Source organism: Microbacterium cucumeris (assembly GCF_058349845.2).
On sequence record NZ_JBYRIZ020000001.1, the window covers coordinates 280,434 to 1,182,857 of the forward strand.

General features: G+C 69.7%; 868 protein-coding genes, 17 tRNA genes, 2 other RNA genes, 1 pseudogene and 2 riboswitches (2 of these 890 running past the window's edge). Of the genes and pseudogenes, 333 read left to right on the top strand and 555 right to left on the bottom strand.

Annotation, left to right across the window (positions count from 1 at the left end; all coding sequences use genetic code 11):
* The 4 genes from AC3RXZ_RS01405 to AC3RXZ_RS01420 form a co-directional block, all read left to right on the top strand.
* Positions 1-7,748, top strand: partial view of a DUF5979 domain-containing protein gene (locus tag AC3RXZ_RS01405; protein ID WP_498265576.1) — the 3' portion only. 676 nt of this gene lie to the left of the window's left edge; the window shows 7,748 of its 8,424 coding nt (coding positions 677-8,424); its start codon lies beyond the left edge, outside the window; its stop codon occupies positions 7,746-7,748.
* 88 nt (positions 7,749-7,836) lie between these two features.
* Complete coding sequence (locus AC3RXZ_RS01410; protein WP_243225813.1) at positions 7,837-8,970, top strand: AI-2E family transporter; 1,134 nt, start codon at positions 7,837-7,839, stop codon at positions 8,968-8,970.
* Between the two features lie 32 nt (positions 8,971-9,002).
* The gene (locus tag AC3RXZ_RS01415) at positions 9,003-9,443 is read left to right on the top strand and encodes a DUF6325 family protein (RefSeq protein ID WP_243225812.1); all 441 of its coding nucleotides are present in this window, start codon (positions 9,003-9,005) and stop codon (positions 9,441-9,443) included.
* A 1-nt stretch (position 9,444) separates the two neighbouring features.
* Positions 9,445-9,801, top strand: coding sequence for an SHOCT domain-containing protein (locus AC3RXZ_RS01420; RefSeq protein WP_243225811.1), 357 nt, complete (start codon positions 9,445-9,447; stop codon positions 9,799-9,801).
* A 64-nt stretch (positions 9,802-9,865) separates the two neighbouring features.
* Here AC3RXZ_RS01420 and AC3RXZ_RS01425 read toward each other — a convergent pair whose 3' ends face one another.
* Together AC3RXZ_RS01425 and def are read right to left on the bottom strand one after the other, a co-directional pair.
* Complete coding sequence (locus AC3RXZ_RS01425; RefSeq protein WP_243225810.1) at positions 9,866-10,381, bottom strand: septum formation family protein; 516 nt, start codon at positions 10,379-10,381, stop codon at positions 9,866-9,868.
* Positions 10,382-10,504: 123 nt separating this feature from the next.
* Positions 10,505-11,071 (bottom strand): peptide deformylase, encoded by a 567-nt coding sequence (def, locus tag AC3RXZ_RS01430; RefSeq protein ID WP_243225809.1) that lies wholly within the window; start codon positions 11,069-11,071, stop codon positions 10,505-10,507.
* Positions 11,072-11,133: 62 nt separating this feature from the next.
* On the opposite strand from def, the gene AC3RXZ_RS01435 reads away from it, so the two are divergent.
* Positions 11,134-12,231: a DMT family transporter gene (locus tag AC3RXZ_RS01435; protein WP_243226188.1), complete on the top strand. Its 1,098-nt coding sequence runs from the start codon at positions 11,134-11,136 to the stop codon at positions 12,229-12,231.
* On the opposite strand, the gene pgl is transcribed toward AC3RXZ_RS01435, so the two are convergent.
* From pgl to tkt, 6 genes are read right to left on the bottom strand one after another with little or no spacing between them, the layout of a single operon-like run.
* Positions 12,225-13,013: a 6-phosphogluconolactonase gene (gene pgl / locus AC3RXZ_RS01440; protein ID WP_243225808.1), complete on the bottom strand. Its 789-nt coding sequence runs from the start codon at positions 13,011-13,013 to the stop codon at positions 12,225-12,227. The two genes, AC3RXZ_RS01435 and pgl, sit on opposite strands and share 7 nt — an antisense overlap.
* Positions 13,010-13,945, bottom strand: a complete 936-nt coding sequence (locus AC3RXZ_RS01445; protein WP_243225807.1) for a glucose-6-phosphate dehydrogenase assembly protein OpcA — start codon at positions 13,943-13,945, stop codon at positions 13,010-13,012. Before AC3RXZ_RS01445 ends, pgl begins: the two co-directional genes overlap by 4 nt.
* Positions 13,942-15,489 (bottom strand): glucose-6-phosphate dehydrogenase, encoded by a 1,548-nt coding sequence (gene zwf, locus AC3RXZ_RS01450; protein WP_243225806.1) that lies wholly within the window; start codon positions 15,487-15,489, stop codon positions 13,942-13,944. The genes AC3RXZ_RS01445 and zwf overlap by 4 nt, the downstream gene beginning before the upstream one ends.
* 22 nt (positions 15,490-15,511) lie before the next feature.
* Positions 15,512-17,119 (bottom strand): glucose-6-phosphate isomerase, encoded by a 1,608-nt coding sequence (locus AC3RXZ_RS01455; protein WP_491492951.1) that lies wholly within the window; start codon positions 17,117-17,119, stop codon positions 15,512-15,514.
* A complete protein-coding gene (gene tal, locus AC3RXZ_RS01460; protein ID WP_243225804.1) occupies positions 17,116-18,228 on the bottom strand; it encodes a transaldolase in 1,113 nt (370 codons plus the stop codon). Before tal ends, AC3RXZ_RS01455 begins: the two co-directional genes overlap by 4 nt.
* The gene (gene tkt, locus AC3RXZ_RS01465) at positions 18,225-20,327 is read right to left on the bottom strand and encodes a transketolase (protein ID WP_491492952.1); all 2,103 of its coding nucleotides are present in this window, start codon (positions 20,325-20,327) and stop codon (positions 18,225-18,227) included. The genes tal and tkt overlap by 4 nt, the downstream gene beginning before the upstream one ends.
* 220 nt (positions 20,328-20,547) lie before the next feature.
* Here tkt and AC3RXZ_RS01470 point away from each other — a divergent pair, with 220 nt between their 5' ends.
* Positions 20,548-21,468, top strand: a complete 921-nt coding sequence (locus tag AC3RXZ_RS01470; protein WP_243226186.1) for a heme o synthase — start codon at positions 20,548-20,550, stop codon at positions 21,466-21,468.
* Positions 21,469-21,596: 128 nt separating this feature from the next.
* Here the strand turns inward: AC3RXZ_RS01470 and AC3RXZ_RS01475 are convergent, their stop codons facing one another.
* Positions 21,597-22,010: a hypothetical protein gene (locus AC3RXZ_RS01475; RefSeq protein ID WP_491492953.1), complete on the bottom strand. Its 414-nt coding sequence runs from the start codon at positions 22,008-22,010 to the stop codon at positions 21,597-21,599.
* 70 nt (positions 22,011-22,080) lie between these two features.
* Positions 22,081-23,166 (bottom strand): COX15/CtaA family protein, encoded by a 1,086-nt coding sequence (locus AC3RXZ_RS01480; protein WP_491492954.1) that lies wholly within the window; start codon positions 23,164-23,166, stop codon positions 22,081-22,083.
* Between the two features lie 233 nt (positions 23,167-23,399).
* On the opposite strand from AC3RXZ_RS01480, the gene sufB reads away from it, so the two are divergent.
* The 8 genes from sufB to AC3RXZ_RS01520 are packed head-to-tail and all read left to right on the top strand — an operon-like array spanning position 23,400 to position 30,368.
* Positions 23,400-24,818 carry a Fe-S cluster assembly protein SufB gene (gene sufB, locus AC3RXZ_RS01485; RefSeq protein ID WP_491492955.1) on the top strand — a complete coding sequence of 473 codons (1,419 nt, stop codon included), beginning with the start codon at positions 23,400-23,402 and terminating at the stop codon, positions 24,816-24,818.
* A complete protein-coding gene (sufD, locus tag AC3RXZ_RS01490) occupies positions 24,819-26,024 on the top strand; it encodes a Fe-S cluster assembly protein SufD (protein WP_491492956.1) in 1,206 nt (401 codons plus the stop codon).
* Positions 26,021-26,347: a non-heme iron oxygenase ferredoxin subunit gene (locus tag AC3RXZ_RS01495; RefSeq protein ID WP_243225798.1), complete on the top strand. Its 327-nt coding sequence runs from the start codon at positions 26,021-26,023 to the stop codon at positions 26,345-26,347. Before sufD ends, AC3RXZ_RS01495 begins: the two co-directional genes overlap by 4 nt.
* A complete protein-coding gene (gene sufC, locus AC3RXZ_RS01500; RefSeq protein ID WP_243225797.1) occupies positions 26,348-27,118 on the top strand; it encodes a Fe-S cluster assembly ATPase SufC in 771 nt (256 codons plus the stop codon).
* Between the two features lie 9 nt (positions 27,119-27,127).
* The gene (locus AC3RXZ_RS01505) at positions 27,128-27,457 is read left to right on the top strand and encodes a metal-sulfur cluster assembly factor (protein ID WP_243225796.1); all 330 of its coding nucleotides are present in this window, start codon (positions 27,128-27,130) and stop codon (positions 27,455-27,457) included.
* A gap of 42 nt (positions 27,458-27,499) precedes the next feature.
* Entirely contained in the window at positions 27,500-28,684 is a 1,185-nt protein-coding gene (locus AC3RXZ_RS01510) for a MalY/PatB family protein (RefSeq protein WP_491492957.1), read from the top strand.
* Positions 28,681-30,051 carry an MFS transporter gene (locus AC3RXZ_RS01515; protein ID WP_491492958.1) on the top strand — a complete coding sequence of 457 codons (1,371 nt, stop codon included), beginning with the start codon at positions 28,681-28,683 and terminating at the stop codon, positions 30,049-30,051. The genes AC3RXZ_RS01510 and AC3RXZ_RS01515 overlap by 4 nt, the downstream gene beginning before the upstream one ends.
* Positions 30,048-30,368, top strand: a complete 321-nt coding sequence (locus AC3RXZ_RS01520) for a CHY zinc finger protein (RefSeq protein ID WP_491492959.1) — start codon at positions 30,048-30,050, stop codon at positions 30,366-30,368. The genes AC3RXZ_RS01515 and AC3RXZ_RS01520 overlap by 4 nt, the downstream gene beginning before the upstream one ends.
* Here the strand turns inward: AC3RXZ_RS01520 and AC3RXZ_RS01525 are convergent.
* The 5 genes from AC3RXZ_RS01525 to AC3RXZ_RS01545 form a co-directional block, all read right to left on the bottom strand.
* Positions 30,322-31,638, bottom strand: coding sequence for an acyltransferase family protein (locus AC3RXZ_RS01525; protein ID WP_491492960.1), 1,317 nt, complete (start codon positions 31,636-31,638; stop codon positions 30,322-30,324). The two genes, AC3RXZ_RS01520 and AC3RXZ_RS01525, sit on opposite strands and share 47 nt — an antisense overlap.
* Before the next feature lie 100 nt (positions 31,639-31,738).
* Positions 31,739-32,407, bottom strand: coding sequence for a response regulator (locus AC3RXZ_RS01530; RefSeq protein ID WP_243225792.1), 669 nt, complete (start codon positions 32,405-32,407; stop codon positions 31,739-31,741).
* A complete protein-coding gene (locus tag AC3RXZ_RS01535) occupies positions 32,404-33,738 on the bottom strand; it encodes a sensor histidine kinase (protein WP_491492961.1) in 1,335 nt (444 codons plus the stop codon). The genes AC3RXZ_RS01530 and AC3RXZ_RS01535 overlap by 4 nt, the downstream gene beginning before the upstream one ends.
* A gap of 5 nt (positions 33,739-33,743) precedes the next feature.
* Positions 33,744-34,439 (bottom strand): DedA family protein, encoded by a 696-nt coding sequence (locus AC3RXZ_RS01540; protein WP_491492962.1) that lies wholly within the window; start codon positions 34,437-34,439, stop codon positions 33,744-33,746.
* Between the two features lie 35 nt (positions 34,440-34,474).
* Complete coding sequence (locus AC3RXZ_RS01545; protein WP_491492963.1) at positions 34,475-35,110, bottom strand: TetR family transcriptional regulator; 636 nt, start codon at positions 35,108-35,110, stop codon at positions 34,475-34,477.
* Positions 35,111-35,169: 59 nt separating this feature from the next.
* Here AC3RXZ_RS01545 and AC3RXZ_RS01550 point away from each other — a divergent pair, with 59 nt between their 5' ends.
* The 5 genes from AC3RXZ_RS01550 to AC3RXZ_RS01570 all read left to right on the top strand — a co-directional run bounded on the left by AC3RXZ_RS01550 (position 35,170) and on the right by AC3RXZ_RS01570 (position 39,401).
* Positions 35,170-35,742: a biotin transporter BioY gene (locus AC3RXZ_RS01550; protein ID WP_491492964.1), complete on the top strand. Its 573-nt coding sequence runs from the start codon at positions 35,170-35,172 to the stop codon at positions 35,740-35,742.
* Positions 35,732-36,424 (top strand): energy-coupling factor ABC transporter ATP-binding protein, encoded by a 693-nt coding sequence (locus AC3RXZ_RS01555; RefSeq protein WP_491492965.1) that lies wholly within the window; start codon positions 35,732-35,734, stop codon positions 36,422-36,424. Before AC3RXZ_RS01550 ends, AC3RXZ_RS01555 begins: the two co-directional genes overlap by 11 nt.
* Positions 36,421-37,014 (top strand): energy-coupling factor transporter transmembrane component T family protein, encoded by a 594-nt coding sequence (locus AC3RXZ_RS01560; RefSeq protein WP_491492966.1) that lies wholly within the window; start codon positions 36,421-36,423, stop codon positions 37,012-37,014. The genes AC3RXZ_RS01555 and AC3RXZ_RS01560 overlap by 4 nt, the downstream gene beginning before the upstream one ends.
* 91 nt (positions 37,015-37,105) lie before the next feature.
* The gene (locus tag AC3RXZ_RS01565; protein ID WP_491493487.1) at positions 37,106-38,704 is read left to right on the top strand and encodes an ABC-F family ATP-binding cassette domain-containing protein; all 1,599 of its coding nucleotides are present in this window, start codon (positions 37,106-37,108) and stop codon (positions 38,702-38,704) included.
* 67 nt (positions 38,705-38,771) lie between these two features.
* Positions 38,772-39,401, top strand: coding sequence for an HAD family hydrolase (locus AC3RXZ_RS01570; protein WP_491492967.1), 630 nt, complete (start codon positions 38,772-38,774; stop codon positions 39,399-39,401).
* A gap of 26 nt (positions 39,402-39,427) precedes the next feature.
* On the opposite strand, the gene AC3RXZ_RS01575 is transcribed toward AC3RXZ_RS01570, so the two are convergent.
* From AC3RXZ_RS01575 to AC3RXZ_RS01590, 4 genes are all read right to left on the bottom strand, one after another.
* Positions 39,428-40,243: an SURF1 family cytochrome oxidase biogenesis protein gene (locus tag AC3RXZ_RS01575; protein WP_491492968.1), complete on the bottom strand. Its 816-nt coding sequence runs from the start codon at positions 40,241-40,243 to the stop codon at positions 39,428-39,430.
* A complete protein-coding gene (locus AC3RXZ_RS01580) occupies positions 40,240-40,434 on the bottom strand; it encodes a hypothetical protein (RefSeq protein ID WP_491492969.1) in 195 nt (64 codons plus the stop codon). The genes AC3RXZ_RS01575 and AC3RXZ_RS01580 overlap by 4 nt, the downstream gene beginning before the upstream one ends.
* Complete coding sequence (locus tag AC3RXZ_RS01585; protein ID WP_243225781.1) at positions 40,431-40,781, bottom strand: DUF3099 domain-containing protein; 351 nt, start codon at positions 40,779-40,781, stop codon at positions 40,431-40,433. Before AC3RXZ_RS01585 ends, AC3RXZ_RS01580 begins: the two co-directional genes overlap by 4 nt.
* A 63-nt stretch (positions 40,782-40,844) precedes the next feature.
* The gene (locus AC3RXZ_RS01590) at positions 40,845-41,567 is read right to left on the bottom strand and encodes a DUF4190 domain-containing protein (protein ID WP_491492970.1); all 723 of its coding nucleotides are present in this window, start codon (positions 41,565-41,567) and stop codon (positions 40,845-40,847) included.
* 142 nt (positions 41,568-41,709) lie between these two features.
* Between AC3RXZ_RS01590 and fabG the strand changes: the two genes are divergently transcribed.
* Positions 41,710-42,420, top strand: a complete 711-nt coding sequence (gene fabG / locus AC3RXZ_RS01595) for a 3-oxoacyl-ACP reductase FabG (protein ID WP_243225779.1) — start codon at positions 41,710-41,712, stop codon at positions 42,418-42,420.
* A 46-nt stretch (positions 42,421-42,466) separates the two neighbouring features.
* Here fabG and AC3RXZ_RS01600 read toward each other — a convergent pair whose 3' ends face one another.
* From AC3RXZ_RS01600 to AC3RXZ_RS01610, 3 genes are read right to left on the bottom strand one after another with little or no spacing between them, the layout of a single operon-like run.
* Positions 42,467-43,165, bottom strand: a complete 699-nt coding sequence (locus AC3RXZ_RS01600; protein ID WP_491492971.1) for an alpha/beta fold hydrolase — start codon at positions 43,163-43,165, stop codon at positions 42,467-42,469.
* Between the two features lie 47 nt (positions 43,166-43,212).
* Positions 43,213-43,848 (bottom strand): phosphoserine phosphatase SerB, encoded by a 636-nt coding sequence (gene serB / locus AC3RXZ_RS01605; protein ID WP_491492972.1) that lies wholly within the window; start codon positions 43,846-43,848, stop codon positions 43,213-43,215.
* Between the two features lie 53 nt (positions 43,849-43,901).
* Entirely contained in the window at positions 43,902-45,146 is a 1,245-nt protein-coding gene (locus tag AC3RXZ_RS01610) for a glucose-1-phosphate adenylyltransferase (RefSeq protein ID WP_491492973.1), read from the bottom strand.
* A gap of 46 nt (positions 45,147-45,192) precedes the next feature.
* Between AC3RXZ_RS01610 and glgA the strand changes: the two genes are divergently transcribed.
* From glgA to AC3RXZ_RS01625, 3 genes are all read left to right on the top strand, one after another.
* Positions 45,193-46,377 (top strand): glycogen synthase, encoded by a 1,185-nt coding sequence (gene glgA, locus AC3RXZ_RS01615; RefSeq protein ID WP_491492974.1) that lies wholly within the window; start codon positions 45,193-45,195, stop codon positions 46,375-46,377.
* A 17-nt stretch (positions 46,378-46,394) separates the two neighbouring features.
* On the top strand, positions 46,395-47,177 hold the full coding sequence (locus tag AC3RXZ_RS01620; protein ID WP_491492975.1) for an ABC transporter ATP-binding protein: 783 nt from the start codon (positions 46,395-46,397) through the stop codon (positions 47,175-47,177).
* A gap of 84 nt (positions 47,178-47,261) precedes the next feature.
* On the top strand, positions 47,262-47,516 hold the full coding sequence (locus AC3RXZ_RS01625; protein WP_045258427.1) for a type B 50S ribosomal protein L31: 255 nt from the start codon (positions 47,262-47,264) through the stop codon (positions 47,514-47,516).
* A gap of 61 nt (positions 47,517-47,577) precedes the next feature.
* Here the strand turns inward: AC3RXZ_RS01625 and AC3RXZ_RS01630 are convergent, their stop codons facing one another.
* Both AC3RXZ_RS01630 and AC3RXZ_RS01635 read right to left on the bottom strand, forming a co-directional pair.
* Positions 47,578-47,874, bottom strand: a complete 297-nt coding sequence (locus tag AC3RXZ_RS01630; protein ID WP_491492976.1) for a hypothetical protein — start codon at positions 47,872-47,874, stop codon at positions 47,578-47,580.
* Between the two features lie 37 nt (positions 47,875-47,911).
* A complete protein-coding gene (locus AC3RXZ_RS01635) occupies positions 47,912-48,637 on the bottom strand; it encodes a 3'-5' exonuclease (protein WP_491492977.1) in 726 nt (241 codons plus the stop codon).
* A 76-nt stretch (positions 48,638-48,713) separates the two neighbouring features.
* Between AC3RXZ_RS01635 and AC3RXZ_RS01640 the strand changes: the two genes are divergently transcribed.
* On the top strand, positions 48,714-49,619 hold the full coding sequence (locus AC3RXZ_RS01640; protein ID WP_491492978.1) for an alpha/beta fold hydrolase: 906 nt from the start codon (positions 48,714-48,716) through the stop codon (positions 49,617-49,619).
* On the opposite strand, the gene AC3RXZ_RS01645 is transcribed toward AC3RXZ_RS01640, so the two are convergent.
* Complete coding sequence (locus AC3RXZ_RS01645) at positions 49,591-50,064, bottom strand: Lrp/AsnC family transcriptional regulator (RefSeq protein WP_491492979.1); 474 nt, start codon at positions 50,062-50,064, stop codon at positions 49,591-49,593. The genes AC3RXZ_RS01640 and AC3RXZ_RS01645 overlap by 29 nt on opposite strands.
* Before the next feature lie 170 nt (positions 50,065-50,234).
* On the opposite strand from AC3RXZ_RS01645, the gene pdhA reads away from it, so the two are divergent.
* The 3 genes from pdhA to AC3RXZ_RS01660 are packed head-to-tail and all read left to right on the top strand — an operon-like array spanning position 50,235 to position 53,726.
* The gene (gene pdhA, locus AC3RXZ_RS01650) at positions 50,235-51,350 is read left to right on the top strand and encodes a pyruvate dehydrogenase (acetyl-transferring) E1 component subunit alpha (RefSeq protein WP_491492980.1); all 1,116 of its coding nucleotides are present in this window, start codon (positions 50,235-50,237) and stop codon (positions 51,348-51,350) included.
* Between the two features lies 1 nt (position 51,351).
* Entirely contained in the window at positions 51,352-52,362 is a 1,011-nt protein-coding gene (locus tag AC3RXZ_RS01655) for an alpha-ketoacid dehydrogenase subunit beta (RefSeq protein ID WP_491492981.1), read from the top strand.
* A complete protein-coding gene (locus AC3RXZ_RS01660) occupies positions 52,359-53,726 on the top strand; it encodes a dihydrolipoamide acetyltransferase family protein (protein ID WP_491492982.1) in 1,368 nt (455 codons plus the stop codon). Before AC3RXZ_RS01655 ends, AC3RXZ_RS01660 begins: the two co-directional genes overlap by 4 nt.
* Positions 53,727-53,759: 33 nt before the next feature.
* On the opposite strand, the gene AC3RXZ_RS01665 is transcribed toward AC3RXZ_RS01660, so the two are convergent.
* Complete coding sequence (locus AC3RXZ_RS01665; RefSeq protein WP_491492983.1) at positions 53,760-54,347, bottom strand: TetR/AcrR family transcriptional regulator; 588 nt, start codon at positions 54,345-54,347, stop codon at positions 53,760-53,762.
* Between the two features lie 96 nt (positions 54,348-54,443).
* Here AC3RXZ_RS01665 and AC3RXZ_RS01670 point away from each other — a divergent pair, with 96 nt between their 5' ends.
* From AC3RXZ_RS01670 to AC3RXZ_RS01690, 5 genes are read left to right on the top strand one after another with little or no spacing between them, the layout of a single operon-like run.
* Positions 54,444-55,997, top strand: coding sequence for a carboxyl transferase domain-containing protein (locus tag AC3RXZ_RS01670; RefSeq protein WP_243225761.1), 1,554 nt, complete (start codon positions 54,444-54,446; stop codon positions 55,995-55,997).
* On the top strand, positions 55,997-57,967 hold the full coding sequence (locus AC3RXZ_RS01675; RefSeq protein WP_491492984.1) for an acetyl/propionyl/methylcrotonyl-CoA carboxylase subunit alpha: 1,971 nt from the start codon (positions 55,997-55,999) through the stop codon (positions 57,965-57,967). Before AC3RXZ_RS01670 ends, AC3RXZ_RS01675 begins: the two co-directional genes overlap by 1 nt.
* Positions 57,960-59,108 carry an acyl-CoA dehydrogenase family protein gene (locus AC3RXZ_RS01680; protein ID WP_491492985.1) on the top strand — a complete coding sequence of 383 codons (1,149 nt, stop codon included), beginning with the start codon at positions 57,960-57,962 and terminating at the stop codon, positions 59,106-59,108. Before AC3RXZ_RS01675 ends, AC3RXZ_RS01680 begins: the two co-directional genes overlap by 8 nt.
* Before the next feature lie 9 nt (positions 59,109-59,117).
* Positions 59,118-59,594, top strand: coding sequence for a MaoC family dehydratase (locus AC3RXZ_RS01685; protein ID WP_491492986.1), 477 nt, complete (start codon positions 59,118-59,120; stop codon positions 59,592-59,594).
* Positions 59,591-60,409 (top strand): HpcH/HpaI aldolase/citrate lyase family protein, encoded by an 819-nt coding sequence (locus AC3RXZ_RS01690; RefSeq protein ID WP_491492987.1) that lies wholly within the window; start codon positions 59,591-59,593, stop codon positions 60,407-60,409. The genes AC3RXZ_RS01685 and AC3RXZ_RS01690 overlap by 4 nt, the downstream gene beginning before the upstream one ends.
* Before the next feature lie 8 nt (positions 60,410-60,417).
* Here the strand turns inward: AC3RXZ_RS01690 and AC3RXZ_RS01695 are convergent, their stop codons facing one another.
* Genes AC3RXZ_RS01695 through AC3RXZ_RS01705 form a run of 3 tightly spaced genes read right to left on the bottom strand, consistent with a single transcriptional unit; the run spans position 60,418 to position 62,490 of the window.
* Positions 60,418-61,002 carry a histidine phosphatase family protein gene (locus AC3RXZ_RS01695; RefSeq protein WP_243225756.1) on the bottom strand — a complete coding sequence of 195 codons (585 nt, stop codon included), beginning with the start codon at positions 61,000-61,002 and terminating at the stop codon, positions 60,418-60,420.
* Entirely contained in the window at positions 60,999-61,859 is an 861-nt protein-coding gene (locus tag AC3RXZ_RS01700) for a Sir2 family NAD-dependent protein deacetylase (protein ID WP_491493488.1), read from the bottom strand. Before AC3RXZ_RS01700 ends, AC3RXZ_RS01695 begins: the two co-directional genes overlap by 4 nt.
* Before the next feature lie 55 nt (positions 61,860-61,914).
* A complete protein-coding gene (locus AC3RXZ_RS01705; RefSeq protein WP_491492988.1) occupies positions 61,915-62,490 on the bottom strand; it encodes a hypothetical protein in 576 nt (191 codons plus the stop codon).
* Positions 62,491-62,560: 70 nt separating this feature from the next.
* On the opposite strand from AC3RXZ_RS01705, the gene AC3RXZ_RS01710 reads away from it, so the two are divergent.
* Positions 62,561-63,361, top strand: coding sequence for a TrmH family RNA methyltransferase (locus AC3RXZ_RS01710; RefSeq protein WP_491492989.1), 801 nt, complete (start codon positions 62,561-62,563; stop codon positions 63,359-63,361).
* Between the two features lie 11 nt (positions 63,362-63,372).
* Here AC3RXZ_RS01710 and AC3RXZ_RS01715 read toward each other — a convergent pair whose 3' ends face one another.
* Positions 63,373-64,200: an SGNH/GDSL hydrolase family protein gene (locus AC3RXZ_RS01715; RefSeq protein ID WP_243225744.1), complete on the bottom strand. Its 828-nt coding sequence runs from the start codon at positions 64,198-64,200 to the stop codon at positions 63,373-63,375.
* Between the two features lie 125 nt (positions 64,201-64,325).
* Here AC3RXZ_RS01715 and AC3RXZ_RS01720 point away from each other — a divergent pair, with 125 nt between their 5' ends.
* The 4 genes from AC3RXZ_RS01720 to AC3RXZ_RS01735 all read left to right on the top strand — a co-directional run bounded on the left by AC3RXZ_RS01720 (position 64,326) and on the right by AC3RXZ_RS01735 (position 70,485).
* Positions 64,326-66,071 (top strand): DEAD/DEAH box helicase, encoded by a 1,746-nt coding sequence (locus tag AC3RXZ_RS01720; protein ID WP_491492990.1) that lies wholly within the window; start codon positions 64,326-64,328, stop codon positions 66,069-66,071.
* A gap of 234 nt (positions 66,072-66,305) precedes the next feature.
* On the top strand, positions 66,306-68,357 hold the full coding sequence (locus AC3RXZ_RS01725; protein ID WP_491492991.1) for an HNH endonuclease signature motif containing protein: 2,052 nt from the start codon (positions 66,306-66,308) through the stop codon (positions 68,355-68,357).
* 179 nt (positions 68,358-68,536) lie between these two features.
* The gene (locus AC3RXZ_RS01730; RefSeq protein WP_243225740.1) at positions 68,537-69,631 is read left to right on the top strand and encodes a VIT1/CCC1 transporter family protein; all 1,095 of its coding nucleotides are present in this window, start codon (positions 68,537-68,539) and stop codon (positions 69,629-69,631) included.
* Positions 69,632-69,663: 32 nt separating this feature from the next.
* Positions 69,664-70,485: a shikimate 5-dehydrogenase gene (locus AC3RXZ_RS01735; protein ID WP_491492992.1), complete on the top strand. Its 822-nt coding sequence runs from the start codon at positions 69,664-69,666 to the stop codon at positions 70,483-70,485.
* On the opposite strand, the gene AC3RXZ_RS01740 is transcribed toward AC3RXZ_RS01735, so the two are convergent.
* Together AC3RXZ_RS01740 and AC3RXZ_RS01745 are read right to left on the bottom strand one after the other, a co-directional pair.
* Complete coding sequence (locus tag AC3RXZ_RS01740) at positions 70,479-70,643, bottom strand: hypothetical protein (protein ID WP_243225739.1); 165 nt, start codon at positions 70,641-70,643, stop codon at positions 70,479-70,481. The two genes, AC3RXZ_RS01735 and AC3RXZ_RS01740, sit on opposite strands and share 7 nt — an antisense overlap.
* 111 nt (positions 70,644-70,754) lie before the next feature.
* Positions 70,755-70,839: transfer RNA gene (locus AC3RXZ_RS01745), tRNA-Leu, on the bottom strand.
* Between the two features lie 111 nt (positions 70,840-70,950).
* Between AC3RXZ_RS01745 and AC3RXZ_RS01750 the strand changes: the two genes are divergently transcribed.
* Positions 70,951-72,246 carry a M20/M25/M40 family metallo-hydrolase gene (locus tag AC3RXZ_RS01750; protein ID WP_491492993.1) on the top strand — a complete coding sequence of 432 codons (1,296 nt, stop codon included), beginning with the start codon at positions 70,951-70,953 and terminating at the stop codon, positions 72,244-72,246.
* A gap of 43 nt (positions 72,247-72,289) precedes the next feature.
* Positions 72,290-73,117 carry an undecaprenyl-diphosphate phosphatase gene (locus AC3RXZ_RS01755; RefSeq protein WP_243225737.1) on the top strand — a complete coding sequence of 276 codons (828 nt, stop codon included), beginning with the start codon at positions 72,290-72,292 and terminating at the stop codon, positions 73,115-73,117.
* Positions 73,118-73,127: 10 nt separating this feature from the next.
* Here AC3RXZ_RS01755 and AC3RXZ_RS01760 read toward each other — a convergent pair whose 3' ends face one another.
* Positions 73,128-73,979, bottom strand: a complete 852-nt coding sequence (locus AC3RXZ_RS01760) for a PAC2 family protein (protein WP_243225736.1) — start codon at positions 73,977-73,979, stop codon at positions 73,128-73,130.
* 122 nt (positions 73,980-74,101) lie between these two features.
* On the opposite strand from AC3RXZ_RS01760, the gene AC3RXZ_RS01765 reads away from it, so the two are divergent.
* From AC3RXZ_RS01765 to lnt, 9 genes are all read left to right on the top strand, one after another.
* Positions 74,102-74,788, top strand: coding sequence for an HAD family hydrolase (locus AC3RXZ_RS01765; protein WP_491492994.1), 687 nt, complete (start codon positions 74,102-74,104; stop codon positions 74,786-74,788).
* Entirely contained in the window at positions 74,785-75,804 is a 1,020-nt protein-coding gene (locus AC3RXZ_RS01770) for a tRNA (adenine-N1)-methyltransferase (RefSeq protein WP_491492995.1), read from the top strand. Before AC3RXZ_RS01765 ends, AC3RXZ_RS01770 begins: the two co-directional genes overlap by 4 nt.
* A 10-nt stretch (positions 75,805-75,814) precedes the next feature.
* Complete coding sequence (locus AC3RXZ_RS01775) at positions 75,815-76,747, top strand: FKBP-type peptidyl-prolyl cis-trans isomerase (protein WP_491492996.1); 933 nt, start codon at positions 75,815-75,817, stop codon at positions 76,745-76,747.
* Positions 76,747-77,733, top strand: coding sequence for a helix-turn-helix transcriptional regulator (locus AC3RXZ_RS01780; RefSeq protein WP_491492997.1), 987 nt, complete (start codon positions 76,747-76,749; stop codon positions 77,731-77,733). The genes AC3RXZ_RS01775 and AC3RXZ_RS01780 overlap by 1 nt, the downstream gene beginning before the upstream one ends.
* Complete coding sequence (locus AC3RXZ_RS01785) at positions 77,730-78,722, top strand: helix-turn-helix transcriptional regulator (RefSeq protein ID WP_491492998.1); 993 nt, start codon at positions 77,730-77,732, stop codon at positions 78,720-78,722. The genes AC3RXZ_RS01780 and AC3RXZ_RS01785 overlap by 4 nt, the downstream gene beginning before the upstream one ends.
* Before the next feature lie 32 nt (positions 78,723-78,754).
* A complete protein-coding gene (gene tatA / locus AC3RXZ_RS01790) occupies positions 78,755-79,006 on the top strand; it encodes a twin-arginine translocase TatA/TatE family subunit (RefSeq protein WP_243225729.1) in 252 nt (83 codons plus the stop codon).
* 62 nt (positions 79,007-79,068) lie between these two features.
* A complete protein-coding gene (tatC, locus tag AC3RXZ_RS01795) occupies positions 79,069-79,833 on the top strand; it encodes a twin-arginine translocase subunit TatC (RefSeq protein WP_243225728.1) in 765 nt (254 codons plus the stop codon).
* Positions 79,830-82,304 (top strand): DEAD/DEAH box helicase, encoded by a 2,475-nt coding sequence (locus AC3RXZ_RS01800; protein ID WP_491492999.1) that lies wholly within the window; start codon positions 79,830-79,832, stop codon positions 82,302-82,304. The genes tatC and AC3RXZ_RS01800 overlap by 4 nt, the downstream gene beginning before the upstream one ends.
* 5 nt (positions 82,305-82,309) lie before the next feature.
* Entirely contained in the window at positions 82,310-83,842 is a 1,533-nt protein-coding gene (gene lnt, locus AC3RXZ_RS01805) for an apolipoprotein N-acyltransferase (protein WP_491493000.1), read from the top strand.
* Here the strand turns inward: lnt and AC3RXZ_RS01810 are convergent.
* The 4 genes from AC3RXZ_RS01810 to AC3RXZ_RS01825 all read right to left on the bottom strand — a co-directional run bounded on the left by AC3RXZ_RS01810 (position 83,839) and on the right by AC3RXZ_RS01825 (position 86,508).
* Entirely contained in the window at positions 83,839-84,222 is a 384-nt protein-coding gene (locus AC3RXZ_RS01810; RefSeq protein ID WP_243225725.1) for an RNA polymerase-binding protein RbpA, read from the bottom strand. The genes lnt and AC3RXZ_RS01810 overlap by 4 nt on opposite strands.
* 107 nt (positions 84,223-84,329) lie before the next feature.
* A complete protein-coding gene (locus tag AC3RXZ_RS01815; protein ID WP_491493001.1) occupies positions 84,330-85,103 on the bottom strand; it encodes a glycerophosphodiester phosphodiesterase family protein in 774 nt (257 codons plus the stop codon).
* The gene (locus tag AC3RXZ_RS01820) at positions 85,100-86,023 is read right to left on the bottom strand and encodes an SPFH domain-containing protein (protein ID WP_243225723.1); all 924 of its coding nucleotides are present in this window, start codon (positions 86,021-86,023) and stop codon (positions 85,100-85,102) included. Before AC3RXZ_RS01820 ends, AC3RXZ_RS01815 begins: the two co-directional genes overlap by 4 nt.
* An 8-nt stretch (positions 86,024-86,031) precedes the next feature.
* Positions 86,032-86,508, bottom strand: a complete 477-nt coding sequence (locus AC3RXZ_RS01825) for an NfeD family protein (RefSeq protein WP_243225722.1) — start codon at positions 86,506-86,508, stop codon at positions 86,032-86,034.
* A gap of 118 nt (positions 86,509-86,626) precedes the next feature.
* Here AC3RXZ_RS01825 and AC3RXZ_RS01830 point away from each other — a divergent pair, with 118 nt between their 5' ends.
* Positions 86,627-87,391: an SDR family oxidoreductase gene (locus AC3RXZ_RS01830; protein WP_243225721.1), complete on the top strand. Its 765-nt coding sequence runs from the start codon at positions 86,627-86,629 to the stop codon at positions 87,389-87,391.
* A 58-nt stretch (positions 87,392-87,449) separates the two neighbouring features.
* On the opposite strand, the gene AC3RXZ_RS01835 is transcribed toward AC3RXZ_RS01830, so the two are convergent.
* Entirely contained in the window at positions 87,450-88,043 is a 594-nt protein-coding gene (locus AC3RXZ_RS01835; protein ID WP_243225720.1) for an HdeD family acid-resistance protein, read from the bottom strand.
* A gap of 191 nt (positions 88,044-88,234) precedes the next feature.
* On the opposite strand from AC3RXZ_RS01835, the gene AC3RXZ_RS01840 reads away from it, so the two are divergent.
* From AC3RXZ_RS01840 to AC3RXZ_RS01850, 3 genes are read left to right on the top strand one after another with little or no spacing between them, the layout of a single operon-like run.
* Positions 88,235-88,633, top strand: coding sequence for a helix-turn-helix transcriptional regulator (locus AC3RXZ_RS01840; RefSeq protein ID WP_491493489.1), 399 nt, complete (start codon positions 88,235-88,237; stop codon positions 88,631-88,633).
* Positions 88,634-88,637: 4 nt separating this feature from the next.
* Positions 88,638-89,048, top strand: a complete 411-nt coding sequence (locus AC3RXZ_RS01845; RefSeq protein ID WP_243225719.1) for a VOC family protein — start codon at positions 88,638-88,640, stop codon at positions 89,046-89,048.
* Between the two features lie 14 nt (positions 89,049-89,062).
* Positions 89,063-91,417, top strand: a complete 2,355-nt coding sequence (locus tag AC3RXZ_RS01850; protein WP_491493002.1) for an ATP-binding cassette domain-containing protein — start codon at positions 89,063-89,065, stop codon at positions 91,415-91,417.
* A 15-nt stretch (positions 91,418-91,432) separates the two neighbouring features.
* Here AC3RXZ_RS01850 and AC3RXZ_RS01855 read toward each other — a convergent pair whose 3' ends face one another.
* From AC3RXZ_RS01855 to AC3RXZ_RS01875, 5 genes are all read right to left on the bottom strand, one after another.
* Entirely contained in the window at positions 91,433-92,590 is a 1,158-nt protein-coding gene (locus AC3RXZ_RS01855; protein WP_491493003.1) for a class I SAM-dependent methyltransferase, read from the bottom strand.
* A 239-nt stretch (positions 92,591-92,829) separates the two neighbouring features.
* On the bottom strand, positions 92,830-93,048 hold the full coding sequence (locus tag AC3RXZ_RS01860) for a hypothetical protein (RefSeq protein WP_498265577.1): 219 nt from the start codon (positions 93,046-93,048) through the stop codon (positions 92,830-92,832).
* Positions 93,049-93,146: 98 nt separating this feature from the next.
* Positions 93,147-93,677: a GNAT family N-acetyltransferase gene (locus tag AC3RXZ_RS01865; RefSeq protein WP_491493005.1), complete on the bottom strand. Its 531-nt coding sequence runs from the start codon at positions 93,675-93,677 to the stop codon at positions 93,147-93,149.
* Between the two features lie 58 nt (positions 93,678-93,735).
* Positions 93,736-94,113 carry a YciI family protein gene (locus AC3RXZ_RS01870; RefSeq protein WP_491493006.1) on the bottom strand — a complete coding sequence of 126 codons (378 nt, stop codon included), beginning with the start codon at positions 94,111-94,113 and terminating at the stop codon, positions 93,736-93,738.
* Positions 94,114-94,201: 88 nt separating this feature from the next.
* The gene (locus AC3RXZ_RS01875; RefSeq protein WP_498265578.1) at positions 94,202-94,597 is read right to left on the bottom strand and encodes a TetR/AcrR family transcriptional regulator C-terminal domain-containing protein; all 396 of its coding nucleotides are present in this window, start codon (positions 94,595-94,597) and stop codon (positions 94,202-94,204) included.
* Between AC3RXZ_RS01875 and AC3RXZ_RS01880 the strand changes: the two genes are divergently transcribed.
* The 3 genes from AC3RXZ_RS01880 to AC3RXZ_RS01890 are packed head-to-tail and all read left to right on the top strand — an operon-like array spanning position 94,557 to position 95,833.
* Positions 94,557-94,886, top strand: coding sequence for a DUF1761 family protein (locus AC3RXZ_RS01880; RefSeq protein WP_498265579.1), 330 nt, complete (start codon positions 94,557-94,559; stop codon positions 94,884-94,886). The two genes, AC3RXZ_RS01875 and AC3RXZ_RS01880, sit on opposite strands and share 41 nt — an antisense overlap.
* Positions 94,887-94,909: 23 nt before the next feature.
* Positions 94,910-95,194: a DUF1905 domain-containing protein gene (locus AC3RXZ_RS01885; protein WP_243225708.1), complete on the top strand. Its 285-nt coding sequence runs from the start codon at positions 94,910-94,912 to the stop codon at positions 95,192-95,194.
* A 36-nt stretch (positions 95,195-95,230) separates the two neighbouring features.
* Positions 95,231-95,833 carry an AAA family ATPase gene (locus tag AC3RXZ_RS01890; RefSeq protein ID WP_243225706.1) on the top strand — a complete coding sequence of 201 codons (603 nt, stop codon included), beginning with the start codon at positions 95,231-95,233 and terminating at the stop codon, positions 95,831-95,833.
* Between the two features lie 8 nt (positions 95,834-95,841).
* Here AC3RXZ_RS01890 and AC3RXZ_RS01895 read toward each other — a convergent pair whose 3' ends face one another.
* Positions 95,842-96,618, bottom strand: coding sequence for a class I SAM-dependent methyltransferase (locus tag AC3RXZ_RS01895; RefSeq protein ID WP_491493009.1), 777 nt, complete (start codon positions 96,616-96,618; stop codon positions 95,842-95,844).
* A gap of 47 nt (positions 96,619-96,665) precedes the next feature.
* On the opposite strand from AC3RXZ_RS01895, the gene AC3RXZ_RS01900 reads away from it, so the two are divergent.
* From AC3RXZ_RS01900 to AC3RXZ_RS01915, 4 genes are read left to right on the top strand one after another with little or no spacing between them, the layout of a single operon-like run.
* A complete protein-coding gene (locus AC3RXZ_RS01900; protein WP_491493010.1) occupies positions 96,666-97,241 on the top strand; it encodes a GNAT family N-acetyltransferase in 576 nt (191 codons plus the stop codon).
* Positions 97,238-97,786 carry a GNAT family N-acetyltransferase gene (locus tag AC3RXZ_RS01905; RefSeq protein ID WP_491493011.1) on the top strand — a complete coding sequence of 183 codons (549 nt, stop codon included), beginning with the start codon at positions 97,238-97,240 and terminating at the stop codon, positions 97,784-97,786. The genes AC3RXZ_RS01900 and AC3RXZ_RS01905 overlap by 4 nt, the downstream gene beginning before the upstream one ends.
* A 20-nt stretch (positions 97,787-97,806) precedes the next feature.
* Complete coding sequence (locus AC3RXZ_RS01910) at positions 97,807-99,135, top strand: MFS transporter (protein ID WP_491493012.1); 1,329 nt, start codon at positions 97,807-97,809, stop codon at positions 99,133-99,135.
* Entirely contained in the window at positions 99,132-99,545 is a 414-nt protein-coding gene (locus AC3RXZ_RS01915) for a GNAT family N-acetyltransferase (protein ID WP_491493013.1), read from the top strand. The genes AC3RXZ_RS01910 and AC3RXZ_RS01915 overlap by 4 nt, the downstream gene beginning before the upstream one ends.
* 19 nt (positions 99,546-99,564) lie before the next feature.
* Here AC3RXZ_RS01915 and AC3RXZ_RS01920 read toward each other — a convergent pair whose 3' ends face one another.
* From AC3RXZ_RS01920 to polA, 8 genes are all read right to left on the bottom strand, one after another.
* On the bottom strand, positions 99,565-99,825 hold the full coding sequence (locus AC3RXZ_RS01920; RefSeq protein ID WP_491493014.1) for a DUF6458 family protein: 261 nt from the start codon (positions 99,823-99,825) through the stop codon (positions 99,565-99,567).
* Between the two features lie 99 nt (positions 99,826-99,924).
* The gene (locus AC3RXZ_RS01925) at positions 99,925-100,668 is read right to left on the bottom strand and encodes a formylglycine-generating enzyme family protein (protein WP_491493015.1); all 744 of its coding nucleotides are present in this window, start codon (positions 100,666-100,668) and stop codon (positions 99,925-99,927) included.
* Entirely contained in the window at positions 100,665-101,288 is a 624-nt protein-coding gene (gene yczE / locus AC3RXZ_RS01930) for a membrane protein YczE (RefSeq protein WP_491493016.1), read from the bottom strand. The genes AC3RXZ_RS01925 and yczE overlap by 4 nt, the downstream gene beginning before the upstream one ends.
* Complete coding sequence (locus AC3RXZ_RS01935) at positions 101,285-102,040, bottom strand: SGNH/GDSL hydrolase family protein (protein ID WP_243225694.1); 756 nt, start codon at positions 102,038-102,040, stop codon at positions 101,285-101,287. Before AC3RXZ_RS01935 ends, yczE begins: the two co-directional genes overlap by 4 nt.
* Positions 102,041-102,074: 34 nt before the next feature.
* Positions 102,075-103,424, bottom strand: a complete 1,350-nt coding sequence (locus AC3RXZ_RS01940; protein ID WP_491493017.1) for an MFS transporter — start codon at positions 103,422-103,424, stop codon at positions 102,075-102,077.
* A 39-nt stretch (positions 103,425-103,463) separates the two neighbouring features.
* Positions 103,464-104,495 (bottom strand): LLM class flavin-dependent oxidoreductase, encoded by a 1,032-nt coding sequence (locus tag AC3RXZ_RS01945; protein ID WP_491493018.1) that lies wholly within the window; start codon positions 104,493-104,495, stop codon positions 103,464-103,466.
* Between the two features lie 66 nt (positions 104,496-104,561).
* On the bottom strand, positions 104,562-106,235 hold the full coding sequence (locus tag AC3RXZ_RS01950; protein WP_491493019.1) for a DUF885 domain-containing protein: 1,674 nt from the start codon (positions 106,233-106,235) through the stop codon (positions 104,562-104,564).
* 31 nt (positions 106,236-106,266) lie between these two features.
* Entirely contained in the window at positions 106,267-108,900 is a 2,634-nt protein-coding gene (polA, locus tag AC3RXZ_RS01955) for a DNA polymerase I (protein ID WP_491493020.1), read from the bottom strand.
* A 96-nt stretch (positions 108,901-108,996) separates the two neighbouring features.
* On the opposite strand from polA, the gene AC3RXZ_RS01960 reads away from it, so the two are divergent.
* Complete coding sequence (locus AC3RXZ_RS01960; RefSeq protein ID WP_491493490.1) at positions 108,997-109,368, top strand: hotdog fold thioesterase; 372 nt, start codon at positions 108,997-108,999, stop codon at positions 109,366-109,368.
* Positions 109,369-109,376: 8 nt separating this feature from the next.
* Here AC3RXZ_RS01960 and AC3RXZ_RS01965 read toward each other — a convergent pair whose 3' ends face one another.
* From AC3RXZ_RS01965 to AC3RXZ_RS02205, 49 genes are all read right to left on the bottom strand, one after another.
* A complete protein-coding gene (locus AC3RXZ_RS01965; RefSeq protein WP_243226177.1) occupies positions 109,377-109,916 on the bottom strand; it encodes a GNAT family N-acetyltransferase in 540 nt (179 codons plus the stop codon).
* On the bottom strand, positions 109,913-110,539 hold the full coding sequence (locus AC3RXZ_RS01970) for an ANTAR domain-containing response regulator (protein ID WP_243225686.1): 627 nt from the start codon (positions 110,537-110,539) through the stop codon (positions 109,913-109,915). Before AC3RXZ_RS01970 ends, AC3RXZ_RS01965 begins: the two co-directional genes overlap by 4 nt.
* A 19-nt stretch (positions 110,540-110,558) precedes the next feature.
* Positions 110,559-110,641: transfer RNA gene (locus AC3RXZ_RS01975), tRNA-Leu, on the bottom strand.
* A gap of 107 nt (positions 110,642-110,748) precedes the next feature.
* The gene (pyk, locus tag AC3RXZ_RS01980; protein WP_243225685.1) at positions 110,749-112,197 is read right to left on the bottom strand and encodes a pyruvate kinase; all 1,449 of its coding nucleotides are present in this window, start codon (positions 112,195-112,197) and stop codon (positions 110,749-110,751) included.
* A gap of 53 nt (positions 112,198-112,250) precedes the next feature.
* Complete coding sequence (locus AC3RXZ_RS01985) at positions 112,251-113,717, bottom strand: glutamate synthase subunit beta (protein ID WP_243225684.1); 1,467 nt, start codon at positions 113,715-113,717, stop codon at positions 112,251-112,253.
* Positions 113,710-118,230 carry a glutamate synthase large subunit gene (gene gltB, locus AC3RXZ_RS01990; RefSeq protein ID WP_491493491.1) on the bottom strand — a complete coding sequence of 1,507 codons (4,521 nt, stop codon included), beginning with the start codon at positions 118,228-118,230 and terminating at the stop codon, positions 113,710-113,712. Before gltB ends, AC3RXZ_RS01985 begins: the two co-directional genes overlap by 8 nt.
* Positions 118,231-118,373: 143 nt before the next feature.
* Positions 118,374-119,399, bottom strand: coding sequence for a prolipoprotein diacylglyceryl transferase (lgt, locus tag AC3RXZ_RS01995; protein ID WP_243225683.1), 1,026 nt, complete (start codon positions 119,397-119,399; stop codon positions 118,374-118,376).
* Between the two features lie 10 nt (positions 119,400-119,409).
* A complete protein-coding gene (trpA, locus tag AC3RXZ_RS02000) occupies positions 119,410-120,216 on the bottom strand; it encodes a tryptophan synthase subunit alpha (protein WP_243225682.1) in 807 nt (268 codons plus the stop codon).
* Positions 120,213-121,451 (bottom strand): tryptophan synthase subunit beta, encoded by a 1,239-nt coding sequence (gene trpB / locus AC3RXZ_RS02005; protein ID WP_243225680.1) that lies wholly within the window; start codon positions 121,449-121,451, stop codon positions 120,213-120,215. The genes trpA and trpB overlap by 4 nt, the downstream gene beginning before the upstream one ends.
* Before the next feature lies 1 nt (position 121,452).
* Positions 121,453-122,229: an indole-3-glycerol phosphate synthase TrpC gene (trpC, locus tag AC3RXZ_RS02010; protein ID WP_491493021.1), complete on the bottom strand. Its 777-nt coding sequence runs from the start codon at positions 122,227-122,229 to the stop codon at positions 121,453-121,455.
* Positions 122,229-122,459 (bottom strand): HGxxPAAW family protein, encoded by a 231-nt coding sequence (locus tag AC3RXZ_RS02015; protein WP_243225676.1) that lies wholly within the window; start codon positions 122,457-122,459, stop codon positions 122,229-122,231. The genes trpC and AC3RXZ_RS02015 overlap by 1 nt, the downstream gene beginning before the upstream one ends.
* Positions 122,460-122,504: 45 nt before the next feature.
* Complete coding sequence (locus tag AC3RXZ_RS02020) at positions 122,505-123,092, bottom strand: Trp biosynthesis-associated membrane protein (RefSeq protein WP_243225673.1); 588 nt, start codon at positions 123,090-123,092, stop codon at positions 122,505-122,507.
* Positions 123,089-123,445, bottom strand: coding sequence for a phosphoribosyl-AMP cyclohydrolase (gene hisI, locus AC3RXZ_RS02025; protein WP_243225671.1), 357 nt, complete (start codon positions 123,443-123,445; stop codon positions 123,089-123,091). The genes AC3RXZ_RS02020 and hisI overlap by 4 nt, the downstream gene beginning before the upstream one ends.
* On the bottom strand, positions 123,442-124,233 hold the full coding sequence (hisF, locus tag AC3RXZ_RS02030; RefSeq protein ID WP_491493022.1) for an imidazole glycerol phosphate synthase subunit HisF: 792 nt from the start codon (positions 124,231-124,233) through the stop codon (positions 123,442-123,444). Before hisF ends, hisI begins: the two co-directional genes overlap by 4 nt.
* Entirely contained in the window at positions 124,233-125,072 is an 840-nt protein-coding gene (gene hisG / locus AC3RXZ_RS02035; RefSeq protein ID WP_243225669.1) for an ATP phosphoribosyltransferase, read from the bottom strand. Before hisG ends, hisF begins: the two co-directional genes overlap by 1 nt.
* Before the next feature lie 40 nt (positions 125,073-125,112).
* Positions 125,113-125,376, bottom strand: a complete 264-nt coding sequence (locus AC3RXZ_RS02040) for a phosphoribosyl-ATP diphosphatase (protein ID WP_243225668.1) — start codon at positions 125,374-125,376, stop codon at positions 125,113-125,115.
* Entirely contained in the window at positions 125,373-126,056 is a 684-nt protein-coding gene (gene rpe, locus AC3RXZ_RS02045; protein WP_491493023.1) for a ribulose-phosphate 3-epimerase, read from the bottom strand. Before rpe ends, AC3RXZ_RS02040 begins: the two co-directional genes overlap by 4 nt.
* A complete protein-coding gene (locus AC3RXZ_RS02050) occupies positions 126,053-127,477 on the bottom strand; it encodes an RsmB/NOP family class I SAM-dependent RNA methyltransferase (protein ID WP_498265580.1) in 1,425 nt (474 codons plus the stop codon). Before AC3RXZ_RS02050 ends, rpe begins: the two co-directional genes overlap by 4 nt.
* Positions 127,474-128,394 (bottom strand): methionyl-tRNA formyltransferase, encoded by a 921-nt coding sequence (locus tag AC3RXZ_RS02055; RefSeq protein WP_491493025.1) that lies wholly within the window; start codon positions 128,392-128,394, stop codon positions 127,474-127,476. The genes AC3RXZ_RS02050 and AC3RXZ_RS02055 overlap by 4 nt, the downstream gene beginning before the upstream one ends.
* 18 nt (positions 128,395-128,412) lie before the next feature.
* Positions 128,413-130,362, bottom strand: coding sequence for a primosomal protein N' family DNA-binding protein (locus tag AC3RXZ_RS02060; protein ID WP_491493026.1), 1,950 nt, complete (start codon positions 130,360-130,362; stop codon positions 128,413-128,415).
* Entirely contained in the window at positions 130,362-131,558 is a 1,197-nt protein-coding gene (metK, locus tag AC3RXZ_RS02065; RefSeq protein ID WP_491493027.1) for a methionine adenosyltransferase, read from the bottom strand. Before metK ends, AC3RXZ_RS02060 begins: the two co-directional genes overlap by 1 nt.
* Positions 131,559-131,574: 16 nt before the next feature.
* Positions 131,575-131,832 (bottom strand): DNA-directed RNA polymerase subunit omega, encoded by a 258-nt coding sequence (rpoZ, locus tag AC3RXZ_RS02070; protein WP_243225662.1) that lies wholly within the window; start codon positions 131,830-131,832, stop codon positions 131,575-131,577.
* Between the two features lie 65 nt (positions 131,833-131,897).
* Positions 131,898-132,806 carry a guanylate kinase gene (gmk, locus tag AC3RXZ_RS02075; RefSeq protein ID WP_243225661.1) on the bottom strand — a complete coding sequence of 303 codons (909 nt, stop codon included), beginning with the start codon at positions 132,804-132,806 and terminating at the stop codon, positions 131,898-131,900.
* Positions 132,799-133,641 carry an orotidine-5'-phosphate decarboxylase gene (gene pyrF, locus AC3RXZ_RS02080; RefSeq protein WP_491493492.1) on the bottom strand — a complete coding sequence of 281 codons (843 nt, stop codon included), beginning with the start codon at positions 133,639-133,641 and terminating at the stop codon, positions 132,799-132,801. The genes gmk and pyrF overlap by 8 nt, the downstream gene beginning before the upstream one ends.
* Positions 133,641-136,928, bottom strand: a complete 3,288-nt coding sequence (gene carB / locus AC3RXZ_RS02085; RefSeq protein ID WP_243225659.1) for a carbamoyl-phosphate synthase large subunit — start codon at positions 136,926-136,928, stop codon at positions 133,641-133,643. Before carB ends, pyrF begins: the two co-directional genes overlap by 1 nt.
* A complete protein-coding gene (carA, locus tag AC3RXZ_RS02090) occupies positions 136,928-138,073 on the bottom strand; it encodes a glutamine-hydrolyzing carbamoyl-phosphate synthase small subunit (protein ID WP_243225658.1) in 1,146 nt (381 codons plus the stop codon). Before carA ends, carB begins: the two co-directional genes overlap by 1 nt.
* A complete protein-coding gene (locus AC3RXZ_RS02095; RefSeq protein ID WP_243225657.1) occupies positions 138,070-138,576 on the bottom strand; it encodes a PH-like domain-containing protein in 507 nt (168 codons plus the stop codon). The genes carA and AC3RXZ_RS02095 overlap by 4 nt, the downstream gene beginning before the upstream one ends.
* Positions 138,573-139,856, bottom strand: a complete 1,284-nt coding sequence (locus AC3RXZ_RS02100; protein WP_374208926.1) for a dihydroorotase — start codon at positions 139,854-139,856, stop codon at positions 138,573-138,575. Before AC3RXZ_RS02100 ends, AC3RXZ_RS02095 begins: the two co-directional genes overlap by 4 nt.
* A 14-nt stretch (positions 139,857-139,870) precedes the next feature.
* Positions 139,871-140,836, bottom strand: a complete 966-nt coding sequence (locus tag AC3RXZ_RS02105; protein ID WP_243225655.1) for an aspartate carbamoyltransferase catalytic subunit — start codon at positions 140,834-140,836, stop codon at positions 139,871-139,873.
* Positions 140,833-141,363, bottom strand: coding sequence for a bifunctional pyr operon transcriptional regulator/uracil phosphoribosyltransferase PyrR (pyrR, locus tag AC3RXZ_RS02110; RefSeq protein WP_243225653.1), 531 nt, complete (start codon positions 141,361-141,363; stop codon positions 140,833-140,835). Before pyrR ends, AC3RXZ_RS02105 begins: the two co-directional genes overlap by 4 nt.
* Before the next feature lie 78 nt (positions 141,364-141,441).
* Complete coding sequence (locus AC3RXZ_RS02115) at positions 141,442-143,019, bottom strand: Rieske 2Fe-2S domain-containing protein (RefSeq protein ID WP_491493028.1); 1,578 nt, start codon at positions 143,017-143,019, stop codon at positions 141,442-141,444.
* Between the two features lie 84 nt (positions 143,020-143,103).
* The gene (locus AC3RXZ_RS02120; RefSeq protein ID WP_491493493.1) at positions 143,104-145,206 is read right to left on the bottom strand and encodes a molybdopterin oxidoreductase family protein; all 2,103 of its coding nucleotides are present in this window, start codon (positions 145,204-145,206) and stop codon (positions 143,104-143,106) included.
* Positions 145,207-145,208: 2 nt separating this feature from the next.
* A complete protein-coding gene (locus AC3RXZ_RS02125) occupies positions 145,209-146,813 on the bottom strand; it encodes an FAD-dependent oxidoreductase (protein WP_243225647.1) in 1,605 nt (534 codons plus the stop codon).
* A gap of 1 nt (position 146,814) precedes the next feature.
* Positions 146,815-148,200 carry an MFS transporter gene (locus AC3RXZ_RS02130; protein WP_491493029.1) on the bottom strand — a complete coding sequence of 462 codons (1,386 nt, stop codon included), beginning with the start codon at positions 148,198-148,200 and terminating at the stop codon, positions 146,815-146,817.
* A 170-nt stretch (positions 148,201-148,370) separates the two neighbouring features.
* On the bottom strand, positions 148,371-151,622 hold the full coding sequence (locus AC3RXZ_RS02135; RefSeq protein ID WP_491493030.1) for a DEAD/DEAH box helicase: 3,252 nt from the start codon (positions 151,620-151,622) through the stop codon (positions 148,371-148,373).
* Positions 151,623-151,677: 55 nt separating this feature from the next.
* Positions 151,678-152,088, bottom strand: coding sequence for a transcription antitermination factor NusB (gene nusB, locus AC3RXZ_RS02140; protein ID WP_243225644.1), 411 nt, complete (start codon positions 152,086-152,088; stop codon positions 151,678-151,680).
* Between the two features lie 3 nt (positions 152,089-152,091).
* Positions 152,092-152,652 carry an elongation factor P gene (efp, locus tag AC3RXZ_RS02145; RefSeq protein WP_243225643.1) on the bottom strand — a complete coding sequence of 187 codons (561 nt, stop codon included), beginning with the start codon at positions 152,650-152,652 and terminating at the stop codon, positions 152,092-152,094.
* 64 nt (positions 152,653-152,716) lie between these two features.
* Positions 152,717-153,160: a type II 3-dehydroquinate dehydratase gene (locus AC3RXZ_RS02150; protein ID WP_491493031.1), complete on the bottom strand. Its 444-nt coding sequence runs from the start codon at positions 153,158-153,160 to the stop codon at positions 152,717-152,719.
* Positions 153,157-153,705 carry a GNAT family N-acetyltransferase gene (locus AC3RXZ_RS02155; RefSeq protein ID WP_491493032.1) on the bottom strand — a complete coding sequence of 183 codons (549 nt, stop codon included), beginning with the start codon at positions 153,703-153,705 and terminating at the stop codon, positions 153,157-153,159. Before AC3RXZ_RS02155 ends, AC3RXZ_RS02150 begins: the two co-directional genes overlap by 4 nt.
* Positions 153,702-154,790: a 3-dehydroquinate synthase gene (aroB, locus tag AC3RXZ_RS02160; RefSeq protein ID WP_491493033.1), complete on the bottom strand. Its 1,089-nt coding sequence runs from the start codon at positions 154,788-154,790 to the stop codon at positions 153,702-153,704. The genes AC3RXZ_RS02155 and aroB overlap by 4 nt, the downstream gene beginning before the upstream one ends.
* Entirely contained in the window at positions 154,787-155,305 is a 519-nt protein-coding gene (locus AC3RXZ_RS02165) for a shikimate kinase (protein WP_491493034.1), read from the bottom strand. Before AC3RXZ_RS02165 ends, aroB begins: the two co-directional genes overlap by 4 nt.
* Positions 155,298-156,521 carry a chorismate synthase gene (aroC, locus tag AC3RXZ_RS02170; protein ID WP_243225638.1) on the bottom strand — a complete coding sequence of 408 codons (1,224 nt, stop codon included), beginning with the start codon at positions 156,519-156,521 and terminating at the stop codon, positions 155,298-155,300. The genes AC3RXZ_RS02165 and aroC overlap by 8 nt, the downstream gene beginning before the upstream one ends.
* A 53-nt stretch (positions 156,522-156,574) precedes the next feature.
* Positions 156,575-157,390 carry a shikimate dehydrogenase gene (locus tag AC3RXZ_RS02175; protein WP_491493035.1) on the bottom strand — a complete coding sequence of 272 codons (816 nt, stop codon included), beginning with the start codon at positions 157,388-157,390 and terminating at the stop codon, positions 156,575-156,577.
* A gap of 51 nt (positions 157,391-157,441) precedes the next feature.
* Positions 157,442-158,860, bottom strand: a complete 1,419-nt coding sequence (mltG, locus tag AC3RXZ_RS02180) for an endolytic transglycosylase MltG (protein ID WP_491493036.1) — start codon at positions 158,858-158,860, stop codon at positions 157,442-157,444.
* A gap of 1 nt (position 158,861) precedes the next feature.
* Positions 158,862-159,335, bottom strand: a complete 474-nt coding sequence (gene ruvX, locus AC3RXZ_RS02185) for a Holliday junction resolvase RuvX (RefSeq protein WP_491493037.1) — start codon at positions 159,333-159,335, stop codon at positions 158,862-158,864.
* Positions 159,332-161,992 carry an alanine--tRNA ligase gene (alaS, locus tag AC3RXZ_RS02190; protein ID WP_491493038.1) on the bottom strand — a complete coding sequence of 887 codons (2,661 nt, stop codon included), beginning with the start codon at positions 161,990-161,992 and terminating at the stop codon, positions 159,332-159,334. The genes ruvX and alaS overlap by 4 nt, the downstream gene beginning before the upstream one ends.
* A 64-nt stretch (positions 161,993-162,056) precedes the next feature.
* Positions 162,057-162,245: a hypothetical protein gene (locus tag AC3RXZ_RS02195; protein WP_243225633.1), complete on the bottom strand. Its 189-nt coding sequence runs from the start codon at positions 162,243-162,245 to the stop codon at positions 162,057-162,059.
* Between the two features lie 125 nt (positions 162,246-162,370).
* Positions 162,371-163,000 carry a 30S ribosomal protein S4 gene (gene rpsD, locus AC3RXZ_RS02200; RefSeq protein ID WP_243225632.1) on the bottom strand — a complete coding sequence of 210 codons (630 nt, stop codon included), beginning with the start codon at positions 162,998-163,000 and terminating at the stop codon, positions 162,371-162,373.
* A 168-nt stretch (positions 163,001-163,168) separates the two neighbouring features.
* Positions 163,169-164,530: a replication-associated recombination protein A gene (locus AC3RXZ_RS02205; RefSeq protein ID WP_491493039.1), complete on the bottom strand. Its 1,362-nt coding sequence runs from the start codon at positions 164,528-164,530 to the stop codon at positions 163,169-163,171.
* A gap of 109 nt (positions 164,531-164,639) precedes the next feature.
* Here AC3RXZ_RS02205 and AC3RXZ_RS02210 point away from each other — a divergent pair, with 109 nt between their 5' ends.
* Positions 164,640-164,927 carry a hypothetical protein gene (locus AC3RXZ_RS02210; protein ID WP_243225629.1) on the top strand — a complete coding sequence of 96 codons (288 nt, stop codon included), beginning with the start codon at positions 164,640-164,642 and terminating at the stop codon, positions 164,925-164,927.
* Positions 164,928-165,061: 134 nt separating this feature from the next.
* Positions 165,062-165,973, top strand: coding sequence for a formate/nitrite transporter family protein (locus AC3RXZ_RS02215; protein ID WP_491493040.1), 912 nt, complete (start codon positions 165,062-165,064; stop codon positions 165,971-165,973).
* A 93-nt stretch (positions 165,974-166,066) separates the two neighbouring features.
* Here AC3RXZ_RS02215 and AC3RXZ_RS02220 read toward each other — a convergent pair whose 3' ends face one another.
* The 5 genes from AC3RXZ_RS02220 to nirB are packed head-to-tail and all read right to left on the bottom strand — an operon-like array spanning position 166,067 to position 172,027.
* The gene (locus tag AC3RXZ_RS02220) at positions 166,067-166,744 is read right to left on the bottom strand and encodes a sirohydrochlorin chelatase (RefSeq protein WP_243225627.1); all 678 of its coding nucleotides are present in this window, start codon (positions 166,742-166,744) and stop codon (positions 166,067-166,069) included.
* Between the two features lie 3 nt (positions 166,745-166,747).
* Positions 166,748-167,872, bottom strand: a complete 1,125-nt coding sequence (locus tag AC3RXZ_RS02225; RefSeq protein WP_491493041.1) for a uroporphyrinogen-III synthase — start codon at positions 167,870-167,872, stop codon at positions 166,748-166,750.
* On the bottom strand, positions 167,869-169,104 hold the full coding sequence (cobA, locus tag AC3RXZ_RS02230) for a uroporphyrinogen-III C-methyltransferase (RefSeq protein ID WP_491493042.1): 1,236 nt from the start codon (positions 169,102-169,104) through the stop codon (positions 167,869-167,871). The genes AC3RXZ_RS02225 and cobA overlap by 4 nt, the downstream gene beginning before the upstream one ends.
* Positions 169,101-169,463 (bottom strand): nitrite reductase small subunit NirD, encoded by a 363-nt coding sequence (nirD, locus tag AC3RXZ_RS02235; protein ID WP_243225624.1) that lies wholly within the window; start codon positions 169,461-169,463, stop codon positions 169,101-169,103. The genes cobA and nirD overlap by 4 nt, the downstream gene beginning before the upstream one ends.
* Entirely contained in the window at positions 169,460-172,027 is a 2,568-nt protein-coding gene (nirB, locus tag AC3RXZ_RS02240; protein WP_491493043.1) for a nitrite reductase large subunit NirB, read from the bottom strand. The genes nirD and nirB overlap by 4 nt, the downstream gene beginning before the upstream one ends.
* Positions 172,028-172,252: 225 nt before the next feature.
* Here nirB and AC3RXZ_RS02245 point away from each other — a divergent pair, with 225 nt between their 5' ends.
* Together AC3RXZ_RS02245 and AC3RXZ_RS02250 are read left to right on the top strand one after the other, a co-directional pair.
* Positions 172,253-173,593: a DUF349 domain-containing protein gene (locus AC3RXZ_RS02245; RefSeq protein ID WP_491493044.1), complete on the top strand. Its 1,341-nt coding sequence runs from the start codon at positions 172,253-172,255 to the stop codon at positions 173,591-173,593.
* A 70-nt stretch (positions 173,594-173,663) separates the two neighbouring features.
* The gene (locus AC3RXZ_RS02250) at positions 173,664-174,224 is read left to right on the top strand and encodes a type IV toxin-antitoxin system AbiEi family antitoxin (RefSeq protein WP_491493045.1); all 561 of its coding nucleotides are present in this window, start codon (positions 173,664-173,666) and stop codon (positions 174,222-174,224) included.
* On the opposite strand, the gene AC3RXZ_RS02255 is transcribed toward AC3RXZ_RS02250, so the two are convergent.
* From AC3RXZ_RS02255 to AC3RXZ_RS02290, 8 genes are all read right to left on the bottom strand, one after another.
* Positions 174,194-176,440, bottom strand: coding sequence for a RelA/SpoT family protein (locus AC3RXZ_RS02255; protein ID WP_491493046.1), 2,247 nt, complete (start codon positions 176,438-176,440; stop codon positions 174,194-174,196). The genes AC3RXZ_RS02250 and AC3RXZ_RS02255 overlap by 31 nt on opposite strands.
* Positions 176,441-176,504: 64 nt before the next feature.
* Positions 176,505-177,494 carry a protein translocase subunit SecF gene (gene secF, locus AC3RXZ_RS02260; protein ID WP_243225618.1) on the bottom strand — a complete coding sequence of 330 codons (990 nt, stop codon included), beginning with the start codon at positions 177,492-177,494 and terminating at the stop codon, positions 176,505-176,507.
* Entirely contained in the window at positions 177,494-179,224 is a 1,731-nt protein-coding gene (secD, locus tag AC3RXZ_RS02265) for a protein translocase subunit SecD (protein ID WP_491493047.1), read from the bottom strand. Before secD ends, secF begins: the two co-directional genes overlap by 1 nt.
* 56 nt (positions 179,225-179,280) lie before the next feature.
* Complete coding sequence (locus AC3RXZ_RS02270) at positions 179,281-179,706, bottom strand: preprotein translocase subunit YajC (RefSeq protein WP_243225614.1); 426 nt, start codon at positions 179,704-179,706, stop codon at positions 179,281-179,283.
* Between the two features lie 67 nt (positions 179,707-179,773).
* Positions 179,774-180,802, bottom strand: a complete 1,029-nt coding sequence (gene ruvB, locus AC3RXZ_RS02275; RefSeq protein ID WP_243225611.1) for a Holliday junction branch migration DNA helicase RuvB — start codon at positions 180,800-180,802, stop codon at positions 179,774-179,776.
* Positions 180,795-181,409, bottom strand: a complete 615-nt coding sequence (ruvA, locus tag AC3RXZ_RS02280; protein WP_243225609.1) for a Holliday junction branch migration protein RuvA — start codon at positions 181,407-181,409, stop codon at positions 180,795-180,797. The genes ruvB and ruvA overlap by 8 nt, the downstream gene beginning before the upstream one ends.
* Positions 181,410-181,436: 27 nt before the next feature.
* Positions 181,437-182,003 carry a crossover junction endodeoxyribonuclease RuvC gene (gene ruvC, locus AC3RXZ_RS02285; RefSeq protein WP_491493048.1) on the bottom strand — a complete coding sequence of 189 codons (567 nt, stop codon included), beginning with the start codon at positions 182,001-182,003 and terminating at the stop codon, positions 181,437-181,439.
* 98 nt (positions 182,004-182,101) lie between these two features.
* Positions 182,102-182,860 (bottom strand): YebC/PmpR family DNA-binding transcriptional regulator, encoded by a 759-nt coding sequence (locus AC3RXZ_RS02290; protein ID WP_491493049.1) that lies wholly within the window; start codon positions 182,858-182,860, stop codon positions 182,102-182,104.
* Between the two features lie 161 nt (positions 182,861-183,021).
* On the opposite strand from AC3RXZ_RS02290, the gene AC3RXZ_RS02295 reads away from it, so the two are divergent.
* Positions 183,022-183,945 carry a phosphotransferase gene (locus AC3RXZ_RS02295; protein WP_491493050.1) on the top strand — a complete coding sequence of 308 codons (924 nt, stop codon included), beginning with the start codon at positions 183,022-183,024 and terminating at the stop codon, positions 183,943-183,945.
* 34 nt (positions 183,946-183,979) lie between these two features.
* Here AC3RXZ_RS02295 and pdxT read toward each other — a convergent pair whose 3' ends face one another.
* The gene (gene pdxT, locus AC3RXZ_RS02300) at positions 183,980-184,570 is read right to left on the bottom strand and encodes a pyridoxal 5'-phosphate synthase glutaminase subunit PdxT (protein ID WP_491493051.1); all 591 of its coding nucleotides are present in this window, start codon (positions 184,568-184,570) and stop codon (positions 183,980-183,982) included.
* Positions 184,560-185,453 (bottom strand): pyridoxal 5'-phosphate synthase lyase subunit PdxS, encoded by an 894-nt coding sequence (gene pdxS, locus AC3RXZ_RS02305; RefSeq protein WP_243225604.1) that lies wholly within the window; start codon positions 185,451-185,453, stop codon positions 184,560-184,562. The genes pdxT and pdxS overlap by 11 nt, the downstream gene beginning before the upstream one ends.
* An 86-nt stretch (positions 185,454-185,539) precedes the next feature.
* Here pdxS and AC3RXZ_RS02310 point away from each other — a divergent pair, with 86 nt between their 5' ends.
* Together AC3RXZ_RS02310 and pdxY are read left to right on the top strand one after the other, a co-directional pair.
* Positions 185,540-186,856 (top strand): aminotransferase class I/II-fold pyridoxal phosphate-dependent enzyme, encoded by a 1,317-nt coding sequence (locus AC3RXZ_RS02310; RefSeq protein ID WP_491493052.1) that lies wholly within the window; start codon positions 185,540-185,542, stop codon positions 186,854-186,856.
* A 29-nt stretch (positions 186,857-186,885) separates the two neighbouring features.
* Positions 186,886-187,737, top strand: coding sequence for a pyridoxal kinase PdxY (gene pdxY, locus AC3RXZ_RS02315; protein ID WP_491493053.1), 852 nt, complete (start codon positions 186,886-186,888; stop codon positions 187,735-187,737).
* A gap of 9 nt (positions 187,738-187,746) precedes the next feature.
* Here the strand turns inward: pdxY and AC3RXZ_RS02320 are convergent, their stop codons facing one another.
* From AC3RXZ_RS02320 to AC3RXZ_RS02330, 3 genes are all read right to left on the bottom strand, one after another.
* The gene (locus AC3RXZ_RS02320) at positions 187,747-188,313 is read right to left on the bottom strand and encodes an HIT family protein (protein ID WP_243225601.1); all 567 of its coding nucleotides are present in this window, start codon (positions 188,311-188,313) and stop codon (positions 187,747-187,749) included.
* Positions 188,310-190,247, bottom strand: a complete 1,938-nt coding sequence (gene thrS, locus AC3RXZ_RS02325) for a threonine--tRNA ligase (RefSeq protein WP_491493494.1) — start codon at positions 190,245-190,247, stop codon at positions 188,310-188,312. Before thrS ends, AC3RXZ_RS02320 begins: the two co-directional genes overlap by 4 nt.
* A 157-nt stretch (positions 190,248-190,404) precedes the next feature.
* Positions 190,405-191,235 (bottom strand): transposase, encoded by an 831-nt coding sequence (locus tag AC3RXZ_RS02330; protein WP_491493054.1) that lies wholly within the window; start codon positions 191,233-191,235, stop codon positions 190,405-190,407.
* An 87-nt stretch (positions 191,236-191,322) separates the two neighbouring features.
* On the opposite strand from AC3RXZ_RS02330, the gene AC3RXZ_RS02335 reads away from it, so the two are divergent.
* Positions 191,323-192,120 (top strand): AAC(3) family N-acetyltransferase, encoded by a 798-nt coding sequence (locus tag AC3RXZ_RS02335; protein WP_491493055.1) that lies wholly within the window; start codon positions 191,323-191,325, stop codon positions 192,118-192,120.
* A gap of 63 nt (positions 192,121-192,183) precedes the next feature.
* Here AC3RXZ_RS02335 and AC3RXZ_RS02340 read toward each other — a convergent pair.
* The 3 genes from AC3RXZ_RS02340 to AC3RXZ_RS02350 all read right to left on the bottom strand — a co-directional run bounded on the left by AC3RXZ_RS02340 (position 192,184) and on the right by AC3RXZ_RS02350 (position 192,483).
* A tRNA-Val gene (locus tag AC3RXZ_RS02340) sits at positions 192,184-192,258 on the bottom strand.
* A gap of 27 nt (positions 192,259-192,285) precedes the next feature.
* Positions 192,286-192,356: transfer RNA gene (locus AC3RXZ_RS02345), tRNA-Cys, on the bottom strand.
* Positions 192,357-192,410: 54 nt separating this feature from the next.
* A tRNA-Gly gene (locus tag AC3RXZ_RS02350) sits at positions 192,411-192,483 on the bottom strand.
* 149 nt (positions 192,484-192,632) lie between these two features.
* Here AC3RXZ_RS02350 and AC3RXZ_RS02355 point away from each other — a divergent pair.
* A tRNA-Val gene (locus AC3RXZ_RS02355) sits at positions 192,633-192,708 on the top strand.
* Positions 192,709-192,763: 55 nt separating this feature from the next.
* On the opposite strand, the gene AC3RXZ_RS02360 is transcribed toward AC3RXZ_RS02355, so the two are convergent.
* Together AC3RXZ_RS02360 and AC3RXZ_RS02365 are read right to left on the bottom strand one after the other, a co-directional pair.
* Complete coding sequence (locus AC3RXZ_RS02360; RefSeq protein WP_243225597.1) at positions 192,764-193,612, bottom strand: TrmH family RNA methyltransferase; 849 nt, start codon at positions 193,610-193,612, stop codon at positions 192,764-192,766.
* Between the two features lie 54 nt (positions 193,613-193,666).
* Entirely contained in the window at positions 193,667-194,527 is an 861-nt protein-coding gene (locus tag AC3RXZ_RS02365; protein WP_243225596.1) for a MerR family transcriptional regulator, read from the bottom strand.
* Between the two features lie 174 nt (positions 194,528-194,701).
* Between AC3RXZ_RS02365 and AC3RXZ_RS02370 the strand changes: the two genes are divergently transcribed.
* Positions 194,702-195,187 (top strand): DUF1269 domain-containing protein, encoded by a 486-nt coding sequence (locus AC3RXZ_RS02370; RefSeq protein WP_243225595.1) that lies wholly within the window; start codon positions 194,702-194,704, stop codon positions 195,185-195,187.
* A 101-nt stretch (positions 195,188-195,288) separates the two neighbouring features.
* Complete coding sequence (locus AC3RXZ_RS02375; RefSeq protein ID WP_243225594.1) at positions 195,289-196,581, top strand: cytochrome P450; 1,293 nt, start codon at positions 195,289-195,291, stop codon at positions 196,579-196,581.
* 6 nt (positions 196,582-196,587) lie between these two features.
* Here AC3RXZ_RS02375 and AC3RXZ_RS02380 read toward each other — a convergent pair whose 3' ends face one another.
* From AC3RXZ_RS02380 to zapE, 5 genes are all read right to left on the bottom strand, one after another.
* Complete coding sequence (locus AC3RXZ_RS02380; RefSeq protein WP_243225593.1) at positions 196,588-197,940, bottom strand: APC family permease; 1,353 nt, start codon at positions 197,938-197,940, stop codon at positions 196,588-196,590.
* Positions 197,937-198,659, bottom strand: coding sequence for an SRPBCC family protein (locus AC3RXZ_RS02385; protein ID WP_308220835.1), 723 nt, complete (start codon positions 198,657-198,659; stop codon positions 197,937-197,939). Before AC3RXZ_RS02385 ends, AC3RXZ_RS02380 begins: the two co-directional genes overlap by 4 nt.
* Positions 198,660-198,747: 88 nt before the next feature.
* Positions 198,748-199,326, bottom strand: a complete 579-nt coding sequence (locus AC3RXZ_RS02390; RefSeq protein ID WP_491493056.1) for a type II toxin-antitoxin system PemK/MazF family toxin — start codon at positions 199,324-199,326, stop codon at positions 198,748-198,750.
* Positions 199,327-199,346: 20 nt separating this feature from the next.
* Positions 199,347-200,585, bottom strand: a complete 1,239-nt coding sequence (locus tag AC3RXZ_RS02395) for an ammonium transporter (RefSeq protein WP_243225591.1) — start codon at positions 200,583-200,585, stop codon at positions 199,347-199,349.
* Positions 200,586-200,719: 134 nt separating this feature from the next.
* Positions 200,720-201,757, bottom strand: coding sequence for a cell division protein ZapE (gene zapE, locus AC3RXZ_RS02400; protein WP_491493057.1), 1,038 nt, complete (start codon positions 201,755-201,757; stop codon positions 200,720-200,722).
* 126 nt (positions 201,758-201,883) lie between these two features.
* Between zapE and AC3RXZ_RS02405 the strand changes: the two genes are divergently transcribed.
* Complete coding sequence (locus AC3RXZ_RS02405) at positions 201,884-202,777, top strand: sulfurtransferase (RefSeq protein ID WP_491493058.1); 894 nt, start codon at positions 201,884-201,886, stop codon at positions 202,775-202,777.
* Positions 202,778-202,795: 18 nt separating this feature from the next.
* Positions 202,796-203,227 (top strand): SufE family protein, encoded by a 432-nt coding sequence (locus AC3RXZ_RS02410; protein WP_243225586.1) that lies wholly within the window; start codon positions 202,796-202,798, stop codon positions 203,225-203,227.
* On the opposite strand, the gene AC3RXZ_RS02415 is transcribed toward AC3RXZ_RS02410, so the two are convergent.
* The gene (locus AC3RXZ_RS02415) at positions 203,211-204,380 is read right to left on the bottom strand and encodes an alpha/beta hydrolase family protein (RefSeq protein ID WP_491493059.1); all 1,170 of its coding nucleotides are present in this window, start codon (positions 204,378-204,380) and stop codon (positions 203,211-203,213) included. The two genes, AC3RXZ_RS02410 and AC3RXZ_RS02415, sit on opposite strands and share 17 nt — an antisense overlap.
* 25 nt (positions 204,381-204,405) lie before the next feature.
* Between AC3RXZ_RS02415 and AC3RXZ_RS02420 the strand changes: the two genes are divergently transcribed.
* The 6 genes from AC3RXZ_RS02420 (at position 204,406) to AC3RXZ_RS02445 (ending at position 211,065) form a co-directional block, all read left to right on the top strand.
* Positions 204,406-204,987 (top strand): DUF3000 domain-containing protein, encoded by a 582-nt coding sequence (locus AC3RXZ_RS02420; protein ID WP_491493060.1) that lies wholly within the window; start codon positions 204,406-204,408, stop codon positions 204,985-204,987.
* Positions 204,980-206,173 (top strand): HRDC domain-containing protein, encoded by a 1,194-nt coding sequence (locus AC3RXZ_RS02425; protein WP_491493061.1) that lies wholly within the window; start codon positions 204,980-204,982, stop codon positions 206,171-206,173. Before AC3RXZ_RS02420 ends, AC3RXZ_RS02425 begins: the two co-directional genes overlap by 8 nt.
* A 72-nt stretch (positions 206,174-206,245) precedes the next feature.
* A complete protein-coding gene (locus tag AC3RXZ_RS02430) occupies positions 206,246-207,451 on the top strand; it encodes a thiolase family protein (RefSeq protein WP_491493062.1) in 1,206 nt (401 codons plus the stop codon).
* 8 nt (positions 207,452-207,459) lie between these two features.
* Positions 207,460-209,607 carry a 3-hydroxyacyl-CoA dehydrogenase NAD-binding domain-containing protein gene (locus AC3RXZ_RS02435; protein ID WP_491493495.1) on the top strand — a complete coding sequence of 716 codons (2,148 nt, stop codon included), beginning with the start codon at positions 207,460-207,462 and terminating at the stop codon, positions 209,605-209,607.
* Between the two features lie 154 nt (positions 209,608-209,761).
* Positions 209,762-210,445 carry an SPFH domain-containing protein gene (locus AC3RXZ_RS02440; RefSeq protein WP_491493063.1) on the top strand — a complete coding sequence of 228 codons (684 nt, stop codon included), beginning with the start codon at positions 209,762-209,764 and terminating at the stop codon, positions 210,443-210,445.
* A 104-nt stretch (positions 210,446-210,549) separates the two neighbouring features.
* Positions 210,550-211,065 carry a hypothetical protein gene (locus tag AC3RXZ_RS02445; protein ID WP_491493064.1) on the top strand — a complete coding sequence of 172 codons (516 nt, stop codon included), beginning with the start codon at positions 210,550-210,552 and terminating at the stop codon, positions 211,063-211,065.
* A 6-nt stretch (positions 211,066-211,071) separates the two neighbouring features.
* Here AC3RXZ_RS02445 and dxs read toward each other — a convergent pair whose 3' ends face one another.
* Positions 211,072-213,012 carry a 1-deoxy-D-xylulose-5-phosphate synthase gene (gene dxs / locus AC3RXZ_RS02450; protein WP_491493065.1) on the bottom strand — a complete coding sequence of 647 codons (1,941 nt, stop codon included), beginning with the start codon at positions 213,010-213,012 and terminating at the stop codon, positions 211,072-211,074.
* Between the two features lie 196 nt (positions 213,013-213,208).
* On the opposite strand from dxs, the gene AC3RXZ_RS02455 reads away from it, so the two are divergent.
* The gene (locus AC3RXZ_RS02455) at positions 213,209-213,805 is read left to right on the top strand and encodes a GNAT family N-acetyltransferase (protein WP_491493066.1); all 597 of its coding nucleotides are present in this window, start codon (positions 213,209-213,211) and stop codon (positions 213,803-213,805) included.
* Between the two features lie 60 nt (positions 213,806-213,865).
* Here the strand turns inward: AC3RXZ_RS02455 and acnA are convergent, their stop codons facing one another.
* The 4 genes from acnA to dut form a co-directional block, all read right to left on the bottom strand.
* Positions 213,866-216,742, bottom strand: coding sequence for an aconitate hydratase AcnA (acnA, locus tag AC3RXZ_RS02460; RefSeq protein WP_491493067.1), 2,877 nt, complete (start codon positions 216,740-216,742; stop codon positions 213,866-213,868).
* A 108-nt stretch (positions 216,743-216,850) separates the two neighbouring features.
* Complete coding sequence (locus tag AC3RXZ_RS02465; RefSeq protein WP_374208921.1) at positions 216,851-217,615, bottom strand: DUF3159 domain-containing protein; 765 nt, start codon at positions 217,613-217,615, stop codon at positions 216,851-216,853.
* Complete coding sequence (locus tag AC3RXZ_RS02470; protein WP_243225575.1) at positions 217,612-218,199, bottom strand: DUF3710 domain-containing protein; 588 nt, start codon at positions 218,197-218,199, stop codon at positions 217,612-217,614. Before AC3RXZ_RS02470 ends, AC3RXZ_RS02465 begins: the two co-directional genes overlap by 4 nt.
* Positions 218,196-218,666 carry a dUTP diphosphatase gene (gene dut / locus AC3RXZ_RS02475; RefSeq protein WP_243225574.1) on the bottom strand — a complete coding sequence of 157 codons (471 nt, stop codon included), beginning with the start codon at positions 218,664-218,666 and terminating at the stop codon, positions 218,196-218,198. The genes AC3RXZ_RS02470 and dut overlap by 4 nt, the downstream gene beginning before the upstream one ends.
* A 12-nt stretch (positions 218,667-218,678) precedes the next feature.
* Between dut and AC3RXZ_RS02480 the strand changes: the two genes are divergently transcribed.
* Entirely contained in the window at positions 218,679-219,143 is a 465-nt protein-coding gene (locus tag AC3RXZ_RS02480; protein ID WP_491493068.1) for a DUF3093 domain-containing protein, read from the top strand.
* A 52-nt stretch (positions 219,144-219,195) separates the two neighbouring features.
* Here the strand turns inward: AC3RXZ_RS02480 and AC3RXZ_RS02485 are convergent, their stop codons facing one another.
* The gene (locus AC3RXZ_RS02485; RefSeq protein WP_120230320.1) at positions 219,196-219,489 is read right to left on the bottom strand and encodes a DUF4193 domain-containing protein; all 294 of its coding nucleotides are present in this window, start codon (positions 219,487-219,489) and stop codon (positions 219,196-219,198) included.
* 198 nt (positions 219,490-219,687) lie between these two features.
* Here AC3RXZ_RS02485 and sepH point away from each other — a divergent pair, with 198 nt between their 5' ends.
* Entirely contained in the window at positions 219,688-220,725 is a 1,038-nt protein-coding gene (gene sepH, locus AC3RXZ_RS02490) for a septation protein SepH (RefSeq protein ID WP_491493069.1), read from the top strand.
* A 295-nt stretch (positions 220,726-221,020) separates the two neighbouring features.
* On the opposite strand, the gene AC3RXZ_RS02495 is transcribed toward sepH, so the two are convergent.
* Entirely contained in the window at positions 221,021-222,142 is a 1,122-nt protein-coding gene (locus tag AC3RXZ_RS02495) for an alkaline phosphatase family protein (protein WP_491493070.1), read from the bottom strand.
* A 47-nt stretch (positions 222,143-222,189) separates the two neighbouring features.
* On the opposite strand from AC3RXZ_RS02495, the gene AC3RXZ_RS02500 reads away from it, so the two are divergent.
* Positions 222,190-224,634 (top strand): DNA gyrase/topoisomerase IV subunit A, encoded by a 2,445-nt coding sequence (locus tag AC3RXZ_RS02500; RefSeq protein WP_491493071.1) that lies wholly within the window; start codon positions 222,190-222,192, stop codon positions 224,632-224,634.
* 73 nt (positions 224,635-224,707) lie between these two features.
* On the opposite strand, the gene AC3RXZ_RS02505 is transcribed toward AC3RXZ_RS02500, so the two are convergent.
* The gene (locus AC3RXZ_RS02505; protein WP_243225568.1) at positions 224,708-226,786 is read right to left on the bottom strand and encodes a DNA gyrase/topoisomerase IV subunit B; all 2,079 of its coding nucleotides are present in this window, start codon (positions 226,784-226,786) and stop codon (positions 224,708-224,710) included.
* Positions 226,787-226,965: 179 nt separating this feature from the next.
* Here AC3RXZ_RS02505 and AC3RXZ_RS02510 point away from each other — a divergent pair, with 179 nt between their 5' ends.
* Positions 226,966-227,181, top strand: coding sequence for a DUF7455 domain-containing protein (locus AC3RXZ_RS02510; protein WP_243225567.1), 216 nt, complete (start codon positions 226,966-226,968; stop codon positions 227,179-227,181).
* Here AC3RXZ_RS02510 and AC3RXZ_RS02515 read toward each other — a convergent pair whose 3' ends face one another.
* The 6 genes and pseudogenes from AC3RXZ_RS02515 to AC3RXZ_RS02540 form a co-directional block, all read right to left on the bottom strand.
* Positions 227,182-228,219 carry an alanine racemase gene (locus tag AC3RXZ_RS02515; protein ID WP_491493072.1) on the bottom strand — a complete coding sequence of 346 codons (1,038 nt, stop codon included), beginning with the start codon at positions 228,217-228,219 and terminating at the stop codon, positions 227,182-227,184.
* 1 nt (position 228,220) lies between these two features.
* Positions 228,221-228,922: an alanine racemase gene (locus tag AC3RXZ_RS02520; protein WP_491493073.1), complete on the bottom strand. Its 702-nt coding sequence runs from the start codon at positions 228,920-228,922 to the stop codon at positions 228,221-228,223.
* A 13-nt stretch (positions 228,923-228,935) separates the two neighbouring features.
* Complete coding sequence (locus tag AC3RXZ_RS02525) at positions 228,936-229,691, bottom strand: type 1 glutamine amidotransferase (protein ID WP_491493074.1); 756 nt, start codon at positions 229,689-229,691, stop codon at positions 228,936-228,938.
* A complete protein-coding gene (locus AC3RXZ_RS02530; protein ID WP_491493075.1) occupies positions 229,688-231,001 on the bottom strand; it encodes a MurT ligase domain-containing protein in 1,314 nt (437 codons plus the stop codon). Before AC3RXZ_RS02530 ends, AC3RXZ_RS02525 begins: the two co-directional genes overlap by 4 nt.
* Positions 231,001-232,278: pseudogene (locus tag AC3RXZ_RS02535) on the bottom strand (RNA polymerase sigma factor); the annotation flags it as partial. The gene AC3RXZ_RS02530 and the pseudogene AC3RXZ_RS02535, both read right to left, overlap by 1 nt.
* Before the next feature lie 120 nt (positions 232,279-232,398).
* Entirely contained in the window at positions 232,399-233,343 is a 945-nt protein-coding gene (locus tag AC3RXZ_RS02540; RefSeq protein ID WP_491493076.1) for a proteasome assembly chaperone family protein, read from the bottom strand.
* 107 nt (positions 233,344-233,450) lie between these two features.
* Between AC3RXZ_RS02540 and AC3RXZ_RS02545 the strand changes: the two genes are divergently transcribed.
* The 3 genes from AC3RXZ_RS02545 (at position 233,451) to sucB (ending at position 238,118) form a co-directional block, all read left to right on the top strand.
* The gene (locus AC3RXZ_RS02545) at positions 233,451-234,929 is read left to right on the top strand and encodes a leucyl aminopeptidase (RefSeq protein ID WP_491493077.1); all 1,479 of its coding nucleotides are present in this window, start codon (positions 233,451-233,453) and stop codon (positions 234,927-234,929) included.
* On the top strand, positions 234,926-236,299 hold the full coding sequence (gene lpdA, locus AC3RXZ_RS02550) for a dihydrolipoyl dehydrogenase (protein ID WP_491493078.1): 1,374 nt from the start codon (positions 234,926-234,928) through the stop codon (positions 236,297-236,299). Before AC3RXZ_RS02545 ends, lpdA begins: the two co-directional genes overlap by 4 nt.
* Before the next feature lie 64 nt (positions 236,300-236,363).
* On the top strand, positions 236,364-238,118 hold the full coding sequence (sucB, locus tag AC3RXZ_RS02555; protein ID WP_491493079.1) for a 2-oxoglutarate dehydrogenase, E2 component, dihydrolipoamide succinyltransferase: 1,755 nt from the start codon (positions 236,364-236,366) through the stop codon (positions 238,116-238,118).
* A gap of 19 nt (positions 238,119-238,137) precedes the next feature.
* Here the strand turns inward: sucB and AC3RXZ_RS02560 are convergent, their stop codons facing one another.
* Complete coding sequence (locus AC3RXZ_RS02560) at positions 238,138-239,508, bottom strand: hypothetical protein (protein WP_491493080.1); 1,371 nt, start codon at positions 239,506-239,508, stop codon at positions 238,138-238,140.
* 160 nt (positions 239,509-239,668) lie between these two features.
* Between AC3RXZ_RS02560 and AC3RXZ_RS02565 the strand changes: the two genes are divergently transcribed.
* Positions 239,669-240,379, top strand: a complete 711-nt coding sequence (locus AC3RXZ_RS02565; RefSeq protein WP_243225555.1) for a DUF4191 domain-containing protein — start codon at positions 239,669-239,671, stop codon at positions 240,377-240,379.
* 58 nt (positions 240,380-240,437) lie between these two features.
* Here AC3RXZ_RS02565 and AC3RXZ_RS02570 read toward each other — a convergent pair whose 3' ends face one another.
* A complete protein-coding gene (locus tag AC3RXZ_RS02570; RefSeq protein ID WP_243225554.1) occupies positions 240,438-241,622 on the bottom strand; it encodes a RimK family alpha-L-glutamate ligase in 1,185 nt (394 codons plus the stop codon).
* A gap of 26 nt (positions 241,623-241,648) precedes the next feature.
* Here AC3RXZ_RS02570 and AC3RXZ_RS02575 point away from each other — a divergent pair, with 26 nt between their 5' ends.
* A complete protein-coding gene (locus tag AC3RXZ_RS02575) occupies positions 241,649-242,128 on the top strand; it encodes an ATP-dependent zinc protease family protein (protein WP_243225553.1) in 480 nt (159 codons plus the stop codon).
* Between the two features lie 4 nt (positions 242,129-242,132).
* On the opposite strand, the gene AC3RXZ_RS02580 is transcribed toward AC3RXZ_RS02575, so the two are convergent.
* Positions 242,133-242,495, bottom strand: a complete 363-nt coding sequence (locus AC3RXZ_RS02580) for an RDD family protein (protein WP_249223261.1) — start codon at positions 242,493-242,495, stop codon at positions 242,133-242,135.
* 203 nt (positions 242,496-242,698) lie between these two features.
* Here AC3RXZ_RS02580 and glnA point away from each other — a divergent pair, with 203 nt between their 5' ends.
* The gene (gene glnA, locus AC3RXZ_RS02585) at positions 242,699-244,123 is read left to right on the top strand and encodes a type I glutamate--ammonia ligase (RefSeq protein WP_243225551.1); all 1,425 of its coding nucleotides are present in this window, start codon (positions 242,699-242,701) and stop codon (positions 244,121-244,123) included.
* Positions 244,124-244,234: 111 nt separating this feature from the next.
* Here the strand turns inward: glnA and AC3RXZ_RS02590 are convergent, their stop codons facing one another.
* From AC3RXZ_RS02590 to AC3RXZ_RS02605, 4 genes are read right to left on the bottom strand one after another with little or no spacing between them, the layout of a single operon-like run.
* On the bottom strand, positions 244,235-245,146 hold the full coding sequence (locus AC3RXZ_RS02590) for a diacylglycerol/lipid kinase family protein (RefSeq protein ID WP_491493081.1): 912 nt from the start codon (positions 245,144-245,146) through the stop codon (positions 244,235-244,237).
* A gap of 35 nt (positions 245,147-245,181) precedes the next feature.
* A complete protein-coding gene (locus AC3RXZ_RS02595; RefSeq protein WP_491493082.1) occupies positions 245,182-248,160 on the bottom strand; it encodes a bifunctional [glutamine synthetase] adenylyltransferase/[glutamine synthetase]-adenylyl-L-tyrosine phosphorylase in 2,979 nt (992 codons plus the stop codon).
* A gap of 3 nt (positions 248,161-248,163) precedes the next feature.
* Positions 248,164-249,501, bottom strand: a complete 1,338-nt coding sequence (locus AC3RXZ_RS02600; protein WP_243225547.1) for a glutamine synthetase family protein — start codon at positions 249,499-249,501, stop codon at positions 248,164-248,166.
* An 11-nt stretch (positions 249,502-249,512) separates the two neighbouring features.
* Positions 249,513-249,725: an SPOR domain-containing protein gene (locus AC3RXZ_RS02605; protein ID WP_491493083.1), complete on the bottom strand. Its 213-nt coding sequence runs from the start codon at positions 249,723-249,725 to the stop codon at positions 249,513-249,515.
* Between the two features lie 47 nt (positions 249,726-249,772).
* On the opposite strand from AC3RXZ_RS02605, the gene ppgK reads away from it, so the two are divergent.
* Positions 249,773-250,519 carry a polyphosphate--glucose phosphotransferase gene (ppgK, locus tag AC3RXZ_RS02610; protein ID WP_243225545.1) on the top strand — a complete coding sequence of 249 codons (747 nt, stop codon included), beginning with the start codon at positions 249,773-249,775 and terminating at the stop codon, positions 250,517-250,519.
* Between the two features lie 64 nt (positions 250,520-250,583).
* On the opposite strand, the gene rnpB is transcribed toward ppgK, so the two are convergent.
* From rnpB to AC3RXZ_RS02630, 4 genes are all read right to left on the bottom strand, one after another.
* An RNA gene (gene rnpB, locus AC3RXZ_RS02615) (RNase P RNA component class A) lies at positions 250,584-250,944 on the bottom strand.
* A gap of 14 nt (positions 250,945-250,958) precedes the next feature.
* On the bottom strand, positions 250,959-252,644 hold the full coding sequence (locus tag AC3RXZ_RS02620; RefSeq protein WP_491493084.1) for a bifunctional 3'-5' exonuclease/DNA polymerase: 1,686 nt from the start codon (positions 252,642-252,644) through the stop codon (positions 250,959-250,961).
* Positions 252,645-252,665: 21 nt separating this feature from the next.
* Positions 252,666-253,397: a zinc ribbon domain-containing protein gene (locus AC3RXZ_RS02625; RefSeq protein WP_491493085.1), complete on the bottom strand. Its 732-nt coding sequence runs from the start codon at positions 253,395-253,397 to the stop codon at positions 252,666-252,668.
* A 43-nt stretch (positions 253,398-253,440) separates the two neighbouring features.
* Entirely contained in the window at positions 253,441-253,812 is a 372-nt protein-coding gene (locus tag AC3RXZ_RS02630; RefSeq protein ID WP_491493086.1) for a YchJ family protein, read from the bottom strand.
* 86 nt (positions 253,813-253,898) lie between these two features.
* Between AC3RXZ_RS02630 and AC3RXZ_RS02635 the strand changes: the two genes are divergently transcribed.
* The 8 genes from AC3RXZ_RS02635 to AC3RXZ_RS02670 all read left to right on the top strand — a co-directional run bounded on the left by AC3RXZ_RS02635 (position 253,899) and on the right by AC3RXZ_RS02670 (position 262,620).
* A complete protein-coding gene (locus AC3RXZ_RS02635; protein WP_491493087.1) occupies positions 253,899-254,738 on the top strand; it encodes an aldo/keto reductase in 840 nt (279 codons plus the stop codon).
* A 33-nt stretch (positions 254,739-254,771) separates the two neighbouring features.
* Positions 254,772-254,844: transfer RNA gene (locus AC3RXZ_RS02640), tRNA-Val, on the top strand.
* Positions 254,845-255,009: 165 nt separating this feature from the next.
* Complete coding sequence (aceE, locus tag AC3RXZ_RS02645; protein ID WP_243225540.1) at positions 255,010-257,736, top strand: pyruvate dehydrogenase (acetyl-transferring), homodimeric type; 2,727 nt, start codon at positions 255,010-255,012, stop codon at positions 257,734-257,736.
* A 31-nt stretch (positions 257,737-257,767) separates the two neighbouring features.
* The gene (locus AC3RXZ_RS02650) at positions 257,768-258,961 is read left to right on the top strand and encodes a PucR family transcriptional regulator (RefSeq protein ID WP_243226172.1); all 1,194 of its coding nucleotides are present in this window, start codon (positions 257,768-257,770) and stop codon (positions 258,959-258,961) included.
* 85 nt (positions 258,962-259,046) lie between these two features.
* Complete coding sequence (locus AC3RXZ_RS02655; RefSeq protein WP_491493088.1) at positions 259,047-259,970, top strand: ACP S-malonyltransferase; 924 nt, start codon at positions 259,047-259,049, stop codon at positions 259,968-259,970.
* Positions 259,967-260,968, top strand: coding sequence for a beta-ketoacyl-ACP synthase III (locus AC3RXZ_RS02660; RefSeq protein ID WP_491493089.1), 1,002 nt, complete (start codon positions 259,967-259,969; stop codon positions 260,966-260,968). The genes AC3RXZ_RS02655 and AC3RXZ_RS02660 overlap by 4 nt, the downstream gene beginning before the upstream one ends.
* A 68-nt stretch (positions 260,969-261,036) precedes the next feature.
* Positions 261,037-261,285 carry an acyl carrier protein gene (locus tag AC3RXZ_RS02665; protein ID WP_243225536.1) on the top strand — a complete coding sequence of 83 codons (249 nt, stop codon included), beginning with the start codon at positions 261,037-261,039 and terminating at the stop codon, positions 261,283-261,285.
* Positions 261,286-261,378: 93 nt separating this feature from the next.
* The gene (locus AC3RXZ_RS02670; RefSeq protein WP_243225534.1) at positions 261,379-262,620 is read left to right on the top strand and encodes a beta-ketoacyl-[acyl-carrier-protein] synthase family protein; all 1,242 of its coding nucleotides are present in this window, start codon (positions 261,379-261,381) and stop codon (positions 262,618-262,620) included.
* Positions 262,621-262,742: 122 nt separating this feature from the next.
* Here the strand turns inward: AC3RXZ_RS02670 and AC3RXZ_RS02675 are convergent, their stop codons facing one another.
* Both AC3RXZ_RS02675 and AC3RXZ_RS02680 read right to left on the bottom strand, forming a co-directional pair.
* Entirely contained in the window at positions 262,743-263,246 is a 504-nt protein-coding gene (locus AC3RXZ_RS02675; RefSeq protein ID WP_491493090.1) for a DUF3145 domain-containing protein, read from the bottom strand.
* Between the two features lie 146 nt (positions 263,247-263,392).
* Positions 263,393-264,166: a hypothetical protein gene (locus AC3RXZ_RS02680; RefSeq protein ID WP_491493496.1), complete on the bottom strand. Its 774-nt coding sequence runs from the start codon at positions 264,164-264,166 to the stop codon at positions 263,393-263,395.
* 173 nt (positions 264,167-264,339) lie between these two features.
* Between AC3RXZ_RS02680 and AC3RXZ_RS02685 the strand changes: the two genes are divergently transcribed.
* From AC3RXZ_RS02685 to AC3RXZ_RS02695, 3 genes are all read left to right on the top strand, one after another.
* Positions 264,340-266,337 (top strand): DUF262 domain-containing protein, encoded by a 1,998-nt coding sequence (locus AC3RXZ_RS02685; RefSeq protein WP_491493091.1) that lies wholly within the window; start codon positions 264,340-264,342, stop codon positions 266,335-266,337.
* Positions 266,338-266,417: 80 nt separating this feature from the next.
* Positions 266,418-266,597, top strand: a complete 180-nt coding sequence (locus AC3RXZ_RS02690) for a hypothetical protein (protein ID WP_243225527.1) — start codon at positions 266,418-266,420, stop codon at positions 266,595-266,597.
* 2 nt (positions 266,598-266,599) lie between these two features.
* A complete protein-coding gene (locus AC3RXZ_RS02695; protein WP_491493497.1) occupies positions 266,600-266,794 on the top strand; it encodes a hypothetical protein in 195 nt (64 codons plus the stop codon).
* Positions 266,795-266,798: 4 nt separating this feature from the next.
* On the opposite strand, the gene AC3RXZ_RS02700 is transcribed toward AC3RXZ_RS02695, so the two are convergent.
* From AC3RXZ_RS02700 to AC3RXZ_RS02710, 3 genes are all read right to left on the bottom strand, one after another.
* A complete protein-coding gene (locus AC3RXZ_RS02700) occupies positions 266,799-267,749 on the bottom strand; it encodes an L-lactate dehydrogenase (protein ID WP_243225525.1) in 951 nt (316 codons plus the stop codon).
* 36 nt (positions 267,750-267,785) lie between these two features.
* A tRNA-Ile gene (locus AC3RXZ_RS02705) sits at positions 267,786-267,862 on the bottom strand.
* Positions 267,863-267,894: 32 nt separating this feature from the next.
* Positions 267,895-268,431, bottom strand: coding sequence for a gamma carbonic anhydrase family protein (locus AC3RXZ_RS02710; RefSeq protein ID WP_243225523.1), 537 nt, complete (start codon positions 268,429-268,431; stop codon positions 267,895-267,897).
* Positions 268,432-268,573: 142 nt separating this feature from the next.
* On the opposite strand from AC3RXZ_RS02710, the gene AC3RXZ_RS02715 reads away from it, so the two are divergent.
* Positions 268,574-269,059, top strand: coding sequence for a Dps family protein (locus tag AC3RXZ_RS02715; RefSeq protein ID WP_243225521.1), 486 nt, complete (start codon positions 268,574-268,576; stop codon positions 269,057-269,059).
* Positions 269,060-269,118: 59 nt separating this feature from the next.
* On the opposite strand, the gene AC3RXZ_RS02720 is transcribed toward AC3RXZ_RS02715, so the two are convergent.
* The 6 genes from AC3RXZ_RS02720 to AC3RXZ_RS02745 all read right to left on the bottom strand — a co-directional run bounded on the left by AC3RXZ_RS02720 (position 269,119) and on the right by AC3RXZ_RS02745 (position 275,556).
* Positions 269,119-270,579, bottom strand: a complete 1,461-nt coding sequence (locus AC3RXZ_RS02720; RefSeq protein ID WP_491493092.1) for an amidohydrolase — start codon at positions 270,577-270,579, stop codon at positions 269,119-269,121.
* Entirely contained in the window at positions 270,576-271,220 is a 645-nt protein-coding gene (locus AC3RXZ_RS02725) for an FMN-binding negative transcriptional regulator (RefSeq protein ID WP_491493093.1), read from the bottom strand. Before AC3RXZ_RS02725 ends, AC3RXZ_RS02720 begins: the two co-directional genes overlap by 4 nt.
* Before the next feature lie 53 nt (positions 271,221-271,273).
* A complete protein-coding gene (locus tag AC3RXZ_RS02730; protein ID WP_491493094.1) occupies positions 271,274-272,752 on the bottom strand; it encodes an alanine/glycine:cation symporter family protein in 1,479 nt (492 codons plus the stop codon).
* A gap of 93 nt (positions 272,753-272,845) precedes the next feature.
* Positions 272,846-273,844 (bottom strand): Fpg/Nei family DNA glycosylase, encoded by a 999-nt coding sequence (locus AC3RXZ_RS02735; RefSeq protein ID WP_491493095.1) that lies wholly within the window; start codon positions 273,842-273,844, stop codon positions 272,846-272,848.
* 1 nt (position 273,845) lies between these two features.
* Positions 273,846-274,331, bottom strand: a complete 486-nt coding sequence (locus tag AC3RXZ_RS02740; RefSeq protein ID WP_243225513.1) for a ribose-5-phosphate isomerase — start codon at positions 274,329-274,331, stop codon at positions 273,846-273,848.
* Positions 274,332-274,371: 40 nt separating this feature from the next.
* Positions 274,372-275,556 (bottom strand): ferrochelatase, encoded by a 1,185-nt coding sequence (locus tag AC3RXZ_RS02745; protein ID WP_491493096.1) that lies wholly within the window; start codon positions 275,554-275,556, stop codon positions 274,372-274,374.
* Positions 275,557-275,679: 123 nt separating this feature from the next.
* Between AC3RXZ_RS02745 and pepN (AC3RXZ_RS02750) the strand changes: the two genes are divergently transcribed.
* The 4 genes from pepN (AC3RXZ_RS02750) to AC3RXZ_RS02765 all read left to right on the top strand — a co-directional run bounded on the left by pepN (AC3RXZ_RS02750) (position 275,680) and on the right by AC3RXZ_RS02765 (position 281,491).
* Entirely contained in the window at positions 275,680-278,232 is a 2,553-nt protein-coding gene (gene pepN, locus AC3RXZ_RS02750) for an aminopeptidase N (RefSeq protein ID WP_491493097.1), read from the top strand.
* Between the two features lie 75 nt (positions 278,233-278,307).
* Positions 278,308-279,393, top strand: coding sequence for a mechanosensitive ion channel family protein (locus tag AC3RXZ_RS02755; protein ID WP_491493098.1), 1,086 nt, complete (start codon positions 278,308-278,310; stop codon positions 279,391-279,393).
* Positions 279,390-279,836: a globin gene (locus AC3RXZ_RS02760; protein WP_243225506.1), complete on the top strand. Its 447-nt coding sequence runs from the start codon at positions 279,390-279,392 to the stop codon at positions 279,834-279,836. The genes AC3RXZ_RS02755 and AC3RXZ_RS02760 overlap by 4 nt, the downstream gene beginning before the upstream one ends.
* Positions 279,833-281,491 (top strand): FAD-binding dehydrogenase, encoded by a 1,659-nt coding sequence (locus tag AC3RXZ_RS02765; protein WP_491493099.1) that lies wholly within the window; start codon positions 279,833-279,835, stop codon positions 281,489-281,491. Before AC3RXZ_RS02760 ends, AC3RXZ_RS02765 begins: the two co-directional genes overlap by 4 nt.
* 15 nt (positions 281,492-281,506) lie before the next feature.
* On the opposite strand, the gene AC3RXZ_RS02770 is transcribed toward AC3RXZ_RS02765, so the two are convergent.
* Complete coding sequence (locus tag AC3RXZ_RS02770; RefSeq protein ID WP_491493100.1) at positions 281,507-282,172, bottom strand: DUF8185 domain-containing protein; 666 nt, start codon at positions 282,170-282,172, stop codon at positions 281,507-281,509.
* A 48-nt stretch (positions 282,173-282,220) separates the two neighbouring features.
* Here AC3RXZ_RS02770 and AC3RXZ_RS02775 point away from each other — a divergent pair, with 48 nt between their 5' ends.
* Entirely contained in the window at positions 282,221-283,117 is an 897-nt protein-coding gene (locus AC3RXZ_RS02775) for an acyl-CoA thioesterase (RefSeq protein WP_491493101.1), read from the top strand.
* Between the two features lie 12 nt (positions 283,118-283,129).
* Here the strand turns inward: AC3RXZ_RS02775 and AC3RXZ_RS02780 are convergent, their stop codons facing one another.
* From AC3RXZ_RS02780 to AC3RXZ_RS02795, 4 genes are all read right to left on the bottom strand, one after another.
* Positions 283,130-283,609 carry an acyl-CoA thioesterase gene (locus AC3RXZ_RS02780; protein WP_243225501.1) on the bottom strand — a complete coding sequence of 160 codons (480 nt, stop codon included), beginning with the start codon at positions 283,607-283,609 and terminating at the stop codon, positions 283,130-283,132.
* Positions 283,602-285,281 (bottom strand): energy-dependent translational throttle protein EttA, encoded by a 1,680-nt coding sequence (gene ettA, locus AC3RXZ_RS02785; RefSeq protein ID WP_491493102.1) that lies wholly within the window; start codon positions 285,279-285,281, stop codon positions 283,602-283,604. Before ettA ends, AC3RXZ_RS02780 begins: the two co-directional genes overlap by 8 nt.
* A gap of 73 nt (positions 285,282-285,354) precedes the next feature.
* Complete coding sequence (locus AC3RXZ_RS02790; protein ID WP_243225495.1) at positions 285,355-285,852, bottom strand: DUF6993 domain-containing protein; 498 nt, start codon at positions 285,850-285,852, stop codon at positions 285,355-285,357.
* A 41-nt stretch (positions 285,853-285,893) separates the two neighbouring features.
* Positions 285,894-286,412, bottom strand: coding sequence for a single-stranded DNA-binding protein (locus tag AC3RXZ_RS02795; RefSeq protein WP_491493103.1), 519 nt, complete (start codon positions 286,410-286,412; stop codon positions 285,894-285,896).
* Positions 286,413-286,617: 205 nt separating this feature from the next.
* Between AC3RXZ_RS02795 and AC3RXZ_RS02800 the strand changes: the two genes are divergently transcribed.
* The 9 genes from AC3RXZ_RS02800 (at position 286,618) to AC3RXZ_RS02840 (ending at position 290,873) form a co-directional block, all read left to right on the top strand.
* Entirely contained in the window at positions 286,618-286,890 is a 273-nt protein-coding gene (locus AC3RXZ_RS02800) for a hypothetical protein (RefSeq protein WP_243225493.1), read from the top strand.
* A gap of 115 nt (positions 286,891-287,005) precedes the next feature.
* Positions 287,006-287,077, top strand: a tRNA-Arg gene (locus AC3RXZ_RS02805).
* A gap of 31 nt (positions 287,078-287,108) precedes the next feature.
* Positions 287,109-287,735: an oligoribonuclease gene (gene orn, locus AC3RXZ_RS02810; protein WP_491493104.1), complete on the top strand. Its 627-nt coding sequence runs from the start codon at positions 287,109-287,111 to the stop codon at positions 287,733-287,735.
* Between the two features lie 36 nt (positions 287,736-287,771).
* A tRNA-His gene (locus AC3RXZ_RS02815) sits at positions 287,772-287,847 on the top strand.
* A 144-nt stretch (positions 287,848-287,991) separates the two neighbouring features.
* Positions 287,992-289,035, top strand: coding sequence for an NAD(P)-dependent alcohol dehydrogenase (locus AC3RXZ_RS02820; protein WP_491493105.1), 1,044 nt, complete (start codon positions 287,992-287,994; stop codon positions 289,033-289,035).
* A gap of 59 nt (positions 289,036-289,094) precedes the next feature.
* On the top strand, positions 289,095-289,721 hold the full coding sequence (locus AC3RXZ_RS02825) for a LysE family translocator (protein ID WP_243225486.1): 627 nt from the start codon (positions 289,095-289,097) through the stop codon (positions 289,719-289,721).
* Between the two features lie 29 nt (positions 289,722-289,750).
* Positions 289,751-290,098 (top strand): metallopeptidase family protein, encoded by a 348-nt coding sequence (locus AC3RXZ_RS02830; RefSeq protein WP_243225483.1) that lies wholly within the window; start codon positions 289,751-289,753, stop codon positions 290,096-290,098.
* Positions 290,095-290,391 carry an ATP-dependent Clp protease adapter ClpS gene (clpS, locus tag AC3RXZ_RS02835; RefSeq protein ID WP_374208919.1) on the top strand — a complete coding sequence of 99 codons (297 nt, stop codon included), beginning with the start codon at positions 290,095-290,097 and terminating at the stop codon, positions 290,389-290,391. The genes AC3RXZ_RS02830 and clpS overlap by 4 nt, the downstream gene beginning before the upstream one ends.
* Complete coding sequence (locus tag AC3RXZ_RS02840; protein ID WP_491493106.1) at positions 290,388-290,873, top strand: DUF2017 family protein; 486 nt, start codon at positions 290,388-290,390, stop codon at positions 290,871-290,873. The genes clpS and AC3RXZ_RS02840 overlap by 4 nt, the downstream gene beginning before the upstream one ends.
* Before the next feature lie 21 nt (positions 290,874-290,894).
* On the opposite strand, the gene AC3RXZ_RS02845 is transcribed toward AC3RXZ_RS02840, so the two are convergent.
* From AC3RXZ_RS02845 to gatC, 6 genes are all read right to left on the bottom strand, one after another.
* Positions 290,895-291,479, bottom strand: coding sequence for a nucleoside/nucleotide kinase family protein (locus AC3RXZ_RS02845; protein WP_491493107.1), 585 nt, complete (start codon positions 291,477-291,479; stop codon positions 290,895-290,897).
* Positions 291,463-291,780, bottom strand: coding sequence for a hypothetical protein (locus AC3RXZ_RS02850; RefSeq protein WP_243225478.1), 318 nt, complete (start codon positions 291,778-291,780; stop codon positions 291,463-291,465). Before AC3RXZ_RS02850 ends, AC3RXZ_RS02845 begins: the two co-directional genes overlap by 17 nt.
* Positions 291,781-291,817: 37 nt before the next feature.
* Positions 291,818-293,074 carry a DNA polymerase IV gene (locus AC3RXZ_RS02855; RefSeq protein ID WP_491493108.1) on the bottom strand — a complete coding sequence of 419 codons (1,257 nt, stop codon included), beginning with the start codon at positions 293,072-293,074 and terminating at the stop codon, positions 291,818-291,820.
* Positions 293,075-293,177: 103 nt separating this feature from the next.
* Positions 293,178-294,692 (bottom strand): Asp-tRNA(Asn)/Glu-tRNA(Gln) amidotransferase subunit GatB, encoded by a 1,515-nt coding sequence (gatB, locus tag AC3RXZ_RS02860; RefSeq protein ID WP_491493109.1) that lies wholly within the window; start codon positions 294,690-294,692, stop codon positions 293,178-293,180.
* Positions 294,692-296,209, bottom strand: coding sequence for an Asp-tRNA(Asn)/Glu-tRNA(Gln) amidotransferase subunit GatA (gene gatA, locus AC3RXZ_RS02865; RefSeq protein WP_243225471.1), 1,518 nt, complete (start codon positions 296,207-296,209; stop codon positions 294,692-294,694). Before gatA ends, gatB begins: the two co-directional genes overlap by 1 nt.
* A complete protein-coding gene (gene gatC / locus AC3RXZ_RS02870; RefSeq protein WP_243225469.1) occupies positions 296,206-296,505 on the bottom strand; it encodes an Asp-tRNA(Asn)/Glu-tRNA(Gln) amidotransferase subunit GatC in 300 nt (99 codons plus the stop codon). The genes gatA and gatC overlap by 4 nt, the downstream gene beginning before the upstream one ends.
* Before the next feature lie 66 nt (positions 296,506-296,571).
* Between gatC and AC3RXZ_RS02875 the strand changes: the two genes are divergently transcribed.
* The 3 genes from AC3RXZ_RS02875 (at position 296,572) to AC3RXZ_RS02885 (ending at position 300,590) form a co-directional block, all read left to right on the top strand.
* Entirely contained in the window at positions 296,572-298,272 is a 1,701-nt protein-coding gene (locus tag AC3RXZ_RS02875) for a long-chain-fatty-acid--CoA ligase (protein ID WP_243225467.1), read from the top strand.
* A gap of 48 nt (positions 298,273-298,320) precedes the next feature.
* Complete coding sequence (locus tag AC3RXZ_RS02880; RefSeq protein ID WP_374208918.1) at positions 298,321-300,144, top strand: DEAD/DEAH box helicase; 1,824 nt, start codon at positions 298,321-298,323, stop codon at positions 300,142-300,144.
* A 167-nt stretch (positions 300,145-300,311) separates the two neighbouring features.
* Positions 300,312-300,590: an acylphosphatase gene (locus tag AC3RXZ_RS02885; RefSeq protein WP_243225464.1), complete on the top strand. Its 279-nt coding sequence runs from the start codon at positions 300,312-300,314 to the stop codon at positions 300,588-300,590.
* Between the two features lie 39 nt (positions 300,591-300,629).
* Here AC3RXZ_RS02885 and AC3RXZ_RS02890 read toward each other — a convergent pair whose 3' ends face one another.
* The 4 genes from AC3RXZ_RS02890 to AC3RXZ_RS02905 form a co-directional block, all read right to left on the bottom strand.
* Positions 300,630-301,109, bottom strand: a complete 480-nt coding sequence (locus AC3RXZ_RS02890) for a hypothetical protein (RefSeq protein WP_243225462.1) — start codon at positions 301,107-301,109, stop codon at positions 300,630-300,632.
* The gene (ligA, locus tag AC3RXZ_RS02895; RefSeq protein ID WP_491493110.1) at positions 301,106-303,472 is read right to left on the bottom strand and encodes an NAD-dependent DNA ligase LigA; all 2,367 of its coding nucleotides are present in this window, start codon (positions 303,470-303,472) and stop codon (positions 301,106-301,108) included. Before ligA ends, AC3RXZ_RS02890 begins: the two co-directional genes overlap by 4 nt.
* Positions 303,473-303,572: 100 nt before the next feature.
* Positions 303,573-304,670 (bottom strand): tRNA 2-thiouridine(34) synthase MnmA, encoded by a 1,098-nt coding sequence (mnmA, locus tag AC3RXZ_RS02900; RefSeq protein ID WP_283818072.1) that lies wholly within the window; start codon positions 304,668-304,670, stop codon positions 303,573-303,575.
* 9 nt (positions 304,671-304,679) lie between these two features.
* The gene (locus tag AC3RXZ_RS02905; protein WP_491493111.1) at positions 304,680-305,855 is read right to left on the bottom strand and encodes a cysteine desulfurase family protein; all 1,176 of its coding nucleotides are present in this window, start codon (positions 305,853-305,855) and stop codon (positions 304,680-304,682) included.
* 93 nt (positions 305,856-305,948) lie between these two features.
* Here AC3RXZ_RS02905 and glgX point away from each other — a divergent pair, with 93 nt between their 5' ends.
* From glgX to glgB, 3 genes are all read left to right on the top strand, one after another.
* Positions 305,949-308,021 carry a glycogen debranching protein GlgX gene (gene glgX / locus AC3RXZ_RS02910; RefSeq protein WP_491493112.1) on the top strand — a complete coding sequence of 691 codons (2,073 nt, stop codon included), beginning with the start codon at positions 305,949-305,951 and terminating at the stop codon, positions 308,019-308,021.
* Positions 308,022-308,085: 64 nt separating this feature from the next.
* A complete protein-coding gene (locus AC3RXZ_RS02915; RefSeq protein WP_491493113.1) occupies positions 308,086-310,158 on the top strand; it encodes an alpha-1,4-glucan--maltose-1-phosphate maltosyltransferase in 2,073 nt (690 codons plus the stop codon).
* Positions 310,155-312,362, top strand: a complete 2,208-nt coding sequence (gene glgB / locus AC3RXZ_RS02920) for a 1,4-alpha-glucan branching protein GlgB (RefSeq protein ID WP_491493114.1) — start codon at positions 310,155-310,157, stop codon at positions 312,360-312,362. The genes AC3RXZ_RS02915 and glgB overlap by 4 nt, the downstream gene beginning before the upstream one ends.
* 21 nt (positions 312,363-312,383) lie before the next feature.
* Here the strand turns inward: glgB and AC3RXZ_RS02925 are convergent, their stop codons facing one another.
* Both AC3RXZ_RS02925 and AC3RXZ_RS02930 read right to left on the bottom strand, forming a co-directional pair.
* Positions 312,384-313,316 (bottom strand): tetratricopeptide repeat protein, encoded by a 933-nt coding sequence (locus AC3RXZ_RS02925; RefSeq protein WP_243225442.1) that lies wholly within the window; start codon positions 313,314-313,316, stop codon positions 312,384-312,386.
* Complete coding sequence (locus AC3RXZ_RS02930; protein WP_491493115.1) at positions 313,313-315,226, bottom strand: DUF8094 domain-containing protein; 1,914 nt, start codon at positions 315,224-315,226, stop codon at positions 313,313-313,315. The genes AC3RXZ_RS02925 and AC3RXZ_RS02930 overlap by 4 nt, the downstream gene beginning before the upstream one ends.
* A 175-nt stretch (positions 315,227-315,401) precedes the next feature.
* Here AC3RXZ_RS02930 and AC3RXZ_RS02935 point away from each other — a divergent pair, with 175 nt between their 5' ends.
* A complete protein-coding gene (locus AC3RXZ_RS02935; protein ID WP_243225438.1) occupies positions 315,402-316,454 on the top strand; it encodes an AI-2E family transporter in 1,053 nt (350 codons plus the stop codon).
* A gap of 56 nt (positions 316,455-316,510) precedes the next feature.
* Here AC3RXZ_RS02935 and AC3RXZ_RS02940 read toward each other — a convergent pair whose 3' ends face one another.
* The 8 genes from AC3RXZ_RS02940 to rpsB all read right to left on the bottom strand — a co-directional run bounded on the left by AC3RXZ_RS02940 (position 316,511) and on the right by rpsB (position 322,482).
* Positions 316,511-316,798, bottom strand: a complete 288-nt coding sequence (locus tag AC3RXZ_RS02940) for an Rv1322 family protein (RefSeq protein ID WP_243225435.1) — start codon at positions 316,796-316,798, stop codon at positions 316,511-316,513.
* A 12-nt stretch (positions 316,799-316,810) separates the two neighbouring features.
* Positions 316,811-317,518: an aggregation-promoting factor C-terminal-like domain-containing protein gene (locus tag AC3RXZ_RS02945; protein ID WP_491493116.1), complete on the bottom strand. Its 708-nt coding sequence runs from the start codon at positions 317,516-317,518 to the stop codon at positions 316,811-316,813.
* A 48-nt stretch (positions 317,519-317,566) separates the two neighbouring features.
* The gene (locus tag AC3RXZ_RS02950) at positions 317,567-318,124 is read right to left on the bottom strand and encodes a DivIVA domain-containing protein (RefSeq protein ID WP_243226168.1); all 558 of its coding nucleotides are present in this window, start codon (positions 318,122-318,124) and stop codon (positions 317,567-317,569) included.
* 28 nt (positions 318,125-318,152) lie between these two features.
* Positions 318,153-319,298 (bottom strand): phosphatidate cytidylyltransferase, encoded by a 1,146-nt coding sequence (locus tag AC3RXZ_RS02955; RefSeq protein ID WP_491493117.1) that lies wholly within the window; start codon positions 319,296-319,298, stop codon positions 318,153-318,155.
* Between the two features lie 6 nt (positions 319,299-319,304).
* Positions 319,305-319,859 (bottom strand): ribosome recycling factor, encoded by a 555-nt coding sequence (gene frr / locus AC3RXZ_RS02960; protein WP_243225432.1) that lies wholly within the window; start codon positions 319,857-319,859, stop codon positions 319,305-319,307.
* Positions 319,860-319,930: 71 nt separating this feature from the next.
* The gene (gene pyrH, locus AC3RXZ_RS02965) at positions 319,931-320,647 is read right to left on the bottom strand and encodes a UMP kinase (RefSeq protein WP_243225431.1); all 717 of its coding nucleotides are present in this window, start codon (positions 320,645-320,647) and stop codon (positions 319,931-319,933) included.
* Between the two features lie 93 nt (positions 320,648-320,740).
* Positions 320,741-321,568: a translation elongation factor Ts gene (tsf, locus tag AC3RXZ_RS02970; protein WP_243225429.1), complete on the bottom strand. Its 828-nt coding sequence runs from the start codon at positions 321,566-321,568 to the stop codon at positions 320,741-320,743.
* Between the two features lie 41 nt (positions 321,569-321,609).
* Complete coding sequence (gene rpsB, locus AC3RXZ_RS02975; protein WP_243225426.1) at positions 321,610-322,482, bottom strand: 30S ribosomal protein S2; 873 nt, start codon at positions 322,480-322,482, stop codon at positions 321,610-321,612.
* Positions 322,483-322,780: 298 nt separating this feature from the next.
* Between rpsB and AC3RXZ_RS02980 the strand changes: the two genes are divergently transcribed.
* Entirely contained in the window at positions 322,781-323,374 is a 594-nt protein-coding gene (locus tag AC3RXZ_RS02980) for a murein hydrolase activator EnvC family protein (protein ID WP_243225423.1), read from the top strand.
* A 21-nt stretch (positions 323,375-323,395) separates the two neighbouring features.
* Here the strand turns inward: AC3RXZ_RS02980 and AC3RXZ_RS02985 are convergent, their stop codons facing one another.
* The 3 genes from AC3RXZ_RS02985 to AC3RXZ_RS02995 all read right to left on the bottom strand — a co-directional run bounded on the left by AC3RXZ_RS02985 (position 323,396) and on the right by AC3RXZ_RS02995 (position 325,993).
* Positions 323,396-324,298 carry a tyrosine recombinase XerC gene (locus AC3RXZ_RS02985; RefSeq protein ID WP_491493118.1) on the bottom strand — a complete coding sequence of 301 codons (903 nt, stop codon included), beginning with the start codon at positions 324,296-324,298 and terminating at the stop codon, positions 323,396-323,398.
* Positions 324,299-324,368: 70 nt separating this feature from the next.
* The gene (locus tag AC3RXZ_RS02990) at positions 324,369-324,767 is read right to left on the bottom strand and encodes a hypothetical protein (protein WP_243225421.1); all 399 of its coding nucleotides are present in this window, start codon (positions 324,765-324,767) and stop codon (positions 324,369-324,371) included.
* Positions 324,764-325,993 carry a phosphotransferase gene (locus tag AC3RXZ_RS02995; RefSeq protein ID WP_283818071.1) on the bottom strand — a complete coding sequence of 410 codons (1,230 nt, stop codon included), beginning with the start codon at positions 325,991-325,993 and terminating at the stop codon, positions 324,764-324,766. The genes AC3RXZ_RS02990 and AC3RXZ_RS02995 overlap by 4 nt, the downstream gene beginning before the upstream one ends.
* A 90-nt stretch (positions 325,994-326,083) precedes the next feature.
* On the opposite strand from AC3RXZ_RS02995, the gene AC3RXZ_RS03000 reads away from it, so the two are divergent.
* Both AC3RXZ_RS03000 and AC3RXZ_RS03005 read left to right on the top strand, forming a co-directional pair.
* Positions 326,084-327,598 (top strand): sensor histidine kinase, encoded by a 1,515-nt coding sequence (locus tag AC3RXZ_RS03000; protein WP_243225416.1) that lies wholly within the window; start codon positions 326,084-326,086, stop codon positions 327,596-327,598.
* 3 nt (positions 327,599-327,601) lie between these two features.
* Positions 327,602-328,258, top strand: a complete 657-nt coding sequence (locus AC3RXZ_RS03005; protein ID WP_243225413.1) for a response regulator transcription factor — start codon at positions 327,602-327,604, stop codon at positions 328,256-328,258.
* Here the strand turns inward: AC3RXZ_RS03005 and AC3RXZ_RS03010 are convergent.
* The gene (locus tag AC3RXZ_RS03010) at positions 328,243-328,683 is read right to left on the bottom strand and encodes a DNA-processing protein DprA (protein WP_491493119.1); all 441 of its coding nucleotides are present in this window, start codon (positions 328,681-328,683) and stop codon (positions 328,243-328,245) included. The two genes, AC3RXZ_RS03005 and AC3RXZ_RS03010, sit on opposite strands and share 16 nt — an antisense overlap.
* A 39-nt stretch (positions 328,684-328,722) precedes the next feature.
* Between AC3RXZ_RS03010 and AC3RXZ_RS03015 the strand changes: the two genes are divergently transcribed.
* On the top strand, positions 328,723-330,132 hold the full coding sequence (locus AC3RXZ_RS03015) for a recombinase family protein (protein ID WP_491493120.1): 1,410 nt from the start codon (positions 328,723-328,725) through the stop codon (positions 330,130-330,132).
* A gap of 345 nt (positions 330,133-330,477) precedes the next feature.
* On the opposite strand, the gene AC3RXZ_RS03020 is transcribed toward AC3RXZ_RS03015, so the two are convergent.
* The 6 genes from AC3RXZ_RS03020 to AC3RXZ_RS03045 all read right to left on the bottom strand — a co-directional run bounded on the left by AC3RXZ_RS03020 (position 330,478) and on the right by AC3RXZ_RS03045 (position 334,880).
* Complete coding sequence (locus AC3RXZ_RS03020) at positions 330,478-330,903, bottom strand: hypothetical protein (RefSeq protein WP_491493121.1); 426 nt, start codon at positions 330,901-330,903, stop codon at positions 330,478-330,480.
* A gap of 78 nt (positions 330,904-330,981) precedes the next feature.
* Positions 330,982-331,602, bottom strand: a complete 621-nt coding sequence (locus AC3RXZ_RS03025; RefSeq protein WP_491493122.1) for a recombinase family protein — start codon at positions 331,600-331,602, stop codon at positions 330,982-330,984.
* A gap of 643 nt (positions 331,603-332,245) precedes the next feature.
* Positions 332,246-332,650: a hypothetical protein gene (locus AC3RXZ_RS03030; RefSeq protein WP_491493123.1), complete on the bottom strand. Its 405-nt coding sequence runs from the start codon at positions 332,648-332,650 to the stop codon at positions 332,246-332,248.
* On the bottom strand, positions 332,647-333,102 hold the full coding sequence (locus AC3RXZ_RS03035) for a hypothetical protein (RefSeq protein WP_491493124.1): 456 nt from the start codon (positions 333,100-333,102) through the stop codon (positions 332,647-332,649). Before AC3RXZ_RS03035 ends, AC3RXZ_RS03030 begins: the two co-directional genes overlap by 4 nt.
* 271 nt (positions 333,103-333,373) lie before the next feature.
* Complete coding sequence (locus tag AC3RXZ_RS03040) at positions 333,374-334,072, bottom strand: hypothetical protein (RefSeq protein ID WP_491493125.1); 699 nt, start codon at positions 334,070-334,072, stop codon at positions 333,374-333,376.
* Positions 334,073-334,244: 172 nt separating this feature from the next.
* Positions 334,245-334,880, bottom strand: a complete 636-nt coding sequence (locus AC3RXZ_RS03045) for a hypothetical protein (protein WP_491493126.1) — start codon at positions 334,878-334,880, stop codon at positions 334,245-334,247.
* A gap of 48 nt (positions 334,881-334,928) precedes the next feature.
* Here AC3RXZ_RS03045 and AC3RXZ_RS03050 point away from each other — a divergent pair, with 48 nt between their 5' ends.
* Positions 334,929-335,108, top strand: coding sequence for a hypothetical protein (locus AC3RXZ_RS03050; protein ID WP_491493127.1), 180 nt, complete (start codon positions 334,929-334,931; stop codon positions 335,106-335,108).
* Between the two features lie 8 nt (positions 335,109-335,116).
* Here AC3RXZ_RS03050 and AC3RXZ_RS03055 read toward each other — a convergent pair whose 3' ends face one another.
* The 8 genes from AC3RXZ_RS03055 to AC3RXZ_RS03090 form a co-directional block, all read right to left on the bottom strand.
* Positions 335,117-335,893 (bottom strand): DNA-processing protein DprA, encoded by a 777-nt coding sequence (locus tag AC3RXZ_RS03055; RefSeq protein WP_491493128.1) that lies wholly within the window; start codon positions 335,891-335,893, stop codon positions 335,117-335,119.
* Entirely contained in the window at positions 335,890-337,422 is a 1,533-nt protein-coding gene (locus AC3RXZ_RS03060) for a YifB family Mg chelatase-like AAA ATPase (RefSeq protein ID WP_491493129.1), read from the bottom strand. The genes AC3RXZ_RS03055 and AC3RXZ_RS03060 overlap by 4 nt, the downstream gene beginning before the upstream one ends.
* Complete coding sequence (locus AC3RXZ_RS03065) at positions 337,419-337,781, bottom strand: YraN family protein (protein WP_491493130.1); 363 nt, start codon at positions 337,779-337,781, stop codon at positions 337,419-337,421. Before AC3RXZ_RS03065 ends, AC3RXZ_RS03060 begins: the two co-directional genes overlap by 4 nt.
* A gap of 104 nt (positions 337,782-337,885) precedes the next feature.
* Positions 337,886-338,212 carry a DUF2469 family protein gene (locus tag AC3RXZ_RS03070; RefSeq protein ID WP_243225393.1) on the bottom strand — a complete coding sequence of 109 codons (327 nt, stop codon included), beginning with the start codon at positions 338,210-338,212 and terminating at the stop codon, positions 337,886-337,888.
* A 49-nt stretch (positions 338,213-338,261) separates the two neighbouring features.
* A complete protein-coding gene (gene rnhB / locus AC3RXZ_RS03075) occupies positions 338,262-338,921 on the bottom strand; it encodes a ribonuclease HII (protein ID WP_491493131.1) in 660 nt (219 codons plus the stop codon).
* Positions 338,918-339,649 (bottom strand): signal peptidase I, encoded by a 732-nt coding sequence (lepB, locus tag AC3RXZ_RS03080; protein WP_243225390.1) that lies wholly within the window; start codon positions 339,647-339,649, stop codon positions 338,918-338,920. Before lepB ends, rnhB begins: the two co-directional genes overlap by 4 nt.
* A gap of 120 nt (positions 339,650-339,769) precedes the next feature.
* Entirely contained in the window at positions 339,770-340,117 is a 348-nt protein-coding gene (gene rplS, locus AC3RXZ_RS03085; RefSeq protein ID WP_243225389.1) for a 50S ribosomal protein L19, read from the bottom strand.
* 163 nt (positions 340,118-340,280) lie between these two features.
* A complete protein-coding gene (locus tag AC3RXZ_RS03090) occupies positions 340,281-340,769 on the bottom strand; it encodes an MFS transporter permease (protein ID WP_243225388.1) in 489 nt (162 codons plus the stop codon).
* A 110-nt stretch (positions 340,770-340,879) separates the two neighbouring features.
* On the opposite strand from AC3RXZ_RS03090, the gene map reads away from it, so the two are divergent.
* Positions 340,880-341,662: a type I methionyl aminopeptidase gene (gene map, locus AC3RXZ_RS03095; RefSeq protein ID WP_243225387.1), complete on the top strand. Its 783-nt coding sequence runs from the start codon at positions 340,880-340,882 to the stop codon at positions 341,660-341,662.
* A gap of 6 nt (positions 341,663-341,668) precedes the next feature.
* On the opposite strand, the gene AC3RXZ_RS03100 is transcribed toward map, so the two are convergent.
* Positions 341,669-342,112, bottom strand: a complete 444-nt coding sequence (locus AC3RXZ_RS03100; RefSeq protein WP_491493132.1) for a pyrimidine dimer DNA glycosylase/endonuclease V — start codon at positions 342,110-342,112, stop codon at positions 341,669-341,671.
* Positions 342,113-342,172: 60 nt separating this feature from the next.
* On the opposite strand from AC3RXZ_RS03100, the gene AC3RXZ_RS03105 reads away from it, so the two are divergent.
* A complete protein-coding gene (locus AC3RXZ_RS03105; protein WP_491493133.1) occupies positions 342,173-342,766 on the top strand; it encodes a histidine phosphatase family protein in 594 nt (197 codons plus the stop codon).
* Positions 342,767-342,787: 21 nt separating this feature from the next.
* On the opposite strand, the gene trmD is transcribed toward AC3RXZ_RS03105, so the two are convergent.
* Genes trmD through rpsP form a run of 4 tightly spaced genes read right to left on the bottom strand, consistent with a single transcriptional unit; the run spans position 342,788 to position 344,825 of the window.
* A complete protein-coding gene (gene trmD, locus AC3RXZ_RS03110; protein WP_243225379.1) occupies positions 342,788-343,525 on the bottom strand; it encodes a tRNA (guanosine(37)-N1)-methyltransferase TrmD in 738 nt (245 codons plus the stop codon).
* Positions 343,526-343,543: 18 nt separating this feature from the next.
* Positions 343,544-344,146, bottom strand: coding sequence for a ribosome maturation factor RimM (gene rimM / locus AC3RXZ_RS03115; RefSeq protein ID WP_491493134.1), 603 nt, complete (start codon positions 344,144-344,146; stop codon positions 343,544-343,546).
* Position 344,147: 1 nt separating this feature from the next.
* Positions 344,148-344,378: an RNA-binding protein gene (locus AC3RXZ_RS03120; protein WP_243225374.1), complete on the bottom strand. Its 231-nt coding sequence runs from the start codon at positions 344,376-344,378 to the stop codon at positions 344,148-344,150.
* A 6-nt stretch (positions 344,379-344,384) separates the two neighbouring features.
* Positions 344,385-344,825, bottom strand: a complete 441-nt coding sequence (gene rpsP, locus AC3RXZ_RS03125) for a 30S ribosomal protein S16 (protein ID WP_243225371.1) — start codon at positions 344,823-344,825, stop codon at positions 344,385-344,387.
* Positions 344,826-345,037: 212 nt separating this feature from the next.
* Here rpsP and AC3RXZ_RS03130 point away from each other — a divergent pair, with 212 nt between their 5' ends.
* A complete protein-coding gene (locus AC3RXZ_RS03130; RefSeq protein WP_491493135.1) occupies positions 345,038-346,183 on the top strand; it encodes a glutamate--cysteine ligase in 1,146 nt (381 codons plus the stop codon).
* Between the two features lie 4 nt (positions 346,184-346,187).
* Here the strand turns inward: AC3RXZ_RS03130 and glpK are convergent, their stop codons facing one another.
* Positions 346,188-347,684 carry a glycerol kinase GlpK gene (gene glpK, locus AC3RXZ_RS03135; protein WP_491493136.1) on the bottom strand — a complete coding sequence of 499 codons (1,497 nt, stop codon included), beginning with the start codon at positions 347,682-347,684 and terminating at the stop codon, positions 346,188-346,190.
* 89 nt (positions 347,685-347,773) lie between these two features.
* Complete coding sequence (locus tag AC3RXZ_RS03140; RefSeq protein ID WP_491493137.1) at positions 347,774-348,739, bottom strand: sugar-binding transcriptional regulator; 966 nt, start codon at positions 348,737-348,739, stop codon at positions 347,774-347,776.
* Between the two features lie 86 nt (positions 348,740-348,825).
* Here AC3RXZ_RS03140 and AC3RXZ_RS03145 point away from each other — a divergent pair, with 86 nt between their 5' ends.
* On the top strand, positions 348,826-350,529 hold the full coding sequence (locus AC3RXZ_RS03145) for a glycerol-3-phosphate dehydrogenase/oxidase (RefSeq protein WP_491493138.1): 1,704 nt from the start codon (positions 348,826-348,828) through the stop codon (positions 350,527-350,529).
* 141 nt (positions 350,530-350,670) lie between these two features.
* A complete protein-coding gene (locus AC3RXZ_RS03150; RefSeq protein WP_491493139.1) occupies positions 350,671-352,518 on the top strand; it encodes an alpha/beta hydrolase family protein in 1,848 nt (615 codons plus the stop codon).
* 58 nt (positions 352,519-352,576) lie between these two features.
* Here the strand turns inward: AC3RXZ_RS03150 and ffh are convergent, their stop codons facing one another.
* Together ffh and AC3RXZ_RS03160 are read right to left on the bottom strand one after the other, a co-directional pair.
* Positions 352,577-354,133 carry a signal recognition particle protein gene (gene ffh / locus AC3RXZ_RS03155; protein WP_491493140.1) on the bottom strand — a complete coding sequence of 519 codons (1,557 nt, stop codon included), beginning with the start codon at positions 354,131-354,133 and terminating at the stop codon, positions 352,577-352,579.
* Positions 354,134-354,202: 69 nt separating this feature from the next.
* Positions 354,203-354,790 (bottom strand): TetR/AcrR family transcriptional regulator, encoded by a 588-nt coding sequence (locus AC3RXZ_RS03160; RefSeq protein ID WP_491493141.1) that lies wholly within the window; start codon positions 354,788-354,790, stop codon positions 354,203-354,205.
* Between the two features lie 77 nt (positions 354,791-354,867).
* Between AC3RXZ_RS03160 and lipB the strand changes: the two genes are divergently transcribed.
* Positions 354,868-355,506 carry a lipoyl(octanoyl) transferase LipB gene (lipB, locus tag AC3RXZ_RS03165; protein ID WP_491493142.1) on the top strand — a complete coding sequence of 213 codons (639 nt, stop codon included), beginning with the start codon at positions 354,868-354,870 and terminating at the stop codon, positions 355,504-355,506.
* Positions 355,503-356,492: a lipoyl synthase gene (gene lipA, locus AC3RXZ_RS03170; protein ID WP_491493143.1), complete on the top strand. Its 990-nt coding sequence runs from the start codon at positions 355,503-355,505 to the stop codon at positions 356,490-356,492. Before lipB ends, lipA begins: the two co-directional genes overlap by 4 nt.
* 97 nt (positions 356,493-356,589) lie before the next feature.
* Here lipA and AC3RXZ_RS03175 read toward each other — a convergent pair whose 3' ends face one another.
* The 3 genes from AC3RXZ_RS03175 to smc all read right to left on the bottom strand — a co-directional run bounded on the left by AC3RXZ_RS03175 (position 356,590) and on the right by smc (position 361,719).
* On the bottom strand, positions 356,590-357,090 hold the full coding sequence (locus AC3RXZ_RS03175; RefSeq protein ID WP_243225355.1) for a DUF2004 domain-containing protein: 501 nt from the start codon (positions 357,088-357,090) through the stop codon (positions 356,590-356,592).
* A 42-nt stretch (positions 357,091-357,132) separates the two neighbouring features.
* Positions 357,133-358,008: a signal recognition particle-docking protein FtsY gene (gene ftsY / locus AC3RXZ_RS03180; protein WP_491493144.1), complete on the bottom strand. Its 876-nt coding sequence runs from the start codon at positions 358,006-358,008 to the stop codon at positions 357,133-357,135.
* A 144-nt stretch (positions 358,009-358,152) separates the two neighbouring features.
* Positions 358,153-361,719 carry a chromosome segregation protein SMC gene (gene smc / locus AC3RXZ_RS03185; protein WP_491493145.1) on the bottom strand — a complete coding sequence of 1,189 codons (3,567 nt, stop codon included), beginning with the start codon at positions 361,717-361,719 and terminating at the stop codon, positions 358,153-358,155.
* Between the two features lie 550 nt (positions 361,720-362,269).
* Here smc and AC3RXZ_RS03190 point away from each other — a divergent pair.
* The 5 genes from AC3RXZ_RS03190 (at position 362,270) to AC3RXZ_RS03210 (ending at position 366,829) form a co-directional block, all read left to right on the top strand.
* A complete protein-coding gene (locus AC3RXZ_RS03190; protein WP_243225349.1) occupies positions 362,270-362,545 on the top strand; it encodes a hypothetical protein in 276 nt (91 codons plus the stop codon).
* Positions 362,546-362,559: 14 nt separating this feature from the next.
* Positions 362,560-363,654 carry a GNAT family N-acetyltransferase gene (locus AC3RXZ_RS03195; RefSeq protein ID WP_491493146.1) on the top strand — a complete coding sequence of 365 codons (1,095 nt, stop codon included), beginning with the start codon at positions 362,560-362,562 and terminating at the stop codon, positions 363,652-363,654.
* On the top strand, positions 363,651-364,727 hold the full coding sequence (locus AC3RXZ_RS03200; protein WP_491493147.1) for a GNAT family N-acetyltransferase: 1,077 nt from the start codon (positions 363,651-363,653) through the stop codon (positions 364,725-364,727). The genes AC3RXZ_RS03195 and AC3RXZ_RS03200 overlap by 4 nt, the downstream gene beginning before the upstream one ends.
* Positions 364,728-364,817: 90 nt before the next feature.
* A complete protein-coding gene (locus AC3RXZ_RS03205; protein ID WP_491493148.1) occupies positions 364,818-365,513 on the top strand; it encodes an ABC transporter ATP-binding protein in 696 nt (231 codons plus the stop codon).
* Positions 365,510-366,829, top strand: a complete 1,320-nt coding sequence (locus tag AC3RXZ_RS03210) for a permease (RefSeq protein ID WP_491493149.1) — start codon at positions 365,510-365,512, stop codon at positions 366,827-366,829. The genes AC3RXZ_RS03205 and AC3RXZ_RS03210 overlap by 4 nt, the downstream gene beginning before the upstream one ends.
* Positions 366,830-366,976: 147 nt before the next feature.
* On the opposite strand, the gene mutM is transcribed toward AC3RXZ_RS03210, so the two are convergent.
* The 6 genes from mutM to AC3RXZ_RS03240 form a co-directional block, all read right to left on the bottom strand.
* Entirely contained in the window at positions 366,977-367,840 is an 864-nt protein-coding gene (gene mutM, locus AC3RXZ_RS03215) for a bifunctional DNA-formamidopyrimidine glycosylase/DNA-(apurinic or apyrimidinic site) lyase (RefSeq protein ID WP_491493150.1), read from the bottom strand.
* Positions 367,833-368,525, bottom strand: coding sequence for a ribonuclease III (rnc, locus tag AC3RXZ_RS03220; RefSeq protein ID WP_243225341.1), 693 nt, complete (start codon positions 368,523-368,525; stop codon positions 367,833-367,835). The genes mutM and rnc overlap by 8 nt, the downstream gene beginning before the upstream one ends.
* Before the next feature lie 17 nt (positions 368,526-368,542).
* Positions 368,543-368,752: a 50S ribosomal protein L32 gene (rpmF, locus tag AC3RXZ_RS03225; RefSeq protein ID WP_243225340.1), complete on the bottom strand. Its 210-nt coding sequence runs from the start codon at positions 368,750-368,752 to the stop codon at positions 368,543-368,545.
* Between the two features lie 2 nt (positions 368,753-368,754).
* Positions 368,755-369,252, bottom strand: coding sequence for a YceD family protein (locus AC3RXZ_RS03230; RefSeq protein WP_491493498.1), 498 nt, complete (start codon positions 369,250-369,252; stop codon positions 368,755-368,757).
* Positions 369,253-369,335: 83 nt separating this feature from the next.
* On the bottom strand, positions 369,336-369,833 hold the full coding sequence (gene coaD / locus AC3RXZ_RS03235; RefSeq protein WP_491493151.1) for a pantetheine-phosphate adenylyltransferase: 498 nt from the start codon (positions 369,831-369,833) through the stop codon (positions 369,336-369,338).
* Positions 369,834-369,891: 58 nt separating this feature from the next.
* Positions 369,892-372,060 carry an ATP-dependent DNA helicase RecG gene (locus AC3RXZ_RS03240; protein WP_491493152.1) on the bottom strand — a complete coding sequence of 723 codons (2,169 nt, stop codon included), beginning with the start codon at positions 372,058-372,060 and terminating at the stop codon, positions 369,892-369,894.
* Positions 372,061-372,139: 79 nt separating this feature from the next.
* Here AC3RXZ_RS03240 and rsmD point away from each other — a divergent pair, with 79 nt between their 5' ends.
* Positions 372,140-372,715 (top strand): 16S rRNA (guanine(966)-N(2))-methyltransferase RsmD, encoded by a 576-nt coding sequence (gene rsmD / locus AC3RXZ_RS03245; RefSeq protein WP_243225328.1) that lies wholly within the window; start codon positions 372,140-372,142, stop codon positions 372,713-372,715.
* Here rsmD and thiL read toward each other — a convergent pair.
* Entirely contained in the window at positions 372,685-373,680 is a 996-nt protein-coding gene (thiL, locus tag AC3RXZ_RS03250) for a thiamine-phosphate kinase (RefSeq protein WP_491493153.1), read from the bottom strand. The genes rsmD and thiL overlap by 31 nt on opposite strands.
* 23 nt (positions 373,681-373,703) lie before the next feature.
* Between thiL and AC3RXZ_RS03255 the strand changes: the two genes are divergently transcribed.
* Complete coding sequence (locus AC3RXZ_RS03255) at positions 373,704-374,213, top strand: DUF3515 family protein (RefSeq protein ID WP_243225322.1); 510 nt, start codon at positions 373,704-373,706, stop codon at positions 374,211-374,213.
* A 6-nt stretch (positions 374,214-374,219) separates the two neighbouring features.
* Here AC3RXZ_RS03255 and AC3RXZ_RS03260 read toward each other — a convergent pair whose 3' ends face one another.
* The 7 genes from AC3RXZ_RS03260 to AC3RXZ_RS03290 form a co-directional block, all read right to left on the bottom strand.
* Positions 374,220-375,302: a D-alanine--D-alanine ligase family protein gene (locus AC3RXZ_RS03260; protein WP_491493154.1), complete on the bottom strand. Its 1,083-nt coding sequence runs from the start codon at positions 375,300-375,302 to the stop codon at positions 374,220-374,222.
* A complete protein-coding gene (locus AC3RXZ_RS03265; RefSeq protein WP_491493155.1) occupies positions 375,202-376,341 on the bottom strand; it encodes an NAD(P)H-dependent glycerol-3-phosphate dehydrogenase in 1,140 nt (379 codons plus the stop codon). Before AC3RXZ_RS03265 ends, AC3RXZ_RS03260 begins: the two co-directional genes overlap by 101 nt.
* Complete coding sequence (locus AC3RXZ_RS03270; protein WP_491493499.1) at positions 376,331-377,086, bottom strand: lysophospholipid acyltransferase family protein; 756 nt, start codon at positions 377,084-377,086, stop codon at positions 376,331-376,333. Before AC3RXZ_RS03270 ends, AC3RXZ_RS03265 begins: the two co-directional genes overlap by 11 nt.
* A 5-nt stretch (positions 377,087-377,091) precedes the next feature.
* Positions 377,092-378,456 (bottom strand): UDP-N-acetylglucosamine 1-carboxyvinyltransferase, encoded by a 1,365-nt coding sequence (gene murA / locus AC3RXZ_RS03275; protein ID WP_243225312.1) that lies wholly within the window; start codon positions 378,454-378,456, stop codon positions 377,092-377,094.
* A 74-nt stretch (positions 378,457-378,530) separates the two neighbouring features.
* Positions 378,531-379,127, bottom strand: a complete 597-nt coding sequence (gene leuD / locus AC3RXZ_RS03280) for a 3-isopropylmalate dehydratase small subunit (RefSeq protein ID WP_491493156.1) — start codon at positions 379,125-379,127, stop codon at positions 378,531-378,533.
* Between the two features lie 3 nt (positions 379,128-379,130).
* A complete protein-coding gene (leuC, locus tag AC3RXZ_RS03285) occupies positions 379,131-380,588 on the bottom strand; it encodes a 3-isopropylmalate dehydratase large subunit (RefSeq protein WP_491493157.1) in 1,458 nt (485 codons plus the stop codon).
* A 163-nt stretch (positions 380,589-380,751) separates the two neighbouring features.
* Positions 380,752-381,768: a TerC family protein gene (locus tag AC3RXZ_RS03290; protein WP_491493158.1), complete on the bottom strand. Its 1,017-nt coding sequence runs from the start codon at positions 381,766-381,768 to the stop codon at positions 380,752-380,754.
* Positions 381,769-381,961: 193 nt separating this feature from the next.
* Here AC3RXZ_RS03290 and AC3RXZ_RS03295 point away from each other — a divergent pair, with 193 nt between their 5' ends.
* The 5 genes from AC3RXZ_RS03295 (at position 381,962) to AC3RXZ_RS03315 (ending at position 386,178) form a co-directional block, all read left to right on the top strand.
* Positions 381,962-382,588 carry a TIGR00645 family protein gene (locus AC3RXZ_RS03295; protein WP_491493159.1) on the top strand — a complete coding sequence of 209 codons (627 nt, stop codon included), beginning with the start codon at positions 381,962-381,964 and terminating at the stop codon, positions 382,586-382,588.
* A 72-nt stretch (positions 382,589-382,660) separates the two neighbouring features.
* The gene (locus AC3RXZ_RS03300) at positions 382,661-383,218 is read left to right on the top strand and encodes an RNA polymerase sigma factor (protein WP_491493160.1); all 558 of its coding nucleotides are present in this window, start codon (positions 382,661-382,663) and stop codon (positions 383,216-383,218) included.
* The gene (locus AC3RXZ_RS03305; RefSeq protein ID WP_491493161.1) at positions 383,215-384,288 is read left to right on the top strand and encodes a DUF4349 domain-containing protein; all 1,074 of its coding nucleotides are present in this window, start codon (positions 383,215-383,217) and stop codon (positions 384,286-384,288) included. Before AC3RXZ_RS03300 ends, AC3RXZ_RS03305 begins: the two co-directional genes overlap by 4 nt.
* Before the next feature lie 59 nt (positions 384,289-384,347).
* Complete coding sequence (locus AC3RXZ_RS03310; protein ID WP_491493162.1) at positions 384,348-384,884, top strand: ArsR family transcriptional regulator; 537 nt, start codon at positions 384,348-384,350, stop codon at positions 384,882-384,884.
* 1 nt (position 384,885) lies between these two features.
* Positions 384,886-386,178: an MFS transporter gene (locus tag AC3RXZ_RS03315; protein WP_491493163.1), complete on the top strand. Its 1,293-nt coding sequence runs from the start codon at positions 384,886-384,888 to the stop codon at positions 386,176-386,178.
* A gap of 55 nt (positions 386,179-386,233) precedes the next feature.
* Here AC3RXZ_RS03315 and AC3RXZ_RS03320 read toward each other — a convergent pair.
* Positions 386,234-386,306, bottom strand: a tRNA-Glu gene (locus AC3RXZ_RS03320).
* 152 nt (positions 386,307-386,458) lie between these two features.
* On the opposite strand from AC3RXZ_RS03320, the gene AC3RXZ_RS03325 reads away from it, so the two are divergent.
* Entirely contained in the window at positions 386,459-387,097 is a 639-nt protein-coding gene (locus tag AC3RXZ_RS03325; protein ID WP_491493164.1) for an MBL fold metallo-hydrolase, read from the top strand.
* A 2-nt stretch (positions 387,098-387,099) separates the two neighbouring features.
* Complete coding sequence (locus AC3RXZ_RS03330; protein WP_491493165.1) at positions 387,100-387,978, top strand: aminoglycoside phosphotransferase family protein; 879 nt, start codon at positions 387,100-387,102, stop codon at positions 387,976-387,978.
* Here the strand turns inward: AC3RXZ_RS03330 and pepN (AC3RXZ_RS03335) are convergent, their stop codons facing one another.
* The gene (pepN, locus tag AC3RXZ_RS03335; protein ID WP_491493166.1) at positions 387,979-390,462 is read right to left on the bottom strand and encodes an aminopeptidase N; all 2,484 of its coding nucleotides are present in this window, start codon (positions 390,460-390,462) and stop codon (positions 387,979-387,981) included.
* 290 nt (positions 390,463-390,752) lie between these two features.
* On the opposite strand from pepN (AC3RXZ_RS03335), the gene AC3RXZ_RS03340 reads away from it, so the two are divergent.
* Together AC3RXZ_RS03340 and AC3RXZ_RS03345 are read left to right on the top strand one after the other, a co-directional pair.
* Positions 390,753-390,956: a cold-shock protein gene (locus tag AC3RXZ_RS03340; protein ID WP_120228863.1), complete on the top strand. Its 204-nt coding sequence runs from the start codon at positions 390,753-390,755 to the stop codon at positions 390,954-390,956.
* 187 nt (positions 390,957-391,143) lie between these two features.
* Entirely contained in the window at positions 391,144-391,347 is a 204-nt protein-coding gene (locus AC3RXZ_RS03345) for a hypothetical protein (RefSeq protein ID WP_491493167.1), read from the top strand.
* A gap of 1 nt (position 391,348) precedes the next feature.
* On the opposite strand, the gene AC3RXZ_RS03350 is transcribed toward AC3RXZ_RS03345, so the two are convergent.
* From AC3RXZ_RS03350 to AC3RXZ_RS03400, 11 genes are all read right to left on the bottom strand, one after another.
* Positions 391,349-391,786, bottom strand: a complete 438-nt coding sequence (locus tag AC3RXZ_RS03350) for a VOC family protein (RefSeq protein ID WP_243225224.1) — start codon at positions 391,784-391,786, stop codon at positions 391,349-391,351.
* 74 nt (positions 391,787-391,860) lie between these two features.
* Positions 391,861-391,932 (bottom strand) — tRNA-Gln (locus AC3RXZ_RS03355).
* 90 nt (positions 391,933-392,022) lie between these two features.
* The gene (locus tag AC3RXZ_RS03360) at positions 392,023-392,517 is read right to left on the bottom strand and encodes a lipocalin family protein (protein ID WP_243225222.1); all 495 of its coding nucleotides are present in this window, start codon (positions 392,515-392,517) and stop codon (positions 392,023-392,025) included.
* Positions 392,518-392,584: 67 nt separating this feature from the next.
* Positions 392,585-394,090, bottom strand: a complete 1,506-nt coding sequence (gltX, locus tag AC3RXZ_RS03365) for a glutamate--tRNA ligase (protein WP_491493168.1) — start codon at positions 394,088-394,090, stop codon at positions 392,585-392,587.
* Positions 394,091-394,102: 12 nt separating this feature from the next.
* A complete protein-coding gene (locus AC3RXZ_RS03370) occupies positions 394,103-394,882 on the bottom strand; it encodes a class I SAM-dependent methyltransferase (protein ID WP_491493169.1) in 780 nt (259 codons plus the stop codon).
* Positions 394,879-396,147, bottom strand: a complete 1,269-nt coding sequence (locus tag AC3RXZ_RS03375; protein WP_491493170.1) for an MFS transporter — start codon at positions 396,145-396,147, stop codon at positions 394,879-394,881. The genes AC3RXZ_RS03370 and AC3RXZ_RS03375 overlap by 4 nt, the downstream gene beginning before the upstream one ends.
* The gene (locus AC3RXZ_RS03380; protein ID WP_491493171.1) at positions 396,144-396,923 is read right to left on the bottom strand and encodes a fumarylacetoacetate hydrolase family protein; all 780 of its coding nucleotides are present in this window, start codon (positions 396,921-396,923) and stop codon (positions 396,144-396,146) included. The genes AC3RXZ_RS03375 and AC3RXZ_RS03380 overlap by 4 nt, the downstream gene beginning before the upstream one ends.
* Positions 396,920-398,068 (bottom strand): hypothetical protein, encoded by a 1,149-nt coding sequence (locus tag AC3RXZ_RS03385; protein WP_491493172.1) that lies wholly within the window; start codon positions 398,066-398,068, stop codon positions 396,920-396,922. The genes AC3RXZ_RS03380 and AC3RXZ_RS03385 overlap by 4 nt, the downstream gene beginning before the upstream one ends.
* A gap of 344 nt (positions 398,069-398,412) precedes the next feature.
* The gene (locus AC3RXZ_RS03390; protein ID WP_243225201.1) at positions 398,413-399,507 is read right to left on the bottom strand and encodes a branched-chain amino acid aminotransferase; all 1,095 of its coding nucleotides are present in this window, start codon (positions 399,505-399,507) and stop codon (positions 398,413-398,415) included.
* 38 nt (positions 399,508-399,545) lie between these two features.
* Positions 399,546-400,595: a 3-isopropylmalate dehydrogenase gene (locus AC3RXZ_RS03395; RefSeq protein WP_243225195.1), complete on the bottom strand. Its 1,050-nt coding sequence runs from the start codon at positions 400,593-400,595 to the stop codon at positions 399,546-399,548.
* Positions 400,596-400,634: 39 nt separating this feature from the next.
* Entirely contained in the window at positions 400,635-402,170 is a 1,536-nt protein-coding gene (locus AC3RXZ_RS03400) for an MFS transporter (protein WP_243225184.1), read from the bottom strand.
* 93 nt (positions 402,171-402,263) lie between these two features.
* On the opposite strand from AC3RXZ_RS03400, the gene AC3RXZ_RS03405 reads away from it, so the two are divergent.
* Complete coding sequence (locus tag AC3RXZ_RS03405; RefSeq protein WP_243225183.1) at positions 402,264-402,833, top strand: TetR/AcrR family transcriptional regulator; 570 nt, start codon at positions 402,264-402,266, stop codon at positions 402,831-402,833.
* Here the strand turns inward: AC3RXZ_RS03405 and serA are convergent.
* The 3 genes from serA to AC3RXZ_RS03420 all read right to left on the bottom strand — a co-directional run bounded on the left by serA (position 402,805) and on the right by AC3RXZ_RS03420 (position 405,372).
* Complete coding sequence (gene serA / locus AC3RXZ_RS03410; RefSeq protein WP_243225181.1) at positions 402,805-404,409, bottom strand: phosphoglycerate dehydrogenase; 1,605 nt, start codon at positions 404,407-404,409, stop codon at positions 402,805-402,807. The genes AC3RXZ_RS03405 and serA overlap by 29 nt on opposite strands.
* A 124-nt stretch (positions 404,410-404,533) precedes the next feature.
* The gene (locus tag AC3RXZ_RS03415) at positions 404,534-404,896 is read right to left on the bottom strand and encodes a hypothetical protein (protein WP_243225178.1); all 363 of its coding nucleotides are present in this window, start codon (positions 404,894-404,896) and stop codon (positions 404,534-404,536) included.
* Positions 404,893-405,372, bottom strand: coding sequence for a hypothetical protein (locus AC3RXZ_RS03420; protein ID WP_243225174.1), 480 nt, complete (start codon positions 405,370-405,372; stop codon positions 404,893-404,895). Before AC3RXZ_RS03420 ends, AC3RXZ_RS03415 begins: the two co-directional genes overlap by 4 nt.
* Positions 405,373-405,444: 72 nt before the next feature.
* Between AC3RXZ_RS03420 and AC3RXZ_RS03425 the strand changes: the two genes are divergently transcribed.
* Positions 405,445-406,389 (top strand): hypothetical protein, encoded by a 945-nt coding sequence (locus AC3RXZ_RS03425; protein WP_243225172.1) that lies wholly within the window; start codon positions 405,445-405,447, stop codon positions 406,387-406,389.
* 74 nt (positions 406,390-406,463) lie between these two features.
* Here the strand turns inward: AC3RXZ_RS03425 and AC3RXZ_RS03430 are convergent, their stop codons facing one another.
* Complete coding sequence (locus AC3RXZ_RS03430) at positions 406,464-407,123, bottom strand: GntR family transcriptional regulator (RefSeq protein WP_243225170.1); 660 nt, start codon at positions 407,121-407,123, stop codon at positions 406,464-406,466.
* A gap of 68 nt (positions 407,124-407,191) precedes the next feature.
* Here AC3RXZ_RS03430 and AC3RXZ_RS03435 point away from each other — a divergent pair, with 68 nt between their 5' ends.
* The gene (locus AC3RXZ_RS03435; protein ID WP_243225168.1) at positions 407,192-410,020 is read left to right on the top strand and encodes an FAD-binding and (Fe-S)-binding domain-containing protein; all 2,829 of its coding nucleotides are present in this window, start codon (positions 407,192-407,194) and stop codon (positions 410,018-410,020) included.
* A 52-nt stretch (positions 410,021-410,072) separates the two neighbouring features.
* Here the strand turns inward: AC3RXZ_RS03435 and ilvC are convergent, their stop codons facing one another.
* The 7 genes from ilvC to AC3RXZ_RS03470 form a co-directional block, all read right to left on the bottom strand.
* On the bottom strand, positions 410,073-411,101 hold the full coding sequence (ilvC, locus tag AC3RXZ_RS03440; RefSeq protein WP_243225166.1) for a ketol-acid reductoisomerase: 1,029 nt from the start codon (positions 411,099-411,101) through the stop codon (positions 410,073-410,075).
* Between the two features lie 77 nt (positions 411,102-411,178).
* Positions 411,179-411,688: an acetolactate synthase small subunit gene (gene ilvN / locus AC3RXZ_RS03445; protein WP_243225157.1), complete on the bottom strand. Its 510-nt coding sequence runs from the start codon at positions 411,686-411,688 to the stop codon at positions 411,179-411,181.
* A 4-nt stretch (positions 411,689-411,692) separates the two neighbouring features.
* Entirely contained in the window at positions 411,693-413,495 is a 1,803-nt protein-coding gene (locus AC3RXZ_RS03450; protein ID WP_243225149.1) for an acetolactate synthase large subunit, read from the bottom strand.
* Positions 413,496-413,554: 59 nt separating this feature from the next.
* On the bottom strand, positions 413,555-415,270 hold the full coding sequence (ilvD, locus tag AC3RXZ_RS03455; RefSeq protein ID WP_491493173.1) for a dihydroxy-acid dehydratase: 1,716 nt from the start codon (positions 415,268-415,270) through the stop codon (positions 413,555-413,557).
* A 9-nt stretch (positions 415,271-415,279) separates the two neighbouring features.
* Positions 415,280-416,077, bottom strand: coding sequence for a trehalose-phosphatase (otsB, locus tag AC3RXZ_RS03460; RefSeq protein WP_243225133.1), 798 nt, complete (start codon positions 416,075-416,077; stop codon positions 415,280-415,282).
* Between the two features lie 71 nt (positions 416,078-416,148).
* Positions 416,149-417,558: an alpha,alpha-trehalose-phosphate synthase (UDP-forming) gene (locus tag AC3RXZ_RS03465; protein WP_243225123.1), complete on the bottom strand. Its 1,410-nt coding sequence runs from the start codon at positions 417,556-417,558 to the stop codon at positions 416,149-416,151.
* A 68-nt stretch (positions 417,559-417,626) separates the two neighbouring features.
* Positions 417,627-418,883 carry an MFS transporter gene (locus AC3RXZ_RS03470; protein WP_243225117.1) on the bottom strand — a complete coding sequence of 419 codons (1,257 nt, stop codon included), beginning with the start codon at positions 418,881-418,883 and terminating at the stop codon, positions 417,627-417,629.
* A 172-nt stretch (positions 418,884-419,055) separates the two neighbouring features.
* Between AC3RXZ_RS03470 and AC3RXZ_RS03475 the strand changes: the two genes are divergently transcribed.
* Positions 419,056-419,352, top strand: coding sequence for a hypothetical protein (locus AC3RXZ_RS03475; protein WP_243225106.1), 297 nt, complete (start codon positions 419,056-419,058; stop codon positions 419,350-419,352).
* A gap of 23 nt (positions 419,353-419,375) precedes the next feature.
* On the opposite strand, the gene AC3RXZ_RS03480 is transcribed toward AC3RXZ_RS03475, so the two are convergent.
* From AC3RXZ_RS03480 to AC3RXZ_RS03490, 3 genes are read right to left on the bottom strand one after another with little or no spacing between them, the layout of a single operon-like run.
* A complete protein-coding gene (locus tag AC3RXZ_RS03480) occupies positions 419,376-420,554 on the bottom strand; it encodes an acetyl-CoA C-acetyltransferase (RefSeq protein ID WP_243225104.1) in 1,179 nt (392 codons plus the stop codon).
* Positions 420,551-421,204 carry a CoA transferase subunit B gene (locus tag AC3RXZ_RS03485; RefSeq protein ID WP_491493174.1) on the bottom strand — a complete coding sequence of 218 codons (654 nt, stop codon included), beginning with the start codon at positions 421,202-421,204 and terminating at the stop codon, positions 420,551-420,553. Before AC3RXZ_RS03485 ends, AC3RXZ_RS03480 begins: the two co-directional genes overlap by 4 nt.
* A gap of 2 nt (positions 421,205-421,206) precedes the next feature.
* Entirely contained in the window at positions 421,207-421,992 is a 786-nt protein-coding gene (locus AC3RXZ_RS03490) for a CoA transferase subunit A (protein ID WP_491493175.1), read from the bottom strand.
* Between the two features lie 104 nt (positions 421,993-422,096).
* On the opposite strand from AC3RXZ_RS03490, the gene AC3RXZ_RS03495 reads away from it, so the two are divergent.
* The 5 genes from AC3RXZ_RS03495 to AC3RXZ_RS03515 all read left to right on the top strand — a co-directional run bounded on the left by AC3RXZ_RS03495 (position 422,097) and on the right by AC3RXZ_RS03515 (position 425,574).
* Positions 422,097-422,885 (top strand): IclR family transcriptional regulator, encoded by a 789-nt coding sequence (locus AC3RXZ_RS03495; protein WP_243225098.1) that lies wholly within the window; start codon positions 422,097-422,099, stop codon positions 422,883-422,885.
* Positions 422,886-422,924: 39 nt separating this feature from the next.
* Entirely contained in the window at positions 422,925-423,371 is a 447-nt protein-coding gene (locus AC3RXZ_RS03500; RefSeq protein ID WP_491493176.1) for a MarR family winged helix-turn-helix transcriptional regulator, read from the top strand.
* The gene (locus AC3RXZ_RS03505; protein ID WP_491493177.1) at positions 423,368-424,600 is read left to right on the top strand and encodes an MFS transporter; all 1,233 of its coding nucleotides are present in this window, start codon (positions 423,368-423,370) and stop codon (positions 424,598-424,600) included. Before AC3RXZ_RS03500 ends, AC3RXZ_RS03505 begins: the two co-directional genes overlap by 4 nt.
* A gap of 29 nt (positions 424,601-424,629) precedes the next feature.
* Complete coding sequence (locus AC3RXZ_RS03510; RefSeq protein WP_491493178.1) at positions 424,630-425,118, top strand: YbaK/EbsC family protein; 489 nt, start codon at positions 424,630-424,632, stop codon at positions 425,116-425,118.
* Between the two features lie 87 nt (positions 425,119-425,205).
* Entirely contained in the window at positions 425,206-425,574 is a 369-nt protein-coding gene (locus tag AC3RXZ_RS03515) for a hypothetical protein (protein ID WP_491493179.1), read from the top strand.
* A 15-nt stretch (positions 425,575-425,589) separates the two neighbouring features.
* On the opposite strand, the gene AC3RXZ_RS03520 is transcribed toward AC3RXZ_RS03515, so the two are convergent.
* The 3 genes from AC3RXZ_RS03520 to AC3RXZ_RS03530 form a co-directional block, all read right to left on the bottom strand.
* Positions 425,590-426,678: a PQQ-dependent sugar dehydrogenase gene (locus AC3RXZ_RS03520; RefSeq protein WP_491493180.1), complete on the bottom strand. Its 1,089-nt coding sequence runs from the start codon at positions 426,676-426,678 to the stop codon at positions 425,590-425,592.
* Between the two features lie 18 nt (positions 426,679-426,696).
* Positions 426,697-427,011: a DUF7882 family protein gene (locus AC3RXZ_RS03525; protein WP_243225066.1), complete on the bottom strand. Its 315-nt coding sequence runs from the start codon at positions 427,009-427,011 to the stop codon at positions 426,697-426,699.
* A gap of 348 nt (positions 427,012-427,359) precedes the next feature.
* Positions 427,360-427,432, bottom strand: a tRNA-Lys gene (locus AC3RXZ_RS03530).
* Positions 427,433-427,572: 140 nt separating this feature from the next.
* Here AC3RXZ_RS03530 and AC3RXZ_RS03535 point away from each other — a divergent pair.
* Both AC3RXZ_RS03535 and AC3RXZ_RS03540 read left to right on the top strand, forming a co-directional pair.
* On the top strand, positions 427,573-428,373 hold the full coding sequence (locus tag AC3RXZ_RS03535) for an inositol monophosphatase family protein (RefSeq protein WP_491493181.1): 801 nt from the start codon (positions 427,573-427,575) through the stop codon (positions 428,371-428,373).
* 23 nt (positions 428,374-428,396) lie between these two features.
* Positions 428,397-428,963, top strand: a complete 567-nt coding sequence (locus AC3RXZ_RS03540; protein WP_491493182.1) for an SPOR domain-containing protein — start codon at positions 428,397-428,399, stop codon at positions 428,961-428,963.
* A gap of 71 nt (positions 428,964-429,034) precedes the next feature.
* Here AC3RXZ_RS03540 and ssrA read toward each other — a convergent pair.
* Positions 429,035-429,404, bottom strand: a transfer-messenger RNA (tmRNA) gene (gene ssrA / locus AC3RXZ_RS03545).
* A gap of 163 nt (positions 429,405-429,567) precedes the next feature.
* Here ssrA and AC3RXZ_RS03550 point away from each other — a divergent pair.
* Entirely contained in the window at positions 429,568-430,233 is a 666-nt protein-coding gene (locus AC3RXZ_RS03550; RefSeq protein WP_491493183.1) for an SIMPL domain-containing protein, read from the top strand.
* Between the two features lie 112 nt (positions 430,234-430,345).
* Here the strand turns inward: AC3RXZ_RS03550 and hflX are convergent, their stop codons facing one another.
* Positions 430,346-431,857, bottom strand: a complete 1,512-nt coding sequence (hflX, locus tag AC3RXZ_RS03555) for a GTPase HflX (protein WP_491493184.1) — start codon at positions 431,855-431,857, stop codon at positions 430,346-430,348.
* Positions 431,858-431,928: 71 nt separating this feature from the next.
* On the opposite strand from hflX, the gene AC3RXZ_RS03560 reads away from it, so the two are divergent.
* Positions 431,929-432,570 carry a class I SAM-dependent methyltransferase gene (locus tag AC3RXZ_RS03560; RefSeq protein ID WP_491493185.1) on the top strand — a complete coding sequence of 214 codons (642 nt, stop codon included), beginning with the start codon at positions 431,929-431,931 and terminating at the stop codon, positions 432,568-432,570.
* Between the two features lie 42 nt (positions 432,571-432,612).
* Here AC3RXZ_RS03560 and dapF read toward each other — a convergent pair whose 3' ends face one another.
* From dapF to dapA, 14 genes are all read right to left on the bottom strand, one after another.
* Positions 432,613-433,485 (bottom strand): diaminopimelate epimerase, encoded by an 873-nt coding sequence (dapF, locus tag AC3RXZ_RS03565; RefSeq protein WP_491493186.1) that lies wholly within the window; start codon positions 433,483-433,485, stop codon positions 432,613-432,615.
* A 71-nt stretch (positions 433,486-433,556) separates the two neighbouring features.
* On the bottom strand, positions 433,557-434,018 hold the full coding sequence (locus tag AC3RXZ_RS03570) for an NUDIX hydrolase (protein WP_491493187.1): 462 nt from the start codon (positions 434,016-434,018) through the stop codon (positions 433,557-433,559).
* 9 nt (positions 434,019-434,027) lie between these two features.
* A complete protein-coding gene (locus tag AC3RXZ_RS03575; RefSeq protein ID WP_491493188.1) occupies positions 434,028-434,558 on the bottom strand; it encodes a dihydrofolate reductase family protein in 531 nt (176 codons plus the stop codon).
* Positions 434,555-435,463, bottom strand: a complete 909-nt coding sequence (gene miaA / locus AC3RXZ_RS03580) for a tRNA (adenosine(37)-N6)-dimethylallyltransferase MiaA (protein ID WP_491493189.1) — start codon at positions 435,461-435,463, stop codon at positions 434,555-434,557. Before miaA ends, AC3RXZ_RS03575 begins: the two co-directional genes overlap by 4 nt.
* Positions 435,464-435,581: 118 nt before the next feature.
* A complete protein-coding gene (gene miaB / locus AC3RXZ_RS03585) occupies positions 435,582-437,132 on the bottom strand; it encodes a tRNA (N6-isopentenyl adenosine(37)-C2)-methylthiotransferase MiaB (RefSeq protein ID WP_243225056.1) in 1,551 nt (516 codons plus the stop codon).
* Between the two features lie 83 nt (positions 437,133-437,215).
* Positions 437,216-437,803, bottom strand: a complete 588-nt coding sequence (locus AC3RXZ_RS03590) for a regulatory protein RecX (RefSeq protein WP_491493190.1) — start codon at positions 437,801-437,803, stop codon at positions 437,216-437,218.
* Between the two features lie 353 nt (positions 437,804-438,156).
* The gene (gene recA / locus AC3RXZ_RS03595; protein WP_243225054.1) at positions 438,157-439,206 is read right to left on the bottom strand and encodes a recombinase RecA; all 1,050 of its coding nucleotides are present in this window, start codon (positions 439,204-439,206) and stop codon (positions 438,157-438,159) included.
* Between the two features lie 284 nt (positions 439,207-439,490).
* Positions 439,491-439,715 carry a DUF3046 domain-containing protein gene (locus AC3RXZ_RS03600; protein ID WP_243225053.1) on the bottom strand — a complete coding sequence of 75 codons (225 nt, stop codon included), beginning with the start codon at positions 439,713-439,715 and terminating at the stop codon, positions 439,491-439,493.
* 9 nt (positions 439,716-439,724) lie between these two features.
* Complete coding sequence (locus tag AC3RXZ_RS03605) at positions 439,725-440,033, bottom strand: helix-turn-helix domain-containing protein (RefSeq protein ID WP_243225052.1); 309 nt, start codon at positions 440,031-440,033, stop codon at positions 439,725-439,727.
* A 162-nt stretch (positions 440,034-440,195) separates the two neighbouring features.
* Entirely contained in the window at positions 440,196-440,678 is a 483-nt protein-coding gene (locus tag AC3RXZ_RS03610; RefSeq protein ID WP_491493191.1) for a CinA family protein, read from the bottom strand.
* Positions 440,675-441,256, bottom strand: a complete 582-nt coding sequence (gene pgsA / locus AC3RXZ_RS03615) for a CDP-diacylglycerol--glycerol-3-phosphate 3-phosphatidyltransferase (protein ID WP_491493192.1) — start codon at positions 441,254-441,256, stop codon at positions 440,675-440,677. Before pgsA ends, AC3RXZ_RS03610 begins: the two co-directional genes overlap by 4 nt.
* Positions 441,256-443,958 carry a DNA translocase FtsK gene (locus tag AC3RXZ_RS03620; protein WP_491493193.1) on the bottom strand — a complete coding sequence of 901 codons (2,703 nt, stop codon included), beginning with the start codon at positions 443,956-443,958 and terminating at the stop codon, positions 441,256-441,258. Before AC3RXZ_RS03620 ends, pgsA begins: the two co-directional genes overlap by 1 nt.
* A gap of 71 nt (positions 443,959-444,029) precedes the next feature.
* Positions 444,030-445,706 carry a ribonuclease J gene (locus AC3RXZ_RS03625; RefSeq protein WP_243225048.1) on the bottom strand — a complete coding sequence of 559 codons (1,677 nt, stop codon included), beginning with the start codon at positions 445,704-445,706 and terminating at the stop codon, positions 444,030-444,032.
* 69 nt (positions 445,707-445,775) lie between these two features.
* Complete coding sequence (gene dapA, locus AC3RXZ_RS03630; RefSeq protein WP_243225047.1) at positions 445,776-446,753, bottom strand: 4-hydroxy-tetrahydrodipicolinate synthase; 978 nt, start codon at positions 446,751-446,753, stop codon at positions 445,776-445,778.
* Positions 446,754-446,807: 54 nt separating this feature from the next.
* Here dapA and AC3RXZ_RS03635 point away from each other — a divergent pair, with 54 nt between their 5' ends.
* Positions 446,808-447,344 (top strand): NUDIX domain-containing protein, encoded by a 537-nt coding sequence (locus AC3RXZ_RS03635; RefSeq protein ID WP_491493194.1) that lies wholly within the window; start codon positions 446,808-446,810, stop codon positions 447,342-447,344.
* 12 nt (positions 447,345-447,356) lie between these two features.
* Here AC3RXZ_RS03635 and AC3RXZ_RS03640 read toward each other — a convergent pair whose 3' ends face one another.
* From AC3RXZ_RS03640 to AC3RXZ_RS03650, 3 genes are read right to left on the bottom strand one after another with little or no spacing between them, the layout of a single operon-like run.
* A complete protein-coding gene (locus AC3RXZ_RS03640) occupies positions 447,357-448,118 on the bottom strand; it encodes an SDR family NAD(P)-dependent oxidoreductase (RefSeq protein WP_243225045.1) in 762 nt (253 codons plus the stop codon).
* On the bottom strand, positions 448,118-448,594 hold the full coding sequence (locus AC3RXZ_RS03645; RefSeq protein ID WP_243225044.1) for a dihydrofolate reductase: 477 nt from the start codon (positions 448,592-448,594) through the stop codon (positions 448,118-448,120). Before AC3RXZ_RS03645 ends, AC3RXZ_RS03640 begins: the two co-directional genes overlap by 1 nt.
* Positions 448,591-449,400: a thymidylate synthase gene (locus AC3RXZ_RS03650; RefSeq protein WP_491493195.1), complete on the bottom strand. Its 810-nt coding sequence runs from the start codon at positions 449,398-449,400 to the stop codon at positions 448,591-448,593. Before AC3RXZ_RS03650 ends, AC3RXZ_RS03645 begins: the two co-directional genes overlap by 4 nt.
* Positions 449,401-449,495: 95 nt before the next feature.
* On the opposite strand from AC3RXZ_RS03650, the gene AC3RXZ_RS03655 reads away from it, so the two are divergent.
* From AC3RXZ_RS03655 to AC3RXZ_RS03665, 3 genes are all read left to right on the top strand, one after another.
* Positions 449,496-449,906: a thioredoxin family protein gene (locus AC3RXZ_RS03655; RefSeq protein ID WP_243225042.1), complete on the top strand. Its 411-nt coding sequence runs from the start codon at positions 449,496-449,498 to the stop codon at positions 449,904-449,906.
* A gap of 13 nt (positions 449,907-449,919) precedes the next feature.
* Complete coding sequence (locus tag AC3RXZ_RS03660; protein ID WP_491493196.1) at positions 449,920-450,393, top strand: DUF4395 domain-containing protein; 474 nt, start codon at positions 449,920-449,922, stop codon at positions 450,391-450,393.
* 73 nt (positions 450,394-450,466) lie between these two features.
* Positions 450,467-450,892, top strand: coding sequence for an OsmC family peroxiredoxin (locus AC3RXZ_RS03665; protein WP_243225040.1), 426 nt, complete (start codon positions 450,467-450,469; stop codon positions 450,890-450,892).
* A gap of 27 nt (positions 450,893-450,919) precedes the next feature.
* Here the strand turns inward: AC3RXZ_RS03665 and AC3RXZ_RS03670 are convergent, their stop codons facing one another.
* Positions 450,920-451,363 (bottom strand): tetratricopeptide repeat protein, encoded by a 444-nt coding sequence (locus tag AC3RXZ_RS03670; RefSeq protein WP_243225039.1) that lies wholly within the window; start codon positions 451,361-451,363, stop codon positions 450,920-450,922.
* Positions 451,360-452,106, bottom strand: a complete 747-nt coding sequence (gene dapB, locus AC3RXZ_RS03675) for a 4-hydroxy-tetrahydrodipicolinate reductase (RefSeq protein WP_243225038.1) — start codon at positions 452,104-452,106, stop codon at positions 451,360-451,362. Before dapB ends, AC3RXZ_RS03670 begins: the two co-directional genes overlap by 4 nt.
* A gap of 132 nt (positions 452,107-452,238) precedes the next feature.
* On the opposite strand from dapB, the gene AC3RXZ_RS03680 reads away from it, so the two are divergent.
* A complete protein-coding gene (locus tag AC3RXZ_RS03680; RefSeq protein WP_491493197.1) occupies positions 452,239-452,706 on the top strand; it encodes a GNAT family N-acetyltransferase in 468 nt (155 codons plus the stop codon).
* Position 452,707: 1 nt separating this feature from the next.
* Here AC3RXZ_RS03680 and AC3RXZ_RS03685 read toward each other — a convergent pair whose 3' ends face one another.
* The 3 genes from AC3RXZ_RS03685 to AC3RXZ_RS03695 form a co-directional block, all read right to left on the bottom strand.
* Positions 452,708-453,310, bottom strand: coding sequence for a histidine phosphatase family protein (locus tag AC3RXZ_RS03685; protein WP_243225036.1), 603 nt, complete (start codon positions 453,308-453,310; stop codon positions 452,708-452,710).
* 67 nt (positions 453,311-453,377) lie between these two features.
* A complete protein-coding gene (locus AC3RXZ_RS03690) occupies positions 453,378-454,406 on the bottom strand; it encodes an aldo/keto reductase (RefSeq protein WP_491493198.1) in 1,029 nt (342 codons plus the stop codon).
* Between the two features lie 202 nt (positions 454,407-454,608).
* On the bottom strand, positions 454,609-456,891 hold the full coding sequence (locus tag AC3RXZ_RS03695) for a polyribonucleotide nucleotidyltransferase (RefSeq protein WP_243225034.1): 2,283 nt from the start codon (positions 456,889-456,891) through the stop codon (positions 454,609-454,611).
* A gap of 318 nt (positions 456,892-457,209) precedes the next feature.
* Here AC3RXZ_RS03695 and AC3RXZ_RS03700 point away from each other — a divergent pair, with 318 nt between their 5' ends.
* Entirely contained in the window at positions 457,210-458,520 is a 1,311-nt protein-coding gene (locus tag AC3RXZ_RS03700; protein ID WP_491493199.1) for a UDP-glucose dehydrogenase family protein, read from the top strand.
* A gap of 26 nt (positions 458,521-458,546) precedes the next feature.
* On the opposite strand, the gene AC3RXZ_RS03705 is transcribed toward AC3RXZ_RS03700, so the two are convergent.
* Positions 458,547-460,466 carry a GDSL-type esterase/lipase family protein gene (locus tag AC3RXZ_RS03705; protein WP_491493200.1) on the bottom strand — a complete coding sequence of 640 codons (1,920 nt, stop codon included), beginning with the start codon at positions 460,464-460,466 and terminating at the stop codon, positions 458,547-458,549.
* Positions 460,467-460,620: 154 nt separating this feature from the next.
* Between AC3RXZ_RS03705 and AC3RXZ_RS03710 the strand changes: the two genes are divergently transcribed.
* Both AC3RXZ_RS03710 and AC3RXZ_RS03715 read left to right on the top strand, forming a co-directional pair.
* On the top strand, positions 460,621-461,238 hold the full coding sequence (locus AC3RXZ_RS03710) for a DedA family protein (RefSeq protein ID WP_491493201.1): 618 nt from the start codon (positions 460,621-460,623) through the stop codon (positions 461,236-461,238).
* Between the two features lie 9 nt (positions 461,239-461,247).
* Positions 461,248-461,427: a DUF5302 domain-containing protein gene (locus AC3RXZ_RS03715; RefSeq protein ID WP_243225030.1), complete on the top strand. Its 180-nt coding sequence runs from the start codon at positions 461,248-461,250 to the stop codon at positions 461,425-461,427.
* A 47-nt stretch (positions 461,428-461,474) separates the two neighbouring features.
* Here AC3RXZ_RS03715 and AC3RXZ_RS03720 read toward each other — a convergent pair whose 3' ends face one another.
* Both AC3RXZ_RS03720 and AC3RXZ_RS03725 read right to left on the bottom strand, forming a co-directional pair.
* Positions 461,475-462,119 (bottom strand): FMN reductase, encoded by a 645-nt coding sequence (locus AC3RXZ_RS03720; RefSeq protein ID WP_243225029.1) that lies wholly within the window; start codon positions 462,117-462,119, stop codon positions 461,475-461,477.
* A 1-nt stretch (position 462,120) separates the two neighbouring features.
* The gene (locus tag AC3RXZ_RS03725) at positions 462,121-463,320 is read right to left on the bottom strand and encodes an LLM class flavin-dependent oxidoreductase (RefSeq protein ID WP_374208924.1); all 1,200 of its coding nucleotides are present in this window, start codon (positions 463,318-463,320) and stop codon (positions 462,121-462,123) included.
* A gap of 146 nt (positions 463,321-463,466) precedes the next feature.
* On the opposite strand from AC3RXZ_RS03725, the gene AC3RXZ_RS03730 reads away from it, so the two are divergent.
* Both AC3RXZ_RS03730 and AC3RXZ_RS03735 read left to right on the top strand, forming a co-directional pair.
* Positions 463,467-464,600 carry an acyltransferase family protein gene (locus AC3RXZ_RS03730; RefSeq protein ID WP_491493202.1) on the top strand — a complete coding sequence of 378 codons (1,134 nt, stop codon included), beginning with the start codon at positions 463,467-463,469 and terminating at the stop codon, positions 464,598-464,600.
* Between the two features lie 68 nt (positions 464,601-464,668).
* On the top strand, positions 464,669-465,673 hold the full coding sequence (locus tag AC3RXZ_RS03735; protein WP_491493203.1) for an isopenicillin N synthase family dioxygenase: 1,005 nt from the start codon (positions 464,669-464,671) through the stop codon (positions 465,671-465,673).
* 58 nt (positions 465,674-465,731) lie between these two features.
* On the opposite strand, the gene AC3RXZ_RS03740 is transcribed toward AC3RXZ_RS03735, so the two are convergent.
* Entirely contained in the window at positions 465,732-466,262 is a 531-nt protein-coding gene (locus AC3RXZ_RS03740) for a DUF4822 domain-containing protein (protein WP_491493204.1), read from the bottom strand.
* Positions 466,263-466,445: 183 nt separating this feature from the next.
* Here AC3RXZ_RS03740 and AC3RXZ_RS03745 point away from each other — a divergent pair, with 183 nt between their 5' ends.
* Entirely contained in the window at positions 466,446-467,162 is a 717-nt protein-coding gene (locus AC3RXZ_RS03745; RefSeq protein ID WP_491493205.1) for an ankyrin repeat domain-containing protein, read from the top strand.
* 89 nt (positions 467,163-467,251) lie between these two features.
* Here AC3RXZ_RS03745 and rpsO read toward each other — a convergent pair whose 3' ends face one another.
* Entirely contained in the window at positions 467,252-467,521 is a 270-nt protein-coding gene (rpsO, locus tag AC3RXZ_RS03750) for a 30S ribosomal protein S15 (protein ID WP_144795440.1), read from the bottom strand.
* 204 nt (positions 467,522-467,725) lie between these two features.
* Between rpsO and AC3RXZ_RS03755 the strand changes: the two genes are divergently transcribed.
* Positions 467,726-468,952 carry an MFS transporter gene (locus tag AC3RXZ_RS03755; protein ID WP_491493500.1) on the top strand — a complete coding sequence of 409 codons (1,227 nt, stop codon included), beginning with the start codon at positions 467,726-467,728 and terminating at the stop codon, positions 468,950-468,952.
* 31 nt (positions 468,953-468,983) lie between these two features.
* On the opposite strand, the gene AC3RXZ_RS03760 is transcribed toward AC3RXZ_RS03755, so the two are convergent.
* From AC3RXZ_RS03760 to AC3RXZ_RS03770, 3 genes are all read right to left on the bottom strand, one after another.
* Positions 468,984-469,538 (bottom strand): YceI family protein, encoded by a 555-nt coding sequence (locus AC3RXZ_RS03760; RefSeq protein WP_243225023.1) that lies wholly within the window; start codon positions 469,536-469,538, stop codon positions 468,984-468,986.
* 140 nt (positions 469,539-469,678) lie between these two features.
* Positions 469,679-470,047 carry an FKBP-type peptidyl-prolyl cis-trans isomerase gene (locus AC3RXZ_RS03765; RefSeq protein WP_144795442.1) on the bottom strand — a complete coding sequence of 123 codons (369 nt, stop codon included), beginning with the start codon at positions 470,045-470,047 and terminating at the stop codon, positions 469,679-469,681.
* A 187-nt stretch (positions 470,048-470,234) separates the two neighbouring features.
* On the bottom strand, positions 470,235-471,584 hold the full coding sequence (locus AC3RXZ_RS03770) for a PrsW family intramembrane metalloprotease (RefSeq protein ID WP_491493206.1): 1,350 nt from the start codon (positions 471,582-471,584) through the stop codon (positions 470,235-470,237).
* A 59-nt stretch (positions 471,585-471,643) separates the two neighbouring features.
* On the opposite strand from AC3RXZ_RS03770, the gene AC3RXZ_RS03775 reads away from it, so the two are divergent.
* Positions 471,644-472,513: a fumarylacetoacetate hydrolase family protein gene (locus AC3RXZ_RS03775; protein WP_491493207.1), complete on the top strand. Its 870-nt coding sequence runs from the start codon at positions 471,644-471,646 to the stop codon at positions 472,511-472,513.
* A gap of 15 nt (positions 472,514-472,528) precedes the next feature.
* Here AC3RXZ_RS03775 and AC3RXZ_RS03780 read toward each other — a convergent pair whose 3' ends face one another.
* Genes AC3RXZ_RS03780 through AC3RXZ_RS03795 form a run of 4 tightly spaced genes read right to left on the bottom strand, consistent with a single transcriptional unit; the run spans position 472,529 to position 476,653 of the window.
* Positions 472,529-473,971 (bottom strand): aspartate ammonia-lyase, encoded by a 1,443-nt coding sequence (locus tag AC3RXZ_RS03780; RefSeq protein ID WP_491493208.1) that lies wholly within the window; start codon positions 473,969-473,971, stop codon positions 472,529-472,531.
* A gap of 53 nt (positions 473,972-474,024) precedes the next feature.
* Positions 474,025-474,948, bottom strand: a complete 924-nt coding sequence (locus AC3RXZ_RS03785) for a metallophosphoesterase (protein WP_243225019.1) — start codon at positions 474,946-474,948, stop codon at positions 474,025-474,027.
* Between the two features lie 20 nt (positions 474,949-474,968).
* Positions 474,969-475,304: a peptidase gene (locus AC3RXZ_RS03790; protein ID WP_243225018.1), complete on the bottom strand. Its 336-nt coding sequence runs from the start codon at positions 475,302-475,304 to the stop codon at positions 474,969-474,971.
* Positions 475,301-476,653 carry an inorganic phosphate transporter gene (locus AC3RXZ_RS03795; RefSeq protein ID WP_243225017.1) on the bottom strand — a complete coding sequence of 451 codons (1,353 nt, stop codon included), beginning with the start codon at positions 476,651-476,653 and terminating at the stop codon, positions 475,301-475,303. Before AC3RXZ_RS03795 ends, AC3RXZ_RS03790 begins: the two co-directional genes overlap by 4 nt.
* A gap of 153 nt (positions 476,654-476,806) precedes the next feature.
* Between AC3RXZ_RS03795 and AC3RXZ_RS03800 the strand changes: the two genes are divergently transcribed.
* Together AC3RXZ_RS03800 and AC3RXZ_RS03805 are read left to right on the top strand one after the other, a co-directional pair.
* A complete protein-coding gene (locus tag AC3RXZ_RS03800) occupies positions 476,807-478,903 on the top strand; it encodes a S9 family peptidase (protein WP_491493209.1) in 2,097 nt (698 codons plus the stop codon).
* A 207-nt stretch (positions 478,904-479,110) separates the two neighbouring features.
* Positions 479,111-479,944 (top strand): endonuclease domain-containing protein, encoded by an 834-nt coding sequence (locus AC3RXZ_RS03805; RefSeq protein WP_491493210.1) that lies wholly within the window; start codon positions 479,111-479,113, stop codon positions 479,942-479,944.
* Positions 479,945-480,096: 152 nt separating this feature from the next.
* On the opposite strand, the gene AC3RXZ_RS03810 is transcribed toward AC3RXZ_RS03805, so the two are convergent.
* The 8 genes from AC3RXZ_RS03810 to AC3RXZ_RS03845 form a co-directional block, all read right to left on the bottom strand.
* The gene (locus AC3RXZ_RS03810; protein ID WP_243225014.1) at positions 480,097-481,125 is read right to left on the bottom strand and encodes a 6-phosphofructokinase; all 1,029 of its coding nucleotides are present in this window, start codon (positions 481,123-481,125) and stop codon (positions 480,097-480,099) included.
* 196 nt (positions 481,126-481,321) lie between these two features.
* Positions 481,322-483,478: a DEAD/DEAH box helicase gene (locus AC3RXZ_RS03815; protein ID WP_243225013.1), complete on the bottom strand. Its 2,157-nt coding sequence runs from the start codon at positions 483,476-483,478 to the stop codon at positions 481,322-481,324.
* Positions 483,479-483,632: 154 nt separating this feature from the next.
* Entirely contained in the window at positions 483,633-484,001 is a 369-nt protein-coding gene (locus AC3RXZ_RS03820; protein WP_243225012.1) for a hypothetical protein, read from the bottom strand.
* Between the two features lie 45 nt (positions 484,002-484,046).
* Positions 484,047-484,997 carry a bifunctional riboflavin kinase/FAD synthetase gene (locus tag AC3RXZ_RS03825; protein WP_243225011.1) on the bottom strand — a complete coding sequence of 317 codons (951 nt, stop codon included), beginning with the start codon at positions 484,995-484,997 and terminating at the stop codon, positions 484,047-484,049.
* Positions 484,994-485,413 (bottom strand): hypothetical protein, encoded by a 420-nt coding sequence (locus AC3RXZ_RS03830; protein WP_491493211.1) that lies wholly within the window; start codon positions 485,411-485,413, stop codon positions 484,994-484,996. The genes AC3RXZ_RS03825 and AC3RXZ_RS03830 overlap by 4 nt, the downstream gene beginning before the upstream one ends.
* A 54-nt stretch (positions 485,414-485,467) precedes the next feature.
* Positions 485,468-485,836, bottom strand: a complete 369-nt coding sequence (locus AC3RXZ_RS03835; RefSeq protein ID WP_491493212.1) for a hypothetical protein — start codon at positions 485,834-485,836, stop codon at positions 485,468-485,470.
* Complete coding sequence (gene truB, locus AC3RXZ_RS03840; RefSeq protein WP_491493213.1) at positions 485,833-486,726, bottom strand: tRNA pseudouridine(55) synthase TruB; 894 nt, start codon at positions 486,724-486,726, stop codon at positions 485,833-485,835. Before truB ends, AC3RXZ_RS03835 begins: the two co-directional genes overlap by 4 nt.
* A 31-nt stretch (positions 486,727-486,757) precedes the next feature.
* Positions 486,758-487,396: a hypothetical protein gene (locus AC3RXZ_RS03845; protein ID WP_491493214.1), complete on the bottom strand. Its 639-nt coding sequence runs from the start codon at positions 487,394-487,396 to the stop codon at positions 486,758-486,760.
* A 59-nt stretch (positions 487,397-487,455) separates the two neighbouring features.
* Between AC3RXZ_RS03845 and AC3RXZ_RS03850 the strand changes: the two genes are divergently transcribed.
* On the top strand, positions 487,456-488,352 hold the full coding sequence (locus AC3RXZ_RS03850) for an iron-sulfur binding domain-containing protein (protein WP_491493215.1): 897 nt from the start codon (positions 487,456-487,458) through the stop codon (positions 488,350-488,352).
* A gap of 5 nt (positions 488,353-488,357) precedes the next feature.
* Here AC3RXZ_RS03850 and AC3RXZ_RS03855 read toward each other — a convergent pair whose 3' ends face one another.
* The 7 genes from AC3RXZ_RS03855 to AC3RXZ_RS03885 all read right to left on the bottom strand — a co-directional run bounded on the left by AC3RXZ_RS03855 (position 488,358) and on the right by AC3RXZ_RS03885 (position 498,577).
* A complete protein-coding gene (locus tag AC3RXZ_RS03855; protein WP_491493216.1) occupies positions 488,358-490,556 on the bottom strand; it encodes a LuxR C-terminal-related transcriptional regulator in 2,199 nt (732 codons plus the stop codon).
* A gap of 100 nt (positions 490,557-490,656) precedes the next feature.
* Positions 490,657-491,082 (bottom strand): 30S ribosome-binding factor RbfA, encoded by a 426-nt coding sequence (gene rbfA / locus AC3RXZ_RS03860; protein WP_243225006.1) that lies wholly within the window; start codon positions 491,080-491,082, stop codon positions 490,657-490,659.
* 72 nt (positions 491,083-491,154) lie between these two features.
* Positions 491,155-493,878 (bottom strand): translation initiation factor IF-2, encoded by a 2,724-nt coding sequence (gene infB / locus AC3RXZ_RS03865; protein ID WP_491493217.1) that lies wholly within the window; start codon positions 493,876-493,878, stop codon positions 491,155-491,157.
* A 94-nt stretch (positions 493,879-493,972) separates the two neighbouring features.
* Entirely contained in the window at positions 493,973-494,227 is a 255-nt protein-coding gene (locus AC3RXZ_RS03870) for a YlxR family protein (protein WP_249223112.1), read from the bottom strand.
* A gap of 54 nt (positions 494,228-494,281) precedes the next feature.
* Positions 494,282-495,268, bottom strand: coding sequence for a transcription termination factor NusA (gene nusA / locus AC3RXZ_RS03875; RefSeq protein WP_243225003.1), 987 nt, complete (start codon positions 495,266-495,268; stop codon positions 494,282-494,284).
* A gap of 148 nt (positions 495,269-495,416) precedes the next feature.
* Positions 495,417-497,471, bottom strand: a complete 2,055-nt coding sequence (locus tag AC3RXZ_RS03880) for a PhoX family protein (RefSeq protein ID WP_491493218.1) — start codon at positions 497,469-497,471, stop codon at positions 495,417-495,419.
* An 89-nt stretch (positions 497,472-497,560) separates the two neighbouring features.
* On the bottom strand, positions 497,561-498,577 hold the full coding sequence (locus AC3RXZ_RS03885; RefSeq protein WP_243225001.1) for an LOG family protein: 1,017 nt from the start codon (positions 498,575-498,577) through the stop codon (positions 497,561-497,563).
* A gap of 119 nt (positions 498,578-498,696) precedes the next feature.
* Here AC3RXZ_RS03885 and AC3RXZ_RS03890 point away from each other — a divergent pair, with 119 nt between their 5' ends.
* Positions 498,697-499,668, top strand: a complete 972-nt coding sequence (locus AC3RXZ_RS03890) for a potassium channel family protein (RefSeq protein WP_491493219.1) — start codon at positions 498,697-498,699, stop codon at positions 499,666-499,668.
* A gap of 5 nt (positions 499,669-499,673) precedes the next feature.
* Here the strand turns inward: AC3RXZ_RS03890 and AC3RXZ_RS03895 are convergent, their stop codons facing one another.
* Positions 499,674-501,428 carry a proline--tRNA ligase gene (locus AC3RXZ_RS03895; protein ID WP_491493220.1) on the bottom strand — a complete coding sequence of 585 codons (1,755 nt, stop codon included), beginning with the start codon at positions 501,426-501,428 and terminating at the stop codon, positions 499,674-499,676.
* A 40-nt stretch (positions 501,429-501,468) separates the two neighbouring features.
* Positions 501,469-502,239 (bottom strand): isocitrate lyase/PEP mutase family protein, encoded by a 771-nt coding sequence (locus AC3RXZ_RS03900; RefSeq protein WP_491493221.1) that lies wholly within the window; start codon positions 502,237-502,239, stop codon positions 501,469-501,471.
* Positions 502,240-502,290: 51 nt separating this feature from the next.
* Between AC3RXZ_RS03900 and AC3RXZ_RS03905 the strand changes: the two genes are divergently transcribed.
* Positions 502,291-503,706 carry an RNB domain-containing ribonuclease gene (locus tag AC3RXZ_RS03905; RefSeq protein WP_491493222.1) on the top strand — a complete coding sequence of 472 codons (1,416 nt, stop codon included), beginning with the start codon at positions 502,291-502,293 and terminating at the stop codon, positions 503,704-503,706.
* Positions 503,707-503,739: 33 nt separating this feature from the next.
* Here the strand turns inward: AC3RXZ_RS03905 and AC3RXZ_RS03910 are convergent, their stop codons facing one another.
* Complete coding sequence (locus AC3RXZ_RS03910; RefSeq protein ID WP_243224996.1) at positions 503,740-504,225, bottom strand: HIT family protein; 486 nt, start codon at positions 504,223-504,225, stop codon at positions 503,740-503,742.
* A 165-nt stretch (positions 504,226-504,390) separates the two neighbouring features.
* On the opposite strand from AC3RXZ_RS03910, the gene AC3RXZ_RS03915 reads away from it, so the two are divergent.
* The gene (locus AC3RXZ_RS03915; protein WP_491493223.1) at positions 504,391-505,902 is read left to right on the top strand and encodes an HNH endonuclease signature motif containing protein; all 1,512 of its coding nucleotides are present in this window, start codon (positions 504,391-504,393) and stop codon (positions 505,900-505,902) included.
* 199 nt (positions 505,903-506,101) lie between these two features.
* On the opposite strand, the gene AC3RXZ_RS03920 is transcribed toward AC3RXZ_RS03915, so the two are convergent.
* Genes AC3RXZ_RS03920 through ispG form a run of 4 tightly spaced genes read right to left on the bottom strand, consistent with a single transcriptional unit; the run spans position 506,102 to position 509,048 of the window.
* Positions 506,102-506,956 carry an alanyl-tRNA editing protein gene (locus tag AC3RXZ_RS03920; protein ID WP_491493224.1) on the bottom strand — a complete coding sequence of 285 codons (855 nt, stop codon included), beginning with the start codon at positions 506,954-506,956 and terminating at the stop codon, positions 506,102-506,104.
* Positions 506,956-507,288 carry a nuclear transport factor 2 family protein gene (locus tag AC3RXZ_RS03925; RefSeq protein WP_491493225.1) on the bottom strand — a complete coding sequence of 111 codons (333 nt, stop codon included), beginning with the start codon at positions 507,286-507,288 and terminating at the stop codon, positions 506,956-506,958. Before AC3RXZ_RS03925 ends, AC3RXZ_RS03920 begins: the two co-directional genes overlap by 1 nt.
* Positions 507,289-507,301: 13 nt before the next feature.
* Positions 507,302-507,910, bottom strand: a complete 609-nt coding sequence (locus tag AC3RXZ_RS03930; RefSeq protein ID WP_243224992.1) for an SIMPL domain-containing protein — start codon at positions 507,908-507,910, stop codon at positions 507,302-507,304.
* 7 nt (positions 507,911-507,917) lie between these two features.
* A complete protein-coding gene (gene ispG, locus AC3RXZ_RS03935) occupies positions 507,918-509,048 on the bottom strand; it encodes a flavodoxin-dependent (E)-4-hydroxy-3-methylbut-2-enyl-diphosphate synthase (RefSeq protein WP_491493226.1) in 1,131 nt (376 codons plus the stop codon).
* Between the two features lie 212 nt (positions 509,049-509,260).
* Here ispG and AC3RXZ_RS03940 point away from each other — a divergent pair, with 212 nt between their 5' ends.
* Positions 509,261-511,132, top strand: a complete 1,872-nt coding sequence (locus AC3RXZ_RS03940) for an anthranilate synthase family protein (protein WP_491493227.1) — start codon at positions 509,261-509,263, stop codon at positions 511,130-511,132.
* A gap of 343 nt (positions 511,133-511,475) precedes the next feature.
* Here AC3RXZ_RS03940 and AC3RXZ_RS03945 read toward each other — a convergent pair whose 3' ends face one another.
* From AC3RXZ_RS03945 to AC3RXZ_RS03960, 4 genes are all read right to left on the bottom strand, one after another.
* A complete protein-coding gene (locus AC3RXZ_RS03945; RefSeq protein WP_491493228.1) occupies positions 511,476-512,669 on the bottom strand; it encodes an RNA polymerase sigma factor in 1,194 nt (397 codons plus the stop codon).
* Positions 512,666-513,097 carry a YciI family protein gene (locus AC3RXZ_RS03950; protein ID WP_491493229.1) on the bottom strand — a complete coding sequence of 144 codons (432 nt, stop codon included), beginning with the start codon at positions 513,095-513,097 and terminating at the stop codon, positions 512,666-512,668. The genes AC3RXZ_RS03945 and AC3RXZ_RS03950 overlap by 4 nt, the downstream gene beginning before the upstream one ends.
* Positions 513,094-513,486 (bottom strand): YciI family protein, encoded by a 393-nt coding sequence (locus AC3RXZ_RS03955; protein WP_243224987.1) that lies wholly within the window; start codon positions 513,484-513,486, stop codon positions 513,094-513,096. Before AC3RXZ_RS03955 ends, AC3RXZ_RS03950 begins: the two co-directional genes overlap by 4 nt.
* 89 nt (positions 513,487-513,575) lie before the next feature.
* The gene (locus AC3RXZ_RS03960; RefSeq protein WP_491493230.1) at positions 513,576-514,892 is read right to left on the bottom strand and encodes a M50 family metallopeptidase; all 1,317 of its coding nucleotides are present in this window, start codon (positions 514,890-514,892) and stop codon (positions 513,576-513,578) included.
* A gap of 60 nt (positions 514,893-514,952) precedes the next feature.
* On the opposite strand from AC3RXZ_RS03960, the gene AC3RXZ_RS03965 reads away from it, so the two are divergent.
* The 3 genes from AC3RXZ_RS03965 (at position 514,953) to AC3RXZ_RS03975 (ending at position 518,196) form a co-directional block, all read left to right on the top strand.
* Positions 514,953-515,522, top strand: coding sequence for a hypothetical protein (locus AC3RXZ_RS03965; protein ID WP_491493231.1), 570 nt, complete (start codon positions 514,953-514,955; stop codon positions 515,520-515,522).
* A 117-nt stretch (positions 515,523-515,639) separates the two neighbouring features.
* Complete coding sequence (locus AC3RXZ_RS03970; RefSeq protein WP_491493232.1) at positions 515,640-516,302, top strand: YcnI family copper-binding membrane protein; 663 nt, start codon at positions 515,640-515,642, stop codon at positions 516,300-516,302.
* A 307-nt stretch (positions 516,303-516,609) separates the two neighbouring features.
* Complete coding sequence (locus AC3RXZ_RS03975) at positions 516,610-518,196, top strand: Mur ligase family protein (RefSeq protein WP_491493233.1); 1,587 nt, start codon at positions 516,610-516,612, stop codon at positions 518,194-518,196.
* 82 nt (positions 518,197-518,278) lie between these two features.
* On the opposite strand, the gene dxr is transcribed toward AC3RXZ_RS03975, so the two are convergent.
* Together dxr and AC3RXZ_RS03985 are read right to left on the bottom strand one after the other, a co-directional pair.
* Positions 518,279-519,358 carry a 1-deoxy-D-xylulose-5-phosphate reductoisomerase gene (gene dxr, locus AC3RXZ_RS03980; protein ID WP_243224982.1) on the bottom strand — a complete coding sequence of 360 codons (1,080 nt, stop codon included), beginning with the start codon at positions 519,356-519,358 and terminating at the stop codon, positions 518,279-518,281.
* Positions 519,359-519,386: 28 nt separating this feature from the next.
* Positions 519,387-520,331, bottom strand: coding sequence for an FKBP-type peptidyl-prolyl cis-trans isomerase (locus tag AC3RXZ_RS03985; RefSeq protein ID WP_491493234.1), 945 nt, complete (start codon positions 520,329-520,331; stop codon positions 519,387-519,389).
* A 134-nt stretch (positions 520,332-520,465) separates the two neighbouring features.
* Between AC3RXZ_RS03985 and AC3RXZ_RS03990 the strand changes: the two genes are divergently transcribed.
* A complete protein-coding gene (locus tag AC3RXZ_RS03990; RefSeq protein ID WP_243224980.1) occupies positions 520,466-521,245 on the top strand; it encodes a lysophospholipid acyltransferase family protein in 780 nt (259 codons plus the stop codon).
* Here the strand turns inward: AC3RXZ_RS03990 and AC3RXZ_RS03995 are convergent, their stop codons facing one another.
* Positions 521,246-521,722, bottom strand: coding sequence for an OsmC family protein (locus AC3RXZ_RS03995; protein ID WP_243224979.1), 477 nt, complete (start codon positions 521,720-521,722; stop codon positions 521,246-521,248).
* Positions 521,723-521,749: 27 nt separating this feature from the next.
* On the opposite strand from AC3RXZ_RS03995, the gene AC3RXZ_RS04000 reads away from it, so the two are divergent.
* Complete coding sequence (locus tag AC3RXZ_RS04000; protein WP_491493235.1) at positions 521,750-522,745, top strand: asparaginase; 996 nt, start codon at positions 521,750-521,752, stop codon at positions 522,743-522,745.
* 55 nt (positions 522,746-522,800) lie between these two features.
* A complete protein-coding gene (ald, locus tag AC3RXZ_RS04005) occupies positions 522,801-523,913 on the top strand; it encodes an alanine dehydrogenase (RefSeq protein ID WP_491493236.1) in 1,113 nt (370 codons plus the stop codon).
* A gap of 1 nt (position 523,914) precedes the next feature.
* On the opposite strand, the gene AC3RXZ_RS04010 is transcribed toward ald, so the two are convergent.
* The 16 genes from AC3RXZ_RS04010 to prmC all read right to left on the bottom strand — a co-directional run bounded on the left by AC3RXZ_RS04010 (position 523,915) and on the right by prmC (position 539,962).
* Positions 523,915-526,803, bottom strand: coding sequence for an FtsK/SpoIIIE domain-containing protein (locus AC3RXZ_RS04010; protein WP_491493237.1), 2,889 nt, complete (start codon positions 526,801-526,803; stop codon positions 523,915-523,917).
* Between the two features lie 69 nt (positions 526,804-526,872).
* Positions 526,873-527,649 (bottom strand): PP2C family protein-serine/threonine phosphatase, encoded by a 777-nt coding sequence (locus tag AC3RXZ_RS04015; protein ID WP_243224975.1) that lies wholly within the window; start codon positions 527,647-527,649, stop codon positions 526,873-526,875.
* Between the two features lie 177 nt (positions 527,650-527,826).
* Positions 527,827-528,819 carry a DUF5684 domain-containing protein gene (locus tag AC3RXZ_RS04020; protein WP_243224974.1) on the bottom strand — a complete coding sequence of 331 codons (993 nt, stop codon included), beginning with the start codon at positions 528,817-528,819 and terminating at the stop codon, positions 527,827-527,829.
* An 80-nt stretch (positions 528,820-528,899) separates the two neighbouring features.
* Complete coding sequence (locus AC3RXZ_RS04025; protein ID WP_491493238.1) at positions 528,900-529,655, bottom strand: YaaA family protein; 756 nt, start codon at positions 529,653-529,655, stop codon at positions 528,900-528,902.
* Between the two features lie 76 nt (positions 529,656-529,731).
* Positions 529,732-529,992: a F0F1 ATP synthase subunit epsilon gene (locus AC3RXZ_RS04030; RefSeq protein ID WP_243224972.1), complete on the bottom strand. Its 261-nt coding sequence runs from the start codon at positions 529,990-529,992 to the stop codon at positions 529,732-529,734.
* Positions 529,993-529,994: 2 nt separating this feature from the next.
* Entirely contained in the window at positions 529,995-531,446 is a 1,452-nt protein-coding gene (gene atpD, locus AC3RXZ_RS04035; protein ID WP_243224971.1) for a F0F1 ATP synthase subunit beta, read from the bottom strand.
* 23 nt (positions 531,447-531,469) lie between these two features.
* Positions 531,470-532,369, bottom strand: a complete 900-nt coding sequence (locus AC3RXZ_RS04040; protein ID WP_243224970.1) for a F0F1 ATP synthase subunit gamma — start codon at positions 532,367-532,369, stop codon at positions 531,470-531,472.
* Positions 532,370-532,387: 18 nt separating this feature from the next.
* Positions 532,388-534,028 (bottom strand): F0F1 ATP synthase subunit alpha, encoded by a 1,641-nt coding sequence (gene atpA / locus AC3RXZ_RS04045; protein WP_243224969.1) that lies wholly within the window; start codon positions 534,026-534,028, stop codon positions 532,388-532,390.
* 47 nt (positions 534,029-534,075) lie between these two features.
* The gene (locus AC3RXZ_RS04050) at positions 534,076-534,864 is read right to left on the bottom strand and encodes a F0F1 ATP synthase subunit delta (RefSeq protein WP_491493239.1); all 789 of its coding nucleotides are present in this window, start codon (positions 534,862-534,864) and stop codon (positions 534,076-534,078) included.
* A complete protein-coding gene (locus AC3RXZ_RS04055; RefSeq protein ID WP_243224967.1) occupies positions 534,864-535,412 on the bottom strand; it encodes a F0F1 ATP synthase subunit B in 549 nt (182 codons plus the stop codon). The genes AC3RXZ_RS04050 and AC3RXZ_RS04055 overlap by 1 nt, the downstream gene beginning before the upstream one ends.
* Positions 535,413-535,439: 27 nt before the next feature.
* Positions 535,440-535,676, bottom strand: a complete 237-nt coding sequence (gene atpE / locus AC3RXZ_RS04060; RefSeq protein WP_025103147.1) for an ATP synthase F0 subunit C — start codon at positions 535,674-535,676, stop codon at positions 535,440-535,442.
* Positions 535,677-535,719: 43 nt separating this feature from the next.
* Complete coding sequence (gene atpB / locus AC3RXZ_RS04065) at positions 535,720-536,463, bottom strand: F0F1 ATP synthase subunit A (RefSeq protein ID WP_243224966.1); 744 nt, start codon at positions 536,461-536,463, stop codon at positions 535,720-535,722.
* Positions 536,464-536,643: 180 nt separating this feature from the next.
* Positions 536,644-537,153: a Cg1360 family ATP-synthase-associated protein gene (locus tag AC3RXZ_RS04070; RefSeq protein WP_491493240.1), complete on the bottom strand. Its 510-nt coding sequence runs from the start codon at positions 537,151-537,153 to the stop codon at positions 536,644-536,646.
* Positions 537,153-538,337, bottom strand: coding sequence for an MraY family glycosyltransferase (locus AC3RXZ_RS04075; RefSeq protein WP_491493241.1), 1,185 nt, complete (start codon positions 538,335-538,337; stop codon positions 537,153-537,155). The genes AC3RXZ_RS04070 and AC3RXZ_RS04075 overlap by 1 nt, the downstream gene beginning before the upstream one ends.
* Entirely contained in the window at positions 538,334-539,059 is a 726-nt protein-coding gene (locus tag AC3RXZ_RS04080; protein WP_491493242.1) for an L-threonylcarbamoyladenylate synthase, read from the bottom strand. Before AC3RXZ_RS04080 ends, AC3RXZ_RS04075 begins: the two co-directional genes overlap by 4 nt.
* Before the next feature lie 45 nt (positions 539,060-539,104).
* Positions 539,105-539,962, bottom strand: a complete 858-nt coding sequence (gene prmC, locus AC3RXZ_RS04085; protein WP_491493243.1) for a peptide chain release factor N(5)-glutamine methyltransferase — start codon at positions 539,960-539,962, stop codon at positions 539,105-539,107.
* 97 nt (positions 539,963-540,059) lie between these two features.
* On the opposite strand from prmC, the gene cysK reads away from it, so the two are divergent.
* Both cysK and epsC read left to right on the top strand, forming a co-directional pair.
* On the top strand, positions 540,060-540,998 hold the full coding sequence (gene cysK / locus AC3RXZ_RS04090) for a cysteine synthase A (protein ID WP_243224961.1): 939 nt from the start codon (positions 540,060-540,062) through the stop codon (positions 540,996-540,998).
* Positions 540,998-541,582, top strand: coding sequence for a serine O-acetyltransferase EpsC (gene epsC, locus AC3RXZ_RS04095; protein WP_491493244.1), 585 nt, complete (start codon positions 540,998-541,000; stop codon positions 541,580-541,582). Before cysK ends, epsC begins: the two co-directional genes overlap by 1 nt.
* A 90-nt stretch (positions 541,583-541,672) precedes the next feature.
* Here epsC and AC3RXZ_RS04100 read toward each other — a convergent pair whose 3' ends face one another.
* The 6 genes from AC3RXZ_RS04100 to lysA all read right to left on the bottom strand — a co-directional run bounded on the left by AC3RXZ_RS04100 (position 541,673) and on the right by lysA (position 549,708).
* On the bottom strand, positions 541,673-542,653 hold the full coding sequence (locus AC3RXZ_RS04100; protein WP_491493245.1) for a hypothetical protein: 981 nt from the start codon (positions 542,651-542,653) through the stop codon (positions 541,673-541,675).
* Positions 542,654-542,822: 169 nt separating this feature from the next.
* On the bottom strand, positions 542,823-543,902 hold the full coding sequence (prfA, locus tag AC3RXZ_RS04105; protein WP_243224958.1) for a peptide chain release factor 1: 1,080 nt from the start codon (positions 543,900-543,902) through the stop codon (positions 542,823-542,825).
* A 3-nt stretch (positions 543,903-543,905) separates the two neighbouring features.
* Complete coding sequence (gene rho / locus AC3RXZ_RS04110) at positions 543,906-545,864, bottom strand: transcription termination factor Rho (RefSeq protein ID WP_491493246.1); 1,959 nt, start codon at positions 545,862-545,864, stop codon at positions 543,906-543,908.
* A 163-nt stretch (positions 545,865-546,027) separates the two neighbouring features.
* A complete protein-coding gene (thrB, locus tag AC3RXZ_RS04115) occupies positions 546,028-546,948 on the bottom strand; it encodes a homoserine kinase (protein WP_243224956.1) in 921 nt (306 codons plus the stop codon).
* 1 nt (position 546,949) lies between these two features.
* Positions 546,950-548,272, bottom strand: a complete 1,323-nt coding sequence (locus AC3RXZ_RS04120) for a homoserine dehydrogenase (RefSeq protein WP_243224955.1) — start codon at positions 548,270-548,272, stop codon at positions 546,950-546,952.
* Positions 548,269-549,708 carry a diaminopimelate decarboxylase gene (lysA, locus tag AC3RXZ_RS04125; protein WP_243224954.1) on the bottom strand — a complete coding sequence of 480 codons (1,440 nt, stop codon included), beginning with the start codon at positions 549,706-549,708 and terminating at the stop codon, positions 548,269-548,271. Before lysA ends, AC3RXZ_RS04120 begins: the two co-directional genes overlap by 4 nt.
* A gap of 184 nt (positions 549,709-549,892) precedes the next feature.
* Between lysA and AC3RXZ_RS04130 the strand changes: the two genes are divergently transcribed.
* On the top strand, positions 549,893-550,945 hold the full coding sequence (locus tag AC3RXZ_RS04130; protein ID WP_243224953.1) for a YihY/virulence factor BrkB family protein: 1,053 nt from the start codon (positions 549,893-549,895) through the stop codon (positions 550,943-550,945).
* On the opposite strand, the gene AC3RXZ_RS04135 is transcribed toward AC3RXZ_RS04130, so the two are convergent.
* On the bottom strand, positions 550,942-551,784 hold the full coding sequence (locus AC3RXZ_RS04135) for an LmeA family phospholipid-binding protein (protein WP_491493247.1): 843 nt from the start codon (positions 551,782-551,784) through the stop codon (positions 550,942-550,944). The two genes, AC3RXZ_RS04130 and AC3RXZ_RS04135, sit on opposite strands and share 4 nt — an antisense overlap.
* Before the next feature lie 32 nt (positions 551,785-551,816).
* A complete protein-coding gene (argS, locus tag AC3RXZ_RS04140) occupies positions 551,817-553,481 on the bottom strand; it encodes an arginine--tRNA ligase (RefSeq protein ID WP_243224951.1) in 1,665 nt (554 codons plus the stop codon).
* A 70-nt stretch (positions 553,482-553,551) separates the two neighbouring features.
* On the opposite strand from argS, the gene AC3RXZ_RS04145 reads away from it, so the two are divergent.
* A complete protein-coding gene (locus AC3RXZ_RS04145; RefSeq protein ID WP_243224950.1) occupies positions 553,552-554,352 on the top strand; it encodes an SGNH/GDSL hydrolase family protein in 801 nt (266 codons plus the stop codon).
* 16 nt (positions 554,353-554,368) lie between these two features.
* A tRNA-Arg gene (locus AC3RXZ_RS04150) sits at positions 554,369-554,441 on the top strand.
* Positions 554,442-554,492: 51 nt separating this feature from the next.
* Here the strand turns inward: AC3RXZ_RS04150 and AC3RXZ_RS04155 are convergent.
* Together AC3RXZ_RS04155 and AC3RXZ_RS04160 are read right to left on the bottom strand one after the other, a co-directional pair.
* Complete coding sequence (locus tag AC3RXZ_RS04155) at positions 554,493-555,599, bottom strand: serine hydrolase domain-containing protein (RefSeq protein ID WP_243224949.1); 1,107 nt, start codon at positions 555,597-555,599, stop codon at positions 554,493-554,495.
* 60 nt (positions 555,600-555,659) lie between these two features.
* A complete protein-coding gene (locus tag AC3RXZ_RS04160; RefSeq protein ID WP_243224948.1) occupies positions 555,660-556,472 on the bottom strand; it encodes a hypothetical protein in 813 nt (270 codons plus the stop codon).
* A gap of 186 nt (positions 556,473-556,658) precedes the next feature.
* On the opposite strand from AC3RXZ_RS04160, the gene AC3RXZ_RS04165 reads away from it, so the two are divergent.
* From AC3RXZ_RS04165 to AC3RXZ_RS04185, 5 genes are read left to right on the top strand one after another with little or no spacing between them, the layout of a single operon-like run.
* Positions 556,659-557,123: an HIT family protein gene (locus tag AC3RXZ_RS04165; protein WP_243224947.1), complete on the top strand. Its 465-nt coding sequence runs from the start codon at positions 556,659-556,661 to the stop codon at positions 557,121-557,123.
* A gap of 53 nt (positions 557,124-557,176) precedes the next feature.
* Positions 557,177-557,620, top strand: coding sequence for a MarR family winged helix-turn-helix transcriptional regulator (locus tag AC3RXZ_RS04170; protein WP_243224946.1), 444 nt, complete (start codon positions 557,177-557,179; stop codon positions 557,618-557,620).
* Positions 557,621-557,640: 20 nt separating this feature from the next.
* Positions 557,641-558,063 carry an organic hydroperoxide resistance protein gene (locus AC3RXZ_RS04175; RefSeq protein WP_243224945.1) on the top strand — a complete coding sequence of 141 codons (423 nt, stop codon included), beginning with the start codon at positions 557,641-557,643 and terminating at the stop codon, positions 558,061-558,063.
* Positions 558,063-559,040, top strand: coding sequence for a zinc-binding dehydrogenase (locus tag AC3RXZ_RS04180; RefSeq protein ID WP_491493248.1), 978 nt, complete (start codon positions 558,063-558,065; stop codon positions 559,038-559,040). Before AC3RXZ_RS04175 ends, AC3RXZ_RS04180 begins: the two co-directional genes overlap by 1 nt.
* A gap of 58 nt (positions 559,041-559,098) precedes the next feature.
* The gene (locus AC3RXZ_RS04185) at positions 559,099-560,031 is read left to right on the top strand and encodes an endonuclease/exonuclease/phosphatase family protein (RefSeq protein WP_491493249.1); all 933 of its coding nucleotides are present in this window, start codon (positions 559,099-559,101) and stop codon (positions 560,029-560,031) included.
* A gap of 4 nt (positions 560,032-560,035) precedes the next feature.
* On the opposite strand, the gene AC3RXZ_RS04190 is transcribed toward AC3RXZ_RS04185, so the two are convergent.
* From AC3RXZ_RS04190 to AC3RXZ_RS04200, 3 genes are all read right to left on the bottom strand, one after another.
* Positions 560,036-560,548 carry a nucleoside deaminase gene (locus AC3RXZ_RS04190; RefSeq protein ID WP_243224942.1) on the bottom strand — a complete coding sequence of 171 codons (513 nt, stop codon included), beginning with the start codon at positions 560,546-560,548 and terminating at the stop codon, positions 560,036-560,038.
* Positions 560,549-560,592: 44 nt separating this feature from the next.
* On the bottom strand, positions 560,593-561,057 hold the full coding sequence (cynS, locus tag AC3RXZ_RS04195; RefSeq protein WP_243224941.1) for a cyanase: 465 nt from the start codon (positions 561,055-561,057) through the stop codon (positions 560,593-560,595).
* A gap of 92 nt (positions 561,058-561,149) precedes the next feature.
* The gene (locus tag AC3RXZ_RS04200) at positions 561,150-562,226 is read right to left on the bottom strand and encodes a DNA polymerase IV (protein WP_491493250.1); all 1,077 of its coding nucleotides are present in this window, start codon (positions 562,224-562,226) and stop codon (positions 561,150-561,152) included.
* A 64-nt stretch (positions 562,227-562,290) separates the two neighbouring features.
* Here AC3RXZ_RS04200 and AC3RXZ_RS04205 point away from each other — a divergent pair, with 64 nt between their 5' ends.
* The 3 genes from AC3RXZ_RS04205 (at position 562,291) to AC3RXZ_RS04215 (ending at position 564,795) form a co-directional block, all read left to right on the top strand.
* The gene (locus AC3RXZ_RS04205) at positions 562,291-562,962 is read left to right on the top strand and encodes a Pr6Pr family membrane protein (protein WP_491493251.1); all 672 of its coding nucleotides are present in this window, start codon (positions 562,291-562,293) and stop codon (positions 562,960-562,962) included.
* A 160-nt stretch (positions 562,963-563,122) separates the two neighbouring features.
* On the top strand, positions 563,123-564,142 hold the full coding sequence (locus AC3RXZ_RS04210) for a magnesium and cobalt transport protein CorA (protein WP_243224938.1): 1,020 nt from the start codon (positions 563,123-563,125) through the stop codon (positions 564,140-564,142).
* Positions 564,143-564,171: 29 nt separating this feature from the next.
* Positions 564,172-564,795 (top strand): GyrI-like domain-containing protein, encoded by a 624-nt coding sequence (locus tag AC3RXZ_RS04215; RefSeq protein ID WP_243224937.1) that lies wholly within the window; start codon positions 564,172-564,174, stop codon positions 564,793-564,795.
* Here the strand turns inward: AC3RXZ_RS04215 and AC3RXZ_RS04220 are convergent.
* The 4 genes from AC3RXZ_RS04220 to AC3RXZ_RS04235 are packed head-to-tail and all read right to left on the bottom strand — an operon-like array spanning position 564,788 to position 567,686.
* The gene (locus AC3RXZ_RS04220) at positions 564,788-565,180 is read right to left on the bottom strand and encodes a DUF1304 domain-containing protein (RefSeq protein WP_491493252.1); all 393 of its coding nucleotides are present in this window, start codon (positions 565,178-565,180) and stop codon (positions 564,788-564,790) included. The two genes, AC3RXZ_RS04215 and AC3RXZ_RS04220, sit on opposite strands and share 8 nt — an antisense overlap.
* Before the next feature lie 39 nt (positions 565,181-565,219).
* A complete protein-coding gene (locus tag AC3RXZ_RS04225) occupies positions 565,220-566,098 on the bottom strand; it encodes a CPBP family intramembrane glutamic endopeptidase (protein WP_491493253.1) in 879 nt (292 codons plus the stop codon).
* Positions 566,095-566,820 (bottom strand): tRNA (guanosine(46)-N7)-methyltransferase TrmB, encoded by a 726-nt coding sequence (gene trmB, locus AC3RXZ_RS04230; RefSeq protein WP_243224934.1) that lies wholly within the window; start codon positions 566,818-566,820, stop codon positions 566,095-566,097. Before trmB ends, AC3RXZ_RS04225 begins: the two co-directional genes overlap by 4 nt.
* A 32-nt stretch (positions 566,821-566,852) precedes the next feature.
* Positions 566,853-567,686, bottom strand: a complete 834-nt coding sequence (locus AC3RXZ_RS04235) for a DUF3097 domain-containing protein (RefSeq protein WP_491493254.1) — start codon at positions 567,684-567,686, stop codon at positions 566,853-566,855.
* Between the two features lie 147 nt (positions 567,687-567,833).
* Here AC3RXZ_RS04235 and AC3RXZ_RS04240 point away from each other — a divergent pair, with 147 nt between their 5' ends.
* From AC3RXZ_RS04240 to AC3RXZ_RS04255, 4 genes are all read left to right on the top strand, one after another.
* Positions 567,834-569,840, top strand: coding sequence for a TPM domain-containing protein (locus AC3RXZ_RS04240; protein ID WP_491493255.1), 2,007 nt, complete (start codon positions 567,834-567,836; stop codon positions 569,838-569,840).
* A 65-nt stretch (positions 569,841-569,905) separates the two neighbouring features.
* A complete protein-coding gene (locus tag AC3RXZ_RS04245) occupies positions 569,906-570,640 on the top strand; it encodes a PspA/IM30 family protein (protein ID WP_243224931.1) in 735 nt (244 codons plus the stop codon).
* A 64-nt stretch (positions 570,641-570,704) separates the two neighbouring features.
* Entirely contained in the window at positions 570,705-571,508 is an 804-nt protein-coding gene (locus AC3RXZ_RS04250) for an arginase family protein (protein ID WP_243224930.1), read from the top strand.
* A complete protein-coding gene (locus AC3RXZ_RS04255) occupies positions 571,505-571,957 on the top strand; it encodes a Fe-S oxidoreductase (protein ID WP_491493256.1) in 453 nt (150 codons plus the stop codon). Before AC3RXZ_RS04250 ends, AC3RXZ_RS04255 begins: the two co-directional genes overlap by 4 nt.
* Before the next feature lies 1 nt (position 571,958).
* Here the strand turns inward: AC3RXZ_RS04255 and AC3RXZ_RS04260 are convergent, their stop codons facing one another.
* The 3 genes from AC3RXZ_RS04260 to AC3RXZ_RS04270 are packed head-to-tail and all read right to left on the bottom strand — an operon-like array spanning position 571,959 to position 573,662.
* On the bottom strand, positions 571,959-572,432 hold the full coding sequence (locus AC3RXZ_RS04260; protein WP_243224928.1) for an SIP domain-containing protein: 474 nt from the start codon (positions 572,430-572,432) through the stop codon (positions 571,959-571,961).
* A gap of 34 nt (positions 572,433-572,466) precedes the next feature.
* Complete coding sequence (locus AC3RXZ_RS04265) at positions 572,467-573,189, bottom strand: tyrosine-protein phosphatase (protein WP_243224927.1); 723 nt, start codon at positions 573,187-573,189, stop codon at positions 572,467-572,469.
* Positions 573,186-573,662 carry a carboxymuconolactone decarboxylase family protein gene (locus AC3RXZ_RS04270; RefSeq protein WP_491493257.1) on the bottom strand — a complete coding sequence of 159 codons (477 nt, stop codon included), beginning with the start codon at positions 573,660-573,662 and terminating at the stop codon, positions 573,186-573,188. The genes AC3RXZ_RS04265 and AC3RXZ_RS04270 overlap by 4 nt, the downstream gene beginning before the upstream one ends.
* Positions 573,663-573,828: 166 nt before the next feature.
* On the opposite strand from AC3RXZ_RS04270, the gene AC3RXZ_RS04275 reads away from it, so the two are divergent.
* The 7 genes from AC3RXZ_RS04275 to AC3RXZ_RS04305 all read left to right on the top strand — a co-directional run bounded on the left by AC3RXZ_RS04275 (position 573,829) and on the right by AC3RXZ_RS04305 (position 579,748).
* On the top strand, positions 573,829-574,203 hold the full coding sequence (locus AC3RXZ_RS04275) for an alpha/beta fold hydrolase (protein ID WP_491493258.1): 375 nt from the start codon (positions 573,829-573,831) through the stop codon (positions 574,201-574,203).
* The gene (locus AC3RXZ_RS04280; protein ID WP_491493259.1) at positions 574,200-574,694 is read left to right on the top strand and encodes an alpha/beta fold hydrolase; all 495 of its coding nucleotides are present in this window, start codon (positions 574,200-574,202) and stop codon (positions 574,692-574,694) included. The genes AC3RXZ_RS04275 and AC3RXZ_RS04280 overlap by 4 nt, the downstream gene beginning before the upstream one ends.
* A 94-nt stretch (positions 574,695-574,788) precedes the next feature.
* Positions 574,789-576,306 (top strand): ABC transporter substrate-binding protein, encoded by a 1,518-nt coding sequence (locus AC3RXZ_RS04285; protein WP_243224924.1) that lies wholly within the window; start codon positions 574,789-574,791, stop codon positions 576,304-576,306.
* Positions 576,307-576,313: 7 nt separating this feature from the next.
* Positions 576,314-577,264, top strand: coding sequence for an ABC transporter permease (locus AC3RXZ_RS04290; protein WP_491493260.1), 951 nt, complete (start codon positions 576,314-576,316; stop codon positions 577,262-577,264).
* Positions 577,261-578,130: an ABC transporter permease gene (locus AC3RXZ_RS04295; protein WP_243224922.1), complete on the top strand. Its 870-nt coding sequence runs from the start codon at positions 577,261-577,263 to the stop codon at positions 578,128-578,130. The genes AC3RXZ_RS04290 and AC3RXZ_RS04295 overlap by 4 nt, the downstream gene beginning before the upstream one ends.
* On the top strand, positions 578,127-578,936 hold the full coding sequence (locus AC3RXZ_RS04300; protein ID WP_243224921.1) for an ATP-binding cassette domain-containing protein: 810 nt from the start codon (positions 578,127-578,129) through the stop codon (positions 578,934-578,936). Before AC3RXZ_RS04295 ends, AC3RXZ_RS04300 begins: the two co-directional genes overlap by 4 nt.
* Entirely contained in the window at positions 578,933-579,748 is an 816-nt protein-coding gene (locus AC3RXZ_RS04305) for an ABC transporter ATP-binding protein (protein ID WP_491493261.1), read from the top strand. Before AC3RXZ_RS04300 ends, AC3RXZ_RS04305 begins: the two co-directional genes overlap by 4 nt.
* A 9-nt stretch (positions 579,749-579,757) precedes the next feature.
* On the opposite strand, the gene AC3RXZ_RS04310 is transcribed toward AC3RXZ_RS04305, so the two are convergent.
* Genes AC3RXZ_RS04310 through AC3RXZ_RS04320 form a run of 3 tightly spaced genes read right to left on the bottom strand, consistent with a single transcriptional unit; the run spans position 579,758 to position 581,873 of the window.
* Positions 579,758-580,372, bottom strand: coding sequence for a GNAT family N-acetyltransferase (locus AC3RXZ_RS04310; RefSeq protein WP_243224919.1), 615 nt, complete (start codon positions 580,370-580,372; stop codon positions 579,758-579,760).
* A gap of 4 nt (positions 580,373-580,376) precedes the next feature.
* The gene (locus AC3RXZ_RS04315; RefSeq protein WP_243224918.1) at positions 580,377-581,087 is read right to left on the bottom strand and encodes a uracil-DNA glycosylase; all 711 of its coding nucleotides are present in this window, start codon (positions 581,085-581,087) and stop codon (positions 580,377-580,379) included.
* A gap of 3 nt (positions 581,088-581,090) precedes the next feature.
* The gene (locus AC3RXZ_RS04320; protein WP_491493262.1) at positions 581,091-581,873 is read right to left on the bottom strand and encodes an SDR family oxidoreductase; all 783 of its coding nucleotides are present in this window, start codon (positions 581,871-581,873) and stop codon (positions 581,091-581,093) included.
* A gap of 149 nt (positions 581,874-582,022) precedes the next feature.
* On the opposite strand from AC3RXZ_RS04320, the gene AC3RXZ_RS04325 reads away from it, so the two are divergent.
* Positions 582,023-583,345, top strand: coding sequence for a bifunctional o-acetylhomoserine/o-acetylserine sulfhydrylase (locus AC3RXZ_RS04325; RefSeq protein ID WP_243224916.1), 1,323 nt, complete (start codon positions 582,023-582,025; stop codon positions 583,343-583,345).
* A gap of 76 nt (positions 583,346-583,421) precedes the next feature.
* Here the strand turns inward: AC3RXZ_RS04325 and AC3RXZ_RS04330 are convergent, their stop codons facing one another.
* Positions 583,422-584,042: an HAD family hydrolase gene (locus tag AC3RXZ_RS04330; protein WP_491493263.1), complete on the bottom strand. Its 621-nt coding sequence runs from the start codon at positions 584,040-584,042 to the stop codon at positions 583,422-583,424.
* A gap of 151 nt (positions 584,043-584,193) precedes the next feature.
* On the opposite strand from AC3RXZ_RS04330, the gene metX reads away from it, so the two are divergent.
* Positions 584,194-585,402: a homoserine O-acetyltransferase MetX gene (metX, locus tag AC3RXZ_RS04335; RefSeq protein WP_243224914.1), complete on the top strand. Its 1,209-nt coding sequence runs from the start codon at positions 584,194-584,196 to the stop codon at positions 585,400-585,402.
* Positions 585,403-585,409: 7 nt separating this feature from the next.
* On the opposite strand, the gene AC3RXZ_RS04340 is transcribed toward metX, so the two are convergent.
* The 5 genes from AC3RXZ_RS04340 to AC3RXZ_RS04360 are packed head-to-tail and all read right to left on the bottom strand — an operon-like array spanning position 585,410 to position 589,630.
* Positions 585,410-586,036, bottom strand: coding sequence for an NUDIX domain-containing protein (locus AC3RXZ_RS04340; RefSeq protein ID WP_243224913.1), 627 nt, complete (start codon positions 586,034-586,036; stop codon positions 585,410-585,412).
* A 17-nt stretch (positions 586,037-586,053) separates the two neighbouring features.
* Positions 586,054-587,268 carry an MFS transporter gene (locus AC3RXZ_RS04345; protein WP_308220832.1) on the bottom strand — a complete coding sequence of 405 codons (1,215 nt, stop codon included), beginning with the start codon at positions 587,266-587,268 and terminating at the stop codon, positions 586,054-586,056.
* A 9-nt stretch (positions 587,269-587,277) separates the two neighbouring features.
* The gene (locus tag AC3RXZ_RS04350) at positions 587,278-587,592 is read right to left on the bottom strand and encodes a thiamine-binding protein (RefSeq protein WP_243224912.1); all 315 of its coding nucleotides are present in this window, start codon (positions 587,590-587,592) and stop codon (positions 587,278-587,280) included.
* 2 nt (positions 587,593-587,594) lie between these two features.
* On the bottom strand, positions 587,595-588,809 hold the full coding sequence (locus AC3RXZ_RS04355) for a hypothetical protein (protein ID WP_491493264.1): 1,215 nt from the start codon (positions 588,807-588,809) through the stop codon (positions 587,595-587,597).
* Complete coding sequence (locus tag AC3RXZ_RS04360) at positions 588,806-589,630, bottom strand: ADP-dependent NAD(P)H-hydrate dehydratase (RefSeq protein WP_243224910.1); 825 nt, start codon at positions 589,628-589,630, stop codon at positions 588,806-588,808. Before AC3RXZ_RS04360 ends, AC3RXZ_RS04355 begins: the two co-directional genes overlap by 4 nt.
* Positions 589,631-589,686: 56 nt before the next feature.
* On the opposite strand from AC3RXZ_RS04360, the gene AC3RXZ_RS04365 reads away from it, so the two are divergent.
* Complete coding sequence (locus AC3RXZ_RS04365; RefSeq protein ID WP_243224909.1) at positions 589,687-590,754, top strand: NADH:flavin oxidoreductase/NADH oxidase; 1,068 nt, start codon at positions 589,687-589,689, stop codon at positions 590,752-590,754.
* Between the two features lie 24 nt (positions 590,755-590,778).
* Here AC3RXZ_RS04365 and AC3RXZ_RS04370 read toward each other — a convergent pair whose 3' ends face one another.
* The 4 genes from AC3RXZ_RS04370 to guaB1 form a co-directional block, all read right to left on the bottom strand.
* Positions 590,779-591,846, bottom strand: a complete 1,068-nt coding sequence (locus AC3RXZ_RS04370; RefSeq protein ID WP_243224908.1) for a hemolysin family protein — start codon at positions 591,844-591,846, stop codon at positions 590,779-590,781.
* A complete protein-coding gene (locus AC3RXZ_RS04375; RefSeq protein WP_243224907.1) occupies positions 591,843-593,162 on the bottom strand; it encodes a hemolysin family protein in 1,320 nt (439 codons plus the stop codon). Before AC3RXZ_RS04375 ends, AC3RXZ_RS04370 begins: the two co-directional genes overlap by 4 nt.
* Before the next feature lie 270 nt (positions 593,163-593,432).
* Positions 593,433-594,413, bottom strand: a complete 981-nt coding sequence (locus AC3RXZ_RS04380) for a hypothetical protein (RefSeq protein ID WP_243224906.1) — start codon at positions 594,411-594,413, stop codon at positions 593,433-593,435.
* Between the two features lie 218 nt (positions 594,414-594,631).
* A complete protein-coding gene (guaB1, locus tag AC3RXZ_RS04385) occupies positions 594,632-596,086 on the bottom strand; it encodes a GMP reductase (RefSeq protein ID WP_243224905.1) in 1,455 nt (484 codons plus the stop codon).
* A gap of 159 nt (positions 596,087-596,245) precedes the next feature.
* Between guaB1 and AC3RXZ_RS04390 the strand changes: the two genes are divergently transcribed.
* Positions 596,246-599,920 (top strand): multifunctional oxoglutarate decarboxylase/oxoglutarate dehydrogenase thiamine pyrophosphate-binding subunit/dihydrolipoyllysine-residue succinyltransferase subunit, encoded by a 3,675-nt coding sequence (locus tag AC3RXZ_RS04390; protein ID WP_243224904.1) that lies wholly within the window; start codon positions 596,246-596,248, stop codon positions 599,918-599,920.
* A gap of 55 nt (positions 599,921-599,975) precedes the next feature.
* On the opposite strand, the gene AC3RXZ_RS04395 is transcribed toward AC3RXZ_RS04390, so the two are convergent.
* Genes AC3RXZ_RS04395 through AC3RXZ_RS04405 form a run of 3 tightly spaced genes read right to left on the bottom strand, consistent with a single transcriptional unit; the run spans position 599,976 to position 602,217 of the window.
* Complete coding sequence (locus AC3RXZ_RS04395) at positions 599,976-601,274, bottom strand: GNAT family N-acetyltransferase (protein ID WP_243224903.1); 1,299 nt, start codon at positions 601,272-601,274, stop codon at positions 599,976-599,978.
* 38 nt (positions 601,275-601,312) lie between these two features.
* Positions 601,313-601,558: a zf-HC2 domain-containing protein gene (locus tag AC3RXZ_RS04400; RefSeq protein ID WP_243224902.1), complete on the bottom strand. Its 246-nt coding sequence runs from the start codon at positions 601,556-601,558 to the stop codon at positions 601,313-601,315.
* The gene (locus AC3RXZ_RS04405) at positions 601,555-602,217 is read right to left on the bottom strand and encodes a sigma-70 family RNA polymerase sigma factor (RefSeq protein ID WP_283818069.1); all 663 of its coding nucleotides are present in this window, start codon (positions 602,215-602,217) and stop codon (positions 601,555-601,557) included. Before AC3RXZ_RS04405 ends, AC3RXZ_RS04400 begins: the two co-directional genes overlap by 4 nt.
* A gap of 49 nt (positions 602,218-602,266) precedes the next feature.
* Here AC3RXZ_RS04405 and aroA point away from each other — a divergent pair, with 49 nt between their 5' ends.
* From aroA to bcp, 3 genes are read left to right on the top strand one after another with little or no spacing between them, the layout of a single operon-like run.
* Complete coding sequence (gene aroA / locus AC3RXZ_RS04410) at positions 602,267-603,586, top strand: 3-phosphoshikimate 1-carboxyvinyltransferase (protein ID WP_243224901.1); 1,320 nt, start codon at positions 602,267-602,269, stop codon at positions 603,584-603,586.
* The gene (gene rsgA, locus AC3RXZ_RS04415) at positions 603,583-604,653 is read left to right on the top strand and encodes a ribosome small subunit-dependent GTPase A (RefSeq protein WP_491493265.1); all 1,071 of its coding nucleotides are present in this window, start codon (positions 603,583-603,585) and stop codon (positions 604,651-604,653) included. Before aroA ends, rsgA begins: the two co-directional genes overlap by 4 nt.
* Before the next feature lie 9 nt (positions 604,654-604,662).
* Complete coding sequence (gene bcp / locus AC3RXZ_RS04420; RefSeq protein ID WP_243224899.1) at positions 604,663-605,139, top strand: thioredoxin-dependent thiol peroxidase; 477 nt, start codon at positions 604,663-604,665, stop codon at positions 605,137-605,139.
* Positions 605,140-605,160: 21 nt separating this feature from the next.
* Here the strand turns inward: bcp and AC3RXZ_RS04425 are convergent, their stop codons facing one another.
* A complete protein-coding gene (locus tag AC3RXZ_RS04425; protein WP_491493266.1) occupies positions 605,161-605,544 on the bottom strand; it encodes a hypothetical protein in 384 nt (127 codons plus the stop codon).
* Between the two features lie 210 nt (positions 605,545-605,754).
* On the opposite strand from AC3RXZ_RS04425, the gene AC3RXZ_RS04430 reads away from it, so the two are divergent.
* Positions 605,755-606,003: a WhiB family transcriptional regulator gene (locus AC3RXZ_RS04430; protein ID WP_243224897.1), complete on the top strand. Its 249-nt coding sequence runs from the start codon at positions 605,755-605,757 to the stop codon at positions 606,001-606,003.
* A 62-nt stretch (positions 606,004-606,065) separates the two neighbouring features.
* On the opposite strand, the gene AC3RXZ_RS04435 is transcribed toward AC3RXZ_RS04430, so the two are convergent.
* The 3 genes from AC3RXZ_RS04435 to AC3RXZ_RS04445 all read right to left on the bottom strand — a co-directional run bounded on the left by AC3RXZ_RS04435 (position 606,066) and on the right by AC3RXZ_RS04445 (position 608,617).
* Positions 606,066-607,544 (bottom strand): sensor histidine kinase, encoded by a 1,479-nt coding sequence (locus AC3RXZ_RS04435; protein ID WP_243224896.1) that lies wholly within the window; start codon positions 607,542-607,544, stop codon positions 606,066-606,068.
* Between the two features lie 56 nt (positions 607,545-607,600).
* Positions 607,601-608,149, bottom strand: a complete 549-nt coding sequence (locus tag AC3RXZ_RS04440) for a YceI family protein (protein WP_243224895.1) — start codon at positions 608,147-608,149, stop codon at positions 607,601-607,603.
* Between the two features lie 81 nt (positions 608,150-608,230).
* Positions 608,231-608,617, bottom strand: a complete 387-nt coding sequence (locus AC3RXZ_RS04445) for an Rv3235 family protein (RefSeq protein ID WP_243224894.1) — start codon at positions 608,615-608,617, stop codon at positions 608,231-608,233.
* Between the two features lie 123 nt (positions 608,618-608,740).
* On the opposite strand from AC3RXZ_RS04445, the gene AC3RXZ_RS04450 reads away from it, so the two are divergent.
* Positions 608,741-609,334, top strand: a complete 594-nt coding sequence (locus AC3RXZ_RS04450; RefSeq protein WP_243224893.1) for a hypothetical protein — start codon at positions 608,741-608,743, stop codon at positions 609,332-609,334.
* Positions 609,335-609,355: 21 nt separating this feature from the next.
* On the opposite strand, the gene AC3RXZ_RS04455 is transcribed toward AC3RXZ_RS04450, so the two are convergent.
* A complete protein-coding gene (locus AC3RXZ_RS04455; RefSeq protein ID WP_243224892.1) occupies positions 609,356-609,631 on the bottom strand; it encodes a helix-turn-helix domain-containing protein in 276 nt (91 codons plus the stop codon).
* A 98-nt stretch (positions 609,632-609,729) separates the two neighbouring features.
* Here AC3RXZ_RS04455 and AC3RXZ_RS04460 point away from each other — a divergent pair, with 98 nt between their 5' ends.
* The gene (locus AC3RXZ_RS04460; RefSeq protein WP_243224891.1) at positions 609,730-610,341 is read left to right on the top strand and encodes an SAF domain-containing protein; all 612 of its coding nucleotides are present in this window, start codon (positions 609,730-609,732) and stop codon (positions 610,339-610,341) included.
* Entirely contained in the window at positions 610,338-611,615 is a 1,278-nt protein-coding gene (locus AC3RXZ_RS04465; RefSeq protein ID WP_243224890.1) for a CpaE/TadZ family protein, read from the top strand. The genes AC3RXZ_RS04460 and AC3RXZ_RS04465 overlap by 4 nt, the downstream gene beginning before the upstream one ends.
* On the opposite strand, the gene AC3RXZ_RS04470 is transcribed toward AC3RXZ_RS04465, so the two are convergent.
* Positions 611,506-612,732 (bottom strand): pyridoxal phosphate-dependent aminotransferase, encoded by a 1,227-nt coding sequence (locus tag AC3RXZ_RS04470; RefSeq protein ID WP_491493267.1) that lies wholly within the window; start codon positions 612,730-612,732, stop codon positions 611,506-611,508. The two genes, AC3RXZ_RS04465 and AC3RXZ_RS04470, sit on opposite strands and share 110 nt — an antisense overlap.
* Before the next feature lie 157 nt (positions 612,733-612,889).
* Entirely contained in the window at positions 612,890-615,691 is a 2,802-nt protein-coding gene (gene secA, locus AC3RXZ_RS04475; protein WP_491493268.1) for a preprotein translocase subunit SecA, read from the bottom strand.
* Between the two features lie 177 nt (positions 615,692-615,868).
* Between secA and AC3RXZ_RS04480 the strand changes: the two genes are divergently transcribed.
* Entirely contained in the window at positions 615,869-616,477 is a 609-nt protein-coding gene (locus AC3RXZ_RS04480) for a PadR family transcriptional regulator (protein ID WP_491493269.1), read from the top strand.
* An 80-nt stretch (positions 616,478-616,557) separates the two neighbouring features.
* Complete coding sequence (locus AC3RXZ_RS04485) at positions 616,558-617,895, top strand: coiled-coil domain-containing protein (RefSeq protein WP_491493270.1); 1,338 nt, start codon at positions 616,558-616,560, stop codon at positions 617,893-617,895.
* A 73-nt stretch (positions 617,896-617,968) separates the two neighbouring features.
* Here AC3RXZ_RS04485 and hpf read toward each other — a convergent pair whose 3' ends face one another.
* From hpf to mtrA, 5 genes are all read right to left on the bottom strand, one after another.
* Positions 617,969-618,625 (bottom strand): ribosome hibernation-promoting factor, HPF/YfiA family, encoded by a 657-nt coding sequence (gene hpf / locus AC3RXZ_RS04490; RefSeq protein ID WP_243224885.1) that lies wholly within the window; start codon positions 618,623-618,625, stop codon positions 617,969-617,971.
* Complete coding sequence (locus AC3RXZ_RS04495; RefSeq protein WP_491493271.1) at positions 618,595-619,374, bottom strand: ComF family protein; 780 nt, start codon at positions 619,372-619,374, stop codon at positions 618,595-618,597. Before AC3RXZ_RS04495 ends, hpf begins: the two co-directional genes overlap by 31 nt.
* 107 nt (positions 619,375-619,481) lie before the next feature.
* On the bottom strand, positions 619,482-621,185 hold the full coding sequence (locus AC3RXZ_RS04500) for an LpqB family beta-propeller domain-containing protein (RefSeq protein WP_243224883.1): 1,704 nt from the start codon (positions 621,183-621,185) through the stop codon (positions 619,482-619,484).
* Entirely contained in the window at positions 621,182-622,903 is a 1,722-nt protein-coding gene (gene mtrB / locus AC3RXZ_RS04505; RefSeq protein ID WP_243224882.1) for an MtrAB system histidine kinase MtrB, read from the bottom strand. The genes AC3RXZ_RS04500 and mtrB overlap by 4 nt, the downstream gene beginning before the upstream one ends.
* Before the next feature lie 8 nt (positions 622,904-622,911).
* Positions 622,912-623,592 (bottom strand): MtrAB system response regulator MtrA, encoded by a 681-nt coding sequence (mtrA, locus tag AC3RXZ_RS04510; protein ID WP_491493272.1) that lies wholly within the window; start codon positions 623,590-623,592, stop codon positions 622,912-622,914.
* 172 nt (positions 623,593-623,764) lie between these two features.
* On the opposite strand from mtrA, the gene AC3RXZ_RS04515 reads away from it, so the two are divergent.
* The 5 genes from AC3RXZ_RS04515 to AC3RXZ_RS04535 are packed head-to-tail and all read left to right on the top strand — an operon-like array spanning position 623,765 to position 629,313.
* Entirely contained in the window at positions 623,765-625,165 is a 1,401-nt protein-coding gene (locus AC3RXZ_RS04515; RefSeq protein WP_491493273.1) for a glycerophosphoryl diester phosphodiesterase membrane domain-containing protein, read from the top strand.
* Positions 625,162-625,800 carry a DUF4129 domain-containing protein gene (locus AC3RXZ_RS04520; RefSeq protein WP_491493274.1) on the top strand — a complete coding sequence of 213 codons (639 nt, stop codon included), beginning with the start codon at positions 625,162-625,164 and terminating at the stop codon, positions 625,798-625,800. Before AC3RXZ_RS04515 ends, AC3RXZ_RS04520 begins: the two co-directional genes overlap by 4 nt.
* Positions 625,797-626,993 carry a DUF4350 domain-containing protein gene (locus AC3RXZ_RS04525; protein WP_491493275.1) on the top strand — a complete coding sequence of 399 codons (1,197 nt, stop codon included), beginning with the start codon at positions 625,797-625,799 and terminating at the stop codon, positions 626,991-626,993. Before AC3RXZ_RS04520 ends, AC3RXZ_RS04525 begins: the two co-directional genes overlap by 4 nt.
* Positions 626,994-627,027: 34 nt before the next feature.
* The gene (locus AC3RXZ_RS04530; protein ID WP_243224877.1) at positions 627,028-628,002 is read left to right on the top strand and encodes an AAA family ATPase; all 975 of its coding nucleotides are present in this window, start codon (positions 627,028-627,030) and stop codon (positions 628,000-628,002) included.
* Positions 628,003-629,313, top strand: a complete 1,311-nt coding sequence (locus tag AC3RXZ_RS04535; RefSeq protein ID WP_491493276.1) for a DUF58 domain-containing protein — start codon at positions 628,003-628,005, stop codon at positions 629,311-629,313. It abuts the gene before it with no gap.
* A gap of 154 nt (positions 629,314-629,467) precedes the next feature.
* Here AC3RXZ_RS04535 and katG read toward each other — a convergent pair whose 3' ends face one another.
* Together katG and AC3RXZ_RS04545 are read right to left on the bottom strand one after the other, a co-directional pair.
* Complete coding sequence (gene katG, locus AC3RXZ_RS04540; protein ID WP_491493277.1) at positions 629,468-631,744, bottom strand: catalase/peroxidase HPI; 2,277 nt, start codon at positions 631,742-631,744, stop codon at positions 629,468-629,470.
* 28 nt (positions 631,745-631,772) lie between these two features.
* Positions 631,773-632,204: a Fur family transcriptional regulator gene (locus AC3RXZ_RS04545; protein WP_243224875.1), complete on the bottom strand. Its 432-nt coding sequence runs from the start codon at positions 632,202-632,204 to the stop codon at positions 631,773-631,775.
* A 179-nt stretch (positions 632,205-632,383) separates the two neighbouring features.
* On the opposite strand from AC3RXZ_RS04545, the gene aqpZ reads away from it, so the two are divergent.
* Positions 632,384-633,136 (top strand): aquaporin Z, encoded by a 753-nt coding sequence (aqpZ, locus tag AC3RXZ_RS04550; RefSeq protein ID WP_243224874.1) that lies wholly within the window; start codon positions 632,384-632,386, stop codon positions 633,134-633,136.
* Between the two features lie 62 nt (positions 633,137-633,198).
* Here aqpZ and AC3RXZ_RS04555 read toward each other — a convergent pair whose 3' ends face one another.
* Positions 633,199-634,194 (bottom strand): stage II sporulation protein M, encoded by a 996-nt coding sequence (locus AC3RXZ_RS04555; protein WP_243226157.1) that lies wholly within the window; start codon positions 634,192-634,194, stop codon positions 633,199-633,201.
* A 16-nt stretch (positions 634,195-634,210) separates the two neighbouring features.
* Between AC3RXZ_RS04555 and AC3RXZ_RS04560 the strand changes: the two genes are divergently transcribed.
* Positions 634,211-635,020, top strand: coding sequence for an RDD family protein (locus tag AC3RXZ_RS04560; protein ID WP_243224873.1), 810 nt, complete (start codon positions 634,211-634,213; stop codon positions 635,018-635,020).
* 3 nt (positions 635,021-635,023) lie between these two features.
* Here AC3RXZ_RS04560 and AC3RXZ_RS04565 read toward each other — a convergent pair whose 3' ends face one another.
* The 4 genes from AC3RXZ_RS04565 to AC3RXZ_RS04580 form a co-directional block, all read right to left on the bottom strand.
* Complete coding sequence (locus AC3RXZ_RS04565; RefSeq protein ID WP_491493278.1) at positions 635,024-636,238, bottom strand: ABC transporter permease; 1,215 nt, start codon at positions 636,236-636,238, stop codon at positions 635,024-635,026.
* Positions 636,235-636,975 (bottom strand): ABC transporter ATP-binding protein, encoded by a 741-nt coding sequence (locus tag AC3RXZ_RS04570; protein ID WP_243224871.1) that lies wholly within the window; start codon positions 636,973-636,975, stop codon positions 636,235-636,237. The genes AC3RXZ_RS04565 and AC3RXZ_RS04570 overlap by 4 nt, the downstream gene beginning before the upstream one ends.
* Entirely contained in the window at positions 636,972-637,934 is a 963-nt protein-coding gene (locus AC3RXZ_RS04575; RefSeq protein ID WP_491493279.1) for an efflux RND transporter periplasmic adaptor subunit, read from the bottom strand. The genes AC3RXZ_RS04570 and AC3RXZ_RS04575 overlap by 4 nt, the downstream gene beginning before the upstream one ends.
* A 154-nt stretch (positions 637,935-638,088) precedes the next feature.
* Positions 638,089-638,295, bottom strand: coding sequence for a DUF3499 family protein (locus tag AC3RXZ_RS04580; protein ID WP_243224869.1), 207 nt, complete (start codon positions 638,293-638,295; stop codon positions 638,089-638,091).
* A 67-nt stretch (positions 638,296-638,362) separates the two neighbouring features.
* On the opposite strand from AC3RXZ_RS04580, the gene AC3RXZ_RS04585 reads away from it, so the two are divergent.
* Positions 638,363-638,788 (top strand): hypothetical protein, encoded by a 426-nt coding sequence (locus tag AC3RXZ_RS04585; protein WP_243224868.1) that lies wholly within the window; start codon positions 638,363-638,365, stop codon positions 638,786-638,788.
* Positions 638,789-638,801: 13 nt separating this feature from the next.
* Here the strand turns inward: AC3RXZ_RS04585 and AC3RXZ_RS04590 are convergent, their stop codons facing one another.
* From AC3RXZ_RS04590 to manA, 4 genes are all read right to left on the bottom strand, one after another.
* Positions 638,802-640,175 carry a DUF5719 family protein gene (locus AC3RXZ_RS04590; protein WP_491493280.1) on the bottom strand — a complete coding sequence of 458 codons (1,374 nt, stop codon included), beginning with the start codon at positions 640,173-640,175 and terminating at the stop codon, positions 638,802-638,804.
* Positions 640,172-643,339, bottom strand: coding sequence for a glycosyltransferase (locus AC3RXZ_RS04595; RefSeq protein ID WP_491493281.1), 3,168 nt, complete (start codon positions 643,337-643,339; stop codon positions 640,172-640,174). Before AC3RXZ_RS04595 ends, AC3RXZ_RS04590 begins: the two co-directional genes overlap by 4 nt.
* Before the next feature lie 70 nt (positions 643,340-643,409).
* The gene (locus AC3RXZ_RS04600) at positions 643,410-643,727 is read right to left on the bottom strand and encodes a WhiB family transcriptional regulator (protein WP_243224865.1); all 318 of its coding nucleotides are present in this window, start codon (positions 643,725-643,727) and stop codon (positions 643,410-643,412) included.
* A gap of 175 nt (positions 643,728-643,902) precedes the next feature.
* Complete coding sequence (manA, locus tag AC3RXZ_RS04605; protein WP_243224864.1) at positions 643,903-645,009, bottom strand: mannose-6-phosphate isomerase, class I; 1,107 nt, start codon at positions 645,007-645,009, stop codon at positions 643,903-643,905.
* 69 nt (positions 645,010-645,078) lie between these two features.
* Here manA and AC3RXZ_RS04610 point away from each other — a divergent pair, with 69 nt between their 5' ends.
* The 5 genes from AC3RXZ_RS04610 to AC3RXZ_RS04630 all read left to right on the top strand — a co-directional run bounded on the left by AC3RXZ_RS04610 (position 645,079) and on the right by AC3RXZ_RS04630 (position 651,388).
* The gene (locus AC3RXZ_RS04610) at positions 645,079-646,500 is read left to right on the top strand and encodes an O-antigen ligase family protein (protein ID WP_491493282.1); all 1,422 of its coding nucleotides are present in this window, start codon (positions 645,079-645,081) and stop codon (positions 646,498-646,500) included.
* Positions 646,497-647,795: an O-antigen ligase family protein gene (locus AC3RXZ_RS04615; RefSeq protein WP_491493283.1), complete on the top strand. Its 1,299-nt coding sequence runs from the start codon at positions 646,497-646,499 to the stop codon at positions 647,793-647,795. Before AC3RXZ_RS04610 ends, AC3RXZ_RS04615 begins: the two co-directional genes overlap by 4 nt.
* A 130-nt stretch (positions 647,796-647,925) precedes the next feature.
* Entirely contained in the window at positions 647,926-649,836 is a 1,911-nt protein-coding gene (locus AC3RXZ_RS04620; RefSeq protein WP_243224861.1) for a glycosyltransferase, read from the top strand.
* A complete protein-coding gene (locus AC3RXZ_RS04625; RefSeq protein WP_243224860.1) occupies positions 649,833-650,789 on the top strand; it encodes a glycosyltransferase in 957 nt (318 codons plus the stop codon). Before AC3RXZ_RS04620 ends, AC3RXZ_RS04625 begins: the two co-directional genes overlap by 4 nt.
* Complete coding sequence (locus AC3RXZ_RS04630; protein WP_491493284.1) at positions 650,789-651,388, top strand: hypothetical protein; 600 nt, start codon at positions 650,789-650,791, stop codon at positions 651,386-651,388. Before AC3RXZ_RS04625 ends, AC3RXZ_RS04630 begins: the two co-directional genes overlap by 1 nt.
* Before the next feature lie 18 nt (positions 651,389-651,406).
* On the opposite strand, the gene AC3RXZ_RS04635 is transcribed toward AC3RXZ_RS04630, so the two are convergent.
* The 3 genes from AC3RXZ_RS04635 to glf are packed head-to-tail and all read right to left on the bottom strand — an operon-like array spanning position 651,407 to position 654,085.
* Positions 651,407-652,144, bottom strand: a complete 738-nt coding sequence (locus AC3RXZ_RS04635) for an ABC transporter ATP-binding protein (RefSeq protein WP_243224858.1) — start codon at positions 652,142-652,144, stop codon at positions 651,407-651,409.
* Positions 652,144-652,938: an ABC transporter permease gene (locus tag AC3RXZ_RS04640; RefSeq protein WP_243224857.1), complete on the bottom strand. Its 795-nt coding sequence runs from the start codon at positions 652,936-652,938 to the stop codon at positions 652,144-652,146. The genes AC3RXZ_RS04635 and AC3RXZ_RS04640 overlap by 1 nt, the downstream gene beginning before the upstream one ends.
* A 10-nt stretch (positions 652,939-652,948) precedes the next feature.
* Entirely contained in the window at positions 652,949-654,085 is a 1,137-nt protein-coding gene (gene glf, locus AC3RXZ_RS04645; protein WP_243224856.1) for a UDP-galactopyranose mutase, read from the bottom strand.
* Between the two features lie 65 nt (positions 654,086-654,150).
* Between glf and rfbA the strand changes: the two genes are divergently transcribed.
* From rfbA to AC3RXZ_RS04660, 3 genes are read left to right on the top strand one after another with little or no spacing between them, the layout of a single operon-like run.
* Entirely contained in the window at positions 654,151-655,023 is an 873-nt protein-coding gene (gene rfbA, locus AC3RXZ_RS04650) for a glucose-1-phosphate thymidylyltransferase RfbA (protein ID WP_491493285.1), read from the top strand.
* Positions 655,020-656,018, top strand: coding sequence for a dTDP-glucose 4,6-dehydratase (gene rfbB, locus AC3RXZ_RS04655; RefSeq protein WP_243224854.1), 999 nt, complete (start codon positions 655,020-655,022; stop codon positions 656,016-656,018). Before rfbA ends, rfbB begins: the two co-directional genes overlap by 4 nt.
* Positions 656,018-657,427, top strand: a complete 1,410-nt coding sequence (locus AC3RXZ_RS04660) for a sugar nucleotide-binding protein (RefSeq protein ID WP_243224853.1) — start codon at positions 656,018-656,020, stop codon at positions 657,425-657,427. The genes rfbB and AC3RXZ_RS04660 overlap by 1 nt, the downstream gene beginning before the upstream one ends.
* A 59-nt stretch (positions 657,428-657,486) precedes the next feature.
* Here AC3RXZ_RS04660 and AC3RXZ_RS04665 read toward each other — a convergent pair whose 3' ends face one another.
* The 28 genes from AC3RXZ_RS04665 to AC3RXZ_RS04800 form a co-directional block, all read right to left on the bottom strand.
* Positions 657,487-658,782, bottom strand: a complete 1,296-nt coding sequence (locus AC3RXZ_RS04665; RefSeq protein ID WP_243224852.1) for a nucleotide sugar dehydrogenase — start codon at positions 658,780-658,782, stop codon at positions 657,487-657,489.
* A gap of 10 nt (positions 658,783-658,792) precedes the next feature.
* On the bottom strand, positions 658,793-659,872 hold the full coding sequence (wecB, locus tag AC3RXZ_RS04670; RefSeq protein ID WP_491493286.1) for a non-hydrolyzing UDP-N-acetylglucosamine 2-epimerase: 1,080 nt from the start codon (positions 659,870-659,872) through the stop codon (positions 658,793-658,795).
* Positions 659,873-659,931: 59 nt separating this feature from the next.
* Positions 659,932-660,843 carry a glycosyltransferase family protein gene (locus tag AC3RXZ_RS04675; protein WP_491493287.1) on the bottom strand — a complete coding sequence of 304 codons (912 nt, stop codon included), beginning with the start codon at positions 660,841-660,843 and terminating at the stop codon, positions 659,932-659,934.
* Between the two features lie 224 nt (positions 660,844-661,067).
* Positions 661,068-662,219, bottom strand: coding sequence for a glycosyltransferase (locus AC3RXZ_RS04680; RefSeq protein ID WP_491493288.1), 1,152 nt, complete (start codon positions 662,217-662,219; stop codon positions 661,068-661,070).
* Positions 662,216-663,538 carry a glycosyltransferase gene (locus tag AC3RXZ_RS04685; protein ID WP_491493289.1) on the bottom strand — a complete coding sequence of 441 codons (1,323 nt, stop codon included), beginning with the start codon at positions 663,536-663,538 and terminating at the stop codon, positions 662,216-662,218. Before AC3RXZ_RS04685 ends, AC3RXZ_RS04680 begins: the two co-directional genes overlap by 4 nt.
* Positions 663,535-663,957: a hypothetical protein gene (locus AC3RXZ_RS04690; RefSeq protein ID WP_491493290.1), complete on the bottom strand. Its 423-nt coding sequence runs from the start codon at positions 663,955-663,957 to the stop codon at positions 663,535-663,537. The genes AC3RXZ_RS04685 and AC3RXZ_RS04690 overlap by 4 nt, the downstream gene beginning before the upstream one ends.
* On the bottom strand, positions 663,957-665,264 hold the full coding sequence (locus AC3RXZ_RS04695; protein WP_491493291.1) for a glycosyltransferase: 1,308 nt from the start codon (positions 665,262-665,264) through the stop codon (positions 663,957-663,959). Before AC3RXZ_RS04695 ends, AC3RXZ_RS04690 begins: the two co-directional genes overlap by 1 nt.
* The gene (locus AC3RXZ_RS04700; RefSeq protein ID WP_491493292.1) at positions 665,261-666,421 is read right to left on the bottom strand and encodes a glycosyltransferase; all 1,161 of its coding nucleotides are present in this window, start codon (positions 666,419-666,421) and stop codon (positions 665,261-665,263) included. The genes AC3RXZ_RS04695 and AC3RXZ_RS04700 overlap by 4 nt, the downstream gene beginning before the upstream one ends.
* Positions 666,422-666,444: 23 nt before the next feature.
* Positions 666,445-668,223 (bottom strand): ABC transporter ATP-binding protein, encoded by a 1,779-nt coding sequence (locus AC3RXZ_RS04705; protein WP_491493293.1) that lies wholly within the window; start codon positions 668,221-668,223, stop codon positions 666,445-666,447.
* Between the two features lie 3 nt (positions 668,224-668,226).
* Positions 668,227-669,213 (bottom strand): Gfo/Idh/MocA family protein, encoded by a 987-nt coding sequence (locus AC3RXZ_RS04710; RefSeq protein WP_243226156.1) that lies wholly within the window; start codon positions 669,211-669,213, stop codon positions 668,227-668,229.
* Positions 669,210-670,307 (bottom strand): DegT/DnrJ/EryC1/StrS family aminotransferase, encoded by a 1,098-nt coding sequence (locus AC3RXZ_RS04715; RefSeq protein WP_491493294.1) that lies wholly within the window; start codon positions 670,305-670,307, stop codon positions 669,210-669,212. Before AC3RXZ_RS04715 ends, AC3RXZ_RS04710 begins: the two co-directional genes overlap by 4 nt.
* Positions 670,304-670,915: an acyltransferase gene (locus AC3RXZ_RS04720; protein ID WP_491493295.1), complete on the bottom strand. Its 612-nt coding sequence runs from the start codon at positions 670,913-670,915 to the stop codon at positions 670,304-670,306. Before AC3RXZ_RS04720 ends, AC3RXZ_RS04715 begins: the two co-directional genes overlap by 4 nt.
* Complete coding sequence (locus AC3RXZ_RS04725) at positions 670,912-672,144, bottom strand: glycosyltransferase family 4 protein (RefSeq protein WP_491493296.1); 1,233 nt, start codon at positions 672,142-672,144, stop codon at positions 670,912-670,914. The genes AC3RXZ_RS04720 and AC3RXZ_RS04725 overlap by 4 nt, the downstream gene beginning before the upstream one ends.
* Complete coding sequence (locus AC3RXZ_RS04730; RefSeq protein WP_491493297.1) at positions 672,141-672,542, bottom strand: DUF2304 domain-containing protein; 402 nt, start codon at positions 672,540-672,542, stop codon at positions 672,141-672,143. Before AC3RXZ_RS04730 ends, AC3RXZ_RS04725 begins: the two co-directional genes overlap by 4 nt.
* Entirely contained in the window at positions 672,539-673,267 is a 729-nt protein-coding gene (locus AC3RXZ_RS04735; RefSeq protein WP_491493298.1) for a glycosyltransferase family 2 protein, read from the bottom strand. The genes AC3RXZ_RS04730 and AC3RXZ_RS04735 overlap by 4 nt, the downstream gene beginning before the upstream one ends.
* A 32-nt stretch (positions 673,268-673,299) precedes the next feature.
* Positions 673,300-675,243 carry a DUF6541 family protein gene (locus AC3RXZ_RS04740; protein WP_491493299.1) on the bottom strand — a complete coding sequence of 648 codons (1,944 nt, stop codon included), beginning with the start codon at positions 675,241-675,243 and terminating at the stop codon, positions 673,300-673,302.
* Positions 675,240-675,977 carry an ABC transporter ATP-binding protein gene (locus AC3RXZ_RS04745; protein WP_243224837.1) on the bottom strand — a complete coding sequence of 246 codons (738 nt, stop codon included), beginning with the start codon at positions 675,975-675,977 and terminating at the stop codon, positions 675,240-675,242. Before AC3RXZ_RS04745 ends, AC3RXZ_RS04740 begins: the two co-directional genes overlap by 4 nt.
* A complete protein-coding gene (locus AC3RXZ_RS04750; RefSeq protein WP_491493300.1) occupies positions 675,974-676,912 on the bottom strand; it encodes an ABC transporter permease in 939 nt (312 codons plus the stop codon). The genes AC3RXZ_RS04745 and AC3RXZ_RS04750 overlap by 4 nt, the downstream gene beginning before the upstream one ends.
* Before the next feature lie 112 nt (positions 676,913-677,024).
* Positions 677,025-678,503, bottom strand: a complete 1,479-nt coding sequence (locus tag AC3RXZ_RS04755; RefSeq protein WP_491493301.1) for a CDP-glycerol glycerophosphotransferase family protein — start codon at positions 678,501-678,503, stop codon at positions 677,025-677,027.
* Complete coding sequence (locus tag AC3RXZ_RS04760; protein ID WP_491493302.1) at positions 678,473-679,171, bottom strand: acylneuraminate cytidylyltransferase family protein; 699 nt, start codon at positions 679,169-679,171, stop codon at positions 678,473-678,475. The genes AC3RXZ_RS04755 and AC3RXZ_RS04760 overlap by 31 nt, the downstream gene beginning before the upstream one ends.
* Positions 679,168-680,214, bottom strand: a complete 1,047-nt coding sequence (locus AC3RXZ_RS04765; protein ID WP_491493303.1) for a nucleotidyltransferase family protein — start codon at positions 680,212-680,214, stop codon at positions 679,168-679,170. Before AC3RXZ_RS04765 ends, AC3RXZ_RS04760 begins: the two co-directional genes overlap by 4 nt.
* A gap of 13 nt (positions 680,215-680,227) precedes the next feature.
* Complete coding sequence (locus AC3RXZ_RS04770; RefSeq protein WP_491493304.1) at positions 680,228-680,851, bottom strand: acetyltransferase; 624 nt, start codon at positions 680,849-680,851, stop codon at positions 680,228-680,230.
* Positions 680,844-681,941: an N-acetylneuraminate synthase family protein gene (locus tag AC3RXZ_RS04775; protein WP_491493305.1), complete on the bottom strand. Its 1,098-nt coding sequence runs from the start codon at positions 681,939-681,941 to the stop codon at positions 680,844-680,846. The genes AC3RXZ_RS04770 and AC3RXZ_RS04775 overlap by 8 nt, the downstream gene beginning before the upstream one ends.
* On the bottom strand, positions 681,934-683,100 hold the full coding sequence (neuC, locus tag AC3RXZ_RS04780) for a UDP-N-acetylglucosamine 2-epimerase (protein WP_491493306.1): 1,167 nt from the start codon (positions 683,098-683,100) through the stop codon (positions 681,934-681,936). The genes AC3RXZ_RS04775 and neuC overlap by 8 nt, the downstream gene beginning before the upstream one ends.
* A complete protein-coding gene (locus AC3RXZ_RS04785; RefSeq protein ID WP_491493307.1) occupies positions 683,097-684,254 on the bottom strand; it encodes a LegC family aminotransferase in 1,158 nt (385 codons plus the stop codon). The genes neuC and AC3RXZ_RS04785 overlap by 4 nt, the downstream gene beginning before the upstream one ends.
* The gene (locus tag AC3RXZ_RS04790; RefSeq protein WP_243224828.1) at positions 684,251-685,246 is read right to left on the bottom strand and encodes a GDP-mannose 4,6-dehydratase; all 996 of its coding nucleotides are present in this window, start codon (positions 685,244-685,246) and stop codon (positions 684,251-684,253) included. Before AC3RXZ_RS04790 ends, AC3RXZ_RS04785 begins: the two co-directional genes overlap by 4 nt.
* 31 nt (positions 685,247-685,277) lie before the next feature.
* Positions 685,278-688,133 carry an LGFP repeat-containing protein gene (locus tag AC3RXZ_RS04795; RefSeq protein ID WP_491493308.1) on the bottom strand — a complete coding sequence of 952 codons (2,856 nt, stop codon included), beginning with the start codon at positions 688,131-688,133 and terminating at the stop codon, positions 685,278-685,280.
* Positions 688,134-688,275: 142 nt separating this feature from the next.
* Positions 688,276-689,349, bottom strand: coding sequence for a glycosyltransferase (locus tag AC3RXZ_RS04800; protein ID WP_491493309.1), 1,074 nt, complete (start codon positions 689,347-689,349; stop codon positions 688,276-688,278).
* Positions 689,350-689,441: 92 nt separating this feature from the next.
* Between AC3RXZ_RS04800 and AC3RXZ_RS04805 the strand changes: the two genes are divergently transcribed.
* Positions 689,442-691,208 carry a DUF4012 domain-containing protein gene (locus tag AC3RXZ_RS04805; RefSeq protein ID WP_491493310.1) on the top strand — a complete coding sequence of 589 codons (1,767 nt, stop codon included), beginning with the start codon at positions 689,442-689,444 and terminating at the stop codon, positions 691,206-691,208.
* Positions 691,209-691,352: 144 nt separating this feature from the next.
* A complete protein-coding gene (locus AC3RXZ_RS04810) occupies positions 691,353-692,012 on the top strand; it encodes a hypothetical protein (protein ID WP_243224824.1) in 660 nt (219 codons plus the stop codon).
* Positions 692,013-692,207: 195 nt separating this feature from the next.
* Here AC3RXZ_RS04810 and AC3RXZ_RS04815 read toward each other — a convergent pair whose 3' ends face one another.
* The 6 genes from AC3RXZ_RS04815 to AC3RXZ_RS04840 all read right to left on the bottom strand — a co-directional run bounded on the left by AC3RXZ_RS04815 (position 692,208) and on the right by AC3RXZ_RS04840 (position 698,068).
* The gene (locus AC3RXZ_RS04815; RefSeq protein ID WP_491493311.1) at positions 692,208-693,656 is read right to left on the bottom strand and encodes an LCP family protein; all 1,449 of its coding nucleotides are present in this window, start codon (positions 693,654-693,656) and stop codon (positions 692,208-692,210) included.
* On the bottom strand, positions 693,653-694,120 hold the full coding sequence (gene purE / locus AC3RXZ_RS04820; RefSeq protein WP_243226155.1) for a 5-(carboxyamino)imidazole ribonucleotide mutase: 468 nt from the start codon (positions 694,118-694,120) through the stop codon (positions 693,653-693,655). Before purE ends, AC3RXZ_RS04815 begins: the two co-directional genes overlap by 4 nt.
* A gap of 100 nt (positions 694,121-694,220) precedes the next feature.
* Complete coding sequence (locus AC3RXZ_RS04825) at positions 694,221-695,372, bottom strand: 5-(carboxyamino)imidazole ribonucleotide synthase (RefSeq protein WP_283818067.1); 1,152 nt, start codon at positions 695,370-695,372, stop codon at positions 694,221-694,223.
* Positions 695,373-695,407: 35 nt separating this feature from the next.
* Complete coding sequence (locus tag AC3RXZ_RS04830; protein WP_243224821.1) at positions 695,408-695,962, bottom strand: PH domain-containing protein; 555 nt, start codon at positions 695,960-695,962, stop codon at positions 695,408-695,410.
* Between the two features lie 67 nt (positions 695,963-696,029).
* Complete coding sequence (locus tag AC3RXZ_RS04835) at positions 696,030-696,785, bottom strand: biotin--[acetyl-CoA-carboxylase] ligase (protein ID WP_491493312.1); 756 nt, start codon at positions 696,783-696,785, stop codon at positions 696,030-696,032.
* Positions 696,785-698,068 (bottom strand): CDP-glycerol glycerophosphotransferase family protein, encoded by a 1,284-nt coding sequence (locus AC3RXZ_RS04840; protein WP_243224819.1) that lies wholly within the window; start codon positions 698,066-698,068, stop codon positions 696,785-696,787. Before AC3RXZ_RS04840 ends, AC3RXZ_RS04835 begins: the two co-directional genes overlap by 1 nt.
* Before the next feature lie 50 nt (positions 698,069-698,118).
* Here AC3RXZ_RS04840 and AC3RXZ_RS04845 point away from each other — a divergent pair, with 50 nt between their 5' ends.
* On the top strand, positions 698,119-699,186 hold the full coding sequence (locus tag AC3RXZ_RS04845; protein WP_491493313.1) for a glycosyltransferase family 2 protein: 1,068 nt from the start codon (positions 698,119-698,121) through the stop codon (positions 699,184-699,186).
* A 6-nt stretch (positions 699,187-699,192) separates the two neighbouring features.
* Here AC3RXZ_RS04845 and AC3RXZ_RS04850 read toward each other — a convergent pair whose 3' ends face one another.
* The 3 genes from AC3RXZ_RS04850 to AC3RXZ_RS04860 all read right to left on the bottom strand — a co-directional run bounded on the left by AC3RXZ_RS04850 (position 699,193) and on the right by AC3RXZ_RS04860 (position 703,569).
* Positions 699,193-700,629: a CDP-glycerol glycerophosphotransferase family protein gene (locus AC3RXZ_RS04850; RefSeq protein WP_243224818.1), complete on the bottom strand. Its 1,437-nt coding sequence runs from the start codon at positions 700,627-700,629 to the stop codon at positions 699,193-699,195.
* Positions 700,626-701,939: a CDP-glycerol glycerophosphotransferase family protein gene (locus AC3RXZ_RS04855; protein ID WP_243224817.1), complete on the bottom strand. Its 1,314-nt coding sequence runs from the start codon at positions 701,937-701,939 to the stop codon at positions 700,626-700,628. The genes AC3RXZ_RS04850 and AC3RXZ_RS04855 overlap by 4 nt, the downstream gene beginning before the upstream one ends.
* 79 nt (positions 701,940-702,018) lie before the next feature.
* A complete protein-coding gene (locus AC3RXZ_RS04860) occupies positions 702,019-703,569 on the bottom strand; it encodes a S1C family serine protease (RefSeq protein WP_243224816.1) in 1,551 nt (516 codons plus the stop codon).
* Positions 703,570-703,666: 97 nt separating this feature from the next.
* Here AC3RXZ_RS04860 and AC3RXZ_RS04865 point away from each other — a divergent pair, with 97 nt between their 5' ends.
* The gene (locus AC3RXZ_RS04865; protein WP_491493314.1) at positions 703,667-704,866 is read left to right on the top strand and encodes an aminotransferase class I/II-fold pyridoxal phosphate-dependent enzyme; all 1,200 of its coding nucleotides are present in this window, start codon (positions 703,667-703,669) and stop codon (positions 704,864-704,866) included.
* A gap of 21 nt (positions 704,867-704,887) precedes the next feature.
* Here the strand turns inward: AC3RXZ_RS04865 and AC3RXZ_RS04870 are convergent, their stop codons facing one another.
* Complete coding sequence (locus tag AC3RXZ_RS04870; protein ID WP_491493315.1) at positions 704,888-705,682, bottom strand: carbon-nitrogen hydrolase family protein; 795 nt, start codon at positions 705,680-705,682, stop codon at positions 704,888-704,890.
* A 71-nt stretch (positions 705,683-705,753) separates the two neighbouring features.
* On the opposite strand from AC3RXZ_RS04870, the gene AC3RXZ_RS04875 reads away from it, so the two are divergent.
* Positions 705,754-705,827: transfer RNA gene (locus tag AC3RXZ_RS04875), tRNA-Met, on the top strand.
* A 127-nt stretch (positions 705,828-705,954) separates the two neighbouring features.
* On the opposite strand, the gene AC3RXZ_RS04880 is transcribed toward AC3RXZ_RS04875, so the two are convergent.
* The 3 genes from AC3RXZ_RS04880 to AC3RXZ_RS04890 form a co-directional block, all read right to left on the bottom strand.
* The gene (locus AC3RXZ_RS04880) at positions 705,955-706,293 is read right to left on the bottom strand and encodes a hypothetical protein (protein WP_491493316.1); all 339 of its coding nucleotides are present in this window, start codon (positions 706,291-706,293) and stop codon (positions 705,955-705,957) included.
* Between the two features lie 259 nt (positions 706,294-706,552).
* Entirely contained in the window at positions 706,553-709,483 is a 2,931-nt protein-coding gene (locus AC3RXZ_RS04885; RefSeq protein WP_491493317.1) for a UPF0182 family membrane protein, read from the bottom strand.
* A gap of 60 nt (positions 709,484-709,543) precedes the next feature.
* Positions 709,544-710,644: a YlbL family protein gene (locus AC3RXZ_RS04890; protein WP_243224811.1), complete on the bottom strand. Its 1,101-nt coding sequence runs from the start codon at positions 710,642-710,644 to the stop codon at positions 709,544-709,546.
* 120 nt (positions 710,645-710,764) lie between these two features.
* On the opposite strand from AC3RXZ_RS04890, the gene AC3RXZ_RS04895 reads away from it, so the two are divergent.
* Positions 710,765-712,213, top strand: coding sequence for a zinc-dependent metalloprotease (locus AC3RXZ_RS04895; protein WP_243224810.1), 1,449 nt, complete (start codon positions 710,765-710,767; stop codon positions 712,211-712,213).
* Positions 712,214-713,022: 809 nt separating this feature from the next.
* On the opposite strand, the gene AC3RXZ_RS04900 is transcribed toward AC3RXZ_RS04895, so the two are convergent.
* Positions 713,023-714,744 (bottom strand): ATP-dependent helicase, encoded by a 1,722-nt coding sequence (locus AC3RXZ_RS04900; protein ID WP_243224809.1) that lies wholly within the window; start codon positions 714,742-714,744, stop codon positions 713,023-713,025.
* Positions 714,741-715,709, bottom strand: a complete 969-nt coding sequence (gene nudC / locus AC3RXZ_RS04905) for an NAD(+) diphosphatase (protein ID WP_491493318.1) — start codon at positions 715,707-715,709, stop codon at positions 714,741-714,743. Before nudC ends, AC3RXZ_RS04900 begins: the two co-directional genes overlap by 4 nt.
* 63 nt (positions 715,710-715,772) lie before the next feature.
* Between nudC and AC3RXZ_RS04910 the strand changes: the two genes are divergently transcribed.
* Positions 715,773-717,044 carry a phosphotransferase gene (locus tag AC3RXZ_RS04910; RefSeq protein WP_491493319.1) on the top strand — a complete coding sequence of 424 codons (1,272 nt, stop codon included), beginning with the start codon at positions 715,773-715,775 and terminating at the stop codon, positions 717,042-717,044.
* Here AC3RXZ_RS04910 and AC3RXZ_RS04915 read toward each other — a convergent pair.
* Together AC3RXZ_RS04915 and AC3RXZ_RS04920 are read right to left on the bottom strand one after the other, a co-directional pair.
* Positions 716,990-720,448: an ATP-dependent helicase gene (locus tag AC3RXZ_RS04915; protein WP_491493501.1), complete on the bottom strand. Its 3,459-nt coding sequence runs from the start codon at positions 720,446-720,448 to the stop codon at positions 716,990-716,992. The genes AC3RXZ_RS04910 and AC3RXZ_RS04915 overlap by 55 nt on opposite strands.
* Before the next feature lie 23 nt (positions 720,449-720,471).
* Complete coding sequence (locus tag AC3RXZ_RS04920; RefSeq protein WP_491493320.1) at positions 720,472-723,720, bottom strand: ATP-dependent helicase; 3,249 nt, start codon at positions 723,718-723,720, stop codon at positions 720,472-720,474.
* A 125-nt stretch (positions 723,721-723,845) separates the two neighbouring features.
* On the opposite strand from AC3RXZ_RS04920, the gene AC3RXZ_RS04925 reads away from it, so the two are divergent.
* Positions 723,846-724,070, top strand: a complete 225-nt coding sequence (locus tag AC3RXZ_RS04925) for a DUF3107 domain-containing protein (protein ID WP_243224804.1) — start codon at positions 723,846-723,848, stop codon at positions 724,068-724,070.
* Between the two features lies 1 nt (position 724,071).
* Positions 724,072-724,359, top strand: a complete 288-nt coding sequence (locus AC3RXZ_RS04930) for a hypothetical protein (protein ID WP_243224803.1) — start codon at positions 724,072-724,074, stop codon at positions 724,357-724,359.
* 182 nt (positions 724,360-724,541) lie between these two features.
* Here AC3RXZ_RS04930 and AC3RXZ_RS04935 read toward each other — a convergent pair whose 3' ends face one another.
* Positions 724,542-725,252 (bottom strand): ferritin-like fold-containing protein, encoded by a 711-nt coding sequence (locus AC3RXZ_RS04935; RefSeq protein WP_243224802.1) that lies wholly within the window; start codon positions 725,250-725,252, stop codon positions 724,542-724,544.
* A gap of 188 nt (positions 725,253-725,440) precedes the next feature.
* Between AC3RXZ_RS04935 and AC3RXZ_RS04940 the strand changes: the two genes are divergently transcribed.
* Entirely contained in the window at positions 725,441-726,964 is a 1,524-nt protein-coding gene (locus tag AC3RXZ_RS04940; protein ID WP_491493321.1) for a DEAD/DEAH box helicase, read from the top strand.
* On the opposite strand, the gene AC3RXZ_RS04945 is transcribed toward AC3RXZ_RS04940, so the two are convergent.
* Both AC3RXZ_RS04945 and AC3RXZ_RS04950 read right to left on the bottom strand, forming a co-directional pair.
* Positions 726,868-727,872 carry a DUF817 domain-containing protein gene (locus AC3RXZ_RS04945; RefSeq protein ID WP_243224800.1) on the bottom strand — a complete coding sequence of 335 codons (1,005 nt, stop codon included), beginning with the start codon at positions 727,870-727,872 and terminating at the stop codon, positions 726,868-726,870. The genes AC3RXZ_RS04940 and AC3RXZ_RS04945 overlap by 97 nt on opposite strands.
* A 47-nt stretch (positions 727,873-727,919) precedes the next feature.
* Complete coding sequence (locus AC3RXZ_RS04950; RefSeq protein ID WP_243224799.1) at positions 727,920-728,789, bottom strand: PHP domain-containing protein; 870 nt, start codon at positions 728,787-728,789, stop codon at positions 727,920-727,922.
* 115 nt (positions 728,790-728,904) lie between these two features.
* Between AC3RXZ_RS04950 and AC3RXZ_RS04955 the strand changes: the two genes are divergently transcribed.
* The gene (locus AC3RXZ_RS04955) at positions 728,905-729,924 is read left to right on the top strand and encodes an endonuclease/exonuclease/phosphatase family protein (RefSeq protein WP_243224798.1); all 1,020 of its coding nucleotides are present in this window, start codon (positions 728,905-728,907) and stop codon (positions 729,922-729,924) included.
* A 1-nt stretch (position 729,925) separates the two neighbouring features.
* Here AC3RXZ_RS04955 and AC3RXZ_RS04960 read toward each other — a convergent pair whose 3' ends face one another.
* Positions 729,926-730,315 (bottom strand): DUF3054 domain-containing protein, encoded by a 390-nt coding sequence (locus AC3RXZ_RS04960; RefSeq protein WP_243224797.1) that lies wholly within the window; start codon positions 730,313-730,315, stop codon positions 729,926-729,928.
* Positions 730,316-730,357: 42 nt separating this feature from the next.
* Between AC3RXZ_RS04960 and AC3RXZ_RS04965 the strand changes: the two genes are divergently transcribed.
* Positions 730,358-731,776, top strand: coding sequence for an aminopeptidase P family protein (locus tag AC3RXZ_RS04965; RefSeq protein ID WP_243224796.1), 1,419 nt, complete (start codon positions 730,358-730,360; stop codon positions 731,774-731,776).
* A 14-nt stretch (positions 731,777-731,790) separates the two neighbouring features.
* Here the strand turns inward: AC3RXZ_RS04965 and AC3RXZ_RS04970 are convergent, their stop codons facing one another.
* The 5 genes from AC3RXZ_RS04970 to AC3RXZ_RS04990 form a co-directional block, all read right to left on the bottom strand.
* Positions 731,791-732,456, bottom strand: coding sequence for an SDR family oxidoreductase (locus AC3RXZ_RS04970; RefSeq protein WP_243224795.1), 666 nt, complete (start codon positions 732,454-732,456; stop codon positions 731,791-731,793).
* A gap of 109 nt (positions 732,457-732,565) precedes the next feature.
* Entirely contained in the window at positions 732,566-732,952 is a 387-nt protein-coding gene (locus AC3RXZ_RS04975; protein WP_491493322.1) for a VOC family protein, read from the bottom strand.
* Positions 732,949-733,689, bottom strand: coding sequence for a metallophosphoesterase family protein (locus AC3RXZ_RS04980; RefSeq protein WP_243224793.1), 741 nt, complete (start codon positions 733,687-733,689; stop codon positions 732,949-732,951). The genes AC3RXZ_RS04975 and AC3RXZ_RS04980 overlap by 4 nt, the downstream gene beginning before the upstream one ends.
* 19 nt (positions 733,690-733,708) lie before the next feature.
* Positions 733,709-734,383, bottom strand: a complete 675-nt coding sequence (locus AC3RXZ_RS04985; protein WP_243224792.1) for an alpha/beta hydrolase family protein — start codon at positions 734,381-734,383, stop codon at positions 733,709-733,711.
* Position 734,384: 1 nt separating this feature from the next.
* On the bottom strand, positions 734,385-735,230 hold the full coding sequence (locus tag AC3RXZ_RS04990; RefSeq protein ID WP_491493323.1) for a general stress protein: 846 nt from the start codon (positions 735,228-735,230) through the stop codon (positions 734,385-734,387).
* 77 nt (positions 735,231-735,307) lie between these two features.
* Between AC3RXZ_RS04990 and AC3RXZ_RS04995 the strand changes: the two genes are divergently transcribed.
* Genes AC3RXZ_RS04995 through AC3RXZ_RS05010 form a run of 4 tightly spaced genes read left to right on the top strand, consistent with a single transcriptional unit; the run spans position 735,308 to position 738,792 of the window.
* Entirely contained in the window at positions 735,308-736,573 is a 1,266-nt protein-coding gene (locus AC3RXZ_RS04995) for a magnesium transporter MgtE N-terminal domain-containing protein (protein ID WP_243224790.1), read from the top strand.
* The gene (locus AC3RXZ_RS05000) at positions 736,573-737,142 is read left to right on the top strand and encodes a DUF1003 domain-containing protein (protein ID WP_243226153.1); all 570 of its coding nucleotides are present in this window, start codon (positions 736,573-736,575) and stop codon (positions 737,140-737,142) included. The genes AC3RXZ_RS04995 and AC3RXZ_RS05000 overlap by 1 nt, the downstream gene beginning before the upstream one ends.
* On the top strand, positions 737,139-738,257 hold the full coding sequence (locus AC3RXZ_RS05005) for an Mrp/NBP35 family ATP-binding protein (RefSeq protein ID WP_491493324.1): 1,119 nt from the start codon (positions 737,139-737,141) through the stop codon (positions 738,255-738,257). Before AC3RXZ_RS05000 ends, AC3RXZ_RS05005 begins: the two co-directional genes overlap by 4 nt.
* Positions 738,258-738,291: 34 nt before the next feature.
* Complete coding sequence (locus AC3RXZ_RS05010) at positions 738,292-738,792, top strand: YcxB family protein (protein WP_243224788.1); 501 nt, start codon at positions 738,292-738,294, stop codon at positions 738,790-738,792.
* A 16-nt stretch (positions 738,793-738,808) separates the two neighbouring features.
* Here the strand turns inward: AC3RXZ_RS05010 and AC3RXZ_RS05015 are convergent, their stop codons facing one another.
* Positions 738,809-739,192, bottom strand: a complete 384-nt coding sequence (locus AC3RXZ_RS05015; protein WP_243224787.1) for a twin-arginine translocase TatA/TatE family subunit — start codon at positions 739,190-739,192, stop codon at positions 738,809-738,811.
* 84 nt (positions 739,193-739,276) lie between these two features.
* On the opposite strand from AC3RXZ_RS05015, the gene AC3RXZ_RS05020 reads away from it, so the two are divergent.
* Positions 739,277-739,915 (top strand): O-methyltransferase, encoded by a 639-nt coding sequence (locus AC3RXZ_RS05020; protein WP_243224786.1) that lies wholly within the window; start codon positions 739,277-739,279, stop codon positions 739,913-739,915.
* 64 nt (positions 739,916-739,979) lie between these two features.
* On the opposite strand, the gene AC3RXZ_RS05025 is transcribed toward AC3RXZ_RS05020, so the two are convergent.
* The 3 genes from AC3RXZ_RS05025 to dapE form a co-directional block, all read right to left on the bottom strand.
* Positions 739,980-740,153, bottom strand: coding sequence for a DUF3117 domain-containing protein (locus AC3RXZ_RS05025; RefSeq protein ID WP_243224785.1), 174 nt, complete (start codon positions 740,151-740,153; stop codon positions 739,980-739,982).
* 93 nt (positions 740,154-740,246) lie between these two features.
* Complete coding sequence (locus AC3RXZ_RS05030) at positions 740,247-741,458, bottom strand: putative hexosyltransferase (protein WP_243224784.1); 1,212 nt, start codon at positions 741,456-741,458, stop codon at positions 740,247-740,249.
* On the bottom strand, positions 741,440-742,513 hold the full coding sequence (dapE, locus tag AC3RXZ_RS05035; protein ID WP_243224783.1) for a succinyl-diaminopimelate desuccinylase: 1,074 nt from the start codon (positions 742,511-742,513) through the stop codon (positions 741,440-741,442). The genes AC3RXZ_RS05030 and dapE overlap by 19 nt, the downstream gene beginning before the upstream one ends.
* Before the next feature lie 51 nt (positions 742,514-742,564).
* Here dapE and dapD point away from each other — a divergent pair, with 51 nt between their 5' ends.
* Together dapD and AC3RXZ_RS05045 are read left to right on the top strand one after the other, a co-directional pair.
* Positions 742,565-743,518, top strand: a complete 954-nt coding sequence (gene dapD / locus AC3RXZ_RS05040; protein ID WP_243224782.1) for a 2,3,4,5-tetrahydropyridine-2,6-dicarboxylate N-succinyltransferase — start codon at positions 742,565-742,567, stop codon at positions 743,516-743,518.
* 190 nt (positions 743,519-743,708) lie between these two features.
* Entirely contained in the window at positions 743,709-745,199 is a 1,491-nt protein-coding gene (locus AC3RXZ_RS05045) for a DEAD/DEAH box helicase (RefSeq protein ID WP_491493325.1), read from the top strand.
* 264 nt (positions 745,200-745,463) lie between these two features.
* Here AC3RXZ_RS05045 and AC3RXZ_RS05050 read toward each other — a convergent pair whose 3' ends face one another.
* From AC3RXZ_RS05050 to typA, 10 genes are all read right to left on the bottom strand, one after another.
* Complete coding sequence (locus AC3RXZ_RS05050; RefSeq protein ID WP_243224780.1) at positions 745,464-746,759, bottom strand: citrate synthase; 1,296 nt, start codon at positions 746,757-746,759, stop codon at positions 745,464-745,466.
* A 153-nt stretch (positions 746,760-746,912) separates the two neighbouring features.
* Entirely contained in the window at positions 746,913-748,025 is a 1,113-nt protein-coding gene (dapC, locus tag AC3RXZ_RS05055; protein ID WP_491493326.1) for a succinyldiaminopimelate transaminase, read from the bottom strand.
* Between the two features lie 2 nt (positions 748,026-748,027).
* Positions 748,028-748,348, bottom strand: coding sequence for a ferredoxin (gene fdxA / locus AC3RXZ_RS05060; RefSeq protein ID WP_243224778.1), 321 nt, complete (start codon positions 748,346-748,348; stop codon positions 748,028-748,030).
* Between the two features lie 9 nt (positions 748,349-748,357).
* Positions 748,358-748,825, bottom strand: coding sequence for a histidinol dehydrogenase (locus tag AC3RXZ_RS05065; protein ID WP_243224777.1), 468 nt, complete (start codon positions 748,823-748,825; stop codon positions 748,358-748,360).
* 41 nt (positions 748,826-748,866) lie between these two features.
* Entirely contained in the window at positions 748,867-749,181 is a 315-nt protein-coding gene (locus tag AC3RXZ_RS05070; protein ID WP_243224776.1) for an AzlD domain-containing protein, read from the bottom strand.
* Entirely contained in the window at positions 749,178-749,888 is a 711-nt protein-coding gene (locus AC3RXZ_RS05075) for an AzlC family ABC transporter permease (RefSeq protein ID WP_243224775.1), read from the bottom strand. Before AC3RXZ_RS05075 ends, AC3RXZ_RS05070 begins: the two co-directional genes overlap by 4 nt.
* A 51-nt stretch (positions 749,889-749,939) precedes the next feature.
* On the bottom strand, positions 749,940-750,944 hold the full coding sequence (locus AC3RXZ_RS05080; RefSeq protein ID WP_491493327.1) for an aggregation-promoting factor C-terminal-like domain-containing protein: 1,005 nt from the start codon (positions 750,942-750,944) through the stop codon (positions 749,940-749,942).
* Positions 750,945-751,085: 141 nt separating this feature from the next.
* Positions 751,086-752,711, bottom strand: coding sequence for an MFS transporter (locus AC3RXZ_RS05085; RefSeq protein ID WP_243224773.1), 1,626 nt, complete (start codon positions 752,709-752,711; stop codon positions 751,086-751,088).
* The gene (gene glsA / locus AC3RXZ_RS05090) at positions 752,708-753,715 is read right to left on the bottom strand and encodes a glutaminase A (protein ID WP_243224772.1); all 1,008 of its coding nucleotides are present in this window, start codon (positions 753,713-753,715) and stop codon (positions 752,708-752,710) included. Before glsA ends, AC3RXZ_RS05085 begins: the two co-directional genes overlap by 4 nt.
* Before the next feature lie 89 nt (positions 753,716-753,804).
* Positions 753,805-755,715 (bottom strand): translational GTPase TypA, encoded by a 1,911-nt coding sequence (gene typA / locus AC3RXZ_RS05095; protein WP_243224771.1) that lies wholly within the window; start codon positions 755,713-755,715, stop codon positions 753,805-753,807.
* 97 nt (positions 755,716-755,812) lie between these two features.
* On the opposite strand from typA, the gene AC3RXZ_RS05100 reads away from it, so the two are divergent.
* Positions 755,813-756,586 (top strand): CPBP family intramembrane glutamic endopeptidase, encoded by a 774-nt coding sequence (locus tag AC3RXZ_RS05100; protein ID WP_491493328.1) that lies wholly within the window; start codon positions 755,813-755,815, stop codon positions 756,584-756,586.
* Here AC3RXZ_RS05100 and AC3RXZ_RS05105 read toward each other — a convergent pair whose 3' ends face one another.
* From AC3RXZ_RS05105 to AC3RXZ_RS05160, 12 genes are all read right to left on the bottom strand, one after another.
* Positions 756,587-758,299 (bottom strand): dipeptide ABC transporter ATP-binding protein, encoded by a 1,713-nt coding sequence (locus tag AC3RXZ_RS05105; protein ID WP_243224769.1) that lies wholly within the window; start codon positions 758,297-758,299, stop codon positions 756,587-756,589.
* The gene (locus tag AC3RXZ_RS05110) at positions 758,296-759,249 is read right to left on the bottom strand and encodes an ABC transporter permease (protein ID WP_243224768.1); all 954 of its coding nucleotides are present in this window, start codon (positions 759,247-759,249) and stop codon (positions 758,296-758,298) included. Before AC3RXZ_RS05110 ends, AC3RXZ_RS05105 begins: the two co-directional genes overlap by 4 nt.
* Positions 759,239-760,168, bottom strand: a complete 930-nt coding sequence (locus AC3RXZ_RS05115) for an ABC transporter permease (RefSeq protein WP_243226152.1) — start codon at positions 760,166-760,168, stop codon at positions 759,239-759,241. Before AC3RXZ_RS05115 ends, AC3RXZ_RS05110 begins: the two co-directional genes overlap by 11 nt.
* A gap of 78 nt (positions 760,169-760,246) precedes the next feature.
* Positions 760,247-761,869 carry a peptide ABC transporter substrate-binding protein gene (locus AC3RXZ_RS05120; RefSeq protein WP_491493329.1) on the bottom strand — a complete coding sequence of 541 codons (1,623 nt, stop codon included), beginning with the start codon at positions 761,867-761,869 and terminating at the stop codon, positions 760,247-760,249.
* Positions 761,870-762,067: 198 nt separating this feature from the next.
* Positions 762,068-764,941 carry an aminomethyl-transferring glycine dehydrogenase gene (gcvP, locus tag AC3RXZ_RS05125; RefSeq protein WP_491493330.1) on the bottom strand — a complete coding sequence of 958 codons (2,874 nt, stop codon included), beginning with the start codon at positions 764,939-764,941 and terminating at the stop codon, positions 762,068-762,070.
* Positions 764,941-765,318 carry a glycine cleavage system protein GcvH gene (gene gcvH, locus AC3RXZ_RS05130; RefSeq protein WP_243224765.1) on the bottom strand — a complete coding sequence of 126 codons (378 nt, stop codon included), beginning with the start codon at positions 765,316-765,318 and terminating at the stop codon, positions 764,941-764,943. The genes gcvP and gcvH overlap by 1 nt, the downstream gene beginning before the upstream one ends.
* Positions 765,315-766,520, bottom strand: a complete 1,206-nt coding sequence (locus AC3RXZ_RS05135) for a glycine cleavage system aminomethyltransferase GcvT (protein ID WP_491493331.1) — start codon at positions 766,518-766,520, stop codon at positions 765,315-765,317. The genes gcvH and AC3RXZ_RS05135 overlap by 4 nt, the downstream gene beginning before the upstream one ends.
* A gap of 54 nt (positions 766,521-766,574) precedes the next feature.
* A riboswitch (glycine riboswitch) is annotated at positions 766,575-766,662 on the bottom strand.
* Positions 766,663-766,757, bottom strand: a riboswitch (glycine riboswitch). It abuts the riboswitch before it with no gap.
* A gap of 27 nt (positions 766,758-766,784) precedes the next feature.
* Entirely contained in the window at positions 766,785-767,618 is an 834-nt protein-coding gene (locus AC3RXZ_RS05140; RefSeq protein ID WP_243224763.1) for an ATP-binding cassette domain-containing protein, read from the bottom strand.
* Positions 767,615-768,502 (bottom strand): ABC transporter ATP-binding protein, encoded by an 888-nt coding sequence (locus AC3RXZ_RS05145; protein WP_243224762.1) that lies wholly within the window; start codon positions 768,500-768,502, stop codon positions 767,615-767,617. The genes AC3RXZ_RS05140 and AC3RXZ_RS05145 overlap by 4 nt, the downstream gene beginning before the upstream one ends.
* Positions 768,499-769,464 (bottom strand): ABC transporter permease, encoded by a 966-nt coding sequence (locus AC3RXZ_RS05150; protein WP_243224761.1) that lies wholly within the window; start codon positions 769,462-769,464, stop codon positions 768,499-768,501. The genes AC3RXZ_RS05145 and AC3RXZ_RS05150 overlap by 4 nt, the downstream gene beginning before the upstream one ends.
* A complete protein-coding gene (locus tag AC3RXZ_RS05155; RefSeq protein WP_243224760.1) occupies positions 769,457-770,452 on the bottom strand; it encodes an ABC transporter permease in 996 nt (331 codons plus the stop codon). The genes AC3RXZ_RS05150 and AC3RXZ_RS05155 overlap by 8 nt, the downstream gene beginning before the upstream one ends.
* Before the next feature lie 41 nt (positions 770,453-770,493).
* Complete coding sequence (locus tag AC3RXZ_RS05160) at positions 770,494-772,191, bottom strand: ABC transporter substrate-binding protein (RefSeq protein ID WP_491493332.1); 1,698 nt, start codon at positions 772,189-772,191, stop codon at positions 770,494-770,496.
* A 262-nt stretch (positions 772,192-772,453) separates the two neighbouring features.
* Between AC3RXZ_RS05160 and AC3RXZ_RS05165 the strand changes: the two genes are divergently transcribed.
* The 7 genes from AC3RXZ_RS05165 to AC3RXZ_RS05195 all read left to right on the top strand — a co-directional run bounded on the left by AC3RXZ_RS05165 (position 772,454) and on the right by AC3RXZ_RS05195 (position 780,078).
* Complete coding sequence (locus AC3RXZ_RS05165) at positions 772,454-773,209, top strand: NUDIX hydrolase (protein WP_491493333.1); 756 nt, start codon at positions 772,454-772,456, stop codon at positions 773,207-773,209.
* Between the two features lie 40 nt (positions 773,210-773,249).
* Positions 773,250-774,611 (top strand): quinolinate synthase NadA, encoded by a 1,362-nt coding sequence (nadA, locus tag AC3RXZ_RS05170; protein ID WP_491493334.1) that lies wholly within the window; start codon positions 773,250-773,252, stop codon positions 774,609-774,611.
* Complete coding sequence (gene nadB, locus AC3RXZ_RS05175) at positions 774,608-776,260, top strand: L-aspartate oxidase (RefSeq protein ID WP_491493335.1); 1,653 nt, start codon at positions 774,608-774,610, stop codon at positions 776,258-776,260. The genes nadA and nadB overlap by 4 nt, the downstream gene beginning before the upstream one ends.
* A complete protein-coding gene (gene nadC / locus AC3RXZ_RS05180; protein WP_243224756.1) occupies positions 776,257-777,108 on the top strand; it encodes a carboxylating nicotinate-nucleotide diphosphorylase in 852 nt (283 codons plus the stop codon). The genes nadB and nadC overlap by 4 nt, the downstream gene beginning before the upstream one ends.
* 3 nt (positions 777,109-777,111) lie before the next feature.
* Positions 777,112-778,242 (top strand): cysteine desulfurase family protein, encoded by a 1,131-nt coding sequence (locus tag AC3RXZ_RS05185; RefSeq protein ID WP_491493336.1) that lies wholly within the window; start codon positions 777,112-777,114, stop codon positions 778,240-778,242.
* Between the two features lie 88 nt (positions 778,243-778,330).
* Positions 778,331-779,272 (top strand): glycosyltransferase family 2 protein, encoded by a 942-nt coding sequence (locus tag AC3RXZ_RS05190; protein ID WP_491493337.1) that lies wholly within the window; start codon positions 778,331-778,333, stop codon positions 779,270-779,272.
* Positions 779,273-779,304: 32 nt separating this feature from the next.
* A complete protein-coding gene (locus tag AC3RXZ_RS05195) occupies positions 779,305-780,078 on the top strand; it encodes an SDR family NAD(P)-dependent oxidoreductase (RefSeq protein WP_491493338.1) in 774 nt (257 codons plus the stop codon).
* A 45-nt stretch (positions 780,079-780,123) separates the two neighbouring features.
* On the opposite strand, the gene AC3RXZ_RS05200 is transcribed toward AC3RXZ_RS05195, so the two are convergent.
* The 4 genes from AC3RXZ_RS05200 to AC3RXZ_RS05215 are packed head-to-tail and all read right to left on the bottom strand — an operon-like array spanning position 780,124 to position 784,544.
* Entirely contained in the window at positions 780,124-781,434 is a 1,311-nt protein-coding gene (locus tag AC3RXZ_RS05200; protein ID WP_491493339.1) for an alpha-L-fucosidase, read from the bottom strand.
* A 14-nt stretch (positions 781,435-781,448) separates the two neighbouring features.
* Complete coding sequence (locus AC3RXZ_RS05205) at positions 781,449-782,372, bottom strand: carbohydrate ABC transporter permease (protein WP_243224751.1); 924 nt, start codon at positions 782,370-782,372, stop codon at positions 781,449-781,451.
* The gene (locus AC3RXZ_RS05210; protein ID WP_491493340.1) at positions 782,365-783,291 is read right to left on the bottom strand and encodes a carbohydrate ABC transporter permease; all 927 of its coding nucleotides are present in this window, start codon (positions 783,289-783,291) and stop codon (positions 782,365-782,367) included. The genes AC3RXZ_RS05205 and AC3RXZ_RS05210 overlap by 8 nt, the downstream gene beginning before the upstream one ends.
* Positions 783,288-784,544, bottom strand: a complete 1,257-nt coding sequence (locus tag AC3RXZ_RS05215; RefSeq protein WP_491493341.1) for an ABC transporter substrate-binding protein — start codon at positions 784,542-784,544, stop codon at positions 783,288-783,290. Before AC3RXZ_RS05215 ends, AC3RXZ_RS05210 begins: the two co-directional genes overlap by 4 nt.
* 218 nt (positions 784,545-784,762) lie before the next feature.
* On the opposite strand from AC3RXZ_RS05215, the gene AC3RXZ_RS05220 reads away from it, so the two are divergent.
* Complete coding sequence (locus AC3RXZ_RS05220; protein ID WP_243224748.1) at positions 784,763-785,776, top strand: LacI family DNA-binding transcriptional regulator; 1,014 nt, start codon at positions 784,763-784,765, stop codon at positions 785,774-785,776.
* Position 785,777: 1 nt separating this feature from the next.
* On the opposite strand, the gene AC3RXZ_RS05225 is transcribed toward AC3RXZ_RS05220, so the two are convergent.
* Complete coding sequence (locus tag AC3RXZ_RS05225) at positions 785,778-787,835, bottom strand: ABC transporter ATP-binding protein (protein ID WP_491493502.1); 2,058 nt, start codon at positions 787,833-787,835, stop codon at positions 785,778-785,780.
* Positions 787,836-788,002: 167 nt separating this feature from the next.
* On the opposite strand from AC3RXZ_RS05225, the gene AC3RXZ_RS05230 reads away from it, so the two are divergent.
* Positions 788,003-789,475 carry an MDR family MFS transporter gene (locus AC3RXZ_RS05230; protein WP_491493342.1) on the top strand — a complete coding sequence of 491 codons (1,473 nt, stop codon included), beginning with the start codon at positions 788,003-788,005 and terminating at the stop codon, positions 789,473-789,475.
* Between the two features lie 45 nt (positions 789,476-789,520).
* On the opposite strand, the gene AC3RXZ_RS05235 is transcribed toward AC3RXZ_RS05230, so the two are convergent.
* On the bottom strand, positions 789,521-789,652 hold the full coding sequence (locus AC3RXZ_RS05235; RefSeq protein WP_491493343.1) for a hypothetical protein: 132 nt from the start codon (positions 789,650-789,652) through the stop codon (positions 789,521-789,523).
* Positions 789,653-789,754: 102 nt separating this feature from the next.
* On the opposite strand from AC3RXZ_RS05235, the gene AC3RXZ_RS05240 reads away from it, so the two are divergent.
* From AC3RXZ_RS05240 to AC3RXZ_RS05250, 3 genes are all read left to right on the top strand, one after another.
* Positions 789,755-790,255, top strand: a complete 501-nt coding sequence (locus AC3RXZ_RS05240) for a DUF6328 family protein (protein WP_491493344.1) — start codon at positions 789,755-789,757, stop codon at positions 790,253-790,255.
* 30 nt (positions 790,256-790,285) lie between these two features.
* Positions 790,286-790,861 carry a 1-acyl-sn-glycerol-3-phosphate acyltransferase gene (locus AC3RXZ_RS05245; protein WP_491493345.1) on the top strand — a complete coding sequence of 192 codons (576 nt, stop codon included), beginning with the start codon at positions 790,286-790,288 and terminating at the stop codon, positions 790,859-790,861.
* 123 nt (positions 790,862-790,984) lie between these two features.
* A complete protein-coding gene (locus AC3RXZ_RS05250; protein WP_243224745.1) occupies positions 790,985-791,284 on the top strand; it encodes a Fe-S cluster assembly protein HesB in 300 nt (99 codons plus the stop codon).
* A 75-nt stretch (positions 791,285-791,359) separates the two neighbouring features.
* On the opposite strand, the gene AC3RXZ_RS05255 is transcribed toward AC3RXZ_RS05250, so the two are convergent.
* The 6 genes from AC3RXZ_RS05255 to AC3RXZ_RS05280 all read right to left on the bottom strand — a co-directional run bounded on the left by AC3RXZ_RS05255 (position 791,360) and on the right by AC3RXZ_RS05280 (position 795,348).
* Positions 791,360-791,746, bottom strand: a complete 387-nt coding sequence (locus AC3RXZ_RS05255; protein ID WP_491493346.1) for an SHOCT domain-containing protein — start codon at positions 791,744-791,746, stop codon at positions 791,360-791,362.
* Positions 791,747-791,881: 135 nt separating this feature from the next.
* Positions 791,882-792,760 (bottom strand): GyrI-like domain-containing protein, encoded by an 879-nt coding sequence (locus AC3RXZ_RS05260; RefSeq protein ID WP_491493347.1) that lies wholly within the window; start codon positions 792,758-792,760, stop codon positions 791,882-791,884.
* 120 nt (positions 792,761-792,880) lie between these two features.
* Positions 792,881-793,450 carry an alpha/beta fold hydrolase gene (locus AC3RXZ_RS05265; protein ID WP_491493348.1) on the bottom strand — a complete coding sequence of 190 codons (570 nt, stop codon included), beginning with the start codon at positions 793,448-793,450 and terminating at the stop codon, positions 792,881-792,883.
* Between the two features lie 101 nt (positions 793,451-793,551).
* Positions 793,552-793,746: a hypothetical protein gene (locus AC3RXZ_RS05270; RefSeq protein WP_243224741.1), complete on the bottom strand. Its 195-nt coding sequence runs from the start codon at positions 793,744-793,746 to the stop codon at positions 793,552-793,554.
* Between the two features lie 101 nt (positions 793,747-793,847).
* The gene (locus tag AC3RXZ_RS05275) at positions 793,848-794,672 is read right to left on the bottom strand and encodes a DNA-formamidopyrimidine glycosylase family protein (protein ID WP_491493349.1); all 825 of its coding nucleotides are present in this window, start codon (positions 794,670-794,672) and stop codon (positions 793,848-793,850) included.
* A 73-nt stretch (positions 794,673-794,745) separates the two neighbouring features.
* The gene (locus AC3RXZ_RS05280; RefSeq protein WP_491493350.1) at positions 794,746-795,348 is read right to left on the bottom strand and encodes a putative immunity protein; all 603 of its coding nucleotides are present in this window, start codon (positions 795,346-795,348) and stop codon (positions 794,746-794,748) included.
* Positions 795,349-795,509: 161 nt separating this feature from the next.
* Between AC3RXZ_RS05280 and AC3RXZ_RS05285 the strand changes: the two genes are divergently transcribed.
* Positions 795,510-796,109, top strand: coding sequence for a DNA alkylation repair protein (locus AC3RXZ_RS05285; RefSeq protein ID WP_243224738.1), 600 nt, complete (start codon positions 795,510-795,512; stop codon positions 796,107-796,109).
* 9 nt (positions 796,110-796,118) lie between these two features.
* Here AC3RXZ_RS05285 and ychF read toward each other — a convergent pair whose 3' ends face one another.
* Positions 796,119-797,192 carry a redox-regulated ATPase YchF gene (gene ychF / locus AC3RXZ_RS05290; RefSeq protein ID WP_491493351.1) on the bottom strand — a complete coding sequence of 358 codons (1,074 nt, stop codon included), beginning with the start codon at positions 797,190-797,192 and terminating at the stop codon, positions 796,119-796,121.
* An 11-nt stretch (positions 797,193-797,203) separates the two neighbouring features.
* Complete coding sequence (locus AC3RXZ_RS05295; protein WP_491493352.1) at positions 797,204-797,974, bottom strand: class I SAM-dependent methyltransferase; 771 nt, start codon at positions 797,972-797,974, stop codon at positions 797,204-797,206.
* A 59-nt stretch (positions 797,975-798,033) separates the two neighbouring features.
* Here AC3RXZ_RS05295 and AC3RXZ_RS05300 point away from each other — a divergent pair, with 59 nt between their 5' ends.
* Both AC3RXZ_RS05300 and AC3RXZ_RS05305 read left to right on the top strand, forming a co-directional pair.
* A complete protein-coding gene (locus AC3RXZ_RS05300; protein ID WP_243224733.1) occupies positions 798,034-798,624 on the top strand; it encodes a 3'-5' exonuclease in 591 nt (196 codons plus the stop codon).
* 156 nt (positions 798,625-798,780) lie between these two features.
* Positions 798,781-800,064, top strand: coding sequence for a DNA recombination protein RmuC (locus AC3RXZ_RS05305; RefSeq protein ID WP_491493353.1), 1,284 nt, complete (start codon positions 798,781-798,783; stop codon positions 800,062-800,064).
* Positions 800,065-800,072: 8 nt separating this feature from the next.
* On the opposite strand, the gene AC3RXZ_RS05310 is transcribed toward AC3RXZ_RS05305, so the two are convergent.
* Both AC3RXZ_RS05310 and glpX read right to left on the bottom strand, forming a co-directional pair.
* Positions 800,073-800,387: a hypothetical protein gene (locus AC3RXZ_RS05310; RefSeq protein ID WP_243224731.1), complete on the bottom strand. Its 315-nt coding sequence runs from the start codon at positions 800,385-800,387 to the stop codon at positions 800,073-800,075.
* Between the two features lie 115 nt (positions 800,388-800,502).
* Complete coding sequence (gene glpX, locus AC3RXZ_RS05315; protein WP_491493354.1) at positions 800,503-801,489, bottom strand: class II fructose-bisphosphatase; 987 nt, start codon at positions 801,487-801,489, stop codon at positions 800,503-800,505.
* A 183-nt stretch (positions 801,490-801,672) separates the two neighbouring features.
* Between glpX and fbaA the strand changes: the two genes are divergently transcribed.
* On the top strand, positions 801,673-802,701 hold the full coding sequence (gene fbaA, locus AC3RXZ_RS05320; protein ID WP_243224729.1) for a class II fructose-bisphosphate aldolase: 1,029 nt from the start codon (positions 801,673-801,675) through the stop codon (positions 802,699-802,701).
* A 66-nt stretch (positions 802,702-802,767) separates the two neighbouring features.
* On the opposite strand, the gene AC3RXZ_RS05325 is transcribed toward fbaA, so the two are convergent.
* Positions 802,768-804,015 carry a hypothetical protein gene (locus tag AC3RXZ_RS05325; RefSeq protein ID WP_491493355.1) on the bottom strand — a complete coding sequence of 416 codons (1,248 nt, stop codon included), beginning with the start codon at positions 804,013-804,015 and terminating at the stop codon, positions 802,768-802,770.
* Positions 804,016-804,108: 93 nt separating this feature from the next.
* On the opposite strand from AC3RXZ_RS05325, the gene AC3RXZ_RS05330 reads away from it, so the two are divergent.
* Complete coding sequence (locus AC3RXZ_RS05330) at positions 804,109-804,297, top strand: DUF1918 domain-containing protein (RefSeq protein ID WP_308220829.1); 189 nt, start codon at positions 804,109-804,111, stop codon at positions 804,295-804,297.
* Between the two features lie 11 nt (positions 804,298-804,308).
* Here AC3RXZ_RS05330 and AC3RXZ_RS05335 read toward each other — a convergent pair whose 3' ends face one another.
* Both AC3RXZ_RS05335 and AC3RXZ_RS05340 read right to left on the bottom strand, forming a co-directional pair.
* The gene (locus AC3RXZ_RS05335) at positions 804,309-804,818 is read right to left on the bottom strand and encodes a DUF6264 family protein (RefSeq protein WP_491493356.1); all 510 of its coding nucleotides are present in this window, start codon (positions 804,816-804,818) and stop codon (positions 804,309-804,311) included.
* 263 nt (positions 804,819-805,081) lie between these two features.
* Positions 805,082-806,122, bottom strand: coding sequence for a 4-hydroxy-3-methylbut-2-enyl diphosphate reductase (locus tag AC3RXZ_RS05340; RefSeq protein ID WP_243226145.1), 1,041 nt, complete (start codon positions 806,120-806,122; stop codon positions 805,082-805,084).
* Positions 806,123-806,215: 93 nt separating this feature from the next.
* Here AC3RXZ_RS05340 and xseA point away from each other — a divergent pair, with 93 nt between their 5' ends.
* The 5 genes from xseA to AC3RXZ_RS05365 are packed head-to-tail and all read left to right on the top strand — an operon-like array spanning position 806,216 to position 810,472.
* The gene (gene xseA / locus AC3RXZ_RS05345) at positions 806,216-807,493 is read left to right on the top strand and encodes an exodeoxyribonuclease VII large subunit (RefSeq protein ID WP_491493357.1); all 1,278 of its coding nucleotides are present in this window, start codon (positions 806,216-806,218) and stop codon (positions 807,491-807,493) included.
* A 36-nt stretch (positions 807,494-807,529) separates the two neighbouring features.
* Complete coding sequence (locus AC3RXZ_RS05350; protein WP_243224725.1) at positions 807,530-807,760, top strand: exodeoxyribonuclease VII small subunit; 231 nt, start codon at positions 807,530-807,532, stop codon at positions 807,758-807,760.
* Positions 807,757-808,404: a DUF4245 family protein gene (locus AC3RXZ_RS05355; protein ID WP_491493358.1), complete on the top strand. Its 648-nt coding sequence runs from the start codon at positions 807,757-807,759 to the stop codon at positions 808,402-808,404. Before AC3RXZ_RS05350 ends, AC3RXZ_RS05355 begins: the two co-directional genes overlap by 4 nt.
* Entirely contained in the window at positions 808,401-809,075 is a 675-nt protein-coding gene (locus AC3RXZ_RS05360) for a carbonic anhydrase (protein ID WP_491493359.1), read from the top strand. The genes AC3RXZ_RS05355 and AC3RXZ_RS05360 overlap by 4 nt, the downstream gene beginning before the upstream one ends.
* Positions 809,072-810,472, top strand: coding sequence for a class II fumarate hydratase (locus tag AC3RXZ_RS05365; RefSeq protein WP_491493360.1), 1,401 nt, complete (start codon positions 809,072-809,074; stop codon positions 810,470-810,472). Before AC3RXZ_RS05360 ends, AC3RXZ_RS05365 begins: the two co-directional genes overlap by 4 nt.
* Before the next feature lie 99 nt (positions 810,473-810,571).
* Here the strand turns inward: AC3RXZ_RS05365 and phoH2 are convergent, their stop codons facing one another.
* The 3 genes from phoH2 to AC3RXZ_RS05380 form a co-directional block, all read right to left on the bottom strand.
* Entirely contained in the window at positions 810,572-811,921 is a 1,350-nt protein-coding gene (gene phoH2, locus AC3RXZ_RS05370; protein ID WP_243224722.1) for an RNA 5'-3' helicase PhoH2, read from the bottom strand.
* Positions 811,922-812,081: 160 nt separating this feature from the next.
* Positions 812,082-813,209: an aminotransferase class V-fold PLP-dependent enzyme gene (locus tag AC3RXZ_RS05375; RefSeq protein ID WP_491493361.1), complete on the bottom strand. Its 1,128-nt coding sequence runs from the start codon at positions 813,207-813,209 to the stop codon at positions 812,082-812,084.
* A gap of 36 nt (positions 813,210-813,245) precedes the next feature.
* Positions 813,246-814,028, bottom strand: a complete 783-nt coding sequence (locus AC3RXZ_RS05380; protein WP_243224720.1) for an isoprenyl transferase — start codon at positions 814,026-814,028, stop codon at positions 813,246-813,248.
* 94 nt (positions 814,029-814,122) lie between these two features.
* Between AC3RXZ_RS05380 and trhA the strand changes: the two genes are divergently transcribed.
* The 7 genes from trhA to AC3RXZ_RS05415 all read left to right on the top strand — a co-directional run bounded on the left by trhA (position 814,123) and on the right by AC3RXZ_RS05415 (position 819,935).
* On the top strand, positions 814,123-814,857 hold the full coding sequence (trhA, locus tag AC3RXZ_RS05385) for a PAQR family membrane homeostasis protein TrhA (protein ID WP_243224719.1): 735 nt from the start codon (positions 814,123-814,125) through the stop codon (positions 814,855-814,857).
* Positions 814,858-814,958: 101 nt separating this feature from the next.
* On the top strand, positions 814,959-815,807 hold the full coding sequence (locus AC3RXZ_RS05390; RefSeq protein WP_243224718.1) for a MetQ/NlpA family ABC transporter substrate-binding protein: 849 nt from the start codon (positions 814,959-814,961) through the stop codon (positions 815,805-815,807).
* The gene (locus AC3RXZ_RS05395) at positions 815,807-816,853 is read left to right on the top strand and encodes a methionine ABC transporter ATP-binding protein (protein ID WP_491493362.1); all 1,047 of its coding nucleotides are present in this window, start codon (positions 815,807-815,809) and stop codon (positions 816,851-816,853) included. Before AC3RXZ_RS05390 ends, AC3RXZ_RS05395 begins: the two co-directional genes overlap by 1 nt.
* Complete coding sequence (locus tag AC3RXZ_RS05400) at positions 816,850-817,509, top strand: methionine ABC transporter permease (protein ID WP_491493363.1); 660 nt, start codon at positions 816,850-816,852, stop codon at positions 817,507-817,509. Before AC3RXZ_RS05395 ends, AC3RXZ_RS05400 begins: the two co-directional genes overlap by 4 nt.
* A complete protein-coding gene (locus AC3RXZ_RS05405) occupies positions 817,506-818,684 on the top strand; it encodes a pyridoxal phosphate-dependent aminotransferase (protein ID WP_491493364.1) in 1,179 nt (392 codons plus the stop codon). Before AC3RXZ_RS05400 ends, AC3RXZ_RS05405 begins: the two co-directional genes overlap by 4 nt.
* A gap of 9 nt (positions 818,685-818,693) precedes the next feature.
* On the top strand, positions 818,694-819,167 hold the full coding sequence (locus AC3RXZ_RS05410; protein WP_243224714.1) for an S-ribosylhomocysteine lyase: 474 nt from the start codon (positions 818,694-818,696) through the stop codon (positions 819,165-819,167).
* The gene (locus AC3RXZ_RS05415; RefSeq protein ID WP_243224713.1) at positions 819,168-819,935 is read left to right on the top strand and encodes an SDR family NAD(P)-dependent oxidoreductase; all 768 of its coding nucleotides are present in this window, start codon (positions 819,168-819,170) and stop codon (positions 819,933-819,935) included.
* Positions 819,936-819,946: 11 nt separating this feature from the next.
* Here the strand turns inward: AC3RXZ_RS05415 and AC3RXZ_RS05420 are convergent, their stop codons facing one another.
* Positions 819,947-820,228 (bottom strand): hypothetical protein, encoded by a 282-nt coding sequence (locus AC3RXZ_RS05420; RefSeq protein ID WP_243224712.1) that lies wholly within the window; start codon positions 820,226-820,228, stop codon positions 819,947-819,949.
* Positions 820,229-820,296: 68 nt separating this feature from the next.
* Between AC3RXZ_RS05420 and AC3RXZ_RS05425 the strand changes: the two genes are divergently transcribed.
* Both AC3RXZ_RS05425 and greA read left to right on the top strand, forming a co-directional pair.
* Positions 820,297-820,683, top strand: coding sequence for a DUF4307 domain-containing protein (locus AC3RXZ_RS05425; protein ID WP_243224711.1), 387 nt, complete (start codon positions 820,297-820,299; stop codon positions 820,681-820,683).
* A 90-nt stretch (positions 820,684-820,773) separates the two neighbouring features.
* Positions 820,774-821,262 carry a transcription elongation factor GreA gene (gene greA, locus AC3RXZ_RS05430; protein ID WP_243224710.1) on the top strand — a complete coding sequence of 163 codons (489 nt, stop codon included), beginning with the start codon at positions 820,774-820,776 and terminating at the stop codon, positions 821,260-821,262.
* 85 nt (positions 821,263-821,347) lie between these two features.
* On the opposite strand, the gene ilvA is transcribed toward greA, so the two are convergent.
* Positions 821,348-822,577 (bottom strand): threonine ammonia-lyase, encoded by a 1,230-nt coding sequence (ilvA, locus tag AC3RXZ_RS05435; RefSeq protein WP_491493365.1) that lies wholly within the window; start codon positions 822,575-822,577, stop codon positions 821,348-821,350.
* The gene (locus AC3RXZ_RS05440) at positions 822,574-823,767 is read right to left on the bottom strand and encodes an AI-2E family transporter (RefSeq protein ID WP_243224708.1); all 1,194 of its coding nucleotides are present in this window, start codon (positions 823,765-823,767) and stop codon (positions 822,574-822,576) included. Before AC3RXZ_RS05440 ends, ilvA begins: the two co-directional genes overlap by 4 nt.
* Before the next feature lie 51 nt (positions 823,768-823,818).
* On the opposite strand from AC3RXZ_RS05440, the gene AC3RXZ_RS05445 reads away from it, so the two are divergent.
* Entirely contained in the window at positions 823,819-825,072 is a 1,254-nt protein-coding gene (locus tag AC3RXZ_RS05445; protein ID WP_491493366.1) for a winged helix-turn-helix domain-containing protein, read from the top strand.
* A 165-nt stretch (positions 825,073-825,237) separates the two neighbouring features.
* On the opposite strand, the gene AC3RXZ_RS05450 is transcribed toward AC3RXZ_RS05445, so the two are convergent.
* From AC3RXZ_RS05450 to AC3RXZ_RS05460, 3 genes are all read right to left on the bottom strand, one after another.
* Positions 825,238-825,807 (bottom strand): LemA family protein, encoded by a 570-nt coding sequence (locus tag AC3RXZ_RS05450; RefSeq protein WP_243224706.1) that lies wholly within the window; start codon positions 825,805-825,807, stop codon positions 825,238-825,240.
* A 68-nt stretch (positions 825,808-825,875) separates the two neighbouring features.
* Positions 825,876-827,189 carry a D-arabinono-1,4-lactone oxidase gene (locus tag AC3RXZ_RS05455; RefSeq protein WP_491493367.1) on the bottom strand — a complete coding sequence of 438 codons (1,314 nt, stop codon included), beginning with the start codon at positions 827,187-827,189 and terminating at the stop codon, positions 825,876-825,878.
* Positions 827,186-828,418: an alanine racemase gene (locus tag AC3RXZ_RS05460; protein WP_491493368.1), complete on the bottom strand. Its 1,233-nt coding sequence runs from the start codon at positions 828,416-828,418 to the stop codon at positions 827,186-827,188. Before AC3RXZ_RS05460 ends, AC3RXZ_RS05455 begins: the two co-directional genes overlap by 4 nt.
* 52 nt (positions 828,419-828,470) lie before the next feature.
* Here AC3RXZ_RS05460 and AC3RXZ_RS05465 point away from each other — a divergent pair.
* Positions 828,471-828,544: transfer RNA gene (locus AC3RXZ_RS05465), tRNA-Leu, on the top strand.
* Positions 828,545-828,848: 304 nt separating this feature from the next.
* On the opposite strand, the gene AC3RXZ_RS05470 is transcribed toward AC3RXZ_RS05465, so the two are convergent.
* From AC3RXZ_RS05470 to AC3RXZ_RS05515, 10 genes are all read right to left on the bottom strand, one after another.
* Positions 828,849-829,736 carry a cation-transporting ATPase gene (locus AC3RXZ_RS05470; protein WP_243224704.1) on the bottom strand — a complete coding sequence of 296 codons (888 nt, stop codon included), beginning with the start codon at positions 829,734-829,736 and terminating at the stop codon, positions 828,849-828,851.
* Positions 829,737-829,994: 258 nt separating this feature from the next.
* The gene (locus AC3RXZ_RS05475) at positions 829,995-831,524 is read right to left on the bottom strand and encodes an NAD(P)/FAD-dependent oxidoreductase (protein ID WP_491493369.1); all 1,530 of its coding nucleotides are present in this window, start codon (positions 831,522-831,524) and stop codon (positions 829,995-829,997) included.
* Between the two features lie 35 nt (positions 831,525-831,559).
* Entirely contained in the window at positions 831,560-832,879 is a 1,320-nt protein-coding gene (locus AC3RXZ_RS05480) for a S8 family peptidase (RefSeq protein ID WP_491493370.1), read from the bottom strand.
* The gene (locus tag AC3RXZ_RS05485) at positions 832,876-833,397 is read right to left on the bottom strand and encodes a DUF501 domain-containing protein (protein WP_491493371.1); all 522 of its coding nucleotides are present in this window, start codon (positions 833,395-833,397) and stop codon (positions 832,876-832,878) included. Before AC3RXZ_RS05485 ends, AC3RXZ_RS05480 begins: the two co-directional genes overlap by 4 nt.
* 37 nt (positions 833,398-833,434) lie before the next feature.
* Positions 833,435-833,905, bottom strand: a complete 471-nt coding sequence (locus tag AC3RXZ_RS05490) for an FtsB family cell division protein (protein ID WP_243224700.1) — start codon at positions 833,903-833,905, stop codon at positions 833,435-833,437.
* Positions 833,906-833,966: 61 nt separating this feature from the next.
* Positions 833,967-835,247 carry a phosphopyruvate hydratase gene (gene eno / locus AC3RXZ_RS05495; RefSeq protein WP_243224699.1) on the bottom strand — a complete coding sequence of 427 codons (1,281 nt, stop codon included), beginning with the start codon at positions 835,245-835,247 and terminating at the stop codon, positions 833,967-833,969.
* A gap of 90 nt (positions 835,248-835,337) precedes the next feature.
* Positions 835,338-836,006 (bottom strand): O-methyltransferase, encoded by a 669-nt coding sequence (locus AC3RXZ_RS05500; protein ID WP_491493372.1) that lies wholly within the window; start codon positions 836,004-836,006, stop codon positions 835,338-835,340.
* Between the two features lie 44 nt (positions 836,007-836,050).
* Positions 836,051-837,010: a CPBP family intramembrane glutamic endopeptidase gene (locus tag AC3RXZ_RS05505; RefSeq protein ID WP_243224697.1), complete on the bottom strand. Its 960-nt coding sequence runs from the start codon at positions 837,008-837,010 to the stop codon at positions 836,051-836,053.
* Entirely contained in the window at positions 837,007-838,059 is a 1,053-nt protein-coding gene (locus AC3RXZ_RS05510) for a DUF1648 domain-containing protein (protein ID WP_243224696.1), read from the bottom strand. The genes AC3RXZ_RS05505 and AC3RXZ_RS05510 overlap by 4 nt, the downstream gene beginning before the upstream one ends.
* Positions 838,056-838,433, bottom strand: a complete 378-nt coding sequence (locus AC3RXZ_RS05515; protein ID WP_243224695.1) for a GntR family transcriptional regulator — start codon at positions 838,431-838,433, stop codon at positions 838,056-838,058. Before AC3RXZ_RS05515 ends, AC3RXZ_RS05510 begins: the two co-directional genes overlap by 4 nt.
* A 101-nt stretch (positions 838,434-838,534) precedes the next feature.
* On the opposite strand from AC3RXZ_RS05515, the gene AC3RXZ_RS05520 reads away from it, so the two are divergent.
* From AC3RXZ_RS05520 to AC3RXZ_RS05530, 3 genes are all read left to right on the top strand, one after another.
* Complete coding sequence (locus AC3RXZ_RS05520; RefSeq protein ID WP_491493373.1) at positions 838,535-839,014, top strand: DUF4442 domain-containing protein; 480 nt, start codon at positions 838,535-838,537, stop codon at positions 839,012-839,014.
* Positions 839,015-839,037: 23 nt separating this feature from the next.
* Positions 839,038-840,264, top strand: coding sequence for an APC family permease (locus tag AC3RXZ_RS05525; protein ID WP_308220827.1), 1,227 nt, complete (start codon positions 839,038-839,040; stop codon positions 840,262-840,264).
* 119 nt (positions 840,265-840,383) lie between these two features.
* The gene (locus tag AC3RXZ_RS05530) at positions 840,384-841,679 is read left to right on the top strand and encodes an HNH endonuclease signature motif containing protein (protein WP_491493374.1); all 1,296 of its coding nucleotides are present in this window, start codon (positions 840,384-840,386) and stop codon (positions 841,677-841,679) included.
* A gap of 45 nt (positions 841,680-841,724) precedes the next feature.
* Here the strand turns inward: AC3RXZ_RS05530 and AC3RXZ_RS05535 are convergent, their stop codons facing one another.
* Positions 841,725-842,504: an AraC family transcriptional regulator gene (locus tag AC3RXZ_RS05535; protein ID WP_491493375.1), complete on the bottom strand. Its 780-nt coding sequence runs from the start codon at positions 842,502-842,504 to the stop codon at positions 841,725-841,727.
* Positions 842,505-842,587: 83 nt separating this feature from the next.
* Between AC3RXZ_RS05535 and AC3RXZ_RS05540 the strand changes: the two genes are divergently transcribed.
* Complete coding sequence (locus AC3RXZ_RS05540; protein ID WP_491493376.1) at positions 842,588-843,097, top strand: VOC family protein; 510 nt, start codon at positions 842,588-842,590, stop codon at positions 843,095-843,097.
* Here AC3RXZ_RS05540 and AC3RXZ_RS05545 read toward each other — a convergent pair.
* From AC3RXZ_RS05545 to nhaA, 4 genes are all read right to left on the bottom strand, one after another.
* Positions 843,072-843,842 (bottom strand): SGNH/GDSL hydrolase family protein, encoded by a 771-nt coding sequence (locus AC3RXZ_RS05545; protein ID WP_498265581.1) that lies wholly within the window; start codon positions 843,840-843,842, stop codon positions 843,072-843,074. The genes AC3RXZ_RS05540 and AC3RXZ_RS05545 overlap by 26 nt on opposite strands.
* An 84-nt stretch (positions 843,843-843,926) precedes the next feature.
* Positions 843,927-845,183, bottom strand: coding sequence for a histidine--tRNA ligase (hisS, locus tag AC3RXZ_RS05550; protein WP_243226140.1), 1,257 nt, complete (start codon positions 845,181-845,183; stop codon positions 843,927-843,929).
* Positions 845,184-845,246: 63 nt separating this feature from the next.
* Positions 845,247-845,879: a nucleoside triphosphate pyrophosphohydrolase gene (locus AC3RXZ_RS05555; RefSeq protein ID WP_491493378.1), complete on the bottom strand. Its 633-nt coding sequence runs from the start codon at positions 845,877-845,879 to the stop codon at positions 845,247-845,249.
* A gap of 19 nt (positions 845,880-845,898) precedes the next feature.
* Complete coding sequence (gene nhaA, locus AC3RXZ_RS05560; RefSeq protein WP_491493379.1) at positions 845,899-847,065, bottom strand: Na+/H+ antiporter NhaA; 1,167 nt, start codon at positions 847,063-847,065, stop codon at positions 845,899-845,901.
* A gap of 88 nt (positions 847,066-847,153) precedes the next feature.
* On the opposite strand from nhaA, the gene AC3RXZ_RS05565 reads away from it, so the two are divergent.
* Positions 847,154-849,829: a phosphoenolpyruvate carboxylase gene (locus AC3RXZ_RS05565; RefSeq protein WP_491493380.1), complete on the top strand. Its 2,676-nt coding sequence runs from the start codon at positions 847,154-847,156 to the stop codon at positions 849,827-849,829.
* A 123-nt stretch (positions 849,830-849,952) separates the two neighbouring features.
* Positions 849,953-851,314 (top strand): NADP-specific glutamate dehydrogenase, encoded by a 1,362-nt coding sequence (gdhA, locus tag AC3RXZ_RS05570; RefSeq protein ID WP_491493381.1) that lies wholly within the window; start codon positions 849,953-849,955, stop codon positions 851,312-851,314.
* 51 nt (positions 851,315-851,365) lie between these two features.
* Here gdhA and hutI read toward each other — a convergent pair whose 3' ends face one another.
* Genes hutI through hutH form a run of 3 tightly spaced genes read right to left on the bottom strand, consistent with a single transcriptional unit; the run spans position 851,366 to position 855,685 of the window.
* Positions 851,366-852,514: an imidazolonepropionase gene (gene hutI, locus AC3RXZ_RS05575; protein ID WP_243224686.1), complete on the bottom strand. Its 1,149-nt coding sequence runs from the start codon at positions 852,512-852,514 to the stop codon at positions 851,366-851,368.
* Positions 852,511-854,154, bottom strand: a complete 1,644-nt coding sequence (gene hutU, locus AC3RXZ_RS05580) for a urocanate hydratase (protein WP_491493382.1) — start codon at positions 854,152-854,154, stop codon at positions 852,511-852,513. Before hutU ends, hutI begins: the two co-directional genes overlap by 4 nt.
* Positions 854,144-855,685 (bottom strand): histidine ammonia-lyase, encoded by a 1,542-nt coding sequence (gene hutH, locus AC3RXZ_RS05585; RefSeq protein WP_491493383.1) that lies wholly within the window; start codon positions 855,683-855,685, stop codon positions 854,144-854,146. Before hutH ends, hutU begins: the two co-directional genes overlap by 11 nt.
* 71 nt (positions 855,686-855,756) lie before the next feature.
* On the opposite strand from hutH, the gene AC3RXZ_RS05590 reads away from it, so the two are divergent.
* Positions 855,757-856,521, top strand: coding sequence for an IclR family transcriptional regulator (locus AC3RXZ_RS05590; protein WP_491493384.1), 765 nt, complete (start codon positions 855,757-855,759; stop codon positions 856,519-856,521).
* Between the two features lie 14 nt (positions 856,522-856,535).
* On the opposite strand, the gene AC3RXZ_RS05595 is transcribed toward AC3RXZ_RS05590, so the two are convergent.
* A complete protein-coding gene (locus tag AC3RXZ_RS05595) occupies positions 856,536-856,670 on the bottom strand; it encodes a hypothetical protein (RefSeq protein ID WP_283818065.1) in 135 nt (44 codons plus the stop codon).
* A 162-nt stretch (positions 856,671-856,832) separates the two neighbouring features.
* Here AC3RXZ_RS05595 and AC3RXZ_RS05600 point away from each other — a divergent pair, with 162 nt between their 5' ends.
* Genes AC3RXZ_RS05600 through AC3RXZ_RS05610 form a run of 3 tightly spaced genes read left to right on the top strand, consistent with a single transcriptional unit; the run spans position 856,833 to position 859,529 of the window.
* Positions 856,833-857,690 carry a hypothetical protein gene (locus AC3RXZ_RS05600; protein WP_243224682.1) on the top strand — a complete coding sequence of 286 codons (858 nt, stop codon included), beginning with the start codon at positions 856,833-856,835 and terminating at the stop codon, positions 857,688-857,690.
* A 21-nt stretch (positions 857,691-857,711) separates the two neighbouring features.
* Positions 857,712-858,635 carry an AEC family transporter gene (locus AC3RXZ_RS05605; protein WP_491493385.1) on the top strand — a complete coding sequence of 308 codons (924 nt, stop codon included), beginning with the start codon at positions 857,712-857,714 and terminating at the stop codon, positions 858,633-858,635.
* Between the two features lie 57 nt (positions 858,636-858,692).
* Positions 858,693-859,529 carry a hypothetical protein gene (locus AC3RXZ_RS05610; protein ID WP_491493386.1) on the top strand — a complete coding sequence of 279 codons (837 nt, stop codon included), beginning with the start codon at positions 858,693-858,695 and terminating at the stop codon, positions 859,527-859,529.
* A gap of 9 nt (positions 859,530-859,538) precedes the next feature.
* Here AC3RXZ_RS05610 and cydB read toward each other — a convergent pair whose 3' ends face one another.
* Positions 859,539-860,585 (bottom strand): cytochrome d ubiquinol oxidase subunit II, encoded by a 1,047-nt coding sequence (gene cydB / locus AC3RXZ_RS05615; protein ID WP_491493387.1) that lies wholly within the window; start codon positions 860,583-860,585, stop codon positions 859,539-859,541.
* Between the two features lie 21 nt (positions 860,586-860,606).
* A complete protein-coding gene (locus AC3RXZ_RS05620; RefSeq protein ID WP_243224678.1) occupies positions 860,607-862,202 on the bottom strand; it encodes a cytochrome ubiquinol oxidase subunit I in 1,596 nt (531 codons plus the stop codon).
* A 150-nt stretch (positions 862,203-862,352) separates the two neighbouring features.
* Here AC3RXZ_RS05620 and AC3RXZ_RS05625 point away from each other — a divergent pair, with 150 nt between their 5' ends.
* Both AC3RXZ_RS05625 and AC3RXZ_RS05630 read left to right on the top strand, forming a co-directional pair.
* Positions 862,353-862,709 carry a BlaI/MecI/CopY family transcriptional regulator gene (locus AC3RXZ_RS05625; protein WP_243224677.1) on the top strand — a complete coding sequence of 119 codons (357 nt, stop codon included), beginning with the start codon at positions 862,353-862,355 and terminating at the stop codon, positions 862,707-862,709.
* Positions 862,710-862,716: 7 nt separating this feature from the next.
* Positions 862,717-863,535 (top strand): M56 family metallopeptidase, encoded by an 819-nt coding sequence (locus AC3RXZ_RS05630; RefSeq protein ID WP_243224676.1) that lies wholly within the window; start codon positions 862,717-862,719, stop codon positions 863,533-863,535.
* Between the two features lie 204 nt (positions 863,536-863,739).
* Here AC3RXZ_RS05630 and cydC read toward each other — a convergent pair whose 3' ends face one another.
* Positions 863,740-867,090: a thiol reductant ABC exporter subunit CydC gene (gene cydC, locus AC3RXZ_RS05635; RefSeq protein WP_491493388.1), complete on the bottom strand. Its 3,351-nt coding sequence runs from the start codon at positions 867,088-867,090 to the stop codon at positions 863,740-863,742.
* Between the two features lie 81 nt (positions 867,091-867,171).
* Here cydC and AC3RXZ_RS05640 point away from each other — a divergent pair, with 81 nt between their 5' ends.
* The gene (locus AC3RXZ_RS05640) at positions 867,172-867,771 is read left to right on the top strand and encodes a short chain dehydrogenase (RefSeq protein ID WP_243224674.1); all 600 of its coding nucleotides are present in this window, start codon (positions 867,172-867,174) and stop codon (positions 867,769-867,771) included.
* A 157-nt stretch (positions 867,772-867,928) separates the two neighbouring features.
* Here the strand turns inward: AC3RXZ_RS05640 and AC3RXZ_RS05645 are convergent.
* The 4 genes from AC3RXZ_RS05645 to galU all read right to left on the bottom strand — a co-directional run bounded on the left by AC3RXZ_RS05645 (position 867,929) and on the right by galU (position 870,526).
* Positions 867,929-868,004 (bottom strand) — tRNA-Ala (locus AC3RXZ_RS05645).
* Between the two features lie 42 nt (positions 868,005-868,046).
* A complete protein-coding gene (locus tag AC3RXZ_RS05650) occupies positions 868,047-868,925 on the bottom strand; it encodes a hypothetical protein (protein ID WP_243224673.1) in 879 nt (292 codons plus the stop codon).
* Between the two features lie 63 nt (positions 868,926-868,988).
* The gene (locus AC3RXZ_RS05655) at positions 868,989-869,618 is read right to left on the bottom strand and encodes a GNAT family N-acetyltransferase (protein WP_243224672.1); all 630 of its coding nucleotides are present in this window, start codon (positions 869,616-869,618) and stop codon (positions 868,989-868,991) included.
* A gap of 20 nt (positions 869,619-869,638) precedes the next feature.
* A complete protein-coding gene (gene galU, locus AC3RXZ_RS05660) occupies positions 869,639-870,526 on the bottom strand; it encodes a UTP--glucose-1-phosphate uridylyltransferase GalU (RefSeq protein WP_243224671.1) in 888 nt (295 codons plus the stop codon).
* Between the two features lie 40 nt (positions 870,527-870,566).
* Here galU and AC3RXZ_RS05665 point away from each other — a divergent pair, with 40 nt between their 5' ends.
* The 3 genes from AC3RXZ_RS05665 to mscL are packed head-to-tail and all read left to right on the top strand — an operon-like array spanning position 870,567 to position 871,886.
* Positions 870,567-871,163: a 5-formyltetrahydrofolate cyclo-ligase gene (locus AC3RXZ_RS05665; RefSeq protein WP_243224670.1), complete on the top strand. Its 597-nt coding sequence runs from the start codon at positions 870,567-870,569 to the stop codon at positions 871,161-871,163.
* A gap of 17 nt (positions 871,164-871,180) precedes the next feature.
* Positions 871,181-871,453, top strand: coding sequence for an FmdB family zinc ribbon protein (locus AC3RXZ_RS05670; RefSeq protein WP_243224669.1), 273 nt, complete (start codon positions 871,181-871,183; stop codon positions 871,451-871,453).
* A gap of 25 nt (positions 871,454-871,478) precedes the next feature.
* A complete protein-coding gene (mscL, locus tag AC3RXZ_RS05675; protein WP_491493389.1) occupies positions 871,479-871,886 on the top strand; it encodes a large conductance mechanosensitive channel protein MscL in 408 nt (135 codons plus the stop codon).
* A gap of 98 nt (positions 871,887-871,984) precedes the next feature.
* Here the strand turns inward: mscL and AC3RXZ_RS05680 are convergent, their stop codons facing one another.
* On the bottom strand, positions 871,985-872,170 hold the full coding sequence (locus AC3RXZ_RS05680) for a hypothetical protein (protein ID WP_491493390.1): 186 nt from the start codon (positions 872,168-872,170) through the stop codon (positions 871,985-871,987).
* Positions 872,163-875,873: an AAA family ATPase gene (locus AC3RXZ_RS05685; RefSeq protein ID WP_374208912.1), complete on the bottom strand. Its 3,711-nt coding sequence runs from the start codon at positions 875,871-875,873 to the stop codon at positions 872,163-872,165. Before AC3RXZ_RS05685 ends, AC3RXZ_RS05680 begins: the two co-directional genes overlap by 8 nt.
* A 191-nt stretch (positions 875,874-876,064) precedes the next feature.
* On the opposite strand from AC3RXZ_RS05685, the gene AC3RXZ_RS05690 reads away from it, so the two are divergent.
* Positions 876,065-876,598, top strand: coding sequence for a methylated-DNA--[protein]-cysteine S-methyltransferase (locus AC3RXZ_RS05690; RefSeq protein ID WP_491493391.1), 534 nt, complete (start codon positions 876,065-876,067; stop codon positions 876,596-876,598).
* A gap of 65 nt (positions 876,599-876,663) precedes the next feature.
* Here the strand turns inward: AC3RXZ_RS05690 and AC3RXZ_RS05695 are convergent, their stop codons facing one another.
* On the bottom strand, positions 876,664-878,298 hold the full coding sequence (locus AC3RXZ_RS05695; protein ID WP_491493392.1) for a monocarboxylic acid transporter: 1,635 nt from the start codon (positions 878,296-878,298) through the stop codon (positions 876,664-876,666).
* Complete coding sequence (locus AC3RXZ_RS05700) at positions 878,295-878,642, bottom strand: DUF485 domain-containing protein (protein ID WP_491493393.1); 348 nt, start codon at positions 878,640-878,642, stop codon at positions 878,295-878,297. The genes AC3RXZ_RS05695 and AC3RXZ_RS05700 overlap by 4 nt, the downstream gene beginning before the upstream one ends.
* A gap of 107 nt (positions 878,643-878,749) precedes the next feature.
* Here AC3RXZ_RS05700 and AC3RXZ_RS05705 point away from each other — a divergent pair, with 107 nt between their 5' ends.
* Entirely contained in the window at positions 878,750-879,607 is an 858-nt protein-coding gene (locus AC3RXZ_RS05705) for a LuxR C-terminal-related transcriptional regulator (protein WP_243224663.1), read from the top strand.
* Between the two features lie 89 nt (positions 879,608-879,696).
* Positions 879,697-880,044, top strand: coding sequence for a histone-like nucleoid-structuring protein Lsr2 (locus tag AC3RXZ_RS05710; RefSeq protein WP_243224662.1), 348 nt, complete (start codon positions 879,697-879,699; stop codon positions 880,042-880,044).
* A 43-nt stretch (positions 880,045-880,087) separates the two neighbouring features.
* On the opposite strand, the gene AC3RXZ_RS05715 is transcribed toward AC3RXZ_RS05710, so the two are convergent.
* Entirely contained in the window at positions 880,088-880,714 is a 627-nt protein-coding gene (locus AC3RXZ_RS05715) for a MarR family winged helix-turn-helix transcriptional regulator (protein ID WP_243226138.1), read from the bottom strand.
* An 88-nt stretch (positions 880,715-880,802) separates the two neighbouring features.
* Between AC3RXZ_RS05715 and idi the strand changes: the two genes are divergently transcribed.
* Genes idi through AC3RXZ_RS05755 form a run of 8 tightly spaced genes read left to right on the top strand, consistent with a single transcriptional unit; the run spans position 880,803 to position 888,677 of the window.
* Positions 880,803-881,324: an isopentenyl-diphosphate Delta-isomerase gene (idi, locus tag AC3RXZ_RS05720; RefSeq protein WP_243224661.1), complete on the top strand. Its 522-nt coding sequence runs from the start codon at positions 880,803-880,805 to the stop codon at positions 881,322-881,324.
* Between the two features lie 3 nt (positions 881,325-881,327).
* Entirely contained in the window at positions 881,328-882,404 is a 1,077-nt protein-coding gene (locus tag AC3RXZ_RS05725) for a polyprenyl synthetase family protein (protein ID WP_243224660.1), read from the top strand.
* Positions 882,401-883,321 carry a phytoene/squalene synthase family protein gene (locus AC3RXZ_RS05730; RefSeq protein WP_491493394.1) on the top strand — a complete coding sequence of 307 codons (921 nt, stop codon included), beginning with the start codon at positions 882,401-882,403 and terminating at the stop codon, positions 883,319-883,321. The genes AC3RXZ_RS05725 and AC3RXZ_RS05730 overlap by 4 nt, the downstream gene beginning before the upstream one ends.
* On the top strand, positions 883,318-884,919 hold the full coding sequence (crtI, locus tag AC3RXZ_RS05735) for a phytoene desaturase family protein (RefSeq protein ID WP_491493395.1): 1,602 nt from the start codon (positions 883,318-883,320) through the stop codon (positions 884,917-884,919). Before AC3RXZ_RS05730 ends, crtI begins: the two co-directional genes overlap by 4 nt.
* Positions 884,919-885,251, top strand: a complete 333-nt coding sequence (locus tag AC3RXZ_RS05740) for a lycopene cyclase domain-containing protein (protein WP_491493503.1) — start codon at positions 884,919-884,921, stop codon at positions 885,249-885,251. Before crtI ends, AC3RXZ_RS05740 begins: the two co-directional genes overlap by 1 nt.
* Complete coding sequence (locus AC3RXZ_RS05745) at positions 885,248-885,592, top strand: lycopene cyclase domain-containing protein (RefSeq protein ID WP_491493396.1); 345 nt, start codon at positions 885,248-885,250, stop codon at positions 885,590-885,592. Before AC3RXZ_RS05740 ends, AC3RXZ_RS05745 begins: the two co-directional genes overlap by 4 nt.
* Positions 885,589-886,455 carry a prenyltransferase gene (locus AC3RXZ_RS05750; protein WP_491493397.1) on the top strand — a complete coding sequence of 289 codons (867 nt, stop codon included), beginning with the start codon at positions 885,589-885,591 and terminating at the stop codon, positions 886,453-886,455. Before AC3RXZ_RS05745 ends, AC3RXZ_RS05750 begins: the two co-directional genes overlap by 4 nt.
* A 41-nt stretch (positions 886,456-886,496) precedes the next feature.
* Positions 886,497-888,677, top strand: a complete 2,181-nt coding sequence (locus tag AC3RXZ_RS05755; protein WP_491493398.1) for an MMPL family transporter — start codon at positions 886,497-886,499, stop codon at positions 888,675-888,677.
* A 9-nt stretch (positions 888,678-888,686) separates the two neighbouring features.
* Here the strand turns inward: AC3RXZ_RS05755 and AC3RXZ_RS05760 are convergent, their stop codons facing one another.
* Together AC3RXZ_RS05760 and AC3RXZ_RS05765 are read right to left on the bottom strand one after the other, a co-directional pair.
* Positions 888,687-889,484: an ABC transporter ATP-binding protein gene (locus AC3RXZ_RS05760; protein WP_491493399.1), complete on the bottom strand. Its 798-nt coding sequence runs from the start codon at positions 889,482-889,484 to the stop codon at positions 888,687-888,689.
* Positions 889,481-890,149: a FadR/GntR family transcriptional regulator gene (locus tag AC3RXZ_RS05765; RefSeq protein WP_491493400.1), complete on the bottom strand. Its 669-nt coding sequence runs from the start codon at positions 890,147-890,149 to the stop codon at positions 889,481-889,483. Before AC3RXZ_RS05765 ends, AC3RXZ_RS05760 begins: the two co-directional genes overlap by 4 nt.
* A 162-nt stretch (positions 890,150-890,311) precedes the next feature.
* On the opposite strand from AC3RXZ_RS05765, the gene AC3RXZ_RS05770 reads away from it, so the two are divergent.
* The 6 genes from AC3RXZ_RS05770 to AC3RXZ_RS05795 all read left to right on the top strand — a co-directional run bounded on the left by AC3RXZ_RS05770 (position 890,312) and on the right by AC3RXZ_RS05795 (position 894,628).
* Positions 890,312-891,934 (top strand): 2-isopropylmalate synthase, encoded by a 1,623-nt coding sequence (locus tag AC3RXZ_RS05770; protein WP_491493401.1) that lies wholly within the window; start codon positions 890,312-890,314, stop codon positions 891,932-891,934.
* Positions 891,935-891,977: 43 nt separating this feature from the next.
* The gene (locus AC3RXZ_RS05775; protein ID WP_243224651.1) at positions 891,978-892,736 is read left to right on the top strand and encodes a gamma-glutamyl-gamma-aminobutyrate hydrolase family protein; all 759 of its coding nucleotides are present in this window, start codon (positions 891,978-891,980) and stop codon (positions 892,734-892,736) included.
* Between the two features lie 91 nt (positions 892,737-892,827).
* Positions 892,828-893,223, top strand: a complete 396-nt coding sequence (locus AC3RXZ_RS05780) for a hypothetical protein (protein ID WP_491493402.1) — start codon at positions 892,828-892,830, stop codon at positions 893,221-893,223.
* A gap of 122 nt (positions 893,224-893,345) precedes the next feature.
* Positions 893,346-893,825, top strand: coding sequence for a YciE/YciF ferroxidase family protein (locus AC3RXZ_RS05785; protein WP_491493403.1), 480 nt, complete (start codon positions 893,346-893,348; stop codon positions 893,823-893,825).
* A gap of 103 nt (positions 893,826-893,928) precedes the next feature.
* Entirely contained in the window at positions 893,929-894,456 is a 528-nt protein-coding gene (locus AC3RXZ_RS05790) for an alpha/beta fold hydrolase (protein ID WP_491493504.1), read from the top strand.
* Positions 894,344-894,628 (top strand): hypothetical protein, encoded by a 285-nt coding sequence (locus tag AC3RXZ_RS05795; protein WP_498265582.1) that lies wholly within the window; start codon positions 894,344-894,346, stop codon positions 894,626-894,628. Before AC3RXZ_RS05790 ends, AC3RXZ_RS05795 begins: the two co-directional genes overlap by 113 nt.
* Before the next feature lie 65 nt (positions 894,629-894,693).
* Here AC3RXZ_RS05795 and AC3RXZ_RS05800 read toward each other — a convergent pair whose 3' ends face one another.
* The 4 genes from AC3RXZ_RS05800 to AC3RXZ_RS05815 all read right to left on the bottom strand — a co-directional run bounded on the left by AC3RXZ_RS05800 (position 894,694) and on the right by AC3RXZ_RS05815 (position 899,067).
* Complete coding sequence (locus tag AC3RXZ_RS05800; RefSeq protein ID WP_491493404.1) at positions 894,694-896,169, bottom strand: VaFE repeat-containing surface-anchored protein; 1,476 nt, start codon at positions 896,167-896,169, stop codon at positions 894,694-894,696.
* A gap of 693 nt (positions 896,170-896,862) precedes the next feature.
* Positions 896,863-898,446, bottom strand: coding sequence for a tetratricopeptide repeat protein (locus tag AC3RXZ_RS05805; protein WP_491493405.1), 1,584 nt, complete (start codon positions 898,444-898,446; stop codon positions 896,863-896,865).
* A 12-nt stretch (positions 898,447-898,458) separates the two neighbouring features.
* Complete coding sequence (locus tag AC3RXZ_RS05810; RefSeq protein WP_491493406.1) at positions 898,459-898,755, bottom strand: hypothetical protein; 297 nt, start codon at positions 898,753-898,755, stop codon at positions 898,459-898,461.
* Positions 898,756-898,758: 3 nt separating this feature from the next.
* Complete coding sequence (locus AC3RXZ_RS05815; protein WP_491493407.1) at positions 898,759-899,067, bottom strand: hypothetical protein; 309 nt, start codon at positions 899,065-899,067, stop codon at positions 898,759-898,761.
* A 346-nt stretch (positions 899,068-899,413) separates the two neighbouring features.
* Between AC3RXZ_RS05815 and AC3RXZ_RS05820 the strand changes: the two genes are divergently transcribed.
* Positions 899,414-899,695 carry a DUF3892 domain-containing protein gene (locus AC3RXZ_RS05820; protein WP_491493408.1) on the top strand — a complete coding sequence of 94 codons (282 nt, stop codon included), beginning with the start codon at positions 899,414-899,416 and terminating at the stop codon, positions 899,693-899,695.
* A gap of 84 nt (positions 899,696-899,779) precedes the next feature.
* Here the strand turns inward: AC3RXZ_RS05820 and AC3RXZ_RS05825 are convergent, their stop codons facing one another.
* Together AC3RXZ_RS05825 and AC3RXZ_RS05830 are read right to left on the bottom strand one after the other, a co-directional pair.
* On the bottom strand, positions 899,780-900,250 hold the full coding sequence (locus AC3RXZ_RS05825) for a recombinase family protein (protein WP_491493409.1): 471 nt from the start codon (positions 900,248-900,250) through the stop codon (positions 899,780-899,782).
* Positions 900,251-900,400: 150 nt separating this feature from the next.
* Complete coding sequence (locus tag AC3RXZ_RS05830) at positions 900,401-901,012, bottom strand: hypothetical protein (protein ID WP_491493410.1); 612 nt, start codon at positions 901,010-901,012, stop codon at positions 900,401-900,403.
* A 114-nt stretch (positions 901,013-901,126) separates the two neighbouring features.
* Between AC3RXZ_RS05830 and AC3RXZ_RS05835 the strand changes: the two genes are divergently transcribed.
* A complete protein-coding gene (locus AC3RXZ_RS05835; RefSeq protein ID WP_491493411.1) occupies positions 901,127-901,309 on the top strand; it encodes a helix-turn-helix domain-containing protein in 183 nt (60 codons plus the stop codon).
* A 267-nt stretch (positions 901,310-901,576) separates the two neighbouring features.
* On the top strand, positions 901,577-902,424 hold the 5' portion of the coding sequence (gene trxB / locus AC3RXZ_RS05840; RefSeq protein WP_491493412.1) for a thioredoxin-disulfide reductase. Its footprint extends 127 nt past the window's final position; 848 of the gene's 975 nt are visible here — the first part of the coding sequence; its start codon is at positions 901,577-901,579; the stop codon falls past the right edge of the window.

The window sequence follows — 902,424 nt, forward strand, 5'->3', positions numbered from 1 at the left end:
CCGACCCCGCCGCGGCGGGCAATCCTTTCGAGACGCTGCCGTTCACGGGTCTGGGGACCGTCACGTACCCCGAGGGCGCCGAGCAGGCGCAGGTCGAGGTGTGGAACGGCACTGACTGGGTCGCGGGTCCGGTCGCGACCGCGCCGGAGCAGCCGACGACCCCCGCCTCCGTGCCGGACGATGAGGTCCTCGGCGTCCGCATCACGTTCACGGACACCGACGGCGAACGCATTCCGGTCGGTGCATCCGCGAGTGCCGATATCGGCATGGAGCAGCCCGAGGACGTGTCCGAGCTCGGGGACGTGACCGTCACGAACACGGTCGACGGCGCGATCACCCGAGACGGCACGACGGAGGCGGCCGAGGACTCCGCCACGCATCAGATCGTGGCGGAGGACATCGAGATCGGCACGACGAAGTCCTTCGATCCCGCCGAGGTCGCCGCGGGCGACACGAGCACCGCGACGATCTCCTCGACCAACGACAGCGACTTCGCGCTGACCGAGATGTCGATCACCGAGCCCGCCCTCACCGGCGACGACCCGTCCGAGGGCGGTTTCGACGCATCGATGCAGTTCGACGGTTTCTCGGGTCCGGTGTCCTATCCCGCCGGTGCGACGGGAGCGACGATCACCTACTACTACGCCGACGGGTCGACCGAGGGCCCGACCGCGTTCGCCGACGGGGAGATCCCACCGGATCCCTCCGGCGATCCGGTGCGGTTCCAGATCACGTTCACCGGGGAGATCGCGCCGGAGGCGGGCACCAGCATCTCGTTCGACGTGCAGACCGACGCGGATCAGGCGGGCTATCCCGCGACGCTCACGAACGTCGCGACGACGACGGGCGTGGGGCCCGCCGGCGGCGTTGTCCGCGAGGACGCGACGGCGGACCTTCTCGTCTATGAGAAGCACCTCGAGACGACGACGACCAAGTCGATCTACCCGGGCACGATCATCGATCGTCCGGGGGAGTGGGTGATGGTCACGCTCAACGGCTCGATCGATCCGTTCCCGCAGTCGACGACGGACGCGACCGAGATCGTCGTCCAGGAGCCCTCCGTCGTCCCGTACACCGTGGACGGCTCGTTCTGGGACGTGTTCGACGCGACCGACATCACCGAGACCGCCGTCCCCGCGAACGCGACGCTCGCGATCAACTACTGGAACGGCACCGAGTGGGTGCCGCTGCTCGACGCGGACGGCGAGCCCGTGGTGGTCGAAGGACCCACGGTGTTCAGCATGGACATCCCCGACTCCGAGCAGGAGGACATCCTCGGGCTCCAATTCGTGTACACCGCGGACGACGGTACGAGCTTCCCGCCAGGGACGACCGTGGCCCCGCATTTCACGGCCGCGATCCGCGACGCCGAGCGCGACCCCGCGTCCGAGACGACCGCCCCCGTGGATGTGGCGAACTGCGGGGTGACGGATGCCGAAGGTGCGGACGCCCTGCAGGCCACGCCGAGCGCGGACTCGGTGGGATGCGCCCAGGTGCATCTCGATCCCTTCGACCCGGACGAAGGTCCGGACGTCCTCGACAAGGAGCTCGATCCGAACATCGTGACCTCGCGCTCCGGCGCCGAGGTGACCGCGACGCTGCACTGGTCGACCGGCGGGTACAGCGGAATCGACGAGGTCGTGATCCAGGACGAGGCGAATCCGCCGTCGACCGACGCCGCCTCCCTCGCGGGTTCGTTCTACGATGCCTTCGACCTGGAGGGCATCGCCGAGATCACGTCCGCCATGGACCCCTATCTGCAATACGACGAGATCACCGCCGTCGAACTGTGGGACGGCGACTCGTGGGAGACGCTCCAGAACGATCCGTGCGCGGACGTCTGCGTGGGGGGATTCCCCGGCGTCACGCTGACCGACGAGGATCGGGACGCGGCCCTGGGGATCCGGCTCGTCGTGCAGGAGAGCCGCGATCGCGCGAGCGCGGCGGCCGGCGATCCGACCGCGCCGCCCGTCGGCAGCGGCGTGGCGCGTTCCTCGGGCAACGACCGCCAGATCGAGCTGCTGTTCGAACTGCGCGACGATCGGCGCTCGGACGGCGAGCCGGCGATGGGCGACCTCGACTACAACGCCGTCGAGGACCCGGACGACCCCGAGGTGGGCACGGTGCTCGACCTCGCCGGCGTCACCGGCACCACCGGCGGCGAGGAGGTCATCCACACCGAGGACTCCGACACGATCGGTATCGTCGACGTGCCGCTGAACGTCGACATCGCGAAGACGTGGACGAACAGTCCCTTCGGCATCCCGCCGGACGGCACCCCGGCGGACGAGTTCCCGACCGGCCGGGTCACGCTCGACGCGACCAACCTCACGGCGACGCGCGTCGACACGCTCTCGATCACGGACCCGGCGCCGGGCAGCGCGCAGAACCCGTTCCTGTACTTCGACCTGGACGACATCCGCTCGATCACGATGCCTGCGGGCGCCGAGTCCGCCGAGGTGACCCTGTCGCACGACTCAGACGGGGACGGCACCGCGGACGGCGGCACGACGCACGCGATCGACGACGTGCTGGCGATGTCGTCATCGGAGCTGCTCGATGTGGTGGGCATCGTCGTCCTGTATGAAGGGCGCATCGAGCCGAACACGGTCGGGACGATCGAGATGGACCTGCGGATGCGCGAGTTCGTGCGCGGAGAGCCGGGCAATCGCGTCGACGACGACGAGGCGAGCAACGAGAGCCCCGTGACGAACGTCGCGGAGGCTGCGGTCACCGATGCCGGAGGCGGCACCGACGAGAACACGCCTACGGCTCAGGATCAGGCGACGGTCGTGTTCGAGGACCTCTCCCTCGAGGTCGAGGCCGGCAAGTCCTTCTCGGTCGACTCCCAGACCGAACCCGATGACGCCCCGGTCACGATGACGCTCACCGGCCAGCCGACCGGCTCGGCGCGCGTCCAGGGGATGCAGATCCTCGACGACGAGGCGACGTTCTGGAATGCCTTCGACTACGTGGGCATCGACGCGTCCTTCGCGCTCGCGACCCCCATCAACGTCGTGAAGATGGACGTGCTGACCGGCGGCACGTTCACGTCGCTCGCCGACGGCGCCGTGGTGGTCAACGAGGGAGCGTCCTGGGTGGAGGGGGAGTACCTCAGTCAGGCGGACTTCCTCGCGCAGCCGCTGCCCGCGGATGTCACGCCCGCCGAAGTCCAGGGAGTCCGCTTCACCTTCGCGAACATCGTGGACGGCGAGTTCCAGCAGTGGGAGAACCCCATCACACCGCTGCAGGAGGTGCCGATCACGGTCCAGCGGCGCACGGATCTGCGCAGCGGCGGCGAGGTCCCCAGCGACCGCTCCGACCTCGAACCGGCGCCCGGAGAGACCGCGGCGGGGCAGTTCACCAACCAGACCACGGTGACCGCGTGCGCCAACCTGCAGTCCACCTGTGAAGAGGGTCAGGCCGGTGTCGTCAGCGACATGGCCGAGGACCTGATCGGGTATCTGCACGCCGAGTCGGCCGTCGAGATCACCAAGACGCCGACCGAAGGAAGCCAGTTCGCTCCGGACGAGGTGATTCCCTACACGATCACCGTGACCAACACCGGGGCCTGGCCGATCGAGGACCCCGTGATCGTGGACGATCCCGCCAGCGACGGCGAGCTGATCCTGGATCCCGAGGCCGGTGAGGAAGGACCCTACGCCTACGCGTCGACGAACGACGCGATGCCGACCGACCCTGCCGACGTGACCGTCGTCGAGGCGGACGGGGCGTGGACGTTCACGTTCCCCGAGGGCAGTCGCATCGACCCGGGGCAGAGCTACACGATCACGATCGACCTCGTGATCGCCCCCGGAGTGGCCGGCGGAACGCAGATCGCGAACACGGCCATCGTGAGCGGTGACCGCCCGCTGGACGAGTGCAACGGGGCGGCGGGCCCCGTCGACGAATGCTCTGCGGACACTTTCGTCACGGTGCTCGCGGCGGGCGCGGTGCGCTCCGGCAAGGGCGTGCGCCCGATCGACACGGAGCTCGGGGCGTTCGACAGCACGACAGGCGAGAGCTGCACCCCCAACGTGCCGCCCGTGTTCGACCCCGACGACGAGGGCTTCTACATCGCGCCCTGCGTGCCGGTCGCCAAGCCCGGCGGCGAGGTCGAATGGCGGTACACGATCGTCAACACCGGGAACATCCCGATGGACCGCATCGTGCTCACCGACCGGCTGCCCGTGCCCGGTGACACCGGCGTGATCAGCGACCTCGATCGCGGCAGTCAGTGGCGACCGATCTTCGACGGCGGCGTCGAGCTCGTCGAGGCTCCCGCCGGAGCGACGATGACCTGGGAGGTCACCACCGGCGAGGTCTGCGCCGACGATCTCACGACCACGCTCACCCCGGTATGCGCGGAGGGCGACTGGGTGGACCCGTCGACCGTCGACCTGGCGGACGTCACCGGCGTGCAGCTCACGATCGACCTGCCGACGCCGCTCGAGCCGCTCGGTGTCCTGCTCGCCGACTTCGACACGATCGCCGCGCCCTACGCGCCGGGTGAGGGGCCGGCGCTTCTCGAGGAGCGCCCGATCGCGTGGAACACGGTGGCTGCCGGAGCGCATCTGACTGAGGAGCAGTCCAGCGGGACGTCCGACATGATCCCGACCGAGGGAGTTCGCGTCGGCGTCTCCCTGGCGACCGGGGCGCTGGTGGTGGAGAAGACCGTCAGTGGCGCGGGAAGCGACTTCGCACCGGACACGTTCGACGTGCAGCTCCTGTGCGTGTCCGCCGTCGGCACGCCGGTGGAGACCTCACTGCCGCCGATCGACCTCACCCTGACGGCCGGGGAGCCGCAGACCGTCGAGGGTCTCCCGTGGGGTGCGGAGTGCTCGCTCCAGGAGGGGGAGAACGGCCAGGTCGACGCGTCCGGGACGGGCGGCGTCGTCACGGACGTCGAGCCGTACGACACCGCGACGCTCGACAACGTGTACGAGCTGGCCTCGATGGAGATCACCAAGACCGTGACCTCCGACGCGGTCGACGCGAACGGCGACCCGGTGCCGTACGGCCCGTTCGAGGTCACTGTCGCCTGCACCTTCCTGGGCGAGGACGCGTACGCGGAAGGCTACGGACCCGATGCGCCGATGGTGTTCGAGATCTCCGACGGCGAGACCGTCGAGTTGACCGGGCTCCCGGCGGGCGCCGAATGCGTCGTCTCCGAGACCGACACCGCCGGGGCGGTCACCGTCACGACCAGCGGATCCACAGCGGACGGTCCGGTGTCGGACGGCGACGAATCCGGTGTCACGGTGATCCTGACCCCGGACGAGGACGGCAGCGCCACCAACGCCGCGGCGGTGGACAACGCCTTCGGCGTCGGAGGCCTGCAACTGCTCAAAGTCGTGGACCCGGCCGATTCGCCCTTCGCCGGCGGCCCCTACACGGTCCAGGTCGAGTGCGTCCTGGGAGAGGTGACGACGTGGTCGGGGGAGTTCGTCTTCGATGCGGAGACCGACGACCCGGCGACCCCGGATGACGACACGGACCTCGAGGCGAGCATCGAGAACATCGCGGCCGGCAGCGTCTGCACCGTCACGGAGACGGACGGCGGCTTCGCCACGAGCACATCCGTGTCGCCCGAATCGGTGACCGTTCCCCTCGACGACGTCGTCGAGGTGACGGTGACGAACACGTTCGCGGAGGGCAGCGCCACCGTGACCAAGCAGATCACGGGTGACACCCAGTGGGCGGACACGTCGTTCCAGGTGTCGCTGTTCTGCATCGACACGACCGGCGTCTCTCTGAACGTCGACATCCCCGGCGGCGCCGACCGCACCTTGGACGCCGCGGGGAACTGGACGACGACCTACGATCCGCTGCCCGCCGGCGCGCTCTGCATCCTCAGCGAGACCGATCCGGGATCCGCGGCCAGCACCCAGATCCTCGACGCGAACGGCGAGCCCGTCGGGTTCTGGCGCGTCCAGGCCGACACGGAACTGCAGTTCACGGTCGTCAACACCTACGAGGTGGGCAGCCTGGAGGTCACCAAGACGACCTCAGGTGAGGGTGCCGAGCTGTGGGGCACCGGAGAGTTCACGGTCTCGCTGGAGTGCACGGCCGTCGTGGACGGGGTCGAGACGACCATCGACATCCCCGGTGGTGCGGACCGGACCCTGCAGGTGACGGACGACCCGGCGACGGCGACCGCCGTCTACGACGGGCTGCCGCCCGGCGCTGAGTGCCAGGTGAGCGAGACCGACGGCGCCGGGGCGAGCGCCACGACGATCACTCCGGATGACGGCCTGGTCACCGTCGGCGGAGCCGACGAGCCCGTGCAGGTGTCGATCGACAACGCCTTCGACGTGGGTGAGATCGTCGTCACCAAGGAGATCACCGGAGACGGCGCTCAGTGGGCGACGGGCGAGTTCGAGATCTCGCTGGCCTGCACCTGGAACGGCGAGAGCATCGAGATCCCCGGAGGGGCCGTCCGCACGCTCTCCGCCGAGAGCGGGCTGACGACCACCTACGAGGACCTCCCCGACGGCGCGCAGTGCCAGGTGAGCGAGACCGACGCCGCGAACGCCTCCGAGGTCACGATCACTCCGGCCGACGGGGCTGTCGTCGTCGAACCCGGTGCGTCCGTCGCCGTCCAGGTCGAGAACCGCTACGACGTCGGATCCATCGTCGTCGACAAGGTCGTGACGGGCGACGGAGCCGATCTCGGCGACGACACGACGTTCCGGGTCAGCCTGAGCTGCGTGTGGATGCTGCAGGGCGAGCTCGTCCCGCTCGACGTCCCCGGCACGGCCGTGCGGCTCCTGAACGAGCGCAACGACTACCGCACGGTGTACGACGGGTTGCCGAACGGGGCGGAGTGCACGCTCACAGAGACCTACGACGGTGGAGCGGGGGCGACGACGCTCGTCCCGGCGGACGGCGTCGTCACGGTGGAGGAGAACGCATCGGTGCGGATCGAGGTCGTCAACCACTTCGACGCGGGATCGCTGGAACTGCTCAAGGTGCTCGAGGGCACGGGCGCCGAGTACTTCGGTTCTGGTCCGTTCACCCTGCACGTCAGGTGCGAGCTCGAGGACGGCACCGCGACGCCGCGCACGGTGTACGAGCAGGACGTGATCCTCGGGGGCGGCGAGCCCCTGCAGGCGACGATCGACGGCATCCCGACCGGTTCGGTCTGCGGAGTCGTCGAGACCGACGATTCCGTGGCGGATGCTCAGCAGATCGACGGTTCCCCGGCGACGATCGGCGACGGGGACACGGTCACGGTCACCGCGACGAACACGTTCCTCACCGGCAGCGTCGTGGTGGAGAAGACGATCACCGGCGAAGGAGCCGCCGAACGGGGCACGGGGCCGTTCGAGGTGACGGTGCAGTGCATCGATCCGGCGAACGGGCGCGAGCTCGTCGACATCCCCGGCGGAGCCGCCCGCGAGCTGAACGAGGGCAACGGATACCGGACCGTCTACGAGGTTCTGCCGGCGGGTGCGCTGTGCGGAATCGCCGAGACCGATGACGGCGGTGCGGACGACAAGCAGCTGCTCGACGAGAACGGCGAGGAGATCGGGCTCATCACGCTCGACAGCGGCAGCCGGGCCGGCTTCTTCCTCGTGCGCGCCGACGTCGAGCGCGGGTTCGAGCTCGTGAACACGTTCGATGCCGACCCGCCGCTGCCGGCGACCGGCATGGATCCGATGGCGACGCTGGGCGTCGTCGCGCTCGGCATCCTGCTCCTCGGCGGGGGAGCGCTGATGGTGTTCCTGGTTCGCCGTCAGTCGTGACGGCGCGCGCGTCCCGCCACCGGACCGGCTCATCTTCCCGGGGTGAGCCGGCCAGGCGGCGTCGCGGAGCGCGGGTACCGTTCACAGCGTGAGCGATCTCGAATCCGAGCAGCCGACGAACGGGGGCGTCGCGCCGTCGCCCCGCCGTTCGGCGCTGCTCCGCTTCGTGCCGGGGCATCCGCTGATCTCGGGCTTCACGGTCGCGCTCGGGGTGATCCTCGCCGTCGCGCTGTCGGCGACCGTGGCGTCGCTGTCGACGGTGCTCATCTCGATCTTCCTCGGCCTGTTCCTCGCGCTCGGACTGGACCCGGCCGTGCGCGCCCTGGAGCGCCGCGGCATCCGGCGCAGCCTGGGCATCGCGATCGTGGCCGTGGCCTTCCTGGTCCTGATGATCGTGATCCTGCTCGTGGTCGTGCCGGCCACCGTCCGCCAGTTCGTGACGGCGCTGCAGGCCGCGCCGGACGCGATCGCCGCGATGCAGTCCAGCGACTGGTATCGCTCGCTGGAGGCGAGCCTGGGGATCGACCTGGGTGTGGTGATCGAGGAGAGCATCCGCTCCGCCACGGATCTGTCCTCCTTCCTGGCCATCTCCGGCGGAGTGCTGCGCGCGGGCTTCGGCATCGTGGGCGCGATCTCCAGTTTCGTGATGGTCGTGGTGCTGACGCTCTATTTCGTCTCGTCGCTCGCTGTGATGAAGACCGCGCTCGCGAACCTCGTCCCCGCGTACCGCCGTCGCCGGTTCTCGGATCTCGTGGAGCAGATCACCGGATCGGTCGGCGCGGTCGTCGCGGGCGGGATCACCCTGTCCACCATCAACGCGCTCGTGGTGCTCGTGCTGCAGATCGTGATCGGATCCTCGGTTCCCGCGCTCATGGCGATCGCCGCGTTCTTCATCACGCTCGTGCCGCTGATCGGTTCACTGATCTTCCTGCTGATCGGCTCCATCGGCGCGCTGTTCATCAGCCCGTGGGCGGCACTGGCGTTCCTGGTGCTGTACTTCCTCTACATCCAGGTCGAGGCGTACTTCGTGACCCCGCGCGTCATGGGCAGGGCCGTCGCCGTGCCCGCCGTGCTCGTCATCATCGGCGCGATGGTCGGAGCCACGCTCATGGGGCTGCTCGGGGCGCTCGTGGCCATCCCGATCACGGCCTCGATCCTGATCATCATCCGCCAGGTGGTCGTGCCCCGTCAGAACGCGCTCACCATCGCGCCGGATGCCTGAGACCGAATGATCCGACCCTCAGAAAGGAAAACATGACTGACTTCCGATTCGGTCCCGTCGAGATCTATCTCGTCGGGTTCGAGGGCGAGCGTCCCGATCCGGCGACGCTCGGAGCCCTCACCGACCTCCTCGCGAGCGGGCTCGTGCGCCTGCTGGACTTCGTGCTCGTCTCGAAGTCCGAAGACGGGGAGCTTGCGACCATCGAGATCGACGCCGAGGCGGATGCACTCGGACTCGGCGGGGTCGAGCTGCACGCGGCCGGCATCGCCGGTGGTGAGGACATCGAGGAGTTCGGCGAGCAGATCCCGCCAGGCGGATCCGCCGCCCTCGTCGTCCTGGAACTGGCCTACGCCCGGACCCTTGCCGAGCGCTTCGATGCCAGCGGCGGAGTGCTGCTGCGCAGCGAGCGCGTCCCCGCCCCCATCGTCAACGCGATGGTCGACATCCTCGAGAACGACGAAGAAGGAGAGTGACATGCCGCTTCGCAGAATGGGGCGCCCCGGCCTGATCGGCCTCGCCGCCCGCACCGCGGTCGTCGCCGGCACCGCCTCGGCGGTCTCCGGCGGGATCGCGCGCAACCAGCAGCAGCGGGCTCAGGCCCAGTACGAGCAGCAGCAGTACGAGGCCGCACAGCAGCAGGCGCAGATCGACGCGGCCGCGCAGGCCGCCGCGGCGCAGTACGCGCCTGCCGCTCCGGCGGCGGCTCCTGCGGCGGCGCCCGCGGGCGGCAACGACATGCTGGCGCAGCTTCAGCAGCTTGCCGCGCTCAAGCAGTCCGGCGTGCTCTCCGACGAGGAGTTCGCCGCGGCGAAGGCCAAGCTGCTCGCCTGAAGCCGGGACACGAGAACGCCCCGCCGACAGATCGGCGGGGCGTTCTCCGCAAGAAGTCAGCGACTCAGCGTGCCGCACCCTTCAGGCTGCCTTCGACGTCCCCTGCCGGGTCGAGGATCAGGCACTGGACGAGGCGGTCGTTGCCCTCGGTCCAGCTCGACTCCGTCGGCTCGTACCAGGTGATGTCCAGCGTGGACTCGTCGTACGAGAGTCCGACGAACTCGCCGAACGCCGGGAGGCACTGCGCCTCGACCTCGGTCTGGATCGCGTCGCTGCCGGGGAACTCGCCGTCGGCGAGCTCGAACTCGTGATAGACCTCGTAGCCGTGCGGCTCGTCGCAGGGGACGACATCCGCGTCCGTCTGCTCGGCGCCCGACATCGCATCCGCCGGCAGGCAGTCGCCGAGCTTGAGCTGGAAGATGCTGATGTTCGACTCTTCTGTGACCTCGCCGGTCTCCTCGTCACGCGGCGCGTCCCCCGAGAACACGCTCGTGATCGCACTGCAACCGCTCAGCGCGATGCTCAGCGCGACCGCGGAACCGGCCAGCGCGAGCGCACGGCGCGTACGCATCTTCATCATTTCGTTCCCCCTCCGAGAACCTGCTGTGTCAGTGGGGCGGATCGCCCCACCAGACGACGGTAGTCGGGGCCGAATCTGGGATGCAACTTTGAGGACCTGATGAAAATGCTGTACGCGGGTGCCTCAGGCGTCGAGGTCGTCCACCCCGGGCGTCCAGCTGCGCCCCGGCCTTCCCCATCCGCGCTTACGGGCGATCTTCTGCACGGTCTTCCAGTCCCCGTCCGACAGTCGGTCCACGTACAGGATGCCGTCGAGATGGTCGAACTCGTGCTGCATGATCCGGGCTCGCCAGCCGTCCACCTCGATGCGGACGTCGGCGCCGTCCAGATCGATGCCCGTGACGAGCACACGGTCAGCGCGGCGCAGCGGGAAGCGCTCCCCGGGGAACGACAGGCACCCCTCGGACTCCTCGTCCGGGTCGGGGGATCCGGGCTCGGGCGGACTCATCCAGAGCACCGGATTCAGGATCGCGCCTCGCCACGGACGGTCCTCGTCGTCGACGTAGCTGTACGTGTAGATGCGCAGGGGTACGCCGACCTGCGGTGCGGCGAGCCCGACGCCCGGTGCCGCGTCCATCGTCTCGAACATGTCGGCGACGAGCGTGCGGATCTCATCGGTGATCTCCTCGACCTCGGCGGCGGGAGAGTGCAGGACGGGGTCGCCCATGATGCGAATCGGAAGAACAGCCACGCCACAACACTAATGCGCTCGGCCCGCCGGGTAAGGTCGATAGCGTGAGCGCAGGGGTGTGGATGGCGGAGGTCGACGTCAGCGATCAGCTGGTCGGCGTGTTCGAGAATCCCGGACTCCTGCTCGGCATCCCCCTCGCCCTCGCCGGGGCCGTCTTCATGTCGCTGGGCGCGCAGTACCAGCACAGGGGAGTCGAGAAGGTCGAGCGCCTCAGCGGCTCAGACGGTGCGACCGGCCTGAGCCTCGATCAGATCCGTCGCCTGCTGACCAGGCCCTCGTGGATCATCGGCACGCTGATGCTCGGACTGGCGGTGGTGTGCCAGCTGGCCGCCCTCGCGGTCGCGCCCCTCATCGTCGTCCAACCGCTCGGTGCGATCGCCCTCGTCATCACGACGCTGCTGAACGCGCGCGTTTCCGGACACTCCCCGACGCGGCAGTCGCTCACGGCGATCTTCGCCTGCGTGGGTGGCATCTTCATCTTCGTGTTCTTCGCGGCCATCTATGCGGTGGAGAAGGAGATCACTACCACCGAGCTGTTCACGATCCTCGCGATCCTTCTCGTGGTGATCATCCTGCTCGGCGCCTGCTGGCTGATCCTGCGCCACCGCATGCGCGCGCTGTTCTACGTGATCGGCGCCGGCATCCTGTACGGATTCGTCGCGACGCTCGCGAAGGCCGTGATCTCGCGGTTGCAGGCCGGGGAGTTCGACTGGATCACCCTCGTCTGCGTCATCGCGCTCATCGCTGCGGCCGGCGTCGGCGCCTACTTCGTGCAGACGGCCTACAGCTCCGGTCCGCCCGACCTCGTGATCGCGGGACTCACGGTCGTCGACCCGCTCGTCGCCGTGCTGATCGGCATCGCGGTGCTGGGAGAGGCGGATGCTGCGCCGACGTGGGTCATGTTCGCGTTCCTCGTCTCGGGCGCCATCGCCGTCTGGGGGGTCGTGGGACTCGCGCGCTACCACCCGCAGGTGCTCAGTGAGAGCCAGGAGCTCGGAATCACCCGCGGCAGCGGGGGTGATGCCGTCAGGGGCTCCGTGGCGGACGGCCAGGTCGCCGATGCATCGGGCACGGTGCGCCCGCGGGATCAGGACCCCGCGGGCGGGCGTTCCGGACCGGCGGACGAAGACCCGAGCGCCCGCCGGGAGCGGGATCAGTAGCTCTGGTCGATGAGGTCGGGAGAGACCTCGGAGGCCGCTGCCTCGTCGACGAAGAAGACGGTGCGCTTGCGGCCCTTCGCACCGGCCACCGGCACGCCTGCGTAACTGGCGCCGGCCAGCGCGAGGCCGAGAGCCGAGGCCTTGTCCGCGCCGGTCAGCACCAGCCACACCCGCTTCGACGCGTTCAGCACCGGACGGGTGAGGGTGACGCGCTCCGGCGGGGGCTTCGGGGAGTCGCGCACCGGCAGTGCCGCGGCATCCGTCACCGTGACCTCGGAGCGGTCGGGGAAGAGCGAGGCGATGTGCCCGTCGGGGCCGACCCCGAGGAAGCACACCGCGAACGAGGGCCAGGGCTGGTCCTCCGAGCCGAAACGGGCCAGCTCCGCGGCGTAGGCGGCGGCCGCCTCGTCGAGGCTCAGGCCGCTGTCGGAGGCCGCGATCTCGTGGATGTTCTCCGCCGGCACAGGAAGGTGGTCGAGCAGGGCGTTGCGCGACTGCAGCGCGTTGCGGTCGGCATCCGCGCGGGGGACGAAGCGCTCGTCGCCCCACCAGAAGTGCACGAGCGACCAGTCGATCTCCGCCACACGCGGATGCACGCGCACCGCGGCGAGCACCGCACCGCCCATCGACCCGCCGGTCAGCGCGATGTGCGCGGTCCGGCCGTTTCGGGTGCGAGCACGGACGCGGGCGAGGAAGCGGTCGGCGACGCGTTCGGCCAGTGCCTGCGGATTCGTCTCGACGACGACGGTCTTCTCCACGGCAGCAGCCTCCCTGTCGCTCATGCTGCGGTCTCGGGCGGACCCAGCTTCTCCCACCCCTCGGTGATGACTCGACCGTACAGCACGTCGGCGTCCAGACGACGCAGCTCCTCGGCCAGGCACTCGCGCAGCGTGCGCCGGGGCAGGTGAAGGTCGTGGTCGGGCTGTCCGGGCTGAGTGAGGACCGCGCTTCCGGGAACCGGCCGCTCGAGCAGGATGTCGCCGGACGGGCGCGTGAGACGCACCGACTTGATGCCCTCCGACCAGTGGGCGGGATCCTCGTAGGCCCAGTGCACCGGGACGTCGAGAGCGAGGCCGAGCCAGCCCGCCAGGAGCGCCGTGGACGGGGAAGCGGCCGCCCCGCGCACCTCGACGCGCGTGACCGGCTCGTACGGCGGCTGGTCGAGCACGGCGGCGAGCTGCTCGCGCCAATGGGTCAGACGGGTCCAGGCGAGATCCGTGTCTCCGGGGGAGTGCGTCCGGCCCAGGAGAGCCAGGCGGTCACGGACGTCCGGCGAGGTCGCGGCGTCGGTGATGCGGCGCTGGGCGATGCGCCCGAGCGGCGAGGACGCCGGGTCCGTCGGCGCCTCCTCCGGCCACCAGGCGACCACGGGGGCGTCGGGCAGGAGCAGCCCCGTCACGAGGCTCTCGGCGTTGCTGGCGGCGTCCCCGTAGGCGCGCAGCACGACGACCTCGCTCGCGCCGGCATCGCCGCCGACGCGGATCTGGGCGTCCAGGTGCGCCTCGCCCTCGCCCGTGGTGAGGACGATGACGCGCATCGGGTGTTCACGCGAGGCGTCGTTCGCCGCGTCGATCGCGGCTTCGGCCACGCCGTTGCGCGCCGCGATGACGAGCGTGAGCACCCGGCCGAGCGCCACGGCGCCGCCTTCCTCGCGCACGCTCACGAGCTGCTTCGCGACCTGGCTGACGGTCGTGTCGGGAAGGTCGATGATCACGGTCGTCTCCAGACTCGTCCGTCGCGTTCCAGCAGGGCATCGGCGGATGCCGGACCCCACGAGCCGGGAGCGTACTGCTCCAGCGGCCCGCCTTCGGCGGCCCAGTACTCCTCGAACGGGTCGAGGATCTTCCAGCTGAGCTCGACCTCCTCGTGCCGCGGGAACAGCGGCGGGTCGCCGAGCAGCACGTCGAGGATCAGGCGTTCGTACGCCTCAGGGCTCGCCTCGGTGAACGCGTGGCCGTAGCCGAAGTCCATCGTCACGTCGCGGACGTTCGTGCCGTTGCCCGGCACCTTGGAGCCGAAGCGGATCGTCACGCCCTCGTCGGGCTGGACGCGGATGACCAGCGCGTTCTGTCCGAGCTCAGCGGCGTTGGAGCGGCCGAACAGATGCTCGGGGGCGCGCTTGAAGACGACCGCGACCTCGGTCACGCGACGGCCGAGACGCTTGCCGGTGCGCAGGTAGAACGGCACTCCGGCCCAGCGGCGGGTGGCGATCTCGAGCTTGATGGCGGCATACGTCTCGGTGGTTGACTGCGGGTCCATGCCGTCTTCGCCGAGGAAGGAGTTCACCTGCTCGCCGCCCTGCCATCCGCCGTCGTACTGCCCCCGGGCCTGGGCGAGCGAGAGGTCCTCCGGCAGGTGCACCGCGGCGAGGACCTTCTCCTTCTCCGCACGCAGGTGCTCGGCGGAGAGGCTGATCGGCTCCTCCATCGCGGTGAGTGCGAGCAGCTGCAGCAGGTGGTTCTGGATGACGTCTCGCGCCGCCCCCACGCCGTCGTAGTACCCGGCGCGACCGCCGACGCCGATGTCCTCGGCCATCGTGATCTGCACGTGGTCCACGTAGTTGCGGTTCCAGATCGGTTCGTACAGCTCGTTCGCGAAGCGCAGTGCGAGGATGTTCTGCACCGTCTCCTTGCCGAGGTAGTGGTCGATGCGGAAGATCGAGTCGGCCGAGAAGGCCACCTCGAGCGCGCCGTTCAGCTCGCGTGCGGACTCGAGATCGTGCCCGAACGGCTTCTCGATCACGACGCGCCGCCAGTGGTCCTCGGTCTCCTCGTCGCCGACGAGGCCGGAGTCCTTCAGCTGACGGGCGACGACCGGGAAGGCCTTCGGCGGGATCGAGAGGTAGAACGCGTGGTTGCCCATGGTGCCGCGTTCGACGTCCAGCTTCTGGACCGTGTCGCGCAGCCGCGCGAACGCGTCGGGGTCGTCGAACTCACCGGACACGAAGCGGATGCCCTGCAGCAGCTGCTGCCAGGTCTCCTCGCGGAACGGCGTGCGGGCGTGCTTCTTGACGGCGTCGTAGACGACCTGGGCGAAGTCCTGGTCCTCCCAGTCGCGGCGGGCGAAACCGACCAGGGCGAACCCCGGCGGCAGCAGACCGCGATTGGCGAGGTCGTAGACCGCCGGCATGAGCTTCTTGCGCGACAGGTCGCCGGTGACCCCGAAGATCACGAGGGCGCTGGGCCCCGCGATCCGGTTCAGACGGCGATCGTCGGGATCGCGCAACGGGTTGTGCCCGCGTGAGACAGGAACAGACATCGGTGGGGGATTCTCCTGGGAGCTACTTCTGAGCGGCTTCGAAAAGGGAGAGCACGTCGGCGGAGGAGTCCGTGATCGTCAGCGACACCACGGGGCGGCCGTGCTCGGCGAGGACGGCCGCGTCACCGGCGGCCTGGGCCTCGATGAGCTGACCGAACGTGAACGGACGCTCGGGGATCTCCAGATCCACGTCGGTGCGCTCCAGGATCTGCAGGAACACGCCCTGCGCGGGTCCGCCTTTGTGGTACTGACCCGTGGAGTGCAGGAAGCGCGGACCCCATCCGAACGTCGTCGGCCGGCCGGAATCGGCGGCGACGAGCTCGCGGAGACCCTGCAGCTGCGGGAGCTCCAGACGGTTCACGTAGGCCTGGATGGACACGTAGCCGTCCTCGGCCAGCTGCGCCCAGAGCGCGTCCAGGACGCCTTCGATCGTCCCGGGGGCCGCGAGGGCCGCATCGGTCACGCGAACCTCGATGCCGTTCTCGACGAACGCCGGTGCGGCCGGTTCGGGGCGTGCGTCCAGCAGTCCGCGTGCGGCGACCTTGGCCGACTCGACGTCGGGCTGGTCGAACGGGTTGATGCCGAGCAGGTGACCGGCGATCGCGGTGGCGTACTCCCAGACGATGAAGTTCGCGCCCAGCGTGCCGCTGACGAGGATCTCGCCGGGGTGGCGCTCGTGCAGGTGGAACTCGTTCGCGTCGTCGACCAGGCGGACGATCTGCAGGTCCGCCGGGACCGGGTCCAGCTCGGGGGACACGGGCAGCAGGACGACCGGGAGGATGCCGGTGCCCTCCTTGCCGGTCGACTCCGCGATGAGCTGCTCGATCCAGTCCGGCAGGCCGTTGATGTGGGTGCCGTCGGTGATGAGGCCCAGCTTGTCGCGGCGCGGGGACGTCGCAGCGATCGCAGCGCCGAGCCGCAGCGCGGGGTTGGATGCCTCGTCGACGGCCACCTCGAGCAGCGACGCCTCGGCCTCGTCGAGGAGCTCGGCGATGTCGACGCCGGCCAGCCCGGAGGGGACGAGGCCGAACGCCGTGAGCGCCGAATAGCGACCCCCCACGTTCGGGTCGGCGTTGAAGACCCGGTATCCGGCCTCGCGCGCCGAGGCGTCCAGAGGCGAACCCGGATCGGTCACGACGACGATGCGCTCGACGGGGTCGATGCCGAGGTCGCGGAACGCGGCCTCGAACGTCCGGCGCTGCGAGTCGGTCTCGACGGTGGAGCCGGACTTCGACGAGACCACGAGCACGGTGCGCTCCAGCCCGTCGTCGAGAGCGGCGAGCACCTGTCCCGGCGCGGTCGAGTCGAGGATCGTGAGCGCCGCACCGGCGGTCTGCGAGATGACCTCGGGGGCGAGGGACGACCCGCCCATGCCGGCGAGCACGACGCGATCGACGCCCCGGGCGTTCAGCTCGGCGCGCAGCGCGACGATCTCGGCGATGAGCGGACGCGAGACCGACACGGCCTCGACCCAGCCCAGCCGGACGGACGCCTCTGCTTCGGCCTCCGCGCCCCAGATCGTGGCGTCGCCCGCCGTGATGCGCGATGCGATGAGATCGCCAACGAGGCGGGGGACGACCTCGTCGATCGCCGCCTTGGCCGCACCGGAGGCGTGCAGCGAGAACGTCATCGCTGGGCCTCCAGGCCGGAGGCGACCTGTGTGAGCAGGTCGTGCCAGGAGTCGATGAACTTCGCCACGCCCTCGTCCTCCAGCACCTGGGTGACGTCGGCGAAGTCGACGCCGACCTCGGCGAGTCCCGCGAAGACCTCGCGCGCCTCGTCGTAGCCGCCGGTGATCGTGTCGCCGGTGACGACGCCGTGATCGAAGGTCGCCTCCAGGGTCTTCTCGGGCATCGTGTTGACGACGCCCTGGGCGACGAGCTCCGTGACGTAGAGCGTGTCGGGGAGGGCCGGGTCCTTGACACCGGTGGACGCCCACAGCGGGCGCTGCCGGTTCGCGCCGGCGTCCAGCAGGGCCTTGGCGCGGTCGCCCGCGAAGGTCTTCTCGTACAGCTCGTAGGCGAGGCGGGCGTTGGCGAGTCCGGCCTTGCTCTTAAGCGCGAGGGCGGCATCCGTTCCGATCGAGGCGAGACGCTTGTCGGTCTCGGTGTCGACGCGCGACACGAAGAACGAGGCGACCGACTGGATCGTCGAGAGGTCGATGCCCGCGGCCTTCGCGGTCTCGAGACCGGTCAGGTAGGCGTCGATGACCTCGGCGTAGCGCTCCAGGCTGAAGATCAGGGTGACGTTCACGCTGATGCCCGCGCCGATCGCCTGCGCGATGGCGGGAAGACCCGCCTTCGTCGCGGGGATCTTCACGAGCAGGTTCGGGCGGTCGATCTTCGCCCACAGCTGCTTCGCCTGCGCGACCGTGCCGTCGGTGTCGTGCGCGAGGTCGGGGGAGACCTCGATCGAGACGCGGCCGTCGACGTGACCGGATGCCTCCCACACCGGACGGAAGACGTCCAGCGCGGCGGCGACGTCCTGCGTGGTGGCCGCGAACACGGCCTCCTCGGCGGTGGCTCCGGACGCGGCGAGTTCGGTGACCTGCGCGTCGTACGACGTGTCGTCCGGGTTCGTGATCGCGTTGGCGAAGATCGTCGGGTTCGTCGTCACACCGGTGACGTTGCGGGACTCGATGAGCTCGGCGAGATTGCCCGAGCTGATGCGGGTGCGCGAGAGGTCGTCCAGCCAGATGCTGACGCCGGCGTCGTGGAGCTGGGCGGTGGGGGTGCTCATGCGTTCTCCTTGATGGTCTCGCGTGCCGCCTCGACGACGGCTTCGGCGGTGATGCCGAACTTCTGGAACAGGGTCTTGTAGTCGGCGGAGGCGCCGAAGTGGTCGATCCCGACCGAACGGCCCCGGTCGCCGACCACGCCGCGCCAGGTGAGCACGGAGCCCGCCTCGACCGAGACGCGCGCCGTGACGGACGCCGGGAGCACCGACTCGCGGTAGTCGGCGTCCTGCTCGGCGAACCACTCCAGCGAGGGAGCGGAGACGACGCGGGCGTTCACGCCCTCCGCTGCGAGGGTCTCGCGTGCGGCGACGGCGAGCTGCACCTCGGAGCCGGTGGCGATGAGGATGACGTCCGGCGTGCCGTTCGGCGCCTCGGCCAGGACGTAGGCGCCCTTGGCGGTGTTCGCCGCGGAGGCGAAGACCTCGCCAGATGCCTCGCCTTCACCGCGCGCGAACACCGGGATGTTCTGACGGGTCAGCGCGATGCCGGTGGGGCCGCCGTGGCGGCGCAGGATCTCGAGCCAGGCGGCTGCGGTCTCGTTGCCGTCCGCGGGACGCACGACGGTGAAGTTCGGGATCGCCCGCAGCGTCGCCAGCTGCTCGATCGGCTGGTGCGTGGGTCCGTCCTCGCCGAGGGCGACCGAGTCGTGCGTCCAGACGAAGATGCTCGGGATGTCCATCAGTGCGGCCAGGCGCACCGCGGGGCGCATGTAGTCGCTGAAGATGAGGAACGTGCCGCCGAAGGACCGGGTCGGCCCGTGCAGCGTGATGCCGTTGAGGATCGACCCCATGGCGTGCTCGCGGATGCCGAAGTGGAGCACGCGTCCGTACGGGCTGCCGGACCAGTCGTGCGTCGACCACTCGGCGGGGATGAACGATGCGGCCGACGAGATCGTCGTGTTGTTGGAACCGGCGAGGTCGGCGGAGCCGCCCCACAGCTCGGGCAGCTCGGGCGCCAGCGCGTTGATGACCTTGCCGGACGCAGCGCGGGTCGACACCTCGGTGCCCGCCTCGAACACGGGGAGGGCCTTCTCGATGCCCTCGGGCAGCGCGTGCGCCTCGAGACGGTCCAGCAGCGCCTTGCGCTCGGGGTTGGCGGCGGCCCAGGCGTCGAAGTCGGCCTGCCAGGCGGCGCGCGCCTCGGCGGAACGGTCCACGAGCTCGCGGGTGTGCGCGATGACGGCGTCCTCGACGACGAAACTCTTCTCCGGGTCGAACCCGAGGACCTCCTTCGTCGCGGCGACCTCGTCCGCGCCGAGCGCGTTGCCGTGCACGGACTCGGTGCCCTTCTTGTTGGGCGCCGGGTAGCCGATGACCGTCTTGAGCACGATCAGCGTGGGCTTGGCCGTCTCGGCCTTGCCCTCCTCGATCGCACCGAGCAGCTCCTGGACGTCCTCGACGTACTCGCCGGTGCGGGTCCAGTCGACCTCGAGCACCTGCCACCCGTAGGAGCGGTACCGGGCTGCCACGTCCTCGGTGAACGCGACGTTCGTGTCGCCCTCGATCGAGATCTGGTTCGAGTCGTAGATCGCGATGAGGTTGCCGAGCTGCTGGTGGCCCGCGAGCGAGGAGGCCTCGCTGGTCACGCCCTCCTGCAGGTCGCCGTCCCCGGCGATGACGTACACGTAGTGGTCGAACGGGCTCGAGCCCGGCGCCGCTTCCGGGTCGAACAGTCCGCGCTCGTAGCGCGCGGCGTACGCGAAGCCGACGGCGGACGCGAGTCCCTGACCGAGCGGGCCTGTCGTGATCTCGATGCCCTTGGTGTGGCCGTACTCGGGGTGGCCCGGAGTGAGCGAACCCCACGTGCGCAGAGCCTCGAGGTCGCTGAGTTCGAGGCCGAACCCGCCCAGGTAGAGCTGGACGTACTGGGTGAGCGACGAGTGGCCCACCGAGAGGATGAAGCGGTCGCGACCGAGCCAGTCGGTGTCGGTCGGGTCGTGGCGCAGCACGCGCTGGTACAGGAGGTAGGCCACGGGGGCGAGGCTCATGGCGGTGCCGGGGTGACCGTTGCCGACCTTCTGGACGGCATCCGCCGCCAGAATCCGCGCGGTGTCCACCGCGCGTCGATCGATCTCTTCCCACTGCAAATGCGACACGGTCATGCCCTTTCCGACAATTTCGAGGGCGCCCGAATTCCCTGGCGCTCCGCATCGTCACGGAGGAGAGCACAGCGCCGGGCGCGCGAGTGGTTTTCAGCATAGCCCGGTTGATTTGTTCACATCGCGTCTCTTACGGAGTGAGGTAACAATGCCCGCCCGGCATGCGCGGCGATGCGCGTGGCATAGACTGGATCCGGTATGGCGCTACGGCGCGGAGGAGGGGATCGAGATCTCGACGCAGACGCGGTCGGTCGCACCGAAGCACTCGCTCGGACGCACGGTGAAGGCCTATGTCGCACTCACGAAGCCGCGCGTCCTGGAGCTCCTTCTGGTCTCCACCGTCCCGGTGATGTTCCTGGCGCAGGGCGGTCTGCCCCACCTGGGACTGGTACTCGCCACGGTGGTCGGCGGTGCGATGAGCGCGGGGTCCGCCGCGGCGTTCAACATGTATCTCGACCGCGACATCGACGCTCACATGCATCGCACCGAGAACCGTCCGCTCGTGACGGGCGAGGTGACCCCCCGCGGAGCGCTCATCTTCTCGTGGACGCTCGCGATCGTCTCGACCGTGTGGCTGTGGTTCACGACGAACTGGCTGGCCGCCACGCTGTCGGCGGTCGCGATCTTCTTCTACGTCGTCATCTACACGATGATCCTCAAGCGCCGCACCGAGCAGAACATCATCTGGGGCGGCATCGCGGGATGCTTCCCCGTGCTCATCGGCTGGGCGGCCGTGACCGGCTCGCTGGACTGGCCGGCGTTCATCCTCTTCGTGCTGGTGTTCCTGTGGACGCCGCCGCACTACTGGCCGCTGTCGATGAAGTACAAGGACGACTACGACGACGTGGACGTGCCGATGCTGGGCGTCACACGGCGCGCATCGCAGGTCGGCCTGCAGGTCATCCTGTACGCATGGGCCACGGTCGCCTGCTCCCTGCTTCTGATCCCGGTCGCCGGCATGGGCCTGGTGTACTCGGTCTCCGCGACGGTGTTCGGCGGCTGGTTCATCTACGAGTCGCACCGGTTGTACAGCCGTGCGGTGCGCGGGACGGAGCCGCGCCCGATGCGTGTCTTCCACGCCTCGATCACGTATCTGACGCTGATCTTCCTGGCTGTCGCGGTCGACCCGCTGCTCCCGTTCTGACCCGAACACGGATTCGCGGGTCAGCCGCGCGTCGGAGGCCCCGCGGCACGGATTCGCAGAACGACACGGATCTCGCAGAATTGCCGAGGCATCCTGCGAGATCCGTGCTGTCGTGCGAGATCCCCGCGTCAGCGCGCAGTGACGGTCGGCTGGTCCTCGGCGGGCTCGGACTCGGGCTCGTCGGTCTCGCCGGACTCGTCGCGCTGAGCATCCGTCGAGGCCGATTCGGGCTGCGTCTCCTGCGCGCTCCAGTCGATCGCCTCGACGACCTCGACGACCGGACGCGGTACGAGCGTCTTCGCGGCGGCGATCGCCAGCGCGAGGAACAGCCCGACGATGCCGCCGGCGACGAGCGCTCCGCCGAAGACGACCCAGGCCTGTCCGGCGTAGACCTCGACGCCGGTGGCGGTGCCGTCCAGGAGCGTCGCGGTCATGACGCCGATCTGCTCGGTCGTGATCCAGCCTCCCAGGCCGAGCGCGGCGAGCGACAGGACCAGCAGGAGCCAGTACGGGATGCTGCGGACGAGTGCGGTGTTCTTCATGCAGCCCACTCTGCGCGGCCTGCTGATGAGTCGCCTATGCGCGGACTGTGCGCGAGGTGTGCGCCCTGGATCAGGCGGTCGCCGTGACCGGACGCTTCAGGTTCAGCACCACGACCGTGTAGGCCGCGGCCGACAGCGATGCGAGCACCATGTGGATGCCGACGAGGATCTCCGGCAGGCCCTCGCGCGCCTGCCAGACGCCCACCACGATCTGCACGAGGATCGCCGCTGCCAGCACGAGCATCCACGTGCGCACGGGCAGGCGGAGGATCCAGGAGGACACCGCGAGCACGGCCACGAGCGCGGCGAGGATGTACCCGGGCCAGGAGTGCACGTGCGCGAGGATCGTCGCATCGAATCCGGTGCGGATGATGTTCGCGTCCCCGGAGTGCGGACCCGATCCGGTCGTCAGCACGCCGAAGAAGATCGTGGCGGCGAGGGCCAGGCCGGTGACGTGCACGAGGACGCCGAACCAGCGCGGCACCGCCCGTTCGCGGGCGCCGGGGACGGCGTTCAGGCGCACGAGATAAGCCGCTGTGACGCAGACCAGCAGCAGGGAGGAGACGTAGTGGAAGCCGACGACGAGGGCGTTCAGATCGGTGATGACGGCGAGCCCGCCCACGACGGCCTGCGCCATGACGCCGGCCAGAACGATCCACGCCAGTACGGCCAGGTCGCGACGCCGGGTCGTGCGCCGCAGCGAATCCACCATCGCGACGACGACCGCCAGCAGCAGCGCTCCGGAGAAGAAGCCGAACGCGGGAAGCCCGAAGGGTGCGGTGATGGCGTAGGCGATCACGCCGGCGACGATCCCGCCCACGGCGAACCAGACGGCTCGCTTGACGAGCGGGGCCCCGCCGATCGCGGCGAGCGTGAGCAGCAGCACCGCGAGCGCCAGGATGCCGACGACGCCGGTCATGGTGCGGTTGCCGAACTCGATGATCCCGTGGATGCCCTGCTCGGGCAGCGGCACCAACGACTCCGGGGTGCACAGCGGCCACTCCGAGCATCCGAGCCCCGAACCGGTGAGTCGGACCGCCCCGCCCGTGCCGATGATGATCACCTCGGCGAGGAACGAGAGCCATGCGAGGATGCGCAGCGGACGGCCGATCACGATCCGGTTGTCGACGGCGGGCGTGGCGGAACTCGTGAGCATGGGGCCTCCGGTTCGCGCCGTCCGCTCCGGGAGCGGCCCGGATGTCAGGGGAACCTGTAGAATCGGATTGTTGCGATGCGCGCGAGAAGCGCGGGATGCATCAACAACAGTTTAGGCGCGATGATCGCGTCGTGATGAGGGCCCCACAGCGGCATCCCCACCCCGGTCACTCGACGGGGCTACGGCATGCCGGAGCGGATGACACCGCCAGGGCCCGACAAGGAGAGTGTGTGATGTCGGATGTGCTGATCGACCGCCCGGAGCTCGACGGTCTGGGGGTGTACGAGTTCGGCTGGCACGACCCCGATGCCGCCGGAGCGAGCGCGAAACGCGGGCTCAGCGAGGCCGTCGTCCGCGACATCTCGGCGCTGAAGAGCGAGCCGGAGTGGATGCTCAAGACCCGCCTCAAGGGTCTGAGCCTGTTCGGCCGCAAGCCGATGCCGACGTGGGGCGCCGACCTCAGCGACATCGACTTCGACAACATCAAGTACTTCGTGCGCTCCACCGAGAAGCAGGCCCAGTCCTGGGAGGACCTGCCCGAGGACATCCGCGAGACGTACGAGCGCCTGGGGATCCCCGAGGCCGAGCGTCAGCGCCTGGTGGCCGGTGTGGCCGCGCAGTACGAGTCCGAGGTCGTCTACCACCAGATCCGCGAGGACCTGGAGGCGCAGGGCGTCATCTTCATGGACACCGACACCGCGCTGCGCGAGCACCCCGAGTTCTTCGAGGAGTACTTCGGCACCGTCATCCCCGCCGGCGACAACAAGTTCGCCGCGCTGAACACGGCCGTGTGGTCGGGCGGTTCCTTCGTCTACGTCCCGAAGGGCGTGCACGTCGAGATCCCGCTGCAGGCCTACTTCCGCATCAACACCGAGAACATGGGCCAGTTCGAGCGGACGCTGATCATCGCGGACGAGGACAGCTACGTCCACTACATCGAGGGCTGCACCGCTCCGATCTACAAGTCCGACTCGCTGCACTCGGCCGTGGTCGAGATCATCGTGAAGAAGAACGCCCGCGTGCGCTACACGACGATCCAGAACTGGTCGAACAACGTCTACAACCTCGTCACCAAGCGCGCCGTCGCTCACGAGGGCGCGACCATGGAGTGGGTCGACGGCAACATCGGATCCAAGGTGACGATGAAGTACCCGTCGATCTACCTGATGGGCGAGCACGCCAAGGGCGAGACGCTGTCGGTCGCCTTCGCGGGCCCCGGCCAGCACCAGGACGCCGGCGCGAAGATGATCCACATGGCTCCGTACACGCAGTCCTCGATCGTCTCGAAGTCGATCGCCCGGGGCGGCGGTCGCGCCGGCTACCGCGGTGAGGTCCGCGTTGACGCCAACGCCCACCACTCGGCGAACACCGTGCGCTGCGACGCGCTGCTGGTGGACACGAAGTCGCGCTCGGACACGTATCCCGCGATCGACATCCGCGTCGACGACGTGCAGCTCGGTCACGAGGCCACGGTCTCGAAGGTCAGCGAGGAGCAGCTGTTCTACCTGCAGTCCCGTGGCATGCCCGAGGACGAGGCGATGGCCATGATCGTGCGCGGCTTCATCGAGCCGATCGCGCGCGAGCTGCCGATGGAGTACGCCATGGAACTCAACAAGCTCATCGAGATGGGCATGGAAGGATCGGTCGGCTGAATGGCGCCCCAGGCGACAGCGTCCGCTGAGACGCAGCACACGAACGCGCACATCGACCCGGCCGCTCAGGTCGCGGACGCCGGATTCGTCCCCGTCCAGACCCGCTCGGAGCGTCCCCGCTCCTTCGAGCCGGGGGACTTCGGGACCCCGAACGGCCGCGAGGTCAACTGGAAGCACACCCCGGTGGCGCAGCTGACGCCGCTGTTCACGGCGGCCGAGCACAACGACGGCGTCACGTACGAGACCGTCAGCGGCGCCGAGCACGTCACGACGACGCTGCCCGTGGGAACCGCGCCGCGCGGCGAGTTCTTCGTCCCGGAGGACGTCGTCTCCGCCGTCGCGTGGCAGGGGGCCGCCGAGGCGATGCACGTGCGGATCCCGCGCGAGCAGGAGCTGAGCGAGCCGGTCATCATCCACGTCGCTGGCCAGGGCGCGGAGCGCCGCGCCGACGCGCACATCGTCATCGAGGCGCTGGAGCACAGCGCTGCGACCGTCGTACTGCGCCACACCGGTTCCGCCCAGTACGCGCAGAACGTCGAGATCATCGCCCGCGCAGGTTCCCGTCTGTCTGTGGTCTCGGTGCAGCAGTGGGAGGATGACGCCGTGCACGCGGCATCCCACCAGGCGCGGGTCGACGCGGACGCGGACCTCAAGCACTTCGTCGTGAGCTTCGGCGGCGGCGTGGTGCGGGTGAACCCGAACGTCGAACTGCACGGCAACGGAGCGCAGGGGCGCCTGTACGGCCTGTCCTACGCGGATGCCGGTCAGCACCTGGAGAGCCAGGTGTACCTGTTCCACAAGGGCGCGCACACCGTCGGCGACGTGCTGTACAAGGGCGCGCTGCAGGGCGAGAGCGCGCACAGCGTGTGGATCGGCGACGTGCTCATCGGCCCGGACGCCACCGGGACCGACTCCTACGAGGCCAACCGCAACCTGGTGCTCACCGAGGGGGCGCGCGCCGACTCGATCCCGAACCTCGAGATCCAGACGGGCGACATCCTCGGCGCCGGTCACGCCAGCGCGACGGGCCGTTTCGACGATGAGCAGCTGTTCTACCTGCAGGCCCGGGGGATCACCGAGGACGAGGCGCGCCGTCTCGTCGTCCTCGGCTTCCTCAGCGACATCGTGCAGCGTCTGGGCATCCCCGCGCTCGAGGCGGAGCTGCTGGCCGCCGTCGAGACGGAGCTCGCGGCGGTGAACGCGTGAGCGCCCAGCGAGCGTGCGGACTGAGCGAGCTCGAGCCCGACACGCCCCGGCGCGTCGAGCTGGACGGCGTCCCCATCGCCATCGTGCTGGACTCCGAGGGCACCGTCCACGCGATCGGCGACACCTGCACGCACGGCGACATCTCCCTCTCCGAGGGCTTCGTCGAGGGCGACACGCTGGAATGCTGGGCGCACGGCTCGGCGTTCTCGCTGTGCACCGGCAAGCCCCTGAACCTCCCCGCTTTCGAGCCCGTCCCGGTCTACATCGTCGAGATCGACGGAGACGACGTGCTCATCGACCCCACTGTCATTAAGGAAGTCTGAATGTCTGTTCTCGAGATCCGCGACCTGCACGTGACGGTCGAGACCGATGCCGGGACCACCCCGATCCTCAACGGGATCACCCTCACGATGCGCACCGGCGAGACCCACGCCATCATGGGGCCGAACGGCTCCGGCAAGTCCACCCTCGCGTACACGATCGCCGGTCACCCGAAGTACACCGTCACCGGCGGCTCGATCACCTTCGACGGCGAGGACGTGCTGGAGATGAGCGTCGACGAGCGCGCTCGCGCCGGACTCTTCCTAGCGATGCAGTACCCGGTGGAGATCCCCGGCGTGACCGTGACGAACTTCCTGCGCACGGCCAAGACGGCCCTGGACGGCGAGGCGCCCTCCATCCGCTCCTGGACCAAGGACGTCAAGCAGGCGATGACGAACCTGCGGATGGACCCGAAGTTCGCGCAGCGCAATGTGAACGAGGGCTTCTCCGGCGGTGAGAAGAAGCGTCACGAGATCCTGCAGCTCGAGGTGCTCAAGCCGAAGTTCGCCGTCCTCGACGAGACCGACTCCGGTCTGGACGTCGACGCTCTGAAGATCGTGTCCGAGGGCGTCAACCGCGCCAAGGAGGCCACCGGCCTCGGCGTGCTGCTCATCACGCACTACACCCGGATCCTGCGCTACATCCGCCCCGACTACGTGCACGTCGTCGTCGCCGGCAAGATCGTGGAAGAGGGCGGCCCCGAGCTCGCCGACCGGCTCGAGGACGAGGGCTATGACCGGTTCCTCGACCCCTCGGCGCCCATCGAGGCGTAGGCTGAGGGCATGACCGCGACGCTTGCCCCCGAGAAGTACGACGAGGTCACCGAGGCTCTCAAGGACGTCATGGACCCCGAGCTCGGGATCAACGTCGTCGACCTGGGCCTGATCTACGACCTCGCCTGGGACGAGGAGAACGACGCCCTCGTGATCCACATGACCCTCACGAGCGCCGGCTGCCCGCTGACCGACGTGCTCGAGGAGCAGACCGCCCAGGCGCTGGACGACGTCGTGGAGCGGTTCCGGATCAACTGGGTCTGGATGCCGCCGTGGGGTCCGGAGCGCATCACCGACGACGGGCGCGACATGATGCGCGCCCTCGGCTTCGCCATCTGACATGACGCGGGTCACGGCCGCGCAGCGGGGTGACGCGTGATCATGTCGAGGTCGAGCGAGCAGAGCGAGTCGAGAGCCCGCTCGAAGGTGGAGGCTCTCGGACTCGACGTCCTCCGCGAGCGCCGCAGCGAGAAGTGGCGGGAGTATCCCGCGGACGTGCTGCCGCTGTTCGTCGCGGAGACGGACTTTCCCCTCGCACCTGAGATCACGCGGGTGCTGGAACGAGCGGTCGCGATCGGCGACACCGGGTACATCGCCTCCCGGACGCCGCTGCCCGAGGCGTACGCGGGCTTCGCCGCGCGCCGCTTCGGCTGGTCGCCGGACCCGGCGCGCATGCGTCCGACCGCCGACGTCAGCATGGGGATCGTCGAGATCCTCCGCCGCGTGACCTCACCCGGCGACCGGGTGATCGTCACGCCGCCGGTCTACCCGCCGTTCTACGAGCTGGTGGCCGAAGCCGGAGCCGTCGTCGAGCGCGTCCCGCTGCGCGACACGGGCTCCGGATGGGAGCTCGACCTCGAGGGCATCGGGCGGGCGCTGGATGCCGGGGCGCGCGCGATCCTGCTCTGCAACCCGCACAACCCCACCGGGACCGTGCACACGACCGCCTCGCTCGCGGCACTCGCCGAACTCGCGGCGAACCACGGCGCCGTCGTCGTCTCGGACGAGATCCATGCTCCGCTCGCGCAACCCGGAACGGGCTTCACGCCGTTCCTGGCCGTGTCGGACACGGCGCGCGCCGTGGGGTACGCCGTGGTGAGCGCCAGCAAGGCGTTCAACCTCGCCGGTCTCAAGTGCGCGCTGATGGTCACGGCGTCCGAGGACACGACCCGCGTGGTGCGCGGGCTCCCCGTCGAGGTCGAGTGGCGCACCGGTCAGTTCGGTCTGCTCGCCGCCGTGGCAGCGTTCTCGCCCCCGAGCGACCCCTGGCTCGACGGACTGCTGGAGGCCCTGGACGAGAACCGCCGGCTGCTCGCCGACCTGCTGGCCGTGCATCTGCCCGCGGCCCGATACCGGATCCCCGACGCCGGTTATCTGGCGTGGATCGACCTCACCGATCTCGGCTGGGGCGACAACCCGTCGCGGCGCATCCTGCGCGAGGCCAGGGTGGCGCTGCATTTCGGTCCCGCCTTCGGTGCGGAGGGGGCAGGACACGTCCGACTGAACTTCGGGACGAGCCCCGCGATCATCACCGAGGCGATCGAGCGCATCGCGGCCCTGTCATGAGCGGGGCGGAGACCGGCGTCGAGGCCGGGATCTGGGATCGCGAGCGCCGCTGGGTGACGCTCGGTGCGATCGCCCTGATCTTCCTGGCCGCCATCGAGGCGCTGGCCGTGACGACCGTCATGCCGGTGGTCAGCGCGGCGCTCGACGGCGATGCGCTGTACGCCGTGGCCTTCGCCGGGACCCTGGCGACCAGCGTGATCGGCATGGTCGCCAGCGGTGCGGCATCCGACGCGCGAGGCCCCCGCGGAGCGCTCTACGTGGCGGTCACCCTGTTCCTCGTGGGACTCGTCGTGTCCGGCGCCGCGTTCTCGATGCAGCAGTTCCTCCTCGGCCGTCTGATCCAGGGGCTCGGCGCGGGTGGCCAGACCGTCGCCCTGTACGTCGTCGTCGCCCGCCTCTACCCGTCGCACCTGCACGGACGCGTGTTCGCCGCCTTCGCCGCGGCCTGGGTCGTCCCCTCCATGGTCGGTCCGTTCCTCGCCGGCGCGATCGCGGACTACCTGGACTGGCGATGGGCGTTCCTCGGGGTCGCGGTCCTCACAGCGGCCGCCTTCGCCCTCATCGCCGTGCGACTGCGGGGAGTGGACCTGGGCGGCGGAGAGCCGTCCTCCCGGCGCGTCGTCGTCTCCCGCCTGGTGCTCGCCGTCCTCGTCGCCGTCGCGGCCGTGGTCGTCGGCTTCTCGGCCGACGCTCCTCCCGGCATCGGCTGGCCCGTCGCCGGCGCCGCAGTGGTCGTCATCGCTCTGGCGATCCGCCCGCTCCTGCCTGCGGGGACGCTGCGGGCGGCGCGAGGACTGCCGAGCGTCGTGCTCATGAGGGGGATCGTCGCCGGCGCGTTCTTCGCGGCGGAGGCCTACATCCCGTATCTCCTGATGGAGCGGTTCGGGTTCACGGCCACGCTCGCGGGGATCGCGCTGACCTTCTCGGCCTTCGCCTGGGCAGGCGCCTCGGCGCTTCAGGGGCGCTACGGCGAGCGCCTCGGCAACCGGCGCATCACAGCCCTCAGCCTCGGACTGATCCTCATCGCCCTGCTCGCGGTGCTCGCCACGGCGGTGCTCGGCGCCTCGCCCGCCATCGTCGTGATCGGCTGGGCCTTCGCGGGTGGAGGCATGGGGCTGGTCTACCCGAGGCTCACCGTGCTGACACTGGCGTACTCGGACGCCTCGAACCAGGGATTCAACTCCTCGGCCCTGTCGATCTCGGATTCCGGCGGCTCGGCCGTGGCGATCGCCGTCGCGGGCCTCGGCGTCGCGACGCTGGGAGGCGGGGCCGCCGCGTTCGGGATCGTCTTCGCGTTCGCGATCGGGCTGACGCTGATCGGCGCGATCCCCGGATTCCGTCTCGGCCACGGGGCGGAGCGTCCGTGACCGCGCCGGTCGTCCGCGGGGCCGTCGTGGATGCTCAGACCCGGTGCGTGCACTACCGCGGGCCACTCGATGTGATCGCGATCCGCTTCGCCTGCTGCGACCGGTGGTATCCGTGTCTGCGCTGCCACGAGGAGGAGGCCGATCACGGCATCCGCGCCTGGCCGGTCTCCGCCCGCAGCGAGCGGGCGGTGCTGTGCGGCGTCTGCGGGCACACGATGACGATCGAGTCCTACCTCGACGCGCACGCGTGCCCGCAGTGCGCTGCCGGCTTCAACCCCGGATGCGCTCTGCATCATCCGGTGTACTTCGGGACCTGACCCGCGGAGCCCGTGCCAGCTGCAGGGCGGCTATCATCAGCGCCGACGCGGCGAACGCGGTCGCCGGGTTCGTACCCGCCACCAGCAGCAGCACGACGGCGACGAGACCGCACAGGGTTCCGAGCGCCAAGCGGGCACCTGTGGCGTGCGCGGCGGGAGCGCGACGGGATTCGAGCCGAGCGAGGGGCACGGCCACGGCCGCTGTGAGCACGAGGGTCGCGATGAGCCAGACCGGTCGCGTCAGCCACCACTCCGCTGAGCCGGGGGCCGGAAGCGGCGTGCCCGCGTCGAGTGCCCACAGGGCGAGCACGCCCGCCATCGCCAGCAGCACCGGCATGTGCCAGAGGTAGATCGTCATCGCGCGCCTGTTGACGAAGGTGTGCAGGGCCGTGAGCGCCGGGCGCCTGCTCCACACCGACAGGCGCTCCCGCAGGAGCGAGAGCACCATCGTGTGCGCGACCCCGACCAGGATCAGGGCGGTGGTCGGCGGGTTCAGGTTCGCGATGAGGTCGGGCGAGTGGATGCCGCACAGCATGCTGATCGCGAGCACCGCAGCGGCACCGAGCGCGATCCGCACGCGCGTGCGGCGGGAGAGTGCGTCGATGCGGCCGTTGGCGAGATGGAAGCCGAGCTGCTGGAGGGTCAGCCACACGAAGGCGAGGTTCGCGAACCCGAGGGCTTCGACGCCGGTCAGGAGGCGGAGGACGTCGATGCCCGCAGCCAGGGCGGCGAGGACGGCGAGCGAGCCGAGCGGAGCGCGATCGTGGGCGCGCGCCAGCACGGGCAGCAGCGCCTGGCAGAGGAGGAACACGCCGAGGAACCACAGCGGCTGCGCGTATCGGTAGCCGGCGATGTGGAGCAGGTCGGCAGGGACTCCGGTGACGGCGAGGAGCAGCAGCGCGGTGCCGACCGTCGCGATCACCGCGAGGGCCGGCAGAAGCAGCCGGTGCAGGCGCCCGGACACGAACGCCGCCGCCGTTCCGCCGCGGCACTGCGAGCGCCGCAGAGCCGTCCACCCGGCGAAACCGCCGATGACGAAGAACAGCGGCATCACCTGCAGCATCCAGCTCAGCGGGGTGATCCACCACGAGCCCTCGGACGCGTTGGCGAACACCGGTCCCGTGTCGGCGACCGTCACGCCGACCATGAGGGCGTGCAGGACGACCACGGCGATGATGCACAGGGCGCGGACGAGATCGATGCCGGTGTCGCGCAGGTCGGCTCGGGGCGACGGGGGAGCTGCGGCGGCGGGCCGCTCGACGATGGTCACAGGGTTCCTCCTCGGTTCTGTCCGAGGAGGCTATGGAGACGGTGGGAGGCGGCGCATCACCCCACGGTGTCGTCGCGCCCCGTACCGCGGGGTGAGATCGTCAGGCGGGTTCGACGAGCCCGGCGTCGTAGGCGAAGATGACGGCGTGGACGCGGTCGCGGGCGCCGATCTTGGCGAGGACTTTGCCGACGTGCGTCTTGACGGTCTGCTCGGCGATGAACAGCTCCCGCCCGATCTCGGCGTTCGATCGGCCCTGACCGATGAGCGCCAGCACCTCGCGCTCCCGGTCGGTGAGCTCTGCCAGCTGCGCCGAGGCGCGCGAGGCGCGCGGCTTCTGAGCGGCGAACTGCGCGATCATGCGTCGGGTCACGCTCGGCGCCAGCAGCGCGTCTCCCGCGGCGACGACGCGGACGGCCTGCACCAGATCCTCGGGCAAGGCGTCCTTGAGCAGGAATCCGCTCGCCCCGGCCTGCAGTGCGTCGTAGACGTAGTCGTCGATGTCGAAGGTGGTGAGCATGATGATCCTCGGCACCTTCGCGGCGGGATAGGACGAGCCGAGGATCCGGCGCGTGGCCTGGATTCCGTCGAGCTCGGGCATCCGCACGTCCATGAGGATCACGTCGGGGTCCAGCCGGGCCGAGAGCGTGACGGCCTCGGCTCCGTCCGCGGCCTGTCCGGTCACGCGGATGCCCTCGTGGGCGTCGAGGAGCGCGGCGAAGCCGGCGCGCACCATGGCCTGGTCGTCGGCGATGAGGACGTCGATCGTCACGCGGGGCCTTCCTGAACAGGATCGGACGGGTGTCGGGGGAGTGTCGCTGAGACGGTCCAGCCGCCGTCCGGGTCGCGCCCTGCCTCCACGCTACCGCCGAGCAGAGCTGCACGCTCCGTCATCCCGCGCAGCCCGTGGCCGCCCGGCGTCACCGGACCCGCCGCAGCGGCTGGGACATTGCGGATCGCAAGAGCCACGACGTCGTCGCGCGTCGAGACGGACACTGTGATCGCCGCGCCCGGTGCGTGGCGCACGGCGTTGCTCAGCGCCTCCTGCACGATGCGGTACGCGGCGATCTGCGTCGCGGGGGAGATCTCCCCGGCGACGGCCGTCGACAGCGCGACGTCGGCCCCGGCGCGACGGGTCGTCTCGATGAGGGCGGGGATGTCGTCGATGCCGCGCTGCGGTGCGAGCTCGGCCGCGTGGTCCTCGGTGCGCAGCACGCCGAGGATGCGCCTCATCTCGGTCAGCGCGGACCGGGCGGAAGCGGCGATGTCGTCGAACTCCGCCGCCGCGTCGGGAGCGAGGTCTGGAACGCGGTAGCGCGCGGTCGACGCCTGGACCTGGATGAGCGACATGCCGTGCGCCACGACGTCGTGCAGTTCGCGCGCGATGCGCGTACGCTCCTCGACGAGCTCGCGCCTGGCCTGCTCCTGGGCGGTCAACGCCCGCTCGCGAGTCAGCTCGACCCCGACCCGCAGACGACCCATGATCAGCACCGTCACGAGATACACCCCGCCCACGACGCACGTGGTGACGATGAGTGAGTTGCCGCTCGCGAACCCCGGGAGCATGAGGGCGGCGCTGAACCCGGCCGCCGTGGCGGCGGCGTACATCACGAGGCCGGTGCGCCACCCGTGCTGGAAGGTGACCGCGATGACCGCGACCGCGAAGGCGAGGAGCATCGGCACCGACCAGGGCCACGGCAGCTGCGGAGAGACGTCGCGCGGCACCATCAGGGCCATCAACAGCGCGGCGCCCGTGAACAGGAGGATCGCGAGGTTGGGGTGGCGCAGGGACACGAGCGGAGCGGCGACGGCCGGGGCCGCGAGAAGCATCGTGAACGCGACGGGACTGCCGTACTCAGCGGCGTGCAGCGGGACCATGACGGCGTACAGCGTGATGGCGATCAGCGACAGCAGCACGATCATCACTCGTGCGCGATCGCGCATCCAGGCAGGAAGGCGCGCGAGGCGCTCTGCGCGCCTGCGCGCGCGTTCCGCCTTCTTCTCCTGTGCCCTCGCCTGCGCGGCCTGAGCGCGCGTCTCACGCCGCTCCGCGCGGCTGAGACGCTTCGGCGACCGGCTGCGCGTCGTCCGTCTCGCCGTCATGGGAGTCATCCTCGCATCTCGGCCGTCCCGCCGCGGCCAGCCCCGGCCGGGACGACCTCAACCGCGTCCGCGGGGTGGCCGGCCTCGGTGCCGGCCGGGGTCTCCGCGGCGCGACGACGGCGGATCGCCGCGACGCGATCGATGGCGAAGCCCAGGATCAGGGCGACGGCGATGCCGAACACGGCGCTCAGCAGCGGCTGGTCCTCGATCCAGTGCCCGGCGAGCATCCCGATGCCGGCGCTGTACACGGCCCAGCTGAGTCCGGCGAGCGCGCTCAGCGGGAGGAAGCGCCGCCACGGGTAGCGCAGGGCGCCGGCGGTCATGTTCACGGCCACCCGGCCGACGGGGATGTACCGCGCGCCGAGGATGAGGCCGGCGCCGTTGCGTGCCAGCGTCCGTTCGGCGCGGTCGAACGCGGCTGCGACGCGAGGGCGGCGCATCCACCCGAAGCGTCGCGTGCCCAGGCCGCGGCCGATCGCGTACGCGATGTTGTCGCCGATCAGCGCTCCCGTCGCCGCGACCGCGGCGAGCAGGACGATGTTCGTCCCGCCGGTGGACGCCGCGGCCGCGGCAGCGGCCACCAGCACCGTCTCGCTGGGGACGGGCGGGAAGAACCCGTCGATGATCGCGACGGCGAACATGACGAGCAGGAGCCACGGGGAGGCGGCTGCGGCGAGGATGAGATCGTTGACGACGTCCATGCCTCGACGGTAGGAAGTGGGCGCCCCAGGGCACATCACTCGCTGGTATCGACCGTGTCATACCTCGGAGTGGTCTTCGCGCCGGCGCCGGGGCCGTCGACGCCCTGCAGGAACAGTCTCACGCCGTCGTCGAACACGGCGGAGACGTCGGCGGTGGCGTCATCCTGGCCTGCTCGTGAAGCCCCATGGCTCTCGGCGTGGAGCCGCTGCTGGACGAGCAGCGCGTGCCCGATGACGAACTGCAGCAGCGTCGCCGCGGCCGTCTCGGGGGAGCGCGTCGTGCGGGCGCCGAGGGCGCGGCGCAGCTCCGTCTCGGCGCGTCCCACGCCGAATCCGAGCGCATAGGAGCTCAGCACGACCTCGGCGCCGTCGCGGTAGGCGAGCAGCGCGTCCCGGATGCCGCGGGCGCAGGCCAGCACCTCGGCATCCGAACCCGAGGAGGCCGCGAGAGGCGGGATGCGCGCGAGGATGCGCTCGGCGATCGCGCCGAGCAGCTCCTGCTTGCTGTCGAAGTGCCAGTACAGCGCGCTGGGCTGGATCCCGAGCTCGCCGGCCAGCCGCCGCATGCTCAGGTCGGGCAGACCCACCTCGTCGAGCAGACGCAGGGCGGTATCGGCCACGCTGTCGCGGTCGTGACGTGCCTGAGGGTCGGAGTTGCGCGGGACCATCATGCTCTCACTATACTGAACGCCGTTCAGGTGAACACCGTTCAGGAACTGCGAGGAGACACATGTCCGAGAGAAGCGGCGACCTCGGTCGCGAGCTGGCGCGCATCGCGATCTTCGCGGCGCTCATCATCGTGCTCGGCATGGTGACGGTGCCGCTGCCCACCGGGGTGCCGGTCACCGGTCAGACGCTGGGCGTGATGCTCGCCGGCACGGTCCTGGGTCCGCGGCGCGGGCCGCTCGCCGTCCTTCTCGTGCTGGTGCTCGCCGCGATCGGATTGCCGGTGCTCGCGGGCGGACACGGGGGGATCGCGTCGTTCACCGGGCCGAGCGCGGGATATCTGGTGGGCTGGGTCGCCGGAGCGTTCGTGACGGGACTGATCGCGCACAGCGGCCGGATGACCTGGTGGCGGACGGGTTTCGCCACCGTGGTCGGCGGCATCGGCGTCGTCTACCTCATCGGCATCCCGGTGCAGGCTGCCGTGATGGGCCTGGGACTGGGACCGACCGCGCTGGCCAGCCTGGTGTTCCTGCCCGGCGACGTGCTGAAGGCGATCGCGGCGACCGTGCTCGCGCTGGCGCTGCGCCGCGCCTATCCGCCGGCGTTCGGCGCCAGGGCCCGCGCGCATGCGGCCTGACACGGGTCTGGCCACGGTCGATCTGCGTGCCGTCCGCGTGGAGATCGACGGGAGGGCTGTGCTGACCGACGTCGACGTGTCCCTGAGCGAGCGGCGCATCGCCGTCATCGGGGCCAACGGGTCGGGCAAGTCCACCTTCGCCCGGCTGCTCAACGGCCTCATCGCGCCGACGAGCGGGAGCGTCCGGGTGCTCGGCCTCGACGCGGTGGCAGACCGCGTGGCGCTGCGCCGTCGCGTGGGATTCGTGTTCACGAACCCCGACGCGCAGATCCTCATGCCCACACCTGCCGAGGATCTCGCCCTGTCGCTGCGCGGTCGCGGCCGGGACGAGATCGACCGTCGCGTGGCCCTGGCACTCGCCGAGCACGGCCTCTCCGGACACGCCGACGTCCCTTCATCCGCTCTGTCGGGCGGGCAGAGACAGATGCTGGCGCTGGCGTCCGTGCTCATCACGGAACCCGACCTGATCGTCGCGGACGAACCCACCACGCTGCTGGACCTGCACAACGCGCGGCGCATCGGAGACCTGCTGCTGCAGCAGGACGCGCCCGTGGTGCTGGTGACGCACGACCTGGAGCTCGCCGGTCGCTGCGACACGGCCGTGCTGTTCGACGGCGGCCGCCTCGCCGACGTCGGCGACCCCGCCGACCTCATCGCCTGGTACCGGCGACGGCGCGCATGAGGTCCCTGTACCGCGCCGGCTCCAGCCCGTTGCACCGCATGCCGGCCGGCGCGAAGCTCGCCGGACTCGCGGTGTGCGCACTCGTGCTCTCGCTGCATCCCCATGATCCGGTGAGCATCGCGATCGCGCTGGGCGCCGTCGCGACGCTGTACGCGCTGGCGCGCATGCCGGTGCGGGTGCTCGCAGCGCAGCTGTGGCAGCTGCGCTGGATGATCCTCGTCCTCGGCGGCCTGCTGTTCGTCTTCACCTCTCCGCAGAACGCGCTGATCAGCACGGGCCGGGTGGTGGCGCTCGTGCTGCTGGCGGGGCTCCTCACCCTGACCACGACGATGGGTGCGCTCCTGGACGTGCTGCATCGGATGCTGCGGCCGCTGAGCCGCCTCGGGATCGACGCGGACGCGGTGGCGATGACGGTGTCGCTGACGATCACGATGATCCCGGTCGTGGCCGGCTTCGCGGGGCGCGTGCGCGAAGCGCAGCAGGCGAGGGGCGTGCGGCTCGGCATCCGATCGGCCGTTCCGCTGTTGGTGATGGCGCTGCGTCACGCCGACGACGTCGGGGACGCACTGGCCGCGCGCGGCCTGGTGTGAGCCGTGCCGGGGGAGTGCACAGCACAGCCGACCTATACTGGGAGGCTGGCCCCTTGGCCGCATCCACCCCCTGATGAAACGGACGTCCGCTGTGCTTGCCGTGCACGAACTCGAGATCCGCGTTGGCGCGCGCCTGCTGATGGAGAACGTGTCGTTCCGCGTGTCCGACGGCGACAAGATCGGCCTGGTCGGCCGCAACGGGGCGGGCAAGACGACGCTGACCAAGGTGCTCGCGGGGGACGTCCTCCCGTCGGGCGGCCAGGTCACGCGCTCCGGTGAGCTCGGCTATCTGCCGCAGGATCCGCGGTCCGGCGACCCGGAGATGCTGGCGCGCACGCGCATCCTGGACGCGCGCGGGCTCGGCACGCTGGCGCTCGGCATGGCCGAGGCGACCGTCGCGATGGGATCGGACGACCCGGCCGTCGCGGACAAGGCCATGAAGCGGTACGCGCGGCTGACGGAGCAGTTCGAAGGGCAGGGCGGCTACGCGGCCGAGGCCGAGGCCGCCTCGATCGCGAACAACCTGTCTCTGCCCGACCGGATCCTCGATCAGCCGCTCAAGACGCTCTCGGGCGGTCAGCGCCGGCGCATCGAACTGGCCCGCATCCTGTTCTCGGACGCCGACACGATGATCCTGGACGAGCCCACCAACCACCTCGACGCCGACAGCGTCGTGTGGCTGCGCGAGTTCCTGAAGAACTACAAGGGCGGGCTCGTGGTCATCAGCCACGACGAGGAGCTCGTGGGGGAGACCGTGAACCGGGTGTTCTACCTGGACGCGAACCGCCAGGTCATCGACACGTACAACATGAACTGGAAGAACTACCTGCGCCAGCGCGTCGCGGACGAAGAGCGCCGCAAGAAGGAGCGCGCCAACGCCGAGAAGAAGGCGACGACGCTGCAGCAGCAGGCAGCGCGCTTCGGCGCGAAGGCCTCCAAGGCCGCCGCGGCTCACCAGATGATGGCGCGCGCCGAGAAGCTCCTGGCCGGACTCGACGAGGTCCGTCAGGAGGACCGCGTCGCGAAGCTGCGGTTCCCGAAGCCCGCTCCGTGCGGGAAGACCCCGCTGATGGCTTCCGGCCTGTCGAAGTCGTACGGGTCGCTCGAGATCTTCACGGACGTCGACCTGGCGATCGACCGCGGATCGAAGGTCGTCGTGCTGGGACTCAACGGCGCGGGCAAGACCACGCTGCTGCGAATGCTGGCCGGTGTCGACCAGCCGGACACCGGGCGCCTCGAGCCCGGTCACGGACTCAAGGTCGGGTACTACGCGCAGGAGCACGAGAACCTCGACGTGAACCGTTCGGTGCTCGAGAACATGGTCTCCGCGGCTCCGCACATCACCGAGACCGAAGCGCGCAAGGTGCTCGGCTCCTTCCTGTTCACCGGTGACGACGTGCTCAAGCCCGCCGGCGTCCTGTCGGGTGGAGAGAAGACCCGTCTGTCGCTCGCCACCCTCGTCGTGTCCTCCGCCAATCTGCTGCTGCTCGACGAGCCGACCAACAACCTCGATCCGGCCTCGCGCGAGGAGATCCTCGGCGCCCTGGCGCACTATGAGGGCGCCGTGGTGCTCGTGTCCCACGATCCCGGTGCTGTGCAGTCGCTGAACCCGGAACGCGTCCTCATCCTGCCCGACGGCGTCGAGGACATCTGGAACCAGGAGTACCAGGAGCTCATCGAGCTGGCGTAGGGACGTCGCCTCGTCCTGGGACCTCTCGGACGCCGAGGCTGTCGGATGCCTGAGCTACGGTCGACGGATGAGGGAAGACGAGATCGAGGCGATCTGCTGGGACTGGAACGGCACACTCCTCGACGACGTGGCCATCTGCCATCGCACCATGAACGACGTCCTGGTGGGTCGCGGTTGCGAACCGATTCCCACGCTGTCGGACTATCGGGCGCGCTTCCGGTTCCCGGTGCGGGACTTCTACGCCTCGGTCGGCATCGAGGGCGACGAGTTCCCCGAGGCTGCGGACGAGTATCTGGCGTTGCTTCCCGAGCGCATCTCTTCGGCGCTCCTCCACAGCGACGCGAGGTCGACGATCGACGCCTTCGCCCGCAGGGGCGTGCGTCAGGTGCTCGCCTCGGCCACCCTGTCCCACGTTCTGGCGGAGCAGATGCGTCCGCACGACCTCGCCGGCCAGTTCGAAGAGGTGAGGGGCATCAGCGACGCCTATGCGGCGTCGAAGGACGCGGTCATCGCCGAGTGGGTGCACAGCACCGGGATCCCTCCGGAGCGGATCCTCCTGATCGGCGACACCAATCACGATCAGGAGATCGCCGCGCGACTGGGCGCCCGTTTCGTGCACTTCGCCGGCGGGCACCAGCATCTGCCCGCGTCGACGACCAGCGTCGACGCACTCGAGGAGCTGCTCTCCCTGATCTGAGACCGTACGTCGGAGAGATCCCGGATTCAGGTCGCAGCGTCGAGCAGCTCGTCCTCGGCCTGCGCATCGCGATCGCGCCGGACCTTCTTCGGTGCGGACGGACGGCCCTCGACCTCTTCGCGGTGCTTCGTGATCTCGGTGCGGATGATGTAGACGATGAAGACGAACCCCATGACCGCGAACAGGATCCACTGGATCGCGTAGGAGAGGTTCATCCCGGGGTCCGCGGTGGGCCTGTCGAAGCCGCCCAGGGCTTCGTCGGGGGCCGGGTCCTCGCTCACGAGCTGTCCGTACGCGCCGGTCACGACGTCGTGCTGCGGCAGCGCCGCAGCGACCGTGGGCACGTGGATGGTGGGGACCTGTCCCTCCGGTGCGCTGCGCCCCGAGGCGGGCAGCTCCTCGGTGGGCCGCAGGCGCACCACCACCTCGACCTCGCCGGACGGCGCCGCGGGCACGGCGTCCGGCGATTCGCCCTCGCCCGGCGGCACCCAGCCGCGATCGACGAGGAAGACGCGGCCTTCGCTGTCCTGGAACGGCACCAGCACCTCGAACGCGCTCGTGCCGCCGTGGGGGCGGTTGCGCACCAGGACCTGCTCGTCGGCGAGGTATTCGCCGGTCAGCACGACGGGACGCCACTCGTCCTGCGGATCGAGAACGCCGTCGGGCCCGAGGAGGTCGGCGAGCGGAACCGGATCCGCGTCGTGGTTCTGCTCGATGAGCGCCAGCTGCGCGCTGCGGCTCTCGCTGCGGTCGAACTGCCAGTGCGACAGGAAGGCGCACGCGACGGCGAAGCCGATCGCGACGAGGACATAGGCGCCCCACCGCAGGTGCCGATTGCTCATCCGGTCACCCCCGCGCGCACGGAGACGGGGAAGTCGCGAGCACGCAGATAGTCGCTCAGGAAGCCGAGGTGCTCATCGCACGCGAGCCAGATCTTCTCGCGGTCCGCCGCGTGGATGCGGGGGTTGCGCCAGACGATGCGGTGGGTCGCGGCGGAGCGGCAGCCGGCGCGGGAGCATTCCAGGTCGGTCACGGGGCGGCGTCCCGACCCTTCTCGGAGATGCGGATCACCGGCGGCTCGACCGGCGCGGAGGACGGCTTCCCTGTGGGTGCCTCCAGCGCCTGCTGGGGCGATTCCGCGCGCGTCACGGTGCTGTCGCTGCCCGCGTTGGCTGCTACCACGGCGATGTAGGGCAGCACGCCGGCCGCGATCGCGAACACCCATGTGTACCAGCCGTAGGGCGTGACGAACAGGGCCAGTGCGAAGCACACCATCCGGATCGACATCGAGATCAGGTACCGGCGCGTGCGCGAGTCCGCCTCGGCCTTCGGCGACTGCGGAAGCGAGGTGACGGATGCGGCGTCACGGGTGTGTTTCACGATGCATCAAGCCTACGCCGCGCCGGGCGTTCCGGATGCGCCGGATGCGACGGGGCAGGGTGTTCAGAGCCAGAACAGGGGAAGGAGACCGAGGCCGCCGACGAACAGCAGGGAGAAGAGCATGATGCCCACGAAGAGCACCAGGAAGGCGACGCCGATGTATCCGAGGACGAGACCTGTGATCGCGAGACCCTTGCCGCCCAGAGCGGGGTTCCGCTTGATCTGGTTGAGGCCCATGTGGCCGGTGATGATCGCCACGACGGAGGCGATCAGAGGAACGAGGAACGCGGCGAGCACGAGGCCCGCGATGCCGCAGATCAGCGAGGCGATCGCCAGGCCGCTGTTCGGACGCGGGACGTAGGGTGCCGTCGGGTATCCGCCGGCGGGGTATGCGACGCCGGGATCCGCGGGCTGGGCGTACGGCTGCATGGCACCCGGCTGGGAGGAGGTCTGCACGGCGTGCGGGTGTCCGGAGGGCGGCTGGGCGTACGGCTGGACGGCGTGCGGCTGAGCCGACGACGGCTGCGCGTATGGGGGTCCGGCATTCGGCTGCCCTGGGTACGACGGTCCGGGGTACTGTTGTCCGCCGGACGGCGTGGCCGTCCCGGACTGCCCGTAGGGTTGCGCGTGCGCGTGCGCGGTCGCGTCGGGCTGCGCGGACGACGGCGTCGGCGGCTGCACGGATTCCGCGTACGGCGGAACCGGTGCCTGCGGGGCGGCGTGGGCCGGGGGTGCGGTCGGGGGCACGGTGCTCGGGTCGCCGCCGGGCAGGCTGTGGTCGTTCACGAAGTCCCTTTCGTCATCGACAGGCTCCCAGCCTCGCGGGAACGTGTCAAACACGTCATCGACAGGCCCCCGGCACCGCGGGGACGTGTCGTACGTCCCGATAGGATTGCCAGGCCCGATATCCGACGAGCTGGAGTGTCACATGAGCGAAGGACGCGTCGTCCTGGTCACCGGAGGCAACCGCGGCATCGGCCGTGCCATCGCCGAGCGGTTCGTCCGCGACGGCTATCGCGTCGCCGTGACCGCGCGCAGCGGCGAAGGGCCCGAGGGCACGCTCACCGTGCGGGCCGATGTGACGGATGCCGCGGCGGTCGACGCCGCGTTCACCGAGGTGGAGAACGCCCTCGGACCGGTCGAGATCGTGGTCGCCAATGCAGGCATCACGAAGGACACCCTCCTGCTGCGCATGACCGAGGAGGACTTCGACAGCGTCGTGTCGACGAACCTCGGCGGCTCGTTCCGCGTGGTCAAACGCGCGTCGAAGGGCATGCTGCGTGCGCGCTTCGGGCGGGTCATCCTGATCTCGAGCGTGGTCGGGCTCTACGGCTCGGCCGGCCAGATCAACTATGCGGCCTCCAAGAGCGCCCTGGTCGGCTTCGCCCGGTCCCTGACGCGCGAGCTCGGCGGCCGCGGGATCACCGCCAACGTGGTCGCTCCGGGTTTCATCGAGACGGACATGACCGCCGAGCTCCCGGAGGAGACTCAGAAGCAGTACCGGGCCAGCATCCCGGCCGGCCGTTTCGCGACCGCGGACGAGGTCGCGGGCGTCGTGACGTGGCTCGCCGGCGACGACGCCGCCTACATCTCCGGCGCGGTCATCCCGGTCGACGGCGGTCTCGGCATGGGGCACTGACCCGCATCGGCGGGGCGCCGAGGCGCGTTTCGTCTGCGCGATCCGGTCAGGAGGTCTCGGCCATGGCGTCCAGGATCAGCTGCGCGAGCCGGTCGGGCACGCTGAACTGCGGCCAGTGACCGGAACCGATGCGGACGACCGTCGCGTCGTCGATGGCGCGGTACTCGTCGGCGAACGGCGGCCAGTTCTCGACCTCGGCCTCGAAGGCCTGCTGGTCCATGCCGCCCATCAGCATCGTGACCGGCACCCGGTGGCGTCCGCCGGTGAGCGAGATCGGGTCCGTCGGCACGCACTCGGGCACGCTCCGGGTCGTCGGCGCGGTCCGGGCGCGCACCTCGGGGGTGAGATCCGCCACGTCCTCGTCCGGGAAGAAGTCCCACCCGGGGAAGGGGATGACACCGTCGACGACGTCGAACTCCGAGATCGCGTGCCCGGGGGCGGGCGGAGCGGAATCGACGAACACGACGCGGACGACGTGGTCGGGCCTGGCGTCCGCCGCACCCCACACGACATTGCCGCCGCCGGAGTGCCCCACGAGGACGACGGGACCGTTGAGCTCGTCGATGCGCTCGACCACGGCGCTCACCCAGTCGGCGAGCCCGATGTCCTTCGACTCCTCGGCCCGCGCCCCGAGGCCGGGCATGGTCAAAGCGTGCACACGATGGCCGGCGGCCGTGAGCGCGGGGGCGACGTCGTCCCACGAGGAGGCGTCCAACCACAGTCCGGGTACCAGGATGATGTCCATGAGACGACGCTACGCGCGACGTCCGACATCGCGCCAGGCCGGAACGGCTAGGGCAGCAGAGGGATCACCTGGCGCAGGTCCGCCGCCCCGATGACCACGTTCGCCTGCTCGCGCACAGCCGGCTTGGCGTTGAACGCGAGTCCGAGGCCGGCGACGGACATCATGCGCAGGTCGTTCGCGCCGTCGCCGATCGCGATCGTCGCCGCGCGGGCGACTCCGAGCTCGGCAGCCCATTCCTGAAGGGACGCGGCCTTCACGGTGGCATCGACGATGTCGCCGTCCACCCTTCCGGTGAGCGCGTCCTCGGCGACCTCGAGGCGGTTCGCCCGCCAGCGGTCGACGCCGAGTCCGGGCGCGATGTGGTCGAGGATCTCGTGGAAGCCCCCGGACACCACGCCGACGACACCCCCGCGCTCGTGCACGGCGGCAGTGAGCTCGCGGACGCCGGGCGTGGGACGGATCCGCGCGCGCACGCGGGCGAAGGCATCCGTCGGCACGCCTCTGAGCGCCTCGACCCGCGAGCGCAGGCTGGCAGCGAAGTCGACCTCGCCGCGCATCGCGGCCTCGGTCGCGGCCTGCACCTCGGCGCGTCGTCCGGCCTCGTCCGCGAGAAGCTCGATCACCTCGTCCTGGATCAGCGTGGAATCGGCATCGAGGACGACGAGGAAGCGCGCAGGGATCACGCGTGAAAGCCTAGGGCACCGCCGGGGGGCAACCCGCCGCGGCGCGGATGCCGTCAGCGATCGATCCGCACGCCCTTGCCGACGATCGTGATCCCGGATTCGGTGACGGTGAAGCCGCGCTCGAGATCGCGTTCGCGATCCACCCCGACGGTCGCTCCGTCCTCGAGGAACACGTTCTTGTCGAGGACGGCGCGATGCACGCGAGCGCCTTGACCGACCCGGACCTGATCGAACAGCACCGAATCCGTGATCGTCGATCCGCCGCCCGCCAGCGTGCCGGGTCCGACCACGCTGCGTTCCAGATGCGTTCCCGACAGCACCGAGCCGAGGGACACGATCGAATCGATCGCGTTGCCGATCCGGCCCACGGCGTCCCGCACGAACTTGGCCGGCGGGGCGTTGACGCTCTGCGACCGGATCGGCCACAGCGTGTTGTAGAGGTTGAACACCGGGAGCGTGGCGATGAGGTCCATGTGCGCATCGAAGAACGAGTCGATCGTCCCGACGTCGCGCCAGTACGCGCGATCACGCGGAGACGATCCGGGGACGTCGTTCTGCTTCATGTCGTAATAGCCCGCCTCGCCGCGCTCGACGAAGTAGGGGATGATGTCGCCGCCCATGTCGTGGCCCGATGTCGGAAGCTCGCCGTCGGCCTCGACCGCTGCGATGAGCGCGTCGGCATCGAAGATGTAATTGCCCATCGACACCAGCACCTCGTGCGGGGAATCCGCGAGTCCCACGGCGTCCACGGGCTTCTCCAGGAAGTCCCGGACCAGACCGGAGCCGTCCGGGTCGGCATCGATCACGCCGAACTGGTTCGCGAGCGCGAGCGGCTGGCGGATCCCGGCGACCGTCGCCTTGGCGCCGGAGGCGATGTGCGCCTCGAGCATCTGACGGAAGTCCATCCGGTAGACGTGGTCGGCGCCGATGACGACGACGATGTCCGGCTTCTCGTCGTTGATGAGGTTCAGGCTCTGCAGGATCGCGTCGGCGGAGCCGGAGAACCAGCGCTTCCCGAGGCGCTGCTGCGCGGGGACGGACGTGACGTACGAGTCCAGCAGGGCGGACATCCGCCAGATCTGCGAGATGTGCCGGTCGAGGCTGTGCGACTTGTACTGGGTGAGCACGACGACCTGTCGCAGGCCGGAATTGATCAGGTTCGAGATGGCGAAGTCGATGAGCCGGTACTGGCCCCCGAAGGGCACCGCCGGTTTGGCCCGATCCGCCGTGAGCGGCATGAGCCGCTTCCCCTCGCCGCCGGCGAGGATGATGCCGAAGACCTTCCGCGGTGCCGCCATGGCTCCACCATAGATGGCCGACACCCCGCTGTACTAGCGTTCAGACATGCGCGTCGACATGATCACGAAGGAATACCCGCCGGAGATCTACGGCGGCGCCGGCGTGCACGTGACGGAGCTCGTCTCCGCGCTCCGTCAGGGCATCGACGTGCGGGTGCGCGCGTTCGGCGCCGAACGATCCGCACCCGGGGTGAGCTCGTACCGGACGCCCGCCGAACTGGCCTCGGCGAACCCTGCGCTGCAGACGCTCGGCACCGATCTCGTGATGGTCGGCGACATCGCCGGCGCCGACCTCGTCCACTCGCACACCTGGTACGCGAACTTCGCCGGGCACCTCGCCGCCCAGCTGCACGGCATCCCGCACGTCCTCACCGCGCACAGCCTCGAGCCGCTTCGCCCCTGGAAGGCCGAGCAGCTCGGCGGCGGCTACGCGGTCTCCAGCGGGATCGAGCGCCTCGCCTACGAGAACGCCGCAGCGATCATCGCAGTCAGCGCTGGCATGCGCGAGGACATCCTGCGCAGCTATCCCCAGGTCGACCCCGCGCGCGTCCGAGTGATCCACAACGGAATCGACGTCGAGCAGTGGCACCCCGTCGACGACGCGGCGTTCCTGGCCGACATCGGCCTCGACCCTGCGCAGCCCTCCATCGTCTTCGTCGGGCGGATCACGCGGCAGAAGGGCCTGCCGTACCTGCTGCGCGCCGCCGCCGAGCTCCCGCCCGAGGTGCAGATCGTCCTGTGCGCCGGGGCACCGGACACGCCGGAGATCATGACCGAGGTCCAGGAGGGCGTCCGGCGACTGCAGCGCACGCGCGAAGGCGTCATCTGGATCGAGCGGATGCTGCCGAGGCCCGAGCTCTCTGCGATCCTCACGGCGGCCACCGCCTTCGTGTGCCCCTCGGTATACGAGCCCCTCGGCATCGTGAACCTCGAGGCGATGGCCTGCGGAGCCGCGGTGGTGGGTACGGCGACGGGCGGCATCCCCGAGGTCGTCGAGGACGGCGTGACGGGTCGTCTGGTGCCCATCGAGCAGGTGCAGGACGGCACGGGGACCCCGGTGGACCCCGATCGCTACGTCGCTGATCTCGCCGCGGTTCTCGCCGAGGTCGTCGCCGATCCGGAGCGCGCACGGGCATTCGGCGCGGCCGGACGCGAGCGCGCCGCGACGCGGTTCAGCTGGACATCGATCGCGGACACCACGCGGGCGCTCTACCGGGAGCTCGTCGGCTGAGCCGATAGGCTGAGGGCATGCCGAGTGCCCTGGACCTCACCGATGTCGTCGTGCGCCGTGACGGGCGCAACATCGTCGATCATGTGACCTGGCGGGTCGCGGATGACGAACGCTGGGCCGTCCTCGGCCCGAACGGTGCGGGGAAGACCACCCTGCTGCAGCTGGCCGACACGCTGCTGCACCCCACGTCGGGCTCGGTGACGGTGCTGGGGGAGGCCCTCGGCCGGACGGACCTGTTCGAGGTGCGACCGCGGATCGGCTTCGCGTCCTCGGCGATGGCCAAGCGCATCCCTCGGGACGAGACCGTGGTCAACGCGGTGCTCACGGCGGCGTACTCGGTGATGGGGCGCTGGAACGAGGAGTACGAGAACATCGACGAGCGCCGCGCCCTGCGCGTGCTGGGGGACTGGAAGCTCGATCACCTGGCGGACCGGCTGTTCGGCTCGCTCAGCGACGGCGAGCAGAAGCGCGTGCAGATCGCCCGCGCGGTCATGACCGACCCCGAACTGCTGCTTCTGGACGAGCCCACCGCCTCGCTCGACCTCGGCTCCCGCGAAGAGCTGCTCGCCCTCCTCAGCGGCTACGCGTCCTCTCCGACGACGCCCGCCATGGTCATGGTCACCCACCACGTCGAGGAGATCCCGGTCGGATTCACGCACGTGCTGCTGCTGCGTGACGGCGGTGTCGTCGCCCAGGGCCCGATCGCCGAGGCGCTCACCGCGGAGTCGCTCACCGAGACGTTCGGCCTGCCGATCGCGCTCACGACGGACAGCGGCCGCTATACGGCCCGCGCCGCCTGATCTGCTAGAATCGCTCTTTGGTGCATTCGGCACCGCAGACTTCCCTCGCTCCTGGCAGAATCCAGGGCAAACGTAAGGAATCCCATGAAGACTGACATTCACCCCGACTACCAGGCCGTCGTGTTCCGCGACCTCGGCTCGGGTGAGACGTTCCTCACCCGCTCCACCGTCACCAGCGACAAGACCATCGAGCTGGACGGCGTGGAGTACCCCGTCATCGACGTCGAGATCTCCTCGGCCTCGCACCCGTTCTACACGGGCAAGCAGCGCATCATGGACTCGGCCGGTCGCGTCGAGAAGTTCAACCAGCGCTTCAAGGGCTTCGGCGGCAGCAAGTAAGCATCCCGCACGAGAAAGGTCCCGGCTCCGCGACGGAGCCGGGACCTTCGTCGTCGGATGCTCAGTGCTCGTCGACCTCGATGACGATGCGCCCCTCGGCATCCATGACCCCTGGCCCCTTGTCGGGCGTCGGCGCCGGGACCGAGGCGCGCTGCTGCCGGTCGCGCTCCTGGCTCGCCTCATGGGCGGACGGCGACCACACGGCATCGAAGACGCCGACGAGCCCGCCGGCGGAGAGTCCCGAGTACTTCTCCTCGATCGGGCGGCGCGAGAAGACGTGCCGCAATCCGGTGAACAGCAGGACGGGGATCATGCCGACGACGACGGCGATGGTCGTCCAGCCCAGGACGTCGCTCATGCCCCGAGTCTAGGCCCGCGGGCCGGTCTCGGCACCGCTATCCGGCGGACTCAGCGCCGTCGCGGATGGGCCAGGCCCCGTCGATGCTGTCGTCGGGATCGATGCGCCCGATGCGGATGAAGTACTCGGTGAGACTCTCGGCCTGCGTACGCGCCCAGCCGATCTGACGGGTGTGCAGCTCGGTCGCCGACACCGGCAGCTCGAAGCGGCGCCCGAGTTCCTGAGCGACCCGCCCGGCGGCGATCGCGTCGGCGGAGGCCTCGTGCGCGCCGTCCAGCGGGACGGCGTAGTGCTCCGCGACGATCTCGAGAGTCCGCTTTCCCCGGCGATAGCGATCGACGGCCTTGTCGATCACGAGGGGATCGATCACGGGAGAGGGATCCTCGAGCGGTGCGATGCCGTGCCGAAGGCATTCATGGAACAGCAGCGAGAAGTCGTAGGACGCGTTGTACGCCACGACGGGCATGCCCTGATCGAGCAGGGCCCGCAACGATCCCGTCACCTCGCGGACGACGTCGGCCGCCGGACGCCCCTCGCGGCGCACGCGCTCGGTCGTGAAACCGTGTATCGCGGCGGCGCCGTCGGGCACCGGGATGCCCGGATCCGCGATCCACGACCGGGCCGCGATCTGGCGGCCGTGGGCGTCGAGGACGCCGACGTGGGCGGTGACGATCCGATCGCGGGAGACGTCCACTCCGGTGGTCTCGAGGTCGAACACGCCGATGCGGGTGAGCCAGTCGGGGAGCGCGGTCGCGTCGGTCATGATCCACACGGTAGGACGAGGCTCGGACATCGTCGCGGCGACTCTCCGGCCGGCTGTGCGCCCGTAGACTCGGAGCATGCCATCGCCGTACGCCGACCGCCTCAAGGACCTGCCTGTCGAACGTCTCGAGGTCGAGGTCGACGGCGGCGTCACGGCGTACTGGGAGTACGGGGCGCAGGCGGAGGGCTCCGATGACCGGCCCACCGTGATCGTGGTGCACGGCTTCCGCGGCGAGCACCACGGGCTCGAACCGGTGCTGGCGTACCTCCCCGACCTTCGGGTGCTCGCCCCGGACCTGCCGGGGTTCGGGGAGACGGCGCCCCTTCCGGGCGGACAGCACGACCTCGAGCGCTACGCGGACTGGCTCACGGCCTTCGCAGGAGCCGTGGCGCCCGGAGCCGTGATCCTCGGCCATTCCTTCGGCTCCATCGTCGCTTCAGCGGCGGTCGCCCGCGGCCTCGCGACCGAGCGGCTGATCCTCGTCAACCCGATCGGCGCCCCCGCCCTGGAGGGGCCCAAAGGGCTGATGACGCGACTGGCCGTGCTCTACTACGCGCTGGGGGCGAGACTGCCCGAGCGGCTGGGCACCGCGCTGCTGCGCAATCCGCTCATCGTGCGCGTCATGAGCATCACGATGGCCAAGACGCGCGACCCTCAGCTGCGCCGATTCATCCATGAGCAGCACGACACGTACTTCTCGCGCTTCGCGGATCGGGACGTGCTGCGGGACGCCTTCGTCGCGAGCGTCTCGCACGACGTGCGCGCGTTCGCGCCGCTCATCGACGTCCCGACCCTGCTCGTCGCGGCGCAGCAGGACGACATCACCCCGATTGAGGACGAACGGCATCTGGCCACGCTGTTCCCTCGTGCAGAGCTGGTCGAGATCGCCGACGTCGGGCACCTCATCCACTACGAGACTCCGGCCGAGGCGGCCGGGGCGATCCGGCGCTTCCTCAGGCTTCCCGTCGTGCCAGCCCGATGAGGCCGGCGACCCGATAGGGGATCACCTCTCCCATCGCGAGCGACGTCTCGGTGCGCTCGACGCCGTCGATGGCGAGGATGCGGGCATCGGTGTCGAACAGATGCCGGGCATCGCGGCACGCCACACGTGCCAGCAGGTCGATCGAGCCGCTCAGCCCGTGCACCTGCAGGATCTCGGGGATGCGCGCGAGCTCACCGGTGATGCGCGGCAGCTCGGTCTGACGCAGTCCGATGCTGATAAAGGCCTGCAGCGGGAAGCCCAGCACCTCGGGGGAGAAGGACCGCTCGTACGACAGGAGCACGCCGCTCTGCTCCAGCCGCGCCATCCGTGCCTGGATGGTGTTGCGGGAGAGTCCGAGGCGTTCGGCGAGGGCGACGATGGTGGCGCGCGGGTCCTCGGCGAGGGAGGTGAGCAACTCGAGGTCGATGCGGTCCAGCGTTGACATAGTGCCAAACCCTAGCAGGGTGCGTCCGGGCGGATCTGGGCAACATGCTCAACGACCGCCGAGATGCTTGAGCGAGGTGATCATCGGACGTAGCCTCGAAGAAGCCGATGACGATGTCGGCGCCGTGCAGCAGCGCTCTCACGAGGAGCCGCGCGAACAGGAGGACGAAGATGTCACCGCAGACCACTCCGATCACCGACACCCCTCAGGACATCGACCTCGTCGAGCGCCTCATCGCGCCGGACGGATCGCGCCTGCCGCATCCGGAACTGGACCGCCATGTCGCCGATGTGGATGCCGCGCAGCTGCGCGACCTGCACCGCGACATGGTCGTGCTCCGCCGCATCGACGCCGAGGGCTTCGCGCTGCAGCGCCAGGGCCAGCTCGGGCTGTGGGCGCCGTGCCAGGGGCAGGAGGCCGCGCAGATCGGCACGGCCCGCGCTCTCGCTCCGCAGGATTTCGTGTTCCCGAGCTACCGGGAGACCGGCGTCATCTATGCGCGCGGCGCGGAGCCGGCCGACTTCGTGCGCACATGGCGCGGCGAGGAGGGCTCGGCCTACGACCCCGATCGCCTGCGCTGCGCGCCCATGCAGATCATCATCGGCGCTCAGAGCCTGCACGCGGTCGGCTACGCCATGGGGATCCAGCGCGACGCGACCGACGAGGTGTCGGTCGCGTACTTCGGCGACGGAGCGACCAGCCAGGGCGACGTCAGCGAGGCGATGGTCTTCGCGTCCTCATATGCGGCCCCGGTGGTGTTCGTCTGCCAGAACAACCACTGGGCGATCTCCGAGCCGGTCGCGGTGCAGTCGAGGTATCCGATCGCGGGCCGCGCCCCGGCCTTCGGCATCCCCAGCATGCGCGTCGACGGCAACGACGTCCTGGCGTGCCTCGCGGCGATGCGCTGGGCCCTCGACCACGCGCGCAGCGGCAAGGGACCCGTCTTCATCGAGGCCGTCACCTATCGCATGGGGCCGCACACCACGGCCGACGATCCGACGCGCTACCGCGACCCGGCCGAGCTCGAGGCCTGGCGGACACGGGATCCGATCGCCCGGCTGGAGGCCTTCCTCATGGCTCGCGGAGAGCTGGACGAGGCGCAGATCGACGCGGCCCGCTCCGACGCCGATCAGGCGGCGCGCGCCATGCGCGCGGCCTGCATCGGCTTGGTGACGCGGAAGCCGCTGGCGGTGTTCGACGGCGTGTACGCCGAGCCGCACACCGGAATCGAGCGTGAGCGGGACGCGTACGCGGCCTACCTCCGCTCTTTCGACGAGGAGGCCTGAGATGACCGAGATGACACTCGGCAGGGCGCTCGGAGCCGGACTCGCGCAGGCGATGCGCGACGACGACAGGGTCGTGATCCTGGGCGAGGACATCGGTCGCCTGGGCGGCGTCTTCCGCATCACGGACGGACTGATCGACGAGTTCGGCGCCGCGCGCGTCATCGACACTCCGTTGGCGGAGTCCGGCATCGTCGGCACGGCGGTGGGGCTGGCGTTCCGGGGATACCGGCCGGTGGTCGAGATCCAGTTCGACGGGTTCGTGTACCCCGCGTTCGACCAGATCGTCTCGCAGGTCGCGAAGCTGCACTACCGCACCCAGGGCCGGGTGAAGATGCCGATCACGATCCGCATCCCGTGGGCGGGCGGGATCGGTGCTGCCGAGCATCACTCCGAGTCCCCGGAGGCGTACTTCGTGCACACCGCGGGGCTCCGCGTGATCGCCGTGTCGAATCCGCAGGACGCCTACCGGTGCCTGCGACAGGCGATCGCCAGCGACGACCCGGTGATCTTCTTCGAGCCGAAGCGGCTGTACCACCACAAGGGCGAGGTCGACCTCGATGGCCCCCTCGCGGACGCCGTGCCGATGGGCCTGGCCCAGGTGGTGCGGCCGGGCCGCGATGCGACGGTGCTGACGTACGGTGCGATGGTGTCGACGGCTCTGGATGCCGCGGCCGCCGCCGAGGACGACAGCATCGACCTGGAGGTGATCGACCTGCGCTCGCTGTCTCCCGTGGACTATGACACGGTCGCCGCGTCCGTGCGGCGCACCGGCCGGGTCGTCGTCGCGCACGAGGCGTCGCGGGAGGCCGGCGTCGCCGCCGAGGTGATCGCGAGCATCACCGAGCTCTGCTTCGAGTATCTCGAGGCGCCGCCGCTGCGCGTCACGGGACACGACATCCCCTATCCGCCGGCCAAACTCGAGAAGCACCATCTGCCCGATCTCGACCGCATCCTGGACGCGGTCGACCGGGTCCTCGATCGACCGCACAGCATGACGGAGGCCGGAGCATGACCGTCGAGTTCCGACTCCCCGATCTCGGTGAGGGCCTGACCGAGGCCGAGATCGTGCAGTGGCTGGTCACCCCCGGCGACACGGTCGCACTGAACCAGACTCTCGCGGAGGTGGAGACGGCCAAGGCGATCGTGGAGCTCCCGTCCCCGTACGACGGCGTCGTGACGGCGCTGCATGCGGACGCGGGGGAGACCGTCGCGGTCGGCGCCGCGCTGATCGCCTTCGACGTCGAGGGCCAGGACGGCGGCCCCGCCTCCGACGCGGAGGAGACCGCGAGCGCCGCGGCCGCCGCTCCTGGGGACACTCCGGCGGCCCAGGCGAACCTCGTCGGCTACGGGGCGGCGCCCGCGGGCGGATCGCGCCCCGCTCGGCGTGCACGGCGCACGGCGGCAGCCGCAGCATCCGCCGTCGACACGGCCGTGCTGGAGGCTGCGCCGCACGACGCGCTGCCGACCGGGCCCGTCGAGACCGTGCCGGGGGAGCGCCCTCGTTCGACGCCGCCGGTGCGCGCCCACGCCAAGCGGCTCGGCGTCGACCTCGTGCTCGTCGCCGCCGAGGTCGGCGATCGGCCGATCACGCGCGCCGACGTGGACGCGTACGCGGAGCGGGTCGCGCCCGTCGGGACGCCGGTCCGGCCACCCGAGTCGGCGTCCGCCCCGACGGAGCGGGAGACGAGGATCCCGATCCGCGGCGTGCGCAAGCACACCGCGGAGGCGATGGTGTCGAGCGCCTTCACGGCGCCGCACGTGACCTGCTTCCACACGGTGGACGTCACGGCGACGATGGAGCTCATCGCGACTCTGAAGGCGGACCGGGCCCTCGCGGGGCACCGGATCGGTCCCCTCGCGGTCGTCGCCAAGGCCGTCTGCCTCGCGCTCGCCCGCACGCCGGGCCTCAACGCGCGCTGGGACGACGAGTCCGGGCATATCGTGCAGCATCATTTCGTGGATCTCGGCATCGCCGCGGCCACCGATCGCGGTCTGATCGTGCCGAACATCCGCGACGCCGAACGGCTCTCGCTGGTGGGCCTCGCCGATGCGCTCTCGGCACTGACCGAGACGGCGAGATCAGGGCGGACGTCGCCGGCGGAGCTCGCCGGAGGGACCTTCTCGATCACGAACATCGGCGTGTTCGGCATCGATGCCGGAACGCCGATCCTCCCGCCGGGGCAGTCCGGCATCCTGGCCGTCGGCGCCGTCCGGCCGCAGCCGTGGGTCCATCGGGGCGAGCTCGCGGTGCGCCAGGTCATGACGCTGAGCCTGTCCTTCGACCACCGGGTCGTGGACGGTGCCGAAGGGGCGCGGTTCCTCAAGGACGTCGCGGATGTCCTCGAGGAACCGGGGCGCGCGATGCTGATGGCCTGATTCCGCTCGCTCAGGATGCGTCGGCCGCGCCGATCACGCGGTCAGTGCGGCGTACGCCATGTCGGCGAGGACGGCGGCCGTCGCGGACTGGGAGCGCGCCGCCGAGCGGGTGCTGTGCGGGGTCGAGTTGATGAGTCCGAAGCCGCCCTGCACCCGCAGGCGCAGCTCGTCCGCCGGCACGTCGCGCAGCGTCGAGAGCGCCGCCATCCAGAGATCGATGTAGGTGCGCTGCAGTCGGCGCACCTGTGCGCGGTCGTCGTCCGAGAGGTGCGGCAGGTCGCGATCCTGCACGCGGATCACGTCGGCGTGGCCGAGCGCGAAGTCCACGTGGAAGCGGACGAGGGCGCGCATGCGCCCCTCGCCGGCGGCCGCGGCATCCGACACCGCGGTGCCCCCCGTGACGAGATCGCGGCTGACGCCGATGAGCAGGGCGCCCAGCAGGGCCTGCTTGCCGTCGAAGTGCCGGTACACGGCGGGCCCGGAGACGCCGACGGCGGCTCCGATGTCCTCCAGGCTCACGCCCGAGAACCCGCGCTCGGCGAAGAGGGTGGCGGCGGCGGCCAGCAGGGCCCCGGAGCGTTCGGCCTTGGCGCGATCGCGCGCCGTGACGGGGGTTGTCATCTCAGTTAATGCTCGCTAACCTAAATGAACGGGTTAGTGAACACTAACCGACCGGCCCGGTCGGGCACCAGTTCGTGAGTCGAGGAGGACATCACGATGTCATATACCCAGCGCGAGCTCGCCGATCAGCTGCGCGACCGACTGGCACGCAGCGCCGAGGGCGGATCCGAGGCCGCGCGCCGCCGCCACGTCGAGCGGGGAAAGCTCCTGCCCCGCGAGCGCGTCACGCGGCTGCTGGACGAGGGGAGCGCGTTCCTCGAGGTCGCTCCGCTCGCCGCGGAAGGGCTGTACGGGGGAGAGGTACCCGGAGCCGGTGTCATCGCTGGCATCGGACTGGTCCACGGTCGGCACGTCATGGTCGTCTGCAACGACGCGACGGTGAAAGGCGGGAGTTACCTGCCGCTGACGGTGAAGAAGCATCTGCGCGCTCAGGAGATCGCTCTGGAGAACCGCCTGCCCTGCCTGTATCTGGTGGACTCGGGCGGCGCGTTCCTGCCCAAGCAGGACGAGGTCTTCCCCGATCGGGACCACTTCGGCCGCATCTTCTTCAATCAGGCGCGTCTGTCGGCAGCGGGCATCCCTCAGCTCGCGGCGGTGCTCGGCTCGTGCACGGCGGGCGGCGCGTACGTACCGGCGATGAGCGACGAGACCGTGATCGTCCGCGGCCAGGGCACCATCTTCCTCGGCGGCCCGCCGCTCGTGAAGGCGGCCATCGGCGAGGTCGTCACGGCCGAGGAGCTCGGCGGGGGCGAACTGCACGCGCGACGTTCCGGAGTCGTGGACCACCTCGCCGAGGACGACGAGCACGCCCTGGAGATCCTCCGCGACATCGTCGCGACACTGCCCCCGCCGGCGGATCCGGCCTGGCCCGTCGCGGACGGCGTCGCGCCCGCCGAGCAGTCCTCGCTGTACGACGTGGTCCCCGTCGACGTGAACGCGGGCTACGACGTGCACGAGGTCATCGTGCGGCTCATCGACGGCGGGTCCTGGCTCGAGTTCAAGCCCGACTACGGCGCGACGCTCGTCACCGGGTTCGCGCGCCTCCACGGGCACCCGGTCGGGATCGTCGCGAACAACGGCGTCCTGTTCAGCGAGTCGGCGGTGAAGGGGGCGCACTTCATCGAACTGTGCGACCAGCGCGGCATCCCGCTGCTGTTCCTGCAGAACATCACGGGTTTCATGGTCGGATCGGATGCCGAGGCCGGCGGCATCGCCAAGGACGGCGCCAAGATGGTCACGGCGGTCGCCACGACCAGGGTCCCCAAGCTGACCGTGATCATCGGCGGATCGTTCGGCGCCGGGAACTACTCGATGTGCGGTCGGGCGTACTCGCCGCGTTTCCTGTGGACCTGGCCGGCCAGCCGGATCTCGGTCATGGGCGGGAACCAGGCGGCTTCCGTCCTCGCGACCGTCAAGGAGGACCAGCTGGCCGCCCGGGGCGAGTCCTGGAGCGCCGAGGAACGCGCGGCGTTCGAGGAGCCCGTGCGCGCGCAGTACGAGGAGCAGGGCGAGCCGTACTACGCCACCGCCCGGCTCTGGGACGACGGCATCGTCGACCCGGACCGCACCAGGGATCTGCTCGGTCTCGCTCTCGACGTCGTCTCCCGTACCCCTCTGCCCGCGCCGGGCTTCGGCGTCTTCCGGATGTGATGCCCGTGTACACCTCAGTCCTGATCGCCAACCGCGGCGAGATCGCACGCCGGATCATCCGGACTCTGCGCCGCCTCGGCATCCGCAGCATCGCCGTCTACTCCGATGCCGACGTGCAATCTCCTCACGTGCGCGAGGCCGACGAAGCGGTGCGGATCGGCCCCGCGCCCGCCGCCGACTCCTACCTCGACGTCACCGCGGTCATCTCGGCAGCGCGCGCGAGCGGAGCGGAGGCCGTCCACCCCGGCTACGGCTTCCTCTCCGAGAGCGCGGCTCTCGCCCGCGCGTGTGCGCAGGCCGGTGTGGCGTTCATCGGTCCCGGCGTCGAGGCGCTGGAGATCATGGGGGACAAGGCGCGCTCGCGCGCCCACGTGGTGCGGCACGGTGTTCCCGTGGTCCCCGGCTTCGACGCCGCAGGCGCGACGGATGCCGAGATCGCCACTCGCGCCGAGGAGGTGGGATACCCCCTTCTCGTGAAGCCCAGCGCCGGCGGGGGAGGCAAGGGCATGGAGGCCGTGCGGGATGCCGCGGGACTGTCCTCGGCGCTGTCCTCCGCCCGCCGGGTCGCGGCCGCATCCTTCGGCGATGACGCCCTCATCCTGGAGCGGCTCATCCGCCGGCCCCGGCACATCGAGGTGCAGGTGTTCGGCGATGCGCACGGCTCGGTCGTCGCCGTCGGCGAGCGCGAATGCACCCTGCAGCGCCGGCACCAGAAGGTGATCGAGGAGGCGCCTGCGGCCGGCATCCCGGACACTCTGCGCGAGCGGCTGTGGACCGAGGCGGTGCGCGTGGCGGCCAGCGTGGACTACCTCGGCGCGGGCACGGTCGAGTTCCTCGTCGACGCCGACTCCCCGGAGGATGTCTTCTTCATCGAGATGAACACGCGGCTGCAGGTCGAGCATCCGGTCACCGAGGAGGTCACCGGCCTCGACCTCGTCGAGCTGCAGCTGCGCGTCGCCGCCGGGGAGCGTCTCGGACCGATCCAGACCGCGCATGGGCACGCCGTCGAGGCGCGCGTGTACGCGGAATCGCCGGAGCGCGGGTTCCTGCCCTCCACCGGCACCGTGCTGCGGTTCGCCGCCGCACCCGGCGTCCGGACGGACGCCGCCATCGAGACGGGGTCCGAGATCTCGGGTTTCTACGACCCCATGATCGCGAAGGTCGTCGCGCACGGCCCGGATCGCGCGACCGCGCTGGAACGGCTGGACGCCGGGCTGGCGCAGACCGTCGTGCTCGGCGTGGACACGAACATCGCGTTCCTGCGGACGCTGTGCCGGAACGAGCGCGTGGTGGCGGGCGATATGGACACCGGGCTGATCGAGACGCTGCTGCCCGTCAGGCCGGCGCCGCCGTCCGAGGCCATGCTGGACGCCGCGAGAGACCACGTGCGGCGCGAGAGACCAGGCGAGCAGGAGCTTCTCACACGGCATTCGGTTGCTCGCGCGGGGGCGGCGTGGGCTGCGCTGGGCGGGTGGCGACTGGGCGGGGAGGATTCCGGCGAGCCGCGCGTCGCGTTCCTGACCGACGACTGCGAGGTCGTGGCTCCCGCCCCCGCCCCCTCTCGTTCGTTGAGCGACGAGCGCAGCGAGGAGTCGAAACGCGTCCCCCTGGAAGCAGCCCTCGCCCCCGACGGAGACGTATGGGTCGCCGAGTCCGGGCGTTCCGTGCGCCTTCGCCCCCTGACGCGGCGCCAGGCCATGGAGCACCGCCTCGCCGCCCGGCATCCTGAGCAGGCCGCGACCCACCCCGAGGCGCGCGCTCCGATGCCCGGGGCCGTCGTGGCCGTGCACGTCGCGGAGGGCGACCGCGTGAACGCAGGGGACGTGCTCGTCTCGATCGAGGCGATGAAGATGGAGCACCCGGTGACCGCGCCGCACGACGGCGCGGTTCACCTCCTGGTCGCACAGGGCGACCAGGTGCGGCGCGACCAACCGGTCGCTCGCGTCGAGGCCGAGGAGAGCCATGACTGACCTGACCGAAGAGGAGCGCGAACTCGCCGCGATGGTGCGCGAGTTCGCCGACACCGTCGTCGCGCCGCAGGCGTACGAGGCGGATCGCACGCACACGCTGAACATGGACGTCGTCCGGCAGATGGGGGAGCTCGGCCTGTTCGGGCTGCCGTTTCCCGAGGAGATCGGCGGTCAGGGCGGTGATCTCATGGCGCTGGGGATCGCGATCGAAGCACTCGCGCGCGTGGACCAGTCGATCGCCATCACCCTCGAGGCGGGGGTGAGTCTGGGGGCGATGCCGGTGTTCCGGTTCGGCACGGACGCGCAGCGCGCCGAGCTGCTGCCCGATCTGCTCGCCGGGCGCGCCCTCGCGGGGTTCGGCCTCACAGAGCCGGAGGCGGGCAGCGACGCCGGGGCGACGCGCACGACGGCGCGGCGGGACGGCGACGAGTGGGTCATCAACGGCTCGAAGCAGTTCATCACCAACTCCGGAACGCCGATCACCCGGTTCGTCACCGTGACCGCCGTCACGGGGGAGCGCGACGGGCGCAAGGAGATCTCCACGATCATCGTGCCGAACGGGACGCCGGGATTCACGGTCGAGCCCGCCTATGACAAGCTCGGCTGGCGCGCATCCGACACGCATCCGCTGACGTTCTCCGATGCCCACGTCCCGCAGGAGAACCTCCTGGGCGAGGAGGGGCGCGGATTCGCGGGCTTCCTCAGCATCCTGGACGAGGGGCGGGTCGCGATCGCGGCGCTGTCGACCGGGGCGGCGGAAGGCTGCCTCGAGGAGGCGACGGCGTACGCCCGCAGCCGCACCGTGTTCGGCGCGGCGCTCAGCACGCGGCAGAACGCGCAGTTCACGCTCGCGCGCATGCGGGCCCGCGTGCACACCGCTCGACTCGCCTGGCACCACGCCGCGCGCCTGCGGGACGCGGGGCGGCCGTTCGGCGAGGAAGCCGCGATCGCGAAGCTCGTGGCGGGAGAGGCGGCGATGGACAACGCCCGCGACGCGACCCAGATCTTCGGCGGGAACGGCTTCATGGACGAGTTCCCGGTGGCGCGGCACTACCGGGACTCGAAGATCCTCGAGATCGGCGAGGGGACGACCGAGGTGCAGCTGCTCGTCATCGCGCGTGCCCTGGGCGTGGCGGGGTAGCGTGGCATCATGACGGCGATCGTGCAGCGGGGGCTCTACTACGAGGAGTTCGACCTGGGGGCGACGTACCTGCATCGACCGGGGCGCACGGCGACCGAGGCCGACAACGTGCTCTTCACGACGCTCACGATGAACACGCAGGCGCTGCATCTGGATGCCGCGTTCGCCGCATCCCAGGAGTTCGGCCGCCCGCTGATCAACTCGATGTGGACGCTGTCGACCATGGTGGGCTCCTCGGTCGCTCAGCTCACCCAGGGGACGCTGGTGGCGCAGCTCGCCCTCGGGGACGTCGCGTTCCCGCATCCGCTCTTCCCGGGCGACACGCTTTACACCGAGAGCGTGGTCACGGACAAGCGCCTGTCGTCCTCGCGTCCCGGCCAGGGCATCTGCACGATCGCGCACACGGGACGTAACCAGGACGGCGTGATCGTCGCGACGGCGAGCCGAACGGTGCTCGTGCACTGCCGCCCGGAGGACGAGCGATGACCTTCGGTCTCGGTCCCGCTCTGCTGTTCTGTCCGGCGGATCGCCCGGAGCGGTTCGGCAAGGCGCTGGAGCGGGCGGATGCCGTGATCCTCGATCTCGAGGACGCCGTCGCGCCGGCGGACAAGGCGAAGGCACGCGGCAACCTGATCGACGCGCACCTGGACCCCGACCGCGTGATCGTGCGGGTGAACGCCGCGGACTCGGCCGAGTTCGCGAGCGACCTGGCGACGCTGTCGCAGACCGACTTCCGGACCGTGATGCTGGCGAAGGCCGAGGACCCCGCGGCGATGGACGCGTTCGACGAGCGCTTCTCGCTCATCGCGCTGTGCGAGACGGCACGCGGCGTCGCCGCGGCCGACCGGCTGGCCGAGCACGAGCGGGTCGTCGGGCTGATGTGGGGCGCGGAGGATCTCATCGCGTCGCTGGGCGGGACGAGCAGCCGCCGCGCTGACGGCGGGTATCGCGATGTCGCCCGGTACGCGCGCTCGCGCGTTCTTCTCGAGGCCGGTGCACGCGGCAAGGCCGCGATCGACGCGGTGCACATCGCCATCGACGATCTCGACGGGCTCGCTTCGGAGGCAGCGGATGCCGCAGCCAGCGGGTTCTCAGCCACCGCGTGCATCCACCCGGGTCAGGTGGCCGTGATCCGCGACGCGTATCGGCCGGATGCCGCGACGGTGGACTGGGCGCAGCGCGTGCTGGCTGCGGCGGACCGCGAGGGCGGGGTGTTCCGCTTCGAGGGGCGGATGGTCGACGAACCGGTGCTCCGGCATGCTCGCAGCGTTCGGCATCGCGCGGCGGACACCGGTCGCTGACGGATCCTTCAGACCTCGACGGTCTCCAGCAGCCGCAGCACTCCGGGGGAGGCCTCGAAGCGGTGCACCGACCCGTTGGCCAGGGGCACGCCCATCAACGGCATGGTCCCGCCGGAGGCGTGGTCCAGCAGAGCGCGGATCACGCCGCCGTGCGCCACCACGATGACGGATTCGGCCACCGGCGCCGAGCGGCGACGCGCATCCCGCGCGATGACGTCCAGGGCACCGAGCGCGCGGTCGCGCACCTGATCGAAGGTCTCGGCCCCCGGGACGTCGGCGTGCCAGTCGCCGTACTGCTCGATGTAGTCGGTGACGAGCATGCCCTCGCCGTCGCCGAACTCGCGTTCGCGCAGGTCGTGCACCAGGCCGGGCTCGTCGAGACCGAGCTCCCGGGCGATGATCTGCGCGGTCTCCCGCGCGCGCACGAGCGGGCTGGCGTAGATCGCATGGTGCGTCCCGCCGGCGAGCGCGGCGGCGGCCTCGAGCGCGTGTCCGCGTCCCGTCGCGTTCAGCGGGATGTCGGTCGAGCCCTGGATGCGCCGCTCCAGGTTCCAGTCTGTCTGGCCGTGCCGGACGAGGGTGATGAGGGTCACGGGGTTCTGCTCCGTTCGCGCGCGTCTGTGCTCTTCAGCAGTTCCTGGAGGGCGGGGATGATCTCGCCCGTGCCGCCGGTGAGGGTCATATCGGCCCAGGCGTCGGCTCTGGTCGGCTCCCGGTTGATGATGACGAGGGGGATGCCGCGGCGCCGGGCGCGCTCGACCAGGCGCACACCCGAGTTCACCACCAGCGACGAACCGGCGACGATCATCGCCGAGCTCGCGCGCAGGAGGGATTCGGCAGCGCGGAAGCGGTCTGCCGGGACGAATTCGCCGAAGAAGACGACGTCCGGCTTGAGCATCCCGCCGCAGACCGTGCACTCCGGCACGACGAAGCCGTCGGCCGTGTCCGGGGTGACGTCGCCGTCCGGGTTGAGGGGGATGCTGTCGGGGACGGTGATCCACGGGTTGCGTTCGTCGATCTGCGTCGCGATGTCGCGCCGGTCGAAGACCTGGCCGCACTGCAGGCACAGCACGCGGCGCATGGTGCCGTGCACCTCGATGACGTGCGAGCTCCCGGCGCGCAGGTGCAGTCCGTCGACGTTCTGCGTGATGATGCCGCTGACCAGCCCGTCGCGCTCCATCTCGGCGAGGGCGACATGGGCCGCGTTGGGTGCGGCTTCGGCGAAGGCGCGCCAGCCGAGATGCCCGCCGATCCAGTAGCGCCGCCGCGCCGCCTCGTCGGCGAGATAGCGTTGCGCGGTCATGGGATCCGCTCGCACGCGCGCACCCTCCCCGCGGTAGGCGGGGATGCCCGAATCGGTCGAGATGCCGGCTCCGGTGAGCAGGGCGATCCGCTTTCCCTGCAGCAGTTCCGCGGTGCGCGCGACGCCGTCGGCCAGATCGGCAGTCATCGTCACGCTCACGGAACCTCCCCGAGCGAGTCTACGGCGTGCTCGGGGGTGGGGCTCACGCGGCCGCCACGAGGATGACGCCGGCGGCGAGCACGACGTCGAGCGCGGCGCAGAACTCGGCCATCGACGACGCGACCACGCGCCGGGTGCGCAGATGATGCACATCCCACCCGGCGTGGAGGACGAGACCGATGCCGACGAGGACGGCTCCCCAGGGCGACGGCAGCGCGGGGATGATGAGCGCGAGGAGGAGGACCGCGAGCATCGCGGCGGCCTGCAACGGAATTCCCCAGCGGGGTCGGACGCGTCCGCGGACGAGCCCGAACGCGAAGAGAGCGCCGACGAGGACGACCATGGCCCACATCGGCGAGAACCCGCGGACGGCGAGTCCCGCGCCGATGAGGAGGAACGTCAGGCCGAACAGCGGCCACGCGGCCGTGCGATGACCGAGCGCCGCCGAACCGAGATAGACGAAGGCTGCCGCGGTGAGGATCTCGGTCGCGGTCGTGGTGTCGGCGGTCCCGACGGACAGCAGCGCGATCATCCCCGCGGCGAAAACGACGCCGGCGACGGCCGGCCAGACGCGCAGCATCCGGTCGCGGGGTCCCGCGGCATCCGTCCCGTCGCTCATCACCCGCCATACGGTAAGGGCCCCTGCAGCGCAGGACAAGGGGATCTTCCGGCGGTGGCAGAGTGGACGGGTGGACCTCCAGCGCGTGACCGATGCCTCCGATCCCCGGCTCGACGACTATCGGGACCTCACCGACACCGCGCTGCGCCGCGTGCGCGAGCCCGCGGGCGGACTGTACATCGCGGAGTCCGCCAAGGTGATCGAGCGGGCCTGCGCCGCCGGCCATGTGCCGCGCTCGGTGCTGACGCAGCAGCGCTGGGTCGCCGGGATCGAGGCGATCCTCGGCGGTGCCGACGTTCCCGTGTACCTGGTCCCCGACGAGGTCGCCGAGAGCGTCACCGGATACGCGGTGCATCGCGGGGCGCTCGCGTCCATGCACCGCCCCGCGCTGCCGTCCGTCGCGGAGGTGGTCGAGAATGCTTCACTCGTGCTGGTCCTGGAGGATCTGCTGGACCACACCAATGTGGGGGCCGCCTTCCGGGCGGCTGCCGGTCTCGGCGCGGACGCCGTGCTGGTCACGGCACGATGCGCGGATCCGCTCTACCGCCGCAGCGTGCGGGTGAGCATGGGAACCGTGTTCCAGGTGCCGTGGACGCGCGTCGACGACTGGGAGGATGCGGCCGGCGACCTGCACGCGGCCGGATTCGAGATCGCGGCGCTCGCACTCGACGACCAGGCCGTGGATCTCCGCTCCTACGCGGCGGAACGTCCGGACAAGGTCGCCCTCCTGCTGGGCACCGAGGGCGATGGGCTCTCCCGTGCCGCGCTCGACAGCGCGGACGCCGTGGTGACGATCCCGATGGCCGGAGGCGTCGACTCTCTCAACGTCGCATCCGCCGCTGCCGTGGCGCTCTGGGGGCTCTCGCGCTGACCGCTGTGGCCCTATTCTGCCTCGGGGAAGCGGATCGGGACGGCATCGGGGCGCTTGGCCGCGACGTGATCGCCGGAGGACTGATGCCGGAGTCGACGCAGCACCCAGGGAACGAGATGCTCGCGTGCCCAGCCGAGGTCCTCCGAGCGCGCCTCGCGCCACGTGCGGGCCGGAAGCGGGTCGGGCTGCATGGCCTGGAGGTCGTTCGGGACGTTCAGGGCGCGCAGCACCATGCGGGCCACCTCGTGGTGCCCGAGAGCGTTGTAGTGCAGCCGGTCGTCGTCGAAGAAGCGTGGATCCTGCACGGTCTTCAGCGCCCACTGGTCGGCGACGATGCAGTCGTGCCGGTCCGCGATGGCACGGACGTTCTCGTTGTAGATCGCGACCTTGCCGCGGAACGGCCGGAAGACCGGCGTGAACCCGGTGTCGATGCCGGTGAAGAGCACCACAGCGGCTCCGGTCGAGGAAAGGCGTGCCACGGCATCCTCGAGCTGAGCGGCGATCGCATCGGGGTCGGTGCCGGGCCGGATGACGTCGTTGCCGCCGGCGCAGATCGACACGAGGTCCGGATGCAGCGCGACGGCCGGTTCGATCTGGTCGGCCACGATCTGGGCGATGAGCTTCCCGCGGACGGCCAGGTTGGCGTAGGCGAAGTCCTCCACCTGGCGGCCCAGCACCTCGGCCACGCGGTCCGCCCACCCGCGGTGCCCGCCGGGCGCTGCGGGATCGGGGTCGCCGATGCCCTCGGTGAACGAGTCGCCGACGGCCACGAAGCGGTGCCACGGGTGCGGGCCCTCGTTGGGGACGTACGGGGTCCGGGATGATTCCTGATCGGTCATCGCGCTCTCCTTCGCAGGTGCGAAGCCAGGGATCGCGGCCTCGCAGGGATCGAGCCTACCGGCCGCGGCGACGCCACGGGGGCGACGGGCATCCGGTGTCCGCAGGACCGATTATCGTGGATGCGATGCTCTCTCCGTCCTTCCCTCAGCGTGCTCCCTGGGGCACCGCGAACAAGCTCAGGGCATGGCAGCAGGAGGCGCTGGAACAGTACTTCCGGGACGACAAGCGGGACTTCCTCGTCGCCGCGACACCGGGCGCGGGAAAGACGACGTTCGCACTGACGCTCGCGGTGGAACTGCTGCGCATGGGCGAGGTCAACCGGGTGATCGTGGTCGCGCCGACCGAGCACCTCAAGACGCAGTGGGCGGATGCCGCGGCGCGCGTGCACATTCGGCTGGACCCGCGCTTCAAGAACAGCCACTGGGCCCCGGCGCCGCACTACCACGGCGTCGTGGTGACGTATGCGCAGGTGGCGGCGAAGTCCTCCGTGCACCGGCACCTGACCGAGGACGCCAAGACCCTCGTGATCCTCGATGAGGTCCACCACGGCGGCGACGCCCTCAGCTGGGGGGACGCGATCCGGGACGCGTACGGGCCGGCGAAGCGCCGCCTGCTGCTGTCCGGCACCCCGTTCCGCAGCGACACGGCGCCGATCCCGTTCGTCGAGTACCTGCCGGACGAGTCCGGAGCGCGGGTGTCGAGCACGGACTACGCCTACGGCTACGGCAGGGCGCTGTCGGACGGCGTCGTCCGCCCCGTCCTGTTCCACATGTACTCCGGGAAGATGCGCTGGCGCACGAGCGCGGGCGACGAGCTGGAGGCGCATCTCGGGCAGGACAACACCAAGGACGTCAACTCCCAGGCGTGGCGCACGGCGCTGGATCCGGAGGGGGAGTGGATGCCCGCGGTCCTTTCGGCCGCGGATCGGCGCCTCACCGAGATCCGCCATCACGTGCCGGATGCCGGGGGGCTGGTGCTCGCGACGGACCAGACCGTGGCACGGGCCTACGCCAAGATCCTGCACAGCATCACGCGGCAGCAGCCGACCATCGTGCTCTCCGACGACGCGACCGCCTCGGAGCGGATCGAGAAGTTCAGTGCGAGCGATGCGCGATGGATGGTCGCCGTCCGCATGGTGTCGGAGGGCGTCGACGTCCCCCGCCTCGCGGTCGGCGTGTACGCGACGTCGTCCTCCACGCCGTTGTTCTTCGCTCAGGCGATCGGCCGCTTCGTGCGCGCCCGGCGCCGGGGCGAAGCGGCCAGCGTTTTCCTGCCGAACGTGCCGGTGCTCATGGGGCTCGCGAACGAGCTGGAGAAGCAGCGTGACCACGCGCTGGACCGGCAGTCGAAGGACGAGGACGGTCTGGACGATTCGCTGCTGGAGAGCGCGAACCGCGAGGACGACGCCTCGGACGCACTGACCCAGGAGTTCAGCTATCAGGCGATCTCGTCGCTCGCGCACTTCGACCGCGTGGTCTTCGAGGGGAAGGACTTCGGGCAGCTCGCCGAACCGGGTACGCCCGAAGAAGAGGAGTTCATCGGCCTGCCAGGTCTGCTCGAACCCGAGCATGTGCACGAGCTTCTCATGCAGCGCAGCGCCAAGCAGTCGCGCCTGCGCGAGGCGCGTGAGGCCGCGGAGGGCCCGGAAGCCGTCACGACTCTTCCCGCGCCGCTGCACCGGACCTTGCGCGAACAGCGACAGCTGCTCAACAGTCTTGTGGGACTGTACGCGCGTCAGGCCGGAGAGCCGCACGGTGCCGTGCACGCCGAGCTCCGCCGGATCTGCGGGGGACCCGCCGTCGCGCAGGCGACCGTGACGCAACTGCAGTCGCGCATCGACGTGCTGCGCAAGCGCGTCAGGTCGCACTGATATCGCGGCTCGTCCGTGAGGGTTGTGCATAGAACATAGGTGCGATGCGGTGGGCGTGTCACGACGAGGGTCAGTGAGGTCGCGCGCGCCGCGGTCGGGCAAATACCTTCGCCCAATGCGGCGCGAACGAGGCATGTGTCGCGTGCCGTGCGCATGAATCCGAGCGCACTGACGTTTGGAGCTGAGTTCACTGAAACGCTTGACTGATTCGAAGATAGCAACGATACTTGGACTATGGCAGCGAAGAGGCGCGGACCGAGCGAGGACTCTCTCGCATATCGTCGCGCGCTTCTGGACGAGTGGGTGGATGCCGAGCGCGAAGTGTCCCGCCTGCACGCCCGGCAGGCCGTGCTGCTCGCAGAACGTCTCGAGTCGGCGATGACCGATCCCGACGCGGATCTGGATGCCGGCGAGGTGTCCCTGCGATCGCTTGCCGCGGAGTATGCGGCCGCGGCGCACATCCCGCCGTCGACGGCATCGATCCGGTTGACCGACGCCTGGGTGCTCGTGAGGCGCTTCCCGGCCGTGCTCGCGGCGATGGCCGAAGGCGTCATCAGCCGGCGGCATGCGGACGCCATCGTGAACGAGGCTCCGCAGTTGGCGCAGGATGCCGAGGGCGAACGGCTGCGTGCCGCTTATGAGGCGGAAGTCCTCGCGTTCGCCCGGCACGACACAGCGGCCGGGACGCGCGCCTGCGCGCGGGCCGTGGCGGCGCATCTGTGCCCGCAGTCGACAGCCGAGGCGCACCGGCGGGCGCGCAAGGAGCGTTCGGTCACCGTACGCCCCGATGGTGATGGGATGGCCGTGCTGACCGCGATCCTGCCGGAGATCCTCGCGTTCGCGATCAAGGATCGGTTGACCGGGCAGGCGCGGAGCGTGCGCGCCGCGCGCCGCCGGGTGAACGGGGTGCGCCCGGTTCCGGAGTACGAGCCGATGTTCCCCGAGGAGCCGCTCGATCTCGATGCGGAACTGCGCCGGATCCTGGACGACGTTCCTGGCTGGGAGCGTTCAGAGCGCGACGAAGCGGAAGGCACGGTGCACGCCGACGGCGTGGTGCATGCCGGCGCGGACGGCTCGGGCGTGACGAATGCGGGGGACGACGCTGGCGCGGGCCACGACGCTGGCGCGACGCATGGCGAGGGGAACGGCGCTGACGATGAGGGCGTGGGTGCGGCGCACGCCGGGGGAGACGATTCGGGCGTGACGAAGGTCGGGGGCGTCGAGGTGGTATCGGGCGGCGACGTCGAGAGGTCCTCGGGTGCATCGTCCGCGAGTGCCGTCACCTCGGAGGAGACGGGGGCCCGGGAATCGGAGTCTCCCGCTTCGTCAGTCACGTCGCCTGCCGTCGTGATCACCGAGCGCGACTTCCCGATCTGGAGCCCCGTGCACGATGACGTGGTCAACGAGCCCGCGGGCGGACCACCGGGCCTGGACGGCGACCTCTCCACCGGGTCAGAGCATTCGTTCGACGGGCAGTCGCATCCGCGTGACGATCAGACTCATCCACCCGGCGATCCGTGGATGTCGGACACTGTCCGTCCCCCGTGGCTCGACGAGGCGTTCGATGAGCTGGTCGCCTCGTTCGAAGAGGAGCTCTTCACGAGCGCGCCTCCGATCGACCCCGCGCCCAAAGGCGCCGATCCGGGCGGTTGCCGAGCCGGCACCTTGCTCGATGACGATCTCGTCGGTGTGCTCGAGACGGACACGCGCACGATGGATCAGCTGCGGGCCGACATCCTCGCGGATCTGCTGCTGGCGTCGGATCCGAGCACGCTCACGCAGACCGGCATCGGATCGGTCCAGGCCACGGTTCAGGTGTCCGTCGCGGCCGAGACGCTCATCGGCGTCGACGACCGGTTCGCGGAGCACGACGCGCACGGTCCCGTCCTCCCCGACACGGTGCGGCTGCTCGCGGGGCATTCTCCGTCCTGGACGCGGCTGTTCGTCGATCCGCAGGGACTCGTGACCGAGACCGACGGATACACCCCGACCGCGGCGATGAAGCGCTTCCTGCGGGCCCGAGACCAGCACTGCCGCTTTCCGGGGTGCCGTGCACCGGCGGCGCGCTGCCAGATCGACCACAACCACGATCACGCCAAGGGCGGCCGCACGCAGGTGAGCAATCTGGGTCTGTTCTGCACGGGACATCATCCGATCAAGCATCCCGACCTCGCCGATGAGGATCGCTGGACCGTGCGTCAGCTGGCCGACGGGCTGCTCGAGTGGAACAGCCCGCTCGGACGGACGTACACGGATCACCCCACCCGTCGCGTGCTCTTCACCTGACGGTCCGCCGGAGGGGCCGGCCCGCTGTCGGGTCCCGTGCCGTGAGCAATGCCTCGCGTGACTCTGAGCACTCGCACCCGTTCGGCTCCCCGAAATGCTGTCAATCCCTCGTTTTCCGCGGTCTCCGGCCCGACGCGTGGCTAGCGTGGAAGCATCCCACCGCACCTTCAGGAGGTCCCTTGAGCGCGCCCGCCCCCGCGGAACCGACACCCGCAGACCGACGCCGCTGGGCTCGATATCTCGTCGAGGAACGGGCCGAAGGCCTCGTCTATCAGAAGCTCGCCGCCCGCAGGACGGGGGAGGAGCGGGAGATCCTCTTGAGCCTGGCCGACGCCGAGCGCCGCCATGAACAGCACTGGCTCGACCTCCTCGGCGAAGAACCTGCGAAGCTGCCCCGTGCCGGTGTCCGCTCCCGCCTGCTCGGCTGGATGGCCGGGCGGTTCGGCTCGATCTTCGTGCTCGCCCTGGCGCAGAGCGCTGAGGCGCGGTCCCCGTACGACAGCGAGCAGTACGCGACTCCGGCGATGCGCGCCGACGAGAAGATCCACTACGAGGTCGTCCGCGGACTCGCGGCCCGCGGACGGCGCCGCCTGTCGGGATCGTTCCGTGCCGCGGTGTTCGGCGCCAACGACGGACTGGTCAGCAACCTCGCGCTCGTGCTGGGCATCGGCGCGACGGGGGTCAGTTCGGCCTTCGTGCTGTTCAGCGGAATCGCGGGGCTGCTGGCCGGTGCCTTGTCCATGGGGGCCGGAGAGTTCGTCTCCGTCCGCTCGCAGCGCGAGCTCCTGGCCTCCACCGAGGCCAACGACGATGCGCACGACTCCGCGGCCGATCTCGACATCGACGAGAACGAACTCGCGCTGGTCTACCGGGCGCGAGGGATGGATGAGACAGAGGCGCTCGCGCGCGCCCGACGCATCGTGACCGCCGCCCAGGCCGGAGTGCGCGCGGCGGCCACTGGTCCGATCCGCACCGCAGGCGACGACCACGAGATCGTCGGCAGCGACTGGACGGCCGCGCTGTCGAGCTTCCTGCTCTTCGCATCCGGGGCCATCGTGCCCGTCCTGCCCTGGATCTTCGGTCTGGAGGGGACAGCGGCGATCGTGCTCGCCCTCGTGCTCGTCGGCGTCGCACTCCTGTCCACCGGTGCCATGGTCGGCATCCTCTCCGGCGGGCCGCCGCTGCGTCGAGCCCTGCGTCAGCTGGCCATCGGATTCGGTGCCGCCGCGATCACCTACGCCCTCGGTCTCGTCTTCGGGGTCGGCGCGGTCTGAGCTGCCCCGCCACCTCCGCGTAGCCTGGAGCGGTGACCATGCTGAACAAGGACATGACGCTCTGCATCTCGCTGTCCGCTCGCCCGAGCAACAACGGCACGCGCTTCCACAACCACCTCTACGAGGCGCTCGGCCTCAATTGGATCTACAAGGCCTTCGCGCCTACGGACCTCGAGCAGGCCATCGTCGGCGTGCGCGGGCTCGGCATCCGCGGCTGCGCGATCTCGATGCCCTACAAGGAAGCCGTCATCGCTCTGGTCGATCACATGGCGCCATCCGCATCAGCCATCGAATCGGTGAACACGATCGTGAACGACGACGGCGTGCTCACCGCGTACAACACCGACTATTCGGCCATCGCCCAGTTGATCGCACGCAACGGGCTGGATCCGGCGTCCTCCGTGCTGCTGCGCGGATCGGGAGGCATGGCGAAGGCGACGGCGGCCGCCTTCCGGGACGCCGGCTTCCATGATGTGACGATCGTGGCGCGCAACGAGACGGCGGGACGTGGACTGGCCGATCTGTATGGCTTCGCCTGGGCTCCGGAGCCCGGGGACCTCACGGCGGACATCCTTGTGAACGTGACGCCGATCGGAATGGCCGGGGGACCGGACGCGGAAGCGAGAGCCTTCTCCGATGACGCGGTGGCCTCGGCATCCGTGGTCTTCGACGTCGTCGCGCTTCCCGCGGAGACGCCGCTGATCGCGTACGCTCGCGCCCTCGGCAAGGCGGTGATCACGGGAGCGGAGGTCGCGACGCTGCAGGCTCTGGAGCAGTTCGTGCTCTACACCGGCATCCGGCCGTCAGCCGAGCAGGTGCAGTCCGCCGAACGGTTCATGCGCGCCGGTCACTGATCGCGATCGGCGGTTTCCTCGTCGTCGTCCTCGGCTGTCCCCTCGGCAGCCTCGGGCTCCGGAGGCGTCCCGTCCATGCGCTCAGCCGGCCCACCCGAGGCGTTGTCCGCCTCTTCGGCCTCACCGGGCACACCGCGCGTGTTCTGCGGATCACTCATGCGATCGTCCTTCCGTTCGTCCCGTCAGACTAGGCAGACCCTCGGATCCCTCCCACCCCCTTGACGAGGGAACGACGAAGGCCCCGGATCCGAAGATCCGGGGCCATTCCGTGCGCGAGGGGGGACTTGAACCCCCACGCCCTATGCGGGCACTAGCACCTCAAGCTAGCGCGTCTACCTATTCCGCCACCCGCGCAGGTGATGAAAAGTCGTTGCCGACCGAAGAATGAGATTAGCACGTTCTGGGTGCCGCTTCGAACCAGGGCGCATGCCGGGCGCGCCGTGAGGGTTCGATAGCCTGGAGGGCATGTCCGATCCGCAGTTTCCCGAGGTCGTCCGCGTCGCGCAGGACCTGATCCGCTTCGACACCTCGAACTTCGGCGGCGGAGAGGCTCGAGGCGAGCGCGAGGCGGCCGAGTACGTCGGCGCCTATCTCGAGCGGCTCGGACTCGAACCGCGCTTCTACGAGCCGATCCCTCGACGCACGAACGTGATGGCCCGCGTGGAGGGACGGGATCGGACCAAGCCCGCACTCGTGGTGCACGGTCACCTCGACGTGGTGCCGGCCATGGCCGACGACTGGAGCGTCGACCCCTTCGCCGGCGTCGTGCAGAACGGGATGCTGTGGGGCCGTGGGGCCGTGGACATGAAGAACATGGACGCGATGATCCTGACGTCGGTCGCCGACATGCTGCGTGCGGGGGAGCAGCCCGAGCGCGACCTGATCCTGGCGTTCTTCGCGGACGAGGAGAACGGCGGCGTCGAAGGCTCGGCCCTGGTGGTCAAGGACCGCCCGGAGTGGTTCGACGGCGCCACCGAGGCCATCAGCGAAGTCGGCGGTTACTCGATCAGCGTCGGCGACCGGCGCGCGTATCTGCTCCAGGTGGGGGAGAAGGCTCTCCTCTGGATCCGACTCGTCGCCAGGGGCCGGGCCGGCCACGGCAGCCGACTGCACGACGACAACGCCATCACCCGCCTCGCCGAGGCCGTCGCGAAGATCGGACGCACCCGCTGGCCGATCCGCCTCACCCCCACGACCGAGGCGCTGCTGCAGGGACTCAGCACGATCAGCGGAATCCCCGTGGACGACCCGGATGCGCTGGCCGCGGCATCCGGACCGGCCGAGGCCTTCCTGCGCTCCACGTTCCGCACCACCACCAACCCGACCGTCCTCACCGCCGGGTACAAGCACAACGTGATCCCGGAGCGCGCCGAGGCGCTCATCGACGTACGGGTCCTTCCGGGCACCGAGGACGACGTGCTCGCCGAGCTGCAGGAGATCGTCGGGGATGACATCGTCATCGAGACGGTGGTGCGCGACATCGGCATGGAGACCGCGTTCGACGGGGACCTGGTCGAGGCGATGGTCGCCTCGCTCGGCAGGCACGACCCCGGCGTCCCGGTCATCCCGTATCTGCTCGGTGCGGGAACGGACAACAAGGCGCTGTCCACGATCGGAATCACCGGCTACGGATTCGCGCCGCTGAAACTCCCTGCCGACCTGGACTTCACAGGAATGTTCCACGGAGTGGACGAACGCGTCCCCGTAGAATCTCTTGTCTTCGGTCAGCGGGTTCTGACCGACCTGCTGCGCTCCTACTGAGCGCCGCGCCGACTGAGCCTGTCCGATCAAGGAAGTCCCCCCCATGCACCTGCTCGAAGCGCTGTTCCTCGGCATCATCCAGGGACTGACCGAGTTCCTCCCGATCTCCTCCAGCGCGCACTTGCGCATCGTGGGCACCTTCACGGGATCCGGGGAGGATCCGGGTGCCGCGTTCACCGCGATCACCCAGATCGGGACGGAAGCCGCCGTCGTGGTCTTCTTCTGGCGCGACATCGTGCGCATCATCGGGCACTGGTTCCGGTCGCTGACCGGCAAGCTGCCGCGCAACGACCCGGACGCGCGCATGGGCTGGCTGATCATCATCGGCAGCATTCCGATCGTGGTCCTCGGGCTGCTGTTCCAGGATCAGATCGAGACGGTCCTGCGCTCGATGTGGGTGGTCGCGATCATGCTGATCCTCTTCGGCATCCTGCTCGGCGTCGCCGACTACGTCGGCGCCAAGCGCCGCAAGCTCGACGACCTCACCTATCCGCACGGCGTCCTGTTCGGGCTCGCACAGGCGCTCGCGCTGGTGCCAGGTGTCTCGCGCTCCGGAGGCACCATCACGATGGGGCTGTTCCTCGGCTACGAGCGGGCCGCCGCGGCGCGCTACGCGTTCCTGCTCGCCATCCCCGCCGTCTTCGGAAGCGGGTTCTTCCAGCTCTTCAAGAGCTGGGACGAGCCGGACCAGTACTTCTCGCTGGGCGAGACGCTCGCGGCCACCGGGATCGCCTTCGTCGTGGCCCTCGGAGTGATCGCGTTCTTCATGAACTGGATCTCCAAGCGCAGCTTCCTGCCCTTCGTGATCTACCGCATCCTGCTCGGGACCACGCTGCTCGTCCTCCTCGGAACGGGCGTCATCGCGGCCTGACCGGCACGCGTCAGCGCTTGTGGTCGCCGGGGCCCTCCCCACGGCGGCGCAGGTACCGCTCGAAGGCCTGGGCGATCGCGTCCCCGGAAGCCTCGGGCGAATCCCACGTGTCCCGCGTGCGCTCGAGCTGGCGGATGTACTCGGTCATGTCCTCGTCGTCGGCCGCGGCCGCGTCGATCGACGCCTCCCATGCTGCCGCCTCGGTCCGCAGATGCGTGCGCGGCACGTCCACGCCGGTGAGCTCCTCGAGACGGTCCAGCAGCGCGAGCGTCGCCTTCGGTGAGGGCGCGGCGGATGCGACGTAGTGCGGCACGCTCGCCCAGAGGCCGGCAGTGGGGATGCCGGCGCGCTCGGCGAAGTGCTCCAGGACGCTGAGGATCCCCACGGGGCCCTCGTAGAGCGAGCGCTCCAGCCCGTGGGCCTCCCGGACCTGCTCATTCGGGCTGGACGCGAAGATCGAGATCGGCCGCGTGTGCGGGACGTCCGACAGCATCGCCCCGAGCGTCAGGAAGCCCGTGACATCGTCACGCAGCGCGACGTCGATGAACTCCGTCGCGAACGCCTGCCAGGTGCGGGCCGGTTCCGAACCCGTGAGCAGCCAGAACTCCGGACCGAGCTGCGCGGCCGGGACAGGGCGCCAGAGTGCCGCGCCGGGCCACTGCAGTTCGCGATGCCCCTGGGCGTCCATGCGGGTGGAGGGGCGCGTGTACTGATAGTCGAAATACAGCTCGGGGTCGACCGCGTGGACGAGTTCGTAGTCGCCGGACTGGCGGATCGCCTCGATGGCGCCGCTGGCGGCCTCGCCCGCGTCGTTCCATCCGTCGAACGCGGCGACGATGATGCGGGGACCCAGTGCATCCATCCCGGCCTCCCTCCTCGTCCGAATCGTCCGGTGTCCTTCCCAGGCTAGTCCTCGAAGAGCGGGGGAGGGCAGGCGCGCGGGGGCGGGCCGATGTCCGACGTCACGCCGGATAGCATGGTCCGGTGAGTGAGACGCCGAGCGCAGTCCTGTGGGACATGGACGGAACCCTCGTCGACACCGAGCCGTACTGGATGACGGCCGAGACCCACCTGGTGGAGTCCTTCGGCGGCACGTGGACGCATCAGGACGCCCTGCAGCTGGTGGGCAAGGGCCTGCTGGACAGCGCTGCCGTCCTGCAGGGCGCCGGCGTCGACATGGACGGCGAGGCCATTGTCCAGCACCTCACGGACCGGGTGCGCGAATCGCTCGGCACGCACGGCGTCCCGTTCCGTCCCGGTGCGCAGGAGCTGCTGAAGGACCTCAAGGATGCCGGCATCCCCACGGCCCTCGTGACGATGTCGCTGCGCCGCATGGCCGAGGGCGTCGCCGAGTTCATCGAGTTCGACGCGTTCGAACTGATCGTCGCGGGAGACGACGTCGAGAACCCGAAGCCGCATCCCGAGCCGTACCTCCTCGGGGCGGCGCTGCTCGGCATCGACATCGAGCACGCCGTGGTGATCGAGGACTCGCCGACGGGCCTGCGTGCCGGCGTGGCCTCGGGAGCCGTCGCCCTCGGCGTCCCGCACATCCTGCCGCTCGACGACGCGGGCGCGCACGAGCTCTGGCCGACCCTGCACGGACGCTCCGCGCAGGACATCATCGCGCTCTACCGGGCGCATCGCACCACCCCGACGGAGACCCCTTCATGACCGATGCGCCCACCACCCGCCCGAGCGGACCGTTCCGCGCGGGCGACCGCGTGCAGCTGACCGGCCCGAAGGGGCGTCTGCACACCATCACGCTGCGCGCGGACGGCGAACTCCACACGCACCACGGGGTGCTGCGCCACGCCGACCTCATCGGTCAGCCGGACGGCACGGTCATCGCGAACAGCTCGGGACACGAATATCTGGCGCTGCGGCCGCTGCTGCGCGACTTCGCGATGTCGATGCCCCGTGGAGCGGCGATCGTGTACCCCAAGGACGCCGCGCAGATCGTCATGCAGGCGGACATCTTCCCGGGCGCGGTCGTCGTGGAGGCCGGCGTCGGCTCCGGTGCGCTGTCGCTCTCGCTGCTGCGCGCCATCGGCCCGGCCGGCACGCTGGTGTCCTTCGAACGCCGGGAGGACTTCGCGGAGGTGGCCTCGGCGAACGTCGAGACGTTCTTCGGCGGCATCCCGGACACCTGGCGCGTCGTGGTCGGTGACCTCGTCGAGGCCCTGCCCGCGGAACTGCCCGCCGGCGGCGTCGACCGCGTCGTCCTCGACATGCTGGCGCCCTGGGAGTGCATCGACGTCGTCGCCGAGGCACTGACTCCGGGCGGTGTCGTGCTCTGCTACGTCGCGACGGCGACCCAGCTGTCCCGCGTCGCCGAGTACCTCCGCGGCACGGGACTGTTCACCGAACCGGATGCCTCCGAGACCATGGTGCGCGGCTGGCACGTCGAGGGACTCGCGGTCCGTCCCGACCACCGGATGGTCGCGCACACGGGATTCCTCATCACGGCGCGCCGGCTGGCACCCGGTGCGATCCCTCCCGAGGTCAAGCGCCGCGCGTCGAAGAGCAGTTACGGCGACGAGGACGTGGAACTCTGGACCCCCGGCGCCGTCGGCGACCGCGAGATCACCGACAAGAACCTGCGCAAGCGCGTCCGCGAGGCCGAGAAGGCCGCCGCAGGGGCGCGCATCGCCGCCGCGGCGCGCGAAACAGACCGGGCGACGGAATAGACTGGAGCGCGTGCGTAAAACGTCCGCTGCCCTTGCCAGCCTCAGTCTCGCCGCCGTCGCCCTGACGGGGTGCACCGCGGCCCCGACCTTCGCCGGGGAGACCTGCGACCGCGCCTCCTCGACGAGCGGCATCGACGACGCCGTCACGGTGACCGGCGAGGTCGGCGTCGCCCCCGATGTCGAACTCTTCTCGCCGCTGCACGTCGAGACGACCTCGTACACGGACGTCGTCACGGGCGAGGGGACGCCGCTCACGTCTCCGCAGCAGCTCACGGTCCTCGACATCGCGCTGTACAACGGGACCACCGGTGATCAGGTCGTGCAGACCGAGTTCGACGGCGACCTCTCGCGGCTGTCGAACATCGCGTCCTGGACGCAGCAGATCCCCGGCATCGGCGAGGTGCTCGAGTGCGCGACGCCCGGCACGCGGATGGTCGCGGCGATCGCCCCGGCCGACTTCGGGGAGGCGGCGCTGAGCGGTTTCCAGCTCGACGAGGACACCACGGTGGTGGCCGTCATCGACGTGCTCGACACACAGCTCGCCCGCGCCACCGGGGCGAAGCAGTTCAACAACGCCCGCAATCTCCCCACCGTCGTGCGCGCGGCGGACGGTCGACCCGGGATCATCGTCCCGGACGACGCCGCGCCGACCGAGCAGGTCGAGCAGCTCCTGATCAAGGGCGACGGCGAGAGCATCGACGAGGACACGAATGTCTGGGTGAACTACACCGCCGTGTCGTGGGACTCCAAGACGGTCAGCAGCACGACGTGGGACTCGAACCCCACCGCCGGGCTCGCTCAGGCCGCCCCCACGGTGGCGGAGGCCCTGATCGGTCAGACGGTCGGATCTCAGCTCCTGGTCGTCGTGCCGGCGGCCGAGGGTGCGGAAGCGACGGCGTACGTCGTCGACATCCTGGGCACCAGTCCCACGCCGGAGCAGTGATGGCGGTCCAGATCCCCGCGGAGGAGCGCCTGACGAACCTCGTCGTGGCGCTCATGGCCACGGAGATCGGACTCACCAAGCAGCAGATCCTCGACAACGTCTCGGGGTATCGACAGCGCGCGGATGCCGGAACCCGCGCCGACGCGCTGGAGAAGATGTTCGAGCGCGACAAGGACGAACTGCGTTCGCTCGGCGTCCCGGTCGAGACGATCGGCGACCCCTCCGACCCCAATGATCTGCGCGAAGCCCGGTACCGTATTCCGCAGGCGGAATACGACCTTCCCGGCGACATCGCCTTCACTCCCGCGGAGCTGGCCGTGCTGCAGCTGGCCGGCAGCGTCTGGAGCGCGGAGTCGATGTCGGGGGACGCGCAAGCCGGTGTGCGCAAGATCCGCGCGCTGGGCATCGACGGCGACGCGCCGATCATCGGCTTCGCGCCGCGCATCACGACGCGCGATCCCGCCTTCGGACCGCTCCAGGACGCGATCGAGGCGGGCCGCGTGGTGCGCTTCGACTACCTGAAACCGGGGGAGGAGTCCGCCCGGCGCCGCCGGGTCCGTCCTCTCGCCCTGGTGGACTACGAGGCGCGCTGGCACGTCTACGGCATCGACGCGGATGCCGAGGAGGAGCGGACGTTCCTGCTCAGCCGCATCGTGGGCGACGTGAAGCTCACGACCGAACGGTTCGATGCCGGGCTGCGTGACGGTGCCGGGGAACGCGCGATGGCCGGGCTCGAGGAGGTCGCCCGCCGCAATCGAGCCCTGCTCGAGGTGACGCCGGGCACCGAGGCGTCGCTGCGTCTCGGTCGCCGAGCGGTTCCGGCCGCGCAGGGCATCCACGTGCACTACGTCGATCGGCACATCCTCGCGGACGAGCTCGCGTCCTACGGGCCCGAGGTACGCGTCGTGGAGCCCGACGATCTGCGCGACGAGGTGATCGCCCGGCTGCGTGCGATCGTCGAGGCTCACGACGAGGTCGCCTCATGAGCGCCCAGCCCAAGCCGAAGCCGTTGCTCGCATCCGAACGGGTCCGGCTCTATCTGACTCTCGTGCCGTATCTGCTCGAACGCGGTCAGGTGTCGCTCGCCGAGGCCGCCGCCGAGTTCCAGGTCACCCCGGACGAGATGCGCGCCATGGTGGAGAAGCTCACGGTCATCGGTCTGCCCGGGGACTCCGGCTACTGGCAGCAGCCGCACGAGATGTTCGACATCGACTGGGACCTTCTCGACGAGCAGGACGTCATCGAGATCACCAACGACGTCGCGCTGCGCCGCGTGCCGCGCTTCACGGCGCGGGAGGCCGCCGCGCTGCTGGCCGGTCTGCAGATGGTCGCCGCCGTCCCCGAGGTGGCCGGATCCGGGCTGGTCTCCGGACTCATCGCGAAGCTGTCCCGCGGTGCCGCGGATGCACCGGCGGCCGTCGTGGTCGCGACGGACGCCGTCGACGAGGTACGAGAGGTCGTCTCCCGCGCGCTGCGCGACGGAGTGGCCGTGTCGTTCACGTACCAGGCACCGGACGCCGATGCCACGATCCGCACGGTCGACCCGGTTCAGGTACTGATCACGAACGGGCAGTGGTATCTGCAGGGATGGTGCCACACGCGCGAGGCGATGCGGACTTTCCACCTCGACCGCGTCAGCGCACCGCGGCTGACGGACATCGTCAGCACCCACCAGGACGACGCCGCCCCCGAGCCGTTCGTCGGAGGCACCGGCGCCGACGGGAACGTCACGGTGCGGGTGCCGACAGCCCTCCTGCCGCTGCTGGCTGGATTTCAGGCGGACGAGCCCGCATCGGGCGATGTGGCCCTCGCACGGATCCGTCTGGCCGATCCCCGCGGGATCCGTCGCCTGGCCGGCCGCTTCGGCGGACGCATGGAAGTGCTCAGCCCCGTCGTCGCTCGGACTGCGACCCGCGAATGGGCTGCGGCCGGACTCGCGCTCTACCATCGACCGGACGACGACGTCGCCGGTTAGACTATGACGAACCCCCGAACCGAGGAGACAACATGGCCGGCTTGACCGGATGGCACCTGCTCATCATCCTCGCTGTCATCCTGCTTCTTTTCGGCGCTGCGAAGCTGCCCGCGCTCGCGAAGAGCATGGGACAGTCCGCGCGCGTCTTCAAAGGCGAGATGAGCGCGATGAAGGAAGAGGACGCGGCGCGCAAGACAGAGACGACCGCGGCGGACGCCGAGACGCCCTCGGCATCCACGGCAACCGACAACGGAGCCGCGCCCGGCACTGATCGCACCACCTGACAGCGGTGTCGGAAGGTGTGACGTCCCCGCAGGGCGGGGACTCCGGTCGGCGTGACCGCAGGATGTCGCTGGGAGCCCATCTCGTCGAGCTGCGCAAGCGCCTGCTGATCTCGGCTGCGGCCCTGATCGTCGCGATGATCATCGCGTTCTTCATCTCGGACCCGATCATCGATTACATCGAGCAGCCGTTGACGACGGTAGAGGACGCGAAGAACGGGGGCGGGCTGACCGGCCTGACCTTCTCGTCGGTGACGTCGCCGTTCGACCTCCGGATGCGGATCGCCTTCTCGATCGGCATCTTCTTGGCGGCTCCCGTCTGGCTCTGGGAGCTGTGGGCGTTCTTGATGCCGGGCCTCACCCGCAAGGAGATCAAGTACACGCTCGGTTTCGTCGCTGCGGCCGTTCCGCTGTTCTTCGCGGGATGCTACGTCGCCACGTTCCTCGTCCCGCACGTGATCGAGCTCATGGCCACATTCACGCCCGAGGGCGGGAACAACCTCTACGACGCGTCCAAGTACTACGACTTCGTCTTCAAGCTGATGATCGTCGTGGGAATCGCGTTCGTGCTGCCGGTCTTCCTGGTGGCGCTGAACCTCGCCGGCATCATGTCCGGCAAGGCGATCCTCAAGGGCTGGCGGGTCGCGATCCTCCTCGCCACGATCTTCGCCGCGCTGACCACCCCGGCGGCGGACGTCGTCAGCATGCTGATCCTTGGCGGCATCCTCATCGTGCTGTTCTTCGCGGCGGCGCTGCTGTCGATGCTGTTCGACCGGCGCAAGCGCAAGAAGGACGCCGCCGCCGGTCTTCTGCCCGGGCAGGGAGCATGAGCAGCCCGGCCGATCGCTACGCGGCCGCGCGGGCCGCCGCGGATTCTCCGGAGACAGCGGCATTCGCGGCGCGGCAGGCGTTTGATCTCGATCCGTTCCAGCTGGCGGGCTGTCATGCGCTCGAACGCGGGCGCAGCGTGCTCGTCGCCGCCCCCACCGGCGCCGGAAAGACCATCGTGGGCGAGTTCGCGATCCACCTGGCGATGCGGACCCCGAACGAGAAGGCCTTCTACACGACGCCCATGAAGGCGCTGTCGAACCAGAAGTTCCGCGAGCTCACCGAGGTGTACGGCGCCGATCAGGTCGGTCTGCTCACGGGTGACACGAACATCAACGGCAATGCGCGCATCGTGGTCATGACGACCGAGGTGCTGCGCAACATGCTGTACGCGGATTCCGCAGCTCTCACCGATCTCCGGTACGTCGTGATGGACGAGGTGCACTACCTCGCCGACCGTTTCCGGGGTCCGGTGTGGGAAGAGGTCATCCTCCATCTGCCGTCCTCGGTGCGCCTGGTGTCCTTGAGCGCCACGGTGTCGAACGCCGAGGAGTTCGGCGACTGGCTGGACACCGTGCGCGGGGACACCGAGGTCATCGTGTCGGAGATCCGGCCCGTCCCGCTCGAGCAGCACGTGCTGGTGCGCGACGACCTGCTCCCGCTCTTCGACGACAGAGCCGGTATCGCGACCGCGCAGGTGAACCAGGAACTGCTGCGCATCCGGTCCTTCACCGGATCGCGCTACGAGAGCAATCGTCAGGCGCAGGGCTACGTCAGCAATCGGCACGCCGGCCGGCAGGCGCAGCGCCCGCCGCGCGGAGGGCGACGCCCCGTCCGGGCGGCGAACGCGCGTCGCATCGAGCGGATGGACCGTCCCGAGGTCGTGGCTCTCCTGGAGCGCTCGAACCTGCTGCCGGCGATCTTCTTCATCTTCAGCCGCATCGGGTGTGATGCCGCCGTCCAGCAGGTGAGCCGATCGGGCCTGCGCCTCACGACGGCCGAGGAACGAGCGGAGATCCGCGCGATCGTCGAGGAGCGCACCCGCGCGTTGCAGGACGAGGACCTGGGCGTCCTGGGCTTCTGGGAATGGCGCGAGAACCTCGAGCGCGGCGTCGCCGCCCACCACGCGGGGCTCCTGCCGGCGTTCAAGGAGATCGTGGAGGAGCTGTTCCGGCTCAAACTCGTCAAGGTCGTCTTCGCCACCGAGACTCTCGCTCTCGGCATCAACATGCCGGCGCGCACGGTCGTGCTGGAGAAGATGGAGAAGTTCAACGGCGAGGCCCGCGTCGCGATCACGTCGGGGGAGTACACCCAGCTCACCGGGCGGGCCGGACGCCGCGGCATCGACGTCGAGGGACACGCCGTCGTCCAGTGGACCGAGGGCATGGACCCGCAGGCTGTCGCCGCCCTCGCATCCCGCCGCACCTATCCGCTCAACTCCAGCTTCCGACCGACCTACAACATGGCGGTCAACCTCGTCGACCGCTTCGGGCGGGCGCGGGCGCGCGAGATCCTGGAGAGCTCGTTCGCGCAGTTCCAGGCCGACCGTGCCGTCGTGGGCCTCGCACGGCAGGTCCGCGAGGCGGAGTCCTCTCTCGAGGGCTACCTCACGGCCATGCAGTGCGAGCACGGCGACTTCGCCGATTACGCCGCCATCCGTCGCGAGCTCAGCGACCTGGAGAAGAAGAACCGCCAGGACGCGCATGGTCCGCGAAATGTGCGCGAGAAGCGCATCAAGAAGATCGAGAGCCTGAGGCGCCGGATGCAGCGGCACGGCTGCCACACCTGCCCGGACCGCGAGAAGCACGCCCGATGGGGCGAGCGCTACTTCAAGCTCAAGCGCGAGACCGATCGCAAGCGCCGCCAGATCGAGACGCGCACCGGAACCGTGGCGCGGATCTTCGACCGCGTCCTCGAAGTGCTGGCCGCCCTGGACTACGTCACGGGCGCGGGCGACGAACTGGCGCTCACGGATGCCGGACGCACGATGCGCCGCATCTACGGAGAGCGCGACCTGCTGGTCGCCGAGAGCCTGCGTCAGGGACTGTGGAAGGGGCTCGACGCACCCGCCCTGGCGGCGATGGCGTGCTGCCTGGTGTATGAACCGCGTCGCGACGAGGCGAACACGGGGGAGCGGGGCCTCCCTCGCGGTGCATTCCGTGCGGCGTACGAGAAGACCACGGCCCTGTGGGCGCAACTGGACGATCTGGAGCAGGATCACCACCTCCCCGGCACCGAGCCGCTGGCCGCGGGACTCGCAGGAGCGATGCACGCGTGGGCCCGCGGCGGGATGCTCGACCGCGTGCTCGTCGACGCCGACATGGCGGCCGGCGACTTCGTCCGGTGGGCGAAGCAGACGATCGACCTGCTCGACCAGCTCTCCATCGTGGCGGATGACGCCGAGATCGCCCGGACCGCGCGGCGCGCCCTGGAGGGCGTCCGACGCGGCATCGTCGCCTACTCCGGGGTCTGAGCAGGATGCCGCATCCCGCCCCGCCGACGCGCCCGCGCGCGCTCCTGCCGCTGTGGCTGGCCGTCCCGGTCGCCGCCGCGGCCGGATGGCTCATGGATCTGTCCTACCCGGAGGTGGGAGCATGGATCCTCGCCTTCCCGGCCGTCGGGCTGCTGCTCGTCGCGCTGATCGGACGTCGCGCCGGCGGCGCGCTGCTGGTCGGTCTGGTGTACGGCGCGGTGTTCTTCCTCCTGCTCGTGTCCTGGACCTCGCGCTATCTGGGACCGATCCCGTGGGTCGCCCTCGCGGGTCTCGAGGCGCTGCTGACCGCCATCGCGGTGATCCCGATCGCGCTGGCCTACCGCTGGATGCCTCGCGCCTTCCCCGGCACGGTCGCACGCCTGGTGGCGCTGCCGGCCACCGTGGGGGCGCTCTGGGTCGGTCGAGAGCTGCTGCTGGGCACCTTGCCGTACGGCGGCTTCCCCTGGGCGCGGATCGGCATGAGCCAGTCAGAGAGCCCGCTGGCGCCGCTCGCCTCGTGGGTCGGCGTGAGCGGACTGAGCTTCCTCATCGTGTTCGTCGTGGCGATGCTCGTCGAGGTCATCCGGCTGCGTCTGTGGCGCAGGCCTGTGCGGCTCCTGGCACCGGTCGCGCTGATCGCGGTGCTGCTCCTGGTCCCGGCGTTCCCCACGACGGCGGCCGGCGACCTGAGGATCGGCGCCGTCCAGGGCAACGGCCCCACCGGATACTTCGATGTGCGCGAGCCGTATTCGGTGATCGACGCTCAGACCGATGCATCACGACCGCTGTACGGCGAGGACATCGACCTGCTCGTGTGGCCGGAGGGATCGGTCGACGGCGACCCCTTCCAGAGCGCGAGTCTCGCCCGGCGGATGACCCTCGTGGCAAACCGCGCCGACGCACCGCTGCTCGCGAACGCCGCCACCGAGCGCGACGGGCAGTACTTCAACACCTCGATGCTGTGGCAGCAGGACGGCACTGCCGCGCAGACCCACGACAAGCGGCATCCGGTGCCCTTCGGCGAGTACGTGCCGGACCGCGCCTTCTACAACGCGATCGTGCCGGATCTGATCGGCCTGCTGCAACGCGAGTACACGCCGGGAACGAACCCGCCGATCATGGACGTCGACGGCGTCGCGATCGGACTGGCGATCTGCTTCGACGTGATCTACGACGACGTGATCCGTGAAGGAGTGACCCGGGGAGCGCAGGTGCTCGTCTTCCAGACCAACAACGCCGACTTCCGCGGGACCGACGAGAACCTCCAGCAGCTGGCGTTCGCCCGGATGCGGGCGATCGAGACGGGGCGCTCGGTGGTGAACATCTCCACGGTAGGGACGAGCCAGATCATCCGACCGGACGGTTCCACCGTCTCGTTCCTGGACGCCGATGAGGCCGGAGCCATGCTCGAGGATGTCGAGCTGCGCTCCGGCCTCACGGCAGGGGTCGTCCTGGGGCCCTGGGTGCAGCAGGTGCTGCTGTGGGGTGGGCTCGCGGCGCTCGTGTTCGGGTGGTGGAGCGCACGCCGACGCGCTTAGGCGCCGATCTTCTCGCGGGTGGGGTCCTCACCCGCGCCACGACGGGCCCGGAGGAATGCGAGGCGCTCCTCCAGGAGCTCCTCGAGTTCGGCGCGCGTACGGCGCTCCATCAGCATGTCCCAGTGGGTGCGTGCGGCCTTCTCGTCGTTCTCCTCGAGCGTGACGGACTTGCCGTCGACCTGCAGCAGGGCGTCGGCGCCGCACGAGCGGCACTCCCACGTCTGCGGGGGCTCGGCATCCGCCGCGAACATCAGGGTCGTGACGTGTCCGCACGCGTCACAGGTGTAGGTGGTCTCACGGCGCTCCATGAACACGACGCCCTCTTCGCTCTGTAGGCTCTGGGCGCCGAGTCGGATGCCGCGCAGGCTGCGATCTGCCATTGTGTGGTCCTCTCGTCGCTCTCAGGTATAACGCTCGGACCTGTGCGCTTACTCCACGGCGGTGATTCCTCGGCGCTTTTCACAGTGGAATCCCAGCCGTCCGTGCTTCACGCGGAGCTCAGGGCTCTGACGGCGACATCTGCCTTGTCGGTGACGATGCCGTCGGCGCCTGCGTCGACCAGCCGCCGCATGTCCGCCGCATCGTTCACGGTCCAGACGTGGACCTCGACACCGGCCCGGTGCGCGGCGCGGACGAGAGACGGGACGAAGACCCGGATAGGGCCCTGCCGCTCCGGGATCTGCACCGCGTCGACGCCGTCCAGGAGACGGCGGGGAAGGAAGCGGACTGCGGCGAGCAGGCGCAGCGCGATGATCGTGCGGCGCCCCGCGGACACCGCCGGACGCAGCTCGGCTCCGGCGGCGAGGGCCGCCTCCACGGCACGCCGCCGACGCGCGTCCGAGAAGCTCGTGAGCAGCACCCGATGCGCGTGCGGGGCGACGACGGCGCCGAGCGGCTTCGCCGCCGCGTCCGTCTTGACGTCGATGTTGAACCGCGTCTCGGGGAACCCGGTGAGAGCCTCGGCGACCGTCATCAGCCCGCCGTGCGGCGCGAGGAGCTCCGCGAGCTCCCGTGTGCGCACCTCGGCGACGGGGCGCGGGTCGCCGAACAGCCGCTCGAGAGTCTCGTCGTGGAACAGCACCGCGTCGCCGTCGGCGGTGACCCGGCAGTCGGTCTCGATGTACGCGGCACCGGCCGCGTGCGCCGCGGCGAACGCAGCCGCCGTGTTCTCCCACACATCCGCGCCCTCGTCCGCCGACGGCAGACCGCGATGAGCGAGGACTCGCGGGTGAGGTGTGCCGGTGAAGTACGGGTGGGTCACGCGCCGGGCGTGCTCGACGGCGGCGGACCCTGGCGCGGAGTGAACGCGCTGCCGATGCCCTTGAGCGCCTCGGTGAGCTCGCTCGGGACGATCCACAGCTTGCTCGACGGGCTCTCGCTGATCTTCGGCAGCATCTGAAGGTACTGGTAGGCGAGGAGCTTGTCGTCCGGGCGGCCCTGGTGGATGGCGTCGAAGACGTTCTGAATGGCCTCCGCCTCACCCTGGGCGCGCAGCACCGCGGCCTGCTTGTCACCCTCGGCCTGGAGGATCGCGGCCTGACGCTGACCCTCGGCCTCGAGGATCTGGGACTGCTTGGATCCCTCGGCGGTGAGGATCGCGGCGCGCCGATCCCGCTCGGCGCGCATCTGCTTCTCCATCGAGTCCTGGATCGAGATGGGCGGGTCGATCGCCTTCAGTTCGACGCGGCCGACGCGGATGCCCCACTTTCCGGTCGCCTCGTCGAGGACGACGCGGAGCTGGCCGTTGATGTTGTCGCGGCTGGTCAGCGCCTCCTCGAGGTTCAGTCCGCCGACGACGTTCCGCAGCGTCGTCGTGGTCAGCTGCTCGACGGCACCGAGGTAGTTCGCGATCTCGTAGGTCGCCGCGCGGGCGTCCGTGACCTGGAAGTACACGACCGTGTCGATCGAGACGACGAGGTTGTCCTCCGTGATCACGGGCTGCGGCGGGAACGAGACGACCTGCTCGCGCATGTCGATCAGCGGCCGGAGACGGTCGATGAACGGAACCAGGATGTTCAGACCGGGAGTGAGCGTCTTGTGGTACCGGCCGAGTCGTTCGACGATGCCGGCGGTGGCCTGCGGGATGATCCGGATCGATCGCGCGACCGTCACCACCACGAAGATGATGACGGCGATCGCGAGGATCCATCCGATCGCGGCCGGGATGAACGAGTCGTCCACTGTCACTCCTACTGTTCGATTGCGGGACGTACGACGGCGATCGCACCGTTGATGGCACTCACGATCACGGGGGATCCCTGCGGGATCGGCGTCGTGCTCGCGCTCCGGGCCGTCCAGGTGTCACCGTTGGCGAGCTTCGCCTGTCCGGTGATCTGCGTGATGTCCGACAGCGCGACGCCGCGCAGGTCGATCAACGCCTCGACGTTGGATTTCACGGGGTCCTCGCCGCGATGCAGTCGTCTGAGCAGCGGCGGGCGCAGGAAGAGGATGAACAGGGCTGCGGCGAGAGCGGCCGCCAGCACCTGGACCCACACGGGCACTCCCACGAGGTCGGTGACCAGACCGACCGTGCTTCCGAGCGCGAGCATCAGGAAGGTGAAGTCGAGCGAGAGCATCTCGATCACGAGGAAGGTCGCGATCAGGACCAGCCAGCCGATCCAGGCCCACTGGTCCACCAGTTCGACGAACGTGGAGAAACCGTCCATGCGCCCACCCTCCTTCGCCGTCAACCTATCACGCGAGGTGACGGGGGAGGGGAGGGCGCGATTGGTAGGCTGGACCGGCCGCGCGAACGCGGCTGCCCTCGCATCACAAGGAGTCATCGTGACCGACGTTCTGCCCGCAGGTTCTCTCACCGGCAAGGTCGCGCTCGTGACCGGCTCGTCGCGCGGCATCGGCGCAGACACCGTCCGCTACTTCGCCGAGGCAGGGGCCGATGTCGTCATCAACTTCCGCAACAAGGCGCCCCGCGCCGAGAAGCTCGCGGCCTCGCTGCGCGAACTCGGCAGGCGTGCGCTGGTAGTGGGGGCGGACCTCACGGACCCGGCATCCGTCGCCGACATGTTCGAGAAGGTCCGCGCCGAGTTCGGCCGCCTCGACATCCTCGTCCTGAACGCCTCGGGCGGGATGGAGTCGGGCATGGCCGAGGACTACGCGCTGCTGCTGAACCGGGACGCGCAGCTGAGCGTGCTGAACGCCGCGCTGCCGCTGCTGGGCGAGGGATCGCGCGTCGTGTTCGTGACGAGCCATCAGGCCCACTTCATCCGCACCACCCCGACGATGCCGGAGTACGAGCCCGTCGCGCTCTCCAAGCGCGCGGGTGAAGATGCGCTGCGCGAGCTCATCCCGTCGCTCGCCGAGAAGGGGATCGGGTTCACGATCGTCTCCGGCGACATGATCGAGGGCACCATCACGGCGACGCTGCTCGAACGCGCGAACCCCGGCGCCATCTCGGCGCGTCGTGAGGACGCCGGCAAGCTCTACAACGTCGCCGAGTTCGCGGCGGAGGTCGCTCGCGCGGCCCTGGACCCGGTGCCCGCCGACAACACTCGCCTCGTCGGCGACACATCCTCTTTCATCGCGGAGTGAGGATCAACGAAGGGCCCCGCCTGCAACGCAGACGGGGCCCTTCGGGCGAGCGGGCGACTCAGCTGAGCTCGGTCCTCAGCTCCTCGGTGATCTCCGTGGCGTCCTTGCCGATCGTGATGGCGCGGATGATCTGGACGATGCCGATGACGATGAGCGTGATGCCGAGGATCCACCACAGCACGAGTGCGGCGAACAGCGGCGAGAAGATCACGACCAGACCGCCGATGATGCTGATGATCGCGTAGGTGATCGTCCAGCCCTTGGATGCTGCCTGATTGAGCAGCGTGAGCGAGACGATGCCGTCGACGATCCAGCTGACGCCGATGAAGATCACGACGATGACCGCGAGGACCGCTGTCGTCGCCGCGATGTTCGCGAACGCGACGACGCCCGCGACGATGTAGAGCAGTCCGAGCACGACGTGGCCGACTCGCGCCCATCCGCCCTTCGTCGCGGAGAACAGACCGAGTCCGATGTACACCAGACCGGCGATCACGAGGTAGAGGGCGAGGATCCAGGTGAGGACGCCGGCGGACTTGCCCGGCCAGACCAGCAGAAGGATGCCGACGACGAGCGCGATCACGCCGGAGACGGCGAGGGCGACGCGGAGGGACGTGAAGGCGGATTTTGCTTCGGATGTTGCGTCCGACATGATGTGTGCCTTTCTGAGAAGAACCTGTGAAGGTCGTGCCTCAGCGTAGCGCTCCCACGCGGCACGGGGGAGAGGCGCACGCCTGTGCCGTCATCTTCCTTCACGCGAGGTCATGGCACGGTGTCGGCGGCTCGTGGAAGGATCGTGTCGTGGACGACGCGGAGGAACGACGACGGCGAGAGCTCGTCCTGATGCGCCGTGTGCGCGACCGGATCGATCGCGAGTACGCACGGCCGCTGGATGTCGAGTCGCTGGCGCGCGGCGTCCACATGTCCTCGGGGCATGTGAGCCGGCTGTTCAAGCAGACCTACGGCGAATCGCCGTATTCGTATCTCATGACCCGCCGCATCGAGCGCGCCATGGCGCTGCTGCGACGCGGAGACCTCACCGTGACCGAGGTCTGCTTCGCGGTGGGCTGCTCGTCGCTGGGCACCTTCAGCACGCGCTTCACCGAGCTCGTCGGCGTGCCGCCGAGCCGATATGCAGCTGAGGCGCCGGATGTCTCCGGCATCCCGAACTTCCATCTCAAGCAGGTCGCCAGACCGATCAGGAATCAAGAAGCGGCGCGCCGTCCTGCGCTTCTAGGGTGAAGGCATGAACATCACGATCCATTACGCGTTCCTGCCGCACACGGACGCCGAGGCCGCCCTCGGCTTCTATCGCGACGCCCTCGGATTCGAGGTCCGCAACGACGTCGGCTACGAGGGCCTGCGCTGGCTCACCGTCGGACCGGTCGGACAGCCGGAGACCTCCGTCGTCCTGCATCCGCCCGCGACCGACCCCGGCATCACCGAGGAGGAGCGTCAGACGATCCTCGGGCTGATCGCCAAGGGCAGCTATGCGGCGCTCACCCTCGCCGTCGACGACGTCGACGCCCTGTTCGAGCATCTCGCCGGAACCGGAGCGGACGTCGTGCAGGAGCCCATGGACCAGCCCTACGGCGTGCGGGACTGCGCCTTCCGCGATCCCGCGGGCAACCTCCTCCGTATCAATCAGGCCGCCTGACCAGAAGGACATCGATGACCGACCAGCTCCATGCCGCAGACGCGCACGACCTGATCCGCGTGCGGGGTGCACGCGAAAACAACCTCAGGGACGTCAGCGTCGATATCCCGAAGCGCCGGCTCAGTGTGTTCACCGGCGTGTCCGGATCCGGCAAGAGCTCGCTGGTGTTCGACACGATCGCCGCTGAATCGCGCCGCCTGATCGACGAGACGTACAGCGCCTTCGTCCAGGGGTTCATGCCCTCGGTTCCGCGGCCCGACGTGGATGTACTGGAGGGGCTGACGACCGCGATCATCGTGGACCAGGAGCGCCTGGGTGCGAACCCGCGTTCGACCGTCGGGACCGTCACGGATGCGAACGCCATGCTGCGGATCCTGTTCAGCAAACTGGGCCGGCCGCACATCGGCGGTCCGACGGCCTTCTCGTTCAACATCCCGACCCAGAAGGCCAGCGGCGTCATGACCGGCCCCGGCGGCGAGAAGAAGATCGTCAAGGATGCGATCTACCTCGGCGGAATGTGCCCTCGTTGCGAGGGCAGGGGAGCGGTGTCCGATCTGGACCTCGCGCAGATCGTCGACGAGTCGAAGTCGCTCGACGAGGGCGCGATCATGGTGCCGGGGTACACGGCCGACGGCTGGATGGTGAAGGGCTTCTCGCAGTCCGGCTTCTACCCGCCGGACAAACCCATCGCGGAGTTCAGCGAGAAGCAGCGTCACCTGTTCCTCTACGGGGAGGTGACCAAGGTCAAGATCAGCGGGATCAACATGACCTACGAGGGGCTCATCCCGAAGATCACGAAGGCCATGCTGTCCAAGGACCTCGACGCGCTGCAGCCCCACATCCGCGCGTTCGTCGAGCGGGTCGCGACGTTTAAGACCTGTCCGGAATGCGACGGCACGCGTCTGACGGAGGGCGCCCGATCGTCCCTGATCGACGGGATCAGCATCGCCGACGCGTGTCGTATGCAGGTCACCGACCTGGCGGCGTGGATCCGCGGACTGGATCTACCCGAGGCCGGCCCGCTGCTCGGGGCCCTGCGCGTGAACCTCGATGCCTTCGTGACGCTCGGCCTCGGCTACCTGAGCCTGGAGCGGCCGAGCGGCACTCTGAGCGGGGGAGAGGCGCAGCGGATCAAGATGCTCCGCCACCTCGGCTCCTCGCTGACGGACGTCACGTACGTGTTCGACGAGCCCACGATCGGTCTGCATCCGCATGACATCCAGCGCATGAACTCGCTGCTGCTGCAGCTGCGCGACAAGGGGAACACAGTGCTCGTGGTCGAGCACAAGCCGGAGACGATCGCGATCGCGGATCACGTGGTGGACCTCGGGCCCGGAGCCGGGCATGCCGGCGGGACCATCTGCTTCGAGGGCACGATCGAGGGGTTGCGCGCGAGCGGCACGCTGACCGGCACTCATCTCGACGACCGCGCAGCCCTGAAGGATGCCGTGCGCGAGCGCACCGGGGTGATCGAGGTCCGCGGTGCCGACGCCAACAACCTGCAGAACGTGGATGTCGACATCCCGACCGGCGTGCTCACGGTCGTGACCGGCGTGGCGGGTTCCGGGAAGAGCTCGCTGATCCACGGATCGGTCACGCCGCGTGAGGGCGTCATCGCGATCGACCAGGGCGCGGTCAAGGGATCGCGCCGCAGCAACCCCGCGACCTACACCGGACTGCTGGAGCCGATCCGCAAGGCGTTCGCAAAGGCCAACGGCGTCAAGCCCGCCCTGTTCAGCGCGAACTCCGAAGGTGCGTGTCCGACGTGCAAGGGCTCGGGTGTCATCATCACCGAGCTCGGCTTCATGGACACGATCGAGACGCCGTGCGAGGACTGCGGGGGAAAGCGGTTCCAGGCCGCGGTGCTGGACTACAAGCTCGGCGGCAAGGACATCACCGAGGTACTCGACCTTCCGGTGGCCGAGGCGCGGGAGTTCTTCTCATCGGGGGAGGCGAAGATCCCGGCCGCCATGGCGATCCTCGGTCGTCTCGAGGACGTCGGCCTCGGCTATCTCTCGCTCGGGCAGCCGCTGTCGACGCTGTCCGGCGGGGAGCGGCAGCGCGTCAAGCTGGCGATCCAGATGGGGGAGAAGGGGGACGTGTACGTCCTCGACGAGCCGACCACGGGTCTTCATCTGGCCGATGTGCAGACGATCCTCGGGCTGCTGGACCGGCTGGTGGATGCCGGGAAGACCGTGATCGTGATCGAGCATCACCAGGCGGTGATGGCTCACGCCGACTGGATCATCGACATAGGCCCCGGCGCCGGGCACGACGGCGGCCGAGTGGTGTACGAGGGGACACCCGCCGATCTCGTTGCCGACAGGTCGACGCTCACCGGCCAGCACCTGGCGGAGTACGTCGCGTGATCGGAAGCGTTCGGCTCAGTCGCGACGCGCGACGATCGTGTACGTGCAGGGCACGAGATCGCGTTCGGCCTCCGGCCAGGCAAAGCCGCCCTCGACCTCGACCATGCGGGGGCTGAAGCGCCAGGGGAGCACCCGACCCTCGTCGAAGTGGAGCAGGCGCAGACCGGAGCGCAGGAGCGCGCCGAGGATCTCCGACAGGGGATGCGGCCACTCGTAGGTGCGGGGATGTGCCACGGTGCCGGATCCGGCGTACGTGGAGTCGTCGTCCCAGAGCTGCGCGCGGCCGTCGCCGAAGTAGGGGTACCGGGTCGTCAGCTCCGCGGCGTTCTCGTCCAACGCGTACAGTGCGGGATGTCCGTCCCGGATGAAGAAGGTTCCGCCCGGTCGCAGCAGGGCATGGACCTGTGCGGCCCAGCGGTCGAGATCGTCGAGCCAGGTGATCGTGCCGATGCTGGTGTAGACGACGTCGAAGTCGCCGGGGACGGCGGTGCGCGCATCCAGGACGTCGCTCTCGATCCACGTCACGTCCGCGCCGGATCGCTCGGCGAAACGCGCCGCCGTCTCCAGCGCGGAGCGCGAGAAGTCGACACCCGTGACGCGCGCTCCGGCGCGCGCGAGCGACACGGTGTCCGTCCCGATGTGGCACTGCAGATGGCAGACGTCCAGGCCCGCAAGGTCATCCTGCTCAAGGAACGAGCGGAGGACCGGAAGATCGTGCCGGACGACGTCGCTGAGGTGGTCAGGGTCGTCGAAACGTTCGAGGCCATACGACTTCTCGTGCAGCGCGACGCGATCCTCCCAGTTCTCCAGATTGGCCTGGCGCGCGGCCTCCCAGTCGATCTCGACGTTCACGCCGTTCGCGGTCGCCGGTCGATCGTCGAGGTCGACGGGAAAGAGCTCCGTGCGCGCGATGACCCGGTCACGCTCGTCGGCCAGCTCCTGGCGGCGCGGATCCGCGAGGAAGGCGTTGAGAGCGTCCTGGTCGGGAAACGTGTAGATCTGGACCTCGTGCGGACTGTCCGAACCGCCGTCGCCGAACGCACGCTGCACGAGTTCGGCGCCGTGCGAGCCGAGCAGCCCGATCACGGCATCCTCGTAGGTCTTCATGTCGGCGACCCGGCCGTCGCGCGCCCAGAGCAGACAACAGAATGACACGGCGCGAGAACGGGGCATCTTTCGATCATGCCAGGTGGATGGGCTGTGCTGATGAGCTGGCCGGCCTGGCGGAGATGCGCGTGCTCAGTGGCATCTGCTTTATCCGATAATGCACATTATGTCAGCTCGTATCGTGACCGATCGCCCGGCTGCTCCCCTGGCACGGACGGCCTCAGGAGGCCGCCCCGCCGTCCCATCAGGATTCCGGCGCCGTCCTGCATCGCGGACTTGACTGTCGCTGTGGTTCCGCGTGCTGGCTACCTGTCAGACGTTCGCGAGTTGGGATCGGCCCCGATCAGCCTGATCGCGAACTCCGTCTCTGCTTCGTCATCGTTGGTGACGAACACCTCATACGGACGGCCCTTGTTGTGGTCAGCAACCCACTCGATGACGTCGAAGATGTCGCGCGCATCGTAGAGATGCCAGGCTTCCAGGTTCCAGGCGTGGCCCGGGGCAGGTTCGTGCCAGATGTTCACTCGATATAGAGGACGCTCGATCGGGAAGGACGACGTGCTCACGTCGCAAGCTGCGGCTCTCACTCCACAACCATAGGTGCTCCTCCCCTGCCTCTCGCTCAGAGCCGGCGAACCATCATCAGCGAGCGACCATGGACGCTCTCGCCGACGACGACCCCGCCGTCTTCGAACCCGAGCTTCTCCAGCACCCGGAGAGACGCGGCGTTCCAGTCCCAGACACTCGCCCGGATCCGGTGGTAGCCGGCCTGACGCGCCCACCCCAGAACTGCCGCGCCGGCCTCGGTCGCGTAACCGCGGTTGTGCTCGGCCCGGAGGATCTCGAACGCCAGTTCGGGTTCCTCCGGATTCCCCTTCCCCGCGACGACCAGGCCGCAGTATCCGATCACGGCGGATGTCTCTCGTCGCTCCATGGTGAGCAGGCCCGGCCCGGGACCGCTGCCGCGGTCGCGGATCTGCCGGACGATGTCATCGACGGTCGGGTGGCCAGAGGGGGCGATGCGCCGGTGAGGCGGAACGCGTTCATCCCGCTCCGTCCACAATTGGCGGAACACGGCAGCGTCGGACTCATGCTGACGTCGCAGCAGCAGACGCTCCGTGTCCATGGCGTCGAGCGCAGCATCCGAGAGCATGGGCCGATTCTGGCACGACGAGCCAGGAGAACGGCCGGTGATCCTCCCTCGCGGAGGCCTACTGCTCGGGAGCTTCCTGCAGGGCGCGGACCTCGATGCGGCACTGCAGCGCGGTCGACGCCTGCGTCGCCCAGTCGACGGCTGCCGCGTCATCGGCCGCCTCGATCACCCAGAAGCCTCCGACGTACGACTCCGCGGCGACGAACGGCTCCTCGAGCACGGTCGTCTGCCCGGATGACGCGTCGACCGTCTTCGCGGTGGAGGGCGGGTTGAGGCCGCCGGCGAACAGGAAAGCGCCGGCGTCCTTCAGGGCGGTGTTGAACGCGTCGACGGCGGTGATCACGGCCGCGAACTCGGCCGGGTCGAACTCCTGCATCGATTCCATCGTCGGCTCGGTGGCGGTGTCGTGTGGCACGGTCAGGAAGTACTGAGTCATGATCGATCCTTTCGTCCGGGGACCCGATGTCCCCTCTCACCTCTACGTCGAACGATCGAACCGGATATCGACACCGGACCCGAATCGATCACGAATCCGCTCTGTAGCGGGCCAGGAACAGGTCGACGGCGCCGTCGACACTCGGGGTGTCGTCGTCCTCCGTGCCCAGCATCCGGGCGTTCAACGGCGCGCCGATCACGAGCCAGGTGAACTGCTCGGCCGCCTCTTCGGGATCGTCGAGCCGCAGACGCCCGGCGTCCGCGAGATCCCCCAACGCGTGCGCGAGGTTGCGGATGTTGCTCCGCCAGCTCTGATCCAGGTACATTCCGGCGACGTCGGGGTGACTGTCGGCTTCGGCCGTCACCAGCTTCCGCATGGCCATGACCGGCGGGCTCAGGATGCCGCGACGCATCGTCTGCGCCAAGTCGATGAGGCCGGACCTCGTGTCCGCACTCCCCCGCAGCTCGTCTAGCGCGGGACGCATCGCATCCCGTCCAGCGGCCGCCCAGTTCTCGACCGCCGTCCAGATCGGCTCGGTCGCAGTGCGCAGCCTGATCGCAGCCTGCCTCGTCGCCGGCCTGATGCTGGCCGCACCGTGGCACGGTCCCGCCTCCGGTGCCCTGCTCGGCCTCAGCCTTTCGGCTCTGCCGTTGATCCTGCTGATGGGCGGTGTCGTGCATGAGAACACCGGTCTGGACGTGGCGGGCATCCACCTGCTCGACTGGGTCGTCAAGCTCGTCCTGATCGGGACCATCATCGGAATCTTCGTCTAGCGAGAACGAACAGGAGAACTGAGATGAGCACTCCCACTCCCCTCGACATCACCTTCACCGCGACGCTGGGAAAGGTGCGCGAAGGCGACACCTGGACCTGCGTCCAACTCCCCGAATCAGCACGCATCTTCGGCACACGCGGGCTGGTGAAGGTGGCCGGCACCGTCGACGGCGAGCCGTTCCGTGGCGCCTTTATGGCACTCGGTGACGGAACGCACAAGCTCCCCATCGCCGCAGCCGTCCGCAAGCGGATCGGTCGCACCGACGGCGACGAGGTGACCGTGCACCTCACGCAGCGCCTGAACTGATCGTCGCGGCCCAGCGTGCGCCCGTAGGCTGAGGACGTGCTGATCTGGATCAACGGCGCGTTCGGTGCAGGAAAGACGCACACCGCCTTCGAACTCCTGCGACGCATTCCCGGTGCGCACGTCGCGGACCCGGAGCTGATCGGCTTCGCGCTGCACCGGATGCAGCCGCCCGCGTCACGGCGTGACTTCCAGGATCTTCCGCAATGGCGTTCGTCGGTCGTGGAGACGCTGCATCAGGTCGAGCGCGCGCATCCGGGCCCGGTGATCGTGCCCATGACCATCGTCGAGACCGACTACTTCGAGGAGATGATCGGCGGTCTGCGCGTACGTGGGGTCGATGTCCGTCACTACGCGCTGCAGGCCCGGCCCGATACGCTTCGGGAACGCCTCAGCACGCGCATCGCCTTCCTCCGCACCGGAGCGAGACGCGAGACCTGGGCCATGCAGCAGATTCCGCGCTGCGTGGCCGCTCTGCGGCAGGAGTCCTTCGCCACGCACGTTCCGACCGATGACCGGACCACGGATCAGGTCGTCGAATGGATCGCTCGGGATGCCGGTCTCGTGCTCGAACGGCCGCGGCTGAGCCGGTGGCGATACCAGTTTCGGCGGCTGGGCGTCGGCATCCAGCACATCCGGTGAGGACGCGATCAGACCGGCCTGACGCCCGCGCACACGTGGAAGGCGTTGTGATCCATGAGCAGCCCGTCGCGATCGACCAGCGGAGCGAGTTCGGCACGGAGGCGTTCGTCGAATTCACCGATCCGCTCCCCCAGGACCGCCGGCGACGCGAACGACATCGAATGCAACAGCCCGATCACACTGTCGACGGTGCGCGTGCGGCGGATCGGCAGCGTCTGCACCGTGATGCCTGTGAATCCGGCATCCCGGAGATCCTCGTCGTACCCGCGCTCGGGTCGACGGTACGTCCCGGTGCCGGCGCGGCGCTGCTCCCCCAGCATGTCCTGCACCACTTCCCTCGTGCGATCCTTCCACTCGTCCCCGCCCGCCCAGATGCTCTGGTCGCCGAACACCGCCAGCGTCGCGCCCGGGTCCATATGGGCGATGATCCGCGACAGGAACACCGGTCGATCGAACCAGTGGAATGCCCGGCAGACGGTCACGAGATGAGCCGTCCACTCCGCCTCCAGCGGAATGTCCTCGGCGAACGCTTCGAGGAATCGCACCGGCTCACCGTCGTGCTCCTCCCGCGCGACGGCGAGCAGGTCGTGGTCCGGGTCGACCCCGACCGCCTCGTCGAAATACGGCAGGAGGGCGCGGATGACGAAGCCGGTCCCCGTGCCGACATCGAGCAGGCGCCGAGGAGACCCGCTGGGGGCAGCGTCGCTGAGAAGCCGCGCGATGTCCTCGGGAACACCGGAGCGGTGGCGGCGATAGTACTCGGCGGTGGACGCGAACAGGCTCACGGACCGACGCTACCGGACCCGTGCGGCCGGTGACGTAGTCTGGCGCGGTGAGACCACCCCTGCCACCGCCCCGGCCGGCCCCGTCGTTCCCGCCGATCTCGCTGCCGCTCGATGACGAGCGCACCGTCGGGGGCCTGACCGCTGCGGACATCGCCGCGCTGACGGAGGCGATGACCGACCCGGAACTGCGGCGCTGGCTTCCCGTGCCGCACCCCTACACGCGTGATCATGCGATGAGCTGGGTGGCCACGTCGGAAGAGCTCCGCAGGTCCGGTCGCGGGCTCGTGCTCGCAGTGCGCGAAGCGGAGAGGCTGGTCGCCGGCATCGACGCGAAGCGCGTCGACTGGCGCGCGCGCACGCTCGAGCTGAGCTACTGGACCGCCCCGGGGCATCGCGGTCGAGGGATCATGGCTGCGGCAGTGCGCACCGTCGCCGAGGCGCTGATGCGCGATCTCGGCTTCGAACGGATCGAGTTGCGCATCGCACCCGAGAACGCGGCCTCCCTGCGCACCGCCGCGCGTGCCGGCTTCCTCCGGGAGGGGATCGCTCGCAACGCCGGATTCACGGATGCCGGACGCGTCGACCTCGTGACCCACTCCCTTATCCCGGCGGACCTGACATGAGCGGCGAGGTCCGCGTGTCCGTGTGGAGCGGGGACGCCGAGGAACTCGCGCGAGCCGCCGAGCTCTACGGACAGGTCTTCGCCGAACCGCCGTATCACGAGGACGCCGCGGCGGGCCGAGTCTCGTTCGCGGAACGCGTCCACCGCTACGCCGAGACCAAACCGGACTTCCGCCTGCTCCTCGCCCATGACGACGACGAGATCGTGGGGCTGGCCCTGGGAACCGGCATCGCGGCCGGCGACTGGTGGCGCGACCGCATCGTCGGGGTGCTGCCCCCCGAGACGCAGCGGCGCTGGCTGGGCGACGCCTGCTTCTCCGTCGCGGAACTGGCCGTCGCCGCTGCGCATCGGCGCGCAGGTGTCGCGGGGCGCCTCATGGCGGCGATCCTGGTCGATCTCCCGTACGAGACGGCCGTGCTCGGCTGTTATGCCGACGCGACGGCGGCGCGGCGCTTCTACGGATCGCTCGGATGGCGCGAGATCGCTGTTGACATGCGCATCGGCGCCGCCCCGCCGGTCTGCCTGCTCGCGCGGGAACTCCCGTGAGCGAGGAGTAGCGTAGGAGAGTGCGCTCGATCCCCGTCTCCCCCGCTTCCACGCCGGGATGGCGGGCCTGGCTGATCTGGTCGGTCGGCGTCGCCGCCTACGTGCTCGCGATCACCAACCGCACCTCCCTCGGCGCGGTCGGGGTCGACGCGGCCGAGCGCTTCCAGGCCGACGCATCGACACTCTCGCTGTTCGCCGTCGTCCAGCTCGCCGTCTACGGCGGCATGCAGATCCCCATCGGCCTGCTGCTCGACCGGTACGGATCCCGCCCGATCATCACGATCGGCATGGTGCTGATGGCTGCAGGTCAGCTCGTCATGGCGATCTCCCCGAGCATCGGCATCGCCTTGATCGCGCGCATCCTGTTGGGCGCAGGAGACGCGGCCGTGTTCCCGGCCGTGCTGCGTCTCGTGGCGACCTGGTTCCCGGCCCAGCGCGGGCCGGTGATGGTCCAGTTCACCGGACTCATCGGGCAGGCCGGGCAGCTGATCGCCCTCATCCCGCTCGCCGCGCTGCTGCATGCGACGACGTGGTCGATCACTTTCGGCAGCATCGCCGGACTCGGCATCCTCTTCGCCGTCCTCGTGTTCGTGGTGATCCGGAACCACCCGCCCGAGCGCGACGCCGACGTCAGCGTCGACACTGACACCGGCGTGATCCGGGTCGTCACAAGTGCCATCGACACCGGCGTCGGCATCCGCGCGGCCTGGGCGCATCCGGGCACCCGGCTGGCGTTCTGGTCGCACTTCACGACCCCGTTCGCGGGAACCGCGTTCGTGATCCTGTGGGGGATGCCGTTCCTCACGGCGGGAGAAGGGCTCTCCACCGCGCAGGCCGCGGCGATCATCTCGGTGTATGTCGTCGCGGGCATGATCCTCGGCCCGCTCATCGGCGAGCTGTCGAGACGAATCCCGAACCATCGCTCGCTGGCGCTCGTGATCCCCGCCGTCGCCGCCCAGATGCTGGCCTGGATCGTCGTGATCCTGTTGCCGGGTCCGGCGCCGACCTGGCTGCTCTATGTGCTCGCGATCGCGCTCGCTACGGGCGGCCCCGCCTCGATGATCGCGTTCGACCACGCCCGCACCCACAACCCGTCGCACCGGCTGAGCACGGCGACCGGCGTCACGAACGCGGGCGGCTTCATCGCCGCCCTCATCGCGATCTTCCTGATCGGGCTGGCCCTCGACCTGCAGGGTGCGGGCACGCCGGACACGTACTCGCTCGACGCCTTCCGGATCGCCTTCCTCGCGCAGGTGCCGCTGTGGCTGATCGGCGCGACCTTCATCGTCATCGAGCGGAAGCGCACGCGCATCCGCATCGGCCTCGACCCGGAACGGAGACGCCCATGACCTACACGTTCGCGCAGGACGACGCGCGCATAGACCGAGCCCGGGTGCACTCCTGGCTGAGCGAGCAGTCCTACTGGGCGACCGGCCGAGCCCGCGCGACCCAGGACGCCGCGATCGACGCGTCACGCAACTACGGCGTCTGGGACGACGAGAGCGGCGCACAGGTCGCTTACGCGCGCGTGGTGACGGATGGCGTCACCTTCGCATGGCTGTGCGACGTCTTCGTGGACGGTTCCGCGCGCGGAGCGGGTGTCGGGAAGATGGTCGTCGCGGGCATCATCGCGGACCTCGAGCCCCTCGGTCTGAGACGGATGCTGCTCGCCACCGCGGACGCGCACGGGCTGTACGCCCAGTACGGTTTCGAGAACCCGGACGACCCGAAGCGCTACATGGTGCGCGCGATGTCCTGAGGTCCCCGCCGTCCCGAGATCAGAGCGTTCCCGCGTCGTCCGAACGCGTCGAACGGCGCGACACGTGCTCCCCCGCAACGGGGTCGGTCTCGGTGCGCGTCACGACGTCCGTGCGACGGCGCCGAGCCATCAGGATCAGTCCGACGACGAACAGGATGGCTCCCGCTCCCATCAGGATGTAGCCGATCATGTCGAGGTCTGCCCACTCGACCTCGGCGTTGATCGCGAAGGCGAGGATCGCGCCGATGACGAACAGCACGACTCCGGTTCCGATGCTCATGAGTACTCCTTCCGGGCCCGTTTCGACGCGGCTGCGTCGGATGCCCAGAGTCCCCGGCCGCGGAGTGCGGCGCCAGGGGGTTGACACGAGCGCAGATCGTCAGCGCCGCGGCGTCCAGCCGACCGGTCGTGCCCCCTCGACCGCGGCGCGCTCCCGATCCGCGCGCGCGGACCAGCCCTGCGCCTCGCCCACGGCGTCGAACCCGCCACGCGCCAGACGCATGCCGACATCGGCATGATGCATGCGGGGCGCTCCCCCACGACGCACCGAGGCGCGGACGCTCCACGCGTCGTCGTCGAACCCGCCGCCGCGGAACACGCGGTAGTCGTCGTAGCGAGCGGGATCGAGCAGGTCCCAGCACCATTCCCATACGTTTCCGAGCGTGTCGAACAGACCGTTCAGGTTCGGCAGCCTGCCTCCGACGTCCTGGGGATGGCGGAGGCGGTCGGCACTCGTCCAGGCCACGTCGGCGAGCGGTCCGTACTGCGGACCGGTCGAGCCGGCACGGCACGCGTGCTCCCACTCGGCTTCGGTCGGCAGCCGGTACCCGTCGCTGTCGACGTGCCAGGTCACCTCTTCGCCCTCGAAGGAGTATGCGGGGTCGAGTCCCTCCCATTCGGAGGCCGCATTGCAGAACCGCACCGCGCGCAGCCAGCTGAGGTCCGCGGCAGGACGGCGTGGATGCTGGGCGGCGATGCCGAGGACCTCGGCGAACTGCTCCTCGGTCACGGCGAAGACGCCGATTTCGAACTCCTCGAGCACGACCTGCCGCCGTTCCCCGCGGCGGGCATCGTGCAGGGTGACGGTGCCCGCCGGGATGCGGGCGAGCTCGAAGTCGGTCACGTCGAGGCCGCCGTGCGCTCCGGCATCCGGACGGCGAACACCCGCATGAAGTACTGGCAGAGCGGTCCCACCAGCAGAGCGAAGGCGAGAGTTCCGACTCCGACGTTCCCGCCGAGGAGCCATCCGATCGCCACGACAGTCACCTCGATCGCCGTGCGGACGATCCAGATGCGCCAGCCCGTGACGCGATGCAGTCCCGTCATCAGACCGTCCCGCGGTCCCGGACCGAACTGAGCTCCGATGTAGAGGCCGGTGGCCGCCGCGAGGAGGATGAGACCCGCCGCGAAGAACACGATGCGAAGCCACAGGTCCTGCTCGGCCGGGATCAGGGCCAGGCCGACATCCGCGGCGGGACCGACGAGCAGTGCATTCAGAACCGTTCCGATGCCCGGCTTCTGACGGAGCGGGATCCACAGCAGCAGCACCACGATGCTCGTGAGGATCGTGATGACGCCGAAGCTGAGCGGCACGTGGTTCGCGATGCCCTGTGTGAGGACGTCCCATGGCGCCGCGCCGATCTCGCCGCGCACGATGAACGCGATTCCGATGCCGTACAGGAACAGGCCGACGAGCAGCTGGCCGACCCTGCGCGGCCGGCGCCGGCCGCGCAGCGGCCTCATCGCGGCACCAGCTCGATCCAGGCGGGATGCTTCGGCTCCCGCCCGTCTCCCGACGACGTCCGGGTGACGCGGCGCTTGACCCACGGCCCGACGTGCTCCCGGTAATACGCGAAGCCGGAGGGCCCGGCCGGTGGGAACGCCGTCGGCGACCACCACGCGGACGGAGGCTCGAAGCCCAGCCCGTGCAGCACGCGGGCGGCCACGCGGTGGTGCCCTGCCGCATTCATGTGGAGCCGGTCGGCCGACCAGTACGGCGGTGTGGAGAGCTCGCGGTCGGGCCAGTTGAGCGCACGGACGACGTCCGGGCGGTCCTGGACGCGTCGCAGCACCGCCGCGGAGAGCTCATCGCCGCGGCGCTGCACGAGGGATCCCATCGGAAGCTGTCCGGAGGGATTCGCGCCGGACAGCAGGATGAGCGTGACACCCTCTTCGTCGCAGCGTCGCAGCACGCGCGAGAACGCGTCCGCGATGTGCTCGACGTCGGTGCGAGGACGGAGCATGTCGTTGCCGCCGCCGTTGAAGGAGAGGTGCGTCGGTCGCAGCGCCAGTGCCGGCTCGAGCTGCTGCTCGACGATGGGCCAGGCGAGCTTGCCGCGGATCGCCAGGTTCGCGTACTGGATCGGCTGACCGGAGGCATCCGCCCAGCCCTGCGCCGCGATGTCCGCCCAGCCGCGCACGCGCCCGTCCGGAAGCTCGTCTCCGACTCCCTCGGTGAACGAGTCGCCGATCGCCACGAATCTCACTGCACTCACCGCACCAGCCTATTGCTCGCCGGGTCGGCGGAGGTCAGCGGTCGTCGAGCGCCTGCCCGCGGCGATCGACCAGCCCCCACACGGCGACGGCTGCCACGACGAAGACCGCGGCGAACACCACGAACAGCAGGGGTGCTCCGCCGGCGACGAGCAGGACCGGGACCAGCAGCGGCGCGATGATCGAGGCGATCCGCCCCACGCCGGCAGCCCAACCCGAGCCCGTGCCGCGCAAGGAGGTGGGATAGATCTCCGGCGTCACGGCGTACAGCGCGCCCCACGCGCCGAGGTTGAAGAAGGACAGTGCCATCCCCGTGGCGATGATCGCCCCGTCCCCCGTCGCGGTGCCGAAGAGCACGGCGGAGACGGCGGAGCCCGCGAGGAACACGGACAGCGTGATGCGCCGGCCCCAGACCTCGATCAGCCACGCGGCGACCGCGTAGCCGGGAAGCTGGGCGAGCGTGATCAACAGCGTGAAGCCGAACGAGCGCACGAGGTCGTACCCCGCGTCGACCAGGATGCTGGGAATCCAGATGAAGGCGCCGTAGTACGCGAAGTTGACACAGAACCAGACGAGCCAGATGCACACCGTGCGCACGCGGAACTCCGTGTTCCAGAGCGTGCTCAACCGAGCCCGCGCGGTCACGGCCAGCGCACGCGACGGAGGCTCTTTGCGAATGGCCGGCGGCGTGATGATGCCGGCGTCCGTCTCGAACGCCGCGACGACGCGTTCGGCCTCGGCGATGCGGCCGCGACCGGCGAGCCATCGGGGCGACTCCGGCAGGCCCCAGCGCACGAGGAGCGCGTAGACAGCGGGGATCGCGCCGATGGCGAACGCCCATCGCCAACCGTCCTCGGATGCCGGGATGACGAAGTACCCGATCAGCGCCGCCGCGGTCCACCCCACAGCCCAGAACGCCTCCAGGATCACGATCAGCCGGCCCCGGATACGGCTCGGTGCGAACTCGCTCACGTAGGTGGAGGCGACCGGGAGCTCGGCGCCCAGGCCGAGTCCGACGAAGAAGCGCAGCACCAGCAGGGCCGCGACTCCGCCGACCAGGGCGCTCGCCCCCGTGGCTGCGCCGTAGACGAGCAGCGTCAGGGCGAACACCTGCCGTCGGCCGAACCGATCCGCGAGCAGGCCGCCCAGGCTCGCTCCGAGCGCCATGCCGATGAAGCCGACGGACGCGATCCAGCCCGTCTCGGTCTTGCTGAGATCCCACTGCTGCGCGAGCGCTGCGATGATGAACGAGATCAGTCCGACGTCCATGGCGTCCAGCGCCCAGCCCGCACCGGAACCCGTCAGCACCTTGAGGTGACGGCGGGTGAACGGGAGATGATCGAGGCGATCCGCGAGGGAGGCGCGACTCGGCAGCGTGTCAGCCATGTCCTTCATCGTAGGGCCGCTCCGGCACGGGATCCGGCATCAGTCCTCGGCGAGCAGCTCGCGCACCCGAGGGATCACCACGGTCCCGTACAGCTCGATGCTGCGCATCATCTGCTCGTGGGCCAGTGTCCCCGTGGCGTACTTCAGGTCGAACCGGCCGAGTCCGAGGGTGCGGACGGTGTCGGCGATCTTCTGCGCGACGCGCTCGGGCGAGCCCGCGTAGATCGCGCCGGCGGGACCGACGTCGTTCTGGAAGCGCGCTCGGCTGTACGGCGGCCAGCCGCGTTCGGCCCCGATGGTGTTGTTCATCGCCTCGAAACCCTCGTACGCCGCGTCCCAGGCCTCCTCGTCGGTGGGCGCGACATGCCCTGGTGAGTGCACGGCGATCGGATGCGCGGTCGTCCCGAAGCTCGCGGTCGAGCGGTGATAGAGATCGACGAACGGGCGGAAGCGCTCCGCGGGACCGCCGATGATCGCGAGCATGAGCCCGAGTCCGTGGCGCGCCACGCGCACGACCGACTCCGGGCTGCCGCCCACACCGACCCAGGTGCGCAGACCCGTCTCGGTCTTCGGGAAGACGTCGGCGTTCTCGAGCGCGGGACGCATGGTTCCGGACCACGTCACGGGCTGCTCCTTGAGAAGTTCCACGAACAGCTCGAGCTTCTCCTCGAAGAGTGCTTCGTAGTCGCGCAGATCGAAGCCGAACAGCGGGAAGGACTCGATGAAGGACCCGCGGCCGAGCACGACCTCGGCACGCCCACCGGACACCGCATCCAGCGTCGCGAACCGTTCGTACACGCGCACCGGGTCGTCGGAGGACAGGACCGTGACCGCCGTGCCGAGGCGGATCCGCTCGGTCCGCGAGGCGATCGCGGCGAGCACCATCTCGGGAGCGGAGACCGCGAACTCCTTGCGATGGTGCTCGCCCACGCCGAAGAAGTCCACGCCGACGCGATCGGCGAGCTCGGCCTGCGCCACGATGTCGCGGATGGTCTGCGCCGCGGAGACGAGGTTTCCGTCCGCGTCGCGGGTGATGTCGCCGAAGGTGTCCAGCCCGAATTCGATGTTCATGTCAGCCTTTCGTATTCAGGTGAATGAACCATGTCGACGTTCGCCGCATTCCCGGCGCCGGCCGCGTCAGCCCAGCAGCGCCGTCCGCAGGGTGTCGAGACCGACGCCGCCCAGGTCGAGAGCGCGCTTGTGGAACCGCTTGATGTCGAACCCGTCGCCCTCGCGGATCCGACAGGCGTCGCGCACCTGCTCCCAGATGCGCTGACCGACCTTGTACGAGGGTGCCTGCCCTGGCCAGCCGAGATAGCGGTTGACCTCGAACTGCACGAACTCGTCGGACATGTTCACGTTCCGCCGCATGAACTCGAGTGCGTGATCGGCGTCCCAGACGCCCGAACCGTCCAGGCGGGGCTTCTGCAGGTGCACGCCGATGTCCAGGACGACTCGCGCGGCGCGCATGCGCTGCCCGTCCAGCATCCCGAGTCGGTCGGCGGGATCGTCGAGGTAGCCGAGTTGCTGCATGAGCAGCTCGGCGTACAGCGCCCAGCCCTCCGCGTGACCCGAGGTCCCCGCCAGCAGCCGCCGCCAGGAATTGAGCTGCTCGCGGTTGTAGACGGCCTGCGCGATCTGCAGATGGTGTCCGGGGACGCCCTCGTGGTACACCGTGGTGAGCTCGCGCCAGGTGTCGAACTCGGTGACGCCCTCGGGTACGGACCACCACATCCGGCCGGGACGCGAGAAGTCGTCGGTGGGGCCGGTGTAGTAGATGCCGCCCTCCTGGGTGGGAGCGATCATGCACTCCAGGGTGCGGATCTCCTCGGGGATGTCGAAGTGCGTGGCTCCGAGCTCGGACACGGCACGGTCGCTGGTCTCCTGCATCCACCGCTGCAGCGCCTCGGTGCCGTGGAGTTTGCGGGCGGGGTCCGCCTCGAGATGCGCCACGGCCTCCTCGACCGTGGCACCGGGAAGGATCTCGTTCGCGATCGCGGTCTGCTCGTCGACCATGCGGCGCAGTTCCTCGATCCCCCACTCGTACGTCTCGTCGAGGTCGATCGTGGCGCCGAGGAAGCGTCGGGAGTTCAGCGCGTACAGTTCGCGGCCCACGGCGTCGGTGTCCGTCGCGGACGCCGCCAGAGTGCCGGCCAGGAAGGAGCGCAGTTCGTCGTAGGCGACGCGCGCTGCCGAGGCGTTGTCGGCGAGGGTGCGCGCGAGCGAGGCCGGCAGCTCGCCCTCGGCAGGGGCGGCATCCGCGACGAAGGCCGCGAAGAAGCCGTCGTCGGCCGTGTAGCGCTCGATCTGCGTCGCGACCTCGACGGCCTGGCGGCGGGCGGGCACCGTACCGCGTCCGATCCCTTCGCGCAGCGTGGCGGTGTATCCCTGCAGGGCCGCGGGGATCGCGGCGAGACGCGTGGCGATGACCTCCCAGTCCTCGGCAGTCGCGGTGGGCATCAGATCGAAGACCGAGCGGATGTCCTGCGGCGCCGAGGCGATGACGTTGAGGTCGCGCAGATGCCACTGGGCATCGTGCAGCTCCAGCTCGAGGCGCAGTTCACTGCCCAGATCGGCCTTCGTGACGGCGTCGACCTCATCCACGGGCTCGATCGCGTCGAGCTTCGCAAGCGTGCGCCGCACCTCCGAGGCGTACTGCTCCTGGCCGTCGGGACTGAGGTCGGCGAAACGGTCGTTCGCGTCGTTACGGCCGATGTAGGTCCCCAGCGTCGGAGCCAGACGGACGAGGTCGTCGACCCATTCCTCGGCGACCTGGTCGATCGCGGTGGGTGTGCGCGCAGAGTTGGTCATCGCTCCAGGGTACTGGGGCGCCGCCTGCTGCCTAGTGCGCCGCCTCGTTCCAGTCCCGGCCGCGCCCCACCTGCACGTCAAGGGGCACCGACAGCTCGGCGGCCCCGGCCATCCGGGTGCGCACGATCTCCTCCGCGGCATCCCACTCCCCCGGGCCGACCTCGACCACGAGCTCGTCGTGGATCTGGAGAAGGACCCGTGAGCGCAGACCGGCGGCGACGAGATCGTCGTGGATGCGGAACAGCGCGATCTTCATGATGTCGGCCGCACTGCCCTGGATCGGCGCGTTGAGCGCCGCTCGCTCCGCGTTCTCGCGCAGCACGCGATTCGGGCTCGTGAGGTCGGGGAACGGGCGGCGACGGCCGAAGATCGTCTCGGTGTACCCGACCTCCTTGGCCGCGAGCACGGATGCCCGCAGATAGTCGCGCACCGCGCCGAAGCGAGCGAAGTACTCCAGCATGAGCTGCTTGGCCTCGGTCTGCTCGATCCGCAGCTGCTTGGACAGGCCGAAGGCGCTCAGCCCGTACACGAGACCGTAGGACATCGCCTTGACCTTGGTGCGCATCGCGGCCGTGACGTCCGAGGGGTCGACGCCGAAAACGCGCGCGCCGACGAACCGGTGCAGATCCTCGCCGCTGTTGAAGGCCTCGATGAGCCCCTCGTCACCCGACAGGTGCGCCATGATGCGCATCTCGATCTGCGAATAGTCCGCCGTCAGGAGCGTCTCGTAGCCCTCGCCCACCTCGAAGGCGCTGCGGATGCGCCGTGACTCCTCAGTGCGCACCGGGATGTTCTGCAGATTCGGGTCCGTGCTGGAGAGCCGTCCGGTCTGGCTGCCGGTCTGCACGTAGGTGGTGTGGATGCGATGGTCGTCCTTGATCGCGGTGTCCAGCGACTCGATGATCTGACGCAGCTTCGTCGCCTCCCGGTGCTGCGACAGCTGCTCGAGGAACGGATGGGGACTCTTCTCCTGGATGTCCGCCAGCGACGCGGCATCCGTGGAGTAGCCGGTCTTCGTCTTGCGGGTCTTCGGCAGCTGGAGCTCCTCGAACAGCACCTCCTGGAGCTGCTTGGGAGAGCCCAGGTTGACCTCGTGCCCGATCGTCGTGAAGGCCTGCTGGGCGATCGCGTCGGCCCGCGCGCCGAGCTCGGCGGAGAACGTGGACAGCACATCGTGCGAAACCGCGACGCCGGCGAGCTCCATGTCGGCGAGAGTCAGCAGGGTCGGCAGCTCGATGTCGGTGAGCACGGATCCCACCGCCTCAGGCAGGTCGGCGCGCAGCGCGGCAGTCGTGCGGAGTGTGAACCACGCCTCCTGGGAGGGTGTCGCGCCGTCGGTCTCGGGGACGAGCTGCGTGGGGTCGGCCTCGGGAAGCTTCTCGCCGAGGTAGCGCTCGACGAGGTTGCCGAGGGTCTTGTCGGGGAAGCTCGGGCGCAGCAGCCAGCCGGCCAGGCTCGTGTCGTAGGCCAGCCCGCCCAGCCGGATGCCGGAGCGCAGCAGAGCCTTGACCTGGGGCTTCGCGTCGTGGAGCACCTTCGGCGCTTCGGATTCCAGCCAGCCTCGGAGAGCCTCGGCTGCGCCCTCGTTCCAGTCGGTCTCGCGCAGCTCGTCCCCGCGCGCGACGCCGAGCCGGGTCGCGTGCCCGCCCGCGACGACGAGCGTCAGCGCCGTCTCGTCCCCGCCGGCCTGAAGCCACGCGGCGAGCTCCGCCGCGGTCGCCTCGAGGGGGGACGGCAGCTCGACGGCGTTCGCCGGATCCTCGACCGGGGCGTCGCTGCCCGCCGCCTCGAACACGCGCGGCAGCAGGGTGCGGAACTCGAGTCGGGCGAAGATGTCGCGCACCGCCTGCGCGTCGATGGGGCGCACAGCGAGGTCGGAGGGTGCGACGGGCAGCGCGACGTCGGTGAGCAGCCGGTTGAGCTTCCGGTTGCGGCGGACATCCTCGATGTGATCGCGGAGGTTGCCGCCGACGACGCCCTTGATCTCGTCGGCGCGCTCCAGCAGAGCGTCGAGCGAGCCGAACTGGGTGAGCCACTTCACGGCGGTCTTCTCTCCGACCTTCGGAACACCGGGGAGATTGTCGCTCGTCTCGCCGACGAGCGCGGCGATGTCGGGATACTGCTCGGGGCGGACGCCGTAGCGCTCCTGCACCGTGGCCGGGTCGTAGCGCTTGAGCTGCGACACGCCCTGCACCGACGGGTAGAGCAGGGTCACCTCGTCGTTCACGAGCTGGATCGTGTCGCGGTCGCCGGAGACGACCAGGACGTCGTAGCCGTCCACGGAGCCCTGCGCCGCCAGCGTGGCGAGGATGTCGTCCGCCTCGATGCCCTCCTGCGTCAGCACGGGCACCGACATCGCGGCGAGGCAGTCCTGCAGCAGCGGGATCTGGCCGCGGAACTCCTGCGGCGTCTCGGAGCGGGTCGCCTTGTACTCGGGGTACTCGTCCGTGCGGAACGAATGCCGAGAGGTGTCGAAGGCGACCGCCAGATGCGTCGGACGCTCGGCCTTGATGAGGTTCACGAACATCGACAGGAAGCCGTAGATCGCGTTCGTGTGCTGGTTGTCCTTCGTGGTGAAGTTCTCCACGGGGAGGGCGAAGAAGGCGCGGTAGGCGAGCGAATGGCCGTCGACGACCATGAGGGTAGGCTTTGCGGAGTCCGTCACCCTGTCAGCCTAACGAGGACGACAGACACGTGCTGAGGAGGATCGGTGAGCGACAGCATCCAGACGAACGGCCTCGAGTGGGCGACGGCGCGAGGCATGGGCGCCCTGGCCGAGAAGATGGGGATCGAGTTCACCGAGTTCGGGATCGACCGCGCGGTCGCGACGATGCCCGTCGAGGGCAACACGCAGCCGGTGGGACTCGTGCACGGCGGCGCCTACGTCGTGCTCGGCGAGTCGCTCGGGTCGATGGCCGCCAACCTCCACGCGGGCCCTGGACGGCTCGCGGTCGGCGTCGACATCAACGCCACCCACACCCGTTCGGTGACCTCCGGGGTCGTCACGGGAGTGTGCACGCCGATCCATCTGGGGCGCAGCATCACGGTCCACGAGATCGTCGTCTCGGACGACCGCGGCCGGCGCTGCTCGACCATCCGGATCACGAACATGATCAAGGACCTGCCCGACTGACGCGACGATCAGTCGGAGAGGATCCGCTGGAACAGGTAGTGGTCCTGCCACTCCCCCGCGATGTGCAGGTACTTCGGCGCCATGCCGATGCGCTCGAAGCCGTTGGCGGCGAGCACCCGCTGCGAGGCGTGATTGTGCAGCAGCGTGGAGGCCTGCAGCCGGTGCAGCTTCAGTTCCCTCGCCGCATGACGGCGCATCTCGGTGACCGCGCGGGTCATCAGTCCTCGACCGGCCAGTGAGGCGTCGATCCAGTACCCCAGGTCGGCGCTGTGGAACGCTCCGCGCACGATGTTGCTCAGGTTCGCACGGCCGACGACCGCCCCGTCCTCCGGACGAGCCAGGACGAACGGCGCGCTGCGCCCGGCATCCCGCTCGGCGAGCAGCAGCTCGATCAGCCGCGCCTGCTCCGCTGAGGTGAAGAAGTCCTCGGTGCGCTCCGGATCCCAGGGGGCCAGGTGCGCGCGGTTGCGCGCGAAGGCCTCCGCCAGAGCCGCGGCGTCGCCCGGCTCGAGCGGCCGCAGCAGGATGCCGCCTCCGAGGTCGATCAGGACTTCTTCGGGGCGAGCTGCTCGATGATCGCCTTCGCGACGTCCTGCATCGTGAGGCGACGGTCCATGGACGCCTTCTGGATCCAACGGAACGCCTCGGGCTCGGACAGGCCCATCTTCTCGTTCAGCAGCCCCTTGGCGCGGTCGACGAGCTTGCGGGTCTCGAAGCGCTCGACCATGTCGGCGACCTCGGCCTCGAGCGTGATGATCTGCTCGTGACGCGCCAGCGCGATCTCGATGGCAGGCAGCAGGTCGTTCGGCGTGAACGGCTTCACGACGTACGCCAGGGCGCCCGCTTCGCTCGCGCGCTCGACGAGCTCCTTCTGGCTGAACGCGGTCAGGAGGACGACCGGGGCGATGTTGCCCTTGTGCAGCTTCTCGGCGGCGCTGATGCCATCCAGCTGCGGCATCTTGACGTCCATGATGACCAGATCCGGACGTAGCTCGGTCGCGAGTGCGACCGCCGTCTCGCCGTCTCCGGCCTCGCCCACGACGTCGAATCCGTTGTCGCGGAGGATCTCCACGATGTCGAGACGGATCAGCGATTCGTCTTCCGCGACGACGACGCGTCGCGGAGCGGATGCCGTGGACTGTTCAGCCTGTTCTTCGGTCACGATTCCCATTCTAGTAGGGGTCCTTCTGTGCCGGCGGTGGGACTCGAACCCACACGCCCTTTCGGACAAAGCATTTTGAGTGCTCCGCGTCTGCCATTCCGCCACGCCGGCCCGGATCGACTTTAGCGCACGCGCCTCGGAACCCACGCGCGCGGAACACGATGATGCGCGCCGGAGCCCCCTCGGGCGCTGCGGCGCGCATCATCGGTTGCGGAGCCTCAGGCCCCGTTCTTGTAGATCGGAGCCGCGCCGCCGACGGCATCCCCGACCTTGTGGACGCGGATGTCGTTGGTGGAGCCGACGATCCCGGGAGGGGATCCGGAGATCACCACGACCTTGTCGCCCTCGACGGCCAGGCCGTTCGTGAGCAGGTAGTCGTCGACCTGGTGGAACATCAGGTCGGTGTGCTGGACGACGTCGACGAGCGTCGAGCGCAGGCCCCAGGTCAGTGCCATGCGGCGACGGATGCCGGGCTCCGGCGTGAACGCGATCATCGGGATGCGCGAGCGCAGCCGCGAAAGGCGGCGCGCGGAGTCCCCGGACTGCGTGAACACGCACAGGTACTTGGCCTCGACGAAGTCGGCGACCTCGAGGGCGGCGAGCGTGATCGCCCCGCCCTGCGTCTTGGGCTTGGTCGTCAGCGGCGCGATGCGCTCGAGCCCGTGCTCCTCCGTCGACGCGATGATTCGCGCCATCGTCTCGACGACGACGATCGGGTACTCCCCCACGCTCGTCTCGCCGGACAGCATGACCGCGTCGGCGCCGTCGAGGACGGCGTTGGCGACGTCGCTCGTCTCGGCGCGGGTCGGAACGGGGCTCGAGATCATCGACTCGAGCATCTGCGTCGCCACGATGACCGGCTTGGCGTTGCGGCGCGCGAGCTCCACGGCGCGCTTCTGCACGATCGGCACGGCCTCGAGCGGCAACTCGACGCCGAGGTCGCCGCGGGCGACCATGATGCCGTCGAACGCGTCCACGATCTCCTCGAGCGCGTCGACCGCCTGCGGCTTCTCGATCTTGGCGATGACCGGGACCCTCACACCCTCTTCGGCCATGATCTCGTGCACGCGCTCCACGTCGGCCGCGTTGCGCACGAACGACAGCGCGATGAGGTCGGCGCCGGTGCGCAGGCCCCAGCGGAGATCCGCCTCGTCCTTCTCGCTGAGGGCGGGGACGTTGACGGCCACACCGGGGAGGTTGATCCCCTTGTTGTTCGACACGGCGCCGGCGACGATCACCTTGGTCGTGACGACGGTGCCGTCGGTCTCGACGACCTCGACGCGCACCTTGCCGTCGTCGATCAGCAGGAAGTCGCCGGGCTTGACGTCCTGGGGCAGGCCCTTGAACGTGGTGCCGCAGATCTCGCGGTTGCCGATGATGTCCTCGGTGGTGATCTTGAAGATGTCACCGACCTCGAGCTCGTAGGGACCGGCCTCGAACCTGCCCAGGCGGATCTTCGGCCCCTGCAGATCGACCAGCACGGCCACGGCGCGCCCCGCGTCGTCCGCCGCGCGGCGCACGTTCGCGTAGTTGGCGTCGTGGACGGAGTAGTCGCCATGGCTGAGGTTCAGCCGGGCGACGTCCACGCCGGCCTCGATGATGGCTCGCACGTTCTCATAGGAACTGGTGGCAGGGCCGAGTGTGGCGACGATTTTCGCGCGTCTCAACAGAAATCTCCAGGGTAGAGAGGAACGGAACTGGCGACGGTGCCCCCGTCAGCCTACGCGGGCTGCAGGCCGATCGCGACATCCGTGGGACGCACCGGCGCGGGCAGCACCGTCTCGCCCATCAGGAAGCGGTCGACGCTCGCCGCGGCCGCCCGGCCCTCGGCGATCGCCCACACGATGAGCGACTGGCCGCGGCCCGCGTCACCGGCCACGAACACGCCGGGAACGGTCGACTCGTAGGAGTCGTCGCGCTGGAAGGCGCCGCGGTCGGTGACCTGCGGACGTGTCTCCTCGTCGAATCCGTCCTGCTCGGGGCCGGTGAAGCCCATCGCGATGAGGACGAGGTCGGCGGGGATCTCCCGCTCGGTGCCGCTCTTGGGCACGCGGCGTCCGTCCACGAACTCGGTCTCCGCCACGCGCAGGGCGCGGACCTCTCCGGCGTCGTTGGAGAGGAACTCGACGGTCGAGGCGAGGTAGACCCGCTCGCCGCCCTCCTCGTGCGCGGACGAGACCTCGAACACGGTCGGCATCATCGGCCACGGCTGGTGGTCGGGGCGTCCCGCGCCCGGCTGGCGGCCGATCGCGAGGTTCGTGACGCTGAGCGCGCCCTGGCGGTGCGCCGTGCCGATGCAGTCGGCGCCGGTGTCGCCTCCGCCGATGACGACGACGTGCTTGCCCTCGGCGGTGATCTGGTTGGGGACCTTGTCGCCGGCGACGGCGCGGTTGGACTCGACGAGGTACTCCATCGCGAAGTGCACGCCGTCCAGGTCGCGCCCGGGGATCGGCAGATCGCGCGGCACGGTCGCGCCCGTCGCGACGACGACGGCGTCATAGCGGGCGCGCAGATCCGCCCAGCTGATGTCCTTGCCGATCTCGACGCCGGCGCGGAACCGGGTGCCCTCCTCCTGCATCTGACGGAGACGGGCCTCGACGTGGCTCTTCTCCATTTTGAAGTCGGGGATGCCGTAGCGCAGGAGTCCCCCGATGCGGTCGTCCCGCTCGAACACGGCGACCGTGTGACCTGCGCGCGTCAGCTGCTGAGCGGCAGCGAGTCCGGCAGGGCCGGATCCGACGACCGCGACCGTCTTGCCGGTGAGGCGCTCCGGCGGCTCGGCCTCGACCCATCCGTGGGCGAAGGCCTCATCCGCGATCGAGACCTCGATCTGCTTGATCGTCACGGCCGGCTGGTTGATGCCGAGCACGCACGAGCTCTCGCAGGGCGCCGGGCACAGCCGCCCGGTGAACTCCGGGAAGTTGTTCGTGGCGTGCAGCCGCTCGATCGCCGATCGGCCCTCGCCGCGCCACGTGAGGTCGTTCCACTCCGGAATCAGGTTGCCCAGCGGGCATCCGGAGTGGCAGAACGGCACACCGCAGTCCATGCACCGGCCGGCCTGACGGCGCAGCACAGCCTGGTCGCCGGGCTCGTAGACCTCTTTCCAGTCCATGATCCGGACCGGGACGGGGCGACGAGCGGGAAGCTCGCGCTCCGTCACCTTCAGAAAGCCCTTGGGGTCAGCCACCGGTCACCTCCAGGATCCGGTTCCAGATGACGTCGCCGTCCGGGTCGAGCCCGGCCTCCTCCGCCTCCTGGCGCATGTTCTGAACCGCGGCGAAGTCCCGCGGAAGCACCTTGACGAACTCGCCCGCCACGGTGTCGAAGTCGGCGAGCATCTCTGCCGCCAGGGGGGATGCCGTGCGCTCGTGGTGCTCGGTGAGCAGGCTCCTGAGCACCTCGAGGTCGGCGCGGTCGAGCGGCTCCAGCCGCAGCTCGCCGCTCTCGCGCGACTGCGCGTTCACCTTGTCGGTGCGCAGCGCGTGCACGTACGCGATGCCGCCGGACATGCCGGCTCCGAGATTGCGGCCCGTGGTGCCGAGGATCACCGCGAGACCGCCGGTCATGTACTCCAGGGCGTGGTCGCCCACGCCCTCGACCACCGCCGTCGCTCCCGAGTTGCGCACCAGGAACCGCTCCCCGACCACGCCCGAGATGAACATCGTCCCGCTGGTGGCGCCGTAGCCGATCACGTTGCCGGCGATCACGTTCTCCTGCGGGAGGATCGTCGCGCCGCGGGACGGACGGATCGTGATGTCGCCGCCGGAGAGCCCCTTGCCGACGTAGTCGTTGGCGTCGCCCTCGAGGCGGAGCGCGATGCCCGCCGGCAGGAAAGCGCCCAGCGACTGGCCGGCGGTGCCGGTCAGGGTGACGTCGATCGTCTCGCGGGCGAGGCCTGCGGCGCCGTAGCGCGAGGTGACCTCGTGGCCCAGCATGGTGCCGACCGCGCGCTCCGTGTTGCGGATCGGCAGCTCGATGAGGACGGGAGAGCCGTCACGGAGAGCGTCCTGCGCCATCTCGATGAGCTGGACGTCGAAGTGCTCGCCGAGCTCGTGGTCCTGCTCCCGCCCGCTGCGACGCGGTTCGGATGCCGGGAACACCGGGCCGTCCAGCACCGGCGACAGATCGAGCCCGTCGGCCTTCCAGTGCTCGATCGCGGCGTTCGTCTCGATGAGGTCGCTGCGCCCGATGATCTCGTCGAGCGAGCGGAAGCCCAGCTCGGCGAGGATCTCGCGCACCTCCTCGGCGATGAACTCCATGAAGTTCACGACGAACTCGGGCTTGCCGGTGAAGCGCTCGCGCAGAACGGGGTTCTGCGTCGCGACGCCGACCGGGCAGGTGTCCAGGTGGCACACGCGCATCATGATGCATCCGCTCACGACGAGCGGGGCGGTCGCGAACCCGAACTCCTCGGCGCCCAGCAGTGCGCCGATGATCACGTCGCGGCCGGTCTTGAGCTGCCCGTCGACCTGCACCACGACGCGGTCGCGCATGCCGTTGAGCATGAGCGTCTGCTGCGTCTCCGCCAGGCCCAGCTCCCACGGCGTACCGGCGTGCTTGAGCGAGTTCAGGGGGCTCGCACCCGTCCCGCCGTCGTGTCCGGAGACGAGGATCACGTCGCTGAGCGCCTTCGCGACGCCTGCGGAGACCGCGCCGATGCCGGACTGGCTGACGAGCTTGGTGTGGATGCGAGCATCCGGGTTCGCGCGCTTCAGATCGAAGATCAGCTGCTTGAGGTCCTCGATCGAGTAGATGTCGTGGTGCGGCGGCGGAGAGATGAGCCCGACGCCGGCGGTCGCGTGGCGCGTGCGCGCCACCCACGGATACACCTTGCCCGGAGGCAACTGACCGCCCTCACCGGGCTTCGCGCCCTGGGCCAGCTTGATCTGGATGTCGTCGGACTCGGTGAGGTACTGACTCGTGACGCCGAAGCGGCCGGACGCGACCTGCTTGATGGCGCTGCGCCGTTCCGGGTCGACGAGGCGATCCGGATCCTCGCCGCCCTCGCCGGTGTTCGACTTGCCGCCGATGCGGTTCATCGCGATGGCGAGCGTCTCGTGCGCCTCCCGGGAGATCGAGCCGTAGCTCATGGCCCCGGTCGAGAAGCGCTTGACGATCTCGCTGACCGGCTCGACCTCGTCCAGCGGCACCGCGGGACGCAGGCCCGTGCGCAGCGAGAAGAGCCCGCGCAGGGTCTTCAGCTCCGCGGCCTGGTCGTCGACGAGCTTGGTGTACTCGCGGAAGATGTCGTACCGCCGCGTGCGCGTCGAGTGCTGCAGGCGGAAGACCGTCTCCGGGTTGAACAGGTGGGGAGATCCGTCGCGACGCCACTGGTACTCGCCACCGGTCCAGAGGCGCTCGTGGGCGCGGGCCGCGGCGTCCTCGGGGTAGGCGTAGTCGTGACGCGCCTGGTTCTCGGTGTAGACCTCGTCGATGCCGATCCCGCCGAGCTTGGTCTCGGTTCCGGTGAAGTAGGCGTCCACGAACTCCTGGCTGAGCCCGACGGCCTCGAACACCTGGGCGCCCGCGTAGGACGACACCGTGGAGATGCCCATCTTGGACATGATCTTCAGTACGCCCTTGCCGAGCGCGTAGATGAGGTTCTTCACCGCTTTCTCGGGCGAGATGCCCGTGATGAAACCGGTGCGGACGAGGTGCTCGACCGTCTCCATGGCGAGGTACGGGTTGACCGCGGACGCGCCGTAGCCGATGAGGGTGGCGACGTGGTGCACCTCGCGGACGTCGCCGGCCTCGACGATGAGCCCTACCTTCATGCGGTTCTCGCGCCGGATGAGGTGGTGGTGGATGGCCGAGACCATGAGCAGCGACGGGATCGGGACGAGGTCCTTGTTCGAGTCGCGGTCCGACAGGATGACGAACTCCGCGCCCTCCTCGATCGCGGCGTCCACCTCGGCGCACATCTCCTCGATGCGGTCCGGCAGCGACTGGGGGCCGGCGTCGAAGTGGTACAGGCCGCGGATGGTCACGGAGGACCGGCCGGGCATGGCCTTGTCGATGTGGCGGATCTTCGCCAGCTCGTCGTTGTCGATCACCGGGAAGTCGAGGGTGACGGTCCTGGCGTGCTCCGGACCCCAGTCCAGGAGATTGCGCTCCGGGCCGATGCCGAGCCTGAGACTCGTCACGACCTCCTCGCGGATCGAGTCCAGCGGCGGGTTGGTCACCTGCGCGAACTGCTGGGTGAAGTAGTCGAAGAGCAGACGCGGACGCTCGCTGAGCACGGCGATCGGGGTGTCGGAGCCCATGGCGCCGAGCGGCTCCACGCCGTTCTGACCCATCGGGGTCAGCAGGATCCGCACCTCCTCCTCGGTGTACCCGAACGTGCGCTGGCGCCGCGTGATGGAGGCCGGGGGATGCACGATGTGCTCGCGCTCGGGCAGATCGGCGAGGCGCACGGCTCCCGCGTCCAGCCACTCCTGCCACGGGTGCAGGTTCGCGAGGCGCTCCTTGATCTCGGCGTCCTCGACGATGCGTCCCGCGGCCGTGTCGACGACGAACATCTTGCCGGGCTGCAGCCGGCCGCGGCGCTTGATGCGCTCGGGCTCGAACTCGAGCACTCCGGTCTCGGACCCGATGACGACCAGACCGTCGGTGGTCTCCGTCCAGCGCCCCGGGCGCAGACCGTTGCGGTCGAGCGTGGCGCCCACGAGCGTCCCGTCGGTGAAGATCAGGGCCGCGGGGCCGTCCCACGGCTCCATCTGGTTGGCGTGGTACTCATAGAACGCGCGCAGCTCCGGCGTGATGTCGGTCTGCTTCTCGTAGGCCTCGGGGACCATCATCAGGATGGCGTGCGGCAGGCTGCGGCCGGTGAGCGTGAGCAGCTCGAGGACCTCGTCGAACGAGGCCGAGTCGCTGGCACCGTCCGTGCAGATCGGCAGCAGGGGCCGTACATCGCCGAGGAGCTCGGATTCGAGCTGCGACTGGCGTGCCCGCATCCAATTGCGGTTGCCGCCGACGGTGTTGATCTCGCCGTTGTGGGCGAGCATCCGCAGCGGCTGGGCGAGCGGCCACGACGGGAAGGTGTTGGTGGAGTAGCGCGAGTGGACGACGGCGAGCTCGCTCGCGAAACGCTCGTCCTGCAGGTCCGGGTAGAACGGCTCGAGCTGCAGCGTCGTCACCATGCCCTTGTAGCCGAGCGTACGGCTGGAGAGCGAGACGAAGTAGGCGCCGATCTCGTGTCCGGCGCGCTTGCGGAGCCGGTAGGCGAGGCGGTCGAGCTCGATCCCCGACAGCGCGGGGGCGTCGACGGTCGCCGGACGGGACACGAAGAGCTGCTCGAAGGCGGGGCGCGCCTCGTCGGCGAGCTTGCCGAGGTGCTCGTTGGCCGTGGGGACCACGCGCCAGCCGAGGACCGTGAGGCCCTCTTCGCGGGCGACCTTCTCGACGCCCGCCTTCTGCGTGCGGCGCTCCCCCGCGTGCAGCGGGAGGAACGCGAGTCCGGCGGCGTACTCGCCGACCGGAGGGAGGTCGAACTCGGTCACGGCGCGGAGGAATTCGTCCGGCATCTGAGTCAGGATGCCGGCTCCGTCTCCGGTGCCGGCGTCAGAGCCGATCGCACCGCGGTGCTCCAGGTTGCGCAGAGCCTCGAGGGCCTGCTGGATGATGTCGTGACCTGCCGTGCCGCGGAGCGTGGCGACCATGGCGAGGCCACAGGCGTCCTTCTCGAACGCCGGGTTGTACATGCCCTGCTTCGGGGGGTAGGCGCCGGAGGCGCCGTAGGGAGGCTGGAAGTACACCAGTTACCGTCCTCAGATAGTTCAAAGTGACACCGGGGACGACGTCGGCCCGCTCGTTCAGTGCAATGGATCTCCCGCCGCGAGGCGGCTTATCGGGTGCCGTCCTCGCTCGTGGGAGCGGTGCTTGTGGCGGTGGCTCCTGCGGTGACTTCGTCTGCCGGAGGCTCGCTCACGTCCACGAAGTCAGAGGGATTGTCCTGCGATTGTACATCAGCGTCGACGTCCTTCCGGCTGTGGCCGGGGAGGTACACCGAGGGCTCCAGACCCGGGTGACGGCGGGTCTGGACGATGATGATGACGATGCCGACGACGACGCCGATGATCGCCGCCCAGACGTTGCTGCGCAGACCCAGGATGATCTCGCTCGGGTCGATGCGGATCGACTCCCACACGATGCGTCCGGCGCTGTACCAGATGAGATACATCGCGAAGAGCTTGCCCCACTGGAAGAACAGCTTGCGCCCCAGCCACAGGAGCACGACGACGCCCAGCCCGTTCCAGATGATCTCGTAGAGGAACGTCGGGTGGAACAGGGTGCCCTCGGCGAGCCCCGGCGGGAAGGCAGGGTTGTCGGACTCGATCTCCAGCCCCCAGGGCAGATCGGTCGGCAGGCCGAAGAGCTCGTGGTTGAACCAGTTCCCGAAGCGGCCGAGCGCCTGCGCGAGCAGGAGCCCTGGAGCCAGCGCGTCGGCGAAGCTCCAGAACCGGATCTTCGTCCAGCGGCAGCCGAGCCAGGCGCCGACGGCCCCGCCGATGAGGGCGCCGTAGATGGCGATGCCGCCCTCCCAGATCGCCCAGATAGACCCGGGCTGGAACGGGTTCCAGGTGTTGATGCCCTCGCCGAAGTAGTCGTTCGGGTGCGTGAACACGTGATAGAACCGCGCCGCGATGATCGCGAGCGGGACGGCGAGGATCGCGATGTCGATCACGATCCACGGCTCCGCGCCGCGCTTGGTCAGGCGGTGGTTCGTCATCAGCACGGCGACGATGATGCCGGCGATGATGCAGAGCGCGTAGTAGTGGATCGTCAGCGGCCCGAGCGAGAAGGTGTTGCTGGGCGGGCTCGGGATGCTGGTGAGCACGCCGGTCAGGGTGCTGGAGAGCGCGAGGGACATGAGTGCGATTCTAGTTTCTCTGGTCGGAGGGGACGGACAACGGCGTGCCGGCTGCCAGCGCACGCGTGGTCTCGGCGAGGCCGTCGAGGCCGCCATCGCGCAGAGCGCGGACGAGAGCCGTGCCCACGATCGCGCCGTCGGCGTACTCGAGGACGGCCGCGATCTGCTGGGGCGTCGAGATCCCGATGCCGACGCAGGCGCGGCCGGCGCCGTGCGTCCGCAGGCGGGCGACGAGGGTGCGGGCCGCCTTGTCGAGCTCGGCCCTCTCCCCCGTGATGCCCATGGTGGACACGGTATAGACGAAACCGGTCGACGACGAGGTGACCAGGTCCAGCCGCTCGTCGGTGGAGGTCGGGGCTGCGAGGAAGATGCGGTCCAGACCGGTCCGCTCGCTCGCCGCGATCCATTCCGCCGCGGCCTCAGGGGTGATGTCCGGGGTGATGAGGCCCGCCCCGCCGGCCGCGAGCAGGTCGTCGGCGTAGCGGTCGACGCCGTACTGCACGACCGGGTTCCAGTACGTCATCACGACCACGGGCACGTCCGTGGCCGCGGTGATGGCGCGCAGCGCGGTGAAGAGGTCCTTCGTGCGGTAGCCGGCAGCGAGCGCCGCCTGCGTCGCCTCCTGGATCAGCGGCCCGTCCATGACAGGGTCGCTGTAGGGCGGCCCGAGTTCGATGACGTCGACGCCGTTCTCGGCCAGCGTGATCGCCGCACGGATGCTCGTGTCCAGGTCGGGGTATCCGACCGGCAGGTATCCCACGAAGGCACCGCGTCCGGCGTCGTGCGCCCGCCCGATGGCGTCTTCGACCCGGCTCATGCGCGCTCCTCGTCGTACAGGTGGAAGTAGCGTGCGGCGGTGTCCATGTCCTTGTCGCCTCGTCCGGACAGGCAGACGGCGATGAGGCCGTCCTGGCCCAGCTGCCGGCCGATCCGGAGAGCACCCGCGAGGGCGTGCGCCGATTCGATGGCCGGGATGATGCCCTCGGTGCGGCTGAGCAGGCGCAGCGCCTGCATGGCCTCGTCATCGGTCGCCGGGATGTACGAGGCGCGCCCGATGTCGGCGAGCCAGGAGTGCTCCGGCCCCACACCGGGATAGTCGAGTCCCGCCGAGATCGAGTGCGATTCGACGGTCTGGCCGTCCTCGTCCTGGAGCACGTAGGTGCGCGCGCCGTGCAGGATGCCCGGGCGACCGCGCTCGATCGACGCCGCGTGCTGCGGCGTGTCCACGCCGTCCCCCGCCGCCTCGACGCCGTACAGCTTCACGTCGGCGTCGTCCAGGAACGCGTCGAACATGCCGATCGCGTTGGAGCCGCCGCCCACGCACGCCACGACGGCGTCCGGGAGCCGGCCCGCGGTCGAGAGCAGCTGCTCGCGCGCCTCTTCCCCGATGATCTTCTGGAAGTCGCGCACCATCGCCGGGAAGGGATGCGGACCCGCCGCGGTCCCGAAGATGTAGTTCGTCGTCTCCACGGTCGCGACCCAGTCCCGGTACGCATCGTTGATCGCGTCCTTGAGGGTGCGCGAGCCGGTCCTGACGGCGACGACCTCGGCGCCGAGAAGGCGCATGCGCGCGACGTTGAGGGCCTGGCGCTCGGTGTCGACCTCGCCCATGTAGATGGTGCAGTCCAGGCCGAACAACGCCGCGGCCGTGGCGGTGGCGACGCCGTGCTGGCCTGCGCCGGTCTCGGCGATCACGCGCGTCTTGCCCAGGCGCCTGGTCAGCAGCGCCTGGCCGAGGACGTTGTTGATCTTGTGGCTGCCGGTGTGGTTGAGGTCCTCCCGCTTGAGGAAGATCCGTGCACCGCCGGCGTGCTCGGCGAACCGTGGCACCTCGGTGAGGGCGGAGGGCCGTCCGGCGTAGGTGCCGAGCAGGTGCGCGAGCTCGGCGCGGAAGGCGGGGTCCGCGATCGCCTCTTCGTAGGCGAGCGTGAGCTCGTCGATCGCGGCGATGAGCGATTCCGGCATGTACCGCCCCCCGAACTCGCCGAAGAAAGGACCTGGCTGATCGCGCAGGGAGGCGTCGTGCGCGCCCGTCGACTCGGAGCCGCTCATCTCATCCCACCTCCAGGAAACCGCGCAGCGTGGCGACGGGGTCGCCCGTCACGAGCGCCTCCCCGATGAGCACCACGTCGGCGCCCGCGTCGCGATACCGCGCGACGTCCGAGGGGGCGAGCACCGCGGACTCGGCGATCCGCGTCGTTCCCGCGGGGATCAGGTCGGCGATCCGACCGAACAGGTCGCGGTCGAGTTCGAGGGTCTTCAGGTCCCGCGCGTTCACGCCAATGAGCGGGGCTCCGAGGTCGGCTGCGATGCGGATCTCGTCGGCGGAGTGGGTCTCCACGAGCGGAGTCATGCCGAGCTCGGTGATGAGCGAGAACAACTCGGTCAACACGTGCTGCTCGAGACCGGCGACGATCAGCAGTGCGAGGTCGGCGCCGGCGGCGCGTGCCTCGAACACCTGGTACGGCGTCGCGATGAAGTCCTTGCGCAGCACGGGGACCGACACGCGGTCGGTAACGGCCTCGAGATCGGCGAGGCTGCCCCCGAAACGGCGCTCCTCGGTCAGCACGCTGATCGCGGAGGCTCCGCCGTGCTCGTACAGGGTCGCCTGGTGGGCGGGGTCGGGGATCTCCGCCAGGGCGCCGCGGGACGGACTCGCGCGCTTGACCTCGGCGATGATCTTGACGCGGGATGCCGGAGCCAGTGCTGCGCGGGCATCCTTCGCAGCGGGACGGGCCAGGGCCGCTTTCTCGACGTCGGCGAGCGGTCGCGACAGCGCGCGACGCTCGGCGTCCTCGACAGCGCCGGCCGTGAGGTCGGCGAGGACCACTAGTGCGCCTTCGGCGAGTACTTGGGGCCCTTCACGCCGTAGCCGGCCTTCGCGAGGATCCAGCCCAGCAGTGCGCCGATCACGATGATCCCGACCGAGATCCACACGAACAGCGGCTGCTCAAGGCAGAACGCGACGGTACCCGCAGCGACGCCGAACAGCATGACCACCACAGCGGTCCAGGCGGCAGGCGAGTGTCCGTGGCCGGGGTCTGCGATGGGGTTGCTCATGGGGATTCCTCCGAATGGGTTGCGGGCGTCGTCAGTCTATCGGTCTCAGCGCGTCGGGTCGGTGCCGCGCGACAGCTCGTCCCAGGAATCGATCGCGTCGACGGGACCCTCGGACGTCGACCCCGGGGCGTCGGTGCGGAACCGGCGCCCGCCGGAGCGCCAGCCTCGCGCGGTGAAGAGCGCGAAGACCGCGACGACCAGCAGCAGCACCCAGCCGCCCAGCGCGACCGCGGGCCAGGCGGTCGGCGTGACCGCATCCACCAGGTCGGCGATCGCGGACTCCCCTGCCAAGCCAGTCACCTCGGTGACGGTCGATGACACCGCGGACAGCGGCGTCGTCAGCAGGAGGTCGAGCGTCGACCATCCGAGCAGGACGGCGATCAGTCCGCCGAGGGCAGCGAGGATGTGGCGCAGCACCGGGCCCACGATGGCGAGCACGGCCGCCAGCGCCAGCACGGCAAGGCTCAGCGGGGTGAGCAGGGGCTGCGCCTGAGCGCCCGTCACGAGGATCGGCTCGGCCGCGTCGTGGCGCGACGCGACGAGCCAGGTCTGCGTCGCGGACAGCACTCCGACGCCTCCCGCGGCCAGGAAGCCGAGGACCGTGATCGAGCGTCCGCGTCGTGCGATGCTCATGCGTCCACCGCCGCAGCGGCCTCCAGGTCCGTCGCGTCGAAGCACGTGCGCGTGCCGGTGTGGCACGCGGGACCGTTCTGATGCACCTGGAGCAGGATCGCGTCGCCGTCGCAGTCGAGCCGGGCGGCGTGCACCAGTTGCGTGTTGCCCGAGGTGTCGCCCTTGCGCCAGTACTCCTGGCGCGAGCGGGACCAGTAGGTCGCTCGTCCCTCGGTGAGCGTGCGCCGCAGCGCCTCGGCGTCCATCCATGCGAGCATGAGCACCTCGCGCGTGTCCCACTGCTGGACGATCACCGGGGCCAGGCCGTCGGAGTTCCACGCGACCTGCTCGATCCGGGCCTCGATTCCGGTCACGTCGCCTCCTCCTGCTCGCCCAGGGCGCCGCGCACGGTCACGCCCTCCGCACGCAGCGCGTCCTTCACCTGGCCGACCGTCAGAGCGCCGGTGTGGAACACGCTCGCAGCGAGCACGGCATCCGCTCCGGCCTTAATCGCGGGTGCGAAGTCCGCGGCCTTCCCCGCACCTCCGGACGCGATCACCGGCACCGAGGCGACTTCGCGCATCAGGCGGACGAGTTCCAGATCGAACCCGTCGCGGGTGCCGTCGGCATCGATCGAGTTCACCAGCAGCTCCCCCGCGCCGCGCTCGGTGGCCTCACGCGCCCAGTCCAGCGCGTCGAGCGCCGTCTCGGTGCGGCCGCCGTGCGTGGTGACGACGAAGCCGGAGACCGTGCTGGGGGCGCGCTTGACGTCGAGGGAGAGCACCAGCACCTGGGCGCCGAAGCGGTCGGCGATCTCGCCGATCAGTTCGGGACGCGCGATGGCCGCCGAGTTGACGCCGACCTTGTCGGCACCGACTGAGAGCAGTCGCGCGACGTCGTCGACGCTGCGCACTCCCCCGCCCACGGTCAGCGGGACGAAGACCTGTTCCGCCGTGCGCTGCACGACGTCGTAGGTGGTCGCGCGGTCGTCCACGGTCGCGGTGACGTCGAGGAACGTGATCTCGTCGGCGCCCTGGGCCGCGTAGTGCGCCGCCAGCTCGACGGGATCTCCCATGTCGCGGAGGTTCTGGAAGTTGACGCCCTTGACGACGCGGCCGGCGGCGACGTCGAGGCACGGGATGACGCGGCTCGCGAGCGTCATCAGAGCCTCGCCGCGTGGATCGCCGTGACCAGCAGCGCCCGCGCTCCGAGCGCGTACAGGGCATCCATGACCTGGTTGACGCCCTTGCGGGGGATCATCACGCGCACCGCGACCCAGCTCGGATCCTTGAGGGGCGAGATCGTCGGGGACTCGCGGCCGGGCGTGATCGCGACGGCCTGGTCGACGAGGTCCGCCGGCAGGTCGTAGTCCAGCAGCACGTAGCGGCGGGCCACGATGACGCCGCGCAGACGACGGAGGAGCGTCTCGGTGCCCTCGGCATCCCCGGGGCGGCTGATGAGAACGGCCTCGGACTCGATGATGACCGGGCCGAAGATCTCCAGGCCCGCCTGCCGCAGCGTGGTCCCGGTCTCGACGACGTCGGCGATGGCGTCGGCGACGCCCAGGCGCACGGCGGACTCGACCGCGCCGTCCAGCGGGACGAGCTCCGCCTCGACGCCGTGCTCGCGGAGGAATGCGTCGACGAGTCCCGGATACGCCGAGGCCACGCGGACGCCCGCGAGGTCCTCGATGCCGCGGAACGCACCCGGCGGGGCAGCGAAGCGGAACGTGGAGTGGGCGAAGCCGAGGGCCTGGATCTCGCGCGCCTGCTGGGGCACGTCCTTGAGCAGGTCGCGTCCGGTGATGCCGACGTCCAGCGCGCCGGATGCGACGTAGGTCGCGATGTCGCGGGGGCGGAGGAAGAAGAACTCGACGTCGTTCTCGGCGTCGATCACGTGCAGGGTCTTGGAGTCGCGCCGACCGGCGTAGCCGGCCTCCGCGAGCATCTCGGCGGCGGTCTCGGACAGCGAGCCCTTGTTGGGAACAGCGATGCGCAGCATGGGGGTCTTTCGGTTCAGGAGAGCGGCGGGACGGGGCGCATCAGAGATGTCGGTACACGTCCTGAAGGCTGAGCCCCTTCGCGATCATCATCACCTGCACGTGGTAGAGCAGCTGGGAGATCTCCTCCGCCGCCGCCTCGTCGGACTCGTACTCCGACGCCATCCAGACCTCGGCGGCCTCCTCGACGATCTTCTTGCCGATCGTGTGCACGCCCCCGTCGAGCTCGGCGACGGTGCCGGATCCCTCTGGGCGGGTCTCGGCCTTGACGCGGAGCTCGGCGAACAGCTCGTCGAAAGTCTTCACGATTCCAGGCTAGCGGCTCGCGCGAGGTCCCTGAGCCCGCTGATCGCCGCCTCGACGTTCTCGGCGCCGTACACGGCGGAGCCCGCGACGAAGGTGTCGGCCCCGGCCGCGGCGGCCTGATCGATCGTGGCGGCGGAGATCCCTCCGTCCACCTGGAACCACACGTCGGAGCCGCGCCGGCGGGCCTCGTCGACGAGAGAGCGCAGCTTGGGCATCGTCTCGGGAAGGAACCCCTGTCCGCCGAATCCCGGCTCGACGGTCATGACGAGGATCTGATCGAACTCGTCGAGCACGTCGTACAGCCGCTCCCCCGCCGTCCCCGGCTTGATCGCGACCCCGGCGCGTGCGCCGATGTCGCGCAGCCGGCGCGCGAGGGCGATCGGGTCCGCAGCGGCCTCGAGGTGGAAGGTCACGCTCGCCGCGCCGAGCTCGGCGTATCCGGGCGCCCAGCGGTCCGGGTCGCTGATCATCAGATGCACATCGAGCGGCACGGGACTCGTCGCCTGGATGCGCTCGACCATCTGCGGCCCGAACGTGAGGTTCGGGACGAAGTGATTGTCCATGACGTCGACGTGCACGAAGTCGGCCGTGGCGATCCGGGCCAGCTCCGCCTGCATGTTGACGAAGTCGGCGGCGAGGATGCTCGGGTTGATGCGCGGGGCGCGGGGCAGCTCGGTCATCGGGATCCCTTCTCGGTGCGCTGCAGCAGCGCGAGGAACATGGCGTCGGTGCCGTGCCGGTGCGGCCACAGCTGCACGCGACCGGTGCCGTCGGAGGCGAGGTCGATCGGCGAGCGGCTGAGCCCGGACATCACGGCCCTGGCGTCGAGCTCGACGAGGTCGTCCCGCACGCGGAGCACCTCGGACACCACTCCGGCGGTCTCGGCGAGGTGCGGGGAGCATGTCGCATAGGCGACGACGCCCCCGGGGCGCAGCGCCTCCACGGCGGCGAGCAGCAGCTCCTCCTGCAGCGCTGTCAGCTCGGCGATGTCCGCCGGGGTCTTGCGCCAGCGCGCCTCGGGACGTCGGCGGAGAGCTCCGAGACCCGTACACGGGGCGTCGACGAGGATGCGGTCGAACGTCGAGGGACGCGCGGCCGCGAAGAGGCGGCCGTCCTCCTCGTGGACCGGCACGTCGATCGGCAGGGGCCGCAGGGCGTTGCGGACGAGGCCGGCCCTGGCAGGGACGACCTCGTTCGCCTCCAGTCGTGCGCCGTGCGCGTGGGCGATCGCCGCCAGCAGTGCGGTCTTGCCTCCCGGTCCGGCGCACAGGTCGAGCCACTGCTCCCCCTCGTCGACCGGAGTCGCCGCGGTGAGCGCCAGGGCGACGAGCTGGGAGCCCTCGTCCTGCACGCGGACGGTGCCGCCCGACTCCGCCAGGTAGGCGCGCGGATCGCCGCCCGGGGCACCGAAGGCCGTCGGAGCGTACGGGCGCCGCGGCTCCGCCGGTTCGGCGAGACCGGGAAGCGCCGCCAGCGTCACCTCGGGCGACGCGTTGTCCGCCTCCAGCAGCGCGTCGAGCTCGTCGATCCGGTCTTCGGCCGCGAGTGCCCGACGCAGGGCACGGATGACCCATACCGGGTGCGCCGCGCGCAGCCCGAGGCGTTCGTCGTCCGACCGCGCCTGGCGCGCGATCCGCTCGTCCCACTCCCCCGGAGTGTCGCGAGCGATGCGGCGCAGCACGGCGTTGGCGAAGCCCGCGGCGCCCCTGCTGCCGGACGCGGCGAGGTTCACGGACTCGTTCACCGCGGCATGAGAGGCCACCCGGGTGGCGAGCAGCTGGTGGGCACCGAGCCGCAGGGCGTCGAGCACGCCGGGGTCGATGTCCGCCGTGTCGCGTCCGGCCGCTTCCGCGATGATCGCGTCGTACGTGCCGCGACGGCGGAGCGTTCCGTAGGTGAGCTCCGTGGCGAGGCTCGCGTCCTGCGGGCCGAGACCGGCCTCGGCGATCGCGGCGGGAAGGAGGAGATTCGCGTAGGCATCCGATTCGGACACGGCGCGGATCACGTCGTACGCGACCCGCCTCGCCGGTTGCACTGAGCGGTCCGGCTGCGGGCGCCCGCCTGGCCGGGTGGGCCGTCGGGAGGAGCGCCGGTCATTCATGATCCCGCCACCGTGCTCTCGCCCTCGCGCCGTCCCCGCCACCAGTCGGCCGCGGCCATGCCCGGCTTTCCCGCAGGCTGGACCCTGGTCACCGCCAGGGGGTCCGTGGCCGTGCCGATGAGGACGGCGTGCTTCGTCCCCGTCATGACCCCGGGCGCGGGTCTCTCGTCACCGGATGCCGGCTCCGCCGCGAGGATCTTCAACCGGGCGCCGTCGACGGTCGTGTGCGCCCCCGGTTCAGGGGTGACACCGCGGAACCTGGCGTAGACCTCCGTGAACGGGCGGGTGAAGTCGAGCAGCCCGTCGGAGAGAGAGAGCTTCGGGGCGAGCGTGACGGTGCCGGACTGCGGCTGCGGGGACGCGGACCCCGCGGCGATCGAGGCCACGACCTCCGCGGTGAGCGGCGCGCCGGACTCGGCGAGGGCGTCGAGGGCGACGTCCGCGGTGGCGTCGTGCGGGACGTCGATCACGCGGGAGTCGTACACATCGCCGGCATCGAGCTCCGGGACGAGCTGGAACACGCTCGCCCCGAGGACGTCGTCCCCGGCGATGAGAGCACGCTGGACCGGCGCGGCGCCGCGCCACGCGGGCAACAGGGAGAAGTGCAGGTTGATCCATCCGTGCTCCGGGGTGGAGAGCAGGGGTTCGCGCACCAGTCCGCCATAGGCGACGATCACGCCCAGCTCCGGCGCCAGTGCGGAGATGCGCTCCGTGACGTCGGCGTCCAGGCGGGCGGCCTTGATGACCTCGAGACCCCGTTCCTCAGCTGCCGCGGCGACCGGCGAGGGGGTCAGGACGCGCTTGCGCCCGAGCGGAGCGTCCGGGCGCGTGATGACGGCCGCGACCTCGTGCTGGGATGCGAGCAGCCGCAGGGTGGGGACGGCGACGGCGGGCGTGCCGGCGAAGACGAGGCGCATGAAGGTTCTCCGGGGGGATCAGATCTCAGGTTCGAGGATATCGAGACGCACGCCGAGCGTGGCCTTCGCCGGGCGTCCCCGGCCGCGTCGGCGCTGCACGGCGTCGGCGATGACCTGCGCCCGCAGCGTGCTCGCCACCGCGGGCCCGGCGCCGTATTCGAAACGCACCAGCGCGCGGACGCGACCCTCGCCGTCCGCGACCGGGACGGGGCCGAGGACGGCGTCGGGCAGCAGGCCGATCGCGCGCAGCGACTCGACCGCTGCGCGCACCGAGGCCGAGGTCCCCTCGACCTGTGCGACGCGGACGGTCGGCGGCATGTGCAGCGGCGCGCGCGTCTCCAGCTCGCCGCGGGCGTATCCCGGCTGCGTCCAGGTCGCGAGGGCGAGGGCAGCGGGACCCGAGATGCCGACGAGGTGCACCGGCGCCCCCGGCGCCGCGAGAGCCGCGGCGTTCGACCACCAGCGCAGGCAGGACTCGCCGATGCGCAGATCTGGGGCCTGAAGCATCCGCGGTCCGTCCAGCAGCACGACCGCACGGTATCCCCCCTCAGCGAGGGGCTCGGCTCCGCGGGTGGCGACGACCAGGCACGGCTTGTCGTCGACCCGCTCGACGGGGTGCGCACCGTCCGCCACGATGACGCGGATGCCGGGGAATGCGCGTCCCAGTTCGTCAGCCGTGCGCTCGCTTCCCGAGGACGCCAGCCGCAGCCGCGTCGAGGAGCACTCCGGGCACGTCCAGGTGCGCGCGGAGCGGCCGCACCAGCCGCACACGGGCACCGCGCCCCGGTTCCGTGCGCCGAGCGGCCCCGCGCACTGGGGGCAGCGGGCGGGCCGTCGGCAGTCGGCGCAGACGAGCGACGGCGCGAACCCGGGGCGGGCCACCTGCACGAGGACGGGTCCTTCGGCGGCGGCGGAGCGAGCGGAGCGGAAGGCACTCGACGGCATCCGTGCGCCGCCCTGCTCGAGTTCCTGGGGCGTGCTCAGCTGGACACGAGGCAGGACGCGTCGGACCGCACGGACGTCCTGCAGCCAGCCGAGTTGGACGAGGCGCTCCACGTCGCTCGTGCGCGTGTGCCCGGCGAACAGCAGCGCACTGCCCTCCTGCTCCTGCCGCAGCAGTGCGGCGTCGCGCGCGTGCACGTAGGGTGCCAGCGGCTCGGACAGCAGCGGATCTCCGTCGTCCCAGATCACGACGAGGCCGGCGCGCACCGGCGCGTACACGGCGGAGCGATTGCCGATGACGACGCACGGAGCGTCCTCGAGCGTGCGCAGGAACGCACGGTAGCGATCCGGATTGGCCTGCCTCGCGTCGTGGCGCACGAGTGCGCCGTCGGGAAGCATCTTCTCCAGGGCGGCGACCGCGCGATCCAGGTCGCGGTGGTCGGGTACGACGATCACGCTGGAGCGGCCGGCCGCGAGGGTGCGCACCGCGGCCGCCGCGACGAGCGTCGTCCAGGCCGGCACTCCGTCGTCCAGGGCTGGGATCGCCTCGATTGCGGCGCGGCCGCCGTCGGCGAGGACCTCGGCGAGACCGGCGTAGCCGTCGATCACGACACCGGCCGCTTCGAGGGCCTCGGGCTCCGGCACGGGGGCCGCGGCATCCTGCGCCCAGGCCTTCTCGACGCGGACCTGGCGTTTCGGGATCGCCAGCCGCAGGATGTCGGAGGCAGATCCGGCCGCGCGATCGGCCGTGCGTCGAGCGAGCCGGTACAGCGCGTCCGTGAGCACCGGGACATCCGAGACCACACTGTCGACCTCGGACAGCGGCCTGTCTGCATCGTCCTCGGCGGCGATCTCGACGATGAAGCCGTCGACGACGCGGCCCGCGGTGCGAAGCGGTACCTTGACGCGCACTCCGGGCGAGACCTCCCCCAGCTCCTCCGGCAGGGCGTAGTCGAAGAGCCGGTCCAGCTGGGGCAGCGGCGAGTCCAGGAGCACGCGCGCGATGCGCCGGCTCTCGCGGGCCATCAGAGCCCGGCGGCGCGGCGCAGCTGATCGGCGCGGTCGGTCCGCTCCCAGGTGAAGTCCGGCAGCTCACGACCGAAGTGGCCATAGGCGGCGGTCTGCGCGTAGATCGGGCGCAGCAGATCGAGCTCCTCGATGATGGCCTGCGGGCGCAGGTCGAAGACGTCGGTGATCGCCTTCGTGATCACCTCGTCGTCCACGGTGCCGGTTCCGAAGGTCTCAACGTACAGTCCGACCGGACGCGCGACGCCGATCGCGTAGGCCACCTGCACTTCGATGCGGTCGGCCAGTCCCGCGGCGATCGCGTTCTTGGCGACCCAGCGCATGGCGTAGGCGCCGGAGCGGTCGACCTTCGAGGGGTCCTTGCCGCTGAACGCGCCGCCGCCGTGGCGTGCCGCACCGCCGTAGGTGTCGATGATGATCTTGCGGCCGGTGAGGCCCGCATCCCCCTTGGGTCCGCCTGTGACGAACGGGCCCGCCGGGTTGATGTAGTACGTGAGGTCCGCCGGGATGTCGAGGCCGGTGGAGGCGAGGACCGGGTCGATGACGTGCTCGCGCACCTGCGCCTTCAGCTCCTCCTGCGAGATGTCCGGGTGGTGCTGTGTGGACAGGACGACGGCGTCGACCGTCTTCGGGGTGAAGCCGTCATAGCCGAGGGTGACCTGCGTCTTGCCGTCCGGTCGCAGGTACGGCAGGAGACCCGACCGGCGCACCTCGGTGAGCCGCTCCGCGATGCGGTGCGCGGTCCAGCCCGCCATCGGCATGAGCTGCGGGGTCTCGTTCGTGGCGAACCCGAACATGATGCCCTGGTCCCCGGCGCCCAGACCGTCGCGCTCCTCGGTGGAGCTGCCGTCGCGGTGCTCCTGCGCCTGGTCGACGCCGTGCGCGATGTCGGTGGACTGCTCCCCCACCGACACGCTGACACCGCACGAGTCGCCGTCGAATCCGGTGTCGCTGGAGGTGTAGCCGATCCCGTTGACGACCTGGCGGACGATCGTGGGGATGTCGACGTACGCCTCGGTGCGGATCTCTCCCGCGACGTGCACGAGGCCGGTGGTGACGAGAGTCTCCACCGCGACGCGCGAGCCGGGGTCCTTGGCGATGAGGCCGTCGAGGATGCTGTCGGAGATCTGGTCGCAGATCTTGTCCGGGTGGCCCTCGGTGACGGATTCGGACGTGAACAGGCGCAGAGCGGTCATGAAGGCTGTCGCGCTCTTACTCGGCGTGACGGATGCGCAGCTTGTCCTCGTTGATCTCGTGGAGCGCGATCGTGAGCGGCTTGTCCTCGACCGACGAGTCCACGAGCGGACCGACGTTGTCGAAGAGGTTGCCCTCGTGCAGGTCGGAGTAGTAGTCGTTGATCTGGCGCGCGCGCTTGGCCGCGTAGATGACCAGTTCGTACTTCGACTCGACGCGGTCGAGCAGGTTGTCGATGGGCGGATCGATGATGCCGTTGGTGTGGTGTCCGGCCATGGTGGGACCTCCAGATCAGGCGACGGGTTCGTCGCGAAGTCGAATCGGCGGGCGCGCGACGATGCTCAGCGCGCAGTCGCCTCGGACAATTCTACGACCTCGCGGGCCGCCGAGGAGACATCCTCGTTCACAATGAGGTAATCGAACTCGCTCTGGGCCGCCAGTTCGACCTTCGCGGTGCGCAGGCGGCGTGTCCGCTCCTCCTCGTCCTCCGTGCCGCGACCGACCAGTCTGTGCACCAGCTCGTCCCAGGAGGGCGGCAGCAGGAAGATCAGCGTGGCGGACGGCTCGGCCGCGCGCACCTGCCGTGCGCCCTGCAGATCGATCTCGAGAAGAACCGTCTTTCCGGCCGCGAGAGCCTCGTCGATCGGCCTGCGCGGTGTCCCGTACCGGCTGCGGTTGTGCACCACGGCGTACTCCAGGAGCTCGCCGTCGGCGATGAGCCGATCGAACTCGTCGTCGGAGACAAAGTAGTAGTGCACGCCGTCGACCTCGCCGGGGCGCGGAGCGCGTGTCGTCGCGGACACCGACAGGTGGATCTCGGGATGCGCTTCCCGGATGTGCGCCGCGACGGTCCCCTTGCCGACCGCGGTGGGACCGGCGAGCACGAGCAGCCTGCTGCGCCCGGCGCGCGGGCGGTGCGGCGGGAAGCGGCGGTCGAGCCAGGCGGCGAGCACGTCGCGCTGACGGATGCCGAGACCGCCGAGCCGCTTCACGGGCGAGATGTGCAGCTCCTCGAGGATCCGGTCGCGCTTTCCGACCCCGATCGCCGGGAGGGCGAGGAGGAAGTCGGTGACGCGGAACGATCCCGCCACGGAGTCCGGATCCGCGATCGCCTCCGCCAGGACGGACTGCGGAGCGACGACGCGCGTGGTCAGGTCGCGCTTCATGGCTGCCCTGGCGCGGCGGCGCTCCACCGCACGGTGAGCGGCAGCGACGCGATCGACCTCGGGAACGGCGCGCTTGTCAGCCACGGAGCACCTCCCGGTAGCGCTCGGCGGCCGCCGAGATCGCCTGGGCGAGTCCGTCGGGGCCGGCCGAGAGGATGCTGCGGCTCTCGCTCGCGATCACCTGTCCCGCGGCGGCGCCGTAGCGGGCGAGCAGATCGGCGGGACCCGCACCCTGCGCACCGAAACCGGGGCCGAGGATCGGCGCGGGCGGAGTGAACGGTGCCAGTCCCGCGGACTGCCAGTCGATGGTGGCGCCGACGACGAAGCCGTTGCTCGCCCATTCGCCGTCCCGCGCCTCCGCGGCGTTCCGCTCGGACACCGCCGCGACGACAGCCGCGGACACGGTCCGGCTCTCGGCGCCCGTCGCCCGCTGCACGGGCGCGGCATCCGGATTGCTCGTCGCGGCGAGCACGAACGTGCCCTTGCCGTGGCGCGCGGCCAGGGCGAACGTGCTGTCCAGCGCGCCCACGCCGAGGTACGGGTTGACCGTGAGCGCATCGGCCTCGAGCGGGGACCCGGGGGTGAACCACGCGGCGGCGTACGCGTCCATGGTCGTTCCGATGTCTCCGCGCTTGGCGTCGGCGATCGTGATCAGCCCGGCCGAGCGCGCCTCGGAGAGCACGTCCTCGAGGGCCGCGAATCCGGCGGATCCGAAGCGCTCGAAGAACGACACCTGCGGCTTCACGACGCCGACCAGTCCGGCGGCGGCCGCGACCGTGCGCAGACCGAACTCCCGAGCGCCGCGTGCGCTCTGCGGCAGGGCCCACGCGTCGAGCAGTGCCGCATGCGGGTCGATGCCCACGCACAGCGGACCGTACTCGGCCAGCGCCGCTCTGGCGCGCTCCCCGAAGCTCGTGATCACAGGCCCTGCTTCCGATCGAGGGCGTACTCCTGGAGGCTTCGGACCGCGAAGCCCTCGCCGAGGGCATCCATGCCGCTGACGGCCGCGCCGAGCACGGCCATGGTCGTGAACAGGGCCTTGTCCGCCGCGACGGCCGCGGCGCGGATCTCGTAGCCGTCAGCCCGGGCCGCACCTCCCGAGGGCGTGTTCACGACGATGTCGATCTCGCCGTCATTGATCAGGTCGACGATGTTGCGCTCCCCGCTGTCCTGGGTCTCGCTGTACTTCGCCACGACCGTCACGGGGATGCCGTTGCGCGACAGGATCTCGGCGGTCCCCTCGGTCGCGACGAGCGTGAAGCCGAGCTGGCGCAGCCGGTGTGCGGGCAGGATCACGGCGCGCTTGTCGGCGTCCGCGACGGAGATGAACACGGTCCCCGAGGTCGGCAGGCCGCCGTATGCCGCCGCCTGGCTCTTCGCGAACGCCGTCGGGAAGTCCTTGTCGATCCCCATGACCTCGCCGGTCGAGCGCATCTCCGGACCGAGCACCGAGTCGACGGTCTTGCCGTCGCGCGTCCGGAACCGCTTGAACGGCAGCACAGCCTCCTTGACGGCGACCGGCGCGTCGAGCGGGACCTGCGAGCCGTCCTCGGCGGGGAGCAGCTGCTCGCCCTTCAGCTCGGCGATCGTGGCGCCGGCCATGATGCGGCTGGCCGCCTTGGCGAGCGGGATGCCGAGCGCCTTGGAGACGAACGGGACGGTCCGGCTGGCACGCGGGTTGGCTTCGATGACGTAAAGGACACCGGCGCTGATGGCGAACTGAACGTTCAGCAGACCGCGCACTCCGACGCCCTCGGCGATCGCGAGCGTGGCCTTGCGGACGCGGTCGATGTCGCTGCGGCCGAGGGAGACGGGCGGCAGGGTGCAGCTCGAGTCCCCGGAGTGGATGCCGGCCTCCTCGAGGTGCTCCATGACGCCGCCGATGTACAGCTCGTGGCCGTCGTACAGCGCGTCCACGTCGAGCTCGATCGCATCGTCGAGGAACCGGTCGACGAGCAGCGGCTTGCCCGGCTCGATCACGACCTCGCCCGCCGTGCGGACGAAGTAGTCGCGCAGGCTCGCGGTGTCGTACACGATCTCCATGCCGCGTCCGCCCAGCACGAAGCTCGGACGCACCAGGACCGGGTAACCGATCTCCTCGGCGATCGCGACCGCGCCGTCCACGTCGGTGGCCGTGCCGTGCCGCGGTGCCACGAGGCCGGCGTCGTCGAGCAGCCGCGAGAACAGCTCGCGCTCCTCGGCGATGTCGATCGCGGCGGGGCTCGTGCCGAGCACGGTGTAGCCGGCGGCCTCGATGCCCTTAGCGAGTCCGAGCGGCGTCTGGCCGCCCAGCTGGCAGACGACGCCCAGGATGGTTCCGCTGGCGGCCTCGGCATCCAGCACCTCGAGGACGTCCTCGAGGGTCAGCGGCTCGAAGTAGAGCCGGTCGCTGGTGTCGTAGTCGGTGGAGACGGTCTCCGGGTTGCAGTTGACCATGACGGTCTCGTACCCGGCATCCGACAGCGCGAAGGACGCGTGCACGCACGAGTAGTCGAATTCGACGCCCTGGCCGATCCGGTTCGGGCCGGACCCGATGATGACGACCTTGGTGCGCTCGGACGGAGCGACCTCGGTCTCGGAGTCATAGCTCGAGTAGTGGTACGGCGTCAGCGCCGGGAACTCGCCGGCGCAGGTGTCGACCGTCTTGTAGACCGGACGGATGCCCAGGCCGTGGCGCACGCCCCGGATCTCGGCCTCCGCGACGCCGCGGAGCTCGGCGAGCTGGGCGTCGGAGAAGCCGTGCTCCTTGGCGTAGCGCAGCGTCGCGGCGTCCAGCTCGGGCGCGGTGCGGACGATCTCGGCGACCTCGTTGATCAGCACGATCTGGTCGAGGAACCACGGATCGATCGCGGTGGCCTCGAAGGCCTGCTCGATCGTGGCGCCCTTGCGCAGCGCCTGCTGCAGCACCACGATGCGGCCGTCGGTCGGCGTCTTCGCGATCTCCAGGAGCTCTTCGACGGTCCGGTCCTCGGCGCCCCAGTGGAAGCTGGAGCCGCGCTTCTCGAGGGAGCGCAGGGCCTTCTGCAGGGCCGTGGCGTAGTTGCGCCCGATGGCCATGGCCTCGCCGACCGACTTCATGGTCGTCGTCAGCGTCGGATCCGCGGCAGGGAACTTCTCGAACGCGAAGCGCGGCACCTTGACGACCACGTAGTCGAGCGTCGGCTCGAAGCTCGCGGGCGTCACGCCCGTGATGTCGTTGGGGATCTCGTCCAGGCGGTAGCCGAGTGCGAGCTTGGCGGCCAGCTTCGCGATCGGGAATCCGGTCGCCTTGGACGCCAGGGCGCTGGAGCGCGAGACGCGCGGGTTCATCTCGATCACGATGATCCGGCCGTTCTCGGGGTTCACCGCGAACTGGATGTTGCAGCCGCCGGTGTCCACGCCCACCGCGCGGATGATGTCGATGCCGATGTCGCGCAGCTTCTGGTACTCGCGGTCCGTGAGCGTCAGCGCCGGGGCGACCGTGATGGAGTCGCCGGTGTGCACGCCGACGGGGTCCACGTTCTCGATCGAGCAGACGACGACCGTGTTGTCGGCCGTGTCGCGCATGAGCTCGAGCTCGTACTCCTTCCAGCCCAGGATGGACTCTTCCAGGAGCACCTCGTTGGTCGGCGAGTCGTGCAGGCCGGCCCCGCCGATGCGGCGCAGGTCCTCCTCGTCGTACGCGAACCCGGATCCGAGTCCGCCCATCGTGAAGCTGGGCCGGACGACGAGCGGATAGCCCAGCTTCTCGGCGCCCGCCAGCAGCTCGTCCATGCTGTGGCAGATGACGGAGGCGGCGACGTCCGCGCCGGCGTCCAGGACGAGCTGCTTGAAGATCTGGCGGTCCTCGCCCTTCTCGATGGCCTCGACCTTGGCCCCGATGAGCTCGACGTCGTACTTCTCGAGGATGCCGGCCTTGTCCAGCGCCATGGCCGCGTTCAGCGCGGTCTGGCCGCCGAGCGTCGGCAGGATGGCGTCCGGCCGCTCCTTGGCGATGATCGTCTCGATGACCTCGGGGGTGATCGGCTCGATGTAGGTCGCGTCGGCGAAGTCGGGGTCCGTCATGATCGTGGCCGGATTGGAGTTGACCAGGATCACCCGGACGCCCTCCTCGCGCAGCACGCGGCAGGCCTGGGTTCCGGAGTAGTCGAACTCGCAGGCCTGGCCGATGACGATCGGGCCGGATCCGATGACGAGAACGGAGGAGATGTCGTCGCGCTTGGGCATTACTCGGAGTCCTTCTGGTTGGCGACGACCAGGTCGCGGAAGCGATCGAAGAGATAGTTGGCGTCGTGCGGGCCTGCGGCGGCCTCGGGGTGGTACTGCACGGAGAACGCCGGGATGTCGAGGGCGCGCAGACCCTCGACGACGTCGTCGTTGAGACCGACATGGCTGACCTCGACCTGGCCGTATCCGGCCGGGCTGTCGAAGACGCCCTCGATCGGGGCGTCGACGGCGAAGCCGTGGTTGTGCGCGGTGATCTCGACGCGCCCGGTCGCCTTGTCGCGCACCGGCTGGTTGATTCCGCGGTGGCCGAACGTCAGCTTGTAGGTGCCGAGACCGAGCGCCCGCCCGAAGAGCTGGTTGCCGAAGCAGATGCCGAAGTAGGGCAGCTTGGCGTCCAGCACCTCGCGCAAGACGGCGACCTGAGCGTCGGAGGCCGAAGGATCCCCTGGGCCGTTGGAGTAGAAGACGGCGACCGGGTCGATGGCCGTGATGTCCGCGAACGACGAGTTCTGCGGCAGCACGTGGACCTCGAAACCGCGTTCGGCGAGGTTGTTCAGGGTGGCCTGCTTGACGCCGAGATCGAGGACGGCGAGGTTGCCGATCTTCTCCCCCACCGCGGGCGTCACCGCCGCGACCGCGACCGACACCTCGGCCGACAGGTTCTGACCGGCCATCTGCGGCGCCTCGCGGACGATGCGCAGCTGCTCGTCGGCGTCCAGCGACGCCGCGTCGCCGGAGAAGATGCCGCCGCGCATGGATCCGGCCGAGCGCAGCACGCGGGTGATCGCGCGGGTGTCGATGCCGCTGATGCCGACGATCCCGTCGCGCTCCAGGGTGTCGTCGAGCGAGGAGGTCGCGCGCCAGTTCGACACGACCCGCGAGGGGTCGCGGACGATGTACCCGGACACCCAGATGCGACGCGACTCGGGGTCCTCGTCGTTCATGCCGGTGTTGCCGATGTGCGGCGCGGTCTGCAGGACGATCTGACCGGCGTACGACGGGTCGGTGAGCGTCTCCTGGTATCCGGACATGCCGGTGGCGAAGACGACCTCGCCCAGAGTGGTGCCGCGGGCGCCGTATGCGCGTCCCGGGTGGCGGGAGCCGTCCTCGAGGACGAGGACGGCGGGATCGGGAAGATGGGTCATGACGAGGCTCCCGTCTTGGGGGCCGCGATGAGCGGCCGCAGTTCGGAGATGAGGTTCTGAGGGTCGCCTTCGGTGAGGCGGAGGTAGGAGTCGACCGGGTGGGCGTCGGCGACGTCCCACACGAGCTTGACGAGGCCGCCGGGTTCGACCACCCGATCGATCGTGACGGTAGCGCGGTCGACGGCCTGGAGGCGGTCCTTCGCGAGGAACACGGTCGGTGCCCCGTCCAGGCACAGCGCGACACCGCGGTCGGTCACGGCGAGCTCTCCGCGGGCGCGGTACGCCAGTGGCGTGATCGCCAGCCTCTCGAGCGGCTCGTCGTGCCGGGTGGTCGAGACGTAGAGCACCTCGTGGCGCGCGCGGACCTCGGCGTGCTCGGGGACGCCCAGCGGCGCCGACAGGCCGGCGTCGCGGCGCAGTCGTCGTCGCCAGGCGAAGAACATGACGAGCAGGATGCCGAGCGCGATGAGTCCCGTGACCAGGAACAGGATCTCCCGCGTCACCGGGCCAGCTCCTCGACCAGCGTCCCGTCGGCGACCGTGGGGACGCCGCGGTGGATCGTCCACTGCACGCGTCCGGGCAGCTCGCGCCCCAGGTATGGCGAGTTGACGCTGCGCCCGTGCAGGTCGGCCTCGGTGAAGACGCCGGGGACGGACGGGTCGTACAGTGTCACGTTCGCCGGGGCGCCCGCTTCGAGCGCGCCGAATCCGTCGAGCCTGCCGATACGCGCCGGCGCCGTGCTCAGGACGCGCGCCACGTCGGACCAGTCCAGCAGGCCGGTGTCGACCATCGACTGGTGGACGACCCGCAGCGCGCTCTCCAGTCCCACCATGCCGTTGGCTGCAGCCTGCCACTCGCAGGCCTTGTTCTCGCTCGGGTGCGGAGCGTGGTCGGTGGCGACGATGTCGATCGTGCCGTCCGCGAGGCCCTCGCGGACCGCGAGCACGTCCTCCTCACGCCGCAGCGGCGGGTTGACCTTGTACCGGGCGTCGTAGCCGCGCACGAGCTCGTCGGTCAACAGCAGGTGGTGCGGCGTGACCTCGGCGGTGACGGCGATGCCGCGCTTCTTGGCCCAGCGGATGATGTCCACGGAGCCGGCCGTGGAGAGGTGGCAGACATGCAGGCGCGAGCCGACGTGCTCGGCGAGCAGCACGTCGCGCGCGATGATCGACTCCTCGGCGACCGCGGGCCAGCCTGCGAGACCGAGCTCCGCTGACACGGAGCCCTCGTTCATCTGCGCGCCTTCGGTGAGGCGGGGGTCCTGCGCGTGCTGAGCGATCACGCCGTCGAAGCTCTTCACGTATTCCAGCGCTCGGCGCATGATCAACGAGTCCCACACGCAGAACCCGTCGTCGCTGAAGACGCGCACCTGGGCGCGCGAGGACGCCATCGCACCAAGCTCGGCGAGACGTTCGCCCTTCTGCCCGACGGTGACGGCGCCGATCGGCTGCACGGTCGCGTAGCCCGCGGCCTCGCCCAGCGCCAGCTCCTGCTCGACGACGCCCGCCGAGTCGGCGACCGGTGAGGTGTTCGGCATCGCGAACACGGCCGTGAAGCCGCCGGCCGCGGCGGCACGTGTGCCGGTGAGGACGGTCTCGGACGCCTCGTAGCCGGGTTCGCGCAGGTGTGTGTGCAGATCGACGAGCCCGGGCAGCGCGACGAGTCCTTCTGCATCGATCGTGCGGGCGCCGGCGCGGCTCAGGCCGCTGCCGATCTCGGCGATCACGCCGTCCTCGATCACGATGTCGGCGCTTTCGCGCCCGAGCAGCTGGACGCCTGCGATGACGAGGGTCTGGCTCACTTCACTTCCCCTCGTTCGTCTTCGCGCTCTCCGGCCAGCAGCAGGTAGAGCACCGCCATTCGCACCGAGACGCCGTTCGCGACCTGCTCCAGCACAGTGGAGCGGGGGGAATCGGCGGCCTCGGAAGAGATCTCGAGGCCCCGGTTCATGGGTCCCGGGTGCATCACAATGCTACCGTCCGGCAGCCCTGCCGAACGCACGGCGTCCAGTCCCCACCGACGGGAATACTCCCGCTCACTCGGGAAATACGCCGCGTTCATGCGCTCCAGCTGGATGCGCAGCATCATGACGGCATCCGGTCCCTCGGCGAGGGCTTCGTCGAGGTCGTAGCGCACCCGCACCGGCCACTGCGTCACGTTCTGCGGGATCAGCGTCGGCGGGGTCACCAGCGTCACGTCGGCGCCAAGCGTCGTCAGCAGCCAGACGTTCGATCGCGCCACGCGCGAGTGCAGCACGTCGCCGACGATGACCACGCGGATGCCGGAGAGATCGCGTCCCCGGCTGTCCGCGCCGTGCCGGCGCTTGCGGATCGTGAAGGCGTCCAGCAGCGCCTGCGTGGGATGCTCGTGCGTCCCGTCCCCGGCGTTGACCACACCGGCGGTGATCCAGCCGCTCGTGGCGAGCGTCCGCGGGGCTCCGGACGCGCCGTGCCGGATGACGACGGCGTCGGCGCCCATGGCCTGCAGGGTCTGCGCGGTGTCCTTCAGGCTCTCGCCCTTCGAGACGCTCGACCCCTTGGCGGCGAAGTTGATGACGTCGGCTGACAGGCGCTTCGCGGCCGCCTCGAACGAGATGCGCGTGCGGGTCGAGTCCTCGAAGAAGAGGTTCACGACCGTCTTGCCGCGCAGAGTCGGGAGCTTCTTGACCTCGCGGGACTGGGTGTCGGACATGTCCTCGGCGACGTCGAGGATCCTCAGCGCCGAGGCGCGGTCCAGGGTCTGGGTGTCGAGCAGGTGCCTCATGCCTCGATCGTCACCTCCTCTGCGCCGTCGTACTCGAACAGGCGCACGTTGACGCGCTCCTGCCGCGAAGAGGGGATGTTCTTGCCGACGAAGTCCGGGCGGATCGGGAGCTCGCGGTGACCGCGGTCCACGAGGATCGCGAGCCGGACGACCGCGGGACGGCCGATCGACTGGATGGCGTCCAGGGCGGCGCGGATGCTGCGTCCGGAGAAGAGGACGTCGTCGACCAGCACGACGGTCTTGCCGTCGATGCCCCCCGCGGGGATCTCCGTCGGATGCGGAGACCGGGTGGGGTTGCGGGAGAGGTCGTCCCGGAAGAGCGTGACATCGAGCGCGCCGACGGCGATCGGCTGCTGGCTGATGTCGCGGATCAGTGCTCCGAGGCGCTCGGCCAGGGCGACACCGCGGGTGGGGATCCCCAGCAGGACCAGATCGGTCGCTCCGCGATTGGATTCCAGGATCTCGTGCGCGATGCGGGTCAGAGCCCGCGAGATATCGGCTTGCTGCAGCACGGTGCGCGTGCTCATCCGCCGCTCCCTTCTCCGCCTCACAGGACGGTGTTAAAGGTTGCTCGTGATCTCAGTCTAGCGGGTATGACGCGGACGCTACGCGCCCAGGCGCAGCGCCTCGTCCGTCACCTCGTCGATCCTGGCGGCGCGGATCGGGTGACCGCTCGTGGACAGGCATCGCCCGGTCTTCAGATCCCACTTCCAGTCGTGCATCGAGCAGGTCAGCACGCCGTCCTCGTCGATCTTCCCCGTGCGCGTGAGGTCCGCGCGCAGGTGCGGGCAGCGGCGCTGCACGACCCAGTCGCCGATCTCGGCATCCTCGGTCTGGTCCGTCTGCTCCTGATACCAGTTCTCGACGTACTCGATGCGGTCGACCGACAGGCACTTGAGGAACGTCGTGAGGAACTCGTTGAACTTTCCGCTTCGGCCGACCGAGAACTGCATCGACAGGAAGATCGAGTTCGACCAGTCGATCTCGTGGTCGCGGATGTTCGTCGACACGAGGTCGGCGGGGATCGTGTACCAGTAGATGCACTCCTCCCCCGCGTACTCCCGCACCTTCGCCTTCGGGAAGTCGACGACCATGTCCAGCTCACCGATGCGGAACCGGACGCAGCCGCCGACTCCGAGACGGATCGTGCGCGACTTCTTCAGCAGCGGCTCCCACCACTGCTTGATCTCCTGGAGCATCTCGGCGGGCGGGATGACCTCGGCGCGCGTGGCGATCTCGTCCTGGATCTCCTGCTGGCGCGTCGCGCGCTGGGACTCGAGGTAATCCCACTTCTCGTCGAAGATGTGCGCGATCTCGGCATCCGTGTACAGGGTCTGCTCGGTCGTGACCTCGCCGGCCTCCACCGTCACGACGGTGCCGGGGATGAACAGCTGCCCGTCGTACTGCGGGGCGAGCTCCCGCATGTGGGCGAGGAACTGCTTCTGGTCGGTGAAGATCGACTCGCCGTTGCGGCCGAACCCGTTGAAGTCGAACAGGTCGTCGCGCAGGAACATGGGCGGACCCGCCATCGGGAACACGTGCGGGGCGTCGACCTTCTCGATGTAGTACATCGCGCGCTTGTTCTGCGCGTCGCGCTTGAGCTGCGCGAAGTTCTGCTTCGCGTCCAGCGGCAGGTCGTAGACCATCGGCCACCAGATGGCGCCGGAGACCTGGGTGAAGTAGGCGTCCGGCTTGCCGAAGCCGAGCAGCTTCTCCAGATCCAGCGGGTGGGAGTCGTTCTGGTTCAGGACCGATCCGGTGCCGTCGTCGACGCTCAGCGACGAGTCGCCGATCGGTCCGTCGCTCGGAGCGCGCAGCGGCGTGATCATGATCTTCGTCCCACCGCGCTCGATGACCTGGCCCGCCGGCGCGTACGTGATGTTCGTGTACCCGAGTGCACGGATGTCCTGCTCGAGCTCGTCGGTCGGGTACTCGGGCAGCAGCACCTCGATGTCCTTGCGGATGTAGCGCTCGAGCAGTCGCGGGTCGAAGTGGTCGCGGTGACGGTGCGAGATGTAGAGGAAGTCGGCGTCGCGGCCGTACCGTTCCCAGTCGAGGCCGCGATTGTCGGGGAAGGGGAACCAGGATCCGAAGAAGGAGGGACCGAGTACGGGGTCGCAGATGATGTTCCCGCCGACCGTCTCGATGAACATCCCGGCGTGGCCGAGTCCCGTGATCCGCATGCTGATTCCTCCTGACCTGGACCGATCGAGTCTACCCGGCGGGTCCTGACCGGACGCCGAGACGGGCCGGGGATATCCGCTCTCTCAGCGTGCTTGCGCGGGCCGCAGCCGCACGACGGCGGTCTTGAACTCGGGCATGGCCGAGATCGGGTCGGTCGCCGATGTGGTCAGCAGGTTGGCCGATCGGTCCTCGGGAAAGTGGAACGGCAGGAACACGGTGTCCGGGCGGATCCCCGCACTCGTCGCCACGCGCGCGGTCACCGTGCCTCGGGCGTTCTCGAGCAGGACCTCGTCCCCGTCGCGCAGTCCGCGGTCGGCCGCGGTGGACGGATGCACCGTCGCCTCGAGGACCGGACGCGCGGCGGTCAGCTCCGGCACTCGACGCGTCTGCGCACCCGACTGGTAGTGCTCCAGCAGCCGTCCCGTGATGAGCGTGAGCTGGTCGCCGGAGGCCGGCTCCTCCGGCCGCCTCCGCACGGTCACGGCCACGATGCGTGCGCGACCGTCCGGGTGGCGGTAGCCGTCCAGCAGCGGGCGCGGCGTGCCACGGCTGCCGGCCGGGTAGGGCCAGTACGCCTCGACTCCGGCATCCAGGACCGCGTGGCTGAGTCCCGAGTAGTCCGCGATGCCGCCGGCCGAGGCACGCGCGAGCTCGTCGAAGACCGTCGCCGGGTCCGTGTCGAACCGGCCGGGCGCCTCCAGACGGCGTGCCAGCTCGGCGAGGATCCACACCTCGCTGCGCGCGCCGTCGGGCGGATCCACCGCTCTCCGGCGCCGGATCACCCGGCCCTCCAGATTCGTCATGGTCCCCTCCTCCTCGGCCCACTGGGTGACGGGGAGGATGACATCGGCGAGCTCCGCCGTCTCGGACCGGAAGAAGTCGCACACGACGAGGAGGTCGAGCGCTGACAGCCGCCTTCGCACTGTTCCGGCATCCGGTGCCGAGATCACGGGATTGGATCCGTGGACGAGCAGGGCCCGGATGCCGTCGGGTCGCCCGATCGATGAGAGCAGCTGAACGGCGGGCAGGCCTGGGCCGGGCATCGCCTCGGCCGGGACGCCCCAGACCGCCGCGACGTGCGCACGCGCGTCGGGATCGGTGATCCTGCGGTATCCGGGAAGCTGGTCGCACTTCTGCCCGTGCTCGCGGCCGCCCTGTCCGTTGCCCTGACCGGTCAGGGTGCCGTACCCGCTGCCCCGCCGGGTCGGAAGCCCCAGGATCAGCGCCAGGTTGATGGCGGCGGTCGCGGTGTCCGTGCCGTCCGCGTGCTGCTCGACGCCGCGTCCGGTGAGGATGAACGTCTCGCGCCCGGACGCGAGGCGGCGCGCCACCCGCCGGAGGACGGTTACCGGCACGCCCGTCGCCTGCTGCACCCGCGCCGGCCACCATGCGGCCACGCTGCGTCGCAGCTCGTCGAACCCGGTGGTCCATCGGGCGACGGCCTCGACGTCGTATCGGCCCTCGGCGATGACGATATGGGTGAGTCCCAGCAGCAGCTCCAGGTCGGTACCCGGCGCAGGGGCGACGTGGATCCCCTGGTCCCCCTCGGCGAGGCGCGCGGTCGAGCTGCGCCGAGGATCGACGACGATCAGTCCGCCGGCGGCGCGCACCCCCGCCAGATGCGACAGGAACGGCGGCATGGTGTCGGCGACGTTCGATCCCAGCAGGAGCACCGTGTATGCGTCGTCCAGGTCCGTGAGCGGGAACGGCAGGCCGCGATCGATCCCGAAGGCGCGGTTGGCAGCAGCTGCGGCGGAGGACATGCAGAAGCGCCCGTTGTAGTCGATGCGAGACGTGCCGAGTGCGATGCGCGCGAACTTGCCGAGCTGATAGGCCTTCTCGTTGGTCAGCCCGCCGCCGCCGAACACCCCGATCGCGTCCGCGCCCGACTCCGCCTGCAACGACCGGATCCGAGTGGAGACCAGATCGAGCGCCTCGTCCCACGAGGCCTCGGCGAGCGTCCCGTCCGCTCCGCGCACGAGGGGGTGCGTCAACCGGTCCGGCGCGTCCAGCAGCGAGGCGGAGGTCCAGCCCTTCGTGCACAGACCACCGCGGTTCGTCGGGAAGTCGCGCCCCGACACCGTCGTCGACGGATCGGAGGTGGGCGCGTCCGCCGCTCGCGCGGAGAGCGTCATGGCGCACTGCAGAGCGCAGTACGGGCAGTGCGTGTCCGTGCTTGGCGTGATGCTCATGCCGACGCCGCCTCCGCCACGGCGAACCGCTCGATGAGGTCGACGAGACGGCCCTTGCAGCCGCCGCATCCGGTGCCGGCCCGGGTGTCGCGGCCGAGGCATGCCACGGTGTCATTGCCCGCGGCGATCGAATCGGCGATGCGCTGCACTCTCACGCCGTTGCACGAGCACACCGTGGCGGTCGGGGCGAACGCGTCTGCGGCGGAGGAGATCTCGTCGGCGCCGTCCAGGCGCAGAAGCAGCGAGCGGTCCGACGGCAGCTCGCCGCGCCGGTCGTACAGCAAGGTGAGCTCTGCGGCCGTGCGCGGCATCCCGACGCACGCGAAGGCGTCGAGGACACCGTCGTGGGTCACCATCTTGACGTAGCGCCCGTGCATCGGATCCGCCCACTGCGCGACGTGCCGGAGCGGCTCCGTTTCGCTGAGCGGCTGGTCCCAGAGCTCGATGTCGACGTCCCCGACCGCGACGACGTCGATGTCGTCGTCCTTCAGCATGACCACGGCGTCCGACTCGATCGGGGCGGGGTCGTCGTGCCGGATGCGTGCAGCCTCGGCAGCGAGCCGTGCGGCGAGCCAGGCCGCCTGTCGCCATCCCGGTCCGATGAGCCCGGAGGGCGCCCCCGGCAGCCGGGAGAGCGCCTCGTTCTCGGCCGTGCGGGGCACGACGTGCGCGCAGTCGCCGATCGCGTACACGGCCTCGTCGCTCCAGGAGCGGAGCTGCTCGTCGACGACGACGCCGGCCGCCGTGCGGAGCCCGGCCAGGGTCGCGAGCTCGGTACGGGCGCCGATCCCGCACGACAGCACGAGGAGATCACCGCGCAGGTAGTTCCCGTCCGCCGTGACGACGGCGTCGAAGGCTCGGCTGCCGCCGTTCTCACGGAACGCGACCGCCTCGGCCCGGCTGTGCGCGAACACGGTGATGCCCCGGTCCTTCAGCGCCCTGGCGAGCACCGTCCCGGCACCGCGATCGAGGTTGCGGGGCATCGGCGTCGGACCATGATGCAGCACGCTCACCTGTGCCCCGGCATCCGCCGCGAGCAGGGCGAACTCGAGCCCGAGCACTCCGGCGCCGAGCACGGTGATGCGTGCACCGGCCCGTACCGCCCGGTGCACGCGCTCCGCGTCGGCGATGTCGCGCAGCACCGTGACCCCCGTGGGAAGCAGGGCGTCCGATCCGATCGCCGCGGGTCCGGTCCGCCGGAGCGCCGCCTCGTCGTATCGCGGCCTGTCCAGCCCGGCCAGGGTCGGCACGTTCGCCCTGGCTCCCGTCGCGAGGACCACGCGGTCGTAGGGGATCCGCTCCCCCGTCTCGAGCTCGGCGCACCGGGCATCGCGGTCGAGCGCGACGACGCGCGTGCCCAGCACGACCCGCGCTCCCGCCGCCCGAGCATCCGCCGGGTCGTGCAGCAGGAGCGCGTCGCGGTCGGCCCTGCCCGCAGCCAGCTCCGCGATCAGCACGCGGTTGTACGGGGCATCCGATTCAGCGCCGATGACGGTCAGCTCGACCGTGCCCGAGCGCACCGCGGGAAGCAGCTCTTCGCACAGGCGCGCGCCGACGGGGCCGAAGCCCACCACCACGACGCGCAGGCGCCCGGAGGACACGTCAGATCCGCCGTCCGTCGAGGAACGACCGCGGGACGCCGTAGACGAGGAGCGTGACGACCAGCAGCACCACGTAGCCGATGCCGAAGCCGATGAACGCGCCCTGGTAGCCGCCGGTCGCTAGCTGCGACGCGTTCAGGACCTGCGGGACGAGGAATCCTCCGTAGGCCCCGATGCCCGAGATGAGGCCGAGGGCAGCGGCCGCTCGGCGCGCGACGGCGGCGGCGTCCGCTTCCTTCCGTGCCACCGCACGCGCCGTGAACACGATCGGGATCATGCGGTAGGTGGAGCCGTTGCCGATCCCGGTGGCGGCGAACAGGACGAGGAATCCGAGGAGGAACAGCCAGAAGCTCCCGAGCGCCAGCACGCCGAGGATGCCGAAGGCGCCAAGCGCCATGACCGCGAAGGCCCCGATCGTCACGCGCGCCCCGCCGAAACGGTCGGCCAGCCGCCCGCCGAACGGCCGGAACAACGAGCCCACGAGCGCGCCGAGGAAGGCGAGGGAGACCGCCGCGGTGCCGATGTGCAGCGACGAGAACTCGGGGAACTGATCCGCGATCAGCTTCGGGAACACGCTGGAGAATCCGATGAACGAGCCGAACGTGCCGATGTAGAGCAGCGCCAGCAGCCACAGGTGCCCCTCGCGCAGCGCCGCGGCCGAACCGGCGAAGTCGGCCTTCGCCGACGAGAGGTTGTCCATGTACCGCCACGCGCCCCAGGCCGCGACGAGGATGAACGGCACCCACATCCATCCGGCCAGGGGAAGGCCGAGCCCGATGCCGGCCGTGAGCGACACGACGACGGGCACAAGGAACTGCGCGACCGAGGTGCCGAGGTTGCCGCCGGCCGCGTTGAGGCCGAGCGCCCAGCCCTTCTCGCGCTGCGGGAAGAAGTAGGTGATGTTCGCCATGGAGCTGGCGAAGTTGCCGCCTCCGAATCCGGCGAGAGCGGCGATGACGAGCATCATCCAGAACGGCGTCTGCGGGTCGCCGACCGCGACGGCGAGCAGGACGGACGGGATCAGCAGCAGCAGCGCCGACACGATGGTCCAGTTGCGCCCGCCGAACCGCGGCACCATGAACGTGTAGGGGAACCGCAGGGTCGCGCCGACGAGGCTCGGCAGGGAGATGAGCCAGAACGTCTCCGCGCTCGTGAAGGCGAATCCCGCCGACGGCAGGAGCACCACGACGATGCTCCACAGCTGCCACACGATGAAACCGAGGAACTCGGCGAAGATCGACCACCCGAGGTTGCGTCGCGCGATGCCGCGACCCTCGGCCTGCCAGAACGCGGTGTCCTCGGGATCGAAGCCGTCGATCCATCGGCCGGGTCGTCGGGTGAGGACGACCCCGGTGTCGGTCGAAGCGGAGACGACGGGTGCGGTCATGACTGCTCTCCTGGGTCCGGTGGGTCCGGTCGTCCGGACGGTACGCGACCGACGATAGGAGTACGGTGTTTCGGCCGGACGCGTGGCCGATTACCGCCCGATCACTTCTGCGTCACCCGGGGACGCCTCTGGGGTGAGGGCGTCGTCACACCCCCGTAACACGCCTCGGATCAGTCTTCGAAGAGGCCGCGGATGTCCTCGGCGCTCAGGGACTGCGCGAACAGCTGCTCGTCGTCCATCACGGCCGTGAACAGGCGCGCTTTGCGCTGCTGCAGCGCGAGGACCTTCTCCTCGACCGTCCCCGTCGCGATCATCCGGTACACGAAGACCTGCTCGCGCTGGCCGATGCGGTGGGCGCGGTCGACCGCCTGCGCCTCGGCGGCGGGATTCCACCACGGATCCAGCAGGAAGACGTAGTCGGCCTCGGTGAGCGTGAGGCCGAACCCGCCGGCCTTCAGGCTGATCAGGAACACCGGCTGATCGCCGGAGCGGAAGTCCTCGATCACGGCGTGCCGATCACGCGTCGAACCGTCCAGATAGACGGCGGGGACGCCCGCCTCCGCCAGGCGCTCGGCGGCCAGTCCGAGGAACGACGTGAACTGGCTGAAGACGAGGGCCCGGTGCCCCTCCGCCTGCAGCTCCTGGACGCGTTCGAGCAGCACGTCGAGCTTCGCGGAGCCGATCGCCGCGTCCTCCGGATCGATGAGCACCGGTGCCAGACTCAGCATCCGCAGCATGGTGAGGGAGCGGAAGACGATGAATCGATTGCGGTCGAGATCCTGGAGCAGGCCGAGGACCTTCTGCCGCTCGCGCTGGAGCACGGTGTCGTACAGGGCGCGGTGCTGGGGACTCAGGTCGACATGCAGCACCTGCTCCTGCTTGGGCGGCAGATCGTCCGCGACGAGCTCCTTCGTGCGGCGCAGCAGCAGCGGACGGATGCGGCGGCGCAGTCGCTCCAGCCGGCGCCGGCGGTAGGGCGCACCCTCCTCGTTCTCGGGGACCTTGCCCTGTTCGATCGGCTGGATGTATTCCTGCCGGAACCGGCGCGCCGACGGGAACAGGCCCGGAGCGGCCAGCCGCAGCAGCGCCCACAGCTCGGACAGGCTGTTCTCCAGCGGCGTGCCCGTCACGACGAACGTCACATCCGCACGGAGGGCGGCGACGGCACGATGCTGCTGTGTGGCGGGGTTCTTGACGAACTGCGCCTCGTCGAGGATCAGCGCGGCCCACTCCACTGCGGCGTACTCGTCCTGGTCGAGCCGCGTCACGGTGTAGGAGGTCACCACGACGTCTGCCGATGCCGCCGCCTCTGCGACGCTCTGCCCGCGTTTCGCGCTCGTGCCATCGAGGAGCCGCACTGTCAGATCGGGCGCGAACCGGGTCGCCTCGTCCTGCCAGGTGCCGAGCACCGAGGTCGGTGCTACGACGAGGACGGGGCGCTGCTCCCCCTGCTCCCGCATGTGCAGGATGAGCGTCAGCAGCTGGAGCGTCTTGCCCAGGCCCATGTCGTCGGCCAGGATTCCGCCGAGCCGGTGACGCCACAGGAACGCGAGCCAGTCGAACCCCGCCTGCTGGTACGGCCGCAGCAGCGCGCGGAGACCGGCAGGGGTCTCGGTCGCCGGCACGCTGTCGGCGGACCGCAGACCCTCGGCGGTGGCCCGCCAGCTCACGGCGGGCTGAGCCTCGTCCGCGAGGTCCTCGAACTCCTCCCACAGCGCGATCTGGTGACGGCTGATCCGGGGGCCGCTCTCCCACTCGGCGAGCTCGGCCGCCTCGTCGAGCAGGTCCCGCAGCCGCTGCAGCGCGGGGTGCGCGAGCGAGAAGTAGCTGCCGTCCACGAGCAGGAGCTTGGACCGGCGCAGGGCGAGAGCCGTGAACAGCGGTTCGAAGGGGATCGTGCGCCCGTCGATGGACACCAGGATGCCCAGGTCGAACCAGTCCGTCGACGTCGTCTCGACGGTGGAGACCGTGATCAGCGGGTCGCCCGTGAGCTCCCGGTACGCCTGCGGCTTGCCGCGGGTCTCGATGACCGCCCCGGCCGCCTCGAGAGCGGGAACGATCCGCGACACGAACTCGGCGGCATCGGCATCGCGCCGTTCCGCCTGCACGGCGAACGGCATCTCGGTGAGCGGTTCCCACGCCTCGCGCAGCGCCTCGAGCAGGCGTGCCTCGCCCGCGGCGTCGCGCACCGCGTCGGGCGAAGGCTCCGGGGCGAAACGACCGAAACCCTCGTAGTCCCACTGCAGGGAATGCGTGAGGACGTGCCCCGCCTGGTAGTCGACTGAGATCACCGCCCGCGGTTCCGGGGGCGCCGGGAGCGCGATCTCGTCGCTCGCCTGCACCGGGACCTGCCGCACGAGGTGCGGGTACGCCTCGGCCAGGAAGTCGTCGCGCTCCTCGGCGGGCACCTCGATGCTCCCCGGTCGGGTCAGCAGCGTGTGCATCATGGGCGTGAGTTCCACCGGAGCAAGGGTCAGCCGGATGCGCGCGCCGACGACCTCCCATGCGTACACCCCGGATCGACCGATCGGGCGGACCTGGCGGGAATCCTGCGGCACACCGTCGATGTACACGCGGCTGTCGAGCAGCAGCGCCTCCTCGTCGCCGTGGATCTCTGCGCCGACCTCGGCGTGCGAGGACATGCGGACATCGGTGTGCTTCTGCGTCGCGACGAGATCGATGCCGAGCTCGGACGCCTCGGCGAGATGCGCCCAGAGCAGGCGCGACGCGACGTGGTCCAGAAGGATCCAGTCCCCTGCGGTCCCGGACAGCAGCGACTCGCGGGCGATGCTCAGCAGATCGGTGAACCAGCGCACCTGATCCGGTGCGAAGCGTCCGACGGAGCGACGGAGCGTGTCCCATCCCGCATCGCCCTGGATCCAGTTCCCGGTCGACGCGCTGCGCATGAGCGGCCGGACGGCGAGGAGCACCTCGCCCGGGTCCTTCACAAGGTCACGCGGGTGGGCGGCCACCACGGGACGAGGTGCCCACTGGTGCACGCCCTGGGCCGGGCGGCGCCGGAGTTCGATCCCGAGAGCCAGGGGTCCGGCAGGCGGCGTCTGGGGCACCCCTGCCAGCAGGGTCCGCCAGACGGGCGGTCGGGCCCGGACCGGCGGCGCCGTGTCCGTCGGGAGTGCGACCTTGTCGTTGCTGGCCAGCAGCACCGCCACGACGTGCTTGCACGCGGTGCGCACGGGGCACGCGCACCGGCTGGAGGCGATCCGGTCGTCGTCGGCGAACTCGATCGCGCAGCTGTAGGGCATGCCCCGGGAGCCGGACACCTGCCCGTTGATCCGCCGGCGCGCGTCATCCCAGATGGCGTAGAGCACCCGACCCGTGCGCGCATAGGCGTGACCTCGGTCGAAGCCCCCGCGGTCCGTGTGCGCGAGGATGTCGCGCTCCGGGACGAACGGCGCAGTCATGGGCACCATCCTTCCCGCGGCATCCGACATCGACACCGGATGCCGGCCGACGACGTCAGCCCGCTCGCGCGATGCGGGCGAGCACGCCGTGCACGAAGGCGCCGGACTCGTCGGTCGAGAACTCCTTGGCGAGTTCCACGGCCTCGTCGATCGCGACAGCGGTGGGAACCTCGTCGTTGTAGAGGATCTCCCACACCGCGATGCGCAGCAGCGCGCGGTCGACGGCGGGCATCCGCTCGAGCTTCCAGTCGCGGCTGTGCGTGGTGATCTGCTCGTCGATCTCGTCCTGGTGGTCGACGATGCCGTCGGCGATCTCGCGCGCGTACAGCCAGCTCGCCTCGCGGGCGGGCTCGCTGGCGGCCCGCTTGGCCTCCGCCGCCAGGGTCACCGGGATCGCGTCTCCGCGGACGTCCGAGGAGAACAGGATGTCGAGTGCGCGCTTGCGCGCCTTAGTCCGGGCGCTCACGCCTTACTTCTCGCGACCGAGGTACTCACCCGTGCGGGTGTCGACCTTGATCTTCGTTCCGGTCTCGACGAAGAGCGGGACCTGCATCTCGTATCCGGTCTCGACCGTGGCCGGCTTGGTGCCGGCCGAGGAACGGTCGCCCTGCAGGCCGGGCTCGGTGTAGGTCACCTCGAGGATGACGGATGCCGGCAGGTCGATGTAGAGCGGGTTGCCGTTGTTGGTGGCGATCGTGACCTGCTGGTTCTCCAGCAGGAAGTTCTTCGCGTCGCCAACGGTCGCGGCGCCCACCGTGATCTGGTCGTAGTCGCTCGTGTCCATGAAGACGAACCCGTCGCCGTCGGTGTACAGGTACGTGAAGTCGCGGCGGTCGACGTTCTCGAGCTCGATCTTCGTGCCCGCGTTGTAGGTCTTGTCGACGACCTTGCCGGTGACGACGTTCTTCAGCTTGGTGCGCACGAACGCGCCGCCCTTGCCGGGCTTGACGTGCTGGAACTCCACCACGCTCCAGAGCTGGCCATCGATGTTGATGACGACGCCGTTCTTGATGTCTGCGGTGGATGCCATGAGAAGCGGGTTCCGTTTCGTGTCGAGGTGTGCGGGGCCGCGCTCACGCGGCCGACAGTCGATTCTAAGGGATCAGCGCGGTCAGCTGCCGCACGGCGTTCGCGTAGCCGTCGACGCCCTCCCCGATCACGCGGACCGCCGCGACGTCCTCGAGGTAGGAGAAGTGACGGAACCGCTCACGGGCGTGGACGTCCGAGACGTGGACCTCCGCGAACGGGAGCGCGACGCCGGTGAGGGCGTCTCGCAGCGAGACGGAGGTGTGCGTGAGTCCGCCGGGATTGATGACGATCCCCGCGCAGTCCTCACGGGCCGCGTGAATCGCGTCGATGAGCACGCCCTCGTGATTGCTCTGGATCGCGCGGATCTCGAAGCCGGCGGCGGCGGCCGCATCGCGGGCGAGCCGTTCGGCGTCCGCCAGCGTCTGCGCGCCGTAGACGGCGGGCTCGCGCGTGCCGAGCAGGTTCAGGTTCGGGCCGTTCACGAGGAGCAGGCGTCGGGGGGCGGTCACGCCGACAGCCTATCCCCGCCCAGAGGCCGCGCCATCTCGAGTTCGGGTCCGATGGGACCCTCGAATCGGTGCCCGGTCGGGCGGAAGCCGCCGCGCCGATACGCGGCCTGCGCGCGCGCGTTGTCGGCATGGACCTCCAACGCCAACGAGGCGTCGCCGTGGGAGCCGGCCCAGCCCGACGCGGCCGCGAGCAGGTCGTCGATGATCCCTCGGCCGCGGTGGTCGGGGCGCACGTAGACCCCGACGACGTCGCTGCGCGGCTCGTCGAGGATCCGGCCGTGCGCGTCGCGGTCTCCGGGCCGTCGGCGCAGCACGGAGACCGAGCCGACCCAGGCGCCTTCATCGATCGCGACGAACTGCGCAGCCGTGTCCGTCGATGCGGCGCCCGCCGCACGCTCCTGCCAGAACCCGTCGGGGCGCAGCAGGGCGGCGTCGACCGTGTCGAGGAACGCGATCGGCGCCGCCGGATCGCGAAGGGCCTCGAGACGCAGGTCCCGGACCTCGCGCCATTCGTGCTCGCAGACCCGCCGGACCACGTAGGTCACTCGCCGACCTCCTGGTACGCGGCGAACAGGAGGGACTCGTCCGGCGCCTGCAGCACGGTCGGCTTGGCGATCTCGTCGAGCACGATGAACCGCAGCATCCCGCCACGGGTCTTCTTGTCGCGCTGCATGGTCGCCAGAAGCTGAGGCCAGGCTCCCGCCCGGTAACCCGTCGGCAGGCCGAGGGACTCCAGGATGGTGCGGTGTCGTTCGGCCGCGGCATCCGGCAGCCTTCCCGCGAGGCGCGACAGCTCGGCGGCGAAGAGCATCCCGACCGAGATCGCGGCCCCGTGGCGCCAGCGGTACCTCTCGGCGTGCTCGATGGCGTGGCCGAGCGTGTGGCCGTAGTTGAGGATCTCCCGCTGACCGGCCTCGCGGAAGTCGTCCGAGACGACCCTCGCCTTCATGTCGATCGCGAGCTCCACGGCGCGCCGGAACTCGTCCGTCGAGGTGTCGACCGCACGCGCCGGATCCGTCTCGATGATGTCCAGGATCTCCGGAGCCCAGATGAAACCGGCCTTGACGACCTCGGCGTACCCGGCGGTGGCCTCGTGCGCGCTCAGGCTGCCGAGCTCGTCCAGATCGCCGATCACGGCCCTGGGCGCCCAGAAGGCGCCGACGAGGTTCTTGCCCTCCGCGGTGTTGACGCCGGTCTTGCCGCCCACGGAGGCGTCGACGAGTCCGAGGACGGTGGTGGGGATCTGGACGACCTGCACGCCCCGCAGCCAGGTGGCGGCGACGAAGCCCGCGAGGTCGGTCACCGCTCCCCCGCCGTAGCCGATCACGGCGTCCGTCCGGGTGAAGTCGGCCTGGCCCATGATCTGCCAGCAGAACGCGGCGACCTCGATGCGCTTGCCCTGCTCGGCGTCCGGGATCTCGGCGAGCAGAACCTCGCGCGGGCCCTCGGCCGCATCGGAGAGCAGCCGGTCGCGCAGCTCCGCAGCACGGCTCGCGAGGGTCGGCGGATGCACCACGAGGACCTTGCGCACGGCAGGATCCAGGGCGCCGGACACCCGATCCAGGATGCCCCGCCCCACGGTGATCTCGTAGGGGCTCTGCCCCGTGACGCTGATGGTCGTGTCGGTCATGACAGTCCTCTCCGCCAGTCGGCGATCTCGTCCGCGATGCGCGACATCGGGCGCCGCGAGGTGTCGAACACGACCGTCGCGACCTCCTCGTACCAGTCCCGCCGCTCCTCCAGGATGCGCGCCCAGCGCTCGACGGGGTCCTCGTCGCCGCCCAGCAGCGGTCGCGCGGAGCCGCGGATGCGTTCGGCGACCGCCTCGCGGCTCACCGTGAGGAGGACGACGGGGTGGTCGCGCAGCAGTTCCCGCGTTCCGGCATCGGTGATGGCGCCTCCCCCGAGCGAGACGACCCCGCCCTCGGCGAGAGCCGCGCGGACGGCCGCGCGCTCCAGCTCGCGGAAGCGCTCCTCGCCGTGCGTCGCGAAGATGTCCTCGATCCGGCCGTGCTCCGCCACGACACGGCGATCTGTGTCGATGAAGGCGACGCCGAGGCGCTTCGCGACACGCCGCCCGATGCTCGTCTTGCCCGATCCCATCGGGCCGACGAGCACGACGGTCGGCGGATGGACGTCACTCATCGCCGACGGCGAGGCCCGACTCCGAGGAGGCAGCGGTCCGCAGCTCGGCGGGGATCGCATCGAGGTAGCCCGCGAGGTTGCGGCGGGTCTCTCCCACGCTGTCGCCGCCGAACTTCTCGAGCACGGCACCGGCCAGCTCGATCGCGACCATCGCCTCGGCCACGACCCCCGCCGCGGGAACGGCGCAGACGTCCGAGCGCTGATGATGCGCCGTGGCGGCCTCGCCCGTGGACACGTCGATCGTCCGCAGTGCGTGCGGGACGGTCGCGATCGGCTTCATCCCGGCGCGCACCCGCAGCACGGTGCCGGTGGACATGCCGCCCTCGGTGCCGCCCGCCTTGTCCGAGGAGCGTGTGATGCCGTCGTCGGCAGCGAAGAGCTCGTCGTGCGCCGCCGAGCCGCGCCGACGCGTCGTCTCGAAGCCGTCGCCGACCTCGACGCCCTTGATCGCCTGGATGCTCATCAGCGCCTGTGCGAGCCGCGCGTCCAGGCGGCGATCCCACTGCACGTGGGAGCCGAGGCCCGGGGGCAGACCGTACGCGAGGACCTCGACGATGCCGCCGAGGGTGTCCCCGTCCTTCTTGGCATCGTCGACCTCGGCGACCATACGGGCCGAGGTCTCGGGGTCGAAGCATCGCAGTGGATCGGCGTCCAGCGCGGCGACATCGTCGGGCGTCGGCAGGACCGCACCCTCGGGGACCTGCACAGGACCGATCGACAGCGTGTGGCTGACGAGGCGGATGCCGAGCTCGGCGAGGAACGCGCGCGCCACGGCGCCAAGGGCGACCCGGGCGGCGGTCTCACGGGCACTGGCGCGCTCGAGGATCGGCCGGGCCTCGTCGAAGTCGTACTTCTGCATGCCGACGAGATCGGCGTGCCCGGGGCGCGGACGGGTGAGCGGAGCGCCGCGGCCGCGGGACCGGTCCGTGAGCTCCACGGGCTCGGGGCTCATGACCTCGGTCCACTTCGGCCACTCGGTGTTGCCGATGCGCAGCGCGATCGGGCTGCCGAGCGTCTTGCCGTGCCGGATGCCGGAGGACAGCGTCAGCTCGTCCTGCTCGAACTTCATCCGCGAGCCGCGGCCGTACCCGAGCTTGCGGCGAGCGAGATCCGCCTGGATCTGCTCGGGCGAGATGGGGACACCGGAGGGCAGGCCCTCCATGACGGCGATGAGTTCGGGGCCGTGCGATTCGCCGGCCGTCAGCACGCGGAGCATTGCTCCAGTCTCCCACGGGTTGCGGGCCGCGATGTGCGGCGTGACGCACGACGCTACAGGGCCGCGCGCATGGCGGAGAGCACCGCCGGCTCATCGGGCAGGAGCGCAGAGGGATCCGCGTGCAGGAAGATCCGGATCTGCCGGACGGCCTGGTGCAGCAGCATGCCCAGGCCCGAGATCGTCGGGGCTTCGCCCCACGCTGCCGCCAGAGCGGACGGCCACGGCGCGTAGGCGACGTCGAAGAGCGATCCCCCGCTCCGGGCGAGCGGCGCCACGACGTCCTCCGGCAGGACCGTGCCGCCGGGCAGCGACGCGATCGTGAGATCGGTCTGTCCGGCGGGCGCTGCGAACGCCGTGACGGAGAGGTCGAGGTCCAGCCGTGCGGCGAGGGCGCGAAGGTGCTCCGCCCGCTCCGGCCGCCGGGCGCGGACCTCCACGCGCCGGGCGCCGAGGTCGGCCATCGCCACCAGCGCGGACGCCGCCGTGGCTCCCGCACCGAGCAGCCGCACGTTCTCGATTTCGTGGATGCCGTGCTCGACGAGTGCGTCGACGATCCCGCCGACGTCCGTGTTGAACCCCGCGATCCGCTCGCCGAGCAGCAGCGTGTTGACGACGCCGGTCAGCTCGGCGTGCCGATCGTGCGATTCCGCGACGCGGAACGCCTCCTCCTTCAGTGGCATCGTCAGCGAGAGCCCGCGCCAGGTGTCGTCCAGCGAGGCGACGGTCTCGGCGAAGGCGGCTTCCGCGACGCGCAGGCGCTCGTACGACCACTCGAGGCCGAGTACCGCGTAGGCGGCCGCGTGCAGCGCGGGCGAGCGCGAGTGCGCGATGGGATCGCCCCACACCGCCAGGCGCGAACCTCGGGTCACGCGGGCACCGTCCTCTCGGAAGCGTCGGGTCTCGTCACCGGGCACCGGGTGTCAGTAGCAGCCGCTGTCGGGGTTGTCCTCGCACCACTGCTGATACTGCCGCTCGGCCTGCTGCTGCTCCTCGTAGGTGGTGGAGAACACCGTCTCCCCGGTGTCGAGGTTCACGGCCACGAAGTAGTACCACGGACCGTCAACCGGGTTCATGGCGGCGTCGATCGCCGCATGGCTGGCCGTCGCGATCGGGCCGGCGGGAAGGCCCGGGTGGGCATACGTGTTCCACGGGTTCTGGTCGCCGACGACGTCCTTCCAGGCCCACTCCGAAACAGGACCGTCGTGCGTGAGGCCGTAGCCGTACTGCGCCGTCGAATCCATCTGCAGCAGCCCGTGCGTCTCCTGGTTGTCCTCCTGGAGACGGTTCTGGATCACGCGGGACACCTTGGGGAAGTCGGCCGTGAGTCCCTCGCGCTGGATGATCGAGGCGATCGTCAGGATGCGCTGCGCGTCGGCCTCGGGCACGCCCACCTCGGCGAGCGACTCGCGCGTGCGGTCGACCATGGCCTGGACGACCTGGGTCGCCGTCACGCCGGGATCGAACGTGTAGACGGCGGGGAACAGCCAGCCTTCCAGCGTGTCGGCCTCGACGCCGTAGGCGGACGGGTCGGCGGTGGCGGCCTGGACGTCCTCCAGAGGCAGCTGCAGGCTCTCGGCGATGGTCGGCACGATCGTCTTGAGGGTCGTTCCCTCCACGACCCCGACCGAATGCTCCATCCGGTTCTCCGGGTTCTCGATGGCCTCGAGTGCGGCGGCCGCGGTCATCCGCTCCTGCAGCCGGTACACGCCCGGCATGAAGTTCGGGTTCAGCCCCTCGGCAATGAGCATGTCGTAGAAGACGTCCTCGGTCTTCGTGACGCCGGCCTCGTAGAGCGCGTGCGAGATCGGCTGTCCGGTGAAGCCCTCCTCGATCGTGACGAACACCTCGCCGGTGGCTTCCCCGGCGGCGTAGTCCTTCGGCTCGCCCCAGCCCATGGCGTCGCTGATCCGGTCGCCATAGGTGTTCCACACCCACACTCCACCGGCGGCCAATCCGCCGATCAGGACGAGCACGATGATGAGGGCGACGAGGCAGCCCGTGCGGCGCCGGCGCTTCGGCTCGGTGCCGTGATCCTCCGCGTTCGGGGCGAACAGATCCTCGAGCGAACCGCCTAGGGTGGGTTCGGGGGACGGCGACGAGGGCGTGGCGGTCACGGGTGCCTCGGGTGCCTGCTCGGGGCCGGCGGCGGTCGCCTGCTGCGGTGCCGTCCCGACCGGCTCGCTCGTCCGCTCCGCGCCGGACGCCGTGTCCGCGGCTCCCGCGCGCTGCGCGGCCTCCCGTGCGGCGCGCCGCGATCCGGGCGCCGGAGGGGTCTGGTCGACCGTGGGATGCGCGGTCGACGGATCCGGGAGGTTGTCGAACAGATCTCCCTGGGACATGTCAGTTGGTCTCCTCGTCGAGATCGACCGGGGCGCCGGCCGGGGTACCGGTGCTCTTCTCGGTGTCGATCGCCTGCTGCAGCAGGACCACTGCCGCAACCTGATCCACAATGCTACGAGAGTTCTTCTGGGTTCTGCCCGAGGCGCGGAGCGCGTGGTGTGCCGACACCGTGCTCAGTCGCTCGTCGACGAGGCGCACGGCGATGCCGGTCCTGCGCGCCAGCGCCAGGGCGAATTCCCGCGCGTCCGCCGTCGAGGCCGTGTCGGTGCCCTGCATGTTCACGGGAAGACCGACGACGAACTCCAACGGCTCGTGCTCCAGCGCGAGTGCTGCGAGGCGCTCGATCGACGTGTCGTCACGACGCACGGTCTCGACCGGAACGGCCAGGAGGCCATCGGGGTCGCAGCGGGAGACGCCGACTCTGGCTCTGCCGACGTCGATGCCGAGCCGGACGCCGCGACGGAAGCCGCTCACGCGCCGCGCAGCTCCGCGACGATGCCGTCCAGAGCGCTCGGAAGCGCCGCGGCGTCCGCGCCGCCGCCCTGCGCCACGTCGTCGCGGCCTCCTCCTCCGCCGCCGAGGGCACCGGCGGCGCGCTTGGCCAGCGCTCCGGCCTTGGCACCGGCCGCGCGGGCCGCGTCGTTCGTGGCCACGACGACGATCGGCCGTCCGGACACGACGCCGCCGAGAGCGACGACCGCGGCATCCGCACCCAGACGGTCGCGCACGCTGAGCGCGACCCCGCGGATGTCGTCGGCCGACCCGACCTCACCGAGGGACTGCGCGGCGACGCGGTAGGCGCCGACGCGCTCGGCAGCCTCGGCGATCGCCGGGACGCGCCCCTCGCGCTCCTTCGCCTCGAACTGCGCGATCCGCTTCTCGGCGGTCTTCAGGTTCGCGGCGAGTTCGGCGATGCGCTCGGCCAGCTGGTCGCGCGGGGTCTTCAGGCTCGCGGTGAGCTGCGACACGAGCGTGCGCTCGGCGGCGAGCTCGCGGAAGGCGTCCTGTCCGACGAGCGCCTCGATCCGGCGGTTCGACGCGCCGACGGACGACTCAGCGGTGATGCTGACCAGTCCGACCTCGGCGCTGGTGGACACGTGCGTGCCCGCGCAGAGCTCGCGCGACCACGGTCCGCCGATGTCGACCATGCGCACGACGTCGCCGTACTTCTCGCCGAACAGCGCCATGGCGCCGGCTTCCTTCGCCTCGTCGAGGGTGACCACGCGCGTGGTCACCTCCAGGGCGTCGTGCACGGCGCGATTCGTGATCTCCTCGATCTCGGTGCGCGTCGCGGCGGAGAGCGCCTGGTTCCAGGCGAAGTCGAAGCGCAGGTAGCCCGCGCGGTTCAGCGATCCGGCCTGCGTCGCGCCCTGGCCGAGCGTGTCGCGCAGAGCGGCATGGACGAGGTGGGTCGCGGAGTGCGCCTGCCGTGCGGCGCGCCGGTTCGCGGCGTCCACGACGGTCGTGGCGCGGTCGTCGACCGCCACGGTCCCGGTGGTCACCTCGACCGTGTGGCTGATGAGGCCCGGGACGGGCTTCTGGACGTCGAGCACCTCGAGCGAGAAGCCCGGTCCCGTGATCGCGCCCTTGTCGGCGACCTGGCCGCCCGACTCGGCGTACAGCGTCGTCTCGGCGAGGATCACTTCGGCGACCTGACCCTCGGTGGCGCTCGTCACGGGCTGGCCGTCCACGAGGATGCCGAGCACCGTCGACTCGGTCTCGAGCTCGGAGTAGCCGTCGAACACCGTCTCGCCGAGTCCGCGCAGTTCGCGGTAGACGGACACGTCGGCGAGCTGGCGCCGGCGGTTCTTGGCGTCCGCCTTGGCGCGCGACTTCTGCTCGCGCATGAGTTCGTCGAACGCGCCCCGGTCGACGGTCAGCCCTGCTTCCTCGGCGACCTCGAGGGTGAGGTCGATCGGGAAGCCGTAGGTGTCGTGCAGCAGGAACGCCTGGGATCCCGCGAGCGTGGCGGCGCCGGACTTCTTCGTCTCGTCCAGCGCGAGATCGAGGATGGTCGAGCCCTGGGCGAGAGTGCGCAGGAACGTCTCCTCCTCGGCCACGGCGGTCGCGGACAGGCGGTCCCACTCGGTCTCCAGCACCGGGTACGCGCTCTTCATGGCGTCGCGCGAGGCGCTGAAGAGCTCGGGGAACGTCGGAGCGTCCACACCGAGCAGGCGCATGGCGCGGACGGTGCGGCGCATGAGCCGGCGCAGGATGTATCCGCGGCCCTCGTTGGACGGCTTCACGCCGTCCGAGAGCAGCATCAGCGAGGAGCGCACGTGGTCGGCGATGACGCGGAAACGGACATCGTCCTCGTGGAGCTTCCCGTAGGTGCGGCCCGAGATCGCCTCGGCGCGGTCGAGCACCGGACGCACCTGGTCGGTCTCGTACATGTTGTCGACGCCCTGCTTGAACATGGCGACGCGCTCCAGGCCCATCCCGGTGTCGATGTTCTTCTTCGGCAGGGGTCCCGCGATGTCGAAGTCGACCTTGCTGCGGACGTCGCTGAGCAGCTCCTGCATGAAGACGAGGTTCCAGATCTCGGTGAACCGGTTGTCGTCGACGATCGGACCGCCGTCGCGTCCGTACGCGGGGCCTCGGTCGATGTAGATCTCGGAGCAGGGACCGCCGGGACCGGGCTGGCCGGTGTGCCAGTAGTTGTCCTCCTTGCCCATGCGCTGGATGCGCTCGGCGGGGAGTCCGGCGATCTTCCGCCAGAGCGCCTCGGCCTCGTCATCGGTCTCGTAGACCGTGACCCAGATGTCCTTCTCGGCGAATCCGAGTCCGCCGTCGGCCTCGGAGGTGGTCAGCAGCTCCCAGGCGTAGCGGATCGCGCCTTCCTTGAAGTAGTCGCCGAAGGACCAGTTGCCGAGCATCTGGAAGAACGTGCCGTGGCGGGCCGTCTTGCCGACCTCTTCGATGTCGTTCGTGCGGATGCACTTCTGCAGGTCCGCCGCCCGCGGGTACGGCGCCGGTACCACACCGGTGAGATAAGGCACGAAGGGGACCATGCCGGCGATCGTGAACATCACGGTCGGGTCGTCGGAGACCAGAGACGCGGACGGGACGATGGTGTGGTCGTTCTTCTCGAAGAAGGCGAGATAGCGCTGCGCGATGTCCGCAGTGTTCATAGGGGTACGGCTGTCCTCGTGTGGGATGGAGATCGGCGCCGGTGCGATGGCGCCGTTGGGGAGATCAGTTCTCGTCGGGCTGGGCGAGGCGGGCTTCCTGGGCGCGGTACGCCTCACCGAGGATCGCGGTGAACCCGCTGATGCGGGCATCCACCTCGGCGAGCATGTCGTGACCGCGAGGGTCCTTGTTCATGAAGTGCGCGGCGACGAATCCGCCGATCACTCCGATGAGGAACCACAGCAGCTTCTTCATGTCGATGTCCTTGCCTCGCTCCGCCCAGACGCGGTCGTTCCATCGTATGCGCATTCGACCCGGCAGACGACGAGAGGCGCCGGGAAACCCGACGCCTCTCGCAACGCTGTGTCAGCGCGTCTCGCTCAGCGAGCCGCGTAGTACTCGACGACGAGCTGCACTTCACAGGTCACGGGGACCTCGGCGCGCTTCGGGCGACGGACCAGACGTGCCTGCAGCTTGTCGAGCTCGACCTCGAGGTAGCCCGGAACCGGGGGGAGCACCTCGGCGTGACCGCCGGCTGCCGCCACCTGGAAGGGCTCGAGGCCCTCGCTCTTGGCCTTGACGTGGATGAGCTGACCCGGCTTCACGCGGAACGACGGGCGGTCGACGAGCTGGCCGTCGACGAGGATGTGACGGTGCACGACGAGCTGGCGGGCCTGCGCGGTCGTGCGGGCGAAACCGGAGCGGAGCACGAGGGCGTCCAGACGCATCTCGAGCTGCTCGACCAGGTTCTCACCGGTCAGGCCGTCCTTGCGGCGGGCCTCCTCGAACTGGATGCGCAGCTGCTTCTCGCGGATGCCGTACTGCTCGCGCAGACGCTGCTTCTCGCGGAGGCGGACGGCGTAGTCGCTGTCGGCCTTGCGCTTGGTGCGGCCGTGCTCGCCCGGAGCGTAGGGACGCTTCTCGAGGTAGCGGGCGGCCTTCGGGGTGAGTGCCACGCCGAGGGCGCGGGACAGACGGACCTTGCGGCGGTCCTGGGACTTCGTGACCACGAAGTTCTTCCTTCCGATGACGTGGACGTGTCTTTCACGTCTCACGGGCGTATCTCCCGCGCTCTGCCTTCGCGCGCACGCCGGGGCGCGGAGAAGGTATGAGGAACGCGGGGATGCCCGAAAACACGGTTTCGAGCCGATCAAGTCTAACAGACCGGACGGGAGACCTCAGCGATCGCCGAGGATGCGCCGGATGCGCTCCAGGCGGGCCGCCACATCGCGCTCCGCACCGAGCGTCTTGGGGTTGTAATAGCGCCGGCCATCGAGCTCGTCGGGCAGGTACTGCTGCGGCAGGACACCGTGCTCGCTGTCGTGCGGGTAGCGGTATCCCTTCCCGTGACCCAGGCGCTTGGCGCCCGGATAGTGCGCGTCGCGCAGATGCACGGGCACGCGACCGAACCCGCCGGCGCGCACGTCGGCGATCGCGGCGTCGATGCCCAGGTAGGCGGCGTTGGACTTCGCGGTCGTCGCGAGGTACACCGTCGCCTCGGCGAGCGGGATGCGCCCTTCGGGCATGCCGATGAACGCGACGGCGTCGGCTGCGGCCGTCGCGATCACGAGACCCTGCGGATCCGCGAGACCGATGTCCTCAGCGGCCGAGATCACGAGACGGCGTGCGATAAAGCGCGGGTCCTCTCCCGCTTCGATCATGCGGGCCAGGTAGTGCAGCGCGGCGTCCGGGTCGGAGCCCCTGATCGACTTGATGAACGCGCTGATCACGTCGTAGTGCTCGTCGCCCTGCCGGTCGTAGCGCAGCAGCGCCCTGTCGACGGCCTGGGCCACGTCGTCGTCGGTGATCGTCGGGACGCCGGACGCCGAGGCGTCCTCGTCGTCCTCCTCCCGGAGGCCGACGCCGGACAGGGCGACGGCGGCCGCTGCTTCGAGCCCGGTGAGCGCGCGCCGGGCGTCGCCGGAGGCGAGACGGACGAGTGCGGCCCGGGCGGGCGCGCTCAGTGCGACGGCGCCGTCGAGCCCTCGGGCGTCGTCCACCGCGCGGTCGACGAGCTCGCCGATGTCATCGTCCGTGAGCGGCTGCAGCGTCAGCAGGAGCGAGCGCGACAGCAGCGGGGAGATCACGGAGAAGGATGGGTTCTCGGTGGTCGCCGCGATCAGGATGACCCAGCCGTTCTCGACGCCGGGCAGCAAGGCGTCCTGCTGGGCCTTGGTGAATCGGTGGATCTCATCGAGGAAGAGGATCGTCGTCTGGCCGTACAGGTCGCGCTGCGTGACGGCCTCCTGCATCACCTCGCGGACGTCCTTCACACCCGCCGTGATCGCGGAGAGCTCGACGAAGCGCCGTCCGGACGAGCGGGCGATCGCCTGCGCGAGGGTGGTCTTGCCGGTCCCCGGCGGACCCCACAGGATGATCGACACCGCGCCGGGCGAGCTCGCCTCCGGATCCGCCAGCGCCAGGATCGGCGAACCGGCGCGCAGCAGATGCTTCTGCCCCGCCACCTCGTCCAGCGAGACGGGACGCATCCGCACCGCGAGCGGGGTCTGTCCCGACAGGAGAGGCGCGGAGGCGGTCATGACTCCAGGCTAATGCGGCCCGCGGACACGCAGCACCGGCCGGACGTGCCGCCGCCCCGCGGACGGTAGGCTCGCAGATGCTGCCACGACGACGGAGAAGGGTGGAGGGATGGCCGGACGCAAGAGCGCTCAGCGCACCGAACAGGAGCGCGCCAGGCTCTACGCTGCCCGCACGGCGTGGCACGAGGGGCGCATCGCTCGGCGCGTGCGCGACAACACCGTCATCGGCATCGTCGGCGGACTGATCGTGGCGGGCGCCGTCGCGAGCCAGTTCGTGCACGCCGCCGTCACCGCGCCCGAGCCGACTCCGACGCCGACCCCGACCGAGACCGTTCCGCCGCTCGAGCCGCTGCTGCCGAGCACCACCCCGGTCCCCTCCGACACACCGGCCGAGTGAGCCTCACCGTGACCGTCGGGAGGTTGTGAGGGGTTCGCTCCACATTCGTAACCTGCCCGGTCGGCGGTCGAAACGCCGGTCCGTCACGCTGGACGCAGCCGAGCCCGAGTGCTCCCGTCCCCCGTGGAGGTCCCGTGTCGTACATCAAACCTGCCGAACTCGTCACCCGAATGGTCGACGCCGGCGCGTACAAGATGCAGCTGTCCACCCGTGACACGCTGATCCGCTCCTTCATGGGGGCCGCGTTCCTGACGATGGGAGCGGCGTTCGCCGTCACCGTCTCGACGAACACGGGTCAGCCGCTGCTGGGTGCCCTGCTGTTCCCCGTCGGCTTCGTGATCCTCTACCTGTTCGGCTACGACCTGCTCACCGGCGTCTTCACGCTCGGCCCGCTCGCCGTGATGGACCGGCGCCCCGGCGCGACGCTCGGCGCCATGTTCCGCAACTGGGGCCTGGTGTTCCTCGGCAACTTCGGCGGCGCCTTCCTCGTCGCGGTGCTGATGGCGATCTACTTCACCTACGGCTTCTCCACGGAACCGAGCGCGGTCGGCCAGGCCATCGGCGAGATCGGTCACGGCCGGACGGTCGGCTACGCGGATCACGGCGCGGCCGGGATGCTGACCCTGTTCATCCGCGGGGTGCTGTGCAACTGGCTCGTCTCGACGGGCGTCGTGCTGTCGATGGTCTCGGACAACGTCATCGGCAAGATCGCGGCCATGTGGCTGCCGATCATGCTGTTCTTCTACATGGGCTTCGAGCACTCGATCGTCAACATGTTCCTGTTCCCGTCCGGGCTGCTGCTGGGCGCGGACTTCACACTGTGGGACTACCTGCTCTGGAACGAGATCCCCACGGTCATCGGGAACCTCGTCGGCGGCCTCGTGTTCGTCGGACTGCCGCTGTACTTCACGCACGGGCGGCCGAAGGCGCGCAGGGCCCGCGCAGCGAAGCGCACCGCACGGACGGCGCTCTCCCCCGCGAACGGGACGCCGAGCAGCGTCTCCACGGAGCCCGCCCGCGAGCGCGAGCCCGCCGGCGTGTCCTGAATCCGGGAGCGGAGACGGGGCGGGGCGCGCAGAGCGCTCCGCCCCGTCCTTCTGCCGTCGGCAGCAGAGATGTCAGCGGACGGCGGCGAAGCGTCAGGCCGAGCGGAACCGGTCGATGACGACATCGGCCATGCGGGGGTCCGCGCCCAGCGGCGCCGAGACGACGTCCGCTCCCGCACCCCGCACGAGACCGGCGAAGTAGCCAGGGGCGAGAACGTGGCTCGCGGCGATGACGCGGGTCGCGCCGGCTTCTCTGGCGGCTCGGACCGCGTCGGCGATCCGCGGCTCGATCGCCGAGGCGTACCCGATCGTGACCGGCGCCGGGATCAGGGCCGCCAGCGCCGCTGCTGCGGCTTCGACGTCTGCCACGGCGGCGGGATTGCTCGATCCGGCCGCGGCGAGCACGACCGCGTCGCCGTCGAGCCAGGTGCCGCCGATGGCCGCGCGCAGCCGCGTCGCGAGGACCTGGGCCACGAGAGGATGCGTGCCCAGGGGATCCGCCTGACGGACATCGGCGTGCGGGCGCACCGCCTTGGCGATGTCGACGGCGGTGTGGAAGCCGACCGACAGCAGCAGGGGAACGACGACGACGTCGTCCGCTGTCCGCTCCTGCTCGACGACCGACGCGATGTCCGGCTCCTGGACGTCGACGAACGCCTGGACGACGCGGACGCCGGGCATCCGGTCGCGCACCAGGGAGACGAGGTCCGCGACGACGCGCCGGCCGTCCGCCGAATCCGTGCCGTGCGAACACGCGACGAGAGTGGTCATGACTTACTCCTTGACGGAAAGACGATAGCCCCGTTTGATCACGGTCTTCACGGCGTCCGGGCAGCCGAGCGCCTCCCGGAGGCGCGCGATCGCCATCTCGACGGCGTGCGCGTTCTCCCCTCCGCGGGGCAGCACGCGCCCGAGCTCCTCGCGCGACAGCACGCGTCCGCCGGCGTCGAACAGCGCGCCGAGCACGCTTGCAGACGCCCGCGACAGCGGGACGAAGCGGCCGTCCACCAGCGCTCCGCCGCTGCGCACCTCGATCGTTCCCGCGGCGGTCTCCTCACGCGGCGCGGCTCCGGTGGCGTAGTGGTCGACGACGCAGCGCACGAGGGACCCCAGCCGTCCGCGGACGGCCAGCGTGGTGCGCAGACCGGCCTGCTCGAGGGGTGCAGCCGTCACCGGGCCCACCGAAGCGAGCAGCAGTCGGCCCGAGGCCGCGCGGCGGCGGATCGCATCGAGCCGTCCCGCCCGCTCGGCCGTCCGGATCCACTCCGCGGCCCCCGGAGCCGACGTGAACAGGACCGCATCGGCTTCACCGGTGGCGGCCTGCATGACGGATCGGCTCACGATCTTGGGGTCCGGCGGCGGACCCCATCGGTACACCGTGATGCTGACGACTTCTGCGCCGTGCGCGGTCAGCAGCTCGTCCAGCCCGTCGGAACCGGCGCCGTGGTGCTGGACGGCGACGCGCCGACCGGACACCCCGCCGACCGTGAGGTACTCCCCCACCTCGGCGGCGGTCTCGGACTCCGCGACCCAGTCCGCCGTGAAGCCGGCCTGCTGGATCGCTCCGTGGGCCTTCGGGCCCCGAGCGACGAACTGCGTGTCGCGGAACGCGTGGGCGAGCTCCTCGGCGAGACCGTTCTCGTGAGCGGCGTCCATCCATCCCCGGAACCCGACCCCGGTCGTGACGATGACGATGTCGGGCGGGTCGGCGATGAGCTCCCGCGTGCGCTGGAGCAGCAGGTCGTCGTCGGCGTTGGGCAGGATGCTCAGGGCCGGAGCACGGTAGGCCTGGGCGCCGCGGCGCTCGAGCGCCGTGACGAGGTCGCCGGCGCGGCGATCGGCAGCGATCACGATGGTGCAGCCGGTCAGTACGGCATCCAGCAGGGGTCGTCCGGTCACGCCAGGGATGCCCCGATCCGCTCGGGCGACGGCAGCAGCAGATCTGCCCTGGCGACATCGCCGATGACGATGACCGCGGGGTTGCGGAGCCCGATGTCCTCCGCGTCCGCGACGGCCCGGCCCAGCGTCGTGCGCGTGGTCCGCTGCCGGGGCGTGTGTCCGCTCTCGATGAACGCCACCGGTCGCTCAGCCGCGATGCCGTGGCGCTCGGCCGCGCGGACGATCCTGCCGAGGGCCGCCACACCCATCAGCACGACCGTGGTCACCGCGTCATCCGCCATCGCCTCCAGCGTACTGGCCGTGATCGCCCCCTGTCCGTTGACGACGTGGAACGCGGACGCCGTGCCCCGGTGCGTCACGGGGATGCCGGCGGCCTGGGGCACCGCGATCGCGCTCGACGGCGCGGGGACGACGTCGACCGGGATCCCCGCGGCGAGGCACGCCTGGATCTCCTCTCCGCCACGTCCGAAGACGAAGGGATCCCCGCCCTTCAGGCGCACCACCCGGCGCCCTGCCGCAGCGTGCTCGACGATGATGCGGTTGATCTCCTCCTGAGGCACCGGGTGGCTGCCTGGGCGCTTGCCGACGTCGATGACCCGCACGTCGGGGTCGAGATCCTGCAGCACCTCCGCGCTCGGCCCCAGCCGGTCCGCCACGATGACATCGGCCTCGGCTATGACCCGTCGGGCGCGCACGGTCATGAGATCGGCCGGTCCCGGCCCTCCGCCCACGAGATCGACGCGCCCGGAGCGCGCCGCTCGGCGACGCCGCAGCGGCAGCCGGCCGGAGGCGAGGAGATCGCCGATCGCGTCGCGCAGCGCTGCGGAACGGCGAGGATCCGCTCCGCTCGTGCTGGCGACCGCGATCGTGACGTCCCCGGCGTCCAGCTGCGCGGTCAGGCGGGCCGAGCCGTGCGAGCCGTCGGACGCGTTGATGCAGAGCACCCGACGCTTCTCGCAGCGCGCCGCGACGCCGCGATCCACGCGCGCGTCCCCCGTGGCGGTGTGCACGAGCCAGGCGCCGGTGAGGTCGGATGGGCGGAAGCGCCGCGGGTGCCACGGGAGATCGTGGCGACGGATCAGCAACGCCGTTTCCGGGTGCACCTCCGGGGCGACCAGGCGCACGCGCGCGCCTTCCGCCAGGAACCGGCGCAGTCGGCGGGCCGCCACCGCTCCCCCGCCGACGAGCAGCACGTCGCGGCCGGCGAGCGAGACCCCGAGCAGCAGGGTCATCGCAGGCCCTCGCCGTCGATGTGCACGATGCCGTCGATCACCGTCACCGGCCACACGCGCAGGGCCACCGGTTCCTTCCCCTGCGGATCCAGGCACTCGCCGGTGCGCAGGTCGAACACCTGCTTGTGCATCGGCGAGGCCACGGTGGGCGCCTCGCCCCGCGTGCCCACGATTCCGCGGGAGAGGACGTTCGCTCCGCTGTACGGGTCGAGATTGTCCACGGCGTGGACGCTGCCGTCGACGAGGAGGAACAGCGCGATCTGCGTGGCGCCGAACAGAGCGGCTCTGCCCCGCTCCACCTCGAGGTCGGTCACGGCGCACACGCGGACGAGCGTCTGCGGGTCTGTGGCGATGGTCATCGGCGCACCTCCAGAGTGGTTCCTGCGATCAGCACGCCGCCGGCGGCGCGCTCGCCCGCCGTGGCCGGGCGCACCTGGCCGCGTTCGGGAACATAGGCGAGCGACGGGTCGGGAGTGTCGGACGCGTTGACGAAGGACTCGAAGCGGCGCAGCTTCTCGGGATCGCGAAGGGTCGCGGCCCATTCGTCCTCGTAGCGGTCCACGTGCGCGGCCATCGCGGCATCCAGATCGGCGCAGATGCCCAGGCTGTCCTCGAAGATCACCTGCTTGAGACCTTCGAGACCGCCTTCGAGCTCCTCGCACCAGCCCGCCGTGCGCTGCAGCCGATCCGCCGTGCGGATGTAGTACATGAAGAACCGGTCGATCGCTCGGATGAGTCCCTCGTCATCCAGATCGGAGGCAAGCAGCTCGGCGTGGCGGGGCGAGAACCCGCCGTTGCCGCCGACGTACATGTTCCACCCCGTCTCCGTCGCGATCACGCCGACGTCCTTGCCGCGCGCCTCCGCGCACTCCCGAGCGCAGCCGGAGACGCCGACCTTCAGCTTGTGAGGCGACCGCAGGCCGCGATAGCGCAGCTCGAGACGAACGGCCATGCCCACCGAGTCGAGCACGCCGTAGCGGCACCAGGTGGACCCCACGCACGATTTCACGGTGCGCAGCGCCTTGCCGTAGGCCTGCCCGGATTCGAATCCGGCGTCGACGAGGCGCTGCCAGATCTCCGGCAGCTGTTCGAGCCGCGCCCCGAACATGTCGATGCGCTGACCGCCGGTGATCTTCGTGTAGAGCCCGTAGTCGTCGGCGATGCGTCCGATGGCGATGAGCCCCTGAGGCGTGACCTCTCCGCCGGGCATGCGCGGTACGACCGAATAGGTCCCGTCCTTCTGCATGTTCGCCATCACGTGGTCGTTGGTGTCCTGCAGTGCGGCGTTCTCGCCGGCGAGCACGTGCTCGCCGACCAGGACGGCGAGGATGCTGGCGAGGGCCGGCTTGCAGACGTCGCAGCCGCGCCCGCGGCCGAACCGCGCGATGACGGCGCTGAACGTGGTGAGTCCGGACACGCGCACGGCGTCGAAGAGCTGACGGCGGGAGAGGTCGAAGTGCTCGCAGAGCGCGCTGGACGCGGTCTGGCCGAGCTTCGACAGCTCCTGCCCGACGATCTTCTTCACCGTGAAGATGCAGGATCCGCACGTGGCGCCCGCCTTGGTGCACGCCTTGACCGCTCCGGCGTCGGCGCAGCCCTCCTCGTGCACGGCCTGGCGGATGCGTCCCGCGGAGACGTTCGAGCAGGAGCACACCACGGCGGCGTCCGGCAGCTCCCCCGTCGGCGCCTCGACGCCGCCCGCGGGCATCAGGTAGGCGGCGGGGTCGCCGCCGAGCGGAGCGCCGACCAGGGGACGCAGCGAGCCGTAGGCGGACGCGTCTCCCACGAGGATGCCGCCCAGCAGCGTCTTCGCGTCGTCCGACAGCACGAGCTTCTTGTACACCCCCGCGACGGGATCCGCGTAGACGACGTCGAGCGCGTTCGGGGTCGTCGCCATGGCGTCGCCGAAGCTGGCGACGTCGACGCCCGAGAGCTTGAGCTTGGCGGACTCGTCGTAGCCGGGGAACGTGGCGTCTCCGCCCAGCAGCCGCGTCGCGGCCACCTCGGCCATGGCGTAACCGGGCGCCACCAGGCCGACCGAGCGGCCGTCGTAGTTCGCCACCTCCCCGATCGCGAGGATGTGCTCGTCGGCGGTTCGGCAGCGGTCGTCGATGAGGACGCCTCCGGTCGGGTGGACCGCCAGCTGGGCGTGCCTGGCCAGTTCGTCCCGCGGACGCACGCCCACCGTGAAGACGACGACGTCCGCGGCGTGCATGCTGCCGTCCTGGAACTGCAGCGCGGCCACGGCGCCGGAAGGGTCGGGATCCAGCCGGGTGGTGCGGCTCTGGGTGCGCACCGAGATCCCCCGGGATTCGATCAGACGCCGCAGCATGGTTCCACCGGCGAGGTCGAGCTGCGCGGACATGAGCCGGTCGGAGGACTGCACGACCGTGCACTCGACATCCAGTCCCTGCAGAGCCCCGGCAGCCTCCAGGCCCAGCAGGCCGCCTCCGATCACTGCTCCGCGCAGGGGCCGGCCGAGCTGAGCGCCGCGGCGCTCGACGTACTCCCGCATCCGCGTGACGTCGTCCAGGGTCCGGTAGACGAAGCATCCGGGCAGATCCGAGCCGTCCACCGCCACGCGCGCCGCGTACGACCCCGTCGCCAGCACCAGGGTGCCGTAGCCGTAGTCGAGGCCGGACCGGGTGCGGACAGTGCGTCCGACGCGGTCGATCGCGGTGACGCGGTCGCCCGCGATGAGTCGGACACGGGGGTCGTGAAGCACCTGCGCGTCCAGAGTGAGCTCCTCCGGAGTCGCGCCGCTGAAGAACGATGTGAGCCCGACCCGGTCGTACGGCGCACGTCCCTCCTCGCCGATCACCGTGATGCGGAGATCGTCGTCGGTGCGCGTGACCAGGCTCTCCACGAACCGGTGCGCCACCATGCCGGCACCCACCACGAGCACATCGGACGATGTCGCCATTCCGTCTCCCACGGCGCCTCCTCTGTTCGGTGCTCCCGAAGGTAGGTCCGCGGTGTTTCGCGCAACGTCCGGTGGCCGTTACGCGCGTCGAACGATCTGCTCACAAATCGGTAACGAAGATGTGAGTGGCAGCCATCACCCTGAGACCGTTCGGCGACGCCGCGCATACTAGGCTGATCACCGTCCTTTCCCCCTCCCGCGGGATGACCGCGCAAGGAGAACATCGTGTCTGCCACCGAATCGCCGAAGCCGACTCCCCCTGTCCCGTCCCCGCCGCGCGTGCCCGGTCCGCCCCGCGTTCCCGTCGCCGCAGCCGCCCCGGTGGCTCCCACCATCGCCGGTGCAGCCGACTGGGGACGAGTCACGGAGGACGGCACCGTCGAGGTGCGCGAGGGCGACACCTGGCGTGTCGTGGGCCAGTACCCGGATGCCACGGGCGAGGAGGCTCTCGCGTACTTCGTCCGCAAGTTCGAGGACCTCGCGTTCAAGGTGACGACCCTCGAGCAGCGTCTGTCCGGCGGCGGTGCCGCCGCCGGCGAGCTGACCGCCCAGGCGCGTCACCTCGTCGACGAGGTGACGGATGCCGCGGCCGTCGGCGACCTCGCCGGGCTCCGGGAGCGGCTCGACGCGCTCACCGCCTCCCTCGCCGAGGCCAGCGCGCAGGAGGCGGAGAAGGCGAAGGAGCTGCTCGACCAGGCCATCGCCGATCGCACCGTGCTCGTCGAGAGGATCGAGGCGATCGCGGCCGGCGATCTGTCCAAGGCGCACTGGAAGCAGGTCACGGCCGAGGTCACCGAGCTCTTCGAGACCTGGCAGGCCCAGCAGCAGAACGGACCGCGCCTTCCGAAATCCGTCTCCCAGCAGCTCTGGAAGCGGTTCCGGGACGCACGCGCGACGATCGACCGTCAGCGCCGCGCGTTCTACGCCGAACTCGATGAGACCCACAAGGCCGCCCGCGACGTCAAGACCCGTCTCGTCGAGCGCGCCGAGGCTCTCGCCCCGCGTGGAGTCGACGGCATCCCCTCGTACCGTTCTCTCTTGGACGAGTGGAAGGCCGCAGGGCGTGCCGGTCGCAAGGTCGACGATGCGCTGTGGGCCCGTTTCAAGGCGGCGGGCGACGCCCTGTACGCCGCCCGCGCCGAGCAGAGCGCCGCCGAGGAGGCCGACTCGGCTCCTCGGATCGAAGCGCGCACCGCGCTGCTCGAGCAGGCGAAGGCTGTGGCGGACGAGCCGAACATCAAGCGCGCCCGTGCCCTCCTGACGAGCATCCAGCGGCAGTGGGACGAGGTCGGCCGCATCTTCCCGCGCGACAAGGAGCGCGCGCTGGACGACAAGCTCCGTGTCATCGAGCAGGCGCTCAAGGCCCGCGAGGACGTCGACTGGAAGAAGAACAACCCGGAGACGAAGGCGCGCGCGAACGACATGAGCCAGCAGCTGCTCGACGCTATCGAGAAGCTCGAGGCCGAGAAGGCCGCCGCCGAGAAGGCCGGCGACGCGAAGGCTGCCGCCGAGGCGGCGGAGGCGCTCGAGGCGCGTCGGGCGTGGCTCAGCGCGCTCGGCGGCTGAGTTCGCCGAGGTTCTCCACAGAAGCCGCCCTCCAGTCCCGCCGGAGGGCGGCTTCGTCCACACTGGACGCATGTCCTCCCCGCTGCTGCATCGCACCGGTGAGCCGCTGTCCGCGACCGAGCTGACGGCGCTGCGACTGGACGGTCTGCTCGTCGAGGTCGGCGAGGCCTTCGTTCCGGCCGACGTCCCGGAGACACCGGCGCTGCGCTTGGCGTCCCTCGCCCCGCTCGTGCGCCTCGAGCACGTCGTGTCCGGGCCGACGGCGGCGTGGGTGCACGGAGCCGGCGATCGCCCTCCGCTGCGCTGCCATGTGCGTCCGCACGGCGACCGGCGCCTCCGGGCACCCGCGCACGGACGTCTCGTACTGCACGAGGGCGTCGTCCCGCCGACGGATCTGCAGGTCATGGGCGGCCTGCGGGTCCTGACCGTGACCGCGGCCATGGTGGACCTCGCTCGCACCGACCACGTCCCGGGCTCGCGCCGCTGGCTGTCCGTCTTGGCCGCGATGCATCCCGCCGAGGTCCGCGAGGCCGTGGCCCGGCTCGCGGCGCATGCACGCCTCCCGGGCAAGCGGACGGCGATCCGGGTTCTGGAAGCGGTCTACGACGAGGTCACGCGGTACACGTCGTAGACCGCGTCGATGCGACGCACCGCATTGAGCACCCTGTCCAGGTGCACCGCGTCCCCCATCTCGAACACGAAGCGGCTGAGCGCCAGACGCTCGTCCGTCGTCGTCACGGTCGCGGAGAGGATGTTCACGTGGTGCTCGCTGAGGACCCGCGTGACGTCCGACAGGAGTCCCGAGCGGTCCAGCGCCTCTACCTGGATCTGGACGCGGAACACGCTCTTGCTCGTGGGGCCCCACTCGACGTCGACGAAACGCTGTTCATCGGCGCCCAGGGCCTTGACGTTGACGCAGTCCGCGCGGTGCACCGAGACCCCGCTGCCGCGCGTGACGAACCCCACGATCTGGTCACCCGGGACCGGGGTGCAGCACTTCGCGAGCTTCACCAGGATGTCGGAGGCACCTCGGACGAGCACACCGGAGTCCCCGGACCGCGGTTCACGGCTGGGCGTCACAGGGAGCGTGATCGCGCCCGTACTGGTGTCCTCCGCGGCGACGAGAGCGGTGACCTTCTCGATCACGGACTGCGTGGAGATGTGCCCTTCGCCGACGGCCGCGTACAGCGCAGCGACGTCCTCGTAGTGCAGCTGACGCGCGAGCTCCGAGAACGACTCCTGGCTCATCAGCCGCTGCAGGGGCAGGTTCTGGCGGCGCATCGCGCGGGCGATGGCCTCCTTGCCCTGCTCGATCGCCTCCTCACGGCGCTCCTTGGTGAACCAGCCGCGGATCTTGTTGCGCGCTCGGGTGCTCTTGACGAATCCGAGCCAGTCCTGGCTGGGGCCGGCATCCGGATTCTTGGACGTGAAGACCTCGACGACGTCGCCGCTCTTGAGCACCGACTCGAGCGGTACGAGCCGGCCGTTCACCTTCGCCCCCATGGTGCGATGGCCGATCTCGGTGTGCACGGCGTACGCGAAGTCGACCGGCGTCGCGCCGGCGGGCAGACCGATCACCCGTCCCTTGGGGGTGAAGACGTACACCTCCTTCGCTCCGATCTCGAAGCGCAGGGAATCCAGGAACTCGCCGGGGTCCGCCGTCTCGGCCTGCCAGTCGGAGATGTGCGCGAGCCACGCCATGTCGGTGTCCGAGGCCCGCGTCTCGGCCTTGCCGCCGTTCATGCGCTCCTTGTACATCCAGTGCGCGGCGACGCCGAACTCGGCCTGCTGGTGCATCTCGTGCGTACGGATCTGGATCTCCACCGTGCGCCCGCTCGGGCCGATGACCGTGGTGTGCAGCGACTGGTAGAGGTTGAACTTCGGCGTCGCGATGTAGTCCTTGAACCGGCCGGGCAGCGGCGTCCAGCGGGCGTGGATCGCGCCGAGCACGGCGTAGCAGTCGCGCACCGAGTTCACGAGCACGCGGATGCCGATGAGGTCATAGATGTCGTCGAACTCACGGCCGCGGATGACCATCTTCTGGTACACCGAGTACAGCTGCTTGGGCCGGCCGACGACCTTGCCGCGGATGCGGAGGTCGCGCAGGTCCTCGTCGATGGCCTCGATGACCTGCTGCAGGTACTTCTCGCGCTGCGGGGTGCGCTGGGCGATCAGGCTGTTGATCTCGGCGTAGATCTTCGGGTGGAGCACGGCGAAGGACAGGTCCTCGAGCTCGCTCTTGATGGCCTGGATGCCGAGGCGGTGCGCCAGCGGCGCGTAGATCTCGAGGGTCTCCTTCGCCTTCTTCGCCGCCTTCTCCGGCGGGACGAAGCCCCACGTGCGCGCGTTGTGCAGACGGTCGGCGAGCTTGATGAGCAGCACGCGGATGTCCTTGGACATCGCCACGATCATCTTGCGGACGGTCTCGGCCTGTGCGCTCTCGCCGTACTTGACCTTGTCGAGCTTGGTCACGCCGTCCACGAGCATGGCGACCTCGTCGCCGAACTCGGCGGTGAGCTCGCTCAGCGCGTAACCGGTGTCCTCGACCGTGTCGTGCAGCAGCGCGGCCGCGATCGCCCGGGGTCCGAGACCCAGCTCGGCGAGGATCTGGGCCACCGCTAGGGGGTGCGTGATGTACGGCTCGCCGCTCTGCCGTTTCTGCCCGGCGTGCTTCTCCTTGGCGACGGCGAACGCGCGATCGATGATCGCGAGGTCGCCCTTGGGGTGGTTGGCCCTGACCGTCCGGCTCAGCTTGTCCAGGTCGTCGACGCGAGGCGCGCGCGAGAAGATGCGGGGAACGAGTCGTCTGAGACTGGATCCCTGCGTCTGCGTGTTCGCCTCCGCCATCGGCTACCTCCTGGGCTCTGCAATCCTACGCGCCTCGGCGGGGCCGCAGCCCCGTCCGAGGGCGTCAGGCACTGGCGACGGCGCGCTCGCGCGACTCGCGAATACGGGCGTCGCGCTCGGCGATGGCCGGCTCCTTCTCGCGGAACAGCGAGTACAGCGGAGCGGCCACGAACAGCGTCGAGTATGTCGCCACGATGATGCCGACGAAGATCGAGAGCGAGATGTCCGTGAGCGTCTCGGCACCGAGCCAGAACGCGCCGATGAAGAGGATCGCGCCGACCGGCAGGGCGGCGACGATCGACGTGTTGATCGAGCGGACGAGCGTCTGGTTCACGGCGAGGTTGACGGACTCGCCGAACAGGCGCGCGGACTTCTCCCCGTCCTCCGTGGTGTTCTCCCGGATCTTGTCGAACACGACGGTGGTGTCGTAGAGGGAGTACGCGAGGATCGTGAGGAATCCGATCACGGCTGCCGGGGAGATCTCGAAGCCGGCGACCGAGTAGATCCCGACCGTGATCACGAGCACGTCGAGCAGACCGAGGATCGCGGCGGCCGACATCTTCCAGGTGCGGAAGTAGATCGCCAGGATCAGGAAGGTGAGGGCGAGGAAGATCGCCAGGCCCCACAGCGACTGCCGGGTGACGTTCTCTCCCCAGGCCGGGCCGATGAAGGAAGAGGTGACCTCGCTCTGGTCCACGCCGTAGGCCTCGGCGAGGGCTGCGGCGACCTGCTGGGTCTCCTCCGCGCTCATCTGGTCGGTCTGGACCCGGACGTCCGTGTCGCCGATCACCGCGACCTTGGTCGCGGCATCGGGAACGACCGTCCGGACCGCCTCGCTCGCGAGCGACTGGTCGGTCGTCTCGGGAGCGGCCACCGTGAACTGCGAGCCGCCAGTGAACTCGATGGAGAACTGCGGCGGACGCACAAACAGCACCAGGATCGAGCCGACGACCAGCGCGATCGCAATCCAGAACCACAGGCGGCGCTTCCCGACGAACGGGAACGAGGTCTTGCCCGTGTAGAGGTTGTTGCCGAACTCATTCATGGAGAACATCAGTGCCCGCCCTCGTTTCCGGTCGTGCTCGTGGATTCGGCGGCGAGGGCCTCGGCTCTCTTGCGCTCCGCGATCGTCTGCCGACGGTCCGCCTCCCCCCGGGAGCGGGCGTTCTTCGCGCCGCGCCCGGCAGTGGCGGTCTGGACCTCGCGATACTGCGTCCTGGTGCGGTAGACGGCCCCGAGGCTCTCGGGGTCGAGGCCGGAGAGCCGGTGCCCCTCGCCGAAGAACTTCGTGCGAGCGAGCAGCTGCATCACCGGGTGCGTGAAGATCACGAAGATGAACACGTCGATGAGGGTCGTGAGACCCAGCGTGAACGCGAAGCCCTTCACGGTCGCGTCCGCGAGGATGTACAGCACCACGGCCGCGAGGACGTTGATCGACTTCGAAATGTAGATGGTGCGCTTGGCGCGGCCCCAGCCGTCCTCGACGGCCGCCGTGACGGACTTGCCGTCCCGCAGTTCGTCCCTGATGCGTTCGAAGTACACGATGAACGAGTCCGCCGTGAAACCGATCGAGACGATCAGACCCGCGACGCCGGCGAGCGACAGACGGTAGCCGATCCGCCAGGCGAGGATGCAGATGATGATGTAGGTCAGCACCGCCATGACCGCGATGGAGGCGATGATCACCCAGCCGAGGGCCCGGTAGCTGAAGAGCGAGTACAGGGCGACCAGGGCGAGACCGATCAGACCCGCGATCAGGCCGATCTGGAGCTGCTGCGTTCCGAGGGTGGCCGAGACCGTGTCGGAGCTCTCGACCGTGAAGCTGAGCGGCAGCGCGCCGTACTTGAGCTGGTCCGCGAGCGTCTGCGAGGTCTCCTGCGTGAAGCTGCCCGAGATGCTCGGGCGGCCGTCCAGGATGACGCCGTTCATCTGCGGCGCGGAGATGACCTTGCCGTCGAGCACGAACGCGAACTGATCGCGCGGGCTGAGTCCGTCGAGCTTGTTCTGGTACAGCCGCTGGCTGATCTCGCCGAAGACGCTCGCGCCGTCGTCGTCGAGGTCCAGCTGGACGATCCACGCTCCGGTCTGGGGGTCGCGACCCGACGTGGCGTCGTCGATCGCGGTGCCGTCGAGCTCCTGCGGACCGAGGATGAACTTCGCGGTGCCGGCGTCGTCGCACGTGATGAGCGGCTGGTCGGGGTCGGGGTTCGACGGATCGTTCTGCGGATTCGCGCAGTCGTAGGCGAGGAACTCCTGCTGCAGCTTCTCGGTCACCCAGGCGAGGTCGCTGGAGTCGGTCGGCTCGGGACTCGGCACGGCGTTCGCGGAGGGATCGGGGCTCGGGTACGGCGTCGTGTTGCCGTCCTCGCCGGTGAACTCCGTCGCCGCGGCGGTGCTGTAGATGACCGGTCGCAACTCCAGCTGCGCAGCGGCCTGGATGCGCGCTCGCGTCTCCTCGTCGGCCTCGCCGGGGATCTGGACGACGATGTTGCGTCCGCCCTCGGTGGTGATGTCGGCCTCGGCGACGCCGGAGGCGTCGACGCGCTGGCGGATGATGTCCGCGGCCTGGTCGAGCTGCTCCTGCGTCGGGTCCGAGCCGTCCTCCGTGACGGCGCTGAGGATGATCTGCGTGCCGCCCTGGAGGTCGAGCGCGAGCTCAGGCGTCCACGAGCTCTGCTTGAAGCCGTAGACGCCGAGCGCATTGATGCCGAACAGGGCGGCCGTCACCAGGAGCAGGCCGAGGAGGACCCGCCACGCATGACGGGTCGGAGTGGAGGATGCCACGTGGGTCGCGCTTTCTGGGAAGACCGGCGGGGATGGATGTGGTTGCTGGGGGAATGCTACTTGCCGTCGGCGTCGCGCTCGAGACGCGCGCGGGTCTCCTCGGGGGTCTCGACGCTGTACGGGGCGGCCTCCTCGGTCGCCGGAGCCTCGTCGATCGCCTCGACGGCGTCCTCGTCCGTCGCGACGGTGTCCGCATCCTCGACCACCTCATCGGTGGGGTCGACCACGCGCAGGATCGCCTGGCTGTGCACCTCGACGACCGCTCCGGGCGCCAGCTCGATCTGGGCGGGCTGGTCGAGGTTCTCGGGATCGAAGGAGACCACCGTGCCGTACAGACCGCCCTGCAGGAGCACCTTGGCGCCGGGAACGGTCTTCTGCGCCTTCTCCTCCTGCTCGGCCTTCATCTGCTTGTTGCGCTTGCGGGTGTTGATCACCATGAAGATGAGCAGGACCGCGAGAAGACCGAACAGCATGATTTCCATGGGAGGAACCTTTCCGGGGGCACGCGACAGAGCGTGCGAAGAGGGGGTCGGGTGAAGTCTTCAGCGATTATAGGTCATCGAACAATGCTGCCCCTTCGGGGTGCGCGACCCCGAGATGCGCATAGGCGTCGGGCATCGCGACGCGCCCGCGCGGAGTGCGCCCCAGGAAGCCGATGCGCACGAGATAGGGCTCGACCACGCTCTCGACCGTCTCGGCTTCCTCCCCGACGGCGACCGCGAGCGTGCTGAGACCGACCGGGCCGCCGCGGAAGCGGCGCACGAGCGTGTCGAGTACCGCGCGGTCCAGGCGGTCCAGGCCGATCGGATCGACGTCGTACAGCTCGAGGGCCGCCTGCACGTCGGCGACGGATGCCTCACGCCCGGCGCCGTGGACGAGCGCGTAGTCGCGCACTCGCCGCAGCAGCCGGTTCGCGATCCGGGGCGTGCCGCGCGACCGACGCGCGATCTCGGCCCTCGCGTCGATCGGAAGAGCCACATCGAGCACGATCGCCGAACGTGCGATGACCTGTTCGAGATCCGAGTCGTCGTAGAACTCGAGATGACCCGTGAACCCGAAGCGGTCGCGCAGCGGGTTCGGCAGCAGCCCGGCACGCGTCGTGGCACCGACCAGAGTGAAGGGTGCGAGATCCAGAGGGATGCTGGTGGCACCGGCGCCCTTGCCGACCATGATGTCGATGCGGAAGTCCTCCATCGCGAGGTACAGCATCTCCTCGGCTGAGCGCGCCATGCGATGGATCTCGTCGATGAAGAGCACCTCGCCGGGAACGAGACTGGACAGCAGCGCGGCCAGGTCGCCGGCGTGCTGGATCGCGGGGCCGCTCGACAGGCGCAGCGGCCGTTCGCTCTCGTGCGCGACGATCATGGCTAGGGTAGTCTTCCCGAGACCGGGGGGACCCGCCAGCAGGATGTGGTCGGCGGGACGCTGCTGGAGTCTCGCGGCCTCGAGCAGCAGCTGCAGCTGCCCGCGGACCTTGGGCTGGCCGACGAACTCCCCCAGACTCGACGGGCGCAGTGCGCCCTCGATCGCGAGCTCGGTCTCGTCGAGGGGTTCGGCAGCGTCGCGGGCGTCAGCCACGGCTGCCTCCCTGAGCCGGCCCGAGCAGGGCGAGCGTCCGGCGCAGCAGCGCCTGCACCGAGGAACGCTCGGCCTCGCTCGCCTCCTCGATCGTCTGGGCGGCGGCTTCGCCCGCGACGCGCTCGGACCAGCCGAGACCGACCAGCGCCGCCGTGACCTGATCGGCGATGTCCGCAGACACGGCGCCGGATCTGGCCGCCGGGGCCGTCGCGTGGACCTTTCCCGCCAGCTGGACCACGATGAGCTTGGCCGTCTTCGGGCCGATGCCCGACACGCGCCGGAAGGGGGCATCGTCCTCGGCCGTCACGGCCTCGGCGATCTGGTCGACGGTGAGGTGCGAGAGGACGCCGAGAGCGGATTTCGGTCCCACGCCCGTCACACCGAGCAGGAGTCCGAAGATCTCCAGTTCGTCGCGCTCGGCGAAGCCGAACAGGCTCAGCGCGTCCTCGCGGACGATGAGGCTGGTGTGCAGCTGCAGCCGCTCCCCGATCCGGGCGGTGTGCGCCACGTCAGCAGGGACGGCGACGGCGAAGCCGACGCCTCCGACCTCGAGGACGACCTGGTCGCTCGTGGCGTGCAGGACGACGCCGTGCAGGGAGGAGATCATTCGTCCACCTTACGATGCCCGTCGTAGTTATGTTCGAGCGACACGCTCGGCCTCGGCCCAGGCGCGCTGCGCGGGCGTCAGGTTCTCGGCGCTCGGGCCCGCCGCGGGACCACGACGCCACGCGTGACACAGCGCGATCGCGAGCGCGTCCGCGGCATCGGCCGGCTGGGGAGGTGCGTCCAGACGCAGGATGCGGGCGATCATGGCCTGCACCTGCCTCTTGTCGGCCGATCCGTATCCGGTGACGGCGGCCTTCACTTCGCTCGGCGTGTGCGTCGCGGCAGGAAGCCCCGCCTCCGCCGCGACGAGAAGGGCCACGCCCGATGCCTGAGCAGTTCCCATCACGGTGTGGCTGTTGTGCTGGGCGAACACGCGCTCGACGGCCACGGCATCCGGTCCGAAGTTCGTGACGACCTGCCGGACGCCCGCGGCGACGGCCGCGAGACGGTCGCCGATCGCCGCATCCACCGGAGTGCGGACCACGCCGACATGCACGAGCCGCGCTCGCCGCGATCGGTCGACGTCGACGACACCGACCCCGCAGCGGGTGAGTCCGGGGTCGATTCCGAGCACGCGGATCGTCGAGGAGGTCACTCCCCCAGGTTATGCGCGGTGGTCTTCGCAGGCGTGCAGGCGCGCGTCACTCGCCCCCGGTCCGTCCCGGCCGCTTCACGATGCGACGGACGCGGTCCTCACTCGTCGTTCTCGAGCTCGGCCTGGACCTCGGCGGTCAGGTCGAAGTTGCTGAAGACGTTCTGGACGTCGTCGCTGTCCTCGAGGGCGTCGATGAGGCGGAAGATCTTGCGTGCGGTGTCCGCGTCGATCTCGACCTTCAGGTTCGGGACGAACTCGACGTCCGCGGACTCGTACTCGATCCCGGCATCCGTCAACGCCGAGCGCACCGGAACGAGGTCCGTCGCCTCGGTGACGATCTCGAAGCCCTCGGCGTGCGGCTCGATCTCCTCGGCACCGGCCTCCAGCGCCGCCATCATCACATCGTCCTCGGTGGTGTTCTCACCGCTGACGACGATGACGCCCTTGCGGCTGAAGTTGTACGCCACGCTCCCGGGGTCGGCGAGCGTGCCGCCGTTGCGGGTGAGCGCGGTGCGCACCTCCGCGGCCGCACGGTTCTTGTTGTCCGTCAGACACTCGATCATGAGGGCGACGCCGTTGGGTCCGTAGCCTTCGTACATGATCGAGGTGTACTCGACGGCCTCGCCGCCGATGCCGGCGCCGCGCTTGATCGCCCGGTCGATGTTGTCCTTGGGGACGGAGGTCTTCTTCGCCTTGAGCACGGCGTCGAACAGGGTCGGGTTGCCCTGCAGATCGGGTCCGCCCAGCTTGGCGGCGACCTCGATGTTCTTGATGAGCTTGGCCCACGACTTCGCGCGCTTGGCGTCGATGACGGCCTTCTTGTGCTTCGTGGTGGCCCATTTGGAATGCCCGGACATGTGACTCCGCTCGTCGAATCCTCCCCGGCACCTGCTCCAGGGCATCGTCCATTCTAATCAGGAGGTCCCGCGGCGCGAGGCCGTGCGTCCTGCCTGCGCCCACGTGATGCTCGCCGCGTCCACGGTGCTGCGCTGGTGATGCCGACCCGTACACTGACCGGATGCGCATGGGAGCCGACCGGGAACGCCCCGCGTGGGGGTCGCTGCCTACCGTGCTGCGCGAGCGCATCCTGGCCGAGGTCGGCGGCTCGTACGTCACCGACGAGCCCGCGCACGGCGGATTCAGCGCCGGGTACGCCGGGCGCGTGCGGACGACGGCGGGAGACGTGTTCGTGAAGGCCGTCGCCTCCGACGGCCACGCCGACTCGGCGTTGTTCCTGCGCCAGGAGATCGCCGTTCTCGAGGCGCTGGCCCCGGGCATCGCGCCGACCCTTCAGGCCGGAATCGAAGACCAGACGGGCACGGCGTGCGTGCTGCCGGTCGTCGAGGGCAGGCATCCCGGCTCCCCGTGGACCGTCGAGCACCTGCACGCCGTCGCCGAGGGCATGAGCGTGCTCTCCGTAACCCCGGCGCCTGCCACGCTGCCCTCCGCCGCCCAGAGCATGATCCCCGGCTGCGTGCGCTGGCCGGAGATCGCGACCTCCTCCGAGTCGCTCGCCGGGCTCCCGATTCGCATCCGGGATCGGATGCCGCAGCTCGTCGCCCTGAGCGACGCGATCGGCGAGGCGATCGACGGCGACGTGATCATCCACGGCGATCTTCGCGCCGACAACATCCTCATCTCCGGGGAACGCGCGCAGTTCCTGGACTGGCCGCACGCCCGACGAGGTGCGGCCTGGGTGGATCTGCCCTGGTTCCTGCCCAGCGTCGAAGCGGCCGGAGGACCGCCATGTGCTGCAGCGTGGACGATCTTCGAGGAGCGCGGAGCTCCGAGCCAGGAGTCGATGCTCCCCGTGATCGCCGGCATCGCGTCGTTCTTCTGGTTCGAACAGGCGCGGCCCGAGATCCCGCAGCTGCCCGGGCTGCGCGCCTTCCAGCGCGCCCAGGCCGCCCCGGCCCTCCGATGGCTGGAGGAACTCGTCTGAGTGTCGGCGCGGGACCCGTGGGAGCGCCAGGCGATCAACGCCCGCGCACGTGCTCCAGCAGCCGACGGTGGAAGCGGTCCTCCCCTGCGACCTCCGGATGGAACGATGTGCCCAGCAGCGCGCCCTGCTCGACCGCGACCACCCCGCCGTCCGGCAGCGCGCCGATCGCACGGGCGCGTGGTCCGACCCTCTCGATCAGCGGAGCGCGGATGAACGCGGCCTGAACCGGGCTGCGGAATCCGTCGACGGCGATCTCGGTCTCGAACGACTCGTTCTGCCTTCCAAAGGCGTTGCGGCGCACGACCACGTCCAGACCGCCGAAGCTCTGCTGTCCCGGTGCCGCGTCGAGGACGGCGTCCGCGAGCAGGATGAGTCCCGCGCAGGTGCCGTAGGCCGGCAGTCCGGAGGCGATCGCCTCCCGCAGCGGGTCGGCGAGGCCGAAGGCGCGCGCGAGCTTGTCGATGACGGTCGACTCGCCGCCCGGGAGGACCAGACCGTCGACCTGCGCGAGCTCCGCCGGGCGCCGCACCGGTGTCACTGCGGCGCCCAGATGCTCGAGCACGGCGACATGCTCCCGCACGTCGCCCTGGAGCGCGAGGACTCCGACCCGGGGACTACCAGCCACGTTCGGCGAGCCGGTGCGGGGCGGGGAGGTCCGAGACGTTGATGCCGACCATCGCCTCGCCCAGCCCGCGGGAGACCTCGGCGATCACCTTCGGGTCGTCGAAGAACGTCGTGGCCTTCACGATCGCCTTGGCGCGCTCGGCGGGGTTGCCGGACTTGAAGATCCCGGACCCGACGAACACGCCGTCGGCGCCGAGCTGCATCATCATCGCGGCATCCGCCGGTGTCGCCACGCCTCCCGCGACGAACAGGACCACCGGCAGCTTGCCGGTCTCGGCGATCTCGGCGACCAGATCATACGGCGCCTGCAGCTCCTTCGCCGCGACGAACAGCTCGTCCTTGGGCAGTGCCGTGAGCGCGGCGATCTCGCCTCGGATCTTTCGGATGTGCTTCATCGCCTCCGAGACGTCCCCGGTGCCGGCCTCGCCCTTGGATCGGATCATGGCCGCGCCCTCGTTGATGCGCCGCAGCGCCTCGCCCAGATTCGTCGCCCCGCAGACGAACGGGACGGTGAAGCCGAACTTGTCGATGTGGTTCACGTAGTCGGCCGGCGAGAGCACCTCGGATTCGTCGATGTAGTCGACGCCGAGCTCCTGAAGCACCTGCGCCTCGACGAAGTGGCCGATGCGCGCCTTCGCCATCACCGGGATCGAGACGGCGTCGATGATGCTGTCGATCATGTCCGGATCGCTCATCCGCGACACGCCGCCCTGCGCGCGGATGTCGGCGGGGACGCGTTCGAGAGCCATGACCGCGACGGCTCCGGCGTCCTCGGCGATCTTCGCCTGCTCGGCCGTGACGACGTCCATGATGACGCCGCCCTTCAGCATCTCGGCGAGGCCGCGCTTGACGCGCCCGGTTCCGGTGGCGACTGGCTGGGACATCGGGTTTCCCTTCATCGAGGTCAATGATCCAATTGATCTATGCCAAAACCTAGCACTGTCGCAGGACGAACTAGACTCGTGTTTCGATGGCTGACACGAACGAGCAGATCACCGGCACCACGGCGGCCGAGATCGCCGGCAGTGTGCGCGGACTCCGCGACCGCGGCATCCTGCGCCCCGGCGACCCGCTCCCCCCGGTCCGCGAGCTGGCCGAGCGCCTGGGCGTGAACCGCAACACCGCCGTCGCCGCCTATCGGCAGCTCGCCCAGGCGGGCCTCGTCCGCACACGAGGGCGCGCGGGCACGGTGCTGACGGGGAATGCGCCGACCGCACAGGAGGGCTACGCTCCCGACACCGTGCTGCGCGATGTCGGGACCGGCAATCCCGACCCGCGTCTCATCCCGGACCCCTCCCCCGTGCTGGCCGGATTCCGCGGGCGTCCCGTGCTCTACGGAGAGCCCGTCATCGACCCGGGTCTGGAGGCCTGGGCGCGGGAGTGGATGACCGATGCCCTGCCGTCCGCGGACTTCCGCATCACCATCACCAGTGGCGCGGTGGACGCCGTGGAGCGGCTGCTCGCCCAGGCGCTGACCCGGGACGACGCCGTCGCGCTGGAGGATCCGTGCTTCCTCGCCAGCATTCACACCGTCCGCCTGGGCGGCTACCGGGCCGTGCCGGTTCCGGTCGACGCCGAGGGCATGACCGTCGAGGGGCTGCGCGCGGCGCTCGATGCCGGCGTGCGCGCGGTCATCTGCACGCCGCGCGCCCAGAACCCGACCGGAGCGCGGCTGAGTCCGCAACGGGCCGCGGAGCTGCGGGCCGTCCTGGCGGATCATCCCTACGTCCTGCTCATCGAGGACGACCACTTCTCGATGCTGTCCCCGCATCGCTACGAATCGCTCATCACACCGGAGCACCGGCGTTTCGCGCTGATCCGCAGCGTCTCGAAGTTCCTCGGCCCGGACATGTGCCTGGCCGTGGCGGCCACCGATCCTGAGACCGCCGCTCGTCTGGCGGAGCGGCTGAGCCCCGGCACCACCTGGGTGAGTCACCTGCTGCAGCGCCTCGTCCTCGGTCTGGTGACCGATGAGACGGCCCAGGCGCAGATCGCCGCTGCCGGCCGCCACTACGCGAGCCGGAACGAGGCGTTCGCCGACCGGCTGCGAGAACACGGTCTGCACGCCACGCAAGGCGACGGCATGAACCTGTGGGTGCAGCTCCCCGAGGCGGCGGCCGTCGTCTCGGAGCGCATGATGCGCCGCGGCTGGCTCGTCCGCACCGGCGACGCCTTCCGTCTGACCGAAGGCGCAGGACCCTCGCACCACCTGCGCCTCACCGTCCACGACCTCACGGACGAGGAGGGCGACGCCCTGCTCGGCGATCTCGTCTCCGCAACCCGATGATCTCCGCACACCCGAAGAAGGAAGCACCCATGAAGGTCCTCTCGATCCAGTCCGCCGTCTCCTACGGACATGTCGGCAACTCCGCCGCCGTGTTCCCCCTGCAGCGCATCGGCGTCGAGGTGCTGCCTGTGTACACGGTGAACTTCTCCAACCACACCGGATACGGCGCGTGGCGCGGACCGCTCATCGCACCGGACGACGTGCGCGAGGTCATCACTGGCGTCGAGGAGCGGGGCGCGTTCGCGCAGGTGGACGCGGTCCTGTCCGGCTACCAGGGCAGCGAGGGCATCGGCGACGTCATCATCGACGCGGTGAAGAGAGTCAAGGCGGCGAACCCGGACGCCGTGTACGCCTGCGATCCGGTCATGGGCAACGCGAAGAGCGGATGCTTCGTCGCACCGGCCATCCCCGAACTGCTGCGGGAGAAGGTCGTCCCCGTCGCGGACATCATCACGCCGAATCAGTTCGAGCTCGGCTTCCTCACCGGAACGGAGCCGTCCACACTGGAGGAGACGCTGGAGTCGGCGGACGCGGCGCGCGCGATGGGACCGCGCACTGTGCTCGTGACGAGCGTCGAACGCCCGGATCGCGAGGACGGCACCATCGAGATGCTCGCCGTCGACGATCAGGGCGCGTGGATCGTCCAGACGCCGTATCTCCCGATGAAGGCCAACGGATCCGGCGACGTCACGGCAGCGCTGTTCACGGCTCACTACGTGGGGACGGGCAGCGCTCAGACGGCTTTGGAGCGCACGGCATCCAGCGTGTACGACCTGCTGAAGCTCACGCTCGAGTCGGGCGAGCGCGAACTGCAGCTCATCGAGGCGCAGGAGTTCTACGCCCGCCCGCGTCTGCAGTTCAGCGCACGCCAGGTGCGCTGAACTGCTGACCTACGCGGCGGGCCAGGCGGCGGCCACGGCATGCCGCACCTCGCCGAGCAGCTGCGGCAGCGCCTTCGTCTTGGCGATGATCGGGAAGAAGTTGGCGTCGGAGGACCAGCGCGGCACGATGTGCTGATGCAGGTGCGCGTCCACGCCGGCGCCTGCGACGGCCCCCTGGTTCATACCGAGGTTGAAGCCGTCGCAGTTCGACACGTCGCGCAGCACGCGCATTCCGGTCTGGGTGAGCGCGCCGATCTCGGCGACCTCCTCGGGCGTGGCCTGATCGTAGGTGGCGATGTGCCGGTACGGGCAGACGAGCAGGTGCCCGGAGTTGTACGGGAACAGGTTCAGCAGCACATAGGCGGTGCGTCCGCGGGCGACGATGAGGCGCTCCTCGTCGGCATGCTTCGGTGCCTCGCAGAACGGACATTCCTCGCGCAGCGGCTCGGGTCCCGCCTGGATGTACGCCATCCGGTGCGGGGTCCACAGCCGCTGGAACTCATCCGGGACACCGGCGAGGTGCGCGGCGTCCTCGGGGAACACCGGCGCACCGGATGCCGGGTCCGCGGCGGTCACGCCAGGTCACCCGCCTTCAGCACGAGGGCGTGCGCGTCGATCGCGGCGCGGATGCGCGTGACGGCCTCGTCCACCGGGACGCCGTTCTCCTGCGTGCCGTCGCGGAACCGGAACGAGACGGTCCCGGCCGCGCTGTCCTGCTCGCCCGCGATGAGGATGACCGGGACCTTCGACGTGGTGTGATTGCGGATCTTCTTCTGCATGCGGTCGTCCGAGTGGTCGACCTCGGCACGGACCCCGGCGCTGCGCAGCCGCGCGATGACCTCATCGAGGTACGGGCCGTACTGCTCGGCCACCGGGACGCCGACCACCTGGGCAGGCGCCAGCCACAGCGGGAAATCGCCGGCGTAGTGCTCGAGGAGGATCGCGAAGAACCGCTCGACCGAGCCGAGCAGGGCACGATGGATCATGACCGGGCGGTGCTTCTGCCCGTCCGGGCCGGTGTACTCCAGCTCGAAGCGCTCCGGCTGGTTGAAATCGAGCTGGATGGTCGACATCTGCCACGTACGGCCGATCGCGTCCCGCGCCTGCACCGAGATCTTCGGTCCGTAGAACGCCGCGCCCCCGGGATCGGCGACGAGCTCGAGTCCCGAGGCCACGGCGACCTCGCGCAGGGTCTCGATCGCGGTCGACCACTGCTCGGGTTCGCCGAGGAACTTCGGGTTGCCTTCCTCGTTCGTGGACAGCTCGAGGTAGAAGTCGTTCAGACCGTAGTCGCGCAGCAGATCCAGCACCAGGTTCAGATTCGTGGTCAGCTCCTGCTTGACCTGATCCTGTGCCACGTAGATGTGCGCGTCGTCCTGGGTGAGGCCCCGCACTCGGGTGAGCCCGGAGAGCGTGCCGCTCTTCTCGTAGCGGTAGACCGTGCCGAACTCGGCGAGGCGAAGGGGCAGCTCACGGTAGGAGCGTCCTCGCGAGCGGTAGATGAGGTTGTGGAACGGGCAGTTCATCGGCTTCAGGTAGTAATCCTGGCCCTGGCGCGTGATGTTGCCCTCGTCGTCGCGCAGTTCGTCCAGGTGCATCGCCGGGAACATCCCGTCGGCGTAGGTCTGCAGGTGCCCCGAGGTGGCGAAGAGGTCCTTCTTCGTGATGTGCGGGCTGTTGACGAGGTCGTAACCGTTGCGCAACAGGTGCCGTCGCAGATTCTCCTCGATCTCGTACCGGATGATGCCGCCCTTGGGGTGGAACACCGCGAGGCCCGAGCCGATCTCGTCCGGGAAGGAGAACAGGTCCATCTCGGCGCCGAGCTTGCGGTGGTCGCGGCGCTCCGCCTCCGCCAGGCGCTCCTTGTACGCGCGCAGCTCGTCCTTCGTCGGCCACGCGGTCCCGTAGATGCGCTGCAGCTGCGGGTTCTTCTCGCTGCCGCGCCAGTAGGCGGCCGCGACGCGCGTGAGATCCCACCCGTTCCCGACCATCCGGGTGCTCGGCACATGGGGTCCGCGGCAGAGGTCCTTCCAGGCGACCTCGCCGTCCCGGGTGACGTTGTCGTAGATCGTGAGCTCCCCGGCGCCGACCTCCACGGAGGCGCCCTCGGCGGCATCCGCACCGGAGCCGGGGCCGCCGGCCAGATCGATCAGCTCCAGCTTGAACGGCTCCCCCGAGAGCTCGGCGCGCGCCTCGTCGGCCGAGACCACACGACGCGTGAAACGCTGCCCCTCGCGGACGATGCGCTGCATCTCCTTCGAGATCGCCTTCAGATCGTCCGGGGTGAACGGCTCCTCGACGCCGAAGTCGTAGTAGAAGCCGTCGGTGATGAACGGGCCGATGCCGAGGTTCGCCTCGGGGTGCAGGCGCTGCACGGCCTGGGCCAGAACGTGGGCCGTGGAGTGACGGAGGATGTTCAGCCCGTCCTCGCTGTCGATCGTGACCGGCTCGACCGTCTCGGTCCCGGTCAGCGTCGCGGCGAGATCCGTGAGGACGCCGTCGACGCGCATCGCGACGACGGATCGGTCGGTGAACAGGGCGAAGCCGTCTTGCGGCTGGGCGTTTTCAGGCACAGAGCACTCCATCTGGGTCATCACCCAGATTACTCGCCCCGTCGGATGCCGCCGTCCGCCACGACAGCCCGTTCGGTCGCCCGCGTGTGCGACCTCAGTCCGCGAGGTCGGCGCTGGCCCGGGCCTCGTCCAATTCCGCGACGGCAGCGTCCCTCGCCGCTTCGGCGGCGGCACGCGTCGGGGTGCGCTTCTCGGCCTGTGCGATCTCCGCCTGCACCTTCTCGAGTTCTGCGGCGAGTTCGGATGCTCGAGCGCGCAGTCCGCGCAGACGGACCGCCGCGCTCTCGTCCTCGCGCCGCACGGCTTCGAGCGCCCGTTCGGCCTGCTTCACCTTCTGCTCGGCGGTGCGCACGGCCTGCTCGGCGGCCTTCCGTGCGCGACGCTCCTCCAGCTCATCCGGTGGGGTCTCCCGGACTGCACGGCGAGTCAGTGTCCCTGCCACCGCGTCGTCCACATCGACGGCATCGCCGCCGGAGGGCTCGAGCGCTCGCAGCAGGCGACCCGAAGCGACGGCGTCCGCCGCGCGCGCGTCGAGCATCGCCGCGTTCAGCGTCTGCTCGACCGCGGTCGAGGTCGCGGGTGTGACCTTCTCCCCCGCATGCGCGGCGAGGTCGGCCGCCGTGCGCGTCAACTCGCGCACCAGCGCTCGACGCTGGCGCGTCAGCGCCGTCAGGGCCGCAGCGTCCAGCTCCTCCTGCGCCTCGCGCAGTGCCTCGCCCAACTGCAGCGCCTGCGCGAGCTGATCGGGACGCTCCCGGGCGAACAGGTTGACCACCCACGCGGCGGTCGCGGGCTTGCGAAGCGACTTGAGAGCATCGGCCAGATCCGCGTCCCCCGCGGCTTTCGTGCGCGCGTTGCGCTCGGAGATGAAATCGCCGAGCGGGAGCGCGTACAGCTCGGCGGCGATGTCGTCCAGCTCTGCCATGCGCCCATTCTCGCGATCGCTCGACGGCGGCACCAGCGTCCGCGCCCGGGGTTGACCCGCGTCCGTCGGTCCGTGTTGACTCTCGGGGTGAATCAGGACACCCCGCAGACCCACCGCTCGCTCGTCGCGGATCTTCGCCGGCTCGGGCTGATGCCGGGACGCACGGTTCTCGTGCACAGCTCGCTGCGCTCGCTCGGCTGGGTGTGCGGAGGCAGCCAGGCCGTGGTCGCAGCGCTGCAGGACGTCGTCGGGCCAGAGGGGACCGTCGTCGTCCCGACCCAGACCAGCGACAACTCCGACCCTGCGAAGTGGGCGCACCCGCCGGTTCCCGAGCACTGGTGGCCGATCATCCGCGAGGAGATGCCCGCGTTCGATCCGCAGCGCACGCCCACGCGCGCCATGGGCGCGATCGCCGAGCAGGTGCGGACCAGCCCTGGGGCGGTGCGCAGCGCGCATCCGCAGACCTCGTTCGCAGCCATCGGCGCCCGGGCGCGGGAGATCGTGGACACGCATCCTCTCGCGTGCGCGCTGGGTCCCGATTCCCCTCTCGGCACGCTGGAGCGCCTGGATGCGGACGTCCTGCTGCTCGGGGTCGGGTACGACAGCTGCACGGCATTCCACCTGGCGGAGTACCGTCAGCCGGCTGCGCCTGTCGAGCAGTACGGCGCTGCCGTCCAGGACGAGGCCGGCGAACGGGTCTGGCGGACCTGGACCGATGTGGTCCTCGACGAGGAGGACTTCGAACGCATCGGCGCGGACTTCGAGACGACCGGCGCGGTGCGCTCAGGGCCGGTCGGCGACTCGACGAGCCGCCTCTTCCCGCTCCGGGATGCCGTGGCGTACGCCGCCGCCTGGATGGCGGAGCACCGGCAGCCGGCGCGCTGACCTCGCCGCCCGCGCGGCCTCCCGGAGACGACGAAACCCCCGGCCGCGGCCGGGGGTTTCGGGTGGTGCGCGATACTGGGATCGAACCAGTGACCTCTTCCGTGTCAGGGAAGCGCGCTACCGCTGCGCCAATCGCGCCCGTTGGGGCTATTCAGTTGTGCAGAGAGGTGGCGACGGGATTCGAACCCGTGTAAACGGCTTTGCAGGCCGGTGCCTAGCCTCTCGGCCACGCCACCGCGAGGTGGATTCGAACCCACATGCCGAAACCCCCGAAGGAGCTCCTGCACTCGAGCGGATGACGAGACTCGAACTCGCGACCCTCACCTTGGCAAGGTGATGCGCTACCAACTGCGCTACATCCGCGTTGTGTTCCGGCTGACCGGGCACTTGTAAAACAATAGCCGACGATCCGCGCGACGCAAAACCGGACACGGATCTCGGGTGTGTCCCGGGGAATGGTCATGAACGCCCCGCGGCGTCCGGTAGTATCGGTTCTCGACCCCACAGGTCAGGGGCGATTGGCGCAGTTGGTAGCGCGCTTCCTTCACACGGAAGAGGTCATCGGTTCGAGTCCGGTATCGCCCACCATATGGAGAGGCATCTGCCGCCGGGCAGGAGGCTCTCCATCCCCTCCCAACATCGCTCACCCGGACGGCGATGCGGCTTCCTGTCCGGCCGCGTGCTCGTAGAGGGCGATCCCAGCCGCCACCGAGACGTTCAGAGATTCGACCCCTGGCTTCATCGGGATCGAGAAGCGATGGTTCGCGAGATCGTCGAAGCCCTGAGAAACGCCATCGCGTTCGCTTCCCAGGATGAGGGCGATGCGGTCGGTGACCGAACGGATCGCGTGCAGCGGGCTCTCGGCATCCGCGGACAGCGTCGCGATGCGGACCTTTTCGCGTTGCAGGAATCCAGCGCATTCCGTTCGCGAGGCGAGGACGACGGGGAGGGAGAAGACCAGTCCCCGACTGGCGCGGATCAGCCTGCGATCGAATGTCGTGCGCAGACCGCTGTCGAGAACGATGACGCCCGCTGCGCCCAGCGCGGACGCCGTGCGCGTGATGGCACCGATGTTGCCGACCATGCGCACGCCGTCGAGCACGACGACGTCTCCTCGGCTACCGCGCAGATCATCCAGCGCCCAGGCTCGCGGTGCGCGAGCGAGCGCGAACATCCGAGTGTGCTTCTGACCTCCGAAGAGCGCGTTCGCCACGTGATCGTCGAGGAGGTAGTGATGCACGCCGTCGTCGACGGGTCGCGTCGCACATTGATCCGACGCCGCTGAACTGGTGGTGTAGACGCTGTCGATCCGGAGTCCCGATGTCGTTGCTTGCCCGATGTTCTCCGCATCGTCGATCACGATGATCCTCGGTCTGCCCGACCGGTTGCGAAGCACATCGGCGACGCGCCTGGCGGCTGGATGGCGCACGCTCTCGATCGCCCCTGCCTTCTGGTGCGCAGGTGCTTCGCTCGGAACAGATGCTGCCGCCATGTGCACCAGCGTGTGGCCTCACGCGACGTGAAGGTCAAGACGAGTGCGCTGAGGTCACTCCCATGCCGCGTTGTCAGGATCGACGCCGTGTCTACGGGCGTTCGCGTTGATGACCTCCGCAAGCCACGCCGCCAAGCCAGGCTCCCGTTCAGCGAAGAATGCTGAGAACCGCTCGTCGCCGGCGTAGGTCCGCCCAAGGCAGACCTGCATGGAGTGCGTGCAATCGAACAGCTGACTGACCATCATGCGGTGCTGCTCCGCCAACAGGTTCGCGGACTCCGTCCCGGGTTCGACGCCGGAGCGCTTCGCCTCCGCCATCTCGGCATAGAGAGCTTCGCCCTGCTCCTGCATCCGCTTGCGGTCGGACTCGGAAGACGACATCGCGTTCCGCTCGAACTGCAACCATTCGTCGGACTCGCCCCACCGTTGACGTGCCGCGTCCGCCCAGTCCTCGCGCCAACCGCTTCCGAAGATCTCTGCCTGCTGTTGCGCCGTCAGACGAATTCCAGCGGCCTGCGAGTCGAGGACCCGGTCGATCGCATCAGCCATCTGCCGCAACCGTCGGATTCGGTCTTCGAGAAGCCCGCGCTGCTCCCGGAGTTGCGCACTCTCATCGACCGTCGGATCATCGAGGATCGCCGCGATCTGCGTGAGACCGAACCCGAGCTCCTGATACACGAGCACGCGATGAACACGCGCCACATCCGCTGCGGAGTATGCACGGTAGCCACTCGTGGTCCGCGATTCCGGGCGCATGAGACCCACATTGTCCCAATGGTGGAGGGTTCGAACACTGACCCCGACCATCGATGCGACTTCACCGACTGTCAGGTGCTCGTCGACCGAGAGGGGCACGGGATCCTGGGCGACAGGACGCAGCCAGGGAGTCATCGACGCGGGAGTGTTGACGTCCATGACGATTCCCTTCCGTTGCGACCGGCGCTGCCCGGCATCCATTTTCTCATCTGCGAGTCATGCGTCGGCGTGTCGTCGCTCCATGCCTGAGGCGAATCGCCGCGCCGAGGCGCGGCGATTCGGCCGCGCGCACCATAATGGGCCACAGTGCGCACATCTGCTGAAGGGACCATCGTGACCACATTCACCGCCTGGAAGTTCGAGACCGTCGACGGAGCACAGACAGCGACCGATGTCCTGCGCCAGGCCGCCGGCGAAGGCCTGATCCGGATCGAGGACTACGCCGTCATCGAGTGGCAGCCCGGTGCGGATCGCCCGGATGTCAAGTACGAGAACCGCGACGAACTGCGCAGCGCCGGGTGGGGCGCACTGCTGGGCGTAGTCATCGGCGCTCTCTTCTTCCTGCCGCTGATCGGAGCCGCCGCCGGTGCCGCGATCGGTGTGCTCGCGAAGAAGATCGATGCGGTCGGCATCACGAAGGAGCAGCTCGACACCATCGGCAAGGCAGTCGTTCCGGGTACGTCGGCGCTCTTCGTGGTCAACCACGACAGCGACCGCGACCGCCTGGCCGAGCGTTTCAACGGACAGGGCGGCACGCTCATCGCGAGCAACCTCGTCTCCGGTGAAGAGGACGACGTCCGGCGCGCCTTCGAGGACTGAGCGCCGACCGAACGACCGGCAGCCGAACGCGCCGTCTAGCACAGTCCGCGGCCTGACGCCTCCCCCGTGCGGCGGCAGCGGTGCCGTGGCACGTTCGGCACATGCGCAATCTCCTCACCGACGACGCTCCGCACCTGCTGCTGCACGGATACGACTTCGCCGAGCGGATATGGGCCCGCGTCGCCCCCGGCTCGCGCTCCGCGCCTCTTCGGCTCCTCGGCGAGGACGCGCTGCTCGTGCGGGGTCCCGACGGGGTCGATCTCTTCTACGACGAATCACGGATCGCTCGCCACGCCGCGATGCCCGCGATCGTCCAGGAGACCCTCTTCGGTCACGGCTCGGTCCACAGCCTGGACGGCGCGGACCACCGGCATCGCAAGGCAGCGTTCGTACACGCCGCCTATGAGGATGCCCAGGTGCGGCGGCTCACGCCGCTGCTCGAGCACGCATGGCAGACGGAGCTGTCCGCGTGGGTCTCGGGCGAGAGGCGAACGGCGTACGACGCGGCAGTCGGCGCCTTCGGACGCGCCGTCATGCGCTGGGCGGGGCTCCCCGGCACCGACGCAGCCCGGACCCGATGGTCGCATCGTCTGGCGAAGATCGTCGACGGGTTCGGCGCCCCCTACTCGCCCGCCTTCGTCGCGACGGTCGTGAACCGTCGGTGGTCGGACCGCCACGCGGCGCGACTGATCGAAGCCGTGCGCAACGGTCGCCTCTCCCCGGATGAGGGCGAGGCCCTCGCCATCTGGGCGGGCCATCGCGACCGCGAGGGGCGGCTGCTCCCAGCGCGACGTGCCGGCGTCGAGCTGCAGAACTGTCTTCGTCCGATGATCGCCGTCGCACGTTTCGTCGCCTTCGCCGGCCGGCAACTCCGAGAGCAGCCCGAGTGGCGGGAGCGCATCCGCGAAGAAGCATCGCTCCGGGGCACCCTCGCCGACGGCCCGATCGCCACGGCCTTCGCTCAAGAGGTGCGCCGCACGGCCCTGTTCGTTCCCATGCTGCCCGGACGTGCCCTCACGGACATCGAGTTCGACGGACAGCGCCTCGCGAAAGGACGGCGCGTGCTGCTCGACATCCTCGGCACGGATCTCGACGAGCAGTCATGGAGCGATCCTGCCCGATTCGATCCCCGTCGGTTCCTGAACCGCCCGGACTACGAGGCCCTGCGCGCCTTCGTCCCGCACGGTGGCGCGTCCGTCACGGAGGGTCATCGCTGCCCCGGGGAGAAGCTGGCGGTGGCGGGACTCGCCATCGCGGTCGCAGCCCTCAGCGACAGCCGCCTGGACATCTCGTCCACCGGTCTCGACGTCAACCGCCGGCGCCTGCCCACGATGCCGCGATCCGGCGTGCACGTCCGTGTCGCCGGCGCCGCACGGTGCCCGATGCACCGTTGAGGACGCTCAGCTCCGCGACCGGGCTCGCCAGCGACTTCCCCAGCGGGCCGCCAGGAACAGCAGCGCGCCCGCCGCGAGCATGATCCCGCCGAAGGCCCAGACCAGCGGCCGCTGCTGCGTGAGCAGCAGGATGCAGGAGCCGATGCCGAGCACGGGGACCCAGGTCCACACCCGGAAGTGCTCGTGTTCCACGGCGTCGCGCCGGAGGACGAGCACCGACAGGTTCGCGCTCAGGAAGACGAACAGCAGCAGCAGGACAACCGTCTCGGCCAGTGTCGCCAGGTCGCCGATCAGCGTCAGCAGCATCGCGACCGCGGTCGTGGCCAGGATCGCGACCCACGGCGTCCGGCGCTTCGGCAGCACACGGGCGAGCACCGCCGGCAGCAGACGCTGCTGCGCCATGCCGTACGCCAGGCGGCTCGCCATGATCATCGTCAGCAGCGCCCCGTTCGCCACGGCGATCAACGCGATGAGCGAGAACAGCCAGGACGGGATGCTCAGCCCGGTGGCCTCGACGACGGCGAGCAGCGGACCGCTGGATTCCTGCAGTTCCTCGGGAGGCAACGCCGCGGCGCTCGCGAGCCCCACGAGCACGTACACGACGCCCGCCGCGATCAGGGCGCCGAACAGGGCCCGAGGGTAGGTGCGCGTCGGGTCCTTCACCTCCTCGATCACGTTGGCCGAGGTCTCGAAGCCCACGAATGAGTAGTAGGCGACGATGGCGCCCGCGAGGATCGCGAGACCGAGGTTCGTGCCCTCGGGAACCTCAAGGGCACGGGAGGGGTCCCCTCCTCCGCCGCCGACGAACACGCCGACCACCACGACGACGATCACGAGCCCGCTGACCTCGATCGCCGTCATCACCAGGTTCGCTCCGAGAGACTCCCGGATGCCGCGCATGTTCAGCGCGCCGACGACGGCGAGGAACAGAACCGCGACCAGCGGGGTCGGCAGATCCACGAAGGTCCGCAGATAGTCGCCGGCGAACGCGATCGCGAGACCTGCAGCGCTCGTGACGCCAGCGGCGAGCATGCTGAAGCCGACGAGGAAGGAGACGGTGGGGCTGCGGAACGCCCGCTCCGCGAACACTGCCGCTCCCCCGGCCCGCGGATACTTGGTGACCAGCTCGGCGTAGGACCCGGCGGTGAGAAGCGACAGCAGCAGTGCCACGACGAGTGGCGCCCACAGCATTCCCCCGACGTCCTCGGAGAGCACGCCCATCAGGGCGTAGATGCCCGCGCCCAGGACGTCGCCGAGGATGAAGGCGAACAGCAGCGGCCCCGTGATCGCGCGCCGGAGGCCTCCGCTCCGGCCGGGTTCGTCCGCCGGCGACGGTCGTGCGGAAGCCGTCTCCGTCATCGCGTTCCCGGCGGCTCGTCGGCCTCGGGCATCCCCGGACCCGGACCCGGACGAACCGCCGCGTCCGGCGCGATGTCGACACGTGTGACACCGTCTTCCTCGGTCGTCACCACGCGAGCCTCGGCATCCTCCTCCGTGGCCTCCGGTGCGGTCGTCAGCTGGTCGTGCCGCTTCTCGTCGGGTGTCATCCCCTCGTGCATGCCGTCCTCCTGTCCGTTCCATGCCCGGTTCGAGCGCCGTGCTCCCGCCCCGCTCTCCGCCAGATACCCGAGCCGATGCAGCGTCTCAGCGTTGCGCCAGCGCAGCAGCGCTCCGGACACGACCGCCGGCAGCGCCGCAGCGGGTCCGCGCACGGGTCTCTCCTGAATGCGGACGACGCAGCCGTCGCCCCGGGGCTGCGCCTCGATCAGGATCTCCGCCTCGCCGATCGGCCAGCCGCGTGCACGCAGAACGGCCTTGCGCGGCGGATCCCACTCGAGGCAGCGTGTGGTGTCGTCGATCAGGAGCGGCCAGACACCGAAGGAGTGGTGCAGGCGGGCTCCACCGGCAGGCCACCCGTTCTCGACGTGGCGCATGCGCGAAGCTCCGACCACCCAGGACGGATACAGCCAGCCGTCCGACAGCACGTCGAAGACGTCCTCGACCGTGCAGTGCAGGACGCGGACGTTGCGTGCACGATTCCCGCGCCGCGTCGACGCCTCCCGCTGCTCCGGCCCCATCGTGGCACCCCCTGTCGCTCCTCACGAGACGCTACGGTCCACCGCAGGCGTCGCACAGGGGGTTGCTCTTTGCCGTGCGGACCGGTATTCACCCGCCGTTGCGCCAGCCGTACCTTCTCGTCAGCGCGGAAGCGATCACGATGTAGCGATCACGCGCCAGAACGGCGGCCTCGCGGCGCATCCCGTCGTCGTGCACGCTGTAGAGCTGCTCGATGTCCACCCAGGACTCCCTGCCCTGAGCATCCCAGCGACCCGAGCCGATCGCGAGGTAGTCGCGATCCCCGTCGTGCGGACGACTCGTCATCCGCACCGCGTACGCGCGATCCGGGCCGTGCCGCCCGATCACCAGGACGGGCCGGTCCTTGCCCCGGCCGTCGTCCTCCTCGTAGGGCACCCAGGTCCAGATGATCTCCCCGGCATCCGGCGCGCCGTCGCGAGCCGGGGCGTAGCCGATCCGGACGTCATGGACGTCCTGCGGATCCACGCGGAGAGTCTCACTGCCCGGCTCGCGCCCGGGCGTGGGCTCGGCGTCGCCGCGGGACGCGGCCGTGCCGACGTGAGCAGCCGTACGCCCCGGCTCCCTTTCGGGACTCCGGGGCGTACGGCTGGTGAGAGCGGAGAGCACGGCTCCCGCGATCCGGGCGAAGAGGCTGGTCGACGACGTCACCCCGTCACCCTATCGGCGCCTCAGGCGTCGACGAGCGCGTAACCCTCCTCGCCGTGGACCACCGAGTCGACGCCGGCGATCTCGTCCTCGTTCGTGACGCGGAAGCCGATCGTCTTCTCGATCGCGAAGCCGATCACGAAGGCGACGACGAAGGAGTAGATCAGGACGCCGAGCGCAGCGATCACCTGGACGGCGAGCAGTCGTGCGTCACCGCCGACGAACAGGCCCTGCTCCGTGGCGAAGAAGCCCAGGTACACCGTGCCGAGAAGACCGCCGACGAGGTGGATGCCGACGACGTCCAGGGAGTCGTCGAACCCAAGGCGGAACTTCAGCTCGACGGCGAGAGCGCACAGGATGCCGGAGAGAGCCCCGAGCAGCAGCGACCACCCCGGCGTCAGGTTGGCGCAGGCGGGGGTGATCGCGACGAGACCGGCTACCGCGCCCGACGCCGCGCCGACCGAGGTGGGCTTGCCGTCCTTGATGCGCTCGATCAGGATCCATCCGAGGATCGCCGCTGCGGTCGCGCCCAGCGTGTTCAGGCCGATCAGGCCGACGCCGCCCATGTCCTCGGACAGCCACTCGGCGCCGGCGTTGAAGCCGAACCAGCCGAACCACAGCAGGGCGGCGCCGAGCAGCGTCAGCGGCACGTTGTGCGGCTTGAGGATGCCCTTCTGGAAGCCGATGCGCTTGCCGAGCACGAGCGCGAGCGCGAGGGCCGCGGCACCCGCGTTGATGTGGACGGCCGTGCCGCCCGCGTAGTCGATGACCGCGATGCCGCTGTCCTCGCCGAACAGCCACGAGCCGAGGTTCATGACCCAGCCGCCGCCCCACACCCACGCCGCGATCGGGAAGTAGCCGACGGTCGCGAAGACTCCCGCGAAGATCAGCCAGCTGCCGAACTTGGCGCGGTCCGCGATCGCGCCCGAGATCAGGGCCACGGTGATGATCGCGAATGTCGCGCCGTACGCCACGCCCAGCAGCGCGACGTTGGAGCCCTCGCCGCTCGCGAGCGAGGCGAGCCCGAAGTCGGCGAACGGGTTGCCTGCGAAGGCGGTCGGGTTCTCGACGGCGCTCATCGAGAAGCCGAAGAGAATCCACAGCACGGCGACGAGTCCGATCGAGCCGAAGCTCATCATCATCATGCTGACGACGCTCTTCGCCTTGACGAGACCGCCGTAGAAGAACGCGACGCCGGGCGTCATCAGCAGAACCAGCGCCGTCGCGGTGATCGCCCACGAGATGTTGCCGGGAGCATCCATAGGAAAACCTCACATCCGAAGTAATTGAGAGCTTCAGTGTGGCGAGGCCCGATTTCGGAAATGCGCGCGGTTTGTTTCCTGGCGGTTACACCAGAGCGTGACCTGTGAACATCACGTTACGCAGACCTGCGTCCTCACGCAGAATGCGTCAGCGCATTCAGCCTGGAGATGGCGCGGAGATACTTCTTGCGGTAACCGCCGGCCAGCATCTCCTCGGAGAACACCGCGTCCAACCCGCGCCCGGTCGCGGCGATGGGGATCTGCGCGTCGTACACCCGGTCGACGAACGCCACGAACCGCAGAGCCTCGGACTGGTCGGTGAGCTCCCGCACCGCGCGAAGACCCACGAGGTCGATGCCGTCGATCAGACGGATGTAGCGCGACGGGTGCACCCGGGCGAGATGACGGATCAGGTCGTCGAACGAGTCGTCGGACGCCGTTCCGACGCTGGCCGCGGCCTCCACGCGCTGGGCGTAGCCGTCGTCGTCGAGCACGACGGCGTGCCCGTCGATCGCACGCTGGCGGAAGTCGACGCCGTCGATCCGCAGGGTCTGGAAGCTGTCGGACATGGCATGGATCTCGCGCAGGAAGTCCTGGGCGGCGAAGCGCCCCTCCCCCAGCGCGTTGGGCGGCGTGTTGGATGTCGCGGCGAGACGGGTCCCCGAGGTGACCAGCTCGCCCAGCAGCCGGGTCATCACCATGGTGTCGCCGGGATCGTCCAGCTCGAACTCGTCGATGCAGAGCAGGTCGGTGCCACGGAGCAGGTCGACCGTGTTCTTGTAGCCGAGCGCACCGACGAGGGCGGTGTACTCGATGAACGAGCCGAAGTACTTACGGCGGGCAGGCATCGCGTGGTAGATCGCCGCGAGGAGGTGCGTCTTCCCGACGCCGAACCCGCCGTCGAGGTAGACGCCGGGCTTGAGGTCCGGCTCCTTGGGCGCGCGGCGGAACAGTCCGCCCCGCTTGGCGGGCCCCCCGCGCCCTGCGAAGCGCATGAGCTGCGTCTTCGCGGCCTCCTGGGAGGGGTAGGCGGGATCGGCGCGGTAGCTCTCGAAGGTCGCTTCGTCGAACTGCGGGGGCGGGACGAGGCCGGCCAGCATCTCGGGTCCCGAGACGACGGGCTGCCGGTCGGAGAGGCGCACGGTGCCGGCGCGGGGCGTCGTTTCGGTCATGGGGTCCTGTGTCGCAGTCTTACGGATCGGGCGCCGAGCGCGCCGAATGGATCTATCGTCGAAGGGGACGGCACAACACTACGCCGTCGCCGAAGAGCCTTCGCTCGCCCGACCCGAGGAGCGTCCGTGACCATCGAGTTCGACACCACGTCCGAGAAGTTCGCCGCGTACGCCGAGCCCGGTCGGCTCGTCAGCACCTCGTGGCTGGCGGATCGCCTCGGGACCCCCGGGCTGGTCGTCGTCGAGTCCGATGAGGACGTCCTCCTGTACGAGACCGGCCACATCCCCGGCGCGGTGAAGGTCGACTGGCACACCGAGCTCAACGACCCGGTCGTGCGCGACTACGTCGACGGTGCCGGTTTCGCGGAGCTGCTCAGCCGCAAGGGCATCTCGCGCGACGACACCGTGGTGATCTACGGCGACAAGAACAACTGGTGGGCGGCGTACGCGCTATGGGTGTTCTCGCTCTTCGGACACGAGGACGTCCGCCTGCTCGACGGCGGGCGCGACCGCTGGATCGCGGAGGGCCGGGAGATCACCACCGAGGCGCCGATCCCGGCACGGACCGAGTACCCCGTCGTGGAGCGCGACGACTCCGTCCTGCGCGCCTACAAGGACGACGTCCTCGCGCACATCGGCAAGCCGCTCATCGACGTCCGCTCGCCCGAGGAGTACAGCGGAGAGCGCACCAGCGCCCCGGCGTATCCCGAGGAGGGCGCACTGCGCGCCGGCCACATCCCCACGGCCCAGAGCGTCCCGTGGGCGAAAGCCGTCGCCGAGGACGGCGGATTCAGAACGCGAGCCGAACTCGACGCCATCTACCGTGACGGCGCCGGGCTCGCCGACGGCGACGAGGTCGTGGCGTACTGCCGCATCGGGGAGCGCTCCAGCCACACCTGGTTCGTCCTCAAGCACCTCCTCGGTTTCGAGAACGTGCGCAACTACGACGGCTCCTGGACAGAATGGGGCAGCGCCGTGCGTGTGCCGATCGCGACCGGGACGGAGCCGGGCACGCTCTGAAGTGGGACAATGGCGGGGATGAGCACGACGCACGTACCCGACGCCCTCGCCGAGATCCGCGAGGACTTCCTGGCGCTCGCCGAGTCCGAGCGCCTGCAGCTGCTCCTGGAGTTCTCGAACGAGCTGCCGGAGGTCTCCGCAGAGGTGGCGGCGCACCCGGAGATGACCGAGCGCGTCGCCGAATGCCAGTCCCCCGTGTACATCCACCTCGACGTGACCGACGACGTCGTCACGATGCACGCCACGGCGCCGCCGGAGGCTCCGACGACACGCGGCTTCGCCAGCATCCTCGTCCAGGGGATCACCGGTCTCACGGCCGACGAGGTCCTGGCGATCCCGGACGACTATCCGCAGTCGATCGGACTGACGCGGGCGGTGTCGCCGCTGCGCATCGCCGGTATGACCGGGATGCTGCTGCGCGCCAAGAACCAGGTCAGGCAGAAGCGCTGAGATCCTGAGCGGCCGCCCATTCGGTGATCGCCCGGGTCCATCCGGTCTGGTCGTAGTTCCAGAGCTTCGCGTGACGCGCCACGGTGAAATGGGGCATCGTGACGATGTCCGGCCGTTCGTCGGCGAGGGCGTGCGACGCGTCAGCGGGGACGAAGCCGTCGTCGTCGCTGTGCAGGATGAGGATCGGCACGTCCAGCTCGTGCGCCCGGGCGAGCATGTCGAGCCGGTCGAACGGGATCGCGTCGTCCGCACCGCCCCATCGCGCCGTCACCGGAGAGGACAGCACCGTCATCGCCAGAGCGGGCAGCGGATCGCGCACGCCCTGCTCGCGGGCCTGGAACCGCAGGACCGAGCGCCAGTCGATGACCGGGGATTCCAGGACGAGCCCCGCGATCGCGGAACGGTGCCCTGAGGAAACGGCCGTCTGCAGCGCGATGGCCCCTCCCATCGACCAGCCCATCAGCAGCACCCGCTTCGCTCCGTGGCGCAGCGCGTACGAGATCGCGCTGTCGACATCGCGCCACTCCGACGCGCCGAGGGCGTAGGCACCGCCGCGCGTGCGCGGAGCCTCCCCGTCGTTGCGATACGAGACGACGAGGTTCGCCATCCCGAGCGAATGGAACACCGGAACCGCGCGCAGGCACTCGGCGCGGTTCCCGCCCCGGCCGTGGATCTGGATGACCCAGATGTCGGATGCCGGGGCGTCGGGCGCCGCCGGGAACAGCCAGGCGGGGCACGGGCCGCTCGGCGACCCGATCAGCACGTTCTCCCAGCGCAGGTGGAGCTCGCGCGGGGAGCTGTAGTACCACCCGCTGAACGCTGCGCTTCGATCGATCCGCGCACCCGGGTCGATCTGCGTCAGCAGCTTGCGCCGCACGCGTGCACCGTCGGCGCTGAGCACGGCGCCGAGCTTGACGTAGCCATGCGTTCCCGTGGTGAAGAGACCGTAGCGCCCGGGCAGTTCGGTGTCGGGCGTGCGGGTGAGCTCGATCGTCTGCGCGCCGGTGTCCACCGCCAGGATCTCGGTGTCGGTCGCGCGCGCGGTCGGGGTGACGACGCGTCGGGCGACCGTGAGCACGAGGAGGCCTGCGGCCGTGACGACCGCGAGCACCGTGAGGACGAGTGCCGTGACGGCGTGCCTGATACTCTTCATCGCCTCCTGACTCTAGCCTGTCACCGTGAACGCACATTCCGATGCCGGAGCGCGCTTCGAGCGAGCCGCAGCAGAACTGCGCGAGACCCGATTCCGCTCGGACATCGCGGTGCGGGAGATCCCGTCTCCGCAGGGCCTCGCGCCCTTCGCCGTCGCTCTGGCCGCGGACATCCGCCCGGACGATCATGGGGACTCGATCTACGGCACCGCACGCTTCGTGCTGCTGCACGATCCCGAGGCACCGGATGCCTGGTCCGGACAGTGGCGCATCGTGGCGTTCGCGCAGGCTCCGCTGGAGCCGGAGATCGGCACGGATCCGCTTCTGGCGGATGTCACCTGGTCGTGGCTGGTGGACGCGCTGGAGTCGCGCCAGGCGGTGTACCACTCGGCATCCGGAACGGCGACCAAGACGCTGTCCAAGGGCTTCGGCGGCCTCGCCGCTGAAGGCGACGGCGCTCAGATCGAACTGCGCGCGTCCTGGACTCCGGAGGGCGCGCTGCGCCCGCATGTGGAAGCATGGGCTGAGCTGGTGGGGATGCTCGCCGGGCTCCCGCCCGGGTCGGAGGACATCGCCGTGTTCGGTGCGCGAAAGGCGGCCCGTGACTGAGTACTCCGTGATCGACGACCGAGAAGAGTTCCTGCGCGCGTGCGCGCTGCTCGCCGAAGGCGAGGGACCCGTCGCCGTCGACGTGGAGCGGGCATCCGGCTTCCGCTATTCGCAGCGCGCGTATCTCGTGCAGGTCTTCCGCCGCCGTTCCGGAGTGTTCCTCTTCGATCCGCCGGCGATCGGGGACTTCGGCGCTCTGCAGTCGGCGATCGGCGACGAGGAATGGGTGCTCCACGCAGCGAGCCAGGACCTCCCGTCGCTGCGCGAGCTGGGGCTCGAGCCGGCCTCCCTCTTCGACACGGAGCTGGGGTCGCGCCTGCTCGGCCACGATCACGTCGGACTCGCCGCCGTCGTCGAGGACACGCTCGGCATCACGTTGAAGAAGGAGCACTCGGCGGCGGACTGGTCGACGCGGCCGCTGCCGTCGGCCTGGCTCGAGTACGCGGCCCTGGACGTGCTGCATCTCGTCGACGCCCGCGACGAGCTCGCCGCTGAGCTGATCGAGCAGGACAAGGTCGCGATCGCCGCCGAGGAGTTCGCGGCCACGCTCACCCGCGTCCCCAAGCCGGCCCGTACCGAGCCCTGGCGGCGACTGAGCGGGCTGCACCGCGTGCGCGGCGCACGCAACCTCGCCGTGGCCAGGGCGCTGTGGCAGGCCCGCGAGGAGTACGCCCAGCAGCAGGACGTCTCCCCCGGCAGACTCGTGCCGGACCGCTCCCTCGTCGCGGCTGTGCTGGCGGCGCCGCCGAACAAGCACGCGCTGGCCGGGCTCTCGGACTTCACCGGTCGGGCGAGCCGCACGCAACTGGATCGCTGGTGGAGCGCCATCGAGCAGGGCCGGACCACGACCGATCTCCCCAAGGAGCGGGTTCCGAGCGACGCGCTGCCTCCGCCGCGCGCCTGGGCGGATCGCAATCCCGAGGCGGACGCCCGACTGAAGACGGCGCGTCCCGTCATCGAGGCGCGGGCGACCGAGCTGAACATGCCGACCGAGAACCTGCTCACGCCGGACCATCTGCGCCGCCTGGCCTGGGAACCGCCGGCTTTCACGGCCGACGCCATCCGCGCACGACTGGCCGAGCTCGGATCGCGGCCGTGGCAGATTGAGGAGACCGCACAGAGGATCGCGGATGCCTTTGTAGAAGCCGCGCAAGCGGTGGAAGCGGGCGCCGAGGCCGATTCGTAGAATCGACCCAACCGATTCCGCGCCCCCGAGCGCCCCTCCTAGGCTGAGATCATCCCAACCCCAGGAGGCAGAGTGGCCGAGATCTCGGACGTCTTCTTCGTCGATGGAGTGCGCACCCCGTTCGGGCGCGCCGGCGAAAAAGGCATGTACTGGAACACCCGCGCGGACGACCTCGCCGTCAAGGCGACGATCGGCCTGATGGAGCGCAACGGCTCCGTCCCGGCCGACCGCATCGATGACGTGGCGATCGCCGCCACGTCGCAGACCGGCGACCAGGGCCTGACGCTGGGCCGGTCGGTGGCGATTCTCGCGGGCCTCCCGCAGAGCGTCCCCGGACTCGCGATCGAGCGCATGTGCGCTGGAGCCATGACCAGCGTGACGACGATGGCGGCGTCGATCGGCGTCGGCATGTACGACCTCGCCCTCGCCGGCGGGGTCGAGCATATGGGCCATCACCCGATCGGCGGCAACGCCGACCCGAATCCCCGGTTCGTGGCGGAGAAGATGGTCGACCCCGGCGCTCTGAACATGGGAGTCACCGCCGAGCGCATCTTCGACCGATTCCCGCACCTGACCAAGGAGCGCTCGGACCGGTTCGGCATGCTCAGCCAGCACAAGGTCCAGGCCGCGTACGACGCCGGCAAGATCCAGCCGGACCTCGTGCCCGTCGCCATCAAGGACGCGGACGGCGCGTGGGGCCTGGCCACCGAGGACGAGGGCCGCCGGCCGCAGACCACGATGGAGGACCTGGCCGGACTCAAGACCCCCTTCCGCCCGCACGGCCGGGTGACGGCGGGAACCTCCTCCCCGCTGACCGACGGCGCGACCATGTCGCTGCTCGCCGGCGGTGCCGCTGTCAAGGAGTTCGGCCTGCAGCCGAAGATGAAGCTCGTGTCGTTCGCGTTCGCCGGCGTGCAGCCGGAGATCATGGGCATCGGACCGATCCCCTCGACGGAGAAGGCGCTGAAGAAGGCCGGCCTGCAGATCTCGGACATCGGCCTGTTCGAGCTGAACGAGGCCTTCGCGATCCAGGTGATCTCGCTGCTCGATCACTTCGGCATCGCCGACGACGACCCCCGGGTCAACCCGTGGGGCGGGGCGATCGCCGTCGGTCACCCGCTCGCGGCATCCGGCGTTCGACTGATGATCCAGCTGGCCGCCCAGTTCGCGGAGCGCCCCGATGTCCGCTACGGCCTCACCGCCATGTGCGTGGGCCTCGGTCAGGGCGGATCGGTCATCTGGGAGAACCCCTTCTACGACGGCAAGAAGCGGAAGTGAGCGCGGGAATGACGAACTACGACGAGATCGACTTCGCTCCGATCCAGGCGCTCACGGATGACGAGGTCGTGACGCACTCCCCCGTGCGCGACATCCGCCTCGCCTCCGGCAAGGTCCTGGCCCTCATCACGCTCGACAACGGCCGCGACCACACGCGCCCGAACACGCTGGGGCCGGCGACGCTCACCGAGCTCGGCGAGACGCTCGCCGGTCTCCGGGCCCGTGCCGCGTCCGGAGAGATCGACGCCGTCGGCATCACCGGCAAGCAGTACATCCTCGCCGCCGGCGCCGACCTGTCCGACATCAGCAAGGTCGGTTCGAAGGACAACGCCCGGCTCATCGCTCAGCTCGGACACAAGGTCCTCGGATCGCTCGGCGAGCTGGGTGTCCCCTCGTTCGCGTTCGTGAACGGCCTCGCCCTCGGCGGCGGCCTCGAGATCGCGCTGAACAGCACGTACCGCACCGTGGACGCCTCAGCCGCCGCTGTGGCGCTGCCGGAGGTGTTCCTCGGAATCATCCCCGGCTGGGGCGGCGCGTACCTCCTGCCGAACCTGATCGGCATCGAGAACGCGCTCGAGGTGGTCATCTCCAACCCCTTGAAGCAGAACCGTATGCTCAAGCCCCAGCAGGCGTTCGACTACGGGATCTTCGACGCGATCTTCCCGGCCGCGAACTATCTGGAGAACTCGCTCGCGTGGGCGGATGCCGTGCTCACCGGTGCCACGAAGGTGGAGCGCAGGAACGAGCCGGGCAAGATCGAGCGCCTGACCAAGTGGCCGATCGCCATCAAGATGGCCCGCGGAATGCTGGAGTCGAAGATCGGCACGGTGCCGAAGTCGCCCTACGCCGCTCTCGAGCTGCTGGACAAGGCCCGCGGAGGCACCAAGGCCGAAGGCTTCGCCCGTGAGGACGAGGCTCTCGCGGAGCTCGTCACAGGCGATCAGTTCGCAGCATCCATGTACGCGTTCGATCTGGTCCAGAAGCGGGCCAAACGACCGGTCGGAGCCCCCGACAAGGCCCTTGCGAAGAAGGTCACGAAGGTCGGGATCATCGGAGCCGGCCTCATGGCGAGCCAGTTCGCCCTCCTGTTCGTACGCAAGCTGCAGGTTCCGGTGCTGATCACCGACCTCGACCAGGAGCGCGTCGACAAGGGCGTGGCGTACATCCACGACGAGATCGGGAAGCTCGAGGCCAAGGGGCGCCTGGACGCCGACACCGCCAACAAGCTGCGCTCGCTCGTGACCGGCACGACCGACAAGAGCCTGTACGCCGATGCCGACTTCGTCATCGAGGCCGTCTTCGAGGAGGTCGGGGTCAAGCAGCAGGTGTTCGGCGAGATCGAGAAGATCGTCGCCGAGGACGCGATCCTCGCCACGAACACATCCTCACTGTCGGTCGAGGAGATCGGTGCGAAGCTCGCGCATCCGGAGCGCCTGGTGGGGTTCCACTTCTTCAACCCGGTGGCCGTCATGCCGCTGATCGAGATCGTGAAGACGCCGGCGACCACCGACGCCGCGCTCTCCACCGCCTTCGTGGTGGCGAAGGGCCTGGGCAAGAACGCCGTTCTCACGGCCGACGCTCCCGGCTTCGTCGTCAACCGCCTGCTGGCCAAGGTGATGGGCGAGGCGGCTCGCGCCGTCTACGAGGGCACGCCGCTGGTCGAGGTCGAGAAGGCGTTCGCACCGCTCGGGCTGCCGATGGGTCCCTTCCAGCTCATCGACCTGGTCGGATGGAAGGTCGCCGCCCATGTGCAGGACACGATGGTGCATGCCTTCCCCGATCGCTTCTACGCGAACGAGAACTTCCATGCGCTCGCGGAGCTGGAGCAGGTCGTCGAGAAGGACAAGGGCGGCCGGGTCGTCGGCTGGACGAAGTCGGCGGAAAAGGCGCTGAAGGGCGCGGTCGGCAAGAATCCTGCCTCCGCGTCGACCATCCTCGGCCGCGTCCAGGACGGACTCGCGCAGGAGATCCGCATCATGCTCGACGAGGGAGTCGTCCCCGAGGTCGAGGACATCGATCTGTGCCTGATCCTCGGCGCGGGATGGCCGTTCATCGACGGCGGCGCATCGCCCTATCTCGATCGCGAGGGTGCCTCCGAGCGCGTGTTCGGCAGCACGTTCCACACGCCGCCGATCCGCGGCATCGCGCACAGCTGAGGTCCTGTCCGGAGGGCGGGGCGGCCGGGGAGCCGTCCCGCCCTCCGCCGTCTTCGCCGCCAGGGCGGGAACGGACGGCGAAACCTGGGTGAACTTCTCCCGTCAGACGCCCGGACGGGAGCTCCTGCGGCCGGCCATCGGAGAAAGTGGACGCATGGACACGTTCCTCTCGTTCTTCAGCGTCCCCGGTATGTCCAGCCTCCTGAAGACCGGCACCGCCATCCTCACCGTCCTGCTCGTGGTCCCGGCGCTCCTCAAGCTCTTCCTCGTGACGATCGACGAGGGGTGGGCGGCGATCCGCACGCGCAACGGCAAGCCGATCGTCCGCAAGCCGAAGGGCGCTCCCGGCGCAGCGGGCGAAGTGGTCGTGCTGCCGCCGGGCACCCACGGCGCGTTCCCGATGTTCTACTGGTACAAGCTCATCGACGTCCGGTGCCGTGCGACGGATCTCCCGGCGCGGCAGCTCACCGGCGCCTCGGGGCACCAGCATCTCGTGCACGCGTCCTTCGAGTGGCGTCCCGTCGCCACGGGGCGTGCGCTGCGGGTCTTCGAGCTGGACGTCGTGAACGTCACGGAGCGTGCGGCCAACATCGTCGGTTCCGCGATGCGCGACATCGTCCGCGGCATCCCCGGAGATGTCCTCCCCGACAACGCCGACCTCGGCGCGCGCGTGCTCACGGCGTGCGGACCGACCGCCCTGCGCGACTGCGGCGTCGAGATCGTCCGGGTCATGATCACCGGCGACGCGCTGACCGACGGCTACCTCATGTCGCAGGCGCTGCGCTCCACCGATCGGGATGCCGAAGCCGCCGTCGCCGCACTGCATGCGCTGAACTGAGAGAAGCCGGCATCAGCGGTAGTGTTTTGAGGATCACCGCCTCAGGAGGCCCTGCGATGCCCGACGACGAGCCCGTCCGCACAGCGCGAACGGCCGCTGAACCGATGGCCGTTTCGCGGGATGAGCTGCTGAGGGGCGCATTGTGCGTGTGGGGACTGTTCGTCGGCCTGTTCGCCGCCGGCATCGTCCTCCTGTTCATCTGGTTGAGCCTTGGCACGCCTCCTTCGCTGTCCACGTTCGGCTTCCTGCTGTGGATCGGCGGCTATTCGATATTGATCGCCGCGGCGGTGGCGGCCTTTGCCGCAGCCGTGTTCACGCCGCTGGTGTGGGGCCTCGCTCGCGCACTCCGCCGACAGCGCCGTGTGGGCGTCCACGCGTCGGCGTATGTGCTTCTCGGCGCCGTCCTGGCCGCGCTCGCGGGAGTCGTGACCAATCTGATTGTTCCCGGAAAGACCGACCTCATCCTGATCGCGGCTGTCTCCGCCCTGATCGCGGTTCCGCTCGGATGGTGGCTCACCGCCCGCGCCGCTCTCCGCCGCGATCGGGGCATCCTTTCCCGCCGCGAGCGGCGTGGCCGCATCGACGTCGACATGATCGCCGAGGACGCGGCGACAGACTGATCCGGTTCAGCGCTTCTCGTGCAGCGGCAGATCGATCGTCCCGGTCTCGCCGGCGTTGCGCGCCACAGGGATGCGGATGCCGAGCACCTGCGAGACGATGTCCTGGGCGATCTTCGAGGCCGTGAGGCCGGCGTCGGCGAGGATCTGGTCGCGCGACGCGTGATCGATGAACTCGTCAGGGAGGCCCAGCTCGTCCACGGCCGTGTCGATTCCCGCCTCCCGCAGGACCTGACGCACGCGCGTCCCGATCCCGCCGACGCGGATGCCGTCCTCCAACGTGATGACCAGCCGGTGGCGGCGCGCCAGGTCGATGACCGACGACTGCACGGGGATCGCCCAGCGAGGATCGATCACGGTCGCCCCGATCCCCTGGGCACGCAGACGCGCCGCCACGTCGACGGCGAGTGCGGCGAACGGCCCGATGCCGACCAGCAGGACGTCCTCCGCCTCGCCGCGCGCGAGCACGTCGACGCCGTCCTCCAGACGCTCGATCGCCGGCAGCTCGGCGGCGACGTCCCCCTTCGGGAAGCGGATCACGGTCGGCGCGTCGTCCACGGCGACGGCCTCGTCCAGGGCCTCGCGCAGCCGCGGCGCATCGCGCGGCGCGGCGATCCGGATGTGCGGCACGATCTGCAGCATCGCCAGATCCCACATTCCGTGGTGGCTCGGGCCGTCGGGGCCGGTGACACCGGCCCGGTCGAGCACGAATGTGACGCCGGCCTTGTGAAGCCCCACATCCATGAGCACCTGGTCGAAGGCACGGTTCATGAACGTCGCGTACAGGGCTACGACAGGGTGCAGGCCCCCGTAGGCGAGCCCGGCCGCAGCAGTCACCGCATGCTGCTCGGCGATGCCGACGTCGTACACCCGGTCGGGGAACCGCTCCGCGAACGGTGCGAGACCGGTGGGGCGCAGCATCGCCGCGGTCATCGCGATCACCTTCGGGTCGCGCTCCCCCACCTGCACGAGCGATTCGGAGAACACGTCCGTCCAGCCCTGACCGCTGCTGGACAGCGTCTCGCCGGTCGCCGGATCGATGCGACCGACGGCATGGAACTGGTCGGCCTCGTCGTCGCGTGCGGGTTGATACCCGCGTCCCTTCTCGGTGATGGCGTGCACGATCACCGGCGCCCCGTAGGACTTCGCCAGCTCGAGCGTCTCCACGAGCGCGCCGAGGTCATGACCGTCGACGGGCCCCAGATACTTGATGTCGAGATTGGAATACAGCGCGGCGTTGTTCGTGAACCGCGACAGGAAACCGTGGGTTCCCCCGCGAACCCCGCGGAACAGTGCCCGCCCGAAGGCACCGAACACCCGGAAGAAGCGGTCGGACCTGCGGTGCAGGTCCTTGTACGCGGCGGCCGTGCGCACCCGGTTCAGATAGCGCGACATGCCACCGATCGTCGGCGCGTAGGAGCGTCCGTTGTCGTTGACGACGATCACCAGGTTGCGGTCGTTGTCGTCCGTGATGTTGTTCAGCGCCTCCCAGGTCATCCCGCCCGTCAGCGCGCCGTCGCCGACCACCGCGACGACGTGGCGGTCAGCGCGACCGGTGGCGGTCAGAGCGCGCGACACGCCGTCGGCCCAGCTCAGTGAGCTGGACGCGTGCGACGACTCCACGACGTCGTGAGCGCTCTCGGCCCGCTGCGGATAGCCGGCGAGGCCGCCGCGCACCCGGAGCTGCGAGAAGTCCTGACGCCCGGTGAGGAGCTTGTGCACGTAGGACTGGTGGCCGGTGTCGAAGATGATGGGGTCGTCCGGGGAACGGAAGACGCGATGCAGCGCGATCGAGAGCTCCACGACGCCGAGGTTCGGCCCCAGGTGCCCTCCGGTGCGCGAGACGTTCTCCACGAGGAACTCGCGGATCTCGTCGGCGAGCTCCCTCAATTGCGCGGGCGTGAGCCGATCAAGATCTCGGGGGCCGGTGATGCTCGGCAGGATCGGCATGGATGCTCCTCCGCGACTCGACGACGTGCGCGGCGGTATGCCGTGCGAACGTGCTCAAGTCTATCTCCGGGTCCTGAGTATCCGGTGCGGCCGCGACGCGCGCACGTCGTGCGTCTGACGATCGCGACAGGCGTTGCCCTCCCCCCGTCGGACCCGCGACACTGGGGGCATCGGGTCCGACGAGGAGGCGGAACGCATGTCCGACACGACCGAACGCGTCTTCACGACGCGCATGCTCACGGACGACACCTGGGACGACTTCGCGGCCCTCGTCGAGGCCAGCAACGGCGTCTGGGGCGGATGCTGGTGCATCGGCTTCCACCCGGAGCCTTTCGGGGAGACCGCCCTGCAGAACCGCGACGCGAAGAGACGTCACGTGCGACGCGGCACCGTGCATCAGGTCCTCGTCTACGACGGCGGCGACTGCGTCGGCTGGTGCCAGTTCGGCACGCCGGCGGAGCTGCCGGACATCAAGAACCCGGCCGCCTATGCGTCGGGGGCGGGCGAACCGCCCGAGTGGCGCATCGGGTGCCTCTTCACCGGAAGCAGGCACCGCGGCGCCGGCGTCGCGAGGGCGGCTGTGACCGCCGCCCTGTCCGCGATCGCCCAAGCGGGCGGCGGCGTCGTCGAGGCGTATCCCGAGCAGGTCGAGGACCGCAAGCCCCAACGCGGTGCGTACTTCCACACCGGTCCGGAGACGCTGTTCACCGAGCTGGGATTCGCGCGGGATCGGCGCATCGCGAAGTGGCGATGGGTGATGCGTCGTGTCGTGCCGGATGGGAGTGCGGCGTAGCCGCAAACGCATCGCCCCGCCCGGCCGGGGCCGAACGGGGCGATGCGATGGATCGCGCGATCAGACGAGCGAGCGCAGCACGTACTGCAGGATTCCGCCGTTGCGGTAGTAGTCCGCCTCACCGGGGGTGTCGATGCGCACCACCGCGTCGAACTCGACGACCTGCTTGCCCTCGGGCGAGTGCTCGCTGGGAGCGGCCGTCACGTGCACCGTCTTGGGCGTCACGCCGCTGTTGAGCTCTTCGAGGCCCGAGATCGAGACGACCTCGGTGCCGTCCAGGCCGAGCGACTCCCAGCTCTCCCCGGCGGGGAACTGCAGCGGGACCACGCCCATGCCGATCAGGTTCGAACGGTGGATGCGCTCGAAGCTCTCGGTGATCACGGCCTTGACGCCCAGCAGGCTGGTGCCCTTGGCCGCCCAGTCGCGCGACGAACCGGAGCCGTACTCCTTGCCGCCGAAGATCACCAGAGGCGTGCCCGCGTCCTGGTAGTTCCGGCTGGCGTCGTAGATGAACGACTGCGGGGCGTCCGCCTGAGTGAAGTCGCGGGTGTAGCCGCCCTCGACCTCGTTGCCGTCGTTCACCGCGCGCACCAGCTGGTTCTTCAGGCGGATGTTCGCGAACGTGCCGCGGATCATGACCTCGTGGTTGCCTCGACGCGAGCCGTAGGAGTTGAAGTCCTTCTGCGCGACGCCGTGCTCGGTCAGGTACTGCGCAGCGGGGGTTCCCGCCTTGATGTTCCCCGCCGGGCTGATGTGGTCCGTGGTCACCGAGTCGCCGAGCGTGGCCAGCACGCGGGCGCCCGAGATGTCCGTGACCGGGGTCAGCTCCATCGTCATGCCGTCGAAGTACGGCGCCTTGCGCACGTAGGTGGAGTCCTCGTCCCATTCGAAGACGGGACCCGTCGGCGTCGGGAGGCTCGTCCAGCGCTCGTCGCCGTCGAACACGGTGGCGTACTGCTTGATGAACTGCTCGCGCGAGATCGAGGAGTCGATGATCTCCTGGACCTCCTCGGGGGCCGGCCAGATGTCCTTGAGGAACACGTCGTTGCCGTCCTGGTCCGTGCCCAGCGCGTCGTTCTCGAAGTCGAAGTGCATGGATCCGGCCAGCGCGTAGGCGACGACCAGCGGCGGCGAGGCCAGGTAGTTCATCTTCACGTCGGGGCTGATGCGGCCCTCGAAGTTGCGGTTGCCGGAGAGGACGGCGGTGACGGCGAGGTCGTTGTCGTTGATCGCCGCGGAGACCTCCTCGATCAGCGGACCGGAGTTGCCGATGCAGATCGTGCAGCCGTAACCGACGGTGTAGAAGCCGAGACCCTCGAGGTCCTTGTCGAGCCCGGACTTCTCGTAGTAGTCCGTGACGACCTTGGAACCAGGGCCGAGGGTGGTCTTGACCCACGGCTTCTGCTTGAGGCCCTTCTCGAGCGCCTTGCGCGCGACGAGACCGGCCGCGATCATGACCGACGGGTTGGAGGTGTTCGTGCACGACGTGATCGCCGCGAGGGTGACCGCCCCGTTGTCGATGACGTAGGGCTCGCCGGCGGCGGGCTTGACCTTCACCGGCTTGGACGCGCCCTTGACGCCGCTGGAGATGTGGACGGGACGCGTGTGCGCGTCCTCCTCTCCGGGGACCGAGCCGGGGTCGGAGGCCGGGAAGGAGTGCTTCGACTCCAGATCCACGAGGTCGTCCGAGGTGCTGGCGCTGGCGTAGTTCAGGATGTCCTGCTCGAACTGGCTCTTCGCGTCGGAGAGCAGGATGCGGTCCTGCGGACGCTTGGGGCCGGCGATCGAGGGCACGACCGTCCCGAGGTCGAGCTCCATGTACTCGCTGAACACGGGCTCGTTGGCCGGGTCGTGCCAGAGGTGCTGCTGCTTGGCATAGGCCTCGACCAGCGCGACCGTCTGCTCGTCGCGGCCGGTCAGGCGCAGGTACTCGGTCGTGACGTCGTCGATCGGGAAGATGGCGGCCGTGGAGCCGAACTCCGGAGACATGTTGCCGATGGTCGCGCGGTTGGCGAGCGGGACCGACGCGACGCCGGCGCCGTAGAACTCGACGAACTTGCCGACCACGCCGTGCTTGCGCAGCATGTCGGTGATGGTCAGCACCACGTCGGTGGCCGTGACCCCTGCCGGGATCTCGCCGGTGAGCTTGAAGCCGACCACGCGGGGAATGAGCATGGAGACCGGCTGACCGAGCATCGCGGCCTCGGCCTCGATGCCGCCGACGCCCCAGCCCAGCACGCCGAGCCCGTTGACCATCGTGGTGTGCGAGTCGGTTCCGACGCACGTGTCCGGGTAGGCGCGCAGCACGCCGTCGACGGTGCGGTCGTAGATGACCTTCGCCAGGTGCTCGATGTTCACCTGGTGGACGATGCCGGTGCCCGGAGGGACGACCTTGAAGTCCTGGAAGGCCGTCTGGCCCCAGCGCAGGAACTGATACCGCTCGCCGTTGCGCTCGTACTCGATCTCGACGTTGCGCTCGAGCGCGTTGTCGGTGCCGAACAGGTCGGCGATGACCGAGTGGTCGATGACCATCTCGGCCGGAGAGAGCGGGTTGATCCTGTTGGCGTCGCCCCCGAGCGCCGTCACGGCCTCGCGCATCGTGGCGAGGTCGACGATGCAGGGCACGCCGGTGAAGTCCTGCATGACCACGCGTGCGGGCGTGAACTGGATCTCCGTGTTCGGCTCTGCCGTGGCATCCCACGAGCCGAGGGCCTCGATCTGCGCCTTGGTGACGTTCGCACCGTCCTCCGTGCGGAGCAGGTTCTCCAGGAGGACCTTGAGGCTGAACGGGAGCTTCTCGTAACCGGGGACGGTGTCGATGCGGAAGATCTCGTAGTCGGTGCTGCCGACCGTCAGGGTGCTCTGCGCACCGAAGCTGTTCACCGTGGACACGAATCCGTCTCCTTCTTCTCGGATGGAGGCAACAGGCGACTCCATCTTGCTCGCCAGCGAGCCCGCGCGGCTAGCAAGGCGGACCTAACCAGTCTGCTCCGCCGAAGCCGTGCGCGAAAGCCTGCAATTTATCTTGATGTCGAGATAAATCTATCACGAATCGGCGGCGTCGCGCTGCGCCGACCCACGCGGATACAGCGCCCGCACGACCAGCCACGTCACGGCGATCATCGGGGCGAACAGCGGCAGCCCCATGATCAGCTTGAGCGTGCCCAGCGCCGTGACGTCTCCCGCGAAGTAGAGCGGAAGCTGGACCGCGAGCCGCGCGAAGAACAGACCCGCCCACGCGATCGCGAGCCAGAAGAACGCCCGCTTCTTGCGCCGGTCGCCGCGCCAGGCCGTGCCCTCCCCCATGAGGAATCCGGCGGCGAGCCCGATCAGGGACCACCCGACGAGCGCCGACACGAGAAGGGCGGTGCCGTACAGGGTGTTGGTGAGGAACCCCGGGACGAAGTTGTCCTCGCCCCGGCCGGTGAACAGCGCGAGAGCCGCCGCGGCTCCGGCCGCGACCAGGCCGCCGATCGCCGCGGACGGTGGAGACTTCTGGAGCAGGCGCACGACGGTGAACACGGCCGCGAGCCCAACCGAGACGCCGAGGGAGAGGATGAGCGGCTCCGGGCGGATCGTGAACAGCACGACGAACGCCAGGCTCGGCAGCACCGATTCGAGGATGCCGCGCCAGCCGCCGATCGCCGACCACACCACGCGGTGGGTCGCGCCGCCCTCCTCCGGGTCGATGCCCGCCTTGCGGGCCGCCCCGCCGAGCGCGGCGCCGAGGATGTCGGACACACGGGGTTCGGGCTCGCCCTTCCCCGCCTCCTCCCCCGGGTCCTGGGCGGAGGGTCCCCGGTCGCTCACGCGGCGCCGGGCGTGGCCGGCATCTTCAACGGGATGAGATCCCGCGGCGGCATGGGTGCACCGCCGCGGACGACCACGAGAGAGCGGAACAGGTCCTCGACCTTCGCCGCGGCATCCAGGTCGGAGGCCGCGGCGCCGCCGATCACGCCGCGCAGGAACCATCGCGGGCCGTCGACGCCGATGAAGCGCGCGAGCCGGAGACCCGATCCCTCGGATGCCGACGCCGGCACCTCCGCGAGCAGCTCCTTGCCCAACGGGCCGTCGCGCTCCTCGACACGACCGCCCTGGGAGCGGACCTGGTCCTTGAGCTGCACCCGGGTCTCGTCCCACAGCCCGCCGGACCGCGGCGCGGCGAAGGGCTGCACCTGCAGCGAGGAGTCCGCGTAGTCCAGACCGACCGCGACGATCCTCTTGGTCTGCTCCTCGACCTCGAGGCGGAGGTTGAGTCCGTCCCTGGGCAGGATCTTGATGCCGCCGAGGTCGATGTACGGGCGGACCGGGTTCACCTCGGACTCGTCGAACGGGCCCTCGACGGCACGATCCGCCGGAGCCGACTTGGCCGACTGCTCGTTCTGCTCTGTCATGACTTCTCCCCTGGAGCTGCGGCCGGACCGGCCGCCTGGTATCCCGTCGAGCCGAAGCCGCCGTCGCCACGGACGCTCTCGGGGAGCTCCTCGACGGGGATGAAGGTGGCGCGGGTGACGGGCATGATGATCAACTGGGCGATGCGATCGCCGATCGCCACATCGTACGCGCTGCGGGTGTCCGTGTTTATCAGGCTCACCTTGATCTCCCCGCGGTAGCCGGCATCGACGGTGCCCGGCGAGTTCACGATCGAGATGCCGTGCTTGGCCGCCAGCCCGCTGCGCGGCACCACGAAGGCCGCGTATCCCTCCGGCAGCGCGATCCGCACTCCGGTCGCCACCAGCGCGCGCTCGCCCGGCTCCAGATGCACCGCCTCGGCGGCGACGAGGTCGGCACCGGCGTCACCGGGATGGGCGTAGTGCGGGACCACGGAGGCGATAATGGGAAGATCGATGGAATCGCTCACCCCACGAGGCTAATGCAGAACACGGTCCCCGCCACACGTCCGCGCTACCGGGAGCGCTTGGCACCCAGCCTCTGGCTGCTGGCGTCCGCCGCCGTGCTCGCGCCCATGGTCGCCCTCACCCTCGTGCCCGTGGCGCCCACGTTCGGCCTCGTGATCGGCGTCGCGGCGGCGGTGGCCGTCATCGCACTGCTGATCGCCGCCTCCCCCGTCGTGTCCGTCGACGCCGGAGTCCTTCACGCGGGCCGCGCGCACATCGACGCACGCTGGCTTGGCGAGCCGGTGGCGCTCACCGGCGAGGAGGCGAAGCACGCGCGCGGGCCGGGCCTGCCGGCGACGGGCTGGCACCTCATCCGGGGCGGGATCGACGGGGTCGTGGTCGTGCCCAACACCGATCCCGACGACCCGGTCACGGCATGGACCGTCTCGACCCGCACCCCCGACCGGCTGTCCGCCGCGATCCGGCGCGCCCGCGGCTGAACGACGACGCGCCCCGGACCTGAGAGGTCGGGGCGCGTTGAGGATGCTGCGATCAGGCCGCGCATTCCTTGCAGATGGGGCCGTCCGGGCCCTCGTGGTCGAGCTGCGAGCGGTGCTTCACGAGGAAACAGCTCATGCAGGTGAACTCGTCCTGCTGCGCAGGCAGCACGACGACGTCCAGCTCGAGGTCGGACAGGTCGGCTCCCGGCAGGTCGAAGCTCGACGGGTTGTCGGAGTCCTCGTCACCGGTCGAGCCGGAGAGCTTGTCCGGCACACGCTCCTTCAGGGCTTCGATCGACTCGGAGTCGTCTTCGCTCTTTCGAGGGGCGTCGTAGTCGGTTGCCATGCGGTAGATCTCCACTTTCATGGTGCTAGTGGGCGGGGCGCCGTCGGGTAATCGGCGGCCATAGTTTGCACGACCGGAGCGGAATACGCAAATGCCGGTCATCGCACCCGATCAAACTCACGGCGCGCCCAGGGTATTCCCGGCATCCGAGGGGCCCGCGTGACACCATGAACGCACACCCATCAGAGGGGCATTCGCATGGAAAACGTCACGATCGTGGGCACCGAGGCCGGTGTCCTCGTCCTCGCCACCGAGAACGGTCAGCGCTTCGCGCTGCCCATCGACGACCTCCTCCGCGCCGAGATCCGACGCGCGCGTGCGCAGGCGGCACCCGCGGCTCCGAAGCTCGCCGCGAGTCCGCGCGAGATCCAGGCGCACATCCGCTCCGGCCTGGCCGCGGCCGAGGTCGCCGAGCTGCTCGGCATCGATCGCGCCGACGTGGAGCGCTTCGAAGGCCCCGTGCTCGCCGAGCGCGAGCACGTCGTCGGGCAGGCGCTCGCCGTCCCCGTGCTCATCGGCAGCGAGGTCGAGCCGGACGCGCAGCCCACCTTCGGCACCGCGATCCGCGCCAAGCTCTCCGACGTCGAGGCGAGCGGTGAACGCTGGGCGAGCTGGAAGGAGGAGTCCGGCTGGGTCATCAAGCTCGAGTTCACGGCCAACGACGTCGACCACGATGCGCGCTGGAGCTTCGACCCCCGCCGCAGCACGCTCGCGCCGCTGAACGCGGACGCCACTCAGCTCTCCCGCCAGGGTTCGCTCCCCGAAGGCCTGATCCCGCGGCTGCGCGCCGTCGAGAGCGAACGCCCCGCCTCCCCGTACAAGGACGAGACGCGCTTCGATTCCGGGGCGTTCGGCCCGCGCGGTGTGGCCGATCCCGAGGCGGACGTCACCGAGCCGGCGGTCGCAGACCGGGCACCGACCGCCGCGCAGAACGCCGCGATCAAACGTGCCCCCGAGCACTCCAGCACGAGTCCCGAGACCGCCGACCTGCTCGAAGCGCTGCGCCGCCGGCGCGGTCAGCGCGAGAGTGCGCCCGCTGTCGCAGACGAGAACGAGGACGTCACTCCACCGGACCCGATCGCGCTGTTCGATGCGCTCGAACCGGGTTACGACGACGAGCCGCAGCCGGAACCGGAACCCGTTCCGAGTGCGTCGGAGAACTCCTCGCGCAAGCGTCGCCGGAACGCCATGCCGTCCTGGGACGAGATCGTCTTCGGAGCGCGCACCGACGAGTGAGCCCGGAACGCGGCTGCTACACCGCCCCGCTCGTTGAGCGAGGAGCGAAGCGACGAGTCGAAACGCGGCTCACCCCTCCCCGCTCGTTGAGCGAGGAGCGAAGCGACGAGTCGAAACGCGAACGGGACTCACCCCTCCCCGCTCGTTGAGCGAGGAGCGAAGCGACGAGTCGAAACGCGGCTCCTGCTGATCGGCGGTCGACGCGTCTCGACTCGGTCCGCTCGCTCAACGACCGAAGGGAGGCGGGCGAAGCGACGAGTCGAAACGCGGATGCTGCAGGACCCCGCTCGCGCGATCAGCGCGCCAGCGCGCCCAGGCGGATGAGCGGGACCTGACGCTCCTCAGGGGTCAGCGCACCATGCTGCCCGATCATGCCGCGGCCGCGCTGGTCCTCGGCCGTCCCGTCGTAGAGCGCCCGGTTGCCGCGCGCGGCGACGACGAGGTCTCCGATGCGGGACGCCGCGGCATCCGTCACGCGCGATCCGAACAGTCCGGCCGCGATCGCCTCGTCGCGCGTCGCGACGTCGGCGATCCCGTCCGTGTCCTGGCGCCACAGCGCCGCGACGTGGTCGAGGTCCGAGCCGACCTCGAGGTAGAGGTGGAGCATGCGCGGCTCCCCGCCGAAATGGCGGATGTGCGCCATGCCGCGATTCGTCTCGTCGAACACGGCCTGGCGGTGGGCCGGGACGTCGAGCATGCCGTGGTCGGCCGTGACCAGCACGCCGACGCCCTCGGGAACGGGACGCGACAGGGCCGCGTCCACGTCCTCCAGCGCCGCGATCCATTCCGGCGAGTCGACCCCGTGCTTGTGGCCGGCCTTGTCCACGTCGGCCAGGTAGCAGTAGACCAGCGCGCCGTCGTGGCGTTCAGCCAGTTCGTAGGCGGTCTCGACGCGATCGGCCGCCGACGCCACCGCATGGAACTGCGCCCCGCGCAGCGTGGCGTGCGTGAAGCCGCTGTGGGCGTAGGCGGCGACGCCGAGGGCGAAGGCGGGGTGCCCGGCGGCCGCGGCGCGCTCGAAGATCGTCTCGCTCGCCTGCCACGAACCCGGGTCGATGCCGGCGCTCTCCCAGTCCGTCAGCTGATTGACCAGCCGATCGCGTTCGCGGTCCAGCACGCGGTAGCCCACCAGACCGTGCTCGCCCGGCCAGGATCCGGTGAGGATGCTCGTCAGCGCTGCGGCCGTCGTCGAGGGGAACACCGACGCCGCGACATCCCGCTTCGCCATCGCACCGGTGAGGAAGCGCGCGTGCCCGGCATGCGCGCGCAGGCCGATCGCCCCGAGCCCGTCGACGACGACGAGCACGCCCGAGCGGATGCGCGCCCTTCCCTCGCCGCGCACGGCGGCGAACAGGTCGTCCGCCACCCCGACGACGCTCCGGGCTGCGGCGGACTCGGGCGGTAGCATGAGAGGCATATCCGAGCCAGTCTTTCACAGCCCCGTGCAACGCCCGAAGGTCCGTCATGCCCAGAACCTCGCCCGCTGAACCCGTCGAGGAACGCATCCAGGACATCGACCTCGAAAGCGAGATGCAGGGGTCGTTCCTGGAGTACGCCTACTCCGTCATCTACTCCCGCGCCCTGCCGGACGCCCGCGACGGGCTGAAGCCCGTGCAGCGGCGCATCCTGTTCCAGATGGCCGAGATGGGGTTGCGCCCCGACCGCGGGCACGTGAAGAGCGCCCGCGTCGTCGGCGAGGTGATGGGAAAGCTGCACCCGCACGGCGACTCCGCGATCTACGACGCACTGGTCCGCCTCGCGCAGGAGTGGGCTCTACGTCTGCCGCTCGTGGACGGGCACGGCAACTTCGGCTCCCTCGACGACGGTCCCGCCGCGGCGCGGTACACCGAGGCCCGGCTCGCCGGCGCCGCGCTGGCGCTCACGGACAGTCTCGACGAGGACGTCGTCGACTTCATCCCGAACTACGACGGGCAGTTCCAGCAGCCCGCGGTGCTCCCCGCCGCCTTCCCGAACCTCCTCGTCAACGGGGCCAGCGGCATCGCCGTGGGCATGGCGACGAACATGGCCCCGCACAACCTCATCGAGGTCGTCGCCGCCGCCACCTACCTCCTCGAGAATCCGGATGCCACGACGGAAGAGCTCATGGAGTTCGTCCCCGGTCCCGACTTCCCGTCCGGCGGCATCGTCATGGGGCTGGACGGCATCAAGGACGCCTACACCAACGGTCGTGGAGCGCTGAAGGTCCGCGGCAAGGTGTCGATCGAATCCCTCGGGCCGCGGCGCACCGGCATCGTCGTGACGGAGCTGCCGTACATGGTCGGGCCGGAGAGGCTCATCGAGAAGATCCGCGACGCCGTGCAGGCCAAGAAGCTGCAGGGCATCAGCGATGTCACCGACCTGACCGACCGCCACCACGGGCTCCGGGTCGCCATCACGGTGAAGACGGGCTTCGACCCGAACGCCATCCTCGAGCAGCTGTACCGGCTGACGCCGCTGGAGGACTCCTTCAGCATCAACAACGTCGCCCTCGTCGAGGGTCAGCCGCGCACGCTCGGTCTGCGCGACCTGCTCAGCGTGTACGTCGGGCACCGCATCGACGTCATCACGCGCCGCAGCCGCTATCGGCTGGCGCGCCGTGAGGAGCGCCTGCACCTCGTCGAGGGCCTGCTCATCGCGATCCTCGACATCGACGAGGTCATCCAGGTCATCCGCTCCTCGGACGACACCGAGCAGGCGCGGGGCCGGCTTCGTCAGGTCTTCGACCTGTCCGAACCGCAGGCCGAGTACATCCTCGAGCTGCGCCTGCGCCGGCTCACCAAGTTCTCGCGCATCGAGCTGGAGTCGGAGCGGGATGCCCTGCAGGCGGAGATCGCCGGGCTCAGGGAGCTGCTCGCGAGCGACGCGCTGCTGCGCGCTCAGGTCGCGAAGGAACTGGATGCCGCGGCGGACGCCTACGGCACGCCGCGCCGGACCCTCCTGATGAACGCCAAGCCGGCAGTCGCGCGACGCGCCAAGGCCGGAGAGGCAGACCTCCAGATCGCGGATGCGCCGACCCTCGTGGCGCTGTCGACGACCGGTCGTGCCGTGCGCGTCGATCTCGTCGAGGGACAGGAGATCAGCCGCCCGCCGCGACGCAGCAAGCACGACGCCATCCTGTCCACGGTCGAGGCGACCGTGCGCGGCGAGGTCGGGGCACTGACGTCGACGGGACGGCTGCTGCGCTTCTCCCCCGTCGACCTCCCGTCGGTGCCGGCGAGTTCCGTCCAGCTCGGCGCGGGGACGCCGTTGCGGGACTACTTGGGAATCACGACGCGCACCGAGCGCGTGGTCGCCCTCGTACCGCTGAGCTCCGAGACCCCGTTCGCGATCGGCACGGCTCAGGGAACCGTCAAGCGCGTCGTCCCCGCCACCCTCCCGGTGCGTCCGGAGCTCGAGATCATCGGCCTGAAGGACGGGGACACCGTGGTGGGTGCCGCCGTGGCTGCCGACGAGTCCGACCTCGTCTTCGTCACGACCGACGCCCAGCTGCTGCGCTTCGCGGCCTCGGCGGTCCGGCCGCAGGGTGCGCCCGCGGGCGGTATGGCGGGCATCAAGCTCGGCGCCGGGGCCGCGGTGCTCCACTTCGGCGTCGTGACGACCGATGAGGAGGCCGTGGTCGCCACGGTCTCCGGAGCCGAGGGCATGATCCCCGGAACGGATGCCGGCCGTGCGAAGGTCTCGTTCTTCTCCGAGTACCCCCGCAAGGGTCGCGCCACCGGCGGAGTACGTGCGCACGCCTTCCTGAAGGGCGAGGACCGCCTGACCGTGGCGTGGGTCGGCGACCAGCCGGCGTACGCGGTCGGTGCTGACGGAGCGGTGCGCGCGCTGCCCGTCCCCGGTGCAAAGCGGGATGCCTCGGGGCAGCCCGTCGACGGCGTCATCGGCTCGATCGGCCGCCCGGTCGTCTGAGTCGCGCGCTCGCGTCGAGCGGTGCCCCGCTCGCCGGCGGCGAACAGCCCGGCTGAGCGTGCGGGGGCGAGGATCAGGCGTCGATGGACTCGCGGGAAAGCTGGTCCGCGGAGTCGATGATGAACTCCCGACGGGGCGCGACCTCGTTGCCCATGAGCAGTTCGAACACGCGCCCTGCGGCCTCGGCATCCTCCATCCGGACGCGACGCAGCAGGCGGCCGGAACGGTCCATGGTCGTGGTCGCCAACTGCTCGGCATCCATCTCGCCGAGCCCCTTGTAGCGCTGAACCGGCTCGTGCCAGCGCTTGTTCTGCTTTCGCAGTTTCGTCAGCAGGTTGTGCAGCTCCTGCTCGCTGTAGGTGTAGATGGTCTCGTTCGGCTTCGATCCCGGATTGATGACGATCACGCGGTGAAGCGGCGGGACGGCGGCGAACACGCGCCCCTCCTCGATCAGCGGACGCATGTAGCGGAAGAAGAGGGTGAGCAGGAGCGTGCGGATGTGAGCGCCGTCGACGTCGGCGTCGCTCATGAGGATCACCTTGCCGTACCGAGCCGCATCGATGTCGAACGTGCGACCGGAGCCCGCGCCGATCACCTGGATGATCGAGGCGCATTCCGCGTTCGACAGCATGTCGCCGATCGACGCCTTCTGGACGTTCAGGATCTTGCCCCGGATCGGCAGCAGCGCCTGGAACTCGCTGTTGCGTGCGTTCTTGGCGGTCCCGAGCGCCGAGTCCCCCTCGACGATGAACAGCTCGCTGCGATCCACGTCCTTCGTACGGCAGTCCACGAGCTTGGCGGGCAGCGTCGAGGACTCCAGGGCGTTCTTGCGCCGCTGGGTCTCCTTGTGCGCGCGCGCCGAGACGCGGGCCTTCATCTCGGCGACGATCTTGTCCAGCAGCTGGGAGGCCTGGTTCTTGTCGTCCCGCTTCGTGGAACTGAACCGGGCACCGAGCTCCTTGCGCACCACCTGCGCCACGATCTGGCGCACGGCGGGCGTTCCGAGGACCTCCTTGGTCTGACCTTCGAACTGCGGTTCGGGAACCTCGACCGTGAGCACCGCCGTGAGGCCGGCGAGGACGTCGTCCTTCTCCAGCTTGTCGTTGCCGACCTTGAGGCGCCGCGCGTTCTGCTCGACCTGCGACCGCAGGATCTTCAGCAGCTCCTGCTCGAAGCCCTGCTGGTGGGTGCCGCCCTTGGGCGTGGCGATGATGTTGACGAACGATCTGGTCGTCGTCTCGTAGCCGGTGCCCCACCGCAGCGCGATGTCGACGCGGCAGTCGCGCCGGACCTCCTGCGACGCCATCGACCCGTTCGCCTGCAGCACTGGGACGGTCTCGGTGAAGCTGCCCTCGCCCTGCAGACGCCACGTGTCGGTCACGGGGGCGTCGGTGGCGAGGTACTCCACGAACTCGGAGATCCCGCCCTCGTAGTGGTACGTCGTCTCGTTGCGCGTCTCGCCGCGCTCGTCACGGATGACCAGTTCGAGCCCCGGGACCAGGAACGCGGTCTGCCGCGCGCGCGTCTCGAGTTCGGCGAGCTGGAACGCGGCGTCCTTCGTGAAGATCTGCCGGTCGGCCCAGTAGCGCACGCGCGTCCCGGTGACGCCGCGCGGCGCCTTGCCGACGATGCGCAGCTCGCTCTTCTCCTCGAACGGGGTGAACGGAGCGTCCGGGCGCTTCTCCCCGGTGTCGGCGAAGACGCCGGGCTCGCCTCGGTGGAAGGACATCGCGTACACCTTGCCGCCGCGGTCGACCTCCACGTCGAGCCGCTCGGACAGGGCGTTCACCACCGAGGCGCCCACACCGTGGAGACCTCCGGATGCCGCGTACGATCCGCCGCCGAACTTCCCGCCGGCGTGCAGTTTGGTGTACACGACCTCGACGCCGCTGAGCCCCGTGCGGGGTTCGATGTCGACGGGGATGCCGCGTCCTCGGTCGTGCACCTCGACGCTGCCGTCGGCGTGCAGGATGATGTCGATGCGGGAGCCGTTGCCCGCGACCGCCTCGTCGACGGAGTTGTCGATGATCTCCCACAGGCAGTGCATGAGCCCCGGGGACCCGTTCGACCCGATGTACATGCCGGGGCGCTTGCGGACCGCTTCGAGGCCCTCGAGCACCTGGAGATGATGGGCGGAGTACTCGGCGGTCACAGTCTTCGATTCTACGCGTCGCGACGCCCCCGGCCCCGCCGACACTCCCCGTGCCGCCCAGGCCCGGCATTCCCGCGTACGCGCTGAGCGAAACACGCCGCGATCCGGGCATGCACCCAGGCGGAGCGTGGTTGTATTGAGCACGTCCCCAGTGAACCCGACGACGAGGAGGCCCCGAGATGAACGCTACGACGGAACGCGAGACCTCCGCGGTCGAGTATCGGCTCACCGCCATGGACCGTTGCGACTCCTGCGGCGCTCAGGCGTACATCGCCGCTGTCGTGAACGGCTCGGAACTGCTGTTCTGCGCCCACCACGGCCGCAAGTACGAAGAGAAGCTGCGCAGCGTCGCCACCAGCTGGCACGACGAGACGGCGCGCCTGATCGAGGCCTGATCAGCCGGTCACGACCCGCTGAACCCTCGGCGACAGTCGCGTGAGGATCTCCTCGCCGACGGTATCGATCCGTTCGGCGAGGTCGGTCGCGCTGGGTTCGCCCTGATCGCCCGGTCCGAACAGCCGGACGCGGTCGCCGATCGCCGCTCCCGGCCACGCGTCGACCGTGAGCGTGTCGAGGTCGACCCTGCGGACCGTGACCGGACCGACTGGCGTACCGACGCTCGCCCCGGCCAGCGTCGACGGATAGCCGTCGAGGGAACCGAGTCCGACCCGGACGGTGCCGTCCTCGACGCCGACCACGGGCGCGGACAGCGTCGCGATCGGACGGATGCCGTCGAGATCGGGACCGTCGGCCGACCGGATGCCGTAGCAGAAGGCGCCGATGCGGGACACGGATTCCCGCAGCTCCGGGCGCCACCAGGATGCCGCGGAGGCCGTGAGATGCAGCACCTCCGGCGCGAGCCCGGCCTCCTGCGCCTGTCGAACGGCTCCGCGGAATCGCTCCTGAGCTGCATCGTCCTCGGCATCGCCGGCTTCGGCGATGTGGCTCCAGACGCCCACGACACGCACAGACCCTTCGTCCTCGCCCGCGCGGGCCTCGGCGACGGCATCCGCCCATTCCTCCGGGCGAACGCCGTTGCGATGCAGGCCGGTGTCGATCTTGAGATGCACGCGCGCCGTGCGGCTCAGGCGCGCCGCCACCGAGCGGATGCGCGCGAGGTAGTCCCGGGTGCCGACGCCCAGGTCGATGTCGTGCCCCACCGCGTCCGCCACATCCTCGTCCTCCGACGTCGCCCAGGCGAACACCCGCCCACGGCCGCCGATCGCCTCGCGGACGCGCAGACCTGACGGTACGTCGTAGGACCCGAACCATTCCACTCCGGCATCGGCCGCCGCCTCCGCGGACCAGGAGATGCCGTGTCCGTATGCGTCGTCCTTCACCACGAGCATCAGTTGCGAGGGGGTGATCCGGGCGCGCACTGCGGCGACATCGGCCAGGAAAGCCGGTCGGGAGATCTCCAGCACGGGTCCCATCTCACGCCTCCCATTCACGCCGAGCGCGCAGCCCGGCGACGGTGACAAGTTCGGGGATCGTGAGCCCGGTCGCGATGCCCCAGCGGGCCAGTTCACCGCGCACCGGTCCGCGACCGCCGAAGAAGGTCACTTCGGCCCCCGGCTCCACCGGAGCGTCGCCCAGGTCGACGACGCACACGTCCATCGCGACGCGTCCCACGATCGGGCGTTTCACGCCGGCGGCCTCGACCTCGACGCGATTCCCCAGTGCGCGGACGATGCCCTGCGCGTAGCCGCCGGTCACGAGCGCGATCGTGGTGTCCGACTCCGCGCGGAAGGTGTAGCCGTACGACACCGCCTCGCCGGCACGCAGCGGCTTGATCGACATCACCCGTCCGGTGAGGCGCATGACCGGGTCGGTGCGCAGCATCCCCCGCTCGTCCGGCAGTCCGTACAGCAGGAAGGGGTCGAGATCCGGCTCTCCCGAGGTCACGGCCGCGATGTCGTGCCGGCGGAGCACCCGCACGGCGTCCTCATCGTCGACGAGGACCCGGACGCCGTGCGCGGCGACCGCCGCGGCGACCTCGGACAGGCCGTGGCCCCAGGCGTCGCGACGCAGATCGGCACAGGACCCGCCTGCATCGGCCGCGGCGGCCGCGGCGGCTTCGAGCGCACTGCGCGACAGCACGGCACGCGGCAGAGCGCGGCTCGCAGCGGATGTCACCGGATCCCCTCCGTCACACCTGGATGGTCTTGAAGCCCTTGTCGCGGGTCGGGCGCATGAGGATCTTCGTGCGTGCGGCCTCGGCGTACTCGTCGAGATCGCCGGCGACGGCCGGTGCCAGCTCGAATCCGCGGCGCCGGGCGACCGTGCCGATCATCAGCTCGGTGAGTGCCGGGTTCAGAGGCAGCAGCGGCCCCTGCACGTTGCACGCGAACGCGTTGCCGCGGCGGACGAACTCGCCCCGCCGATCGCCGCGCGCGTAGCTGCCGTTGCCCTCCCGCACGGTGCCGTAGGCGGCCTGGGCATCCGTGAGCGTCCACTCCGAGGCGTGGTCCTCGAAGCCGACGACGGGTCCGTCCGGAGTGTCGACGATGATGTAGCCGACACGGCGATCCCGCACGCGCGCCACCCGGTACGGCAGGACGCCGAGCCCGGTGACGTCCTCACCACCGGAGACGGAGACTCCTTCGCCGAGCAGCTCCGCGGAGCCGCCGACGGAGAGCAGCGCGCCGCCGTCCGCGACGAACGCCGCGATCCGGTCCTTCCGAGCGGTCAGGTCGGCGTGCACACCGCGCAACGCCGAGAGCGGGCCGTTCCCGATCACGAGTACATCGAGATCGGCGGGCAGTTCCTCTCCTGGCGCGACGAGCACCGTGACGGTGTCGACCCCGTGCGCCTCGAAGCGCCGCTCGATCGCGCGGACGTTGCCGCGGTCGCCCGTGACGCCGAGGTCGGCCGGGTACAGCTGAGCGATCGTGATCTGCATCATCGGCGCGTCTCCTGCTCTCCGAGCCCCAGGATGCGGCGGCCGATCATCATGAGCTCATAGTTGACGAACCAGATCTGGCGTCCCGACGAGGTCTCGGGGAAGGAGCGCATGATCTCCACGGCCTTCTCCATGTCGGGCTCGACCGTGCCGATCTCGACGCCCGCGTAGGCGAGGGCGAGGGCGAGCTGGTGGGCCTTCTCCCCCGTGACGACATCCACACGTGGCAGCGGGGCGAAGTCCACGTCGTACAGCCAGGAGACGTCGGGGGTTCCGTCGTCGATCGCGATGAGCGCGCGCTCGGGCGTGCCGTCGAGGGCATCCAGGTTCATCTGCAGGCTCGGCGCGTTCTTGAACATGACGAACTCGACCTGCTCGCCCGCCGGGTTCCCTCGCAGGGGGATCACCTCACCGCGGCCGTAGGCGGGTGCCATGGTGGCGAAACCTGCGGCGGCGCGGCCGGCGTCGAACTCGTCGCCCAGCACGCGCGCGGCGACCGTCAGGGCCGCCGCTGCGTCGGCCGCGTAATGCAGGCCGCGCGCGGGCAGCGTGATGCGGGCGTCCGCACCGCCGACGTTCACGACGATCTCGCGCCCCGACACCTCGCGCACCTCTGCGAACGCGTCCCGCGCGATCGTGCCGGCGGTGCCGCTGCGCGTGTCAGCCGCGTTGGACAGGCCGTGCGCGGATGCCGCGACGATCTCCTCGGAGATCCCGAAGAACGACACCGGGGCCTTCATCGCGTCGAGGTCGATCTTGGAGAGGTACGGGTCGTCCCGGTTGACGATGACATGACCGGACGCCCGCGTCGAGGCGTCCAGCATCATGTCCGCCACGCGCTCTGTCTCGAAGAACCGGAACAGCTGATCCACCTGCACGTTCAACGACAGGATCACCGACGGCGAGAGCCGGTCGGCGAGATCGGCGGCGTATCCCTCATCGATCTCCAGGACCGCGACGTCGGCGGAGATCCGGCCGGTCGGCGTCGCATCGGCGAGCAGCGCGCTCGTCACGCCCTGCGGCAGGTTGGCCCCCGTGGGGTTGGTGAACACGCGCAGGCCGTGCGCGCGGAGCACCTCGCTGATCATGTGCGTGGTCGTGGTCTTGCCGTTCGACCCGAGCACGAAGATCACGCCGTAACGGAACTGGCCCGCGAGCGTGGGCAGCAGCGTCGGCGCCATCCGGTTGGTGAGATAACCGGGGAACGCCGACCCGCCGCCGCGCAGACGCGTCGCGAAACGCGCGAGCTTACCCGCCAGAACCGGGACGATGTATCGGGGACCCGCCGACCGCGCCTGAGGAGCGGCCGCCATCATTCGAGGTAGTCCCGGAGGGACTGCGAGCGGCTGGGGTGCCGCAGCTTCGCCATCGTCTTCGACTCGATCTGACGGATCCGCTCGCGTGTGACGCCGAACGTGTCGCCGATCTGGTCGAGGGTCTTGGGCTGACCGTCGCCGAGGCCGAACCGCATGCGGATGACCCCCGCCTCGCGCTCGGACAGCGAGTCGAGCAGCTGCTCGAGCTGACGCTGCAGCATCGTGAAGCCCACGGCGTCCGCCGGGACCACGGCCTCTGTGTCCTCGATGAGATCGCCGAACTCGCTGTCGCCGTCCTCGCCGAGCGGGGTGTGCAGCGAGATCGGCTCGCGGCCGTACTTCTGCACCTCGATGACCTTCTCCGGGGTCATGTCGAGCTCCTTGGAGAGCTCTTCCGGAGTGGGCTCGCGACCGAGATCCTGCAGCATCTGACGCTGCACGCGGGCGAGCTTGTTGATGACCTCGACCATGTGCACGGGGATGCGGATCGTGCGGGCCTGGTCCGCCATGGCGCGCGTGATCGCCTGACGGATCCACCAGGTCGCATACGTGGAGAACTTGAAGCCCTTGGTGTAGTCGAACTTCTCGACCGCGCGGATGAGACCCAGGTTGCCCTCCTGGATCAGGTCCAGGAACTGCATGCCGCGGCCGGTGTACCGCTTCGCGAGGGACACGACCAGTCGCAGGTTGGCGCCCAGCAGGTGGCTCTTGGCACGCTGGCCGTCGCGGGCCACCCACTGCAGGTCGAGGCCCAGCTGGCTGGACTTCTCCGCGGCGGACATGGCGGACAGCTTCTCCTCGGCGAACAGACCGGCCTCGATGCGCATCGCGAGCTCGACCTCTTCGGCCGCGTTCAGCAGGGCGACCTTTCCGATCTGCTTGAGGTAGTCCTTGACGGGGTCGGCCGTCGCGCCCGTGATCTGGGTCGAGTAGACCGGGACGTCCTCGTCGTCGTTCGTCGAGATGACGATCGCGCCGGTGGGAAGAGGCTCGGTGAAGGCCGGCTTCTTGCCGTCCTCGTCATCCTCGGTCTCGTCGGCGGCCTCGGGCGTCTCGACGTCCTCCTCGTCGACGACGTCCTCGTCATCGGCCTTCTTGCGCTTCTTGGCGGGTGCCTTCTCGGCCTTCTTGGCGGATGCCTTGGCTCCGGTCCTGCCCTTGGCGGGCGTCGCCGTCTCCTCGGGCTCGACGGCCTCGGCGTCGGCGGCGGCCTTCTTCGTCCGGGATGTCTTGGTCGTGGCAGCGGTCACGTTTCGCCTCTCACGAGCGGGTGCGACCCGCTCGGAACTTTTCGGACACTAGTAAGACCCTTGTCAAGTCCGCGGCGTTCAGGCCGTGTCTTGACAACGGGTCGGACTACCAGTATCGCACATGTACGCGGCTGCGGCGCGCGATCAGCCGAGACCGCGTTTGTCGTCCTCCCCCGGAGGTCGCGAGGCGAGGTAGCGCTCGAGCTCCGCGGCCAGTTCATCCGCGCTCGGGAGATCCCGTTCGCTGAAGCCCCCGTCGTCGACCCGGTCGGTGTCGGTGGGGTCGTACCCCGCCATGTAGGCGTCGTACCGGTGCTCGAGCGTCGTGAGCATCTGACTGAGCTCCTCGCTGGCGATGACCTGGTCGTCGACCTTCTTGATGAAGTCCTCGCGTTCGGCGTGCACCTCGTCCATGGTCAGCACGAGCCCGGTGGCGCTCATGAGTCGATCGGCGGCCGCCAGAACGGCATCGGGGTTCTCGGTCTCGGCGAGGTAGTGCGGCACGAGCAGCACGAAACCGGCGACCCTGGCCCCGTTCTCCACGAACCGGTACTCCAGCAGATGTCCTGCCGTGGCCGGCACCTGGGTCCGCGGACGCCAGATCGACTGAGCCGCGATCAGCTCGGTGCGGTTGCCGCTCACCGTGGTCCCGATGGGGCGGGTGTGCGGCACCGGCATCGCGATCGCGTGCACCCAGCTGACGCCCGAGACCTGGAACTCCTCCGCCAGCTCGAGCACGACCTGTGTGAAGGCGTTCCACGCGAAGTCCGGTTCGTACCCCGCGAGGAGGAGGAACGGCTGACCGAGCGCGTCGTGCGCCAGCGAGAGCTCCAGGCGCGACGGCCGGAACTGAGTCAGGTGATCCTGCTCGAAGACGATGATCGGACGACGAGCGCGGTAGTCCAGCAGCACGTCGTTGTCGAACACGGCGATCGGCTGCGGATCCGTGGTCTCGCGCAGATGATCGATGAGACCGGAGACGGCGCTGCCGGCATCCGTGAAGCCGGTCAGCAGCATCACCAGCGGCAGGCCGGAGGGAACGGCCGGCGCATTGGCGACGCGTTCGAAGAGATCACCGGAGAGGGGCATGTCTCCATGCTACGAGCCGCCTCCGACCGGCGGGTCGGTGTCGCTGTCAGCGAACACGGCGGGAATCCTCTCCGACCGCGGGCGCCGGGCGTCCCTAGGATGGGAGCATGACGCTTCCCGTGCTCTCGCACACCACCGACGCATTTCCCGGGAGCTCTGCAGACGCCGCAGTGCTCGTCATCTCCGAATCCACCACCGACGCCCTCGCCGCCCACCCCGGTCTCTCCGCGGCGCTCGACGCGGTCGGGTTCACCGGATCGGCGAACGCCTACGCGCGCGTGCATCTCCCCGATCTCTCGCCCGTGCCGCTGGCCGTCGTCAGCGCCGGCTCGCCGCCGACCGCCGCCTCGGTGCGCGACGCCGTCGGCACCGCCGTGCGGACCCTGACCGGCTTTTCGACCGTGTCCGTCGGTCTCGACGATTCCGTCGCCGACTTCGCGGCGGCCGCAGCCGAGGGCGCCGCGTTCGGCGGCTACCGGTTCGACGGCTACCGGTCCGATCCCGGCAAGAGCCGTGCGGATACCGTGATCCTGCATGGCGACGTACTGACGGATGCCGATGTCGCCCGGGCCCAGACCCTCGGCGACGCGATGGCGCTCGTGAAGGACCTGATCTCCGTGCCCGCGCAGTGGCAGAGCCCCGACGACCTCGCGCGCTCGGCCGTCGACAGCGTCGCCGGCACCGACGTGACCGTGGAGGTCCTCGACGAGGCGGCGCTGGCCGAACAGGGCTTCGGCGGGATCCTCGGCGTCGGCCAGGGGTCCGACCGGCCGCCGCGACTGGTCCGCCTGGACTACTCCCCCAGCGACGCCACCCGGCACATCGCGCTGGTCGGCAAGGGCATCACGTTCGACACCGGCGGGCTCTCGCTGAAGCCGGCCGCCAGCATGGTGGGCATGAAGTTCGACATGGCCGGATCCGCCACGGTGCTGGCCGCGATCCGCGCGATCGCCGCGCTCGAACTGCCGGTGCGGGTCACGGCGTGGATGTGCATCGCCGACAACATGCCCTCCGGTCGCGCGACGCGGCCCGGCGACGTCCTGCGGCTGCTGGACGGCACGACTGTGGAGGTGCTCAACACGGACGCCGAGGGGCGGCTCGTGCTCGCGGACGGACTCGTCGCCGCCAGCCGGGAGAACCCGGACGTCATCATCGACGTCGCGACTCTGACCGGAGCCATCCTCGTCGCACTGGGTCACCGTCACACCGGCGTGATGGGCTCGGAGGACGCCGTCGCCGAGTACCTCGCGGCGGCCGCGTCCGTCGACGAGCTCGCGTGGTCGCTCCCGCTGCCCGAGTACATGGACGAGTCCCTCCAATCCCCCATCGCCGATATGGTCAACGCCAACATGGGCGACCGTGCGGGCGGATCGATGTTCGCCGGGCTCTTCCTGCAGCGCTTCGTCGGCCGCACCGGCGAGGCCGAGGACGCCCCGCGGATCCCGTGGGTGCATCTCGACATCGCCGGATCCAGCGAGCACGGCGGTGCCCCGTACGGGTTCGTGGACAAGGGGCCGACTGCCGCGACGCTGCGGTCGATCGTCGCCTTCGCGGAAGCGTCGGCCGACCGGGAGGACGCGGCATGAGCGCGCACGCCTTCGACGTGGTCATCCTCGGCGGGGGCAGCGGCGGCTATGCCGCGGCGCTGCGGGCCGCCGAACTGGGCAAGAGCGTCGCCCTGATCGAGAAGGACAAGGTCGGCGGCACCTGCCTGCATCGCGGGTGCATCCCGACCAAGGCCCTGCTGCACGCCGCGGAGGTCGCCGATCATGTGCGCGACGCCGCGTCCGTCGGCGTCACGGCCACGCTGGAGGGCGTCGATCCCGCGGGGGTGCGCGCATATCGCGAGGGCATCGTCGCCAAGAAGTTCAAGGGTCTCGAGGGTCTCATCAAGGCGCGCGGCATCACCGTCGTCGCCGGCGAGGGCCGCCTGAACACGGACCGGACCGTCTCGGTGGGCGACGACGTCTACACCGGCGGCGACGTGGTGCTGGCCACCGGGTCGTACAGCCGGAGCCTGCCGGGGCTCGAGATCGGCGGTCGGATCCTCACGAGCGAGCAGGCGCTCGCGCTGGACGAGATCCCCCGCAGCGTCCTGATCCTCGGCGGCGGGGTCATCGGTGTCGAGTTCGCCAGCGTGTGGCGCTCGTTCGGCGTCGAGGTCACGATCATCGAGGCCCTGGACCACCTCGTCCCGAACGAGGACATCGCGCTCAGCAAGGGCCTGGAGCGCGCGTTCCGCCGCCGCGGCATCCAGTATTCACTGGGCACGCGCTTCCAATCCGCCGCACAGGACGCGGACAGTGTGACCGTCACGCTCGAGGACGGCCGCACGTTCACCGCCGACCACCTGCTCGTCGCCGTCGGTCGCGGCCCTGTGACCGACGGTCTGGGCTTCGAGGAGGCCGGGGTCGCACTCGATCGCGGCTTCGTCATCGTCGACGAGGAACTGCGCACCGGCGTCGCCGGGCTCTGGGCGGTCGGAGACATCGTCCCCGGCCTCCAGCTCGCGCACCGCGGGTTCCTGCAGGGCATCGCCGTCGCGGAGCGCATCGCGGGGCTCTCGCCCGCGCCGGTGCCGGAGACGCAGATCCCGAAGATCACGTACTCGAACCCCGAGGTCGCGTCCGTCGGACTCACCGAGTCCGCCGCGGCAGCCGAACACGGGGTGGACGGCATCGTCACCCACGAGTACAACCTGGCCGGGAACGGCAAGAGCGAAATCATCGGAACCGGTGGACTCGTCAAGGTGGTGCGGCAGAAGGACGGTCCCGTCCTCGGCGTGCACCTGCTCGGCGACCGTGTCGGCGAGCTCATCACCGAGGGCCAACTGGCCGTCGCGTGGGAGGCACATCCCGAGGACATCGCACCCCTGATCCACGCCCATCCGACGCAGAGCGAGGCGCTCGGCGAGGCGTTCCTCGCGCTCGCCGGAAAACCCCTGCACGCGCTCTGAGCACCAACCGCCGCCCAGGTCACTAAGCTTGAGGCGTCACATACTTCCTTAAGGAGACTCCGTCATGAGCACATCCGTGGTCCTCCCCGCTCTCGGAGAGAGCGTCACCGAGGGTACGGTCACCCGCTGGCTCAAGCAGGTAGGAGACACCGTTCAGGCTGACGAAGGCCTGCTCGAGATCTCGACCGACAAGGTCGACACCGAGATCCCCTCGCCGGTCACCGGCGTGATCGAGGAGATCCTGGTCGCCGAGGACGAGACGGTCGAGGTCGGCGCCCTGCTGGCCCGAATCGGCGACGGCTCCGGCGCAGCGGCGGCATCCGACGCTCCGTCCGCGGCCCCCGCCGAGACCGAGGCCGCTCCTGCGGAGGCCGCTCCGGCCGCCGAGGCCGCGCCCGCCGAGACCGCCCCCGCCGCCGAGCCCGCCCCCGCAGCAGAGGCTCCCGCAGCTCCCGCCGCGGGCGGCGACAGCACTGACGTGGTGCTTCCGGAACTCGGCGAGAGCGTCACCGAGGGCACCGTCACCCGCTGGCTGAAGCAGGTCGGCGAAGAGGTCGCGGTCGACGAGGCTCTGCTGGAGATCTCCACCGACAAGGTCGACACCGAGATCCCGTCGCCGGTCGCCGGCGTCGTGCAGGAGATCGTCGCCGCCGAGGACGAGACGGTCGCCGTCGGCGCCGTCCTCGCGCGCATCGGTTCGGGTGCCCCCGCGTCAGCACCGGCCCCGGAGGCCGCTCCGGCAGCGCCTGCTCCGGCACCCGCTGCGCCTGCGGCCGCTCCGGCGCCGGCTGCGGCTCCGGCACCCGCGCCTGCAGCGCCCCCGGCTCCTGCTGCAGCTCCGACTCCGGCCCCCGCGGCAGCTCCGGCTCCGGCGCCCGCGGCAACTCCGGCCACTGTTCCGGCGTCGACGGACTCCGACAACCTCTACGTCACCCCGCTGGTGCGCCGGCTCGCCGCCCAGCAGGGCGTCGACCTGAGCACTGTCACGGGCAGCGGCGTCGGCGGACGCATCCGCAAGGAGGACGTCCTCAAGGCCGCCGAGTCCGCGAAGTCCGCTCCGGCGGCGTCCGCGGCGCCCGCACCGGCACCTCTGGAGGTGTCGCCGCTGCGCGGCACGACGCAGAAGATGTCGCGCCTGCGCAAGGTCGTCGCCGAGCGCGCCGTGGCGTCGATGCAGCAGACCGCTCAGCTCACCACGTTCGTCGAGGTCGATGTGACGGCTCTCGCCGCTTATCGCAACGCGGTGAAGACGTCGTTCCAGCAGAAGACGGGCGACAAGCTCTCCTTCCTGCCGTTCTTCACGCTGGCCGCCGCCGAGGCGCTGCAGGCTTTCCCGATCATCAACGCGACCGTCGACGGCGAGAACATCGTCTACCCCGAGTCGGAGAACATCTCCATCGCGGTCGACACCGAGCGCGGTCTGCTCACGCCGGTGGTGCGGGATGCGGCGACGAAGAACCTCGCTCAGCTCGCCCACGAGATCGCGGATCTGGCGGCGCGCACGCGCGACAACAAGCTCAAGCCCGACGAGCTCGCCGGCGGCACCTTCACGGTGACCAACACGGGTTCGCGCGGTGCGCTGTTCGACACGCCGCTCGTGTTCCTCCCGCAGTCGGCGATCCTCGGCACCGGCACCGTGTTCAAGCGCCCCGGCGTGGTCACGGTCGACGGCGTCGACGCGATCGCGGTGCGCTCGTACGTGTACCTCGCGATCTCGTACGACCACCGCATCATCGACGGTGCGGACGCGGCGCGTTTCCTCGGCGCCATCAAGACGCGCCTCGAGGCCGCGCAGTTCGAGGCGAACCTCGGCATCTGAGCGTCACGCCTTCGGCTGGTCATTTTCCGTCCTGGCGCACGAGGACGAGCATCTGGGCGACGTCGGCCGTGCCGAGGCGGATGACGGCGAGATCGCCGTAGTCGTCCACGAGCGCAGGATCCTCGGCCGCGTCCGAGCGCAGCACGTCTTCCGGGCGCACGTGCGAGCCTGCGGCGATGCTCTGGGAGCAGCCGGCGTCCGCATTCGCCGCGCATTCGTCGAGCGCCGCGAGGATGCTCTGGACCGCCGCCACGGGATCGTCGCGGTCCCCCTCGCTCTGAGCCGACCGCTCGGTCTCCGATTCGGGTGTCGTCGTCCCGGGCGCCGGAGGCTGCGTCGTGTCTGCCTCGGCTCCGGGCGCGGCTGACGTCTCGGACGGGGTCGGCGCGGCCGACGCGTCGAGGACGGTCTCGGCCGCTTCCGACGCAGGGTCGTCCTGCGTGGGCCAGAGCATCCCCACGCCCAGCACGACCGCGGCCGCTGCAGCGGCGACCACTGCGGTGCGTCGATGCGATCGCGGGCGCACCGGCTCGGCGCGCCCGACCCTGGGGTGCACCGCGGCCCGGTGGCGCACACCTCCGCGCCCGGCGGCGCGAGGAACGGCCCCGGCCACTCGCGCCAGGATGCCGGCTGCGGAGTCCCGCGCCCTCCGGAGAGGCGAATGGCGTTCCTCCCGCCGCCTCCGACGGGTCGCCGTCTCGACCGGGACGACTCGGAGCTGCTGCGCGGCCGACCCGCGAACCGCCTGCGGCGGGTGCTCGTCGAGCCTCAGCGGGCGCGGGGCCGCGTAGTCCAGCAGTTCGCCTTCCCAGGCCCGCACCCGCGCGCTCGTGGGCACCGCCTCGGCGACCGCTTCCGCGATGCCGGACAGGATCCGGCGCAGGGCCCGATCCTCGCACGCCTGCTGCACCTGCTCGAGCACCTCCACGACGCCCTCCCTGGCATTGGCCGCCCCGCCTGGCACGCACAGCGGACGCCCTTCGTGCGTCAGCCACCACTGACCGCGCAGGTCGGCGCCTGCCCGATCCGCGATCTCGCGGAGACCGCGCAGCATGCTGATGACGAGCGTCACGCACTCCCCCGCTGCGAGCGGCGCCGCAGCCGTCGTCCGCCGGACCAGGAAGGCCGGGACCCGCACCGTGCACCAGGGCATCAGCGCACCGTGACCCTCGGCGGATCGCGCCACGTCGAACGGGGCCGCGACGTGCTCGGCACCGGCGAAGCGCCAGTCGATCGCGGCTTCCGACTCCTCGTTCAGAGCGCACCAGACCGCCACAGCATCCCCGTCGGAGACGAGCGTGCCCGGCCACGGCCCCTCTCCGTTGGCCAGCGCACGGATCGCGCGGTGCACGCCGGGCACCAGCACCTCGTCGTCCTGCCTCTTCCTCATGGTCCGAGCAGACCACACGGCCGACTCGAGCCGTCAGCGCGAACGGCGCGATCGCGCGGGTCGCGGGGACAACCGGTGGACGACGCGCTCCTGTGCAGGGCGAGTGCGCCCGGCGCGAACGCGTCACTGTCCTCGGCGGCGACTCGGTAGTCTTGTAGGCATGGCAAAGCGCGATTCCGAACCCGAGAAGCGTCCTGGGTTCTTCTCCCAGCTCAAGTCCCTCTTCCGGTTCACGCGCGAGGTGTACTCGTGGCTTCCCTGGGCGCAGATCGCGATCCTCGTCGGCGGCGTGCTGCTCGGCCTCATCGTCGGCTACCTCATCCCGCCGTTCCAGGTGTGGACGCTCATCCTCTGGGGCATCACCGGCCTCATGGTCGGTGTCCTCGGCGCCCTGATCCTCATGACCCGCCTGTCGACGAAGGCGATGTACGCCAAGATCGACGGGATGCCCGGCGCCTCCGGCCACGTGCTCAGCACGAGCCTCGGCCGCAACTGGCAGGCTTCGGACACGCCCGTCGGCATCAACCCGAAGACGCAGGAGGCGGTCTACCGCGCGATCGGCCGCGGCGGGATCGTCGTGGTCGGAGAAGGCGCGCGCGGGCGCCTGACCCGCCTCGTGAACGAGGAGCGCACGAAGGCGCAGCGCGTCGCCCACGGCGTCCCGGTCACGGTCCTCTACGTCGGCCACGGTGACGACGAGGTGGCCATCGCGGATCTCGCGAAGACGATCAAGAAGCTCCCCAAGGCCATCGACAAGGCGACGATGGCCGCCGTCATCCGCCGCATCGACTCGGTGTCGCAGTCCGTGACGTCGCTGCCGATCCCGAAGGGCATCGACCCGATGAAGGCCCGAGCCCAGCGCCCGCGCTGACCCGCTACCTCATCCGAAGCGCCTCCGCTCCCCTCGAGGGACCGGAGGCGCTTCCGCGTCAGTTCAGCGCTTCCTTCGGCAGCCGCCGCACCTTGGCTCGCCGGCGACGGCGCTCGGGGATCATCGAACGCATCTCCTCGAGCTTTCCGAAGCAGAGCAGTCGATCGCCGGCCTCCAGCACGACGTGCTTGCGGGGGTTCGGGATGACGGTGACGCCCCGATGCAGGGTCAGCACGGTGATGTCGCGGTCCCACAGTCCGAGGTCTCCGAGCTGCCGACCGACCTGCTCCGCACCGGAGTGCATGACGAGCTCGGCGACGCCGTAGCCCGTCGACACGCTGAGCCGCTGACGGACATCGATCTCCGGGAAGGCGACCTGGCCGGCGATGTAGTCGATGATCGCGCCGGCCACGTCGAGGTTCGTGGCCTGCTCGATGCCCTGCAGGCCCGGCGAGGAGTTCACCTCCATGACCAGCGGCCCGTCATCGCCCTCGAGCATGTCGACGCCGGCCACGCGCAGTCCCATGATCTGGGCGGAGCGCACCGCGGTCTGCTCGTACACCGGATCCAGCTGCACGGCCTCGACGGTGCCGCCGCGGTGCACGTTGGAGCGGAACTCGTCGCCCGCGGCGACACGGCGCATCGCGGCGACGACGCGGTCGCCGACGACCAGGGCGCGGATGTCGCGCCCCCGGCTCTCCGCGACGAACTTCTGGATCAGCACGTTCTGCTTCGTCGAGTGCAGGGTCTCGATGATCGCCTCGGCAACCTTCACCTGCGGCGCGAGGATCACGCCGATGCCCTGCGTCCCCTCCAGGAGCTTGATGACCACGGGGGCCCCGCCGACGCGCTCGATCGCTGGACGGACGTCCGCGCGATTGCGCACGAACGCCGTGGCCGGCATCGCGATGTTGTGCCGCGACAGGATCTGGTTCGCCCGCAGCTTGTCCCTGGCCTGCGAGATGCCGTTCGCCGTGTTCGGGGTGTACACGTCCATCTGCTCGAACTGGCGGACCACGGCCGTGCCGAAGTACGTGATCGAGTTCCCGATGCGCGGGAGGATCGCGTCGTAGTCGCTCAGCGGGCGCCCGCGGTACTGCAGGTCGGGTTCGTCGGCCGTCAGATCGATGGCGAATCTCAGCGTGTTGAGCACCTTGACGTCATGTCCGCGATGGACCGCGGCCGCACGCAGTCGCTGGGTGGAGTAGGCCTGCGGCGCACGGGAGAGGACGGCGAGCTTCACGGGGATTTCCTGCCAGGATGTAGAGCATGAGTCGGACAATCCATTCAAACACCCTGACAGGGTGGCGTGAATGGGTCAGCCTGCCGGATGCCGGAGTGGACTGGATCAAGGCGAAGATCGACACCGGGGCGCGTACGTCGTCGCTGCACGCCTTCGACATCGAGGAGTTCGAGCGCGAGGGCGAGCAGTGGGTGCGCTTCCGCGTGAAGCCCTGGCAGGAGAGCCAGAAGGACACCACGGTGGTCGAGTGCCCCGTGCACGACCGCCGGCGGGTGCGCAGCTCCTCCGGGCACGAGCAGGAGCGCCTGGTGGTGTGCCTGGCGATCCGGCTGGTCGACCGGCTCGTGGTGTCCGAGGTGACCCTGAGCAACCGCGACGAGATGGGGTTCCGCATGCTGATCGGGCGCGAGGCGCTGCGCCAGGGGTTCGCCGTCGACCCGGCGCGCTCGTTCCTCGGCGGACGCGCGCCGAAGGAGACCCGACGACGCAATCGCGGGCGCTCCTGAGCCGTCAGGCGCGCAGCAGGATGGTGCCGGCGGCCTTGTCATGCAGTCCGCGCTGATCGGGATCCCAGATGACCGCCGGGATCACCACGACCAGCAGCAGCGTGCGGACGATCGGACGCCACAGCCCGACCCAGCCGCCGCCGGCGCGGACGACGCGGAGGCCGACGATCCGGTGCCCCGGGCTTCCGCCCAGCGTGGGGATGAAGACGATCTGCAGCACGGCGAAGACGATCATGGGCGTGAACAGCGTGATCCCGGCTTCTCCGGGGAGCGCGAACTGGTCGTAGCCGAGAAAGGCCGTGGCGATGATGGTCGCGGCGGCGTAGTCGATCACGAGAGCGGCGATGCGGCGCCCGATGCGGCCCATGCTGCCGGATCCGGATTCGGGAAGACCCAGTCGCTCGCCGGGGTAGGTGTTCGCAGCATCCGTCACCCCCTGATCCTACCGGGCGGCCTCGAGGTGGCCGCCGCTGTAACATGCCGGAAACATTCAGGACACGGCAGAGAAACCCTGCCGCCCTAGCCTTCACGAAGGCCACGGCCTCCATCCGCGTCATCCAGGAGTGATACATGTTCACCGATTCATCCGAGGTGCTGAGCTACATCAAGGAGAACGACGTCAAGTTCCTTGACATCCGTTTCACCGATCTGCCCGGCGTGCAGCAGCACTTCAACATCCCCGCGTCGACGGTCGACGAAGACTTCTTCACCAACGGCCAGCTGTTCGACGGCTCCTCGATCCGCGGCTTCGCGTCGATCCACGAGTCCGACATGCAGCTCATCCCCGATGTCTCCACGGCCTACCTCGACCCGTTCCGCGAGGCCAAGACCCTGGTGATGCTCTTCGACATCTACAACCCGCGCACCGGCGAGATCTACTCCAAGGACCCGCGTCAGGTCGCGAAGAAGGCCGAGAAGTACCTGGCCTCCACCGGCATCGCCGACACGGCGTACTTCGCCCCTGAGGCCGAGTTCTACATCTTCGACGACGTGCGCTACTCGGTCACCGCCGGGGAGAGCTTCTACAAGGTCGACTCCGAGGAGGCCGCGTGGAACACCGGTCGCGAGGAGGAGGGCGGCAACCTCGCCAACAAGACGCCGTACAAGGGCGGTTACTTCCCGGTCTCCCCCGTGGACAAGACCGCCGACCTGCGCGACGACATCACGCTCAAGCTCATCGACGCGGGCTTCATCCTCGAGCGCTCGCACCACGAGGTCGGCACGGCGGGCCAGCAGGAGATCAACTACCGCTTCGACACCATGGTGCACGCGGCGGACGACATCCTGAAGTTCAAGTACATCGTCAAGAACACCGCCGAAGAGTGGGGCAAGGTCGCCACCTTCATGCCCAAGCCGCTGTTCGGCGACAACGGCTCCGGCATGCATACGCACCAGTCGCTGTGGAGCGAGGGCAAGCCGCTGTTCTACGACGAGGCCGGCTACGGTCAGCTGAGCGACATCGCCCGCTGGTACATCGGCGGCATCCTCGCGCACGCTCCCGCCCTGCTCGCGTTCACGAACCCGACGCTGAACAGCTACCACCGCCTGGTCAAGGGCTTCGAGGCTCCGGTCAACCTGGTGTACTCCGCCGGCAACCGATCGGCCGCGATCCGCATCCCGATCACCGGCTCGAACCCGAAGGCCAAGCGCATCGAGTTCCGCGCTCCGGATGCCTCGGGCAACCCGTACCTCGCGTTCGCCGCGCAGCTCATGGCGGGCCTGGACGGTATCAAGAACCGCATCGAGCCGCACGAGCCGGTCGACAAGGACCTCTACGAGCTTCCCCCGGAGGAGGCCAAGAACATCCCGCAGGTGCCGAACTCCCTGCTGGACTCGCTGGACGCCCTGAAGGCTGACCACCAGTTCCTCCTCGAGGGCGGCGTGTTCACCGAGGAGCTCATCGAGACCTGGATCTCCTACAAGATCGAGAACGAGATCCTGCCGATCGCACAGCGCCCGCACCCGTTCGAGTACGAGCTGTACTTCGGGGTCTGACCCTCGGCAGCCGGACGACGGAAGCCCGCCACGCACTGTGGCGGGCTTCCGTCGTCTCCGGCGTCAGAGCGTCAGAGCGTCAGAGCGTCAGAGCGTCAGAGCGTCAGAGCGTCAGAGCACGGTCAGCGCACCCGGCTGCACGCGGACCGTGAAGGCCGACACCTCGCCGATCTCCTCGCCGTCGATCTCGAACTCCAGCGGGGTCTCGAGCTCGACCCGGATGCGCTCGGCCGTGAGGTGATCGGTCGAGTCCGTGCTGACGGCGACGGGTTCGCGATCGAAGAGCCGGCGGATGCCGTTGTCCCAGACGACTGAGCGCACGGTGTCCATCCACTGCAGGGCCCCGTCGGAGCTCACCAGCAGCAGATCGAGCCGGCCGTCGTCCAGCTGGGCGTCGGGCAGCAGCCGGATGCCGCCCTGCAGCATGCCGCAGTTGCCGATCAGCATCGTGTGGCCGCGCACCTCGACGGGATCATCGTCGTCCAGTGCCAGGCTGATCCCGGTCATCTCCGTGCCGCCGAGCGCTCGTCCCATCGCCTCGACGTAGGCCAGCCATCCGGCGCGTTCCTTGAGATCGTCGTCGGTCTCGACGAGCATCTGCGCGTCGACGCCGAATCCCACCATGACCGCGAAGGCGCGCTCGACGCCCTCGATGTCCACCCAACCGAGGTCGATGGTGCGGGCGGTGTGCGCGGCGATCCGCTCCAGTGCCGCCGGGATGTCGTCCAGCGGGATCTCGAGGTTGCGCGCGAGGAGGTTCCCCGTCCCCCGAGGGACGATCCCCAGCGAGACATCCGCGCCCGCGAGCGCCTCGGCGACGGCGCGGACCGTGCCGTCGCCGCCCACCGCGATCACCGTGCGGCATCCGGCGTCCACCGCGTCCTGCGCCATCCCCCGCCCGGGATCCTCCTCGCTCGTCTCCCACCAGCGGATTTCGCCGGAGAGCGTGTCCTCCACAGCGCTGCGCAGCTCCGCCTCATCGACTTTCGAAGGGTTCCAGATGATGCCGATCGTCGTGCTCATGGATCCAGCCTGGGCGGAACCGGCCCGGAAGGCAACTATCCGTAGAAGAGCTGCTCGAACACGCGCCGAGCGCGGCGCGTCACTCCGAGATAGTCCTCCTCGACGTCGCTGGCCGACCGGTCCGGATACCCGAGCAGCCGCCCGACGCCGTCCAGCTGACGCCGGTCCGACGGCAGCACGTCGCTGGTCTGTCCCGTGAGCAGGGTGATCGCCGACCGCAACCGGCTCGCGAGGCGCCAGGCCTCGCGCAGGCGCTCCGCACCGTCCGCCGGGACGAGATCCGCCTCCACCGCCGCATCCAGCGCCTGCAGCGTCGACGTCGTGCGCAGGCCGGGGATGTCCGCCGCGTGCTGGAGCTGGATCAGCTGGACGAGCCATTCGACGTCGCTCAGCGATCCCGGCCCGAGCTTCAGGTGCCGACGCGGGTCCGCGCCCTGCGGCAGCCGCTCCCCCTCGACGCGCGCCTTGATCCGCTTGATCTCGCGCAGCCCTTGCGGATCGACCTGCTCGGGATACCGCACGCTGTCGGCGAGCCGGGTGAAGCGGTCGATCAGGTTCGCGCTGCCGGCGACGCCCCGAGCCCGCAGCAGCGCCTGCGCCTCCCAGGACAGCGACCAGCGACGGTAGTACTCGGCGTAGGCGTCGAAGGTCCGCACCACGGGGCCGTTGCGGCCCTCGGGGCGCAGATCCGCATCCAGATCCAGCGGGACGCGTTGATCGGCGAGATGCTCGCGGAGACCGTTCACGAGGCGGACGGCGAGCTGCTGCGCGCGCTGCGGGTCGACGTCGTTCGGCTCGTACACGTACAGGATGTCGGCATCGGACCCGAATCCGAGCTCCGCGCCGCCGAAACGGCCCATCCCGATCACCGCGAAGTCGAGCCCGTCGTCCTCGGGAGGCACGATCTCGCGGCGGACCGCCCGGAGGCCGGCCTGGATCGTGGCATCCGTGATCCCGGTGAGCGCCGTGGCGATCTCCTCGATCGTGAGGACGTCGAGCACGGCGCCCATCGCGGTGCGCAGCAGCTCGCGCCGCCGCAGGCTGCGCACCGCCTGCAGGGCTCCCGCGGTGCTCTCGTGGCGGGTCTGGATCGCCCGCGCCTCCTCATCCAGCGCGGCCTCACCGCGGGGCCGCAGCGAATCGGTGCGATCCAGCCAGGCCACCGACTCCGGGATCCACTCCATCAGCTCGCCGACGTACCGCGAGGACGACAGCAGCCGTGTGAGGCTCTCGGCCGCACCGGAGGAGTCCCGCAGCATCCGCAGGAACCAGGGCGTGTCCCCCAGCCGCTCGCTGATGCGCCGGAACGCGATCAGCCCGTAGTCGGGGTCGGTCCCGTCGGCGAACCAGCGCACCATCACCGGCATGAGATGACGCTGGATCGTCGCCTTCCGGCTCAGCCCGTTCGTGAGCGCGCCGATGTGGCGCAGTGCTCCCGCCGGATCTCGGAAGCCGATCGCGGCCAGGCGATCGTGCGCCTGCTCGGTGGACAGGCTCCGCTCCTCCTCCGGCAGGGACGCCACGGCGGTGAGCAGCGGCCGGTAGAAGAGCCGGGTGTGGATGTCGCGGACCTCGCGGCGCACGCGCTCCCAGAGCGTCCAGATGCCGTCGCCCGTGTCGGCGAGACCGGTGGCCCTGGCCAGCACCCGCCTGCCCTCCTCGGTGCGCGGCATCAGGTGGGTGCGCGACAGCTCCCGCAACTGGAGCCGATGCTCCAGCAGACGCAGTGTGCGGTAGTGCTGGGCGAACGCCGTGGCCTCGGCCCGGCCGATGTACCCGCCGGAGACGAGCGCGTCCAGGCTCTCCAGCGTGCCGCGGGTGCGGATCGAGGGGTCCGTCAGGCCATGGACCAGCTGGAGCAGCTGCACCGTGAACTCGATGTCCCGGAGCCCGCCCTCGCCGAGCTTGATCTGGTAGGGCGCGTCGGCGGGGTCGATGTGCTCCGTCACGCGCTCGCGCATGCGCTGCACGCTGTCCACGAAGTTCTCGCGCGCGGCGCTGGACCAGATCTTGGGCTGGACCGCCGCGATGTAGGCCGCCCCCAGTTGGGGGTCGCCGGCCAGCGGACGCGCCTTCAGCAGCGCCTGGAACTCCCAGCTCTTGGCCCATCGGTCGTAGTAGGCCAGGTGCGATCCCAGGGAGCGCACCAGCGCCCCCTGCTTGCCCTCGGGACGCAGCGCGGCGTCCACCTCCCACAGCGGCGGTTCGACTTCGATGCCGGACAGCCCGCGCATGGTCTCGCGCGCGAGACGGGTCGCGACATCGATCGCACGGCTCTCCTCCACGACGGCCTCGTCCGCCGTGCCTCCGACGAAGATGACGTCCACGTCGCTCACGTAGTTGAGCTCGCGTGCCCCGGCCTTGCCCATCCCGACCACCGCGAGCTGCGCGGCCGCGACGACCTCGCGCGGGACGCTCGCGGCGACCCGCGTCCGCGCGACGGCGAGAGACGCCTCCAGGGCCGCACCCGCGGCATCCGCCAGCGCCGCGCTCACCGCCGGGATCAGGGCCGCCGGGTCGGCATCCGACACGTCCACCGCGGCGATCCGGGCGAGCTCGCGCCGATAGGCGACGCGCAGCCGCACCCAGGCCTCGTCCTCGCCGGAATCCGCGAACCCGTCCGCGGCGCCGACGGCTGCCAGCAGGCGCTGCGTCAGCTCGGTGGCATCCGGCACCCGACCGGGCTGTTCGCCGAGCACGTCCAGCTCGTCAGGATGCCGGAGGAAGAAGTCCGCGAGGCCGATCGAGCAGCCGAACACCCGCCAGACGAGTCCGCGACTCGCGCTCTCGGCCAGCAGCGCGCGGATCGGCTCCGTCTCACGGCGCGCGACCCGCAGGATCCCGGACACCGCGGCATCCGGATCGGCGCCCGAGGCGGCCCCGTCCAGCACGACGGCGCGATCGATCCCGGTCAGCTCGGCGAGTTCGTCGAGCGCCCGGGCCGCCGCGCCGAGCTCGGTGAAGCCCAGACGCGCCAGCGAGGACAGGGAGACGGAGTCGTCCGGCCGCGCCATGACTCAGAGCAGCTCGAGGTTGCTCTTCAGTTCGAACGGCGTGACCTGGCCTCGGTACGCCTCCCACTCCTTGCGCTTGTTGCGCAGGACGTAGTTGAACACCTGCTCGCCCAGGGTCTCGGCGACGAGCTCGGAGCTCTCCATGTACTCCAGCGCGTGGTCGAGACTCGCGGGCAGCGCCGCATAGCCCAGCGCGCGCCGCTCGGCGTCGCTGAGCGCCCACACGTTGTCCTCGGCCTCCGGAGGGAGCTCATAGCCCTCCTGGATCCCCTTGAGACCGGCGGCGAGCATCAGCGCGTAGGCGAGATAGGGGTTGGCGGCCGAGTCCAGACCGCGGTACTCGATGCGCGACGAGCCGCTCTTGTTCGGCTTGTACATCGGCACCCGCACCAGGGCGGAGCGGTTCGCGTGACCCCACGTCACGAAGCTGGGCGCCTCGTCCCCGCCCCACAGGCGCTTGTAGGAGTTCACGAACTGGTTCGTGACCGCGGCGATCTCGTTCGCGTGACGGAGCAGTCCTGCGATGAACTGCCGCCCGGTGCGGGACAGCTGGTACTTCGCGCCCTCCTCGTAGAACGCGTTGCGCTCGCCTTCGAACAGCGACATGTGCGTGTGCATGCCGCTGCCGGGCTGGTCGCTGAGCGGCTTCGGCATGAAGGTCGCGTACACGCCCTGCTCGATCGCGACCTCCTTGATGACCGTTCGGAAGGTCATCACGTTGTCGGCCATCGTGAGCGCGTCGGCATAGCGCAGATCGATCTCGTTCTGCCCGGGGCCGCCCTCGTGGTGGCTGAACTCCACCGATATGCCCAGGTCCTCGAGCATGCGCACCGAGCGGCGGCGGAAATCGTGCGCCGTGCCGCCCGGGACATTGTCGAAGTACCCGGCGGAGTCCACCGGCACCGGTCCCTCCGGGCCGAAGGTCGAGGACTTCAGCAGGTAGAACTCGATCTCCGGATGCGTGTAGAACGTGAAGCCGGCATCGGCCGCCTTCGCGAGCGCGCGCTTGAGCACATGGCGCGGATCAGCGACCGCGGGCTGGCCGTCCGGGGTTGTCAGGTCGCAGAACATGCGGGCGGTCGGGTCGATCTCCCCGCGCCACGGCAGGATCTGGAAGGTGGTCGGATCCGGCTGCGCGAGCAGATCGGACTCCGAGGTGCGCGTCAGCCCCTCGATCGCCGAACCGTCGAAGCCGATCCCCTCGGCGAACGCTCCCTCGACCTCGGCCGGCGCGATGGCGACCGACTTGAGCGTGCCGATCACGTCCGTGAACCAGAGCCGGACGAACTTGACGCCGCGCTCCTCGATCGTGCGCAGCACGAAGTCCCTCTGCTTGTCCATGCCCATGCGTGTCAGTCCCAGCCCTCTTCTGCGGCTTCCTCTTCGGCCCATGCCGCCGCCCGCTTCTTCAGAAGCTCCGGAGCCGCGGCGGCCTCGGCCTCGGTGTCGAACGGTCCGACCCGGTCGGCGGACGGCGAGATCATGCCGTACTCGACCTCACCGGTCACGGAGTTGTACCAGTACTTGTGATCGTTGTCCGGCATGGCGGATCCCTTCGTAAGCATCTGTCACGATCCTACTGTCGCCCGGTGCTCTCGCTAGGCTATTGGCCATGGCAAAAGCGATCGGCGTCGACATCGGCGGCACAGGTATCAAGGCAGGCATCGTCGACCTCGAGCACGGCACCATGGCATCCGATCGGGTGCGCGTCCCGACGCCCGAAGGCGCGTCGCCGGAGGACGTGCTGATCGCGGTCCAGACGGTCCTCAAGACCCTCGACGTGCACGAGTCGACACTCCCGCTCGGCGTCGCGTTCCCCGCGATCGTCAAGCGCGGCAAGACGCTGTCGGCCGCGAACGTGTCGAAGCAGTGGGTGGACTTCGAGGCGGAGCAGTTCTTCCGCGACGGCCTCCAGCGCAACATCGTGTTCGTCAACGACGCCGATGCCGCCGGAGTCGCCGAGGCGCGCCACGGCGCCGCCAGGGACGTGATCGGCCTGACCCTCCTGACGACGCTCGGGACGGGCATCGGCTCGGCGTTCCTCTACGACGGCGTCCTCGTGCCCAACTCCGAGCTCGGCCACCTCAACTTCCGTGAGTACGAGTCGGTCGAGCATTGGGCGGCCACCTCCGCGCGCGAGCGCGAGGGACTCTCCTGGGCCGAATGGGCCGAGCGGCTGCAGGCGTTCTACTCGCACATCGAGTTCCTCTTCAGCCCTGACCTGTTCGTGGTGGGCGGCGGCGTGTCGAAGAATGCCAGCGACTTCCTCCCGCTTCTGGACCTGAAGACCCCGATCGTCCCAGCGATCCACCGCAACAACTCCGGCATCATCGGCGCGGCCTCGCTCGCCGGCGACTAGCGCGTACAGGCGACGGCCCCGGCATCCTGAATCTCTCGGATGCCGGGGCCGTCGTCGTCTGAGGTGAATGGGTCGGCCTGTACGCCGGGTTCTGTTCCGGGGTCCTTCGCCCCTTCGACGGTCATCTCTCTCGGCGACACGTTGCCGTGGCGCTCCAGCGGCCTACCCGAGGACTCGGCGAGCCGCGTCATCATCCTCTGTCTGGCCTTGCTCCGGGCGAGGTTTACCTGGCGGGCCGTGTCACCACGGCCCCCGGTGGTCTCTTACACCACCCTTTCACCCTTACCGGGCCGAAGCCCGGCGGTCTGCTCTCTGTGGCACTGTCTCGCGGATCGCTCCGGGTGGGTGTTACCCACCGCCCTGCCCTGCGGAGCCCGGACGTTCCTCGGTGCGGTCTCCCGCCACGCGACCGTCCGGCCGGCCCATTCACTCCTCCAGTCTACTTCTCCGCTGTTCGCGTCACCCTCAGGTCCAGAGGCACATCCAACGGGAAGGAGCCGAACAGACGCCTCGTGGCGACGACCGCCGCCTCGTGCACGGCCTCCGCCGCCTGCTCGGCCGATTCGGCCGGGACGTGCAGGATGACCTCGTCGTGGAGGAAGAAGGCCAGATGCGCCTCGTTCGCGAACGGACCGGAGGCCGCGGCCGGAACCTCGGCGGGAGGCAGCCCACGGAGGCGGTGACGGATCTCCGCCAGCCAGATGAGCGACCATTCGGCGGCAGTGCCTTGCACCACGAAGTTGCGGGTGAACCGGCCCCGCTCCCTGGCGCGCCGCTGCGCCTCCCGTACGACCCCGGTCGATGCGTCGGCGCCGCTCGCCGCAGCCTGTCCCGCCCGCCAGGCCTCCGGAGGTCTCGGTGAGGTACGGCCCAACCACGTGGACACGACCCCGCCGTCCTCCCCGATCCTGGCCGCTTCGTCGACGAGCCTCATCGCGCGGGGGAACACACGCCGCAACCGCGGCACGAGGCGCCCGCTGTCTCCCGTCGTCGCGCCGTACATCGCTCCGAGCACGGCGTACTTGGCCTCCTCGCGCGTATCGACGGCCCCGGACTCGACGACACCGGCGTACAGGTCGTTCCCCCGCGCCGCCTCGGCCATCGCCTGGTCCGCAGCCATAGCGGCCAGCATCCGGGGTTCGAGCTGCGCCACGTCCGCCACGACGAGCATCCAGCCCGGATCGGCGCGCACGGCGGGACGGAGAAGGCGCGGCAGCTGGAGGGCTCCTCCGCCCGCCGAGGCCCACCGCCCTGTCACCACGCCACCGGGGATGTACACCGGACGGAACCGTCCGTCGCGGACCCACTCCGCCAGCCATGCCCAGCCGTTCGCGCTGAGCAGTCGAGACAGCTTCTTGTAGGCGAGCAGCGGCGGCACCGCGGGGTGATCGTGCTCGGCGAGCTCCCAGCGGCTCGTGGACTCGGAGAGCACCCCGACGCGGTGCAGCGCCCGCAGCAGCTTCGGCTGGCTGTCCAGGTTGACGCGCGCGTCTCCCAGTTCGGTGCGAACGCGGTACGCCAGCTCGGCCATCCGTGCCGGCACGCCGCCCGCGCGGCGTTCGCCGAGCGTGTCGACGAGGATGCGCTCGTGCTCGGCGGCGTCCCAGGGCAGACCCGCCGCTCGCATCTCCTCGGCCACGAGCCCTCCCGCGGACTCCGCGGCGCAGAGCAGCTCCAGCCGCCCGTCGCGCGCGGTCGACAACGCCTGCAGCTGCGCACGGTACTGCTCCAGTAGGAGCCCGACCGGATCCTCGCGCGAACCGGCGTGCAGCGCGTCGAACAGGGTGGGCGCCTCGGCCTCGGACGTCACCGGCGACCACGCCTCGTCCCCGGGGAGCGGCTCGGCCAGCAGTGCGGTGTCCCGGAGGATGGCGTGGCAGAGCACGAGGTCGTGCGTGCGGGTCAGACGCGCACCCGCGTGGAGCAGCTCGGGGTACAGCTCGCGGGCGCTGCGGATGACCCATCGCGGTGCGGACTCCGCCTCGGTCGCGGCCGTCCATGCCGCGAGTTCGTCGGGCGCGATGCGGTGGCGTCCCTGCTCGGCGCCCTCCCGATCCAGATCGATCGCGACGCAGCCGTCCTCCGTCGCGACGAGCGCGATGCGGCGCTCAGCGCTGCGAGACACCGGGCACGACGCGCACGGGCGTCACAGCCCGGATTCCTCGGTGCGCACGAGGATGCAGCCGCACTCCGGGCAGGAGACGACCTCGTCGGCCGGCGCGTTCCGCACGGTGGTCAGATCGATCCCCGACAGCACCATGCGGCAGCCCTCGCAGGTGCCCTGCCGCAGCAGCGCCGCACCGGTCGTGCGCGCCGCGCGACGGGTGTAATCCGCCAGCAGCGCGGCATCCACTCGGGCGACCACGGCCGCGCGGTCGCGGGAGAGCTGCTCACCCTCCGTCGTCGCGGCCGCCACGTCGGCCTTCGCCCGGGCGGTGAGCTCGGTGCCCTCCGCCGTCGTGGCGTCGATCAGCGCCTGCTGCGCGGCCACCGCGGACTCGGCCTCCTCGACGCGCGCCATGACCTCGAGCTCCTGATCCTCGAGGTCGCTGGTGCGCCGGGCGAGGCTGGCCAGCTCGCTCTCCAGCGCCTGAGCGTCCTTGGGGTTCGTCGCTGCGGCGAGCCGCTCGGCGTCGCGCGCACGGCGCTGTTCGACGACCGCGACGTCCGCTTCCAGGCGACGAAGCTCCGCCACCGCGTCGTCGCGCGTCCCGGTCAGCGCCGTCAGGTCACGCAGCTGGCTCTGCCGGAGCGCGGCGAGCTCATTGATGCGCGCGCCACCGGCGGGCTGGGTGCGCAGGCGCTCGGCCTGCTGGATGCGCCGATCCAGATCGGCGACGTCGAGGAGGAGGCGCTGCTGTTCGGGGCTGGCGTTCACGATCCCAACCTAGTCTCTGCGGGCGACATCCGCTCTCGCCGCCTCAGCCGGGCGTGCCGTCGACGTACAGCCAAGCGCGTCCCTCCCGGACGAAACGGCTGCGTTCGCGCATCGATCCCGACCCCGATGCATCGCGGTGGAAGGCTTCGAAGAGCACGACGCCGTCGCGATCGAACGGACCGCCGCGCTCGGTGGCGAGCACGTCCAGGCGTGTCCACCGCACGGCCGGATCCAGGTTCAGGACCGCCGGTCGGGTCGATGGGTGCCAGGTGCGCAGCAGATGCGCCTCGTCGCCCCGCGCGAAAGCCGTGAAGCGCGAGCGCATGAGCCGCTCCGCCGTCGGCGCGAACCCGCACGCGAGCAGCGGCCCGCAGCAATGGTCGAACGTCTCTCCGGACAGACAGGGACAGCGCATGGGTCCATTGTCGCGCGACGTCACGTCCGCCCCGACCGCACGCGGCGTGCGTAGGCTGGACGGACGCGTTCGACGAAGGAGACTCGATGACCTCGCTGCCCACGTTCACCGCACACAACGGCTTCGCGCTGCCGGCCATCGGCCTCGGCACCTACGGACTCAGAGGAGAGGCCGGCGCCGCCTCCGTCACCGCAGCGATCGACGCCGGATACCGTCTGGTCGACTCCGCCTTCAACTACGAGAACGAGGGCGCCGTGGGCCGCGGCGTCGCGGATGCCGGCACCGATCGCGCCGAGATCATCGTGACGTCCAAGCTGCCCGGCCGGCATCATCCGTCCGACAAGGCGCCGTGGAGCATCGAGGAGAGCCGCTGCCGTCTCGGCGTCGACGCGATCGACCTGCACCTCATCCACTGGCCGAACCCGAGCCAGGACGAGTACGTGCAGGCGTGGGCCGCCCTCGTCGATGCCCAGCAGCGCGGTGTGGTGCGCCAGATCGGCGTGTCGAACTTCCTCCCCGAGCACCTCGAGCGTCTGGAGCGCGAGACAGGAGTGCGTCCGGTCGTCAACCAGATCGAGCTGCACCCGTACTTCCCGCAGGAGGAGCAGCTCGCGTACCACCGGGAGCGCGGCATCATCACCGAGGCCTGGAGTCCGCTCGGCCGAGCCCGCGAACTGCTCGACGAGGCGGTGATCGGCGAGGTCGCGGCCGCGCACGGGATCACGGCAGCGCAGACCGTGCTGGCCTGGCACGTCGCCCGCGAGGTCGTCTCGATTCCGAAGGCCTCCTCCCTCGACCACCAGAAGAGCAATCTCGCCGCGGCATCCGTCCGGCTCGACGCGACGGAGGTCGAGGCGATCACCGCGCTCGGTCGCCCCGACGGTCGGCTCTTCGACGCCGATCCCCGCACGCACGAGGAATCCTGACGCGCGGGCGGCACGGATAGACTGAGACGGTCAGGGCCTTTAGCTCAGCTGGTAGAGCGCCACGTTTACACCGTGGATGTCGTCGGTTCGATCCCGGCAGGGCCCACCGTCCCGTCCGTCCGTCGCCCGCTCACCGCGCCCGCCGATGTGCGCCGCCGTCGTGGAAGAGGGCTAGGCTGAATCCGGCGCGCGTTGTGCCGAGCCGACAAGGCTCCCCGTGTCGCTTCCCGTTTTCCCGGCGAGACCCGCCAGCTTGACGAAAGGCTCCACCGTGACCGTCCACGACCAGGATCCGTACTCTCAGGGCCCCCTCGACAGCGATCCGGACGAGACCGGTGAGTGGCAGCAGTCGCTCGACGGGCTGGTCGACGCCAAGGGCCACGGCCGTGGCCGCGAGATCATGCTCAGCCTGCTCAAGCGCTCCAAGGAGCTGCACCTCGGCGTGCCGATGGTCCCGACGACGGATTACATCAACACCATCGCGCCGGAGAACGAGCCGGAGTTCCCCGGCGACGAGGAGCTCGAGCGCCGCTACCGCCACTGGATCCGATGGAACGCGGCGATCACCGTGCACCGTGCGCAGCGTCCCGGCATCGGCGTCGGCGGCCACATCTCGACCTACGCGTCGGCGGCCTCGCTCTACGAGGTCGGTCACAACCACTTCTTCCGTGGTCAGGACCACCCCTCCGGCGGCGATCAGATCTTCTACCAGGGCCACGCGTCGCCCGGCATGTACGCCCGCGCGTTCCTCGAGGGCCGTCTCACCGAGGCGCAGCTGGACGCGTTCCGGCAGGAGAAGTCCGGCGCGCCGAACGGCCTGCCGTCCTACCCGCACCCTCGAATGATGCGGGAGTTCTGGCAGTTCCCGACCGTGTCGATGGGTCTCGGCCCGATCAATGCGATCTATCAGGCCATGACGAACAAGTACCTCGCCAACCGGGGCATCAAGGACGTCGCGGACTCGCACGTCTGGGCCTTCCTCGGCGACGGCGAGATGGACGAGGTCGAATCCCGCGGTCAGCTCCAGGTCGCGGCGAATGAGGGCCTGGACAACCTCACGTTCGTGATCAACTGCAACCTGCAGCGCCTGGACGGCCCGGTCCGCGGCAACGGCAAGATCATGCAGGAGCTGGAGAGCTACTTCCGCGGGGCCGGCTGGAACGTCATCAAGGTCGTGTGGGGACGCGAGTGGGACGACCTGCTCGCCCGCGACGCCGACGGCGCCCTGCTCAACCTCATGAACGTCACCCCCGACGGCGACTTCCAGACCTACAAGGCCGAGAACGGCGCGTTCGTGCGGGAGAACTTCTTCGGCCGTGACGAGCGCGCGCTGAAGCTCGTCGAGGGATACACCGACGACCAGATCTGGAAGCTGCGCCGCGGCGGTCACGACTACCGCAAGGTGTATGCGGCCTACAAGGCGGCCATGGAGCACAAGGGCCAGCCCACGGTCATCCTGGCCAAGACGGTCAAGGGCTACGGCCTCGGACCGCACTTCGAGGGTCGCAACGCGACTCACCAGATGAAGAAGATGACGCTGGACGACCTCAAGCTGTTCCGCGACACGATGCAGATCCCGATCACGGATGCGCAGCTCGAGGCCGACCCGTACCGTCCGCCCTACTACCACCCGGGTGCACAGGACGAGACGATCCAGTACATGCTGGATCGCCGCCGCGACCTGGGCGGCTTCCTGCCGGAGCGCCGCAGCACGCACGTCGACCTCGCCCTCCCGGAGGACAAGGACTACGCGCTGCTGAAGAAGGGATCGGGCAACCAGGAGGTCGCCACGACGATGGCGTTCGTCCGCATGCTCAAGGACCTCATGCGCGTGAAGGGCTTCGGCCAGCGCATCGTCCCGATCATCCCGGACGAGGCCCGCACCTTCGGCATGGACGCCTACTTCCCCACGGCGAAGATCTACAACCCGAACGGCCAGAACTACACGTCGGTCGACCGCGAGCTGCTCCTGGCGTACAAGGAGAGCCCGCAGGGCCAGATCATGCACGTCGGCATCAACGAGGCCGGGGCGACGGCGGCTCTCACCGCGACCGGCACGTCGTACTCCACACACGGCGAGCCGCTGATCCCGATCTACATCTTCTACTCGATGTTCGGCTACCAGCGCACGGGCGACGCCTTCTGGGCCGCCGCTGATCAGATGGCGCGCGGATTCGTGATCGGCGCCACCGCCGGTCGCACGACCCTGACCGGTGAGGGCACGCAGCACGCCGACGGCCACTCGCCGCTGCTGGCCTCGACGAACCCGGCCACGGTGACCTACGACCCCGCGTTCGGATACGAGGTCGCGCACATCGTGCAGTCCGGCATCGAGCGCATGTACGGCGGCACGCACCCCGACCCCGACGTCATGTACTACCTCACGGTGTACAACGAGCCGATGAAGCAGCCCGCGGAGCCGGAGGGCGTCGACGTCGACGGCATCGTCAAGGGCATCCACCGCATCGCGGTCGGCGAGGGCGACGGACCGCGCGTCCAGCTGCTCGCGTCGGGCGTGGGCGTCCCGTGGGCGCTCGAGGCGCAGGAGCTGCTGGCCGCGGACTGGGGTGTCGTCGCCGACGTCTGGTCCGTCACCAGCTGGACCGAGCTGCGCCGTGACGGTCTTGCCGCCGACGAGCACAACTTCCTCCACCCGGCCGAGGAGCCGCGCGTCCCGTACCTGACGCAGAAGCTCACCGGGGCCGAGGGCCCGTTCGTGGCGACGAGCGACTTCATGCACGCCGTCCAGGACCAGATCCGCCAGTGGGTCCCCGGTGACTACTACACGCTGGGCGCGGACGGCTTCGGCTTCGCCGACACGCGCGCGGCCGCTCGTCGCTTCTTCAAGATCGACGGCCCGTCCATGGTCGTCCGGGCCCTGCAGGGCCTGGCGGATCAGGGCAGGATCGACCGCTCGGTGATCGCCCAGGCGATCGAGAAGTACGACCTGTTCAACGTCAACGCCGGCACGAGCGGGAACGCCGGCGGCGAGAGCTGAGCCGGAGGTGACAGGCTCGTCCCCCGCGTCGATGGACAAGGCCGCGACACTCGCGTGGCTGCGCCGGATCTCCGGCGACATCGCCACGGTGACGATCAAGCGCCTGGAGGACACGCTCCCCTGGTACGCCGACATGCCACCGGCCCGCCGCTCAGCGGTCGGGCTGGTGGCGCAGGCGGGAATCACCTCGTTCATCCAGTGGTATGACGACCCCTCCTCGACGCCGTGGATCGCCGCGGACATCTTCGCCGCCGCCCCGCGCGAACTGCTGCGCAGCGTGAGCCTGCAGCAGACGCTGCAGCTCATCCGCGTCACCGTCGAGGTCACCGAGGAACGGGTGGCTGGCAAGGGCGAGCATCTGCGGGAGGCGATCCTGCTGTACTCGCGGGATGTCGCCTTCGCGGCCGCCGATGTCTATGCCAGGGCAGCGGAGGCCCGGGGGCTGTGGGACGCGCGGCTCGAGGCTCTGGTCGTGGACTCGATCCTCACCGGCGAGGCCGACGAGGAGCTTCCCAGTCGCATCGCCGCGCTCGGTTGGCACGGTCACGGCGAGGTCTGCGTGATCGTGGGCACGACGCCGGCGCAGTTCGACGTCGACCAGGTCCGCCGCACGGCCCGCAAGCTCGCCGTCGACGTCCTGGTCGGCGTGCAGGGCTCCCGCCTCGTCCTCGTGGTCGGACGCGCGCAGGACTCGGCACGCGATTCCGGCGAGGATGAACTCGCCTTCGACGAGATCGCGGCGCGCCTGGAGCCGTCGTTCGGGCCCGGCTACGTCGTGGTCGGTCCCGCGGTCGCCGCTCTCGTGGATGCGGGGCAGAGCGCACGCGCTGCGCTGGCGGGATTCGCCGTCGCGCGGGCGTGGCGGGGAGCTCCCCGCCCCGTGGATGCGGACGACCTCCTGCCCGAACGCGCCCTCGCCGGCGATCCGCTGGCCAAGCTGACGCTCATCGAACGGATCCACCGTCCGCTGCAGGCCCATTCCACGGATCTCGTCACCACGCTGTGGAGCTACCTCGACAACGGCCGGTCCCTCGAGGCGACGGCGCGGGAACTGTTCGTGCACCCGAACACCGTGCGGTACCGTCTGAAGCGCGTGAGCGAGGTCATCGGATGGGATGCGACCGGTCCGCGCGAGGCGCTGATCCTGCAGACCGCGCTCATCCTCGGATCCATCGGGACCGCGGAGCCCGCCCGGCGTCGCCCGAACCCCCGTCGATCGCGCTGAGCGCTGTACGCCACACACAAGGGATCTCGACAATCTTGTGAGAGTTCCCCCACTCTCCGCGCGCGATCGTTGGCAGACTGGACTGGTGATTGTCGTCGCCTGCCCTGGACAGGGCTCACAGACCCCCGGCTTCCTCTCCCCCTGGCTCGAACTGGACGGCGTCGCCGAGCGGCTCGCGGCCTACTCCGAAGCCGCCCAGGTGGACCTCGTCCAGCACGGGACCGAATCGGATGCCGAGACCATCCGGGACACGCGCGTCGCCCAGCCGCTGATCGTCGCGGCCTCGCTCATCGCGCAGCACGAGCTCGAGCGGCGGTGGGGGCGCCGTGCGGACGGCGTCGCGGGACACTCGGTCGGTGAGATCGCGGCCCTGGTCGCCAGCGACGTCATCGATGACGAGACCGGCATGCGTCTGGTCGGGATCCGCGGACGCGCCATGGCGGACGCCGCGGCTCAGGTGCCGACCGGTATGAGCGCCGTGCTCGGCGGAGATGAGGATGCCCTGCTGGCGCGTCTCGCGGAACTCGGTCTCTCCCCCGCCAATTACAACGGCGGCGGGCAGATCGTCGTCGCCGGCGCCCTCGAGGCGCTCTCGACGCTCGCCTCCGAGCCGCCGAAGGGGACGCGAGTCATCCCGCTCCAGGTCGCCGGAGCGTTCCACACCTCCTACATGCAGCCGGCCGTCGAGACGCTCCGCGACGCCGTGCGCGAGGTGACGGCATCCGCGCCTTCCCTCACACTGTGGACGAACCGCGACGGCTCCGTCGTCACCGACGGCACCGCCGCGCTCGACCTGCTCGTCGGCCAGGTCGCCTCACCCGTCCGCTGGGACCTGTGCATGAACTCGTTCGCCGAGAACGGCATCACCGGACTCATCGAGCTCGCACCGGCCGGAGCGCTGACGGGCCTCGCCAAGCGCGGACTCCGCGGCGTGCCGACCGTCGCCGTCAAGACACCCGAAGACCTCGATGCAGCGGTGGAGCTGCTGAACGGAGCAGAGACGAAGTGAGCGCCACCCTCAAGCAGGCGTCCGGCCCGGCCTATACGCGCATCTACGCCTACGGCGCCGCGCGCGGGGAGAACGCGGTCCCGAACGAGGACCTGATCGAGCCTATCAACTCCAGCGACGAGTGGATCCGCCAGCGCACCGGCATCGTCACGCGCGCACGTGCGGTCGCAGAGACGGACGCCATCGATCTCGCGACCACCGCTGCCGCCGAGGCCATCGAGCGCGCCGGCGTCGACGCCGCGGAGGTCGACCTCGTGATCGTGGCGACCATCAGCAATCCCAAGCAGTCCCCGTCCGTCTCGGCGATCGTGGCCGACCGCGTCGGCGCGAATCCCGCCGCGGCCTATGACATCAACGCCGCGTGCGCCGGCTACGCGTACGCCGTCGCACAGGCGGATGCGCTGATCCGTGCCGGGGCCGCGCGCTACGCGCTCGTGATCGGCACCGAGAAGCTCTCGGACATCGTGGACCCCACTGACCGCAGCATCTCCTTTCTGCTCGGGGACGGCGCCGGCGCGGCCCTCATCGGCCCGAGCGAGACGCCGGGCATCTCCCCCGCCGTCTGGGGCTCGGACGGCTCCAAGGCGGACGCCGTCGGCATGAACCACACGCTCACGGAGTTCCGCGACGGCAGCGCGCCATGGCCGACCCTGCGCCAGGAGGGTCCCACGGTCTTCCGCTGGGCCGTGTGGGAGATGGCCAAGGTCGCTCGCGAAGCACTCGAGGTCGCCGGTGTCGAGGCGTCCGACCTCGCGGCGTTCATCCCGCACCAGGCGAACATGCGCATCATCGACGAGTTCGCCAAGCAGCTGGGCCTCCCTGAGACCACCGTCATCGCGCGCGACATCGAGACCACCGGCAACACGTCGGCGGCATCCATCCCGCTCGCGAGTCACCGTCTGATGGCCGAGCACCCCGAGCTCTCCGGCGGTCTGGCCCTCCAGATCGGCTTCGGCGCCGGGCTGGTGTTCGCCGCCCAGGTCGTCGTCCTCCCCTGATCCCGACCGCCTGTTCCCTAGACTGTTCAACGGTTCCGACCAATCACCCGCAAGAAAGAGGAAAAGCAATGGCTTTCACCAACGATGAGGTCCTCGCGGGCCTCGCCGAGCTCATCACCGACGAGACCGGCATCAACGCCAGCGAGGTGGAGCTCTCGAAGTCGTTCACGGACGACCTCGACATCGACTCCATCTCGATGATGACGATCGTCGTCAACGCGGAGGAGAAGTTCGGCGTCACGATCCCGGACGACGAGGTCAAGAACCTCAAGACCGTCGGCGACGCGGTGAACTTCATCGTCGCCGGCCAGGAGTAAGACCCGAGGGATGCCACGCCCGCATCTCGCGGGTCGTGGCATCCTCTGCCTCGCTCCCTAACCGCCCGCTGCTCGACAAGGAACCACAACCCCATGACCAAGCGCATCGTCGTCACCGGCATCGGCGCCAGCTCCGCCATCGGCGGGACCGCCCCGGAGAACTGGACCAACCTGCTGGCCGGCGCCTCCGGCACGCGCACGCTCACCCACGAATGGGTCGAGCAGTACCAGCTGCCGGTGCACTTCGCCGCCGAGGCGACCGTCCGCCCCGAGGAGGTGCTGCCTCGTCACGAGGCCAAGCGCCTCGACCCGTCCACGCAGTTCGCGCTGATCGTCGCGCGCGAGGCCTGGGAGGACGCCGGAGCCCCCGAGGTGGCACCCGAGCGGCTCGGCATCGACTGGGCGACCGGCATCGGCGGCGTCTGGACGCTGCTGGACGCCTGGGACACCCTGCGGGAGAAGGGCCCGCGACGCGTCATGCCGCTGACGGTTCCGATGCTCATGCCGAACGCCGGCGCCGGCAACCTCTCGCTGCACTTCGGCGCCAAGGCCTTCGCGCGCACCGTCGTCAGCGCGTGCGCCTCGAGCACCGAGTCGATCGCCAACGCCTACGAGCACCTCCAGGACGGCCTGGCCGACGTCGTGATCGCCGGCGGAGCCGAGTCCGCGATCCATCCCATCACGATGGCTTCCTTCGCCTCCGCACAGGCGCTGTCCCGCCGCAACGACGACCCGGAGCATGCCTCGCGCCCCGGCGCGATCGATCGCGACGGCTTCGTCATGGGCGAGGGCGGCGCGGCGCTCGTGCTCGAGACCGAGGAGCACGCGCTCGCGCGCGGCGCCCGCATCTACGCGTACGTGGTCGGCGGCGGCGTGACGGCCGACTCGTACCACATCACCGGCAACGACCCCGAGGGCGCCGGAGCAGCGCGTGCTGTCGAGCTCGCGCTCGCCCAGGCGGGAGCGACGGCCGATCAGGTCACCCACATCAACGCGCACGCCACCTCGACGCCGGTCGGCGACCCGAACGAGTACGTGGCGCTGAAGACCGTGTTCGGGGACCGGATCGACGAGATCCCGGTGTCGGCCACCAAGGCGTCCACCGGACACCTTCTCGGCGGCACCGGCGCGCTGGAGGCCGTCTACACGGTCCTCGCCCTGCGCGACCGTGTCGCTCCGCCGACCATCAACATGACCGAGCAGGACCCGGCCGTGCCCTTCAAGCTGTCCGGCGAGCCGCAGCCCCTCGGAGACGGCCCGCAGCTCGCGATCAGCAACTCGTTCGGCTTCGGCGGTCACAACGCCGTCGTCGCGTTCGCGGACTACCGCGGCTGACGCACACGCATGAAACGGCCCCCGCATGCCGGGGGCCGTTTTCGTGTGGGCGGGATTCGCTGTCTCAGCGACCGGGATGACTCACCGGCATCCGATACCGACGCCTCCGACCCAGGTCTCGGTCAGCCGACCTTGTGCAGCCAGACCACGCGCGCGTCGTCCGAGGCGTGGCGGAAGGGCTCGATCTCCTCATCCCAGGCGGAGCCCAGGGCGACATCCAGCTCGCGTTGCAGCTCGACCGCGTTTCCCGCCGCGATCTCCATGGCGTAGCGGATGCGGTCCTCGCCGATGACGATGTTGCCGGCGGCATCCGTCTGCGCATAGTGGATGCCGAGGTCCGGCGTGTGCAGCCAGCGCCCGCCGTCGCTGCGCGGTGTGGGGTCTTCGGTCACCTCGAAGCGCAGGTGCTCCCAGCCGCGGATCGCGGTCGCGAGGGCTGCGCCGGTGCCGACCGGACCGTCCCAGTAGAACTCCGCACGGCGAGATCCCTCGAGAACGGGCTGTTCGGCCCAGTCGAAGTTCACCGCACGACCGATAGCGCGTCCCACCGCCCATTCGAGGTGCGGGCAGAGCGCGCGAGGAGCGGAGTGGATGTACACCACTCCGCGTGCGTAAGCCGTCGCCATGATCTCTCCGTTTCATCAGGTGCGTCTTCCCCAACGACCTGAACCACACGGAAAGCGGCGAGAATATGCGGTTATGCGGCTATTCTCCTGCACGAGGGCGGAAATCACAAGCATGTGATTCCCGCCCTCGTGGCTGGAGAGGAGGCTCAGGCCTCGCTCATGGCCTGCTTGACCTGCTGACCCTTGGCCGCGTAGTACGCGGCGCGGGCCGCGTCCTTGCGCGCCTGCTCGGCGTACCCGGCTTCGAGCACGTCCTGCGGAAGCTCGAACTGGGTGTGCTTGTTGGTGCCGTGGTACTTCTCGATGTAGGCGTCGAGCTCGGGCCCGGACGTCCACGACGTGATGAGGTTGTAGCGCGGCTCGGATCCGACGTGGGTCGCGGCGTGCCACAGGCGCTGCGTGTCGATGATCAGCTGCGCTCCGGCCGGCAGCGCGATGCGCACCTCACCGGCGGGGTCCGTGCGGTTCTCGCGCAGCACGAAGAAGCTGTCCTTGTCGTCGGTCAGGTTGAAGAAACCGCGCACGACCCAGCCGGTGCCGTCCGGGTTCAGGCGGTTGTTGTCGTCCTGGTGCAGGTTGTAGAGGCAGTCGCCGTAGGTGTTCGGCTGCAGCTCGATGATGCGGCAACGTCCGACGTTGGCACCCGGCTCCTGGGCGCGGCGGGTGAGGTTCGGCGCCTTGGCGGTCTGCGAGTCGATCCAGACCCCGTCCTTGTCGGTGCGCGGCGGCTTGTGGTTCCAGAAGCCGTTGCACTCGATCTCACCCTTCGCGCTCGCGAGCGGCGCGAACCGGGTGTCACCCGAGGACTTCCAGTCGACGTACTCGACGTCGAGCCATTCCTTCGGGTCGAGTGCCTGGTTGTAACTGTCCAGGACGACGAAGCCCGTCTCCTCCAGCGCTTCCGACTTGATGTATCCCATGATCCGAGTCATGTTCCTTTCATCGGGGGCCAGCACGTTTTAACAGGCCCTGATAAGGCAAGCCTAACAGGGCACTCTGCGCCGCCCGCGGAGCACGGCCGTGCAAAAACCCCCGGGCTAGACTCGATGCGGCGGGTCTCGGACTCCCGCTCTTCCGGAGGCATCACTCAGTCATGGCAACGGCCACCAACGTCGAAGCGACCGCAGTAAACACGATCGAATGGCTCGCCGCTCCGAGGACGACGATCGTCGTGCCCGTCTACCAGCGGCAGTACCGCTGGGACATCGGCGCGTGCGAACGGCTGCTCTCGGACGTCAGGGCCGTCGCCGGGGAGGACGACGCGCACCGGCACTTCATCGGGTCGATCCTGTCGGCCCAGGACGCCTCGGAGACCGACCTCATCCTCATCGACGGGCAGCAGCGGATCACCACGCTGATGCTGCTCGTCGCGGCCCTGCACCACGCCGTGCGCGGATCCGATCCGATCATGGCGGCCGAACTGGAGCGCGTGCTCGTCCGCGCCGACGACGCGACGAGGACCAAGCTGCGTCCCCATCATGCGTGGGCCGAGCTGTACGAATCGGTCGTGCTGGATGCGCGCGGCGACGCGGAGCGCGAATCGCGTTTCGACGACAACTACGCGTTCTTCCGCAGTCAGGTCCACGCCGATGAGGCGCCGCGCATCTGGCGGGGCCTGAAGAAGCTCGAGCACGTGTCCATCACGCTCGGTCAGCAGGCGAACGCGCAGCAGATCTTCGAGAGCCTCAACTCCACGGGCGAGCCGCTGCGCGATCACGAGCTGATCCACAACTACATCCTCATGGGGCTGACCCACTCCGAGCAGCTCGACGTCGAGGAGCGCTTCTGGTTGCCGATCGAGCGTCATGCCGGCGAGACGATCGGGGCCTTCTGGCGGCACTATCTCGTCATGCGGACGGGTCGAGAACTCGCCGCGAACGGCGAGCACGGCGTATACAGCGCGTTCCGGCACTCCTTCCCGCGCGTGGACGTCGCTCATCTGGAAGCGGATGCCGAGGTGTGGCGGCACTTCGCCGAGATCTACGGCATCCTGCTGGACCCGACCCGCGAGCCGGATGCGGGGATCCGCCGTCAGCTGCAGTTCGTGAACACGTTCGGGCGGGCGCCCTATCCGCTCGTCATGAGCGCGTACAGCGATCACGCGCGCGGCGTGATCGCCCGCGACGAGCTCATCGAGACCCTCGAGTGGATCCAGGCCATGTACCTGCGGCGCGCGATCGTCAATCTGCCGACGGACCGCCTGATCGCACGACTGTGCCGTGCGAGGTCGGAAGGGCGCGAGGCCCTCATGCGCGCGATCGCCCGCATCACGCCGTCGGACGAGCGCGTCGGCGCGGTGCTCAAGTACGGGGAGCTCCCCCACGCCGCGTACGTCCTCGGCCGCCTGGAAGACGTCGAGGACGCCTCGGCCCTTGACCTCGAGCACATCGTCCCCACCGCCCCCGGCGACACCTGGTCCCCTGACGGCCGGCGCACCTGGAGCGAGCTGAGCGACGACGAGCAGAACAGCCATCGCGCGCTCGCACCGACGCTCGGGAACCTGACCCTGCTCGAACCCGCTCTCGCGGAGCGCGTCTTCGGCGCGTCGTTCCCGGACAAGCAGAAGGACGCCTATGCGCGCAGCGGGGTGTCCTCGACCCGGCTCCTGGCCGAGGAGCCCGCCTGGGGCACCGGCGCGATCACCCGCCGAACGGAGCGCCTGAGCGCTGACCTGCTGCGGATCTGGGCCCGTCCCGCCCTGCCCGAGATCGACGACGACGGCCTCACGCCCATCCTCGACGCCGTCCGCCGCCGCGGCTGGCCGGCCGGATGGGACCGCGAGTTCTCCTACGTGGAGTACCGCGGTGAGCACTGGGACGTGCGAGACGTGAAGTACCTGTTCAACCGTGTGTTCCGACGGGCCTGGACCGACGATCGCGCCTCCGCCCTCGCCTACTGCGCGGCCCACGGCGGCCCCATCTACGACGACATGGCGTGGAAGGGGCAGTGGGACGAGCTGGACGCGACGCACTTCCTCTACATGGGCTGGGACTCGAACTACATGATGACCGCGGTGCAGGGCGTGCTCGAGGAATCCGGGATCGCGGCTGAGGTGTTCGTCAAGTACTCCTACATCGGGGACGTGATGTAGCTCGCCCGCCGGCTCTCGTCAACCCGCTCGCCCGACCTTCGCCGTGCTCGTAGCCTGGTCGCCGAAGAGAGGAGAGCACCATGTCGAACCCCTACCCCGCCCCCTTCCCGATCGATCCGGACGGATCGGATGCCGAGGATCGCGTCACGAGGGACGTGGACGGCGAAGAGGTCCTGGATGAGGACCTCGACGCGGATCAGATCGACAGCGCCGAGGCGGATCGTCTCGCCGCCGGCGGTTCCGAGGATGAGGAGTGGTGACGATGCCGGGGACCCCGGAGGAGGAGTCCGGAGAGGCGCTGCCCTCCGACGACGAACTGCAGGAGCCGAGCACGGAGAAGGAGCCGTCAGAGGAGCCCTCGGCCCCGCAGCGATCGGAACCGGAACCGAGCCATGAAGCGGTGGGGATCGGCGTGGTCGGTCGTCCGCAGGTCGAGCCGGAGGCGACCGAGCACTGACTGCTCAGCGCAGTGAGGCGGCCACCTCGTCGAGCGCGGCAGCCGAACGGTGGAGCAGGTCGGCCTCCTCGGCCGAGAACGTCGTGGCGCGCACCGGTACGGCACCGGCGGCGCTCACGACCGAAGGGACGGAGAGTGCCACACCGTCGACGCCGTGGAAGTCCTCCAGCACCGTGCTCACCGGCATGACGGCGTGCTCGTCACCGAGTATCGCTTCCACGATCCGTGCGCTCGAGAGCCCGATCGCATAGTTGGTGGCGCCCTTCCCACGGATGACCGTGTACGCGGCATCCCGCACGTCGACGGCGATCGCGTCCAGCTCCTCGCGGGTGATGCGCGGATGCCCCGGCGCCTCCCAGTCCAGGATCGGCACGGTTCCGATCGTGGCCTTGGACCAGAGCGGGAACTCCGTGTCGCCGTGCTCCCCCACGATGTACGCGTGCACGCTCGAGGTCGACACGCCGGCACGCTGTGCGAGCTTCCAGCGCAGGCGAGAAGTGTCCAGGACCGTCCCCGAGGCGAAGATGCGCTCAGCGGGAAGATCGGTCGCCTCACGGGCGAGCACGGTGAGGACGTCGCAGGGATTCGTCACGATGACGTAGATCGCGTCGGGGGCGACCTCGAGCAGCCGTGGCATCATGTCCCGCAGGATGCCGGCGTTGACGCTCGCGAGTTCGATGCGCGTCTGGCCGGGGTTCTGCTTGGCTCCCGCGGTGATGACGACGACGTGCGATCCGGCGACCACCGAGATGTCGCTGCCGCCGATGATGTCGCTCGATCCCGTGAACTGGGTGCCGTGAGCGAGGTCGAGCACCTCGGCCTCGACCTTCTCGGTCGCGATGTCGTAGAGCGCGACGTGACGCGCCGATCCTCGGATGAGGGCGGCGTAGGCCACGCTCGAACCGACGCTGCCTGCGCCCACGACGGTGAGCTTCGAGTTCTCGATGACTGCCATTGGCCCAGTCTGGCAGGTGGCGCGGCCGGAGCCGAGTGGTGGGGCGGGTGGGACTTGAACCCACGATCGTCGGGTTATGAGCCCGCTGCCTTGACCAGCTTGGCCACCGCCCCGCAGAGCACCAGCCTACCGGTGCGCGCGGGGGTCACCGCGTGCGCGCCGTCTCGTGCGTGCGGACGTGCTCCCGATAGATGTCGGCATTGGCGAGGAGCCCCGCCTTCTCGTCGTCGGTGAGCGCACGCCGCACCTTCGCAGGGACGCCGGCGACGAGCGAGCCGTCCGGCACCTCGGTGCCGCCGAGCACGACGGCGCCTCCGGCGATGAGGCACCCCGTGCCGATGACGGCACCCGAGAGGATCACCGCGCCCATGCCCACGAGGGATCCGTCGCCGATCGTGCAGCCGTGCACGACCGCGTTGTGGCCCACCGAGACCTTCCGTCCGATCACCGTGGCGTGATCGCTGTCGACGTGCACCGAGACATTGTCCTGAAGGTTGCTGTCCGCCCCGACGGTGATGGATGCCGAATCGGCGCGCAGGACCGCGTTATACCAGACGCTCGATCCGGACTCGAGGACGACGTCGCCGACGACGCGCGCTCCGTCCGCCACGAACGCGTCGGAGGCGATCTCGGGGACCCGACCGGGGAGGGCGATGACGGATGCCGAAGGCGAGATGCTCATAAGGTGAGACTACCCTCAGATCCGCGGAATCCCGCGGGTTTCCGGGGGTATAAGCCGAGCCTCAGCTTCCTTGCGGAATGTCTCAGGCCGAGTACGGTTGTCATCAACAGGTACGAAGAAGCCGTCCCCGGGAGGAAACGACATGAGCAAGGCACAGACCATCTCCACCACCGCCAGCGACCCCACGGTCGCCGCAGCCGCGGCGCAGTTCCTCTCGCCCGTCGTGCTGGGGCTGCAGGCCCTGACCATCAACGGCAAGCAGGCGCACTGGCACGTGCGCGGCGCGAACTTCATCGGCGTCCACGAGCTCCTCGACACCATCGTCGCCCACGCCGGCGACTTCGCCGACACCGCTGCGGAGCGCATCGTCGCCCTCGGGCTGCCGATCGACGCCCGCGTCAGCGCCGTCGCCGCCAAGGCCCCGGAGACGGGTGTGCCGGCCGGCTTCGCGCAGTCCGACGAGATCATCCGCACGATCGTCGCCGACATCGATGCGATCCTCGTCGACACCAAGGCCGCCATCGAGGGCCTGGACGAGATCGACCTCACCAGCCAGGACGTCGCGATCGAGATCATGCGCGGTCTCGAGAAGGACCGCTGGTTCCTCGTCGCACACGTCGCGGCGTAATCGTCGCTTTCGAAGGGCGCCGGGTCTCCCGGCGCCCTTCGTCGTCTCCGGGGCTCGAGTCACCCGTGGGTGACGAGGCCTCCCAGCAGAGTCATCCGCACCGGCATCCCTCGCAGGGCGACGGCATCCGCCGTCCGAGGATCGACGTCGCACAGAACCAGGTCGGCTCGTTCTCCGGGCCGGACGGCGGTCCGCACGCTGGCCGCGATCGCCTCATCGACGCTCATCCGCTCTCCCGGGTCCAGAGGCTCGCGTGCGTCGTCGGACCGCGTCACTGCGGCAGCGATCGCCTGCCAGGGGTCCAGCGGAGCCACGGGGGCGTCCGAGCCGAGGCGCAGCTCGACGCCCGCTCGCCGCAGCGACGCGAGCGGGTAGGCGAGAGAGGTCTGATGCGCCCAGTACCGGGACGCCATGTCGCGGTCGTCGAGCGCGTGCTGCGGCTGGACACTCGCGACCAGGCCGAGCCGGGCGATGCGCGACACGTCGGCATGACGGACGAGCTGCGCGTGCTCGATCGTGCCCGCGGCCCCGGTGTGCGCGAACGCGTCCAGCGCCGAAGCGGTCGCACGGTCCCCGATCGCATGGACCGACGCCTCAAGTCCTGCGCCGGCCGCCCGCGTGAGCAGATCGATCAGCTCCGGTGTCTCGACCGTCATGACGCCGTGACCGTCGCCGGGGTAGGCCTGCGAGCACGCGGCCGTGCGGGTCCCGAGGGACCCGTCGCTGATGACCTTGAGCCGGCCGATCGAGACCAGGTCGCTGCTGCCGAGCGCATCCCCCGTCCTCAGACCCTCGGCGATCGCGCGATCGAGATCGGCCGGGTAGATCGCGAACTCGACGCGGTGCAGGTCGAAGCCGGACGCGACGCGCCGTTCCCAGGCCTGTGCGTTCCACGCCATCTCGAAGTCGACGATGCCGGTGATGCCGCGTCCAGCCGCACGCGACGCCGCCTGCTGCACCGCCTGGTCGGCATGGATCGGGTCCACGGCGTTGAGACGGCGTGAGATCTCGAACGCGTCCTCTTCGCGCAGCACGCCGTCTGCCGCGTCGAACCCCTCGCGCGCGAGCGCCGCGGAGTTAAGCCACACGCTGTGGACGTCCGCGTTGATCAGATAGGTCGGCACGGCACCGGTCGCGGCATCCAGCGTCTCCCGCGTCGGCGCATCGGGCCACAGCGCGTCCCGGAAGCCCGTGCCGATGCGTCGATCGTCGGGACGGGTCTGGACGACGGCCATGAGTTCCGCGGCCTCCCTCGCGGACGCCGCGTCGCCCAGCCACGTGCGTTCCGACGCCAGAGCCCACTGCACGACGTGCACGTGACTGTCCCAGAGCCCCGGGATCACCCACGCGCCCTCGGCATCGACGACCCTGCCCGCCAGCGCCAGTGCTCCGGTGGGCGCGATGTCCGCGATCACCCCGTCCCGGATGACGAGGTCGACCGGCTCGTCGTCGAAGAGGAACTCCTGCCCGGGACCCGCGACGCGCACGCCGCGCAGGGCGTCGACCTGCTCCCCGGTCATGCGTTCGACCGGACGCGCGCATCCTGTGCGCGGCGCATCTCCGCAGCCAGCGCCGGATTCGCATACGCCCCGTCACCCTCCAGGTGCGCGATGACGTTCTCGACGGTCGCGGCGTCCTTGTTCTGGCTGAGCTTGCGCTTGGCGACCACTCGAGTGGGGGTCAGCCGGAACCCGACCGTACCGGCCTCCAGCCGGCGCACGAACGCCTCGTCGTTCGGCCTCTCCCACATCCCCCGAGGGTCCGGCATCCGCGACTCGAAGGCCTCCACCAGGCGGTCCAGGACCCGGAGGTTCTCCTCGGTGCTCAGCACCTCGGGGACACCGGCGAGATGCACGGCCGTGTAGTTCCAGGTCGGGACGCTCGGGGTCTCGGCGTCGTACCATCCGGGCGAGACGTAGCCGTGCGGGCCCTGGAACACGACGAGCAGCTCGCGCTCGCCCATGCCGTGGATCGCGTCGTCGGGACGGCCGACGTGTCCGACCACGGTGAGGTCGTCGCGATCCTCGTCGAGCATCACGACGTAGTGCGAGGCCACCAGGCCGTCCTCGGCTGCGCTCATGATGGTCGCCCACGGGTTGCGGGCGATCACCCGCCTCATCTCGGCGATGTCGGCGAGGGCGAAGCTGGGGTTCTGGCGCATACGACCAGACTACGACGCGGCTTCGGGCTGGCCGGCGCCCGAAGCCGCGCGCGTCAGGTGCGGTCGACGACCGGAATCGCCTGCGTCTTCCACTCTTCGAAGGCCTTGTCCCCGGCCATGAAGGAGTTCACCTCGTCGGTGCTCGCGCGCAGTTTCGGGTCGTTGTCGAGGTACTTCTTCGTCTCCCGCGCGACGAGGCCGGAGAGGATCAGCAGGCCGAGCAGGTTCGGCAGGGCCATGAGCCCGTTCATCACGTCGGAGAACGCCCACACCACGCCCAGCTGGACCGTGCAGCCGATGAACACGACGAACGAGAAGACCACCCGGAAGGGCATGACGGCCCTGCGTCCGAGCAGACGCTCGATGCACCGCTCGCCGTAGTAGGACCAGCCGAGGATCGTGGAGCCGGCGAACATCACCAGGCCGATCGTCACGATGTAGTGCCCCCACTCCCCCGGCAGGCCGTGTGAGAACGCCTCGCCCGTCATCAGTGCCGGGCTGATCTGCTCGCCGGTCTCGGGGTCGGTCATGTCCCAGACCCCGGTCGTGATGATGACGAGCCCGGTGCAGGTGACGACGATGATCGTGTCGATGAACGTCTGCGTCATGGACACGAGCCCCTGGCGCACGGGGTGGCTGGTCTTGGCGGCCGCCGCCGCGATCGCCGCGGAACCCATGCCGGACTCGTTGGAGAAGATGCCGCGCGCGACGCCGAACTGGACGGCGATGATGATCGCCGACCCGGCGAATCCGCCAATCGGCGCCGTGCCCGTGAACGCGTCCGTGAAGATCTGCGCGAACGCCGCGGGCACGTCCCCGATGTTGGCGATGAGGATGTACAGCGCGCCCAGCACGTAGAAGATGATCATGATCGGCACGAGACCGGCCGTCACGCGGCCGATCGACTTGATGCCGCCCACGAGGACGACCAGGGCGAAGGCGGTAAGCACGAGCCCGGTGACCCACGTCGGCACGTTGAAGCTGTTCTCCATGTTCGACGCGATCGAGTTGCCCTGCGTCATGTTGCCGATCCCGAAACAGGCGAGCACGGCGGCGATGGCGAAGAAAAGGGCGAGGAACTTGCCGAACCGGTTCGGGATACCCCGTTCCAAGTAGTACTGCGGTCCGCCGGACTTCTCTCCCGCGTCATCGGTCTTGCGGAAGCGCACTCCGAGGAAGGCCTCGGAGTACTTTGACGCCATGCCGAGAAGGCCCGTGATCCACATCCAGAACAGCGCCCCGGGGCCGCCGATGCCGATCGCGGTGGCCACGCCGACGATGTTCCCCGTGCCGACCGTCGCAGCCAGCGCCGTGGTCAGCGCCTGGAACTGCGAGATGTCACCGTCCGATCCCGGATCCTTGCGCGTGAAGAGTCCCAAGCGCAGCGCGGGCCCGAGCTTCAGGATCTGGAGTCCCCCGAGTCGGATCGTCAGGTACAGCCCCGTCCCGAGCAGCAGCGGGATGAGGACGAACGGTCCCCAGATGATGCCGCTGAGCCAGGACAGAAAGGCTTCGACTCCGGAAAGATCCATGCGCTGCTCCCATCGTGCGTCGTTGCGTGGAACTTCGACATCGTTTCACAGCCCGCGTTCAGGTTCCACTGCGACCTGCCGGTGGACGGGAATTCACGCCTGACAGGACGGGCACCAATACAGCTTGCGCGCGCCGATCTCCTCGAGCGCGATCTCGGTGCCGCAGATCCGGCATGGGAGTCCGGCGCGGTGATACACCCAGTGCCGGTCGTCACGACTCGCCATCGCCGCGCGATACTGCTCGGGAGACAGATCGTCCATCGTCATCATCTGCCCGGTCTCGACGCCGATCGCCAGCAGCCGCACCCAGTCGCGCCAGAGACCGCGGACGACATCCTCGGGGACCTCGCGGCCGGGCGTGTGCGGGTTCAGACGCGCCCGGAACAGCATCTCGGCACGGTACACGTTGCCGATGCCGCTGACGACCGCCTGGTCCATGAGCAGCAGCGCGATCGCGGTCGGCTTGCGGCGCACAGAACGCACGAACCGCTCTTCGCCCTCGTCCGGGTCTCCGACGAGCGGATCCGGCCCCAGCTTCGCGACCGTGGCCAGCATCTCCTCCGGCGTCTGGAGCACGCACGCGGTGGGGCCTCGCAGATCCGCGCAGGTCACGTCGGTCATAAGCCGCAGGCGCACCTGACCGACGACGGGCGGCGGCCACTCCGAGCCCTCGTCCGCGAGGCTCTTCGTCTGCTCCGACATGCGCACGTGCACCCGCGTCCGTCGGGGCGCCCCGATCGATGACAGCGAGTTCTCCCCGGCGTCGTCGAGGATCTCCTCGTCCAGGGCGGTACCGCGTTGATTGGTCTGCCCCATGCGGCCGTTCGCCGAGGCGATCGTCGGATCGACGAGGATCTCTCCCGCGAAGTCCCACGCACCATAGAGACCGAGATGCACGCGCAGCCAGAGGTCGCCCTCGGCTTCGAGGAACATCTGCTTGCCGACCGCCTGGACGCTCAGCGCCTCTCGGCCGTCGAGCACGGCGGCTCCCTCGGCGAAACGGCCCTGCGGGCTCGACGCCTGCAGGCGACGCCCGACGAAGTTCCGATCGAACTGGCGCGCGATGCGGTGGACGGAGTGCCCCTCGGGCATGTCAGGCCCGAGGGTCCGGCAGCAGCGACCCGTCGCGCTCGTAGTCGGCGATCTGGCCGATCCGGCGCACGTGGCGCTCGTCCTCGGAGAAAGGCGTCGCGATGAAGCGGTCGATGAAGCTCACGACCTCCTCGAACGTGTGCTGGCGGGCGCCGATCGAGATGACGTTCGCATCGTTGTGCTCGCGAGCGAGCTCAGCGGTCGACAGGTTCCAGACCAGAGCGGCGCGGATGCCCTCCACCTTGTTCGCGGCGATCTGCTCGCCGTTGCCCGATCCGCCGAACACGACGCCGAGCGCCTCGACACCGTCGCGCTGGTCCACCACGACCGCCTGCGCCGCACGGATGCAGAACGCGGGATAGTCGTCGAGCGCGTCGTACTCGACCGGGCCGTGATCGACGACCTCGTGGCCGGCGCCGCGCAGATGCTCCTGAAGCTGGGTGGAGAAATCGAGACCGGCGTGATCGGTGGCGATGTGGATGCGCATGGAACCCATCCTATTGATGCCCGAGCAGCCGAGAGCTGACCTAGGGCGCCAGACCCGCCGCCGCGGGCTTGAAGCCGGCACGAATGTTCTCGCAGCATCCCGGTCGGCACACGTCGAACCACGGTCCGAGTTCGGTGACATGGGCCCGCTCCGCCGCAGGACGACCCCGCAGCCGTTCTTCCACGAGGTCGACGATCCCGGCCACGAACGCGCTCGACACCCCGGGTGTCGGGGTTCGGACGAACGCGAGGCCCGCCTCTTCGGCGGCTTCCGCGGCCTCGGTGTCGAGGTCCCAGAGCACCTCCATGTGGTCGCTCATGAATCCGAGCGGGACGACGACCACCGCGGACCTGCCGCGTCGGGGCAGCTCTTCGATCACGTCGCACACGTCCGGTTCGAGCCATGGCTGCGAAGGCGGCCCGGACCGCGACTGGTAGACGAGCTCCCAGGCGACGTCCGATGCGACCGGCAGCTCGGTCGAGATGCGGTCCATGACCCACGCGGCCACCGCCTCGTGCTGGGCCGCATACGCGCCGCCCGGTCCCCAGTCCACATCGCGGGGCCCGGAGCGCACCGCATCGTCGGTCGGCACACTGTGCGTCGAGAAGAGCACCTGGATCTGGTCCGCGGCGATTCCCTGGGCGAGGAATCCGCCGATCGCCGCCCGCACGCCCTCGAGGAAGGCGTCCACGAATCCCGGGTGATCGAAGAAGGGTCTGATCTTGTCGATCGTCACCGTCGCGTCGAGACCCGTCTCCTCGAGCACCCGCGCGAAGTCCTCGCGGTACTGACGGCAGCTCGAGAAGGAGCTGTAGGCGCTCGTGGCGAAGGCGAGCAGGGTCGTGTCCCCCTCATCCGCCGCTTCGCGGACGGCGTCCTCGAGGTACGGGGTCCAGTTCCGGTTCCCCCAGTACACGGGCAGGTCGATGCCGCGTCGGTCGAGTTCGGCCTCGAGAGCCGCCTTCAGCGCACGGTTCTGGGCATTGATCGGGCTGACACCGCCGAAGTGGCGATAGTGATGCGCGACCTCCTCGAGACGCTCGTCCGGGATACCGCGTCCCCGGGTGACGTTGCGCAGGAACGGGATGACGTCGTCCTGACCTTCCGGCCCCCCGAATCCTGCAAGCAGGATGCCGTCATAGGCGACGGGCGTCTCGACGAACGGCGCGCCGCCGGCTGCTGCGGGCGAGGCGAAGGGAACAGAGGAAGAGGCGTTCGCAGTCACCCCTTCATCCTTTCACCTCTGCTCGCTCGCGACGAACGCCACCTGGCGTAGGCTGTCATGGTTGCCGTCGGCGCCAGCAGCGTCTTGGAGCGGTCACGACCCCTCACCCCTGGGAGAAAAGCTGTGCCTGGAGAGAACCTCACCCGTATCGAAGCGCAGGAGCGCCGAGCCCTCATCGACACCCAGTCGTACCAGGTCTCGCTGGACCTGACGAAGGGCGAGGAGGTGTTCGGATCGCGCAGCGTCGTGCGGTTCACCGCCCAGCCGGGCAGCTACACCTTCATCGACCTCATCGCGCGCGAGGTGCGCGAGATCTCGTTGAACGGCGAGCAGCTCGACCCCAGCGAGGTCTTCGCGGACTCGCGCATCGCACTGTCGGATCTGCAGGAGGAGAACGTCCTCGTCGTCGACGCCGACTGCCTCTACACCAACACCGGCGAGGGGCTGCACCGGTTCGTCGATCCGGTCGACGGAGAGGTCTACCTCTATTCGCAGTTCGAGGTGCCCGACTCCCGCCGCGTGTTCGCGGTCTTCGAGCAGCCCGACCTCAAGGCCACGTTCCAGTTCACCGTGACGGCGCCGGCGAACTGGAAGGTCGTCTCCAACTCCCCCACCCCCGAGCCGATCGTGCACGACGACAAGGCCACGGCGACGTGGGGCTTCGAACCCACCCCGCGCATCTCGTCGTACATCACCGCCCTCGTCGCCGGCCCGTACGAGTCCACGTTCTCGGAGCTCACCAGCGCCTCGGGCCGGGTGATCCCGCTCGGCGTCTACGGCCGCAAGAGCCTGTGGCAGCACCTGGACGCCGAGTACATCTTCGAGAAGACCCGCCAGGGATTCGCGTATTTCGAGGAGAAGTTCGGCGTCCCCTATCCGTTCGCCAAGTACGACCAGCTGTTCGTCCCGGAGTTCAACGCCGGCGCGATGGAGAACGCCGGAGCGGTCACCTTCACCGAGACCTACGTCTTCCGCAGCAAGGTGACGGATGCCGTCAAGGAGCGTCGCGTCGTCACGATCCTGCACGAGCTCGCGCACATGTGGTTCGGCGACCTCGTCACCATGAAGTGGTGGAACGACCTCTGGCTGAACGAGTCGTTCGCCGAGTGGGCGTCGACCATCGCCACCGCCGAGGCCACCGAGTGGACCGAGGCGTGGACGACCTTCAACGCCATGGAGAAGACCTGGGCGTACCGTCAGGACCAGCTGCCCTCCACGCATCCGGTCGTCGCCGAGATCAACGATCTCGAGGACGTCCAGGTCAACTTCGACGGCATCACCTACGCGAAGGGCGGGTCGGTCCTCAAGCAGCTGGCCGCCTGGGTGGGCATCGAGGAGTTCTTCGCCGGCGTCTCGCAGTACTTCCAGAAGCACTCCTGGGGCAACACCGAGCTCAGCGACCTGCTCACGGAGCTCGAGGCCACCAGCGGGCGCGAACTGACCTCGTGGTCGAAGAAGTGGCTCGAGACCGCCGGGGTCAACACGCTCGCCCCCATCGTCGAGGAGGATGCCGACGGGAAGGTCTCGCGCTTCGCGGTCACCCAGACCGCCCCGGCCGACTACCCCACGATCCGGCCCCACCGCCTGGGCATCGGCTTCTACGATCTCGTCGACGGCGCGCTGACCCGCACGCACCACGTGGAGATCGACGTCGACGGCGACCGCACCGAGGTGCCCGAGCTCAAGGGCATCAAGCGCCCCGACCTCGTGCTGCTCAACGACGAGGACCTCGCCTACGCGAAGATCCGACTCGACGACCGCTCACTCGCCACCGCAGTCGCTCACCTGGCCGACATCTCCGACCCGCTGGCCCGTTCGCTCGTGTGGGGCGCGGCCTGGGATCAGACCCGCGATGCCGAGAGCGCCGCGTCCGACTACATCGACCTGGTCCTGGGCAACATCGGCCGCGAGACCGAGTCGACGACCGTGCGCACGACCCTCGCCCAGCTGCGCACGGCGGCCACCCTGTACGTCGCACCGTCGGACCGCCTCGCCGCCCGTCAGAAGGTCGCCGACGGCCTGTGGGAGCTCGCCCAGGGCGCCGCGGCCGGCAGCGACAGCCAGCTCCAGTTCGTCACCGCCTTCGCCGGCAACCTCGTGACGGCGGAGCACGCCGGGATCGTCGGCCGGCTGCGCTCCGGCGAGGAGACGCTCCCCGGCCTCGAGATCGACACGGATCTGTCGTGGCAGCTGCTGGTCGGGCTAGCGACGATCGGTGCGACGGACGCGTCGTCCATCGACGCCGCTCTGGCCGCCGACAACACCGCGAAGGGCGCCGAGTTCGCCGCCCAGGCGCGGTCCGCCCTGCCGACCGTCGCGGACAAGAGGATCGCCTGGGCGTCGCTCGTCGAGAAGGACGACGCGCCGAACACGATCGTCCGCTCCGCCGCGCTCGGCTTCGTCCACCCGGCCGGCGTGGACGCGCTCGCCGAGTTCGTCCCGGCGTACTTCGACATGCTGCTGCCGATCTGGGAGTCGCGGACCTATCAGATCGCGAACTATCTGATCACCGGTCTCTACCCGACGGCGCTGGGCAACGTCGAGCTGCGCGACGCCACGCGCGCATGGCTGTCGGCGAACCCGGATGCCGCGCCGGCACTGCGCCGACTGGTCAGTGAGAACCTCGCCGACGTGGAGCGCTCGCTCGCCGCCCAGAGCCGCGACGAGGAGCGCTGAACGCGCTACGACACCTCCGGGCCTCTGCGTCGGCGATCCAGCTGACGCAGAGGCCCGCTCGGTAGAATCGGGGGGATGTTCATCCCTGCCGATTCCACGCCTGCTCCCGACACCACGGAGATCACGACGGCGTGGACCGACTTCATAGCCTTCCTCGGCGAAGCCGGCAGGACCGCCCTCAACGTCGCGATCATCGTCGTCGTCGCGCTCCTCGTAGGACTGGCACTGCGCTTCATCGTGCACCGCATCGTCCGCCGGATCGTGGACAGTGCGAAGGCGAAGGCGAACGTCGACGACACTCAGGCGCTCGAACGCTCTCCGCTGGCGGACATGCGCCTCGTTCAGCGCACCCGCACGCTCGGTTCGATCCTGCAGAACATCATCAACGTCGCCGTCACCGTCGTGGCCCTGATGATGATCATCTCGGTCCTGCTGCCGGACCTCATCGGCTCCCTGACGCTCTTGACCGCGGCCCTCGGCGCCGGGCTCGGCTTCGGCGCGCAGAACATCGTCAAGGACGTCCTCAACGGGATGTTCATCGTCGCCGAGGATCAGATCGGCATCGGCGACGTCGTGGACCTCGGCCTCGCATCCGGCGTCGTCGAGTACGTCAGCGTGCGCATCACGCAGGTGCGCGACGTCAACGGCACGCTCTGGTACGTGCGCAACGGCGAGGTGACCCGGATCGGCAATATGTCGCAGGGCTGGGCGCGGGCGATCATCGACCTCGGCGTCGCCCCCGATTCGGATCTCGAGGCGGTCGAGAAGGCGATGCTGGAAACGGCCCAGGAACTCGCCAAGGACCCGAAGTGGCGCACCCGCATCGTCGAGCGCCCCGAGATCTGGGGCCTCGAATCGATCACGGGCGACGCTCTCGTCGTCCGTGTCGTCATGAAGACGCGCGCGAACGCCAAGGACGATGTGTCCCAGGAGCTGCGCAAGCGGCTGAAGAAGGCGCTCGACGCCCTCGAGATCGGGGTGCCGAGCATGACGAGCGTCACGCCCACGGGCCTGGACGGCGCCCGCCGCGTCCGCGGGGCGAATCCGCCGCGCACGCGTCCCAATGCGGTCACTGGTGTCCCGCCCGTCGCGGAGCGGGGCATCTGGCGGCGCAAGAAGTCCGGCGACGGCACCGCCGCCCGGGGAGAAGAGAAGCCGTGACGTTCTACGACGAGGTGGGCGGATACGCCACGTTCGAGAAGCTGGTGGCGACGTTCTATCGCGAGGTCGCCCTGGATCCCGTCCTCAAGCCGATGTATCCCGAAGAGGACCTGGGGCCCGCCGCCGAGCGGCTGACCTTGTTCCTGGTGCAGTACTGGGGCGGTCCCACCACGTACGGCGAGACGCGCGGGCACCCACGGCTGCGGATGCGCCACGTGCCGTTCCACGTCGACCCGGACGCCAGGGATCGTTGGCTGCGCTGCATGCGCACGGCCGTGGACGAGGCGCAGTTGTCGCCTCTGCACGAATCCACGCTCTGGGACTACCTGGAACGCGCCGCCTATGCCATGGTGAACACATTCGAGCCGTCCGGCATCGGGCCCGCCGCCGCGGGTCGCGCGACGCTGCAGACGCGCAGTCAGGATTCGACGGAGAGCACATGACGACCACGCCCCTGTCCGCAGACGTACTCGTGATCGGATGGGGGCTGGCCGGACTCGTCGCCGCCTCCGAGGCGACGGCGGCCGGAAGACGCGTCGTGCTCGTCGATCAGGAACCGCGCACGAACCTCGGCGGGCAGGCCTGGTGGTCGTTCGGAGGACTGTTCTTCGTCGATTCGCCCGAGCAGCGCCGGATGGGGATCTCCGACTCCCTCGAACTCGCGCGGCAGGACTGGTTCGGGGGCGCCGGATTCGACCGTCCGGAGGACGCGTGGCCACGGAGATGGGCCGAGGCGTACCTCGAGTTCGCCTCGGGTGAGAAGCGGGCATGGCTGCGCGAGAGGGACGTCGGGTTCTTCCCGGTGGTCGGCTGGGCCGAGCGCGGCGGATACGGCGCCCTGGGACCCGGGAACTCGGTGCCCCGTTTCCACATCACCTGGGGCACCGGCCCCGGTGTCGTCGCGCCGTTCGCCGCGGCCGTCGAGGCCGCCGAGGATGCCGGGACGCTCACGATCCTTCCTCGCCATCGCGTCACCGAGCTGGTGCTCGACGGCGGCGCGGTCGTCGGGGCCCGAGGCGACGTGCTGGCCGACGACGCGCGGGAACGCGGCCTCGAGACGTCGCGCGAGGTCGTGGGATCGTTCGAGATCTCCGCCGGCGCCACCGTCGTCGCGTCCGGCGGGATCGGCGGGAACCACGACCTCGTCCGCGCCTTCTGGCCGCCCTCTCTCGGGACGCCGCCGAAGCACATGCTCTCCGGAGTCCCCGCCTACGTCGACGGGTCCATGCACGCCGTGTCCGCATCCGCAGGCGCGCATCTGATCAACGGCGATCGGATGTGGCACTACGTCGAGGGAATCACGAACTGGGACCCGGTGTGGCCGGCCCACGGCATCCGGATCCTCCCCGGACCTTCCTCGCTGTGGTTGGACGCGACGGGCAGGCGACTGCCCGTGCCGCTGTTCCCTGGCTTCGACACGCTGGGCACGCTCGCGCACCTGCGTTCCACCGGCTACGACCACTCGTGGTTCATCACGTCGCGACAGATCGTCGAGAAGGAGTTCGCGCTCTCCGGCAGCGAGCAGAACCCGGATCTCACCGGCAAGGACGTCCGACTGCTGCTCAAGTCCCGGCTCGCGAAGGGACCGACCGGGCCCGTCCAGGCGTTCCTGGACGAGGGCGAGGACTTCATCGTCGAGAACGACCTCGACACCCTCCTCGAGCAGGTCCGGAGAGCACCCGACGGAGATCTGCTGGACATCGAGCGGGTGCGCGCCGAGATCGTCGCGCGCGATCGCGAGATCGACAACGACTTCACGAAGGACGCGCAGATCGGGATGCTGCGATCGATGCGCGCGTACCGCGGCGACAGGCTCATCCGCACAGCCGCGCCGCATCGTCTGCAGGACCCGGCCGTCGGTCCGCTGATCGCGGTGAAGCTGCACGTCCTGACGCGCAAGTCGCTGGGCGGGATCGAGACGGACCTCGACGCCCGGGCGCTCGATGCGAGCGGATCGCCGATCCCTGGGCTGTACGCTGCGGGCGAGGCGAGCGGCTTCGGCGGAGGCGGCATGCACGGCTATCGCGCGCTCGAAGGGACGTTCCTCGGCGGCTGCCTCTTCTCCGGGCGGCAGGCTGGTCGAGCGGCGTCCCGCTGAGACCCGGTCCGCCGGCTACGCCGCCGAGCCGGTCCCCCGCACTGGGGTGAGACCGGAGGCGACCGGTCCCCTCGCGAGGACGTGTCCGCGGCGGAACGCGAGTCTCGTCCAGCGCCCGGATCGCATCACCGGTACGTCCTCCTCTCCCGAGATGAAGCCGAGGGCGTCAGCGGCGAAGGCCATGCCCCGAGGAAGATCCGCGAGATCCGCGTCCGGCTCGCCCCAGATCGCGGCGCGCAGCGCGCGCACGGCCTCCTCGCCCGACCCCGGCGTCGTGCCGTGTGCGACCGCGCTGATGCCCCATTGGGCGCGCTGCGCGATGACGGATGCCGTGAGCGAGCTCTCCCGCTGCCACTCTCCACGCGGCGGGGCGATGCCCGCCCAGGACGGCGACAGACCGGTCTCCGGCAGCTCCAGCATCCGGTCGTCCTCGGTCGCGCTCAGGGACGCGACCACGATGTCGCACTCGAGCTCGGGATCGGCATTCACGATCCGCATCGCGAGGATCGTGGGGGTCTGGTCGAAGAGTCCGTGCGGCGCGAGCGCAGCCGCCGTGATCGCGAGAACGCCGGCCTTCGCCTGCAGACGGACGCCCTCGTCGGAGATGCGCGCGGCCCGACCGACGAAGGTCAGGACGTCTCTGGCGGTTTCGGGATCGGCGAGCACGAGACGGGAGGGCACGCGCTCTAGACTACCGAGGTGCGGTGCCGAGCCGCGGGAGGGACCGTCATGAGCGTAGACGCGCAGGCCGAGGCATCCGTCGAGCTGCTGCTGGACGTCCTGGATCTCGATGAGAGCTCGGCGCGCACGACGGAGGACATCTTCACCGGCCGGTCCCATGCCATGCCCACCGGCCGGATCTACGGCGGACAGGTGCTCGCCCAGACGCTGATCGCCGCCGAGCGCACGATGCCGCCAGAGCGGGCGGTGCACTCGATGCACGGCTACTTCCTGCGGCCCGGCGACGCGGCACAGGGACTCACGATCGCCGTGGACCGGATCCACGACGGGCGGTCCTTCTCGACGCGGCGATCGCAGGCGTATCAGAACGGCGTGCCGATCTTCTCGATGATCGCGTCCTTCCAGGACGAGAGCCCCGGGGTCGAGCACGCCGAGCCGATGCCGACGGGCATCCCCGCTCCCGAGGACCTCGCTCCCGACGAGGAGCTCGTCACCGGCGTTCATCCGCTCTCGATGCGGATGCTGCGCGATCGCCCGGCGGACGTGCGGCACGTCGAGGGCCCGCTCTACGTCGCGGTCGACGGCGAGCAGCGGCCGCGACAGGCGGTGTGGATGCGCATCAGGTCGACGATGCCGGAGGACCCGCGCCTGCATCGCGCCGCACTCGCGTATCTCAGCGACATGACCATCCAGGAGTCGATCCTGCGCGCGCACGGCGTGGCCTGGTCATTGACGGGGCTCAAGGTCGCGAGCCTGGATCACGCCATGTGGTGGCACCGTCCGGCACGCGCCGACGAATGGCTGCTGTACGTCCAGGAGTCCCCCAACGCCCGCGGCGGCCGCGGCCTCGCCACGGGGCGCATCTACACGCGCGACGGCGTGCTCGTCGCGAGCGTCGCCCAGGAGATCATGGTCCGCGTACCGGAGGGCGTCGCGTCGAGCTGATCCCGCTCGCGCTCAGCGATGCGCGTAGGTGATGGACTCCCCGACGAAGGGCGTCCAGACCTCGCGCATCTGCGGCGTCAGCCGGGTGGGGCGTCCGGTCGCTGCGTCGACGAGCACGATCACGGCGGTCGAACGCGCGTACACGACGCGCTCGTCCGAGGCCGGGTCGTTGTGCACCTCGTAGCAGACCTCGACGCTCGAGCCGCCGAGCCGGCCGAACCACATCTGCACCTCGAGCGGCCTGCGCTGGTACGGCACGGGCGCGAGGTATTCGATCTCCTGCCGGGCGATGAGGGTCAGGACGCCCTGCTCGATTCCCGAGTCGAGGACCGCCGTGGACGGCGCGTCCTCACCGGGGCCCGGCTTCCAGAAGGCGCGCACGCGCGCCTCCTCGAGGAGTTTGAGCATCGAGGTGTTGTTGACGTGGTTGAAGGCGTCCAGATCGCCCCAGCGCAGCTGGATGGGGATGTGGAGCCGAGCCCCGTCAGTCACGGGTGAGCTTGCGGTGCGTCGTGCGGTGCGGACGCGCCGCGTCCGGTCCGAGCCGCTCGATCTTGTTCGCCTCGTACGCCTCGAAGTTGCCCTCGAACCAGTGCCACTGCGCGGGGTTCTCGTCGGTGCCCTCGTACGCGAGGATGTGCGTGGCGATGCGGTCCAGGAACCAGCGGTCGTGCGTGATCACCACGGCGCAGCCGGGGAACTCGAGCAGCGCGTTCTCGAGCGAGCTCAGGGTCTCGACGTCGAGGTCGTTGGTCGGCTCGTCGAGCAGCAGCAGGTTGCCGCCCTCCTTGAGTGTCAGCGCGAGGTTCAGTCGGTTGCGCTCTCCACCGGAGAGCACGCCGGCCTTCTTCTGCTGGTCCGGACCCTTGAAACCGAACTTCGACACATACGCGCGGGACGGGATCTCGGTCTTTCCGACCGTGATGATGTCCAGGCCGTCCGAGACTACCTCCCACAGCGTCTTGTCGGGGTCGATGCTCGCGCGGGACTGGTCGACGTAGCTGATCTTGACCGTCTCGCCGATCTTCAGGTCTCCGCCGTCCAGCGGCTCGAGTCCGACGATCGTCTTGAACAGCGTCGTCTTGCCGACGCCGTTGGGGCCGATCACGCCGACGATGCCGTTCGGCGGCAGGCTGAAGCTCAGTCCGTCGATGAGGGTCCGGTCGCCGAAGCCCTTCTGCAGGTTCTTCGCCTCGATCACGACGTTCCCGAGACGCGGACCCGCGGGGATCTGGATCTCCTCGAAGTCGAGCTTCCTGGTGCGCTCCGCCTCGGCCGCCATCTCCTCGTAGCGGGCCAGACGCGCCTTGGACTTGGTCTGCCGCCCCTTCGCGCTGGAGCGGACCCACTCGAGCTCGTCCTTCAGGCGCTTGGCGAGCTTGACGTCCTTCTTGCCCTGGATGTCGAGGCGCTCGGCCTTCTTCTCGAGGTAGGTCGAGTAGTTGCCCTCGTAACCGATCAGGCGGCCACGGTCGACCTCGGCGATCCACTCGGCGACGTGGTCGAGGAAGTACCGGTCGTGGGTGATGGCGATGACGGCGCCCTTGTAGGCCTGGAGGTGCTGCTCGAGCCAGAGCACGCTCTCGGCGTCGAGGTGGTTGGTGGGCTCGTCGAGCAGCAGCAGGTCCGGCTTCTGCAGCAGCAGCTTCGCCAGCGCGACGCGGCGCTTCTCTCCACCGGACAGGTGCTGCACGGACGCGTCGCCGGGCGGCGTGCGCAGCGCGTCCATGGCCTGCTCGAGCTGGGAGTCGAGGTCCCAGCCGTCCGCCGCGTCGATCTCCTCCTGCAGCGTGCCCATCTCGGCGAGCAGCGTGTCGAAGTCGGCATCCGGGTCCGCCATCTGTGCGGAGATCTCGTTGAACCGGTCGACCTTCACCTTGATCGCGATCCCGTCCTGGATGTTCTCCAGCACGGTCTTGGCCTCGTCGAGCTCGGGCTCCTGCATGAGAATGCCGACCGAGTACCCGGGGCTCAGCTTGGCCTCGCCGTTCGAGGGCTGGTCGAGCCCGGCCATGATCTTCAGGATCGTCGACTTTCCCGCGCCGTTCGGGCCGACCATGCCGATCTTCGCGCCGGGGAGGAACGCCATCGTCACGTCGTCGAGGATGAGCTTGTCGCCCACCGCCTTGCGTGCACGGACCATCGAGTAGATGTACTCTGCCACCGAAAACCGCTCCTTCTGTTGGCGTCGCGAATCGACACTCCAGCCTACCGGCTGAGCGCTGTGCGGATTCCGGTCACCAGTCGATGGGCCGTGTGGCGCCGATCAGGCACCGTCCTTCGGCGAGCTGGTCCGTGACCGTGGTCACCGGGTCGCCCGTCGACGGACCCACCTGTCCGACGAGGCATTCCGTCTCACCCCACCGGACGGAGAAGAGCAGGCTCTCGACGGGGTTGCCGACCGTCGTCTCGTCGGCGGTGACCTGCATGGCGGCCTTGTCGAAGCCTGCGGCGACCAGCGCGTCGATGTACGCCCGCCCCTGCACACGCTGCTCGGATGCCCAGACCTGTTCGGTGACGGCCGTGAACAACGGCAGGTTGTCGGCCGCAGTCCCCTCCGGGACCAGCACGGGACCGGCCGGCTCCGGAGTCGCCGTCGCGTCAGCCGATGCATCGGGTGACGGCGTCGTGGTCTCCACCGGCTCTGGTGAACAGGCCACCAGCCCGACTGCCAGGAGCACCGAGGCGGAGAGTGCGAGCGCGCGAAGGGCGGGAGCGGCGGGTCGGCGAGGCACGGCTCGAGTCTACGGGGCGCCGTCGCCGACCGTGCGCCGCATCAGTCCTCGTCGCCCTCGGAGATGCTCCACGCGTCGCCGCCGGCCAGGACGAGTTCGCCCTCCTGACCGTCGAGCTCCACATCGGAGGTGTTCGTCGGGAACGTCTCTCTCGCCGCCGGTTCCGCCACGCCGTCGGTGACGCCGGCGGCCGCCGGGTGCGCACGATTCGTCCGGACGAAGGCGCTCGTCCCCCAGCGCAGGTCGTGTCCGATCGCCTCGGCGTCGATGTCCACGCTCGTGCCCCGCGCCGTGCCGTTGTCCCAGTCCCGGACGCGCAGCCGCCCGGTGACGATGACGGGATGCCCCTTCTGCAGCGAAGCGCGAGCCTGCACGGCTAGCTGGCGGTACGCCGACACGTTGTACCAGTTGGTGCCCTGGTCGATCCAGGTCTGGGTCTTCGCGTCGTACCGGCGCTGCGTGCTGCCGACCCGGAAGTTCACGACGGGCACGCCGGTCGCGGTGGTGTTGCCGCCCGGGTCGTTCCCGATGAATCCCATGATCGTGATGGTGTCGTTCATCGTTTCTCCTCTTCGTCCCGGATCTGGCCCGGATGTCGAACAGCGTGCCCCTTCGCACCGACCGCCGGAGTCGGATCGGACGGATCTCCACGGCGACGGTGGAGAAGCCGCGTTTCGGCCGTGCTGTGCAGGGCGGGTGCGAGAACAGCGCGCACGGGGCGATGTCGGTGGTCGGTCATATGTTCGATGACGAGAGGAGACCTCGATGCACACCACAGCGGCCACCGCCCTTCCCGACATCCCCTACGCCACGCCCGACCTGTCATCCGACAGAGAGCGACTCGTCAGAGCCGGCGACCATCTGTGGCGCGTTCAGGACCGCGCAGGCCGCATCCTCGGGCATCTACGCATCGCGGCCGAGCCCTTGGGCCTGCGCTACCGCGCCGAGCGTCTTCACCTGGCGACGGGCTCGTTCCGCCTCATCGGCGCCTTCTGGACGGCTGACGAGGCCGTGCAGACCTTGCGCTACCTGAGGTGATACGTCATGTCGACCGACCCGGCCCGCGTGCGCGAGCTGCAGGCACGGCACCGCCACCGCAATTTCACCCAGCAGAACACATGACGCAGTCGGCTGTCGGTAGGCTGGTAGAAGACCCTCAGTAGCTCAGCGGAAGAGCATCGATCTTCTAAGTCGCCGGTCGCAGGTTCGAATCCTGCCTGAGGGGCCGATGTCTGTGCGCTCATTAGGATGCCTGTATGGCATCTGCGTCTGAGAACGATCGACTCGTCTGGATCGACTGCGAGATGACGGGACTCGATCTCGGAATCGACGAACTCGTCGAGATCGCCGTCGTCATCACCGATTTCGAACTGAACCCGGTCGATCCGGGCTTCCAGATCGTGATCAAGCCGAGCGATGCCGCGCTAGGCAACATGAACGACTTCGTCACCGAGATGCACCGCTCGTCCGGGCTCATCGACGAGATCCCCTCAGGTGTGACGCTCGCCGAGGCGGAGGAACAGACCCTCGCCTACATCAAGCGCTTCGTGCCGCTGGAGCGCAGGGCCCCCCTGGCCGGCAACACCATCGGAACCGACCGCATGTTCCTCGCGAAATACATGCCGCAGATCGATCAGTGGCTGCATTACCGGAACGTCGACGTGTCGAGCATCAAGGAGCTGTCCCGTCGCTGGTACCCCCGGGTGTTCTTCCAGGCACCGGCCAAGGACGGCGGTCACCGCGCCCTGGCCGACATCCTCGAATCCATCAGGGAGCTCCGCTACTACCGCGATGCCGTCTTCGTGCCGGAGCCCGGGCCCTCCAGCGAGGAGGCCCGCGCCATCGCCGAGCGCACGGTGTCATCGGCACCCTCCGACGTGTAATAGAATCGTCTGGTTGCCCGCTGACGCGGGCGCATGGTGGGTATAGCTCAGTTGGTAGAGCGCCTGGTTGTGGTCCAGGAGGTCGCGGGTTCAAGCCCCGTTACTCACCCCAGCCGAGAGGGCTCCGACGAATTCCGTCGGAGCCCTCTTCTGTTTCCGCGGGGGGTGCCTCGGTAGGATCGAGGTGCGCTCGCGCTGGGATTCGATGTCATCCGAATTCCGGATTCGGCCCAGCACGACAGATGAGGAGTGCACAGTGAAGGCTGTCCGGTTCACCGCATGGAAGACGTTCCCCACCATCGAGGACGTGCCCCGTCCCGTCCCGGGGCCCGGCGAGGTCCTGCTCAAGATCGCGGGTGCGGGAGCGTGTCACTCGGACGTCGCCGTCTTCGAGCAGTTCGACGAGAGCATGGGCGACCAGCTCGCCCCCAGCTACACGCTCGGACACGAGAACTCCGGATGGATCGAGGAGCTCGGCGACGGCGTCACGGGCCTGTCCGTCGGCGATGCGTTCCTGTCGTACGGGCCCATCGGCTGCGGCCACTGCCCCGCCTGCTCGCGCGGGCAGGACACCTACTGCCAAAACGCCGCGACCCAGCCCTACCTCGCCACCGGCCTCGGCCGTGACGGTGGCATGGCCGAGTACATGACGGTGCCGGCGCGGAACCTTGTTCCGCTCGGAGATGCGGACCCCGTGACCGCCGCGCCCCTCGCCGACGCGGGCCTGACGCCGTACCACGCCATCAAGCTCGCTCTGCCGAAGCTCGCGGGCGGCGGCAAGTCCGCCCTCGTGATCGGTCTCGGCGGCCTCGGTCAGATCGCCGTCCAGATCCTCACAGCGATCACCGGCGCCACCGTCTACGCCACCGACACCAAGCCCGAGGCGATGGCCGAAGCCGAGAAGTCCGGAGCCGTCCGCATCGACGGCGGCGAAGGACAGGCGGATCGGATCCGCGCCGCCACCGGCGGGCAGGGTGTGGACGCCGTCTTCGACTTCGTGGGAATCAGCGCCACGATCGCCCTCGCCCAGCAGGTCGTCGCCCGCCGCGGGCGCATCACCGTCGTCGGTGTGGCAGGCGGACCGACCAGTTGGGACTTCTACTCGAACCCGTACGAGGCCGAGCTCACCAACACGTACTGGGGAACGATCGAGGAGCTGTACGAGGTCGTCGAACTGTACCGCGCCGGCAAGATCGCACCGGCCGTGACGACCTACCCCATGGATCAGGCACTTCAGGCCTACCACGACCTGCATGACGGGAAGCTCACCGGGCGCGCGGTCGTCACCCCGCACGCTTAGACGTCGTTCGGCGGGAGCCCGGTTCGGATCGAGCCGGGCTCCCGCCGTAGAATCTCCTGGTGTCGCTGACGGTCTGGCTCTCCCTGCTCGCGGCATCCGTCGTCATCAGCTTCACCCCGGGAGCCGGGGCGATCAACACGATGTCCAACGCGCTCAACGAGGGATGGCGGCGGGCGATCTGGGGAGTCATCGGACAGCAGCTCGCCCTGATCGTCCACGTCGTGATCGTCGCGGCCGGCGTCGGCCTGCTCGTGTCGCGGTCACCGCTCCTGTTCGACATCGTGCGCTACGCCGGCGCCGCGTATCTCGTCTACCTCGGCATCCGGATGATCCTCGCGAAGCCGGCGTCCGCCGAGGACGGCTCGGTCGCGCCCCGCCCGGCGGAAAGCCGATGGTCCATGCTCCGACGCGGGTTCTGGGTCAACCTGCTGAACCCGAAGGCCATCGTCTTCTTCCTGGCGTTCATCCCGCAGTTCATCCGCCTCGACCAGCCCGCCCTCCCGCAGTATCTGATCCTCATCACGACGGTCGTGGTCGTCGACGTCGCCGTGATGTGGTTCTTCTTCGCGGCGGCAGCGAAGCCCTTCCGCCGGCTGACGCGGACGTCGCGCGGACAGCGCACACTCAACACCGTCTTCGGAGCGCTCTTCCTCGCGGTGGCCGCGCTCCTGCTGTTCGTGCACTGACCCGGCTCGCGCCCATAGGCTGGAGGACGATGGATATGGATGCCGCGGCCTTCGAGCAGCTCGTCGTCGACGAGCTCGACCTGCTGCCCGACGACATGGTCGACGGGCTGGACAACGTGGTCTTCGTCGTCGAGGACCGCCCTGAGGACGGCAGTCTCGACCTGCTCGGCCTCTACGACGGTCTCGCGCTCACCGAGCGCGGACAGTACGGCCTGGGCGAGCTTCCGGACCGGATCATCGTCTACCGGGAGCCGCATCTCGACCAGTGCGACACCGAGGACGAGCTGCGCGACGAGATCCACACGACGCTCGTGCATGAGATCGCCCACTTCTACGGGATCGACGACGAGCATCTGCATGAACTGGGATGGGCATGAGCACGCCGATCGCGACCCCGGACACGGAACAGGATCTCCACCTGTCCGCCGCACCGCTCGAGCCCTGGCAGGTCGTCGTCTGGAACGACCCGGTGAACCTGATGAGCTACGTCGTGCGCGTCTTCCGCACCTACTTCGGCTACTCGCAGGAGCGCGCGACCCAGCTCATGCTCGCGGTTCACCACGAGGGCCACGCGATCGTGGCGACCGGCCCGCGGGAGACCATGGAGGTGCACGCGCAGGCCATGCACGACTACGGACTGTGGGCGACCGTGCGGCGGGCTCCGCGATGAACGACGGCATCCGGATCTCCCTCGCCGCGATCGAGGGCCATCACCTGGCCCGCCTGGTCGACGAGTTCGCGCGTCTGCTCTCCGCGGAGGCGACCGAGGACGCCGCGGATCCCGTGTTGGCGCGCCTCGCACCGGACGCCTACCCCGAGGATGCCGAGGCGTCCCTGGCGTTCACCGCCGCGACGCAGGACGACCTGCTGGACCGGCGGGCGTCCGACGCCGCCGTCGTGCGCGCCGCCCTGACCGGATTCACCGTCGAGCCCGACGGCGGGGGCGCCCACGCGCCTCAGGAGATCGAGATCCCGGATGCCGAGATCGACGCGTGGCTGCGCACGCTCACCGCGCTCCGGCTCGTGCTCGCCGCGCGCCTGGGCATCATCGTCGAGGACGACCTTCCCGAGGAGGACCCGCGCCGCGGCGTGTACGACTGGCTCGGCTATCGGCTCGAGACCCTCATCCAGGCCGCAGACGAGCGGAGCTGACACCCGGACGACGTCACGTCGTCACGGGATCCGCACCACCACCGTGGCCAGCTGACGAGGATCGTCGCGATCGATGTGCGCCTGCTCCTGCGCGGCCCACCGCTCCCAGTGCGGGCGGAACGCGTCACCGTCGCGGTGTAGCGCACGCGCCTTGCGCGCGGCGTCGGGCGAGTCCACCCAGACCCGGACGTCTGCGAGCGGCGCCGTGCGCAGTGTGATGGTCCCGCAGCCCTCCAGGATGACGCCCAGCGCGGGATCCACCGCGTGGCTCTCGGCATCCTGCCCGTGGTCCCAGTCCCAGCGGTGCCACGTGCCGATCCGTCCGCGGCCGTGCGGACGGAGGATGCCGTCGAGCGCACGGTCGGTCCCGGCATCCAGTCCGTCCCACCCGGGGTACAGCGAGTCCATCGCGATGCGCTGCGGTCGCCCGGTCAGAGGCCAGCGCTGCTCGACGAGCCGAGCCAGGCTGGTCTTGCCGGCGCCGCTTCGTCCGTCGATCAGGACGACGGGATTGGCCGCCGACACCTCGGCGATCGCGGCGACCACCTGGTCCGCCGCGACGTCCAGTGCTGCTGAGACCGGGTCCTGGCTACTTCTTGAGCGCACGGATCACACGCGCGAGCGCACGTCCGGCGACCCAGACGAACGGGATCCCGACGGCGAGCAGCGACACCAGGTTCGGCTCGAACCGCAGTCCCTCCTCGCGACGCACGTAGACGCCGAGCGGGATCGAGACCCCTCCGCCCCCACCGCCGTCGCGTTCCTGATCCGACCCGCCGCCGAACCCCGACCAGGTGAGCGCCACCGGCGTGATGCTGACACCATCCACGTCCTGCGGTTCGCCGTAGGCGCTCTTCACGCCGAAGACGGCCGCTTGCTTTCCGAGTTCCAGTGCGATGTTGGGCATTGCTCCACGCTAGCCGACATGTTCCGTGCTGCGAAGGTCATTCCGTCCCACTCGCCCTCGGATGCTGCGGGGCACCCCGCCCGTCGCCGCGACCGAGGTGACGGGCGCGGGTGATCGTGGCGCTCCCGAAGCGCGCCCGCGCGCTGTCGAGCGCTCCTTCGACCCGGCGCCAGTCCTCGTCGTCGTCCCAGAGTGCGAAGGCGCCGGCGCCGGCCGGCTGCAGCCTCTCGGCGCGCACCCCGACGAGACGGATGGGGCTTCGCCGATCGATGTGCTCGAACAGTTCCTGTGCGGCTGTTCCGATACGCTGCCCGACCGCCGTCGGCTCGGACAGCGTCTGAGAGCGGTTGACCGTGGTGAAGTCGTCGAACCGGATCTTGATCGCCACGGTGCGCGTCTCCCATTCGGCCCGTCTCAGACGTGCCGCGACGCGATCCGCGAGGCGCAGGAGCTCCGAGCGGATCTCCTCGCGATCGGTGATGTCGACGTCGAACGTCTCCTCGTGCCCCACGCTCTTCTCGACGCGGGTGGTCTCGACCGAGCGAGGATCCTCGCCGCGCGCGAGTTCGATCAGACGCTGCCCGAGCGCGGATCCCACCGCGCGGTCCAGCATCTCCGGCGCCGACTCGCGGATGTCGCCGATCGTGCGGATGCCGCGCGCCTCGAGCGCCTCCGCGGTCTTCGGCCCCACGCCCCACATCGCCCGCACCGGTCGCGGAGCGAGGAAGTCCTGCGTGTCGGCCGCGGCGACGACGAGCATGCCGTCGGGCTTCGCCATCGTCGAGGCCATCTTGGCGACGTGCTTGGTCGCGGCGACGCCGACGCTGCAGGTGATCCCCACCTCGGCGTGCACCCGCTCCCGGATCAGCCGCGCGACCCGCGCCGGACTCCCCCACAACCGGCGCACGCCGTGGACGTCGAGGAACGCCTCATCGACCGACAGCGGCTCCACGAGCGGCGTGAACGATTCGAAGATCGTCATGACGTGGCGCGAGACCTCCTGGTACCGCGCGAAGTCGGGCAGCACGATGCGTGCCGTCGGGCACAGACGCATCGCCTGCGACACCGGCATCGCCGCCCTGACGCCGTATCGGCGCGCCTCGTAGGACGCGCTGGAGACGACCGAGCGCCCGTCCGGGGCCCCGATGATCAGGGGCAGGCCGCGCAGCGACGGGTCGTCGAGGACCGCGACCGCCGCATAGAACGCATCCATGTCGACGTGCAGGATGCGCGTACCCGCATCGTCTGCACCCTCGGGTGAGACGATGCGGCCAGAACCGTCACCGCGCCCCATGACACCATTCTCGCCGCGACCACCGACATCGAGCCCGTCTGTTCGGCGCGAATGCCCGCGCGCATCGGCGTGTCGCGGGCATTCGCACCATATGGCGGGTCGACTACTGCGCTGCGCGCTCCAGGATCAGCTCGCGCACGCGCGCGGCGTCGGCCTGGCCCTTCATCGCCTTCATGACCGCGCCGATGATCGCACCGGCGGCCTGCACCTTGCCGTCCTTGATCTTCGCAAGGACATCGGGCTGCGCGGCCAGCGCGTCGTCGATCGCCGCGATCAGCGCCCCGTCGTCCGACACGACCGCGAGACCTCGGGCGTCCACGACCTCCTGTGGGGAGCCCTCGCCGGCGATGACGCCCTCGAGCACCTGGCGTGCCAGCTTGTCGGTGAGCGTCCCGGCGTCCACCAGCTGCTGCAGGGCGGCGACGTTCGCCGGGCTGATCAGCTCGGCGGCATCCCGCTCGGCTGCGTTCGCGAGGCGCGTGATCTCCCCGGTCCACCACTTGCGCGCAGCGGCCGGGCTGGCGCCGGCGGCGATCGTCGCCGCGACCTCGTCGAGCAGCCCGCCGTTGCGGACGTCCTGGAACTCCAGGTCCGTGAACCCCCATTCCGCCTTGAGACGGCGGCGACGTGCGACGGGCTGCTCGGGCAGAGCCGCACGCAGCTCCTCGATCAGCTCCGCGGTCGGCTGCACAGGCAGCAGGTCGGGCTCGGGGAAGTAGCGGTAGTCGTCGGCATCCGACTTCGGTCGTCCCGGCGAAGTCGTTCCGGTGTCCTCATGCCAGTGCCGGGTCTCCTGGATGATCGTCCCGCCGTCGGCGAGGATCGCCGCCTGGCGCTGGATCTCGTATCGCACGGCGCGCTCCACCGAGCGCATCGAGTTGACGTTCTTCGTCTCGGTGCGGGTGCCGAGCTTCTCCTGGCCGCGCGGACGCAGGGACACGTTGGCGTCGCAGCGCAGGTTTCCGCGCTCGAGCCGGGCCTCCGAGATGCCGAGGCCGCGGACGATGTCGCGGATCGCGGCGACGTAGGCCTTCGCGATCTCCGGCGCACGGTCCTCGGCGCCGAAGATCGGCTTGGTGACGATCTCGACGAGCGGCACTCCGGCACGGTTGTAGTCGACCAGCGAGTACTCGGCGCCCTGGATACGTCCCGTCGCCCCGCCCATGTGCGTGAGCTTGCCCGCGTCCTCCTCCATGTGCGCGCGCTCGATCGGAACGGTCACCAGCGTGCCGTCCTCGAGCTCCACCTCGACGGAGCCCTCGTACGCGATCGGCTCGTCGTACTGGGAGATCTGATAGTTCTTGCCCAGATCCGGGTAGAAGTAGTTCTTCCGCGCGAACCGGCTCGACTCTGCGATGGAGCAGCCCAGCGCGAGGCCGAGGCTGATCGAGGAGCGGATCGCCGTGGCGTTCACGACCGGCAGCGAGCCGGGAAGACCGAGATCGACCGGAGCGATGAGGGTGTTGGGCTCTGCACCGTGGTAACGGTCGTTCGCCGGGTTCGGCGCGTCGGAGAACATCTTCGTCTCGGTGTTCAGCTCGACGTGCACCTCGAAGCCGAGCACGGGCTCGAACAGTTCGAGCGCCTTGTCGAAGTCCATCAGCTTGGCGGCGGCCATCAGCGGTTCCCTCCCACGAGCTCCGGGGCGCGGGTGAGCAGCGGTGCCCCCCACGAATCGACGAGGAGCGTCTCCAGGGCGGCGCCCACGCGGTACAGACGGGCGTCCTCGTGCGCCGGCGCGAGGAACTGGATGCCGACGGGCAATCCGTCTTCCGCCGCGAGCCCGGACGGGATCGAGATGCCGGGAACCCCGGCGAGGTTCGCGGGGATCGTGGTGACGTCGTTCAGGTACATCTGGAGCGGGTCGTCGACGCGCTCGCCGATCTTGAACGCGGTCGTCGGCGCGGACGGCGTCGCGATCACGTCGACCTCGGCGAAGGCGTTCGCGAAGTCCTGCTGGATGAGCGTGCGGACCTTCTGCGCGCTGCCGTAGTAGGCGTCGTAGTACCCGGCGGACAGGGCGTAGGTGCCCAGGATGATCCGGCGCTTGACCTCGTCGCCGAACCCGGCCTCCCGGGTGGCGGACATGACGTCCTCGACGGTGGCGCCGCCCTCGGGGGTCACGCGCAGACCGAAGCGGACCGAGTCGAACTTCGCGAGGTTGCTGGATGCCTCGGCGGGCAGGATCAGGTAGTACGCGGCCACGCCGTACTCGAAGTGCGGTGCGGAGATCTCCACGATCTCGGCGCCGTTGGCCTCAAGCAGTGCCAGGGACTCGCGGAAGGATGCCGCGACGCCGGCCTGGAACCCGGAATCCGGCAGCTCCTTGAGCACTCCCACCTTGAGGCCCTTGAGGACGTCGCCCCTGGCCCCTTCGCGGGCGGCCTCGGCGAACGAGGGCCAGGTGTCGGTGAGCGAGGTCGAGTCCTTGGGGTCGTGCCCGCCGATCACGTCGTGCAGCAGGCCGGAGTCCAGCACGGTGCGCGTCACAGGTCCGACCTGGTCGAGGCTGGACGCCAGCGCGATCGCGCCGTATCGGCTGACCCCGCCGTAGGTCGGCTTGATGCCGACCGTGCCCGTCACGTGCGCCGGCTGTCGGATCGACCCGCCGGTGTCGGAGCCGAGGGCGAGCGGTGCTTCGAAGGCGGCCACCGCCGCGGCCGAGCCGCCGCCGGAGCCGCCGGGGATGCGGTCGAGATCCCAGGGGTTGCGGGTGGGGCCGTACGCGGAGTGCTCGGTGGACGAGCCCATCGCGAACTCGTCCATGTTGGTCTTGCCCAGTGCGACGAGGCCGGCCGCGCGCGAGCGCGCCACGACCGTGGCGTCGTACGGAGACAGGTAGCCCTCGAGGATCTTCGACCCGCTCGTCGTCGGCTGGTCGGTCGTGACCAGCACGTCCTTGATCGCCAGCGGCACGCCGGCGAGCGGGTGCAGCTGCTCGCCGGAAGCGCGAGCCGCATCGATCGCGTCGGCTGCATCCAGGGCTCCGTCGTTCACGTGCAGGAACGCGTGCACGTCGCCGTCAACGGCGGCGATGCGGTCGAGGTGCGCCTGGGTGGCCTCGCGGCTGGAGACCTCACCGGCCTGCAGTCTGTCCGCGAGCTCTGCGGCGGTCCAGCGGATGATGTCGCTCACTGCTCTTCTCCCAGGATCGCGGTGACGCGGAAACGGCCGTCCGCGGCGTCCGGTGCGTTCTGCAGCACCTGCTCGTGCGTCAGCGTCTGACCGACCTCGTCGGGCCGGAAGACGTTCGCGAGAGGGATCGGGTGGCTCGTGGCGACCACGTCGGCCGTGGCGACCTCGGAGACCTTCGCGATGTTGTCGACGATGGCATCGAGCTGGCCCGTCAGCCGCGTCACCTCGTCGTCGTTCAGCTGGATGCGCGCGAGCACGCCGAGATGGCGTACGAGTTCGGGGGTGATTTCAGACACCCGACCAGTCTAGTTGGCGGCGTCGGATCCCCTGCGACGCCGCCGGCCCGCAATAGGCTGGTGCGCATGACGACGTTCGATCCCCCTCGTCCCTGGGTCGCCAGCTACGCGCCGGGCGTTCCCGAGGACCTCGCACCGGTGCAGGGCTCTCTCATCGACATCGTCGCGGCGTCCGCCCGCGACTATCCGGATGCCCCGGCGCTGCAGTTCTTCGGGCGGGAGACGACCTACGCGCAACTGCAGGAGGCGATCGATCGTGCGGCCGCCGGCCTGCGCGACCTCGGTGTGAAGGCCGGCGACCCTGTCGCGATCGTCCTGCCGAACTGCCCGCAGCACATCGTGGCGTTCTACGCCGTGCTCCGGTTGGGCGCTGTCGTCGTCGAGCACAACCCGTTGTACACGCCGCGGGAGCTGCGCAAACAGTTCGAGGACCACGGCGCGAAGCACGCCATCGTCTGGAACAAGGTCGTCGCGACGGTCCAGGAGTTCCCTGCCGACCTCGCCGTGTCGACGCTGGTCTCCGTGGACGTCACGAAGGGGATGCCGCGGCTCACGCAGCTCGCCCTGAAGCTGCCCGTCGCCAAGGCTCGCGAGTCCCGCGCGGCGCTCACGGAGAAGGTGCGCGGGACCATCCTGTGGGAGCGCGTGGTCTCCTCCGATCCCCTGCCGTCGACGCATCCTCGCCCCGAGACCGACGACCTCGCGATCATCCAGTACACGTCCGGCACCACGGGAACCCCGAAGGGCGCGGCGCTCACGCACCGCAACCTGCTGGCCAACGCGGCGCAGTCGCAGTCGTGGGTCCCCTCGATCCGGCGCGGCGACGGATGCGTCGTGTATGCGGTCCTGCCGATGTTCCACGCCTACGGACTCACTCTGTGCCTGACCTTCGCGATGTCGATGGGCGCGCGCCTCGTGCTGTTCCCGAAGTTCGACCCGGACCTCGTGCTCGACGTGGTGAAGAAGCATCCCGCGACCTTCCTGCCGCTCGTGCCGCCCATTGCCGACCGTCTGCTCACCGCGGCGAAGGCGAAGGGCGTGTCGCTCGAGGGCATCGAGGTCGCCATCTCCGGAGCGATGGCGCTGCCGCATGAGCTCGTCGTACCGTTCGAGGAAGCCACCGGCGGCTTCCTCGTCGAAGGCTACGGACTGAGCGAATGCTCCCCCGTCCTGATGGCCAACCCCGTCGCCGAGAACCGTGTCCCGGGCACCGTCGGTCTCCCGCTTCCGGGCACCGAATGCCGCGTGGTCGATCCGGAGGAGCCGACGCGCGACGTCGAGCCCGGAACCGCCGGCGAGCTCGTCGTCCGCGGTCCGCAGGTGTTCTCGGGCTACTACGGCAAGCCGGAGGCGACCGAGGAGGTCTTCGTCGACGGCTGGTACCGCACCGGCGACATCGTCTCGATCGACGAGGCCGGGTTCGTGCGCATCGTCGACCGGATCAAGGAGCTCATCATCACCGGCGGCTTCAACGTGGCCCCGACCGAGGTCGAGAACGCGCTGCGCCAGCATCCCCAGGTCTCCGACGCCGCGGTCGTCGGGCTTCCCAGCGACCACTCCGGCGAGGAGGTCGTCGCAGCCGTCGTCGTCGACGGCGACGAGGAGATCGACGTCGAGGCGATCCGCGACTTCGCCCGCGGCATCCTCACCCCGTACAAGGTGCCGCGCCGGATCTTCCTCGTCGACGAGCTGCCGAAATCCCTGATAGGCAAGGTGCTGCGTCGGCAGGTGAAGGAGAAGCTGCTGGCGCTGACGACCGGCGCCTGAAGGGCACCCTCACAGACAGAGGCCGCCCCGGGGCGCTACCTTTAGGAAGTGACCCCTGAAGACGCAGCGCTGACCGACGCCCCCGAGGACTCCCCCGCGACCCCCGGATTCGAGGAGCTCGGCATCACCGGGCCGGTCCTGAAGGCCATCCGCGATCTCGGCTACGAGACGCCCTCTCCGATCCAGGCCGCGACGATCCCGACACTGCTCGGCGGCCGCGACGTCGTCGGCATGGCGCAGACCGGAACCGGCAAGACCGCGGCGTTCGCGCTGCCGGTGCTGGAGCGGCTGGACGTGTCGCAGAAGTCCCCGCAGGCGCTCGTGCTCGCTCCGACCCGCGAACTCGCTCTGCAGGTGTGCGAGGCGTTCGAGTCCTACGCGTCCCGCATGAAGGGCGTGCACGTGCTGCCGGTCTACGGCGGCCAGGGCTACGGCGTCCAGCTGTCGGCGCTGCGCCGGGGCGTCCACGTCGTCGTCGGCACGCCGGGGCGCATCATGGACCACCTGGCGAAGGGCACGCTCGACCTGTCCGAGCTGAAGTATCTCGTCCTCGACGAGGCCGACGAGATGCTCAAGATGGGCTTCGCCGAGGACGTCGAGCAGATCCTCGCCCAGACCCCCGAGGACAAGCAGGTCGCGCTGTTCTCCGCGACCATGCCCGCTCAGATCCGGCGGCTGGCGCAGCAGTACCTGCGGGATGCCGAGGAGATCACGGTCAAGTCCAAGACCGCGACCAACACGAACATCACCCAGCGCTACCTCGTCGTCTCGTACCAGCAGAAGGTGGACGCGCTCACCCGCATCCTCGAGGTCGAGAACTTCGACGGGATGATCGTGTTCGTCCGGACGAAGAACGAGACCGAGACGCTCGCCGAGAAGCTGCGCGCGCGGGGCTACTCAGCCGCCGCCATCAACGGCGACGTTCCGCAGGTGCAACGCGAGCGCAGCGTGAACCAGCTCAAGGACGGCAAGCTCGACATCCTCGTCGCCACCGATGTCGCCGCCCGCGGCCTGGACGTGGAACGCATCAGCCACGTCGTCAATTTCGACATCCCCACCGACACCGAGTCGTACGTGCACCGCATCGGTCGCACCGGTCGTGCCGGCCGCACCGGCGACGCGATCAGCTTCATCACGCCGCGCGAGCGCTACCTGCTCAAGCACATCGAGAAGGCGACGCGCCAGCAGCCGACCCAGATGTCGCTGCCCAGCACCGAGGACGTGAACAGCACTCGCCTCGCGCGCTTCGACGACGCGATCACGGCGGCGCTCGGCGAGACGGGCCGGATCGAGAAGTTCCGCGACATCATCGACCACTACGTGCGCCACCACGATGTACCCGAGTCCGATGTCGCCGCGGCGCTGGCAGTCGTCGCCCAAGGCGAGACGCCGCTGCTGCTCGATCCGGCGGACGACCCGCTGGCCCGCTCGGTCGAGCGCGACAACCGTCCGCTGCGCGAGAAGAACGCCCGCGAAGCGCGTCCGGCGCGCACCGAACGCCGTGGACGCGGCGACTACGCCCCGTACCGCATCGAGGTCGGCCGGCGCCATCGCGTGGAGCCGCGGCAGATCGTGGGCGCGCTCGCGAACGAGGGCGGCCTGGGTCGCGATGACTTCGGAGCCATCAACATCAAGCCGGACTTCTCGATCGTCGAGCTCCCGGCGAACCTGGACCCTGCCGTGCTCGACAGGCTCCGCGACACGCGGATCTCCGGCCGGCTCATCGAGATCGCGCCCGACCGCGGCCCCAGCGCCCGGCGTGGTGCACCGCGCGATGGCAGCGACCGGTTCGATCGTCGCCGGGACGAGCGCGGTTCCCGCAGCGACGACCGCGACGGCAAGCCGTTCCGCAAGCCGCGGCACAAGGGCTAGCGTCTGAGGCTGTCGCTCGCCGCCGTCGCTGCCCGCGAGACTTGCTCTGCGAGGCGAGACTTGGCCCGCGTGGCTCTGTCTCACCCCGGAGAACAAGTCTCGCGAGTCGAGTAGCGTGGGGTGATGGTGAGCGGCCTCCATGAACTGCGCCACGTGCGCATGTTGACATGACCTCGGTACAGGTGAGCGTCACCGGTCGGGTGCAGGGCGTCGGCTACCGATGGTTCGTGCAGGATCTGGCTTCGGAGCACGGTCTCACGGGCTGGGTGCGCAACCGCCGCGACGGTTCCGTGGAGGCGGAGCTGCACGGCGACCGGGTCGACGTCGAGGCTGTCGTCGGGGCGATGCGAGCCGGTCCCCGGCACGCGCGTGTCGACGCGGTCCAGGTGCGCGAGCTCACTGCGCGACGCGGGCTCGACGGCTTCGAGATCCGCGCGACCGAGTGACCTCCAGCTCCTGCCATGCCGTTGAGCACGAGGAGTCGGTCAGCCACCGACATCCGCCCCGGATCGGGCGAGCTTCGCCGCGACGTCGATCACGGATTCCGGGCGCGCAAGCAACGACCGCTGGGCGGGCGTGCGGATGAGATGATCCAGCAGACGGTGAGCGCCGTCGACGGTCGGCGCCCAGTAGCCGCCCACATGGTGCCTGCTCAGCGGAACCCTCGTGGACTCGCCGTCCACGAGGAGCTCGGCAGCCCCGTCGTCCGGGTCGACATCGAGCATGTCGGCGGTGACCACCGTGACGGCCCCGAGTACGAGCGTGCTCACCAGACCGGGCAGGCGGAATCGCGTGGTCGGTACATCGAGCGTCACGCGCTCCACGTGATCCCACGCGTGCACCCCGCGGCCCTGGGTTCCGTCTCGCAGAATCACCGCATCCGGGGTGAGCCGCAGATGGTGCCGTCCGGGATCTCCGATGACCAGCACCCCGGAGACGGCGATCAACGGGCCGTAGCGCTTCACGCGAGTGCGTCCGGTCCCTCCGTGACGAGGATGTGGAACTGCTCGGCATCCAGGATCCGGATGCCGAGATCCTCGGCCTTCGCGAGCTTCGATCCGGCGCCGGGTCCTGCGGCGACGAAGTCGGTCTTCTTGGAGACGCTCGAGGCCGCCTTGCCTCCGGCCTTGATGATCGCCTCCTGGGCACCCTCTCGCGTGTAGCCGTCGAGAGAGCCCGTCGCCACCACCGTGAGGCCGTCCAGGACTCCGCCCGCGACCACGGCCGCTCCCGGTCCCGGGTGCCCGGGTGTCGTCCACTGCACGCCCGCCGCGCTCCAGCTGTCGACGATGTCCCGATGCCAGTCCACGTCGAACCAGGCCAGCAGCGAATCCGCGATGATCCCGCCGACGCCCTCCACCGCGGCGAGTTCCTCACGCGTGGCCGCACGGATCGCGTCCAGCGACCCGAACCACTGCGCGAGCGCGCGGGCGGCGACGGGACCGACGTGACGGATGTTCAGCGAGACGAGCAGGCGCCAGAGCTCCTTTGTCTTCGCCTTCTCGAGCTCGGCGATCAGCTTCACGGCCGCTTCGGACGGCAGCACCTCTCGGTAATCCTTCCGGATGCCCTGCCGTCGACGCTCCGCGGGGTCCAGGGTCTCGGTCCCGGGAGGATACTGCGCCGGCCCGAGCTTCTGGAACGGCGCACGTCGCACGAACTCGCCGGTCTCCTCGTCGACCTTCGCCTCTCCCGTCTCGCCGTCGCGCACCACCACCGAGATCGGCACGAGGTCTTCGAGCGCCAGGGAGAACAGACCGGCCTCGGTGTCGAGCGGCGCCACAGCAGGCGCTTCTGCTTGCGTGAGCGCCGCGGCGGTCACTTCGCCGAGGACCTCGATGTCGAGCGCGCCACGGGACCCGATGTGCTCGACGCGTCCCCGCACCTGCGCCGGGCAGGAGCGCGCGTTCGGGCACCGGAGGTCGATGTCGCCCTCCTTCATCGGGCGCAGCGGAGTGCCGCACTCCGGACAGCGCTCCGGCATCACGAACTCGCGCTCCGTGCCGTCGCGCTTGTCGACCACGGGGCCGAGCACCTCCGGGATCACGTCGCCGGCTTTGCGCAGCACGACCGTGTCCCCGATCAGCACGCCCTTGGCCTTCACGACGTCCTTGTTGTGCAGCGTCGCCTGGCGCACGACGCTGCCGGCGACATGCGCAGGCTCCATGACCGCGTACGGCGTGGCCCGTCCGGTGCGTCCGACGGACACGACGATGTCGAGGAGCCGCGTCTGCACCTCTTCCGGCGGGTACTTGTACGCGATCGCCCACCTGGGCGCGCGACTGGTCATGCCCAGCTCGTCATGCAGGGCGAGCTCGTCGACCTTCACGACGATGCCGTCCAGCTCGTGCTCGATGTCGTGCCGATGCTCGCCGAAGTACTCGACGAACTCGGTCACCTCATCGATCCCGTGGCACACCTTCGCGTGCGGACTCGTCGGCAGACCCCATCCGGCCAGCAGTTCGTAGACCTCGCTCTGCGCCGTCACTGGCGGGTTCTGCCATGCGCCGATGCCGTGCACGTACATCGCCAGGGATTCGATGCGCAGGAGTCCCGCTTCGAGTTCGAGACCGTCCTTCTTGTCCAGCTGCTGGCGCAGACCACCGCTGGCAGCGTTGCGCGGATTGGCGAACGCCGGGAACCGCCGTGCCGCCGCCGCGCGCGCCTTCTCCTCCTCGAACGGTCTCTTCGCTCCCCTCCGTGCTTCCCAGCGCGCGAGGGAATCCGCGTACGCCCGCTCGCGGAAGTCGGCCTGCGCGGCGTTGAGCCGCTCGAACGCGGCGACCGGGATGAAGACCTCCCCGCGGACCTCCACGATGTCCGGATGCCCTTCGCCGCTCAGGCGTTCGGGGATCTCCGGCAGCCGGAGCGCGTTCTCGGTGACGATCTCGCCGACACGGCCGTCCCCGCGCGTCGCCGCCGAGGTCAGCACGCCCTTCTCGTAGCGGAGATTGATCGCGAGCCCGTCGATCTTGAGCTCCGTCAGCCACGCCACCTCGCGACCAGCGGCGTTCTGCGTCTTCGAGGCCCATTCCCGCAGCTCGTCGACGGAGAAGACGTTGTCCAGACTCAGCATCCGTTCGGCGTGTTCGATCGTGGCGAGCCCTGTCGCCTCGGCCGCTCCGACCATCTGCGTCGGCGAGTCCTGGCCCTGCAGCTCGGGATGCAGGCGCTCCAACTCCTCAAGGCGGTGCATCCAGCCGTCGTAGGTGGCGTCGTCGACGAGCGACGTGTCACGACCGTAATAGGCGTCCTTCGCCTCGAGGATGCGGGTCGTCAGCTCCTCGGCCTCGACACGGGCTTCTTCCAGCGAGATGTTCTCGGGCACAGGTCGAGTCTACGAGCGCGCACCGACATCGCCCGGGTTCTTCGGGGTTAACACGGCGCGGATGTCGCGGAGCGGCGCCCGAGCCGACACGCGCTGGGTCCTACACCCCGACCGGGACCGCCGACACCGTCGTGTCGATCGTGAACTGGCCGAGCACACGGGTGCCGACGTACAGCACGGCCGTCTGCCCCGGCGCAACGCCGTCCAGCGGATGCTCCGGCACGACGCGGACGCCGGCCTCCGACGCGAACGCCTGCGCCGGGACGGGATCGGCGTGCGCACGGATCTGGACCTCGCACGCGAACGCGTCGTCCACCGGCGCGGCACCTGCCCAGCTGAAACGCTCCCCCGAGATCTCGGCGATCGCCAGCGCCTCCTTCGGACCGACGACGACGGTGTTGGACACCGGGCGCACCTCGAGCACGAAGCGCGGCTTGCCGTCCGGCGCCGGAACACCGAGGTGCAGGCCCCGCCGCTGACCGACCGTGTAGCCGTGCGCGCCCTCGTGAGTCCCCACCACCGCACCGGTGCGATCCACGATCTCGCCGGTGGCCGTGCCCACCTTCTCGGCCAGCCAGCCGCGCGTGTCGCCGTCCGGGATGAAGCAGATGTCGTGGCTGTCGGGCTTCTGCGCGACGCTGAGGCCGCGCTCGGCCGCCTCGGCGCGCACGAGCGCCTTGGACGGCGTCGATCCGAGCGGGAAGTAGGTGTGTGCGAGCTGCTCGGCGGTGAGCACGCCGAGCACGTAGGACTGGTCCTTCGCGTTGTCGGACGCGCGATGCAGTTCCAGACCGCCCTCGCCGTCCACGAGCGTGGCGTAGTGACCCGTGCAGACCGCGTCGAAGCCGAGCTCGAGCGCGCGCTCGAGGAGCGCGGCGAACTTGATCTTCTCGTTGCAGCGCATGCACGGATTCGGTGTGCGTCCCGCCTGGTACTCGCTGATGAAGTCGTCGATGACGTCGTCGCGGAAGCGCTCGGAGAAGTCCCACACGTAGAAGGGGATCCCGAGGCGATCCGCCGCCCGGCGGGCGTCCATGGCGTCCTCGATCGTGCAGCAGCCGCGGCTGCCGGTGCGCAGCGTCCCTCCCGCGCGCGACAGCGCGAGGTGCACGCCCACCACCTCGTGGCCCGCCTCGACGGCTCGTGCGGCCGCGACGGCGGAGTCCACACCACCGCTCATCGCCGCCAGGATCCGCATGCCCCCAGTCTACGAGCGGATGCCTGAGCCGGAGCCGGATGCCCGAAGATACGTGTCCGCGATGACGGCGAGCACGGCGTCCACGTCCTCATCCGTCGAGGTCCGCCCGAGCGTGAAGCGCAGGGCGCTGCGCGCGTCCTGCTCGCCGCGCCCCATCGCCAGCACGACGTGGGAGGGTTCCGCGACTCCGGCCTGGCACGCGGACCCGGTGGATGCCGCGATGCCGGCGACATCCAAGAGGAACAGCAGGCTCTCGCCCACCGCCCCGGGAAAGAGCACATGCGCGTTGCCCGGCAGGCGGTCGACGGGGTCCCCCAGGAGCACGGCTTCGGGCACCCGGTCGAGGATGCCCGACACCAGGCGATTCCGCAGCACGCGCAGGCGCTCCGACTCGCCGGCCCGCTCGGCCTCGGCCGCCTCGAGCGCCACGGCGAAGGCGGACGCACCGGCGATGTCCTGCGTCCCGGCACGCAGTCCGCGTTGCTGGGCGCCTCCGCGCAGCAGGGGACCCATCCTCGCGGTGCGAGCCACCACGAGCGCCCCGACGCCGACCGGGGCCCCGATCTTGTGCCCCGCGACGCTCATCGCCACGAGCCCGGACGCATCCGGTGCGCCTCCGCGCAGGCCCCGGAACGACACGTCGACGTGGCCCAGGGCGGCGACGGCGTCGAGGTGCAGCGGCACTCGCGCCTTCGCGGCGGCGCGTGCCAGCGCCGGGGCATCGTTGACCGTGCCCGCCTCGTTGTTCGCCACCAGGGCCGTGGCCATCGCTGCCCCGGGGAGAGCCTGGGTGAACGCCTCCGGATCGATACGCGCCTCGGCCGTCACCGGTACGGCCCGCACCTCGGCTCCGTCGCCCGCGAGCGCCGCCACCGTGTCCATCGTGGCGTGATGCTCGGCATCCGGGAGAACGATCGCGGTGGTCCCGTCCGGACGCGACTGCCAGAGGCCGCGCAGCGCAGTGTTGATCGATTCCGTCCCTCCCGAGGTGAGCACGACCTCGATCGGGTCGCAGCCGAGCACCGCGGCGATGCGCTCACGGGATTCCTCCAGCAACCGGCGGGCGTCCTGACCGGCACCGTGCGTCGACGCGGCGTTGCCGATCACCGACGTGGCATCGATCCAGGCGTCGCGCGCGTCGGGGCGCAGCGGTGTCGTCGCCGCGTGGTCCAGGTAGTGCCGCATGCTTCGATTCTCCCCCGGATTCCGCCACACGGAACGGTGGAACCGAGTCCGGACCGTCATGAGACGGCAACACATCCCGCCTAGGGTGTATTCATGCCCGCGCCCCGTGTGTTCGCCGCCCCCGGCGGCCCCGCTCTCGACGACCTCGGCGTCCGTCTGCACGACGGCACTGCCACACTGCGCATCTGGTCGCAGAACGCGTCATCCGTCGAGCTGGTCGTGTTCGACGAGTCCGACCTCGACTGGGTGACCGACACCGCACCGCTCGAGCGCCGTCCCGGCGGAGTGTGGGAGATCACCACGTCGCTGCTGCAGCCGGGGACCCGCTACGCGCTTCGCGTCGGCGGCCCGCACGGTCCGGGCAACACGTTCAACCCCGAGACCCTGCTGCTCGATCCCTATGCCCGCGGACTCGCGCAGGGCGACGGCTACGAGGAGTGGCGATCGGTCGTCATCGCCGACGGATTCGACTGGGGCGGGGTGACGAAGCCGCATGTGCCCCTGGATCGCACCGTCATCTACGAGGGGCACCTCAAGGGCATGACGAAGCGGCATCCGGGTGTCACCCCGGCGCTGCACGGCACGTACGCGGGCCTGGCTCATCCCGCCATGATCGAGTACCTGCAGTCGATCGGGATCACGTCCGTCGAGCTACTACCGATCCACGCGTTCGTCCCCGAGCCGCGCCTGCTCGAGCGCGGACTCACGAACTACTGGGGTTACAACACCCTGAACTTCTTCACGCCGCATGCCGCGTACGCGAGCGAGGACGCCCGCAAGGAGGGCCCGGAAGCCGTGCTGGCCGAGTTCAAGGGCATGGTTCGGCTGCTGCACGAGGCCGGCCTCGAGGTCATCCTCGACGTCGTCTACAACCACACCTCGGAAGAGGGCATCGGCGGTCCGCGCTCCAGCCTGCGAGGCATCGACAACGCCGGGTACTACCGCCAGCAGCCGGACGGCGCCTATGTCGACACGACCGGTTGCGGCAACACGCTGAACACGGCGACGGACGCCGCGGCCCGACTGGTGCTGGACTCGTTGCGCTACTGGGCGAACGACATGCAGATCGACGGCTTCCGCTTCGACCTGGCCACCGCCCTCGGACGCAACGCCCGGCACGAGTACGACCGGGAGCATCCGCTTCTGCGGGCGATCCTGGACGATCCGGCGCTGCAGGACGCGAAGATGATCGTCGAGCCCTGGGACGTCGGCCTGGGCGGCTGGCAGACCGGCAACTTCCCGGACGGGTTCCTGGAGTGGAACGACCGCTACCGCGATCGCGTCCGCAACTTCTGGCTCAGCGACATCGACTACGCCCGTCGGGCTTCGGCGCCGGTGGGCATCGGCGGGTTCGCGACGCGGCTGGCCGGTTCCTCGAACACGTTCACGGAGGAACGGGGCCCGCTCGCGAGCATCAACTTCGTCACGGCGCACGACGGGTTCACCCTGAACGATCTGGTCTCCTACGACGTCAAGCACAACGAGGCCAACGGCGAGAACAACCATGACGGCGCCGACATGAACCGCGCCTTCAACCACGGCGCCGAGGGGCCGACCGACGATCCGGCGATCCTCGCCGCCCGCCGCAAGGCCATGCGGAACATCCTCGGGACGCTGCTGCTCTCCGCCGGCATCCCGATGCTCACCGCCGGGGACGAGACCGGCCGCACCCAGCGCGGCAACAACAACGCCTACGCCCACGATTCCGCCCTGACCTGGCTGTCCTGGGAGCACGAGCCGTGGCAGGAGGATCTGCGCGCGCACGTCGCCGCGCTGACCCGATTGCGTCGCGAGAACCCCGCGCTCCGGCCCAGCCGCTACGCCCGGCTCGGCGAGCACATCCCCAACGCGAGCGTCATGGACTGGTACGACCAGAACGGCGAGACGATGGAGCAGCAGCAGTGGACGGATCCGGGGAACCGGACGCTGCAGTACGTCGCGGCGTCCACTCCGGAGTCGGAGGAGTTCAACCGCATCCTCCTGATCGTCCACGGCACGGAGGCGCCGATCGACGTGACCCTCCCGGACGCCATCGAGGACGCGACCCGATTCGTGTCCCTGTGGTCCAGCGCCGACGAGCATCCGGATGCCGAACCCCGCGTCCTCGCGCCCGGTGACGTGCTGCCGATACCGGGCACCTCGATGCACCTGTTCCGGGTGGAATGATCGGGGGTCCGACCCCGCCCGTCACCGGCTGTCACACGCGCTCTCGGAGCGGTACATTCGGGTTATGGCCGCACGCACGGTGACCCGTTCCGAGGCTCTCCGGAGTCCCGCCCAGATCCCCCTGCGGCACGCGAGGCCGACCGCTGTCGCCGAAGGAGTGCGCACCGGCCGCATCCCGCTGTCGGACCCGCGTCCGTCGGTGCCCGGGGGATTCCACGCGAAGGCGTTCGCGGGCGAGGTCGTCCCGTTCCGCGTCATCGCATTCCGGGAAGGGCATGATCGGATCGGCGTTCACCTCCGCCTCACCGCACCGGACGGCACCGAGTCACTGCATCGGCTGACTCCGCTGCAGGACGGTACCGACGAGTGGCAGGTGCTCATCGCCCTGGATGCCCGCGGAACCTGGCGCTACCGCTTCGAGGCGTTCGGCGACGATTTCGCGACCTGGGCTCACGCCGCCGCCGTGAAGATCGCCGCCGGTGTCGACGTCGCCGTGATGACCGCGGCCGGTGCGGAGCTGTTCGCCCGCGCCGCCGCCGAGAAGGACCGTCCCGCCGCCGAGCGGCGCCGGCTGGCGGCAGCGGCCTCCGACCTGGGCCGCGCCGACGCCGCAGGCGCACTGGACACCGCGACCAGCCCCGAGTTCTCCCGGCTGTTCGCGCAGCGCCCGCTGCGTTCGCTGATCTCCGCGACGGAGCTGCAGAGCGTGCTCGTCGAGCGCGAGCGGGCCGGCGTCGGTGCGTGGTACGAGTTCTTCCCGCGTTCGGAGGGCGCGAAGCGCGCGGCCGACGGCCGCATCGTCTCGGGCACGTTCCGTACCGCCGCGAAGCGCCTCGCCGCCGTCGCGGACATGGGCTTCGAGGTCGTCTACCTGCCGCCGATCCATCCGATCGGACGCACGCACCGCAAGGGCCGGAACAACACGCTGCATGCGGGTGACGACGAGCCCGGCTCGCCGTGGGCGATCGGCGGCGCCGAGGGAGGGCACGACGCCGTCCACCCCGACCTCGGAACGCTCGCGGACTTCCGTGCCTTCGTCCGCTCGGCGCATACGGCCGGCCTGGAGGTCGCGCTCGACCTCGCGCTGCAGGCCTCCCCGGACCATCCGTGGGTCGCCGAGCATCCGGAGTGGTTCACGACGCTTCCGGACGGTTCCATCGCGTACGCCGAGAATCCGCCGAAGAAGTATCAGGACATCTATCCGATCAACTTCGACAACGACCCCCAGGGCATCTGCGCCGAGGTGCTGCGGATCGTCGAGCACTGGATCGCGCAGGGCGTGCGGATCTTCCGCGTCGACAACCCCCACACCAAGCCGCTGTGGTTCTGGGAATGGCTCATCGCGCGCGTGACCGACCGGCATCCCGACGTCGTCTTCCTCGCCGAGGCGTTCACGCGCCCTGCCCCGCTGCGCGCCCTCGCCGGGGCGGGCTTCCAGCAGAGCTACACGTACTTCACCTGGAGGAACACGAAGGCCGAACTCGAGGAGTTCCTCACGTCGCTCGCGTCCGAGACGGCGGACTACCTGCGGCCGAACCTCTTCGTCAACACCCCGGACATCCTCACCGAGTACCTGCAGTTCGGCGGCCGGGCGGCCTACCGCGTCCGCGCGGCGCTCGCCGCGACCGCAGCGCCCGTCTACGGCGTCTACGCGGGGTACGAGCTCTTCGAGAACATCGCGCGGCCGGGGTCCGAGGAGAACATCGACAACGAGAAGTACGAGTACAAGCTGCGCGACTTCGCCGCAGCGGAACGCGACGGCGACTCCCTCGCCCCGTTCCTGCGACGCCTCAACGAGATCCGGCGGGCGCACCCCGCGCTCCGGCAGCTGCGGAACCTATCGGTGCACTGGAGCGACGACGACGCGGTGCTGGTGTACTCCAAGCATCTGGACGCGGCCTTCACGGGCACGGGCGCGCCGGACACCATCCTCGTCGTCGCCAACGTGGACCCCCACTCCGTGCGCGAGACCACCGTCCATCTCGACACACGGGTGTGGGGCATCGAACCCGGCGACGCGTTCGATGTGGAGGACCTGATCACGGGTCAGGTGTGGACCTGGACGGACCACGATTACGTCCGGCTCGACGCCTTCGCCGAGCCGGTGCACATCCTGGCAGTGAAGGAGCGATCATGAGCTTTGTCGAGGACGTCGCAGCCACCGAGGACTGGAGCCAGATCGCCGCCGGGGCGCACCATGCGCCGCATGACGTCCTCGGCGCCCATCCGATGACGGATGCCGCCGGACGCACGCTTACGACCATCCGGGTCCGTCGGCCGCTGGCGGAGACCGTGAGCGTCGTGTTCGCAGACGGTCAGCAGCTCGCGCTGACCCATGCCGCGCACGGCATATGGGAGGCGCGGCACGAGGGACCTCCGGTCGCCTATCGCATCGCCACCCTGTACGCCGGGGAGTCGGAGACCGTCACGGGTGATCCGTACCGCCACCTGCCGACCGTCGGCGAGCTCGACCTGCACCTGATCGCCGAGGGCCGGCACGAGCGTCTCTGGGAGGTCCTCGGTGCGCACCCGCGAGCGCACGGATCCGAACTCGGCACAGCGTTCGCGGTGTGGGCGCCCAACGCCAGGGCCGTACGGGTCGTCGGCGATCACAACGGCTGGGAGGGCTCCGGTCATCCGATGCGCTCCCTGGGGGCGAGCGGCGTCTGGGAGCTCTTCGTCCCGGACGTCACGATCGGGACGCGGTACAAGTACGAGATCCTCACCCGGGACGGCCGCTGGATCCTCAAGGCCGATCCGATGGCACAGGAGGCGCAGACACCTCCCGAGACCGCGTCGGTCGTCACGGCATCCGCGCACGTGTGGCAGGACGGCGCGTGGATGACCAGGCGCGCCGCCACGCATGCCGTCGCTCAGCCCATGTCGGTCTACGAGGTGCACCTCGGATCCTGGCGGGAAGGGCTCGGATATCGCGAGATCGCCGCCCCCCTGATCGAACACGTCAAGACCACCGGATTCACGCACGTGGAGTTCATGCCGCTGGCCGAGCATCCGTTCGGGGGTTCCTGGGGGTACCAGGTCAGCGGCTACTACGCGCCGACCAGCCGGTTCGGATCTCCGGACGATCTGCGGTACCTCATCGACCGTCTGCACGGCGCCGGGATCGGCGTCATCCTCGACTGGGTGCCCGGTCACTTCCCGAAGGACGCGTTCGCACTCGCCCGGTTCGACGGCGAAGCGCTGTACGAGCACCCCGATCCGCGCCGCGGTGAGCATCAGGACTGGGGAACCCTGATCTTCGACTACGGCCGCCCCGAGGTCCGCGGCTTCCTGGTCGCCAATGCGCTGTACTGGCTCGAGCAGTTCCACGTCGACGGCCTCCGTGTGGACGCGGTCGCGTCCATGCTCTACCTGGACTACTCGCGCAAGGACGGCGAATGGGAACCGAACGTCCATGGCGGACGGGAGAACCTCGAAGCCATCCGGTTCCTGCAGGAGGCGAACGCGACCGCGTACCGCCACCATCCGGGGATCGTCATGATCGCCGAGGAGTCCACCAGTTTCCCGGGCGTCACCGCGCCGACCGAGCACGCCGGCCTCGGCTTCGGGTTCAAGTGGAACATGGGCTGGATGAACGACTCGCTGCTGTACATCCAGCGCGATCCGGTGCACCGTTCACATCACGAGGGCGAGATGACGTTCTCGTTCGTGTACGCGTTCGGCGAGAACTACGTCCTCCCGATCAGTCACGACGAGGTCGTGCACGGCAAGCGGAGTCTGCTGGCCAAGATGCCGGGTGACCACGCGCACCGTCTCGCGAACGCCCGCGCCTACCTGGCCTACATGTGGGGCCACCCGGGCAAGAACCTGCTGTTCATGGGCCAGGAGTTCGGTCAGCTCTCGGAATGGTCCGAGTCGCGGGAGCTGGACTGGTGGCTACTGGAGCAGCCCGCGCACCGAGATCTGCTCGGCTTCGTCGGCGCCCTGAACACGACGTATCGCGCGCAGGCGCCGTTATGGGAGAGGGACGGCGACGCCTCCTCGTTCACGCGCCTCGGCGGACCGTCCTGGGATCCGAACGTGATCGCGTTCGAACGGCGCGACGCGCACGGCGGCCGCCTCGTCGTCGTCAGCAACTTCGCCGGAGTCACGCGCACGGCCCTGCCGCTGATCTTCAGCAGGGAGGGCGTCTGGCAGGAGGTCCTCAACACCGACGCGGCGGAGTTCGGCGGCCACGGCGTGGGGAATCTGGGAATGGTCGTGGCGCACCCCGCGGAGGACGGGGGATCCCCGGTCGCCGCGATCACGCTGCCTGCCCTCTCGACCCTGTGGCTGCGTCACCAGCCCGAGCCGCACGTGCCCACCGTGTCGCACGGCTGACACGGGCACGCGCCCGATCGGTCAGAACAACAGCGACGACAGCCGGTTGCGCGCGTTCACGACGCGCGGATCCGCGGCCCCGACGAGGCCGAAAAGCTCGACCAGGCGCTCGCGAACGACGGCGCGCTCGTCGCCGGAAAGGGTCGCGAAGAGGTCGAGCAGACGATGGAACGCGTCCTCGACGTGCCCGCCCGCGATGTCCAGATCCGCGACCGCGAACTGCGCGGCGACGTCCTGCGGAGCGGCGGCTGCGGCATCCCGTGCCTGCTGCAGGTCCAGACCCTGCACGCGATCGAGCAGCCGCACCTGGCCGAGACCGGCGCGGGCGTCCTCGTCACGCGGATTCTCCGCGAGAGCCTTCTCATAGGCGCGGATGGCCGTCGCATAGTCGCCGCTCTCGATGGCGGCGAAGGCCTCGGCATGCAACGGAGGAAGCGGCGGCTCTTCCGCGGTCTCCTGAGGGGCGGACTCCCCCACGGCCAGCGTGCCCGTGACGCCGTTCTGGGCGGCGAGCTGGAGGAGCTGATCGAAGACCTGACGGACCTGTTCCTCCGGCACCGCACCCGTGAACATCGGCACGGGCTGTCCCGCGACGAGCGCGACGACCATCGGGATCGACTGGGCGCGGAACCCCTGCGCGAGCTGCGGGTTCGCGTCGACGTCCACCTTGGCGAGCACGACCCGGCCGGCGAGCTCCTGCGTGACGCGCTCGAGGATCGGGCTCAGCTGTTTGCACGGACCGCACCACTCGGCCCACAGATCGACCACGACGGGCACGGTGCGGGAAAGCTCGAGGACCTCACCGAACGTCTCGTCGGTGACGTCGCGCACAAGCGCACCGTCGGCCGCGGGGGCCGGCGCCCCGGCGGTGCCTTCAGTCGGCGCCGCGGGGCGGTTGCGCAGCGCGGACAGGTCGACGGCGCCGCGCAGCGCGGCCGCAGAGATATCGCTCACTTGATCACTTCCACATCGAGGATGTCCTGGTGCACGGCGAGGAGGCGGATCTGCTCACCCGAGACCTGCGTCGGCACAGAGAAGAACAACTGCATGCTGTAGGTCGTCTTCACGCCCTTGGCGGACTGGTCGACGCCGGTCAGCGCCTTCGCCACCGGGTCGTCGCGGAACCGGATGTCCACGCCGGGTTGGGTCGGCGTGATCGTCTCGCTGTCGAGCACGGACACCGCGACGATCGCGCCGCTGTCCAGCGTCGCCATCGCGACGGGCTCCTCCGTGCTCGGGTCCATCCCGAACTCAGCCTTGGACGTCTCGGCCGCATCGTTCTCCGCGAGGCCGTCCACGACTGTCTTCCGGCTCTCCTGGATCTGGGTCGCGAGCGTCAGCGCCCCCTCGTCGAAGAGGTCGTACGACGCGCTCTTCTCCCCCTGGTCGACGACATCCGAGAACGCCGTCGCCAGCTCGTCCGGCGCGACCGCGAGGAACGTGATGTCCGGCGGCACCAGAGTCGTCCCGGCCCACGCCGGCGCGAGCTCCGGGAGCTCGACGGACGCCTGCATCTCGGCGAGGTAGGAGACCTTGTAGTTCGACCACGGATCCTGCTGCGTCATGGTGAGGATCACGGGAGCGGCGGCCTCGTCCTCGGTGCTCTTGGAGAGCATGAGGACCGTGCGCGGCCAGGCGTCCGTCGCCTGGGGCAGCAGGATCTCCACCTTGTCGGTCGGGATCACCGCCGGAGCGGGTCGGTCGGCGATGGCGCCGCGGAGGGCGTAGTCCGTGCGGCGCGCGGTGAGCGCGGCTCCGTCCAGACGGGTCGCCGCCGCGTCGATGTCGACCTCGGCGTCCGCCGTCGCGACCGTGTCGGAGATGCTCTGCAGGATCCGCGCCGCCTGAGCCTCGGTGACCGCCGGGGGCTTCTGATTCTCCGGCGCGATCACGGTCGGGGTCGGCGACGGGGTCGCTGACTCGGCACCGAACTGCGGCCATGAATCGGCCGAGCAGCCGGTCGCGACCACGGCGGCCAGCGCCAGGGCGGGGATCGCGAAGCGGCGACGACGGGCGGAGGCCACACGACGGGCCTTTCCCTCCCCCTTCGCCGGCTGCTCGTCCTGGGCGTCGGGCTCGGTCGTCGCCTCCTCGGCCGTCGGCGCCTGCTCGATGGCGTCCTTCTCCGGGACCCTGTCGATCGCGACGTCGATCGGCTCGGTCGCGGGAAGCGGACCCGGCCCCTTGCGTCGCGGCCCTCGGCCGCGACGCTGGTGACGGATGGCGAGGATGTACAGCACGATGCCCGCCGCGAGCACCACCGCTCCTGCGGCCATCAAGGGCCCCGCCAGCGGGGTGGAGTTGTCCAGCGGCCACGAGACGACGAGATCGTCCGGTGCCGGCTCGGTGCCGTCGCGTGCGATGAGGATGCTCGTCCCCTCGGGCAGCTGCATGTCGGTGATGATCTGGTCCTGCTCGCTGAAGGAGTCGAGCCACAGATCGGACCCGGCCGGGTTCCGTCCCGGCGTCTCCTCGGCCGCGGCGTCCTCGGTCGGCTCCGGGGTCGGCGTCGCGCCGTCCGCCTCGCCCTCCTCGGCGGCCTCCGGCTCGACGATCGTCGTCACCGGAGCGCCGTCCTCACCGAGCGTGATCGCGTTGTAGGTCGCGTCCGACAGCCATGCCTCCATGTCGGCGGTGCGGCCGTAGGCGGCGAAGAGCTCGCCGTCCCCGCGGATGATCAGCGTCTGCAGGCCCGCCTGCGTGCGCAGCACGGCGCCGTCGATGAGGGTGTAGGGCTCCGGCTGCGAGGTCTCCAGCACCAGCTCCTCGCTGGATGGCCCCATGAAGAGGGTGCGCTGAGCGATCCCCGCACCGATCAGGAGCGTGGCCAGGACGAAGGCCACGACGGCCCATACGAATCGCACGAAAAGATCTCCTTACGTGATCCGGTCCGATGCCGGATCATCGCTCGACGTTTCAGACTAGCGAAATCACCTGAGTGTTGTCCCAGGCGCGTTCGCGCAGGCTCACCGGCAGGTCTGCACGGGCGTCCGTCGTCGACTGACTACGCTGGCCTCACCCGTTCTGCGAGGAGCCGTCATGAAGTTGCACAACCCGTTCCGCACGGCGCTGGTCGCGACGCTCGGCGTCGGACTCGGCATCCTGCTCATCGGCAGCGTGCAGACGCTGTCGACGGTGCTGCTGTACGTCGGAACCGCGTTGTTCATCAGCCTCGGGCTCGATCCCGTCATCTCCTGGCTGGAGCGGCGCAAGCTCCCCCGGTGGCTCGCGGTGCTGGCGACGATCGTCGCCGTGCTCGGCGTGTTCGCCGGCATCGTGCTCATCGTGCTGCCGATCATCATCTCCCAGGTCTCCCAGCTGATCGAGCAGATCACGCAGCTCGTGCAGCGAAGCAACGACGTCTGGGGAGACCTGCGCGACTGGCTCGGAAGCGTCTTCCCCGCTCTGGACATCGACCGCATCCTCACCGAGGCGCAGAACTGGCTGCTCGCGAACGTCGGAAGCATCACCGGCGGGGTCATCAACGCCAGCCTCACGGTCGTCAACGGCCTCTTCGGCGCGTTCATCGTCCTGATCCTCACGATCTACCTGACGGCGTCGACGCCGTCGCTCAAGCGGTCGGTGTACCAGCTCATCCCGGCGTCCAAGCGTCCGCGCTTCATCGACCTCGCCGACCAGATCACCGACTCCGTCGGGTACTACGTCATGGGTCAGGTCAGCCTCGGCGTCATCAACGGCGTGCTCAGCGCCGTCTACCTGTCGATCATCCAGGCGCCGTTCCCCGCCGTGCTCGCGGTCGTCGCGTTCTTCTTCTCGCTCATCCCGCTGGTCGGGACCCTGACCGGGTCCACGATCATCGTGCTGACCTGCCTCATCCCCGGTCTCGGCTCCCCCGCCACGGCGATCGCCGCCGGGATCTACTACCTCATCTACATGCAGATCGAGGCGTACGTGATCTCGCCGCGCATCATGAGCCGCGCCGTGTCCGTCCCCGGTGCCGTGGTCGTGGTCGCGGCTCTCGCCGGCGGCTCGCTGCTCGGCCTGCTGGGCGCACTGATCGCGATCCCTGTGGCCGCCAGCATCCTCATCATCTACCGGCAGGTCGTCATCCCGCGCATGAACGAGCGGTGATACCGGCGGGGCTGCGAGACTCCCCCGTCAGGAACGCAGCCCTCGGATCCCGAGGGTCATCCGAGCCTCCAGCAGTGGGTGTGCCAGTGCCTCCGGGCGGCCAGGTCGGCCGCGTCCCCCAGGACGCCGTCGCCGCGCCAGGCGACCAGGTGCGCCACCCCCGGTGAGATCGGACGGCCGCACCCCGGGCAGACGTACTCCTTCTGCGCCTGCAGCGCCGAGACGGGCTGGATCACCCATTCCTGACCACGACGGGTCTCGGTGCGCTTCCATCCCGCGAGGAGGCGGTCGAAGGAGTCGTCGGTGCTGGAGCGCTCCTGGCGCCTCTTACGGGATCGGGGCATGGCGGGACGGCGTCACCACCAGTGGTTGCTGCGCCAGAAGTTGTACGCGCCTTCCCAGCTGCCGTAGCGCCCCGTGGCGTAGCCGTTGCCCCAGCGCAGGTTGTCCACCGGGTCGTATCCGTTCCCGGGCACCTTGCTGCAGGGCAGCGCCTGGACGAGACCGCACGCGCCGGACGACGAGTTCGTCGCGTTCGGATTCCAGCCGCTCTCCTTGGAGACGATGTAGTCGACGAATCCCCAGTCGCTCTCGGCGATTCCCGCCGCGGCCATCCACTCGGCGGGCGAACCCCCGCCGGTGTACTTCGGACGGCTCCCGCTGCTGCTGCCGGAATCCCCCGAGCCCGAGGAGGAGGCCGTCTCCGGGGTGGGCGTCGGAGTCGGCGTCGGGGTGACGTACACGTCGTAGGAGCCCCGCTCGACGGGAGCGAAGGTGGATCCCTCCACGGTCACGCGCAGATCCTGGGAGTCCTCCGCGGCCAGCGAGAACACTGTGGTCTGCGCCTGCGCGGACTCGGACGGATCGGCCAGCGCGAAACCGGTCGGGGCCACGATGGCAGCGGCGAAACCCACCACCGCGACGGAGGCGAGGGCACCGGCGACCCCACGGCGCCGCGACCAATGCGCCCGCGCGGGCGCGGGCCGGGAGGAAGGGGCGACGACGTCGGAGCGAACCGGAGCGGTGCGCGCGACGACCTGATCAGACTCGTGGGATGAAGTCACAATAGGCCCAGTGTAGACCAGGGCGTCCTGGAGACACCATGAGAACGCTCAGCGAACGGCCAGCATGACCTCGATCGTCGCGTCCAGCAGGGCGTCCACCTGCTCCTCGCGGTAGCCTCCGCGCTGCATCCGGAAGGCGGCGGACCGGAGCTGCTCGACCGACAGCTCGTCTCCGTCGCGCAGGTAGCGGACGATGCGGCGCGCGACGTGGTCGACCTCCTCGGCGCGGTAGCCGAAGGTGAGCCAGCCGACGCGCGCGAACTTGTGCAGCTTGGGGCGCGCCAGGTGGTCGAGGATGACCTGAGCCTCCGCCCTCGCCTGCTCGACCCAGGCGGTCGCCCCTTCGGTGCGCACGGCCCGATCGCGGACCCGGGCGGCGAAGGCGTCCTCGATCCGGCCGAGAGCGGCGTCCACCTCGCCGACGACGTAGCCGCCGCGCACCAGCGGGAACGATGCGACGCGGACGTCCTCGGCGGACAGGGCATCGTCATCCCGCTCGAAGCTGGCCTTGGCCGCTTCGAGGAAGGTGTCCACAGCGGCCGGGTGGTACCCGCGGGTGCGCCCGGTCGTCAGGGTGAATGCCGACGGCGCCGGCCTGTTCTGCACGTCTGTCACGGTCACCAGCGTATCCGGCTCATCCGAGACTCACCCACGGCGACAGCAGGAAGTACAGGCACAGCGCCGGGATGGTCGACGGCAGGATGCTGTCCAGGCGGTCGAGCAGGCCGCCGTGGCCGGGCAGCCACGAGCTCATGTCCTTGATCCCGATGTCGCGCTTGAGCATCGATTCGGCGAGGTCGCCGAGCGTCGCGGAGAGCAGGACAGCCGCTCCCAGGATCACGCCGGCCCACCACGGCATCTCCAGCAGGTACAGCGCCAGCAGCACGCCCGCGCCGACGGCGGCGACGACGGCACCCGCGAAGCCCTCCCAGGTCTTCTTGGGGCTGATCCGCGGCGCCATCGGGTGCCGGCCGAATGCGAGACCCGACGCGTAGGCGCCCGTGTCGGCCGCCACGGCGATGATGATGAAGCCGAGGACCCACAGCTCCCCGCCCTCCTGGGAGAGCAGGATGAGCGCGATGCTCGCGAGGAACGGGACGTAGACCTGGATGAATCCGGCCACCACCACGTCGCCGAGCACGTCTCCGTACGTGCGGCCGTCCTGCGTCATCATCTGCGCCACGAGGCGCCAGACGATGACGACGGCGACCGCGGCGAACAGCGCGACCCAGCACAGCCACGGCTCGGCGAAGTACCCGGCGAGCACGAGCGGCGTCCCCACCACGAGCTGCGGAACGAGGTCGACGCGCCGACCGGCTCCGCGCAGCGCGAGACCGAGCTCGTAGATGCTCAGCAGCGCGATCGCCAGCACGATCGGCACGAACAGCCACTTGATGAACAGCAGCGACCCGAGCAGCACCGCCCCCGCAGCGAGACCGATGAGGATCGCCACGATCAGGTCGCGCCCGGTGCGCTCCTTGATGCGCTCGTTGGCCTGATCCAGCTGGTCGCGCGCGTGCGAGACGTGGTTCTCGAACTCGCCGCGTGCCGCGCGCCACTGCTCGCGGATCGCGCTGTGCTCCCCCGTCGACGCACGCTCGGTCGCGGGCACCCGCGCGCCGTCCGGCTCGACGGGAAGCGGCGGCTTGGGAGGCACCGCCTGTGCGTCGAACCCGGGGAACGCGCTGTCGCTGAGCGGCACGGCGGCCGCGTCGCGCTTGCGAGCGCTGCGCCTGGTCGGCGCCTCGTTCGGCGGCGTTCCCCCGGATTCGTCAGTCATTCCCGCTCACACCTCGAGCAGCTCGGCCTCTTTGCGCTTCAGCGCCTCATCGATCAGGTCGACGTGCTGACGCGTCAGGGCGTCCAGTTCCTTCTCGCCGCGGGCGATCTCGTCCTCGCCGACATCGCTCTTGAGCGCGTCCAGCTCGTCCTTGGCCTTGCGACGGATGCCGCGGACGTGGACCTTGGCGTCCTCGCCCTTGGAACGGACGAGCTTGACGTACTCCTTGCGGCGCTCCTGCGTGAGCTCGGGCATCGTGACGCGCACGATGTTGCCGTCGTTGGACGGGTTCGCGCCGAGGTTCGGCATGTCCCGGATCGCCTGCTCGATCGCCTTGAGCGCCGACTTGTCGTACGGCGTGATGATGAGCGAACGCGCCTCGGGGTTGGCGAGCGAGGCGAGCTGCGCCAGCGGCGTCGGCGACCCGTAGTAGTCGACCATGACCTTCTGGAAGAGCTGCGGGTTCGCCCGCCCCGTGCGCACCGTGGCGAAGTCCTCCTTCGCGGCTTCGACCGCCCTGGTCATCCGGGTGGTGGTATCTGCGAGGACGTCCGCGATCACGGCGACTCCAATCGTCTGGGGTGTTCTGGCAATTCTATCGGGGCGGATGCCGCGGCACCCGCGTGCGACGCTCAGGCGGTGACGAGCGTTCCGATGGTCTCTCCGAGAAGCGCGCGCGTGATGTTCCCGGACGGCTCCATGCCGAACACCCGCATGTCCATGCTGTTGTCCATGCAGAGGCTGAACGCCGTCGAATCGACGACCTTGAGTCCGCGCTGCAGCGCCTCCCGATACGTCACGCGGTCGATGCGCGTCGCCGAGGCATCCTTGTTCGGGTCGGCCGTGTAGATCGCGTCGACGCCGTTCTTGGCGACGAGCACCTCCTGTGCGCCGATCTCGAGGGCGCGCTGAGCGGCGACCGTGTCGGTCGAGAAGTAGGGCAGACCGGCGCCGGCCCCGAAGATCACCACGCGCCCCTTCTCCATGTGGCGCTCCGCGCGCAACGGGATGTACGGCTCAGCGACCTGGGTCATCGAGATGGCGGACTGCACGCGCGTCGCGGCGCCGGCCTGCTCGAGGAAGTCCTGCAGAGCGAGGGCGTTCATGACGGTGCCGAGCATCCCCATGTAGTCCGCGCGTCCGCGGTCCATGCCGCGCTGGCTGAGCTCCGCTCCGCGGAAGAAGTTCCCTCCGCCGACCACGACTGCGATCTCGACCTCGTCCACTGCCGCGGCGATCTCCCGGGCGATCTGGCTGACGACGTCGGGGTTGACACCCAGCTGACCGGCACCGAATGCCTCGCCGGAGAGCTTGAGAAGGACGCGGCGGCGTCCGGTGCGTTCAGTCATGGGTGAAATCCTCTCGTCCCGAATTCAAGATAGTGCCTCGCGGGCATGAAGAAGGGGTTCGGACCCTCACGGATCCGAACCCCTCCGACGTCGTTACGCTCCGACCTTGAAGCGCGCGAAGTCCGTCACGGTGATGCCGGCGTCCTGCGCGACCTTGGCCACGGACAGCTTGTTGTCCTTGGCGTAGTCCTGCTCGAGCAGAGCGACCTGCTTGAAGAACGCGGTGACGCGGCCTTCGACGATCTTCGGCAGAGCCGCCTCGGGCTTGCCCTCGTTGCGGGAGATCTCGGTGACGATCTCGCGCTCCTTCTCGACGTCGGCCGCCGGGACGTCCTCGCGGGACAGGTACGACGGGTTCGCGAACGAGATGTGCTGGGCGATGCTGCGAGCGGTCTCGGCGTCGTCGCCCGAGTAGGCGACGACCACGCCGATCTGCGGCGGCAGGTCCTTGCTGGTGCGGTGCAGGTAGACCTCGAAGTGGTCGCCGGTCAGCGTGCGGACGCGGCGCAGCTCGACCTTCTCGCCGATGATGGCCGCCTCGTCGGAGATCAGCTGGTCGACCGTCTGGCCGCCGGCGTCGGCCGCGAGCGCCTCCTCGACCGTGTTCGCCTTGACGGCGGAGACGGCGTCGGCGACCTTGTCGGCCAGCGCGATGAAGCGGTCGTTCTTGGCGACGAAGTCGGTCTCGCAGGCGAGCTCGACGAGCGTCACGGCGCCGTCCTGCTCGCGAGCGACGACCAGGCCCTCGCTGGTGGAACGGTCAGCGCGCTTGGCGTTGCCCTTCGCACCCTTCAGGCGAAGGATCTCGACGGCCTTCTGGACGTCGCCGTCGGCCTCCTCGAGCGCCTTCTTGGTGTCGACCATTCCCGTGCCGAGCTGCTCACGCAGCGCCTTGATGTCGGCGATGGTGAAGTTGGCCATGTGTGGTGGCTCCTTGCTTCGTGATGTGTGTGTTCGCGGGATTACTTGGCGTCTGCGGCCGCGGCGTCCTCGGCCGGAGCCTCGGTCGACTCGGCGGCGGGAGCCTCGGCGTCGGCGGCCTCAGCGGCGGGAGCCTCGGCGGCGGCGTCCGCGTTCTCCGCAGGAGCCTCGAGGAGCTCGCGCTCCCATTCGGCCAGCGGCTCGGCGTCGCCCTGCTCGGGGTTGTGCTTCTGCTGCAGGCCCTCGGCCGCGGCATCCGCGATGATGCGGGTCAGTAGCGAGACGGAGCGGATCGCGTCGTCGTTGCCGGGGATCGGGTACTGGAAGTCGTCCGGGTCGGCGTTGGTGTCGAGGATGCCGATCACCGGGATGCCCAGCTTCTTGGCCTCGTCGATGGCGAGGTGCTCGCGCTTGGCGTCGACGACCCACAGAGCGGAGGGGGTCTTGGCCAGGTTGCGGATTCCGCCCAGCGACTTGTGCAGCTTGTCCAGCTCGCGCTTCTTGAGCAGGAGCTCCTTCTTCGTGAAGCCCGACGCGGCCGGGTTCTCGTAGTCGAGCTCCTCGAGCTCCTTCATGCGGGCGAGACGCTTCGCGATGGTGGAGAAGTTGGTGAGGAGGCCGCCCAGCCAGCGCTGGTTGACGAACGGCTGGCCGACGCGCGTCGCCTGCTCGGCGAGGACTTCCTGCGCCTGCTTCTTGGTGCCGACGAAGAGGATCGTGCCGCCGTGCGCGACCGTCTCCTTGACGAAGTCGTAGGCCTTGTCGATGTACGACAGGGACTGCTGCAGGTCGATGATGTGGATGCCGCTGCGCTCCGTGAGGATGAAGCGCTTGACCTTCGGGTTCCACCGACGGGTCTGGTGTCCGAAGTGCACGCCGCTGTCGAGCAGCTGGCGGATGGTGACCACAGCCATGGTCGTCTCCTTGTTCTGGCGTTCGCACGCCGTTGAGGTTGCTTCGCCGATCGGTCGATCGTCGATCCTGGTGCCCGGCGCACACCCACCCGTTCTGCGAACGGGACCTGCGGGAGTGGATGCCGCGACCGAAGTCGCTCTGGGCACGCGTAGTCACCCCGGAATCGAGGTGCGGGTTCCAGTGTACCCGATCCGGCCGCGACGACTCGCCCTGCACAGGCCGCGTTCTTCCTGCGGATCATGCACTGATGCGGGGATCGTGCTGACCGGTCGAGCCCCGGTGTCCCACGATGGGGTGATGACACTGCGACCGCATCGCCGACGCCTCCGCAGAGTGTTCGTCGCATCCATCGTGCTGGTCCTCGCACTGGGAGCGGCCTCCCCCGCCGCCGCAGCGGGCGGGCCGGCCGGCGGCGCTGACGCACCCGCCCGGTCCCGGGATCCGGGCACGGCGACGGACGAAGCTCCGGATGCGGCGGCGGACTGGCTCTGGCCGACCGCCGGTCCTCGGTCCGTGCTCGAGCCGTTCGTCGCGCCCGCGCACGAGTATGGACCGGGACACCGCGGCATCGACATCGCGGTCGACGACGGCCGGGTCCGGGCACCGGCGGACGGAGTGGTCGCCTTCGTCGGCACGGTCGTGGACCGTCCGCTGATCACGATCGACCACGGCGGCGGGCTGGTCACCACCTTCGAACCCGTCGCGTCGGACCTCGCTCCCGGTGCGACGGTCCGTGCCGGCGACGCGATCGGCACGACGGCCGGCGGCGGGCATGCAGCCCCCGGGTCACTGCATGTCGGACTGCGCCTGCACGGAGTGTACGTGGATCCGATGGCCATGTTCGGGCCGGTGGAACGCGCGGTGCTGCTGCCGTGCTGCGCACCGCTGTGACGGCGCGCGCACGCGGCATCACTACGCCCGCGGGTGGGCGAGACGGTAGGTCGCCGTCAGCCGCTCTGCTGACACGTGCGTGTAGATCTGCGTCGTGCCGAGGCTCGCGTGACCCAGGATCTCCTGGACCGCACGCAGATCCGCTCCGCCGTCCAACAGGTGCGTCGCTGCGGAGTGGCGCAGGGCGTGCGGGCCCACGTTCTCCGCTCCCACGACGGGGCCCAGCGTCCGGGCGACGAGGGCGTACACCGCGCGCGGGCCGATGCGCCCGCCCCGGGCGCCCAGGAAAACGGCAGGCGGTGCGTTCTCGGCGCGCGCCGAGAACACCGGGCGCCCCCGGGTCGACCACGCCGCGATCGCGTCGCGCGCCGGACGCCCGTAGGGCACGACGCGCTCCTTGGCGCCCTTGCCGAGGACGCGAGCGGTCGCACGATCCTGGTCCAGGTCGTCGATGTCGAGTCCGCAGAGTTCGGAGACGCGCATCCCCGAGGCGTAAAGCATCTCGAGGATCGCGTGGTCGCGGAGTGCCTCGGGGTCGCCGCCTGCCGCCGCCGCACGTTGTTCGTCCAGCAGGGCGCGCATGCCGTCCCGCGAGGCGACGGTCGGCAGGGTTCGTCCCCGCTTCGGCGAGACCAGGCGGAGGCTGGGGTCCACGGCGACGAGTTCCTCGTCCTTCGCCCAGGCGAAGAACGACCGCGCGGCCGCGGCACGGCGCGCCAGCGTGCTGCGCGCGTCGCCGCGCTGCGTCGCCGCCCAGAGCCAGTCCCGCAGCGTCTCCAGGTCGACGTCGGCCACCCGGACGTCCCCGGCGGATGCGATCAGATCCTTCAGGTCCGCGCGATAGGCGCGCACCGTCGCCGGTGACAGCCGCCGCACCCGGGCGAGATGCGTCGCGAAGGCGTCGACGGCCGCGGACAGCTCCATGACTCCAGCATGACCCGTCCGCTCCGTCGATCGCCGTCGCCCCGCCGGGTACGGCGATGTCGCCGCGTACTCAGTTGGTGCCGGCGGACACGACTGACGCCGGGGACGCCTGCGTCGCCGGGCTCGCCGGGGTGGGCGGCGTCGCGGGGGTGGGCGGAGTCACCGGCGACGGCGCGGTGGGCGGGGACGGCGGCGTCGTGGGCGACGGCGACGTCACAGGATCCGGGGCGGACGTCGCGGTCGCGGCCGTGGGGCCGGTCACGACGGTCACCGAGGTGTCGGTCTGCTGGAGCCGGACGGTCTGGGTGTCCAGGACGTCACCGCGGTTCGTCACGACACCGCCCGGGATGACCGTCCCCTCGGTCGTCTGCAGATCCATCGTGCTGGCAGTCGCGACGGCTCCGCCGGCGACCACACCGAGCCCGACCACTCCGGTCACTCCGTAGGCGATCCATCTCTTCCTGCTCATGTCCACTCCTCTTCTCGATCGGCGAGAGCCGATGTCCTTCCTCCATCGTCGCCACCCGGGCTAAGCGCAATCGAAAGCGCTCGTGAGACCGTTCTTAGGCGGGTGTTCGATGCGTTCATTTGGCGCAACAGCCGATCCGCTCCTGCGAGCATGGCGTCCTCGCGCTGCGGGTCTCCGAGGTCGCGCGCCGCGATGGCGTGCCCGAGGAGGTGCGTCGCGGCGTAGATGCGTACCGCAGGGTCCGCTCCCCAGCGGTCGAGAGCCTCGCCGGCGAGATACCGGAGTCGCGAGCGCCCTTCCGCGGGGCTCTGCTCCGCACTCGCGAGCGCATGCGCCACGAACGCCGCGGGATCCTCGGCCGCAGCACCGATGCCGAGCGTATCGACGTCGATCAGCCCGGTGATCGTGTCGCCGCTGAGGAACAGCTGTCCGAAATGCAGGTCTCCGTGCACGACGACCGGTGCTGTCGGCTCGAGCGTCGCGAGGCCGGCGCGGATGCGCTCGACGAGCGCCATCGCGTCGGCCGAGCCTTGGCTGTGCGTCGCATACCAGTCCAGCCGGTCCGTGACCGGAGTGAGTCGGCGCGAGGTCCGGACAGCGGCGATGCGCGGCCTCAGCCGGTCGACGGCGTCGATGAGCCCGGCGGGATGCCAGTCCGCGATGGGTGCCGGAAGCCCCTCGGCCTCGGCGAGCACCACCAGCCCTTCGGGTGACCATCCCCGCACCGGGGGCACGGGGAGTCCTGCGGACGCGCACGCCGCGTGCGCGTCGACGATGCGCCGCACGCGACGCGGTCGGACGACCTTGACCCAGACGGTCCCCTCGCCGGCGGGGATGCGCACGACCGCCCGGCGACCGGGACGGTAGGCGATCAGGTCACCAGGGCCCGTCGCGCGGATGCCCAGCCTGTCGAGCAGTACCTCGGCGGCATGGGCGTAGGCGACCGGCGCGAGCGCCGGCAGGTGCGGGTCCGCCGGATGCATCCAGACCCGCGCCTCCGGGTGGGCCGGGTCCTCCCCCGTCGCCATACCCGTCTCGGCGTCGACCGTGATGCCGGACGTGTCGACGTAGTAGACCTGCGCGGGGTCGGCGCCTTCCACGGTGAAGCCCGCGACGCTCCCCGCCCCGAGCGGTTCCCGGCTGATCAGCGATACGGGCACGTCGCCCAGCGCATCGCGGATCAGCTGCTCCTCCGCCGTGACGACGGCCGTCCGTTCCCTCGGCATCGTTCGATTGCATCACGGATCCCGCGGACGTTGGGTGAGACATCTCTTAGTCAGACCGGACTGCGCCCCGGCGCTCGGGATACTGGAACAATGACCGAACCCGTCGCCGACTCCCCGCCGCGCCGCTCGCGCGGCGTGTCGGTGCGTACCCGCATCGTCGCGGCGATCACGGCGGTGACGGCTCTGGGCCTGCTCGCGGTCGGACTCGCCGTCTCTCTGGAGGAGCGTCAGTCGAATCTCGATGAGATCGATGCGCGGTTGCGCGCGAATCTGGACTCGGCGCGCTTCATCGTCGCGGACGGGGACCGCTCGGTCGGCGACGGCGTGGACGCGGTGCCCTGGAAGACGTCCACCGATGCCCTGCGCGCGGTCGTGCAGCGGATGAGTCCCGACGACAACGCCGGCGCGATGGGAATGGTCGACGGCAGGATCGGCATGGTGCCCGGAGTGGCACTGGACATCGATCTCGGTGCCGCGACGGACTTCGCCGCCTACGTGGACGGCGAGGTCACGGACGGCCTGCCCGTCATGGGCACGTATGCGGAGGACGGTGTGGTGTGGCGCTATCTCGCGGCACCCATCTCGGTCGCGGACTCCCCCGCACCCGAGGAAGTCCTGTTCGTGCTCGCGTATGACGTCGAGGCAGAGCTCGCCGAGTTCGACGGCGCCGCCCGGACGTTCCTCGTCTCGTCGATCATCGTCGTGCTCATCGTCGCGGCGACCGGGACCGTCGTCGCGACGCGTCTGCTGCGCCCGCTGCGGCAGATGCGCGAGACCGCGAACCGCGTGTCGGCCCAATCGCTGGACGAACGCATCCCCCTGGTCGGGAACGACGACGTGGCCGAGCTCGCGCGGACCATGAACGCGATGCTGGACCGCCTGGACGCCGCGCTGGAGTCCCAGCGCGAGCTGCTCAGCGATGTGGGGCACGAGCTGAAGACGCCGATCACGATCGTGCGCGGACACGTCGAGGTCATGGACCCGACCGACCCGGCCGACGCCCGGCAGACGCAGTCCCTCGTCGTGGATGAGTTGGACAGGATGGGCAGGCTGGTGCAGGACCTCGCGAGCGCGGCGTCCCTGCACGGTCCGAGTCCGGTGAACGCCGCGCCGGTCGACGTCGCCGATCTGGTCCAGCAGATCTTCCGCAAGGCACAGGGCATCGTGGGTGCCGAGCCGAGCCTGGTCGCGACGGCGCACGTGGTGGCCGAGTTGGACGCCGCGCGCATCACCCAGGCGATGCTGCAGCTCGCGCAGAACGCGGTGACGCACGGCAGCGAACGCATCGAGATCGGCAGCAGAGCGGATGCCGAGACCGTCACGTTCTGGGTCCGGGACTTCGGCCCCGGCGTCCCCGACAAGGACAAGCAGCGCGTGTTCGAGCGATTCCACCGCGGCACGGACGCGAGCGCTCCGGGCAGCGGACTCGGTCTCAACATCGTCCAGGTGATCGCGCACGCCCACGGCGGCAGCGTGACCGTCGCCGACGCAGCAGGGTCGGGTGCCGTGTTCGCCCTGCGCATTCCCCGATTCCCCGTGCGCACGGAGCGAGCCGACGAGACGCCGGCACCGCAGACCGGGCCTCACCCATCCGAGGAGACCTGAACGATGGCATCGATCCTCATCGCCGACGACGAAGCCCGGATCTCCGGGTTCATCGAGAAGGGTCTGCGCTCCGCCGGGTTCGCGACCCGCCTCGCCGCGACCGGGCCGGAGGCACTGGAGCTCGCGTTGACCGACGAGTTCGACCTCATGGTCCTGGACGTGAACCTCCCCGGGTTCGACGGCTTCCATGTGCTGGAGCAGCTGCGCGGGTCGGGCTCGCGGATGCCCGTGATCATGCTCACGGCACGTGTGGAGCTGCACGACACGATCGCCGGGCTCGAGGGCGGAGCGGACGACTACCTCGGCAAGCCGTTCCGGTTCGACGAGTTGCTGGCCCGCATCCGCCTCCGGATGCGCCGCGATGAGACGGCGGCGCTTCCCGAGCTCAGCCATGGCGACCTGCACCTCGACATCCGCACCCGCCGTGCGCGGGTCGGCGATCACGCGATCGAGCTCTCGGCCAGGGAGTTCGCCCTCGCCGAGGAACTGGTGCGCAATGCCGGGCAGGTGCTCAGCCGCGAGCAGCTGCTCAGTCGGGTGTGGGGGTACGACTTCGATCCGGGATCCAACGTCGCGGACGTGTACATCGGCTACCTGCGCCAGAAGCTCGGCGCCGGCCGCATCGAGACGGTCCGCGGAGTCGGCTACCGGCTGGTCTGAACCTCCTTCAGCCAGCCGTTCTCACGACGAGACGTCACCCCGTCCAGTTCGAGCATCCCCAGCAGACCACGGACGCGGTCGACCGCCAGCCCGGAGCGCCGCGCGATCTCATATGGCGACACCGCCGTGCGCGTGCTGAGGGCGTCGAGCAGTCGGGTCGTGTCCGGATCCGGCCGTACCGCTGCGTCGGGTGCGGCCGGAGCATGGTCTCCCCAGAGCTCGCGCACCTCGGCGGCCGTCGTCACGCAGATCGCGTCGTACTCCCGCAGGAGTCGATGGCATCCGGCCGAAGCGGCGGACGTGATCGGGCCGGGGACGGCGCCGATGGGGCGGCCGAGCGATGCGGCGTGTCCTGCGGTGTTCAGCGACCCGCTGCGCCAGCCCGCTTCGACGACCACGGTCGCACCGCCGAGCGCGGCGATCAAACGGTTGCGCGCGCGTAATGTTCTGCCATGATGGCGCGTATGGAACTCGTGGACCTCTACACCCGTCTGTCAATCTATGACGATACGACCGACGGCATGGAGCGGCAGGAGAAAGACCTTCGGGCTTGGGCCAAGGCGGAGGGCTGGACTGTCCGGAAGGTCTGGCGCGATCCGGGAGTGTCCGCGTACAAGGCCAAGGTGCGCAAGGACTTCGAACAGGCTCTAGAGGCCCTGAAGGCCAAGGAAGTTCGCACTCTTCTCGTTTGGAAGCTGGACCGGCTCAGCCGACGTGGAGCGGGCCACATCGGAACCATGATGGATGACCTAGAGAAGGTCGGCGGTCGTATCCGGTTCCTGAAGGACGGGCTGGATACGTCAGAAGAGAATCACAGGCTGAGCCTCATCCTGTTTTCGGAGCAAGCGCGCGGCGAATCCAAGAACACATCACTCCGGGTGAACAGCAAAAACGAAGCTCTCCGCGACGCCGGTCTGCCGACCCTTGGGAAGCGCCGTTTCGGTTACCTCGACGCGGACAAGTCCATAGGCCGCATCGTCAACACTGTTGAGCATCCAGAAGAGGCCGAGGTCGTCAAAATGCTCTTCGCTCGCTACATCGGCGGGGAGTCGATCAACGCTCTTGCCAAGGAGTTGGGCTGGCGGAATGGCCGGGTGCGGGAAACTCTCTCCAATCCGGCATACATGGGCATCCTGAAGAGCGGCGACATCACCTACCCTGCCGCTGAGCATGTCGCGCGGCTAGTCGATGAGGATGCGTTCATGACCGCACAAGCGCGGCTCGCCAGTCAGTCGGAGATTTACCGTGGCTTCAACCACAGCGGCGGACAGGTCAAGCACGTTGCATCCGGTATCGCCTTCTGCGGCGTATGCAACTCGAAGGTGATGTTCCGGAACTCGTACGTGTGCCAGAAGGTGCCGACGCGGCACATCAGCATCAAGGAAGCGACGCTGGACCAGCTGATCATGTCCAAGGCCGTCGAAACTCTGCTGGACCCGAATTTCAGCGTGGACCTTGAGCCGGGGACTCGTAGCGCAACTTCGATTAATGCCGATCTAGTCCAGACAGAGGCAGACATCCAAGATGTTCTTAGCGGCCTCTCTGAGGGCCTGAAGATGGCACAGCTGCTTCCGCATCTAAAGCCGCTACAAGAGCGCCAGACGGCCCTACAGAGGGAACTAGAGGCCTATTCGGCGGGGAGTGTCCAAGCTCGTGTGCTCAACGACATCGCGCAGTCGATGAGGAAGGCCGCCGAGGTCTGGACCGCCAAACCTCCGGGGGTTCGTACCCAGAGGATGCTCGCCTCGCTGGCGTACGCCGACCTGCCGTTGAACCAGAAGCGAGAACTGATCGAGGGCCTTTTCTCAGTCGTGGTCCATCCCGGACGTGGCTCTGAGCGCGTGAAGATCGCACTCAAGCGGCGGATAGCCTAAGCGGAGCCAAGGGAAGAGGACAGTATGTGTCAGTACTCGGAGCGATGCCCAACGACGAAGCACCGTCCTGGCACTCGGTGCCCTGTGATCGTAAGGCAGGAAAACCAGATGCGCCGCGTGGTGAGCGGCCTAGCTCTTCTCGCCATCGCGGCCGTAGCCTTCGCTGTCGTGTACTTCTTGTTCCTCAACTGAGCTTGACGGCTCCACAATCTCGGCATTCCCAGCGCTCGCCGCGTGGCGTGGCTGTGGAGTCCATCGTCACTAGGCATTCCGGACACCGGGGACTCATCCCGTCAAAGTCGGGTCCCTCTGACATCGGAATGTCGGCGTCGAGCGGCGGGAGGATCACTGCGTCACGCTCGGCAGGATGCGACGGTTCTTTCTTACCTTTCCACCGTCTGCGAACTGCCACTCGATGATGAGGTTTGGGCGGCTGAGCGTGTGACGCGCACGGGAAAGGACTTCAAGCGAGTCACCGGCGTAGATGGCGTACGGAAAACTCTGACGGAACTCCAACAAGGTAGCTTTCTCCACTGGATCGGCCTCCACTGCCGTCACGATGACATCGCGAGTCGAGCCGTTCTTGATCGTGAACAGATCACCGCTAACGTGCTGAGCATCCTCCCAAGGTGGAGCATCGTAAGTAGCGTTCTCTCGCTTCTCCGCACGTCTGGCACGCAGATATCCGAGTACGCCTAGGACGGCACTCAGGAGGGCGATGAGCCACGGTGCCCACTCCCAAACGGCTTCGCCTACTAGCTTCCAATCCATGGGGGACAGTGTAGGGAGCAGACAGCGCTGGGCATGCAGAAACCCCCGAACTCTGCCGGGGGCTTTCTTGTTCTGCAATCAGTCGTGGATCGAAGGATCGTAGGGAGCCACGTCCTTGAGGTTGGCCGACAGGATGCGGTGAACCGATGCCGACGACAGGCCGGTGAGGCGGGCAATCTCCCTCATCGAGTTTCCGGCTTCGCGGTACTTTAGAACTTTCTTCACGTTCTCCTCCGTCATTGCACTACGGGGCCGTCCTGCCACCTGCTCACCGGCCTTGGAGCGAGCCGCCTTCGCCGCTCTGGCCTCTGCAACGCGCTCGGCGTTCATCTCACGTTCCCACTCGGCTACAAGCGCCATGAGGCCGCGCATGAGCTTTCCGGTCGCGCCATCCATGTTCTCGCCTTCCTTGAGCGAACGGACCTTGACGCCGCGTTCCTCAAGATCGGCAACCGTCTGCATGACATGCAGGGCCGAACGCCCAAGGCGGTCGAGAGAGTGAACTGTAACCGTATCCCCCGCGCGCACACGCGAGAGAAGATCATCAAGGCCAGGGCGCGACTGTCGCGCCCCGCTGATCTTGTCGGAGAAGATATCTGTCTCTGCGATCCCTGCCGCCGTCAGCGAGTCAATCTGCCGGTCGAGCGTCTGCGAGACAGTGCTAACGCGGATGTAGCCGAACGCCTTGGAAGTGGTCATGTCTCAACTGTAACTGCTACAGAGTTTTGAGACAAGTAGCAGAAACAACTTTTGAGACGGCCAATCGGGGCGTGTCGGTGGGATCAGGCCGCGATGCCGGGTGCGTCCCATAATCATGCTTTTGAAACAAGCCGACCCCCTCCGGTGGACCTCACGAAGGCCGGAGGGGGGTCGGTGTCGCGCGATTGGCCAGAACTCGCGCGAAGTCCCGAGCCGGGAGAAACGAAGGAAAACTCCGGCTCGGGCGTTTAGGGGTCAGGCTCGCCGGATGCGCTCGTTCTGCTCCGCAACGAGCCGGTCGATCCGGTCACGCTCGGACGCATCGCGGTTCCCAACAAGCTCGGCTTCCTCTGCCGGGGTCCAAGTATGAGGCTGATAGCCAGCCCGTATGGCTTCGTTGGATCGTTCGTTTTGCAAGCTCGCGTCGCGTCGTGCGCGTTCTCTGTCGTCAATCATCATCGCTCTCCCAAGAAATCCAGTGGTGAAGGTGAACCAATACGGTTGCGTACGCCTCGGTCTGACTACGCGTGGCCCAGAAGCGGCCTGGTAGGCCTTCCAAGGCCTCTCTGAGGTCCGTTTCCAAGCGCCTGAGGGTTTCTCGTTGCTGGGGCGTGGACCGTGCCGTACGGGTAGGAGACATTGGTCATCCTCCGTAGTGGTTCGTAGTGCGCTGTCCGCTGTCTGAAGCGCCATAGAGAGCGTTGATGCGATCAAGCTCGGCCTTACGCTCGCCGTCGTCAACGATCTTGCGAGCGGCCAACACCGCACGCTCGCGTCTCATAAACCGGATGCGCTCATCGTCCTCACCCAAGAAACTGATTCCGGCGGAATGATCGCCCTTGCGGAACCGCACGGTTCCCCATCGTGCTTCCTGGGCCGCATCGTCTAGATCGAGCCAAGATGCACCATGGCGGTCTAGTGTTGTCGCGCGATCAATCTCAAGAACCTCACCCCGGAGAGCGGTTCGGCTCGCGAAGTCGTCATGTGGCACCTGTAGTCCTGATGTGAGGACGGTGATCTTGACGGTCTCGGGTTTCTTGTTATTCATGCTGTCCTGCCGATCTGAGTGCGGAGCGCATCCGCAAGTAGCTGTGTCTCTGGGTTCTCGTTGAGGACCTGAAGCAAGTCCCGAGCGCTGTCCGGGTACGTCCGGACGAAGGTCCGAATTCCCAGCGCGAGGGCTTCGGCTTCCTCCACGAACTGCGCTACCCCCACGTCATCAACCCCGAGTTCGCTTAGCAGCTTGGAGAGAATTTCGGCCTCGCCTTTGATCGCGCGGCTCTGTGCAACCGGTGAACCGTTGACCTTGGCCTGGCGTCTGAGCAGTCGCGCGTGTTCTGCCGTCTCTACCAGGCGGGTCAACACGTCCGTCATGCCCGGCTGATCGTCCACGATGCGGACCAACTCTGAAGTAGTGAGACTTGCGTATCTCGCGAGTGTACTTTTTGCAAGGCCCATCTCTCGGGCGATTACCGAAACGGGTACGTTGTCCGCAATCATCGAATCAATCCGCGTGCGTTGCGGATGATTCTTGATTGTATGAGGGCGACCCACGTTTATCACTTCCTTGAAAACAGTAGAGAGAAGAGGGGCTGGATGAGTGAATGCTTAACCCCTCTTCTCGGGGTAGAGAGGGATGAAATGATCGCCAAACCAAAAAACCTCTCTAATACAATTAGAGCACATATGTTCCCACTATGGCCCACATATTGAGACATTTTTGGAACGATTTTGCGGGCCACTGCTTCACATATCAAGTGTTCGATGAAAACTAGAGTTCCTGCGTCAGGAAGGACCATTGCTCCTCATTGATCCAGTCCAGGTCTGGGAGCGCATTTTCATCTTCTTCAGCTGTCGCGCCGTCGCGTGCCGTAGGCTGAGCGACGGCAGGCGCGGGCGAGGATTCATCCGAGCCGTTCTTTTCGATCTTTCGATCTTGTGTTCTTATCATTGGCTCTGGAGCACCAGTCTGTGGTTCTGGGGCACCAGTCTGTAGTTCTGAAGCACCAGTGCTGGGGTCCGAGGACACCAGTTGCGGACTAGAAGACTGCTGTTCTTGAGCACCAGTCGTGGTGCTCTCAGGCTTCCAATGCTGATTCGCGTTATCCAGCACCTGTCGCACGAGTGGCGATTTTCTGAACGTGTAGTTCTCAGATTCCTTGCCGTTTCGGCGCTGTCGATCAGCGACGACAATGACGCCATTTTCCTTGAGGAACGCGAGAACTCGGCGAGCGGTGCGCGGCGTCGTGCGTGCAATCGACGCGATGCCTCTTTGACTCAGTCGACTCTTCTCACCGGTCGCGTAGTCGATGTGTTGTGCTAGGGCCATGCCTACTCCCCAGAACGCTCCACCGGGGATGCTCTTAGCCTTGAGAATGTAGTCAGGGAAGTACTCAAGGAACTTCCTAAACTCCATCGCGCTCAACGCTTGTGGGTCAGTTGTTGCCGTCTTTGACGTTGGCTTCGCCATTTTTCTAGTTTCCATCTTCTCTTTGCTCCCTTGTCGGAGGGGAGTGGTGAGCCAGCCGTGCGGAGAAAGATGGAAAACGCAACCCGGCCGGCTCACACTCGTGACACGGTTTCCGACAATCCGCATGAGACCTTATACGTCTCAAAACTACAATCGTCCAAAACCTGAACCACTATTCTTGGTCCGAACTGCGTCGCCGGTATTCGCGCGCCCATTCGGTGGCGGCAGTGCGGCATTTATTGCAACGACAGCCCCTTGCATATTTGCTGTTTGTGCCGTGTTCGGCCTTCGCGGCGCGCCCTGCGGGATTTGCTTTCCGCTCGGCCCGGTACATCTTCCGCGCGTCGATGCATCTAGGACAGCGACAGCCGTAAGACGCGTACCCGGCATTGGTGCCGTGGCGCGGATCATCCTCTGTGAGCGGTTCCGGCTTCCACGTCTTCAGCCGCTTTGAGGGGATCACAGGGCGCTCCTGAGGCATCCGGTCATCCCTGGGCACGATGGGCGCTGTACGGGCCTCTGACGGCTTCTCAGGCTCATCGCCGACGACTTCCGCGATGAGCGTCCGGTTCGTATGAAGGACCCGCTGAATCTCGTTCGTTCCCGCGCCCGCGTTGTGCAATCGAAGGATGTCGGCCCGGAGTTGTTCCGGGTCCTCTCGGTTCTCGGCGAGCGTCTTCATCGCGGCCGCATCCTCGGCGATCCGGACGGCGTAGTCGGTGTCGAGGAGGAACGCGCGGCGGGCGTCTGCGAGGAGGGCGGCGTACGGGCTGGAGTCGAAGTCGGGGACTTTTCTGTGTCGTGGCATGGTCTTACTTATCGACCAAAACTCACACCGCTAGTTAGAGTGGGCCTCATGAGCGCAACGAAGCGGTTTCTTGATGCACTGGCAGAGTACGAGCTAGCGAAGAGCCAGCAAGGGCAACTCCGCGTGACCCCGGCCCCTGACCTTGACACGGCGATTGGTGAGGTCGAGCGAGCACTGAAAGCTGTGATTCGCGAAGAGATGAATGATGTGGCGAGGCGCGCGTTTTGAGCTAAGTATCATGGCGTAGGTTTACGCGCCAGGAAGCGCCATTTCGTCGGCGCCGTCCCGCAGGGCACCTCGGCCGCGACCGCTCCGCGTTCGATGATCCGCTCGAACAACTGGTGGTGGCCAACGGGGTACGCGCGATCGATCCCTCCTGCGAGGAACGCGACTGTCGTGCCGCCGACGCCGAGAGCCGCGCGGTGGGCGACTCCGTCGATCCCGTACGCGCCGCCCGAGACGACGAGGGCACCCGCCGCGGCCAGATCGCCGGCCAGTTCCGCCGTCACGGATTCGCCGTACGAGCTGGCCGCACGCGCGCCGACGACCGCGACGCTCGGTCGTCGCGCGAGATGCGCCGGGTCGCCGCGCACCCACAGCAGCACCGGAGCATGCTCGCCGAGATCGTCGAGCGCGGACGGCCAGTCCGGCCCGTCCGGCATCAGCAGGCGCGCGCCGATCTCGGAGGCCGTGCCGAGCGCCGCCCGGACGGACTCGACGTCGGCCCGGGGCCGCCAGCGCTCCCGCGCGACGCGCAGCAGCTTCGCCCCACCGGCTCCCCCGAGCGCGTCGATCGCCGCGGCCTCGGCTCGCGGACGACGCACATCCGCGAGGGCCGCCGTCAGAGCACCCACCGCACCGAGGCCCGCGATGAGCGCCCCGGCGGTGCCGTCTCCGGGCTCGGCGACCACGGACCACGCCGCCCGTGCCAGGACCTCGTCGGCATCCGCATCCGGTCGCAGGCGCCGTACGAGCCCCAGCAGATCCGAACGGCGTCTCAGTGCCTCCATCATGTGATCAGTCCTCTCTTCAGGAACAGCGCGCGTCCGATCTCCTCCCGCCCTGGGCGGTCCAGGCCCGCGAGGTCGGCGACCGTCCAGGCGAGCCGCAGGACCCGGTCGTAGCCGCGGAGCGTGAGCGCACCGCGTTCCAGCGCCCGGTCCAGGGGCGCACGGTGGTCGGCCGCCAGACGATGCGTGCCCTGGCGCAGCCAGGTGCCGGGGACGTCGGCGTTCACGCGCCACGGCGTGTCACGCCAGCGCGCTGCGGCCCGCGCCCGCGCCTCGGCGACACGGTCCCGTGCGACCTGCGAGGTCGGCGCCGTGCGCTCCCCGGACGTCGCGCGGGAGGCGGCGACCCTGGCGACCTGCAGATCGATGTCGATCCGGTCACGCAGCGGACCGGACAGCCGGGACGCGTAGCGCCGGATCGCGATCGGCGGACACGTGCACTCCGCGCCGCGCACGCCGTAGTTGCCGCACGGGCAGGGGTTCATCGCGAGAACGAGCTGGAACCGGGCCGGGAACCGCGCAGTGAATCCGGCGCGCTGGATGTCGACCGTCCCGGACTCCAGCGGCTGGCGGAGCGAGTCCAGCGCCTGCCTGCTGAACTCGGCGGCTTCGTCGAGGAAGAGCAGACCGCGGTGGGCGCGCACGATGGCACCGGGACGGGGCACGCGCGAACCGCCGCTGACGAGGGCCATCGACGAGGCGCTGTGGTGCGGAGTCTCCAGCGGCGGCACACGATCGAGTGCCGCCACGGGCAGCCCTGCCAGCGAGCGGATCGAGGCGACTTCGAGCGCTTCCGCCTCGGTGAGCTCGGGCAGGATGCCGGGCAGGCGCCGTGCGAGCATCGTCTTCCCCGCGCCGGGCGGGCCGCTCATCAGGAGGTGGTGCCCGCCAGCGGCCGCGGTGAGCAGCGCGTCGACGGCCTCCTCCTGCCCGATGACGTCCGACAGGTCGACCGCCACGGAGTCCTTCTGATCCGCGTTCGCGGGACCCGGGATCGGATCGACGTCCGGGATCTCGACGTCGGCGCCGTGCCATGCCGCGACCTCGGCGAGCGTCGTCGCCGCGCGCACCTCGATGTCGGCGACGAGGCGGGCTTCGTCGGCGTTCGCGTGCGGGACGACCACGCGCTCGAATCCGGCCCGCTGCGCCGCGAAGACCGACGGCAGCACGCCGGGGACGGGGCGCAGCCGTCCGTCCAGCCCGAGTTCACCGATATGCACGGTCCGGCCGATCGAGCCGGCATCCAGTGACCCGCTCGTCGCCAGGGCCGACACGGCGACGCCGAGGTCGAACGCGGACCCCTGCTTGGGCAGGCTCGCAGGCGAGAGATTGACCGTGAGACGTCGAGACGACAGTTCCAGCCCCGCGTTCTTGCAGGCGTTGTGCACGCGCTGCGTGGCTTCGCCGAGTGACCGGTCGGCGAGGCCGATGATGCGGAAGTCCGGGCGCTGGTTAGACAGGTCCGCCTCGACCTCGACCATGTGCCCGTCCACGCCGGTCAGTGCGACCGCCCAGGTGCGCACCGCGCTCATCGCAGATCCACCAGGTGCTCCAGCGTCCCCGTGCGCGGATCGGCGCCGACGATCCCGATCGCCTCGAGCCGGACCCGCGAGTGCACCGCGAGGCCCGGGTGCGCTTCGATCCAGGCGTGCGCGAGTCGCCACAGCCGCCGGATCTTGCGCTCGTCCAGGGCCTCGAACGGGTGCCCGTAGCGCAGTGAGGTGCGCGTCTTGACCTCGACCACGCAGAGCATGCCGCGGTGCGAGGCGACGATGTCCACCTCACCGGCGGGACAGCGCCAGTTGCGGTCCAGGATCGAGTAGCCGCGGTCGCCGAGGTGCGCGACCGCGCGCGCCTCCCCCGACCTGCCGAGATCGTCCTTCGCTGCCATGCGGACAGCATCGCCGCTCACACCGCACGTGCGCGCGCGGCGAAGCGCACGCCCTACGGCACCTGGGGAGTATTCCCCTCAGACGCCGCGCTGTGCAGAGCGGGTCACTTGCCGTCGAGTGAGAGCTCTTCCGGCAGCTCGAACTCGCGCCGCTGGAGCTCCTCGACGTTGACGTCCTTGAACGTCAGCACGCGCACGGCCTTCACGAACCGGTCCGCGCGGTAGATGTCCCACACCCAGACGTCGCTCATGGAGATCTCGAAGTAGAAGTCGTGTTCGGTGTCGCGGCGCACGACGTTGACCTCGTTCGCGAGGTAGAAGCGCCGCTCCGTCTCGACGACGTACTGGAACTGCGAGACGACGTCCCGGTACTCGCGGAACAGCGCGAGTTCGAGTTCGCGGTCGTAGTCGTCGAAGGCTTCCTCATCCATGATGTGTCCATCCTACGAGGCCGGGCGGTTGCGCGGCGCACCGACGGCGTCAGAACAGCGTCGGAGCACCGGCGATCGACCAGGACGCCCGATGCAGCGGCGAGAGACCGCGCTCCTCGATGGCGGTGCGGTGCTCGGGACTCGCGTATCCCTTGTTGCGATCCCACTGATACACGGGATGCTCGTCATGCAGATCGGTCATCAGGGCGTCGCGGGCGACCTTGGCGATCACAGAGGCCACCGAGACCGAGGCGCAGTCCCGGTCGGCCTTGATCACCGGGCGCACCCTGATACGGGACGGATGCACGCGGGAGACGTAGTCGTGGTTGCCGTCGAGGATGACGAGGGCGCGGTCGACCGGGACTCCCTGCTCGGCGATCGCCAGCAGCGCGCGGGACGCGGCGAGCCCGAGGGCGCGCATGATCCCCACCTCGTCGACCTCGGCAGCGCTCGCCCAGCCGAGAGCGGATGCCGGCACCCAAGCCGCCGCACGCCGCGCCACGTCGGGACGGCGCCGCTCGGTGATGAGCTTGGAGTCGCGCAGCCCCTCCGGGATGCGACGACGCGCCCCCGCGGCATCCATCACGGCGGCCCCGATCGTGACCGGACCCGCGAGTGCTCCCCGGCCCACCTCGTCGAGGGCGATGATGAGCTCGTGCTCCTTCAGGAGCGAGCGTTCCAGCCGGAGGGACGGCGCCACGACGGTCATGAGGCGGGATCCGGCACGCCGTTGAAGACCTCGTGATGGCCGTCGATCAGCCCGATGCGATCCAGCGGCCACGTCGTCAGGAACGCCTTGCCCACGACGTTGTCCAGGGGGACGAACCCCCCGCTGGGCAGGTCCTGGTGCGCTCTGGCGTCCTGCGACCGATCGCGGTTGTCGCCGAGCAGCCAGAGCTGGCCTTCCGGGACGGTCACGTCGAACGGCTCCTCGGAGGCGAGCGTGTCGCCCTCCGGCAGGTTCAGGTACGACAGCTCGTCGATCGGCGCGTCGTTGACGGTGATCTGACCGAGGGAGTTGCAGCACACCACGTGATCGCCTGGCAGCCCGATGAGCCGTTTGACGAGGTGGTCCTGGGAGTCGGACGCCGAGATCCCGATGAACGTGAGCACGCCGTCGAAGAAGGCGAGCAATGGCGGCTGCGCGGGCTCCTGGGCCGCCGGAGGGAGCCAGCCGCCCGGATCCTGGAACACGACGACGTCCCCGCGCTCGTATCCCGTCCATCGCGGTGTCAGCTCGTCGACCAGGATGCGGTCGTTCACGAGGAGCGTCTGCTCCATCGAGCCGGAGGGGATGTAGAACGAGCGGACCACGAAGGTCTTCACGAGGAACGACACCAACGCCGCGATCAGCACGATGATGAGGACATCGCGCAGGAAGATCAGGAGGCCACGCCGCCGCTTCGGTTCCGGGGCCGGGGTGGACTCAGTCGTCATCGCATTCCTTCACGAGTTTCACGCCGAACGTCGGTGCGGCCCTACAAGGCTCGCACATCCCGACCGAAAGAAAGCACCCCGGGACGCGAGTGTCCCGGGGTGCTTCATTGGAGGCGGAGATCAGTTCTCGCGCTTCTCCTTGATCTTCGCCTTCTTGCCGCGGAGGTTGCGCAGGTAGTAGAGCTTCGCGCGACGCACGTCACCGCGGGTGACGACCTCGATGTGGTCGATCACCGGGGAGTGCACCGGGAAGGTGCGCTCGACGCCCACCTGGAAGCTGATCTTGCGGACCGTGAAGGTCTCGCGGACACCGTCGCCGGAACGGCCGATGACGACACCCTGGAAGACCTGGATACGGGAGCGGTTTCCCTCGGTGATGTTCACGTGCACCTTGACGGTGTCGCCGGGGAAGAACTCGGGGATGTCCGAGCGGAGCGAAGCCGCGTCGACGGCATCGAGGATCTGCATGATCGTCTACTCTCTGCATCCGCCACAGGTCGGGTGCAAGCTGGAAGGAATACGTAAGGTGTGTGCTGAACGGAACGTCATGTCCGCGGGCTCCCCTGAGGCAGAGCCGGTCACGGCACAAGGACCTATTCTGCCACGGATCCCCGGCGCCGCCAAAACGCGGTCAGCGGTCGGTCTCGGGCTTCTCCCTGATCACGAAGACCTCGCTGTCCGTCGTGTCCCGGCGAGCATGATCCTCGGCGACCGGCGTCTGCCAGGTCGTGCGGATGACGCGGACGCCGCCCGCCCCGCGTGCTTCGCTCCACAGCTGCCACAGCGACAGCCACACCAGTGCGATGCCGACGATGATCGCCCCGGTCAGAGCGGGAGCGAACCAGGACGGGTAGAACCCGATCGCGATGGTCAACGCGTGCCACAACCCGAATCCTGCGACGTCCCACCAGGAGACCGCGCGCGTGAGCCTCACCGACGGCCGAGCCCGAACGAGCAGCGTGAGGATCAGCTGGCCGAGGAACACCGACGGGATGCCGATGAACAGGAACAGGAACGCCCAGCCGCCGCGGGAGAACACGCCCCATCCGACCAGCAGCCACAGCGGCAGCACGAAGGCGGCCGGGATGAGCCACCGGAAGAACGCCTCACGCAACCACATACTGCGATGCTACGTCGCCCGAGGTCCGCGTTTCGAGGTGTTCGCTGAGAGCGGGTGCAGCCGACGCGCCTCGGCATCCGGGAGAATGGAACCACACGAGAGGAAACACCATGATCGAACTGCGCACTCCGTCCGAGATCGACGAGATGCGGGCAGCGGGGCGATTCGTCGCCGAGACGCTCGCGACCCTCCGGGCGGAGACGAAGGTCGGCACGAACCTGCTGTCGATCGACCGCCGCGCGCACGACATGATCCGCAAGGCCGGCGCCGAATCCTGCTACATCGACTACGCCCCGTCGTTCGGACGCGGCCCGTTCGGCAAGGTCATCTGCACGTCGGTGAACGACGCGGTGCTGCACGGCCTTCCGCACGATTACGTGCTGCGCGACGGCGACCTCGTGACGCTCGACTTCGCGGTCTCCGTGGACGGCTGGGTCGCCGACTCCGCCGTCTCCTTCGTGGTGGGCACGCCACGTGACGAGGACCTCCGTCTGATCGACACGAGCGAACGGGCCCTGGATGCCGCGATCGCGGCCGCCTCGGTCGGGAACCGGATCGGGGACATCTCCGCCGCGATCGCCCAGGTCGCTCACGGAGAGGGCTACAGCATCAACACCGACTTCGGCGGTCACGGCGTCGGTCGCACGATGCACGGCGACCCGCACGTGGCGAACGACGGCAGGGCCGGCCGCGGATTCCCCCTGCGCTCCGGGCTCGTCCTGGCGCTGGAGCCGTGGTTCCTCGCCACGACCGACGAGCTGATCACGGACCCGGACGGCTGGACGCTCCGCAGCGCCGACGGCTCGCGCGGGGCGCACTCCGAGCACACCGTCGCGATCACCGATGACGGGCCGATCATCCTCACCGACCGTTCGTTCCTCGGCGTCGACTGAGTCCACTCAGTCGCGCGCAGGCGCGGCGCGCTCCCAGCTCGCGACGGGCCCCGGCACGACGGCGAACAGCGGATGCGGCTCCGGCCTCGGCTCGGAACGCCACCGCGCGTGCTGCTCAGGGCTCCTGGTGGCGAGCTTGGCCAGGAGGTGCTCCCACTCCCGGTTCAGCTGACCGTCTGTGACCTCGATGGACGCGGTCCGCCCCGGACGGGAGATCCGAGCGCGGTCGAAGCGGTAGCCGCGCTCGTCGGCCTCGGCGGCCAGCGCATCGAGATACGCACCGATCGCAGCGACCGGGTCGTCGGTGGCACGGAACCGCTCGAGTTGCGGGTGACGCGTGTACCCGCGGGTCGCGCCGCCGAGCACTGCCTGGGCCAGCAGCGTCTCCCGCCAGCAGGCGACGAGGCCCTGCCTGTCGAGATAGCGCGGGTGCACGGACCAGATCCTCATGCTCCGACGCTATCGTGCCCGATGCTCCCGCCGGAGCGTGCGCTGTGCCATCCTGAGGGCATGATTCCGCGCGATCGTCATGTGCCGTCGCGGGCATATCTCGCCCGCCATGGTCAGACCGTCTGGAATCTCGAGGGCAGGCTGCACGGCCGACTCGATTCGCCGCTGACCGCCGACGGCATCGCGCAGGCCAGAGCCGCCGCCGATCGGCTCGTTCCCTGCGGCATCCGCACGATCTGCTCCAGTCCGCTCGGCCGGGCGATGGCGACCGCGGTCATCATCGCGGAACACCTCGGAGCGGATGTCGTCGAGGTCGCCGATCTCGCCGAGATCGACCACGGCGAGATGGCTGGCATGACCTGGGCGGAGATCGACGAGCGGTATCCCGGGGCCCGCGCCGAGCGGGCCGAGAACCGGTACGGCTGGGCGTTCCCCGGGGGCGAGAGCTATGCGCAGGCGCGCCTGCGTGCGCGGCGTGCGCTGAGCGAATGCGGCTGGTCCGCCGTCGGACCGCCGCTCATCGTCGCCCACGAGATGATCGGGCGCCTGCTGCGGGCCGAGCTGCGAGGTCTGGATGCAGGTCAGGCGCTGTCGCTGCGGCATCCACCCGGACTCGTGATCGAGATCGACGACGACCACGAGCGCGTGCTCTGACCGCGTTGCCCGTTGCTGCGTTCAGGCAGAGTCGCCGTCGAGGAGATCCGGGCGTCGGAGGCGCGTGCGCTCGAGCTGCTGCTCGTGTCGCCACGCGGCGATGGCGCCGTGATTGCCGCTGAGCAGCACACCCGGAACCTCGCGGTCCCGCCAGAGCGCCGGCTTGGTGTACGAGGGGTATTCGAGCAGCCCGTCCTCATGGGATTCCTCGACGAGGCTCTCGGGGTTCCCCACGACGCCGGGGATGAGGCGGCCGATCGCCTCGATCATCGCCATGACGGCGACCTCTCCCCCGTTCAGCACGTAGTCGCCGAGGCTGATCAGCCGGACCTCACCGAGATCGGCAGCGTACTCGAACACCCGCTCGTCGATACCCTCGTAGCGGCCGCACCCGAAGATGAGGTGCTCGCGGGTGGCGAGGTCCCGAGCGGTCGCCTGCGTGAAGACCTCTCCCGCCGGAGAAGGGAACACGATCGTCGGTCGCGCGCCACTCTCCGACGCGGCCGCGAGTTCGTCGAGCGCGAGCCCCCAGGGCTCGGGCTTCATGACCATGCCGGCACCGCCACCGTACGGGGTGTCGTCCACCGTGCGATGCCGGTCGCTGGTCCAGTCGCGCAGATCCCGGACGCGCAGGTCGATGATCCCGGCATCCTGCGCCTTGCCGAGCAGGGAGAGCGTCAGACCGTCGAAGTACGACGGGAAGATCGAGACGACGTCGAAACGGAGTGCCGGACGGGCGTCGTGAGTCGGGGCGCGCACGAGATCAGGATAGGACGATCAGGGCGCGGCGTCGTCCGACGGCGCATCTTCGACCTCTGCGTCCGGGAGCTCCTCGAAGAGGCCGGCGGGTGGGGTCACCACGACGCGTCCGCCTTCGATGTCGACGGTCGGCACGATCGCCTCGACGAAGGGCACCATGATCTCCCGTTCGGCGTCGGCACCGGCGGGCCGGACGATGAGGAGATCCTGGGCGGGAAGGTGGTCGATGCGGACGACGCGGCCCACGACCTGGTCGTCGCGGACGACGTCGAGCCCGGTCAGCTGGTGGTCGTACCAGGCGTTGTCCTCGGGCTCCGCGTCATCCTGATCGATCCAGAGGATCGCACGCACGAGGCCCTCAGCGGCGGTGCGGTCGTCGATGTCCTCGAAGAACACGACGGAGTTGCCGTTCATCACCCGGTACTCCCGGACGGTGATGGTCTTGCCGTGCCACGGAGATGCCTCGGGCACCTGCAACGTGAACTCGGCGCCGGGGACGAAACGCCCCTCGGGGTTGTCGGTGTACAGCTCGAGCTTCAGGGCGCCCTTGAGTCCGTGCGCCTTGACCAGCCGGCCGACGCGCAGCTGATTGCGTCCCTGAGCCCGGTCCTTCGCCGCCACGTCAGTCGTCCGCGACGTCGACACGAACGCGACGTCCGTCGGCGAGGGCGGTGATCAGCGTGCGCAGCGCCTTGGCGGTGCGACCGCCGCGCCCGATCACGCGTCCACGGTCATCGGGGTGCACGCGCACCTCGAGAAGGTCGCCTCGCGGCGACGTGGATTCGGTGACGCGGACGTCGTCCGGGTGATCGACGATCCCCTTGACGACGTGCTCGAGCGCGGCGGCCAGCACGGCGGATTACTCGGCGTCGGCGGCGGGAGCCTCAGCGGCCTCCGCGTCGGCCTCGGCAGCGGCGGGAGCCTCCTCAGCAGGAGCCTCCTCCTTCTTCTCCGCCTTCGGCTTGATGACCGACTTCTTCGAGGAGTCCGCTTCGAAAGCAGCCTTCTCCTCGGCGACCTTGAGCGTGGACTTCGCGTCCTTCTCGCCCTTGAACGTGCCCCAGTCGCCCGTGATCTTGAGGATGGCGGTGACCTGCTCGGTCGGCTGCGCGCCGACGGAGAGCCAGTACTGCGCACGCTCGGAGTCGACCTCGATGAACGAGGGCTCCTCGGTGGGGTGGTACTTGCCGATCTCCTCGATCACGCGGCCGTCGCGCTTGGTGCGCGAGTCGGCCACGACGATGCGGTAATAAGGCGCACGGATCTTGCCCAGGCGCTTGAGACGAATCTTGACAGCCACGATTCTCCTGAATGGTGTGGAAGGAATATTGAACCGATCGCCTGGAGCGTGGGGTGCACACCCGGCGGAAGCTCTGCGGGAGGACGTGCGCGCTGGATAGAGGGTCGAGCGAGCCGTCCGACCCTCTATTCTGCCAGATCCCCACGCCGGGCGCGAAACGCGATGTGTCCCCGCGCGTCGGCTGGGACGGGCGGTCGTGTCAGACTGTGCTCGTGACCGTGACGTTCGCCGAATCCGCTCGCTCCACCGTGGGCATCGAGTGGGAGATCATGCTCGCCGACCCTGCATCCGGCGACCTCGTCGGGCGCGGCCCTGAACTGCTCGCCGCGCTGGAGGCGGAGAGCGCCGACAAGCGCCACACCGTCACCGGCGAACTGCTGACGAACACCATCGAGGTCACCAGCGGCGTCGGCGCCACCGTCGCGCACGCCGTCGACGACATCGCCGCGGCGATCTCCGCAGTGCGCGCGGCGACAGACCCGGCCGGCGTCGAACTCCTCTCCGCCGGCAGTCACCCGTTCGCGCAGTGGTACGACCAGCGGGTCACCGACAAGACGCGCTACCACAAGCTCATCGAGCGGACGCAGTGGTGGGGCCGGAACATGATGATCTGGGGCATCCACGTCCACGTCGGCGTAGACGACCGCGACAAGGTCTTCCCCATCATCGGCGCGCTGACCGGGTTCCTCCCGCATCTTCAGGCTCTGGCCGCCTCAAGCCCGTTCTGGGCCGGGGAGCGCACGGGCTATGCGTCCAACCGGGCCCTGGTGTTCCAGCAGCTGCCCACGGCAGGGCTGCCGTGGGCGCTCGGTACCTGGACGGAGTTCGAGGGTTACCTGGACGACATGGTCCGCACCGGCGTGCTGGCCGATGCCACGGAGGTCCGCTGGGACATCCGCCCCGCACCGCGCTGGGGCACGATCGAGGTTCGCGCCTGCGACGGCATGTCCACGCTCGCAGAGCTGGCATCGGTCGCTGCGCTGGTCCAGGTGCTCGTCGAGCACTTCTCCCGGATGCTGGATGCCGGCGAGACGCTGCCGACGATGCCCGCGTGGTTCCATCGCGAGAACAAGTGGCGGGCTGCCCGGTACGGGCTCGACGCCCGCCTGATCACGGATGCCGCGGGCGAGCAGACCCCGGTGCGCGAGCACGTCTCCGCTCTGCTCGCCGACCTCGCACCGGTCGCCGTCGATCTCGGGTGCGCTGCCGAGTTCGCCCGCGTGGGATCGATCGTGAACGGCGGGGCGAGCTATGAACGACAGATCGCCGTGGCCGAGGCATCCGACGGCGACCTCCGCGAGGTCGTGCAGCACCTGATCCGGGAGTTCCGTTCGGGCCCGGAGGGCTCGATCGCCTGAGACGTCAGTCGTCGACCCAGTCGAACGTGCGCGTGACGGCCTTGCGCCAGCGCGCCACGCGGCGCTCGCGATCCTCCTCGGGGACGGCCGGCTCGAAGCGAGCATCCTCGCGCCACATGGCGCGGAGCTCATCGAGGTCCTTCCACACGCCGACGGCGAGACCCGCGGCGTAGGCCGCACCCAGTGCCGTGGTCTCGATGACCTCCGGCCGGATCACGGGCACGCCCAGCACGTCCGCCTGGATCTGCAGCAGCGTGGCGTTCGCCGCCATGCCGCCGTCCACCCGCAGCTCCGCCAGCGCCATGCCGGTGTCGGCCGCCACGGCGTCCAGCACCTCGCGCGTCTGGAAGGCGACGGCCTCGAGCGCCGCTCTGGCGATGTGCCCCTTGTTCGCGAAGCGGGTCAGCCCGAGGATCGCGCCGCGCGCATCCGGACGCCAGTACGGCGCGAACAGTCCCGAGAAGGCCGGCACGATGTGCACGCCCCCGTTGTCCTCGACGGTGAGGGCGAGCTCCTCGACCTCCGGGGCGCGCGAGATGATGCCGAGGTTGTCGCGCAGCCACTGGACGAGGGATCCGGTGACCGCGATCGACCCCTCCAGCGCATACCGCGGCGCGTCCTCCCCCAGCCGATACGCGACGGTCGTGATCAGACCGTGATCGCTCTGGACGATCTCCTCCCCCGTGCCGACGATGAGGAAGTTGCCCGTGCCGTAGGTGTTCTTCGATTCCCCCGCGTCGAACGCGGTCTGCCCGAACGTCGCGGCCTGCTGATCGCCGAGGATCGCCGCGATCGGAACGCCGTCGAGCGCCGTGCCGACGACGTGGCCGTACACCTCCGACGACGATCGGATCTCCGGGAGCATCGCACGCGGGATGTCGAAGGCCTCGAGCAGCTCGTCGTGCCATTCGAGCGTGCGCAGATCCATGAGCAGCGTGCGACTGGCGTTGGTGACATCCGTGGCGTGCACTCCGCCGTCCGGTCCGCCGGTGAGGTTCCACAGCAGCCAGGAGTCGGGCGTTCCGAACAGCAGCTCGCCCGCCTCGGCCCGTTCGCGCAGACCCTCCACGTTGCGCAGCATCCACGCCACCTTGGAAGCGGAGAAGTAGGTCGCCAGCGGCAGGCCGGTCCGATCCGCGAAACGGCGCACGCCGCCGTCCTCGGCGAGAGCGTCGATCAGGTCCTGCGTGCGGGTGTCCTGCCACACGATCGCATGGTGGACGGGTTCGCCGGTGCGCCGATCCCACACGATGGCCGTCTCGCGCTGGTTCGTGATGCCGATCCCCGCGACGTCGGCGGCCGTGACCTTCGCCTGCTCCAGCGCGCTCGCGATGACGGCCTGCACGTTGTGCCAGATCTCGGTCGCGTCGTGCTCTACCCAGCCGGCCTCGGGAAGGATCTGCTCGTGCTCCTGCTGTCCGGTGCCGACGATCCGCCCCTGGTCGTCGAAGACGATGGCGCGCGTACTGGTGGTGCCCTGGTCGATGGCGACGATGTGCATGTTCTCTCCTGCAGATGACGGCCCTGTCCGCTCCGGACAGCCTAGAAGACGACGATCGGCCGTTCCGACCTCCTGCACGGATGTGCAGGTCACGACGCGACGAGCTGCTCCGCCAGGTGCTCGTCGAGCACCAGATCGGTGATCAGGCGCGTGGCGATCGCTCCGCGCAGACTCGGCAGCTTCTGCGCGCCGGAGACCACGCAGATCCGGCGGGATGCGCGGCGCAGCACGGTGAAGCCCGGCCCGGTCGCCCGCGCGTTCAGCTCGATGTCCTGCCAGCTGCCGTCGCTGCGGAAGAACACCGTCGCGATGTCTCCGACGACCTTCTCCTCACGAAGGCTCCGGTAGTCCTCGCGGCTGAGGTACCCGCCGATGTACACGCGGCTGGGGACCTCGGCGAACGGCGAGCCGAGCCCGAACAGGATCACGTCCGCACGCGCCTGCAGGTCGAGCACGCGCCGCGTGCTCCGCTCCCGCCACATCGCCTCCTTCGTGCGCGGGTCGTCGAAGAACGCCGGCACGGGGAACTGCTGGACGCCGGCCCCGAACGCCTGTCCGAACCGCTGGAGGATCTCGCTGGCGTAGTCGACACCGGTGGTGAAGGTGTTCCCGGCGCCGTTGAGCTGGACCACGGTGGTGTTGTGGGTCTCCTTGCGGGGCAGGTGACGGCTGATCGCGTCCAGCGTCGATCCCCACGCGATCCCGAGGGTCATGTTCGACTCGAAGTGGATCGGCAGCAGACGCGCCGCGCTCATCGCCACGCGTTCGAAGCGCTCCACGTCGGACAGGTTCTGCGGCGTCGGCACGACGTGCGCGGCGATGCCGTACCGTTCGCGGATCGCCTCCTCGAGCCGCAGCTCCTCGCCCTGCGGCGGGTGGATCTGGATCTCGACGAGTCCCGTATCCCGCGCGTGGCTGAGCAGGCGCGACACCGAGGAACGCGAGGTGCGCAGTTCCCGGGCGATCGCCTCCATCGTCATGTCCTGCAGGTAGTACATCTGCGCGGCCCGCAGCGCCGAGGCTGCTCGCGGATCGCTGCGAGCCGTCATGCTCATTCCGCTCCTTGCACGTTCGTGCAACCGCGTTGCGCGGTTGTGCTGGGCCGCCCAGGATATACCCTGAAGGCCACGCGAGGAGAGACATGAGCACCAGCACCGGGATCGAACGAGACAGCGTCCGCGCAGCGCGTGAACAGGGCCGCACGAGCGTCGTCATCATCGGCGGCGGCATCAACGGGATCGCCACGTTCCGCGATCTCGCCATGCAGGGCGTCGACGTGCTGCTCGTCGAGCGCGACGACTTCGCCAGCGGTGCCACGGCGGCATCCAGCCACATGATCCACGGCGGCATCCGCTACCTCGAGAACGGCGAGTTCCGTCTCGTGAAGGAGTCGGTGCAGGAGCGCAACGGGCTGCTGAAGACCGCGCCCCACTTCGTCAAGCCGCTCGAGACCACCATCCCGATCTACTCCACCTTCTCCGGCATCCTCGCCGCCCCCTTGCGCTTCCTCACACACCGACAGGGCAAGCCGACCGAACGCGGCGCGTTCCTCATCAAGATCGGCCTGACCCTCTACGACACGTTCTCGCGCGACGGCGGCACCGTCCCGCGGCACCGGTTCCACGGGCGCAGGAAGTCCCTCGCGGCCCTCCCGGCGCTCGATCCGGCGGTCAAGTACACCGCGACCTACTACGACGCCTCGGTGCACGACCCCGAGCGCCTCGCGCTCGACGTGCTGAACGACGGCGAGTCCGCCCATCCGGGTGCGCGAGCGCTGAACTACGTGGAGGCCGTCGGGCTGGATGCGCAGGGCGTGCTGCTGCGCGACCGCGAGACGGGTGCACAGTTCCGGGTCGCCGCCGACGTCGTGGTGAACGCCTCGGGCCCGTGGACGGACCTCACGAACGAGGCGCTGGGCATGGAGTCGGCGTTCATGGGCGGCACGAAGGGCTCGCACATCGTGCTCGACCACCCCGAGCTGCTGGATGCCACCGGCGGACGGGAGATCTTCTTCGAGCACTCCGACGGCCGGATCGTCCTCATCTACCCGCTGAAGGACCGCGTCCTCGTCGGCACCACGGACATCGAGGCCGACCCGCGTGAGCCCGCCCGCTGCACAGAGGAGGAGGTCGACTACTTCTTCGCGCTCATCGCGCACGTCTTCCCCGGCATCCGCGTGGACCGCTCGCAGATCGTGTACCGCTATTCCGGCATCCGCCCCCTGCCGCACCACGACGACACGGCGCCGGGCTTCGTCTCGCGCGACTATCGGATCGAACGGCGCCAGGATGCCGGGACCGCACCGGTGCTCAGCCTGGTCGGCGGCAAGTGGACCACGTTCCGCGCCCTCGGCGAGACCCTGGCCGACCGGGTGCTCGCCGAACTCGGACGCGATCGCACGGCCGACACCAAGGGCGTTCGCATCGGCGGCGGCAAGGGGTACCCGAAGACCGCGCGGCGCCGCATCGAGTGGCTGCGGCAGTACGTCGGCGACACGGAACGCGGACGGGTGCTGTTCACCCGCTACGGCACCCGGGCCGCTGACGTCGCGGACTTCCTGTCGCAGGAGCACGACGAGCCCGTGCTCGGCGATGCGCTGTCCACCCGGGAGCTCGCCTGGATGGTCGCAGTCGAGAAGGTGCAGCACGTCGGCGACGTCATCTTCCGACGTACGAGCCTCGCGTTCACCGGCGACGCGGATGCCGCGGCCGTCCGGACGATCGCGACGGAGCTCGCCCCGCTGCTCGGCTGGAGCACAGAGCGCGTGGACGCCGAGATCGAGGAGACGCTGACGCTGCTGCGCGAGGCGCACGGCGTCGATGTCGGCACGTCCGCCTCGGTCTGAGCGGATCTGTCGCGCACGTTTGTGCAGATTGCCCCGTTCCGCGCCTCGCCGCGCCCGCGGGCGCAATACGCTCGGCGCTGGGTTCGACGTCCCCTGCCCGACGGGGCGCCCCGATACGACGTTTCATGAAGGAGTGAACGAATGAAGAGCGGACTTCTGCGCCGGAACGCGTTCTGGCTGGTTCTGTCCCTCGTCCTGTGCCTGATCTCGGCCGCAGGCGCCTCGATCGTCCAGACCGCGGCCGGTACGGTCGCCGTAAAGGACCTGCAGTGGGAAACATCCTCAGGCCGGATGCTAAACGCACTGCTGTATGTGCCGGACACGGCGACGGCGGAGGAGCCGGCCCCGGCCGTGGTCGTCAGCCACGGCTGGTGGAACAACCGGGAGATGCAGGACGCCAACTACGTCGAGCTGGCCCGCCGCGGATTCGTGGTGCTGTCCATCGACATGTACGGACACGGCAACTCGGACCCGTTGCCCGCCGACGAGCTGCAGGTCGGCGGAACCGGCATGTACGACGGCGTGAAGCTGATCGCGGATCTGCCCTACGTCGACGCGGAGCGCATCGGCGTCAGCGGACACTCCAACGGTGCGCGCGCCGCGAACTTCTCGGTCGCGCTCGACAACGAAGCGGACACGCCCCTGATCTCCTCGGTGTTCCTCGTCGACAACGAGGCGATGTACACCGACGAGTCCGGTGCCTACGCCAACCTCTACGGCACGCGCGACGTCGGGCTGGTCGCCGACCAGTACGACGAGTTCTTCTTCCGCAGCTATGACGCGCAGGGCAACGCCCTGACCACGCCGCGCGAATTCGCCACGACCCCGAACGCGCAGTCCTTCCTCAACTTCGGCGCGGACCCCGAGGATGCCGAGGCGCGCGAGGTCGACACGGTGTACACCGAGACGATCGACGGCGAAGAGGTCGTCCGCGTCCTCCACACCCCGGCCCAGACTCATCCGTGGAGCACGATCTCGAAGTACACCGTCGCCGACCAGATCGCGTTCTTCGATCTCACCCTCGAGGCGCCGAACCCGATCCCGCCGACATCGCAGGTGTGGCAGTGGAAGGAGTCCTTCACCGCGCTCGGGCTGATCGGCTTCGGCATCTTCCTCGTCGCGTTCACGCGCGCACTGTTGACGACGCGGGCGTTCCGCGGGTTGCGCGCCGAGCAGATCGGACCGGCCCGTCCCGCCGGTCGTGCCGGGTCCCTGTGGTTCTGGGGCGGGCTCGCCGTCTCGGCGATCATCTCGGCGCTCTCGTACGTCTGGCTGAGCCAGCAGACCTGGCTCGTCGCGATCACCCACAACGCGGTTCCGAACCCGGTTCCCACCGGATCGGTGTTCTTCATCGCCGTGTGGGCGGCCCTCAACGGCGTCGCCGCGATCGTCATCATGCTGGCCTCCTACTACCTGTTCGGGCGGAAGAACGGCACGAACCTCCGCGAGGCGGGGCTGCTGCCCGGCTGGGGTCGGCTCCTGCAGAGCATCGGTCTCGCGCTCGTCGTCGCAGTCGCCGCCTTCGGGCTCGTGTTCGTGGCGGACTACTTCTTCAAGACCGACTTCCGGTTCTGGGTGATCGCGGTGAAGTGGTTCCCGCAGGACAAGATCTGGTACGCGCTGTTCCTGCTGCCGCTGTTCCTGATCTACTTCGTGGCCAACTCGATCTCGATCAACGTGTTCAACCGCTTCACGCTCGCCGGACGCGAGTGGCTGAACACCGCCGTGCTCGCGCTGTTCAACGCGCTGGGCCCGATCATCCTGGTCGCGGCGCAGTACATCACGTTCGGCGTGACCGGTGAGCTGATCCCCGGCTTCGGCGGGATCTACAGCATCTGGCTGTTCCCGGTGATCCTCATCCTCGCCGTCACGGCGGTGATCTCGCGAAAGATCTACCGGGCGACGAAGAACCCGTACATCGCCGGCGTCCTCAACGCCGTCGTCGTCGCGGTCGTGTCGGTGTCGAATTCGCTCGTGATGACCTACTGACCGGGCAACGCGAAGGGGGCTTCGAACCGTACGGTTCGAAGCCCCCTTCGCGTGCGTCTCAGCCCTTGCCGAACAGCTTCTGGATCTCGGCGAGGTCGGCCTCGCTGGGCGCGGCCTGACCGCCGCCGAGACCGAAGCCCGATCCCGTCGGAGCAGCGCTGACGGGAGCACCGGCGTTCTCCGCGGCGCGCTTCGCCGGGTTCCCCGACCGCGACGGCCCCTTCGACTTGCCCTTCTTCCCGCGCTTGGCCGAGGCGCCCGGGCGTCCCATACCGGGCACCGGCCCCATCCCCGGGATCTGCGGCGTGCCGCCGCGCGCGACGGTCTTCATCATCTTCGCCGCCTGGTCGAAGCGCTGCACGAGCTGGTTGACGTCGGTCACGGTCATGCCGGAGCCGCGCGCGATGCGCAGCCGACGCGAACCGTTGAGGATCTTCGGGTTGCGCCGCTCCCCCGGGGTCATCGAGCGGATGATCGCCTCCGTGCGATCGATCTCGCGCTCATCGAAGTCGTCAAGCTGCTGCTTCATCTGGCCCATGCCCGGGAGCATCCCGAGCATCTTCTTCATCGAACCCATCTTCTTCATCTGCTGAAGCTGGTCGAGGAAGTCCTCCAGCGTGAAGGCCTCGTTCGCGAGCTTGTCGGCGACCTTGCGCGCCTCTTCCTCGTCGAAGGCCTGCTGCGCCTGCTCGATGAGGGTGAGGATGTCACCGAGGTCGAGGATGCGGCTCGCCATGCGGTCGGGATGGAAGGGCTCGAGATCGTCGAGGTTCTCACCCGTCGACGCGAAGATGATCGGCCGACCCGTGACCGACGCCACGGACAGCGCCGCTCCCCCTCGCGCGTCGCCGTCGAGCTTCGACAGGACGACACCGGTGAAGTCGACTCCCTCCTGGAACGCCTTGGCGGTGTTCACGGCATCCTGACCGATCATGGCGTCGATGACGAACAGGACCTCGTCCGGATCGACGGCGCGGCGGATGTCGGCGGCCTGCTTCATCAGCTCGGCGTCGACACCGAGACGACCCGCGGTGTCGATGATGACGACGTCGTGCTGCTGACGGCGGGCGTGCTCGACGCCGTCGCGCGACACCTTGACGGGGTCGCCGACGCCGTTGCCGGGCTCCGGGGCGTAGATCGTGGCGCCGGCCTGCTGAGCGACGACCTGCAGCTGGTTCACGGCGTTGGGACGCTGGAGGTCCGCGGCGACCAGAAGCGGGGTGTGCCCGTCCTTCTCGAGCTGCTTGGCGAGCTTGCCGGCGAACGTGGTCTTACCGGAGCCCTGCAGGCCCGCGAGCATGATCACGGTCGGCGGAGTCTTCGCGAACTCCAGGCGACGCTGCTCGCCGCCGAGGATGCCGATGAGCTCCTCGTTGACGATCTGCACGACCTGCTGCGCCGGGTTGAGCGCCTTGTTCACCTCGTCGCCGAGGGCGCGTTCGCGGACCTTGGCCGTGAAGTCCTTCACGACTCCGAGCGCGACATCGGCATCCAGCAGCGCGCGACGGATCTCGCGGACGGTGCCGTCGACGTCGCTCGCGGTGAGCTTCCCCTTCGTGCGGAGGTTGCGGAAGGTCTCGGTGAGCCGATCGGAGAGCGTGCCAAAGGTAGCCATGGTGCTCCCGATTCTACGCGAGGGGACGGCGGTGCTCGGCGACGGAGAGGCCGGGCCGGTCCATTCGCCTCAGATCCCCCCGGGGAGGTCGTGGATCGTCCCGAGCGCTTCGAGCAGCACGGTTTCCACGCTCCCCCGGCCGGCGCCCTGTTCGGCCCACACCCGCAGCGAGGACAGCACGGCCGCCGCGTGCGCGGCTCCGAGGATGTCCGCGCGGATCACGTCGATGCCACCTTCGACGGCGGCCTCCGCGATGGCCGCCGAAAGGCGCGCATGCCGCAGACCCGTGTCGCGGACGAGTTCGTCCTCCAGGCCCATCGCCGCGGCGTTGCGCAGCGCGAGGGCCAGCGGGTCCGGTGCGAAGTCCCGCACCACCAGGAGCAGGATGCCGCGGACGGCGTCGCCTGTTGCATCCGGCCCCAGCGACCGCAGCGAGGCGATGGCCCGGTCGATGCGCTCGTCGAGTCCGGACCACAGCACATCACTCTTGGAGGAGAAGTAGTTGAAGAAGCTCGAGCGGCTGACCCCGGCCCGGCGAGTGATGTCCGCAACCGAGGTGGACTCGTATCCCTGCTCGAGGAACAGCTCGCAGGCGGCCTCCGCCAGCGTCTCGCGAGACGAGGCACGGGGGCGTCCTGCGCGACTGTCCGTGGTCATCCCTTCACCGTACCGCCTCCCCATCCTCCGGAAGAGGCGTATTGTTGGACCGCATCCAACAACCGTGGAGGACAACCATGCTCGACATCCGGATCGCCGGACTCGACCCCGAGTTCATCCCCTATCTGGACGGCTGGGACCTGCAGCGGCGCACCCATGCCGATGTGGTCGCCGGTTCGCGCCCCGACACCCTGCTCCTGCTCGAGCACGAAGCGGTCTACACCGCGGGAAAGCGCACCGAGGCGCACGAGCGACCGACGGACGGTACGCCCGTCGTCGACGTCGACCGGGGCGGAAAGATCACCTGGCACGGTCCGGGTCAGCTCGTCGGCTATCCGATCGTGCGGCTGCGCGAGCCGATGGATGTCGTGGCGCACGTCCGTCGGCTCGAACGCGTGCTCATCGAGGTGCTGCGGCCGCTCGGCGTCGACGGTTATCAGGTCGAGGGACGCAGCGGCGTGTGGGTGCGGCGTCCGCTCGGCGAGGACAAGGTCGCCGCCATCGGCGTCCGCGTGCAGCAGGGCGTGACCATGCACGGCTTCGCCATCAACTGCGACAACACCCTGGCGGGGTTCAGGGGCATCATCCCCTGCGGCATCACGGATGCCGGAGTCACCACGGTGAGCGAGGTGGTGGGGGCGGACGTCTCCCCCGCCGACATCGTCGAGCACGTGTCCGCGGTCTTCGCCGCCGAGTACGCGGGGGTGCCCGCATGAGCGCCGCCCCCGAGGGACGCAGACTGCTGCGCCTGGAGGTCCGCAATGCGGAGACGCCGATCGAACGCAAGCCGGAGTGGATCAAGACGAAGGCGAAGCTCGGTCCCGAGTACCAGGCGCTGCACTCGCTCGTGAAGGACGAAGGCCTGCACACGGTGTGTCAGGAGGCGGGGTGCCCGAACATCTTCGAGTGCTGGGAGGACAAGGAGGCGACCTTCCTCATCGGAGGTTCGCAGTGCACGCGGCGATGCGACTTCTGTCAGATCGACACCGGGAAGCCCGCGGACTACGACACCGACGAGCCCCGCCGCGTGGCCGAGAGCGTGCGGCAGATGGGCCTGCGCTACGCCACGGTCACGTCGGTGGCCCGCGACGACCTTCCGGACACCGGCGCCTGGCTGAATGCCGAGACCGTCCGGAAGATCCACGAGCTGAACCCGAACACCGGCGTCGAGCTGCTCGCGAACGAGCACAATGCCGACCCCGCCTTCCTGGGGCAGATCTTCGAGGCGCGCCCCGAGGTCTTCGCTCACAACGTCGAGACCGTTCCGCGCATCTTCAAGCGGATCCGTCCCGCGTTCACCTACGAGCGATCACTGAGCGTCCTCTCGCAGGGCCGGGATGCCGGGCTCATCACGAAGTCGAACCTCATCCTCGGCATGGGCGAGGAGCCGGAGGAGGTCATCCAGGCGCTGCAGGACCTGCACGACGCGGGATGCGACATCATCACGATCACGCAGTACCTGCGTCCCACCCCGCGCCACCACCCGGTCTCCCGCTGGGTGAAGCCGGCCGAGTTCGTGGAGTTCAAGGAGGAGGCCGAGCGCATCGGGTTCCTGGGCGTGCTCGCGGGCCCCCTGGTGCGTTCGTCCTACCGCGCCGGCCGCCTCTGGGCGCAGTCGATGATCTCGAAGGGCCGGGAGATCCCCCCGCATCTCGCGCACATCGCCGAGGGCGCGGACCTGGGGTTCGCTCAGGCCGTCTGAGCGTCACGCGAGATCCGGAGGAACCGCCCAGATTCGGATGGTTCGTCAGCATTCCTCCGGATCTCGGACTTTCCTCCGGACCTCGCTGCGGCGCGGTTCAGTCGGCGCTCATCACCGACTGCACCGAGCCGTCCGACGAGAGGTTCACCAGCAGCACGTCGTCGGTGTCGTCGGCATCCAGGGCGTACTCGAGCACGGCAAACGGCTCGGTCCCCCCGTGCTCGTCCGCGAGGATCGTCATGCTCATCAGGCGCAGCGATCGGATGATGTCGACCGCGGCGTCGCCGGAGACGTCGACCAGGACGTCCACGAGGTCCTCGCCGTAGACCTCCTGCTGCTGCAGTATGTACTCGGTCACCTCACTCGTGCGGTCGTCGACCTCGGCCAGCATCCCTCGACGCGCCGTGGCATCGACGTCTTCGAGGCCGGAGATGAGGGCTGCCGCGATGTCCAGCGCGTCGGGCGACACATCGTCCTGGTCCGGGGCGGTCAGATCGACCGTGACGGACTGGTCGCCGAACTCCACGGTCTCCGACCAGAAGATCGATCCGTCCGGCCCCGAGGACAGGAGTCCGAAGTAGTCGTGTTCGATCGCCATACCGCTATGAAACCAGTCCCCGCCCGCTCGCGGTAGTGCTGATCACTGCCCGACCAGAGCCTGCACGAAAGCATGCGGCGTGAAGCCGGTCAGGTCGTCGATCCCCTCGCCCTGGCCGAGCAGTTTGACCGGGATGCCGGTGCGCTCCTGGACCGCGAGGACGAAGCCGCCCTTGGCGGAACCGTCCAGCTTGGTGATGACGAGTCCGGTCACGCCGGCGTGCTGGAGGAAGGACTCCGCCTGCATGACGCCGTTCTGTCCGGTCGTGGCATCCAGCACCAGCAGCACCTCGCTGATCGGCGCCTGCTTCTCGACGACGCGGCGGATCTTGGACAGCTCGTCCATCAGCCCGCCCTTGGTGTGCAGACGCCCGGCGGTGTCGATGATCGCGATCTCGATGCTCTGGCTCTTGGCGTACTCGACGGTCTGGAAGGCGACAGATGCCGGGTCCTGCCCCTCCTGCTGCGGACGCACGATCGCGGCCCCCGCGCGCTGGGCCCAGGTGGCGAGCTGGTCGACGGCGGCCGCCCGGAACGTGTCAGCCGCACCCACCACGACCGAGCGCTGATAGCCGCGCAGGAACTTCGTGAACTTGCCGATCGTCGTGGTCTTCCCGACGCCGTTGACACCGACGACGAGGACGACTGCCGGGCGCTCGGACAGCTTCAGCGTCGTGTCGAACTTCGCGAAGTGCTCCTCGAGCGTCTCCCGCAGCATCCGCTGCAGGTCTTTGGGGTCCGTGGTGCGGAAGCGGTCGACCTTCTCGCGCAGCTCGTCGACGATGCGCTCGGTGATGTCGGGGCCGAAATCGGCGGTGATCAGCGCCGTCTCGAGGTCCTCCCACGTCGTCTCGTCGATGGTGGGCTTGACGAACATGCCGCGCAGCGCGCGGCCGAGGGACCAGGACTTCTCCGCCATGCGTCCAGCCTACTGGGACGGGTACGGGACGTCGGGTGTCCGAGTTCCGGCCGTTTCCCTACCCGTACGGCGTGTCGGACGGACGGCGCCATCGACGCCCCGGCCGCGCACGCTATCGCCAAGGTTCGGCACGCGTGAGCGAAATCAGCTGGCCGCGGCGGCGCGATCGCCGACCCGCTGTCCGACGACGGCGGAGACGCCGTCCTGGCGCATCGACACGCCGTAGAGGGCGTCCGCGATCTCCATGGTGCGCTTCTGATGGGTGATGACGAGCAGTTGGGAGCTCTCCCGCAGCTGCTCGAACACCGTCAGCAGGCGCCCGAGGTTCGCGTCGTCGAGCGCCGCCTCGACCTCGTCGAGGATGTAGAACGGGCTGGGGCGGGCCTTGAAGATCGCGACGAGCAATGCGACCGCAGCCAGCGAGCGCTCCCCACCCGACAGGAGGGACAGGCGTTCGATCTTCTTGCCCACCGGACGCACCGCGACCTCGATCCCGGTGGTGAGCATGTCGTCGGGGTTCGTCAGCGAGATGCTCCCCGATCCGCCCGGGAACAGCAGCGGGAACACCTCGCCGAACGCCTGCTTGGTGTCCTCGAAGGCACTCGCGAAGATCGTCTGCATGCGCTCATCGAGGTCGGCGATGATCGTGAGGAGATCCTGTCGCGTCTGGGTGAGATCCGCCAGCTGCTCGGTGAGGAAGGCGTGGCGCTGCTCCAGGGCGGCGAACTCCTCGAGAGCGAGCGGGTTGACCCGGCCGAGCTGGGTCAGCTTGCGCTCGGCCTCGCGCAGTCGACGCTCCTGCACACGACGGTCGTACGGGACGCCGCCGCCGTCGGCCGCAGCGTCTTCGGCGTCCTCGACGAGAGTCCCAGCCTCGGCCGGCTGCTGCTCCGTCGGGTCGCGTGGGACGAGCTGGTCCGGCCCATATTCCGCGACGAGAATATCTTCGTCCAGCGCGAGCTCGCTGGCCACTCGCTCGAGCAGGCTCGTCAGGTGCAGCTTCTTCTCGTGGATCTGCAACTCGAGCCCGTGCACGCTCTCAGTGAGTCCGGCCAGGCGATCGCGCAGGCTGCGCTCCTGGGCGCGGAGGCCCGTGAGCTCCTCGTTCTGCGCCGACCGTGCGGCTTCCGCCTCGGCAAGGGCCACCCGTGCTTCGGTCACGGACCGATCGAGCGAATCCAGGATCCGCGGCAGCTCCTCGGCGACGCCGCTCGCCGCCTCCCGCTGCGCCCGCCGGATCACGGCACGTCGAGCGGCCTCGGCCGCGGCATCCCTCTCCTGCTCGCGCTGGCGCTCCAGCGCGGCGACCCGTGCCTGTGCGGATCGCACCCGTTCGCGCAGCGTCTCGATCTCGAGCCGGGCGCGCACCTCTCCCTCGCGGGCCGCCTCCAGCGCTTCCAGCAGGCCGTCGCGCGCGGAGGCGTCCAGAACGGGGCGCGGTGCCGATTCCGCCGCCTCGACCTCGGCCTTCGCCGAAGCCGCGGCCTCCTCGGCATCCGCGACGGCCGCCTGCGCCTGGGCGAGCCCCGCTTCGAGGCGCTCGCACTCCGCCACGGCGGACTCGTGCTGGACCGTGACGCGGTTGACCTGCTCGGCATAGGTCGCCAGCGCCGCGTCGTGCTCACGCAGCAGCCGCAGGCTCTCCTTCGCGTGGCGCCTCGCGCTCTCGACGCGCTCGGACGCCTCCTCCCGTGCGTCGCGCAGCGAATCGACGATCACGCGGATCTCGTCCAGGCGCTCCGCGGCCGCATCGCGCTCAGCGGCGAGCTCGAGGCGCGATCGTTCGGAGCCCGAACCGGATCGCAGGGTGTGCGCCGTCAAGACGTCGCCACCGGTCGTGACGATCGTGGTCGTCGTATCCGCCAGCGAGTCCAGCGCCGCACGCGCCTTACGCGCCGCGGACAGATCCTCGGCGATCAGCACGTGGGAGAGCACGCCGAGCACGCCGTCAGGGGCCGTCACGACCTCGGTCGCCGCCGTCACCCCGCCGATCCGGAGCTCGGATGCGGCCGGACCGGGCGCATCGGCGATCACGAAGTCGACGACGCCGCGGTCCGCCCCGTCGATCAGCGCGATCGCATCATCGACGCTGTCGACGAGCACTCCCTCGGCGAGGGGACCGAGCACGGCCGCGACCGCGGCCTCGAACCCGGCACGCACCTGGACGGCATCGCCGACCAGCCCACGGACACCCGGTCCGCCCGCCTTCACGATCTCGGCGGATCCGCCGGACAACGACAGAGCGCTACTCAGCGCCGCTGTCTTCGCCGTCAGCGCGTCCACCTCGCGTTCGGCGGCGTGCAGACGCTCACGCAGTCCGTCGCGTTCGGTCTCGGCCGCCGTGGCCGCGGCCTGCGCGGCCTCGTAGGCCGCGGTGTGCTCGGCCGCCGTGCCTTCCGGGGCCTCGGCATCCTCGATCGCCTCGAGAGCCCCGGCCGCCTCGCGTCTGCGGGTGTGCGCCGCCTCGAGAGCGTTCTCCTGTCGCAGCACGGCGCCACGGACGGCGGCGAGGGCGGATGCCGCGGCCTCCGCGTTCCCCCGCAGCGTCGTCAGCCGCATGTCGTACTCGGAGACGAGTGCGCTCTGCTCGGCGATGTCCACGTCGAGCGTGTCCAGTTCCGCACGCGCCTGGATCACCTCGCGGCTGGCGGCGGCCGCGGCGTCCTGCGCGTCTCCGAGCCCCTCGGAGATCGTCGTGACCTCCTCCTTGGCCTCATCGATCGTCGCCTGCGTGACCGTCACGGTCGTCACGGCGGCGTCGTCCTCCTCGGAACCGAGCAGCGCGAGCCGCTGGTTCGCCAGCGTGTACAGGCCGCGCATGCGCTCCTGCACCTGCTCGAGCCCGAACGCGACGCTCCGGGCCGCGTCGACGGCCGCGGAGTTCTGATCGGCCTCCAGCCGCGCGATCTCGGCGCGGACATGATCCGCCTGATCGGTGAGCACCAGTCGTTCGGTGTGGCGCTCCTGCTCCGTGCGCGTGTGATCGGCCAGAGCTGTCCGCAGCGCCACCACGTCGTCGGCGAAGATCCGTGCCTTGGCGTCCCGAACGACTGCGGCGATCGTCTGCGCCTCGCGCGCGATCTCGGCCTGCCGTCCGAGCGGCTTCAACTGGCGACGGATCTCCCCGGCGAGATCGCTGAGACGCGTGAGGTTGGTCTCCATCGCATCGAGCTTGCGGAGCGTCTTCTCCTTGCGGCGGCGATGCTTGAGGATGCCGGCGGCCTCCTCGATGAACCCGCGACGATCCTCCGGAGACGCCTGCAGCACGGTGTCGAGCCGGCCCTGACCGACGATCACGTGCATCTCGCGTCCGAGTCCGGAATCGCTCAGAAGCTCCTGCACGTCCAGCAGCCGGCAGCTCGCCCCGTTGATCGCGTACTCGCTCGATCCGTTGCGGAACAGCGTGCGGCTGATGGTGACCTCGGCGTACTCGATCGGAAGCGCGCCGTCGCTGTTGTCGATCGTCAACTGCACCTCGGCACGGCCCAGCGGTCCGCGGGTGGAAGTGCCGGCGAAGATGACGTCCTCCATCTTCCCGCCACGCAGCGTCTTCGCCCCCTGCTCCCCCATCACCCAGGCGAGCGCGTCGACGACGTTGGACTTGCCGGATCCGTTGGGGCCGACGATGCAGGTCACACCCGGCTCGAAGACGAACGAGGTCGGCTGCGCGAACGACTTGAAGCCCTTCAGCGTCAGGCTCTTCAGGTGCATGCGGGCACCACTCGACCGGGGAGAATCACGGCCGCTACGCTACCGGAATCCCGCGCCAGGACCGGCATCCCACACGGGACAGCGAACGATCCGACACGCCGCGACACGCCGACTTCCTGTGAGAATCCTTGACGCGACCCGCGCGGTTCGCTACCGTTGCACTCCGGATCGCCACACGAAAGGAGGTTACCGATGATGATTCAGCTCACCGCACAGGCCACAGGCCTCGATACGCACGCCTTTGGGGCGGCGCGTCCTGCGCACTCGGTAACCGCATCCTTCGGCGGCGGCCGCACCGCGCTGTCGTAGAACCGCAGCCTGAGATCGCGCGCCCTCGGTGGGCGCCTCTCCGCCGCATTCCGCGCGCCACGTCCCTCTGACCTTCCGCGTCACGGCCGTCCCTCTCCGCCGCCGTCGGATCCGCTGCCTTCGCGCACGCATATCCGCTTCCTCGGCCGTCTCCGGCTCCGCAGTCCGCGGACGCCTCGCCGTCGCGACCTCGTCGCCGTGCATCCATCACCATCACCATCACCACTGAAACGAGTACATCGTGACCATCGCACAGCTGCATCGCAGCACGTCCCACCCTCCCTGTCCCGAGGACCGCGAAATCCTCGAGATCCCCGTCCCGGTCGACCGCACGGAGCTCGCTCTGGCCGACCGGCTGTCCCTGCGGATCGGTCTCTGGCTGCTTCTGAGGACGCAGCGTCGTCGGACTCCGTCGGCGTCCATCGACGTGCCGTCGTTCTTCCCCGGCGCGCCGAACCTCACCCAGCACGAGGCCCTCACACTGCTGACGTTCGACCTGCAGCGCCAGCTGCGCTGACCGAAGGAGACGACATGAGCGTTCCGCTCACCGACACCGCCACGCTGCACCCGCTCGTGCTTCCCGCACGGGCGGGTGCAGCCCCCACCCCGCTTCTGCGGGAGTACGCCGAAGTGCGCAACGCCTCGATCCTGGAGACGACGGGGCGCGACGACGACGCTCTCGATGCGGACACGCTGCTTCCGCTGCTCTACGGCACGCCCGACCGCGATCGACGTCAGTGGTACATCGAGCAGGACGGCGAGATCGTCGGCTGCTGCGCGCTGGACCGCTTCATGGACGACGACGGCCGCACCGCGATGATCGGCCTCGCCGTGCTGCGGCGCGCGTGGGGACAGGGCATCGGTCGCGCGGCCTATGCGCATGTCGAGTCCGTCGCACGCGAGGCCGGAGCCGAGAAGATCCTGCACTGGGCCGAGCATCACGAGGACGGATCGGATGCCGCGCCCCTCGCATCCCCGACCGGGTTCGGCTCGGTGCCCGCGGACCGGGCCGCGCGGTTCCTCGCGCGCAACGGATTCCGGCTCGAGCAGGTCGAGCGCGCCAGCGCGCTGACCTGGACCGCCAGTACCGTCGATCGCCTGACGACGCTGCAGGACGAGGCCGCGGCACACGCCGCGGAGTACCGGGTCGTGCGGTGGATGCTCCCGACCCCCGTCGAGTACGTCGACGGGTACGCGTGGATGAAGTCGCGCATGTCCACGGACGCCCCGGACGCCGAGCTCGGGATGCCCGAGGAGACCTGGGACGCCGCGCGCGTCGCCCGGGAGGACGAGCGCACCGCGCAGAAGGGCTGGTCGCTGCAGGTCACGGCGGCACAGCACATCGAGACCGGTGAGCTGTGCGCGTTCAACGAGCTCACCATGAGCGCGGACCCGGCATCCGTCACCCATCAGTACGACACCCTCGTGCTGGCCGAGCACCGCGGCCATCGCCTGGGCATGCTCGTCAAGACCGCCGGGCTCCTGGCCTGGCGAGACGCACATCCCGACTCGCCGCGGGTGATCACCTACAACGCCGAGGAGAACCGGCCGATGCTCTCGATCAACGAGGAGATCGGCTTCGAAGCCTTCGCCTACGAAGGCGCCTGGAAGAAGGACCTGACATGACCGACACCCTGCTGCTCGAGGAGCTCGTCCTCCCGCAGACCCCGGATGCCGAGGACGCCGCGGACTTCCTCGCCGTCGTCGCCCTGAACAACGCCGTGTGCCGCAATGACGCCGGCACCGACGACTTGGCGCAGACGCCGGCGGAGATGCTGGCCGGATTGCGCGACACCGACGACGAGGTGCAGCGGATCTTCGTCGTGCGCGAGGAGGGGGCCGTCGTCGGATGCGTGATCGTCAGTCACGCGACGGCCGAACCGACGAGCACGCAGTTCGACCTGATGGTGCTCCCGGAGAACTGGGGGCGCGGCATCGAGGACGCCCTCCTCGCACGTGCCGAGGAGGAGACGCGTGCGCTCGGACGCGCGGTGATGCAGACCTGGACGCTGCACCCCGGAGCCACCGCCGGCGCCACGATCTCTCCGGCCACGGGCTGGGGCGTCGTCGCCGACACTCCCCTCGCCCGGCTGCTCGCGCACGACGGCTTCGTCCTGGAGCAGGTCGAGCGCAACAGCGCCTTCGACCTCGCAGGCCCCATGGACGATGTGCGCCGGGCACTCGACGATTCGATCGCCGCGGCCGGGCCAGACTACCGGCTCGTCGAGTGGACGATCCCGACCCCTCCGGACCTGGCGGAGGGCTATGCGTGGGCGCTGTCGCGCATGTCGACGGATGTCCCGGCCGGAGCTCTCGAGATCGATGAGGAGACCTGGGACGCGGCACGTGTCGAACGCCGTGAGGCACGGCTGACCGAGGGCGGACAGACGATGTCGGTCGCCGCCGTTCTGCACGTGCCGACCGGACGGCTTGCCGCGTTCAACGAACTCGTCATCGGCGCGGACCGCAGCGAGGTCACGCACCAGTTCTGCACGCTCGTCCTGCGCGAGCACCGCGGACACCGGCTCGGGATGCTCGTGAAGTGCGCGAACCTGCTCCGGTGGCGCGAGATCGCCCCCGACTCGCCGCGCGTGTCCACGTTCAATGCGGAGGAGAACCGGCCGATGCTCGACATCAACGAGCGGATCGGGTTCGCTCCCGTCTCGTACGCGGGCGCCTGGCAGAAGAAGCTCGGCTGAGCGGGGATCATCCTGACGGATGACGGATGCGGCGACAACTGCATCCGCGGACGGATGTCCCGCGCCCAACGGTCGATCAGGCTGGAAGGCATGAACATCCCCGTCCTCACCGCGCAATCCCTTCAGAAGACCTTCGGCACCACTCGCGCTCTGGCGGGGGTCGACCTCGCCGTGACACGCGGCGAGTCCGTGGCGATCATGGGCGCGTCCGGGTCGGGCAAGACGACCCTGCTGCACGTGCTCGCCGGGATCACGGCGCCGGATGCCGGGCGCGTCACGTTCGCTCCGGCATCCGGCGCCGCCGTCGACGTCACCGGCATGAACGAGTCGGAGCGCTCGCGGCTGCGCCGCGAATCCTTCGGCTTCGTGTTCCAGCAGGGTCTGCTGATCCCCGAGCTCACGGCGATCGAGAACGTCGCCCTGGCGCTGATGATCAACGGCACGCCGCGTCGTGCCGCCGAGGAGCATGCGGCCGGGTGGCTCGCCGCCCTCGGGCTCACCGGAATGGAGCAGCGCCGGATCGGCGAGCTCTCGGGCGGGCAGGCGCAGCGGGTCGCGATCGCGCGTGCCCAGGTCACCGGTGCACAGGTCGTCTTCGCCGACGAGCCGACCGGTGCGCTCGACTCGCAGACCTCCTCCGAGGTGATGAACGCGCTGCTGTGGTCGACCACCGGGCAGGGGCGCACCCTCGTGCTGGTCACGCACGACGCCTCGGTCGCCGAGCGATGCTCGCGCATCGTCCGCGTCCGCGACGGGCGGATCCTCCCGACGGAGGTGGCCGCGTGAACCCCCGCGTGCTCGCGCTGCTGCTGCGGCCCGCACCGGGCGCAGGATCGATCGTCGCACTGCCGATCGTCGCGTTCGGCATCGTCACGGCGCTCGTGCTCACCGTGATCGGCGGAGCGCAGACCTTCTGGACCTGGAACGACCCCGAGGGAGTCGTGTACCAGGGACTCGCCGCGATCGCGCTCGTGCTCCTCGTCGTGCCGCTGGCGGGACTCGGCGGAGCGGCCGCCCGGCTGTCGGCGCGGCGGCGAGACGAGCGCCTCTCCACGCTGCGGCTGCTCGGCGTCGCTCCGGGCGGCGTCGTCATCGCCACCGTCGTCGAATCCGTGGCGGTCGCCGCAGTCGGCGCGCTGGCCGGCGTCGCCGGCTACCTGGCCTTGTCACCGGCGATCGGACTCATCCCGTTCCGCGGCGAGCCCCTCGGCTGGGCCGGTGTACTGCTTCCGGCATGGCTGATCGCCGTCGTCGTCCTCGGAGTGCTTCTGCTGGCCGCGATCAGCGCCGTGATCGGTCTGCGCCGCGTCGTGGTCTCCCCGCTGGGCGTGCGCATGCGCACGGACGTGCCGAAGGCGCACTGGCTTCGCGCCGTGCTCGGCGTCACGGCCGTCGCGGGCGCATTCGTCGCGATGCAGGTCTTCCCCGGCATCGGCGGGATCGTCGTCACGATCCTCGTCGTCGCGGGACTGTTCGCCGTCGGCCTCGCCATCCTGAACCTCATCGGTCCGTGGGCCGTGGCCGTGCAGGCCAGGAGGCAGTTGCGCCGCGCCGAGCGTCCGGAGCGCCTGCTGTCGGCACGCATGGTGCTGGAGTCGCCGAAGGCCGCATGGCGTCAGGTGAGCGGCGTGACCATGGCGAGCTTCATGGCCGTCTTCGCCGGCAGCGGCGTCGCCGTCATGGACGTGATGAGCGCATCTTCCGCACCGGCAGACATCGCGCTGGCCGCCGACATCCGCACCGGCCTCATCATCACGCTCATCGGCTCGTTCCTCATGGTCGCCGCGTCCGTCGGCGTGAACCAGGCCGCCGAGATCCTGGATCAGCGGGACCTGCACCGGAGCCTGCATCACCTCGGGATGCCGCTGCAGACGCTGGACAGTGCCCGTCGCCGAGCGGTGATGGCACCGCTGCTGCTCACAACCATCGGGGCCGCTCTGTGCGCCGCGCTGCTGATCTTCCCTCTGATCGGAATCGCGATGATCATCGCCCCGATCTCCCTCGCGACGATCGCGCTCGTCGTGGCTGCGGGGGTCGGCGTCGTGTGGGCGAGCACCCGGGTGACGCGTCCGCTGCTGGCGCGGTCCTTCGCGGAGGCTTGAGCGCGGGCCGCGACGGCGGGCGCTCTGCGGCGTCCGCCGTCTGCGCGGGCGGGTCCGACTGTGCAGGTGCTCGCCGCGATGAGTTGAATCGACTCGATCGCGCTAAGCGCCCTGCCCGTCCTGCGGGTGCTGGTAAGCAGGGAAGAGTCAGCGTCTCCGCTGGCACCGCGGGCAGTAGTGACTGGAGCGGTTCATGAACGCGTCGCGCCGGATCGGGCCGCCGCACCTCGGACAGGCCTGCCCGGTGCGCCCGTAAGCGTTCAGAGAGTGCGCGAAGTAACCGGCCTGACCGTTCACGTTCACATACTGCGCATCGAAGCTCGTGCCGCCCTCGGCGAGGGCCTTGTCGAGGACGAGGCGCACTTCGCCGAGCAGACGCCGCACCGCGCGCGCCGACAACATGCGCCCCTGGGCCTCGGGGTGGATGCGCGCGGCCCAGAGCGACTCGTCGGCGTAGATGTTCCCCACACCGCTGATGAGCGTCTGATCCAGCAGGATGCGCTTGATCGCGCTCGCGCGTCGACGGACAGCCAGGACGAAGGCCTCGTCGTCGAAGTGCGGGTCCATCGCATCACGCGCGATGTGCCGGACTTGCGTGGGGATGAGGTCCTCGCCGTCGGCGACGAGGTCGTCGACGGCGAGCGATCCGAACGTCCGCTGGTCGGCGAAGACGACCGCGAGCGAGCCGTGCCGTGGATGCTCGATGCCGAGTCGGATCCGCTCGTGCCGCTCCGCCGGAGCATCCGGGGCGCGCAGAAGCAGCTGCCCGCTCATCCCGAGATGGGCCGTCAACGCGCGCTCCGCACCGGCCAACGGCATCCAGAGGAACTTGCCGCGGCGCGCGGCCGCGACGATGCCCGCGCCTTCCAGCTGTGCTGCGAAGTCCGCGGCCCCGGCGGGATGCCGCGTCAGAGCGCGCTCGTCGAGGACCGACACCGACGAGACCGTCGCCCCGACGACGGCAGGAGCGAGGCCGGCACGGACGACCTCGACCTCGGGGAGCTCAGGCACGATCGCTGAGCACCCGCCACGCGGTGAGCGCAGCGGCCATCTCGGCGGTCTTCTTGCTGGTCCCGTCTCCGGTGGTGGTGACGTCGCCGACCACCACCGTCGCGGTGAATCGACGATCGTGATCGGGACCGTCCGACTGCACCGAGTACTGCGGCGGCGGAGATCCGAGCCGAGCGGCGAGCTCCTGCAGGCTCGTCTTGGGATCCATCGCCGCGCCGTACCGCTCCGGGTCGGCGAGCAGTGGCTCGGTGAGCCGCAGCACCAGCTTGGTGGCGTGCTCGGGGCCGGCCGACAGGTACGTAGCGCCGATCACGGCCTCCATCGTGTCCGCGAGGATCGAGTCCTTGTCGCGTCCGCCGGTCTGCTCCTCGCCGCGGCCGAGCAGAAGATGTTCGCCCAGCCCGATGCCGCGCGCGACCTCGGCCAGCGCGACGGTCGAGACGACGCTGGCCCGCCGCTTGGCGAGCTGGCCTTCGTCGAGGTCGGGCTGCGTGGTGAACAGCATGACGGTCACCGCCTGCCCGAGCACCGAGTCGCCCAGGAACTCCAGTCGCTCGTTGTGCGGGATCCCGCCGTGCTCGTACGCGTACGAACGGTGGGTCAGCGCCAACGCCAGAAGCTCAGGGTCGATATCGACCCTGAGCTTGGCTGCGAGAGGCGCCGTCCCCCCGGGGACCTCCGTCACGATCCTGCGACCGTGATTCAGACGTCTGCGACCTTGCGGCCCTTGTACTCGAGGAAGAGCTCGGTGCCCTGCGAGTCGGTGACAACCTTCGCCTGGTGCGGGCGGCTGTAGACGACCTTGCCGTTCTCGACGGTCTTGACGAGCGCGACGGGCGCCGCCTTCCACTGCGCGCGACGCGAGCGGGTGTTGGAACGGGAAACCTTGCGCTTCGGGGGGTTACCGGCCATGGCTAACTCTCTTCTGTGTTCTCGGGCGCGCGGCTGTCTTCCGCACTCCTCTGGTCTGCGATCTGTTGGAGCGCACTCCATCGAGGATCGATGGGAGCGGCTGTCTCCGCCCCGGTGCTCTCGGTCAGTCGCTCACCCGTGATCGGGTCCAGACCCGGGCAATCCGGCTGACACACCGGCTGAAATGGAAGCGCCAAAACGGTCGCATCCCTGACAAGAGTTTCAAGATCCACGTGGTCGTCTTGAACCTCGAAGTCAGTTTCTTCTTCTCCAGGATACGCGAAAAGCTCCTGGAACTCGACTTCGACAGGCGCAGCGATGTCGGTGAGGCACCGTCCGCACACGCCTTCATAGGTTCCGTCGGCCGTTCCGGACACGAGAATCCCCTCGTGGACGGACTCCAGACGCAAGTCCAGATCGAGGTCGGACCCCTCCTGCAGGGCGACGATCCCCTCGCCCCACTGCTCAGGGAGGGTCACCGTGAAGGCGTGTTCGCGCATCTCGCCCGGATGCCGGACGATGTCGCGGACGGGCAGCACGAAGGGGCCGTTGAGTCGGGATTTCACGCTTCGATTCTACCGGCTCAGATGCCGCGCGCTCCGGTGTCCAGGAACTCGGCCACCGCCGGCGGAACGAAGGGCGACACGTCCCCGCCCAGACCCGCGACCTGCCGGACCAGAGAACTCGAGACGAGTGCGTGCGACGGGTCGGGCAGCAGGAACACCGTCTCGATGTCCGCGAGGTGGCGGTTCACGATCGCCATGGGCGACTCGTACGCGACGTCGATCTGCGAGCGGATGCCCTTCACGAGCACCCCGGCGTTCACGTCTCGCGCGTAGTCGACCAGCAGGCCCATGCTCCACGAGCCGACGATGATGTTCCCCGACATCCCGTCGTCCGAGATCGATCGCTCCAGCAGGCTCATGCGCTGGGCGATGGGGAGCATCGCCTCCTTGCCCGGGTTGTGCACCACGAGGACGTGGAGCTCGTCGTACAGCTTCGCCGCGCGACGGATGACATCGAGGTGACCCAGGGTCGGCGGGTCGAAGGAACCCGGCACCACGGCGATCCGGCTGCTCACTTCGACTCCTTCGATCGCTCAGTACGGCGCATGCGTCCCAGCCTAGGGCAGGAATCCCTCAGTTCTTCGCGAGCGCCGCGCGGTCCTCGGCCGTCACGCGCCGTGCGATCGCGTCGTGCAGACCGGGATGCCGGTCCAGCAGCGGATCCTCCTCGAGGATGTCCTCGGCGAGCCGCCTCGCCCTGGCGATGAGCGCGGTGTCCTTCACCACCCGCAGCAGCTTGAGCGAGGAGCGTACGCCGGACTGGGTCGCCCCCAGCACGTCCCCCTCGCCGCGCAGCTCAAGGTCGACCTCGGCGAGGGCGAACCCGTCCAGCGTCGCAGCGACCGCTTCCACCCGATCCCGGGCGAGCGTGCCCTCCTCCGCCTCGGTCACCAGCAGGCACAGGCCGGGAACGCCTCCGCGGCCGACGCGCCCGCGCAGCTGATGCAGCTGGGAGACCCCGAAGCGATCCGCGTCGAGGATGATCATGGTGGAAGCGTTCGGCACGTCGACTCCCACTTCGATCACCGTCGTCGCGATGAGCACGTCGATCTCCCCGCGCGCGAACGCCTGCATCACGGCATCCTTCTCCTCCGCGGGCATCCGGCCGTGGAGCACCGCGCGGCGCAGCTTCGCGATCCTCGGGTGCGTTGCGAGCGCCTCGTCCAGCTGGACGACACCCCAGCGCGGACCCGACGCTCCTTCCGGCGGCGGCTGATCCCCGATCTCGCCGGTCTTCGCGGCGGTGTCGATCGCGGCGCACACGACGAAGACCTGGCGCCCCTGATCGACCTCTTCCGCCGCGCGCTCGAAGACGCGGGCGAACCAGCCCGGATGCTCGGCGAGCGGGGCGACGAAGCTCTCGATTCCGGCGCGACCGGACGGCATGGTGCGGATGACGGACGTGTCGAGATCGCCGAAGACCGTCATCGCGACCGTCCGCGGAATCGGCGTCGCCGTGAGCACCAGCGCGTGCGGACTCGATCCCTTGGCGCGCAGGGCCTCGCGCTGCTCGACGCCGAAGCGGTGCTGCTCGTCGACGACGACGAGACCGAGATCGGCGAAGGTCGTCTTCTCCCCCAGCAGCGCGTGCGTGCCCACCACGATCAGAGCCTGACCGGACGCCACGCGCAGCGCGGCCCTGCGCCGTTCCGGAGCGGACATCTGCCCCGTGAGCAGCGTCGGCATCAGCTGCGGTGCGAGCTCGGGACCGAGCATCTTCGTGATCGAGCGCAGATGCTGTCCTGCGAGTACCTCGGTCGGGGCGATCAGGGCGGACTGCCCGCCGGATTCGGCCACTTGGAGCATGGCGCGCAGCGCGACGAGCGTCTTCCCCGAACCGACCTCGCCCTGCACCAGCCTGTTCATCGGCCAGTTCCCGACCAGATCCTCCGCGACCTCGGCGCCCACGGTCTTCTGATCCGCAGTGAGCTCATAGGGCAGCGCCGCATCGAACCTCTCGAGCAGCCCACCGGGCTCCGCGGGCCGGCGGGTCGCGCTCAGCATCCGCACGAACGCGCGCTGCTGCAGCAGCGCCGCCTGCAGGACGATCGCCTCGTGCATCCGCAGAGTCCGCACGGCGGGGTCGATGTCGTTGCGCGTCTCGGGCCGGTGGATCTGGATGAGCGCCGTCCTGGCGTCCAGCAGCCCCTCACTCCGGCGGACCTCCTCGGGCAGCGGGTCCGGGATGGCTCCGAGCTCGGGCAGCACCCGCTCGATGTGCCGCTGCACCGTCATGCTCGCCACCGCGGCCGTCGCCGGGTAGATCGGGATCGGGCGGGCGGAGCGGGCGTCGGCGCGCTTGCGGGCCTCCTCCTCGTCGTCGAAGAGCTCGACCTGCGGATGCGCCAGCTGCTGCTGGCCGTGATACTCGCCGACCTTGCCCGAGAAGATCCCCCGGCGGCCGGCCGTCATCTGCTGCGCACGCCAGTCGGCCTGCCCCTTGTTCTTCGCGAAGAACGTCAGCGACAGCGTGCCCACGCCGTCACCGATCCGGACCTCGACCATGGCTCCGGGTCGGTTGCGCATGACGCGCACGCTGGTGGAGAGGATCTCGGCGACGATGGTGACCATCTCCCCCACCGGGAGCTGGAGGATGGGCGTGAGCTCACCCGGGTCGGCGTAGCGGCGCGGGTAGTGCGTCACGAGGTCGGACACCGTCGTCATGCCGAAGGCGCGCTCGAGCGGCTTCGCCGCCTTGTCGCCGAGCGCGACGGTCAGCGGCGCGTCGAGACTCAAGGACATGGCTTCGAGTCTAGAAGGGACCGGGGACGTCGCCGGCAGCGTCGAGGCCGCCGTCACCCCGGTGCCTTAGGGTGAACGGGTGACCAGGATCATCGCGGGAGACGCCGGAGGACTGCGCCTCGCGGTTCCCTCGGCGGGCACGCGTCCCACGAGCGACCGCGTGCGCGAGTCGCTCTTCGGTGCGCTGGAGTCGGCTGATGCCGTGACCGGCGCGCGGACGCTGGACCTCTACGCGGGTTCGGGTGCGCTCGGACTCGAGGCTCTCAGCCGGGGGGCTGCCTCCGCCGACCTCGTCGAACTGTCCAAGGCCGCGGCAGGCATCGTCCGGCGCAACGCGGACGCGGTCTCGCGCGCTACGGGCAGGCCCGCCCGGGTGCACCATCTCGGCGTGCACGCGTTTCTGCTGCGTGCTTCCGGACCCTTCGACCTGGTGTTCTCCGACCCGCCCTACGACCTCGACGACGCGGCGATGACCGCTGACCTCCTTGCGCTCGCTCCTCTGCTGGCCGACGACGCCCTGGTCGTCATCGAACGCGCGAAGCGCTCCACGCCGCCGGATCTCGCCGCCGCCGGGCTCGAGCAGGTGCGCGCCAAGGTCTACGGCGACACGGCGCTGTGGTGGGCTCAGCCCGCGGTCGCGTCCCAGTCGCGGTAGGGATCCCAGCCTGAGACGTCGACCGGAGCGCCGTCGCACAGGACGGCGGCGGAACCGCGCTCGCGCACGATCCCGATCTCTCGGAATCCCGGAGCCAGCCGGTCCGGGGGGAACGTCGCCAGCAGCGCGTGGTCCTCGCCTCCGGCCAGAGCGCGCCGAGGGTCCGCCCCCAGTCGGTCGCCGTGGAGTTCCAGCGTCACCTCCGAAGCGTCCGCCAGCCGACCGGCGTCCAGCGCCAGCCCGTCCGAGACATCCATCAGGGCGGTCGCACCGGCTGTCGCGGCGGCGGCGCCGAGTCCGACCGGCGGGCGCGGGCGCAATTGCGCAGCCACGGCATCCGCTTCTCCCTCCGCGAGCAGCGCGGGGTCCACGGGGACGGGACGATCCCCGTCGCGGAAGCGTCCGAACAGTACGGCGAGACCGCGTGCGGCGTGGCCGACCTCGCCGGCGATGGCGACGACATCGCCGGGCCTGGCACCGGAGCGGGTGACCGGTGCGCGTCCTTCCAGATCGCCGAGCGCCGTGACGGCGATCGTCAGCACGTCCGACGTGGTCAGGTCCCCTCCCACGACCGCGCACCCGGGAGCGAGCGCGTCGCAGGCGTCTCGGAAGCCGTCGGCGAGCCGCTCGACGAAGGACAGGCGCATGTCGCGGGGAACAGCCAGCGCGACGAGCAGCGCCGTGGGCCGCGCCCCCATCGCCGCGATGTCGGCGAGGTTCACGGCGGCGGCCTTCCATCCGAGGTCATGGCCGCTGGACCAGGCGAGGCGGAAGTCCGGCCCGTGCACGAGCGTGTCGGCGGTGGCGACGACGGAGCCGCTCGGCGCGGCGATGACGGCTGCGTCGTCGCCGGGCCCGAGCAGGGTATGGATCGCGGGCGGCGTCCTGGTCAGGATCGCCTGCAGGATCCGCCCCTCGGAGAGCTCGGACAGGCGCGGATCATCGTCGGCTGAACGGGAGGGCATGCAGTCAAAGGTAGCCTGGAAGCATGCGTTCCCGTCTCGCCGCCGCCGCCGTTCTGCTGCTCGGAACGGCCCTGCTCGGCGGGTGCGCGAGCACCGTGCATCTCGAGCCCGCGCCCGCCGCCAACGACCCGCTCTGCGCCGAGGTGATCGTCAGCCTGCAGAACACGAACACGCTGGCGGGCCAGGACCGGCGCTGGACGGATGCCCAGGCGACCGCGGCCTGGGGCGCACCTTCCTCCGCCATCCTGCTGACCTGCGGCCTGGAGAAGCCTGCGCCGACCAGCGAGTTGCAGTGCGTGACGCTCGAGGGCGTGGACTGGCTGGTCGACGCCTCCGAGACGCCGATGGTGCGGCTCACGACCTACGGCCGCGAGCCCGCCGTGCAGATGTACATCGACACCGGCGTCGTGAGCTCCAACGACGTGATCAGCAACCGCGGCATCGTGGGTGCGGTCACCTCCATCCCCGCGGACGGCAAGTGCACCGCCCCGGACGAACTGCCCGAGGACTACGACCCGGATGCCGAGAGCTGACGCCCCTCAGTCGCGCAGCCCGGCTTCGATGAGTTCGGTGATGAGCTCGGTGTAGGTCAGCCCGGACGCGATCCAGCACTTCGGGAACATCGAGATCGGCGTGAAGCCGGGCATGGTGTTCAGCTCGTTCACCACGAGCTCCCCCGCCGGCGTCAGGAACATGTCGACGCGGGCGAGGCCGCGGCCGTCGACCGCCTCGAAGGCGCGGACGCCGACCTCCTGGATCGCGGCGGTCTCAGCATCCGTCAGGGTCGCCGGGCAGATGACGTCCACGCCGTCGCCGCCCAGGTACTTGCCCTCGAAGTCGTAGAAGCCTCGCGAGGTGAGGACGATCTCCCCCGGCACCGAGGCACGGGGACCGTCGGCCCGGTCGAGGATCGCCACCTCGATCTCGCGGCCGGAGACACCCGACTCGATGAGGACCTTGTCGTCCTCGGCGAAGGCCACCTCCAGCGCGGCATCGAGCTCGGAGGGATCGGACACCTTCGAGACCCCGACGCTGGAGCCGGCCCTGGCCGGCTTGACGAACAGCGGCAGGCCGAAGGCCGTGGCGGTGGCGCGCACGAGCTCGGTGTCCGCCGCCCAGTCGCGGCGACGGATCGTCATCCAGGGGGCGACCTGGATGCCCGCCGCCTGCAACGCGATCTTCATGAAGTGCTTGTCCATGCACAGCGCGGAATCCAGCACGCCGCCTCCGGCGTAGGGCACCTCCAGCGTGTCGAAGAACCCCTGGATCGTGCCGTCCTCGCCGTGCGGGCCGTGCAGGATCGGCAGCACCACGTCGATCTCGCCATGGCCCGTGATCGAGCCGTCCGGCGCCACGACGCGCAGCGTGCGGTCCCCTCCGGGCTCTGGCCAGAGGATCCGCGTGCCGTTGTCCGCCACCTCGGGCAGATGCGCCGCGTCCAGGGCGAACTTCTCCGGGTCGTCCGCTTCGAGGACGAACGCGCCCTCGCGGGTGATCCCGACCGGGATCACCTCGTACCGGTCACGATCGATCGCGTGCAGCACCCCGCCCGCCGTCGCGGAGCTGATCGAGTGCTCGCTGGAACGCCCGCCGAAGAGCACCACCACCGTCTGCTTTGCCATGATTGGTCCTCTCCCCCTGCGGGGTGTCGTCGTCTGTCGTCAGGTGCGGCGCGATGTCGCGAGGGTTCATGGTGCCGTCGAGCACCATCTTCACCTGCTGCACGATGGGCATGTCCACGTCGGCCTCGTGCGCGAGCTGCAGGATGGGCGCCACCGAGGCGAGCCCCTCGGCGGTCTGCTGCATCTGCGCGACCACGTCCTGGAATCCGTATCCCTGTCCGAGCAGCCGTCCAGCCGTGTTGTTACGGCTCAGCGGCGACTGGCACGTGGCGATCAGGTCTCCGAGGCCGGCGAGTCCCTGCAGGGTCCCGGGCTGAGCGCCGTAGGCGACCGCGAAGTCCGTCATCTCCACGAGACCGCGGGTGATGATCGACGCCTTCGTGTTCTCGCCGTATCCGACGCCGTCCACGATCCCGATCGCCACGGCGATGAGGTTCTTCAGCACGCCGCCGAACTCGGTCCCGATCACGTCCGTGTTCACGAACGTGCGGAAGTAGGAGTTGCGCGCTGCCCTGGCCACCGTGTCGGCAGTGTCCTGACTGCGCGAGGAGATCACCGCCGCCGTGGGCTGCTCGCGGGCGATCTCGAGCGCCAGGTTGGGTCCGGACGCCACTGCGATCCGCGCCGGATCGCAGTCGAGCTCGTGCTCGATGACCTGGCTCATGCGCTGCCCGGTGCCGCGCTCTACGCCCTTCATCAGGCTGACGATGGGCGCGGGTCCCTCCGCGATCAGGGGGCGCAGCGTCTTGAGATTCTCGCGCAGGGTCTGGCTGGGCACCGAGAGGTAGATCTGCTCGGCGCCGTCGAGCGCGGCCGCGAGGTCGTGCGTCGCATCGATCGAGCGGGGCAGGTTGATCCCCGGCAGGTATCGCGAGTTGCGCTTCGCCTCCGCGATCTCCTGCGCGAGCTCGGGCCGGCGCGCCCACATCGTCACCCGGGCGCCGCCGTCGGCGAGGATCTTTCCGAAGGTCGTGCCCCAGCTTCCGGCGCCGACGACGACCACTCTGGGGCCCGTGGCGGGGATTCGTCTAGGAGTCAAGGCGTCCGGTCTCCTTCTGGCCGTGATCGGCCGGGTTCCACCGTTCGGCGGGAGCCTTCTCGTTGCGGATCTGCTCGAGCAGGGCGGTGATCGCGTCCATCAGACGTGCGGTGGCCTCGTTGAGCGCTGTGGCGTCGCCGGCGCGCCCCTTCAGATCGGACAGGTCGATCGGGTCACCGATGATGATCCGGACGGGCTTGCGCGGCGGCCACAGCTTCAGCCCCTTCTGGTAGCGACCCATGATGTCCTGCGTGCCCCACTGCGCCATCGGGATGAGCGGGATGTCACCCGCCAGCGCCAGCCGGACCGCACCGGACTTGCCGCGCATCGGCCACAGGGCGGGATCGCGCGTCAGCGTCCCCTCGGGGTACACGATCACGCCCCGGCCGTGCTCCACGAGCTCGGTGGACTGTGCCATCGTCTGCTTCGCCGCCGACGCGGACGAGGCGCGCGCGACCGGGATCATGCCGGTCGCCCGCAGCGCCGCCCCGACGACCGGAACTCGGAACAGGCTCTCCTTCGCCATGAAGCGCGGCGCACGCCCTAGGCGCCACACCGCGGCAGCCACGATGAGCGGATCGAACTCCGAGTAGTGGTTCGGGGCGAGCACGTAGGCGCCCTCGCGGGGCAGCTTCTCCCGCCCGATGAAGGTCATCTTCGACAGGTAGGACACGATCGGAATGACCACGATCGCGAGCAGCCAGAACAGACTCGGACGGGACTTCTCGGGTGACCGGGAGCCCATGTCGCTCACCGGACGACGTCGAAGTCGGCGCCCAGGGCGTCGAGCTTGGCCAGGAACTTCTCGTATCCGCGGCTGAGGATGTCGACGCCCGAGACTTGCGACTGGCCCTGAGCGGTCAGCGCTGCGATCACGTGGCTGTACCCGCCGCGCAGATCCGGAACGACGATGTCGGCGCCATGCAGCGGCGTGGGGCCTGTGATGACGGCGGCCTGCTCGAGCTCACGACGCGGCACGCGGCGCGGTCCGTCCTGAAGGCCGTGCGGGTGCACGACGATGTCGGCGCCCATCTTGACGAGAGCCTGCGTGAATCCGAACCGGTTCTCGTACACCGTCTCGTGGACGATCGAGCGCCCGTCGGCCTGCGTGAGAGCCACGATGAGCGGCTGCTGCCAGTCGGTCATGAAGCCCGGGTGCACGTCGGTCTCGACGATCACGGGCTGGAGGTCTCCGCCTCGGCGGAACAGGATGCCGTCCTCCTGAATGTCGAACCAGCCGCCCGCCTTGCGGAAGACGTTGAGGAACGTGAGCATCTCCTGCTGCTTCGCTCCGCCGACGAAGATCTCGCCATCTGTCGCGAGTGCGGCGGACGCCCAGGATGCTGCCTCGTTGCGGTCGAAGATCGAGCGGTGGTCGTAGCCGCGCAGGCTGTCGACGCCCTCGATGAGGATCACGCGGTTCGGCTCGTAGGAGATGATCGCGCCCATCTTCTGCAGCACGGCGATCAGGTCCATGATCTCGGGCTCGATGGCCGCGTTGCGCAGTTCCGTGGTCCCCTGGGCGCGGACGGCCGTCAGCAGCACCTGCTCGGTCGCCCCGACGCTCGGATACGGCAGGTGGATGCTGGCACCGTGCAGGCGCTGCGGGGCCGACAGGCGGATGCCGCTGGGCAGCTTCTCGACGATCGCACCGAACTTGCGCAGCGCGTCGAGGTGGAAGTCGATCGGGCGGTCGCCAATGCGGCAGCCGCCGAGGTCGGGGATGAACGCCTGGCCGAGCCGGTGCAGCAGCGGGCCGCAGAACAGGATCGGGATGCGGGAGGCCCCGGCGTGCGCGTCGATCTCCTCCATGTGGGCGGATTCGACGCCGCTGGGGTCGAAGACGAGGGAGCCTGGCTCATCGCCCTCCTCCACCCGGACGCCGTGCACCTCAAGGAGCGAGCGCACCACGGCGACGTCGCTGAGGTCGGGCACGTCGCGCAGCGTGCTGGAGGTCTCGCCGAGGAGAGTGGCGACCATCGCCTTGGTGGCGAGGTTCTTCGCCCCCTTCACATCGACGCGTCCCCGCAGCGGGTGCCCTCCGCGGATGGCGATGACATCCCCGCTCAACGAGGGAAGGCCGTCCTGGAGTACGTCGCGCAGGGGTGTCGTCATTCGGGGCCTCACTTCACTTCCACGGATCACGGCGTCAGCCGCCGGGGCGGATGCCCCAGGCTCACGGTCCCCGCTCAGCGAACGGGAAGGGTCCGTGGCCGCCACGATTCGCGGCGGGCCTCGAACTGCGCGATCTTGTCTTCATTGCGCAGCGTGAGCCCGATGTCATCGAGCCCTTCGAGGAGCCGCCATCTAGTGTAATCGTCCACCCCGATGGTGGCCTGGAAGCGACCGATCGTGGCGGTGCGCGCCTCGAGATCGACCGTGATGGAGCGGCCGGGCTCCTCGTCGATCAGCGTCCAGATCGTCTCCAGGTCCTGCTCGGAGATCGTGGCGGCGAGCAGTCCCTGCTTGCCGGAGTTGCCGCGGAAGATGTCGGCGAACCGCGGGCTCAGCACCACTTTGAAGCCGTAGTCGCGCAGCGCCCAGACGGCGTGCTCGCGGCTGGATCCGGTTCCGAAGTCGGGTCCGGCGACGAGGACGGATGCCCCCTGGAACGCGTCCTGGTTGAGCACGAAGTCCGGATCCTGGCGCCACGCGTGGAACAGCGCGTCATCGAATCCGGTCTTGGTGACCCTCTTGAGGAAGACCGCGGGGATGATCTGGTCGGTGTCGACGTTCGATCGCTTCAGCGGGGCTGCGACGCCGGTGTGCGTGGTGAACTTCTCCATGGCTCAGACTCCCGCCATCTCTTCGATCGGTGCGAGATCGCTCGGGCTGGACAGCGTGCCGCGCACCGCGGTCGCCGCCGCGACGAGCGGCGAGACGAGGTGCGTCCGTCCGCCCTTGCCCTGCCGGCCCTCGAAGTTGCGGTTCGAGGTGGAGGCGCAGCGCTCGCCCGGTGCGAGCTGATCCGGGTTCATGCCCAGGCACATCGAGCAGCCCGCGAAGCGCCACTCCGCGCCGAAGTCGGTGAAGATCCTGTCCAGCCCCTCGGCCTCGGCCTCCAGGCGCACGCGAGCGGAGCCGGGGACGACCATGACGCGCACGCCGTCCGCCTTCTTGCGCCCCTTCACGATCGACGCGAAGGCCCGCAGGTCCTCGATCCGGCTGTTCGTGCAGGAGCCCATGAACACGGCGTCCACCGGGACCTCCTTGAGCGGAGTGCCCGGCGTCAGGTCCATGTACTCCAGTGCGCGCTCCGCCGCGGCGCGCTCGTTCGGGTCCGAGATCTGCGCCGGGTCGGGAACGGATGCCGACAGCGAACTGCCCTGCCCGGGGTTGGTTCCCCAGGTGACGAAGGGCTCCAGTTCGTCGGCGTCGATGAACACCTCGGCGTCGAACACCGCCCCCTCGTCGGTGGGCAGCGTCCGCCAGTACGCGACGGCATCCTCCCAGTCCTGTCCCTGAGGCGCGTGCGGCTTGTCCTTGACGTAGGCGAAAGTGGTCTCGTCGGGTGCGACCATGCCGGCCCGGGCACCGGCTTCGATCGACATGTTGCAGATCGTCATGCGCCCTTCCATGGAGAGCGCGCGGATCGCACTGCCTCGGAACTCCAGGACGTAGCCCTGGCCGCCGCCGGTGCCGATCTTCGCGATCACCGCGAGGATGATGTCCTTGGCGCTGACGCCGGGCTTCAGTTCGCCCTCGACCGTGATCGCCATGGTCTTGAAGGGCTTCAGAGGCAGCGTCTGCGTCGCCATGACGTGCTCGACCTCACTGGTGCCGATGCCGAAGGCCATGGCGCCGAACGCACCGTGTGTCGACGTATGCGAGTCGCCGCACACGACCGTGATGCCGGGCATCGTCAGGCCGAGCTGCGGACCGACGACGTGCACGATCCCCTGCTCGGCATCGCCCAGCGAGTGGATGCGCACGCCGAACTCCTCGGCGTTTCGGCGCAGGGTGTCGATCTGGGTTCGACTGGTGAGGTCCGCGATCGGCTTGTCGATGTCGAGGGTCGGGGTGTTGTGATCCTCGGTCGCGATCGTGAGGTCGAGCCGGCGCAGCGGACGGCCCTCGGTGCGCAGGCCGTCGAACGCCTGGGGGCTGGTGACCTCGTGGACCAGGTGCAGGTCGATGTAGATGAGGTCGGGTTCGCCGTTCTCGCCTCTCACGACGAGATGGTCGTCCCACACCTTCTCGGCGAGGGTGCGCGGGCGGGCGGGAATGTCGGTCGGGTCGATGGTCATGCGTCTTTCGTCTCCTGGAATCGCAGGGCGGCCCACGCGGGACTCCGCGACGAGAAAGGCCTAGATCGAGGTCTCGTCGCGGCTGCTAAGAAGGAGAACCACCCGCCGCATGCCGGTCAGTTTACACCGCTGCGACGGGTGGTCCTCGCCATCATGACCACGGTCAGTGGGTCGGCGGCTCCGGGTGCAGCTCCTGCGGAGCGCGACGCTTGTCCTTCGCCGAGGCGATGAGGCTGGCGATCGTGGCGACGCCCATCGAGACGAGGATGACGGTGAGCGACAGCCAGATCGGGATGTCCGGCGCCCACGCGATGTGCTGTCCGCCGTTGATGAACGGCAGCTCGTTGACGTGCATCGCGTGCAGGATGAGCTTCACGCCGATGAAGCCGAGGATGACGGCGATGCCGTAGTGGAGGTAGCGCAGGCGGTCCAGCAGATCGCCGAGCAGGAAGTACAGCTGGCGCAGGCCCATGAGCGCGAAGATGTTCGCGGTGAAGACCAGGAAGCTGTTGTGCGTGATGCTGAAGATCGCGGGGATCGAGTCGATCGCGAACATCAGGTCGGTGACCCCGATCGCGACGAACACCATGATCATCGGCGTCCACATGCGCTTGCCGTCGACGACCGTGCGGAGCTTGCCCTCGTCGTACTCGTCGCTGATGTCGATCCGGCGGCGCAGCATCCGGACGATGAAGTTCTCGCGCTTGGCCTCGCCCTCATGGTCGCCCTCGGGCATGGCCTGACGGATCGCCGTCCAGATGAGGAAGGCGCCGAAGATGTAGAAGATCGGCGAGAAGTTCTCGATGATCGCGACGCCCAGCAGGATGAAGATGCCGCGCAGCACGAGCGCGATGATGATGCCGACCATCAGCACCTGCTGCTGCAGACGCCGCGGCACGGCGAACTGCGCCATGATCAGCACGAACACGAACAGGTTGTCGATCGACAGGCTGTACTCGAGCGCCCAGCCGGTGAGGAACTCGCCGGCGTACTGGCCTCCGGCGATGAAGTAGAGAAGACCCGCGAAGACCAGGGCGAGGCCGACGTAGAAGGCCACCCACAGGGAGGACTCCTTGGTCGAGGGGATGTGCGGCCGCAGGCGCACGAGAAGCAGGTCGCCGATGAGGATGAGGGTGAGGACCACCAGCGAGGTGACTTCGAACCAGACGGGGATTACCAAGGGCGCACGGCACCTTTCGAGAGGGGACGGGAAAGAACCGAAAGTCTCTCCCACGCACCGAGTGCGCCGCACCCCCGGAGCAACGCTGTCGGTGCTCGTGATGACGAGGGCGCGAGGACGGGATACTCCCTCTCGCAGGTATTCATCGTAGCGGAGGTTCCCGGGCCCGATCGGCCATGATGGAATAGTCGCCGTGACTTCTCAGATCGACACCTCTGCCGACCCGCTCGAGACACCGCCGCGCAACGCTTGGGCGCGGTCCATCGGATCGCTGATCTTCGTCAGTCGCTGGCTTCAGGCTCCGCTGTACATCGGGCTCATCGTCGCTCAGCTCGTGTACGTCATCGTCTTCATGGTCGAGCTGTGGCACCTGATCGTCGAGGTGGTCGCCCACCCGACCGAGATCAACGAAGCCGTGATCATGCTCGCCGTCCTCGGCCTGATCGACGTCGTCATGATCGCGAACCTGCTCATCATGGTCATCATCGGCGGGTACGAGACCTTCGTCTCGCGAATCGACACCCAAGGCCACCCCGATCAGCCGGAGTGGCTCTCGCACGTCAACGCGAACGTGCTCAAGGTCAAGCTCGCGATGGCCATCATCGGCATCTCGTCCATCCATCTGCTGAAGACGTTCATCGCCGTCGGCGACCTGGACCAGGGCGGCAGCACCTTCGAGGGCACGAGATACACCCCCACCGGCGTCCTCTGGCAGGTCGTGATCCACATGGTGTTCATCGTCTCCGCCCTCGCGCTGGCCTGGATCGACCGGATGTCTCAGAAGACCGCCATCGCCGCGCATCACGAGGCCACTCACTGATCACGCGTCGATTCTGAGACGATGAGGCATCCTCCGACACTTCCCGGGTGAGAGACACCGAACGGAGGCAGGATGCCGGAACGATCGGAAGACCAGGAACGGGCGGCCAGGGCCGCGGCGGGTGATGAGAGCGCCTTCCGCGCGATCTACCGTGCGCACGTCCGGCCGGTCTACTGGATCGCGCACGGCATCCTCGGCTCGGCCGCGGATGCGGAGGACGTGACGCAGGAGACGTTCGTCGTGGCCTGGCGGAAGCTGCGGAAGCTGGAGCTCGCGGGCGATTCGCTGCTGCCCTGGCTGGCGACCATCTGCCGATTCCAGGCGGCGAACCGTCTGCGGCGCCGGATCCGCGACCGTGAGAACACGACGGATGCTGCGGACGAGGCGATCCCGGCCACGGTGAGCGTCGAGGAGCAGGTCATTTCGGCCGAGCTCGCCGCCCGCATCACCGCCGAGATCGGAACGCTCGGCGAACTGGACCGCGAGATCTTCCGGCTGTGCGCCTCCGAGGGCTACGCCTACCAGGCAGCTGCCGACGAGCTCGGCGTCAGCCACGCCGTCGTCCGCAATCGTCTCTCCCGTGTGCGCACGCAATTGCGCGGCACCGTCCAGGAAGTGAGAGACGCATGAACGAGCAGAGCACTGCTCTCCCCGAGCTGTCCGATGAGGCCGTGGCCCGCATCGAGGACGCCGTGTTCGACCGCATCGCAGACGAGCCGGCGAGAGCACTCCCGTCGTCGGCCGTGCGCGGCAGGCGCCGGCGGCGCTTGCTGACCGGCGCCGGCATCGCGGCGGCGTTCGCCCTCGGCATCCTTGTCACTCCCCCGATCCTGAACTCGGTCACCGCCACGTCGATCGTCGGGCTGTCGAGCTCGGATGAGGGCGGCGCTGCGCCGGAGATCGCCGCCGTGCCGGAGAGCGCCGGACAGTCGGATGGCGTCGCCCAGGAGAACGCGGCCGGGGCCGACACGGCCGTCGCCGAGGCGGATCGCGAGATCATCGCCACCGCGAACGCGAGCGTCGAGGTTGAGGACGTGTCCGATGCCGTGAGCGAGATCGGCGCGCTCGCCGATCAGCACGGCGGATACGTCGAGAGCACGAGCGTCTCGCGCAACACGTCGACGACGGACACGAGCATGCCCGTCCAGCCTGCTCCGGGATACGGCTGGATCAGCATCCGTGTCCCGTCCGCCGAGCTCACAGCCGTCATCGCGGAACTGGGCGATACGGGCCAGGTGCTGTCGTCGTCGATCACCAAGCAGGACGTCACCTCGACGGCCATCGATCTTCGCGCACGGGTCGACGCCCTCGAGGCGTCCGTCGCCCGACTCACCGAGCTGATGTCCCAGTCCGGCTCGGTCTCGGAGCTGATCGAGGCCGAGGTCGCGCTGACCGATCGGCAAGCGGAGCTGGAGTCCTACCAGCAGCAGTTGACCGCGCTCGAGGATCAGGTGGCCATGTCGTCGCTGCAGATCGAGCTCGTGCCCGAGGCGACCACGACGAAGGCCGATCCGGCCGGATTCTCGGACGGCCTGCTCGCCGGCTGGAACGGACTGATCGTCTCGCTCAACGCCCTGGTGATCGCCATCGGCTTCCTGCTGCCCTGGCTCGCGGTCGCCGCAGTCGTGCTCCTGATCGTCTGGCTGATCCGACGGTCGCGCCGGCGGCGGCGAGCGGGTCTTGACTCCTCAGAAGCCTGATTTTCCGGGATATACAAGAAGTCTTGTGAGAATGGGCCTCCGCGCTTAGCGTTGCCTGCGTGGAACCGATCTCCGTCATCACCGCCGTGCACCATCCGCTGCGCCGGCGCATCATCGATCACCTCGTGCTGCACGACGCGACCCAGGTGGGAACGCTCGCGCATGCACTGGACGCGCAGGTGGGCAGCATCAGCCATCATCTGCGGATGCTGCAGAAGGCCGGCGTCGTCGAACAGGCCGAAGACCCGAACGGGGACCGGCGAACGAGCTGGTGGCGCCTCGCACGCCGCAAATTCAGCTGGTCCGAGGCGGACTTCTCCTCCCCCGCCGACGCCCTGCTCGCGCGGGAGGCGCAACGGGCCAACGTCCGCCATCAGCTCGAGCTGCTGCAGCGCTGGCATCGTGTCTCGCGCGACAGCGAGATCGAGGGCTTCGCGACCGACACGCTGAGCTGGGCGACGCCCGATGAGCTGCGCGACCTCGGACAGCGCCTGAACGCCCTGCTGGACGAGTGGCGCGCCGACATCGACCGCTCGGACGGACAGGACCGGCTTCCGGTGTTCTTCTTCGCCCACGGCTTCCCGACGGAGGTGTGACGTGACCACGACGGCCGAACCCCGGATGCTGCACCGGCCCCCCGCCTTCTCGCGGGACCGCATGGTGCAGGCGTGGCTGCTGGTGAAAGCTCTCTCCGATGCCGGGGATGCGATCTTCACGATCGCCTTCGCCTGGACGGCGGTGCAGATCGCCTCCCCGGCGATCGCGGGACTCGTGATCGCCGCCGGCACGCTCCCCCGCGCGATCGTGCTGCTGATCGGGGGTGCCTATGCCGATCGCGGCGACGCCCGGCGTCTCATGATCGTCTTCAATGCGATCCGCGTCGGCGTCCTCGTGACCGTCGCGATCTGGTGCCTCGCGACGCCACCGACCGTGGCGCTGCTGCTCATCGCCAGCATCGCCTTCGGACTCTGCGACGCGTTCTTCGAGCCGGCCGCCGGGACGATGCCCCGTCAGCTCGTCGCCCCATCCGACCTGCCCGCGTATTCGGCGTTGAGCCAGACGCTGTCCCGTCTCGGCACGATGGCGGGCTCCGCGGCCGGAGGCTTCCTCGTCGCCCTGTTCGGCATCGTCGGCAGCGCCGGCGTGAACACGCTGACCTACACGGTCGTGATCGTGTTCATCGTGCTCTGGCTGCGACCGCGATTCTCGCTTCCTCGCGCCTCGTCCGAGCAGAGCGTCCTGCGCGGCGTCGCGGACGGGTTCCGGCACCTGCGGACCGAGCGCGCCACTCGCACCCTCGTCATCGCGCTGTCGGGACTGAACCTCGCCGTCGGGCCCGCAATCTCGATCGGCATCCCGCTGCAGGCCACGCAACGAGGCTGGGGGGCCGGAGCCGTCGGCATCTTCGAGGCTCTCGTCGGCGGCGGGGCGATGATCGGCGCGCTGATCGTCGTCCGGTGGCGGCCGCGGCACGAGGCCCGCGGCGCCTTCCTCGCTCTGATCGTGCAGGGTGCGGGCATCGTGGCGCTCGGTATCGGATCGCCGTTCGTCGTCGGCGCGGGGAGCTTCGTGATCGGCGTCACCGCCGGCTTCGCCTCGGCCCTGCTCGGCGCGACGTTCGCGGCGACCGCCGCTCCCGACTTCCTGGGGAGACTCGGATCGATCCTGCGGCTGGGCGACGACTGCCTGATGCCGGTGGCCATGGCGGCGTTCGGCGCGATCGCGGGACTGCTCCCGCTGTGGGTGCCGTTCGCGCTCTACGGCGGGGCCATGGCGCTGCTGATGACCGTGCCGCTCAGCAACCGCGCGTTCCGGACGATGTCGTTGCGCCGCGAGGACGCCGAGACTTCGGATGCCGGATCCGAGGATGCGGAGCCTGTGAATCCCTGATCGGATGCGGAGACGCGAAAACCCCCGGACGAACCGGGGGTTTTCGGTGTTGCGGTGACCCCAGCGGGATTCGAACCCGCGTTACCGCCGTGAGAGGGCGGCGTACTAGGCCGCTATACGATGGGGCCGTCTTGCGGAGCGTTTCCGTCCCGCGACAACCGTTCAAGTATGCCACGGGCATTCTCGCTCCGCCAAATCGAGGCCGCAGGCTGCGGCATCCCGGGCGTGGCGCGCGCGTACGGGGTTTGCCGACGCCGTCGGATGGGAGTTGACTCTTCACATGCGCGTCACGAAGTACGAACATGCCACACTCCGCATCGACGAGGCCGGGGACACCCTCGTCATCGACCCCGGCAGCTTCACCACTCCTCTGGACGACCTCAGCGGCACCGTGGCGGTCGTCATCACCCACGAGCATCCGGATCATTGGACGCCCGAGCAGCTGGACCGGATCCTGCGCGAGGCGCCGGGCACTCCGGTGTTCGCGCCGGCAGGGGTGGCCGCTGCCGCGCCTGACCACGAGATCACCGTCGTCTCCCCCGGCGACACCGTGACCGCCGGACACTTCACCCTCCGGTTCTTCGGCGGCGAGCACGCCGTGATCCACGCCTCGCTGCCCGCGATCCAGAACGTCGGCGTCCTGGTGAACGAGGAGCTCTACTATCCGGGCGACTCCTACGCCGTTCCCGACGGCGTCGCGGTGGACACGCTCGCCGCCCCGCTGGGGGCGCCTTGGCTGAAGATCGGAGAGGCGATGGACTTCGTCCTCGCCGTCGCACCACGGCGGGCGTTCGGCGTGCACGACATGACGCTGTCCGTGATCGGACGCGACATGCACCGCGGCCGGCTGGAATGGGCGACGGCGCAGAACGGCGGCGAGTTCTTCCGGCTGGATCCCGGCGCTTCGCTCGACCTCTGAGGATGGCCGACTCGCCCGCCGCCGAGCGCTCCCTCGGCGAGAACCAAGTGCGCACCCTTCTGCTCTCCGCCGCGCCCGAACTCGCCGCTCGACCGCTCGTCCTGGTCGCCGAGGGGTGGGACAACGCCATCTGGCGCCTGGGCGACGATCTCGCCGTGCGCATCCCCCGACGCGAGCTCGCCGTCTCGCTCATCCTCCACGAGCAACGGGTCCTGCCCGTCATCACCCCTCGGCTGGCCGCACTCGGAATCCGCACCCCGTCGCCCCTCGTCGCCGGGACCCCCGGTGATGCCTTCCCCTGGCCGTGGTCCGTCGTCCCCTGGATCGAGGGGACGACGGCGATGAGCCGGCCTCGCGCGCCCAACGGTCGGTGGGCACCGCAGCTCGCGGCGGCACTCGTCGCGCTGCACCGCCCGGCCGGCGAAGACGCGCCTCCGAACCCCCTGCGCGGCGTGCCTCTGTCCGCGCGCGACAGGGCCATCCGTCCGCGACTCGAACAGTTCGCCGATCTGCCCGCGTTGCGCGAAGCGTGGGATGCCGGACTCGCCGCGCCCGCGGCCGCAGAGCGCGTCTGGATCCACGGCGACCTGCATCCCGGGAACATCCTCGTGGACAACGGGGACCTCGCCGCGCTCATCGACTTCGGGGACGTCACCGCGGGCGACCCCGCCTACGATCTCGCTTCGGCCTGGCTGCTGTTCGATCGGGACGGCCGTCGGAGGTTTCAGGAGGCGACCGACGGGCGGTACGACCAGGCGACCTGGACGCGCGCGCGAGCGTGGGCGGCTTTCCTGGCTCTGGTCTTCCTCACGCTCAGCGACGACCGCCCCGATCATCGGGCGATCGGGGAGGAGACCGTCGCCGAACTCAGCGCGGACTGACTACGACTGCGACGACCGCACCCGGAGATCCCGCGCCAGATGATCGCGCTGCTCGATCAGGAGCCGGCGCAGCGCGCCGGGGGCGTCCTCGTTCTCCGCCAGCCAGGCGTCGACGAGTGCGAGCGAGTCGGACGCCGGGAACATCCCCGTCACGAGCCGCTTCGCGATCTCGATGCTCCGCTCGGCCCACGCCGGGCGGATCCGGGTGAAGTAGTCCGGATCGTGATGAGCGGTCAGGTCGCGGCGCCCACCGGCGCGGAATCCTCCGATCGTCGCGTCGAGATGGTCATTGGACAGACCGGCATCGGTCCAGGCCGACTGCCAGGCGGCATCCCGCACCGACCGATCGGGTTGGGCGGCCAGCGCCCTGATCGCCGCCGTCCGGCCGTCGGCGGTGTCGTCGCGCTGCCGCTCCGCCTCGATCTCGGCAGGCGTGATGCTTCCCGTGGTCGCCAGCGCGGTCACGAACTGCCACCGCAGCTCCGGGTCGACGGGGAGCCCGATCGGGCCTTCTCCCGCGAGGATCCTGCGCACCTCTGCTGCCGCACCCGCGTCATAGGCGGAGGCTGTGGCGAACGCCCTCGCCCACGACAGCTGGGAGTCACTGGCCGGTTCGGCGGCATACAGCGCCTGCTGCGCCGCGGACAGCCAGGCGGAGCGCTCTCCGGCCTGCGCCGCCTCGGGGACGTAGTGGCTGAGCGTGTATGCGGCGTTGCCGAGCACCCCCGCCAGCAGAGAGATGTTCCTCTCGGCGGCGGCGTGGGCGCGCACGATCTCCAGGTAGCGGGCGGCAGGAAGCTCCCCGTCCCGCGTCGCGTTCCACAGCGCCGACCAGACGAGACCTCGCGCCAGCGCATCCTCCAGGCTCGACAAGGCCGCCGTCACGGTCACCAGTGAGCGCTCGTCCAGCCGCGCCTTGGCGTACGTGAGGTCGTCGTCATTGAGCAGCACCAGATCAGCGTCGCCGAAGCCCACCGGCGTGCGCTCGTCGGCGATGTCGAGCTCCACCTTCTCGCGCAGCGCGAGACGCCCGTCCACGAGGTCGTACAGCCCGACGCGCAGACGATGCGGTCGAGTCGCGCTCTGCACCAGCATCCGCTCGCCTCGGGCATCCGTCTCCAGCCAGAGCGTCGACACACCGGTCGTCTCGAGCCAGGCGCGCGACCAGGCGCGCACATCGCGGCCGGACACCTCCTCGAGCTGCGCGAGAAGGTCCTCGAGGGTCGTATTGCCGAACGCGTGCGCGGCGAAGTAGCGCCGCGCACCTTCGAAGAACGCCTCCTCGCCGACGAAGGCGACGAGCTGCTTGAGCACGGATGCGCCCTTGGCATAGGTGATGCCGTCGAAGTTGAGCTTGGCCGCCTCGAGGTCGGGGATGTCAGCGACGATCGGATGCGTGGTCGGCAGCTGATCCTGCTGATACGCCCAGGCCTTGCGGCGGTTCGCGAAGGTCACCCACGCGTCCGTGAACCGGGTCGCGGCCGCCGAGGCGTGCGAGCCCATGTAGTCGGCGAAGGACTCCTTCAACCACAGGTCGTCCCACCACCGCATCGTGACGAGGTCGCCGAACCACATGTGCGCCATCTCGTGCAGGATCGTGTTCGCGCGCCCTGCGCGCTGGGCGTCCGTCGCCGCGCCACGCGGGATGTACGCCTCGGTGAAGGTCACCAGTCCGGGGTTCTCCATGGCGCCGAGGTTGTACTCGGGGACGAAGATCTGGTCGTACTTGCCCCACGGGTAGGGAGAGTCGAACGCCTCGGTGAAGAAGTCCAGCCCCTGTCGCGTGACGGTGAGGATCTCATCGGCCTCGAGGTGCTCCGCGAGGGAGGCGCGGCAGAGGACGCCGAGATCGACGACCTGCTCACCTCGCCGCCACGTCCCCTCGACCCGATGGTAGGGCCCTGCCGCGACAGCGGTGATGTAACTGGAGATCGGCAAGGTGGGTGCGAATTCGACGGTCTGCGCGGAGCCGTCCTCGATCGACGACACGGCGGACTGGTTGGAGAGCACCTGCCATCCGGCCGGTGCCTGCACCACGAATGTGTATTCCGCCTTCATGTCCGGCTGCTCGAAGCACGCCATGACGCGCCGGGAGTCGGCGGGCTCGTACTGCGTGTACAGGTACGTCGCGCCGTCGACCGGATCCACGAACCGATGCAGCCCCTCGCCGGACCGACTGTAGGCCCCGCGAGCCCGCACGACGACCGTGTTGGATGCCGCGAGGCCGGTGATCCGGATGCGCGCGCCGTCGTAGTCCACCTCCTGCGCCGCTCCGTTCACGACGACCTCGTCGACGGACTCGCCGATGAAGTCGATCCAGGTCTGCGTCGTCGTGGCGCCGAACTCCAGCGTCGTGGTCGTCCCGAAGCCGCTCCTGCCGGCATCCTGCGCCTCCCGCAGATCGAGGTCGACTCGGATGCTTCGCACGGTGACGGACGCGGATCGCCCGGCGGTCTCCTGGCGGGTCAGGTTCGCTGAGGTCATGCGTCCATCGTTTCACGACCGTGACCGGCGCTCGGGCGCACCACGGCCCGGGATGGGCTAGGCTGGGCCGACACCTTCACGATGGCGGCCGGGCTCTCCGACCGTGCATCAGCCCGAATGCCGCGCTGCGGCAGGGTGGCCGCTTTCCTCCGAATCCTCCGCCTCACCCCCTCACCATCCCCGGCATCGTCGCCGCCGCATTCGAGGGGCGCACAGACTGCACTGTCGAATCGTTCGCCAGTGCACGACGGGCCGAACATCGGCCCACGAACACAAAGGAAACACGCAGCATGGCCACTGGCACTGTCAAATGGTTCAACTCCGACAAGGGCTACGGCTTCATCGCTCCCGATGACGGTTCCGCCGACCTCTTCGCGCACTTCAGCGCGATCCAGGGCTCCGGGCACCGCAACCTCGAGGAAGCGCAGAAGGTCGAGTTCGACACGGAGCAGGGCCCCAAGGGTCCCCAGGCGACGAACATCCGCCCCCTCTGATCTGAACCCGATGGGCCCGGTCGCATCGCGCGGCCGGGCCCATCGGCGTCTCATGCCGGCTGCGTGTTCCCCAGCCGGTGTCCGAGAGCGGTGTACAGCGCTCTCGCCTCCACCGATGAGGCGCTGTCAAGGCTCTCGGCACGAAGCCCGGAGATCCGTAGCTTGTTGTCATCGAAGGAGGTGGCTGATGACCGACAACCAGCGCCACGAGGACGATGACGAGCGGATCGCGGCGGTGCCGCCGGGCGGCGAGGGCGCCGACAGCGGGGCGGTCGACGCGGTCGAGGTCGACGACGACGAGCAGGGCGAAGTCCCCGACATCTCGCCCCAGAACGACATCCCCGGGGTCGGGACCAGGCGCGCCGAGCACGGAGACGGATCCGGCCGCTGAGTCACCCGCCCCGCAGATCCTGCGCCAGCATGACGAGGATGCCGCTGGGTCCCCTGAGGTACGTGAGCCGGTAGACGCCTTCGTAGTCCGCGACGCCGCGCAGCGGATGACAACCGTGGCGCGCGGCGATCTCGAGAGACGCATCCAGGTCGTCCACCGCGAAGGCGACGCGGTGCATGCCGATCTCGTTCGGACGCGTCGGCTCGGTCTCGATCGCCTCCGGGTGGATGTACTCGAACAGTTCGAGCCGCCCGCTGCCGTCCGGAGTCTGCAGCATCGCGATCGAGGCATGGTTGCCGTCGAGCCCGACAGCGGTGTCCGCCCACTCTCCGCTGACCGTGTCCCGGCCGAGGACCGTGAGACCGAGGTCGGTGAAGAAGGCGATCGCTGCCTCGATGTCGCGGACCGCGATGCCGACGTTCTCCAGTCTGATGCTCATGCGCGCGATGCTACGCCTGCGCCGACGGGATCTGAAAGCACGAAATCCCCGCCGAAGCGGGGATCCTCACAGTGCTGGGGTACCTGGACTCGAACCAAGAACAACTGAACCAGAATCAGCCGTGTTGCCAATTACACCATACCCCAAGGGCGAAACCGGAGCCTCGCACCGAGGTTCAAGCTTACCCGACGCCGAGACAGGTTCCAAATGGAGCCGATCCGCCGCGCGTGGCGCGGTCACATCTGCACGACGTTCCCGGACTGCTCCGCCCTGATCCATCCGTCGAGGTCGAACCCCTGGTCCCTGGCGGCCTGCAGGAACTCCTCCTCGACGCTCTGCTCTACAGCCGGGCGGCGGGACAGGAACCACAGGTACTTCCGATCCGGGGTGCCGACGAGGGCGTGGCGGTAGTCCTCGTCCAGCCGCAGGATCCAGTAGTCCGCACGGGTGAACGGGATCCACCGCAGGGCGTCCGGGAGGAACGACACCCGCAGCCTTCCCGGATGCTCCCCGTCCGGAACCGCCTCGCCGACCGCCTGAGTCGGCTCGCCCTTCGCGTCGAGGCAGCGGTTGTCGACACGCACCGTGCCGTCGTCGTTCAGCGAGTACTCCGCGGTCACGTCGCTGGCCTCGTCATCCTCGAACCGCAACGGCAACCGGCCGATCTCGTACCAGAGTCCGAGATACCGGCCCAGCTCGACGGTCGCCACCGAGCGGACTTCTTCAGCCATGGTCATCTCCTCCTTCGGACGGGAGGATCAGGCTACGACGAGGCGACCGCGTCGCCGAGGGGGTTGCTCAGGCGGCGAGGATCTGCGACAAGGCGCGCAGACGTGCGAGCGTCGCGTCCTTGCCGAGCAGCTCCATCGACTCGAACAGCGGGGGCGACACCCGGCGACCGGTGATCGCCACTCGCGGCGGACCGTACGCGACACGCGGCTTCAGCCCGAGATCCTCGACCAGGGCCTTCGCCAGGGCATCCTGGATCGCCGAGGGCGTGAACTCGGTCAGCGGTTCGAGCGCCGCGACGCACGCCTGCAGCACCTCGACCGCGTTCGCCGGCAGGCCCTTCAGGGCATCCGCGTCGTACGACACCTCGTCCGCGAACAGGAAGCCGAGCATTCCGGGCACGTCCCCCAGCAGCTGGACGCGCTCCTGCACGAGCGGCGCCGCACGGAACGCCAGTACGAGCTGCTCATGTGTCGGCTCGTCGAAGAGGCCCGCAGCGGCGAGATACGGCACGATCCGCTCGGCGAAGTCCTTCTCGTCCAGCATCCGGATGTGGTCGCCGTTGATGGACTCGGCCTTCTTCTGGTCGAAGCGCGCCGGGTTCGGGTTGACGTTCTCGATGTCGAACGCCGCGATGAACTCCTCGAGGGAGAACACGTCGCGGTCAGGACCGATGGACCAGCCCAGCAGCGCGAGGTAGTTCAGGAGCCCTTCGTGGATGAACCCGCGCTCGCGGTGCAGGAAGAGGTCGGCCTGCGGGTCGCGCTTGGAGAGCTTCTTGTTGCCGGTCTCCCCCAGCACCAGCGGCATGTGCGCGAAGCGGGGAACGAACGACGTCACGCCGGCCTCGATGAGCGCCGCGTACAGCGACAGCTGACGAGCGGTCGAGGGCATGAGATCCTCGCCGCGCAGGACGTGCGTGATGCCCATCAGCGCGTCGTCCACCGGATTCACGAACGTGTACAGCGGCACGCCGTTGGGGCGCACGACGACGAAGTCCGGGAACGAGCCCGCCGGGAACGTCACCTCACCGCGGATCAGGTCCACGTAGGTGAGGTCCTCGTCCGGCACGCGGAGCCGGAGGGCCGGCTGACGCCCCTCGGCGCGGAACGCCGCCTTCTGCTCCTCGGTGAGGTCGCGGTCGAAGTTGTCGTAGCCCAACTGCTTGGCGCGGCCGTTGGCCTCGTTGCGGGCGTCGATCTCCTCGGCGTTCGAGTAGCTCTCGTAGAGGGCCCCGGTGGCGAGCAGCTTGTCGATGACCTCGCGGTAGATGTCGTGGCGCTGCGACTGGCGGTACGGCGCGTGCGGGCCGCCGACCTCGACCCCCTCGTCCCAGTCGATCTTCAGCCACGTCAGCGCGTCGACGAGCTGGCGGAAGCTCTCCTCGCTGTCCCGCGCGGCATCCGTGTCCTCGATCCGGAACACGAGCTTGCCGCCGTTGTGCCGGGCGTACGCCCAGTTGTACAGCGCGGTGCGCACCATGCCGACGTGCGGCAGGCCGGTCGGAGAGGGGCAGAAGCGGACACGGACGTCGGCACCACTGGCGGTCGTGGTGAGAGGGTGCGGAGTAGCCATAGCCCTTCGATTCTACGGGGACGGGGGTGCCGCACCGACGGCGACGACGGCGGTGTGCTCGAGCGGAACGGCGTCGCCCTCGGAGCGTTCAGCGGCGACGAGATCGAATCCCCGTCGGAAGGCGCCACGGCCTTCGGCGTCCAGCGCCCGGTAGAAGGCGCCTGCGGAGGCCACACCCCCTTCCGCAGACGCCCACAGGATCTCCGGAGCGACCCGCCAGATCCAGGTGACCTCGCTGGTCGTGACGTCGCGCCAGCGCCCCTCTCCCAGCATGGCCGCGAACCCGGACGTGGACCGGTCGAAGTCCTTCTCCGGGGGCAGCCGCTCGCCTGTCGGCGGCTCGAGTCCCGCACGCGTGCAGACCTCCAGCCAGAACCACGACGGCGAACGCACCCACGTGGTCGCCACGAGCGTGCCGCCCGGCACCGCGATCCTCGCGAGCTCCGCCGCCGACGCGCGCGGATCGGCGACGTGGTTGAGGACGAAGTTCGCCGTCACCGCATCGAAGACGCCGTCCGGGTACGGCACGTGCGGCAGGGCGGCGTCCACGATCCGGATGCCGGGATGGGTGCGCGCCGCGACAGCGCGCATCGTGGGCTCGGGTTCGACGCCCACCGCGTCCCAGCCGCCGTCGCGCAGACGCGCCGCCAGCGAGCCGGTCCCGGCTCCGACGTCGACGGCCGCCCGTCCGGCACCCGGTCCGACCGCGGCGAGGACCGCGTCCTCCGTCCCGGCGCACAGGGCCGCGTAGGATGCGGCGTACGCCTCACCGGTGCCGGACCACGTCTTCATCGGGTTTCGGCCACGCGCGGCATCCGGCCGTACGGCGACAGCGCCGTGATGGCGATCACCAGCGCGAACGCCGCGACGCCGAGGCCCGCGTACTGGAAGTTCGACAGCACGACGCCCGCCAGCACGGCACCGGCAGCGGCGGACAGGCTCATCAGGGAATCGCTGCGTCCCTGCCGGCGGGTGCGCAGCTCCGGAGCGGATGCCTCGGTGAGCAGCGCTGCCCCGGCGACGGTCGCGGCACTCCAGCCGAGTCCGAGGAGGATCAGCGCGGTCATGACACCCCAGGCCTGATCGTTCCATGCGATCGCGAAGACGAGGGATGCCGCGAGCAGTGCCTGGCCCAGCAGCACGACGCGCAGTCGCCCCCAGCGGTCGGCCAGGATGCCGAACACCGGCGAGAGCGCGTACATCCCGGCGACGTGCAGCGCGATCGTCACGCCCACCAGCAGCGAGACGTCGGCACTCGTCGCATGACCGCCGTGCATGCCCTGGGCCATGTGGGACAGATGGATCGGCGTCATCGCCATCACCGACGCCATGACCACGTGCGACCCCGCGATCGCGAAGACCGCGTAGCGCGCGACGACGGGCCGGTCGACGGCCGCGAGCGCGGATGCGGTGGCCGCGGCATCCCGGCTCAACCTCTGCGCTGCGAGCAGCGGGTCCGGGCGCAGCGCCACGAGATACAGCACGAACGCCGCGGACTGGGCGATGAGCGAGAACAGATAGGAGCCGGTCTGCGGCGGCATCCCGATGGCCTGCCCGACGATCTCGCCGGGGCCGAGCAGGAGCGGGCCCGCCACGCCGCCGATGGTCGTCGCCCAGACGACGATCGACAGGTCACGGCCGCGATGCCGCGGGGCGGCGAGGTCCGTCGCGGCGAAGCGGGACTGCAGGTTGCCCGCGTTGCCCGCGCCGATGAGGAGGATTCCGGCCAGCAGGAGCGGGAAGATCCGCAGGGCCGCCGCCAGGATCACGATGCCGATCCCGACGAGCGCGAAGAGGTTCCCCAGCGTGAGCGCCCGTCGACGGCCCACGCGGCTGGCCATCCGGGCGAGCGGGATGGCGCACAGTGCCGCTCCCAGCGTCACGGATGCCGTCGCGAGTCCGGACAGCGCATCGTCTCCGGAGATGTCGGCGGCCAGCAGGGCGCCGAGGGACACCGTCGCACCGAAGGCGATGCCGCCGAGCACCTGACCGAAGGACAGGATGAGGACGGTGCGGCGCTGGACGACCGCCTGCTCGGCCGCCGTCAGGACGGTCATGCCGCGGGTGCCGCGTCGCGCGCGGGATTGCGCAGGACGCCGATGCCGGAGACCTCGACCTCGACGGTGTCCCCCGCGGCGAACGGGCCGACGCCGGCGGGCGTTCCGGTGAGGATGACGTCGCCGGGAAGCAGCGTGAACACCGCCGAGGCGTACGCGATGATGTCGGAGACCGAGTGGATCATGTCCGTCAGGGGCGCCTGCTGGCGCACCTCGCCGTTCACGCGCGTGGCGATGGTCGCGGCATCCGCGTCGAACTCGGTCTCGATCACGGGACCGAGCGGGCAGAAGGTGTCGAAGCCCTTGCCGCGGGTCCACTGCCCGTCGCGGCGCTGCAGATCGCGGGCCGTGACGTCGTTGGCCACGGTGTAGCCGAAGACGTACTCCAGCGCGTGCTCAGCGGGCACGTTCTTGGCGATGCGGCCGATCACGACAGCGAGCTCGCCCTCGAAGTCCGTCTGCTCCGAGAGCGCGACGGGACGGACGATGGCGTCGCCGGGACCGATCACGGACGTGTTCGGCTTGAGGAAGAGCAGAGGCTCCTCGGGCGCCTCACCGCCCATCTCCTTGGCGTGATCGTGGTAGTTCTTGCCCACGCAGACGACCTTGGACCGCGGGATGACCGGCGCGAGAAGCGCTGCATCGGCGAGCGGAACACGCTCACCCGTCGTGTCGAAGCCGGCGAACAGGGGGTCGCCGGCGAGGACGACGAGCTCCCCCTCGTCCAGGATGCCGTAGCGGATGGCGTCGTTGTGGCTGAACCGAGCGATCTTCACCCGACCAGCCTACTCAGCCCGCGGCTGCCGGTGGTGGCCCCCTCCCCCATCTCCGAGACCTCTCCTGGTTCACGAGACCTCTCGATATCCACGTCGACAAGACGGGGTTTCGTCGGCAATGAGAGGTCTGTGTGCGGTCGGGATGCGGTCGGGGCAATCGGGGCAGCGTTCAGCGGGAGGGATGGATGCCGAAGGCGGCGAGCCGAGAACCGAGCGACTCCACGGTCCGGATGTGCGCGTGCCCCCCATCGCGCGAAACCCCAGCCGGTCACGCCGCGCACGTCGTCCTCGCGACGTTTCTCGGCCAGAACCGCCTCGGCGGTCGTCGACGCAGCGCGCAGGTCGGGCTCCAGGTACTTGGCCTCCCCGTCGAACTCGCCGAACTTCTGCGCACCCGGAAACCCGAAATCGACGAAGTACTCGTCACCCGCGGGTCCCGTCACGGGCACCTGAAGCGCGACGTCGCGGAAGCCGAGCTGATGCAGACGGAGGCGGCTCACGCTCTCTCCCGGCAGTTCCGCGCGTCCATCCGCGAGTCGCGCGACCCAGCGCGCCTGGCGCACGCCCCGAGCACCGGTGCCGCATCGAGCGAGAAGATCGTCCCGCCAGAGCGCGGCCCGCTCGGCATCCTGCACATGGTGTGAGACCGCGGCCGCACCGAGGGCGGCGTCACCGACGGCGAGTGCGCCCTCGCGCGGAAGGGTGCGGGCCAGGTCGAACGTTGTCCGGACCAGTGATGTGCAGCGGAGTCCGTGCCGGATCGTGATGTCGTCCTCATGGACGACGAGCGCGTGACGCATGACCCCTGGCGCTCGCCGTGAGTGACGGGACCCGGCGATGAGGACGTGCACGAAGTCGTCCCGCATTCCGTAGAGCGGCAGACCCCAGAGCGCGGCAGCCGATGCATGGGTGAACACCGCGCTCGGACTCGAACGTGCGAAGGCGAAGACGCGGAGGAGATGCCTTCCCTCCTCCCAGAGCGACCGCCAGGTCGCCCCGTCGACGTACTGTCCTCGATGAACGCGGATCAACCTCCCCTCGCGCACGAGTCCTTCCAGCATCCGATCGGTCAACCCGGTGTCCAGCAGCTGGGAGCGATCGCGCAGCAGGTTGCCCGCGTCCTCGACGGTGATCCGCTTGCCCATGCCCTCATGGTGCGTGAAACGGGAGAGCCGATCGGTTCTCATCCACAGGTCCGGCACGCTCGGGTCCCGAAGTCATCCGAATCGCCGATCTGTGCAGGGCGAGTTCGCACCCGCGACAGACCTCTCCTCAGCAACGAAACCCCGTCGTAGTCACGTGAATACGACGGGGTTTCGTCAATAACGAGAGGTCTCCCGGAAATGGGGAGAGGTCTGGAGGATGGAGTGGGTCCGGGATCGCGGCGTCCGGGATCGGGGCGTCCGGGGCACGGTCCGGACGGGGACGTCCGAGACCGGGGCGTCCGGGCGCGCGCGTCCAGGGTCGTGCGCGAGGACGTGTCGAGCGGTCAGGCGTCCAGGCGGAGCAGCCAGCCGTGCTTGTCCTCGCGGCGACCGTACTGGATGTCGGTGAGCTCCTCGCGCAGCGACAGGGCGAGGTCGCCGGTCGGCTGGCTCTCCTCGAACTCCGCCGTCACCAGCGCACCGATCGGCGTCACGACCGCCGCCGTGCCGCACGCGAAGACCTCGACGATCTCGCCGGACGCCACGCCGTCGCGCCACTCCTGCAGGGAGACGGGCCGGCGCTCGACCGTGTGACCGCGGTCCTCCGCGAGCTGCAGGATCGAGTCCCGCGTGATGCCCTCGAGGATGCTGTCCGACTCCGGCGTCACGACGCGCCCGTCCTTGAACACGAACACGACGTTCATGCCGCCGAGCTCCTCGACGTTGCCGTCCTGATCGAGGAAGACGACCTGGTCGCATCCCTTGTCGTACGCTTCGGCCTGCGGAAGGAGGCTCGATGCGTAGTTGCCACCGGTCTTCGCCGCCCCGGTCCCGCCCTTGCCGGCGCGCGCGTACGTCTCGGACAGCCAGATCCGGACGGGCTTGACGCCGCCCTTGAAGTACGATCCGGCGGGGCTGGCGATCAGGTAATAGGCCACCTTCTGCGCGGGGCGCACGCCGAGGAACGCCTCCTTGGCGAACTCGAACGGCCGCAGGTAGAGGCTCTGGTCGGCCCCGGACGGCGTCCAGGCGCCGTCGACGGCGATCAGCTCGCGCAGCGACTGCAGGAAGTACTCGGTCGGCAGCTCCGGCAGCGCCATGCGGCGGGCACTGCGCTGCAGGCGCTCGGCGTTCTTCTCCGGCCGGAAGGTCCAGACCGACCCGTCCGCGTGCCGGTAGGCCTTGATCCCTTCGAAGATCTCCTGCCCGTAGTGCAGGACGGCCGCGGCAGGGTCCAGCGGGATCGGGCCGTACGGCTGGACGCGCGGGCGATGCCAGCCGCCCTTGGCCGACCAGCAGATGTCGACCATGTGATCGGTGAAGACCGTGCCGAAGCCCGGGTCCTTGAGCAGCTCTTCACGCTCAGCCGCGGACTTGGCGGCGAGATTGCGTGTCACGGAGAACTCGAGCGGGGCGAGTCCGGTATCGGTCAGTGTCATGTTCACATCCTGCGTTCGATGCGGGCGATGCCCTCAGACTACGCCTGAAGCCGTGCGATGATCGCGTCGCCCGTCTGGCCGGTGGTGCGCGATCCCTGGCGTGCGGCGATGTCCTCCTCGACCGCGCGGCTGATGCGGGCGGATTCGTCGCGCAGCCCGAGGTGGTCGAGCAGGAGCGAGACGGAGAGGATCGCGGCGGTGGGATCGGCCTTCTGCTGACCCGCGATGTCCGGCGCCGAACCGTGGACGGGCTCGAACATCGAGGGGAAGTCTCCTCGCGGGTTGATGTTCCCCGAGGCGGCGAGGCCGATGCCACCGGTGACGGCGCCGGCCAGGTCTGTGAGGATGTCGCCGAAGAGGTTGTCGGTGACGATGACGTCGAAGCGGGACGGGTTCGTGACCAGGAAGATGGTTGCCGCGTCGACGTGCAGATAGTCTACGGCCACCTCCGGGTGCTCCTGCGCCACCTCGTCCACGACCCGCTGCCAGATGGAACCGGCGTGCACGAGCACGTTCGTCTTGTGCACGAGCGTCAGCCTGCGGTTGCGGCGCTCGGCGAGCTCGAAGGCGTATCGCACGACCCGCTCGACGCCGAACGCCGTGTTCACGCTTGTCTCGTTCGCGACCTCGTGCGGCGTCCCCTTGCGGATCGCGCCGCCGTTTCCGACGTACGGGCCTTCGGTTCCCTCACGGACGACGACGAAGTCGATCTCCCCCGGATCCGCGAGCGGTCCCGGTGCTCCGGCGTACAGCTTCGAGGGCCGCAGGTTCACGTAGTGGTCGAGGCTGAAACGGAGCTTCAGCAGCAGGCCGCGCTCGATGTTCGCGCCCTTCAGACGCTCGTCGCCCGGCTGTCCCCCGACGGCGCCGAGAAGAATGGCGTCGTGCGCCGAGATCGCGGCGAGGTCCTCATCCGTGAGCGTGTCGCCGGTCTCGAGGTAGCGGCCGGCGCCGAGCGAGAAGCGCGTCCTCTCGAACACCACGTCGCTGGACGCCGTCACGGCCTCGAGCACGCGCTCCGCCTCGGCGATGACCTCCGGGCCGATGCCGTCACCGGGGATGACGGCCAGCTTCACGACACGCGACATGACACTCCTTGCATCGGGGATTCCTCCCCAGCGTACTGGTCAGCGCGTGCGCGACGTGCGCAGTGTGACGGCCGCGATGACGCCGGCGACGATGACGAGGCCGGCTCCGATCAGGGAGGTCACGGTCACCCCCGAGCCGAAGGCGGATGCCGCGGCCGACCACAGCGCGTCCCCGAGTTCCGCGGGCAGCTGGTGAGCCTCGGTGTACGCGCCGGCGAGGGTCTCCCTGGCGGCCTCCGCGGCACCGGCGGGGATGCCTTCCGGGATCACGAGCGCTCCGCGGTAGAAGGCCGTGATGAGACCTCCCAGAACGGCGGTGCCCAGCACAGCCCCCAGCTCGTACGCGGTCTCGGACACGGCGCTCGCTGCGCCCGCCTTCTCCGCCGGCGCGCTGGAGAGGATGAGCTCGTTGGAGATCGTCTCCGCCGCACCGATGCCGATGCCCAGGACCACGAACGCGAGGATCAGCGGCAGCACCCCGTGATCCTGCGTGCTGAAGGCCACGAGCAGATACCCGACGACGGAGAACACCAGCGCCGACGGGACGACGATGTGGGACGGGACGCGGCGCGAGATCGGCACCACGGTGAGCCCTGCCACGATCATGGCCGCCATTCCGGGGACCAGTGCGAGCCCCGCCTGCATCGGCGACAGACCCAGCACGAGCTGCACATGCTGCGACACGAAGTACAGGAAGCCCACGAGCGCGACGACGCTCAGCAGGTTCACGAGGATCGCACCGGAGAACGAGCCGCGGCGGAACAGCTGCATGTCCAGCATCGGGATCTCCGCGCGCAGCTGGCGGCGCACGAACAGGGTTCCCATCAGCGCGCCGAGCAGCGCCCAGGCCCCGGCGGCGAACGTCGGACCGTCGACCGCGAGCGACTTGATCGCGTACACGACGGGGATCATCGTCGCCATCGACAGCAGGATGCTGATCGGATCGATCCGGCCAGGGTGCGGGTCGCGGCTCTCGGGCACCAGGAGGGGCGCCGCGATGAGCAGCGGGATGAGCACGGGCACGGCGATGAGGAAGACCGAGCCCCACGAGAAGTGTTCGAGCAGGAACCCGCCGACGATCGGGCCGAGCGCGGATCCGGCCGAGAACGCGGACGCCCACACCGCGATCGCGAAGCGTCGCTGGTCACGATTGCGGAAGATGGAGCGCAGCAGCGACAGCGTCGACGGCATCAGCATCGCCCCGAAGAAGCCGAGCAGTGCGCGGGCCGCGATCAGCAGGCCCGCGGTGGGCGCGAAGGCGGCCAGCGCCGACACGGCGGCGAAACCGGTGGCACCGATCAGCAGCATCCGCCGGCGGCCGAATCGGTCGCCGAGGGTCCCCATGGTCACGAGGAGTCCGGCCAGCACGAGCGGGTAGACATCGATGATCCACAGCTGCTCCGTGCCGGAGGGCGACAGCGCGATCGCGATCTCCGGCAGAGCGAAGCTGAGCACGGTGTTGTCGACCGACACCAGCAGCACGGGGAGCATGAGCACGATGAGCGCCCACCATCCACGAGCGCCGACTCGGGGCGCGTTCAGCTCTGTCTCCGTCGCCGGGATCGACGCGGTCATCTTCCACCTCTGCACTCTCTGGGACGTTACTTAACCGTCCGGCTGGTATAGTAACAGATGTCGACCTGATCACGCCCTGAGCAGAGGTGCCCGATGCCCCGTCCTCCCCTGGCCCGCGAACGCGTGCTCGATGCCTTCGAGGCGATCCTCATCGACGACGGGGAGCGCACCGCGACGCTCGAGGCGACGGCCAAGGCCGCCGGGGTGTCCAAGGGCGGACTGCTCTACCACTTCGGCTCCAAGGACGATCTGTCCGCCGGGCTCGTGGAGCGCCTCGAGCATCTGACCGATCTGGACCTCGCCCGCATGGCCGAGGCGCCGGAGGGTCCGGTGGCGTACTACATCCGCACTTCCGTGATGGAGGACGACGCCCTCGACCGCGCCCTGATCGCCGTGTCCCGGCTGGCCCAGGGCGGCCATGCCGCGGCATCCGATGCCCTGCGCGAGGTGCGCCGTCGCTGGTCGGAGACGATCCGCCCTCACGTCCGCGACGAGACGGCTCTCGACCTCGTGATGCTGGTCAGCGACGGTCTCTACTTCAACAACTCGCTCGACGTGAACGGGCCGGAACGCCTCGTCCCGCACGGGCCGGAGCTCCAGGCGCTCATCGACCTCGTGCTCAGAGCGAGCGCGATCACTCCTCGACGATCTCGATCTGCTTGATCACGGTGGCGTCGATGTCCTTGCCGACCTCGGCCAGCAGCTCGTCAGGAACGCGCGAGTCGACCGTGAGGATGGAGAGCGCCTGACCGCCGGCCTCGCGACGTGCGATCTGCATCCCGGCGATGTTGATGCCCGCATCGCCGAATCGCTGGCCGTACACGGCGACGATCCCGGGACGGTCCGTGTAGAGCATCACGATGTGGTGCTTCTCGAGCGGGACCTCGATGTCGTATCCGTTGACCCCCACGATCTTCTGCACCATCCGCGTGCCGGCCAGCGTGCCGGCCACCGTGAGCACGGTCCCGTCGGCGAGGGCGCCGCGGAGCGTGGTGAGGTTGCGGTACTCGGGGCTCTCCTTCTCGACCACGAGGCGCGCCTCGATGCCGCGCTGCTCGGCGAACAGGGGGGCGTTCACGTAGGAGACGTTCTCGCTCACGACGTTCGACAGGATGCCCTTGAGCGCCGCGAGCTTGTAGACGCTCACGTCGTAGTCGGCCAGCTCTCCGCGCACCTCGATGTCGAGGCTCGTCAGCGCCGAGGACGCCAGCCCGCTGAACACCTGGCCCAGCTTCTCGACGAGGTCGATGCCGGGGCGCACGAACGGGTCGATGACGCCCCCCGCCACGTTCACGGCGTCCGGAACCAGGTCGCCCTCGAGAGCGAGCTTCACGGAGCGGGCCACGGACACACCGGCCTTCTCCTGGGCTTCGTCGGTGGAGGCCCCGAGATGCGGCGTGACGACGACGTTCGGCAGCTCCAGCAGGGCACGGGCGGATCCGCCCTCGACCGGTGGCTCGGACGTGAACACATCGAGTCCCGCCCCGGCGATCTCACCGGCGACGAGCGCGTCGTGCAGCGCCTCCTCGTCGATGAGTCCGCCGCGGGCGACGTTGATCACGTAACCGGTCTTCTTCATGGCGGCGAACTGGGCCGCCCCGATCATCCCGGTGGTCTCCGGGGTCTTGGGCATGTGGATGGTGATGAAGTCGCTCTCGGCCACGAGCTCGTCGAGCGTGCGCAGCTCGACGCCGAGCTGCTGTGCGCGTGCGCTCGTCACGTACGGGTCGTAGGCGACGACCTTCATCCCGAAGCTCTGCATGCGCGCTGCGACGAGGGCGCCGATGCGGCCGAGGCCGATCACCCCGAGCGTCTTCTCGAACAGCTCGGTTCCGGTGTAGGAGCTGCGCTTCCACTCCCCCGCCGCCAGCGACGCCTTCGCCGCCGGAACGTGACGGGCGAGGCTCAGGATGTGCGCGCAGGTCAACTCGGCCGCGGAGATGATGTTGGACGTGGGCGCGTTGACGACCATGACGCCCGCCGCGGTCGCGGCCTTGATGTCGACGTTGTCGAGGCCGACGCCGGCGCGGGCGACGACCTTCAGCCGGGGCGCGTGCGCGAGGGCCTCGGCGTCGACCTTCGTCGCCGAACGGATCAGCACCGCGTCCGCATCGGCCAGGGCCGAGAACAGCGCCTCCCGGTCCGTCCCGTCGACATGGCGGATGTCGAAGTCGGGGCCGAGGGCCTCGATCGTGGCGGGCGAGAGAACTTCGGCGATGAGCACGACGGGCTTCGGCACAGCGGATCCTTCGGGGTGGGCGTCACGACGCGGATGGGATCGATGCGCCGCACGCCTTCGGGGCGCGATCGGTTCCACTGTACCGGAGCAGGGATGCCGCCCCGCGCCGTGTGACAGCTCGGACTCAGGCGTCGAGGACGACCAGTGCGTCCATGTTCAGGATGCTGTAGCCGACGAGACTCAGCCAGAACACGGCCACGACCGAGAGCCCCGCGAGCATCACCAGCGCCAGTTCGCCGACGTTGCGGCGCCGACCGATCGCGTAGGCCAGCGCGAAGACGATCGCCGGGAACACGGCGCCGAACACCAGCGTGATCCAGCCGGTCGGAGTGAGGCCCGCCGGCTGAGCCATCGCGATGAGGTGCGCGATCGCGTTCCAGACCGCGTACGCGTAGAAGAGACCGCTCACGCCGACCACGAGCGCGGTGAGCCAGCGCGGGCCTCCACGCGTCTCGGCGGCGGAGGCGGACGAGGTGTTCTCCGTCATGATCCGATCGCTCCCATCATCACGAAGGGCCACGGCACGAGCAGCACGGCCCCGGCGAGCAGAAGGAGCACGCGCACCCAGGCCGCTCGGCCCCGCGTCAGCACCCACGCCACGAGCATCCAGAGCGCGGGAGCCGCGATCGCCAGCACGAACCACGGCAGATACATGGCATCGGAGACGATGAGGTTGGCGAGGGGCTTGATATTGATGCCGCCGATCACCCAGCCCACCGTGTAGAGCAGGTAGATCCCCCCGAAGACGCCGACGAGCAGCAGCATGGCAGTGCTCATCCCCGCAGGCTCGACGTCGGATTCCGCAGGCGGCTCGTCGGAGTCCGCCTCCGCGGACTCGCCTTCCGTGATGACGCCGTCGCTTCCCTTGCCGACCGCGTTCCAGCCGGGCGGCAGCGAGGCTCTCCTGGGAGGTCGATCGTCGTCGCCCTCCCAGGAGAGCGCATCTTCGGCATCCGATGTCATGACTCCAGCGTAGCGATGCCGGGAGCCGTCCCAGTAGGCTCGGGGCCAGCTATCGACGAGGGGAAGCACACCGTGGCTGAGGGCAAGAACGAGGCCGTCGACAGGACCGGCGATCCGACAGAGGCAGCCGCACCGACCGGCGGCGCCGAGTGGAAGCCGACGCCGGCGGCCAAGCAGAAGTCCTTGACGTTCCGCTGGATCGCCGTGGGGCTGTGGGTGCTCGCGATCGCCGCCGAAGCCGTCGGGATCTTCTGGCTGCTTCGCCAGCGGGTGTTCGTCGGCGAGGACGGCACCCTCGTGCGCGATCCGGACACCGGACTGCTCGAGGAACAGGGCGTCGAAGCGCAGTTCCCGCAGTGGGCCTTCATCGCGCTGATCGTGCTGCTCGTCGTGATCGCCGCGCTCTCGATCGGCGGCTCGCTGCTGTGGAAGAAGGCGAACCGCCTCGACCCGGCGAAGAAGTCGGAGACGGTGAAGTTCTTCGTCCAGAACCAGCTGGGCGTGATCATCGCCATCATCGCGTTCGTCCCGCTGATCATCCTGATCTTCCTGAACAAGGACATGGACAAGGGCCAGAAGGCGACAGCCGGCGTCATCGGCATCGTCCTGGCGGGGATCGCCGTCTTCTTCGGGATCGACTTCGATCCGCCCTCTGTCGAGCAGTACACCGCGGATCAGTCCGCCGTCATCCAGCTGCTCGGTGAGGACCAGGTGTACTGGGTCGAGGGCGGGCAGGTCTACCACGTGTGCGACGAGGTGTCCGACATCCAGACCGGCAGCGAGATCATGTCCGGGACCACGGCGGAGGCCATCGAGGCGGGGAAGATCCGGCTGACGCTGAAGTTCGAGTCCGAGATGCGCACCTGCGGTCTTCCCGTGCCGGAGAACGCCGACGAGATCACCGAGGCGCTGCGCGCGATCCAGGCCGGTCAGGTCGACACGCCGCTTCCGGCGCCGGTGTGGGCGAACGATGTCACTCCGCCGATCATGGTGGAGGACGCGCCCGCAGAGCAGTAGCCGAGCAGCGTTCGACGGGGACTCGGTCGGCCAGCGCGTCGGACGGTATCAGTCGGTCAGTGCGTCGGACGGTATCAGTCGGTCAGCGCGTCGACCAGTCGGTCCTCGGCCGCAGCCAGGTGCTCGGCGAGCAGTGCTGCGGCGACGTCGCCGTCCCCGGCGGCCACGGCATCCAGGATCGCGGCGTGCTGCGCACCGATCACGGCCGCGTCCAGCAGGCGTCGGCCCTGCACCTGCGCCATGCACAGCCGCACCTCGTCCAGGACGCTGCGGTACATGCGCGACGTGCGGTCGCTGCCGAGCGCGTCGATGATCGCGGTGTGGAAGCGCAGATCCGGGTCCACGGTCGCCGGGTCCGGCCCCGCCGGCAGGGCGAGGATCTCGGCGTTGGCCTCGGACGCCGCCGCCGGCGACTCCCTCACCGCAGCCAGTTCCCGCAGAGCCGCGCTCTCGAGCCGGGTGCGGGTGCGATAGACGTCGCGCACCATGCCGGCGTCGATCGCGACCACGCGGGCGCTGCGATGCGCGGTGCGCGCGAGCAGACCCGACGCGACGAGCTGTTCGATGGCCGCCTTCGCACTCGGGCGCGCGACGTCGTAGAGCGCGGAGACCCGCGCCTCGGTGACCGCCTCTCCGGGGCGGAGGCTTCCGTCCAGGATGCGGGCACGGAGCCGTCGCGTCACGGCCTCCACGACGCCCACCACGCCGAGAGCCTGTTCCGGTGCGATCGTCATGTCGCCAGCCTAGGCGACGCTAGACTGCTTCAGTATTCTTGTCAGACAATCTGAAGCGAGGAAGCTCCGTGTCCACTGCGCTCGCCACTCCCCTCGACGTCGACCTGCTCGGCCCCTGCACGGCGGTGACGGCGCGCTCGATCGATCGGTTCGCCCGCGCCCATGACGCATCGCACTACCTGCTGGTGCCCGACGCAGTGCTCTGCCCGCAGGATGCCGAGGGCGTCGCGCGCGCGTTCGACGCGGTGCGCGCGGCCGGGCGGACGCTCACCTTCCGATCGGGCGGCACGAGCCTCTCCGGACAGGGAGTGACGGGCGACATCCTGGTCGACACCCGCTCGGCGTTCCGCCACATCGTCATCGAGGAGGACGGCGCTCTGGTGCGCGTCGGCCCCGGTGCGACGGTCCGCCAGGTCAACACCCGCCTCGCACGGTACGGCCGCAAGCTCGGTCCCGACCCGGCGAGCGAGATCGCGTGCACGATCGGCGGCGTCGTGGCGAACAACTCCAGCGGCATGGCCTGCGGCATCACGGAGAACTCGTACCGCACGATCGAGTCGCTCCTTCTCGTGCTGCCCAGCGGCACCGTGCTCGACACGGGGGCCCCGGATGCCCTGGAGCAGCTGCGCGCCGCCGAGCCGGAGATCGCGGACGGTCTCCTCGCCCTGCGACGGCGGCTGATCGACTCCCCCGAGGCCGCCGCCTTCGTGCGTCAGCAGTTCTCGATGAAGAACACCATGGGCTACGGGCTCAACTCCCTCCTCGACTTCGAGGATCCGGTGAAGATCCTCGAGCACCTCGTGATCGGCTCCGAGGGAACTCTCGCTTTCGTCGCAGAGGCGCGCTTCCGCACGATCCGCGTCCGGCCGCAGATCGCGACGGGGCTTCTCGTCTTCACGACGCTGGCGGACGCCATGGCGGCACTCCCCGCTCTCGCGGCGCAGGGGCTCGCCACGATCGAGCTCATGGACGCCGCGTCGCTGCGCGTCGCCCAGGGGCTCAGCGACGTTCCGGCATCCATCGCCGAGATCGCCGTCGACGGTCACGCGGCGCTGCTCGTCGAGGTGCACGCATCGGATGCCGCCGAACTGGTCACCGCGTCGGAGGCGGCCCTTGCACGGTTCGCTGAACTGCCACTCGCCGTCGCCCCGAGGCTGACCACGGATGCCGCCGAGCGCGCATCCCTGTGGCACGTCCGCAAGGGACTGTACACAGCGGTCGCCGGCGCCCGCCCCTCGGGCACCACCGCCCTGCTGGAGGACATCGTCGTGCCGGTCGACCGACTGCTGGTCACCTGCGAGCGCCTGATCGACCTGTTCGCCGAGCACGACTACGACGGGTCGGTCATCTTCGGGCACGCCAAGGACGGCAACGTGCACTTCCTGCTCAACGAACGCTTCGACGATGCCGAGAGTCTGGCGCGCTATCGCCGCTTCACCGCCGACCTCGTCGACCTGGTGCTCGGGCAGGGCGGCTCGCTCAAGGCCGAGCACGGCACGGGGCGGATCATGGCGCCCTTCGTGCGCCGGCAGTACGGCGACGAGCTGACCGACATGATGTGGGAGATCAAGCGCCTGATCGACCCCTCGGGCATCCTGAACCCCGGGGTCGTGCTGTCCGAGGACCCGGAGTCCTACCTGCGCGATCTCAAGCGCGTTCCCACGGTCGAGGCCGAGGTGGACCGCTGCGTCGAGTGCGGGTACTGCGAGCCGACCTGCCCGAGCAAGAGCATCACCCTCACGCCCCGTCAGAGGATCGTGCTGCGGCGCGACATGGCCTGGGCCGAGGAGCAGGGCGATGACGAACTGCTCGCGGAGCTGCGGGCGGACTACGACTACGAAGGCGTCCAGACGTGCGCCGTCGACGGGATGTGCGGCGTGGCCTGCCCGGTCGACATCAACACCGGTGACCTCGTGCGCCGGCTGCGGGCCGAAGAGGCGTCGAAGGTCGAGGACGGCCTGTGGGATGCCGCGGCACGGAGCTGGGGCGTCGTCACGAGGGCCGGCGGCGTCGCCCTCACCGTCGCCGACGCGCTTCCGGCCCCGCTCGTGACCGGCGTGACACGGCTCGGGCGCGCGCTGCTGGGGACGGACACCGTACCGCTGTACGACGGCGGCCTGCCGCGTGGAGGTTCGGCGCCGCCGCGCCCGGTCTCGCCGGCCGACGCACAGGTGGTCTTCTTCGGCGCATGCATCGGGACGATGTTCGGTGCCGAAGGCCACGGCGAGGGTTCGCGCGACGCGGTGCTGGCCCTGCTCGAGCGGGCCGGGCTCACGATCGCGATCCCCGACGAAGCGGGCGGGCTGTGCTGCGGAACCCCCTGGAAGTCCAAGGGGCATCTGACCGGCTACGACCGCATGACCGACCGCGTGCTCGCCTCGCTGTGGGAGGCCAGCCGGCAGGGAGAGATCCCGGTGGTATGCGATGCCGCATCCTGCACGGAGGGGCTGCACGTGATGCTCGCGAAGGCCGCCGCGAAGCATCCGGAGTTCTCGGGACTGGTGATCGAGGACGCCACCACCTACCTCGCCAGGGAGGCGCTCCCCCGGCTGGAGGTCACGCGCCGGCTCGACCGCGTCGCCGTGCACCCCACGTGCTCCACGACCGCTCTCGGAGCCACCGGCGCCCTGACGCAGCTGGCGGCAGCGGTCGCCGAGGAGGTGTACGTCCCGGACGGATGGGGATGCTGCGCCTTCGCCGGGGACCGGGGCATGCTGCATCCGGAGCTCACGGCCAGTGCGACGGCCGTGGAGTCCGCGGAGATCGCGGCCGCCGACGCGGAACGCGGCTTCGACGCGTTCGTCTCGGCGAACCGGACGTGCGAGATCGGGATGACCCGGGCCACCGGAAAGCCCTACCGCCACGTCGTCGAGGTGCTCGAGGAACTCACCCGCTGAAACGAGGAACGGGCGTCCCGAAAGAGACGCCCGTTCCTCGTCGTGGAGGTGATCAGCGCGCGGCGCTGCCCTCCGTGTAGTCCTCGTCGGTCTGCTTCCAGGAGAACAGCGAGCGCAGCTCCCGACCGGTGACCTCGATCGGGTGACCCTGCTCCTTCTCGCGGAGGGCGAGGAACTCGGTCGCACCGTTGTCCTGGTCCTCGATGAAGCGCTTGGCGAACGCGCCGGACTGGATGTCGGCGAGCACGCCCTTCATGTTCTCCTTGACGCGGGCATCGACCACGCGCGGTCCCGACACGTAGTCGCCGAACTCGGCCGTGTCGGAGATCGACCAGCGCTGCTTGGCGATGCCGCCCTCCCACATGAGGTCGACGATGAGCTTCAGCTCGTGCAGCACCTCGAAGTAGGCGATCTGCGGCTGGTAACCCGCTTCGACGAGCGTCTCGAACCCGGCCTGGACGAGGTGGCTCATACCACCGCACAGGACGGCCTGCTCGCCGAACAGGTCGGTCTCGGTCTCCTCGGTGAAGGTCGTCTTGATGACGCCCGCACGGGTGCCGCCGATCGCCTTGGCGTACGAGAGGGCGACGTCCCAGGCCTGGCCGGACGCGTCGCGCTCGACCGCGATGATGTCGGGGATGCCGCGGCCGGCGACGAACTCGCGCCGCACCGTGTGGCCGGGGGCCTTCGGGGCGATCAGGATGACGTCCACGCCCTCCGGCGCGTCGATGTAGCCGAAGCGGATGTTGAAGCCGTGCGCGAAGGCGAGCGTCTTGCCCGCTGCCAGGTTCGGGGCGATCGACTCGGAGTAGATCGTGCGCTGGTGCTGGTCCGGCGCGAGGATCATGATGAGGTCGGCCCAGGCGGTCGCGTCCGCGACGTTCTTGACCGGGAAGCCCGCTTCCTCCGCCTTGACGATGGACTTCGAGCCGTCCTTCAGGGCGATGGCGACCTCGACGCCCGAGTCGCGCAGGTTCATCGCGTGGGCGTGGCCCTGCGAGCCGTAGCCCACGATCGCGACCTTCTTGCCCTGGATGAGCGACAGGTCGGCGTCGGCGTCGTAGAAGATCTCAGTACTCACTTTGTGTTTCTCCTTGATGGTGGTCTGGTCATGAGTGCGTTCCGACTCGTTCCGCTCGCTCGACGAGCGGAACGGAGTCAGCCGCGAAGGACGCGTTCGGTGATGCTCTTGCCGCCGCGGCCGATGGCGAGCAGCCCCGACTGCGCGAGCTCCTTGATGCCGAAGGGCTCCAGCGCGCGGAGGATCGCATCGATCTTGCCCTTGTCCCCCGTCACCTCGATCACGACCGCGTCGGCCGCGTAGTCGACGACCGAGGCGCGGAACAGGTTCACGATCTCGAGCACGTTCGAGCGGGTGGCGTTGTCGGTGCGCACCTTCACGAGCACGTGATGGCGCTGGACGGAGGTCGCGAAGTCGAGCTCGACGATCTTGATGACGTTGATGAGCTTGTTCAGCTGCTTCGTCACCTGCTCGAGCGGCAGGTCCTCGACGTCGACCACGACGGTGATCCGGGAGATGCCCGGCACCTCGGTCACCCCGACGGCGAGGGATTCGATGTTGAAGCCGCGGCGGGCGAACAGCCCGGCGACGCGGGTCAGCAGGCCGGGGGTGTCCTCGACGAGCAGGCTCAGCACATGAGTCGACATGGTCTCACTCCTCCCCTTCGAACGACGGCGCATGGTCGATGGCGTACTGGACGTAGCTGTTGCTGACCCCCTGGGGCACCATCGGCCACACCATCGCGTCGGCGGACACCACGAAGTCGATCACGACGGGACGGTCGTTCGTCTCCAGCGCCTGCTGGATCGCGGCATCCACGTCCTCCTCCTTCTCCACGCGGATCGCGAGGCAGCCGTAGGCCTCGGCGAGCTTGACGAAGTCGGGGACACGCACGGTGCCGTGCCCGGTGTTCAGGTCGGTGTTGGAGTGGCGGCCGTCGTAGAAGAGGGTCTGCCACTGGCGCACCATGCCCAGGGACGAGTTGTTGATGATCGCGACCTTGATCGGGATGCCGTTGATCGCGCACGTCGCGAGCTCCTGATTGGTCATCTGGAAGCATCCGTCTCCGTCGATCGCCCACACGACGCGATCGGGCTCGGCGACCTTGGCACCCATGGCCGCCGGAACCGAGTAGCCCATGGTGCCGGCGCCGCCCGAGTTCAGCCAGCTGTTCGGTCGCTCGTACTTGATGAACTGCGCGGCCCACATCTGGTGCTGCCCCACGCCGGCCGCGTACACGGCCTCGGGGCCGGTCAGCTCGCCGATGCGCTGGATGACGTACTGCGGGGAGAGCAGCCCGTCGCTGGTGGGCTGGAATCCGAGCGGGAACTCGTCACGCAGCCCGTCCAGGTAGGACCACCACTCGTCGATGTCGGGCTTGGCGTTGCTGGTCGTGCTGCGGAACGCGGTCTCCAGGTCCACCAGCACGTCGCGCACGTCGCCCACGATCGGGACGTCGGCGGTGCGGATCTTGGAGATCTCGGCCGGGTCGATGTCCACGTGAACGACCTTCGCGTTCGGGGCGAACAGCGCCGCCTTCCCCGTGACCCGATCGTCGAACCGCGCGCCGAGGGCGACGATGAGGTCGGACTCCTGGAGCGCCAGCACTGCCGGAACCGTGCCGTGCATGCCGGGCATGCCGAGGTGCTGCGGGTGGGAGTCCGGGAAGGCGCCCCGCGCCATCAGCGTGGTCACGACCGGCGCCCCGGTCGCCTCGGCGAGACTCTTCAGCTCCTCGGAGGCGCGTCCGCGGATCACGCCGCCGCCGACGTAGAGCACCGGCTTCTTCGACTCGGCCAGCAGGGCGGCCGCGGCCTGGATCTGCTTGCCGTGCGCCTTCGTGACGGGACGGTATCCCGGCAGGTCGACCTTGGGCGGCCAGATGAACGGCGCCTTGGCCTGCTGCGCGTCCTTCGTGATGTCCACGAGCACGGGCCCGGGACGGCCGGTGGAGGCGATCTCGAAGGCCGCGGCGACCGCTCCGGGGATCTCGTGCACGTCCTTGACCAGGATCGAGTGCTTCGTCACCGGCATCGTGATGCCGACGATGTCGGCCTCCTGGAAGGCGTCCGTGCCCATCAGCGTGGAGAACACCTGCCCGGTGATGGCCACGATCGGGACGGAGTCCATGTAGGCGTCCGCGATGGCCGTCACGAGGTTCGTCGCCCCCGGTCCGGATGTCGCGATCGTGACGCCCACCTTGTTCGAGGCCGCGGCGTAGCCTTCGGCCGCGTGGCCGCCGCCCTGCTCGTGCCGCACCAGGATGTGACGCACCTCGGTGGAGTCCAGCAGCGGGTCGTAGACCTCCATGATCGCGCCGCCGGGGATCCCGAACACGTCGGTGACGCCGAGCAGCTCGAGCGAACGCACCAGCGCCTGGGCGCCGGTGAGCTCCGGCGCTGCGGTCTGACGGGCGGGCGGCCGAGGCACGGCCGACACGGAATCAGCAGTCATGTGTCTTTCCTTGGATCTGATGAGCGGTCGTCGGGGCCGCGGGCTCGGGCGCCCGGGGCTCAACCGGTGGTCGCACCCTCGGCGGCAGAGCGCACAAGGGCTGCGTACTTGGCAAGAACGCCACGGGTATAGCGCGGGGGAAGCGGCTCCCAGCCAGAGCGGCGGGAGGCGAGCTCCGCCTCGTCGACGAGTAGGTCGAGAGAACGAGCTGCGATATCGACCCGTATCAGATCACCATCGCGCACGAAGGCGATGGGACCGGCGTCCACCGCTTCGGGTGCTATGTGGCCGATGCACAGGCCGGTTGTGCCGCCTGAGAATCGTCCGTCTGTCAAGAGTAGTACATCTTTTCCGAGTCCCGCGCCCTTGATGGCTCCGGTGATCGCGAGCATCTCCCGCATGCCCGGTCCGCCCTTCGGACCCTCGTAGCGGATGACGACCACGTCGCCGGCCCTGATCCCGCCCTCGGCGAGGGCGTCCATGGCGGCGCGCTCGCGCTCGAACACGCGCGCAGGGCCCTCGAAGACGTCGGCGTCGAAACCGGCGGACTTCACGACGGCGCCCTCCGGCGCCATCGATCCGTGCAGGATGGTGATCCCGCCCGAGGCGTGGATCGGGTCGTCGAAGGTGTGGATGACGTCGCCGTCGATGGGGTCCGGATCCAGCTCGCGCAGATTCTCCGCGATCGTCTTCCCGGTGACGGTGAGCGCGTCGCCGTGCAGCAGACCCTCGTCGAGCATCGCCTTCATGATGACCGGTATGCCGCCCTGGCGGTCGACGTCGTTCATGACATAGCGGCCGAACGGCTTCATGTCCGCGATGTGCGGCGTGCGGTCGCCGATGCGGTTGAAGTCGTGCAGGTTCAGCTCGACCTGGGCCTCGCGCGCGATCGCCAGCAGGTGGAGCACGACGTTGGTCGAACCACCGAGTGCCATCGCCAGTGCGATCGCGTTCTCGAAGGACTCCTTCGTCAGGATGTCCTTGGTCGTGATGCCCTGGCGGAGGAGGTTCACGACCGCCTCGCCGGACCGGTGCGCGAACTGGTCGCGACGGCGATCGGCGGCCGGCGGCGCGGCCGAGCCGGGGAGGCTGAGTCCGAGCGCCTCGGCGACGGATGCCATGGTGTTCGCCGTGTACATGCCGCCGCACGCGCCCTCCCCTGGGGCGAAAGCGCACTCGATCCGCTTGAGGTCCTCCTCGCTCATGCGGCCGGCGCGGCAGGCTCCGACCCCCTCGAAGGAGTCGATGATCGTGATGTCCTTCTCGGTGCCGTCGGACAGCTTGACCCATCCCGGCGCAATGGACCCGGCGTAGAGGAAGACGCTCGAGAGCCCGAGACGGGCGCTCGCCATGAGCATGCCGGGGATGGACTTGTCGCAGCCGGCCAGCAGGACCGTGCCGTCCAGGCGCTCCGCCATGATGACCGTCTCGACGGAGTCGGCGATCACCTCACGCGAGACGAGGGAGAAGTGCATGCCCTCGTGACCCATCGAGATGCCGTCCGAGACGGAGATCGTGCCGAACTGCAGAGGGTAGCCCCCGCCGGAGTGCACGCCCTCCTTGGCGCCCTGCGCGAGGCGATCCAGGCTCAGGTTGCACGGGGTGATCTCGTTCCAGCTGGATGCGATGCCGATCTGCGGCTTGTCCCAGTCCGCGTCCCCCATGCCGACGGCGCGCAGCATGCCTCGCGAGGTGGTGGCTTCGATGCCGTCGGTGACGACGCGGCTTCGGGGCTTGATGTCGACGGACGCGTCCGTGGAATCCTGCGGGGCCATGACGGCAGTCTATTCCCGTCCGGCGGCCCGCTCGGTGGCCACCTGCGCCAGAAGTTCGGCGATCTGCTGTGGGTTCTCCACACGCAGCGTCGCGGCGGTCTCCCCCGGGCCGACGCGCACCCCCAGATCGCCCGGCTGGAGCACGCGCATGGCGTCCTCGTCGGTCACGTCGTCGCCCGCGAACAGGATGCCGGTGGCGTCGAAGTGCTCGCGCAGCGCGCTCATCGCGGCATCCTTCCCCTCGTCCCGCGAGGAGAACTCCAGCACGCGATGGCCGGAACGGCGGCGCCAGTGCGGGAACCGCTCGGCGACGAGCGCGTCGATCTCGGCGAACACGGCCCGCTCGACCTCGGGCGTGGCGCGGCGCGTGTGGACGCCCATGCCGAACGTCTTGGGTTCGAACTCGGCGCCCTCGTAGCGCTCTATGATCGGTCGCGCCGCGGCCCACAGCTCCTCGCGGGCTCCCTCAGCCGTGGCCTCGCCGGTGGGCTCGGCGTGCCCGGTGCCCGGGAACCAGTACTGCGCCCCGTGCGATCCGGCGAGCGCGACGGCGGAGTCGTCCTCGTGCTCCGTGATGATGCGCAGGTCGTGCATGCTGCGTCCGGACACGTAGGCGATCAGCGTGTCCGGGAGCTCGACCAGTCGATCCAGTTGCGTCTTGACCGTCGGAAGGGCCCGAGCGGCCATGGGCTCGGCGACGAGCGGCGAGGCCGTCCCGTCGAAGTCCAGCGCGATCACGAGGCGCGGCGTGGTCGCGATGGCGGTCAGGTCGGCATCCTCGGTTCCGGGCGTCCAGGTGCGGGTCACAGCGGTGTCTCCTTCAGCAGGCGGGCTTCTCCGCTAGCCTCTCACGCCCGGCGACTCCGCCCGGAATCGCGTCAACCGTCGCGGCGGGCGCCGTCCAGCGCGGCGAGGAACGACGAGGACCACGCGCTCACGTCGTTCTCCAGCACGCGTTTGCGCAGCGCCCGCATCCGCTTGCCCTGCTCGGCGGGGGGCATCTGCACCGCGGTCATGATGGCGTCCTTGAGGCCCTCGATGTCGTGCGGGTTGACGCGCACGGCCTGACGCAGTTCGTCGGCGGCGCCGGTGAACTCGCTCAGCACGAGCACGCCGCGGTTGTCCTGCCGCGTGGCGATGTACTCCTTGGCGACGAGGTTCATCCCGTCGCGCAGGGCGGTGACGAGCATGACGTCCGCGGCGAGGTACAGTGCGACCATCTCCTCCCGGGGGAATCCCTGGTGGAGGTAGCGGATGGCCGTGTGCCCCATGGTGTCGTAGTCGCCGTTGAGGCGGCCCACGGACAGCTCGATCTCGTCGCGCAGGTGCACGTAGCTGTCGACGCGTTCGCGGCTGGGGCTCGCGACCTGCACGAGGGTCACGTCCTCGACGCTCAGGGTCCCCTGCGCGATGAGCTCTCCGTACGCCTTGATGCGGTGCCGGATGCCCTTGGTGTAGTCCAGCCGATCGACGCCCAGCAGGATCTTCTTCGGGTTGCCCAGGCTCTCCCGGATCTCCGCCGCCCTGGCCTGGATGTCCGCGCGCCCGGCGAGCTCGCGATAGGGCGTGGTGTCGATCGAGATCGGGAACGCCTTCGCCACGACGGTGCGGGTCCCGTCCTCCTCCGGGACGGTGACGAACGCACCCTTGACCTCGTAGCGCAGCCGGCGCCGCACGGCCGAGAGGAAGTACGAGGCGTCCTGTGCGCGCTGGAAGCCGATCACGTCGGCCCCCAGGAGCCCGCGCAGGACCTGGTCGCGCCACGGCAGCTGCGCGTACAGCCCGTGGGCGGGGAACGGGATGTGGTGGAAATAGCCGATCGTGACGTCCGGCCGCAGAGCCCGCACCATCTCCGGCACGAGCTGGAGCTGATAGTCGTGCACCCAGACGGTCCCACCCGGTGCCACGGCGTCCGCCGCGGCCTCCGCGAAGCGGCGGTTCACCGTGACGTACGCCTCCCACCACTCGCGGTGGTACTGCGGCGGCGCGATCACATCGTGGTAGAGAGGCCAGATGGTGTCGTTCGCGAAGCCCTCGTAGTACTCCTCGACCTCCTGCTCGCTCAGCGCGATGGGGATGAGCCGGATGCCGTTCGCCTCGAACGGTGCGAGCTCGAGGTCGGCCTGGCCCGGCCAGCCGACCCACGCACCGTCGACCGAGTGCATGACCGGCTCCAGGGCGGCGACCAGTCCTCCGGGGGAGGTCCGCCACGTCTCCTCGCCGTCCGGACCCTGGACCCTGTCCACCGGCAGACGGTTGGCGACGACGACGAATTCCGCAACGGCCATGGAGACTCCTCACCCGGATCGGTGACTCCAGCGTAGCCGCGATGACCTCGGCGCCCCGCCGCGCGGCGTCACACAGCGCGGCGAGCGCCGCCCCGGCCGCTGAGGAACCAGTTGACGACACCGCTGAGCAGCACGATCGCGGCCGCGGCCGCCGGCAGCAGCAGCGCCGCGGGGGTGCCGAGTCTCTCGGCCACCTCCCCGGTGATCGCCGAGGCCGCCGCCTGGCCGACCACGACGCCGGATCCGAGCATGGTCATCACGGTCGCGGAGCGGCCCAGCGGACTGCGCGCGGCTCCGAAGCTGTACTGGGTCACGAGCGTGGGCCCGATGCCGATCCCCATGACGGCGAGAGCCAGGATCATCGCACCGACCGAGGACGCCGTCGCCACGACAAGCGTCCCGGCGAACAGGACGGCGGAGAACACGAGCCACCGCGCCCGCAGCGTGAAACGCGCGGGCAGCCAGGCGACGCCCAGCGCGAGCGCCGCCGACCCGATGCCCATGACCCCGTACAACAGACCCGCCTGCTCGGAGTCCCCGCGATCGGCCATGAACGAGGTGAGCGAGGTGAGCATGGAGCCGAAGAAGAGCCCCACGCCGAAGATCCCGACGACGACCACGAGCAGCGCCGGCCGGAACAGTTCGGAGGCGCGTGAGGGCGCCGAGCCGTCGGCATGGCGCTCGGCCGAGATGTGGCGGCCGGTGCGGTGCAGGGCGAAGGCGACCACGAACACGAAGGTGAGGGCGGCGGCTCCGACGAGCGGAGCCCACGGCGCGATCGCCGACGCCAGGATGCCCACGAGGAACGGGCCGAACACGAACACCGTCTCATCGGCCGCCGACTCGTAGGAGAACGTGCCGGAGATGATCCGGGTGCGTTCCCTCTCCGGCATCCGCTCGGTGATGATCGCGACCAGGCGCGAACGCGACATGGGTGACACCTGGGGCGCGGAGGCACCGATCGCCAAGGCCGTCAGGAGGACGACCGCATCGACGGCGGGGCTGTAGACGACCGCGGCGAACACGGCCAGCATCGTGCCGTTGACGAGCGCTGAGACGAGCAGAACGATGCGCTGGCCGTACCGATCGGCGGCCGCGCCGAGCAGTGGTCCGACGACGGCCGTCCCCAACCCGACGGCGGCCGAGGTGAGTCCGCCGAGCGCCAGCGAACCGCGGGCCGAGACCACCACGGTCAGCACGCCGACGACCATCATCGCGAACGGGAGCCGCGCGACGAAGGCGATGAGGAAGTAGGGCAGTCCCGCCAGGCGCAGCAGGCTGGGCTGTGCGGCGCTGTCCGCCGCAGGGATGTGTGTCTGGGTCATGGCTCTCGCGCGCCCGTGGACGCGGGGATCGGGTGCCGCCGCTGTCCGCCGGGATGCCGACGGCCGGTAGATACACAGCTGGGGCGCCGAAGCGCCGCCCACATTCTAGCCGCGGCCACCTGGACGAAACCAGGGCCCCCTCCCATCGCACCGCGTCGACTACGTTTGAGCCATGCGTTACCTTTTCAGCACCGGACTTGTCGCGGCGATCTCGGCGGGCGTCTCACTGCTGCGTGGCACGCGTTCGGAACCGGTGACCTGGCGCGCGGTGCTCTCGTGGGTCAGCTGGGGCATCACGATGGCCCTCGCCATCGGCGCGGTGGTGGATCTGAGTCGCGAGCGGCGCGGCATCGCGGTCGATGCCGACTCTCCGCAGTCCGTCAAGAAGGCGAAGAAGGCGCAGCGTCTGCAGTTCCGGTCCCAGAAGGCGCTCGCCGACGCGCAGGACCACGCCAAAGAGCGGCGCTGACCCAGACGCGCGCAGCACAGCTCTCAGCGCGTGAGGATCAGCGCTTCGCCCTGACCACCCCCGCCGCACAGGCCGACCGCCACCGTGCCGCTCCCCCGCCGGGCCAGCTCGTGAGCCATGTGCACGACGAGCCGATTGCCGCTGGCCCCGATCGGGTGGCCGATCGCGATGCCGCCGCCGTGCACGTTCACGATGTCGGCGGACAGCCCGAGCTCGGACTGCGAGCGCGCCACGACCGCTCCGAACGCCTCGTTGATCTCGACGAGGTCCAGATCCGCCGGCGTGATCCCCTGCTTCTCGCAGGCGCGCTCGATCGCCCGCGCCGGTTGCGCCTGCAGTGAGTTGTCCGGGCCCGCGGTCTGCCCGCTCGCCCCGATCACCGCGAGCACCGGCCAACCCTGTGTGTCGGCATTCTCCCGCGTCGTCACGACGACCGCTGAGGCCCCGTCCGAGATCTGCGACGAGTTTCCGGCGGTGATGGACCCGCCCTCGGCGAAGGCGGGGCGCAGCCCCGCCAGCGTCTGCACGGTCGTCCCCGGCCGCACGCCCTCGTCGGCCGTCACGCGCACGGGATCGCCCTTGCGCTGCGGCACCTCGACGGGCACGATCTCCTCGTCGAACACGCCGGAGGCCTGCGCGGCCGCGGCGCGCTGATGGGACTGTGCGGCCACGACATCCTGCGCCTCGCGGGTGAGCTCGTACCGTGCGTTGTGCCGCTCGGTGGAGGCGCCCATGCTCTCCCGGTCGTACGCATCCGTGAGTCCGTCGTAGGCCATGTGGTCGAGCACCTCGACGGTGCCGTAGGTCCAGCCGTCGCGCGACCCCATGAGAAGGTGCGGTGCGCGCGTCATCGACTCCATGCCCGCGGCGACCACGGTGGTGGCGTCGCCGGTGCGGATGATGCGCGCCGCGTCGATCACGGCGGTGAGCCCGGAGAGGCAGACCTTGTTCACGGAATGGGAGGGGACGTCCCAGCCGATGCCCGCGCCGATCGCGGCCTGGCGTGCGGCGTTCTGGCCGGAGCCGGCGGCCAGCACCTGGCCCACGATCACCGCATCGATCGCGTCCGGAGCGATCGAGGCCTGCTCGAGCGCGCCGCGGATCGCGAACGATCCCAGTTGCGGGGCTGTGAACGACGCCAGCTGACCTTTGAGGCGTCCCTGCGGCGTGCGGGCGGCTGCGACGATGACGATGTCGGTCATGAGAGCTCCTTCAACTCCTCGGAGACGGACAGTTCGGGCTCGGTCGCGTCGAGCACATCCTGCACGCTCACCCCGGGCGCGGTCTCCACGAGCACGAGGCCCTCCTCGGTGACGTCGATCACGGCCAGGTCCGTGATGATGCGGTGCACGACGCCGCGGCCGGTCAACGGCAGCGAGCAGTCGTCCACGATCTTGGGCGACCCGTCCTTGGCGACGTGCTCCATCAGCACGATGACGCGCGCCGCGCCGTGCACCAGATCCATGGCACCGCCCGGACCCTTGACCATCTTGCCGGGGATCATCCAGTTCGCGAGGTCCCCGGATGCCGACACCTGCATGGCCCCCAGGATCGCGGCGTCGATCTTGCCTCCGCGGATCATGCCGAAGCTCGTGGCGGAGTCGAAGAACGCGGAGCCGGCCAGCACCGTGACCGTCTCCTTGCCGGCGTTGATGAGGTCGGGGTCGACGGCGTCCTCCACCGGGTAGGGGCCGACACCGAGGATGCCGTTCTCGGACTGCAGCACGACCGTGACGCCCTCGGGCACGTAGTTCGGCACGAGGGTAGGCAGGCCGATGCCGAGGTTGACGTACGAGCCGTCCTGCAGCTCGGCTGCGGCTCTGGCGGCCATCTGCTCGCGGGTGAGCGGCATTGTCAGGCTCCTTCCTTCGCCGCCGGTGCGGAGACCGTGCGGCGCTCGATGCGCTTGGGGGCGTCCTCGCCCACCTCGATGATGCGATGCACGAAGACTCCGGGCAGATGCACCCGGTCAGGGTCGATCTCGCCCGGCTCGACGAGCCGCTCGACCTGGGCGATGCACACCCGGCCCGCCATCGCCGCGAGCGGGTTGAAGTTGCGCGCCGCCTTGTTGAACACAAGGTTCCCGTGCCGGTCGCCTACGGCGGCGTGGACCAGTGCGTAGTCCGTGGTGATCGCCTCCTCCAGGACGTACTCCCGCTCGGATCCAGCTTCGCCGAAGGAGCGCACGTCCTTCGGCGGCGAGGCGACGGCGATCGTCCCGTCGGAGTTGTAGCGCCGAGGCAGACCGCCCTCGGCGACCTGCGTGCCGACCCCGGTCTGCGTGTAGAACGCGGCGAGGCCCGATCCGCCGGCGCGCAGCTTCTCGGCGAGCGTCCCCTGCGGGGTGAGCTCCAGTTCCAGTTCGCCGGAGAGGAACTGCCGTTCGAACTCCTTGTTCTCGCCGACGTACGACGACGTCATCTTGCGGATGCGCTGGGCGGCGAGCAGGATGCCGAGGCCCCAGTCGTCCACGCCGCAGTTGTTGCTGACGATGCTGAGCTGCGTGGTCCCCTGTGCGAGCAGCGCCTCGATGAGGGCGATCGGGTTTCCGGAGAGCCCGAAGCCGCCCACGGCGAGGGAGGCGCCGTCCGGGATGTCGGCCACGGCCTCGGCCGCAGAGCCCCATTGCTTGTCGATCACGCATCACTCCTTCGTGTGAGTCCTCCCTCCAGCATCCGCCCGTGGCAGTCAGAGCCGAAGCCGGATCTTGCCATGTGGTCGGATGGCCGATTAGTGTCCACCATATGGAACGGTCACCGACGAGCGTGCCCGGAGCGCAGGCCGTCGCCCGCGCGGCGCACCTGTTGCGCCTGGTGACCGCCGGTGGCGGGGACGGGGCGGGACTGCAGGAGCTCGCGCGTGCCGCCGATCTGTCCCGTTCGACGGCGCACCGGCTGCTGTCGGCACTGCGCGCGGAAGGACTCGTCGACCGCGACGAGGCCACGGCGCGCTGGATGCCGGGTCCCGAGCTGTTCCTCATGGGGACCGTCGCCGCGGCGCGCTACGACGTTACGGCCCTGGGCCGCGACATCGTGCGCTCTCTGGCGGTGAAGACCGAGGAGAGCGCGTTCCTGTCCGTCCGGCGAGCGGACGAGACGGTGTGCCTGCTGCGCGAGGAGGGATCCTTCCCGATTCGCTCGTTCGTCCTCAGTGAAGGCGTGCGGTTCCCGCTCGGGGTCGCCAGCGCGGGACTCGCGATCCTGTCGTTCCTGCCTGCCCACGATGTGGATGCTTATCTCGAGCGGCATCCCGAGCTGCCCGAACGCTGGGGGCGGTCGCACGCCGAGAAGCCGCTGCGCTCGCGGCTCGCGGAGACCAAGGAGCGCGGCTTCGCCATCAATCCAGGGCTCATCGTGGAGGGCAGCTGGGGAATCGGCGCTGCGGTCTTCGATCGGCAGGGTCGCCCGGAATGGGCGCTGAGCCTCACCGGCGTCGAGTTCCGGTTCGGCCCGGACCGGATCGCGGATCTCGGGCGCACGCTCCTGGCGCACGCGCATCAGCTGTCGGCGCGTATCGCAAGCGCTCGGCGCTGACCCGACCCCATGTATACCGAGTGATATATACTCTTCGGTATGAATCGAGCCGACATCATCCCGTCGATCGTGCTCTCCGCGCACGCGCTCGCCCGTATCGCCGCCCAGGATGCCCGGAACGAGGCGCCCTCGGCGCAGTGGCGCGTCCTCAGCATCCTCGAGCGAGACGGCGGGGTCCGCGTCGGAGCCCTCGCGACCGCCGCGAGGACGACCCAGCCCGGGATGACCCGGCTCATCGGCGACCTCGAGCGGACCGGCCTCGTCCGGCGCTCCGCTGACCCGGCCGACTCCCGAGCGACCGTCGTGACCATCACCGCCGAAGGCGTCGACGCCCTTCACGCCTGGCGCGCCGAGTTCCGCGCCACCCTCGAGCCGCGGTTCGCCGCCCTCGACGAGGACGACTGGGCAGCACTGTCCCGCGCCGCCGAGATCCTCGCGATCCACTCGGCCGAAAGGCCCCTCACGGAGACAGGAGACAGGGAATGAGCAGCGCGACAGCGACCGGATCAGTGTGGAGGCAGCCGGCACAGGTCTGGGCCGTGGCGTTCGCGAGCGTCGTGGCCTTCATGGGCATCGGTCTGGTGGATCCGATCCTCCCGGCCATCGCCGAGTCCCTGAAGGCGACGCCCACCGAGACGGAGCTGCTGTTCACCAGCTACCTGCTCATCACCGGGTTGGCGATGCTCGTCACCAGCTGGATCTCCAGCCGCATCGGTGCGAAGGCGACCCTGCTCATCGGCCTGGGTCTCATCGTCGCGTTCGCACTCGCGTGCGCGCTGAGCGGCAGCGTCGACGCCATCATCGGCTTCCGCGCCGGATGGGGCCTGGGCAATGCGCTGTTCATCTCCACCGCGCTCGCGACGATCGTCGGCTCGGCCGCCGGCGGCAGCGCCGCGGCCATCGTGCTGTACGAGGCGGCGCTGGGGCTCGGCATCGCGATCGGTCCGCTGCTGGGCGGCCTGCTCGGCGAGGTGAGCTGGCGCGGCCCGTTCTTCGGTGTGGTCGCCCTCATGGCGATCGGGTTCATCGCCGTGCTCACGCTGCTGCGCCCGACAGCCGAGAAGCGCGAGCCCGTGCCGTTCTCGGCCCCGTTCCGCGCTCTGGGACGTCCGGCACTGGCGATCCTCGCCGTGACGGCCCTGTTCTACAACATCGGGTTCTTCGTCCTGCTGGCATTCTCGCCGTTCCCCCTCGGATTCGGTGCCATGGGCATCGGCTTCACGTTCTTCGGCTGGGGCGTTGCCCTGGCGATCACGAGCGTGTGGGTGGCCCCGTGGATGATGCGCCGGAGGCGCCGCACGACGATCATCCTCACGATCCTGCCGCTCCTCGCCGTCGATCTGGCCGTGGCCGGGTTCGTCGCCGAGAGCGCTCCCGCCCTGATCACCTGCATCATCGTCGGCGGTCTGTTGCTCGGCGTGATGAACACCGTGCTGACCGAGGCTGTGATGGAGGCCACGGATCTTCCACGGTCGGTCGCCTCGTCCGCCTATTCGGCGGTCCGCTTCATCGGCGGCGCCATCGCCCCGCCGGTCGCCGCCCTCCTGTGGCATCACTTCAACGCCACCGTGCCCTATCTGTTCGCCGCAGCATCGGTGCTGATCGCCGCGCTCACGGTGTTCCTGGGACGCCGCATCCTCGCTCACATCGATGACGAGGCGGACGACGCGACCCGGGAGGACGCCGAGGCGATCCTGATCGGCGACGCGGCCTGAAGCGTCGGCGCACGCGCTACGGTGTCGTCATGACCGACCCGGATTCCCTGCCAGAACGCTCGCGCCTCGTCCACCAGCACCTCGCGGATGCCGGCGTCGACGCCGCCATCCGTGTCCTTCCGGACTCCGCCCGCACCGCGCCCGAGGCGGCGGCGGCCATCGGGTGCGCGGTGGCCGCGATCGCGAACAGCCTCGTGTTCGTCGCCGACGGCGAGCCCGTGCTGGTGATGACGAGCGGCGGCCATCGCGCCGATCCCGTCGTCCTCGCCGAGCAGATCGGAGCCGAGGAGGTGGCGATGGCCCCGGCATCCGTCGTCCGCCAGGCCACCGGTCAGGCGATCGGCGGAGTGGCGCCGGTCGGGCACCCGAGCCGGCTGCGCACCTTCGTCGACGAGACGCTCGCCGGGCACGACGAGATCTGGGCGGCCGCCGGCCACCCGCACACCGTGATGCCGCTGACCTTCGACCTGCTGAAGGACGTGACCGCGGCGCAGGTCATCGCCGTCACCCGGGACTGACCAGGGCGCGTGGGATCCCGACCGTCCTTGTCACCGCAGCCGACGAGTGTCAGAATCCCGCTCAAGGCGAACTGCGGAGGGAAGGCGATGTCCGGTTCTCGACGAGCGCTGCACGCGACCGTCCTCCTCGCGGTGGGAGCGACCGCTGTCGCCGGTGGTGTCGTGCTCCTTACTGTCATGGCGGCCGCGATCCTCCGAATGGGCTTCCACTCGCTCCATGCGCTGTTGAGCTGGCTGCCGATGTTCGACACGGTCGCGGCCAGCCGTCCCGTCCCGCAATACGATTTCCTTTCGCCGAGTCTGGCTGCGCTCGGCGGGATCATGCTGTTCTCCGTCGGCTGGGTGGCGGTCGTCCGCGGCGTGACCGCTGCGTGGCCCGCTCGCTTCGACCGCACTCACCGGAATCTCGACGCAGACGGCCATGCGGTCCTCGGCAACGAGACGACGGTCTCCTGACGAGCAGGAATCGCTTCACGGCGCCGGAACGCGGATGATGCGATCGTCGCCGTCGCGCGGCCGGCCGCGGCCGTCGGTGTTGTTGGTGAGGAGCCAGAGTGCACCGTCGGGTGCGACGACCACGTCTCGGAGACGCCCGTACTCGCCGACGAACAGCTCGGTCCACGCGGCCAGGTCCCCCAGAGGCACCACGCGCAGCCGCTCGCCGCGCAGATTGGCGATGAAGATCGATCCGCCCGCGATCGCGACGCCACTCGGGCTCGCTTCGGCCGGCGGCCACTGCTGCACCGGGTCGACCATCGCGGGCTCGCCACCGGCTCCCTCGACCTCCGGCCAGCCGTGATTCCCGCCCGGTTCGACGACGTTGAGCTCATCCCAGGTGTCCTGCCCGAACTCGCTCGCGTACAGGACACCGTCCTCGTCCCACGCGATGCCCTGCGGGTTGCGATGCCCGTAGCTGTAGACGGGCGACCCGGGGATCGGGTTGTCCGGCGGGATGTCGCCCTCCGGTGTCAGCCTCAGAATCTTGCCGGACAGCGAATCGAGGTTCTGCGCGGCGGCGCGGTCCCCGGCATCCCCCACGGTCGCATACAGCATCCCGTCCGGGCCGAAGGCGATGCGACCGCCGTTGTGGGTGCGCGCCGCCGGCATCCCCGCGTGGATCGTCTCTGCCTCGCCGAGTCCGAGCGAGCCGGGCGCTCCGGTCAGCGCGAACCGGTCGATGCGGTTCTCGTCCGCCGCTGTGAGGTACACGTACAGATGCTCGTCGTGCGCAGCGATGCCGAGCAGTCCGCCCTCGCCTCCGGAGACCACGCCGGGGACGATCCCCGCCTCCCGCACGGCCCCGTCATCGCCGATCTCGAGGATGCGCGCCGAGTCCCGTTCGCTCACGAGCGCCGCACCGTCGTGGAAGGTCACCGACCACGGTGCGTCCAGTCCGTCGGCGATGACGGCCACGGCCTGCGGACTCTCCGGCGTGGCGGTATCGGAGGTCGCCTGCGGGGACGGGGCGACCGATGGCGACGGCTGCGCGGTGCAGGCCGTCAGGACGATCACCGCGACGACCGCCCTGAGGATGCTGAGACGTCGGTGATGCCCGTTCATGATGCGCTCCGTCCCGTGTCAGTCCTCCGGCGAGTCGAGCACCTCATCGACGAGCGATATCCCGCCCGTCGAGTTCGCTGAGTGCATCAGAGCCTCGATCCAGCGTGGATTCAGATCTGGCGGATCCGGGGATTCGAAGGTGAAGCGCAACGGTATCGAAGGGTGGATCCAGATCGTGGACCGCCCGACGGGATCGCCGTCCGGATGCTGCCACGAGAGGGTGAAGGACTCCTGCCGGCGCAGTTTGGTGGCGATGACGACCTTGAGGTGCGCCAAGGCACGGTCCTCGATATGGATGGCGTCACTGGAGGCGCCATAGTGAAGAGTGCCCATGAGCTGACGGTATACCATTTCGCTCCCTGCCGACCGCTGAGCCTGGTGACCGGCAGCCCACCCGTCAAGAGCGACGGATGAGCCACCGGCGCGCGGAGGTTCAGACAGATGTGCTCCCGCCCGAACGGGGGCGTCTGAGCAGCTCCGCGTTCACGGTACGACGACTCCGCTCGAAGCGACGAGGGCCTTGCTCTTTGCCACGGGAATGCGGTAGCTGCCCCTGGAGGACGCCGCGGAGGGCTACCGGGCCATGGACGAGCGCCGCCACGAAGGCGCTGCTGACCGTCTGAAGCGGCGGAAGACGAATGAGGGCGGGATCCGTATGGATCCCGCCCTCATTCGTTGCGGTGCGCCCCCAGGGACTTGAACCCTGAACCCACTGATTAAGAGTCAGTTGCTCTGCCGATTGAGCTAGAGGCGCATGACCGGGGCTTCCCGGCCGAGGAATTACGTTACCAGCTTGTGGCCCGCAAACGAAATCGGGGCGGCTCCGCCGGGGAGCGCCTGTGAAGACGGCCTCCGCGCCCGGGGCCGCCCCGCTCCGACGGCTATCCTGGACGGGTGACCGACTCCCCCGCTGCCGACTTCCGGGGTGACCTCGACCTCGCCCTACGCCTCGCCGAAGCAGCCGACGCGCAGTCGCTGCCCCGGTTCGATGCCGCCGACCTCGAGATCTCCCGCAAGGCGGACCGATCGCACGTGACCGATGCCGACCTGGCCACCGAACGCGCGATCCGCGAGATCCTGGCCGAGGAGCGGCCGGCCGACGGCATCCTCGGCGAGGAATACGGCACCGAGGGAGACACGCACCGCCAGTGGATCATCGACCCGATCGACGGCACCGCGAACTTCCTGCGCGGCGTGCCGCTGTGGGGGACGATGATCGCCCTCGCGGTCGACGGCGTCCCTCAGGTGGGCGTCGTGAGCATGCCTGCCCTGGGCCGCCGCTGGTGGGCCGCGACCGGACTCGGAGCCTGGACCGGGACCGCCGAGGCTCCGCGTCGGCTCGCTGTGTCCGCCGTCGCCGACCTCGACGACGCCAGCGTCAGCTTCCAGAGCATCGCGCAGTGGGCGGATGCCGGGAAGCTCGATGCCCTCGTCGCGCTCGCGGCGCGCGTGTGGCGCGACCGCGCCTACGGCGACATCTATTCGTACATGCTGCTGGCCGAGGGGCGCATCGACATGGTCGCCGAGTTCGGTGTCAAGGAGTACGACATCGCCGCTGCCGTCCCGATCGTCCGCGAGGCGGGCGGGCGCATGACCTCCTTCGACGGGATCGAGACGCTCTCGGCTCTGTCGACGCTCGCCACCAATGGAGTGCTGCACGACGCATTCCTCGACCTCCTGCATTCCTCCGTCTGACGCCGAACCCGACAAGGCCCGAGATGATCCCCCGCATCCCCCTCGCCGCAGCCGCCGCACTCGCGCTCGCCCTGACGCTCGTTTCGTGCGCCCAGACACCGGAACCCGTCGAGACGGAGACCGCGGCGCCGCCCGCCCCCGTGGAGACCGAAGTGCCCGTGGTGGACGAGCCGACGACGACGCCGGAACCGGAGGCCGAGCCCACCTGCGAGACGATCATCACGCCCGGGTACGTCAGCAGTCTCACGGACCTCGGGTGGTCGGCGAAGGAATCCGAGTTCCGCATCGGCGAACTGGTCGTCGAGGACGGCATCTACTGCTCCTGGGCGAACTGGGAAGAGGCATCCGATCACGGGCAGTTCTTCGCGTGGGGCGAGCTGACGACGGACCAGGCCGCGGCGGCGCAGAGCGCCCTGCTGTCCCAGGGATGGGTCCGGGAGAACGAGGACGGCGCGGTGTACTTCACCGAGCCCGCCGAGTCCGCCTTCCAGACCGATGAGAACGGCTACGGCATGACCTACCTCTTCGGCGACGGCTGGGTGCGGTTCGCCGACACCAAGCAGAGCCTGCTGCTGATCACCTGGACCTGATCACAGGCACGAAGAAGCCCCGCCTTCCCTGACGTCGCAGGGAAGGCGGGGCTTCTTCCGTGACAGCGGTTCGGTGGAGCTGGGGGGAATCGAACCCCCGTCCAACGCTGAGTCTCCACGCCTTCTCCGGGCGCAGTCTGTGCAGACGTTCTGCTCGGCCCCGACCTTTGTCACAGACACCCAAGTCGACAGGCCCAGTCTGGGAAGAGTCCCATGTGACGTCCAGACGCCGTCACACAGCGAGATTCCTAGATGACGCCAGGATCCGTATCGGAATCACATACGGTCTGACGGACTATCGGGCTCGCTTAGGCAGCGAGGGCGAAGTCAGTGCGCTTTGCATCGGCACTTATTGTTTTGCAGGGAGCGTTCACGAGATAACCCTGCATCCTCGGCCCGCTTCTCGTGGATTCACAGGCGCTGTCGAAACCGATCAGCCCCGAGTTCCTTCTTGCGAAGGGACCGCTGTCACTCTGTGGAATTGCCAGGCCGGATGCCGAAGCACCCGAGCGTTACAGCTTACAACGTCTCGGCGCCATCCGCCATTCCGCTGGAGCTGCGATGTTTCCGGACTCTACGCCCATCGCTCGCGTAGAGTCAGCTCATGAGCGAGGTCACGATCACCGTCCGCGGCGAGAGCGAGGCGCGGATCGCGCCCGAGCGCGCCACGATCCACGCATCCGTCCGCACCGACGGACCCGATCGCGCCGCCGTGGTCGAGCGCGCGCTCGCCCTGGCAGAGCCCGTGCGCACCGGACTCGCCGAACGAGAGGATGCCGGAACGGTCCTGGAGTGGACGAGCAAGCGCCTAGCGGTGCGGGCCGAACGTCCCTGGAACAGCGAGGGCAAGCGTCTCGCCCCGGTGTACTACGCGACGGTGGATTTCACGGCCACGTTCGGCGAGGCGTCCGAGTTGTCGCTGTGGGTCTCCGATGTCTCCGCGTGGGACGGCGTGGAGATCGGCTGGGTGAACTGGCATCTCACCGAGCAGACCCGGGCCCGCATCGAACGCAACGTCGCGACCGCCGCCGTCGGCGTCGCCGTCACCCGCGCCGAGGCCTACGCCGGAGCGCTGGGACTCGCCGACATCAGACCACGCGAGATCGCCGACGTCGGACTCATCTCCCCCGGGCAGCCCGGACCGGCGGCTCCGGCCTTCAAGGCGCGCGGGACGGCGTTCGCCGCAGCCGACTCCGCCCCGGCGATGGAGTACGAGCCGGAGGAGATCGTGGTCTCAGCCACCGTCGAGGCGCGCTTCACGGCGCGTTGACGCGTCGCGCGGGCGGCAATGCCGCTCGGATCCGGAGATCCTCCCGAGATCCGGATACGTGAACGCCATCCGTCCGGATCCCGGGCGTTGCTCCGGATCTCGGACGGCGGGGTCAGGCGACCGTCGCGAACGGCGCGAGGTCGGCCGCGAGACGCTCGGACACCCGGGCGTGCACGGCCGTGCCGTGCTCGGTGTGCTCTGCGGACAGCAGCATGCCGGTCTCGTGGATCGCCGCGACCAGGTCGCCCCGGTCGTACGGCACGAGCGCATGGATCTCGACCGCGGGCTTCGGCAGCGCCTCCTCGACGGCCTGCCGCAGCTCGGGGATGCCCTCGCCCGATCGCGAGGAGACGAAGTGCGCGCTCGGCTCGAGGCCGCGCAGCACGAGCCGCTCGTCCTCGTCGATCAGATCGGCCTTGTTGAAGACGACGATCTCCGGCAGGTCGCGCACGCCCACGTCGCCCAGGACGTCGCGGACGGTCTGCAGCTGGCCGGCCGGGTCGGGGTGCGATCCGTCGACGACGTGCAGCACGACGTCCGCGTCCCCGACCTCCTCCAGCGTGGACCGGAACGCCTCGACGAGCTGATGCGGCAGGTTGCGCACGAACCCGACCGTGTCGGTGAGCGTGAACACGCGTCCGTCCGCCGTCTCGGTGCGGCGCACGGTCGCGTCCAGGGTGGCGAACAACGCGTTCTCGACGAGCACGCCGGCGCTGGTCAGCGCGTTGAGCAGGCTGGACTTGCCGGCATTCGTGTACCCGGCGATCGCCACCGAGGGGATCGTGTTGCGCTTGCGCTCGGCGCGCTTGGCCTCGCGTGCGGGCGCGAAGTCGCGGATCTGCCGTCGCAGCTGCGCCATCTTCGTACGGATGCGGCGACGATCGAGCTCGATCTTCGTCTCACCGGGTCCGCGCGAGCCCATGCCCGCGCCACCCGCGCCGACCTGTCCACCGGCTTGGCGGCTCATGGAGTCACCCCAACCGCGCAGGCGGGGAAGCAGGTACTCCAGCTGGGCGAGCTCGACCTGCGCCTTGCCCTCGCGACTCTTGGCGTGCTGGCTGAAGATGTCGAGGATCACCGTGGTGCGATCGATCACCTTGACCTTGACGACGTCCTCCAGCGCACGGCGTTGGCTGGGCGCGAGCTCGGTGTCGGCGATCACCGTGTCGGCGCCGACAGCGGCGACGATGTCCTTCAGCTCCTGCGCCTTGCCGCGTCCGAGATACGTGGCGGGATCAGGATGCGGACGGCGCTGGAGCAGGCCGTCGAGCACGGCGGCGCCGGCGGTCTCCGCGAGCGCAGCGAGTTCGCGCAGCGAGTTCTCCGCGTCGTCCTGCGCCCCCTGCGGGTAGACGCCGACGAGCACCACGTTCTCCAGACGCAGCTGGCGGTACTCGACCTCGGTGACGTCCTCGAGCTCCGTCGACAGGCCGACGACCCGTCGTAGGGCGTGCCGGTCCTCGAGGTCCCATTGGGCGCCGTCGGCGTCGGTGTGCGTCGCCGTCGCGGCATCCTGGATCGCCTGTGCGGCGCCGAAGACATGCGCTTCCGTGCGCTGCTCGGCGTTCGCCAGGACGCGGTCCAGCGTCTCGGCGGTGCGCTTGTCGTTCGTGGTTTCCGTCATCCGTCCCTGTTCTCTGTCTCTCACGTGGAGCGCCTTAACCTTAACCCCCGCTGTCCGGTACGCTCGCCTCTATGGGGTCCGACCACTACTTCACTGCGGGCCCGGCAAGCCCCGAGAATCTGCGCACGATCGATGTGACGCTGGCCGGTCGGCCGGTCACGGTGACGACCGCTGGGGGTGTCTTCAGCCCCGATCGGCTGGATGCCGGCACTGCAGTCCTCTTCGCCAACATGCCTCCCGTGCCGCCCGGCGGCAACCATCTCGATCTCGGAGCCGGATGGGGGCCGATCAGCCTGACCATGGCGATGCTCGCTCCGCATGCGACGATCTGGGCCGTCGATGTGAATGAGCGGGCGCTGGATCTCGTCCGGCGCAATGCCGAGTCCCTGGGTCTCGACAACATCAACGCCGTGCGCCCGGAGGATGTTCCCGCTGAGGTGAGCTTCCGCACCATCCGGTCCAATCCGCCGATCCGGGTCGGCAAGGACATCCTGCACGACATGCTCGAGCACTGGATCCCCCGTCTCGATGAGCGCAGCGACGCCTGGCTGGTCGTGCAGCGCAATCTCGGGGCGGACTCGCTGCAGCGTTGGATCGCGGCGACCTTCCAGCCCGGCTACAGCGTCTTCCGCGCCGCGACGGGCAAGGGATACCGAGTGCTCAAGGTGCGTCGGCACGGTACTCCCCCGACGGAGCCGATCGCGCTCGGCTGAGTCGCTCTCGACGGCGCAGACGCCCCTGACGCGGATCGCCGTTCAGGCCAGGTCGATCTCACCGCGGAACACGAGCTGCGCCGGACCGGAGAGGGCGACATGCTCGCCGTCCTCGGCCGGGAACATCCGGACGCCGAGCGTGCCGCCCGGCACCTCGACGCGCCAGTTGTCCGGAGCACGGTCGCCGGCCCAGTAGCGCACCGCGAGGGCGGTAGCTGCGACACCGGTGCCGCAGCTCAGCGTCTCTCCGACACCGCGCTCGAAGACGCGCATCGACACGTGCCCTATGCCGTCGCGCACCAGCGGCTCCCCCGGGACGACGAACTCGATGTTCGCGCCTGCGGGCGGGTGCGGGTCGAGAATCGGCGCGTACTCGAGCTCGAGGGACGACAGCTCCTGCTCCGAGGCGAGCGCGACCACCACATGCGGGTTGCCGACGTCGATGCCGAGCCCCGGACGAGCGACGTCGAGTCCGCGCACGCGGGCGAGCGGATCGCTGCCGGAGAGCTTCCAGCGTCCGAGATCGACCTGGTAGCCGGTCTCGCTCCGTGTCACGTCGCGCACGCCGGCCCGTGTCCCGATCGGCAGCGTCGATCCCGCCTCGATCGTCGCCAGCCCCGCGCGCACGAGGAAGTGGGCGAAGACGCGGATGCCGTTGCCGCACATCTCGGCGATCGACCCGTCCGCGTTGCGATAGTCCATGAACCACTCGGCCGCGGGCTCCTCCGCCAGCGACGCGGCGCCGTCGGCGATGGCGTTCGAGCGGACCACCCGCAGCACCCCGTCGGCGCCGATGCCGAAATGGCGATCGCAGATCGCGGCGACCTGATCGGGGCTCAGCTCGAGCTCGCCGTCGGGATCGGCGATGATGACGAAGTCGTTGCCCGTGCCGTGCCCCTTGGTGAATGCGACCATGCAGCAAGTCTATTGATGGTGCTCGCGAACCGGCGATCTGCCGCTACCCCATCGGCGACGACACACCTCCGTCACGACACGAAACCGAACGTCGACTCCACCGGCAGCCCTCCGTCTCGCAGCCCGTGCAGCACCGACAGCTCGTAGTCGGGAACGGGATCGGGAAGAGCGTCCAGCGACCACCAGCGCAACTCGACGGCCTTGTGCGGCTCCTGGACCACCGGCTCGCGGTCCCAGGCGGTCGCCGTCCAGAACCACTCGACGCGCTGCTCACGCGGATGATCGGTGCCGTCCGTGCGGTGCATGACCGTCGCGAGCTCGAGATCCTGCGGCCGCAGGACCACGCCGAGCTCCTCGGCTGCTTCACGCACCGCCGCCTGCCTCGCCGTCTCCCCGGGCTCGACGTGGCCCGCGGCTCCCGCCACCCAGTGTCCGTCCATGTAGCCGGTGTTCCGGCGAAGCTGGAGCAGAACCTCGTCACCACGGCGGAGGAACACGTATGACGCGGGGATGAGCGCGAATGCGTGTGCCATCCCGCCAGCCTATTCGGGCCGAACGACCCGATAGCGCCCGCACAGGAAGTTCCGATTGCGGGCCACGTCGAGGAGCTCCAGATCCAGCGCACGGGGCAGCACCGGTGCACCGGCACCGAGGGTCACGGGTGCGTACTGCACCCAGACCTCGTCGAGCAGGCCTGCGTCCGCGAACTGCCCCGCGAGGTCTCCGCCGCCGACGATCCAGAGGTCCTTGCCGGCCGCGGCCTCCGTCATCTGCGCGTGCACGTCGCGGACGTCCGCGTGGGTGAGGCGCACGTCGCCGGCATCCGGAACCGGCAGATCGCGATGCGTGAACACCCAGGTGGGCTGTTCGTAACCCCACGCGCCGTTCTCATGACGCATGACCCACTCGAACGTCGACGCGCCCATCGCCAGCGCCCCGATGCCGGAGATGAACCCGCCGTACGACATGGGCCCGTTCTCGTCGATGTCCTGCTTGAGAAGCCAGTCGAGGGAATGATCGGGCGTCGCGATGAAGCCGTCCAGGCTCGTGGCCGTGTAGTAGTGGGTGGTCATGACCCCAGGATGGCATCGACGTCCGACACCGGCGAGACCCAGTCGATGCCGGGGTACCTCTTGAACCACGACACCTGGCGCCGCGCGTACCGTCGCGTGAGCGCCTGCGTCTCGGCGATCGCCTCGCCCTGCGACATGTCCCCCGCGAGCTGCGCGAGCGCCTGGGCGTACCCGATCGCCCGGCGTGCCGTCACGCCGTCCTCGAGTCCCCGCTCCCGCAGCGCCACGACCTCGTCGAGCATCCCCTGCTCCCACATCCGCTCGACGCGACGGTCCAGGCGCTGCACGAGTTCAGGGCGCTCGACGTGCACGCCGAGGATGCGCGTGTCCGGCATCCACGGCAGCGGCGATTCCGGCAGCGCGGCCCCGTGCGTCGACGCCCCCTGCTCCAGCACTTCGAGCGCCCGCACGATCCGGCGGCCGTTCTTCGGATCCACTCGGGCGGCGGTCGCGGCATCAAGAGCCGTGAGCCGGGCGAAGAGCGCGCCGGCGCCGTGCTCTTCCAGCTCCCGTTCCAGGCGTTCGCGCACCGCTGCATCCCGGGGTGGGAAACGGAAGTCGAAGATCGCACTCGAGACGTACAGACCCGAGCCCCCGACGAGGATCGCGTCCCCGCCGCGGGCGAAGATCTCCTCGATCATGCCGCGCGCCAGCGGCTGGTACCACGCCACGGCGGCCTCCTGCGTCACCTCGCGCACGTCGAACAGGTGGTGCGGGATGCCGCGGCGCTCGTCGACCGGCAGCTTGGCCGTGCCGATGTCCATGCCGCGGTACAGCTGCATGGCGTCCGCGTTGACGATCTCGGCGGGGTTGCCGCGTTCCCGCAGTGCGCCCGCCAGTCGGAGCGCGAGATCGCTCTTGCCCGTGCCGGTCGCTCCGACGATCGCCCAGAGACGCGCGGTCACGCGAGCATCCTTCCCTCACGCGGCGAGACCTCTCCGTGTTCACGAAACCCCGTCGTATCCGCGTGAACAGGACGGGGTCTCGTGAACAAGACGGGGTCTCGGTGGAGGATCAGCGTGCTCACACCCCGACGCGCAGCGTCGGCAGGCCGAGCGACACGGCACCGGAGGAGCCCGTCGAGCCGCCGGGAGCGGGCACGGCGCAGGACTCCGCCTGCGCGCGGTCCCACGCGTCGCCGCCGCGCGTACGGCGGATCCTCAGCGGCGCCCCGGTCGGATCGTCCGCGAGCAGATGGAACGGTGCTCCGTGTGTGATGGTCACGGTCACGACGTCGCCCGGACGCGGGATCTCAGAACCCTCGGTCACCTCGAAGTGCACGAGCCGGTTGTCCTCGGCGCGACCGGTGAGACGATGCGTCTCGGCATCCTTCTTGCCTTCTCCGACCGACACCAGCACCTCGACCTCGCGGCCGACCTGCTTCTGGTTCTCCTCCAGGGAGATGCGCTCCTGCAGGGCGATCAGTCGGTCGTAGCGGGCCTGCACGACCTCCTTGGGGACCTGGTCCTCCATCGTCGCGGCCGGCGTCCCCTCGCGGATCGAGTACTGGAACGTGAACGCGTTCGCGAAGCGCGCCTGCTCGACGACCCGCATCGTGTCCTCGAAGTCCTCGTCCGTCTCCCCGGGGAATCCGACGATGATGTCGGTCGAGATCGCCGCGTTCGGGATCCGCTCGCGGACCCGGTCCAGGATGCCGAGGAAGCGCTCGCTCCGGTACGACCGGCGCATCGCCTTGAGGATGCGGTCGCTGCCCGACTGCAGAGGCATGTGCAGTTGCGGCATCACGGACGGTGTCTCGGCCATCGCCGCGATCACATCGTCGGTGAACGCCGCCGGGTGCGGGCTCGTGAAGCGGATGCGCTCGAGTCCCTCGATCTCGCCCGCGGCGCGCAGCAGCTTGCCGAACGCCTGACGGTCGCCGAACTCGACGCCGTAGGAGTTGACGTTCTGCCCGAGCAGGGTGACCTCGATCGCGCCGTCCTCCACGAGCAGGCGGATCTCGTTCAGGATGTCGCCTGGGCGTCGGTCCTTCTCTTTGCCGCGCAGGCTCGGCACGATGCAGAACGTGCAGGTGTTGTTGCAGCCCACCGAGATCGAGACCCAGCCGCTGTGCGCGGAGTCGCGCTTGGTGGGCAGTGTCGAGGGGAAGACCTCCAGCGACTCCAGGATCTCCAGCTCGGCATCGCCGTTGTGACGGGCGCGCTCCAGCAGACCAGGAAGCGAACCCATGTTGTGCGTGCCGAAGACGACGTCGACCCAGGGCGCCTTGTCGAGCACGGCGTCCTTGTCCATCTGCGCGAGGCAGCCGCCGACGGCGATCTGCATGCCCTCGTGCTTGTCCTTGCGGCTCTTCAGGTGCCCGAGGGTTCCGTAGAGCTTGCCCGCCGCATTGTCGCGCACAGCGCACGTGTTGATGATGACGACGTCGGCTTCTTCGCCGGCAGCCGCCTTCACGTAGCCGGCGCTCTCCAGAGACCCCGACAGCCGCTCGGAATCGTGCACGTTCATCTGACAGCCGAAGGTGCGCACTTCGTAGGAGCGCTGCCGACCGTCGGCGTCGACGGCGGCGGAGGAGGGCGCGATGATCGTCGGCTCGCTGCGCGGAGTAGTCATGATGAACACATTCTACGTTCGACGGATCAGAGCGGACGTGCGCTCCGCGATGCAGACGCAGATCCGCACCGTACACGGGCGGATCAGTCGAATCGGACGCCCGAGGACGGCCGGCCGAACGACTGCTCCGCCATCGCCGTCCGCACCACCGCGGACACCACCGAACCGGAATACCCGCGCCGGGCGAGCTGACCGGACAGTCGACGCTTCGCCGTCTCCGCATCCAGGCGGGTCATCCCGCGCAGTTTCGTGCGCGCGAACTCGAGAGCACGCTCGAAATCGTCGTCCGGAAGCTCTTCGAGAGCGGCATCGGCGATGTCTCTCGGAATGCCGCGCTGAGCCAGCACTCGCGCCAGCGCCACGCGCCCCTGCCCCTTCCGTTCGTGACCGGCGGTGACGAGGTGTCCGGCGAGCAGGGCGTCGTCGAGGTAGCGCAACGAACAGAACTCGTCGATGATCTCGTCGACCTGGGCCTGCGTGATGTGCAGTCCCCGCAGGAAGGTGCTCGCCTCCGCGACCGACATCGATCGCGCACGCAGCTTGCGCACCAGCGCCTCGGACGCCTGGGCGGCGAGCTCGGCCGGATCGGGGACGCCCTCGTCGGTCCCTTCCGACGGCGGCACGCCGCGGCCCGACTCCTCATGCGGTCGCAGGGCGCGTAGGCGCGTCATCGACGCGGGTGCGCGCTCCCCCGCACCGTTCCCCGAGGGATCCGGACGAGCGCCGGCGCGGGAACCGGCGCTCGGATGAGCGGCGGAGCGTCGGCCCCGCGCCGGATGGCGATCGCTCGGGTCGCGGCCCGCGTCCTCGTCATCCCAGGTGGATCGCCAGGTCCCGGACGATTCGTTCCGTGGCGACACGGCGCGGAACGCCGCATCGCCGGACGCAGACGCCTCAGCCTCCGCCCGAGGTGCCCCAGGCCCGTTCTCTCCGGATGCGCTCTCGGTATCCGCGGTCCCGCGGGACCCTCCGAAGAGCGGGATCACGGGGGCGAGGTGCTCCTCGCCCCCGTTCTCACCGTTCATCACGCCGGACGGCGCTGCGCGAGTTCGTCCGCGGCCTCAGGCGCAGCCGCGGCACCGCCGATGCCGAGCTTCTGCTTGATCTGCGTCTCGATCGCGAGCGCGATGTCGGGGTTGTTGATGAGGAACGTGCGCGCGTTCTCCTTGCCCTGACCGAGCTGGTCCCCGTCGTAGGTGTACCAGGAGCCGGACTTCTTCACGATGCCATGCTCGACGCCGAAGTCGATCAGGCTCCCCTCGCGCGAGATCCCGATGCCGTACAGGATGTCGAACTCGGCCTGCTTGAACGGCGGAGCCATCTTGTTCTTGACGACCTTGACGCGCGTGCGGTTTCCGACCGCCTCGGCGCCGTCCTTGAGGGTCTCGATACGACGGATGTCCAGACGGACCGACGCGTAGAACTTCAGCGCCTTACCACCGGCGGTCGTCTCGGGAGAACCGAAGAACACACCGATCTTCTCGCGCAGCTGGTTGATGAAGATCGCCGTCGTCTTGGTCTGGTTCAGGCCACCGGTGAGCTTCCGCAGCGCCTGGGACATCAGGCGCGCCTGCAGGCCGACGTGCGAATCACCCATCTCACCCTCGATCTCGGCACGGGGCACGAGGGCCGCGACGGAGTCGATGACGACGAGGTCGATCGCGCCGGAGCGGATCAGCATGTCGGCGATCTCCAGCGCCTGCTCACCCGTGTCCGGCTGGGAGACGAGGAGCTGGTCGATGTCGACGCCGAGCTTCTTGGCGTAGTCGGGGTCGAGGGCGTGCTCGGCATCGACGAATGCGGCGATGCCGCCCGCGCGCTGGACGTTCGCGATCGCATGCAGCGTCAGCGTGGTCTTACCGGAGGATTCCGGTCCGTAGATCTCGATGATGCGGCCGCGCGGCAGTCCGCCGACGCCGAGGGCGACGTCGAGGGCGATGGAGCCGGTGGGGATGATCTCGACCGGAGCACGCTCGTCGCTGCCCAGTCGCATGACCGAGCCCTTCCCGAACTGGCGGTCGATCTGGGCGAGGGCCGATTCCAGGGCCTTCTCGCGGTCTGCGGGTGATGGCATGACATGCTCCTTCTGCTCGCGCTGCTGCCGCCTGTAGGCTGTCGCGGCCGTCCCCGGCTGGGGCTGACTCTCCGACAAGGCGTATGGCTCTCGGCCATGTCCCCCACGGTAGGCGGGACCTCCGACATCGCGTCGCAGGTACCCGGAAACCGTGGACAAGACGGGGCCGAAGACCACTTGTGCAGAACGATACGCCGCACCTCGAACGGATCTTCGACGACACGCCGATCGGCTTGCCGTTGAAGGCGCACGTCAGATCGAGCGCCCGACCACCAGCCGCGCCGTCAGCGCCGGCGCGGCTCCAGGCGTCCGACGCCGTGCCGGCGCTCGACGGGCACATCCGTCTCCGCGCACAGCGCGAGCCAGATGTCCCGCGGAGGGACACCGGCCTCGAGCGCCTCGGCTGCCGTCCTCGACCCCACCGCGCCGAGCACCAGATCGTTCACCAGCGTCGCCGCGCGTGCGCCGAACTCGACCTCCACGGCGCGGAGGAACTCGCTTCGTCGCATCGCCGCTCGTCAGTGCAGCGAGAGCTCGGGCTCGATCGAGGCGACGAGATCGTCCGGCACGACGTCCGGGAAGACCTGCAGCCCCTCGAGCACCGAGATGCGGTCGCCGACCTCGCGCATGATGGTCGAGATGGGGACATCGAGAGCTTCGGCCACGGAAGCGAGGATCTCGCTCGAGGCCTCCTTCTGACCGCGCTCCACCTCGCTGAGGTAGCCGAGCGCGACGGAGGCCTTGCTGGCCACCTGACGGAGCGTGCGCCCCTTCTGAAGGCGGAAGTCCCTCAGCACATCGCCGATCTCCTGGCGTACAAGAATCATCGGAACCTCCTCTCGTTCCCCGTCGCCGAGTCCGGCGTCGAGCGGATCGCCAGTCTAACCCGACCGGCTGGGGAAAAAACTACCGTTTCACTCTGTGGTTTGGTTGTGAGCGCAGCATCCTGAGCGTTGAACACATAGATGACAACCGCGACGCGGCCCGCGCTATTCCTGCACCGCCCGCAACGCCGCGGAGATGACGGCATCCACGGACTGCCGGCGGATCTCCTCGCGATCCCCGCCGAAGCGGAACGAGAACGACTGCACGCCGTCCGGAGTCGCCACGCCGACATGCACGGTCCCCACGGGCTGGCCGTCGGGCGAAGCAGGGCCCGCGATACCGGTGGTCGAGATGCCGACATCGGCCGGACGCCCCTCGACCGCGACGGCCACCCGCACGCCGTCCGCCAACTGCTCAGCGACCTGCGGATGCACCGGACCGTGCTCGGCCAGCAGATCGGCGTCCACGCCGAGCACCGAGTGCTTCACCGGAGTGGCGTACGCGACCACCGCGCCGTTGAGCACCGACGATGCCCCGGGGACCGCCACGATCGCCGAGCTGACCGCTCCCCCCGTGAGCGATTCGGCGACGCCCAACGTCCACCCGCGCTCGCGCAGCGCCGCCACGAGTTCCGCCGCGACCGTCATGCGCCGCCCTCCGACCGAGCGCCGCGCACCTGCGCCACGACGTAGTCGACACCGCTGACGATCGTGAGGACGAGCGTCGCGTACATCAGGACGACACCGATGCCGGTCCACCAGTCCATGCCGATGAGCTCGTGAAGCGGCAGCAGCCACCAGCCGAGGGCGACGCCCTGGAAGGCCGTCTTGACCTTCCCGAGCCACGCCGCCGCGACGATGTGCTGCCTGGCGACCATGAAGCGGTGCACGGTGATGCCCCACTCGCGGATCAGGATCAGGACCACGATCCACCACGGCCATTCCCCGAGAACGGCGAGACCCACGAACCCGGCTCCGGTCAGCAGCTTGTCCGCGATCGGGTCCCAGAGCTTGCCGAAGTCGCTCACGATGTCGTAGCGCCGTGCCAGGTAGCCGTCGACCCAGTCCGTCGAGATCGCCAGCACGAACAGGACGCCCGCGATCCAGCGCAGGACGAGATCGCTCGCGCCGTAGGTCCCGCCGGCCAGCAGGAGGATGAAGAACACGACCGCCAGCGGGATGCGGGCGACGGTGATCGCGTTGGGAAGCTGCCGGGGGATGGCCATCAGTCGCGCCCCGTGAGGCCCCAGGCGTCCTCATCGCCGTCACCCTCGGCCTCGACGACCGGAAGACCGCGGAACTGCTCCTCGACCGGGTCGAACGCCTCGTCCGCCGGCGTCGCTGCTGCCGGTGCCGTGGCCGGGGCGGGCGGGTCATCGCCGCGCAGCCGCGCGAGCACGGCGGGCAGCTGCTCGGCCGTGACGAGCACGTCGCGCGCCTTCGAGCCCTCGGAGGGGCCCACGATCTCGCGGGACTCCAGCAGATCCATGAGCCGCCCGGCCTTGGCGAAGCCGACCCGGAGCTTGCGCTGCAGCATAGACGTCGATCCGAACTGGGAGGACACCACGAGCTCGGCCGCCGCGAGCAGCAGTTCGAGGTCGTCGCCGATGTCCTCGTCGATCTCCTTCTTCTTGCCCTCCACGGCCTCCGCGACATCCGGGCGGTACTCGGGCCTGGCCTGCGCCGTGACGTGCTTCACGACGGCGTCGATCTCGCTCTCGTTGACCCAGGCGCCCTGCAGACGGAACGGCTTGGAGGAGCCCATCGGGGAGAACAGCGCGTCACCCTGACCGATGAGCTTGTCGGCACCCGGCGCGTCCAGGATGACGCGGCTGTCGGTGACGCTCGTCACCGCGAACGCGAGGCGCGAGGGCACGTTCGCCTTGATGAGGCCCGTGACCACGTCGACGCTCGGACGCTGCGTGGCCAGCACGAGGTGGATGCCGGACGCACGCGCCAGCTGGGTGATCCGGACGATCGAATCCTCGACGTCACGCGGGGCGACCATCATCAGATCCGCGAGCTCGTCGACGACGACCAGCAGGTAGGGGTAGGGCTTGAGCACGCGCTCGCTGCCGACCGGGACCTCCACCTCGCCCGCGCGCACCGCGCGGTTGAAGTCGTCGATGTGACGGAACCCGAACGACGCGAGGTCGTCGTAGCGCATGTCCATCTCCTTCACGACCCACTGCAGCGCCTCGGCGGCCTTCTTCGGGTTCGTGATAATGGGGGTGATCAGGTGCGGGACTCCGGCGTAACTGGTGAGCTCCACGCGCTTCGGGTCGATGAGGACCATCCGCACATCGGCCGGCTTGGCGCGCATGAGCAGGCTCGTGATCATCGAGTTCACGAAGCTCGACTTTCCGGAGCCGGTGGAGCCGGCCACGAGCAGGTGCGGCATCTTCGCGAGGTTCGCGACGACGATGTTACCGCCGACGTCCTTGCCCACGCCGATCGTCATCGGGTGGGTGCTCTTCTGCGCCGCCGGCGACCGGAGCACGTCGCCGAGGGCGACCATCTCCTTGTCGGCGTTGGGGATCTCGATGCCGATCGCGCTCTTGCCCGGGATCGGCGAGAGGATGCGGACATCGTTGGAGGCGACCGCGTAGGCGATGTTGTTCGCGAGCTGGGTGATCTTCTCGACCTTGACGCCGTGACCGACCTCGACCTCGTACTGCGTCACCGTCGGTCCGCGCGAGAACCCTGTGACCTTGGCGTCGACCTTGAACTGCGTCAGCACGCTCGTGATCTGCTCGATCACGCGATCGGTGGCCTCGGAGCGCACGACGGGGGGCGGCCCCTCGGCCAGAACGGACTGCGGCGGCAGATGGTACGGGGCCACGGGCGCCTGCGGGCCGCGCTCCCCCGAACCCTCGGTCCCGAAGCCGTCCAGGCCGGGCAGCTCTCCGGTGTCCCCGGTGTCATCCATGAGCGCCGTGGTCTGCTGCTCGGACAGCATGGCCGTCAGCGCCTCGACGTCCGTGAGGACCTCGGTCGCGGCATCCTGCGGGTCGGCCACGACGACGGCCTGATCGTAGGCGGGCGTGCTCTGAGCCGGCAGGAGCTCGGTGAGATCCTGCGAGCCGACGCCGGAGTCCGGATCCTCCTCGCGCCCGGTCTTGTTGCGACGCCACCAGGGAAGCACGTCCGGGTCGTCGGACTTGTCGGCCTCATCCACGACCGGAAGCTCCTTGGTCGGCTTCTCGGGCCTCTCGGCATCGAACATCCAGGCGTACAGGTCGCCCAGGCGCTGTCCGATGCGGTTCGGCGGGGTCTTGGTGAGGATCAGGATGCTCAGGGCGATGAGCAGGCTGAGGACGACGTACGCGGCGATCGGCGACAGGAAGGCCAGCGGCTCGCCCAGCATCCAACCGAACAGACCGCCCGCGGCGCTCAGCGCCGCCGGTCCGTCGCTGGGGTGCGGTCGCCCTCCCGCGACGTGGCAGATGCCCGCGATGGACAGCACCATCAGGGCGAAGCCGATGCCGATGCGCCCGTTGTCATGCACGGACGACGGATGCCGGAACAACCACCCGGCCAGCAGCAGGAGCAGCACGGGCATGAGGAACGCCTCGCGGCCGACGGCGAACCCCACGCTGTACGCGCTGATGGTCTGAGCGACCTCGTTGCCGATGAAGAACCATTCGTTCACCGCACCCAGGCACGCCAGCAGCAGCAGGAACAGCGGGAACCCGTCCCGTCGGTCGTCCTTCTCGAGCGTCTCCGGGCCGAAGGCGCGGAACAGACCGCCGACGCCGTGCGCCAGCCCGATCCACGCACGTGCGATCAGCGGCGGCCGGTCGGCGTCGTCGATGTACTTCTTCGGTGCGGGCGCGGCCTTCGCGGACGACCGCGACGCCGACTGCCGCTTCGAGCGCGCCGAAGCGCTCTCGGACGCGCGTTCGGACTTCGTGGTGCTCCTGGCCATGTCCTCAACGGTACGGCCGGTGGCCGACATCCGCCCGCAGTGACGCGGCTTTCAGGCCGATCGCGGGCGTGTCACGCCTCGATCACGAGCGGCACGATCATCGGGCGGCGGCGCAGCTTCTGGTTGACCCAGCGGCCGATCGTGCGGCGCACGACCTGCGACAGCGCGTGGGTGTCGCGCACCCCGTTGCCGGAGGCCTCCTTCAGCGCGGCCACGATCTTCGGGACGACGTCCTCGAACACGGCGTCGTCCTCGGCGATGCCCCGGGCGTGGATCTCGGGTCCGGTGATGATCCGGCCGGTCGCGGCATCCACGACGACGATCACGGACACGAAGCCCTCCTCGCCGAGGATGCGGCGATCCTTCAGATCGGCATCGGTGATCTCGCCGACCGTCGATCCGTCCACGTAGACGAAGCCGAGATCGAGCTGACCGGCGACGCGGGCCGCGCCGTCCTTCAGATCGATGATCGTGCCGTTCGAGGCGATGATCGTGTTGTCCTCGGGAATCCCGGTGTCCTGCGCCAGCTTCGCGTTCGCGATGAGGTGGCGGTACTCGCCGTGCACCGGCAGGACGTTCTTCGGCTTGAGGATGTTGTAGCAGTACAGCAGCTCGCCGGCCGCGGCATGACCGGACACGTGCACGCGCGCGTTCGCCTTGTGCACGACGTTGGCGCCGAGTTTGGTCAGACCGTCGATCACGCGGTAGACCGCGTTCTCGTTCCCGGGGATGAGGCTGGACGCCAGGATGACCGTGTCGCCGTCGCCCGGTTCGATGGCGTGGTCGAGGTTCGCCATGCGGCTGAGCACGGCCATGGGCTCGCCCTGGGATCCGGTCGACATGTAGACGATCTGGTCGTCGGGCAGATCACGGGCCTTCTTGTAGTCGATGAGCACGTTCTCCGGGACCTGCAGGTACCCGAGCTGCTCGGCGATCGTCATGTTGCGCACCATGCTGCGCCCGAGGAACGCCACCCGACGGCCGTGCGCTGAGGCCGCGTCGATGACCTGCTGGACGCGGTGCACGTGGCTGGAGAAGCTCGCGACGATGACGCGCCGCGGCGCCTTGCCGATGACCTGATCGAGGACGGGCCCGATCGAGCGCTCGGTCGGGGTGAACCCAGGGACGTCCGCGTTGGTCGAGTCGACGAGGAACAGATCGACCCCCTCCTCCCCCAGCCGGGAGAAGGCGCGGAGGTCGGTGATGCGGCCGTCCAGGGGCAGCTGGTCCATCTTGAAGTCGCCCGTGGCCAGGACGAGGCCGGCGGGCGTGCGGATCGCGACGGCAAGGGCGTCGGGGATCGAGTGGTTGACGGCGACGAACTCGAGATCGAACGGTCCCACCTTCTCCTGCTGACCCTCCTGCACGGTGAGCGTGAAGGCCTTGATCCGGTGCTCCTTGAGCTTCGCCTCGACGAGCGCGAGCGTGAGACCGGAACCGATCAGCGGGATGTCGTTCTTCAGGCGCAGCAGATACGGCACCGCGCCGATGTGGTCCTCGTGACCGTGCGTGAGCACGACGCCCACGATGTCGTCGAGTCGGTCGCGGATGGGCTCGAAGTCGGGCAGGATCAGGTCGACGCCCGGCTGGTGCTCCTCAGGGAAGAGCACGCCGCAGTCCACGATGAGGATCTTGCCCTCGTACTCGAAGATGGTCATGTTGCGGCCGACCTCGCCGAGACCGCCGAGCGGTGTGACGCGCAGGGTCCCTTCCTCGAGAGGTGCCGCTTCAGCGATCGGGATGGACATGCTGTCTCCTCAGTCGGGCGCGTCGCGCGCCCGGGTCGTGCGTCAGGCGCGCTCCGCGCCCGTGTCGTCTCAGCGCGTCGTGCCGTGCACCTTCGGCAGCGCACCGCCGGCGGCCGCGTTGCGGTCGGGGCGGAAGTTCGAGAAATCGGCACCGGGGACATCCCTCACGAGGGCGAGCTCGTCCTCGATGAGGGCGGCCTCCCACTCCTCCGGTCCCACCAGGGGCAGCCGGACGCGGGGGCTCGAGATCCGCCCCAGGCCGTGCAGGATGTACTTGGCCGACACCGTGCCCGGCACATGCGTCATGACGGCGCGCACGAGCGGTTCCAGACGCTTGTGCTCGGCCGTGGCGGTGGCGAGGTCGCCGCGGTTCACGGCGTCCACGATGGTGCGGTACGGCGTCGCCGTGATGTTCGCGGTGACGCCGATGAGGCCGGCGGCGCCGATGGCGAGGTGCGGCAGCACGTTCGCGTCGTCGCCGGAGAAGTACATCAGGTCGGTCTGGTTCAGCACGCGGCTCACCTCGCTGAAGTCGCCCTTGGCGTCCTTCACCGCGAGGATGTTCGGATGCTTCGCCAGCCGCAGGATCGTCTCGTACCGGATCGGCACGCCGGTCCGCCCCGGGATGTCGTACAGGATCACGGGGAGGTCGGTCGCGTCCGCCACGAGGCGGAAATGCGTCAGGATACCGGCCTGCGTCGGCTTGTTGTAGTACGGCGTGACGATCATGATGCCGTCGGCGCCGGCCTTCTCGCTGGCCTTGTAGAGCTCGATCGCGTGGGCGGTCTCGTTGGAGCCGCCGCCGGTGATGATCTTGGCGCGTCCGCCGGAGACGGACTTGCCGACCTCGACGAGCTTGAGCTTCTCGGCATCCGTCAGGGTCGAGGTCTCGCCCGTCGTGCCCGTCACGACGACACCGTCCGCACCCGCGGTGATGACGTCGTCGATGTGCTTCTCGACGGCGGGCCAGTCGACTTCGCCGTCGGCCGTCATCGGAGTGACGAGCGCGACGAGAACCTGTCCGAAGGGGTTGCCCGAGTGCGTCATGGTCCCAGCGTATCGGTTCGGCGCCCGCGCCCGTGCGGGGCTACACTCGCCCGCATGGCCTGGCAGACCGCGGATTCCCGCATCGTGTACGAGAATCCGTGGATCTCCGTCCGCGAGGACGCCGTCGTCGGGCCGGGTGGCCCCGGCATCTACGGCGTGGTCACCATGCGCCATCCCGCCGTGTTCGTCGTCGCCGTCGACGACGAGGAGCGGGTGTGCCTGGTGACGCTCGAACGGTACACCACCGGACGCTCGGTCGAGGTCCCTGCGGGAGGCGCCGACGGCGAGGACCCGCTCACGGCGGCGCGACGCGAACTGCGCGAGGAGACGGGCCTGCAGGCAGAGGAGTGGACGCCCCTCGGCACCATGAACGCGCTCAACGGCGTCACGGTCGCTCCGGAGCACGTGTTCCTCGCGCGCGGGCTCAGCGTCGCCGACGCAGCGGACGCCCGCGCCGAGGAGGGCATCGACGACGTGTCATGGGTCCGGTTCGACGAGGTCCTGCGCATGATCGCCGACGGCCGGATCACGGACGGCGAGACGGTTGCGGCCATCGCCTATGCCGCCATCCGTCTCGGTCGCTTCCAGTGAGTCCGCGCGCTCTCAGACCCGCCCTCGGCGCGCGACGCGGGAGGTGAGCGAAGCCGGCAGCAGCTTCGTCAGCGCGACGATCGCCTTGTAGCGCAGGGACGGGATCGACACGGCTCGTCCGCGCGCGGCATCCCGCAGTCCCTCCCGCACGACGACGTCGGCGTCGAGCCACATCAGGGACGGGATGCCCTCCTGCCCGGGCGGAAGCCCCATGCGCTGGTGGAAGGTCGTGTGCGTGAAACCCGGGCAGAGCGCGGTGACGGAGACGCCGTCCGCGGCGTACTCGGCGTTCGCCCAGCGGCTGAAGCCGATCAGCCAGGACTTGCACGCCGAGTACGTCGACCGCGAGATGAAGCCCGCGACCGACGCGACGTTGATGATGCGCCCGCCACGGCCGCGCATCACGCCGAGCGCCGCGTGCATGAGCCGCATCGCCACCTCGACGTGCAGACGCAGGTGCCGCACCTCGTCGTCGATGTCATTGTCGGCGAAGCCCAGGGGCAGCCCGAAACCAGCGTTGTTCACGAGCAGGTCGATCGGCGCGGACGCATCCATGACACGGGCCGTGACCCGCTCCAGGTCGGCGTCGTCCAGCAGGTCCGCCACGATCACCTCGACGGAGACGCCATCGCGCACGCGCAGTTCGCCGGCGAGCTCCTCCAGTGCTTCTCCGGAGCGCGCGACGAGGACGAGGTCGGCACCGCGTCCGGCCAGCTGCCGGGCGAACTCGGCTCCGAGACCCGCGCTCGCGCCGGTGATGAGGGCGGTCGGCATCAGCGCTCGTATCGCAGGAAGCGGTAGCGGGTGCCCGTGCGGGATGTCTGCCACTCCCCCTCGCGGACGAGACGCCAGCCGGCCTTGTCGGGCGCGTAGGCGTCTCCCGTCACCGCAAGATCGATCTCGGTGACCTCGAGCCGATCCGCGTCGCCGATGACCTGGCTGAAGATCTCGGCCCCGCCGATCACCCAGACCTCATCGCGCCCGCGGACCGCCTCGGACACGGTGGCCGCGCGCCGCGCGCCCTCCGCCGCCCAGTCCTGCTGCCGGGTGATGACGATGTTCTCGCGCCCGGCCAGGGGGCGGAACCGGTCCGGCAGGGAGTCCCAGGTCTTGCGTCCCATGATGACCGGGGCGCCGAGGGTGACGTCCTTGAAGTGCGCGAGGTCCTCGGGGACGTGCCAGGGCATGCCGCCCTCGGCGCCGATCACGCCCCCGTGCGCCTCTGCCCAGATGAGCCCCACCCAGGTCATACCGCCACCGCCGCTCGGATCGGAGGGTGGTGCTGATAGTCCTCGATGACGAAGTCGTCGTAGACGTAGTCGAAGATCGATTCCGGCGTCCGCGCGAAGCGCAAGGTCGGATACGGGTACGGCTCGCGGGTGAGCTGCTCTCGGACCTGATCGACGTGGTTGTCGTAGATGTGGCAGTCGCCGCCGGTCCAGACGAAGTCGCCGGGTTCGAGACCGACTTGATGGGCGATCATCTGCGTGAGCAGCGCGTAGGAGGCGATGTTGAACGGGACGCCGAGGAACAGATCGGCGCTGCGCTGGTAAAGCTGGCAGGACAGCCTGCCGTCGGCCACGTAGAACTGGAACAGGGCGTGGCACGGGGCGAGTGCCATGTCGGGGATGTCGGCCGGGTTCCACGCGGACACGATCAGCCGGCGCGAGTCGGGCGACTGCCTGATCTGCTCGATCACGTCGGAGAGCTGGTCGATGTGACCGCCGTCCGGAGTCGGCCAGGAACGCCACTGCACGCCGTAGACCGGGCCGAGATCTCCGTCTGCATCGGCCCATTCGTCCCAGATGGTCACGCCGTTGTCCTGCAGCCACCGCACGTTGGAGTCGCCGCGCAGGAACCACAGCAGCTCGTAGGCGATGGACTTGAAGTGCACGCGCTTGGTCGTGATGAGCGGGAACCCCTGCGACAGGTCGAAACGCAGTTGACGGCCGAACACGCTGGTCGTGCCCGTCCCGGTGCGATCGTCCTTGTGCGCGCCGTTTTCGAGCACGTCGCGCAGGAGGTCTTCGTAGGGCGTCGGGACGGCTTCGCTCATGCTCCACACGATACCCGCCCTCGGCGACACCGGCGCGTTCGTCATGGTTCGCAACAACGGCCCAGGACGCGACGGGACCGCCGTACCCTCGATCCATGTCGCCTGCACTCGCCCTGGGCATCGCGGGAGCGCTGATCGTGCTCGCCGTGGTGATCGGGGCGCTGCTGCGACGGCTCGACGGCCGGCGTCGCGGAGGAGGGCACCTGAGATTCGATCCGTCCGACACGGAGGACGAGCTCGGGTCACGAGCCACGCTCGTGCAGTTCAGCACGGAGCTCTGCACACGCTGCCCGCAGGTGCGCCGGATGCTGAGTGCTCTGGCGGGTCGTGAAGACGGCCTCCGTCATCTCGAGGTCGACCTGACGCACCGCCCGGACCTCTCTCGCCGCTACCACGTCCTCCAGACGCCGACGACGTTCGTCGTCGACCGCGAGGGCGCCGTCCGCGCCCGTTTCAACGGCGTCCCCCATCAGCACGCCCTGGCCGAGGCGCTCGCCGCCCTCTGACGAAGGAGCCGACATGTCCGAACCGATTCCCGCCGGCATCGATCCGCGCGGACCGCGATTCGCGGCCGGCATCACTGCCGTGCTGCTGCTGGTCGGTCTGGTGCTGTCGCTGGTGGACACGGCGATCCTGAGTCCGGGTTTCCTGCTTCTCACCCTGATCGCGCTGCTCTTCCTGTGGGGCGCCGCTTGGCCACGCACAGCGCCCTGGGGCGTCGTCTTCCGCCGCCTCGTGCGCCCCCGGCTGGCTCCTCCGGCCGAGCTCGAGGACCCGCGGCCGCCGCGTTTCGCGCAGGGCGTCGGCCTGTTCGTGCTCGGCGTCGGCCTCGTGCTGCACCTGATCGGCGTGCCCTGGGCGCTCCCCGTCGCCGCGGCCGCCGCGTTCCTCGCCGCCTTCCTGAACGCGGCCTTCGGCTTCTGCCTGGGCTGTCAGATCTATCTGCTCCTGCAGCGGGCGGGCATCGTCGGACACACGACGCGCGCGGCCTGACGGGGCGGTTCCCCCGGCATCGTCCGATCGCTAGGCTGGCCCCACACCCCGCCCGCTACCCCGGAGGAACACCATGCCCGTCACCAGCGAAGCCACCACCACCTGGACCGGTTCCCTCAGCGAGGGTTCGGGCACCGTGTCGTTCGCGTCCTCGCACCTCGGCACCTTCCCGATCGACTGGAAGGCCCGCAGCGAGGGATCCGACACGACCACGACGCCGGAGGAACTGATCGCGGCGGCGCACGCGTCGTGCTTCAGCATGGCGCTCTCGCACGCCCTGTCCGAGAACGGCACCCCGCCCGAGCGCGTCAACACGACGGCCTCGGTCACGTTCAAGCCCGGAACCGGCATCACGGGCAGCCACCTGAACGTGAACGCGTCCGTGCCCGGTCTGTCCGCCGAGGCGTTCCAGGAGATCGCCGAAGGCGCCAAGACCGGTTGCCCGGTCTCCCAGGCGCTGTCCGGCATCGACATCACCCTCGAGGCGACGCTCGCCTGAGCGGGATCGACGACGAGCGGGCCCGCGTCAGCGGGTCTGCTTCTCGACTCTGATCGCCTCGCGGATGCTGGCGCGGGCGTCCTTGCGGCGTCCCGCCGCGTCCTGAACAACGCCCAGCCGGTACTGCGCACGCCAGTCCTCGGGCGCCTCCTGCGCCGCGGACCGATAGCGGGAGACGATGCCCTCGGCGTCCTCGGGCGCGATCCTCCCGCTCGGTGTCAGCTCGGTCTCGGCCTCGGGCATGCCGCCCTCGGCATCCAGCCTCCGGCCCAGCCGGTCCGCCGCGACACCGAACTGGATCTCGCGCACCAGCGCCCAGACGCCGATCAAGGGCAGGACGATCAGGGCGATGCCCATCGCGACGGCGATCGGATCGCCCGTGCTGATGTACAGGAAAGCCTGCTGCCCGGCGACGACGAAGTAGAGGATCAGGCACACGCCCATCAGGGCGACGCCGATGCGAGTCGTCACGAGCGGGCTCGGATGCCGATGTCGATGATGTTCTCCAGCCCGACGACCACGCCGCGTGCGCTCAGCGCATAGGGCACGGCGAGGCGGATGCCCGGCGCGTAAGCGAGTGCGGGCTCCACGGTGTCGTGCGTGACGGTGAGCGACTCGCCGGGACCCGACAGGATGACGTCCTGGCGGGCGATGACCCCGGGACGGCGCAGGGAGTGGATCGGCACCCCGGCGACCTGCTGGCCGCGTGCGCGCTGGTCGACATGCGGGGCGCTGACCGGTCCCTGATCGGCACGCGCGGCGGCGAGGAGTTCCGCCGTCCGCACGGCCGTGCCGCTGGGCGAATCGATCTTCGTGTCCCGGTGCGCCTCGACGATCTCGGCGGAGTCGAAGTAGGGAGCCGCGGCCGCAGCCAGGGCGGAACCCAGGACGGACCCGAGCGAGAAGTTCGGGATGAACACCGCGCCGGTCTCCGCGGCATCGACGAGCGGGCGCACCAGGGCGATGCGCTCGTTCGACCAGCCGGATGTGCCCACGAGCACGTTGATGCCGCGCTCGACGGCGGCACGGACGACCTCGACGCTCACCTGAGGAGTCGAGGCGTCCACGACGAGGTCAGCACCGTCGAGCTCCGACCAGTCGCTGCGCGAGGTCAGCACACGGGTGACCTCGAAACCGTCGAGGCCGCCGATCACCTCCCGGATGATGGAACCCAGCTTCCCGGTTCCTCCGACGAGTGCTACCTGCGTGGTCATGTCTCCAGTCTATTTCGCCGCGTCGTCCGCCGGCTCCCGGCCGCTCGGCGCGGCGCCGTCGGCACGTCGCGCCGAGCGGACGGCCGATGGACCCGGGATCGGGGACCGCGCAGCGGAGGTAGCGTTGATCTCATGCTCGTGTTCCGCGCCGTCTCCCCCGCCGATCCCGAAGCGCACGACATGCTGGTCGACTATTTCGCGCTGCGCGCCGCGGAGTTCCCCGGCGGCACCTACACCCCGACGTTCCCGACGCCCGACGCGTTCCGACCTCCCGCAGGAGTGTTCCTGCTCGCAGGGCCGGACGGTGAAGCGGTCGGCTGCGGGGGAATCCGCCGGCTGGAAGACGGGGATGCCGGCATCCGCTACGAGGTGAAGCACCTCTTCCTCCGGCCGGAGACGCGCGGGCAGGGCTGGGGTCGCGCGATCCTCGAAGAGCTCGAGCGCCGCGCCATCGAATGGAGCGCCGCCGAGCTCGTGCTCGACACCCACCACACGCTCGAGGCGGCGGGCGCACTGTACACGCGCAGCGGCTTCGAGCAGGTCGATCCGTACAACGACAATCCGAACGCCACGCGCTGGTACCGCAAGCGGCTCGCCTGAGTCAGACCGGGACGGCGTCCGGGAGTCCCGTGCGCAGCTCGACCGGGAGGTGCCCCAGGTCGTTGTGCGTCAGAAGCGTCCACGGGCGGCCCTGCTTCTGGGCGATGACGGTGAGACCGCAGTGCGCCTGGTTCAGGGTCATCCAGCGCCATTCCGGAGCGCCGAGCACCTCCCGCACGAACCACGAGATCACGAAGTTGTGCGTGATGAGCACCTCATGGACGTCTCCCTGCTTGCGCACCAGGAACTCGTTCACGGCATCCGCCATCTGCGCGCCGCCCGCCTCGATCTCCGCATCGGTGACCGAGCCGAAGAACGGCTCGAACGCCGCGGGGGTGTCCTCCGTGAGGCCAGTGGGCACGCAGTCGAACAGCAGAGCGGACGGCTCGGGGTCCACCGCCGGCAACCGTGCGGCGATCGCGCGCGCCGTCTCGGTGGCGCGCAGCAGGGGCGAATGCCAGACCGCGTCGAGCGGGAGCCCGGACAGCCGGTCGGCGATCAGTTCCGCCTGTCGTTGCCCCCGGGGAGAGAGCGGTCCGTCATCGACACCGTGCTCGGCATCCTGATGTTCACCATGTCTGACCAGATAGATGTAGTGCGTCACAACCCGCTCACTTCGCAGCCCGCCCCCTTCGGCGGGCCTCTCCAGCCTAGTCGAGACGAGCGCGTGTTCAGTCGCCCGCGCGGGTGAGGTCCGCGATCTGCGCCCTCGACAGCGCGACCCCCGCTCCCTGCATGAGCTCGTCGACGTGCTGCGTCGCGAACGTGTTGACGATGGGAGCGACGACCGTGCGCTGCGCGAGCAGCCAGGCGATGGAGACCGCCGCGACCGGCACGTGCAGCTCCTCCGCGACCTGGTCGAGCGCCTTCAGGATGCGGATCCCGCGCCGGTTCAGGTGCTCGCGCAGCTGCAGCCCCCGCACGCCCTGCGACGCGAGGGCCTTGTTGCGGTGACGTCCGGACAGGAACCCGTGCTCGAGCGCGTGCGAGGGCGTCACGGCGAGCGTCTGCGCTCCGGCGACGAGCCGCATGTCGCCCTCGAAGGGCTGGCGGCGCACGAGGTTGTAGGGAGCGTCGAGCACCTCGATGCGCGGGTAGCCGGCCGAGGCGAGGATACGCGCTTCGACCAGGCGCTCCGGCGAGAACCCGAACGCTCCGACGACTCCGATCTTGCCGGCCTCGCGCAGCCACTCCACGGTCGCCAGCGTGTCCTCGATGTTCGTCGTCGCGTCGAACGTGGCGTCCAGGTACAGCACATCGATCCGCTCGACCCCGAGCCGCGTGAGCGACCCCTCGACGGCGCGCACCAGGTTCACCGACCCCAGGCCGGGATTGTCTGCGTGCGAACCGATCCGGGCGCTGAGGACGATGCGATCGCGGCGGCCGCGCGAGCGCAGCCACTGTCCGATGATGTGCTCGCTGCGTCCGCCCGAGAAGCCGTCGGCCGTGTGGATCGCGTTGCCGCCGATCTCCACGTACCGATCCAGGATCTCGTGGCTGGTCTCGAGGTCGACGTTCCAGCCGAACTCGGCCGCGCCGAGCATCAGGGGGAAGGTCTCGAATCCCGTCTCGCCGAGGGGCACGCGCAGGGTCTCGCCGACGCCGGGCCCGACCACAGGGATCGGGGCGGACGGATGCTGCGGATGCGCACTCTGGGCGGCCTCGGGTGTCCCGGCGGTACCGACGCCGAATATCCGCATGCTCTCACCCCCGCGAGTCGACCTGCACTGTCATGCGCTGTGTGCACCCCCCGGTGCTTTCCTTCGAGAGTAGAGGACGATCGCGCGCGGCCCGGCCGTTCCGGCGAACGGCAGGAGAATTCGGCATAACGTTTTCATCACGCCGGGCACGGCGAAGGCCCGGATCAGTCCGCGACGGGACGGATCCGGGCCTTAGAGAGGATCAGGCCTCCGCGGTCTCCGCGGACTCGGCGGGCGCAGCGTCCGCAGCGGGGGCGTCGTCCAGGACCGGCTCCAGCGACAGCTTGCCGCGGTCGTCGATCTTCGTGATCTTGACGAGGATCTTCTGACCGACCGAGAGGACGTCGTCGACGTTCTCGACGCGCTTCCCGCCGGCGAGCTTGCGCACCTCGGTGACGTGCAGCAGGCCGTCCTTGCCGGGCAGCAGCGAGATGAAGGCGCCGAAGGTGGCGATCTTCACGACGGTGCCGAGGAACTGCTCGCCGACCTCCGGGTTGGTGGGGTTGGCGATCGCGTTGACCTGAGCACGGGCCGCCTCGGCCGATGGGCCGTCGGTCGCGCCGATGTAGACGGTGCCGTCCTCCTCGATGGAGATCTGCGCGCCGGTCTCGTCCTGGATCGCGTTGATCGTCTTGCCCTTCGGGCCGATCAGCTCGCCGATCTTGTCGACCGGGATCTGGACGCTGATCACGCGCGGCGCGGTCGGCGCCATCTCGTCCGGCGTGTCGATGGCGGCGTTCAGGACGTTCAGGATCGTCAGACGCGCGTCCTTCGCCTGCGTCAGCGCCCCGGCAAGGACCTCCGACGGGATGCCGTCGAGCTTGGTGTCCAGCTGGATGGCCGTGACGAACTCGCTGGTACCGGCGACCTTGAAGTCCATGTCACCCAGGGCGTCCTCGGCGCCGAGGATGTCCGTCAGCGCCGCATAGCGGGTCTGACCGTCGACCTCGTCGGACACCAGGCCCATCGCGATGCCGGCGACGGGAGCGCGCAGCGGCACACCCGCGTTCAGCAGCGACAGCGTCGAGGCGCAGACGGAGCCCATCGACGTCGAGCCGTTGGAGCCGAGCGCCTCGGACACCTGACGGATCGCGTACGGGAACTCCTCGCGGCTGGGAAGCACCGGCACGAGCGCGCGCTCGGCGAGGAAGCCGTGCCCGATCTCGCGACGCTTCGGCGACCCGACGCGTCCGGTCTCACCGGTCGAGTAGGGCGGGAAGTTGTAGTGGTGCATGTAGCGCTTGCTCGTGGTGGGCGACAGCGAGTCGATCTGCTGCTCCATCTTGAGCATGTTCAGCGTGGTGACGCCCATGATCTGGGTCTCGCCGCGCTGGAAGATCGCCGATCCGTGAACACGCGGGATGACCTGCACCTCGGCGTCCAGCGGACGGATGTCCGCCAGGCCGCGGCCGTCGATGCGGACGTTCTCGGTGAGGATGCGTCCGCGGACGATCTTCTTGGTGACCGACTTGTACGCCGCGGCGAACTCGAGGGTCGCGACGGCCTGCAGCTCGCCCGCCTCGACGGCGGCGATCAGCTCGCCCTTGACGCGCTCCTTGATGGCGTCGTCGGCGTTCTGGCGCTCGGTCTTGTCGGCGATCTGGTACACGTCGCTGAGCTCGGCGAAGGCGCGCGAGGAGACGAAGTCGTAGACCTCTTCGCTGTACGGCAGGAAGACCGGGTAGACGCCCGGCTCCTTCGACGCCGTGGCGGCGAGCTCGGCCTGGGCCTTGACCAGCTGCGAGATGAAGGGCTTGGCGGCTTCCAGGCCCTGCGCGACGATCTCCTCGTTGGGCTTGGTGGCGCCGGCCTTGATCAGGTTCCAGCTGTTCTCGGTGGCCTCGGCCTCGACCATCATGATCGCGACATCCTCGGAGCCGTCGGCCTTCGTGACGACACGACCGGCGACGACGAGGTCGAAGACGGCCTGCTCGACCTGCGAGGCGTCAGGGAACGCGACCCACTGGTCGGCGTGCTCGCCGTGGCCGGGGATGAACGCGAGGCGCACACCGGCCACGGGGCCCGAGAACGGCAGACCCGAGATCTGCGTGGACGCGGATGCCGCGTTAATCGCCAGCGCGTCGTAGAACTCGCCAGGGGCGATCGACAGCACCGTGATGACGATCTGGACCTCGTTGCGCAGGCCCTCGACGAACGACGGGCGCAGCGGACGGTCGATGAGACGGCAGACGAGGATCGCCTCGGTGGACGGGCGGCCCTCACGACGGAAGAACGAGCCGGGGATCTTCCCCGCGGCGTAGGAGCGCTCCTCGACGTCCACCGTCAGCGGGAAGAAGTCGAAGCCCTCGCGCGGGTGCTTGCCTGCGCTCGTGGCCGAGAGGAGCATGGTCTCGCCGTCGAGGTACGCGGCGACAGCGCCCTGAGCCTGCTGCGCGAGGCGGCCGGTCTCGAAGCGGATGGTGCGGGTGCCGAAGCGGCCGTTGTCGAGAACGGCCTCGGTGGCGGTGATTTCAGGACCTTCCAAGAGGTCTCTCCTTCTTTGTTTCCTCTCGCGGGTCCGTGTGATCCGCGAGCGTGCATCGGAGCGGAGACGGAGAGTCCGGGCGCGCGGGCATTCCCGCGAATCTCACCTGCGCTGGCCACCAGTAGAAGACCACCCGACCCGAATGGCCGAGGAACCCACCACAGGGGACCAGCTTCTCGCCGATCCGCTCCAGGTCAGCTTATCAGCGCGACGCGGAATCCCGCGATGACGGCCGGAATCCGAAGCCGTCACCGGCCGGTCATTCCCCGTTCACGCGGTCGTCGCACGCCCGTGCCGCGGTGGCGCTGACATGTCCCCATGCACCTGTCTGTCATCGGATGCGGGTACCTCGGAGCCGTCCACGCCGCAGCGATGGCCTCGATCGGACACGAGGTCGTCGGCGTCGACGTGGATGCCGGCAAGATCGCAGCGCTCGGCACCGGACGCGCCCCCTTCTTCGAGCCTGGACTCGACGAGCTGCTGGCCACGGGCCTGGCCACCGGACGCCTGCGGTTCACGACCGACGTGGCCGAAGCGGCCGACGCGGACATCCACTTCCTCGCCGTCGGCACGCCTCAGCCCGCCGGCGGGCACGCCGCGGACCTGCGCTTCGTGGATGCCGCGATCGACGCTCTCCTCCCGCATCTGCGACCCGGTCGACTCGTCGCCGGCAAGTCGACCGTTCCGGTCGGGACGGCCGATCGCATCGCAGAACGACTCTTCCCGACCGGGGCCGTCCTGGCCTGGAATCCGGAGTTCCTCCGCGAGGGCTGGGCGGTGCACGACACGATCACCCCCGACCGGATCGTGGTGGGGGTGCCCGACGGCGCCCGCGGCGAGCGCGCCGCAGACCTGTTGAGGGCGGCGTACGCGCCGGCGATCGAGGCGGACACGCCGTTCCTCGTGACCGACCTGGCCACCGCCGAGCTCGTCAAGGGAGCGGCCAACGCCTTCCTCGCGACCAAGGTGTCGTTCATCAATGCGATGGCCGAGATCGCGGAGGCTACCGGCGCCGACGTCACCCTGCTCGCCGACGCGCTGGGGCACGACACCCGCATCGGCCGACGCTACCTCGGCAGCGGGATCGGATTCGGCGGGGGCTGCCTGCCCAAGGACATCCGGGCCTTCGCTGCGCGCGCGGAGGAGCTGGGCCGCGGCGAGTCGGTGGGCTTCCTGAGGGAGGTCGACGCGATCAACCTGCGTCGGCGCGAGCGCGCCGTGCAGCTCACCGTCGACGCGCTCGGCGGCCGCGCGCACGGGAAGCGCATCGCCGTGCTGGGCGCCGCGTTCAAGCCGTTCAGCGACGACATCCGCGACTCCCCCGCCCTGGAGGTCGCGGTGCGCCTCCGCGGCCTCGGGGCGGACGTCGTCGTGACGGATCCGGCGGCGCTGGACAACGCGCGCGCGGTCCATCCGCAGCTCGAGTACGTCCACGGGCGGGATGACGCGCTGCGCGGTGCGGACGCCGTCGTCCTCGTGACCGAGTGGGACCTGTACCGCCGCGAGATGGACCCACAGTCCGCGGGAGCCCTCGTCGCACAGCGGATCATCGTCGACGGGCGCAACTGCTTGGACGCCGACGCCTGGAGGTCGGCCGGCTGGCGCTACCACGGCATGGGGCGCCGCTGACCCGGCGGCGCGACCCGGACCCGGCCTCAGCGCACCGGCGCCTCACGCAGATTCGAGGACCGGCCGATGTAGACGTAGTCGTCGTGCTTCGCGACGCGACCGTCGCCCGCCACCCGACCGCGCAGGCGCCGCCATGCCCACGGCAGCGCATGCTCGCGCCACCAGGCGACACGGGTCGCCGCATCCGCATCGTGCAGCACGGCGTCCAGCGCGCCCAGCGTCTCGGCGTGCGGAACGTCCAGCACCTCGCCGGCGCGATAGGCGAGGAACCGGTGCCCACGGCTTCCGAGGTGCACGAGATCCTCGCCCCAGTTCGAACGATCCGCCAGCGAGGGGTGCAGATCGGTGTCCAGGAGCATGGCGCCGGTGCGCTCCGCGATCGCGGCTAGGTGCGTGGCGAACGCTGCGAAGCGGCGCGCGAACATCCCGGCCGCGCGCCGGTCGGGCAGGAACGGAGTCACCAGGAGGACGTCGGCACCGTCCTCCCGCAGCGTGCGCACGGCGTCCTCGAGCTGCGCGGCCAGGGCCGCGGCATCCGCGTGCGAGCGCACCAGGTCGTTGGCGCCGATGAGGATCGAGACGAGATCGGGGCGGAGCTCGCGAGCCCGCTGGAGCTGCTCCGCGCAGACGTCCGCGACGCGGCGCGAACGGACGGCGAGGTTGGCGTAGTGCAGTCCCCCGCGTGCGGCCAGCAGCAGCGCGAGCCGGTCGGCCCATCCCCGCAGAGCGCCATCCGGTGCGGGATCGCACAACCCCTCGGTGAGGGAGTCGCCGAGGGCGACGTAGCGGCTCCACCGCCTGCCCGGGTACGTGCGGACCGGTTCGGGGCGGATCATCCGCGGCGAGCGCAGCGAGCGATCCACGCGGTGCAGGGTGCGCGCCTCCTCGAAATGGCCGAGCAGCTGCCCGCACACCGCCTCCCAGCTGCGCCCCTCGACCGCAGCGCGTCCGGCCGCCCCGAACGCGCGGCGCTTGCGCGGGTCGCCGACGAGATCGGTCACCCGCATACGCAGATCGTCGAGATCTCCGGGACGGTAGAGCCAGCCGTCGACGCCCATCCGAACGAGATCCAGAGGACCTCCGCTGCCCGTCGCCACGATCGGCACACCGCTGGCGTGCGCCTCCTGCAGGGTCTGCCCGAAGGTCTCGCTCTCACCGGGGTGCACGAACACGTCGAATGACGCCATCGCCACGGCGAGGTCGTCTCCGCCCAGGTGCCCGAAGAACTCGGCGTGCGGCAGGACCGTCTCGAGCCGGCCTCTGGCCGGACCGTCGCCGACGATCACCAGACGGACGCCGGGGATCCCCTGCAGGACGCGGAGGTCTTCGACCTGCTTCTCGGCGGCGAGCCGGCCGACGTATCCCACGATCACGTCCCCCGCGCCCGCCCCGCGTCGTGCGCGCCGCTGCGGCGTGAACCGCTCGGCGTCGACTCCGCGGCCCCAGCGGCGGATCCGGTCGATGCCCAGCGCCTCGAGCTGCCGTTCGGACTCCGAGGACGGTGCGAGCGTCAAGGTGGCACGACGATGCAGCCGGACGATGTGGTTCTGCGCGAACGTCGTCGTCGCCGCGAGCCGGTAGCGCTCGGTGTAGGCCGCGACATCCGTCTGGTAGGCCGCGACCGCGGGCACGTCGAGACGGGCGGCCGCCAGGGCGCCGCGCCAGCCGAGCGCGAACGGCGAGGCGAGATGGACGACGTCCGGCCGGAACCGGCGCAGCGACTCGGCCACCCGATGCGCCGTGACGGCACCCACGCGGACGTTCCGGTATCCGGGCAGGGCGAGGCTCGGCACGGGTTCGATCGCGGCGGCATGGACCGAGGACGGGATGCCGACGGCATCCGGAGCGATCACGTGGGCATCGTGCCCCGAACGCTCGAGGTGACGGAGGATCTGCAGGACAGAGCCCGTCACACCGTTCATGTGCGGCAGAAAGGATTCGGTCACGATCGCGACTCTCACGGTGCCAGGATGCCGCCCCGGCGGCACCCGATCCGGCGCCGGCCCGCGGCATCCCTCAGAGTTCACCCGTTGCACGACTGCCCTTCACCCGCTATCCCCGATTCGGTTCCCGTTCACCTCCGATCGCGAGAGTGGACGGGTGATCACGGAAGACGTCGCCGGCCTCGTCACCGGGCCCTGGGCGCTCGCGATCATGGCGTTGCTGGTCCTGGGCGACGCCTTCTTCGTCGTGGTGCCGGGTGAGATCGCGGTCACGGCCCTGGGAGCCCTCGCCATCTCGACCGGGGCGCCGTCGCTGTGGGCCGTCATCGCATGCGCCGCCGTCGCGGCCGCGTGCGGTGATCTGCTCTGCTACGCGATCGGGCGGTGGGCCGGCACCGGCCGCTGGCGCTGGATGCGCGCGCGGCGCATCCAGCAGGCCCAGCGGTGGGCGCGGAATCGGCTGGAGTCCGGAACCGCGGTCGTGCTGTTCACCGGGCGGTTCATCCCGTTCGCACGACTGGCGATCAACCTCGTGGCCGGGGCCACGCGGATCCCGCTGCCGCGCTACGGCGCACTCGTGGTGCTCGCCGCGACCGGGTGGGCGGCGTATCAGGCCGCGATCGGCGCGGTCATCGCGGCGATCTTTCCCGGCGGGCCCGTCGTCGCGATCGCCGTCTCTGTGGCGACGGCCGTCGCGCTGGGCGCGCTGATCGACCTGCTGCTGCGCCGGAAGGCGCGGAGGGCGCCCTCGCCTTCGACGCCGGCATCCGACTAGGCTGACCGCATGAGCACGGCAGACGACGCGGTCTCGTCCTCAGACGAGATGAAGCGCAAGTTCAAGGAAGCGCTCGAGAAGAAGAACGCGCAGCAGCGCCAGGGCGAGGCCCACCTGGACGGCGATTCCGCCATCCACGGGACGCACGCCGCCCAGACGCACCGCGAGTTCCGACGCAAGAGCGGTTGACCGCACAGAAGGCCGCCCCCTGCGGGGCGGCCTTCATCCTGCCCGCTTCACTCTCCGGCCAGGCCTCCCAGCAGATGGCCGAACGAGCGGCCCTCGCCGAGATACGTGGCCGGGTCGAACGGATCCCCGGGGTCGGCGGCTTCGCGCCGGGAGATCGCGTCGGCCAGCTCCTTCGCCCCCTTCTCCACCCGCTTGGCGAGCGGTGCTACGTCGTCGCCCGCGCCGCCCCAGTCACTGGAGGCCGCGAACACACCCGTCGAGACCGGCTCGGCGTGCAGATAGGCGAACAGCGGCCGGATGGCGTAGTCGATCGCCAGCGAATGCCGAGCCGTTCCGGCGTTCGCCCCGATCAGGACCGGCTTGCCGGTGAGCGAATCCGGATCGAGCACGTCGATGAACGACTTGAACAGGCCCGAGTAGCTGGTCGAGAAGATCGGTGTCACGGCGATCAGAGCGTCGGCGGAGACCACGGTGTTGATCGCCGTCTCCAGCGCGGGAGGGGCGAACCCCGTGAGCAGGTTGTTCGTGATGTCGTGTGCGATCTCGCGCAGCTCGATGACGTCGATGCTGACGTCGACGCCCTGCTCGGTCAGCAGCCGCGCGGTCTCGGCGGCGAGCCGATCCGCGAGCATGCGGGTCGATGACGGATTCGAGAGTCCTGCAGAGACGACGGCGATGCGACGCGTGGTCATCTCAGACCTCCTTCCGGCCGAGCCCGAATGCTGCACCGGCGGGCTCCGGGGTGTCCTGGTACGGGGATCCTGCGGTGAGGTTGTCGCCCCGATTCGCTCCGGGACGCGCCTCGCGCGCCGGTCCGTCGCCGAAGGCCGCCCTGACGAGGGATGCGTGCGTCGGAGCATCCGGAACGGTCGCCGGACGGTCCTTTGCCAGTTCCCGGCGCAGTGCCGGAACGACCTCTCCTCCGAGGATGTCGAGCTGCTCGAGGACGGTCTTCAGCGGCAGCCCGGCGTGATCGACGAGGAACAGCTGCCGCTGGTAGTCGCCGAATGTCTCGCGCATGCCGGCGTAGCGGTCGATGACCTGCTGCGGCGAGCCGACGGTCAGCGGCGTCATCTCGGTGAAGTCCTCCATGCTGGGGCCGTGACCGTATACGGGCGCGTTGTCGAAGTACGGCCGGAACTCGTTCACGGCGTCCTGCGAGTTCGCGCGCATGAAGACCTGTCCGCCGAGGCCTACGATCGCCGTCTCGGGGCTGCCGTGTCCGTAGTGCTCCCACCGCTGGCGGTACAGCTCGATGAGGCGCTGGTAGTGCTCCTTCGGCCAGAAGATGTTGTTCGCGAAGAACCCGTCCCCGTAGTAGGCCGCCTGCTCGGCGATCTCCGGCGTGCGGATCGACCCGTGCCACACGAAGGGCGCCACGCCGTCGAGCGGACGCGGAGTCGAGGTGAAGCCCTGCAGCGGCGTGCGGAACTTCCCCTCCCAGTCGACGACGTCCTCGCGCCACAGCCGGTGCAGCAGGTTGTACGACTCGATGGCGAGCGGGAGGCCCTGACGGATGTCCTTGCCGAACCAGGGGTACACCGGGCCGGTGTTTCCGCGGCCGAGCATGATGTCGGTGCGCCCGTCGGACACGTGCTGCAGCATCGCGAAGTCCTCGGCGATCTTGACCGGGTCGTTCGTCGTGATGAGCGTGGTCGACGTCGAGAGGATGATCCGCTCGGTCTGGCCGGCGATCGCGGCGAGCGTCGTGGACGGCGACGAGGACCAGAACGGCGGATTGTGGTGCTCGCCGATCGCGTAGACGTCGAGGCCCACCTCTTCGACGTGCTTGGCGATCGTGATGGCGTCCTTGATCTTCTGCGCCTCGCTCGGGGTCTCTCCCGTGACGGGGTTCTGCGTGATGTCGCTGACGCTGAAGATGCCGAACTGCATCCCCGCTGTGGCGGTCTGCTCGCTCATGTGATGCTCCGTGTTCTCCGGAACGGATGCTGTGGCATCCGCTTCTATTCATCTGAATGTATCTGTGACAACGCGCCGGGCACAACTTTATTCCCCGCCGGTTCCCGTACCCTCGGAGGATGAGCAGTGCCGCGCAGACGCCGACCGGCCCCGAGACCGGATCGATCCCGCGGCCCCGGCGCCGGGTCCCGTTCTGGGACAACGCCCGTTACGCCTGCATCGTGCTCGTGGTCCTGGGACACGCGATCCAGCGCCTCACCTACGACTCCGACATCGCGATGGCGCTGTACCTGTCGTTCTACGCCTTCCACATGCCGGCGTTCGCGATCATCGCGGGGTACTTCTCGAAGTCCGCTCCACCCACCAGGCGCCAGATGGCGCGGATCGTCACCGACATCCTCGTGCCCTACGTCGTCTTCGAACTGCTCTGGACGCTGACCAAGTGGCTCGTCGAGGGCCAGGCGACCCCGAACCTCACGCAGCCGTCCTGGACGCTGTGGTTCCTGCTGGCGCTCGGCATCTTCCGCCTCGTGCTGCCGTACCTCGCGCTGCTGCGCTGGCCCGTGCTGTGGTCGCTGCTGATCTCGATCGGCGCCGGATACCTGCCCAACGTCGACAGCACCTTCTCGCTGTCGCGCACGCTGGGGTTCCTGCCCTTCTTCGTGCTCGGGTGGTGGCTGCGCGAGCACGACCTCGTCGCGCGCTTCCGGCTCATCGACTTCCGCCCGTGGTGGCTCAGGGCGATCGCCGTGGTGGTCTTCGCGGTGGACGGCTTCTTGGCCTGGAACTGGGTCGAGCTCTGGTCCAGCATCGACCTGGACAAGTGGTTCTTCTACGTCGACTCCTACTCGGACCTCGGCAGCGATGAGTGGTGGTCGGGCGCCGTGCGACTGGCGCTGATCGCGATCGGACTGATGCTGAGCGCGGCGTTCTTCGTCCTCATCCCCCGGCGGACGACCTGGTGGACGCGGTTCGGCCAGTACACGATGTACGTCTACCTGCTCCACTCCTTCGTGCTCTACCCGTTCCGCGAGTCCGGCATCCTGCGCAACGCCGAGCCGACCTGGCTGTGGCTGCCCAGCGTCATCCTGCTGTCCGTCGCGATCGCGGTCGTGCTGGCGACCAAGCCCGTCCGCTGGCTGTTCCGCCCGCTGGTCGAACCGCGCCCCGCGTGGCTGTTCGCGGACCGATCTCTGGTCCCGAAGCCCGGACGGCGCAACGACCCGACCGGGTCGAGGCGGCCGCGCGAGTGATTCGGAGCGGTCGGTAACGCGGCGCAACACGGCTCGCCGAGCACGAGGACTCGTCCTAGCCTCGGGTCATGGCAGACCTGAACCTTCCGATCCTCGACCTGTCCCGCCTGGATGCCGGGCCCGAGGCCGCAGCGCAGTTCCTCGAGGACCTGCGCGCGGCGACGCACGACGTCGGCTTCTTCTACCTCACCGGCACCGGCGTCTCCGCGGACCTCACAGCGCGCCTGCACCGCGCGGCCCTGGACTTCTTCGCGCTGCCGGAGGAGGACAAGCTCGCGATCGAGAACGTCAAGAGCCCGCACTTCCGCGGGTACACCCGCATCGGCGGCGAGCGCACGCAGGGAGAGGTCGACTGGCGCGAGCAGATCGACATCGGCCCGGAGCGCGAAGCGGTCGACGGCGGGCCGGCGTTCAACCGCCTGATCGGCCCGAACCTCTGGCCCGCCGCACAGCCCGAGCTCCGCGAGGTCGTGACGGAATGGCATGCCCGTCTCAGCGACGTGGCCCGCCGCCTGCTGCGCGCCTGGGCGCTGTCCCTCGGCGCGGAGGAGGACTACTTCGAATCCAACTTCGGAGAGCCCTCGACCCTCATCAAGATCGTCCGCTACCCCGGGACGACCGAACCGGAGCCGCAGCAGGGCGTCGGGGCGCACAAGGACTCGGGCGTGCTGACCCTGCTCTGGGTCGAGCCGGGCAAGGGCGGCCTGCAGGTCGAACGCGACGGGACCTGGGTCGCCGCTCCCCCGGTGGACGGCGCCTTCGTCGTCAACATCGGCGAACTGCTGGAGTACGCGACGGACGGATACCTGAAGGCCACGAACCACCGCGTGATCTCGCCGAAGGCCCCTGACGAGCGGATCTCCGTGCCGTTCTTCTTCAATCCGGCTCTCGACCGGAAGCTGCCGCTGATCGACCTCCCCGCCGATCTCGCCGCCCAGGCCCGTGGAGTGACGCAGGACCCGAAGAACCCGATCCACAGCCTGTACGGGGAGAACGCCCTGAAGTCCCGCCTGCGGGCCCACCCCGACGTCGCGGCGCTGCATCACCCGGATCTCGTGGGCGCGAGCGCCTGAACGACGACGAGGCGTCCGTCCCGCGCGTCGGGGACGGACGCCTCGTGCGCGCGCCGCGTCAGGCCGCGGGCTCCTCGTGATCGGTCGGCGTGTGGATGATGTCGAAGTAGACCTCGGTGTTCTCCGGGTCGGGGAACACGCGGTAGGTGAACTCGTCCTCGGTCAGGGTGACGATGTCCGAGTCGCGCTCGAACAGCACCTCCCCGGCATCGTCCTTCGCCACGATGTGGCGCGTCGCGCCGTCGGGCGTGACGGTCCAGTCGCCCTGCATCTTCTGGGTGTCGTCGAGGTTGTACATCGTGAAGGTGCCACCGTCGTCGAAGTACGCCCAGCCGACGAACATGCTGACGTTCTCGTCGTCCAGTGGGACATCCGCTCCCGACGCGTCGGTCGCGCCGGTCGTCTCCCACGCCGTGGAGGCCAGCACGTCCGACGGGGTCGGCGTCGAGGCCTCCTCCGAGGCCGCGGCGGAATCGGCCGTGGCGTCCGTCTGGCCGGTCGCTCCGGCGTTGCATCCAGCGAGCACGCCGAGGGCGATGAGCGCGGACGCGGCGATCGAGACCGTCTTCGTGGAGGTCTTGAGCTTCATGGGAGTGTCCTCTCTGGTGATTGCGTTCCGGCGTGCGCGTCGAGCATCCGCCGTCTTCTCCATGCTTCGCGGTCGGGGCGCGCCGGTCATCGCCCGACGGGTCGGAAACGGATAGCCGATCGGATGACGCGCACGATGGCCGGTCGGTGCGAGGCTGTCCATCACCCCGGCGAAAGGCTCTGCATGCCCCTCCTCCCCTCACGACCACGAGTCCGACGGCTGCGGGCGCGCCTCGCTTTCGCGGCAACCGCCCTCGCCCTCACCGCCCTGTCCACGACCGCGTGCTCTGCGGACGGTGCCGGGGCGACGGATGCCGGCACCGCCGCCCTGTGGCAGGCCGTCGAGAACGGCGACCCTGCGGCGGTCCGCGACGCGCTCGAGGCCGGCGCCGACCTGGAGTCGCGCGGCGAAGGAGAGGCGACGCCGCTCGTCGCGGCCACGAAGGCGGGTCGCACCGAGATCGCGCTGATGCTGCTGGATGCCGGAGCCGACCCGGATGCGAAGGACGGGATCGAGGACTCGGCGTTCCTGTACGCGGGAGCCGAGGGCCTCGACGAGATCCTGACGGCGACGCTGCGGCACGGCGCGGACGTCACGAGCACGAACCGCTTCGGAGGGACCGCGCTCATCCCGGCGAGCGAGCACGGCCACGTCTCGACGGTGCGGATCCTCATCGAGGCCGGGGTCCCGCTCGACCACGTCAACGATCTGGGCTGGACGGCCCTCCACGAGGCGATCGTGCTCGGCACCGGCTCGGCGGACCACATCGAGACCGTCCGACTGCTGCTCGAGGCGGGAGCCGATCCGACGTTCCCCGACGGGGGCGGCTCGCTCCCTCGGGATCTCGCGGCCGCCGCGGGTCAGGACGAGATCGTGGCGCTCCTCGACGCCGCCTCCTGAAGACCCCGCGTACGACGAAGGCCTCCCCGCACCGGCGGGGAGGCCTTCTCAAGAATGTTCTGCGCGATTGAACGCTGGGACGCGGTGCGTTATCGGCGGAGTCCCAGGCGCTGGATCAGCGAGCGGTAGCGCTCGATGTCCACGCTCTGGAGGTAGCCGAGCAGACGACGGCGCTGACCGACAAGCAGGAACAGGCCACGACGCGAGTGGTGGTCGTGCTTGTGCTCCTTCAGGTGCTCGGTGAGGTCCTTGATGCGCTGCGTCAACATCGCGGCCTGCACCTCGGGGGATCCGGTGTCACCGGGGTGCGTCGCGTACTCTTCGATGATCGCCTTCTTGACGTCTGCTTCCAGTGCCATAGATTCGATCCCCTCTCTGCTTGTTGCGCGGCGCCCGACGCCTGATGCGTGGGCTCTCTTTATCCGCGGCCGATCGAACGGCAACTGAAAGAGTCTACCAGTCCGCGGCCGCGCTCCGGCACATCTCCCGACCGATAGCCTCGGGGAGTGTCCTCCGCGCTGATCGATCTCCGTCCGTTCCGCGCGAGCGGCGCCTTCACGCGGATGTGGATCGGCTCGACGCTCGCCGGGCTCGGCGGCCAGCTCACGATCGTCACGGTGATGCTGCACGTGTTCGACCTGACGCACAGCACGTTCGCGGTCTCCATGATCGCAGTGGCGGGACTGCTGCCGATGATCCTCGCGGGCCTCTACGGCGGCATGCTCGCCGACGCGTTCGACCGGCGGCTGGTCGCTCTGGTCGCCGCCGTCATCGGCTTCCTCTCCACGGCGCTGCTGGCCCTGCTCACCTGGACGCACCTCGAGACGATCTGGTGGCTGTACGCGCTCAGCATCATCAACTCCGCGGCCAGCTCGGTCGGCATGGCCACGCGCACCGCGATCGTGCCGAGACTGCTCCCGCGCGACCTGCTGGCCGCGGCATCCGCCCTCAACGGGGTCACGCTCGGACTCATGGTGATGGTCGGACCGGCGCTGGCCGGGGTCCTGGTGGCGACGACGGGCTACGGCTGGACGTACACGATCGACGTCGCCCTGATGCTGGCCATGTTCCTGGGTCTGTGGACCCTGCCCGCCCTGCGCCCGGAGGGGCCGGTCGTCCGCCCCGGCCTGGAGTCGCTCGTGGACGGCTGGCGATTCCTCAAGCGCGCCGGCAACATCCGGATGCAGTACCTGCTGGACATCATCGCGATGACGTTCGGGCAGCCGCTCGCCCTGTTCCCCGCTCTCGGGACGGTGCTGCTCGGTGGAGGCGCCGTCACCACCGGAGCGCTGACGGCCGCGGTGGCAGCCGGGACCTTCCTGTCCAGCCTGTTCTCCGGACGCATCGTGCGCTATCGCTGGCACGGGCGCGGCATCGAGCGCGCGATCCAGGCCTACGGCGCGTCGATCCTCGCCTTCGGGGCCGTGCTCCTGATCGGGACGACGCTGCCGCCGGCATCCGAGACGACCCCGCACCTCGTGCTCATCGCGGCGGCCTGCGTGGCGCTGGCCGCATCGGGCGCGTCCGACAACATCAGCTCGATCTACCGCAACACCATGATGCAGGCTTCCGTGCCCGACGGGATCCGCGGACGTCTCCAGGGCATCTTCATCGTCGTGGTCGCGGGCGGACCCCGCATCGGGGCGCTCTACGCCGGCACCCTCGCGACCCTGACCGCGCTGTGGTTCCCGCCGCTGCTCGGCGGCATCCTGGTGATCGTCCTCGTCGCGCTCCTCGCTCGTGCGCACCCGCGTTTCCGCGCCTACGACGCCGAGAACCCCGAACCCTGACGGGCCCGGGGTTCTCGTGCGACGCGGCGGGTCAGTCCTGCTGGAGCGCGCCCTGCAGGTCGAGGTTGATCGTGATGTCCTTGCCGACGAGGACGCCGCCGGTCTCGAGCGCGGCGTTCCACGTCAGGCCGAAGTCCTCGCGGTTGATCGTGGTGGATGCCGAGGCGCCCGCCTTGTAGTTGCCCCACGGGTCCTGGCCGAAGCCCCCGAAGTCGAACGCGAAGCTGACCGGCTTGGTGATGCCGCGGATGGTGAGATCGCCGTCGACGAAGAAGTCGCCGTCCTCGACGCGCGCGCCGGTGGAGACGAATTCCATGGTGGGGTGGTTCTCGACATCGAAGAAGTCGGCCGAGCGCAGGTGGGTGTCGCGGCCCTCGTCCTTGGTGTCGACCGAGTTCACGTCGACGCTGGCCGTCACGGTGGCCTCGAGCGGGTTCTCCGGGGCGATGAGGGTGGCGCTCTTCACACCGAAGGTGCCTCGCACCTTCGAGATCATCATGTGGCGGACGCTGAAGGTCACCTCGCTGTGAGCGGGGTCCAGGGTCCATGTGCCTGCACGGTAGCCGGGGATGTCGATGGTGGTCATGTGTTCTCCTCGAGGAATCGGGCCGCTGCCGCGGCGTCGATAAAGCGTAACTCGTATGCGCGTGAATGTATTCCGAACAGATCGTGACGCGAGGAAGGCCTCCACCCCGATCGGGATGGAGGCCTTCGCGCATCACCGGATCAGCCGACGGCGACGAGGTCGATGATGAAGATCAGGGTCTTCCCGGAGAGGAAGTGCCCGGCTCCGGCCGGGCCATAGGCGAGGTGCGGAGGGATCACGAGCTCGCGGCGTCCGCCGACCTTCATGCCGGGAATGCCGTCCTGCCAGCCCTGGATGAGGCCGCGCAGCGGGAACTGGATGGTCTCCCCGCGCCCCCAGGACGAGTCGAACTCCTCGCCGGAGTCGAACTCCACGCCGGCGTAGTGCACGGTCACGGTGTCGCCGGGCTTCGCCTCGGCGCCGTCGCCTTCGATGATGTCGCGGATGACGAGCTCCGCGGGAGCAGGACCGGTGGGGGCGTCGAATTCAGGCTTCGTACGATCAGTCATGTCTCCATCCAACCCGAGGCTCCCGCGAGGGTCAACGCACCGGGACCTGCCCACAGCGAACAACGTCGCGGCCCGGGGTCTTGACAGCCGTGCGCGACGGGTGCACCCTGGTCTCAGATCAACTCAGCGCCCGGGAGACATGCAGGCATCGCCGCAGCACCGGGCGCTGAGTCTTGCTACCAGCGGTTCAGTACGCGAGCAGCGCCGCGCGGGCCGCCCTCGTGCGCATCAACAGCGCCCGCTCGTCCTCCGCGGCATGCACGTCGCGTCCCGCGATGGCGCGCTGACGCACGGCGGCGAGCGCCGTCGCATCCTTGATGAACCCGCGCATGATCGGGCGCCGATCGCCCCGCAGAGTCGCCGCCCAGCGCAGGCCGACCTTTCGTCCGGCCGGAGTCGCCAGCATGTCCACCTCCTGCGGCGTGAACCAGCCCGCCGCAGCGTACTCGGACAGCCTCTCGCGCGTGAGCCGCGCCTCCTCCCGCTTGAGGGCGACGATCCCGAGGACGAAGCCGATGAACAGCGGGATCTGCAACGTGACGTACAGCAGGAAGAAGTTGGCGAACGTGGCTGAGCCGTTCCAAAAGCCGTGCAGCAGGATCGCACCGACGAGCCCAACGGCCCCTGCGCCCAGCGCGCCGCCCGCGGACGCGCCACGACGCGCGGCGAGTCCGATCGCGAAACCGGTCAGGGCGGTGAACATCGCGTGGGCGAACGGCGACATGAGCCCTCGCAGCACGAAGGTCACGGTCAGCTGTTCTCCCCCGCCCTCGATCAGGCTGATCGCGAAGTACTGGATGTTCTCCGTGAACGCGAAGCCGGCACCGACCAGCGCCCCGTAGACGATGCCGTCGACCGGGCCGTCGAACGTGCGACGGGCCATGAGGAAGATGAGGAACACGCCGAGCCCCTTGAACACCTCCTCCACGATCGGCGCCTGCAGGACGGCGGACGCATCGACATCGCGTGCGCCGAACAGCACGGTCAGTCCGACGTCGACGAGCAGCGTCAGGCCGACCGCTGCGATCGCTCCCCAGGCGATCGCGAAGAACACGATGCGCTTCGGCTCGGGCTCCCAGCGGTCGATGAGCCGGACTCCGAAGAACACGATCGAAAGGGGAACCAGCGCCAGCACGAGACCGATGACGGAAGCCACGGACCCGAGCGCCCACACGAAGTACCCGGCGAGCGCGATCAGCAGGAAGCCGAGCACCGCGAACAACCAGATCGAGACCGTGCGCCCCTTCTTGACGGGCATGGGAAGCTCCGGGATGGCCGGGGCCGGTGACGGCGCGGCCGGCGCCGAGGGAGGCGTGTACACCGCAGGCTGCGCGAGCGCGGACGCGTACACGGGCCGCGCGAAGGCCGCCGGCGTGTACTGCGGCTGCTGCGGCGGTGCGTACAGCGGCTGCGGCGGCGCCGGCTGAGGGACCCGGTGCGCCGGCGGCGGGACCTGCGGCGCCGGCGGGGTGTACTGCGGCTGCGGCGGCGGGGGCGTGTACGGCTGCTGCGGGTGCTCGGATCCTCCGGAGGTCATAGGACGAGCCTAGAGCCACTGCCGCTCGTCTCCCCCGGACATCCGGGTAGCGTAGGAGCATGCGATTCGCCCACCTGGTGCGTTCCGACTCGCCCGATGCCGTGCTCGCGGTCATCGACCGCGCGGACGCGATCCTCGTCTCCGACCTGATCGATCAGGCCCCCGCGACGCTGCAGCATCTGATCGATGCCGGCGACGCGGCGCTGGATGCCGTGCGCGTCGCCCTCGCGCAGGGCACCGCCCCGCGGCATCCGGTCTCCGAGGCCGTCTGGGCGTCGGCCGTCCTCGCACCTCCCGTCGTCCTGGCCGTCGGGCTCAACTACGCCGCCCACTCCAGCGAGCTCGGCCTCAAGACCGACACCGCCCCCACCGTGTTCACGCTGTGGCCGAACTCCCTGACCGGACACGAACAGACCACCTCCTGGCCGCGCGTTCTCAGCGAATCCGTCGACTACGAGGCCGAGCTCGGCGTGATCATCGGCACGCCGGCGAAGGACGTCTCCGTCGAGGACGCCCTGGACCACGTCTGGGGCTACACCGTCGTCAACGACATCACGGCGAGGGACATCCAGTTCGCCGAGGCGCAGTGGTCACGCTGCAAGTCCTTCGACGGGTTCACCCCCACCGGCCCCGTCGTCGTCACCGCCGACGAGGTCGCCGATCCGCAGGACCTGCACATCTGGACCGTCGTCGACGGCCACACCGTCCAGGACGCGTCGACGGGACAGATGGTGCGCTCGGTCGCGAAGCTCATCTCCCACCTGTCGCAGTCGATCACGCTGCTGCCCGGCACGCTCATCTCCACGGGCAGCCCCGGCGGCGCCGGCTACTCGCGGGACCCGCAGATCTTCCTCCGCGACCGCTCGACCGTCACGGTCGGCATCGACGGCATCGGCGAGCTGACGACGCACTGCCGCATCCACGGCTGAGCATCGGGTCCGGGGTCATTCCTTCACGATCGGGATCGCCTGCGTGACGGCCTCCAGGCCAGACAGCCGCGCCGGCGAGAGCTGCTTGGTGACCTCGTCGCGCGTCATGAGCTCGGCCTCGACGACGAGGTCGGCCACATTGCGGTTCGTCAGCAGGGCCGTCTTGGCGAGCGCGGCCGCCGCCGCGTAGCCGATGAAGGGCGTGAGCGCCGTGATGACACCGACCGACGCGCCCACCATGGCGCCCAGGCGATCGGAGTTCGCGGTGATGCCGTCGACACAGTTCACACGCAGCGTCCACATCGCCTGGCGCATCCAGGTGATCGACTGGAAGATCGAGTGCGCGATGACCGGCTCGAACGCGTTCAGCTGCAGCTGCCCGCCCTCGACCGCCATCGTCACCGTGGCGTCGGCGCCCACCACCGAGAACGCGACCTGGTTGACGACCTCGGGGATCACCGGGTTGACCTTCCCCGGCATGATGCTGGAGCCCGCCTGCTTCGCCGGCAGGTTGATCTCGCCGAGACCCGCCTGCGGGCCCGACGACAGCAGCCGCAGGTCGTTGCAGATCTTGGACAGCTTGATCGCGTTGCGCTTGAGGGAGGACGAGAACGACATGAACGCACCCGTGTCGCTCGTGGACTCGACGAGATCGGATGCGGTCTCCAGGTCGAGGCCCGTGATGTCGCGCAGATGCGCGATGACGGCTCGCGCGTAGTCGGGGTGCGTCGTGATGCCGGTCCCGATGGCGGTCGCACCCATGTTGACCTCGTACATGAGCGACGCGTTCTCGGTGAGTCGGCTGTGATCCTCGCCGAGAGTCGTGGCGAAGCCGTGGAACTCCTGGCCGAGCGTCATGGGCACGGCGTCCTGGAGCTGCGTGCGCCCCACCTTCAGGACGTCGTGGAACTCGCCCGCCTTGGCCAGGAACGACCGGCGCAGCAGGTCGAGCTCCTCCAGGAGGGAGCGCAGGTTCAGCGACAGCCCGACCTTGATCGCGGTCGGATACACGTCGTTCGTGGACTGGCTGCGGTTGGTGTGATCGATCGGCGAGAGGAACGCGTAGTCGCCCTTCGGACGGCCGGCCATCTCGAGCGCGATGTTGGTGATCACCTCGTTCGCGTTCATGTTCGTGGACGTGCCCGCGCCGCCCTGGATCACCCCGACCGTGAACTGGTCGTGGAACTCGCCGTCGATCACCCGCTGCGCGGCCGCGTCGATGAGGTCGGCGCGCTCGGCGTCCAGCACGCCGATCTCCTTGTTGGCGCGCGCGCTCGCCTGCTTCACCATCGCGAGGGCCCGGATGAGATCCGGATACACCGAGATCGGCCGCTTGCTGATCGGGAAGTTCGCTCCGGCGCGGGCCGTGTGGATGCCCCAATAGGCATCCGCGGGGATCTCCATGCTGCCGAGCGAATCGCTCTCGGTACGGGTCAGGGCAGGCGCATCAGCGGCCATGTGTCACATCCTCGTGGGTCGTGGCTGGGTGGGAAGCGGGGGATGCTCCCAGTCTAGTCCGCGGCGCTGCGCCACCCCGGCTTGCGCGAGAACGCCTCGAGCCGCTCGGCCGGGGTCAGAGCGGCCATGCGCTCCAGCCACGCCTCCGAGAACGTGTCGGCGGTGGCGGCATCAGTGACCGGCACCACCGTGTGCGTGATGGTGTCCGGGTAGACGTGCACCAGCTGGAACGACTGCGCCGCATCCATCCCGTTGACCTCGGCGGGCGGGCGCGCGACGTTCATGGTGTAGCAGGTCGCCGAAGCGACGCTGACCGGAACGCCCGCGAACGTGCCCTGCGAGGAGTAGTGCAGGTGACCGGCGAGGATGGCGCGGACGTCCGTGCCGCGGATGACGTCCGCCAGTTCGTCCTGATGCCGCAGCTCGAGGATGTCGAACAGCGGGACGTGGCTCGGAAGCGGCGGATGATGCATCGCGAGGACCGTGCCGTGCGGTGCGGGGGTAGCGAGCTGGTCGGCCAGCCAGGACAGCTGCGCGTCGTCCAGATCGCCGTGGTGCCAGCCGGGCACGCTGGTATCCAGCGCGATGAGACGCAGACCGTGCAGATCGCGGACGACCGTGACCGGCTCCTCCGTGGCCGCGGCGTCCAGCAGCTCGCGGCGAAGGACAGGACGCTCGTCGTGGTTGCCGGCCACCCACACGAGTTCGGCACCGAGGCGGGCGGCCACCGGCTCCACGGCATCGCGGAGCCGACGATAGGCGTCCGGTTCGCCGAGGTCGGCGAGATCGCCCGTGATGATGATCGCGTCCGGCGACGGGTGCGCCGACGTGATCGCCTCGAGGGTCCGGTCGAAGGTCTCCGCGACGTCGAAACGGCCGGCGAGCTGCGCACCGCCCGCGAGGAAGTGCGGATCGCTGACGTGGACGAGGGCGTGCGACGCCGGCTGGTGGCGACCGAGGACGTGAGTGCCAGGCATGGCCCCAGCCTACGGCGAGGTCAGTGCCCGATCACGATGATGAGGATGCCGGCGACGACGGCCGCGGCGCACATCACGAAGCAGGCGTAGGCGCCGATCAGCGCCAGCCGCTTCTGGCCGTCCGTGAGTGGACTCTTCTTCGCGGCCTTCGCGGCCTGCTTCTCGGCCCGCTTCAGCTCCTTCTCGCTGATCACGGTGATCGCGTCGGTGAACTCGGCGGGGCTCACGACCGGGGCGTGGCCGCTGCGGACCAGCAGGCGCAGGCCCAGGGCGTAGAAGGTGACGATGGAGGCTGCTCCGATGAGCGCCGCGGCGAAGACCTGCAGGAAGGCCAGCCAGTCGATGGAGATGCTCATTCGCCCTTCTCCTGCTTCGCGTCGCCGTCGGCGGCGAGGGGCTGCTTCTTCTTCGCCTTCGCCTCGGCCTTGGTCTTCGAGTCCGCCTTCGCCTTCGCCTTGGCGTCCGCCTTGGCCTTCTGACGCGCCTTCGCCTCGGCGCGGGCCTGCTCGATGCGCTGCTGGCGGCGCGTCGGTGGCGGAGTGTCGGGCAGCTCGACCGCGTGGCCCGACTCGGCGACATCGCTCATGGCGTTGGCGTGCGTCACCTCGTTGCGCTTGGAGCGCAGGAAGAGTCCGAGGATGATCACGACCGCCAGGACGGCATCGATCGCCACGCCCCACAGGCCCATCCACAGCACGAGCAGCGCCGCGAATGCGCCCACGGCCCCGGCGGCCGGAAGCGTCAGCAGCCATCCGATCGCGATGCGCCCCGCGGTGCGCCAGCGGACGGTGGAACCGCGGCGGCCGAGACCCGAGCCGATGACCGACCCGGAGGCCACCTGCGTCGTCGACAGCGCGAAGCCCAGAGCGCTTGAGGCGAGGATCGTCGCGGCCGTGGAGCTCTCGGCCGAGAAGCCCTGCGCGGGCTTGACCTCGGTGAGGCCCTTGCCGAGGGTCCGGATGATCCGCCAGCCGCCGAGGTAGGTGCCGAGAGCGATCGTGAAGGCGCACGCGACGATGACCCAGAACTCGGGTTCGTGGTGCGCCGCGGACTGCCATCCGATCGTGATCAGCGCGAGCGTGATCACGCCCATCGTCTTCTGCGCGTCGTTCGTGCCGTGCGCCAGCGCCACGAGCGAGGACGTGAAGATCTGCCCCCAGCGGAAGCCGTCGCGGCCGTCCGGCTTGTTGTCGTAGCGGCGTGTGATCGCGTACGCGATCTTCGTCGCGATGAACGCGATGATCCCGGCGGTGAGCGGGGCGATCAGGGCCGGGAGCACGATCTTCGACAGCACCATGCCGAAGTCGATGCCGCCCAGCCCCGCGCCGACGAGCGTCGCGCCGATCAGTCCGCCGAAGAGGGCGTGCGAGGAGCTGGACGGAAGACCCAGGAGCCACGTGAGCATGTTCCAGGTGATGGCGCCGATGAGGCCCGCGAAGATCAGCGCCAGGAAAAGTTCGGCGCCGGACTGCCGGATGGCGTCCTCCTGGATGATGCCGCCGGAGATGGTCTTGGAGACCTCGGTGGACAGGAAGGCGCCGACGAGGTTCAGCACGGCCGCCAGCAGCACGGCGGTCTTGGGCTTGAGGGCACCGGTCGCGATGGGCGTCGCCATCGCGTTCGCGGTGTCGTGGAAGCCGTTCGTGAAGTCGAAGAAGAGTGCCAGCAGGATCACCAGCACGACGATGAGGGCTGCGGTTTCCACCGTTCGCTTTCGGTCGTTCGGGAAGGGAGGTGTCGACGTGATCGACGTGGTGAACGAAGAGTTCACCGTGGGTTTTACTTCCGTTTACCGGCCCCGGTAAATCCTCCCATCGTCGCCGGTGCCGGTCAACTCGGGCTCGGCTAACGTGGAACGGTGATCGACGCCCCACGCCCCGCCCGCCGTCCGCACGTCCGCACGCACCACGGGGACACGTTCCAGGACCCCTACGAGTGGCTGCGGGACAAGGACTCTCCCGAGGTGATCGCGCACCTCGAAGCCGAGAACGCGTACGCCGACGACGCCACCGCCCACCTGGCCGGTCTGCGGGAGCGGATCTTCGAGGAGATCAAGGGGCGCGTCCTCGAGACGGACCTCTCGGTGCCCACGCGCCGCGGCGACTGGTGGTACTACAGCCGCACCGAGGAGGGCGCCCAGTACGGCATCCACTGCCGAGCGAAGGCCGCCCCCGACGACTGGACTCCCCCGGTGCTCGAGCCCGGTGTTCCGGTGCCGGGCGAGGAGATCCTGCTGGACGGCAACGCCGAGGCGGAGGGCCACGAGTTCTTCGCCCTGGGGGCGTTCGACACCTCGGACGATGCGACGCGGCTGCTGTGGTCGACGGACTTCGCCGGCGACGAGCTGTACACCGTGCACGTGCGCGACCTCGTTACCGGGGAGACGCTCGCCGACGAGATCCCGGACACCGGCGGCGCCTTCTTCACGCCCGACGGGACCGGGATCCTCTACACGACGCGCGACGACGCGTGGCGTCCGGACACCCTGTGGCTGCATCGCCTGGGAACGCCCGTCGAGGACGACGTGAAGCTCTTCCACGAGCCGGATGAGAAGTTCTGGCTGGGTGCGGGCATCACGCGCAGCCGGAAGTACCTCGTGATCGGCGTGGGGTCGAGCATCACGAGCGAGGAGTACGTCGTCGACCTGTCCGGGGATGTGACCGCGACGCCCCGCCTGGTGTGGCCGCGTCGGGAGGGCGTGGAGTACTCCATCGAGCACGCCGTGGTCGACGGAGAGGACCGGCTCTACGTCCTGCACAACGACGAGGCACTGGACTTCGAGCTCGTGTCGGTGGCGGCGTCCGACCCGCAGGGCGAGCGTCGTGTCGTGCTCGCGCATGAGCCCGGCCGCCGACTGCTGGGCATGGACGCCTTCCGCGACTTCGCGACGGTCGAGTATCGCCGGGAGGGTCTGGAGCGCGTCGGCCTGCTCGATTACGCGACGGATGCGGTCGAGGAGCTGTCCTTCGACGAGCCGCTGTACTCCGCGGGGGTGAGCGGGAACCCGGAGTGGCATTCGCCGTTCCTGCGGCTGGGCTACGGCTCGTTCGTGACTCCGGGCACCGTGTACGACCTGGACCTCGCCACGCGAGAGCTGATCCTGCGCAAGCGGCAGCCGGTGCTGGGAGGCTACGACCCGGCGGAGTACGGCCAGGAGCGGGCGTGGGCCGCGGCACCCGACGGCACCAGGGTGCCGATCTCCCTGGTGTGGAAGCGCTCGTTCGGAGCGCCCGGCGACGCGCCGAGACCGCTGCACCTGTACGGCTACGGATCCTACGAGCACTCGATCGATCCCGGGTTCTCCGTCGCGCGGCTCTCGGAGCTGGACCGCGGCGTCGTCTTCGCTGTCGCGCACGTGCGCGGCGGAGGCGAGATGGGACGGCAGTGGTACGAGGACGGGAAGCTGCTGCACAAGCGCAACACGTTCACGGACTTCGTCGCGTGCGCCGAGCATCTGGTGAGGACCGGCGTGACCACTCGGGATCGGATCGTGGCCGAGGGCGGCAGTGCCGGCGGCCTGCTCATGGGCGCGGTCGCGAACCTCGCGCCCGAACTGTTCGGAGGCATCCTGGCATCTGTGCCGTTCGTGGATGCGCTCACGACGATCCTCGACCCGTCGCTGCCTCTGACCGTGATCGAGTGGGACGAATGGGGAGACCCGCTGCACGACCCGGAGGTGTACGCGTACATGAAGTCGTACTCCCCCTACGAGAACGTCCAGGACGGCGTGCGCCACCCGCGCATCCTCGCCATGACCTCGCTCAACGACACGCGTGTGGCGTACGTGGAGCCGGCGAAGTGGGTCGCGCGGCTGCGGGACGCCGGGGCGAGCGACGTGCTGATGAAGTGCGAGATGGTCGCCGGTCACGGCGGCGTCAGCGGGCGGTACAACTCATGGCGGGAGCGCGCGTTCGAGCTGGCGTGGATGCTCGACGTGCTGGGCCTCGCCGAGTAGCCGCGCGCCGCGGCCCGACCGGGTCTCCCGGATCCGGAGGATCGCTCCAGATCCGGAAAGTCGCGCCCGATTCGTCCGGATCTCACGCGATCCTCCGGAATTCCGTGTCGCCGTACTCGTCCTGCACAGAAGGACGTGAGACGGGGTCTCTCCACAGCACAACGAATCCGGTGAGTCGTGGTCTTTCCACGCAGGCATAGTGGCGGCATGTTCCTCGAGGAGTGGCTCCGCCGTCGCGGCGGCGCAGCGCATACATCGGACATCTATGCGGCCGGGTTCAGCAGGTCGGCCGTCTCGGCATCGGTACGCGGCGGCGGGGTGCTTCGGATCCGTCGATCCTGGATCGTGCTCGACGACTGCGATGCCGCGATCGTCGCAGCGGTACGCGTCGGCGGCCGCCTCACCTGCGTAAGCGCCGCCGAGAGGATCGGTCTCTGGACGCCTGCGCATGAGGATGTGCACGTGGTGGTCGCTCCAGGTGCCACACGACTGGAGTCCACCGGACTTCGCGTGCACTGGTCCGGCGGGCCGGCTCCGGTCGGTGCACGGGCCACGGTGGATCCCCTCATCAACGTGCTCCATCACGTCGCCCGGTGCGTGGAACCCGTCGGCGCCATGGCGATCTGGGAATCGGCGCTGAACAAGCGTCTGGTCGATGCTTCGGTTCTGCAAGGCATCCGCTGGCGAAGCACGCGCGCGCGCCGACTGGCCGATCTCGCCGGCGCGCTGTCCGACTCTGGCCTCGAGACGCACTTCCTCGAGCTCATGCGGAGCGTCGGCATCGCCGTGCGTCAACAGGTGTGGATCGATGGGCACCCGGTCGACGCGCTGATCGGCGATCGCCTCGTCGTGCAGCTCGACGGGTTCGCACATCACAGCGATCCCGTCGCTCGCCGCCGTGACATTGAGGCGGATGCGCGGCTGCGGCTTCGCGGCTACACCGTCCTGCGCTTCGATTACGTCCAGGTACTGTTCCAGCCCGAGAAGGTCGTGGAGATCGTCCGCTCTGCCGTCGTGCAGGGACTGCACCTGGCGGCGTGACCACGTCACCCGGTGCGATCACCACCAGACACCGGGATCCGAACGATCGCTCCGAATCCGGAAGAACCGGCGGCAGAACTCCGGACCTGAAGCGGAAGTCCGGATCCGAAGCAGAACGCGGTCGTCTCGCCACGCGGCGAGCCCGGCGGGTATCAGCCGAACAGCGCCGCGGCCTCGTCGTAGCGGTAGCGCGGGACGGTGTTGAGCTCGCCGAGCGCGTCTGCGAACGGCACGCGGACGATGTCGGTGCCCTGCATGGCGACCATCTGACCCCACGCGCCGTCGACGATCGCATCCGCGGCGTGAAGGCCGAGCCGCGTTGCGAGCACGCGGTCGAAGGCGGACGGGGAGCCGCCGCGCTGGATGTGTCCGAGGATCGTCGCACGGGTCTCGATGCCGGTGATCCGCTCGATCTCCGGGGCGAGCTGGTCGCCGATCCCGCCGAGGCGAGGCCGGTTGAACGCATCCAGGCCCTTGTCGCTGTACGCCTCGTCCATGCCGAGGAGCTTGAAGCCCTCGGAGACGACGACCAGCGGGGCCCGACCGCGATCGTGGGCACTGGTCACGAGCTCGGCGATGTCGTCGATCGACATCGGCACCTCGGGGATGCAGATCACGTGCGCACCGGCGGCCATGCCGGCGTGCAGCGCGATCCAGCCGACGTGGCGCCCCATGACCTCGGCGACCATGCAGCGCTGGTGCGAGTCGCCGGTGGTCCGCAGACGGTCCATCGCGTCGGTGGCGATGTTCACCGCTGTGTCGAAGCCGAACGAGTAGTCCGTCGCGCGCAGGTCGTTGTCGATCGTCTTCGGGACGCCGAGCACCTTGATGCCGTCCTTCGCCAGCCGGTCCGCCGCGGCGAGGGTGCCTTCGCCGCCGATCGCGACGATGCCGTCGATCTTGTGGCCGTACAGCGTCTTGGCGATGTTGTCGGCCCCGCCGCGCTCGCCCTCGTAGGGGTTGGTGCGGCTGGTGCCGAGGATGGTCCCGCCGACCTTCGACAGCCCCTTGACCTCGTGCCGGGTGAGCGGCATGAAGTCGCCCTCGACGACCCCGCGCCACCCGTCGCGGATCCCGACGAACTCGAGGTCGTACGCCGTCGTGCCCTTGAGCACGATGCCGCGGATGACCGCGTTCAGGCCGGGGCAGTCGCCGCCAGAGGTGAGGATGCCGATCTTCATGCTGCTGCCTTCACTCGTTCGATTCGGGAGGGGGACGAGGCGACGCTGCCTGAGATCGACACTAGTGCCGATCGGCTCCCACGCGCCATTCCAGGCGTCGAAAACGAAGGTTCTTGCGCGGCTCAGACCACAATCTCGTCGATCTTCGCGCTCCGCCGTCGAAACGGGGTCGAACGGGCCTCAAGAAGTCCTGTTCTTAACGCCCGTCCTCTCCGCCCAGAGCCTGCCGCAGCAGGTGCATGAGCGCGGCCAGCTGCACCGACTCGCTCGCGGCCTCCGCCATGGCCTCGCCGTCCAGGGCACGGGCCGCGAGCCCCTGCTTCTGGTCGATGAGTTCGGCGATCTTGGTGTCGATCGTGTGCGCCGCGATGATCCGCCATGCCGTGACGGGCTCGTCCTGCCCGATGCGGTGCACGCGGTCGATGGCCTGCGTCTGCTCGGCCGCCGTCCAGCTGAGCTCGGCCAGGACGACGTTGGACGCCGCCTGGAGGTTGAGCCCGACGCCGGCAGCCGTGAGCGAGCAGACCGCCACACCCACGCCCTCGTCGCCGTTGAAGTCGTCGATCGCCTGCTGACGCGCCGGTGTCGTCTGGTCGCCGCGGATCGAGACGTAGCGGATGCCCGACGCCGCGAAGTGCGCCTCGGCCTGGTCCATCACGTCGATGTGCTTGGCGAAGAACACCACCTTGCCCACCGAACGCTGCAACTGCGCGGCGTAGTCCGCGGCGAGCTGCGCCTTGGCCTGACCGATCCTGCGCACCATCGTGAAGACGTTGTCGCCCCCGGTGCCCGCGGCCTTGGACTCCTCGAGCTCCCCCGTCGCGACCAGTCGGACGATGTCGTCGTCGATCTCGCCGGGCGCGAGGCCGCGGTCCCCGCGCGCCTCGATGATCCTGCGGTACTTCGCCGCGAGACGCTCGCCGAGTTCGCGCTCGGCCTGACGGATGCTGCGCCCGTACTCGTCGTCCAGTTGGACCGGGAGGTCGGCGATGAGCTTGTCCGGGAGGTCCGCCGCGACGTCCTTCTTCTTGCGGCGGACGATGCCCATCGAGATGACGGCGTCGCGGGCCTCGGCGTAGAACGACTTGTCCGCCGGGGTGAGCCCGGTGGCATCGAGCTTGTCCATGAGCTCGGGCCCCGGCTTGTCACCCGTGGTCCATCCCAGGAATCGCCAGATCGCGTCGAAGTCCTCGACGTCGTTGATCAGCGGCGTTCCGGTCAGCGCCATCAGGAGCGGCTTGCCGCCAGGCGTCTGCTCCCGGACGCGGGAGGCGAGCGCGAGCACGTTCTGCGAACGCTGCGAGGTGAGGTTCTTGATGAAGTGCGCCTCGTCGACGACCATTCCGCGCAGCCCGATGGACCCGAGCCAGGAAAGGTGGCGGTCGAGGATCTCGTAGTTGACGATGAACACGTCGGCGAACGCGTCGATGTCGTCGCCGTCCCCCTGGATCACCGTCGCCCTGCGCTGCGGCGTCCACCGCTCGACCTCGCGGGCCCAGTTCATCTTCACGACGTTCGGAACGACGGCCAGCAGCGGGTACGCTCCCGCGACGGACGCCGCCAGCACCGACTGCGCGGTCTTGCCGAGTCCCGGCTCATCCGCGAGCAGGAAGCTGCGGTGGCCGGCCCTCACCGACTCGAGGAAGCGCGACTGGTGCGCCATGACGTCCAGCCCCTTGGGCGAGACGTGGTCGAACTCGGGCGTCGGCGGCAGATCCATCGTCGCCGAGGCGCCACCGGCGCCGGTCTCGAACGCCTTGTACAACGGGCCCATGAGCTCCCACCCGTCCAGCCGACGGCGCGGCGTCGATGCCGGACGCGGGGTCAGGTCGGGCGCGAGGAACGGGTTCGCGAGCTGCCTGGCCTCGACCGACGGCGGGGTCACCTGCCGCTCGGCTGCGGCCGCCGGAACGACGGATGCCTGCACCACCGGCGCGATGTCTGTGATGATGAGCTCTTCCGGCGCCAGCTCCGCACCGGATTCGAGGAGCCAGTCCCTGCGCATGCGCTTGGCCACCGGGCTCGTGGCCGAGTCGACTTCCAGCAGCTGGATCAACGAGGTGTCGCGCGCCGCCGTCTTGGCGAGGATCGTGGCGACGCCGTCCAGCCGCTTGAGCAGCTCCGCCCTGGCGGCGTCGGCGATCTCGCCATCCGCCTTGACCCGTGCGCGCTCCTCGCGAACGAGAAAGGCGATGACCTGGAACTTGACCCGGTTGGTCGGTCCCAGCTTCCCCCGCTGCGCCTTCGCCTCCACCTCGCGCACCTTGCGCGCGAGGATCGGGATCAGCGGTGCCTCGTCGTCTCGACGGGACGTCTTCCTGCGCCGCGTCGCGGCGGTTGCCGTAGTCGGCATGCTCCTCCTGAGCGTGAATCGCCGGAGTGCCGCAGACGGCCTCCGAGCCGTTCTCGATGTCCGCGTGTGGCGCCAGCCAGGACCGTGCGGACGGGATCAAACCCGACTCCCCCGCGTTCGTCACATCGAACGCGCTGTAGAGCCTGCCGCCATTTTACGCCATCACCGGGCCCGCGGGTGCCGTCGCCGAGCGACCGGCGCGGCGCAGCGCGACGAGCGCGACCACGATGACCGCGACGAACGTCGTCGACAGCGCGATCAGGGCGAACCAGTTCGCATCCAGCGCGAGCACGATGCCCGCCGAGCTCACGGTGATGCCCGCCGCTGCCAGCTTCCCGCCGAACTTGAGCCCCTGCGCAGGCCCGAGCCGGCCCGGGGTGCTCTGACCTCGGGCGAGCAGCAGATCGGCGAAGGCATCGAGCGCGGCGAGCAGCGCTGCGGCGTACGCCATCGCGCACCCCAGCGCTCCCCAGAGGTTCGGCGCCTTGGGCGCCTCCGCCACGACGATCTGCCACAGCTCCACGCGCCCATGGTAGAGGCAGCGGGCCGTCCGGCGGAAGAGCTCGTCTCAGTCGCCGGCGCTCAGCAGTTCGCGCGCTGCGTCGACGTCCGCCGCGATCTGGTCCTTGAGCTTCTCGATGCCCTCGAAGGCCACCATGCCGCGCAGTCGGTGCGTGAACTGCACCGTGACATCGTGCCCGTACAGGTCGAGCCCGGCCTCGTCGAGCACGTGCGCCTCGACCTGCCGGCGCGGCACGTCGTCGAAGGTGGGGTTCGTGCCGACCGACACCGCCGCCGGATGCCGGATGCCCGTGTCGTGGTCCATGAGCCATCCCGCATAGACGCCGTCCGCCGGAACCAGAGCGTCCACGGCATCCGACAGATTGGCGGTCGGGAACCCGAGCTCCCGGCCGCGCTTGAGCCCGTGCACGACTTCGCCGCGCACGTCCACGGGCCGCCCGAGCAGCTCCTGCGCCTTCTCGACGTCGCCCTCCGCGAGCAGCTCGCGGATCCAGCTCGACGAGACCCGGCGCTCGGACCCGGTGGGGAGGACGTCTTCGACCAGGTCGACGGTGAAGCCGAGATCGGCCCCGAGCCGCCGCAGCAGCTCGGGAGTGCCGGCACCGCCGCGGCCGAACCGGAAGTCGCGGCCCACCAGGATCGTCTCGATGCGCAGGGCGTCCACCAGGATCGTGCGGACGAAGTCCTCGGCCTCCCGGTTCGCGAGCTCGGCGTCGAAGCGGAGCACGAGCGTGGCGTCCAGTCCGAGCTCCCCCAGCAGCTCCAGCTTCCGTTCGGTGCTGACGACGTTCTCGGGGCAGCGTTCCGGCCGCAGCACCGAGAGCGGATTGCGGTCGAACGTCACAGCGACCGCGCGCGCTCCGGTGGCCGCGGCGTCCTCGCGGAGCCGGGCGATGACCGCTCGATGCCCCGCGTGCACGCCGTCGAACTTTCCGATCGCGACAGCCGACCGGCCGAAGTCGTCCGGCACCTCGGCCGGATCACGGAAGACGATCATGCCTCAACCGCGGCGGGTCGGTGCGAACGCAGCCACCACAGGCCGAAGAGCGGCAGGACCAGGGGGATGAACACGTACCCGCGGCCGTACAGCGACCACACCGTCTCGTGCTGGAAGAGCTCTGGCAGCACCAGGCTCAGCGTCCCCACCACGAGCACGCCGGCGAGCTCGAACACGATCGCGATCCACGCGATCGTGTACCACCCCCGGCGATTCGAGAGCACGAGGGCCAGAGTCGCCAGGATGTACACCACCGCGGCCGCGGCGGACAGCGCGTAGCTCAGCGGCGCCTCGTCGAAGCGCTGCACGATCTGGACGAAGCTGCGGCCGGTGGCCGCCAGCGCCATCACGGCGTAGACGATGACGAGGACCCGTCCGATGCCGGTCATCCTGGTGCGGGTGGCGGTGGTGCTCATAGCGCCTACCAGTTTAGGCGGGTGCGGATCCGGGTATGCGCGCGCCCGATGTCGTCACGCGATCTGCACGGTCCAGATCACCTGCATCCGCCAGGCCATGACGGCGACGGCCAGGGCGACGACGCCGAGGATCACGGTGCTCCACCTGCTGCGCTCCATGAGGGCCCACAGAACCCCGCCGATCGGGAGCAGGACGGCGGACACGAGGTACACCCAGTACTCCAGCAGGTCTCCGGTCGGAGGGTTGCCGGCAACCGGGGCGATGATCGCGATGACGACCTGAACGATCAGCAGCAGCTCGACGAGCGCGAGGCTGCCCACCGTGTAGTCGCTCGGGCGTCTGCCCGACAGTCCCGCCGTCACGCAGAACAGGCCGACCGCGACCGCCACCACGATCTGCAGGATCGTGAACCAGAGGATCATCGGGCCTCCTCGGGCATGTTCATCGCGCTCTTGAGGTCGGCGCCACGGCGCTCCACGATGCCGACGAGTGCTCCGTCAGGGTCGATCGCCGCGGCGGGAAAGGCCGCGACACGCGCGGCCTGCCCCGCGAGCCGCTTGCCGTGGCGGAGGTCGCGGGCCTCGTCGCCGGTCACGTCGAGACGCGCGAGAACGCGGGCGGCTGCCTCGGCCGGGCTCAACGCGGTGGCGTCCGCGAGTCCGTCGACCGGCACGGCGTCGGCGACGTCGAACGGACCGACCCGCGTGCGCCGCAGAGCCGTCAGATGGCCGCCGACGCCGAGGTCGGCGCCCAGGTCGCGTGCCAGCGCCCGGATGTATGTGCCGGAAGAGCAGTCCACGACGACGTCGAGGTCGATCGCGCCGTCGACGTCGCGCCGTCGGAGCACGGCGAAGCGCGAGACGGTCACCTGCCGGGCGGCCAGTTCGACGCTCTCCCCCGCCCTGACCCGGTCGTAGGCACGTCGTCCGTCGACCTTGATCGCCGACACGGCGCTGGGGATCTGCGAGATCGCGCCGGTGAGCGCCGCGACCCCGGCCGCGATCCGCTCGTCGGAGACGGCCGCGAGCGCCGCGGCGTCCGCCGTCGTCAGCGGTTCCCCCTCGGCATCGTCGGTGGACGTGGTCGCCCCCAGACGGATCGTCGCCGTGTAGGTCTTGTCAGCGCCGACGATGTAGGTCAGCAGCCGCGTGGCCCCCTCGATGCCGATGACCAGCAGGCCCGTCGCCATCGGATCGAGCGTTCCGGCATGGCCGACCTTGCGGGTGCCGAACGCGCGACGCGTGCGCGAGACGACGTCGTGACTGGTGATTCCGCCCGGCTTGTCGACGAGCAGGATGCCGGGTGAGACCATCCCCCCAGCCTACCGAGCACGCGAGCAGCGATCAGCCGCAGACCTCGTAGGAGGGTTCGTCGCGAGTGGTGACGGTGACCGCCCACGCGAGGTCGGCTCCCGTGAGGAACTGGAAGAAGATCTGTGCCTCCCCGTCCGACGGGATCCGGATCCACTCGCCGTCCACGGCGCCGGTGCCCTCCTCGGCATCCGGATATCCGGCGAGGATCTCGTCCCGAGCCGCGCCGACGCCCAGCCCCTCGGCCGTCACCGGACCGACGGGTCCGCTCACGGCATCCGCCATGGTGGATGCCGAGACCTCCGAGATCGGGTCGCTCTGGTTCTCCGACCCGCGCACGAAGTGCATGCTGTATGACGCGTCGGGCGCATTCCAGAACGCCGCCCATGAGCAGGCCGCGCCGTCGCTCGTCCAGCTGGTGGGCAGGTCCGCCAGGGTGCCGTCGAAGTCACCGCCGATGTGCACGGGTCCGATCCCCTCGGCGCTGATGGTCCACGTCGCCGGATCCGCAGGATCCGGTGCCGGAGTCGGCGATGCGGTCTCCTCCGCCGTCGCCGTCGACGTCGGCCCGGTCGTGGACGGCGCGGTCTCCGGTCCCTCCGCGGCCGTGGAGCATCCCGCCAGCAGCAACGTCACCGCCAGCAGCGCAGCGGCGCTCCGGAAGACTCTCATGGCGTCCCTCCCTGCTCTCCCCCGTCGATGAGCATGGATCGTCCGTCTAGGCTAACCAGGTGCCCCCGACTCCGACACCCCTCCCCGACCTCAGCGGGGTCTCGGACTGGTATCTGTCCGAGGCTCGGGACCTGCCGTGGCGCCGACCGGAGTTCCATGAGGCGTACGGCGCCTGGGGCGTCCTCGTGAGCGAGTTCATGCTCCAGCAGACGCCGGTGACGCGGGTCATCCCTCACCTGGAGGCCTGGCTGAGACGCTGGCCCACGCCGACCGCGATGGCCCTGGCGACGCCCGCGGAGGTCGTGACGCAGTGGGCGAATCTCGGATATCCGCGCCGGGCGCTGTGGCTGCACGGCGCAGCGATCGCCGTCGCCGAACGCCACGACGGCGTGGTGCCTCGCGATGTAGAGGCGCTCCTGGCACTGCCGGGGATCGGCGACTACACCGCCCGCGCCGTGGCGGTGTTCGCCTACGGGGATCACCACGCGGTCGTCGACACCAACACGCGCCGTGTGCTCGCCCGCGCCGTCGGGGGCGCAGCCCAGCCGGGGTCGCCGTCACGACGGGATCTGGCGACGATGGCGGACGCCCTTCCGGCCGAGCCCGCGGAATCCGCGCTGTTCAACGCGGCGATGATGGAGCTCGGGGCGGTCGTCTGCACCGCGCGGTCCCCTCGGTGCGACCGCTGCCCGATCCACCGGGAGTGCCGCTGGCTCGCCGCGGGCCGTCCTGCCGGCGAGGACACCCGCCGCAGGCAGGCCCGGTACGAGGGGTCCGACCGTCAGGCGAGGGGGGCCGTGCTGCGGACGCTGCGGGACGCGGCTCCGGCCGGCGTCCCGCAGGTCAGCGTCATCCCGGACTGGCCGGATCCCGTGCAGCGCGATCGGGCGATCGACTCGCTCATCGCCGACGGCCTCGCCGAAGCGTCGGACGGGTTTCTGTCGCTGCCGGGATGACCGGGTCAGAGGTGCCGGCCGGTGCGGTGCGCGAGCACGATGAGCTCCGCCCTGCTGCGCACGTCGAGCTTCGCGAAGACCCGGCCGAGGTGCACCTCGACGGTGCGCACCGACAACTGCAGCCGTTCCGCGATGTCGCGGTTGGACGCGCCCTCGACCACGAGCATCGCGACCTGGAGCTCGCGCTCGGTGACGAGCGGCTCCCACGCCGCACGGCAGGCCGCCAGCGGATCCACCACGGGGATCGGCACGGTCTCCAGCCCCGCGAGCTGCTCGATCTGCTCCCCGAGGCGGACCAGCCGGCGACCGACGCTGTCGCGCCAGGCATCGGCTCCGGCATCCGTGAAGAGACTGTGCGCCGAGTGCAGGTGCCGCCGGCCGGCGACGCGGTCTCCGCGGATCACGCACGTCGTTCCGAGCAGCGCCTCGACGCGAGCGCGCGTGAACGGCGATCTCACCGCGCGCACTCGCTCGGCGATCGACGGGTACTCGTGCTGCCATGCCCCCTGGGCGACTGTGCGGATCCGCCGGTACAGCTCCGACGCCAGGCGCTGATCGGGCGGTTCGACTGCGGGAGATGAGTCCCCGTCCCCGAGCTCCTCGAGTCCGGGGACGGCAAGCGGTGGAGCCGGTGCGCCCCGGTCGTGCCACAGCCGCATGTGCGCGGCGGCCTCCTGGACCGAGCCCGCGAGGTACGCCTGAAGCGCCCGGTCCACGAGGGCATCGAGCCGGATGCCGGTGGGCAGCGCATCCGTCGCGCTCTGCGTCGCGAGTCCGATCCGGCCGAGTATCGCGAGGTCCAGTCGCCGGGCGAGCACGACGCCGAGTCCGGCGAACGGCAGACCGATCGGAAGGCGGACGAGCGCGTCGTCGAGGCGGGCACGGGCGGCAGCCGCATCGCCCTGCCAGAAGCGCAGCAGCACCTCGACGACGGCGCGATACGCGCCGGCCAGCGGTGTGCGCTCGAAGCCGTGCAGGAAGGGGTCCTTCTCCTCCGCGATGCCGGCCTCATGCCGGGCCAGGATGCCGAGGCCGTCCTCGATCTCCCCGTCCAGGGCTCTGCGCACGGCGGCCGCGACGCCGAACGACAGCGTGCCGTCCGGAATCGGATCAGACGGGTCTCCGCTGAGCAGCCAGCACAGGGCGGCGGCAGGATCCCGGATCGCACCGCCGGCGCCCGCGCGGACATCCGCCTCGCGGGCCTCGGCCAGCCACATGCGCATGGCGGCGTCGGCACCGCGCTCCGCGGACAGCATCGCCGCCATGCCGGCCGTCCGCGCCCAGGCCGTCCAGCTCGCCGCCTCGTCGTGGTCCGGACGGTGCGCCGCCGGATCCGCGATGGGCAGCGCTCCGCGCAGCGCCGTCTCCGCGATCACGAGAGGCGTGAGGGCCCGCGTCCGTTGCTCCGCGGTCCCCGCCGGGAACAGGCTGCCCAGCCAGTCGACGGCATCCGCGACGAGCCCGGCGCAGAGAGCGGCGTCTCCGGCGACTCGCCTGGCGTCCTCGGCCTGGATGCCCTCGGCGTGGTCGAAGGCCTCGACGGCGACGTGGAAGGCGGAGAGCGACTGCCCCTCCGCCAAGAGCCGGCGTGCGGCAGTGAGCAGGACGGCGGCCGCGCCCGGTGCCTTGGCGCTCGCGCCGCGTGCCGTGTGCCACGCGGCCCTGACCTCGTCTCCCGCCTCTGCGTGGTGGATGCTCAACCGCTCGTGCGCCGACGCGGATTCCGCCGCCGTCGCGGACGCCTGGAGCCATTCCCCGAGCGCGGGTTCGCGCAGCGCGACGCGGCCGGCCGCGACGTCGAGGCATTCACCGAGGATGCCGACCGAGAGCTGCTCGGTGGTCAGACCCGTGACGGCGAGGTAGGCATCGAGGCGGTCGGTCGAGCTCAGCGCGAGCACCACGAGGGCATCGCGCTCCGTCGACCCGGCGGCGAGCCGCTCGACGGAGGACGCGATCGCCTGCGGGACGGGCAGTGGCACCGGCAGCGCCCGATGCCCGTGGCGCTGCGCAGCCGTGAGCGACAGGGCGATCTCGCCGAGCAGGGCACGGTCGGTGCCCGCGCGCGCCTGCAGCCGGGCGAGCACGTGCGGTGCCACGACGATCCCCTGGGAGCGCAGCTCGGCGACGGCATCCAGCACGACCTGCGCGTCCGGCCCGCCCTCGGGGCGGGCGTCGGCCGCGCGCCGTGCGCCGGTGTCGCCCATGAGACCCGCTCTCCCGACGCCGCGGAAGCGGCGCGATCGGCGAACAGGCTAGCAAACCGTCGACGGCCGCGCGTGCAGCGAGGCTCTGTCTGCCGGGAACTCAGTCCTCGTCGTCGTCCGACCGATACGGGTCGGCGTCCCCGGCGTGCGTGGCCGTGGAGGCGAGTTCCGCGACCGCGGCGTCCCGCTCCTGCGCCTCGCGCAGCAGCGCGGAGATGTGGTCCGCGGTCTCGGGCAGGGCGTCGGGGATGAACTCCAGCGTGGGCACGAGACGGGTCGAGAGCTGACGTCCGACCTCGGTCCGCAGCATCCCGGTCGCCGAGGTCAGGGCAGCGGCGCTGGAGACGCGCTCCTCGTCGGTGCCCAGCACGGTGTAGAAGACGCTGGCGTGCTGCAGATCGCCCGAGACCCGGACGTCGGTGATGGTGACGTAGCCCAGACGCGGGTCGCGCAGGCCCTTGTCGAGCCGCTCCGCCAGGATGACGCGGATGCGATCCGCGAGGCGTGCCTGTCGTTCTCCAGCCATTTCCTTCTCCCTCGTCGAGACTCGTCGGGCGGGGATGCGCAGTGCATCCCCGCCCGACGAGTCACATGGCGATCAGCCCCGCGGCTTCTCCACCATCTCGGTGGTCTCGATCTCGTCGCCGACCTGGATGTCGTTGTACTTGCCGAGGCCGATACCGGCCTCGAAGTCCGTGCGGACCTCGGTGACATCGTCCTTGAAGCGACGCAGCGACTCGATGGCCAGGCCATCGGCGATGACGACGCCGTCGCGGATGACGCGCGCCTTGGCGTTGCGCGTGATGGTCCCCGACCGCACGATGACACCGGCGATGTTGCCGAACTTCGAGGAGCGGAACACCTCGCGGATCTCGGCGACACCCGACTGGACCTCTTCGAACTCCGGCTTGAGCATGCCCTTGAGGGAGTTCTCGATCTCGTCGATCGCGTTGTAGATGACCGAGTAGAAGCGGATGTCCACGCCCTCGCGCACCGAGGCCTCACGGGCCTTGGTGTCGGGTCGGACGTTGAATCCGACGATGATCGCGTTGTCGATCGTCGCCAGGTTCACATCGCTCTCGGTGATCGCACCGACGCCGCGGTGGATGATGCGCAGCTGGACGGAGTCGTCGACCTCGATCTTGAGCAGCGACTCCTCCAGCGCCTCGACGGCACCGGACACGTCGCCCTTGATGATGAGGTTGAGCGTCTCGACCTTGCCCTCTTCGAGAGCGCGGGTGAAGTCCTCGAGCGAGATGCGCTTGCGGGCCTTGGCCAGCTGGGCGTTGCGCTCGACGGCTTCGCGCTTCTCGGCGATCTGGCGGGCCATCCGGTCCTCTTCGGTGACGATGAACACGTCACCGGCGCGGGGCACGGAGTTCAGACCCTGCACCTGGACCGGACGGGACGGTGCGGCCTCCTCGACCGCATCGCCGTTCTCGTCGATCATGGCGCGCACGCGTCCGTAGGCGGTGCCCGCGACGATCGCATCGCCGATCCGGAGGGTTCCGGACTGGATGAGCACGGTCGCGACCGAACCGCGGCCCTTGTCGAGCTTCGCCTCGATGGCGACGCCTCGAGCGGCCTTGTTCGGGTTCGCGCGCAGGTCGAGACCCGCGTCGGCCGTCAGCAGGACCGCGTCCAGGAGCTCCTGGATGCCGGTGCCGGCACGGGCCGAGACGTCGACGAACATGACGTCGCCGCCGTACTCCTCGGCCACCAGTCCGTACTCGGTGAGCTGCTGGCGCACCTTCGCCGGGTTGGCCTCGGGCTTGTCGACCTTGTTGACCGCGACCACGATCGGCACGTTCGCCGCCTGGGCGTGGTTCAGCGCCTCCACCGTCTGCGGCATGATGCCGTCGTCGGCCGCGACCACGAGGATCGCGAGGTCGGTCACCTGCGCACCGCGGGCGCGCATGGCGGTGAACGCCTCGTGACCCGGGGTGTCGATGAAGGTGATGGCGCGCTCGATGTCCTCGTGCTCGGTCCAGACCTGGTAGGCACCGATGTGCTGGGTGATGCCGCCGGCCTCGCCCTCGATGACGTTGGTCTTGCGGATGGCGTCGAGAAGGCGGGTCTTACCGTGGTCGACGTGACCCATGACGGTGACCACCGGAGGACGGATCTCGAGGTCGGAGTCGTCCTCCTCGGCCAGCTCCTGCTCGAGGTCGAGACCGAAGCCCTCGAGGAGCTCCTTGTCCTCGTCCTCGGGCGAGACCATCTGGATCTTGTAGCCGAGCTCGGCTCCGAGGACCTCGAAGGTCGCCTCGTCCAGGGACTCGGTGGCCGTGGCCATCTCGCCCAGGTTGAACAGGATCGTGACGAGCGTCCCGGGCTGGACGGTGTAGCCGTTCAGCGCCTCGAGCTTGTCCGCGAAGTCGGCGATCGAAGCGCCGCGGCGGAGCCGGATGGTCTCGCCGTTACCCTTCTGGACGTTGACGCCGCCGACGACCGGCGCCGACCGCATCTCGAATTCCTGCCTCTTCGCCCGCCGCGACTTGCGCTGCTTGCTCTTGCCGCCTCCCTTTCCGAAGGCTCCGGCCGTGCCACCGCCGGGTCCACGACCGCGGCCTCCGCCGCCACCGGGACGACCGGCGAAACCGCCGGCGGGACGCTGGAAGCCACCGCCCGCACCGCCGCCGCCTGGGCGACCGGGGCCGCCGGGACGCTGCTGGAACGGAGCGCCGGGACGACCGCCCTGACCGCCGCGCGGAGCGCCGGGACGCGGCGAGCCGGGACGCGGGGCACCAGGGCGCGGAGCGCCGGGACGCGGAGCCTGCGGCCGCGGGATGTTACCCGGGGTCGGACGCTGGCCCATGCCCTGCGAAGAGGCGAACGGGTTGTTGCCGGGACGCGGGCCGGCGGGACGCTGGCCCATGCCCTGCGAGGACGCGAACGGGTTGTTGCCCGGGCGCGGAGCACCGGGCTTGGGTGCGGCCTTGTCCCCGGGCTTGGGGGCACCCTTGTCGGCGGGCTTGGGTGCAGCCGGAGCGGGCGCCGGGGTCGGCGCGGAGGGCGCCGGGGCAGCCGCGGCCGGCGTCTCGGGGGCCGGCTTCGGGCCCGGCTTCGGACCGGGGGTCGGCGCCGCGGCGCCGGGCTTGGGGGCGGGCGCAGCCTTCGGCTTCGCGGGCTCCGCCTTGGCCGCGGGCTTCGCGGCTCCGTCGGCCTCGATCGCCGCGCGCAGCTTGCGCGCCACCGGCGGTTCGATGGTCGACGACGGGCTCTTCACGAACTCGCCGAGCTCCTTGAGCTTGGCGAGTGCGACCTTGCTGTCGACGCCGAGTTCAGCGGCGATCTCGTGCACACGTGGTTTGGCAGCCACAATTCTCCTGTCTGGGTCGGTCCACCCAGGCAGGGCAGACCACTAGTCGCGGACGGGTCTCATTTCGAGCCGTTCACTTTGTTTCCATAGCCGTTCAGCCTTTGTTCTGCTGGCAGTACTGTTCGATGGTCTGCGTGTCGAGCTCGGCTGCGACACGAAGTGCTCGCGCGAAGGCCCGGCGCCGCAATGCCTTGTCCAGGCAATCCGGCTCCGGATGCACCCACGCGCCGCGTCCCGGAAGCACCGCGCGCTCATCGATGACGAGGGCGCCGTCCTGGGCGACCACCCTGAGGAGGTCTGACCGGGAGGCACGTGCGCGGCAACCGACACACGTTCGTACGGGTTCCATCCTACACCTCGGTGCCGATGCCCGAGCGACGCCGGCCGGTCGTGGCGGTCGAGATCATTCGTCGAGGATGCTGTCCGGCTGGATGTCGATCTTCGCTCCGGTCAGCTTGGCGGCCAGACGCGCGTTCTGCCCCTCCTTGCCGATCGCGAGCGAGAGCTGGTAATCCGGCACGAGGGCGCGGACGGCCTTGGTGCCGGCATCCAGGACGAAGGCGCTGGTCACCTTGGCGGGCGACAGCGCGTTCGCGACGAACGTGGCGAGGTCGGGGTTGTGGTCGACGATGTCGATCTTCTCCCCCGCGAGCTCCTCCGTGACCGCCCTGACCCGACGGCCCAGCTCGCCGATGCATGCGCCCTTCGCGTTGATCGACGGGTCGTTCGCCTTCACGGCGATCTTCGTGCGATGCCCGGCCTCGCGCGCGAGCGAGACGATCTCGACCAGGCCGGCCGCGATCTCGGGGACCTCGAGGGCGAAGAGCTTGCGCACCAGGCCCGGGTGGGTGCGGGAGACGGTGATCTGGGGACCCTTCAGCCCCTTGGCCACGCTGGTCACGTAGACCCGCAGACGCGATCCGTGCGAGTACTCCTCGCCGGGGACCTGCTCCTCGGGAGGCAGGATCGCCTCGACCGAGCCCAGGTCGACGTGGATCATCCGCGGGTTGGGGCCCTGCTGGATGACACCGGCGACGATGTCGCCCTCCTTGCCGCGGAACTCGCCGAGCACGGCGTCGTCCGCGATGTCGCGCAGCCGCTGGCTGATGACCTGCTTGGCCGCGAACGCGGCGATGCGGCCGAAGTCGTCGGGAGTGGCATCCTCTTCGCCGATGACGGCGCCCTCGTCGTCCGTGACCGGCTGGAGGACGGCGACGTGTCCGGTCTTGCGGTCGAGTTCGACGCGGACGCCCGCGGGGACCGCTCCGTCCTCGGAGATGTGCTTGCCGTAGGCGGTCAGCACGGCCTGCTCGATGATCGCGACGAGTTCGTCGAACGGAATCGCCTTCTCCTTCTCGATCCCGCGCAGCAGTCCGAGTTCGATATCCATGGCGGCCTCCCTGTTCAGCTCTCATCCGCGGCATCCGCGGGCATCCGACCAGGATACCGGAACCGGCGTCCCTGAGCCGAGCCGGCGGATGCGCAGCGCCCTCCGGTGCGCCGGCGGAGAGCGGCGGCGCACCGGAGGGCAGGAGGCCTCAGGCCCGGTGCACCTGCACGACGGAGGGGCGCGGGGCCGTCGCCACATCCCCGGGCGCAGTGGAGCCGTAGTCCGGGAAGAGCGAACGCGGCGCGTCGAACGTGCCGTCCTCGCCGGGGTGCTGCACGGCCACGAACACCAGTCCGTCCTCGTCGTGGATCACCGGGCCGCAGGTCTCGGCATCCCGCGGGACGGCGAGGAACTGCTGCACGTGTCCGCGCTCCGAGCCCTTCAGCGGGACCTTGAACAGGCCGTCGGCGTATCCGATCGTGCCCGGCTGGCCGTCCGTGGAGATCCACAGGTCGCCGTGAGAGTCGAAGGCCAGGTTGTCCGGGCAGGAGATCGGCGACACCTTGTCCTTGGGGAAGCCCGCGAAGTACGCGTTCCCGAACGTGTTCGGGTCGCCGCACAGCAGCAGGACGCTCCAGCCGAACGTGGTTCCGCTCTGGCCGGCCGTCTCCGTGATCTCGAGCACGTGACCGTAGCGGTTGCCCGCGACCGGGTTCGCCTCGTCCACCGCGCTGCGGGCGGAGTTGTTCGTGAGCGCGACGTACACCTTGCCGGTGACGGGGTTCGGCTCGACGTCCTCCGGGCGATCCATCTTGGTCGCGCCGACGGCGTCCGCGGCGAGCCGCGTGTACACCAGGACCTCCTCGGTGCTGAAGCCGGGGACGACACTCTTTCCGCCCTGGGTGAGCGGGATCCAGACACCCGAGCCGTCGAAGGCGCCGTCGGAGGGCAGCTGCCCCGTGCCGGTGATCTCGGCGGCCGGCGAGTCGCCCGTGAAGCGGGCGACGTACAGATCGCCCTCGCTCAGCAGACGCAGGTTCTTCTTGCGGGACCCCGAGATCCGGTTCTTCGAGACGAACTTGTACAGGTAGTCGTTGCGCTCGTCGTCGCCCATGTACGCGACGACCCGGCGGTCCTCCGCGACGCGGACGTTCGCTCCTTCGTGCTTGAAGCGCCCCATCGCCGTGTGCTTGCGCGGCGTCGAGGTCGGGTCCTGCGGGTCGATCTCGACGATGTACCCGAACCGGTTGGGCTCGTTCACGTATGCGGGGTCGTGCGCGTCGAAGCGCGGGTCGTAGGTCTCCCACCCGGTGGAGGTCGAAGTCGTGCTCGACGAGCTGTAGCGCTTCTGCTCCGGGGTGTCCGCCGCCCAGGCGAAGTAGCCGTTGAAGTTCTCCTCGCCGGACAGGATCGTGCCCCACGGCGTCGTTCCGCCCGCGCAGTTGCCGAGCGTGCCGTGCACCCAGCGACCCTCGGGATCCGCGGCGGTCTTCACCAGATCGGAGCCCGCGGCCGGACCGGTCAGCTCGAACACCGTCTCCACCGTGATGCGGCGGTTTCGGCGGCCGTCCACCACGTAGCTCCACGGCCGGCCGGTCCGACGGCGGCGGATGTCGACCACGGAGAGTCCCTGGGCCGCCTTGTAGATGTCGCCGCGGCGTCGCAGCTCGGCGGCGTCCGAAGTGGCCGGGAACATGAGTCCCGGGTTGACGTACTCGTGATTGTTCACCAGCACGCCGGTCTTCCCGCTCGGATCCGGGATGATGTCGAGGTAGTCGCTGTTGTAGCCGAACTGCTCGGCCTGCGCCTCGGGCGTCTGCGCGGCGATGTCGAAGGCCGGCGTCCGTGAGAAGAGCGGGTCGCCCCAGCGGATCAGAGGGCTCCAGTCGTACCCGCGCGGCACGGTGAAGGCATCCACTTCGGCCGGGACCGGAGCGATCGCCTCGAACGGCAGCCGGCCCCGCCCCGGCCGCCCGAAGGACGCCCCAGGACCGGACGCACCGGCGGCGACCGGTGCGGAGGTGGGGGCGCCGTCGCCCACGCCGACCGCGATGGCGACCGCGGCGGCCCCCATCCCCAGCAGCGCGCGGCGGGAGAACACGGCCGAGGCGATCGTGCGGAAGTGCTCGTTCTGCGAGGTGTTGCACTCGGGCCCGAGGCAGGCGTTGGCGCACTTGAGCTCGCACGTCACGGCGGAGCGTTTGCCGCTCACGTGCGGGGCCATCGGCAGGGAGCGGCGGGGGATGTCGGTCAGGCTCATCATCGGTCCTTCGAGATCAGATGCTGTTGCCCGCGCCACCTTCCTCGCATCCGATGACGTCCGCGTGAACGGTCGCTGAATGCCGCGTTTCCTCAGTCCGCGGACGGCAGCGCGTTGAGCGCGTCGATCAGGCGGTAGAGGCCGCCCACCTCCCGCTGCCGCAGGCGCAGGGCGATGCGCGGCAGATGCACGCGGTCGCGATCCGAGACCTCGGCGGGAAGGGCATCGCTCCGCTCGATCCGGCCCGAGGCCACGAACGGCGCGAATTCGACGTTCAGCGCCTCGATCTCGGCATCCGTCGGGGTGTTCTTCAGCCGAAGGACGAGGACGTCGTCCACCCACCGCAGGGAATCGTAGTTGCGCCAGAAGCCGGTGATCCTCGTCACCGCCTGCTCGGGAGAATCCGTGACGAGGACGCGATCGAAGTCGTCCGGGGAGATCACGCCGGCCGGGATCAGCTGCTCGACGACGAACCGCTCGAGCCCCTGCCAGAACGTGCCGCCCGGAGCATCCAGCAGGACGATCGGGGTCGGCTCGGCCTTGCCGGTCTGCTGAAGAGTGAGCAGCTCGAACATCTCGTCCATGGTTCCGAAGCCGCCGGGCAGGCAGATGAATCCGCTCGACTCCTTCACGAGCATGAGCTTGCGGGTGAAGAAGTACTTCATCTCGACGGAGTGGGCGTCCTTCGCGACGACCGCGTTCGGCTTCTCCTCGAAGGGCAGGCGGATGGACACGCCGAGAGCCATCTTCTCCCCCGCCCCCTCGGCCGCGGCCTGCATGATGCCGGGGCCGGCACCGGTCACGACCATCCATCCGCGTTCGGCGAGCTCCGTCGCGACTCCGCGGGCCGACCGGTACAGCGGATCCTCCGAACGCGTGCGGGCCGAACCGAACACGGTCACTTTCGGCACGTCCGAGTACGGCTGGAACAGGCGGAACGCGTCGCGCATCTCGCTCAGCGCCGACGAGGCGATCTTGAGGTCGAGCCGATCGGTGCGATCCTGCCCCAGCTGGATGCCGGAGAGCAGGATGCGGGTGATCAGTGCGCGGCTCGACGTGATGCCCGCCTCGTCCAGCAGTTCATCGATCCGGGTCGTCAGCTCGTCCATGGTTCTACTCTGACATGCAGGCTCACCCGTCCGGGTGAGAGCACGCGCGCCGAGCGGGGTGGTGCTCCAGAATGGTTCCGCTCGCGGCACAGCGGGACATCGGCGGAGGGAGCGGCCTCATGGGCGGGATCAGGGACCGGATCGCGGCCAGGCGCCGGGCGCGCACCGAGCTGAAGAATCCGGCGTACGAGATCTTCATCGGCATCCTGTCCCTGCTGTCGATCATGAACCTGGTGTTCGTCTACGCCCTGCACGGCGACACCGCCATGCAGGTCGTGCTGGCGGTGATGAACGGCGTCTTCAGCGTCATCTTCCTGATCGACTTCGTGTATCGCATGGCGACCTCGACAGCGCCCTGGCGCTACTTCTTCCGCGGGTTCGGATGGGCGGATCTGCTGGCGAGCCTCCCGTTCCCTCAGCTGAAGGTGCTGCGGGTGTTCCGGCTGCTGCGGGTGCTCCGGCTGATGCGCGACCTCGGCCCGAAGCGCATCGCGACGACGCTAGTGCAGGATCGCGCCAACAGCACCCTGATGACCCTGCTCCTGCTCGGCATCCTCGTGCTGCAGTTCGGCAGCCTGTCGGTGCTGGCGGTCGAGGAGGATGCCGACGGCGCCAACATCACCACCGCGTCCGATGCGCTGTGGTACACGATCGTCACGATCGCGACGGTCGGGTACGGCGATCAGTATCCGGTGACGCAGGCCGGACGCCTGCTCGGAGTGCTGATCATCGTTGTGGGAGTCGGCATCTTCGGAACTTTCACCGGCTACCTCGCGAATCTGTTCCTCGGGCCGTCCGGGAAGACAGAGGCCGGACCGGACCGGACCGAGAAGACGTCCGACCCCGCCGACGGTGCGAATGAAGATGAAGCTGCCGGACATGCGGCGGCCGCCGGGGTCGCGGCGGGAGCCGCGTCCGGTGCCGTCGCCGTCGGGGTCTCCGCGGGGCGGCGAGCGGACGCGGCGGACGCGGACGACCGGCTGCGTGAGCTGCTGGAGCGCGCCGAGCAGCTCACGGCCGAGCTCCGGCGGATGGTAGCTGAACGCCGCGGAGGGCCTGCGGAGGAGAACCCCTCAGCCGGGGAGCACTGACCCGATCAGGCAGTCAGGCGCGCGATCGCGTCGTCGAGCGCGAGTGCTTCGCGCTCGCCCGTACGGCGATCCCACAGCTCGACCTGGCCTTCGGCCGCCCCGCGTCCGACCACGAGGACGCGCGGAACGCCGACCAGTTCGGCATCGCCGAACTTGACACCGGGCGACACCTTGGGACGGTCGTCGTAGAGCACCTCGAGTCCGGTCTCCTCCAGACGTGCGGCGGCCTGCTCCGCGACGTCGAACGCGGCCTGGTCGCGCCCGGCAGCGACGACGTGCACGTCGAACGGCGCGACGGACGCCGGCCAGATCAGTCCCTTGTCGTCGTTGTTGAGCTCGGCGATGATCGCCAGGATGCGCGTCACACCGATTCCGTAGGAGCCCATCGTCACAGTGACGAGCTTGCCGTTCTCGTCGAGGACCTTCAGGCCGAGGGCCTCGGCGTACTTGCGTCCCAGCTGGAACACGTGGCCGATCTCCATGCCGCGTGCGAGCTCCACCGGTCCGGAGCCGTCCGGGGCCGGGTCGCCGTCTCGCACGTTCGCGATCTCGACGACGCCGTCGGCGAAGAAGTCGCGCCCGGCGACGACCGAGTGCGCGTGCTTCTGATCGATGTTCGCGCCCGTGACCCAGCGCGTGCCCTCCGACACCCGGGGATCGACGAGATAGCGGATGCCGGTCGCGGACTCCTCACCCAGGACGGCGCCCGCGGGCGACCACGGGCCGATGTACCCGCGTACGAGCAGGGGGTTGTTCTCGAAGTCCTCGGCGGTCGCGGTCTCGACCTCGGCCGGAGCGAACGCGACTTCGGCGCGCTTCTCGTCGACCTCGCGATCGCCGGGGATCCCGACGACGACGAGCTCCCGGGTGCCGTCGAGGTGCGTCAGGGCGAGCACGACGTTCTTCAGCGTGTCCGCGGCCGTGTACTCGCCGTCCAGCACGGCGTTCGCGTGCGCCACGAGCGTCTCGATGGTCGGGGTGTCGGGAGAATCGAAGATCGTCGCCGCCGGCGCATCCGAGAAATCGACGGGGTCGGGCACCGCAGTCGTGAACGCCTCGACGTTCGCCGCGTATCCGCCCGCGGAACGGACGAACGTGTCCTCGCCGACAGGGGTCGGGTGGAGGAACTCCTCGCTGCGGGATCCGCCCATCGCACCGGCATCCGCCTGGACGATCACGTACTCCAGGCCGAGGCGCTGGAAGATGCGCTCGTAGGCGTCGCGCTGGGCCATGTAGGACGCGTCCAGCCCGGCATCCGAGGAATCGAAGGAGTAGGCGTCCTTCATGGTGAACTCACGGCCGCGCAGGAGGCCGGCACGAGGACGCGCCTCGTCACGGTACTTGTCCTGGATCTGGAAGATCGTGAGGGGCAGGTCCTTGTAGGAGGAGTAGAGGTCCTTCACCAGAAGCGTGAAGGCCTCCTCGTGCGTCGGCGCCAGGAGATAGTCGCCACCCTTGCGGTCCTGCAGACGGAACAGCAGATCGCCGTACTCCTCCCAGCGACCGGTCGCCTCGTACGCCTCGCGCGGCATGAGCGCGGGGAAATGCACCTCTTGCGCACCGGCCGCGGTCATCTCCTCGCGGATGACGGTCTCGATCCGCGCCTTCACGCGCAGGCCCAGCGGCAGCCAGGCGAAGATGCCGGCCGCCTGCGGTCGGATGTACCCGGCGCGGATCAGCAGCTTGTGGCTGGTGACCTCGGCGCCGGCGGGGTCTTCACGGAGCGTGCGGAGGAAGAAGCGGGAGAGACGAGTGACCACGGCCCAAGTCTAGTGACCTGCGGTCACCCGTCCGTCCGGCTCAGTTCAGGGCGCGGGTCCCCTCGGGAATGGCTCCGTCCGCGTACAGGCTGGAGGCGAGGTCCTGCAGCGCCGTGAGCGCGACCCGCTGCGTCATCGGACCGTACGAGATCCGGGCGACACCGAGCGCCTCGTACTCCGCCGCGGTCAGTGCGCCGGGCAGTCCGATCACGCTGATGCGGTTCTCTCCGATGCCCGCGACCAACTGGCCCGTCACCTCGGCGTCCAGGACGCCCGGCACGAACACGGTCGTCGCACCGGCGTCGAGGTAAGCACGACCGCGTTCGATCGCGTCGGCGATGCTCTGCGCGACCGGACGGTCGCCGGCGCGCACGAACGCGTCGGTGCGCGCGTTGAGGGCGAACGGAATTCCCTCGGCCTCCCCCGCGGCGACGATCGCGGCGACATCCGCCACCGACTCGGCGAGGGGCTTCAGCCGGTCTTCGATGTTCGCGCCGACGACTCCCGCCGCGATCGCGAGACGGGTGGTCTCGCCGGCGTCCCCGTAGCCGTCGTCGAGGTCAGCCGACACCGGCACCTCGACGGCCGCGGCAATACGCGACACCATGTCGAGCATGAGCTCGCGCGGGATGCTTCCGTCGGCATAGCCGAACGTGGCGGCGATGGAATGGCCGGCGGTGGCGATGGCGGCGGTCTCGGGGAGCGCGGCGACAGCCTGGGCGGACACGACGTCCCAGACGTTCACGACGCGCAGGATACCGGGGGCGCGGTGGAGATCGACAAGGGTCTGGGCCTTCTCAGCAACGGTCATGCGTCCACGCTAATGCCCATCGATGCGAGTGGGCCTGACTAGTCTCGAAGCATGCCTCAGCGTCGCGCACATGTCGCCCCTTCCGTCGCGCAGAGCGAGCTCGCCGAAGCGCTCGCCGCACTTCGCGCGTCTCTGGACGCCCCGGTCGAGTTCTCGCCGGAGGCGCTGGCCGAGGCATCCGCGTCCGCGGCTCCGGAACCGGAGGTCGACCTGCGAGACGTGCCGTTCGCGACGCTGGATCCCGCGGGTTCGAGGGATCTCGATCAGGCGTTCCATCTGGCGCGACGCGGGAACGGATTCGAGGTGCGATACGCGATCGCCGACGTCCCGGCGTTCGTCCGCCCCGGTGGAGCGCTGGATGCCGCGGCGCGCGAGCGCGGTCAGACCCTCTACGCGGCAGACGGGTCGATCCCGCTGCACCCGCGTCCGCTGAGCGAGGACCGCGCCTCGTTGCTGCCGGACGTCGAGCGCCCCGCGCTGGTGTGGACTTTCAGGCTGGACGAGGCGGGAGCCGTCGACGGCTTCCGCCTGGAACGCGCACTGATCCGATCCCGCGCGCAGCTGGAGTACACGAGCGTCCAGAAGGCGCTCGCCGCCGGAGAGGACTCACCCGCGGCACTGCTGCCGGTGATCGGCGGGCTGCGGCAGGACCTCGAGCGCGAGCGCGGTGGCGCGAGCCTGAACGTCCCGGACGAGGAGGTGCTGCGCGCTGCGGACGGAACGTATTCGATCGTCCGGCGTCACCCGCTGCCCGTGGAGGACTGGAACGCGCAGCTGTCGCTGATGACGGGCATGGCGGCCGCGACACTCATGATCGACGCCGGCGTGGGCGTGCTGCGCACCATGCCGGAGCCGGACGCCGCGGCCTTCGACGCGTTCCGGCACCAGACCGAGGCGCTGGGGAGGCCGTGGACCTCCGGCGGCTACGGCGAGTACCTGCGGAGCCTGGACCGCTCGGATCCGCTGACCCTTCCCGTGCTGGAGGCGGCATCGACGCTGTTCCGCGGAGCCGGGTACGAGGTGTTCGACGGGAGCGTCCCCGACGGGATCGAGCAGGCCGCCATCGCGGCGCCGTACGCGCACGCGACGGCGCCCCTGAGGCGGCTCGTGGATCGCTGGTCGCTGGCGATCTGCCTCGCCGTCTCGAACGGGCAGGATGCCCCGGCCTGGGCCCGGGATTCGCTGGCCGAGCTGCCCGAGCTGATGCGCGCCTCCTCTCAGCGCGCATCGCGCCTGAACGCCGACACGATCAACTGCGTCGAGGCGGCGCTGCTCTCGCCGCGCGTCGGCGAGCGCCTCGACGCGACGGTGATCGCGGTCAGGGAGGATCGGGCCACCGTCCAGATCGCCGAGCCGGCGGTCACGGCATCCGCTCCCCTGCCCGCCGGAGCCGTGCCGGGCGACGCGGTCTCGCTGCGGCTCGTGCGCGCCGACATCGCGAAGGGCGAGGTGGAGTTCGCGCTGTGAAGGGCGTGGGTCGAGAACGGTCCTCCTGATTCGTCACCCGCTGAGCTCGTGGGGCAGCCGCAGAATGTCTCGCAATGTCTGCGCGAACGGTTCGCGATCTCGGCTCGGCACCCACATCGCCTCGTCGTGACGCTGATACAGCCGGTCTCCCTCGTGCCGGGGGAAGACGTGGACGTGCAGGTGCCAGACGTCCTGGCCCCCGGCCGGCTCGTTGTGCTGCCGGATCGAGACGCCCGCGCAGTCGTAAGACGCACGGATGCCGCGGGCGACGAGCTGCGTCAGCGACCACACCGCGGCCGCATCCTCGGGCGCGAGGTCGTACAGGTTCTCGACGTGCACTCGTGGAATGACGAGCACCGCACCGGGATTGCCCGGCCACCACTTCGGCGCGATCCGGGCGTAGGCGCGCTCAGTGACGGCCACGACGTCGGTCGGCTGGTTCCGCTCGTCGAATCCTCCCTGCTGCAGACGGCAGAACGGACAGTCGTAGTCGGCGGGTTGGTGTGAGATCGCTGCCATCGTCACCGCTCCGTCGCTCCGTAGCAGGCATCGGGACGGCTGAGCCAGACGGTCTGCATGGGTACAGTCAATCAGCCGCCACTCGTTATCCATCCGTTATCGGATCACGTCGGATTCGAATCGAATCCACGTTCGAATGTCGGAGGCCCGCAGCATCATGAGGGTATGAACTTCTTCACCGAGATCGACCAGCAGATCACCGCTCTGCGGTGTCTGCTCGGTGAAGATGCAGCGGTAGAGGAGCTGGCCGGATCACTGCGGGCGTTGAGCGACGACGATCTCGTCGAGGTGATGCGCGCCGCGGCAGCCCTGTCGAGGTGCGTCGAGAGGGTGGCCACGCTGGGCGCCGGCATCATCGCGGCACGCTCGGATCGATCTGCCGGACACGGCGGTCTCGCACAGTCACGCGGGCACCGCGAACCCGCGGACCTGCTGCAGGAGCTCACCGGCGGCTCCCGGGCCGATGCGACGCAGCGCATCCGGGTCGGCTCGACGCTCCTCGAGACCGTCGATCATCCGGCACAGGACGGCGCAGCCGTCCCTCCTGCTGTCGACGGTTCGGGGGATCAGGAGCCGTCTTCGGCGGGGCATGCACCGACTCGCCCCTGGCACGCTCCGGCTGACGATGCCCTGCTCGCCGGGCGGATCTCCACGGCGCAGCATGACGCGATCGTCCGCGGACTGGACGCGCCGCCGCGCGGCGCGCCGGACGGTGCGGAACTCATGACCGACACGGCAGCGGTCCACGAGGCATGGCTCGTCGCCACCGAGGACCTCGTCACCGAATCAGCCCATCGCACGCTGGAGGAGCTCCGATCAGCCGCGCGTTCACTGCGCGACATGCTCGATCCCGATGGCGCCGAACGTCGGTACCAGGAACGTCACAACGCCCGGTCCTTCCGGATGTGGACCGACCGAGACGGCGTGCATCATTCATCGACCGTCTACGACGAACACGGCTACGCGCTCATTCGGAGTATCCACGACGCAGCGCTGAGACCTCGGCGAGGCGGCCCCCGCTTCGTCGACGAAGCCGACAGACAGGCAGCACAGGAACTCATCGAGGATCCGCGCACCAACGAGCAACTCGCGTACGACCTGATGATCGACCTGATCCATGCCGGCGCGACTGCCGAATCCGCCACCGTGTTCGGCGTCAAGCAGGCCGGCGTCCGCATCGTGCAGACCGTCGGCGCCGAAGGCGTTCACCGGTCCGCGCACACCGAGGACGGTCTCGTCTCCCTTCCCCGGTCGGCTGTCGAGCAGCAGGTCTGCGACACCGGGGCGCTGCCGATCATCGCGGATGCGCTCGGCAATCCTCTTCAGGTCGGACGCGAGCACCGGTTGTTCACGCCGAGGCAGCGCATCGCTCTCGCCATTCGCGACGGCGGCTGCCGATGGAAGAACTGCGACCGCCCCGCCTCCTACGGCGAAGCGCATCACATCGACGAATGGTCCCGAGGCGGACGCACCGACATCGATCGCGGGATTCTGCTCTGCCGTTTCCACCACATGCAGCTCCACAACGGAGGATGGCGGATCACCCGGGACGGCACCGACGACTTCGTACTCCATCATCCGAGCGGCAAGACGTACGATCTGCCGCCACGCCTCCATCTGCGGTACGCCTTCGCAGACCTCGCCCCGCCGCCGAAACGGTTCCGCCCCGCCGCGTGAAGACGGTCGGTTCAGCCACCGGTGGTGGAGGAAGCGGGTCAGGTCCCGGCGCCTCCCGGGCACGACACGCCTGTCGGCGCCACCGGGCGAGTCCACGGCAGCACGAGAAGGTTCTGCCGCCTCTGGGCACGACCCGGCTGTCAACGGCGCCGACAGATTCGGCGCGCGCTGAGATCCAGCGTCCGCGGAACCGACTCGACTACGACGACGGCACGACGGTCGTCGTCATCACCAGCAGCTGCGGGTCGGACAGATCAAGAGACACCGAGATCGCGGTGAACTCGGACAACGAACGCACATGCGTTCCACCGCACGGAATCGACGCCACGCCCTCGGGAAGCTCGCACTCCCACCGCCGCCGGTCCACGATCGTTGGCCCCTCCGCCACCACGCGGCTCGACGCCCCCGCAGCGACCCACGCGGACAGCTGCGCGTTGATCCGATCCTCGCGCTCGGCGAGCGTCGCCCCGAACGACTCGGTGTCGAACCCGGCACGGCGAAGACTCTTCCCGAGTCGATACTCGTCGACCGCGCCGTCCTCACGGATGCGGCTGGACTGGTTGGAGCGCCCCTCGAAGTCCGGCGTCCCCAGAGCATCCGCCCCCGGGTCCTTGCGCCACAGATCGGCTACCGCCAGATCCAGCGCCAGCGACGCCAGGTGGCACGCCGTGTGTCCACGACTCAGACCCGCGCGCCGACCGGCATCCACCGACAGCGTGACCGCAACGCCCTCGACGAGCCCGACCGGCACCTCGCCCGCCAGCACGTGCCCGACGAGCCACGTCCATCCGTCCGCACCGCGCTTCACGGGAATCTCCTCCCCGACCGCGAACACGCCCTCGTCCGAGACCGCTGCCATCACGGCCTCCGTGACGACGGCCGAGCCCCAGGCTCCGGTGATCGTCCCGCTGTCGCCCGGCTGATCGGGCCACGTGTGGTCGACAGGATGGAACGGCGTCTCCTCGACGACCACCAGAGGCCGCGGCATCCGCTCCACGCGGAGCACCGTGGAAGACGACTCCACCGCTCCGAAGTCCACCTGCGTCGCGTCCATCAGTGCCCCGGCGGGATGGTGAAGCTCGCGACCAGGCCGCCGTCCACGACGAAGACTCCATCCGACTCCCCGGTGAAGACCCGGCTCGCCCATGCGAAGCGGATCCGCGTGGTGTCGCCCTCGGTCTCGGCGGACAGCACCGTCATCCTGGCTCCGGCCCCGATGGCATCCGAATCGGCCCAGCTGCGCACACCGCTCGGCCCCGCCTTGACCGTTCCCCAATCGCTCACGAACCCCTCGGGGGTGAAGGCGGCGACGAACGCATCCGTGTCCGCATCGTTGATCGCGTCGACCAGCGCCTGCACCGGCGCGGGAAGTGCTGCTTCGGACATCAGGCCTCCTGATTCAGTCGGTCTCGTACTCGCCGGTCACCGCGACGCGCACGGTGATCTCGGGGATCGTCAGATCATCCGGCGCCCCGCCACCGGCCCCGCGCACACCCACGGGAGCCGCCTGCTGAGCCTCTCGGATCGCCGTCACACGACCGACCGCCGCGCCCAGCGCGGCCGCGAAGTCGTCGGCCTTCGTCCGCGCATCGCGCACCGCGACGCCCCGTAGATCCCGCGTGACCCGGAGCTTCGTCGCCTCCGTCAGAGCCCAGGACGGCGACACGGTCGCCCCCAGGGCGCTCAACGTTGCCACGACGTCGGACACGACCTCGAGCCGGCCGAGCTTGATCCGCACCGCACCGGCGGTGACGTGATCCTGGTGCTTCCGGCCGTCCTTGTCTGTCCAGGTCCGCACGTTCGTGCTGAGCGGATCGACCGAGTGCCACGTGGCCGCTCCCGTCTCGCGCAGGCTCGCCGCCTCGCGAGCGAGCCTGGCGTGCACCGCTGTCCCCTGCGCGATCGACTCGGGTCGGTCACGATGCGCGATCGCCACCCGCGCGGTCAGCGTCACCCTCTCGGCCGCGAGGTGCCGTTCGCCGAGCCCGTCGACCGTGATCGTCGTCATGCCGGTCTCACGCCGTGATGACCTGGGCGGTGCCGAGCGGAGCATCCGGACCCATCTCGGCGGCGATGCGATTCGCCTCCTCGATCAGGGTGGCCACGATGTCGTCTTCCGGAACCGTCTTGATGACCTCGCCCTTGACGAAGATCTGCCCCTTGCCGTTCCCTGATGCGACGCCGAGGTCCGCTTCGCGCGCCTCACCGGGCCCGTTCACGACGCAGCCCATGACAGCCACGCGCAGCGGCACAGTCATGTCCTTGAGCCCTTCCGTCACGTTCTCGGCGAGCGTGTACACGTCCACCTGGGCCCGACCGCACGACGGGCAGGACACGATCTCGAGCTTGCGCTCCCGCAGGTTCAGCGACTGCAGGATCTGATGACCGACCTTGACCTCCTCCGCCGGCGGAGCCGACAGCGAGACGCGGATCGTGTCGCCGATCCCCTCGCCCAGCAGGATGCCGAAGGCCGTCGCCGACTTGATCGTGCCCTGGAAGGCGGGCCCCGCCTCCGTGACGCCGAGATGCAGCGGCCAGTCGCCGCGCTCGGCCAGCTGCCGGTACGCCTTCACCATCACGATCGGGTCGTTGTGCTTGACGGAGATCTTGAAGTCGTGGAAATCGTGCTCCTCGAACAGCGACGCCTCCCAGACGGCGCTCTCCACGAGCGCCTCCGGCGTGGCCTTGCCGTACTTCTCGAGGAGGCGCCGGTCGAGGGAGCCCGCGTTCACGCCGATGCGCAGCGACACTCCTGCATCCTGCGCGGCCTTGGCGATCGCGCCGACCTGGTCGTCGAACTTGCGGATGTTGCCGGGGTTGACTCGCACCGCCGCGCATCCGGCGTCGATCGCCTGGAACACGTACTTCGGCTGGAAGTGGATGTCCGCGATCACCGGGATCTGGCTCTTCTTGGCGATGATGTGCAGCACATCGGCGTCATCCTGGGACGGCACCGCCACGCGCACGATCTCGCAGCCGGACGCCGTCAGCTCGGCGATCTGCTGGAGCGTGCCGTTGATGTCGGTGGTCTTCGTGGTCGTCATCGACTGGACGCTGACGGGGGCGTCGCCGCCGACCAGCACCTTGCCCACCTTGATCTGGCGGGACTTGCGGCGCGGGCTCAGGACTTCGGGGACGCGAGGCATCCCAAGATTGACTGCTGGCACCCCTCCAGGTTACGCGGCCGAAACGTGGCGAGGCTGGATACACGCAGTGTGATAGTTTCAGCGCATGCTCGCGAACCGCACGTGGTGGCCCGCCTCCTAGGCGGTGTGTTCGCGTTCCCACGACCCAGACCGCCGTCGCCGGCGGTCTTTTCGTTGAGTCGCGCCGGATGCCCGATCCTCAGGAGACACCGATGATCACCCCGCTCGCCTCCGACCCGAGCGCGTCCTTCGTCCTCATCGCCCGCGACGGCGCCGACACCGTCGAGCTGCTGACCGGCGAGGTCGTCGACGTGGACCTGCTCGCCGACATCCCGCTCACCTCAGACGGCACCGCGGGCGGGGCACCGCAGGAGGTCTTCGCGCTCGTCCCGTACCGCCAGGTGCGCGAACGCGGATTCGAGGCACGGGAGGACGAGACGCCGCTGCGGTGCATCATCGTCGACCGCCACGAGCACCTCCCCGCGGAAGAGCTCATCGCGTCGCTGCCGCACGATCCGATCACCCTGCACGGCGCCGGCTTCGACATCTCGGACGACGACTACGCCGCCGTGGTCGAGCGCGTGATCGCCGAGGAGATCGGGCGAGGCGAGGGCGCGAACTTCGTCATCCGACGCGACTACATCGCCCGCTTCGAAGGCGACGACCGCACCGCGGCGTTGACCTGGTTCCGCGCGCTTCTCGAACACGAGCGCGGGGCCTACTGGACCTTCGCCGTCATCACCCCCGGACAGATCCTCGTCGGCGCGAGCCCCGAGGCGCACGTCGTGGCGCAGGACGGCATCGTCACGATGAATCCGATCTCCGGCACGTTCCGGCATCCGGCAGGCGGCGCGACCAAGGAGTCCCTGGTCGAGTTCCTCTCCTCCACGAAGGAGACGGAGGAGCTGTTCATGGTCGTCGACGAGGAGCTCAAGATGATGAGCGCCGTCTGCTCCGACGGCGGGCGCATCACCGGCCCCCACCTCAAGCAGATGTCTCGCCTGACGCACACCGAGTACATGCTCCGCGGTTCCAGCCGGCTCGACCCGCGCGACATCCTGCGCGAGACGATGTTCGCGCCGACCGTGACCGGCTCTCCCATGCAGAACGCCTGCACGGTCATCCGCCGCCACGAGCAGAAGCCCCGCGGCTACTACTCGGGAGTCGCGGCGCTGTTCACCCCGAACGCGCACGGCGGTCACGACCTCGACGCACCGATCCTCATCCGCACGGTGTACGCGAACGACGGCGCGCTGCGCGTTCCCGTCGGAGCGACCCTCGTGCGCCACTCCGACCCGCACGGCGAGGTCAGCGAGACGCACGGCAAGGCGGCGGGCGTCCTCGGGGCGATCGGCGCGATCGACCGCGACGAGGCAGCGGATGCCGATGCGCCGGCTGCGCCGGTCGACCTCGCCGCCGATCCCGAAGTCGCCTCGCTGCTCGCCTCGCGCAACGCGCGACTGGCGGAGTTCTGGCTGAATCCCCAGTCGGACGGCTCCTCCGGCCCGTTCGCGGGGCGGACAGCGCTCGTCGTGGATGCCGAGGACCGCTTCACCACCATGCTCGCCCACCAGTTGCGCCACCTCGGACTCGACGTCCGCATCCTGGCTTGGCACGAGACGACGGAGTCGGATGCCGATGCCGCCGACCTCGTCGTGGCCGGACCCGGGCCTGGTGACCCGCGCGACGAGTCCAGCCCGCGCGTCGCTCGGATGCGAGAGCTGGTCTCGCGCCGCCGCGCGCAACGGCGACCGCTTCTGGCTGTCTGCCTGAGCCACCAGATCCTGGCGGACGGCTTCGGGATCGACCTCGTCCCGCTGGACAGCCCCCACCAGGGCCTGCAGAAGGTCGTGCGGGTGTTCGGCGAAGACGCGTCGATCGGGTTCTACAACACGTTCACGGCCCGTGTGACGCCGGGGACGACGCGCGTCGGCGACGTCGAGGTATCGGCGGATGCCGTGACGGGCGATGTGTTCGCGTTGCGCGGGCTGCGTCTGGCCAGCATCCAGGGACACCTGGAATCGATCCTGTCCCGCGACGGCATCCGCACACTGGAGCGCCTTGTCGCGCACGCGCTGAGCTGACCGGTGGCGCGGGCACGGGTCGGCCGGACCGTGCACCAGCCGCTCCGACTATCTCTGCTGCGTCTGCTGTATTACCGGAGCGCGCTGACCGACATCACCTGACTGGCACACCGACCAGCCGCACAGGCCGAGCAACTCCGCCGACACGCTGACGACGCCAGCTGACCGACGTGTACGGGATCGGGCCTCACTCGGACGAGCCGTGCCGAGCCGACGGTGCTCCGCCCGGGGAGGCGCCCACCGACGACCGTGCGTCATGAGCGGACGCGGACGCGTCGCCCTGCGTTCGGTCCAGCCGTGCAGACCTTGGCTGCGGCACCCGCTCGGGAGCTGGCCCGGCCGCTCAGGTCGCCAGGCGGCGTGCGAGCAGCCGACGCTCGGCCTCGTTCGCTGTGTGCGCCAGCGCCTCACGGTCGGCATCAGTCGTCTCCGTCACGCGACCGGCGCGCCGCAGCAGCTCCGCGCGGACGGCGTGCCACAGGTGGTACTCCCCGAGCCGTGAGCGCAGACCGTCCAGCTCTGCCAGCGCGACCTCGGGACCGGCGACCTCGCCGAGGGCGACAGCGCGGTTCAGACGCACCAGCGGCGACCGGTCGAGCGCGAGCAGCAGGTCGTACAGCACCAGGATCTGCGGCCAGTCGGTGTCGGCGGACGCGGGCGCATCAGCATGGCAGGCCGCGATCGCCGCCTGCAGCTGCCAGCGGCCCGGTCGGTGAAGCGCGGCGGCCCGTTCCAGCTCCGCGCGCGCCTGCGCGAGCAGTTCGGCATCCCACCGGGAGCGATCCTGCCGCGGCAGCGGGACCAGGTCTCCGTCGACGGCCCTGGCGCCCTCGCGGGCGCGGTGGAACAGCAGCAGCGACCGCAGTCCCGCTGCCTCGGCATGCGCGGGCAGCGCCTCGGCGATCACGCGCGCGAGCCAGAGCGCGTCGTCGGCCACGTCGCGATCGGCGCCGGCATCCTCTCCCGGGCGCAGATGAGCCGTGTCGTACATCACGCTCACCATCGTCAGCACCACATCGAGCCGCTCAGCGAGATCGGCACCCTCCGGGATCCTCAGCGGGATACCTGACGTCGTGATCTTGCGCTTGGCACGAGAGATGCGCTGGGCCACCGTGGCCTCCGGCTCGAGCGTCGCCCGCGCGATCTGCCGGGTGGTCAGGCCGACGACCGCACGCAGAGACAGCGCGAGCTGCGCCTCTGCGGCGAGCGCCGGATGGCAGCAGCCGAACAGCAGCGGGATCCGCTCATCCGGACCCGTGTCAGCGGGTGCGGGATCCGCGGCGGCGACGAGCGCGAGCTTGTCGCGATAGCGCCGCTCGCGCCGCACACGATCCAGCGCGTCGTGGCGTGCCGCCGCGGCGAGCCAGGCGCCCGGCCGCGGCGGCACCCCCTTCGCCCGCCAGGTGCGCAGCGCCTCCTCGACGGCGGCGGAGACGGCTTCCTCGGCGATGTCGAAGCTCCCGAAGGATCGGGCGAGCGCCGCGACGATGCGTCCGGCTTCGTCACGGACGGCCGCGGCGAGCGCCTGGTCGCTCATCCGGCGAGCCCCGCCCGTCCTTGGCCGCTTTCCGATCCGCTGACGGGCGCGGAACCGCCGTCGTCCTCGAACCGGCTGTAATCCTCGACAGCGGGCCGGATCTCCAGCGACGTCCCCGGCAGATCAAGCACCGGCCACGTCTTCGCGAGGGCGATCGCGGCATCCAGATCGGGGACGTCGATGATCGAGAAGCCCCCGATCACCTCCTTCGCCTCCGAGAACGGCCCGTCCACGACCAGCGGGCGGCCCTCCGCCGCACGGATGGTGGTCGCCGTGACGACGGGTTGCAGCTCGGCTCCGCCCGACACGATGACGGCGGAGTTCGCGGCGAACCAGTCGTAGATCCGCTGGTAGACCGCATCCGCGACCCCGACGTCCGCCTCCGCATCCAGCGCCGGAGTCGACGCGAACATCAGGACGTACTTCATGGCGCCGGCTGTTCTCCGGCGACGTCGGCGAACAGCTCCTCGTCCTCGAACATCGGACGGATCTCCACCGCCTTGCCGGGAAGGGTCAGTTCCGGCCAGGTGCGCGCCAGCGCGACGGCGGCGTCCATGTCGGGGACGTCGATGATCGAGAAGCCCCCGATCACCTCCTTCGCCTCCGAGAACGGCCCGTCCACGACCACCGGCGACGGGTCCCCGGCACGGACGGTCTTGGCCGTGGGCGGGTCCTGCAGCGCGGCCCCGCCGTCCGCGATGACGGCGGCGTTGGTCTCGAACCAGCGGTAGATCTCGGTCAGGAGCTCCTCGTTGCGCTCCGGGGAGACAGTGCGGTCCAGCTCGGGCTGGGACGTGAACATCAGGACGTACTTCATGGTGATCCTCTCTGTCGCGGCAGACGGTCACTCGACCGTCCCATGCAATCAGCGAACGGACAACCGGATTCTCGACACCGCCGGGAGATTCACCCGCCCAGCAGGTCGACGGGGTTGAACAGGTCCGCGATGAGCAGCAGAGCCCCCATGGCGATCAGCAGCGTGGCGACGACGACCGTCAGCGGCACCAGCCGGGTCGCGTCGATCGGCGCGGGAGGCGGACGACGGAACAGCTTCGCCCAACCACGGCGGATCCCATCCCAGATCGCGACGGCGATGTGTCCGCCGTCCAGCGGCAGCAGCGGGATGAGGTTGAACACGAACAGCGCGACGTTGAGCGAGCCGAGCAGGTTCAGCAGCACGGCGAAGCGGTTGAGCACCGGCGCGTCCGTGGCCGCGACTTCTCCGGCCAGCCGACCGACGCCCACCACGCTCAGCGGTCCCTCCGGGTCGCGCTCCCCGCCGGTGAAGGTCGAGACGGCGACATCCCACAGTCGCACGGGGAGGGTGGCGATCATGCTCGTGACCCGTCCGGCCGTCTCCATCGTCATCTCGAAGCCGGTGCTCAGCGGCTGCGGCACGAACCCCATCTGCGATCCCATGCCGACGTAGCCGACCTCGGCCACGAGCTCTTCGCCGTTCTCGTCGACAAGGGGCTGCCCGGAGGCATCCGTCAGCGTGCGCTCGGCCGCGATCGGCGTGACCGCCAGCGTGACCTGCTCGCCGTCCCGGTCGACGACGACGTCGAGCGTCTCGCCGGCGGAGGCCTGCACGATCTCCGTCGCCTCCTCGAACGTCGAAACCGGGGTGCCGTCGATCGACACGAGCACGTCACCGGGCTCGATGCCGGCCTCCGCTGCGGGCGCGATCGGATCGCCGGGCGCGCATTCGGTCTGGGAGGTGCCGGCGGGCAGCACGCACTCCGAGACGGAGGCGATCGTGGTCGTCCCCTGCTGCAGGCCGATCCCGGAGGCAAGGACCGTGAAGATCACGATCGCGAGGACGAGATTCATGACCGGGCCGCCGAGCATCACGATGATGCGCTTGACGACCGGCAGCCGGTAGAAGACCCGATCCTCCTCCCCTGCCGCGATGGTCTCGTCGTTCGCCGTGCGGGCGTCCTGGATCAGCGTGCGGAAGACGCCTCCAGCGGGCCGGTCGTCCGTGGATGCCGGATACATGCCGGACATCGAGATGAACCCGCCCAGCGGCAGCGCCTTGAATCCGTATTCGGTCTCGCCGATCCGCCGGGACCACAGTCGAGGCCCGAACCCGATCATGTACTGCCCCACGCGCACGCCGAACAGCTTCGCCGGGACGAGGTGGCCGACCTCATGCAGCCCGATCGATACACCGAGGCCGACGAGCATGAAGAGGATGCCGACCACGTAGAGCAGGATTTCCACCAGATCACCGTACTGGCCTGCGGCGAGGAATCCGCTGAGTCCGCCGCATAGACTCGTGGGGTGACCTCCCGGCAGCTGCGACTGAAGCGCGCGGCCGCGGCGTCCTCCGCCGCGACCGTCCTCGCCGCCGTCTCGCACACGATCGGCGGCGGGATGCCGCCGCATCCACTGCTGGTCGCGGCCGTCTCGGTGCTGCTGATCCCGCTCGCCGCCGCGTTGATCGGTCGCGGTCCGTCCGCTGTGCGCACCGTGCTCACCGTTCTCGTGTCGCAGGTGGTCTTCCACGTCCTGTTCCAGGTGCTGGGCGGCACGCTGACCGACCGCGCCGCACCGTCCGTCGGGCACGAACATCACCTCGTCGTCCTCGGACCGGTCGTGGCCGCGGCCGCTCCGGATGCGCCCATGCTCGTGTCGCACCTGCTCGCGGCGATCGGGACGGCGCTGCTGATCTGGCACGGGGAGCGGATCCTGCGCGGCATCGCCCGCTGGGCGCGTGCACGGCTGCTGCGCACCCTGCCGACGCCGCCGGTGCTCGCGCGGGTCCGTCCCGCCCCGATCGCTCCCGTCCTCGCGAGCACGCTGACGCCTCTGTCCGAGACCGTCAGCCGACGCGGCCCTCCCCGATTCTGATCCGCGCCTCCCGCACGTCCCCTCACGGAGAAGTGCCCGATGTGCGTGCCCGCCGGAAGCCGGCAGACGACGTCACCGCGCCCGCGGTGACGCAGATCAGACTCAGGAGAAACACTCATGTCCTTCAGCCGTCGCGGCGTCCTCGCCGTCATCCTCGGCACCGGCCTCGCCGTCGCCGCCCCGTCCCTCGCGTCAGCGCACGTCGGCGTGACACCCGACTCCCTCGCCGCCGACGAGGCGACGGTCCTCACCTTCTCGTTCACCCACGGCTGCGAGAACTCCCCCACGACCGCCCTGCGGATCACGATGCCGGACGGCCTCGCCTCCGTCTCCCCGAGCGTCGACTCCGGCTGGGGCATCGCCGTGGAACGCGGCGACGACGGACTCGTCGACACCGTGACGTACACCGCGGTGACGCCCGTGCCCAGCGATCTGCGCGGTGCCGTGAGCATGCAGGTCCGCCCTGGAGAGGATGCGGCGGAAACGCTGGCCTTCCCCGTGGAGCAGATCTGCGAGACCGGTGCCAACGAATGGGTCGAGCTCGCCGAGGACGGCGAGGATCCGCATGATCTGGACGCTCCGGCCCCGGTGGTGGCGCTCGTCGCCGGCGAGTCGGACGGCGAGGACGGACACGGCGAGCATGCGGCATCCGGATCCGCGACGGATGCGGAGGCGGCGACCGGCGATCCCCTCGCCGTCGCGCTCGGCGCCGGCGGTCTCGTCGCCGGGGTCGCCGGCCTGATCGTCGCCATCCTGGCCTACCGGCGCCGCAGCTCCTGATGCGCGTGCGGGCCGGTCCTCCGATGACCGGCCCGCACCGCAGCCCGAACCTTGGCGCGCCGCGCGCCGCGAACCGTCGTCCCCGCCGCCTTCGGCACCGGGCGGACGAACCGGGGTATCCGCACGATCCGTTGCCCGACCGGACGCGGCCCTGCTGTCGCCCCCTGCAACGACGTGAGCTCACCGGACGATCCGCCGTCACGGCGCTCGGCAGGCAGGAGTACCGGGCCATGTCCGTCCGCCGGAACGCCGACTTCGATATCCGGATCGGAAGGCACCGGCGCCCGCGTGAGAAACTGGTCTCGTCATGGCCACAGAACCCGAGTCCGCTCCGCTGCCACCCGTCCTGCGTCCGGAGAATCCTCCCCGGCATCCGCTGAGCGAGCTCGCCGCCCGCTTCGATCTCGCCGTGCGAGGCCATGTCGACGACGTCGTGGTGCGCGGGATCTCCCTCGCGACCGCGGATCTGCGCTCCGGTGAGGTGTTCGTCGGAATCCGCGGAGCCCGCCGGCACGGAGCGGAATTCGCCACGCAGGCCGCTCAGCAGGGCGCCGTCGCCGTCCTCACCGACCGCGACGGCGCGGAGATCGCAGCATCCAGCGGCCTGCCGGTCCTCATCGCCGACGATCCGCGCGCCGCACTCGGCGACATCAGCGCATGGCTGTACGGCACGGACCGCGACATGCCCGAGCTCTTCGCCGTGACGGGGACGAACGGCAAGACGAGCACGTCCCATGTTCTCGAGGGGATCCTGGGCCAGCTCGGCGTGGTCACGGGACTGAGCTCCACGGCCGAACGCCACATCGCCGGTCGGAGCATCGTCTCGCGCCTGACGACCCCCGAGTCGTCCGAGATGCACGCTCTGCTCGCCCTCATGCGCGAACGCGGCGTACAGGCCGTCGCGGTCGAGGTGAGCGCCCAGGCACTGTCCCGGCATCGTGTCGACGGCATCGTGTTCGATGTCGCGGGCTTCACCAACCTCACGCACGACCATCTCGACGACTACGGCGACATGGAGACCTATCTCGAGGCGAAGCTCGCGCTGTTCCGCCCGGATCGCGCGCGTCGCGGCGTCGTGTGCGTCGACACGGCGTCCGGATGGGAGGTCGTGCGCCGATCGGAGATCCCGGTGGTCACGGTCAGCGCCCCGCAGCTGGCGAAGGACCCGGATGCCGCGGCCACCGCGGACTGGACCGTGCACCTCGACGAGGAGAACCAGCGCGGATCGACCTTCACCGTCCGCGCCCCCGACGGCGCCTCGCTGACGACGTCGATCCCCGTGATCGGCGCCCACATGGCCGCCAACGCGGCCCTCGCGATCGCGATGCTCGTGGAGGGCGGATACCCGTTCGCCCGGATCGCGGAGGCGCTGAACCGGGACGGCCGCATCGACGCCGCACTCCCCGGGCGCACAGAGCTCGTCTCGGGCTCCGCGGGCCCGGCGGTGTACGTCGACTTCTCGCACACACCCGATGCGTTCGAGAAGACGCTCGCCGCCGTGCGGAAGGTGACGCCGGGGCGCGTGCTGATGATGTTCGGCGCCTCGGGCAACCGCGACACGCTGAAGCGTCCCGTCATGGGACGGGTCGCCGCCGAAGGGGCGGACATCGTGGTCGTCACCGACCACCACCCGCGCTACGAAGCGCCTGCTCCGATCCGCGCCGCTCTCCTCGAGGGCGCACGAGGGGCGGGGACCGCGGCCCGGATCCTCGAGGTGGCGGCTCCCGAAGAGGCGATCCGCACGGCAGTCTCACTGGTCGGCGAGGGCGATGCCATCCTCTGGGCGGGCCCCGGACACCAGGACTATCGCGAGATCGACGGCGTGCGCACCCCGTTCTCCGCCCGCACCCTGGCGCGACAGGCGCTGCAGGACGCCGGCTGGCCCGTCGCCTGAAGCGGGATCGCCCGCCGCAGCGCCGCGCGCGATCCCGCAGGTCGACACGTAAGCCGTCGCGCGCCGCCGTTCGGCGAGGCGATCAGGAGGCGATGATCCGGTCGGCGCGCTCGCGTGCCCAGCGCTCGGCCTCGTGCAGAGAGGCGACCGAGAGCGTCTCCGGCGGCTCATGCGCGTCCACCACGGCGGAGATCGTGTCGACGATCCCGAGGAACGGCAGACGCCCCTCATGGAACGCGTCGACCGCCTGCTCATTCGCGGCGTTGTAGACGGCCGGGAACGTCGAGCCGGCTCGTCCCACCGCCTTGGCCAGCGCGACGGCCGGGAACGCGTCGTCGTCCAGGGGCTCGAAGGTCCACTGCGCGGCGGTGGTCCAGTCCATCGGACGCCCGACGCCGCCGACCCGGTGGGGCCAATCCAGCCCGAGGGAGATCGGCAGGCGCATGTCCGGCGGTGAGGCCTGGGCGATCGTGGACCCGTCGATGAACTCCACCATCGAGTGCACGATGGACTGCGGGTGCACCACGACGTCGATGTCGTCGTAGTCGACATCGAACAGCAGATGCGCCTCGATGACCTCGAGGCCCTTGTTGACGAGGGTTGCGGAGTTCGTCGTGACGACGCGCCCCATGTCCCAGGTGGGATGCGCGAGCGCCTCGGCCGGGGTGACATCCGCCAACTCGTCGCGCCGACGCCCCCGGAACGGCCCGCCAGAGGCCGTGACGATCAGGCGGCGGACCTCGTCCTTCCGGCCGGATCGCAGGGCCTGGGCGAGCGCGGAGTGCTCCGAGTCGACCGGGACGATCTGCCCCTCCGACGCTGCGGCGAGCACCAGATCGCCGCCGACGATCAGCGACTCCTTGTTGGCCAGAGCCAGCGTCCGACCCGCCTTGAGCGCCTCGAGGGTCGGCCCGAGTCCGATCGATCCGGTGATGGCGTTGAGCACGACGTCGGCCTCGACGTCGCGCACCAGTTGCTGCGCGGCCTCCGCGCCCAGCGCGGTGTCCTCCACACGGAACTCGGCCGCCTGCTGCGCGAGCTGCTCGGCGTTCGATCCGGCCGCGAGACCCACCAGCTCGAAGCGGCGCGGATTCGCGCGGATCACCTCCAGCGCCTGAGTGCCGACGGAGCCTGTGGAGCCGAGGACGATGACGCGACGCATGCCGCCAGCCTACGCGCCCGGCGTCCCGTTACTGGACCGCGGTCTGGTTCGCGAGGATGTCGATCACGAAGACGAGCGTCTGCCCGGCCAGCTCGTGCTCGCTGGATCCGGCCTCGCCGTACCCGAGCGCGGGCGGGATCACGACGAGCACCTGGGAGCCGACCTTCTGACCCTCGAGCGCCTGGATGAAGCCCTCGACGTACGTGTTCCCCTGGATGGAGATCGGTCCGTCGTTCTGCCAGGAGGAGTCGAAGACCTCGCCGGTGTCCCAGTTCACGCCGTGGTACTGCAGAAGCGTCGTGTCGCCCGCGGCGACCGCGGCGCCGTCGCCCTGCTTGAGCACGGAGATCTGGAGGTCGGACGGGGCGTCCGCGTCCGGGATCTCGACACTCGGCTCGCCGTCGTCGGCGAGCGTCACGGCCGGCATGCCGTCGGCGGGTTCCTGCTCGGTGCCCCACGCCGCGGTCGGGGTGATCCCGAGGACGTCGATGATGTAGAACTGAGCGGCGGCCTGGTCGCTGGTCGGGAAGGCGACCGATAGGCGGGACCCGACCGTCGCGCAGCCCAGGACCTGGGCGAGGGACGCGTCGGCGGTGATCTTCGCAGGCAGCAGCTCGGCCGCCGTGTAGCCCGCATCGCCGAGACGGTCGCCGGTCTCGGCGTCGAAGGCGCTGAGCGCGTACGAGACGTAGTCGCCGTCGGAGATCTCCTCGCCGTCGCCTTCGCTGACGACCGTGCGCTGCAGCTCGTCGACGGTCTGGCCCAGCTCGAACGTCGCCGCGGAGACCTCGCCGAACGTGCCGTCGATCGTCACGCTGTCGGAGGCATCCCCGGATGCCGCGGCCACCGCGCACAGGTCGGCGGTCGCGTCGGGCGTCTCGGTGGACTCGGGCGCCGCGCCGCCGCTGCAGCCCGCCAGGAGCAGGGTCGCCGCGGCGACGGTGGAAAGGAGGGCGATCGGACGCGTGCGCACAGTGAGACCTCGAGTCGGGGATGGGACCCCCCTATCCTGGCGCATCTCGCCTTTGCTCGCGCTGGGAGTCGCCGTGTCGCACGAACCGGCGGTGCATTCCGGTCACGGAATGATCTCGGGCGTAGGCTGGCAGGATGACCTCTGAGCCGTCCGACGCGCCCGAAACGCCGGTGGAAGAGTCCGACAGTCCGCGTCGTGCGGGCTTCACCTACGCGCTCGGCCGCGCCGTCATCGGCCCGCTCGCGCGCCTGGTCTACCGGCCCAGGGTCGAGGGCAGGGACAACGTTCCCCGTACCGGACCGGTGATCTTCGCCAGCAACCACCTGTCCTTCATCGACTCGATCGCGATCCCGGTGGCAGCTCCCCGGCCGGTGCACTTCCTCGCCAAGTCGAGCTACTTCGAGGGGACCGGCATCAGCGGTGCCCTGAGTCGGACGTTCTTCCAGTCCATCGGCGCGATCCCGGTGCGCCGCGGCGCCGGTCAGGCCGCGCTCGACGCGCTGGATCAGCAGCGCAAGCTCCTCGACGACGGCCTCGCCGTCGCTCTCTACCCGGAGGGAACGCGCTCCACCGACGGCCGGCTCTACAAGGGCCGTACCGGCGTCGCGTTCCTCGCACTGCAGACCGGCGCCCCTGTCGTGCCGGTCGGTCTCATCGGCACAGACCGCGTGATGCCGAAGGGCGCGAAGATGCCGTCCCTGCGCGAACGCATCACGGTGCGCTTCGGCGAGCCGATCGACGTCTCGTCGCACGGTCCGGCGTCGAGCGGCAGGGCACGTCGTCTCGCGACGGACGACATCATGGCCGCGATCCATGCGCTGAGCGGACAGGAGCTCGCCGACGCCTACAACGAGGCGCCGGCTCAGGGCACGATCGAGAAGATCAAGCAGGCCCTGCCGCACGAGCGGCGCTGATCAGGTCGCCGCGGTCACCGCGGCTTCATGGCGCACCGGGAAGTTCACCGAGTTGGCGATGAAGCACCAGGCGTTCGCCTGGGCGTGCGCGTTCTCGGCCGCTTCGATCATCGACGCCTCCGCCACGACGACCTCGGGGTGCAGCACGACCTCGGCGAACGCTCCTCCGCCTCGGCCGTCCTCGCGCATCACGCCGGTCGCCCTGTCGCGGTACGAGACGACGACGACGCCCGCTGTGACGCACGCGTGCAGGTACGACAGCAGGTGGCACTCCGACAGAGCGGCGAGCAGCAGGTCCTCGGGGTTCCAGCGCGTCGGGTCGCCGCGGAACGGCTTGTCCGAGGAGGCGAGCAGCTCGCTCTTTCCGGCGATCTCGATCGTGACGTCGCGCGCGTAGTCGCGGTATCCGCTCGTCCCGCTCCCCCGATTCCCGGTCCAGGTCGATGTGAGTTCGTAGTGGTGTTCGCCCAGGCTCATACCCTCAGTCTGGCCTAAGCTGGTCGGGTGCTGGAGACTCTCACCGTCGCGGATGCCGTCGAACTCGCCGTCGTCGAGCGGAGCGGCTTCATCGAATCCCGCCATGCCGGCGCCGCGGTCGTCCTGTCTCCTGACGGCGATGTCGTCTCCCGCCTCGGTAACGCGGACGCGCTGATCCTTCCGCGGTCGAGCCTCAAGCCCCTGCAGGCAATCGCCTGTGTCACAGCGGGCGCTGCGCTCGAGGGCGAGCAGCTGGCGCTGTCGACGGCGAGCCACGTCGGCACCGACCGGCACGCGGCGACGGTGCGCGACATGCTCGTCGAAGGAGGGCTCACCGAGGATGATCTCGCCTGTCCTCCGGCATGGCCGTCGGACACGACAGCGCGGGACGAACTGGTGCGGGAACACGGCTCCCCCGCACGGATCCGGATGAACTGCTCCGGCAAGCACGCCGCGATGCTGCGCGCGTGCGTGGCCACCGGGTGGCCGACGCAGGGGTACCTGGATCCCGCGCATCCGCTGCAGGCGCACATCCGCGAGGTGATCGAGCGTCTCACGGGTGAGAAGGTCGCGCACACCGCGGTGGACGGATGCGGTGCTCCCGTGTACGCCATGACGCTCACAGGTCTCGCGCGCGCCATCCACCGCATCGGCTCGGCCTCGGACCGCTCCCCCTTCGCCCTGCACCGGGTCGCCGGGACGCTCGTGCGCACGGTGCGCGAGCATCCGTGGACGATCGAAGGTCCAGGGCGTCCGGACACCATCGCGATCGAGACGCTCGGCGTGTTCGCCAAGGGCGGTGCGGAGGGCGTCATGGTCATGGTCGCCCCGAACGGGACCACGGTCGCGCTGAAGATGCTGGACGGATCGGCGCGCGCTTCCACGATCGTCGCGGCGACGCTGCTCGCCCGGGCCGGCGCGCTGGCCGACGCGGACGTCCGGTCGCTCGCCGAAGCACTTCCCCTCGCCGTCACCGGCGGAGGGAGCGATGTCGGGGTCATCCGCCCCGGCGTCGCCGTCTGAGCCCCCACCAGGGGCGGTGAACCCCCTCGATGAGGAGGGGAGGAAAGGAGCCACGATGAGGATCAGCGTCCCCACCGAGGTGAAGAACAACGAGTACCGGGTCGCACTGACCCCGTCCGGTGTGCACGATCTGGTGCAGGCGGGTCATGAGGTCGTGGTCCAGTCGGGTGCCGGTGCCGGATCGTCGATGCCGGATGCCGAGTACGCCGAGGCCGGAGCCGTCCTCGTCGAGGACCCGACGGAGGTCTGGGCGCGGGCCGAGCTCGTGATGAAGGTCAAGGAGCCCATCGCCGAGGAGTACGGTCATTTCCGCGAGGACCTCGCGCTGTTCACCTATCTGCACCTCGCTGCCGATCGGCCGCTCACCGAGCGCCTGGTCGCTTCCGGCATGACGGCGATCGCGTACGAGACGGTGCAGCTGCCCGGAGGCGGGCTCCCACTGCTGGCTCCGATGAGCGAGGTGGCCGGTCGTCTGGCGCCGCTCGTCGGCGCCCACACACTGATGCGCTCTCAAGGCGGTCTCGGCCTGCTGATGTCCGGTGTCCCCGGCACGCGGCCCGCACGTGTCACGGTCATCGGCGGCGGTGTCGCCGGAGCGAACGCCGCGGTCATCGCGAGCGGCATGGGCGCGGATGTCACCATCTTCGACACCAACATCCCCCGGTTGCGGATGCTCGACGATCACTTCGCCGGCCGCGTGAAGACGGCCGCTTCCAATCCGCTGGATCTGCGTCGTGCCGTCGTGGACTCGGATCTCGTGATCGGGTCGGTGCTCATCCCGGGCGCACGCGCACCGAAGCTCGTCACGAGCGCCATGGTGGCGCAGATGCGACCGGGCAGCGTGCTCGTCGACATCGCCGTCGATCAGGGCGGGTGCTTCGAGGACACCCACGCGACGACGCACGACGACCCGACGTTCCGCGTGCACGGCACCGTCTTCTACTGCGTCGCGAACATGCCGGGAGCCGTCCCGAACACGTCGACTTCGGCGCTCACGAACGCCACGCTGCCCTACGCGCGCGCCATCGCGGCCGGCGGGTGGCGTGCGGCCATGTCGGCGGACCCTGCCTTGGCCGCTGGGCTGAACGTCAGCGGCGGTCACGTCGTGAACCCGGGTGTCGCCGCCGCGCACGGATCGGAGCTGGTGCCGGTCTCCGACCTGCTCTGACTCAGCCAGCGGCTTTCGGCAGGATGACTCGCTCCGGCGGTCCGCCGTCCAGCACCCGCCACGCGCGCCCCTGGTGGGGGCGCGCGTACGGCGGCAGCTCCCGGACGCCGACCAGGGTGCGCAGCTGGGCCGCGCATTCGGACAGCACGAGGATCTCCCCTTCGGCGCGGACGCGCTGCCAGCGCGTCCAGTCCCGCTGCCAGCTCTCCGCGTCGCCGACGATGATGCAGCCTGCGTCTCCGGCCCGCCCGCTGGGGATGCCGGCGGGCCGGGTGCGCGGGTCGTCCCCAGGCCGGGTGCGCAGGTCGTTCCCGGGTTCCGCGCCCGATTCATCCCGTGGTCTCGTGCGAGGGTCGTCCCCCGCCCGCGTGGGCAAGCCGTTCGCCGATCCCTCGGACTGCACGGCGGCAGGGCCGGCGGGCACCACCTGCCACGCGGGACAGGCCTCACGCAGGGCGTCGAGCAGGCCGGCGGCGCCCGTGCTGATCACGGCGACCAGGCGCCGTTGCGGGATCCACCCGGCACGGGACTCGGCGCTCGCCGCCGCGCCCGCGGACGACGCGGCCTCCATTCCCGGATCGGCCCACGCGACCTGCACCTCGCGCTCGCCGAGATGCCCGCGTCCGGGTGGCCGGTCGCGCCGGAACGTCGCCGACTCACCTCCCGCGGCGAGATGATCGCCGCGGGTAGGAAGCCGCAGCAGCAGCCTCTCGGACAGCGCATCCAGGATCCGCGCCGTCGCCCCGGATGCGCGCCCCGCCGTCACGACCACGCAGCGCTCCTCGGCCGCCCGCACGAACTGCTCGAAGCGCTCCGCGAACGCCAGCGCGTACTCCGTCGGATAGGCCGAGAGCAGGCGATCCAGGTCGTCGCACAGCACGAGCCGCGCCGGCTCCTCGCCGCGCTCCAGTGCCCCGAGCGCGTCCCACGCGTGCTCGGGGTCCGCGGGGATCGTGAACGCGCCGGCCTCCTGGCTCCGCAGCACCCGCAGCAGCGAGCTCTTGCCCGCCCCCGGCCCGCCGATCACCCCCAGACCGCGCTCGCGGCCGGGACGCAGGGTGATCACCGGCTGCCGCTGCCGGTGCGGCTCGTCGGCGAGTCCGATCGCGATCTCCCCCTCGGCCGTGCCGGGCAGCTCGAGAAGCGGCAGACGAGTCGGGAGCGCCGGGAGCCAGGGCCCGGACGGTCGTTCGGCGTGCGACCAGAGAGCGCCGATCGCTCGCAGGTCCTCGGGGCCGGTCAGCGCCACGCGGAGAGGAGCAGCCTCGGCATCCTGCGGCCGGCGCACGAACGCGATGCCGCGCGATCGCGAACCGCCCTCGAGCTCCGCCGCCGCCTCCGATCCGATCACCAGTCGGCTGTCCGCGGGATCCGAGACGCGCAGGGACATGCGCAACGGGCAGTTGGCCGCCAGGGCGTCTCTGATCACACCGGCCGCGCGCTGCGTGCCGAGGATCAGATGCATCCCGAGAGCGCGGCCGCGCGCGGCGATGTCGGTGAACACCGCGCCCAGATCCGGATGCTCCTGCACGAGTGCCGCGAACTCGTCCACGACGATCACGAGGCGCGGCATCCGCACGCCGGTCCCGGAGATGTCCTTGGCGCCGGCCTCCGCGAGGACACGCTCCCGGCGTCGCAGCTCGGACGTGAGGCTCTCCACCCCGCGGCGGGCTCTGTCCTCGTCGAGGTCCGTCAGCACGGCCGTCACGTGCGGCAGGCCGGCGAGCGGATCGAAGGCGGTGCCTCCCTTGAAGTCGGCGAGCACGAACACGACCTGATCCGGGCCGTGCGTCCGGGCGAGCGAAGCGACCCAGGTGATCAGCAGTTCGCTCTTACCGGCGCCGGTCATCCCGGTGACGATGGCGTGCGGTCCGTCGGCGACCAGGTCGACGGCGCCCGCGGCATCCACCCCCGTACCGAGCACCGCAGGCAGAATACCGCCGGGTTCCGCGGCGAGCTCGGACAACCTCACGCGATCCGGAAGCTCTGCTTCCCCGACCGCGCGATCGGCACTGGCCAGCGCCAGCGCCTGCAGCTGCGCCGCCGACACGCATTCGGCGGTGATCCGCTGCGTGCGGTCGCCGATGCGCAGCAGGGCATCGGACGGATCCACGCAGTCGATCACGGTCGTGATGCCGTCCGGGACCGGGTCGTCGGGCCCGCACACCCGGATCGTGGAGTCGGCGACGGCGGCCGGCGTGTCCAACCCGATGCTCACCCGCCAGGCACCGCGCGGCGACGAGCGCGCCTGAGCGAAGGCCCACCCCTCCGGCAGCGGTCCGACGAGGGCGAGCCTGCCCGGCAGGTGGCGCAGGCACAGTTGAGCGAGCAGCGCCCTGGCGATCGCGAGGCCCACCGGACGCGGGGCGCGGATGCACACCCCGCGTCCCAGCGGAACGGTGACGGGGGCGTCGACCAGCGTGGCGGCGCGGCGACGAAGCTCGCGCCCGCGGCCGTCGTCGCCTCCGGTCACCCGGGTCTCGCTGGTCCGCTCACCGCGCCCGATCACGACGACGGTGCCGGCGTCGACCGGATGGTCGTCGTGCAGCGGCTCGGCGATCAGGCAGCGCGCGACATCCGGATGGCGGCGCCACAGCCGCTCCCCCTCCTCGAGATGACGTTGGGTGATCTCGGCCTCGGCGCGAGCCCACGCGTCCTCCGCCGCGACGGTCAGGCGCTTGAGCTCACGTCGACGCTGCCGGATGCCGTCGAGCAGCGATCCGCCGATCATCAGCGGCCCCAGCAGAGCGAAGCACAACGACAGGACCGATCCGGTCACTGTCCACAGGACGATCCCCGCGGCGACCGGCACGAGAGCCGCGACGAAGGGGATCGGCGGGCGACGGGGCGGCTGCACTGCGGCAGGAAGGGCGATGGGTTCGGACGACATGCCCCCAGCGAACACCGTCCGGACACGGCGGAGACCGCTCTCCACAGGAGGCGGGCGAAGTCCTGCGGATCAGTCGGCTGTGGAGGGCGAGTGCTCGGCGACCTGGAGCACGATCAGGGTGACGTTGTCCCTGCCGCCGTTCTCCAGTGCGGCTTCCATCATGGCGTCGACCGCCGCCGCAGGGTCCGCGTGCTCGCGCAGGAAGTGCTGGATGCCGTAGTCCGTGAGCTCTTTCGTGAGTCCGTCCGAGCAGATCACGAAACGGTCGCCGTCCCTCAGCTCGATGCCCAGATAGTCGGGGGCGAACAGCTCGCTCGCGCCGACGGCCCGGGTGATGACGTTGCTGTAGGGATGCCCCTCGGCCTCTTCCGGGCTGAGGCGGCCCGAGGCGATGAGCTCCTGGACCACCGAGTGGTCGGTGGTGACCTGGACCAGTTGATCGTCGCGGAGGAGATAGACGCGCGAGTCGCCGATGTTCAGCGACACCCAGCGCGGCGGATCCGCGTCGAGGTCGAGGAAGACGCCGGTCAGGGTCGTGCCGGTCCCCTCGTCGGTCGTGTCGGGATGCGACGCGATGTCCTCCACGGCGAGTGCGAGGGCGCTCTCGATCGACTCGGCCGCGACGCTCCCGGACTCCACGACGCTCTTCAGCCGCGCGATCGTGCTCTGGCTCGCGATCTCGCCTCCGGCATGTCCACCCATCCCGTCCGCGACGACGAAGAGCGGGTAGTCCGCGAGGAAGGCATCCTGGTTCGTGTCGCGCCGACGACCGCGGTCGGTCGCTCCGGCCCAGCTGAGCGTGAAGCGGTCGTCGACGTCGAGCGTGTTCGCTGTCGTGTCAGCCACGAGCTTCCTCCGAAGTGCCTGCGGCGATCCGGGCGGCCGCACGACCTCCACACATCGTAGTGGACGCGGGATGCTGCGAGTACGCCATGCTTCCACGCTATCCGGTAACGGGCGGGGCGGATGCCGGATACGCCGAGAGCCCCCGATCGGAATCGAGGGCTCTCGGACTGCGGTCGATCAGGCCGGCGGCTGGTCCGGGTCGGTCGGTGCGGCAGGCGGGGCCGGAGGCGTCGTCGGCGGTGCCGGGGGCGTCGCGGGCGGCGGCGTGCTCGGCGCGGCCGGCGGCGTGTTCGGGGCCGGAGGCGTGCTCGGTGCCGACGCAGGCGGGGCCGCCGGAGGAGCCGGCGGTGCCGGGGGCGTCGTCGGGGCGCCGGTCGGCGGGACCGCGGGTGCCGCGGGCTGCTGCGGGTATCCCGGCTGGGCCGGCTGACCATAGCCCGGCTGAGCCGGCTGCTGCGGGTACCCGGGCTGGGCCGGCTGACCGTATCCGGGCTGAGCGGGCTGGCCGTAGCCGGGCTGTCCGTAACCCGGCTGAGCGGGCTGACCGTATCCCTGCGGGGCGCCGTAGCCCGGAGCCGCGCCGTACGCGGTCGCCGGCGGGTTCTTCGGCTGGACGGGGATGCCGGCCCAGACGGTGTCATCCGCGAGGAACTTCTGGCCTGCCCACGGAGCTCCGGGGACGTTCGGGTTCCAGCGCGACTTGTCGAAGGCCAGGATGCCCTCCCACACGAGCGCGAGGAAGATGAACAGGACGACCCAGACGGCGTCCTTCTGCAGCTTCAGGCCGACGCGCCATGCAGCGAGGACCGACAGCACAGCCAGCGCGACGGCGGGGACCCACGAGATGATCGCGAACAGGAGGCCGAGGATCGGGATCAGCGACAGGATGCTCAGCGCGATCGCGGCACCGATGCCGTAGAGGATCAGCCACGGCGACAGATCGCCGAGCTTGAACAGCACCATCGTGTTGTAGATCGGCACCCACGCGCGCCACTTGCCCTGGACGCCGGCCTTCTCGAAGATCTTCATCAGGAAGATCGACGACAGCACGTACGGGATGATCGAGATCAGCAGCAGCACGAAGAATGTGCCGATGATCGCGGCGGCCCATGCTCCGCTGTAATCGTCGTAGTAATAACTACCCATGATCCCCTCCGGGTCAGTGTTCATGGCGACGGTCGCGCCGCGCCCACAACCCTAGCGCGCCCGGTGTGCCGCGCGCACGGGTCCCGCGGGATGTCGCGCAATGTTCACGCCGGCGCGACGAGCTCCCAGATGCCGGGATCGGACGTCGTGCGGAGCACGATGTCGCGCGCTGCGGCCCATGCCAGGAGGTCCGCCGGGGTCTGCACGGACACGAGGTCCTCGGCGAACGCGCGCACGAAGGCGCCCTTGGCCTTCTTGTTGAAGTGGTTCAGGGCCCGCGTGACGCCGCCCTCATCCGCCACGACCCGCACGTACGCGGACGGCACGGATGCCGGGACCGGCCCGAGCGCGGCATAGGCCTCGCTGCGCAGGTCCAGCAGGAACGGCGCGTCGTCCTCGGCCAGCGCGCGCGTCGTCGCCTCCGACCAGTGCCGGCGCAGCGGCGCGACCCCGGGCAGGGATGCGCCGGCCGCGAGCCGGTACACCGGTATCGGATCCAGCGCGGCGACTGGTCCGAAGGGCGCGGAGTGGATGAGGACATGCTCATGCAGATGGGCGCGGGCCTCGGCCCCGAGGGTCGCGGCGTCCAGCTCGTCGAAGAGCACGCCGGTGTAGCGGTCCACAGCGGGCATCGTCGGCGAAGTGCGGAGCAGGCGATTGTGTTCGATCTCGCCGACCTGACGGTCGCTCAGCTTGAGGACGCGGCGCGCGGCATCCTCGTCGGCGGAGAGATCGACGAGCGCGTCGATGACGGCCTCGCGCTGCGGGCCGAGCGCCGGAAGCGCGAGCCGGCGCGTGTCGAACGCACCGGACGCTCCCCCGGCGCGCTTGGTCTCGGACGGCGGCAGCAGGATCTTCATGGGACTTCCGGGTGCGGACGCATCGAGGCGCCCGCCCCGGCACAGCCGGTGACGGACGCCTCGAGAGCGAAACGGATCAGGCGATCAGCGCGGCGTTGCCCGCCACGATCGTCAGGGTGTCGCCCTCCATGGAGAGGAACCCGTCCTGCGCGTTGGCGAGCACCTTGGACCCGTCCTCACGGGTGATGCGCACCTCGCCCTGCGCGAGGATGGCGAGCACCGGCTCGTGACCGGTCATGATGCCGATCTCCCCCTCGACGGTCTTGGCGACGACGAGGCTCGCCTCGCCCGTCCAGACCTCCGCGTCCGCGGAGACAAGGCTGACGTTCAGGGCCATGATCAGGCGTTCTCCTTCTGGATCTGCGCCCACTTCTCCTCGACGTCGCTGATCGCGCCGACGTTGAAGAAGGCCTGCTCGGCGACGTGGTCGAAGTCGCCCTTGGCGATCGCGTCGAAGGACTCGATCGTGTCCTTGAGCGGAACCGTGGAGCCCTCGACACCCGTGAACTTCTTGGCCATGTAGGTGTTCTGCGAGAGGAACTGCTGGATGCGGCGTGCACGCGACACGACGATCTTGTCCTCTTCGGAGAGCTCATCGACACCGAGGATCGCGATGATCTCCTGCAGTTCCTTGTTCTTCTGGAGGATCTGCTTGACCGTGGTGGCCACGCGGTAGTGGTCCTCGCCCAGGTAGCGGGGGTCCATGATGCGCGACGTCGAGGTCAGCGGGTCGATGGCCGGGTACAGACCCTTCGACGCGATCTCACGCGACAGCTCGGTCGTGGCGTCGAGGTGCGCGAAGGTGGTCGCCGGAGCCGGGTCGGTGTAGTCGTCGGCCGGAACGTAGATCGCCTGCAGCGAGGTGATCGAATGGCCGCGCGTCGAGGTGATGCGCTCCTGCAGGAGGCCCATCTCGTCGGCGAGGTTCGGCTGGTAACCCACGGCGGAGGGCATGCGGCCCAGCAGCGTGGAGACCTCGGAACCGGCCTGCGTGAAGCGGAAGATGTTGTCGATGAACAGCAGCACGTCCTGCTTCTGCACGTCGCGGAAGTACTCCGCCATCGTCAGAGCCGAGAGCGCGACGCGCAGACGCGTCCCCGGCGGCTCGTCCATCTGGCCGAAGACGAGGGCGGTCTTGTCGAAGACGCCCGCCTCCTCCATCTCGCCGATGAGGTCGTTGCCCTCACGCGTGCGCTCGCCGACACCGGCGAACACGGACACACCGCCGTGGTCCTGCGCGACGCGCTGGATCATCTCCTGGATGAGGACGGTCTTGCCGACGCCGGCGCCGCCGAACAGACCGATCTTCCCACCCTGCACGTAGGGGGTCAGCAGGTCGATCGACTTGATGCCGGTCTCGAACATCGTGGTCTTCGACTCGAGCTGGTCGAAGTTCGGCGCCTGGCGGTGGATCGGCCAGCGCTCCGTGATCTCGATCTGCTCGCCCGGCTCGGCGTTGAGGACCTCGCCGATCACGTTGAAGACCTTGCCCTTGGTGACGTCGCCGACGGGGACCGAGATGGCCTCGCCGGTGTCGCGCACCTCCTGGCCGCGGACGATGCCGTCGGTCGGCTTGAGCGCGATGGCGCGGACCAGGTCGTCGCCGAGGTGCTGAGCGACCTCGAGCGTGATCTCGGTGGACTCCTCGCCGATCGTGATCGTCGTCTTGAGGGCGTTGTAGATGTCCGGGATCGAGTCGTGCGGGAACTCGATGTCGACGACCGGGCCCGTGACGCGTGCGACGCGCCCGACGACCGCGGTCGCAGCCTCGGCTGTTGCGGTGGGGGTCATATCTTCGTCTCTTTCTTGATGGTCTATTTGCTCGACGCGAGCGCGTCGGCGCCGCCGACGATCTCCGCGATCTGCTGCGTGATCTCCGCCTGACGCGCATTGTTGCGCAGACGGGTGTAGTCGGTGATGAGCTTGTCGGCGTTGTCGCTGGCCGACTTCATCGCCTTCTGCGTCGCGGCCTGCTTGGCGGCCGACGACTGCAGCAGGGCGTTGAAGACCCGGCTCTGGATGTACACCGGCAGGATCGCGTCCAGCACGGTCTCGGCATCCGGTTCGAACTCGTAGAGCGGATACACGGCGTGGCCGGCATCCGACTCGTCCGACTCGGCGATCTCCAGCGGAAGCAGACGCACCGTCTCCGGGCTCTGCGTCATCATGCTGACGAAGCGGTTGTAGACGAGGTGGATCTCGTCGACGCCGCCGCCGGCACCGCCGCGGGAGAACGCCTCGAGCAGAGTCGCGGAGATCTCCTCCGCCGTCGAGAACTGCGGGGTGTCGGTGTCACCCGTCCACTCGGCCGCGGACTCGATGCCCCGGAACTGGAAGTACCCGACCGCCTTGCGGCCGACGAGGTAGAACACCGGCTCGCTGCCCTCGGCGCGGATCAGCTCGGCCAGCTCCAGCGCCTCGCGCAGGATCTGGGAGTTGAACGCACCGGCGAGACCGCGGTCCGACGAGAAGATCACCACCGCGGAACGGGTGATCGTCTCGGGCTCGCGAGTCAGCGGGTGGTCGACGTTCGAGTACGTCGCGACGGCGGACACGGCCCTGGTCACGGCACGCGCGAAGGGAGAGGACGCGCGCACGCGCGCCATCGCCTTCTGAATGCGCGAAGCCGCGATGAGCTCCATCGCCTTCGTGATCTTCTTGGTCGTCTGAGCAGAAGAGATCTTCTGCTTGTAGACCCTGAGTTGAGCGCCCATAACTGCGTACCCCGCGCGTTACGCGCGACGACCCTTGACGATCTTCTCCTGGTTGACGTCCTCGGCCGCGGCCGCAGCGTGCTCCTCGTGGCCGGGAGCGCCGATCGACTGCCCCTTGCCGCCCTGGAACTCCAGGATGAACGCGTCGGTGACCTTGTCGAGCTCAGCGACCGTCTCGTCGTCCAGCACGTTGGTCTCGCGCAGAGTGTCGAGCACCTTCGTGTTGCGACGCAGGTGGTCGAGCAGCTCGCGCTCGAAGCGCAGCACGTCGGAGACCTCGATGGTGTCGAGCTTGCCGTTGGTGCCGGCCCAGATCGAGACGACCTGGTCCTCGACCGGGTACGGCGAGTACTGCGGCTGCTTGAGCAGCTCGGTCAGACGCGCACCACGGGCGAGCTGACGACGCGATGCCGCGTCGAGGTCGCTGGCGAACATCGCGAACGCCTCGAGCGAGCGGTACTGCGCGAGCTCCAGCTTCAGGGTTCCGGAGACCTTCTTGATGGACTTGACCTGAGCGTCACCACCGACTCGCGAGACCGAGATGCCCACGTCGACCGCGGGACGCTGGTTGGCGTTGAAGAGGTCGGACTGCAGGAAGATCTGCCCGTCGGTGATCGAGATGACGTTGGTCGGGATGTACGCCGAGACGTCGTTCGCCTTGGTCTCGATGATGGGAAGACCCGTCATCGAACCCGCGCCGAGCTCGTCGGAGAGCTTCGCGCACCGCTCCAGCAGGCGCGAGTGCAGGTAGAAGACGTCACCCGGGTAGGCCTCGCGCCCCGGCGGGCGACGCAGCAGGAGGGAGACAGCGCGGTAGGCCTCGGCCTGCTTCGACAGGTCGTCGAAGATGATGAGGACGTGCTTGCCGCCGTACATCCAGTGCTGGCCGATCGCCGAACCGGTGTAGGGGGCGATGTACTTGAAACCGGCCGGGTCGGAGGCGGGGGCCGCGACGATGGTGGTGTACTCCATCGCGCCAGCGTCCTCGAGCGCGCCCTTCACGGAGGCGATCGTGGAGCCCTTCTGACCGATGGCGACGTAGATGCAGCGCACCTGCTTGGTCGGGTCGCCGGACTCCCAGTTGGCCTTCTGGTTGATGATCGTGTCGATCGCGATGGCCGTCTTGCCGGTCTGGCGGTCGCCGATGATGAGCTGGCGCTGGCCGCGGCCGACCGGGATCATCGCGTCGATGGCCTTGATGCCGGTCTGCAGCGGCTCGTGCACGCTCTTGCGCTGCATGACGCCCGGCGCCTGCAGCTCGAGCTCGCGACGACCCTCTGCGGCGATCGTGCCGAGGCCGTCGATCGGGTTGCCGAGCGGGTCGACGACACGGCCGAGGAACGCGTCCCCGACGGGGACGGACAGGACCTCACCCGTGCGGGTGACCTCCTGGCCGGCCTCGATGCCGGTGAAGTCGCCGAGGACGACGACGCCGATCTCGTGCTCGTCGAGGTTCAGAGCCAGGCCCTTGGTGCCGTCCGCGAAGGTGACGAGCTCGTTGGCCATGACGCCCGGCAGTCCCTCGACGTGCGCGATGCCGTCTGCGGCGTCGATGACCGTGCCGACCTCGGTGGCCGCGGCGGCGGTCGGCTCGTACGCGGCGGCGAAGTCCTTCAGCGCGTCACGGATGACGTCGGGGCTGATCGATAGTTCTGCCATTGTCTTCCCTTTGTATCTGGGTGCGCGGTTCCCCGCGCGAAGTCGTGTTAGCCCGCGAGCTTCTGTCGAAGATCGGCGAGCCGCGCGGAGATGCTGCCGTCGATGACGTCATCGGCCACCTGCACGCGCAGGCCTCCGACGACATGGGGGTCGATGACCTCGCTGAGCGTCACCTGTCCGCCGTAGCGACGCGACAGCGTGTCGACGAGGCGGGTGCGCTGCGCGTCGCTCAGCGCCGCGGCCGTGTGGACGGTCGCGACGATGAGGCCGCGCTGCGCAGCGACGATGCGGATGGCGCGGTTCAGCATCTGGCGCACCCGGCGCTCGCGCGGCTGGCGCACGAGCGACGAGACGATCAGCGTGGTCGGGGCGCCGGCGGCGCCGCTGATGACCTTCTCGACGAGATCGCCCTTGGCCGCGGAGTCGCCCAGGCGGCTGCCCAGGGCGAGCTCCAGTTCGGGGTTGCCGGCGACGACGCGGAGGAACCCGAACAGCTCCCCCTCGATGTCGTCCTTCGGCTTGGCGATCGCCACCGCGCGGATGGCGAGCTCCTCGATGCCGTCGATCAGGTCCGAGGAGTCCGACCAGCGCTGCGCCGCGACCGCGACGAGAACGTCCTGCGCGCTCGCCGAGAGACCGGCGAACACCGTACGGACGACCTTCTCGCGTGCCTCGGCGGTGGCAGAGGGATCTGCGAGCGCGCCGCTCAGCTGGGGCGAACCGCCCACCAGCCGCGCGGCGGCGAACAGCTCCTCCGCCGTGCCGAGGGTCACGCCCTTGGCCTGCGAGAGAGCCGCCGTCGTCGCCGACAGAGCCTGAGTGGTCGCGCTTCCCATTACTTGGCCGCCTCGGATGCCTCGAGATCCGCCAGGAACCGGTCCACCACGGCCGTCGCGCGGGCGTCGTCGGAGAGCGTCTCGCCGACCACGCCACCGGCGAGGTCGAGGGCGAGCGTGCCGACCTCGGACCGCAGCGAGACGAGAGCGGCCTGGCGCTCGGCCTCGATCTGCGTGTGCGCGGCCGCGGTCAGACGCGCGGCCTCAGCCGAAGCGGTCTCCTTGGCCTCGGTGACGATCTTCTTGCCGTCCTCGCGGGCGGCCTCGCGGATCTCACCGGCCTCGGTGCGCGCCTCGGCGAGCTGGCGGGTGTACTCCTCCAGCGCGGCCTCGGCCTGCTTCTGGGCCTCATCCGCCTTGGCGATGTTGCCCTCGATGGCTGCGGAGCGCTCGTCGAGCACCTTCGTGAAGCGCGGGAGGGCGACCTTCCACACCACGACGAGGATGACGACGAACCACAGGGCCGACCAGATGATGTCGTACCACGCGGGGATCAGCGGATTGGGTGTCTCCTCCGCCGCGAGGTTCGTGACAAGAGCGTTCAGCATCCTGTCTCCTTCAGAAGTCGGTGCGGATTACGGGAAGGGGATGAATCCGACGGCGATGCCGACGAACGCAAGCGCCTCGGTGAAGGCGATACCGATCCACATGAGAACCTGCAGGCGACCGGCCAGCTCGGGCTGACGGGCGACGCCCTCGATCGTCTTGCCGACGACGATGCCCACACCGATGGCGGGACCGATGGCTGCGAGGCCGTAGCCGACCGCCGCGAGGTGGCCGTTGATTTCAGCGAGAACCGTAGTTGCGTCCACGGGTTTTTCCTTTCGTTGGGTGGGACGGCAGTTGCCGACCCGCTCAGTGCTCTTCTGCGACCGCGAGCTGGATGTAGACCGCGGTGAGGACAGTGAAGACGTAGGCCTGCAGGACGACGACCAGCATCTCGAAGACGGTGAACGCACCGCCGAAGGCGAGGGTTCCGACGCCGAGGAGTGCCCAGCCGCCACCTGCAGTGAAGAAGAAGAAGTGCGTCGCCGCGAAGCAGAGCACGAGGATCATGTGCCCGACGACGAGGTTCATCATGAGTCGCAGCGTCAGCGTGACGGGACGGATGATGAAGGTCGAGATGAACTCGATCGGGGTGACGATGAAGTAGACCGGCCACGGAACACCGGAGGGGAAGAGGGCGTTCTTGAAGAAGTTCTTCGGGCTCTTCTTGATGCCGGCGTAGATGAACGTGACATAGCTGATCACGGCCAGCGTCAACGGCAGAGCGATGATCGCGGTACCCGGCATGTTCAGGAACGGGATGATGCCGGTGATGTTCATGAACAGGATCATGAAGAACATCGTCGTGAGGATCGGCAGGAAGCGGTCGCCGTCCTTGCGACCGAGCAGGTCGTGGGCGATGCCGTTGCGGACGAAGCCGAGGCCCATCTCCACGACGCTCTGGAAGCGACCGGGGACGACCGTCATCCGGCGCGTGCCGAGCCAGAGGATCAGCACGACGGCGATCACGGAGAGCGCCTGGATCACGTGGATGCGGTGGATCGGGACGACGCCGAAGACGTTGAACAGGATCTCCGGGAAGAACTCGTCCATCGAAGGGCCGTGGAACTCGCCATCGGCGGCCAGGCGGGGAATCAGGGTCGCAGCAAGATTAGACAGCGCGGGCTCCAGCTTCGGGGCACCGGTTCAGGACCGGGGCGACGATGGTCGGTGATGCGTGACGGCGCAAGCGCTCGCGGGACACGAGCGGGGCACAGGTCAACACTATCAGAATCAGGACTTTCGCAAGTTCGGGCCGGCCTCGCCCTCGCCCGCCTCCGGCGGCAGGTCCTCGGGGTTCTCGGTCGGCAGCTGCACGTCGCTGACGTTCGGCAGCCGCATGCGGGTGAGCACGACGACGTCGATGATCAGCGACATGGCCACGCCGGCGACGATCGACAGGAAGAACACCATCGGCTGGATCCATGGCTGCCCCGCCAGCACGATCATGATCACGACGAAGATGCCGAGCTTCAGCAGCCATCCGCCGAGCACGATCGCGAAGAAGAACTGCACGTACAGCGGGTCCCCGTACCAGCGGTTGGCGATCAGGATGCTCAGGCCCGTGATCCCCAGGAAGACGACGGCGAGCAGCACGCCGAGCAGCCCGCTCGCGAGCCCCTCTCCCCCCGCCACGGCGAAGCCGATGCCGCCCGCGACGACCGCGAGGACGGCGGCGGCGATCGCCGACCAGATCAGGGTGCGGCGCAGGATCGGGGTGCTGGACACGGGGCTCGGGCTCATCAGGGCTCCAGGGTTTCGGGTGCGGTTGCCGCTGCGGGCGGCGACGCCGCGGCCGGAGCCGTGCGGCGCGGTGAGGGCATGAGGGTGACGACCAGGCAGGCGGCGACGCCGACGGCGCCGAAAGCGACGCCGATGAGATACTGCCCGATCCAGTCCTCGCGCGCGCCGATGTACATCAGCAGCAGCGCGAGCGAGATGACGGCCGTCCACGCGTAGAAGATCAGCACGGCGTCGCGATCGCGGTGGCCGAGGTCGAGCATGCGGTGGTGGAGGTGCTTGCGGTCCGGCGAGAACGGGGACTTCCCCGCGCGCATGCGCCGGAACACGGCGAGGCCGAAATCCAGCAGCGGCAGCATCACGACGGCGATCGGCAGCAGGATCGGGATGAACGCACCGAGCAGCTGTGAACGGCCGAACTGCTCCGGATCGAGCGCCGACGCCGGCCACTGCCCCGTGAGCACCACGGTGGAGGTCGCCATCAGCAGTCCCATCACGAGCGCGCCTGAGTCGCCCATGAACAGCTTCGCCGGGCTCCAGTTCCAGGGCAGGAACCCCAGGCACGCGCCGATGAGCACGGCGGCGAGGAACGTGGACAGGTTGAAGTACGTGGTCGCCCCGATGTCCCGCGACACGATGTAGGAGTAGGCGAAGAACACGCTGTTCGCGATCAGGCACACCCCGGCGACGAGCCCGTCCAGGCCGTCGATGAAGTTGACCGCGTTCATCACCACGACGATCGCGAACATCGTGACGGCGATGCTCACCCAGCTCGAGAACAGGATCATCTCGCCGAACGGCAGCGAGAGGATCTGCATCCCTCCCCACACCGTGATGATCCCGGCCGCCAGGAACTGCGCTCCGAGCTTGATCATCCAGTCCAGGTCGATGAGGTCGTCGATGACGCCGATCACCGCGATCAGCAGCGCCGCGCACAGCACGGACCACATCGTCTGCGGCGGGATCCACAGCGTCTCGAAGAACGGATTGGCGGCGGAGACGCCGACCGCCGTGGCGATGCCGAGGAAGATCGCGACCCCGCCGAGACGCGGCGTCGGCGTGGTGTGCACATCGCGCTCGCGGATCCCCGGATACAGCTTGAACCGCAGGCTCAGCTGCCAGACCACCCAGGAGAGCGCGAAGGTGACGGTCGCGGTCAGGATGATCGTGAACAGGTACTGCTTCACGCCGTGCCGTCCGAGCCGTCGTCCGTCAGGACGTCGCCGGGCTGCACGGCGGGTTCGAGAAGATCGCCGAGCACGTCCTCGAGCTGCTCGCGGGTGATCGCGCCTTCGCGGAGGATGCGGACGACCGGCGCGGGAGCGTCGTCGCCGCGCGGGACGAGCGAGGTGGCGTCGACGATCGTCGAGGCGATGCCGTCCCGGCTGATGCCCGTGTCGAGGTACACCGCGACGCTGTCGCCGAGCATGTCCAGAGCGTCGGATGCCGTGATGGCGGCGTCCTTGCCGGTGAGGTTCGCGCTGGACACCGCCAGCGGACCGGTCTCCTCCAGCAGTTCGAGGGCGACTCGGCTGTCGGGCATCCGCACCGCGACCGTGCCCTGGGTCTCGCCGAGGTCCCAGGAGAGCGAGCGCTGCGCGGGGAGCACGATCGTGAGGCCGCCGGGCCAGAACGCGTCGACGAGGCGCTGGACGGGTTCGGGCACCGACTCCGCGAGAGCGCTGAGCGTTGCGGGACCCGAGACGAGCACGGGAGGCGGCTGGTCGCGACCGCGCCCCTTCGCGTCGAGGAGGCGCTGGACGGCAGCCGGCGAGAACGCGTCGGCGGCGACGCCGTAGACGGTGTCGGTGGGGATGACGATGAGCTCGCCGCGGCCGATGGCCTGGCGGGCACGGCGCATGCCGGCGAGCAGCTGCTCCTCATCGCGGCAGTCGAAGACGGGGGACATGACGGATCGATTCTACGCGGAGACGTCGGGGAGAAGCGGAACGGGTCAGGGGCGCAGCGCCGTGGTGGCCCTGTCCCGGTGGGTGAGGTCGGGGTGCGTGGCCGCGGCTCGCCAGCCGTCGGCGGTCAGCAGCGCGCGGACCTCCGCCCCCTGCAGCTCGCCGTGCTCGATCACCAGGAGTCCCCCCGGCCGCAGCAGCGCGAGTGCACGACGGCTGAGCACGCGCACGACGTCGAGCCCGTCCGGTCCCCCGTAGAGCGCCGTGGACGGATCGAACAGCCGGACCTCGGGGTCGCGCGGGATCGCATCGTCCGGCACGTAGGGCGGATTCGAGATGACGACCGCGACGCGGCCGTCCAGCTCCCGGAAGGCCTCCGCGAGATCCGCGTGGACGAGCGTCAGGTTGGCGGCGGCCTCGGTGTTGCGTGCGGCCCACGCGTGGGCGTCCGCAGAGAGCTCGGCCGCGAAGATCCGGGCGTGCGGGACCTCGGTCGCCATCGCCAGGGCGATGGCTCCGGATCCTGTGCCGAGGTCGACGCCGATGGGCTCGGCATCCGGGGCGTTCATGAGCGCGTCGATGGCGAACTGGGCGACCTGCTCGGTCTCCGGCCTCGGGACGAAGACGCCCGGTCCGACCGCGAGCTCGAGGTGCCGGAACGGCGCCGTGCCGGTCAGGTGCTGCAGCGGCTCGCGCGCCGCACGCCTCTCCACGAGCGCGCGCAGACGGTCTGCGTCCTCCTCCGCGAGATCGTCGCCGCGTACGGCGGCCGCCTGCACGGCTCCGCGTCCGAGACCGGCGACATGCCCGAGCAGGAGCTCGGCGTCCACGAGGGGGTCGGGCACGCCCGCGTCGGCGAGCTGCTGGGCGACGGAGCGCAGGAGCGCGGCGATCGAGACGGGCATCCCTCCAGCGTAGAGCGCAACGGTCCGTCACATATGTCCCCACCACAGACCGCTCCCCTAGGCTGTCGGCAGTCACCCGCTCAGGAAAGGCGTCTTCATGCCCGGCATCCACTCCGACATCACAACAGCCTTCGGCAACACGCCGCTGGTCAAGCTGAACCGTCTCACCGAGGGCCTGGACGCCACCGTCCTCGTCAAGGTCGAGGCCTTCAACCCCGCCTCCAGCGTCAAGGACCGCATCGGCATCGCGATCGTGAACGCGGCCGAGGCGTCCGGCGAGCTCAAGCCGGGCGGCACGATCGTCGAGGCCACGAGCGGCAACACCGGCATCGCGTTGGCCATGGTGGGTGCCGCGCGCGGCTACCGCGTGATCCTCACGATGCCCGCGTCGATGTCCAAGGAGCGCCGTGTCCTGCTCAAGGCGTTCGGTGCCGAGCTCGTACTGAGCGACCCGACCAAGGGCATGAGCGGCGCGATCGAGACGCTCAAGGAGATCATCGAGAAGACCCCCGGCGCGGTCTGGGCCCGGCAGTTCGAGAACGCCGCGAACCCGCAGATCCACCGCGAGACCACCGCGCAGGAGATCCTCCGCGACACCGACGGCGCCGTCGACGTCTTCGTCGCCGGCGTCGGCACGGGCGGCACGGTCACCGGCACCGGACAGGCGCTCAAGGCCGCGAAGCCCGAGGTGAAGGTCATCGCGGTCGAACCCAAGGACTCTCCGCTGCTTTCCGAGGGCCGCGTCGGCCCAGCGAAGATCCAGGGCATCGGACCGAACTTCGTCCCCGACGTGCTCGACCGCGAGGTCATCGACGAGGTCATCACGGCCGAGTTCGACGAGTCGATCGCGACCGCCCGTGCTCTCGCCGCGAAGGAAGGCCTGCTGGTGGGCATCTCCAGCGGCGCCGCGGTCGCCCAGGCGCTCAAGGTGGCAGCCCGCCCGGAGAGCGCGGGCAAGACGATCGTCGTCGTCGCTCCGGACACCGGTGAGCGCTACCTGTCCACCGCGCTGTTCGAGGACCTGCGCGAAGACTGATGCCGATCCCCGGCATGCACTGGGTCGGGCGGATGCGCGAGGACGTCGCGTCCGCCCGGCTTCGTGATCCCGCCGCCCGCGGCGGCCTGGAGATCGCGATCCTCTACCCCGGGCTGCACGCCGTCTGGGCGCACCGGGTCAACCACGCCCTCTGGCGGCGCGGGCTGCGCTTCCCCGCGCGGCTCGGCTCGCAGCTCGCGCGCTGGCTGACCGGAATCGAGATCCATCCCGGAGCGCGCATCGGGCGCCGCTTCTTCATCGATCACGGCATGGGTGTCGTCATCGGAGAGACCGCCGAGATCGGCGACGACGTCATGATCTACCACGGCGTGACGCTGGGCGGCCGCACGCGCGACGCCGGCAAACGGCATCCCACCCTCGGCGACGGCGTCGCGGTCGGCGCGGGCGCCAAGATCCTCGGTCCGATCACGGTCGGCGCGCGCTCGGTCATCGGCGCGAACGCCGTCGTCACGAAGGACGCACCGGCCGACAGCGTGCTGGTCGGCGTGCCGGCCAAGGCGCGCACCCGCAAGCCGCACGACGACACGCGCGCGCTGCTGACCGCTCCCGACTACTCGATCTGACCGCCGGGGCGGCGTAACGCCCGTCTATATGGCGCCAGTGCACGCCCCTGCTCGGCGTGTCGCGTGCGTTTGCGCCATATAGACGGGCGCTCACGGGCGGTGACCGCGGGCGGATGCCGCGGCACGCGCCTCACGTACGCGACGCACCGTCTCCCGAGGGTTCCGGTAGACATGGTCAGACGTCAGACGGACGGGGTACCAGTCCGCCTCGGCGTACGCCTGGTACTTGTCGATGTCCCGCTGGAGCTGATGACGGCTCAGATGGCCATCGCTCTCATATTCCATCGCGACCTTGAGGTCCGGGTACGCCAACTCGCTGCATCCCAGGAAGCGGCCGTTATCGTCGTACACGTCGTGGTCGAGGACCGGCTCCGGAAGTCCCGCGCGACAGAGGATCAGCCGCACGTGCGTCTCCGGCGGGGACGATGCGCCCGTGCGCGCCAGCTGCAGCGCGCGCCGTAGCCGCGGGGCTCCGGGGCGACCCTTGCGCCGCGCGAGGAGCTCGAGCTCGTCGCGCGTCGCGAGCGCCTCCTCCGTCACCTCCGCGAACCCGCCGGGATGCCGCGGCACGCGAAGGACCCGGTCGGCCGCGGCGACGAGGTCGTCGAGCCCCAGCGCACCTCCGAGCGAGGCCCAGGTGCTCGCCGCGTCCGTCACCGGCAGTCCGTCGTGTTCGACCGTCCTGACGAAACCGCGCGTGTGCTGATGCCCGACGACACCGGGACGGCGCGGCGCGCGCGGAGGCCGATGGACACCGACGTGCAGCTCATCCGGCCAACCCCACGGAGGCAACGGAATCCCCCACACGACCGCCGCACTTGGTCCGCAGAAGTAGGCGTCATCCGGCAGGACGGGAAGGTATGCGCGCAGGAGGCGCAGATGCGCGTCACGCCGTCGCTCCCAGGGATCCTCCGACGAGGGATCCTGCAGGCTCGCACGGACGTCCAACCGGACGCCCCGGAAAGGTGCCGCCAGGTCGGGAGCATCCAATCGGCGCCGCCCGACCCCCTGGTCCCGGGCGTCGCGCACCCGGAACACGTCCGGTAGTCCGTCAGGAAGAGGCCGCAGCATGCCGCCACCATGCCCGATCTCGCCTCCGGCTCGCTCGGCTTCTCCACAACCCCCGTCAATGTGGCGCAAATGCACGCGACACGCCGTGCGAACCGAGCATTTGCGCCATATAGACGGGCTTGAGGCGGGCGCGCAGCGGCCGCCGGTCAAGGCTCGATCTGACCGCCGGTCAGGACTCGCGGCCGACGGCGGCGAGGCGCGCCTCCTCGTCGGCGTGGATCGCGCTCTCGATGAGGGGATCCAGCGCGCCGTCCATCACCTGGTCCAGGTTGTACGCCTTGAAGCCGGTGCGGTGATCCGCGATCCGGTTCTCCGGGAAGTTGTAGGTCCGGATCCGCTCGGAGCGGTCCATCCCGCGGATCTGCGAACGCCGGGCGTCGGAGGCCGCGGCATCCAGTTCCTCCTGCTGCTTGGCGAGCAGGCGTGCGCGCAGCACGCGCATGCCGGCCTCCCGGTTCTGCAGCTGCGACTTCTCGTTCTGCATCGACACGACGATCCCGGTCGGGATGTGCGTGATGCGCACGGCGGAGTCCGTCGTGTTCACCGACTGCCCGCCGGGTCCCGACGAGCGGAACACGTCGATCTTCAGATCGTTCTGGTTGATCTCGATCTCGTCCGGCTCGTCGACCTCGGGGAAGACGAGCACCCCCGTCGTCGAGGTGTGGATGCGCCCCTGCGACTCGGTCGCCGGCACCCGCTGCACGCGGTGCACGCCGCCCTCGTACTTCAGATGCGCCCACACTCCCTGCGCCGGATCGGTCGATGCGCCCTTGATCGCGACCTGGACGTCCTTGTAACCGCCGAGATCGGACTCGTTGCGCTCCAGCAGCTCGGTCTTCCAGCCCTTGGATGCCGCGTACTGCATGTACATCCGCAGCAGGTCGGCGGCGAACAGCGCGCTCTCCGCACCGCCCTCCCCCGCCTTGATCTCCATGATCACGTCGCGGGCGTCATCCGGGTCGCGCGGGATCAGCAGTCGTCGCAGTTTCTCCTGCGCCTGCTCGACGCCGGCTTCCAGCTCGGGGATCTCCGCCGCGAAGGCCTCGTCCTCACGGGCGAGCTCGCGTGCCGCCTCCAGGTCCTCGGATGCCGCGAGCCACGCCTCGTGAGCGGCCACGATCTTGGACAGCTCGGCGTAGCGCCGGTTCACGCGCTTGGCGCGGGCGGCATCGGCGTGCACCGCCGGGTCGGAGAGCTCCTCCTGGACCCGGCGGTGTTCGTCGATGAGCGCCTGGACGGACTCGAACACGGTTCAGCGGATGTTGTTCTCGTGCCCGTGGCTGGAGCCGGTCGCGGGGGCCGGGATCGACTTCTGCATCTGGACGAGGAACTCGACGTTGGAGTGGGTCTCCTTGAGCTTGCCGAGCACGACCTCGAGGGCCTGCTGGGTGTCGAGTCCCGCGAGGGCGCGACGCAGCTTCCAGGTGATCTTGACCTCGTCGGGGCTGAGCAGCATCTCCTCGCGACGCGTGCTGGACGCGTTGACGTCCACCGCCGGGAAGATGCGCTTGTCGGCCAGCGCGCGCGACAGGCGCAGCTCGCTGTTGCCGGTGCCCTTGAACTCCTCGAAGATGACCTCGTCCATCTTCGAACCGGTCTCGACGAGCGCCGTGGCCAGGATCGTGAGCGATCCGCCGTTCTCGATGTTGCGCGCGGCGCCGAAGAAGCGCTTGGGCGGGTACAGCGCCGAGGCGTCGACACCGCCGGTGAGCACGCGGCCGGATGCCGGGGCGGAGATGTTGTAGGCACGGCCGAGACGCGTGATCGAGTCGAGCAGAACGACGACGTCGCGGCCCAGCTCCACCAGCCGCTTGGCACGCTCGATGGCGAGCTCGGCGACGGTGGTGTGGTCCTCCGCGGGGCGATCGAAGGTCGAGGCGATGACCTCGCCCTTCACCGAACGCTGCATGTCGGTGACCTCTTCGGGGCGCTCGTCCACGAGCACGACCATGAGGTGCACCTCGGGGTTGTTCTGCGCGATCGCGTTCGCGATCTGCTGCAGCACGATGGTCTTGCCCGCCTTCGGGGGCGCGACGATGAGACCGCGCTGACCCTTCCCGATCGGGGCGACCAGGTCGATGATGCGCTGCGTCAGCTTCTCGGGCGCGGTCTCCAGGCGCAGGCGCTCCTGCGGGTACAGCGGCGTCAGCTTGCCGAACTCGACACGAGCGGCGGCATCCTCGACGGACAGGCCGTTGATCGAGTCGACCTTCACGAGCGCGTTGTACTTCTGGCGTCCCTGCTGCTCGCCCTCGCGCGGCTGCTTGATGGCACCGACGACGGCGTCGCCCTTGCGCAGGTTGTACTTCTTGACCTGCCCGAGCGACACGTAGACGTCGCTGGCTCCGGCCAGGTAGCCGGAGGTGCGCACGAACGCGTAGTTGTCGAGCACGTCCAGGATGCCGGCGATCGGGATCAGGACGTCGTCCTCGCCGATCTCGGTCTCGAACTCGTCGGCGGTCTGGTTGCCACCGCCGCGGCGCTTGTTGCGCTGGCGGTTGCGTCCGGAGGACTGCTCCTCGTCCGCCGACGAGGACTGCTGCTCCTGGCCGTTGCCGTTCTGACCGTTCCCACCGCGTCCGCGGTTGCGGCTCCGGCTGCGGCTCCGGCTGCGGCCCGAGCCCTCCTCGCCCGACTCGGCGCCGGATTCGGCGTCGGAGGCGCTCTGCTTCGCGGACTCGTCGGTGGATGCCGCAGCTGCGTCGCCCTTGGCCGCGTCCTTCGCGTCGTCCTTCTTCGCGTCGGCCTTCTCGGCCTTCGCCTCAGCCTTCTCCGCGGGCTTCGCCTCGGCGGCGTCGTCGGTCGTCTCGGCGTCCGCCTTCTTCTTCGCAGGGCGCTTGCGGCCCTTGGGGGCCGCCGCGGGCTCGCCGTCGCCTGCCGGAGCCTCGGCGGCGGCAGGGGCGTCAGCAGAAGGCGCGTCGGAGGCCGGAGCCTCGGAGGCCGCGGCATCCGCCTTCTTGGCGCGGCTGCGGCGCGGGGTCTTGGGGGCCGGCTCGGCCGGGGCGTCGGACGCCGCCGGCTCGGACGCCGCAGGCGCCTCGGCGGCGCTCTCGGCCGCCGCCTTGGCGGCCGCGGTGGCACTGGTCGCGCGGCGAGGAGCGCGCTTGCGCGCCGGCGCCGCGGTCTCCGCGGTCGTGTCGGCGGCAGGAGCCTCGGCGGCAGGGGCTGCCGCTGCGGGCTGGTCGTTCTGGGTCTCGGAGAAGTTCTCCACGAGTACTCCCTTATATGTCGTGGGATGTGAGCGTCATTCGTGCACGACGGGTGCCATGCACGTTCGTACGCACGGGCGCGTGGCGCGCGGAGGCCAGAGCGATGAAGGCTCTGGATGTGACGTACGGAATTCGCAGATTGCGATGGGGGCCAGATTCACGAAACTACGCGGACCCCTCCGCTCGTTCCTTTACTGTACCACCCCGCACATCGACGGCCGGCATGAGGGACTCCCACGGGGTGTCGGCGGCCCTCATCGCCACCTCGACGGCCTCGCGCCGTCGGCCGGGGCCGTCGCAGAGCACCAGGACGCTCGGGCCGGCCCCCGAGACGACGGCGGCGAAGCCTTCCTTCCGCAGCGCCTGTACGAGCGCGTACGTCTCGGGCATCGCCTCGGCGCGGTAGTCCTGATGCAGCCGATCCGCCGTGGCGTCGAGCAGCAGCTCGGGGCTCTGCGTCAGCGCCGCGATCAGCAGCGCTGACCGCGACACATTGAACACGGCGTCCTCGCGCGGGACCTGCGCGGGCTGGAGCGACCGCGCCAGAGTCGTCGACATCGTGTGCTCCGGGACGAGCACGAGCGGCGCGACGCCGCGGTGCACGAGCAGCTTCTTGTGGCGCGGCCCGTCCTGTCCCGTCCACGCGATCGTCAGCCCGCCGAACAGCGCGGGCGCCACGTTGTCCGGATGTCCCTCGAGTTCGGTGGCCAGGCGCAGCAGGGCGTCCTCGTCGAGGGACACAGCCCGCGCGAGCAGGCCGGCGGCCGCGAGGACGCCGGCGGCGACCGCCGCGCCGGAGGAACCCAGGCCTCGGCCGTGCGGGACACCGTTGCGTGCGACGATGCGCAGACCCGGGACCTCTCGACCGGCATCCGCGTACACATGCGCGATCGAGCGGTACACGAGGTTCGACTCGTCGCGTGCGATCTCATCCGCCCCGGTGCCGGCGACCTGGATCTCGAGGCGGTCGTCGTCGAGGACGGTGATCTCGAGCTCGTCGTACACGCTGAGCGCGAGGCCCAGCGTGTCGAATCCGGGTCCGAGGTTCGCACTGGTGGCGGGCACGCGGACGACGATCGACGTCATCTCACTCCCCCTCGACGCGGAGCACGGCGACGACGCGATCCACGACCTCACTGGCGGCCAGCTGTTCGACGGTCGCGCTCAGGGCGCCCTCGGTCGCCCGGTGCGTGCCGATCACGAGCCGGGCCGTTCCTGCGTCCTCGTCATCGACGGTCTGCACGACCGTCGCCACCGAGACGCCGCCCTCGCTGAGGATCCCGGCGATCCGTGCCAGGACTCCGGGCTGATCCTCGACCTCGAGCGTGATCTGATAGCGCGTCGTGACGTGGGCGATCGGGACGATCGGGAGTCCCGCCCTGGTGGATTCGCCGACGCCGACACCGCCGGCGATGTGCCGGCGCGCGGCCGACACGACGTCGCCGAGAACGGCGGAAGCGGTCTGCACTCCGCCGGCCCCCGCGCCGTAGAACATGAGCGGACCAGCGGCTTCCGCCTCGACGAACACGGCGTTGTTGGCTCCGTGCACGGACGCGAGCGGATGGCTGCGGGAGACGAGTGCCGGGTACACGCGCACCGAGATGGACTCGGCCTCGTCGACCGTGACGCGTTCGCATACGGCGAGGAGCTTGATGACGTAACCGGCCTCGCGCGCCTGCTGGATCATTCCCGCCGTGACCCCGGTGATGCCTTCGCGGTGCACCGCGTCCAGAGGAACCGTGGTGTGGAAGGCGAGGCTCGCGAGGATCGCCGCCTTCTGCGCGGCGTCGTAGCCCTCGACGTCCGCCGTCGGGTCGGCCTCGGCGTACCCCAGGCGCTGCGCATCGGCCAGCACGGCGTCGAAGTCGGCGCCTTCGGTGTCCATGCGGTCCAGGATGTAGTTCGTGGTGCCGTTGACGATCCCCATGATCCGCACCACGCGGTCGCCGGCGAGCGAATCGCGCAGCGGACGGATGATCGGGATGGCGCCTGCCGCCGCCGCCTCGTAGTACACCGAGGCGCCGACCTGGTCGGCCGCTTCGAACAGCTCAGGACCGTGCGTTGCGAGCAGCGCCTTGTTCGCGGTGACGACGTCGGCACCGGAGTTCAGTGCCTGCAGCAGCTGCGTGCGTGCCGGTTCGATGCCGCCCATGAGCTCGATGACGATGTCGCTGCCCAGGATCAGGTCCTCGGCATCCGTCGTGAACAGGTCGCGCGGCAGATCGACGTCACGCGGGGCGTCGGGGTTGCGGACCGCGATGCCGGCCAGCTCCAGTCGCGCTCCGGCACGGTCGGCGAGTTCGTCGCCGTGGCGCAGCAGCAGAGACGCCACCTGCGATCCCACCGCTCCGGCGCCGAGCAGCGCCACCCGAAGTCGTCGGTACTGTGCCGGATCCCCCAGCTGCGTCATCGTTCTCCTTCTGCGAGGCGCACGGCCCCGGTGTCGGCCGCGCGGGCGCCGGCGATCCCGGCATCCCTCGCGAGCAGGTCGTCGATCGTCTCTCCCCGCACGATCACCGTGGCGGCGCCGCCGGACACGGCGACCACGGCGGGCCGGGGGACGTGGTTGTAGTTGCTGGACAGCGAGGCGCAGTAGGCGCCGGTGGCGGGCACCGCGAGAAGGTCGCCGGGCCCAGCATCCTCCGGGAGGTACTCGTGATCGACCACGATGTCGCCGGACTCGCAGTGCTTGCCGACGACGCGGACCAGCACCGGCTCGCCGCTGCCCGCGCGCGACGCGAGCCGCGCCGAATACTGCGCTCCATACAGCGCGGGGCGGGCGTTGTCGCTCATGCCGCCGTCGACGCTGAGATAGCGGCGGGACCCGGCATCCAGGGTCACGTCCTTCGTCGTGCCGATCTCGTACAGCGTCACTCCCGCCGTGCCGACGATCGCCCGCCCCGGCTCGAAGGCCAGCTCGGGCAGGGGGATGCCGCGGACAGCGCAACCTGCCGCCACCGCGTCGACGATCTCGGACGCGAGCAGCTCGATGGGCGTCGGGTCGTCGACCCGCGTGTACGCGATGCCGAACCCGCCGCCGAGATTCAGCAACGGCAGCTCCCCGCCCTGGCACAGACGCTCGTGGAGCTCGAGCACGCGCGCTGCGGACTCACGGAAGCCGCCGACCCCGAAGATCTGCGACCCGATGTGGCAGTGCAGGCCGATCAGCCGCAGCCCGTCGAGCTCGCGGATGCGCGACACCGCGCCCTCGGCGTCCGCGAAGGAGAAGCCGAACTTCTGATCCTCGTGCGCCGTCGCGAGGAAGTCGTGCGTCTCGGCGTGGACGCCGCTGTTGACGCGGATGAGGATGCTCTGCACGGCACCCGTGCGCGCGGTGATGGCAGCCAGCCGCTCGATCTCGATGAGACTGTCGACGATGATCGTGCCCACCCCGACCTCGACGGCGCGCTCGAGCTCGGAAACGGACTTGTTGTTGCCGTGGAAGCCGATGCGCCCGGGTGCCACGCCGGCGGCGAGCGCGACCTCGAGTTCACCGCGCGTGCACACATCGACGTTCAGGCCCTCCTCTGTGACCCAGCGCGCGACGGCGGTGGAGAGGAACGCCTTCCCGGCATAGTAGACGCGCGATGTGCCGCCGTGCTCGGCCGTCGCTGCGGCGAACGCGTCGCGGAACGCGCGGGCGCGCGTGCGCACCTCGTCCTCGTCGAGCACGAGCAGCGGAGAACCGTGGGCGTGCACGAGATCCGCAGCAGCGATGCCGCCGATGCGCAGCTGGCCGGTGTCGTCGCGCCGGGCCGAAGCCGGCCAGACGCCGGGCGCGAGATCGTTCGCGTCCTCGGGCACGCGAAGCCATTCCGGGGCGAGTGAATCGGCAGGGGGAAGCACAGCGGACCAATCGTGGAGACGGGATCCTCGGGCGAGGAGACGCTCGGCGAGGCTGCCCCCGATTCTAGGGCAAGCGCCGTTGCCGCCCTGCCACGGTGACGCCATGTTCCGGGCGCATACGCGATCCGGTCGACACGGGGCAAGCCCCCTGTCCTGCGCGGGCGCGGTGCCCTACCTTGGCGGCATGGAGCCTGCACACGACACGCCTTCCGAACCCGCCCCGTCCCAGCCGACCGGGATCGCCGGGCTCATCCAGCGCGTCACGGCCTGGGCTCTGCAGCGCCGCCTGGTCCGCGCCCTGCTGCTGTACTCGGAGCGGCGCGGCCCCATGCTCGCCGACAGCATCACCTATCGCTCGCTCTTCAGTGTGTTCGCCGGCGTCCTGCTGGGCTTCTCGATCGCCACGGTCTGGCTCGCGGACAACCCGCAGGCCTGGCGGGCGCTGATCGCCGCCGTGGACGCCGCGATCCCCGGCCTGTTCGGGGAGGACGGGGTGATCACCGATCCGGACAGGATCCCGGTTCCGGCGGGACTCTCGATCGCCGGGGTCATCTCGTTCGTGGCGCTGATCGGCGCCGCTCTCGGCGCCGTCGGGTCGCTGCGCACGGCTGTCAGGACCATCGCGGACACCGTCCTCGATGATGTGATGATCGTCTGGGTCGTCCTGCGCAACATCCTGCTCGCGGCCGGGATCGCGGCGGCGTTCCTGGCCGCCGCGGCGCTGACGGTGCTCGGCCGGCTCGGTGTGTCCTGGATCACCGGGCTCCTGGGCATCGCGGCGGACTCCCCCGCAGCCCTGTGGGGTGTGCGTGCCCTCTCTCTGCTCATCGTCCTCGCGCTCGACGCCGCACTGATCATCGGCGTCTGGATGCTGCTGTCCGGACGGCGCGCCCCCTGGGGCGCCCTGTGGCCCGGCGCCCTGCTCGGGGCCGTCGGCCTGATCGTCCTGCAGGAGTTGTCGAGTCTGTTCGTCGGCGGGGCCTCGTCCAATCCGCTGCTGGCCTCGTTCGCCTCGTTGCTGGCTCTGCTGATCTGGTTGAACTTCTCGGCGCAGGTGATCCTGATCGCATGCGCCGTGATCGTCACGGGCATCGAGGAGCACGAAGACCGCGTGAGCGCGCGCTTCGGGGCTCGCACGCTGGCGCAGCGGCGGGTCCAGCGGGCCGAGCACGACGTGTCGGTGGCGGTGTCGAATCTGAAGGCCGCCAGGGATGCTCTGCCGGAGCGGAAGTCCTAGCTGCAGGTCCCGTTCTGCTGCAGTGCCGCGTCCGTGACGATGCCGCCGTCGACGGACAGGTCCGCGACCGCTTCGGTGCCGTCGATCGTCAGGCCGGTGAGCGTGATGCCCGCAGGCAGCTGATCGGCGATGCAGATCCGCTGGGTCTCGGTGAGGCGCGCGCCGAGGTCGCCCAGTCGCGCCGACACCTGATCCGCGCTGAGCTCGACGCCACCGATGAGGAGGGCGATCGGCGTGAGGGTCAGTTCGCCGTCCTCTGCCCCTGGCGTCGCCGTGAGCGAGATCGGCAGGCTGAATCCGAGGACGTCCACGGAACCGGAGGCCACGACATCCGGCTCCTCGAAGGCGATCTCCTCGATCGGCAGGTCGCTCTGCGCCAGCAGGTTCTGGAGCTGCTCCTGATCGATGCGAACCGTGCCGCTCGCGGCCTCCAGGTCACCGCCGCCCAGCGGCACGCCGAGCGCCGTGACGTCCGCCGAGCCCGTGATGCCGCCGAGGGTGATCGAGTCCGTCGAGAGCGTGAGCTCGTCGAGGCGCCCCGAGATCAGCTGCGGCAGGAGGAGGTCCTCGGCGTGCGCGTCGAGCTGCTGATCGGCCGGCAGGTCCAGCTGCTCGACGACGATGCCGCGGACGATCCCGGGAAGGACGGCGCGGGCGATCAGCTCGGCCGCGACGACCAGCAGCACCAGAACCACGACGACGATGCCGACGACCCATGGCCACCGCGGACGCCGGGGGCGGGCGTCCGCCGCCTCGTCGTCCTTCTGCCCGGGGATCACCAGGGTCGGATGCTCGGTCGACGCATCCGGGTACGGCAGCGTGGGGTTGTCGTCGCTCATGCGTCCATCCTGGTGGGTCGGCGTCGTGGGGACTACATCCGCTCCGGGGCGGACACGCCGAGCAGGCCCAGTCCGTTGCGGAACACCTGTCCCGCGGCGTCGTTGAGCCACAGCCTCGTGCGGTGCACGGACTCGATCGGGTCGGAGCTCAGCGGGATGACCCGGCAGTTGTCGTACCAGCGGTGGTACAGCCCCGCCAGTTCCTCGAGGTAGCGCGCGATGCGGTGGGGCTCGCGCACCTCCGCGGCGAAGGCGACGATGCGCGGGAACTCCTGCAGCGCGCCGAGCAGGGCGGCCTCGGTCTCGTGCGTGAGCGTCTCGGGGGCGAACTCGCCGCGGTCCACACCGGAGTCCGCGGCGTTGCGCGACACGTTGTGGGTGCGCGCGTGGGCGTACTGCACGTAGAAGACCGGATTGTCGTTCGTGCGCTTCTGCAGCAGCTCGGGGTCGAGGTCGAGGGGCGAGTCGGCGGGTGACCGCTCCAGCGCGTACCGCAGCGCGTCGGTGCCGATCCAGGCGCGGAGGTCGTCCATCTCGATGATGTTGCCCGCACGCTTCGACAACCGGGCTCCCCGCACCGAGACGAGCTGCCCGATGAGGACCTGGATGTTCTTCTCGGGGTCTTCACCCGCGGCACCCGCGATGGCCTTCAGGCGATGCACGTAGCCGTGGTGGTCGGCGCCGAGCAGGTAGATCTTGTTCTGGAAACCGCGGTCGCCCTTGTTGAGGTAGTAGGCGGCGTCCGCGGCGAAGTACGTGTACTCGCCGTTCGAGCGCCGGATCACGCGGTCCTTGTCGTCGCCGAAGTCGGTGGTGCGCACCCAGACGGCGCCTTCGTCGTCGAACACGTGTCCCTGCTCGCGCAGCCGGTCGACGGCCTGATCGACGAGGCTCGAGCCCTCGGCGTCCTCGGCGTGCAGCGTGCGCTCGGAGAACCAGACGTCGAAGGGCACGTTGAACTGCTCGAGGGAGTCCTTGATCTCGGCCAGCTGGTACTCGTACGCGAGATCACGGGCGATGACCAGCTGCTCGCCCTCGGGCAGGCCGAGCAGATCGGGGCGTGCCTCGAGCACGCGGCCGGCGAGCGTCGTGATGTACTCCCCCGGGTAGCCGCCTTCGGGGGTCGGCTCACCCTTCGCCGCGGCGAGGATCGAGCCGGCGAACCGCTCCATCTGCGCACCGGCGTCGTTGATGTAGTACTCGCGCACGGCCTCGGCTCCGCTGGCCAGCAGCAGGCGCACGATCGCGTCTCCGAGGGCGGCCCAGCGGGTGTGCCCGATGTGCAGCGGCCCGACCGGATTGGCCGACACGAACTCGACGTTGACCGACACGCCCTTCTGCGAGTCGTTGGTGCCGTAGGCGGCTCCCGCCTCGACGATGGTCCGGGCGAGGACACCGGCGGCCGCGGCATCCAGACGGATGTTGATGAACCCGGGACCGGCCACCTCGGCGCTCGCGACACCGTCGACGGCGGCGAGACCGGTCGCGATCTGCTCGGCGAGCTCGCGCGGGTTGGTGCCGAGGCGCTTCGCGAGGCGCATCGCCAGGTTCGACGCCCAGTCGCCGTGGTCGCGGTTGCGCGGGCGCTCCAGCACGATGTCGGATGCCGCGAGGTCCAGCGCCTCGTCGGGGCGCAGGGAGGCCGCGAGCGGAGTGACGACGGCGAGAAGGGCTTCGGCGAGGGTGTCGGGGTTCATAGGGACTCAAGTTTACGGCTCGGACCGGGTCGGAATTTGCGCTGGGCGGATCGTGATCTACTCTCATGCCATGAACCTGGCCTCCCGCGCGCACCGAGGGCGCGTTCTCGCGTTCTGCGCGCTGGGGCTGATCGCCTTGTCCGCGCTGCTCGTCGGGCTGTGGCGACCGTGGGCCCCGCTGCCCGAGGCGGCTCCGATCGGCGCCGGCGACGAGCCGATCGTCGTGGAACCGGCGCCGCTGGTGTTGCCCGAGCACCCGCTCGTGCTCGTGTTCGGCGACTCCTGGACATACGGCTCCGCGGCCGCGCCGTACACGCAGGGGTATGCGTATCAGCTGGGCGGGATGCTCGGTGGAGAGTCGGTCGTCAAGGGCGTGCGCGGAAGCGGTTACCTCAAGCCAGGGCTCGACGGTCCCGCGTTCGGCGCGCGCATCGCCGCGTTGAACCCGGGCATCGATCCCGATCTCGTGATCATCCAGGGATCGATCAACGACCGCCTGCAGGGCGCGACCGGCTATCGCGAGGCCGTGAACGCGGCCTGGGACGCTCTCTCGGCGCTCTATCCCGACGCCCCGATCGTCGTGCTGGGCCCCGCGCCCCACGAACTGCCGGTCGGCGAGGGCACCGCCCGGATCGACGTCGATCTCGCCGAGCTCGCCGCGGCGCGGGGATGGTGGTACATCTCCCCCATCGAGCGCGACTGGATCACGCCGGACAACTATCTCGACATCATCGACGTGGAGGTGGGTCGCAAGCATCCGTCCACGGAAGGGCACCGATACCTCGCCGAGAAGGTGGCGACGGCGCTGGCCGAGTTCGGCGGCGAAGCCGCCACGGAGCCCGTCGGGTCGGAGACCGGCCCCGAGCAGTGATATCGTCGTTCGGTACGCCTCCGTAGCTCAGTGGATAGAGCGCCGGTTTCCGGTACCGTAGGTCGCAGGTTCGACTCCTGTCGGGGGCACAACACGAGAGGGCCGTCCATCGGACGGCCCTCTTCTCGTATCCCGGAGCGCTACCCCGCGCGCATCTCCTGCAACTCTCCGAGCAGCGCGAAGACCCGCTCGTCCATCTCCACCTGCATCATCACGATGCAGATCGTGCCGTCCGGGTCGACGAAGAAGTCCGTGCCGAGGCCGCCCGACCATCCGAACCGGCCCCGATGGGGCCCGCCCGTCACGACCGAGACGCCGTAGCCCCAGCCGAGGCCGTCCCAGAACCCGGGGAAGAAGCTGTCCGGTGTCTTCAGCGCCCCCGGAACCTGATCGGTGCGCAGTTCATCCCGCAGATCCTCGCCGATCAGGCGGCCGTCGACCAGAGCGCGCAGGAACGCGTGATAGTCGGCGAGCGTCGACACCAGCTCAGAGTGGCTGACGTCGAACGGAGCGGGCGCGACTGAGAACCCCGCGCCGGCCGGCTCGGTCTCCTCGAACCCGTCCGCCTCGCGACGGAACGCGGCGACCAGGCGATGAGCCTGATCCCGAGGAACGACGAATCCGGTGTCCGGCATCCCCGCGGGATCCAGCACGGTCGATGTCAGCACCTCGTCGATCCCTCCGTCGGTCACCCGATCCAGCAGGATGCCGAGAAGGCCGAAGGAATGGTGATAGCGCCAGCCCTCACCGGGCTCGAACGTCAGCGGGAGCGAGGCGAGCGTCGCAAGCCACTCGTCCGCGCCGCGATCGACGGGCTCGGCACCCGCGATCATGCCGGCGTCCGCCATGGCCCGGTTCAGCGGTGTGTCAGAGGTCTGCATCCCGTATCCGGACCCGTTGGTGAGCAAGTGCCGTACGGTGATGGGATGCCGAGCCGGCCTGGTCTCGGCGAGGGGCGCATCCGGACGCAGCAGGACCTGCGGCTCCGCGAGCTCCGGCATCCAGGTGGCGATCGGGTCGTCCAACGCGAGGATGCCGTCCTGCACGAGGCTCAGAGCCGCGACAGACGTGACGGCCTTGGTCATCGACTGGATGCGGAAGATCGCATCCGAGCGCAGCGGTTCGCCGCCGGGAGCCGCCGAGCCCACGGCGATCGGCGTGAGCTCGTGCCCGAGCGTGGCCACCGCTCCGGGCATCGTCCCCGCTTCGACATGACGGGCGAGCAGGTCGTGCAGCACGTCGGACATGGAAGCTCCTTCGCCGGTGGTTTCGCGCAGGACTCACGATACGACCTCGGCTGCTGCGCGTCACGGAGTTCGTCCGATGGCCGAACGCCGCCGCAGCTCGCGCGGCTGGCGTCTCAGGAACGCGACGTTCTCCTCGGTCAGCGAGGGAGTCTCCCTCGGATCGTCCACGGCAAGTCCGAGCACCTGGAAGGGAAGGATCGCCGGCTTGGACCAGATCCAGACGCCGCGCATGCCCTCGCCGAACACGTCGACGCAGTGCACCGGCTCGTGGCGCGCGAAACCCGTCTCGAAGTCCTCAGGACTCCCGGTGTCCGACGTGGCGACGATCCGATCGAGCCAGGCCTCGACCACCCGGCGCTGCAGGGCGAGTGTCTCGCGAGGAACGCGCAGATCGAAGACGAACTGCAGGTCGTAGACGGTGTCGCCGCCGCCGGACACCCGCACTCGATCCTCGAACACCGCCCAGACGGGGACAGCGAGCCTTCGCATCAGGATGTGGATCTCGCGCAGCTCCGCCTGCCGACGGCGGCGGAACCTCCGCTCCGCGAACAGCAGCCGGATCGCGCACCCCACGATCGCCGCGCACCCGAGCGCGGCGACAGCAAGACCCAGAACCCGGCCGAGTCCCTCCGCCTGCGAAGCCGACACCAGCACGACCGGCACGAAGACGGCTCCGACCACCAGGGCGAAGATCAGCGGCATCCACCGCTGCCACCAGAGCGGAAGCGCCGAATAGTTCGCGTCGAGCTCCTCCGGTGATCGCCACGGCGGCAGATCCTCCGGAGTCGGCAGCCAGTGCGGCTCGGCCGATCCCGCGTCGCGGGCCACCTCCTGCGCCCACACCTCCTGAGGAGCTCCGGGCCATCGCGACATGCATCCCCTCCCTCCGTCTCCGACGCACGCTACCCGGCGACTGCTCTCCCGATCACATATCGCCCGGTGTGCTCCTCCGGGCAGAACGAACCATAGGATCGACGTTCATGAGCGACCTGCCCTTCCGCGCTCGGACGAAGTCCTCATGACGGACGCCAGCTTCCCGACGACAAGGGGAGCACCTTGATGCCCTGGTGGAGCGATGAGGAATGGGCACGGCTCGCCTCGGCCGAGGGATGCGGCATGTGCACCGACGCCCACCTGGACGAGAATCCTCACAGCGTCCTGATCACGTCGACGGACGCCACGCACGTTCGGCTGTCACGGAACCAGGCGCACCGCGGGTACGCCCTGGTGATCCTTCGTGAACACCGCGTGGACCTCGCAGACCTCGACACCGCCGCACTGGCGGCCTTCTGGCGCGATGTGCAACGCGCCGCTCGGTCGATCCAGGCGGTTTTCACGCCGCGGAAGATCGATTACCTCGTGATGGGCCATCGGATGCCGCATGTGCATTGCCACCTGCTCCCGCAGCACTCCGAGGACGATCCTCTCCGGAATGTCGACATCTCGGATGGCCCGGTTCTCCTGGACTCGTCCACGTTGTCCGACCGAGCCGAGGCCATGAAGCGGGCGTGGGCTGCGGTGTAGACGAACCGATATTTAAGTTGTGCACAATCTAATCGCGTGCAATCCTTGAGGACATGAGCATCACGGACGAGATGGTGTGCTTCTCCCTCTACTCGGCGGCCCGCGCCACGACGCAGGCGTACCGGACGCTTCTCGCGCCGTGGAACCTCACCTACCCGCAGTACCTCGTGCTCGCGGTCCTGTGGAACGACGGCGAGCAGACGATCGGTTCCCTGGGCGATGCCATGCAGCTGGACTCCGGCACCCTCTCCCCCCTCGTGCGCCGGCTCGAACAGGCCGGCCTCGTGACGAAGAGCCGCAGCACGTCCGACGAGCGCGTGGTGACGGTGCGTCCGACCGAGCAGGGACGTGCGCTGCGCGCCGAACTCGCCCCGATCCGGGCGCAGGTGGCCGCTCTCGCCGGCATCCACGACGACGACCATCGACTCCGCCTCATCGCCGAGCTCAAGGAGCTGACGGCTCTGCTCCAGGCGAGCACCCCGACCGCTGAGAACTGACAATGGAAGGAATCCACACGATGGAAGCCCTGTACACCGCAGAAGCCCTCGCCACCGGCGCCGGTCGCAACGGCCGAGTCGCCACAAGCGAGGGCCGTCTCGATCTGGATCTCGCGATCCCGAAGTCGATGGGCGGCTCGGGTGACGGCGCGAATCCCGAACAGCTGTTCGCCGCCGGCTACGCGGCGTGCTTCCACTCGGCTCTGCAGACCGTCGCCCGCGCCCAGAAGGTGTCCATCGCCGATTCCTCCGTGGGCGCCCGCGTCCAGATCGGCGCGAACGGCGCGGGCGGGTACGGCCTCGCCGTGCAGCTGGAGGTCGTCATCCCCGATCTCCCGCACGACCAGGCCCAGGCGCTGGCGGATGCCGCGCACCAGGTGTGCCCGTATTCGAACGCGACGCGCGGGAACATCGACGTCGCCATCACGGTCTCGGACGACTGATGCGCGCGCTCATCCACCAGGCGTTCGGTCCCGCTGAGGACGTGCTCGCCCTCGAGGATCGCCCGATGCCGCAGCCCGGCCCCGGTCAGGTGCGTCTGCGCATCCTGCTGTCGCCCATCCACAACCACGACCTCTGGACGATCCGCGGCACCTACGGCTTCAAGCCCGAGCTGCCCGCCGCATCCGGAACCGAAGCCGTCGGAGTGGTCGATGCGCTCGGCGAGGGCGTCGAGAACCTCGCCGTCGGTCAGCGCATCGCCACCGGCGGCACGTTCGGCGCGTGGGCCGAGTACGTCGTCGCTAACGCCGCGGGTCTCATCCCCGTCCCGGAGGGCCTCCCAGACGAGGCGGCGGCGCAGCTGGTCTCCATGCCGTTCAGCGCGATCAGCCTGCTCGAGTTCCTGAACGTGCGCGAGGGCGACTGGATCGTCCAGAACGCCGCGAACGGTGCTGTCGGTCGCATGCTCGCCCAGCTCGGCGCAGCGCGTGGCGTCCACGTGCTCGGGCTCGTCCGACGCTCGGACGGCGTCGAGGAGCTGCGCGCTCAGGGCATCGAGAACGTCGTGGCCACCGACCGGGACGACTGGCGCGCACACGCGAGCGCGCTCACGGACGGCGCCCCGATCGTCGCGGGCATCGACTCCGTCGGCGGCACCGCCTCCGGGGACGTGCTCGCGCTGCTGGCCGAGAACGGCACTCTCGTCGCCTTCGGCGCCATGAGCTCCCCGGTGATGCAGATCGCCTCCGGAGACGTCATCTTCAATCAGGCGACGGTCAAGGGCTTCTGGGGCAGCAGGGTCGGTCAGACGATGGATGCCGCGACGCGTGGTGCGCTGTTCACCGAACTGGTCCAGCGGATCTCCGACGGAACGCTCACGCTTCCCGTCGCCGGGATCTTCGACGCCGCGGATGCCGCGGACGCCGTCCGCGCGACGAACACGCCAGGGCGCGTGGGCAAGGTGCTCCTGCGGTTCTGAACCGGCCTCTCCTGGCCGTCCGGCGGTTCTTCAGGACGGCCGGGAGAGGATCACGGATGTGAGGAGTGATGCGCGACCACCGGCGACGAGTCGGTCACGACGTCGCTCGGCGCGCCTCCTGCTCCTGGTCAGCGCTCTGATCGCGCTCGTGATCCTGGCCGGCTGGATCCCTGGACCGATCGGCACGGCGGTGTCGGTGGCGCTCCCGCTGCTGAGCGTGTTCGCCGTCCTCATCCTCCTCGCCGTGTTCCTGCTCGTGAAGCGCGCGGCGATTCCCGCCGCCGTCGCGGTGCTTGTGTGCGTCATCGCGTCGGCTCCTGCCCTGCCCGCGTTGGCGGCCGCCCCGGCACAGACGAGCCTGACCATCGCGAGCCAGAACGTGCACGCCCGATCCGGAAGCGCTGCCGGATCCGCGGCGGACCTCCTCGCCGAGCACCCCGACGTCATCACGCTCACCGAACTGGATGCCGCGAGTCGCACGGCCGCCGCCGAGATTCTGTCCGCCGAGTATCCGCACGCGTACGCCATCGGCACGGTCGGGATCTGGAGCGAGCACCCGCTCGAGGCGGGCGAGCCTCTCAGCCTCGGACTGGGGTGGAATCGCGCCCTGCGTGTCACGGTCGACGCACCGTCCGGCGCCGTCCGCGTCTACCTGGTGCATGCGGCCTCGGTGCGTCCTGGAGCGCAGGACGCGCGCGATCGGATGCTCGAGGAGCTCGCCGCCATCGTCCGCGAGGATCCGGCGTCCCGGATCGTCGCGCTGGGGGACTTCAACGCGGCGACCACCGATCCGGCCCTGCGTCCGCTGAGCGACGCACTCGAGCTCGCCCGGCCGACCGACAGCGTCACCGGGTTCACCTGGCCGGCGGACCTGCCGCTCGTCAAGATCGACCACGTGTTCCAGCGCGGGTTCGCGGTGTCCTCGGCCGGAACCGTCCGCGCAGGAACCAGCGATCATCTCGCGACGATGACGACGCTCTCGCCCCGCTGATCGCTCATGCCCGCGAGGACGGGTCGGTCCCGAGTCCGTCCCGTCGCCAGCGCCGCACGTGCAGCTCTCGCAGCTCCTCGGCGAACTCCGTCGCCGGCCCGTCGACGACCGCGCCGGGCACGACGTCGCGGATCGCGAGCGGCGCCACGGGTCCCGCAGGGACACCGCGCTCCGCCGCCCACGTCAGCAGCTGTTCGGTCGATCCCGCGTAGACGATCCGCCCCAGGCCCACCCAGCCGTGCGCCGCCGAGCACATCGCGCAGTGCTCCCCCGAGGTGTAGACGACGGCGTCCGCCCGCTCCGCCGGCGACAGATTCTGCGCCGCCCACCGACTGATCTCGAACTCCGGGTGCCGGGTCGCGTCACCGTCCTTCACCCGGTTGCGGTCCGCGAAGAGCTCTTGCCCTCCGGCCGACACCAGCACCGAACCGAAGGGCTCGTCGCCGTCGTCGAGCGCCTCGCGAGCGAGGTCCACGCAGCGCCGCAGGTGTCCGAGGTCCGATTCCGAGATCGCCATGCGACCAGCCTCCCGCGTGCCGCGATCCCCTGCAACCGCTCCGCTCAGTCCGTGCCGGAGACCCACGCGTACGGGAGGAACTTCCCGTCGATCGTGATGACGACGCGGTCGCCGTCCGGATGCGGCACGCGCTCGAACGTCAGGCTGCAGTTGATCGCGCTCATGATCCCGTCGCCGAACTCGTCATGGATGAGCGACTTGAGGGCCGGCCCGTACACCTGGATCAGCTCGTGGAAGCGATAGATCGTGGGGTCGGCGGACACGTCCGCACCCGGCGCCCGATTCGGCTGGCGCACCAGCGCCGAGATCAGCTCGTCCTCCAGGTCCAGCGCATAACCGAGCTCCTCGGCCTGAGCCGGGGTGAGCGGATGCATCCCGAGCACCGCGGCCGCCAGCCACACCTCCGGGACCCCGAGCCGCGAGGCGAGCGCCCGCCACGTGAGTCCCGCATTCCGGCGCCGCTCGTCGATCTGCTCCCCGGCATCCTGCTTGGAGATCATCGCGGGCATGTCCACTCCTCTCGGCGCCGTGTGCGCCCTCGATCGCACGCTAGACCGGCGATGTTGCCGGCGCGTTCCGCCATCGTTACGAGGCGGGACCGTCAGAGGCGTCCGCGGACCGGCGTGCGCTCGGCGGGATCGCCCTCGGCGGGCATCGACATCTCGGCGCGCACACCCAGCAGACGGACCTCGCGCTGCGCGTCGAGCGCGGCGGCGAGCGCCAGGGCCGCCGACACGACATCCTCGCGCTCGGTCGTGGGAGCAGCCAGCTTGCGGCCGAACGTCTTCGTCTCGAAGGGCGCGTATCGCACCTTCAGGTGGACCCGGATCACCGGCCGCCCCTCCGCACGGCAGTCCTCGAACGCCTGCGACGCCAGTTCGACCACGGCATCCGCGACCTGGTCGGGCGTCGTCAGGTTCTGCTGGTACGTCGTCTCCCGGCTGTGACTGCGCGCCACCCACGGGGTGTCGTCGACCGTCGCGGGCCCGAGCCCGGATCCGAGTCCGTGATACCAGACGCCCATTCGGGGACCGAACTCCGCGATCAGCTCCTGCTCGTCCGCGTCGGCGAGCTGGCGGACCGTGTCGATCCCGTGCGACGCCAGCCGCTTGTGCACCTTCGGGCCGACGCCCCACAGGTCCCGCGTCGACTTCTCCCCCATGACGTCGAACCAGTTCTCGGCGGTGAGGCGGAACACGCCGCGCGGCTTGCCGAACTCGGTGGCGATCTTCGCGCGGATCTTGTTGTCGCCGACACCGACGGAGCAGTGCAACCCGGTCGCCTCGAGAACCGCGGCCTGCGCGGCGCGTGCGACGGATTCGGGATCGTCCACGTCGATGCCCAGGAAGCATTCGTCCCACCCGATCACCTCCAGGACGACGCCCGGAATCTCTCGCAGGGTCTGCATGACGTCGGCGGAGGCCTGCTCGTACGCGGCGTGATCGACCGGCAGGAACACGGCCTCGGGCGGCGCCTTCCGGGCGGCGATCTTCAACGGCATCCCGGATCCGATGCCGAACGCGCGCGCCTCGTAGGATGCCGTGGACACCACCGCCCGCTCGGTGGGGTCGCCCCGTCCCCCGACGATCACCGGGACGCCGGCGAGTTCGGTACGACGCAGAACCTCCACGGCGGCGATGAACTGGTCCATGTCGACGTGCAGCACCCAGGCGGCCATGCGTCGAGTCTGGCGCGTACGGGCCGGGATGTCACCTGCCAGGAGTCGCCTCTAGGCTGTCGCCGTGCCCTCTCCTCCCGCCTCGCCGCGCCCGGTCCACTTGTGGGGGCTCGCGCGGATCATCGTCGGCGCGCTGACGATCGGGATCCTCCTGCACGCCTGGGCGCTGCGGGTGAGCGCCGGCGACGGCAACCCGTTCGACTACTTCGGGTACTTCACGAATCAGACCTCGCTCATCGCCTCCGTGGTCCTCATCGCGGCCGGGGTCACGAACCTGCGTGGCCTCCGGCCCTCGGACGGGCTCATCCTGCTCCGCGCCGTCACGACGACCTGCCTTCTCGTCGTCGGCCTGATCTACAACGTGCTGGTACCCGGTACAGGTTCCGCCCCGCCCTGGGTGAGCGCCGCGCTGCACGTCGCGCTCCCGGTCCTCGTCCTCGCCGACTGGATCTTCGCACCGGACCGCCGCCCCCTCGCCTGGCGGATGCTCTGGATCACGCTGCCCTATCCCCTGGTGTGGCTGACCGTCGTCCTGCTGCGCGGCGCCACCGACGGGTGGGTGCCATACGGGTTCCTGCTCCCCGAGCGCGGTGCCGTCTCGCTCTGGTCGCATGTCGCCGGACTGCTCGGGGCGCTGCTCGCCGCTGCCGCCGTGGTGTGGGCGCTGAGTCGGGTCAGGACCGTGGTGTACGCTTCAGGAGGCCGAAACGGCCCCGACCGACCCGAAGGCAGGTGATGCGCGATGTCCAGTGATAGTCGCCGCGCCACCGTTCACGCCTCGCTGGTCGGCATCTCGATGCGCTGACCTCCGCAGGCGGGCGGTGGCGTGATCGCGCGCATGCGCGCCTCCACCGCGACGCCGCAGCGTCGCTTCCAGCGAGCAATCGAGGTGAACCATGACCGCCCTCATCGACAACGCCGTGTACGTCGACGGACACCGCACCGGCAACCCGGCGAACCTGACCGACACGTACGAGACCATGCGCGAGCACACGGGTATGGCGTGGATCGGGCTGTATCGGCCGAGCCCGGCCGAGGTGCAGTCCATCGCCGATGAGTTCGACCTGCACCCGCTCGCTGTCGAGGACGCCCTGTCCGGCCACCAGCGCGCCAAGCTGGAGCGCTACGGCGAGACGCTGTTCGTCGTGCTGCGCCCGGCGCGCTATCTCGATGACACCGAAGTGGTGGAGTTCGGTGAACTGCACATCTTCGTCGGCAAGGACTTCGTCGTGACGATCCGTCATGCCGAGTCGCCGAGTCTCGCCACGGTGCGTCGTCGGCTGGAGGCGACGCCGGAGCTGCTCGCGATGGGCCCTGAGGCCGTCCTGTACGCGATCCTCGACGAGGTCGTGGACGAGTACGGACCGGTGATCGCCGGCCTCGAGAACGACATCGACGAGATCGAGGACCAGATCTTCGCCGGCGACGAAGCGGTGTCCCGCCGCATCTACGAGCTCTCTCGCGAGGTGATCAACTTCCAGCGCGCCACGCGCCCTCTCGTCGAGATGGTCGAAGCCCTGCGCCGCGGCTCGGACAAGTACGAGGTCGACATCGAGCTGCAGCGGAGCCTGCGGGACGTGCTCGACCACACTCTGCGCATCGTCGAGCGCGCCGACTCGTTCCGCGCCATCCTCGAGAATGCGCTGAGCCTGAACGCCACGCTCGTCGCGCAGCGTCAGAACGACGAGGTGCGCCGCATGACCGAACTGGGGCTGGCTCAGAACGACGAGGTGAAGAAGATCTCGGCCTGGGCGGCGATCCTGTTCGCCCCGACGCTCATCGGCAGCGTCTACGGCATGAACTTCGACATCATGCCCGAACTGCACTGGAGCTGGGGATATCCCTTCGCGATGCTGCTCATGCTGGGCGTGGGCGTGGGGCTGTTCGCCGCGTTCAAGTGGAAGAGGTGGCTGTAGGAGGCGGCCCGAGTCGGCATGATGGGCGTGTGACCGAGAAGATCGACTTCAAGAAGACCATCGACGCGTATCAGGCGCGCAAGGATGCGTTCCGCACGCTGGAGGTGCCGGCGCTGCAGTACCTGATGATCGACGGCCACGGGGATCCCAACTCGTCGCCGTCGTTCACGAGCGCGGTCGAGGCGCTCTACCCCGTCGCCTACGGCCTGAAGTTCGCCAGCAAGCGCGAGCTGGGCCGCGACTACGTGGTGATGCCCCTGGAGGGACTCTGGTGGGCGGAGGACCACTCCGCCTTCACGACCGCACGCGACAAGTCTCGGTGGTCCTGGACGCTCCTGATCATGCAGCCGGACTGGATCGACGACGCGATGTTCCAGGGTGCCGTCGCCGCGGCATCCGCGAAGAATCCCGACGGACGCTCCGGCGAGGTGCGCCTCGAGACGCTCCACGAGGGCCTGTGCGTCCAGACCCTGCACGTCGGAGCGTTCGACGATGAGGCGCCGGTGCTCGCCCGCATGCACGACGAGGTCATCCCCGAACAGGGACTGCGGCTGACCGGTCTCCATCACGAGATCTACTTCAGTGACCCGCGCAAGGGCGATCCCGCCCGGCGCCGGACGATCCTGCGGCAGCCGGTCGAACGCGTCAGCTGAGCGCGAGACCGATCGACGTCGCGAGCACCGCCAGCAGGGGCAGGGTCCCCTGCGTCAGCGCGGCGCGGACCTTCGTGCGGTCCGAGAGCACCAGCACGAGGGCCGCCGCGAGCATCATGCCGGTGCCGGCGAAGACGAGGGTCAGGCCGACGGTTGCGGCGCCGAGGATGTAGAGCCCCACTCCGATCAGAGTCGTGAGCGCGAGGAACAGGTTGTAGAAGCCTTGGTTGAACGCGAGCTGCTTCATGGTGACGGCGTCCGCTTCCGTGGCGATGCCGAAGATCCGACGCGTGTCCGGATCCGTCCACCGCAGCGACTCGAGCGCGAAGATGAAGACGTGCACGGCGGCCGCAGCAGCGGCGAGGACGAGACCGACGATGATCATGCGCTGATTCTGTCGTGCCGGCCCACCGGGCACCAAACGCTAGACCAGGAAGATCGGCAGAAGCCCCGGGTTGTGCGCGTGCACGAGCACGGCGAAGACGACGGCGTCGAAGAGCAGGTGCACCGTGACGACGTAGGCGAGCGAGTGCGTCCGCAGGAAGATGAACCCCTGCAGCAGCGCGAACGGGATGGTCAGCACCGGACCCCAGGATCGGTAGCCCAGCTCCCACAGGAAGGAGACGAACACCACGGCCTGCAGGATGTTCGCCGCGGCATCCGGGAAATGCCGGCGCAGCAGCGCGAACACGGTGCAGATGAAGAACAGCTCGTCCCAGATGCCGACCGCGCCGACCCCGACGAACAGCCGGGCGATGAGGTCGGGTGTGTCCACAACGGGCCAATTCGCGTAGACGCCGCTGGTGATGAAGTAGAACGGCAGGATCAGCCAGCCGAGCACGAGGACGGCGACGAGCCAACCCCACTGCAGCCTCCCCCAGCGCTTGCCGGTGCGCCACGGGAAGGAGATCGCACGGTCCCGGTAGACGAACCGCGAGATGACGTACGGGACGAGCACAGCGCCGCCGAGGGCGAGCGTGAAGCGCAGCATCGCGAGGTTGTCGAGCTCCGCCGCGAGCGGGATGACGCTGACGATCAGCATCCCGATCGCGATCAGGGACAGATCGCGGGTGAGCGAGGGCGACCGGCCGACGAGCCGGGACGTCTCGCGCCGGCCGCCGGCTCGCACCTCGACGGATGCCGGTACGGTGCGCCCCTCGAGGACCCACGCGCCGCCCACCCCGGCCGCGAGCAGCAGCCAGCCGAGCCAGGGCCACTGGACGACGAAGAAAGCGGGGGCCGCCAGGCAGACGAGGGCCGCCGGCACCAGCGCCGTCCGCCAGGGCCCGGCCTCGGCGTTCATGAGCGCGGGACCCGCCGGTACACGAGATCGCGGATGTCGCGGCCCTTCCCCAGCCCCTTGCGCTCGAAGGCGGTCATGACCCTGCCGTCGAACCGGTCGGCCCAGTCCCCGTCGAAGGCGCGCTCGAAGAGCGGCTCGGCATCCAGCACCTCGCGCATCTGCAGCGCGTAGTCCTCCCAGTCGGTCGCGAGCCGCAGCAGCCCGCCGTCCGCGAGCGCACGCGCGGCGACGTGTCCGAAGCCTCCCCGGACGAGCCGCCGCTTGGTGTGCCTCTTCTTGTGCCACGGATCCGGGAAGAAGATCCACACCTCGGAGGCCGCTCCCTCGGGCAGGTAGGAGGACAGCACCTCGGGGGCATTGGCCTCGACGAGGCGCAGGTTCCGGGCGCCGGCGCTGTCGGCGTCCAGCATCGTGCGAGCAAGGCCCGCACGGAACACCTCCACGGCGAGGAAGTCGTCCTGCGGCCTCGAGGACGCGGCCGCGACGATCGCGTGACCCTGACCCGAGCCGATCTCCACGATCAGCGGCGCCGTCCGGCCGTATTCGGATGCCGGATCCAGCCGCGCATCGGGATGCACGCTGGTCCACGCGACGTCCCGAGGAACGTCGAGCAGGTAGCGCCCCGCGAGCTTCTGGAACGCCCGCTCCTGCGCGTCCGACATGCGCCCGCTGCGGCGGACGAAGGACACGGGCTCATCGCGGAACGTGCGGGGTTCGGGCATGGATCCAGGGTATCCGGGACGGAGCGCCCCGCTCACGGAGCGGTGACGAAGTCGATGAGCTCCTCCACCCGCCCGAGCAGCGACGGCTCGAGGTCGCGGTACGTGGTCACCTTGCTCAGGATCGTCTGCCAGGCGCGCGCGATGTCGGCCTGGTCCTCGTGCGGCCAGCCGAACGCCCGGCAGATGCCGACCTTCCACTCGACGCCGCGGGGGATCTCGGGCCACCGCGCGATTCCGAGCGCCTCGGGCTTCACGCACTGCCACACGTCGACGTAGGGGTGTCCCACGATGCGCACGTGCCGACCGTGCGGACCGCGCGCGACGGCCTCCGCGATGCGGGATTCCTTCGACCCGGGCACCAGATGGTCGACGAGCACGCCGTAGCGCCGCTTCGCGCTGGGCGGTTCGGCTGCGAGCAGGTCGTCCAGCAGGTCGACGCCCTGCAGATACTCGACGACCACGCCCTCCACCCGCAGATCCGCACCCCAGACCTTCTCCACGAGTTCAGCATCGTGCCGCCCCTCGACGAGGATGCGGCTGGGCAGGGCGATGCGCGCACGCTGATCGGCCACGGCGAACGATCCGGAGGCCGTGCGTCGCGGCCCCTTCTCCTTCGGAGCCGGCGGCACCAGCTTCACGGCTTCGCCGTCGATCAGGAACCCACCGCCGAGCGGGAAGAGACGCCGGCGGCCGCGAAAGTCCTCGAGTTCGACGGTTCCGCTGCGGACGGCCGTGACGGCTCCGCAGAACCCGTCTTCCGCGACCTCGACGACGAGATCGATCTCGGCCGGAACCTGCGGCACCTTCTTCGCCGACCGCTCCCGCCATCCCGCCGCGAGCACATCGGAGCCGTACCTGTCGTCCATGCCTTCCAGGGTATGCGTCGCTCGGAGCGTTCCCGGCGACGACACAGAATGATTCCCTACAGTCGCTATCCTCGGCCCACCACAGTGAATAGACTCGTGCTCGACGGGGGCCGGGGTCTCCGCGGAGGGAGCAGAATGCGGTCTCGGATGACGATCGTCCTGGGGGCGATCGGGGCGGTCCTGCTGTCCGGTTCCGTCGCGTCGAGCGCCCTGGCCACGCCGCCTGTCACGCTGGATCCCGGGTTCGTCACGGATGACGCCGGAGTGCTGAGTCCCTCGGAGCTGGAGGCCGCCAACGCGCGTCTCGACACGCTGAGTCAAGCCGCAGGCGGCGACCTCTACGTCGTCATCGTCGACGAGTTCACGGATCCGTCGGACAGCGTGGGCTGGGCGAACGACACGGCGGTCGACAACGGACTCGCCGCGGACCAGTACCTGCTCGCCATCGCCACCGAGTCCCGCCAGTACGCCCTCTCGGTCGATGACGCGGGACCGCTCAGCGACAGCGAGATCGACGCGGTCGCGCAGGCGGTCGAGGACCGGCTGCGCGACGACGACTGGGACGGTGCGATCGTCGCCGCCGCCGACGCCTTCCCCGGCCCGTCGAACGCCGGCTGGGTCTTCCTGATCGTCCTTCTCGTGGCCGCCGTCGCCGCGCTCATCGTCTGGCTGGTCGTCCGCGCGCGGAAGAAGGCGCGCGGTGCGCAGCCCGCTGTGGCCGACCCGGACGACCCGTACTCGAGCATCAGCGACGCCGACCTGGAGCGTCAGGCCGGCAGTGCGCTGGTGGCCGCCGACGACGCCATCACGGCGAGCCGAGAGGAGCTCGGCTTCGCCGCCGCCCAGTTCGGCGAGGACTCCATCGCGCCGTTCACCCAGGTGGTGGAGAGCGCGAAGGCGAGGGTCGCCGAGGCGTTCGCGCTCAAGCAACAGCTCGATGACGAGATCGAGGACTCGGTCGAGCAGCGCCGCGCCTGGCACATCCAGATCATCGAGCTGTGCACGGCGGCCGACGAGCTGCTCGACGACAACATCGAAGCCTTCGAGGAGCTCCGCAAGCTCGAGGCGGACGCACCCGCCGCCCTGCAGCGCGTCGAGGTCCGGCGGGCACAGGTGCAGGATGCCGTGACCGCACTGCCCGCGGCGCTGACGACCCTGCGAAGCACCTACGCGGAAGCGGCGCTCAGCACGGTGGCGGACAACCCCGTCCAGGCCGCGGAGCGCCTCGCGCTCGCGGACGCCGAGATCGCAGAGGCCCGCGGGCACCTCACGGCCGGCAAGCGCGGTGAGGCCGCGTTCTCGATCCGCACCGCCGAGCAGGCGATCGTCCAGGCCGAGCAGCTCGCAACAGCGGTGAACACCCTCGGTTCGGGCCTCGCTTCGATCGAGGATCAGGCCAAGGCGCTCATCGCGGATCTCGAGGCCGACCTCGCCGCCGCCGCGCAGGCGCCGGACCCGCACGGGTCGCTGGCGCCCCTCGTCGCCGGCACACGGACCCGCGTGACGGAGTCCGCCGCGGCCCTCACCGGGACCGGCCGGGATCCGCAGCGCCTCGTCGACACGCTCACCGCGGTCAACACCGAGATCGACACCGCGCTGGCGCAGGTGCGGGATGCGGCGGAGCAGGCCCAGCGCACCGAGCGCGCGCTGAGCCAGCGCCTGCTGCAGGCGCAGTCCCAGCTCGCCGCGGCGAACGACTACCTCGCAACCCGTCGCGGTGCGATCGGTCCCACCGCACGCACCCGACTCGCCGAGGCGGATGCGGCGTACCGCGAGGCGGTCGCCGTCCGCGCCTCGGATCCCGCACGCGCCGTCGAACGCGCCACACGCGCCTACCATCTGGCCTCGGAGGCGATCTCCACGGCCGAGAGCGAGGTGCAGTCCTGGAGCCCGAGCGGGCCGTTCGGCACCGGCTACGGGACGCCCGGGCGCGGTTACGGCACCGACAGCGGGCTGGCGGGAGACATTCTCGGCGGCATCCTCGGCGGGCTCTTCGCCGGCGGTGGCGGAGGCGGCGGAGGCGGCTCCTGGAGCGGCGGGAGCAGCTGGCGCTCCAGCGGCGGCAGCAGCAGCCGCGGGCACCGTCCGTCCAGCTTCGGCGGCGGATCGCGCGGAGGCTCGCGCGGCGGACGATCCCGAGGCGGTCGCTTCTGACCCGGCATCCGCAGAATCCGCAGACCTGAACCTTCCAGACACCGTTCCAACCGAAAGGAAACACCATGGCCAAGCAGTCCATCTTCGGGCGCATCTCGACGCTCGTCCGGGCCAACATCAACGCGCTCCTCGACTCCGCCGAGGACCCGCAGAAGATGATCGATCAGCTCGTGCGCGACTACACCAACAGCATCGCGGACGCCGAGGCGGCGATCGCGGAGACGATCGGCAACCTCCGCCTGCTCGAGCGCGATCACGAGGAAGACCTCCAGGCCGCCAAGGACTGGGGCAACAAGGCGCTGGCCGCCAGCCGTAAGGCCGACGAGCTGCGCGCGGCGGGCAGCACGGCGGACGCCGACAAGTTCGACAGCCTCGCCAAGATCGCCCTGCAGCGCCAGATCGGCGAGGAGCGCGACGCCAAGGCGGCCGAGCCGACGATCGCGTCGCAGACCGAGATCGTCGAGAAGCTGAAGAGCGGCCTGAACGGCATGAAGGAGAAGCTCGAGCAGCTCAAGGCGAAGCGCAGCGAACTGCTCGCCCGCGCCAAGGTCGCCGAGGCGCAGACCAAGGTGCAGGACGCGGTCTCGTCGATCAACGTCCTCGACCCGACCAGCGAGCTGGGCCGCTTCGAGGACAAGGTGCGCCGCCAGGAGGCGCTCGCGCAGGGCAAGATCGAGCTGGCCGCGTCCAGCCTCGACGCCCAGTTCGAGAGCCTGGACGACCTCGGTGAGCTCACCGAGGTCGAGGCCCGGCTGGCCGAGCTCAAGGCCGGCGGCCCCCAGGGACAGCTCGAGTCCTGATTTCGCGCGGATGCCCCGGGACCCGGATCCCGGGGCATCCGTTCTCTGGTTCACGGAGGTCGTCATGGCCCACTTCCTCGTCGTCCCGCAGTGGCAGGGCTCCCCGGCTGCACGAGCGATGCTCCTCACCGACGGGGCGGCCGCGATCGCGGGAGATCTGCCCCGGGCCGCCACCACGGTCCTCGACGTCCCGCTCGAGGCGGGCGAGTCCCTCGGGACCGGCGTGCATCGGCTCAGCGCCCTGCAGCGCGTGCGTCAGCTCGTCCGCGATCATCTCGTCCCGGGCGCCGTGCTGATCGGCGGCGACTGCAGCATCACCGTCGCCGCGCTGGACGCCCTGCCCGAGGGCACCGACGACCTCGCCGTGCTGTGGTGCGACGCCCACCCCGATCTGCACACCCCCGATTCGTCCCCGTCCGGCGCGTTCTCCGGCATGGCGCTGCGCGCCGTGCTGGGTGAGGGCGAACCCCGGCTGGCGCTGTCTCCCGGAATCCCCGCGGATCGCGTCGTCGTGCTCGGTGCGCGCGCCGTCGACGAGGGCGAGGAGGAACCGCTCGGCCGCCTCACCGGCCTCTCCGCCGACGCGCTCGACGACCCCGACGCGCTCGCCGACGCGATCGCCGCGACGGGAGCCACCCGGGTGTGGGTGCACATCGACGTCGACGTGTTGGACCCCTCGGAGATCGCCGGGGTCTCCAGCCCCGCGCCGTTCGGCGTCGGCGCTGCCCCGCTGAGCGCTGCCCTGCGGCGTCTGCGGGAACGCGTGCCGCTCGCCGGCGCCACGATCGCCGGCTTCGCACCGCGATCTCCGGTGGACGCTGTCGACGACCTCGGCGCTCTCCTGCGCCTCGTGGGAGCCGTCGCGTGACGGCGGCGACAGACTGGCGCGCACAGGCGCAGGAGGTCTTGGAGCGCGGTCGTCGATTCGACCGCCGCATCCCCGCGTTCCTTCTGCGATCGCCGATCAGCCGCCTCGGATACTGGTGGGGCACCGCCGTCGGCTGGATCTGGGGTTCGCTGTGGAGCACGGGTCGCGTCGAGCGCCGTCACGGGCTCTGGGTGTTCCGCGGGATGCCGCGTTGGACGTTCAACCGCGGCGGGGTCTGCGTGGGCGGGTGCTTCCTCACCGGTGACCGCGCCCCGGACGACGCGATCCTCCGACACGAAGCCGTGCACAAGGCGCAGTGGCTGCGCTACGGGTTCCTGATGCCCGTGCTGTACCTGTTCGCAGGACGCGACCCGCTGCGCAACCGCTTCGAGATCGAGGCCGGCCTCGAGGACGGCAACTACGTGCCCCGCTCGCGGTCGCGGCGCTGATTCAGCGGTCGGAGGGAAGCAGCCCGAACTGCTCCGGCGCGTGGATCGACGAGGTCGGGACGTCCAGGGCGACCGTCAGGTGCTCCACGATGTCGGCCGTGCCGAGGTAGCCGCCGAGCAGCGTGACGGTCGTCGCCGCGCCGTCTTCGCAGAGCATCTCGTCCGCCCATGCGCAGGTCGCGCGGGACAGCGCCATGCCGGGAGTGCAGCCGCGCCCCGTGCCGGGAGCACCCGAACGGGAAGAACGCGCGAGCCACGTGACGGTCATCCGCGGCGGAGCCTGCACCCTGCCGATGCCGGATTCGTCAGCCACTTCGATGAAGATCCGGCCCGTCGCGCACAGCGGCAGCGCGGCCAGGAACATCTCGAGATCCGCGAGCGAGTTCTCGTCGGCCGTCACCAGGTGGTGGGAGCGCTGACGAGCCGCACGGCGCTCAGCGCGTGCGGACCGGTACTCGACGGAAGCGGTGCTCATGATTCCTCCATCGTATCACCGCATGAAGGGTTGCCTAACCTTCGTCGAAATCCGGCGTCACGAGCGCGGTCCGCAGCTGGGCCAGCTCGGCTTCCGTCATCCCCTGCTCGCGGAGATACTGCACCGTCGATCCCCATCGCTCGTCGATCGATGCGAGCAGCGCACGCATGACGGGAGCCGGGGACAGCGTCGCCAGGGCCACGACATGCTGGGCGTCGGGGTGCTGGGAGCGCAGGTATGCCGCGATGCGGCGGTTGCGTTCAGCGGGGAGCTGAGACTCCGTCAGCGCGTAGTCGGCGATGATCGCCTCGCGATCGGCGCCGACCGCGTCCAGGGCGAGGGCGACCGTCACCCCGGTCCGGTCCTTGCCCACCGTGCAGTGCACGAGCGTCCGCTGCCCGCGGGCGATGATGCGCAGCGCCTCCGCCAGCCGCGGCCCGCTCTGCTCCAGCAGGTGACGGTACAGCTCGTCCAGGCTGCTGTCCTCTTCGAAGAAGGACGCCACCGAACCGAGGAAGAGAGGCAGATGCGTGGTCTCGGGACCACGCACGGCCGACGGGTCCGCGGCGACCTCGTCGTCCGCGCGGAGATCGACGATGTGGTCGACGAGACCCGCCAGCGTGCGCGCCCCCTGCTCAGTCGCTCCGGAGAGGTTCGCCGACCTCAGCAGCCGGCCCGGGGCGATGCGGCCGCCGTCCGCCGGCATCCCTCCGACATCCCTGGCGTTCCAGACGCCGTCGACGACGAGGACGGTCATGCGGTCGCCTGGGCGCCGCGGGGCGGGACGGGGTAGCGTCCCGCGACGACGATGCGGTTGAACGCGTTGATCGAGACGCACGCCCAGCTCAGCGCGGCGTACTCCTTCTCGGTGAACACCCCGCCGACGCGGTCGTAGACGTCATCGGGAATCCCGTCCTCGTGGATGAACGTGAACGCCTCCGCGAGCTCCAGCGCGGCGCACTCGCGATCCGAGAACACGCCGCTCTCCCGCCAGGTGGGGATCTGGGTGAGCACGTCGGCGTCCAGCCCCGCGGCGAGCGCGCGGTCGACGTGAATGCGGGTGCAGTACGCGCAGCCGTTGAGCTGCGAGCAATGGATCATGACGATCTCCTTGAGGCGATCGTCGATGCCGTTGGCGGCGCAGATCTCGCCGACGGTCTTGGAGAAGGCATCCAGCGCCTGGTAGGCGGCCGGCTCGGTCCTGGACAGGTGCACGCGCGTCTCGGTCATGCCTCCAGCCTACGGCGCAACCGTCGCAGCACACCGATCGGACTCGAATGCAGACTGACACGCATCTTCGCCACATGTTCACTAATTTGACAACCATAGGACCGAGGAGGCTTGTCATATCGCTCCGGCATTTCGTCGTGACGGTCGTGCAGAGCAGAATATGGACGTGCCGACCGACATCAGCGAGTTCCGCTATCTTCCCGCACAGGCCGAGGCCATCGGCGTCCGACCGCCGGCCGCCGAGCGCATCGGGTTCACGCTCTCCGACGGACGCACGCTCAGCGCTCTGCGGTTCGGCGACGGCGATCCCCGCGTCGTCCTCCTGCACGGGGCCGGTCTCAACGCCCACACCTGGGACACCACGATCCTGCGACTCGGCGTTCCCGCACTGGCGATCGATCTCGCCGGCCACGGCGACTCCTCATGGCGCGACGACCTCGACTACTCGGCGCGCACCCTCGCCGCCGACATCGCCGAGGCGCTCCCGCACTGGTCGCATGCGCCCGTCGTTCTGGTGGGTCAGTCCCTCGGCGGCCTGTGATCGTCGTCGACATCACACCTGGCATCGATGCCTCGGGGCCAGCCGCCCTGCGCGAGTTCTTCCGCGTCTCGGATTTCGCCGACCGCGACGAGCTCGTGGAACGGGCGCTCGCCTTCGGACTGGGCGGGTCGCGCGAGGACACCGAACGCGGGGTGTTCTTCAACTCGCGCATCCGCGAAGACGGTCGCGTGGAATGGAAGCATCACTTCGCGCACCTGGCCGCGCGGGTGTTCGCCGAGCCGCAGGGCGGATCCGCAGCCCCCGGTGCGGTCCTCAGCACGGACGGATGGGACGACCTGGCCGGCGTGTCGGCGCCCCTCACGCTGGTGCGCGCCACGCGCGGCTACGTCACGTCCGCGGACGCCGACGACTACCGGCGACGTCTCCCCCGGGCCGATCTCGTCGAGATCGACGCCACCCACAACGTCCAGGAGACCGCGCCCGACGTGCTCGCCGACCTCATCCGATCCCGCGTAAACGACGGAATGTGACCGCGCATTCCGTCGTTCCCCCATCCCGTACCGCCGCCACCCTAGGCTCGACCCACCCGGCACACCGCACTGCCGCCTGAGAGGACCCGCACTCATGTTCACCCGCACCCGACGGAGACTCACCGCCGTCACCGCCCTCGCCGCCGCAGCGATCGTCCTGAGCGCGTGCACCGGTGCCCCCGAGCCCACCGAGACCTCCGTCGGGGAGCCCGATCCCGACGCCACGCTCACCGTCGGTCTCGTCCTGGAGCCGACCAACCTCGACATCCGTCGCACATCGGGGGCGGCGCTCGAGCAGATCCTCATCGACAACATCTACGAGGGCCTGGTCACGCGCACACAGGACAACGAGATCGAGCCGCGCCTGGCCTCCGAGTACGAGGTGTCCGAAGACGGCCTGACCTACACGTTCACGCTGAACGAGGGCATCGTGTTCCACACCGGGGAGGCGCTCACCTCCGCCGACGTGGTCGCCTCCTACGAAGCGGTCCGCACCGACGAGACCCTTCAGGGGCATGACGACTTCGCGCAGGTGGCGTCGATCACGGCACCGGATGCCGCCACGGTCGTCATCACATTGACCGAGCCCAACCAGAACTTCCTGTTCGCCCTCACCGGGCCCGGGGGCCTGGTGTTCCGCTCCGGCGACACGACGGACCTGCAGACGGCGGAGAACGGCACGGGGCCGTTCACCCTGACACGGTGGAGCAAGGGGTCCTCGATCACCTTCGCCCGCAACGACGCCTATTGGGGAGAAGCCGCCGGCGTCGCCGAGGTCGTCTTCGAGTACATCCCGGACTTCACCTCCGGAGTGAACGCGGCGCTGGACGGCAGCCTGGACGTGCTCACCGCTGTCGACCCGAACCTCGCCCCTCAGCTCGAGGATTCCGGCGACTTCACGCTGACCACCGGGCGCACGACCGACAAGGCGACCCTGGCGTTCAACAACGCCACCGCTCCCCTGGACGATGTCAGGGTCCGCGAGGCGCTGCGCCTGGCCATCGACCACGAGGCTCTCGTCGAGGCCGTCGGTGCGGGGCAGACGCTCTACGGCCCGATCCCCGAGCTCGACCCCGGTTACGAGGACCTCGCAGATGTCGCGCCGTACGATCCCGAGCGCGCCAGGGACCTGCTCGCCGAGGCCGGTCAGGAGGACCTCGAGCTCACGCTGACCATCCCGAACTTCTACGGCACCACGGTGCCCCAGGTGCTCATCAGCGACTTCGCCGAGGTGGGCGTCACGCTCGAGGTCGACTCCGTGGAGTTCGCGACCTGGCTCGAGGACGTCTACACCAACAAGGACTACGAGCTGAGTTTCGTGCTGCACGTCGAACCGCGCGACTTCGGCAACTTCGCAGACCCGACCTACTACTTCGGGTACGACAACCCGGAGGTCCAGTCGCTCTACACCGAGGCGCTCGCCGAGATCGACCCGGAGGCGTCCGCCGAGCTGCTCGCCGAGGCGGCCCGGATCGTGTCCGAGGATCACGCGGCCGACTGGTTGTACAACGGCGCGACGATCACGGCCCTGACCGCCGGGGTCTCGGGCTTCCCCGAGGACTCGATCAACTCCCGCATCAACCTCTCCGGCGTGACGGTCGCGGCCGACTGATCTCCGGATGCTGAGATACGCGCTCACACGAGGAGCCCTGCTGATCGCAGGGCTCCTCGTGTCGAGCGTGCTCATCTTCCTCACCCTGCGGGTCTTCCCGGGTGACGTCGCCCAGCTCATCGCCGGGACCCAGGCGAGCCCGGCCCAGGTCGAGCAGCTGCGTGAGTCCCTGGGGCTGAACCGCCCTCTGCCCGCCCAGTACCTCGACTGGATCGGCGGGATCCTCCGTGGCGACCTCGGCACGTCGCTGCTCTCCGGCGCTTCGGTCGGCGAGGAGCTGGCGCTCAAGGCGCAGGTGACCGTGCCGCTCGGCATCCTGTCGCTCGTCATCGCCCTGCTGATCGCCGTGCCGTTCGGCATCCTGTCCGCTCTGCTGCGCGGCCGAGCCGCCGGGACCGGCCTGAGCGTCGCAGCTCAGGCGCTCGCAGCCGTCCCCGTCGTCTGGGCGGGCATGATGCTCATCGTCGTGTTCGCAGTGTGGCTCGGGTGGCTTCCGGCGCAGGGGTTCCCCCGTGACGGGTGGTCGGAACCGTGGCAGGCGCTGCGCGCGCTGCTCCTCCCCGCCCTGACCATCGGGATCGTCGAGGGGGCGATGCTGATGCGATTCGTCCGCAGCGCCACGCTTGAGGCAGCGGGGCAGGACTTCGTCCGCACCGCGGCCGCGAAGGGGCTCAGCCGGAACCGCGCTCTCATCCAGCACGGCATCCCGGCCGTCGGCCTGTCCATCATCACCGTGCTCGGACTCCAGGTCGCCGGGATCATCGTCGGATCCGTCGTCATCGAGCAGCTGTTCACGCTCCCCGGCATCGGGCGGATGCTCGTGGCGGACGTGGGCACGCGCGACCTCGTCAAGGTGCAGAGCGAACTGCTCGTCCTCACCGGTTTCGTGCTCGTCGTCGGCTTCGTGGTCGATCTCGTCCACCACGTCGTCGATCCCCGGCAGAGGGAGACCGCATGACTCCGCGCTGGCTGCGCGCGCTGTGGGGCTCGGGCACCGGGCGCTTCGGCATCGTCGTCGCGCTGGTGATCGCCCTCACCGCCGTGGTCTCGTTGTTCTGGACGCCGTTCGACCCGCTGTCCACGGATCTCCGCGACCGCTGGGCGACCCCGAGCTGGCCGCACCTGCTCGGCACCGACGGGACGGGCCGCGACATCCTCAGCCTCATCATGGCGGGAGCGCGCACGACGGTGTTCGTGAGCGTGGGAGCGGCGATCGTCGCGACGGTCGTTGGCATCGCACTGGCCGCGCTGGGTGCGCTGACGGCGCGCTGGCTGCGCGAGACCGTCGCGGTGCTGGTCGACATCCTCATCGCCTTCCCCGTCCTGCTCATCGCGATGATGATCTCGTCCGTGTGGGGCGGGTCGCTCTGGGTCGTGATCTGGTCCGTCGGCATCGGCTTCGGCGTCAACATCGCGCGGGTGACCAGGCCGGAGCTGCGCCGCGTGCAGCAGAGCGACTTCGTGCTCGCCGGACGGGCCTCCGGCCTCACCCCGGCGCAGAACCTCGTGCAGCATCTCCTCCCGAACGTCGCCCCCGTGTTCATCGTCCAGTTGTCCTGGTCGATGGCCGTCGCGGTCCTGGCCGAAGCCGGTCTCAGCTACCTCGGCTTCGGCGCCAGCGTCGTCGAGCCGTCCTGGGGCATCCTCCTCGCCGATCTCCAGCGCTACATCGCCGTGCATCCGCTGTCCGTGGTCTGGCCTGGACTCGCGATCACCCTCACGGTGCTCGGGCTCAACCTGCTCGGCGACAGCCTGCGCGAGGCGACCGATCCGACCCTCGCGCACCGCTCCGCCGAGGTCCACACCCCGGAGGTGGTCGCATGACCGCGCCCGCGCACGCCGCTCTCGAGGTCACCGACCTCGTCGTCGAGATCGACGGCCGACGAGTGATCGACGGGATCTCCTTCCGGGTCGGTCCCGGCGAGCGCCTCGGACTGATCGGGGAATCCGGTTCGGGCAAATCCCTGACAGCACTCGCCGTCCTGGGACTCCTCCCCTCCGGCGCGACGGCGAACGGCAGCATCCGGTGGGGCGACACGGAGCTGATCGGCATGCCGGATCGGGAGTTGGCGGGTTACCGGGGCGACGACATCGGCATCGTCTTCCAGGAGCCCCGCACAGCGCTGAACCCGATCCGCACGGTCGGACGCCAGATCGCCGAGTCGTTGCGCATCCACACCGGGATCTCCCGCCGCGAGGCCGCCGCCCGCTCCGTGGAGGAGGCGGCCAGAGTCCGGCTGCCCGATCCCGCGTCGATCGTGAACCGCTATCCGCACCAGCTCTCGGGCGGTCAGCGCCAGCGGGTCGCGATCGCGATGGCCCTCGCCTGCCGACCGCGGCTGCTCATCGCCGACGAGCCCACCACGGCGCTCGACGTCACGATCCAGGCCGAGATCCTGGACCTGCTGCTGTCGCTCGTCGAGGACGAGGGCATGTCTCTCGTCTTCATCACCCATGATCTCGCGGTGCTCGCCCAGGTCGCCACGCACGGCGTGGTCCTCGAGCACGGCAGGATCGTGGAATCCGCCCCGGTCGCGACCCTGCTGAGCGCCCCGTCCTCCCCTATCACCCAGGGTCTGCTTCGCGATGCGACGGCGACGCTCTGGCGGCCGGACGGGGGACCGCGATGAGCGGCGGACGCGACGATGTGCTGATCCGGGCCCGCGGACTGTCCCGCTCGTTCCCGGTGCCGAAGAGGAGCATGTTCGAGCGCTCGCGCACGACCACGGCCCTGCATCCGACGGACCTGGACGTCGCGGCCGGCTCCGCCGTCGGGATCATCGGCGAATCCGGATCCGGCAAGTCCACGCTGGTCCGACTCCTCCTCGGGCTCGACCGGCCCTCCGGCGGATCGATCGAGCTCGAGGGCAGGGCGGTGGATGCCGCCGCCTCCGCCCGATCGCTGCACTGGCTCCGGCGGCTCACGGGCCTGGTCTTCCAGGATCCCTACGCGTCGCTCGACCCTCGGATGAGCGCGGGACGGATCATCGCCGAGCCGCTGCGCGCTCTCGGCGTCCCGGGCGACCACCGCGCGCGCGTCCACGACGTCCTCAGTCGGGTGGGCCTGGAGCCGGAGATGGCGGAGCGGTATCCGCACGAGTTCTCCGGCGGCCAACGGCAGCGCATCGCGCTCGCGCGCGCGATCGTGCACCGCCCGCGGATCCTCGTCGGCGACGAGCCGATGTCGGCACTCGACGTCACTGTGCGCGCCCAGATCCTGCAGCTGCTCGCGGAGCTGCGCCTGAGCGAGCAGCTCACGCTGCTGCTCGTGTCTCACGACATCGGCGTCGTTCAGAATCTCTGCGACACGGTCGTGGTCATGAAGGACGGGCAGGTCGTCGAGCAGGGCGCGACCGACGAGGTGCTGCTGCGACCGCGTCAGGACTACACGCAGGCGCTCCTCGCGGCGATCCCCGTCATCCCGCGACCCGATGAGGCGTGAAGTCCGCGGTCACCTCGGCGAGCGCGATCCCCAGCGGCGGCCCCGGGGCCTGAGTTTGCGCTGCAGGTACACCGAGCCGATGGAGCGGCCGAACTTGTAGCCGACCCTGCCCATCCGACCGACCTCGACGAAACCGAGACGCCGGTGCAGCCGGATCGACGCCTCGGCGCTGCTGTCGCTGATGACCGCCATGATCTCGCGCAGCCCGATGGCTTCGCACGCGTCGATCAGCGCCTGCAGCAGCGCGGTCCCCAGTCCTTTCCCGCCCGCGCCGGGGCCGAGATAGATCGAGTCCTCCACCGTGTACCGATACGAGTTCTTGCCCTGCCAGGGCGACACCAGCGCGTAGCCGATGACGTTCCCCGACGGCGCGACGGCGACGAGGAACGGCAGACCGAGCTTCGAGAGGGTGGCGAACTTCTCCCGCCAGTACCGGTGCGAGCTGCCTTTGTCGTCGAACGTCACCACCGAGTTCGAGACGTAGTGGTTGTAGATCTCGCGCACGTCGGGCAGGTCGCGCGCGGTCGCAGGCCGGATCGTGTAGGCGAACACGTCCGGCTCGGGCTCCGGCTGCCGCAGATGCCGCGGGAGCCGGCGACGCCGATCCCCGGGTTCGAACTGCATGCGCTCAGCTTAGGGCGTGCTCTCCGGCGACCCGCCAGTCCACCGCCGAGGCTCCCTGCTGCTCGAGCAGCGCGTTCGCGCGCGAGAACGGCCGGGACCCGAAGAATCCTCTGTTGGCCGACAGCGGCGACGGGTGCGCCGAGGCGATCACGGGGGTGTCGGCGAGCATCGGCCGCAGACCCGCGGCATCCCTTCCCCACAGCACCGCCACGAGCGGACGGTCACGGGCCGCGAGCGTCCGGATGGCGAGCTCCGTGACCTGCTCCCAGCCCCAGCCGCGGTGCGACGCCGGGGCGCCTGGTCGCACCGTGAGCACGCGGTTCAGCAGCAGCACGCCCTGGTCGCTCCACGCCGTGAGGTCACCGTGCGGCGCCGGCGGAATGCCGAGGTCGGACTCACGCTCCTTGTAGATGTTTCCGAGGCTGCGCGGCAGCGGACGCACGAGGGGATCCACCGCGAACGACAGCCCGATCGGATGACCGGGGGTCGGATACGGGTCCTGCCCGGTGATGAGGACGCGAACGTCGGCGAGCGGCCGCTGGAACGCCCTCAGCACGTCGTGACCCGCGGGAAGGTACCCCCGACCGGCGGCCTGCTCGGCGCGCAGCCGATCTCCCAGGCCCGCGATGACGTCCGCGACCGGGGCGAGGGCGTCCGCCCAGCCGGGATCGATCAGGCCCTCGTCGGCGAGCTGGGACAGCGAGCGCTGCGGCATCGATCAGTCCTCGGTGCGAGGACGCAGCGGGCCCCGCGCGAGGATGTGCTGCGCTGACTGCGCGACGGGGCGCATCGTGACCAGGTCGAGGTTCACGTGCCCCGGGGCGTCGAGCGCGTAGGCGATGACGTCGGCGACGTCCGAGGCCCGCAGCGGCTCCTCGACACCGGAGTAGACGGCGTCGGCGGCGACCTTGTCTCCGCCGAGGCGGTTGAGCGTGAACTCCTCGGTGTGCACCATGCCGGGCGCGATCTCGACGACGCGGATCGGCTCGCCGTTGAGCTCCTGGCGCAGAGCCCGCACGAGCATCGCCTCGGCGGCCTTCGCCGCGTTGTAACCCCCGCCGCCCGGGTACGCCACCTGGGCGGCCGTCGACGTCACGAACACGGTGTCCGCGTGGCCGTCCTGCTCGGACGCGCGGCGCAGCAGCGGAAGGATGCCGGCGACGAGGCGCTGCGTGGCGAGGACGTTGACGTCGTACATCCACTGCCAGTCCTCGATCGCACCGTCCTCGACGCGGTCGGTGCCCCGCGCTCCGCCCGCGACCTGCACGAGCGCGTGGACGGGTCCGGAGGACTCGAGCTCGGACACGAGGGCGGCGACCGCCGCGGCGTCGGTGAGGTCGCACGAGATCGCCGAGGCTCCGATCTCGGCCACGAGGGCGGCGAGACGGTCCTCACGGCGCGCGACGCCGACGACGTCCCAGCCGCGAGAGCGCAGTGCGCGCACAGTCGCCTCCCCGATCCCCGAGCTCGCACCGGTCACCACTGCACGCCTTGTCACCATGCCATCCACCGTACGACGTTTCCACCGGATTTCCGCGCGCGCGAGTGTTACGTCACATTTCCCGTCTGTTGTTGACATGACGCGTGCTTCCGTACTGTCTCTGAAACGGCATCCGCCATACCCGAATCCGAGAGTTCCAGGGGGAACCAATGTCCGCACCCGAGTCCTGGCGTTTCGAGACCAAGCAGATCCACTCGGGCGCCGCCCCGGATCCGGTCACCAAGGCCCGTGCCACGCCGATCTACCAGACCACGTCGTACGTGTTCGACAACGCGGACCACGCAGCGAACCTTTTCGCCCTGGCGGAGTTCGGGAACATCTACACCCGCATCCAGAACCCGACGCAGGACGTCGTCGAGCAGCGCGTCGCGGCGCTCGAGGGAGGCACCGGCGCCCTGCTCCTCTCCAGTGGTCAGGCCGCCTCCACGTTCGCCGTGCTGAACATCGCCGAGGCGGGCGACCACATCGTCTCCTCGAGCTCGATCTACGGCGGCACGTACAACCTCTTCAAGTACACCCTCGCCAAGCTCGGCATCGAGACGACCTTCGTCGAGAACCAGGACGACGCCGAGGAGTGGCGTCGCGCCGTCCGCCCGAACACGAAGCTGTTCTTCGCCGAGACCGTGGGCAACCCCAAGATCAACGTGCTCGACATCCGCGCGGTCTCCGACGTCGCGCACACCGCCGGCGTCCCGCTGATCGTGGACAACACGATCGCGACACCCTACCTGCTGCGTCCGTTCGAGCACGGCGCCGACATCGTGATCCACTCCGCGACGAAGTTCCTCGGCGGTCACGGCACGACGATCGGCGGAGTCATCGTCGACGGCGGAACCTTCGAGTGGTCGAAGAACGTCGAGCGCTTCCCCGGCCTCACCGAGCCCGACCCCTCCTACCACGGCGCCAGCTACACGACGGCGGTCGGCGACTCGCTGGCCTACATCATCAAGGCGCGCGTGCAGCTGCTGCGCGACCTCGGCTCGGCGATCTCTCCGCAGAGCGCCTGGCAGCTCATCCAGGGCATCGAGACCCTGTCGCTGCGCGTCGAGCGCCACGTGCAGAACGCGCAGGAGATCGCCGAGTGGCTGGACGACCACGCGGACGTCGCGAGCGTCAACTACTCGGGTCTTCCCACGTCTCCGTGGTACGCCAAGGCCAACGAGTACCTGCCCCAGGGGGTCGGAGCCGTGCTCTCCTTCGAGCTCAAGGGCGGTGTCGAGGCGGGCCGCGAGTTCGTCAACAGCCTGTCGCTGTTCAGCCACCTCGCCAACATCGGCGACGTGCGCTCGCTCGTGATCCACCCGGCGTCGACCACGCACTCGCAGCTCACCCCCGAGCAGCAGCTGACCGCCGGCGTCACGCCGGGTCTCGTGCGCCTCTCGGTGGGCCTGGAGAACGTCGACGATCTGAAGGCGGACCTCGAGCAGGCCCTCGCCGCCGCGCGCCGCGTCTCCGACGCCGCGCGCGCCTGACCCTCCTCCTCAGGGACACGGATGCCCCGGGCCGCACGGTCCGGGGCATCCGCTGCGTGCGGCCTCATCGGGCGCGTCAGCGTGCGCGGACGCCGTGGCCTGCGAGTTCCTCGAGCAGAGCGGCGTGACCGGCATCCAGATGCCAGTGGACCGAGCGCATCCCCGCCTCTCGAGCGGCGAGGACGTTGCGCTCGCTGTCATCGATGAACAGGATGCTCTCCGGCTCCGCAGCCAAGGATGCCACCACGGCGCTGAAGAAGCCCGCATCCGGCTTGGCGGCCTTCAGCTCGCACGAGTAGAAGCAGGTGTCGAAGAGGTCGGCGTACCCGAGCGCCGTCTGCATGTGCGCGGCGCGGTACGGCTCCTGGTTGGTCCCGAGGTGCACGCGGTACCCCGCCTCCCTCAGCCGCGCCACCAGGGCGAGGGATTCCGGATGCGGATCGATCCGGTACCAGACGTCGGCGAGCACGTCGTCGACGTGTGCCGCGACGCCGTACTCCTCCAGCGTCGCTGCGAGCATCGGACGGTAGTCGCCGATGCCCGCGAGCGTCGGCCGCTCGTCCTTCCAGGTCGCGTGCAGGAACTCCCGGGAGCGATCGCCCACATACGGCTCCATGGCGGCGTACCATCCGCCGGGGATCTCCTGGATCACACCGTCGGCGTCGAACAGCAGGTGGGCGATCGGAACGGGCGGCACGCGATCACCCTATCGCCGGCGCACGCGTCGCGCGGATTCGCACCGATCTCGCAGGAATCCGCGGGATCCGTGCGAGATCCGTGCTGTTCTGCGAGATCCGTGTCGACGTAACCTTCCGCCGCCGTGTCCGGAACCGGGCGAGAATGGAGGCATGGACTGGCAGACGACGTCGGAGGAGACCGTGCCCTCGCGGCGCGTGACCGAGGCGCAGGCCAGCATGATGCGCGCCCGGCCGCCGGTCACCGGCGCCTGGCGCGACGGCGACCCGATCGGCGAGCGCCGGTTCGCCGCGTTCGGCGCCTTCCGCACCGAGAGCGGCCAGGAGCTCCCCGGCATCCGGATCGCGTACGAGACCTGGGGTGAGCTGAGTCCCGAGCGCGACAACGCGATCCTCATCACCCACGCTCTTACCGGCGACAGCCACGTGCGCGGCGATGCCGTGCCCGGTCACGCCACGGCGGGCTGGTGGAGCGACATCGTCGGCCCCGGCGCCGCCATCGACACCGACCGCTGGTTCGTCGTCGCCCCCAACATCCTCGGCGGATGCCAGGGGTCCACCGGTCCCGCGAGCATCGCCCCGGACGGCTACGAGTGGGCATCCCGCTTCCCCTACCTCACGGTCCGCGACCAGGTCGCCGCACAGGTCAGGCTGGCCGATGCGCTCGGCATCGATCGCTGGGGCGCGGTCGTCGGCGGCTCCATGGGCGGCATGCACGCGCTGGAGTGGGCGGTCACGCACCCCGAGCGCGTCGGGCGCCTCGCAGTGCTGGCCTCTCCCCCGGCGAGCACGGCGGACCAGATCGCCTCGAACATGCTGCAGCTGGAGACCATCCGGATGGATCCGCGCTTCGAGGGAGGCGAGTACTACGACGCGCCCACCGGCGAGGGCCCGCACCGCGGCCTCGCGCTCGCGCGCCGCATGGCGATGCTGAACTACCGCTCCCCGATCGAGCTGAACAGCCGTTTCCAGCGGTCCTGGCAGTCGGATCTCTCCCCACTCGGACACGGCGGGCGCTTCGCGGTGGAGAGCTATCTCGACTTCCACGGCAACAAGTTCACGCGTCGTTTCGACGCCAACAGCTACATCACGCTCGTCGAGGCGATGAACTCGCACGATGTCGGCCGCGACCGAGGCGGCATCGAGGACGCCCTGCGCACCGTGACGGCGACGACGCTCGTCCTCGGCATCGACACCGACCGGCTCTTCCCGCTGGAGGGACAGCACCGCATCGCCCGCAGCATCCCGAACACGCTCGACGGCGACGCTGCCGTCGTGATCTCGAGCGACTTCGGCCACGACGGCTTCCTCATCGAGACCGATGTCGTGGGCGATCATCTGCGGCGGCTGCTCGCCGCCTGACCGCTGCTCAGTCCCGCCGATAGCGCCAGGGCCGCACCGCCGTCTCCAGGCGATGCACGCCCTCGCCGCCGTCCGGATGCCGCGCATCCCCCGCCCAGCAGAACACGTCGCCGGGGAGCAGTCGGGTCGCGAAGGTCGGGGCGTCGGAGGCCGCTGCCAGTGCTTCGGCCGCGGATGCATATCCCACGAGGCCGTGCAGCGTCACCCACGTGGGCGGGAAGAGCTCGATGTCGCCGGCCGCATGGCGTTCCAGCGCTTCCACGGGTCCGATCCAGCGCCAGTCCACCACCTCGTCCGGCGAGGGTACGACCGCCCCGCCAGGGTCCGCCGCAAGGAAGAACCACGTCCCGACGCGCTTCGGCGCCTGCGCGGGCGGGATCCAGCGCGACAGCGGGACGAGATCCACGGGATGCAGCCCCACCTCCTCGGCGCACTCCCGTGCGGCGGCGGCGCGCGCGGCATCCTGCCCCGTCCCGCCCTCGGTGCGGTCGCCGTCCTCGACGAGTCCGCCCGGGAACACCCAGGCATCCGCGAACGAGCCGCGGGCCGGGCGGCGCAGGATCAGCACCTCGACCGTCGCGGCGCCGTCGCGCACCAGGACAACGGTTCCGGCGAGGGGCAGACCGTCCGTCATGCAGCCACTCTACGAGTTCAGGCGGGAACCGGAGCGCGCTGCACGCGGTACGCCAGCATCGTGATGCCCAGGCCGATTGCGGCGAGCAGTGCTCCGATCCATGCCGGCGCGGTGTACCCCCAGCCGAGCGCGATGACGGTGCCGCCGAGGAACGCTCCCAGGCTGTTGCCGATGTTCAGCGCGGAGTGGTTCAGCGCCGCGGCGATCGACTGGTTGTCCCCTGCGACATCCATGAGACGCGTCTGGATCGCGGGGCTCAGCAGGGACGACACCGCCCCGACCCCCAGCGCGAGCAGTCCCAGCAGCACGATGTGGAACGACAGCACCGCGAGCAGGACCAGGATGCCGGCGAGCACCGCCATCCCGATCACGAGGGTGCGGCGCAGATCCCGGTCGGCGACGTAGCCGCCCACCAGGTTGCCGACCGTCATGCCGATGCCGACGAGCACGAGCACGATGGGTACGGCCCATTCCGGGGCCCCGGCGACCTCGGTGACGAGCGGCGAGACGTAGCTGTAAACCGCGAAGAATCCGCCGAAGCCGATGGCACCGATCCCCAGCGTCAGCCACACCTGGCCGACACGGAACACCCCGAACTCGCCGAGCATGCTCCGCCCGGGGTCTCCGGGGTGTTCGGGGACGAACAGGGCGATGCACAGCGTCGCGAGGGCGAAGACGACGGCCACGACGAGGAACGCCGTGCGCCATCCGAAGCTCTGGCCGAGGAACGTTCCGAGGGGCACCCCGACGACGTTGGCGATCGTGAGGCCGGTGAGGATGAACGCCGCGCCCTGAGCGCGCCGGCCCGGTCCCAGCACGTCCGCGGCGACCAGGGCGCCGATGCCGAAGTAAGCGCCGTGCGGCAGGCCCGCCAGCAGCCGGGACGCGCCGACGAGGCCGAAACTCGGCAGCACGACCGTGAGTGCGTTGAAGACCGTCAGTGCAAGTGCGAGTCCGATCATCACGCGGTGCCGAGGGAACCGTGCCACGAGGCCCGCGATGGTCGGAGCGCCGATCACGACGCCGAGCGCGTACAGCGAGATGAGCAGGCCGGCGCGCCCGATCGCCTCCTCGGGTGAGGCTGCCCAGAGATCGGGCAGCAGGTCCCGTGCGATGTCCGGGAGCAGCCCCATGGCGACGAACTCGGTCATGCCGATGCCGAAGGAGCCGATGGCGAGAGAGAGGAGCGCCTTCGTCGCCGCACCCCTCGAGAGTGTCGAGGAGTGGTTCACCCGTCAATGCTACGCGGGATCGGCGTCCTCGATCGCCGCCTCGAGCCGATCGATCTTCGCATCCAGCTCCCCCTTGTAACCGGGACGGATGTCGGCCTTGAGCACGAGCGACACCCGCGAACCGAACGGCATGACGGCCTCCGTCGCCCGCTTGACGACGTCCATGACCTCGTCCCACTCCCCTTCCAGCTCGGTGAACATGCTGGTGGTGCGATGCGGCAGACCCGATTCGCGGACGATCCTGACAGCAGCGGCGACGGCGTCGTGGACGGATCCGTCCGCACGGCCGGTGCCGGACGGAGCGACGGAGAAGGCGATGAGCATGGTTACCTCCGGGTGGGGATGGGGGTGCGGATGATCGCGCGGATGCCGATCACGAACAGGACGACGAGGAGAAGGTTGCGGACCGTGAGCAGCAGCACCGGGACGAGCTCGGTGCGCAGCAGCGCATCGTACGAGAGCGGATAGATCAGGCAGGTCAGCCCGCAGAGCACCAGGACCAGCGCCGCGGGTGCCCCGGCCCTCGCCCTGTCGTACACGAACCACAGGATGATCGGCGCGATCAGCCAGGTCTGGAACTGAGGCGAGCCGACCTTGTTCGTCACGATGAGCGCTGTCACGAGGGTCAGCGCCACCGGCGGGAAGAGGCGCCGGAACGCCGCGCCGCGGAAGCTCTTCACCGCGGCGAGCGCCGCCGCGGCGGCGACCGCGACCGCCATCACCGGTGTCAGCACCGCGGAGACGACCGCCACCCCGGGGCCGTCGACCTGGAAGGTCAGGATCTCGAAGCTGTAGCCGACGGATGCCGCGCCCGCCCGAGCCGCCCAGAGGTACGGCGTCGCGGCCACGGCTTCCACCTGGAGTCCGCGCCCGGTCTGCTGGGAGAGGAAGGCGAACAGGTGCTGGTCGGCGCCCAGGAGGAACAGGACGACGATGAGCGCGGCGGACACGGCGGCCGCCGTCGCGAGGACCCGAAGCCGGGAACGCGCCGCGATCAGGGCGGCGAGCACGAGCGCCCCCGGCCACACCTTGATCCAGGCACCAAGCGTCAGCAGCGCGGCGCCGACGGCGGGATGCCGCACGAGCAGGAGTCCGCCGGTCACGGCGAGCGGCACGGTCACGGCGTCGATGCGGTACAGCGCGATCGGCCCGAGCAGCAGCACGGCGGCGGTCCAGAACCACGCCGCGACGCGACGGGGACCCGAGGGACGACGCCGTACGAGCATCGCGAAGGCAATGGCATCCAGGCCTGTCACGAGCACTGCCCAGGCCACGAGGTACGCCGCCGACGGACCCCACAGTCCCACGAACGGCAGCGAGATCGCCTTCGCGAGCATCATCGGCACGAGGGCGAGCTGCGGGTACACCCACGGCTCGGTGATGCCGACGATCGTCCCGCCTGTCAGAGCAGAGGTCGCCCAGGGCTCGTAGACCAGGACGACGTCGCCCATCGGCTGGCTCGGATACACCCAGCCGAGCCAGGCCGTTACGGCATGCACAGCGAGGAACGCGGCCCACAGGGGCACGATGCGCCGGTTCACGACAGCAGATCCCCGATCGCCGAGGGCAGCGCCTCGGCGACGTCCAGGGCGACGATCGGATGGCCGGGCGGGCCGTCCGACATGCCGGCGGCGATGCGGGCCGCGCGGGCATGCAGCCATGCCCCGGCTGCGGCCGCCGGGGCGAGCGGCGCGTCGGGGTTCGCGGCGATCACGGCGCCCAGGACCCCGGCGAGCACGTCGCCGCTGCCGGCCGTGGCCAGCCATCCGGGAGCTGTCGGCAGTTCGATCACGACGCCGTCGGGGGAAGCGACGAGAGTGCGGGAGCCTTTCAGCAGCAGCGTGCTTCCCAGGGCCTGCGCCGTCTGCACGGCCTCCACTACGCGATCGGCCCCCGTCTCGAGGCCGAGCCGTTCCCGGAGTCGGGAGAACTCCCCCGCGTGCGGCGTCACGACGACCGGCGCCGTCGCCTCCGGCGCGAGATCCAGCGCCCCGGCGTCGACGACGACGGGGATCTCACCGCGGAGGATCCCTCGCAGGGCCGCTGTCTCCTCGGCCGTGCGCGTGGCGGCATCCGTTCCCGAGCCGAGCACCCAGGCGTCCGCGCGCGTGCGTCCGAGGTCGTCCGCAGCGACGGTCTCCGGGCGCCGCGCGAGCACGGCGTCCCGCGCCGAGCCGACGTACCGGACGTATCCTGCTCCCGCACGCCACGCGGCTTCGACGGACAACACGGCCGCGCCGGGGAATTCCGCCGATCCCGTCCGCAGCGCGACGACGCCGCGGGAGTACTTGTCGTCGTCCGGCCCCGGCGCCCTCACGAAGCGGAGGCTGTCCTCCCGCCGCCACTGACGCACCTCGACCATGCGATCAACGGTACCGGCACGGCCTTCGCCCCCGCGCGCGGCGGTACCGTCGAGGGGTGAGTCTGCTCTTCTCCCCGTTGCGTCTGCGTTCCGTCACGTTCCCGAATCGCCTGTGGGTGTCCCCCATGTGCATGTACAGCGCCGTGGACGGCGTCGTGCAGGACTGGCACCGCACGCACCTGACCCAGTTCGCCTCCGGCGGCGCCGGACTCGTCGTCGCGGAGGCCACGGCGGTCCTTCCCGAAGGCCGCATCAGCCCGCGCGACGCGGGCATCTGGACGGAGGAGCAGCGCGAGGCGTGGGAGCCCATCGTCTCCGGCATCCACGCCCGCGGCGCCCTCGCCGGGATCCAGCTCGCCCATGCCGGACGAAAGGCGTCGACGTGGTGGCCCTGGGCCGAGCAGCGCGGTTCCGTCCCGGCGTCCGAGGGCGGATGGATCACGTCCGCGCCGTCGGCGGTGGCGTTCCACGGCTTCGACACGCCCCGGGCTCTGGATGCCGCGGGGATCGATGCCGTCGTGGCCGCGTTCGCCGCGGCAGCCCGACGGGCTCTGGATGCCGGATTCGACGTGCTCGAGCTGCACGGAGCGCACGGATACCTGCTCCACCAGTTCCTGTCCCCGCTGTCGAACCTGCGCGAGGACGAGTACGGCGGATCCCTGGAGAATCGCGCACGACTGCTGCTGCGCGTCCTCGACGCCGTGCGGCGGACGGCGGGCGAGGAGGTACCGGTCTTCGTGCGCATCTCCGCGACCGACCACGCCGACGGCGGATTCTCGCCCGAGGAGGCCGCCGTCGTCGCGGACTGGGCGCGAGAGCGCGGCGCCGACCTGATCGACGTCTCCAGCGGCGGCCTGGTCGCGCATCAGCGCATCGACGTGTTCCCCGGATACCAGGTGGGGCTGGCGGGCACCGTCCGGCGCGGAGGACGCATCCCGACCTCTGCCGTGGGTCTCATCACCGCCGCGGAACAGGCCGAGCGCGTCCTGGAGGACGGCGAGGCCGACGCGATCTTCGCCGGCCGGGAGTGGCTGCGCGACCCGCACTTCGCGCTGCGCGCCGCGCACGAACTCGGCGTGGAGATGCCGTGGCCGCCGCAGTACGAGCGCGCGCGGTGGCGGTGAGATCCTCACCGCCACCCCGCTGAATCACTCTCCGCGGTGGACGACGCGTCTGGTCGCGTCCTGCACCTCGCCGACCAGTTCCTCGAGGATGTCCTCCAGGAACAGCACCGCCGTGGTCTCGCCCTGAGCGTCACGGACCTTCGCGAGATGACGACCGGCCCGGCGCATCACCGCGAGGGCGTCCTCGAGGTCGGTGTCCTCCTGGACCGGGACCATGTGGTGGATCCGCTTCGCGGGGATCGGCTCGACCGCCCGCTGCGCGGCGTCCTCGCCCTCGGCGGCCCGCAAGATGTCCTTGAGGTGCACGTAGCCGACCGGGGCGTCCGCCTCGTCCACGATCACGTACCGCGAGAATCCGTAGCGCGCCACGGCGCGCTCGATCTCGTCCGGCGTGGTGGTCTGCGGCAGCGTGACCAGGTCGGCGAGCGGCACGGCCACATCCCTCGCCTTCTTGTCGGTGAACTCGACCGCCGCGGCCACCGTGCCCGCGGCATCCGCCAGCACGCCCTCGCGACGCGACTGGTCCACGATGGTCGCCACCTCGTCGATCGTGAAGGTCGATGCGGCCTCGTTCTTCGGCTCGACCCGGAACAGGCGCAGCACGCCGTTCGCCGCGGTGTTGAGCACCCAGATGACGGGATGGAACACCTTCGACACCCAGACCAGCGGCGTGGCGAGGATCAGAACCGCGCGGTCGGGCACCGAGAACGCCAGGTTCTTGGGCACCATCTCACCGAACACGACGTGCAGGAAGGACACCAGCACCAGCGCGATCACGAAGGCGGTGACGTCGACGACGGCATCCGTCCATCCGATCGCGTGCATCGGCACGGCGAGCAGGTGATGGATCGCAGGCTCGGACACGTTCAGGATGAGCAGCGAGCAGATCGTGATCCCCAGCTGCGACGTCGCGAGCATCAGCGTGGCGTGCTCCATCGCGAACAGCGCGGTCTTCGCGGCTCGCGAACCCTGCTCGGCGCGGGGCTCGATCTGCGAGCGACGGGCGGAGATCACGGCGAACTCGGCGCCGACGAAGAAGGCGTTGCCGGCCAGGAGCACGACGAGCCAGACCAGTCCTGCCCAGTCGTTCATCGGGGCACCTCCTCGATCGGGGCGTCCACCGGCGTCGGCGTGTAGCGCAGGCGATCGACACGTCTGCCGTCCATGCGCACCACCTCCAGCACACCGCTGTCGAGCGTGACCTCGTCGCCCGCGGCCGGGACGCGCTCGAGCACGCTCATGACGTATCCGGCCACGGTGTCGTAGACCTCCCCCTCGGGGACGTGAACGCCCGTGCGGCTCTGCAGCTCGTCCGGACGCAGCTCACCGGGGAACGTGATCGAGCCGCGTCCGCGGACGATGCCCGCCCTGGTGCGGTCGTGCTCGTCGGAGACCTCGCCCACGATCTCCTCCACGAGATCCTCGAGGGTCACGAGTCCGGCGGTCCCGCCGTACTCGTCCACGACGACGGCGAGCTGATAGCCCTTGGCGCGCAGCTCGGCGATGAGGGTGTCGAGGTGCACCGTCTCGGGGACGCGCAGCGGCTCGGTCGACAGCGCCCCGACGGGCACGTCGGCGCGGCGCTCGCGCGGAACGGAGACGGCGGCCTTGAGGTGCACGACGCCGGTGATGTCGTCCAGATCCTCGTCGTACACCGGGAAGCGGCTGTGGCCGGTCCGGCGGGCCAGCTGGATGACGTCCTCGACGGGATCGCCCGCCGACAGCGCGTGCATGCTCGGCCGGGCCGTCATGACGTCCGCCGCGGTGAGACGCGCGAACGTGAGGCTGCGATCGAGCAGGCTCGCCGTGTCGGCCTCGAGCATGCCGGCGCTCGCCGAACGGCGGACCAGCGACGAGAGCTCCTCTGCGCTGCGCGCTCCGGAGAGCTCCTCCTTGGGCTCGACGCCCATGGAGCGCAGCACCGCGTTCGCGCTGCCGTTGAGCAGCGCCACCACGGGCTTGAACACCGCGGTGAACGCGACCTGGAACGGCACCACGAGCTTCGCCGTCTGACGCGGCAGCGCGAGTGCGAAGTTCTTCGGCACGAGTTCGCCGAGGATCATCGAGAGCACGGTCGCGACCAGCATCCCGACGACGGTCGAGGTCGGTGCGACCACGGCCTCGGCGATCCCCCACGAGATCAGCACAGGACCGAGCAGGCGCGAGATGGCCGGCTCCATCGTGTATCCGGTCAGCAGCGTCGTCAGGGTGATCCCGAGCTGCGCGGAGGACAGATGCGTCGAGGTGTGCTTGAGGGCGCCGATGGTCATCGACAGGCGGGACTCGCCGCGCGCCTGACGCGCTTCGAGTTCGGCGCGGTCGAGGTTCACCAGCGCGAACTCACTCGCGACGAACAGACCGGTGCCGATCGTGAGCAGGAGCCCCACGCCCAGCAGGATGTAATCCATCAACTGTCTCCCTCCTCAGTGCGGAAGGGCGGGCGGTGGGGCGAGATACTGCAACTGGGAGGGTCGTCCATAGTGGGTAGATTCTACAGACCTTCGCCGTGATGTCGCCCGGTTGTCCCTCTTCGCCGCCCCCGGACTCGCGCTGCCGGTTGCCGCCGCTGGTTCTGCTACACCTTTCGACGAATGCCACTGATGTTTTCAGTCGCATTCGTCGAGAAGTGGCGCAGAAGCGGATGCTGCGCGACGACGGGCGCCGCAGGAAGCGGACGTTCACCAGGGGCGGAAACCCGCCGAAGGACGGGGGCGCGCTGAGCGCATCCCGTCTGCGGTGAGGATGTCGTAGAGCTCGCGAGGTCTGCGCAGCGCCGGCGTCCGCCATCGCGACGCACCGGACACGACCCGACGCAGCGCGTCCGCACGGTCCTTCTCGGCGATCAGAGCCTGCTCGGCATTCCTGCCGGCCAGCAGCGCGGGGTCGAGATACTTGCCGACGCCGTCGAACTCCCCCGCGTGATCCTCGTGTTCCCAATAGAAGTCGGGGTGGACCAGAGTCCCGTCCAGAAGCCGGATCGGATGCTGGAGCAGAGGCGGCGGGAAGCCGAGTCGATGGATCAGCACACGGCTGTGGGACTCGCGCACCGAGTCCGACAGGTGGGTGCCGAACTCGAGCGTGCGCTGCGCCTTCACCAGGCCGCGCCGGATGCTGCCGTTCTCGAGGATCGCGTGGAGCTCGTCCTTCGTCGCGAGCGCCCCGCCTTCTCGCCGCCACCAGAGCACCTGATCGATCACCACGACCCCGAGCGTGAACGGCAGCACGGCGGCGAGGTCCATGGCCGTCTGAGCGGCCGAGGTGACGAAATGCTCGTTCCACTGTTCGGTCTCGGCCTCATCGGTCCCCATCGACCGACGACGGATGAGTCCTGTGGAGCGTCCACCGTTCGCGCGTGCGACCCGCACGTCGACGGACTGCGGCCACTGCCCCAGCACATCGATGTCATGGATCGCTGCTGCGGCGAAGTGAGAGAACACCACCTGCCCCTGCAAACGGCTCATCGCCTCGTGGACGCGCTGGCGATGCCGCTCGATCGGTCTCAGAGCGCCCCATGGCTCCGTGAGCGCGTAGCTGCCGCGGGCGATGCGCACCACCCTGCCGGAGTCCATCGCACGGCGCACGTGGCGGTAGTCGATCGGGTCGGATCGACGCTCGCCGGTGCGCGTGACCACCACCACGGAATCCTGCTCGAGGGTCATGCACCCCAGCATCCGCTGCGCCGCACGCCCGCACACGCAGAATCCCACGTCCCTGTGGAGAACCCGCTGCTTCTCCCCTGCCGTGTAGATCGACTCCGCCCCGCCCCTTTCCCTCAGGTTCTGCGACACCTTTCGACGAATGCGCCAGAAAGGAGCTGTCGTAGATGCGGAAAGGTGTAGCGAAACCGGGGAAGGCAGCGCGCGAACCGCAGGCCGGGTCACCAGCTGACGGGGAGCGCCTTGCCCTCCTCGTAACCGGCGGCGGACTGCAGACCCACGAGGGCCCTGTCATGGAACTCCGGCACGCTCGCCGCCCCCGCGTACGTGAACGAGGACCGCACCCCGGACGTGATCATGTCCAGGAGGTCCTCGACGCCGGGGCGCAGCGGGTCGAGATAGATCTTCGACGACGAGATGCCCTCGGCGAACAGCTCCTTGCGCGCGCGCTCGTAGGGGTCCAGGCGCCCGAAGCGGGCCTGGACGGCCTTGGTCGAGGCCATCCCCCAGGACTCCTTGAAGATCCGGCCCTCGCCGTCGGTCTGCAGCCGCCCGGGAGCCTCGATCGTGCCGGCGAACCAGGATCCGATCATGACGGACGCCGCCCCCGCGGCGAGCGCGAGCGCCACGTCGCGCGGATAACGCACTCCCCCGTCGGCCCACACGTGGGCGCCGAGTGAGCGAGCGGCCTCCGCGGTCTCGAGGACCGCGGAGAACTGCGGACGTCCCACGGCGGTCATCATGCGGGTGGTGCACATGGCGCCGGGTCCGACGCCGACCTTCAGGATGGACGCGCCGGCATCGACGAGGTCCTTCACGCCGTCTGCCGTGACGATGTTGCCCGCGACGAGCGGGATGCCGAGATCGAGGGCGGACACGGCGGCGAGCGCCGAGAGCATCCCCTCCTGGTGGCCGTGTGCGGTATCGATCACGAGGACGTCAACGCCGGCCGCGGCGAGCGCCTTCGCCTTCCCGGTGACATCGCCGTTGATGCCCACGGCCGCGGCGACCGCCAGTCGTCCGTCGGCGTCCACCGCAGGGCGGTAGAGCGTCGAGCGCAGCGCGCTGCGGGCGCTGAGGGTTCCGACCAGGTGGCCGTGGTGGACGATGCTCACCGTCTCGACCCCGGCCTCGGTGATGAGGTCGAAGGCCTGGCGGCCGTCGGTGACGTCCTCGGCGTCCAGCGACGGCGTCCCGGCGTGCACGAGGTCGCCGAGCTGCGCGTCGGGCAGGGCAGTCGCGAGCCGCGTGGCGGGCAGGATGCCGCGAATGCCGGACGCGTCGATCCGGCCGTCCCCCTCCGCCACGACGATCCCATGCCCCTCCGTGGCCGGCAGCAGCTCGAGCGCGTCGGCGACCGTCGCACTCGGCGGCAGCACCAGCGGCGTGTCCCATGCGACCGGCTGCGCCTTGACGTCGCGGATCGCGGCGTCCAGCTCCTGAAGCGGCATGTCCTGCGGCAGGACTCCGAGCCCGCCGCGTCTCGCCAGCACCGCCGCGAGGCGCGGCCCGGTGACCGAGTTCATGTTCGACGCCACCAGCGGGAGGGTCGCCGGCGTCCCGTCGTGGGGCGCCAGATCCACCTGCAGACGACTGGTGATGCCGGATCGTCGAGGCACCAGGAACACGTCGGAGTAGGTGAGGTCGACGGTGGGCTGAGGGCCGAGGAAGTCCATACCCCCACGGTAGCTTTCCGCACGCCGGATCGGTCGTGTCCTGTCGCCTATTCGGGGGACAAAACACGTTAGGCTTGATCTTCGAGAACGCACGGGGCGGGGGACGTCCTGACCCTGTGCGTGGCACAGAGCTTCAGCGATGAAAGAGGGCGATCGAGCGTGTCGAGCCAAGGGACCGGCGTCGGGTCATCGGGCGACGGGGGGTTCGGAGCCAATTCCTGGCTCGTCGACGAGCTCTATGAGCAGTTCACGGCGGACCGCAACTCCGTCGACAAGGAGTGGTGGCCGATCCTCGAGAACTACCAGCCGGATGCCGCGGCGAAGGCCGCACCCGCGGATGCCTCCCCCGCCCACCCGGTGACGGCGCCCATCCCGGTGATCGGCTCGCAGCCGGTCGCGCGCACCACCGCCAAGCCGGCCGCGCCCGCGCCGATCCCGGCCCAGGCGCCCAAGCCCGAGGCGAAGACCAAGCCCGCCGAAGAGGCGCCCGCCGAAGAGGACAAGGTCACGACGCTTCGCGGCATGACCAAGACCCTCGCCGCGAACATGGACGAGTCGCTCACCGTCCCCACGGCGACGAGCGTTCGAACGATCCCCGCCAAGCTGATGATCGACAATCGCATCGTCATCAACAACCACATGTCGCGCACGCGCGGCGGCAAGATCAGCTTCACGCACCTGATCGGCTGGGCGCTGATCCAGACGCTGAAGGACTTCCCCAGCCAGAACGTGTTCTACGCCGAGGTCGACGGCAAGCCCTCGGTCGTCGCTCCGGCCCACGTGAACCTCGGCATCGCGATCGACCTCCCGAAGCCCGACGGCACGCGCGCTCTCATGGTGCCGAGCATCAAGCGCGCCGAGTCGCTGACCTTCGGCGAGTACCTGTCCGCCTATGAGGACCTCGTCACCAGGGCCAGGGCGAACAAGCTCACGGCCGCCGACTTCCAGGGCACCACGGTCTCGCTCACGAACCCGGGCGGCATCGGCACGGTCCACTCGGTCCCCCGCCTGATGAAGGGCCAGGGCTGCATCATCGGCGCCGGCGCCCTCGAATACCCCGCGGAGTTCCAGGGCGCGAGCGAGAAGACGCTCAACGAGTTCGCGATCGGCAAGACGATCACCCTGACCAGCACCTATGACCACCGCGTCATCCAGGGCGCGGGGTCCGGCGAGTTCCTCAAGAAGGTGCACGAGCTGCTGCTCGGCCAGCGCGGCTTCTACGACGACATCTTCGCGGCGCTGCGCATCCCGTACGCCCCGATCCGCTGGAACCCGGACATCGCCGTCGATCTCGCCGAGCGCGTCGACAAGCAGTCCCGCGTGCAGGAGCTCATCAACTCCTACCGGGTGCGCGGCCACCTCATGGCCGACATCGACCCGCTCGAGTACGTGCAGCGCTCGCACCCGGACCTCGAGATCGAGAGCCACGGGCTGACCTTCTGGGACCTCGACCGCGAGTTCGTCACTGGCGGCTTCGGCGGCAAGCGCGTCATGAAGCTGCGCGACATCCTCGGCGTCCTGCGCGACTCGTACTGCCGCACCCTCGGCATCGAGTACATGCACATCCAGGACCCGGAGCAGCGGCGCTGGTTCCAGGAGAAGGTCGAGGTCAAGTACCAAAAGCCCGGTCACGACGAGCAGCTGCGCGTGCTGCGCAAGCTCAACGAGGCCGAGGCGTTCGAGACCTTCCTGCAGACGAAGTTCGTCGGCCAGAAGCGCTTCTCGCTCGAGGGCGGCGAGTCCCTCATCCCCCTGCTTGACGAGATCCTCCAGGGAGCGGCGACCGCCGGTCTGGACGGCGCCGCGATCGGCATGGCCCACCGCGGACGCCTCAACGTGCTGACCAACATCGCCGGGAAGACGTACGGCCAGGTGTTCCGCGAGTTCGAAGGAACTCAGGCCCCCGGCAACCAGCGCGGTTCCGGCGACGTGAAGTACCACCTCGGCACCGAGGGGACGTTCGTGGCGGACGACCGCTCGGAGCTGCCGGTCTACCTGGCCGCGAACCCCTCGCACCTCGAGACCGTCGACGGCGTGCTCGAAGGCATCGTCCGCGCCAAGCAGGACCGCAAGCCCATCGGCACGTTCTCGTGGCTGCCCATCCTCGTCCACGGCGACGCCGCGTTCGCGGGTCAGGGCGTGGTCGTCGAGACCCTGCAGATGTCGCAACTGCGCGGGTACCGCACGGGCGGCACCGTGCACGTCGTGGTCAACAATCAGGTCGGCTTCACGACGACCCCCACGGATGCCCGCACCTCCGTGTACGCCACGGACGTCGCCAAGACGATCCAGGCGCCGATCTTCCACGTGAACGGCGATGACCCCGAGGCCGTCATCCACGTCGCGCAGCTCGCGTTCGAGTACCGCGAGCGCTTCCACCGCGACGTCGTGATCGACCTGGTGTGCTACCGCCGCCGCGGGCACAACGAGGGCGACGACCCGTCGATGACGCAGCCGCTGATGACCGACCTCATCCAGGCGAAGCGCTCGGTGCGCAAGCTCTACACCGAGTCGCTCGTCGGACGCGGCGACATCACGGAGGAGGAGTACGAGCAGGCCAAGGACGACTTCCAGCGTCGTCTGGAGGTCGCCTTCGCCGAGACGCATGCGGCCGAGACGGGCGCGACCCCGATCGCGCCGGTCCTGGCTCCCGTCGAGGCCGCCGTCGGAGCGCCGGAGGTGACCGGCGTGGCCGCCGAGGTCATCCACCTCATCGGCGACGCGTTCGTCAACAAGCCCGAGGGCTTCACGGTCCACCCGAAGATCCAGCAGCTGCTGGACAAGCGCAGCGACATGAGCCGCAACGGCGGCATCGACTGGGGCTTCGGCGAGCTGCTCGCCTTCGGCTCGCTGCTCGTCGAGGGCACGCCGGTCCGGCTCGCCGGGCAGGACTCCCGGCGTGGCACCTTCGTGCAGCGCCACGCCGTGCTGCACGACCGCGCGAACGGGCAGGAATGGCTGCCTCTGGCGAACCTGTCCGAGAACCAGGGCCGCTTCTGGGTGTACGACTCGCTGCTCAGCGAGTACGCCGCCATGGCGTTCGAATACGGTTACTCGGTCGAGAACCCCGAGGCGCTCGTGCTCTGGGAGGCGCAGTTCGGCGACTTCGCCAACGGCGCGCAGTCCGTCATCGACGAGTACATCTCGGCCGCCGACCAGAAGTGGGGACAGCAGTCCAGCGTGACGCTGCTGCTCCCGCACGGCTACGAGGGCCAGGGCCCCGACCACTCGTCCGCCCGCATCGAGCGCTTCCTCCAGCTGTGCGCACAGGACAACATGATCGTGGCGCGTCCGTCGACCCCGGCATCCCACTTCCACTTGCTCCGCCGTCAGGCCTACGCGCGGCCGCGCAAGCCGCTCATCGTCTTCACCCCGAAGGCCATGCTGCGCCTGCGCGGCGCGACGAGCCCAGTCGAGGCCTTCACGCAGGGACGTTTCGAACCGGTGCTGGACGACGACCGCGGGCTCGAGCGCAGCGCCGTCAAGCGCGTGCTCGTGCACTCCGGGAAGATCCACTGGGATCTGCGCGCAGAGCTGGAGAAGAACCCGAACCCGGAGGTCGCCCTGGTACGGCTGGAGCAGCTGTACCCGACGCCGATCGAGGGCCTGAAGGCGATCACGGACTCGTACCCGAACGCCGAACTGGTCTGGGTGCAGGACGAGCCGGAGAACCAGGGGGCGTGGCCGTTCCTCGCCCTCGCGTTCGCCGACGTCCCCGGCCCGCGGCAATTCCGCACCGTTGCCCGTGCCGCCTCCGCGTCGCCGGCCACCGGCTCCTCGAAGGTCCACGCGCTTGAGCAGGCCGACCTGCTCAAGCGCGCGCTCACGATCTGAGCCGTCCACGACGAAGCCCACCCGCCTCGGCGGGTGGGCTTCGTCGTTCGAGCGCTCAGTACCAGATCGCCAGCAGCGGTGCCTCGGCGGCGCGGAACGCGTCGTCGAGGGATGCGGCCATCTCGGCGGACGCCTTCAGCCGGCCTGCCGCACGCAGTCGCACGGCGCTCACTCCCCCGACGCACATGGCCGAGAGCGCGGCGATGTCGAGGACCGCGTCGGCCGGCGCGTCGTCGGCGACCGCCGATACGGACGCGCGCCCGTCGGCGCCGACGACCAGGCGCCAGGCGCCGTCCGCGAACCCGAGCGGGTCCTCTACGCGCAGAACCGCGTCCAGGGCGGCACGGTAGGTCCGGGCGCCGAGCACGCCCGGCACGTCGAGGATGCGCAGCCATCCATGGTCGTGCACGGTCACCTCGACCGCACGTTGATCGGCGACGAGCCAGGTCACCGGATCGTCGACGGGACGCAGGTCGGCTGTCACCGTGTCGACCAGGTCGTGCTGCACGGCGAAGGACCAGAGGGCGACGAGGGCGTCGGGAGTCACGGCGGAGAGATGATGCACCTCGAGCGCGAACCGGAACGCCCCGGGGACCTCGGTCAGCTTGTAGGCCAGCACTCCGCGCACGGCGCCGTCGGCATCCCGATAGTGCACTCCGCGGATCGCGGTCGCGGAGGGATGCCCGGCGGAGAGCCCGGCCATGCGTGCCCAGCGCCCGTCCCACCCGGCGATCTGCCCCGGACGCTGCGTGCGTGCGACTTCGTGCAGGGCGCCCAGATGCGCCTTGAGCGTCTCGCGGTCGATGTACTCGACGCGGCCGGGCACGTCGGGACCGATCCAGCCGGCGCGTCGCGTGTCGATCTTCACCCGCGCCACCGGGATCGCCGACGCGAAGCCGTAGCGCCCGTAGATGGTCGCTTCTGAGGCGGTGAGACCGGCGACGGGGACGCCGGCACCGGCAGCGGCGCGCAGCTCCCCCTCCAGCAGCGCCCTGGCGATGCCACGGCGACGGTGGGTGCCGGCGACCGTGACCGAACTGATCGCCCACATCTCGACCTCCCCGCCCGGGACCGTCAGCGGCGTCGCCCAGGAATTGACGGTGGCGATAGGCCAGGAGCCCTCGGTGGCGGCGGCGGGGAAGACGCCGATGTTGCGTCGTTCGGTGAGCCCGGGGCGATCTCCGTCGATCTGCTCGGCGGAGGGATCGGAATCCAGGAATCCGCGCGCATCGGCGCGGAGGAACGCCTCGGTGTCGGCGTCCGACGAGGTGTCGATCAGGCGATACGTCAGGTCCTGAGCGGACAGCCGCTCGGCGGAGGTGGGGTCGACGGGGATGCTGCGTGCGTCGGTCATGCCACCCAGCCTATGGGCAGGCTCCGACGCGCGGCGGATCAGTGCGCCGAGGCCTGCACCGCGCGGAGCCTGGCGAACACCTGATCGCGGAGCTCCTCCGGCGCGGTCTCCTTGCAGGCGCGCGCGAGCACCTCGGTCAGCGTCGTCGCCACGAGCGCCTCGTCCCGGCATCCGGGGCAGTTCTCCAGGTGCTCGCGGATCTCGGCATGCTCGGTCTTGCAGACCTCGTTGCGGAGATATTCCTCCAGATCCTGGCGTGCCTTCTCGCAGCCGCAATCCGTCATTTCCTGCTCCTCGTACCGGCCGCGGAGATTCCTCGCTCCGCGGCGTAATCTGCCAGCAGCTCCCGCAGCATCCGCCTGCCACGGTGCAGACGGCTCATCACGGTGCCGATGGGGGTCTTCATGATGTCGGCGATCTCCTGATAGGCGAAGCCCTCGACGTCGGCGAGGTACACCGCCAGCCGGAAGTCCTCGGGCAGCTCCTGCAGCGCATCCTTGACCACGGACGCGGGCATGCGATCGATCGCCTCGGCTTCGGCGGACCGACTGTGCGAGGCCGTCGTCGACTCCGCTCCGCCCAGCTGCCAGTCCTCGAGCTCGTCGATCGTGCCCTGGAAGGGCTCGCGCTGCTTCTTGCGATAGATGTTGATGTACGTGTTCGTGAGGATCCGGTACAGCCACGCCTTGAGGTTCGTACCCTGCGAGAACGACGACCACGAGCCGAAGGCCTTCACGAAGGTCTCCTGCACGAGATCCGCCGCGTCGGCGGGGTTGCGGGTCATGCGCATGGCCGCGGCATAGAGCTGATCCATGTACGGGATCGCCTGCGCCTCGAACTCGCGCCGGGGGTCGCCGACCGTGTCGGCAGGTGCGGTGTCATCCATCACCGGCCAGTCTAGGCCGACGATGTCCGCGAAATCCTGATCGACCGTCGCGATCATCACCACTCCTCCTCGGCGTTGTCACCGCCGTTCACTACAGTGGAAACCGATGAGTGACAACCGGTATTCCCCCGCCTCCGTCCGTGGCGCCTACCTCGCGCCCACCGCCGATTCCGCCGTGCACGCCGTCGTGACCGTCCCCGGCTCGAAGTCGCTGACCAACCGCGAGCTCATCATCGCCGCGATCGCGGACGGTCCCGGCCGTCTCGTCGCCCCGCTGCACTCCGACGACTCGCGTCGCATGGTCGAGGCGCTGCGTGCGCTCGGCACCGGGATCGAAGAGGTGGATGCCGGGCGGGAGTTCGGCCCCGACCTCGTCGTGACCCCGGCAGCGCTCACGGGCGGCGTCACGATCGACTGCGGTCAGGCCGGCACCGTGATGCGCTTCATCGCCCCGCTCGCAGGCATCGCGGCGGAGGATGTTCATCTCACGGCGCATGAGACCGCCCTGCATCGTCCGATGGGGGCGATGATCACGGCGCTGCGCGATCTTGGCGTCGACATCGACGATGAGGGCACGTGGTCGCTGCCGTTCACCATCCGCGGCCACGGACGCATCCGAGGTGGACGCATCGAGATCGATGCCTCGGCTTCGAGCCAGTTCGTCTCCGGCCTGCTGCTGGCCGCTCCGCGCTTCGACGTGGGGCTGCACCTCGTGCACACCGGCGAGCACCTTCCGAGCCTCCCGCACATCGATATGACGATCGAGGCGCTCAGCCGCCGCGGCATCCGCATCGAGCGTCCTGCGACCGGCGAGTGGCTCGTCGAAGCCGGAGTCCCTCGGGCCAAGGAGATCGCGATCGAGCCCGATCTGTCCAACGCCGCGCCGTTCCTGGCGGCCGCCCTCGTCACCGGCGGTGACGTGACGGTCACCGGATGGCCGCTGCACTCCACGCAGCCCGGCGCTCTGCTGCCCGAGATCCTGCAGGCGATGGGAGCGCACGCCGGCCGGCAGCACGGCGACCTCACGGTGCGCGGCGGTTCCGGCATCCGCGGCGTCGACCTCGACCTGTCCGCGGCCAGCGAGCTCACGCCCACGATCGCCGGCCTCGCCCTCTTCGCGGACTCCCCCACCACGATTCGCGGGATCGGGCACATCCGCCTGCACGAGACGGACCGGATCGCGGCTCTGATCCGCAACATCCGCGCGCTCGGCGGCGAAGCCGAGGAGCTGAGCGACGGTCTGCGCATCGTGCCGCGCGAGCTCAGCGCCGGTACGTGGTCGGCGTTCCACGACCACCGCATGGCGACCACCGGCGCGCTCGTCGGACTGCGCGTGCCCGGTGTCGAGATCGACGACATCGGCACGACCGCGAAGACCCTGCCCGAGTTCACGCAGCTGTGGGAGCGGATGCTGGGGGCCCTGTGAGCTGGCTCGATCCCGACGACGACCTCGACGACGAGTTCGAGGAGTTCGACGAGTCGAGCATCCGGGTGCGGCCGAACCCGAAGGCCAACCGCCCGAGGACCAAGCGGCGTCCGGCGCACGTGGACGCGGAGATCGGGCGGGTGCTCGGCGTGGACCGCGGCCGCTACGCCGTGATGCTCGACGAGGGGACGACGGACGAACGCACCATCACGGCCACGCGGGCGCGCGAGCTGCGCCGCACTCCGATCGTCACCGGCGACCAGGCGAGAGTGGTCGGCGACACCTCCGGCGACGAGGGCACGCTCGCGCGCATCGTCGGCATCGTCGACCGCACGTCCCTGCTCCGCCGCAGCGCGGACGACACCGATCAGGTCGAGCGGGTCATCGTCGCCAACGCCGACCAGATGCTCATCGTGGTCGCCGCGGCGGATCCGGAACCCCGTCCGCGACTGGTCGACCGGTACCTGGTCGCGGCGCTGGATGCCGGGATCCGCCCGCTCCTCGTCGTCACCAAGACCGATCTGCACGACCCCTCCGTCTTCCTCGCGCATTTCGAGGGCCTGGAGCTGCAGGTGTTCACCAGTGCCCGCGACGAGATGCCGGTCGACGAGATCGGCACCGCGCTGATCGGGCACTCCACCGTCTTCGTCGGGCACTCGGGAGTGGGCAAGTCGACGCTCGTGAACGCCCTGGTCCCCTCGGCCGGCCGCGCGACGGGTCATGTCAACCAGGTCACGGGGCGCGGTCGGCACACGTCGTCGTCCACGGTGTCGCTGCGCTACGAGAGCGCGGAGGGCACCGGGTGGGTCATCGACACCCCCGGCGTGCGCTCGTTCGGACTCGGACACGTGGACCCCGGGAACATCCTCGCGGCGTTCACCGAGCTGGCGCGCATCGCCGAGGACTGCCCGCGCGGGTGCACGCACCTGGCGGACGCGCCGGACTGCGCACTGATCGAGGCGGCCGAGCGCGGCGAGCTCAGTTCCGCGGAGCTCGCACGTCTGGACTCCCTGCAGCGCCTGCTGCAGACGTTCGCCGACAAGGCCGAGCAGACGTCCGGACGTTAGGCTGGGGACGTGACTGAAACGCGCCTCGCCCCCGGTGACCCCGCCCCCGACTTCACGTTGCTCGATCAGGACGGCTCGAGCGTGCAGCTGGCCGACCTGCGCGGCGAGAAGGTCGTGCTGTACTTCTATCCGGCCGCCATGACGCCGGGGTGCACCACGCAGGCCTGCGACTTCCGCGACAGCATCGCATCGCTCCAGAGCGCCGGCTACCGCGTCGTCGGCGTCTCGCGCGACGAGCCCGCGAAGCTGGCCGAGTTCCGCGACCGCGATGCGCTCACCTTCACGCTGCTGAGCGATCCCGACCACGCGGTCCACACCGCCTACGGCGTGTGGGGCGAGAAGATGAACTACGGCAAGGTCGTCGAGGGCGTCATCCGCTCGACGTTCGTCCTCGACGAGCAGGGCGTCGTCACGCATGCGCTCTACAACGTCAAGGCGACCGGTCACGTAGCGCGACTGCGGAAGATCCTCGGCGTCGACGCCTGAGCCGGGCGGTCGCCCTCGGCGTCACTCCTCGCGAGTCGGGGCCTCGCGGCGCGCGCTGGCCAGCAGCAGCACGAGTCCCAGCACGCCGGGCGCGCCGACGGCGATGACGAACGCCCACGGCACCGGCTGGAGCGTGAGCGACGCGAGCGCCAGCGCGATCGCCAGCACCTGGAGGACCACGCCCCCGGAGCGCGCCCAGGAGCGTCCACGCAGCGCGCCGAACGCGAAGGCGACCAGAGCACCCGCGCCGATCAGCGTCAGCGCGATCAGAGCGAGAGCCGTCGCCAGGTTCGCGGCGCCGCCCGAGCCGAGTCCGAAGACCTCCATCAGGGCGATGACGAGAAGGGCCGCCCCTTCCAGGGTGAGGACGGCGGCCGCCGCACGGGCCAGGCCGGGAGCGTGCACGGTTTCTCCTGAGAATCGGATCTGAATGCACAAAACCCTTGATTTCGTGCGGGTGCTGTAACACAATGTTAACAGTCATGTGCTCCCACAGCGGCGTGGGGCGAGCATCCGCTCGCATCACTTCACCAGGGTAGCGGAACCCGATTCCCCGCCGCCCGAATCAGAGCCATCGAACGTCGTTGGTTCACGAATCCACACCAAGGAGCCCCCATGGACTGGCGCGACAAGGCCGCCTGCTTGACTGTCGACCCCGAGCTGTTCTTCCCCGTCGGGAACACCGGACCGGCCGTCGACCAGATCGAGAAGGCGAAGGCCGTCTGCGCCACCTGCACCGTCACCGAGATCTGCCTGCAGTACGCCCTGGAGACGAGCCAGGACTCCGGCGTCTGGGGCGGCCTCAGCGAGGACGAGCGCCGCGCCCTGAAGCGCCGCGCAGCCCGCGCCCGTCGCGCCAGCTGACCCGACCTGTGACGAAGGCCCCTCCGCGGAGGGGCCTTCTTTCGTGTGCGCCGGTCAGACAGTCACTTCTTGATCCAGCGCAGCGGGATGTCGATGGTCACCTCGGTGCCCTCGCCGTCAGTACCCTTCCACTCGATCGTGCCGCCGAGCTCGCCCTGGATGAGCGTGCGGATGATCTGCGTGCCCAGGCCCTGACCGACGCGCCCCTCGGGAAGTCCATGACCGGTGTCGGCGACCGTCACGCGCAGGTTCTCATCCGTTCGCGAGGCGTCGATCGTGACGAAGCCCTCCTGGCCGGCGAGACCGTGCTCGACCGCGTTGGTGACGACCTCGGTCAGCGCCAGCGCCAGCGGTGTCGCGTACTCGCTCGGCAGCACGCCGAAGTGCCCGCTCGATCGGGTCCGCGCCCGCGTGTTGGGGGCGGCGGCCACCTCGGCGACGAGCTTGAGCACGCGGTCGAACACCTCATCGAAGTCGACCTGCTGGGTGAGGCCCTGTGCCAGGGTGTCATGCACCACCGCGATCGAGTCCACTCGGCGCATGGCCTGCGTGAGCGCCTCGCGCGCCTCCTCCGAGTGCGTGCGGCGCGCCTGGATGCGCAGCAGCGAGGCGACGGTCTGCAGATTGTTCTTCACGCGGTGATGGATCTCGCGGATCGTCGCGTCCTTGGTGATCAGCTCCTGCTCCTGGTGGCGCAGCTCCGTCACGTCGCGGCACAGCACGATGGCGCCGATGCGGGTGCCGTGATCGCGCAGCGGGATCGCCCGCAGCGACACGGTGACGCCGCGCGCCTCGATGTCGGTGCGCCACGGCGCCCGTCCGGTCACCACGACGGGCAGTGACTCGTCCACCTGGCGCGTCACGGGGAGGATGCGCGTGGTCACCTCGGCCAGGGATTCCCCCTCGAGCTCGTCGTCGAAGCCCATCCGGTTGAACGCAGACAGCGCGTTCGGGCTGGCGAAGGTCGCGATCCCGTCCACGTCGATCCGGATCAGGCCGTCCGACGCGCGCGGGGCTCCGCGGCGCGGCGATGTCGGAGCAGCGAGGTCGGGGAACTCCCCCGATGCGATCATGCGGAACAGATCGTTCGCGCAGTCGTCGAACGTGATCTGCTGCCGGGACGGCGTCCGCGCCTCGCCGAGGTTCGTGTGCCGCGTGAGGACGCCGATCACCCGCGAGCCGTGCTCCGTGCGCTCCACGACGATCGGCACGGCGCGCACACGCGTCGGCGTCTCCTCGAACCAGTCCGGAGACGAGGAGTCGACGATCTCCCCCGCGTCGAACGCGCCCTGCACCTGCGTGCGCCACTGCGGCCGCACCCGTTCTCCGACGATGTCGCGGTAGAACAGCGTCGCCGCACCGCTGGGGCGCGTGTGCGCCACCGCGACGAAGGAGCCGTCGTCCGTCTCCACCCAGACCACGATGTCTGCGGAGGCGAGGTCGGCGAGGAGCTGTCCGTCACCGGCGAGGCGGTGCAGCCATTCGACGTCGCTGTCGGTCAGGCGGCCCTGCGCGAGGACGAGATCACTGAGAGTTGACACGTCTCCCAGCCTAGGGCGTGTCACCGACCCTGCACCGTCAGGCCGGCCTCCCCGCGTCAGTCGACCTTGACCGCGGAGATCTCGAACTCGAGGGTGATCTTCTCGGAGACCAGCACGCCACCGGAGTCCAGCGGCACGTTCCACTCCAGACCGAAGTCTCGGCGCTGGAGGCGCCTGGTCCCCTCGAATCCTGCTCGGAGCTTCCCGTCGGCATCGGTCTCGATGCCGATGAGCATGAGCGGGATCACGACCTGCTGGGTGACGTCGCGGATGGTGAGGTCGCCGGTGACAGCGAACGCGTTGTCGTCGACCTCTTCGATGTGGGAGCTCACGAAGGTGATCTCCGGCCATCGCTCCGCGTCGAAGAAGTCCGCGCTGCGCAGATGATCGTCGCGCTGCTTGTTTCGGGTGTCGATGCTGGCGACACGGAGGATCACCTGGGCCGAGGAGTTCGAGGGCTCGTCGGTGTCGACGTGCAGATTGCCCGCGATGTCGTTGAAGGAGCCGCGGACCGTGGTGACCATGGCATGACGGGCTGAGAACCCGATCCGCGTGTGCGCGGCGTCGAACTCCCAGTCGCCGTTGACTCTCTGGAGGTCGTTCATCTGACTCCTACCTGATCACGAGGGAGAGGATAACCGGATGAGCATACCAATCCGTCCGTTCGCCGTCTCGCCCGTCATCGCTCAGAGGACGGCGAGCGAGGTCGCACGCCACCGGCGGTCCAGCCCTTCCAACCGGATCGCGACCGCCCTGGTCCGGCCGGGCCCCGCGACGATCACGACGGCCTCGACCACCCCGTCGGCGGGCGCGGACCGCCGCACCGAGAGGATCTCGAACACCGGCCGGCTGGGACGGACGTTGCGCGCGCTGCGGGCTCGGGCGGACAGATTGGCGCGGATCACGAGCTTCGCGTAGGCCTCCTCGCTGAACCATCGGGCCAGCTGGTCCACCTCCCTCACACCGGCGAAGACCTCCAGCGCTCCTTGGGTGAGGCTGCGCAGCAGCGGCTCCGGATCGGGCAGCTGCGACGCCGGCGTCGGCTGCGGGGAGAAGTACTCGTGCAATGTCATGTCGTGCCGTTCTCGTGCGTGACGTGCCGAAAGTAGATCACGTCGCGCGGCCGGAAAGCGGTCTTCGCGAGCACATTGTGGATAACTCGTACATGCGGATCGCGCCTCCCCTACGCTCGATGCGTGCACTGGGATCGGCTGTTCGAGGACCTCGAGGGGCAGCTCGCCTCGGAATGGGAGGCGGAGCGCGCCGCGCTGGAGGCCGAGTCCGAGCGCCTGCGCATCTCCCGCCTCGGGCTGCGCGAGCGGCTGCGTGCTCTCCGCGCGAGGGATGCGACGATCACCGTCGAGCTCCCTGCGGGGCGCACGACCACCGGCGTCGTCGAGGAGATCGGTGCGGACTGGTTCGCGATCGCGGATGCGGCGCCCGCTCGCGGAACGGCGCTGATCCCGCTCGCGAGCGTCCGCGGCATCCGGATGGATCACGGCGCCCTGCTCTCGAGCCTCTCCCCCGATGCGGCCGCCGGCGCCGCGTCGGCGGTGCGCGAGCGCATGACGCTCGGCTTCGTGGTCCGCGACCTCGCCCGCCGACGGGTGCCGCTGACCGTCGAAGACGTCGACGGTCACCGGCGGCACGGCACCGTCGATCGCGCGGGGGCGGATCACCTCGATCTCGCCCTGCACGATGCGGGTTCGCCGCGGCGTGCACAGGACGTCCGCGGTCACGTCGTGATCGTCTTCGCCTCCATCGCGGCGATCGACGTCGGCCCGCACTGACGCGCTCTCACGCGTGCGGACTCACGGGCGGTGCGGCGTGGTGCCCCAGACCTCCGGGAAGCTCGCCTCGTTCGCCTGTCGCCACAGCGCCATCCGCCTTGCCTGCTCGGACTGCTCGTCCAGGTACTCGGCGAGACTGCTCTCCTCGATGCGCCAGCGCTGCGGAGATCCGAGCTGCGAACCGCGCAGTCGCCCCTCGTGGACGAGGGCGATGACCTCATCGACCTCGATGCTCAGCAGCTCGGCGACCTCGGCAGGGGCGAGGAAGCGCGGAGCGCGCGGGGACGGTTCGGGCATGCTCCTATTGTCCACGCTGGGCGGCATCGGCGCCTGGGACCGACACCCCTGTGGATAACTTCCGCTCGGCTGGACCGATTTCTGTGACGATGTCCTGCATGACCACCCCCACGCGCGCCCGCCGCACCCCGTGGGCCGACGCCCGGTTCTTCATCGGCGTCGCCCTCGTCGTGCTCTCGATCGTCGGCGTCTGGCTCATCGTCGACGCCTCCCGCAGCACGACGCCCGTGCTGCGGGCCGACCGGACGATCGTGCCTGGTGAGGCCCTGAGCTCCGCCGACTTCAGCGTCGTCGAGGTCTCGCTGGGCACAGCGGAGGACCAGTACCTCGCGCCGCAGGATCTCACCGCGGGTCACATCGCGACCCGCGCCATGGCCGAGGGAGAGCTGCTGTCTGCGGCAGCGGTCGGCGATGCGGACGACGCCCGCACGACGACGATCGTGGTGGAGAGCAGCGTGGGCCTTCCCGCCGAGATCGACGCCGGCACCGTCGTCGAACTGTGGCAGGCGCCTCCTCTCGAGGAGGGGTACGACGAGCCGCGAATCCTCGTGGCCGACGTGACCGTCGCCTCGCTCGTCGACTCCGAAGGGATGATGACACAGGACCGCCCCGCGGTGGAGCTCGTGATCGACCGTGCCGACGTGGCCGACGTGCTGTCGGCCATCACCGGCGGAGCGGCCCTGTCGATCGTGCCCCTGGGTTCGCGATGAGCGTCGTGGTCATCGCGATCGAGGAACCGCGGGCATCGGTTCTCGCCGAGGAGCTCGAGGACCTCGGCCTCGCGGTCGCGGCCGTGGTCCCCGTCGGAACGGTTCCCGATGCGGCGGTCGGGAAGGTCGACGCCCTCATCATGCCGGCCAGCAGGGCCGCGCTCACCGCCGAGGTCGTCGGGGCCTGCGATCGGGCCGGGATCCGCATCATCGCCCTCGGCGACGGGGAGTCCCGCCTGCTGGGCCGGTTCGGCATCACCGGGGCGCTGGCGTCGGATGCGGCGGCCGAGACCATCGCCGCCGCCGTGAGGACGGACGCACCCGGCCCCTCGTCCGGCGTGCCACGCGCGCAGTCGTCACGGGTGATCGCGATCTGGGGACCGCAGGGTGCGCCAGGACGATCCACGGTCGCCATCCAGCTCGCGGTCGAACTGGTCCGCACCGGCCACCGCACGGCGCTGCTGGACGCCGACAGCGTCGCTCCGTCCATCGCGTTGCTGCTGGGGCTCAGCGACGAGGCACCGGGGATCGCGGCCGCATGCCGTCGTGCCGAGCTCGGCGGCCTGGACGCCTCCGAGCTGACCCGGCTCGCCGCCGTCGTCGAGACGGCGGGCGGCGGCCTCGAGGTGCTCGGCGGACTCAATCGGCCGAGCCGATGGCCCGAACTCACCGCCCCGCGTCTGCGCGGCACGCTGACGGCCTGCCGGGAGTGGGTGGACCGCGTGGTCGTCGACACCGCCGCGGCCTTCGAGGCCGATGACGAGGTCACCTGGGATCTCGAGGGCCCCCGGCGTCACGCGGCGACCGCCGCGGTGCTCGCCGCAGCCGACGAGGTGATCGCCGTGGCCTCGGCCGATCCGCTCGGCATCGCGCGCTTCCTGCGCGACCATGCCGAGCTGCGCGGCATCGTGGGCGACGCGCCAGTGCGCGTCGTGGTCAACCGCGTGCGCCCGGGTCCCCTCGGGATCGATGCGCGCGGACAGGTGCGGCGCACCCTCGAGCGCTTCGCCGGCATCACCGACGTGACCTTCCTGCCGTACGATCAGCGCGCCGCGGACGCCGCACTGCTGCACGCCCGCCCGGTCGCCGACGTCAGCCCGCGCTCGCAACTCGTGGCCGGCATCCGACGGCTCGCGCAGACCGCGGATGAAACCGCGGCCGACGTCACTGCCGGTAGTCGGCGAGGAAGTTCCCGAGTCGCTCGATCGCGTCGCCGAGCACCCGCGGCTCCGGCAGCGTCACGACGCGGAAGTGATCCGGGGTGGGCCAGTTGAACCCGGTCCCCTGCACGAGGAGGATGTGCTCCGCGACGAGCAGGTCATAGACGAACTTCTCGTCGTCGTGGATGTCGTGGACGTTCGGGTCCAGTCGCGGGAACGCGTACAGCGCTCCCTGCGGCTTGACGCAGGAGACGCCGGGGATCGCCTCGAGCCCCTGCCACGCCACGTCGCGCTGCTCGTGCAGCCTCCCGGTCGGCGCGATCAGCGCGTCGATCGACTGCACTCCGGACAGCGCGGCCTGCACCGCGTGCTGAGCGGGGACGTTCGGGCACAGTCGCGTCGAGGCCAGGAGCGTGATGCCCTCGATGAACCCCTTCGCGTGGTCCTGCGGGCCTGTGATGACGAGCCAGCCGGAGCGGTATCCGGCGACGCGGTAGGTCTTGGACAACCCGTTGAAGGTGAGGCACAGCAGATCGGGGGCGAGGGTGGCCGTCGGGATGTGCACGGCGTCGTCGAAGAGGATGCGGTCGTAGATCTCGTCGGAGAGCAGCAGCAGCTCGTTCTCGCGGGCGATCTGGACGATGCCCTCGAGCACCGCGCGGGAGTACACGGCACCCGTGGGGTTGTTCGGGTTGATGATGACGATCGCCTTGGTGCGCGGGGTGACCTTGGCGCGGATGTCCTCGAGGTCGGGCTCCCATCCGGTGTCCTCGTCGCACAGATAGTGCACCGGGGTTCCGCCGGCCAGGCTGGTCATGGCCGTCCAGAGCGGATAGTCCGGGGCCGGGATCAGCACCTCGTCGCCCTCGTCGAGCAGGGCCTGCATGGTCATGGTGATGAGCTCGGACACCCCGTTGCCGAGATAGACGTCATCGGGATCGACCGGCGGGAACCCCTCGATCTGCTCGTAGCGGCTCACGACGGCGCGACGGGCCGAGATGATGCCCTTGCTGTCGCTGTAGCCGTGGGCGGTCGGCAGTGCCGCCAGCATGTCGTGCACGATCTGGTGCGGCGCTTCGAACCCGAAGATCGCCGGGTTGCCGGTGTTGAGTTTGAGGACCGTGTGGCCCTCCGCCTCGAGTCGCGCCGCCTCTGCCGGAACCTTGCCACGGATCTCGTACAGGACGTTCTTGAGCTTCGACGACTGGTCGAAGTGGCGCGAGTGGGTCATTGAGAAAGCCTACCGCCGCGAAGCGGATGCTCCTGGCCGTCGGGCCGATGCCTGTTCCACCGGCGCGACTGTGGACCTCTCCGGCGACCGGTACGATGACCGGCCGCCGGATCCGCTCACTTCTTCTCGCCCGCGGCGCGGGTGTCGGCCGGTCTGCTCACTTCTTCTTGCCCGCGGCGCGGCGCTGGGCGCGGTTCTGCGGACCGGCGCTCTGTCCGCCGTCGGTGCGCTGACCGAAGGCTCCGCGCTCGGCGGAGGCCTCGGCCGCGGGAGCGGCGGATGCCGCCGCGGCCGCACGGCGCACGCGATCGGTCGCGGCCTGCTGAACCTGCCCGCGCTCGTTGCGGACCTCGACGTCTCCCGAATCGCTGGGCGCCGAGTACTCCAGGCGCTGCTCGGGGGCGCCGTCGACGAGGCCCTTGGCCTCCACGGATGCCGCCTCCGAGTCGCCCGCACGGCGCACCTCGACCTCGAGGTTGTAGAGGTAGCCGACCGACTCCTCCTTGATCTGCCCCATCATCGCCTGGAACATCGCGTAGCCCTCGCGCTGGTACTCGATCAGCGGGTCGCGCTGCGCCATGGCCCGCAGGCCGATGCCGTCCTTGAGATAGTCCATCTCGTAGAGGTGGTCGCGCCAGCGGCGGTCGAGCACCTGCAGCACGACGCGGCGCTCGAGCTCGCGGGTCGCGGGCGTGCCGAGCGCGGCCTCGCGCTTCTCGTACGCGATCCTCGCGTCGGAGAGCAGTTCGCGGATGAGACCGTCCGACGTGATCCCGCCCTTGCGCCCCTGCGCCTCCGAGACGACCTCGTCGATCGTGACACCCACCGGGTACAGCGTCTTCAGCTCGGTCCAGAGCGCGTCGAAGTCCCAGCTCTCGTTGTGCCCCTCGGCGGTGTGGTCCTTGACGACGCCGGTGATGGCATCCTCGATGAAGTGCTGCACGCGGTCCGCGATGTCGTCGCCGTGCAGGATCTGGCGCCGGTCGGCGTAGATGGCCTCGCGCTGACGGTTGAGGACGTCGTCGTACTTCAGCACGTTCTTGCGCATCTCGGCGTTGCGGGCCTCGACCTGGGACTGAGCGCTGCGGATCGCACGCGAGACGAGTCCGGACTCGATCGGGACGTCGTCGGGGAAGTTCGTGCGCGCCAGGATCGCCTCGGCGGCCCCGGACTGGAACAGGCGCATGAGGTCGTCGGTGAGGCTGAGGTAGAACCGGCTCTCACCGGGGTCGCCCTGACGGCCGGAGCGGCCTCGGAGCTGGTTGTCGATGCGGCGGGACTCATGGCGCTCGGTGCCGAGGACGTAGAGGCCGCCGGCCTCGACGACCTTGGTGCTCTCCTCGGCCACGATCGCCTTCATGGACTCGTAGGTCTCGTCCCAGGCCTGCTCGTACTCCTCCGGCGTCTCCGCCGGGTCGAGCCCCTTGGCCTTCAGCTCCTGCACGGCGAGGAACTCCGCGTTGCCGCCGAGCATGATGTCGGTTCCTCGGCCGGCCATGTTCGTGGCCACCGTCACGGCGCCGAGTCGCCCGGCGCGGGCGACGATCTCGGCCTCACGGGCGTGGTTCTTCGCGTTGAGGACCTCGTGCTTGATCCCCTTCTTCGCGAGCAGGCGTGACAGGTACTCGCTCTTCTCGACGCTGACCGTGCCCACCAGCACCGGCTGGCCCTCGGCGTGCCGCTCGGCGATGTCCTCCACGACCTGCGCGAACTTGGCGGTCTCGTTCTTGTAGACGAGGTCCGGCTGGTCCTTGCGGATCATCGGCTTGTTCGTCGGGATCGGGACGACGCCCAGCGAGTACGTCGACATGAACTCGGCCGCCTCGGTCTCGGCGGTACCCGTCATGCCGGCGAGCTTGTCGTACAGGCGGAAGTAGTTCTGCAGCGTGACGGTCGCGAGGGTCTGGTTCTCGGCCTTGACCGGCACGCCCTCCTTCGCCTCGATGGCCTGGTGGATGCCCTCGTTGTAGCGCCGGCCGACCAGGATGCGGCCGGTGTGCTCGTCGACGATCATGACCTCGTCGTTCATGACGACGTAATCGGTGTCCTTCTTGAACAGGGCGAGCGCCTTGATCGAGTTGTTCAGGAACGAGATGAGGGGCGTGTTGGCCGACTCGTACAGGTTGTCGATGCCGAGGTAGTCCTCGACCTTCTCGATTCCGGGCTCCAGCACCCCGACCGTGCGCTTCTTCTCGTCGACCTCGTAGTCCTCGCCCTCGACCAGGGTGCGGGCGATCTTGGCGAACTCCGCGAACCAGCGGTTGGCCTCGCCGGACGAGGGACCGGAGATGATCAGCGGCGTGCGCGCCTCGTCGATGAGGATCGAGTCCACCTCGTCGACGATCGCGAAGAAATGCTCGCGCTGGACGAGGTCCTCCTTGCGCCACGCCATGTTGTCGCGCAGATAGTCGAAGCCGAACTCGTTGTTGGTGCCGTAGGTGATGTCCGCGGCGTACTGCTCGCGACGGACGGCCGGAGTCTGCCCCGACACGATGATGCCGGTGGTCATGCCGAGCGCGCGGTACACCCGGCCCATGAGCTCGGCCTGATACGAGGCGAGGAAGTCGTTGACCGTGATCACGTGGACGCCCTTGCCCGCGATGGCATTGAGATAGGTCGGGAAGGTGGCGACCAGGGTCTTGCCCTCACCGGTCTTCATCTCGGCGATGTTCCCCATGTGCAGGGCCGCACCGCCCATGATCTGCACGTCGTAGGCGCGCATGCCGAGAGTGCGCTTCGCGGCTTCCCGGACCGCGGCGAATGCCTCGGGCATGAGCTGGTCGAGCGTCTCGCCGTTCTCGAAACGGGCGCGCAGCTCCGTGGTCTCGTTCGCGAGCTCCTCGTCGGTGAGCTTCTCGAAGTCCTCCTCCAGCGCGCCCACGGCCTTCACGACCTGGTTGAGGCGGCGAAGGATGCGACCTTCACCCGCGCGCAGCAGCTTCTCAAGAGGATTCGCCACTTAAGTCATCTCCCTGTTCTGGGTCAGATCCCGGCCGCCCCGATGGAGCCGGTGCCGGGCATACTGTGCCATGTTACCGGGCTGTGACCTGCGCGTCGCCTGCATGGGCGCGCCACGACGTTTCCGCGTATGCATATACTCGGCAGTGCTGCGCCGCCTCCGCCCCGAAGGAGCCCCATGTCCGTCCGCCAGAGTCTGCTCGCGATCCTCGACCAGGGGCCCTGTTACGGCTACCAGCTGCGCACCGAGTTCGATCGCCGCACCGGGTCCACCTGGCCCCTGAACGTGGGCCAGATCTACAACACCCTGGAGAGGCTCGAGCGCGACGGCCTGGTCGAGCGCGGCGCACCGGACGAGCACGGCCATGTGTACTGGCAGATCACCCCGGCCGGAACCGCAGACGTCGCCTCCTGGCTTTCCGAACCCGTGACGCGGGGCACGGCGACCCGCGACGAGCTCGCGATGAAACTCGCCGTCGCCGCCACCCTCCCAGGGGTCGACGTCGCCTCGGTCATCCGCGCCCAGCGCGCGGAGACACTGCGGCGACTGCGGAGCCTCACCGCCGCATCGCCGACCGTCGACGCGGACGGCGATGCGGAAGAACTCGCCCGTTCGCTCGTGATCGACTCGATGGTGTTCGCCGCCGAGGCCGAGATGCGCTGGCTCGAGCACGCCGAGCAGCGCCTGGCCGCGCATCCGCAGCACGCCCTGGCGCTCTCGCTGGCGACCGAGCGCCCCAAACGCGGACGTCCTGCCAGAGCGCAGGCCGCGAAGGTCGGCGCATGAACGCCGGTCTCCGCCTCCGCCCCGTTCGCCTGGAGCGGATGCACAGCCGACGCATCGCCGAAGGAAAGTAGGATCGGCTCATGGCTGGATTCTGGGGCAGGCGCAAGCGCGATCAGGAAGCTCAGGCGGCGCAGGACGCCGACCTCGCACGCAAGGCCGAGCAGGCACTCGTCGCAGCCGACGAGCGCATCCGCACGGCGAGCGACGAGCTCGTCTTCGCGGAGGCGGAGCTCGGCGCGTCGCTGACCGCCGATCTCAAGGCCGCCCTCGACGCCGTCCGCACGCACCTGCGCGAGGCGTTCCAGCTTCACCAGCTCAACCACGACGAGATCCCCGACACCGAGGAGGAGTTGCGCACCCGCAACGCGCGCATCGCCCAGCTGTGCGAATGGGCCGAGCAGCTCCTGGACGAGAAGACGGCCGTTCTCGCCCAGCAGATCGCCAAGGTCCGCCAGGCTCCGCAGGTCGTCGCGCAGCTGCGCACGGATGCCGAGGCGCTGACGGCCCGGATCCCCCAGGCCCGTGCCGCCATCGAACGCCTCTCCGCCCGCTACTCCGAATCCGCCATGGACCAGATCGCGGCCGCCGCCGACGAGGCCGAGCAGCTCGTCGCCTTCGCCACCCACGGCGCCGAAGTCTCCGAGCGGCGCCGCGCGGCCCGTCAGAACGAGGAGGCCAACCTCGCGCTGGAGACGGCGACCGAGGCCGTGCGCCGGGCAGGCGTCGTGCTCGATGCCGTCGAGGACTTCGAGATCGAGGCGCTGCGCGCGGAGTCGACCCTCGCGGAAGTCGTCGCCGATTCGCGCAGCGACATCATCGCGGCCCGCACGGCCCCGCGCGTCCCCGCCGTCACGGAGGCCGTCGCCGCACTCGAGCAGGCCCTCGAATCGCTGGCGCCGTCCGGCAGCCGCAACGATCCGTTCGCGGAGCTCAGCCGGCTTCGCACTGCGAACACGGCTCTCGACGACGCGATCGCGAAGGCGCGGCACAGGGCGGAGAACCCCCTGCCCTCGGTCGAGCACGTGCAGCACGCCCTCGACGACGCCGACCGCCAGCTCGGCGTGGCCCGCAGCCTCATCGCGGGACATCGCGGCTGGATCGGCGCCGACGCGCGCACCCGCCTGGCCGAGGCCGAGCGGCTGCGCACGGACGTGCCGACGCTGCTGCCCGCCGAGGACACGCGCGAGCAGGCTCTCGCGACAGCCCGTCGGGTCGCTCAGCTCGCCTCGGAGGCACTCCAGCTGGCGCAGCGCGACATCGACTCCTCGCGTCCGCAGCAGCAGAACGACGACTGGGGCGGCGGCTGGGGCGGAGGCGGCTGGGGCGGCGGACGCCGTGGCGGTGGCGGCGGCGACCTCGCCTCCGGCATCCTCGGCGGTCTCGTGATCGGCAGCATCCTGGACGGCATCTTCGACTGACCTGCCACCACGACGAACCCCCTCGTGTTCGGGTGAACACGAGGGGGTTCGTCGTCTCAGGAGAGACGCAGGTTCAGGATGCCAGGGCCTCCTCCGGCGGTGCCTGCGTCGTCAGCGAGATGACGCCGTAGTCCCATCCCTTGCGGCGGTACACGACGCTCGGGTGGTCGGTGCGCACGTCCACGAACAGGAAGAAGTCGTGTCCGACCAGCTCCATGCGGTCCACCGCCTCCTCGACGGTCATCCACTCGGCGTCGAAGTTCTTGGTCCGGATCACGACCGGCGAGTACGTCTCGTCCTCCTCCGGCTGCACCGGGATCGCGCCGGTCGCCACGGCGTGCAGGACGTCGGCGGACGCCGGCTGCACATCGATCCCGGTGAGGGCTCCGCTGCCCTTCTCGAAATGGGCACCGCGCGGGTGCTGGCGGCCGTCCACGCGCTTCTCCTTGGCGCGGCGCAGCTGCTCGGACATCTTGTCGAGGGCGAGGTCCAGGGCGACGAACTTGTCACCGTCCGTGGCCTCCGCACGCACCACCGGGCCCTTGCTCACGAGCGTGAGCTCCACGGTCTCGTCGGGAACGCGGCCGCCCCGATACGCCCGATGGGTGACCTTGACGTCCAGGCGCTGCGCGCGGGCGGCGAGCGTGGAGATCCGGGCGATCTTCTCCTCGACAACGGTTCGGAAGCGATCCGAGATGCTCACTCCGACGCCGACGATGCTCGTTTCCATTCGTGCCTCCTTGTCCCGGTCCTCCCGGCCAAGGGCGGACCGTGGTCGCCTTGTGACCCCCTACCGTAGTCCGCGTTCGGTGGGATGTCATCACCCATTTCCTCCGTGTCTCCGATGAGTTCACCCTGACGTGGCGTGGCAGCCAGCGCGATGGCGCCGCGCACGTGGAAACCCGCTTCCTGCAGCACGCGAACCGCCTCGGCGAGCGTCGCTCCCGTCGTGATCACGTCGTCCACGACGACCACCTCGGCACCGTCCCCGCGTCGACGCGCGCGCATGCTCCCTTCGACGTTGCGGGCCCGCTCGACGCGGCCGAGGCCGCGCTGATCGCGCACCGTTCCCGCGGCGCCGAGCAGGCGGACGGGACGCCCTCCGGCCGCGCGGATGAGCAGATCCGGGACGCGGTAACCCCTCCGGCGGAACGCACGGCGCGAGGTGGGCACCGGCACGAGCAGCACGGCGGGATCATCGGGAAGCACCGCTCCCAGGGCCGCGCCCAGCGGTCGCGCGAGCAGCGTGATGCCGTTCTCCTTGACGGCGCGGATGCAGCGGGCGGCTACGCCCTCGAACGGCAGGGCCGCGGTCACCGGGATGCCCGAGACGGGCGAGCGACGCACCGGGGCGGGACCGAGCCGGGCACGGCAGGAGGCGCACAGCAGCCGCCCCGGCTCGTCGCAGCCCGTGCACGACGCCCCCAGAAGCAGACTGAGGACCTCGTCGAGCAGTGTCGAAGCCGCGTCCTGTTCCACCCGGCCAGTGTGACGGGTGGAATCGATCCGCCGCTCGCACGCACAGGTCTCCCCTCGGCATCTGTGCACAATGGGTCGATCGGTCCGCGTGTGCAGAACGAGTGGGGTCAGTATCCGGCGCGCGTGCCGAGGACGAGAACGTCCTCGTAGAACTCCTGCCAGGCGGAGACCCGCGGCGCGAAGAGCGTGCCTTCGGAGCCGAGCACGCGCACGCCGGCCGGCGACTTCGCGCCCGCGAGCGAGACGCTTCCGGGCGGAGCGCTCTGCGCGCTTCCGGGCCCGCCGACCACCTGCGTCGTCAGCAGGGCCTCCTCACCGGGCACCAGGATGCCGAGATTCTCGGTTCCCAGCCACACCAGCCCCTTCGCCGGTGTGCTCAACTCGGCCACCTCGTGGATCGGCCCGAGTCCGGTGGGCATGTTCCGGTCGTCCCGGAGGATCACCGCCGTGACGATGCTCTGGCGCCCTCCGATCGTCACGAGGGCCGCGATGCGCACGCCGTCCGTCGAGACGCGCAGCGCAGAGATCGCCGACGCCTCGGGCCACGCTCCGGCGATGTCGTGCGGAGTGACGTCCTCGGTCCAGGCGTGCAGCTCCTGGGGGTCACTCGCGGGCGCGGACCAGATGTAGCCGTACGGGTCGATCGAGGGCTTCACGAGCCCCGGCGGCGCGAGCACCTCGTTCACGTGGCCTTCCGTGACCGCGAACACCGCACCGGTGGCCAGCTGGACGGCGGCGAGGCGCTCGCCCTGCGCCAGATCGATCGCGGCTATGGGCTGTTCGATCCGCGCCAGTTCGTCACTGATGCCCGGGATCGGCGTGACCTCGCTGCCGACGAGACTGCCGAAGCCGTCTTCGGTGAGCACCACGGTGCTCACGTCCGTGTCGTCGCCCGCGAGACCTGCCGTGTCGGCGTCCAGCGCGGTCCCGTTCACGGTGAAGCGCACCTCGCTGACCCCGGCCGCGGTCAGGCTCCTCTCCAGTTGGGTGCGCATGCGCGCCAGCGTCATCCCGTCCAGCGCCAGCGCCTCATCGGTCAGCGCGACGGTGGCGACCTGCTCGCTGACGGGGACCGAGCTGCCGTCCAGCAGCACGTCCGCCGGGAACGCGCTCTGTACCGCCGGCTCGAGCCAGTCGCTGGGGGCGCCTTCGATGACCGCTTGGGCGATCGTCGTCGCGACCGTCGAGCGCCGCGGATACCAGCGCACATCGGGCACGAGATGACGCCAGCCCTGGTCGAAGTACTGCAGCGCATAGCGGTTGTACACCTGCTGGAACGAGACCTCGTCGAGGACGATGCCGTCCGGCGCGCTGGCGATGCGCCATTCACCGTCTTCGTCGCGCGTCAGGGTGAAGGCGAGCTCTGTGTCGCCGCTGGCCTCCGTGTAGCGGCCGTCGCCGTCGACGCTCGCGCGCTGATCGAGTTCGACCGAGACGTCGGCGGTGGTGGCGGCCTCCGCCTCCTCCGGGGACTCCACGTCGGACCCGTAGGCCCGCGAGCCGGCCACGTCGATCGTCACGCCGACCCCGGGTCGCCAGGAGTCCGCGAGCTCGGGGGTGAGGAACTGCTTCGCGATCGCCCAGTTGTCGGCCGGAGTGATGGCGGCCTCGATGAATCCGGCCACGATGGCCTCGGGCCCCGCCCCCGCGATCGGTCCGGACGCGCGTTCGGTGATCTGCGGATCGGTGTCGGTGTTGCCGGCGAGCGGTTCGATGCCCACGGGTCCCGAGGTGGGGAGCCCGGCGCACGCTGTCAGTACGAACGCGAGAGTCGCGATCGCGAGCGTCTTGAGGGACCTGGCGGTTCTCATGAGCGATCCTCCCCGTCCGCGGAACGACTCGGGTCGACCGCGCCGTTCTCCGCGGCATCCAGTTCGTAGCGCACCTGCGTAATGTGCAGCGGCTGGGTCTCGTCGGACAGATCGGCCAGCGCGTTCTCGGGCTCCAAGGCGACCGGCGAAGGGCCCTGGAGGTGTCCGGGGGTGCGGGGGATGGTGAGCACGAAGTTCGAGCCGACCGCGAGCTCCGACCAGACGGCCAGAGAACCGCCGTGCAGGCGGGCGTCGCCGAGGGCGATCGACAGCCCGAGCCCGGTCCCGCCGATCGTGCGCTGCCGGGACGGGTCGGCGCGCCAGAACCGGTCGAAGACGCGCTCGGTGTCGGCGGCCGACATTCCGAGGCCGAAGTCGCGGACTCCGACCGCCACCGCGTGCTGATTGCTGTCGACCGTGACGACGACCGGACGCCCCTCGCCGTGCTCGATGGCGTTGCCGATGAGGTTACGCAGCACCCGGCGCACGCGGCGCGCGTCCATGTCGACCGGCGAGTACCCACCGGGGGCGACCATGCGCAGCTCGGTGCCGTGTCCGTCCGCGAGCGGACGCATCTGATCGATCACGTCCTCGGCGAGCTGGGCGAGACTCGTCGCCTCGAGCTCCAGCTGCACGGAGCCGGCGTCATAGCGGCTGATCTCAAGAAGGTCGTTCAGCAACGTCTCGAACCGCTGCACCTGGGTGTGCAGCAGCTCCGTTGTACGGGCGGTCGTGGCGTCGAAGTCATCGCGCTGGTCGTTGAGCATGTCGGCGGCGAGCCGGATGGTCGTGAGCGGGGTGCGCAGCTCGTGCGACACATCCGACACGAACCGCTGCTGCACGAGAGACAGCTCCCCCAGTTCCTTGATCTGCGCCTCGATGCTGTCCGCCATCGCGTTGAACGAGCGCCCCAGGGTCGCCAGCTCGTCCTCGCCGTGCACCGGGATCCGCACGCCGAGGTCGCCGGTCGCGAAGCGCGCGCTGGTCTGGGACACCTCGACGATGGGCACCGACATCGAGCGCAGCACGATCCACGAGATCGCGGCGATGATCGCCACCAGCGCGGTGCCGGCGACCCACAGCGTGCGCTGGACGAAAACGAGAGTCTGCTCCGAGTCCGCGAGGTCGTAGGCGATGTACACCTCGTACGGCCCCACCTCGGGGACGAACAGCTGCTGTCCGACGATGATGCCGGGGACCTCGGTGCCGTCCTGGTCGAGAGCGACGGACTGCCACGCCTGCACGTCGTCGAGCTCCTCCACCCTGGTGCGCAGTGCAGGGCTGACCAGCTCATCGCTGAGCAGCTCCGAGCTGAAGCTGGGCGGAGCGTATCCGCCCGGCTCGATGTCGCCCTGGAAGACGGCGATCCGGTCGGACGAGGAGGTGCCGCTCAGGTCGCGCTGGACCACTCGCCACAGTGCGACGAACGCCGCGCGGTCGTCCCCCACCTCGGCGGAGTCCAGCGTGCTCTGCGCCACCGACACCGCACGGCGCGCGTCAGCCAGCGCCTGATCCCTGCGGGATTCGAAGAGGTCGTTCGCGATCACGAGCGCCATCGTCGCGCACGTCACGAACACGGCCGTCGCCGTCAGCAGGAGCGTGATGGCGATGGTGCGGAAACGCAGCGAACGGCGCCACAGAGCGCTCACGTTCGCGGGCCAGCTGCGCCAGTCGCGCCAGAGCCCGACCGGGGTCGCCGTCGCGCTCGTCGCGATCACGCGGGCTCCTAGGCGACGCTGCCGGCGCGATAGCCGACTCCGCGCACCGTCATGACGATCTTCGGGTTGTCCGGGTCGAGCTCGACCTTGGCGCGCAGACGCTGGACGTGCACGTTCACCAGGCGCGTGTCCGCCTTGTAGTGGTAGCCCCACACCTGCTCGAGCAGCATCTCGCGGGAGAACACCTGCTGCGGGCGGGAGGCGAGGGCGACGAGGAGCTGGAACTCGAGCGGCGTCAGGGCGATCGGCGTCGTGCCGCGGCGGACCTCGTGCGCGTCCACGTCGACGACGAGGTCGCCGATGCGCAGCACTTCGCTCGCCGCCTGCGTGGACGGGCGCAGGCGCGTGCGGATGCGGGCGACGAGCTCCTTGGGATTGAACGGCTTGACGATGTAGTCGTCCGCTCCGACCTCGAGCCCCCGCACGACGTCGGCGGTGTCGCTGCGGGCTGTGAGCATGATGATCGGGATGCCGGATTCGGCGCGGATCCGCGTGCAGATCTCGATGCCGTCCATCCCGGGGAGCATGAGGTCGAGCAGGATCAGATCCGGGCGCTGCGCGCGCCACTCCTCGACAGCCCGGGCGCCGTCCGCGCAGAAGACCGGCTCGAAGCCCTCGGTGCGCAACACGATCCCGATCATCTCGGCGAGTGCGGTGTCGTCGTCGACAACGAGGATGCGTGAGGTCATGTGTGCCCAGCTCCGACTTTCTTCCCAGGGCGCCCGCCGGGAACACACCGAACGGCCGCAGATTTTCCCAGCGTACTTCACGACACGCCGGGAATCACGGAACCGGACGGCGGCCTGCTGAGCACCCGCGTCCGTATGACACGATGGGAACGGCACCGTCGGAGGGAGCGCCGTGAGCGGACAGATGTGGACACCCGCCCCGAAGAGGGGCATCGTGCCGCTGCATCCGTTCACGTTCGGCATGCTGCTGGGACGCGCGTTCGCCGTCCTGCGCCACAACCCGAAGGTCGTGTTCGGGTTCGCGGTGGTCATGCAGCTCGTGATGGCACTCATCGCCGCGGGCATCATGATCACGGTCCTCGTCGTCACTATCCTGAGACTGCAGAACGTCTCGCCAGGCTCCCCCGACTTCGAGCCGCTGCTAATCGGGACGCTCGCGATCAACGGGCTGGTCGCGTTCTGCGTCGGTCTGCTCTCGCTCGGGTTCACGGCGCTCGTCCAGGGCATCGTCGCCGCCGAGGTCCGCTACGCGGCCGTCGGCGAGAAGGCGCGTCTGGGACAGCTCTGGGCGCAGGTGCGCCCGGTGTTCTGGCGCCTCGTCGGCTTCGCCCTGCTGCAGATGCTGTTCACCCTCGGGCTCGTCGCCGTGGCCGGCGGCATCATCGCCGCGATGGTCATCGGCGCGATCGGCGGGTCCGGGGACTTCATCGGCGTCGGGATCGGCATCGTCGTGCTGCTCGTCCTCGCCAGCATCCCGCTGGCCGTGTGGCTGTGGACCAAACTGCTGCTCGTCCCCAGTGTGCTCGTGTTCGAGCACGCCACACTGCGGGAGGCGCTCGTGCGCAGCTGGCGTCTGACCCGGGGCCGGTTCTGGGTCGCGTTCGGCGTGATGTTCCTCATCAACCTGATCATGGGCTTCGCCGCCCAGCTCGTCAGCATCCCGCTGTCCCTGCTGTCGAGCCTGCTCCTGCCCGTCCTGTCCCCCACCGGGGCGCAGGACCCCGCAGCGATCATCATCGCGGCGACCCTGGCCACGGCGATTCCCCAGATCCTGGTGCTGGTGATCCAGGCCGTCGCCCTCGTCGTGCAGGGCACGGGGGCCGCCTTCGTGTACATCGACTGCCGCTACCGCTACGAGGGACTCGACCAGTCCCTCATCGCCTTCCTCGAGCGCCGTGACCTCGGCTGGGCGCCCGAGCAGCTCGGCGACCCGTTCGCCGTGGACCCGACGAGGGCCGTCACGAGCGCTCCCCCGCCGACGCAGGTCCCCGACATCGTCCGCATGCAGTCCGGCTGGGCGCCCGGATACGGGCAGGCGCCCTACCCGCCGCAGCAGTACGGGCAGGTGCCGCCGCAGCCGTACGGTGCGCCCGCCCCGGCGCCGGGATCGGCCCCATGGCCGGGCCCCGCGTCCGCACCGGCACCTGCACCCGCACCGGCGCAGGCTGCTCCTCCGGCACCGGCATGGCCCGCACCGGCACCTCCCGCTCCGACGCCTCCCGCTCCGGCACCGCCCGCGCACCCCCTGCCGCCGACCGACAGTCCGTGGGCTCCGCCCGGCGGTCAGCCATGATCCTGTTCTCGGAGTACTTCATCCCCGATGGGGACGAAGCGCGCCGGCTGGCCGAGGAGGAACTCTCCAACCCGCGATACGCCGAGGCGCAGCCCACCTGGTTCGACCTGCTGGCGCGTGACGTGCTCCGCTACCTCACCGATCTGTTCACCCCCGAAGGCGGCGGTCAGGTCGGTCCACTTGCCCTCGTGATCGTGTGCATCGTGATCGTGGCCGCGCTGGTCGCCGCGCTCATCGTATGGGGGCGCCCGCGGGCCTCACGCGCGGTGCGCGGGCGCGGGCGCGACCTGCTCGGGGATCGCGACGATCGATCGGCCGCGCAGCTGCGCGCGGATGCCGAGCGCTCCGCCCGATCGGGCGACTGGGATGCCGCGACCATCCTGCGGTTCCGCGCTCTCGCGCGCGACCTGCTGGAACGGGACCTGATCGACCCGGCTCCGGGCGCCACGGCGCAGGCGATCGCCCGCGACACGGCCCGCGTCTTCGCGGACGAGGCCGCTGCGCTGAGCGACGCGGCGGCGGCCTTCGACGATGTCCGCTATCTCGAGCATCCGTCGTCCGAGCAGCGCTACCGGCAGCTCGCCGGCCTGGACGAGCGCCTCACCTCTCGGCATCCCGAGGCGGTGACGGCATGACCGACACCGTCGCCCGCCCCGACGGCTCCTCCACAGCGGCCGCTGCGCCGCGCCGTGCGCGCCGCTGGATCGGCTGGATCATCGTCGTCCTCCTCGTGATCGGCGCGGCGTCCGTCGTCCTGCTCGTGTCGCAGTCGGCCTCCGTGCCGTTCCGCGGCGGAGGCGACCCGGACGGCACAGGAGAGCACGGCACCCTGGCGCTCGCTGAGATCCTGCGCGACCAGGGCGTCGAGGTCGACGTCGTGCGCTCCCGCACTCAGGCCGTCTCCGAGATCCGGGACGACACGACACTGGTGATGACGGATCCGTACTCGCTGTCCGACGAGGCCGTGGCCGCGCTCGTCGAGCCCGCCAACCGCATCGTGTTCCTGTCCGCGAGCTCCCGCATCCTCGATCTGCTCCACCTCGGCGAGGGGACGACCGCGAGCACGTCCGCGGCGGTGACGGCATCCTGCGACCTCCCCGAGCTCGCGGAGATCGGCACCATCCATCCCGGACGGCTGTTCGTGCCGGCCGACGGCGTCACCGGCTGCTTTCCGGATGCGGACGGCAATGCCGCACTCCTCGTCGACGACAGCGGCGGCACCCGCACGGTCCTGATCGACGGTTCCCGACTCTTCGGGAACGGCTACCTCGCCGAGGACGGCAACGCCGCGCTGGGACTCGCGCTGCTCGGGCAGACCGGGCACGTCGTCTGGTACGTACCGTCGCTCCTGGACAGCGACCTGGAGGCGCAGACCGATCCGTCGCTCGGCGACCTCACCCCCGACTGGGTGACGCCGGCGATCGTCATGCTCATCCTGGCCGGCGCCGCGGCCGCCGTGTGGCGCGGACGCCGCTTCGGACCGCTGGTCGCCGAGACGCTGCCCGTGACCGTGCGGGCCTCGGAGACCATGCACGGCCGAGCACGCCTGACAGCCAGGGCGGCGGATGCCGAGCACGCCGGCGCTGCGCTGCGCGACGGCACGGTGCGCAGGCTCGCGCGACGGCTCGGCCTGCACGAGCGCGCCGGTGCCGCCGAGGTCGCCGATGCCGCCGCGGACCGCCTCCGCGTCCCGCGGACCGCTGTGCAGGCGCTGCTCACCGGCCCCCTGCCCACCTCCGACGATGCGCTGATCGACGATGCGCGCCGTCTCGCCGACCTCGAGGCCTCGGTCGACGCCGCCGTTCACGCCGAACGGGGTGCATCGTGACCTGCTCCGCCTCCGTGCCACTGGAAGGGAACCCATGACCACCCCACCGACGACCGCCGTGGACGACGCGGCTCTGCGCCAGGCCATGCACCGCGTGCGCCAGGAAGTCGACAAGGCCGTGATCGGCCAGGCCGGCACCGTGACCGGACTGCTCGTTTCGCTGCTCGCCCGAGGACACGTCCTGCTTGAGGGCGTGCCCGGGGTCGCGAAGACGCTCGTGGTGCGCTCGTTCGCCCGCGCGCTGGGCCTGGACACCAAGCGCGTGCAGTTCACGCCCGACCTCATGCCCGGGGACGTGACCGGTTCCCTCGTGTACGACGCGCGCACGGGCGAGTTCGAATTCCGCGAGGGTCCCGTGTTCACGAACCTGCTGCTCGCGGACGAGATCAACCGCACGCCTCCGAAGACCCAGGCCGCGCTGCTCGAGGCGATGGAGGAACGGCAGATCTCGGCCGACGGCGTGAGCCGTCCGCTGCCCGATCCGTTCCTCGTCGCCGCGACGCAGAACCCCATCGAGCACGAGGGGACCTACTCCCTCCCCGAGGCGCAGCTGGACCGCTTCCTCATGAAGCTCGTCGTCGCGATGCCGGAGCGGGATGCCGAGGTGGACGTCCTGCGACTGCACGCCGGAGGATTCTCGCCGCGCGCGCTCACAGGAGTCCAGGCGGTCGTCACCGCCGAGGAGATCCGCGCCGCCCAGGACGCCGCCGCCCGCGTCGACGTCACGGACGACGTCCTCGGCTACGTCGTCGACCTGGCCCGCGCGAGTCGCCAGTCGCCCTCGGTCCAGCTCGGAGCGAGCCCGCGCGCGTCGACCGCCCTGCTCGCGGCCGCGAAGGCCTGGGCCTGGCTCAACGGGTCGACCGCGGTGACTCCCGACCACGTGCAGACCATGCTCGTCCCGGTCTGGCGTCATCGACTGCAGCTGCGCCCGGATGCCGAGATGGAGGGCGTCTCGGCGGATGCCGTGCTCACCGCGGTCGTGCAGCAGACCCGGGTTCCGATCTAGGTGTTCGTCACCGGCCGCCTCCCCCTGCTGGTCGCTGCGGGGATCCTCCCCGTCGTCGCGCTGTCCGCGACGACGGGGGCTCCGGCGTGGGCCGTGGTCGGCGGCTGGGTCCTGCTGTGCCTGATTCTGATCGCCGTCGACGTCGCCGTCTCCGCGTCGGCGCGCTCGGTCGTCGTGACCCGCCGCGTTCCGGCCAGGGCGCGGCTGAACGAGCCGGTCCCCGTCAGCGTCGCGCTGCACAACACCGGTTCGCGGACGCTGCACGCCGTGATCCGCGACGCCTGGCAGCCCACGGCCGGCGCCCACGCTCGACGGCAGCGCCTCGTTATCCCGTCCGGCGAGCGGCGCCGGGTCGAGATCCCGCTGCATCCGCGCCGCCGAGGCGAGCTGGTGAGCGAATTCGTCATGATCCGCTCGGTGGGTCCGCTCGGCCTGGCCGGGCGGCAGGCGAGGCACGACGTCCGCGGAGCTGTCCGCGTCCTCCCCGCCTTCACTTCGCGCAAGCACCTGCCGTCCCGGCTCGCCCGGCTGAAGGAGCTCGACGGCAACACCAGCATCCAGGTCCGCGGACAGGGAACCGAGTTCGACTCGCTGCGCGAGTACGTCCGTGGCGACGATGTGCGCTCGATCGACTGGCGTGCCACGGCGCGGGCCGGGACCACCATGCTGCGCACGTGGCGACCGGAGCGGGATCGCCACGTCGTCATCCTCATCGACACGGGACGGACCGCGGCCGCGCGCGTCGGCGACGGGACGCGTCTGGAGGCGTCCCTCGAGGCCGCTCTGCTGCTCGGCGCGCTCGCCTCGCGGGCCGGCGACCACGTGCACCTGATGATGTTCGACCGGGTCGTGCGCGGACGCGTCACCGGCGTGGACGGCGCAGCGCTGCTCCCCGCGATGACCGACGCCATGGCCCCCGTGCACGCGGGACTGGTCGACACGGACTGGCCAGCGGCGTTCGCGTCGCTGCGGTCCCTGACGACCCGGCCGTCGCTGATCGTCGTGCTGACCGCGCAGGATGCCGCGGAGTCGGCGCGCGGTTTCCTGGGCGCCTTCCCGAATCCCGGGCGCGCCACGACAGTGCTCGTCGGTTCGGTGACCGACACGTCGGTCGCCGAGATCGCGCGGGGACGCGGATCGCGGGAGGAGGTATACCTCGCCGCCGCTGCCGAGCGGACGCTGCGGGACGCCGAGAACGTCGCGGACGCCGTGCGCCGAGCGGGCGGAGAGGCGATCGCCGCCGATCCCGAGAGCCTGCCGCCGCGCATCGCCGATCGCTACCTCGAACTGAAGGCCGCCGGCAGGCTGTAGACAGCCGTCTCCTTTCCGACCCGACGAGCACCGCTCCGGTCGCGATCGACGCCGCGTTGCGACCCGCAGCATCCACGACGACCCCACGCGGCGAACACGCCGGAAACGCGGACGGCCCCCGCCGTGAGGCGAGGGCCGTCCGAGTACGAGCGGATCAGACGAGGTCGAAGCGGTCGAGCTCGGTGACCTTGCCCCATGCGGCGATGAAGTCGCGCACGAACTTCTCCTTGGCGTCGTCCGCGCCGTACACCTCGGCGATCGCGCGCAGCTCGGAGTTCGAGCCGAACAGCAGGTCGACACGGGTGCCGCGGCCGACGAGCTCGCCCGAGCCCTCCTTGCGGCCTTCGAAGGCATGCGAGCCCGGGTCGAGCGGCTTCCACGTCGTGCCGAGATCCAGCAGGTTCACGAAGAAGTCGTTCGTGAGCACGCCGGGGGTGTCGGTGAAGACGCCGTAAGACGAGCCGTCCCAGTTCGCGCCGAGCACGCGGAGGCCGCCGACGAGCACGGTGAGCTCCGGGGCGGTCAGCGTGAGCAGGTTCGCCTTGTCGATGAGCAGGTGCTCGGCGGGGATCGCCGCCACGTCCTTCGAGACGTAGTTGCGGAAGCCGTCCGAGGCGGGCTCGAGGAACGCGAACGACGCGACGTCGGTCTGCTCCTGGGAGGCGTCGGTGCGTCCGGCGTGGAACGGCACGACCGCGTCGACCCCGGCATCCTTCGCGGCCTTCTCGACCGCGGCGTTGCCCGCGAGCACGATGAGATCGGCGAGCGAGACGCGCACGTCACCGGTCTGCGCCGCGTTGAACTCGGAGCGGATGCCCTCGAGAACGTTCAGCACGCGCGCCAGGCGCTGCGGGTCGTTGACCTCCCAGTCCTTCTGCGGGGCGAGCCGGATGCGGGCGCCGTTGACGCCGCCGCGCTTGTCGCTGCCGCGGAAGGTGGATGCCGCAGCCCACGTGACCGAGACGAGGTCGGCGACCGACAGGCCGGACTCCAGGACCTTCGCCTTGAGCGCTGCGGCGTCGGCGTCGGAGATGAGCTCATGGTCGACGGCCGGGACGTTGTCCTGCCAGATGAGCTCCTCGGCGGGAACCTCGGTGCCGACGTAGCGGCTGCGCGGCCCCATGTCGCGGTGCGTGAGCTTGAACCAGGCGCGGGCGAACGCATCGGCGAACGCATCCGGGTCGTCCTTGAACCGCTCGGAGATCGGTCCGTAGATCGGGTCGAAGCGCAGTGCCAGGTCGCTGGTCAGCATGCGCGGCTCGCGACGGCCGTTCGAGTGCGCCAGCGGAACCATGTCGGCGCCGCCGCCGTTCTTCGGCCGCCACTGGTTCGCGCCAGCCGGGCTCTGGAACAGCTCCCACTCGTACGCGTACAGGATGTGGAAGAACTCGTTGTCCCAACGGGTCGGGTGATAGGTCCACGTGACCTCGAGACCGCTGGTGATCTGGTCGTCGCCCTTGCCGGTGCCGTGGTTGTTCTTCCAACCCAGGCCCTGGCGCTCCAGCCCGGCCGCCTCGGGGTTGTCCTCGAGGTTGGAGTCGGGGGCTGCTCCGTGCGTCTTGCCGAAGGTGTGGCCACCGGCGATCAGCGCGACGGTCTCCTCGTCGTCCATCGCCATGCGCGAGAACGTCTCGCGGATGTCGCGGGCCGACGCGATCGGGTCCGGGTTGCCGTTCGGGCCCTCCGGGTTGACGTAGATCAGTCCCATCTGCACTGCCGCGAGCGGACGCTCGAGGTCGCGGTCGCCGGAGTAGCGCTCGTCGCCGAGCCAGGTGGTCTCCGGACCCCAGTACACGTCGTCGTCCGGCTCCCAGGCGTCGATGCGTCCGCCGGCGAAGCCGAACGTCTTGAAGCCCATCGATTCGAGCGCGACGTTGCCGGCGAGGATCATCAGATCGCCCCAGCTCAGCGACCGCCCGTACTTCTTCTTGACGGGCCACAGGATGCGGCGCGCCTTGTCGAGGCCGACGTTGTCGGGCCAGCTGTTCAGCGGCGCGAAACGCTGCTGACCGGTTCCGCCGCCGCCGCGTCCGTCGGTCACGCGGTACGTGCCCGCGCTGTGCCAGGCCATGCGGATCATGAGGGGTCCGTAGTGGCCGAAGTCCGCGGGCCACCAGTCCTGCGAGACGGTGATGGTCTCCTCGATGTCCTTCTTCACGGCATCCAGGTCCAGCGCCTCGAACGCGGCCTTGTAGTCGAAGTCGACGCCCAGCGGGTTCCGCTCCGCCGTGTTCTTCGCGAGGATCTTGAGGTTCAGCTGCTCGGGCCACCACACGCGGTTCGCGGACCCCATGGTCGGGTGCGGCTGCGCGTGGATGACGGGGCAGGTTCCCGCCTCGTCGGCCTCGACGGGCTCGTCGATGACGGTCTTGGACTGGTCGATGCCGGTGACGTCGTCACCGATACCGGGCACCTGGTCGTGAGCGGTCATGGTTGTCCTTCCGGTGTGGGGGCAGGTTTCAGGTTTCGTCGGCGGCGCACGAGGCGCACAGGCCCCAGTACGTCACCTCGGCCACCGCGACGCGGTAGCCGTGCGCATCGCTCGGCACCAGGCACGGCGCGTGGCCGGTGGCGCAGTCGACGTCCTCGACGGCGCCGCAGCGGGTGCAGACGAGGTGATGGTGGTTGTCGTCGACGCGCAGCTCGAAGAGCATCGGATGGCCGGCCGGCTCGATGCGGCGCACGAGTCCGGCGGCGGCGAAGTCCCCGAGCGCGTTGTACACCGACTGGAGGCTGGTGGACTCGACGCGCTGCCGGACGACGGCGTGGATGTCCTCGGCACTGGCGTGCGGGTGCTCCTGCAGCGCGTCGAAGACCGCGCGGCGCGATTCCGTCACGCGCAGTCCGGCGTCGCGGATGGCGCCGTCGACGTCTGTGCGGGTGAGGGGCATGGCTCCATCCTACTTGTTTTGAATCATTCAAGGAAACCTCGCCACGCGGGCTTCCGCCGATATATCGCTGCGCGGAATCCCTGATGAACCCCCGGCGCGCCTCCTGAAAGTTCTCTGTGAACAGCGGAATCATGTTCACGCCGGGTCAGCGGATCCGGCGCACTCGAAAGGACACCGAAATGAGCGATTCACCGTCCGCTGTGCCCAGCCTCGGCGCGAAGCTCGCCGCCGAAGGATTCGGCACCCTCCTCCTCGTCTTCGGCGGCGTCGGCACCGCGCTGTTCGCCTCCAACCTCTACACCGAGCCTGCGCCGAACGCCGCCGTCTACAGCGCGGTCGCGCTCGCGTTCGGACTCACGGTCGTCGTCGGCGCATACGCCTTCGGTCCGATCTCGGGCGGCCACTTCAACCCGGCGGTCACGCTGGGCGCAGCGGCGGCCGGACGTATCGGCTGGAAGGACGTGCTGCCCTACATCGTGGCGCAGATCGTCGGCGGCGTCGTCGCCAGCACGCTGCTGTTCCTGATCGGGCAGTTCGGCCCCGAAGGCTGGCTGACCGGCGCACAGGACGCCGGGTTCGCCAGCAACGGGTTCGACGAGCACTCCCCCGGCGGGTTCGGCATCGGATCCGCGATCATCATCGAGGTGATCCTGACCGCGATCTTCCTCCTCGTGATCCTCGGCACCACGCACTCCAAGCGCGGCACGCCGTTCGCGGGTCTGGCGATCGGTCTCACCCTGACCCTCATCCACCTCATCAGCATCCCGGTCGACAACACCTCGGTGAACCCGGCGCGCTCGATCGCCGCGGCGATCTACGGCGGTGTCGGCCCGCTCTCGCAGCTGTGGGTGTTCCTGGTGTTCCCCATCGTCGGCGCCCTGATCGCGGGCTTCGCGTACAAGGCACTGTTCGACGGCACGAAGAAGATCTGATCCCCTTCGCGAACGCCCTCGTCGGTCTCGGCCGGCGGGGGCGTTCTCGTGTCGAGGGGCCGTCAGCCGGCGACCAGTCGCGGCGTGCCGGCCTCGTACTCGAGCAGGTCGCCCGTCTGACCGCGGCGGTGGGCGCGACCGCCCACGACGAGCATATAGATGAGGAACACGGCGAGCGCGGCCGCGCCGATCCCGATCTTGACCGGCCACGGCAGCGACCAACCGGTCACGAACCCCTCGACCAGCCCGGACAGCAGCAGCGCGAAGACCAGGCCGATCGCCACGGTGGCCAGGGACCGTCCCTCCTGTGCGAGCGCCTCGCCGCGCGAACGATGCCCCGGGGCGACCCACGCCCAGAAGACATGCAGCCCTGCGGCGCCGGCGACGAAGAGGCAGGTCATCTCCAGCATCCCGTGCGGGAGGATGTACAGGACCATGATGTCCGCCCGGTCGTACGCGGCCATCACCGCTCCCGAGACGCCGAGCCCGACGGCGTTCTGCACGAGGATGTACACCGGCCAGATGCCGGTGACGCCGAACAGGACGCACTGGGCGGCGAGCCAGGCGTTGTTCGTCCAGACCATGCCGGCGAACACGGCGGCCGGGTTCTCGGTGTAGTACTGGGTGAACTCTTCCTCGGCGTACGCCTCGAGGAAATCCGGTTCCCCGAGGGTCGCGACCAGGCTCGGGTCCGCCGAGATCCAGGCCGCCGTCCCGACGGTGATCGCGATGAACGCCAGCGCGATGACGAGCGTCGTCCAGCGCACGCGGTACAGCGCAGCAGGCAACTGATCGACGAAGAAGCGGGTGATCTGCGTGAGCACGCTGTCGCCTGCTCCGGTGAGCCGCAGACGGGCACGCGCCAGGATCGTGGACAGGTACGCGCTCTGCGGGGACTCCCCCACGGAGGTCTTCAGTTCGGCGAGGTCGGCGGATGCCGCGCGGTACCGGACGATCAGCTCGTCCACACGGTCGCCGTCGTCGAGACGCGCACGGCTGAGTTCGTCGAGGCGCTCCCACTCCGTGCGGCGCGCATCGCTGAGGGCGTCGGCATCCACCTGATTAACTGTACTCATGTCCACGCCCATCGAAGCGAGCGAAGAGGTCCTGTCCGGCGAGGCGGTCGCGATCGACGTGCAGCCCCTCGGCTTCTTCCTGCGGGTCCTGGGCGCCCTCATCGACATGGCGCTGTCGTTCGGCCTGTACGTGCTGTTCCTGTTCCTGCGGATCTGGATGCTCGACGCCGGCCTCATCGACGATGCGATCGATCGCATCCTCAACGTGTCGTCGATGGTCGTCTGCTTCGTCGTCGTCCCGGTCGCCCTGGAGGTGTCCCTGCGCGGCAGGAGTCTCGGCAAGCTCGCCGTGGGCGGGCGCATCGTGCGCGTGGACGGCGGCGCGACCGGATTCCGTCACGCGTTCATCCGGGCCCTCCTGGGAGTGCTGGAGATCTACATGACCTTCGGGTCCGTGGCGTTGCTCACCGGCGCCTTCACGGCCCGGTCCCAGCGCCTCGGCGATCTGGTCGCCGGCACCTACAGCCAGCGCGTGCGCACGCCGAAGCTCGTGCCGCACGAGCCCGCTCTGCCTCCGATGCTCGCGGAATGGGCCGGGGTCGCGGACGTGGCGCGCCTGCCGGATCGCCTCGCCCGGCGGATCTCGCAGTTCCTGCGCACCGCGCCGCAGATGATGCCCCAAGCGCGAGCGCGGATCGCGGATCAGCTCGTCGCGGAGGCCCTGCCCTTCGTCTCGCCTCGTCCGATCGCCCCCGCGGAGCAGGTGCTCGCGGCCATCACCGTGATCCGCCGCGGCCGGGAGCGGCGTGCGCTGCAGATCGCCGATGAGCGTGCCGAGCGTCTGTCCGGGCGCTCGATCGGCGCCTGAGCCTCAGAAGCGGATGGCGTCGATCACCTTGACGCGCAGAGCTACGAGCGCCGGGATGAACCCGGCCACGGCGCCGACCACGACCGAGGCGACCAGACCGGTCAGCGCCGCTCTCATCGGGAACGGCGGGATGTCCTGGATGCCCTGGAACATGCTCGTCACGATCCACTCCGATCGGAGCAGGGCGACGACGACGGCGATGCCGATGATGCCGGCGACCGTCGTGGCGACCAGGCTCTCCAGCAGCACCGTGGTGAACACGCGAGCGCCCGTGGCTCCGAAGGCGCGGCGCACGCCGATCTCCCGCACGCGCTGGCGCATCGCGACGAGCTGGATGTTGATCAGGCTCAGCGCGCCGAGGGCAAGGATGAGCACCGCGATGCCCCCGGTGATGAGCTCGAAGGTGCGCATCGCGTCCTGAGCCCCGGACACGGAGGCCCAGTCGGTCCTCGTGACGGACAGGTCCTGCCCGTCGGCGAGTCCGGCGCGCAGATCCATCGCCAGCACGGGGCCGATCTCGGCGGCCTGCTCCTCTCCGACCCACACCTCGTAGGTCGGTGCGAGGCCCTCGGGCAGGCTGTCGACCCTGGCGCGGTAGGCGTCGTAGAGCAGATCCACGCGCGGCTCCTCGTCCCAGACGCCCTGCTTCGGCGTGACGCCGACGATCTGGTAGGTGCCGGCCGCCGGCCCGGACACCGTCAGCAGCGGGTGCTGCGAGAGCGGCACCCGGCCGAGTCGATCCCACAGCGGTTCGCTGATCACCACGGCGGGCGCGAGCGCCTCGACGTCGGAGTCGCGCAGCCAGCGTCCCTCGAGCAGGCTCTCGCGATGGATCTGCGCGAACGCGGGGTCGACCAGGCGCGCGGGGATCTCGGTCACGCCGTCGGGGAGCTGCACAGGCAGGGTCATCCCCTGCACGTTGCGCGCGGAGTGCGAGAATCCGAAGCGTTCCCCGACCTGCTGGAAGTGGGCGTCGAAGGCGTCGACGTCGACCGCGCCGCCGTCCTCGCTGTACGGCGACACGGCGATGGTCGCGACGCGACCGCCCCACCGGTCGGACTGTTCGGCCTGATACTGCTGCTGGAACTCGCTGAACGCGACGACAGCGGTCAGCGCCGCGACCGAGACCGCGATCCCGATCAGGCTCAGGAGCACGCGCAGCTTGTGGACGCGGATCTCCGCCCACGCGTCGGAGAGCGCGCCGAACAGGGCGGTCATGCGCCCGCTCCGGGCACCGATTCGGCGAGGGTGGACGCCTCGAAGGCGCGCGTGAGGTCTGCGGGTGCGAGCAGGCCCGCGTCCAGGCGATAATGCCGCCGAGCCCGCGCGGCCACGTGCAGGTCATGCGTGATCGTCACCAGCGCCGCATCCGTCTCGGTGGCGACCTCGTCCAGCAGCGCCATGACCGACGCGCCCGTGTCGATGTCGAGGGCGCCGGTCGGCTCGTCCGCGAGGATCAGCACGGGACGGCGCACGAGGGCGCGTGCGATGGCGACGCGCTGCTGCTCGCCACCCGAGAGCCGGTCCGCGATCTGGTCGATCCGGTGCCCGAGGCCGACGCGCTCGAGCATGTCGGTGGCGATGTCGCGGCGACGCCAGAACAGCCGGCCGGACGCGTGGCCCAGGGGCATCATGACGTTCTCGAGCGCAGTGCGGCCGGCGAGCAGGTTGAACTGCTGGAAGACGAACCCGACGTTCGCGCCGCGCAGACGATCGAGCCTTCCGGTGCGCATCCGCCGGACCGGGGTGCCCTCGAACGCCACGGATCCGGTCGTCGGGGCGTCGAGCATCCCGAGGATGTTCAGGAGGGTCGACTTGCCGGATCCGCTCCGACCGACGATCGACACGTGGTCGCCCGCCGCGACGTCCAGGCTGATGCCGCGCAGGATCTCCAGGCGGGAGTCGTCGGCGAGCGTGACGCTCTTGGTGACGTCCTCGAGCGTGACGAGGCTCACCAGCTCATCCCGCTGTCGCACTGCTCGACACCCGGCTCGATCTCGTAGCAGACCTCCTCGACCGGGGCGGCGAATCCGGGCACGAACTGCCGGATGCTGTCGCCCTCGGCGAGTCCCTCGGTGACCTCGACCATGGTGCCGTCGTTGACGCCGAGGGTCACGGGGCGCTCCTCGGGTTCCCCGCCGTCGCCGGCATCGACCCACACGACGCCCGAGCCCGAGCCGCCCTGCACGGCGGTGACGGGGATGACGAGTGCGTCGTCCACCTGTCCGAGCGCGAGATCCAGCTGTGCCGGAAGCCCGGCGAACACCGTCTGGTCCGAGGGGACGGCGCACCGCACGCTGGCCGTTCCCTCGTCGGACACCTCGACGCGCACGCCCGTGCAGGAGAACGGCGCGGGTCCGCCGGTGATCGTCACGGTCGCTTCGCTCGGCGCGCCCACCAGACGGTAGAGCTGCACGGGTTCGACGGTGGCGAGCACGTGATAGCGCGCAGGCTTGAGCGTGGCGATCTGCTCACCGACCGCCGTCATCTGGCCCTTGACGAGCGCGATCTCGGAGATCTCGCCCGCCTCGGGGGCGACGATGTCGACGTTCCGGCGCGGGTCCTCCTGCTTGACGGTGAAGAGCTTCTGGCCGGCCTGGACGGTCGCGCCGTCGCGCACGTGGACTTCGGTGACCGTGCCGTTGACGTCGCTGCGCAGCACCACCGGTTCGTCACGGGCGATGGTGCCGCTCAGCGTGAGCTCGTTGACCACCGACGCCCGCTCGACGGACACGATCGGATCGGTGACTGCGGCCTCGGGAGCGACGACCGCCTGGCTGCTGTCGGGGAAGAACGCCAGCTTGACGAGGGCGGCCGCACAGGCGCCGAACACGATGAGCAGGAGGATGGGGAGAACCCAACGACGCCAGACGACCACGGCTGCTGCCTTTCCGGGTGCGACGCTCTGACGCACTCCGGGTCAGGATAGCCGGGAACTGTTTACCGGGTACTCATTTACTCGGCGGCGCGTCGCCCGCGACCTCGGCACCAAGCTCCACTCGGCGGCGCGTCGCCCGCGACCTCGGCACCACGCTCCACTCGGCGGCGCGTCGCCCGCGGTATCGGTCTCAGGCGCGCAACGCTTCGTGCCGCACGACGATCCAGCCGGCCGGGACCGACAGGCGATCCGCGTGCTGGGCGCACAGGTCGTGCGCATTCGGATGCCGGGACCCGCCGAGCGGGCCGAGCGCGGCCATCTGGTCGCCGTAGTCGTAGGTCAGCGTGGCGACCGCTTCGCGAGCGCAGCCCACCTTCGAGCAGAGTCTCTCGTCCATCCGCTCCAGGCTAGACCGCTCCCCCGGCCCCGAGCGGATGCCGCGCCCGGCGGCCTAGACTTTGGTCATGCCTCGTCGCCGCCCCGCTCGCACCGCTCCCCGCAGGGGAAGCAGGCACGGACGGCACGGACGGCTCGGGCGCAGCGAGGTCGTCCGTCCGCCGCTTCCCCCTCTGGAGGGCCGGATCGACCGATTCGACCTCTCGGTCGGCACCGCCGTCGAGTTCCTGCGCGGCACCTGGCCGGAGCTCGAGGACGTGCGGTTCGAGATCGGCGCGATGCCGATCGGGGACGACGGATCCGGTCTCGTCCCGCGCTGGGCGATCGACCGGAACGCCCGGCGCATCGTGCTGTACCGCGTACCGATCGAACGATTCCTCCCGCCCGGTCACGACGACGCCGCGCACCGGCGCATCTCGGTCGAGAGCGCCGTGTTCCGCGCTGCCGCTGAGTTCGTCGGCCGTGATCCGTGGGAGCTGGGCCCCGAGGGCTGAGCCAGGACCGCCCTCAGGGGTAGACCGTGATCTCGCTCTGATCGGTGCGGCTCGGGAAGATCGGCCATCCCGCGAGGCGCCCTTCGCCGGCCATCGTCACGGCGGCGGCGACCTCGCCGTCCGTGGTCAGGGTGTAGACGGTCGACGCGCGCACCGTCACGAGCTCCGCGGCCCCGGCCGGCACGATGACCTCGCGTTCGCCGCCGCCCGGCGCGGCCAGCGTCACGCTGACGTCCTGATCGGTGTTGTTGACCAGGTGCAGCTTCGGCGCCGGCCCGGACGGAACCGCGAACAGGTTCTCCCCGGTGAGGGGTGTCGCCGGTGTCATCCAGGCGAAGTCGGTTCCGGCGGCGGCGCCCTCGCTCTGCCAGATGGCGCCGATGACATCCGCCTCGGCGGTGACCTCGACGCTGTAGGTGCCGATCTCGAGGTCGGCGAGCGCGACGTCGAGGGGCGTCCCCGCCGTGAGCGGGACCGAGAACTCCGCGGCGACATCACCCTCGTCGTCGCGCACGACCACGCGAGCTTCGGTGTCGGAGTCCGCGGACAGCAGGCGGATGGCGTCAGTGGCTGTGCCCTCGCTCGGCGCCACGACCTGCACCCCGGCGAACCTCAGCGTCCGAGACGCCTCACCGGCCGATCCCTGCAGGTCAGCGCCCGCGGGGTCCAGGATGCGGGTCAGCGCGGACTGCAGCACGGCGCGGACGGGCGCTCCCTCGGCCGTGACGCGCACGACGGGGTCCTCGGCACCGGCGGCGATCGACGCGAACGGCAGCGCGACCTGGGTCTGGGCCGGGACCACCGTCGTCGTCGGGTTCACGGCCCCGCCGTAGACGGTGAGCGTGACCGTCGCGGGCACGGCGCCGGGATTGGAGAGCACGAGGACGTCATTGGCGCCCGTGTCGACCGAGCCTCCGACGATCCAGGACTGGGTGCTCGTGGGGGCGCAGGCCGAGGCCGCGAGACCGGACAGGTCCTCCTCCTGCAGCTGCAGGGATTCGGATGCCGCGATGGCCGCGCTCGCGCGCCCCTCGACGGCGCCGGTGAAGACCGCGGCTCCGTCGCCGGACACTTCAGGCGTGGCGATGGCGGTGCGCTCAGGAGACACGGGGTCGCCGTCGACCGTCACCCGGCCCTCGCCTGCGGATTCCATCTGCTGCGCGCTCTGCGCATCGCGGCCGAGCGCGCGGAACGGCCCGGAGCACACCAGCACCGGGTCGCCCGGCACCGTGCTGACCTGGGTCGAGGCCGGGGTGTGTGCAAGAACCGGCCACGGAGCCACGGTCGCCGCCATCGTCGCGGCGACGCATCCCACGGCGACCACGGCGCCGACGAGGAGCCGTGCCCCGGTCGCGACGACGGTGACCGCGCGCTTGTCCGTCTTCATCGGTCCTCCTCGTGCTTCTCGGGGTTCTCGGGCCTCTCCCCCGGTTCCGCCGCGCGGCCCTCTCGGACTGCGTCGTCGTTCGAGGAGACCGCGTCGTCCGACCCTTCGACCACGGTTCCGGCACCGTCCTCGGTGTCTGCGGCGGGCGCCGATGCCGCAGCATCCCGCACCGGATCGGCATCGGAGGGGTCGGAGCCGTCGGTCGTCGCGGACACGGACGCCCCGGAATCCTCACCCGGATCGGCATCCGCGTTCTCGGCCTCGGTCGGCGGATGCTCCACCACCGCCGAGTGCGCGTGCTCCGCAACGCGGGCGTCATCGCCGCCATGGCGCCGGATGGGCGTCGGCGGTTCCTCGGGCACCTTGCCGACGACGCGGGAGATCGCCTTCGCCGCCCGGCGCGACGCTCGCGTCGGGACAGCCAGCAGGAGGGCGGCGAACACGACGACGAGCTGGAGCGTCGTGACCGACCGCGCGATGCCGTGCTCGGTGTCGCTCAACTCCGCTCTGGCGGGGGCATCGCCGGAGTCCTCGAGCCGCCACAGCGTGCCGATGCCGGTCACATCTCCGGCGCGCACGAAGCCGGTGCGCTGATCCAGCGCGATCACGGCGTCCAGGCGGAATCCTTGCGCACCGTCGTCCGAAGCCGACGGCAGCTCGTCGAGCAGCACGAAGTCGATCCCGAGTTCGGCGAGCTCGGCCGCCGCCTCGAAGTCGCGCGACGAGACGAGGTCCACGGCGAGCGCGCTGACGTCCGTCCCCTGCACCGTGGTGGCCGTGCTGAGCATGGTGGTCTGCGCTCCGAGCGTGTCGCTGGATCCCCAGACGACACGCGTGGCGATGCTGTCCTCTCCGAGCGGCGTGATCACCAGTGTCCCGAGCTGCTGGTCCCCTCGCGCGTTCGCGGCGATCAGCGCGGGCAGCGTGCTCCCCGACCCTTCGACGACGGCGCTGCGCCCGGTGTGCAGAGCGGTGAGCGCCGGGACGGCGCAGATCGCGAGCGCGACGCCGGCGGCGACGGCCGCGACGGTGCGCAGGCGGGGAAGGGCGATCAGCGTGTCCAGAGCGACGGCAGCGGCGCCGACGACGCCGACCCACGCGAGACTGAGCGCCGAGCCCGGCCAGATCGGCACCGGGGTCCCCTGGGAGAAGCTGACCGCGATCCCGACGGCGAGCATGGCGGTGGCGAGGCCCGACAGCGCGATGACGAGGAGCACGAATCCGGCGCGACGACGCGGTGCCAGCGGAGACACGAGAGCCAGCAGCGCCAGCGGTGCGAGCAGCAGCGGAACCCAGGCGGCGACGGCGGGATCGAGCACGTCGGTCCAGGACGCGAGATCGGCGGTGGGGAATCCGGTCGCGAGCAGGAGCCGTCCGGCGGCGTCCGCGGTCGCCTGAGATCCCTGCCAGATGTAGCCCGGGTCGGCGAGGATCGTGAGGAACTCGCCTCGCCCGAGCCGCCGCACAGCGAGCGGCAGGAACATGACGATGGTCGGGATCAGCACCCAGATCAGCCGTACGGCGCCGCGCAGCTTCCGCTGAACCAGGACGATGACGAGGGCGATGACCCACACGATGAGCAGAGCCGGGGCAAGCGCGGGTGCGGAGGCGACCACGCCGACCAGCAGGACGGATGCCGCGCCGGCCGCGCCCCAGGAGCGATGCGCGACGGCCGCGGCGTGGAACAGCCACGGCAGCAACAGGTGCACGATCACCGCGGCGGGTCGCCCGTCGATGAGGGCGGTGAGGAAAGTCGGCGCCAGAGCCCACACGACTCCGACGAAGATGCGCAGCCCCGGCCTGTCCGTCACACGGGTCGCGGCGAACCAGCCGCCCAGGACCGTGAGAGGCAGCGCCAGCAACCAGAGCAGCACCAGCGAGAACGAGGGGCCGGCCGGCCAGAGCGATCCGAGCACCGCCAGCACGGCCGCGAAGGGATCGGCGGGTCCCGTGACGTCGACGCCGAGACCGCGCGCTCCCCAGGTCGCGTCCTGCCAGAGGCCCGCGAGCGTGTCGCGCATCGGCAGCAGACCGCCGCCCGCCATGTCGCGCCAGGCCAGCAGGGACGTGAACGCCACGACGCTCACGAGCCCGGCCGCGAGGACGGCCCATGCCCCGCCTCCGGAGAAGAAGCGGAGTTCGCTGACCGCGCCGCGTTCGCTGCCGTGACCGTCGTCGAGGCGGCGACGCAACTGGGCGCCGGTGACGCGCAGCGGCGCGATGCTCGACCATCCCGCCGAGCGGAAGGCACGGATGCGGCCGCGCGCGCGGGCGACGGCGCCGAAGCGGACCATCGCGGTCGCCGCCGCTCCCCATTCCGGCAGCACGGCCGCTGGACGCTTCTCGATGAGGTGGACGATCGTCCGCCACAGCGCGAGGGGCAGGAAGCTCAGCCAGTGCAGTGCGACCACGACCGCGGGCGCGTAGACGAGCCGGCGGTGCAGCTGCGCGAGGCGCGTGACGTAGGCGCGCGCGGACGGCCGCTGCGGCAGAGCCGCCGGTCCGTCCGGTTCGACGCGGAGGCGCGCGGCCGGCGCGAGAACGACGCGGCCTCCGCCGAGCCGGGCACGGACGCCGAGGTCGAGTCCCTCGTCGGCGCCGCCGAGCGCCTCGTCGATCTTCAGGTGTGGCCGCACCTCGGCGCGCAGCAGGATGCCGCGGATGTCGGACCCGAGCGCCTCGTCGGCGCCGTCGTGCTGCCCCTGGTCGAGCTCCCCGGCGGCGAGCTCCACGGAGCGCCCGAGTGTGGTCATCGTGACGCCGAACGAGACGATCTCGCCCTCGGTTCCCTGGCGGACGAGCTTGGGCGCTGCGATCGCCGCGGACGGCGACCGTTCGAGGGCTCCCGCGAGCTGCGCGAGCGCCGACGGATCCGGGGCGCTGTCGTGCGTGAGCAGCCACACGGCGCTGCCGTCGGGCACCCGCGCGGAGCCGAGCGCGACGGCGTCTGCGAAGGAGGTCGTGTGGCGCGCTTCGATGATCCCCTCGGCGATCGCGGCGACAGCCGGGCTCTCGCGGGCGGTCGTGACGTCGCCGCACACCACGAGGGTGACGGCATCGGGTCGACGGGTCTGCGCCTGGAGTGCCTCGAGGGTGCGAAGCAGCTGCGCGCGGGCGGTCGCGCCGGAGCGCGCGACGATGACGGCGTGAAGTCGGGCTGGCATGGCGTGGCCAGCCTAGGCGCGGATCGGCGCGGCTGCGCTCAAGCGCCCGGCGCGCCTGCGAAGCCGTGGGTCAGCTGGCGCGGCGCTTGAGCTTGCGACGCTCGCGTTCGGACAGTCCGCCCCAGATCCCGAAGCGCTCGTCGTTGCCGAGCGCGTACTCCAGGCATTCGCCGCGGACGTCGCAGGAGGCGCAGATGCGCTTGGCGTCGCGGGTCGAGCCGCCCTTCTCGGGGAAGAAGGCCTCCGGATCCGTCTGTGCGCACAGCGCGTCGGTCTGCCAGGCGAGCGCGTTGTCCTCGTCGGTATCGACTCGACGGACCCCGGGGACCCCGAGGTTCACTGGATCGACGTACCAGTTGTCGGGAACGTCGGAACGGTAACCCGTCATGTCGCTCTCCCTTGCCCTGTCTGTTGCCCCCCACCGGGCCGTGCTCCACTAATTACACCCGTGTCATTCGCCGCGGTCAAGTCGCGGAGAATAAACCCTCAAGCGACTCTTGAAGGTTCTTGGAGCCTCGTCGGCGTGTCGCGCCGGGCGTGTCGGAGAGGCGGATCGGGCGGGCTCAGCCCGGCTGAGCGATGAACGCCTCGCCGGTCCCCGCGAGCGTGAGCACGGCCTCGTCGGCCGAGAACAGCGCCGAGCCGACCGCGACCGCGTGCGCCACGGCATCCGCTCCGGCCACGGTGACCGAGCCGGCGGTCGCCAGCACCATCGCCGGAGGGGTCACATCGACGGCGACCGGGGCGCCGTCGAGCGTGACCCGGCGCAGGGCGAAGTCGTCGACCTCGACCGGGTACTCCGTCACGGCCCCGTCTGCGGGGCGCAGCACGGGCACGTTACCCGGCGTGGCGTCCAGGACGCTCAGCAGCTCAGGCACGTCGATGTGCTTGGGGGTGAGCCCGCCGCGCAGCACGTTGTCGCTCGCGGCCATGATCTCGACGCCGAGCCCCGACAGATAGGCGTGCAGAAGCCCGGCGCGCAGGAAGATGCCCTCGCCCCGACGCAGCACGATGTGGTTCATGAGCAGCGCCACGACGACGCCCGGATCCCCCGGGTTGCGCTCCGCGACCGTGCGGATCGCGTGGATCGTGTCCTCGAACTCCGCAGAGGACGCCGTCTCGAGCGCGCCGATGACGTCGTCGACCGCGTCCTGAGCCCGACCGGACAGCAGCCAGGCGATCGCGCCGCGCAGCCCGTCGGCGCCCGTCAGGTGCGCACGCAGCTCCGCCGGACCGCGGCCGTCGCCGAGCGCCTCCACCAGCCGGAGCGTGGCATCCACGGGCCGGAGTCCTCCCAACGCCTCGAAGCGCTCGCTGAGGGCGACGATCAGCTCGGGCTTGTGGTTGTCGTCGCGGTAGTTGCGGTGCGGGTCGTCGGCCGCGAGCGATGCCTCGCGCCTGCGGCCGTCCCGGGCCTGCGCGATCGTCGGGTGCACCTGGATCGACAGCGGATCGGCGGCGGCGAGGAGCTTCAGCAGGTACGGCAGGGACCCACCGGTGACGGCATCCAGCGTCCGGCCGTCGTCCAGCTCCGCAGGGTCCGACGCGTGATCTCCGAACCACACCTCGGCCTCCGGCGCGGCCGAAGCCGGACGCCCCTCCAGGTCGGCGAGGAGAGTGGTCGATCCCCATGCGTAGTCGCGCGGTGCATTCGAGAGACTCAGCAGCATGCCCCCAGCGTAGAGCCATGCCCGCCCGTCACAGCGGAGGCCGGATCGTGCGCGGTAGCCTGAGTCACGATGGCGCAGTACACGAAGCATCCCGTGACGGCCCCGCCCGCCGCGCCGGAGCGCGAGTCGACGGGGCATCTGCTGCTGCGCGGCTACATCGTGCTGGTGCTGATCGCCACGTTCGCGCATTCCGCCGTCTACAACCTGCTGGGACAGCTCGGCGCCGCCGTCGTGATCGCGGTGCTGACCCTCGCGACGCTCGGCATCGGGATCCCGATGCTCGCGCGTTCCCGGCCCGCCCCCTTCGCCTGGCGCCGCCTGCCCTGGGCTGCTCTGGGCTACACCGCGTTCGCCCTGCTGTCGGTCGTCTGGTCGGGGTGGCGGGTGCCGACCCTGGCCACGTGGGTGCTGCTGGCGGCGGTCACCGTGAACGCCCTGTTCATCGCCCATGCGCTGAGCTGGCAGGAGATCGGTCGCGCGCTCGCCTCCGCGTTCAAGTGGATCCTCGCCCTGTCACTGGCCATCGAGCTGTGGGCGTCGCTGATCGTGCACGGACCGATACTGCCCAACTTCGTGACCCTCCCGGACGGCTCGATCGATCCGCAGTGGTACTGGGTGCGGGACAACCTGTTCGACGGCGGGCGGCTGCAGGGCATCGTCGGCAACGCGAACCTGCTGGCCTTCATCTGCCTGTTCGCGCTCATCACGTTCGGCGTGCGCTTCGCGCTCGGCGCCCGCTGGCGCACGACGCTGGCGCTGTGGATGCTTCTGGCCGCGTTCTTCTTCGTGCGCGCCTCCTCGGCGACCGCGTGGATCTGCGCGTTCGCCGCTGCGGCGGTGCTCACGATCGCGCTGCTGATCCGCCGCACGAGCACCTCGCGCGCTCGGGCGAAGGTCTACGCCTGGTGCCTCGGCATCCTCGCCGTCCTCGTCCTCGGGGCCGCACTGCTGCACCGTCCGATCCTGGCGGCGCTCGGACGCACGGCCGACCTCACCGGCCGCAGCGACCTGATCTGGGCCGCCGTGCTGGAACGGGCGGCGACGAGTCCGGTGATCGGTCTCGGATTCTCGAGTCCCTGGATCCCGACCGATCCGGCGTTCGACGGCTGGATCACCGATCACGGCATCACGGTGTTCCACGCGCACAACATGTGGATCGACGTGCTGTTCCAGCTCGGCATCGTCGGTGCGGTCCTCATGGCGGTCGCGTACGGGGCCCTGCTGTGGCGGGCGTGGTTCTTCGCCGTGGACCGGCCGCGCTGGGATCTGCGGGCCGACCGACCGTACTCCCCACTGACGCTGCTGCCGGCCCTGTTCACGACCGTGCTCCTCGTGCAGGGGCTGAGCGAGTCCACGCCGATCATGCTGTGGGGGTGGCTGCTGCTGGTGCTGCTGTCGTTCAAGATCAAGTCGGTGCCGCTGGTCGGTGTGGGCCTCAGCGAACAGGCACGGGTCACCGAGCACGGTCGTCGGTCTCGGCGGGTGCCATGAGCGCACGCCGCGGGCTCGCGCGCCTGCTCGGTTCGGTCGAGATGGCCAGGGCGTTCACCCTGGCGGCGCTGGTGGCGGTGTTCGCGTCCTTCGCGATCGAGCGGATGACCTCGACGGTCACCCTCGCGACGATCGTCTTCGCGCTGTGCACGGTGGGGATCGCCATCCTCGTCGTGCGCCGCGAGGAGCTGTCGCTGCTGCGACTGGCACCCTCCTCGCTGATCGCCTTCCTCGCGCTCGCGCTCGTGAGCGTCATCTGGAGCACCGACCGCTCCGACACGGTGTTCGCGTGGCTCTCGCTCCTCGGATACGCCGTCCTCGCCATCACGATCGGGCACATCCGGGACACCCTGCAGACCGTCCGCGCGATCGGGGACACGCTGCGCGTACTCCTGGCGGTCTCGCTCGGGATGGAGATCCTCTCCGGGGTGCTCCTGGACCTTCCGTTCACCTTCCTCGGCATCGAGGGCGCCCTGGCCGCGGGGGGGCCGATCCAGGGCATCTTCGGCACCCGCAACATGCTCGGCTTCGTCGCCGTGATGGCGCTCATCACGTTCGTGATCGAATGGCGCACGCAGTCGGTGACGTCGCCGATCGCCGTGCCCTCGATCGCCCTCGCGGCGTTCCTCGCGCTGCTCTCCGCCTCCCCCACGGTGCTCGTCCTCGCGGTCGGCGTGGGTGTGGCGACCGGAGCGCTCACCATCGTCCGTCACACCGCGCCGGCCCGGCGAGCCATGGTGCAGTGGGTGCTCGCCGGACTCGTCACCGTCGCTCTCGCGCTCGCCTTCGTGCTTCGGCATCCGATCATCGCGTGGCTGGGGGCCGGATCCGATTTCACGATGCGGGCGGATCTCTGGAACCGGATCCTCGACTTCGTGGCGATCAAACCGCTGCAGGGCTGGGGGTGGTTCGGCCCGTGGCATCGCGGTGAATACCCGTTCAACTACCTGAACTACCTGCTCGACCAGCAGCACGCGACGGCACTGAACGCCTACTTCGACGTGCTGCTGCAACTCGGCGCGGCCGGCCTCGTGCTCTTCCTGCTCCTGGGTGGGATCGCCCTCGTGCGCTCGTGGCTGGTGGCCAGCTCCCGCCGCTCGGTCGTGTACGCATGGACGCCGCTGATCCTGGTCACGCTCGCGATCGACTCGATGTTCGAGAGCTTCACGCTCGCGAACCTCGGCTGGTTCATGCTCGTGCTGTGCGCGCTGCGCGCCGGGCAGTCGCGATCCTGGCGCGAGAACATCGACGCAGCGCAGACCGGAGTGATCCCGACGCTCCCCGGACAGGGCTGATCCCTCGGGCGCACCGCGGCGGTCTCGGGGAATCCCTGGTCAGGGAAGGTAGGCTGTCCCTGCTCGCTGAACCGCTCGCCGGGCATTCCCCTGTCCGCGTGCGTCGCACCACCTCGGAGAGAGATCGCCTGTGCCCCACGTCCTGCAGAACGTCGTCTTCCCCCTCGATCGCGACCCCGACCTGTTGCCGCTGTACGCCGACCCGGAGACCTGGTCCACCATCGACGACGAGCCCGTGCGCGTGTCCTCGCGTGCGCACCTGGGGAACATCCTCGGGCGCAACAGCGCCCGGATCGTCGCCGGACGTCGCGTCTCGCTCGGCACCTACTTCAACGCGTTCCCGGCGTCCTACTGGCAGCACTGGACGAGCGTCCGCGACATCCGGCTCACGGTGCACACGGACGGTCGCGCGACGATCCTCGTCTACCGCTCCAACGGGGCGGGGATCCGTCAGCGCATCGCGACCCAGGAGGTCACCGGGAAGGCCACCAGCGACTTCGACCTCTCCCTGACGCAATTCAGCGACGGTGGATGGATCTGGTTCGACGTCGTCGCCGACGAGAAGAACGCCGTGCTCGAGGGAGCGCAGTGGACGACCGAGCAGGAGCCCTCCCGAACGGGCAAGGCCTCGATCGGCATCACGACGTACAACAAGCCGGACTACTGCGTCTCGACGCTCACGGCCCTCGCCGATGCACCGGAGGTGCTCGAGCTCGTGGACCGGATCTTCCTCATCGACCAGGGCACGCAGCTCGTGGCGGACGAGGCCGGCTACGACGCGGTGGCCGAGCGCCTGGGCGACACGCTGGACGTCATCCGCCAGCCGAACCTGGGCGGCTCGGGCGGATTCGCGCGCGCCATGCACGAGACGCTGCAGCGCCCGGAGAGCGATTTCGTCCAGCTGCTGGACGACGACGTCCGGATCGAGCCGGAGTCCCTGCGCCGTTCGATCATGTTCGCGCAGTACGCGACGAACCCCGTACTCGTGGGCGGGCACATGTTCGACCTGCTCGACCGTCCGAAGCTCCACGGCTGGGCCGAGGTCGTCGACGAGGTGCCTTTCATGTGGCGCAACCTTTATCAGGAGGAGATGCCGCACGACTTCGGCACCGCGAACCTCCGTCAGACGCCTCTGCTGCACATGCGCATGGACGCCGACTACAACGGCTGGTGGATGTGCCTGATCCCGCTGGACGCGATCCGCGAGGTCGGCCTGGCGCTGCCGGCGTTCATCAAATGGGACGACGCCGAGTTCTGTCTGCGCGCGGGCGAGGCCGGATTCCCGACCGTGTCGATGCCGGGGGTCGCGCTCTGGCACGTCTCCTGGGTCAACAAGGACGACTCGATCGACTGGCAGGCGTACTTCCACGCCCGCAACCGGATCGTGGCGGGACTCCTGCACTCCGAGGTCCCGTTCGGGGGAAGGCTCATCCGCCACAGCCGCCGCGTCGACCTCAAGCACCTCATGATGATGCAGTACTACCCGGTGGCGCTGCGCGCCAGGGCGCTGCGCGATGTGCTTTCGGGCCCGGAGCACATGCGCCGCAATCTCGCCACGGCGATGCCCGCCGCGCGGGCACTCGCTGCCGAGTACCCCGAGACCATCGTGCACAAGGATCCGTCGACCGTGCTGCACTCGCGCCGCGGCCGCCAGGTGTACAAGAAGCTGAAGCAGCACGAGTACGACAGCCCGACCGGGTTGAAGCTGCGGTGGTTCACCATCTCGACGCTGCTGTCGCACTGGCTGCACCGCCCGGACCCCGCGAACGTCTCGCAGCCCGAAGTGGAGTTCGGCAAAGGCGATGCCCACTGGTGGCGCCTGCCGCACTTCGACAGCGCGCTGGTCAGCGCCGCCGACGGCTCCGGGAAGAACATCTACACGCGCGACCGCGCCCGCTTCCGCCGCATGCTCCGCGACACCGTCCGACTGCACGCGCAGCTGCAGCGTCGCTGGCCCGAACTGCAGCAGCAGTACCGGGCCGCGCTTCCCGAGCTGGTCTCCGACACCTCCTGGCAGCAGATCTTCGAGGAGAAGGCATGACCGCCGCCGTGTTCGATCCGGCCTCGGCGACCATCGTCATCGTCACGTACAACCGCTCGCACCTGCTGTCCGGCCTTCTCACGAGCATCTCGGCGATGGACCCGAAGCCCGGTCACGTGGTGGTCATCGACAACGCCTCTTCGGACGACACGACCGAGGTCGTGGCGAGCTTCCGCGACACGATCGGCACCGAGATCGTTTACCGCCGCCTCGATGAGAACACCGGCGGTTCCGGTGGCTTCAGCGAGGGGATGCGCACGGCGTACGAGCTCGGCTCCGAGTGGATCTGGATGATGGACGACGACGTCGAGGTCGTCGAGGACGGCCTGGCGAAGATGGGCAAGTGGGCCCCGCGGTTCAAGAGCATCCAGGGCCGGCGATACGACTACGACGGCAGCGAGTTCTACTGGCAGTATCGGATCGCCGAGCGCATGGGCATCCCGATCCCCTTCGCCCCCGCCGGGTTCGACGCCTCCGGCTTCCGGGAGATGAACAGCGGATGCTTCGAGGGCATGTTCATCCACCGCTCGATCGTGCAGCAGGTCGGTCTTCCCGACCCGCGGTACTTCATCTACTGGGACGACCAGACCTACGGCTGGCTCGCGTCGCGGAAGACGACCGCGGTGATCGTGAACGAGTTCGTCCTGCGTCGCACGCGCGAGATCCGCCAGTGGGACCTGGGCGTCCGGCACCTGAACGCTTCGAGCAACGCCTACCGGTACTACATCATGCGCAATCGCGCCTTCATCAAGCAGTACTACCGGGTCCACGGCGTCTACAACCCCGTGCTCTTCGGACTCGGCACCGCGGCGACCTTCTTCAAGGAGCTGATCCGACTCGTGTTCGTCGAGCGCACCGTGCGCGGGACGAGCAACCTCTTCCGCGGCATCCGGGACGGCGGCCGACTCGGCCGCGATCGGAGCTGGAAGCCGATGCCGCCTCTGGAGGCCTGATGACCGACGAACCGCAGCCCGAACTCCGCTGGGCGCCTCGCGAACCGAAGCCCGCGAACAAGCGGAAGGTCTGGCTGATCTCCGGGCTCGCCGCCCTCGCGCTGGCCATCGTGGTCGTCTTCCTCATGTTCGTGCTGCCCGGCGCCTTCCCGGCGGGTCCGACGCCGTCGCCGACGTCGACGCGCACGCCCAGCGCGGCGCCGACGACGACCACCACCCCGTCTCCGACACCCACGACCTCTTCCGAGCCGACCGAGCCGCCGCAGACTCCCCCGCCCGTCCCGGATCCCGACGTCGATGCGTTCGCCGGGCAGGTGCGCCCCTGGCTCGATGACGCGGTCACGGGTCTTCAGATCGCCTCCGAGACGAGCGGCGAGGATGCCGCGAGCGTGATCGAGCCCATCCGCCAGGACGCCGAACGGCTCTCGGACACACCTCCGCCGAGCTCCATCTCGGCGGAGTGGTCGGACGGCGTGTCCTCGTACCTGTCGGCGTTGAGCGATCTGCAGGACGCCTATCGCAGCGGCAGCGGCATCGGCGGCGCCGAGGACGCCGCGACTGCGGCTCTCCAGAACCTGCGGGATCTCGTCGAACTCTGACGGTCGTTGCGGTCGGGCTCAGCCGGTCTTGAGGTCGGCGTTGTAGCGATCGAGGACCTCGCCGATCGAAGCGTCCAGGACGAGCGACCCTCGGTTGAGGTAGAGGCCGCGTGTGCAGAACCGTCGCAGGTCGCGCTCGTTGTGGCTGACGAAGAACAGCGTGCGTCCTTCGGCGAGCAGTTCGTCGATGCGGGCGTAGCACTTGTCGCGGAAGCCCTTGTCACCGACGGCGAGCACCTCGTCGACGAGCAGGATCGGCTCGTCGAGCTGCGATACGACCGCGAAGGCGAGACGCACCTTCATGCCGTTGGAGAGGTGCTTGTACGGAGTGTCCTCGAAGCCTTCCAGCTCGGAGAAGGCGATGATGCCGTCGTAGCGGCGGGCGACTTCGGCGCGTGACATCCCGTGCAGGCCGGCGGTGAGCTTCACGTTCTCGCGCACCGTCAGGTCGCCGACGAAGCCGCCGGTCAGCTCGATGAGCGGCGCGACGCCGCCGTTGACGCGGACCGTGCCCTCGTCGGGAAGCAGCACGCCCGCGACGAGGCGCAGCAGTGTGGACTTGCCCTGGCCGTTCCGGCCGACGACGCCGATCGACTCCCCCGGTTGGACGGTGAACGACACGTCCCGCAAGGCCCAGAACTCCCCCGGCCGCGAGCGGCGCGAGGCCCCTGCGAAGATGTCCTTGAAGCTGCGGCGACCGCGACGGTTGCGCCGGAAGCGCACGCCGAGTCCCTGCACGTCGATGGCCGCGGACATCACAGCTCCTTCAACACGGGTCGTTCGAGCACGCGGAAGACCCACTGCCCGAGGACGAGGAAGCCGACGCTCATGACGGCCGCGATGAGTACGGTGGTGCCGTCGAACTGGTCGGGGAAGAAGGGCATCCTGTACAGCATGAAGATGCCCGCGAGCGGATTGAAGGCTCCCAGCGTCTGGAAGACACCGGGAAGGTCGCCGAGAGTGTAGATGATCGGCGTGGCGTAGAACAGCGCGCGCAGGATCAACGCGGTCGTGCGTTCCAGGTCGGTGTAGAGGACGCACAGCGGCGCGACGAGCAGCCCCAGCCCGATGAGCAGAATCGTCTGCAGGATGATGGCGACCGGCATCCAGAGAATGCCCCACCCGAACTGCGTCTCCGGTGTGAAGACGGCGAACAGGACGAGAACCGGAAGCGAGAACAGGTACTCCATCCCCTTACTGAGCACGATCCGGTTGACCCAGATGGATCGCGGGATCGACGTGGAGCGCACCAGACGGGCATCCTTCTTGAACGCGCGGGTGAAGTCTCCGACCGCGGCGTTGAACCAGACCCACGGCAGCAGCGCGCTGATGAGAAAGACGATGTACGGCTGCAGTCCCGCGGAGCGGTGGAAGACCTGGGTGAAGACGAACCAGTAGATGACGCTCATGACGAGCGGGTCCAGTACCGACCACAGGTACCCGAGGAAGCTCGTCGAGTAGCGCACCTTCAGGTCGCGCGCGGACAGCAACCACAGCGAATGCAGGTATCGCCGGGGCGTCCCCGGCGCCCCGACAGCAGCGTGACTCACAGGATCGAGTCTACGAGAGGGAGTTGTTCCACATGGACAGCGCCGAGCCGATCGCCATGTGCATGTCGAGGTACTGATACGTGCCCAGGCGTCCACCGAAGTGGACGTCCTTCTCGCCCTTCGCCAGCTCACGGTACGCGAGCAGACCAGCGCGATCGTCGGCGGTGTTCACCGGGTAGTAGGGCTCGTCCGCGCGCTCGGCGAAGCGCGAGAACTCGCGCATGATGACGGTGCGGTCCTGCGCGAAGATCTCCTTGCGCTCCGGGTGGAAGTGCTTGAACTCGTGGATGCGCGTGTACGGGACGTCGGCATCCGGGTAGTTCATGACGCTGGTCCCCTGGAAGTCTCCGATCTCGAGGACCTCCTGCTCGAAGTCGAGCGTGCGCCAGCTGAGCGCACCCTCGGCGTAGTCGAAGTAGCGGTCCACAGGGCCCGTGTACACGATGGGCACCTGGCCGACGAGCGCCTTCTTGTTCAGCGGCTGCGCCTCGTCGAAGAAGTCCACGTCCAGCTTGACCTCGATGTTCGGGTGGTCCGCCATGCGCTCGAGCCACGCCGTGTAGCCGTCGGTGGGCAGGCCCTCCCACGTGTCGTTGAAGTAGCGGTTGTCGTACGTGTAACGCACGGGCAGGCGGCTGATGATGTCGCCCGAGAGCTTGTGGGGGTCGGTCTGCCACTGCTTGGCCGTGTAGTCGCGGAAGAACGCCTCGAACAGCGGGCGACCGACCAGCGCGATGCCCTTCTCCTCGAAGTTCGCGGCGGTGGCGACGTCGAACTCGCCGGCCTGCTCCTTCACGAGTGCGCGCGCCTCGGCGGGCGAGTACGCGGCCTGGAAGAACTGGTTGATCGTTCCCAGATTGACCGGCATCGGATAGACGACGCTCTTGTGGTTCGTGTACACGCGGTGCACGTAGTTCGTGAAGGTCGTGAACCGGTTCACGTACTCCCACACCGTCGCGTTCGAGGTGTGGAACAGGTGCGCGCCGTAGCGGTGGACCTCGATGCCGGTGGACGGCTCGGCTTCGCTGTAGGCGTTGCCTCCGATGTGGTGGCGGCGTTCGATGACGGTGACCCTGCGGCCCGCGTTCGCAGCGCGCTCGGCAATGGTGAGGCCGAAGAAACCCGACCCGACGACGAGGAGATCCATGACTCCATCGTATCGGCGAGCGCCAGGGAACCCGCTGCGAGAGCGGTTGTGCCAGCATGGGAGGCGTGAAGGGGATTATTCTCGCTGGGGGCTCGGGGACGCGGCTGCACCCGATCACGCTGGGCGTCTCGAAGCAGCTCATACCGGTGTACGACAAGCCGATGGTCTACTACCCGCTGTCGACGCTCATGCTCGCCGGCATCAGGGAGATCCTGGTGATCACGACGCCGCACGATGCGGAGCACTTCGTGCGGCTGCTGGGTGACGGCTCGCAGTTCGGGATCTCGATCTCCTTCGCGCAGCAACCGTCCCCGGACGGTCTCGCACAGGCGTTCACGATCGGCGCGGACTTCATCGGCGACGACGACGTCGCCCTCGTTCTCGGCGACAACCTGCTGTACGGCCCGGGCCTGGGCAGCCGTCTGTCGCGGTTCCGCGGGCTCGACGGCGGCGCGGTCTTCGCCTACTGGGTCGCCGAGCCCGGCGCGTACGGCGTCGTGGAGTTCGACGCCGAGGGGCGAGCGATCTCGCTGGAGGAGAAGCCGTCGGTCCCGAAGAGCAATTATGCGGTTCCGGGGCTCTACTTCTACGACAACGACGTGATCGAGATCGCTCGCGGGCTGGCGCCGAGCGCACGCGGGGAGTACGAGATCACGGACATCAACCGTGCCTACCTGGAGCGCGGGAAGCTGCAGGTGGAAGTGCTCCCCCGCGGCACGGCATGGTTGGACACGGGGACCTTCGACCAGATGACGGATGCCGGGGATTACGTGCGAACGATGGAACGCCGCACCGCGCTCAAGATCGGCGTCCCGGAAGAGGTCGCCTGGCGTCAGGGATTCCTCGACGACGCACAGCTGCACGAGCGCGCCCGGGCGCTGGTCAAGTCGGGCTACGGCGCGTATCTGCTGGAGCTGCTGGAGAGAGGGAAAGCGTGAGCCGTCTGCTCGTGACCGGAGGCGCCGGATTCATCGGCTCCAACTTCGTCCATCATGTGGTTGCGACGACCGACCACCACGTCACGGTTCTCGACGCCCTCACCTACGCCGGCAACCGCGCATCGCTGGACGGGCTGGATGAGGACCGGGTGACGTTCGTGCACGGCGACATCACGGACGCCGCACTTGTCGATTCGCTGTTCGCCGACGCGGATGCCGTGGTGCACTACGCCGCCGAGTCGCACAACGACAACTCGCTGGATGATCCGCGCCCGTTCCTGGACACGAACATCATCGGCACCTACACGCTGCTTGAGGCCGCTCGGCGGCACGGTACGCGGTTTCACCACATCTCCACCGACGAGGTGTACGGAGACCTCGAGCTCGACGACCCGGCCCGGTTCACCGAGTCGACACCGTACAACCCGTCCTCGCCATATTCGTCCACGAAAGCAGGAAGCGACCTTCTCGTGCGGGCCTGGGTCCGGTCGTTCGGAGTGAAGGCGACGATCTCGAACTGCTCCAACAACTACGGTCCATATCAGCACGTGGAGAAGTTCATCCCGCGGCAGATCACCAACGTGCTCCGCGGCATCCGCCCGAAGCTGTACGGAGCCGGCGAGAACGTGCGCGACTGGATCCACGCGGACGATCACTCCTCGGCCGTGCTCACCATCCTCGAGAAGGGCGAGATCGGTCAGACGTATCTCATCGGCGCGGACGGCGAGAAGAACAATCGCGAGGTCGTGGAGCTGATCCTGACCCTGATGGGACAGCCGGCGGATGCGTACGACCACGTCACTGACCGGGCCGGACACGACCTTCGGTACGCGATCGACTCCCGCAGGCTGCGCTCCGAACTGGGGTGGCGTCCGCGATTCGGCGACTTCGAGGCCGGGCTTGCGGCGACCATCGACTGGTACCGAACGCACGAGGACTGGTGGTCGCCGTCCAAGGACGCCACGGAGTCGTTCTACGCCTCGAAGGGGCAGTGATGACGCAGTTCGGCAAGGCTCTGTCGATCGGCGAGACCCCGATCCCCGGGCTCTTGATCGCCGACCTGCCCGTGCACGGCGACTCCCGCGGGTGGTTCAAGGAGAACTGGCAGCGCGAGAAGATGATCGCGGCGGGTCTGGCCGACTTCGGGCCGGTGCAGAACAACGTCTCGTTCAACGACGCGGTCGGCACCACGCGCGGCATCCACGCCGAACCGTGGGACAAATGGGTCTCGGTCGCCACCGGGCGTATCTTCGGAGCCTGGGTCGACCTGCGCGAGGGCCCCACATTCGGGGCGGTGTTCACGGCCGAGATCGATCCGTCCCGAGCGATCTTCGTCCCCCGAGGCGTCGGCAACGCCTATCAGACCCTCGAGCCGGACACGGCATACATATATCTCGTCAACGACCACTGGTCGCCGAACGCGAGCTATTCCTTCCTGAACCTCGCGGATGAGACCGTCGCGATCGACTGGCCGATCCCCCTGTCAGAGGTCGAGATCTCGGACAAGGATAGGAAGCATCCCCGTCTGGCGGAGGTCGCCGCCATCGCGCCTCGGCGGATCCTCGTGCTGGGAGCGGCCGGCCAGCTGGGACGTGCGCTGCGCGACCGCCTCGGCGATCAGGGGCACATCGAGTACGCGACCCGAGCGGAGCTCGACCTGTCCGCACCCGGGTTCGCCGGCGCCCGGCGCTGGCGGGACTACGGCACGATCGTCAATGCTGCGGCGTACACAGCAGTCGACACCGCCGAGACCCCCGATGGACGCTCGGCGGCCTGGGAGGCGAACGCGATGGCTGTGGGCGCACTGGCCTCCGTCGCACGGGACAACGGCATCACCCTCGTGCACGTCTCCAGCGACTATGTGTTCGACGGGACCGCAGACGCTCCCTATTCGGAGGACGCCTCGTTCAGCCCGCTGGGCGTGTACGGCCAGACCAAGGCCGCCGGCGACATCGCGGCGGCGACGGCGCCGCGGCACTACATCGTCCGCACTTCGTGGGTGATCGGCGACGGCAGGAACTTCGTCGCGACGATGCGCTCGCTCGCCGAACGCGGCGTGAGTCCGACGGTGGTCGGCGATCAGGTCGGTCGGCTGAGCTTCACGACGGACATCGCGGACGCGATCGTGCACCTACTGGAATCGCGCGCACCCCATGGCACGTACAACGTCACCAGCAGCGGGCCGCCGCGCACCTGGGCCGACATCGCCCGGGACGTGTACCGACTGACCGGTCACGACCCGGGCAAAGTCACCGAGGTCACCACCGCCGAGTACTTCGCCGGGGCAGTCGGGCCGGTGTCGCCGCGACCGGCGAACAGCGTGCTCGATCTGGCGAAGATCACAGCCACGGGCTTCACGCCGCGCGACGGCGCCGAAGCACTCGCCGAGTATCTCGGCGCCTGACCGGAAGACGAGAACTCCCCGCGGCGCAGGCCTGTGGGGAGTTCTTTCCGCCGGGGGGGTCAGCCGGCGGTGCCGACGACGATGCGCGGGGTTCCCGCCCACAGCGCGGCATCCGAGGCGTTGCGGCCGTCGACGAGGAGCTTCACCCCGGGGATGCTCTCCGGGGTGAGCTGCTTGTAGTCGGCGTGATCCGTCTGCAGGATCGCCAGGTCGGCGGCATCCCCCAGCGCATAGGGCTGGAAGCCGAGCGCGCGCAGTTCGTCGTCGGTGTACAGCGGGTCGTGGACGTAGACCTCGGCGCCCCGCTCGGTGAGAGCGGTCACCGTCGGGAAGACGCCGGAGAACGCGGTCTCCTTGACTCCCCCGCGGTAGGCGGCGCCCAGCACGACCGCCCGGCGGCCGGACAGGTCCCCGAGGATGCCCTCGGCCTGCGCCACGAGGCGCTCCGGCATCGACGCATTGAGCTGGCGGGCGACCCGGACGATGTCGGCGTCGGGGTCCGTCGAGAGGTAGAGGCGCGGGTACACCGGGATGCAGTGTCCGCCGACCGCGATGCCGGGACGGTGGATGTGGCTGTACGGCTGGGAGTTGCAGGCCTCGATGACCTTGTAGACGTCGATGCCGTGCGATGCCGCGAAGAGTCCGAACTGGTTCGCGAGTCCGATGTTGACATCGCGGTACGTGGTCTCAGCGAGCTTGGCCATCTCGGACGCCTCGGTCGAACCGAGGTCCCACACCCCGTTCGGGCGGGGCAGATCGTGCCGCTCGTCGAACTGCAGCACGGCCTCGTAGAACTCGCGGGCGCGGCGGGTGCCCTCGGGGGACAGTGCGCCGATGAGCTTGGGGTACTTGCGCAGGTCCTCGAAGACGCGGCCGGTCAGCACGCGCTCGGGCGAGTACACGACGTGGAAGTCTACGCCCTCGGTGAGACCGGAGCCCTGTTCGAGCATCGGCTTCCAGCGCGTCCGGGTGGTGCCGACGGGCAGGGTCGTCTCGTACGAGACGAGCGTGCCGGGGGTCAGGTGCTCGGCGAGCGAGGTCGTCGCGGCATCCATGTACTTGAAGTCGGGCTCCCAGGTCTCGTCGTTGACGAAGACCGGGGCGACCAGGACGACCGCGTCCGCACCGGGGATCGCCTCGGCGTAATCGGTCGTGGCGCGCAGCTTGCCGGCCGGGATCAGCTCGGCCAGACGCTCCTGCAGGTGGGCTTCACCGGGGAACGGCTCCTGCCCTGCGTTGATGGTGTCGACGGCCTTCTGGTTGACGTCGACGCCGATGACATCGTGACCGGAGGAGGCGAACTGGACGGCGAGGGGAAGCCCGATCTTTCCGAGGGCCACGACGGCGATACGCATGGGATCCAGTCTACGGGGCGGTGGATGCGGAGGCGTTCAGGAGGGTCTCGACGACCCGCTGCGCGGCTCGTCCGTCCCCATATGGTGCCGCATCGGTGTCCGCCGGGCGCGGACGGGAGACGCCGGCGGCGATCTCCTCGGCGGTGTTGGCGAGGATGTTCCACCCGAAGTCGATCGTCTCGACCCATTCGGTCTCCGTGCGCACGGTCGTGCAGGGCACGCGCAGGAGGAACGCCTCCTTCTGCAGTCCTCCGGAGTCCGTGACGACGCCGGCGCTGGACACCGCGGCGGCGATGAGATCCGGATACGCGAGAGGCGCGTGCGCGACCAGTGAGCCCTGCGTGAGTTCGATGCCGTGCGCGGCTGCCTTGGTGACCACGCGCGGATGCGCCAGCAGGATGACCGGCTTGTCGAGCCCGGCCAGACCGGCCGCGACCTCGGCGAGCCGCGCAGGATCGTCGGTGTTCTCCGCGCGGTGGATCGTCGCAACGTAATACTCCCCCGGCGTGAGCCCGAGTTCGTCCACGAGCACGGACGGTCGTCCGGCGACCTCGTCGCGTACTTCGAGCAGCACGTCGGTCATGACATCGCCCACCAGGACCGTCCGGGCTGCGAGCCCTTCGCTCGCGAGATGATCGACGGCCACCTGGGTGGGCGCGAGGAGCAGATCTGCGGCATGGTCGGTCATGACCCGATTGTGCTCTTCGGGCATGCGGCGATTGAAGCTGCGCAGGCCCGCCTCGAGGTGAGCGACGGGGATGTGCATCTTCACGGCGCTCAGAGCCGCCGCGACCGTGGAATTCGTGTCGCCGTACACGAGGACCCAGTCCGGGCGGTGCTCGTCGAACACGGCGTCCAGCGCCGCGAGCATGGCGCCCGTCTGCACACCGTGGGAGCCGCTGCCGACACCGAGGTGCACGTCGGGGGCGCCGATGCCGAGATCCTCGAAGAACACATCCGAGAGCATCGGGTCGTAGTGCTGGCCGGTGTGCACGATGACGTGGTCGACACCGACGGCCTTCGCGGCCTTGTGGATGGGAGCGAGCTTGACGAACTGCGGGCGGGCCCCGACGACGCTGACGATCTTCACGGTCTGCGAGTCTACCGGGCTGTCATCGGGCGCCGGTGAACCAAGCTCTTTGCTGCCAGTTACTGCCCGACCAATCTGCTCAGGATCTCGTTCTCGATCAGGACATCAGCGTCTGACGAAAGAGATTCCGCCACACGGTCGGTGGCTGTCTTGAAACCGGTGATCTGGTCGGCTGTGAGCCCGCGGATGGCGGTCGCGAGGTCCGCCGCCGAGTAGCCTGCTGCGATGACACCCAGACCGTTCTCCTCGATCAGGCGGTCGGTCTCGACGGACGGGCCGAACACGAAACCCAAGCGGGCCTGGACGAAGTCGAAGAACTTGTTGGGGAGCATCAGCCGGTGGTTCGGCGTATGCGGCGGAAGAGCATAGACGCCGAGATCGTAGGCATTCAAGGTCGCCGGCAGCTCATCCGGTGTCACAGCCGCGTGCAGCTGCGTGCGAGGACTCTGCGCGATACGAGAGACCAGCTGCTTCCAGTACGACTCCGCCTGCCGCGACTGCACGAGGTACAGGTCGAGCGTGTAGCCGTCGCCGAGAAGATCGACGGCATCGATGATCGCTTCCAGGTTGCGTCCTGGAACTGCGCCCCCGCTGTGGACCAGACGCGTGTGATCAACGGGCGGCGAGGGCTTGAGATCGGGTCGGTAAGCGATGGCGTTGCGAACGACATCGCAGCGGACGCCGAACTGCTCGTGATACATCTGCGCGATCGAGCCGTTGACGGTCGTCGCGGCAGCCACGCGAGGCAGATACTGGGCGCAGACCCAGGTCATGAACGGCGCGACCAGCAGCCGCCACGAAAGGACATGCGTCCGCTCAGCCGGTGCCCACTCATGCAGGTCACACCAGACCTTCGGAGACCCGGCCACCTCGAAGGCGAGGGGAAGGGCTCTCGCCTCGTTCGCGACCACGATGTCGAACTCGCGGTCACCGAGGAGTTCCCTGGCTGCCTTGACGGCGGGTGCGCCCATGGCGACGGATCGGAATCGCCGCAGCGCGAGTTTGACGACGCCGGCCGGTGTCTGCGGCAGCGAGGGCAGTTCGCTCGGGATCGAGAGATGATCCGCAGCCGCGTCCGGACGGTCACCGTAGGAGAGCGTTGTGACCTCGCCATGGCGAGCGAGCACCTCCAGCTGGCGCAGTACGCGAGCGTCGCTGCGGATGTCCGAGAACGAGATGCAGAGGATTCGGACGGTCATGACACTGCTTCCTGGTAATGATCAGCGAGTTGCGCGGCGCTCACAGCTAGGCTTCGATTCTTCACGACGAACGCCCGGGCACGCTGCCCCATGGCCGCGTGCTCAGCTTCGGGGAGTGCCAGGATCTGCTCGAGCGCGCCGCCGAGTTGCACGACATCCCCTTCCGGGACGAGCAGCCCCGTGCTCGCATCCTCGAACATCTCGCGGGCACCACCGGAATCGTAGACGACGACCGGGACGCCCATGGCTTGGGCTTCGAGAGTCACGAGGCCGGCGGCTTCACGCCATCCTCTCCACTCCTGCGTCGGCAACGCGAGCGCAGTCGCGTCTCCCAGAAGCTGCTTGATCCGGTCGCGCGTGACCGAGCCGAGAACCTCGACGTGCGGATGCTCGGAAGCGGCGCGATCGAGCAGCTCCCGCAGCGGCCCATCCCCCGCGAAAACCAGCCGATGCGGCAACCGCGGGGTGATGGTCAAGGATGCCGCGAGAAGATCGCGCACGCCCTTCGCTTCGGACAGCGCACCGACGAAGGCGATCACGGGAACATCATGGCGCTCGCGCCGGCCGGCCGGGGTGTACAGGTCCGTGTCGATGCCCTGATAATGCACTTCGACCTTCCGGGGATCGGCCCCGGCCTCAACGGCTCGCCCCGCCAGATAATCGCTGACGGCCAGAATCGACGTCGCCTCATCGAACGCGCGCAGCACCGTTCGCTGATGCCGCGCCAAGAGCGCTCGGGAGGTGCCGCGACGGGAGGCGAGCGGAGTCAGCGGCACGTAGACGTCCGCGCCATGCACGGTGAGAAGCAGCGGGACCTGGCGACGACGGTGTGCGCGCACCGCTGCGCCCGACAGGTTGGCGAAGTGCTGGTGGATCACGTCGGGCGTCCAGCGCGAGATCGCCCTCGACGTCGGCACGTCCAGCAACGGGGCGACCTGGTTCCTGAAAGCATAGGGGCGGCGGCGCAGCAGCGGGATGCTCCGGCTCACGTCGGTGATCGCGATACGCTCCGACACCGCGTCGTCGGTCACATCCGCAGCGGACGCGAAGAACCGGAAATCGAACCTGTCGCTCAACGCGATCGCGTGCTGCACTGCGAAGTAGGTCGGCGGCACCCGCAGAGTGACTTTCGTGACGGCCACCCTCATGATCGCTCCCACTGGTCCACTCGCTTCCGCAGCGCATCGATGCGAGCGCCCAGCTGGCGCTCACGTGCGAAACGGCGCCCCCATGCCTGGGCGTCCGCTCGGTCGGCCGGGGTCTGAGCGAGCGACCGTGTCGCCGCTGCGATCAAGGCCGTCGCCACATCCTCCGCGGCGAGCGAGACCGTCGCGTCCCACGCGGGCGACTCTCGCAGCACATCGGTCGCCGCGTTCCTCGGGTCGTGAACGGATACGATCGGGATTCCGGTCGCCGCATACTCGTAGACTTTGCCGCTGGTCACGTAACGTCCACTCCCGAGGGCAAGAACCAGGACGTCCAGATCCGCGTAGACTCCCCCGATCGTCGCCTTGCTCACCGGACCGGCGAAGACGACCCCGTCCCGTTCCGCTTCGGCGAGCGCGTCGCCGGCTGATCCCGAGCCACCGAAGTGGCCGAGGTAGCCGTGCACGACGAGCTGTGAACCACGGAGCATGTCGGAGCGCTCCCGCGCTCGCTTCCACCCGGCGACAAGCTCACGCATCGGAACGTTCTCGGACACCGTGCCGATGTATCCGAATCGCAGGCCGCCACGACGCTCCGGTCGAATCGGGACCTGCAGGGGGATCTCGTACTCGTCGTACCCGTTCGCCACGATCTGCATGCGCTCGGCGGCGGCGTGGTTGCGTTCCTGGTGCCACTTCGCGATGGGTTCGTTCACGAACCAGATCTCCTCGGCGGCATCCTGCATGCCCCGCTCCCAGCGACCGACTCTCGACCGATCGGAATGAAGCGTGCGTCCGGAGAAGACGTCGAGTCGCCATGCATCCCGGTAGTCCATCACGTACGGGACGCCCGCTGCGCGATTCAACGCCCACCCGGGAATGAAGTCCACGTGGGGATTCGCGGTACCCAGCGCGAGGTCGACCGGCCGTTCCCGGTGCACACGACTCGCGGCCCTCTCCAGTGTGGGACGCCAGCGGCCGTAGGCGCGTTCCGGGAAACGCACGAGGTCATGCCTCCAGTCCGCCGCGATCCACAGCTCCGGATGACGAGCGCGGAGCCGCGTCCACGCCGCCATGTCCGAACTGAATGCCGGCGTCGACACCGGAAGGCGCTCGATACGGATGCGGGGATCGATGCGACGCTCCAGCGCCTCGTCTCCACCCGTCGAATCGAGGAACAGTTCGCGAGGGGTCGTGAGCACCGTGACATCCCAGCCGCGAGTGGCGAACGCGTTCACCGTCGCCAGCGCACGGTAGACGCCGCCCGCGCGGCTGGGCGGAAAGCCCCACGCCGTGTAGAGCAGGTGCGGGCGCACGCTCATCGGCTCTGCGCGATCACGTTCCGGGCAGCCGGGTACCCGGCGACCGCGGCGATCTCGCGCCACTTGCGTAAGGCCAGCCTGTGCCAGGCCCAGGCCGCGTATCCGCCGTCCCGTTCCGGGGCAACGATAAGGTCTGCCTTGCGGACCTCTTGCCCGACCCGCGGGTCGGAACGAGTCGCGCGCCAGAACCGCACTCCGGTGTCCAGCGGCGTGGCACGCACGAGTGTGCGCGCCAGTACGTTCCCGCGCGCGGCCTCGACGAGACGTGCGGACAGCGCTCCCTGCCCCACCGCGATGCGCCCCGGCTCGTCGGATCCGTCGCCTGCCCATCGGACGACAGTGACGTAGTCATCGGGAGCCAGGACTGGCAGGACCTCGGCGGTATAGGAATCAGTCGGCGAGAAGATGACCACGCGCATCAGGTGCTGCTCCGTTCGGACAGGTTCGTGACTTCGCTCACGGCGTGCTGGAGTTGCCGGTGCCGCTCCCACTGTGCGCCCCAGGCGATCGCGCGGGCACGGGATGTCTCCGTCTGGGAACGGATCGCGTGGACACCGGCGATGAAGGCATCCGCGATATCCGATGCATCCAGCGATACCGCCGGTGTCCATACCGGCGAGCCGGACATGATCGACGACGCCGCGCTTGCGGGGTCGTGCACGGAGACGACAGGGAGTCCTGTGCCTGCGAACTCGAACACCTTGCCGCTTGTGACGCCGGGACCGCTGGCGAGGGCGAGGACAAGGGCATCGAACCCCGCGTACACCGCACTGACGTCAGCCTTTGCGACCGGTCCGCCATATTCGATGCCCGCGTCGGACGCGCGATGGAGGAAGTCCTCGAGCTCGGCGTCCGCGATGCCCGTTCGACCGAGGTGTCCGCGCAAGACCAGCCGCGCAGACGCGACCTCGTCGGATCGACTGCGAGCCAGACGCCAGCCGTCGAGCAACGGCTCGGCCGGAAACTGGCCGAGGTTGATCGTGCCGATGTAGCCGAAGGTGAGCGTCTCCCCTGGCGCCGAGAAGGCGACCGCGGGCGAAACGCCGCCGACGACGTCGAATCCGTTCGGAACGACGCGCATCCGGGTCGCCGCGTCCGGATACTTCTCCGCGTGCCAGTCCCGGATCGGGTCGTTCACGAACCACACCTGGTCGGCGACGTCGATCAGCCGTGACTCCCACCGCTCGGAGCGCGCCGTCGCGCGCGGGTTGCGACCTCCGCTGAAGACGTCGATCGTCCACGCGTCCCGATAGTCCATGATGGTGCGCACGCCATGCTTGCGCTTGAGATACCAGCCGGGGATGAAGTCGACCGACGGGCTCGCCGTGCCGAGGGCGACATCCACGGGATCCTCCCTGTGGATCCCCTCTGCGGCCTTCTCCAGCGCCGTGGCCCAATCGCCGAACCCATGCTCGGGGAATCGACGTCCGTGCACCGCAGACCACAGCTCCGCGTGTCGGGCACGCGCCCAGTTCCACTCCGAGATATCACTCGAATAGAAGACCGAGGAGAACGGCACTTCGATGACCCGAACTCGCTCATCCACCTGCGCCGACAATGACCGGTCCATGACCCCCTCGTCGGCGAACACCTTCTCGGGTGCGGTGAGAACGGTCACCCGCCATCCAGCTTCCGAGAAGGCGTTCGCCAGTCCGATCGCCCGATACACGCCGCTCGTGCGCGCCGGCGCGAAGGCCCACGCGGTCAACAGCAGGTGCCGACTCACGAAGGGACGCCCTTCCCGAGGAATGGCGCGAGCACACGAGACGCGAGGGATCCGTCGTGCACGGCCGCCACGTACTCCGGACCGCGCTGCGCGATCTCCCGGTAATGCTCCGGACGTGCGGCGACATCGCGCAGGATGTCGCCGATGGTGTCAGGCGTGGCTTCGACCACCGGAGCTTCAAGGCCGGTGATCTCGCGGATGTGATCACGTACTTGATCATGCAGGTGGGCCAGCACCAGGCGCCCAGCAGCCATGGCCTCGATCGATGTCGTCGAATAGATCCCGACTGCGAACTGGTCGAGCACGACGTCTGCCTGCGCATAGCGGCTCGGCATCTCGGATGCCGGAACCCTGATGATGCGCTGGTAGTCGATGATGCCGTCGGCCGACAGCTGCTCGACCACCGGTTCGATGAGCGCCGTGCCCTTGACCGCCGGATTCGTCGGTGCATGCAACACGATCGGCACATCGCCGGAGAGTGCCGGGCGATCGTTGGTCCAGTCAGCCGGGTCGATCACATTCGGCAGCCACACAGCGTCCGGCCAATCACCCAGGAGTTCAGGCGTCGCAACGAAAACCGGGACGCCGAGTTTCTCGAGAAGCCGGCGATTCTTCAGTGCCCTCGCTTCGAGCGCCGCGATCCATGTCGGCTCGCCATCGCGGAACGGCGACCACCGGTCGAGCTGCGCATGCCGGCTCGGCAATCGCAGGTCGGTACCGTGACTCACCAGTCCCACCTCGAGGCCGCGGTCGAGCAACCAGCGCGCTTCACGTTCCATGCGCCCGAGGAAGGCGAGGCCGAACATCGGCCGCTCCGCTTCGAACACTGCATGCGTGAAGCCCTGCGCAACAGCATCCCGCTGGCGGCGGCCCCAAGACCCCGAGTTCCAGAACACCCGTTCGGATACCGAGTAATCCGCGGGGAATCCGAAATCACCGGCGGTGCGATACTGCATATTGACGGCGCCGACACCGGGGAGACGCTCCGCGGCTCTTGCCCATCGGTATCCCTGCGCGGCGAAGTTGGCCGGCGCGATGTACAACCGAGTGTCGCCCGACGGTGCGGTGACGGGCTGAGGCACGTCTGACAGTGCGAAACGCCGTGCGGCCGGGCGCAACGACACGGACACTCGATCGGGCAGCAGTCCCAGCGCCATCCCGACCCTCGTCGTCAAGGCGTTCACGCCAAACCCGCCAGTCGCGCCTGATGAGCGAACGCGGGGCTCTTGTGAACGACCTCATCGAAGGTGCCCTTCGCCGCGACGGTGCCCTCCTGCATGAACAGGATCTGGTCCGAGTCACGGATCGTGCTCAGCCGGTGCGCGACCGCGATGATCGTGACATCCCCGCGGAGATCCCGGATGGCGGCCGCGACATCCGCTTCGGTCTTCGTGTCAAGAGCGCTCGTCGCCTCGTCGAGCACGAGGATGAGCGGATCGCTGTACAGCGCCCGGGCGATGCCCAGACGCTGTCGCTGGCCACCGGAGAGCGTCAGCCCTCGCTCGCCGACCCGCGTCTGCAGACCGTCGGCGCGTTCGGTGATGACGTTCCAGAGCTGAGCACGGCGCGCGGCATCCTCGACGCGAGCGAGGTCCATGTCGTCACCCCAGGTCAAAGCGATGTTCTGGGCGATGGTGCCATCGAACAGCGTCACCTCCTGCGGTACGTAACCGACATGCGTGCGCCATGCCTTGAGCACGTCGTCGAGTGGCAGGCCGTCGATCCGGATGGAACCCTGGGTCGGCGTGAGAAGGCCGAGGAGCAGGTCCACCAGCGTGGACTTGCCCGCACCGGACACGCCGGCGATCCCCACCGTCGTCCCCATCGGGATCCGCAGTTCCACCTCGCGGACTGCAGGCGTGTCACTGCCGGGGAAGGTGAATGAGACGTCGCGCAGCTCCAGCAGCTCCGGCGAACCCGGAAGTGGTTGCTTGCCCAGGACCTCCTGGTCGGCGAGGAACTTCTTCGAGGCTTCGACATCCGCGATCACCGCGTCGACGTACGGCTTGGAGGTCAGGGTGCGCGTCAGCACCGACTGGAAACCCGTCAGTGACGGCACCAGCCGGAAGCCCGCGATTCCGAACAGCGCGATCGCCGAGATGGCGGTGTCGATGCCGCCGACCGCGAACGCCGCGCCGCCGACGATCACGAATCCTCCGATGATGGCCGCATCGAAGACGAACCGCGGCACGGCCGAGAGGAATCCGTTGTTCGCTCGGGCCTGCGCGGTGCGACGTCGATGCACGCCGACGACCTGACTCACCTCATCGGCCTTGTCTCGGAGGGTGATCTCCTTCAGGGAGGCCACCATGCCGGAGATGAGCGCGGCCACGCGGAGCGTGGAGTCCCGCGCGACGCGAGCCGCCTGCCGGGTCTTGCCGCTGAGCACCCAGTACTGGATCGCGGCGATCGCGCCGAGATAAACGATCGTCACGAGCGCTGTGATCGGCTGCGCCACCACGATCACCCCGACTACGCCGACGGATGTGACGAGAAGCCCGGGCAGAGTCGTAACGGGCAACAGGAATCCGGCGATGACATTCGCGATGCCCGTGTCGGACATCTGCACGATCTGCGCGCTGTTCCGGGACATCCGGTCCGTCCAGGACGAGCGGATGTACGCGCTGAAGAGCTCCTGGCCGATCGTCCACTCGTACGTGGCGAACCGCCTGGTCGCGATCCACTGCAGCCAGACGTTCGCCGCCGATTTGGCGATGACGATGATCGCCAAGATCAGGATCAGCCACACGACCTGGTCGGCCGCGATCGTTCCGATCACAGGTAATTGGATCTCCTGGCCGCTCACGCTCGCAGCGAGGGTCAGCGCGAGGAGCATGAGCGCCACGACGTCGACCACCGCCAGCACGGAGCTGACCACCGCGTAGACGATGAGAAAGGTGCGTGCCGATGCCGGAAGGAACGGCAGAAGTCGTTTGAGCGTTCGTACGATGTGGTTCATGTCTCAGATGCGGACGGCTTCGCCCTCGCGCGCGGACTCCAGGGCCGCCTCGACGACGACCAGGGTGCGCAGCCCCTGCTCCATCGTCACGACGTCGGTCTGCTGACCGAGCACGGCGTCACGGAACGCCTCGTGCTCGACGCGCAGCGGCTCTCGCTTCGCGAACGCATACCGGGTGACGTCGCCCTCGGAAACACCACGGAAGCTCGACACCGATTCCCACTCGAGCGGAATCGTGCCGTTCGCGTAGAAGGTCAGATCTCCCGTCGAGGTGTCCGCGATGAACGCCCCCTTCTCCCCCGTTACGACGGTGACGCGCTCCTTCATCGGGCTGAGCCAGTTGACGATGTTGTTCACGATGACGCCGGAGGCGGTCCGACCCGTGATCGTGATCATGTCCTCGTGTTCGCGGCCGGACTTGAACGCCGTCTGCGCGAAGACGCGCTCGTAGTCGCTCTGCACGACCCACGCAGTGAGGTCCACGTCGTGGGAGGCGAGATCCTTCGCGACCCCGACATCCGCGATGCGCGACGGGAACGGACCCTGACGGCGCGTGGCCACCTGGTAGAGCGCCCCCAGCTCACCCGCTTCGATGCGGCGACGCAGCTCCTGCAGGGCGGGGTTGAAGCGCTCGATGTGCCCGACCGCACCGACAAGGCCCGCGGATGCGAACGCATCGACCATACGCTGGCCCGCTTCGATGCTGTGCGCGATCGGCTTCTCGACGAGCGTGTTCACGCCCGCGGCCGCCAGCTTGAGAGCCGCATCCTCGTGGAAACGCGTCGGCACGGCGACGACGGCGATGTCCAGACCGGCCGCGATCAGTGCGTCGATGTCCGGCAGCACGTCCAGGTCTCCGGCGACGCCGTGCGGATCCCCACCCGGATCAGCGATCGCGACGAGCTCGACGCCGTCGAGTTCACGCAGAACGCGGGCGTGGTGCCGCCCCATCATCCCGACGCCGAGGAGCCCGGCGCGCAGCACCATCAGGACCCTGCCTTCGCGACCGCGTTCACGGCCGTCACGATCCGCTCCAGATCGTCCGCGGAGAGCGACGGGTGCACAGGCAACGATGCGGCCTCACGAGCGGCGCGCTCGGTCTCAGGCAGGTCCAGGCCCGGAGCATAGGGAGCAAGCGACGGCAGCCGGTGGTTGGGGATCGGATAGTAGACGCCCGCCCCGACGTTGTGCTCCTGCTTCAGCGCCGCGACGAATCCGTCGCGATCCTCCGGGACACGAATCGTGTACTGGTGATAGACGTGGACGGCCCCGTCGAGGACGGGCGGAACCACGACCCCCTGCAGATTCGCGTCCAGGAAGGCGGCGTTCTTCTGTCGTGTCGCGGTCCACGCATCGACCTTCGTCAGCTGAACGCGGCCGATCGCGGCGTGGATGTCCGTCATGCGCGCGTTGAAGCCCACGATCTCGTTCTCGTACTGCCGCTCCATCCCCTGGTTGCGCAGCAGCTTGACCCGGCGGGCGACCTCATCCGTCGCGGTCGAGACCATCCCGCCTTCGCCACTGGTCATGTTCTTGGTCGGGTAGAGGCTGAACATCGCGAACTCGCCGAACGTCCCGACCGGGCGCCCGTCGAGAGCAGCGCCATGAGCCTGCGCAGCATCCTCGTACAGCGCCACGCCCCGCGCCGCGGCCAGAGCCTCGAGCTCGCGCATCCTGGCGGGGTGCCCGTACAGGTGCACAGGAAGGATGCCCTTGGTCTTCGGGGTGATCGCCGCCGCGACCGCCTCGGGATCGAGCGTGAACGTCTCCGGCTCGATGTCGACGAACACGGGCGTTCCGCCGGTGAGTGCCACCGAGTTGCCGGTCGCGGCGAACGTGAAGGAAGGGACGATGACCTCATCGCCCGGGCCCACTCCTGCCGCCAGCAGTCCGAGGTGCAGACCTGCCGTGCCGGAATTGACCGCAACAGCAGGACGACCCTGCACGAAGTGCTGCGAGAACTCGCTCTCGAAGGCTGCGACCTCCGGCCCCTGAGCGACCATGCCGCTGCGCAGCACGCGGTCGACAGCCTCGCGCTCCTCGTCGCCGATGATCGGCTTGGCCGGGGGAATGAACTCGCTCACACGGTCTCCTTGCTCAGAGTGCCATCGTTCTCGATGTAACGGTCGCCCGTGGACGGGCACACCCAGACGCCGTCGGCGTCCGCCGGGTTCAGCGGGACGCCCGCCTCCCCCACCCAGCCCAGGCGTCGGGCGGGAACTCCCGCCACCAGTGCGTAGGCGGGTACGTCCTTGACGACCACGGCACCCGCCGCGACGGTCGCCCATGCCCCGATCGTGACCGGGGCGACGCAGGTCGCGCGCGCGCCGATGGACGCGCCGCGGTCGATCGTCACGCCGACCGGCTCCCAGTCGTGGGCGCTCTTCAGCGAACCGTCCGGGTTGATCGCGCGCGGATACGTGTCGTTGGTGAGGACGACGGCCGGACCGATGAAGACACCATCGCCGAGTTTCGCCGGCTCGTAGACGAGGGCGTAGTTCTGCACCTTGCAGTTGTCGCCCATCACGACGCCGGTCCCGATGTAGGCGCCTCGGCCGACGATGCAGTTCTCGCCCATCTGGACGTCCTCGCGCACCTGCGCGAGGTGCCAGATCGATGAGCCGTCGCCGATGGAGGCGTCCGGTGAGACGTCGGCGGAGTCGACGATTCGCACAGATGCGGAGTGAGTCACGTTGAGGGCCTTTCACCTGGGTCGACTGCGCGGCCCGAAGCGCCTTCCAGCTTAGCGTCCGCACGATCGACGACCTGAGAGATCGCTTCGGCGACGCGATCCGCGACAGCCGTCAGCGACACGTGCCCCCGTGCCCAATCAGCACGCTGAGCGCGAAGCCGATCCGTCACGCCCTGCTCGGCTTCGCGGAGGAAAAAGCGCATCGCGTCGGCGACGGATGCCGGTGTGAACTCCACTGCCCGCCCGAGTCCTGCCGAGCGCACGAGTTCTGCCCCCGTCTCTGGCCCCGCGAACAGAACAGGCGTGCCGACGGCCGCGGCCGCATAGGTCTTCGTCGGCTTCGCGAAGTCGTATCCGATCCCTGGGACGATGCTCACCAGCGCGGCGCAAGCGCCACGGATCCAGGATGCCGACTCGCTCGGACTGACGACTCCGCCGAACTCCACGCGCCCAGGCACCAGCTCATCGGCGAGTCGGTGCAGTTCCTGCTCGACGGCTCCTTGTCCGAAGAACCGAAGACGTACGTCCGGCGCTTCCTCGGCGACGAGCGCGAAAGCGCGCACAAACACCTCGGGCTGCTGCCATTCCGACATGGTGCCCGTATAGACGAAGTATCGGTCGGATCCGGCAGGCACCGCATCCGGCGTGAAGATGTCGGTGTCGATGCCGTTCCCGACCGTCGTGATCCGACCGGGCTCCGCTCCCAGGGCGATCAGCCGCTCCGTGACCTCGTCAGACACCGAGATGATCCGGGCGGACCGCCTCAGCACGGTGCGCTCCATGAGCCGCATCGCCGAAACGACGATTCCGGGCGCCCCCATCGAGATGACACCGTCGGTCCAGACATCCGCCGCGTAATACACCATCGGGCGGCGATGCAGCAGCGCCGCGAGTGCGACGACGAGACCGGTGGTCGGGGGCGATTCCGCGACCGCGACATCGAACCGGCGGAAGAGCAGCCGGAAGAGCAGGGGGACATCGAAACTCATGTACTGGACATAGCCGCGCACGTTGCCGCCCTTGTCTCGCAACACGGGCCACCGCTGCACGTCGACACCCGGAGCGTCGGCGATCGCCGGCGCGTGCCGCGGCGGTGTCGAGGTGAGCACGGTCACGTCGTCACCCCGTCGTGCCAGTGAACGCGCGAGTGCACCCAGGCGGAAGGCTCCTGCGCTGACCTCGGGGGGAAACAATCGTGACGCGATGAGCGCTCGGCTCGGCCGCGTCATATGTCGTCCCCGTCCCGGGCTTGTCCTGGCTCGGACTTCCGATCGCCGATGACCCTCTCCAACTCGGCGATCCGGTTCTCCTGGAAGGCGCTGCGCTCGGCGAGCGTGCGCAGCTTCTCCTCGATTCTGGTCAGCTCCGCGCCGTACTGCAGGCTCACGAGGAAGAGCAGCCCGATCGCGACGAAGAACACGAGATTCGTCGGAACGCTCACGCCCAGCACCTGTGCCGCCCACGTGAGCGTCTGCGGGAAGATGGCGATGACAAGGGCCAGCACGCCACCGACGAACCACCACACGGCATGGCGTTCACGCAGGGTTCCTCGACGCATGAGTTCGACGATCGCGATCAGGGCGAGAACGGCCGCGGCGATCCCGAACGCATAGGTGACCGGATTCATGACGACTCCTCCAGACGTGCGCGCGGGCGGAGCATCGCGAGCCCGAAAGCCGCGCATGCCCTGAGCAGATACACCGCAGCCTTCACCGGGTTGTGCGATGGCCGACCGGCCTGGCGCTCGCGCATGGCGACAGGATGCTGGCGGATCACGAGTCCGGCACGCGCCGCGATGACCAGTGCCTCGATCGTGTCGCCCAGATACTCGGCAGGAAAATCGTCGGCGAACAGCGCGACCGCCCGAGGGCCGGCCGCCTTGAACCCGCTCGTGACGTCGGTCAAACGCGTCCGTGCGACGCGACTGATGATCAGCGCCAGGCACTTCATCGCCCATCGTCGCGGTCCTCGGACGCCGTAGTCGCCGATTCCCGCAAATCGCGCGCCGATCATGAGATCGGCGGAATCGAGCTCCTCGATGAGCCGGGGGATCACGTCGGGATCGTGCTGCCCGTCTCCGTCCACCTGCACGACCACGCCGAAGCCGTTGTCCCGTGCGTAGCGGTATCCGGCTCGCATCGCGCCGCCGACGCCGAGGTTGAACGGCAGAGTCAGCACGGATGCACCCGCATCTGCAGCGCGCTCGCCCGTGCGATCCACGGAGCCGTCGTCGATCACGAGTACGCTCGCATACGGGATGGCACGAGACACGTCGCGGACCACGTCCGCGACGGAATCCTCTTCGTTCAGCGCCGGTATGACGACGAGAACGGGCAGATCAACCGGACGCATCGCCTGTGATCTTACCGATTCGAGATGTCGACTCACTCCGCGCACGCCGTGATGCGCCACAGCGACGCGTCTCCCCGCTCGGCGACGAGTTCGAAGCCGTCCTGTTCGGCGAAGTCCGTCATGCCGGGCATCAGCCATCGTCCGGCCCGTTCTTCACCGGGGCCGAAGTCGAGCACATACTGCGGAGAGCCATAGGAGTCGAGAGCGTCGCAGACGTCCGGGTCCTCGGCTGCGTCGCGGAGGCTCTCACCGATCAATGCCCAGTCCTCGGTGTTCGGGGGTGACCAGGTCCTCGGGAACACGTCGTATCCACTGAGCACGTACCCGAATCCGCTGCCGGTCCCCGGGTTCCCGATGACCCGTTCACCTTCGGGGACGTACTCCCCCAATGACTCGAGCAGTGCCCGCTCGTCGGGGTCGAGGTATCCGAAGCGCTCAGGGTCTGCGGCATATCGGGAGTCGAGTTCGAATGTCCTGTCCATGTACTGCGGCATGGCAACGGAACGCAACAGGACAAGGATCAGCATCCCGAGAACGGCGATGACAAGGGCGATGATGCTCACTGCGGTCGACCCGCGCGGCGACGATGTTCGCCGCCACGGCCGAGCCGCCCATCGCACCAAAGCGTCGAACCCGATCGCTGCGAGAGGCACGACGACGATGGGTGCGAGCGCGGCGATCCGGTAGGGGTCGGCGTACCACGAAGCAAGGAGCCCATCGCGAATGAGGTGAAGGTCGACGGCGGCAACAAGGACGTAAAGCCCGGAGACCGCCAGCCAGCCCGCGGCAAACCACCAGAGCGAGCGGTTCATCGTGACGCTCGCGAGCCCGACAAGCATGAGAACGCTCATGCCGAACGCCGCGGGAATGCCCATCTGTGAGTTGAGGAGAACGTCCGCGAAGACCTCGAGATTTCCGCGGAACGGGTCCCAATGCGACCCGCTCGTTCCGTTCGAGAATCGGAACCAGACCAAGGCGAGCACGGCCCAAGCAACCAGTACGAGCACAACCCGCGCGATCAGCCGAGGCGTGGCGCGACTCAGCATCCAGAATGTGAACCACACGCAGGTGAGCAGTCCCCAAGCGAGCATCGCCGCGGGCTGCGACAGCGCCAACGCGCCGGCCGTGACGGCGCCGATCAGCAGCCCGAGCACGGTGCTTCTCACGGGGCGTTCTCGACGGAGCCAGCGCGGCAGGGACACGATGACGGCCAGACCGGCTGGGATCAACGCCGTCGAGAGGGCGTTCGGGTAGAGCACCCCCCACTGGAACATCAGCAGCGGGAACGCCTGCAACGCCGAGGAGAAGACGGCCGCGAATCCGGCGATTCGTGCTGATCCGGTCAGAACATGCGTCAACCACGTGATCCCCAACGTCCACACCACGGCGCCGATGATCAGCGTGAGCGCGTTAGCGACCAGCGCGATGTCCGCGCCCGTGATGAGCGCGATCATCGAAGCGAACGCGTGCCAGGCGGCGGGATAGAAGCTGCGCGCACCGATCACCGAACTCACATGCAGCGACGATGCGTCTGAAGTCTCGAGGATGTACCGGACGGCGTTCAGGTGGAACACGGCATCGTTGGTCTGAGAGATCGCCGCTGGTTCGCCGATGTATGCGATCAAGCGCCATGCGCCGAAGAGGGCGCCTATCGCTATCGCCACTGGGAGCATCCAGCGTGCGTCCCCGGCCGGGGCGGCACTGCCGCGAAGTCGTCCCACTCCCCAACCGACCACCCATGCCAGCGCGATCAGCAGGACCAGCGACGCACCCAACGTCCACGGCGACCACGCGAAGCCTGCGATGCTCAGCGCGAGGGCGGATACCCCGGTCATGGCAACACTCATCACGGGAGCGAACGCCAGGAGCGGAAGGCCCCGCATGCCGACGCCGAGGAGCGCGGCAGCACCCGGAACGAACATCAGCACGATGCCGACCAGCACCGACGGCAACGCGGCGGTCCAGTCGCCGATCACGCGTCGACCATCCCGATCGCGCCCTCGATCTCACCGTCGTACACGACGCGACCCTTGTTGATCACGATGCCCCGAGTGCACAGTTCGCGGACCATCTCCATGTCGTGGCTGACGACGACGAGGGTCTTGCCCTGGGCGATCAGTTCTTCGAACTTCAGCCGGCACTTCTCGCGGAACGGTGCGTCACCGACGGAGAGGATCTCGTCGACGAGGAGGACATCGAGCTCGACGTGGATCGCGACGGAGAACGCGAGACGCATGAACATGCCCGAGGAATAGTGCTTGACCTCCTGGTCGATGAACTCCTCGATCTCGCTGAAGGCCACGATCTCGTCGTAGCGGGCCTCGATCTCGTGCTTCTTCATCCCGAGGATGGCAGCGTTGAGGAACACGTTCTCGCGACCGGAGAGCTCGGGATGGAACCCCGCACCGACCTCGATCAGTCCCGCGACCCGGCCACGCGTGAGCACTTGTCCGTCGTCGGGCTCCATCACTCCCGAGACGAGCTTGAGCAGCGTCGACTTGCCGGACCCGTTGAAGCCGAGGATCGCGACGGACTCCCCTTCGCCGATCACGAGGTCGACGCCCTTGAGCGCCTCGAACTCGCTCGTGAGCTTGCGTCGCTTGATCCAGGACACGACCGTGTCCTTGAGGGAGAAGGCGTGGTTGAGCGTGAATCGCTTGCGCACGCCGTCGATGATGATGCTGGGCCTGATCGCCGTCTGATCGGTCATAGGTCTTGCGCGAACCTTCCTTCGAGGCGCCGGAAGACGAGCTGGCCGAACAGCAGCGTTCCGAGAGCGATGAGGAACGTCCACAGGGTGTTCCAGGCGAGCCCGGGCGGGATGTCCATGAGCTGGGCCCCGACATATCCGGATGCCGAGACCATCCCCTCCGTGGCGGGCCGCCAGAACGCGTAGTGGAACAGCTCGACGCCCTGGGTGATCGGGTTGAGCAGGTAGATCTCGACGAGCCACTGCGGCCAGCCGAGCGTCTCCACGACCGCATCCTGCACTTGCGTCCAGGCGTACAGCACTGGCGACGCCCACGTTGCGAGCAGGAGCATCAGCTCGACGATGTTCTCGGCATCCCGGAACCGCACGTTGATCGCACCGAAGAACAGCCCCAGCCCCAGCGAGAAGAGCATCACGATGAGCATGCCCGCCAGGATCGCGAGCACCGACATGATCGTGATGTGCGAGATCCAGCCCAGCAACAGGCACACGATGAGCAGGAGCCCGACCTGGGGCAGGAAGTGCACGAACGCGACGATCACGGCGGAGACGGCGAAGAGCTGCCGGGGCAGGAACACCTTGCGCACCAGCGGTGCATTGCCGACGATCGACGTGGTCGCATTCTTGAACCCCTCGGAGAAGAGGTTGATCACGACGATCCCGGAGAACAGGTACACCGCATAGTTCGGGATGCCGCGATCGAGGTTCATGAAGAGACCGAGCACGACCCAGAACACCAGGAACTGCGCGGCAGGACGCACGTACGACCAGGTCCAGCCCAGCACCGAGTTGCGGTACCGAGTGGTCACCCCGGTACGGACGAGGAGGTTCAGCAGATAGCGCCAGCGCACCACGTCGATCAGCCCGCGGCTCTTGCCCGGGGTGTCGAACTCGGAACGCGGGACGGCGGTGAAGAGATCTCGGGTATCGGTCACAGGCCCACTCATTCGGCACGCGGCGAGCGACGCTCACCGCGGGGATAACGCCAGTCTAGGTTACGTGCCTGGGACGCTCGTCAACGACGTCCGTCCCGGCGTGCCGGGCGTGTTACAGAGCGCCCTGCTCCCGGAGACGTTCGGCGAGCCAGCGGCGGTACCTGCCCACGGGGTCGGGTGCCCAGATCGCCGGATCGGCCGCCTTTCGGGTGTCCGCACGCTCCATCGCGACCCGGCCTGCCGCCTCGGACGCGGTGCTGACGCGTTCGCCGAAGGCGTCGCCGATCACTGTCTCGGCGAAGGCACTGTCGCGCGCGATCACATGGCAGCCGAAGGCATCGGCTTCGAACAGCACGGTGCTCGCAACGCCGATGACCACGGAACTGCGCTTGAGTGACTCATACACGTCGGGTTCCGTGTCGACCTGGATGCGTGGATCCGCGGAGAGCCGCGGATAGCGGTTCGCGGTCTCGGAGCGCTCACCCGGATGCGGGCGGAAGGAGATGGACCACTCCTCCCCCAGCGCAGCGCGCAACTCCACAACGAACGCGTCGGTGCCCTCGGGGTCTGCGCGGGAGGAGATCACGACGATTCGCTTCCCGCGATTCTCAGGTACGGCCGCTGCCTGCCGCTCGAGGTGCGGCTTCCCGATCGCCGTGACTCGGCCGGGGTGGCGGATCGAGTCCGACCAGTAGGTCCCGAACGTCAGCACCTCGTCCGGCAGCGCACGGCGGAAGACCGGATTCTCGAAAGCGCGTCCGAAGTTGTAGGCGGCGTGCGACGGCCCGATCCAGCCGTGCTGCGGCTCGGCGACGTAGGCGCCGGCATCCTTCATGATCCCCACCCACTCGCCGAGGTAGGTGTACGAGCCGTTGTCGAAGACGACGATCTTCGGCTGCATCCGGTCCAACATGCGCTGAACCTCCGCCAACTGGAACGGCCGCTGACGCTCGTTGCGCACGATGTTCCGCCCGAGCGCGACGAACATGTCCTTCGACAGACCCAGCCGATGAGCGTAGTCCGCAAGCAGCGATGTCACCGACTCCGCGACGCCCGACGCCACAGGGGTCCCCCGCGCGCGCCAGCGGGCACGCGCGATCGACGACTCCATGCTCAGGGTGGGGTCGAACACCGGCGGTCCCAGCGGCGACGGCAACGGCCTCCCCTGCACCACGACCGCAGCGTCCGTTGCGGCAGCGAAATCATCGACGAGCCAGTTCCTGGCACGTCCGTTTTCCGCCGCGAGCGTCACACCGGGGACGTAGAAGCAGACGTCGTGCGGAGCCGCGCGGCGCACAGCGTCCCAGCGGCTCGGAAGGTATCCGCGTGCGACGCGCTTCGCCTCACCCCACCGCGTCCAGGTCGATTCCGAGGTCACCTCGACACTGCCCGTCTGCTGCGCGGATAGCGCTCTGGTGAACTGCACGCGTACCTGCGCCCAGAGCGGGACGGTCGCCCCCGGGAGCATCTCGAAGAGCGAATCGGGTGCCTCGTCCTCGAGTTGCAGGATCGCCCGCACGGCGGACGATGTGCGGGTTTCGAGGTCCTCTTCGCCGGCGCTCACAGATCGCTCCGCTGCTGCATCAGCCATTCCACGACCCGGAAGTCGAACTCGCTGTCGACGTCCGTCGAGCGCTCGGGCGGCATCTCGTAGAGGATCGTCGAGGGGAAGAACACGACCTGGTCTTCGAGCAGCGCCTCGCGACTCCAGACATAGATCGAACCGTTCATGTCGAAGCATCGCGGCGCGTCCTGGCGGCGCAGGACGGCGTCGTCCGGCTTCTTGCTCACGGCCACCGTGCCGTCCGGCTGCTCCTCGACGAGGTTGAAGTACGGGTTCCGGCGCGCCTCGACGCCCGTGATGAGCGATTCCGGCCGCCCCTTCTCGAACATCGCGACCGCGGCGCGGATATCGTCGACGGTGCGCAGCGGGCTCGTGGCGTCGAGGTCGACACACACGTCGTAGGTCGCGCCCGTGCGCTCCTCCGTCGCGCGCACCGCGTGAGCGATCGCAGGGACCTTTCCCGCGGTGTCAGTCGCCATCTCGGCCGGACGACGCACGACTCCCGTCGCGCCGAAGCCGGGGGCCAGAGCCAGGATCTCCTCCGAGTCGCTCGACACGACGACCTCGTCGAACAGCCCTGACCGCACGGCCTGGACGACGGAATGCCCGAACAGCGGACGGCCGGCGACGACCCGCAGGTTCTTGCCCGGCACGCCTTTCGAGCCCGCGCGCACGGTGATCGTGCAGATCCTCATCGTCCGTTCCTCTCCCAGGCCTGTCGGGCGCGTTCCAGATCCTCTGGACGCCCGACGTCGATCCATTCCTCACGGATCTCGAACGAGCTCACGCGCCGAGCGTCGTCCATGAGGCGCGCCAGCAGCGTCGGCATGTCGCAGTACTCATCCTGCTCCAGCAGTCCGAGGGCATCGGGAGCCAGAACGTAGATGCCGGCGCTGACGAGCTCGCTGTGGTACGGCTTCTCCGCGAGGCCGGTCACTCTGTCCCCGTCGCGTCGGATCACACCGTAGGGGATCTCGAACCCGTACTCGCGCGCGCCGATCGTCGCGACGGACCCGGTCGCGCTGTGGAAGGCGAGCATGCGGCGCAGGTCCACCTGCGTGAGCAGGTCGGAGTTCATGACGACGAAGTCCTCACCGATCCGATCTCGGAGCTGCGCGATCGCTCCCGCGGTGCCGAGAGGCATCGGCTCGTGGAGATAGGTGATCTCGAGGCCGTGGCGCGACCCGTCTCCGAGGTGCGCCTCGATCAGGTGTCCGAGGTGATTGACGGAGACGTGCACTCGGCGGAACCCCTGCTCGCGCAGGCGCCCGAGGATGATGTCGATCATCGGCACGTCGCCGAGCGGCACGAGCGGCTTGGGGATGTCCTTCGTGATCGGATACAGACGCTGACCGCGGCCTCCGGCCATGAGCACGACGGGCGTGGACAGCGGGGTACCGATGGACTCGCCCTCCCCCACGACATCCACGAGCCTGCCGCCCTCATCGACGACCGCGACGACGCGGATGCCCCGCTGCTCCTTCAGCTCGTCCACGGCGTCCTGGCTCGCGGTCGGCGCGACCGCAGCGGGCCCCGTGTTCATGATGCCGGAGACATGGTCGTCCAGCACGGCGCCGGCGAGGAGTCCTCGGCGGATGTCCCCGTCGCTGACGGCTCCGACCAGGCGTCCGGCGGCGTCTTCGACGAAGACGACCTGCAGTCGGCTGCGATCCAGACGCTCGAGTGCCACCCGGATGCTGGTCTCGGGAGCGACCGTGAGGTCCGCCCTGTCGATCATGGCTGCTGGTCCTTCACTTCCGGATCGGTCGCGCCGGGACGCCGACGACCGTGACGCCATCGGGCACGTCGGAGAGCACGACAGCCCCCGCGCCGATGACACTCCCCGACCCTATCGTGACGCCCTGGAGTACGCGGGAACCGAGACCCACGTGTGCGCCGGCTCCCACGCGCACGGCACCACCGAGCACGGCACCCGGCGCCACATGCGCATGTGCACCGATCACGCAGTCGTGTTCGACGATCGCCCCGGTGTTGATGAGAGCTCCGTCTCCGAGCACCGCGCCCACGTTGACCACCGCGTTCGCGAGCACGTGGACTCCGCCGCCGAGCGGGACACCCGAGTCGATGAAGGCCCGCGGATGGACGACGTCGACGACCGTGTAGCCGTCCGAGACCACGCGCTCGTGCAGTTCACGTCGCGCGCGCGTCGAGCCGGCGGAACCGAGACCGTTCACGAGCGCGACCCGTTCGGGTCCGAACTCGGCGAGGACGGAGTCGTCACCGAGATGAGGAAGCTCGCCGAGCGAGCCGGGCTCAGGGGCGACATACCCCAGGACGCCGCTCCCGGCCTGCTCGAGCGCGGCCAGCACCGAACGGGCGTGACCGCCGCCGCCGAGAAGGATCAGGTCAGTCATCGATCAGATCACCGCGGCGATACGACCGGGATGCCGTCGAGCCGACGACCTCCCAGTAGTCGAACGAGGTGCGCCCGGATGCGGGACGGTAGCATGCCACGTCCTCCTCGGTGATCACCGCTCCCGCAGCGATGTCCTGAGTCGCCACCAGACTGCGCCGGACGACCGCACGGTTACCTGCTTCGACCGGCTGACAGCGTTTCTGAGCGGATCCCAGCATCGCGGGGACGCGACGGAGGTCGGCGACGTACGCGTGCAGGCCGTCCGGGTCCAGGGATGCCGCGTGGTCGGGTCCTTCGGCGTGGATGTCGAAGGTGAAGTGCTTCTCGACGGCGATGGCCCCGAGCCCGACGGCGAGCACCGAGGCGAGAGAGCCCAGGGAGTGGTCGGAATAGCCCACGCGGTGACCGAACGTCGATGCGATGGTCTGCATCGCACGCAGATCGAGGTTCTCGTCCGCGGCGGGGTACTGGGTGGTGCAGTGGAAGATCGTCACGTGCTGCGCGAAATCCACGAACTCGTCCCGGCGTCGCCATGCCTGCTCCAGCACGTCGGCCGTGAGCCTCTCGGAGCGCTCGATCGCGCCGTGCGCCTGCGCGACGCCGGCCGCGATGAACCGCAGTGCCCTGTCGATCTCTGCCAGATCCGCCATCCCGGTCGACAGGATCACGGGCAGCCCTGTGCGTCCCGCGGCGACCAGCAGAGGCGCGAATGTGAGATCGCCGGAGGCGATCTTCACCAGCGGGATGCCGAGTTCCGTGACGAGGAAATCGAGGCCTTCGAGGTCGAACGCCGTGGAGAGGAAGGCGATGCCGCGCGAATCGCAGTGCGCGCGGAGGGCGCGGAACTCTTCGTGACTGAGCTCCAGCTCCCGGAGCAGGTCGTGCTGCGTGCGCGCGTCGCTGTCGGAAAGACGCTGGTAGTCGGCCAGCGCCGCGCTCTCCATGGCCAGATTGTCGGCGGAGAAGGTCTGGAACTTCACGGCATCGGCGCCGGCGGATGCGGCCAGATCCACGAGCTCCTTCGCGGTGTCGAGCGATCCGTTGTGGTTCACCCCGGCTTCGGCGATCACGAACACACGGTCAGTCATGGGCGGATTCTCCTCCGATGTCGTAGAAGGACTTGCGCGGCGGACGCGGGATCGGTATGTCGCGCAACGCCGTCGCGACGCGCGGCGCGAACCCGGGGGTGCCGAAGATCTCCGTCCCGGCACCGTTCGCATCGTGCCGGATCGCCGAGCGCACGGCCTCTGCGATCCGGTCCCTGTGGGGCACGGGTGTTGCGACGCTCTCCGCCAGGGGACGTCCGCGCTGGCGGTCGCCGATGAGCACGGACGGCACCCCGAGAACCGGCGCCTCGAGCACGGTGCTCGAGGAGTTGCCGACGACGACCGATGCCGCACGCATCGCGCTCAGATACCCGAGCTGTCCGAACGACTCGATGAAGTCCACCCGGTCCGGATTGTCTGCGACGAAGGCGGCGATGCGCGCGCGCACATCGGCGGTGCCGATGTCGGAGTTCGATCCGGTGATGACGACATGCAGGCCCTCTACCTCCAGCAGTGCCGCCAGCATCTCGTCCACGAGATGCTGAGGCGGAGCGACGTCCATCACGGCGGGGTGGAAGGTGACCAGCGCCGTGGGGGCGGGAAGCCGGACGCCGAAGCGGTCTTCGACCGCCTCCCGGGGCAGCAGCTCGAGCACGGACAGCGCGTCGACGATGGGCGCGCCGACGAAGAAGACCCGCTCGGGCTGCTCGCCCATCTGGATGATGCGTCGTCGGTGCTCCTCCGTGGATGCGAAGTGCAGGTACGACATCTTCGTGATCGAGTGGCGCAGCGCGTCGTCCATGGCACCCTCGGTCCGTTCACCCCCGTGGATGTGCGCGACGGGCACGGACAGGATGGTCGCCGCCGTCGCCGCGGCGAACGCCTCCAGCCGGTCGCCCAGCACCACCAGGACGTCCGGGTCGAGTTCTTCGAGCGCTCGAGCGTACCCCGGCAGCGCACGGCCGACGTCTGCGGCGGCGTCGAGCGGACCGTCGCCGGCGGACCAGATCGGCACGGTGGCGGAGATCTCGAAGCCGTCGCGCTCGATCTCGGACACGGTACGACCGAACGCGTCGCTGAGGTGCGTCCCCGTCACGATCAACTGCAGCTGAAGCTTCGGTTCGGCGTCAATCGCCGACAGCAGTCCGCGCAGCAGACCGTAATCCGCGCGGGTGCCGGTGAGGACGGCGACCGTGATCACATCGCCGCCAGCGCTGGGGAGCTGGGGATGCACACGGTGCGGGCATGCAGCGCTTCCGCGACCGGTACGGGAGCGTGCGGCAGATCGCGGAAGGCCGCCTGGTCATGCAGCAGATTCCAGAACGGCCGGCACTGGAGGCCCGCGGCGTTGGTCGCCTCGAGCACGGCGTCGCGCTCTTCGCGCCCGCCGTCGACACGCACCGCGCACAGCCAGTAGTTGCTCTCGGTCCCCCGTGGTTCCACCAGGAACTCGACGCCGGCGACGTCGGAGAACCTCTCTTGATAGCGCGCTGCCAGTCGCCGCTTCGCCGTCAGGAACTCGGGGAGGCGTTCGAGCTGGGCGACACCGAGCGCGGCGTTGAGATTCGGCATCCGGTAGTTGAACGCGACCTCGTCGTGCTCGAACTCCCAGCGGTGCGGCAGCTTGGCGGTCGTTGTGAGATGCCGGGCACGCCGGGCGAGCTCGTCGTCGTCGGTGAGGATCATGCCGCCGCCGCCGGTGGTGAGGATCTTGTTGCCGTTGAAGCTGACGATGCCGAGCGCCCCGAACGTCCCGGTGTGCCGGGGACCCACGCGACTGCCGAGCGACTCCGCCGCATCCTCGACGACCGGGATCCCGTACTCCGCGGCGAGATCGATGAGTTCGGCGATCCGAAGGGGGTGGCCGAGAGTGTGCATGGGCACGATCGCACCGATGCGACGTCCGGTTGCGTGGTTGACGACCCCCTCCGGCGTCGTCCGTGCCGTGCGCAGCACCTCGGCCACGGACTCGACGGACATCCCGAGCGTCTCCTCATCGCTGTCCACGAAGTACGGCTGCGCACCCGCATGGACGACGGCGTTGGCCGTGGCGACGAAGGACAGGCTGGGGACGATCACGTCATCACCCGCGCCGACGCCGGCGAGCTGGAGCGCCACCTGAAGCGCCGATGTGCCGTTGGACACCGCGATGCCGTGAGCGGAACCCGCGAAATCGGCGATCCCCTGCTCGAATTCGGTGACGAATGCGCCGACGCTCGAGACGAAGGTCGAGTCGAGGCACTCCAGGACGCGCTTCTTCTCGCGGTCCGCGATGTCGGGAACGTGCAGCCCGACGAAGTCCGCGTCCCCGACGACGTCGCGGATCGCCTGGACGATCTCCTGCTCGATGCTCATACGACGTAGGCGTCGGTGCGGTAACGCGCGAGGTTCGACGGGTCGGTGAACCAGTCCGCCGTGACGCGCAGCCCCTCACGGAACCCGTCCACGCCGTCGAACCGGGGCTGCCATCCCAGCAGCTCGCGCGCCTTCGAGTTGTCCGAGAAGAGCCGTTCGACCTCGGAGTTCGCCGGTCGCAGGCGCGCGGGATCCTCCGTGGCGACGGCATCGACGCCCATGGCCTCGGCGATGAGCTCGAAGGTCTGACCGATCGAAACCTCGAAACCGACGCCGAGGTTGATGACCTCGCCGACGCCGGCGGTGCTGGTGAGCGCCGCGGTGAAGCCTGACACGGTGTCGGGGACGTAGGTGAAGTCGCGTGTGGGCGTCAGCGCACCGAGCTGGATCTCGCGCTTGCCCGCAGCGAGCTGGCTGATGATCGTGGGGATCACGGCGCGGGCGGACTGGCGGGGGCCGAACGTGTTGAAGGGCCGGATCGTCACGGTCGGCAGACCGAACGAGGCGTGATAGGCGTTGACCATCTGGTCCGCGGCGATCTTCGACGCCGAGTACGGCGACTGCCCCTGGAGCGGGTGTCCCTCGTCCATCGGCACGTAGCGCGCCGTTCCGTACACCTCGCTGGTCGAGGTGTGGATGAAACGGGACACCCCGGCAGCGCGCGCAGCGTTGAGCAGGTTCAGCGTGCCCTGGATGTTCGTCTGCACGTACAGGTCCGGTGCCGCATAGGAGTACGGGATCGCGATGAGCGCCGCCAGGTGCAGCACGGCATCGCGGTCCGCGACCGCCGACATCATCAGGGCCGGATCACGCACATCGCCGGGGAGGAACTCGATCTCGCGCGCGATCTCCTCGTCGACACCGTCGAGCCAGCCGCGTGAATCGAACGAGTTGTAGAGGACCAGCGCACGGACGTCATGACCATCCCGAACGAGCTGCTCCGCGAGGTGCGATCCGATGAATCCGTCAGCTCCTGTGAGCAGTACCTTCATGCGTTCCACTGTAGTCGCTCACGCCCACGGCTCACTTGTACGCGACCGTGGCCGGCTTGCCCGGCGCGTAGGAGATCGTACCTCCTTCGAAGGACTGCGTGCATGCCGTCGCGGTGCAGGTCTCGGCGCTCGTGGGCCAGCCCAGCTTGCCGCGCAGCCATCCCGCCTTGCTGTAGGCCGTCATGATCGTCGAGGACGACACGAAGGTGCCTCGGGCGGACGAATGCACCCAGCCCTTCGCGTACTTCTGGGCCAGGCCGGCCCCGTTGGGGTCCGCCACCACCTGAACGGATGCCTGTGCTTTGCCGAGAGACCCGGTGACGGCCGTCTGCTTCGTGGCGGCCGCGGTGATCGCGGCCGCCGTCGCGCCGACGGTCGCCACAGCGGCCTGACCCTTGGTGTAGCCGATCACGCCTCCGGCGAACTGCTGGACGCAGGCGTTGCCGGTGCAGAATTCGGCGCCGACCGGCCATCCGAGTTCTCCGCGCACCCAACCCGCGTCACTGTACGCCTTCATGATCGTCGAGGTGGACGTGTACGTCCCCTTCCCCGAGGAGTGGATCCACCCGCCCTCGAACTGCTGGGCGACTCCGTTGCCGTTCGCGTCGGTGACCGTCTGCTCAGCGGCGACCGGCCATCCGAGGAATCCGCGCAGCCAGCCTGCGGCGCTGTATCCGGTCATGATCTTCGCCGAGGACGAGAAGGTCCCGCGATCCGACGCGTGCATCCAGCCGTTCGCGTACTTGCGCGCCAGACCGTTCCCATTGGCGTCCGACACGACCTGAACCGGAAGAGCCGCCTTCCCGAGGGCGCTCGTCTGCGCCGAACGCAACGCGGTGACCGCCTCCGGCGCGACGCCATACATCGTCACTGCGGCTTTGCCCTGCGTGTAGGCGATGGTGCCGCCTTCGAAGGACTGCGAGCAGACCGTCCCCGAGCAGCTTTCCACGCCGACCGGCCAACCCAGCTTCCCGCGCAGCCATCCCGCCTTGCTGTAGGCCGTCATGATCGTCGACGACGACACGAACGTCCCGTGCTCGGAGGAGTGCACCCATCCGTTGGCGAACTTCTGCGCCAGGCCAGAGCCGTTCGCATCGGCCACGATCTGCACCGGCTGCGCCTTTCCGAGCGAACCGGTCACCGAGGTCTGCGCCGAGGCCGCCGCGGTGAGTGCCGCCGGGGTCACGCCGGTTCCGACCGAAGCAGCCTTGCCCTTGACATATCCGATCACGCCGCCCGCAAAGGTCTGAACACACGCCTGACCAGTGCAGCTCTCGGTGCTGGTGGGCCATCCGAGCACGCCGCGCACCCAGCCCGCGCCGCTGTACGCGGTCATGATGCTGGTCGACGAAGCGAACGACCCCTTCGCGGATGAATGGACCCATCCGCCTTCGAACTGCTGCGCGACCCCGTTGCCGTTCGGGTCCGTGACGGTCTGCTCGGCCTTGGCCGGCCATCCGAGGAACCCGCGCAGCCATCCGGCCGCGCTGTACCCCGTCATGATCTGGGACGACGACGAGAACGTACCTGCGTCGGACGCGTGGATCCAGCCGCCGGCATATTTCCGTGCCAGGCCGATCCCGTTCGCATCCGACACGGCCTGCACACCGGCGAGCGCCTTTCCGAGGTCCCCGCTGGCGCCGCCCCGCGCGGCGTACTCCTTGTCGATGGCGCCCGGCGTGATCTCGAAGGTGGCGGTCGCGCTCTTCCCACTCGCGTAGGAGATGAGCCCGCCCGCGAAACCCTGAGTGCAGAGGCCGCCGACGCAACTGGTCTGCGTCACCGGCCATCCGAGGTCGCCCCGCAGCCATCCGGCGGCGCTGTAGGCCGTCATGATCGGAGTCAGCGAGGAGTATGTGCCTGCGCTCGAGGAGTGGATCCACCCGCCCGTGAACTTCTGCGCCCGGCCGTTCCCGTTCGGGTCCGTGACCACCTGGACCGGCGCTGCCGGATTGCCCAGGGCTCCGGATGCACCCCCCATCCGCTTCCATTCCGTGGCGATCGCGCCGCTCGGCGTCATCGCCGGAGTCTGCGTCGAACCGAACCAGTCCGTGAAGTAGTTGTAGAAGTTGCGGTTGCCGTAGCTTGAGCAGGAGTCACCCGTGCCGTATCCGGCCCGCATCGCGGCAGCGTTCGGCTGGTACGGGGTGTAGTAGTACAGCGCGGACGTCGCCTTGTTCGCGACGTACACGGGTGCGCGTCCACACGATGCGTTCGGGTGGTAGAGGATGTTCCAGGTCTTGCCGGGCGCGTACCAGGTGAAGTAGCGCCCCTCCATGTAGAGCTGCATCTGCCGCGCGGCACCGTAGACCTGTGCGAAGAAACCGGCGAATTTGACGTCGCACGGGGCGGTGTCGGGGCACGCCTGTCCCATCGCCGCGTTGTAGCGCCAGTCGCTCGGCCACGTGTGCGTCACGAGCCCTTGCTCCTTCTGGAGCATGACGATCAGCACCTGGGGATTGATGTTGCAGGCGCGGGCCACCTTGTAGATGATGCGCGCGGCCGACTCGCTGGACGAGCCGCTGTATGCGGAACAGTACTTGTCTGCCGCCTTGGACTGCGTCGGGATCCGCAGATCCTTCAGGCACGTGTAGCCGGAACGGCACGTCTTCACCTTGCCGTTGAGGAACGACTGGATCTGCGCCTCGGTCATCGTGCTCTCGTCCGTGAACACGACATCGCTGATGATGTTGCCCGCGTTGAACCCGGCGAGAGACGTCTTCACGATCCCGCTGGAGGCAGGATCCCCGGCCACCCGGCTGACCGAGGCGCCTCCGATCCCGGTCGGCGCGGTCGCCGCCGTCGCGGCGGAAACAGGGAGCACCGTGCCGAGGATGACCGCTGTGGCAGCGGCGAAGACCGTGATCGTTCGGGCGATCCGGGGCACGTTTCGAGAGCGTGGGGCACGTCGAGACATGTGACCAGTGTGACGTATGTGGCGCGATGATGCCACTGTGACCGCGAACAGTCGACATTGGACCCGGGCGTGTCGCCAGATCTCAGCGAGCTCTCAGGCTCCGTACGAAGGCTCAGAGGTCGGCGTGCAGCGCCCAGACGCGCTCAGCCGAACTCGCCCAGGAGAAGGCGCGCGCCCGATCGCCGGCGAGCACGCGCAGCCGGGCACTGCCAGCCCCGACCGCGTCGACGACGGCATCCGCGATGTCGTCGTCGCCGACGACCATTCCGCCGTCGGCCACGACGTCGCGATGCACACCGCTGTCGACGACGACCACCGGCACGCCGAGCGCCATGGCGTCCACGGCGCGCCACGGCCAAGCCGTGACGGTGCTCGTCCCGACGAACGCCTCGGCACCGGCGAGGACAGACGCGCGCTCCTCCGGGTCGAGCGCGCCGCGCACGTGCACACGGCGGGCCGGCAGGCCCGCGGCCGAGGCGATCTCCACCAGCCGCGGTTCGGCCCCGTCCGGAGCGTCGATGACCACGGCATCCCGTTCCGCCGCGATCGCCGCGCGGAAGCCGGTCGCGAAAGACTCCCCGGCCCCTGCGATGACGATGTACGTCTCGGGCAGATCCAGCTCGGCCCGGCGCGCCGCGGCATCGCCCAGCACGACCAGGTCCGACGGCGGAGCTCCGGAGATCACCCGCACCCGGTCCCCGAAACGGGCGAAGTCCTCCAGACGCTCGGCGAAGGCATGCGACGGGACGACGATCGCATCGGCGTGCTTCGCCGCCCGGCGCAGCATCCCCCGATGCCAGCTGACCGCGGGCTTCGCCATGCCCTGCGGCGCCTCCCAGGCGTTCAGGTCCCACAGCGTGACCACGGTCTGGTCCGGATCGTGGACGCGATCGTGCTTGACGAGCGGCGCCATCAGGCTCGGCGAGTGGATCATGCCTCCCCCGACACCCGGAGCGATGCCCAATTGCCAGGAGGCCGCCAGTTCGCGCCGCTGCAGCGGGAGCGTCCGGACCTCGCCGATCCCTCGGATCTCCGGCTGCGAACCGGCAGGAACGATCGCGTCGACCGTGCATCCGGCGGGCGCCGTGTCGATGAGACCGTGCGTCAGATCCAGCGCCGCCCAGGCCGTGTCCGCCGCGACGACCTGCGCGAGCTGATCGAGGACGACACGCAGCTGAGCACTCATAACAGAAGCGTAGACGGCGCCCGCAGGATCCCCGGGACGCCCGGCCGAGCACCGATCAGCGGGCATCGCCGCGTCCGTGCTTGAATGCTCACGTGAGCGACGGACGACTCCCCCAGCGCCGCGGCCGATGGATCGGCTGGACCCTCGGCACGCTCGTCGTGCTGCTGCTGCTGGCGCTCGGCTGGGTGGGCGTGCGCGGCATCGGTGCCGCGAACGAGCTCCAGGCGGTGTCCGACAACGCGGAGGATCTCAAGGCGGCCGTCGCCGCGCGGGATCTCGAGCGCGCCGAACGGGTCGCCGACCGGATCGGCCACCACGCGTCGGTCGCGACGGAGCTCACGTCCGACCCCGTCTGGCGCGGGTTCGAGGTCGTCCCCTGGCTCGGCGCGAACTTCACGGCGGTGCGCGAGATCGCCGAGATCGCCGACAGCGTGGCGTCCGACGCCCTGACCCCGGTCCTGGATGCTGCCGGCGAGCTCGAGCTCGCCGGCCTCGGCATCACCGGCACCTCGATCGACCTGACCCCGTTCGCGGCCGTGCAGGAGCCGTTGGGCGCCGCCGATGAGACCCTCTCCGCCGCGCTCGCACAAGCCCGCGCGATCGACGCCGACGCGACGCTGCCGCCGCTGGCCGACGCCGTCGGGCAGGTCCGCGACGCCGTCGACGAGGCAGCGACCCTCGTGGGTGCTCTTCACGGCGCCTCGGTACTGCTGCCGAGCATGCTCGGCGCGGAGGGCCCGCGCTCCTATGTCGTCGCGATGCAGAACAACGCCGAGGTCCGCTCGTCCGGAGGGATCGTGGGCGCCGTGGCGCTGATCACCGCCGATCAGGGTCAGATCCGGATCGTGCGCAACGCCTCCACGACCGATTTCCCGCCGCTGGACGCTCCCCTGGAGGTCAGCGACTCCACTCTCGCCCTGTTCGAGCAGCAGCCGGGCCGCCACATCCAGAACATCACGAGCATCCCCCGCTTCCCCGAAGCCGCTCAGCTCATCGCGACCCGCTGGACCCAGCGGTTCGGGGGCACGGTGGACGGCGTCGTCACGGTCGACGCCGTCGTCGCCCAGCACCTCATCGAAGCCACCGGACCGGTCTCCTTCGGACCGTTCACCGCCGATACCGACAACGTCCTCAGCATCCTGCTCTCCGAGATCTACAGCGCCATCCCGGACCCACGCACCCAGGACGTCGTGTTCGCCCAGGCATCCAGCGCCCTGCTCGCGGCCGCCCTGTCCTCCGGTGATCCCCAGGCGCTGCTGGGCGCGCTGTCGACCTCCGCGGACGAAGGCCGGATCCGGATCTGGAGCGCACACGAGGACGAGCAGACCCGGCTCTCCGCCTCGATGCTGGGCGGCACCCTGCCGACGGACGACGACAGCGCCACCTGGGTCGGCGTCCTCCTCAACGACACCACGGGCGGGAAGATGGACTATTACGCCGACGCGCGGTTCACGGTCGCCACCGGCGTGTGCGCGGGCGAGCCGACCACGCGCCTGGCCGTCACCTGGACGAACGACGCGCCGGAGGATGCCGGGACCGCCCTCCCCGAGTACGTCACGGGCGGTGGCCGGTACGACGTCCCTCCCGGCGAGACGCGCACGCTCGTCGCGGTGTACGGACCGACGGGCGCGACGCCGGTGCGAATCGACCGCGACGGGTCCGAGGAGGACGTGCAGACCGCCGTGATCGACGGGCGGAGCGTCATCCAGCACTCGGTCCAGCTGGCTCCGGGAGAGTCCACTACGATCACCGTCGACTTCACCGGGGAGGGGGCCGGAGAACGGCTCACCGAAGTCGCTCACACCCCGCTCATCCATGCTCCGGAGATCACGCGCGAATCCATCGACTGCGGGTCGTGACATTCCGCAGCGCATGCGCTAGTGTGACCTCACTGGGGAATATCGGGCTCTGCCATCCTGCCGTGGGGGCAGGAAGGGTCCACGCAGTCGAGCGCAGGGGTGTGCTCGGGTGTGATTCCGCGTGTATCTCTCTGGGGGAGAATCATGCTGAAGAAGATGGCCGTCATCGGTCTGACCGCAGGTGCGCTCGTCCTGGCCGCACCGGCTGCTGCATCCGCCGCGTCCTTCGAGACGCCTCCGCCGCCGAACACGTATGCGGAAACGCCGCGCGTCTCGGTCGGCGATCCGATCATCACGCCCTGCGAGGCGTCGACGATCGCCTTCAGTGCCGGCTACTTCCTGCCCGGTGAGCGCGTCTCCGTCTCGGTCTCCGGACACAATGCCGGTGACGCCTCCATCTCAGGGAACACCGCGGCCGGAGACGGAAGCCTGGTGGTGTCGTTCCGCCCGCCGTCCGATGGCGAGGGAAGCTATTCGCTGTCATTCGCCGGGGGTGCGCACTCGGGTGGTGCCGGTCTCAGTGCCGCGTCGGGATCGCTGATCGCGACCGCAGCGCAGGACCGCGAGTACACCGCCACGGTCACGGTCGTGCAGGCCGGCGGAGTCGGGCCCAGCTGCGAGCAGGACCCGGGCGTCGCGCCATCCGGCACCGAGTTGCCGTTGACGGGATCGACGGATTCCGGCATGGAACTCGCGCTGACCGGCGGCTCGGCGTCGCCCTGGATCCTCGGGGGCGGAGCGGTCGCTCTCGCCGCCGGCGGCGTTCTCATCGCGGCGGGGGCCGCGCGCAGGCGCCGTTCCTGAGTCACGGTCGCTGCGCGCGGCGACTGTGGCTGGCCGGGCGACGACGGCCCCTCCCCCTCCGTCCGTCGTCGCCCAGTGCCGGACCCGATGGACCCGTGGAGCGTGGGGCTCCACGGGTCCATCGACCTGCCCGGATCCGAAGGCCCGCGCTTGATCCGCGGACCGGCGGTTCAGCGGATCGGACGCTCCAGGCGCTCAGGACGAGGGCGACGGCGTCTCGGTCGCGGGGTGGAGCGTCTCCTGGATCAGCTGACGGACGTATTCGAAGTCAGGATCGGTGTCGTCCACGCCGCCCTCGGGCGTCAGCTCGATGGTCGTCACGGGAAGCTCCTTGGCCTTCATCACCAGGTCGAAGAACTCCGGCAGCTTGTCCTGCGGAAGGTCGGTGTCCACGAGGGCCGTACCCGCTGAGGCGATCTCGTTGAACCGGGTCAGCACAGTCTGCGGCGTGAACTGCGCCAGGATGGCCTCCTGCAGCTGACGCTGACGCTTCATGCGGTCCCAGTCGTCCGTCGTGTAGCGGGATCGCGCATACCACTGCGCGGTGTCGCCGTTCATCTTCTGCTCGCCCGGCTCGATCCAGCCGATGGCCCAGTCCTCGGCGGGTTCTCCCTTGTACGACGGGCCGCCGCCCTTCGGCAGACGCTTCTCGACCGTGACCGTCACGCCTCCGAGAGCATCGATGAGATTCGCGAACCCGTTCATGTCGATGAACACGTAGTACGGGATCTCGATGCCGAGGATCCCCTCCGCGGCATCCTTGGTCGCCTCGATCCCGGGTTCGGAGCCGTTCGCCTCCGCCTCCGGGTACAGCTCCGTGCCGTCCCGGCACACCTCGACCTCGGTGCGCAGCTGGTTGATGCCGCTGCCCCAGCCGCAGGTGCTGTCGTTGTGACTGGAGTGCCCGTCCGGGTACAGATCGCGCATCGGCCCTTCGGCGAACGGGAAGCCGGGCATGTCGCGCGGGATGCCGGTGATCGTGACGGCTCCGGTGTCGGCGTTCACCGAGACCACGGAGATGCTGTCGTAGCGCATCGAGTCGCGCCCCTCTCCGCTGTCCGCGCCGAGGAGCAGGATGTTGTAGTAGCCGTCGCTGGGCGGCAGGCTCGGGCCGCTCTGCGTGAAGATCGACCCCAGCGTGTCCCGTCCCGAGCCCACCACGGTCGCGGCGTAGCCGGTTCCCGCCCCCACGAGGCCCAGGATCACGAGCGCCGCGACCGGGATGCCGAACCGCGACAGGGTCGAGACGCGCACCAGGCGCACGAGTCGCAGGGTGTCGATCGCGAGTACGATCCACAGCACGAGGTAGCCGACCAGGGCGACCTGGACGAGCGTGAGGACGATGGCGGAGAGCCACCCGGCGCCCACGGTCAGCCACAGGAACGTCGGCCTCGCGAACAGCGCCAGCCCCACGGCCACGAGCACGGCGAGCCAGCCGATCAGCGTCGCGCCCAGCGCGAAGCGTCCCAGACGGCGGTTGCCGGCCAGCACCTGGGCGGACCCGGGGACGAGGACGTTCATGACGACGAGCCACCAGCCGCGGCGCGCCATGAATCCCGGATCGTCCACGTCCGGATGCCGCATCGGACGCGTCTCGATAACCGGTCGTGCCCCGATCCCGGCGCGGGGCGCGGCGATGGTCACAGCGAGTCCTTCAGCCGCTGGTTCTTCTCCGCCACCTGCCCCTCCAGCGTGCGGGCGTACTCCTCGATGCGGTCGGCGATCTCGGCATCCGACGCCCCGATGATCCGGGCGGCCAGGATGCCGGCGTTGCGCGCGCCGCCGATCGACACCGTGGCGACCGGGATGCCGGCCGGCATCTGCACGATCGACAGCAACGAGTCCATGCCGTCCAGGTAGGCCAGCGGCACGGGCACGCCGACCACCGGCAGCGCCGTCATGGAGGCCAGCATTCCCGGCAGGTGCGCGGCGCCGCCCGCGCCGGCGATGATGACGCGGATGCCGCGACCGCGCGCCTCGCGCGCGTACTGCACGAGCTTGTCCGGCGTCCGATGCGCCGAGACGACCTCGACCTCGTGCGGGATGCCGAAGTCGGTCAGCGCCTGGGAGGCGTCGCTCATCACGCGCCAGTCGGAATCGGAACCCATCACGACGCCGACGAGGGGCACGGCAGAGGAATGCAGCGGCTCAGTCACTCACCCAGGGTACGGTCTGCCCCTGCCGATCGCCTGAACGGCGCGCGCCCGCTCAGCGGAAGTGATCCGCGGCCGCGCGCGCCACGAACACGGCGTCGTCGAGATCCTCCCCCGTGGCGTTCACGTGCCCCACCTTCCGGCCGGGGCGCGGCGCCTTGCCGTAGGTGTGGATCTTGGCGGAGGGCTGATCGGCCATGGCATCGGCGAAGCGCGCCTCGATCGTGCCCTCGGCCGGCCCGCCCAGGATGTTGATCATCACCGACCACGGCGCACGGGGTGAGGCGTCCCCGAGCGGCAGGTCGGCCACGGCGCGCAGATGCTGTTCGAACTGCGAGGTCACCGCTCCGTCCTGGCTCCAATGCCCGCTGTTGTGCGGACGCATGGCCAGCTCGTTGACGAGGATGCGCTCGTCGACCGTCTCGAACAGTTCCACCGCGAGCATCCCGGTGACGCCGAGCCCCTCCGCGATCATGCGGCCGATGCCCTCGGCGACCTGCGCCAGGCGGGTCGTGGCATTCGGCGCCGGTGCGAAGACCTCGGCGCACACGCCGTCCCGTTGCACGGTCTCCACGACGGGATAGGCGACCATGTCCCCGCTGGGGCGGCGGGCGATCTGCTGCGCCAGCTCCCGGACGAACGAGACCAGCTCCTCCACGAGGAGCGCGCCGCCGTCCTCGAGCGCGGCGAACCAGTCCGCGGCCTCGGCCGCGTCCGACACCACTCGGACGCCCTTGCCGTCGTATCCGCCGCGCGGCGTCTTCACGACGCCCCGGCCACCGTGCTCGTCGAGGAACGCCTGCAGCTCCGCGGTGGTCGACACCGCCGCCCAGTCCGGCTGCGGCACGCCGAGCTCGGCGAGGCGAGCGCGCATGTCCAGCTTGTCCTGGGCGTAGCGGAGCGCGTCGGGGCCGGGATGCACGGCGACGCCGTCGTCGACGAGCGCGCGCAGCACCTCCTGCGGCACATGCTCGTGGTCGAACGTGACGACGTCGACGTCGGCCACGAAGCCGCGGACGGTCTCGAGGTCGCGGTAGTCGCCCACCGCCGTGGCGGCGAGCTGCGCGGACATCCCCTCGTCCTCCGCCAGCACCCGCAGGTCGAGGCCCAGCTCGACCGCGGGAGCGATCATCATCCGGGCCAGCTGGCCTCCGCCGATCACACCCACACGCAACGCCATTCGCGCACTCCGTTCGTCGGAGACCATTCTTCCGCATCCGCGCCCGCACGCGGCATCCGGCGTCAGGCGGTCGGGCCGGTGTCGGACGCCGATTGGGCGTCGCGGTGCGCGAGGATCTGGTTCACCTCGATCTGGTCGACGAGCGTCTCGTGCACGAGCGTGACGTTCGGCACGTTCACCAGCCGCAGCGGTGCATCGACGCCGTTCGAGAGCGAGATGGTCCCGGCTCCCCACAGTCGCTGCAGGATGCCGCGGCGCACCGCGATCGTGTACCCGCGCACGTGGGTCATCTCGCGACGATGACGCGCGCCGAGCCCGGACTTCGCGATCACCCGGCGAGTGGTGATGACGTACGTCCGCGAGAGCCAGACGAGGAACGGGATCACGACGCCGAGCAGCAGCACGAGGCCGGCCGCCGTCAGCAGCATCCAGTTCTCGAAGCCGTCGGGCAGGTTGTCGTAGAAGTACGCCGTGGCACCGAAGACGGCGATCAGCAGCAACGCGCACCAGAACAGCCGTCGCGCCTGGCTGCGGAACCGGGCGATCAGCAGCTCTTCACTGGGCGCGCCGGGCGGCGGCATCATTGGCCGTCCTCCGAGCGTCACCGGCTGGGTCATGCTTCCATTGTGACCGAGGGCGCGGACATCCCGGGTCTCCGGACGGCGTGTCAGCGCGAGAGCGGCCTCACGCCAGCCGGGCGTGCACGACGTCTCCGGCGGCGACGGCATGCCGAACGCCGTCGGCGTCAACGAGGAGGCGTCCGTCGCTGTCGAGAGCCTCGGCCGTGCCGCGCAGTTGCGTGCCGTCCGGAAGCGAGACGTCCACGACGCGCCCCAGGCTCAGGCAGCGCTTCTCGGCCTCCGGACGCAGGCCAGAGGCATCCGCGCCGCCGGCCGCGGCCAGTTCGGATACCCGCCGGCCCAGGCCCGCGACGAAATCAGCGGCGATCCGGTCGATGTCGGCCTGCGCGTCGAGCGCCGCGAACGAGGTCGCGGTGGGAACGGGCAGCTGATCGGCCGCCATGGCGGTGTTGACCCCCGCACCGACGATCACGGCGCCGTGCGCGGCCTCGGCGAGGATGCCGCAGATCTTGCGACCGTCCACGAGGACGTCGTTCGGCCACTTCACGCCCACCTCGTGCCCGGGCAGCTGCCGTGCCACGGCATCCGCCATCGCGACGCCAGCGGCGAGCGGGATCCACCCGAGCGCGTCCGGCTCCGGAAGGTCGCGCAGCAGGACCGAGACCGCGAGCGCCGAGCCCGCCGGCGTGGTCCAGGTGCGGTCGAGGCGCCCTCGGCCCGCGGTCTGGTCCGTGGTCAGCAGCACGGTGCGGTGCGGAGCGCCGGCGGCCTGCGCGCGCAGCTGGGCATTGGTCGACGGCGACTGCTCGACGACCTCGAGCCGGGCCGCGACCGTGCGCGTGCGCGCGAAGGGGTCCATCAGTCGTCCCCGTCCTTCGCTTCCTCGTCGTCGTCGTCCTCCTGCTCGGACACGGAGCCGATCTCCGCCGCCCGCCAGTCGTCCCACAGGCCCATCAGCCGCTCGATGGCCGCATGGAACTTCGCGGTCGCGACCCCGGGGGACGTGTCGCCGAAGTAGTGCTGAACCCACATGCGCAGCTTCTTGATCGCGTCCTCATCGGCCCGGACGCGCTCGACCTCGGAGACGATGTCGTAGGAGCCGTCGACGGTCAGCCACTCGCAGTCCGACAGGTATCCCTTGGTGTCGATCGAGGCGCGCTCATCCGCCGGACGCGTGATGAGCAGCGGCTTGCCGGCGGCCAGCCGGTCGTAGACCATCGCCGAGATGTCCACGATCGCGACATCGGCCGCAGCGAGCTGCCAGCCCAGCTCCGGTCCGTCGTCGTAGATGTGATGCGCACCGCGGTCCTCGGCGTTCGCGGCCTCGATGGCCGCCAGGATGCGCCGGTGCGCGGCCCCGTAGGCGTCGTCCACGACACCGCTGCGCGGATGCGGACGGTAGATCACGCGATGAGTGCCTGTGGCGAGCAGCTTCTTCACGAGCGTCTCGCCGTGCGTCGCGATCGACCCGTAGTGAGCGCTCGGCCGGTCGCCCTCCCAGGTCGGCGCGTACAGCACGACCGTGCGCTCGTCGGGCGTGTACGGCAGGCTGCCCGAGTAGTGGTCGGCCTGAGGCCGGCCGATCTCGATCGTGCGACGGTCGATGTCGTAGTCCCACAGCGTCCGGCTGAGGCGGTCGCGCGCGGCCTGCCCGGCCACCAGCGCGTAGTCGTACGCCTTGTACTGGTTCGTCGTCATGTACATCTTGTCGGACTCGCCGTGGTTGATGAACACGTGCCAGCGCCGCCCGTAGCGGAACATCTGGAAGTTGCGCGTGTTCTGGTTCACGTAGAGCACGACCCGGATGTCCTGCGTGGCGATGAAGCGCTCGAGGTCGCGCACCTTCGGCACGAACGCGACGGGAGGGGCGTCCTCGTCGAGGAGCTTCTCGGCCCCGGTCGCACTGCGCGAGAGCACGACGACGGGCCAGAGTTTCGACAGCTCCGCGAGCGGGCGGTACCACTGCCGCATCTGGTACATGTTCACCGCGCCGTCGGCGAAGTACACCGCGATCCGATAGTGCTCGAGCGGGTGCGGCGGCAGCACCGCGAGGCGGCGGCGGACGCGCTGCACCGACTTCCGCGACGCCAGCGCGCGCCGGAGCAGCCGGTACGCCTTCTTCCCATCGGACACGACACTCACCTGTCAAGAGTACCCAGGCACCCCGCCCCGCCTCATGACATGATCGGGGGGTGCACGACAACGAAACGACAACACCTCGTCCCGGTGTCACGTTCGTCATGCCCGTGCTGAACGAGCGCGCGTACCTCGCGCACGCCGTGGAATCGGTCCTGTCGCAGCAGCTTCCCGGCGAGGCAGAACTCGTCCTCGCCCTCGGACCGTCCACCGACGGCACGACCGAGCTGGCGCGCGAGCTGGCCGCGGCCGACGACCGCATCCGCCTCGTCGACAACCCGGCCGCTGACATCCCGGTCGGTCTCAACGCTGCGATCCGCGCCGGGCGCTATGACACCGTCGTGCGCGTGGATGCGCACTCCGAGCTCTCCCCCGGTTACGCCGCCCGCGCCCTCGCGACGCTGGAGCGGACCGGAGCGGCCAACGTCGGCGGCGTCATGCACGCCGAGGGTCGCACCCCGTTCCAGAAGGCGGCCGCGTGGGCGTACAACTCGCCGATCGGCCTCGGCGGCGGCGCCTATCACGGCGGTGCGCGCGAGGGCGAGGCGGAATCGGCCTATCTCGGCGTCATGCGCCGCAGCGTGCTTGAGGAGGTCGGGCTCTTCGACGAGTCGATCCGCCGCGGCGAGGACTGGGAGCTCAATCTGCGCATCCGGCAGGCCGGGCACACGGTGTGGTTCGACCCGGCGCTGTCGGTGACCTACTGGCCGCGCGAGAGCTGGGTGCGGCTGGCCCGGCAGTTCCGCGCCACCGGGGCCTGGCGCGGCGAGCTGGTGCGCCGCTACGGCCGGCGCAATGGTCTGCGGTTCTTCGCTCCCCCCGCGCTGGTTCTGAACGTCGCCGTCGCCCTCGTCGTCGCGGTGCTGCAGCTGACCGGCGTGCTCTCCGGGATCGGGTCGCTCGTCGCCGCAGTGGTCTACCTCCCGCTCGTCGCGTATGCGCTGCTCGTCGTCGCGATGGCGCTCACTCCCGGGCGTAGTATCCGGGAGCGATGGTGGACTCTGGCCGTCCTTCCCACCATGCACCTCTCCTGGGGATGGGGATTCCTGGGCGGCGTCCTGCGCGGTGCCCACGACACGGTGGACGCCTCGCGACTGGGCACGCGCAACACGCCGCTGCCGTGAGCGCGCTCAGGCCTCGACGAAACCGAGGTCCAGGATGCGGGACACGACGCGCTCGGCCGCACGCCCGTCATCGAGTGCGTTGAACTGCCGGCGCCACGCCTCGTACTTCTCGGCGAAGGCGGTCGAGGCGGACGGATCGGCAAGAGCGGCGACGAGCTCCTCCTGCGTGCGCAGCAGCGGACCGGGCGCCCGCTCCGCCAGATCGAAGTAGAAGCCCCGCAGGCGACCCCGGTAGTGCTCCAGATCCGGCACCAGGAAGTACATGGGCCGCCGAGTGACGCTGAAGTCGAACATCACGGAGGAGTAGTCCGTGATCAGGGCATCCGCGATGAGCAGCAGCTCGGCGGTCTGCGGATATCCGGTCACATCGATCACCCTGGCGCCGTCCTGATCGCGCCCGGGGCGCAGGGTGCGCGAGTGCCCGCGCACCAGCACCACGGCATCCGCCTCTCGCGCGAGCTGCTCGGGATCCACGAAGTCGACGATCTCGGCCCGGTCGTCCCGCCACGTCGGTGCGTACAGCAGCACCCGTTCCTCCGGACCGATCCCCAGCGCCGCGCGCACGGCGGCGGCGTCACCATTCACCAGCACGTCGTCGCGCGGATAGCCGTCCACCCAGATCGGCTTGCCGAAGAAGGCGTAGGCCTTGGCGAGGATCCGCTCGGAGTAGCGGTTCTGCGCCAGCAGGACGTCCCAGCGGCGGGATTCCTTGACGACAGCGGCCATGCGGCGCGGGTCGAACCCGGGCCGGTGCAGCGCCAGACGTTTGAGCGGCGTGCCGTGCCAGGTCTGCAGCACCCGCTGACCATCCTTGCGGGAGAACCGCCGGCGGAGCCAGTCGTTGACGACGAGCAGCCGCGCTGCGGCCCGTGCACGCCACCACTCCGGGCTTCCCTCGACGACGGCGACCGCCCCCTCCGGCACGGCCACCGACAGATCCGTCACGCTCCAATAGCGCACGACTCCCGGCGCTCGGGTGGCGAGCTCGCGGTCGATGGCACGAGGATTGCAGCCCGCGCTCTGCCCGTAGAAGCTCTCGAAGAACACCGCGTTCTCGGATCCGCCCGGTTGCGCGACGTAGCGCTCCTCGAGCGTGCGCTGGCCTTCTGCGGAGAGGTGCACGGCTTCCAGCGGCGGATCGATCCGCACCGTCGCCCCGTGGACTGCCACGCCGAGTCCCGCGAGCAGCTGACGCTCGACGGCGACCCCCGAGAGGTCGACACCCTCGATGAGCAGCGTGTACTCCCCGGACGGCAGGGGCAGCTCGGAGCCGCCGAAACGCGCCGCACGGAGGGGGAAGGTCGCCTTCCACGTCTTGCCCCGCCCGGTGAGCACGGCGCTCACGCGAGCGCGCGGCCCCTCCAGGACGGCTCCGGTCGGGCGCGCGCCGTCCCCGGCCACGATGAGCGCCTCACGCTGCCCGTCGATCACGGCGGTCGTCATGGGAGAGCTCCTTCAGCGTTCGGCGCGGTCGCACCGCGCACGGGGTCGGCGGCGGTTCGGCGCGCCGTCGTCGGTCCGGGAACGCCGCGCGCACGGATGGCGCGGTAGACCCGGTCGGTGTTGCGACCGTCCCGGTGGGCGTGCATCCGGGCGCTGAGCGCGGCGGATCGGGCCGAGGCCTCGGAGAAGGCGCTCTCGTCGCCGAGCAGCGCATCCAGCCGGGCCAGGACCCCGCCCCAGTCCGTGGCCTCGTCGCCGCCGGTGACCTCGTCCAGGCGCCCGTAAAAGCCGCGGGTCCTGGCGTATTCGGCGGCGTCGGGCACGAGGTGGACGACCGGCATGGCCAGCAGACCCACGTCGTAGGCGAGCGAGGAGTAGTCGGTCACGAGCACGTCGATCGCCGGCAGCGCGCCGGTGACGTCCGCGAGCACGGCGGAGCCCAGCATCCGCACCCGCCTCGACGGCAGCGGCGACGCGTAGGAACCTTCGCCGAGAGGATGCGAGCGCACCAGGAGCACGGCGTCGCGCCTTTCCAGCAGCGCGATGATCCGCGTCCACTCCGCGGCCGACGGGACCGCCGGGTCCACGGCCCCGTCCCGCCAGGTCGGCGCGTACAGGATCGTCCGAGCCCCCTCCGGCAGGCCGGGCACGGCCCGGGCGAGGATCCCGGACGCCGTGACGCGGCGCTCCTCCGGGGCACCTGCCGAGAGCACGTCGACCCGGGGCTCGCCGGTCACGACCACACGTTCATCCCCGAGGCCGAAGGCGGATTCGAGTCGCCCGCGCGCCCGATCGGATGCGGCAGGCAGGACGTCGATGCGCTGCGCCGCGGCGCGGTAGAGGAGCCCGATGATCCGGCTCAGCAGTCCCGCGCCCGGGATCGCGGGCACCTGCGTCGTGGCCGGGGAGTCCAGTCCGATCCGCTTCAAGGGGATGCCGTGCCAGAGCTGCACCGTGAACGCTCCCCCGCCGCCGTAGCGGTTGACGTCTCCGAATCCGTGCGTCACGACCAGCACGCCCGCGCGGGCGGTCGTCCACCATCCGCGAAGAGTCTGCTTGCGGATCGTGCGGATGCCGAGGGCGCGAGCGTCCGCGTCCTCGCGGGCGGATCCGGTCAGCCAGACGGTGTCGTGCCCGGCATCCGACGCCACCCGCCACAGGGCGAGCGCCCCGTCGCCGATGCCGACGCCGCAGCCGAACACCCAGCGCGATCCTCGCGGGATCAGGAGTGCGGCGAGGCGTCCCGCGGCGTACAGCGGGATGCGCAGGAGCTTCGCCGCATTGCCGGTGCCGAAAGAGAAGGACGCCACCCCGCGAGCCTATCGCGCGGGGTGGCGTCCTTCGTGTGAGCCGGGCGGTGCATCGGAGCGGAACGCGCCGCCCGGTGCGTCAGAGCGCGAGCTCGCCGAGCTCGACCTCGATCTCGTACGTCTTGCCGTCGCGGACGTAGGTGAGCGTCGCGGTGCTGCCCGCCGCCGCCGCGCGGACCTGAGCGGTCAGATCGCTCGCGCTGGAGATGGGAGCGCCGTTGAACTCGGTGACGATGTCACCCTCGCGGAGGTCGGCGCCCTGCGCCGCGCCTCCGTCGGTGACGGCGGCGATGTAAGCACCCGCGATGTCGGCGTCCGCGGCTCCCGCCGCGTCGCTGACCGAGGCGCCGAGCAGCCCGTGCGTGGCCTCGCCGTTCTCGATGAGCTCGTCGGCGATGCGCTCGGCGACGTTCGACGGGATGGCGAAGCCGACACCGATCGATCCGGACTCCTCGGAGCTGGACGCCGTGGCGATCGCCACGTTGATGCCGATGAGCTTGCCCTCGCCGTCCACGAGCGCGCCACCGGAGTTGCCGGGGTTGATGGCGGCATCCGTCTGGATCACCGCGATCGAGATCGACTCGCTCGCCGTGGCCTGCTGCTGCTCGAGGCCCGGGATGTCGAACTGGAACGGGCCGCCCTGCTCGCCCTCTCCCTCACCCTCGGGGGTGTCCTGCTCGGCACTGTCCGGCAGTGCGGACGAGGCGATCTCGATGCTGCGGTTCAGCGACGAGATGATGCCGGTCGTGACCGAGTTGGCGAGCCCGAGGGGCGCGCCGACGGCGACGGCCGTCGCGCCGACGTTCAGCTCGGACGAGTCGGCGAACTCGATCGGGGTGAGCCCCTCGGCGTCGGTGAGCTTGATGACGGCGAGGTCGTAGATCGGGTCGGTGCCGACGATCGTGGCCGCGTAGATGTGTCCGTCCGACGTGGTCACGCGGATCGTCGGGTCCGCTGCGGCTCCGCCGAGGGTGACGACGTGGGTGTTGGTGAGGACGTAGCCGTCCTCGCTGAGGATCACGCCCGATCCGCTCCCGGACTCGCTCGAACCCGCGACCTCGATCGTGACGACCGACGGCAGGACCTTGGATGCTACCGCCGTGGCCTCGTTGACGTCGTCCGGGTTGTTCACCGTGACGGTGCCCGGGCCCTCGGCCGAGCTGCTGACAGGCTGCTGCCACATCGTGGATCCGAGGTAGCTGCCGCCGAGGCCGGCGGCACCGCCGACGAGGGCCGCCGCGACGATGACCGCCGCGACCTTGCCGGCGCCGAAGGGCTTGCGCTCCTTGGTCGAGATCGGCGTCACGGGAGCCGCCTCGCCGATCGGCGAGGTGGCGTCGGCATCGCCGGAGACCGGCGCTGCGTGCGCGGAACCGGCCGCGTGCGCACCGGGGTGCGCACCGACGCCGAACGCCGCGCCCGTGGGGGTCTGCGAGGGGATCGGCGGGACGAATCCGCCGGAGGTCTGTGCGCCGTGCGCGGGTGCCGCGGGCTGCTGCGTCGTGGAGGCCGGGGACGCGAACGTCTGCGGAACCTCATGCCCGGCGGGCGCCGTCGTCGCCGAGGCCGCCGCGGCATCGTCCGCGGTGTTCGGCGTGCGGCCGGGGGTGGGTGCGTTCTCTTCGCTCATATCTGCTCCTTCAACGAGGTGCTTTCAGACTGCCCGCCGATTCTGTGCGTTCCTTATGGCTGAGGTGAGTGTCGGTTATGCCCTTAGCCTGTTCTGCATGAGAGACATTCCCGGAGCCTGGCGCCGCACGGCCGCAGGAGCAGGGCTGCTCTCGCCGTCCGGCGAGGTCGCCCCCACCATCTTCGCAGAGATGTCCGCGGCGGCGGTCAGAACCGGGGCGATCAACCTCGGCCAGGGATTCCCCGATGAGGACGGTCCAGCCGAGGTCCTTGAGGCCGCCCGTGAGGCGATCGCCTCCGGTGCGAACCAGTATCCGCCCGGGCGGGGCATCCCGGATCTGCTCCAGGCGATCAGCGAGCACCAGCGCCGGTTCTACGGTCTGGAGGTCGACCCCGAGCGGGAGGTCATCGTGACGGCGGGCGCCACCGAGGCACTGGCGGCGACCCTGCTGGCGCTGATCGGATCCGCCGACGACGAGGTCGTCGTGTTCGAGCCCTACTACGACTCGTACGCCGCGGCCGTCGCCCTGGCGGGCGCGCGGCTGCGGACCGTGCCGCTGCGCCTTCCGGGCTTCCAGCCCGACCTGGACGCGCTCGCGGATGCCGTCACCGACCGGACCCGGATCATCCTGGTGAACGATCCGCACAACCCGACCGGTGCGGTGTTCTCGGCCGAGGTCCAGTCCGAGATCGTACGCTTCGCGAACGCGCACGACGCGATCATCGTCACCGACGAGGTGTACGAGCACCTCGTGTTCGACGGCGAGCACCGCCCCATCGCGTCGCTGCCGGGAGCCGCCGACCGGACCCTGACGATCTCGTCCGCGGGAAAGACCTTCTCCGCGACGGGGTGGAAGATCGGCTGGATGCACGGCCCCGCGGATCTCATCACCGCTGTGCTGACCGTGAAGCAGTACCTCACGTATGTGAACGGCTCGCCGTTCCAGCCGGCCGTGGCGGTGGGACTGCGTCTGCCCCAGTCGTTCTTCACCGACGCGGCCGAGGTCATGCGGGACAAGCACGCGCTGCTCGCCCGCGGGCTCGGGGCCGCCGGGTTCTCGGTCATCGCACCGCAGGGCGGCTACTTCACCGTGGCCGACGCGACCGCGCTCGGCGGTGCGGACACCGCCGACTTCTGCCGCAGACTCCCCGACCGTGCCGGGGTCGTCGCGATTCCGCTGAGTGCGTTCGTCAGCCGGACGCATGCCGACGACTACGCAGGACTGGTGCGCTTCGCGGCGTGCAAGCGCACCGATGTGCTCGAGGAGGCCATGCGCCGGCTCGCGGCGGCCTTCTGAGCCGGGCCGGCATCGCGGGACTCAGCGCGGGACGACCCCGTAGCGGCGCAGGCTCAGGACCGGGTTCACGGCTCGCACGCGTTCGATCTCCGCGCGTCCAAGGTCCGCGACGGCGAGACCCTCGGTGCTGGCGAGACCCGCCAGCACGACGCCCTGGGGGTCGATGATCTGCGAGCGTCCGACGCCGATCGGCGCCGGGTGGTCGGCGGCGACCACGTAGGCCGTGCTCTCGATCGCACGCGCGGCGAGCAGCGTGGTCCAGTGGTGTTCCTTGAGGGGACCGCGCACCCATTCGGCGGGAACGACGAGGACGTCCGCCTCGGCGTCCACGAGCGTGCGCGCCACTTCCGGGAAGCGCAGGTCGTAGCAGGTCATGAGCCCGAAGCGGAGGCCGCCGACCTCGAACGTCTCCGCAGCGCCCAGCGGCCCCGGCTCGATCCACTCCGACTCGGTCTGCCCGAACGCGTCGTACAGGTGCTGCTTGCGGTAGGTGGCAATGACCCCGTCGCCGTCGACGGCCACGAGGGTGTTGCGGACGCGCTCCCCCGCGGCCTCGACGAGGCCCGCGACGATGACGACGCCGTGAGCGGATGCCGAGGATCGCAGCGCGCACACGAAGTCGCCGTCGAGGCCTTCGGCGTTCTCGGACAGTGTGGCGTCCATCGGATCGACGAAGTAGCTCGAGTATTCGGGGAACACCACCACGGATGCTCCGCGTGCTGCGGCCTCGGCCGTCTGCTCGGCGACGCGCGCGCGGTTGTCTGCGCGGTCGGCGGTCGGGGCGAACTGGCACACGGCGACGGGGACGCTGGACATGCCCCCATCCTCGCGCATTCCCGCCCCGATGTGACGCCGCCCAGAATCCGTGCTAAGCTTACTTCTTGTGCCGCGGGGTGGAGCAGTTCGGTAGCTCGCCGGGCTCATAACCCGGAGGTCGCAGGTTCAAATCCTGTCCCCGCAACAAGAAAACGACGAAATCCCGGTCCGAAAGGGCCGGGATTTCGTCGTTCTGTCGTCGGATGCAGTGCGAGCGACGCCGTCCCGCGGCTCAGATCGCGTCCCCCGCACCAGAGAACAGGCGCCGGCTTTCAGAGCTGCTCGAGGATCGGCACGGCCCCGACGAACACGGCGAGTGCCAACGCGATGAACGCATGGCCCCTCGCGCGCGAGCGCACGAGCGCGATCACGGCGAGGACGACCGCGACCGCGCCGAGCGCGGTCCACAGCGGCATCACCACCGCGAGCAGCTCGGCCTGGAGCCCATCGGGCCTGACCTCGCCGCTCGTGATCCGGTTGACCACGACGAGCGTGATCCACAGCGCGATCGCCGCGCCGGTCGCGGCGTACGACCACAGCGCAGCGCGCGAGACGTTCCGCCGGTGCGCCTTCTCGCGTTCTTCCGCCCGGGGACGCGGATCCATTGCCATGCCCCGATCCTGTCACCGCCGATCGGTGGCCTGCAATCCGGTCGGCGTGCGGCAGAGGCGATGGACCGCCGCCCTGCTTGCAGACCGCGTTTCGACTCGGTCGGCTTCGCCGCCCTCGCTCAACGAACGGGGAAGAGGACCGCCCCGCCGCCGATCGGAAATGGAACGCGCCCTCGCTCTACAAACGGGGAAGACGAACGGAGGAAGACCAACGGAGACGGCGAGGGCGCCCCGAAGGGCGCCCTCTGAACCGTCCGGGTCACTCTCCCCCGGTCTCCTGAGCCTCGAGCTCCAGCAGGCGGTTCACGGCCTCGGTGAGCCGGTCGTCGGCCTCGGCGAACGCCGTGAGGTCTCCGGCCTTCAGCGCGGCGTCGCGATCCATCATGGCCTGCTGCGCGTCCGCGAGGGCGGTGGCCCAGGCATCCGCGTCGGTTCCGTCACCCGGGGTCTCTCCGGTGTCCGGATCGGTCGGCTCGGTCGGCTCACCGGTCTCGGGGTCGACCGGATCGACCTCCTCGTCACCGCCGTCTGCGCCGGCGTCACCGCCGAACAGGGAGTCGAGAGCATCCGTGAGCGTGTCCTCGAACGCGACCTCGTCGCCGAAGGCCACCAGCACCTTGCGCAGCAGCGGCAGCTGTGTGCCGCTGGACGACTGGACGTACACGGGCTGGACGTACAGGAAGCCGCCGCCGACCGGCAGGGTCAGCAGGTTGCCGTACTGCACCTCGGACTCACCCTGCTGCAGCAGGTTGAGCTCGCGCACGATGTCCGCGTTGGAGTTGAACGTGTTCTGCACCTGTCCGGGTCCCGGCACCGTCGTGTCGGTGTCGATCTCCAGCATGCGTAGCTTTCCGTAGCTGTCGCTCTTGACTCCTGCTTCGGCTCCGGCATCCGAGTCGACCGCCAGATATCCCATCAGCACGTTGCGCTCCGCGGCTCCCTGTGACGCGGGGATGAAGGTCGAGAACATCGAGAACGCGGCCTCCTCCTGTCCGGGCATCTTCATCGTGAGGTAGTACGGGGGCTGCAGCTGCTCGGCGTTGCGCGGGTCGTTCGGAGTCTGCCAGCGGTTGTCCTGCTGGGCGAACGAGTTCGCGTCGTCGACGTGGTAGACGCCGAGGATGTTGCGCTGCACCTTGAAGAGGTCCGTCGGGTAGCGCACGTGGCTCATGAGCTCGCCGGACATCTCGCTGATCGGCTCGACCGTGGCCGGATAGATCTTCTGCCAGGCCTTGAGGATCGGGTCCTCGTCGTCCCAGGCGTACAGCGTCACCGATCCGTCGTACGCGTCGACGGTGGCCTTGACCGAGTTGCGGATGTAGTTGATGTCGTCGAACGTCAGGCTGGGCGCCGGGTTGTTCGAGTCCGCGATCGCCTCCCCCAGGCTGACAGCCGTGGAGTAGGGGTAGGTGGCGCTCGTGGTGTAGCCGTCCACGATCCAGACGATGCGGCCGTCCACCACGCTGGGGTAGGGGTCGCTGTCGACGGTCAGGTAGGGCGCCACCTTCTGGACGCGGGTCGCGGGGTCGCGGTCGTACAGGATCTGCGACTCCCCGTTGACCAGGTCGGAGAAGAGAATCTCCGCCTCCTGGAACTTCAGCGCGTAGAGCAGCTTGTTGAATGTGTTGCCCACACGCGGTCCGCCGTCGCCCGAGAAGGTCGTCTTGGTCTCGTTGGCGCCGTCCTCACCGCGCGGGTAGTCGATCTCGACCGGGTCGGTGCCCTCGGGCGCTCCGACGATCGAGTACTCCGGGGAGTACTCGCCGAAGTAGACGCGCGGTTCGAAGTTCTCGCGGTCGGTGAGGAAGCCCGAGGACGGGATGCCGCTCTCGAGGAACACCGGCTCGCCGTCCGCGGTGCGCTGGTTGCCCGCGGCCGCGACGAGGCCGTAGCCGTGCGTGTAGACGGCGGTGCGGTTGTTCCAGTTGTTGCCGTCGCCGAGCTGGTTCATGTTCAGCTCGCGGACCGCCGCGACAGTGTCCTGCGAGACGCCGTCGATCTCGTATCGGTCAACGTCGAGCGTGTCCGTGAACTGGTAGTAGCCGCGGTACTGCTGCAGCTGCTGCACGGTCGGGCTGATGATGCCGGGGTCGACGATGCGGATGGATGCCGTGGTCTCGGCGTCCTCGCGCAGCTGACCGGCTTCGACGTCGGTGACCGCCTCGAACGACGTGGTCTCGAGGTCGGCGATGTCGTAGGCGGCCTTGGTGCCGTCGATGTTGCGCTGGTAGTACTCCGCCTGCAGGCTGTTCTGGTTCGGCCGCACCTGGAAGGTGTCGACGACCCACGGGTACCCGACGCCCACGACGAGGGACGCCACGATGAGCAGCGCGGTCGCCGCGAGCGGGAAGCGCCAGCGGCCGATGACCGCAGTGACGAAGAACAGCAGCGCGACGATGATCGCGAGGATCGACAGGATCGCGAGGCCGGGGATGGTGGCGTTCACGCTGGTGTACGCGGCACCGGTGATGCGGTCCTCCTCGGAGACCAGCGTCTTGTAGCGGTCCAGCCACAGGCTGGCGGCCTGCACGAGCAGGTAGAGACCCGCGAGCACGGCGAGCTGGATGCGCGCCGGCTTCGAGATGCGCAGCTCGCGCTGACCGATCTGCACCGATCCGTACAGGTACGACACCAGCGCCGTGACGAGCAGGCACAGCAGGAGCACGGCCGAGACGAAGGCGAGCAGGATCGAGTAGAACGGCATCGCGAACAGGTAGAACCCGGTGTCCATGCCGAACGCCTTCTCGACCGTGTCGGTCGCCGAGCCGTTCATCCACAGCAGGACCGTCTGCCAGTTGCCGGCCGCGGCGAAGCCGGCGAACAGGCCGAAGAAGATGGGCATGCCCCACATGGCCAGGCGCCGCAGCGGCTCGATGACCTCCTGGTAGCGATCCAGCTGCGAGCTCAGCCGCACGTACACCGGGCGCAGCCGGTAGGCGAGCTGGATGACGACGAACAGCGGGACCGCCATCCCGAGGAACCCGACGACGAACATGATCGCCGCCGCCAGCCACTGCGTCGTCAGCACGTTCGCGAAGTCCAGTTGGTCGAACCAGAGGAACTCCGTGTAGAGCGAGGCGAAGACGAAGAATGCCGCGACGAGCGCGGCGATGATCGCCAGCGTGATGGCGACGATTCGTCGAGAGGTGCGGGGCGTGGCCGGTGTCGGCGCTGAGGTCGTGGTCACCATTCCATCCTAGGCATGATGCCTGGGATGCGGCTCAGGTGTCCGCTCAGCGCGGAACGCGGTTCACGGGGCGGCCGAGACCGGCGCGTCGCAGGTCGGCAGGTCGCTCAGGTCGCCGCCTTCGGCGATGGTGTCGAGGATGCCGATGGACTCGTCCAGCGTGGACGTGGAGAACACCTGCAGTCCGTCGGGGACATGTCCGGAGACCTCGTCGCAGTTCGACGCCGGGGCGAGGAAGAAGTCCGCTCCGGCATCCCGCGCGCCGTACAGCTTCTGCCGGATGCCGCCGATGGGTCCGACGGTGCCGTCGGCCTCGATCGTGCCGGTGCCGGCGATGTTCTCCCCGCCGTTGAGCTCGCCGGGAGTGAGCATGTCGACGATGCCGAGCGCGAACATCATCCCGGCGCTCGGTCCGCCGACATCGTCCAGCTGGATGGTGACGTCGATTGGGAAGTCGTACTCGGTCGTCAGGGTGATCCCGATCAACCAGGTCTCCACGCCGTCGGTCGTGGTCTTCTGCGGGGTCAGCTCGACCTCGGTCTGCTCCCCCCAGCGCTGCACTGTCAGCGAGATCGGGTCGCCGCCGGCATCCTGGATCGCCTCGCGCAGCTGCGCGCCGGACTCCACCGCCGTGCCGTCGATCGCGAGGATGACGTCCCCGGGCTGCAGGACCCCGGCGGCGGCGCCGTCGTCGAGGACCTCGACGACCTCGACCTGCGCGCCGGTGTCGTAACCGAGCTCCCCCAGGGCCGCGGCGGTCGCCTCGTGCTGCGAGTCGACCATCAGCACGGCGTTGCGCTCGTCGCGCTGCTCGGTCGTCACCCCCTCGGGGAACACGCTCTCGATCGGCACCACGGCGCGCGACGAGTCCATCCAGGCCAGCGCGAGCTCGAACCAGCTCGGGGTGCGCTGCCGGTTGCCGACGACCTGCACCGTGGTCAGATCGAGCGTCCCGGCGGTCTCGAACGTCTCGGCGCCCGAGATCTCGATCAGCGGCACCTCCTCGCCGTCGGCGTCCTCCGCGGTGCCGAGGGTGTCGTACACCGGCCCCGGTCGCTGGATCACGTAGGGGGTGGGGAGGAAGGTGAGCACGACGAGGGCGATGAGGGCGACGATCAGCGCCCAGACGCCCAGCCCGAGTCGTCGGGGCCGGGTCTGACTCACAGGGGTACCTCCGTCGTTCGCGAGTGGCGTACAGCGATCTGCGAACAGTCGGGTCCTGCGCAGGATGCTGCAACTAGCGTAGAGGCCACAGGCTTCAGGCGCGCTGAGAGGGCGATCGACATGGCAGACAACGACCCGAACCCGGAGGACTTCCAGGAGTTCATCCGCCGGATGATGTCGAACGGCGGGGCCGACTTCGACCTCGACGCGCTGCGGAACGCGCTCGGCGGTGCCGACGGCATCGCCCTCGACCCGGCGATGATGTCGCAGCTGATGTCCCAACTCCAGGGCGCCTTCGGCGGCGATCCATGGGAGAACGCTCTGCGCCGGGCGCTGCACATCGCCAACCGGGACGGCCTCGGCATCACGGACGGCTCGCGCACCTCGCTCGCGGACGCCTTCGGCCTGGCGAACCTGTGGCTGGGCGAGGCGACGACGATCTCGGAGCTCGCGGACGCGCCCCGCGTGCTCACCCGGGGCGAGTGGGTCGAGGAGACCCTTCCCGTCTGGAAGGAGATCGCCGACCCCGTCTCGACGAGCATCGCGGATGCTCTGACCAGCGCGCTGGACACGCAGGTGCCCGAGGAGATGCGCCAGGTCGTCCAGGGCGCCGGGCGTCTGATGCGGGGGCTCGGCAGCTCGGTGTTCGCGGCCCAGTTCGGACAGGTGCTCGGCAACCTCTCGCTCGAGGTCGTCTCGGGCGGCGACGTCGGCATCCCCGTGCTCCCCGCGGGCACCGCCGCGATCATCCCGCAGAACCTCACGGCGTTCGGCGAGGGCTTGGAGATCCCTGAGGACCAGATCGCGCTGTACCTGGCGACGCGCGAGCTCGCATACGCGCGTCTCTACCGGCACGCGAAGTGGCTGCACCTGCACGTGATGAGCCAAATCACCGACTTCGCCCGCGGTGTCACGGTCGACGTCGACGCCCTCGAGGACGTCGCGAGCCGGCTCGACCCGTCCGACCCGGAGGAGCTGCGCGCCGCGATCGAGGGCGGCGCACTGCTGCCCGCTCAGACGGAGGCGCAGCGCGAGTCGCTCGCGCGGCTGGAGAACATCATCGCGATGATCGACGGCTGGGTGGACGTCGTGACCGCCGAGGCCACGTCGCGCCTTCCCGACGGCCTGCGCATCGCCGAGGCCGCCCGACGCCGTCGCGCGGTCGGCGGACCCGCCGAAGACGCCCTGGGTGCCCTGGTCGGCCTGAAGCTGCGCCCCCGCCGTCTGCGCGAGGCGGCAGCGATGTGGCGCGCCGTCACCGACGCCGTCGGCGTCGCCGCCCGCGACGCACTGTGGGACTACCCCGACCTCATGCCGGATGCCGCGGACATCGACGACCCGTCTGCGCTGATCGCCCGGTTGCAGGCGTCGGCACGCGGAGAGGAGCCGCCCGCCGACGAATTCGATGAGGCGCTGGCGCGACTGCTGGACGGCGACGACTTCAGCTCGACCGAGGGCGAGATCGGGACCGATGCAGCGACCGGCGGCGGGGCGGAGGATCGACCGTCCACGGAGCGGCCGTCGAAGGACGACGGCGAGGGCACGGGACACGGAGAGACGCCGGTCTGAGCACCCGCTCTGCACAGGGGCTGACGGCTGCGGAGTTCTCCACGGATCCGTCCTCAGAGCCCACGGGCGTCGCCCCGGCGATGAGAATCGGTGCATGCCGCGTTCGTCCGCCGTCCTCACGAGGATCGCTCCCGAGTTCGCCCCGCTGTGGCGCGATGGGGAGACGCTGCAGTTCGGCGTACCCGGGGACGTCCGCGTCCGCGCCGACGAACCCTGGGTGGAGCGGCTCGTCTCCCGCCTGTGCACGGGCATCCCTCTGAACTCGTTCGACGTGGTCGCGCACGCGCTCGGCGCTCCGCGGCTCGACGCGCGAGCGCTGCTGGACGCGCTCCGTCCGGTGCTGCGGACCGAGGATCCCCCGCCGCCGACCGTGTGGACGGAGAGCGTCAACATCTCGGACTCGCGCGTGGGCGTGCGGATGCTGGAGGCCCTCGCGGACTTCGGCGTCGCGGAGGCGAGCCGCCGGGATCCTGCCGCTGTCGGCGTCGTGCTCGTCCATGGCGCCGCCGCTGCCGCGCAGCTCAACCCCTACCTGCGCGAGGACATCGCCCATCTGCCGGTGTCGTTCGACGCCGCCGGGGTCAGCGCAGGCCCTCTCGTGGTCCCCGGGCGGACACCGTGCCTGGCGTGCCGCGACGGCCACGATCGCGACCGCGATCCCGCGTGGCCGCTGCTGCACTGCCAGCTGGTGGGACGCGACGACTCCCCGATCCCCCGCGCGCTGGTCGCAGAGGCGGCCGGCCTCGTCGCGCGTCTGCTGCGCATGCCGGCCACGGAGGACTCCGGAACAGAATCGGCGATGGTGCGGCTCAGCGCCGACGGGAGCCGGCAGTGGCGCTCGGTGCGGTTTCACGCAGAATGCCGGTGCCGCGAGCCGTCGTTCCGATCTCAGCGAGGAACCGGGACGCCGACCGCTGCCCGCGTCCGGCTGCCCGAGACCAGGACAGCGTGAGGCTGCGCCCCGCCCGCGTGATTCCGACGTAGGCGAGACGCCGCTCCTCGTCGATCGCCTCGAAGTCGGTCGCGTACGAGATCGGCAGCGCTCCCTCGGCCCAGCCTGCGACGTGCACGTGCGGCCATTCCAGGCCCTTGGCGGCGTGCAGCGTCGAGAGGGTGACGGTGCGCAGGGTGGGTTCGTGCTGGTCCTTCGCCCTGGCCATCAACGCGTCGGCGAAGGAGCGCAGCGTGGTACCCGGCGCCGCCTCCTCGGCGAGACGCAGAAGTGCGAGCCTGGCCTCCCAGCCGTCGCGCTGCGCGCCGCCCGCGGCCGGCGGTTCCTCCGACAGACCGAGCTCGCGCAGCACCTTGCGCACGTTCGAGAGGAAGTCGCGTTCGGTCGGCGCGACGGCGGCTCCCCGCAGGGCCAGCACCGCCTGGCGCACCTCGGGCATGTCGAAGAACCGCGTGCCTCCGAGCACGGTGGTCGCGATGCCCTGGCCCGCGAGCGCCTGCTGGATCGCCGCCGACTGCGCGTGGGCGCGGTACAGCACGGCGATGTCGGATGCCGGGACCCCGTCTTCAATGCGTGCGGCGATCTGCCGCGCGATCCCCTCGGCCTCCTCGGTCTCGGAATCGTAAGCCGTCACGGACGGCGACTCGGCGGTGAGCGCCTCACGCGCCGGGATGAGCTCGAGGGCTCCCGGCCGCCCGCGCATGAGCGCGTTCGCCGCCGCGAGGATCGGCGCCTGGGAGCGGTAGTTCGTCTCGAGCCGCACGATGGTCGCATCCGGGTAGCGCCGCTCGAAGTCCAGCAGGTAGTGCTGGTCGGCGCCGGCGAACGAGTAGATGGTCTGGCTGGCGTCGCCCACCACGCAGAGATCGCGCCGGTCGCCCAGCCACAGCTCCAGCAGCCGGTTCTGCAGCGGCGAGACGTCCTGGTACTCGTCGACCGTGAAGTGACGGTACTGCTCGTGCACCGAGGCCGCGACCCGGCTCTCCGCCTCGAGCATCCCGGCGCAGGCGAGGAGCACGTCCTCGAAGTCGAGCTGATGACGCTCGTCCTTGAGCACTTCATAACCGCGCTGCAGGTCGGCGAGCTGCTCGACCGTGACTCCGCCGACCGTGCGACCGAGGGTCGCATGCTGATCGATGCCGATCATCGAGACCTTGCGCCATTCGATCTCGCCCGCGACGTCGCGCAGCGTGGCGCGGTCCAGACGCAGACGCAAGGCATCAGCCGCCTGACCGAGAACGCGCACCTTGTTGTCCACGATGCTCGGCGCGGGAGAACCCGTAAGGGTCGGCCAGAAGAAGTTCAGTTGCGCGAGAGCTGCCGCATGGAACGTCCGTGCCGAGACGCCGACGGCCCCGAGAGCCCGCAGGCGCCCGCGCAGCTCACCCGCTGCCTTCGCGGTGAAGGTCACCGCCATGACGCGGGACGGCGAGTAGGCACCGGTGTCGACGCCGTGCGCGATGCGGTGCGTGATCACGCGAGTCTTGCCGGTACCGGCGCCCGCGAGCACGGCGACGGGTCCGCGCAGCACGGATGCCGCCTCGCGCTGCCGCTCGTCGAGCGCGTCGAGCGCGCTCACTTCGACTCGCTCCGCTCGCTCAGCACGGCCACGTCGATCTGCGCGGCCTGCGCGCCCTGGCCTGCCTGCTCGGCCCGGTCAGGCCGCTCGCGATCCTCGTACCAGTCGGTGATGAGAGCGCGCGCGATCGAGGCCGGCCCCGGCAGGCCGACCGGCCCGTCTCCGGCCAGCGCCGAACCGATCTCGGCGCGCGTGAACCACCGCACGTCGATGATCTCCTCGCCGTCGGGGCGGGCGGCGCGCTCGGCGCTCGCGGTCGCCCGGAATCCGATCATCAGCGATCGCGGATAGGGCCACGCCTGCGAGGAGATGTACCGGAGCGCGCTGAGCCGCACCCCGGCCTCCTCCTCGATCTCCCGGTGGACCGTGGTCTCCAGCGACTCCCCGGCTTCGACGAATCCGGCGAAGCAGGAGTACATCCGACCGTTCCACTGCGCGTTCGCGCCGAGCAGGAGCGCCTGGCCGTCCTCGCTCTCCACCGCGACGATCACGGCGGGGTCTGTCCGGGGGAAATGCTCGCGGTCGCACTCCGTGCAAAGGCGCGACCAGCCGCTCTGGCGCACTTCCATCGCGACTCCGCACGTCGGGCAGTACCGTGCGTCGCGCAGCCATCCGGCGAGCGTGACGGCCTCGACGAGCATCTCGGTGTCGAGCTCGTCCAGCATCCCGCCCGTGTCCCGCAGACCCAGCCATGTCTCGGCCGGGGCGGCGTCGATCGACTCGGCGGGCGCGTCGACCGCGGCCACGAGCAGCGGCGTGCCCGCGGGGCGGCGGCCGAGCAGCGCCCACTGCGCTTCGCCGACCTCGGCCGGCGTGGTCGTGACGAGAGCGCCGTCGGCGACGCGGGCCCGACCGTCCCGGACGACGACGACCTCGACCTCCTCGGACGCCCGCAGCGCGTCGAGGATCCCCGGCACGTCGCGCAGGTGGGCGGCGCGGTCGAACAGGGCGCGACCGAGGGTCATCGACTCCCCCTCTCCGGGCGTGGCGTGGACGGATGGGACCGGCGGCCGACCTACCCTGGGGGCATGGCACGCTCTGCATTCACTCTAGCGGCGGCGGTGACAGCGGCACTGCCCGGAGCGGAGGTGACCGGTGCGCGCCCGCTCACGGCCGCCGGCGACGGACGCTTCGATTCCGCGGTCGCGACCCTGGCCGACGGGCGCGAGCTGGCGATCCGCGTCGCCGACGACGACGAGACCGCGCGCGAACTGGCCGCTGAGGCCCTGGCGCTGCGCGCACTGACCGCCGGTGCCCGTGCCATGCTGCCGTTCCGGGCCCCGGAGTACATCGGCGAGACCCGTCTCGGGGACTCCCGCGCCCTGGTGACCGAACTCCTGGACGGCTTCCTCGTCGAGGCGGCCGACGTCCCCGCCGGACGGGGAGCTGCGGTCTCGATGGGACAGGCGATCGCGGCCGTCCATGCCCTCCCGGCATCCGTCGTCCGCGGAGCGGGGCTTCCCGCGCGCACCGCCGAGGATGTGCGCACCGAGATCCGCGGACTCGTCGACCGGGCGGCCTCCACCGGACGGGTTCCCGCACGGCTGACCGTCCGGTGGCGCGAGGCGGCAGACGACGACGAACTGTGGCGATTCGAATCGGCGGTCACTCTGGGCGGTGCCCAGTCCACGTCCTTCCTGTTCGCCGACGACCCGGAGGAGGGCCCCCGAGTGACGGGCGTGGTCGGCTGGCACGCCCTGTCCCTGGGGGATCCCGCGGTCGATCTGGCCTGGCTGTCGGCGGCCCCGGATGCCGCGGCCGATGTGCAGGCCGCGTACACCTCGGCATCCGGTCGCGCCCCCGACGCCGCGATCGGCGTCCGGGCACGCCTGCTCGCCGAACTCGAGTTCGCGCGGTGGCTCGTGCACGGAGACGCCCTGCACCGCCCCGACATCGTGGACGACGCCGCCGCGCTGCTGGACTCCCTCGCCGAGGGCCTGCGCGGCGACGATCTGGCCGTGATCGCCGAACGTGGCGGAGACGGGGTGGACTCCGCCCTGGACGCCCTCGATCGCGTCCCGGAGCAGGCGGCTTCCGGCGTCGACACGTCGATGCAGACGGATGCCTACAACCCGGGGGATCTCTGGCTGGAGAACGCGGAGTCCGAGCCGGTCGGCGACGCCGATGCCACGGCCGATCTCACCGACATCTCCGACTCCGACCTGCGGCCGCGCGACGAGGCGGAACCGACCTCGCCCGACGCTCGCGAGCGTGAGCGCCCGGAGGGCGACGGTGTGGACGAGGCTCAGCGCGCGGCTCGCGCCGCGCTCCAGCGCTGGACCAGCTCCTCCTCCGAATAGATCCGGTCGCCGCGGATCACGAGGTCGTCCGCCACGTAGTAGAGGGCGACGTCGATCTCGTCCAGCGGCACACCGAACCGGCGGTGATAAGCGAGCCGGTACAGCGCGAGCTGCAGCATCCGCTCCTCCTTCTCCGCCGCGGTGCGGGGCGCCTTGCCGGTCTTCCAGTCGACGATCTCGATGCGCCCGCCGCGATCGGCGCGTCGGTAGACGGCGTCGAGCTTGCAGATGACGATGTGCTCGCCCCCGGCGGAAGTTCCCGCCGCGGGCGCGCCGAGGGCGAAGTCGATCTCGATCTCGACGGCGATGGGCTGCAGCGGCGCCCATTCGCTTCGCTCGAAGATCTCTTGGAGCCGCGACATGTCGGCCTGATCGGCCGCGGAGACCTCGTCCGCCTCGGGAGCCTCCTCATCACGCTCCCAGAGCGCGGCATCCGGAGCGGTGCCCGCTCCGACGAGCCCGGATCGGTGCTCGACCCAGGCGTGGAACAGCGTGCCCAGACGCGTCTGCCTGTAGGGACGCTCCGGCATGGGTCGCGCGAGCGAGCGCACCGTGCCGGTGTAGTCGGTCACGTAGTCCTTGAACCGCGACGCGGGCACACGCGTGGGCGCATCGGCGACCGCGCCGACCTGCCGCGCGGCGCGTTCCGCCAGCAGGCGCGCGAGCTCCGGGGTCGGTTCGAGCAGGGACCGGCGTTCCCGTGCTCCGCGCACGGCCTCAGCCGCGGCCGTGACCGCGGTGCGTCGCGCGCCGAGCGGGTCCAGCGGCCACCGGGTGGTCTTCCCTGGGCCGTCGTACGGATTCTCCTCGCCCGGCTCCCCCGGGATCGGGGAACCGAGCACGTCCAGCGCCTCGAGCAGATAGGGCGACGGCTTGCGCGGACTCTTCTGCCCGGCCCAGTGCGCCCCCGTCAGCAGCAGATCCGTGCGGGCGCGGGTCACGGCGACGTAGGCCAGCCGGCGCTCCTCCTGCTTCTGATACTCGCGGTACCGATCCTTGAACACGGTGAGCGCGCCCGGGTTCGTCTTGCTCGAGCTCGTCAGCGAGGCGACCCCGGCCTTCTTGCGCTTCACGGGATCCAGTTCCTCTTCAGCCGGAGGGATCCAGGTGAAGCGAGGCAGAGCGTCGGCGTCACCCCGCAGGACGAAGGGCAGCACTCCGAACCCGAACCACCCCGAGGTGTCCGTCGGTCGCGACGGCAGCTCGTCGTCGACCATCCGGACCACCGCCACCGCGTCCCACTCCAGCCCCTTCGATCCGTGGATGGTGAGCAACTGGACGACGCCGGGCTCGGGCGGCTCGGGGCGCGGCATGAGCTCGTCGGTGCTCTCGGCCTTGTCGAGCCAGGCGATGAGGCTCCCGATCGTGCCGCGGTCGTCCGCCGCCAGGAACGCGCGCACCTCGTCGGCGAACGCACGCAACTGGGTCGATGCGACGCGCGCAGGGCCCCGGGTCTCGTTCGCGGCGAGTTCGATGTCGAGCCGCAGCTCCGTCTCGATGAGGCGGATGAGCTCGGGGATCGGCTGCGCCGCGGCGCGACGCAACCGCTCCAGCATCTCCCCCGCCGCGCGCAGCCGCGCCCGCCCCTCGGGCGTGATGCTCTCCAGGAGCCGGTAGTCGTCGCGCAGACTCCGCACGACATCGACCGCGTCGATGATCGACACCGCCTCGTCGGCGCCGCGCGAGGAGCGGATGCGCTGACGCAGGTCGTCCGGGAGCGGGAGCAGGCCGCTGTCCCGGCGCGAGAGTTCCGCTGCCAGGTCGTACAGCGCGGCCATGTCCGCGACGCCGACGGCGAACCGCGGTCCGACGAGGAGCCGGATGAGCGACGAGCCGGCGTTGGGGTCGTGGATCACCCGCAGCACGGAGACGACGTCGACCACCTCGGGTGTGGCCAGCAGACCGCCGAGCCCCAGGATGCGATGAGGGATGCCCCGCGCGGCGAGCGCGGCCGCGAAGGTCTGCATGTGCCGCTTGGAGCGGAACAGCACGGCTCCGGTGTGCGGCTTCGGACCCCCGTGCGCCTCGCGTCGGTCGGCGAACCAGTCGGCCACCGCCACCGCCTCGTCGTCGACGGTGAGCGGAAAGCGCACCTGCACCTCTCCGGATCCGGCGCCGGGTCGCGGCTCGAGAGGAGGCACGTCGAGGCCGGGCCGCTGCAGCGGTTCGAGCACGCGGTTCGCGACGTCGAGAATGCGGGAATCGTTGCGCCAGCTCGTCATGAGGCTGTAGGTGACGGCGGGAACGGATCCGGCGAAGGTGCGCGAGAAGGCGTACAGATTGTCGGCGCTCGCGCCGCGCCAGCCGTAGATCGACTGGTGCGGATCCCCCACCGCCATGACCGCCGAGTCGCGGAACACGGCTGCCAGGAACCGGGTCTGGATCACCGAGGTGTCCTGGTACTCGTCCAGCAGGACCACGCGGTGCTGTTCACGCAGCTCGGCGCGCACGTCGGGAGAGGATTCGACGATGTCGAACGCGCCGGCCACCTGATCCGCGAAGTCCAGCACGCCGCGGCGCTGCTTCTCGGCGATGTATTCGCGCACGAGCGCCGTGAGGGTGGGAAGGGCCAGCAGATTCGCCGTTGCCTTGTCGATGTCCCCCGTGCCCCCGCTCGTGTACGGAGCGAACTGCTCAGCCTGCCGGAGGGCGATCCGGTCGGCGCGGTCGAGATCGGCGCGATGGTCGAGCGCGTCCCCGGCGAGACGCTGCACGGCGTCCACGACCGTCCCGACCGCCCGGTCGATCTCCTCGAGCTCGGGGAGATCCGCCCGCAGCACGACCTCGCGGGCCAGCATCCAGGAGGCCGCCTGGCTGAGCATCGCCACGTCGGGGTCCCGACCGATGCGCGCCGCGTGCTCGCGCACGATGGCATCGGCGAACGCGTTGTACGTCGACACGCGGGGGCGGATCAGGAGGTCCTCCGCGCTGCGCGCCGCGGGCGGCGCCCCGGCGACCCCGAAGCGCTCGCCGAGTTCGTCGAGCACCTGCCGACGGACGAGATCGCGCTGGGGTCCGGCGGCCGCGGCATCCACCCGGATGAGCGCCCCCGAGGCGACGATCTCGGGAAGATGCGGCAGGAGGCCTCGCCGGCCGTACTCGTCGATCAGGGCCAGACGCGCCCCGATGCGTTCGGAGAGTTCGCCGGCCGCCTTGCGCGTGAAAGTGAGACCCAGGATCTCGTCGCGGCGCACATGCCCGTTCGCCACGAGCCAGACCACGCGCCCCGACATGGTCTCGGTCTTCCCGCTGCCCGCGCCCGCGACCACGAGGGCCGGGGCCGGTGGCGCCTCGATCACGCGCTGCTGGGCGACCGTCGGCGCCGGCAGCCCGAGGGCGGCGGCGATGTCGGTCGCCGAGATCCCGTTTCCAGGATCGGGCCAGTCGGCGGAGGCGTCCAGCATGGGTTCCTCTGTGGAGATCGTGCTCATGCGCTCACCGCCGGGACGGTGTGGATGCGGCAGGGCTGCACCCGCCATTGCGTGTCCGCGCAGTGCGCCTCGGTCTGCGCCGTGAAGCTGCTCGCCGACATGCCGCGCGCGGCGTCCGCGATGCGGTTCAGGAACCGGGCGCGCGCCTCGCCGTCGAGCGTGTGCTGGTGGGCGACGCGGTATTCGCTGCCGGACAGTGTCTTGGCCACGAGCACCAGACGCGCTCCCGTGAGCGCCGCGGGATCGGCGCCGTCGATGAGGCCCTGCTGCACGGCGATCTGGTAGGCGGCGAGCTGCGCGTGATCGACGACCTTCTGCTCGTTCTCGGGCTCGTACTTGCCTGTCTTGAGATCGACGACCACGACCCGTCCTTCTTCTGTGCCCGGGGCCATTCGGTCCCATCTCTGGCCGCGGGCCTTGGCGTGCTCCCCGCCGCCCGGCGGATACGCCTCCACGCGATCGATGAACCCGTGCACCACCGCACGATGCGGGTGAGGACCGGAGTCCGCCGTGAGTCCGTGCACGGCCGGCGCCGTCCCGGTCTCCGATGCGACCTCGGTGTCCTCTTCGAGGTCGACGGCGAAGCGGAACTCGACCTCGCCGGCGAGCACGCGCCCGCCGTCCGCGGTGACGTCGGACAGGTAGGAGTGCAGACGGTCGATGTACTGATCCGCCCTCCGGCGCTCCTTCCGGCCGATCCATGCCGTCTCGAAGTCCAGCTCGGGCCAATGCTCGGCGAGGATCGCGCGCATGCTCTCGAGATCGCCGTCCGGCACCTTCTCCATCGCCTCGTGCACGATCGTGCCGATTCCCGCGGACGGCGGGAGGATCGTGTCACCACCCAGTGCCGACACGACCCAGTTCAGTTCGCACTCCTCGAACGACTCCATCCGCGAGGGCGAGACCCGCGCCGCGTCGACGGACAGATCGTGCAGCGGGGCAAGCGTGGACGGCGCGGTCACGCCGTACCACTCGTCGGGATGCGCACCGGGGACGCCCTCGTCCGCGAGGATCGCGAGCTGTCCTGCGGCCTCCTCGCGGGCGAGCGCCGACGTCGACGTCGTCAGCACGCGCCGATGACGCGCCACGAGACCGCGGAGCGTCAGCGGATGCTCAGCCGAGGGGTGCAGATGCGGAGCGTCAGGCTGAGGGAGGAACGCGAAGAACCCGCTCGGGGTCGCGTCGTCGTCGTCCACCGCCGTGACGAGCAGTCGGGATCGCGCTCGAGAGAGGGCGCGCACGAAGAGCCGCAGCTCGTCGTGCAGCGCGGTGCGGCGGCGATCCAGCACTCCGGGCGCGGGCACAGTCGTGCCGGCGCGGGCCGCCGTGACGGCGTCCGCGAGACGCCAGGTCCCCAGCATCCCTCCGCGCAGGCGGACGTTCGGCCACACGCCGTCCTGCACACCGGCGACGATGACGGCCTCGAACTCGCCGCCCAGAGCGGTCGCCGGCGTCAGGAGCGTCACGAGGCCGGGCCGGTCCGGCGTGGAAAGGGTGTCCTCGGGGACCTCGCTGTCGAGGATGTCGTGGATGAACACGGCCGGCTTCTCCTCCGGCGAGCGCTCCACGAAGCGCTTCGCGGCGTCGAACAGCGCCACCAGACTGTCCAGCGCCCGTGCGGTCTCGCCGCCGCCGGGCTGCTCGGCCGCGATGCGCCAGGATCGCTCGAGCCGCGCGCCGTCCAGCCCGCGGGCGCGGTCCCAGACCCGCCAGAGCAGTTCGTGGATGGTCTCTCCCGCGTCGGCGGCGGCCGCGACCTCCGCGAGCGTCGCCGCGAACCGATCGGCGGCCCTGGCCTCCGGCGCATCGATGCGGTCGAGCTGCGCCGGGTGCATCATCGCCTGGCGCAGTAGCTCTGCGGCCGGCGTCGAGCCCGCGTCGGCGAGCTCGAGATGGCGCAGCCGCGCGCGCAACCGGCGCAGCCCCACGGCGTCCATGCCACCGAACGGCGTGCGCAGCGCCTCGGTCAGGGCATCGATCTCGCGCTCCGCCGGCGGGGTGAGCGCGAGACGCACGATCCCGACGATGTCGCGCACGACGCCCTCGCTGCCGAGCGGGCGCTGCACCCCGGCGGCGCGCGTGGGCACCTCACGCGCCGCGAGCTCGGTCTCCAGCGCCGCGACCTGACGGGTGTCGTGCGCGATCACGGCCATGTCGCTCCAGGCGATGCCGTGGCTCAGATGCCAGTCCCGCAGGACGCCCGCGATCCGGTCGAACTCCTCATAGGGCGACGACGCCATGAACGTCGAGACGGCCCCGTCGTCGTCCACGGGCACCGGCGCACGGCGGTGGTCGACGCGTCCGGCGACGCCGATCGCCTGTGTGACCGTGCGCGTGAGCATCGTCAGGGCGGGCGTCTGCCGGTGCGGGGCGTCCAGCACGTGCACCTCCTCGAGGACCGAGGCGAGATCGTGGAACAGCTGGGGCGTCGCTCCCCGGAACGCTCCGGACGAGATGTCGGGGTCGCCGAAGGCGAAGACGGCGACCCCTCGCGCGCGCATCGCCCGCACGAGTTCGACGCCGCCGCGCGTGAGCTCCTGCGCATCGTCGATCAGCACGACGCGCAATGCGGCGAGAGGGCCGAGCACGGCGGCATCGGCCTCGCGCAGCAGAGCGGCCGCCTCGCTCACGAGGTCGGGGATGTCGCGGTGCGCGGAACGCATGCCCGCGAGCACGCGGCGGTACTCGGACAGGAAGTCGCCGACCGCGCGCCAGACCTCGTCGTCGGACGCGCGCAGTTCGTCGGGCCCGACGCCGAGTTCCGTGCACTCGGCGAGGAACGCGCGCAGCTCCGAACGGAACCCCTTCGACGCGCGCATCGCCGGACTCAGCTGGTCCGGCCAGCGCGATGCGGCCCCGTCCCGCTCGTCGGCGGCATCCCCTTCGAGGAGGTCGGCGATGATGCGGTCCTGGTCGGCTCCGGTCAGCAGCGCCGGCGGCTCGTACCCGGCGTGCACCGTCGCCCCGCGCACGACCTGGAAGGCGAACGAGGCCAGGGACCGGGCCAGCGGGCCCGGGGTCGCCTGCCGCGTGCGCACGCCTACAGCGTCGCGCAGCTGGGTCGCGGCCTGCCGGCTGGGAGTCAGCACGAGCACCGACTCGGGCGGCAATCCCCGCTGCTCGAGGAGCATCGAGACCCGGGCGATCAGCGTGCGGGTCTTGCCGGTGCCCGGGGAGCCGATCACGACGGCGGATGCATCGGCGGGCGCCTCGATCACGGCGGTCTGCGCGGCATCCTCGGTCATGTCTCCACGCTAACGCGGCGCGCCGACACCGGCGTGTGCGCCGTGGGCGAAACCGGCGGTCACCCCGATCCCGCCCCCGGGGCGCGGGGTAGAGTTGCCTCAGTCCCCGACTTCAAGGAGCACGCGTGGAAATCCGCATCGGCATCGTCAACACCGGCCGTGAGCTGAACTTCGAGACCTCCTCCAGCCCCGACGAGGTGCGTTCGCAGGTGGCCTCGGCGCTCGAGCAGAGCGCCACGCACCTCAGCTTCAGCGATGTGAAGGGCAGCGCGTACATCGTGCCGACGGCGAACCTCGCCTACATCGAACTCGGCACCGAGGAATCGCGCCGCGTCGGCTTCGTCGCCTGACATGTACATCCTTCTCGCACTCATCGCCGCGTGCGCCCTGGGCATCGCCCTGCACTTCCTGATGCCCGAACGCGCGCTGCGCGGGGTGGTGGTGACGCCCGGGATCGCCACGGCCGTCGCGGCTCTGGTCTACACCGGGATGCAATGGGCCGGCGTCGGCGAGGACAGCATCTGGCTGTGGTTGGCGAGCATCGGCGGCGGCTTGCTGCTCGCCGCCCTCGCGACGCTCGGGCTCACGGCGACACGCCGCCGGTCGGATGCCGCGCAGAAGGCCGCTCTCGGCATCTAGCCTCGTCGCCTCGCGCCGCATCCGCGCCCTCGCATCCTGCCCCACGCATCCCGCGAGACTTGGCTTGCAGAGCGAAACTTGCGTCAGTGCGCCAAGTCTCACCCCGCAAGCCAAGTCTCGCGGAATGACGCTCGCGGAAAGGCGCTCTCGCGAAGGCGCTCGCGGGCGAGGGACGCGGGCAGCTAGGCCGCGAGGCCCATCGCGTCCATCCGGCGCGCATGAGCGCCCATCAGCTCGGTGTACACCGGCTCGATCCGGTCGTCGTCCACGACGAGGCGCTCCGGTCGCAGCGCTGAGCGCGCCACGAGCAGCGTGTCGCCGACGAGCCGGCGCGCCCACATCGACAGCAGCGACCGCCACTCGGCATCCGATTCGATCGTCGCGGTGAGGATCGCGACGATCTCCTCGGTGTGGTCGTCCTGGCGCAGGATCTCCCCCACGCGGCGGCCGGTCTCGCCGTAGCTCCCCGCGAGCGCGAGGTAGAAGTCGTCCAGCATCCCCGCCGTGATGTAGACCGCCAGCAGCGTCTCGCGCGGACGCGCGCCGATGGTCTTGCGGCGGAACGCATCCAGGTGCTCGCGGAACGGCAGCATCAGCTCGGTCGGGTCGTCGCCGCGCTCGGCGATGAGGTCTACGATGTCGCGGTGCTTGTCGAGGGCGGCGCCGGCCGCGCGCGACAGCGCCTCCTTCTCGCTGAGCTCGGGCGTCGCCCTGATCAGCCGTGTCAGCGTCTCGAAGTACCCCAGCTGCAGGTAGGCGGCCTGCCCGAGAAAGCGGTCCTCCTCGGGTGCCAGCTCGGCGAAGTCGACGCGCGTCGCACCGGAGTCCTCGCCCCGGCTGCGCAGGGTAAGCGTGCGCCGCGGCGCCTTGCGCTGCCAGAACCACTGAACCATGGACTTCAGACTACCGACCCGACCGGCGGCCGAGCATCCGCCTGACGGTCCGGAGCGGGTGCTCGGGTAGGCTGGAGACACGCTCTGCCGCAGGACGCAGGGCCCCGCGCCTGTGGCACATGAGACGGCGTGGATCCGTAAACGTGGCGCGCCCCGCGCACGGGCCGCCGGACAGGCAACATCACATCGTGACAACCTTCGCCGAACTCGGCATCGATCAGGACATCGTCGACGCTCTCGCCGCCAAGGGCATCGTCGACGCGTTCCCCATCCAGGAGCAGACCATCCCGCTGGGTCTTCCCGGCCAGGACATCATCGGCCAGGCCAAGACCGGAACGGGCAAGACCTTCGGCTTCGGCATCCCCGTCGTCCAGCGGCTGGGCGAGAACCCGGAGCCGGGCGTCAAGGCGCTCATCGTCGTCCCGACCCGCGAACTGGCCGTGCAGGTGTACGAGGACATGGATCTGCTCACCAGCAACCGCTCGACCAGCGTCGTCGCGATCTACGGTGGCAAGGCCTACGAGGGCCAGATCGACCAGCTCAAGGCGGGGGCGCAGATCGTCGTCGGCACCCCAGGGCGCCTCATCGACCTCGCCGGCCAGCGTCTGCTGGACCTGTCGAACGCGACCGAGGTCGTGCTGGACGAGGCGGACAAGATGCTCGACCTCGGCTTCCTCGCCGACATCGAGAAGATCTTCCAGAAGGTCCCCGAGAAGCGCCACACGCAGCTCTTCTCCGCGACCATGCCCGGGCCCATCGTGGCGCTGGCGCGCCGGTTCATGACGAACCCGATCCACATCCGGGCGAACGACCCCGACGAGGGCCTGACCCAGGCCAACATCAAGCACGTCGTGTACCGCGCTCACTCCCTGGACAAGGATGAGGTCATCGCGCGGATCCTCCAGGCCGAGGGCCGCGGCAAGACCGTGATCTTCACCCGCACCAAGCGGGCGGCGCAGAAGCTCGTCGACGAGCTCAGCGACCGCGGCTTCAACGTCGGCGGCGTGCACGGCGACATGGGACAGGAGCAGCGCGAGCGGTCGATGGCCGCCTTCAAGGCCGGAAAGCGCGACGTGCTCGTCGCGACGGACGTCGCGGCCCGCGGCATCGACGTCGACGACGTCACCCACGTGATCAACCACACGATCCCCGATGAGGAGAAGACGTACCTGCACCGCGCGGGTCGCACGGGCCGCGCGGGCAAGACCGGAACCGCGGTCACCTTCGTCGACTGGGAGGACCTGCACAAGTGGGCGCTCATCAACCGCGCCCTCGACTTCGGCCAGCCCGAGCCGGTCGAGACGTACTCGTCCAGCCCGCACCTCTACACCGACCTGAACATCCCGGAGGGCACGAAGGGGCGCCTCACGACGGCGCCGAAGACGCAGGCCGTCAAGACCCAGCGCCAGCGTCCGGAGAAGGCTGCGGATGCCGCGGCGGAGGGCACCTCGGACGGCACCACGCGCCGCCGCCGTCGCCGTCGCCGCGCGGCCGACCCCGTCGGGTCGACGTTCACCGAGGGCACCGAGACCAAGAGCGAGCACGCCGCGTCCGCGCCGGCGGCCGACCGCGCCGCCGAAGGCGCCGGCACCCACGACGGCGCCGGCAAGGAGCATCACGACGGCAAGCCGGCTCCGGCCCGTCGTCGTCGCCGTCGCCGCGGCGGCTCGGGCGGCGGCTCCGCACCGGCCGCACCGGCGACCGGCGCCTGAGAGTTCCCATCGAGGGGCGGATGCTGCGGCATCCGCCCCTCGTCCTCTTCCGGCAGAGTCGGAGCAGGCTCCCGCGGCGGGTAGACCCACGTCACCATGACCACCGAGATGATCATCAGCAGGAACCACGAGACCAGCTTGCTCGGGGACACCGGCTGCCAGCCGTCGACCTGATCCGGATACGCCCACGCGCCCGCCCACGTGCCGATGTTCTCGGCGAGGTAGATCGCCACCGCGACGCCGGCGAACACGACCAGCAGCGGGAGCCGGAGCACGCGCCGCCACACCCGCGCGTGCAGGACCGTCGGCAGCCAGACCAGGACGACGGCCGCGAGCAGCACCCAGCGGGCATCCCACCAGAAGTGGTGGGTGAAGAAGTTGGAGTAGATCCCCGCGGCGACGACGGTCGTGATCCATCGGCGGGGATAGCGCGTGAAACCGAGGTCGAACAGCCGGTGGACGCGAACCATGTACGAGCCCACGGCCGCGTACATGAACCCGCTGAACAGCGGGACGCCGGCGATGCGCAGCATCCCGTCCGCGGCGTACGCCCACGACCCCGCATCCGTCTTGAAGATCTCCATCGCCGTCCCGGTGATGTGGAACAGCACGATGACCCAGAGCTCGCGCCCCGTCTCGAGCCGGAGCACGAGCATGGCGACCTGGATCAGCACCGCCGCGATCGTCAGCATGTCGTTACGGGCGAGCACCGCGTCGTCCGGATACCAGAGCCGTGCGGCGACGATCACCGCGAGCAGCGCCGCACCGAAGACGCAGGCCCAGGCCTGCTTGAGCACGAACACGGCGAACTCGATGATCCCCGCGCGGACGCCGCCCGCCGAGGCGTCCCGCAGCAGTCGATGGGCGATGTCGTCGATGCGCCGCTCGAGGGAAGTCGCCCGCTGCATGCCCGGAACCTATCGTCGTCACCCGGGAGTTCCCCGACAGTCGCGCCTCAGGGATATCGCGGTGCCGTGCCGGTGGCGCGGTCGATGATCCGCGCGACCATGTCGTCGGCGGTCGTGTTCTCTCCGGGAAGATTCGGCTTGCCTGCGCCGTGATAGTCGCTGGACCCGGTGACGATGAGGTCGTGCTTCGCCGCGATCGAGCGCAGCAGCCGTTTGCCGTCCTCGGTGTTCTCACGGTGGTCGATCTCGAATCCGCCCAGGCCCTCGGCGATCAGACGCTCGATGAATGCGAGCGGCATCATCCGGTCCCGCCCGCTGGTGACCGGATGCGCGATGATCGCGACGCCGCCGGCGCGGGTGATCAGGCGCACCGCCGTCAGCGGATCCGGCGCGTAGTGCGGCTCGTAGTACCCCTCGCGGGGGTGCAGGATGCCGTCGAAGGCCTCGGCCCTGTCACGGACGATGCCGCGGGCGATGAGCGCATCCGCGATGTGCGGGCGTCCGACCGTGGCGTCCTGCGTCGTCTGTGCCAGGACGTCGTCCCAGTGCAGGTCGTAGTCGCGGCCGATGTTGCGCACGATCCGCTCGGCGCGGCCGACGCGGTCACCGCGGATCCGGTCGGTCTCGGCGGCGAGCGCCGGATCGATGGGGTCGAAGAGGTATCCGAGCACATGGACGCTGCGCCACTCATGCTTGGCGGACAGCTCCATCCCGGGCAGGAACGTCATGCCCAGCTCGGCGGCGGCACGTCCGGCCTCCTCCCACCCCGTCGTGCGGTCGTGGTCCGTGAGCGCGAGGGTCCGGATGCCGTGGGCGTGCGCCTGTCGCACGACCTCGGAAGGCGGCTGGGTGCCGTCGGAGTGGTTGGAGTGCAGATGCAGGTCGCTCGGACCGTCAAACCGCTGGGCACTCCTCATCCCCCGAGCGTATCGCCCGCTGCACGCACGGGCTCGCGCCGGGGCGACGCGCCGTGTCGAGACGCGGCCCGGCACGCCAGAGGATTCACAGGCCGCGCACCTAGGCTGGAAGGCGATGTTCCGAGTGCTGGGGATTCTGGTGACCGTGCTGTTCGCGATCGCGACGGCGGTCTTGGTGTGGCCGCAGTTCTTCCGGTTGGAGCAGACATATCCTTTCGCGCAGCTGGTCGCCGTGCGGGGTGCGGTGGCACTCGCCTACGGGGTCATCGTCGTGCTGGCGCTGCTGCTGCTGTTCGCCAAGCCGCTGCGCGGCTTCGCGGCGTCCATCCTGATCGTCGCGCTCATCGGGGCCGGCGCCTCCATCGCGATCGGCGCCGTCCGCGGCCTGGGCACGGATGCGCTCCCGGAGCGCACCGAGGGCAGCGTGCGGGTGATGACCTGGAACACGGCAGGCGAAGCCATCCCGGCGGAGGACATCGCCTCGGAGATCCTGGAACAGGATGCCGACATCGTGGCGCTGCCCGAGACGGCGGAGTCCGTCGGCGCGCGGATAGCCGTGATGCTGCGCGAGCAGGGGCATCCGATGTGGGTCCATCACGTGCAGTTCAACCCGGACATCCCGGACGGTCCGCAGGCGTGGCAGACCACGATCCTGATCTCCCCTGAGCTGGGCGACTACTCCGTGATCCAGTCCTCCGTGGACGGGTCCAGCAACACCAGCTCCGTGCCGAGCGCGGTCGTGATGCCGGTGGACGGCGACGGTCCGACCGTCGTCGCGGTGCACGCGGTCGCGCCGCGCCCGGAGGCGATGGATCATTGGCAGAGCGATCTGGCGTGGATCGCGGACCAGTGTCCCGAGGGGGACTTCATCCTCGCGGGTGACTTCAACGCCACGATCGACCACATGGCGTCCCTGGGCGTCGACGGCGGCGACATGGGCTACTGCCGCGACGCGGCCGCCGCGACGGGCAACGGGGCGGTGGCCACCTGGCCGGCGTCCCTGCCGGAGCTCGTCGGCGCACCCATCGACCACATCATGGCGAGCAGGAACTGGGAGCCGGTGGGGTCCGTCGTGCTCGACGCCGACGGCAGCGACCACCGCGGTCTCGTCGTCCAGCTCGACCCGGCCGGCTGATTCAGCGCGACCGGCGGCGCCGGAGCAGCGCGACCACGCGCCACCCGACGAGGAACACGGCGAGCACGATCGCCGTGACGACGACGAACGCCCAGGCCGTTCCCTGGCCGGTCAGCGCGCGCAGCGCCATGCCGCCGGCCACCGTGACGACCCAGATCAGGATGCCGGGGACGACCCGAGCGGCGTCGATCCCTCCGAGCAGCGCCACGGCGTGCACGACGATGAGCGCCGCCAGGAACGGCCAGATGGAGGCGAGGACGCGCGCCGCGGCATCCGGCTCGCCGAGCGAGTGCGACAGTCCGCCCAGAAGGCAGAACACCACGACGAGGACGGCGTCGATGAGGATCGTGACGGCGGGGGTCGGGCGCTGCGGGGTGCTCTCGGGACTCACTCGTCCAGCCTATGTCGCGGGCAGGAGTGAGAGACTGGACGCATGAGCACCGGATCCAGCGACACGATCGCACAGGCCACCGACGAGGACGCGGCGAAGACGCCGGTCACCAACCGCAAGCAGCCGTTCCCGCGGGGCTTCCTCGACAGCATCTCGACCGGCTGGGCCGAGCGCCCGGAATCGCTGCCCGCGCCTCGGGCGCAGGCGCCGTTCGCCGCGGCGCGGCGCGCGAAGGTCTCGGCGGCGTTCCCCGGGAAGCGCCTGGTGATCCCGGCGGGCTCCCTCAAGCAGCGCAGCAACGACACCGACTACCCGTTCCGCGCGCACTCCGCCTTCGCGCACCTCACCGGGTGGGCGTCGGACTCCGAGCCCGATTCGGTGCTCGTCTTCGAGCCGACGGACGCCGGGCACGACGTCACGCTGTACTTCCGCGAGCGCGCCGACCGCACCACCACCGAGTTCTACGCGGACGCGACGGTGGGCGAGTTCTGGATCGGGCCTCGCCCGTCGCTCGCCGGGGTCGCCGCGGATCTCGACATCGCGACCGACCACCTGCACGTCTTCCAGCCCGGAGACGACGACGTCGCACTGGGCGATGCCGACCTCGATCGAGTGGTGTCCGAACTGCGCCTCGTGAAGGACGAGTACGAGATCGCCGAGATGCGTCGGGCCGTGGACATCACCGCCCAGGGCTTCGACGACATCATCCGCGCGCTCCCCCAGGCCGCCGCGCACGCACGCGGCGAGCGCGTCGTCGAGGGCGTCTTCCATCGCCGGGCCCGCGAGGACGGCAACGGCGAGGGATACGACACGATCGCGGCTTCCGGTCCGCACGCCTGCTACCTGCACTGGACGCGCAACGACGGGACGGTCGTCCCCGGGGACCTGATCCTGGTGGATGCCGGGGTCGAGGCCGACAGTCTCTACACGGCGGACATCACTCGCACGCTGCCGGTGAACGGGACGTTCTCGGACGTGCAGCGACGGGTCTATGAGACGGTGCGCGAGGCCGCGGACGCGGCGTTCGCTGCGGCCCGGGTGGGCGTGCCGTTCCGCACCGTGCACGAGGCGGCCATGTCGGTCATCGCCGCACACGTCGCGGAGTGGGGCCTGCTGCCCGTCACGGCCGAGGAGGCGCTGGATGCGGATGCCGGTGGACAGCACCGCCGCTACATGGTCCACGGCACCTCCCACCACCTCGGCATCGACGTGCACGACTGCGCCCAGGCGCGGCGGGAGATGTACTACGACGGCATCCTCGAGCCGGGGATGGTGTTCACGATCGAGCCGGGGCTGTACTTCCAGATCGACGACCTCACCGTGCCCGAGGAGCTGCGCGGCATCGGCGTGCGGATCGAGGACGACGTCCTCATGACCGAGGACGGACCCGTGAACCTCTCGGCGGGCATCCCCCGCACGGCCGACGAGGTCGAGGAGTGGATCCGGCGCGTCCAGGCCTGACGGCGTCGCTCGGCTCAATAGCGGGCCGAGAAACCGCCGTCGGCGTGCAGGAGCTGCCCGGAGACCCAGCGTCCCTCGGGTGACACCAGGAACGACACGAACGCCGCGATGTCGGCCGGGGTCCCGACGCGCCCGAGCGGGTGCGCCGGCAGCAGTGTCTCGGCGAATCCGTCCGGGAACCAGCCCGTGTCGATCGGGCCCGGGTTGAGCACGTTCGCCGAGATGCCGAGAGGGCCGAGTTCGCGCGCCGCGGAGATCACGAGCCGGTCGAGCGCGCCCTTGGACGCCCCGTAGGGCAGGTTGCCGGTCGTGTGGTCGCTGGTCAGCGCCACCACCGCTCCCCCGTCCTCCGGGATCTGCCGAGCGAAGGCGGCGATCAGCAGCAGGCTCGCGCGGGCGTTGACGGCGACGTGGCGGTCGAAGCTCTCCGCCGTCGTGTCGAGGATGCCGGTCGGCACGTCGTGCGCATGCGAGAGGACGAGTGCGGAGATCGCGCCGTGCTCGCGGACGATGGTCGAGACCAACTCCTCAGGCCCGGTCGGAGTGGACAGGTCGCACGGGTGGTCGGCATCAGTGAGATCGCTGGTCACGACCTCCCATCCGTCCGCCCGCAGGCGGGGGACCATGCCGGCGGCGATGCTGTCTGCGCGGGCGGCACCGGTGACGAGGGCGAGGGGCATGACCGACACCCTACAAGCGACGGCCCGGGTGTACCGAACTCCTGCAGAATCGACCAGAACGCCGGTGATGCGGCCCGCCGACTCTCGGTCTGCCGGAGTTCGGCACGCGTCAGGACTCCGCCACGACCTCGACCTTGAATCCCGCCGCGTTCTCCAGCCAACCCGCGTAGTAGTCCTCGCCCCCGGCATGCGGGTACCGCTCGGCGTACAGCGGCGTCCATCCGTGCGCGGGAGCTGCCGCCATCAGAGCATCCACCGCTGCGGGCGCACCGCCGCGGAACGCCAGGTGGTTCACTCCGGGTCGGCGCCGATCGTGCGCAGCGGCGGACAGGTTCGGCGAGGTCGTGAGCGTCAGGTAGGCACCGCCCGCCGCCCAGGACATCCCCTCGGACCACTCCTGCTCCCGGACGAATCCCAGCGCCGAAAGCAGCCACTCCCATGCCACATCGAGGGAGCGATCCGCGATCCACACTTCGACGTGGTGGAAGCCGCTCACTGCTGCCCCCGGTACACGGCCGTCCGGAGTTCCACCGACCACACGTCGCGCGTCGGCATCCCTACTTCCTCGGCCACCGCGATCTCGACCTCGACGTCGTAGGGCACGCGCACGAACTGGACGCCGAAGGGCGCCGGGTCCTCGGCATCCGTCACGCCCTCGAGAATCACGTACGAGGGCTGCGGGATGTCCAGCGGGTTCCCGACGCTTCCGACGTTGAACAGGGTCCGCCCGTCGACGGACTCGATGTATGCGTCGTGGATGTCCGCATACCCGACCACATCGGGGGAAGGACCGTCTCCCGTCATCTCGGTGTTGACGAACATGCCGGCGAACTGCTCGGGAGTGTGGTGGAAGTGCACTCGCGTGTGGGGGCTCTCCGCCGACGCATGGAACAGCCGGATGCGCCGCCCGCTCATCACCAGGTCGTGGCTGAGCGACAGGGCGCCGAGCCAGGCCAGGCTCTCCGCCGACAGTTCGGCATGCCACCAGCGCATCTCCTCCGGCGCATCGTCCGCAGTGAAGCGCAGGAAGTCGTCCCAGTTCCCGCGAACGTTCACCTCGCACACCTCACGGCAGCGCCGCACCGCGGCTTCTCCCCGCGGTCCCTTCCCTGCCGTGTCTCCGAGGTTGAAGATCCGATGGATGCCGCGCTCCGCGATGTCGGCCAGCACGGCCTCCAGGGCCGTCATGTTGCCGTGGACGTCCGAGATGAGGGCGATGCGGTCGAGGCTCACCCCACCATCGTCGCAGACGTCATCGCGCGGTCGCGGCGAAGTCCACCACGAGTGGCGCCAGCGATGCGCCGATGATCGCCGCGGGGCGCTTGTTCCCCTTCACCTCGAAGGAGTGTCCTCCCCCGTCGATCCAGGCGATGCGTGCGTCCTGGCAGCTCGCCACGGCCTCCTCGAACTGCTCCAGCGGCTGGATGAACGGATCGACCGTCCCCGAGACGAACAGCTGGGGCGCGATAACCGACGGCAGGTGTTCGACGCGCGGCTTCTCCGGCCGTCCCGGCGGATGCAGCGGATACCCGAGGTAGACGAGCCCGTCCACCTCCATGCCCTCGGCCGCGGCCATCGACGCCATGCGGCCGCCGTAGGATCGTCCGGAAGCCCACACCGGCCCCTCCGTCCGCGCCCGCACCGCGGCGAGCACGGCGTTCCAGGCCGCGACGGCGTGGGCGGCCGGCCCGGGCATGCGCCGCCCCTGCGCGCGGTAGGGGAAGTCGAAGCGGACGGCGGCGAAACCGGACTGGTTCAGCGCCCCGGCGAGTCCGACGAGGAAGGGATGTTCCATCCCCGTCCCGGCGCCGTGCGCGATGATGACCGTGCCCCGTCCCGGGTCGTTCTCCGGTTCCGCCCAGGATGCCGGAACCGTCGCGGTGCCGTTCGGCAGCGCCACCTCGATCCGCAGCGGCTCGTCGACCATTTCAGTCGTCGGCGGGCTTGCCGCCGGCCGCCTCATCGGAGGCCGGCTTCGCCGGTGCCGCGGAGGAAGCAGGAGCCTCGCCGTCCGCGGCGTCGGGCGACACGGGCTCGGATCCCGCGGCAGCTGCCGGCTTCGGCTCGGCAGGAGCGGCCGGCTTCGGGTCGGCAGGCGCCGCGGCGTCCCCAGGGACCCGCTCGCCGTAGCGCGGGCGCGGATCCGCGGGACGCGGCGGGATGACCGGCTGACCACCGGTCGCCGAGGCCGCCGAGTTCGCGGAGACCGGTCCGGACGGCGCCGCTGCCTGCTCCTGCTGCCCGGGGGTGATCCGCTCGCCGTACCGCGGCGGCTCGTCGAGGTTCACCGGCGGTCGCACCGGTGCCGGACGCTGACCGCCGAGCACCTGGCGCGCCTTCGCGAGGGATGCCGGCAGGACCGTCACCTCGTAGTGGTCCGCGGCCATCTGCGTGACGCTCGCGAAGTCGCGGCGGCGGCGGACGATCGCGAACGTGACGAGACTGAGCATCATGCCGATCGCGACGCCGATGAAGAGGTAGGCGACGAAGAGCTGGATGGGCGCTTCGGGATTGCCGAGCACGAGTATCGCGGAGAGGAGCAGGCCGATCAGCAGCCCGTTGATGGCGCCCGAGCGCGCGGCGGCCGCGTAGCCGAGCCGACCGGTGACGCGTTCGATCGTGCGCACCCCCTGGCCGACGATCGCGATGTCCCTTGCCGGGACCTCGCCCGCGATGAGCTGCGACACCGTCTTCTGTGCGCGCTCGTATTCGCGCATCGAGGCGACGGTCTCTCCGACCTCGGCACCGTCTGCGGGGCGGTTCAGCATGCTCATCCGTCCATTCTTCCATGCGCGTCCGTGGCCGGAGCTGTGGGCCCCGCTCGCCCGCGCCCGCGGACTACGCTGGACGCGTGAGCACACAACGGGTATTCGTCGCGCGCCTGGCCGGGTGCGCCGTCTTCGACCCCGTGGGCGACCGGCTCGGCAAGGTCCGGGATGTCGTCATCGTGTACCGAAGTACGGCCGCGCCGCGCGTGATCGGCCTCGTCGTGGAGATCCCCGGCCGTCGCCAGGTGTTCCTCTCGATCGGCCGCGTCACGTCCATCCGCGCCGGCCAGGTCATCACGACCGGGCTCATCAACGTGCGCCGGTTCCAGCCGCGCCCCGGCGAGGTGCGCGTGCTGGCCGAACTGCTCGGTCGGAGGGTCGCATTCGTCGACGGCGGCGGCTCCGCCGTCATCGAGGACGTCGCGATCGAACCGAACCGGCTCGGCGAATGGAGCATCACCCAGCTGTTCCTGCGCAAGCCGAAGACCAGCGCCTCGCCGTTCGCCAAGGGTCCGACCGCCTTCGCCGCCTGGAACGAGGTCGCCGAGGAGCGCGCGCCCGGTGAGGCGCAGTCCGCCGAGCAGCTCGTCGCCTCGTATTCCGAGCTGCACGCCGCCGACCTCGCGAACACCCTGCTCGATCTGCCGCAGCAGCGCATGATCGAGGTGGCGGAGGAGCTGCCGGACGACCGGCTCGCCGACGCGCTGGAGGAGATGCCCGAGGACGAGCAGGTGCACATCCTCGACCGCCTCGGCGACGAGCGCGCGGCCGACATCCTCGACCAGATGGAGCCGGACGACGCGGCCGACCTGCTCGCCCAGCTGCCCAAGAAGCGCCTCGAACAGCTCCTCGAGCTCATGGAGCCGGAGGAGGCCGAGGACGTCCGGACGCTCCTCGCGTACGGGCCGGACACGGCCGGCGGCCTCATGACCACCGAGCCCATCATCCTGTCCGCGGACGCCACGGTGGCCGAGGCCCTCGCCCTGATCCGCCGGCATGAGCTGCACCCCGCTCTGGCCGCCGCGGTCTTCGTCACGCTCCCGCCGTTCGAGACCCCCACCGGGCGGCTGCTGGGCGTCGTGCACTTCCAGCGCATGCTGCGCTACCCGCCGCATGAGCGCCTCGGGGCCATCGTCGACGACAGCATGGAGCCCGTCTCGGTGACCGCGTCGGCGGCGGAAGTCGCCCGCATGCTGGCCAGCTACGACCTCGTGTCGCTCCCCGTCGTGGACGCCGCCCACCGCCTGGTCGGCGCCATCAGCATCGACGACGTGCTGGACTATCTGCTTCCCGACGACTGGCGGACGCACGACATCGATGAACCCGCGACCGGTTCGGGGGCCCGATGATGGCCAGGAACGCGCGCACCGCGCTCGACGCCCCCCTCGGGCGAGCCACGACCCGGCAGCGGCCGACCTCGCGCGACCGCTTCGGTCGCTTCACGGAGTGGGTGGCCCGTGCGATGGGCACCCCCGCGTTCCTGCTGATCCTCACGCTGTTCTGCGTGCTCTGGATCAGCTGGAACACGCTCATGCCGGAGAACCTGCGCTTCGACGACGCGGCCCTCGGCTTCACGGCGCTCACGCTCATGCTGTCGCTGCAGGCGTCGTACGCCGCACCGCTGATCCTGCTGGCGCAGAACCGTCAGGACGACCGCGATCGCGTGCAGATCGAGCAGGACCGTCAGCGCGCCGAGCGCAACCTCGCCGACACCGAGTATCTGGCGCGCGAGATCGTGGCGCTGCGGCTGTCGCTCGAGGAGCGCAACGCCCAGGTCGTCACACGCGACGTGCTGCGCCAGGAGCTGAGGGCGCTGCTGGCCGAGCTCGAGGACGGGCCGTCGGCTGATGCGGAGAGCCCGTCGGATGGCGCGTCCCCGCGCACCGGCCCGATCACGACGCGGCGGCCGCGCCGATGACGGCAGAGCGCGTCCGCGCCGCGGTCGAGGCGGTCTCCGACCCGGAGCTGCGCCGGCCCATCGGCGAGCTCGACATGGTCCGGGACATCAGCCTGGAGGGTTCCACCGCGTACGTCGCGATCGTCCTGACGATCGTGGGATGCCCGGCCGCGAACCGCATCGAGTCCGACGTCAGGCGCGCCGCGGCATCCGTCCCCGGCGTCGAGGACGTCGAGGTCGCCGTCGGGGTCATGACCCCCGACGAGCGCAGGGCGCTCACCGAGAAGCTGCGCGCCGGCCGCCCCGCCAGGCAGATGCCCTTCGGACCCGACTCCCTCACACGGGTGATCCTGGTCTCCAGCGGCAAGGGCGGCGTCGGCAAGTCCACCGTCACGGCCAATCTCGCGGTCGCCCTCGCCGAGCGGGGACTCGCGGTCGGTCTGGTGGACGCCGACGTGCACGGCTTCTCGATCCCGGGCCTTCTGGGCATCCCGTCGGGGACGCAGCCGACGCGCATCGACGACCTCATGCTGCCGCCGGTCGCCCACGGAGTGAAGACGATCTCGATCGGCATGTTCCTGCGCGACGGCGAGTCGGTCGTGGCGTGGCGCGGCCCAATGCTGCACCGCACGGTCCAGCAGTTCCTCACCGACGTGTTCTTCGGCGACCTGGACGTGCTGCTCATCGACATGCCCCCAGGGACCGGTGACATCGCGATCTCGATCGGTCAGATCCTGCCGCACGCCGAGGTGATCGTGGTGACGACGCCTCAGGCCGCGGCCTCCGAGGTCGCGGTGCGCAGCGGCCTGGTCGCCAGGCAGACCGGACAGCGGGTGATCGGCGTGGTGGAGAACATGGCGCCGTTCGCACTGCCGGACGGGACCGTGGTCGACCTGTTCGGCTCCGGCGGCGGCGCCGAGGTCGCCCGCGCCCTGTCCACCCCCGAGGAGCCCGTCGCCCTGCTGGCCTCCATCCCGCTCAGCCCCGCACTGCGCGCCGGCGGGGATGCCGGGACTCCGGTCGTCGTCGCAGACGCCGAGGATGCCGCGGCCGCCGCGATCGACGCGCTCGCCCGGCGGATCACGACGAGAGGCAGGGGGCTGGCCGGACGGCCGCTTCCCCTCTCCCCCGCCTGATCCCTCCACCGCGCGCACACGCGACAATGGAGGGGTGACCGATGCCCCCCGATACGTCCCGGTCGATCGCGACCTGCTGGCCCGCATGTCCCGCGACGCGACGATCTTCGTCCTCACCCGCCCGCTGTCGATCGTCGTGTGGATCGTGCTCGCGGCGGCGCTGCTCATCGCCCTGATCTCCTTCGGCACCGCGGCGGCGCTGGCGCCGGCAGAAGCGGGGAGCATGATCGTCATGCCGACCCTCATCGCCGGCGTCATGGTGCTGTACGCGATCCTCACGGTGACCAGCGTGCGCCGCTCGCTCGCCGCGGCGATGCCGGCGGGGACGAGCGTGTCGGTCCGGGTCGGCGAGGACGAGCTCCGGGTCGAGAGCGCCCAGGGCACGTCGCGGATCGCGTACTCGACGTTCCGGCGCATGAAGGCCGGTCAGGACGCCGTCATGCTCCAGCTGCGCGGGTCCTCCGCCATGACCGCCCTCCCGCGCCTCCTGCTGACCGACGCCGATCTCGAACGGCTGCGCGCGAAGATCGGCTGAGAACGGCCGGCGGTCGTCAGGTCGCTTCGGGGTCGAACGGCGGCGGGCTGGTCCGGGTGAACACCGGCATCACGCGCGGGGCAGGAGGAGGTGTCGGCGCCGGCGCCGCGACGGGTGCCGACGGCGCGATCGGCGCCGGCGCGGAGTCCTCGAACAGCGCGTCCCGGATGATCCGGCGCGGATCGTACTGCCGGGGATCGAGCTTGCGCCAGTCGACGTCCGCGACCTCCGGGCCCATCTCCTCCTGCACGCGGCTGCGGGTGTCGCGCAGGAGCTCTCCGCCCCGGCGCACGAGCTTCGCGAACTGCTCGGCGTAGTGCGGCAGGCGCTCAGGGCCGATCAGCAGCACGGCGATCAGACCGATCACCAGCAGCTTCTCGAAGTCGAGTCCGAACCCCATCGCTCCAGGCTACCCCGCCGCGCCTGACCGACGAGACCGCGGCATGCACCTAATCTGAAGGAAACCAGCAGTACGGGAGACGCCATGAGCGAGCACGACGCCAACGCGCGATACATCCGCGAGGCCACGGCGGAGCCGGATGCCATCACCCGCGCCCGAGCCCGAGCCGACGAGATCGGCGCGGCACCCATCAGCGCGTTGGTCGGCTCGCAGTACGCCCTGCTCGCCGCAGCCGTGAACGCCCGCACCATGGTGGAGATCGGCACGGGTGCCGGGGTGTCCGGACTGTGGCTGCTGCGCGGAGCGCCGCACGCCGTGCTGACGTCGATCGACAACGAACCGGAGCACCTCGCCGCGGCGCGGCAGGCCTTCGCCGAAGCACGGATCCCCACCACGCGCGCACGGTTCATCACCGGCCGCGCAGCGGATGTGCTCCCGCGCATGAACGAGGGCTCCTACGACATCGTCCTCGTCGACGCCGACCCCGAGAACGTGATCGAGTACGTCGAGCACGGCCTGCGCCTGGTGCGCACCGGCGGCATCGTCCTCGTCCCCCGCATCCTCGTCGGGGGCAAGGTCGCCGACCCGGTGCAGCGCGACGCCGTGACCGCCGGGTACCGCTCGCTCATCCAGGAGACCCAGCAGTCCGAGGCCGTGCTGGCGTCGATCTCGTCCTCGGGCGAGGGACTGCTCCAGCTGATCAGCGTCGCCGAGACCGACTGACGCGAAAGGGGCGGCGGATCCGGAGATCCGCCGCCCCATCGTCCCCGCCGGAGCGGGAGAGGACTCAGGCCGCATCCACGACGGCTGCCAGCACGTCGTGAAGCTCCTTCGCTTCGGCGTCGTTCACGGAGACGACCAGACGGCCGCCGCCTTCGAGCGGAACACGCACGATGATGAGGCGCCCCTCCTTGACGGCCTCCATGGGTCCGTCTCCAGTCCTCGGCTTCATCGCTGCCATCGTGGCTCCTTTTCCTCGGTGGTATGCATCGAGTTTATCGGTAGGGCCGGTACCCTGTGCGCCCGCTGGGAAGAATCCGTCATGAACAACGGGTCACGGAACCTGCCAGAACGTGTTCCCCAGGGCATACACGTGATAGATCCACAGCCATTGCCCGGCGATGCACAGCACGAGGACGGCGAACCGATACGCCCGCCGCCTCGGCACCACCGCACCCCACAGCGGCGTCAGCGGCAGGAGCAGACGGAACGTCGATGACTGTGGGAAGAACACCGCGAGCAAGTACAGCAGGTAACTGGCGCTCCACAGCCGCACGTCGGCTCCGAGCCGACGGACCGACGGGGCGAACAGCAGCGCCGCTGTCGCGCCGGCCACGAGCAGCACCAGCGCCACGAGACCCCACCACCCCGGCATCCCCCAGTGCGAGAACCAGAACTGCGCCGCCTGGATCCATCCCTCGAACGGCACGAAGCCGTCCTCGCCCATCCCCCAGGCCCGGCGCCACGCCAGCTCGGTGGCGAGGTACGAACCGGCGTCCCCCGTGACGAGGCCGGCGATCACCTGCCAGGCGAAGCCCGTGACGGTCGCGAGCGCACCGAGGAGCAGGATGTGCACGACCTCGACCCTCCGCAGCGGCTCTCGATCACGGCGCACCCAGCGCAGGATGCCGTGCAGCCCCAGGAAGAGCGCGAACGCGAGGATGCCCGGGCGCGTGAATGCCATGATCGGAATGAGGGCGTAGAGGATGCCGTAGCGCCGGCGCTGCACGGCATCCAGCGCGAACAGCAGCATCATGACGAACAGCGCCTCGGCGTATCCGACCTGGAACAGCGCGGCGAGCGGGCCGGAGGCGAAGAAGGCCACAGCCCACAGCGCGGGCGCGGATCCGATCCGCCCGCGCAGCAGCCGGTGCAGAGCGAGGCACGCCGCGTACCCGGCGGCCAGCGAGATCACCAGCGCCCCGGCACCCCAGGAACCCAACGGCACACCCACGATGCGCGCCAGATATGCGTAGACCGGCATGAACGCCCATGCGTTCTCGGCCACCGTGCCCGCTTCGGTGAGCGGCAGTTCGGACGGATAGCCCTCGACCGCGACCAACCAGTACCACTGAGCATCCCATCCGACGACGAAGTCGTCGATTCCGGCCTCGGGTCCGAACCGCGACGCCGGCCCCGACAGGGAGGCCGCGAGGCCCAGCAGCGCGGTGGTCACCAGCCGCGCGAGCACATAGATCGCGGCGATCCGCGCCGCGATCGGAGTCCGTGCCCAGCGCCGGGCGGCGGTCAGGACGCCGTGAGCCACGCGCGCAGGCCCCGCTCGACCGCATCGATCTGCGCCACGGCGACGCGCTCCTCGTCATGGTGCGCGAGGTGCGGGTCACCCGGTCCGTAGTTGACGGCCGGGATGCCCAGCGCCGAGAACCGCGCGACATCCGTCCAGCCGTACTTCGGACGCGGCTCGGCGCCGACGGCCGTCACGAACTGCCGGGCGATGGGCGCGTCGAGTCCTGGGCGGGCGCCGTCCGCGGCGTCCGTGATCTCGACCTCGAAGCCGTCCAGCACCTTGCGGACGTGCGCGGCCGCCTGTGCGGCCGTCTTGCTGGGCGCGAAACGGTAGTTGACCTCGACCTCGCACAGGTCGGGGATCACGTTCCCGGCGACGCCCCCGGAGATGCGCACCGCACTCAGGCTCTCGCGGTACACCAGTCCCTCGACGGGCACCTCCTTGGCGCGGTACTCCGCGAGACGGGCGAGGATGGGAGCCGCCCCGTGGATCGCGTTCTCCCCGACCCAGGCCCGCGCGCTGTGCGCTCGGACTCCGCGGGTGCGCACGACGGCGCGCAGCGTGCCGTTGCAGCCGCCCTCAACCTGGCCGTTCGACGGTTCGCCGAGAATCGCGAAATCGGCCTGGAACAGCTCCGGCCGGGCATCCGAGAGGAGGTTCAGGCCGTTCAGGCTGGCCGCGACCTCCTCGTTGTCGTACCACATCCAGGTGATGTCCAGTGCGGGATCGGTCAGCTCCGCAGCGAGCTTCAACTGCACCGCGACCCCCGCCTTCATGTCGACCGTCCCGCGACCCCACAGGTACGGCTCGCCCTCGACGTCGATGGCGCGCGTGGGCACGTTGTCGTTGATGGGGACGGTGTCGATGTGCCCCGCGATCACGACGCGCTGCGCGCGCCCGCGCTGCGTCCGCGCGACGACCGTGTTCCCGAATCGGAGCACATCGAGATGCGCGAGCGGACGGACCGCCGCCTCGATGGCGTCGGCGAGCGCCGCCTCGTCCCCCGAGACGCTCGGGATGTCGCAGATCGTCCGGGTGATGTCGAGCGAGGACGCGGTGAGATCCAGAGGCATGGCACAAGCCTACGGCTCGGGCGGATCGCGCGGCACGGTAGCGTGGTGGTCATGAGCACTGCGCGCACGGTATGGGGTGTCGGACTGTCCACGATCGCCGCGGACGGCACGGTTCTGGACGCCTGGTATCCCGAGATCGGGTTCGGCGAACTGGATGCCGCGGATGCCGTGGCCGCCGTCGCGACCTGGGAAGCGCTCGCCGACGCCGACGAGCGGCGCAACGTCCGCACCGAGCTGGTGCAGCTGCGGATCGACCTCGACGAGGCGCCCGCGTCGACGGCCGACGCGTACCTGCGTCTGCACGCGCTGTCGCGGCTTCTCGTGCGGCCCAACGACCTGAACCTCGACGGCGTTTTCGGCCACCTGCCGAACAACGCCTGGACCACCGCGGGCCCGATGCTCCCCGCCGACGCCGCGCGGCTGCGGCCGCTGCTGCAGCGCCACGGGATCCAGGTGCAGGGGCTGGACAAGTTCCCGCGCCTGACCGATTACGTCCTCCCCGAGGGCGTTCGCATCGCGGACACGTCGCGCGTACGCCTGGGGGCGCACCTGTCCCCGGGTACGACGGTCATGCACGAGGGCTTCGTCAACTTCAACGCCGGCACGCTCGGTCCCGTCATGGTGGAGGGCCGCATCTCACAGGGCGTCGTCGTCGGCGCGAACAGCGACATCGGCGCCGGCGCGTCGATCATGGGCACCCTGTCCGGCGGAGGCACGGTACGCGTCTCGATCGGCGAGCGCTCGCTGCTGGGCGCGAACGCCGGCATCGGCATCGCGCTCGGCGACGACTGCGTCGTCGAGGCCGGCCTGTACGTGACGGCCGGCTCGAAGGTCGTGCTCGCGGACGGACCGGACGCCGCAGAGGGAGGGAAGCGCACCGTGAAGGCCGCGGAGCTGAGCGGACGCGACGGCCTCCTGTTCTGGCGCAATTCGGTCACCGGCGCCATCGAGGCCAAGCAGCGCGCCGGAGTGGGCGTGACCCTCAACGAGGCGCTGCACGCCTGACCTGGTAGACTTGCGAGGTTGCCCACGGGCAGCTGCGTCGTCGTCACGGGGTCTTCGAGGACCGAAGCGAGCTCACCGCTCCCCCAGCATCTGGCCTTTCGAACGGCGAACCGGAGCGCACCCTCCGTGCGCCCTCGCCCACCTCACACCCACTACCGCGCGCCTCTTCGCGCGCCGACGGAGTACATCCATGCCTTCTTTCCTCGACCTCGGCGTTCCGGCGCCCCTCGCTGCGGTTCTCGAAGCCGACGGCAAGACCGAGGCGTTCGCGATCCAGCGCGACACGCTTCCCGACTCCCTCGCCGGTCGCGACTTGCTCGGCCGCGGCCGCACCGGCAGCGGCAAGACGATCGCCTTCGCGCTCCCGCTCGTCGCCCGGCTCGCCGCGTCCGGCACGCGCACCCGTCCTGGCCACCCGCGCGGCCTCGTCCTCGCCCCGACCCGTGAGCTCGCCACCCAGATCGCCGCGACCGTGTCGCCCCTGGCGAAGGCTGCAGGTCTCACGGTCGCGACCGTGTTCGGCGGCGTCAGCCAGCGCCCGCAGGAGCAGGCGCTGCGCAGCGGGGTGGACATCGTGGTGGCCTGCCCCGGCCGCCTCGAGGATCTCATGAAGCAGAAGGTCGCCTTCATGGATGCCGTGGAGGTCGCCGTCCTGGACGAGGCCGACCACATGGCCGATCTCGGATTCCTCCCCGGCGTCACGCGCATCCTCCAGGCGACTCCGACCGGCGGTCAGCGTCTGCTGTTCAGCGCCACGCTGGACCGCGGCATCGACACCCTCGCCCGGCGTTTCCTGGTGAACCCGGTGAGCCATGAGGTCGACGAGGCCAGCGTCCCCGTCGGCGAGATGACGCACCGCGTGCTGCTCATCGAGGACGTCGACCGCAAGAAGGCGCTCGTGAACCACCTGGCGTCCGGTCTCGGCCGTCGCATCCTGTTCACGCGCACCAAGCACCAGGCGAAGAAGCTCGCGAAGGTGCTGACGGCAGCCGGCATCCCCGCCGTCGACCTGCACGGCAACCTGTCGCAGAACGCCCGCGAGCGCAACCTGGCGGCGTTCTCGTCGGACCCCGCCGACGGCGGCGTCCGCGTCCTCGTCGCGACCGATGTCGCCGCCCGAGGCGTGCACGTGGACAATGTGGATCTCGTCGTCCACGTCGATCCGCCGGTCGAGCACAAGGCGTACCTGCACCGCTCGGGCCGCACGGCCCGTGCGGGCGCCGCAGGCACGGTCGTGACGGTCGTGCTGCCCGAGCAGCGCCGCGACGTGAAGGACCTCCTGCGCAAGGCGCAGATCACGGCCGCGCTCGAGCCCGTGACGACCGACGTCGTCGAGGGCCTGGTCGGCGACCGCGCCCCGCACGTGAAGCCCGCGCCGCCGCAGCAGCAGCAGCAGCAGCAGCGTTCCGCGCAGAAGCCTCAGGGCGGTCAGTCGCGGGGCGGCCAGGCGCAGGGCGGACGTCGCGGCGGCCGTCAGCAGTCGGCAGGGGCGCGCTCCGGTGGACGCGGTCAGGGCGGTCGCGACGCGGCCTCCTCGGCCCGCACCGACGTTCCCCGCGGCGGGTCAGTGGCCCGGTACTCCAGCGAGAGCGGCCAGCACTCCCCCGCGGCCCCGTCCGGACAGCCCTCTCGCAACCGTCGGCGTCGGGCACAGCGCCCCTCGGGCGCCCCGCGCGGCTGACGGGGCCGGCGACCGCCCGTTCCGGTCGCAGATTCCGCCGCCACTCGAGCGGACCCTGCCGTTCAGGTCGCATTCCGTGCCGCTCATGCGCCGGAGAAGCGGCACGAAATGCGACCGGAGCACCGGCACCCGCCGGAGAGCCGGCAAGAATCGCGACCGGAGCGCGACCGCACCGGAACGCGAAGTGCGGCTGGCGGCGTGAGGCTCGACTGAGCGCGCGACGCCGCTGATGTGCGCGCCCTCCGCGACGCGCCGCGACGCGCGTCAGCGCGTGGGGAACGAGCGCTCCGCTGCCCCCGTGTACAGCTGCTGCGGACGGCCGATCTTGGTCTGCGGGTCCAACTGCAGCTCGCGCCACTGCGCCAGCCAGCCGGGGAGACGTCCGATCGCGAAGAGCACGGTGAACATGCGGGTCGGGAAGCCCATGGCCTTGTAGATCACGCCGGTGTAGAAGTCGACGTTCGGGTACAGGCGCCGCTGGACGAAGTAGTCGTCCGCGAGGGCGATCTCCTCGAGCTCCTTGGCGAGGTCCAGCAGGGGGTCGCTGACGCCCAGCGAGGCGAGCACCTCGTCCGCGGCCTCCTTGACGAGCTTGGCCCGCGGGTCGTAGTTCTTGTAGACGCGGTGCCCGAAGCCCATGAGCTTCACACCGTCTTCCTTGTTCTTGACCCGCTCGACGAAGCGCTGCACGCTCTGACCGGACTCGCGGATCTGACCCAGCATCGTGAGGACCGCCTCGTTGGCGCCGCCGTGCAGCGGACCCGACAGCGCCTGGATGCCGGCCGAGACCGAGGCGAACTGGTTGGCGCCGGTGGACCCGACCAGGCGGACCGTCGACGTCGAGGCGTTCTGCTCGTGGTCCTCGTGCAGGATCAGCAGCAGCTCGAGCGCCTTGGACATCACCGGATTGACCTCGTACGGCTCGCTGAGCACGCCGAAGTTCAGCTTGAGGAAGTTGTCCACGAAGCTCAGCGAGTTGTCCGGGTAGAGGAAGGCCTGACCGATGCTCTTCTTGTGGGCGTACGCCGCGATGACCGGGAGCTTCGCGAGCATGCGCACCATGTTGAGCTCGACGTGCTCGGGGTTGTGCGGGTCAGTCTGGCCCTCGTAGTAGGTGGACAGTGCGGCGACGGCCGAGGAGAGCACCGACATGGGATGCGCGGTGTGCGGCAGCGCCGAGAAGAAGTGCTTGAGATCCTCGTGCAGCAGCGTGTGGCGCCGGATGCGCTCGTCGAAGTCGCTGAGTTCTGAGGGCGTCGGCAGCTCGCCGTAGATGAGGAGCCAGGCCACCTCGAGGTAGCTGCAGTTCTTGGCGATCTGCTCGATCGGGTACCCGCGATAGCGCAGGATGCCCTGGTCGCCGTCGATGAACGTGACCGCCGACTTGGTCGACGCCGTGTTCACGAACCCGTAGTCCAGAGCCGTGTAGCCGGTCTGGCGCGTGAGAGTCGAGAAGTCGATGCTGTCGTTGCCGCTCGTGCCGCGCACCACCGGGAATTCCGCCGTGGTTCCGTCGATCGAAAGGGTCGCCTTCGCCTGCTGGTCGCCCGTCGCGCTCACGCGGACCTCCTCCTACGTCTGTGTGGACCGTGTTGGTCTGGGGTCGTCGGCTCCGGGCGTCGTGCGCCGGCCGAAGAATCGCCTCTACAGCCTAGTGCGCACACCGGCCTACTGTGACATCCGCCAAGAGATGCATGCTCGGGATGCCGAAACCTACAGCGCCGCCGAGTGCAGCCGTCGCGCCGCCTCCGCGACGCGCTCGGTGGCCGCGGTCAGCGACAGCCGGATGTGCTCCGTCGAGTCCGCGCCGTAGAACGGACCGGGACCTGCGAGGATGCCGCGATCGGCGAGGCGGCCCATCGTCTCCCACGCGTCGCGGCCCTCTGTGGCCCACAGATACAGGCCCGCCTCCGACCCGTCGATGCGGAATCCTGCGGCGGTCACGGCGGGCAGCAGCAGTTCGCGGCGCTCGCGGTAGAGCTGCTTCTGAGCCGCGACGTGCTCGTCGTCGCGCAGCGCGACCGCCATGGCGTGCTGCACGGGAGCCGGCGGCATGAGTCCCAGATGCTTGCGCGCCGTGAGCAGATCGCCGACGACCCGCGCGCACCCGGCGAGGAACGCCGCGCGGTAGCCGGCGAGATTGGACTGCTTGCTCAGCGAGTACACGCTCAGCAGGTTCGCCCTGCTGCCGCCGGTCACGCGAGGATCCAGCACAGACGGCACCGGCTCGCTCGCCCACGGCCCGTCCCAGCCCAGCTCGGCATAGCACTCGTCGCTCGCGAGCACCGCGCCGATCTCCCGTGCGCGGCGCACGGCCGCGGCGAGCTCAGGTACGGTCCAGGTGCGTCCGTCGGGGTTGCCGGGGCTGTTGATCCAGACCAGGCGTGCACCGTCGGGCCAGTCGGCGGGGTCGTCGGCGCGCACCGGGGTCGCCCCGGCGACCTGCGCGCCGACCTCATAGGTGGGGTAGGCCACCGTCGGGTGCACGACCACGTCCCCTTCGCCGAGGCCGAGCAACGTCGGCAGCAGCGCGACGAGCTCCTTCGAGCCGATCGTGGGGAGGACGTTCGCGACGGTCAGGTCCGGCACGCCGCGTCGGCGGGCGTACCAGTCCACGATCGCCTCCCTCAGCGCCGGGGAGCCGACCGTCTGCGGGTAGGCGTGAGCATCGGTCGCCTCCGCCAGCGCGGTGCGGATGATCTCGGGCGTCGGGTCCACCGGGGAGCCGACCGACAGATCGACCAGGCCGTCCGGATGCTGAGCGGCGCGGTCGCGGAACGGGGTGACCGCATCCCAGGGGTAGTCGGCCAGGTCTCGGACCGACACCGTCACTCCCCCTGCGGGGGAAGGGCCGCGATGATCGGGTGGTCGTGGTGGATCACGCCGATCTTGGCCGCACCGCCGGGAGAGCCGACCTCGTCGAAGAACTCGACGTTGGCCTTGTAGTAGTCCTGCCACTCCTCGGGGAGGTCGTCCTCGTAGTAGATCGCCTCCACGGGGCACACGGGCTCGCACGCGCCGCAGTCCACGCACTCGTCGGGATGGATGTACAGCGATCGCTCGCCCTCGTAGATGCAGTCCACGGGACACTCGTCGATGCAGGCACGATCCTTCACATCGACACACGGCAGGGCGATCACATACGTCACCCGTCCAGTCTACGACCCGTGACCGGCCGGCTCCTCCCGCACTCCGGGGACCGCTGTGATGACGTCGGGCGCTCCGGATGGTGCGGGCGCGCCGGCAGCCGCAGGAGCGGGCCGTCCGGTCGCCGGACGGGAGAACCGCGGCCACGCGACCGCGAGAAGCACCAGACCCGCGACGAGATAGATCCAGATGCGTCCCCACACGCCGTCCGCCACGACCACGGAACCCCCGGGGCCGACCCCGGAGATGAGCGTGACCATGCCCAGCATCCCGAGTCCGGCGGCGAGCGTGGCACCGCGGTCATGGGTGAGCGCGCGGATCGCGACGAGCAGGGCGCCGCACGCGATGGCGGCGATGATGAGGCCCACGGGAACCGCTCCCCACGTCAGGCTGTGGGCGATCGTGCCCGCCACTCCGTAGACGCCTCCGACGAGCGCGGCGGCGACCCAGGAGAGGATGCGGGAGAGCCAGGTGTTCACCCTGCGATTCTACGGGGACCGCACCGAGCGGATGCCGCTTCTCACGCCGCCCAGCCGGCCAGGCGCAGCAGCGCGGCGACCGCCGCGGCCGCGAACACGACGACGAGGAAGGACTGCCGCAGCCACAGCAGCACCGCCGCGACGAGCACCGCGGGCACGCGGGCGTCGACGACGATCGCCTGCCCGTCCCCGAGGGTCTGCACGGCGACCAGCGCGGCGAGCAGTGCGACCGTGAGCAGATCGGAGATCCGCGCCGGGCGGGCAGCGGCGAGGATGTGCGCCGGGATGAGGTAGCCGAACGTCTTCAGCGCGACGCAGATGCACGCCGCCAGCAGCACGGCGCTCCAGATGCTCATGCGCCGGCCTCCCGCCCTGCCGGGGCGACGTCACGACCGAGCCAGTTGAACCAGCCCACCACGATGGCGACGACCGCGGCCAGCAGCACCGGGATGCCTGGCATGAGCCACGGGGTCAGTGATGCGGCCACGACCGCGGCGGCGATCCCGACGGCGACGGCCTGGCGTTGCCTGAGCCGAGGCCACAGCAGCGCCAGGAACGCGGCGGCGGCCGCGGCATCCAGGCCCCACGCGCGGGGGTCGCCCAGGACGTCCCCGAGCAGTGCGCCGACGAGCGTCGTGGCGTTCCAGCCGAGGAAGATCCCGATGCCGGTGACCCAGAAGCCGATGCGGCTCAGACGCGGATCGTCCTGCGAGATCGCGACGGCGGTCGATTCGTCGATCGTGAACTGGGCGGCGGCCGCACGACGCCAGAATCCTCGGCCGATGATCGGCGACATCCGCATGCCGTACGCGACGTTTCGGACGCCGAGCAGCGCCGCGGAGGCGATCGCGGAGGGAAGGGCCGAGACGCCGCCGGAGGCGAGCACCCCGATGAAGGCGAACTGGGAGCCGCCCGTGAACATCAGCAGGCTCAGCACGCACGTCTGCCAGACGTCCAGCCCCGAGGCCACGGCGAGAGCGCCGAACGAGATCCCGTACGCGCTCGTGGCGAGGGCGACGCCGAGACCCTCCCGCCACACTTCGCGGGAGCTCTCGGTCGTCATCCCCTCATCCTAGGATGCGGCCGCAGTGCGGTCGCGTCCTCGCGGATCTGCTCAGTACCAGTCGGTCGCCTGCGAGTGCCCCCACGCCGCGCACGGCGAGCCGTACGCGCGATCGATGTAGCTCAGGCCCCACGCGATCTGGGTCGTCGCGTTGGTGCGCCAGTCGCTTCCGGCGGTGGCCATCTTGTCGCCGGGCAGCGACTGCGGGATGCCGGTCGCGCCGGACGAGGCGTTGTAGGCCTGGTAGTTCCAGCCCGACTCCTTGGTCCACAGCGACTCGAGGCAGGAGAACTCCCCGTCGCCCCAGCCGTACTGGCTCGCGGCCATGGCGCGCGCGGTCGCCTTCGCCCCCTCCGGGGTGTTGGCCGCGGCGCGGGCCGCCGCGGCGCGTTCGGCCGCGGCCTTCTTCTCGGCCGCCGCCTTCTGGGCAGCCGTGAGCGCCTCGCGCAGCGCGGCGGTGTCCGCGACGACGGACGCGGTGTCCTCGGCGACCTCGGCCGTGTCCAGGACGACCTCGAGAGGTGCCTCGCGTTCGGCGTCGGTGGTGAGCGCGGTCTCGTCGGCGACGTTCACGGTGTCCGCCAGGTCGGCGATTCCCGCTTCGAGCACGCTGGTGTCGATGGTCGTCTCGGCCTCGACGGTCAGGCCGGAGTCCGCGACCTCGGCCGTCAGCGCCGCAGCATCCGCCACGGCGGTCTCGGCTGCGGTGATCGTGGTCGTGACGTCCTCCGCGATGCCGGCGAGCGGAACGGCGAGTGCGGCGGCGCCGGTGGCCTCGGCGTTGGGATCGGCCGTGGTCACCGTGGCGAGCGACGCCACGGCGTCAGAATGCGCCTCGACGGCCGCGGCGGCGGAGGACGCGGTGCCGGCCGTGACGGCGACACTGAGGACGGCACCCAGGGCGATGCCGAGGACGAGCGGGTGGCGGGATGTGACGTCCGCGTGGGCGCGGGCCATCGTCGCGGCGCGCGCGGAGGCGCGCGTGAGCGGGGAATGCAGCATGAAGGGTTCGACTTTCGGGTCGTCGTCGGCCCGGACCCCTGCAGGGCAGCTCATCGGGAGCTCATCCCGGGCACGGTGATCGAGTCTGATCCCCTTACCTGGGCGAAACCATTCGCCCGCCTGGACGTCCCGTGGTTTTTTCCCGGGAATGGACGCCTCTCGTTCCCGGGAAAGTATGTTATGAGTTCGTTATCTTCACTCGTCCGCCGGCGAGGGATCCGGGATCTCCTCGGGCTTGTACCGTGGCAGGCGGGAGGCCGGAAGGATCGCCAGGGCGCTGACGCCGGCGAGAACCAGCAGTCCCAGCCGCAGCGCGTCCAGTCGTGTCTGCTCGTTGACCTCTACCGCGGCATCCACCTGTGCCGGCGTCGCGTCGGTCTCGGCCAGCGCCTCGCGCAGGTCGTCGTTGCTGATGAAGTTCAGCTCGTCCATGTTGACCTGCTCGACGAGCGCCGGAGGGATCTCCGGGTGCTCGACGACGGCCCGGCCGACACTGAGCCCCAGCAGGGAGACGAGCAGCGCGCCGGCCACCGCCGTGCCGACGGCGGATGCGAGGTTCTGCGTCGTGCCGCGCAGCGAACCGACGTCACCGGCGAGCTCGGAGGGCGCCGAGGTGACGAGCACGTTGAACACCAGGGTCACGAGCGCCCCCTGGCCGATGCCGAAGACGATGAGCCCCAGGATCGTGGGCAGCGTCTCCCAGTTGTTCGTGACGACGAAGGACAGCCAGACCAGTGCCGCTGTGGTGAGGATGAACCCGAACACACCGATGGTGCGCGGCGGGTATCGCCGGTAGAAGCGCACCACGAGGGTCGCCGTGATGAACACCGTGAGGTTGAACGGCATCATCGCCAGGGATGTGTCGAAGGGCGTCCGCCCCTGCACGATCTGGATGTAGAGCGGGATCGAGAAGTTCACGCATGCCTCGAGCGCGACGACGATGAACATCGCGTACACCGCCGCCCGCTCGCGCGAGGACTTCAGGATGCTCAGATCGATGAGCGGCACCTTGCCCTCGCGCATGCGCCGGCGCGTCCACAGGAAGAACGCCTGTCCCAGGATGACACCCAGCACGATGAGCACCGGCGCTGGAGACAGGCCGAGGACGTCGAACGGCGCGGCGTCGGTCGCCTGCACCGCGCCCCAGGCGTTCAGATTGTTGAAGCCGAGAGTCAGCAGCACGATCGCGGCACCGATGAGCGCGGACGCCACCAGGTCGATGCGGATCGTGGCGTCGCCGCGGTCACCGCGCAGCGTGAAGCTGAACGCGAAGACGACGACGGCGATCGCGAGCACGATCATGAAGACGGGGCGCCAGCCCACCAGCGTCCCGAGCGTGCCCCCGATGAGGAAGGCCGTCACGCCGGAGATCGCCCTGGCCGATCCCAGGCCCCCGATCGCGGTGGCCTGCTGCGCTCCGCGGTAGTTCTCTGCGATCAGGGCGACGAGGGCGGGCACGATGATGGCCGCCGAGGCCCCGGCGAGCGCCTGACCCGCGATCGCCCACGCGACGCTCTGCGACACGATCATGAGCACCGACGATGCCGCGAAGAGCGCGACGACGACGCGGAACATCAGCACCCAGCCGACCCGCTGGCCGAGCTTCGCGCCGGTCATGACGAGGGCGGCGACGGCGAGTCCGTACACCACGATCGTGGAGCTCGCGACCGTGGGCGGGACGCCGAAGTCGTCGACCATGCCTCCCAGCGAGATGGGCAGCGCCGCGACGTTGAACGACATCAGGACCTGCGCGAGGAACAGGCTCACCATTGGCAGCCAGCTGCTGCGCTGCTCGACGGCGGGAGTGGCGGACGCGGTCATGAGAGCTCCTGGACGTGAGGGGCGGAGGCGAACAGGTTGAGTCCGAGGGCGCGGGAGAGGTGTCCGATGGCGAGCTGCGCCCGCACCGAGTTGCCCGCGCTGTCGAGGCGCGGCGAGAAGGCGGCGGCCGCCCCCTTCCCAGGGGAGACCGCGACGATGCCGCCGGCGACGCCGGACTTCGCGGGGAGCCCGATCTCGAAGAGCCATTCCCCGGACCGCTCGTACAGGCCGGTCGACGCGAGCACGGCGAGCGTGTCGCGGCAGACGTCCGCCGAGACGACCCGTTCCCCCGTCACGGGATTCACGCCGCCGTCGGCGAGCGTCGCCCCCATGACGGCGAGATCGTGGGTGGTCACGCTCAGCGCGCACTGGCGCGTGTAGACGTCGACGATCTCGTCCGGGTCGCCCTCCAGCCGCCCGTAGCCGACGAGCAGGCGCCCGATGGCGCGGTTGCGGTCGTTGGTCTCGGCCTCGGAGCGGTACACCTCGCCGTCCATGCTCAGCTGACGCCCCGCGAACGCGGACAGACCCTGCCGGATGGTCTCCCATTTCTCGGCGGGGGTGGCCCCGGGGACCAGAGCGGTCGTGGCGATGGCTCCGGCGTTGACCATCGGGTTCATGGGGTGCCCGGCGTTGAGCTCGAGCGCCATGAGCGAGTTGAAGGCCAGGCCGGTGTTGTTGACGCCGACGATGTCCCGCACGTGCGCGTGCCCGTGCTCGGCGATCGCGAGCGCGTAGACGAACATCTTCGAGATCGACTGGATCGAGAAGGGGTGCAGCGCGTCGCCGGCATCGTGGACGCCGCCGGCGACCTCGATCACGGCGATCCCGAACAGCTCGGGGTCCGCCTGGGCGAGGATCGGGATGTAGTCCGCGACGGCCCCGGAGGACTCCTCCGCGTAGCGCTCGTGCGCCTGGCGCACCAGCTCCTCGACGCGATGCCACCCCGGGAGCCTTCCTGTGGAGACCTCCTGCGGCACGTTCTGGAACCGGGTCGGGTCCACAGGCATCCTCCTCGCACAGCGCCGCCCCCAGCGGCTAGGTCACACCATAGCGGTTGGGGGCGGCGGCGTCCGAGCGTCGAGCCGGAATGTCAGGCGTTGGCGTCCTGGCGCTTCAGGCGCGAGGCCTCGCGGGCGCGGATCGTCTGGTCGAGGATCACCTTGCGGATGCGCACCTTCTCGGGGGTGACCTCGACGCATTCGTCGTCGCGGGCGAACTCGAGGCTCTCCTCCAGCGAGAGCTGCCGGGGCGGGGTCAGGCGCTCCAGTTCATCCGCCGTGGAGGAGCGCATGTTGGTGAGCTTCTTCTCCTTGGTGATGTTGACGTCCATGTCGTCGGCGCGCGTGTTCTCACCGACGACCATGCCCTCGTAGACCTCTTCGGTGGGCTGCACGAAGAAGCTCATGCGCTCCTGCAGCGCCATCATGGCGAACGGGGTGGCGACGCCGGCGCGGTCGGCGACGATCGAGCCGGACGCACGTGCCACGATCTGGCCCGCCCAGTCGTCGTAGCCGTGCGAGATCGCGTTGGCGATGCCGGTGCCGCGCGTGACGGACATGAACTCGGTGCGGAAGCCGATCAGGCCCCGCGACGGCACGACGAACTCCATGCGCACCCAGCCGGTGCCGTGGTTCGTCATGCCCTCCATGCGCCCCTTGCGCGCCGCGAGCAGCTGCGTGATCGCGCCGAGGTACTCCTCCGGAGCGTCGATCGTGAGGTGCTCGAAGGGCTCCTGGACCTTGCCGTCGACCTTCTTCGTGACCACCTGCGGCTTGCCGACGGTGAGCTCGAAGCCCTCACGGCGCATGTTCTCCACGAGGATCGCGAGCGCGAGCTCGCCGCGGCCCTGCACCTCCCAGGCGTCCGGCCGGCCGATGTCGACGACCTTGAGGGACACGTTTCCGATGAGCTCGCGGTCGAGGCGGTCCTTTACCATGCGGGCGGTGAGCTTGTGGCCCTTCACCTTGCCGACCAGGGGCGAGGTGTTCGTGCCGATGGTCATCGAGATGGCGGGGTCGTCGACGGTGATCGCCGGAAGCGGCCGGATGTCGTCCGGATCGGCGATGGTCTCGCCGATCGTGATGTCCTCGATGCCGGCGATCGCGACGATGTCGCCGGGGGCGGCGGATTCGGCGGGGAAGCGCTCGAGAGCGCGGGTCTTCAGCAGCTCGGTGATGCGGACGTTCGAATGCGATCCGTCGTGACGCACCCAGGCGACGGTCTGCCCCTTCTTGAGCGTGCCGTTGAACACGCGCAGCAGCGCGAGGCGGCCGAGGAACGGGCTGGAGTCGAGGTTGGTGACCCACGCCTGCAGCGGCGCCTCGTCATCGTACGACGGTGCGGGGATGTGCTCGAGGATCGCCTCGAACAGGGGCTCGAGGTCGTCGTTGTCCGGCAGTTCGCCGTTGGCCGGGCGCGTACGGGACGCCGCGCCGGCACGGCCGGAGGCGTACACCACCGGGACGTCGAGCAGAGCGTCGACATCGAGGTCGGGGACGTCGTCGGACAGGTCGGAGGCGAGCCCGAGCAGCAGGTCGTGCGCCTCCTCCTCGACCTCGGCGATGCGGGCATCGGGGCGGTCGGTCTTGTTGACGAGCAGAATGACCGGGAGCTTGGCCTCGAGTGCCTTGCGCAGTACGAACCGCGTCTGGGGCAGCGGGCCCTCGGACGCGTCCACGAGCAGGACGACGCCGTCCACCATCGACAGGCCGCGCTCGACCTCGCCGCCGAAGTCGGCGTGGCCGGGGGTGTCGATCACGTTGATCGTGACCGGGACGTCGGTGTGGGCGCCGTTGTACGTGATCGCGGTGTTCTTCGCGAGGATCGTGATGCCCTTCTCGCGCTCGAGATCGTTCGAGTCCATCGCGCGCTCGTCGACGTGGGCGTGCTCGCCGAAGGAGCCGGTCTGACGGAGCATGGCGTCGACGAGGGTGGTCTTGCCGTGGTCGACGTGCGCCACGATGGCGACGTTGCGGAGGTCGGAGCGGAGGGCGTGCGCCATGAAGGAGTCCTCAGAAGATGTGGGATGCGCCGGGATGCCGACTCCTCAGGATATCGCACGCTCGCTGAGGCCTCACTGAGCGGCATACGATCGACGGGTGACGACTCCCCCGGCATCCCGTGCGCGACTGCGGTGGGAGATCGCGATCGTGCTGGCGCTGGGGCTCGGGCAGTCGGCCGTGTACGCGATCGTACAACTGGCGTACCGCCTGACCGATTCCGTCCCCCTGGCCGACCAGACCGCGACGCTGAACCCCTCCCGCAGCGACCGCGAGATCTTCGACTTCGTCTACCAGGTGCTCTCGATCGCGTTCTCGCTGGTTCCGGTGCTGCTGGTGTGCTTCCTGCTCTGGCAGAGCTCGCGTCCCCACCTGGCGAGGCTCGGCCTGGACGGTCGTCGCATCCGGGGCGACGTGGGGCGCGGCATCCTGCTCGTGCTGGCGATCGGCATCCCGGGTCTCGCCCTCTACGCCACCGGACGGATGCTGGGGATGTTCGTGGCCGTGGACCCGGCCGGGCTGGACGCGCACTGGTGGACCGTGCCGATCCTGCTGCTCTCGGCCGCGCGGGCGTCGATCCAGGAGGAATTCGTCGTCCTCGGATACCTGTTCGCGCGGCTGAAGCAGCTGGGCTGGGGTCCGTGGCCGATCATCATCGCGACGAGCCTCCTGCGTGCGACCTATCACCTCTATCAGGGGCCGGGCGCCTTCCTCGGCAACCTGGCCATGGGCCTGCTGTTCGGCTGGCTGTTCACTCGCTCGGGCCGGCTGCTGCCGTTCCTCGTCGCGCACTTCCTCATCGATGCGGCGGTCTTCGTCGGCTACCCCTGGGCGGCGGCGACGTGGCCGGCGGTGTTCGGCCTGCCGGGCTGATCAGCCGGCCCCCTGTCCCAGCGTGATCGCCGCACCCGGAATGGCGTCGAGCAGCCGCTGCGTGTATTCCTGACGAGGATTCGCGAAGATCTCGTCCACCGAGCCGTGTTCGACGATCCGCCCCTGCTCCATCACGCAGACACGGTCGGCGATCACACGCACGACGGCGAGATCGTGCGTGATGAACAGGTAGGTGAGGTCGAGATCCGCCTGCAGCTGGGCGAGCAGCTCGAGCACCTGCGCCTGCACCAGGACGTCGAGCGCGGAGACTGCCTCATCGAGCACGACGATCTCCGGCTTGAGCGCCAGTGCCCGCGCGATCGCGACGCGTTGACGTTGTCCTCCGGATAGCTCGTTCGGGTAGCGGTCGACGATGCTGGCTGGAAGCGCGACCTGATCGAGCACTTCGAGTACGCGTGCGCGCCGCGATGTCGAATCCCCGACGCCGTGCACGCGCAAGGGCTCGGCAACCGTGTTGCCGATGTTGTGCAACGGATCGAGCGACCCGTACGGGTCCTGGAACACCGGCTGCATCTGGCGCCGCAACGCCTGCAGCTCGGCTCGGCCGAGAGCGTCGATGTCGCGACCATTGACGCGAATCGTCCCGGACGTCTTCGGCTCGAGCCGCAGCAACAGCTTCGCCGCGGTCGACTTCCCCGAGCCGGATTCTCCGACGATGGCCATAGTGGAGCCTTTGGGCACGCTGAGGGAGATCCCGTCGACCGCTGTGAACGGCTGGGATCGGAAGCCGGTCCCCCGGATCCGGTAGACCTTGGTCACGTCGACGAACTCGATCGCCGTCGAAACATCGACCTGCTGTCCCGTTGCCGGAGCCAGAGCGGCGAGATCCAGATCTGCGGGCAACGCGGCGGTCGCGGGCTCGACCCCTGTCTGGATCCGCTTGGACGCCAGGCTCGGAGCCGCGGCCACGAGACGCTGCGTGTATGGATGCTGCGGATTCTGCAGGATCTCCAGCGCCGGCCCGGACTCCACGATGCGCCCGCGGTGCATCACGAGGAGGTTCTCGGCCCGCTCAGCCGCGAGCCCGAGATCATGGGTGATGAACAGCACCGCAGTGTTTCGCTCAGCGGTGAGCATGGCGAGGTGATCGAGGATTCGTTTCTGCACCGTGACGTCGAGCGCGCTCGTCGGTTCGTCCGCGATGAGGAGCTCGGGATCGGATGACAGGCCGATTCCGATGAGCACGCGCTGGCGCATGCCGCCGGAGAATTCATGTGGGAACTGCCGAAGCCGACGCTCGGCATCGGCGAGACCGGCTTCGTTCAACACGGAGATCGCCTTCTTGCGCGCAGCTCGACGGCTCGTGGCCAGTCCGTTCGCGAAGATCGTCTCCTGCACCTGAAAACCGATCCGGTGAACCGGGTTGAGGCTGTTCATCGGATCCTGTGGCACGAGTCCGATCCGTTTGCCGCGGACATCCTCCATCCCGGACCGGCCCAAGGTCGTGAGCTCCTGACCCTGCAGCTGCACCGACCCGCCGGTGATTCTCCCGCTGCCGGGAAGCAGATTGATGAGCGCGTGCGCCGTGGTCGACTTGCCGGAACCCGACTCGCCCACGATCGCCATCGTCTCGCCGGGGTAGATGTCGAAACTGACTCCGCGAACTGCGGGCACGTAGCCGTCCTGGGTCTTGAACGCGACTTCCAGGTTCTCGACCGCCAGCAGCGGTCCTTCCAGCTCGTTGCGGCTCATCGCAGTGCCCTCGCCTTCGGATCGAGCGCGTCTCGGACCGTCTCACCGAGCATGATGAAGGACAGCACGGTGAGCGACAGCGCGATGGACGGATAGATCAGCGGCAGCGGATCGGTGCGCAGACGGATCTGCGCCTTCGAGATGTCCGTACCCCAGGAGACGATGTTCCCGGGCAGGCCGACCCCCAGGAACGACAGCGTCGCCTCAGCGGTGATGGCCGCCGCCAGCCCGACCGTGCTCACCACGATCACCGGGGCGATCGAATTCGGGAGCACGTGCGTGAACATGGTGCGCACGCGGGACACTCCGAGCGCTTCGGACGCCAGCACGAAGTCGTTGGACCGCACGCGCAGGATCTCGGATCTGAGGATTCGTGCGGTGGCCGGCCATGCGAAGAATCCGATCGCGAGCGAGATCACCAGGATGTTGCGGTTGTCCAGGAACATCGACATGATCACGACCGCAGCGAGAATGTACGGGATCGCGAAGAACATGTCGCTGATGCGCATCAGAAGCGAATCGACCCATCCGCCGAAGAAGCCGGCGAAGGCGCCGATCACGATGCCGAGCACCGCGATGATCACCGTCACGATGACCCCGACGCTGAGGGAGGTGGTCGTGCCATGGATCACACGCGAGTACACGTCGCACCCCTGGAAATCGAACCCCATCGGGTGTCCTGCGGTCGGGGGATCGTTCGAATCGTCCAGATTGCACGCGGTCGGCGAGATCTGGACGAACAGGCCGGGGAAGATCGCGATGATCGTCAGCGCCACGACGACGAACCCGGCGACCCAGAACATCCAGCGCCCGCGGAGATCGCGCCACGCGTCGAGCCAGAGGTTGCTCTTGCGTGCGCTGACGCGCACGGCGTCGACGGCGCCGATGCCCTCTTCATCGATGTCGGCCACGAAATGCGGCATGCGGTGGGTTCGAAGGTTATCTGGCATAGCGGATCCTCGGGTCGAGCACGCCGTAGAGCAGGTCGATCAGCAGGTTGACGAGTACGTAGATCACCACGAGGATCGTGACGATCGAGACGATCTCCGGTCCGTCGTGGCGATTGATCGCCTCGAACAGCTCGTTGCCGACGCCCGGGACGTTGAAGATGCCTTCTGTCACGGTCGCTCCGACGATCAGGATGCCGAAATCGGCGGCGAGGTTGGTCGTGACGGGGATGAGCGAGTTGCGCAGCACATGCACCGGGATGACGCGGCTGGTGGAGAGGCCCTTGCCGTAGGCCATCCGAACGAAGTCCTGCTGTCGCGTCTCGATCACGGATGCCCGAGTCAGTCGGATGACGTAGGCGAAGTTCAACGCTGCGAGCACGATGGCCGGAAGTATGAGATCGCTCCAGGGCGCCCCTGGCCCGACGGTCGGCCGGAAGAGTCCGAGCTGGATGCCCAGGAAGTACTGCGCGACGAACGCCAGCACGAACACGGGGACGGAGATGAGCACGAGGCTCAGCAGCATCGAGGCATGGTCGACGATCCCGTTCTTGCGCAGCCCCGCGATCAGACCGATCGCGACACCGAACACCAGTTGGATGAGCACTGCGAGCAGGGCGAGACGCAGCGTCACCGGGAAGGTCCTCGCAAGGATGTCGTTGACGCTCTGTCCACGGAACGTCGTGCCGAGGTCGCCCTGGAACAGGTCGCCGAGGTAGATCAGGTAGCGCTGGAGGAAGGGCTCGTTCAGGTGGAAGCGCTCCTGAAGCGCCTCGTACTGCGCTGGCGTCGGCGTCTTGTCGCCGAACAACGCGAGGATCGGGTCCCCCGGCAGGAGGAAGACCATCGAGTAGATCAGGAACGTCGCCCCGAGGAAGACGGGAATCGCCTGCAGGAGGCGTCGGATGATGTAGGCAGTCATGTCAGGCACGCGCGCCCCGTGGTGCGAGGCGGCGAATCGCAACCGCCTCGCACCACGGACCCGAGCAGGATCCGAGTATCACTCCTTCGTGATGGCGTAGATGATCGGCCAGCTGTCCCAGCCGTACTCGACGTTCTCGACCAGCGTCGAGTAACCGGCGTTCGTCGAGCGGTACCAGAGCGGCAGCACCGGCAGGTCTTGGAACAGCACCTCCTGCGCCTGTGCGAAGAGAGCGTTGCCCTCTTCGACGGACGGCGCCGTCGCGCCCTGCTGCACGAGCGAGTCGTACTCCTCGTTGGAGTAGTCGCCGTCGTTGGACCCGGCTCCGGTGATGAAGAGGGCACCCAGGATGTTGTAAGCGCCCGGATAGTCGAACTGCCAGCCCGAGCGAGTCGCCGCGTCGAGTGTGCGATTCGAGATCTCCTCACGCAGCGTGGCGAGGTCGGGGAACGACTGGCCGATCGCGTCGATGCCGAGCGTGTTCTTCAGCTGGTTCGCCACGGCGTCGACCCACGGCTGATGGCCGCCGTCCGCGTTGTAAGCGATCGTGAACGTCCCGCTCCACGGCGAGATGGCGTCAGCCTGCGCCCAGAGTTCCTGCGCCTTGGTGGCGTCGGCATGCGTGACCTCGGATCCGGGGATCGAATCCGACCAGCCTTCGATCACCGGCGAGGTGAAGTCGACGGCCGGGGTCCTCGTGCCTTCGAAGATGACGTCGGTGATCTGCTCTCGGTCGATCGCGTACGAGATCGCCTGACGCCGCAGCAGCCCTTCCTCATCGTTGCCGAAGTGCTCCAGTCGAGCGGGGATGGTGAGGCCTTCCCAGATCGCGGCGCCCTGGTCGACGGCGCGGTCGCCCAGATCATCCTTGTAGGTGGCGAGCGCCGACGGAGGCACGTTCGGGTTGATGACGTCGAGGTTGTCGCCGAGCAGGTCGGAGTAGGCCGCTTCCTGCGTCGCGTAGACGACGAGATCGACCCCGCCGTTCTGGGCCACCCTCGGGCCGTCGTAGGTCTCGTTCGGAACCAGGGAGATCACCTGGTCGTGCTCCCAGGAATCGAGCTTGTACGGGCCGTTGCCGATCGGGTTCTGTCCGAACGCCTCCGGGTCCTCGAAGAACGATTCGGGCAGCGGTGAGAAGACCTGGTAGCCCAACGAGATGGGGAAGTCGGACTGTGCGGCTGCGAGTTCGACCGTGAACGACGTCTCGTCGACGACTTCGAGCGCGAGAGTGTCCTCCCCGCCCTCAGGGTTGTAACCCGCGAAGTTGGCGAACCACCACTGGTTCTCGAATTCCGCGTCCGAAGCGGCATATTGCCACGCGTCGACGAACGACGAAGACGTCACGGGCGTCCCGTCGCTGAACGTCTGGTCTTCCTTGATCGTGATCGTCCAGGTCTTGTTGTCTTCGGACTCGATGGACTCGGCGATGTCCATGGCCATGGCGCCGTCGGCTTCGTAGTACACCAGGCCTGCGAAGATGTTCTGCAGCACCAGGCCACCGCCGACCTCGTTGGTGACGGCGGGGATCAGCGGATTCTGCGGCTCGTTGTTCTGAACCGTGACGATTCCCGTCGAGGCGCCGGATCCTTCATCGTCTCCGGTCCCGTCGCCCCCGTCACCGGACGAGCATCCGGCCAGTGCGATGGCGCCTGCGGTCAGCAGCGCCGCGCCCGCGAGGGCGCTCCTGTTTCGCTTCACTTTGTGTCCTCCAATGGACATCGACAAGCGCGCACTCCTCATCGAGTGCGTCGTGATACTCAGAGGTTAAGCCCCCGTGCGCCTGCGCGTGCATCCCCGGGAGACGCCGTTAATGAACTGTTACTGAACGAACGGTCGGAAAAGACGGATCCCGCCGCCGGACGGGCCGGCGACGGGATCTCGGAGGGTGGCGGAAGCTCAGGCGAACGCCTCCACCGGAGGGCAGGCGCACACGAGATTGCGGTCGCCGTAGGCCTGGTCGATGCGCCGCACCGGGGGCCAGTACTTGCCCGCCACGAGCGCGGGAACCGGATACGCGGCCTCCTCACGCGTGTACGCGTGCGTCCACTCCCCCGCAATCAGCGAAACCGCGGTGTGCGGCGCGTTCACGAGCGGATTGTCGTCCGCCGGCCAGCGGCCCGACGCCACGGCATCCGCCTCCGACCGGATCATGATCATGGCCTCGATGAAGCGCTCGATCTCGCCGAGGTCCTCGGACTCGGTGGGCTCGACCATGAGCGTGCCCGGCACCGGGAACGACATGGTCGGCGCGTGGAAGCCGTAGTCGATCAGGCGCTTGGCGACGTCGTCGACCGTGACCCCGGTGGCCTCCTTGAGCGGACGCAGGTCGAGGATGCACTCGTGCGCGACCCGGCCGTTCTCGCCCGTGTAGAGCACGGGATAGTGCTCGCCCAGACGCGCGGCGATGTAGTTCGCCGACAGCACGGCCGCGGCGGTCGCGTCGCGAAGACCGGCGGATCCCATCATGCGCACGTACGCCCACGAGATCGGCAGGATGCCGGCCGAGCCGTATGGGGCCGCCGAGACCGGACCGCCGCCGAACTCGAATCCGCCCGCATGTGCGGCCTTCTGCTCGAGCGGGTGCGACGGCAGGAAGGGCGCGAGGTGCGCCTTGGCCGCGACCGGTCCCACACCGGGACCGCCGCCGCCGTGCGGGATCGCGAACGTCTTGTGCAGATTGAGATGCGACACGTCGCCGCCGAGGTCGCCGAAGCGCGCAAAACCGAGCAGGGCGTTGAGGTTCGCCCCGTCGACGTACACCTGGCCGCCGGCCTCGTGCACCGCGGAGGTGATCTCGACCACGGCCTCCTCGTACACGCCGTGCGTGGACGGGTAGGTGATCATGAGGGCGGACAGCTCGTCGGCGTGCACGGCGATCTTGGCGCGCAGGTCGTCCAGGTCGACGTTGCCGAGCTCGTCGCACGCGACCACCACGACCCTCATACCGGCGAGGACCGCCGAGGCGGCGTTCGTGCCGTGCGCCGAGGACGGGATCAGGCACACTGTGCGCTGGTCGTCTCCGTTCGCGCGGTGGTATCCGCGGATCGCGAGGAGCCCGGCCAGCTCGCCCTGCGAGCCGGCGTTCGGCTGCAGGGAGACCGCGTCGTAACCGGTGACCTCGGCGAGCCAGCCCTCGAGCTGGTCGACGAGTTCGAGATACCCGGCGACGTCGGATGCCGGCGCGAAGGGGTGGATCCCCGCGAACTCGGGCCAGGTGATGGCCGCCATCTCGGTCGCGGCGTTCAGCTTCATGGTGCACGACCCCAACGGGATCATGCCGCGATCGAGCGCGTAGTCGCGGTCCGCGAGGCTCTTCAGATACCGCATCATGGCGGTCTCGGAGCGGTGCACGTGGAACACCGGATGCGTCAGGTACTCGTCCCGGCGCCGCAGCTCCGCCGGCAGCGCGTCCTTCGCGCCGGTGCCGAGGAAGCCGAGCGCGCGCTCCTGCTTGCCTCCGAACACCATGGCCACCTGGTGCAGCTCGCCCAGCGTGGTCGTCTCGTCCACCGAGATGCCGAGGGTGTCGGCGTCCGCCACATGGAACAGGATGCCGTAGCCGTGGTGTGCCTGCTCGGCGTACTCCGCCGCGCGGCCGGGCACGCGCACCGACACGGTGTCGAAGAACGCGTCGTTCAGGACCTCGACGCCCGCGTCGGCGAGCCAGTCGCGCAGCAGCGACGCCTTCGCCGCGGTCTCCGAGGCGATCGCGCGCAGCCCGTCGGGTCCGTGATAGACCGCGTACATGGACGCCATGACGGCGAGCAGCACCTGGGCGGTGCAGATGTTCGACGTCGCCTTCTCGCGACGGATGTGCTGTTCGCGGGTCTGCAGCGACAGCCGGTAGGCGGGCTTGCCGTCGGCGTCCACCGAGACGCCGACGAGCCGGCCGGGAAGCTGACGTTCGAGCCCCTGGCGGACGGCCATGTAGCCGGCGTGCGGACCGCCGAAGCCCATCGGCACGCCGAAGCGCTGCGTCGTCCCGACGGCGACATCGGCCCCCAGCGAGCCGGGAGAGGCGATCAGCGTGAGGGCCAGGAGATCGGCCGCGACCACGGCCAGGCCCCCGGCGACATGCGTCGCGTCGATGACCGCCGTGGGGTCCCACACGAGGCCCGAGGCAGCCGGATACTGCACGAAGACGCCGAACAGCTCCTCGGGCAGCGCCTCGCCGGCCGCGAGGTCGCGCTCGACGAGCTCGACGCCCACGGCATCCGCTCTGGTCGCCAGCAGGGCCTTGGTCTGCGGGAACGCTCCGGAGTCGACCACGAAGACGTTCGAGGCGGCCTTGGACGCGCGGCGTGCGAGCAGCATGCCCTCCGCAACCGCCGTCGACTCGTCGAGCATGGAGGCGTTCGCGGTGGACAGCCCGGTCAGGTCGGCCACCATGGTCTGGAAGTTGATGAGGGCCTCGAGGCGGCCCTGCGAGATCTCCGGCTGATAGGGCGTGTACGCCGTATACCAGGACGGGTTCTCCAGGACGTTGCGCTGGATCACGCTCGGAGTGATCGTGCCGTAATACCCCAGGCCGATCATGGGCGTGCTGACCGTGTTGCGCGCGGCCAGGGCGCGCAGTTCCGCGAGCGCCTCGGCCTCGGTCGCGGCGGTCGGGATGGCGGACTCCCCTGCGGCGGTGAAGATGGATGCAGGGACGGCCTGGCGCATCAGCTCGTCGACGGGGGCCTCGGCATCCGCGACCCCGAGGGCGTCGAGCATCTGCCGCTGCGCGTCGGAGGTCGTCCCGATGTGACGGTCGGCGAAGGAGACCATCAGCCCTCCGTGATGGCGACGTAGGCGTCGCGGTCCAGCAGGCCGTCGAGCGCGCCGTCGGCGACGGCGACCTTGATCAGCCATGCGTCCTCGAACGGCGAGGAGTTCACCAGGGCCGGGTCGTCGACCACGGCCTGGTTGACCTCGGTCACGGTGCCGGCGACCGGTGCATAGAGCTCGGAGACGGACTTCGTCGACTCGGCCTCGCCGAAGACGGCGCCCCGGGTGAGCTCGGTGCCCACGGCGGGCAGCTCCACGAAGACGATGTCGCCGAGGGCGTCCGCGGCGAAGTCGGTGATGCCGACCGTCGCCGTGTCGCCGTCGACGGCGACCCACTCGTGCTCTTCGCTGTACTTCAGGGTTGTCAGGTCGGTCATCTCGTCCTCCGGTAGAAAGGCATGTCGGTCAGGGTCGCGGGGATCCTCGTCCCCCGCACGTCCAGGAAGAGCGGCTGCTCGCGCGCCGCCGGGTCGATGTAGGCCATGGCGATCGGGTGTCCGAGCGTCGGGCTGAGCGCACCGCTGGTGATCTCGCCGACGACGGAACCGTCCTCCGACACGACGGCGTAGCCCGAACGGCCGGCTCGACGGCCCTCAGCGGCGAGGCCGACCAGGACTCGCGCGTCGGATGCCGGCTGCACCGCGTCCCTGCCCACGAAATCGTCCTTGTCGGCGGCGACGACGCGTCCCAGCCCCGCCTGCGCCGGCTTGGTGTCCAGCGTCAGCTCGTGGCCGTACAGCGGCATGCCCGCCTCGAGACGGAGCGTGTCCCGTGCCGCGAGACCGGCGGGAACGAGACCGTGCGGCTCCCCCGCCGCGAGCACCGCATCCCACAGGGCGGTCGCGTCGGCGGCGCGCACGAGCAGCTCGAAGCCGTCCTCGCCGGTGTACCCGGTGCGCGCGATCAGCAGCGGCTCGCCGCGGAAGCGGGCCGACGCCCAGGCGTAGTAGCGCTGTTCCGCCCACGGGATCGAGACCTCCGTGATGCCGTCCGTCTCGGCGAGGATCGTCTCGGCGGCCGGGCCCTGCACGGCCAGCAGCGCGTAGTCGTCGGAGACGTCGAAGACCGTGACGCCCCCTTCGCTCGTCGAACGGTCCGCACCCCCTTCGCTCGTCGAACGGTCCGCACCCCCTTCGCTCGTCGAACGGTCCGCGCCCCCCTCGCTCGTTGAGCGAGCCGCAGGCGAGTCGAAACGCGTCCGCTCCTGGAGCGCGTGCGCCACGGCATCCCGGTTCCCGGCGTTGGAGATGATCAGGAAGCTCTCCTTGCCGAGCCGGTAGACGATGACGTCGTCGACGATGCCGCCGGACTCGGCCAGCACGAGCGAGTACTTCGCCCGGCCGACGGCCACGGCGGAGATCCGACCGGCCAGCGCGTGATCGAGGTAGGCCGCGGCATCCGGACCGTCGACGGTGAATTCGGCCATGTGCGAGATGTCGAACAGACCCGCGGCCCGGCGCACGGCATGATGCTCGGCGAGGTCCGACGTGTAGCGCACCGGCATCTGCCAGCCGCCGAAGTCGGTGAAGGACGCGCCCAGCGACTCATGTCGCTCGCGCAGAGGTGTGAAGCGGGCCACGGAGTTCTCCCGGATCGGACGGATGGATGCCGTACGGAATGCACGGTATCCGAGAACTCCCCCTCTGTCATGGGCCTGAGAGTTTCACCCCGATGGGGCTTTCACCGTCGGCGGATGCGCGGGCATCGCTTTCCAGAGTGGCCCGACCGGCGCGGTACGCGTACCTGAGAGATTGGCGGGGAGGCTTGCTCCTTCGGTGCCCGGCCGGAATCACCGGGGCTCTCCCGCACGGGTCGTGGGGCCGTCTTCAGTTGTGCGACCAGCTTACGGCCTTCCCGCGAGCTCCGCGCGCACCTCGTCGCGCAGCCGGCCCATGTTCTCGGGGTCGGGCGCCGCGCCCAACAGGGTCTTCGTGTAGTCGTGCTGCGGGTCGAGGATGACCGCGTCCGCCGGCCCGCGCTCGACGATGTCTCCCCGGTACATCACGAGGATCTCGTCGCTGAAGTGGCGTGCCGTGGCGAGGTCGTGCGTGATGTAGAGCACGCCGAGGTTCTCCTCGCGCTGCAGGTCGGCGAGCAGGTTCAGGACGCCGAGGCGGATCGACACGTCGAGCATCGAGACCGGCTCGTCGGCGACGATGAACCGTGCGCCGGGCGCAAGCGCCCTGGCGATGGCGACGCGCTGGCGCTGTCCGCCGGACAGCTCGTGCGGACGCCGCTCCGCGAAGCTCTCGGCCGGCGACAGCCGCACCCGCTCGAGCAGATCGAGGGCCTTCTCGCGCACCTCGCCGCGGGAGAGCTTCGGGTGGTGGATGCGCAGGGGCCGCTCGAGGTGATGGATGATCGTGTGGAACGGGTTGAGCGACGCGAACGGGTCCTGGAACACCATCTGCACGTCCGACCGGTAGCGCGCCAGCGCGGATCCGGATCTCCCGCTGGGAGCGCCGTCCAGTAGGATCTCCCCCGACGTCGGCGTCTCCAGCTTCATCAGCATCCGGGCGATGGTCGACTTCCCGCTGCCGGACTCGCCCACGAGCGCGATCGTCTTGCCCGCCTCGAGAGTGAACGAGACGTCCTTGACCGCGTGCAGCGTCGTGGACTTGAGTCCCGAGCGCAGGCGGAAGTCCTTGACGAGGTGGCGTGCTTCCAGAGTGCTCATCGGACGTCCTCCTTGACGGATGCCGCGGCCGCCCCCGCGTGTGCGGCGTCGCCGCTGCGGACGAAGCCGCCGCGCTCTCCGCGCAGGCTCGGGAAGCTGGAGAGCAGCTTCCGGGTGTACTCGTGCTGCGGGGTCCGGTAGATCTCCTCCGCGGTGCCCTGTTCGACGATCTCGCCCTGCAGCATCACCGCGATCCGGTCGCTGATCTCCAGGAGCATCGGCAGGTCGTGGGTGATGAAGATGACCGCGAAGCCGAGCTTCTCCCGAAGGCGCATGATCTCGCGGATGATCCCGCGCTGCACGACCACGTCCAGGGCGGTGGTCGGCTCGTCCATGATCATGACCTGCGGATCCAGCGCCAGCGCCATCGCGATCATCACGCGCTGGCGCATTCCTCCGGACAGCTCGTGCGGGAAGCTCGTCAGCCGGGAGGGATCCACCCCCACGAGCCGGAGCAGCTCCTCCGCGCGTTCGGTCTTGGCGCGGCGGCTCATGCCGGGACGATGCGTGTCGAAGACGTCGAAGATCTGCGCCTTCACACTGATGACCGGGTTGAGGGAGTTCATCGCCCCCTGGAACACCATGGAGATCTTGTCCCACCGGAACGCGCGCAGGCCCTCGTCCTCGAGCCCGACGATGTCGATGTCGTCGCCGTCCCTGTCGTGGAAGACGATCTCGCCGCCGGTCATCAGCGCCGGCGCCTTGAGCAGCCGGTTGAGGCCGTAGGCGAGCGTCGTCTTGCCGCAGCCGGACTCGCCGGCGAGGCCCAGGATCTCACCGCGGTGAAGAGTGAGCGAGACGTCGCGCACGGCCTTGACGGGCGGATCGACCTCGTACTCGATCGAGACGCCGCGGGCGGTGAGAACGGGTTCGGAGGCGGTCATGCGCCCACTCCCTTCGTCTTCGCGGCCTTGCGCACGCGGCGCGCGGCCTCGGGGGCGACCCGCAGCTTCGGGTTGATGATCTCGTCGATCGCGAAGTTGATGAGCGACAGTCCGCAGCCCAGGAGCGCGATCAGGATGCCGGGCGGGATGAACCACCACCACGCTCCCGTGCCGAGCGCCTGACCGGACTGCGCGTCGTTGAGGATGGTCCCCCACGTGATGGAGTCGGTCGCGCCGAGACCCAAGTAGGACAGGCCCGCCTCGCCCAGGATGGCGAAGATGATCGCGAACAGGAACTGCGCGGCCAGCAGCGGGAGCAGGTTCGGCAGGATCTCCACGAGGATGACGCGGAAGGACTTCTCCCCCGCCACCTTCGCGGCGTAGACGTAGTCCCGGCTGCGCAGCGATCGCGCCTGCGTGCGCAGCACGACGGCGGCCCCCGCCCAGGAGGTGATGCCGAGCACGAAGGCCACGAGCAGCCAGCTGCGGGTGTTGAAGTACGTCGCGATGACCATGGCCAGCGGGAGCCCAGGGATCACGAGGGCGATGTTGGTCACCAGCGACAGCGTCTCGTCCCGCCACCCGCCGACGTATCCGGCGAGCACACCGAACAGCAGGGAGAGCACGATGGCGATGAGACCGGCCACGATTCCGACCAGCAGCGACCCCTGCGTTCCGTACGCGAGCTGGGCCAGCACGTCGTAACCGAGCTTCGTCGTTCCGAGCAGGTGCTCGGAGTTCGGCGGCTGCAGCGCGTCGTTTCCGGAGAAGCGAGGATCCTGCGTGACGAACGGTCCGATGATCCCGAACAGCACGATCGCGACGACGATGACGATGCCGGTGATGAGCTTCGCCGACATGGTCGGCAGCATGGCCCGCCAGCCTCCCCTGGCAGGCTTCTGCGTGACCAGGGCGACGGTGTCCGGCGGTGCGGCGGTGGGCTTGGTGATGGTCTCAGACATTGTGGCGTGCCCTCGGGTCGATGTAGCCGTAGACGAGGTCCATGATGAAGTTCGCGGCGAGAACGGTCAGGGTGATCACGAGGAAGACGCCCTGCATGAGCGCGTAGTCGCTGTTCTGCACCGCCTGGAACATGAGCTTGCCGATGCCCGGATAGGTGAACACCTGCTCCATGACGATCGATCCCGCCACGACGAAGCCGAGCGTGATGGCGAAGCCGGCGATCGACGGGATCGCCGCGTTGCGCGACGCGTACATGGTGAGGATCCGGCGCGGCCGCAGTCCCTTCGCCTCGGCCGTGGTCACGTAGTCCTCGGCGAGCGTGGAGACCATCATGTTGCGCATGCCGAACAGCCAGCCGCCGACCGAGCTGATGACGATCGTCGTCGCCGGGAGGATGGCGTGCCAAACGGCATCCGCGAAGAACGCCCAGCTCCACTCCGGGCCCTTGGGGAAGTCGAACACGCTGTACCCGCCGATGATGGGGAACAGGCCGAGTCCGACCGCGAACACCGACACCAGCACGAGGGCGAGCCAGAAGTAGGGGATCGACTGGAGGATCGTGGTCGCCGGGATCAGGTGATCGACCCAGGTTCCGCGCTTCCAGCCCACCCACGCGCCCAGGACGATGCCGAGCACGAAGGAGATGATCGTGGCGACGCCGACGAGGATCAGCGTCCACGGCAGCGCCTGGCCGATCAGCTCGGCTACCGGGGTCGGATACTTCGTGACGGAGATCCCCAGATCCCCGCGCAGCATCCGGCCCCAGTAGCCGAGGTACTGCTCCCACATCGAGGAGTCGTCGGAGCCGAGCAGCAGCTTGATGTTGCGGACGGTGGTCTCGGAGACCTCGCCGCCGTTGCGCTGCAGCTTGGCGATCATGATGTCGGCGGGGTCGCCGGGCATCAGACGAGGGAGCAGGAAGTTGAGGGAGATCGCGGCCCACAGCGTGATGATGTAGAACCCGATCCTGCGGGCATAGTACTTCATGTCAGATCCTCGACTTCCTGCTCCTCTGCGTCATCTCGGCATCAACCGGCGGGCTTCAGCTGCGGCAGGATGAATCCGGCCGACACGGAACCCCACGACGGCGGGAAGGCGTACAGGTCCTCCTCCGTCGGCCACCCCGTGAACTCCGCCGAGTTGTAGAAGGTCTGGGTGGCGTTGATCACCAGCGGGATGTACGGCAGGTCGCGGACGATCTCGGACTGGATCGTGGCGTACTGCTCCTTCTTGACGGCCTCGTCGTTCGTCGCGTTGGCCGCGGCGATCGCGGCGTCGACGGTCGGGTTGTTGTAACGGCTGAAGTTCCAGCGTCCGGCGGGGACCTCCTCGCCGACGGGGCCCGTCGACTGGATCTCAGTCCCGCCGAGCCAGTCGCGGTAGATCTGGAACGGGTCGGCGACCGAGGTCCCCACCATGCCCCCCACGATCAGCTCGTACTGACCGGTCTGGCGGGCGTCCGAGAACTCCTGCCACTGCACCGTCCCGACGTTGATCTTGATGCCGGCGGCGGCCGCCTGCTCGGCGATCAGCTTCGCGGCGTCGTTGTAGTCAGTCCAGCCGTCCACCGAGATCAGGTCGAGCTCGATCGGAGTGCCGTCCTTGCCGTAGAAGCCGTCGCCGTCCTTGGTGTAGCCGGCCGCCTCGAGGATGGACCCGGCCTCGGCCGCGTCGGGGTCCTGCGGGCTCACGGCGTTCGCCGGGTCGGCCACCCACTTCTCATCACGCGGGAGCAGTGCGTAGGTCGGCGAGATGTCTCCCGTGAGACCCACGAAAGCCTTCTCCTTGATCGTGGCGCGGTCGACCGCGACGTTCAGCGCCTGACGGACGGCCACGTCGGTCTGCTCGCCCGTGCAGCCGAGGTCGGCGTTCGCGCACGTGTAGAGGACGGTGGGGTCCTGAGGCGTGTTGATCCAGTCGATCTTCCCGTTGCCCGTGACCGAGTCCGGGTTGGGGATGAACATGCCGGCCCAGTCCAGTTCGCCCGCGGCGAGGAGGTCCTGCGCGGCCTGGTTGTTGTCGACGGCGATGTACTGCACAGTCCCGACGCCGAGGTCGTCGGCGCCGCGATAGTTCTCGTTCGCGACCAGGACGTAGGACTCGCTCGTGACGCTGTCCACCACGTAGGCGCCGGAGCCGACCGGCTCCTCGTTCGTGAAGGTGGCGAAGTCGTCGACCTCGCTCCAGACGTGCTGCGGGAGGATCCAGGTGCCGCCCATGCGCTGCCACTCGGAGGTGAACTGCGGCGTGGCGTAGGTCAGCACCACGGTGGTGTCGTCCTGCGGCTCGGCGGAGACCAGGCCCTGCCCCTCGGGGTTGTTGCCCTCGTAGGTGAAGGTGAACGCGACGTCCTCGGCGGTCAGCGGCTCGCCGTCGCTCCACTTCAGATCGGGCTTGATCTTGACGGTGATGACCGTGCCGTCCTCGTTGAACTCGTACGATTCGCCGATCATGCCGGTCGCGGGCTCGTCCGCCGTCTTGTTGAAGAAGAACAGCGGCTCGAGGATCGGGCCGAGCGCACCGTGGAGCACGGTCGGCGCGAACGGGTTGAAGTTCGCCTCGATGGGCGTCTGGCTGCCGGCCCAGACGCGGAGGGTGACTTCTTCGGCGTCGCCGCCGTCGCCCGTCTCCCCGCCACCGCCGGTGCAGGCGGTGAGGCCCAGTGCGAGGACGGATGCCCCCGCCATCGCCGTGATCGCGACACGGCGCTTTCCAGTGCGGAACATGTGTTGCCTTTCCTCTCGGTGCTGCATTGCTTGAGGGGTGCTGCTCATCCTTGAGAACCCCGAGGAGGGGTTTGTTAGGACAGTAACCTAACAAACCCTGTCACGCCAGGCAAGAGCCGTGGTTACGGCCGCGTAACGTTTTCCTCACGCGGCGATTCCACGTCGCATCCCGGCCGCGGGCCGGCGTCGACAGCGTCACAAGTCGTCACCCGCTTGAGGTTCTGGTCACCTTGACACTAAGATCGAGGCGGAGGTTAGAGTCATGATGACCAGAAGTCAGGAGTCGGAGATCCGCGTCGCGGTGTCGACAGTGATCCTGACGCTGCGCCGCGGAGACGAGGGCTCCCCCGTCCTGTCGCTGCCGCTCGTGCTGCGCACGAGGGACCCCCACCAGGGCCAGTGGGCGCTGCCCGGCGGATGGCTCGACGAGCGCGAGGGTCTGGAGCAGGCCGCGGCCCGCACACTCGCGGAGACCACCGGACTCGCGCCGAGCTACCTCGAGCAGCTGTACGCGTTCGGAGACGTCGACCGCTCCCCCAGCCGGGTCGTGTCGATCGTCTACTGGGCGCTGCTTCGTCAGGACGAGGTCGACGCGCAGAGCGCCGCCCATGTCGCGGCCGGCAACGCGCCGGAGAATGTGCGCTGGTTCGATGCCGACGCTCTTCCGGAGCTCGCCTTCGACCACAACCAGATCGTCGAGTACGCCCTGTGGCGACTGCGCAACAAGGTCGGCTACAGCCGCGTCGCGCACGGGTTCCTGCCGCCGACGTTCACGCTCTCGGACCTCCGCGAGGCGTACGAGGCGATCCTCGGACGGCGTCTGGACCCGGCGAACTTCCGACGCCAGGTCGAGGCCACGGGCACCCTCGTACCCACAGACGCCTTCCGCACCGGCAGCCATCGACCGGCCCGGCTGTACCGCTACAACACCGACGTCGAACTCGCCGACCGCGGCCCGCTCGGCGCCGGGCGGGCATCGCCGGCCCCGGCATCCGATTCCCTCCCTCCCGCCCGTTGACCCACCCGACCCGCACCACCCTCGACGAAACGAGCACCCGATGAGCACCACCTTCGTCTCCGCCCCCGCCGTCCGCACCGACGCCTCGGTCGACCACGCCATCCAGGCGATCGTCGACGGATCGAGCACCGAGGCCACGTGCAGCACGGACCTGGCCGCCGGCCCGTGGGACTTCGACACGCGTCCGGGATACGGTCCCGGATCGTCCATGGGCGACGTCATCCCCACCGGTGCGCCGCGCCAGGGCGAGCTGCCCGCCGAGTACCGCGAGGCGAGCGAGGACGAGCTGGACGCGCGCATCGTCGCCGCCAAGCAGGAGCTCGGTGACCGCGTCGTGGTCCTGGGGCACTTCTATCAGCGCGAGGAGGTCGTGAAGCACGCCGACCACGTGGGCGACTCGTTCCAGCTCGCGACCGCCGCCAAGCAGCGTCCGGATGCCGAGGCCATCGTGTTCTGCGGCGTGCACTTCATGGCCGAGACCGCCGATCTGCTCTCCGGAGCGGACCAGAGCGTGATCCTGCCGAACCTCGCCGCAGGCTGCTCCATGGCCGACATGGCGGACATCGACCAGGTCGAGGAGTGCTGGGAGCAGCTCGCCGAGGTGCTCGGCGACCTGGACGCGGCGGACGAAGAGGGTCGCGTGCCGGTCGTCCCTGTCACGTACATGAACTCCTCCGCCGCCATCAAGGGCTTCGTCGGCCGTCATGGCGGGATCGTCTGCACGTCGTCGAACGCCGCCACCGTCCTGGAGTGGGCGTTCCAGCGCGCCCGCCGGGTGCTGTTCTTCCCCGACCAGCATCTCGGCCGCAACACCGCCAAGACCATGGGCGTACCGCTCGACCGGATGCCGATGTGGAATCCGCGTCGGCCGCTGGGCGGTTCCTCCGCCGCCGAACTCGTGGACGCGCAGGTCATCCTGTGGCACGGGTTCTGCTCGGTGCACCGCCGGTTCACGGTCGCCCAGATCGATCAGGCGCGCGCCGAGCACCCGGGCGTGCGCGTCATCGTGCACCCGGAGTGCCCGATGGAGGTGGTGGATGCCGCGGACGAGGCCGGGTCCACCGACTACATCCGCCGGGCGATCGACGCCGCGTCGGAGCCGACGACGTTCGCGATCGGCACGGAGATCAACCTGGTGCGGCGTCTGGCGGCGCAGTATCCGCAGCACGAGATCTTCTGCCTCGACCCGGTCGTCTGTCCGTGCTCGACCATGTACCGGATCCACCCCGGCTACCTCGCCTGGGTGCTCGAGGAGCTCGTCGCGGGACGCGTCGTCAACCGCATCCAGGTGACGGACGACGTCGCGGATCCCGCCCGCGTCGCGCTGGAGCGGATGCTGGCGGCGAAGCCCGCTCCTTCGCCCTACGCCGAGCGCGACGGCGTCGGATCGAGCCGGCGATGAGGATCGCCGTCATCGGCTCCGGCATCGCCGGGCTCACCGCCGCGCTGCATGCCCGGGATGCCGGTGCCGAGGTGACCGTCTTCACCAAGGGCGCATTCGGCGACGGCTCGACACCGCACGCCCAGGGCGGCGTCGCGGGGGTGTACCGGGCGGGCGACTCCCCCGCCGCGCATGCGGAGGACACCCTGAACGCGGGAGCCGGTCTCAGCGACCCGGCGGCCGTCGACGTCCTCGTCTCCGCGGGCGCGGCCCGCATCGCCGAGCTGATCGCCCGCGGCGTGGCCTTCGACCGTTCGCCGTCCGGCGAGCTGCTGCTCGGTCGCGAGGCGGCCCACAGCGCGGCGCGGATCGTCCATGCCGGCGGCGATGCGACCGGGGCCGAGATCACCAGGGCTCTCACGACCGCGGTCCGAGCGGCGGCCGTCGAGGTCGTCGAGGGCGCGTTCCTCGTCGACCTGCTGACGGACGGGTCGTCCGTGCGCGGGGTGCGGGTCCTCCTCAACGGCGCGCTCGTCGACCGGCACGCGGACGCCGTGATCCTCGCGACCGGCGGGGCCGGGCAGCTCTTCGCGCACACGACGAATCCGAAGGGCGCGACCGGAGACGGCATCGCCGCCGCGATACGCGCCGGCGCCGCGATCGCGGATCTGGAGTTCGTGCAGTTCCACCCGACGATCCTCGCCGCAGGCACCCCGTTCCTCATCTCGGAGGCGGTCCGCGGCGAGGGGGCGACGCTGATCGACGAGGACGGCCGGCGGTTCTGCTTCGACGAGCATCCGGACGGCGAACTCGCGCCCCGCGACGTGGTGGCCCGCGCGATCGCCCGGCAGGCTGCGCGTCAGGGCGCCCCGGTGCGCCTGGACGCCACCGCTCTCGGCGCGGAGCGACTGGCCGAGCGCTTCCCGACCATCGACCGTGTGACGCGGGAGCGCGGATTCGACTGGGCGAGTCAGGCGATTCCGGTCACTCCGGCCGCGCACTACCTCATGGGCGGAATCGTCACGGATCTCGACGGACGCACGAGCGTGCCCGGGCTGTTCGCGGCCGGCGAGGTCGCACGCACCGGCGTGCACGGCGCGAATCGTCTGGCGTCGAACTCGCTCCTCGAGGGCGCGGTGTTCGGAGCCCGTGCGGCAGTCGCCGCTGCCGGCCCGTCGAAAGAAGACGGCGCCGCTTTCCATCGCTCGTCGAGCGACGACGGCGCAGCTCTCATCCGCTCGTTGAGCGAGGACGGCGACGCACTCATCCGCTCGTCGAGCGACGACGGCGCAGCTCTCATCCGCTCGTCGAGCGAGGACGGCGCAGCCGACCGAGTCGAAACGCCCTCCCCGCACGAACGCGTTTCGACTCGCTCCGCTCGCTCAACGAACGACGGAGGTCACGAGGACGGCACACCGGGGCTCTCCCGCGCAGCGCTTCAGCGGCTCATGTGGGAGAACGTCGGCCTCCTTCGCACGGACGAGGGGCTCGCCGATGCGGTCGCCACGATCCGGGCCTGGCAGACCGAGGCGGTCGTCCCGGCATCCGTGGCCGAGCACGAGGACGCGAACCTGCTCCTGCTCGCCGCCGCCACGGCATCCGCCGCCGCCGAGCGCACCGAGTCGATCGGCGCTCATTTCCGCGAACGTTCCCTGATCGGAGTCCGATGATCACCGCATCCACCTTGACCCGCGTCGTGGGCGCCGCTCTCGAGGAGGACGCTCCCTGGGGCGATTTGACGAGCACGGCGCTGCTCCCCGCCGGCGCGACCGCGACCGCCGACCTCGTGGCCCGGGAGAGGGGCGTGTTCAGCGGTGGAGACGTGTTCGCGGCCGCCTTCACCCTGACGGACCCCGCGGTCACCGTCGATCTGCATGTCGGCGACGGCGACGCGTTCGGGCCCGGTGATGTGCTGGCCTCGGCATCCGGACCGGCACGGAGCCTGCTCACGGCCGAACGCGTCGCCCTCAACTTCGTCCAGCGCATGAGCGGGATCGCGACGCTGACGGCGGCCTACGTCGACGCGGTGGCGGGCACGGGTGTCCGCATCGCGGACACGCGCAAGACCACACCCGGTCTGCGCGCGTTCGAGCGGCATGCCGTCGTCTCGGGCGGCGGCAGCAATCACCGGTTCTCCCTGTCGGATGCCGTGATGGCCAAGGACAACCATCTCGCGGTCCTGACGCGCTCGGGCGCCGACCTCGCCACCGCCCTGCGCGAGGCCCTGACGCGGCTGCCGCACACGACGCACGTGGTCGTCGAGGTGGACCGTCTCGACCAGATCCCGGATGTCCTCGCCGGCGGCGCCGATACCGTGCTGCTCGACAACTTCTCGCTCGACGATCTGCGGGCGGGCGTCGAGCTCCTGGCGGGGCGGGCGACCGCCGAGGCATCCGGCGGAGTGAGCCTCGACACGGTGCGCGCGATCGCGGAGACGGGAGTCGACGTGATCTCCGTCGGCGCGCTGACGCACTCGGCGCGCGCTCTCGACCTGGGGCTCGACCTGCGGATCGGCTGACCCGTGCTCTACCTCGACCACGCCGCCACGTCGCCCGTGCGCCCCGAAGTCCTCGAAGCGATGCGCCCGTACCTCACCGGCGTCTTCGGCAATCCGTCCAGCCACCACACGGTCGGCGAGGCGGCGGCGAGCGCACTCGAGGACGCCCGCGCGCGCATCGCCCGCATCGTCGGGATGCGCTCCGGCGATGTGATCTTCACGTCCGGCGGCACGGAGGCGAACAATCTGGCCGTCAAGGGCGTCGTCCTCGCGTCGGATCGCCGGCACCTCGTCGTCTCGCCGATCGAACACGAATCGATCCTCGAGTCGGCCGCGTACCTGAAGCGCTTCCATGACGTGGCGGTCTCGACGGCCGCCGTGGACGCCGCCGGTCGCCTCGGTGCAGAGGCACTGGCCGCGGCGATCCGCGAGGACACCGCCCTGGTCACCCTCGGGCACGCGAACAACGAGATCGGGACGATCCAGGACGTCGCGACGCTCGCGGACGTCGTCCAGTCCGCCGGTGCCGTGCTGCACGTCGACGCCGTGCAGTCAGCGGGATGGTTGCCGCTGAAGGCTCTCGCGGCGGACGCGATCTCGATCGCCGGCCACAAGCTCGGCGCCCCGAAGGGCATCGGGGCTCTGATCGTTCGCGGACGGATCCCGGTGGAGCCGCTGATCCACGGCGGCGGACAGGAGCGGGGGCGCCGCTCCGGCACCGAGAACGTCGCCGGGGCCGTGGCTCTCGCCACAGCCCTGGAACTCGCCGATGAGGAACGGGAGGCCGTGGCCACGGCGGTCGGCGAGCGCACGCGCGCGTTCATCGCCGATGTGCTCGTGACCGTCCCGCAGGCCACGCTCACGGGCGACGCCGAGAATCGACTTCCCGGCACGGCGAGCTTCACGTTCGAAGGCGTCAGCGGCGAGTCCGTGCTGCTCGAGCTGGAGCGCCGCGGTGTCGTCTCATCCAGCGGATCCGCCTGCGCTGCGGGCAGCGACGAGCCATCGCACGTCCTGATCGCGTGCGGCATCCCGCCCGGGGTCGCGCAGACCTCCGTGCGTTTCACGTTCGGTCGCACACCACTGCCTGCCGACGCCCCCGCGCGGCTCGCGGCGCTCGTCGCCGAGTCGGTGCGCGCGGTCGCAGGTCCTTGACTGCTCGCAACGCCGCGCCACCATACGGATCACCTCCACAGACACAGCCGCGGGGCCTGCCGGCCGCGACGCGCCATAGACTCGGCACGTGCCCGCCCCGATCGTCACGCTCATCGTCCCCGGCCGCGACATCGCCGCCTACGTCCCGGCCGCTCTCGACTCCCTGCGCGCGCAGAGCGAGCCCCGATGGCGTGCGCTGCTCATCGACGACGGGTCGCGGGACGGCACCGGCGAGGTCTTCGCGCAAGCGGCGGCATCCGACCCGCGCTTCGACGTCATTCGTCACGACCGCTCGATCGGACTCGGCGCCGCCCGCAACGCCGGACTCGACCGCGTCGACACCGAACTCGTCGGCTTCCTGGACGGAGACGACGAACTCACGCCATCGGCGCTCGCGCGACTCACCGGAACACTGGCTGAGACCGGCAGCGACTTCGTCGCGGCCGCCTATGTGCGCTCCCGCCATCGGGACGGCGCATATGTCCCCGGGCGTGTGCAGCCCTGGGTGGCCGCAGCCACGGCCCCCGAACGCCGGGGCACCACGATCTTCGAGCATCCGAAGGCCTCGGCCAACATCGTCGCGTGGTCGAAGATCAGCCGATCGGATCTCTGGGGAGACCTGCGCTTCCCCACCGATGTCGCTTACGAGGACCAGATCGTCGCTCAGCGGATGTACACCACGGCGCGCGCCTTCGACGTCATCCCCGACGTCGTCGTGCGCTGGCGGCTGCGTGCCGACGGTTCGTCGATCACGCAGGGGAAGGCCCAGCTGCCCGTGCTCCGGGACTACCTGGCGGCCCTGCGCGGCGGAATCCGGGTGCTGCAGGATGCCGGGGCGCACGCGGCCGTGACGGCTAGACTCGACCTCATCCTCGCCATGGACGTGCCGCCGCTCCAGGAGATCGCCGGCAGCCATCCCGATCCCGCATACGCCGCGGCGGTCACCGCCTTCGTCGACGAGCTGCACGCACTCCCCGAGTTCGCCGACGCCCACCCAGACCCCACCCTCGCGGCCGCGCTCAGCTGGTGACGCCCCGAGCGCGCCCGCGTGTCAGGAGACACATGAACGACTTCCTCGATTCCCTCTTCTCGCTCGGCGGCCGGACCGCCGTCGTGACCGGCGGCAGCTCCGGCATCGGCCGCGGCATCGCCACCGCCCTCGCCCGCGCGGGCGCCGCGACTGTGATCGTCGCGCGCGGTCAGGAACGCGTGGAGCAGACGGTGCGCACGCTGACCGATGCCGGATGCCGCGCCGCCGGCGTCATCGGCGACCTCAGCACCCGCGCCGGCATCCATGCCGTCGCGGACGCTGCGGCCGAACCCTTCGGCGAACCGGACATCCTGGTGAACTCCGCCGGCGTCAACATCCGTCCGCCGTATCCGGAGATCACGGAAGACGACTGGGACGCGACGATGACCGTGAACGCGCTCGCGCCGTTCCTGCTCGGCCAGCGCTATGCGCAGGGCATGGCGTCGCGCGGCTACGGACGCCTGATCCACATCAGTTCGCAACAGGCCCATCGCGCGTTCGTGGGAAGCGGGATCTACGGCGCCTCGAAGGGCGCGATCGAATCCCTCATGCGCTCCGAGGCGGAGGCGTGGGGCGGCACCGGCGTGACGAGCAACACCCTCGTCCCCGGCTTCGTGCTGACGCCGCTGAACGCGCGGCTGCAGGAGGACCCGGACAAGATCGCCGCCCTCGCGGCTCGGACGATGATCGGCCGCAACGGCGTCCCGGACGACTTCGCCGGGGCCGCCGTCTTCCTGGCGGGCGCCGGATCCGCGTACGTCACCGGGCACTCGCTGTTCGTGGACGGCGGCCTGTCGGCGCACTGAGGTGCGGTGCGGGTGCACTCCCCCGCGAGTGCACCCGCACCATCGTCAGGCGCGAGCGAACGCGACGGCCACCAGTCCCTCGCCGACCTCGTGCACCCGCACGACGACATCGCCGTCCCCGGGCTCGACGTCGGCGCTCCCCGTCAGCACTCGCGCGCCTTCGGGCCGGAACCCGTCGACGCGGACGCGGTGCTCCCCCGCCTCTCCGAGGAACACGATCCGCTCGTCCGCGGTGATCCAGTCCCGCCGCCACGGGTCATCCGTCGCGACGTCCCCGAGGTCCGCGCGGACGGTGCCGGCGGCGAGGTCGGCCAGCGGACGCTTCCACGCTCCGAACCCCTCCAGGCTGCGGCGCTGCTTCTCGGGGATGTCGCCCTCGGCGGTCGGGCCGACGTTCAGCAGCAGACGTCCGCCCTTCGAGACGATGTCCACCCAGAGTCGGGCGAGGCGCGAGGCGTCCAGGATCTCCTTCGGCGACTCCAGGCGGTTGTAGCCGAACGACCAGCCCAGTCCGCGGTTGTTCTCCCAGACCTCCTTCGACTCGTTCTCCTTCATGGCGGAGTATTCCGTCGTGGCCACGTCGTAGTACGTGTCTCCCCAGCGGTCGTTGACCACGCCGTCCGGATGCGCCGCGAAATAATCGCGGAACAGTTCGTGGAGCCCCCCGGCGTCGCGATGCTTGCCGGCATCCGGCCATTCGATGTCGTTCCAGAGGACGTCGGGATGATAGCGATCGATCAGGTCGCGCACGTGCGCGGCCGCATAGGCGTGATAGGCCGCGTCGACGGGCCGCAGCGAATGGACCTCGTCATGGGAGCGGTGCGGAGGGAAGTCGGTGACCGACCAGTCCAGCCCGCCCGAGTAGTAGACGCCGAAACGGATCCCCCTCTCACGCACCGCTTCGGCGATGTCCCCGACGAGGTCACGCCGCGGACCGCGGTGCACGGTGTTGCGGGTGCCGGTTCCCGGTGCATCCCAGAGCGTGATGCCGTCGTGGTGCTTGGTGGTCGGGACCACGTACTCGGCACCGGCGGCGGCGAACAGGTCTGCCCAGGCCTGCGGGTCGAACCGCTCCGCGCCCCACTGGTCGAGGAAGTCGTCGTACGGCGCATCGCCGTACACGTCCCGGTGATGCTGCTGCGCAGGGCTGCCGTCGATGCGGATCGTGTTCAGATACCACTCCGCATAGGGGTTGTGTGAGAACCAGGTCTTGTCCTCGATCTCGCCCAGAGCTCCGATCGGCTCCGCCCAGGCGGGAACTGAATACGCGCCCCAGTGGATGAAGATGCCGAACTTCGCCCGCGCGTACCAGTCGGGCAGGTCACGGTCCAGGTCGGTCCAGGTCTTGTCGGTCATGTGGTCCTTTCGTGTTAGCGGCCGCCGAGGCCGGAGAGCGCGATTCCTCGGACGAGGTGCCGCTGAAGAAGGATGACGATGAGCGCCGTCGGCAGCATGGAGATGGTGGATGCCGCCATCAGCAGCTGCCACTGGTTTCCCTGCTGCCCCAGGAAGCTGTTGAGTCCGATCGGCACCGTGGCCATGTCCTGGGTGGAGACGATGATCAGCGGCCACAGGAAGCTGTTCCAGTAGTTGATGAAGGTGAACACCGCCAGCACGGCGATGGCCGGACGCGCGATCGGCACGATGATCGACAGCAGCGTGCGCCAGCGGCTCGCGCCGTCGATGATCGCCGCCTCCTCGAGCTCCCTCGGCACGGTCAGGAAGAACTGCCGCAGCAGGAACGTCCCGAAGGCCGTGAACGCCCAGGGCAGGATCAGCGCCTGGTAGCTGTTCTGCCACCCGAGCTCCTGCATCAGGATGAACATGGGGATGACCACGACCTCCTGAGGCACCAGGAGCGTGACCAGGTAGAGCGCGAACATGCCCGATCGGCCGCGGAACCGCAGACGGGCGAACGCGTACGCCGCCAGGACGCTGGTGACGCACACCAGGATGGTGCCGAGAACCGAGACGATGATGCCGTTGATCATGAACCGTCCGAAGGGCACGTAGGTCCACGCCTCGGCGAAGTTCTGCCATCGGATCTCGGAGCCGAAGAACGTCGGCGGGGACGAGAACACCTCGTTGCCGGGCTTGAGCGCGGTCGCGATCATCCAGACGAAGGGCAGCAGGAACACCACGAGGACCACGGTCAGCAGGGTCTGCGACACGATGCCGCGCACGCGGGCGGAGCGCTGCCGGGGCGACGCCGGCCGCGACACGAAGCGTTCGCGACGGCGGGGCGGCTGGATCACCGCTCTGGTGGAGGTGATCTCGATGGTCGACTCACTCATAGTGCACCCACTTGCGTTGACCGATGAACTGGACGGCCGTGATGACGGCGATGATCGCGAACAGGATCGTCGCGACGGCCGAAGCCGCGCCCAGGTCGAAGAGCTGGAACCCGCGCTGATACAGGTACATCACCATCGTGGTGGTGGAGATCCCGGGGCCGCCTCCCGTGAGGACATAGGGCTGGGCGAAGACCTGGAAGGCGGTGATGAGGGTCATCACCGTCGCGAAGAAGATCGACGGCGACAGCATCGGGAGGGTGATGTTCCAGAATCGGCGGAACGCACCGGCCCCGTCCAGCGAAGCGGCCTCGTACAGCGGTTCGGGGATCGAGTCGAGCCCCGCGGAGAAGACGAGCATGTTGTATCCGAATCCCTGCCACAGGGACATCACGACGATCACCGTCATCGCTCCGGTCTCGGTCCCGAGCGGGTTGAACCCCTCGATTCCGAACCAGCCGGCGATGTCCGCGAACACGCCGTTCGGCTGGACGAGCAGACGCCACACCAGCGCGTTCGCGACGATCGGGGTCACGGCCGGCAGGAAGAAGAGCATCCGGTAGAGGCCACGACCGCGGATCCGCGGCGAGATCCAGATCGCCAGTCCCAGCGCGAGCACGAAGTTCAGCGGGACGTAGAGGACGACGAAGAGCAGGGTGTTGCCGACCGTCCGCCAGAACATCGGATCGGCGGTGAGGATCGTGATGAAGTTCCCCAGCCCCGTGAACGAGCGCTCGCCGACGACGGGCCAGGCGAAGAACGCGATCACGATCGAGGCGACGATGGGTCCCAGCGTGAACGCCAGGAAGCCCAGGCCGCTGGGCGCGAGGAAGCCCCACGCGGCTTGCGCCTCCCGACGAGCCGAAGCGCGCGAGGGAGCCGCCGTCGTCGACGGCTCCCTCCGTGTGCGAGCCGTCGTCACTGCTTCGCGCCGGCCTCGGTCTGCGTCTGGACCGTGGCGAGGAAGTCCGACGCGCTGAGGTCGCCGTTCAGTGCGCTCACCGCGTACTGGTTGAACAGCGTGTTCACCTGTGTGAAGTTCGCCGTCGAACGCAACGGCTGTCCGCTCTCGCCCGCGCTCGAGAGCGTCTCCTCGGCGACCTCGAACTCGCCGTGGAAGTAGGAGGGCTGCTCGGCGACGCGTGCGGGGTACGCGCGCCCCATCTCGGCGAGGGCGGTCTGCGCCTCGGGTCCGGTCAGTGTCGCGATGGCACGCAGCGCCTCCTCCGGATACGCGCAGGAGGCGCTGACGCCGTACCCCGAACCGGCGACCGGGGTGCTCGTCCCGTCCGGCCCGGCAGGGATGGTCGCCACCCCGAACTCGAAGCCGACCTGCTCGGCGACGTAGGCCAGTTGCCAGGGACCGTCGACGGCCATGGCGGAATCGCCGGCGACGAACGAGTTCAACGCGTTGTAGCTGTCGCTCGTCGCGGGGAGCTGCGGAGAGCTCCCTTCCGCGACCAGGCCCTGCAGGAACTCGACCGCCTCGACCATCGCCGGACTGTCCATCTGGAGCGTGCCGTCCTCCGCGACGCCCTGATCACCCGCGAGCGTCAACGACCAGGCAGTCGTGGTGTCCAGCGAGGGGTTGATGGCGTAGCCGTACGAGCCGTCACCGGACAGCGCGGCGGCCGCCTCGGTGAAGTCCTCGACCGTCCAGTCCGCCGCGGGAGCATCGAGTCCGGCGGCCGTGAACGCGTCGGCGTTGTAGAAGACGATCAACGGCCCCAGATCGTACGGAACCGCCATCTGCTCGCCGCCCACGCTCGTCGCCTCGACGATCGAGGGATCGAACTCTGCGAGATCGATCCCGGCCGCCTCGAGAGAGGCGTCGTCCAGCGGCCGGAGCAGTCCCTGGATGCTGGTCGTCCGCGGGGACTGGACCCCGAGGATGCAGGCTTCGGATCCACCGCTCGCCTGCGCGGCGAGCTTCGTCCAATAGTCGTTGAAGGGTGCGGTCTCGAGCTCGAGCCGGATGTCCGGGTTCTCCTCCTCGACGAGAGCGACGAGGGTCTTCAGCGCCTCGTTCTCGGCATCTGATCCGGCCCACATCGAGAAGGTCAGCGTCGTGACGCCGTCCTGCTGACCGCTTCCGGATGCACCGCCGGAGCACCCCACGAGCAATGCGGATACTCCCACGGCTGCGAGAGTGCCCTTCGCGTATCGTTTCATCATCTGGCCTTCCTCATCGAAGAATGGACGGGAGACGACCTGGCTCGGAGTCAGATCGGATGTATACGCCGCCAATCTTGCGCAATCACGCGCCAGACGTCAACCCCTGAGCCAAAACATCCGATGTCCCTTTCTTCGGGCGTCCCTGTGGGAATGCCGTGTCGGAAGGACGGCGAGCGCGAACCGTGGCGTAACGTTTCGTTTGCCGAGAAGAGGACACGATGGCGACGTACAAGGACCTTCAGCACGCGACGGGACTGTCGCTCGCGACGATCTCGAAGTACTACAACGGCGGGACCGTCCGACCGGAGAACGCCCGCGCCATCGAAGAGGCGGCGAAACGGCTGCGGTACCGCCCGAACGAACTGGCACGGAATCTCCGCTCCGGCCGTTCGCGGACCGTCGGCGTCCTGCTGCCCGACCTCACGAGCGACTTCTACCTCTCAATCCTGTCCGGACTCGAACGTCGGCTGCGCCACAACGGCGTGAGCGTGCTGATCTGCGCCGACCACGCCGACATCGCGGGAAGCGGAGACGCGGTGAGCTTCCTCTCCGGACGGATGGTCGACGGCATCATCACGATCCCCACCCGTCGCGCTGTCCCGGGACTGATGGAGCTCTCCGAAGGCGGGACGCCGATCGTGACCCTGGACTGGCGCGCACCGGGACTCGACGTGGATGCGGTCGTCATCGACAATGAGACGGCGGCGGCGACCGCGATCCAGCATCTCATCGACCACGGACACGAGCGCATCGCCTATCTGGCCGGGGACGACACCCCGACCCTGGTCGCGCGGCTGGCCGGCGTCCGCATGCAGTTGCAGGCGCGTCGGATCCCTGCCCGCGACGAGTACGTCATCAGCTCTCCGCTGAGCGTGGAGGCGGGACGCTCGGCGATGCAGCGTCTCCTCCTGCTCGAGGAGCGGCCCACGGCAGTGTTCGTCGCGATGAACCTGCTGGGCGTCGGGGCGCTGACCGCGCTGAACGAATCCGGTGCTCGCGTTCCCGGCGACATGTCGTTCGTCGGATTCGACATGCCGCAGATCGCACGGATGACCCGCCCGGCCCTCGACACGATGGAGCAGGACGTCGATGCGCTCGCCGAGGCCGCCGCGGACCTCATGCTGGCCAGGCTCGGAGCACAGGGCGATGCGGGGTCCGAGCCGGTGGTGAGGATGCTGAGCGCCCGGTACATCCCCGGCGGCTCGGTCGCCGATCTGCGGCCGCCGGACTGAGTCAGGCCTCCGGCGGCGTCACCCGGTCTTCCGACGCGGACTCTTCGAGCAGCGGCACCGGCGAGGTGAGGGCGGCGACGGCATCCTCCCCCGCCGAGTCTTCGGGCGCCTGGTCCGCCCGGCGTGCCGCGAGGCCGGCGGCGACGGCCCCGGAGTATCGCGCCTCCTCCTCGATCCCGGTGATGCGCGACGCCGCGACCTGCTGGGCCGCGAGCTCGGCGTAGAGGCCACCCGCCGCGAGCAGTTGCGCGTGCGTCCCGGATTCGACGATGCGGCCGGCCTCGAGGACGTGGATGACGTCCGCGCCGATCACGGTCGACAGCCGATGGGCGATGGACAACACGGTCCGTCCCTTCGCCGCCTCGTCGAGCGCCTCCTGGACGACGCGCTCCGACACCGTGTCCAGCGCGGAGGTCGCCTCGTCCAGCAGCAGCACGGGAGGATCCTTCAGCAGCACGCGCGCGATCGCGATGCGCTGCTTCTCCCCGCCGGACAGGCGGTACCCCCGCTCCCCGACGACCGTGTCGTATCCCTGCTCGAAGCCGCTGATGATGTGGTGGATGTTCGCCGCCGCGCAGGCGGCCTCGATCTCCTCCTGGGTCGCATCGGGCTTGGCGTAGCGCAGGTTCTCGCGGATCGTGGCATGGAAGAGATAGGTCTCCTGGGACACGATCCCGACCTCGTCGATGATCGACTCCTGCGTGAGAGAACGGACATCCGCTCCGGCGAACAGCACCTCTCCCGATGCTGCCTCGTACAGGCGAGGAACGAGATACAGCACGGTCGTCTTGCCGGCACCCGACGGTCCGACGAACGCGACGTGCTGGCCGGGCTCGGCGACGAAGGACACTCCCTGCAATGTCGGACGCACGTCGGCGGAGGCATCCGGATACCGGAACACGACGTCGCGGAACTCGACGCGCCCCCGCGGCCCCGGGGCCCGGGCGACGTCGACGGCATCCGGAGCATCCCGGATCTCGGGGACCAGGTCCAGGTACTCGAAGATGCGGGCGAACAGCGCTGCCGAGGTCTGCAGGTCCAGCGCCACCCGCATGAGGCCCATGAGAGGCATGAGCAGTCGCGCCTGCACGGTCGTGAACGCGACGATCGTGCCGGCGGTGATCGCGTCGACGCCCCCGGCGATGAAGTACCCGGAGACGAGGTAGATGATCGCCGGCACCGAGGACATCAGGACCTGGACGACAGCGAAGAATCCCTGACCGCTCATCGCCCTGCGCACCTGCAGCGTCACCTGGTTGCGGTTCTCGGCCTGGTACCGCTCGGACTCGGTGCGCTGCCGGTTGAAGGCCTTCGACAGCAGCATCCCCGACACGCTCAGGGTCTCCTGCGTGATGCTCGTCAGCTCGCTCAGCGACTCCTGCGTCTCTCCGGCGATCCGGGCGCGCACCTGCCCGACCCGGCGCTGGACGATGATGAGGAACGGCATGATCACCACGGCGATGAGCGTGAGGCGCCAGTCGATGAGGATCATCGCGACCAGCGACGCGATCACCGTGACCACGTTGCCGAGGATGCTCGTCACGGTGTTCGTGAGCACCCCGGACACGCCGCCGACGTCGTTCTGCAGTCGGGACTGGATGACCCCGGTCTTGGTGCGGGTGAAGAACCCGAGCTCCATCTCCTGCAGGTGCTCGAACAGCTTCACGCGCAGGTCCCCGGTGACCCGGTTGCCGACGGTCGAGGTGAACCAGGTCTGGGCGACGCCGAGCGCCGCGGACAGCAGGAACAGCCCCACCATGAGCGCCACGAGCCGGACCAGCAGCCCCAGATCCGGAGGGGAGCCGTCGACGGGGAACAAGGCGTCGTCGAAGATGCGCTGCACGATCAGCGGCGGGACGACGGCGATGGCCGCCCCGGCGATGACGAGGAGCCCGGTCACGACGATGCGTCCGACGTAGGGACGGAAGAGGGCGACCACCCGCGAGCCGAGCCCGGCGATCCTGGGCGCTTCCGCGTTCAGCCTCTTCTGCGCCGCCTCATCCACTCCTCGGAAGCCCGGACCGCCTCCGCGGCCTCCCCCGCCGTGCCCGCCGCCCATGCTCATGCGGTCAGCCTAGCCCGCAGGGAAATCGTCCGAACGAATTCAGCCGGAACGGGAATGCGATGTCACAGGCTGCCGTTATCCTTGAGGCTTGCCCTCGAGCGGATGCCGTATCTGTCGGTTCCGCCGGTGGCCGTTCGCCCGCCCCGACCTGAGGAGACGTCATGGCCACCACGACCGGTTCCATCCCCACGACCGCCAAGGCCGAGCCGATGATCGCCCGCTCGGACATGCGGGTCATCTGGCTGCTGCTGGTGGCCGCCTTCGTCGCGATCCTCAACGAGACGACGATGGGCATCGCCATTCCGAAGCTCAACGAGGACATGGGTCTGCCGCCCGAGCTCGGGCAGTGGCTGACGAGCGCGTTCATGCTCACGATGGCCGTCGTGATCCCGACGACCGGCTTCATCCTGCAGCGGTTCACCACCCGGCAGGTGTTCATCGCGGCGATGAGCGCGTTCACGCTGGGCACGCTCGTGTGCCTCATCGCGCCCGGCTTCACCGTGCTGCTCGCGGGTCGCGTGATCCAGGCGGCCGGCACCGGTGTCATGATGCCGCTGCTGATGACCACGATGATGAACGTCGTGCCGCCGCAGTCGCGCGGCCGCATGATGGGCCGCGTCGGTCTCGTCATCTCGCTGGCCCCCGCGATCGGACCGACGCTCGCCGGCGCCGTCCTCGAGGCTCTGAACTGGCGCTGGCTGTTCGGCATCGTGCTGCCGATCGCCATCGTGGCCCTGGCCATGGGCGCCAAGTGGATGACCAACCTGGGCGAGACGAAGAAGGTCCCGCTCGACGTGCTGTCGATTCCGCTCGCCGCGTTCGGCTTCGGCGGCGTCGTGTACGGCCTCAGCCAGTTCGGCGGCCACGGCGCGGGCGCCGCGACGACCGGAGCCGTCGCGCTGGTCGTCGGTGCGATCGCGTTGGCGCTGTTCGTGTGGCGTCAGCTCGTGCTGCAGCGCATCGACGACGCCCTGCTCGACCTGCGCGTGTTCCGCTCGCGCAACTTCACGATCGCCGTCATCATCATGTCGATCGTCGCGCTGTCCATGTTCGGAACGCTCACGCTGCTGCCGCAGTACCTGCAGAACGTGGCCGGACTCGATGCGCTGCAGTCCGGTCTCATCCTGCTGCCCGGTTCGGTTCTCATGGGTCTGCTCGGTCCGGTCATGGGGCGCATCTACGACGCCCGCGGGACGCGCACGCTCCTGATCCCCGGAACGATCATGGTCTCGGGCGCGCTGTTCTTCTATGCGACCGTCGGCGAGCACACGCCGTGGTGGATGCTCGTGCTCGTGCAGACCGTCATGTCGGTGGGGCTCGCGATGTCGTTCACCCCGCTGTTCTCGGCGTCCCTCGGTTCGCTGGAGCGCCGGTTCTACTCGCACGGCTCGGCGGTGCTGAACACGCTCCAGCAGGTCGCCGGTGCGGCGGGAGTCGCGGTCATGACCGTCGTGTACTCGTCGATCCTGCACGCGGGCGAGAGCGAAGGGCTGTCGAAGGCCGTGGCCGGTGCGCCCGGTGCCCGCACGGCGTTCCTGCTGGCCGCGATCATCTCCCTCGCGGCGGTCGTGCTCGCCGGCTTCGTCCGCAAGCCGGCCGACGACGCGGGAGAGGGCTTCCACGGCGGTCACTGACCGCCTCAGCGCCGCGGTGTCCGGACAGGATGCCGCGGCGCGTCGTCACTCGGTCGGCAGCGCGCAGAAGCCGCCGCTGCAGGAGCCGGCGTCCGCGCCGCCCAGGAGGTCGAGTCCGCCCGGCGCGACGAGGGGCTTCGCCGCCGGCGTCGCGTCTGAGGTCTGAGGATCGCTCATGCCTCCATGCTACGCCCGTGCGCAGACGGAGGCGCGGCCCGGACGATCGGGGCGGCCGCAAGCCCCTGGACAAGCCGGCGGTCCCGGATCGAGACTGCCGGTATGAGCGACGAGGACACCCAGACCGACGGCCGCGACGAGTCGGCCAACGAACGCGCCGACCGCAACTGGGACGAGCTCATGCAGGAGCTTCGCGTCATGCAGACCGGCACGCAGGTGCTGTCCGGTTTCCTGCTCGCCGTCGCGTTCCAGCCTCGCTTCACCGAGCTCGACGAACTGCAGCGCGCGCTCTACCTCGTGCTCGTCGGCCTCGCGGCTCTCGCCACGATCCTCTCCCTGACCCCGGTCGGACTGCATCGCGCCTGGTTCGGGATGCACCGCAAACCCGATCTGGTGCGCTTCACGTCGCGGATCGTCAAGGCGGACCTGTGCGTGATCGGCCTGCTCAGCGCCGGAGTGACCACCCTCATCTTCGACTTCGTCCTCGGGCACACGGCCGCACTGATCGTGCTGATCACCGCCAGCCTGATCGTGATCGTGCTGTGGGTGGCGCTGCCCCGGCTGGCGCATCGCGGCCGAGGACGGCGCCGTTCCATGCCCTGAGACGCATGCGCCGTCGCCTACGGTGGTCTGATGCTCACCCGCCTTCTCGCCCGCGTCTTCTGGACGTTCAGCCGCTGGACGCTCACGGGCGGAGAGGCGCCGAGCCGCCCCACGATCCTCGTCGGTGCGCCGCACACGTCGAACTGGGACTTCGTGCTCATGCTCGCCATCGCGTGGCGGCTGGGGATCGACGTGCACTGGCTGGGCAAGAAGAGCCTGTTCCGCGGCTGGCGCGGTCCGATCATGCGCCGGCTCGGCGGGATCGCCGTCGACCGCGACGACCCCGGCCGCGTCGTCGCCGACGTCATCGCGGACGTGGATGCCGGGGACGTGTTCGCTCTCGTCATCACACCCGACGGGACCCGTGGCGGCAACGAGTACTGGAAGAGCGGCTTCTATCGCATCGCGATGCGGACCGGGATGCCGGTGACGCTGGGCTTCGTCGACCGGACGACCATGACGACCGGTCTCGGGCCGACCTTCACTCTGTCCGGAGACGTCCGCTCGGACATGGACCGGATCCGCGCGTTCTACGCCGACAAGTCGGGAGTCCGCCCTGAGCGGCGCACCGAGCCGCGGCTGCGCGAGGAACTCGGTCAGGCCTGAAGCGGGAAGGTGGGAGAACCCTCCGAGTCGGCGCAAGGGGGTTGATGCGATCAGCCGCGTCCGGAATCGTGGCCCGGACATGCCCCGTCCGGGGTGTGTGTCCGCGAACGGAAGGAGAGCCGCGTGCTCACCCTCACCGACAATGCAAACGCCGTCGTGACCACGATCGTGGCCGGCCAGGAGAACGGACAGGACGCCGGGCTGCGGATCGAGTCCGCACCGGCCCCCGGTCCCAACGGCGAGGCCCGCTTCGCCGTTCACGTGGTGCCCTCCCCCGAACCTGCGGATCAGGTCATCGAGGCCGCAGGTACGCGGGTGTTCCTCGAGACCGCCGCAGCGGACGCCCTCGCCGACAAGGTGCTGGACGCCGCCGTCGACGGTGAGGGAGCCGTCAGCTTCACGATCCTTCCGCAGCCGGTCTGACGCGCAGCGGAGCGAACGATGTCGCCCCCGCACCGATGCATCGGCGCGGGGGCGACATCGTGACGCGAGAGAGGATCAGCTCAGTGCCTTGGCCTTGATCCTCTCGAACTCCTCGGTGGTGATGGCACCGGAGGCCAGGAGCTCCTTCGCCTTCGCGATCTCGTCGGCCGGGCTCTGGCCCGCGACCTGCTGGATGTACGCGTCGGTGGAGGCCTTGGCGGCTTCCGCCTGCGCGGCGTAGCGCTCGGCCATGCTGCCGCCGCGGGCGATCAGGTAGACGAGTACGGTCAGGAACGGCACGAAGATCAAGAAGATGATCCACAGGGCCTTGAACCAGCCGTTGAGCTTGTGGTCACGGAACAGGTCCCCGATCACCGCGAACAGTGCGTACAGGTACGACACGAACGCGAAGACGAGGATGAACCACCAGATGATGTCCCAGAATGATGCCCAGAAGTTCATGGGAATGCGCCTTTCGTTGGAGGCCGTCGATTCGTCAGGCCAATCGAACGGTACTGCCTGGGCAGGACGCGCGGGCCGATCGGCGCCGTGCATTCACCCCGGACGGGTGAGGTCCACGCCGCACCGTCTTCCCGGTCATCCCGGCTCGACAGGCAGCCACAATTCGCAGGCGGCGTGGGTCTCGGTGAGCTCGAGGTAGCGGACGATCGACGGCCCGGGGCGCAGCCGCCACGGGTTCGACGGGAACCACTCGGTCGCGGTCGCGGCCCACAGCCGCTGCAGCGTTTCGGGGAACGCTCCTCGGGACGCGAAGACGGCCCAGGTGCCGGCCGGCACGGGGATCTCGTCCAGATCGGAGGGCACATCCGTGCCCTCCGAGACCGCGACGCCGTGGATATAGGTCAGAGGCGTGCCCTCCGCGGCATCCGGTTCGAGGCCGTCGGAGACGGCCAGGATGCCCGCAGGCTCCGTGTTCCCTATCGCCTTGAGCCGGACATGGGCTTCCGGGGGCAGTGCTGCGATGTGAGCCTGGATGTGCGGATTGACGCCCTCGTGAATGAGGGGCACCTCGACGGCGTGGCCGACGAGAGCGAAAGCGGGACGGTCGGTGATCGTGACGTCCATGGGGGTCCTCCCTTCGACGCTCAGACGGAATCTGAGCGCGGTCTGCGTACGGAGAGGACCGCCTTCTCGGCGCACCTGAGCCGGCGATGTGTCGTGCACCGAGCGGAACGCCCGCCCGAACGCCTCGACGGACCCGTAGCCGTAGCGCACCGCGACCGTCAGCAGGTCACGGGCGCCGGCCACGAGCTCAGCCGCGGCGCGGGTCATCCGGCGACGCCGGATGTACTCCGACACCGGCATCCCGGCCAGCGATGCGAACATCCGCCGCAGGTGGTACTCGGTGGTGCCGTGCGCCCTGGCGAACGCCGCGATGTCGACGTCCTCACCCGGGCGGTCGCTGTCGAGGGTCTGCTCGATGCGATCGATCAGGTCGTTCAGTGTGCCGATCATGCGGTCCTCCTTACGACATCCATGCTCGTCGCATGCGCGTCGCGCCGCCCGATCTTCCGTGCCCGATCCGATCGGAGGCTTTCCGCAGTGAGTTGCCCGTCCTCGAGAGCCGACGCTCGGTCAGTCCCAGTCGAGATACTCCTCGATGATCACGGCGGTCTCGACCGGATGCGTGACTGGGAACAGATGATCCGCGCCGTCCACGATCTTGATGCTGGACCGCGCGGGGGCCTTGGCGTGCAGACGATCCGCGTTCGCCGCCGGGGTGACCTCGTCGGCGGTCGCCTGGACGATCAGCACGGGCAGTACGGGCGCCAGCTCGATCTCGGCGTCCTCGACGCCGAGGAGCAGCAGCCCGTTCGCCCGCTCGTGGTGCTGCGCGACGACCGCAGCCGCGACGGTGCCGCCGAACCCGTGGCCGCCGATCCACGCGTCGGAGAGACCGACGTGATCCATGACGGCGATGACGTCGTCGGCACGGTCCGCGAGGGCGAGGTCCGCGCCGCCCGGGCGGTGACCGATGCGCAGCACGCGGAATCCCGCCTCTTCGGCGAGGTAGTGCGACACCACGCCGAGCACATCGTGGTCGGTGCCGGCCTCCGGGATCAGCACGAGCGCGACGGGGCCTTCGCCTTCGTCGACGTAGGGAACGGCGCGGTCCGCCGGGTCGAAGACGCTGCTCTCGGTCACTTCTTCAGTCCTCTCGTATGGCCGTCATGATCTTCGTCGGCCATGCGGTCGCGGCACGGACTGTTCATGTTACCGGAGCCCGCCGGAGCACCCCCGCGACCTCAGTGCCCGGAAGCATCCGGATGATCCGTGCGCTGCCGACTGTGGTCGGCGACGTCCGGGGTCGCGCGAAGAATGTCGGCGATCTCCTCCTCCGGGCGCGGGGCGATCGTCTCGTCCGCTTCGATTTCGGGAATCGAGGATTCCCCCGGGCCGGGGATGTGCTCGTGCCCCGGGTCGCGCTGCTGATCGGCCATGTCGACGCCTCCTTACGGTGAGACACCTGAAGACTACGCCCGACCGGCACCTGCCCGCCCTCATGTCGTCGACGCGCAGCGCTGGTCGAGTCGCGGTCGGGTCAGCCGACATCATCCTCGGCTTGACAGCGCGGGCAGGACTGGGCGGATGCGCCCGAGAAGGTCTGATCGATGATCGTCGTACCGCACACCGGGCACGGTTCGCCTCCGCGGCCGTGCACAGCCATCGCCTCGACCTTCGCCGGCTTGAGACGGTCGGGCGCGAGACCGCGACGGTCGTCGGATGCGCCCCGCATCACGTCGACGATGGCGCCGAAGAGGCGCGCCCTCGCATCCGCGTCGAGCGTGGCGGCGTGCACCGCGAGCGGCAGTCGCGCCCGATGCAGGATCTCGTCGGAGTAGGCGTTGCCGATGCCGGCAAGGGATGTCTGCTCCTGCAGCAGCGCTTTGATCTGCTTGCGGCGTGTGCCCAGCGCACGCTCGAGATCCTCACGGGAGAAACCGGCGGAGAGCGGATCGGGCCCGAGGGCGGCGATGCCCGGTACCTCGGTCGGCGCGTCGACGACGGAGGTCGTGACGGCGAGGAAGTCACCGGTGTCGACAATCTGCATCAGCGCGCCGTTATCGAGCGCGATCCGGGCGACATCGGGCACCGGCTGCTGGTCGGCATGTTCCCCGGGGGCATGCCAGCGGATCCAGCCGTTGCGCCCGAAGCCGATCATCAGCCAGCCGGCCGACGTCTCGATGCCGACATGCTTGCCGAAGCGGCGCATCCCGGTGATCGTTGCGCCGACGAGTGTGCCCAGCGGTCGGTCGCGTGTCTTGACGATACGGAACTCGGCGACGTCCAGTGCGGCGATCGCGCGGCCGACGATGCGCCCGTCGAGATACTCGACGAGCGCCTGTACCTCCGGTGACTCGGGCATGCGCCCATCCTCGCACCGGGATCCGACATCGCACAGAGCCAGGCGAAGGTATGCCAGGCCCGTGGCGGCGACGTCAGCGCTGATCTGGTGTGCTGGGTTCGTGCCGCGATTCCGCGTCGGCGCGACCGTCGATCCGCTGCGCCGACTCAGCGATCTGCGTCTGGATCTGGCGGATGGTCGATCCCAGTACCCCGCGCGACAGGAGGCCGGCCCCGAGCGGACCTGACGGATCGGTTCCGAGTGGTGGAAGCAGTCGCAGCGCCTCTCGTTCCCGCTCGGTCAGGTCCGCCACCTGCCACTGGATCTCTTCTCGCGCTGCCTCCGGCCGACCCGGGTGCGCGAGGGACACGGCCTTCACCGCGTACGCGGCCGCCCCCAAGGCGTGCGCACCCATATGAGCGACCGCTGCCGCCTGCCCGACCGCCCTGGCGGCCGCACCACCGGCAGGAGACGTCGCCGCCTTCGCGGCCTTCACCGCTACGAGGCGCTTCCTGATCTCCTCGCCTGCCGTGCTCTCCCCCGCGCTGTAGGCGCGCGTGCGGGCGATCGCGTCCCGGATCTCGTCCCGCGCCGCCGCATCGGCATCGAACAGCGGGAGCACGCGCTCGGCGCATGCCAGTGCCCAGCGCGCCAGGGCTCGTCGGTCCGAATCGCTCAAGGTCTGTATCGACACCACGCACCGAGCCTAACGACGGCCTCCTGACACAGGGCACGGTTCCGCCCGTCGAGCGGGAACGCGGTCAGACGTCGAAGCGGAACTCCACCACTTTCCGGCACGATGCCGGCCGCTCGCGCTGGGCTACCACCGCGACCCCGGCACTTTGCTAAGGTCCGGCCATGGGGAGTCTCCTGAGAACTGCAGACGAACTGGTCGCTGCACTGCAGAACGCGTCGGATGCGCGTGAGACCGAGCGGATCCGAGCCCGAGTCGCAACCGACGAACCAGTCATCGGCGTCCGGATGGGCACGTTGTTCGAGACGTCAATGCTCGCCGCCGACATCCCCTCGGCAGAGCTCGAAAGACTTCTCGCGCATCCTGCGTACGAGCCGCGCCTCGCTGCATTCTGCATCCTCGATTTTCGTGCCCGTCGGCGCCTTTCCGACAAGGCGCGTAAGGATCTCGCCACTATGTACCTCGACCACCACGACGCCATCACGACATGGGACATGGTTGATCGAGCAGCACCCCGAGTACTCGGATGGCCGATCCTGAGCGAGGCGATCGAGTTCTCGATCCTCGAAGGCCTCGCGCGATCCGACGACCCACTTCGACGACGGTCTGCCATCACCGCGCCGCTATGGTTCATCAAGAAGGGGACAGATGCCGACGTCGCGCGTGGACTTCTCATTGCAGACCTGCTTGCTGAGGACTCACACCCGCGCGTCGCGTCCGCGGTAAAGATCTACCGCAAGCACGCGGCCCGGCGCGGTCAATGAATCCGGCGACTAGACGTTGAAGCGGAACTCCACCACGTCGCCGTCCTGCATCACGTAGTCCTTGCCCTCCAGGCGCGCCTTGCCCTTCGCGCGGGCCTCGACGACGGATCCCGTCTCGACGAGGTCGTCGAACGAGATGACCTCCGCCTTGATGAAGCCCTTCTCGAAGTCGGTGTGGATGACGCCGGCGGCCTGCGGGGCCTTCCAGCCCTTGCCGATCGTCCAGGCGCGCGCTTCCTTCGGGCCGGCGGTCAGGTATGTCTGCAGGCCCAGCGTGTCGAAGCCGATCCGGGCAAGTTGGTCCAGCCCCGACTCGTCCTGCCCTGTGGACGCCAGCAGCTCCGCCGCATCCTCGGGATCCAGGTCGATGAGCTCGGACTCGATCTTGGCGTCGAGGAAGACCGCCTTCGCCGGCGCGACGAGCGCGGCCAGCTCCGCCTTGCGGGAATCGTCCGTCAGCACGGATTCATCGACGTTGAAGACGAAGATGACGGGCTTCGCGGTAAGAAGTCCCAGCTCGCGGATCGGTGCGAGGTCGATCCCGCTGGTCGAGAGCAGGACGCCGCGCTCGAGAGCATCCTTCGCGGCGTTCGCCGCCTCCAGCACCGAGGGGTCGAGCTTGCGCCCGCGGACCTCCTTCTCGTACCGGGTGATCGCCTTCTCGAGCGTCTGGAGGTCGGCGAGCATGAGCTCGGCGTTGATGGTCTCCATGTCGGATGCCGGGTTCACCGCGCCGTCGACGTGCACGACATCGTCGTCGGCGAAACCGCGCACGACCTGCGCGATCGCGTCCGCCTCGCGGATGTTCGCCAGGAACTGGTTGCCCAGGCCCTCCCCCTCGCTCGCACCGCGCACGATGCCGGCGATGTCGACGAACGACACGGTCGCGGGCAGGATGCGCTCGCTGTGGAAGATCTCGGCCAGCGTGCCCAGCCGGGCGTCCGGCAGACTCACGACGCCGACGTTCGGCTCGATCGTCGCGAACGGGTAATTCGCCGCGAGCACGTCGTTCTTGGTCAGCGCGTTGAAGAGGGTGGACTTGCCGACATTGGGCAGACCGACGATTCCGATAGTGAGAGCCACGGGGTACGAGTCTACCCGCGCAGGACCCCGGAACTCCGCGCGCCATCGCGCACCGTCCGGAAGGCGCGTGTGACGTACGGAAGCTCGATCTCGGCATCGCCGTGAAGGTCGAGCTCGTCGAACAACGCGTCCATCTCCCGCCGGATGCGAGCTCTCTCCTCCTCCGATGCCGTGATGACGTAGCTGCGGGACTGCGCCATGCTGTGCAGCCGGTCGCGCGTCATGGCCCGCGACCACTCCCCCTCCCACGTCTCGAGGCCTCGGAACGGATCCGCGACCTCGGGTCCGGATCCGGACAACATCTCCTCGGCGGCGCTGCCGTGCATGATCTCCGTCAGCCGCCGGACCCAGGTCGTCCGCTCATCGCGGACGTTCCAGATGAGCCCCAGAACGCCGCCCGGGCGCAGCACCCGCCCGATCTCCCGCGAGGCCCGTGTGACATCGACCCAATGCCAGGCCTGCCCCAGCACGACCGCGTCGACGCTTCCGTCTGGGAGCGGGAGGCTCTCGGCGGTGCCGGTGAAGGTCGGCACTCCTGGGAGGTTCTGCCGCAGTTGCGCGAGCATCTCGGCATCCGGATCGATCGCGACGACTTCGGCGTCCGGCGCCTTCACGAGCAGACGGGTCAGTTTGCCGGTGCCGGCTCCGACGTCGGCGACGCGACGCGATCCCGGCGACAGCGGCTCGAGCATCCACGCCACAGCATCGAACGGGTAATCCGGACGGCCGGCCTCGTAGCTCACGGCTTCTGCGCCGAAGGATGTCGCCCGCGAATCGCTCATGTCGCCAGCCTACGGCGAGCCTGCGACAACGTTCCGAGGTGTCGGGAGACAGTGAACTCGTGCCCCTGGATTTCACTGCGATCGACTTCGAGACGGCGAACTCCAGCCCCGCATCCGCCTGCTCGGTCGGGCTCGTGCGCGTGCGCGGCGGCGAGGTCGTCGCCGTCGCCGGCTGGCTGATCCGGCCACCCGCAGGGCACGACGACTTCCAGGAGTGGAATGTCCGCATCCACGGGATCCGCCCCGAGGACGTCTCCGGCGCGGCCACCTGGCCGGAGCAGTTCGACCGGCTCTGCGCCTTCGCCGGCGCCGACGTCCTCGTCGCGCACAACGCGGGCTTCGACCTGAACGTCCTGCGGCGGGCCTCCGCGGCGACGGGGCTGGACTGCCCGCCGTACCGGTCGCTGTGCAGCCTGCAGGTCGCCCGCAAGACCTATCAACTGGACTCCTACCGCCTGCCCAAGGCCGCCGCGGCCGCCGGCTTCGCCGAGTTCTCCCACCACGACGCTCTCGCCGACGCCCGCGCGTGCGCGCAGATCGTGATCGACGCCGCGCGTCGCGTCGGCGCGGCGGACGTGGAGACCCTCGCGTCCGCCCTCGGCGTGCGCGTGACCGAGCCCGTCACCACGCCCGAGCGCGCCGTGGCGTGACGCAGCAGCCGTCACCTCGGTCGAGCACCCGACGAGTGCACGGCTTGCCGCCGCAGGAACGGCTCGTCCGCATCGCCTGGACGTCCGTTCGACGGGATGCCGTGCAGTCGGCGCGCGGGGTCGGTCCGTGTCGGTGGTCCGGAGCACACTGAGGACATGGATGCCGCGCTCATCGTTCTCCTCGTCATCGTCGCCCTCGCCGCCGGCGTCGGGGTCGGCTGGTTCGCGCGCGCCGCGCGCGGTTCGGCCGCGCTCGCACGCGCCGCGGCCGAGCTGGCGGCCGCACGCGACGAGCGCGATCGTCAGTACGACCTGTATCGGGATGCCGTGGAGCACGCCAGGGCGCAGCAGACGGCCGAGGCCGCGCGCATCCAGCAGCAGAACGCGGTGCTCACGGCACTCGCGCCGGTGCGCGAGTCCCTGCAGCAGATGCAGCACAAGGTCGCTTCCCTCGAACAGGAGCGCCACGCGCAGTTCGGGTCGCTCGCCGAGCAGCTGCGGCGTGCACAGGAGTCCGACGAGGCGCTGCGCGCGACCACGGAATCCCTCGCCGGCGCCCTGCGCTCCAGTGCGACACGGGGCGTGTGGGGTGAGACCCAGCTGCGCCGGGTCGTCGAGGCCGCAGGCCTCACGCGGCACGTCGACTTCGACCTGCAGACGACGATCTTCTCCGATCGAGGACAGGGCCGTCCCGACATGGTGATCCGCCTCGCGGGCGGTGCGTCGATCGCGGTGGACGCGAAGGTCCCGCTCGACGCCTATCTCGAGGCCAGCGCTCTCGGCATCGGCGAGAAGGACGAGGCCGCGCGCCGTTCGCTCATGCAGAAGCACGTGAAGGCGGTGCGCGCCCACGTCGACGCGCTGTCCAAGAAGGCCTACTGGTCCGGCTTGGAATCCAGCCCGGAGTTCGTCATCTGCTTCCTGCCCAACGAGTCGCTCCTCGCGGCCGCGATCGATGAGGATCCGACGCTTCTCGACCATGCCTTCGGCAGGCGCGTCGCCCTCGCCTCCCCCGTGAACCTCTGGGCCGTGCTGAAGACGGTCGCCTACACGTGGACGCAGCAGGAGGTCTCCGCCGAGGCGAAGACGCTGCTCGCGCTCGGGACTCAGCTCTACGAACGCCTCGGCACGCTGGCCGGGCATGCCGACGACCTCCGCCGCGCCCTGGAGCGCACGGTGGACAGCTACAACCGGTTCGCCGGCTCGCTCGAGAGCCGCGTCCTGGTCACCGCCCGGCAGTTCCCCGGCATCGACGCGAGCACGCTCGACGGCTCCCCCGGGGCGGTCACCGGTTCGCCGCGTCGCCTCACGGCTCCGGAGCTGGTCTCGGGTTCGGAAACGGCGGTCGACGGTTCCGCCGAACTCGGGTCACCCGCGGCATTGCGCGCGGACGTCGGCGAGGTCCGGGCGCGACTGGGCGGAGAAGGTCCCTTGCGGTGAGCGGAAGCTCAGGCGCCGCCGGGCACCCAGCTGAGCAGCGCGATCACGAGGCCCGAGGTCACGACGAAGGCGCCGATCATCCACCAGGGGCTGAGTTCATGGCCCTCGTCGCGGCGCACACGGAAGAGCACATCGGCGCGACGGGACGGGTCCTGCGCGATTCCGGTGCGCGCTGCGGCCGCCGTCTGGGCGGACGCCGCGGCGCCGTCGGGGCGAGAGGTCGATCCGAGGGTGCCGTCCGGGTTCACCCGGAGGATGCGGCCGGTGGCCGTCGTGACCACCTTCGGGGCGGCCTTCTCACTGCCAGTGTGCTGCGTGCTCATCGCTCGTCCTCCTCCGGCCGCGCCTCGGTCGAGGAGCGACAGCAGATCCTGCCCCATTCTGCCAGGCTCTGCTGAGAATGTCGGGACCGGCGGCTCTACCGTCGGGTTTCCGCCGTCACAGCCACTTCGAGACGAGATGCTCGCTGGCGATGCGACGCAGGGTCCCGGACGCACCGCGCAGGACCACGGACTCGGTGTACACGTACCCGCCCTCGCGGCGGACGCCCGCGACGAGCTGGCCGTCCGTCACGCCGGTCGCGACGAAGATCGTGTTGTTCCCCTGTACGAGGTCATCCGCCTCGTAGACCTTGTCCATCTCCAGCCCTGCGTCGATGCCCCGCTGACGCTCCTCGTCGTCTCGAGGCCAGAGCCGCCCCTGGATGTGACCGCCCAGCGCCTTGATCGCGCACGCCGTCACGATGCCCTCCGGGCTGCCGCCGACCCCGACGCACATGTCGGTGCGGGCGCCGTGCCGCGCGGCGTTGATGCCGCCGGCCACATCCCCGTCGCTCATCAGTCGCGTGCCCGCTCCGGCATCCCGGATCTCCTGGATGAGCTGCTCGTGACGCGGCCGGTTGAGCACGGAGACGACGATCTCGTCGACGGGCTTGCCCAGTGCCGCCGAGAGCCGCCGGATGTTCTCTCCGATCGGGAGCCGGATGTCGACCACACCGACACCCGCCGGCCCGGTCACGAGCTTGTTCATGTAGAAGACGCTGGAGGCGTCGAGCATCGTGCCTCGATCGGACACCGCGATCACCGACAGCGCGTTCTGGCGCCCGGCCGCTGTGAGCGACGTGCCATCGATCGGATCGACGGCGATGTCGCACGCGGGTCCGCGCCCCGTGCCGACGACCTCGCCGTTGAAGAGCATGGGCGCGTTGTCCTTCTCGCCCTCTCCGATGACGACCTGACCCTGGAAGTCCACCGTCCCGAGGAAAGCGCGCATGGCATCCACGGCTGCTCCGTCGGCAGCCTCCTTCGCCCCGCGACCGATGAACGGCACGGCACGGATCGCCGCGGCCTCGGTCGCGCGCACGAGCTCCAGCGCGAGGTTGCGGTCGGGACGCAGGGGGCTCAGATCGGCCGTCAGACTCACCATGCGGTCAGCCTAGCCAGCAGATAGGCCGAAACAGCCCGAGTTTCCGCTCGGAGGCTGCGAAGGAATCGCAATTCTTAACAGCGGTGAAGAGCGGGAGGTCCGCCTACGACGCCGGCCACGGCATCCACGGCGTCCGGCGATAGAGTGACTGCTGTCCCGGCTTCATCTATCGCAGGAGTTCCCATGCCCGTCGCCACTCCGGAACAGTACGCAGAAATGCTCGACCGCGCGAAGGCCGGTGGCTTCGCGTATCCGGCGTTCAACGTCTCCAGCTCCCAGACCATCAACGCCGTCCTCCAGGGCCTGACCGAGGCCGGCTCGGACGGCATCATCCAGGTCACCACGGGCGGGGCGGACTACTTCGCCGGCCACACTGTCAAAGCCCGCGCCACCGGTGCCCTCGCGTTCGCCCGCTACGCGACCGAGGTCGCGAAGAACTACCCGATCACCGTCGCGCTGCACACCGACCACTGCCCCAAGGACGCGCTCGCCGGCTTCGTCGAGCCGCTCATCGCCGCATCCGAGGAAGAGGTCAAGGCCGGTCGCAACCCGATCTTCCAGTCCCACATGTGGGACGGCTCGGCCGTCCCCCTCGCGGAGAACATCGAGATCGCGAAGGACCTGCTCCCGCGCATGAAGAACATCAACGCGATCCTCGAGGTCGAGATCGGCGTCGTCGGCGGCGAGGAGGACGGCGTCGCGCATGAGGGATCCAACGACGCCCTGTACACGACGTTCGCCGACGTCGACGCGGCCGTCCAGGCGCTGGGGCTCGGCGAGCAGGGCCGCTACATCGCCGCCCTCACCTTCGGCAACGTGCACGGCGTCTACAAGCCGGGCGGTGTGAAGCTGCGTCCCGAGCTGCTCGGCGAGATCCAGGCCGAGGTGGCGGCGAAGTACGGCACGGGACCGAAGCCCCTGGACCTGGTCTTCCACGGCGGCTCGGGTTCGACCGACGAGGAGATCGCGCTCGCGGTCGCCAACGGCGTCATCAAGATGAACATCGACACCGACACGCAGTACGCCTACACCCGCGCGATCGCCGACTACATGTTCAAGAACTACGACGGTGTCCTGAAGGTCGACGGCGAGGTGGGCAACAAGAAGCAGTACGACCCGCGCGCCTGGGGCAAGATCGCGGAGTCCGCGATGGCCGCCCGCGTCGTCGAGTCCACCCGCCAGCTGGGCAGCCACGGCCAGTCCCAGAGCTGACGCCCTGTCGGACGCCCGCACGACGACGCCCCCGCTTCCGAGCGGGGGCGTCCGTCGTCCAGTGACTCAGCGTCTGCGCCGCAGACGCGTGATCACCACGGCCGCGTCCCCGAGGGCGTCGAGCATCGCCAGGATGCCGACACCTCGCGCGATTCCGCGGAACCGCCTGGTCGCCCACAGCCCCAGCACGAACTCACCGACGCCGATGACCAGGCCGAGCGCCGGCCGGCGCCGCACGGCGCCCGCCAGGCGCTGCCACGGCGTGTTCCGTCGCGTCAGCGGGGCCAGCTCGCCGAAGCCCGCGACGAGCAGTTCCCACACGGCCCGCCACCAGCCCGCCGGCTCGAAGCGCCGCGCGCCGGGGTCGGTCTCGTCGAAGGCGCGCTCGATCAGTTCCTGCGGGATGCCGAACGCGGCCAGGAACGCGCTCCGCCGCTGCTCCTCGCCGGTGATGCCGCCCAGGGACTCTGCGATGAGCGCACGGTGCGCGGCATCCACGTCCAGCCGGGTGTGCGCGGCGATGCCGGCCAGCTCATCGCGCGTGCCGTCCCCCTCCGTCAGCAGACGCCGGTACACCTCAGCCGTCTCCGCAACCGTGATCGCGTCGAGGTCGAGGACGGGCTGCGTGTCGCGTTCGGCATCCGGCCAGAACGGCACCGCACCCGATCCGGCCGCGACCTCGATCCATCCGCCGCCGTCATCGGTGCGATTGACCTCGATGACCGGCAGTTCGGCCTTCGACGACACCCACCCCGCGGTCGGCTCGGCCGTGCGGAAGCGCTGCAGCGACCACACTCCCGACTCGAGATGATCCACCGGGGTCCGGTTCGCCTCGGCGAGCAGTCGCGCCACCGCCGGGCCGCGGTGCGAGAAGGCGGCCACACGCACCGGCACGGGATCGAACGACGACAGGTCGATGTCGACCTCGTCCTCGTCGTCTTCCTCGTCCGCCTCCACCGCCGTCGTGCCGTCGAACTCGGCCTCGAACTCCTCGAAGCCGTCGTCGACGGGCGCATCGTCGGCATCGATCCAGAGATTCAGTCCGGCATCCGCGAACGCCTCGCGCAGCGCCGCCGCCGTCATGCTCGTCTCGATCGCGTCCTGCGCGGACAGGGTGAGGACCCGCCCGTCGTCGGTCAGCGCGATGGCGAGGTCGCCGGCATCCTGGAGGTCCCAGGTCGCCGTGGCGTCCCGGACGGCGGCGAGCACGCGCAGGCGGGACAGCACCTCGCGCGCGGCGCCTCGCGGATCGGAGCCGTCGCCGCGGTCGACGGAGGCGTACGAGAGCTGAACGCCGAAACTGTTGTGAAGCACGCCTTCGACAGTACCCGCCACCCGCTTGCCATGCCCGGCTGCGCGGAGGATCGTGGAATCAACGGCGACCGCCGAGACAGGAACGGAGGTGGGATGATGCACGCACAGCCCGGCGATCATCTGATCGTCGAAGGACGCACCGACAGCACGCCCCGACGCGAGGGCACGATCCTCGAGGTGCACGGAGACGACGGTGCGCCGCCGTACCTCGTGCGCTGGGACGACGGCCACGAAGGCGTGCTCTTCCCCGGCTCGGACGCGCACATCCGCTCGCACGCCTGATCGGCCGGGGGTCAGACCCCGCCGGGCTGCAGGTACTGCACGAAGGCGGGATCGGACAGCATCGGGACCATGATGCAGACGGTGACCACGATCATCGTCGCGACCGCGCCGACGATCGGCACCCACCACGAGCGCTTCCGTGCGCGGAGGCGCCGGAACGCCACGAGCACCGTCAGCGCATAACCGAGAACGAGCACCAGGGCGGCGATCCCGCCCCACAGCCGCCCCTGCGCGAAGTTCGTGAACTCGCCCTCGATGCCGAGGATGCTCATGCTCTGCTCCAGCACGGTGGGCAGATCGAGATAGGCGATCGCCGTCATCACGACGTTGACGAGGCCGTAGGCGAGCAACGCGATCGTGACGATCCGATCGACGGCGCCGGGGCGGGCAGCGGGCGTCGGGGCGGGAGCGGGTGAGGGAGCAGGTGCCACGGGCGCCGCTTCCACCGGCGGAAGCCCGGCGCGCAGGCGCTGCTCCTCCGGGGTCGCGTACTCGCCGTATCGGGGCTGCTGGTCGCTCATCCCGTCATGCTAGCCATCGGAGTTCGGTGCGCTTCCCAGGAAGACCCGGGACGAAGGCCGTAGAAGCGCCCCGGGAGACGGCGACGGCCCCGGGGAGCGGGGACACCCCGGGGCCGCAGACGCGAGCGCTGGGACGCTCCCGCCGGAAGCACCGAGCGCTGGGGACGCGTCGGCACCTGTAGCGCCCAATGCGCGGCGGCTACGGTTCCATCGTAGGAACAGTGTCCGCTCGGGTCCAGCCCGCGCGGCTCATCGACCTCGGGTCATGCGCCGGCGGCCGGGGCACGGCCGCCGAGGGCGCGCGCATCCCGCTGTCCGGCGGCATCCTGGCGCAGCTCCTTGGGCAAGGAGAACATCAGATCCTCCTCGGCCGTGCGCACCTCCTGCACGTCGGCGTAGCCGGCGCCGTTCAGCGCTTCCAGGACCTCCTGGACGAGCACCTCGGGGACGGACGCGCCGCTGGTGACGCCGACCGTCTCGACGCCGTCGAGCCACTCCTGCTTGACCTCGTCGGCGTAGTCCACCCGGTACGCCGCCTTGGCTCCGTACTCAAGGGCGACCTCGACGAGTCGCACGCTGTTGGACGAGTTCGCCGATCCCACGACGATCACGAGGTCGGCCTCGGCGGCCACCTTCTTGATCGCGACCTGGCGGTTCTGCGTCGCGTAGCAGATGTCGTCCGACGGCGGGTTCTGCAGTTCGGGGAAGCGCGTGCGCAGACGGTTGACCGTCTCCATCGTCTCGTCCACGGACAGCGTCGTCTGCGACAGCCAGACCACCTTGGACGGGTCGCGCACCTCGACCGTGTCCGCCTCCTCGGGCGAGTTCACGATCGTGACGTGCTCGGGCGCCTCACCGGCTGTCCCCTCGACCTCCTCGTGCCCGTCGTGGCCGATGAGCAGGATCTCGAAGTCGTTCTTGGCGAACCGCACCGCCTCGCGGTGCACCTTGGTGACCAGGGGGCAGGTCGCGTCGATCGCGTGGAGGCCGCGATCGGATGCCGCGTTCACGACGGCCGGGGACACGCCGTGCGCGCTGAAGACGACATGAGCCCCTTCCGGGACTTCGTCGACCTCGTCGACGAAGATCGCGCCCTTCGCCTCGAGCTCCGTGACGACATGGATGTTGTGCACGATCTGCTTGCGCACGTACACCGGAGCGCCATAGCGCTCGAGCGCCTTCTCCACGGCCACGACCGCCCGGTCGACGCCGGCGCAGTATCCCCGGGGAGCGGCCAGCAGCACGCGCTTGCGTCCGGGGACCGGGTTATCCTGAAGCGCGACCCGCCGCGGAACGCGCGGCATGGCGAGGGGAACGGCTGTCTGGCTCACCCCTCGAGTCTACGGCGCGCAGATGGGACGAGGCTGGGTGCGCGAGCAGCGGAGAGGAGGAGCCCGATGACCGTCTTCGAGGCAGCGTCCGTGCCCGGCGAGGCGCCTCCCGCGGACGCCGTGGCGCCGAAGGACTCCACAGCGGACGCCCCCACCTCGGTCGCCCGCCTGAACACGACCATCCGCGATTTCGTGGCGCGCTGGAACACGGTCTGGGTCGAGGGTGAGATCACGTCCTGGAACCTGCGGGCCGGCAATGTGTTCGCCCGACTGAAGGACACCCGTTCGGATGCCCAGATCTCGCTGCGCATCTGGTCGAGTGTGCGCGCGCGCATCCCCTCCGACCTCGGGGTCGGCGACCACGTCGTCGCAGCGGTCAAGGCGGACTACTTCGTCAAGGCGGGCGATTTCAGCTTCACCGTGTCCGCCATGAAGCACGTCGGTCTGGGCGATCAGCTCGAGCGCTTGGAGAAACTGCGCGTCCAGTTGCGCCAGGAGGGACTGTTCGACCCCGCCCGCAAGAAGCCGCTCCCGTTCCTGCCGCATGTCATCGGCCTCATCACGGGCGAGCGCTCGGATGCCGAGAAGGACGTGCACCGCAACGCCGAACTGCGCTGGCCGGCCGTGCGATTCCGCACCGAGTACGCCGCCGTCCAGGGCGACCGCTGCGTTCCCGACACTCTCGCGGCACTGAAGAGACTGGATGCCGACCCCGAGGTCGACGTCATCATCATCGCCCGCGGGGGCGGCGACCCGCAGACACTCCTGGGGTTCAGCGACGAGCGCCTCGTCCGCGCGGTGGCCGCGGCATCCACGCCGGTCGTGTCGGCGATCGGGCACGAGAACGATCACCCGCTGCTCGACGACGTCGCCGACCTGCGCGCCTCGACGCCGACGGATGCCGCCAAGCGCGTGGTCCCGGATGTCGGCGAGCAGCGCTCGCTGATCGTCCAGCTGCGCGCACGGGCGACGAGCCGGGTGATGCAGCGCGTCTCGCACGACATCGCCCAGCTCGAGCAGCTGCGCTCGCGCCCCGTGCTGCGCTCCCCCGCGCACATCGTCGATGGTCGCGCCCAGGAGCTGCTGTTGCTCGCCGCCCGCGGACGGGACGCCGTCACGCGGCAGCTGGATGACGCCGGGCGACGGACCGGGGAGCTGCGCGCCTCGCTGCGCGCCCTGTCGCCCGCCGCGACGCTCGCCCGGGGATACGCCATCGCTCACCGGGAGGGCGGTGTCATCCTGCGCGATGCGGCCGAGGCTCCCGCCGGGACGGCGCTGACGCTCACGCTCGACCGCGGGTCGGTGGCCGCGCGCTCCGAGGGCGAGGTCCCCGAGGACGCCTGAATCGGCCGGCATCCGCGGGCGACGTAGGATGGAGGCGTGACCGCCCCCATCGACACCCCTGTGGAATCACTGTCGTTCGAGGCCGCTCGGGACGAGCTCGTCCGCGTCGTCGCAGAGCTCGAGCAGGGCGCCCCGACGCTGGAGCAGTCACTCGCCCTGTGGGAGCGCGGTGAGGCCCTCGCTGCGCGCTGCGAGGAGTGGCTGCTCGGCGCGAAGCGCCGGCTGGATGCCGCGCGGGCGGCGGCATCCGACGAGGACGAGTCGTGAGCCGCAAGTCCGGCGCACCGGTCGTCGCAGAGCTCGGGCGTCCGGAGACGCCGGAGGAGACGGCGACCCGCAAGGCCGCGTCCAGTCAGGCCTATCGCTCCAGTCAGACCTTCCGGCACCTGATCGCGGCGCTGATCCTGACGCTCGGCGTCGTCGCCGTCATCGTCTTCGCCGTCCCGCGCGGCGAGCCCGCCGCACGGGACGACATCGACGTCGCCGCCATCGCCGCCGACGTCGAGACCAGCATGGACGGCCCTGCCCTCATCCCCGAGCTGGACGACTTCTGGCGCGTGAACGCCGCGGAGCTCACCGGCGGCGCGACCGTCGTCTGGAACATCACGGTGGCCCCGGCGGACGAGGAGGAGCGCGGGTTCATCCGCATCGCGCAGGCCTTCGACGCCGACGCCTCCTGGGCGCCGCAGATGCTGGACGGCTTCGCCTCCACCTCGACCGTGACCATCGACGGCCGCGAGTGGGACGTCTACGACATCGGCGATCGCGGCTCCGCCAACGTCAGCTACGCCCTGGGCACGCAGGCGGGTTCCGATTACGTGCTGCTGTTCGGCTCCCGCTCCCCCGAGTCCACCGCCGGGCTCGCGGAATCCCTGAGTCCCCAGATCACGACCCTCGAGGAGGCCGAATGACCACGCTGACCCCGACCCAGGCCTGGCAGGAGATGCTGGACGGCAACCGGCGGTTCGTCGCCGATGAGCCCCGGCATCCGAACCAGAACGTCGAGAAGCGCCATGAGCTCGCCGAGGGGCAGAGCCCGATGGCCACCCTGTTCGGATGCTCGGATTCCCGTCTCGCAGCCGAGATCATCTTCGACAAGGGCCTCGGCGACCTGTTCGTGGTCCGCAACGCCGGCCAGGTCATCGGCGAGTCGATCGTCGGCAGTCTGGAGTACGCGGTCGAGGTGCTGCGCGTCCCCCTGATCGTCGTGCTCGCGCACGACTCGTGCGGTGCCGTGCGCGCCGCGATCGACGGCACGGCCATCGACGCCGCACCGCTCCCGCCGCACATCTGGAAGCTCATCGCCCCGATCATCCCGGCCGCGCGCAAGGTGCTCGCCGAGAACGGCGGCTCCTCCCCCGACGACATCGACGCCGAGCTGGTCGGCCGCGAGCACCTGCGCAACACGGTCGCCAACCTGCTGCAGTCCTCGGAGCTGATCAGCGACGCCGTGGCCGAGGGACGACTCGGCATCGTCGGCGCGAACTACCGCCTCGCTGAGGGCACGGCCGTGCCCGTCATCACGGTGGGGATCGACACCGGGAGCACAGGCGCTCCCGCAACCCAGGAGGGATCGAAGTGACCGAGACTCAGACCGAGTACCGCATCGAGCACGACACGATGGGCGAGGTCCGCGTGCCGGCGAACGCGCTCTACGGCGCGCAGACGCAGCGCGCGGTGGAGAACTTCCCGATCTCCGGCACGGGCCTCGAGTCCGCTCAGATCGCGGCGCTCGCCCGGATCAAGAAGGCCGCAGCCCTCGCGAACAAGGAGCTCGGCACCCTTGACCCCGGCATCGCGGATGCGATCGCGGCCGCGGCCGACCAGGTCGCCTCGGGCGCGCACGACGGCGAGTTCCCGGTCGACACCTACCAGACCGGTTCCGGAACGTCCTCGAACATGAACATGAACGAGGTCCTCGCGACGCTGGCCACCGGCATCCTCGGCTCCGCGGTGCACCCGAACGACCACGTCAACGCCTCGCAGTCGTCGAACGACGTGTTCCCGACCTCGGTGCACATCGCGGTCACGCAGGCGCTCATCGACACGCTCATCCCCTCGCTCGACCACCTGGCCGTCGCGCTCGAGGCCAAGGCCGAGCTGTGGAAGGACGCCGTCAAGTCCGGGCGCACGCACCTCATGGATGCCACGCCGGTCACCCTCGGCCAGGAGTTCGGCGGCTACGCCCGCCAGATCCGGCTGGGCATCGAGCGCGTGCAGTCGGCGCTCCCCCGCGTCGCCGAGGTGCCGCTGGGCGGCACCGCCGTCGGAACCGGCATCAACACGCCGCTCGGCTTCCCGCAGAAGGTCATCGCGCTGCTCGCCGCCGAGACCGAGCTGCCGATCACCGAGGCCAAGGACCACTTCGAGGCGCAGGCGAACCGTGACGGCCTCGTCGAGACGTCCGGAGCCCTGCGCACCATCGCCGTGTCGCTGACGAAGATCAACAACGACCTGCGCTGGATGGGCTCGGGTCCCAACACCGGACTCGGAGAGCTGCACATCCCGGACCTCCAGCCCGGGTCCTCGATCATGCCCGGCAAGGTCAACCCGGTCGTCCCCGAGGCCGTGCTCATGGTGTGCGCACGCGTGATCGGCAACGACGCGACCGTGGCGTGGGCCGGGGCATCGGGCTCGTTCGAGCTCAACGTCGCGATCCCCGTCATGGGTACCGCACTGCTGGAGTCGATCCGTCTGCTCGCGAACGCCTCGCGCGTCCTCGCGGACAAGACGATCGACGGACTGCAGGCCAACACCGAACGCGCCGCCGCCTTCGCGGGCATGAGCCCGTCGATCGTGACACCGCTGAACAAGCTCATCGGGTACGAGGCCGCGGCGAAGATCGCCAAGCACGCGGTCGCGAAGGGCATCACCGTCCGGGACGCCGTGATCGACCTGGGTTACGTCGAGCGCGGTGAGCTGACCGAACAGCAGCTGGACGAGAAGCTCGACCTGCTGAGCATGACGCACCCGGGCTGACCCGCCGGCCACCACTTCGGGGGCCGACACGCCAGATGCCGGACAGAAACGTCGCAGACGTCCGACAAGTGGCGTGTCGGCCCCCGATGTGGACCGCGGTCAGCTGAGCTCGCCGCCCTCCAGCAGCTCCGTCACGAGCGCGGCGATCGCAGAGCGCTCCGAGCGCGTCAGCGTCACGTGCCCGAACAGGTCGTGCCCCTTCAGCGTCTCGATCACGCTCGCGATCCCGTCGTGACGTCCGACCCGCAGATTGTCGCGCTGGCCGACGTCGTGTGTGAGCACGACGCGGGAGTTCTGCCCCATCCGGCTGAGCACGGTCAGCAGCACGTTGCGTTCCAGCGACTGCGCCTCATCCACGATCACGAAGGCGTCGTGCAGCGAGCGCCCCCGGATGTGGGTGAGCGGCAGGACCTCGAGGATGCCGCGGTCCACGACCTCCTCCAGCACGTTGCCCGAGACCACCGAACCGAGGGTGTCGAACACGGCCTGACCCCACGGGTTCATCTTCTCGCCCTGGTCGCCGGGAAGGTAGCCGAGCTCCTGCCCGCCTACGGCGAACAGCGGCCGGAAGACGATGATCTTCTTCTGCTGCTGCCGCTCGAGCACGGCTTCGAGTCCCGCGCACAGCGCCAGCGCCGACTTACCCGTTCCGGCGCGTCCGCCGAGCGAGACGATGCCCACGTCGGGGTCGAGCAGCAGGTCGATCGCGATGCGCTGCTCGGCGGAGCGGCCGTGCATCCCGAAGATCTCGCGGTCCCCGCGGACCAGCTTGTACTCGCCGTCGCTGGTGACGCGCCCGAGCGCAGAGCCGCGCTCGGAGTGGATGATGAGGCCGGTGTTCACGGGAAGCCCGACGGCCTCGTCGCTTGCTCCGACCTCGCTCTCGTAGAGGTCGGCCATGTCGTCCCCCGAGAGGTTCAACGTGGAGATCCCCGTCCAGCCCGAGTCGACGGCCTGCTCGGCGAGGTACTCCTCCGCCTGGAGTCCCAGGGAAGCGGCCTTCACACGCATGGGCAGGTCCTTGGAGACGATGGTGACGTCCTGGCCGTCCTGCGCGAGGTGCATCGCGACGGCGAGGATACGGCTGTCGTTGTCGCCGAGACGGATGCCGCTGGGCAGTACTTCTCCATTGGTGTTGTTGAGCTCCACCCGCAGGGTGCCGCCCTCACCGATCGGCACGGGGAAGTCCAGCCGACCGTGCTCGATGCGCAGCTCGTCGAGGTGGCGCAGCGCCTGACGGGCGAAGTAGCCGATCTCGGGGTCGTGCCGCTTGCCTTCGAGTTCGGTGATCACCACCACCGGGAGCACGATCGAGTGCTCGGCGAAGCGGAAGAACGCCTGCGGATCGCTGAGCAGGACCGAGGTGTCGAGCACATAGGTCCGCAGATCCGTTTCCGGCTGCGATGCGGTGCTCTTGCGGGACTGCTGCTGCGCTGTACGTGTGGTCACGACCCACTCCCGACCCGGGACTGTCTCCCGGCTATTGCCTCGAGTCGACCTGGGCCACGAGTCGCGTACCTGAAGGCCGACTCGACCGGGCACCGTGCCCGATGCCTAGAAGGTACGACCGCCGGCGGGCGCGGAGCGGACTCGACACGCGACGGCGGCGTTAACCGCTGATGAACTTCTCCTCACCGATGCCCGCGATCGCCTCGTCCAGCATCCGCAGCGTGTCGGCCGTCGTGCCCGCATGCGGCGAGACGCGCACGGCGTCCCCGCGCGTGGTCGCGACCACGCCGGCGTTGGTGAGCGCCGCCGACAGCGGTGCCGGATGCTCCGGAGCGAGCGTCACGATGCCGGCGCGGCGTGCCCGTTCGCGCGGACTGCGCACCGGGATGCCGTGGCGATCGGCGATCTCGAGGATGGCATCCACGTGCCCGGCAACGGCCTCCTCGATGTTGCCGACGCCCGCGTCGCGGACGTCGCCGAGCCCGACGGCCAGCCGCGCGGCTGCGAGATGATCGGGGGCGCCTACCGTGTACGCCGACGCATCGGATGCCGGCGGCGGAAGCTCGTCGACCGGCAGGGGCCCGCCCACGCCGCCGAATCCGGACAGCACGGGCGCGATCCGCTCGCGCGCCGCCGGTGAGAACCGGGCGAAGCCGGTTCCGCGCCCGGACCGCAGCCACTTGTAGCCGTGTCCGACGAGGACGTCCGCGACCGCGTAGTCGTCCTCGACGATGCCGAACGACTGCACGGCGTCGACGATGAGCAGCCGGTCCGGTCCGATGACCTCTCGGAGGGCGGCGAGGTCGGCACGGTAGCCCGTGCGGAAGTCGACGTGGCTGACGGCGAGCGCCGTGACGTCGTCGTCGAGGGCTTCGGCGACGGCATCCGGAGTGACGTGTCCGTCCTCCGGCGAGATCCAGCGGGCGGACAGCCGGTCCTGCGACGCCTGCGCTGCCCGCTCGAGCGTCAGGGCGATGCTCGGGAACTCGGCGCGGGAGGCGATCACCGCTCCGGTTGATCCGTAGAAGGCGTGCATCAGGCCGTAGGTCGCCGAGGGCTGCACCGTCAGCTCCGCCTCGTCGGCGCCGAGCAGCTCCGCGGCGGTCTGCTTCGCTTGCGCGACGCGGTCGACGACCAGGGCGAGGGACGACGGACGTCCGCTGCCGAGCAGGTCCGCGTCGGCGAACACCTCGGCTCGCACGGAGGGCGACAGCGGACCGTTCGCGGCCCAGTTCAGGTATCCGGGCTCGGCGTCGAAGGTGGCGAGGAAATCATCGAAAGCGCTCACCGGCTCATCCTGTCACGGGCGCTGCGTGCGCGGGGATCAGCGTCCGAAACGGCGGTCGCGGCCCGCATAGTCGCGGATGGCCCGCAGGAAGTCGACCTCGCGCAGGTCCGGCCCGAGTGCCTCCACGAAGTAGAACTCGCTGTGCGCGCTCTGCCACAGCAGGAAGTCGCTGAGGCGCTGCTCTCCGCTGGTGCGGATCACGAGGTCCGGGTCCGGCTGCCCCGTGGTGTAGAGGTGCTCGCCGATCATCTCCGGCGTCAGCTGGTTCGCGAGGTCCTCCAGCGTCCCCCCGGACGCGTTGTGGTGGGCGATGATGCTGCGCACGGCGTCGACGATCTCATTGCGCCCGCCGTATCCGACCGCGAGGTTCACATGAAGCCCGGTGTGGCCACTGGTGCGCTCCTCGGCATCCGCGAGTACGCGCGCGAGCTCCGCCGGGAGGATGTCAGCGCGGCCGACGTGCTTGACACGCCAGTTCGGTTCCCGCGACAGCGCGTCGGCGAGCTCGGCGATGATCTCGATGAGATCGGCGATCTCGCGGGAGTCGCGCTTGAGCAGGTTGTCGCTGGAGAGGAGGTACAGCGAGACGACGGGGATGCCCAGATCATCGCACCAGCCGAGGAACTCCCGCATCTTCGCGGCGCCGGCACGATGCCCCTCGGCCGCGGACCCGAGTCCGAGCTGCCGCGCCCAGCGACGGTTGCCGTCGATCATCATGGCGACGTGATGGGGAACCGGAGCGGACTCCAGCTGTCGGCGCAGCCGCCGGCCGTAGAGCCGGTACAGCGGCCCCCGGCCTTCGCTCGCGCGTGCGTTCACGTGCCTACGCTACCGTGCGGCCACTCAGCGCGTGCTGTGCGATCACCCAGGATATGTACTGCCGACGGAATGCGCCGCGTCCTAGAGTGAGCACGTGAGCCGACGCGCAGCCAAGACCCCTGACGTCCCCCAGCTGCCGCTGCTCGATGCGGCGGCCGTCGACGCGAACGTCGAGATCAAGCCCTCCTGGCGGGGCTGGATCCACGCGGGCACGTTCCCGGTCGCGATCGCCGCGGGTGTCGTGCTCATCGTGCTGGCCCAGGGCGCTCCGGCGAAGTGGTCCGCCGCGGTCTTCATGGCGACCTCGCTGCTGCTGTTCGGCAACTCCGCGGTCTACCACCGGTTCAACTGGGGTCCGCGGACGAAGATCGTGCTCAAGCGCATCGACCACGCCAACATCCTCCTGCTGATCGCCGGAACGTACACTCCGATCGCGACCCTGGCCCTCGAGCCGCAGAAGGGCGTCCTCCTCCTCGTCCTGGTCTGGAGCGGAGCCCTGCTCGGCATCCTGTTCCGGGTGTTCTGGATCAACGCGCCCCGGTGGCTCTACGTCGCTCTGTACCTGCTGCTCGGCTGGGCCGCCGTGATGTACATCGGCGACCTGCTGCAGGCGAACCTCGCCATGATGATCCTCGTGATCGTCGGAGGCCTGCTCTACACCGGCGGCGCGGTCGTCTATGCGCTGAAGAAGCCGAACCCCTGGCCAGGACATTTCGGATTCCACGAGATCTTCCACGTCTGCACCGTGCTGGCGTTCCTGTGCCACTGGACGGCCTGCCTGCTCATCGCGCTGCAGCCCTACTCCCCCTCGCTCGGGCTCCCGGGCTGAGCCGCGGACGGACACGCGACGTAACACGATGCGCTGTCCGGACAGGGGCGCGGATAACGTCGAGGAACACCCTTCCCGCCCCTCTCCCGGAGGTCTCCGTGATGCGCCGTCCCACTCGTCTCCTCGCCCTCGCAACCTCCGTGGCGGCCGCCGCCCTCCTCGCCGGCTGTGCATCGACGCCCGCGGAGAGCGCCGGCAGCGACTCGGGCGACGACACGACCATCACGATCGGCTTCAACCCCGGGCCCTACCTCGAGATGTTCCAGGGCGGAATCCAGCCCATCCTCGAGGCCGAGGGCTACACCATCGAGACGGCGGACTTCACCGACGGCGTGATCGTCAACGTCGCGCTCAGCGACGGCGAGATCGATGCCAACATCATGCAGCACACCGTCTACATGGACGCCATCAACGCCCAGGAGGGCCTGTCGAACGCGGCTCTCGTGCAGGTGCCGACTCCTCCCATGGGCCTGTTCGGCGGCAAGAAGGACTCGCTGGACGACCTGGGCACGGGGTCCTCGATCGCCGTTCCGAACCAGCCGTCCAATCAGTACCGCGCGCTCAAGGTCCTGGAGGGGCTCGACCTCATCACCCTCTCCGACACGATCGACCCGGCGACCGCGTCGCTGCAGGACGTGGTCGACAACCCGCACGACATCCAGTTCGTCGAGATGGAGAACGCGCAGCAGGTCGCCGCACTCCAGGACGTCGACTACAGCGTGATCCAGGGGAACTTCATCGTCTCCGGCGGCCTCGTGCTCACCGATGCGCTTGCCCTCGAGGACCTGACCGACGAGTTCTCGGTCATCGTCACGGTCGACGAGCAGAACGTCGACGCGGAGTGGGCGCAGGCGATCAAGGCCGCCTACGAATCGGACGAGTTCGCCGAGTTCATCGCGGCGGACGAGCAGTACGACGGGTACAACCTGCCGGCTGCCCAGGGCGACTGATGCCGGACGGCGGCTCAGCGCACGCGTCCGACGTCGCGGTCCGCTTCGAGGCCGTGACGCGGCGCTTCCCCGGAAGCGGTGCGGACCAGATCGCCCTCGACCGGGTCGACCTGACGATCGCCCGCGGTGACATCTTCGGTGTGATCGGGCACAGCGGCGCGGGAAAGAGCACGCTGATCCGGATGATCAACGCGCTCGAGGTCCCCACCGAGGGCGTCGTGCACGTGGACGGCGTGGACCTGGCGTCCCTGCCGGCCGCGCAGCTGCGCTCGGCGCGCAAGCGCACGGCCATGATCTTCCAGCAGTTCCAGCTGCTGGAGACGATCACGGTGCTCGAGAACGTCGCCCTTCCGCTGCGCCTGGACGGCGTCGGACGCCGAGAGGCGCATGCTCGGGCCGTCGAGGCCCTCGAGTTCGTCGGACTCGGAGAGCGCACGACCGCGTATCCCGGCCAGCTCTCCGGCGGCCAGAAGCAGCGGGTCGGCATCGCGCGGGCGATCGTCCGCAACCCCGCCGTCCTCCTGTGCGATGAGGCGACCAGCGCGCTGGACCCCTCCACGACGCAGCAGATCATCGACCTGCTGCGTCGCGTCAACCACGAGTACGGCACGACGATCTTCGTCGTCACGCACGAGATGGACGTCATCAAGGATCTGTGTCACTCGGTCGCCGTCATGTCGGAAGGACGCGTGGTCGAGCAGGGCTCGGTGATGGACGTCTTCCTCCAGCCGCGCACGCCCATCGCGCAGGCCTTCGTGAGCACGGTGATCCCGCAGGAGCTGCCGGAACGCGTCCGTCGCGCGGTCGGAGGGCATCCGCTCTGGCGGCTGCGCTTCCTCGACGACGAGGTGACGACGCCGATCGTGGGGACCCTGATCAGCGAGTTCGGCCTGCAGGTGAACATCCTGCACGCCGACATGACCGACATCCAGGACCGCACGGTGGGCCACATGATCATCCAGGTCGAGGGCTCACCAAGGCAGCAGGAGGAGGCGTTCGCGCACCTCGCAGAGCGCGTGGTCGGACTCGAGGAGGTCGTGCTGTGATCGACACGCTCATGACGCCCGAGCTGTTCCTCGAGGCGCTCGGCGAGACCCTCTACATGCTCGGCGTCGCGCTGTTCCTCGGCTCGATCCTCGGCATCCTGCTCGGCATCGCTGTGGTGGTCGTACGCCCGGGAGGAGTCCTCCCCAACCGCGTCGTGTCCTTCGTGCTGAACCTGTTCATCAACATCGTCCGATCGCTGCCGTTCATCATCCTGCTGGTGGCGATCCTGCCGTTCACCAGGCTCGTCGCCGGCACGTCGATCGGCGTGAACGGCGCGCTCGTCCCGCTGACGATCATGGTGGCGCCGTACATCGCGCGACTCGTGGAGAACTCGCTGCTCGACGTCCCTGAGGGCATCGTCGAGGCCGCGAAGGCGATGGGGGCGACACCGGTCCAGATCTTCACCCGGTTCCTGCTGCCCGAGGCGCGCGGCTCTCTCGTCCTGGCGCTGACGACGGCGACCATCGGCCTCCTCGACGCCACCGCGATGGCGGGCACGGTGGGTGCGGGCGGCATCGGCGACCTCGCGATCAGCTACGGCTATCAGCGCTTCGACGGCTTCACGATGCTGATCACCGTCATCGCGCTCGTGGTGATCGTCCAGCTCATCCAGCTCATCGGCACGCGGACTGCGCGCAGGCTGCGCCGTCGATGAGCACCGGCATCCGTCCGGCGGCCCGCGTCCGCGCGCTGCCCGAGAACTTCTTCGGCTCGCTGGATCGCGCGGTCGCCGACGCGAGGGCGCGCGGTGTGGACGTGATCGACGTGTCCAAGGGCGACCCGGACCTTCCGACGCCCGACGCCATCGTGGCATCGATGCGCGCCGCGGTGTCCGACGCGGGCAATCACGGTTATCCCGCCTACGCCGTGCGGCCGGCCCTCGCCGAGGCGATCGCGAAGCGGTACCGCGAGGATCACGGCGTCGATCTCGACCCCGACGTGCAGGTGGCCGCGTTTCATGGCTCGCACGAAGGCCTGATGGCCGCCGTGCTCTCCCTGGCGGATCCCGGGGACGTCGTGGTCGTCCCGGACCCCGGCTATCCCGCCTACCGCGGAGCAGCGGGCTTCGCCGGCGCTCGCCCGCATCCGGTTCCGCTGCCCTCGGCACTCGGGCATCAGCCGGACTTCGCATCCCTCGCGACGCTCGATCGCGCCGCCGTCCTCCTCCTGAACTATCCGCACAACCCCACCGGAGCCGTCGCGACGCGCACGACCTTCGAGCGCGCGGTCGCGGAGAGCACCAGGCTGGGCGCCGCGTTCGTCAACGACTTCGCCTACTCGTCGCTGGGGTTCTCCGCGCGCCCGCTTTCGGCGCTGACGGTGGATGCCGAGCGCACGGTCGAGGTCTCGACCCTGTCCAAGACCTACAACATGGCCGGCTGGCGAATCGGATACGCCGCGGGAGCGCCCGATCTCATCGCGGCGATGAGGGCCTACCAGGCACATGCGTTCAGCACGATCTTCGGAGCGACACAGGATGCCGCAGCCGCCGCCCTCGCCGGGGACCAGAGCGCCGCCGAGGCCCTCGTGGACACGTATCGCGCGCGGCGGGACCTCGTCGTCGACGGGCTCCGGCAGCAGGGATGGGACGTCGCGCCGTCGGACGGGACGTTCTTCATCTGGATCCGCGTCGGAGGCGATGACGTCGAGGTCGCCGCGCATCTGCTCGCGCACCACGGCGTCGCCGTGGCCCCGGGGAGCGGATTCGGCGAGCGCGGTCGCGGACGCATCCGTCTCGCCCTCGTGCACCCTCTCCCCCGCCTCGCCGACCTCGTCGCACGTCTCGCCGCCGCGCGACGTACACTCACCGCAACACCGAAACCCGTCTGAGGAGAACCCATGGCCGAAGTCGAGAGCTTCACGCTCGATCACACCGCCGTCCACGCGCCCTACGTGCGCCTCATCGCCACCGAGCGCGGCCCGAAGGGAGACGCGATCTCGAATTTCGACGTGCGCTTCGTGCAGCCCAACGAGGGCGAGATCCCCACCGCAGGCCTGCACACGATCGAGCACCTGCTCGCGAGCGTGCTGCGCGACCACCTCGACGGCGTCATCGACATCTCCCCGTTCGGCTGCCGCACCGGCTTCCACCTCATCACGTGGGGCGAGCCTTCCGTGGCGGACGTCGTCGCCGCCGTGAAGACCGGCCTGACGTTCATCGCGGAGCAGGCCGAGTGGCCGGATGTTCCCGGTGTCTCCGCGGTGGAATGCGGCAACTACCGCGACCACAGCCTGCACTCGGCCCGCGAGTGGTCCCGGCGCATCCTCGACGAGGGCATCAGCCTGGACGCGTTCGAGCGCGTGGGGGTCTGAGTGTTCGACGAGCTGCGCGATCGCGTCGTCCTCGTCACGGGCGGGGCCAGCGGGATCGGGGCGGGGATCGTGGAGGCCTTCCTCGGCGAGGGGTCCACGGTCGTCAGCGCCGACCTCTCCTTCCCGGACGGTCTTCGCGCCGCCGGGGAGAGGTCATGGACGATCCGGCTGGACGTCAGCGATGAGGATGCCGTCGACGCCGCCGTCTCGCAGATCGCCGAGACGATCGGCCTCGTCGACACGGTTGTCACCGCCGCCGGGACCTCGACGCTCGGCTTCGCGACGGAGACGACCTCGGCGCAGTGGGACCTGAACCTCGACGTCAACGCCAAGGGCTCGTTCCTGGTCGCCAAGCACGTCGCGAAGCGACTCGTCGAGGCCGGCCGCACGGGCCGGATCGTGTTCATCTCCAGCCAGGCGGGCAAGAACGGCTACCGCGGCATGACGGCCTACGTCGCCTCGAAGCACGCCGTGCTCGGGGTGACGAAGACCATGGCCACCGAGCTCGCACCACGAGGCATCACCGTCAACGCGATCTGCCCCGGCATCATCGAGACGCCGATGAAGCACCGCGAGCGCATCGAGGGCGGTGCGATCCGCGGGATGACCGCGGAGGAGGTCGCCGCCGAGGACCGCTCCCAGGTGCCGCTGGGGCGCACGGGGACGCCGCAGGACGTCGCGGGGGTCGCTCTGTTCCTCGCCAGCGATCTGGCCGGCTACATGACGGGTCAGGGCATCAACGTCACCGGCGGGATGACGATGCACTGAGCCGGGCGCGCTCAGCTGCGGTCGTCGTCCGCCCGCCGGTCGTCGTGCCGGTTCTCATCGTCCGGCGCCTCGTCCGCGCGAGCGGCGGCCTCCTCGGCATCCAGCTCGGCGCGCACCTCGTCGCGGTAGCGGACCCGGCGCACGCGGCGGTTCATGTCCCAGATCAGCAGCACGACGGCGATGACGAGGAGCACGACCGCGGCGAACCCGATGAACCCGGGCGTCACGGCATCCGGATCCACCGTCATCGTCGGAGTCGGCATCGGCGTCTCGGAGCCGAACAGAACCAGCATGTGGCCGCCTTTCCTGCGCAGGTCGCATAACCTGTAAGGACCAGCCTAACGACCGAAAGACCCTCCCCGTGACGACCGCCCAGGAACTCGATGACCGTTACGGACGCACGCGTCGGCGCCGGCTCCCCTGGATCGTCGGGATCGTGCTGGCGGTCGCCGTGGTCGGGTGGTTCTCGTGGTCGACGATCACGCAGTCGATGAACTCGGTGGACGCCGACGATCTGGGCTTCGAGGTGACCGACCAGTACTCCGTCGAGGTGCGCTTCCAGGTGAGCGGGGTGGCCGGGAAGGACATCGCGTGCGCCGTCGAGGCGCTTGACGAGGAGTTCGGCGTCGTCGGCTGGAGCATCGTCGAGATCCCGGCCTCCGACGAGCACTCCCGGGCGTTCACGGAACGGGTGCCCACGGTGGCCGAGGCGACCACCGGTTTGGTCAACTCCTGCTGGGTCGCATAGAATCGCCTCAGACAACTGACGCCCCGGCCCGATCGCCGGGGCGTCTTGGCATATCCCCGCCCTGAAGGGCGTCGAACAAAGGAGCACGCTGTGTCCACAGACGCTCAGGTCCCGTTCCTCACTCAGGAGGCCTACGACCGGCTCGTCGCCGAACTCGAGCACCTGTCCACGACGGGTCGCGACGAGATCGCGAAGCGCATCGAGGCCGCGCGCGAAGAGGGCGACCTCAAGGAGAACGGCGGCTATCACGCGGCCAAGGACGAGCAGGGCAAGCAGGAGGCGCGCATCCGCACGCTCGAGCAGCTGCTGAAGACCGCTAAGGTCGGCGAGGCGCCCGCCAGCCGCGGGATCGTCGAGCCGGGCACCGTCGTCACGGCCGTCGTGGCCGGCGGCGAAGAGGTCTTCCTCCTCGGCAGCCGCGAGATCGCGGCCGGCAGCGACCTCGACGTGTACAGCGAGGCGAGCCCCCTCGGTCAGGCGATCCTCGGCCTCAAGGTCGGAGAGAAGACCAGTTACGAGGCGCCCAACGGCCGCGCGATCACCGTGGAGATCACGGCCGTGGAGACGTACGCGGGCTGATCGTCCCGGCTCCGGTCGATTCGGCCGGGGCCCGCTCCCGGGAGGCGCGGGGCGGCGCGAAGCGCTGTCTCGAGCGGGCGCGGATCTAGTCCGGGACGACGATCGGATCGTAGCCCGCGCGGCGGAGCGTGTCGAGCGTGAGCTCGGTGTGCTCCGCTCCGCGGGTCTCGATGCTCAGCTGCAGGATCACGTCGCTGATCTGCAGCCCCTGACCGTGGCGCGTGTGCAGCACCTCCATGACGTTGGCGCCGGCCTGCGAGACGAGCTCCGACACGCGTGCCAGCTGACCCGGTCGATCCGGCAGCGGGATGCGGATCGTCAGGTACCGTCCGGATGCCGCGAGCCCGTGCGCCACGACGCGCTGCAGCAGCAGCGGATCGATGTTCCCGCCGGACAGCACCGCCATCGTGGTGCCGGTCGGGGCGATCTTGCCGGCCAGGATCGCCGCGACTCCGACCGCTCCCGCGGGCTCCACGACGACCTTGGAGTGCTCCAGCAGCACCAGCAGCGCGCGGGCGATGTCGTCGTCGCTGACCGTGACGACCTCGTCGACGAGATCCTGGATGATCTCGAACGGCACGGCACCCGGCTCGGCGACGAGGATCCCGTCGGCGATCGTGGGACGCGTCTCGATCGCGACGCGGTGGCCGGCGTCGAGCGACGCGACGGTGGCGGCGGCGTTCTCGGCCTGCACGCCGATGATGCGCACCCGGCGTCCGCTCTCGGCGGTCTTCGCCGCGATCGCCGAGGCGATCCCGGCGATCAGCCCTCCCCCGCCGATGCCCACGAGAACGGTGTCGACGTCCGGAGCGTCCTCGAGCAGCTCGAGCCCGAGCGTGCCCTGCCCGATCACGACGTCGCGATGGTCGAACGGGTGGATCATCACGGCCCCGGTGCGCTCGGCGAACTCGGCCGCCAGGCGCAGCGACGTGGCGACGGTCTCGCCCTCCAGCACGACCTCGGCGCCGTATCCCCGTGTCGCGAGGAGCTTCGGCACCGGCACGCCGAGCGGCATGAAGATCGTCGCGGGGATCCCCAGCGCCTGCGCCGCGAGGGCGACGCCCTGGGCGTGGTTGCCCGCGGACGCCGCGACCACGCCGCGCGCCCGTTCCTCCGGCGTCAGACGCGAGAGCCGGTGCGCGGCGCCGCGGATCTTGAAGGATCCGGTGCGCTGCAGGTTCTCCATCTTCAGCAGCACGGGGGCACCGAACGCATCGGACAGGGCACGCGAGGGCATGGTCGGGGTGTGGGAGATCACACCCGCCAGGCCCCGCGCGGCCTCTTCGAACTCGGCCAGGCTGGGGGCTGTGCTCATTGAATCCTCCGTCGCCGCTCGCGCGGCACTGTACTCCAGATCAGGTCTCCGTGCGGATGGTCGCCGGTGCGCCAGGATCCGCTGCTCAAGGTCACCGCGACGACGTTGACGAACGCGGCCAGCGGCACGGCGAACAGGGCGCCGGGGATGCCGGCGATCATCGTGCCGCCCGCGACGACGAGGACGACCGCCAGCGGATGCACCTTCACCGCCGAGCCCATCAGGATGGGCTGCAGGATGTGCCCCTCGACCTGCTGGACGCCCAGCACGACCACGAGCATCCAGAACGCGATCCACGGGCCGTTGTACACCAGCGCGAGGAACACGGCGACCGCGCCGGTGACGACCGCTCCGACGATCGGGACGAACGCCCCGAGGAAGACGAGGACCGCCACCGGGATCGCGAGCGGAACGCCGAGCAGGAACGCGCCCAGTCCGATGCCGACGGCGTCGATCGTCGCCACGAGCAGCTGCGTCCTGGCGTAGTTGACGACGGTGTTCCAGCCGTTGCTCGCGGCGGCTCCCGTGGCCGCCCTGGCGTTGCGGGGGAACAGCTTCAGGGTCCAGCGCCAGATGCCCGCTCCGTCCGCCAGCAGGCAGATGAGGATGAACAGGGCCAGCACGGCACCGGTGACGACGTGGCCGGCGGTCGTGCCGATCGCGAGAGCGCCGGACCACAGCAGGTCGACCTGCTGCTGCAGGAAGACGAAGGCCTGGTCCAGATAGTCCTGGATCTGCTCTGCGGACAGGTGCAGCGGACCGTCGATGAGGTACTGGCGGAACTGCTCGACGGCGGTCACGGTGCTGTCGCGGACCTCGCCCCACTGCCGGGACACCTGCCACACGATCAGCCAGACGAGGCCCGTGACGATCGCGAGCGTCGCGATCAGCGCGATCACGATCGCGAGCCACCGCGGCACGCCCCTGCGCAGCATCCATCCGACGCCCGGTGACAGCAGCGCGGTGACGAGGATGGCGATGAGAAGCGGGATCACGAGCAGCTTGAGCTGCATGACCACCCAGATCACGACGCCGGCGGCGGCCGCGATGAGCAGCAGGCGCCAGGCGTATCCGGCGGTGACGCGCAGCGCGAACGGCACCGCGTGGTCGATGTCGGTGCGGACGGTGCGCTCGGTGGGCATGCCGCCCCACAGAAGGTCCCGCTTGCGGGGGCGCTTCTCGTCCGTCATCCCGTCAGTCTACGCCGGGGGATGTCGGCGCCCGACGCTACGCTGACGTTCGTGTCAGACACTCTCAGCGCCGCACAGGCGCGACGCATGGCGCTCGCGGCCCAGGGCTTCACCCGTCGACGTCCGGCGACCGTCACGGCCCGTCACGTGCACCGCGCCATGGAGCACATGGGCGTGCTGCAGATCGACTCCGTGAACGTGTTCGTCCGCTCGCACCATCTGCCGCTCTACTCGCGTCTCGGCGCCTACGATCCCGCCCTGTTCGAGCGCATCTTCCATTCCCGGGCGACCCATTACGTCGAGTACCTCGCCCACGAGGCGACGTTCGTCCCGGCATCCGACTGGGCGCTGTGGGGCTTCCGGATGGAGGACTTCCGGAGGCGATGGGCGGACGATCCCGACTCGTGGCTGAACAGCAACCAGCGAACGGTCGCCTGGGTGAAGGACGAGCTCCGCGTGCGCGGGCCGCTGCGTCCCGCCGACCTGCGCGAAGACGCCCCGCGCGAACGCGGGACCTGGTGGGACTGGGACGAGGTGAAGCTGGCGCTGGAGCACCTGTGGCGCACCGGCGACGTGGCGATCAGCGGCCGGCGCGGTTTCGAGCGGCGCTACGCCCTCGCCGAGCAGGTCATCCCCGCCGAGGTGCGGAGTCGGCGGATCCCCCGCGAGGACGCGTTCCGGGAGCTGGTCCGGCGCGCCGCCCGGTCGTCCGGCGTCGCGACGGAGTCGGACCTGGCGGACTACCACCGCCTGCGCGATCGTCCGGGCGTCCGACAGGCGATCGCCGACCTGGTGGACGCCGGGGAGCTCGAGCCCGTCCGGGTCCGCGGGTGGGAGCGCGCCGGGCGCCCCCTCCCGGCCTTCCGGCATCGGGATGCCGTGCTGCCGCGCCGCGTCGACGCGACGACCCTTCTGACGCCGTTCGATCCGGTGGTGTGGTTCCGCGACCGGGCACTGCGCGCGTTCGAGCTCGACTATCGGATCGAGATCTACGTGCCGGCGCACAAGCGGCGCTACGGCTATTACTCTCTTCCGGTTCTGGTGGGCGATCGGATCGCGGCGCGCGTCGATCTCAAGGCCGATCGGGCGTCGTCGACGCTGCGGGTCCAGTCCGCCTGGTGGGAGCCGGCGTCGCGTCCGGAGGACGCTGCCGCGATCGCCGAGGAACTCGTGCGCGCAGCCTCCTGGCAACAGCTGGAGCGGATCACCGTGTCACGGTGGGGCGACGCGACGGATGCGGTGGCCGACGCCCTCGCGGCGATCGGTGGGGTCGTGTCGGACCGGCACGAGCATGAACGGGAGTGACCCGTGATCGGGTCTCGACTCGTTGCGCTCGCTCAACCTTGACACGCAGAAGCCTCAACGCGCCTGCGGCGCATTGAGCCCCGAACAGGTTTCGACTCGCTGCGCTCGCTCAACCTTGACACGCAGAAGCCTCAACGCGCCTGCGGCGCATTGAGGCTTCTCGTGTCAAAACTGGACGCGCGGGGGCTCGGAGATCGTGGTGCCGTCGGCGACCTCGAAGAACTCGCGTTCGGTGAATCCGAGTCCGCGGGCGAAGAGGTTGTTCGGGAAGACCTTGATCTTGGTGTTCAGCTCGCGCACGCCGCCGTTGTAGAAGCGCCGAGCCGCCTGGATCTTGTCCTCGGTGTCGACGAGCGAATGCTGGAGCTGGAGGAAGTTCTGGCTGGCCTGCAGCTGCGGGTAGGCCTCAGCGACGGCGAACAGGCTCTTCAGCGCCTGCTGCAGGTGCCCCTCGGCGATCCCGGCCTCACCGGGGCTCGACGCCGACAGCGTCTCGGCTCGGGCACGCGTGACGTTCTCGAAGACCGCCTTCTCGTGCGAGGCGTAGCCCTTGACGGACTCGATGAGGTTCGGGATGAGATCGGCCCGGCGCTTGAGCTGGACCGTGATGCCGCTCCATGCCTCGTCCACGCGGACGTTCAGCTGGACGAGGGAATTGTAGGTCGCCCACAGGTAGACGCCGATGATCACGATGACAGCGACGACGATCAGTACCGGCACGAGCCATTCCCACATGGGAGGCCACCCCTTCCGCAGATTTCCTTCATCCTAGTCGCGCTGCCTGCGTGGCGACTGGACGACGCTCAGTCGCCGAGCACGCGCCGGAGGTGCCGGTTTCCGAACAGCCGATCGGGGTCGAGCCGGTCGCGCACGGCCCGGAAGTCGTCGAAACGCGGGTAGAGCTCACGGAGCCGATCCGCGTCGAGCGTGTGCAGCTTGCCCCAGTGCGGGCGACCGCCGTGCTCCAGCATGATCTGCTCGATCGCGTTGAAGTACTCCGTCGGATCGGCACGCCAGTAGCGATGCACGGCGATGTACCCGGTGTCCCGGCCGTGCGCCGTGGAGAGCCACAGATCGTCCGCGGCGGCGAAACGCACCTCGATGGGGAACTCGATCGTCCAGCCGCGCCGCGCGATCGTCTCGCGCACGGCGCGGAATGCCGGCACCACATTCTCGGCCGGCAGCGCGTACTCCATCTCGCGGAACCGCACGCGGCGGCTCTGCGTGAACACGCGGTGGGAGCGATCGGTGTACGCGCGGTCGCCCGTCAGCCGGACGGCCAGGCGGTTGAACGGCGGGGTGATCGCCGGGACGGCACGACCCAGTCCGCAGACCGCACGGTAGACGGTGTTCGACAGGAGGGTCTCGTCGATCCACCGCCCGAGGACGGGCAGCGGCTCGCGCCGGGTGGATTCGGGAAGGCGATCCTGCCGTTTCGTGAGCGCGACCTGGGTGTGCGGGAACCAGTAGAACTCGAAGTGGTCGTGGGCCTGGACGCGTTCCGGCAGGGTGGCCAGGACGTCCTCGAGTGGAGCGGGTTCGTCGACGGCGCGGAGCACGAACGCCGGCACGCACTGCAGCGTGACCTCGACCAGGATGCCGAGGGCGCCCAGGCCCAGCGCGACAGCGGGCAGCAGGTCGGCGTTCTCGTGCTCGTCCACGCGGAGGAACTCCCCCGCCGACGTGATAAGGACGGCGCCGACGACCTGAGTCGCGATCCCGCCGAATCGTGCTCCGGTGCCGTGCGTTCCGGTCGAGATCGCCCCCGAAAGCGACTGCCGGTCGATGTCGCCGAGATTCTCCATGGCGAGGCCGAAGGGCGCGAGCAGGGCGGGGATGCGGTGCAGTCGCGTGCCTGCGAGGAACGTCGCCCTCCCCGTCGCAGCATCCGCGGACACGAGACCGTGCAGGTCGCTGAGGTCCAGCAGGACCCCGGGCGCGACGGCGATGCCGGTGAAGCTGTGGCCGGCCCCGACCGCCTTGACCTGAAGGCTCTGCGCCGCCGCGGCCTGCACGGCGCGCTGCACCCCTTCCGGGGTACGGGGCCGTTCGACGCGGACCGGATCGACGGACGCAGAGCGCGCCCAGTTCTGCCAGCTGCCGCCGAGTCGTGTCACAGGAACGCCTTTCCCTCGCCGCGGTACGTGAGCAGCTCGTCCGCGACCGCGTCGCCGTCGACGAGATGGTAGGCCTCGATGCGCTCGGCGGGCTCCCCGCTCTTCGCATGCCGGAACCAGACCCGGTCGCCGATGTCCAGGCCGGCCGCGGCGCGCCCCTGCACGGGAGTCTGCACCTCACCGGCGGCCTCACGCGGCAGCGTGCGCAGCCCGGCCGGCCACACCGGCCGCGGCTGCCGGGATACGACGGCGGGACCCGAGGCGATCCAGCCTCCGCCGAGGACGGTGGCGATGTCGGCCGAGGGGCGGCGGACGACGTCGAAGGCGAACGCGGAGGCCGGGGCCGGCTGGAAGGAGCGGTACCCGTCGAACAGGTGCCCGCCCAGCAGGCCGCTGCCGGCGGTCGCCTCGGTGACGGCTTCGTCGCTGCCGGTGAACTCGAGCGATCCGGTGCCTCCGCCGTTGAGGAACTCCAGGGGGGCGATGTCGCTGAGCGCCGTCGCGATCTCGGCACGGCGGCGCAGCAGGTCCTCCCGCGACCGCGCCTGCGCGAAGCGGATGATCGGAGCGTCCGGCCCAGCGTCGTCGCCCTGCCCGGCGATCTGCGCCTCGTACATCTGCAGCCCGACCAGGCGGAATCCGTCGCGTCGGACGATCGTGCGGGCGAAGCGCGCGACATCCGAGGCGGTGAACAGCGGCGAGCGGCGCACCCCGATGTGCCCCAGCGCGGCTGAACGCCAGGACGCGTCGGCATCGATCGCCACACGGATCTCCGGGCGGCGCCCCGGAGCGGCGACCGCGTCCACGAGATCCAGATGGGCGGGGTCGTCGACCATGAGGGTGACGCGCGATGCCGCCTGCTCATCCGCCGCGAGCCGGGCGAGGCTCGCCCGGTCGACCGTGGGATACCCGACCACGACGTCATCATGCGTCTCTGCCAGCCACAGAGCTTCGGCGAGTGTGAACGCGAGGATGCCCCGGTAGCCGGGGATCCTCAGCACCGCGTCGAGCACGGCGCGCACGCGCACGGACTTCGAGGCCACGCGGATCGGGATGCCGCCCGCCCGCACCAGCAGGTCCATGGCGTTGTGCCTGAGCGCGTCCAGGTCGATCACAGCGACCGGAGCGGGCAGGTGCGCGGTGGCGGCGGTGAGCCGCGGCCACCACCGCGCCGGATCCTCCCAGGCGCGGAGGCCGGCGTTCGTCGGGCCGTCGATCAGATCGAGCACTCCCCCACCCTACGACCTCGGTCGCGCCATCCGCCGCTAGGCTGATCGGCACGCCCCCGTAGCCCAATCGGCAGAGGCAGGCGACTTAAACTCGCTTCAGTGTCGGTTCGAATCCGACCGGGGGTACGGCTGTGAAGGAGGGGCCCCGCCGGCCAGAGGCTCGCCGCGGCGCGCAGCGACGAGGCGAGTGGCCGGTGGGGACCGAGTCCCAGCGGGGGTACAACTGTGAAGGAGGGGCCCCGCCGGCCAGAGGCTCGCCCCGGCGCGCAGCGACGAGGCGAGTGGCCGGTGGGGATCGAATCCCAGCGGGGGTACAGCCGTGAAGGAGGGGCCCCGCCGGATGCGTCCGTCCGGATTCCCGTCGCAGTTCGTGCCGCTCAGAGCACGGCGACGCATCTCCGGTCGCGATCCATGCCGGTTTCCCGCCCCGTCACCGGCCGAACAGGCCTCCTAGCCCGAAATCTCCGAGGGCTGAGCCCCACTCCGAGACCGAGTCGCCGAGTCCGGACACCGTCTCGCCTGCGGAGCCCAAGAGCTCGTCGGCGCCGCCGGCGAGCGATTCGACGTCCACGCCCTCGGCGAGTCCGACGAAGTCGACCCCCATCGCGGTCGCCTGTTCGAGCAGCGGTCCGGCGGCCGCGCTCAGCACCGACCCGGCCGCGACGGCTCCCAGCACCCCGAGAGCGGCGCCGCCGGCGACGACGGCCGCTCCGCCGACACCGGCCCCGCCGACACGCGACAGCAGACCCCGCATGCTGCCGGGCCGCAGCGCCTCGGCTCGCCCCGCCGCCCGTGCGAGGTCGTCGGGCGAGGACGACGCAGGACGCTCCCCGGGGGCGAATTCGGAGCGCATCCGCTGCTCGACGTGGGCGCGCTGCTGCGGCGTGAGGCGCGCGAACGCGTCGCGGTGGATCTGCTCGATGCGGTGCGGATCCGCGGTCTGCATCAGGTAGTCGTAGCGTGCGATCGCGGCACGATCGGCTTCCGAGACCGCAGGGGCGCCAGCGGCCCGCGGGGCGGGCGGCGGAGCATACGGATGCGCGCTGCCGGTGCCCGTGGCGGAGCGCGGGACACCGGCGCCCGGCGCAGGCGGCGGTGCGTACGGGTTGGCGCCGGATCCGGCCGGCGCCGGCGTGGATGCCGGCGAAACATGCGGGCTCGGCGACGTCGTCGGCTGTGCCGGGCCGCGCACGGCATCCACGGCGCCGCGCAGGACGCCTCCCCAGTCCGTCGACCCGGACGAGCCGGATCCGCGGGATGCCGAGTTCTTGTCGAGCGCCTTCGAGGCCATGCCGATCAGGCGGGAGATCTTGTCCATGTCGATCCTTCACCGGGTGGGGCGGACGGTCACGGACGCAGGGTCGCCGTGGCGGTCCGCCGAGCGGACGCCAGGTCTCCTCCACCCTCACGGGCCGGCGGGCCGGGACGCGATCGCGCATCCGTAGTGACGACTCCGCCGCTTCGGGAGTACTCCCCTTGCTCCACAGACGCTACCGGTCCCGCTTATGGATCGGCTGGAACGGCGAAGGCCCCGTTCCACAGGAACGGGGCCTTCGCACAGAGCTGCAGATGCCGGTTACTTCGCGTCCGCCTTGGCGGCCGGCGCCTTCTTGGCGGCGGGCTTGCGCGCCGGCGCCTTCTTGACCGTCTTGTCGTCCGCGGCGTTGTCCGCGACCTTCTCGGACTTCGCCGGCGCCTTCTCGGCCTTCGCGGGAGCGGAAGCCTTCTCGGCCTTCGCGGGAGCCGCCTTCGCCGGAGCAGCGGCCGGTGCGGCATCCGCGGCCGGACGGGGACGGGAGGCGAACTCCTCGAAGAACGCGCGCGGCTGCTGCACCTTCTCGAGGTTCACGATGTCGCGGTCGAGCCACAGGTTGTGCCACCAGCCCCACAGGACGCGCCACTTGCGCTCCCACGTCGGCATCGCGAGGCCGTGGTAGCCGCGGTGCGCGACCCAGGCGAAGAAGCCCTTGATCGCGATCTTGCCGGACTGGAACACGCCGGTGCCGAGTCCGAGGCCGGCGACCGCGCCGAGGTTCTTGTGGATGTAGTCCACCGGAGCCTCACCGCGCAGGACCGCGACGAGGTTCTTCGCGAGACGCTTGGCCTGGCGGACGGCGTGCTGGGCGTTGGGGACGCAGAAGCCGCCGACGCCGCCGCCGGTCAGGTCCGGAACCGCCGAGACGTCACCAGCGGTCCAGGCGCCGTCGATGACGTTGCCGTCGGCGTCGACCACGCGCAGGTCGGCCTGAGCACGGATGCGACCGCGCTCCTCGACCGGCAGGTCGCCCGAGCGGACCACCTGCGGGTTGGCCATGACTCCGGCGGTCCAGACGATGATGTCGGTCGGGATGACCTGGCCCGTCGACAGCTCGACGTTGCCGTCGACGGCGCCGGTGACCTGGGTGTCCAGGTGGACATTGGCGCCGCGCTTGGCGAGGTCCTTCAGCACCCACTCGCTCGTGGGCAGCGAGACCTCGGGCATGATGCGTCCCATGGCCTCGATGAGGTGGAAGTGCGTCTCCTCGAACGTCAGCTCGGGGTAGCGCTTCAACAGCGCCGAGGCGAACGAACGCAGCTCGGCGAAGGTCTCGATGCCGGCGAAGCCGCCGCCGACGACGACGACGGTCAGCAGGCGCTCGCGCTCGGGCCCGGGGGGCAGCGCCGCCGCGCGGTCGAAGTTCGACAGCAGCTTGTCGCGCACCCACACGGCCTCTTCGATCGACTTCATGCCGATCGCGTTGTCCGCGATGCCGGGGATCGGGAACGTGCGCGAGACGGAACCCGCCGTGACGACGATCTGATCGTAGGCGAACTCGTACGCGTCGCCGTCGGCCGGAGTGATGGTCGCGACCTTGTTCGCGTGATCGATCTTCGTGACCTTGGCCGCGACGACGTTCGTGCGCTTCAGGTGACGACGGGTCGAGACGACCGCGTGGCGCGGCTCGATGGATCCCGCGGCGACCTCGGGGAGGAACGGGAGGTACGTCATGTACGGCAGCGGGTCGACCATCGTGACCTCGGCCTCGCCCTTGCGGAGGTGCTTCTCGAGCTTCCACGCCGTGTAGAAACCCGCGTAGCCACCGCCGACGATCAGAATCTTGGGCACAGTGCTGTTCTCAGCCACAGAGGGAAAACTCCTTGTCAGGGGGCAGGCGTGCGCTGCGCGCGCGCCGTTCGGATACGCCGGGCAGCTGCGGTGACGCCTAGCGCAACCAGGATACCAGGGACCGTGAGCACGATCAGCGGCAGGGTACCGTACAGCAGCGTCTCCGCGCTGGGAAGCAGCGGTGAACCCGCTTCCGTCGGCGGGTCGGCGGCCGGCAGGGGGTCGACCGTCACCGGGGCGACCGTCGGCGTCGGCTGCGGCACGGACTCCGCGCGCCGGTACACCCGGATCCATTCCTTGAGGTCCTCGGCGGGGTCGGCGTCCACCTTCGGGACGGATGCGGTCACCGCCGCATGCGCGTCGATCAGCCCGAAGCCGTAGAGCGGGTCGGGCACGCGCGTCACGCCGTCGACCGGGATGGCGGTCTTCAGGATGCGGTTGATGACGTTCCCGGCATCCAGATCTGGGTGAGCGGATCTCACCAGGGCCGCGACGCCGGCGACGATCGGGGCCGCACCGCTCGTGCCGTCCCACTCGGCGAGCGTTCCATCGGCCGAGACGCCGAGCAGTCCTTCGCTGGGCGCGGAGATCCCGATCGTGATGCCCTGCGTCGAGGCCTCGACGCTCGCCTCCCCGTGCTGGTTGACGCCGCCGACCGTCAGCACGCCGGGGATCGTGGCCGGAGCGCCGACGATCGAGGTGCCGCTGCCGCGGTTCCCGGCTGCGACCACGACGACCACGTCGTGCTCGAACGCGTAGAGGAAGGCCTCATCCCAGCTCTTGTCCCAGTCCAGCGTGTTGGTCGTGAAGGACAGGTTGATGATGTCGGCGCCGTTGTCCACGGCCCAGCGCATGGCGTCCGCGATCTGCTCGGTGAACGGCACCGCCGCCGCCGCGCCGAAGTTGACCGAGATGGACAGCAGGTCGGCCTCGGGGGCGACGCCGATCATTCCCGTGCCGTCCGCCGCTCCGCGCGCGGCGGCGAGCGAGGCGACCCAGGTCCCGTGGTTCACGTCGATCGTGCCCACCGGGGTGCGTCCGTCCGACGAGCCGGTCCCCGAGACGTCGGTCCCCCCGACGACGGCGTCGCCGAATGCCGCCGGCACCGGCGCGATGCCGGTGTCGATGACGGCGATCGTGACCCCGTCGCCGCGGCTCGTCTGCCAGGCGTCACGGATCCGCGCGCCGTCCAGCCAGTACTCCGCCGCGCGGATCGGGTCGGTCGGCTCGTCGGCGACCGGCGCCGGGGTCGGCTCCGGCGTCTGGGTCGGCGCCGACGTCGCCCCGGTGAGCAGGACGGATGCCGTCACCGCCGCGACTGCGACGATGCCGCGCAGCGTCCTGAGGCGGGTCATGCGAGAGCGGCCCCCGGCTGTTCGCACTGGCATCGCTCCGGCGACCAGCTCGACCGCTCCAGCGCGGCGTCGCCGATCGGGTTGACGCCCGGACCCGCCGCGAGCGCGTGCCCGGCGAGCGCGTGCAGGCATTTGACGCGCGTGGGCATGCCGCCCGCGGAGATCCCGTCGATCTCGGGGACCTCGCCGTAGCGGGCGCGGTCGCCGAGGTACGCCTCATGCGCGGCGCTGTAGGCCGCCGCGACAGCCTCGTCCTCGTCGAGGAGCGCCGCGAGCTCGGGCATGACCTGGGTCGCCTCGAGGGTCGACATGGCGGCGGTGGCCGCGGGATGCGTCAGGTAGTAGAACGTCGGGAACGGCGTGCCGTCCGGCAGTCGCGGCGCGGTCGCCACCACCGTCGGGTTGCCGCACGCGCAGCGTGCGGCGATGCCGATGACCCCGCGCACGGGACGTCCGAGCTGCGCGGAGAGAACGTCGATCTCCGCAGGGGTCGGCGGGGCGAAGGGGGGTGTCGTCACCCTTCCAGCGTACGGGAGGCGCTCCTGAACGAAGGCTCTACCCGCCCTCGGCGGCGGTCTGCGCGAGGCCGGCGCCGGCGAGGGTGCGCAGCAGATGAGGCATCCAGTCCGAGGCGCTCTCCTCGAGTTCGGCGCTGACCGGCTGCTGCTCGCGCGGCAGGTCGGCGGCGTCCAGATCGTTGTCGATCAGATAGACGACCTCGCCGGGCTTGACGTAGTAGAGGCGCTCGCGCGCCTGGGTGGTGATGAAGGCGGGATCCTCCCAGCGCTGCTGCTCGAGTTCGAGATCCGCGATCTCCTCCTTCGACAGCTGCACGGACTGCTCCAGCGCGGCGATCTGCTGCCGCTGCTCGATGTAGGTGCCCAGCGTCGGCACGAGCACCCACGCGCCCAGTACGACGAGCGAGAGCATGATCACGGAGAACGCGGACAGCCGGATGCCGGATGCCCACTCGCGCACGTCGACCGTGCGCGAGGACGCCGAAGGGGAAGCCGGTCGTCTCGCCATGGCTCCCCCTCCGGGTCGTGCCGCCGCGCGGGCGGCCTCGTTGTCTCGTGCGCGTCGGCGCTCAGGCGGTGTAGCGCGGGAACGCGGAGCGGCCCGCGAAGACGGCCGCGTCGCCGAGCTCCTCCTCGATGCGCAGCAGCTGGTTGTACTTCGCGACGCGCTCGCTGCGCGCCGGGGCACCCGCCTTGATCTGGCCCGAGTTGGTGGCGACGACGAGGTCGGCGATCGTGGTGTCCTCGGTCTCGCCGGAACGGTGCGAGAGCATAGCGGTGTAACCGGAGCGCTGCGCCAGGCTGACCGCGTCGAAGGTCTCCGTGAGCGTGCCGATCTGGTTGACCTTGACGAGCAGCGAGTTGGCGACGCCGCGCTGGATGCCGTCGGCGAGGCGCTGCGGGTTGGTGACGAACAGGTCGTCGCCCACGAGCTGGACCTTCGAGCCGAGCGCCTCGGTGAGGTGCTTCCAGTTGTCCCAGTCGTCCTCGGCGAGCGCGTCCTCGATCGTGACGATCGGGAAGTCGTTCACCAGGCCGACGTAGTACTCGGTCAGCGCCGCGGCATCCCAGTCCTTGCCGTCCAGGCGGTAGACGCCGTCCTTGAAGAACTCCGTCGCGGCGACGTCGAGGCCGAGCGCGATGTCCGATCCCGGCGTGAAGCCGGCCTTCTCGATGGCCTTGACGAGGAAGTCGAGGCCCTCGCGGTTGCTGGGGAGGTCGGGCGCGAAGCCGCCCTCGTCCCCGAGGCCCGTCGCGTAGCCGGCGGCCTTCAGCTCGGCACGCAGCACGTGGTACGTCTCGACGCCCCAGCGCAGCGCCTCGGAGTAGGTCTCGGCGCCGATCGGCGCGAGGAAGAACTCCTGCATGTCGATGCCGTTGTCGGCGTGCTCGCCGCCGTTGATGACGTTGAACAGCGGCACGGGGAGGACGTGCGCGTTGGGCCCGCCCAGGTAGCGGAACAGCGGCAGGTCGGCGCTGTCGGCCGCGGCCTTGGCGACCGCGAGGCTGACGCCGAGGATCGCGTTGGCGCCGGTGCGCTTCTTGTTCTCGGTGCCGTCGGTGGAGATGAGGATCTCGTCGACGATGCGCTGCTCGCTCGCCTCGACGCCCTCGATGGCCGGGCCCAGCTCGTCGATGACGGCCTCGACGGCCTTGAGCACGCCCTTTCCGCCGTAGCGGCTCTTGTCGCCGTCGCGGAGTTCGTACGCCTCGAACGCACCGGTGGATGCGCCGGAGGGAACGGCCGCGCGCTGCACGATGCCGTCATCGAGGAGCACCTCCACCTCGACGGTCGGGTTTCCCCGGGAGTCGAGAATCTCACGTGCGCCTACAGCCTCGATCAGTGCCACGAATGTGCTCCTTGCTCAGAGAAAAGGTTGTGGTGGAGCGTCGTCGATCCGTCGCCATTCTAGCCGGGCGCGTCCGACGCGCCGAAGCGATCAGACGACGAGGGCGATGGCCACTCCGTCCCAGCCCTTGAGGCCGACGGTCTGCAGCGCCGTCGCGTCGAAGCGAGCGTCCTCCCCCAGCATCCGGAGCCCCTCCCGCGTGCCGATGACACGGGGATCGGTGGTGCTCTCGTCGACGATCTCGCCCTCCCGGCCGATGTTGTCCAGGACGACGACGGTGCCGGCGCGGCCCAGTCGCGCGGCCCAGTCGAGGTAGATCGTGTTCGACTCCTTGTCGGCATCGATGAAGACGAGGTCGAAGGGCTCGGTGCCGTCCAGGCTCGGCAGGACCTCGGCACCGCGGCCGATGCGGATCTCGACCCGATCGCCGACGCCGGCGGCATCGAGGTTGCGCCGTGCGACCGCGGCGTTCGCCGATTCCGCCTCGACCGTGACGACTCGGCCGTCGGGCCCGACCGCGCGCGCGAGCCAGATCGTCGAATACCCGCCGAGCGTGCCGATCTCGAGGACGCGTCGCGCTCCGCTCATGCGGGCGAGCAGGTTCAGCAGCTTTCCGCTGACGGGTGCGACCTCGATCTCGGGGAGTCCTGCGGCCCGCTGCGCGGCGAGCGTCGCATCCAGGGTCGGGTCCTGCCCGACCAGGAGGTCGGCGAGGTAGGCATCGGCGGCGCGCCAGTTCTGCGGGTTCGATTCGGCCATTCCCTCAGCCAACCCGGCCGGGCGGGCGAGGTCAAGACACCGGGCTATTCCGGCGGACGATGCGGGAGGGCCCGTCGCGCCGCGGCGTCGAGCTCCGGCTGCTTCCGGAACTGCCCGGTCGCCAGGAGCACGACGATCACGAGGCCGCACGCGATCCAGCCGGCGACCCCCAGCGGCCCTGCCAAGGCCATGTCGAACGTCGTGCCTGCGGCGTACAGCAGCGCGATCGTCGCACCGGCCGCGTTCATCGCCCCGTGGGCGAAGACCGCCGGCCAGACGGACGCCGAGCGCAGGCGCAACCAGCCCAGGAGGATCCCCCAGACGACGCAGCCGCCGACCATGAACGCGACACCCGTGGCGTCCGTGCGCGCGAAGTTGTAGCCGAGCAGGATCACCGGAGCATGCCACAGCCCCCATACCGCGCCGCTGATGAGCAGCGCGGGCCAGGTGCCGTACTGCCGCAGCGCGGGGACCAGGAATCCGCGCCAGCCCAGTTCCTCACCGAGCGCCATGACCGCGTTGATCGTCGCGGCGGCGATCGGCATCGCGATCAGCTGCGACACGATCACGAGACCCGCCGGCGGCGCGGGGACCCCCTCCGGCAGGGACGCCTCGAGCGTCTCGCCGAACCCCGAGAATCCGATCAGATCCAGGTGCACCCATCCGAACGCGGCGGCGATCGCGATCGACAGTGCGATGACGACGAGCGGACCGAACAGGCCCAGAACGCTCAGACCGATCACGCGCTTCGCCGGGCGCAGCGGCCACACGCCGAGAAAGCGCAGCCGCTCTCCCTTCGGCACGGGACGCATCAGCAGGATCACGAGCACCGCGGCGACCGCCGGGGTGAACATCATCACCGAGATGAGCACGCCGGCGAGCGGATGGCGCAGGCCGTCCGAGAGCCACAGCGGGAGCGCGACGAGCCACGCCAGTCCGCAGGCGAGCAGGACGAAGGAGACGATCGCGATCAGCGGCGTCCTCGACGCGGTCGACTCGCTCATCGTGCGCCTCCTCTGATCGTGCGGCCGGGATCGGATGCCGAGTCATCCACGTACGCCTGGAGCAGCGCCGCGGCCTGCTCCGCACCGTCGATCGTGACGACGAACCGGCGCTTTCCGCGCCGCGCGATCTCGATCGCCGGACCCTGACGCGTGACGATGCCGCTGCGGCCGTCGAGCGAGATGCGCCAGCCCCATCCGCCGAACTCCCCGAACGGGGAGATGTCGACCGCCCGGACCGAATCGATCTCGGCGAGCGGGATGCGCGTGCGCGGCACTCCGAGCAGGGAGCGCGCGGAGAATCCCTCCGGCGTGATGCGGATGCGGAACGCCGCCGTCGCCGGCAGAGCCAGCAGGACGATCAGCATGAGGACGACGCCGATCCAGGCAGCGGGTCCTCCGGCGAACGCGAGGGCGATCGTGAGCACGGTGACGAGGACCAGGGCCGAGGCCATGATGATCAGCGGGGTGCGCGGCATCGTCGCGGTCCCCACCCACACGACCCGCTCGCCCTCGCCGAGAACCACCGATCGACCGTCGTCGAGCGACGGCCCCGGGACTGCTGCCACGGCCGGCTGCGCGAACCACGCCGCGACGCCGACCAGCAGCAGCGCGGCGAAGCCGAGCGCCACCACCCACCAGATCCCGCCCATCGCCGCGGCGTCCGACAGCCCGCGCTGCGGTGCCAGCGAACCGACCGCGAGGACGAGGGCGAATGCGGAGAGCCCCGCGGCCATCGCTCCCATGAAGCGCGCCGCGGCGCCCCAGTGCGTCCCGACGGCGATGAGCGTCGAGGCCGCCATCAGCACGGGCAGTCCGAACCCGAGGCCGATCAGCATCCACACGTAGACCAGCGGAGAGCCGAATCCGTCGGGGCCCGAAACGCCCCAGTGGGTCACGACGGACGCCGGCAGCTCAGGCATCCAGGCCAGGACGATGGCGAGACCGACGGCGACCAGAACGATCGGCACCGCGACGGCGACAAGGAGGAATCGGACCCGCGCTCGGCGCAGTTGCGCCGGAGGCGTGCGGGTGATGTCGTGCTCGGTCATGGGCGCTCCTCCGGTCGGCGGTCGATGGGGACGGCGGATGTCACGATCGCGGCGAGCGTCTCGGCGGACACGCCCAGCTCACCGGCCCTGGCGACGAGATCGGCGACTTCCTTGGCGAGGTCGACGAGCGGCGCAGCGGATGCTGCCACGGTGGCCCCGCGGCCGCGCCGCAGATCCACCAGCCGTTCGTCACGCAGCTGCTGGTACGCATGCAGCACCGTGTGCAGGTTGATGTCGAGCGCGTCGGCGACCTCGCGCGCCGACGGCAGCCGGTCGCCCGGCCCGAGGGCGCCCGTCAGGATGTCGGCGCGGACGGAGGCGGCGACCTGCTCGAACAGCGGCCGCTGGCTGTCGGCGTCGATCCGGATCAGCATGTCGTCCTCCTCGTTCGACTTATTCTATGAGAAATAGAACAGTTGTAGCAAGACGCCAGAGGCTTTGCCGGATGCCGGGATGCTCCCCGACACTGATCGCCATGAAGATCACTCCGCGCCGGCTCGCGATCGGAATGAGCCTTTGGGCACCGAACCTGTTCAGCGGGATCCGCGTCCGTCGCTTCAGCGCGGACTGGACCCGCGCCACCGTCGAGCTGCACGTCAATCTCCTCACTCGCAACTATGTGAAGACGGCGTTCGGCGGATCGATGTCCGCCATGACGGATCCCTACTTCTTCATGCTCGTGATGCACCAGCTCGGGCGCGACTACGTCGTGTGGGACACCCGGGGGGAGATCGAGTTCGTCAAGCCCGGCCGCGGTGTGCTCACCGCCGAGTTCCATGTCCCGAAGGAGCAGGCCGCCGAACTGCGCGAACGCGCGCACGGCGGGGCGAAGGTCCTGGAGTGGTTCGAGACCGTCATCACGGATCGCGAGGGGGACGTGGTCGCGAAGGTGCGGCGCGAGGTGTACATCCGCGAGAAGAAGCGCGTGACCGCCGCGCGCGGCACCGATCGTTAACCGAGCGGTGGCACGATGATCACGTGCCCCTCGCTCGCAGGCTGACCCTCCCGGACGCCACCGCCATCGGCCTCGGATCGATGATCGGCGCCGGCGTGTTCGCCGTCTGGGCACCGGCGCTCGGAGCCGCCGGCTCCGGCATCCTCGTCGCTCTCGCGATCGCGGCCGTGGTCGCGTACTGCAATGCGACCAGCTCCGCCCAGCTCGCCGCCGTGCACCCCGTCGCGGGCGGCACGTATGCCTACGCGCGCGCCGAGATCGGCCCCTGGCCGGGATTCGTCGCAGGCTGGTGCTTCGTGATCGGCAAGATCGCCAGCTGCGCCGCGATGGCGATGACCTTCGCGTCGTACGCCGCGCCAGCGGGATGGGAGCGGCCGGTCGCCGTCCTCGCCGTCGCCGCGCTCGCGACCGTGAACTGCTTCGGCGTGACCCGCACCGCGCTCGCGACCCGCATCCTCGTCGCGGCGACCCTGCTCGGGCTCGCCGTCGTCGTCGCCGCGGGAGTCGGCGGAGCACCGCACTCCCCCGCTCCGCTCGCGGACGCCACGGTGTACGGGGTCCTGCAGGGTGCCGGCCTGCTCTTCTTCGCGTTCGCCGGCTACGCCCGCATCGCGACGATGGGCGAGGAGGTCGTGGACCCGGCGCGGACGATCCCGCGCGCGATCGTGCTCGCACTCGGCGGGGCGGTCGTGGTGTACCTCGCGATCGGCGTGACGGTGATCCTCGTGCTGGGTGCGGATGCCGTCGCCGGACCGGCCCCGCTCGCCGGTGTCGTCGAGGCCGCGGGCTGGGGATGGGCGGATCCCGTGGTTCGTGTGGCGGCGTCCGCCGCCTCGCTCGGCGCGCTGCTCGCCCTGCTCACCGGCATCGGCCGTACGACGCTCGCGATGGCGCGCGAAAGCGACCTGCCGCGTTGGCTGTCGGCCGTGGACACGCGCTGGCAGGTGCCGCGACGCGCGGAGATCACGATCGCGCTGATCGTGATCGGCATCGTCCTCGTCGCGGACCTGCGCGGAGCGATCGGCTTCTCGTCCTTCGGCGTGCTGCTGTACTACCTCATCGCGAACGCGGCGGCGTTCCGCCAGACCGGCGACGACGTCCGGCGCTATCCGCGCGCGCTGCAGGTGCTCGGCGCCCTGGGATGCCTTGTCCTCGTGAGCACACTGCCCGCGATGGCGTCACTGATCGGCACCGTCGTCGTGCTCGCAGGCGTCGCCTACCGGATGCTTCGACTGCGCATCGCGCGGTGAGCGTCGACGATCAGTGCCCGTACGTCGAGGAGCGGAGCGCGATCCAGTATCGTATATTCTTGCCCTAATTATGCGGATCGGCGCTACTTCTTCTCGTACTTCTGTGCTATCATGGCTTCATGGACGCAGCGATGCCGACACCCTCTCCCTCGGTTCTGAACCCGGCCGAGGAGATCGGCCTGCTGCTGGCGGATGCCGAGTGCTCGCAGGTCGATGCGAACCGACAGGCCGCGTTGCAGGCGGCGCGGATGCTGCGCGTGGTGCAGTGCGCTCGTCGGCACCCGGAGCTCTACGTGGACGGCCTGGACGGCGCCGAGGCGATCGAGTTCGCGGAACGGGCGGCGATCCTGGACCTGGCGCTGCGGATGAACAGCACCGAGGATCATGTGCGCGGGCAGGTGTTCCTCGTCGAGCGCGCCCAGCAGCACCTCCCCGGGTTGTGGGAGCAGACCGCGTCCGGGTTCGCCTCCCCGTACCTGCTCGGTCGGGCCGTGCACGCGCTCGGTCTCGTCGCGGCCCCCGCAGACGCCACGGACCCGGAGCGCTCCGCGGAGCAGCGGGCGTTCGCGCGCATCGACGCCGCGTGCACGGAATGGTCGCTCTCGTGCTCGCCGGCGTCGTTCAACCGTCGGCTGAAGAGACTCGCCGATCGGCTCGCGCCGCTTCCCGCCGAAGCGAAGCACGCTCGGGAGATGCGGGATCGGCGCGTCTGGATCGAGGACGCCGACGGCGGCATGGCCTGGCTCCATGCGTTGATGCCCTCCCACGAGGCGCACGCCGCGTTCCGTCGCATGACCAGCACCGCGAAGCACCTCACCAAGGACCGCCGCGAAGAACGCACCCGCGATCAGCTGCGCGCCGATCTGACCAGCGCATGGCTGCGCGGTGTCGGCACCGACACCGCGGTGAAGACCAAAGTCTTCGTGACGGTCCCGGTCCAGCTGCTCGCCGCGGCGCCGGACGGAGCGCCGATCGACCCCTCCGTCGCCGAGGCGCTGGCGGCGGAGCAGGCCGAGATGGTCGGAGGCGACGCGATCGATGCGGTCACGGCGGCGCAGTTGTTCCTCGATGCGTCCGCCTTCCACCGCGTCATCACGGACCCGATCACGGGCGCGATCCTCGACATGGACCGCCGGAGCTACCGGCCCACGAAGGCGCAGCGCGACTGGCTCATCCTGAAGCACCGAACCTGCGCGCGAGACGGCTGCGAACGTCTCGCCGCCGATGCCGAGATCGATCATCGTCGACCGTGGGCCAGAGGTGGCGGGACCAACGTGGACAACCTCGCACCGCTGTGCCCGCGCGACCACAGGCACAACCATCGCACCACCTTCCGCTACCGATCGCGACGCGACGGGACGGTCCAGGTGATCTCGCCGACCGGGCATGCGACCGAGCCCGACCCTCCCTTCTGAGACGGCGACTCTTGTCAGCCGCGGATCACCCCTCTGTGATCCCCTTCACGGCGCGCCCGCACGGTAGGCCGTCGGCGTGAAGCCCAGCACCGCACCGAAGTCGTGCGTCAGATGGGCGTGATCGGCGTAGCCGAGTTCGGCGGCGACCGTGGCCAGGTCGGTGTCCGGATGCTCCCGGATCCGCTGCGCCGCCTCCTGCAGGCGTCGACGCCGGATCATCGCCAGCGGCGGGAGGCCGACGTATCGGTGCGCCAGCCGCTGGAGCGTGCGCAGGGAGACGGACAGCCTCGCCGCGGCATCCTCTGCCCGAACGATCTCGGGATCCGACATGAGAACCTCTGCCATCCGGTTCGCCTCCCGCGCCACTTCGGACGGCTCGCCGACCCGGCGGACGAGCCATGCCGCGAACGCCCCGACGGCGTCCGCGCGCCCCTGCTCCCCTCCGTCACCCATCGCCCGGACGACGGCGTCCCGCAGGTCCGGAGCGTCGAAGATGCGGGACCGATCGCGCAGCGCCGCCGGATCCTCGATGAGGGCTGCGACCGCAGCCGGCTTCAGCAGCGCCCCGACCGCCCAGCCCCGGCCCGTGAGATCGCGATGCGACGCCGCCGTGGTGGCGCCCACGAGCTCGACCGCATCTCCCTCGACAACGAGGTTCAGCGCCGGGTACGCGACGACGTGCTGCCGTGAGGACCGCCCCGGATCGATGTCCCACTGCGGTATCCAGAACCACTCGACGAGCTCCGCGGCCTCGCCCGGGGGCGGACAGCGGTGGAAGTCCGGCATCCGTGCGGGATACAGCACTCCACGCCGCGCATCGATCACGCGGGACAGAGTAGCGCCGGCCCCGGACAGGATGTCGCGAATCTCCAAGCGCCGGGATCCGGCCGGTCCGTAGCGTCGACGTCATGAACAGCACAGGACTCACCGGAGCACACACCACCGACGGCCGCCCGAACAACGCGACCAGCCTCACCCCGTTCCTCGCGATCCCCGGGGCGGCCGACGCGATCGGCTTCTACCGCGACGTCTTCGGCGCCGTCGTACTCGACGTCACGGAGATGGGCGGAATCGTCGTCCACGCCGATCTGGACTTCGGCATGGGGCTGCTGCAGATCGGCGAACCCACGCCCGAATACCATCTCGTGGCCCCGCCGTCCGGCGAGGACGACTGCTACTCTCTCGGCCTGTACGTCCCGGATGTGGACGCGGTCGTCGAGCGCGCGACGGCATCCGGCGCCACGGTCCGCGAAGCGCCGAGCGACTTCGTCTCGGGCGACCGGTTCGCGTCGATCCGCGATCCCTTCGGCGTGCGCTGGTCGATCATGTCCCGCGTGGAGGACCTCTCCCCCGCCGAGAGCGCCCGGCGGGTCGAAGAGTGGGCGGCGAGCTTCACTGCCGCGAGCGAAGCGCCGTGACGACGGCGGGAAGCAGCGCCTCGGCCGTCCGTCGGTAGCCCGCCGCGCTCGGGTGGAACCGATCGAGGCTGAACATCTCTTCGGGCTCCGCGTGGAACGTCGGCCCGACGAGCTGGCGCAGGTCGACCGGCACGGCGCCCGTCCGCCACGCGACACGCGTCTGCTCCAGGGCGAGACGCCGCGACATCCGTGACAGCAGCGACCGCAGCGGCTGGGGCACGGGACGCAGCGTCCCGAGGTCCGGGCAGGTGCCGACCACGACGGGGGTCCCGGCGTCCTGCAGCCGCAGGACGGCCTGCTCGAGCTGAGCCGACGCCACGGATGCCGGAACGAGGTGCGTGACGTCGTTGCCCCCGACGACGATGACCGCGACATCCGCGCGGTAATCGGGATCCAGTCCGTCCAACTGCGCCCCGAGTGCCGAGGACTCCGAGCCGACCACCGCCGCCGTGCGCAGTCGCACGGGACGCTGCAGCCGGCGCGCGACGGCCTTCGCGAGCCGGCCGCCGAGCGTCTGCTTGCGACGCTCAGCCCCCAGGCCGGCCGCGAGGGAGTCGCCGAGGAGCAGCAGATCGACGGGTCGCCCTTCGAGCGTCTTCCGCCAGACCCGGTCCGCATCCAGCGACTCCTCGCCCAGTGGCTTGCCGATCCGTCGGCGCGCGATCGCTGCCTGACGGGACAGGAGGACGCGGATGCCGAGCGCGGCGAGCACACAGGCGGCGAGCACGGCGCCGAGGATCCTCACGCGAGCCACGGTGCCAGCAAACACCGCAGGAGTGAACCCGGGGTGAATGGGCGGGGACGGCCGGGGACGCGCGGTCCCCGCGTCTCAGCCGAGCGGCTTGATCTCCAGAGCGCCAACCGGGGCGCCTGCCGCCACGGTCGCGAACGCCGTGTACCCGTCGGCGGCCGAGCGCTCGAGCAGCCCCTTGAGGTTCTTCGTCCGGCGCTCGAGGCGCACGCGCGAGCCCTGATCGATCAGCGCGGCCTTGTGCGCCACGAGCTCCACCACCGGCACGTCCTTGTCGTGCACGAGCACGACGGCCGCGGCATCCGCGTCCTCGCCGAGCTCGACGAGATCGACCAGGCGCTCGAACCCGAGCGAGAACCCGACCGCGGGCACCTGCTGGCCGAGGAACCGTCCGATCATCCCGTCGTAGCGGCCGCCGCCACCGAGCGAGTACGGCACGGACGGGTGCGCGAGCTCGAAGATCGTGCCGGTGTAGTACCCCATGCCCCGCACCAGGAACGGATCGAACACCAACGGAATGTCCGTCCGTCCGGTTCCGGCGGCCACGGCCTCGCCGATACCGACCAGGTGCGCGACGATCTCCTCCGGCGCCCCGTCCGGAAGCGCTCTGCGGATCTGCCGCTCGCCGTACGGGGTGTACTCCCTCGTCTGCGGGCGACGCAGGAACTGCTCGAAGGCGTCCACGGCGGACGACGTCGCCTGCCGCTCCCGCAGCTCGGCGACGATCCCGTCGGGGCCGATCTTGTCGAGCTTGTCGATGGTGATGAGCACGCCGGGACGCTCATCCGCGGTGAACCCGAACGCGTCCAGCATCCATTCCAGCGCCCGCCGGTCGTTGATGCGAACGCTCGCGTCGGAGAGGCCGAGCGCCGCGACGGCGTCCAGCGACGCCACCAGCAGCTCGGCCTCGGCACGGGCCGAGTCGTCCCCCATGACGTCGATGTCGCACTGCACGAACTGCCGGTACCGCCCCTTCTGGGGCCGTTCCGCACGCCACACCGACCCGATCTGGATCGCGCGGAACACCGCGGGCAGTTGTGCGCGGTTCGACGCGTAGAACCGCGCCAGCGGGACAGTCAGGTCGTAGCGCAACCCCAGGTCGGACAGGCCGGCGGGGTCGCCGGCGGCGGCACGGATCGCGTCGGCGTCCAGACCCCGGCGCAGGATGTTGTAGGACAGCTTCTCGTTGTCACCGCCGATGCCGGCATGCAGGCGGTCGTACTCCTCCACCACGGGCGTCTCGATCTCGTCGAAGCCGTGCGCGCGGTAGCGCTCGCGGATGACGGAGAGGACGCGCTCTCGACGCGCCTTGTCGGCGGGGAGGATGTCGCGCATGCCGCGCGGCGGGTTCACGGTAGCCACGAGTCCATCTTTCCAGGTCTGCGGGTCCAGGCACCGCTAGGCGGACTCCGCGGCGCGGACCTCGCCCTCCAGCGCACGCGTGCGTTCACGCAGGGCGCGCTCGGCGTCCCATCCGTTCGCACGGGCCTGCGCGACGAGGGCGAGCAGCGCGTCGCCCAGCTCGGCTTCGGATGCCGGGGCGGCCTGCTCGGGGGACGGATGCTCGGGGAGCACGCGCGCGGCACGCCCGAGCACCTTCTGAGCACGCGACAGCGCCGGCATCCCGCTCGGGACGCCGTCCAGCACGCTCGTGCGCGCCCGCTTCTCGGCCGCCTTCGCGGCGTTCCAGTGCATCAGCACCTCGTCCGGGGTCGTGGCGACCGCGTCCGCGAAGACGTGCGGATGGCGGCGCACCATCTTCTCGGTCAGCGTGCGCGCGACATCGTCGATGTCGAACGGATCCTGCGGATCCTGCTCCGCGATCGCGGCGTGGAAGAGCACCTGCCACAGCAGATCGCCCAGCTCTTCGCGCAGCTCGGCGCGATCCCCCGTCTCGACGGCGTCGATGACCTCGTGCGATTCCTCGATGAGGTAGGGGATCAGGTCGCGGTGCGTGATGCGCTGCGACCACACGCAGCGTTCGCGCACGGCGCGCATGGTCTCCGCTGCGTCCCTCAGCGCGTCGCTCATCGGTCTCCCCTCACCCGCCTCACGGCTTCGCCACGGAGTCCAGCCGCCGGTAGTGCGCCGCTCGCAGCGACACGATGATGCCGGACAGCACGAGAGCGGCGAGAGAGCCCACGAGGACGCCGAGGATGGCCTGATCGCGGATCTCCGCGTCGTCCGCGAAGGCCAGATTCGCCAGCAGCAGCGACACCGTGAACCCGATGCCGCCGAGCGTCCCGGCGGCCAGGAGATCGGCGAGCTTCAGAGCCGGACCGCCCTGCGATCCGATCCGCATCGCCAGCCAGCCGAACAGTCCGATGCCGATGATCTTGCCGATCGGCAGCGCGAGCGCGATCCCGAAGAACGCCGGCGACAGCTCGGAGGGCGACACTGCGGGGATCACGACGAACGCGGCGGTGAAGGCGAAGACGGGCAGGATCCCGCCGTTCACCCAGGTCTCCAGCGCGTACCGGATGCGCATCGACGGGGCCTGCGCGACTGCGAGCCCGAGCAGAACGCCGGCGATCGTCGCGTGCACGCCGGAGGCGGCGACCAGAGCCCACACCACGATCCCGATCACGACCATCGCCGCGCCGATCACGAAGCGGTTGCGCTCCTCGAGCTGACGGCTGAGCAGACCGAAGGCGACGACGCCGACCAGGGCGAGCAGGAGCAGCAGCCAGTTCAGGTCGTGCGCGAACAGCACGGCGATGAAGACGATGCCGATGATGTCGTCGAGGATGGCGAGGGCCAGGAGGAACACCCGCACGGTCGACGGCAGCCCTCGACCGAACACCGCGAGCACGCCGAGCGCGAACGCGATGTCGGTCGCCGTCGGGATCGGCCAGCCCGAGGCGGTCCGCGGCGCCCCCGCGATCACGAGATAGATGACGATCGGGACGATGACGCCGCCCGCGGCCGCGATCGCCGGCTGGATCGCCTTCCGCCAGGAGTTGAGCTCGCCGCTGGTGAGCTCGAACTGCAGCTCCATGGCGACGACGAAGAAGAAGATCGCCAGCAGGCCGTCGGAGATCCAGTGCTCGACCGAGAGATCGAGCCCGGTCCCCGGCACCGGGATGTGCAGATCGAGCACTCCCGCGATGGCGTCGTGCGCCGGGGTGTTGGCCAGGAGGAGCCCGATTCCGGCTGCCACCAGCAGCAGGATCGCGGGGAACTGCGCGGAGCGCAGGGGGTTGCGGGAGTCAGCCATCCCCTCCATGGTAGGGCGCGGCGGCGTCCGGCGTTCATGCGGCGTCACGCGGTCGGGCGGCCCCCTCGCATCGGGATACGCTCGAGGGATGACCCCCGAGCCCACACCCACTGAGGCCATCCGCGTCATCGGCCGATTCGAGGCAGGCCGCGGCATCCCCGACGCCATGCGCGCCGACGTCCGCATGCTCGGCGCCCTGCTCGGCCAGGTGCTCCGCGAGTCCGGCACGCCCGGCCTGTTCGAGGACGTCGAGCGGCTGCGCCTCGCGACCATCCAGGCCTACGACGAGTCCAGCACCGAGGCGTTCGAGCGCGCGGCATCCATCGCCGACTCCTTCTCGGTCGAACGCGCGGATGAGGTCGCCCGCGCCTTCACCGCCTATTTCCACCTGGTGAACCTCGCCGAGGAGCACCAGCGCGTCCGCGTGCTGCGCGAGCGGGCCGGACAGCCCGGCCGCGAGGACGCCGTGGACACCGTGGCCGCCGCCTTCGCGCAGCTGCGCCGCGAGGTGGGCGAGGACGAGGCCGCCCGCCGGCTCGCCGGACTCCGCTTCCACCCGGTCTTCACCGCCCACCCGACCGAGGCGCGTCGCCGGGCGGTCTCCACGAGCATCCGCCGGCTGTCGGATCTGCTGACCCAGCACGACGAGGCCAGCGATGCCGGAGCAGAGCAGCGCCGGGCACGGCGCCGGATGCTGGAGGAGATCGACACCCTCTGGCGCACCGCACCTCTGCGGGCGCAGAAGCCGACGCCGGTCGACGAGGTCCGTACGGTCATGAGCGTCTTCGACGAGACCCTCTTCACCACTGTGCCGCATGTCTACCGCCGCATCGACGACGCCCTGCGCGGCGACGAGTCCGGCGCGAGCGCTCCGGTCGTCCCCGCGTTCGTCCGCGTGGGCTCTTGGGTGGGCGGCGACCGCGACGGGAATCCCTTCGTCACGGCATCCGTCACCCGCCAGGCGGCCGAGATCGCGTCCGACCACGTGCTGCAGGGCCTCGAGCGCGCGCTCGCGCGCATCGGCCGCACGCTGACGCTGGATGCCGAGAGCACCCCGGTCTCCCCAGCGGCCGCGGCCCTGTGGGACGCGTTCGCCGCCGCGGAGCCCGAGGCCGCGGCCGACATCTCGACCCGGTCCCCCGAGGAGCCGCACCGCCGGCTGCTGCTGCTGTTCTCGCGACGCGTCGCGGCGAAGCGCACGGGCGCGACGGGCGGATACACCGGACCCGAGGACCTGCTCGCCGACCTGCGCGTCGTGCAGGAGTCGCTCGTCGCCGCCGGGGCCCGCCGCCACGCGTTCGGCGGCGTGCAGCACCTGATCTGGCAGGTGGAGACGTACGGCTTCCACCTCACCGAGCTGGAGGTGCGCCAGCACTCCCAGGTGCACCGTCAGGCGCTCGCCGAACTGGATGCCGGCGGCGAGCTCAGCGAGAAGACGCGCGAGGTCCTCGACGTCTTCCACGCGATCGCGGAGATCCAGCGGGAGTACGGCCCGCGCGCCGCCGGTCGCTATGTCGTGTCGTTCACGCAGTCCGCCGAGGACCTCGCGAACGTGCGACGGCTCGCCCGCTACGCGCTGGGCGACGAAGCACCGGTCCTGGACGTCGTCCCGCTGTTCGAGACCTTCGCCGATCTGCAGGCGGCACCGGCGATCCTCGCCGAGACCGTCCAGTTCCCGGAGTTCCGCGCGCGCATGGCAGAGACGGGGAACCGGCTCGAGGTCATGCTCGGCTACTCGGACTCCTCGAAGGACGTCGGCCCGGTTGCGGCGAACCTCGCCCTGTACGAGGCGCAGCAGAAGATCGCGCAGTGGGCGAAGGACGCCGGGATCGAACTGACGCTCTTCCACGGACGCGGCGGCGCCCTCGGACGCGGCGGCGGACCGGCCAACTCGGCCATCCTGGCCCAACCGCCGCACTCCGTCGACGGCCGGTTCAAGCTCACCGAGCAGGGCGAGGTCATCTTCGCCCGGTACGGCGAGCCCGCCATCGCCATGCGTCACATCGACCAGGTCGCGGCGGCCACACTGCTGGCCTCCTCCCCCGGCGTCGAGCAGCGCACCAGCGGCGCGGCCGAGCGCTTCGCCGCGATCGCGGCGACCATGGACACCGCCTCGCGCGCCCGCTTCTTCGAGCTCGTGCACGCCGAGGGCTTCGCCCCCTGGTTCGCGACCGTCACCCCGCTCGAGGAGATCGGCCTGCTCGCGCTGGGCTCGCGCCCGGCGCGCCGCGGGCTGTCGGTGGAGTCGCTCGAGGACCTGCGTGCGATCCCGTGGGTGTTCGCGTGGACCCAGGCCCGCATCAACCTGGCCGGCTGGTTCGGCCTGGGAACGGCGCTGGAGGCGGTCGGCGACGAGAAGCTGCTCGCCGAGGCGTATCGCGAATGGCCGCTGCTGCACACCATGATCGACAACGTCGCGATGAGCCTGGCCAAGACCGACGAGCGCATCGCCCGTCGCTATCTGGCGCTCGGCGACCGCGAAGATCTCGCACAGCTCGTGCTCGACGAGCTCGCTCTCACGCGCGAATGGGTCATCCGCCTCACCGGCGGCACCGGTCTGCTCGAGAACAAGCCGATCCTGCAGCGCGCCGTGCAGTTGCGCAGCCCGTACGTCGACGCGCTCTCGCTGCTGCAGCTGCGGGCGCTGCGCGAGCTGCGTTCGGCCGACGAGTCCGCCACCGGGTCCGGAGCGGACGCCGAGCAGCAGCGCCTGCTGCTGCTGTCGGTCTCGGGCGTGGCGGCCGGCCTGCAGAACACCGGGTGATCCCCGCGGTCCTGCTCACAACGTGCAGGGCGCTAAAGTGAGAACTCGTGTGCCCGACCGGCGCCTTCTCACGCGACACGATCGCCCTGCTCCGCATCCCCCATCCAGAAAGCCGCTCTCCGCGTGACCGCTACTGACTTCCATCCCCTTGCCGACGCCGTCCAGCCCGTCTTCGACACCGTCCGCACGCGCAGCCCGCACGAGCCGGAGTTCCAGCAGGCCGTGCACGAAGTGCTGCACTCGATCGGCCCGGTGCTCGAGCGCCACCCCGAGTACGCGGACGCGGGAATCGTGGAGCGCGTCGTCGAGCCGGAGCGCCAGATCATGTTCCGCGTGCCGTGGGTGGACGACGCGGGTCGCCTGCAGGTCAACCGCGGCTACCGGATCCAGTTCTCCTCGGTGCTCGGTCCGTACAAGGGCGGACTGCGGTTCCACCCCTCGGTGAACCTGTCGATCATCAAGTTCCTCGGCTTCGAGCAGATCTTCAAGAACGCTCTCACCGGCCAGGGCATCGGCGGCGCGAAGGGCGGCAGCGACTTCGACCCGCACGGCCGCTCGGATGCCGAGATCATGCGGTTCTGCCAGTCGTTCATGAGCGAGCTGTGGCGCCACCTGGGTGAGCACACCGACGTCCCCGCGGGCGACATCGGGGTCGGCGGCCGTGAGATCGGCTACCTGTTCGGCACCTACCGCAAGATCACCAACCGCCACGAGTCCGGCATGTTCACGGGCAAGGGCACGGGTTGGGGCGGCGCCGAGGTGCGCACGGAGGCGACCGGCTACGGTGCAGTGTTCTTCGCCGAGGAGATGCTCGCCGTCAAGGGCGACTCCTTCGAGGGCAAGCGCGTCGGCGTCTCCGGTTCCGGGAACGTGGCGATCTACGCGATCCAGAAGGCCACGCAGCTCGGCGCGACGGCGGTCACGGCATCGGACTCCTCCGGCTACGTCGTCGATGACGCAGGCATCGACCTGGATCTGCTCCGCCAGATCAAGGAGGTCGAGCGCGGGCGCATCGTCGAGTACGCGAACCGCCGCCCCGGCGCGCGCTTCGTCGAGGGCGGCCGCGTGTGGGAGGTGCCGATCGACATCGCCGTGCCGTCGGCCACGCAGAACGAGCTGGACCTCGCGGACGCTCAGGCCCTCATCGGCAACGGCGTGCGCGCCGTCTCGGAGGGCGCCAACATGCCGTGCGTCCCCGAGGCCGTCGAGGCGTTCCAGTCCGCCGGAGTGCTGTTCGCCCCCGGCAAGGCGGCCAACGCCGGCGGTGTGGCCACCTCGGCGCTGGAGATGAGCCAGAACGCCTCGCGTCAGCGCTGGGCCTTCGCGGACAGCGAGCGCAAGCTCCGCCAGATCATGGCGGACATCCACCGCGCTTCCTTCGAGGCTGCCGAGCGCTACGGCGTCCCCGGCGATTACGTGGCAGGCGCGAACATCGCCGGCTTCGAGCGGGTCGCGGCGGCGATGCTCGCACAGGGCGTCATCTGACCCGAACCCTCGAGAGAGCCCGACCGCCGAGTCGGGCTCTCTTTCGTGAGCTCAGCGCACCCGGATGCCGTCCTTCCAGACGCCGGCCACCAGCGGCACGCCCGGACGATAGGCCAGGTGCACGCGGCTGGGAGCGTCCAGCAGCACGAGGTCCGCGCGCATGCCGGGAGCGATGACGCCGATGTCGCCACGACGCAGCGCCTTCGCGCCCCCGGCGGTCGCGGCCCGGACCGCCTCGCCCGGGGTCATCCCCATGTCGCGCACAGCGATCGCGATGCAGAACGGCATGGAGCTGGTGAAGCTGGAGCCGGGGTTCGTGTCGCAGGCCAGCGCCACCGACACTCCGGCGTCGAGGAGCCGGCGCGCATCCGGATACGGCTGCCGGGTCGAGAACTCGACACCGGGAAGCAGGGTCAGGACGGTGTCGGATGCCGCGAGAGCCGCCACGTCGTCCTCGGTGAGGTAGGTGCCGTGGTCGACCGAGGCGGCGCCGAGTTCGACGGCCAGTCGGACTCCTTCGCCGGGGCCCAACTGGCTCGCGTGCACGCGCGGTGCGAGTCCGCGGGCGATGCCCGCCTCCAGGATGCGCCGGGACTGCTCGACGGTGAACGCCCCGGTCTCGCAGAACACGTCGATCCAGCGGGAGTGGGGGGCCGCGGCATCCAGCATCGGCCCCGTCACGAGGTCGACGTAGGCCTCCGGACGGTCGGCGTACTCGGCGGGCACGACGTGGGCGCCGAGGAAGGTGACCTCGGCGGTGACCTCGGCGGCGAGGCGCACGAGCCGCTCCTCGTCAGCGACCGTGAGTCCGTACCCGCTCTTGATCTCGACGGTCGTCGTCCCCTGCGCGAGCATCTCATCGATGAATCCGCGCAGCCGCGTGCGCAGCTCCTCGTCCGAGGCCGCGCGGGTCGCCGCGACGGTGGAGCGGATCCCGCCGGCGGCGTACTTCTCACCCGCCATGCGCGCCTCGAACTCCGCGGCGCGGTCGCCCCCGAAGACGAGGTGGCTGTGGCTGTCCACGAATCCCGGGATGACGGCTCGCCCCGCGGCATCCGCCACCTCCTCCGCACGCGGTGCCGCCGCGGCGTCGCCGACCCAGGAGATCAGGCCGTCCTCGACCAGGACGGCGGCGTCGCGCAGCAGGCCCTCTCCGACGTTGGTCGTGAGCTCCGCGATGTTCGTGATGAGCGTGTTCACAGCATCGGCACCTTCAGGCCGCGCTCGCGGGCGACGTCGCGCGCGTGCTCGTATCCGGCGTCGACGTGGCGCATGACACCCGTGCCGGGATCGTTCGTGAGGACGCGGGCGAGCTTCTCCGCGGCCAGGTCCGAACCGTCGGCGACGGTCACCTGGCCGGCGTGGATGGACCGCCCGATCCCGACCCCGCCGCCGTGATGCAGCGAGACCCAGCTCGCCCCGGACGCCGTGTTCAGCAGCGCGTTCAGCAGCGGCCAGTCGGCGATCGCGTCCGAACCGTCCTTCATCGCCTCGGTCTCCCGGTAGGGCGAGGCGACCGACCCAGAGTCGAGGTGGTCGCGGCCGATCACGATCGGCGCCGACAGCTCGCCTGAGGCCACCATCTCGTTGAACCGCAGTCCGGCGAGGTGGCGTTCCTGGTACCCCAGCCAGCAGATGCGCGCGGGAAGACCCTCGAAGTGCACCTTCTCCCCGGCCTTCTCGAGCCAGCGGTGCAGCGCGGTGTCCTCGGGGAACAGCTCGGCGATCGCCCGGTCGGTGCGCCGGATGTCCTCCGGGTCGCCGGAAAGCGCGGCCCAGCGGAAGGGCCCTCGGCCCTCCTCGAACTGCGGCCGGATGTACGCCGGCACGAAGCCGGGGAACGCGAACGCCCGCTCGAACCCGCCGAGCTCCGCCTCCGCACGGATCGAGTTGCCGTAGTCGAACACGGCGGCTCCGGCATCCTGGAACGCGACCATCGCGGCGACGTGCGCGGCCATGGACTCGCGGGCGCGCCGGGTGAAGTCCTCCGGGTCCCGGGATGCCTCGCCCTTCCAGTCCTCGAACGCGACGCCGAGAGGCAGGTACGCCAGCGGATCGTGCGCGCTGGTCTGGTCGGTCACGATGTCGATCGGCACGCCGCGACGCAGCAGCTCGGGGAACACCTCGGCGGCGTTGCCGAGCACACCGACCGACAGCGCCTCGCCGGCGTCCTTGGCGGCCAGGACACGCTCCACCGCGGCGTCCAGGTCGGTCGTGTACTCGTCGAGGTATCCGTGCGCGACGCGACGGGACAGGCGCGACTCGTCGACGTCGACGATGAACACGGCGCCCTCGTTCATCGTCACGGCGAGCGGCTGCGCCCCGCCCATGCCGCCCGCGCCTGCGGTCAGGGTCAGCGTGCCCCGCAGCGAGTCGCGCCCGAGCGACCGCGCGACGGCGGCGAAGGTCTCGTAGGTCCCCTGCAGGATGCCCTGCGTGCCGATGTAGATCCAGCTTCCCGCGGTCATCTGCCCGTACATGATCAGCCCGAGCTCTTCGAGACGGCGGAACTCCGGCCACGTCGCCCAGTCGCCGACGAGGTTCGAGTTCGCGATGAGCACGCGCGGCGCCCACTCGTGCGTGCGGAACACGCCGACGGGCTTTCCGGATTGCACCAGGAGCGTCTCGTCGGGCTCGAGCTCGTCGAGCGTGCGCACGATCGCGTCGTACGCCTCCCAGTTGCGCGCGGCGCGGCCGGTGCCGCCGTAGACGACGAGGTCCTCGGGATGCTCGGCGACCTCGGGGTCGAGGTTGTTCATCAGCATCCGCTTGGCGGCCTCGGCGCCCCAGCTCTTCGCGGTCCGCTCCGGCCCGTGCGGGGCCCTGATCTCACGAGGCATGTGCGTGCTCCTTCGCTGCCCGGACGACGGCGCCCGATCGGACGAGTTCGGTGACGGCCTCGATGTCGGGCGACAGGAAGCGGTCGGGACCCGGACCGCCGGCGACGGTGCGGACGAGGTCGCGGACGGCGCCGGTCGCGGGGCCCGGCTGCAGCGGTGCGCGCAGATCGAGCGCCCGCGTGCCGGTGAGGATCTCGATCGCCAGGACCCGCGTCAGGCCGTCGATCGCGCGACGCAGCTTGCGCGCCGCCGACCAGCCCATCGAGACGTGGTCCTCCTGCATCGCCGAGGACGGGATGGAGTCGACGGATGCCGGGACCGCGAGGCGCTTGAGCTCCGAGACGATCCCGGCCGCGGCGTACTGCGCGATCATGAGCCCGGAGTCGACCCCCACCTCGTCGGCGAGGAACGGCGGCAGACCATGGCTGCGTGCGGGATCCAGCGCGCGATCGGTGCGGCGCTCCGAGACGCTCGCGACGTCGGCCACCGAGATCGCGAGGAAGTCGAGCACGGCCGCCACCGGAGCGCCGTGGAAGTTGCCGTTCGACTCGATGCGGCCGTCCGGGGTGATGATCGGGTTGTCGATGACGCTCGCGAGCTCGCGCGACGCGATCGTCGCGGCGTGCTCAGCGGTGTCGCGCGCAGAGCCGTGCACCTGCGGCGAGCAGCGCAGCGAGTAGGCGTCCTGCACGCGCCCGTCCTCCGGGCCCTTGTGGCTCGCGACGATCGGCGAGTCCGCGAGGAACGCGCGCAGATGGGATGCCGACACCGCCTGCCCGGACTGCGGCCGCAGCGCCATGAGGTCGGCGGCGAACACGGCGTCCGTGCCGAGCTGGCTCTCCACGGACAGCGCGGCGGCGACGTCCGCGGTCGTGAGCAGGGTCTCCAGGTCGGCGAGAGCGAGCGCCAGCATCCCCAGCATCCCGTCCGTGCCGTTGATGAGCGCGAGCCCCTCCTTCTCCTCCAGGACGAGCGGCTCGATCCCGGCGGCCGCGAGGGCTTCGGATGCCGGGACGAGCCCGTTCCCGGTGCGCACCTCCCCCTCGCCCATCGCGGCGAGCGCGATGTGCGCGAGCGGAGCGAGGTCGCCGGAGCATCCCAGCGACCCGTACTCGCGGACGACCGGGACGATTCCCGCGTTCAGCAGGTCCGCATAGGTCTCGGCGACGACGGGGCGCACGCCCGTTCGCCCCGAGGCGAGGGTCTGCAGGCGCAGCAGCTGCAGTCCGCGCACGACCTCGCGCTCCACCTCGGCGCCGGTGCCCGCGGCGTGGGAGCGGATGAGGCTGGCCTGGAGCTGCCTGCGACGATCTGCGGCGATGAACGTCGTGGCGAGGGCGCCGAATCCCGTGGAGACGCCGTAGTGCGGATCGGGGTCGGCGGCGAGAGCGTCCACGATCGCGCGCGTCTCGGTGACCCGGTCGAGGGCTGCGGTGTCGATCTCGACCGGCGCGTCATGACGGGCGACGGCGACGACGTCGGCGACGGACAGGGGCTCGGCTCCGACGTGGACAGGGGGATGCGCGCTCATGCTCCCGATTCCACACCCCGGCGACGGCCCGCGACAGCCTTCCGTGCGATCATGTGTCTGTGATCCCAGACATGAGCGGCAGACCGTCGCCCCGGGTGCCCGCAGCCGATCAGACGCTGCGGATCCTGCGTCACCTGGCCGGACGGCCGGCGCCGGTCGCGGCGTCCGCGATCGCCCGCGACCTGGAGCTGCCCCGATCCACCGTGTACCACCTGCTCGCGACCCTCGCCGAGCACGGCTTCGTGCTGCATCTGCGCGAGGAACGCCGCTGGGCTCTGGGCACCGCGGCCAGCGAGCTGGCCGGCGGGTTCGCCAGGCAGCAGCCGCTCGCGCGACTCGGGCGGCCGCTCGTCGCCGCGCTGGCGGACCGGCTCGGCGAGAGCACCCATCTGGCCGTGATGAGCGGCGCGGACGTCGTGTACATCGTCGAGGAACGCGCACCCCGGCGACCGGCCCTGGTGACGGATGTCGGGGTGCGGCTGCCCGCTCATCTGACCGCCACCGGCCGTGCCATGCTCGCCGCCCTCCCCCGTGGGCAGGTGCGCGCGCTGTTCCCGGACCGCTCCGCGTTCCCGACCCGCACCGGCGACGGACCGTCAGGGCCCGCGGAACTGCGGGATCTGCTGCGCGAGGTGCGCGTCCGGGGCCTCGCGATCGAGGACGGCGAGGTGACACCCGGACTGCGATCGGTCGGCGCCGCCGTCCACGATGCGGCGGGCTGGCCGATCGCAGCGGTCGCGGCCACCTGGTCGACGGATGCGGGACCCGAGGAGCAGGCAGCCGCGACGGCTGTCGCCGAGACGGCATCCACGCTGGAACGACGCCTTCGGCGATGAGGCCGGCGTTCGGATCAGCCGGACGCGCCCTTGCGCGGCTTGATGAACGCGGCCGGCTCCCTCTTCTCGCGCTTGGCCGCTCTCCTCTCCTTCAGAGTGAGCTGCGGGGTCTTCCTGCCGTCGCGTGCGCGCGGTGACTTGCCTGACATGTGAACTCGCTTCCCCTTCGTCGGCTGGCGGGTGAATGATCGACCATATCCGGTTCCTGCAGGAAGTCAAATTTCCCGCTGACCGGGAAATTCCTCCGTCGGATGCACCCGCCGGAATCCGACCCGTGATCGGGAGCGGACACCGGCGCGTAGCCTGCAGCCATGACGGATGAGACGCGCGAAGAGGTGTGGTGGGAGGACGGTCCGATCTTCTCGACGACACGGGCGGGGAGTCGCATCGTGTCCGTCGGACCGGACGCCGACCTTCCCCGCCTCGACGCCGTCCAGGTTCTGATGCTCGCGATCGCCCCCGTCTTCTGCGGCATCCTGATCGCGCTGGTCCTGCCCGCGAGCTTCCCGCCGCTCGCGGCCGCCCTCGGCTGGAGCGCCTGGCACCTGCTCTGGTGGATCCCGCTCGTCCTGGGGGCGGCGTGGATGCTCATCACCGTCGTCCCCGCCTGCTACGCGCTCCTCGAGGAGGCGTTCGGACAGGCCTCGCTCGCGATGCGCGGCGCGACCTGGATCGTGGCCGGCGGCACGGCGATCGCGCTGCTCGTCTGGTCGTGGCTGCTGTCCGGGAACCGCGAGCCGTTCATCGCGGACCTCGCGCCGTTCGTGGGGTGGGGAGCCGCCGCGAGCGCGGTCGTCGCGGTCGGTGCGCTACTGCTGTTCCTCCTGAGCGTGTCCTCGGTCCGCCGCGTGACGCGCGAGATCCTGCAGCTGCGCGCACACGGGCGCCACCTCCCGGGGGAGGTCGCGATCGTCCCGGACCCGTCTCTGTGGATCCTCGCGCGGCCGCAGTTCCGCATCGAGGTGCGCTTCGTCGACGGCGAGCGCCGGCGCACGATCACGGCGGCGATGAGCACGACAGCCCACCGGGTGCCCCTCCCCGGATCACCCGTGCTCGTGCTCGTCAGCCCGCACGGCCGGACGCACGTCGAGCCGGATCCCGATCGCCCTCTGGACTTCGCGACCGACATCTCGCGTTACACGGCGCCCAGCGGCGAGGGCGGCAGCTGACCGGGCGCTACGCTCGAGAGCGTGCTCGATACTCTCACCGGATTCGCCGTGGTGGGACTCGCGATCGCCGTCGGGTACGTCATCGGCCGCATCGACCTGCTGGGCCCGCACGCGCGCCACGTGCTCGGGCGGCTCACCTTCTTCGTCCTGTCCCCGTTCCTGCTGTTCACCGTGCTCGCGCAGGCCGACGCGAAGGTCCTGTTCTCCTCGCTGCTTCCGGTCTCGGCGATCGCCGCGGCCGTCGTGATCGCCGCCTACGCGCTCGTCGCCCGAGTGTTCTGGAAGCGGGATGTCGGCGAGACCGTCATCGGCGCCCTGTCCGCCGGCCAGGTGAACTCCAACAACATCGGCATTCCGCTGTCGCTCTACCTGCTCGGCAGCGCCGCGTATCCCGCGCCCGTGATCCTCATGCAGCTGCTGGTGTTCACGCCCATCTCGCTGACGATCCTCGACGCGGTCACCGCCGCGAGGAAGAGCTCGGTGTGGCGCACGATGGCTCGCACGGCGACCAACCCGATCATCCTCGGCTCGGCGCTGGGCACGCTCGTGTCGGTCCTCGGGATCGACCTGCCGCCCATCGTCATGGAGCCGGCCGTGCTGCTCGCGAACGCATGCGTGCCGGTCCTGCTGGTCAGCTACGGCATCTCGCTGTTCGGCCAGCGCGTGCTCGGCACCTCCGGCCATCGCCGCGACGTGCTGCTCGCCTCCTCGCTGAAGCTGCTGGTGATGCCGGTGATCGCGTGGCTCGTCGCGCAGTTCCTGTTCGGTCTCAGCGCGCACGAGGTGCTCATCGTCGTCGTGCTGGCCGCTCTCCCCACCGCTCAGAACGTCTTCAACTACTCGCAGCGCTACGACGTCGGCGAGGCGATCTCGCGCGACACCGTGTTCATCACGACGATCGGCTGCGTGCCGGTGCTGCTGGTCGCGACCCTGCTGCTGGGGTGAGGCGCGACCTGTGATCGGGAGCACCCCGCGCGCCTAGCCTGATTCCGGGAGGTGCGCATGAAGGAGCCGTGGTGGGTCAGCGGTCCGGTGTTCTCCGTGTCGGACCACGGGGGACGAATCACGGTCCTTCCTCCCGGCGAGAACGTCGGCCGTCTCGACCTCGGTCTGCTGTTGCGAATGGTCGGCACCGCCGGCGCCTGGCTGATCCTGATGATCCTCTCCGCGCCGCGCACGATCGGCCCGGTGCGCTCGGAGGCGCTCCAGGAGATGTCCCGGACGTGGTGGTGGCTGGTTCTCCTCGCCGGTGCCGCGGTGCTCATGATGTGGTCCACGGCTGGTCTCTTCGCCGTCGCCCGGCGCATCTTCCGGCAGCTCGACATCGCCTTCGTCATGGCGGCGTGTGCAGCGTGCGCGGGCTTCGGCGCCGGAATGGCGATCGACGCGGCGATCGCGACGGCCTCGCCGGTCGAGACGACGGATGGCGTGATTTCGCTGTTCTTCATCGCAGCCGCCCTGCTCGGCTTCGCCGGATCGGCCACCTGGCTGCCGTTCGCCGTCGCCCGGGCGCGACGGCGAGGGTGGGCCATCGCGCGGCTGCGGGAACGCGGACGGCGTCTGTTCGGAACCGTCGTGTCGATCGGCCGCATGACGGGTGACATCGGCGGATTCACGCAGTTCCGCGACACCCGCATCGTGTACCGAGACGGCGACGCCGAACGCGACATCGCGGTGGCGATGTCGGCCACTCCCTCACGCGTGCCGCTGCCCGGGTTCGGCGTCGTCGTGTTCACCGATGGCGTCCAGGTCCACATCGAGCCGGACCGCGAGGTGCCGGTTCACCTCGATCCGGATTCCGAGAAGTACCGGCACACGGCCGACGGCGGAGGCGGGTGAGCCTGATCGTCAGCGAGCCGGGTCCGCCCGCAGGATCGCCGGAAGCACGATGTGCGCGTCCGGGATCATGCCCGATGTCACCCGCTTGCGGAAGATCCAGTAGCTCCAGGCCTGGTACAGCAGGATCACCGGAAGCGACACGGCTGCGATGACGGTCATGACGCCGAGCGTGTAGGGGCTGTTCGAGGCGTTGGCGATCGTCAGGTCGAAGGCCGGATCCACGGTCGAGGGCAGCACGAGCGGGAACATCCCGGCGAACACCGCCGCGGCGCCGAAGAGCCCGAACCCGGCGTAGCCGATGAAGGCCGTGCCCTCGCGGCGTCGGCGCGCCGCGATCCAGCCCACCACGGCCCCGGCCACGGCCAGCGCGATGAACGTCCACGCGAGAGGGGTGCCGCCGTGGGCGAGCTGCACCCAGATCGCCCATCCTGCCGCCGGCAGAAGGCACAGCGGAGCCCAGCGCGCGGCGAAGCGTCCGGCGCGCTCGCGCACCGGGCCGTTCGCCTTGAGACCGAGGAAGGTCGCGGAGTGGGCAAGGGAGAACCCGACGACGGCCAGCCCGCCGAGCACGGCCGGGACGGTCAACCAGACGAAGGGGCCGCCCACCCGGTCGCCGTTGGCGTCGATCGGCAGGCCGAGCGAAGTCAGGGCGAGCGCCGCGCCGATGCAGAACGCCACGATGAGGGAGCCGAGCCCGATCATCCACGTCCAGAACGTGCGCCAGCGCTCGGTGTGGATCTTTCCGCGGTACTCGATGCCGACCGCACGGACGATGAGCCCGACGAGCGTGATCGTCAGCGGGACGTACAACGTGGAGAACAGCGAGGCGTACCAGGCCGGGAAGGCGGCGAAGATCGCGGCGCCCGCCGTGATGAGCCACACCTCGTTGCCGTCCCAGACCGGACCGATCGTGTTCAGCATGACGCGGCGATCGCGCTCGGAACGCGTCGAGAAGATCATGTGCATGCCGACGCCGAGGTCGAACCCCTCGAGCAGCAGGTATCCGATCCACAGCACGGCGATCGCGATGAACCAGACGATGGGAAGCGGTTCCATGGTGATTCCTCTCGTTCCCGATCAGTAGGCGAAGGCGAGGACGTCGTCGCGCCGGTCGCCGTCGGTGCCGTCTCCGGGGCCGTCGTCGTCGGCATCCCGGTGCCCGGAGAGCTCCGGCATGGACGCTGCGACCCCGCCGCGGATGTATTTGGTCATGAGGAAGAGCTCGATCACCAGCATCACGCCATAGACCGCCGTGAGGGTGATGACGGAGAAGAGCATCTCGCCAGCAGTGACCCCGGGTGAGACGGCGGCCGCCGTGAACATGAACACCCCGTCGATGCCGGTCGCGTCCGGGTTCGGGGCGACGACGAAGGGCTGCCGTCCCATCTCGGTGAAGATCCAGCCGGCGATGTTGGCCGCGAACGGAGCGACGATGCCCAGCAGCGCCAGGCGCATGATCCACGGCGATCGCAGGACCGTCCCCTTGCGGGTGAGCCACAGGGCGATGACGGCGCCCGTCGCGACGATGCCGCCCAGCCCGATCATGAGCCGGAAGCCCCAGTACGTCACCCACATCACCGGCACGTACTCGACCTCGCTGCCGGCGCGGTCGCCGTACAGCTCGTCGTTCGGGATCGTCTCGCCGTACTGGTTCACGTACTGCGGCTCGAGATCGCTGATGCCGGGCATCTCGGCGCCCCACTCCCCCGTGCCGAGGAATCCGAGCACGCCGGGGATCTCGATCAGGGTGACGACGTCGGAGCAGTCGCGCGATCCGGGGTCGCCGAGGGAGAGCACCGAGAAGGCCGATCCGGTGTGGCAGGCCGCCTCCGCCGCCGCCATCTTCATGGGCTGCTGCTCGTACATGAGCTTGCCCTGGATGTCCCCCGTGGCGACCGTGCCGGCGAAGCCGAGGATCGCGACGATCGCGCCGAAGCGCAGCGACCAGATCCAGACGCCGTGGTCCTTCCTGTCGCGGCCGGGCACGGCATCCGCTTCGCCCACGACGACCCGTCCCTGAGCGTCGACCGTGTCGATGCCGTCGTGACGACGGCGCCAGAGGTGGTACCACGAGATGCCGAGCAGGAACATGCCTGCGACCACGAGCGCACCGAAGATCGTGTGCGTGTACGCCGCCAGCGCGGTGTTGTTCGTCAGCACCGCCCAGACATCGGTCATCACCGGACGTCCGTCGGCTCCGAGCTCGACGCCGACCGGGTGCTGCATCCACGAGTTCGCGACGATGATGAAGTACGCCGAGATCCAGGACCCGATCACGGCGCACCACAGGGCCGCCAGGTGGATCCCCTTGCGCAGGCGCCCCCAGCCGAAGATCCAGATGCCGAGGAAGGTCGACTCGACGAAGAACGCGAGCAGTCCCTCCATGGCGAGCGGCGCCCCGAAGACGTCGCCGACGAAGCGGGAGTACTCGCTCCATGCCATCCCGAACTGGAACTCCTGCACGAGGCCGGTGGCGACGCCGACGATGAAGTTGATCAGGTAGACCTTGCCCCAGAACTTCGTCATGCGCAGGAACTTCTCATCCCCGGTGCGCACCCACGCCGACTGCATGATCGCCACGGACATGCCGAGCCCGAGGGTCAGCGGCACCATCAGGAAGTGGTACACGGTCGTGATGCCGAACTGCCACCGGGCGATGTCGAGCACGTCCACTGCTGATCTCCTTCGCAGAGCCGATCGCGGGAAGGACCCGCGCTTGAATTCTACATTACGTAGAACTTCTTCGACAGAGCATAGAACAAATTCGACCGGGGGTAGAATGAGATCGGCCGTGAGAATCGACGGACGGCCAGGGAGGCGATCATGGGAACGCTCGGAGAACTCGAACGCGCCGTCATGGATGCGATCTGGGATGCCGATGCACCCGTCACCGCGTACGACGTGCAGGAGCAGCTCTCCTCCGCCGGCCGCGCGCTGGCCGTGACGACGCTGCTCACCGTGCTCTCGCGCCTGGAGAAGAAGGGCTTCGTGTCCTCCGACCGCTCCGCGCGTCCGCACCGCTACACCGCCGTCGCGTCGCGCGCCGACCACGTCGCCGAGCTCATGCACTCGGTCCTCGGCGACGCGGGGGATCGCACCGCCGTCCTCGAGCGCTTCGTGGGCGGCGTCTCCGCCGAGGATGCCGCGGTGCTCCGTCAACTGCTGTCCGGGACGCACTGAGACGCACATGACCGCGTTCTCCGCCGCGAGTGACCAGGCCCTCGTCGGGGCTGTCGTCATCCCGCACGGCGCGGTCGTCGCGGGCGCCGTCGTTCTCGGCGTCGTCGCGCTGGCGCTGGCCTGGCCGGTCCCCGTCGCCCTGTCGCGGGCCACGTGGCCGATGCGGATGCCGGTGATCGCCCTGCTGCTCTGGCAGGCGATCGGCCTGGCGGGAGGGCTGTCGATGATCGGCGCACTCGCGCTCGCCGGCTATGCGGTCGCCCCGCAGCATCCATGGTGGGCGCTGCTGCCGGCCACGGCGTTCACGGTCTATCTGCTGGCGCACCTGGCCGTCACGATCGTGCAGGTCACGCTCCAGCGCCACCGCCATCTCGCCCTGCTGGACATGCTCACGTCCCCGCATCCGACCAGGGCGCGCACGCGGGTCATCGACGATGCGGTGCCGGTGGCGTACTGCCTGCCGAACGGCGCGCGCTCGGTGACCGTGCTGTCACAGGGGCTGCTGGACCGCCTGGATCCCGATGAGCTCGTCGCCGTGATCGCGCACGAGCGGGCGCACGTCGAGCAGCGCCACGATCTGCTGCTGCTCGCGTTCCGTGCGTGGCGCTCCGCGCTGCCCTGGTTCCCCATCGCCGCCCGTGCCGAGGCCGAAGTCGCCGCGCTCGTCGAGATGCTCGCCGACGATCATGCTCGGCGGGAGGTCCGCGACGAAGTGCTCGCCAGGGCCATCCTCGCCGTGGGAGCCAGCGGAGTGCCGGGCGCCGAGCGCGTCGTCTCGGGATCGACGAGGGTCAGCGACCGCTTCCGCCGTCTCTTCCCGGCCTGAGTCGGTTCTCCGCTCCTCCCTCACATGTTGAGCGAAGAGCAGCCGGTACCTCCTCTCGCACGTGTGAGCGAAGAGCGGCGGTCGCCCCTCCTCTCGCTCGTTGAGCGAGGACGGCGGAGCCGACCGGAAACACGCTGACGATCGAGCGGCGTTCGCCTGGTGCGTTTCGACTCGATCCGCTCGCTCGCTGAACCTGCGCAGACGTCACCGCGCGAGAGACACCACGTCGTCTCCCGGCGTCCGGTCGGCCGTCCGGTGCGACACGAGCAGCACGACACGGTCCGCCGTCGCCGAGCGCACGTCGGCCATCATCGCGGCCGCCGTCGGCTCGTCCAGATGGGCTGTGGGCTCGTCGAGCAGGATCACGTCGGCCTGCGTCAGCAGGGCGCGCGCGACGGCCAGCCTCTGACGTTCTCCGCCCGACAGCGCCGATCCGCCGGCGCCGACCCGGGTGTCCAGGCCGGCGGACAGCCCGTCCAGCAGCGGTGCGAGTCCGGCGCGCGCGAGGGCGGCGCGCAGGGCGGTGTCATCCGGCGCCTCATCCCGCGGCCTGGCCAGCAGGAGGTTCCCGCGCAGCGTGGAGTCGAACACGTACGCGTCCTGCGGACACCAGGCCACCCGGTCCCGCCAGCCGCGCTCGGTCATCCGCGTGAGGGGCACGTCGTCGGCGAGGACGGCGCCCCGCTCGAGCGGCAGCGCCCCCATCACGGCTGAGAGCACGGTCGACTTCCCCGATCCGGACGGCCCGTCGAGCACGAGCCAGCGGCCGGCGCGCGCAACGCCTGCGACACCCTCGACGGCCGGGCGTGCGGCTCCCGGATAGCGGATCGTGACGTCGTCCAGCGCGACTTCCTCCACCGCGGCATCCGGCGCCATCCGTCCCCATTCCGGCGACGGCGCTGGGCGCAGGATCGGACCGAGGCGCTCCCGCAGGGCGCGCAGCGCCGGCAGCCGGTGCACGGCCGCGACCAGCCCCACCAGCGGCTCGAGCAGTGCGAGCACGAGCAGGGCGACCGTGGACGCGTTCTCGGCCGGCAGCTGCGGCGACAGCGGCGCGACGAGGATCGCGAGCAGTGCCACCGCCGCCGTGACGACCGCCGACCCCAGCCCGGACGACCACGCGGCCCGCCGTTCCGCGGCGGCGAGGCGGTCGCCGGCAGCATCCAGGACGTCCAGCGCCGCGGGCGTCGCGCCGCTGCCCCGCAGGTCGTCGGCCGCGGCGGCCAGCGCGGATGTCCCGCGGACGATGTCCGAGCGCGCGCTCACCCTGGCGGCTCCCGCCCCGCGCTCGGAGGCGATCGCAAGAACGGATGCCGCAGCCACCGCGAGCAGGAGCACCGCGGCGACGAGGAGCACGAGATGCGGGGCGACGAGGCCCGTCGTGACGATGGCCCCGACGATGACCAGCACGCCGGCGCCGATCGGCGGGAGCACGCGCGGCAGCTGATCGCGCAGATCGTCCGCCAGCGTGACGAGGTAGTCCAGCGGCGCTCCGCCCTCCAGCAGGCGACGCGATCCCGCTCCGCGAGCAGCGATCGCCCGCCACAGCCGAAGGCGCAGCGCGTCGACGACCTGGAACGCCGCGCGGTGCGTCACCAGGCGCTCCGCATAGCGTCCGACCGCGCGCCCGATGCCGAACGCGCGCACGCCCACGATCGCGACGAGGAGATACATGATGTACTCCTCGACGCTCGCGCGGACGATCAGCCACCCGGAGACGGCGGTGAGCGCGATGCCGAGGCCCGCGGCGAGGGCCGCGAGCAGGACGGAAGCCGTCCAGATCCACCGGTGCGGACGCACCAGCGCGCGCAGCGTCAGGCGCCCGCTCGGGCCGGCGACCGGTCTGTTCGGTGCCGCGGCCACGCTCGTGGGCGCGGCCACCGCGGCAGTCCCGACCTCCGCCGGACCAGGCCGCTGCGCCGCGGACGCGTCCGCTTCCGACCCCGCCCGCCCGGATTCCGCACCGGTCGCGCCGACCGGGATCGTGCCCGTCGCCATCGCGAGGGTGTCGGGCTCGTGACTCGCGAGCACGACGATGCAGCGGTCGGCCCGACGTGAGATCGCCGCCCGGACCAGCGCTGCAGACCCGGCATCCAGGTGCGCCGTCGGCTCGTCCAGCACGAGCAGCCGCGCGCCGGCGTCGATGCGCGCGAGGGCCCGGGCCACCGCCAGCCGGCGGAACTCGCCCGGACTGAGCTCCGCGACGGCGGCATCCGCCAGCGCAGCGAGCCCCACTTCGCGGAGCGCGTCGGCTCCGGCGCCGTACAGGGCGAGCTCGGCGCGCGGCGTGTCGGCGAAGCCGCGGGGCGCCTGCGGCGCCCACGCCACGGCATCCGCACTCACTCCGACGATCCGCCCCGAGATGACGGCATCCGCGGGGAGGACTCCCGCGAGCGCGGAGAGCAGCGTCGACTTGCCTGCGCCGCTCGGGCCGGTGACCGCGGTGATGCCGCGCAGTTCCCCGGTGACGGCATCCAGCGCGGCGTCCTCGCGTCCTGCGTACCGCACCGAGAGCGCCTCGAGCCGGATTCCGGCGTCGCCGGGCTCGCGCACGTCCCTGCCGCCGCTGCGCGACAGCAGAGCTCGCGTGCGATCGAGCGCCGAGAGGCCGTCCTGCGACGCGTGGAAGGCCGTGCCGACCTCCCGCAGCGCGGTGAAGCACTCCGGTGCGAGGACGAGCGCAAGAAGGGCCGGTTCGAGGGTCATCGTCCCGTTCAGCAGCCGCAGGCCCAGGAAGACCGCGACGATCGCCACCGAGATGGTCGCCACGAGCTCGAGCGCCAACGCGGAGAGGAAAGCCCATCGCAGAGTCTCCTCGGTCCGCGCGCGATAGCGGCTCTGGATGCCGTCGAGCGCGCGCGTCTGCTCGTCGACGCGCCCGAGGCCGACGAGCACCGGCAGTCCACGGGCGAGCTCGGTCAGGTGATCGGCCAGTCGCGTCAGTGCCGAGAGGGCGGCGTCCGTGCGCTGCTGGGTGTGCTTGCCGATGAGGATCATGAACAGCGGCACCAGCGGGACGGTGAGGACGATCACGAGGGCGCTGACCCAGTCGGCACCGAGGATGCGGACACCGACGATCAGGGGCACCACCGTGGCGGAGATGACGGCGGGGATGGTCTGAACGAAGTAGTCGTCCAGGTCGTCGAGCCCGTCGGCGGCGAGGATCGCAGTTCCTCCCCCTCTCGCGTCGCCCGCAGCGAGCCCGCGCCACAGGCGGCCGCGGAGATCCTGCTTCACCGACGTGGCGACGCGTCGCGCGAGCACGGAGGCCGCCCATTCCGCCCCGGATCGCAGCAGGGCTCCCAGGATGCCGAGGACGAGCACCAGACGCAGCCCGCCGCCGTCGATGCCTCCGTCCGCGAGCCCGGAGATGCCCCGGGCGAGCGCTTCCGCGATGAGGACCAGCCCCAGAGCTCGGGATGCCGCGAGCACACCGAGCGCGTAGAGAGAGCGTCGCGGCACCGCCGACAGGTCGGGGCGACGGAACCCCGGAGCGCGCGCCGCGCGCTCCGCCTCGATCACCCAGGGATCGTTCGGGATCTCGGTTCGGATCACCCTTGAATTCTACATGCCGTAGAAAACGTGGTCGGGCTGCTCCGGATGAGAGGCTGGTGGTCCACCCTGAAGGAGCAGAACATGCGTCAGAACATCCTCGTCATCGGGGCATCCGGACTCATCGGCGCGACCGTCGCGAGCGCCCTCGAGACCCGCGGGCACACCGTGATCCGCGCATCGCGCAGCAGCGACGAACGCGTCGACGTCCGTGACCGGGATTCGCTCGATTCCCTGTTCTCCCGTGTCGGCGCGCTGGATGCCGTCGTGACCGCTTTCGGCTCGACGCCGTTCAAGCCGCTGGAGGACCTTTCGCTCGACGACATCCGTTCAGGACTCGAGGACAAGACGCTCGGCCAGATCGCGGTCGCAGCGGCAGCCGTACCCCGCCTGCGCGACGGCGGGTCCATCACCGTCACCTCGGGAATCCTGAGCACCCGGCCCGTGCCGACCGGCGCTGCGGCGTCCACCGCCAACGGTGCTGTGAACGCGTACATCCTCGCCGTCGCGCCCTACCTCCCGCGCGGCCTGCGCATCAACGCGATCAGCCCGAACGTGCTGGTCGAGGCCCCCGGATACCACGCCAGCTTCCCCGGGTTCTCGCCGGTGCCGGCTTCCGTGGTCGCCGACGCATACGTGGATGCCGTCGAGGGCGATATGACGGGAGAGGTGATCTCCGTCTGAACGGGACGTGCGGGCGCCTTCTGTCTGCTCAGCCCGGTGACTCGTCGGTGGACCTCAGGGGACTCCGTCGGCGTCGCTGCGCAACGCCTCCTCCCCGAATCACTCAGCCTGATTAACGACTTACGGCCCCGGGCATTCGCCCGGAGCCGTAAGTCGTTGGTGGACCTAAGGGGATTCGAACCCCTGACCTCCTCGATGCGAACGAGGCGCGCTACCAACTGCGCCATAGGCCCTTGAACCTCCGTTAGATTATCACGTTCCCGGAGGTGCGATGATCAGCCGGCGGCACGACGGGACAGCATCCGGCGGACGTGGTCCTCGATCTCGGCGTCGTCGACGAAGCCCATGCGCGCATACGGCGAATCCGCGGCGGGCGCCTCGGCAGCGGCGGGAACCTCACGCGGAGCGAGGCGCACCGGTTCCTCAGGTGCCATGCGCGCTGCGCGCTCCCGCAGTTCGGCGAGCCGCTCCGCGCGACGGAGATCCTGCGCGGCATCGATCTGCGCTCGCGCCACCTGAGCCCGCGAGCCCGCCACCGAGGTGAGCGGTTCGGGAAGCGGGCGCGGCGTCCACGATGCCGTGCCCTGATCGTGCAGCGGAGGAGACACCCGCGCAACCGGCACCTCAGCCACGGCCGCAGGCCGTCGGGCGGCTCGAGCGGCGACTCGCGCCATGCGCTGCAGCACGAGCGTCGACGCGACAGCGATGGCACCGCCGATCCAGATGAGCGCCTGCGCACCGGTCTGGACGAGCTGCCAGATGCCGACGCCCGCGAGAGCGAGTCCGGCCAGCGTGACCACCAGCGCGGCGACGCGCACCCGACGGCGAGCCCTCGCCTGCTGCAGCGCCGGATCCGCCTGCGCCGCGGCCAGCTCCTCGCGCAGCCGCACGAGTTCGGCGGCCTCCTTCTCGGACTGCACGCGCTTGGCGAGCTTCTGCTGCGCCAGCGCCGTCCGGGCGTTCAGCTCGAGGCGGATCTCCTCCGGGGTCTCGCTCGTCTCGGCGAGCACGCGCAGCGCCTGGTTCAGACGGACGGCGTTCCGCTCCGCCGCGTTGTACTGGTACCGTCCGCGCCAGCTGGGCAACAGGTAGAGCATCCACAGGAGCACGGCGACGAGGACGATCACTCCCCCGCTCAGCACCGGCCCATCCATAACGTCAACGGTAAGGGAACCGCACCCCCCGCCCCCGGAGTCCGGACGCGTGTCGCCGGCGAATCAGATCGACAGCCGGTCCGAAGGAGGAATGGCCGCGGCATCCTGCGGCGCCTGTCCGTGCAGCCAGCGCGCCAGAACACCCTGCGGCACGTCCTCGCGGGTCAGAGCGAACGCGTAGTGGTCCCGCCAGTCGCCGTCGATGTGGATGTACCTCCGCCGCAGGCCTTCGTACCGGAATCCGAGCTTCTGGACGACGCGCAGGCTCGCGGCGTTCTCCGGGCGGATGCAGATCTCCATGCGATGCAGCCCGTACTCGGTGAAGCTGGCATCGGTCGCCAACGCCACCGCGGTGGGCGTGATCCCGCGCCCCGCGAACCGCTCGCTCACCCAGTACCCGATCGTCGCCGAGCACAGCGACCCGCGCGCGACGCCCCAGATGTTGAGCTGACCGGCGATCTCGCCGTCGTACTCCATGACGAACGGATACCCGCCGCCGTCCCGGTACTGCTGCAGCAGACGCCGGATGCCCACGCGCATGTCGAACGACGCGACGCCGTTCGGGATCGTCGCCTCCCAGCGCTGCAGCCAGGCACGGTTGCTCAAGAGCTCCTGCTGCAGGGTGCGCGCGTCACGGGTGCGGATGAGCCGCAGCTCGACCTTGCCGTGCCGGTGCCCCGCCAGCAGTTCCATCGCACGCCTCGCTTCGCGGCCTAGAGGCGCTCGGCGAACTCCTTCAGCCACGGGCGCAGGTCGGCGCCCAGGTCGTCGCGATCGGCCGCCAGCTGCACGATCGCCTTGATGTAGTCGACACGATCCCCCGTGTCGTAGCGACGGCCGCGGAAGATCACTCCGACCACTCCGGGCCCCTCGGGCCGGGTCGCCAGCTCCTGCAGCGCGTCGGTCAGCTGGATCTCGCCGCCCTTGCCGGGCTCGGTGCGCTCGAGGACCTCGAAGACGCTCGCCGGCAGCACGTAGCGTCCGATGATCGCGAGGTTGGACGGCGCGTCCTCCTGCGCCGGCTTCTCGACGAGTCCGGTGACCCGCACGACGTCGTCACGGTCCGTCGGCTCGACGGCGGCGGCGCCGTACATGTGGATGCTGGACGGATCGACCTCCATGAGCGCGATGACGGCGGCGCCGGTGTGCTCGTGCACCTCCAGCATCGTCGTCAGCAGCTCGTCGCGCTCGTCGATCAGGTCGTCGCCCAGCAGCACTGCGAAGGAGCTGTCGCCGACATGGGTCTTGGCGCGAAGCACGGCGTGCCCGAGGCCCTTCGGCTCGCCCTGGCGGACGAAGTGGATGTCGGCGAGGTCGCTGGACTGCACGACGCGCGCCAGACGCCCCGTGTCGCCCTTCTCCATGAGCTTGACCTCGAGCTCGGGAACCGAGTCGAAGTGGTTCGAGATGGCGTTCTTGTTGCGCCCGATGATCACCAGGATGTCGTCGATGCCGGCCGCTGCGGCCTCTTCGACGACGTACTGGATCGCCGGCTTGTCGACAACGGGCAGCATCTCCTTCGGCATCGCCTTCGTGGCGGGGAGGAAGCGCGTTCCGAGCCCCGCCGCGGGAATGACGGCCTTGATCGTGTGATTCGCCATTCGGCCAGCTTACCGGGACGCCCCGTCTAGACTCGGGAGCATGTCCAACGACGTCGAGCAGGCCAAGCGGGCGCTGCGGGCCGAGCTCAGGGAGCGGCGTCAGCTCCTCTCCGACGCGCAGCGGGAAGCCGCCGCGGTCGCGATCGGCGAACGTCTGGACGAGCTGATCGACTCCCTCGGCGCGCGTTCCGTCTCCTGCTTCCTGTCGACGACCACCGAACCCGGGACGCGCGAGTTCGTGACGAGGGCCGTGCGCCGCGGCATCCGAGTCCTGCTGCCGGTCACGCGTGCGGACGGGCTCCTGGACTGGGCCGTCGCGAACGACACCGACGACGTCGCCGAGGGGCTGCACGGTCTCCCGGAGCCCACCGGCGAGGTGCTCGGGCCGATCGCGGTGAACGATGTCGACCTCATGATCATCCCCGCGGCCGCGGTGGACCGGACGGGCATGCGACTGGGCTGGGGCCGCGGGTACTTCGACAAGACCATCGGCTCGATGGAGAAGTGCCCGCCGGTGTACGCGGTGATCTATGATTCCGAGGTACTCGAATCCCTTCCGAGGGAGGTGCACGACCAGGCCGTCACCGGCATCGTGACCCCCACCCGGACCCTCACCCTGTCGCCCGCGCGGCACTGATTCCAGGAAACACCGCCATGCCCACCTACGCCTATGCCTGCACGCAGTGCGGTCACCAGTTCGACGCCGTCCAGAGCTTCTCGGATGCCGCGCTCACCACGTGCCCCGAATGCGGCGGCCCGCTGCGCAAGCAGTACGGCTCGATCGGCGTGACCTTCAACGGGTCCGGCTTCTATCGCACGGACTCGCGCGGCGGAAGTGGTGGAAAGAGCGAATCCTCGGCATCATCGAAGGCGGATTCGTCGACGAGCGCCGCACCGGCGCCCGCTGCGGCTCCGGCCTCGAGCTGAGGTCCGATTCGTTTTGGGGGTTCCCGTGATCCAGGGATTCAAGGAGTTCATCACCAAGGGCAACGTCATCGATCTCGCGGTGGCGGTCGTCATCGGCGGTGCGTTCACGGCGATCGTCAACGCCGTGGTGACCAGCATCATCAATCCGCTCGTCTCGCTGTTCTTCGAGGCGGATGCCGCGGGGAACTTCGGTCCGAAGCTGACGAACATCTACGGCAACGAGGTGACGTTCCCCCTCGGCGACCTGATCTCCGCGATCATCAGCTTCTTCGCCGTCGCCATCGTGGTCTACTTCGTGTTCGTCCTGCCGATGAACAAGTACAAGGAGCACCAGGCCGCGAAAAACCCCGCGGTCGAGGAGGAGACGCTGCCCAGCGAACAGGAACTCCTCATCGAGATCCGCGACCTGCTGCGTAGGAACAACGCCGGGTAGTCGCCGCGAGAGGGCAGAAACGGGCAGTCGCGCGCCGGCGCACCGCGCGTTTCTGCCCTCTCGGCGTTTCCCGGGGCGGGCGGGGCCGCGTGCGCGGGTCAGTAGTGCGGGGGGACGTCCTGGCGCAGGCGCGCGTCGTTGGGGCCCTGGCCCTTCACGGCGACGGATGCCGCGGCATCCGACGTCTCGACGTCCGGTGACGGGTCGGTGCCGGGTGCCGGGGTCAGGCGAGCGCGACGCGCTCCCGCGACCCGCTCGACCCGCTGGCGCGGATCCTCAGTCATCGCCCCGCTCGATGGGCTGCGTGTCGAGGTCCACCCGCTGCGTGTCGGCGGAGATGCCGAGCACGTCAGCGATGCGGTTGGCGACGGTCGCGGGGTCGCTGTAGAGGTCGAACGCGTGCACGCGCACGTAGTGCCAGCCCAGCCGGCGCAGCACGTTCGGCCGCAGGCGCAAGGTCTCGCGAAGCGACTCGCCCCGCGATTCCGGATCGGATTCGATGACCACGGCCCGGCCGCCGTGCTGCGCGACCAGCGGCAGCAGCCCCCGGTAGTCGACGTCGACGGACGCCCCGGCACGACGCAGCTCCCGCGCCAGAGCGAGGGTCAACGGGTCCGCGAGGTCCTCGAGGCGCGCCTCGCGACCGCGCGTCGCGAGACCGCCGAGGATCGACATGAGCGTCGCCGCCCCGTGCTCGAGCCGGCCGTCGTCGAAGGACGAGGGCCGGATCGACGAGACCAGCACCATCGAACGGCGCGCACGGGTCATGCCCACCGTCAGCAGCCGCTCGCCGTCGGCGCTCGACAGATCGCCGAAGTCACTGAGGACGCGGCCGTGCTTGGTGAGCCCGAAGCCGAGCGAGAAGATCACCCGATCACGGCTCTCGGCGACGGATTCCTCGAGCGTGAGCACCGCGAACGGCTCGGCGGTGTCGCGCGAGACGAAGGCGGTCACGTCGCTGCGGCCCGCGAACGCGTTGGTGACGGCGGCGCGGACCCGCTCGGCGTGACGTCTGCTCGCGGTCACGACCATGAGGGACTCGGTGGGCCGGTGCACGGCGTGCTCGACGACCAGCGTCACCACGCGGGACACCTCGGACTCCGGACTCTCGACAGCACCCGAGACCGGATCGGGTGTGCCCACCCCGCCCTCGACGTAATCGACCGTCAGGCTGCCTCGCCCCAGATAGGAGCCCGCCCACGGCAGGGACTGGATCTCGCCCCCGTAGAACGCGTCGTTGATGAGCTCGGCGAGATCCTCTCCCCCGGCGCGATAGCTGCGGGTCAGTGTGGCCACCGGCAGCAGCTCGGCGAGGCGCTCGAAGACCGAGACCGAATCGAACGGCACCTCCGGCTCCCAGTCCTCGTCGCCTGCCACCGCCACGCGGAAGGGCGTGGGACGCTGGGTCACCGGATCGCCGAACGCGACGACTTGCCGTGCGCGCCGGATCGCGGGCGCCGCCTCCGCGAGATTGATGGCCGCGGCATCCACCAGCAGGACCGTGTCGAACTCCACGCTGTCCGGGATCTCGGGGACCTGGTACGGCGAGGAGATCCACGCCGGGGCGAGGACCGACAGCAGCGTCGGCGCGGCGCTCACGATCTCGGCGGCGGTCGGCGTCCCCTGGGTGAGCGCGCGACGCAGATGCTGCGACTCGGTCGGCTCGTCGACGATCGCGATCTTCCACTGGTTGGCGAGCTGCCACGCCAGCAGCGGTCCCGCCATCGCTGCGTGCGCCTCGTCCACGAGGCGGAAGTCCTTCTCGAGCCGGTCCACCACGGCCGTGTTCGCGCCCAGGAGCGCGCGGTCATCCTGCAGAGCGCGCTCGAGCAGCGACTGCCACCAGGTGAACTCCAGCTCGTCGGCCACGCGATCCTCGGAGACGTGGCGGACCGACAGCTCGGCCAGCAGCGGCTCCAGCCCCAGCCGCGCGAGCTCGTCGCGGATGGTCGCCCGCTCGACGAGGTTCTCGAAGACGTCCGAGGTGGCGGCGAGTCCGGCGAGCGTGCGCACCAGGCGAGCCAGCGGCAGCGTCGCCAGCGGTTCGCGCCGACCAAGCGCGGCATCCAGTTCCCCGAGCTCGGCCTCGACGCGCTGCCACGCCGCGTGCACGTCTCCGAGCCCCAGCGGGATCTCCGGAGCCACACCGGCGTCGACGAAGCGCTGCCACTCGGTGCGCTGCTGCTGAATCCTCAGCAGCGCCTCGTGCATGTCGAGGATGTGCACGCCCGGGCGCACGTACTCCTTCGCGAGCTTCTTCAGCCGGCGCCGGTTCGCGCTCGACATCCCCGGGGCGTCGCGTCGCGAGCCGTGCGCCTGGATCAGCTCGCCCAGCGGCCGCTCGAAGACCGTGGGACTGAACCGGTCGAGCGAATCGCGCATGCCCTGCAGCAGTCGCAGGTACTCGCCGAGTTCGTCGATCGTCGCGAACGGCCGCATCCGGGTCTGGGCGATGAGCTCGTAGCCGCGTTCGAGCAGTGCCGGAACGCTCGTGGAGTGCAGTCGGCCGGCCAGTTCGTGCGCAGCGCGCGCGGCTTCGGTGCTGGCGAACGTGACCCCGTACCAGGGCGAATCGTCCGGACCGAAGCGGAACTCGCCGAGCCGGGCCGCCTGCACGAGCTTGGCCGCTGCGGCGCTGCGATCCCCCGCGAGACGCGTGAGCGCCTCGAGGTCGAGACGAGCCGTCGTGGACGGCGGCCGCTCCAGGGACGCGAGCCGCGTCAGCTGCCTGGTCGCATCGAGCACGGAGGCCCCGGTGCCGGCGATCGGCGCGGTGAGAGCCTGCCGATAGTCGCGCAGCACGGTGCGCAGGCGCACCAGCGCGTCGTCGACCTCTCCGGCCCGCGGAGCCGTGGCCTTCTCATTGCGCCCGATGGCGTGGACGAGGTCACGCCGGACCGAGGCCGGGCTGATCGCGAGGCTGTCCAGCCCGATCCCGCTCAGGCGATGACGCACGCCGTCGAGCGTCGATCGCCGCGCCGACACGACGAGCACGCGTTTGCCCGCCCGGATCAGCTCGCCGAGGGCGTTGATGACGGTCTGGGTGCCACCCGTCCCCGGCAGCGTCGCGATCGCGAGCGAATGGCCGGCGGCGATCCGGGCGAGCACCGCCTCCTGCTCGGAGTCGGCATCCAGGAGCAGCGTGTCCGATGCCGGCGCGCGATCGTCCGGGCTCGTCACGGCGGGCGCCGGTCGTTCGACGGTGAGGCGCTCCCGGTCGTCGACGTGACCGGCGAGGGCGTTGAGCACGGGGTGATCGAGGTTCCGGCTGTCGGCCGCCATCGCCGAGGCCACATCCGCGAACACCGAGACGACGAGCCGGGGCTGCACCGAGAACGTGTCGATCGACCTCGTGAGCGCCCGCAGGCTGTCGATCACGGGCTGTGGCTTGAAGATGCCGCCGTCGTATGCGAGCGCTGCCAGCGCATCCGCGTCGATCGTGATCCCGAAGTGCTCCCTGGCGATGCGCACGAGTTCCGGGTTGACCGAGAAGGCCCCCTGGAGCTTGAGCTCGAAGTCGGAGTGGTGCCGGCGAATGGCCAGCGGGCGCAGCAGCACCGGCGCAGAGAACGCCACCCCGCCGATCCGCCACCCGGCGAGGCCGACGACGAGGTGGACGGCGTCGATGCCGCGGACCGTGCGCAGTTCGGTGTGCTTCGCGGTGATGCGCTCGGCCGCCAGGCGCGCGGTGCGCAGCCCGACCTCGTCCCGGAAGAGGTTCGACAGCAGAGTGGACCGACCGGTGATGAACTGGGGCAGACTCCCCGGGTGCGCCTTGGAGATGTCGATGCCGCCCTCGACGCTGTCGTGATAGCGGATCAGCGGGGACGGACCGCCGAGATCCGCCGCCTCCGCCTTGAGGCGCGCCCGCTCGGCATCCGCGGCGTGCGGCAGGGCGACGCCGGTCGACGACTCGCCCAGTGCGCCGAGCGTCACTGCGGCCGTCGTCTCCGCGTCATCCGCAGACTTGTCCTGTCGTCGCCACACATATCACAGACTAGGCGTCCGGTGGCAGGAGGTCCTGCATGCCAGGCGGGTTTGTGCCGGATTGGTGCCCTCACGGGCGGTTCCGGATGCCGCGGAGCACTCGCCCTGCACAGAACCGCCCCGCGGCGGGTTCTCCCCCGATCGCGGCTCCGCGAGCATCCCGACGCTCTCGGGGCGAGCAGGATGGAGGCATGGACTTCCGATACGACTTCGTTCCCACTCCGCTGGGCGACGCCCTCGTCGTGTTCTCCGACGACGGCGTCGTGAGCTTCGACCTCTCCGAGGGGCAGGACCCGACCGTCCCCTGGCTGCTGGAGGGCGTCGCCCGGCGGCTGCACGCCGTGCCCGAACCCGATCCGGGCGCGGCGGACGAGCTCGCGCACCTCGTCGAGGAGTACTTCGACGGCGTCCCGATCCGCTTCGACGAACACATCCGGCTGGACTGGCGTCTGATCGAGGGGTTCCACCGCGACGCCCTGCTCGCGGTGTGCGAGATCCCCTGGGGTCAGACCCTCGGCTACGGCGAGGTCGCCGTCCTGGCGGGGAGCCCCGGCGCCGCACGCGCCGTGGGGACGGCCTGTCGTCTCACCCCCTTCTCGATCATCGTGCCCGTGCACCGCGTGGTGCGCGCCGACGGGAGCGCGGGACAGTACGGCGCTCACCCCGAGCACAAGCGGTTCCTGATCGATCTCGAGTCCTCTTCGGCCGCGGCGCGCACCGCGTGACGAGGACCCCGGCCGGTAGGCAGCCGGGGTCCTCGTCCCCTTCTCGAATGTCCGCGCTCGGCAGGTCAGTGCTCCACGGCCTTCTCGGCCCCGAATCCGGTGAGGGAGCGCACCTCCATCTCGGCGGCGAGCGCCCGCGACTCGGTGCCGCGTGCCGTGATCGTGCCGAGCCATCCCAGCAGGAACCCGAGCGGGATCGAGACGATCCCGGGGTTGTTCAGTGGCCAGATCGCGATGTCGATCTGCGGGATCATCGCCGTCTCGGAGCCCGAGAACACCGGGGAGAGGACGATCAGGACGATCGCCGATCCGAGACCGCCGTACATGCTCCACACCGCGCCCCGGGTGTTGAAACGCCGCCAGAAGAGCGAGTAGAGGATGGTCGGCAGGTTCGCCGAGGCCGCCACGGCGAAGGCGAGGGCGACCAGGAACGCGATGTTCTGTCCCTGCGCCCCGATGCCGCCGAGGATCGCGAGGATGCCGATGACGACCACCGTGCGGCGTGCCACCTTCACCTCGGCATTCGGGTCGGCATCCGCCGGCGTCCCGTCCGACTTCTTGCGGCCCTTCTGGATCACGTTGGCGTAGATGTCGTGCGCGAAGGACGCGGCGGCGGTGATCGTGAGGCCCGCGACGACCGCCAGGATCGTCGCGAAGGCGACGGCCGAGATGAAGCCGAGCAGCAGTGGCCCGCCGAGTCTCTCCGCCAGCAGCGGCGCGGCCGAGTTGACGCCGCCGGGGGCGTTCACGATGACCTCGGGCGTGACGAGCGCTCCGGCACCGTACCCGAGCACGAGCGTCAGCAGGTAGAACCCGCCGATGAGCCAGATCGCCCACACCACGGAACGGCGGGCCTCCTTCGCCGTCGGGACCGTGTAGAAGCGCATCAGCACGTGCGGCAGACCGGCGGTCCCCAGCACGAGCGCCATGCCCAGCGAGAGGAAGTCCCAGGGATTCGCGCCGTACTGCAGGCCAGGGGCCAGGATCGCGTCGCCCTGCGGGGAGGCCTCCACAGCGGACTCCAGCAGCGTGTTGAGGCTGAAGCCGTTCAATGCCAGCACCCAGATCGCCATCGCCAGCGCTCCGGCGATGAGCAGGACGGCCTTCACGATCTGCACCCAGGTCGTGCCCTTCATCCCGCCGATCAGCACGTAGAGGATCATCAGCGCCCCGACGACGGCGATGACCGCGGACTGCCCGATCCGGGCGTCGATGCCCAGCAGAAGCGAGACGAGACCGCCCGCACCCGCCATCTGCGCCAGGAGGTAGAAGAAGCACACCGCGAGAGTCGTGATCGCGGCCGCCATCCGGACCGGCCGCTGCTTGAGGCGGAACGACAGCACATCCGCCATCGTGAACTTGCCGGTGTTGCGCATCAGCTCGGCGACGAGCAGCAGGGCCACGAGCCATGCCACGAGGAACCCGATCGAGTACAGGAACCCGTCGTAGCCGTTCACGGCGATCGCACCGCAGATGCCGAGGAAGGACGCCGCGGACAGATAGTCCCCCGCGATGGCGAATCCGTTCTGAGGGCCCGTGAACGAACGACCGGCCGCGTAGTAGTCAGCCGCCGTCTTGTTGTTGCGGCTCGCGCGGATGACGATGAACAAAGTCACGGCCACGAAGGCCGCGAAGATCGAGATGTTCAGGATCGGGTTGTTCGCGCCCGTCGGCGTCGTCTCCATCGGGATGAGGTTCATGCCTGGGCCTGCGCCTTCTCGAGTTCGTCACGGATCTCTGCGGCGACGGGATCGAGCTTCCTGTTCGCGAAAGCGACATATCCCATCGTGATCGCGAATGTCGACACGAATTGCCCGAGTCCGAAAAGCAGTCCGACCGTGATATCACCCCACACGCGCTGGCCCATGAATTCGGGAGCGAACGCGGCGAGCAGCACGTACACGAAATACCAGATCAGGAAAAGGGCAGCCAGCGGGAAGATGAATGATCTCTGCGTTCGCTTGAGTCCTTGGAATCTCGGCGATTCCTCGACGGCGATGTAGTCGATCTGTCCTGCCGACTCGCCTTCGATTCGGTCAGTCATGAGGCCTCCTTGCCACATGGTCGAGCCCGGGCGGAGGGATCCGCCCGGTGGTAGGGTCGACGCTACGAAACGGGGAACAGGGCCGTCACCCCCGAAAGTAGGTATCCGTGATTCCGGCAGTCTCCGACGAGACCGACGCCGAGCTCGTGGCACAGGCCGTGCGCGAGCTGGCCAGGCGCACCCGCTTTCCTGTCGCGTTCGGGGGGCTCGTCGAGGACGGCGAGGTCTCGGTCACGAGCATCGTGGGAACCCGCACGCGCAGCCTCGAAGGGCTCCGGGTCCGGCCGGAGCGCGGCCTCGGCGGTCGCGCGATGAGCGAACAGCGTCCGCGGATGACGAGCGACTACCGCACATCCCGGCAGATCACCCACGACTACGACGGCTTCGTCCTCGGCGAGGGGCTCCGCACGCTCCTCGCGATCCCGATCGTGGTGGCGGGGCGAGCCCGGGGCGTCCTCTACGCCGGCGCGTGGGAGCAGTCCCCTGTCGGAGGCGTGACGACGGCACCCGCGATGAGCGTGGCCGAGGCGGTGAGCACCGAGTTGCGCATCCGCGACGAGGTGGGGCGTCGCCTCCAGGCGATGGCACCGCCGAGCCCGACGATGACCGCCTCGCGCCGCGAGGAACTCCGGGAGAGCTTCGCCGAACTGCGCAGCATCTCGGCCTCCGTCTCCGACGATGATCTGCGCGCACGGCTCGGCGATCTCGAACGGAGGCTGCTGCAGCTCGCCGGCGGCGAGCCGCCGACCACGACGGGTCCCCTCCCTCACATTCACCTCTCGCCCCGCGAGACGGATGTGCTGGCGTGCGCCGCTCTGGGGGCGACGAATGCCGAGATCGGGGCGCAGTTGGGACTGCGCGAAGGGACGGTGAAGGCCTACCTCGGAACGGCGATGTCCAAACTCGACGCCTCGACGCGTCATGCCGCCGTCGCGAAAGCGCGGCGCATGGGGTTGCTTCCGTGATTCCTTCCTGACCGATGCGACGAGCGCATTCTCCATGAAAAGAGAATGAATTCCTTGGCCGTTCGGAGGCGTCTGAATAGGATGGGGAAATGGCTCGACGAATTGTGCACCAGCTTGTGGACGACCTCGACGGAACTCTTCTCGAAGCCGGTGACGGCGAGACCGTGCATTTCTCGCTCAACGGCATCTCGTATGAGATCGACCTGACGAACGAGAATGCGCAGGAGCTCCGCTCCGCGCTCGAACCCTATATCGCGGCCGGGCGTCGTTCGTCCGTCGGCGTGGCAGCGCGATCGGGGTCGACGCGCAAGCGCACCGCCTCGCGCAATCCGGAGACCGCCGCCATCCGGGAGTGGGCCAACGCGAACGGACACAAGGTGTCCGAGCGCGGTCGCATCCCCGAATCCGTGGTCGAGGCGTACCGCGCCGCACACTGATCCACTTCCCTCCCGCGGGGATCAGGCCTGCTCCCCGCGCGGATCAGGCCTGGGCGTGCGCTGCGTCGCTCGCCCAGGCTTCGTCGCGCAGGGTGATCTCGTCCGTCATGTCCCGCAGGAAGCGGATCACCACCTCCCGCTCGGATGACGACAACCGTGCGGCCGCATTGAACCGTTTCGCCTGCTGACGCCCGACGGTTTCCATCGCGGCCCTGTGGGTCTCCGGCGAGATCGTGATCGCGAGCGCGCGGCGATCGGTGGGGTGCGCGGCCCGCACGATGTGGCCTCCACGCTCGAGACGGTCGAGCAGTTTCGTCGTCGAGGCGCTGGAGATCGACAGGTGCTGCGCGATGCCTCCCGGCGTGGCGATGATCTCCCTGTGCGTGCACACGATCAGGTAGTGCAGTGCACGCATGTCGGTCTCGTTGAGCTGCATGTAGCGTCGCGAGGCCTCGGAGAGCCGCTGCTCCGCCTCCCGAAGGGCGCCGAGCGCCTTCATGAGCTCGGTGATCTGACGCACGTCGGCGTCGTCGATGCCTGACCGGTCCACGAGCATCTGGCGCGGGTCGGATGAGTCGACGTCGTAGATTGCGGATCGGTCGAGTCCGTCGCGCGTGGAAGATGACGTGTCGGCGGGCACGGACTCGAGGGGGTTCGCGCGGTCTTCCATGGACACCTCGCCACTTTACTCCTGATGTTCTTTCATGCTAGCTTGATTTCTCGCTTGGCTAGCAATAAACGATACTAGGGAGGGCCCTGTGGAGTATGTGACTCTCCTCGCCGAGGACGGCACCGCGATCGGGACAGCACCGAAAGACGACGCCCATTCGTCGACGACTCCGCTTCACCTCGCGTTCTCGTGTCACCTGCTCGACGGCAGCGGACGGTTGCTGGTCACCCGCAGAGCCCTGTCCAAGCGCACCTGGCCCGGCGTTTGGACGAACAGCTTCTGCGGGCATCCACGACCCGATGAGGACCTCCTGGATGCCGTCATCCGGCGCGGCGGCGAAGAGTTGGGGATCACGCCGATCGACGTGCTCGCCGCTCTGCCCGACTACCGGTACCGCGCCGTCGACGCGGGCGGGACCGTCGAGAACGAGATCTGCCCGGTGCACGTGGCCCGGATCGACGAGGACCCTGTCCCCGACCCTGCGGAGGTCATGGAGTGGGCGTGGGTCCTGCCCGATGACCTGCTCACGGCGATCGCGAGCGCCCCCTTCGCCTTCAGCCCCTGGCTGCGAGAGCAGTTGCCTCTTCTGCGCGCAGCGGGCAGGGTCTGACCCATGAACGCCACCGTCACCCGCGAAGAGATCCACGAACAGGTGGAATCACGTGTGCGGACCGTGTTCGAGGCGAACGCGGCACGTTCGGCCGACTACGGCGAAGGTTATGCGCAGCTCTGGCGCTCCGCTGCGGAGCACGTGCTCGGCGGCAAGCTGCTGCGGCCACGGCTGGTGGTGGACCTGCACGCCGGGCTCCTCGACGGCGCGCCGGAACGCCCCCCGCTCGACGTCGTCATCGAGCTCGCCGCCGCCGTCGAGATCCTGCACTACGCGTTCCTGCTCCACGACGATGTCATCGACGGCGACACGCATCGCCGCGGAAAGCCGAATCTCATCGGCACCCTGCGCTCCGCGAATCCCGGTCTCGACCGTCGCGCGGCCGACCACTGGGCGACCACGGGAGCGGTCCTCATGGGAGATCTGCTGCTCTCCGCTGTGCACCAGATGTTCGCCCGACTGGATCTCGACGCTGACCGGCGCACCCGACTGCTGGACCTTCTGGACCACACGATCGCCGAGACGGTGGCAGGCGAATACGCGGACGTCGGGCTCAGCGACGGGGTGATCACGCCCGATCTGCAGACCATCCTGACCATGACGGCGCGCAAGACCGCCACGTACACCTTCGAGTTCCCGTTGCGACTCGCCGCGGTCCTCGCCGGGGCTGCGCCACCGATCGAAGCGCGCCTCGCCGCGACCGCCCAGCACCTGGGCATCGCGTTCCAGCTGCAGGACGATGCGCTCTCGGTGTTCGGGGACGCCGCCGAGCACGGCAAGGAGCCGTACTCCGATCTGCGCGAAGGCAAGGAGACGGCACTGATCGCCTACGCCCGCATGACGAGCGCCTGGACGGCGATCCGCCCCGGGTTGGGCGATCCGAATCTGACCGCGGACGGCGCCGCCGCGATCCGCGGACACCTTCGGCGCTGCGGGGCGGAAGCCTTCGTGCAGCAGCTCGTCGCAGAGCAGATCGCCGCGGCTCGGGCCGGCCTGGCTGACGACGACCTCCTCCTGCCGTCCAGCGCGAGAAAGACGCTCGCCGACCTGATCTCCCGCATCGAAGGGCGTGTGTCATGACTGTCTCCGCCTCTCCGGACGACGCGCCGGCGCTTTCCCGATTCACGCGGACGGCCGAGACCGCGGCCACCGGCGTCATCCGGGCGTACTCGACGTCGTTCGGCCTCGCGACCCGCCTGCTCGGGCGGCGCCATCGCCAACACGTGCGGAACGTGTACGCCCTGGTGCGCGTCGCGGATGAGATCGTCGACGGCGTCGCGAGGGAGGCCGGCCTCGACCCGGCCGCGCAGCGCGCCGCGCTCGACGCGTACGCCGACGAGACCCATCGGGCCATGCGGACCGGGTACAGCAGCAACATCGTGATCCATGCGTTCGCACGGACCGCGGCGCGATGCCGGATCGGCGAGGACCTGACGCGACCGTTCTTCGACTCCATGCGCGCCGACACGACCGCAGACGAGAAGTCCGCGCCCGGAGGCCTTCAGACCTACACGGCCGAGGCGCACGCCCGCTACGTCCACGGATCGGCGGAGGTCGTCGGCCTGATGTGCCTGCGCGTCTTCCTGCGGGACGAGAACCCCCCACAGGCCGACCGCGACCGACTGGAGGCCGGGGCGCGTCAGCTCGGCGCCGCGTTCCAGAACGTGAACTTCCTCCGCGACATCGCTGACGACACCGAACGACTGCATCGCGGCTATCTCGGCGGCTCCGGGTGCCTGACCGACGAGGATCGCGACGCCTGGGTCCGGACGGTGCGGTCGCAGCTCGATGATGCCCGACGGGCGATCCCTCTGCTCCCCCGGGACGCGCGCGCCGCGGTCCGCAGCGCGCTCGCGCTGTTCGAGTCGCTCGCCGCACGCGTCGCCCGCCTGCCCGCGGCCGCTCTGTACGAGAAGAGGGTGCGCGTTCCCGACGCCGTCAAGGTCCTGCTCGCGGCGAGATCCCTCGTCGTCACGTGGGCGGAGCCGCGGCGATGAGCCGGGTGATCGTGATCGGCGGCGGCATCGCAGGACTCGCCACCGCGGGGCTGCTCGCCCGCGACGGATACCGCGTCACGGTGCTCGAGCGGAACGACCGGACAGGCGGACGGGTGGGAGTGCTCGATCGCGACGGGTTCCGTTTCGACACCGGACCCTCGTGGTATCTCATGCCCGGCGTCTTCGACCACTTCTTCGATCTCATGGGCACCGCGACAGCCGAGCAGCTCGACCTGGTCGACCTCGATCCTGCGTACCGCGTGTTCTCCGAGCCTGCGACGGAGGAGGCGTCTGCGCCGGTGAGCGTGCCGGCCGGAGCAGACCGCGTGCGCGCTCTCTTCGACGCTCTCGAACCCGGGGCGGGCCCCCGCCTCGCCGCGTACCTGGCATCGGCGGCCGAGGCGAACGAGATGGCTGTCCGGCATTTCCTCTACAACCCGTTCACGCGCCTGTCGCACCTCGCGTCTCCGGAGATCCTGCGCCGACTCCCCCGGCTGGCACGCCTGTTGGCCGGCCGGCTCGACGCCTTCGCCGCGCGCCGCTTCCGGCACCCGGTGATCCGGCAGATCCTCGGCTATCCCGCGGTGTTCCTGGGGACGGACCCTCGCCGTGCACCGGCCATGTACCACCTCATGAGCACGCTCGATCTCGACGAAGGCGTGCAGTACCCCCAGGGCGGATTCTGGGCGGTCGCCGACCGCATCCGCGCGCTGGCGGAGGAGAACGGAGCCTCGGTCGTCACCGGCGCCGAGGTGACGACCATCCTCACCGTGCCCGCCGCGGGACGGGATCGCGCGCAGGGAGTGCGCTGGATCGATGCCTCGGGTGAGGAGCATCTCGAACTCGCCGACATCGTCGTCTCCGCGGCGGACCTCCACCACACGGAGACGGAGCTGCTGCCCCCGAGCCTGCGCACCTATCCCGAGAGGTGGTGGAACCGGCGCATCAGCGGACCGGGAGCCGTGATCGTCATGCTCGGGGTGCGGGGACCGCTGCCGGAGCTCGCCCATCACTCCCTGTTCTTCACGCGGGACTGGGACGCGAACTTCGACGCGATCTTCGGACGCGCACCGCGGATCCCGGACCCGGCCTCGATCTACGTCTGCAGGCCGTCGGCGACGGATCCGGCGGTCGCGCCTGCCGAGCACGAGAACCTGTTCGTCCTCGTCCCTGTCCCTGCCGACGTCGGCATCGGCCATGGCGGCGCGGACGGTGCCGGGTCCGAAAGGGTCGAGCGTGCTGCGGATGCCGCGATCGATCTCGTCTCGGAGTGGGCGGGGATCGGAGACCTCCGCGAGCGGATCGTCGTGCGTCAGACGCTCGGGCCCGCCGACTTCGCCGACCAATACCACTCCTGGCGCGGAGGAATGCTGGGTCCGGCGCACGTCCTGTCTCAGAGCGCGATGTTCCGTGCGCAGAACGCATCGCGTCGTGTCGACGGTCTCTACTACGCCGGTGCGACCACAGCGCCGGGAATCGGCGTGCCCATGTGCCTCATCAGCGCCGAGCTCGTGCTCAAGCGGATCCGCGGGGACCACAGCCCGGGCCCCGTCGCCGCGCGCGCGGGGGCGGCGCGAGCGGGGACGGGGACGGCGTGATGGGCGCGATCTATCTCCTCGCGCTGCTTGCGAGCCTGGGGTGCATGCTCCTGATCGACTGGCGATACCGCCTGTTCTTCTGGCGGGACGCGCGGTCGGCCCTGATCGTCACGGCGATCGGGTTGCTGTTCTTCGTCCTGTGGGATCTCGCCGGGATCTCGCTGGGCATCTTCCTCCGCGGAGACAGCCCGTACGCCACGGGCATCCTCCTCGCCCCGGAACTCCCCCTCGAGGAGCCGGTCTTCCTGGTCTTCCTGGTGGTGTGCACGATGGTGCTCTATGCGGGCGCCGAGCGCATGCTGACAGGAGCGTCGGGCGGTGAGGCATCATGACCTATGCGCTCCTGTCGCTCGTCTTCCTCGGACTGGCCGTGGCACTGGCCGGACTCGCGGCGCTGCGCGCTCGCCGCCTGCCGCGCGCCGGAGCGATCGGTCTCGCGCTCGGCGCCCTCCTCGTGCTCACGGCCGTGTTCGACTCGATCATGATCGGCGCGGGTTTCTTCACCTACGCGGATCCTCACCTCTCCGGACTGCGGATCGGGCTCGCGCCGATCGAGGACTTCGCCTATCCGATCGCCGCGGCGATCCTCCTCCCGTCGGTCTGGGTCCTGCTGCGCACGCGCCGAGCGTCCGAGGCCGACGGCATCGGGACGGATGCGGGGCTGGGCGGATGATTCGCGGCGCTCTGTCCACGATCCTGCTGGCCTCGCGGCCGATCAGCTGGATCAACACCGCATTCCCGTTCGGGGCGGCATACCTTCTCACGACCCGCGAGGTCGACACGGTCTTCGTAGTGGGCGTGCTGTACTTCCTCGTGCCGTACAACCTCGCCATGTACGGCATCAACGACGTGTTCGACTACGCATCCGATGCCGCCAATCCGCGCAAGGGCGGAATCGAAGGCGCCCTGCTGCCGCCGCGGCTGCATCGCGCCACGCTGTGGGCGGCGGCGGCGAGCAACGTCCCCTTCCTCGTCTTCCTCCTGGCCGTCGGGACGCCCGCGTCGGCGGCGTGGCTGGCTCTCAGCGTGTTCGCCGTGGTCGCCTACTCGGCACCGCCGTTGCGGTTCAAGGAGCGGCCGGTGCTGGACTCGATCACCTCGAGCACGCACTTCACGAGTCCGGCCGTCGTGGGCCTGGCCCTGGCGGGCGCATCGGTCAGCATCGATCTCATCCTGATCCTCGTCGCCTTCTTCCTGTGGGGGATGGCGGCGCACGCGTTCGGCGCCGTCCAGGACGTCGTGCCGGATCGCGAGGCGGGCATCGGCTCGATCGCCACCGTTCTCGGCGCCCGCACCACCGTGCGTCTGGCTGTGATCCTCTGGGCAGCGGCCGCGCTGACCGTCCTGCCTGCCGCGTGGCCGGCTCCCCTCGCCGCCGTTCTCGCGATCCCGTACCTCATCAACGCCGCCCCCTGGTGGAGCGTGACCGACGAGAACGCCACCCGGACCAATCGCGCGTGGCGCCGCTTCATCGCCCTGAACTACGGCGCCGGCTTCCTCGCCACCCTGATCCTCATCCTCGCCTGGCTGGGCTGACGCCCAGGCCTCTCCGATCCGCACGCAACCGAAAGGCCTTCATGCCTCGCACGACCGACTCCGCACCTCGGACCCGCACCCGCGTGCGCAGGCACTCCTGGGCGCGGGTCCTCCTCCCGGTCGCCCTGATCCTGGTCTGGCTCACGGCCGCATCGTTCGGAGGGCCGCTGTTCGGCAAGGTCGACGAGGTCTCATCGAACGACCAGACCAGCTACCTGCCGGAGAGCGCCGAGGCGACCGAGGTGCAGCAGCTGCTCGGCGAGTTCAACGACACCGATGCGATCCCGGCGATCGCGGTGTTCCTCGGCGACGAGGAGCTCACGCAGGCACAGCTCGATGAGATCTCGGATGCCGTGGTGGACGCCCCCGATATCGAGGGCGTCGGCGCGGACGTCTCCCCCGCGCTGGTCTCCGAGGACGGCATGGCCGCGCAGGCGTTCATCCCGGTGCTCAGCGAAGCCGACCTCGGCGAGACGGTGTCCGCGCTCGAGACCGAGCTCTCGGACGCCGCGCCCGCGGGCGTGACCGTGTTCATCACCGGTCCCGCGGGATTCAGCGCTGACCTCGTGGCAGGTTTCGCCGGCATCGACGGACTGCTGCTGGGCGTCGCGCTGCTCGCGGTGCTCGTGATCCTGGTGCTCGTGTACCGGTCTCTCCTGCTCCCGGTCGTCGTGCTGGCGACGAGCCTGTTCGCCCTGTGCGTCGCCCTGCTGACGGTGTGGTGGCTCGCGAAGGCCGAGATCCTGCTGCTCAGCGGACAGACCCAGGGCATCCTGTTCATCCTCGTGATCGGCGCCGCCACGGACTACGCGCTGCTGTTCGTCGCCCGCTTCCGCGAGGAGCTGCGCGCCACGAAGGACTCCGGCGCCGCCGTGCTCGGCGCGTGGAAGGGATCCTTCGAACCGATCCTCGCGTCCGGCGGCACCGTGATCGCCGGGCTGCTGTGCCTGCTGCTGAGCGATCTGAAGTCCAACAGCACGCTGGGTCCGGTGGCGTCGATCGGCATCGTGTTCGCCATGCTCTCGGCGCTCACCCTGTTGCCCGCCCTGCTGCTCCTGTTCGGTCGAGCGGCGTTCTGGCCGCGCCGTCCCGCGTTCGAGCCGGAGGTCGTCGCGGCCGAGAACGGCATGCCCGCCCACGGACTCTGGACCCGCCTGGCCGGCCTCATCAGCCGACGCCCGCGCGTGATCTGGATCGTGACGACCCTCGTGCTGCTGGCGGGTGCTGCCGGGGTCACCCAGTTGAACGCGTCGGGAGTCCCGCAGTCGGACCTCGTGCTCGGCTCGTCCCAGGCGCGGGACGGTCAGGAGGCGCTGGGCGAGCACTTCCCCGGCGGGTCGGGCAGCCCGGCCTACGTCGTCGTGCCGGAGGACGCGCTGCAGGACGCCGCGGACGTGCTGCTCGCGAACAGCGGCGTGGAGTCCGTGTCGGTGACGGCGGCGGACTCCCCGAGCGGCACTGCTCCGGTCACCGAGGACGGCATCCAGCCCGTCGGGGCGCCGGGCACGCCCGCTCCGGATCCCACGGTGGTCGACGGCGACGTCCTCCTCCAGGCGACGCTCACGGATGCCGCGGATTCGGATGCCGCCGCCGCCACGGTCCGCGAGCTGCGCGACGAGTTCGACGGCACCGGCGCTCTCGTCGGCGGGGTCACGGCGACGGCCGTCGACACGAACGACGCGTCGATCCATGACCGCACGCTCATCATCCCCGTGATCCTCGTCGTGATCATGCTGATCCTGATGCTGCTGCTGCGCTCGATCCTGGCGCCGGTGCTGCTGATCCTCACCACGGTGCTGTCGTTCGGAACGGCCATGGGGGTCTCTGCCCTCGTGTTCAACGGGATCTTCCACTTTCCCGGGGCCGATCCGGCGGTGCCCCTGTACGGGTTCGTCTTCCTCGTCGCGCTCGGGATCGACTACAACATCTTCCTCATGACCCGAGTGCGCGAGGAGTCGCTGAAGCACGGGACACGGGAGGGCATCCTGCGGGGCCTCGCCATCACCGGAGGAGTCATCACGTCGGCCGGCCTGGTGCTGGCCGCGACGTTCGCGGCGCTCTCGGTGATCCCGATCCTGTTCCTCGTGCAACTCGCGTTCATCGTCGCATTCGGCGTTCTGCTCGACACCTTCGTGGTGCGCTCCCTGCTCGTGCCCGCCCTGACGTACGACATCGGCCGAGCGATCTGGTGGCCCTCGAGACTGTCCCGGGGCGAACGCTGAGCGCTCGCGTCAGACCACGGTCCGCCGACGCGCTCGTGCGCTCCAACGCCCGTCGTCATGGGCGACATCGATGGGATGCCGGAACGCGTCGCTGATCAGTTCCGAGGTGATCGTCTCCGCCACCGGCCCCGCGGCGAGGACCCGACCCTCGGCGATGACCATGGCGTGGGTCGTCGTCTCCGGGAGCTCCTCCAGATGATGCGTCACGAGGATCGAGGCGAGATCGGCCTCGGTGCGGGAGAGGTCGTCGATCGTCTCGAGCAGCTGCTCGCGCGCGGCGACGTCCAGTCCCGTGGTCGGCTCGTCGAGCAGGAGGAGAGACGGATCAGCGGCGAGCGCACGGGCGATGAGCGTCCGGCCCCGCTCGCCCTGCGACATGGTCGGCCAGATGAGCTCGGCGCGATCATGCAGCCCCACCATCGCGAGCAGATCCGTCGCGCGGCTCCGCTCCGCCGTCGACGGGGTCCAGCGGATCGCCTGATCGATGGTTCCGGTGAAGCCGGTGAGCACCACGTCCAGGGCGGTCAGCGGCATGCGGATCGGATGTCGCGGGTTGACATGCCCGATGTGGCGTCGCAGCTCCTGCATGTCCACACGTCCGAGCCGGCGGCCGAGCACGTCGACGGTCCCCGAGGTGGGGTGCGTCTGCGCTCCGCAGAAACCGAGGATCGTGCTCTTGCCTGCGCCGTTCGGTCCGAGCAGGGCCCAGTGCTCGCCTCGGTGGACGACGAGGTCGATCCCGTGCAGGATGTGCGTGCCGTTGCGCCGGAAGGTGACGGCATCGAGCCGCAGGACCTCGTCGCTCATCGCAGACCCTCCTTCAGCTCGTTCAGGTGCGCTCTGCTCTCGGATGCCGCCGCGCCGGCGTCCCTCGCGGCGACCGCATCGGCCAACCGCGCGTGGCGTTCCTGATCGGCGGGCCCGCCGTGGAGCGGCCGGAGGCGCAGCATCTCGACCATGGCCTGACGCAGGCGCGGCGTGAACCCGTCGAACAGCTCGAGCAGGATCGGATTGTGTGCGGCGGCGATGATGCTGCGGTGAAAGGCCGTGTCCGCGTCCACATGCGCCTCGATGCCCTCGGCGTCGTTGTCGCGGCCCGTGAGGGCTCGACGGATCGTGCGCAGGTCGGTCGCCGTTCGACGCTCGGCGGCGAGTGACGCCGCTTCGCTCTCGATGGCGATGCGCGCCTCGATGACGGCGGCGATGTCGGCGCGGCGCAGCACGGCGTCCCAATCCTCGGGGGCGTCCAGCGCGAGGACGTAGACGCCCGACCCCTGCCTCGCGGCGAGAACGCCGCGACCGGCGAGCTGACGGATCGCCTCGCGCACCGTCGAGCGGCCGACTCCCAGCTGCGGGGCGAGTGTCGTCTCCCCCGGCAGCTTCTGCCCGAGCACCCACTCCCCCGAGCGGATGCGGTCGAGCAGGAGATCTGCAGCCTGATCGGCGAGCGGCGTGCGGCGGATCTGAACCATGCGCATCATCCTAACTTGTCAACTTGTCTGAGGAGTTGCTAACGTAGCGCCATGCACATCGGGCTCCTCCTCCTTCGTCGCCACGACGGGTCGTGACCAGACCGGATCCCCGTCGTGGCGTCGTCGCCGACCGGTCGATCCCCTTCGACGTGCCGAGGAATCATGTCCATCGCCTTCCCCACCCTGTCCACACCCGCCGGCGGCGTCCCCGCGTCCGCACCGCACTGGAACCGCCAGCAGCGTTCTCAGATGCCCTCGTACCGATACGCGTCGGTGTTCGATCGCGTCGCCGTGCCGCTGACCGAGCGGACATGGCCGTCGCGACGGCTCACTCACGCACCCCTGTGGGTCCCGGTCGACCTGCGCGACGGCAACCAGGCGCTCGCCGAGCCGATGGACCCGCAGCGCAAGAGACGGTTCTTCGAACTGCTCGTCGCCATGGGCTACAAGGAGATCGAGGTCGGGTACCCCTCGGCATCCCGCACCGACTTCGACTTCGTCCGGCTCATCGCCGAGTCGGACCTCGCCCCCGAGGATGTCACGATCGTCGTCTTCACGGCCGCCCGCCGCGATCTCATCGAGCAGACGGTCGCGTCCATCCGCGGCATCCGCAACCCCGTGGTCATCCACATGTACACGGCGACGGCACCGACCTGGCGAGACGTCGTGCTCGGGCGAGACCGCGAGGAGCTCAAGAGACTGATCCTGGATGCCGGCCGCGACGTGCTCGCGCTCGCGGGCGATCTCCCGCATGTCCGGTTCCAGTTCTCCCCGGAGGTCTTCAACCTCACCGAGCCGGACTACGCCCTCGACGTGTGCGACGCCATGACCACCCTGTGGGATGCCGCTCCCGAGCGCCCGGTGATCCTGAATCTCCCGGCGACCGTGGAGATCGCGACGCCCAATGTGTACGCGGATCAGATCGAGTACATGCACCGCAATCTGGGACGGCGCGACGGCGTCATCCTGTCCGTGCATCCGCACAACGACCGAGGCACCGGCGTCGCCTGTGCCGAGCTGGCGGTGCTGGCCGGAGCCGAGCGCGTCGAGGGGTGCGTGTTCGGCAACGGCGAGCGCACCGGGAACGTGGACATTGCGATCCTCGCGCTGAACCTGCACGCGCAGGGCGTCGACCCCATGATCGATTTCTCGGACATCGACGAGATCCGCCGCACCGTCGAGGAGTGCAACCGCATCGAGGTGCATCCGCGGCATCCCTATGTCGGTGATCTCGTGCACACGGCGTTCAGCGGCACGCACCAGGATGCGATCCGCAAGGGATTCGCCGAGCACCGTGAGCGTGCTGCGGCCGAAGGGACGCCCGAGCGGGAGGCCGCGTGGCGCGTCCCGTACCTGCCGGTCGACCCCGGGGACCTCGGTCGCGACTACGACGCGGTGATCCGGGTGAACTCGCAGTCGGGCAAGGGCGGGATCGCCCACCTGCTCGAGTCCGCGTTCGGGGTGACGCTCCCGCGGCGGATGCAGATCGACTTCGCCCGCCACGTGCAGGCGGACGCGGACGCGCATGGCGAGGAGGTGACGGCCGGACGGCTGTGGGCGCTCTTCGAAGCCGCCTATGTCGTGGACGCGGCCCCTCACACGGAACAAGTCCTCACGCGACACGACGTGCGGCCGATCGGCTCCGCGGCGCTGACGGTGATCGAGTTCCGGTCCGCGGACGGCATCCGATGGTGCGCCGTGCGCACGCCGAAACATCCCGGTAACGCCCCCGACGCCGCCGCGCAAAGCCCGGGCGACAGGATGGCTGTGATTCCGCAGCACTGAGGGTTCGTGTGGGTGACACGGACCGGGAACGACCGGAGACGCAATGCCCACCACCCATCGAGTCGCGCTCCTGCACTTGCGCACCCGCAGGCCGCACGCGGCCGGATATCAGGCCGAGCTCGACGCGCTGAACGCGTCGGCGGCGCAGTCCGTGATCCGTCTGGGGTGGGAGCCGATCCTGGTACCGACCGCGGAGATCGCGACCGCCGAGACCCATGCGGCCGCACGCCGCGCCGACCTCATCGTCCTCATGGGCGGCGAGGACGTCGATCCGCGGCTGTACGGCGACCGAGTCGAGTACCCGGGTTCCGGACACCACGAGCCGCGTACGGACAGCACGCATATCGCGGTCGTCCTCGAGGCGTTGCAGCAGCGAAAGCCCGTGCTCGGGATCTGCCGCGGACTCCAGGTGATCAACGTCGCGCTCGGTGGAACGCTCGTGCAGCATCTGCCCACCGTGGAACGGCACCGCGGTCGAGGCACGGATCCGTTCGTGCGGTCGCACGTGCGGCTCGAGAACGACGTGGATCTCGCCGGCGACGTGGATGCTGACCTCCCGGTGCTCTGCACGCACCATCAAGCCGTCGACGCGCTGGGGGCGGGGCTGCGCGTCGCCGCTCGCGCGGGAGACGGCGTCGTCGAGGCGGTCGTGCACGAGACCGCGCCGATCACCGGGGTGCAATGGCATCCCGAGCATCCGTCGACCGCCGAGCAGCAGCTCACGCCGCTGCTGCGCCGACTCGAGCGACAGGCGCGGAGGGCACCAGTGCGCGGGACGGCGACCATGGCGCGTCGGGCGTGACGGCGTGCGCTAACGTCGAGGAAGCGCAGCGTGTGCGCAGGTCGGAAGGAAGCCGCGTGACAACGAGCCTGTTCGCATCCGGTTCCGGCTCATGAGCGCGGTCGACATCGTCGGCACGATCGGCGACCTGCTGTCCTGGATCGGCGTGCTGGCGGGCATCCCGCTGCTGGCGATCGGTCTCATGATCCGCCTGGCCGAGGGGGCGTACGCCCCGGCCTCCGTGACGATCCTCGACGACATCGACGACCGCAGTTTCGCGCTCTGGAGCGTCCAGGGGCGCACCTGCACGCGTCCGCTGAGCGTGCGGGAGCACGCGACGTACGCCGATCGCACGACCGTGCCCGGCTTCGTCTCCACGCGGGATCCGGAGCGCATGCGATTCGAGAAGCGGTCTCCGGCCGTGCGCGTCTGCCTGGTGCTCGCGGCCGTCATGCTCGGCGCCGCGATCCTGGGTTTCCTGGCGTCCTTGCTGCCGCTCGTGGCCTGACGCCGGCCCTGCGGAGCGACCCCGTTCACGGACGCGATAGTGCTCCGCGACGCGGAAATCAAGCCCCTCATGGCGTCTGGCGCGAGCACCGTACGGTGAGTCCTCCGACGAAAGGAATGGCCATGTCCCAGACGGTGCTCGAATCCCCGCAGGACCTCATCCGCTTCCAGCTCCGCACAGCACTGACGATGGAGAACGACTCCCTGGCCGCGCTGAAGGAGCTCGCCGGCGCCGCGAAGTCGACGGATGTGAAGAAGCTGTTCCGGCACCATCAGGAGGAGACCCGGGAGCAGATCGCCAATCTGCAGCAGGTGTTCCGCGTTCTGGAGCTGCCGGCATCGACGGCTCCGTCGCCGAGCACGAAGGGCATCTCGCGCCAGGCCGAATCGCTGATCAAGCGCGCCGCCCCCGCCTTGCGCGATCAGGTCGCACTCGCCTCCGCGCTGGGGAACGAGCACTACGAGATCGCCGCGTACACGTCCCTGATCCTCGCCGTGAACGCACAGAGCACGGAGGCGGCGAAGCTGCTCCAGCAGAATCTCGATCAGGAGACCCACACCAGCGAGGAGCTCCGCACGCGTCTCCAGGCGATGGCAGGCTGAGGACCGGTTCCAGGACGCGGTGTTCTCCGGATTCTCCGAGGCGCACGTCCGGACGGACGACGCGACCATCTTCTGCCGATTCGGCGGCGAAGGACCTGCAGTGATGCTTCTGCACGGCCATCCGCGCACATCCTCCACCTGGCATCGCGTGGCTCCCCTTCTCGTGGACCTCGGGTTCACCGTGATCTGCCCGGACCTTCGGGGGTACGGAGCATCGACTGCGCCACCACCGGCGGCGGATCATTCACAGGCCTCGAAACGCGTGATGGCGAACGACATGCTGCAGGTCGCTCGCGAGCTGGGCCATGGTCGCTTCGACCTCGTCGGGCACGACCGCGGGAGCTATGTCGCCCTTCGACTGGCGCTCGACCATCCGGAGGCGGTGCGACGGCTGGCGCTCGTGGACTGTCTGCCGATCAGCGAGCATCTTCGTCGAGCCGATGACCGCTTCGCCACCGCGTGGTGGCACTGGTTCTTCTTCGCGCAGCCGCAGATCCCGGAGCGCGTGATCCTCGCCGATGCTCGAGGCCTACCGGGCGGGGCTGACGATCGACAGGGAGCACGAGGACGCCGACCGCGCCGCCGGGCGCAGGATCGCGTCGCCGACCCTCCTCATCTGGTCTCTCCGTGATGACCTCCTGTCGCTGTACGACGATCCGCTCGCCGTCTGGCGCCCTTGGACGATCGCAGAGCCGAAGGAGGCTCGTATCGACAGCGGGCATCACGTGGCCGAGGAGGCCAGCGGGGCGCTCGTCGCAGATCTGAGAGAGTTCCTCTCGCCGGCCGCAGCGCTGCCTCGTTGATCAGGGAGGAAGCGCAGAGGCCCGGCATCGAAGGATGCCGGGCCTGCTGTTGCGGTCAGAACGACTCAGAGTTCGGAGCGCGCCCGGCGCATCCGAAGAAGGGCTGTCCCCAGCGCCACCATGATCGCCGCCGCTGCGACACCGACGACAGGAAGCGTGGCTCCCGTCGTCGCGAGCCGTCCCTCCGACGGCTCCGAGGCATCCGGCTGCGTCGGCGAGTTCGGCTGCGTCGGCGAGTTCGGCTGGGACGGCGTGCTCGGCTGGGACGGCGTGCTCGGCTCCGTCGGGGTGACGGGCGCCTCCTCGACGGTGACGGTCTGAGCCGGATCATCGATGTCCTCGTGGACGGCGACAGGATCGCCCGTCGCCTCCCCCAGGAACAGACGCTCGAAAGCGACCAGGACCTCACCGGCGAATCCCTCGGGAACCACGAACGACACCTCGACGCTGCCGTCGGGCTCGGTCGGCGTGAACGTCGTCGAGCCCGTGATGCCCGTCGTCGAACCGTCCGCCTTCCGAATGAGCTCACCCGTCAGCGTGTACTCCGTGCCCGGCGTGAGATTCTGGAACGCGACCGTGTCCGTCACCGATCCTCCGCTCCACGGCAGCACCCGATCACCATCAGCCGCGTCCACCAATGACGTCCTGATCGCTGGAACCGGCAATGCCGCCCATTCGACGGTGCCCTGGGCCGTCGTCGTGGTCTCACTCGGCGTGACCAGGATGAGGCTCTGCGCGTGGTCCTCTTCCGTCGGGGTCGTGCCGGCGACGGTGGGGACGGAGATGATGTTCCCCGTGCTGCTCGACCCCCGGGCGCTGACGGTGATGGTGGCAGAGCCCGCTGCGCTCGTGCCTCGCAGGTCGAGGTAGAGCTGCTGCCCGTCGACCACGGCATCCGTGTCGATGGGGTTCCCCACGGCGTCGGTGATCACCGCATCTCCGTCGCTGCTGACCGATACGGTCGACTGGTTGGTCGTGACGGTGAACGGCCCGACCAGGGAATCGGCTGTCTGCGGCGTGGGGGGCGACTCGACGGACGCGGTCACTTCGAAGTCATCGGGACTCAGACCCGAAGAGGCGTTCGCACCGTTGATCAAGTACCAGTACGCATCCGCGGAATCCTGCGTCTCGAAGTCCCAGTTCGCATCGAACGTCAGGTCGGTGTATCGCCAGATGGCATACTGCGTCGCCTCGATCGCGTCGTTGCGGGAGATCTCCGGAACGCCCGCGGCGGTACCGAACTCGTCGAGCGAGAGCGCAGGGTAGCTGTTCGCGAGCACCCACAGGACCTTGCCCTGTACCGTCGGGTCCGTGAAGTAGTTGGTGCCGACGTAGTCCCCTACGTCACCGACCACCCCTGTCGCGCTGGTCCTCGCGTCGACCTGGTTCTCCAGGCAATACGCCCAGAAGAGAGGGTCGCCGTCCTGAGCATCGCCCGGCCACAGCGGGAACACGCCCGTGCCGCCATAGCCCTGCTTGCCGCCGATATAGACCGTGTCCCCCGTCTCGAGATCCACGGCTGGCGCGGCTGTCGCAGCCATCGGGGCAGCAAGTGCACTCAGTGCCACCGCTGCCGCGGCGATCCAGGCCCCGGTTCGGCCCACTCCCCATCGTTTGTTGTTGTCTGTCACCATCACGGCCCTTGTGCTCGGTACTGCTCGACTATGAGATCCGGTGTCGCACGGGATCGTCGCTCCCCCACGCACTCGAAGAGACTCGACGACGGTCAGTTCATTACGCCGATTCCGTCGCCATTCTCGTGTGCGGGGAGCCGGCCGGAGCGACAGGGTGAAGAACCCGCGACCTCTTCGAGAGAGAACAGACGGTGCCCCTGGAGGGACTCGAATGCAAATTGGGCAATTCGCATACCGACATGAAACGACAACTTCCGCGTAATTACGCGGATTTTGGAGGTCGTGACGACATCGAAAGACGTCCGAAAACCGCCGGTTGGAAATAGGATGCGGCCAAAAAGCGGCCACGCCGCGGCCCCAAATGCCAGTACTGGAGCGGCTCTCCGACATATGCCGAAATGGGATACTTCCGGCGTCGAGCCTGACGAATTCGCCACGTGCTGATCTTGAGCACTTTGCTACCTCTTGTCGGCATCCGTTGAGCAAAGCGCCGGAACGGTGTTGCGCGGGTCAGATTGCTGTCAGATGTCGATCGATGGGCCGGAAGACGCGGTGAAGGTCCTCGTCGAGTCGCCGACGGTCACGGTGCGCTGACCTTGCTCACGGGGTGAGGACGGAGACCTCCGAGTCGGGCCCAGGGATCTGGTTGCACTCGGCCGTCTCGATGTGGTCGAGCAGGTCAGTAAGGTAGTCCCGGACACTCGGGAAGTCACCGAGCACGAGTTCGGCGTCGTACTCCTCGCCGACGGGATGCTCCCACAGCCACGCGCTTGCGGCGTTCGCGGGCGCATCCCATCCCAGCGCTGCTCGTCCGGTCTTCAGCGCTTCACCGTCGTCGCCCGTGAGGTGCAGCGCGAGGGCGATGTTCGCCGCTGTCAGGAGCGAGGGCGTTCGGCTCAGCGCCTCCGCGCGCCGGAGCATGATGATGGCTTCCTTCGGATCGGCCGCCAGGCGGCAGAACCCGAGGTTGTTCCAGGCTTCGGCATCTCCCGGGGAGAGCCCCACCAGGCCTTGAAAGATCTGACTCGCTTCCTCCCACCGTCCATCGACCAGCAGCCTGGATGCACGCTCGGCGTACTCGGAGGACACGAACCCGTGTTCGTAGACGGGTCGCGCGTAGCTATGCAGACTGCGAGTCATTGCCAGCCGGCTGGTGGTCTCGGCGTCCACGACCCGTTCCGCCATCGCGCGGGCGTCGCAGTGCACGTCGTTCCCGTTGGATGCCCAGTCCCATTCGAGTGCCAGTGACCCGGCGCTCCACTCGTCGACGCGGGTGACCGTGAACCTTTCCCAGAGCCACAGCCCCACCGCGTCTCTCGTCGGCATGGGTTCATGGGCTGCGAACAACGGCGCATGTGGGGGACGGCCGCTGAGGGCCACCTCGAGGTCGATGGACAGCATGTTCATCAGCCACCGCACCACACGGCGTCGGAAGGTGGGGGTCAGTGTGTGGGCGATGACCGGATGGGCGACCAGGTCGTCGATCTCGGCCTCGTTGTCGAAGAGATGAGGGAGTGCGTTGCGCAGAAACTGCCGATCTGCGGTCTCCGCGAATCCGCGTCGCGTCGTGGTCGTCGCTGTCTCCTCCGCGGAGCGACTCGCAGCCTCCCACCAGTCCGCAGTCTTGTCGAAGACAGGGGCGCCGATGACGTCCTCGATGTCGACCCGACCCTCCCGGTTGAGGTGCTCGAGTGCGACTCGGACGACGACGGCTGAGGCCATCTGCTGCGCGAGTCCACTGTGGAAGACGGATTCAATGGCGCCGATACGCTTCTCCGCTTCGCCCCAGAGATTCAGTGCATGCTCTAGGCGCGTAGCCTCCCCGTTCAGGACGTTCGTGACCAACGCATTGCCCAACGACAACAACAGCGACGCCGTGCTCTGGTCGCGCGGCTCTTTGTCGCGGTCAGTGATGTACTCCCGCGTCGCGTCGTAGTCACGCATCCCGCCAGCCGCGCGGATGGGGATCGCCCGGCCGCGCATGACGAGCCCGCCGATCTGCGTCCGGTGCTCACCGCGGGAGTTCACTCCGAGCTTCTCGGACAACGCCCGGCATTCCTCTGAACACGTCGGCGACCCGTTCTCAATCCGGTAGTAAGGGCAACCGGGAGTGAGTGTCGGCAGCGTGCACGCGTCGGCGTACGTCACCACCGCTTCGGCTATGAGCCGCGACTCCGCGTCCATCCCTCACCCTCCCTAGTTGGGGTGGGCAGCAACGCTCACAATCGTGATCTCCCCGTCCCCGGGACCATAATGCCAGAACACCCGCCAGGCACTGGGCGTCTTGTTCTCGACGTACGACTCCCAAACGTCTTCACCGTTCGCGCCCGAGATGGAACTGTACTTATGAGAGTTCAGTCCGTTGTACCTCGGGTCCCGCTGCAGAAGACCGAACGTCTTCCGCACCTTCTTGAAGCGCACCTGGCTGGACGGCTGGTCAAGAGCTTCGAACTGCTGCTTGGCCTTCTTCGTGAATGAGAGGGTGAATGACAAGGCCTAGACCTCGTCGTCTTCCTCGTCGATCTCGTCGTCGGCGAACTCTTCGAAGTTGCCGAGGCTGACGACCTCGCCGGCTGCGCTCTGGCGCAGGCCCTCTGCGAGGTCCTGGCGGACGAGCTGGTTCTCCCAGACGATGAGCTCGCGCTTGGGGATGGAGACGAGGGGCGTAAGGAGGATTTCCCCGTCGTCGTTCACGGCCACCGCGTAGCGGTCGTCCCGGCGCACTCCTGCCTTGCCGAAAGCGATGCGCGCGCGCTCGTCTGCCACGACTTCTCCGGCGGCGACGAAACCCTCCATGTGCTTCATGGTCATCTCCTTGATCCATGCCGACAATACCACGCTGGGGACACGTGGAAGATGGGTAAAGCCCATCGGAAGCATACCCTGCGGCACAACATTGATACAACTATCGTTCGTTTGGATGTCCCTATGCGCGACTGGCGCGCTCTCGGATATACCAGTCGCGACACAATCCATGTTGGGCGCAGCCACTGAACCTGCTGCTGCAGCACACGGGATCTTCTCTGGATGCCGTCCGCCCGCGACCTGTCCACCGTCGTCTAAGCACCCAGACCCGCAGCAGAAGGGAGATGTCGGATGGGTCCGACATACTGCTCCCATGTCGCGACCGTCGTGACGAAAGGGGATGGCCATGGCAATCGAGATCACGCACGTGAGATTCGGCAGCACACGACACACCGAGGACGAGATCGTCCGATACAAGTGGCGCGAGATCGGCGGCACGGGAACCGGAGACACCGACAAGCCGACATTAGTCGACTGGGTGGACAAGCCCGCCAACTCGGCGTACGTCGGCAGCGGTAGTAGCCGCGTCAACGTCGCGGTCGTGCGTCCGGATCAGGGGAAGCCGTACCTGCGCACACACGCCGACGGGAAGTGGACGAACAACCTCGTCAACCTGCCGACGTTCTGAACGCTGACGCCCGCCCCGCCGCACGGGGCGGGCGTCAGCGCGTGTCGGTCAGATCCCGGTAGATTGTCGGCCGTGACACTCCGATCACGTCGGCGATCTCCTGGAGGGTCTACGCCCTCTCGTCGTACATTGCCCGTGCCCGACGGACCTTCGCGCGCGACATCTTCGTCTTCGCTCCGCCCTTGCGGCCTCGGGCGCGCGCGCTGGAAGCCCGCCCTTCGTCCGCTCGACGATGAGGTCGCGCTCGAACTCGGCGATGGCGGCCAGCATGTGGAAGAACAGCCTCCCGCCCGGCGTCGTGTCGATACCCTGCGACAGCGCACGCAGTCCGACATCGCGGCGTTCAAGCTCCTCGGCGATCTCCTTCAGGTTCTTCACGGATCTGCCGAGACGGTCGAGCTTCGTCACGACGAGGGTGTCTCCCTCGCGCAGGTACGCTAGCGTGTCCGCCAGCGCGCGCCGACGCGCGAGGGTGCCCGAAGCCTGATCCACGAACACTCGTGCGCAGCCCCGGGGCCTCCAGAACGTCGGTCTGACTGTCTGCGCTCTGCTCACGCAGTCGAGACCCGCGCGAGGCGGAAATGGGATGCCTTCGGCGTCGAGCCTGACGAAATTCTCAGTCCGCTGTTTCTGACAAGTTTGCTACCTCATGTCGGGATTTGTTGAGCAAAGCGCCTGAACGGTGCTACACGGGTCAGATTGCTGTCACATGCCGATCGATGGGCCGGAAGAGGATCCCGGAACCTGGTGCGGGCGCGCCCGATCCTCTTCCTCGGCTCGCATTCTGTTATGCGTCTCTCGGGTGATCAGGTCGACGGCGAGGCCGGCTTCACGGGCGCGGGCCATCATGCGAGTGGCCGTGCTGACGCTCACGCCGAGTTGCTCCGAGACAAGCTTGAGAGGCGCCAAGTTCACCGTTGCCGCGATCCGGTACAGCGTCACCGCTTGCCGCACGGTCTCCTCGTAGGTTCGATCGGTGCGCGAGTTGAGCTCCTCGAAGTACTCGTGGAGAGATTTGCTTTCACCAGTCTGGCGGGCCACGTCGACCACGCGCATCGATGAGAGCGCGACGAGGTACTGCACGCGTACGTCGCGGAGTGCGGCAGCGGTCACTTCCGCCCCCTCCCCTGGTCGATCGACACCGACCGACGCCGCGACGGTGCGGCGGAGCGTCTCGTCGAACACCACGTGCAGTCGGATCGTTCCTGCGACGTTGGCCTCACCGGTGGCGACAACGTCCCACGCTTTGGGGATGCTCACGCTGTCACCGACGTCGATTCGCTCGCTGTCGGTCACCTCAACTGCCACGTCACTCATGACGCGAGCTTTTCACAGATCTCGAGCGGTGAGCAATACATGTCGCGGATTGCTCACGGTCGGAGTATGGTGTGGGCAAGTGATGACACACATTGCTCACCGGAGGAGAAGGACATGAACAAGACAGACACTTCACTCGCCCTGACGATGAAGGATGCCGCCAAGCTCGTCGGCGTCGACTACCGCACGATCAAGCTCGGCATCGAGAGCGGAACCATCCCCACGGTGCAGCTCGGACCGCGCCGGATGATCCCGCGGGTGCCGTTATTGCGCGCGTTCGGCGTCGACGCGAGGTAGTCGCGGGCAAGGTGTTGCCTGGCGCCTAGGTACCGGAGGCACAGCGCGATCCCTTTGACTTCGGTGCGCGGTAGCGGTCGGCGCCGTGCGAGTGATACTGGTAGGTCCGATTGTTGAAGAGTGCACTTTTCGCGCCTTTTTCGTCGATGATGCGGAGGTTCACGCGCGAAGGGTGTTGGCGGCCATGCCTGAGCACGGTAGGTGAACATCCGGTGACAAAGCCATCGCGAACTCGCGGATTGATTCGATAGATGTCAATATAGAAGCATGTCGAATCAAGAAGTCGAACTGGTCATCGTCGGGTCCGGTCCCGCCGGATACACGGCGGCGGTCTACGCGGCGCGTGCGGGTCTCGCGCCGGTCGTGATCGCGGGCTCGGTGACCGCGGGCGGTGCACTGATGACGACGACCGAGGTGGAGAACTTCCCGGGCTTCGTCGACGGCGTGCAGGGCCCGGAGCTGATGGAGTCGATGCGGGCGCAGGCCGAGCGGTTCGGCGCTCGAATCGTCTACGACGACGCGATCCGCCTCGACCTCGCCGACGACAAGAAGGTTATCGAGACCGGAAATGGCGTCATGTATCGAGCCCGCGCGGTGGTCCTGACGATGGGCTCCGCCTACCGCAAGCTCGGCCTCCCCGAGGAGGAGCGCCTGTCCGGGCACGGAGTGTCATGGTGCGCGACCTGCGACGGGTTCTTCTTCCGCGAGCAGCACATCGTCGTGGTCGGCGGCGGGGACTCCGCGATGGAGGAGGCGCTGTTCCTCACCCGGTTCGCGTCGAAGGTGACCGTCGTGCACCGGCGGGACGAGTTCCGGGCGTCGAAGATCATGGCGCAGCGCGTGCTGAACGACCCGAAGATCGAGGTCGCGTGGAACAGCGAGGTCGCCGCGATCCTCGGCGACGAGCAGGTCACCGGGCTCATACTGCGCGACACGGCCACCGGGGTCGAGCGCACGCTCGACGCGACCGGGGTGTTCGTCGCGATCGGGCACGACCCGCGCTCCGAGCTCGTGACCGGTCAGGTCGACACCGACGCGGATGGTTACGTGCGGGTCGCGCACCCGTCGACGCGGACGAACCTGGTCGGGGTGTTCGCAGCCGGGGACCTGGTCGA

Bases quoted from the DNA above. Each gene is read 5' to 3' on its own strand.
- sufC (WP_243225797.1), top strand. From the start codon at position 26,348: ATGTCTGTTCTCGAGATCCGCGACCTGCACGTGACGGTCGAGACCGAT.
- AC3RXZ_RS02665 (WP_243225536.1), top strand. From the start codon at position 261,037: ATGGCTTTCACCAACGATGAGGTCCTCGCGGGCCTCGCCGAGCTCATC.
- glgB (WP_491493114.1), top strand. From the start codon at position 310,155: ATGAGCTTTGTCGAGGACGTCGCAGCCACCGAGGACTGGAGCCAGATC.
- mltG (WP_491493036.1), bottom strand. From the start codon at position 158,860: ATGTCCCAGGGAGATCTGTTCGACAACCTCCCGGATCCGTCGACCGCG.
- sepH (WP_491493069.1), top strand. From the start codon at position 219,688: ATGGAAAACGTCACGATCGTGGGCACCGAGGCCGGTGTCCTCGTCCTC.
- mnmA (WP_283818072.1), bottom strand. From the start codon at position 304,670: ATGCGGATCCTGGCGGCGATGAGCGGTGGTGTGGACTCCGCCGTCGCG.
- AC3RXZ_RS04985 (WP_243224792.1), bottom strand. From the start codon at position 734,383: ATGGTCGACGAGCCGCTGCGGATCGAGGTGGCGCTGCCGAACGGCACC.
- tatA (WP_243225729.1), top strand. From the start codon at position 78,755: ATGGCCGGCTTGACCGGATGGCACCTGCTCATCATCCTCGCTGTCATC.
- AC3RXZ_RS02365 (WP_243225596.1), bottom strand. From the start codon at position 194,527: ATGGACGTCAACACTCCCGCGTCGATGACTCCCTGGCTGCGTCCTGTC.
- AC3RXZ_RS01705 (WP_491492988.1), bottom strand. From the start codon at position 62,490: ATGAGCGACGGGACGGATGCCGCGGGACCCCGCGACCGGATGCTGCGC.
- AC3RXZ_RS02720 (WP_491493092.1), bottom strand. From the start codon at position 270,579: ATGACCGGGGAGCAGGTCGACGCCCTGCGCGGCGTGCGCGTCGCGGGT.
- AC3RXZ_RS01680 (WP_491492985.1), top strand. From the start codon at position 57,960: ATGACTGACCTGACCGAAGAGGAGCGCGAACTCGCCGCGATGGTGCGC.
- AC3RXZ_RS02485 (WP_120230320.1), bottom strand. From the start codon at position 219,489: ATGGCAACCGACTACGACGCCCCTCGAAAGAGCGAAGACGACTCCGAG.
- dapE (WP_243224783.1), bottom strand. From the start codon at position 742,513: ATGCCTCTGGATCTCACCGCGTCCTCGCTCGACATCACCCGGACGATC.
- AC3RXZ_RS05815 (WP_491493407.1), bottom strand. From the start codon at position 899,067: ATGAAGCACATGGAGGGTTTCGTCGCCGCCGGAGAAGTCGTGGCAGAC.
- hutH (WP_491493383.1), bottom strand. From the start codon at position 855,685: ATGAGCGCGCATCCCCCTGTCCACGTCGGAGCCGAGCCCCTGTCCGTC.
- AC3RXZ_RS05795 (WP_498265582.1), top strand. From the start codon at position 894,344: ATGCTCGAGGCCTACCGGGCGGGGCTGACGATCGACAGGGAGCACGAG.
- AC3RXZ_RS05295 (WP_491493352.1), bottom strand. From the start codon at position 797,974: ATGAGCGATTCGCGGGCGACATCCTTCGGCGCAGAAGCCGTGAGCTAC.
- AC3RXZ_RS03030 (WP_491493123.1), bottom strand. From the start codon at position 332,650: ATGAATAACAAGAAACCCGAGACCGTCAAGATCACCGTCCTCACATCA.
- AC3RXZ_RS04250 (WP_243224930.1), top strand. From the start codon at position 570,705: ATGGCCCACTTCCTCGTCGTCCCGCAGTGGCAGGGCTCCCCGGCTGCA.
- AC3RXZ_RS04930 (WP_243224803.1), top strand. From the start codon at position 724,072: ATGTACATCCTTCTCGCACTCATCGCCGCGTGCGCCCTGGGCATCGCC.
- ftsY (WP_491493144.1), bottom strand. From the start codon at position 358,008: ATGGCGGAGAAGTCCTGGTCCCTCGGCCGCGCGCTGCGCGGCATGTTC.
- AC3RXZ_RS04915 (WP_491493501.1), bottom strand. From the start codon at position 720,448: ATGCTGGACGCCTCCGCCGACTGGCCCGATCCTGGAAACGGGATCTCG.
- dapD (WP_243224782.1), top strand. From the start codon at position 742,565: ATGAGCACTGCGCGCACGGTATGGGGTGTCGGACTGTCCACGATCGCC.
- AC3RXZ_RS04480 (WP_491493269.1), top strand. From the start codon at position 615,869: ATGTCCGTCCGCCAGAGTCTGCTCGCGATCCTCGACCAGGGGCCCTGT.
- AC3RXZ_RS01845 (WP_243225719.1), top strand. From the start codon at position 88,638: ATGAACATCACGATCCATTACGCGTTCCTGCCGCACACGGACGCCGAG.
- AC3RXZ_RS01435 (WP_243226188.1), top strand. From the start codon at position 11,134: ATGGCGGAGGTCGACGTCAGCGATCAGCTGGTCGGCGTGTTCGAGAAT.
- AC3RXZ_RS03780 (WP_491493208.1), bottom strand. From the start codon at position 473,971: ATGGCCGCTGATGCGCCTGCCCTGACCCGTACCGAGAGCGATTCGCTC.
- AC3RXZ_RS03000 (WP_243225416.1), top strand. From the start codon at position 326,084: ATGACCGAACCCGTCGCCGACTCCCCGCCGCGCCGCTCGCGCGGCGTG.
- AC3RXZ_RS03400 (WP_243225184.1), bottom strand. From the start codon at position 402,170: ATGACCGCGTCGATCCCGGCGACGGAGACAGAGCTGAACGCGCCCCGA.
- AC3RXZ_RS02715 (WP_243225521.1), top strand. From the start codon at position 268,574: ATGAGCAAGGCACAGACCATCTCCACCACCGCCAGCGACCCCACGGTC.
- AC3RXZ_RS04785 (WP_491493307.1), bottom strand. From the start codon at position 684,254: ATGAGCATCGAGCAGGAGATCGTCCAGGCGATCCGCGACGTCGTCGGG.
- AC3RXZ_RS05025 (WP_243224785.1), bottom strand. From the start codon at position 740,153: ATGGCAGCGATGAAGCCGAGGACTGGAGACGGACCCATGGAGGCCGTC.
- AC3RXZ_RS03735 (WP_491493203.1), top strand. From the start codon at position 464,669: ATGGCAGACCTGAACCTTCCGATCCTCGACCTGTCCCGCCTGGATGCC.
- AC3RXZ_RS04220 (WP_491493252.1), bottom strand. From the start codon at position 565,180: ATGATCATCGTCGGTCTCGTCCTCGCCGCTGCTGCGGCCGCCGTGCAC.
- AC3RXZ_RS03645 (WP_243225044.1), bottom strand. From the start codon at position 448,594: ATGACCTGGGTGGGGCTCATCTGGGCAGAGGCGCACGGGGGCGTGATC.
- AC3RXZ_RS04305 (WP_491493261.1), top strand. From the start codon at position 578,933: ATGAGCGGCGGACGCGACGATGTGCTGATCCGGGCCCGCGGACTGTCC.
- AC3RXZ_RS01800 (WP_491492999.1), top strand. From the start codon at position 79,830: ATGAGCAGCCCGGCCGATCGCTACGCGGCCGCGCGGGCCGCCGCGGAT.
- AC3RXZ_RS03635 (WP_491493194.1), top strand. From the start codon at position 446,808: ATGGCCTGGCAGACCGCGGATTCCCGCATCGTGTACGAGAATCCGTGG.
- AC3RXZ_RS02205 (WP_491493039.1), bottom strand. From the start codon at position 164,530: ATGACCGCCTCCGCGCCTCTCCTGTCGGGACAGACCCCGCTCGCGGTG.
- AC3RXZ_RS04970 (WP_243224795.1), bottom strand. From the start codon at position 732,456: ATGCCCCTCGCCCTCGTCACCGGTGCCGCCCGCGCAGACAGCATCGCC.
- hutU (WP_491493382.1), bottom strand. From the start codon at position 854,154: ATGCCTCGTGAGATCAGGGCCCCGCACGGGCCGGAGCGGACCGCGAAG.
- nadA (WP_491493334.1), top strand. From the start codon at position 773,250: ATGAGCACCACCTTCGTCTCCGCCCCCGCCGTCCGCACCGACGCCTCG.
- AC3RXZ_RS02800 (WP_243225493.1), top strand. From the start codon at position 286,618: ATGCACACCACAGCGGCCACCGCCCTTCCCGACATCCCCTACGCCACG.
- AC3RXZ_RS05150 (WP_243224761.1), bottom strand. From the start codon at position 769,464: ATGTCTGAGACCATCACCAAGCCCACCGCCGCACCGCCGGACACCGTC.
- AC3RXZ_RS04135 (WP_491493247.1), bottom strand. From the start codon at position 551,784: ATGAGCGACGACAACCCCACGCTGCCGTACCCGGATGCGTCGACCGAG.
- pdhA (WP_491492980.1), top strand. From the start codon at position 50,235: ATGTCACCGCAGACCACTCCGATCACCGACACCCCTCAGGACATCGAC.
- AC3RXZ_RS04835 (WP_491493312.1), bottom strand. From the start codon at position 696,785: ATGGACCCCTTCGCGCGCACGCGCACGGTCGCGGCCCGGCTCGAGGTC.
- AC3RXZ_RS03700 (WP_491493199.1), top strand. From the start codon at position 457,210: ATGCACCTGTCTGTCATCGGATGCGGGTACCTCGGAGCCGTCCACGCC.
- AC3RXZ_RS05770 (WP_491493401.1), top strand. From the start codon at position 890,312: ATGTCCATCGCCTTCCCCACCCTGTCCACACCCGCCGGCGGCGTCCCC.
- AC3RXZ_RS02990 (WP_243225421.1), bottom strand. From the start codon at position 324,767: ATGAGCAGGAAGAGATGGATCGCCTACGGAGTGACCGGAGTGGTCGGG.
- glnA (WP_243225551.1), top strand. From the start codon at position 242,699: ATGTTCACCGATTCATCCGAGGTGCTGAGCTACATCAAGGAGAACGAC.
- AC3RXZ_RS02575 (WP_243225553.1), top strand. From the start codon at position 241,649: ATGAGTCGGACAATCCATTCAAACACCCTGACAGGGTGGCGTGAATGG.
- AC3RXZ_RS02565 (WP_243225555.1), top strand. From the start codon at position 239,669: ATGGCAAAGCGCGATTCCGAACCCGAGAAGCGTCCTGGGTTCTTCTCC.
- AC3RXZ_RS03880 (WP_491493218.1), bottom strand. From the start codon at position 497,471: ATGATGAGCCTGACCGACATCCCCCGCCGCTCCCTGCCGATGGCCCCG.
- AC3RXZ_RS04965 (WP_243224796.1), top strand. From the start codon at position 730,358: ATGAGCACCGGATCCAGCGACACGATCGCACAGGCCACCGACGAGGAC.
- AC3RXZ_RS03480 (WP_243225104.1), bottom strand. From the start codon at position 420,554: ATGACCGACATCGTCATCGTCGCAGCCGCCCGCACGCCGCAGGGACGC.
- AC3RXZ_RS01855 (WP_491493003.1), bottom strand. From the start codon at position 92,590: ATGCCCCGTTCTCGCGCCGTGTCATTCTGTTGTCTGCTCTGGGCGCGC.
- AC3RXZ_RS04755 (WP_491493301.1), bottom strand. From the start codon at position 678,503: ATGGCTGATGCAGCAGCGGAGCGATCTGTGAGCGCCGGCGAAGAGGAC.
- AC3RXZ_RS04690 (WP_491493290.1), bottom strand. From the start codon at position 663,957: ATGCGCGTGGTCATCTTCTCGCCGACTGATTCCTATACCGCCGAGGTC.
- AC3RXZ_RS03990 (WP_243224980.1), top strand. From the start codon at position 520,466: ATGACCTCTGAGCCGTCCGACGCGCCCGAAACGCCGGTGGAAGAGTCC.
- AC3RXZ_RS03765 (WP_144795442.1), bottom strand. From the start codon at position 470,047: ATGACTGATCGTACGAAGCCTGAATTCGACGCCCCCACCGGTCCTGCT.
- AC3RXZ_RS03650 (WP_491493195.1), bottom strand. From the start codon at position 449,400: ATGAGCGAAGCCGTCCCGACGCCCTACGAAGACCTCCTGCGCGACGTG.
- AC3RXZ_RS02515 (WP_491493072.1), bottom strand. From the start codon at position 228,219: ATGGGACCCGTGCTGGAGATCTCCCGACCGGCTTTCCTGGCCGATGTC.
- rbfA (WP_243225006.1), bottom strand. From the start codon at position 491,082: ATGGCTGGAGAACGACAGGCACGCCTCGCGGATCGCATCCGCGTCATC.
- AC3RXZ_RS04520 (WP_491493274.1), top strand. From the start codon at position 625,162: ATGATCCTGTTCTCGGAGTACTTCATCCCCGATGGGGACGAAGCGCGC.
- AC3RXZ_RS01515 (WP_491492958.1), top strand. From the start codon at position 28,681: ATGAGCGGGGCGGAGACCGGCGTCGAGGCCGGGATCTGGGATCGCGAG.
- AC3RXZ_RS05730 (WP_491493394.1), top strand. From the start codon at position 882,401: ATGACTGTCTCCGCCTCTCCGGACGACGCGCCGGCGCTTTCCCGATTC.
- nadC (WP_243224756.1), top strand. From the start codon at position 776,257: ATGATCACCGCATCCACCTTGACCCGCGTCGTGGGCGCCGCTCTCGAG.
- AC3RXZ_RS02105 (WP_243225655.1), bottom strand. From the start codon at position 140,836: ATGAGGCACCTGCTCGACACCCAGACCCTGGACCGCGCCTCGGCGCTG.
- AC3RXZ_RS04760 (WP_491493302.1), bottom strand. From the start codon at position 679,171: ATGAGGATCTGCACGATCACCGTGCGCGCGGGCTCGAAAGGCGTGCCG.
- AC3RXZ_RS04340 (WP_243224913.1), bottom strand. From the start codon at position 586,036: ATGACGGACGGTCTGCCCCTCGCCGGAACCGTTGTCCTGGTGCGCGAC.
- AC3RXZ_RS05245 (WP_491493345.1), top strand. From the start codon at position 790,286: ATGCTCACCCGCCTTCTCGCCCGCGTCTTCTGGACGTTCAGCCGCTGG.
- AC3RXZ_RS05600 (WP_243224682.1), top strand. From the start codon at position 856,833: ATGACGGATGAGACGCGCGAAGAGGTGTGGTGGGAGGACGGTCCGATC.
- AC3RXZ_RS04290 (WP_491493260.1), top strand. From the start codon at position 576,314: ATGCTGAGATACGCGCTCACACGAGGAGCCCTGCTGATCGCAGGGCTC.
- AC3RXZ_RS04700 (WP_491493292.1), bottom strand. From the start codon at position 666,421: ATGGCGCTGGGACTGCTGCCCGATCGAGTGTCCGTGTCGTTGCGCCCG.
- AC3RXZ_RS04525 (WP_491493275.1), top strand. From the start codon at position 625,797: ATGACCGACACCGTCGCCCGCCCCGACGGCTCCTCCACAGCGGCCGCT.
- AC3RXZ_RS01670 (WP_243225761.1), top strand. From the start codon at position 54,444: ATGTCATATACCCAGCGCGAGCTCGCCGATCAGCTGCGCGACCGACTG.
- AC3RXZ_RS04590 (WP_491493280.1), bottom strand. From the start codon at position 640,175: ATGAAGACGGACAAGCGCGCGGTCACCGTCGTCGCGACCGGGGCACGG.
- AC3RXZ_RS03390 (WP_243225201.1), bottom strand. From the start codon at position 399,507: ATGACACTGACCGATACCGGACTCGCCCCGCTCGAGTTCTCCGTGACA.
- AC3RXZ_RS03775 (WP_491493207.1), top strand. From the start codon at position 471,644: ATGCGATTCGCCCACCTGGTGCGTTCCGACTCGCCCGATGCCGTGCTC.
- AC3RXZ_RS03040 (WP_491493125.1), bottom strand. From the start codon at position 334,072: ATGGCGAAGCCAACGTCAAAGACGGCAACAACTGACCCACAAGCGTTG.
- lipA (WP_491493143.1), top strand. From the start codon at position 355,503: ATGAGCGCCGCCCCCGAGGGACGCAGACTGCTGCGCCTGGAGGTCCGC.
- AC3RXZ_RS01635 (WP_491492977.1), bottom strand. From the start codon at position 48,637: ATGACCGACGCGACCGCGCTCCCCGACTGGCTCACCCGCATCGGCGTG.
- AC3RXZ_RS05755 (WP_491493398.1), top strand. From the start codon at position 886,497: ATGCCTCGCACGACCGACTCCGCACCTCGGACCCGCACCCGCGTGCGC.
- AC3RXZ_RS03045 (WP_491493126.1), bottom strand. From the start codon at position 334,880: ATGCCACGACACAGAAAAGTCCCCGACTTCGACTCCAGCCCGTACGCC.
- AC3RXZ_RS04810 (WP_243224824.1), top strand. From the start codon at position 691,353: ATGCTGAAGAAGATGGCCGTCATCGGTCTGACCGCAGGTGCGCTCGTC.
- epsC (WP_491493244.1), top strand. From the start codon at position 540,998: ATGCCGATCCCCGGCATGCACTGGGTCGGGCGGATGCGCGAGGACGTC.
- AC3RXZ_RS05110 (WP_243224768.1), bottom strand. From the start codon at position 759,249: ATGCCAGATAACCTTCGAACCCACCGCATGCCGCATTTCGTGGCCGAC.
- AC3RXZ_RS04705 (WP_491493293.1), bottom strand. From the start codon at position 668,223: ATGAACCACATCGTACGAACGCTCAAACGACTTCTGCCGTTCCTTCCG.
- lipB (WP_491493142.1), top strand. From the start codon at position 354,868: ATGCTCGACATCCGGATCGCCGGACTCGACCCCGAGTTCATCCCCTAT.
- AC3RXZ_RS03195 (WP_491493146.1), top strand. From the start codon at position 362,560: ATGAGCGTTCCGCTCACCGACACCGCCACGCTGCACCCGCTCGTGCTT.
- AC3RXZ_RS05610 (WP_491493386.1), top strand. From the start codon at position 858,693: ATGAAGGAGCCGTGGTGGGTCAGCGGTCCGGTGTTCTCCGTGTCGGAC.
- AC3RXZ_RS05115 (WP_243226152.1), bottom strand. From the start codon at position 760,168: ATGACTGCCTACATCATCCGACGCCTCCTGCAGGCGATTCCCGTCTTC.
- AC3RXZ_RS02685 (WP_491493091.1), top strand. From the start codon at position 264,340: ATGGCAACGGCCACCAACGTCGAAGCGACCGCAGTAAACACGATCGAA.
- AC3RXZ_RS04625 (WP_243224860.1), top strand. From the start codon at position 649,833: ATGACCGCCGCCGTGTTCGATCCGGCCTCGGCGACCATCGTCATCGTC.
- AC3RXZ_RS05440 (WP_243224708.1), bottom strand. From the start codon at position 823,767: ATGACGGACGAGAAGCGCCCCCGCAAGCGGGACCTTCTGTGGGGCGGC.
- AC3RXZ_RS05155 (WP_243224760.1), bottom strand. From the start codon at position 770,452: ATGAAGTACTATGCCCGCAGGATCGGGTTCTACATCATCACGCTGTGG.
- AC3RXZ_RS03770 (WP_491493206.1), bottom strand. From the start codon at position 471,584: ATGACCTCCGGAGGATCCGAGCACCCGCAGCAGCCGTACACGCCCCCG.
- AC3RXZ_RS03625 (WP_243225048.1), bottom strand. From the start codon at position 445,706: ATGTCCATCCCGATCGCTGAAGCGGCACCTCTCGAGGAAGGGACCCTG.
- AC3RXZ_RS03505 (WP_491493177.1), top strand. From the start codon at position 423,368: ATGAGCAGCGCGACAGCGACCGGATCAGTGTGGAGGCAGCCGGCACAG.
- AC3RXZ_RS05650 (WP_243224673.1), bottom strand. From the start codon at position 868,925: ATGGATGGGCCGGTGCTGAGCGGGGGAGTGATCGTCCTCGTCGCCGTG.
- AC3RXZ_RS03485 (WP_491493174.1), bottom strand. From the start codon at position 421,204: ATGCCGCTCACCCGCGAGCAGATGGCCGCCAGAGCCGCAGCCGAGCTG.
- nirD (WP_243225624.1), bottom strand. From the start codon at position 169,463: ATGACCATCGCCACAGACCCGCAGACGCTCGTCCGCGTGTGCGCCGTG.
- AC3RXZ_RS01945 (WP_491493018.1), bottom strand. From the start codon at position 104,495: ATGAACATCGAATTCGGGCTGGACACCTTCGGCGACATCACCCGCGAC.
- AC3RXZ_RS02680 (WP_491493496.1), bottom strand. From the start codon at position 264,166: ATGGGATACATCAAGTCGGAAGCGCTGGAGGAGACGGGCTTCGTCGTC.
- AC3RXZ_RS05235 (WP_491493343.1), bottom strand. From the start codon at position 789,652: ATGAGCGATCCTCAGACCTCAGACGCGACGCCGGCGGCGAAGCCCCTC.
- AC3RXZ_RS05800 (WP_491493404.1), bottom strand. From the start codon at position 896,169: ATGGCTGCGACAGCCGCGCCAGCCGTGGATCTCGAGACGGGGGACACG.
- manA (WP_243224864.1), bottom strand. From the start codon at position 645,009: ATGCTGCTGAGTCTCTCGAATGCACCGCGCGACTACGCATGGGGATCG.
- AC3RXZ_RS03855 (WP_491493216.1), bottom strand. From the start codon at position 490,556: ATGGGCGACACCGGCGCACGGCGCGCGGCCGACGCCCGCCCCGAGGGC.
- AC3RXZ_RS05255 (WP_491493346.1), bottom strand. From the start codon at position 791,746: ATGAACTTCTGGGCATCATTCTGGGACATCATCTGGTGGTTCATCCTC.
- ffh (WP_491493140.1), bottom strand. From the start codon at position 354,133: ATGGCTACCTTTGGCACGCTCTCCGATCGGCTCACCGAGACCTTCCGC.
- AC3RXZ_RS05750 (WP_491493397.1), top strand. From the start codon at position 885,589: ATGATTCGCGGCGCTCTGTCCACGATCCTGCTGGCCTCGCGGCCGATC.
- cydB (WP_491493387.1), bottom strand. From the start codon at position 860,585: ATGGAACCGCTTCCCATCGTCTGGTTCATCGCGATCGCCGTGCTGTGG.
- AC3RXZ_RS05260 (WP_491493347.1), bottom strand. From the start codon at position 792,760: ATGATCGGCACACTGAACGACCTGATCGATCGCATCGAGCAGACCCTC.
- AC3RXZ_RS04285 (WP_243224924.1), top strand. From the start codon at position 574,789: ATGTTCACCCGCACCCGACGGAGACTCACCGCCGTCACCGCCCTCGCC.
- AC3RXZ_RS01455 (WP_491492951.1), bottom strand. From the start codon at position 17,119: ATGACGTTCTCGCTGCACGCCTCCGGTGCGGCCAAGGCGGCGATCGAC.
- AC3RXZ_RS01665 (WP_491492983.1), bottom strand. From the start codon at position 54,347: ATGACAACCCCCGTCACGGCGCGCGATCGCGCCAAGGCCGAACGCTCC.
- purE (WP_243226155.1), bottom strand. From the start codon at position 694,120: ATGGGTTCCGATTCCGACTGGCGCGTGATGAGCGACGCCTCCCAGGCG.
- alaS (WP_491493038.1), bottom strand. From the start codon at position 161,992: ATGAACACTGCGGACATCGCGCAGCGCTATCTCGCCTTCTTCGAGAAG.
- AC3RXZ_RS04350 (WP_243224912.1), bottom strand. From the start codon at position 587,592: ATGCTCATCGCCTTCTCCGTCGCTCCGTCCGGCACCGGCCGTGCGGAC.
- AC3RXZ_RS03270 (WP_491493499.1), bottom strand. From the start codon at position 377,086: ATGGGCTCCCGGTCACCCGAGAAGTCCCGTCCGAGTCTGTTCTGGCTG.
- zwf (WP_243225806.1), bottom strand. From the start codon at position 15,489: ATGTCTGTTCCTGTCTCACGCGGGCACAACCCGTTGCGCGATCCCGAC.
- orn (WP_491493104.1), top strand. From the start codon at position 287,109: ATGGCATCTGCGTCTGAGAACGATCGACTCGTCTGGATCGACTGCGAG.
- AC3RXZ_RS01540 (WP_491492962.1), bottom strand. From the start codon at position 34,439: ATGGACGTCGTCAACGATCTCATCCTCGCCGCAGCCGCCTCCCCGTGG.
- AC3RXZ_RS03810 (WP_243225014.1), bottom strand. From the start codon at position 481,125: ATGAAGATCGGCATCCTCACCTCTGGCGGCGACTGCCCCGGCCTGAAC.
- metK (WP_491493027.1), bottom strand. From the start codon at position 131,558: ATGACCGCTCTGCGCCTGTTCACGTCCGAATCCGTCACCGAGGGCCAC.
- AC3RXZ_RS03375 (WP_491493170.1), bottom strand. From the start codon at position 396,147: ATGACCGTCCTGACGGCGGCCGAGCAGGCGGTCGTCCAGCGCCGCACC.
- rpoZ (WP_243225662.1), bottom strand. From the start codon at position 131,832: ATGGCCGGACACCACACCAACGGCATCATCGATCCGCCCATCGACAAC.
- AC3RXZ_RS01675 (WP_491492984.1), top strand. From the start codon at position 55,997: ATGCCCGTGTACACCTCAGTCCTGATCGCCAACCGCGGCGAGATCGCA.
- AC3RXZ_RS02630 (WP_491493086.1), bottom strand. From the start codon at position 253,812: ATGCGCTGTCCCTGTCTGTCCGGAGAGACGTTCGACCATTGCTGCGGG.
- AC3RXZ_RS04665 (WP_243224852.1), bottom strand. From the start codon at position 658,782: ATGCGTATCGCCGTCGTGGCCCTCGGAAAGATCGGGCTTCCCCTCGCC.
- AC3RXZ_RS01700 (WP_491493488.1), bottom strand. From the start codon at position 61,859: ATGACTGCCGATCTGGCCGACGGCGTCGCGCGCACCGCGGAACTGCTG.
- AC3RXZ_RS04500 (WP_243224883.1), bottom strand. From the start codon at position 621,185: ATGAGAACCGCCAGGTCCCTCAAGACGCTCGCGATCGCGACTCTCGCG.
- nhaA (WP_491493379.1), bottom strand. From the start codon at position 847,065: ATGGCTGACTCCCGCAACCCCCTGCGCTCCGCGCAGTTCCCCGCGATC.
- pdxY (WP_491493053.1), top strand. From the start codon at position 186,886: ATGAAGGTCCTCTCGATCCAGTCCGCCGTCTCCTACGGACATGTCGGC.
- AC3RXZ_RS04860 (WP_243224816.1), bottom strand. From the start codon at position 703,569: ATGAGCGAAGAGAACGCACCCACCCCCGGCCGCACGCCGAACACCGCG.
- AC3RXZ_RS01780 (WP_491492997.1), top strand. From the start codon at position 76,747: ATGGCGGTCCAGATCCCCGCGGAGGAGCGCCTGACGAACCTCGTCGTG.
- ilvA (WP_491493365.1), bottom strand. From the start codon at position 822,577: ATGAGCACAGCCCCCAGCCTGGCCGAGTTCGAAGAGGCCGCGCGGGGC.
- atpB (WP_243224966.1), bottom strand. From the start codon at position 536,463: ATGGACGAGTTCTTCCCGGAGATCCTGTTCAACGTCTTCGGCGTCGTC.
- AC3RXZ_RS02310 (WP_491493052.1), top strand. From the start codon at position 185,540: ATGGCTGACACGAACGAGCAGATCACCGGCACCACGGCGGCCGAGATC.
- AC3RXZ_RS02695 (WP_491493497.1), top strand. From the start codon at position 266,600: ATGCCGGGGACCCCGGAGGAGGAGTCCGGAGAGGCGCTGCCCTCCGAC.
- thrB (WP_243224956.1), bottom strand. From the start codon at position 546,948: ATGACGTCGATCGTCGTCCGCGTGCCCGCCACCAGTGCGAACCTCGGA.
- AC3RXZ_RS04145 (WP_243224950.1), top strand. From the start codon at position 553,552: ATGAACCTGGCCTCCCGCGCGCACCGAGGGCGCGTTCTCGCGTTCTGC.
- AC3RXZ_RS03420 (WP_243225174.1), bottom strand. From the start codon at position 405,372: ATGACATCGGATGCCGAAGATGCGCTCTCCTGGGAGGGCGACGACGAT.
- AC3RXZ_RS05820 (WP_491493408.1), top strand. From the start codon at position 899,414: ATGGCAATCGAGATCACGCACGTGAGATTCGGCAGCACACGACACACC.
- nusA (WP_243225003.1), bottom strand. From the start codon at position 495,268: ATGGATATCGAACTCGGACTGCTGCGCGGGATCGAGAAGGAGAAGGCG.
- AC3RXZ_RS03495 (WP_243225098.1), top strand. From the start codon at position 422,097: ATGGAACGGTCACCGACGAGCGTGCCCGGAGCGCAGGCCGTCGCCCGC.
- cynS (WP_243224941.1), bottom strand. From the start codon at position 561,057: ATGCCCGCGATGATCTCCAAGCAGGATGCCGGGGAGCAGATCGACGAG.
- AC3RXZ_RS02795 (WP_491493103.1), bottom strand. From the start codon at position 286,412: ATGAACGACACCATCACGATCATGGGATTCATCGGGAACGACCCGGGC.
- AC3RXZ_RS05540 (WP_491493376.1), top strand. From the start codon at position 842,588: ATGAACAGCACAGGACTCACCGGAGCACACACCACCGACGGCCGCCCG.
- AC3RXZ_RS04730 (WP_491493297.1), bottom strand. From the start codon at position 672,542: ATGAATCCGGTCACCTATGCGTTCGGGATCGCCGCGGCCGTTCTCGCC.
- AC3RXZ_RS03815 (WP_243225013.1), bottom strand. From the start codon at position 483,478: ATGCCGACTACGGCAACCGCCGCGACGCGGCGCAGGAAGACGTCCCGT.
- AC3RXZ_RS02690 (WP_243225527.1), top strand. From the start codon at position 266,418: ATGTCGAACCCCTACCCCGCCCCCTTCCCGATCGATCCGGACGGATCG.
- AC3RXZ_RS02740 (WP_243225513.1), bottom strand. From the start codon at position 274,331: ATGCGCATCCACATCGCCACCGATCACGCCGGTCTCGATTTCTCCACC.
- AC3RXZ_RS03325 (WP_491493164.1), top strand. From the start codon at position 386,459: ATGCGCGTCACGAAGTACGAACATGCCACACTCCGCATCGACGAGGCC.
- AC3RXZ_RS01620 (WP_491492975.1), top strand. From the start codon at position 46,395: ATGCCGAGTGCCCTGGACCTCACCGATGTCGTCGTGCGCCGTGACGGG.
- AC3RXZ_RS03760 (WP_243225023.1), bottom strand. From the start codon at position 469,538: ATGACCACCATCGACATCCCCGGCTACCGTGCAGGCACATGGACCCTG.
- AC3RXZ_RS02595 (WP_491493082.1), bottom strand. From the start codon at position 248,160: ATGGCGCGGCCGGACGACTCCGTCTCCCTGTCCTCGCTGGCGCGTCTG.
- AC3RXZ_RS03790 (WP_243225018.1), bottom strand. From the start codon at position 475,304: ATGAGCATCTCCATCGACTGGCTGGCCTTCCTGCAGGTCTTCGCCGCG.
- AC3RXZ_RS02580 (WP_249223261.1), bottom strand. From the start codon at position 242,495: ATGGGCCGCATCGGGCGCCGCATCGCCGCTCTCGTGATCGACTACGCC.
- AC3RXZ_RS03540 (WP_491493182.1), top strand. From the start codon at position 428,397: ATGATCCCCCGCATCCCCCTCGCCGCAGCCGCCGCACTCGCGCTCGCC.
- AC3RXZ_RS04130 (WP_243224953.1), top strand. From the start codon at position 549,893: ATGGAGCCTGCACACGACACGCCTTCCGAACCCGCCCCGTCCCAGCCG.
- AC3RXZ_RS03240 (WP_491493152.1), bottom strand. From the start codon at position 372,060: ATGTCCTTGAGTCTCGACGCGCCGCTGACCGTCGCGCTCGGCGACAAG.
- AC3RXZ_RS04735 (WP_491493298.1), bottom strand. From the start codon at position 673,267: ATGCGTCCGGTTGATCTGCCCGTTCTCGTCGTCATACCGGCGCTGAAC.
- ilvD (WP_491493173.1), bottom strand. From the start codon at position 415,270: ATGGCCCCGCAGGATTCCACGGACGCGTCCGTCGACATCAAGCCCCGA.
- galU (WP_243224671.1), bottom strand. From the start codon at position 870,526: ATGGCGAATCACACGATCAAGGCCGTCATTCCCGCGGCGGGGCTCGGA.
- AC3RXZ_RS02525 (WP_491493074.1), bottom strand. From the start codon at position 229,691: ATGATGCAGATCACGATCGCTCAGCTGTACCCGGCCGACCTCGGCGTC.
- AC3RXZ_RS03950 (WP_491493229.1), bottom strand. From the start codon at position 513,097: ATGAAGTACGTCCTGATGTTCGCGTCGACTCCGGCGCTGGATGCGGAG.
- AC3RXZ_RS03920 (WP_491493224.1), bottom strand. From the start codon at position 506,956: ATGGACGCGACGCAGGTGGACTTCGGAGCGGTGGAGTCGTCTTCCACG.
- AC3RXZ_RS03715 (WP_243225030.1), top strand. From the start codon at position 461,248: ATGAGCACGGCAGACGACGCGGTCTCGTCCTCAGACGAGATGAAGCGC.
- AC3RXZ_RS03640 (WP_243225045.1), bottom strand. From the start codon at position 448,118: ATGCCGACCGCCCTCATCACCGGCGCGAGCGCGGGTCTCGGAGCCGAG.
- AC3RXZ_RS03600 (WP_243225053.1), bottom strand. From the start codon at position 439,715: ATGCGACGAAGCGAGTTCCTCCGCGCCGTGGAGGTCGAGTTCGGCGCA.
- AC3RXZ_RS03890 (WP_491493219.1), top strand. From the start codon at position 498,697: ATGGGCGGGATCAGGGACCGGATCGCGGCCAGGCGCCGGGCGCGCACC.
- hflX (WP_491493184.1), bottom strand. From the start codon at position 431,857: ATGACGGAAACCACGAACGACAAGCGCACCGCCGAGACGCTGGACCGC.
- AC3RXZ_RS04405 (WP_283818069.1), bottom strand. From the start codon at position 602,217: ATGATCGCGACGGTCGATCAGGATTTCGCGGACATCGTCGGCCTAGAC.
- truB (WP_491493213.1), bottom strand. From the start codon at position 486,726: ATGGTCTCACCCGGCATCCTGCTCGTCGACAAGCCGGGCGGAATCACC.
- AC3RXZ_RS05780 (WP_491493402.1), top strand. From the start codon at position 892,828: ATGAGCGCGGTCGACATCGTCGGCACGATCGGCGACCTGCTGTCCTGG.
- AC3RXZ_RS04955 (WP_243224798.1), top strand. From the start codon at position 728,905: ATGTTCCGAGTGCTGGGGATTCTGGTGACCGTGCTGTTCGCGATCGCG.
- AC3RXZ_RS04165 (WP_243224947.1), top strand. From the start codon at position 556,659: ATGCCCTGGTGGAGCGATGAGGAATGGGCACGGCTCGCCTCGGCCGAG.
- efp (WP_243225643.1), bottom strand. From the start codon at position 152,652: ATGGCATCCACCGCAGACATCAAGAACGGCGTCGTCATCAACATCGAT.
- AC3RXZ_RS03430 (WP_243225170.1), bottom strand. From the start codon at position 407,123: ATGACGATCGCACCGGAACAGGCTCTCGGCGTGGTGGGCGTCGTGGAG.
- AC3RXZ_RS03160 (WP_491493141.1), bottom strand. From the start codon at position 354,790: ATGACCACGGACAGTCGCGCAGGACGCCCCCGTGCCTCGTCTCGCGAG.
- AC3RXZ_RS04170 (WP_243224946.1), top strand. From the start codon at position 557,177: ATGAGCATCACGGACGAGATGGTGTGCTTCTCCCTCTACTCGGCGGCC.
- AC3RXZ_RS01875 (WP_498265578.1), bottom strand. From the start codon at position 94,597: ATGCGTCCCGCGCTAGACGAGCTGCGGGGGAGTGCGGACACGAGGTCC.
- AC3RXZ_RS05595 (WP_283818065.1), bottom strand. From the start codon at position 856,670: ATGTCAGGCAAGTCACCGCGCGCACGCGACGGCAGGAAGACCCCGCAG.
- AC3RXZ_RS04485 (WP_491493270.1), top strand. From the start codon at position 616,558: ATGGCTGGATTCTGGGGCAGGCGCAAGCGCGATCAGGAAGCTCAGGCG.
- AC3RXZ_RS03620 (WP_491493193.1), bottom strand. From the start codon at position 443,958: ATGGCCAGGAGCACCACGAAGTCCGAACGCGCGTCCGAGAGCGCTTCG.
- gcvP (WP_491493330.1), bottom strand. From the start codon at position 764,941: ATGGTCTCCTTCGCCGACCGTCACATCGGGACGACCTCCGACGCGCAG.
- AC3RXZ_RS01835 (WP_243225720.1), bottom strand. From the start codon at position 88,043: ATGTCGGACGCAACATCCGAAGCAAAATCCGCCTTCACGTCCCTCCGC.
- AC3RXZ_RS03500 (WP_491493176.1), top strand. From the start codon at position 422,925: ATGAATCGAGCCGACATCATCCCGTCGATCGTGCTCTCCGCGCACGCG.
- katG (WP_491493277.1), bottom strand. From the start codon at position 631,744: ATGACCGCTCACGACCAGGTGCCCGGTATCGGTGACGACGTCACCGGC.
- AC3RXZ_RS03680 (WP_491493197.1), top strand. From the start codon at position 452,239: ATGCTCGTGTTCCGCGCCGTCTCCCCCGCCGATCCCGAAGCGCACGAC.
- AC3RXZ_RS01570 (WP_491492967.1), top strand. From the start codon at position 38,772: ATGAGGGAAGACGAGATCGAGGCGATCTGCTGGGACTGGAACGGCACA.
- AC3RXZ_RS04300 (WP_243224921.1), top strand. From the start codon at position 578,127: ATGACCGCGCCCGCGCACGCCGCTCTCGAGGTCACCGACCTCGTCGTC.
- trpA (WP_243225682.1), bottom strand. From the start codon at position 120,216: ATGAGCCGGGTCGAAGACGCCATCGGGCGGGCGCACGACGCCGGACGC.
- mtrA (WP_491493272.1), bottom strand. From the start codon at position 623,592: ATGACCTCACGCATCCTCGTTGTCGACGACGACACCGCACTCGCCGAG.
- AC3RXZ_RS03230 (WP_491493498.1), bottom strand. From the start codon at position 369,252: ATGCGCGAACACGCCTTCACGGTGACCCTCCCTGAGCAGTGGGGCGAG.
- AC3RXZ_RS01505 (WP_243225796.1), top strand. From the start codon at position 27,128: ATGACCGCGACGCTTGCCCCCGAGAAGTACGACGAGGTCACCGAGGCT.
- gcvH (WP_243224765.1), bottom strand. From the start codon at position 765,318: ATGACCGACCTGACAACCCTGAAGTACAGCGAAGAGCACGAGTGGGTC.
- smc (WP_491493145.1), bottom strand. From the start codon at position 361,719: ATGCACCTGAAGAGCCTGACGCTGAAGGGCTTCAAGTCGTTCGCGCAG.
- ispG (WP_491493226.1), bottom strand. From the start codon at position 509,048: ATGCCTCGCGTCCCCGAAGTCCTGAGCCCGCGCCGCAAGTCCCGCCAG.
- AC3RXZ_RS05045 (WP_491493325.1), top strand. From the start codon at position 743,709: ATGCCTTCTTTCCTCGACCTCGGCGTTCCGGCGCCCCTCGCTGCGGTT.
- AC3RXZ_RS04560 (WP_243224873.1), top strand. From the start codon at position 634,211: ATGTCCACGCCCATCGAAGCGAGCGAAGAGGTCCTGTCCGGCGAGGCG.
- AC3RXZ_RS05420 (WP_243224712.1), bottom strand. From the start codon at position 820,228: ATGCTGGTTCTGTTCGGCTCCGAGACGCCGATGCCGACTCCGACGATG.
- AC3RXZ_RS01960 (WP_491493490.1), top strand. From the start codon at position 108,997: ATGGGCGCCCTGGCCGAGAAGATGGGGATCGAGTTCACCGAGTTCGGG.
- AC3RXZ_RS04610 (WP_491493282.1), top strand. From the start codon at position 645,079: ATGGCGCAGTACACGAAGCATCCCGTGACGGCCCCGCCCGCCGCGCCG.
- AC3RXZ_RS04225 (WP_491493253.1), bottom strand. From the start codon at position 566,098: ATGAACGCCGAGGCCGGGCCCTGGCGGACGGCGCTGGTGCCGGCGGCC.
- AC3RXZ_RS03465 (WP_243225123.1), bottom strand. From the start codon at position 417,558: ATGGCCGTTGCGGAATTCGTCGTCGTCGCCAACCGTCTGCCGGTGGAC.
- AC3RXZ_RS03995 (WP_243224979.1), bottom strand. From the start codon at position 521,722: ATGAGCCTGGGCGAACACCACTACGAACTCACATCGACCTGGACCGGG.
- AC3RXZ_RS04440 (WP_243224895.1), bottom strand. From the start codon at position 608,149: ATGAACGACCTCCAGAGAGTCAACGGCGACTGGGAGTTCGACGCCGCG.
- AC3RXZ_RS03415 (WP_243225178.1), bottom strand. From the start codon at position 404,896: ATGACGGAGAACACCTCGTCCGCCTCCGCCGCCGAGACGCGTGGAGGC.
- tsf (WP_243225429.1), bottom strand. From the start codon at position 321,568: ATGGCCAACTTCACCATCGCCGACATCAAGGCGCTGCGTGAGCAGCTC.
- AC3RXZ_RS04595 (WP_491493281.1), bottom strand. From the start codon at position 643,339: ATGCCAGCCCGACTTCACGCCGTCATCGTCGCGCGCTCCGGCGCGACC.
- pyrR (WP_243225653.1), bottom strand. From the start codon at position 141,363: ATGAGCACGCGCACCGTGCTGCAGCAAGCCGATATCTCGCGGGCTCTG.
- AC3RXZ_RS03070 (WP_243225393.1), bottom strand. From the start codon at position 338,212: ATGGATGAGGAAGCCTTCGACGACTACGACCGCGAACTCGAACTCGCG.
- AC3RXZ_RS03515 (WP_491493179.1), top strand. From the start codon at position 425,206: ATGTCCGGTTCTCGACGAGCGCTGCACGCGACCGTCCTCCTCGCGGTG.
- AC3RXZ_RS02455 (WP_491493066.1), top strand. From the start codon at position 213,209: ATGTCCGACACGACCGAACGCGTCTTCACGACGCGCATGCTCACGGAC.
- AC3RXZ_RS01555 (WP_491492965.1), top strand. From the start codon at position 35,732: ATGCGGCCTGACACGGGTCTGGCCACGGTCGATCTGCGTGCCGTCCGC.
- AC3RXZ_RS01600 (WP_491492971.1), bottom strand. From the start codon at position 43,165: ATGGACATCATCCTGGTACCCGGACTGTGGTTGGACGCCTCCTCGTGG.
- AC3RXZ_RS04010 (WP_491493237.1), bottom strand. From the start codon at position 526,803: ATGTCGTCCGAACCCATCGCCCTTCCTGCCGCAGTGCAGCCGCCCCGT.
- hisS (WP_243226140.1), bottom strand. From the start codon at position 845,183: ATGCGCGACATCCTCCCCGCCGACAAGGCGCGTCGAGAGCGCGTCCTC.
- AC3RXZ_RS04245 (WP_243224931.1), top strand. From the start codon at position 569,906: ATGGCCAAGCAGTCCATCTTCGGGCGCATCTCGACGCTCGTCCGGGCC.
- lnt (WP_491493000.1), top strand. From the start codon at position 82,310: ATGCCGCATCCCGCCCCGCCGACGCGCCCGCGCGCGCTCCTGCCGCTG.
- AC3RXZ_RS05760 (WP_491493399.1), bottom strand. From the start codon at position 889,484: ATGAGCGACGAGGTCCTGCGGCTCGATGCCGTCACCTTCCGGCGCAAC.
- AC3RXZ_RS03745 (WP_491493205.1), top strand. From the start codon at position 466,446: ATGCCCCTCCTCCCCTCACGACCACGAGTCCGACGGCTGCGGGCGCGC.
- AC3RXZ_RS01950 (WP_491493019.1), bottom strand. From the start codon at position 106,235: ATGACCAACTCTGCGCGCACACCCACCGCGATCGACCAGGTCGCCGAG.
- atpA (WP_243224969.1), bottom strand. From the start codon at position 534,028: ATGGCAGAACTATCGATCAGCCCCGACGTCATCCGTGACGCGCTGAAG.
- AC3RXZ_RS04825 (WP_283818067.1), bottom strand. From the start codon at position 695,372: ATGGTCTCCGACGAACGGAGTGCGCGAATGGCGTTGCGTGTGGGTGTG.
- AC3RXZ_RS03945 (WP_491493228.1), bottom strand. From the start codon at position 512,669: ATGAGCGACCAGGCGCTCGCCGCGGCCGTCCGTGACGAAGCCGGACGC.
- AC3RXZ_RS03330 (WP_491493165.1), top strand. From the start codon at position 387,100: ATGGCCGACTCGCCCGCCGCCGAGCGCTCCCTCGGCGAGAACCAAGTG.
- AC3RXZ_RS04270 (WP_491493257.1), bottom strand. From the start codon at position 573,662: ATGACCGAGACGCGCGTGCACCTGTCCAGGACCGAGCCGGCCGCCTAC.
- AC3RXZ_RS03055 (WP_491493128.1), bottom strand. From the start codon at position 335,893: ATGATGGAGGCACTGAGACGCCGTTCGGATCTGCTGGGGCTCGTACGG.
- AC3RXZ_RS03450 (WP_243225149.1), bottom strand. From the start codon at position 413,495: ATGACTGCTGATTCCGTGTCGGCCGTGCCTCGGCCGCCCGCCCGTCAG.
- atpD (WP_243224971.1), bottom strand. From the start codon at position 531,446: ATGACCCCCACCGCAACAGCCGAGGCTGCGACCGCGGTCGTCGGGCGC.
- AC3RXZ_RS04295 (WP_243224922.1), top strand. From the start codon at position 577,261: ATGACTCCGCGCTGGCTGCGCGCGCTGTGGGGCTCGGGCACCGGGCGC.
- AC3RXZ_RS03900 (WP_491493221.1), bottom strand. From the start codon at position 502,239: ATGACCGTTGCTGAGAAGGCCCAGACCCTTGTCGATCTCCACCGCGCC.
- AC3RXZ_RS03340 (WP_120228863.1), top strand. From the start codon at position 390,753: ATGGCCACTGGCACTGTCAAATGGTTCAACTCCGACAAGGGCTACGGC.
- AC3RXZ_RS03740 (WP_491493204.1), bottom strand. From the start codon at position 466,262: ATGAAGCTCAAGACCTCCACGAAGACGGTCTCGATCGCCGCGTCCGCG.
- AC3RXZ_RS02840 (WP_491493106.1), top strand. From the start codon at position 290,388: ATGAACGACGGCATCCGGATCTCCCTCGCCGCGATCGAGGGCCATCAC.
- AC3RXZ_RS05240 (WP_491493344.1), top strand. From the start codon at position 789,755: ATGAGCGACGAGGACACCCAGACCGACGGCCGCGACGAGTCGGCCAAC.
- AC3RXZ_RS05395 (WP_491493362.1), top strand. From the start codon at position 815,807: ATGCCGGACGGCGGCTCAGCGCACGCGTCCGACGTCGCGGTCCGCTTC.
- lepB (WP_243225390.1), bottom strand. From the start codon at position 339,649: ATGACGACTGAGTCCACCCCGGCCCCGGAACCGAAGCGGCGGCGTGGC.
- AC3RXZ_RS01970 (WP_243225686.1), bottom strand. From the start codon at position 110,539: ATGGGAATCGTGACCGAAGAACAGGCTGAACAGTCCACGGCATCCGCT.
- AC3RXZ_RS01625 (WP_045258427.1), top strand. From the start codon at position 47,262: ATGAAGACTGACATTCACCCCGACTACCAGGCCGTCGTGTTCCGCGAC.
- AC3RXZ_RS05195 (WP_491493338.1), top strand. From the start codon at position 779,305: ATGAACGACTTCCTCGATTCCCTCTTCTCGCTCGGCGGCCGGACCGCC.
- rplS (WP_243225389.1), bottom strand. From the start codon at position 340,117: ATGCAGATCCTCGATGCCGTCGACGCGGCTTCGCTCCGCTCGGACATC.
- AC3RXZ_RS01575 (WP_491492968.1), bottom strand. From the start codon at position 40,243: ATGAGCAATCGGCACCTGCGGTGGGGCGCCTATGTCCTCGTCGCGATC.
- AC3RXZ_RS03200 (WP_491493147.1), top strand. From the start codon at position 363,651: ATGACCGACACCCTGCTGCTCGAGGAGCTCGTCCTCCCGCAGACCCCG.
- AC3RXZ_RS03475 (WP_243225106.1), top strand. From the start codon at position 419,056: ATGCGTTACCTTTTCAGCACCGGACTTGTCGCGGCGATCTCGGCGGGC.
- AC3RXZ_RS04400 (WP_243224902.1), bottom strand. From the start codon at position 601,558: ATGACGGATTGCGGCTGCGAGAAGGCACGCCAGGATCTGGAGGAATAT.
- glf (WP_243224856.1), bottom strand. From the start codon at position 654,085: ATGGATCTCCTCGTCGTCGGGTCGGGTTTCTTCGGCCTCACCATTGCC.
- ruvA (WP_243225609.1), bottom strand. From the start codon at position 181,409: ATGATCTCCTCCCTGCACGGCGTCGTCCTGCACGCCACGAGCGACCAG.
- AC3RXZ_RS04870 (WP_491493315.1), bottom strand. From the start codon at position 705,682: ATGTCCAGCGTCCCCGTCGCCGTGTGCCAGTTCGCCCCGACCGCCGAC.
- AC3RXZ_RS04910 (WP_491493319.1), top strand. From the start codon at position 715,773: ATGGCACGCTCTGCATTCACTCTAGCGGCGGCGGTGACAGCGGCACTG.
- AC3RXZ_RS05785 (WP_491493403.1), top strand. From the start codon at position 893,346: ATGTCCCAGACGGTGCTCGAATCCCCGCAGGACCTCATCCGCTTCCAG.
- acnA (WP_491493067.1), bottom strand. From the start codon at position 216,742: ATGGAGTCGCCTGTTGCCTCCATCCGAGAAGAAGGAGACGGATTCGTG.
- trpB (WP_243225680.1), bottom strand. From the start codon at position 121,451: ATGAGCGGCTCCGAGTCGACGGGCGCGCACGACGCCTCCCTGCGCGAT.
- AC3RXZ_RS01870 (WP_491493006.1), bottom strand. From the start codon at position 94,113: ATGACTCAGTACTTCCTGACCGTGCCACACGACACCGCCACCGAGCCG.
- ald (WP_491493236.1), top strand. From the start codon at position 522,801: ATGAGGATCAGCGTCCCCACCGAGGTGAAGAACAACGAGTACCGGGTC.
- hpf (WP_243224885.1), bottom strand. From the start codon at position 618,625: ATGGAAACGAGCATCGTCGGCGTCGGAGTGAGCATCTCGGATCGCTTC.
- AC3RXZ_RS04580 (WP_243224869.1), bottom strand. From the start codon at position 638,295: ATGGACGAGAGACTCTGCTCGAAGGTGGGCTGCGCTCGCGAAGCGGTC.
- AC3RXZ_RS04070 (WP_491493240.1), bottom strand. From the start codon at position 537,153: ATGAGCCCGAGCCCCGTGTCCAGCACCCCGATCCTGCGCCGCACCCTG.
- typA (WP_243224771.1), bottom strand. From the start codon at position 755,715: ATGGCGCACGCCCTCCGCTCCGACCTCCGCAACGTCGCCATCGTGGCG.
- AC3RXZ_RS04080 (WP_491493242.1), bottom strand. From the start codon at position 539,059: ATGTCCCCCGTCTTCGACTGCCGCGATGAGGAGCAGCTGCTCGCCGGC.
- AC3RXZ_RS02530 (WP_491493075.1), bottom strand. From the start codon at position 231,001: ATGGCGGCCGCTCCTCAGGCGCGGTCGGCGGGTCCCCGATACATCGTC.
- AC3RXZ_RS05225 (WP_491493502.1), bottom strand. From the start codon at position 787,835: ATGGGCGGCGGGCACGGCGGGGGAGGCCGCGGAGGCGGTCCGGGCTTC.
- carA (WP_243225658.1), bottom strand. From the start codon at position 138,073: ATGACCCATCTTCCCGATCCCGCCGTCCTCGTCCTCGAGGACGGCTCC.
- AC3RXZ_RS05000 (WP_243226153.1), top strand. From the start codon at position 736,573: ATGGCCAGGAACGCGCGCACCGCGCTCGACGCCCCCCTCGGGCGAGCC.
- AC3RXZ_RS01750 (WP_491492993.1), top strand. From the start codon at position 70,951: ATGTCCGATCCGCAGTTTCCCGAGGTCGTCCGCGTCGCGCAGGACCTG.
- thiL (WP_491493153.1), bottom strand. From the start codon at position 373,680: ATGCCCTCCCGTTCAGCCGACGATGATCCGCGCCTGTCCGAGCTCTCC.
- pgl (WP_243225808.1), bottom strand. From the start codon at position 13,013: ATGAGCGACAGGGAGGCTGCTGCCGTGGAGAAGACCGTCGTCGTCGAG.
- AC3RXZ_RS05305 (WP_491493353.1), top strand. From the start codon at position 798,781: ATGGATGCCGCGCTCATCGTTCTCCTCGTCATCGTCGCCCTCGCCGCC.
- AC3RXZ_RS05145 (WP_243224762.1), bottom strand. From the start codon at position 768,502: ATGACCGCCTCCGAACCCGTTCTCACCGCCCGCGGCGTCTCGATCGAG.
- AC3RXZ_RS02050 (WP_498265580.1), bottom strand. From the start codon at position 127,477: ATGAATGACCGGCGCTCCTCCCGACGGCCCACCCGGCCAGGCGGGCGC.
- AC3RXZ_RS03345 (WP_491493167.1), top strand. From the start codon at position 391,144: ATGACCGACAACCAGCGCCACGAGGACGATGACGAGCGGATCGCGGCG.
- AC3RXZ_RS05510 (WP_243224696.1), bottom strand. From the start codon at position 838,059: ATGACCGAGCACGACATCACCCGCACGCCTCCGGCGCAACTGCGCCGA.
- AC3RXZ_RS03145 (WP_491493138.1), top strand. From the start codon at position 348,826: ATGAGCACCAGCACCGGGATCGAACGAGACAGCGTCCGCGCAGCGCGT.
- AC3RXZ_RS03305 (WP_491493161.1), top strand. From the start codon at position 383,215: ATGAACGAGCAGAGCACTGCTCTCCCCGAGCTGTCCGATGAGGCCGTG.
- AC3RXZ_RS03930 (WP_243224992.1), bottom strand. From the start codon at position 507,910: ATGACGACGATCACGGTCGACGGGCTCGGCGAACGGCACCTCGCGGCC.
- AC3RXZ_RS04315 (WP_243224918.1), bottom strand. From the start codon at position 581,087: ATGCCGCAGCGCTCGCTGTCCCAGCTCGCCGACGAGGGCCTGATCGAT.
- AC3RXZ_RS03405 (WP_243225183.1), top strand. From the start codon at position 402,264: ATGCCCCGTCCTCCCCTGGCCCGCGAACGCGTGCTCGATGCCTTCGAG.
- thrS (WP_491493494.1), bottom strand. From the start codon at position 190,247: ATGCGCGTCGACGGCGTCCTCACGGATCTCGCCGCGACGCTGACCGGG.
- nirB (WP_491493043.1), bottom strand. From the start codon at position 172,027: ATGGCGACATCGTCCGATGTGCTCGTGGTGGGTGCCGGCATGGTGGCG.
- AC3RXZ_RS03150 (WP_491493139.1), top strand. From the start codon at position 350,671: ATGAAGAGCGGACTTCTGCGCCGGAACGCGTTCTGGCTGGTTCTGTCC.
- AC3RXZ_RS02415 (WP_491493059.1), bottom strand. From the start codon at position 204,380: ATGAAGAGTATCAGGCACGCCGTCACGGCACTCGTCCTCACGGTGCTC.
- AC3RXZ_RS02560 (WP_491493080.1), bottom strand. From the start codon at position 239,508: ATGAGGAAGAGGCAGGACGACGAGGTGCTGGTGCCCGGCGTGCACCGC.
- AC3RXZ_RS05765 (WP_491493400.1), bottom strand. From the start codon at position 890,149: ATGGTTCAGATCCGCCGCACGCCGCTCGCCGATCAGGCTGCAGATCTC.
- AC3RXZ_RS03020 (WP_491493121.1), bottom strand. From the start codon at position 330,903: ATGGATTGGAAGCTAGTAGGCGAAGCCGTTTGGGAGTGGGCACCGTGG.
- AC3RXZ_RS05630 (WP_243224676.1), top strand. From the start codon at position 862,717: ATGACCGCGTTCTCCGCCGCGAGTGACCAGGCCCTCGTCGGGGCTGTC.
- aroB (WP_491493033.1), bottom strand. From the start codon at position 154,790: ATGACCGACACGACCATCAGCGTCACGGGGCAGAGCCCCTACGAGATC.
- AC3RXZ_RS02545 (WP_491493077.1), top strand. From the start codon at position 233,451: ATGACGCTTCCCGTGCTCTCGCACACCACCGACGCATTTCCCGGGAGC.
- AC3RXZ_RS01480 (WP_491492954.1), bottom strand. From the start codon at position 23,166: ATGCTCACGAGTTCCGCCACGCCCGCCGTCGACAACCGGATCGTGATC.
- AC3RXZ_RS05020 (WP_243224786.1), top strand. From the start codon at position 739,277: ATGAGCGAGCACGACGCCAACGCGCGATACATCCGCGAGGCCACGGCG.
- pgsA (WP_491493192.1), bottom strand. From the start codon at position 441,256: ATGGCCATCCCCCGGCAGCTTCCCAACGCGATCACCGTCGCCCGCATC.
- aroC (WP_243225638.1), bottom strand. From the start codon at position 156,521: ATGCTCCGCGTGCTGACGGCCGGCGAATCGCACGGCCCCGAACTCATC.
- AC3RXZ_RS04370 (WP_243224908.1), bottom strand. From the start codon at position 591,846: ATGAACGACTGGGCAGGACTGGTCTGGCTCGTCGTGCTCCTGGCCGGC.
- AC3RXZ_RS03550 (WP_491493183.1), top strand. From the start codon at position 429,568: ATGAGCGAGGTCACGATCACCGTCCGCGGCGAGAGCGAGGCGCGGATC.
- AC3RXZ_RS04040 (WP_243224970.1), bottom strand. From the start codon at position 532,369: ATGGGCGCTCAACTCAGGGTCTACAAGCAGAAGATCTCTTCTGCTCAG.
- AC3RXZ_RS04100 (WP_491493245.1), bottom strand. From the start codon at position 542,653: ATGCTGCGGCCTCTTCCTGACGGACTACCGGACGTGTTCCGGGTGCGC.
- AC3RXZ_RS05410 (WP_243224714.1), top strand. From the start codon at position 818,694: ATGGCCGAAGTCGAGAGCTTCACGCTCGATCACACCGCCGTCCACGCG.
- fabG (WP_243225779.1), top strand. From the start codon at position 41,710: ATGAGCGAAGGACGCGTCGTCCTGGTCACCGGAGGCAACCGCGGCATC.
- AC3RXZ_RS01905 (WP_491493011.1), top strand. From the start codon at position 97,238: ATGAGCGGCGAGGTCCGCGTGTCCGTGTGGAGCGGGGACGCCGAGGAA.
- AC3RXZ_RS05690 (WP_491493391.1), top strand. From the start codon at position 876,065: ATGGACTTCCGATACGACTTCGTTCCCACTCCGCTGGGCGACGCCCTC.
- AC3RXZ_RS04325 (WP_243224916.1), top strand. From the start codon at position 582,023: ATGTCCGCACCCGAGTCCTGGCGTTTCGAGACCAAGCAGATCCACTCG.
- AC3RXZ_RS05640 (WP_243224674.1), top strand. From the start codon at position 867,172: ATGCGTCAGAACATCCTCGTCATCGGGGCATCCGGACTCATCGGCGCG.
- AC3RXZ_RS04465 (WP_243224890.1), top strand. From the start codon at position 610,338: ATGAGCGTCGTGGTCATCGCGATCGAGGAACCGCGGGCATCGGTTCTC.
- trmB (WP_243224934.1), bottom strand. From the start codon at position 566,820: ATGCCCGAACCCCGCACGTTCCGCGATGAGCCCGTGTCCTTCGTCCGC.
- metX (WP_243224914.1), top strand. From the start codon at position 584,194: ATGGACTGGCAGACGACGTCGGAGGAGACCGTGCCCTCGCGGCGCGTG.
- AC3RXZ_RS04395 (WP_243224903.1), bottom strand. From the start codon at position 601,274: ATGACCGACGCACGCAGCATCCCCGTCGACCCCACCTCCGCCGAGCGG.
- AC3RXZ_RS05805 (WP_491493405.1), bottom strand. From the start codon at position 898,446: ATGGACGCGGAGTCGCGGCTCATAGCCGAAGCGGTGGTGACGTACGCC.
- AC3RXZ_RS04850 (WP_243224818.1), bottom strand. From the start codon at position 700,629: ATGACGACCGCCGTGATCGACGGGCAGCGTGAGGCGCTCATCGTGGCC.
- AC3RXZ_RS03575 (WP_491493188.1), bottom strand. From the start codon at position 434,558: ATGACCACCCACTACTACACGGCCACGAGCCTGGACGGCTTCATCGCG.
- AC3RXZ_RS04460 (WP_243224891.1), top strand. From the start codon at position 609,730: ATGACCACCCCCACGCGCGCCCGCCGCACCCCGTGGGCCGACGCCCGG.
- AC3RXZ_RS04685 (WP_491493289.1), bottom strand. From the start codon at position 663,538: ATGAGCGTGCGCCCGCACCTGCTCTACACGGCGTGGGGCTTTCCGCCC.
- AC3RXZ_RS05710 (WP_243224662.1), top strand. From the start codon at position 879,697: ATGGCTCGACGAATTGTGCACCAGCTTGTGGACGACCTCGACGGAACT.
- AC3RXZ_RS04600 (WP_243224865.1), bottom strand. From the start codon at position 643,727: ATGACGGGTTACCGTTCCGACGTTCCCGACAACTGGTACGTCGATCCA.
- AC3RXZ_RS01645 (WP_491492979.1), bottom strand. From the start codon at position 50,064: ATGTCAACGCTGGACCGCATCGACCTCGAGTTGCTCACCTCCCTCGCC.
- AC3RXZ_RS04310 (WP_243224919.1), bottom strand. From the start codon at position 580,372: ATGCAGTTCGAACCCGGGGATCGGCGTCGCCGGCTCCCGCGGCATCTG.
- AC3RXZ_RS04830 (WP_243224821.1), bottom strand. From the start codon at position 695,962: ATGACCCAGCCGGTGACGCTCGGAGGACGGCCAATGATGCCGCCGCCC.
- AC3RXZ_RS05275 (WP_491493349.1), bottom strand. From the start codon at position 794,672: ATGCCCGAGTCACCGGAGGTACAGGCGCTCGTCGAGTATCTCGACGGG.
- AC3RXZ_RS03525 (WP_243225066.1), bottom strand. From the start codon at position 427,011: ATGGGCACTCTTCACTATGGCGCCTCCAGTGACGCCATCCATATCGAG.
- AC3RXZ_RS02710 (WP_243225523.1), bottom strand. From the start codon at position 268,431: ATGAGCATCTCGCCTTCGGCATCCGTCATCGCCCTCCCCGGTCGGGTC.
- AC3RXZ_RS02540 (WP_491493076.1), bottom strand. From the start codon at position 233,343: ATGCCCCTCTCCGGTGATCTCTTCGAACGCGTCGCCAATGCGCCGGCC.
- AC3RXZ_RS01690 (WP_491492987.1), top strand. From the start codon at position 59,591: ATGACCTTCGGTCTCGGTCCCGCTCTGCTGTTCTGTCCGGCGGATCGC.
- AC3RXZ_RS03975 (WP_491493233.1), top strand. From the start codon at position 516,610: ATGGCCACAGAACCCGAGTCCGCTCCGCTGCCACCCGTCCTGCGTCCG.
- AC3RXZ_RS05555 (WP_491493378.1), bottom strand. From the start codon at position 845,879: ATGAGCGACGCGCTGAGGGACGCAGCGGAGACCATGCGCGCCGTGCGC.
- AC3RXZ_RS02765 (WP_491493099.1), top strand. From the start codon at position 279,833: ATGACGACCACGCCCCTGTCCGCAGACGTACTCGTGATCGGATGGGGG.
- AC3RXZ_RS04895 (WP_243224810.1), top strand. From the start codon at position 710,765: ATGGCAGACAACGACCCGAACCCGGAGGACTTCCAGGAGTTCATCCGC.
- map (WP_243225387.1), top strand. From the start codon at position 340,880: ATGATCGAACTGCGCACTCCGTCCGAGATCGACGAGATGCGGGCAGCG.
- AC3RXZ_RS02220 (WP_243225627.1), bottom strand. From the start codon at position 166,744: ATGACCACTCTCGTCGCGTGTTCGCACGGCACGGATTCGGCGGACGGC.
- AC3RXZ_RS03825 (WP_243225011.1), bottom strand. From the start codon at position 484,997: ATGATCGTCTTCCGTGATCCGGCCGAGGTGCCGGACGACTTCGGCCGG.
- AC3RXZ_RS05740 (WP_491493503.1), top strand. From the start codon at position 884,919: ATGGGCGCGATCTATCTCCTCGCGCTGCTTGCGAGCCTGGGGTGCATG.
- AC3RXZ_RS04615 (WP_491493283.1), top strand. From the start codon at position 646,497: ATGAGCGCACGCCGCGGGCTCGCGCGCCTGCTCGGTTCGGTCGAGATG.
- AC3RXZ_RS04990 (WP_491493323.1), bottom strand. From the start codon at position 735,230: ATGAGCATGCTGAACCGCCCCGCAGACGGTGCCGAGGTCGGAGAGACC.
- AC3RXZ_RS05745 (WP_491493396.1), top strand. From the start codon at position 885,248: ATGACCTATGCGCTCCTGTCGCTCGTCTTCCTCGGACTGGCCGTGGCA.
- AC3RXZ_RS03925 (WP_491493225.1), bottom strand. From the start codon at position 507,288: ATGTCCGAAGCAGCACTTCCCGCGCCGGTGCAGGCGCTGGTCGACGCG.
- AC3RXZ_RS01785 (WP_491492998.1), top strand. From the start codon at position 77,730: ATGAGCGCCCAGCCCAAGCCGAAGCCGTTGCTCGCATCCGAACGGGTC.
- AC3RXZ_RS05625 (WP_243224677.1), top strand. From the start codon at position 862,353: ATGGGAACGCTCGGAGAACTCGAACGCGCCGTCATGGATGCGATCTGG.
- AC3RXZ_RS02980 (WP_243225423.1), top strand. From the start codon at position 322,781: ATGACACTGCGACCGCATCGCCGACGCCTCCGCAGAGTGTTCGTCGCA.
- AC3RXZ_RS05670 (WP_243224669.1), top strand. From the start codon at position 871,181: ATGCCCACCTACGCCTATGCCTGCACGCAGTGCGGTCACCAGTTCGAC.
- AC3RXZ_RS02670 (WP_243225534.1), top strand. From the start codon at position 261,379: ATGACCAAGCGCATCGTCGTCACCGGCATCGGCGCCAGCTCCGCCATC.
- nudC (WP_491493318.1), bottom strand. From the start codon at position 715,709: ATGACCCTCGGTCGCGCCCTGTTCGACCGCGCCGCCCACCTGCGCGAC.
- AC3RXZ_RS04050 (WP_491493239.1), bottom strand. From the start codon at position 534,864: ATGGGAAGCGCGACCACTCAGGCTCTGTCGGCGACGACGGCGGCTCTC.
- AC3RXZ_RS01685 (WP_491492986.1), top strand. From the start codon at position 59,118: ATGACGGCGATCGTGCAGCGGGGGCTCTACTACGAGGAGTTCGACCTG.
- sufD (WP_491492956.1), top strand. From the start codon at position 24,819: ATGGCGCCCCAGGCGACAGCGTCCGCTGAGACGCAGCACACGAACGCG.
- AC3RXZ_RS02935 (WP_243225438.1), top strand. From the start codon at position 315,402: ATGAAGTTGCACAACCCGTTCCGCACGGCGCTGGTCGCGACGCTCGGC.
- AC3RXZ_RS03360 (WP_243225222.1), bottom strand. From the start codon at position 392,517: ATGGCTGAAGAAGTCCGCTCGGTGGCGACCGTCGAGCTGGGCCGGTAT.
- AC3RXZ_RS02725 (WP_491493093.1), bottom strand. From the start codon at position 271,220: ATGCGCCAGAACCCCAGCTTCGCCCTCGCCGACATCGCCGAGATGAGG.
- AC3RXZ_RS01425 (WP_243225810.1), bottom strand. From the start codon at position 10,381: ATGATGAAGATGCGTACGCGCCGTGCGCTCGCGCTGGCCGGTTCCGCG.
- AC3RXZ_RS02115 (WP_491493028.1), bottom strand. From the start codon at position 143,019: ATGCGGATCACGGGACTCGGCCACGCCGGGATGTTCATCGAGACGGTC.
- AC3RXZ_RS05665 (WP_243224670.1), top strand. From the start codon at position 870,567: ATGTCCAACGACGTCGAGCAGGCCAAGCGGGCGCTGCGGGCCGAGCTC.
- glgA (WP_491492974.1), top strand. From the start codon at position 45,193: ATGCGCGTCGACATGATCACGAAGGAATACCCGCCGGAGATCTACGGC.
- AC3RXZ_RS05405 (WP_491493364.1), top strand. From the start codon at position 817,506: ATGAGCACCGGCATCCGTCCGGCGGCCCGCGTCCGCGCGCTGCCCGAG.
- ppgK (WP_243225545.1), top strand. From the start codon at position 249,773: ATGGCAAAAGCGATCGGCGTCGACATCGGCGGCACAGGTATCAAGGCA.
- AC3RXZ_RS04545 (WP_243224875.1), bottom strand. From the start codon at position 632,204: ATGCCCCTCACCCGCACAGACGTCGACGGCGCCATCCGCGACGCCGGA.
- AC3RXZ_RS05070 (WP_243224776.1), bottom strand. From the start codon at position 749,181: ATGAGCATCTGGAGCGCCGTGCTGCTGGCGGCGTGCATCTGCGTCGCG.
- AC3RXZ_RS04210 (WP_243224938.1), top strand. From the start codon at position 563,123: ATGACCGCCCTCATCGACAACGCCGTGTACGTCGACGGACACCGCACC.
- AC3RXZ_RS05215 (WP_491493341.1), bottom strand. From the start codon at position 784,544: ATGATGAAACGATACGCGAAGGGCACTCTCGCAGCCGTGGGAGTATCC.
- AC3RXZ_RS04445 (WP_243224894.1), bottom strand. From the start codon at position 608,617: ATGACATTGCACGAGTACTTCTCCCCGCAGCCGACGCCGGCGTCGCAG.
- AC3RXZ_RS01770 (WP_491492995.1), top strand. From the start codon at position 74,785: ATGACCGATGCGCCCACCACCCGCCCGAGCGGACCGTTCCGCGCGGGC.
- AC3RXZ_RS04790 (WP_243224828.1), bottom strand. From the start codon at position 685,246: ATGAAGGTACTGCTCACAGGAGCTGACGGATTCATCGGATCGCACCTC.
- AC3RXZ_RS02775 (WP_491493101.1), top strand. From the start codon at position 282,221: ATGAGCGTAGACGCGCAGGCCGAGGCATCCGTCGAGCTGCTGCTGGAC.
- AC3RXZ_RS04470 (WP_491493267.1), bottom strand. From the start codon at position 612,732: ATGACCCACTCGCGCCACTTCGACCAGTCGTCGAAGCTCAAGAACGTC.
- AC3RXZ_RS04260 (WP_243224928.1), bottom strand. From the start codon at position 572,432: ATGAGCACCGCTTCCGTCGAGTACCGGTCCGCACGCGCTGAGCGCCGT.
- AC3RXZ_RS03255 (WP_243225322.1), top strand. From the start codon at position 373,704: ATGCGTTCCCGTCTCGCCGCCGCCGCCGTTCTGCTGCTCGGAACGGCC.
- AC3RXZ_RS03065 (WP_491493130.1), bottom strand. From the start codon at position 337,781: ATGGCAGCGAAGGACGATCTCGGCAGGTCGGGGGAGGCGCGCGCGGTC.
- secF (WP_243225618.1), bottom strand. From the start codon at position 177,494: ATGTTCTCCATGAATGAGTTCGGCAACAACCTCTACACGGGCAAGACC.
- leuC (WP_491493157.1), bottom strand. From the start codon at position 380,588: ATGACCATCGACCCGACCGACATTCCCGCCCGCCCGCGCACCCTCGCC.
- AC3RXZ_RS03725 (WP_374208924.1), bottom strand. From the start codon at position 463,320: ATGCAGTTCGGCATCTTCAGCGTCAGCGACATCACGCAGAACCCCGTC.
- AC3RXZ_RS02605 (WP_491493083.1), bottom strand. From the start codon at position 249,725: ATGCTTACGAAGGGATCCGCCATGCCGGACAACGATCACAAGTACTGG.
- AC3RXZ_RS02510 (WP_243225567.1), top strand. From the start codon at position 226,966: ATGAACGCTACGACGGAACGCGAGACCTCCGCGGTCGAGTATCGGCTC.
- lgt (WP_243225683.1), bottom strand. From the start codon at position 119,399: ATGTCCCTCGCGCTCTCCAGCACCCTGACCGGCGTGCTCACCAGCATC.
- AC3RXZ_RS02855 (WP_491493108.1), bottom strand. From the start codon at position 293,074: ATGGGGCGCGGTGACGGTTCTGGCCGCATCGTCTCACCCGAGGGTGCA.
- AC3RXZ_RS05790 (WP_491493504.1), top strand. From the start codon at position 893,929: ATGCTTCTGCACGGCCATCCGCGCACATCCTCCACCTGGCATCGCGTG.
- dxs (WP_491493065.1), bottom strand. From the start codon at position 213,012: ATGCCGATCCTGCCGAGCATCACCGGCCCCCGAGATCTTGATCGGCTC.
- AC3RXZ_RS04455 (WP_243224892.1), bottom strand. From the start codon at position 609,631: ATGCCCGAACCGTCCCCGCGCGCTCCGCGCTTCCTCGCCCCTGCCGAG.
- AC3RXZ_RS02590 (WP_491493081.1), bottom strand. From the start codon at position 245,146: ATGAGCACGACGATCGGCATCATCTGGAACCCTTCGAAAGTCGATGAG.
- aqpZ (WP_243224874.1), top strand. From the start codon at position 632,384: ATGAGCGATTCACCGTCCGCTGTGCCCAGCCTCGGCGCGAAGCTCGCC.
- AC3RXZ_RS01630 (WP_491492976.1), bottom strand. From the start codon at position 47,874: ATGAGCGACGTCCTGGGCTGGACGACCATCGCCGTCGTCGTCGGCATG.
- AC3RXZ_RS02700 (WP_243225525.1), bottom strand. From the start codon at position 267,749: ATGGCAGTCATCGAGAACTCGAAGCTCACCGTCGTGGGCGCAGGCAGC.
- sufB (WP_491492955.1), top strand. From the start codon at position 23,400: ATGTCGGATGTGCTGATCGACCGCCCGGAGCTCGACGGTCTGGGGGTG.
- AC3RXZ_RS03510 (WP_491493178.1), top strand. From the start codon at position 424,630: ATGACCGACCCGGATTCCCTGCCAGAACGCTCGCGCCTCGTCCACCAG.
- AC3RXZ_RS05310 (WP_243224731.1), bottom strand. From the start codon at position 800,387: ATGAGCACGCAGCACACTGGCAGTGAGAAGGCCGCCCCGAAGGTGGTC.
- AC3RXZ_RS01535 (WP_491492961.1), bottom strand. From the start codon at position 33,738: ATGACGGCGAGACGGACGACGCGCAGCCGGTCGCCGAAGCGTCTCAGC.
- AC3RXZ_RS02830 (WP_243225483.1), top strand. From the start codon at position 289,751: ATGGATATGGATGCCGCGGCCTTCGAGCAGCTCGTCGTCGACGAGCTC.
- AC3RXZ_RS03140 (WP_491493137.1), bottom strand. From the start codon at position 348,739: ATGAGCATGACGGCTCGCAGCGATCCGCGAGCAGCCTCGGCGCTGCGG.
- AC3RXZ_RS01920 (WP_491493014.1), bottom strand. From the start codon at position 99,825: ATGAGCATCGGAACCGGAGTCGTGCTGTTCGTCATCGGCGCGATCCTC.
- AC3RXZ_RS02470 (WP_243225575.1), bottom strand. From the start codon at position 218,199: ATGACAGAGCAGAACGAGCAGTCGGCCAAGTCGGCTCCGGCGGATCGT.
- hisF (WP_491493022.1), bottom strand. From the start codon at position 124,233: ATGACGCTCGCGAGCCGCGTCATCCCGTGCCTCGACGTCGCCGCCGGC.
- AC3RXZ_RS05680 (WP_491493390.1), bottom strand. From the start codon at position 872,170: ATGACTGAGGATCCGCGCCAGCGGGTCGAGCGGGTCGCGGGAGCGCGT.
- zapE (WP_491493057.1), bottom strand. From the start codon at position 201,757: ATGACCGAAACGACGCCCCGCGCCGGCACCGTGCGCCTCTCCGACCGG.
- AC3RXZ_RS05500 (WP_491493372.1), bottom strand. From the start codon at position 836,006: ATGGCCGAATCGAACCCGCAGAACTGGCGCGCCGCCGATGCCTACCTC.
- AC3RXZ_RS02850 (WP_243225478.1), bottom strand. From the start codon at position 291,780: ATGCCCAACATCGCACTGGAACTCGGAAAGCAAGCGGCCGTCTTCGGC.
- AC3RXZ_RS05505 (WP_243224697.1), bottom strand. From the start codon at position 837,010: ATGAGCGAGTCGACCGCGTCGAGGACGCCGCTGATCGCGATCGTCTCC.
- AC3RXZ_RS02375 (WP_243225594.1), top strand. From the start codon at position 195,289: ATGCGCAATCTCCTCACCGACGACGCTCCGCACCTGCTGCTGCACGGA.
- gltB (WP_491493491.1), bottom strand. From the start codon at position 118,230: ATGTACAACCCGGCGTTCGAGAAGGACGCCTGTGGCCTCGCCATGGTC.
- AC3RXZ_RS02600 (WP_243225547.1), bottom strand. From the start codon at position 249,501: ATGGACAAGCAGAGGGACTTCGTGCTGCGCACGATCGAGGAGCGCGGC.
- AC3RXZ_RS05140 (WP_243224763.1), bottom strand. From the start codon at position 767,618: ATGAGCACTCTGGAAGCACGCCACCTCGTCAAGGACTTCCGCCTGCGC.
- dxr (WP_243224982.1), bottom strand. From the start codon at position 519,358: ATGCGTCGCGTCATCGTCCTCGGCTCCACAGGCTCCGTCGGCACTCAG.
- AC3RXZ_RS01550 (WP_491492964.1), top strand. From the start codon at position 35,170: ATGTCCGAGAGAAGCGGCGACCTCGGTCGCGAGCTGGCGCGCATCGCG.
- tatC (WP_243225728.1), top strand. From the start codon at position 79,069: ATGTCGCTGGGAGCCCATCTCGTCGAGCTGCGCAAGCGCCTGCTGATC.
- AC3RXZ_RS01475 (WP_491492953.1), bottom strand. From the start codon at position 22,010: ATGAAGAACACCGCACTCGTCCGCAGCATCCCGTACTGGCTCCTGCTG.
- gatB (WP_491493109.1), bottom strand. From the start codon at position 294,692: ATGGCCGCCGCCAAGCTGATGGACTTCGACAAGGCGCTCGAACTGTTC.
- AC3RXZ_RS03395 (WP_243225195.1), bottom strand. From the start codon at position 400,595: ATGTCGCGTGTCGTGAAGCTGGCCGTCATCCCCGGTGACGGCATCGGC.
- crtI (WP_491493395.1), top strand. From the start codon at position 883,318: ATGAGCCGGGTGATCGTGATCGGCGGCGGCATCGCAGGACTCGCCACC.
- guaB1 (WP_243224905.1), bottom strand. From the start codon at position 596,086: ATGGACTTCCTCGGCCCTCAGCCCACCGTCGACCTCACCTACTCCGAC.
- pdxS (WP_243225604.1), bottom strand. From the start codon at position 185,453: ATGTCCCAGCCAGTCGCCACCGGAACCGGGCGCGTCAAGCGCGGCCTC.
- AC3RXZ_RS05775 (WP_243224651.1), top strand. From the start codon at position 891,978: ATGCCCACCACCCATCGAGTCGCGCTCCTGCACTTGCGCACCCGCAGG.
- AC3RXZ_RS04865 (WP_491493314.1), top strand. From the start codon at position 703,667: ATGAGAGACATTCCCGGAGCCTGGCGCCGCACGGCCGCAGGAGCAGGG.
- AC3RXZ_RS03370 (WP_491493169.1), bottom strand. From the start codon at position 394,882: ATGAAGACGTGGTCCGGCACCGGTGAGGCGTACGCCGCATCCTACGCG.
- AC3RXZ_RS02270 (WP_243225614.1), bottom strand. From the start codon at position 179,706: ATGGAAATCATGCTGTTCGGTCTTCTCGCGGTCCTGCTCATCTTCATG.
- AC3RXZ_RS03105 (WP_491493133.1), top strand. From the start codon at position 342,173: ATGATTCCGCGCGATCGTCATGTGCCGTCGCGGGCATATCTCGCCCGC.
- AC3RXZ_RS03605 (WP_243225052.1), bottom strand. From the start codon at position 440,033: ATGATTCTTGTACGCCAGGAGATCGGCGATGTGCTGAGGGACTTCCGC.
- AC3RXZ_RS04660 (WP_243224853.1), top strand. From the start codon at position 656,018: ATGACGCAGTTCGGCAAGGCTCTGTCGATCGGCGAGACCCCGATCCCC.
- AC3RXZ_RS01755 (WP_243225737.1), top strand. From the start codon at position 72,290: ATGCACCTGCTCGAAGCGCTGTTCCTCGGCATCATCCAGGGACTGACC.
- AC3RXZ_RS02915 (WP_491493113.1), top strand. From the start codon at position 308,086: ATGGCCGCACGCACGGTGACCCGTTCCGAGGCTCTCCGGAGTCCCGCC.
- AC3RXZ_RS01510 (WP_491492957.1), top strand. From the start codon at position 27,500: ATGTCGAGGTCGAGCGAGCAGAGCGAGTCGAGAGCCCGCTCGAAGGTG.
- miaB (WP_243225056.1), bottom strand. From the start codon at position 437,132: ATGACTACTCCGCGCAGCGAGCCGACGATCATCGCGCCCTCCTCCGCC.
- AC3RXZ_RS05470 (WP_243224704.1), bottom strand. From the start codon at position 829,736: ATGGACAAGATCTCCCGCCTGATCGGCATGGCCTCGAAGGCGCTCGAC.
- AC3RXZ_RS02875 (WP_243225467.1), top strand. From the start codon at position 296,572: ATGACGACGTTCGATCCCCCTCGTCCCTGGGTCGCCAGCTACGCGCCG.
- AC3RXZ_RS05220 (WP_243224748.1), top strand. From the start codon at position 784,763: ATGGCGACGTACAAGGACCTTCAGCACGCGACGGGACTGTCGCTCGCG.
- AC3RXZ_RS04265 (WP_243224927.1), bottom strand. From the start codon at position 573,189: ATGACCGTCCTCGTCGTCGACGGCGTCTGGAACGCCAGGGATGTCGGA.
- AC3RXZ_RS04800 (WP_491493309.1), bottom strand. From the start codon at position 689,349: ATGAGTGCTCAGCTGCGTGTCGTCCTCGATCAGCTCGCGCAGGTCGTC.
- AC3RXZ_RS04765 (WP_491493303.1), bottom strand. From the start codon at position 680,214: ATGATCGACAGGGCGGACCTCACGGTCGCTCCCGAGACCAGCATCCGG.
- AC3RXZ_RS02135 (WP_491493030.1), bottom strand. From the start codon at position 151,622: ATGACTGCGCCGTTCGTCCCGGAGCGCGACATCCTCGCGCACACGGAC.
- AC3RXZ_RS03005 (WP_243225413.1), top strand. From the start codon at position 327,602: ATGGCATCGATCCTCATCGCCGACGACGAAGCCCGGATCTCCGGGTTC.
- AC3RXZ_RS02755 (WP_491493098.1), top strand. From the start codon at position 278,308: ATGTTCATCCCTGCCGATTCCACGCCTGCTCCCGACACCACGGAGATC.
- AC3RXZ_RS05450 (WP_243224706.1), bottom strand. From the start codon at position 825,807: ATGTGGGAATGGCTCGTGCCGGTACTGATCGTCGTCGCTGTCATCGTG.
- gltX (WP_491493168.1), bottom strand. From the start codon at position 394,090: ATGGCTACTCCGCACCCTCTCACCACGACCGCCAGTGGTGCCGACGTC.
- AC3RXZ_RS01810 (WP_243225725.1), bottom strand. From the start codon at position 84,222: ATGGCAGATCGCAGCCTGCGCGGCATCCGACTCGGCGCCCAGAGCCTA.
- AC3RXZ_RS02445 (WP_491493064.1), top strand. From the start codon at position 210,550: ATGGCCGTTTCGCGGGATGAGCTGCTGAGGGGCGCATTGTGCGTGTGG.
- AC3RXZ_RS01415 (WP_243225812.1), top strand. From the start codon at position 9,003: ATGACTGACTTCCGATTCGGTCCCGTCGAGATCTATCTCGTCGGGTTC.
- cysK (WP_243224961.1), top strand. From the start codon at position 540,060: ATGCCCGGCATCCACTCCGACATCACAACAGCCTTCGGCAACACGCCG.
- rpsB (WP_243225426.1), bottom strand. From the start codon at position 322,482: ATGGCTGTGGTCACCATCCGCCAGCTGCTCGACAGCGGCGTGCACTTC.
- AC3RXZ_RS01640 (WP_491492978.1), top strand. From the start codon at position 48,714: ATGCCATCGCCGTACGCCGACCGCCTCAAGGACCTGCCTGTCGAACGT.
- AC3RXZ_RS05520 (WP_491493373.1), top strand. From the start codon at position 838,535: ATGAAGATCACTCCGCGCCGGCTCGCGATCGGAATGAGCCTTTGGGCA.
- AC3RXZ_RS03300 (WP_491493160.1), top strand. From the start codon at position 382,661: ATGCCGGAACGATCGGAAGACCAGGAACGGGCGGCCAGGGCCGCGGCG.
- AC3RXZ_RS03610 (WP_491493191.1), bottom strand. From the start codon at position 440,678: ATGACGGTCGCGGCGGAACTCGTGGCGGCGCTGCGCGAGCGCGGGTGG.
- AC3RXZ_RS02330 (WP_491493054.1), bottom strand. From the start codon at position 191,235: ATGGCAGAGCTGGACGACATCGCCGCCGAGCTGTACGCGCTCCCGCTC.
- AC3RXZ_RS04160 (WP_243224948.1), bottom strand. From the start codon at position 556,472: ATGTCGCGATGGCCCGGAGCTCCTCAGGAGGTGTGGGCGCAGGAGGTG.
- AC3RXZ_RS02360 (WP_243225597.1), bottom strand. From the start codon at position 193,612: ATGGCGGCAGCATCTGTTCCGAGCGAAGCACCTGCGCACCAGAAGGCA.
- AC3RXZ_RS03785 (WP_243225019.1), bottom strand. From the start codon at position 474,948: ATGCCTGGCACTCACGTCCTCGGTCGCCACCAGCCGGCGTCGCACGCC.
- AC3RXZ_RS04945 (WP_243224800.1), bottom strand. From the start codon at position 727,872: ATGCAGCGGGCGACTTCCCTCGAGCGGCGCATCGACGACATCGCCCAT.
- ilvN (WP_243225157.1), bottom strand. From the start codon at position 411,688: ATGTCGACTCATGTGCTGAGCCTGCTCGTCGAGGACACCCCCGGCCTG.
- AC3RXZ_RS04175 (WP_243224945.1), top strand. From the start codon at position 557,641: ATGGAAGCCCTGTACACCGCAGAAGCCCTCGCCACCGGCGCCGGTCGC.
- AC3RXZ_RS03260 (WP_491493154.1), bottom strand. From the start codon at position 375,302: ATGGCAAAGCAGACGGTGGTGGTGCTCTTCGGCGGGCGTTCCAGCGAG.
- AC3RXZ_RS04880 (WP_491493316.1), bottom strand. From the start codon at position 706,293: ATGGCAATGGATCCGCGTCCCCGGGCGGAAGAACGCGAGAAGGCGCAC.
- AC3RXZ_RS04020 (WP_243224974.1), bottom strand. From the start codon at position 528,819: ATGAACACTGACCCGGAGGGGATCATGGGTAGTTATTACTACGACGAT.
- rpe (WP_491493023.1), bottom strand. From the start codon at position 126,056: ATGACCGAGCTGCCCCGCGCCCCGCGCATCAACCCGAGCATCCTCGCC.
- AC3RXZ_RS05015 (WP_243224787.1), bottom strand. From the start codon at position 739,192: ATGGGGTTCGGACTCGACTTCGAGAAGCTGCTGGTGATCGGTCTGATC.
- AC3RXZ_RS03660 (WP_491493196.1), top strand. From the start codon at position 449,920: ATGTCCGAACCGATTCCCGCCGGCATCGATCCGCGCGGACCGCGATTC.
- AC3RXZ_RS05590 (WP_491493384.1), top strand. From the start codon at position 855,757: ATGAGCGGCAGACCGTCGCCCCGGGTGCCCGCAGCCGATCAGACGCTG.
- AC3RXZ_RS04240 (WP_491493255.1), top strand. From the start codon at position 567,834: ATGACGATCGTCCTGGGGGCGATCGGGGCGGTCCTGCTGTCCGGTTCC.
- AC3RXZ_RS01610 (WP_491492973.1), bottom strand. From the start codon at position 45,146: ATGGCGGCACCGCGGAAGGTCTTCGGCATCATCCTCGCCGGCGGCGAG.
- AC3RXZ_RS04935 (WP_243224802.1), bottom strand. From the start codon at position 725,252: ATGGTTCAGTGGTTCTGGCAGCGCAAGGCGCCGCGGCGCACGCTTACC.
- AC3RXZ_RS03060 (WP_491493129.1), bottom strand. From the start codon at position 337,422: ATGAGCGCGGTGCGCACCTGGGCGGTCGCACTGACCGGCGTGGACGGG.
- AC3RXZ_RS04200 (WP_491493250.1), bottom strand. From the start codon at position 562,226: ATGGCCGCCTGGGTGCTGCACGTCGACATGGACCAGTTCATCGCCGCC.
- AC3RXZ_RS03755 (WP_491493500.1), top strand. From the start codon at position 467,726: ATGTGGATCGGCTCGACGCTCGCCGGGCTCGGCGGCCAGCTCACGATC.
- AC3RXZ_RS01740 (WP_243225739.1), bottom strand. From the start codon at position 70,643: ATGAGTGATCCGCAGAACACGCGCGGTGTGCCCGGTGAGGCCGAAGAG.
- AC3RXZ_RS04565 (WP_491493278.1), bottom strand. From the start codon at position 636,238: ATGACCGCCCTGTTCGGCGCGCTCTCCGACGCGTGGGCGGAGATCCGC.
- dapA (WP_243225047.1), bottom strand. From the start codon at position 446,753: ATGACGCACTCGGGCAACCCCTTCGGACAGGTTCTCGTCGCGCTCGTC.
- AC3RXZ_RS05105 (WP_243224769.1), bottom strand. From the start codon at position 758,299: ATGAGCCGCAACGAGCTGGAAGGACCGCTGCTGGCGGTCGAGAACCTG.
- AC3RXZ_RS01850 (WP_491493002.1), top strand. From the start codon at position 89,063: ATGACCGACCAGCTCCATGCCGCAGACGCGCACGACCTGATCCGCGTG.
- AC3RXZ_RS02210 (WP_243225629.1), top strand. From the start codon at position 164,640: ATGGCCGGACGCAAGAGCGCTCAGCGCACCGAACAGGAGCGCGCCAGG.
- AC3RXZ_RS04770 (WP_491493304.1), bottom strand. From the start codon at position 680,851: ATGACTGACCTGATCCTTCTCGGCGGCGGCGGTCACGCCCGTTCGGTG.
- AC3RXZ_RS02015 (WP_243225676.1), bottom strand. From the start codon at position 122,459: ATGAGCAACCCCATCGCAGACCCCGGCCACGGACACTCGCCTGCCGCC.
- dapF (WP_491493186.1), bottom strand. From the start codon at position 433,485: ATGGTCGCATTCACCAAGGGGCACGGCACGGGCAACGACTTCGTCATC.
- AC3RXZ_RS01915 (WP_491493013.1), top strand. From the start codon at position 99,132: ATGACCTACACGTTCGCGCAGGACGACGCGCGCATAGACCGAGCCCGG.
- AC3RXZ_RS03910 (WP_243224996.1), bottom strand. From the start codon at position 504,225: ATGGCAGCGATCTCACACCAACCCGCCGACTACGACTGTCCGTTCTGC.
- AC3RXZ_RS02650 (WP_243226172.1), top strand. From the start codon at position 257,768: ATGGACAAGGCCGCGACACTCGCGTGGCTGCGCCGGATCTCCGGCGAC.
- AC3RXZ_RS03090 (WP_243225388.1), bottom strand. From the start codon at position 340,769: ATGTGGTTGCGTGAGGCGTTCTTCCGGTGGCTCATCCCGGCCGCCTTC.
- AC3RXZ_RS01840 (WP_491493489.1), top strand. From the start codon at position 88,235: ATGCGCCGTGTGCGCGACCGGATCGATCGCGAGTACGCACGGCCGCTG.
- AC3RXZ_RS02480 (WP_491493068.1), top strand. From the start codon at position 218,679: ATGCAGAACACGGTCCCCGCCACACGTCCGCGCTACCGGGAGCGCTTG.
- yczE (WP_491493016.1), bottom strand. From the start codon at position 101,288: ATGAGGCCGCTGCGCGGCCGGCGCCGGCCGCGCAGGGTCGGCCAGCTG.
- AC3RXZ_RS05655 (WP_243224672.1), bottom strand. From the start codon at position 869,618: ATGGAACTGCTGGCGGGGCACCGGCACGGCAAGGTCGAGCTGCGGCTC.
- AC3RXZ_RS05005 (WP_491493324.1), top strand. From the start codon at position 737,139: ATGACGGCAGAGCGCGTCCGCGCCGCGGTCGAGGCGGTCTCCGACCCG.
- AC3RXZ_RS05565 (WP_491493380.1), top strand. From the start codon at position 847,154: ATGACCCCCGAGCCCACACCCACTGAGGCCATCCGCGTCATCGGCCGA.
- AC3RXZ_RS01725 (WP_491492991.1), top strand. From the start codon at position 66,306: ATGGCAGCGAAGAGGCGCGGACCGAGCGAGGACTCTCTCGCATATCGT.
- AC3RXZ_RS02130 (WP_491493029.1), bottom strand. From the start codon at position 148,200: ATGACCGCACCCGTCGTCTCCGCTTCGACCGACACCGGGGTCGTCCTC.
- AC3RXZ_RS02675 (WP_491493090.1), bottom strand. From the start codon at position 263,246: ATGGCGACGGCTTACGCACGCGGAGTGGTGTACATCCACTCCGCTCCT.
- AC3RXZ_RS03385 (WP_491493172.1), bottom strand. From the start codon at position 398,068: ATGGGCAAGCGGATCACCGTCGAGGACGCGGGCAACCTGCTGCGCGAT.
- lpdA (WP_491493078.1), top strand. From the start codon at position 234,926: ATGAGCGCGCACGCCTTCGACGTGGTCATCCTCGGCGGGGGCAGCGGC.
- fbaA (WP_243224729.1), top strand. From the start codon at position 801,673: ATGCCCGTCGCCACTCCGGAACAGTACGCAGAAATGCTCGACCGCGCG.
- AC3RXZ_RS02985 (WP_491493118.1), bottom strand. From the start codon at position 324,298: ATGGAGCTGTCCGCGGCCGTCGACGCCTTCGCGACGCATCTCGCCCGG.
- AC3RXZ_RS05205 (WP_243224751.1), bottom strand. From the start codon at position 782,372: ATGAGTGAGTCGACCATCGAGATCACCTCCACCAGAGCGGTGATCCAG.
- AC3RXZ_RS01760 (WP_243225736.1), bottom strand. From the start codon at position 73,979: ATGGATGCACTGGGTCCCCGCATCATCGTCGCCGCGTTCGACGGATGG.
- AC3RXZ_RS02995 (WP_283818071.1), bottom strand. From the start codon at position 325,993: ATGCCGAGGGAACGGACGGCCGTCGTCACGGCGGAGGAGCAGCTGATC.
- AC3RXZ_RS03560 (WP_491493185.1), top strand. From the start codon at position 431,929: ATGGGGTCCGACCACTACTTCACTGCGGGCCCGGCAAGCCCCGAGAAT.
- AC3RXZ_RS05330 (WP_308220829.1), top strand. From the start codon at position 804,109: ATGATGCACGCACAGCCCGGCGATCATCTGATCGTCGAAGGACGCACC.
- AC3RXZ_RS03830 (WP_491493211.1), bottom strand. From the start codon at position 485,413: ATGAGCACCACCGCCACCCGCACCAGGATGACCGGCATCGGACGGGTC.
- AC3RXZ_RS05075 (WP_243224775.1), bottom strand. From the start codon at position 749,888: ATGACGACCGAGAGCTCCCGCGAAGTGTGGCGGGAGGGTCTCGGCGTC.
- AC3RXZ_RS04025 (WP_491493238.1), bottom strand. From the start codon at position 529,655: ATGAAGATCCTGCTGCCGCCGTCCGAGACCAAGCGCGCCGGGGGAGCG.
- AC3RXZ_RS01885 (WP_243225708.1), top strand. From the start codon at position 94,910: ATGAGCACTCCCACTCCCCTCGACATCACCTTCACCGCGACGCTGGGA.
- AC3RXZ_RS03050 (WP_491493127.1), top strand. From the start codon at position 334,929: ATGAGCGCAACGAAGCGGTTTCTTGATGCACTGGCAGAGTACGAGCTA.
- rpsO (WP_144795440.1), bottom strand. From the start codon at position 467,521: ATGGCACTGGAAGCAGACGTCAAGAAGGCGATCATCGAAGAGTACGCG.
- AC3RXZ_RS03100 (WP_491493132.1), bottom strand. From the start codon at position 342,112: ATGAGGATCTGGTCCGTGCACCCGCGCTATCTCGACAGGCAGGGCCTC.
- AC3RXZ_RS01940 (WP_491493017.1), bottom strand. From the start codon at position 103,424: ATGGCTGACACGCTGCCGAGTCGCGCCTCCCTCGCGGATCGCCTCGAT.
- AC3RXZ_RS02385 (WP_308220835.1), bottom strand. From the start codon at position 198,659: ATGGGGCCGGAGCAGCGGGAGGCGTCGACGCGGCGCGGGAATCGTGCA.
- AC3RXZ_RS02380 (WP_243225593.1), bottom strand. From the start codon at position 197,940: ATGACGGAGACGGCTTCCGCACGACCGTCGCCGGCGGACGAACCCGGC.
- glgX (WP_491493112.1), top strand. From the start codon at position 305,949: ATGCCCGCGCCCCGTGTGTTCGCCGCCCCCGGCGGCCCCGCTCTCGAC.
- leuD (WP_491493156.1), bottom strand. From the start codon at position 379,127: ATGGAGAAGTTCACCACGCACACCGGCGTCGCAGCCCCGCTGAAGCGA.
- AC3RXZ_RS02195 (WP_243225633.1), bottom strand. From the start codon at position 162,245: ATGAAGAAGCTGCTGTGGTTCCTCATCGGAGTGATCGGCGGATTCGTC.
- AC3RXZ_RS03955 (WP_243224987.1), bottom strand. From the start codon at position 513,486: ATGAAGTACGTCCTGATGTTCACGTCCCAGCCCGAGCTGGACCGCACT.
- sucB (WP_491493079.1), top strand. From the start codon at position 236,364: ATGAGCACATCCGTGGTCCTCCCCGCTCTCGGAGAGAGCGTCACCGAG.
- AC3RXZ_RS05270 (WP_243224741.1), bottom strand. From the start codon at position 793,746: ATGGCCGATCAGCAGCGCGACCCGGGGCACGAGCACATCCCCGGCCCG.
- AC3RXZ_RS03805 (WP_491493210.1), top strand. From the start codon at position 479,111: ATGTTCCTCGAGGAGTGGCTCCGCCGTCGCGGCGGCGCAGCGCATACA.
- AC3RXZ_RS03845 (WP_491493214.1), bottom strand. From the start codon at position 487,396: ATGAGAGTCTTCCGGAGCGCCGCTGCGCTGCTGGCGGTGACGTTGCTG.
- AC3RXZ_RS02730 (WP_491493094.1), bottom strand. From the start codon at position 272,752: ATGGATCTTTCCGGAGTCGAAGCCTTTCTGTCCTGGCTCAGCGGCATC.
- AC3RXZ_RS01560 (WP_491492966.1), top strand. From the start codon at position 36,421: ATGAGGTCCCTGTACCGCGCCGGCTCCAGCCCGTTGCACCGCATGCCG.
- AC3RXZ_RS03905 (WP_491493222.1), top strand. From the start codon at position 502,291: ATGCCTCAGCGTCGCGCACATGTCGCCCCTTCCGTCGCGCAGAGCGAG.
- AC3RXZ_RS02885 (WP_243225464.1), top strand. From the start codon at position 300,312: ATGACCTCGGTACAGGTGAGCGTCACCGGTCGGGTGCAGGGCGTCGGC.
- cobA (WP_491493042.1), bottom strand. From the start codon at position 169,104: ATGACCCTGCTGCTCGGGGTCTCGCTCGCCGGCCGCGACGTGCTGCTC.
- AC3RXZ_RS04635 (WP_243224858.1), bottom strand. From the start codon at position 652,144: ATGTCCGCGGCCATCGACGTGCAGGGACTCGGCGTGCGCTTCCGGCGC.
- AC3RXZ_RS04585 (WP_243224868.1), top strand. From the start codon at position 638,363: ATGCCTCGTCGCCGCCCCGCTCGCACCGCTCCCCGCAGGGGAAGCAGG.
- AC3RXZ_RS03730 (WP_491493202.1), top strand. From the start codon at position 463,467: ATGAGCAGTGCCGCGCAGACGCCGACCGGCCCCGAGACCGGATCGATC.
- hisG (WP_243225669.1), bottom strand. From the start codon at position 125,072: ATGCTGCGCATCGCTGTTCCCAACAAGGGCTCGCTGTCCGAGACCGCC.
- AC3RXZ_RS04155 (WP_243224949.1), bottom strand. From the start codon at position 555,599: ATGTCCGACGTGCTGCACGACCTGCTCGCCCGTCATGTCGAAGCGGGG.
- AC3RXZ_RS03690 (WP_491493198.1), bottom strand. From the start codon at position 454,406: ATGCGGATATTCGGCGTCGGTACCGCCGGGACACCCGAGGCCGCCCAG.
- dapB (WP_243225038.1), bottom strand. From the start codon at position 452,106: ATGACCACGCAGGTAGCACTCGTCGGAGGAACCGGGAAGCTGGGTTCC.
- AC3RXZ_RS01655 (WP_491492981.1), top strand. From the start codon at position 51,352: ATGACCGAGATGACACTCGGCAGGGCGCTCGGAGCCGGACTCGCGCAG.
- nadB (WP_491493335.1), top strand. From the start codon at position 774,608: ATGAGGATCGCCGTCATCGGCTCCGGCATCGCCGGGCTCACCGCCGCG.
- AC3RXZ_RS05700 (WP_491493393.1), bottom strand. From the start codon at position 878,642: ATGACTGACCGAATCGAAGGCGAGTCGGCAGGACAGATCGACTACATC.
- AC3RXZ_RS05285 (WP_243224738.1), top strand. From the start codon at position 795,510: ATGGGGAGTCTCCTGAGAACTGCAGACGAACTGGTCGCTGCACTGCAG.
- AC3RXZ_RS04775 (WP_491493305.1), bottom strand. From the start codon at position 681,941: ATGACTGACCGTGTGTTCGTGATCGCCGAAGCCGGGGTGAACCACAAC.
- AC3RXZ_RS03015 (WP_491493120.1), top strand. From the start codon at position 328,723: ATGGAACTCGTGGACCTCTACACCCGTCTGTCAATCTATGACGATACG.
- AC3RXZ_RS03665 (WP_243225040.1), top strand. From the start codon at position 450,467: ATGCCCGTCACCAGCGAAGCCACCACCACCTGGACCGGTTCCCTCAGC.
- AC3RXZ_RS03970 (WP_491493232.1), top strand. From the start codon at position 515,640: ATGTCCTTCAGCCGTCGCGGCGTCCTCGCCGTCATCCTCGGCACCGGC.
- AC3RXZ_RS03025 (WP_491493122.1), bottom strand. From the start codon at position 331,602: ATGACCACTTCCAAGGCGTTCGGCTACATCCGCGTTAGCACTGTCTCG.
- AC3RXZ_RS04885 (WP_491493317.1), bottom strand. From the start codon at position 709,483: ATGGTGACCACGACCTCAGCGCCGACACCGGCCACGCCCCGCACCTCT.
- AC3RXZ_RS02735 (WP_491493095.1), bottom strand. From the start codon at position 273,844: ATGCCCGAGGGGCACTCCGTCCACCGCATCGCGCGCCAGTTCGATCGG.
- AC3RXZ_RS05480 (WP_491493370.1), bottom strand. From the start codon at position 832,879: ATGACCCGCCTCAGGACGCTGCGCGGCATCGTCGCAGTCGCGGCGGTG.
- AC3RXZ_RS05230 (WP_491493342.1), top strand. From the start codon at position 788,003: ATGGCCACCACGACCGGTTCCATCCCCACGACCGCCAAGGCCGAGCCG.
- AC3RXZ_RS03205 (WP_491493148.1), top strand. From the start codon at position 364,818: ATGAACATCCCCGTCCTCACCGCGCAATCCCTTCAGAAGACCTTCGGC.
- AC3RXZ_RS02905 (WP_491493111.1), bottom strand. From the start codon at position 305,855: ATGCGGCACTACCTGGACCACGCGGCGACGACACCGCTGCGCCCCGAC.
- AC3RXZ_RS03350 (WP_243225224.1), bottom strand. From the start codon at position 391,786: ATGAGCATCAGACTGGAGAACGTCGGCATCGCGGTCCGCGACATCGAG.
- AC3RXZ_RS02060 (WP_491493026.1), bottom strand. From the start codon at position 130,362: ATGGCCCGCGAGAGCCGGCGCATCGCGCGCGTGCTCCTGGACTCGCCG.
- AC3RXZ_RS03870 (WP_249223112.1), bottom strand. From the start codon at position 494,227: ATGGAACCCGTACGAACGTGTGTCGGTTGCCGCGCACGTGCCTCCCGG.
- AC3RXZ_RS03885 (WP_243225001.1), bottom strand. From the start codon at position 498,577: ATGGACGAGCTGACGACCCGGATCGATGAACTGCTGGACGAGGCGGGC.
- glpK (WP_491493136.1), bottom strand. From the start codon at position 347,684: ATGCACATCGTCGCCATCGACCAGGGCACCACCAGTACGCGCGCCATC.
- AC3RXZ_RS03470 (WP_243225117.1), bottom strand. From the start codon at position 418,883: ATGACCCAGACACACATCCCTGCGGCGGACAGCGCCGCACAGCCCAGC.
- rpmF (WP_243225340.1), bottom strand. From the start codon at position 368,752: ATGGCCGGTAACCCCCCGAAGCGCAAGGTTTCCCGTTCCAACACCCGC.
- AC3RXZ_RS02440 (WP_491493063.1), top strand. From the start codon at position 209,762: ATGGACACGTTCCTCTCGTTCTTCAGCGTCCCCGGTATGTCCAGCCTC.
- AC3RXZ_RS04725 (WP_491493296.1), bottom strand. From the start codon at position 672,144: ATGACGCGGCCGAGCCGAGCGCTCATCGCGTCACGATTGTTTCCCCCC.
- carB (WP_243225659.1), bottom strand. From the start codon at position 136,928: ATGCCCAAGCGCGACGACATCTCCTCCGTTCTCGTCATCGGATCCGGC.
- AC3RXZ_RS02055 (WP_491493025.1), bottom strand. From the start codon at position 128,394: ATGCGCCTCGTCTTCGCCGGCACGCCCGCCGTCGCCGTCCCCACCCTG.
- tal (WP_243225804.1), bottom strand. From the start codon at position 18,228: ATGAGCACCCCCACCGCCCAGCTCCACGACGCCGGCGTCAGCATCTGG.
- recA (WP_243225054.1), bottom strand. From the start codon at position 439,206: ATGCCATCACCCGCAGACCGCGAGAAGGCCCTGGAATCGGCCCTCGCC.
- AC3RXZ_RS04320 (WP_491493262.1), bottom strand. From the start codon at position 581,873: ATGGTGACAAGGCGTGCAGTGGTGACCGGTGCGAGCTCGGGGATCGGG.
- AC3RXZ_RS03655 (WP_243225042.1), top strand. From the start codon at position 449,496: ATGTCGCCTGCACTCGCCCTGGGCATCGCGGGAGCGCTGATCGTGCTC.
- AC3RXZ_RS03175 (WP_243225355.1), bottom strand. From the start codon at position 357,090: ATGGCGATCGAACACGACTACTTCGGACTCCTGTCCTCGGGGCCGGAC.
- AC3RXZ_RS02020 (WP_243225673.1), bottom strand. From the start codon at position 123,092: ATGAGCATCGCACGACGCGGACGCTCGATCACGGTCCTCGGCTTCCTG.
- pepN (WP_491493166.1), bottom strand. From the start codon at position 390,462: ATGACCTCAGCGAACCTGACCCGCCAGGAGACCGCCGGGCGATCCGCG.
- AC3RXZ_RS05390 (WP_243224718.1), top strand. From the start codon at position 814,959: ATGCGCCGTCCCACTCGTCTCCTCGCCCTCGCAACCTCCGTGGCGGCC.
- AC3RXZ_RS02410 (WP_243225586.1), top strand. From the start codon at position 202,796: ATGAGCACGACGCACGTACCCGACGCCCTCGCCGAGATCCGCGAGGAC.
- AC3RXZ_RS04190 (WP_243224942.1), bottom strand. From the start codon at position 560,548: ATGGCGATCTCGGAATCGGACCTCGGACACCTGCGGCGCTGCGTGGAC.
- murA (WP_243225312.1), bottom strand. From the start codon at position 378,456: ATGACGACACCCCTGCGCGACGTACTCCAGGACGGCCTTCCCTCGTTG.
- AC3RXZ_RS04630 (WP_491493284.1), top strand. From the start codon at position 650,789: ATGACCGACGAACCGCAGCCCGAACTCCGCTGGGCGCCTCGCGAACCG.
- AC3RXZ_RS02435 (WP_491493495.1), top strand. From the start codon at position 207,460: ATGACGAACTACGACGAGATCGACTTCGCTCCGATCCAGGCGCTCACG.
- AC3RXZ_RS01545 (WP_491492963.1), bottom strand. From the start codon at position 35,110: ATGATGGTCCCGCGCAACTCCGACCCTCAGGCACGTCACGACCGCGAC.
- AC3RXZ_RS05725 (WP_243224660.1), top strand. From the start codon at position 881,328: ATGAACGCCACCGTCACCCGCGAAGAGATCCACGAACAGGTGGAATCA.
- AC3RXZ_RS05530 (WP_491493374.1), top strand. From the start codon at position 840,384: ATGGACGCAGCGATGCCGACACCCTCTCCCTCGGTTCTGAACCCGGCC.
- AC3RXZ_RS03035 (WP_491493124.1), bottom strand. From the start codon at position 333,102: ATGATTGCGGACAACGTACCCGTTTCGGTAATCGCCCGAGAGATGGGC.
- AC3RXZ_RS04920 (WP_491493320.1), bottom strand. From the start codon at position 723,720: ATGACCGAGGATGCCGCGCAGACCGCCGTGATCGAGGCGCCCGCCGAT.
- glpX (WP_491493354.1), bottom strand. From the start codon at position 801,489: ATGGTGAGTCTGACGGCCGATCTGAGCCCCCTGCGTCCCGACCGCAAC.
- AC3RXZ_RS03520 (WP_491493180.1), bottom strand. From the start codon at position 426,678: ATGAACGGGCATCACCGACGTCTCAGCATCCTCAGGGCGGTCGTCGCG.
- AC3RXZ_RS02250 (WP_491493045.1), top strand. From the start codon at position 173,664: ATGTCCTCCCCGCTGCTGCATCGCACCGGTGAGCCGCTGTCCGCGACC.
- AC3RXZ_RS02495 (WP_491493070.1), bottom strand. From the start codon at position 222,142: ATGCCTCTCATGCTACCGCCCGAGTCCGCCGCAGCCCGGAGCGTCGTC.
- AC3RXZ_RS01715 (WP_243225744.1), bottom strand. From the start codon at position 64,200: ATGACCGATCAGGAATCATCCCGGACCCCGTACGTCCCCAACGAGGGC.
- AC3RXZ_RS04380 (WP_243224906.1), bottom strand. From the start codon at position 594,413: ATGACCCTCGAGCAGGATTCCGTGGTGGTGGTCACGCGCACCGGCGAG.
- AC3RXZ_RS05715 (WP_243226138.1), bottom strand. From the start codon at position 880,714: ATGGAAGACCGCGCGAACCCCCTCGAGTCCGTGCCCGCCGACACGTCA.
- AC3RXZ_RS02295 (WP_491493050.1), top strand. From the start codon at position 183,022: ATGCGCATGGGAGCCGACCGGGAACGCCCCGCGTGGGGGTCGCTGCCT.
- AC3RXZ_RS04180 (WP_491493248.1), top strand. From the start codon at position 558,063: ATGCGCGCGCTCATCCACCAGGCGTTCGGTCCCGCTGAGGACGTGCTC.
- AC3RXZ_RS01420 (WP_243225811.1), top strand. From the start codon at position 9,445: ATGCCGCTTCGCAGAATGGGGCGCCCCGGCCTGATCGGCCTCGCCGCC.
- AC3RXZ_RS05515 (WP_243224695.1), bottom strand. From the start codon at position 838,433: ATGCTGATCCGGATCGACGCCGACAGCCAGCGGCCGCTGTTCGAGCAG.
- AC3RXZ_RS05340 (WP_243226145.1), bottom strand. From the start codon at position 806,122: ATGCCGCGCGTTCCGCGGCGGGTCGCGCTTCAGGATAACCCGGTCCCC.
- AC3RXZ_RS05085 (WP_243224773.1), bottom strand. From the start codon at position 752,711: ATGACCGCGTCCGCCACTCCCGCCGTCGAGCAGCGCAGCAGCTGGCTG.
- argS (WP_243224951.1), bottom strand. From the start codon at position 553,481: ATGAACCCCGACACCCTCGCCGAAGCCCTTCTCGCCGTCGTCACTCCG.
- AC3RXZ_RS05335 (WP_491493356.1), bottom strand. From the start codon at position 804,818: ATGAGCGACCAGCAGCCCCGATACGGCGAGTACGCGACCCCGGAGGAG.
- prmC (WP_491493243.1), bottom strand. From the start codon at position 539,962: ATGCCCGTCTCGATCGCCGCGCTCCTGCGCTCCGTCGCCCAGCAGCTC.
- AC3RXZ_RS04235 (WP_491493254.1), bottom strand. From the start codon at position 567,686: ATGGACGACAGGTACGGCTCCGATGTGCTCGCGGCGGGATGGCGGGAG.
- AC3RXZ_RS01660 (WP_491492982.1), top strand. From the start codon at position 52,359: ATGACCGTCGAGTTCCGACTCCCCGATCTCGGTGAGGGCCTGACCGAG.
- AC3RXZ_RS05835 (WP_491493411.1), top strand. From the start codon at position 901,127: ATGAACAAGACAGACACTTCACTCGCCCTGACGATGAAGGATGCCGCC.
- AC3RXZ_RS02635 (WP_491493087.1), top strand. From the start codon at position 253,899: ATGACCTCGCTGCCCACGTTCACCGCACACAACGGCTTCGCGCTGCCG.
- AC3RXZ_RS02955 (WP_491493117.1), bottom strand. From the start codon at position 319,298: ATGACTGACGAATCCGGGGGAACGCCGCCGAACGAGGCGCCGACCAGG.
- aroA (WP_243224901.1), top strand. From the start codon at position 602,267: ATGAGTGACAACCGGTATTCCCCCGCCTCCGTCCGTGGCGCCTACCTC.
- AC3RXZ_RS04530 (WP_243224877.1), top strand. From the start codon at position 627,028: ATGACCACCCCACCGACGACCGCCGTGGACGACGCGGCTCTGCGCCAG.
- AC3RXZ_RS04030 (WP_243224972.1), bottom strand. From the start codon at position 529,992: ATGGCCCTGAACGTCAGCCTTGTCTCCGCGGACGCGGAGGTCTGGACG.
- AC3RXZ_RS02165 (WP_491493034.1), bottom strand. From the start codon at position 155,305: ATGAGTGACGTCCATCCGCCGACCGTCGTGCTCGTCGGCCCGATGGGA.
- AC3RXZ_RS05830 (WP_491493410.1), bottom strand. From the start codon at position 901,012: ATGAGTGACGTGGCAGTTGAGGTGACCGACAGCGAGCGAATCGACGTC.
- AC3RXZ_RS05490 (WP_243224700.1), bottom strand. From the start codon at position 833,905: ATGGCGAGACGACCGGCTTCCCCTTCGGCGTCCTCGCGCACGGTCGAC.
- AC3RXZ_RS03570 (WP_491493187.1), bottom strand. From the start codon at position 434,018: ATGGCACACGCATTCGCGCTCATCCCCGCGTCATACGTGTTCCTCCGC.
- AC3RXZ_RS05360 (WP_491493359.1), top strand. From the start codon at position 808,401: ATGACCACGCTGACCCCGACCCAGGCCTGGCAGGAGATGCTGGACGGC.
- AC3RXZ_RS04120 (WP_243224955.1), bottom strand. From the start codon at position 548,272: ATGACGCAGCTGGGGGATCCGGCACAGTACCGACGACTTCGGGTGGCG.
- pyrH (WP_243225431.1), bottom strand. From the start codon at position 320,647: ATGACTGAACGCACCGGACGCCGCCGCGTCCTTCTCAAGCTCTCCGGC.
- AC3RXZ_RS03835 (WP_491493212.1), bottom strand. From the start codon at position 485,836: ATGATCCTCTGGTTCACGATCCTGCAGATCGTGGTGGCGGTCGCGGTC.
- AC3RXZ_RS03915 (WP_491493223.1), top strand. From the start codon at position 504,391: ATGAACTTCTTCACCGAGATCGACCAGCAGATCACCGCTCTGCGGTGT.
- AC3RXZ_RS02940 (WP_243225435.1), bottom strand. From the start codon at position 316,798: ATGCCCCGATCCCGTAAGAGGCGCCAGGAGCGCTCCAGCACCGACGAC.
- AC3RXZ_RS02500 (WP_491493071.1), top strand. From the start codon at position 222,190: ATGCCCAGAACCTCGCCCGCTGAACCCGTCGAGGAACGCATCCAGGAC.
- AC3RXZ_RS02290 (WP_491493049.1), bottom strand. From the start codon at position 182,860: ATGTCCGGGCATTCCAAATGGGCCACCACGAAGCACAAGAAGGCCGTC.
- xseA (WP_491493357.1), top strand. From the start codon at position 806,216: ATGACCGTCTTCGAGGCAGCGTCCGTGCCCGGCGAGGCGCCTCCCGCG.
- AC3RXZ_RS05165 (WP_491493333.1), top strand. From the start codon at position 772,454: ATGATGACCAGAAGTCAGGAGTCGGAGATCCGCGTCGCGGTGTCGACA.
- AC3RXZ_RS01865 (WP_491493005.1), bottom strand. From the start codon at position 93,677: ATGCTCTCGGATGCTGCGCTCGACGCCATGGACACGGAGCGTCTGCTG.
- AC3RXZ_RS04055 (WP_243224967.1), bottom strand. From the start codon at position 535,412: ATGCTGAACGCTCTTGTCACGAACCTCGCGGCGGAGGAGACACCCAAT.
- AC3RXZ_RS03720 (WP_243225029.1), bottom strand. From the start codon at position 462,119: ATGACCACGCGTCGCATCGCCGTCGTCTCTGCAGGACTCTCGAATCCG.
- rnhB (WP_491493131.1), bottom strand. From the start codon at position 338,921: ATGACCGTCGTGGCGCCGTCCCTCCGGCTGGAACGCTCGCTCCTGAAG.
- AC3RXZ_RS01825 (WP_243225722.1), bottom strand. From the start codon at position 86,508: ATGGACGGTTTCTCCACGTTCGTCGAACTGGTGGACCAGTGGGCCTGG.
- AC3RXZ_RS04675 (WP_491493287.1), bottom strand. From the start codon at position 660,843: ATGGGCGCACCCGCCGTCAAGGCAGCCAGGGAACTCCTCGGTGACCGC.
- AC3RXZ_RS02395 (WP_243225591.1), bottom strand. From the start codon at position 200,585: ATGGATGCTCCCGGCAACATCTCGTGGGCGATCACCGCGACGGCGCTG.
- AC3RXZ_RS05200 (WP_491493339.1), bottom strand. From the start codon at position 781,434: ATGACCGACAAGACCTGGACCGACCTGGACCGTGACCTGCCCGACTGG.
- AC3RXZ_RS03590 (WP_491493190.1), bottom strand. From the start codon at position 437,803: ATGACGCGCCTACGCGCCCTGCGACCGCATGAGGAGTCGGGCCGCGGC.
- AC3RXZ_RS05080 (WP_491493327.1), bottom strand. From the start codon at position 750,944: ATGAGCTGCCCTGCAGGGGTCCGGGCCGACGACGACCCGAAAGTCGAA.
- AC3RXZ_RS04360 (WP_243224910.1), bottom strand. From the start codon at position 589,630: ATGGTCGAGGTGCGTCAGTGGCGGCGGGAGGACAGCCTCCGCTTCGTG.
- AC3RXZ_RS04745 (WP_243224837.1), bottom strand. From the start codon at position 675,977: ATGACCGATCAGACGGCGATCAGGCCCAGCATCATCATCGACGGCGTG.
- AC3RXZ_RS04375 (WP_243224907.1), bottom strand. From the start codon at position 593,162: ATGGATTACATCCTGCTGGGCGTGGGGCTCCTGCTCACGATCGGCACC.
- AC3RXZ_RS02255 (WP_491493046.1), bottom strand. From the start codon at position 176,440: ATGGCGGAGGCGAACACGCAGACGCAGGGATCCAGTCTCAGACGACTC.
- AC3RXZ_RS05695 (WP_491493392.1), bottom strand. From the start codon at position 878,298: ATGAACCTCATCCCGATGGAGACGACGCCGACGGGCGCGAACAACCCG.
- AC3RXZ_RS04950 (WP_243224799.1), bottom strand. From the start codon at position 728,789: ATGAGGAGTGCCCAGCGGTTTGACGGTCCGAGCGACCTGCATCTGCAC.
- tkt (WP_491492952.1), bottom strand. From the start codon at position 20,327: ATGACCGTGTCGCATTTGCAGTGGGAAGAGATCGATCGACGCGCGGTG.
- AC3RXZ_RS03940 (WP_491493227.1), top strand. From the start codon at position 509,261: ATGATCACCCCGCTCGCCTCCGACCCGAGCGCGTCCTTCGTCCTCATC.
- AC3RXZ_RS04680 (WP_491493288.1), bottom strand. From the start codon at position 662,219: ATGAGGGTGGCCGTCACGAAAGTCACTCTGCGGGTGCCGCCGACCTAC.
- AC3RXZ_RS04430 (WP_243224897.1), top strand. From the start codon at position 605,755: ATGGACTGGCGCGACAAGGCCGCCTGCTTGACTGTCGACCCCGAGCTG.
- AC3RXZ_RS05160 (WP_491493332.1), bottom strand. From the start codon at position 772,191: ATGTTCCGCACTGGAAAGCGCCGTGTCGCGATCACGGCGATGGCGGGG.
- AC3RXZ_RS01720 (WP_491492990.1), top strand. From the start codon at position 64,326: ATGCTCTCTCCGTCCTTCCCTCAGCGTGCTCCCTGGGGCACCGCGAAC.
- clpS (WP_374208919.1), top strand. From the start codon at position 290,095: ATGAGCACGCCGATCGCGACCCCGGACACGGAACAGGATCTCCACCTG.